This is a genomic window from Gemmatimonas groenlandica (assembly GCF_013004105.1).
GTDB classification, from domain to species: Bacteria; Gemmatimonadota; Gemmatimonadetes; order Gemmatimonadales; family Gemmatimonadaceae; genus Gemmatimonas; species Gemmatimonas groenlandica.
The window spans coordinates 2,939,132-3,861,877 of the sequence record NZ_CP053085.1 but is presented as its reverse complement, the minus strand read 5'-3'; the positions used below and the strand labels follow the sequence as shown (position 1 = coordinate 3,861,877).

The following is a 922,746-nucleotide window of genomic DNA, read 5'->3' as shown; positions in this document are numbered from 1 at the left end:
ACGCCACCTCCACCGAGACCCGAACGCTGCAGCAGCGCCGGCGTACCGATCGCGCCGCCGGCCACGACCACGATGGGGGCATCGATCGTGAGCGCGCGGGCGGGGCGCCCCGAATACGGATCGCGCACGGTGGCATGCACGCGCTTGAGCGGCGGCGTGCCGGCGCCGGTGTCCCGTTCGCGGACTTCGATGCGATCGACGTGCGTATCGGCGTGGAGCGTGGCACCGGCCGTGAGCGCGCGTGGCACGAAGGTGACCAGGGTGGACTGCTTGGCATCATGCCGACAACCCACGCCGCAGAAGCCACAGCGCACGCAGTTGGTGGCATTGATCTGCGCCGTGGACACCTTCCACCCCAACGACCGCGCGCCGTCGAGGAGAATGCGATTGTTGGCCGAATGCGCGTCTTCGGGAACCGCGCTGGCGTGGACCTCGCGCTCCACCCGCTCGAACACGGCGCTCATCTCGCGGGGGGTCATGCCGTACACGCCCGATTCCGATGCCCACTGATCGAGCACGAAGTCCGGCGTGCGCAGCATGATCATCCAGTTCACCGTGGTCGATCCGCCCACGGTATTGCCCTGCACCAGCGCCACCGAGGCATCGTCCGTGGTGCGCAAGGCGCCGTCGGCGTACAGCTGCTCCGTGAGCTCGGCCTCGCGTTCGTCGAAGTCAGCGCGCGTGCGATAGGCTCCCGATTCGAGGACCACCACGCTGAACCCCGCCTCGGCCAAACGGGCGGCCGTCACCGCGCCACCGGCACCGGTGCCGATCACGACCACGTCCGCGGTGCGATGCAGATCGGCCCGCATCGCGACCGCGGGGATCACACCGCGCGGCAGCGGGGCCGGCGCGATGATCGTGGGCAGCGAGATCTCGCCTCGGGCCACCGGCTCATCGGCCCGGGAAATCCCAACCATCGGCCCCTCCCATGACACCCGCGGCGATCGCAGGTGCATCGGCCCGGCGTACCCGATCGCCTCGGTGACTTCGGGGCGGGCATAGTGCACCGCCAGCAGCAAGCGTCGCACCGAATGCGAGGCCGAACGCAGCGGCGCGAGCGCCGAGTTGAGCCAGCGATCGAAGCAGCGCGCTTGATCGTTCTCGGCCAAGGACGCGAAACGCGTCGCTTTGCCGATGGCCAGCAGCACGGACGTGCGTCCGCCGAGGACGTCGAGGGCAAGGCCGAGCTGAGCGCGGCGATGGGCGGGGAGCAGCTCGAGTCGCGCATCGCATCGGGCGACAAACTCGCTGGCGGGCTCCGTGCCCGGCGGCGCCCCGCGGAGCACGCACGGAGCAAGCGCCGCCAGCGACTCGCGTTGTGCCCGCGACAAGTGCGGAAGCACCACGCGTGGTGGCGTACGAATCTCTGAACTGACGGCGGCAGCGGTCATGCCCGCACGCTACCGCTCATCCCTCCATCACGCCAGCAGCGTTAGCCCTCCAGCGCTCTACCACACTGCTGTTTATCGACGAACTCTGGCGTGCGGAGACGTTACGACTGCATCGCGAAGATCTGACGCGTCTCGTCGTGCATCAGCACCCAGATCGAGTAGCCACCGAACAGCGTGCCCCACGGCCAACGGAACAGACGCAATGCCGACACGAACAGGATGACGTAACGGGCCCACTGCTGATGATTGAGCAGGGCGAAGCCGGCAATCAACCCGAACACACTGATCGCGCCGATGACGATGGCGATCAAGGCGCTGGTGACCGTGCCGACGACCAGCACGATGGGGTTGAGCGTGGCCAACGAGCTGAAGATGCCGCCCAGCAACACACCCGCGGCGGCCAGGATGCCGATCGCGCTGTAAATCAGGTTGACGATGCCGACGACTTTGATGTGGGTGCGCACAGAGCAGCTCCGAAGTAGTGGGTACGTCGGTCCGTACGAACCAGCAGGCGCGCAGGATTCAGCGGGTGCCGTCGCGGGTGCCGTCGCGGCTGCCGTCGCTACTTCTGTCGCGGGTACGCCAGGCCGCGGTGACCATTCGCTTCGCTCCACCGCCGGCGATGCTGACCATGGCGACGCCGCCCAGAATCACCGTCATCGCCGCCACGGCCTGAGCGGGCAGACGCTCGCCGGCCAGCAGCACGCCCAGCAACACGGCCACCGCGGGATTCACGTAGGCGTAGGTCCCCACTGCCGTCGGGCTCGCCACTTTCAGCAGCCACATGTAGGTGCTGAAGCCGATGAGCGACCCGAATACAATCAGATAGAGGAGCGAGGCGGCCGACCGGACGGTCACGTGCAGATCGGGCGTCCACTCACCGACGGCCAGTGAGAGCGTCAGCAGCAGCGAGCCGCCCACCAGCATCTGCATCGCGATCGCCAGCGCCGGCGACTCGGACTGCCGCGCGGTGCGCGAATACAGCGAGCCGATGGTCCACGACAGGGAGCCCAGCGCGAGCACGACGGCGCCCACGGGATCGACGGTGGCCGTGGCCGTGCCGGTGGGCATGACGAGGAGCGCCACGCCGGCCAAACCGATCAACACGCCGATGACCTTGATGAGGTCGGGACGCTTCCCCTGCCAGAGCTCACAGAGCACGAGCCAGAGCGGCACCGTGGCCACGAGCACCGATGTCAGGCCGGAGGGCACCCGCTGACTGGCCCAGGAAACGGCCCCGTTGCCCACGAAGAGGAGCATCGTCCCAATCACCGCCGATGCCTTCCATTGGCTGCTGGTCGGCTTTTTCGCGCCACGAAAGCGGCACCATGAATACAACATAGAGCCAGCCGTCAGAAAGCGCACCGCACCCATACCGAACGGCGGAATCGTTTCCACGCCCCAGTGAATCGCCAGATAGGTCGATCCCCACACCACGTAAATGATCAGAAAGCCGACGACGAGCTGCCACTTGGTGGCGGCGACTGGCTGTGCGGTCGGTGGCGGAGGCGAACTGGGAATCGGACGGTTCGTGGAGGACATCGCGTCAGGCCGGACGACGCAGCGCTCGCAGGGCGGCATCACCGGCCGCCGCCCCACCAACGAGGAGATACAGATAGAACGTGTAGAACCGCCACCAGAGCAGCGATGCGGCAAAGATACCCGCCGGGATCGCCGAACTGAGCGTGGCGGCGAAGGCGCCTTCGATAAACCCACCGCCGCCGGGTGCCGGCACCACCACGCCCCCGTAAAAGAGCGCCAACGGCCAGAGCACCAGCGGGGCCAGCGCGTCCATGGTGAGCGGGAACGACGGGTCGCCCACAAACACAAGAATCGGCAACGTAGCCACCTTGAAGAGCACGTGCAGCACCGAGCCGCCGAAGGCCAGCAGCATCAGCGCCGGGTCGGCCCGACGAAGCGACTGCACCGATTCCCGCAGCGCGCGCAGCGTGCGCTGCACGGCCCGCCAGCGACCGGCATGTATCCCAATGCGCCGCGCCCACGCCGGGGGCGGCCCGTTGGCGTTCCGCTTCGAGAGCAGCAGACCCGCCGCCCCGACGCCCAGCACGAAACTGCTGTAGCCACCCACAAGGCTGAGCAGCCCGGCCACCGACGCGCCACGTCCGGCGAAGAGCACCGCCAGCACGCCGCACACGAGCATCAGCGACCACATCTCGAGAAACAGTTCGAGAAAGAGAATCAGCACCCGTGCCGCAGGACCGGTGCCGCTCTCGGCCAGCACGAGAAACCGCGATGGCTCCGCGCCCGAACGGGCCGGCGTGATAGCCGCCGCGAAGTCACCGGCCAGGCAGACCCGCACCGCGGTCCCGAAGCGCAGCGGGATCCCGCACGCCCGCGCCGATGCCTGAATCTTGAGGGCGCGGGTAATGATCTCGGCCGTGACCGTGGCCAACGCCGCGGCATGCACCGGCCAGGCCAGCCACGGCATGCCCCCTGCGGGCCAATGCGAGGCCACCACCCACGCCGACACCCCAAGCATGGCGGCGAACGACAGGGCAGTCACGAACCATCGCACAGCAGACATCGCGGAAAGATAGTTGACGCCGTATCCTAGACCCACGCCGCGTCAACTCTGAACTCCCAGCCCCACGAGAGGTTCGCATGTCCGATACCGTTTCCCGTCGTCAATGGCTGATCAAGACCGGTATCGGCGTCGGCGCCACCGTGGCGCTCCCTGGACTCCTCCCCGCGCTCGAGGCCTCGCGCGCACTCGGCGGTGCGTCGTACGGTGAGGTGCTCAAGCAGCTCGAACGCGACATCACCACGCAGCGTCGCGCGGCCGGCCCGATCCGGCTCTGCTTCAACGAGAATCCGTTCGGCATGTCGCCCAAGGCCAAGGACGCCATCATGAACGCGTGGGGCGAGCATCCGCACTACGACCCGCCGGTCATGAAGGAGCTCACCGAGGCGTATGCGACGCACGTGGGCGTGAAGCCGGGGCACGTGCTGGTCACCCAGGGATCGAGCGAAGTGCTGTCGCTGGCCGCACTCGCCACCGGCATGAAGGGCGGCGAGATGGTGCTGCCGTGGCCCACCTTCGAACAGCTGCCCGACTACGCCACGTCGATGGGCGTCACGGTGCACAAGGTGCCGCTCACCGCCGACCTGCATCACGACTTCGCCGCGATGAACGCAAAGATCGGCGCGAACACGAAGCTGGTGTTCGTATGCAACCCGAACAATCCGACCGCGGTGCTCGACAATCAGTCGGCCATGCGTGACTTCGTGATCAGCACCGCGAAGAAATGCCTGGTGGTCGTGGACGAAGCGTACCACGACTTTGCCGACGATCCGAGCTACAAGTCGATGACGGATCTGGTCACCGCCGGCCACAACATCATCGTGTCACGCACGGCGTCCAAGATTCATTCGCTCGCCGGTCTGCGCGTCGGCTTCGCGATCGCACATCCGGACGTGATCAAGAAAATGGCGGTCTTCGCCACGGGTAACCCGAATACCTTCGGCATGCGCGCCGCGCTCGCGTCGGTGCAGGACACGGAGTATCAGGAGTTCGTGAAGGCCAAGAACCGCGAGGGCCGCGCGCTGCTCACCGCCGCGCTCACCAACGCCGGCCGTCGCGTAGCGCCGTCGCAGACGAACTTCGTGTTCTTCCACGCCGGTCGCCCGGTGGAGCAACTGCAAAAGCATTTCCTGGCCGGCGGCTTCCGCGTGGGCCGCGCCTTTCAGCCGTATGGTGATTGGTGCCGCATCAGCATCGGGACACCCGAGGAGATGAAGCAGTTTGTCACGCTGATTCCCGGCGCGCTGGCGTAACGTCTTCCGTCACGGCGGCCTCCTCCGCATTGCCGAAGGAGGCCGCCGAGCCGCTGGTGTGCACGAACCGCCGGAAGAGCGGCTTGGTGCCGAAGTACATCAGCAGGCCAAGCTCGGTGTTGGTGGCTTTGAGGTAGTGCAGCATCTGCGACTCATGCTGTGAATGCAACGTATCCGCGGTCTTGCATTCGACGATCACCTTCCGATCGACGAGCAGGTCCACGCGATACTGGCCGACGATGCGCTCCTTGTAGCGAACACCGAAGGGCACTTCGCGATCAACGGGGATGCCACGCTCCTGCAGCTCGACGAATAGTGCGTTCTGGTAGCACCCTTCGAGTAATCCGCGGACCATGGTGTTGTACACCTCGTAGAACGCGCTGATGATCTGGCTGCTGAGCTCCTGGTGCAACAGGGGCTTCCGCGGTGCGTCGCTCATGATTTCTCCGGGTTGAGTCACATACAACCTGGAGCAGCGGCGACGGATCGTACTCACCACAAATACGCCGCCACTGTCTTTCGAACGCACTGTTCCTCGCGTTCGCCACGAATTGATTTCTTTTGTTGAACAGCAAAAGCAAACTGCATGACCGCGAATCAACACGGACAACTACACAGATTAGTTGCGGTTGCTGTTCATTCGCGGGCATTCGTGCCCATTCGCGGTAAGGCTGTTGCTTTTGTTTAAAAGCAAAAAACAAACTGCATAACCGCTAATTGCCACGGACCACTACACGAATGTTTTTGCTGTTCATTCGTGGACATTGGCGCCAATTCGCGGTCAGGGCAGTTGCTGTTCGTTCACGTGCCCCTCGGTTTCGCTCTCCGCGTCGCCTCGGCGGTGAGCGGATCTTCCGGCCACGGGTGCCGAGGATATCGCCCGCGCAGCTCCTTCCGCACCTCGAAGTACGAGCTGCGCCAGAATCCCGCGAGGTCGCGCGTCACCTGCACCGGTCGCTGGGCCGGCGACAGCAGCTGCAGCGTGAGCGACACGCGGCCATCCATCACCATCGGCGTCGTACTCCACCCGAACACTTCCTGCAGCTTCACCGCCAGCACCGGGGCCATCGGGTCGCTGTAGTCCAGCGCGATCCGCGACCCACTGGGCACGTCGATGTGCGTCGGCGCCAACCGCTCCAGCGCCGACCGCTGCGGCCATGGCATCAGCGACTGCAGCGCCTCGTGCCAGTCCACCGACGCCAGCTGCGCCCAGGTGCGCACGCCGTCGAGGTACGGCCCTGCCCAGTCTTCCAGCGACGCCGACAACGCGGCCACCGACACATCGGGCCAGCTCTCGTCGTGCGCGCGCACGAACGCCATCCGCTCGCGCAGTCGGGACGCGGCCTGTGACAAGGGCAACGCCTCGACCCCACTGCGTGCGAGCTGGGCGCGAATCGCGTCTAGCACCGCCTGCAGCAGCGCAGAAGGTTCGGCGTCACTCCACACCACCTCGTCTATCACCATCGCACCCAGCATCGTACGCTTGCGCGCGCGCACGGTCTTGGTGCGCTCATCCCACTCCACCAGCTGCACGCGCTCGAACTGGTCGCCGAAATCCTCGCGTAGCTCCTCCAGCGTGATCGGCGCCGCCCGCACGATGCGCGCTTCCGGCGACGTACCCTCGAGGTCCGCGATCGCCAGATACGGCGCATCGTACAGTGCATCGTGTTTCGCCAGCACCGCCCCACTGCCGTTGCGCAGCAGATACCGCGGCTCGGCCCCGCTGCGACGTTGCGCCACGCGGTCGGGATACGCCAACGCCAGCAGCGAACCCGTGTCCGCGTCATCCCATGATCCGCTCGATCGCACCACGTTCGATCCACCGCCCGCCGTGCGCCGCGCCAGGTCGTCGGCCGTCTGTCGCACGCGACGCACGCCATCGCGATCGACCGCCACCCCCGCGGCACTCGCCGCACCATCGCGCCGCAGCAGCTCCGTGCGCAATCGCATGTCCGACTGCGGCGGCAACCCGTCGTAGCGCACGATGTCGCGCTCCTCCAGCAACGCCGCGATCGCCGCACCGAGTGGCAAGGCACCACGTTCCGCCGCGACAATTGCCAAGTGCGCCAACCGCGGCTGCAACGGCAGCGCCGCCATGCGACGGCCGTGTGGTGTGATACGCCCCGTGTCGTCGAGCGCACCGAGCTGCGCCAACAGCCCGCGCGCCTGCGAGAACGGCCCCGCCCGCGGCACGTCGAGCCATCGTAGTGTCGTCGGATCGCTGATGCCCGCGTCGGCCAGCTCCAGCGCCAACGACGACAAATCCGCATCCACAATCTCCGGCCGCGTACTCGGCAACAGCGTGTGATCCTCGTGCTGATCCCACAGCCGATAGCTCACACCCGGGGCCGTACGGCCCGCACGACCACGACGCTGATCGGCCGACGCGCGACTCACGCGTACCGTGTGCAGCCGCGTGAGCCCCGCCGATGCATCGTAGCGCGGCACGCGCGACAAGCCGCAGTCGATCACCACGCGCACGCCCGCGACGGTAAGACTCGTTTCCGCCACACTCGTACTCAGCACGACCTTTCGCGTACCCACACGCGCCGGTGCCAGCGCCGCATCCTGCTCAGCCAACGGCATGCCGCCATGCAACGTGTGTACGCGCACCCCCGACATCGTGTCGCCGGTGAGACGCTCGGCCACGCGCCGCTGCTCACCCGCACCCGGCAGGAACACCAGCACATCGTCCTCGGTGGCATCGAGTGCTTCGCGTATCACCCGCGCCGTCGTGGCCTCGATGCGTTCATCACGACGCGGCGCGCGATAGTGCGTCTCGATGGGGAACATGCGTCCTTCGCTGCGCAACACGGGGGCCGGTCCGCCGTCGTCGGCCAACAGCGCCGACACCGCCACCCCATCCAGCGTGGCCGACATCACCAGCACGCGCAGCTCGTCACGCAGATGACGCTGCGCTTCCAGCACCAGCGCCAGCCCCAGGTCGGCGTGCAGCGACCGCTCGTGAAATTCGTCGAAGATCACGAGTCCGATATCCTCGAGCGCTGCGTCGCTGCTCAGCATGCGGGCCAATACGCCTTCGGTAACGACTTCGATGCGCGTACGCTTCGAGATGCGCGACTCTCCGCGCACACGGTACCCCACCGTCTGCCCTACCTCTTCGCCGAGTATCGACGCCATGTACGACGCGGCCGCGCGGGCCGCGAGTCGCCGTGGCTCGAGCATCACCACCTTCGTGCCGGCCAGCCACGGCTCATGCATCAGCGCGAGAGGGACCCGCGTGGTCTTGCCCGCACCCGGCGGCGCTTCGAGCACCGCCACCACACGCGCGGCCATCGCCGCACGCAGCGACGGAATGATCTCGTCGATCGGAAGAGCCGTAGTGTCTCGCACGACGCCGAACTATCGCCGACGACGCGCGGGCGGATCGAGCTGCTGCACGAGCCACTGTTGCGCGCGTTCGATCACGTCGTCGAAACCGCTGCGCACACCGCGCACCGTGAGGCGCACCTCCACACTCGGCGTAATGCCCACGCGCTGCAACTGTGCATCGTCGGCACGACGCAGCTCCACGATGGGCAGCGCGACGTTCAACAGTCCCGGCAACTCCACGTTCATCACTTCGCCCGGTGCACCCGCGCTGGATGACCCGATGAACGTCACACGCGCCACGGCGTCGAGCGCGATCGCCAGTCGCTCCATCTCGCCCGATGTGCGTTCGTCGATGAGCACGACGATGCGTCCCGCGTAGTGCCCGGTCGTATCACCGCGACTCACCCGCGAACGCGTTTCGCGCGTCACGGCGCACAACGCGCGTGCCTCGCGCAACGTGGGCGTAGCGCACGGTTCACTGTCATATCGCCGCACTTCGCGCGCGGTGACCGCCTCCGGTATGCTGCGCACTGCCGCCACGATCGCGTCGGATTGTCCGGCACCGAGCGTGCCACGTAGATCCAGTACCCAGCCGCGGGCGCTTCGTGAGCGCGCCGTGACCGACGCCAGCGAGTCCGCCGACAGCCGCTCCACATCGACGTACACGATGTCGCCCGGCAGCGTGCGCACGGAGCTCATGGTGGGTCGCTCGGACAGCATCAGCGGCGCCAGATAGGCCGTGCTACGCGGAATGTTGAGCTGACGCTCGCGGTTGGCCATGTCGCGCAGCCGGAAGAGCGCACCACCGCTTGGGCCGCGCGGCATCAGCGACATGAGCAGCCGCATCCGTGACCATGTGTTCGGTGCCGACACGGCGGCACGATGATCGATGACCCACGCCGGCATGGGAAAGCCGTCGGCGGCCGTGACTTCCATTCCCGTCTCGATGCCAAGCGCTTTCGTGACCGAATCGCGGATCACATCGGTGATGATGGCGCGATCCTCGATCCAGCGCACGCGAAACGGCACCGACGCCGTGCCGCGGACGGAGTCTGCCGACTGCCCCCAGAGGTTCGACGGCGTGTCATCGAGCGCCGACACCATCGGCAGCAACGCGGCGGCGTACTCGCTGGCCACGCGCGCCGCCTCGAGCTTCGGGATCGTGCGCTTGAGCAGGGCGTCCATGTCTTCATCGTACAAGTCGCGATGCACGTGCCGCACACGAATCGCGCTCCACAACCGTGCGGCCGCCAGCAAGCGTGCGCCCATGAACGGATACGGATCGTTGTCGTAGTAGCCCGGTAATACGGCGGGCAGTCGCCGCGCGGGCACACGTGAGGCGCGCGCCACACGGTTCGTGCGCAGTAACGACAGCGCAGCGCGCAACACCGGCGCACTGTCCGACGCCTGCGCCGCGCGCGGGAGCACCGTGTCGGCGATCAGCCCCGTTCCGCCGTCAGCATGCACGAGTTCACCCGTGCGCAGACGCACCGTCACGCGATCGGCGATCGGCAACACCACACTCGACACGAGCGGCGTGTCATCCACGCCCTCTTCCGCAATCAATGTGGCTCGGCCACTCGCGACCAACGACAACAGCGCGCGTGGCAACACCGTGGCACGGTTCGCGAGCACCATGACGCGCCGCGGCTGCATTGAACCCGCGAATACCGGCGCTCCGGTGCGCATGGTCCACGCGTCATCCGGCTGCCATTGTCCGTAAACGTAGCGTGCACCGCCAACCAGGCGCGTGCGCTCCGTGCTCGTCATGCTGAGCACGCTGTTCAGCTGCGTCGCCAGTCCGGCGTTCGCCGCGAATCGATCGACCACGACGTCGAGGTCCAGTGAGTCCGCACCACCGGGGGCCGCGCGGTTCGCCGACCCCGAGCCCCGCACATCGAGCACCACCCGCGTCGGTGCCGTAGCCAGCAGCGCGCGCACCATCGCCGCCGCGCTGTCGGTCAGCAACGCGCGCTGGGCCGATCCCAACGGCACCCGCACGATCAGCACACTGTCGCGCGTCCGCTCGCTGCCGAAGGCAAACGACTCCGTCGCACCCGTCGCAGGCCCCACATCGGCCAGTTCCACCCGCGTGAGCGGATCCTGCAGCACGGACAGCATACGACGATACGCCGTCGCCAGCTGCTGCGGATCGTTGGCCGACCGCACCACCGTGGCCGCGCGGATGAACGCCGAATCCCACGGCGCGCCGCGTTCGATCACGGCGGGGTGATACAGCGACACCAGGTGCCACACCTGCATCAGCGTATGCAACCGCGCCACCCCGGCCGAGTCGGAGGGCGCCGGGTCCGGCTCCGGCAGGATCGTATCCACGACCACTGGCGCCGCAGGCAGCGGCGTCACGGCCGCCGCCGGCGCGGCACCGCGCGCCGGGCGAGGCGCCTTCGTCTCCACTTTGGGCGGCGCGGCTTTCGCCGTCGGTTTCGCTGCAGGCTTCGGCGCCGGGGCCGCAGCAGGCGTATCGGCACCCGTCGCCCCCACCCCCGCATCCGGCGTCACCTTGAAAAAGCTGCTGCTGCAGCCAGCGGTCGACGCGGCAAGCATCACCAGCGACGCGCGCACGGCGACGCGCCCGAACATCCGGGGAGTTGGCGGAATCGGCATATTCCGCAAGATACCATCCGCGCCCTTCCCTGCTGCACGACGTTTCCGACACGGACCCGCCTCCGCATGACCGATCGCCTGTACTACACCGACGCTCGTCTCGACCGCTTCACTGCCTTCGTGCTCGATATCACCGACGAGGGCCGACGCGTGGTGCTCGACCGCAGCGCCTTCTATCCCACCTCGGGCGGGCAGCCGCATGACCTGGGCACACTGGGCGGCATCGCCGTCGTGAACGTCATCGACGACGACGAGCGCATCGCGCACATCCTCGCCGAACCGATCGGCGTACCCGTGGGCTCGATGTTGGTGGGTCAGATCGACATGGTGCGGCGCTTCGATCACATGCAGCAGCACACCGGTCAGCATCTGCTCTCGGCCATGCTCACCGACGAATTCGGCTGGCCCACGGTGAGCGTGCACTTTGGCGACGACACCAACACCGTCGACGTAGCGTGCGACGATTTCGATCCCACCGCGCTCGCCGCCATCGAGCGGCGTGCCAATGCGCTCATCGTGCAGAATCGCCGTGTCACCGTGTCCTTCGAAGACGCGGCCGAGGCCACGGACCTTCGCAAGCCGAGCGATCGCGATGGCGAGTTGCGCATCGTGACCATCGACGGCATCGACCGCAGTGCCTGTGGCGGCACGCATGTCGATCACACCGGCGAGATCGGTGCCCTGCTGTTGCGTCGGGCCGAGAAAACCAAAGGCAATACGCGCATCGAGTTCGTGTGTGGGCACCGCGCCGTATCCCGCGCCCGTCTCGACGCCGAACTGCTCACCAAAGCGGCGCGCACATTGTCCGCCGCGCCGCACGATCTGCCCGGTCTCGTGGAGCAGCAGCTCCAACGCCTGACCGACCTCGAACGCGAGCGCAAGCGCCTGGCCGCCGAACTCGCACGACATGAAGCGGCCGCCCTCTGGACGGCGTGTATCCCCGACAGCGATGGCGTGCGACGTATCGTCGTGTCTGCATCGGGACCAGTGAAGGAATCCGAACCGCTGGCCCAGCAACTGGTCGCCCTCGGCTTCTGCGCGGTCGTGGTCACGAGCGCCGCCGCCGGCGGGGTGTTGATGGCGACGGCACAGGACACCGGAATCGATGCCGGACAGCGTCTCCGTACCGCCCTGCAGGCCGTGGGTGGTCGTGGTGGCGGGTCACCTCGCCTCGCGCAGGGCGCCGTCCCCGATCCGTCGCAGCTGCGCATCGTGCTCGAGCAACTCGGCTTTCTTCCCCCATCACCGGAGCCTGTCGCATGAAGATCACCCGCCCGTCGCCATCGGAGCACGCGCCGTTCGCCAGCACCTACATCGACGCCACTGCCAAGGCCCTCGACGCCATGGGGACCGATCATCTCTGGTCGCTACTGGTCACGCAGCCGATGGCCCTCGTGGAGCTGCTCGACGCCGTCGACCCCGCGTTGGTGGACTACGCCTACGCGCCGGGCAAGTGGACGCTGGGCGAGTCGCTCGTGCACGTGTCCGACACCGAGCGGGTGTTCGCCTACCGCCTCATGCGCGTGGCCCGCGGCGACACGACCCCGCTGCCGGGCTTCGATCAGGACGCCTGGGTGCCGGAGAGCCGCACCACCGGCCGTCCGCTTGACGACATTCTGACCGAAATCCAGACCGTCCGCGCCGCCACCCTGTCGCTCGTGAAGTCATTGGACGAGCAAGCATGGGGCCAAGTTGGTGTGGCCAGCGGACATCCGATCTCGCCGCGGGCGCTGGCCTGGATGATCGCCGGACACTTCGCGCACCACCTCGATCTCACCCGTGAACGGTATCTCGCACGCTGATGTATCGGCCGCGTTCGCTTCCCGGAATCCGCTAGATTTCAGATCTGTGGCGCCCACTCCACTGGAGCGCCTCACCTGACCGAAATTCCGGAGCGATTTCCGTGTCCGCTTTGCCCGCTGCTGCTGCCGTCACCGAGACCGAGCGTCTCGCGATCGATACGATCCGCACCCTCGCCATGGACGCGGTGCAGGCCGCCGAGTCCGGCCACCCCGGCACCCCGATGGCGCTCGCGCCGCTGGCCTACGCGCTCTATACGCGGCATCTGCGTCACGATCCGTCGGCACCGCATTGGGCCGACCGCGACCGCTTCGTGTTGTCGGTGGGCCATGCGTCCATGCTCTTGTACGGCACGCTGCACATGGCGGGCTACGACCTGCCGTTGGCCGAGATCAAGCGCTTCCGTCAGTGGCAGAGCAAGACACCGGGCCACCCCGAAGTGCATCACACGCCCGGCGTGGAAACGACCACCGGCCCGCTCGGCCAGGGTGTCGCCAACGCCGTCGGTTTCGCGGTAGCCGAGTCGCATCTCGCGGCCACGTTCAACCGCCCCGGTCATGACATCGTCGATCACTACACGTATTTCGTGGCGGGCGACGGTTGCCTCATGGAAGGCATCTCGCACGAAGCCGCCAGCTACGCCGGTCACTTCAAGCTCGGCAAGCTGATCGGATTCTTCGACGACAACGGCATTACGATCGACGGCAGCACCGACCTCTCCTGCAGCGACAACGCCGAGCAGCGCTTCGCCGCGTACGGCTGGCAGGTGTTGCATGTGAATGACGTGAACGATCTCGCCGCGATCGACGCCGCCATCGCTGAAGCGAAGGCCGATACGCAGCGCCCGACGATGATCATCACGCAGACGCACATCGGCTTCGGGTCGCCCAACAAGCAGGACACCGCGAAGGCGCACGGTGAACCGTTGGGTGCGGCTGAAATTGCGCTCACCAAAACGGCCTACGGTTGGCCGAGCACCGAGCCGTTCTTCGTACCCGATGCTGCGCGCGCGCATTGGACGGAGCGCGTGGCCACGCGGGCCGCGTTGCACACCGAGTGGAAAGCGAAGTGGGCGGCGTATCAGGCGGCGCATCCCGAGTTGGCCGCCGAGTTGCTGCGTCGCAACGAAGGGAAGGTGACGGCAGCGCTCGACAGCGCGTTCCCGGTGTTCGATGCGAAGAGCGGCAACGTGGCGAGTCGCGCGGCGAGTGGTGTGGTGATCAACGCAATTGCATCCGCCGCGCCGGAGCTGGTGGGTGGCAGCGCCGATCTCACGGGATCGAATCTCACGAACGTGAAGGGCGCGACGTACTACGCCCCCACGGCGGCGGCGGGTCGCAACTTCCATTTCGGCATTCGCGAACATGCGATGGGCGCGATCATGAACGGCATGGGCTTGCACGGCGGCATCATCCCGTACGGCGGCACGTTCCTGGTGTTCAGCGACTACATGCGTCCGGCCATTCGCCTGGCCGCCCTCATGGGTGTGCAGGCGATCTATGTGTTCACGCACGATTCCATCGGACTCGGCGAAGACGGCCCCACGCACCAGCCGGTCGAGCATCTCACGGCGCTGCGTTGCATTCCCAACTTGCTGGTGTTGCGTCCGGCCGATGCCGACGAAGTGAGCGAAGCGTGGCGCGTGGCGATCGCGCATCGCACCGGGCCGTCGGCCATCGTGCTCACGCGTCAGAAGCTGTCGTACTACAACGAGCCGGCGCGCGCACGGGCCGGTGTGCCGCGCGGGGCCTATGTGGTGGCCGATACGAACGGCGTGCCGAACGTGGTGCTGATGGCGAGCGGCTCGGAAGTCGAGATCGCGCTGGCGGCGCGTGAGAAGCTGGCGGCGAACGGCATGAACGCGCGCGTGGTGAGCTGCCCCAGCCTCGAGCTGTTCGCCAAACAGGACGCGTCGTATCGCGCCAGCATTCTGCCCGCTGGCGTGCCGCGCGTGGCGGTGGAAGCGGCGCATCCGATGTCGTGGCACCAGTGGGTGGGTGACACGGGTGCGATCGTGGGTATCTCCACCTTCGGCGCCAGCGCCCCGGCGCCCACGCTGTACGAGAAGTACGGCATCTCCGCCGACAACGTGACCGCGACTGTGACGCAGCTGCTGGGCGCGTAGTCAATTTGGTATGACACGCATGATGGCCTTTGTCGGCGCCACAATCGGTGGATACGCGGGCTGGGCCGCCGGCGAACCGTTCGGGATCTTTACCGCGTTCGTGGTGAGTATCGTGCTCACGGCGGCGGGTGGGTACTACGGACGGAAGATGGGGAAGTACTACGGCGGGTGACGCGTGCGGTTTGATGGATCGCTGAACTGATCACGCCGATAAAAAGAGAGGGCGCAGAGGCCGCAGAGAGAGTCGTTTCTCTGCGATCCCTGCGCCCTCTGCGTCTCCGCGTGATCAGTTCAACAATCCCGCCCGTCACCTCACGGGTTGAACCAGAACGACGCCTTCACCAACAGCGTATTCATCGGGTGGACGTCGAACACGCGCGTCACATCCTGCGGGAAGCTGAAATCCGACGCCGTGGGATCGTACAGGCTTCGTCCCTGCTGCCACACCAGGAACAGCACCGACGCCGGGCGATACTCCCAGCGCACCACCGTATTCGAGCGGAACTCTCGCACGCGGAAACCGCCGGGATCGCCGGGACCGAATGGCTGATAGCGATCGGCGTACGCTGTGGCCCGCGGATCGTCGAGTTCACGCCAATTGGTGTAGCGGCCGGTGGTCACGAACGGCTGCGCGTACAGCTGCAGCGACAGCGTGCGCGTCGCGGTGTAGTTCACGCGCGCCGTGGTACGCAGCGTCGACTGCTTGAGCCGCGCGAAGGTGTAATGCGTTTCGCCATCGCGCACCACGTTCGAATGCCACTGCGCGTCGTTGTTGCCGCGGTCGTAGCGCGCCGCCAGCGATGCACTGAATCTCGACGACACCCGTGCCTGGATGCCCGGCTCGATCCACATGCCGTCGGTGCGCCCTTCGTCGCCGCTGTTGGTGCCCAGGAACAGCGTGGGCGTGTACCACTTACGGCGATCGCCCTCCAGACCCAGCCAAGCACCACCGCTCGAGCTCAAGCGCACGGCCGGCCCACCACGCGCGGCACGATCACTGTACACGGGCGTGAGCGCGTTCGCATTCACGCCGGTGTGAATCCACCACGTATTGGGCAGCTCGACGTGCCAGTTCATGTTGAGCCCCTGCCCCAGCGCGAGCCCTGCCGTGTTCCACGTGTTGAACGTGTTGAAGTTCAGGAACGCGCGACGGTAGTACTTGGTAGGCGTGTTCAGCTGGAGGGAGAACCAGTTCCGGAACATCTGCTGATCAGCCCGCGCCTGAAAACCAAGATCGTTGCTCTCGAAGCCCGGTGAGAAACGCTGCAGCACGCTCTGAAAGCGCGTGATACCGCCACCGAACTTGGAGATCGACAGACGTTCGGCATCGCCCGTCATCGAGGTGCGGGTGGGATCGTACGCGATGTCGTCGTCGGGCCGATCGTACTGGTGCACGCTGCTGCGTTGCGTGGCGGCAATCGCGTCGGCCGTACCGTTCACGGTGCTGCCCGATACCGACGCGGCCAGCTCGTAATTGTTGGCGGCGAAGCGATGGCGCAGGTCGATGCCGCCGGTGTACGCGCCGCCGCGCAGCGCGTTGCGGCTCCATTCGTCGTTCGTACGATCGACACCCGTGAGCATCACGCCGATGCCGCTATTGCCGTTGCGTAGATCCTGCTGCAGGCGCAACACCGCATAGCCCGTCTGTGGTTCGATGGTGCGACGCTGCGTGCCGAGCTCGCGTTCGGTCACCGCCGTCACGAGGCCCACCGACATGCCGCTGGCAAGACGACCGCTCACCTTGCCGGCGCCAATGATGCGCGAGGCGGTCGCACTCGATCCGTCACCGTAGCGATTCAACAGCTGCGGCGACCGGCCGATACGCCGAGAATAGAACAGCCCCGTGCAGCCGGTGTCGATGTCGTCGCACGCCGTGCGGAACTGAAAGATGCCCGCACCTTCCAGGAAGAACGGTCGACGCTCTTCGAAGAATTGCTCGAACGCCGAGAGGTTCAGCACCGACGGATCGGCCTCGACTTGACCGAAATCGGGATTGATCGTGGCGTCCACCGTGAGGTTGGAGCCGAGCCCCATCTTCACGTCGGCACCGAACGCCTGCGACATGGGCGACGAATAGCGGCCGTTCGCATTCTGCCGCGTGCTGCTCTTCTCGACGACATAGGGCGTGATCTCGAGGCGACGCGGCTGCGGCAACCGCCCGAACCCTTCCAGCTCGCCACCCTGCGACACGTACCCCTGCACGTCGCGACGAAACAGCGGCCACGAAATGCGCTGCTTGGTGCGGGCCACGTCACGCACGATCAGGAATCCGAAGCGCTTGGTATCGTCCTGATTGAAGCGGATCTGACTGAAGGGAATGCGGAACTCCGCCACCCACCCCAGTGAGTCGATCTTGGTGGCCACATCCCACACCGCATCCCACGTGGGGTCTTCGACGTTGTCATTGTAGACGTAGAAGTCGCGCTTCACACCAGCCGGGTTCGTGATGAACTGGTAGGCGGTGCGGCGATCATGATACGAGTCGATCACCAGCTTGAGCTGCTCACTCTCCGTACGCACATCGCGACGCGACAACAACGAGATGATGCTGTCTGGGGCCGGATCGAACATGCGTCCCAGCACATACAGATAGCGCTCATCGTAGGTCACGCGCACTTCGGTGCGGAAGCGTGGCGTTGCCCCCTGATTAGGCTCGTACTCGAGGAACTGATCGATCACCGTGGCACTGCGCCACGCCGCGTCGTCATCGCGTCCATCGAGCACCGGCGCCTGCGACACGCGGGTGGCCGACGCGTTACGCATCGAGCTCGGTGCTGGCGCGTCAGCGCGCTCTTTCGTAGCCGAGGGCGCCGTGATCGTCGCCGCGGAGGGCTGCGCCTGCAGCAAAGCAGGCACGGCCAGGAGAAGCAGAAGGAGTCGTGGCATGCCTGTTCCGACAGCACGACTCCCTCAATGGTTTGATCAGGCCATGTCGCGCCTAACGACGCAGCACACGCCCCGCGAACACATTCGCCATCCGTCCCTCTTGCACGGCCGCCCGTCCGTTCACGAACACCCACACCATCCCGCTCGACAATCGTGTTGGCTCCACGTAGGTCGCTTCGTCCCGGATCGTTTTGGGATCAAACACGATCACGTCAGCGAACGCACCAGCCCGCAGCACGCCGCGATCGGGAATGCGATACGTCTCGGCCACCTGCCCCGACGACGCCCGCACCATCCGCTCCATCGTGATCACCGGCTTGTCGAGCACGTAACGACGGATCTTGCGCGGGTAGGTGCCGTAGAGCCGCGGGTGCCCGCCCGAGCCGTCGGAGCTGGTCATGACATACGGATCCTTCATAAAGGTCTCGATGTCGGCTTCGGTCATGTTGAAGCTCGCGACGCTCATGTCGAGTCCCTCGTTAATCATCGCCAGCGCCGTCTCCACCGCCGGCATGTTTCGCTCGGCCGCTGCCTGCTTAAGCGTCTTGCCGATATACGACTTGGCGGCGGCACTGCCACCGGTCAGCAACAACGTGCTGTCGCCACCACGACGGCGCAGATTGTCGCGCATTTCCACCAGCATCTTCTCGCGCAACGCGGCATCGGCAATGCGGAGTTTAAGCGAATCATTGCCGCCCGCCTGTGCCCAGCGCGGTACCAACGCGGCACTCAACCCTGTTCCGCTGGCGGTCCAGGGATACTGATCGGCCGTGACCACGCAGCCCTTCGCGCGCGCCTCGCGCATGATGCCCAACACGCTGTCGGCTTTGCCCCATACATCAACGCCCAGCGTCTTGATGTGTCCCACATTCGCCGTGAGCCCCGACTCGCAGCCAATGCGGATCGTTTCGCGCACCGACGCCAGTAGCCCGATCGTGTAACTCGACTCATCGCGCTGATGCGTGTCGTACACGCCACCGAACGGTTTCGCGGCCGAGATCACGGCGATCGCTTCGTCGGTGCTGGCGTAGCTTTGTGGCGCGTAGAACAAGCCTGAGCCCACACCGAGCGCGCCTTCCTGCATCGCTTTCGTGATGAGCGCGCGCATGGAGTCGATCTGCACCTTGGTGGCCGGCGCCGACGATGCCCCCATCACGTTGGCGCGCACGGTGCCGAAGCCCACAGTCGCATAGGCGTTGATGCCAAGCCCCAACTTCTCGGATTCGTCGAGCACGCGCTTCACGTCGAACGGTCCGCGACCATCGGGGCCGATCGTGACCGTCGTCACGCCCTGCATCAAATTCGACGCGCTCAACCGTCGCTCGGCGCTCAGCCGCGGCAGTCCTTCATAGGCATGCGTGTGCGGGTCGATGAACCCCGGTGACACGATCAGACCGGTGGCATCGATACGACGCGCGGCCGTAGTGCCGCTCGGGATCGCGCCCACGAACGCGATGCGATCGCCGCGAATGCCGACATTGGTGACGCGGCCCGGCGCACCGGTGCCATCGTACACCATCGCACCGGTAATGAGCACGTCCACCGCGCCTTGCGCCTGCAATGCAGGGCCGTGCGGCAGTGCGGCGATGAACAGGCCGAGCACTCCCGCGCGACGAACAGATGAGAGGAGAGTCATGATCTGGAGGAGTGTGTATTAAGCGTGACCAACAATGCTACGCGCCGCACACCAGCGTCGCTGCCGCCAAGTCTTCGAGCGCGAGTCCGACCGACTTGAACAGCGTGATCTGCGACGGGTCGGTCCGCCCCGGAATGGTACCCGCCACTAGCTCACTCAGCTCGGCCACCACCTGCGCCCGCGGAATGGTGCCGCGAGCGAGTGGATCGACGAGATCTCCGGCCTCGCTCAGGGCACCATCGTAACTGTCCACCACAATGCGACTGGCGCACATCGTGTCGTCATCGGCTTCACGCATGGCGGGCGTGAAGCCACCCACCAGATCCACGTGCGTGCCGGCCTGCAACCATGCGCCGTTTACGATCGGCGTGCGTGACGTGGTGGCCGCGCAGACGATGTGCGACGCGGCGAGGGCATTGTGCAAGGAGTGCGGTTCATCGGGGCACGCTTCCACCGGCAGTCCTTCGCTCGCCAGCGCGTTGGCCAGCGCCGCCGCGCGAGCCGGCGTGCGTCCCCAGAGCCGCACACGCGTGATCGCCGGTCGCATGGCGCAGTACGCCCGCACCGTGTACGGGGCCAGCGTGCCGGTGCCGATCACCAACAGGTCGCTCGCGTCCTCGCGCGCCAGATAGCTGGCCGCCAGCACCGACGTGGCCGCCGTGCGCCGCACCGTAAGCGCTTCGCCGTCGAGCACGGCCTGCGGCTCTCCGGTGCGCCGGTCCAGCAGGATATACAGCGCCTGTACGGTGCGAGCCGCGCGCGAATCGGGCATGACCGTCACCACTTTCACGCCAAGCGCATCATCGCTCCACGCCGGCATGAGCAGCAGCGAGTCCCGCTCGCTCAGCGCATGCGCGTGTCTGCGCGGCACCGTGGCACCGGCCGCGAAGGCGTCGCGCAGGGCGGATACCAATGTGGGCCACGGCAAGGCGGCATGGACCTGTTCGGCGGAATGATACGGCAGCATCTTGGGATTCTATGTCTCCAGGCGCTTTGCGGAACCAGCAGGTGGACTCGTCCATGCGAGTGCTCATCATCGGAGGCGGTGTGATGGGCGCCGCCACGGCCTCGTTTCTTGGGGCGCGCTACGGCATTCGCGCCACCGTGATCGAGCGTGACGCGTCGTATGCGCGAGCGTCGAGTGCGCTGTCGGTGTGCGCCATCCGGCAGCAATTCTCCACCGAGATCAACATCCGGATCTCGCAACAGAGCCTCGCGTTCTATCGCGACATCGGCACGCAGTTGGCGGTGGGCACTGATCGGCCCAGCATCGGCTTGGTGGAACCGGGATACCTGTATCTCGCCACCAGCGCCGGCGCCCACGTGCTCGAGGAGAATCAGGCGCTGCAGACGCGGTGCGGTGCGGCCGTGGCACTGTTGTCGCCGAGCGAGCTTGCGCGGCGTTTCCCGTGGTTGTCACTGGAGCAGATCGCGTTGGGATCGCTGGGGCTCTCCACGGCCACGAGCGGCGAAGGCTGGTTCGACGGCTATTCCGCGCTGCAGGCGTTCCGGCACCACGCCATCGCGCAGGGCGCCCTCTTTATCGAAGCCGAGGCGGTCGATTTCGACGTTCGCGATGGCACGGTGCAGTCGGTGGTCACCTCGGCGGGCGACCGTATCGCCGCCGACGCCGTGCTCATCGCCGCCGGCGCCTGGTCATCGCCGCTGGCGGGCATGCTCGGCTTCGACCTGCCCGTGCGTGCCCGCAAACGCGATGTGTTCTCGCTGCAGGCGCCCGGACCACTGCCGGGATGTCCGCTGGTGATCGACCCCAGTGGCTTCTGGTTCCGCCCCGATGGCGACGCCGGGCAGTTCCTGTGCGGCTCACCACCGCGCGGCGTGGACGTCGATAGTATGCCGCTGGATCAGGTCGATCACGGCCTGTTCGACGAGTGGCTGTGGCCGCGACTGGCCGAGCGGGTGCCGCAATTCGACGAGCTGCGCGTCACGGGCTCATGGGCGGGGTACTACGAGTACAACACCTTCGACCAGAACGGACTGGTAGGCCGGCTTCCGGGTGTGCGCAACGCGTTCGTGGCGGCGGGGTTCTCGGGACACGGCCTGCAGCAGGCGCCGGCGGTGGGGCTGGGGATGGCTGAGTTGATCGCGACCGGGTTGTATGCGGCGCTCGATTTGTCGCCACTTGGGCTCGAGCGGATCGCAGCGGAGGCACCGCTGGTGGAGCGGAACGTGATCTAGCGACGGGCTACGGTGTCGGGTGAGGTCGGGAAACGGCAACAGCGGGAACACGGAATCGACGGATGACACAGATTACACAGATAGGCAAAAACGATTTTCTGTGTTTGTGTGCGCCCTTTGCTTATCTGTGATATCGGCGCAATCCGTTCACTCCGTGTTCCAGCTGTTGCTGTTGCTGTTGCTGTTGCCGTTCGACATCTCCCGGTTCATCCATGCCCGCATCGCACTCCGAAACCCACAAGAGCGCCAACATCGGCTGGCTGCGCGCCGCCGTTCTCGGCGCCAACGATGGACTGATCTCGACCAGCAGTCTCGTGGTCGGCGTGGCCGCCGCGCAGCCCGATCGCGCCTCGGTGGTGGTGGCGGCGCTCGCGGGCCTGGTGGCCGGCGCGTTGTCGATGGCGGCGGGCGAGTACGTGTCGGTGAGCTCGCAGTCCGACACCGAGACCGCCGATCTCGCGCGCGAGCAGATGGAGCTGGCCACGCAGCCCGAGCACGAACTCGCGGAACTGGCCGGCATTTACGTGTCGCGCGGACTGAGCCCGGAGCTGGCCAAACAAGTGGCCGTCGAACTTACCGCGCACGACGCACTCGGTGCACACGCGCGCGACGAGTTGGGCATTCACGACCTCACACGTGCGCGTCCCGTTCAGGCAGCCCTCGCCTCGGCCGCGGCCTTTGCCGTCGGCGCTGGGCTACCCGTGCTCTTCGTATTTGTCGCGCCCACAGCGATTCTCACACCACTCGTGTTCGCCTCCACGATTGTCGCATTGGGCGGCCTAGGCATGCTCGCGGCGCAGCTTGGTGGCGCATCGCTGCTGCGCGGCGCGGCACGCGTGACGTTTTGGGGGGCGATCGCGATGGTGTCGACGGCGATGATCGGTAAACTCGTAGGATCACCGGTATAACGCACCGTGGCCAAGTCACCCGTCGTAAAGAGCGCCAAGCGCGTCACGCGCACCTTCAAGCAGCAAGTCACCACACTGAGTGCGACTGTGGGTGCCACGTGGACCGCGTTCGTGGTGAACGGCATCGCCGGCGGCGCGCTCATGCAGTACGGCGTGATTCCACGCACCCTCACCGGACTGCGCGGCATTCTCTTCGCGCCGTTCCTGCACGCCAACATGCAGCACCTCATCGCCAACACGATTCCGTTTCTGGCGATGGGCTGGCTGGTCATGCTGCGCGATGCGCGACACTTCCTGCCGGTCACCCTGTTCGCAATGCTCGGCTCGGGACTCATGGCCTGGCTGCTCGGCGCGCCGGGCTCCGTCCACATCGGCGCCAGCGGCGTCGTATTTGGCTACTTCGGCTTTCTGCTCCTCGGCGGCTGGTACGCGCGCAGCTTCATGAGCATCACGCTCAGCATCCTCGTGGCCGTGCTCTGGGGTGGACTCGTGCTCGGTATCGCGCCGGGACAGGTGGGCATCAGCTGGCAGTCACACCTGGGTGGGTTCATTGCGGGTGTGCTGGCAGCGCGGCGGTATCGCGGGGCGCGGTAGGGGCGCAGCGAGCAAGACCTTCCGTGCCGTGCCGGAGCCGAGCTGCGGGAACGCGGTTGGATTCGTGCTTTCCTGAACAGCTTCACCACGGATCTTCGCCGACATCCGCAAATTGAACAGCCAAATATTTTGAATCAGTACGCGCCGCGGTGGTCATCGCGCCGACGAGGTCGATCCGTGTTCTATCCGTGTAGATCGGCGGTAAGGCAGTTCGTTGTTTCCCTTCTTCAACAACTCCACCACGAATCTTCGCTGATATCCACGGATTGAACAGCTAAACATTAGGAATGGGTGCGCGCCGCAATGGTCGTCGTCCCGACGAAGTCGATCCGTGACGTGTTCGTGTAGACCCGCGGTAAGGCGGTTGGCTTTTTCTTTTAAGGCAACTTCACCACGAATCTTCGCGGATGACCGCGAATTGAACAGCCAAACAATTTGATAAAGTGCGCGCCGCGGTGGTCGTCGCGGCGACGCGGTCGATCCGTGTTCTGTCTGTGTAGATCCGCGGCGAAGCAGTTAATGACGTGCGCTCCCCGTCCGACTATCGCACCGTCACGCGGATCGAGTCGCGCGTTCCACCAAGCGGGAAACCGTCGGTCGTGTACCTCGCGAACACGTAGGTCTCGCCACTCGCAACACCCGTGATAACCCCTCGAACGGAATCGACCCGCGCGACCGCCACATTCGTGGCCGTGAACCGTCCGACGAACGGCGTGGGCTGTGTCCCACCACACACAGCCGCTGTTACGGTAGGCGTGAATTGCTCACCGACATTCATCGTACGCGAGGTCGGCGAGACCTTCACTCGCGCCGGATCGGCGGGGCACACGAGATCCGTCACGTTGTTGCAGCCACCGGCAACCACAGCAGCGACGACGACACAAACAAGAAAGACATTTCGCATGCCTGAACGGTAAGCAATCCGCGTTCATTCGCGCAAATTCGCGGTCAAGCAGTTCAGTGCTTTCGCACCAATCTCACTGCAACCGCGCTGCCGCTGCGGCCAACACTTCTGCCCGCCACGCCTCGAGCTGCGCCACCGGCACCCCGCTCTCCTTCGATACAGCGTCACTCGACGCCCCCTGCAGCAACTGCAGCACCAACGCCACCCGATCCGCGCCAGAGCGCGAAGGCTCCACACCAGCCGCTGCCGGCACGGCGCTCTTCGGTGTATCTCGTGCAGGCTCGACCGCGGCTGCCGTCGACAACCGCCGCCGCGCCGCGATCGCCGTGACCACGATCTCACTCAGCGATTTCACGTAGCGCAGCGTGGCGCGATCGGGCGTGATTGCCGCCATCTCGCCGTCCATTGCGCGGTCCACGAACAGGCAGCCCACGATCTTGCCCGACACGACGATCGGGAACACGCCGAACTGTGCCACGCGCAGCGTGCCGGCCCAGCGCGCCTCGATCGCGTTCATGCTGCGGTCGTTGGGCAGGTAGATTGGCGCGCGCTGCTGCGTCGCCGTCACCACCGGACCACCGCGGATGTTCATCGGGAAATCGAAATGCGGCAGCAGCGCTTCGATGCCTTCGCCGAGTCCTGAGCGCGCCACCAGTCGACCCTTGTCGGCGTCGAGGATGCACACGATCACGCGGTCGAACGGGCCACCGCGCAGCGCACCTTCGAGTGCCAGCAGCAGCACGTCGCCGAGTGCCGTGCCGGATGACGCATCGGCGGCGCTCTCGAGCTCCTGACGCAGACGGTCACGCAGCTGAAGCGCGGTGTCTTCGCTGAGCTCGGGCGTGGCCGCCATCCACTCACCGGTTTCGAACGCGGCCACACCAATTGCGGAACGCGCCGATTCGGAGAGCTGCTTGAAGCGCTGACGATCGCTCGGAATGTGTAAGCTCGAGAATAGTTCGCGCGTTTCGTTCAGCGCCGACGCGATCACTTCGCGTACATGCTCGCGGCTGATCTTGACCTTGGCACTGTGCCGCTCGATCACCTCTTCCAGCGCGACGCCGGCGCCATCTGGCGTCTGCTCCTGATGGTACAGCGCCAGCGTGAGGTCATGACTGAACGCCGTCACCGCCGCCGATAACGACACTGACGTCGACGCGCGTGCCCGCATGCCCTGCACCACCGTCTCCGGCATCCCCCAGTGGCGCGACACCTCGGCGCCCAGGTCGGCGTATGGAAAGCCCAGCACCGCTTTCGTGGCGCCCGTTTCCGACTTGCCCTCGTCGTGCATCATCGTCTGGATGCGCGCGTAGTCTTCGCCGAAATGACAGGCGATCAACACTTCGCCGAGGTTGCGGAACATGCCGCACAGGTGCGCCTCCTCCGGCTCCTCCATGCCCAGCTTGTTCGCCACTTCGCGCGCATGGTTGGCGGTCAGCAGCGACTGCAGCATCAGCTCCTTCAGCGCCGGCGAGCGACGATGAAAGTTCTCGAAGAGCAGCAAGCTGCTGGCCAGCTGACGCACGGTCTTCGCGCCCAGCATCATCATGGCGTGCGTCGCGCTTTGAATGGAGCGCCCAGAGCGCCGGTAGTGCGCACTATTGGCGGTCCGCACGACACTCAACGTGAGGCTGTATTCGCGCAGCACCACGTTGGCCAGGCGCTGCAGCGAGCTGGCGTCGTCGTCCAGCGCGGAGATCGTCTCGATGATCTGCTTCGACAGCGCCGGAAAATCGCTGCCCTCGAGAATGCGGCTCATGCGCGCGCGCACGGGCGATTCCTCGGGGTCGACCGGGTCGATCTGCAGGTGTGGGGCGTTGGCTGGCATCATCCGAAGTATCGGCACCACGTAGACCGGTCTTGCGTCCGTCGATACAATCTCTGAGCGACGCTGTACCGACCCACCACACTCCCGATCTTCCCATGCCCCGTTCTGCCGCCTTCAGCCCGCGCGGTCCCGCCGCCATCGGCCCGTACTCGCACGCCGTCTGGGCGGGTGACCTGCTTTACTGCTCCGGTCAGACGCCCATCGACCCGACCACCACGAAGCTCATCGACGGCGACGTCACCGCGCAGACGCACCGCGTGTTCGATAACCTGCAGGCCGTGGTCGAAGACGCCGGCCTGACCATGGACGACGTGATCAAGTGCAACGTGTACCTCACCGACATGGCGAACTTTTCCGCCATGAACGCGGCCTACACCACGCGCTTCTCGGCCCCGTTCCCGGCCCGCACCACGGTCGCCGTGGCCGGCCTGCCGCTCAACGCCTCGGTAGAAATCGAACTAGTGGCCAAGAGGCCGTAACGCGCTGACAGCTCGTCGGTTACGTCACGAGGGGCCGGTCCAAAGTGGGCCGGCCCCTCGTGCTTTTAGTAGCTCTGGGATAGGAAGTGAAACAGGCTGTTCCAGCTTGAACGGATACGAACCGATATGAACTGATAGCAACCGATTATCGTCGTTGCGCCCCGGACTCGGCGGCTCGACGGCCGTTCAATTTGGAAATTGAACTGCTCGGTTTTGACGGCGGCGGTACGATCGCACGTAGCAAATCCGTTCGCAGCCGTTTCTATCGGTTCGTATCCGTGTCAGGCAGGAACTGTTTGTTTCCGTTTCTATCCCCAAAGGTGCTAAGGCTGGTTCGGCACCGAACGACTAGTTCGCCGGCACCGCCATCGTGATGCCGTTGGCTGCCAACAGCGCGCTCATCGCTCGCGCCCGCGCCATGAACGTCTTCGACTCGGCCACCGCCGCTTCCACGGCCGCCTTGGCCGACGTGGCCTGGCTTTGCACCGACGCGCTTGGGCTTTCCCATACGCCCAGCATGCCGCTCTTCACGGCACCCAGTCGTGCCAGCACGTTCGCGTCGTTGGTACCGAAGCCCGCGCCGCCACCACCGCCGCCAGGTCCGAACGCCACCGCCGGGGCACCCGCACCGAGCTTGGCGCGCACGGCGTCGAAGTCCTTCCGGAAGGCCGCGAACTGCGTCTTCACGCTATCAGCCAGCGTGGGCGTGGAGTCCATCTTGGCCGCCGCCTTCCGCACCTCGGCCAGCAGCGCCGTCATCGGAGCCGCCGCCGCGGCGCCCGCCTGCTGCGCGGTGTGTAACTCAGTGGCGAGCGCGTTGTACGCGACACGCTGCGCCGCCGTGAGCTGCACCAGCGGATCCATCACGATCGTGAGCGGCTTCGATTCCACCGTCTTGCCGTCGACGACCAGCGCCACCGTGTACGTGCCCGGCAACACCTGCGGACCCTGATTGGCGCCACCGCCGCCACGACCGAATCCACCACCACCGCCGCCCGGCGCGGCGCAGGGGTTCTCGGGGAGATAGCCCACCGTCGGCAGCGGCGTCGGCATGCCGGGCAGCGGACCACGAACACCGCCGCCGAATCCACCGCCACCACCAGGTCCACCAGCCGGCGGACCACCAGCCGGCGGACCACCGGCCGGCGTCGCATCGCGGATCGGCTCCACGCGCTGATCCCAGCACACGGTCTGGATGCCGGCCACATTCTTGGCCGCAGGCACCGGGAGTTCACGCACCACCGCGCCGCTTGCATCGCTGATGCGCAGCGTCGGGTTGGTAACCGCCTTCTTCAGGTGCAACTGGAGCACCGTTTCGGTGGGCGGGTTCTCACCGGTGAAGAACTGATGTCCCCAGAACTCGTCGTTGCGGTCGTCCTTCGACTTCCACTGCAACGACTGCCCGGGCGTGAACAACGTGGCATCGGCCTTCTGCGCCGCGTTGAATTCCTGGATGGGCTCGAGATGATCGAGAATCCAGAGCGCGCGACCATGCGTGGCCACCAGCAGCGCGTTGTCACGCGGATGAATCGTGAGTTCATCCACGCGCACGGTGGGGAAGTTCGCCTTCAACCGCTTCCATGTCTTGCCACGATCGAGCGTGAGGAAGATTCCCGTTTCGGTGCCGATGTAGAGCACATCGGGATTGCGCGTGTCTTCGGTGAGCGTCTTCACCACTTCGCCCTTGAGTGTCGCGGTGAGCGACTTGAACGAGGCACCGAAGTCGGTGCTCACCCAGATGTACGACTCGTAGTCGTTTAGACGATGATTGTCGACCGTGATGTACACCGTGCCCGACTCGAAGCGTGACGGCACCACCTCCGACACGAACGCATGACCGGCCGGGAAGCCCGGTAGATTCTTGGTGATGTTCTGCCACGTGGCGCCGTTGTCCTTCGACATGCTCACTGTGCCGTCGTCGGTACCGGTGTAGAACACGCCCTTCTGCTTCGGCGACTCCGCCAGTGCTACGATCGTGGGCCACTGCGAAATGCCGTCGTTGCGCGAGATCGCGATGTCGCTGCCTTTGAGGCCCATCGTCACGATGTCGTCGCGCTTCTCGTTCTTCGTGAGGTCAGGGCTGATCGCCGTCCACGAGTCACCACGATCGATGCTGCGGAACACGCGATTGGCTGCGGACAGCAGTACGCCGGGATCGTTCGGCGACAGCATAAGCGGCGTATCCCAATGAAAGCGGTACGCTTCGCCGGCGGTGGCGTTCACCACGTTCTGTGGCGTGGGGCGGATCGACTTCGATTCACCCGTCACCTTGTTGCGTCGCACCATGTTGCCGTCCTGTGACTCGGTGTAGATGATGCGCGAGTCACGCAGGTCGGGAATGGCCACGAAGCCGTCGCCGCCAAGAATCTGGAACCAGTCGTAGTTGAAGATGCCGCGGTTCATGCGCGACGCGCTCGGGCCACACCAGTCGTAGTTGTCCTGCATACCGCCGCACACGTTGTACGGCGTTTCCATGTCGAAGCCCACGTGGTAGAACAATCCCACCGGCACATTCTCGATGAACTGCCAGGTGCGGCTCATGTCGTACGACGTCGCTAAACCACCGTCGTTCCCGATGATGACGTGATCGGGGTTCTTTGGGTCGATCCAGATACCGTGCACGTCGTCGTGCGTGACCAGTGCCGCATCGGTTTCGAAGGTGCGTCCGCCGTCCACTGAAAGGTGAAGGCCCACGCCACCCATGTAGATGCGCTCCGGATTCACCGGATCGATGCGCAACTGACTGAAGTACATCGGCCGCGCATTGGTGTTGCTCTGCTTGGTCCACGTGGCGCCGCCGTCGGTGGACTTGTAGAGTCCCGAGACGCCCGCCACCACACCGCGCCCTGCCGGCGCCGCCGGTGCGGCTTCCATGTTCTCCGTAGCCGCCGCCGCGCGCTGCGCACCGGGTGCCGGGCCTTCCACGGTGGCATACACGATGTTCGCGCTCTGACGGAACACGTCCACCGCGATACGGCCGAGCGGACCCGTCGGGAAGCCGGTGCCCGTCACCTTGGTCCACGTGTCGCCGCCGTCGGTCGACTTCCACAGCGCGCTGCCGGGGCCACCACCGTTCATACAGCAGGCCGTACGACGACGCTGATACGTACTGGCGAACATGATGTTCGGATCGGTCGCCGACATCACGAGTTCATTCGCACCCGTTTCGTCGTCCACCTTGAGCACCTGCTTCCAGCTCTTACCACCGTCGGTGGTCTTGTACACGCCGCGCTCACCACCCGGGCCGAACAACGGACCGGTCGACGCCACCAGCACCACATCGTTGTTCGTGGGATGAATGACGATGCGATTGATGTGCTTCGACTGCGGCAGTCCCATCATCGCGAACGTCTTCCCGCCGTCGGTCGACTTGTAGATGCCGCTGCCCCACGACGTGCTTTGACGGTTGTTCGACTCGCCGGTGCCTACCCACACGAGATCCGGGTTGGTTTGAGACACGGCAACATCACCGATCGCGATCAGCCCCTGATCCTGAAAGAGCGGCGTGAAGATCGCGCCGTTGCTGGTGGTCTTCCACACACCGCCGTGGGCCGTGCCCACGTACCAGATGGCCGGATTGGCCTCGTAGATGGCGAGGTCGGAGATACGCCCCGACATCGTGGCCGGTCCGATGGAGCGGAAGTGCAGCTTGTCGAACTCCTGCGCGACCGGTGTGGCCCCGAGCGCAGCCTGCGCGCGAGAGGATGCCGGTGCACACAGGAGCGTGAGCGCCGCCAATGAAGCAGCGCGTCGGTGCAGTGTCCTGGACATGAAGGGATTCAGCGGGAGGAGGGGAGCGTATCGCCGCGGTTGCTCAACCGATCAACGGTGGGCTAATGTGGCGAGTCCGTCCCGAGCCGTCCATGCCCCGTCGTTGAGGAGTCCGTTCGATGCTGGTGTCGCGAGAGCCCGATCTCTTCCGGCTGGCGGTCACGCTGAACGTCGGCGTGCCCGACGCGTGGGCCATGCTCACCTCACCTGCCGGTCTGGCTCGCTGGTGGGGGGACCACGTCACGCTCGACACGTTCGCCGGCGGTCAGCTGCGCGAGCAATGGACGGAGGGCGACCGTACGGTCACCACGGTGGGACAGGTCGTCGTATGCGAGCCACCACACGTGATCGCGTTTACGTGGGCCGACGACGACTGGCTCGTCGTGACGGGTGTCTCGTGGCAACTCGTGAGCGTGGCGGATGCGCCCACGCCCCGCTGCGAGCTGCACCTCGAACACCGCGGCTGGCTCGCGCTCCCCGACGATCGTCGTGAGATGCTGATGCAAGCGCACATCGACGGCTGGAGCAAACACCTCGCGCGGCTGGCGGCGGTGTTGCACGGCTAGATCGAAACAGCTGAAAAGCAGCAGCAGGAACACGGATCATAAATCGATTGCACCGATCACACCGATAAACCAAAGGCGTTTTTGCTTATCGGTGTAATCCGTGCAATCGAGTACGAATCCGTGTTCCCGCTGTTGCAGTTGCTGTTGCTTTGGCTGTTCGGGTTTACCGCATGTAATGACAGTTGTACCCGTACGGATTTTTCTGCAGGAAGTCCTGGTGCTCGCCCTCGGCGGTCCACCACGTGGCTTCGGGTGCGATCTCGGTCGTGATCGGCCGCTTCCACAATCCCGATTGCGCCACGCGTGCCTTCACGATTTCCGCCGTCTCGCGCTGCTCCGGCGTGGTGTAGAAAATCGACGAGCGATACTGCGTGCCCACATCGTTGCCTTGACGGTTCAACGTGGTCGGGTCGTGCAACCGGAAGAACCAGTTCTCCAGCAACGACTCGAAACTCAGCACCGTGGGATCGAACACGATGCGCACCGCTTCGGCGTGTCCCGATGCACTGTCGTGCGTGTCGTCATACACCGGATGTTCCAACCAGCCGCCCGTGTAGCCCACGTCGGTGTCGAGCACTCCCGGCACGGCGCGCAGAATCTCTTCTACGCCCCAAAAGCATCCACCGGCCAGAATCGCGACTTCAGTCTGCTTCTCGCTCATACGAACAACTTGCGGAAATCGCCATACCCTTCCGCTTCGAGCTGCTCGAGCGGAATGAAACGCAATGACGCGGAATTGATGCAGTAGCGAAGCCCACCGGCCTCGCGCGGACCGTCGTCGAACACATGACCGAGATGCGAGTCGGCATCCTTCGACCGCACTTCGACACGGCGCATGCCGTGCGTGCGGTCTTCCTTCTCCAGCACTTGCGGCGCCACCGGCTTCGTGAAGCTCGGCCAGCCGCAGCCGGAGTCGAATTTGTCGAGCGACGAAAACAGCGGCTCACCACTCACGATATCGACGTAGATCCCGTCTTCGTGGTGATCCCAGAATTCATTGCGGAATGGCGGCTCGGTCCCCGACTGCTGGGTGACCGTGAACTGCTCGCGCGTGAGCGTCCGAGCCAGTTCGTCAACAGGAGGCTTGATGAAGTCTGACATAGTAGAGGATATACACAGAACTGGGGTCCGGAGTGCCCGACCCGGAGTGCCTGCAATGGAGTGCCTACGACCGTCGCATGTCCCTATTTTACAGGGGTGGACACTCTCCGCTTCGACAACCGCTTCGTGAACGAACTGCCGGGCGACCCTGACCGGTCGAACCGGCGCCGACAGGTGCAGGGCGCCGCCTGGAGCGCGGCCGCGCCCACCCCCGTGGCCGGCCCCGCGCTGGTCGCCCACGCGCACGAGGTCGCCGCGCTGGTTGGGATCGCCGAGCCTGACGTGCAGTCGGCCGCGTTCGCCCGGGTCTTCGGGGGGAACGCGCTGCTCCCCGGCATGGCCCCGTATGCCGCCTGCTACGGCGGGCACCAGTTCGGGAACTGGGCCGGTCAGCTGGGCGACGGAAGGGCCATGTCGCTGGGCGAAGTGGTGAACGCCGCCGGCGCGCGGTGGGAGCTGCAGCTCAAAGGCGCCGGCCCCACGCCGTACTCACGCACCGCCGATGGCCGCGCGGTGCTGCGCTCGTCGATTCGCGAATTCTTGTGCAGCGAAGCGATGCATCATCTCGGGGTGCCGACCACCCGCGCCCTGTCGCTGGTATCCACCGGTGACAGTGTGGTGCGTGACATGTTCTACAACGGCAACGCGGCGCCGGAACCGGGTGCGATCGTCTGTCGTGTCGCGCCGTCATTCATCCGCTTCGGCAACTTCGAGATTCTCGCCGCGCGTGATGACCTCGCGTTGATGGCGCAGCTCGTCGATTTCACCATCGACCGTGACTTTCCCGAGCTCGCCGGCATCGCCGATGCCACCGAGCGTCGCGTGGCGTGGTTTGCCGACGTGTGCGAACGCACCGCCCACATGATCGTGCACTGGATGCGCGTGGGCTTCGTGCACGGCGTGATGAACACCGACAACATGTCGATCCTGGGGCTTACGATCGACTATGGTCCGTACGGGTGGCTCGACAACTTCGATCCCACCTGGACGCCCAACACCACCGACGCCAGCACGCGCCGCTATCGCTTCGGCCAGCAGCCGGCCATCGCGCAGTGGAATCTGGTGCGCCTCGCCGAGGCTATTGCGCCACTCTTCGAGTCGGGCGACGTGTTGCAGAGCGCCCTCGAGCGGTTCGGCGACGTGTATATGGCCGAGTACGAAGCGATGAACGCCGCGAAGTTCGGATTCGTGGTGCGTGGTGACGCCGAGCAGCTGCTCGTACGCGAGGGCTTCGCGTTGTTGTACGAAGCCGAGGTGGACTACACGCTGTTCTTCCGCGCACTGGGAGAGATCGGTGATACCTTGCCGGCGGACAATCCCATCGGCGTGCTTGGCGACGTGTTCTACGACGACGCGAAACGTGAGGCCAAGGCCGACGCGCTCAACGCGTGGTTGTATCGCTGGCACACGCTGGTATCGACGCATGGACGCAGCGCTGCCGAGCGCCGCGTGGCGATGCACGCCGTGAATCCCCGCTATGTGCTGCGGAATTATCTCGCGCAGCAGGCCATCGACGCGGCGACGGATGGCGATGCGTCACTCGTGCAGACGTTGCTCGAGGTCATGCGGCGACCGTACGACGATCAGCCGGAGTACGCGCACTTCGCCGCACGCCGACCGGAATGGGCGCGAGTGAAGGCGGGATGTTCGATGTTGAGTTGCAGTTCGTAACGACCTTCGTAGCGTACACCAGGCTTTCTTACTTGCCCGCATTCTCCTGCTTGGCCTGATTGCGCGTAACGGCCGACATGAACAACAGCGCCTCCTGCTGACTGATGGCGGCGCCCTGCTCAGTACCGTCGCCCACTTCGAAGATCCGCACGCCCAGTCCGCGGATGTCGAACCGCAGTCGTCCGTCGGCGTACTTCATGTTCTCGATGTAGGTCGACGGCACGCTCACCCGGCTCCCCGGCATGTACACGTGGACGGAATCACCGATCAGCTCCAGCGCGAAGCTCTTGTCCGACGACACGAGCTGCATGTCTTCCGGACCGAGCGTCTGAGACTTGGCAACCGGTGCGGCCTTCTCACTGCAGGCCAGACAACCGATCGTGGTCAGCAGCAGGAGAGTGCGGGACACGTAGGACATGAACGATCTGGCGTAGAAAGGCGGGGAGTAGTCGGCGGGGGCTTCGTGCCGCATCTTCAGGTGGAGCAGAGAACAATATGACGCCGAGCCGCTGAGAACATGAAACGTCGCACCTTTCTGCTGGCTGGGCTGGGTACCGGAGGTGCGCTGTTCCTGGGCTGGGCGCTGCTCCCCCCGCGTCAGCGACTCGTCGGAAGCACGCTTCCCGAAAGCGGTGGCACCGATACCGGCGGCAAGGCCGTCGCGCTCAACGGCTGGCTCACCATCGCCCCCGATGACACGATCACCGTGGTGGTGCCCAAAGCCGAGATGGGTCAGGGCACGCACACCGCGTTGGCGATGCTCATGGCCGAAGAACTCGATTGCGATTGGGCCCGCGTGCGGGTGGAGCACAGCCCGATCGACAAGATCTACGGTAACGTGTCAGCGCTGGTGGAAGGCCTGCCCTTCGCTCCCGAAGCCGACGGCACGCTCGTGCGCGGGATCCGCTGGATGATGGCCAAGACGGCGCGTGAGCTGGGCGTAATGATGACGGGTGGATCGTCGAGTGTGCGCGATTGCTGGATGCCGATGCGCGAAGCCGGGGCGTCGGCGCGGGCGTCGCTCATCGCCGCCGCGGCGGCCACGTGGGGCGTAGCGGCATCAACCTGCCGCACCGAACAGGGTGCGGTGATCGGCACGGACGGCCGTCGATTGCGCTTCGGCGAGCTGGCGTCGCGCGCCGTGTCGCACAGGCCACGTGAGATCACACTCAAGGCCGCCGCCGACTTCGCTGTCGTCGGGAAACCGATGCCGCGTCTCGATTCGACGGCCAAGTCGAACGGCACCGCGACCTACGGCATCGACGCGTCGTTGCCCAACATGCTGTATGCGGCCGTGCTCATGAGTCCCTTCGGCGCCACCACGGCACCATCCGTGACGGCGGCGCAGATGGCCCAGAGCCGCGCGATGTCCGGTGTGCGCGCGGTCGTGTCGCTGCCCGGCAGCAGGTACGGCGACCCACCGGCACTGGCGGTGGTGGCCGAGTCGTGGTGGCAGGCGCACAAGGCGGCGGGTGCGCTGGCATCGGCGACCGCATCGGGCGCAAGCGCGGTGTCGACGGTAACGGTGCTGCAGGACATTCGCGACACCCTGCGCAACGACGACGGCATGCCACTGCGCTTTTTCGGTGACGCCAAGAAGGTACTCGCGGCGGCATCACGCACCGTCGACGCCACGTACGAAGCGCCGTACCTCGCGCACGCCACGATGGAGCCGATGAACGCCACGGTGCGTGTGTCGAACGACGGGGCCGAGCTGTGGACCGGCACGCAGGTGCCAGGCTACGCGCGCGCTGCGGTGGCGCACGTGCTCGGCCTCGACGACGAACGGGTCACCGTGCATCAGCACATCCTCGGTGGTGGTTTTGGTCGACGGCTCGACGTGGACTACGTTGCCCAGGCGGCGGCGATCGCGAAGACGGCGCCGGGAGTGCCCGTTCAGGTGATCTGGTCGCGCGAAGACGACATGCGACATGACTTCTATCGTCCGGCCACCGTGTCGCGCTTGCGCGCGGCGCTCGACGCCGATGGTCGCGTGACCGCGTTCGTGGCACACTCGGCCGGGCAGGCGCCATTCAAGGCGTACAGCAAGCGCGTCGGGTTCCTGCTCACGCAGTCGGGGCCCGATCGCACGTCGAGCGAAGGCACGTGGGATCAACCCTACGCCTTTCCCGCACTGCACGCGTCGCACAGTGAGACCGACAGTGCGATTCCGGTAGGCTCGTGGCGCAGCGTGGGGCACTCGCATCACGCGTTCTTCGTGGAGAGCTTCATCGACGAACTCGCAGCGGTGGCCAAGCAGGACCCGGCGGCGTATCGCGCCACCATGCTGCAGTCTCATCCGCGCGCATTGCGCGTGTTGCAGCTTGCGACGGAGAAGAGTGGATGGGGTACACCGCTCGCGCCGGCACCTGATGGCCGCCCCCGTGCGCGGGGCATCGCGCTGCACGCCGCTTTCGGCTCGATCGTAGCAGAAGTCGCGGAAGTCTCAGTGGCGGCCGACGGACGCATTCGTGTGCATCGCGTGGTGGCCGCGGTCGACTGTGGACTCGCGGTGAATCCGAACATCATCACGCAGCAAATCGAAAGCGGTATCATCGACGGACTCTCGGCGGCCCTCAACGGCGAGCTGGTGATCGAGGGCGGTACGCCGCGTCAGTCGAACTTTCACGAATATCGCCTGTTGCGCATCGACGAGTGTCCCGTGATCGAAACGCACATTGTGCTCAGTCTCGACGTGCCGTCTGGTGTCGGCGAGCCGGGACTCCCACCTATCGCGCCCGCCGTGGCGAACGCGCTGTTCACGCTCACCGGCACGCGCCTGCGCTCGCTGCCGTTGCGTATGCCGAGTGAGGCCTCGTCATGACGGCGCCCGACGTTGAGCCGATCGCGCTGGTGGTGAACGGCACTCCTGCGTCAGTCACTGTCGATGCTGACACGCCGTTGCTCTGGGTGCTGCGCCAGACGCTTGGGCTACCGGGTACGAAGTTCGGCTGCGGCATCGCGGCCTGCGGTGCGTGCATGGTGCACGTAAACGGCGTGCCCGTGCCCTCGTGCGTCACGCCGGTGTCGGCCGCTGCCGGCAAGGCGATCACCACCATCGAAGGACTCCGCGGACCGGTGGCGGAAGCGGTACAAGGCAGTTGGGCCGCGCTCGACGTGCCGCAGTGCGGGTACTGTCAGTCGGGACAGGTGATGTCGGCCGTGGCACTGCTGAACGCGAAAGCGACACCGACCGATGAAGACATCGACACAGCCATGCAGGCGAATCTCTGTCGGTGCGGCACCTACCCACGCATTCGCGCCGCCATTCATCGCGCCGCTCTGTCGGTCTCCGCGGAGGCGCGCCCTACACTTTCCAAAGGATCAACCGGATGACCCGCCATTTTGCTATCGTGAGTGCTGCCCTTGTCGCCTCGCTCTCAACGACCGCTGGTGCGCAGGCCAATGCTCCCGTGATCGGACGATGGGATCTCACGGTGCAAGGTGCCAATGGGCCGTATCCGTCGTGGGTGGAAGTCTCGTTGTCGGGCAATCGCACGCTGGTGGGCCGCTTCGTGGCCGGCGGTGGCAGTGCGCGTCCGATTGCCAAAGTCACGTACGCCGACAACACGATGCGCTTCGCCATCCCGCCGCAGTGGGACGCCGCGAACAAGGACATGACGTTCGAAGGCACGCTGGCCAACGACATGCTCACCGGGACCATCGTGACATCGGGCGGCGAACGTCAATCGTTTACGGGTAAACGCGCGCCGGCGTTACGTCGTACGGTCGCGCCGGTGTGGGGCGCGCCGGTGACGCTGTTCAACGGTCGCGATCTCAGTGGGTGGAGGTCGTTCGGCGGTACGAACAACTGGAAGGTGGTGAGCTCGGTGCTCACCAACACCAAGCCAGGCGCCAATCTGATGACCGACGCCAAGTTCACCGACTTCACCTTGCACATCGAGTTCCGCTACCCGAAGAACGGCAACAGTGGCGTGTATCTGCGCGGTCGGCATGAAGTGCAGGTTGAGGATATCAGCGACGCTGAGCTCAACTCCACCCACATCGGCGGCGTGTATGGATTTCTGGTGCCCAATGAGAACGCGGCCAAGGGCCCAGGCGTGTGGAACACGTATGACATCACGCTGATCGGTCGTCGCGTGACGGTGGTGCTCAACGGCAAGACCGTCATCGCCGATCAGGTCATTCCCGGCATCACCGGCGGTGCGCTCGACAGCGATGAAGGAGCACCGGGGCCGATCTATCTGCAGGGCGATCATACCACGGTGGAGTATCGCAACATCGTGATCACGCCGGTCAAGCCGTAAGGCGCGTGTCCCCCACGCTGCTGTCGTCGCTCAAGGCGCTGCACGTACTGGCGGCGATCCTGTTCGTCGGCAACGTGATCGTGACCGGCATCTGGACGGCGATCTTTTTCCGTGCGCGCCACACCCACGATTTCGGGGTCGCGGCGCGTGCGATTGTCCTCACCGATTGGCTCTTTACCGTAGGCGGTGGCGCGCTGCTCACGATCACCGGCGTGTCGCTGGCCATCGGCCGCGGCTATCCGCTGTGGGGAACGCCGTGGATCCGCCAGGCAGTCGTAGCGCTGGCCGTCTCGACCATCATGTGGCTCGTGTGGCTGGTGCCGGCGCAGCGCGTCATGCTCCGCAGTGGCACGAGTCAGGACGATGACACGCTGCTGGTGCGCGCCTACACGCGATGGAACGTCGCCGGATGGACAGCGACCGCGCCGCTGCTCTACGCGGTGTGGTGCATGGTAGCAAAGCCGGTGTAGCGCCGTAGGCACCTCACGTTCCGCCGTACCATTCGTAACCGAGGTCACTCCAGTACCCGCCGTTCGCCTTCGGCATGAAGGTGATGCGCGTGAGGTACTTGGTGTTCTTGTAGCCCAGCTTCACCGGTGAGTGCACGCGCGCCGGTGCGCCATAGCGCGGTGACAACAGCTCTCCGTCTTTGGCGATGGCGACCATGGTTTGCGGATGCATCGTGCTCTCGATGTCCCAGCTTTCGTGGTAGCCCTCGTCGAACGACGAGAAGTCTACGAAGCCGGCATCGCGCGTGGGCTGCGCCATCTTGGCCAGCGTGGACATGGGTACCCCTTGAAACTTGACGGCGGCGGTCCATCCCTCCACGCAGTAGTGATTCACCGTCTGCGTGCGCGTGGCCAGTCGTTGCAGCTGTGCGAGATCGAGTCGCAGCGGGGTGCGGACGGCGCCATCCACGACGAGCTGCCACGCACCAGACACCGCCGGGTCCCACGTCGGCACACTGTCGGAAATGAAGTAGCTAGGAAATTTCGCGCCCGCCGTGCGCACGCCGGGCTTTACGCGGTCATTGCCGGCGCGACTCAGCAGCCAGCGCTCCAGCTTCTCGTTCTTGGTGCCCACGAGATCGAGCAGTTGGAGCATGCCCGGCGTACCCTGTGCGTTGCACGCGGCGATCAGTGGGGCCGTTATCCCAAGACTGAGCAGTCGCAGAAACATCCGACGGTCGGTGGGTCCACTCATGGCTTCTTGCTCCGCGGCAGCAGGTTCGACAGCGGGCGCGCGTTGCGCGCTTCCGGCGACCACCGGTCTTCGTCGTAGCCGCCGGTCGTCATCGCGCGCAGTGCATACGGGTCGACGGTGAACACCATGATCACGTGCACCAGCACGAGCAGCCCGAGTGCCAGCATGGCGGCGAAGTGCCACCAGCGTGCCAGCGCATAGCCGCCGTACAGATTGGTGAGCCACGACAACGACACCGGCTTCCAGATCGCCACACCGCTCGTCACCATCACGGCGCCGATCAGCAGCATGCTGGTGTACGCGTACTGCTGCAGCGCGTTGTGCTTGCCCTGCACCGGATGGTCCTTACGGACATACAGGTAGAAGCGCGCCATCTCGATTGCGTCGCGCCAGGCATTCACGCGCGGGACGATCGTACGCCACCGTCCGTGCCGGAACAGGTGCACGAGATACACCAGCGCATTGGCTACCAGCAGCCACATCATGGCGAAGTGCCAGTGGCGCGCCCCGCCGAGCCAGCCGCCGAGGGTGAGCACGGCGGGAATCGGCGTGCCCTCCCACGGCCACCACGCAAACGGCGCGTCGCCTTTTCGCGCGAAGAACGGCGCGGCGTTGAAAATGCGCATACCGGAGGCCGCCATCACGGTCAGTGCGATGGCACTGACCCAATGGGTGATCCGGGCGATGGGGTGATGACGGCGGGAGCTGGACATGCCTTCACGTAGACCCGACCGCCGGTCCGAGTTCCCGGGAACTTTCCGCCTCCGACCGGGCTACGTGCGGCATGACCGATCGCGACGCCGAATTCGAGCGACGTGCGTTGACCTGTCTTCCCGACGTCGCGCGCTTTGCCCGGTCCCTTACCCGTAACGACAGCGCAGCCGACGATCTCGTGCAGGAAACCTTCCTGCGCGCGTATCGCGGCTACGCGTCGTTTCAGCAGGGCTCCGACGTGCGACGCTGGTTATTCAGCATCTGTCATCACGCCTTTCTCCGCATTCACGAGCGCGAGCAGCGGGTGGTGCTCTCCAGCGACGGCGGCGACGCCGAGCTGGAAACGATGGGCGCCGTGATGGGGCATGTGGCAGCGCAACGCACGGGGCTCGATGCGTACGTGTGCAGCATCGATGTCGGTCCGGCAATCCGCGACGCCATCGAGCAGCTCGCCGCGCCGTATCGGGCGGCGGTCACGCTGGTCGATGTGGAGGGACTGTCGTACGAGGAGGCGGCGCAGGTGGCCGAGGTGCCCGTCGGCACGATCCGGTCGCGCTTGTTTCGCGCGCGTCGCTTGTTGCAGGAACAGCTGTTCGAGTATGCCCGAGATCTTGGCGTCACCAAGGCTGCAGTCTCCAACACGTCAACCGGCCCCGATCAATGACCACATCCACCGACGTCGCCACGGAGCCGATCGACTGCCGTACGGCCGTACAGCGGCTCTGGGACTATCTCGACCATGAGCTCGATGCTACGCGCATGGCCGAAGTGTCGGCGCACGTGGAGCGCTGCGCGGCGTGCGTCGAGCACTTTCAGTTCGCCCGCACGTTTCTCAGTGCGCTGTCATCGAGCCAACGCGAGGCCGTCGGCACCGACGCCCCTGACGCGAATGCCCTGCGCTCGCGGGTGGTGGAGGCGCTGCAGCGCGAAGGGTTTTCGGCGGGACGGTAGGGGCGAGTACCGGTAAGAGCGACGCTCGGCCACCGCGTCTAGCGGCCACTGCGTCTAGCGGCCACCGCGTCTAGCGGCCACTGCGTCTAGCGGCCACTGCGTCTAGCGGCCACCGCCTCTAGCGGCCACCGCGCGGAATGCGCGGCGGGCCTGAGCCCGGCGGGGCGCTGGGCGGCGCGATGGCGCGCGCGGCCCGACGACCAAACGCGAGGCGTCCGACTTTTCGCGTCACCAACACCAGCGACAGCACCACGGCCAACAGCGCCACGAGCGGCAGGAAGATCGCCAGCACGCTCGTGAGCACGGCGCCGATCAGCTCCATGGTCGACACCACGGGATTCCCCACACCGCCGGTGAGCGTGGTCGACTTGAAGCGCGTGAGTACCGAGGCGCCCTGCGTGATGCCGGCCGCTCCGCCCGCGATGAGCACCACGCTCCACTTCACGAGTGGCGGCAAGTCTACCACTACCGACGCCGCCGCCAGCATGCCGGCCACCAACGCCGTCGGCGTCGCGATCACGTCGAGCAGTTGGTCGATCCACGGCACCGCATAGGCGCCGATTTCGAGCAACGTGGCAATGGCAAGCGCCGCGATGGCCGGCGTCGTCGCTAGCCAGGAAAAGCCGGGCGACAGCTCCAGCACCCCGGTCTTGGCCGCAATCGCCGCCGCCAGCAACGGCACGAACACCCGAAAGCCCGCGGCCGCCGCGAGACCGAGTCCGATCGCCACACCCAGCAGGGCGTCACTCGTGAGGAACGCATCCGGTCGCATATACGAGAGATACCACAGCGCTGTTCCGCCCGCGACGCCTGCACACTACTCTGGTGCCATGCGGTTTTTCGGCTGGCTCTTCCTGGCGACGCTATCCCTGGTGCTCATGGTCCAGCTGCGCCTCATCGACGGCGCACTCACATCCCCCGACACACCGTGGGGGATCGTCGGCTTCGAGCTCGCGTTCACGCAGGTCCGCGCCGCTGACATGCTCAGCGTGTGGGACAGCATGGGTGTGAAGGAAAGCGCACTCGTCAGTCTTGGGGTCGACGTGGCGTTTCTCCTGGTCTACCCCTTCATGCTGCGCGGCCTCGTCCAACTGCTGCGACGCGATGACGGATCGGACCTTCAGCGAATCGGCGCCCGTCTGGCCGCCGCCGTGCTGGTCTGCATCCCGCTCGACGCGCTCGAGAACGCGCTCCTCTGGCGCGAACTAGTCACCGGTGCCTCGACTCCGCTGGCGCTGGTGGCGGGCGTCGCTGCCTCGATCAAGTTCCTGCTGGTCCTCCTCACCGCCGCCTGGTGCGTCGGTGCCCTCGTGACACGTCTCTTTCCCCGACCCGCGCATGGCTAACGGACCCGGTCCCGGCGGCATCGCCACTCGGCTTTTCGCCGCCCTCATCCTGGTGTTTGCGACGTACAATCCCGAGGGATACTCGTTTTATCACTGGGCTATCGCGCCACTATTAGGACATACCACAAGCACTGGACCAGCATCGGTCAAGTTTCTGGTCGGCATCCTGTTGTTGGGAGGATGGGGGGTGTTCCTGAACGCCACCCGCCGATCGATCGGTATGGGCGGAGCCGCGCTGGTCATCGCGATCTCGGGCGCGCTGGTGTGGATCCTCCTCGACTTCGGCATCGTCAGCGCCGGATCGGCCCGCGGGATTTCGTATGTCGTGTTGCTCTGCCTGTCGGTGCTGCTCGCGGTGGGGATGAGCTGGTCGCACGTGTCGAAGGCGATGAGTGGACAGGTCGACATGGATCAGACGGACTGACGGCTGTGGGCTGTGAGCTCCCGAGGCTTGGGGCTTTGGGCTATCGGCTATCCGCCTTGAGCCATGGGCCATGAGCCGTGGGTCACCACTGGCGACTGAACGCTGGACATGACCCAGAGCCCATGGCCCACGGCTCATGGCCGACAGCAAAAGGCCCCAAGCCCCAGAGTCCACCGCCCATAGCCCCCCCCGCCAAACGGGAACCCCGTCCCTCCCCCCTCCCGTTCGCCGCAGTACCAATGCCAACCACCCTCGCCTTCGTCGCCCCATGGGAATCCTCGCGCGCCGTCGCGAATATCCCGCGTGAACCCCGCGACGATGTCGTCGTGTTGTTGCTCGAATCGGTCGCCAAGGGCTCCTCGCTGCCCTGGCATCGACAGAAGCTCGTCCTGCTGCTGTCGTCCATGCAGCACTTTGCCGCGGCCCTCGAAGCGGCCGGCTATCGTGTCGCCTACCGGAAAGCGACCAGCTACGCCGAAGGCATCGCCGCCGCCGCCGCCGAGTTCAGTGCAGCCAAAGTCGTCGCCACCGAAGGCCGCGAGCAGGATATGGTCGACGAGCTCGATCGCGCCCGCACCCTCCTCGACGCCGACGGCCGCAGCCTGACCCTCCGTGAAGACCGCGGCTTTCTCGCCACGCGTGAGGAATTCGCGACCTGGGCCCGCGGGCGCAAAGAGCACCGGATGGAGTTCTTCTACCGGGAGATGCGCCGGAAACACGGCATTCTGATGGAGTCCGACGGCACGCCGAGCGGCGGACAGTGGAATTTCGACGCCGACAACCGGAAGCCGTGGCCCAAAGGTCGCGCCGCCCCCGAGGTCTGGCGCGTCGAGCCCGACGACATCACGCGGGCGCAGATGGACCGCGTGCGTACGTGGCGGAATCGCTGGGGCAGCGTGGAGACGTTCGCACTGCCCGTTACCCGTCCCGATGCCAAGGCGTGGCTCGATCGGTTCATTGCCGAACGACTGCCGGAATTCGGTCCGTACGAAGACGCGCTCGTGCACGGGGCGCCAGATCTGCTGCACTCCACGCTGTCGTCGATTATCAACGTCGGGTTGCTGCATCCGCTCGAATGCGTGCGCAAAGCCGAAGCCGCGTGGCGTGCAGGGCTCGTCCCCATCGCCTCGGCCGAAGGCTTCATCCGGCAGATCCTGGGTTGGCGCGAGTACATCCGCGGCATGTACTGGCACCTGATGCCGGGGCTCCGCACCGCGAACGCGCTCAACGCCACGCGCGAGCTGCCGCGCTGGTTCTGGGCACCGGATGGCGAAGCGTACGACGAATCACAGGCCACGAGCGCGGCCTGCGAGATGCGTTGCCTCGCCGACACCATCCGACAGGTGCGCGACTACGGGCGCGTGCATCATATCGCGCGGCTCATGGTGCAGTGCAACATCGCCACCCTGATCGGCGTGGAGCCGGCGGCGCTCTCGCGCTGGTACTGGAGCGCCTTCACCGACGCGTACGAGTGGGTGGAGCTGCCCAACGTGGTGGGCATGGGCACGTGGGGCGACGGCGGCGCGCTCGCCTCCAAGCCATACGTGGCGTCGGGCGCGTACATCAACCGCATGAGTAACTACTGCGGCAGCTGTCGCTACGACGTGAAGCAGCGCTCGGGTCCTGATGCCTGTCCGGTAAATGTGTTGTACTGGGACTTCCTCGCGTCGCACCAGGCGCGCTTCGGCACGCATCCACGCATGCGTATGATGTTCGTGCACGTGAAGAACATCGCCGAACCGGAACTGGTGCAGATCCGCGCGCAGGCCGCGGCGTTTCGCGACGCGCTCGACTACGACAGCGCCTTCGCGCCACCCGCCGTCGTCGCCACCGCGTAACGGCCACGTTGCTGAACGGGCGTCGCGCACTCTAGCTTGAACGGGTGGACACGCCCGCCCCGCAGCGCACTCGCCTGCACGTTCGACCGCCGCAATCGACCCCAACGCACCGCAAGCAGTTGCGGGCGCTGGTGCGTGAAGGGTGCGAGAACCGGCCCGGCGTCTATCGCATGATCGGACCCTCCGGCGCGATCCTGTACGTAGGGCAGTCGCGCGTGTTACGCACGCGATTGTTGTCGTACTTCCGCGCGAAGGGGCGGCACAAAGGCGCGCGCATCCTTCGCCACGCGTTTCAGATCGAGTGGGAGTACACCAACACCGAGTTCGGCGCCTTGCTGCGCGAGCTGCGGCTCATCAAGCAGCATCGTCCGCACTTCAACGCGATGATGGTGCAGGACGAGTGGCCGCGCGCCTACGTGGCACTCACCGGCGGCAGTGTGCCGGGGCTACGCGTCGTGGCCCGTTCCGACGATCCATCGGCGATCGCGCTATTCGGTCCGTTCCGTCGTGTGGCGCAGCTGCGCGAGGCGGTACGCGCGCTCGCGGAAGGCACGGGGCTGCGCGACTGCGTCCACGATGACGTCGTGCGTATCACCGGCAGTGCGGCCAGTCGCGGCAGCACGCTCTGGTTCGACGACGATCCCACGGCACAGCCGCGACGCGGGGCGAGTCGCACCCGGGCGCCGGGCTGCCTGCGCCACGATATCGGCACCTGCGCCGGCCCGTGCATCGGCGCCGGCGCGTCGCAGCCGTATCGCGAGGCGGCGGTGGCCGTGCGCGCCTTTCTCGACGGTCGGAGCGATGCCCCGGTGCGTACGCTCGAGATGGCCATGCAACAGGCATCCGCACAGCTCGCCTTCGAGCGGGCGGCGGTGATCCGTGATCGCTTGGCACTGGTGAGCTGGCTGCACGAACGCGTGCAGCACTTTCACGCCAACGTGGACCGGCTCACGTTCCGCTACCACGCGGTGGGTCCGGATCATCGTGAGTGGGTATACCTGGTGCGACGCGGCACGGTGCGCGCCGAGGTCCCCGCGCCGAAAACGCCGGAGGAGCGCGCCGCCCTTCGCGCGCTCGCCGCGAAGGTGTTCACCGGGGCCGACCCCTCGGGGGCCGATATCCCCACGCACGATCTCGACGAGTTCTACCTGGTGGCCAGCTGGTTCCGTCGCCGGCCTGCGGAGAAGGCCCGCACGAAGGTCGCGATGCGACCGGCGAAGCGATCCTCAGCGTAATGGCGCCCGATACGTACAAAAACACGACGTGCCCGGGTTTCCCCGGGCACGCCGCGTTGTCCACCGTTCGCTTGCTTCGGGTCCCGCCCCTGGGTGGGCGAAACGATGAGACTCGGGGAGAGTACGAGCGGGCACCTTTCACCACGATTAACGACGGCCCGCTGCTCCCACGCCATCCGTCCCATTCTCCATGGTCGCCATGCGCCTGCTCGTCGTAGAAGATGATCCCCGCCTCGCGCGCGTCATCGCCCGCGGTCTCCGCGAGGAGGCGTACGCGGTGGACGTGTGCGAGAACGGCTCCGACGCCATCGTCCAGGCCGTCGTGAACAGCTACGACGCGATCATCCTCGATGTCATGCTACCGGGCACCGATGGCTTCGGGGTCGTGTCCACGCTGCGTGCCCGTAACGTCCGCACGCCGGTGCTCATGCTCACCTCGCGCGACGCGGTCGCCGATCGCATTGCTGGTCTCGATCAGGGCGCCGACGACTATCTCACCAAGCCGTTCGACTTCGGCGAGCTGCTGGCGCGTTTGCGCGCGCTGCTGCGCCGACCAGAAGCGCTGCAGGCCATGCTCGTGAGAGTTGGCGATTGCGAGATCGACCTGCAATCGCACGCGGTCTCGCGCGCCGGTGTGCCCATTGCGCTCACCGCCAAAGAGTATGCGTTGCTCGAACTGCTCGCGCGCCGTGTCGGCAATGTCGTCTCGCGCGCTGATATCGTCGCGCATGTGTGGGATGACAATCACGATCCGTTCACCAACGCGGTCGAAGTGTACGTGAATCGACTGCGCGGCAAGATCGACCGCGCACCGTGGCCACCGCTGATCCACACCCGTCGCGGCGCCGGCTACATACTCTCAGACGTTGCGCCGACGTGAGCGCGAGCGCGCGGCGCAGCGTGACGAGCAGTGTGATGCGCCTCTCCATCCGGATGCGCCTCACGCTCTGGAATGCCAGTGTGCTCGCCTTCGTCCTCGGCGCCTTCGCGCTGGCTGGCTGGATCACGCTGACCACGACACTCCGGCAACGCACCGATGCCGCCGTGCGCGAGTCGGCGCGCGTGGTCGCCGGTGCGATCCGCGCCGAACGAGCGGCGGCGCAGGCCCGCGGCGATGTGGAAGAGGTGCGTGGCGAAACCGAGCAAGCCGTGTTGCGCGAACTGCGTGTCGGCGATCTCGAAGTCTTCATTGCCGACGAAGGCGCGCAGCTCATGGCGGCCCGTCAGCCCGGACCGTCGCGCACATCGATCAACACGATCGACGACGCGGTGCTCCTGCCCGATGAAGTGCGTACGCTGTTGCGCGACATCGTGCAGACGCGTGCCACCGAGATTGCCGACGAGCGTCAGGTTGCCGTCGGTACCATTCACATGCGCGGTGTCGACTGGCGCGCCGGCGTCACGCGACTCGCGCCGATGGTGCAGGATCCCGGAGAGCCTCCCCTCCTCGTCACCGCGCTGCACTCGCTCGAAGACGATCGGCTGCTGCTGCGCGCCGTACGCACCACGTTGCTGTTGGCGATTCCGCTCGCGCTGCTCGCGTCGGTGATCGCCGGCTACGCCCTCGCGCGTCGTAGTCTCGCCCCGCTCGACGCGATCACGACGCGCACGGCCAGCATCACCGCCGCGAATCTCGACGATCGGCTGCAGGTCGTGAATCCGCACGACGAGCTCGGTCGACTGGCCCACATCGTGAACGGCTTGCTGGGTCGCGTGGGCGACGCGTTCCGCACGCAGCGACAGTTCGTGGCCGACGCCTCTCACGAATTGCGGACGCCGATCGCCATCATTCGCGGCGAGGCCGATGTCACGTTGCGTCGCAGCACCCGCGATGAAACGGAGTATCGCGAAGCCCTGCAGGTAATTCAGCAGGAATCGGTGCGTCTCTCGCGCGTCGTGGACGATCTGTTCCTGCTGGCGCGCGTCGACGCCGGCAGTCCGATCGGCGAGTATCGCGAGGTGGCGATCGCCGAGCTGGTGGCGACGGCCGCGCGCAGTGTGCGGTCGCTGGCCGAATCGCGAAGCGTCTCACTGCAGCTCAGCGAATCACCCGCGACCGCCGAGCTGCGCATACATGGCGACAGCGTGCTGCTGCACCGTCTGGTGCTGAATCTGCTCGACAACGCGCTCAAGCACGCGCCCGCATCCAGCACGGTGTACGTGCGCGTCGATGCCACCGATCAGCTCGTGCAGATCGACGTGGACGACGAGGGGCCCGGCGTGCCGTCGGCCCTACGTGACCGGCTCTTCGAGCGCTTCGTGCACGGCGCTTCGTCCCAACCCGACGACGACGCCAGCGGGCACGGCGGCGGCGCCGGACTCGGCCTCGCCATCGCACAGGCTATCGCCCATGCGCACGGCGGGCATATTGGTCTGCGTCCGTCGACCGATCGAGCCCACGGCGCCTGTTTCCGCGTGACGCTGCCCCGCTCGGCTTCCGCCTCAGGAGACGTCGCATGAATTCTCGATGCAGAGAGACCGCACGCCTGCCCCGCGTCGCACTGTATGCCGCGATGGTGGCCGCCGCCTTCGCTCCCTCGATCGCCGTCGCGCAGAAGCGCGGTGCCGACACCGCCGCTGTGACGGAGTGGAACGTGCCGTGGGCCGACACGCGCCCCCGCGATCCGTCGCTCGACGCGCAGGGTCGCGTGTGGTTCGTGGGGCAGGAAGGCAACTACGTGGCGCGTCTCGATCCGAAGAGCGGCGCGTTCACCAAGCTCGAGATCGATGCCGGCACCTTTCCGCACACCGTGTCGGTCGATAAGGACGGCGACGCATGGTACACCGGGAATCGCAACGGCATGATCGGAAAGATCGACGGCAAGACCGGCGCGATCACACGCTACCCGATGCCCGATCCTGACGCGAAGGATCCGCACACGATCGCGTTCGATCAGAAGGGCGATCTCTGGTTTACGCTGCAGAACAGCAACATGGTCGGCCACCTCGTGAAGAAGACGGGCAAGGTGACGATCATGAAGATTGCCACGCCGCGTGCGCGCCCCTACGGCATCGTGATCGATGCGAAGGGCCGACCGTGGTTCAACCTGTTTGGCGTGAACAAGATCGGCACCGTCGATCCCACCAGCATGCGCGTGCGCGAGTATGTATTACCCGACGAGCGCACCCGTGGCCGTCGCATCGCCCTCACCACCGACGGCGCCGTGTGGTACGTGGACTATTCGCGCGGCTATCTGGGCCGCCTCGATCCGGTCAGCGGCACCGTGAAAGATTGGCCCCTGCCCGGCGGCAGCACGTCACTGCCCTACGCCATGACGGTCGATGACGCCGACCGCCTCTGGTTCGTGGAAACGGGCACGCAGCCGAACCGTCTGGTGGGCTTCGACCCACGCACCAACACGTTCACCACGCCCACCGATATCGGCAAAGCCGCGCCGAATACGGTGCGGCACATGGTGTTCGACAAGAACACCCGCACCATCTGGTTCGGCAGTGACCAAGGCACCATCGGCCGCGCCGTGATCCCGCCAGCGGAGCGCAAGCCGATCGGGTGAGGAGCGGCGCGTAGTCAGCGAACAGCAACTGCGTTCACGCGAAGTCCGCGAAGAACGCGAAGACACGCGAAGGAGCCCGAGTCTAACCTCGAGCCCTTCGCGTTTTTCATTCAAAGCTTTTCTCTTTTGCTGTTCTTCGCGTACCTTCGCGAACTTCGCGACCTTCGCGTCATTGTAGTTGCAGTTGCTGTTGCTGTTGCTGTTGCTGTTGCTGTAAGGGTCTCACACCGACGCCAGCTCAACCTCCCAGCTCGGCTCACGACCTACCGCCAGCGCGACCGACCGCACCTGCTGCATCATGGAGGCAAACGCGCTCGGCTCCAGCGACTGCTCACCGTCGGACTTGGCAGTGGCCGGGTGCGGATGCACCTCCACGATCAGACCATCCGCACCAGCCGCCACGGCGGCCATCGCGAGCGGCGCCACCAGATGCGCCCGGCCCCCGGCATGTGACGGGTCCACCATGACCGGCAAGTGCGTCTCGCGCTTGAGCACCGGAATTGCCGCCACGTCGAGCGTGTTGCGCGTGGCCGTCTCGTAGGTGCGGATACCTCGCTCGCACAGAATCACGTCGCCGTTGCCCTGCGCCATGATGTACTCGGCCGCCATCAGCAGCTCGGTGATCGTGGCCGACAAACCGCGCTTGAGCAAGACCGGACGCTGCGTGCGACCGACCTCGGTGAGCAGCGGAAAGTTCTGCATGTTGCGCGCGCCGATCTGCAGCACGTCGGCGTAGCTCGCTACCAGCTCCACCTGTCGTGTGTCCATCACTTCCGTCACGATCGGCATGCCCGTTTCCGCGCGCACCTCGGCCAGAATCTTGAGCCCTTCCTCGCCCATGCCCTGAAATGCGTAGGGAGACGAACGCGGCTTGAAGGCGCCGGCACGCAGCAGTCGCGCTCCCGAGCGTTGCACCGCATGTGCCGTCTCATGCATCATCTCACGCCCTTCCACCGAGCACGGACCGGCGATCACCACCAGATCGCGTCCACCGATCACCGTATCGGCCGCATCGCCCAAGCGAATCGCCGTCGACTGCACCGAGAACTCGCGCGAGGCCAACTTGTACGGCTTGAGCACCGGGAGGACGCGCTCCACACCCTCGAGCTGCGTAAGACCGTGATCGCTCAGCAGACCCTCGTCGCCGATGCATCCCACGATGGTGCGGTGCTCGCCGCGCGACACATGGGTACGCAATCCCGCGGCCTCGACGTGCTCGATCAGTCGGGCGAGGGCGCTTTCGGAAATTCCAGGAACGGTAACGATGATCATCGGGTCGTCTCATGATGGAGGGCGGTGGAGCATCACGAGGCGTCGAGCGTCGCCGGAGCCGGAAAAGCAAAAGGCCCGTGCGATTGCACGAGCCTCACAGTGTTGGAGCGTCAGCGAATCAGTCGCACACGCCAAATACACCGGGGCCCATGCGGGTCGGCGTATAATACCAATAGCGGGCGGAGCGGTGACGCGTCATACCATTGAGGCTACGGTGAGTGCATCCCCAAGTCAATATGTTGAAACCATGATTCCACGCGTCGCCTTTCAGGGTGAGTTGGGCGCCTTCAGCGAGCTCGCGATCCGCCAGCAATGGCCGAACGGCGCGACCGCGATTCCGTGCCGCACGTTCCCGGATGCCATTGCCAGCGTGCGCAGCGGTGCCGCCGAGTATGGGGTGATTCCGGTGGAGAATGCGATCATCGGGGCGGTGAAGGTGGCGCTCGACGCACTGCGGAGCGCCGGCATCGAGGTGGTGGAGCGTAGTGAACTGCGGGTGCCGATTCACCTGTGCTTGCTCGCGCCGCGTGGCGCGTCGCTCGCCGAGCTGCGCAACGTGCACAGTCACGCCGTGGCCCTCGCGCAGTGCCGCATCTTCTTTGCGCGTCACGGCTGGCTCGAGCCGGCGCCGCATGACGACACCGCCGGCGCTGCGCGAATGGTCGCGGAACTGAACGACCGCACGGTTGGCGCGGTCGCCAGCGAGATGGCAGCCGAACGCTACGGTCTCGAGATCATTGCGCGGCACATCGAAGACGTGCCCGCCAACTGGACGCGCTTTCTGGTGATCAGCGCGTCTACGTAGCACTCGACAGAGCGCGGGTTTTCGCCGAACATCCGTGCATGAGCTATTTTCCTCGCTTCACACGGCCCGCGCGCGCGGTCGCGCTGCTCGCCCTTTCGCTCCCCGCCGGCGCTGCCGTAGCGCAGGGGAAACCTGTCGCGAAGCCATCAGCGCCGTCGCCGGCGATGGCCCCGATCACCCGGGCCGTATCCGCCGCCATCAGCGGCGACCGGGCCTTGCGCACGGTCGACTATGTGCAGCGCTACTTCCGGTTGCCAGGCAATCGAGGCTTCGACCTCGCGATCGATACCGTCGCGTCATTGCTGCGGGTGGCCGGTTACGTCGATGAAGCCTCGGCGTCGCCGACGGCGCGTCTCGTGTATCGCATCGAGTCGCGACCCATGCGTGATCTGGCGTGGACACCGGAAGGCGCATCGATCACGATCGTGGGGCAGCCGGCGCCTCTGCAGTCGTGGCCGAAGAATCTGAATATGATCGCGATCAATTCCGTGTCCACCGCGCCCGACGGTGTAACCGCCGCGGTGGTCGACGTGGGTGCTGGTGCCGAAGCCGACTTCGCCGCGGTCGATGTGAAGGGCAAGATCGTACTCGCCGAGGGGAATGCGCGCTCGATCTTCGTGCGCGCCATGCAGAAGGGCGCCGTCGGTGTGCTCGCGGCGCAGAAGCTCCCGGAGTACAACCAGCAGTCGAAGAACGTGACGTCCATTCAGTTCACCGGCATCGCGCGTGATACGCTCACGCCCGGCTGGCTGCTGTTCGTCTCACGCGCGTCGCGCGATGCGCTCAAGTCGGCGATCACGCGCGGACCGGTCAGTGTGCACGTGGTCGTAAAGACGCTCTTGGAGAGTCGGCCCGAGCGCACGTTGGTGGCCGAAATCCGTGGCGCGTCCGTACCGTCCGAGCGCTTCATGTATTCGGCGCATGTGCAGGAGCCGGGCGCCAACGACAATGCCACCGGTGTCGGTACGCTGGCTGAGATGGCGCGCGTTGCGGCGCAGTTGGTGAAAGCCGGCACGGCCAATCCGAAGCGCACGGTCACGTTCCTGTGGGGCGACGAAATCCGCTCCACCGACCGGTACATCAAGGAAGACAGTGTGCGTCGCATCGGCGTGAAGTGGGGCATGTCGCTCGATATGGTCGGTGAGAACACCGCGAAAACCGGTGGCACGTTCTTGATCGAGAAGATGCCCGATCCGAGTGCCGTCTGGGTGCGCGGCGAAGACAAGCACAGCGAGTGGGGCGGACGGCCGCTGGCTGAGAAGGACATTCGCGCGCACTGGTTCAACGACTTCGTGCGCCAGCGCTGCCTCGACCGCGCTGCGCAAACGGGATGGGTGGTGAAGGCCAATCCGTTTGAAGGCGGCAGTGATCACACACCGTTCCTGAACGCGCAGATCCCCGCCGTGTTGCTCTGGCACTTCACCGATCAACACTACCACACCGACCTCGATCGCATCGATATGGTCAGCGCCGCGTCGCTGGGCAACGTGGGCTCGTGCGCGCTGACCACGGGCCTCTTGCTTGCCGACGGCTCGCGCCCCGTCGTACTCGCGGCGCTGGAAGAACTCACCCGCGCGGCCGAGAAGGAGCTCGCCACACAGAAAGCCCTCGGCCGCGACACACTGTCGCGTGGCGGCACGGTAGAGACCGAGCATCACATCATCGACGCGTGGCGTGACTTCTACCTCGGCGCGATCGATCGCATTCCGGATATCGCCGTCGGTCCGATGGAGCTTGGCGCGGCGCTGAGCGCGGCGAAGGATCGGGTGCGTAAGGCGGCTCTGTACGGGTTCTGAGTGCCGGCGGCGGCGCCGTAGGTTCACGCGAAGTCCGCGAAGAGGCCGCGGCTCTTCGCGCCCTTCGCGTGAACCAACAGACTATCGGCCCACACGATACCAGCCGTAGACTCTCCGCATGTATTCCACGTGTCTGTTCTGCGCCGGCACCCTCGGGCGCAATGAATCCATTGAACACTTCCCCGTCGGTCGTCGGCTCGCCTTCGACGCCGCCAAGGGACGGCTCTGGGTTATTTGCCCCACGTGCGCACGCTGGAACCTCTCGCCGCTCGAGAGTCGCTGGGAGGCGATCGACGAGGCCGAGCGCGCGTATCGCGACACGAAGCTGCGGTCTGCGACCGAGCATATCGGCCTCGCCCGATTGCAGGAGGGCACGGAGCTCGTGCGCATCGGTAAGCCGATGCTCCCCGAATTCGCGGCGTGGCGATATGGCGGCGTATTCAGGAAGCGATATCAGCGTACCATGCTATTGGCTGCCCCACCGCTGGTGATCGGATTGGGACACCTGGCACTCTTTGCGATCGGTGCCGCACCGTCGCTGACTGCCGGTGTTTCGACCGCCCTGCTCGCATCGACAGCCACGCAGCACCTTAGCATGTACCGCCGTGCGCGCCGCGTGTGCCTGCGTGTCCGCGACGATGATGGCATGCTGTGGTCGCTTTCGGCGTGGGATGCCAGTCGCTCCGAGCTGGTGAATCGCGAAGACGATGCCTGGACCCTGCGCCTCGCGCATCGGCAGGCGAATTCGGATACGGGCTTTGCCTACAGGAATCTCCAAGGGGACAGCGCCCGCCGCGCTATCGCTCAGCTTCTTCCCACCGTGAACTATCAGGGCGACAGCGCGAAGACCGTGTCCGCGGCCGTCGAGGTGGCGAGCGCGCGTGGGAACCTGGCAAAGTCGCTCCTCACGGCCGAAGATCGCGAAGGGCGATCATACATGAAGCTCCCCGTACTGACGTTGGGTCGACTCCCCGGCGCGTATCGCCTCGCCCTCGAAATGAGCCTCCACGAGGACGACGAGCGTCGCGCCCTCGACGGCGAGCTGGCCGCACTTGAGGCGCGGTGGCGCGAGGCCGAGGAAATCGCCGGGATCGCCGACAATCTGCTTTTACCATCCGAGATTGACGCCGAGCTCGAACGGCTTCGTCGCGTACGCCAATAGGGCACGCACGCGCGGCGACAGAACGCACCCTCGGAGCGTGCAGGATGTGTCGCGATATGCTATCCTCTCTGCCGGTACGCAACATTTACGCAGGAACGGGGCTTCGTGAACGGAACAGGCTACCTCTCGATCAAAGCACTACACGTCATCGCGGTTATCGCCTGGTACGCCGGGCTGTTCTACATTTTCCGCCTGTACGTGTACCACGTGCAGAAGCGGAGCGAGCCGGCCGTGACCGCCACGCTCGAGGTCATGGAGCGGCGACTCATTCGCGCCATCATGACGCCGGCCATGGTCGTGGCCCTCGGCGCGGGCACCGCGATGCTGGTGATGAACCCGTCGCTGCTGAAGATGCCGTGGATGCACGCCAAGCTCGGTGCCGTCTTTTTCCTGCTCGGCTATCACGGACTCGCCTCGTGGACGCGCAAGAAGTTTCTCAAGGGCGAGTACGTGCTCAGCGAGACCGCGTGCCGCTGGATCAATGAGGTCCCCACGATCCTGCTGCTGATCATCGTCATCGCGGTCATCGTGCGACCGGGCATGTGATGTGAACACCAACGGGCGGCATCTCACCATCAACGGTGTTCGACTCTGGGTCGAAGACACCGGTGGCAGTGGACCGCCCGTGCTCTTCTCGCACGGCCTGCTCTGGAGCACGCGAATGTTCGATGCGCAGGTGGCCACGTTGCGGCCGCGGTACCGGTGCATCGCGTGGGATCATCGCGGACAGGGACAGAGCGACGTGCCGACTGATCGCGCTATCAGCATCGAGGACTGCTATGCAGATGCGGTCGCGCTCATTGAGCAGCTCGGCGTGGCTCCGGTACACATCGTCGGGCTGTCGATGGGCGGATTTGTGGCCATGCGACTCGCCGCCCGCCGCCCCGATCTGGTGCGCTCGTGTGTGCTGCTGGAAACGAGCGCCGATGCGGAGCCCCCGGAGAACGTGCCGAGGTATCGCACGCTCAATCGCGTGGCGAGATGGTTCGGTCTCCGCATGATCGCGAACAAGGTCATGCCGATCATGTTCGGCCGGTCATTTCTCACGGATCCCGCGCGTGCCGCCGAGCGCGACGCGTGGCGCGAGCGGCTGTCGCGCAATCGCCGCGACATCTGGCGGGCCGTGAACGGCGTGATCGAGCGCGAGCCGATCCTGCCGGAGCTTTCCCGCATCACGGCGCCGACACTGATCATGGTGGGCGACGAAGATGTGGCGACCGTGCCGCTGAAGTCGGAGCGCATGCATGCGGCCATTCGCGGGTCGAAGCTGGTGCGTATTCCGCACGCGGGCCATTCCAGCAGTGTGGAGCAGCCGGCCCACGTCACGGCAGCGATCGAATCGTGGGTCGGGCGGGTGGAGCAGGGAGAGCACGTCTGAGCGGCCGACGACAGCTTTTTGTCCGCTGAACTCCTCATACATCTCAACCGGAGACGCACGATGTACGAAGCGAAGACCAAGCCCACGACCGTCAGTGTCGACAGCTACCTCGCGGCGATCACCGACGACACGCGCCGTGAGGATTGCCGCGCGCTGACGGCCCTCATGCAACGACTCAGTGGTCACGAGCCGACCATGTGGGGCACCAGCATCGTCGGCTTCGGCACGTATCACTACAAGTATGCCAGCGGCCACGAGGGGAGCTCGTGCCTGGTCGGTTACTCGTCACGAAAGGGCGATATCAGTGTGTACCTGCTCGCCGGGTACGAAACGGACGAGACCCGCGCCCTGCTGGCACAGCTCGGGCGGCACAAGATCGGCAAAGCCTGCCTCTACATCCGGCGGCTCTCCGATGTGCAACTGCCAGTGCTCGAGCAGTTGATCGCAGGCTCGATCGCAGCCACCAAGGCGCGCTATCCCGGGTAGCTCACCGCACGCGCGCAAACCGCACGTCCCGCGTGCGCGTATTGCCGGCGTAGAACCCGATCACCTGTCCATTGCGATCGCGCTCGAACAACAGCGTGGTCGCGTCGACGACGAACGTGTCCTTCGCACTGGCCGACAGCTTCACCGCGGCCGATCGACGGTTCTCCACGATCAGGGCGCCTTGCTTCACACTCAGCGTGTAATACGTCTCCAACTCGTCGCTGAAGTATCGCCCCGCATAGGCCGCCAACTCCGCCGCCGTCGGTGCCCATGCCTTGGGCGCTTCACCGCTCAATCGGGTGGCCCGCTGCACACCATTTTGGTTCAGCGTGAGGCCGACCACCTTCCGCGCCGCATCGCGGAGAAACGTCACCGACGCCTCGACGCCGCGAATCGCGAACGCCGAATCCGACGTCGCGGTCAGCTGTAGCCGTCCTTGACCGGTGGCCTGCGTGAAGAGCGAATCACCGGATCGGGTGAAACTCAGGATGAACTGCGGCGCGGCATCGAGTGCATAGCGGCCCACGTACTCATCGAAACGCTTCGCGTCGAAGGCGAAGGTGGCGGCACTCTTGGCGCCAGGCGCCGGCGTGAGCTCGGTGAAGAACGCCTGCGCGATGCGAAACGCGACCTGCGAATCGAAGCCGGCATCGTTGCTCTGCACGGTCACGCCGGCGTCGATCTCGGGGTAGTACGCCAGCATCGAGCGGTGCGCCACATCGGCCCCACCATGATGGATGCGCTTGAGCGGTCCTTGGGTATCGACAAACAGTCCCATACCATAGCCGGTGCTCTTGCCAGTGGTCAGCGTGAACGGCGTCATCATCTGCGCGACGCTAGCGGCGCTCCCCACACGTGGATGCGCGTAGTTCTCCACCCACCGCTGCAGATCGCCGAGCGTGGTGTAGATCGCACCGGCGCCCATCGACGCCGGAAGGTCGCCCAGCGTACGCCATTCACCGTTCGCGCCTCGCGTGTATCCCTCGGTCGCACCGGGGACGGTCCCGTGGCGATCACTTCGCACCATCGTGTGCGACATGCCGATCGGTCCGAACACATTCTGCTTCATGAATTCAGGGAACGTCAGGCCGGACACGCGCTCCACCGTGAGCGCTGCCAGCGCATAGCCAGTGTTGTTGTAGTTGAACTCCGCGCCAGGGGAGTTCTGCAGTGCCGGCTGATGCTGCACGATGCCGAGCACTTCCGACCGCTCGACATGATCCCCTTCATCGAAGCGGCGACCAGCGAGCGACAGTCCGTTGTACAGCTCGCGATAGCCACTGGTGTGCGTCAGCAGATTCCGCACGGTCACCGTGCGGCCAAGGTCCGGCAGCTCAGGAATGTGCTTCCGCACATCGTCATCGAGGCTCAGCTTCCCCTGCTCCACCAACAGCATCACCGCGAATGCCGTGAACTGCTTGGAAGTCGATCCGATGTTCGTGGGCGTCGTGGCGAGGAACGGCACGTTGTAGGCGAGGTTCGCCATGCCGTAGCCCTTCGCGAAGAGCATCCGACCTCCGCGCCACACGGCAACAGCGGCACCGGGGCCGTCGGTGCGGTCGTAGGGAGCGAGCAACTGCGCCGCGAAGGTGCGCGGATCCTTCGACAAGAGCTCACGCGCGGTCAAGGTGATCGAGAAGTCCCCGACGGCAGAGTCCACCGGAATGACCTCGATCTGATGCAGCCCCGTCTCAGTGATCTCGACCTGCAGGCGCTCGAGCCCGCGCGGGGTCGCATTCACCGCGCGCAGCAGGCGACCGCGCGGCGTGAGCACGCGGACCATCGTATTCGCGCTGATCTGGTCAACAGCCACGCGGACAATGACATTGGAGTCGGCGTCGAACCGGTATCGCGCCGTGTCACCACGGGCGAGCGTGGCGCGGACGGGTCGGCCGACGCTGAGCGTGGCCGGCTGGGCCGCGAGTGCCGTCGCGCCGCAGAGGAGCGCGCCGATCAGGGCAACGCGATGCGTGAGATGCATGAAGGGGCCTCGTGACAAGGAATGTCGTTCGGCCCCAATAATACGATCTCCAATACGATCCCCGCGACCACCGCGTCATTCCGACAGCCCCCACCGAGGCTTCGCATGGACTTCGATCTCACGCACGGCAGCGCCATTCTCGCCCGCACGCCAACCACCTTGCACGCGTGGCTCGACGGTCTCGACACCGCGTGGACATCGGTCAACGAAGGTCCGGACACCTGGAGCGCGTACGATATCGTAGGCCACCTGCTGCACGGCGAGAAAACCGACTGGATTCCGCGAGCCCAGCTGATTCTCGCGCAGGGCGACGACCGTCGGTTTTCCCCCTTCGATCGTTTCGCGCAGTTCGAGGCGAGCCAGGGGCGCTCGCTGGCGGAATTGCTGCGCGCGTTCACAACGCAACGCGAGGCCAGTCTCGCCACGCTGTGTAGCTGGCAGCTATCGGACAGCCAACTGGCGCTCCGCGGTGAACATCCGGCCTTCGGCGAGGTCACACTGCGTCAGTTGCTCGCCACCTGGGTCGCGCATGACCTGGGACACCTCGCGCAGATCGCGCGCGTCATGGCGAAGCAGTATCGCGCCGCCGTGGGACCCTGGCGCGAATACCTCCCCATTCTTGACCGGGGCTGACGTCGGCTACAGCAACCGGCGGAGCACGTCGTCATCCAGCCGATGCCCGCCGCCGAACGTGAACTCCTCCACCTCGACGCCCATCGCGTCGATGCGCTTGCGCAGCGTACGACGGAACGAATCGGTCGCGAACTTATCCTTGTCGCCCACGACGACCTGCACCACCGTGCCTTTCCATGCGGCCTGCATGGCGTCGTCCGAGACATCGTGCGCGAGCCCACCCGCCCACAACACGTGCGTCGCCACGTCGGCACCCTCCTCGGGTACCCCGCGATCGGCCACATCGGCCACCCAGCGCATGCTCATCGCGACGCCCTGCGAAAAGCCGAGCACCTTGATGACGGGCACATCGCCACGCGCCTCGAGAATCGCGTCGACTTCCTGGCCGACCACCGCATGCAACATGCCCAGCGCGTCGCGCAGATCGTCTTCACGACCATCGCGCGTGAGCCACGTGGCGCCCGTGCGCGCGAGATGCTTGCCGTCGGCCCTCGGCAGCTCGAGATAGAACCGCGACAACCCTTCGGGCGCGATCACGCGCGTCGTCTTGGAGGCCAGTCGGGCGAAGGTGGTCATGAACTCGCTCGCCAGCTGGCCATAGCCGTGAAAGACCACCCACAGCGTGGCAGTGTCGGCTGGTTCGGCTCCAGCGGTGGCGTACCGGGCCGTGCGTTCCACGGCCAGCTTGTGCATGGTGATCGCCGCGGCGGCGTCACGGGCAGCGTCTTGGAATTCAGTCATCGTTGGTGAAGTCTACTCACCCCGCCTTCAACTACAGCGGGTTGCCCGTCCTTCCACCGGAGCGGCGTGACGATTAGCCAATATACTAGGAACAACGGTCCGAACCTACTTTCCAACGCGTCAAACTCGACATAGTCGCTTGACACCACCTGCGCCGATTCAAATACTACGCCGCATCTGAAGCGCCGTGCGTTCGCTGTTGAGTGTGTCTCCCTCCTGCACACTCCCGCCGGTTCTCCTTCGTGGTTACGGGGTAGCGCGGTATGGTTTGGAACATGATGTCGGGATTCGAGCAGTCCGACCGCGGAAGCAACCCGTCCGCCGAGCGTCCGCTCATGACGCTGACCTACCGGAGTCGGGCGACTTCTCCGATGTCCGAAACGCAGCTCGGCGAGTTGCAGCACGCAGCCGCCAGTCGGAATCATCGCGAAGGGATCACGGGCCTCATGGTCTATAACGACGATCGCTTCTTCCAGTGGCTCGAGGGACCGCCCGCCAGCATCGCGCGTGTGTGGTCGTCGATCAGCCGCGACCAGCGGCACGCGGACATCGAAGCGATCTCCGTGCACTCGGCGCCTTCGCGCCTGTTTGGAAAGTGGAATCTCAAGCTGTCGACGGGCCCGGCGGATGCAGTGCTCGACAGCGTTCACGCTGAAAACGCGACCTCCACTAACGTGGCCGCTGAGCGACTCGCCGCTCTCGCCATCGCCACCGAGCCGAACGACGCGCGTCTCCTGCTCAACGCGGCCTACGCTGAGTTCCGGTCGATGTCCGCCTTGACCGAATTGCTGATCGAGCCCGCCGCACGACGTCTCGGGGATTTGTGGGCCGCCGACGACTGCGGCGAGTACGAAGTGACGCTCGGCCTCTGCCGCTTGCAGACCTTTGTCCGGGAGATCGCGGTCGATAGCGTCCAGCAGCAAATCGCACAACCACTGGTGGTGCTGGTCGCGCCACTGCCTGGTGAGATCCACATGCTCGGCGCGTCACTCGACGCCGAGGCACTCTGGCAGGCCGGACACGACACCCGCATTCGCTTTCCCTCCACCGAGCAGGCGCTCAAGCAGATTGTCGCGACCAACTGGTTCGATGCGATCGATCTGTCGCTCAGTCCGGCCTTCACGCGCGAGCATCGCGCTGGTCAGATGACGCAGATCATCGACTCGGTGCGTCACGCCTCGAAGAACCCGGCCTTGGTCGTGGTCGCTGGTGGACGTGCGTTCTACGACCGTAGGATATCCGGCGCCGACGTGCATGCCGATGCGAGCTCGACGTCGGCCGCGCACTTGCCCGACGATGTCGCCCGCGCCCGCGGAGCGCGCGCGTAGACGGCGTCAGCGCAGGATGAACAACCCGGCATCAGGATCGCGCGCGCCCTGAAGGGCGGCCGCGATCACCTGCGCCGCGATCATGCTGTAGGTGATGCCGTTGCCGCCGAAGCCCGCGACCACCCAGGTGTGTCGCGTGTCGGGCAATCGGTCAATCAGCGGCAACGCCGTGGTGGACTCGCCGAAGGCACCACCCCACGCGTGACTCACACGGAATCTGGTGTCGGGCAGCAGCGCGTGGACGTCGTGTTGAATCGCGCGCGCCTTCGCCGCAATACGATGCGTCACCGTGTAAGCGCTCGCCGCTTCCTCGTCATGTCCGCCGGCAATCAGTCGGCCGTCGGCGGTCGTGCGCAGGTACAGATACGGATCAGAGGCCTCCCACACCACCGTGCGCGCCAGCCACGCCGGGAATGCCGCGTTCGGTGCGCTCGCCACGGCCCAGGTGGAATGGATGCGATGATCACGCGTGGGTACGTGCGTAGGGGTTTCGTATCCCGTGCAGAACACCACCTGATTGGCGAACACCCGTTGGCCCTGCTCGGTAGACAGCTCCACGCCGTGTAGGCTGCTGTCGACGCCGGTAACGTTCACGCCCGACCAGATCCGCCCGCTGCGCGACACGATACGTCGCAGCACGCCAGCGGTGAGTTGCGCAGGATCGGCGGTGGCCGACCCCGCGCTCACGATCGCGCCGGTTCGCGCGATCCCGTAGCGAGAACGCACCTCGCTGGCCGGTAGAAACTCACCGGGGACTCCCGCCTTCTCGCGCGCGTCGACTTCGACCGCCAGCGCGCGGGCGCCATACGCGTCGCCGGCAAGATACAGACTCTCCCGGGCGCCGAACGCACAACGAATCCCCTCGCGGCGCACGAGCGCCGTCAGATCCTGCACCGCCCGCACCGATCGCTGGTAGGCGCGGCGCGCGCGCGGCCAGCCGACCTGTCGCGCCAGTCGGTGCAACGGCAGATCGATCTCGAATTGCAGCAAGGCCGTCGATGCCAGCGTGCTACCCGTCATCGGCGGTCGTCGATCGAGCATCGTCACCGAGCGTCCGGCCTCGATCAACGCGTGTGCCACGAGCGCGCCGCTGATGCCGGTGCCGACCACCACGACATCGTCGATAATCTCCCGCATGCCGTTCGCCGGCAGCGGCGTATGCGGCACGACGATTCCGCGGGAGTCCGCCCACAGGGAACGCCCGCGCCGCAGTCGGCGGTGCGTGGTCACCGAGCCCGTGCTATGCACCAATCACCGATCCTAGCACGCTGATCAGCAGCGCCACGACAGCGGTGTTGAACACCCAGGAAATGACGCCGTGCAGGAGCGCCGTGCGACGGATACGCCGACCGCGAATCGAGACGTCGGACGTTTGCGCGGTCATGCCCACCACGAACGCGAAGTAGGCGAAGTCGAGATAGTCGGGCAGGCCCTCCGCGCCCGGGAAGTCGAGCGGTCCCTCCTCGGCCACAGCTGTGGGTGATCCATCGTGATACAGATGCGCGTAGCGCACCGTGAACACCGTGTGAATCAACGTCCACGCCAATGCAACGGCCGACAGCGCCAGCAGGATGGCATCCAACTGCGCGCTGGCCTTCAAGAGCAGCAACACCGCCAGCAGCGAGGCTCCGGCGCCCATCAGCACCAGCACGAGCGAGGCGGCGCGACTCGGGTCCTCGCGCCGGGCCGAGGCGTGAATCTGCGCCGGTCGCAGCGTGAGAATCGTGAACCAGGTGGACAGCAAGGCGGTAGCGGCGAAGGCATCCCATGCCGCCACCGCGCGCAGCTCGATCGTCAACCGCGGCGGCAGCAGCGCCAGCGTGACCACGCTCACGGCCAGTGCCCACGCGATGCGCGTACCCGCCCGCATGTGGGCGACACGATCCCGCACGCCCGTTCCGATCGTCGACTCCTCGTGCACCTGGGCTCCTCTGTGCTCGTACGTGGCTCTGCCTCGCGCTCGGCCAACCAGCAGCGCAATTTTTCAGCCGCCGCGACGACTACCGCTCCTGACGCACCTGCCGCAGCATCGTGTTCGCATCGATCAGCGTCTCCACCTGCAGCAACCGGCGTGACGCCTTGCCGATCCACACCACCGATTCGCGCTTCGGCGCCAGAGTAAAGATCACCACGTGCGCGTCTTCGCCGAGCACCGTGGCACTGCCGGTGACCTCGATGCGATACTCGCGCAGACCACTATCGGTGTCATAGACGCGAAAGCGCGCGGCGTAGCCTTTCTCCAGCGGCAGCGAACGCACGATCAAATCCCAGTTCCCCGAATCGAACGGCGCGATCGCCAGCGTGGTATCGACCGGCAGTGACGGCACGTCGACCGGACCGATCGATCCTTTCACACGTTTGCCGTTGAAATCGATCGAGATCAGTCGCGACGACGACACGTTGCGGTGACGACGCGGCGCCAACGTGCGCGCGTCCGTCACGGTGGAGTCGATCAGCGGCGCGCGACCCGGCGAAACGGTGAGGATGCGATGAATCACCGGCACGTCGCCACGCATCTCGAGCTTCACCACGTCGACCGCCGTGCCCAGCATCTGCTGCTGGGCGCCGCGATAGGCGATCAGCGAGTACTGCACCGAGTCGGCCAGAATGCGGTCGCCGCGCAGCGTGGAATCGCCGGGCGCGACCAAGACGGCCTGAACTGTGGGCGCCGGGACCGCGAGCGTCTGCTGCGCGACGAGCGGAGCACCCGTGGTCACCACCAGGACCGACGCCATGAGACAGACCGTCATCAACGACGGCAACGACGGAAAGCACGCACACGCAGAAGCCGTTGATCGAGGCATTCCGTAAGCTAGCATCGGCGAAGCAGTGCAACCAATTCGTCCCACGTGGCGTCGTATGCGACATGAGATTCCTTCCCCTCAATGTCGCAGCGATGCTGCTGCTCGCGGTCGGCGCCGTGCGCGCCCAGAGTGCCGACATCGTCCGTGGCCGCGTGCTGGACGACTCCAGCCGCGCCCTCGTCGGCGCTTCCGTGGTGATCACGCGCGGCCCCGACCGCCTGGTGCAGAGTACGGTTACCGATTCTGCTGGCCGGTATAGCAGCCGGTTCGAACAGGGCACCGGCGACTATCTGGTGAACGTCGCATCGCTCGGCTTCCGCACGGCCCGGCGTCGCATTCAGCGACTCGGCAGTGAACGCGAGCTGGTGGCCGATTTCACCATGGGACGTGACCTGGCCATGCTGGCCGCGGTGAAAGTGACGGCCGCCAAACCTGTGCGCGCCAGCGCGACCATTGCGTCACCCTATCAGGCCGAAACGGGAGCCAGCGAGCAGTGGGCCAATGGCGTCGCCGGTCGGGTCAGCGTGAACGCCGCGGGCGATCTGGGGGCGATGGCCGGCACAATCCCCGGTGTCACGCTCACCGCCGGCGGACCGACCATGCTCGGGTCGGGCGTGGGATCGAATCTGACCACGCTGAACGGCATGGCGATTCCCGGTGGCTCGTTGCCACGGGCTGCACGCACCGAGATGCGCGTCACCGGCGCGACCTTCGATCCCACACGCGGTGGTTTCGCCGGCGCCAACATCGATGTGCGACTGGGCTCAGGCTCCCGCGACTTTCAGAATCGTAACGCGTTTCTCACGCTCAACGCGCCGCAGCTGCAGCTCACGGATAAGGTGGGTCGTTCGCTGGGCCTCGTGAACGGCGGATTCCGCGGGAGCGTCGGTGCCGATGGCGAAGCGATCACCCGCGTGCTCACGTACAACATCGCACTCGATGTGGGCCGCACGGTGAGCGATCCGTCCACGTTGCTGGGAGGCGACGCCGATGCGCTGCGACGCGCCGGCCTTTCGCCCGACTCCGCGCGACGTGTGTTGCAAGTGGCCAATGCGGTTGGCCTGCCGTTGTCGGGCGGCGGCATTCCCAGCGCGCGACAGCAGGACAACATCACGTGGCTCGGTCGCATCGATGACATCCGCGATTCGCTCCGCACGCTCACGCTGACCACGTACGCGTCGAGCAACAAGGAAGGTGCGCTGGCCTTCGGTCCGCTCGTGGCGCCGGCCGCCGGTGGCAAACAGCAGCAGCGCACCATCGGCGCACAGTTCCTGCACAGCCAATTCATGGGCGCTGGTTACCGCACGCTCATGCAGAACCGCCTGGCCATCAGCTCCGTGCGCGAGCAGACATCGCCGTACGTGAACCTTCCCGGTGCCACGGTGCTGGCCCGTTCCAGCTCCGATGCGGCCACCAGCGATGTCGTCGCGCTTTCACTGGGCGGCAATCCGTTTCTCGCCGTCGACGACAGCAAGTGGACGCTGGAAGGCTCCAACGAGATGGTGTGGAATGCGCAGGGCACCAAGCACCGCTTCAAGACGCAGGCGTGGGGACGCGTTGATGGTCTGCGACAGGAAGGGATGCCCAACGCACTCGGGCAGTACACGTTCAACTCGCTGGCCGATTTCGCCGGCAATCGTCCGTCCTCGTACTCGCGCACCTTGGTACAGCCCACGCGCAGTGCCACCACCTACAATGGCGCGGTCGCACTGGCGCATCAGTGGAATCCGACGCGCTACTTCAGCATGCTGTACGGCGCGCGCGTCGAGATGAACGCGTTCGGCGATGCGCCGCCCACCAACAGCGCGCTCGAGCAGGCACTCGGCGTCACTACCGGCCTCGCGCCGGCGCGCGTGCACCTGTCGCCGCGCGTGGGCTTCTCTTACACCTACTCACGCGCCAAGGACAACGGCAACGGCACGAATCAGAGCCCGATTGGCGTATTCTACCGGCAGAGTCTCGGCTTCATTCGCGGCGGTATCGGCGAGTTCCGCGACCTGTACAAGCCGGGCATGCTGGCCGATGCCGTCGCTGGCGCCGGCATTGCCGGCAGCACGCTGTCGCTGTCATGCGTGGGCGCGTCGATTCCCGTGCCCGACTGGGAGGCCCTGTCGAACGGATCGGCGACGCTGCCCAGCGCCTGTGCCGACGGCTCCGGGGCGCTCTCCGAACGCGCGCCGAGCGTCACGCTGGTGGATCGCGGGTTCGATGTGCCGCGCAGTTGGCGCGCGTCGTTGAACTGGGCCACCAACATCCGGAAGGTGATGGTGAAAGTGGACGCGCTCGGCTCGTACGATCTCTCGCAACCCAGCACGCTCGACGCCAACTTCGCCGGTGTGTCGCGTTTCACACTGCCGGGCGAGAACAGCCGCCCGATATTCGTGAGCACCGGGGCGATCGATCCCAACACGGGCTCGGTGTCAGCGGGTGAGTCGCGCATCAGCAACGCCTTCGGACGCGTGGCGCTGCGCACCAGCGACCTGCGCGGCTACGGTGGACAGATCACCGGGACGATCGCCCCCGATGTGTTCCGCTTCCGTCCACGCGTGCAGTTCTACACGTCGGCATCATACACGCTGCAGCAGGTGCGTCAGCAGTATCGCGGATTCGACGGCGGTGGCTTTGGTGACCCGCGCGTGACGGAATGGGGCACCGGCCCGAACGACGCACGGCACGCGCTGGTGGTTCAAGGTGGTATCGGGCTCCCCAAGATCGGTACGATTACGCTGTTCGGCCGACTGCAGTCGGGATTGCCGTTCACCCCGATCGTACGCAGTGACATCAACGGCGACGGGCGCGCCAATGACCGCGCCTTCGTGCCCAATCCCGCGACCGAGAGTGACGCGAGCACGGCGGCGCAGATGCGCGCGCTGCTGTCGGCCGCTCCCGCCAATGTGCGCGAATGTCTCGAGGCACAGCAGGGCACCGTGGCCGGTCGTATGAGCTGCCGTGGCTCGTGGACGCAGCAGCTCAACATGCAGATTCAGCCGCGCATCAACTGGCGTCCGTCGGGACGACGCATCACGGCCAACATCGTGCTCGAGAACCCGCTGGCCGGACTCGATCAGGCGTTGCACGGCGCGAATGGACTCCGCGGCTGGGGCACGCGGGCGACGCCCGATCCGGTATTGCTGCTGCCCAAGGGCTTCAACGCGGCCACGCAGCAGTTCCGCTACGACGTGAATCCGCGCTTCGGTGACACCCGTGCCTTTCGCACGCTGTCGCGGCAGCCGTTCCGCGTCACGCTCGACTTCTCGGTCGATCTGTCCGTGCCGTACGACATGCAGCAATTGCGACGGGCCCTGGAGCCGGTGCGCGTGGCCAAGAACACGTGGCAGCGTCGCAGCACCGACTCGATCGCCGCGCTCTATCTGCGCAACACGTCGAACGTACATCGCATGATCCTGGGCGAGAGCGACTCCTTGTTTCTCACCAAGCCGCAGATCGACGCCTTGTTGAAGGCCGACTCACTGTACTCCGCCAAGGTCCGCGTCATCTACAAGGCGCTCGGCGACTTCCTCGCCGTGCAACCCGAAGGGGTGGCAGGCAAGGCGGCGCTCGACAGCGTACAAGCCACCACCAAGTTGTACTGGCCGATCTTCTGGTCGCAGGTAGACATCATGGACACCATCGTCACGCCACAACAGAAGGCGCTGCTCCCCTTCCTGCAGCGCATGTCGGAAGTATCCGCCGAAGATCGCAAGAATTCGCAGTGGCAATTCGGCAATCCGGTGCCGCTGGTGCACAATCGCCCGCGCGTGGCGGGCGAGGCGAACGGACCGACGCAGATGCAGATCAACCGGGGTGGCGACTAACGACGCGCCCCGGTCCAGATCACGATGCTGCCGCAGGTGCTCAAGCCATTCGAGAATTCTGGTGGCGTCGCGGCGCCACTCACGTACACCTCGATCGCACGGATCTCCATCGGCGACACGTACGAGTTGATGCTGTTTACGCCGCCCATGTCGAGAATGCGCATGCCATCAAGGAACATGGTCGGCGCGCACGAGCCTTTGAAATCTCCGCGCAGCAGCACGCGATACCCGTCGGGGCCGGGCACGATGCGCACGCCGGCGATCATGCGGAGCAGGTCGGACGCCTGCGAAGCGACGCGGCGGTCGAGCTCCTCCGGTCCGAGAAATTTGCCGAAGCCGCGTTGCCGACGCTCCTCGAATCCAGCAATGCTCGGGCCCAGTGCACGCCGCCGTAGTGCGCGCACCTGCACGGTGTCGAGCATGAGCAGGCGTTCGAGGCGCGTCTCGACGGTCACCGTAGCGTCAGCACGCAGCTCGACCACCTCGCGCACCGGCTGATAGCCGATGGCGACGGTTTCCACGATGTAACTGCCGGTGGGCAGTCCGCTCATCGCAAATCGGCCATTGTTCGCGCTCCGCACCTCGAGTCCAGTCCCCCACACGGTGACGCGCGCATTGGCCAGCGGTGGATTGCTGCTGCCGCTCGCGACTGAACGAATCACGCCCTGTATGCTGCCGGCTCCGCGCAGCACCTCGATCTCCATGGGCGCCATTGAGTCGGCTGCCGTCGCGTTGGATGAATCGGTCTCTCCGGGAATCGAGACCGTCGTGCGTTGCGCCTCGCCGATCGCCAGATCGAGCCGCCCAATGCCATGCGGCGCCAGTGCAACGTCCAGTACGCCGGTCGAGTCGTTTCCGGTCCAGCTGCGCACCCGCAGTGCGCCGCCAAGTGGAACGCCACAGGCGACGTAGCGTCCGTCCGACGTAGACTGTACTTCCACGCCCTCGATGGAGCGTTCCATCCGCTCCTTCGTGAGCGTCAGCTCGAGCCACTCTACGCGCACGGTGCCTGGAGCACCGACACCCAGGTTACTCGCGCGACGGACAAGCCCGTGTACGTATCCCGACGAGTCGCGCGCCACCTGCTCTCCGCAGACGCGGGCCACGAGCGCGCGCGCCGACGGCACGGCGATCAACGCCCGCGTGGTGCCTTTCGCCTTCACATCGACCTGCACGGCCAACTGATCGACGGCGAGTGAGTCCAGCCACGGGTGCGTGGCGCCCACAATCCATGAGCCGGGCGGCAAACTGTCGGCGCTGAATCGTCCGAGACTGTCAGTATGCAGCTCGCGAGCGCTGCTCGGGTCGGTGGCACTCACCAACTGAATCGTGGCCAGTGGCAGCGGTCGCGCCCGCACACTGTCGTAGGCGACGCCACGGAGTTTGCCGGTGGCCGGTTTTTCAGTAAGCGCCTGACTCTGGGTAGTGCGTGCCGGTAGCGCCAACAGTATGGCACCGAGTGCGGTCGAGTAAAGCCAGTGCCTGGAAGCCAGCGGCAGGACGAGAAGCGACGCCACGCGCGCCACCAGCATTGTCACAGAGCGAAGCCGCGTCATGACGATCATGTCCGTATCCTAACTCCCGTACCACACCCCCGCGACCGCACGACCCGCCTGCCAAAAGCGGCGCCACCTCACCCGAGGTAACGCCGCTTCCACCAGTCTCACCCACGTTCGCACCCAATAGCTTCCCGTGCCGTCCACACGGTTCCCACCGCGGTCCTAGTAGCGGTAGTGCTCCGACTTGAACGGGCCCATCGGATTCACGCCGAGGTAGTCGGCCTGCTCGGTGTTCAGCGTGGTCAACTTCACACCAAGCTTCGGCAGGTGCAAGCGCGCGACCTTCTCGTCGAGATGCTTCGGCAGGACGAACACACGCTTGCCGTAGCTCTCCGCGTTCGCATGCAGTTCGAGCTGCGCCAGCACCTGATTCGTGAAGCTCGCCGACATCACGAAGCTCGGGTGGCCCGTCGCGCAGCCGAGGTTCATCAAACGGCCTTCGGCGAGGATCAGGATCGAGCGGCCGTTCGGCAGCACGAACTCATCGTACTGCGGCTTGATGTTGATACGCTTCATGCCTTCGACCTTCTTGAGACCGGCCATATCGATCTCGTTGTCGAAGTGGCCGATGTTCGCCACGATCGCCTTGTCCTTCATGCGGCCCATGTGCTCGACCGTGATGACGTTCTTGTTGCCCGTCGCCGAGATGAAGATGTCCGCTTCGTCCACGATGTCTTCGAGCGTGGTCACCTGGTAGCCTTCGAGTGCCGCCTGCAATGCGCAGATGGGATCGATTTCGGTGATGATCACGCGCGCGCCCTGACCCTTGAGCGCCTGCGCGCAGCCCTTGCCCACATCGCCGTAACCCATCACGACCGCGATCTTGCCCGCAAGCATGACGTCGGTCGCGCGGTTCAGACCATCGATGATCGAGTGACGGCAGCCGTACAAGTTGTCGAACTTCGACTTCGTCACGGCGTCGTTCACGTTGATAGCCGGGAAGGCCAGCGTGCCCGCGCGCTCCATCTCGTACAGGCGATGCACGCCCGTCGTGGTCTCTTCGCTCACGCCGCGAATACCGGCCAGCACCTTCGTCCAACGGCCGGGGTTCTTCGCCTGCTCGGCGCGCAGCAGGTCGAGAATCACGCCCCACTCTTCTGGCTCGTTGTCGCTGTCGAAGCCCGGGATCACGCCGCTCTTCTCGTACTCGGTGCCCTTGTGCACGAGCAGCGTGGCGTCGCCTCCATCATCAAGCAACAGATTCGGGCCCGTGCCGTCGCTCCACATCAGCGCCTGCTCGGTGCACCACCAGTACTCCTCGAGCGTCTCACCCTTCCACGCGAACACCGGCGTGCCCTTGGGCGATTCCACCGTGCCGTGCGGACCGACAGCCACGGCGGCCGCGGCGTGGTCCTGCGTGCTGAAGATGTTGCACGACACCCAGCGCACATCGGCGCCGAGTTCGACGAGCGTTTCGATCAGCACGGCCGTCTGCACCGTCATGTGCAGCGAGCCCATGATCTTCGCACCCTTGAGTGGATGCTTGCCGGCATATTCGGCGCGCAGCGCCATGAGGCCCGGCATTTCGAACTCGGCGAGACGGATTTCCTTGCGGCCCCACTCGGCGAGCGCGAGATCACGCACGGCGAACGCGGGACGATCGAGCGACGCCAGTGGCGCAGCACCCTTTTCGGTGACGACGACGGTAGACATTTACCTATGAATCCTGAGAGAAGAGTCGGAACGGGAACCCACAGCGCAGCGCGCCGTGGCGGAAAACAACGCGGGGCCGGTGGCGTCGGGATCCACCGGTAGCGGGACATAGCGAACGTCGGTAAAGCCGGCGTCGTGCAGCCACGACGTCAGTTCGAGCGGATCGAAGCCGAGCCACACGTGACCCATCTGCTCGCGATAGCGCTCCTGCGCGTGCGGGCGCATATCGGCAATGAGCAGGCGCCCGTTGGGGCGGAGCACGCGTCGGACATCGCGCAGCGCACGCTGCGGATCGGCCACATGGTGCAGGACCAGCATCAACACGGCCGCGTCGAGAGAGGCGTCGCCCAAGGGCAACGCTTCGAGCGTTCCCTCACTGAGCGTCACGTTGCTGTACGCGGCCAATCGCGAAGAGGCCGACGACAACATGGCCGGTGAAGCATCGATGGCATGCACGTGCGCCACGTGCGGGGCCAGCGCGGCGGCGAGGGCACCGGTGCCGCAGCCCAGATCGCCGATGATCACTGACTCATCGAGGAGCGCGAGCGCCGCGCTCAGGTCAGCGCGCGCGCCGAACATGTCGTTGCGCAGCGCATCCCATTCCGCGCTGGCGGTGGCGAAGAACGCCTGCGTGCCGGCGCGTCGGGCCGAGATCACTGCATCGATCCGGGCGGCGTCCTGGAGCGCCGCCGGCGTGCTGCCGACGGCCGATCGGACGATGTCCCAAAGGGCCCGCATGTCGGCGTCGAGCTGCGGATTCCGGCGATACCATCGGCTCGCCCCTTCAGCCCGCGAGGCGATCCATTCTTCGTCGGCCAGTATCTTGAGATGCCGACTCACCGTGCTCTGCGGCAGTTGCAGGGCGGTGGCCAGTTCGCCGACGGTCAGTTCCTGCCGCTCCAACGCCGAAAGCAGCCGACACCGGGTGGCGTCGGCGAGCTCGACCATACGGTCGTGGATTGCAAGGCGTGGCGAGGTCATGTTTTTAATATATCCGTATATCCGGATGAAAGGATAGCACCCTTGTCCTACTCCGTCAATCGGGATGCCGTCAACTCGGGGATTTGCCCCTCCCGTGGGGTGGGATCGGTGCTACCATTGCCACTAATGCTTGATCTTTCTCTCGGCGGCATCTGCATCGGGTGGCCGTGAATTCGCTGCATCAGCGCATCAGCGCCGTCGGCCGGACCACACGATCGTTCTTCGATCAGATCGGTGCCGGCGCGCGATTCGTCGCGGCGACGTTTCGGGCCATGCGTGACACGAAGGACTGGATCCCCGAGTTCAGCACGCACGCGCGCGTACTCGGTGTCGAGTCACTCCCGATCGGCATCTTCATTGCGCTGTTCACCGGCATCGTGCTGGCGCTGCTCGCGAGCTACTCCGTGGGTGATCTCGTGCCGCCGTATTTTGTGGGCACGCTGGTCCAGAAGACCATCACCCTCGAACTCGCTCCGGTGCTCACGGGTCTGGCGCTGGCCGGACGCGTTGGAGCGAATATCGCCGCCGAGTTGGGCACGATGCGCGTGACCGAACAGATCGATGCACTCGAAACGCTCACGTTCGATCCGATGAGTCATCTCGTGGTGCCGCGCGTACTCGCATCAACGCTGATGTTTCCTGTCGTGGTGGCCGTGGCGATGCTGGTTGGTCTGCTGTCGGGCTGGGTGGCGTCGTTGGTGCTGCTCGATATCACCACACCGCAGTTCCTGAAGGGAGCGCGCATCTTCTTCACCGACTTCGACGTGCGCTATGGCCTCGTGAAGTCGGCGAGCTTCGGTGCGGCGGTCTCGTTGATCGGCTGCCGCGCCGGGTTGAACACGGAAGGCGGGGCACAGGGCGTGGGACGCGGCGCCACGCGCGCGGTCGTGATTTCCGCCGTCATGATTCTCGTACTCGATGCTTTCTGGGCGCTGGTCTGGCTCTCTGGCCGTACACTTCGGTAACCCATGGACGTGCTTCTCTTTCCACACGCCTTATGACCACCTCCCGACGGGCCAGCGATTTCGTGGTCGGCGCCACCGTGCTGGTGGTGACGATCGTGGTCATCGGCGCGGTCCTCTGGCTCAAGCAGGCCGATCTTCGCGGCAAGACCCGACATCTCGTGGTGCGCACGCGCGACGTGGGTGGCGTCGCGCTCGGTAACCCGGTGGTGATTCGCGGTGTGCGTTCCGGACATATCGAATCGATCGCCCTCGGCGAGCGCGGATGGGTGGTGCTCACGCTTGGCATCGATCGTGGTGTCACGCTGCCGTCCGATCCGGTCGTGCTACTCGCGGCCGCCAGCCTGTTCGGCGAATGGCAGGCCACGATCACCGACGCGACCGGCTTGCCAGCCGACCGTGAGCTGCGTGCCGCCATCAATGAGTCGCGCGCTTCCGGCGACACGCTGGCCGGGGCCGTGCTTCCCGACATCGCGCAACTGACCACGGTGGCCGGTCGCATCGCCGGTGATGTGGCCAAGGTCGCCGACCGGGTGCAGGTGGCGTTCGATGAGCAGGCCGCGCGCGAACTGCGTGAATCGATCCGCAACTTCTCTCGGCTTTCGGCGCAGTTGGCCTCCACGGTGGAGCTGCAGTCGAAGAACCTCGATCACATCAGCAGCGACGTGCAGCTCGGGCTCAAGAGCATCAACGCCGCAGCGGCCAACCTGAACGCGTTCTCGTCACGCGTCGACTCGGCGACGAGCCGTGGCGAACTCCAGGTCATCGTCAACAACTCACAGACGGCGGCCAAGGAGCTGCTCGCGGCGACCACACGCCTGCGCGAAGTGGCCGAGGGACTCGATCGTACGGAGGGCCGTCTAGCCAGTGCAGTGGCCAAAGCCGATTCGGTGTTCAACAAGGTCAATTCGGGTCGCGGCACGCTTGGACTGATGGTGAACGACCCGGCGTTGTACCAGCAGAGCGACTCGCTCGTGCGTGAATTGCGCGCGCTCGTGGCCGACGTGAAGAAGAACCCGAAGCGCTACATCAACGTGCGGGTGTTCTAGCGCATGTGTAGCGTCGGCAACGCGAATCGGATGATAACAACAGAAACAGACTGTTCCTGCCTGACACGGATACGAACCGATAGCAACGGACAGAAATGGATTTGCCCTGTGCAATCGCACCGGCGCGGCGAGACGTGAGTCGTCCAATTCTTAAATTGAACAGCCGTTGAGCCTCCGATCTCGTCGCACAACGACGGTGATCGGTTTCTATCTGTTCATACCGGTTCGTATCCGTGTCAGGCAGGAACCGCAGTTTTCCGCATCCCCGAGTCGCTGAAATCACGCCGCCGATGGCCATCACGCGGCCGATGGCACCGCGAGCACACCGCAACGCGCCGTGCGCAACACACGCGTTGCGACCGAGCCCACCATCAGGCGCTCGAGGAAGCTGTGACGCTGCGTGCCGACCGCGATGAGATCGCACTGCGCCTGCTGCGCGAACGACAGTAAGGACGACGCGGGATCGCCGCGCACGGTGACGGTGTCCACGGTCACCCCTTCGGGCGGATCGAGCTGCGTGCGGACCTGATCGAACAGGGGCGGCAGCGTGCGGCCATAGTCGGCGTCCCAGGCCTGCCAATCTGCCGACGGATGTTCGAAGCGCGGACGTACGTGTACGAGCGTGAGGCGTCCGTTGGGGGCCAGGAGGCGAGCGGCAAGACGGGCTGACTGTACGCTGGCCGCACTGAAATCGAGTCCGACCACCGCATGCGTCGGGGTCGTCGGGAAGCTGGGGCACACGGCGAGTACCGGCACGCGCGATTCCCTGAGCGTGGCGAGCGTCGTCTCCGTGCCGAACAATCGGTCGAGCGGGTTATGGCGGCCGATACCCATCACGATGACCGACGCATGGCGGCGGAATGCCTCCGTCGCCAACAGTCGTGCGGGAGAGCCCAGCTGCACGTCCACGTCCCACGCCGGATCACCGGCGGCCGAGATCGAGATCGCACGACGCACGTCTTCGACCATTAACGCGCGGCGCGCCTCGTCAAGCTCCGCCGGCACCAGCAACACGTCCATCCCGGCGGCCACGCCGGGTGTCGGCTCACAGACGCCGAGGACCTGAAGTGGACCACCGAGCGCCCGGATCGCCAACCGACCCGCGTTGAACAGGGCCTCACTCGAAGCCGATGCACCGTCGCACGCGACGAGCACGGGTCCATCGGTGCCGGGCGGCAGATACTCCGAGTGCATGACGGGATCATGAGCGCGAACGAACATGGGCGGGAACCTCGTAGAGCGACGGGCAGCGGGTTGCGTAGCCCTGCAGAAGAGGGTCGCACTTTCCACACACGCGCTCTATCGGGGAGTCCTGTGGTCCTCGTCAGGGAATCCCGTACAATCCATTCGGCTGCGCCGCTAAAGGGCCAAGCGTAGCGCGCGAGCGAGGCGGTCGAACACTCGGTGAGACCACGTGCGCTGTCGCCATTCTTCCATCGTGACTTCGTGACTGTCTTTTAGATCGGCCTCAAAGCTCGCTTCCATGCCGGCGCCACACTCGTCGTCGAACACCAGAACGTTGCACTCCGCGTTCAGCCAGAACGAACGGAAATCGAGGTTCGACGAGCCAATCAAGCTGGCGTGCCCGTCGATCACGACCGTCTTCGCATGCAACGTCGCGCGCTGATACTCGAACACACGCACACCGCCCTTCAACAGCTTGTGATACGTGCCGTGTGCGGCGTGCCGGATGAGTGGCACGTCGGCGTGCTCTCCGGGTAGCAGCAGGCGCACATCGACACCGTGTTGTGCCGCCGCAAGCAAGAGCGTCAGTGCGCGTGTAGGCGGCGCAAAATACGGTGTGGTGATCCAGAGTCGCTGGCGTGCGCCGCCGATCATCGCCGCCAGCGCGCCGAGCATCTCACGTTGTCCGCGTCCGGGTCGCGGCGCGAGGACCAGCACCGCGCGATCGTCCGGCGCCGCGAGATCGGCGACACTGCGTACGCGCCGACCCCGTCGTTTATCTCGCTGCGCGCCGAGCTTCTGATGCAGCTTCTGCTGCAGGGCGCGCTGCAACTTGCGCGGCCCCACGACGTGAGCGGGAGCGCGTGTGGACGTCTCGTCGATCACACTCCAACTCACGTACTCGAGCCCGGGCAAGTCAGGACCCTTCGCGCGATCCCATCCTTCGGCGAACACCGCCGCCAGCTCACGCGCCACCGAGCCTTCAACTTGGACGAACGTGTCTCGCCACGCGTTGCTCTTCGAGCGAATCGATGATCCGTACTCTTCGGCGATGTTCATGCCCCCCGTGAACGCGATCCGGCGATCGCACACGAGGATCTTGCGATGATCCCGTCGTAGCGCCTCGAAGGGATGGTGCCACACCCGATGAAAGTGTCGCACTTCAACCCCGTGCTCGGTCAGGGTTTCCCAGAATCGATCGCCGGTATTCATCGAGCCCACGGCATCGGCCAACACGTAGGTGCGTACGCCGCGCGCCGCCGCGCGAATCAGCGCCTGCTGCACCGACTCGCCGAGCTTGTCATCACGCATGATGTAGGTCTCGAGCAGGACCTCCTCCTGCGCGCTGTCCATGCTCGCGATCATCCGCTGGAACGCCTGCGCGCCGTCGGGAAGCAGCACGAGGGGAGGACAGCCATGCAGCGATCCGCCGTCGATCAGCTGCAGGAGCTCGCGAAACGCCGGGTCGCGCACGCCCTCGGTGAAGCGCCGGGCGGCGCCCCACGCGCGGTACGTGCGCACTTCCCGAGGCGAGTGTCGGTCAGCCATGTTTCAGCATGACCTTCATTCTGCGACTCCTGATCAATGCGGTCGCGCTGTGGTGCGCCGCTCGCTTCATCGATGGCATCAGCTATACCGGAAGCTGGCAGGGACTGGTCGCACTCGCACTGGTGTTCGGCGTCGTGAACACGTTGGTGCGACCGGTGCTGTCGTTCTTCTCGTTCCCGATCCAGATCATCACGCTGGGCCTGTTCACCCTCGTGCTGAACGCCGCCATGCTGCTGCTCACGAGCGCCCTTGCCACGCGACTTGGCGTCTCGTTCCACATCAGTGGCTTCTGGGCCGCGTTCATCGGGGCGTTGTTGGTGAGCATCCTCAGTACCATCCTCAGTTGGGTCGTGATCCCGAGCGACGCCGACGCCGACTGAACCCTCCGCTCAGGCGGGAAGCTCGTCGAGCGCGCGCTGGAGCACCAGCTCCATCGCCTGTCGCACCCGCTCCGGCGCGAGGATCACCGCGTCGGGGCCGTACTGCAACACGTGGCGGATCGCCCAGGATTCATCCGCCAGCGGATAGTGCACCAGCAATGACCCGTCGGGGTGCCACTCGCCACGCTCACGCTCGGCGATCCAACGTGCCACGGCCGGACTATACCGAACCACCAGCGACTCGGCGGCCGGCGCGTCCTGCACGAACACATGGCCCTGTTGCAAGACCGATTCCACCGTGAAATCGGCGGGGAGTTCGAAGGGATCGCTGGTCTCCACCGCCCCGCGCACCCGATCGAGCCGGAACACCCGGAGCGTGTCATTGCGCTCGCAGAACGCCACGAGATAGATGTTGGCGTCGGCCCGAACCATCGCGTACGGGCGCACGCGACGCACGGTCGATTCGGTGTCGTTCGACCGCTGATACGTGAGCTGCACGACATGGTGACGTTCGATGGCGCGATGCAGCACGACCACGGCTTCCCATTCGTCGTCGCGCGCGGGTTCAACCGCGAGGGTGCTGGCCGCATCGGCGGGCGCGCTGGTCTTCCATTTCTCGACCACGGTATCGACCGGTCGCACGGCGATCTCGCGCAGTCGCGCCCGGACGTTCGTGACCTGATGACGCTCGTCGACCGGAAGCTCCTGCTCCAGCATGCCGAGCCCCAGTTCGAGCGACGCCACCTCGGGCCGCGTGAGCCGCATGGGACGCTTGAAGTGCGACGAGCGCATCGACACGCTGTTGGATCCAACGAACAGTTGTACGCCCTCCACAAAGCCGGCCGGGGTATCGTCGCGGTCGAGAGCGTGGAAGTCGGCGCGCAGCGTTTTGGCGTCGGTACCCACGAGCGCCGCAAGTTCGTCGAACGTGAGCTTGTGTTCGTCGGCCATCGTCGGAAACGCAATCAACAGGCGTTGCAACTGTTCATCGGCGCGCGTCATGCGACCTCCGCGGCGTTCGCCAGTGACTGGGCCGCACGATGGGCCGACAACGTGTCGTGCAGCAAGGTGCGCCAGCTGCCGTGCCATTCGGCCGGCGACACGATCGACGCATCACCACCAAACGTGAGCAGCCAACGCAGGAACGGATCGCGCCGACGCACCCGAAAGCATCGCTCTGACGGGGTGCTCGTCTCCTCTCCCAACTGCATGCCCTGCTGCACCTGCCCCGACTCGCCGCGAAAGGCGACCACGACCGACACCGCCTCCTCGTCACCGAGCTCCCACGACTGACGCGAGGCCGCATGCGCCTCAAGATCGAAAGTGGCGGGGATGACGTAATCCGGCTGCTTCTTCTGCGCGTTGTACTTCGGCTTGGAGATGCGGCTCACCCGGAACTGTCGTAGCGCCTGCTGTGTCGGATCGTGCGCGACGAGATACCAGTGCCCCGTGAGGAACACGAGACCGTACGGTTCCACCGTGCGCATGCTCTGCTGATTGCGACCCATGCTGGCGTAGCTGAACGTCACCCGCTGTCGCGCCGAGAGGGCAGCGCCAAGCACTTCGAAGGTGCTCGCGTGCACCTTTACCGCAGCGACGATCGGCTCGCCGATCGGCAGCAGTCCAACGTCCTGTTCGAGCTTGCGGATCGCGCCGGCGGCATCGGCATCGAGTGTCGGATTGCCGAGTGCGCGCACACGCCCAGCCGCGCGGCGCAGCGTGAGACATTCATCGGGTGTGATCGCGAGCACCGGCAATGTCTGGAAGCCGATGCCTTTCGGGCGCGCTATGGTTCGCACTTCGAGCGCGGAAACGATGCGCGATTCACACAGCGCGAGCAACGGTAGATAGAACTCATCGGGCCGGAGCCGGTAGCGCGACTCGCCGCCGTCGCCGTCGGGCAGTGTCTCGATCGCGACACCAAAGGCGCGGAGTTCGTCCTTGTCACGCTCGAAGGTGCGCATGATGCTCGCCTCGTTCACCGCGGCGGTGATGTAGGCCGGCACATCGTAACGAAACTCCTCGAACGTCCCACCGTTCCGGCGCCGCAGGAGCGCCGCGATCAGATCGAACCAGCGGGTCAGCTTGTCCGCAGCAGCCATACCATGAATTCCGAGTGGTCAGTTGAACAGCAGGACATCGTCAGCGAATGAATACTGGCACCAGGAACTGACAGAAGAGCGCACCCACGATCGTCATGGCAAAGCCCCACATCAGGAGCTGACGGAACAGCTGCTTCGTGTCGTGACCGGCCGGAACAGCCGCGATGCACAGGGCGCCGATCGTCGAGAGCGGTGAGACGTCGACCAACGCCGCACCCACGTTGATGCTGATCGCGATCTGCAGCGGGTGGCCGCCACCGAGCTTGGCGACCAGCCCCGGCACCGCCGGGAGAAACGCCGGATACACGACGCCCGAGGTGGAGCTATAGGTCGAGATCAGGCCCGTCACGCCGGCGATCACCCCGTTCACCGAGCCGGGCGTGGCCAGCTTCGACAGGAGCGTCGTGAAGAGATCCATGCCCCCGGTCTTCTCCAGCACGCCGATCAGCACGCTCACCCCGCACACCATCACGATCACCGGCCAAGGCACTTGCTTCAGCATTGCGCTGTCGTCGCCGATACCAATCAATACCAGCACCGCCGCCGCGGCGAAGGCGGTGAGCCCGGGGTTGAACTTGAACAGCAGCACGCTGCTCACCCAGAGGACGCCGACGGCCAGTGTCGTCCAGTGAGCGCGCGTGAAGGGGGTGCGCTCCTCGTCGACCACCACGCGACCGTGGCTCAGCATCGCCGGTCCGCCGAACATCGCCCACGCCGCGATCGCCACGATCGCGTGCGCCGCGAAGTTCATGACCAGGACCTCGGTCGCATGGCCGCCCAGCCCGGCCTTCGCCATCAGGGTCTGCACCAGCGCACCGATAGCGCTGATCGGCGACAGGTTGCCGGCGTTCGCCCCGTTCCCCACCATCAGGGCCATCAGCAACATCGGCGCCTTCGCCCGATGCGCGATGCCCATCGCCAAGGGGGCCAGGAGTGCCGTGGTCGCGATGGCGCCCGGTCCGCTGGTGGAGATCAGGCAGGCCAGCACGAAGAAGAACGGGGGCAACAGGGCGGACCGCCCGCCGAGGAGCCGTACGCCGTGCTGCGAGACGGCCTGCATCGTGCCATTGGCCTGCGCCACGCCGAACAGCAGGGTCACCCCCAACAGCGTGAGAAACAGCGACGAGGGAAACACCGCCATCAACTGTTCGACTTTCCAGTCGGCCGCGAACGTCGCGATGCCCCAGGCCAGCGCCACCGCCAGCACGCCGACATTCACGCGTGAGGTGAGACTGGCCGCCACCACCAGCAGCAGGGCCAGCAGTGACAGCAGCGCGGGACTCATGCGGGCTCGCTCATGCCGTCCGGCTCACGAGATCGTCCACGGCGGCAGCAGATGCCGCTGCACTTTGCCCAGCGCCGTGCGCGGCAGTGCATCCACCCGCACGAAACCGCGCGGCACCTTGAACGACGCCAACTGGGTGCGGACCTGCTGCGCGAGCGCGTCCAGGTCGACGGCCGCGTCACACACCACATAGGCCACCGGCACTTCACCACGCACCGCGTCCTTCACACCCACCACGGCTGCTTCGCGCACGCCCTCCTGCTCGGCCAGCAACTCTTCGATCTCGCGTGGATAAATGTTGAAGCCTCCCGAGATGATCAGATCACTGCGCCGACCTTCCAGCGTGATGTAGCCATCGGTCGCGCGCACACCCACGTCCCCGGTGCGAAACCAGCCGTCCGTGAACGCCGCCGCCGTTGCCTCCGGTCGACGCCAGTAGCCGTCGCACACATTCGGCCCGCGCACCCACAACTCTCCGCTCGTGCCGTCGGGCACGTCCTGACCGTTTTCGTCGACGATACGCACCGCCGTCAGCGGCATTGGAAAACCCACGGTTCCAGCGCGCCGCTCACCGTAGTACGGGTTGCTGACGTTCATGAGCGTCTCGGTCATGCCGTAGCGCTCGAGAATGACGTGGCCGAACCGCTCACGGAAGGCGTCCATCACGGGTGCCGGCAGTGGCGCCGAGCCCGACACGAACAACCGCGTGCGCGTGCCGATCGCGGCCGCGCGCTCCGGCGCCACGTCGAGCAACCGCACTAACATCGTTGGCACACCGAAGAACACAGTGGGCTGGTAGGTCTCGAACCAGTCGGCCGCGCGCTCATGCTCAAACCGCTCGGCGAGCCGCATGTGGCAGCCGCTGAGCAGCCACACATGCAGCCCGTTACCGAGTCCATGTACGTGAAAGAGCGGCAGCACCGCGAGGTAGCGATCGTCGCTGGTGAACTCCCAGGCACTGGTGAGCGCCAGCGCATTCGCGGCGAAGTTGCCATGCGTGAGCACGGCCCCCTTCGACGCGCCAGTGGTGCCCGACGTATAGACCAGCGCGGCCGGCGTATTGGCCGAACACAACACGGTGCTGCGCGTGACTGCCTGCGACGCCGCCTCGGCCACCAAGGCTTCGAGGCTCCAGGAGATCACACCTTGCGGCAGGTCACCCAGCTGCGCCGACGTCGTGATCACCGCGACCGGCGCGGCATCGCTCACGATGTGCGTGATCTCGCGTTCACGATAGAGCACGTTCACGGGCACCACGATGATGCCGGTCTTGATGCACGCCAACCAGAGGTCGATGACCTCGATCCGGTTGGTGAGATAAAACGCGAGCCGATCACCGGCCTGCACGCCGCGCGCGCGCAGCGCGTGCGCCATCCGATTACTCCGCGCCTCGAGCGCGCCGAATGTCAGTCCGAGTGCCTCTCCGGACGTGCCGAGGTAGTCGAGCGCGGGAGTCGCCGCCCGTCCCAGCAGCGAGCGATCGTACAATCCGAGGAGTGACATTACTGCAGGCCAAACTCACGGACGATCGCGCGCACACCCGCCAATTGCAGGCCGTCCTCTTCAAACACGATGACCCCCAGCAGTGCCCGCCCGACATCGTCGGGGAGTCGATCAGACCGGAACACCTGAATGACCGGCCCCATGGTCATCGCATCGCGCAATCGGGGGTGCGACCATCCGCTGCCGAGCGTCGGCTCGCTGTCGAAGCCCTTGGCGAGCACGGTCGTCAACGCCGACGCCGGGGCACCGCGATAGCTCACCGGGGGCAGTTCGCCGCCGAAGCTCCGCTCGAACAGCGCCTGCCAAGCCATCGGACGGGCGCCCTGGGCACGTGTGCCAGAGGCCAGCACGATCCGCGGCGAACGCGCGAGCACGTGCATGCGTTGGACAGCATCCTGCAGATCATCGAGAATGCGCGCTTCACGATCGGGCGCCATTTCGGAGGGAGAATTGCCAGAATCATCGGCCATCCCCCAATCTTCTCTCCCGCCCGCGGCGCAGCCACCCCAATTCACCCAGTGTTCACACTTTTTCTCGTTGTCTTTCTCGACCTGATCGGGTTCGGGATGATCATCCCGGTCTTTCCGTTCTACGCCGAGCATGTCGGTGTCGCACCGGCATCGGTCATCTTCTTCCTGGGGCTGTACTCGCTCGGGCAGCTGGTGGGCGCGCCGATCTGGGGTAGTCTCTCGGATCGCATCGGCCGACGCCCCGTGCTGCTGATCACGCTGCTCGCCAACGCCGGTGCCTCGGCGATGCTGGCCTTCAGCACGACGGGCACCATGCTGGCGATTTCACGCATCGTGGCCGGACTCGCCGCCGGCAACATCTCGGCGGCCTACGCCTACACCACGGATATCACTACCGACGACACTCGGCCCAAGGCGCTCGGCCTGCTCGGCTCCGCCTTTGGCATGGGCTTCGTTCTCGGCCCGGCGTTGGGCGGAATGCTGGCCGGTGCGAATCCCGACGACGGCTCGGCGTTCGCCCGCGTGGCGTACGGCGCCGCCGTGCTGTCGCTCGTCGCATTTGTGCTGACGCTGTTCCGACTCCCCGAATCGCTGCCGCCGGAAAAGCGCCGGTCGTCGACCACGAAGCGTACGGGCATGCGCACCTACTTCGCGCGCCCGGTGCTGCGCGATCTGTTGCTCTCGACGGTTATCGTGGTGGCCGCCGTCGCGCTCTTTCAGAGCACGCTGGCGCTGTTTACCGCCGACCGCCTCGGCGTGGGTCCGCGCGCGCTGGGCTGGATCTACGGCTTCGTCGGCGTCGTGTCTGTGGTGGTGCAGGGCGGCGTGATCGGCCCGCTCACGAAGCGTTTCGGCGCACAATCACTCACGCGCATCGGCGCCATTCTCGTCGGCGTCGGCATGGGCTGCATTCCCTTCTCGCACTCGATGGCGTGGCTGCTCTTCGCGCTCGGCATCTTCGGCGTGGGCTCGGCCCTCTTCAATCCCAGCATGAGCGGCCTCGTCGCGAACGCCGCCGAACCACACGAACGCGGCAGCGTGCTGGGCGCCTACCAGGGCGCCGCGTCGATGGGCCGGGTTATCGGTCCGTTCGCCGCCAGCGGTGTGGCGAGCGCGAGTTCACTGTCGATCCCCTTCCTCGTCGGCGCCGTTGTTTCATTGGCGGGCGCGCTGTTGATCCACACGCGCCCTAAACCGAAGCCTCCGACTGATCTGATAGAAACGGAAACGAACGGTTCCTGACTGACGCGGATACGAACCGATAGCAACCGATAGCAACGGATCGGCTCCGTGTGATGTCACCATGATCGCCGGTGCACATAAGTTTTTTCTTGCGAACAAAGAAGGCAACGGCCAATCGCGCCGTTGCCCTTTTGCTTATTACCAGAAAAATCACCAATTGTTGACAAGCCAACGCCCGTCGTATCCCACGGAGCAGATCCGTTCCTATCAGTTCCTATCGGTTCGTATCCGTGTCAGTCAGGAACCGCCGTTTCCGTTCGTATCCCCAGAGTTCCCCACGGCCATCACGAACCAATCCCGCCCACCACACGTTTCATGAGCGCACCACGCGGCAGCGTCGATGCGGCTTGGATGCCGTTGATGATCAGCACTTGGGCTTCAGGAATCGTACTCGGATATCGCTGCAGGAACTGGGTACCGTTCATCGCTGACGGCAGTGTCACGATCTCCACGCGTCCCGGTTGCACGTTGATCAGCGCCGGATCGTTCAGTGGCTTGAACGAGCGGATCGACGCCTCCACTTCGGCACCACGCTGCGACGCGACTTGCTGCGCCATGATGCCGTAGATCAGGTACGTCGTGTTCTGATGCGACACGGACATCGCGAGGCCGGCGAGGCCGCCCTGCTCCGTCTGCGCCGTAAACGATGCGATCACTGCCGGAAGACCGTTGATCGTCGTCTGGCCGCTCTGACCGACCACGATGCCCTGCTGACCGAGAAAGCCCTGCAGCGCCTGTGTCGGCGTGCCCTGGCCCGGGACGAGCTGGATCTGCGCACCGTTGTCGGGGCTTCCCGCGACGACCGCATCCGGCATGTTCGCCGTCTTCCAGCCTGTCGGGAACGTGATTTCGAAGCGGAGATCCGGATGGAGGAAGCGCGTGCCGCGGAAATAGCCCTGACGCGGATTCTCGCCGAAGACCATGCCGTTCAGCAGTCGCATGTACGTATCACGATTGACCTTCGTGTTCGACAACGCGCCGGCAGGCAGTTCCGCCACACGTTGCTCGGCACGCTGCACGCGATTGCCCGGATCCGGGTGCGTGCTCTGCCACTCCGGCACGCGACCACCACCGTCGCCCAAACGACCGAGTGTCGTGAACACATTCGCCGCTTCACGCACATCGAAGCCTTGCGCGAGCGAATACTGGAAGCCGAGCGCGTCGGCCTGCAGTTCGTCATCACGACCGAACTTGAGGAAAAGCAGTCCGGCACCGGAGCCCAGCACATCGCCGTACTTGGCGACCGTCGGCGAGAGAATGCTCGCGCCCACCAGTCCGATCTGGGCGACTTGTTGCTTGCTCATCGCAGCGACCGTGTGCTTTGCGGTCACGTGACCGATCTCGTGCCCGATGACCTCGGCGAGCTCCGCTTCGCTGTTCAGGTGCGTCATCAAGCCGCGCGTCACGAAGATGAAGCCGCCGGGATAGGCGAACGCATTCACCGCCGCATCGTCGAGCAGATGGAACTCCCACGGCAGATTCGGACGCTCCGACTTGGCCGCGATCTGCGTACCGATGCGCTTCACCAAGGCCTGCGCTTCTGAGCTGGGGTATTCACCGACCCGCTGCAGATCACCGGCCGAGGCCTGTTTGCCCATCTGGATTTCCTGCGATTCCGAGATGAGCGACAGCTCGCGCCGTCCCGTCACGGGATTCGTCGCGCAGGCGCCTGTCGAAAGCAGCAGCCCGCAAGCTGCAGCACGGCGCAGTCCTGTCCCCATGGTATTCCTCCGTATTCGTTTGGTCACACGTACATCGTCACACATCACATACACACTGGGCAAGCTACGTGCCTCATCCGGCATTTCGCTTGACCCTCAGGAATGCCGACGGCACATTCGCACCCTGAGTACTCCGCAATCTGTGCGTCGTGTTTCTTCTGCCCCCCGTCATGCTTTCCACGCATCTGCGTCCGTTGCCGCCGTCACATCCTTCCGCGGGCGGGCGCCCGTGGTTGTCGATCGTGACGCCGGCGCTGTCTCTGCTGCTCGCCGCCGGTTGTGCCGGTTCGCGACCTGTGCCGGCTACCGCGGCGCGCCCCGTGACCGCGGCCGACAGTGCCCGGGTCCGCGCGCTTGCCGCTGAACAGGCCGGTAACGGCACGCGACGAGGCGTCATCGGCGTGCCGCCGTTTGCGTCCCTGGGGCGCGACACTACGCTGGTGCCGCTGGCCTTCGCGCTGGCTGACCTCGTCTCGACCGATCTATCGCTCAGCAAAGGCCTCACCGTCGTCGAGCGGGCCCGACTGGGCGAAGTGCTGCGTGAACTCGATCTCGCGGCCTCGGGGCGTGTCGACTCTGCCACCGCGCCGCGCGTCGGTCGACTCGTGAGCGCCGAACGGCTCATCTTCGGCTCCGTCGAGCCGCTGCCCGACGGTCGCACCATTCGACTCGGCGCCCGGATCGGCGATGTCGAGAAGTCCACCGTGACGACGGCCGTCGATGCCCGTGCCCCACTGGCCGAGATCTTCGCGGCCGAGAAGGAGCTGGTGTTCCGACTCTTCCAGTCGCTCGGCATCGTGCTCTCGCCAGCCGAACGCGCCGAGATCGAGCAGCAGCCCACCAAGAGTGTGGCCGCCCTGCTGGCGTACGGACGCGGCGTACAGCGCACCTATCAGGGGGATTCGAAGGGCGCCGCCAACGCGTTCCGCCAAGCCCACCGCATCGACAAGAGTTTTCAGGGCGCCCGCGATCGTGAGATCGAAGCGCGCGTGATCGGCGCCATCGGCACCAGCAACCCCGTCGCCATTCCCGGCGTGCGACCGCTCGATCGCGCCATCTCCACGGCCGTCGATCGCCTCAATCGGCCGCTCGATCTCGTCACCAACGTCTCGCGTGCCGTGTCCACCGCGACCGATCCGTCCTTTCCGAACGCCAAGGGGATCATCGTGATCACGGTGGTGCGTCCATGAGCGCCGCCTTCTCCAACGTCCGGCGCCGGATCGCACTTGCCGCTGCCGCCGCCCTGCTGCCGACCGTCGCGCACGCACAGGATCGCCTCATCGGGACCAGCGCGCTTGGGGCCGGCGTCACGGCCGATATGATCCAGTTCGGCGGCAACGGCTACACGCAGCCCGGTGGAGCAGGACGCGATTCCATCCGCCTCCGCAGCATCTCGCAGTTCTCGGTCCCGATCTCACTGGCCGTGCCGCTTGGCAGCCAGTGGACCGTCGACCTGCAATCGGTTTACTCGACGGTGCGGCTGGGCTTCGACCCGCGCACCGGCGCGCGCCAGAACCTCACGCTGTCCGGTGTCAGCGACGTGCGCGTGCGCGCCACCGGTCGCCTGTTCAACGATGGCCTGGTGTTCACCGCCGGCGTCAACGCGCCAACGGGACAGACCGAACTCAGCGTCGACAATCTCACCGTACTCCGGGCCAGCGCCGCGCCCGCGCTCGGACTCAGCGCACCGCCGGTCGGCGGCGGACCCGCTGGTACCGTCGGGCTGGTCGTCGCCCGGAAGATCGGCGCCTGGGCCGTGGCGGTCGGCGGCTCGTACGAAATGCGCGGCACCTATCAGCCGGTGGCCGCCCTCACCGCCGGCGCGCCTTCGGGCGACTACCAGCCGGGCAACGTAATCCGGGGTTCGATCGGTCTGGATCGCCTGGTCGGCAAACATCGACTCAGCATCAGCAGCGCCGCCGACCTCTACGACACCGACGAACTGCGCGATCCCTCCTCGAGCAGCGCCCGGCCGCTGGCCACCGTCCGTCTCGGACCGATCGTCACGACCGATATCCAGCTGCAGCTCGCCGCCCCGCGCGTGAATGAACTGGTGCTCTGGACCGCGCACCGCTTCCGCTCCCAGTTCGAACGCGATGGCGTCAAGGTGAATGGTTCGTCGGCGAACTACATCGACGGCGGTCTGCGCACCAGCATTCCGCTGCGCCGGTCACTCGACCTGTTGGTCACCGCCGACGGTCGGTACCACAGCGGTCTCGCGATCAATCAGGGGCTCGCCACGTCCGGCGTGATCAGCGGAGGCGGCACGCTCGGTCTGATCGCCCGCTCCGGCAACCTCTCGCTGCAGCCGTATGTCCGGGCCCAGGCCGGAAGCCTGTCCGTGCGCGACTCCGCCGCCCCCTCCACATCGTTCGTTGGTGGTTCGGTGGGTTTCCTCGTTGTAACCCGCTTCTGAGCCGCCGATGACTTCCATGAAGCAGCCCATCCGCATCGGCCTGACCGCAGTCGCCGCGTTGCTCGCCGCCTGCAGCGATCCCGCCGATGTCACCAGCCCCGATCGTAACGCGCCGGCCAGCATCGCCCTCACGACTTCGGTCATGGCCTCCCAGGCGTCGGTCGTCCAGCTCAAAGTGCAGTCGGCCTACCTGCGGCAGGGTGGAACGACCGTCGACATCGGCACGCAGACGATCACGCTGTCCGACGTGCCCACCCAGCAGGTCCCGATCAGCATTGATCTCGCGGCGTGTCTCGCGGACGACTCGCGCGCCGGCTTGACCGCCGGCACGGGCTCCACCGGTGCCGCCTTGCCGCCGGCGGACGACGAATGCGTCGTCCGTCTCCTCGTCGATCTCGTACTCGACGGGGCCGCCGTGGATCGCCAGACCGTAGGACCCATCTCGCTCAGTCCCGGCGTGCAGAAAACGGTGACGGCGCCGATCGCTTTGAACGAAGTCGGCACGGTTCGCATCGACGCCCCCAGTGCCAATGTCGTCGCCGCCGGACAGCCGTTGCGCATGGAGATCACGCGCACGATGCAGCTCGCGGGCGTTGTCCTCGATGGTGCCGCGCGCGTAATCACGGGACGTACGGTGAACTGGAGCAGCAGCGCGCCGGGCGTGATGACGGTGAACGCCAATGGATTGGTCACCGCCGTGACCACCGGCACCGCGACGATCACCGCTCAAACCGCCGGTCGCGTGACCACCGTGGTCGTTCGCTCGGTGCCGCTTCCCGCCGCGCTCACCATTGTTTCCACCAGCACCTCCGGACAAGCCACCGTTCGCTCGGCGCCCGCCGGCATCGACTGCACCGTGAACGGCTCGGTGCTCACCGGCACCTGCGCCTTCACCTTCCCCGGTGACGCGTCGGTCGTGCTCACGACCACCCCCGCCGCACTCTCCGAACTGCTGTCGTGGACCAACGACTGTAGCGCCGCCATCGGCACCACCTGCACCATTGCCACGTCGCAGGCCCGTACCGTCGGCGTGTCCCTGCGCGCCTTCCGCACGCTCACCATCACCGGCACCGGCAATGGCACCGGTTCGATCACGAGTCCGGCCGGATTGAACTGCGTGATCACGGCCGGCATCACGAGTGGCAATTGCTCGATCAACGTCACCGACGGTTCATCGGTCACGCTTACCGCGAGCGCCACGTCGCCCAACAGCTTCCGCGCGTGGAGCGGCGACTGCGCGAGCAGCACCGGCAATACGTGTACACTCACGATGAACACGAACCGCGCGCCGGGTGCGCGCTTCGACGCACCGGTGCTGCTCACCGCAACGCCGAGCGGCACGGGCAATGGATCGATCCTCGCGTCGGGCGTGATCTCGTGCACACGCAGCAGCAACGTGAACACGGGCACGTGCAGCAGCAGCGTGACGTTCGGAAACCTCGTCACGCTGACGGCCAGCGCCGGATCGTTCTCGACGTTCATCGGCTGGACAGGCGCCTGCACCGGTAGTGCAACCACGTGTCAGGTCACGATGGACCAGGCCCGCGCCGTCGGCGCCACGTTCACGCGGCTCACGGGCACCGTGACCTTCTCGCTGACCGGTTCAGGCACCGGCGGTGTCTCGGTGAACGGCACGACGCTCTGCACCAAGACGCCGGCTTTTACGTCGATCGGATGCAGTATTATCCTCGATCTCGGATCGGTGGTCTCGCTCCTCGCGCAGCCGGGGGCGAACACCGGCTTCGTGGGCTACTCCGGGTCGCTCTGCTCCGGCTCGTCGCTGCCCTGCGCGTTCACGCTCACCGGGAACGCCGGTGTGGGGCTCGCCTTCGGTCCGCTGGCCAGTATCGTCACGGTGAGTGCCGGCGCGAACTCCACGGGCGGAGGCACGGTGTCCACCTCGGATGTGTCGCTGAACTGCGCGTTCGCCGGACAGTCCACGACCGGCGTGTGCGGCAAGACCGTCAGCGGCGGCGGATCGATCACGCTCACCGCGACGGGGAATGCCAATTCAACGCTGTCAGCGTGGGGCGGCGCCTGCTCGGCATTCCGCTTTGACCCCGTCTGCACCTTCACACCATCCAGCAACGTGAGCGTCACCGCGCGCTTCGTTCCGGCGGTCACCTTCAATCTGTCGGTGTACGGCGGCGCGGGTTCGCGCGTCAACATCACGTCGCCGACACAGAACTCCAGCTGTCTCGCCTCGATCGGGAACTGCGCGTACAAGCTGGTGATCGGCGAAACGGTTCGCCTGGAAGCCGCGCCGGGGGCCGACGACTTCTTCTCGGGTTGGAGTGCGCCGTGTCAGGAGATGAGCGGCCCGATCTGCACCATCGTGGCCACTGTCAACACGACCTCCGGTCAGTCGTACTTCTACTCCGGCAGCGGCATCGCACCGCCGCCCCTCATCAAAAAGCAGGGCGGCGTACCGCAGTAACGCATCTACTTCGCACTACGCTCGGCGGAGGCCAACAAGGTCTTCGCCCGAGCGTTGTTCGGATTCGCCTGCACCGCTTCCTTGTACAGCGCGACCGCTTGCGTGGAATTCTTCTTGTCCTGCGCCTCGAGCGCGCGGCTGATCAGCATCATCGAACGCAGCTGGTTCGGGCCCTTGGCGCCCACCGCCGCCCCTTCCTGAAAGCCCGACGGCACCGCGGGAAGCTTGAGCCCGGCGTTCAACTTCGTGCCCAGCGCGCCCAATAGCTCGAGCATGTTGTCCGCCTTGCCCGTGACGGAGGTGGCGTATTCGAGCTCCGACGTCTCCGTATTGATCGCGCGGACGTCCATGCGGATCCGTTGCTTCGTGTCGATCACGAAGCTGCCCATCAGCATGTGCAGCGCGCCGAGCGTCTTGCCGATCTTGGCCGCCGTTTCCTTCTCCACACGGCCAGTCGCGCCAAGATCCTGCTCGGCCAGCAGCGCTTGCAGTCGATCGCGCTCAACGACGCGGATGTTCGTGTTGGCCGACAGCTCCGTAATCATCATCTCCGCGAGCCCCTTGCTGAGGGGCGCATATTCCGCATTGTTGCTGATGGCGCCGTTGGTGAAGTACATGACGGCAACGGTCGGACGGGTCGACGGGGTGCCCTGTGCACCAGCCGTGGCGATCGCCAGGGGCACGGTCAGTGCAGTGACGGCCAGAGCCCTGCGAGTGCGGCGAACGAGCGAGGCAGCGATCATGCGGGTATTCTCCGATGGGTGAGATTCCCAGAACATACCGTCGGACGTCCATTTCGTTCAGGTCCGTATGCCGAAAGTCTGTCCCGTCTGTGGCACAAGCTATCCCGATCTGAACGTATTCTGCCCGTCCGACGGCAGTACGCTCCGCGCAGCCGACTCCGATGGTGATCTGATCGGCAGTGTGGTCGCCGACCGGTATCTGGTCACCGACCTGCTGGGCGAAGGCGGGATGGGCAAGGTGTACCTGGCCCGGCACGTTCGCCTGCCACTCCAGGCCGCGATCAAGGTGCTGCGCCCGGAGCTGCTCAAAGACGCGGCGTCGGTGGCGCGATTCAACCGCGAAGCCGCCAACGCCAGCCGCATCGAGCACGCCAATGTGGCCCGCGTCTTCGACTTCGGTGAAACGAGCGACGGCACGGTGTATCTGGCCATGGAGTACATCGCCGGCCGGACGCTCAAGGACGTGCTGGAGAAGGACGGGCCGCTCACGCTGCAGCGCACCGCGGTGTTGGTCCGGCAGGTGGCCGACGGACTGGATGCCGCGCATCGCATGGGCATCGTGCACCGCGACCTCAAGCCCGACAACATCCTGGTCACCGTCGACGAGAATGGCGTGGACCGGTGCAAAGTGGTGGACTTCGGCATCGCGAAGGCCGTCGGCGGCAACGAGAAGGAGGCGGGTCTCACCCGTACCGGTTTCGTGGTCGGCACACCGGAGTTCATGAGCCCGGAGCAGCTGCTGGGCACCGAGCTGGATCATCGAAGCGACGTGTACGCCCTCGCACTGGTGGCCTACACCTGCCTCACGCTCGACTTGCCGTTCGACCGGAACACACCCGATCGCGGGATGACGGCGCGTCTCATGAGTGCGCCGCGTCCGCTGGCGGTGGTCCGCAACGATCTGAAGTGGCCGGGTGGTCTGCAGGCGGTGCTCGACCAGGCGCTGGAGCGGGAGCCCACCAAGCGCACGTCATCGGCCGGTGCCTTCGCCAAGGCCTTGGAGTTCGTCACGGCGGGACCGGTCGCCAGTGCGGCGCCAGCCGCCGCGGCGCCCGCTTCAGCGCCCGCGGCCAAAGTCGATACGCCGGCGGCGCGTCAGATCGCCACGGTGTCGCGCGGCGATATCAAGAAAGAGGTCAAGGCGCGCGGGGGGGTCGTCACCCCACCGGCGAAGGCAGTCAAGCCCGTCACCAAGCCCAGCAAGCCGGTTCCGACGGTGCAGGCCGATGACGATGACGAGCCGGCGCCTCGACGGAGCTTTTCGTGGCCGCGCGTGCGCCTGCCGAGCATCGGCTTCCTTCTGGTGGTCGGTGGCGGCATCTGGTTCTACAACAAGCAGCGGGCACCGCGGGTCCGCGATGTCGAGAACCTCGTCAATGCGGCCACCAACGCCGGCGGATCACTGATCGACGGTGCGCAGTCGGCCGCGGCCAGCGCGAAGGAGGCCATCACCTCCACGAAGACGTCGACGCCCGAGCCGACTCCCGCCGGCGGCAAGGCTTCGGCACCCGCAAGCACACCGTCCGGCGCCCCCGCGAGTACACCCGCCGGTACACCCGCAGGTATACCGGCCGCGCCCAAGCCGGCCGCGCCGGCTGCGACGCCATCGGGAGCATCGGCCCGTCGGTCGCTCGACAGCATTACGAAGGCGCTCGACCCGCTCACCGCCGATGAAGCCGTGGCGCGTGTCGCGATTCCCGCGATCCGTGGGCTGCTCACACGGATAACGACGGCCGAAGACAGTGCGTGGGCCTACATCCGCATTGCCGAAGCCCACTTGCTGATGGACGAAGTGAAGCCTGCCTGCACGGCCCTACGCAGCGCGCGTGGGGTGGCGCAGTCGATGTCGCAAGCGCGCGTCGTCAGCGACTACACCACGAAACTGAGCTGCGGCGAGTAATCGCTGACGCTTCGGGTGACGATTACTTCGTCACCCGGGCCACGCAGCTCATGCGTCCCATCCAGCCGCGCGTCAGCACCGAGGCGGCTTCGCGCTGCTGCGCATCGAAGCGCAGGCGCACCGGCTCCGCGTCCTTGAGACCGGCCGCATTCCACGTCACCAGCGAGCCCTGGAACGCGTCGCCGCTGGCCACCAACCGGAAGATCGCCCACTCGCCGGCGGTGAGCTTCACGCGAAGCTCTTTGTTCTTCTTGAAGCGCGCCAACAATTCGGCCTGACGTCCCGACGTGGCCGGCCACTCCACCACGTTCTTGAACGACTGCTTGTCGAGACGCGCCTCGAGGCCGTTGTTCTTAAGGATCACCAGCGGCGTGGTCTCCGTGATCACACCGCTCACGTTCCAGGTGACATGCGGATTCGCCGCGTCCTCGGCGAACAGCGCGTCGGACACTTCCGCCGCCTTGTTGAAGAAGCCGACGAAGCTCTCCGACAACTCCACGCCACCGGCCGGCTTGGCCACGTACTTATTGCCCGACTTCGTGAGATACTTGGCGAGGCGGTCGGCATAGAACGTCCACAACTCGCCGGTGTCGGGCGTCAGAATCGCTTTCACATCAGCGATCGTGGCATCGGCCGTCGCGTCGGCGTTGAACGGGAACTTCGAGGTCAGCGAGGCATCGACCTTCGAGCACAACGCCACGCCGCGTTCGTTCAGCGCCGCGATTTCGGCCGCGGCGGCACCACCGCCTCCGCCGCCTCCGCCGCCTCCACCACCAGCCGGCGGTGCGGCCGGCGCGGGCGCCGCCGCGACCACGCGCTTCGCTGGCGGGCGCGCCGACGCGACCGTCTTCAACACCGCTTCGGCACCAACGATCGGTGCCAACAACAACTGCTCCACCGCACTCGCCATCGGCCCGGCATCCGCGTTCACATCGAAGCCCTGCGACACGCGCTTGGCCGCGACACGCGCCTTCGTCACATCACCGCCGGCCAACTGCGCGGCCTGCACCAGCACCTGTGTCGACGCCGTGTCGGTGGCGGGCGGCAAGTTGCCGATCTGTGTGAGCGTGCCCTGCAATCCCAGCAGACCATCCATGTACGGCTGGTTCTTCTCGGACACGTACTTATCGACGATCGCCGGTGGCGTCACGGCATGTACAGGCTGAAAGGCCGCGCGCGTGCTGGAATCAGTATCGGTGTTCACGGCCACCGTACGCAGCACCTGCAACAACGGCGACTGCATACCGGCGATCACATCGAGCTTCGCCGCGGCCTCCTTCACGCTTCCCGCGCGCGCCACGTTCGTGCCCTGCACGACGCCACGCCACGAGCGCACATAATCGTCGTGATAGCGCGTGCGGATCGCGCCGATGATCGCCTCGCGATCGACCGACTTGGCCGCTGTTGCATCACCGACCACCCACGTCTCTCCCTGGAAATAGCGGTCGGAATTACGGAACGCATCCACCATGAACTTGGCGCCCTTCGCACTGAACGCGCCGGCCACCTCCGGCGGTGCCGTGACGTTGCCCGGCGACTGCGGCACCTTCACCGGCGGCACCGCTTTGTTCGCTTCCGACAACATGTTCGCGTAGATCTGCTCGCCGCCGGTGAAGCGCGAGAGGAACTCGCGTGCCTGCGTGACGAGGCCAGCGTCAGCGGCTTTCGGGAACGGATTGTACGTGGGCAGTTCGCTCGCGTAGAACTCGAACTGACGACGCGCGAGCCCGGTGACATCGGCATCGGTCGTGACACCACGCTGCCAGCTCGTGAGCAGCACCGGCGCGAGGAAGGCGGACGTGCTCTTGTCCGGCGACGACGTGGTAATGAGATAGCCCTTCAGTCGCGCGTAGGTCGTACCGTAGTCGTCCGACGGCGACGGTGCATCCGGCAGCGCCTTCAGTGAATCGATCAGCGCACCCTGCCCGTCGGCGAACAGCTGCTTGCGGAATCCGTCGTACCACACCGGTCGCGCCGCTTCGTACACCGTCGGTCCACTCCACAAACCGAAACGCAGGCGCAGTGGCGGACCATCCTGAATGTGTCCGCGCAGCGTATCGAGCTGCGCGCGCAACGCATCCAGTCGGCGTAGCGCCTCCGGCGATGGCAACGTGACCGTGCCCGGCGCCGACTGTACCACAGGGAGCGCCGACACCGCACGCGCCGCATCAGCCACGCGATTGCCGATCGCCCGATTGCCGAGCCACGACGCGGTGACGCCGGTCAGCAGCAAGAGCGTGGCGGCCGTCGCGGCGCCCAGCATCACACGACGCGTGCGCTGCACGCCGACACCGCCACGGGCCACCGACGCCGCACTCGTGTCGGCCAGCACCACGTCGCGCAGGAATCGATCGAGGAACACCCACTCGGGCACTTTTCGCGTGGTCGGTGTGCCCGTCGCCAACGGCGACGCAGCAGCCACGGCCGGCTGACGGAAGATGCCGGTGGCATCGGTGGCCAGTGGCACGGCAGCAGCCGCCGCACGCGGCGCGGCCTGTGCCACGTCGGTCACCACTACCGGACGCGCGCCGGTGAAGTAGAAGCCGCGCAACTGTGGACTCGAACCGATCTGCGTGGGGCGACACACTTCGAGCAGGAACGACGTGACCGACGGCTGCAGCTTGCGCAGCTCCCGCGGCAATTCATACGACGCATAGCGTCGCTCGATGGCGCCTTCACGACCGAGTAACTCCGGACGACGCGACGCGATCACATCGATGATCTCGCGGAACGCCACATCGAGGCGCGGCGTGAGTCGCTCGGCATAACTGCCGCTGTTCGACGCCGGATCGAACGGCAGCGTGGCGCCGAGCGGCGCGCGCAGTTCGTCCTTCGTGAACACGCTGATCCACGGTTCGAAGTGCGGCACGCGATCCATCTTCGTGAACATCACATACACCGGCACCGCGAGACCGAGTTCTCGCGACGCTTCGGCCAACCGCTGCCGCAAGGACTGCGCGAGCTGTTCGAGTTGCTGCCCGTTTCCGCCGGTATAGAACAGATCACACGGCACGCACAACACGATCGCGCGCGCCGCCGCTTCGCCTTGGCCCACGGCCGCCGCCACACGGGGCGCCCGCAGCGCGCGCACCACTTTGGCCCAGCGCGGCGCATCGGTGAGGAGCGTTCCACCGAGTTCGGTGATGACGGCCTGACTGAGCGCCCACACATTGGCCGTCTTCGTCGATGTCGGCGCATCGGTCGACGCGGCGGGGGCATCACCCGCCAATAATTCCGGATCGCCGCCGGAACGCGCGATCATCGTGGTCTTGGCGCCACCCTCCGGGCCGAGCACGAGCACCATCGCGCGATTGAAGAACGCACCGCGCGGCAACCGCGCCCGCGCCGCACCGATCGCGAGCAACACATCGTCACCCGTGTCGAGCACCGGCTCGGCGTCCTGCGGACGCAGATACCACAGGATCGCACCGGCCAGAATGAGCCCCAGCAGCAGCAGGCCGACGCGCAGCCCCCACGTGGTCAACTCGTCGAGCGTGACGGAGCGCTCGATCAGGACGATCGCGAGAATGAACACCAACAGCACTGCGGCGGCGATGACCCACCGGACGAACGGCTTGCGAGACGCCATGAGAGGTTCCGGGGTTATCGAGTGGTGGTCGCGGCGGCCGATGCCACCGGCGCGAGTGCGCGAAGCTCACTCGCCGCACTGCGCAGCGTCAGCGCATACGTGCCCCACAACACCACGAGCAGCACCGCGCTCGCGATCGCCGCGATCGTGAGTCGGCGGAGCCAGGGATCCTTCGTGTCGACGCGATCAGCGGGCGGGTGCCAGTGCGGCGCCAGTTCACCGGGAACGCCCCGCAGCCGGCCCAGACGCTCGGCCACGCGTGAGGTCGTGGCGTGCAATTGTCCGTTGTCGCCGGCGCCGTACTTGCCGCGGAAGCCGAGCAGCAGACAGAGCTGATGCACTTCCAGCAGATCGCCGAGTTCCGGCGAATCCGGTCGCGCCAGCAGCTGATCGAGATGCTGAAAGAACCATTCGCCGCCCATGTGGCCGCCAAACAGTTCGTCCTGCAGGGGACGACGGGCCCAATCGGCCAGCGCCGCGGTGCGCGTGTTCAGCACCGACTCATCGAGGAACGCTACGACGGCGAAGATCGCCAGACGCGCGTCGGCCGCCGTGAAGCCCGCTTGCAGCGACTCCTGCTCGGCGCGCGTGAGTAACTGAATGATTTGGGCACGAAATGCCGCCGCATCGGTCACCGGCTGTCGATCCGCCCGCAGGCGAACCACGGCGGTGATCGATTCCTGCAGCACACTCGCCAGACGACCCGGCGCCACCATGGTCGGAGCAGACACGGATGTTCCTCGAGAACGATTGGGTTACGACGACGACGGCAACAGGATGGCGACTTCCAGATAGGCACCCGGCAATGCATCGGGCACGTACACGCCGATCTCTCGGCTCTCCGTGATCGACAACGCACAGGGACCGGCCAGCGTGAGCTCGAAATACGTCAGATCGGGCTTCGGCGCGAGTCCTGCGGGCGGAGTCGGGATATGCTCGGTGGTGAGACCGTTGAACGCGCGACGCACCAGTTCGAGGACGAACTTGCTGGCGCAGGTCTTGGTCAGCCGCTGCACGCGATCCACGAGCTCGGCTCGCCCCACGTCAGCGCGCACGCCGAGAAACCAACGGGTGCCGGGCTCGAAGCAGCGTGCGTCGGACAGCGTGGCCACATGCAGCACGTCGGTCGACGCGGCCAACGGCACCACGATGGCGCGGGCGGAGATCACCACGTCGAGGTGCGCCCGCAGCTGCAGCTCGAGCGCCGCGAAGACGTCCGTCAGATGATCGTGATCGTAGATCGGCAGGTCGCGGAACTGTCCGCCCATGGCGAACGTCGACAGCGCGCCAGCCAGACGCGACAACTCGAGAAACAACCGTTCCGGATGCGCGCGTCGCGTGAGCAGCAAATGCCGCAGCGGCGCATCGGCCGAGCGCACGGCATGCAACAACCACCGCGTGGCGAGCTCGTTGCCCACGTACGCCGCCGCACCACCCGACGCGCCCGACGGCGCGCTCGACATCGTGGCCGATAAGGCACTGCCCTTGGCCTCGAGCAAGCTCACCGTTCGTCGCGTGAGTTCGAGCAGCGCATCGCAGGCGGCCAACTGGAGCACCGGCGGAATGAAATCGCCGTCCACCTGAAACTGTCCGCGTCCATCACGCCGGACGCGCCCGATCGGCATCGAAACGAATTCGTCAGTGCGCTCGTCGTCGAGCAGGAGGCGCAGATTGCGCGCGGCGAAGCGCACCCGCAACGGATCGGCTCCCGTCGACTCGTCGATCACCATCTCCTCGACGGCCTGAAAGCGCAGCGGTGTGGCGTTCGCGTCGAACGGCTGACGCGCGCCCGCCTCCTCGTCGAGGTGATCCACATTAGCCGCATCGGTACGCCAGCGCGGCAACGCGAGATAGACCACGTGCGCGTCGCGCGTTGGCGAGAACCGTTCGGCCAGCGCACTCGGGGGCGGCGACGGATCCGCGTCGGGTGTATGGAAGACCGTACCATCCGGAAGGACCCCGCGGGCATGCACCAGCGCGAGGGTGCCATTCTGGAGGGCGTCGGCATCGAGGGCCACGGCCGACAATCCATAGGCGAAGGGGAAGAGCAGGTCGAGCGTCCGGCTCGATTGATCTTCCTGATAGCGACGCTGCGCCTGGAAGTGCTGCGGCGCGATGTGCATGCCGTCTTCCCAGACGACACGACGGGACGGCGGTGAGGTCAGTCGCATGGCATCAGGTGCATCGTGTCAGGCCGGGTGGGCGAACGCGCATTACGCGTTGTGCATTGCGCGCGGCCGAGGGCGCGTGAACAATTGAAGAATACATCAGCGGTGCGGTTGTCGCGTCGTTCCGGCGCCACCGTGCACTCTTCCGGCACTTCCCGACCATGAGCGAAGATTTCAATGCCCGCTACCGCCTCCTGAAGTGCGTGGCGGTAGACGACGGCATTCGCAGCCACAACGCGCAGGAGCTGGCGACCGGTCGTGTCGTGATGGTGCACCTCGCCGATGCCGCTGGCCCGGAGGATGTGGACCGGCTGCGCACGATGCTCACGCGCCTTCCGGGTGCCGACAAGAACCGCGTGCTCGAAACCGCGACGCTGCCGTCGGGCTTTGCGATCGTGACCGAGTTCTTGGCGGGACTGACCTCGTTTCCCGGCTGGCTGGCCGCTCGTGTGCCGCCCGGCGACGTGGCGCCGCTGGTGGAACCGATGGTGCCGGCGCCGGTGATCGCCGCGCCGGACGCGGCGCAACCGATCGAGGTGGCACCGGTCGAGTTGCCACCTGTTGTCGCCGCACCGGTTGAGCCGCCCGTGGCCCCGCCGATAGCCCCGCCGATAGCCCCGCCGGTCATCGTTGCACCCGGAGCCGCAAACGCGCCGGGGGCGTTTACACAGATGTTCGGCGCGCCCAGCATTCCCGCAGCACCGGCAGCACCGGCAGCACCGGCAGCACCGGCAGCGGCCGCCGCGCCGACGCCTGCGCCTGCGCCTGCTCCCATCCCTGCTCCGGCTCCCGCTCCGGCCGCGCCGGGGGCGTTTACGCAGATGTTCGGGGCACCCAGTATCCCGGCGGCGCCGGTTCCCGCGCCTGTCCCCGTTCGCGAAATCCCACCAATGTTGGCACAAGAGACGCCATCATTAGATCAGTATCCGTCGCTCAACACGACACAAGGCGGAATGCCGGCGTATCGGCCTCCAACGGAACCTGTCTCTTATACACATCTGACGCTGCCGACGATCAACTCTGCCACCCGCGCCGGCCCCGCCGCCGCCCAAGAGCGGACCTGGCGAGTTCACGCAGATGTTCTCCGCCCCGTCCACCGCGGCGCCGCTCCCGAGCGCGCTACCGCCGTCGCCCGTCGCACCCGCCGCCTGGTCTCCCCTCGGCAGCGTACCGACACCGAACGTGCCGCCGGCGTCCTCGATGCCCGGCATCGTGACGCCGCCAAGCTTCATGGCGGCCCCCAGTCCGTCGTCGCCCGCCCCCTCCGCGCCGGCGCCGTTTGCGCCGACGCCACCGTCGCCGGGCAACGTGTCGCCCGTCTTTGGCAACTCGCCGCTCTTCGGTTCGCCGGCACCGGCCTCCAGCGCGCCCGTCGCGCCGCTCCCGATTACGCCGTCGGTCACGCCCGCCGGCTCGGGTCTGGGCGCCTCGCCGATGGGCGCCTCGCCCATGGCAGCCTCACCGCTGGCGGCCTCGCCGATGGGCGCAGCACCCGGGTTACCGCCCGGCGTGCTGCCGCCGCCGATGTTCGGTCAGGGCGGCGCCACGCCGCTCTCACCCATGGGCGGCGCCGCGCCCAAGGCCACGTCGGGACCGAGTGATTTCACCCGGCTGATCAGTCAGGCGGCCGCACCGGTCGTACCGCCGGCTCCGACGCCGGCCGCCCCCAAGCCGACCGCTGCCGCGCCGGCCAAACGATCCATCCCGATGGGGCTGATCGTCGTCATCAACGTCGTGATCCTGCTCGCCGTCATCGTCGTTGTCTTTGTGCTGCGGAAGCCGCAGCCCAAGGTGCCAACGCAGCCGGCCGTCCCCAAGGCGCCGTCGGTCAGCGCACCCAAGCTGAAGTGACCCGTCCTCCGCTCACGCGGCAGCCGCGTGAGCGGCAGCCGCGTGAGCGGCGTCCGCGCTAGCGGAGGACGATCACCAGTTCGAACCGCGCGTCGACCAGTTCGGCCGGGACGTACACGGCCAGGTTGCGCGCACGCTCGATCGCATCCCACGCGCTCCCCGCCTTTCGGATCGCGAAGTATTGAAAGTCCAGCTTCACCGGAACGGCCGAGGGTGGCGACGAGATGTGCGCGAGCTCGATACCGGGCAGCGCCTGACGGATCAGCGTGTCGACCACGTCGGCTGCACCGACCTTGCACCCCTGCAACACTTTCGGGATCAACTCCTGCTGGCGCAGCGGGGCGCTTACGGCGAGGAACCACTGCGGGGCCTCCAGCCACTTCACCTGTTCGATGGCGACCGCGTGCAGCGTCGCGCGCACCGGCTTGAGCGGCAAGGCAATCGCCGCATCGACCACCGCGCCGTCGAGCAGTTCATAGAGCCGACGTTCGAGCTCGAAGAACCCCTCGCCGAGACGCAGATGATCGTAGGTTGGCAATGAACGCGCATCGCCACTCGTCGAGAACGCCGACAGCGAGCCGACCAGCGCCAGCATCGCCTCCCAAAGCGCGGCGGGGTGACCGCGTCGCACCTCATGGAGATGGCGGATCGCCGGCAGGTGCGTATTCACGGTATACAGCAGCCAGAAACTGCCGACGTCGGCGACGGTGAAATCGGCCAAGCCCTGATTGCGCTGACGGCGGCTTCCCGACAGGGCGGCGCTGCGCGCCGACAACCGTTCGGTGAGGCGCCGCATCATGCCCATCATGACATCGCTCGCCGACAGGTCGAGCAACGGCGGGACGAACTGCGGATCGAGCGTGAGATCGCCCGAGGGCGCACGGCGCAACCGGGCAATCGGCATCGCCGTGTACCCTTCGAGACTCTCACCCTCCAGCAGCAGGCGCAACGACGGCGGCGACACCTGGATCGGTCGCTCGGTCAGGCCGGTCGTTTCATCGCGCAGCAACTGCTCATCGGCGAGCCATCGGGCCGAGGCGTACTCGCCCCGCCGGGCCACATTGCGCGCACCCGGACGGTACTCCGGGACGGCGACGTACGCGAGCGCTGTCTCCTGATCGGGGCCGAAGGCACCCGCCAGCGACTTGGGCGGTGGCGTCGCGCCGGCCAACGGTGCGTCGAACAGCAAGCCATCGGCGAAGCGACCGGCGATCGTGGTGGTGACGAGTGTGCCACCCGCGAGCGCGTCCAAGTCGAGTGAGAGCTGCGACAGCCCCCACGGGCTGAAGGCGAGCGCACCGACCTGAAAGGCGAGCGTCTCTTCGTGATGTCGATCCTGCGCCTGCAGATGCTGCGGCGTGAGGAGGACGCCCTTGGTCCAAAGTACTGGCGGGGAGTGGCGCATCCCCCAACGTATCCTGACTTCCCGCGCCTCGTCAGAGGCCCCCCGAACTCAGCACGCGTGAAATGACCCGACCGTAATGCCACCAGACCGTTGCATCACTGCAACGTGGCACTTGCTTGACAACGACGGGATTGCATGGGACACTAGGGTCCTTGCTCGACGAGCAGAACCCTCCCCCTCCCTTCAGTTTCAATCGCGCCGGAGTGTTGCATGGCCGAAAGTACGCAGAAAAAACTCGAACGAGTCCGCCCGCCTCGCATTCAGATCTCCTACGAGGTCGAAACCGGCGGCGCCATCGAGATGAAGGAACTTCCCTTCCTCATGGGCGTGCTCGGTGACTTCAGCGGGAACCCCGCGGAGCCGCTCCCGCGCTTGAAGGATCGCAAGTTCGTCGAGATCACGCCCGACAACTTCGACGACACGCTCGCCAGCATGAAGCCGCGCCTGCAGTTCTCTGTCGAGAACAAGCTCAGCGAAGATGCCGACGCGCCCAAGCTTGGCGTCGAACTGAATTTCCGCAGCATGGACGACTTCTCCCCCGACGCCGTGGCCAAGCAGGTCAAGCCACTCCGCGAGCTGCTCGAGCTGCGCACCGAACTCGCCAACCTGCGCGCCAACCTGCAGACCAACGAGAAGCTCGACGAAGTGCTGCAGGACACGCTGGGCGACGCCGACAAGATGGCCAAGCTGAAGGCCGAACTCGGGCTGGAGAGCTAACATGGCCGAAGCACAAAAGGCGGGCGCACAAGCCGTCACGACCGATGCCGAACTCTCGCTGCTCGACCAGATCGTCGAGCAAGGCAAGATGGGCAAGGATGCCGAGACCAAGGGTCGCGGCAAGGATCTGGTGAAGCGGTTCGTCAGCGAAGTGCTCGAAGGCGCGATCACGATCAATCGCGACACCGAGACGATGATCAATGCGCGTATCGCGCAGATCGATCATCTGCTGTCGCTGCAGGTCAACGAGATCATGCACCACCCCGACTTCCAGAAGCTCGAGGGGTCGTGGCGTGGCCTGCAGTTCTTGATGAAGCAGAGCGAGACGAGCGCCATGCTCAAGATCAAGGTGCTCAACGTCTCCAAGAAGGACCTGCTGCGCGATCTGCAGCGCGCGCCCGAGTTCGATCAGAGTGCGCTGTTCAAAAAGGCGTACGAAGAAGAGTACGGCGTGTTCGGTGGTACGCCGTTCGGCGCGCTTGTCGGCGACTATCAGTTCGACAAGAGCGGTCAGGACATCGAACTGCTCGAGAAGATCTCCAACGTGGCGGCGGCCGCGCACGCACCGTTCATGACGGCCGCGTCGCACGACATGCTCAACCTGCAGAGCTGGACGGACCTCGACACGCCGCGCGATCTCGCCAAGATCTTCGACAGCACCGAGTACGCCCGCTGGAAGACGTTCCGCTCGAGCGAAGATGCCCGCTACGTCGCGCTCGCCGCGCCGCGCGTGCTCATGCGCGAGCCCTACGGCGCGGCCACCGTGCCGGTCGAAGCGTTCAACTACGAAGAGCGCGTCGATGGTTCGAACCACGAGCATTACTGCTGGGGCAACGCCGCCTACGCCATGGCCGCGAACGTCAACAAGGCGTTCGCGATGTACGGATGGTGTGCGCAGATCCGCGGTGTCGAGAGCGGTGGATTGGTCGAAGGCCTCCCCATCCACAACTTCCGCACCGAGTCCGGCGAACTCGCCATGAAGTGCCCGACCGAAGTGCAGATCACCGATCGTCGCGAGAAGGAACTCGCCGACCTCGGCTTCGCGCCGCTCGTGCACCAGAAGGGCACCGCCAACGCCGCCTTCTTCTCGGTGCAGTCGGCCCAGAAGCCCAAGGCCTACGACTCGCCGGGTGCCACCGCGGCCGCGCGGTTGTCGGCGCAGCTGCCGTACATCTTCGCTACGTCTCGCTTCGCCCATTACCTCAAGGTGATGATGCGCGACAAGATCGGCGGCTACACGTCGCGTGCCGAAGTGGATTCGTTCCTGAACCGCTGGATCCAGAACTACGTCGCCGTCGAAGGGGCCACCGCCTCGATCAAGGCGAAGAAGCCGTTGTCGGAAGCGCGCGTCGATGTGGTAGAAATCCCGGGTAAGCCGGGCGCCTATCGCGCCGTCGCGTTCCTGCGTCCGCACTATCAGCTCGACGAGCTGGCCGTGTCGATGCGTCTGGTGGCCGAGCTCCCCGCCGCCGCGAAGTAGTCCCGCCCGTCTCTGAACGTTCTTTCATTCATTAACCCTGGAGTATCACGCACATGGCATTCGATACGTATCTCGATATCACCGGCGTTGAAGGTGAGTGCACCGCGAAGGGCTTCGAGAAGAAAATCGAGATCTATTCGTTCAGCTGGGGCGCCTCCAACCCGACGTCGGTCGGACCGGGCCGTGACGGCCTCTCCGCCGGTCGCGTGTCCGTGTCCAGCTTCAACGTCATGAAGAAGACCGAGAAGTCGTCGGCCGCGCTCTTCGCCGCCTGCTGCACGGGTCAGCACTATGACAAGGCGACGGTCTCGATGCGCAAGGCCACCGGCACCGGCGGCCAGGACATCTTCCTCACCTACACGTTCACCGACGTGATGGTGGAGTCCGTGCAGTGGTCGGGTTCGAGCGGTGGTGATGACACGCCGACCGAGTCCCTCTCGCTCGCGTTCGCCAAGGTCGAGATCGAATACAAGACGCAGGACGACAAGGGCAAGCTCGCGGTGGCCGGTCAGGCCTCGTGGGATCTCACCAAGGTCTCGGCGTAAAGCGAGGCCCGCGCCATGGCCTCCTCGCAAGCTCTCTACGCGGCCGGCCAACTTGGCGCGGCAATCGAAACGTTGGGCGTCGAGCTCCGGAATTTTCCGGCCGACGCCCAACGGCGCACGTTTCTGTTCGAGCTGCTCACCTTCGCCGGCGATTGGTCGCGGGCGCAGAAGCAGCTCGACGTGCTCGCCAAGAACGGCCACATGGCCGAAGCCGGCACGATGCTCTACCGCTCCGCCATCGAGGCGGAGCGCGTGCGCGAACACATGTTCGACACGGGCGATTTTCCGATCACCGTCGCCCCGTCGCCGGTCAGCGGCACGCTCAACGGCGAACCGTTCGCCTCGATCGAAGACGCTGACCCCCGACTCGGCGCCCGCCTCGAAGTGATCGCCGGCGGACGCTATCTCTGGATCCCCTTCGCGCATCTCGCGTCGCTGTCCATGCCCGCGCCAGCGCGCCTGCGCGATCTGCATTGGGCACCGGCTCAGCTGCGCACCGGCCCCTCCGTGGCCGACAAGGAACTCGGCGAAATTCTGCTGCCCGCCCTCTCGGTCGGCGCGTGGCGACACGCCGAAGACGAAATCCGGCTCGGACGCGCCACCGACTGGGAGGATCTCCCCTCCGGTGATTTTGCTCCGGTTGGGCAGAAGTTGCTGCGCGTCGACGATCGGCTCGTGCCGCTCGTGGATGTGCGGGAACTCGTCATCGCGTCCTGACCGACGCCCGTCGGTACCGGGCCGTCACCGCGTCGTGCGGTGACGGCGGTCGACGTTTCCGTTTCTCCTTCTCGACATGCCAGTAAACTCCGAGCTCCTCACGACGCTGCTCGCGCCGATTCCGGGTGAGAACCCCGCCGGCAGCGACATGCGCTACGATCCGCAGTACGACGCCTTCAAGGAAGCGCGGCGGGAAGAGCTCGCGGTCCCCGACAAAGACGGCAACCTGTCGGCCGACCGGAAAGTCGCCGACTGGCAGCGCGCGACCACCATCGGCACCGAACTGCTCAGCAAGTCCACCAAGGACCTGCAGCTCGCTGCCTGGATGACGGAGGCGCTGCTGCAGCGTCAGGGCGTGTCCGGATTGCACACCGGCATCGAACTGCTGCGGGGCATTCTGGAGCAGTACTGGGATTCCTGCTATCCCGAAGGCGAAGACGGCGACTACGAACTGCGCAGCGGCCCGCTGGAGTGGATCGGCAACAAGCTCACGCTGCCGCTGCAACAGCTCACCATCGCGTCGGGCGCATTGTCGCTGCTCGATTACAACGCGTCGCGCAGTGTACCGACCGAAATCGCCATCGGTGCGGCCGCGTACGACGCACAGAAGAGCCTCAACGCGGCGCGGAGCGAAGCGGAAGCCATGGGCAAGATCATGCCCGAAGCCGCCGACGCCGCGATCGAGAACACGGGGAAGGTGTTTTACAAAGCGCTCGTGTCCGATATCGATGCCGCCACGGCCGGTCTCGCCGCGCTCGAAGCCGTGTCCGACGATCGCTTCGGCCGCGAGGCCCCCGCGTACACCGGGCTTCGCAACGGGTTGGATGAACTGCGACGCTTCGCTGGGAGCACGCTCGCCCGCAAGCTCGAGCTCGACCCGGATCCGATCGAAGACATCGTGGAAACCGAAACAGGTGGCGCAGGCGATGCCCCCGCCGATGGACCGCAAACGCCGGAGCCCGTCAACAAACAGGATGCCGCGCAGCGCGTGATCGTCGTCGCCAAGTGGTTGCGTCAGCAGGACGCCACCAGCCCGGCGCCGTACGCGATGTTACGGGCGTTCCGCTGGGGCGAGTTGCGCGTCCGCGCGCCGGAACTCGATCCTCGCCTGCTCGAAGCGCCGCCCACTCCGATTCGCGCGCGGCTCAAGTCGTTGCTGCTCGACAATCGGTGGTCCGATCTGCTCGAACAGTGCGAAGTGCTCATGGGCACTGCGCAGGGTCGCGGCTGGCTCGACCTCCAGCGCTACGCGCTGACCGCGTGCGCCAATCTGGGCAGCGGTTTCGATCCCGTGGCGGCCATCATTCGCAGCGAACTTCAAGCGCTGCTGCGCGCCCTGCCACAGCTCCCCGGAATGACGCTTATGGATGACACGCCCTCTGCCAACGACGAAACGAAGGCCTGGCTGTCCGCCGAAGGTCTCGAGGCTCCTCCAGAGGCGGCGGAAGCCGAGGTCGCGAGTGCGGACGAGTCTGCCCCCGACAGCGCGATCGGCGATGGGGCGGAGTTGCTGGGCGAAGCCCTCGCGGACGACGAGGCCACCGCGCAGCAAGGCGGCCTGCGCGCCACGCGTCAGCGCCGCGCGCCCGTCGCGACCGGTCGTGATCCGTTCGACATCGCCCGCGCCGAATTGAGCGCCGGTCGCCCCAACAAGGCCATCGAGCGGCTCATGGCGGAACTGGTGCGCGATCAGTCCGAGCGCGGACGCTTTGTGCGCCAGACGCAGATCGCGTACATCATGGTCGAAGCTGGACTCAATCAGGTGGCCGAGCCCATCCTCGAGCGCTTGCTGGAAATCATCGACGATCGGAAGCTCGAAGATTGGGAAGCGGGGGCGCTCGTCGCGCAGCCGCTCGCGCTGATGCACACGGTGCTCACGCGCACCGACGAGGATGCGGCGCGGCGTTACAAGTTGTATCTGCGCATTTGTCGTCTCGATCCGCTGCAGGCGTTGGCCTTGCAGCAGAGCTGAGGACCGCACCCGGCATGGCACGCACCGAACTCGATCGCGCCGTTCAACCCTCGTTGCTCGACCGTCTCACCGACGAGGATCCTCGGGCGAGCGGGGACGCGGCCGTGTCCCGCGAGGAGTCCGTGCGGCGGTTCCGGCAGGCCGTGCAGCGTGACGTGGAAGCGTTGTTGAACACGCGACGCTGCATCGTCGAGATCGGCCCCGGCGATGTGGAGCTCCGTCGGTCGGTGCACGAGTTCGGCATTCCCGATACGACGGGATTGGCGGTCGGCACCAACGCCGGGCGTAAGTTGCTCACGGATGACATCAAGGATGCGCTGCAGCGTTTCGAGCCGCGTCTCATGAACGTCACCGTGCGCCTCACCGACAGCGACCAGATTCGGACCCCGCAGGTGCGCTTCGCCATCGAAGCCACGCTGCGTATGGATCCGAGTCCTGAACAGATCGTGTTCGATACCGTGCTGGAGATTGCCAGCGGCTCGTACGCCGTGGACGAGAACGGCTGATGGCCAAGGACGCGCGCGAGCAGCGGGAACTCAAGGACTACTACGAGTTCGAACTCACCTATCTCCGCAAGCTCGGAGCCGAGTTCGCAAAGCGGTATCCCAAGATTGCCTCCCGCCTCCAGCTCGAAACGAGCAAGACTGAGGATCCGCACGTTGAGCGCCTGCTCGAGGGCTTCGCTTTTCTGGCCGCCCGCGTGCACCGGCGTCTCGATGACGATTTTCCGGAGATCTCCGAGGCGCTGCTGGAGATGCTTCACCCGCAGTTCGTGCGGCCGGTGCCCTCCATGTGCATCGTCGACATGCCGCTCGATCCGGCGCAGGGTCGGCTGCCCGATGGGCACCACGTGCCCCGCGGCAGCGTGCTGCAGACGCAGCCGGTCAATCGCGTGCGCTGCAACTTCCGCACGGTGTACGACACCACGCTCTGGCCGCTCACGATTACGAACGCGGAGTGGACCACACCCGATCGCGCCGGTGCGGGCACCAGCGCGCGCGACGCGGTCGGCGCGATTCGTCTCGAAATCCGGGCGTTCGAAGGCGTCAAGCTGGCCGATCTCGCCATCGAGGCGCTCCGGTTGCATCTCGCCGGCGGTACCGGCGTCGTCGACACGCTCTACGAGCTACTGCTGAACAACACGATGCAGGTCGTCGTGCGCAATCCCGACCGGCCGCACCAGCCGCCCATCGTGATCAAGTCCAGTGCGGTGAAGGCGGTCGGCTTCGGTGAGAACGAGAACATGCTGCCGTATCCGAACCGCACCTTCGGCGGACACAATCTGCTGCTGGAGCTGTTCGCGTTTCCGCAGAAATTTCACTTTGTCGACCTCGAAGGATTCGGCGACGCCGTGCGCGCGCTCGGTGCCACCGATCGCGTCGACGTGAGCTTTCTCGTCAGTTCATTCGAGCGTGCCGATCGTCGACAGCAGCTCGAGCTCGAACTGTCGGCGAAATCGTTCCGGACCAATGCCACGCCAGCGGTAAATCTCTTCGAGCAGTCGGCCGAACCGATTCTGCTGTCGGAGCGTCGCTTCGAGCATCTGGTCGTGGCCGAAGTGCGGCAGCGACTGGAAGTCGAAGTGTGGTCGGTCGACGAAGTGAAACTGGTGGAACACGAGGGCACTGAAGCGCGCGAGATCTCGCCGCTGTACTCGCATCGGCACAACATCAGTGGGGCTGGTGACGATGTCTTCTGGCACGTGAGCCGTCGTCCGGCACCGTGGCGCACCGATGGTGGCACGGAGCTCCATCTGGCGTTCAGCGACATGAGTGGCACCGTGCGCGCGCCCGACGTCGATGTGGCATCACTGCGCGTGAGCTGCTTCAACGGCGACATGCCGAGCCTCTTGCCGTTCGGCGCCGACAACCGCGGCGATTTTGAACTGATCGGTGCTGGTCCGATTCAGCGCATCAACTGCGTGGTCAATCCCACCAAGTCGGTGCAACCGGCGCTCGGCAGCTCCATGCTCTGGCGCATGATCTCGTCGCTGTCGCTCAACCATCTCTCGATCGTCGACGGTACGCCCGATGCGCTGCAGGAATTGCTGCGGCTGCACAACATGAGCGATGACCTCGGCGCCGAACGACAGATCGATGGACTGGTCAAGGTCAGTAGTGAGCCGTCGTTTGCGCGCGTCGATTCCCCGCACGGGATCGCCTTCGCGCGCGGTCGTCGCATCGAACTCGAATTCGACGAACAGCAGTTCCCGGGCGGCGGCATGTTCCTCATGGCCACCGTGCTGGAACGGTTCTTCGCGTTGTATGCGTCGATGAACAGCTTCACGCAGGTCGCGGTGCGTTCGCGGCAACGCCGGCGGCCGGTCACGGAGTGGCCAGCCCGCGCCGGTGGACGGACGCTGATATGAGTACGGCCCGGGACGCGAGGAATCGGCGTCGGCTGGCCCGCAGCCTCGAGGAGTCCGGAAGCGGATACGATTTCGTGCAGGCCATGCGTTTGCTCATGCGCCTCTACCCCGACCGCGCGGCGATCGGTGGCTGGGACGACCCCGCACGCGAAGTCGTACGGCTCTCCGTGCCGCCGTCCTTCGCCTTTCCGCCGTCGGAGATCGCCAAGCTCGAGCTCCCCAGTGCGTCCGACGAGCATGAGATGACGGGGATGACCGGCGAGTTCACGAATCGCACGCAGGCCCGGATGGCCGTGCGCTTCATGGGACTGACCGGTCCGCAGGGCGTACTGCCGCACATGTACACCGAGCATGCGGCCACGCGCGCACGCGCGCGCGACACCGCATTCCGCGACTTCCTCGACCTGTTCAACCATCGGGCGCTGTCGCTGTTTCATCGCGCCTGGGAACGGTATCGGCCGTACGCGGCCGCCGAGCATGGCGCCGAAGACCGGCTACGCTCGCACCTGCTCGACCTGGCTGGCATCGGCACGCACGGTGTGCAGCAGAACAGTCGGGTGCCGGTCGACACGCTGGCGTATTACGCGGGACTGCTAGCGCTGCGCACACGTCCCGCGGTCGGGCTCGCGCAGATGATCGGCGATCACTTTCAGGTCGCGGCCACGGTCGAACAGTTCGTCGGCGAATGGCAGACGCTGCGTCATGGTGGACAGCTCGAGCTCGGTGATGACGACCTCGATGGCCGGCTCGGGTCGGCGGTGCTCGGTGATGCCGTCTATGATCCGCTCGCCCGCGTGCGTCTTCGCCTCGGACCGCTCTCGTACGCCCAATTCCAGACGTTTCTTCCCGGCGGTGGCGCGCACGACCGCCTGCGCGAGCTCGCGCGACTGTATGCCGACGATCAGGTGGGCGTCGAGGTGCAGCTCGTGCTGGCGCGCGATGAAATCCCGCCGTCGTCGCTGGGTGCGGCCGGCGCACCAACGCTCGGATTCGGGACCTGGCTTCGCGCGAAGCCCCCGGTGCAGGATGCCGACGACGTTCGCTTGATCCTGTGTTGACTGTGTTGCTGCCGTTGCCGCTGTTGCCGCCGTTTTCCCTTCCCGCTTTCTCGCTGACGGAGTCGTCATGGCCGTAAACCTGCGTGGCCTGATCGCCAAGCTGAATGCTCCAACCCGTAGCGCCGTCGAGGCGGCCGCGGGGCTCTGCCTGTCGCGCACGAACTATGACGTGGAGATCGAACACTTCCTCGTGAAAGTGCTCGATGCCAACGACGGCGACCTGGCCGCCATTCTGAAGCACTTCGGTATCAATCGCTCGCGCCTCGCCGACGACCTCGCGCGCGCACTCGATCGCATCAAGACCGGCAACGCCCGGACGCCCACGCTGAGCCCGTCCCTCGTCAACATGCTCAGCGAAGGCTGGCTGCTCGGCTCCGTGGAGTTCGGCGCACCGCGCGTGCGCACGGGCCACGCGCTGCTCGCCCTGCTCAGTGTCGGCGAGCTCGCTCGCATGGCGCAGGACATCAGCAAGGAGTTCGAGAAGATCCCGGCCGATGTGCTCAAGAAGGATTTTGCGACGATCACCGCTCCGTCCGCTGAAGCGTCGGCCGAGCTGGGCGCGATCGACAGCGCGGCGTCGAGTGCCAGCGCGTCGAGCGGCAGCGGCGCGCCCAAGGCCGGTGGCCGGACACCGAACCTCGACCAGTACACCGTCGACCTCACGGCCAACGCGAAGGCCGGCAAGATCGACGCCGTGCTCGGTCGTGATTTCGAAGTGCGTCAGGTCGTCGACATCCTCACGCGCCGCCGGCAGAACAACCCGATCCTCGTCGGTGAAGCCGGCGTCGGTAAGACCGCCGTGGTCGAGGGTTTCGCGCGCCGTATCGCCGAGGGCGACGTGCCTCCGCCGCTTCGCAACGTGTCGCTGCGCTCGCTCGACCTGGCCATGCTGCAGGCCGGCGCCGGTGTGAAGGGCGAGTTCGAGAATCGTCTGAAGGGGCTGATCGAAGAGGTGAAGAACTCACCGACGCCGATCATCCTGTTCATCGACGAAGCACATACCATGATCGGTGCCGGTGGTGCGGCCGGTCAGAACGATGCGGCCAACCTGCTCAAGCCGGCGCTCGCGCGCGGCGAGCTGCGCACCATCGCCGCCACCACGTGGAGCGAGTACAAGAAGTTCTTCGAGAAGGATCCGGCGCTCTCGCGTCGCTTCCAGCTCGTGAAGGTCGATGAGCCCACCGAAGACGTGTGCTGCATCATGATGCGCGCCGTCGTGCCTGCACTCGAGAAGCACCATACGGTGCGCATTCTCGACAGCGGTATGGAAGCGGCCGTACGCCTCTCGCATCGGTACCTGCCGGATCGTCAGCTGCCCGACAAGGCCGTGAGCGTGCTGGATACGGCGTGCGCCCGCCTCAACCTCGGACAGACCGCGACGCCGGGCCCGATCGAAGACGCCCGTCGTACGCTCGATGACATCGCGCTGCAGGAACGCGTCCTCAATCGCGAGCAGGTGGCCGGTGCGGACCACAAGGAGCGGCTGGGGGAACTCGCCACGCGTCGCGGGCAGGTGCAGGAATCGCTCGCCGCGCTCGAAGCGCGCTGGACCACTGAGAAGGCGCTCGTGGAGAAGATTCTTGGCGTGCGCGATGCGCTCATCGCCGAGGCCGAGAATGCCGATCAGTCCACCGCCAACACGCTACGCACCGAGTTGAACGGTCTCACCGCCGAACTCGAGACGCTGCAGGGCGAGACACCGCTCATGCGCGTGTTCGTGGATGCCTCGATCGTCGGCGAAGTGATCTCCGGCTGGACCGGTATTCCCGTGGGCAAGATGATGAGCGATGAACTCGGCACGATGCTCGAGCTCGAGAAGCATCTCGGCGCCCGCGTAATCGGCCAGGACCATGCACTCCTCGACATCTCGCGTCGCGTGCGTACGTCGAAGGCCGGCATCGAAGATCCGAACAAGCCGAAGGGCGTGTTCATGCTGGTCGGGCCCAGCGGCGTCGGCAAGACGGAAACGGCGCTGGCGCTCTCCGATCTGCTGTATGGTGGCGAACGCAACATCATCACCATCAACATGTCGGAGTTCCAGGAAGCGCACACGGTCTCGACGCTCAAGGGCTCGCCCCCGGGATACGTGGGCTACGGCGAAGGCGGCGTGCTCACCGAAGCCGTGCGTCGTCGTCCGTACAGCGTCGTGCTGCTCGACGAAGTCGAGAAGGCGCACCCCGACGTGCTCGAGCTCTTCTTCCAAGTGTTCGACAAGGGCGTGATGGATGACGGTGAAGGTCGTGAGATCAACTTCAAGAACACGATCATCATCCTCACCACGAACGCCGGCACCGAGACGATCATGAAGCTCACCGCCGATCCGGAAACGATGCCGTTCCCGGATGCCATGGCGAAGGCGCTCAAGCCGGAGCTCGACGCAGTCTTCAAGCCGGCCTTCCTCGGCCGCATGGTGATCGTGCCGTTCTATCCCGTGCGTGACGAGAACCTCAAGCAGATCGTTCGTCTCAAGGTGGGCAAGATCGGCCGTCGTCTGCGCGAGACGCACCGTCTCGAGCTGCGCCACGACGAAACGCTCATCGCGCAGGTGGCTGCTCGGTGCACCGAAGTGGAAAGCGGCGCCCGCAACGTCGACAACATTCTGAGCAACACGCTGCTGCCCGAGATCTCGCGCATGCTGCTGGCGGCGATGGCGGAAGGCATCCGTCCGACCGCACTGCGCGTGGGCGTGGCCGAGGACGGAGACTTTACGTACGAGAACGTGGTCGACGCTGCTGCGGTTTGACGTAGCGGCTCATCGAGGATACCCGAGGACGTACTGATGGCCTGGTCACAAGCCGATCGACCGTACCGATTGAACACGCCGTTGGGTAAGGACGTGCTGTTGCTGCGCGAGTGGCGTGGAGAGGAGTCCCTCTCCACGCTGTTCCGCTACACCGTCACGGCGATGAGCACGCGCAGCGACATCTCGGCCAAGGAGCTGTTGCTCAAGAAGGTCTCGTTGTTGTTGCGTTTGCCCGACGGCACCGATCGCACCGTGCACGGTGTGGTCAGCCGCCTTCGTCGCGGCGGCAAGGCACCCGTTGGCCTGGTCGCGTACGAACTCGAGATCCGTCCGCCCCAATGGGTGCTCGATCTCGACGAAGGCTTCGAGATTTTTCAGAACAAGTCGGCGCGTGACATCGTGAATGCCCTCATGACGGGGGTGAGCACGGCGTGGAAGCTGACGCGCACGGTCGACGAACGTCCGGCCACCTTCCGCTATCGGGAGAGCCGGTGGAACTGTGCCGCGCGCCTCATGGAGCAGGAAGGCGTGTGGTTCCGCTTCGATCATACGGGGGGCGACGCGCAGCTGGTCTGGAGCGACAGCGTCGCGTCGGCCAAGCCAGCATGGGGCGTCACCAAGCTGGCGTTCATCGAGGCGGCGGATGATACGTCGCGCCTGACCGGCCTGGGGGTCGACGCCACGCCGTTCGTCTCCAAGACGCACCTGCGCACGGCCAGTGAGTTTCTGGCCATGAAGAGCGTGCACGACACCACCGCGTCGAATGGCGACTTCACGCCGCCTAGCTCGATGTCAGCCTATCTGTTCGACCAGCAGATCGCGGCGCATCACGCACCGGCGGCGGCGCCGAACAAGGTGCCGTACGACGCGAAGGTGTACTCGAAGCTCCGTCAGGAGCTCGCCGAGGTCACCGCCGAGGTATATCACGGCACCAGCACCTACGTCGGTCTCGAACCCGGTGCCAAGTCGGACGTGGTGAACCTGTCGAACGCCAGTTTGAATGCGTCGCTCTTCATCACAAAGGTCGTGCACCGCGGCAGCAACGGCGATTATTTCGCCAACGAGTCCGCCAAGTTCGAGTACGACAACGAGTTCGAAGCCATTCCGGCGGCCACGCCGTATCGCCCGGCGCGCACCACGCCGTGGCCGCACATCGGCGGGTCGCACACCGCGGTCGTCGTGGGTCCCGATGGCGATGAGATCTATACCGACGAGTGGGGCCGCGTGCAGGTGGTCTTCAAGTGGGATGAAGACCACAAACTCGACCTCAAACACTCCTGCTGGGTGCGCGTGGCCACGTCGTCGGCGGGCCAGCAATTCGGTACGGTGTTTCTGCCGCGCATCGGGCATGAAGTGATCGTCGAGTTCCTCGACGGCAATCCCGACAATCCGATCATCACCGGAAGCCTGTACAACAGCGCCAACAAGCATCCATGGTCGCTGCCCGGCGAGAAGAACTCGAGCGGCATCCGTACCAAGTCCACCCTCAAAGGCGGAGCCGACGATTACAACGAACTGCGCTTCGACGACTCGAAGGGTGCGGAGCTGATCTACAAGCAGGCGCAGATGGATCTCGAAACGCTCGTGAAGAATGACGAGCGCCGGAAGGTCGAGCACGACCGAACGACGGAGATCAAGAACAACGAGGAGAAGACGGTCAAGGAAGGCTGGGAGAGAACCACGATCGAGAAGGGTGAGCAGTTCATCACGGTGGCCGACAACAACCGGACGCTGCACGTCGAGAAGGAGCACACCGTCACGGTGAATGGCGGCGAAACGATCACCGTGATCAAAGATCGCAAAATCACGGTGAAGCAGAATCAGATCCACGAGATCACGGAAGACAACAACGTCAAGGTCGACGGCAAGCAGGATACCACGATCAAGCAAGACGATACCACGACCGTTACCGATGGCAATTCCGTACTCAAGGTCAGCATGGGTGACATCTCCGCTGCCGCGCAAATGGGTGACATCACCATCAAAGCGAGTCTCGGTGCGATCACGCTGGAAGCGATGAAGAAGATCGAGCTGAAGGTCGGCGGCAGCTCGATCGTGATTGATATGAAGGGCGTGACTATCACGGGACCCATGGTCACCCTCAAGGGCAACGCCATGGCGAAGGTCGAGGCGGCCATCGTGCAGGTTGACGCAAAAGGCGTGGCGATGATCAAGGGCGCCGTCACCATGATCAACTGATCGGAGTCCATGTGAACATGCCCGCTTCAATCGCCCCCGACCCGCTGGCGTCGCTGACGCCGCCCATGCGATGGCTCATCGAGCGCGCTGCGCCCGACGAGCCCGCCCTCGCGATGCTCAATCCGCAGCACACGCTCGAGCAGCTCTACGCCACCTGGGTGGGCGCCGACCAAGTCGTCTCTGCAATCCGGCTGATCGCGGCCATCCTCCCCAATCGCGAGAGTATCTGGTGGGCCTGGGTTTCGGCCCGCTACGCGACGCAGATGGAAGGGGGTACGGCACCGTCGGCCAATGCGCACGCCACTCTGGCCGCGGTCGAACAGTGGATTGTACGCCCCGACGACGCGGCACGTCGCGCCGCGTTCGAAGCCGGTGAAAAATCCGGGCTCGATTCACCCATCGGACTGGTCGCCACCGCGGTGTTCCTGAGCGGCACCACGATTGCCCCGCCGTCGGTACCGGCGGTGCCGCCGCCGCCCGGTGTTGCCATGCCGCTCGTGGCCGGAGCGATCCTGCTGGCTGCGGTGTCGAACAGCAAGTCCGACCTGATCCCACCCACGTTCGTATCGTTCGCCGCGCAGGGGCTTGAGATCGTGAAGCGACTCGGCGGGTGGGATACCGCCCTCCAGCTTGCGCACGATACGCATCGTCGGCAGCAGGCCGAATACGAACAGGCCATCAACGCACCGGCACCGAGGTAATCGACCATGGGAATGCCAGCGGCTCGCATTACCGATATGCATCTCTGCCCGATGGTGACGCCGGGTGTCCCGCCCATTCCGCACGTGGGAGGCCCCATCGTGAAGCCGGGATGTCCCACCGTGCTGATCGCCATGTTGCCGAGCGCCACCGCCACCAGCATGTGTGTATGCGTGGGCCCACCGGACATGGTCGCCAAGGGCTCAGCCACGGTGTTGCTCGGCAAGCTTCCCGCCGCGCGCTTGGGCGATAACACCGCACACGGCGGTGCAATCATTCTTGGCGCGCCGACGGTACTGATCGGCGGCTGACGAGCCCTGGGCGGATCACCGCCCGAACGGCTGCTCCAGGCTCGGCGACTGCGGCGTAAACAGCTCGGCGCCGTTCTCCGTGATCACCATGTCGTCTTCCAGCCGGATGCCGAACTCGCCCGGGATGTAGATGCCTGGTTCGTCCGAGAACACCATGCCGGGGCGCAGTGGCAGCGTATTGCCACGCACGAGATACGGCCACTCGTGCCCGTCCATGCCCATGCCGTGACCCACACGGTGGCTGAAGTACGTGTAGTCCGGGCCGAAGCCGGCATCGACGATCACCTTGCGCGCCGCCGCATCCACCGCTTCGCAGGGCACCCCCGGCTTCGCCGCCGCCAGCGCCGCACTCTGCGCGCGATGCTCGATCTCGAACACGTCTTTCATGCGCTGCGTTGCCTTGCCGAGCACGAACGTGCGTGAAATGTCAGACGAGTAGCCTTCCACCTTGCAGCCGCCGTCGATGAGCAGAATGCTCCCCTCACGCACCACCTGCGGCGTGGCACTGCCGTGCGGTAGCGCCGAGTATTTGCCGACCTGCACGCCCGCTGACCCCGAGTAGCCCAACTGTTGGTGGGCGAGCTGGACCAGCTGCGCGAAGTCGTCCTGGGTCATGCCTTCTTTCAGCGACTTGTACGCCGCTTCATACGCGGCCAGCGTCACGGCACTGGCGTGACGCATGAGCGCGAGTTCATGCGCATCCTTGACGATGCGACAGCCGGCGGTGATCGGGGTTCCACTCACCACCGTTACGCCGGGCACATGCGCGGCCCCATCGGCAAATACGAAACGCACCGTTTCCTCGGCGGCAATCGTCGCCGTCGAGAGGCCGCGGGACGCGAGCCCTTTTCGCAGCAGCTCGTACGGATTCTCGTGCTCCTCCCAAGCCATCACCTCGGCGTCGCGCCCGAGCGGCCCCAGATGCGCCTGCTCCATCGCCCGCTCTTCTTCGAACTTGGGCGTGATCAGGAAGGCCGCGCCGCGCACGGGAATCACGGCGGCCAGGAGTCGCTCACTGAGTCCCCAGCGGATACCGGTGAAGTACTCCATGCTCGTACCGCCGGTCAGCATAAGCGCGGCGACTCCTTGGTCGCGCATGAGCTGCCGCGCCTTCTCGAGCCGTCCCTGACGTTCCGACACCGAGATCGGCACTACGCCGTCACGCATCGGACGCAACGCGCGTATGGCGGGCGGCAGCGCCGTCGGCGGCTGTGTCACGACGGGCGACTCGAGTGCCTCGACCGCGGCCGGCCCCGACACGAGAGCGCCGGCCATGATGGCCGCTGTGGAACCGAGAAAACCACGACGCGTCGACATGCCGTACCTCGATGTAGAGATGGTGTGAAGTCCACTTATCTTTATACCGCTGGTGCGATGCAACGTCGAGTCCAGCAGCCCCACCGCCTTTCAAGGCGGACACCTCCACCCGTGTCCGCACCGCTTTTCATCTCGTGAGGATTCCGTGTTCCTTCCCATCCTTCGGCGCGCTGCGCTGGCAGGACGGCGCGGCACCGCAGCCATGTTCGGGCTCGCGCTGTCGATTGCTACTGCCTCTCCGCTCGCTGCCCAAGCTACTGGTACCATCGTCGGTCGCGTAGTCGACGGCGACAACGGCCAGCCCGTTGCCGCGGCGCAGGTCACTGTCGCCGGTACGCAGTTCGGACGCTCCACCGGCGACGACGGCCGTTTCACACTCGCCAACATCCCGTCGGGTGCTGCCACCATCACGGTGCGTCGCATCGGCTATCAGTTGCAGTCGCGCCCGATCACGCTTGCTGCGGGTGCGACCGTCACCATCGACTTCACGCTGGTGAAGAGCAGTGTCTCCCTTGCCGGCGTCGTCGTCACCGCGACTGGTGAAGAGCGCAAGAAGGAAGTCGGCAACGCGATCACCACCGTGAGCAGCGCCGACTTCGAGCGCGGCGCCGTGGCGAACACGCAGCAGATCCTGCAGGGTCGTACCACTGGCGTCACCATTCAGGCGAATGGCGGCGGTCCGGGCGCTGGCGGCAACATCCGTTTGCGCGGCGTGAACTCGGTGACGCAGGGAAACCGTCCGCTGATCTACGTCGACGGTATCCGCATCTTCAACGGCAACTCGCCGACCGGCGTGTCGTCGCGCCAGTCCGTGTCACCGCTCAACGACATCGCCGCTGCCGACATCGAGCGCATCGAAGTCGTGAAGGGTCCTGCCGCGACCACGCTCTACGGCACTGAAGCATCGGGTGGCGTCATTCAGATTTTCACCAAGCGCGGTCGTGAAGGCCCCGCCGTGTGGACGCTCGAGGCCAGCGCCGGCATCAACAGCATGGGCGATTTCGGACCGCGCTCCGACCCGACGCGCATGTTCCTCCGTGAGTGCCGCGGCGCCAACGTGGTCGACGGACTCGGTGTCGCCTTCGAAGACGCCACCTGCCCCGAAAGCGGTTCGTGGCTGCAGAACGGCTACCTGGGTCGCTACTCGCTCGGTGTGCGTGGCTCGGGCAGTGGCATCAACTACGCGATCTCCGGCAATCTGGAGAACGAGTCGGGTGTGTTCCGCGTCGGCAGCAACAAGACGGGTGGTCTGCGCGCAAACCTCGGCTTCGCACCGTCGAAGACCGTCACGCTGGCGCTCAACACCTCCTGGCAGCGCCGCAATACCGCGATGCTCTCGGAAGGCAATAGCGCTGATGCCTTCCTGCTGAACGTGTCGCGTGGTCCCGGCTCGAACTTCAAGGGTACCGGCTGCAGCACGACGACGATTACGTGCGTCATCAACGACACGATCTTTTCGAAGGCCAACACGATCGGCGGCGATCACTTCATCACTGGCGGCACCGCCACATGGACGCCGACGGCGAACGTCACCAACCGCCTGTCGATCGGCATCGACTACAACAACAACGATCTTCGTACGATCAATCCGTTCGGATATCCGCGCACGCCGACCGGTCAGTATTTCCAGACGCTCTGGAACCGTCAGCTCATGACGGTCGACCTCGCGAGCACGTGGAAGCAGACCTACAGCAAGAACTTCTCGGGCACGTCATCGGTGGGCGGTCAGCTGTTCGACAGCCGCATCAATTCGACGGATCTGCAGGGCGACAACTTCGCTGGTCCGGGCCTCCCGACGCTGATCTCGGCGTCGCTCCGTCAGATTACTGATGTGAACCAGCAGCGCGTCATCAATGCCGGCTTCTTCGCGCAGCAGATGATTGGCTGGCGCGATCGCCTGTTCGTCACGGCGGGCGCTCGCGTCGACGGCAACTCGGCGTTCGGTACGGGCTTCGGACTCCAGACGTACCCGAAGCTCAGCATGTCGTACGTGCTGTCGGACGAATCGTTCTGGCCGTCGAACCTCATCGAAACGTTCAAGTTCCGCGCCGCCGTCGGCGAAGCCGGCAAGGCGCCCGGTGCGTTCGATGCCTCGCGGACCTGGAACCCGATCGCCGCCGAAGGCGGTCTCTCCGGCTTCACACCGGGTCAGCTCGGCAATCCAAACTTGGGCCCCGAGCGCACGCGCGAAAGCGAAGTGGGCTTCGACGCGGGCTTCTGGGGCGGTCGACTCGGTGCGGTGTTCACCTACTTCAACGCGAAGACCTCCGACGCCATCATCAACGTCGCGTATCCGCCGTCGCAGGGCTTTTCGACAAACCAGCCCGAGAACGTCGGAACGATCAAGAACAACGGTATCGAAGCGCAGCTCACCGCGTCGTTCGAGCCCACGAGCTGGTCCCGCCTGGAGACGCGCCTGCAGTACACGCGCGTGAAGGGTGAAGCCGTCGACCTCGGCGGCCGCGTCATCACGATCGACGCGCTGTCGCGCAGCTACGTGCAGGAAGGTCTGCCGCTGCCGTCGTACGTGGGCCTCAAGGTCCGCAATCCGAACGAGTTCGGTGCCGCGATCGTCGACACCAATCAGTTCCTCGGACAGACGTTCCCCGATCAGATCATCAACCCGTCGATCACGCTCACGCTGTTCAAGAATCTCACCATCGATGCGGTCGGTGAGTTCCAGAAGGGTGGTCACCTGCTCAACGGCACCGGATTCCAGAACTCCGGCCTTGGCATCTGGCAGCCGTGCTTCGCCGCCCAGAAGGCGCTCCGCGCCGCGGCCGCCGGCGATGCGTCGGCCTTGGCCGGCGTGAACGCGAAGGATCGCATGCGCTGCTCAATCGTGGCCGCGCAGCGCGACTACAGCTACTGGGTGGAGAGCGCCGACTTCTTCAAGCTGCGCAGCGTGTCCGCTTCGTACGACGTGCCGAAGCGCTTCACGCCCGGTGCGCGCAACATGACGGTGTCGCTCGCCGGACGGAATCTGTTCGTGAACACCAAGTACACCGGCTCCGACCCCGAAACGGCCGACCAGCGCACCAGCACCTTCTCGCGCCGCGACTACTACAACTTCTCGACGTATCGCACGTTCTTGTTCAGCGTGAGGACGAGCTTCTGATGCCCACTATGACTGCACTCTCTCCGATGGCCCGCCGTGCCGTACCGGCCGTGTCAATCGCGCTCGCCGCGCTGCTCGGTGGTTGCGACCTGAAGGTCACCAACCCCGGTCCGCTCCTCGACTCCGATCTCAACAACGCCAGCGCCGTCCCGGCACTCGTGAACGGCATGGGTGGCGATCTCTCGAACGCCATCGGTAACTATCTCACTCGCGGCTCACTCGCGGGCCTCGAGTTGCGCCACTCCGGCAACTTTGCCGCCGAGCGGAAGTTCGCCGCTGGCGACATTGCGCCGGAAGACGTGAACGGCGATTGGGCGCGTATGCACACCGCTCGCTACGTCGCGGAAGTGGGACTCGAGCGCATGAAGACCGTGCTCGGCACCGCCTTCGAAACGAACGCCAACACGCCGCGCGCGTACCTGTATGCCGGCTTCGCCAATCGGTTCCTTGGCGAGAACGTGTGCAACGCCGTGTTCGATGGCGGACCCGCGCTGCCCAGCAGCACGCACTTCGTGCGCGCCGAAAGTCTCTTCACGCGTGCGCTCACGATCGCCCGTGCGTTGAACAACACGGCGCTCACCAACGCGGCGCTCGCCGGTCGCGCGCAGGTCTATGCGAATCAGGGCAAGTGGACGGAAGCGGCAGCCGACGCGGCGCTGGTTCCGGTGTCGTTCCGCCACAACGCGGTGTTCTCCGTGAACACCACGCGCGAGAACATGGACCTCGCCACGCAGACCATCTCACGCCGTGAAGTCACGGTGTGGAATACCGTCTGGGTTGCCGATCGCGATCCGCGCGTGCTGTACGACACCGTGAAGACGGGCACGACGATCACGAAAGGTCAGGACGGCACCACCAACTTCTTCCGCCAGCGGAAGTACATCACGCTTGGCGATCCGGTGGCGCTGGCCAAGGGCACCGAGATGTTGCTCATTCGTGCCGAGGCGGCACTCCGGGCCAACGACCTCACGAATGCGATGCTGTTCATCAATCAGGGTCGCGCCGCGGCATCACTCACACCGCTCGCCGCCACCACGGTCACCGAAGCGTACACGCATCTGATGCGTGAGCGCGGTGCCGTGCTCTGGCTTGAAGGTCGTCGTCTGTTCGACCTGCGTCGTTGGCTGGCCGAGGGTCGGAATACGTCGCTGCAGGGACGCAGCACCTGCATCCCGATCAGCCTCGAAGAGCGTGGCGCGAATCCGAACGTCAGCGGCGCGCAGTAAGGCACCGAACATCGCACCAACCTTAGGAAGGCGGGGGAGCGGCCGATGCCGCTCCCCCGCCTTCGTCATGGCCGGGTCGCTTTCCACGTACGACTGCGCGTTGAATCCGTCGACAAACACCAGATCGGCGCAGCTCAGAAAGGGTGCTTCGTCGAACTGTTTGCTGTCGCCGTACAGCTGCTGCACGCGGTCGGCGTGGGGCGTCCCGGAGTACAGGAACTCCTCGAACGCCGATTCACTCAGCGAGAATTTGGTGTCCTCAGCAGTGTCATTTGGCCCTTTGACGTATTCAATTTGCTGTGATGGCGCTCGTCGGGCCGAAGGGACCAAGCAGCCCTTGCTGCTTCCGGCGCGCCCGGTCGGCATGCAGCCGAACGGTCAGCAACACGCACACGACGCCGCACAGCGCGGCAACGATCCAGGCGGTCATTCGATTGGGCAAAGAGGGGAATTCTTGGCAGGACAGCGCGCCGACAATCGGCGCGTTCTATTGTCGGAGGCCCCGTGACATCCCGCCAGAGTCGTCGGTGATGTTTAACACGCGTTCGCACGTCTTCCCTGCTCCTGCCTCCCGCTCCCGACCCATGCGTCGTGCATTGCATTTGTTGTCCGCGTTGGCACTCGTTACCGCTCCGCTGCATGCGCAGGGTGAACGCGGCGTTCCGTCCAGCGGCACGTTGGTCATCACCAACAAGACACCCGCCACCGCGACCATTATCGATGTGGCGAGCGCCCGCGTACTTGCCACCTTGCCCACGCAGCCGGGCCCGCACGAAGTCGTAATGTCGCGCGACGGGCGCGTTGCCGTGGTGTCCGACTATGGCGCGCAAACCGGCGGCAACACGCTCACGGTCATCGACGTGCCAGCGCTGCGCGTGGCGCGCACCATCACCCTCGGCGAGTACCGTCGACCACACGGGCTCGTGCTGCTCCCCGGCGACTCGCTAGTGGCCGTCACGTCGGAGACCAACAAGCAGCTCCTCATCGTACGCATCGCGACTGGTGACATCGTGCAGGCGATCGCCACGCAGCAGAACGGGTCGCACATGGTTGGCGTCACCGCGAGCGGCACCCGTGCGTGGACCGGAAACATCGGCAGCAATTCGATCTCCGAACTCGATCTCGTGAAGGGCATCGCGCTGCGCAACATCATGGTGCCTGCGCAGCCCGAGGCGATCAACGTGACGCCCGATGGACGCGAGGTCTGGGTGGGCAGCAACGCGACCGGGGTGCTCAGCGTGGTCGATGCCGCCAGCGGGAAGGTATCAACCGCAGCCGAGGGCTTTGGCTGGCCTTATCGCGTGCTCTTCTCGCCGGACAATGCGCTGGTCCTGGTGCCCGATCTCAAGAAGGAAGAGCTACGCTTCGTGGATCGCCGCACGCGCCGGGAACTCGGGCGCCTCGCCCTTCCCGGCATGGGACCGCAGGGCATCATCTTCACGCCCGATGGTACGCACGCGTTCCTGTCGTTGAGTACTGGTGCAAAGATCGCCGTCATCGACGTGGCGGCCCGTCGTGTCGAAAGTGAAATTGCCGCCGGTGACACGCCCGACGGTGTCGCGTATACAACCCGCGTGGTCGATGCGTTGCCGGCCGGATTTCGCGGCGCCTTCGCCGACGCCGACGGTCGTGCGCGCACCATCGTGTTTTGGTATCAGTGCGTGGGCGCCATCGCGCGCCTGCGCGCTGAGGGTGGGTTCGGACCGTCAGCGACCGCGCCACGCCTTATTTACTGCGAGCGCACACGCGACGGCCTTCCGGTCGGTGGCGTGTACGACATCGACCCCGCCTTCCGCACCGTGCAGCGATTCAGCGCCGTGCGACTCGACGGCGCGCGCGAGCGATACACCGGCACGATCGACACCGCTCGTGTTGCACTCGAAGCCAAGCTGGTCAACGACGTCACACGCGAGATCACGCCGGCATTCGCGAAACTCCAGCGGCCGTTCTCGGTCGTACCGGTGCCGCGGAGCGATGGTACGCTCGAAGCATGGGCGATTCCTCGCGCCACGAAGGCTCGCATGTTCGTGACCGGGGGTGAGCTGGCCTTCGCGCGCCTCACCGACGGCACAATACGTCGCACAGTGGATCACACCGCCACCTGGACACAGCTACCGTTACCCATCGACGGCGAACTCGAAATCCCGAGCGCCGCGCTCGACGTGCCTGCCGTCGCGGATCTGTTCACCGCGCACTATCATGGCGCACTCGGTCGTGACGTCACCGTGCACACCGCGACCATGGTGAGCCGGCTGCTCTCGGGTGTCGATCCCGCTACCGGCGCCCGGGCCGTGTGGCAACATGCCGTGAAAGCAGCGGCACGCTGACGCACATGACGGGGCGCGTGGTGCGATTCGCAGACTGATTGAGCGACGCCGGCCGGTGGGTCTCCCGTGACATCCGGGTGCTATACTCTCTAGTACCGGTTGCGTCGGCAGCCGTGCGCGACGCCGTCCCGAGCCTGCCGTATGAACGACGCGATGATTGTCTATAGCATCAACCTGATCATTGGCGCCATTCTGGCCGGTGTGATGGGACGATATTGGCGGCTCGGCGCGCGCGCTGGAGCGTTGCGTTATTGGATCGTGGCGGCCTGGACACTCACGGCCGCCGATCTGCTCTTCGTGCTACGCGCCGCGTATCCCGACGTCGTCGTCCGCATGCTGCCGACGCTGATGGTCACCGTCGGTCACCTGGTGCTGATCTTCGCCGCGCAGCGCACCGCGGAGCGCCCGACTACCACGCGCATCGCCGTTCTCATCTTCGCGCTGCATACGATCTTCTTGTTTGGCTTCATGGTCGCGCCGCAGTTCTCAGATTGGCGATCGGTCGGCAACACGATTCTCTGGGCAGCGCTCGCGTTTCAGGCGGCCTGGGTGCTGTCACGACCAATCGGCGCGCATCGTTCCGTGATGCAGATCCCAGCGGTGGTCCTGGCAGCGCACGGCGTGTTTCAAGCGGTGCGACTCGTGCTTGCCACGCGATCAGCCGCACGCCCGGGCGAAGGCCTTGGCCCACTCGTGCAGCTGATGGGTGACCTTGAAGTCAGCCTCTTCATGGTCGCGCTGTTCGTGAGCGTACTGGCCGCCTTTCTCGAGCAGAGCAATCGCGAGCTGCGCGCCGCGATGGACGATGTCGTCCAACTGTCGTCCATGCTTCCGCTGTGCGCCTGGTGTAAGAACGTCCGCAACGACGACGGCTACTGGCAGCGCATCGAGACGTATCTCACCACGCATCGCGTGAACGTCACGCACGGGATTTGTGAAGACTGCGCGGCGGAGCATGGCGCGACCCCGCCGCCGGCAGCGCCCGCCACGCCGTAGCGTTACTCGTATTGCCCCTTGGCCGCCGTGCCGTCGAACGGCTTCGGCATGGCCACATCAGCTGGCGGCTGCACTTCCCGTAGTCCGACGGTGGTAAACGGGCGCGAGGTATCGGTGAGCACGCATTCACGGAACCACTGCATCGGGGGTTTCGTCTCGTCGACGGTGAGATGTTGCACGGCCTTGATGCGGATCGGTGATCCCTTGAGGCCGCAGTCGAACGTCAAAATGCGATTCTTGTGCACGGGTGGGACTTTCGGCGCGCTCGGGCGCAAAATCGCCGGCTTGTCTTCAACCGTCACACACATGATGCCGCCGTTCTTCTTGAGATAGGCGCGCACCACGTTGGCTTTGTCCTTCGGTTCGCTCTCACGCTCGAAGGTGTCCTTCGGGATCCGGTTGCCATGCCTGTCGTACAGGCGGCAGGGCACGTCGTCGTTGTACAACTGCTGTCGGACACAGTCGAACGCCCACGCGTAGCGCATCACCCACGAGACGAACGTGACGCTGTTCGGATTGCGCTGATACTGGTCGCCCACGTACCGCCACCAGGTGCCGAGATTCTTCTCGATCATGGTGATCGTCTCTTTCCACTCGAGGCGCGGCATCTCCACGAACGAGCCGAATGTGCTCGGCTTGTAGTGCAGCTTGAATTCCACGGCGAGCTTGTTGCCGAAGTTTTCGGCCGGGCCATCCCGGATCGTCGGGGTGGCGCTTTCGAGAATCCAATGGCCCATGTCGCTACGCTCCTGCAGGGTGTCGCGTGGTAATTCAGATCGGGAGGTGCGGCGAACATACGGCGACTGGGCCGACCGCGCGACGTCTCTCAGCCCGCTCGGCGCCCGGATGCGGCGTGCACATAACGCAAATCGGCGCCCGAGCTAAGCCCGGACGCCGATGTTCACATGTACGGTTTTCCAGTGGCTAGGGAGGGAATCGAACCCCCGACACGCGGATTTTCAGTCCGCTGCTCTACCAACTGAGCTACCTAGCCGTACCACCAACAGACCTGCAGGCTAACGGACCCGGGGGTCATTCCGCAAGCGCTGTCGCCCCCTCGGGCTGCGCGCCGCCCTCGCCTACTGTCGCTTCCAATCCGTAGGCCCGCAGCTTTCGCCAGAGCGTCGTCCGCCCCATCCCCAAGAGCTCCGCAGCCCGCGCCAGCACACCGTGCGTCTCGGCCAGCGCCGCCACGATCGCCGTCCGCTCGTCCCCCTCGCTGCGCCCACGGTATCGGGCCGACCCCGCCCCCGTCGCGGCCTCATCGCCGCCGCCGACGCGTACCTCTGGCGGCAGATGCTGCGCCTCGATCCGGCCGAAGTCGGCGTGGATCGCCGCCGCCTCGATCACGGCGAACAGCTGTCGCACGTTCCCCGGCCACGCGAACTGGCGCAGTAACCGCATGGCGAACGGCGAGCACGACAGCCCATCACGAGCCACACCGCGCGCACGCAGCTCCCGCAGCGCATGCAACGTGAGCAGCGGAATGTCGCCGCGCCGTTCACGGAGGGGCGGCAGCGTGAGCGGAAACACCGCGAGCCGGTACAGCAGGTCTTCGCGAAAACGGCCGCGTGCGACCAGCGTTTTCAAATCGGCATGCGTGGCCGCCACCACCCGCGCCTGCACTTTGACCGGTTTGCTCGTGCCCACCCGCGTCACTTCGCGTTCCTGCAGCACGCGCAGCAATCGCTGCTGCATCGCCGCGCTGATCTCGCCGATCTCGTCGAGAAACAACGTGCCCTGCCCCGCCGCCTCGAACAGCCCTTCGCGATCACGCAGCGCGCCGGTGAACGCCCCCTTCACATGACCGAACAGTTCGCTCTCCAGCACCCCTTCGCTCAGCGCCGCGCAGTTCACCGCCAGAAACGGCTCGCCGTTGCGCGTAGACAGATCGTGCACGGCGCGCGCCGCGCGCTCCTTGCCGGTGCCGGTCTCGCCCTGAATCAGCACCGTCGTATCGGTGGGGGCCACGCGACGCAAACTGGCGAAGAACGGCGCCATACTCGGCGCGCGGCCCACGATGCCGCCCGGATTCGCCGTCCCGTGCAACGCCGACTCCGGACGCCGCTCCAGCAGCTCGGCCACGCGTGCCACCAACACATCGGGTTCCACCGGCTTCGTCAGAAAGTCATCGGCGCCGAGATGCAGCGCGCGCACCGCGCTCTCCACGGTGCCCACACCGCTGATCATCATGATCGGCACCCGCTCTCCCCACACGCGCAGCGCCTCGACCACACCCAGTCCGTCGAGGCCCGGCATACGCACGTCGAGCAGCACGAGATCCATCGGCGCGGCGCTCTCATGCGCCGTGCGCAAGGCGGCCACCGCCGCACTGCCGTCCTCGGCGACTTGCACGGCATGGCCCTCGGCACGCAGCAGCGCCGCAGTGGACAAACGAAACGCGCGATCGTCATCGACCACGAGAATGCGGGCAGTGTTCATCGGAGTATCCTCATGCTGTCGCCATCGCGGGCGCCGCTTGCAGTGGGAGACGCACGCGAAACGTCGTGCCGCGTGGCGCGGAGCGCGTCGCCTCCGTCTGCGACGTCACCTCCAGCTGTCCGCCGGCCGCGCGTACCAGTCCTTCCGCGATGAACAGCCCCAGCCCGACGCCGCGCATCTCGCGCTTCGTCGTGAAGAACGGGTCGAAGATGCGCGGCAACACGTCCGCCGCGATGCCCGGTCCGTTGTCGCGCACCGCAATGACCAGATGCTCGTGCTCCCGCTCCAGGTCGAGTCGCACGACGCCGTCGCGCTGACCGTCCATCGCCTCGCGCGCATTCTGCACGAGATTGTGCAGCACCTGCTTCAGCACATCGGCGTCGATCGTGACCGTGGTCGACGCGGCGTGCGCACACGATGATTCCCCCGAGTCACCGCGCACCGTGGGCGGGTGCTCCGCGGTACCGGCCGTGAGGAGTGCCACCATCTGCTGCATCACACGCGCGGCATCGCAGACATTCGCGGTCTCACCAGCCGTGTCGCGACTCGCGCGCGGACGATTCAGATCGAGCATCTGCTCGGCCAACTCGTGCATGCGCAACAGTTCATCCACGGCCAGATCCGCGAATTCCCGCGCTTCCTCATCGTGAGCAACCCGACGGCGGATCAGCTCGAGACAGTTGCGCAGACTGGCGACGGGATTGCGAATCTCGTGCGCCAGCTGCACCACCAGACGACCCGTCGCCGCGAGTCGCTCACGCTGGACGAGATCACTCTGCAGTGCCGTGAGCCGCGCATTGCGATCGGCGAGGGCGTCGTTGGCGGCGGCGAGGGCCCGCAGTCGATCGGCGAGCGTGTCACGCATGGAGGAAAAGGCCGTCTCCACACGCGCCACTTCGCGCACGATGAACGTGGAGCGCGTGGCGAGCGTGAGCGGCGCATCGAAGTCACCACGCGCGAGGGCGTCGGCCGCGCGCGCCACCGCCGTGACCGGCCGGGCAATGCGGGTGGCAAGCAACACACCAACCACCAGCGCCGCTAGCAGCGCCGCGAGTGCGCTCACCAACGCGATACGCCGCAGTTCGGGCAAAACCGCCAATTCCTCGTCGAGATTGCGCACCAGGAGCACGACGCCGGCATCGCGCTGCCTGACGGCGATGACCAGCAGGTGGGCACCGCCCACGCGCACGTCACGCACCGAATCGGCAGCAGACACAATGCCCGACGCGGCACGCCAACCTTTCACCAGCGCCGCCGTGACGACCGGATCGAGCGTCGACACCATGGCGCTGGGTGATGACAACCCCGCCGCCGACGTCATGCCAACACCGGCAACCGGCGCCGTATCCACGAGAATCACATCGGTCCGCGTCAGTCCCGCGAGCGCCGCCGCGTGTTCGTCGTCCAGCGGGGAGCTGACGCCAACGGCACCCACCCATCGGCCGCCGTACTCCACCGGTGCTAGCGCCACGTCATGCAACTGCACGCCCTCGCGCACGGTGGCCACCGGCATTTCGCCCGCGCGTGTGCGCGCCGCCAACGGTTCCAGCAACGATGCCGATGTCGTACCGATCCAGACACCGCCGTTCGGACCGATCACGACCGGATCACCGCCGAGCGCCGATCGGGCGGCGTCCGTGAGTCGTTGCACAGCCTCGCGATCGCCGGCAGCGAGTGCCACACTCAGCGCGCTCACGTGCGCGAAATCCTTGGCGTGCATCATCATCGCATCGCTGCTGCTCGCCGCGCGATCCGCCACGAGGCGCGGCGTCATGGCGAGATCGGTCCGCGCACGCGACTCCAGCACACCCGCCAGACGACGATCGAGCACGAGCGCGGCTGGGACCACTCCACCGACGAGCGCCAGCACGATGGTGCCGAGCAGCGCACGATGCAGGGAGATGGCACGAGGTACAGGAGTGGTCACGTCTCGCGAGATGAGAGAAGCGGGGTGGTCCATCACATAGCCATGAGCGTGCCGGTTGGTTCACTCGGCGCGCTCATCCGCGATCATCGGCGTTAGCGCGCCGCCAATCCCTGATAGCCCTGCGGGAATCCCGTCACCGTCGCGATCGGCGTCAGCGACCCGTTCGACGCGATGCGGAACGCGCTCACCGTGTTGGCGCCGCCGTTGCGCACGTACAGGAACTGTCCGTTCTGGCTGATGGCTTCGTCGGCCGGGCTGGTGCCCGCACCGGTCTGTGCCGACACGCCGTCGGCATCGAGCAACGTCAGCGCGCCCTGCGCCGACACCGCATAGGCCGACACCGTGCTGCTGCCGGTGTTGGCGAGGTAGGCGTACTTGCCGTCCGGCGTGATCGCGGTCCAGCACGACGCGTTTTCGCTGTTCAGCACCGTACCACTAACCAGATCGAGCGCCGCCGTGCCGCGACCATCCGCGCGATACGATGACGCGGCGCTGGCGCCGGCCGCACCGCCGAACGCCTCGGAAACGACCAGGATGTTGCGAAGCCCGAAGGCGAAGCCGAAGGGCGTCTGCCCGGACGACGCGATCACGTGCGGCTCACTGGCCAGGCCATCGCGGTCGACCGCGTACGACACCACGCGATTCGTGCCCTTCTCGGTGACCACCAGCGTGTTGCCGTCGGTCGAGAAGCTCACTTGGGCCGGCGCCGGCGCGTCGCTGCTGAGCGGGCGGGTGGAGCCGGCGATCGGCGACAGGCCCGTGTTCCGGTCTACGCGGAAGCCCGCGATGTTGCCCGCCCCACCCGCATTCAGCACGTACACGAGTCCATGATCGGCCGTCACGCTGATCGGCGTGGAGCCACCCGACGCGATCGTGTTGAGAAGTGTCAGACTGGTCCCGTTTACCGAGAACGCCGACAGCTCACCCGATCCGGCGTTCACCGCCAGCAGCAGCTGACCGTCGGCCGAGAGCGTCACAGACCCCTGCGAACCCAGCCCACCGCCGGTGCCCTCGCCGCCGGTCGCGTAGCTGCCGGCCGCCGACAGGGTGCCGTCGGTGGCGCGGGAGAACGCCAGAATGGCATTGCCGCTCACCGCATTGGTGGACGTGAACACCGCGCCGTTCGCCGGCGTGCCGCTACGGTTGAAGGCCGGATTGATCGGTTCGGCCGTCCCGTTCTGCTCAGGCGACGAACAGGCACCGAGCGCGGCGGCGGCCGCGACGAGCACGGTGGTAATGGTCGTGCGGAAGGGACGGATGGCGAGAGGATGCATGACGAGGTCTCCGGAAGCAGACGTGAAACGCGGCCCGTATGGCCGACGCCTCCCCTGCTTGCCAAACCGGGACCGCTCGCGGCCGGTCAACGAAAAAGCTCCGTAAGAGGCTCAGAATGAGCGACTTACGGAGCATCGTCTGTTGTCCCGAGCGGTGCGGCCACGCGTTCATGGAACGCGTTTCACGACCCATGAACCACGCCGATGAAACGTTTCATCGGTCGCGCCTAGCCGGTCACTTCAAGGCGTACGCTGTAAGCGTACGCCGTACTCCTACTTCACCCGGCCCACACTCGACACATGCGCGTTCACGGCGTGGTTTGCCCGCACCCCGAAAACCCCGTCGGGACGCACCGTCGCGCGTGGCAGCCGCACCGCCTCGGCCCCATTCACCGAGAACGCTACGTCGCTCGCCGAGACCGCCACCCGCAGCACGTTCTTCGCTGCGTCCTTTCCCGACTGTTTCGCGATCGCCGCCAGGGGGGTCCAGTCGGACAGCGTGACCGTCTTCTCTCCCTGGCGCTGCTTCACCAAGAACTTGCCGTCGTTGCGCAGCAGGAAATACGTGTACGACTGCGCCGCGTTGGCCAGCGCCGAACCGCCCACGAAGACGCCATAGCCTTCCATGTCCCGACCGTTCGTGGGAAACAGGAAGATCGTGCTCTCCACCGTATACGCTCCCGACGCCGCACTGTCGGGATGCCACAGAATCGCCGCCGGCCCCGTCGTGAGATGGAAACCCGGCGTCATCTGCGCGAACGCGATCGTGTCGACGTCGCCCGCCATTTTGTGGCCACCCGCATCGTTTCTCACCTGCCACCCGATCGGTCGCTTCCCTTCGTTGCCGCCGGTCTTGTGTTCCTGCGCCAGGACGGTCAACGGGAACGCGATCGACGCGCATAACGCCACGCCCACCGCGATGGAAAGTGCCGATACCCGGGATGCGCGACTCGTCATGTGAAACTCCAGTGTGGACGGTAGTACTCCCTACTCCGTACCTCTTACTCCTTACTCGGCTTTCGTCGCCGTCGCCGTGATGATGCTCTTGAGACCACCACGCACGTTGAAATCACCCACCACCGTCATCGAGTGCGGATTGCATGCCGCGACCAGATCGTCGAGGATGCGGTTCACCGCGCGCTCGTAGAAGATGCCGTCGTTGCGGAAGCTCCAGAAGTACAGCTTCAGGCTCTTCAGCTCGAGACACACCTCGGCCGGCTGGTACGTGATGCGGATCGTCGCGAAGTCGGGAGCGCCGCCTTCGAGTAACTTCAACTCGGCGGCATCCGTCTCGATGCCGCCAAGGGGACAGAGCGACGTGAACTCCGTCGTCTCCATGAAAATTTCGTACTTGCGATCCCCGTAGGGATTCGGAAACGTCTCCAGCAGTTCAGGCTTGGGCATGTCCGAATGTAATGCGAGAACTCCGACCGGTCAGGTGAGGTCGCGAAGACGTTTCGACCATTCGTCCAGCAGCAGTCGCTCGGCCTGCGTCAAACTCGACATTCCTTCGGCCGCAATCTTGTCCAACACGGCATCCAGCGCGGTGCTCGGTTGCGGCGCCACTGCCGTCTGGCCGGGACGCGGCGCCGGACGTGGTTCCGGACGCGGTTCGGGACGTACGCGCGACACGGCCGCCTTGCTTTGCGCCACGATATCGTCGACTTCCCGCTCGCGCGGACGCGAGGACTTCGGAACGGCGCGCGGCGTGTCATCGCCGTAATCCGGCGCCGACGCGATGCGATTGCGGAAACGACCCAGACTGCCGGCGCCCGGCGCGCGGAGATACACCCACCCCGCCAACATGCCGCCGATGTGCGCCGCGTACGCGGTACCGCCGATGCTGCCGGAAGCAACCACGGCCATCGTGATGTTGATCAGCGCCATGAACACCACCAACCACTTCACCTTCATCGGCACCACGCCGAAGAAGAGCACTTCGTCGTCGGGCCAGCGCGAGGCATACGCCACCGCGATGCCAAGAATCGCCGCCGACGCGCCCACCAGCGTGCCGCCGTTGCGCTGGAACATGTAGTGAAAAGCCCAGCCGCCGATGCCGCACCAGAGGTAGTACCACACGAAGGTGCTGCTACCCCAGGCGCGCTCCACGCGCGGGCCGAACAACCACAGCGTCCACATGTTCAGCAGCAGATGCATGATGCCGCCGTGCACGAACATGTACGTGCCGATCGTCCACAACGAACGCGACGCGAGATCACCGGCCGAATACCCAAACCAGTTCGCCATGTTCGCATCGCCGACCAACGTGGCCTGCACGAAATACACGCCGACGCACAACCCGATCAGCCAGTAGACGGCCGACGGGTTACGGGGTTGATCAAAATCATCGTACGTGACGTAGGCCATGACAGGACGCGAAAAGACGCGGGAAGAGCTACGGGAACAAGGGGTTCAGAGCCGTAGCCGATCCCGGTTCGTGAGCGCCAGTTGCACGATGCGCTCACAGAGATCGGGAAACAAGACACCGGCGGCGGCCGCCGCCTGTGGGATGAGACTGGTCGGCGTCATCCCGGGCAACGTGTTGGCCTCAAGACACCACGGCTGCCCGTGGGGATCCAACCGGAAGTCGATTCGGGCGTATCCACCCAGTTTCAGCGCCGCGAACGCACGGCGCGACTGATCCGCCAGCTTGGACTCGATCTCCGGAGACAGTTCGGCCACGAACTCCTTGGCCATCCCCGGCGTGTATTTGCACTCGTAGTCGTACAGCTCCTTCACCGGCACGATCTCGATCGTCGGCAGCACCACGTCGCCGAGAATGCCTACGGTGAGCTCCTGCCCCGGTACGAACCGCTCGACCATGACCTCGTCGTCGTACTTGAAGGCCTCCGTCACGGCGGCTGCCAGCTCACCCGGCTCGCGCACGATCGACAGGCCCACCGTACTGCCCTGCTTGGATGGCTTCACCACCACCGGCCAATCCAGATGACGTCCGACTTCCTCGGCGTCCATCACGCCATCCGCCGGCGCCATCATCCAATTGGCGGTGGCCACACCGGCCGCCCGCAGTACGACCTTCGTGAGGTGCTTGTCCATGGCCAGCGCGCTCGCCAGGTGACCGCTGCCGGTATACGGCACGCCTACGAGGTCGAGGAGAGCCTGCACCGTGCCGTCTTCGCCCTTACCACCGTGCAGCGCCAGGAACACGCACTCGGCATCGGTGATCTCGGGCATGGTGCCGAGTGCCGGCGAGAGGGACTGCGAAGACAGCCCGGCCAGCGCATCGAGCGACGGCGGGGCGCTACCCACTCCAGCGGCCAGGAGCGCGCGCTCGGTTTCCCGCGTCAACACGCCTTCGGCGGGGTCGAGACAGATCACGTCATGTCCCTTCGCACGGAGCGCGACCGCGATGCGCAGCCCCGACGACAACGACACTTCACGTTCGGCAGAGACGCCGCCCAGCAACACGGTGATTCGCATGCTCAAAGCTACATCCGAATCGGCTCGCGTCGTCAGTCTGCGTCGTCGGTGCTCAGGGCGAACTCGATCGCACGGCTGAGCGTCGCTTCATCGGGAATCCGGGCCCATTCCTGCAACACGATCACGTGGTCGAACGGATCGAGCGTCACGTGTCGTCCGCTCTGCGGTGCCATGACGTCCACGGCAATCCACGCCTGCCACAGCGTGAGTCCCTGCTTGTTGATGACGACCCCGTGGGCATCCTCCCACGTGGAGGGACGCGGATCGGCAAACAGGGCAGCGAGCCGGCCGCGACTGAAGTCACGTAGCGGGGCACCGAGCGCGTCCGTAAACCGGTCGAGTACGTTGATCATGGAGGGAATGACAGGACCGACACTGGCCGGGCAGCTCATCGGCGAGCCATCGCGTTCCGCATCGTGTAGGGGAGACGTGGCAGCTGGGACGAAGTAACGGACCAGTCACGACATGCTCCCCACACGAGACGCATCGGCTACCGGTGCATCAGGTGTTCGAGCACGTCGAAGCGCGTCACGATGCCCTGCACCACGCCGTCCTTCTTCATCAACACGGCGCGATTGCTCTTCGACAACAGCTTCGCCACGCTCTCCACCGGCTGGTCGCTCTCGACCACGGGGAACGGCTGATCCATCACGTCACTCACCGACTGATCGAGCACCTTCGGATCGGCCAGCGACTTCGACGTGAGCTGTGATTCCGCGACGCTGCCGATACACACGGCGCCATCCATCACCGGCACCTGCGACACGTTGTGCAGCGCCATCAGGCGAATGGCCTGACGCACCGAAGCCCCCGGTGCCACGCTCACGATGGCCGGCGCGCTCGCGTCCTTGTTGCCGAGCACCGCCGCGATGGTCGTGGGTGACACGTCGAGCATCTGATTCTCGCGCATCCATTCGTCGTTGAACACCTTGCTGAGATAGCGCTCGCCGGTGTCGCAGAGGAACGTGACGACGCACGCGTCGGGATCATCGAGACGACGTGCCACATTCATGGCAGCGTGCGCGATCATACCGGCGGACCCACCCACGAAGATGCCTTCTTCGCGCGTGAGACGTCGCGCCATGCCGAAGGCATCCTTGTCGCTGACCGAGATGAACTCGTCGATGACACTCATGTCGAGCGTGAGTGGGATGCAGTCCTGGCCCACGCCTTCCACCTTGTACGGCGCGCCCGTGGGATGTCCCTCGCCCTTGCTGCGCCACAACTCCGCCAGCACGGATCCCATGGGATCGGCGGCGATGATCTTGATGTTCGGGTTCTTGCTCTTGAGATAGCGCGCCACGCCCGTGATCGTACCACCCGTACCGGCACCGGCCACGAAGTGCGTGATGCGACCGTCCGTCTGCTCCCAGATTTCGGGGCCCGTCGTCGCCATGTGCGCCGCCGGATTGGCCGGGTTCTCGAACTGACCGGCCAGCACCGCCCCCGGCGTCTCACTCACGATGCGCTTGGCCATCATCACATAGTTCTGCGGATGATCGTGCGGCACCGCCGTCGGGGTGATGATCACTTCGGCACCGAACGCTTTCAGCAGTCGGACTTTTTCCTGCGACATCTTGTCGGGCATCGTGAAAATGCAGCGATAGCCCTTGAGCGCCGCGGCAATGGCCAGACCGACCCCGGTATTGCCGCTCGTCGCCTCGACGATCGTGCCGCCGGGCTTGAGGGTGCCGGCGCGCTCATGCGACTCGATCATCGGCATGCCGACGCGGTCCTTCACGCTGCCGCCCGGATTGAAGAAGTCGGCCTTACCGTAGAGGGGAGTCCGGATGCCGCGCGCGACGCGAGCCAGCCGGATCATCGGCGTCCAGCCGATGGTTTCCAGGACGCTGCCGTAGGGGCGGCGATGCCGGATGTGTTCTTCTTGCACAGCCGCGTCGGCCGGAGCCGCGTCGGACGTGTGGGGAGTCGCCAGGGTGGTGGACATGGCAGGAGTCGTCACAGGGAGTCCCCGGGGAGCTTTGGCCCCTCGGGATGTCGGAAGTGCACGGGGAAAATCAACGACACGGGAATCGGGGTGCCACGCAGGCGGGCGGCGCGGAACCTCAGTCGGGACACGCCGGCCAACGCCGCCTGATCAAGCTCGGGGTGACCTGACGGCTCGATGATCCGGGTACTATCGGGTACGACGAGACCATCTGACGTTACAAACAGCCGAAGCAGCACGTTGCCCTGTATTTTCCGTTCATACAGTGACACCGGATACCGGAATGGCACGTCGGCATTCAACATCTGGGGACGCTCGTCCGGCATCGCGCGAAACCAGTCCACACTTCCCGGTCGTGCCGATCGTCCTCGCTCGGTACAGCTGAGCAGGCCGAGGGTGAACAGGACGGGGAGCAGCACTGGTCGATTACCACCCGATCTCATGCTGGAATGTACACCCGCTTCGCGCACTCGGCCGCATTGTCCGTCCTCCATCAAACCGTCGTCGACATGCTCTCGTTTCGCGCCCTCTCCGATCGTCCAGCTTCCGCGCGCACCACGCGCCTCGGCTCGCTGTTCACGCTGACCAGCAGCGCGCTGCTGCTGTTGAGCGCCTGCTCGGGAGACAAGAGTACGGGCCCCGGACCGGTCGCTGCCGCGATCAGGGCGCAGGCCGGCAACGCGCAGACCGGCGCGGTTGGCGCCGCGCTGACGGTGCCGCTCGCCGTCGTCGTGACCGACAAGGACGGCAAGACGATCTCGGGGGCACGCGTGGACTGGGATGTGGGGGCCGGATCAGGCACCGCCTCACCCGCGCGCTCCACTGCCGACTCGCGTGGCGTCGCGACCACCGTCTGGACGCTTGGTACGACCTCCGGCACCGCGCGCCTCACCGCGCAGGTGAACGGCGTCACGCCGGTGGTGTTCACGGCCACGGTCATCGTCGGACCGGCCGCGCTGCTCGTGGCGTCACCGGAAGTCGCGTATCTCAACATCAGCGACACCGTGCGTGTGCGCGGGTCCCTGCGCGACCAGTACGGCAACACCATCGTCGGCCAGTCGATCAACTACAGCACACTCGATCCCACGCTGGCGTCGGTGACGTCCACGGGACTCGTCACCGCGGTGGCCGTCGGTACCGCGCGAGTCGTGGCCGAGGCCTCGGGCAAAGCCGATACCGTACCGGTCACCATCACCGCGTCAGGCGCCAGCGTGTGCGGACCGGTCACGGCACGCGTGCTGGCACTCGGCGAAGTGTATATCCCGCCCGCCGGCGCCTCGAGCGTCGCGGCGTGCCTCACATCACCGGCGGCAATCAACGGCGAGTACGCGCTCACGCTGGTCTCGACGGCCACCTCGTTCGGCACGTCGTCACCGGTGGATCTGATCGCGATCGGTAGCACCGGTCCCACCATCGCCGCACTCACCGCGGACGCGAACCCGTTCGCGCCGGCATCGGCGCTCGCACCCTCCGTGTCGACATCACTCGACGCACTCGATGCGGCCAGCACGGCGCTGTCGCCTGTTCGTGCCGCTGAACTGGCGCGACGCGAGACCGAACGCCGTGAACTGACGCCGCTGGTGAACGATGCGCGTGACTGGATGGCGTCACGCACGACGGGGGTGCGCACGGCCTTCGCCGTGACCGCTGCCGATGCGAAGGTGGGCGACGTGCTGCGCTTGAACGTGAATGCGAACGTGGCCTGCTCCAGCGCCGACGTGAAGTCGGGACGCGTAGCCGCCGTTGGCGCCAAGTCGATCATCGTGAGCGACACCGAGAATCCCACCGGCGGCTATACCGACACGGAGTATGCGGCGATCGCCGCCACGTTCGATACACTGGTGTTTCCGATGGATACCACGGCGTTCGGAGCGCCCACGAACATCAGCGGCTACGGCAAGATCATCCTGTTGTACACCCGCGCCGTGAATGCCCTCACGCCCGCGAACGCGGGCTACACGATCGGCGGCTTCTTCTTCGCGCGCGACCTGTATCCCAAGACGGCGAAGAACGGCCTCGCCGCCTGCGCCTCGTCGAATGAAGCCGAGATGTTCTACCTGCTGGCGCCCGATCCCAACGGCGTGGTGAATGCGAACAAGCGCACCAAAGATGAAGTCACGCTGCTCAATCTCACGACCATCGCGCACGAGTTTCAGCACCTGATCAATGCGTCGCGCCGCCTGTACGTGAACACGGGTGCGCGGCCCAATGAGGAGACCTGGCTCGACGAGGGGCTATCGCACGTGGCGGAAGAACTGCTGTACTTCCGCATCACCAACGTCACGTCTCGGCAGAATCTCACGCTGACCGATGTGGCCGGAAACGCCACGCGTTCGGATCAGTTCCGTAACTACGCCTCGCAGAATTTCTCTCGCTTCTACAGCTATTTGATCGCGCCCGAGGTGAACTCGCCGTACGCGCCCAACGACTCGTTGGCCACACGCGGCGCCATCTGGAATTTTCTGCGCTACGCGGCTGGCCGTCAGGGCGTGAGCGGAGAAGCGTCGTTCCTGCGGTCGCTCGTGAACTCGAACACCACCGGCGTGGCCAATCTGCAGAACGTGCTGTCGGGCAGTCAGTTCGCCGACTATCTGCGCGACTGGTCGGTGTCGCTGATCGCCGATGATTTCTCGGTGGCGACGACAGCGGCCCTGCCCGCGAGCTACATCATGCCGTCGTGGAATTTCCGCAGCATCTACCCGGGGCTTCGCTTCTCCGGGGGCAGCGCGCTCGGGGTGTATCCCATCGCGACGCGGTCGCTGCTCTCCGGCTCTCCGCAGCGTGTCTTGCTGGCCGGTGGCACCAGCTCTTTCGTGCGCTTCGGTATTCCCGCCGGTCGCAGCGCCGCCATCACCCTGTCGTCGAACGGCGCGTTGCCGCCCAGCACGCTCAGGTACGCGCTGGTGCGACTGCGCTGAGGAGGCGCGTTACGAGCGCTGCTTGAGTGTGATCTCGTACAGCTTCGACCAGAGCTTTCCGGTGACGAACAGACGATCGCGCGCGGCATCATAGGCGATGCCGTTCATGACATCTTCGTTGCCGGTACGATCGATCGACGGCAGAATGCCTTTGAGATCAATCCAACCCGTCACGTTGCCGGTGGCGGGATCGATGCGGGCGATCTGCTCGCTCTGCCAGATGTTCGCCCAGATCTCGCCCTTCACCCATTCCAGCTCGTTGAGCTGCGACACGGGTGTGCCATGATCGGTCACGGTGATCGTCTTCTGCACCGCGAACGTGGCCGGATCGCGCCATACGATCGCTGACGTGCCGTTGCTCATGATGATGGCTGATCCGTCGGTGGTGAGTCCCCACCCTTCGCCGTCATACGTGAACTCGCCGGTGCGCTTGAAGCTCTTCCAGTCGTACACGAACGCCTTGCCGGTCGTCCACGTGATCTGGAACAGCTTCTCCCCCAGCAGCACGATGCCTTCACCGAAGTGGGGTGTTTCGAGATCCTGCTGACGGATCACACGACCCGTCGTGAGTTCGACCTCGCGGATGTTCGACGAGCCGACCTGACCAGTGCTCTCGAACAATCGGTCGTCGCGCCACACCAGCCCCTGCGTGAACGCCTTCGGATCGTGCGGATAACTCTGCACCACCTCGAAGCTGTAGGTCGGCGTGCGTGACGCTACGGTGCCGGTAGTGTCGCCATTGGCCGCACTGGCCGCGCCGCGATCCCCGCCGCACGCGCCGAAGGCGCCTGCCGTGGACACGAACGCGATCGTGCCGAACAGAATGACGACCGACGCCGTCCGCGAACGTCGCATGCTGGAGAGAATAGCCATCGATCGGATTGCAGCAGGGTGAAAAAAACGGAGACCAACGGAAACACGCGACTCCAGCTTGAACGGATTCGAACTGATAGCAACGGGTAGGAACGGATCAAACACATTCGAAAAACTTGCAGACCTGCTCACACCGAGGTGCCGGCCCAACACGCGGAGCAGATCCGTTGGTATCGGTTGGTATCGGTTCCTATCCGTTCAAGCAGGAATCGCGTAATCCGTAAGGATCCCCAGCGCCAAACCCACCAGCACGCGCTATCCATCCACCCACTCGCGCAGCGCCCGCAGCAACGACACAAGATCCGCCAGCTGGTGATTGGCGTTCAAACCGCTCGGACTCGGTAAGACCCACAACGCCGAGCCGGCGAGCCGTTCGTCCTGCAAGCCCAGCGTGGCTTTGGGACGTCCGAATGCCGTCCGGTAGGCACCGATTCCGAGAAACGCCACCACGCGCGGCGGCTGTGCTTCCACCAACCTACGCAGCCGCTGGCCGCCCGCTACGTACTCGTCGGGACTAAGCTCCGCCGCGGTGGCGGTGGTGCGCTCCACCATGTTGGTGATGCCGATGCCAAGCGGCAGCAGTTCCCGCTCCTCCCACGGCGCGAACAGACGCGGCGTGAAACCGGCTCCGTGCAGCGCTGGCCAGAATCGATTACCGGGACGGCCGAAGTGATGCCCGATCGCCGCCGTATACAGTCCGGGGTTGATGCCGCAGAACAGCACACGCAGCCCGGGCGCGACCAAATCGGGCACGATCAGGTCGACCGCGGCAGCCAGCTCCGCCTTGGTCGGCTTCTTCGGTGGCCGCGCGTCAGTCACTGAGCGACTGCTTGAGCGAGGCCAACGCGGTGAGCGCCTGCAGCGGCGTCATCTGATCGGGCTCGAGTGCCCCCACCGCATCGGCCAGGCGGGTCAATGCCGGATCGGGCACCGCCGATGGCATTGCCGATGGCATTGCCGATGGCGCAGCGTCGCCGAAGAACCCCAGCTGCGGCGTGGGCCCGCCGGGCTGCTTCATCCGCGGACCCTTCCGCGACACACTCTTCGGCACGGCCAATCCATCGGCCGTCAGACGCGCGGCCATCTGTTCGCCTTCGCCCTCGAGCAGGGCCAGCACTTCCTTGGCGCGCGCGATCACTGCCGCCGGCAATCCCGCCAGACGTCCCACCTCGATACCGTACGACCGATCGGCCCCGCCGGGAATGAGCCGGTGCAGAAAGAGCACCTGATCACCGACTTCACGCACGGACACGGTGAAGTTGCGCACGCCACCGAGCTCGCTCGCCAGCTGCGTCAGCTCGTGGTAGTGCGTGGCGAATACCGTCTTGCACCCGATGGCATCGTGCAAATGCTCACTGACGCTCCACGCAATCGAGACACCGTCGTACGTGCTGGTACCACGGCCGATCTCATCGAGCAGCACCAGGGAGCGCTTGGTCGCGGTGTGGAGAATCGCGCTCGTCTCGCTCATCTCCACCATGAACGTCGACTGACCACGGACCAGATTGTCGCTCGCGCCGACGCGCGTGAACAGGCGATCCACGATCGGCAGCTTCGCGCGACGGGCCGGCACATACGCGCCGACTTGCGCCATGAGCTGAATCAGGCCGACCTGCCGTAGGATCGTGCTCTTACCCGCCATGTTCGGACCAGTGAGCACGATCATTTGGCCGTCTTCGCTGAGCACCAAGTCGTTCGGGATGAACTTTTCCCGCGCCATCATGCGCTCGACCACTGGATGACGTCCGGCCACGATCTCCATGTCGAAGCCGTCGTTCAGCTCGGGGCGCGCGTACTGCTCGCGCTCCGCCACTTCGGCGAAGGCGGTGAGCACATCGATGGTGGCCACGCGTCGCGCCACCTGCTGCCACCGCCGAATCGCCGCCCCGGCGTCACGACGCAGCGCCTCGAAGAGTTCGCGCTCGCGCGTCTCGATGCGGTCGGCAGCGCTCAACACTTTCTCTTCGTACTCCTTGAGTGCCGGCGTTACGTACCGTTCGGCTCCGGTCAGCGTCTGTCGACGCTGATAGTCGTCGGGCACGAGATGCTTGTTCGCGTTCGAGATCTCGAGGAAATACCCGAACACGCGGTTGTAGCCCACCTTGAGCGAGTGGATGCCGGTGCGCGCGCGCTCCTGAGACTGGATCGTCGCGATCGCATCCTTGCCGCCGTCGCGCAACGCGCGTAGCTCGTCGAGATCGGCATCCCGGCCCGGCGCGATGGTGTCCTCTTCGCCGATCATCAACGGCGGCCGTTCCACCAGCATCGTCGTGAGCCGCTCGGCGCAATCGCGACCATCATCCCAATCGTCGAGCATCGCCGTGAGCAGACCGCCGCTCGAATTGCCCTGCGTCGCATGCGACAGCACGGCACGCACCGCATTCGCCACCTGCGGCAGCCGGGCCAGCGAATCACCGAGCGCGCGCAACTCACGCGGTGTCGCGCGGCCCGCGGCGGCCTTGCTCGCCAGTCGCTCCACATCACGCACACCGTCGAGCGCGTCGCGTACACTCGCACGGCCCACCGGATCGCGCACCATCACCGTCACGGCGTCGAGACGCAACTCGATGGCGCCACGCTCCAGTAACGGCGCCAGCAACCATTGGCGCAACATCCGCTGCCCCATCGGCGTGGTCGTGCGATCGAGTACCGACAACAGCGTCCCCGCCAACTCGCCACCACGCAGCGATTCCACGAGCTCGAGATTGCGACGTGTCATCTCGTCGAGCGGCATCACACCACCCGGACGCTCCACCACCGGTCGTGCGAGGTGCGGTAATCCACCCGGCTGCAGTTCGCGCAGATAGCGCAACAAGGCACCAGCCGCGCCGATCGCACCGGCGTCATCGCTGCCCAAACCGAAGCCTTCCAGCGAGCGCACGTCGAACTGCCGCGCGAGTTCGTCGCCGGCCAGCTGCGCGTCGAACTCCCACCCCTCACGCTCGGTGACGAGGACGTTGTCTACTGCCTGCATCGCCGCTGCAAGTTCAGGGTGCGACGCACCGCGCACGACCAGCAGTTCGCGTGGCGCCAACCGCGCCAGCACCGCCGGTGCATCCATCGGCGTCACCAGAAACAGCCGCCATTCGCCGGTGGACAGATCCGCCGCCGCGATACCGATCTGTTCACGCAACCCATCACGCGATGTGTCGCGACCGGTGGCGATCGCACACACGTAGTTCGCTCGCGCGCCGTCCAACAGATCGTCGGCGAATACGGCACCCGGCGTGATCGTCTCCACCACTTCGCGCTTCACGAGGCCCTTTGCGAGCTTCGGATCTTCCACCTGCTCACAGATCGCGACGCGGAAGCCCTGTCCCACCAAGCGACGCAGATACTCGGCGGCGGCCTTCACCGGGATGCCTGCCAGCGGCACCTCCGCAGCGCCACCGTTGTTGCGCGACGTCAGCGTGAGACCGATCGCCCGCGACGCCGTCTCGGCGTCGTCGTAGAACATCTCATAGAAGTCGCCCATGCGGAAAAACAGAATCGCATCCTGATGGCGCGACTTGATCTCCCGATACTGTTGCATCAACGGCGTGGCCGCACCACTCACGGCGCGCGCTCCGCGACGAAGCCGTCAAACCCGAGCTTCTTCAGCTTGTTCAGCGCATTGATCGCGTCGGCGCGCATGACGTAATACCCCGTGCGTACGCGGAACGGCTTCTGCTCGCCGTCGATACGCGCGTCGATATCCCGCTTCGCGAATCGCTTCACGGCGTCGCTCGCTTCGGCGCGCGTATCGTAGGCCGCCAACTGCACGGAGTAGCGACCGGCGCCGGCGGCCGGCTTCTCAGCCGGCGCTTCGGGTGGCCTTTCCGTCGGCTTTTGCACCGCCTTCTCGGCCGATTTCGATGCGGCCGGTGCCGACGATGCTGGGATGTTCAGCCGGCCGCCGATGCACCGGCGCTGCAGTTCGTCCGACTGCAATCGCAGTTCACCATCGGGGATCTGTTCGCCGCGCAGCGAATCGAGCGCGCCGCAGCCGTCGGCCATGTTGCGCTCCTCGAAGTAGCTGCGCGTCAGCCACAGCAGTCCCTTCGCGCGATACGCGCCGCTGGGGAAATCGCGCAGCAGGCGCGTGAAATACACGCGCGCATCGGCCGGATGGCCGCGCAGCATGTCGAGTTCGCCCAGCCGCACCAACGCATCGGGAGCGCGCGGTGACAGCGGCACGTCGATCACCAGGCGTTTCCAGTCGCGCTCCGCTTCGCCGACTCGCTCAGCGAGCACCGCGCGCCAGTAGAGCGCTTCGGCCAGATCGAGCGTCCCCACCGGCACCGCACCCACCAGCGAATCCAGCAGCGTGCGCGCCGCGGTGCCCTCGCCACCATCAAGCATCGCGCGGGCCCGCGCCGTCGTGCGCTCGACCGCCGGCGTGACCTGCGCCGACGCCGTCGGCGCGATCGACAGCAGCGCAGCGCAACCGACCGCCGCCAACATCAGGGTGCGGCGCATCATACCGCGCATCATGCGGCCTTCCGGCGACGCATGGCACAGAGACTCAGCACGAGTGACATCAGGATCTGCTCCGCGTTCGAGACCGTCGTGTCCTTGAGCGCCATATCGGCTTCCAGCAACAGCTCGAGCGCCTTCTCGCACGATACCGCACTCCATTGCTCCGTCACCTTCGTCCAGGCCGATGCCGCTTCCCCCCATGGCCGACCAGGATATCCGCCGGTCTCCTTGAGGAACGCGAAGAACTCCTGCGGCAACCGGTTGGTCGGAATGCCCGCATCGCGTCGCGCCCGACCATAAGCCAGTGCGAACGCCTGCGTGCTCAGCATCATCACGACTTGCACCGCTGTGACTTTCGGCTGCCCCAGCACGTGCGCCACCAGCGTCACCGCGGCCGCGGCATCCTGTCGGGCGACGGCGTCGAGCAGATCCGTCACCGTTTCGCCGCGACGGATGCCGACCACGGCCGAGACGATGTCGATATCGATGGTCGCACGAACGTCGGCGTCACCCGTCGGTAGCTCTCGCGCCCCGAGTGCGTAACTGGCGCACTTGTCGAGCTCCGACGCGAGTTGATGGAGATCGTTGCCCACCGCCTGCTGCAGCAGCTGTGCGGCATCGTCGGCAATGTGGACCGCCAGCGCGGTGGTCGCATGGTGCGTGATCCACCGGCGCACGCGCTCTGGCGTGAGCGGCGCAAACTCGAGCGACTCCGACGCCGCCGCGAGCGCCGTATCGGCCTTCGTACCGGCCGGACTCACCAGCAACAGCAACGTGTCGCCGGCGGGTCGCTTCAGATATTTGTCGAGCTGCTGTCGCGCGGCTTTCTTGAGCGCCGTCACATCGCGGAAGACCACGGCGCGTTTCTCGGCGAGCATCGGCGGCGTCGAAAGCAGGCTGCTCACCGCTTCGGCATCGAGCTCGCTGGCGCGACGGATTTCGCAGTTGAAGTCGCGTGTGCTCGGGTCGATCGACGCGTCGAGCAGGTCGCGCACGGCGGCATCCTTCAGGTAATCGTCGTCGCCGTGCAAGTAGTACACAGGCGCGAAGCTCCGCGACTGAATCGCAGCTTGCACGACGCGGAGGGGCGACGATTCCTTGGCCATCCCATCAAGATAAGGGACCGCCGGTCGAACTTCAGCGCAATTCGGAGAAGGTCGCCAACGTGAAGTCGTTGCTCACGAAATGCGTCGGGGCGTCTTCGATGATCATCGCCGCCGGCCAGACCGGGTTGCCGGTCGCCATCGCCTGCATCAACTCGGGCGTGATATACGAAACCGGGGTCGGCATCGCCGGCTGCGAGGCAATCACGGGCTGCATCGAAAGCTCGGGCACCGTGGCGCTCATCCCCTGCCACACGAACGCGCCGAGCATCGCACTGGCCGCCACCGCCATCACCACCCGCGTGTTCCGCGACGCGGCCGATCGGGGCAGCTCGAGCAGGGCCGCGCGGGCCTCCAGCGCGGTTCGCTCGTCGCGGCACTCCTCGCGACATTCGGCCAGACGCGCCCGAAGGCGGGCTTGAAAATCGGCGCTCGGCTCGAGGGTGGGCATGCTGCGCGCCACCATCAGCGACCGACGCACCAGTGTGTCGTGCGCCGCACAGCCGTCGCACACCATCACATGACGCTGCGCGGCGGCCATCTCATCGCCCGGCAGGGTGTCATCCAGATAGGCCAGGTGCTGCTTGCGGAAGCTCTTGCAGTCCATCGGTACGGTATTGATCCGTGTTGGGAGACATCGCTCAGGCGGCAGCCGCCGGATTGACGATCGCACGGCAGGATACCCGTGGTCCGGCAAGCGGTTCCGCCTGGTGCGCTGTATCCAAACGCATCACCCCCCGCCAGGGCAATCCCGGGCGGGGGGTGATGGTCCAGCGCGTTCGACGTGTGCCTATCGCACCAATGGCGCGATGATGTCGGCAAATGCGGTTCGGGCACGGTTGAGGCGCGACTTCACGGTGCCAAGGTTCACACCGGTGATTTCGGCGATCTCCTCGTACGACTTGCCTTCCAGTTCGCGCAGCACGAACACCTCGCGGTGATGCGCCGGCAGCTGGCTGACGGACTGCTCCACCATCTCCTTCAGGTGACGCTTCCGGAACAGGTCGTCCGGGCGTGTGTGCACGTCCTCGAACTGGAGCGGGCGGTCCTCGTCCTCGAACTTGGCCTTGATCGTCTGGAAGAGCACAAGCGGATTGCGCGAGCGGTTGCGCAGTTCGTTTTTCGCCAGGTTCGACGCGATGGTATAGATCCACGTCGAGAACTTCTTCGAGCGATCGAAGCGTCCGATATGGCGGTACACCCGGATGAACACTTCCTGCACCAGATCTTCGGCACGGTCGCGATCACCGATTGTGCGGTAGACGAAGTTCAGCAGTCGACCCTGGTACCGGTCGACGAGCTCTTCGAAGGCGCGTTCCTCGCCTCCGAGGAACGCCGACACCACATCTCCATCCTCGAGGCTGCGCAGATGCTCGCGCACCGGCACCGCGGGGGTGTTCTGTGAAGTCAGTTTCGTGCGAGCCAGTTCGGCCATGGATCGAGTCCTCCGCCTGCGGTGACGCGAGCCAGAAGACTCACGGTGCTTCGACCAGATGGCCGGACGATCCGGCAGACCATGTCGTCGCACACACTGGACCTAGTGCACAGGGCGTGCCGGAAGGAACTTTCTGGAACCCTCCACCCTAAGTCGTTAAATTAGAACGACTTGTGCTGCCGTATCCTACGTCACGATGCGGACGGACGGATTCATTCGCTTTCCGATGTCTCTGAAAGAGGACAATGAAAGAGGACAGATCCTGTCAGTTTAGACGAAAGCCAGCGGTATACAGCAGAGCGAGCGCCGTCTTGGCATCCTGGATCTCGCCCTGCTCGATCATGGACAGCGCCCGCGACAACTTGGTTGGCGCCAACTCCATGAACTCGTCCGCTTCCCGCTTCCACTCGCCAGCCTCGAGCCCCGTCGCCATGAAGAGATGGATCTTCTCATCGGTGAAGCCGGGGGTCGTGAACATCGTGAACAGATGTTCGACACGCGAAGCGGTGTATCCGGTTTCCTCCTTCAGCTCGCGATGTGCGCAGGCCAGCGGCTCTTCCCCAGCATCCAGTCGGCCGGCCGGGATCTCGTACAGGTACCCGTCGGCGGCGTAGCGATACTGACGGATCAGCAGGACTTCGGGGTCATCGTCGAGGTCGCCAAGCAGCGGCACCACCGCGCTGGCCCCCGGATGACGTACCATCTCCAGCTGACCGGTCGAGCCGTCGGGAAAGCGTACCGTGTCGATGTCGATCGAGATCACCTTGCCGGTGTAACCGCGCGTCCCGATGATCTTGCCCGGACCCTGCCGTTCGATCGCCATCAGCGGACCGCCTTCTTGGCGGCCTTCTTCACGGCCTTCTTGGCGCCTTTCTTGGGCTTCTTCGGCAGTGGCACGTCATTGCCCGCCAGCCACTGCTTGATCGCCGGACGCAGGTACACCGGAATGCGCAGGATCGTCCCGCGGCATTTCTTCGCGCCACACCGGCAGGCGTAATAGCGCACGTCCTCCGGCTCGTACTCGTCCTGCCACTCGAAGCGATAGTCGTACACCAGCTCCGTCTCCGGCTTGATCGCCTTGATCGCCTTGATCCAGATATGGCCGTCCTCGATCACCGTCTCGCAGTTCGGATCGCACGAATGGTTGATGAATCGCGCGTCGTTGCCGCCGAACCGCGCATCGAGCACCGTGTCGTCGTCGAGTACGAACAGGAACGTATGATGACGCCCTTCGGAGTCGTCGTACCGCCGGTCGGCCTCCTCGTGCGTGATCGGCTGCCCCCAGTACTCGTCGACCTTCTTGCCTTTGCGGATCGGCAGGATCGCAAATGCACCGCGTCCCTGGATCTTCGAACGACGCACTTCGTAGTACGGCGACTTGGGCGGCTTCACGCGCTTCGCAACCACGGCTTTCTTCGCGGACTTCGTTACGGACTTCTTCGCTGGCGACACGTCGATTCAGGAGGCTGAGGAGGGAGACACAGGCGCGGCAGCACCATCTTCTGCTGCCGGGTCGTACACGGTAACGGGTCCAAGCGACAGCGCGTCGACGGTCGGACGGATCGCCGTGGCATCACCCACGACGACGACCTGCAATCGACTCGGATCGAGATGCGTCTGCGCCACGCGCAACACATCCTGCGCGGTGACCGCTCTCACCCGGTCGCGATACGTATCGAAGTAGTTCGTGGGCAGCCGGAAGATCTCCACGTTGGCCAACCCGCCCGCCACCTCGGCGGTGGTCTCGAAGCGAATGGGAAACACGCCCACCAGATAGCTCGTGGCCAGCGACAGTTCCGCGTCGCTCACCGGCGCTTCGCGAATGCGTGTGAACTCGAGGGCAATCTCACGCAGCGCATCGGCGGTGACCGCCGTTTCCACCGCGGTCGAAATTTCGAACGGACTCGCCGCGCGACGCCAATCGAATGCCGAGTGCGCGCCGTACGTGTAGGCGTGCACTTCGCGCAGATTCAGGTTGAGCCGCGAGGAGAAGAGCCCGCCGAGGATTGCGTTCATCACCACCACGGGGAAGTAATCCTCGTGCAGGCGCGGAATGGCGACATGCCCCACGCGCACTTCCGACTGCGGCGCGTCGGGCTTGTGCACCAGATGCACGCGCGACTCTGGAAAGCGCTGCGCATCCATCGGCTCCGTGACTGGCGGCGCCTTGCCGGTCCAATCGCCGAAGTGCGCACTGGCGAGCTTCACCGCGTGCTCGATGTCGATATCGCCCACCATCATCAGGGCGGTGGAATCGGGACGATAGAACTCCGCGTGATACGCCTGCACGCGCTCACGCGTGAGACGCATGATGCTCTGCTCGTCGCCACCGGCCAGCCGCGCGAATCGCGATTCCGGCTTGTACAGCAAACGCGAAAAGAATACGTCGGAGAGACCACGCGGTTCGGCGCGCAGCTGCGCCAGATCGGCCAGTCGCTCGCCACGCATTCGCTCGAGCTCCGACTCGGGGAACGCCGGATAGCGCAGCACTTCCGACAACACCGCGACCGCGTCGTCGATACGCGACGACAGCGCGGTGATCTGCACGATCGCCGAGTCCCAGTCGGCACCGGTGTCGAGCGTGGTCCCGAGCATCTCCAGTCGCGACGTCAGCTGGAGCGCGTTCATGTCGCGCGTCCCTTCCGCCAGCGCGCGCGTGGTGAGCTGCGCAAGTCCTTCGTAGTCGCGCGGATCGCGCGTGGCGCCCGCTTCGATCACGGCCAGCGTCGTCACTACCGGATACGCCGGCACATTCGCCACGATCAGTCGCAGACCGTTGGCCAGAATGCGCGTCGAGAAGTGCGGGAACCGATAGTCGCTGGGTGTGCCCGCACCGGGACGCGGGGGCGCTACGGGCATCTCCTGAGATTGCGAGTCCTGCGCGGGAACGTCGAGTGTGTCGGTCATGCGCTCGCCTCCGCCAATTCGGCCGGCGCCGTATCCGACGCTTCCTCGGCCGGTACGAACATCAGCAGGGCGCGATTGTCGGGACCAAGTCGTTCGCGGGCGAGCGCGGAGACCGCCGCCGTCGTCGTCGCGCCGTAGCGCTCCACCTGTTCGTTGATCAAGGCGGCATCGCCGAAGTACGTGGCAAAACGCGACAGTTGGTCGGCGCGCTCGGCGGCCGACTGCATGCTCGTCACAAAACTCGTTTCGATCAGCGCACGGGCGCGCTGCACCTCCACGTCCGTCACGCCATGCTGATGCATCAGATCGAGCTCGGCCAGCACGGCCGCTTCCAGCTGTTCCGGCGTGACGTCGGGGTGGGCCGTCGCGTCCACCACGAGCAGGTCACTGCCCTTCGCCAGATCGTAGGTGAAGGCGCTGGCCTGTGAGGCAATGCGCTGCTTTCGCACCAGCGACTGCTCCAGGCGACAGCCGGTACGCAAGCCGAGCACGGCCGCAGCCAGCGACGCAGCGTAATAGCCATCGCTGCCGAACACCGGGGTGCGGCAGGCAACGAATAGACGCGGCAACGCGACTGCATCGGGTACCACCGTACGGCGCGTGTCTCCGAAGGTGGACGGTAGCATCATGTCGCGAAGCGGCGGACGTGGCGCACCACGGGGAATCGCGCCGTAGTACTCCTCGATGAGGCGCATGGTCTCGGTGCGATCAAAATCGCCGGCGACCGTGAGCACCGCGTTGTCCGGGGTGTAGTACGTCCGGAAGAAGTCCGCCACGTCGTCGAGCGACGCGTCGGTCAGATGCTCCATGGACCCGATCAACGAGTGATGGAACGGATGCTCTTCCGGGAAACAGAGCGCCGGCAGGCGCTCCCACCACGTGCCATAAGGCTGGTTGTCGACCGACCAGCGACGTTCGTTCTTCACGACGTCGCGTTGCGTGTCGAGCTTCTGCTGCGTGAGCCCCGGCAGCATCCGACCCATCCGGTCTGCCTCGAGCCAGAGCGCCAGCGCGATCTGATGCGACGGAACCGTTTCGTAGTAGTTGGTCCGATCGAGCCAGGTGGACCCGTTCAGGGTCCCGCCAGCGCGTTGGACGAGTTCGAAATGTTCGTTGGCCTCGACGTTCGCCGACCCCTGAAACAGCATATGCTCGAACAGGTGGGCGAAACCCGTGCGATCAAGCCGCTCATTGGCCGAACCTACGTGATACCACAAATTGACCGCGACGATCGGCGCCGTGTGATCCTCAGAGAGCACCACATGCAGGCCGTTCGGGAGGTGATAACTCTCGACTGGAATGCGCATGGTTCAATATTGGGGGGCTGGTCACGAAAGTCGGAACCCCAGGCGCACGAACCGACCTTGATCACTGCAGCTCAATTCTCTCCCCAATTTCTCCTATGACGCTTTCCACTCGCCGGGCCCTCCTGTTGGTCGGCGCGCTCGGGGTGCTCGTCGGCTGCGGCAGCGACCCGCAGGTGCCCAGTGCCGCCGCGCCTACCGCCAGCACCACCGTGGCCGCTGCGGTGGCGGCCTCGGTGGCCGCCGTGCCTGCCGTGCGCATCACTGACGCCAAGGGGAAGGGCGTCAAGAATGTCATGGTGCGGTGGCGCATCACGAGCGGAGGCGGCAAGGTCGTGAACGACTCGATCCGCACCACCGGCAGCGGAGATGCCACATCGGGGGGCTGGACACTTGGCACGACCGCCGGCCAGCAGACACTGCAGGCCAGCGCCGATGGCATTGCCGTCGTCACCTTCACGGCCACGGCCAATGCCGGTCCGTTGTCACGGCTCACGCCGGTGAGTGCCACCGACCAACAGGCCACCGTTAACACGCCGGTGCCAGTGCTACCCGCCGTGCGCGCCGAAGACCAGTACGGCAACCCCGTCAGCGGGGCCGCGATCGTGTTCACCATCGTGCAGGGCAACGGTGTGCTGCTCGGCGCGCAGCAATCGAGTAACGAGCTTGGTATTGCCACTGTCGGCGGCTGGACGATCGGCACGGCGATCGGACAGCAGATCGTGACCGCGACGGCGACCGGCGCCAATCCCGCCGTGTTCAGCGTCAACGCCCTCGCCGGACCGGCCGCCGATCTGGTGAAGGTGACCGGCGACAATCAGGCGGGCGTCGCGAATATCAACATCGCCGTCCCGCCCGGCGTGCGCGTGGTCGACGTCTATGGGAATCCGGTGGGCGGCGTCCCGGTCACGTTCACGCCAGGCGCCAACTCGGGCACAGTGACCGGCGGCACCGTGATCTCTGATCCGGCCAACGGCACCGCCTTCGTCGGTAGCTGGCGACTCGGTACGGCGAGCACACAAACATTGATCGCCACCAGCTCGTCCATTCCGACCAAGTCGGCCACGTTCACCACCACGGTCACGTTGTCCGCATTCAACGTGGACGTCCGCTTCGTTGGTGACGCATCGCTGCCGGTACGCACCGCCTTCGCCAATGCGGTGGCCAAATGGCGGCAGGTGATTGTGGGGAGCATCGGTACCATCACCAACGTGAGCATTCCGGCCGGCCCCGCCGCGAACGCCTGCAGTGATTGGTCTCCGGCCGTCACCGGTACCGTACAGAACACGATCATCTTTGCCCGCATCGACTCCATCGACGGGCCGGGATCACCAGGTGTCGGCAACATCCTCGGACAGGCCAGTCCGTGCTACGTGAACGCCAACGCGATCCCATTTCTCGGCTTTATGGAGTTCGACACGTACGACGTCGATTTGCTCGTGGCACGCGGGCAGTTCGAGAAGGTCGTGCTTCACGAAATCGGACATGTGCTCGGTATCGGCACCGTCTGGAATTTTCAGCGCTCGCTGCTGAACACGTCCATCTCGAATGACCCGTACTACGTAGGGAGCGCGGCACGTGCGCAGTTCGCGGCGATCAACACCGTGACGTACTCGGGAAATCCGGTGCCCGTGGAAAACACGGGCGGTACTGGCACGGTGAACTCGCACTGGCGCACATCGATCATGCAGCGTGAGCTCATGCAGGGCTTCGCGGTCAATCAGGTGCAACCGCTCAGTCGCATCACGGTGGGCTCGCTGCAGGATCTCGGCTATACCGTGAATCTCGCCGCCGCCGATGCGTTTTCGCTCACCGCCGCCCTTCGTAGCGGCTTTGGCTTCGAAGCGACCTCGGGCACACCATATCGCGACCTGGTGCCGGACGTCGAGATCAAGCAGCGTCGCGCCGATGGCAGCATTGCACGGATGCCAAGAGAAAAGCGATAAGCCGAGCGGCTCGCGGGCAGGCGATGTGACGGTCAACACAGCGCCTGCGAGAAACCGAGGAACTGCGTAGTCGCGTGCGCGTAGCATTCAGGTACGGCGATGGAGCCGGAGCTCCATCACCATCCGCCAGGACTGCACATGCACTATGCCGGTCGTTCGATTTTCCGCTTCCGCGACGTCGCTCGCGTGGCGTGGGCCGTAGGCGCCTCACTTTCACTCGCCGCCTGCGGCAGCGACAACGTATCCGCGCCGATCGACGCGATCAGCCCGATCGCGATCGTGCCCGCCGCACTGGTGGCGGCCGACGGTGACAATCAGGTCGGCGATCCGAATACGCCGCTGCTGATTGCGCCGAGTGTGCGGCTGCTCACCGATGCTGGACGTCCGGTGCCGAACGTAAGGGTCACCTTCACGCCAGCGGGGAATTCCGGCGCGGTGGCGCGTAGCACCGCGATCACCGACAGCACCGGGTACGCCTCCGCCGGACCGTGGACGCTCGGTACCGCGATCACGCAATCGCTGGTGGCGTCGTCTCCCGCACTACCCGGCAGCTCGGTCACTTTTCGCGCCAGCGTGCGCCCCTCGCAGTTCGATATCGCGGTGCGCTTTATCGGTGACGGCGGCACCGCCCGTCAGCGCGAGGCATTTGCCAGCGCGGTGGCGCGGTGGCGGCGGGTCATCACGGGTGACGTCGGTACGGTGCCGCTGAACGTGCCAGCCGGCGAGTGTCAGAGTTGGATTCCCGCCGTGAACGAAAGTATCAACGACCTGCTCGTGTTCGTGCGCATTGCCTCGATCGACGGCGCGGGGAAGATCCTTGGTCAGGCCAGTCCGTGCTACGTCAATTCGAGCAACAAACTGCCGATCATGGGCTTCTTCGAGCTCGATCAGGACGATCTCGCGCTGCTGCTCGCGCAGGGCACGCTGGACAACGTCGTGCTGCACGAGATGGGACACATCCTCGGCATCGGCACGCTCTGGAATTATCAGCGGCAGCTGCTCGTCGGCGCCGGCGGTGATGATCCCTCCTTCAACGGCGCCGAGGCGCGGGCACAGTTCGCGAGCACGCCGGGCTTCAGCTTCGCCGGTGTCGGTGTGCCGGTGGAGAATTCCGGCGCGACTGGCACGCGCGATTCGCACTGGCGCCGCTCGATATTCGGCAACGAACTGATGCAGGGCTACGCGCAACCGGGAGGCATGCCACTCAGTCGTATCACCGTTGGTTCGCTCATCGACATGGGCTACGTCACCGCGATGAGCGGGGCTGATGGGTATTCGTTCCTCACGGCGGCGCGGGTCATGGCGCCAGGCACCAGCGAGGGCACTGTTATGTCGTTCGGTAACGACATCGCTGCCGCCCCCCTGTTCGAAGTGGAACGCAACGGGTCGCGACGACTGGTCCGACCGAGACTGCGATAGCAGCCCGACGCCTCACTGCAGGAGCGGGAGCTACGGCGTGGTCGGCGCGCTTACCGACCCGCCGGTTATGGCGAGCCACAGCATCAGCGCGACATCCGTCGGCAACGCGATCGACTCCCGCAGCATATACTCGATCGCTACCGCGCGATTCGCCGAAATCGGACTCGTGCGCGTGGGCGACGGCAGTGGTCGCAGCCCGTGCAGGCGAGCCAGTACGTCAAGCCGGAGCATATGGAAGGGATCGCTCACGAGCAGCACGCTGGGACGAGTGGGCATCGTGTCGCGGACGGCCACTGGCAGTGAGTCACGCCACGCCTTGAGCAGCGCCGCCGCGCCTTCCATCGACGCCAGAGACGTGCGCCCGGCGGGCTCGAGGAGAATGGACTGCGTGGGCACGCCGCGTCGCACGAGATAGCGTCGTCCTGCCGCCGCTTCGCTGATCAAATCACCCGGTCGACGCCCTCCCGTGAGCACGACACGGGTGGCCCGATCGCTCTTCCAGAGGGCGAGGGCGTGGTCGAGGCGGGCCCGCAGGACCGGTGACGGACGTCCCCCGTACTGCGCCGCGCCCAGCACGACAATGGCATCGGCGTGCCCCTCCGCCGCGCGTCGCGACCAACCGAAGATGACCGCCACGCACAACACCCACCCCGTCAGCACTGCGCCGATGAGCCGGGGTATGGGTGGGGGCCGATACCGGCCTCGGGCGACGCGTTCCATCCTGCCAAACTACTGCATGCGAGCCTGTCGCGAAGGTTGCGGCACGCGAGCCGCGCTTATGCCTAGAGCGTCACGACCACGCCGGGCGCCGGGATGTCGACGGTAAAGCGATCGGCCCGAAGCCGTTCGGCGAATGCCGTCTGCGCCGGCGTTTCACCGTGGACCAGATACACGTGCGGCGTATTCCTCCCCTCGGCGGTGCCCCCGTCCCGTACCGCGGTCAACCAGGCATGCAGTTCAGTGCGATCGGCATGCGCGCTGTAGCCGTTCAATACTTCCACCTGCGCCGCGAGTTCGACCTCGTCACCGAAGATCTTGATCACGCGCCGCTGCTCCAGAATGCGACGGCCCAGCGTGTGTTCGGCCATGTAGCCCACGATCAGAATCGTATTGCGCGCATCGCCGGCGCCGTTGCGCAGATGGTGCAGGATGCGACCCGATTCCGCCATGCCCGACGCGGCGATGATGACCATCGGGCCCTGCATGGTGTTCAGCGCCTTGGATTCGTTCACGTCGCGCGTGAACTTCACCAGCGGGAAGTCGAACAGATCGTTCGTGTGCCGCACCAGATCTTCGCTGTGATCGAACACTTCGGGATGCATCGCGAACACCGACGTGGCATCGGTGGCCAGCGGCGAATCGATGAAGATCGGCACTGACGGAATCTTGCCGGCCCGGTGCAACTGATGGAGGTCGTACACCAGCTCCTGCGTACGTCCTACGGCGAATGCGGGAATCAGCACGCGACCGCCACGGGCCGCGGTCTCGCGTACGACACGCCCGAGCTCCTCGCGCGCCCCCTCCACCGATTCGTGATCGCGATTGCCGTAGGTGCTTTCGCACAACACCACATGCGCGCCACCCGTGGGTGGCTCGGGGTTGCGGATAATCGGCAGGTCGTGGCGTCCCACGTCGCCGGAAAAGACCACGCGTCGGAATTCCTCACCCTCGCGCAATTCCAGCACCACCGAGGCACTGCCGAGAATGTGTCCGGCCTCGGTATACATGGCGCGCACCCCGTCGGTGACCTCGAACCACTTGTGGTACGGCATCCCGATCATCTGCTCGAGCGTGCGCGTGGCGTCCTCCACGCGATAGAGCGGCTCGGCGTGCGGTTGTCCACGGCGCTCGAGAAACTCGGCGTCCTTTTCCTGGATATGCGCCGAATCGGCGAGCATGAGCGCACAGAGGTCTCGCGTGGCCGACGTGGCCCAAATGGTGTTCTTGTAGCCCTGGGCCGTGAGAAACGGCAGCCGACCGGCGTGGTCGATGTGGGCGTGCGAGAGTACCACCGCGTCGATTTGGTCGATGGGCAGCGGGAGCTTGGCGTTCTTCTCACGGCTCTCGCTGCGCTTGCCTTGGAACATGCCGCAGTCCAGCAGCACGGTGCGCTGGCCGACGCGGATGATGTGGCAGGAGCCGGTGACTTCCTGCGCGGCGCCGGAGAACTCGATCTGCATATGCACCTGAATCTGAGGTAAGAACGCCATCCTTCCTGCGCACATACGACGACACGGCGCGAACTCGATCGGCCCTGGCGCTCAGCCCACTTCGTCGGAGTTATCGATGTGGCCGACCGGACCGCGAGCGTGACTCTGGCCTCCTGCCGTGACGTGCGCGTTGACCCGTGAGGACATGAGCTCACACAACTTCAGGATCTGTCGGTCGGCCAGTGCGTAGTGCACGAAGAGACCATTCTTTCGGCGCTTCACGAATCCGTGCGCGTGCAGAACCTGCAGATGCTTGGACACGTTCGCCTGCCCCAGTCCGGTGCCCGCAACGAGTTGGTTCACCGTCTGCTCGCCGTACTGCAGCGACCGCAGCAGTGCCAGGCGAGCGGGCTCCGAAAGAGCCTTAAAGCGGTCCGCCACCAAGGGCAGGACACCATCCGTCAGAATAAAACGACCCATCGAAACCTCGCATAGTCCCCGGCATTTCCCCCGTCGATTGGACGACGGCGGTCGCGCTACAGGCGCGACACCCAATCTTATGCTCGCGGTCGCCATCTGAACAGGGACAGAAAGTGTTCCGCCGGCGCAATGTTTTGTCAGAAGCCCATCAATACTGCATCGGACCGTCATTCCCCGTCTCGTGGAACACGAGACGCTTTCACCACTCGCGGTGCATCGGCCATTCCGTGATCGGCGCGATATGCGCGCGGCCGACCAGATCCTTCACGTATTCGAACAGTGCTGCCGTAACGCGTGTCATGAGGTTATGCACGCCCTCTCCTGTCGAGATGGGTGATCGCTCTTCGTCGAGCGAGTCGGATGCTGCGCTTGCCAGAGACCTCTGCATGTTGCGCGCCAACACACGGCTTGAGCGGCTCCGGCATTGTGAACGCATGCTAACGCGTGTCACGACATTGCGCATGTGTGTCACAGCACATCATCCGAAAAATTCTTCGCTGTGAGCTGTCGTTGTGGTCGAGCTGAAGCGGCTGAGTTGACGACCGTCAAATTTTCCATGGATCACGCCGCTTTACCGCTCGCACGAACAACGCGCGCCGCACGGCACTGTTCGTTGAACGATTGACGCCGAGCGGCTCGAGACGCATCACCGAGACCGCGACCCATGTCACAGTTCGCGCGCGCGCGTTGCATACGCGTACGTCAGATCACGAAATCCGATCCTGCTTATCGTCCGGCTCGCTTCTTCGAGATCGTGTCGACTCCGCCTACGCTCGCTTCCTCCTCGACTGCGCCGACATCGTGCTGACGGCTCAGTAAGGAGCGGTCAGCTCCGCGGCGACGCTCACCAGTCGGACTACAGTCCGTGCGGCATATCAGCCGGCTGCAGATCGGCGGGCTGCCGAAGGTCGCGACGCGCCAGCAACTTCTGCAACGACTGGCGATGCAGACCCAGGGCACGTGCCGTGCGGGCGATGTTTCCGCCGTTCCGCGCCAGCGCCGCACCGAGAAACGCACGGTCGAACTCACGCAGGGCGCGCTCGCGCGCTTCCACAAAGGGCAAGTCAGCCGACTGCTCCATGATCGACATCGCGCGCATCGGACGCTGCATCGTCAGACTCGTCGGCAAGTCGCACGGGCAGATCTCCACCCCATCGGCCATGACCAGCGCGCCCTCGATCACGTTGCGCAACTCGCGCACGTTGCCGGGCCAATCGTAGTTCAGCAGGATCTCGCTCGCCTCGTCGCTGATCCGACGCGCCGGCAGGCTGTGACGCTCGGCGAACACGTGCAGGAAATGACTGGACAGCAACGGCACGTCGGCCTTGCGGTCGCGCAGCGGCGGCAGCGCCAGCGAGATCACCTTGAGGCGATACAACAGATCCTCGCGGAAGCGGCCATCGGCCACCATCTCGTCGAGCGGCCGATTGGTGGCCGCGATCACGCGGACATCTACCCGCGTCGTCTTCGTGCCACCCACCCGCATCACTTCACCGCTTTCGAGGGCACGCAACACCTTCGCCTGAGCCAACGGCCCAAGATCGCCGATCTCGTCGAGAAACAGCGTGCCGCCGTGCGCCGCTTCGAACAGGCCACCGCGATCCTTCACCGCACCGGTGAATGCCCCGCGCGTGTGTCCGAACAGCTCGCTTTCTACCAGCTCCGACGGCAACGCCGAGCAGTTCAGCGCAATGAACGGCTTGTGGCGCCGGGCGCTTTCGTCGTGGAGGGCGCGCGCCACCAGCTCCTTGCCGGTGCCGCTCTCACCACCCACCAGCACCGTCACGTCGGTCCGTCCAACCCGCGAAATCATCTTGAATACGTCCCGCATGACCGGCGTCGTACCGTACATGCCGCGGAACTCGCTCACCTCGGCATTCGGCTCCGGCGTGGCCTCCACGCGCAGGGTCGTCATGGCATCGGCACGACGCAAGAACGCGATCACGTCGTCGCGCTGCACCGGCGTGTTGATATAGTCGGCGGCTCCCCGCTCGAACGCTTTAATGGCGGCGTTGGTGGCGCCAGGCGCCGTCGCCATCGCCGTCAGTAGCGTCGGGTGCACTTCGTGCAACTCGTCGAGCAGGCGGAAGCCATCGTCGCCGGGCAGCTGCTGGTCGGCGATCACCACATTGATCTCGGCGCGGGTGATGATCTCACACACACCAGCCGACTGAGCGGCGTGCAACAGATCACGGCCGTCCGCTTCCACGATCACACGCAGCGCGTCCACGAACGACATGCGCTCGCTCACCACCAGGATTCGCATCTTGGCCGTCGGCTGCGTCGAACTTCCCCGGGCTGCAATTCGCAGATGACGCTCGCGAGCGGCCGGAGAGCGCGGGGATGCCAGCGCGCTGCGGACCTGCGTTGAGGGATCGACGTTGTACAGAGCGACGTTGCTCATAAGCGGAGTCTCGTTTGGACAGGCACCGTGGTGCCTGCCCGTGGTGGGCGTATCGGGCACGGCGGGAAAGCACCGTGCGCTCGTGCTGCACATCACAGATCGGGAAAACAAAAAGGCGCGACGTCTGCTCTGGGTGAGAGCGAGACTTCGCGCCTTCGACTCCGGGATCGGTATCCCGTCGCCAAGGTTGGATCGATCGAGCGATCCATATGTCGTCCTGCAGTGCTGCTTCCGGGAAACTCGGCGCCGCGGATAACCCGCTGGTGCGTCATGTCCCGGAGCTAGAGTATCGTTCGTCCCAGTCAGCCGCGCAAGGCTAATTTGTCACAGTTTGTGTCGCAGATCGCACCCGGCTGTGCACAAGCGACCGGATTCTCCACATCGAACCCGCGCGGTTGTACTACACCAGCTTGACCAGAAGTTCCAATCGGTGGCGCAAGTCGCCAAGTGTCTTGGACTTGAACGCCCCCTTAGTCTCCTCGAGCACCGCGATCGTCTCTTCCACGGCCGATTGCAGCTGTGCACCGCGTGGGCAGTTCATGAGCTGACACGGGTGCGGCTGCAACGTCTGTTGTCCCGCCAGCGCGCGTCCCAACTGTTCGAGATCGGTCAGCGATCCCATCACGTTGCGCAGCGTGAGCGCCAGAAACGTGTCCACGCCCTGCCCTTCGGTGGCCGGCGCCACGGGCTGCGCTTCCACCTGCGACCGGTACTCGCGAAGCCGCGCTTCGGCGCTCTGCATCGCCTGATAGGACCGGAAACGCGCGACAGCGCTCGTCACGCGCTTCAGAAGCTCCGGGAAGTGCACCGGCTTCACGAGATAGGCCGCCACCGGCAGTTCGATCGACGCGACCGCCGAGCGCACCGAGGGGAAGCCGGTGATGATGATGATCGGGAGCCCGCCACTGAGATGCGCGACTTGCTGTACCAGATCCAGATCCGCATTCCCCGGCATCTCGAGGTCGGTGATCAGCAGGTCGTAGGTTGCCGCCGAAATCGCGCCCAGCGCCGACGCCGCGTCATCGACCGTGTCCACGGTGAATCCCTCGCGTCGCAGCAACTCGGCGGTCGAGTTGAGAAACGTCGGCTCATCATCGGCGATCAGAATTCGTCCGCGACTCATCGCAGCACTCCAGTATCCAAAGGGGTCATCGGCAGACGGACTTCGAATTCAGTCCCACCTTGTGGCCGATCATGTACGACAATGGAGCCGCCCACAGCGTGAACGGACTGCCTGACCAGCGAAAGACCGATGCCCATCCCACTCGTTTTGACTGTGCGGTCCTTCGTGCTGAAGAACGGGTCGAAGATGCGCTGTCGCAGCGCATCAGGAACGCCGGGCCCCTCGTCAGTCACACGCAGCACGCACTCGTCCTGCTCAACGATCGCCGTCACGGTAATCGTGCCATTCGGCGGCGATGCATCGAACGCATTCTGTACGAGATTGTACATCGTTTGCCGGAGAAGCGCATCGGGAACCGGCACCAGCGAGGGCGCCCGGGACAGATCCGTCACGATTTTTACCTGCCGAACGCGATTCACCTGCTCGAGAAAGCTCACCGCGTCGGTCACGGCCAGAATCACCGACGACTGGGCGATCATGGATTGATCGGGGCGGTACGTCTCGTACAACTGCCGCGTGACCGCCGCGATACGCGCGATTTCGCGTTCAATCGCCCCCACGAACCGATAATGCGGATGATCGCCCGGAATCGCCCCGCGAATGAGTAGGAAGGCATTCTGGATGCCGGCGAGCGGATTATTGATCTCGTGAGCCACGCGGGCCGCGAGTTGCCCCATCGTAGTCAGGGCGCCGATTTCGCGCAGCGATTCCTCGGCCCGTTTGCGCATGGTCAGGTCACGCCCCTCCACCAGCACTTGCACCACCCGGTCGTCTTGGTCGAAAATCGGCTTCAGCGAAAAGTCGATCGACGCCAAGCGTTCGCCCGGCCGGTCAACCTCCACTTCGAAGCGATTCGTGTCACCGGCCCGCGCTTTCACGAAGCGATCCTGCACCCGTTCGCTGGTGAGCGCATCGTCGGCCCACCACGGCGCCTGCCAGAAGCGCACTCCCTGCAGCGCGTCGGCGGTGGTCGCAGCCAATTCGCCGGCGGCACGATTCGCCTCCAGAATGCTGCCATCGTAGTCGAGCAACAACTGCACCTGATTCGCCGTGTCGAACATTGCCCGGAACCGCCGTTCGCTCTCCTCGCGTGACGCGTCCGCGAGCGCGCGCTCCGTCACGTCGGCCGAGATTCCGAGCACGCGAACCGGGCTGCCGTCGGCCAGACGTTCCACCACGCGGCCGCGGTCGACCAGCGCATGCCACGATCCATCGCCCGCGCGCAGCCGATACTCGCACTCGAAGGCATCGGCGCGACCACTCACGTGCGCATCGAGTGCCCGGGCATACGCCTCGCTGTCATCGGGATGGATCAGCGCCGACCACGCGGTGAATCCGCCGTCGAGGACCGTCGGGTCGATGCCGAGATAGCGCATCAACGCCGGACTGCGGTGCATCGCACCACGCGGAATCTCAAGTTCCCAGACGCCATCGGTGGCCCGCTCGATGGCGAGCTGCATGCGCTCCATACCTTCGCTGCTGGCCTGTGCCCACATCGCGCGCTGCTGCCACATCGTGAGCGACAGCAGCACGGCGACCGAAAATCCCAGCAGCAACACGAGTTCGGGCAGCGTGGAGCGCGACGTGCCGACGGCCTGCGACACCGACACGGTCAGTTGTCGCGCCCCCAGCTGCAGTGGCGCCGAATACACCGGCGACGCTGCGGCGACCCGCCCCGCCAGAATCGAGTCGCCGCGCGACACTGCCAGTGCGAAGCCGCCGCGCGCATCGCCGGCGAAGTCGGAAATCAGCTCGGCCTCGTTTACAAAGCCGACGACGACCGTTCGCCCGTACGACGGCGATGACGGCTGCGCGTCGAGGGGATACAGCAGCGCAATGCCCCACGGTGCGTCGTGCAACGCGACGACATGACGCCTTGGCAGCGCGGTGGTCGTCGCCGAGCGCATCGAAGTGAGATCTCGATGATATGGCTTTGACATGAAGTCGATGAGCTGACGCTGAACGCCTGGCCAGAGCGGCGTCGCAGGAACCGCGCGCAAGATAGTGCCCGCGGAATCCATCCACACCATGCCGACCAGACCGTCGGTTTCCTTGACCAGCAGGGGGAATGACGTCGTCCACGCCGCATCATCGATGCGACCGCCGCCGGACAGAAACGCCGCTGTGCGACCAACCGCCCGGTCGACCCCAAGGAACTGCCGTTGCACCGCCCGATCCAGTGCCTCGGCCGCGATGGCGGCGCGATCCCGTGTCTGTGACTGTTCGCGCGCCACCAAGGCCTGCCACAGCACCAACACCAGGAGCAGAGTACTCGCACCGGCGAGGACCGGCGCCCACCGCGGCGGCGCCTTCGTGCCTGGCTCATGTGCCATGTTGCGCTGCAGAAGCGCCGTGCCCAGCAGCAACGACGCAAGCAAGCTATGCAGCGGCGCTCGGGCCGCTGCCCACGCTCCATCAGTTCCCAGCATCCCGGCGAGCTGGGCCAACAGCAATACGCCGGTGCTGGCGACAAGCAACGCTGATAACGCACCCGTTACCGTGCGACGACGCTCCGACTGCGGCTCCGAGGCGAGCAGGTACAGCGCCACGCCGTACAGCAGAAACAGCAACGCCGCCGACACAGGAACATCTCGCACCGGTGACGCGTCGCCCACCCGCGCGCGGGCCAGCGCGTCGATCGGCAACGTCGCGTGCTGCCAGGCGGCCACCAGAGCAATCACCGCTGCCGCCCCACATGCGAGAGCCAGGCGTCGCGCCAACGACCGTCGACCGGACAGCTTGGCGATCATGCCCGACGCACCCGCGACAATCATCACCGTGCCACCGAGTCGCGCCGGCGGGAATGTCTCGAACGGTTGCACGAGCCACGGAACGCCGAACGTCCAGCCTAGCAAGCTTGGCACCGTCAGCGCGATGGCGGCGACGGCGAGCCAGCGAGTAAATCGCGGATCAGACGTGAGGGGTGGCTCCCAACCTTCGGCGTTCATACGAGAAGGATTGTCGATGGGCTCGGCGCCCATTGCTAGGTGCAGCCGAGCGGCTGCAGGCGTTGCGCCGGTACGATTCAGGTTTCGCCGAGTCGAATCCAGCGACGCACGGTCGGTGCTTGAAAGGCCTGTAATCGGGCCAGCATCGACGAGGCATCATCACTGACCACCAACCACTCCCGTGGATTTCCGCGCAGAAATCCCTCCGCATCGACGTGCTCCAGCAGTGCGAGCAGCGGCGCCCAATAACCCGATACATCGAAGAGGCCGATCGGCTTCTGGTGCACACCGAGCTGCGCCCAAGTCCAGGTCTCGAAGAACTCCTCGAGCGTTCCCAGTCCGCCCGGCAGCGTAATAAAAGCATCGGCGAGCTCAGCGATCATCGCCTTGCGCTCGTGCATCGAGTCCACGACGCGCAACGCGGTCAATCCGTGATGCGCAACTTCCCGCTGCACCAGACCATGTGGCATCACACCGATGACCTCACCGCCGGCCGCTATCGCGGCGTCGGCTAGTGCTCCCATGAGTCCGACCCGACCGCCACCGTAGACCACGGTCAGGCCTTGCTGAGCGATGACCGTGCCGAGGGCCCTTGCACACTCCAAGTACTCCGGACGCGCACCGTCGTTCGATGCGCAGTACACCGCCACGCGCTGCATGGGACTGGCGACCGGAACGGGTCTGAACGCCGTGGCGGAATCGTGGGGTACAGTGCTCATGCGGGAAAGCTAACGCCGATCGGAGATGGGCGATGACTGCAGCGTGTTCATCCGTCGCGAGGCACCCCAGAGGACGACCGATGCCAGCCACGGCCCGAGACACGCCAGCAGCACGACGGCCCACTCCGGAGCGCCGCGATTCGACCCGCTGTTCCACCACAAGGCTTGTGCGCTGGTCAGTACGGCGTCGGCCGAGACCACGGTCGCCAGCGCGCGACTCCAGCGCGACGCCGTGCGTCGCGCGCGTGCACCGGATGTTCGCGCGCGCAGCGCGCGAAGTCCGAGGAGCAGCAGCGCGTCGAACACCACCCAGGCACTCTGCACCGCGCCCGACGGAAACCACGGAAACGTAGGTGCCAGCGCCAGCAGTACCGTCCACGTGATCAACATCCACTCCAATGCCCGCAGCAGTACTGCTGGCCCGCGGATGAGCGTATGCACGCCGAATTGCCACAGTGACCCTCCCGCGAACGCCCGCAGCCCGTCGAGCATCGCACGGGCGCTCGATCGCTCGCGGGGGTAGGCCAGATAGATCGGTTCCCACCCCTGCGGGCGCAGCTTGCGCTTGAACGCTGCGAGGCCGTCGAAGTTGAACAGCGGTCGTGACCAACTGCGCGCGGTGCGCAGCCAGCCGCTTACCGGTCCGGCGAGCGGCGCGAGTCCGAGGGTGACCCACGACACACCATCCGCCGCCAACTGGAGCATGGCATGATGCACCAGCAGCTCGGCCGTGCCGTTCGGTGCATCGGGGTCACGCAGCAGGTGCTCGAACAGCCATCCCGCACGTGCCGGCACCGGCACGATCGATAACAGGGCCACTGGGACGCCGTCGCGCATCGCGACAAACGATTGCCGCTGCGACAGCCACGCAAAGGGGTCGACCGTCACCAGAAACCCCATGCGTGGCATCGGCCGCGCGGCGAACCACCGGTCAATCAGCCGCTCCAACCTCGCGCGGCGCATCGGCTCGCGCATCATCGCAGCATCGAGCCGCTGCACGGTGACGCCCTTCGCTTTCGCGCGGCGCAATTGCTCGCGCAGCGAGCGGTGATGCGCAACGTGATCGGCCCACGATTGCGGATTCCATACCGGCTGCTCGCCCAACATGACGCGCCGGAATCGCGGCGATGACGCGAGAATGCCTTCGGTCGCGAAAAAGCTCGCGCGGCAACGCTGCGACGCCGCGAACGCCACAAAAGCTTCGGCCACCGCGATCGCCTCGTGCGGGGCAGCCACCGGCTCGCCGGCCGAGACCATCGCGCCCGGTGTCCGGTAGTAGGCCACTAGTCCGCGATCGCCCCGCGCGTCCGTCAGAAACCAATGCTCGAGTCCCGCCCCGAGCGCGCGGAACGCCGTCGCCGTGCGCCCGTAGCGCTGGATCAGCACGAGCGCACGGTCATCGTCGCGTGCAGACGCGACGTCGGAGGCGATGCCGGAATCGGAGGCGGGGGAGGTGGGCACGGAGTTCTGCGGATACTACCGGGAGGCCACGAAGAACGGCTACCTTCGTGCCTATGCCCACCTCGCCGCGCACGTTCCCCACGCTCAGCATCGTCGACCACCCATTGGTCCGTCACAAGATCACGCTGTTGCGCGACCGCGCGACGCCGACGAAGCAGTTCAAGGAGCTGGTGGACGAGATCGCCATGTTGATGGCCTATGAAGCCACGCGCGATCTGGCGTTGGAGTCGGTGCCGGTCGATACCCCGCTCGAAACCACGCACGGGTGGTCGGTGCGCGGTAAAAAACTCACGCTCGTCCCTATTCTGCGCGCCGGACTCGGCATGGTCGAAGGTATCCTGCGCTTGATGCCGTCAGCGCGCGTTGGACACATCGGCCTCTACCGCGATCACGATACGCTCGAGCCGGTCGACTACTACTTCAAGGTGCCGGGCGATGTGAGTGAGCGGGATTTCCTGCTGCTCGATCCGATGCTGGCCACCGGCGGCAGTGCCGCCGCCGCCGTTTCGTCACTGAAGCGCGCGGGAGCGACACGCATTCGCTTTCTGTGTCTCGTGGCCGCACCGGAGGGCGTCGAGCGACTGGCCCGCGAACATCCCGACGTGCCGATCCTCACCGCCGCGCTCGACCGCGAACTCAACGAGCACGGCTACATCCTGCCGGGACTTGGTGATGCAGGCGACCGGCTGTTTGGTACGCGCTGAGTAGGGAGTAGGGGGTATGGAGTAGGGCCGTACGCCTTACTCTCGACCCCTTACTTCGCTGTTATCAACCAAACCACTCGCGCGGCTCGGTGCGCTGCTGATCGGCCGCTTCGAGCACCCATGACTGCGCGATCGGTTCGGTGACTTCGTCCGCCACTCGCTCGAACCACTGCTGCGCCTGCGTATCGTCGCCGATCCGCCGCCATAGTTCGCCGATGAGATACGTGATCACGGCCCGCTCTTCCATCGGCACCCCGTCGAACGCCTCAAGGGCGTCGGCGAAACGCCAGGCGGCCTTCCGCCGGAAGTACCGCTCGGCCTCGGTGTCGCTTTCGTCCACGCAGCACCAGGCGGCCCGCAGATAGAGATCGGCGAGATACCGCGGATCGCTCTCCTGCCACTCCGCGACTTTGGCGGCGTGCTCGTACTTGAGAGAGCCCGACGGCAACTGTGATGTCAGCGACGGCGCCAGTTCGCTCCACACCAACGCGCGCAACATCTCGTCGGGGTGTGCGTCTTCGCCGAAGTCCCGCTGCACACCGGCATAGCCGCAGTGTGTGCAAAGATGGACGAAGTACGGCAACGGCTGCATGCCGGCCGCGCGTTCGTGGAAATCGGTGCGTTTACCACCAAAGGCATTGGTGGCAACGACCGTCTGCGAGCGAAACAGCGTCTCGCAGACGGGGCAGGTCAGTTCGATGAGATGGAGCGTGGTCATGGCACGGCGTCAGGGGACATCCTTCAGTCTCGGCACCGACTGCCTCAGAGTTGAACACGAACCCCCGGATTCGGCGCGGCGAGCTTGTACGGCCCCGAAATCGCGGCTATCTTCTCGCGACTTGTTCGGCGATTAGTGCTCGTAGCTCTCGATCGCGTCGGTCTCCCGTTCCCGGGTCGTTGATGTTGATCAATCTGGTACCGGATTTTCTCGCCGTACTCGAAGCCGACGATCGGGTGTCGGCGTACCTTGCCTATTTCGAGCGCCACAAGGCGCTGCTGACGGCCTACTGGGACAACTATGTCCTCGAGCCCTCAGGGCCGCATTTCGACGAGGTCGTGCAGTCCACGATCAACGCGAATCGCGATGACCTGCTCACGCTCCTCTCGCGCACCGACGTGGTCGCGCTCGCACGCCAGGCGGAGGAGAAGGTCCGCACCCTGCTCGACATCGATGTCCCCTACGATGTCGTGCTCATGGTCGGCGTGGGCGCGGCGAATGCGGGAGAGCTGGTCGTCAACGGACGCGGTGTCGCCTTCGTCTGCCTCGAGCACTTCACCGGTGTCGCCAATCCGGACACGCAGGGACTCGGTCTCGATCCCGAGTTGATTCCGCTCTGGCTTGCGCACGAACTCACGCACGTGGTGCGCTACACGTCTCCCTCGAGCCGCAGCGACATGCGCGGCTTCGTGGAAGACGCCGGTGGCTATTACTCGTACTGGGAAACGGGCCGTCAGGCTTCGCTGCGCGAGTTGCTAGTGAATGAAGGACTCGCCGTGCACGTGTCCCGCGCCGTCAGCCCGGGACACGCCGCGTGGGAATACTTCGGGTTCGCGCGGAAGCAGTACGCCCGCGTGCGCGAGGTCGAGCCGGTGCTCCATCGTGCCCTCGTCAGTGACGGCGATCGCGCGGCCCTCGGCCTGCGCCTCCGCTACCTCTCCGGCGGTATGAGCGACGAAGCCCGCACCGTGGAGCGCACGGTCCTGCCCGAACGCGCCGGCTACTTCCTCGGCGCCCGCATGGTGGAAGCCGCCATCTCCGCCCGCGGCTACGCCTGGGCCACCCGCGCCAGCGTCCACGAACTCGCCACCGTGAACGAACCGGTGATGGAGCGCCCGAGGCTCACGATCGTCGGGTGACGTTTGTGCTGACGGTTCGCTAACGGCGAACTGCAACTGCCACAGCCAGAACACGGAGACCACAGATCAAACGGAAACTGACACAGATAAGCAAAGAGCGCTCTTTGCTTATCTGTGTTGGTTCTGCGAAAATCAGTGGTCTCCGTGTTCTGGCAGTTGCAGTCGCAGTTGCCGTTCCTACTTCCCGATGCAGAATTCGCGGAACACCCGATCCAGCACATCCTCGGTATCGACGATGCCGATGAGATCCGACAGCGACTCGCGCGCCGCGTAGAGATGCACCGCAGCCACCGGCGCCGGCAATGCACCACTTTCCCAGGCGAGCAGAAATTCGCACAGCTCATCGTGTGCGGCCGCCAGTCCGGCGCGATGACGCTCGCGCGTTACCATCACATCATCGCTGGTCGGTAGCCCCACCGCATTCGCGACCGCCGCTCGATCTATCGCGTACAGCAAGGCGCGCAGCCCCTGCCCCGTCTCGGCGCTGACTTGCAGCCCCGGTCCATCGGCGCCCGACGCATCGAGATCTGCCTTCGTGTGCACCGGAATCACCGTGCCACTCGTGCGCGTGGCGATCGCCTCACACGTCGCCGCGATATCCCCAGCACTCGCGCCGCAGGCCAGCACGACCTGCGCCTGAGCGAGATAGCGTGTGCTCACTTCGATGCCGAGTCGTTCGATTTCGTCGGCGGTGTCACGGAGGCCGGCGGTGTCCACGAAGCGCAGCGGGAGCGGCGCGCGATCGAGCACGGCTTCGATCGCATCGCGCGTCGTGCCGGCGATCGGCGTCACCAGGGCGCGGGACTCTCCCAGGAGCGCGTTGAACAGCGACGATTTGCCGGCGTTCGGGGGGCCGGCAATCACCACCAGCACGCCATCGCGCAGCACGGCGGCTTGCGGGGCGGTGTGCATCAGCGCGCGCAAGGCGTCGCGCAGCGACTCCGCCGCATTTTTTATCCGGGCGGGGGCGATCGGTCCATCGTCTTCCTCAGGGAAGTCGATGTCGTAGGCGATCAGCGCTTCGAGATGAATCACGTCGTCGCGCAACGCAAGTAGGCGTCGCGAAAGCCCACCATCGAGCTGCGACAGCGCCTGACGGTGCATGGCGGTGGTGCGCGCATCGATCAGATCGGCCACCGCTTCGGCCTGCACCAGGTCCATGCGGCCATTCAGCACCGCGCGGCGCGTGAATTCACCCGGGGTCGCCGGTCGCGCCCCGGCCGCCACGCAGGCGGCCAGGACCAGCGCCGGTACGACGTGCCCACCATGCGTGGAAATCTCCACGACATCGTCGCCCGTGTAGGAGCGCGGCGCGGCGTACCAGGTGATCACCGCATCGTCGAGTGGGTCGCCGTTCGGGTGTTGCAGCGCGACCCGGGTGGCGTGTCGTGGCTGCAGGGCAGATGCGCCAAGGGCGCGAGCGATATCGATCGCTCGCGCCCCTGACAACCGAATGACGGCGATCGCGCCGCGTCCAGCGGCCGTGGCAAGGGCGACGATCGTGTCGTCACCACCAGGCAGCTGGCGGGCCGTCACCACGTCGTTATCCCCGCACGACCGGTGGCTGCGCCTTCGTGCGCTCCTGCGAGATCAGCCACTGCTGCGGCAACGACGCGAGGTTCTGCACGAAGTAATAGAGGTTGAGACCCGAGGCCATGTTGAAGAAGATCACCATCATCATGGCGGGCATCAGATACATCATCATCTTCTGCTGCTCGTTCGCCTTCATGCCGCGCATGCCGATGTACGACAGGCCCATCGCCGTGATGGCCACGAGCACCGGCAGCACGAAGAACGGATCCTTGAGCGAGATGTCGGGGAACCACAGGAACGACACACCGCGGAATTCGATCGTGTTCTGAAACACGAAGAAGAGCGCGAAGAACACCGGCAACGGGATCAGCATCGGCAGACAGCCCGACAGGGAGCTGAACGGCGACATGCCGTGCTCCTTGTATACGCGCATCATTTCCGCCTGCAGCTTGGTCGGATCGCCCTTGTATTTGGTCTGGATTTCGGCCAGGTGCGGCTGAATGCGCTGCATCTGCATCGAACTGCGCATCGCCTTCTGGTTCAACGGCCAGAGAATGAGACGCACCGCCACGCCGAACACCACCAGAATCCAGCCGTACGAGAGCCCAAGCGTCGACTTCATCCACAGCAGCAGGCGAATGACCATCGTGGCGAACGGCTGCACGACACCCTGCAACCAACCGCCGTACGGGTTCGACGTTTCGAACGAACGCCCGATCGCCACCAACCGCTTGAACTCCTGCGGACCGGCGTACACCTCGAACGCCACCGCACCGCTCTTGAGCGAGGCCACGATGGTGGCTTCACTGCGCGTGGCGGCCTTCGCCACCCGCACGCCACCCGTGAAATTCACCTCGGCGAATCCGGGCACGCCCTTTGGGGCCAGCACGCCAAGCAGGAAGTACTTGTTCTTGGCCACCGTCCAGTTGATCGGGCCGGTCTCGATGCGACGCTCACCCGGATCAAGCGAGCGGAAAGCGACACCCTTTGCGTTTTGCTGGTCGAGCTTGTAGGCGTACGCGAGATGCGACTGATCTTCGGTCGTGTCTGATTCCGACGAGCGGAAGCCGGGCGGCATGTCGATCAGCAGGAAGCTGTTCTCGGGCGCGCCTTTCACGACCGCCGACACGTTCACGCGGTAGCTGTCCGGAAGGAACGAGTACGCGATCGTGATCGCGCGCGCGCCGACGGTGGCGTCGTAGCGCACGACCGCGCGGCCGTTCTCTTCGGTGCGCGTCGTGGTGAACATCTGCGTATTGAGCGCGACGGTGTCACCGGGCGTCACCAAGCGGAAGCTGAGCAACCGGTCGCCCGCTTTCGCGAGCTCTACCGGGCCACCCTTGGTGCGGCCCTTGTTGGAGAGCGCGAGATACTGCTGCATCTCGACGCCGATCAGCGCCGCGCCGCGGTTCGTGGTGCGGAAGACCGCCGGCGTGGTGGTCACCACGGCAGTGTCGACCGGCAAGACGACCGGCTTCGGAGCGGCGTTGAGCGAGTCGGGCAGGGCGCTCATGCCGGGCGCCGTGCCACCGGCGGCCACCGTCGCGGAATCCGCGACGACAGGATTGGTGCTGGAGCCGGTGCTGGCGACCGTCGCCGAATCGGCGAGGCGCAGGGAGTCTGTTACCGCGGTCTTGCTTCCAGGCGCCGGGACCGGCGACGGGAAGAGGATCGGCGTCAGAATCAGGACCGCCGCCATCAGGACGACGGCGAGGGCGATGCGACGTGGTTCCATGGTCTTTATAGGGAAGCGCTCAGGGCACCGGATCGAATCCGCCGGGCCGGAACGGATGACAGCGCCCGATACGGCGCAGAGCCATCCATCCTCCACGTGCCGCACCGTGACGCTCCAGCGCCTCGATCGCGTACGCAGAACACGAAGGATAATAGCGGCAGGCGCCCCCGAAGATGGGCGACAGCGTGAGCTGGTACCCGCGCACCACCAGAATGAACAGCTTCGCGATCACGGCAGGAAAGTTGGAGTCACCGCGCGATCTTCCGCACGGCCTGCAACACTTCGGCGCGGAGCGTATCGAAGTTTCTGGTATACGCCACCGGAAGCACCTTGAACACGAGGTCCATGGGCGGAAGCTCGGACAACACGTCCACGCGGATGAGTTCGCGAAGCCGGCGTTTCAGCCGGTTACGGTCGACCCCCGAGTGCTTGTACTTGGGGATCACGAAGCCCACCCGGGGAACGCCAAGAAGGGAAGACAGAGCGCGCACATCCATTGAGGCGGTGCGCACTCGCTTCCCTTCGTGTCGAACCCGCTCGAGATCGGCCCCGCGCGTCAGTCGCTGCTCGCGCGGGAACGACCGGGAATCAGGCGCCGGCGTACTTCGACGGGATCTGGACGGTCAACACCTTGCGGCCCTTGCGGCGGCGACGGGCGAGTACCTCACGGCCCCACTTCGTCTCCATACGCGCACGGAAGCCGTGCTTGCGGACTCGCTTGGTGTTGCGCGGACGATACGTGGGCTTGCCCATATAAGTGCTCGAGGTAACGCGGTGTAAAACGCAGTGATTCGATGAGAGTCGCCACGGCCCGCAAGTGATCACGGTAGGTGGCAGCCTCAGAAAATACTCGCGGGACTGGCTTGAGGTCAAGCCCGCCAAGTACACCCGCGACAACGATTTGCCTGCGCCCGCTCAACGACGCGCGAACTTGCTTGCGCTCACGAATGCGATACTGGTGTCACGTCGCTGACGCGATTGACTTATCCACACGCGAGCGTAACCTTCGCCGCCCCCGCCTGCTTCTCGTTCGATTCTCGCCCACGGCCGGGGCCGCCCGAACCCCGACCTCCTGTCATGTCCCTTACGCCTGCTGAAACCTGGGATCGCCTGCGCCAACGCGCCCGGCAGGTCCTCCCGGAGCAGACGTACCGCACCTGGCTCGAGCCCACCGACGCCCTCGGCGTGGAAGGCGACACCCTCCTTATCGGCGCCCCCGACCAGTTCTCGGCAGACTGGAACGAGTCCAAACACGCCGATCTGCTGACCAGCTTCGCCGCCGTCGCCCTCGGACACCCCATGAAGGTTCGCTTCAAGGTAGCCGAAGAGCGCATGGGTCGGGTGCAGATGGACATGTTCGTCCAGCCGCCACCAGCCCCTGTTGTCGCGCCACTAACAGCGCACCAACAACGCTTGTCGGCGCCACTGAACCCTCGATACACGTTCGACCAGTTCGTCATCGGCAAATCGAACGACGTCGCCGCTGCCGCCGCCCAGGCCGCCGCGCAGGCGCCGGGCAAGGTGTACAACCCGCTCTTCATCTATGGAGAGACGGGGCTGGGCAAGACGCACCTCATGCAGGGCATCGCTCACGAGCTGCTCAAACGTACCCCCACGCTGCGCCTCGCCTTCGTCGGGACCGAGCAGTTCACCAATGAGTTCGTCAACGCCATCCAGACCGGACAGATGGGTGATTTCCGTCGCCGCTTCCGGGAAATCGACCTGCTGCTGGTCGACGACGTCCAGTTCCTGAAGGGGAAGGAATCCACGCAGGAGGAATTCTTCCACACGTTCAATGCCATCTATGAGGCCGGTCGTCAGATCGTCCTCACCTCCGATCGGCCACCCAAGGAGATCCCCGGACTCGAGTCCCGCCTCGTCTCCCGCTTCGAATGGGGCATGGTCGCCAATGTCGACTCCCCCGATCTCGAGCACCGGATCGCGATCCTCCGCAAGAAGGCGAGCCTCGACCATCTCGAGCTCACCATCCCCGACGAGGTCATCGAGTTCATCGCCCAGCATGTGAAGTCGTCGGTCCGCGAGCTCGAAGGCTCCATCATCAAGCTCCTGGCCTACGCCTCACTCAAGCACCGTGAGATCTCCATCGAGCTCGCGCGCGAAGCACTCCGCGACAAGCTCAAGGGCGCGACGACGTCGGATTTCCCCGATATCCCGCCCACCACGATCACGGTGGCCACCATTCAGCAGGTGGTCTCACGCGAGTGGGGCGTCACCCCCGACGGGTTGCGCTCGAAAACCCGCACCAAGCAGCTCACGACCCCGCGCCAGGTGGCGATGTACCTCTGTCGGGAGCTCTTGGCCCTTCAGCTGGTCGAAATCGGCAACGCCTTCGGCGGACGCGATCACTCCACAGTGATCCATTCGCTCGATCGGGTGGCGGAAGATATGGGGGGAGAACCCGGTTTTGCCGACCGGGTGTTGAAGGTCCGGGGCATGTTGGAAACTCTCCGATCCACTGGACAACTCGGGACTTGAGTCCCCAGTCGTCCACATCGCCGCGCATCTTTCCCCCCATTCGTGAGCCCCGATGTGCAGCAATGCGGAGAAAAAGCACTACTCGACATGGAATGCACATGATGCGGCATGGCGGAAGTGCTTTGGCACATGTAGCTTGCGGCGTTTATAGACAAGCCCACACGCCCTGCTGCTACTACCAGTTTTATCTCTAAGACTCTTTTTAACAGCAGTCCTTCCACACAACGGGCATGCGCTTCACGATCTCGCGCGAGAAACTCCAAGAAGGACTCGCGGCGGTAACCGCCGCCGTACCGGCCAAGACCACTTTGCCGGTCCTGTCGAACCTGCTCGTCGAAACCACCGAGCGCGGAATTCGTTTCTCCGCGACCGACCTCGACATCGCCGTCAGCACGGAAGTCAGTGCCGATGTCGAAACGCCAGGGGCGATCACGATTCCCGCCAAGAAGCTGAGTGAGATCGCGCGCGAACTGCCGCCGTCTCCCGTGAAAGTTTCGGCCAGCGGCGAACAGCGCGTCACCATCGAATGCGGACGATCCAAGTTCAAGCTGCTTGGACTGCCGCGCGATGAGTTTCCGACGTTCCCCACCGTGCGCTTCAATGATTCGTGGCGTGTGAAGTCGGGCGAACTGCAGAAGCTCATTTCGCATGTCGCGTTCGCGGTGAGCACCGAAGAGTCACGACCCATTCTCAATGGCGTGCTCTGGGAGCTGCGCGAAGATCGCATGCGCATGGTGGCCACCAATGGCCACCGCCTCTCGAAGATGGAAGTGCCGGTGGAGGCAAGCAGTGCGCCGCCAGGTGATCTCATCGTGCCGCCCAAGGCGCTCGAGCAGATCAAGCGGCTTTTCCCGGCTGAAGAAGAACTCGAGATCGCGCGTGGTGAAAATCACCTCGGTTTCCGTTCGCCGTTTACGTCGGTGTTCACGCGCCTGGTCGAAGGCCCATATCCGAACTACGAACAGGTCATTCCGAAGGACAACGATCGCTTCTGCCTGTGCGACAAGGCCGCGCTCACCAGTGCGCTCAAGCGCATGAGCGTGATTGCGTCCGACCAGACGCACCGCATCAAGATGTCGTTCAACACCGGCATGCTGAAGTTCAGCGTCACCACGCCGGACCTGGGCGAGGCGTCGGATGAACTGCCGGTGAACTACAACGGCGACCAACTCGACATCGGCTTCAACGCCACGTATCTGCTGGAGATCCTGCGCTACATGCCCACCGAACAGGTGCGGCTCACGTTCAAGGCGCCGGAGCGCGCGGCTACGATCGAACCCGAAGGCTGGGACGATCCTGCCAAGTATCTTTGCCTAGTGATGCCGCTGCGCTTGATGGACTGAGTAAAGAACGCTCAGCGCACACGCTTACCGCACACGTTCCGCCCGGATCTCCAATCGCTGCACGACCTGCTGCGAGCGAGGAGTTCCGGGCGGAATGCGTTCCACGACCTGCATGGTGAGCGTGCTGGTGCCCTGCAGCTTCTCCAGAATGCCTGTGGCTGCCGCGATCTCTACGCGCTGTGATCCGGTGCCGGTGCCCACGAGTTCAAACGCGCGGAAGGCAGTGCCGCCTTTTCCTCCGAGTGTCGTGTTGATCTCGCGATTCACGACGAGTGTTTCGCGTGACAGCTTCGCCAACGTGGAGCGTGTGCTCGTATAGACGGTGAGCGGCACGCCGTTGCGACAGACCAATGTGACGGTGCTGTCGCGCCACTGATCGCCCTCCACCACGCCGTCGGGAATACGCACGAGCAACTCACGCGCCAACTGCATGGCGCTCACTTCGGGCCGGTCGCATTCGTTGGCCAACGGCGGGCGCGTCACGATGCGCAGGTTGGTGCTGTCGATGAGGGCATCGATCAGCAGCAGCGACGGTCTCGCTGGGGCGGCGGCCGTTGCAGCGAGTTGCCTGGCACTTTCGGCGATGCTGCTTCGCACCGTGAACGAATCCACCTGACCGGATCCGCGCAGTGCGCCGGTGACCGAACGATCGAAGGACATGGACACCAACGCGCGCGTGTCGATGCGTTGTTCGTCGGACACGCCCTGCGGCATCGCGGCCCCGCTGACTTTCAGGCGGGTGACGGCCGAGACCGTCCAGTTCGTGCGCGGTTGCGTTCGCGGCAGTAGCACGCGGTTGCTGGCGACGGGCGCCGCTGGCGTGGGCGCTACCACCACCGGACTCGGTGTGGGCGATGGCGTGGGCGCGGTCGGTGCACAGGCCAGCATCATCATGGGGCCAGCCACGCACCACGCGGCCCAACGGGCAATCGATGTCATCGGTTCGATACTTCTCGATACCACGTGCTGCTCCACTGGAAACTCCGTAAGGCGTCCCGAGATCTCATGGAAAGTCGCCGGCCTATAAGCCGGGTTCTGTCAGTGCTGACATACGCAAGCGTACACCAACACCGGACGGTCATTCCTCTCGGCGTGCAGTCACCCACACGCTCCAGCAGCCTACCCGCGGCTCGACGTCTTGCGACGTCCTTGCGAGACGGGTCGTCTCTCGCCGCTTATTTGGCCTTGCTCCGACTGGGGTTTACCGAGCCACCTTCGTTACCGAAGGCGCGGTGGGCTCTTACCCCACCCTTTCACCCTTACCGCCACATCAGTTGCCCGATGAGACGGCGGTTTGCTTTCTGTTGCACTGTCCGTCGCACGAAGCTCACGCCGCATGCGCCCAGGCGTTACCTGGCAGTCTACCCTGTGGAGCCCGGACTTTCCTCGGTGCCTGAACTTGCGCCCAGACATCGCGACCATCCGGCCGGCGACCGATCCATGAGTTCCGGAAATATAACCGGACCGTCGATACGCCCGTGTCGTGACGCCGTCCACTGTAGTTCTACTGCCGGAGAATACATCCCATCGCCACACAGTGACGGCACGATGACGACACCACGGTAGCCTATCGTCGTGATCGGCCCGCTGCGCTCGCAGCCCCGGCCCCACACACGGACCCTCCGGTAAGTGAGGCGCGTATGGCATCCCCGTTGAGATCGTCGCAGGCAGCGTCGTCGGCATCGCAGGCTCGTACCACCGTCTACCCGATCACGCCCGCCAAGTCCGTGGCTGCGGCACCGCCTGACGACGCCCCCTCGCGATCCATCGTGACCTTTCTCACGCCGGCCGAGCGGCAGCGCGTGGACGCGTTGGGGCAGGGGAGCTACACCACGGTGCATCGCGAAAGCTTCGAGGACATGCTACGCGATCTGCGCACGCAGCCGGTGTCGGCGATTCTCGTGTCGGTGTCGCGCTATCAGCAGCACCACGCTACGCAGGTGGCGCGCATGGTGCGCGAATTTCCGCGGGTGCCCGCGGTTGCGCTGCTCACAGGCAACGAAGCGCGCACCACGCAATCGTTGCTCGCGTTGGGGCAGCAGGGAGTGCAGACGTTGGTCGACGCGCGCGACCCGGCCGGATGGCGCGATCTCAGACAGTTCGTGAATCGCGAAGTGTCGACCACGATCGAAGCGGTGGCGATTCGTCGCATTCGCGCCGATCTCACCGGTGCCAACGACGATTGTCTGCGCTTCTTCGACGAGCTGTTTCTGGCGCCGCGGTCGCTCACCACCGTGCGTCAGCTGGCGCGGCGGCTGGGGGTGGTACCCACCACCTTCATGAGCCGCTTCTTCCGCGCCGGCATTCCCGCGCCGAAGAAGTATCTCGCGACGGCGCGATTGGTCCGCGCTGCGCGACTCCTCGAGAACCCGGGCTACAGTCTCACGCAGGTCGCGTTCCTGCTCGAGTACTCGTCACCGCAAAGTTTCTCGCGGCATGTCACGCAGTCACTGCAATGCGGAGCGGCGGAGTTCCGTAAACGGTATAGCGGCGAGGCGATGCTCGAACACATGCGGCAGCGCCTTATCCTTCCCTATCAGCAACAACTCATCGCGTTCGTACCGGTCGAGGTCACGCCGCAATGGATTTCGCGCCCCGCGCTGGTGCCGGCGGCGTCTGCGCTCCCAACTGCGCCCCCAACTGCGCCCCCGCGCGTGAGTGCGTCGGCGTAGCCGCCGACAACGCCGCGAACTCTGCGGTGCGCGTGGTGGTGGCGAATTCGCTCGTGTGACGTAGCGCCACCGCCCGCATGCGCGCCGCAGTCTGCGACAGCTGGGCGGCGCTGCGTGAGAGTTCCTCGATGCTGGCGCGCTGCGCGATCGACGCATCGGCGGCCGTGCGTGCGCCAATCGAGGCGCGTTCGGCCGACGTGTCGAGGGCTTCGAAGGCGTCGGCTACGCCGGCCGATAGCTGCGCCTGGGCGTGAGCGAGTGCGGCCACATCGTCGCTTTGGTGCGAAATGCGCGCGATGCCGTTCACGAGCGCCGACAAGGCTTGCGTGGCATCACGCGCGATGTGCCCCGCGCCGGCCACTTCATCGGCGGTGCTGTCCATCGACAACACGGCGGCGCCGATGTCATCGCGTACGCGCTGCACCGTGGCCGCGATACGCTTGGCGGCCTGTGCACTTTCCACCGCCAATGTACGGATCTCATCGGCCACCACGGCGAAGCCGAGGCCTTCATCACCGGCCCTCGACGCTTCGATGGCGGCATTGAGCGCCAGCAGATTCGTCTGTCGCGCAATGCGCGACACCGTAGCCACGAAATCACCGACCTGTTCAGACGCCGGTGCGAGCAGACGCACCTGCTCGGCCGTTGCATTCACATCGCTGCCCACCCGCAGCAGCGCCTGCGCAGCGCGTTCGATCGCTTCCCGACTCGCGGCGGCGGCCCGGTCCACGTCGTGCGCATGAGTGGCCGTGGACGCCGCCGTCTGCTGCGTGGTGTCGGCCGTCCGTCGTGCTTCCTGACTGGCCACCACGCCCTCGTGCGCGCGTTCGCGCTGATGGGCCAGCTCTTCGCTGAGCGCCGTGGCGCCCGAGGCCACATCACCGGCGCGACGCTGCATCACACTCGCCGCGCCATGTACCTGCGTAGCCACCGCCGCCAATTCGTCGGCTTCGCGCTGCACCGTGTCGATCAGCAGCGTGAGCTCATCGAGCATGCGATTGAAGCTCATCTCGAGAAAGCCGAGTTCATCGGCGTGCCGCGCGTCGGCGCGGGCCTGTAGGTCGCCGCGCTCTACCTGCGCCATGCGCTCACGCGTGCGACGGATACGCGTGATCAGCTTCGACGGCATCTGAATCACCTGCTGCGCCACCACCACCAGCATCACGGCGGCGAGCAGCACCTGCGGCCACGGCGCGGCGTCGGCCGGCCGGGCCTGCGCATAGGCGTAGCTCGCAATCAGGAAGCCCACGGCCGACGACGCGGTGGTGAGATAGCCGAGGGCCGGTCCGCGATCGAACGAATAGGGGACGATCGCCAAAATGTATGTGAGCACCAGCACCGGCGAACCGAACAGATACACCACACCGCTGATCAGGGCGGTGTCGAACACCGCGAACACATACTTGAACCACGACCGATACCATCGGGTGGAGGCACCGATGGCAGCGAGGGCCCAGTTGGTGGCAATGGCGGTGCAAAACATCGCGAGCACGGCCGGCAGCGACACATCGGCAAGGCCCAGTCGGAGGCCGGCGATGAGGACACCCGCGATAAAAATCGTGCTCCAGAACCGCCGTTTGGCGGCGATCCGGAACGTGGCGATGTCCTTGGCGCGCTCTTCGTCGAAGAGGGCCTGATACGGGGTGTGGGCGCTGGGCGTGTGCATACGTCTTACAGACGCGTCACGCCCGAGTGCGGTATCAGGTCGGGCTTAGGCCGGTGGAATCAGCGGCAGCAGGTCGGCGGCGGTGACCAGTGCGATGACCTTGAGCCCGGCGGCTTCGAGCGCCTCGCGACCCCCTTCCTGGCGATCGACCAAGGCCAGCACGCCGAGGATCTCGCCGCCGGCGGCGCGAATGGCCTCGACCGCCTTGAGGGCCGAACCGCCTGTGGTGATCACGTCTTCCACGACCACGACTTTGTCGCCGGCCTGAAACGGACCTTCGATCAGCTTTCCGGTGCCGTGCTGCTTGGCTTCCTTGCGAACCGTAAAGGACCGAACCATGCCACTGGTGCCGGTCTCTGCTTCGAGCGCAGAGGCGTGCGCGATGGCGTAGGAGATCGGGTCGGCGCCAAGTGTAAGGCCGCCAACCGAGTCGACCGGCCAGCCGCTGTCGCGGAGGGCGGCGAGCGCTTCACGTCCGATGAGTATTTGCCCTTCGGGGCTCATCGTGGTGAGGCGGCAGTCAACGTACAGTGTGGAACGGCGGCCGGAGGCCAGCACGAAATCGCCCCGCTTGGCCGATCGCTCGGCGAGCAGGGTGGTCAGCCGCGTCGAAATAGGCCCTTCATTTTGCCAAAGAGTCCACCCTTGTCCTCACCGTCCGAACCGGACGGCATGGCGCCGGCCGACTGGCTGGACGAGCCGCTGACGCTCTGCGCGATGCTGGCGCTGGCCATGGCCGTGGTCTGCGCGGCGGCCGCGAAGGCCTCGGAGAAGTCCTTGACCGCTGGGTACCGATCGCTCGGCTGCTTGGAGAGCGCCTTCATGACTACATTCTCGACCGCGACCGGGAAGGCCAGATTGGGCTTGGCCTTGTTGAGCGTGACCGGCGGCTGGGTGAGGAGCTGGGAAAACAGTTCGCGCGGCGACTTGCCGGTGTAGGGCAGGGTGCCGGTGAGCAGGAAGTACGCGATCGTGGCCAGCGAGTACTGGTCGGCCGCGGGGCCGACGAGTTCGCCTGACAAGGCTTCCGGCGCCACGTACATGAGCGTGCCCACGAAGAACCCGGCGCGCGTGAGGCGCTGATCGGGTGCGGCGTCGGTGTCGGCGGCGATGCCGAAATCGAGCAGCTTCACGTGATGCGTGGCCGGATCGTACATCACGTTCTCCGGCTTCAGATCGCGGTGGACGATGCCTACGTCGTGCGCGGCCTGCACCGCGCTGCAGATCTGCGACAGAATTTCGGAGACTTCCTTCGACGACAGCGGGCCGGACTTTTCGGCATACTTGTCGAGGATCTCACCCCCGGCCCATTCGATGGCGAGGTAATAGCGCTCGCTGTCGGATTGACCGTAGTCTAGGGTGCGCACGATGTTCGGGTGTTCTACCCGTGCGCCGAACTGCGCCTCGCGCAGGAATCGCGCGACAGCGGTCTTGTCGTGCTGCAGCTTCTCGCGCAGCACCTTGAGGGCGACTGTACCATGCGTGGCATGATCGGCACGAAACACGGTAGACGTACCGCCCTCGCCGACTTTTCCCCGCACTGTATAGCCGGCCAGCGTCGTTCCGACTAGCGTCTCTATGGCCACGGGGCGAACGTAACGCCGACGTGCGGTACCAGCAAGAAGTTTCCGGACATAAAGTGCAATCCGTGACCAGTTCGTATGATCGGCACGGCTTTAGCGGGTGATCAGCAACCACGGCGGGCACTTTGTGCCTGCACGGACGGTACAATGCGTTTCGTGAACCCTCGCGCCTTGCCTCTTCGAATTCGCTCCGTGGCGACTGCCACGACCCTGTTGGCCCTGGTGACCGCCTGTGCCGGCAATCGACCGGCCGTCGGACCGGGCTCAACCGCTGCGTCGCCGGGACCCGGTGGGGCCGCGGGCGCCGCGGGTACCGGCGTCGTGCCCGGCTCGCCCGCCGACATGCAGCGGTTGTATCGCAGCATGGGCCTGATCGCCGGCACCGGCGCCATTCCGTTCGTATCGTCGGTGTCCTTCCTGCGCTCGCCGACGCCCGACAGCACGCTCACGCTGATCGCCCTCAGCCTTCCGTCGCGCGTGCTGGGCTTTACCCGCCAGGGCGAGCGCTACGCCGCGAGCTATGTGGCGCGTCTCGAAGTGCGGCAGGGCACCACGGTGGTGAAGCTGATCGAAGCCACCGAAAAGGTGCTGGTCCCGACGTTCCGCGAAACGTCGCGCACCGACGAAAGCATCATCTGGCAGCAGTTCCTGAAGCTGGCGCCGGGGCGGTATAGCGTGGCCCTCAGCATCAAGGATGAGGCGAGCATTCGCAACGCGTCAGAAGAAGTGCAACTCGAAGTGCCACGCTTGTCGCCCGACATGCTTGGCTCGCCGCTGCCAGTGTATGAAGCGATTCCGCGGGGGACCGCCGATTCACTGCCGCGGATTCTCGCCCGGCCGCGCGCCACGGTGGTCTTCGGACAGGATTCGATTCTCCCGCTCTACCTCGATGCGGTCGGCTCGGCCGCACCGACGCGCGCCCACGTGCGCATCGTGGGCGAAGGGGACACGCGCTTGTTCGACACCGATATCGAACTGCCGGCGCGCGGCGAAGGACACAGCACCACGTACGGCGTGCCGGTCAACAAGATGGGCATCGGCATCAACACCTTGCTGGTCAGCGTCCCGGGACGCGCCGACACCGCGCGCGCGCGCGTGCTCGTGAGCCTGGGCGATGATCTGCCGATCGCGTCGTTCGACGAGATGTTCTCGTACCTGCGCTACTTTACGACCGCCGACCGACTCAAGACGTTGCGCGATGCGACGCCGGCCCAGCGCCCCGACGCGTGGGCGGCATTTCTCAGGGCCACCGATCCGATTCCCGGCACCGCCGAGAATGAAGGACTGCGTGATTACTTCGGGCGCATTCGCATCGCCAACGTCCGCTTCCGCGACGACGGGCCAGTGGGCTGGCAGAGCGATCGTGGCACCGCCTTCGTCGCGCTCGGTGATCCCGACAACATCGTCGATACCGGTATGACCGATCCGAACGCGCGTGTGCGTCAGCAGATCTGGGAGTATCGCGAGCTGCGCGTGCAGATCGTCTTCGTCGATCAGACGGGATTCGGACGCTGGCGTTTGTCGACGCAGGGTCGCGCCGAACTCGATAACGCAATCCGTCGTCGCATGGCGTCGCGGCAGTGAGCGAGGTGCAACGTCCCACCGCTCCGCGTCTGTTCCTGATTGATGGCTATGCCCTGATCTACCGCGCGTTCTTCGCGCTGATGACGCGTCCGCTTGTGACGAGCCACGGTGAGAACACCTCGGCCACTTGGGGCATCGCGACGTTTCTCAAGCGGTTGTTGGTCACGCACAAGCCGGAGTTGTTGGGCTGGGTACACGACTCCGGCGCGACGTTTCGCGATGATCTGTACCCCGAGTACAAGGCCACGCGCGAGAAGCTGACCGACGAACTGCAGGCCGACTTCGATCGTGGGCTCGAGCGCATCAATCAGTTGCTCGCGGCCTACAGCATTCCCGTACTCGCGGTGCCGGGCTTCGAAGCCGACGACGTGATCGGTACGCTCGCGCGCAAAGGCGTGGACGCCGGATACAACGTGGTGATAGTATCGGGCGACAAGGACTTTCAGCAGCTCGTGCGCCCCGGTGTATGGCTGCTCAATCCGGGTCGTGGCGGCCCGGCCAGTGTGGAAGAGCAGTGGGTCGGTGTCGAAAACGCCAACGATCGTCTCGGTGTGCCGCCGGATCGCGTGATCGACTATCTCGCATTGGTGGGCGATTCGTCGGACAACGTGCCCGGCGTGAAGGGCATCGGCGAGAAGGGTGCGCAGGAGCTCATCGCGCAGTTCGGTGCGCTCGAGGACATTCTCGCGCACGTGCACGAGATCACGAAGAAGCGGCCGCGTGAGGCGTTGCTGGCGCAGGAAGCGGAAGCGCGCTTGTCGAAGCAGCTGGTCACGATTCATCAGGACGTGCCGGTCGCACTCGATCCGTCCACGCTGCAGATGAGCGCACCCGATACGCAGGCGCTGCGTCATCTGTATCTCGAGCTCGAGTTCACATCGCTGCTGAAAGACCTGGGTGGGAGCGCGCCGAGCGACGCCGCCGCGCCCCCGCCTGCGATCGTGCCGCGACCGGCGGAGCTGTCGCTCGACACGGATGCGGCCGACAGCGCACCGACCTATTCGAACCGTCCCGCGGCGCTGGCGATGACGATGAGCGCAAGTGGTGTGCCGGTGCTGGCCGACGCGCGCTATGTCACCGTCGACACCGTCCCGGCACTCGAGGCACTGCTCGATCGCGTGCGCGACGTGCCGTTCATCGCGTTCGACACGGAGACGGTGCCCGAGCCTGGCGCGCCGGCCACGATTGATGCGATGCGGGCCACGATGGTCGGCTTGTCGATCGCCGTTGCGCCAGGCGAGGCATACTACCTGCCATTCGCGCATCGTCACGAGGACGGCGGCGGCAATCTCGCGTTGTTGTCGGGTGATGCCGGCATCGCGGGCCGACGGTTGAACGCGGGTGTAGAGCCACCGGTGAATTTGCCGGCGTTCGCCAGTGACGCGATCGCGCCGCTGCGCGCGATGCTGGAAGACGCGAGTGTGAAGAAGCTGGCGCAGAATGCGAAGTACGATGTGCTCGTGCTGCGCGGCGCCGGTGTGCGGTTGGCCGGTCTCGAGTTCGATACGATGCTGGCGAGTTATGTGATCGATCCGGGGCGCCGTTCACACGGTCTCGATTTGCTCGCGCTCGAGTTTCTCGGTCACACGATGACGGCGTACGAGCAGCTGTGCGGCAAGGGCCGCAATCAGCTGCCCTTCGATGTCGTCCCGGTCGATGCCGCACGTGACTACTCGTGCGAAGACGTCGACATCACGATGCGGTTGCGCGCGAAGCTCGAGCCGATGCTGGGCAGTCACGGCATGTCGGACTTGTTCCGCAACGTGGAAGTGCCGCTGGTCGAAGTGCTAGCCGACATGGAGTGGGACGGCATCGCCATCGATCTCACATGGTTCGAGTCGCTGAAGACGCGATTCAAGAGTGAACGCGAGCGCGTCGAGCAGCTGATTTATACCGAGGCCGGGCAGGAGTTCAACATCAACTCCAATCCGCAGCTGCGCGTGATTCTGTTCGACAAGCTCGGACTGCCGGTGAAGAAGAAGACGGCCACCGGGCCCAGCACCGACGCGAGCGTGTTGCAGGAACTGGCCGAAGAAGGGCACACGCTACCGACGCTGCTGATGGAGTATCGCGAGATCTTCAAGTTGGAAGGCACGTACATCGACGCGTTGCCGAAGCTGGTGCATCCGCGCGATCACCGGTTGCACACGTCGTTCAACCAAACGGTGGCGGCCACGGGTCGATTGTCGAGTACCGACCCGAACCTGCAGAACATTCCGAACCGTCGTGAGCTGGGCCGCGAGATCCGTCGTGGGTTCGTGCCTCGGCCGGGCTGGCGGCTGCTCAGTGCCGACTACTCACAGATCGAACTGCGGTTGCTGGCGCATTTGTCGGGTGATCCGGCGTTCGTGTCGGCCTTCAGGGCCGGCGGCGATATTCACCGGCAAACGGCGGCGATCATTTTCGGCGTGGATCTGGCCGATGTGAACGGCGAGATGCGGGCGCGCGCGAAGACGATCAACTTCGCCACGATCTACGGGCAGGGAGCGCACGCGCTTTCGCGGCAGCTCAAGCTCCCGCATGCCGAGGCGAAGGCCTTCATCGACACGTACTTCGAGCGGTTCGCCGGAGTGAAGGCGTTCCTCGATCGCTGTGTGGTGGAGGCCAAGGCGAAGGGATACGCGGAGACGCTGTTCCACCGTCGTCGCTACATCCCGGAGCTCAAGGAGCGAAACCACAACATGCGCGCCTTTGGCGAGCGGGTGGCGGCCAACGCGCCGATCCAAGGCTCGGCGGCCGACCTGATCAAGATCGCGATGATCCAGGTGCACCAGGCGCTGGCCAGCGAGGGGCTGGCTTCGCGGATGCTGCTCCAGGTACACGACGAACTGATCTTCGAGTTGCCGGCCGGTGAGCAGGCGGCGCTGTCGGCGCTTGTGAAGCGGGAGATGGAGTCGGCGGCGGCGCTGGATGTGCCGTTGCTGGTGGAAATGGGGGTAGGCGACGATTGGGTGGCCGCCAAGTCGTGATGGCCAAGTCGTGATGGCCAAGTCGCAATGGCGTGGGCACTTGCCTCGTTTCGCGTATAGGCGGGTGTTGCACTTTGCATGAACTCAGGGGCGCTGCGAGACTGGTGTTATGCGCCGGGTCGTCGCAGGAATAGTCCAAACTGTTGCTTGGTAGAGGGTTAGGTGTGTGCGAGGAGCGCGGCACCCGGGTTGCTAAGGAGGAGGGTATAGCGGGATTCCACATCCGCCCCCAATGCCAGCACCCGGGACCATGTCGTTCCGGGCCGACCCCGAGGAAGCCACATGCGACCGTCCCGTTCCCGTCAGGGATTCACATTGATCGAGCTGCTGATTGTCGTAGTCATCATCGGCATTCTGGCGGCGCTGGCGATCCCGAAGTTCCAGAGCACCAAGGGCAAGGCGTACGCGGCGGCGCTGAAAAGCGACTTGAAGAACGTCGCGTCGATGCAGGAAGACTATTTTTATTACAACGAGACGTACGCGGCGAATGTGGGTGCCCTGAGCTTCAGCAGCACCAACGGCGTGACCATCAACATTGCCGAAGCGGACGGGCGGGGCTGGTCGGCTACGTCGACGCACCCGGCGGCGTTTCCGCTCACCTGCGCGGTGTATTACGGGCAGGCCGCCCCACTCGGCGGTGCCACCGCGGAAGGTGTTGTACACTGCCAGTAGTTACTGGTATCGGGCCACGATAAGCGCACTATAACAACAGTTAGGTACTTCTGAACGATTTCGCCTTTCCTATCGCGTCGGACCCCGACCCACAGCGGCGAGCCTCCCGTATGCGTGAGGTCACCTTCGCATCAGGGGCGCGGGAGTTCCGGAAACGGCGTGAGGGGATGATTCACGCGATGGACGGCGGGCTGTGGTTACACCGGCACGTCTGGCAGGGCCGCCCCATGGTGCACTTCGTGAGCACCGACCGCGAGCGGCTGCTCGCGTACGGCGAAGCGGTGGGAATTCCCGCGAGCCGTCTGCAATACAAACCGCTGCGCGACCCGCGCACTGAGGTGCGCCGCGATGCCTGGCACTGGGACCTCGGCGGTCCCGTGTACCCGCCGGTGGACGAGCGGCTGCTCGTCGACTGATCGGGGGCCGGGGATTGGACCGGGATACGAACGGAAACCAGCGGTTCCAGCCTGACACGGATACGAACCGGTAGGAACCGATAGCAATTGATCAAGCAACAGCAAAACGTTTTCCTTTTGGAGTCGCTCGCGAGCGGCATTGCATGATGCCCGCACCGGGCAGATCCACCGTGTCCGTTCGTATCGGTTCGTATCTGTGTCAGGCTGGAACGGTTCGTATCCGTTCAATCCCGTACGGTGCGGCAGTCGCCCGACGTCGTGAACCGCTTGGCAAGGATACCATCGGAAACACACAGTTCCTGACCGACACGGATACGAACTGGTAGGAACCGATAGCAATTGATCAAGCCACAGCAAACAATTTCCAGTGTGCGTCGCTCGCGAGCGGCAGTGCGTGACGCCCACGCGGGGCAGATCCACTGTGTCCGTTCGTATCGGTTCGTATCCGTGTCAGGCTGGAACGGCTTCTATCCGCTCAAATCCGCCGAAGCACGCCGAGCCTACTGTTCCGCCGCCAGCCGCTCCAGCGCGAAAGCGTCCTGCCGGATGGCATCGGCCTCGGCCAGCAGCGCACCCTGCAGTGCCGGATCGCGTCGGAATGCGAAATAGGCTCGGGCGCGATCACGGGCTCGACGGGTGCGGTCACCGTACCGCAGGTCGCTGCTGGCCGACGGCACGAGGGTCATGAAGAACGCGAGCGCCCACCACCCGCCGGCCAGTGACGCCACCAACGCGGTTTGGACGACGTAGGCGGCGAGCACCAGCACCAGCCCGACCACCAGCGTGCGCATCGCGGGTTCGTCGAGCGCCTGGACATTGCGAAGAGCCAGTCGACGGGCGAACTGGATCGGTACGTAGTGAGTGAGGCGACCCCAGAGTCCGATCGGTGCAGCGATGAGTGCCAGTGTGGCCTCGCGGATGGCGAAGCGCAGACCATCTGACGCGTGCGCACTGATCGCGAGATCGTGTGGGTCGATGCCACGTGTGTCGAGGCGTGTGCGAAAGGCGCGCACGCGCGCTTCGAAGTCGTCGAGCCGAGCCTGAAGCTCGACGTCGTCGCGCGCTTGCAGCGCGCTGTGTACGCGGTCGAGACGATGTAATAGTTCCAGCACGCGGCCCAGCGACGGCGTGCCCTCGGCCACTGAGGGGGTCGGCTCGAGCAGCGCGCTGAGTGTTCCGCCTACCCGCTGCAAGCGCTCGGCGTCGCTCGCGGAATCGAAGTTCAACGTCACAGCAGCGAGTCGCGCCGTGACCAACTGCGTGAGCGTGGCCACCGAGACGCCGGCGTCGACCAACGGGTCGACGTGAATCGGTTCGCCGACCTGGATCAGCACGCGCGAGCGCGGCGCTTCCTTGCGCTCGAAGAGCAGGCCGATCGGCACGATGCGGACGCCGCGCACGCCATGCGCCTGATACGCCTGCAGCGTCATACGGGCCAGCCCCGTGCGCAGAGGCGCGAGCTGCGGCAGGTCGTGACTCTTGCCCTCGGGGAAGATCACGATGGCGCCCTGATCGGCGAGCGCGTCGGCCACCGCTTCGAACGAGGCGGCATTGCGTTCGGCGTCGGCAGGCGAGGCCGACGAGGAACCGGCCGCCTTACTTTCGTCGCTGGCACGCCGCAGCGGGACGACGCCGACGGTGTGCAAGAACCTGGCGACGAGCGGATTGGCGAAGATGGTGGCCTTGGCGGTGAAGCGCACGCGTCGAGGGACGGCGAAGCCCACCACCAGCGCGTCGACCAACGCGTTGGGATGATTGACGGCGAGAAAAACCGGACCGTCCTTCGGTATGCGCTCGATCCCTTCCGTCAGGATCGAGCGATAGTACCAATGCAGCGCGACCCCGACGACGGGTTTGAGCAGTTCGTACAGCATCAGCGACGCGCTATGCGTGCAACCGGCGCATCACACGCCACGCAGATTCGCATCGGCATCACGCGCGGCGCGTTCGCCTTCTTTCACGTTCACGGTGGCCAGAATGGCGCCACCGATCACGAAGAATGCGATCACCCAGAGAATGGCGCCGCGGCTGCTACCCGTTTGCCCGATGGCAATCGCGAACACGAGTGGACCAAGAATGCCGCCGAACTTCTCAAACACAGAGTAGAAGCCGAAGAACTCGCCGCTCTTGTGCTTCGGGACCATGCTGGCGAACAGCGAACGGCTCAGCGCCTGTGTGCCACCTTGCACGAGGCCCACGAGCACGGCGAGGATGTAGAACTCGCGCTCCGTGTGAATGCCGTACGCGTAGATGCAGATGCCGGTGTAGACCACCAACCCGAACAAGATGGACAGTTTCGCACCGAGCTTACCGGCGAGCGTGCCGAAGGCAAAGGCGAACGGGATGCCGACAAACTGCACGAGCAAGATCGCCTTGATCAGCGCCGGCCGCTCGATGCCGATCTCGGCCCCGAAAGCGGTCGCCATTTTCACGATGGTTTGAATGCCATCGTTGTAGATCGTGAACGCGAGCATGGCCAGAAATGCCTGCTTGTACAGGCGCATTTCGCGCAGCGTTTCGCCGAGTCGAGAGAACGCGACGGCAAACGGGTTCGCGGTCGAGCCTTCGTCCGATTCGACGGAACGCGGCGGTTCCGGGACCGTGCGGAACAGGGGAATGGAGAACAGCAGCCACCATACGCCGACGGATACGAAGGCGAGGCGCGCCGGCAGCGTGGCCTGATCGGGGGTGACGCCGTCGCCCGTTGGCAGGCCCAGCAGGGCCGGGTTGCTGATCCACGCCAGATTGATGGCCAACAGGAGTCCACCACCGATGTAGCCGATGGCATAGGCGGCGGTGGACACGCGATCGATCTCTTCTTCGGTCGCGATGTGCGGCAACAGCGCTTCATAAAACGTCATGCTACCGGTGGCGCCCGCAATCGAGAGCACGAACATTGCGGAGGCGAACAGCAGTTCACCACGATCGATGAAGAACATGCCGGCGGTGGCGACGACGCCGATCAGCATAAAGGCGAAGAGAAAGCGCTTCTTGGCCGCTTTGAAGTCGGCGACTGCCCCGAGGATCGGCGCCAGCAGGGCGATCACAATCGCGGCGACGGTGTTGGCGTAGCCAAGCGACTGGGTAGCGGCTTCAGGTGTACGATCAGCGCCGGCTACTTGAATGAAGTAGATCGGGAACACCGCCGTGGTAATCACCGTCTGCATCGATGACACGGCCCAGTCGTACATTGCCCAGGCACGCAACTCGGATCGATGCAGTCCGAGCGCGTTCAACCATCCCTTCCGGGATCCCGTGCGGGCATCAGCCATGAGCAGTCTTGGTCAGGAGTCTCGTTATGGGCATCACTCTGGGGCAGATTATAGTCCGTGCACACACACACGCTGTCCAGTACGCCGCATGACGTATCCCCGACTTTCCATGCGTAGCAGCTTCCGCGACTCGCTTCGCGCGCCCCTTCGTAGCGCTCGCGCCATCGCCGGCGCGGTCGGGCTGCTCGCGGCCGTCGCCTGCGACAGCCGGCCGTCGTCATCGAACCCCGATTCGGCGTCAGCCGCCGGTGGCCCCGGCAATGCGGACAGTGTGTCCACGACCGTATCCAGCAGCGGGTGGGACTCCGGAGCGGGACCGTTCGTCGTGCTGCCCACGGTTGACGGCGGCCTCATGGCGGGCTCGCTGCTGCGTCCAGACGCCAGCGAGCTGACCGTCGGTGACACGGCGGGCGTCGGTGCGGCCTCGGCCGATGGCCGACTCGAGCTCTTCGCCCGAAGCGGCAAAGTCGGTGTGGCGCGACTGACCGTCGAGGGGGCACCGCGCGTGGATGAAGGATGCACTGCCTGGCCGGTCGCGCGTCTTGCCGTGGACGCAGGTGTCACCGTGGCGCCCTGGACGGCGGCCTTCGCGGTCGGACGCGTCACGGCCATCCCCCTCGATTCGATCGAAGGGCTCGCGTCGCGCGATTCCGCTCGCCTGGCGACCGACCTCACGCGACTCGCGTCGGGATTGGCCGACGATACCAGTAGCACCTTTCGTGGACTGCCGTTCGTCGTGATGCGGGCGTGGCGCACGCGCGGGCTCGATACCGCTTTCATCGTGGCCACGCTGGCTCGCCGCGTGAATCAGGAAGACGATCCGAAGGAAGAGCGACTCGTGGTGGTCGTCGATGCGATCGGCGACAACGCGAAAGCGTGGACCGTAGCGTGGCACGAGCGCGCGGCGGGGCATGAGGAGGAGCTGGTGGTCGCCGAGCCGCTGCTGGCTTTCCGGAATGTCGGCGCACCCGATGTCCGCCTCTTGTTCGGTCGCGATGATGGCGTGGCGCTGGGTGCCGCGGTGCTGACGCGCGGCAGATCGGGGTGGCGGGTGCTCTGGGAGAGCGCGGTAGCGGGATGTAATTGATGATGCCGTCGCTGGGCACGCAGACGGCGTGGCTATTGCTGCTGGCGATTCCCGTGGCCTGTGCCGCGTGGACCGTCACGCACGAAGAAGTCTTCCGTGAGCCGCGCGAGTATTGCGCGCGACGCAGTGAGCAGGCGTCCCGGCTCGTCGTGCGGAAGTTCTTCTACCTGTTCACGTGCGAATACTGCTTTAGTCACTACGTCGCGCTGCTCGCGCTGTGGATGACCGGGTGGCGATTTTTGCTGCCCGACTGGCGCGGCGTGGTGCTCGCCTGGTTCGCCGTGGTGTGGGTGGCCAATCAGTACATGAGCATCTTCGGACGCCTGCGCATTGGCATCAAGAGCGAGGGGCTGGGGGTGAAGGTGCTGGAGGAGAAGTTGTCCGATACAGTATCCCCCACTCCCGAAGCGCCTCGATAGCGGGTAGGGCGGTTTTCCCGAGCGTGGTGATGGCGTAGTCCACGTGCGGCGGAATCACCGGATGCACGGTGCGCGACAGCAGCCCTGCCTCTTCCAGCTCGCGAAGCTGTTGGGTTAGCATCTTATGCGACACACGCGGTAAATCGCGATGCAATTCGTTGTAGCGCCACGTGCGCTGATTGAGCCGCCACAGGATCGGCATCTTCCACTTGCCGCCAATCGCGTGCAACGCCAGTTCCACCGGGCTCTGAAACACGTGTCCATGGAATACGAACTCCGGCATACACTCTCCAAAGGGTAAGTATCACCCTAAAAGGTGCATACTGGCCTGAATATGTGCACCCCTCTACTCTGCGTCCTCAACTCACGACTTTGAGGAGAAGGACACATGAGTGCCAATGTGAACCGTTCGCATCCGGAACGTCCGATGCGCGTGCTGCTGATCGCCGCGAATCCGGCCACGTCCACCGTGACCCAGTGGCCGGTCGGCTTCTGGTGGGCCGAGCTGACCCATCCGTATTGGACGTTCGTGGAAGCCGGTTACGACGTGGAGATTCGCAGTCCCGACGGTGGCGCACTGGTCGGTGACGGCTATTCCGATCCCGAGGATGCCAGCGGATACTCGGCGCACGACATTCTCTCCCTGGGCTTCAAGCATTCGCCGACGCACGCGGGGCAACTCGCCGATACCAAGAGCATCGCCGACGTCGACGTGTCCGCGTTCGACGCGGTCTTCGTGGCTGGTGGGCAGTCACCGATGTTCACCTTCCGCGGTCACTCGGCGCTTCAGTCGCTGATCGCCGCGTTCTACGAGGCGGGCAAGGTGGTGGCCGTGGTGTGCCACGGCACCTGTCTGCTGCTCGAGACACGACTCTCGACGGGTGAACTATTGGTTCGAGGCAAGACGTGGACGGGCTTTGCCACCAGCGAGGAACAGTTTGCCGACCATCTGGTCGGCATGCGCATTCAGCCATTTTGGATCGAGGACGAAGCGCGCGCGATTGCCGGCACGAACTTCGTGGTGGATCAGCCATTCCGGGAGTTCGCCGTGCGGGATGGACGACTGATCACCGGCCAGCAGCAGTACTCCGGCGCCGCGGCGGCGAGACTGGTGATCGAAACGCTCGGTCGCTGACGATGAATGAGCCGGTGACGGTCGTCGTCACGCGGCGGGTGAAAGCCGGCCGCCAAGCGGAATACGAAGCATGGCTGACGCAGCTCTTGAGGGATGTGACGGCGCTGCCAGGCTATCTCGGGACTACCGTGCATCGCCCACCACCCGGGGGTCCGCGCGAGTATACCAGCGTGTTCCGTTTCGACTCGATCGCGAGCCTGCGCGCCTTCGAGTCCAGCGACCTTCGACGACACGCACTGCAGGCCGTATCGTCGCTGGTCGAAGCCGATGCTGCGTGGCGCCAACTCTCGGGGTTGGAGTTCTGGTTCTCGCCGCCAGCGGGTACGGTCGTCCCTCAACCATCGCGCGCCCGGATGGCTATCGTCATGGTTGTGGTGGTCTATGCCTTGGTCCTGTCGATCGGTCAGCTGGTCGGTGTGGCCCTGGCCGGTGCACCGTCAGCCATGCGCTTGCTGGTGACCATTGTGATCGAGGTGGCATTGATGACGTGGGTGATCATGCCACGCCTCACACGAGTGCTTGCCCGCTGGATCTATCGCTGATCGCTCCGCCGTCGACTCACTTTCCCCGAACAACCTGATCATGTCCTCGCACACCATCGCCATCATTGGCGCCGGCAATGTCGGCGCGACCCTCGGCCGGCGTTTCGCCGAAGCGGGACATCGTGTCATCTTCGGGCTGCGCACGCCCGACGATGCGAAGTACGCACCGCTGGATGGCGATCGCCGTTCACGCGATACGATTGCCGGTGCGGCCGCCCGCGCGGACGTGGTGCTACTGGCCACGCCGTGGAAGGCGGCGCAGGACGCGCTGGCCGCGGCCGGCGATCTTGCCGGCAAGACGCTGATCGACGCAACCAATCCGATCGGTCCTGGCATGGTGTTGACGCACGGGACCAATGATTCCGGCGCCGAGCAGGTGAGTCGATGGTCGCCGGGCGCCCATGTGGTCAAGGCGTTCAATTCGGTCGGCGTCGAGGTCATGGCGAATGCGCGATTCGGTACCATCGATGCACCGCAGCATGCGTTGCTGTTCCTCTGCGGAGATGATATCGCATCGTGCGACGTCGTCGCACAGCTGGCGGCCGACCTGGATTTTGCACCGGTGCGACTTGGTCCACTGGTGCGGGCTCGCGTCATCGAACCGGCCGCACTGCTGTGGATTACCGCGACCTCGGTGCTGGGCACGCGGGAGTTCGCGTTCGGACTACTGCATCGCGCGTCGTAGCGGCGAATATCACGAAAGCCGACGCTAGCGCGGACGGAAAATGCAAGGCGTGGAATTCGGCTCCTCGGACGCGTAGAATCCGCGCACATGACCGACACGATTGCTCCCGCCATCGTCGCGCGCGTCGCGACGGAACTCTCGCTGAATCCGCAACAGGTTCAGCGCACACTCGCCCTCTTCGCTGAGGGTGCCACCCTGCCGTTCGTCGCTCGCTATCGCAAGGAGATGACGGGCGGCCTCGACGAGGTGCAGCTGCGCGATGTGCGCGAGCGCGCCGAATATCTGAACGAACTCGAGGATCGCCGCACCGCGGTGCTGAAGAGCATCGACGAGCAGGGCAAACTCGACGACACGCTCAAGGCGTCGATCCTCTCTGCGGATACCAAGCAGGCACTCGAAGATCTCTATCTGCCCTTCAAGCCCAAGCGTCGCACGCGCGCCATGATTGCGCGTGAACGCGGACTTGGACCGTTGGCGGAAGGATTGTGGAACGGCTCGCTCGATGATGGCGGCGCACTGGCCGCTGCAGTGGGACATCTCCTGCCTGAGGTCGATGGGAAGCCGTCGGAAGTGCCGACCGTGGATGCCGCCCTGCAGGGCGCGCGCGACATCCTATCCGAACAGGTGGCTGAAGACGCGCTCATTCGCGGATGGGTGCGCGAGATCACACGCGCCAAGGGTGTCGTGAAGAGCAGCGTGATGACCGGCAAGGCGAGTGACGAATCGAAGTTCAAGGATTACTTCGACTACGCCGAGTCGCTGGGCACCATTCCCAGCCATCGTATGCTGGCCATTCGTCGCGGCGAGACCGAAGGCGATTTGATGTGGCGCGTGGAAGCGCCGCTCGAAGAGATCAACGCCCGCATGGCACGCGAGGTGATCGGTGATCGCAAGGCGTCGCAGCAGCTCACGTTGGTGGCTGCCGATGCGTACAAGCGTTTGCTGTCGCCGGCCATCGAAGTGGAATTGCGCGTGGAGCTCAAGACGCGCGCCGACGATGAAGCCATCACGATCTTCGGTCGCAACCTCGAGCAGTTGCTGCTGTCGTCACCGGCGGGTGAGAAGCGGGTGATCGGCCTCGACCCCGGCTTCCGTACCGGTGTGAAGGTGGCCGTGGTCAGTGCCACCGGTGCGCTGGTGCACACCGACACGCTGTACTTGCATCAGGAAGACCGCTTCGCCGGGGCGATTCGGATGCTCCTGCAGCGCTTCACGCCCGAGCTGATCGCGATCGGCAACGGCACAGCCAGCCGTGAAACGGAGAATCTCACCAAGGCCGCGATGCGCGAGCTCGATCCGCCGGTCGGCGGCGAGCGTCCGCAGGTGGTGGTGGTGAATGAGGCCGGTGCCTCCGTGTACTCGGCCTCCGATCTCGCCCGCGCCGAGTTCCCGGAACTCGACGTGTCGCTGCGCGGCGCGGTGTCGATTGCCCGTCGCTTGCAGGATCCACTGGCGGAGCTGGTGAAGATCGACCCCAAGAGCATCGGCGTGGGCCAGTACCAGCACGACGTGAATCAGTCGCGGCTCAAGCAGCGCCTGGACGACATCGTGGAAAGCTGCGTGAACCGGGTGGGTGTCGAGGTCAACACCGCCTCGGCGGCGCTGCTGGGCTACGTGGCCGGCATCGGCCCGGGACTCGCCCAAGCCATCGTGTCGCTCCGCGATCAGCGCGGTCGCCTCACCTCGCGGGCCGATCTCAAGGACGTGCCGCGCCTCGGCGCCAAGGCATTCGAACAGGCAGCTGGTTTCCTTCGGGTGCGTGGCGGTGTGCATCCGCTCGATTCGAGCGCGGTGCACCCCGAGCGGTACGCGTTGGTCGAGCGGATGGCCAAGGACCTCAAGGCCGATGTGAGCTCGCTGGTGGGCAACGAGTCGCTCGTGGACTCGATCGAGCTCACCAAGTACGTAAGTGACGACGTCGGTATGCCGACGCTGCGCGACATCGTGGCGGAGCTCAAGAAGCCGGGCCGCGATCCACGTGCGGCCTTCGAGCCGCCTGCCTTTCGGGACGACATTCAGAAGCCGTCGGATCTGCTGCCGGGCATGGTGCTCGAGGGTGTGGTCACCAACATCGTGGCCTTCGGCGCCTTCGTGGACATCGGCGTGCACCAGGATGGGCTCGTACACGTGAGCCAACTGGCCGATCGCTACATCAAGGATCCCAACGATGCCGTGAAGGTTGGACAGAAGGTGAAGGTGACGGTGCAAGCGATCGATCTGGCTCGTGGCCGGATCGCCCTCAGCATGCGCAGCGATGGCGGCAGCGGGACCGGCAAGCCCCAGGGCGGCGGCGAGCGGGGCGAGGGGGGGACCCGGCGTGATGTCACGTCCAACACTCGCGGTCCGGCACGACCGGCGCCCAGCAACAAGCCGACGCCCAAGCCCTTTGTACCCACCAAGGGTGCCGTTGCCCCCAACGGGATTCGCTTCAAGTAGCAGCCGTTGGAGGGGTCATGGTTAGACTTCGCTGGTCATGATTCCCGTCTTGCTTGAGCAGTGCTTTCCGCCGGATGTACGCGAACGCGGGGAAGCGTACATCGATCCCTTCGTGCTCACCCTCGAGCACGTCGATGCCGTTGCGGCCACCGCCGCGGTGCAGGGCACTCGCACGTATGGAGTGTTCCTGCGCCCGCGCCCGGGGCGTCTGCACCTCGGCTGTACCTGCCCGCACGGGCAGGAGCATGGTGCCTGCAAGCATCTGTGGGCGCTGCTGCGTGTGCTGGACACACAGGGCACACTGGCGCCGCTGCTCGAGACGGCGGCCTCGTCGAATGCGGAACCGCAGGTCACGTTCGAGCGTGCTGCGCTGGCGGTGATGAAGCCCCAGCCGCGCGCGGTCGAGGCCAAGGGTGCCCCCGCGCCCGAGTGGCAAACCGCGTTGCGCGACACCAGCGGTCGCCAGCGGTCGGTGTTTACCGAAACGCGCGTCACCAACCGCGCCACGTCGCTGCCGGCCGATCGGCGCATCGTGTATCTCGTGCATCTCACCGAGAGCGCGCAGCACCGTGGGGTGCGCGTGGAAATCACGACGCAGCGCCGCGATCGCGACAGTGTGTGGGAGGAGCCGAAGCACTTTCAGTACTCCATCGACGCCTGGTGCAACGCGCCTGATCCGGTCGATCGGCAGATTGCCGAAATGCTGCTGGGCAGCTCGGACGCACAGGGCATTGCCACGATGCCGACAGGTGGATTCATCGTGCGTCCGCGGGCGTATCACACCACGTTGCGCATGATCTGTGACACGGGTCGTGCGCGGCTACGGAGCAATCGCCCGTCGCTCGACACGCGCATGATTTCGTGGGATGATGATGCGCCGTGGCAGGTCGCGATGCGTCTCGATCGGCCGACCCCGGAGCAGTACCAGTTGGTGGGCGAACTCCTGCGCGGGGAGGCCGTCCGTCCGCTCAGCGACGCGAACTGGATACACGAGTCGGGACTGGTGCTGTTCGGCAAGACGCTCTCGCGTCTCGATAGCGATCAGGTCTGGCCGTTGGTGCAGAAGCTGTGGACCGCCGGCGAGTTCGAACTCGGCGACGATCCGTCGGCGTTTCTGGCGGAGTACCACGCGCTGCCGAACATGCCGCGACTGTCGTTGCCGGCCGGTGAGATGCACGTCGAGAGCGACGCCGCACCGCTTCCGGTGGCGCGCATTACCAGTGGCGCCGGTTCGTGGCGCACGTCGCCGTCGTGGCTCACGTTGCGATTCCGTTACGGCTCGGAGTTCGTGGACGCCGCGTCGACCGCGTCGACCTGCTTCGACAAGAAAACGCGCACGTTGTATCGTCGCCGCGCGGCCGCCGAACGCAATGCGATGACGCGGCTGCGGGCGCTGGGCGCACAGGAGATGTACTCGTACGCCGAGAGCCGCATGTCGCTGGTCGTGCAGCCCCACACGCTGCCACGACTGATCTCGGCCCTCGTGCGCGACGGCTGGCTGATCGAAAGCGACGGGGCCACGTTCGTGGCGCCGAGTCCGTTGCAGGTGCGCGTGAGCTCGGGGATCGACTGGTTCGATCTCACCGGCACGCTGCGCTACGGCGACCATGAGCTCACGCTGTCGCAGTTGCTCACGGCCATGGACGAAGGGTCGGAGCTGATCGAGTTCGGCAACGGCGTCATCGGCTTCCTGCCGGAGGAATCGCTCGACGAACTGCGCGCCTTGCTGGCGATCGGTGTGCGTCGTGGTGACGGCATCCGGTTCCGGTCATCGCAGCTGGCGTTGCTCGATGTGCTGCTGGCGGCGTTGCCCGATGTGGATGTCGACGAAACGCTGGCGTCGGGTCGTGCCGAGCTGAAGAAATTCCAGGGCATCAACGCGATCCCCGTGCCGCGCGGCTTCGTGGGCACGCTGCGCGGTTATCAGGAAGAAGGGCTGTCCTGGTTCGGCTTCCTGCGTCGCTTCGCGCTCGGCGGATGTCTGGCCGACGACATGGGGCTGGGCAAGACGATTCAAGTGCTCGCCATGCTCGAAGCGCGACGCGAAGAAGGCGCCGGTATGTCGTTGCTAGTCGTGCCGCGCTCGCTCGTGTTCAACTGGGTACGTGAGGCGGCGCGCTTCACGCCGGCGCTCAAGGTGCACGATCTCAGTCACGCGGAACGGTCGGTCGAGGATCTCGACACGGTCGACGCGCATCTGGCGATCACGACCTACGGCACGTTGCGTCGGGATATCGCGCGTCTTGGTTCGCGTCGATTCGACTACGTGATTCTCGACGAAGCGCAGGCGATCAAGAACGCCGGCACCGCAACGGCGAAGGCGTGCCGCTTGCTACAGGCCGACCATCGTCTCGCGTTGAGCGGTACGCCGATCGAGAATCGCATCGAGGAACTCTGGAGTCTGTTCGAGTTCCTCAATCCCGGCATGCTGGGAGCGGCGACGACGTTCAGTTCGGCCACGCGCACACTGGCGGCACTCCGACCGGGCATGCCGGCCGGCACTGGGGTATCGGCGCAGGAGCTGCTCTCTCGCGCGCTGCGTCCCGTGGTGTTGCGGCGTACGAAGGCGATGGTGGCGAAGGAATTGCCGGCCCGTATCGAGCAGACGATCGAGGTCGAGCTCGAACCCAAGCAGCGCGCGTTTTACGAGCAGCTGCGCAGTCAGTACGCCACGAGCCTGCTCGATCGCGTGGAGCGCGATGGTATCGGCAAGTCGCGCATGCACATCCTCGAGGCGCTGCTGCGGCTGCGTCAGGCAGCCTGTCATCCGGCGTTGGTTGATCCCACGAAGGCGTCGTTGCCGTCAGCCAAGCTCGACGCGGTGGTGCCGGCGTTACAGGAGATCGCGGCCGAGGGCAACAAGGTGCTGGTGTTCTCGCAGTTCACGAGCTTCCTGTCGTTGCTGCGGGCGCGTCTCGATGCGCTGGAAGTCCCGTACGAGTATCTGGACGGACGCACGCGCGATCGACAGGCGCGCGTGGACCGGTTCCAGTCGGCCGATGGTCCGCCGCTGTTTCTCATCAGCCTCAAGGCTGGTGGACACGGGCTCAACCTCACGGCGGCCGAATACGTGTACCTGCTCGATCCGTGGTGGAATCCGGCGGTGGAGGCGCAGGCGATCGACCGGGCGCACCGTATTGGGCAGACCAATCAGGTCATCGCGACGCGGGTGGTGGCGCGTGATACGATCGAGTCCAAGATCCTCGAGCTGCAGGCCAGTAAGCGGGCCCTGGCGGACGCCATTCTCAGCGAAGACAAGGGCGGACTGGCGGGGGTTGGGCGGGAAGAGCTGCAACTTCTGCTGGGGTAACTGCGAAGTATGGAGTAGGGGGTACGGGGTACGGAGAGCGCTCTCACCCTACCCCCCTCCCCGTACTCCAGACTCCCTACCCCTTACTCTGTCCTCATGACTTCCCGCCGTGACTTCATGAAGCAGGGTGGCGCCGCGTTTGGCGCTTCACTGCTGGCCGGCAGCTCGCTGGCTGCCATCCCCCGACTGCTCGGTGCCTCCTCGGCACCTGATTCGCGCGCGCTCGAAACGTTCGCGGACATTCCGGGGGTCAAGGAATTGATGAACGCCGCGCTGAATGCGGCGAAGATGGCCGGCGCCAGCTATGCCGACGTGCGCTGCAGCCGTCAGCGCCAGAACTTCGTGTTCACGCGCGAGCAGCAGATTCAACAGGTGGTCGACACCGACACCGTGGGCATCGGTGTGCGCGCGCTGGTCGATGGCACGTGGGGCTTCGCCGCGACGCGCGTGCTCACCAACGACGGCGCGGCCGCCGCGGCACGAGAGGCCGTGGCGATCGCCAAGGCCTCGCGCATCGCGCGGGCGCGTCCCATCGAGTGGCTGCCGTCGCCCGTGGTCGCCGATGGCAAGTGGAAGGGCGCCTACGTGCAGGACCCGTTCGACATCCCGGTGGAGCAGAAGGCGGACTTGCTGCTCAAGGCCAACGCCGCGGCGATGAAGACCAAGAACGTGAAGTACGTGTTCAGCGGCTTCTTCTTCGTGAAGGACGAGCGCAACTACGCCAACACCGATGGGTCGGTGATTCAGCAGGACACGGTACGGTCGTGGCCCACGATGCAGATCACGGCGGTGTCGGCCGACTTCTCCGACTTCCAGAATCGCGCGAACATGATTCAGCCGATGGCCCGCGGCTGGGAGTACGTGCTGGCCTCCGATCTGGTCGGCAATGCACCGAAGTGGGGCGAAGAAGCCGCCGCCAAGCTCACCGCCAAGCCGGTGGATGTGGGGCGCTATGACCTCGTGCTCGACCCGGCCAATCTGTGGCTCACGATTCACGAGAGCATCGGACATCCCACCGAGCTCGATCGCGCGATGGGCTACGAAGCGAACTACGCCGGCACCAGTTTCGTGGCGCCTCCCGAGAAGATGCTGGGCACGCTCAAGTACGGCCCGAGCATCATGAACATCCAGGGCGACCGCACGCAGGAAGGCGGACTGTCCACGATCGGGTGGGACGATGACGGCGTGAAGCCCGACGAATTCCTGATCGTGAAGAACGGCATGTTCAACGATTACCAGACCACGCGCGAACAGGCCCCGTGGCTGCGCTGGTGGTACGACAAGAACGGCCGACCGGTGCGATCACACGGCTGCTCGTACGCCCAAGGTTGGGACAACGTGCAGTTCCAGCGCATGCCCAACGTATCGTTGCTGCCTGGCGATAAGGACCAGTCACTGAACGACCTCGTGTCGGCCACCGATCGCGGCATTCTCATTCAGGGCGACGGCAGCTTCTCGATCGATCAGCAGCGCTACAACGCGCAGTTCGGCGGGCAGACGTTCCACGAGATCAAGGGTGGCAAGATCGTCGGCGTCCTGAAAGACGTCGCGTATCAGATCCGTACACCGGACTTCTGGAACTCGATGGACATGATCGGTGGCAAGTCGAGCTACGTGCTCGGTGGCAGCTTCTTCGACGGCAAGGGTCAGCCACCGCAGGTGAATGCGGTGAGCCATGGCTCACCGCCGGCGCGCTTCAAGAACGTCAATGTGATCAACACCGGGAGGAAGGCCTGATGCGTGAACGCGCTAGTGCAAACGATGCGATGCTCACGCGTGAGCAGGCCATGGCGATCGTCGAGAAAGCGGTGAAGATGTCGAAGGCCGATGCCGTTGACGTGCAGGTCAACACCTACACGCAGGGCAACATCCGCTTCGCCGACAATCAGGTCTCCACCGCCGGTGCGACCACCGACGCGCAGCTGGGCATCCAGAGCGCGTTCGGCCCCAAGCATGCGGTGGTCACCACGAATGATCTCTCCGACGAAGCGATCAAGCGCGCCGTCGAGCAGAGCGAACGGTTGGCACGTCTCGCGCCCGACGATCCAGAGTCGATGCCACAGCTCGGGTCGCAGCAGTACACGCCGGTGAACTCGTACTTCGAATCATCGGCATCGCTCACGGCCGATGACCGGGCGAAGGCGGCCCTCATCGCGCTCGAGATGGCGCGCAAGGCGGGCGATGTGAAGGCCGCCGGCTATCTCGTGAACACGGCCGGTGCGCTGGCGATCGGCAACAGCACCGGCATGTTCGCGTATCATCGCAGCACGAATGTGAACTACACGCTCACCGCGCGGACCAGCGACGGCACCGGATCCGGTTGGGCCGCTGCCGATCATGCCGACTGGGCACAGATCGATGCGCGCCGGGTGGCCGAAACCGCCGTGCAGAAGGCGCGCCTGTCACAGAAGCCGGTGGCGCTCGAGCCGGGACGCTACACCGTGATCCTCGAGCCACAGGCGGTCGGTGATCTCGTGCAGCTGATTGCGAACTACGCCGACGCGCGCAGCGCCGATGAAGGACGCAGTCCCTTCGTGAAGCAGGGCGGCGGAAACAAAGTGGGCGAGAAGATCGTCGACGAACGCGTCACGATCTTTTCCGATCCCTCCGACCCGCAGCTGCTCGGTCGTCCGTGGGACTTCGAAGGCATGCCACTGGGTCGGCAGGTGTGGATCGAAAACGGCGTGCTCAAGCAGCTCATCTACTCACGCTTCTGGGCAAAGAAGCAGAGCAAGACACCGACCGGTGGCCCGAGCACGTTCAAGATGGCCGGCGGAACACAGTCGGTGGAGGATCTGATCAAGGGCACCACGCGCGGCATTCTGGTCACGCGCCTGTGGTATCTGCGCGAAGTCGATCCGCGCACGGTGCTCTACACCGGACTCACGCGCGATGGCACGTTCCTCGTGGAAAACGGCAAGATCACCAAGTCGCTGCGCAACTTCCGCTTCAATGAGTCGCCGCTGTTCCTCTTGAACAACATCGAGGCACTCGGCCGTCCCGAGCGTCTGGCAGGAACAGAGCAGGGCGGTGATGTGGTGATGCCGTCGATCAAGGCGCGGGATTTCAATTTTACGAGTCTGTCTGAAGCAGTCTGACGGATTGCTGTGAGTTTCGAGTGGTGAGTTGAAGTTTCGAGTCGGAAGTGTTCCAACCCAGAACTCCAGACTTCAACTCACCACTCAGAACCCACGTGACGGCCAGTTCAGCGCTTCGACGCTGCAGCCGCCTGCTCCATGACCCTGAGCAAATTCCCGCCCCAGATCTTCTCGATCTCGCTCTTCGAGTACCCGCGGCGCACCAGTTCCGCCGTGACGTTCAGCGATTCCGACGCGTTGCGCCAGCCGTCCACGCCGCCACCGCCGTCGAAGTCCGAGCTGATGCCCACGTGGTCAATGCCGATCAGCTTTACCACGTAGTCAATGTGGTTCACGAAGTCCTTCACGTTCGCCGGCGGATCCGACGGATAGCGTCGCGCGGTGATGTCCTCCTGCTTCGCCAGATACGCGTTGCGCTTCTCGTCGGCGAGCGCTTGGATCTGCGCCTGCTGTTCACGACGATCGGTGGCGGTGATGCCGAACTCCGCGCGCAGATCGGTCATCGCGGCGGCACGGGCCTGCTCACGCGGCAGGTCGCGCGCGGGATCGCACTTCACGTAGCTGTTGAACGCGACGAGCTGGATCACGCCGCCGTTCTTCTTGAGCGCGGTCAGCTGTTCATCGTCCATGTTACGGCTGTGATTGCAGATCGCGCGCACACCCGAGTGCGACGCAATGATCGGCGCCTTTGAGAGTGCGATCGTCTGCAGCATCGACTGCTTCGACGGATGCGACACGTCGATCATCATGCCGAGCCGATTCATTTCGGCGATCACTTGCCGGCCGAGTGGGCTGAGGCCGTTGTGGAGCCACACGCCGTCGCGTTCACCGGTGTTCGAATCGGAGAGCTGGCTGTGACCGTTGTGCGCGAGCGACATGTAGCGGCCGCCGCGTTCGAAGAACTTCTGCACGTTCGTGATGTCGGCGCCGATGGGGAAGCCGTTCTCGACGCCGATGAAGATCACGCGTTTGCCGGCGGCGTGGATGCGTCGGGCATCGGCCGCGGTGTACGCGATTTCGGATCGCGACGGCGCCAGCTGTTCGGTGAGGCGGTGAATCGCGTCGAACTTCTCGAGCGCTTGCGCATTGGCGCTGGCGAACGCGGCATCGTCGAGCTTGGGTGACTGTCCGACGTACACGACCAGAAATGCCCCTCCGAGTCCGCCTTCTTCCATCTTGGCGAGATCGACCTGCGTGCGCGGCAATTTCTGTGTGTAGTTCGGGCCGGTCGCCGAGAAGTTGCTGGGCGCGATATCGACGTGCGTGTCGATCGACAGCACGGACGCGTGGACGGTCTTCGCACTGGCCATCACGGCGGCTTCATCGGTAACCGGCTTGCGGTTCTGCGCGCTGAGCAGGGACGGTGCGGCGACCAATCCAAGTGCAGCGCAACGCAGCGTATTCGAAATCGGCATAAAGGGGAGTATCTGAGGAGACAGGGGGTATAACGCGGACCGTAGCTACAAGAGTGTACGCCGGGCCCGGCCGACCCGCTGGTGCGGCACACGGTGTGCACTCTTTCCGGGTTTCCCCCTGACAGCGAGAGGACATGCTCATTCAGCTGAATACGGACAACCACGTCGACGGACGGGACGAGGCGATGCGTGAAGTCGAGACCGATCTCAATCGCACGCTCGCCCGCTTTTCGAGCCAGATCACCAGGATCGGCGTGCACTTCCGGGACACGAACGCCGAGAAGTCCGGCGCGTCCGACAAGGAGTGCACGCTCGAAGCACGCGTGGCTGGGCAGGACCCGACGGCGGTGACGCACTCAGCCGCGACGCTGACGGCCGCGTTTCACGGCGCGCGCGAGAAGCTCGTTCGCGTGCTGGACAAGCGTCTGGCCAAGCTTCGCCCGCCGAAGGGGGTCGATCCGTTCGACCGTCCTGCGGTCGACCAAGGGATGTCGCTATGACGCTCACCACGCCAACGGTCGAGCACTTCCCCGAGCTGTTGCTCGATCGCACCGGTCCGTGTGTATCGATCTACCTTCCCACAGGTCGGCGTTTTCCCGAGTCGCAACAGGATGTGGTGCGCTTTCGCAATCTGCTGCGACAGGCGGAATCGTCGCTGAGCGATGTGTTGGGCGCCGCCGAGTTGGAGGCCTTCACCGCGCCGCTGCATGATCTGGCCGACAGCGAGCGATTCTGGTCGCATTCGCTCGACGGGCTGGCGGTGTTTCTGCACGCCGACTTCTACAAGGTGTACAAGCTTCAACGCGCGGTCCCCGAGCGCGCCATCGTGGCCGACTCGTTCCACATCAAGCCGCTGTTGCGCGTGTTACAGTCGGCGGATCGATTCCAGCTGCTCGCGATCACGCGTGATCATGTGCGGCTCTTTCACGGCAATCGTGATTCGGTCGACGAAATCGTGTTGCACCCGGCCGTGCCGCGCACGCTCATCGAGGCGCTCGGCGAGGAGGTCACGGACGCGCACACCGCGTTCAACTCTGTCGGTCAACTTGGACACGGTGGCGCGCAGATCGCGATGCATGCCGGATCGGGTTCACGCAAGGACGAGATCGACAAGGACACGGAGCGGTTCTTCCGCGTGGTCGATCGGGCGATTCTCGAGCACCATGCGAAGCATTCGGGACTGCCGATGGTGCTCGCTGCGCTGCCCGAGCATCACGCGCTGTACCGCGAGGTGAGCCACAACACGCACCTGCTGCCTGATGCGATTGCCGGCAATCCCGACGCGTTCTCGCCTGATGAGCTCCGGCAGAAGGCATGGGAGATCGTCGAGCCGCGATACACGGCACGTCTGCAGGGTTACATGGATGAATACGGGGCCGGCCTTCCGCGCGGTCTCGCCTCTGACGCGCTCTCAGATGTCGCCATGGCGGCACTCGGCGGACGCGTGCGCACGTTACTGGTCGACGATGATCGTGTCGTGCCAGGCCGCGTCGATCGCGCGACCGCGCATGTCTCGCACGGGCAGCTCGACGATCCGCATGTCGATGACATTCTCGACGATCTCGCCGAGATCGTGTTGCGTATGGGCGGCGATGTGGTGATGGTGCCGCGTGACCGCATGCCGTCGATCACGGGCATTGCGGCGATCTATCGGTTCTAGGGCCGGGATAGAAACAGCAACAGCAACGGCAACAGCCAGAACACGGAGATCACTGAATTCACAGAATACGCACAGATAAGCTAGAAGCGCTATTTGCTTATCGGTGTCGGTTTCGGTGTGATCTGTCGTCTCCGTGTTCTGGCTGTTCCTGTTGCTGTTCGCAATGGTTGTTAGTTGTTGCCCTTCTTCAGCTCGGTCTTGTACGCGTCGCTCGCATAGATCGCGACTTCCACGCGACGGTTCTTCTGGTCGTCGGCGTTGGCGATCGGCTCCAACTCGCCGCGGCCTGATGTGCGGAGGCGGTCACGCGAGATGCCCTGCGACACGAGGTAGTCGGCGGTGGCGCGGGCGCGACGTTCGGAGAGCGACTGATTGTAGTTGTCGTCGCCCACTGAATCGGTGTGCCCGACGATCAGCAGATCGGACTTCGGATATTCAGTCAGGCTCTGCGCGAGGCTGCGCAGGTTGGTGGCCGCTTCACCGCGGATCTTGTCGCTGTCGAAGTCGAAGAGCAGACCGCTCGCGAAGGTGACCTGAATGCCTTCGCCAACGCGCTCCACGGTGGCGCCGGCGACCTGCTGCTCGATCTTCTTGGCCTGTTGATCCATCTGGTGGCCGATCACGGCGCCGATCGCGCCACCCACCGCGGCGCCCAGAATCGCGCCCTTGGCGGTCGAGCCATTGTTGCGGCCGATCACGCCGCCGGCCACACCACCAGCCGTGGCGCCGATCACAGCGCCCTTTTCCTTCTGGCTCAGGCTGGCACATCCAGTCACCGTCGAGCTCGCCATCACTGCAAGCAACAGTAGGCGCGTGTTCACGCGGCCGGTCCGATTGGTCATCATGTCGATCCTCTCTTCAAGTGTGTACCGATGGTGAATGGCACACTTCATACCACGTTGCGCTGCCCCCGTTTTGCCGTGACGGCCAACACCACCAGGGTGAGCAGATACGGGACCGCCAGAAACAGCTGATACGGCACGCCGGTCCATCCCATAGACTGGAACAGCGTCTGGAGCGACGTCGCGGCGCCGAACAACAAGGCCGCTGCCGCCACGCCAAGCGGGCGCCACCGTCCCAGAACCACGATGGCAATAGCGATAAAGCCGCGCCCGGCTGACATCCCTTCCACGAACGTTCCCGCCTGGGCGAGTACCAGCGTGGCCCCGGCCAAGCCCGCCATCGCGCCGGCAAAGAGCACTGCAACCAGTTGAGTCCGCCTCGGCGAGATCCCGGCCGATACGGCGGCCTCGGGATATTCGCCCACGGCCCGCAGCGCCAGCCCTGCATGGGTTCGCTGCATCCACCACGCCAGAAGCGGCGTGATCACGTACAGGGCGTAGGTCACCAGCGGCTGCGCGAAGAAGGCGCGCCCGATCAGCGGGAGCGCCGACAGCACCGGCAGCGCATGCGTCGCGGCTGTCGGTGTGGTGAGCGCGACGCCGCCTGAGCCGTACACCGATCGGTACACGGTGCCGGTGAGCCCCAGCGCAAAGAGCGTGATCGCCGTCCCGGTAATGATCTGGTCGGCGCGCAGCCCCACGGCGAAGAGCGCAAACAGCGCCGCGACCAGCAAAACCCGCCCCCGCCCCCGCCGCGAATCCGACCCACACCGATCGCCCCCGCCACGATGGTCGCGCTGAGCGCCCCCGCGATGATCGACCCTTCGAGTCCGATGTTGATCACGCCGGCCCGCTCGCTCACACTCTCACCCAACGCTGCGTAGGCCAGCGGTGTGGCGGTGCGCACCGTCGCTTCCAGCAGGCCCGCACCAACGGCCAGGGCGCTCACGCCAACGGTCACGTCTTGCATCATGTGCCTGTCTCGTCGATGCCCGTCCTATCGGCGCGCGATGGCCGCCAGCGATCGGCCGCCAGCACCAGCAGAATCAGCAGCGCTTCCACCACCGATACCACGACACTCGGCACGCCGGCATCGCGCTGCATCGCATTCGCGCCCGCTTCGAGCGCACCGAACAACAGGGCGGTCGCCAGCACGCCCAACGGATGCAGTCGCGCGAGCAGCGCTACCGCGATGGCCGTGTAGCCGTAGCCCGGTGAGAAGTTTTCGTACAGCGCGTACGTGATGCCGGTGTACTCCACCGAGCCCGCCAACCCCGCGAGCACACCACTCAGCAGAAACGCCCCGAACATCGTGCGCGGAACATCGATGCCACCCGCGCTCGCCGCGGCCGTTGGGGTGGCACCCACCGCCCGCAACCGGAATCCGCTGGACGTGCTACGTAGCCACCACCACGTCATGACTGCGACCAACACGACGAGCAGGACACCGGCGTGCAGACGCGTGCCCTCGAGCAGCACCGGCATCTGGAGTTCGGGAGCAAGTGTCACCGACTGCGGATTCACCCGCATCGGTTCCTGCAACGGACCACGCACCAGCCATCCGGTGAGATACTGCGCGATGAAATTCAGCATGATCGTGCTGATCACTTCCAGCACGCCGAATCGTAGACGCAAGGCACCCGCGATGCCGGCCCACGCACCACCCGCGATCGAACCCGCCACCAACATCACGGGAATGCCGACAAACCACGACACGCCACCGAGAGAGCCGCTGATCGCCGTGGCCGCTGCTGCACCGACCAGCAGCTGGCCTTCCGCGCCGATGTTCAGAATGCCCGCGCGAAAGGCGACGGAGACAGCGAGGCCGGCCAACGCCAACGGCACCATGCGCACGATCGTGGCTGACGTGATCGCATAGTACGATCCAACCGCGCCGCGCACCATCGCCGACAATGCCGGCACCACGTCATGTCCGGTGATGATCAACAGCACCGCGAGCATCGCGATGGCGAGACCCAGCAGCACTCCGACGCGCGCCGTCGTAGCCGCGAGCGCACGCACCGCCGTCATGCGTTCGATCCTGCGTGAGTTCCCGCGTTCGCGTCCGTGCCCGCTCCCACCGTGATACCGTCCGCACCACTTAGCATGGTGCGGCCCAGCGCGTCCCGATTCCGCGCGCTCTCGATCAACGTGCCGTTGTGCATCGCGAAGACGCGGTCGGCCAACTGCACGACTTCATCGAGATCGCTGCTGTACACCACCACCGCCATCCCCGCGTCGCGCGCCGCCCGCAGGGCCTGATGCACCGCGTCGGTTGCCACGAAGTCGAGCCCGCGCGAGGGATTCTCGACCACGAGCGCTTCGCGTGCGGCCTCGAGTTCGCGCCCCAGTACCAGCTTTTGCTGGTTGCCTCCAGAGAGTGTGCGGGTCACGGCATCGGCACCCGATGCCCGCACGTCGAATCGCTGCAGGAGGGCAGTCGTGCGGGTACGGAAACCGTTCCAGTCGATCACACCGCGCCGTGCGCCCGCACCCTGCAGCGCCGTGTTCTCGAACAGTGGCGCATCGAGCAACAGGGCGTCGCGGTGACGATCCTCCGGTACGAACCCCACGCTCTTGGGAATGACACGGGTACCGGACGTTGGTGAAAGGCGTCCGGCCAGCACGCGCAACAGCTCATGCTGCCCGGCGCCTTCCACAGCGCCGATGCCGACGATCTCACCGGCGCGCACCTGCAGTGTGGCCGATCGCACGCGATCCACGCCGTTCGCATCGCGCACCGCCACGGCGTTGAGTGCGAGTACCGGCGGCATCGCGTCGGCGTTCTCCGTCGCAGCACCAGTATCCGCACGGTTGGACATCGCGTCAGGCGCCTCACTGCCGGTGAGAACACTCGCCGTGCGCACCGTGGCACCGCCCAGCATCGCATTGGCTACACGGGCCTGATCGGTATCGCGCGCGGGCGTACTCAGTACCGTGCGTCCGCGATGCAACACGGTGATGTCATCCGCCACCGCGAGCGCGTCGCGCAACTTGTGCGTGATCAACACGACCGCATTGCCGGCATCCGCATAGGCGCGCATCCAGCGCAGCAACTCCGCCGCTTCGGCCGGCGCCAGCACCGCGGTAGGCTCGTCGAGGATGAGGAGCGTCACGTCGCGCGCGAGCGCCTTGACGATCTCGCAGCGCTGTTGCGCACCGACGGGCAGGTCCTGCACGCGCGCGTCGGGATCGAGCGCCAGGCCGGCGCGTGCGGCGACCTCGCGTACGCGCGCGGCCGCGCGCTTTGGATCGAAGCCGCCATGTCCACCGAGGGCGACGTTCTCGGCCACCGTCATTGTGGGGACCAGCGTGAAATGCTGGTGCACCATCCCTATACCATGGGCCAGGGCATCCGATGGCGATCGCATCGTCATCGGTGCGCCACGCCACTGCATCACCCCCTGCTGCGCGCGCAACAGTCCGAACACCACTCGCATGAGCGTCGTCTTGCCGGCACCATTCTCGCCGAGCAACGCATGCACGCTGCCGGCTCGCACCTGAAGCGACGCGCCGTCGAGCGCGCGCACACGACCGAACGTGTGCGTGATGCCGTCGAGCGAGAGCAGCACCGCTCCCGAGGGCGGGGTCGTCATGCTCCCGCCGGGATCACGATCCCGTGGGATCACGATCCCGTGGGCAGGTGCAGGAAGGTCCAGGGAAGCCCGAAGCGCGTTTCGAGAAACGCACCGAGCGACTGCACGCCAAGTGTCTCGGTGGCGTAGTGCCCGGCGTACACCACGCACAGGTCGTGCTCGATCGCATCGACGGTAGTGTGGTGCGGCCCCTCGCCCACGATCAGCGTATCGACGCCACGATCGCGTGCCTCGCGCAGCGACTCCGACGACGCGCCCCCACCGGTGCAGATTGCCCACCGATGCGTGCGACGACCCGGGGCCGGAATCGACGTGCGCACACTGCCGCCGTAGCGGGCCGAAAAGGCCTGCACGCGATGCACCAGTTCGTCGGTGGGCTCGTCGGCGGTTCCGGTCACGCCGATGTCCACGGTCTTGAATCGCGCAAAGCCGCCATCGGGGTTAAGCCCCAGCGCCTGCGCCAATCGCACGTTGTTGCCATGCTCGGCGTGCAAGTCCAGCGGTAGGTGTGACGAGTACACCGCCAGACCGTTGGACAGCATCGCGCGATACTTATCGTACTGCATCCCGACCAACGGCTGCACACCACTCCAGAACAAACCGTGGTGCACGATCAGGAGATCGGCGCCGGAGACGACGGCTTCGGTGATGGCGGCGCGGGATGCATCGACGGCGACGGCGACGCGATGTACGGTACCGGGGTTCGCCACCTGCAGTCCGTTCACCGCGCCCGGATAGTCGGGGATCTCACTCGTGCGCAGTTCGGCGTCGAGTGCGGACACGACGTCGCGGAGTGAGACCGACGGCATCGACACGAGTTACTTCGCCGGCGGAAGTGGCTTCGCGCTGTCGGTGCCTTGGAGCACGTCGGCGAGTCCGGTGAACGTACCCGCCTTGAGCATCAGACCCACGGAATCACTCGCGGCGATCGCGGCCGCCGGCACGCGCTCGCGCAGCGCCGGGTTCATGACGAGACGCACGACGTCGTCCTTCACACCGAGGTTGATGACGCGTCCCTTGAAGGTGCCGGCTTGCACTTCGCGCGCAACCATCAGAAACGCCTTCGGCAAATCGATCACGACGCTGGCAATGATGACGTCGGGTGCGACGCTGTTCTGATCAGCGTTGGTACCGAAGGCGAGGATCTTCTTTTCACGCGCGGCCTGAAACACGCCGAGTCCGGCAGCGTCGGCGTTCTGCAGAATGATGTCGACGCCCTGCGCGATCTGGGCGAGCGCCTGTTCCTTGCCAGCGCTCACGTCCTCCCAGTTGCCGATGTACGACGTGATGATGCTGACCTTCGGGTTGACCGACTTGGCGCCGCGCTCGAAGGCGAGGAAGCTGGTCTTCACCGGCGGCAACTCGGTGCCGGCAATCAGACCGATCTTGTTGGTCTTGGTCATGGCACCGGCGATCATGCCCGCCTGATACGACGCTTCTTCGAACGCGAAGGCGAGGCCGGCCACGTTGGGTGCGGTCACGCGCCCCGAGGTGATGACGTAGTTCGTCTTGGGGTAGCTGGGGGCGACGCGGGTGGCAGCTTCCTGGTACTCGAAGCCGTTGCCGATCACGAGGTCGTATCCCTGCGCCCCATACTGCCGGAAGTTCTCGTCGAACTCGGCCGGTGTCTTGGTCTGGATGTGCGACGTTTCGGCGCCCAGCGAATCGCGGATCGCGAGCAGCCCTTCGTGGGCGATGCCGTTCCAGGACTTATCCGAAATCGGTCCCGGCGTGAGCAGGGCCACCCGCATTTTCTTGGCGCCGGTGGAATCGGCGGTCGTGCCGGCCTTCTCTCCGCCGCAGGCGACGAGGAGACTGAGCAGGGCGCCAGCGGTAACGCGGGAAAAACGATTCGTGAGCATAAAGGTATCCTTGCGGATGTTTAGGCGCGTTGATGCATCAATGGTGGCGCTTTCGTGTTGCATAAACGCCCGAACTTGAACTATTCGAGCGAGACGCCGAGGAGGTCGAGCAGGCGCTCGAGGTCATCGTTGGAGAAGAACGCGATGCGGACTTCGCCTTTGTCCTTGGCTGATAGCTGAATGGACACGCCTGTCTGGAGTTTCCGACGAAGACGCTCCTCGATCTGCCGAACGGTGGCGGCAGAGGCGCCGGCGGGAACGGTGCCTTCGGCGTCCGACTGTTTCTTGCCGGCGGCGGGAGGCTTGGGGCGACCGGCCTGCACGCGCCGCTCGACTTCGCGCACCGAGAGCCCACCGTCGATGATGTCGCGCGCCATGTCCACGATCGCACGTTCGGTGGCGAGCGGCAGGAGGGCGCGGGCGTGTCCGGCCGTCAGCTGCTTTTCCTGCAACATCCGGCGCACCGAGGCGGGAAGCTGCCGGAGGCGGAGCGCATTGGCGACGGTCGAGCGATCCTTTCCTACGACGTCGGCGACTTCCTGGTTGTTGAGTTGGAATTCGTCGGCGAGTCGCTGATAGCCGTCGGCCTCTTCGATCGGGTCGAGGTCGGCGCGCTGAAGGTTCTCGATCATCGCCAGGACGAGGAGCGTCTTGTCGTCGACCGGCTTCACGAGGGCGGGGATCTCGGTCCAGCCCAAGCGGGAGGCTGCGCGGAAGCGACGCTCGCCGGCGATCAGCTCGTAGCCCGTGCCGTTCGGGGCAGGGCGCACGGTGATTGGCTGCAGCAGTCCGTTCACCCGCAGGCTCGCTTCAAGATCGGCCAGTTCCTCGGGCCGGAACTCCTGACGCGGCTGATACGGATTCGCGCGAATCTGCGAGAGCTTGAGTGTGCGGAGCGGTGATTCTTCGCGCTCGACGTTCGGCGCCGCAGACGTATTTGCATTGGCGGCGGCGGACGTGTCGCTCCCGGTCGCAGCAGCTTTGGCGGCGTCTTTCGGCGCGTCGCGTCGCGCCAGGAGGGCGTCGAGCCCGCGTCCGAGGCGGCGAGGGGGTTCAGGCGTCATAAATGCTACGTAAGTGCTTGATGCAATGAATGTTACGCGCCTTCGACAGGCTTCGATGCGGCGGCCGTTCGATCGATTAGCTCGCGGGCCACGGCCATGTAGGCCTGCGCGCCAACGGACGACACGTCATACACCACGATCGGCTTGCCGAAGCTCGGGGCTTCGGCCAGCCGGATGTTTCTGGGCACGACGGTGCTGAACACTTTCTCGCCGAAATGGGCGCGGGCATCGGCTGCAACCTGTCTCGACAGATTCAGACGGGCGTCGTACATCGTGAGGAGGACGCTATCGACTTCGAGCTCGGGGTTGAGCGAGTCCTGCACGCGCTGCACGGTGCCGAGGAGCTGCGAGAGTCCCTCGAGAGCGTAGTACTCGCACTGGAGCGGGATGAGGATCGCGTCGGCCGCGACGAGCATGTTCAGCGTGATCAACCCCAGAGATGGGGGGCAGTCGATCAGGATGAAATCGTAACGGTCACGGATGGGTGCGAGCGCGTCGCGCATCCGCGTTCCGCGATCCTCTGCGTCCACCAGCTCGACCTCGGCTCCCGAGAGCTCGGGCGTCGTTGGAAGGACGTCGAGGTGGCGGAAGTGGACGTTGCGAATGAGGGCCTGATCGACGGAAGCGCCGCCAATAAGGACGTCATAGCAGTCCACGGTGAAGTCGTCGCGGGAGATACCGCAGCCGCTGGTGGCGTTGCCCTGGGGATCGGCATCGATGAGCAGCGTGCGCTGCTCCGCTACGGCAAGGGAGGCGGCGAGATTCACAGCGGTGGTGGTCTTACCGACTCCACCTTTCTGATTGGCGATAGCGAGGATGCGTGCCAAGATTCGTCTGCGAGGAGGGTGCGCGGGGAGCGGTAGTATAGGTCGCGCTCGAGTCCGGGACTATCGTGTGAGCAGACCAATCCGACGCTTTGGGCCACGAATTTGGCGACTTTCGGCGTCCGTAAGCCCATACTGTCCCTATCTCGGTGTTTCACGTGAAACCAGGAGCGGTACGGCGAACACAGAGGGGCGATATCACGCCGTTTCACGTGGAACAGTTACCAAGAAAAGGGGGAGGCCTGACAATCAGGCCTCCCCCTTTCTCTTCCGTACGACCGTTTCGGCTACTTCGTGAAGCGCCAGCGCGTGGACACGCTTACGGCGATGGTGGCCATGCCTTCGCTGACCGGTGTTGGGGCGGACGCGTCGGCCATCTCCATCTTCGCCATCGCCATGACTGCTCGGGGCTGCGGGCGCTCGTACTCGTTGATATTGAGCTCGAGCAGTTCGGCGATCTGCCCGCCGGCCGCCTTGGCGGCAACCTCCGCCTGACGACGGGCGCTCTCGACGGCCTTTGTGAGCGCCGTTTCCTGCGCCTTTGCCCGATCCTTCACCAGAAAGTCGAGTCCAGCCACGCGATTGCCGCCGTTGGTGAGGGCCGCGTCGATGATCGGGCCGGCCTGTTCGATCTTATCGGTCTCGACCTGCACGATGTTGCTGACCCGGTAGCCCTCGATCACGACGCGCTGGGTCTTCTCATCGTATCGCTGGATTGGCATGACGCTGTAGTTGAGCGTCTGGATCTGTGCGGCGGGAATGCCGAGTGCGCGGATGGCGGCCAGGATCGCCGTCTGCTTCTTGTTGTTTTCCTGCGACGCAATCGCGGCGGTTTTGGCCTGGGTTTCCATGCCGACCTGCACCTGCGCCCGATCTGGTGCCACCTGCACTTCACCGCGACCGGTAACGACGATCTGAGGCGGAGGCTGCGGCATGGACATCTGCGCGGCGGCGTGCGTGGCAAGTGCGGGCGCGGCGAGGGCGCCGAGCACGAAGGCGGCGGCCGTTAGCGGGCGAACGGCCCGGTTCGACGAACGAATAATCATGGTGAAACTCCTCATCTATAAAGAAGGCGAGTGCTGGTAGATCGCTTATACCCCGAAGTTGCCGATTCGGTCAAATTCGGCACAGTTTGATGGCGAACCGTACAAAATAAGTTGCAGAACGTGGTCGTTTGTCAATACAGTATCTACACACTATAACGCCATCATCAATACTAATAGTCGCATCATTCGGCATCACGTTGGCCGCGTCGAGGCTGGTCACCCGGGTACGGCGAGCCCACTCTTCGGAGACGAACAGATCCGAAAAACTTGCACACGCGCGCTGCCGTTCTTCGCGTACTTCGCGCCCTTGGCGTCAAACCGCGGTGCTTTCGGCGTGCTCGGTGCCGTCGGACAGCCAGCTGGTTCACGCGAAGTTCGCGAAGGGCCGCGAAGAGACGCGAAGAACAGCAAATACTTTGAGTGGGCCCCGTGCGATACGTCGGCACGGCACCAAAGCCTAACTTTTACAATGGCTGTTCTTCGCGAAGCTTCGCGGCTCTTCGCGCCCTTCGCGTGAACCTCCGTGCTTTCAGCCAACCCAGCGCCGTCCGCAGACGCGAACCCCGCACCACGCACCACGAACTACTCGGGCAGCGTTCGCCGCAGCTCCATCAACAAGTTCTGCAGATCGGCCGGGCTGATGCCGGGGATCTGACCCGCCTGGGCCAGTGTGGCCGGCCGGATGCGCGTCAGCTTCTGGCGCGCTTCGATCGAGATCGTGGTCATCGCCTCGTAATTCAGCGTCTCGTGCAACGACACCGACCCTTGAGCCTTGAGTCGAATCGCGCGATTGCGCTCCTTCTCGAAGTAGCGCTCGTATTTGATCTCGAGCTCCGCGCCGACCACCGCGTCCACCGGGAGCGCGTCGCCCACGCCGGCGGCGGCGAAGAGGGTTTGTAGCGACACGTCCTGGCGGCGCGTGAGTTCGATCGCGCGCACTGCGTGCTGCAGGGGCGCCGACCCCACGGCCAGCAGCAGCGGGTCGGCTACGGCAGGCGTCATGCTCGTGCGTTCCGCCAGCGCGTAGGCTTCTCGCACCGCGCCCAATCGTAAGCCCATTTGTGCCTGTTCATCCGGTGCCAGGAGCCCGAGGCCATCGGCGATCTCGCCGAGCCGCGCGAGTGCGTTGTCCTGCCGCACCGTGAGGCGAAATTCGCTGCGTGATGTGAACAGCCGATACGGTTCGTCGACACCGCGCGTGACCAAGTCGTCGATCAGCACACCGATGTAGCTCGTCTCGCGACCGAGGATCACGGGCTCGCGTTCCTGCACCCAACGGGCGGCATTCAGTCCGGCGATCACGCCCTGACCGGCTGCTTCTTCGTAACCGGTGGTGCCGTTCACCTGACCGGCGAAATACAACCCGTACACGGCGCGCGACGCGAGTGTCGACGAGAGCTGCGTGGGCGGATAGTAGTCGTACTCGATCGCGTAGCCCGCGCGCGTCATGCGCACGTCTTCGAGTCCGCGCACGCTGCGCAGGATCGTGAGTTGCACCGGTGCCGGCAGCGACGTCGACAACCCGTTCACATACAACTCGCTCGTATCGTGACCTTCCGGCTCGAGAAAGAGCTGATGCTGCGCCTTGTCGGGAAACTTCACGACCTTGTCTTCGACACTCGGGCAATAGCGCGGACCACGCGATGCGATCGCACCACCATACATCGCCGACTCGGCGAGATGCGTGGCAATGATCGACGTGCCGGCCTCGTCGAGCATCGTGAGCCAGCAGGGCATCTGCGCCGGATGCCGCGTGCGCCGTGCGCAGTCGACGACATTCGCGCGCGGCGTGCTCCAGAAATGCGACCACGAATAGTCGAACTGTTCGATCTCACTGTGCTGCAACTCGAGATCGCGGGTACGCACGCTGCGACCATCGATGCGCGGCGGCGTCCCCGTCTTGAAGCGTTCGGTGGTGAGACCGAGTGCATCCAGTTGCTCGCCGAGCAGCACCGATGACGCTTCGCCGGCGCGACCGCCGCTGATCTGCGTCCCGGTGCCGATGTGCATCTTGCCGCGACCGAACGTGCCGGTGGTGAGCACGACCGCGCGCGCGCCGAAGCGACGCCCTTCCAGCGTTTCCACGCCGGACACGCGCTCGCCGGTCCCGTCGAACAGCAGTCGTGCCACCATGCCTTGGATGGTGACGAGGTTTGGTTGCGCTTCGAGCAGCTGTCGCACCGCACGTCGATAGAGCCCGCGATCGCATTGCGCCCGCGGTGCCCACACGGCTGGTCCTTTGCCACGGTTCAGCATCCGGAACTGCACCGACGCCAGGTCGGTAGCGCGCGCCATGATGCCGCCCAGGGCGTCGACTTCACGCACCACCGTGCCTTTGGCGATGCCACCGATGGCCGGGTTGCACGAGAGCTGTCCGATCTGCTCGAGGGCGCCGGTGATCAGTGCAACCGAGGCGCCCGAACGGGCCGCCGCGACGGCCGCCTCAGTCCCGGCGTGTCCGGCGCCGATCACGACGACGTCGAACGACGCCTCGAACGACGCCTCGAACGACGCCTCGAACGCGGCGCTGGTGGCGGAGTGCAGATGGTGGGTCGGGGGCACGGTCATATCGCTTCAAGGTAGACGCGGTGGCAAGCCAGTTCCGCCGCGACCGTCTGCGCTGCTATATCCCGCCAGAAGCCGCTATATCCCGCCAGAAGCCGCTATATCCCGCTATGTCCCAGTGACATCGCCCGATCCTCACCTGCCGACCACGCCCGCTCATGCCGCTGATCCTCCCGAATACTGCGCCCACCCTGCTGATCCGGAAGTCGGCGTTCGAACGCGTAGAGATGACCCGCGCTCAGGTGGACGAAGCGCTGGGGCTCACACCCGACGAATTCCGGATCGAAGGGTCGTTGATCGCCATCGGACCCCTGGTCGGTGAGGACACGCTCGGTGAGCTGATCGAGCGCCTCGAGGGGGCCGGGCTCGTGTATTACGACGATTTCTTCGAGTTGAGCGGCAACTGGCCCGAATGGCTCCGGCTCTTCGCCATGGATGCCTCGATCTGATTTACCAGCTTGCGATGCCGTTCGGCTGACAACCACACGTCGCTCCGCCGGAGCACCCCTTCCCAGCCGCAGCCAATGCACCAGCTGCGGCGGAAGCGCTCACCAAGCACCCGCCACCCGCCCACCCGCTCGATCGCCAGCGTTTCGTCGTCGCACATCGGGCAGGCGTCGCCGTCGGGGATCATCATGACGAAGGCCTTGGTGGCGAGCCAGATAAGCACGCAGCGAATCGTCACGAAAAAGACGATGAAGATGGCTGCATCGGTCCAGCTCCAGCGTCCTGGCATCAGAAAAATCTAAGCGGGAGAGCGATGTGTATTAAAACGCTGGTTCGCGCGTTCACGTGCAGCCTCGCCCTGGTCGCCTGCGCTGGCACGGTGGCGCGGTCGCGGTCGAGTGGGAGCAGTATGCCCGTCACGTGGTACGCCGGAGGCATAACCTGTGACGCCCGCCCAACGTTCCGTATACATGAGTACCGGGAGGGCCTCTACATCTTGCGGCAGCCCGCCTGCACGAACTACGAGAAGCCGTTCCTCTATCTGCTCATCGGTAGCACGCGGGCGTTGCTGATCGACACGGGCGCCGGCGGCATCGACGTGGCGGCGCCAATCGACAGTCTGCTCACCGCATGGCGCGCGAAGCACGGCGGCGCTGTGCGTACGCTCGTGGTGGCGCACAGTCACGGTCACGGTGACCATATCGCCGGCGACGCGCAATTCCGTGACCGCGCCGGCATCATGCTCGTTCCCCGCGATAGCGCGGCGGTCTACGCCTTCTTCGGATTTCGCGCGCAGCGCTCCGACGCCGTGGCGTTCGACCTGGGCGACCGTATGCTGGACGTGCTCGCCATTCCGGGACACGAGCCCGCAAGCATCGCCGTGTACGATCGAAAGACGGCAGTGCTCCTGACGGGAGACACGTTCTACCCGGGACGGCTCTATGTGCGCGACACCGCGGCGTTCGCCGCCAGCACGGCGCGCCTAGTCGGGTTCACGCGATCACGTCAGGTGTCGGCAATCCTCGGCACCCACATTGAACAAGCGCGTACGCCGTTCACGGACTATCCGGTGGGCACGGTTGACCAGCCGGACGAGGACCGACTCGAACTCTCGCGCGCCGATCTGATCATGCTCGACTCCACCGTTCGCACCATGCGCGGCCGATTCACGCGCACGCGCTTGCCGCGCTTTACGATCTGGCCACGCTGACGACGTCGCGACTGAACCGCATCATCGGCACATCTCCGCACACGTCCCGTCAACGCCAATTCGACACCCCGACGGATACAAACAGAAACGGCGGTTCCGGCCTGACACGGATACGAACCGGTAGCAACTGATAGCAAGAGATCAAACAACAACAGGAAATAGAACTCGTCGTGCGAGCAGGGTCGCCCGATGTCTACACGGAGCAAGTCCAACGTGTCCGTTCATATCGGTTCGTATCTGTGTCAAGCTGGAACCGTTCCTATCCCGTCAACGCAGGCCGACGTTCAGCGATAGCGGACGCCGCCCCGCATCACGAACGTCACCCGCCGCGTCGCGCCGATGTCGCGCGAGGGATCGCCATCGACGGCGATCAGATCCGCTTCGTAGCCCTGCACGATGCTGCCGATGCGGTCACCGAGGCCGAGCGCGTCGGCACCGACACTAGTCGCCGAGATGATCGCCGCCATGGGTGACTGACCCGACTTCACGCGACAGAGCAGTTCGTCGGCATTTCGCCCATGGGCGAGGGCTACGGCGTCGGTGCCGAACACGATCTTGAGCTTCGGGACGCGCAGCGCGCGCGCATACATCGCGCTGGCCGTGGGGATTGCCGCCTTCAGTGGTGCGAGTGTGGAGTCGGTGAAGCTGTAGGCGTCGGGATGGTCGATGTAATTCTGGAATACGAGACAGAGCTGCGGATCGAAGATCGTGCCGTGCTCCGCCATGAGTGTGAGCTCGGCATCGGTGACGAAGATGCCATGCTCGATTTGCGTGCATCCACCGAGTACCGCCGCCCTCACGCTCGCCGCACTGATCGCATGCACCAGCGTGCGCAATCCCAGCGATTTCGCCTCGCCGCAGATTGCCGCGATCTGCTCGTTGGACAGCGTCTGCGCACCGCCCGCGCCCAAACCGCTGGACGCAAACAGCTTGATCAAATCGGCACCCTGTGCCTTGAGCCCGCGTACGATGACACGCATGGAATCGGGCGACGGACGCGTGCTGTTGATCGGCGCGAGCGATGTGAGCAATCGCGGCCCCGGAATGCGCCCGCGGGAAATGGCATCACGCAGCTCGTCATCTTCCGGTCCACCGATGCTCTGGATCGTGGTGAACCCCGCCATCAGTGTTGCGTACAGGTTGCCGGCCCGCGCCAGCGCGGCCTCGGCGGGCGAATCACCACTGCGGGGCGAATTCCGCTTTCCCTGCTTGTCGACGTACCAGCCGGGATGGGTGTGCGCGTCGATCAGCCCGGGCAACAGCGTCGCCGCGCCGAGCTCGATGCGGGTCGCGCCCGAGAGCGTGATGGGCTTCGTGCTCACCCGCTCGATGCGCCCCCCCCCGCACGACCACCCACACATTGCTGAGACGCCCGCCACGCCCGTCGAGCATGGTACCGGCGTGAATGACGGTGAGCGAGTCGGGGAGTCCGCGTGAAGCGCGAGCCGGCTTAGGGAAAAGGCTGAGGAGGCAACCGGCCAACAGGGCCACGGAGAGGATCAGCGCGCGTGGATTCATGAGTGGTGTGATGGATGTTGGCTATCGGGGCGCGCGCACGAACCGTCGCATCCGGGCGGCAAGGAACTCGGCGGCCCGCCACTCGCCGTAGTACCAGGGATTCCACGGACGCGTACCGGCCGTGAATCCGACGTGTCCGCCACGGGACGGGAATTCGAGCTCGACGTGCGGGTTCTCAGACACCTCGCGCGTGACCTCCTGCAGCACATCAGACGGCAGGAACGGGTCGTCGACGGCGCTGAGCAGGAGGGTCGGGACTTGAATCCGCGCCAGATACCGCAGCGAACTGGCGCGGGCATAGTAGTCGGCCGCGTCGCGAAAGCCGTGCAACGGTGCGGTGAAGGCATCGTCGAATTCCCAGAGCGTGCGGGCCTGCTGCACCCGGCGCAGCCCCGCCAGCTCGGGATGCCGATCGATCTTGGCCAGCGCCTTCGGAATCAGCGACTTGAGAAAGAACTTCTCGTAGATCGCGCCGAACCCCCGACCGATATGCCGCGAGGCCCGGGCCAGGTCGAACGGCACCGACATCGCCACGGCGCCAACGACCTGCTCGGGCATGACGTCACCGAACTCGCCGAGCAGTTTGCACAGCACATTGCCGCCCAACGAGACGCCCATCAGGCCGAGGGGCGCATCGGGGAATTCGCGGGAAATCTGCTCGACGACCCAAAGCGGGTCGGAGGTTTCGCCGGAGTGGTAGCTGCGAGGCAGTCGATTCGGCTCGGTGCCGCAGGTCCGGAAGAGCAGCAAATCGGCCGCCCATCCCCGCTGACTCGCCTCGCGGAACATGGCGCGGGCATAATGCGAGTGCATGCCGCCTTCGAGCCCGTGAAAAAGCAGCAAACGCGGCGCGGCCGCTCCATCGGCACTCTCCAATCGGGCGATCTCGACGAAGTCGCCGTCGGGGGTGTCCCAGCGCTCCACGCGGACCGCCAACTGGGGCTCCCGGCGGCCGATCCGTCCCCACAGCGTGGCGCTGTGAGGATCTGGAAGCCACCAAGCTGGCCGATAGGGGCGCGATGTCGTGGACATGGAGACAATATGTAGAGTGTTCGGCAAGGTTCCTTCCTCTGTCACCCCCCCACGTGATCTCGCGCCTCCTCAGGAACCTGACTTTTCAGGTGCTCGTCGCCGTCTCGCTCGGCATTCTGCTGGGCGTCGTCGCCCCGGATACCGCCAAGTCGCTCAAGCCCCTCGGCGACACGTTCATCAATCTCGTGAAGATGGTGATCACGCCGATCATCTTCCTCACGATCGTGCACGGCATCGCGAGCATGGCGGACCTGCGCAAGCTCGGACGCGTCGGCGGCAAGGCGCTGCTGTATTTCGAGCTGGTGTCCACGCTCGCCTTGGCGATTGGATTGATCATCGTAAACGTGACGAAGCCGGGCGCCGGTCTCGACATCTCGACCATGCAACTGGGCGACGTGAGCAAGTACACGACGGCCGGTGCGCAACAGAGCACGCTCGAGTTCCTGCTGCACATCGTGCCCAGCAACATCATTGCGGCGTTCGCGAGCGGTGAGTTGCTGCCCGTCGTGTTCTTCTCGGTGCTCTTCGGCGTCGCGCTCACGGCGGTGGGTGACGCGGGACGCGACATCGCCGATCTGCTGGTGCGATTTCAGGCGGTGTTCTTCAAGATCGTGTCGATGGTGATGGTGCTCGCGCCGATCGGTGCATTCGGTGCGATGGCCTACACGGTGGGTACCTTCGGCCTCAAGACGCTCATCCCACTCGCGCGCCTGATGCTCGACGTCTACCTGACGATGGCGGTGTTCGTGTTCGTGGTGCTGGGTCTGATCTGCCGCGCGTACGGCTTCCGCATCTGGAAGTTCCTGCGCTTCATCAAGGACGAGATTCTGTTGGTGCTCGGCACGTCGAGTTCCGAAGCGGCGCTGCCGCGCATGCTGATCAAGCTCGAACAGTACGGCTGCGCGAAGCCCGTCGTGGGGCTGGTGATCCCCACCGGCTATTCGTTCAATCTCGACGGCACCAGCATCTACCTGTCGATGGCCACGATCTTCATCGCGCAGGTGTACAAGGTGGACTTGAGCATCTCGCAACAGATCACGCTCCTTGGCATTCTCATGCTGACGAGCAAAGGCGCCGCCGGCGTGACCGGGTCCGGCTTCATCGTGCTGGCCAGTACGCTGGCCGCCACCCGCACCGTACCGGTGGAGGGCGTCGCGCTGCTGCTGGGCGTGGACCGCTTCATGTCGGAAGCGCGGGCGATCACGAACCTGATCGGCAACGGTGTCGCGACGCTGGTGGTGTCGCGGAGTGAAGGCGCGTTCGACGATGCGAAAATGGCATACGCGGATGCCAACCCGGGCGCGGTGGCGAACGTGTGATTTCCCACCGGAAGTAGTTTAGGTGCCAAGGTGTGGGAGTCGGGGGGAAGTACGGCTTCGGACGGTCCGTACGCACCGCTTCCGCTAGACTTCCACGCGTTCGCCCCCAAACAGCTCCCCCCGGGAAATCACACGATGGACACCGTGACCCAGCGGCAACTCATGCTTTCGGGCGCGCGCTACAACTCGCGTGATCCCGAGTTGCTGGCGCTGGCCCACCGGGCGCGAGCGCTGATGCGCGAGTATGCGGCGGTTCCCTCCACCGATGCTGTTTGGCGCAATCGGGTACTGACCGAGCTGCTCGGTGCGGTCGGAGACGGTGTCTGGATCGAGCCGCCGTTCTTCTGCGATTACGGCGTGCACATCAGCATCGGCGCACACACGTTCGTCAACGTCAACGCGGTCTTTCTCGATTCTGCGCGGATCACCATCGGCGAGAAAGTCTTGATCGGACCGGGCGTGCAACTGCTCACCGCGTTTCACCCGCTCCGCGCCGAGGAGCGGCTGCCGGCGTCGTGGACGCCGGACTCGGGGCTCTCGCCGTACGTCACGCAGGCGGCGCCCATCACCATCGGTGACGGCGCATGGATCGGTGCCGGTGCGCTGGTAATGCCGGGAATTACGATCGGAGCGCGGGCCGTGATCGGCGCGGGTAGTGTGGTCACCAAAGACATCCCGGCCGATGCGGTGGCGTACGGCAACCCGGCCGCGGTGGTTAACGTGTGATTTCCCACCGGAAGTAGTTTAGGTGCCACCGTGTGGGCGTCGGGGTGAAGTACCGCTTCGGACGGTCGGTACGCACCGCTTCCACCTGTCGCCCACACGTTCACCCCCAAACAGCTTCCCCCCGGAAATCACACCATGGAAACCGTGGTCCAGGTTTTTGGCACCAAGAAAAGTGCCGACACGCGAAAAGCGCAGCGCTTCTTTCAGGAGCGCCGCATCAAGGTGCACTTCTGTGACTTGGCTGAGCGGCCGGCGTCCATCGGGGAGCTCAAGCGGTTCACGCAGAAGTTCGGCGTGGACGCGGTCATCGATCGCACGTCGAAGCGCTTTCTCGATCTCGGGTTGCGTCAGGCGCTGTACGGCGAGGAGCGTTGGCTCAGCATCCTCGCCGATGAGCCGTTCATTCTGAAGCAGCCGCTCGTGCGGTTCCAGAACAAGGTGTGCATCGGTGTCGACGAGAAGCTGTGGAAGGAGTGGCTCGCGTCGTAGCGCGTACTGTCGCGATTTAGCGCGAACTAGCGCACGCGGTGCACCGCGTACCAGAGCGAGGGCAGTGCCGCGCTCCATGCCAACAGAAACCGATTGAGTCCGAAGAGTGCCGCCGTGGCGGTGTGAAACGTGAGCGCCATGGCCATCAGCGCGATACAGGCGATGCGATCGAACCACGCCAACGGAGCGAGGCACTCGAAGGCGATGACGCCTGCGGACGCGATGCGCAGCGCGAACAGGTCGTTCGGGACGCGACGCTGCGCCCAGGCCGGTACACCGTACGCCGGCAGCGCCAGAAAGGCCGAGAGAGCCCGTCCGCTCCACCAGCTGCGTTCCTTCGCTTTTACGATGCCGGCGCGCACGTACGACAGTGTGAGCTGCGCCGCGATGTAGAGCACACCGCCCTCGTGGACGACGCTGGTCACGTTGGGGAGCTGCGCCACCGCGAGCCCACCGAGCACGGTGAAGAGCATGGCATCGCTGCCGCCGTTCACGTTCCCGCGGAAGCGTAGGGCCGCCAGCCACGAGGTGAACGCCAGCGCGGCGGCAGCGACGCAACCTGCCGTGGTGCCCGGCGCCACGGCCAGGATCACCGCGAGTGCGAGCTGCGCCACGAGGACCACGAGGAATGCGCGCGGGCCGAGCAGCAGACCCCAGACGCCCCACCGCGGCGAAAGCAGCGGCGCCCGCCAGACGCCACGGTCGGACAGCGCCTGCCGCATGGTGATGAGCTCGAGTGCGTTCACCGCAGCCGCCAGCGCCGCGATGCGGCACATCCAAACGATGGTCGTGGTCAGCAGGGCCGGGAGTTCGCTCACGATGTCCCGCGAACGTTCGTGCACAGCAGGCGGTCGCTCTCGTACACGACGTGTATGACGCCATCGTCGTCGTCGGTGACGATCAGCCGAAGCTGCCAGGCGTCGCGCCCGTCGGTCGACGCCGCCAGCGCATGTTCGGCCAGCGCATGTTCGGCCAGCGAGGTAACCAGGCTGAGCGACTCCTGGCAGGCGGCGGAGCGCTCTCCCAGTTCGACGAGCTCGGTATACCAGCGCTCCACGAGTGTTTGGGCGGCGAGCGTCTGGGTGCCTGCAGGATTGAACACCACATGCCACCAACGGCGCGGCGACGGGCGAATAACATGCTGCCACGAGCCAGTCGTGCCGCTATCCGGAAGCAGTCTGAGCTGGAGCGTGGGCGGCAGACGGGCTTCATCAAAGAACGCCCACGACGGAAACAGCTGACGCAGCAGCGTCGAGGATGGCGTCGGCATGGCTGAAATGTACGCCGCGAGCAGAAATGGACCGTCCCATTGACAGGTGTTTTCCTGACAGCAGAAATGGGGATACCCTGATAACCTGGCGGGTTCGGTCCACGCAGACTGCGGACAACGGAGGTGGATATGCGAACGCGAATTCCGAACGTCTCGCAGCGACCGCTGATGGCAGGCGTCTTTCCGGTGGAGTCAAGCGACGCACTCGCCGCCGCGCTGTTGAGTGACGCCTCGCGACGACGAGGGGCCCGGTTTACCGGTGAGCCCATTCGCATTGCGGTACTCGATCGCAATCAGCTCATGCGACAGGCGATGACGGCGCTGCTGGCACGTGATCCGCGGCTCCATGTCGTCGGTGATTCGTGCGACCTCGAGCAGTGCATCAGCTACGCGACGCATCGAGCGGCGCAGGTCGTGCTGCTGTCTGCCGAACCCGACGTCGCGACCGTGATCAAACAGGTCACCGCGCTGGCGGCAGTGCCGCTCGGTCCGCACGTGATCGTGCTCAACGGTGAGCAGCAGCCCGAGGAAGTGCTCGACGCATTCCGCGCCGGGGCCTTTGGCTATCTGCCATGGAGCGCCTCAGTCACCGAGCTGATCGAAGCGATCGAGATGGTCGCGGACGGTATGAGCTATGTGTTGCCGACGACCGCAAAGGCGCTGGCCACCGGGCTCCGTACGCCCCCGAAGGCGGTCGCGCTACCAGAGAGCTCGCGTCTCGACACGTTGAGCGCACGCGAGCGAACTGTGCTCGAGCGCATCGCGCGCGGTTTCAGCGGGCCGGAGGTCGCCGAGCAGTTGGGCATCACGGTGAAAACCGTGGACACCTATCGGCATCGCATTCACGAGAAGCTCGGCGTGCATCATCGCAGCGACTATGTGCGGATCGCCCTCGACAATGGTCTGCTACTTCGAGAGCCCCATAGCCCCTGATACCGTGTGAGGCCTTCGCCGGACAGACGCGCTGAGGGTGCAACCCGAAATTCTGCGTCCGCGACGCATTCCCCGCACGCCCACACGGAGATCCTGATGTCTACTTCAATGCCGCGCTTGCTCGACGCACATTCGTTTGCTCCGCTGTCACCGCCGGCGTCGGCTGCGCGCACGGTATTCGATAACGGCGTCGAAGCGGAGATCAGCGTCATCACCGATCGGCACTGCGTGATGCGTGACGACCGCGAGTTGCTCGCTGCGTCACTTCGTGCGCTGCGCGATGCGTCAAACGTGCCGAAGGGTCGCGTGGTCGTCAGCGTGAACAACGGCACGGTCGTGCTCGATGGACGCACCTCGTACTACTACGAGCGCGCGGCGGCGGAGTGCGCGGTGCGCTTCCTGGACGGTGTGCGCTCCGTCGAGAACCACATTTTGGTGGAGCCGCCCGCGCTGGCGCACGACGTGCGTGTGTGTATTGCCGATGCGTTGCTTCGCACCGCTGTTGACGAAGCCACTCAGATCGCGGTGCAGGCGGTTGGGGGGACGGTGATACTGCAGGGCATCGTGTCCTCGTCTGCGGAGCGCGATGTGGCTGAGCGTGCCGCACGGACGGTAGACGGTGTGCGCACCGTGATCGACAACCTGATCGTCAGCACCTAGCTGTGTTGCCTCACCTTCTCCCCACCGGAGCCGACAATGTCGACCCATGCGCCGAACATTCGCACTGCGACTGACATTTCGAACACATTCGAACCGACGATAGCCCCAGCTGGCCCGATTCTCGTCGCCACCGATACGTCGCCCGCGTCCGATGCCGCGTTTCCCATGGCGCGCCTGCTCGCGGCCTCAGTGCACGCACCGGTGGAAGTCGTGAGTGGGCTGCGACCGAACGCCATGCCGTTGTACGCGTACGAGCCCGTCCCGTATTGGACGCAGGCCGAGCCGTATATCATGGAAGGTCGCCAGTCGGAGATCGAGCGGCAGATGGCGCGTACGACGCCCATCGGCACGTCGTGGCCCGTGCGCGTGCGCGTGGGCGAGCCACTCACGGAGATCGTGGAAGATGCGCGTGCCATCGGCGCGCGCGTGATCATCGTTGGTCGCGGACGGCACTCCGTGCTCGCCCGGGTGTTCGGTGGCGAATCAGTGTTGCGGCTGCTGCAGCTGAGCGATGCGCCGGTATTGGCCGTCGAACCGGGCTCGGACACCCTGCCGAAGAATGTGGTGATCGCTACCGACTTCAGCCCATTCAGTCTCTATGCGGCGCAGGTTTCCATGGGCCTGATTGCGCCGGCGGCGACCGTTCGGCTGGTGCACGTGGGTCCTACGCTCAGCGAACCCGACGCGGCAGACGCGGCCATTGTGGATGGGTACAGGCAAGAGATCGCCAAAGGATTCGCGCTGCTGAAGGAGCATCTCGAGCCGCGCGGTTTCATCGTAGAGACCGTGTCGCTGCAGGGTAGTCCGTCGGAGCGTCTGCTCGAATATCTCGAGTCGGCGCATGCCGATCTCGTGGTGACCGCCACCCACGGCTACGGCTTTCTGCGCCGCATGGTACTGGGAAGCGTGACCTCTGAGCTGGTGCGCTCGGCGCCGTGTTCCGTCTTGTGCGTGCCTGGACGCGCGCAGACGATCGCGGCGGCCCGCGCCGAGTCGAGCGGAACGCAACAGACCCACAGCTACGCACTCGATGTGCTCGACGCCGCGTTGAACGCCTTCACCACGAGAAACGCGGGACGCTCCTGCAGCATCGAGATGGATCGCGACGACTTCGGTGCGCAGTCGCTGGGGCACGGTATGCCGCTGGTCGGTGCCACCTATGACAAGCACGATCGCAGCATCGCGCTGATGTTCGGCGCATCGAGCCTGCTGGGTGAGCATCTCAGTCACCGCATGCAGGGCTGCGAGTCGGTGCACACCATCTCGAATGCGAAAGGCCGCGATCAGGTCATGCGCATCGTGCACGAAGGTGGTCAGACGTTGCTGTTGCTCGACTGAGTGGCGATAGTCGAATCGCTATTGCTGTAATCCGGCGGCGCGTGACAGGCGGTCAACCTGCCGCAACACTGCGCCGCCGGTCGCGCTGTCTCCCACCGCCCGCGAGGCGAAGCCCAACAGTTGTCCGGTGATCACGTACGCGGCCGGTATCGATACCGACGGCGCGTCGATCCACGTACCCTGCGCCAGCAAGGCTCCAGGTGCGCCGTATGTCTGCCAGAGGGCGCGCGTACGCTCGAGATCGAGGTGACCACCGGGATAGGCCAGATACTCCGGGTGCGAGGCGGCGGGTTCGTTCAGCAGCCGCTGCGTGAGTCCCTGCGTCACCACGTAGTCGTTCAAGCCGATGCCGCGCGGATAGCCGCCAATCGAGAAGTGAATGGGCCGCGCTGGGAAAGTCGACTTGATGAATTGCAGTACCATCAGCTGATCCCGTGTGAGATAGCCGGCCGGAATGACGGCATCGATACCGGCGTGCTGGAATCGCGCCGGCTCCGGCAGCTGGAGATATGGCGGAATGGCGTCGGTCTCTGCGGCCGTGAGTGTTCCGAAGGCGGTCGCGGGCGTGTTCGTGCGCAAGGCGCGATAAGCCGCAATGCCACTGCCGTCGTACGGCACAGGCGGGCGATTGAGCAGCTGTCGTGCGTACCAATCGGTATTGAGATATGGCACGAGGGCAATGGTGACATCGGGCCGCACCCCCTCCACGAACTGCGCATACCAGACGGGAAAGGAATCGTTGTCGCCGTTGGTGATGAGCACGCCGTTGGGTTCGACCGATTGCAGTAGGTCACGCGCCCAGAGCGCCGTGAACGCCTGTCCGCGCCGCGAAGCGGACGCGCCGTTCAGCATCACGGGCACCAACGCCAGCGACATCACGACACTGGTGCGCGCCCACGTGACGCGCCGGGCCAGCTGTTGCCACAGTGCGCCGAGGCCAATACCCACCCACACGCTCCAGGTAGCGAAGCTCCAGAGGTAGAAGTAGTCGCGATCGCGGACTTCGCGATTTACGCTGTCGCCAAGCTCCGGTGCCTGTGAAGCGCCGTACTTGAAGTTCAGATACACGATCAGCGCCGGTGTCAGCGTGAAAATGAGTGGCGCTACGAACGCGAAGGTTGCACGGTCGCGCTGGAAATGGCGTACACCACCGAACAGGCCGAGCGCGAGCACGCACAGCGCGACCAGTTGCTGTACGCGCGGATGCTGCTGCCACGCGTCGCGCATCCATTGCCATTCGAAGTACTGCCACCACATGCCGACCTGCGCACCGATCGGCGCCTGTCGCACCGCGACGTTGTGTCCGCCGTACTGCTCGCGGCTCACGTTCGACATCAGCTTCGTCCACGTCTCGGCGCTGAACGTACACGATAGCTCCGGCGCACCGACGCAGGCGGTGGGTTCGCCCACATTGATCACCGGGCGATGCGCGGCGCGAATGGGCTGAAACAGGAATGGCGTGAGGCCGACGCCCAGCAGCAGCGCGACCGCACTCAGCGTGCGCCAGCGTAGCAACGTGCCAGGACGGCGCAACAACACGAACAATCCGACCGCAGGTACCGGCAGAAAGCCGGCGGGGTGATTGGCATAGCCCAACCCGCACAGATACGCGATGAGCACGAGGAATGCATCGTTTCGCGTGTCGTGCCAGCGCAGCGCACACCACGCCGATGCCGCGAGGCCCAGCATGGCGACGGTGTACACTTTCTCGTTCACGACACTCTGGTTCCACACCGTGAAGGCGGTGGCACCGATCCACGCGGCGGCAGCAGCGGTGACCAGTCGCGGCACGCGCGGCATGTCGAATTCGTGCAGCGATCGATGCGCGACGAGAAACCAGCAACCGGCCGACAGGGCACTGGTGGTGGCGGCCAGCAGATTCACGCGCGCCGCATACGTCAGCGATACCGGTAGGAGCGATGTCGCTTGCGCGAATGCGTGGGCCAGCAGCACGAACATCGGATTCCCCGGCGGATGCGGAATACCGAGTACTTTGGCCGCGGCGATGTACTCACTGGCGTCCCACATTGCGGTGGTGGGCGCGAGCGTGAACGCATAGAGCGCGAGGACCGCGAGCGACACCACGGCCGCCGCGCGGTACGGCGGCGCGCCGGCTTCCTGACGCTCCGCACCGAGGGCGCCACCGGCGACGAGGATCGCGAGCGGCACGCAGACGACGTAACCGATGGTGAGGAGCGCCGCGGCCAGATCGGTGCCGCCGCGCCATAGGTCGGCATAGCCCGCCATGAGGGTACACAACGCGAGAAGCGCGCAGCCAGCGGGGGCCCCGCGCGAGCGGAGAGCGTGAAGCAGCATGAGGAGTGACTAGTTCTGAGCGGGGAGTGGCGCGGCCGGAATAACCCGCTCGCGCATCGGTGTTTCGCTCGCGTCGCTGACCACGAACGCGAAGTCGAGGGCGTCGCGGGGCACCAGCACACGCGCCCGCCATTCGTCGGAATGCCGCGAGGCGCTGGCCATGGCGGTGCTCCCGCGATGCCAGCCGTTGAACGTGCCGATGACTTCGGCCGCGCCGATATGTGGTCCGCGAATAGCGAACTGCACGATCCGCAGGGTGTCGAGCAGTCGTGCGCCGAGCGAGTCGGGGGCGCCGACGGCGGGTACGACGGTGTCGCCAAGGACTACGGCCGATGTCTGCATCTGCGCCATCACGGCCAGTTGGTCACCGCGATGCACCGACACCATGAAGGCCAGCACCGCGGTGAGCAACACGCTGCCGGCGCCGGTGAGCGAGCCACGGCGAAACCAGCGCGACGCCCGCACGGCGGCGGCCGGTGCCGAGAGCCGCCGCGGCGCCGGGAGGCCGCGTACGGCGCGCATGATACCGTCCCGCGATCCGGCCCGACTGGTGACCGGGGTGCGCAACGCGTCGATCGCCCAGCCGGGAAGCGAAGGAGGGATCTGGTCAGTCATGAGACTCAGGCATGGGACTCAGGCATGAAGGTGCTCCGCGAGCAGGGCGCGCAGTCGGGTACAGGCGCGTTGCACGCGCATCTTGAGGGCGGACACGCCGACCCCGGTGATTGACGCCATCTCGTCATAGCTCAATTCGTCGGCGAAGCGCAGGACGACCGCTTCCCGGTGTTCGGGGCTGAGCAGGGCCAGCGCCTGGGCGAGATCGGTCCGTCGCTCGGCGGCTTCATGATCAGTCGCCGCCGTAGGCTCCGCAGCGCCCCCCTCAATCTGCTCAGATGGTTCGGCGTCGAACCGTGCATACCGGGACATACGGGCGGAGCGAGTGCGACACTGGTTCACGAGGATGCGCAGCAGCCACGCCCCGAACGCGCCGTCACCGCCGCTCTCGCCACCGGCGTTGTCGACACCGACGTCTCTGGGCCGATAGCTCCCGAGATGCCGGTAGGCGCGCACAAAGGCGTCCTGCACCGCATCCTCGGCGTCGTCGGAATCGCCCAGCAGGTGCGTGGCCACGCGCAGACAACGGGCGTGATACCGGTCGACGATCAGCGCGAAGGCGTTGACGTCGCCGGCCAGCACCCGTCGGATAATCGTGGCGTCGGCCGTGGTGGCCTGTGGCGTGGGCATGCCCAATAACTCGCGGAAATCGAGGATCGTCACAAGTTGGGGGAAACCAACTTGGAGATCGCGTGGCTGGCTACTCCGGTACACCGCTGGCGAAGAAACTGGGCATCGTCGAGGGCACGGTGGTGCATGTGGTACACGCGCCGTCGCACTATCAGTCGTTGCTCGCACCGCTGCCGCCGTCAGTGTGCTTTCTCGCGCGGCTCGCGCCTGCGGCGCAGGTGGTGCACTTGTTCACGACCGAGCGCGCTGAACTCGCGTCGAAACTCACGGCGTGGCGCACGGCGCTGCCCGACACGGTGGTGATCTGGGTGTCGTGGCCAAAGAAAAGCGCCAAGGTCGCGACCGATATCACCGAGGATACCGTCCGCGCCGTGGCACTTCCCTTGGGGTTCGTCGACGTGAAGGTGTGCGCCGTCGACGAGGTCTGGTCGGGTCTTAAGCTCGTGGTGCGGAAAGCACTCCGCGACGGCGGGTGACGGCCACTGACTACATGTGCATGCCGGGCATCATCATCGCCGGCGAGATCGAGACCTGGCCCATGAAGCAGCGGATCGACGATGCCGCCGTTGTCGTCGCCAACAGCACGTAGTGGTACGTGCCCTGCGGAAACTCCGGCGTGGCACTGGTTACGCCACCACACTGGTCGAGATTCGCCGCCGTGAGTTGCTTGCCATTGATGTCGCGATCGCCGTAGATGGGATAGCCGTCGAACGCCACGCCGATGATGTGCGACGGTCCGCCGTCAGTATCCACCATCGAGGTCACGCAGGGCGGCAGCGCGTGGTAGTGGTACGCGCCCATCGGTGTGGGATGTCCGTTGCAGACATCGAGGAAGGCGATGTTGGCGCCAGCGGCATTCTTCACGGTGAAGTTCGACGCCATCGCGACGGTCGTGCCGTCCCCTTCGTACGGATTGAAGAGGGCGGCGCCGGAGATCATGACACCGATGGTGCCCAGATTCGTTGACGTGGGCGAGGCGGCCTTCTTCGGCACCAGTGGAATCTGGAAGTCATACGACTGCGCAGCGGTGGGATCGGCCCCGGCATACGCGCTCGTCGCGCCGGGCACCCGCACGCCAGGGTTGGGCAAGGCATATTGTGCCTGCCGTGCATGGTTCGGGATTCCGTTCGACCGATAGCGCATCGCGCCGTTGGCAAACGAGACGGTGACATTGCTCCCCCACTTGGCCGACTGCAACCCGGCCTGCGTGGAGGTGGCCGAGCTGTCGGTGCTCTCGGTTTCGGTGGCGGTGCTGCTGTCGGCGCAGGCACCGATCATGGTCACTGCGACCGCGCAGGTCATGCCGCAGGCGATGATCGCGCGGCGTGTGGACAGCGAGTGAGCGAGACGTGTCATGTAGGCTCCCGGAAGTGGTTGGGTTACCGGTTCGACAACCGATCCTTCCCGCTCATTCCATTTCAGATTGCTCCGACTCGGCGGCCGACCGGATGGAATGAACGCCGCGCCGTGATTGTCCAATCCCGGTGCTCACCTTTCTCATCCACGATGTCATCACTGTCCGACGATATCCTGCTGGACCGCGCCCGGAGCGGCGACGAGGCCGCGTTTCGCGCGCTCGTCGAACGCTACGAGCAGGCCGTGGCGTCGGTGGTGATCGGGATGCTGGGCGCGGGCGACGATGCGGACGACGTCGGTCAGGAAACGTTCATTCGATTCTCGGCCGCGATCTCGACGTTTCGCGGCGAAGCAGCGCTCGGAACGTATCTGCGGCGCATCGCGATGAATTTGTCGCTCAACGCGCTCAAGCGACGACGACGGTTCTCGCTGCGGCTCGTGAGTCGCGATCACGCCACGACACCGCTGCATGAGCCGGTGGTGGACGCGTACGACGCCGAAGGTGCTGAACGCGTGGCCGTGGTGCGACGGGCCGTTGCGCAGCTGGGTGAGAAGCAGCGCAGCGTGGTGGTGCTTCGTTTGCTCGACGGACTTTCCACGAACGAGACGGCCGAGGTACTGGACCTGCCACCGGGCACCGTCATGAGCCGACTATCTCGTGGCGTGGCTGAACTGCAACGACGGTTGGGTTGGTACGCGAACGACAGCAAGGAGCAACGCAATGCGTGATGACCACGGGCATGATCTGACATCCGAGCCAACCGAGAACGAGCTGCGTGTGCTGCGCGAGGCCGCCGGCCACGTGGCGTTTGCGCCGGGCTTCGCCGATCGCGTCATGGCTCGGCGGGCGGCGACCCGCGCCGCTGGCGATTCGTCTACTGATTCGTCTACCGATGCGTTGCAGTACGTGTTCGTGCGTCTCGCGCCGCTAGCGGCCGCCGCGGTGCTGGTGTTGAGCACTGTGAATCTCATGAACGCCAGCGGTCGCGGTCAGCCGATTCTCGATCGGTTGTTCGGCTTGCCCACGGTGACACTGGCATCGGCCTACACACTCGACGGTGCGCTCACGAGTTGGGGAGAAACCAATCGATGAAGATGGACCTGAGGTCGACCACGATCGTGGGCGGCACGCTCGCGTTGGGGATCGTGCTGGGCCTGGTGTTGCAAGGCACGTTGCAACGTCGACGCAATGATCGCATGGGTCAGCTCCGACATGAACAGGGCTTCGTGCGACACATGGAGTCGATTATCCAACCACGAGCCGACCAACGCGCGGTCATCATGCCTCTGCTGGAGAAAACGGGCGCTCGCAATTCGCAGATCATCGGTGCTGCGCAGGCTGAGTTGCGATCCACGCTCGAGGCGATGCGTGCGCAGCTCGAGCCCGTGCTCGATGCCGATCAACGGAGACGGATGAATGAGATGGGACGACTGCCCGATCCGTTTCGACCGCCTCCGGGTGGTGGGCCTCCGGGTGGTGGGCCTCCGGGTGGTGAAACGTCGAGAGGCGGCCCGCCGGGTGGCGGACCGCCTCCTAGTCCCGAGCGTTGACGACTCGGGACGGTCGTTCGACCAGGGCCTACGCTCGTGGTGCGGAAACAACTCCGCGGCGTCGACGGGCTATGACGCCGACGGCGGCCAGCCCAGCGGCCATCAGCAGCATTGAGGACGGCTCGGGCACGGTAGTGACGAAGCCGCGGATTTCGCCGCCGCCGGCGAAGGACGTGTGAATGTTGAGGTAGGCCTTGCCGGCATTCAGGCCTGTCGCAAAAATGGCCTCAGCAGAGGCTGGCGTGCCGCCGTTGGCTGTGATGAAGGCAGGATTCCACGAGCTGGCCAACGTGAGATCGAGAAGGTTCGCGTAATTTCCGCTAGTTACACCGAGTGGAAATCCCGCAAACGTTGGCGTGGTGCTTGCTACCCCCGCAGTACCGGCAAGCGCGGCCGCGGTGCAGCAATGCAAGTGCGAAGCAGTGGTGGTGCCCGTGAGCCCCGAGAACGAGACGTTGATGCTCAGCGTGTGCGCCACGTTATCGTAGACAAACAGCGCGAAGCCGGTGCCCGCTGACGCGACCGGCGGAGATTCATTCGGTCCACTTAGCGTCGCACTGAACGTCTTAGGCTGCGCCATCACCGTCGTAGACGCCGAAGCGAGCCCGAGTGCCACACCAATGCTCAGGCTGCGAATGTTGAAACGATCCATGAACTCCTCCGTCGAAGTCGGACGCGCGCGTCGCCCAGGTGACGACCACGGAGGCACTGGCAGCATGACACGAGCCAGCACTACACCTTTGGTCCCACAACCTTCATTTCCACGCCTTCACGATCGCTTCACCGATCCGACCGATCACCGCGTTGCCTTCGGCGTCCACCCAATAGCGCGTGTCAGTGTTCTCTTTGGTGAGCACGCAGGCCACCACGCGCGCCGGCAACGAGAACACGCCGCAGTCGGTGCGTGACGCATCCACGTCGCCGCTCTTGTGCGCCAGCTGCGTGCCATACGTAAACCGCGCCAGCTTCGAGTCGTCCTGATTGTTGGCCAGCATGCCCAACATGGTCGAGTCGGCGAACGGGCTCACCGCCTTCCCCTGCGCCAACAGCGTGAATAGCTGCGCCATCTCATTCGGCGTGGTCACCCCCAGCCCGTATTTGGCCGAGCTGTCGGGCGCGACGCTCGCAATGCGCGTCATCGAGCCGCTGTGCACTTTCGTGTGCGCGAGCCCCAGCGCCTCCATCTTCTGCCAGACGCGCCGGATCTTGATACGGTCGAGCAACAGATTCGTGGCGGTATTGTCGCTCAGCGTGCTCATGAGATAGGCCACGTCCCAGAGCCGCAGCGTGAGTGGCGTGCGCAGATACTGCAGCTGGCCGGCGCCGCCGACTTTGTCGATGTCGGTGAGCACGATTGGATCGTCGAGCGTGAGCTGCTTCTTCTCCGCCAAGTCGAACAGCGTGACGAGAATCGGCACCTTGATCAGCGAGGCCGTGGAGAACGTCTCGTTGCCTCGTTGTTCGAGATGCTCTCCGGACTCGAGGTTGGTGATGCTGTAGCCGACCACGCCGCGATGCGCCGCCGACAGACTGTCGAGCGTGCGGCGGAGCACGGCTGACTTTGTGCTCTGGGCACCGAGGTCGCGGCGGGCGGTGAGCAGTGACAGCGTGCAGCACAGTGCGAGGACGCCGCGCACGACGCGGGTGGGACGAACGGACATAGCGGCAGACTCCGGCAGAGCGAACGGGAAGGGCGACGCCCTTAATGTGCGCCTGGTTGCTTCGCGGGGGGAGCGTGCTACGATCATCATATGCCTCGATTCCTCTCGACCGCGCTGGCGTCGATCACGATGCTGGCAACCATATTCGTGCCGTCGATGCTGGCCGGCTGCAAGAGCGCGCCCACGGCCCCCGGCTTCCCTGAGGGCACGGTGCGAGTGCTCTTCATCGGCAACTCGCTGACGTACACGAATGACCTCCCGGGCATGTTCGCGGCGGTCGCGCAGCAGGCCGGACGCACCGACGTGCGGGCGGCAGGCGTGGCCTTTGCCGACTTCGCGCTCGAGGACCACTGGGCCGAGGGTACGGCGCTGTCGTCGTTGGCGAAGAACCGGTGGGAGTACGTGGTGATGCAGCAGGGGTCGTCGGCGCTCGCGGCCAGCCAGAGCAACCTGCGCACCTGGAGCCTGCAATTCGATTCCAAAATCCGGGCTGCCGGTGCCACGCCGGTGATGTACATGGTGTGGCCGACGGTCGACCGGACGTTCGATTTTCCTGCCGTCCGTGAATCGTACACGAACGCCGCCTTCGCCATCGACGGCCTCTTCGCGCCGGCCGGTGATGCGTGGGTGGCCTACGGCAATCTCAACGCGCTCTATGCGGCCGACGGACTGCATCCGACCACTGCCGGCACCTACCTCGCCGCGATCGTGCTGCTGGAACGACTCACCGGCATTCGAGTCGAGCTGCTACCGGCCACGATTCCGGGCTCGGCCATCGCCCCGAACGACGTGCGTGCACTGCAGCGAGCCGCGCGTACGGCGCTCGATCGCAATCCCGCGCGTCCGCGGGCGGTGCCGCAATGACGGCGACTTCGACAGCCGACTTCGCTAAGTTCGAACACTCATTCGGACACACGATCCGGCAGCCGAGGCGATGATGGAGATCTACAAGCAGTTCACGTTCGAAGCCGCGCATCGGTTGCCGAATGTGCCACCGGGGCACAAATGCGCGCGGCTGCATGGGCACTCGTTCGAAGTGACCGTCCACGTGCGGGGGCCGCTCTCGGCCCACGAGGGATGGGTCATGGACTTCGCCGACCTGAAAGCGTCGGTCAAGCCGATCATCGAGGAGCTCGATCACTACTACCTGAATGACATTGCCGGGCTCGAGAATCCGACCAGCGAAGTCATCGCCCGGTGGATCTGGCGTCGTCTCGCGCCGGCGCTCCCGGGACTCAGTCAGATCGTCGTGCGGGAAACGTGCACGTCGGGGTGCGTCTACCGCGGCGAAGACGAGTAGCGAACGCCGGCTAGCGTTCGAGGGTGCGGGTGATGATCTCGACGAGCGTGTCGATCGACATCGGCTTTTGTACCACGTCCACGACATTCGCGCCGCGCGGATCGTCGGGGCTCACGTCGCGGCTGAAGCCGGTCATGAGCACGACGGGAATGGCCGGATAGCGCACGCGCAGTTCCTCGGCGAGGCGATCACCCGACATGTTCGGCATGGCTACGTCGGAAAGAATGAGATCGGGGCGGACGGAGCCGTGATCGAGCAAACGCAGGGCGTCGAGGCCGTCGTGACTCGTGACGACGGTATAGCCGCGCCGCTGCAACGCCTTGGCGAGCGCGCGTGAGAGCGCCGGCTCGTCGTCAACCAGTAACAGCGTGCCGCCCGACGTCGAGACGGCCGACGTCTCGGGCATACGTGGCGTCGGCTCCCGACTGGCCAGCGGTAGTTCGATGCGGAACGACGTGCCTTCGCCCGGAGCCGTGTCCACCGAGATGGTCCCACCGTGCGCGAGCACGGCGCCGTGTGCGACAGCCAAACCCATGCCCGTGCCCTCGCCCACCGACTTGGTGGTGAAGAAGGGCTCGAAGATGCGCCGCGCCGTGTCGGGCGGCATGCCGATGCCATTGTCCTGCACGGTCAGCACGGCGAGGTGACGACCACTTGCGTCGCGTTCGGTCTGTAGCGTGACCGCAATCGCCGGCATGGCGATCGACCGCACCGCATGCTCGGCGTTCACGCACAGATTCACCAGCACCTGCTGGAGCTCGCTCGCGTTCCCGGAAATGATCACGGGTTCCGGCGGAAGCGCCACTTCGAGATGCACGCGCGCGGTCATCGTGGAGCGCAGCAATCGAACACTCTCCACCGCGAGGGCGGTGAGGTCGATCGCGCCGTGCTTCGTATCCGTTTGCCGGCTGAACGTCAGAATCTGTCGGATCAGCTCTCGGGCGCGCAGGCTGGCGATACTGATCGACTCGAGCTCATCGATCACCACGGCTGGCACGTCGGGTTCGCCGAGCGCGAGATCGACGTTGGCCACGACCACTGCCAGCATGTTGTTGAAGTCGTGTGCGATGCCGCCGGCGAGTGCGCCCAGCGACTCCATCCGCTCGCTCTGCTTGGCCTGCGTGGCCGAGCGGAGGCGTTCAGTTTCATCGTCCACGGTGCCCACGAACCCAGTGCGGCGATCGCGCTCGACGACGGCCGACAGCCAGAGGCGAAGCGCGCGCACCTCGTCATTCCCGTCAGCGCCGACACGCTGGATGCGAAACTCCGAGACCAGATCGGCACCGGCCTGCGTGGCCCGTTCAAGCTCGGCGGACACCCGACCGCGATCCTCGTGATGCACCTGCCTCAAGATACCGTAGCTCAGGAGCTCTGCGGCGGAGAGGCCCAGCATCGATGCGAGTCTGTCGTTCACATACAGGTAGTTGCCGGCCGGATCGGCCAGAAAGATGCCGAGCGACGACGCCGACGCGAGGGTGCGGAAGCGCGACTCGCTCACGCGGAGCGCGTCCTCGCTCATAATGCGCGCGGAGACATCATGCGACACCACCGACACGCCGTACACGGCGCCGGCCTGATCGATCATCGGGCTGATGGTGTGGTCTCGGGCCGCAACCCTGCCGTCTACCGACGAACGCGTCTCGCCCTGTACAGGGTGGCCCTGCAGCGCACGGTCGTACCAGGATTGCCAGAGCGCCCGCTGTTCTGGATCGGCACTGAGCTCGAGCACGTTGTCACCGATCTCTGCGCGACGTCCGGCGAGCCGCTCGATCGCCACGTTGAACGCTTCGTTGCCGCTGAGCAATCGGAAGGCGTGATCCAGGGACCAGATCGGAGAGGGCGTATTGTCCAGCACCGCGCGCAACCGATTCCGTTCATTCACGAGCTCGCCGACGAGCCGCCGGTAGAACTCATCGGGCGCCGGCGCGATCGGTTGCGGTGGAAACGTGAGCCGTGGGGCCGGACTCGGTCGGCGTGGCGACAAATCCACCGCGTAGCCTATCCAATGGTCCGGCTGGTTGGGAATGAACGCGCACACCAGCAGCACCGGGACGCGCGAGCCGTCCTTCCGGAAGAACTCCTTCTGGTAGGGCACCGTGAAGCCGCCGCTGGCGGCGGCCTGCCGCATGCCGGCCTCGTCGAGGTGCAGGAACTCGGGCGGGGTCATGACGCGCCAGTCGATGCGGCCGGCCGCGAGGTCGTCCTGCGTATACCCGATTATTCTCAGGAAGGCGTCGTCGGCAGCCGTGATCTGCGGCCCCGCGCCCCACATAACGCCGACTGGCGTATCGTAGGACGGCGTAGCCGGGAACGGTGCACTCATGGCAGCAACCAGCTGAAGACAGGCAGGAGCCGACCTCCGTACGTCCGGAGCTCAGGCCAACTGAACGATAACCGTATAACTATGACGGAAAGTATGCACGCTTCGGCGTCGCCTGGTCAGTACGCATTGTCGCCGATCGTGGCCGGCGTGTGGCGCCTGGCGGATTGGACGTGGAGCGCGGCGGAGCGTCTGACGTGGATCGAGGGCTGTCTCGATCTCGGTGTCACCAGCTTCGATCACGCCGACATCTACGGCGGCTATCGGGTCGAGGAACTGTTCGGCGAGGCGTTGGCGCTGTCGCCGAGCGTGCGGGAGCGCATGCAGCTGGTGAGCAAGTGTGGCATTCGGCTACGTCATCCCGCCCGCCCGGCGCACCGGATCAAGCACTACGACAGCTCGGCGTTGCACATCATTGCCAGCGCCGAGGAATCACTCCGCCTGCTGGGTACGGACTATCTGGACGTGCTGCTGTTGCATCGCCCCGACCCGCTGATGGACGCCGACGAAGTGGCCCGCGCGTTCGACGAACTGCGCGCGTCGGGCAAGGTGCGCTATTTCGGCGTCTCGAACTTCACCCCGGCGCAGTTCGATTTGCTACAAAGTCGTACGCCGTTGGTGACGAACCAGATCGAGTTGCATCCACTGCATCGCGCGCCGCTCACCGACGGCACGCTCGATCACTGCCAGCGCCGGCGCATCCGCCCCATGATCTGGTCACCACTGGCCGGCGGCAAGCTGTTCACCAGCGAAGACGTCGCCGCCCGCCGCGTGCGCGGCATGCTGCAGCAGATCGCGGCGACGCACGGTGTGAGCGCGGCCACGATCGCCTTCGCGTGGCTCCTGCGTCATCCGAGTCGCCCGATTCCCGTGGCCGGCTCCGGACGGTTGGAGGCGATGCGCGAAGCAGTCGCGGCGCTTTCTGTTCGCCTCGATGCACAGGAATGGACGGAGATCAATACCGCGGGCACGGGGATGGACGTGGCCTGATGGCGTGAGGGCGACGGCAACGGCTCCGGCAAGAACGGCAACAGCTACAGCAAAAACGGCAACAGCCAGAACACGGAGATCACCGATCTGACCGTAACAACACAGATAAGCAAAAGCCGCTTTTTGCTTATCTGTGTTGTTTCAGTAGCCTCCGTGATCTCCGTGTTCTGGCCGTTGCCGTTGCCGTTGCCGTTGCTGTTAGCGGTTACCCCACTCCTTCAGGATCTCGTCAAGATCGAGATCAGGCGCCAGGAAGCAGCCGTGTCCGTGACCGTGCAGCACACGCATGGCAGCGTTGGGGACACGCGCCGACATGTAGGTCGCTTGCTCGACTGATGGAATGAGGTGGTCCTCGTCGGCGGCGAGAAACAGAGTGGGCACGCGAATCTCTTTCAGATGGCGACGCAGGTCGTAGTGGGTGAGGATGCGCAGCCGGTTGATGTAGCCGTGTCGCGTGGTGGCGCGAGTGAGCAGGAGAAAGCGGCTGATCTCGTCGCGGTGTGTGTGCGACGAGTGCAGGCGCGACGCCGTGAGGCGCCGAGCGATGCGCATGGTGCTCCACGGCACGAGGCTCGCGGCGGTGATGGCCGCGTACAGTTTGAGTTTGGGTGTGATGCGTGAGAAGGAGTTCAGGATCACCAGGGCGCGGATGCGGTCCGGATGTGCCAGCGCGAAGCTCATCGCCAGTGCGCCACCGAACGATTCGCCGACCACGATGGCCGGCGTCCCGTCGGGCACGGCGTCGTTCAGGTGGCGGACAACCTCGGACACGAGCGCGTCCATGCTGAGCGCATCATCGCGCAGCCGGAAGGTGATCACGCGGAACCGGTGCGCCAGCAGGCGCGCTTGTCGGTAGAAGAGCAGACCTGTCCCGTCGAGGCCGGCGATATAGATCAACGGTGGCCCTTCGCCCTGAACGTGGCACTGTTCAGGGTGGTGCGAGGCGGGATGAATGCTCTGCGTATCGCTCAAGAGCTGCGACCTCGCGTGGTACGGCTCGGTTGCTGTGGGCCTCAGTGTCGGTGGTGTTCGTGGACACGATCATCACCGGCCTCGCTCTCGCGCCTGCCGTGCTGTGCATACATTGGCTGTCCCTGTGGCCGATGTCCACCGAATGGCGACAACAGCGACGGCAACTGCAACAGCAACAGCCAGAACACGGAGACCACGGATCTTCACGGAATCAACACAGATAAGCGAACGGCGCTTTTGGCTTATCTGTGGTTCTTTCGGTGTGATCGGTGGTCTCCGTGTTCCGGCTGTTGCAGCTGCCGTTCAGCCGTTGCCGTTCAGCCGTTGCCGTTCCCGTCTGGCACACCATGTGCCTGTCAGTCAAATTCCTGACAGCGCACCACACCCCGCCCCTCCAAATCCGGACCAATGGCTGCTTCCAGTCTGCTCGCTCTGATCGATGACATCTCGACGCTGCTCGATGACGTCGCGGTGCTCACCAAAGTGGCGGCGACGAAGACGACCGGGGTCATGGGTGACGACCTCGCGCTGAATGCGGAGCAGGTGTCAGGAGTGAGTGTCGACCGTGAGCTGCCGGTCGTGTGGGCCGTAGCCAAGGGATCGTTCGTCAATAAGCTCATTCTGGTGCCGGCGGCGCTGCTGATCAGTGCGTTCGTGCCGGTCGCCATCATGCCGCTGATGATGATCGGCGGCTTGTTCCTCTGCTTCGAAGGCGTCGAGAAGCTCGCGCACAAGTATCTGCACCACGACGATGAGCTGAAGCCGGGTGAACTGCTCAAGGCCGTCGCCGACCCGTCGGTGGATCTGGTGGCCTTCGAGAAGGGCAAGGTGAAGGGCGCGGTGCGCACCGATTTCGTGCTGTCGGCCGAGATCGTGGTAATCACGCTGGGCACCATGGCCACGGCGCCGCTCGTGCAGCAGGTGGTCGCGCTCAGTGCCGTCGCGATCGGTGCCACCGTACTCGTGTACGGCTTGGTGGCCGGCATCGTGAAGCTCGACGACCTCGGGCTCGCCCTGCACCGCAAGCAGGACGCGACCGCCCGCGCGCTGGGTGCGTTTATCCTGCGCGCCGCGCCGTTGCTCATGAAGAGCCTCTCGGTGCTTGGCACGGCCGCGATGTTCACGGTCGGTGGCAGCATCATCGCCCACGGCGTGCCGTTCATCGAGCACGTCGTGGAAGGCATCGGCCACTCGCTCACTGAGCGCAGCGCCGTCCTCGCGTTTGTCGCCACCACCGCTATCGATGCCCTGGTCGGTCTCGTCTCCGGTGCGATTGCCGTGATGCTGTTCACAGTGGCCAAGAAGGTGGTCGGCAAGGGGAAGTAGCGCTGAAGCGCGGGCGGTTGCACGTTCCACCGCATGCGACTCATTCTCCTGTTCAGCCTCGCGCTGGCGTCGGTTTCGACGTCACCATCGACGGCACTCTCGGCGCAGCAAGCTCCCCTCGGCGGGTGGCCGCAGCATTCGCGCGCGCGCCCCACCCCCAAGGTCGTGACACCGGGCGCTGGTCCGTTCACACCGCCGCCATCCGATGCCATTGTGCTGTTCAGCGGCACGTCGCTCGCGCGCTGGACGCAGAGCGACGGCAGCCCGGCCAAGTGGCGCATTGCGGACGGCGCGTTCGAAGTGGCGCCCGGCACGGGTGGGATTATGTCGCGTGATTCGGTCGGTGACGTGCAGCTGCACATCGAGTGGATGTCGCCCACACCGGCGCGCGGCAGCGATCAGGATCGCGGCAACAGCGGCGTGTTCTTCGGCGGCGGCCGCTACGAAGTGCAGGTGCTGGATTCGTATCGCAATCCCACGTACGCCGACGGTCAAGCGGCGTCGCTGTACGGGCAGTATCCGCCGCTGGTGAACGCCAGTCGCGCGCCCGGTGAGTGGCAGAGCTACGACATCACGTATCGTCGTCCGCGCTTCTCGGCCGCCAACAAGTTGCTCTCGCCGGCGATGATCTCCGTGCTGCACAATGGTGTGCTGGTGCAGGATCATCGTGAACTCATCGGGCCCACCGCCAACGGCTCGCGTCCGCCGTACGAGGCGCATCCCGACCGGTTGCCGATTTCGCTGCAGGATCATGAGCATCCCGTGCGCTTTCGCAACGTGTGGTATCGCTCGCTCGAAGCGTTACCGGGCGAGTCGGTGCAGTATCGTTCGCCCGAAGGCGAGGTGTATCGCTCGATGGCGACGACGCGTGAGGTGGCAGACGCGAAGGAACAGCTCGAGAGCGATCGCACACATCTGCCGCGCTACATCACGCTCGGTGTGGCGCAGTCGAATGTGCGACAGTTCCGCGAAGCCATCGTGACGTTCACCCGCGGACTGGCCGCCGTTCCCAACGACGGCACGGCGCAATCGAAGCGCGATCGGGCGATGCTGTTGCGGTGGCGCGGACATCGCTTCCTGTCGGTACGCGAGTTCGCCAAGGCCGATGCCGATCTCACCGTCGGCTACGCACTCGACAGCACCAACTACGGCATTCTGTTCCACCTCGGCGTGTTGCGCTATCTGCAAGGCAACTTCGCGCAGGCCGCCTCACTGTTCGCGAAAGCGCAGCCGCGCGCGCCCGATGGTGGTGAGCTGACCGGTAGCACCGACTGGTTGTGGCTCTCGCTTTCGCGCGCCGGTCGCGCCGCCGAAGCCACCGCCATGCTCGCGCGGAAGCCCGACTCACTCGCCGCGCCGCCGGGGTACGCGTACGCGTCGCGACTCAGATTGTATCGCGGCGCCGTCTCCCCAGACCAACTCTTCACACCGGCCGATACCGCCGACGTGCAGATCGCGACGCTCAGCTACGGCCTCGGCACGTGGTATCTCGTGAAGGGCGATACCGTCCGCGCACGTGGCTCCTTCGAGCGGGCCATGCAGGGCGGTGGATGGCCCGGTTTCGCCTTCATGGCCGCTGAAGTCGAACTGCGACGTCTCAGGAAGAAGTAGAGCCGCGCGCGGGTTTGGGGGTCGTGGGGGGCAGGGGATCTTCACGATCCACTGCCCCCCAGTCGCGTTTCGGCGCGCCGCGCTTCGGGCCTTCACGCGGTTTTTCCTTCGTGACCGGCTTGGCCGGGAGACGCTTGCGACCCTGGCCGCCTTTGCCGCCTTTCATCGCCTACTGCTTCGCGATGATGCGGTCCTTGATCTTCGCGTACAGCACCGCCGAGAGGATCTTCTTCGACACGAGATCGTTCTTCGCCTTGTACGGACGGCCGCCGATGATCTTGGCAGCGTAGGCGTCACCGATGCCGGGAATGCCCTTGAGCACATCGGCGCTGGCGCTGTTGATGTCGATCAGGCCAGACGCGGCGGCCACGGCAGCGGCCTTCGGTACAGCCACGGCGGCCGGCTTGGCCGATGGCTTCGCCGCCTGCGCGTGAACCGCCACCGGGGTGGCGAAAGCGAGAGCGAGGCAGAACGTGCGGAGCAGACGCATGGGCGGATCCGGCCAAAGGGTGAGCGTGAAAAGCTTGTGGCTTCCCCGCGTATACTAGCGATCGCCGGTTTGTCCGTAAAACGCATCGCCCCAGCAGCTCACCGAACCGTCGGTCTTGATGGCACAGCCATGGCTGCTGCCCAGGCCCATGCTGTGGTTCCGCGACGCGTCGGGCCCGCGGAAGGCGCCGCCGATGTTCTTTACCGGACGGTTCACGCCCACCGACTGTGTCTGCCCGTTGCCGAGGCCGCCGAAGTAGTTACTCCCCCAGCAATACAGCTCGTTGGCCGGCGTATGCGCGCACGCGGCCGCGGCACCGGCGGTGATGCCGTCGTAGGTGCGACCGCCCGATACCGGCGTGGGCACGCCGCGATGCGAGACCGTGGTGCCGTCGCCAAGCTGTCCGGCGTTCTCGTTGAGGCCCCAGCACAGTGCCGCGCCGTCGGTGGTGATCCCACAGGTGTGTTCGTGGCCAGTCGCCAGTTGGGTCCACCGCCGGTCGCCGCTGATTTCCCGCGGACGACGCTCGGACAAACCGAACGAATTGTACGGCACCTCACCCACACCGATCTGTCCCCACCGGTTCGATCCCCAGCAGTAGCCGACGCCGCCAACGGCCACCGCACAGGTCGTGCTCAGCGAAGCGCTGATCGACGCGAAGCGTACGGCGCTTCCCACCACTACCGGCGTGGTGCTCGATGTGGCCGTGCCATCACCCAACTGTCCGAACTGATTCTCGCCCCAGCACATCGCCGTGCCGCCGGCGGTGAGCGCGCAGCTATGCGAACCGCCGACAGTGATGGCGATGAACGTGGAATCGGTTTGCACGCGCACCGGTGTCTGGCTCGATACGGTTGTGCTGTCGCCGAGCAGCGTACGCACGCCGGGATACCCGCCACCCCAGCAATAGGCCCGCCCGTTGGTGGTGAGCGCACAGGTGGAGGTCACTCCCGCCGCAATATCCGACCACGCCAGCGCACCGGCGACCCGTAGCGGAGTCCGGCTGCAAGAAAACGACTCACACCGTGGCGGCGTGCTGGCGGCGCCGAGCTGCAAATACTCGTTGCTTCCCCAGCACCAGCCTTCGCCATTCGTGGTGACCGCACAGCTGTGGAAGAAGCCAGCCGACACCCGCGCGTACTGCCGCGCGCCACTCACGCTCACCGGCGTCGGCACCGCGCGCCCGGCGTATGGATTGTTCACGGCGGCCGCGTCGCAGGCGGACAGGGCGAGCAAGAGTGTGAGCAACCGCGCCACGCGTACGGCGGCGGGGATGCACGAGACGGGTACGCGATGCGTGTGACGACGAGGTGTCATGTCCCCAAGGATACGTAGGCTGCACGCCGCCTGATATACGTCGCGCGGCGTAGGCGGTATGCTTCACACACATGACGATCCCATCTTCTGCACTACCCGAGTGGTGGCAGCGCGGCCCCGCGCCCGGCATCGCGGCGCTGCTACAGCCGGTCGCGCACGTTCTGCTGCAGCTTCGGGACGACGTGCCCGCGGCGGTCGCAGCACTCACCGAAGCCCAGTGGAACGCGCGACCGGCCGGTGTGGCGTCGATCGCCTTTCATGTGCGACACATCGGCGGCGTGTTCGACCGCATGTTCACCTATGCTCGCGGTGACACGCTCAGCGACGCGCAGTTTGCCGCACTCGCGTTGGAGAACGCACCGGTGGCCGCGCACGACATTCCCGTGCTGCTCGCGTGGTTTTCGGCCCAGATCGACGAGCGACTCCACGAGCTCCGTCGCGTCGACGAATCGCGTCTCACCGACGCCCGCACACTTGGCCGCGCGAAGTTGCCCACCACCGTGATCGGATGTCTGGTGCATGCCGCCGAACATGGCACGCGGCACTACGGTCAGCTATCGGTTACCGCGCGCGTGGTGACGGTAACTGCAGCGCCGCACGAATCGCCGACTCCACCAGTGGCGCCATAACGCGATAGCCCGCCATGTTCGGATGCACGCCGTCGTCGCCGAGTTCGCGCTTGAGCCCCATGCGCTCGTCGGCCATCGGTGTGTGATAGTCCAGATACACCGCGTGGTGTGCGCGCGCGTACTGTTTGATCCACGCATTCAGCGCCACGATCTTCGGTGCCGGCTCGAGACCGGGCTTCCACGGATGGTCGAACACCGGGAGCACGGACGACAACACCACGCGAATGCCGTTCGCCTGTGCGATCTCTGCCATCGACGCGATGTTGTCCTCGATCATCTCGAGCGTCGACGGCCCCGTGTTGCCGGCGATGTCGTTCGTGCCGGCGAGGATCACGACGACGGCTGGCGCGAGCGCGACGACGTCCTGACGAAAACGCACCAGCATCTGCGGCGTGGTCTGCCCGCTGATGCCGCGCCCGATGTACGGTTTGCTCGGAAACATCGCGGCGAAGTGCGGTGCCCACGCTTCGGTGATCGAGTTGCCCATGAACACCACGCGTTGCTCGCCCGCGCGCGGCGCGCCGATGCGCGCGTTCTCACTGCGGAAGCGCGCCAGGTTGGCCCAATCGGGATTGGGCGCCTGCGCCTGCATCGTGGACGTGCTCATACTCGTAACGGCCAGCATGCACGCGGCCAACCAGAAGATCGACGACGAAGTCCTGCGGGGCATGGGTGACTCGGTACGTGGTGCAGTTCTTGCTCGACTGTTCGGTGTTCCTAGAATGTCCCTGAACTGGAGCTTCCGTCCATGGTTTCGTCTCAATCGCGCGTATTTCCGCGCCTCGCCGTCGTCGCAGTCGCGGCAACCGTTGCGCTCGTGGCCGCCTGTAGCGCCCCCGACCGCTCGCCGTCCGACTCCGGCCGCGCCGCCGCCTCGCTGGATGACACCACGGCGGTGGCCTGCGCTGACAGCAGCGGCGCAGCCAGCGCCGGCCTCACCCTTCCCACCGGATTCTGCGCTACGGTGTTCGCCGAAGGGGTCGCTCACGGACGGCATGTCGCGGTAGCCGCCAACGGCGATGTGTACATCGCGATCGAAGGCACGAACCCCACGCCCAAGGCCTTGCCAACCGGTACCACCGCGCCGCCGCCGACGTCGTTCGTCGCATTGCGCGACACCAACCATGACGGTCGCGCCGATCTCATGCGTCGCATCGGCACACTCGGCAACACCGGCATCGCGATCGCCGCCGGTTTCGTGTATGTGGACGAGGGCACAGCGATCGTGCGCTACGCTCGCGCCGATACCGCCCTCGTGCCGGCCGGGAAGCGCGAAGTCGTGGTGGATGGATTCCCGCTCTCGCCCGGACATCGCGCGCGCAACTTCGCCATCGACACGACCGGGTCGCTGTTCGTGAACGTCGGCTCCGCCACCAACAGCTGTCAGGTGAAAGACCGCACGTTGGGGTCGCCCGGTGTCGATCCGTGCACGGAGCTGCTCACGCGCGCCGGCATCTGGCGCTTCGACGCGAACCGGCTCGGGCAGCACTTCAACCCTGAAGCGCGATATGCGAGCGGCATCCGCAACGGTATGGGCTTGGCCATCGCACAGGATGGCACGCTGTACGGCACGCAGCACGGTCGCGATCAGCTCCACGACAGCTGGCCTGATGTCTTTCCCGAGGTGGCGTATCAGGCCGAAAATCCCGGTGAAGAACTGATTCAGATCAATCAGGGCGACGACTTCGGCTGGCCCGACTGCTACTACTCGATCACCGAGCGGCACCTCGTCGATGCGCCCGAGTATGGTGGGGACGGCAAGAAGACCACGCGCTGCACCGCCAAGAAGGAACCGCGCGCGGTCTTTCCGGCGCATTGGGCACCGATGTCGCTGTTCATCTATCCGGTCACCGGCAACTTCCCCGACCGGTTTCGCGGTGGCGCGTTCATCGCGTTCCATGGCTCATGGAATCGCGCACCGGCACCGCAGACCGGCTATCGCGTGGTGTTCCAGCCGCTCTCGGGCGGCGAGTCCATCACCTTTGCTGACGGCTTCGCGGGTCTGCCCGCCGAGGAGATCCAGCCCGATCGCGCCAAGCACCGTCCGGTTGGCATCGGCGCGATGCCCGATGGATCGCTCATCATCACCGATGATGCCGGCGGCCGGGTGTACCTCGTGACGTACCAGGGTGCGGTAAAGCCGTAGCTTCATTGTCCGGGCCGCTCGGGTGCGCTTTCTTTGCGGGCATGGTGCCCGCGCCGCTCCCGTCGTTCAACCCGGATCGTTTCAGCCTGCTCCGCGCCTTCCTGCGATGGTCGGCGCGGCGCGCGCTGCGATGGTTCTACCGCGAGACGGCGGTGGTGCAGATGGGGATGGTCCCGAGCACGGGGCCGGTGCTGTTCATCGGCAATCATCCCAACGATCTCCCCGACGTATTGTTGGGGCTGCAGGCCTGCCCCCGTCACGTGCGCTACCTGGCCACCATTGCCGCCGGCGCGGGCGGCGCCGCCGGAAGGGGCTACGACGCCATGGGGGTCATCCCGGTCACGCGCGTCCGCGACGCGCGGAAAATGCGGGCGATGGGCGTCGACATGGCGGCCGTGAACGCCGAAGCCGGACGCCGGATGGCACAGGCCTTCGCCCAAGGGCACGTGGTGGGCGTCTTTCCGCAGGGCGGTGTTCACGACGCGCCGCAAATCGGGAGATTGCGGACAGGTGTTGCCATGATGGCGCTTCAAGCGCTTGATAATGGCTCTGTATTCGACGTAACCGTGGTGCCCTTCGGGAATCAGTACGAGGCCCCACGTACTGGCGGAACGGACGCCATGGCCGTGGTCGGACGCGGATGGTCGCTGCGTGGATGGCGCGACGAACGGCTGGCCAACGGATGCGAGGCCGGCGTTTCGGCCCTCACCGACCAGCTTCGCACGTCCCTGTTGGCCGTCACGCGGAATGCACCCGACTGGGAGTCGCGCACCGAATGCGACGAACTCGTGGCCGCGGTTGCCGCCGTGCAACCGCCCGCGACCAGCGCGTCGCAGGCGCCGCTGCTGGAACGAGCCGCGCGTCTGGTTCCGCTGGCCGAACCGCTGGTGGCGAACCGTCGCTCCGATGCCGCCACGCCGCACGCCGGTCGCGTGCACACGTTCGTCTCCGAACTCTCGCATCTGGTGCAGGAGGCCGGCGGCGTCCGCACCTCCGCCCGCGACCACGCCCGCGTGCTGCAAGGCGCTGGGGTCGCCGCCGAAGCCCGGCTCACGCCGCTCTGGGCGCTGCTGCTGATGACGCCGGCGGCGCTGATCGGGTGGATCACGCACGGGCCGATCTTCTGGGTGGTGTGGCGCTTGGCGCACCGGTTCGCCAAGGCGCGCGCCGATGTGGTCGCCCGCGCGTTCGTACCGGGACTGCAGGTGGTGGCGGCGTGGTACCTGCTCCTGACCATCGCCGCCGTCGTCACGCTGGTGTTCAGCGGTGCGGCCACCTGGCTCACGGTGGTCGTGCTCCTGTTGCTGCTGACGCAGCTGCCCACCGCGGCCGATGTGGCGGTGGCCTGGCGCGACGGATGGCGCGGGCGTGCGCTCGTGTGGCGGGTGCAACGCTGGCCGGCCGCGCGCCGGACGGAGATTGCCCGCGTGGCCGAGGCGCTGCGCAGTGAGTGGCGGGCCGGCCCGGGATAGTGATGTGAGCGGGGCCACAGGAGCGTTATCGGCCGGCTCCCATTAGTCTCACCAATGACCGTTTTTGCACATCTCCTGCAGGCGCAGGCATGACTCTTATCTCGATCGGTAACGCGCGGGTGGATTTCGGCGCGACCGAGATCTTTCGCGACATCTCGCTCACGGTCGGCTCGGGCGACCGCTGGGCCGTGGTCGGACGCAACGGCACGGGCAAGACGACGCTCGTCCGCCTGATCACCGGCGACCTCCAGCCCACCAGCGGCTCCGTGGCGCGTATGCCCGGACTGCGGGTCGCGCTCATGGACCAGCACCGTCGTTTCCCCGATGGCATGACCCTCTGGGAGATCGTGGCCGACGCGTTTGGTGATCTGCGGTCGCTCGAGGCGTCGCTGGCCACGCAGGCGGCGAATCTCGAGCATGATCACGGCGAAGAGGCGATGGAGAAGTACGGCCGCGATCTCGAACGGTTCGAACGCGAGGGTGGCTATCAGATGGCCGCGAAGGTCGACGCGGTACTGATGGGCGTCGGCTTCGATCCCGAGGCCGCGAGGGCCACCAGTATCGGCACGCTCAGCGGCGGTGAACGGGGACGCGTGGCGTTGGCCCGTCAGCTCGCCACGCCGGCTGAAATCCTGCTGCTCGACGAACCGACCAATCACCTCGATCTCGAAACGACGGCGTGGCTCGAGCAGTATCTGCGCGACACTGATCGCACCGTCATCTGCATCAGCCACGATCGCGCCTTTCTCGCGGTGATGGCCAATCACGTGCTGCATTTCGAGGGTGGCTCCGCCTTTTCCTACGAAGGCAGCTACGAGTCGTTCCTCATTCAGCGCGAAGAGAAGCGGCTCACGCAACAGCGCCAGTTCGACAAGCAGCAGTCGAAGATCCAGTCGGAAACCGAGTACATCGCGCGCAATCTCGCCGGTCAGAACACCAAGCAGGCCAAGGGACGCCGCAAGTTGCTGGCGCGCATGCCGCGCCTGTCGGCGCCCATCGGCGGTGACGGCGTCATGGCGCTGCGTTTATCGGCCGGCGATCGCAGCGGCGATCGCGTCATCGAAGCCGAGCATGTGACGGTGGCTGTGGAAACGCCGAATGGCACGCGCGAACTGTTGCGTGACGTGAACGTGGTGCTCGAGCGCAATGAAGTGGTGGCGCTCGTGGGCCCGAACGGCGCCGGCAAGAGTACGCTCATCAAGACGTTGGTCGAAGAGCATCCGGCGCATGCGGGTCGCGTGAAGATGGGACCCAGCACGACGGTGGCGTATTACCGTCAGGACGTCGGGCACCTGCCGCTCGACAGCACCATCTACGAAGCCATCGCCACGCAGCGTCCGCTCTGGGAGCGTCGCCAGGTGCAGGGTCACCTCGGTCGCTTCGGCTTCAGCGGCGACGAAGTGCAGCGCACCGTGGGCACGTTGTCTGGTGGTGAACGCGCACGGGTGGCGTTGGCGCTGCTCACGCTGTCCACCAACAACCTGCTCATTCTCGACGAGCCCACCAATCACCTCGACGTGGAAAGCATCGAAGCGCTCGAGGATGCGATCGAGGCGTACGAGGGCAGCTGCCTGATCGTAAGCCACGACCGCGCCGTGCTGCGCGGTCTCGCCACGCAGGTGTGGGAAGTGAAGGATCAGAAGCTGATCATCTTCCCGGGCAGTTTCGTGGAGTGGGAAGCGCTGCGGGCCGAGAACAAGATCAAGGCGGAGAAGGAGGCGCGCGAGATTTCCCAGCGCGAGTCGGAGAAGAAGGCGAAGGTGCGCGATCGTGAACGCGAATTGCAGCGTGAGCGCGAGCGCGCCGACAAGGCGAAGGAACAGGCGTACGACAAGTCGCAGGGCAAGCACGGCCACGGCGGTGGTCACGGCAAAGCTGGCTACGCCCAAGCAGCGCCGACGTCGAACGATGTGCGCAAAGCGCAGCGGGCGGCCGACAAGGCGCTGAGCGACGCCGAGCTGCGGGTGTCGATGCTGGAAGCGAAGATCGCGGGCATCACCGAAGAACTGGATGACGCCACGCTCTACGACACGCCGGCCGGGGTGCAGAAGGCGGCCGCCATGGGCAAGGCGCTCGACGATACGCGTGATGAGCTCGATGACGCCGTGCACGACTGGACCGCGGCGGCCGAGCGGGTGCAGCAGCTCAAGAGTTGAAGTCGTCCTGAAGTCGTGCGGTGGTTTCGGATAGCACCGTGCCGTCGGAGAGCCCTTTGGTTCACGCGAAGGGCGCGAAGGGCCGCGAAGAGACGCGAAGAACAGCGAAGAACAACAAAAAGGCTGTTGCTGTTCTTCGCGAACCTTCGCGGCCCTTCGCGTGCTTCGCGTGAACCTCTGAAATCTGAGGGGTGCAACTTCGGTTGCGCCCCTGCGTACCATGTGGCATGCGAATTCCCTCGTTTCTCGTCGCTTCCGCCGCGCTCCTGATACTCGGCGCGCCCGATCCCGTCGCCGCTCAGACGGACACGACCAAGGCCACCGCCCCCCGCGCGCTCCGCGATCTGCTGGCGGATGCCAGTAAACGGAATGTGCTGCCGACGTCGTTGATCAGCTTCCGGGCGAATGTGGAGACCGAGATCTCGGTGCTGCTTCGGCGCGAAGAGGGCACCGAGGCCGTGGCGGCTGTGGAGCAGGTGGCCAGTACGCTCAAGTGGAATCGCACCGGCTTTTACGATCAGCGCATTGTCGGATACCGCGCGCAGCAGACGGGTCCGAATATTTCCATGCTCTCGGTGTTCCAGACGGGGTGGCTCAATCCGGTGTTGTACGGCAACCGGCTGCGCGTGCGCTCCGGATCGTCGCGCCGCACGCCGCCCGGTCGCCCGAGTACGCGCAACGACGTCGCCGACACGCTGCCGGCCATTCATCCGCTGGCGGTCGATCGCGATCAGTACTACCGCTACTCGGGTGGCGACACGATCGTGACGGTCCGCGCCGGTGATCGCGTGATTCCCATCGCGCATGTACGCGTGCAGCCGCGTACCGATCTCAAAGGCTCGGCGGTGCTCTTCGACGGCGAGATGGATCTCGACGCCTCACGCGGCACACTCGTTCGCCTGCGTGGCTACTTCGTGCGCACCAACGCCCCACGTCGCGGCTTGGTGGCCTCGCTCGGCGACGCCGTCGCCTTCGTGGAATACGAGAACGGCGAACGCAACGGCGAGTACTGGCTGCCGGCCAAGCAGCGCATCGAACTGCAGGCCACCTTCCCGGGCTTGGGCGACGGTCGCGCCGTGATTCGCATCGTGTCACGCTTCTCGCAATTGGACGTGAACGACACGGTGCTCGATGCGCGCACACTCGCCGCCGCCGACTCGTTGCGCGCCCTGTCGCGCCGCCGCCTCTCGTTTGCGAGCCCCGATTCGCTCGGTCGCTTCGGCACCTGGCAAGCCAACGTCGGTGACCTCTCGCTCGGTATGCACGCCGACGACTTCAACGACATCGGTCCCGACCGCTGGCGTTCCACCGGCGCCCCGCGGATCGATTACACGGTGCCGCGCGCCAGCGACGCGTTCCATTTCAATCGCGTCGAAGGCGTGTACACGGGTACGGGCCTCAAGTGGTCGATGCGCGATCTCGCCCCCGGGGTCGTGGTGCGCGCCAATGCCGGCTGGGCGTGGAGTGAAGGCACGGCGCGCGGTCGTCTCTCGGTGGAACGCAAGCGTGGGAACACGGCGCTCGAACTTCGCGGTGGCCGCTCGCTCGATAACACGAACGACTTCCGCGTACCGCTCGACTCGGGCAACACCCTTGGCGCGCTGTTCGCGTCGCAGGATCCCTACGACTACGTGGACCGTCGCAGCGCCACCGTTGCTGCCGTGCGCACGACTGGTGCGCGCCGACTGCTGACGCGCGTGGAATTCGGCGTGGCGGACGACCGCTATCGCCCGGCTTCGTATGTGCGCAGCCCGTTGGGCGGCGATGCATATCGCGAGAATCGTCGCATCGACGAAGGCAGCTATCTGCGCAGCGCCGCCCTGATCGAATGGCATCCGGATTTCAGCGCGGAGTTCGCCAAGCCGGGCGTCGGCGCGCGCCTCTCGTACGAGCGCGGCGACGGCACACTGCAGTGGCAGCGGGCCGAGGTGCGCGCGACCGCCCGCAAGCCGTTCGGTCCGTTCGTGGCGCTGGCGCGCGGCGATGTCGGCGCGGTATTCGGTTCACGCATCCCGCCGCAACAGCTGTTCGAGCTGGGCAAGTTCCAGAATCTCCCCGGCTACGAGGACAAGGAGTTTGCCGGTTCACGCGCCGCCGTGCTGCGCGCCTCACTGCAGTACACGAGCCCGTATCTCCGTCAGCCAATTCGCGCCGGGCGTTTCTTCTTGCCGGCGTTCGCGCCGGGCTTGAGTGTCGGTGTGCAGAGTGGCTGGGCCGATGCGGTCACCGACGCGGCGCGCACCAGCATCGACCGACTCGGCGCGCCGATCGACAGCACGCTGCTGGCGCAATGGGCACCCGTGGCGCGACCCACCGACGGCATTCGCGCGTCGGTTACCGCCGGACTTCGATTTTTCTCGGGCGGTGTGTTTGTGGGCGCGACGCGTAAGGTTGACCAGGCGTCGCCGTGGAAGGCGTTGATTACGTTTGGCCAGCAGTGGTAAGTCGGCTATCGGAGATTCGTTTGGGGATAAGAACAGTTCCTGCCTGACACGGATATGAACCGATACGAACGGACACGAGGGATTAGCTCCGTGTGAACGTCGGGCGATCCGCCGAGAGAAGCTTCTCATTGCTTTGCGTTGTTTGATCGGTTGCTATCAGTTCCTACCGGTTCGTATCCGTGTCAGTCAGGAACCGCTGTTTCTGCTTTTATCCAACCGTATGACCGTCGACCTGCGTATCAGACTAAAGCGGCACGCCGACGGCTCCGCGTCGCTCACGTGCACGCGTCGCGATGGGTCAGTCACGTGGCAGCGGCTACATGGACCGACCGCGAGTGTGATGCCGGTCCACGATCTCACGCACTATGCCGTCGAGAGCACATTGGGTTTTCGGCGGGGGTTCTACGGGCTATTGGCCGACGGGTGGGAGATCACCGACTTCGCCAAGCCGTGGCCACGGGGACCGATTCCCGACGAAGCGTTGGTCGTGGAGCTGATCGTGGGGTTCTTCGACGCCGAGCGGCGTCAGGGTGAGGCCATGACCGCGGAGGCTTTCGCGGTGCAGGCGGCGCAGTATGTGGCGTCACGGGAAGCCGTGGGAAAGACCATACCGGCAGGGCGGTGGCAGCTGTCGGACGGCGAACTGGAGAGCGTACGCTCGCTGCGGGATGCATTGCTGGCGAGATGGGCGGCCGTGCCGGCCGATGGCGATCTGGACCTGGAGTATCGCACCTCGAATTGAGACGGCGACTATCAGGAAGTGGAACGAGATGCCGATACCTAGAAGTCATCTCCTCTCGTCGCCTCAGGTCCTGACTCGTGCTTGTTCCTCAGCTCACGCGCCGATACATCATTTCGCTCGTCGCCATTGCCCTCCTCTTTGCGGCGAACGCGGCGCTCGTGGTGTGGCAGACCAACCGGCACGCCGACTCCGCTCAGCTGATCAATGTGGCTGGCCGTCAGCGCATGCTGGCGCAGCGAATCGTGGCCTTGGTGGTCTGGGGCCCACTGCTTCGCAACGAGCTCCAGGGAAATCCGGCACAACAGACCGTGTCGCTTGATTCGTTGGCGAAGGAGCTTGCCGACACGCACCGTGAATGGCGTCGGGTGCACGATTCCCTCAAGGTCGGATCGAAGGCGCTGGGGCTGCCCACGCCGTCGCGCGCCACACGCGCCCGACTCGATGCGCTCGACGGGTTGGTGACGGTCACCGACTCCGTCGTGACTGGCGTCGGTCGGGCGCTCCGCGAGCAACAGCTCGACGGCGATTACGCCAAACGCGCGCATGAGCTCGTGAATACGCGCATCGGCTACGTGGCGGCCATGGATCACCTGGTCGGCGACCTGGCGGCCGAGGAACGGAGCTCGGTCAATCGCCTCGTGAGCTTCCAGATCGTCGGCGCACTCCTACTGCTCGGCATCAGCGTGCTCGTCGTACGGTTGATCATTCACCCGACCACGCGCGCGATCGAGCAGCTCGTCACATCAGTGCAGGCCAGCAACAGCACGCTCGAGAAGCAGTCGGAGGCGCTCGAGCGGTCGTCGACGGAGCTCGAGGCCCAGCATCTCGCGTTGCTCCAGCATCAGGATGAGCTCGAGCATCAGGCATCCGAGCTCGCGCGCCTGCATCAGATCAGCGACGCGTCACCCGACCCGATCGTAGCGTTCCATCCCAGCGGAAACATTCTCTACGCGAATCGGGCGGCCCGCGCCCTGTCAGGAGGCTCCGGTGGTGCCGCGACAGCGCAGGAAGCCATCGACGTACTCGATCGTGAAAGCCGCCAGTTGGTGCGGGAGACCGGACTCCCGCAGGTCATCGCCACGGGATTGTGGCGTGATGAAGTACGGTTGACACTCGACGACGGGACCACCCGCCCAGTACGGCAGACGCTCGTAGCCCATCACTGGCCCGATGGTTCGCTACAGTTCGTGTCGAGTGTGATGCAGGACCTCAGTGAGATTCGTCGCGTGCAGGACGCCTTGGTCGCCAACGAGGCGCGCTATCGCACGTTGGTGGATTCGCTGGCCGAAGGCGTGGTGATGCAGGACGAGCACGGGAAAATCATCGCTTGGAACGCCAGCGCCGAACGCATTCTGGGACTTACCGGTGATCAGCTCGCGGGACGCTCGTCGTACGATGAGACTTGGCAGGCCCTCGACGCGAATGGCCACGCGATGGCGCCAGAGGCGCATCCGATCGTGCGCGCCCGGATCGAGAACATGCCCGTGGATGGCACGCGCATACAGGTGTCGCGCGCTGATGGCAGTCGCCGCTGGTTGAGTGTCAATGCGCGCCCCATCGTCACACACGAGCGTGAGACCCCGATGGCGGCAGTCGCGACCTTCTCCGACATCACCGACCAGTTGCTGCTGGCCGAAGAGCACGAAATGCTGTCGGTGTTGGCCCGCAAGACCGATCACGCCGTCGTGATGACCGATGCCGACCTCCTTGTGACGTGGGTGAACGAAGCGTGGGAGCGCATGACCGGCTACACCATGTCGGACAGTCTAGGGCATCGACCGTCCGAGCTTACGGAGGGATTGCATACGAACCCCGCCACCGTGGCGAATTTGCAGCAGGCGCTACGTGAAGAGCGCAGTTGGTCGGGGGAGATTCTCAACTATCGTCGAGACGGCTCGCCCTACTGGCGTGAGTTGAGTACGACGGCGTTGCGTGGCACCGACGGTCGGCTCACGGGATGGGTCTCGTTGTCGCATGACGTGACCGCGCGCCGTGACGCCGAACGTGAGCGCGAACGCTTTGCGGCGGCCGTGGCCATGGCCACCGATGGCATCGCGATTCTCGGGGTGGCCGGCACACTGGAGTTCGTGAACCAGGCATTCGCGCGCATGCACGGTATGCCCATCGATCAGCTCATCGGTGCACCGTGGCAGCGCGTGTATTCGGCCGCCGAATCACTCCGGTTGGCGCGCGAGTTTGGTCCGGTGGTGCAGTCGGTTGGCGCGTGGCAAGGCGAGGCCATGGGCGTTCGCGCCGGCGGGGAATCGTTCCCGCAGTGGATGTCGCTTTCGCAGCTGCCCAATGGCGGACAGGTGCTGGTGGCGCGCGACATTACCGACGCCAAACGGGCCGAAGAGGTGCTGCGGCATCAGTCGCTGCACGACGAACTCACGGGACTGTACAACCGCCGCGGCTTCATGGAGGTGGCCGAACAGCAGGTTCGCAACGCCCGTCGCGCGTCGCCGAGGTGCGCCTTGTTCTATGGCGATCTCGATCACTTCAAGCGCATCAACGACAGCTACGGCCACGATGCCGGCGACGAGGCCCTGCTCGTGGCGGCCAACACGCTGCGCAGCATCTTCCGCGAGAGCGACATCGTGGCGCGACTCGGCGGCGACGAGTTCACGATTCTCGCTATCGGTATCTCGCCCGCCGCTGTGGAATCACTGAGCGCGCGCCTGCGCGCGCGGTTGCGTATCGACAATGAAGCGCGCTCCGTCACCGCCGCCCCGTGGGAGGTGCACATGTCGCTCGGCGTCGCCTATTTCGACGCCAATGACGACGAGACGTTGACCATGGCGCTCAGTCGGGCGGACCAGGCACTGTACGCCCAGAAGCAGCGTCGACCGGCTCAGGCGGCCTGAGCGGGGGGCGGCAGGTTCGGGTTCGCGGGTTCGCGTCGTGGACCGCATAATTGATGCGTCCTTCGGAGCTGCTCGTAGCACCGGGATACGAACGGAAACTGGTGGTTCCCGCCTGACACGGATACGAATTGATAGCAACGGACACCGTGGATCTGCTCCGCGTGATGGTCACACCGTCCCCGCTCGCGAGCATCAAGAAACCATTGTCGGTTGTTGTTTGATCCGTTGCTATCGGTTCCTGCCAGTTCGTATCCGTGTCAGTCAGGAACAGCCCGTTTCCGTTCCAATCCCCAACGGCCGGGCAGCCCGCCAACACTCCCCCGTTTTGCTCGAGGCTCTCATGATTCGCACCACCCGTACGCTCACGGCCGTGATGGCCGTCGCGGCCCTCTCCGTTGTGGCCTCGCCGAACACGGCCGCTGCGCAGGCGCCCAAGGATCCCGCGATGGCCGCCCTGTATTCCAACTGGCAGGGCCAGATCGATTTCATCACCAAGGCCGCCGAAGAGATGACGGAGGCCAACTATGCGTACAAGCCGGTGGCCACCGTGCGCAGCTTTGGTGAACTGATCGGGCATGTGGCCGGCACGCAGGACATGATCTGTGCGGCGGTACTGGGCGAGAAGCAGCCGGCCGAAGACGCCATCGAGAAGACGGCCAAGACGAAGGCGGCGCTGGTGGCTGCGCTCAAGGCGTCGACCGCGCATTGCATGAAGGCGTACAACATCCCGGCCGCGTCGGGTACGGCCATGGTCGACATGTTCGGGTCGAAGAGCACCAAGATCGCCGCGCTCGCGCTCAATGCGGTGCATGACGGTGAGCACTACGGCAACATCGTGACGTACATGCGCATGAAGGGGATGGTCCCGCCGTCGAGCAAGCGCTGAGCAGCAAACGCTGATCGCATTAGGTTAGGAGATGCGCACTCATCTCCTCGACTCGCGCCAGGGGTTCGCCGGCGACGATCTGATCTTCACGCTCAACGCGGCCGCCCAACAACGGGCGGCCACGGGAGCGCCGGTTATCAACGCCACCGTCGGCGCGCTGCTCGACGACCATGGCAAGCTGGTGGTACTCGATAGTGTGATGGCGCTCTGGCGCGAGCTCACGCCCATGGAGATCGCGCCATACGCGCCGATCGCCGGTGACCCGGCGTTCCTGCTGGCGCTTACCCAGCGGCATTGGCCGCAGCTCACGAGCCCCGGCGTGGCCGTGGCGACGCCCGGTGGATCGGGAGCGTTGGCGCTCACGCTCAAGAACTTCGTGGAGCGCGGGCAGGCCATTCTCACCGCCGCGCCCTTCTGGGGTCCGTACGCCACGATCGCCGCCGAAGCCTCGGTGCGACTGGAAACGGCACCGTATCCCGCACCCGGCGAAGCGCTCGACGTGGGCGCGTGGGAAGCCAAGGCTCGTGACCTGCTGGAAGAGCAGGGTCGGTTGCTCGTGTGGCTCAATGACCCCTGCCACAACCCCACGGGCCGCAGTCTGTCGCGCGACGATCGCCGCACGCTGTTGGCGGTGCTGCGCGACATCGCGTCGCAGGGCCCTGTCACGCTGCTGTTGGATTTCGCGTATCTCGACTACGCGCGCGATCCCAACGACGTGCGCGAAGCGCTCGATGACTACGCCGAGTTCGGCGCCGAACAATCCGTGCTGGTGTGCGCGAGCCTGAGCCTCAGCAAGGCATTCACGCTGTACGGCTCACGCGCCGGTGCACTGGTGTTTCCGTGGAGCAGCGACGCCGCGCTCAAAGGCGCGTTGGTGTCGAGCTGCCGTGGCACGTGGAGTAATTGCGCCCGTGCGCCCATGAGCGTGCTGCTGCGCATGACCAAGAGCGAAGCCGCGCAGGCTGCATTGGCCGCCGAACATGCGCATTGGCGCGGCGTGCTCACCGAGCGCGTGACGGCGCTCGATGCCGCGCTCAAAGCTGAGGGACTGCCGGGATCCGCGTGGGACGGCGGATTCTTCGTGACATTGCCGGCGCCGCCGGATCCATTTGCGGTGTGCGAGAAACTGCAGGCGGCGGATGTGTTCGTGGTGCCGATGCCCGAAGGGCTGCGCGTTGGCGTGTGCGGGATGAAGGCCGCGGATACGGGGCGGTTCGCGGCAGCGTATGCGGCGAGTATTGCCTAGGCGAGGGAGATCGAGAACCGCAAAAGCAACAGCGGGAACACGGATTCAAAAAGCCCGATCTCGCCGATTACACAGATAAGCCGATTGAGGTGCGACGCAGAAATCGATGATTCATCGTTTTTTGCTTATCTGTGTGATCGGTGGAATCGCTGCCTGAATCCGTGTTCCCGCTGTTGCTTTTGCTTTTGCAGTTGCAGTTGCCGTTTCTATCCGTCCGAACTCAGTAACTCCCACCCAGCAGTACCGCATTCGCAAAGATCGGCATCGTCCCGCGTAGCTGATCGCGGTACACCGGGTCATGCGCGAACATGATCACGCGTCCGCGTCCCGCGCGCTCGGTCCAGAGGTACGGCGAGCCACCAAGCTTCGCGGCCGCTTCGGGCCAGTAGTAGCCCGAGATCCGCACCCGCGCCGCCGGGGCGAAGCGCATCACGGCGTCGCCGGCGGCGAGATCCTTGGGGATCGTGTACACACGGTCGCTGTTCACGAACACCGGCATCTCCTTATTCAGAATGCCGGCCATCAGCGGCGACAGCGTGTCGACCGTGGCGCGCGCCAGCACGCCCGGCAGGCTGCCCGGGAGTGGTGCGCCGCCCGTGCTGTCGGCGCGCGTGGAGTCGCGCTTCACCCGCGTGCGCACGAGCCCCACGCGCTCCTGCGCCACCCACGCGCTCGCGGCGTCGAGCGTGATCAGCACGCCACCGTTGCGCACCCAGTCGGCCAGGCGCGCGCGACCGGCATCGCCCAAGGCGCGATCGAGTGCGCCGGCTTGCACCGACGGCACGATGAGCGTGTTGAAGGCGCTCATGTCGCCGCCGGCCACGAAGTTCGCGTCGACGATGGAGCTGGCGTAGCCGATACGTTGATCCATCGCGTACCACGCAAAGCCCATCGACGTGCCGTTCACCGGCGCGCCGCCCAACAATGCCACCTTGGGCCGCTGCACCGGGATCACCGAGTTGCTGCCCAGGTCGGTGCCTTCGTCTACACCCGCCGACGGAATCGAGGCCAGCTGCGCCCCGGCTTCGGCGGCACGACGCATGACCACGTCGTGCACATCGGCGCGGTTGAGGGCCGCGCGAATCACGAAGGCGCCGTTGGGAAACTTGTTGGTCTTCGACGTGAACGAGTACGGCGCGTACCACACCCGCACCGAGTCGGTCAGCAACGACGCCAGCAGGCGGATGCTCGCTTCGCTGCCAGGCGCGAAGGCATAGCCGTACACCGAGCGCGCCGGTGCCACGAACGCGCGCGGCATGTCGGTCACCAGCGCCAGTGACCCCGGCACCGTGGAGAGCGCGTACGCGTCCACGCGCCACGCCAACGGCAACGACCACGCGGTCATGTCGTAGAAGCGATTGCGCTGTCCGGTGCGACGCAGCTCGAGCTCGAACTTGATGAACGCCGAATCGAGTGCGGCATCGGGCTCCAGCAACGCCTTGGCCAGATAGCCCTGCGGCTGCGCGAGATCGACCACGTAACTGCCAGCCTTGGCGGTCATGGTAGGCACCGTACCGCCGGCGTACATATTCGCGTTGGCCACCGCGACATCGGCGGTGAGGCGCTGCACCTCGATGCCGTTGTCGCGCAGCTTCTGCACCAGCGAATCGGCCCGACCCTGCATGTCACGCACCAGCATCACGGCTCGCAGCGGACCCTTGGCGTGCACTGTGATCGCATTCGCGCGCGCCGCCGCATAGTCACGCACCAGCTCCGTGCGCCGACGCGCCGACGTCTTCACCGTCGCCCACTCGGCCGTAAAATGCTCGAACGCCGCCTGCTTCAGCGTACGCAGTGTGCCGTCGTTGCGCATGACCGCACCGCCCGAGCTCGACGCGCTCTCGAACAGCATGCCGATCGCACCGGTCAGCATCGGCCACCCTTCGCCGTAGCCCGGATAGAACGAGTCGTAGCCTTCACGACGGAAGTACGACCACCCATGCACGTCGAACGCCGCTCCGTGCGCGGCGGCGAAGATGTCGAACCACTTGGGCAGATGCTTGGGGTTGTTCTGATTGTCGGGCTCACGCGGCGGCGCGAAGTAGAACGAAGAGCTGCTTCCCTGCTCGTGCAGGTCCACCGCCACATGCGGCCACCATTTCATGTACGTGCTCACGCGTCCCTTCGACTCAGGGTGCGACTGCGCGTACCAGTCGCGATTGAGGTCGAAGTAGTAGTGCGACGTGCGCGGCCCCGGCCACGACCCGGCGTTGTTGAGCGCGCCCGGCTCACTGGCCACACCCTGCGAGCTGCCGTAGCGCTCGATGTCGTGCGTGTGCCGCTCGCGTCCGTCGGGATTCTCATTGGGGTCGATCAGCACCACGGTGCTGTCGAGCGCCAGCTTGGTATCGGCATCGGTACCGGCCGCCAGCTGATACAGCAGCGCCAGTCCCGCTTCGGCCCCCGACGCTTCACCACCATGCACGGAATGCTCGAGCCACACGATGCTGGGAATGCGCTTCACCGCCGCATCGATGTCGCCCGCACTCGCCCCGCGAGGATCGGCGATACGCTTGGCATCGCGCTGGATTTCCTCCAACCGCGCCATGTTGGCTTCGCTCGAGATGGTGATGATGAGCATCTCGCGCCCCTCGAACGTGCGGGCCACAGTGTCCACCTTCACCCGCTTCGACGCGGCAGCAATGCGCTCGATGTAGCGCATCATGGCGCGCTGCGGCGTAAAGCGAGCGCCGATATCGTAGCCCAGGATCAGCGCGGGAGTGGGCACGCGCGGATCGAACGTCGCGCCGGGGTCGGCGAAGGCATGCTGTGCCTGCGCCGGGCTCGCCGCGAGCGCGCCGGCGAGTGCGGCAGCGGTCAGGGCGAAGCGAAAGAATGATGAGGTCGACATGCCGACAACTTCGCGCCACGCGGGCCTTCTGTCACGGGCCGCATGGGGTGTGCTCGGAGGCCAGCTGATGGATACCAACGGAAACAGGCCGTTCCTGACTGACACGGATACGAACCGATAGGAACAGGTAGAAACAGATAAAAATGTTTGAAGGGCTCCTCGCGAGCCGACGTCTCGGCGTGTCCCACGGAGCGAATCCCTTGTGTCTGTTGCTATCAGTTCGTATCCGTATCAGTCAGGAACGGCAGTTTCCGTTCGTATCCCCCCACGCGACACGCCATGACGAAAGCCATCGCCCTGCTCGCCACATTCCTCGCGGCGCCCCTTCTGGCCGCCCAGCGCGCCCCCAGCGGCACGATCGTGGCCAGCAACATGGACGCCCACTCGGCTTCCATCGTCGACGTGGCCTCCGGCCGCACGATCACCACTATCCAAACCGGCGAGGGCCCGCATGAGGTGGCGATCTCGCCCAATGGCCGTCGCGCAGTGGTGGCGATCTACGGCAATCGCAATGCGGTCGGCAGTTCGCTTATGGTCATCGATCTCACCGCGCCCACGGCACCGCCGAAGATCGTGGAGCTGGGCGCCGGGAATCAGCGGCCGCATGGTCTGGCCTTCCTCGCCGACAACGCGTCGCTGCTGGTGACCGGTGAGCGCGCACAACGGGTGCTGGTGGTGAACGTCGACAACGGCATGATCGACTCGTCCATGAGCACCAAGCAGCCCACCACGCACATGGTGAGCCTGTCGCGCGACTACACGCGGGCGTTCACGACGAACATCGTCGGCATGTCGGTGAGCGCGATCGACGTGCCCTCGCGCACCGTGCGCGCCACGTTCCAGGTGGGTGCGCGCATCGAGGGGATTTCGGTTACGCCCGACGGACGGGAAGTGTGGGTGGGCGGCAACGAGTCGCACCTGGTGTACGTGCTGAACGGCACCACCGGCGACGTCATGCACAAGCTCGAAGGCTTCGGCATGGCGTATCGGGTAGGCATCACCCCCGATGGTAGAACCGCCGTGATCTCCGACCCCGGCAGCGAGAAGATCCACATCGCCGACGTGGCCACACACACCGTGCGCACGGTGATCGACGTGGCGCCGATGTCGGCAAGCGACGGTGCCGCGCCCGTGCCGTCCTCACCGCAGGGCGTCGCCATGTCTCGCGACAACGCGACGGCCTACGTGACGCTCAAGGCTGTGGCCAAAGTGGCGGTGGTGGATCTCAAGCGTGGTGCGATCGTGAAGTACCTCCCCGTCGGCGCCGGGTCGGATGGCGTGGGGTACTCTCCGATCGTGGTGAAGTAGGAACGAACAGCTCTACCGCGGATTTGCACGAATATCCGCGGATTCGATCGGTGCGAGCCGAGCGGTTCTCCGCGCGACAGCAGAACGCTTTTTGTAGTTAAACAACAAAAAGCGTTCTGTCGGCTTCACGAAGTCTCAGTCGCACTCGCTGAGTCCATCCGCGGATATTCGTGCAAATTCGCGGCAAAGCTGTTTGCTCTTACCGCTGCCCCACCTTCACCTCAACCGGCTCCACCCCGGCACCCGTATACATCGCCACCGTAAGCCGCCCGCTCTCAAACGCCACCCGATCGGCGTACGTAAGCGGGAACGACCCACTCCCAGCCGTCTGACCCGGCCCCAGCAACCGCGCACTCACGCGACTCGCGCCCGCCGGGATCGCGATACTCGCGGTGGTCGTACCACCCACCACGGCGCCCGAGATCGGCCCCGAAATCCGACCCGCATCGCCCGTACGCCGCAGCACCAGCGCCGACAGCGGGGCGCCACCGCTGTTCTGCACCGTAGCCGACCAGCGTAGCACACTGTGCACGCGATCGAGCGTGATCCGCGTGGTGGCCACCAGTCCGCGGGCCCGCGTGACAACCACGATCGGCGCCGACACGGGCGCCTTGGCCGCGATCAACGCCGGCGTGGTACTCGGCGCCACGCGTCGCGCTCCCGACTGTTCGAACGCATACGCCATCGCCACCAGGCGCGTGTCGGTGAAGCCCTTGCCCAGCAGTTCGATACCGATCGGCAGTCCATCACCCGCGAAGCCCGCCGGCACGCTGATGCTCGGCAGTCCGCTCTGCGCACCCAGGTTGCAGGTGCTGCCGTTCTGCACTTCGCCTACGAGTGTCGGCTTCTGCCGCACGGTGGGATAGGCGATCGCATCGAGCGACAGGCTATCGAGAATACGCTCCATGCGAGCCCGCAGCGCCGACTGCCGAGCCAGTGCCGTGCGATGCTGTTGGCTGTCGGCGTTGAGCACCGTGTCGATCACGCGGAAGCGCACTTCCAGCTGACGGTCGTACAGGCCGCGATCCAGGATGTCGCGCATAGACTTCACCGGTGCATTCGGCACGGTGCGCAGGTAGTCGATGAGATCGAACTTCGTTTCCAGATTGATCACGCTGGTATTCGCCATCAGCGTGTCGAACTCCGCCATCGGCACATCGATCACCGTGGCCCCCTGCGCACGCATGGCCGCGATGGCGGCCCGCACGGTATCGGCAATCTCGGAGTCAGTATCGCGGAAGTACGGCAGGAACACGCCAATGCGAGCGCCACGCAGCGCGTTCTTATCAAGCGACGCCATGAACTTCGGCGCTGGCTTCTCGCGCAGCACGCTCGTGACCGCGTCCTCGCTGTCGTAGCCCACACTCACATCGAGCGCGATGGCGAGATCGGTCACGGTACGCGCCAAAGGACCACCGATGTCCTGCGTGTGCGACAGCGGCACGATGCCGCGACGGCTCACGAGTCCCTGTGTGGGACGCAGGCCAACGAGCGCATTGAACGCGCTCGGAATACGAATGGAGCCACAGGTATCCGAGCCCCATCCCACCGTCGCAAAACTGGCCGCGATCGCTGCACCCGTGCCGCCGCTCGAGCCACCGGGGCAGCGAGTAGGGTCGTACGGATTGCGCGTCTGTCCGCCGAGTGAGCTGATGCTCGTGATGCCGGCCGCGAGTTCGTGCAGGTTCGACTTGCCCAGAATGATTGCCCCCGCGTCGCGCAGCTTCTTCACCACGAACCCATCGCGCGCCGGCTGACTGGTCGCCATCGCCAACGACCCCGCACTGGTCGGCATGTCGCCGGTGTCGTAGTTGTCCTTGATGATCACGGGTATCCCGTGCATCGGCCCGCGTACTTTCCCCGCTTTGCGTTCGGCGTCGAGCACCGCCGCCTCGGCGCTGGCCTTGGGATTAATGCGAATCAGCGAATTCAACTCCGGCCCCGCGTGATCGTACGCCGCAATGCGCGCGAGATACTGCCGCACCAGCTGCACACTCGATATCCGCCCCGCCGTAAGCGCCGCTTGCACATCCGTGATCGACGCCTCGGTGAGCTCCATCGGGGCACGCGCCGTCGCCGTCTGCGCACCAAGTGTCGGTGCCACGCTCAGCATCCCCGCCATCATCATCGCACGAATCTTCACGATCACACCCTCAAAAAATGCCGTTGCAGTTCTTCGCGCATCTTCGCGAACCTTCGCGATCTTCGCGTGAACCTACAGACTCGCTTCGACTGAGATCTCTCCGAAAGCACTGAACAGCTGGTTCACGCGAAGTCCGCGAAGAACGCGGAGGTACGCGAAGAACAGCAAAAAGCTTAGATGGGAAAAAACAGCGACTCGTATTTCACGTTCGTTCGCGGCGATGCCATCATCGGCTCCACCGTATCACGCCACCGAGCATAATGCGCCGTCGCCTTGTGCTCGGCCGGCGCGTCGTCGGTGAGGTACGCTTCGATCAGCGTGAAGCGCGTGGGGTCGTCGGCCTGCTGCAGCACATCGAAGCGCGCGATGCCCGGTTCGAGCACGCTGTTCGTGGCGTTATCGAGCGTGGCAGCCGTGAACGCGGCCACATGCTCCGGGAGCACGTGCACAAACACCTGGACGACAAGCATGGCGGGGGAGCTGGGATGGACACGGGCGATGGCGAGACGGACGGGCTGACGCAGCGGATATAGTGTTCGGGACGCCGGAACACTATATCGGAGCGCATGTCGAACTCGCCGATGCAGAATCCGATGACCACGTCCCTGCGAACCGGTGCGCTGCTGGCCGCCCTCGCCGTCCTCGCACCGTCGCTGCCCGCCCAACCCGCGGTGCCGCCAGCCGACGCGATCTACACCAACGCCCGCATCTGGACCGGCGACGCCGAACACCCCGCGGCCCAGGCCCTCGCCATCCGCGGCGGCAAACTCGTGGCGGTGGGGAGCGCCGCCCAAGCGCTCGCGTTTCGTGGCCCGTCCACGAAGGTGATCGACCTGCAGGGCCGCCGAGTGGTGCCGGGCTTCAGCGACTCGCATTGGCACTTGAGCCTCACCGATCAGGCCGACCTCACCGATGCCAAGTCGCCCGCCGAAATCGTGCGCCGACTCAAAGCCTGGGCCGCCAAGCGACCCGCTGGGGCGTGGGTGGTGGGGCGCGGCTGGACCCCGTCGGACTTTCCCAACAACACGCCGCATCGTCGCTTCCTCGACGCCGCGTTCCCCAACCAGCCCGTCGTCCTCACCGACCGCGACGGCCATCAGTCCATCGCCAACGGCCGCGCCTTGGCGCTGGCCAAAGTCACCGCCACCACGCCCGACCCCGCGCGCGGCGTGATCGAGCGAGAAGCCAACGGCGTGCCCACCGGGCTGCTGAAAGAGTCGGCGCGGCAGCTCGTCGTCACCCTCGTGCCGTCACCCACGCCCGCCGACATGGCGCGACGCATCGACGAGGAAACCCGCAAGGCCGCATCGTTCGGCATCGTACTGATTCAGGACGCCAGCGGACGCGCGCCCGATCACCCCGTGTTCACGATATTGCGCGCCGCTGCCAAGGCCGACACCCTGCGCGTGCGCTACCGGGCCGCCTTTCCGTTCACCCCCGACGCCTCGGCCGCAACCGTTCGGCAGTATACCAAGCTGCGCGACAGCACCACCGGCCCCTGGCTGCGCGTCGGGATCGCCAAAGGCATGCTCGACGGAACGGTCGACGCCAAAACCGCCGCCATGCTCGAACCCTATGCCGGGTCGGACGATACAGGGCTCCCGTTCTGGCCCGCCGCCACCCTGAACAAGGGCGTCGCCCGCTACGACTCCGCCGGCATACAAGTCGAACTCCACGCCATCGGCGACCGGGCCGTAAGAACCGCCCTCGACGCCTACGCCAACGCCACCAAGGTGAATCGCACCACCGGCCGCCGTCACCGCATCGAGCACATCGAAGTCCCCGCCCTGGCCGATCTCCCTCGCTTCAAGCAATTCGGCGTCATCGCCAGCACCCAAGCCATCTTCGCCACCCCCGACCAGACCACCCTCCAGAACTACGCCCCGCTCCTGGGCCCAGAGCGTAGTTCGCGGGCGAACGCCTTCAAGAAATTCGACGACGCCGGCGCCATCCAAGCCTTCGGCAGCGACTATCCCGTCTTCCCCATGGATGTCCTGCTCGGCATTTACACCGCCGTCACCCGCCAGACGCCGGAAGGCACGCCCAAAGGCGGCTGGTACCCCGAGAACCGCATCACCGTCGAAGCCGCCCTCCGGCACTACACGAAGGACGCCGCCTATGCCGCGTTCATGGAAAAGGAGACCGGCTCGCTCGTCGTCGGCCACTACGCCGACTTCGTAGTGCTCTCCTCCGACATCCTGACAATCCCACCGGCTGAGCTCCTCAAAACCCGCATCCTCCTCACGATCATCGGCGGCCGCGAAGCCTACCGGTCCACCAGCTTTCCGTGAGTTCGGAGTTCTGAGTCGAAGTTCGGAGTTCTGAGTTAGAACCCACCCCCCAATACCCACCACCCACCACCCCAAGCCAACAGCCCAAAGCCCCCCGCAGCGCTCCTACGCCGAACGCCGTTTTTCTTTATAGCAGCAGCAGCAACACTGTCCCGCCCCAACCCCAAAATCCCCCCACAGTGCACCCCACCTCCCGTCTCTTCCTCGCCGTCGGCTGCCTCGCATCCGCCGCCAGCGCAGTTTCCGCCCAGCGCGGCCCCGGCGGTCCTCCGCAAGCGCGCGGCGCCGATACCACGTTCGGTGTCTCCTGGCGCAACATCGGCCCGAACCAATCCGGCCGCATGGTCGCCGTCGCCGGTTCGACGCAGCGTCCCGACGAGTACTACATGGGCACCACCGGCGGTGGCGTCTGGAAGACCGTCGACGGTGGTAAGACCGCGATGCCGATGACCGACAAGTATTTCGGCGGCACCATCGGCGCGATTGCCGTGCAGCACAGCAATCCCGATGTGGTGTGGGTGGGCGGTGGTGAAACGCCGATTCGCGGCAACGTGTCGCATGGCGACGGCGTGTGGAAGACCATCGATGCCGGCAAGACGTGGACGTATATGGGTCTCAAGGAGACGCAGTACATCTCGCGTGTGCGCATCGATCCCAACAACCCCGACATCGTCTTCGTCGGCGCACTCGGCCACGTCTTCGGTCCGAACAAGGAACGTGGCGTCTATCGCACGACCGACGGCGGCAAGACGTGGAAGAACATCCTGTTCCGCAACGACAGCACCGGTGTCGCGGACATGATCATGGATCCGTCGAACTCGAAGATCATGTACGTCACCTTCTGGCAGGCCGGGCGGAAGCCGTGGTTGCTGGTGAGCGGTGGCGCAGGCAGCGGCATCTTCAAGACCACCGACGGTGGTGACACGTGGCAGGAGATCACGCGAGCGAAGGGCTTGCCGCAGACGGGCATGTTAGGCGCGATCGGTATCACGGTGTCGCCGGCCAAGCCGAGTCGCTTGTGGGCGATTCTCGAGCATGAGGCGAATGGTGGTGTGTATCGCAGCGACGATGCCGGTGCGTCGTGGACGTTCATGAGCGGCGATCGCAATCTGCGTCAGCGGTCGTGGTACTACTCGAAGCTGTATGCCGATCCGAAGGACACCAATGTCGTGTACGCGCCGCAGGTGAGTCCGATGGTGTCGAAGGATGGCGGTAAGACCTTCGCGTCCGGCTTCGGTGGCGGCGACAATCATGACATCTACATCGACCCCACCGATCCGAAGCGCATCGCGGTGGCGCACGACAACGGCTTGATCATCACGAAGGACGGCGGCACCACGCGCCAGGCCGTGGCCGTGGCCACGGGTCAGTACTATCACGTGCACCTCACGAGCCACTATCCGTTCCACGTGTGTGGCGCGAAGCAGGACGCTGGTTCGTCGTGCGGACCGGTGCGTGAAACGCCGGCGTTCGGTCGTGGCGGTGGTGGTGGATTCGGTGGTGGTGCGCCGGTGGCGCCGCCGTCGCCCTTCTCCGCGTTCTATGGTGTGGCGGGCGGAGAGTCAGGCTACATCAGCAGCAACCCGATCGATCCCGACATCATGTTCGGCGCGAACTACGGTGGCAGCATGGACGTGCTGAACCGTCGCACGGGCAAGACGCGCAGCATCGATCCGTGGCCGCTCGACCCCATGGGTCATGATGCGAAGGATTCGAAGTATCGTTTCCAGTGGACGTACCCGATCGTGCACTCGCCGCATGATCCGAACACGATCTATGTCGGTTCGAACGTTGTGTTCCGTTCCACTAACGGTGGCACCACGTGGACGCCGATCTCGCGCGATCTCACGCGCAACGATCCCGCCACGCTCGGCGCCTCGGGCGGCCCGATCACGAAGGACCAGACGAGCGTGGAGTATTACGGCACCGTGTTCACGATCGCCGAGTCGAAGCTGACGAAGGGATTGATCTGGACGGGGAGCGATGACGGACTGTTGTACGTGACGCGCGACAACGGCACCACGTGGAAGAACGTGACGCCGAAGGGACTGCCGGACTGGATGCGCTGGAGCATCATCGAAGCGTCGCCGCACAATCCGGGCACGGCGTGGGTGGCGGGCAACCGTTATCAGATGGACGACTTCGCGCCGTATCTCTATCGCACCACCGATTACGGTGTGACGTGGACGAAGATCACGAACGGCATCGCGCCTGACCATTTCACGCGCGCGATCCGTGAAGACCTGCATCGTCCGGGCATGGTGTACGCGGCCACCGAGCGTGGCGTGTACGTGTCGCATGACGCGGGCGCGAACTGGAAGAGCCTGCAGAAGAACCTGCCGCCGGTGCCAGTGAGCGACATGATGCTGCGCGACGACGATCTCGCGATAAGCACGCATGGTCGTGCGTTCTGGGTGATGGAGAACCTCACGCCGTTGCGTTGGGAGCCGGAAACCGAGAAGGCCGCGAGCACGCCGTATCTGTACAAGCCGGTGCCCGTGTTGCGCCTGAACGGCCAGGCCGCGCCGACGTTCGTGTATCGCCTGCCGAGCGATTCGATGCCGGTGACGTTCCAGTTCTATGACAAGGCCGGCAAGCTGTTGGCCACGGTCGCGAGCACCGACACCAACCCCACGCCCGCAGCGGGCGGCCCTGGTGGTGGACGTGGCTTCGGTGCCGCGGCGCCGGCCAAGCCGAGCAATCGGAAGGGCGTGAACCGGTACACGTGGACCATGCGTCACCCCGATGCCACCACGTTCCGCGGCATGATCTTGTGGGGCGGCCGTGGCACCGGCCCGTCGATGGCGCCGGGCACGTACAGCGTGAAGATGACCGCCGGCAGTGCGGCGCCGGTGCAGTACACGTTTGTCGTGAAGCCTGATCCGCGCTCGGAAGCGACGGAAGCCGACTTGGTGGAGCAGACGCGGATGGCGCTGCAGGTGCGCGACCGCATGAGCGACGCGAACAAGGGCGTGATCGAGATTCGTAACCTGAAGTCGGACGTCACCGATCGCACCGCGAAGATGAACGCGAACGCCGCCTTCGCGCCGTTGGCGAAGAAGTTCGCCGACAGTTTGAGTGCGGTTGAGGATTCAGTCTATCAGACGAAGAATCAGTCGGGCCAGGATCCGCTCAACTTCCCGATCCGACTCAACAACCAGTTCTCGAGCTTGCTGAGCTTCGTGTCGAGCGGCGAGCGCCGTCCGCCCAAGCAGGCGTACGATGTGCTGACGGTGTTGAACCCGAAGCTCGACCTGCAGATGGCGCGCATGGAGCGCATCATTGCCGCGGATCTGCCGAAGATCAACGCGATGTTGAAGGCGGCGGGATTGCCGGAGATCACGCGGAGCAAAGTGGAGAAGGGCGGGCCTGGTGCGGCGCAGGCGGTGTTTGTGCCGGACACGGAGTTTGACCGGTAGGGATTAGGCGGATGGAAATGATGACGCCCGGTCGACTTGGAGAGTCGACCGGGCGTTGTTGTATGCGGGGGGAGGAATGTGGCGATTGCACGGCCGGGAAAACTTCGGTAGGCGCCGCGACGCATCGGAGTAAACAGATACGACGGCCTTCGCTGATTTTTCTTGCGGAGATTAGCACTCGGTCAGATCTTTTGGTTTATGCCGACTATGCTACGAGTCCGACTTTGGGTCGGTCTCGCGAATGGAGGGCCTGTCGGAAATTCTGTGTATGAGTCATAACCTTGTAGGACGGAGGTGGTTATGGCTCGACGGAAACGGGCGGCGGCGGAGCCGCTGCCCGCAGGGCTGACGCCCGAGATTCTCGACCAGTTGGTGGCGGGGGTGCAGACCTCCGCCGACTTCCAGCTGGTCTGGCGGCAGTTGCAGAAGGCGATGGCGGAGCGGGTGCTCAAGGCTGAGCTCACGCATCACTTGGGCTATCCCGAGGGCGGGGAGCGCGGGCCGGATGGCAATGCCCGCAATGGCTTTACCCCGAAGTCGTTGCTGACCGAGAGCGGGTCGATTGCGCTCGACATCCCGCGGGACCGCGACGGCAGTTTTGCGCCCCAGTTTGTGCCCAAGGGCGCCCGCCGCTTGCCGGGCTTCGACGAGACGGTGCTGATGCTGTACGCGCGCGGCTTGAGCACGCGCGAGCTCCAGGCGTTTCTCGAGGAGCGCTATCAGATCCCGGTCTCGCCCGACTTGATCAGCACGATCACGAGCGAGGTGCTGGCCGAAGTCGAGACGTGGCAGCAGCGGCCGCTCGAGTCGACGTACGTGGCCGTCGCCTTCGATGCGCTGCGCGTGAAGATCCGCGACGAAGGCGTCGTGCAAAACAAGGCGGTGTATCTCGCGCTCGGCGTGCAGCTGGATGGCACGAAGGAAGTGCTCGGCTTTTGGATCGCGCAAACCGAGGGCGCCGCCTTCTGGCACCGCGTGTTTCGCGAGCTGCAGGGCCGTGGCGTGGCCGATATCCTGATCGCGCTGATCGATGGCCTGACGGGGCTCCCAGACGCGCTGCAGACGGTGTTTCCGCACACGGTGATTCATCAGTGCATCGTGCATCTCGTGCGTCAAAGCCTCCACTACGTGTCGTGGACCGAGCGGAAGCTCGCGCGCGGCGGCGCTGCGGACGATCTACCACGCGCCCACCGAGGCGGCTGGGCGTCTCGCCTTGCAGCGCTTTGCGGAGAGTCCGCTTGGGCAGCGCCACGCAGCGATCGTCGCCATCTGGGAGCGGCACTGGGAGCGCATCGCGCCGGCCCTCGCCTACCCACTGGAAATCCGCCGCGTGCTCTACACCACGAATGCGATCGAGAGCCTGAACATGCAGATTCGCAAAGTGATCAAGACCCGCGGCCACTTCCCGAGTGATGAAGCGGCCGGCAAGCTGCTCTATCTCGCGCTGCGCAACATCGGCAAGAAGTGGAAGGCCAAGCCCGACAAGTACTGGCGCGCGGCCTTCCCACATCTCAAGCTCCTCTTCGGCGACCGACTCGTGGCGACGTCGTGACCCGATGCTCACGACTCATACACAGAATTCCTGACAGGTCCCGAATGGAGCTTAGATGGCACCGAGCGACATTGAATTCAGCGGTACAGATGTTCGTCGAGTCTATGCAGTTCATGCTCTTCACCTAATGGAGGCTCTATGCAATACCGTACACCGTTTAATTCGGTTTCAATGGTCCGGTTCCTCAAGCTAGTTCTCGTCTCAGCGTTCGCGCATTTTCAACCTGGGGCGCTATTGGTCGCACAGACCGCTCCCAGTCTGCAGGCGCCAGCTCAGCCAGCTGACTCAATCAACATACTCCGCACGAAGCAGAAGTTCTTCTCCGATTCCCTAGCGTTTTACGCGGAGATGAAATCTCGGCTCGAACAAAGGGCAGAGCAGCTCAACAAAGATACGACCACTGCAACTCGGCTCATTCTATCTGCCGTTCAGGACTCGCTCCGAGAAACCAATCGTCGGTACGGGGGCGTGCAAAGTAGGGTCTCTGATCTCGGCTCTCAAATCACCGTCCTCGCGTCCGAGCAGTTGCGTCAGCTCGATAGTGAGAAACGGCGGCTAGGGCTCGCGTTAAACGCGGCGGCGACCGAAACCGACAAGGCGAAAATTCGCATTGAGCAACTTAAAAACGAAAAGTCTGCCGATAGTGCTTTGGCGATCAAGCGCGAGGAAGTTGTCAGAGAACTCGCAAAGCTAAAGGCGAATGTCGCGGGCTGGGAGAATCTCGGTGGAGTCGTTTCGACCGTCAGCCTAACTGCACAGCAGTTGCTGATATTCCCCGAGGCAGACTCCGGTCTGGTCAGCAAAGGGCAGAGCATGTTGCAATGGGTTGGCTTTGGTTCTGCCTTGGCGGGATCGCTTATCGCAGCTCGAGGCAATACAACCTCTGGTTCAGCGATGATTGGCGGCGGTCTCACCGTTTCGGCGCTCATTCAACGAGCATTCGGCTCGAACCCAAAGCTCCGGCAAGTCGCTACCAGAGTCGCTCGAAACGTTGGTTTCACGGATGACGTGAACAGTCTGGCCAACCTGACACCAACATTTCGAGCAGATGCGGAGCGGTTGCGAGGCGAGCTTGATGGGCTAAATGGAAACGATACGCCAACCGAGCAACAACTGAATACGTACTTCAAGCTCGTTTCACAACAGCGCGCGATCTTCGCTATCCTGTCAGCGATTAAGGCGAGAGGCCAGTTTCTCCTGGATTCGTTCGGTGACGACGTCTCCGCAAAGAGCAAAGGCAGCATGAATCGGCTCATTCAGGAAGCGGAGCGTGCGACAAGTCGTTGGTACTCCTACGAACCGGTTCTGCTGCAGCCATATGAGCTTCTGCTGCGACAGAAGCGTGGATTTTAGTGAGTCCAGCCAGTGCCGTCTAACCATCCTAACCGTCTTCCTGCCAAGGGCACGTGAATATCCGGAGTGCGCGAGTAGTGTTACTTGCGCACCCGAGTCGTGTCTGTTCGACGTTATTCGACCTCAGATGGCATTCGCGTGTCATCGGTTCCATCGTCTAATAGCCCTCGGCAATTACACAGTCCTACGAGCCGGAAGGCTAAGATGTTCACGGTCGAAATGCCGCCTGCGGTGTGAGCCGTTACGCGTGGACCATGCGTCATCTGAATGCCACCACGTTCCGAGGCATGATCTTATGGGGCGGACGTGGTACCGGCCCGTCGATGGCGCCGGGCACGTGCAGCGTGAAGATGGCCGCCGGCAGTGCGGCGCCGGTGCAGTACACGTTCGTGGTGAAGCCCGATCCGCGCTCGGAAGCGACGGAAGCCGATCTCGTGGAGCAGACGCGGATGGCGCTGCAGGTGCGCGACCGCATGAGCGACGCGAACAAGGGCGTGATCGAGATCCGTAACCTGAAGGCGGATGTCACCGATCGTACCGCGAAGATGACCGCGAACGCCGCCTTCGCGCCGTTGAGGATTCAGTGTATCAGACGAAGAATCAGTCGGGACAGGACCCGCTGAACTTCCCGATCCGCTTGAACAACCAGTTCTCGAGCTTGCTGAGCTTCGTATCGAGCGGCGAGCGCCGTCCGCCCAAGCAGGCGTACGATGTGCTGGCGGTGTTGAACCCGAAGCTCGACCTGCAGATGGCGCGCATGGAGCGGCTCATCAACGCGGATCTGCCGAAGATCAACGCGATGCTGAAGGCGGCGGGATTGCCAGAGATCACGCGGAGCAAGGTTGAGAAGGGCGGGCCTGGGGCGGCACAGGCGGTGTTTGTGCCGGACGCTGCGGAGTTCGATCGGTAGGGATTTGCGCTGGTGGAAGTGATGACGCCCGGTCGACTTGGACAGTCGACCGGGCGTTGTTGTATGCGGGCGGCGGAATGTGGTGCGTCGGATCGGTCTGGAGAACTACGCTACGCGCCGCGAGGTATGGGACGAAGTGGATTCAACTGTGCTCGTTGATCCTTCTTGCGCAGATAGGAGAGAGTAAGGATCGTGTCGCTTCCTCCGCCCACGCTGCCGGAGCGGCGTTGAGTCGGTCGAGCGAATAGAGGTTAGCATGACATGGTTTTCTCGTGTCTGAGTACCGATGGCGATTCTGATGTCAAAGCCGCAATTTCGGAGTCTTTGTCCACCTTGTCTCTTCCGTGCTGACCGCTGGATCCGCAGGTAGAGCTCCGAACCCCCAGCCGCGAGAATTCATCACCAAATGCCCAACTCACAATGGAGGACCCTTTCTCGCCTTGATGCGGACGCGATTGCGCGTCTACAAACGGTGTGGGAGGAGCGCGGCGCGCACCAGAACCATTCCATCAGTCTGGTAATCGCTGATGGATCCGGAAATAGCACGATCAATTCAAAGTTCAGCGCGATCTTGCAGCACCCTGCATATGAAGTGATCGCACGAGCATCACATCCTGTCTTTCGGTCCGTTTCCCTCACCGTAAATGAAGGCAGACCTTTCTCGCTCAGTATCTCTCGCGAGCCGAACAGCAGTTTCCCTGGTACCGATGCAATCAACGTATCCATCGGCGATGGAATAGCAGTAGAAGACGTAGCCAAAACAATTGGCGCCGCACGCGGCGCGTTTGAGCCGTACGGTGCCGTCGGCGCAGAAAGCTTAGACGTAGCATTGGGCCCAGTGCTCGGCGAGTTCTATCGACGACGCGAAGCCTCTGTAAATCAGATTGAGCAGGCTCTCAGGGAGCTTGTGGCACAATCGGTCGATGCGCGAAGAGAGCTCGATCGCCGCGCTGACGTCGAACGTCAGAATCTTCTTGCTGAAATCGATGCCGAGCGTTTGAAGACGACAGCGATGCTCGATGCGCGCGATAACGAGCTTAGGGAGAAGGATCACGCTCTCTCGGCGCGCGAGGCGACGCTCGACGATCGAACTAACACGCACGCGCGACGAGAAATCCACAAGGAACTTAAGGCGAAGTTTGCCGAACGCGCAGAGTCATTTTCGTTGACCCCAGAGACAGGAGCAAAGCGGGGGGTCGTTCAAACTGCGTTTTGGTTGTTGCTTCTGTTCACACTCGCCGTCGCAACGATCAACATCTGGGAGGCCGTGCGTCTCTTCGATGCAAGCACACAGCCGAATTGGTGGCTGACGACAATTGCGAGTCGCGGACTCATAAGCGCCTTCGCCTTCATCGCGGCAGTCGTCTACTACATAAGATGGGCTGATTCGTGGTCTGAACGACACGCCGCAGAGGAGTTCAAGCTCAAGAGGCTCGAGCTCGACATGGATCGCGCAAGTTGGCTTGTCGAGATGGCTCTTGAGTGGCAGGAAAAGAAGGGCTCGCAGATTCCCCCGGAGCTCGTACTACAGCTGTCGAGAAATCTCTTTTCGGTGGAGTCAGACAACGCGCGCGTCCAACATCCCGCAGAGGATATCGCGGCTGCAGTACTCGGTTCAGCGTCTAGTCTTCGTATTGCGTTGCCCGGAGGTGAGGCGACCTTCGACAGGAAGGCGCTCCGTCACATCTCAGAGCCTGCCAAGGCGAAGGGCGACTAGTCCTGATACATGGACGCATGCTAGCCTTGCATTACTCTTGACAGGGCCATTGCGGAGTGCTCCCTGTTCGCGTTTTGTGAAGGGCCCCGCAAGAGAACGCGAGCGTCAGGCCGCTCGGCCGCCCACAGTGTTTCTAAGCGCGCGATAGGCTGGCCAGCGAATGCGCAAGCGCTCACGGCGCGATCGAACATGGAATAAGCTTGGCTGCGACACTAGCAACGCAATCACTTCTCTCGCAAGGAGCGCCGCACATTGCAGGTTTATCGCGATTTGAATGGAGATTCAGGCGTAGACGCGTACGAGACTGGCGATGACTTCATCCGTGTGCAGTTTAGTAAAGGATCAGTCTATCTGTACACGGATGCCAGCGCTGGTAGGGAGCATATCGAAGCGATGAAGGAGCTCGCTGCGCGAGGAGAAGGATTGAATACGTACATCAACAAGTATGTGCGCAAGTTATTCGCAAGGAACGAGAAGTAGCCTCACCGGTTGGCGCGGCGAAGCAATCCGCGCCACTGCCTGCTGCGATTGGAATCCACCTGACCTGCTCGACACCCCGCGACTCTTCACCAATAGGCAATGCGCATCTCTGCCATCCGAATCCGCCATTTCCGTTCGATTGAAGAGCTAGATATTCCTTGCAGTGACTTAACGGCGCTCGTCGGTCGCAATGGGGCGGGAAAGTCTTGCATTCTGCGTGCGCTCGAGGCCTTTTACAGCGGAGGTCAAGGTATATCGGGGAGCGACTTTCACCACAATGACACGTCTTCACCGATTGCTATCGGGGTTACGTACGAGGGCTTGCCAGCCGAAGCCCAATCGTTGTTCGGCCCGTATATGGTCGGCGGCCAACTGCAGGTCGATGTAGTGATTGTTGCGGATGCGGGACGCACTACGGCGAAGTATCACGGATCGCGTCTAGTGCGGGCGGCATTCGGCGGCTTTCGACGCGCCGAGTCAGCGACAGACCGTAAGACCGCCTACAACGCGCTCCGATCAACAGCGGACTTTTCCGAACTACCGGCTTGGCAGAACCAAGCTCAAGGCGCCCAAGCACTCGAAGACTGGGAGGCGGCTCATCCAGAATCGCTGGAGAGAGACCGTGACGATGGTCAGTTCTTCGGATTCAAGGGAGTTGGTCAAGGCTACCTTGGTCGCTTCACGAGACTTCTGTCGATTCCGGCTGTTCGTGACGCTGGTCAGTTTGCAGTTGAAGGGCGTGGATCACCGCTCACGCAGCTGATTGATCTCTTGGTCAGGTCGACACTCGGAAACCGGGCTGATATCACGGCCTTTAGAGCTGACATGCAGCAGAAGTACGCCGATCTGCTATCGCCCGACGCAGTGCCGGAGCTCAATACTCTTCAAGCTGATCTCGCTCAGACGTTGGCATCCTTTGCTCCCAACACGGGGCTTGCGCTGCGGTGGAAGGCACTAGGAACCTTGGAGGTTCCTCTGCCAACCGCAGACGTCGCGCTCGTCGAAGATGCCTTCGAGGCGCCCGTTGACAAAGTTGGACACGGTCTGCAGCGCGCTTTCGTTCTTTCGGTCTTACAGAAGCTTGCCGTGTCCGCAGTCGCTGCAGACGAAGGGGGCCAGACGGACCCTTCACTGGTGATCGCGTTCGAGGAGCCGGAACTCTACCAGCACCCAAGTCGTCAGCGGCACATCGCCGAAATGCTCCGCCGGCTCGCGCATGGCGCCGGAGGAAGTTCTGCGCACGGCGCCCAGATTCTGTACTCAACACATTCGCCACTCCTTGTTGGAATTGATCGATTCGATGACGTGCGGGTCCTGAGGAAGAAGGCGTCGTCGAGTGAGCCCGCTCGGTCGAGAACCATTTTGGCACGAGCAGATGCTTCGGACGTCGCGCAGCGTATGTGGGTGGCATTCGGTAGCAGTGGATCTCCATTCACAGCGGCTGGCGAACGAGCGCGAATGGCGGCGTTGATGACGCCGATTGTCAACGAGGGCTTCTTCGCCGATTGCGTGGTTCTGGTTGAAGGCGAGAGCGATCGCGCCGCAATACTGGCGCAAGCGGCCCGAGTCGGCTTTTCACTCGATGCGGCAGGATGCGCAGTCGTGCCTTGTATCGGCAAATCAGGAATGCTCCGCCCGTATGCTGTGTTCAGCTCAATCGGGATTCCCATCTACGCCGTCTGGGATGGAGATCAAGGGAAATCTGGCGCGAGCGCGGAGGACAACCTTCGATTGCAGCGGCTTCTCGGTATCCCCGAAGTTGACTGGCCTCCGTTCACTGTGGCGGAGACATACGCCTGCTATCCGAAGAATATGGAGGAATCCCTGAAAGCCGACATCGGTGCGGAGCTGTTCCAAAACTGCATCGACGCCGCCTTGCAGGAGTTTGGACTGTCCAAGAGAGCAGACGGCATGAAGAACCCGCTTGTCGTTCAGAGGCTTCTCGAGAGTGCGGCCGCAGCCGGGATCGTCCCGTCATGTCTCTCGAGCATTGTTGGAGCAATCCGGGTCATGGCGAACGCGGCCTGACCGTCCTAACACGTTTCGTGTCAAGGGCACGCGAGTGTGCTTGGTGCGTGAGTAGTGTTGTTCGCGCACCAGCGTTGTTTAATAATCTGCCATGGCACGGCGCGTGTCATCGATTTGCTCGTCCACATGCGCGCGGCGATCACACAGTCCTACGAGCCCGTGGGCTCAGATGTTCACGGTCGACATGCCGCCTCCCCAATCGTTTCGGAGGTCCTCAAGGGCATCAGTTAGGCGGGCGGGTCTGGCAGGCGGGGCCACGTGGAGCGCTCCGTGGTGGCTACGGGGTGTCCATGGAATTGCTTGTTGAAGGGTTCGCCTTTCGACAGCATCGCGTAGACGATCGCGGCAAGTTCCTTCACAATCAACGCGCGGGCAATCGGCTTGCCTTTGCGCCGCTTCCAGTGCTGAAACTCGGCCTTCACCTCTGGGAAATACTGCATCGCGCGGATCGCGGCGTGGTGAAACGCGAGCTTGCGATAGCGATTGCCGTCGCGTCAGCGCCAGTGCCGAGTCTTGCCACCGGAGTCGTGGGAGCCAGGCACGAAGCGGCAAATAGGAAGGGAATGACGGACGCTGGGAAAGCGCGTGATACCATCGATCTCGGGCGGCAGGGGGTACGCGACGATCTTGCCGATACCATTCACACTCGCAAGGCGCTGCGCTTCCGGCGTCGCCAGGACGCAATAGCGGAGTTCGTGATCGAGGCGGCAAATCTGCGTCTTGAGCAGTGTGTGTTGTGCCTCGTGTAGCTCCGCGTGCGGGCGCGGCAGCTCCGGCAGTGCGGCAGCCAGCGCCGCGTTGCTCGAGCATCGCCCCGATAGCTCGCTGGCATTCCAGGCGCCGACTCACCAGCAGTAACCGCGCCCGCAAAAGGATGCGCACTTCGCGGGTCCCCACGCGAATCATGTGCGCCTCCGGAATTAGTTGCACGCGCAGTAGCTGCGCCACCGTGGCGGCATCCATGGCATCGGTCTTCACCTTCGCTTAGCTGATCGCCTTGAGATCCTTCGCGTGGGCAAGGCGTAGGTCAATGCTCTGTGGGACGAGCAGATCCGGCACCCAGTACCACATGCTGGTGCACTCACAGACGGCTCGGTGCGGGCCGTCGAGGGTCGCAAAGTAGGCGGTGACCGCCGCACGATTCGTCGGTAGGTCAGCCATCCGCACCACGATGCCAGCGGCATCGATGGTTTGAATGACCATGGTCCGCTTGTGGAGATCGATACCGGAGTAAAACATCTCGGATGCCTCCGAAGGAGCTGGGTTCGACGAGTATCTCGCCGCCGGGTCTCGTTGGGAATATTATTGCGTTGCTGCAGGCAAGCGCTGCGAAGATCCGCATAGCGATCGCGGGGCGTTCGCGGTAGCCTCAAGGACGGTGCGAAGGCCCCGCTGGTGTCCGTGTGGGCGTCTGCCGCAGGACGCGAGCGTTAGGAGGCCCCTAGCGTGATCGGAATTTTCAGTCAAACAGGGTCCGTCATCGTGCTCATCGAATGATTCAGTTTCTCGCGGACGGGATCGATCAGCTTGATCTAGCTCTGGATCAACTCGCGGTGCAGGATCGAAACTTTGATCGCTTTGCGTTGATGCTTATCGACAATGTTGTAGAACTGACACTTCATCGATTCGCAGAGGATCGGGCGTCGGAAAACGGTCTCTGGACTACGCTTGGCAAACCGAAGTACGACCAGCGGGTCGTTGATGAAGCACTGGGTCAGAACTTCGCCGACAAAATTCGACTGGCGGTTAAGCTCGCCCTGTTAAGCACTGTTGCCGGCGAATCCATTCTTTATCTCCACGCGTTCCGCAACACCGCGTATCATCGAGGGCTACGACATGAGGGCATACTTCATTCACTTACCCTCTTCTACCTCACGATCACGTGCGAGTTACTGAAAGCCTACAAGCCGCGGTTCTGGATCCTGAGTACGTCGGATGTCCTGTCGCATCGCGCGCGAAAATATCTTGGTGAACTCTCCGGAGGTCATCCTGAAGAGCGCTTCAACGCGGCATATCAGCGACTCTTCGATGTAGCCGCGTCGATGAAAGTCAACTTAATCTCCGATCTAGCAGCGGACATGGAGTCAACCGTCCAGCGGGCCGATGACACGATTCAATTCCTTGCGGACGACGCTCCTGAGAGTACGTCGCGTGAGGGCGCAGTCCTCCGCGTCCAAGTTTGGAAGTTGGCGGCTTCGGAGCAAGGTAGGTCGTATGCGAAGGAGAACGGCAGCCGCGCAAGCAATGTCTTCCAGCTTGTCGAGTGGCTGAGCAAAAACTACAACTGGCCAGTGAAGAATGACCCCATTCCAAGCTGGCGCAAGCGAGTTAGGCGGCTACGAGACGAGCGCGATCCACATAAAGCGCTTAAGAAGTACTGTGATTTCATGCGGCAGACTGATGAGATTCGAAGGATCCTGCACGCTGCTGCAGCGGAGCTTGATGACCACATCGAATCAGCGATCGATCACGCACGCCGTAAGTAAAGGATTGGAAACCGTGCGTTTGAGTACTATCGTTGCGCGGCTGCAGACGTTAAGAAAACCAACCAATCGCGATCATGACTGGACTTCAAGCAGAGTTCTCCTTCTCGCCACGAATCCTCGAGCACTTGGGAATCGCGGCATACAATAGCGTACAAAAGTGCCTAGCAGAGCTAGTCGCGAACGCCTATGACGCGGACGCTTCGCACGTCGTCATCGAACTCCCTGACGTATTGGACGACAGTAGCACCATCTCTATCGCCGATGACGGAGTCGGCATGACCGCGGCCGCGCTGACGAAGAAGTTTTTGCACGTCGGTAGGAATCGACGTGCCGATGGTGAGCGAACCGCGAAGCAGCGGCTCGTGATCGGGAGTAAGGGAATAGGTAAGCTCGCGGGTTTTGGAATTGCTTCGCGTGTCCGACTTACGACGCGTAGCGATGGACTGCAGTCGGCGATCACTATCGATAAGAGCGCATTGGACAACGTTCAATCGCTCGTCGGCCACAAGATTGACGTAGTTCAGACCCCTTCCGAACTCGCTCCTGGCACGAAGATCGAGCTAATCCAGCTACATGCTGGCCTTAAGATGCCGAGCGCTGACAGTCTCCGAAGACATCTGTACCGTAGCATGCCAATGGGTCCCGGCTTTTCGGTCACCGTGAACGGAGTCGAATGTACAGCCGAAGAGGTCCTTGGAGATCGAACAGATTTCGCTGAGCAAGTGCCCGGAGTTGGCCAAGTAACCGGGTTTTACGTGCTCGCATCCACGCGCCAAAAGAGACCAGGATTGTCGGTTCGCGTCCGTGGCCGCATCGTCCAAGCGCCTTCGCTATTCAGCCTCGACACGCGCGCACACGGCTTCTTCACCGCAGAGAAGATTGTCGGCGAAATTCGTGCGGAATTCTTGGATCCAGAAGACCCAGGCCAGGATCGGCAGGACTTGATCAAGACCTCGCGTGACGGTTTTCTTGAGGACTCAGAAACGGTTCGTGCGTTCTATGACTGGGCGGGGACGTTCGTTCGAAAAGTGATTCAGGGCGCGGACGAAGGCGAAACTAAGAAGCGAACTGACACGCTCATGTCGTCGCCGGAAGTAAAGGCGCGGCTGGAAAAGCTTCCGCCGCATGTGCGGGGGACGGCGTCAACAGTGGTCCGCGGCATTATCGCGAAGCTAAAGACCGCATCGGAGGAGGACGCGAAGAGCCTGATCGAGTGGGTTCTGCGCTACTACGAGTCGTCCGTGCTCAAAGAGCTGATGAATGCAATTGCCGCCGCGGACGTTCACGAAGCGGAGAAGCTAGCGGCGCTAGTGAGTGAATGGGGGCTGACCCAACTAACGAGCGTTGCCAGCATAGTGCAAACGCAGATAAACATCATCACGCGCCTTGAGGAACTCGTGTCCTCAGATAAGGCGTATGAGATCGATTTGCACAAGCTTGTTGAAGCCAATCTGTGGCTCGTCAAGGAGGGGCTGGAGCTGTGGTCATCGGACAAGCCGCTGAGGGTAGTCCTCGACGGAAAGATCGATCAGCTCTACGCTGACAAGTCAGATCTTCGTCCTGATTTGATTTGCCGGTCTCGCGACGAAGGGCATCAGGCGACAATCATTGAGTTCAAACGTCCGAAAGAGAAGATACGGATGGAGCACGTCACGCAGGCTCTCGGTTATGAGGGTCTGCTGAAGGCGCACCGGCCGAACCTTAACTTCACCACGTATGTAGTAGGGCGCGAGTACGATTCTGAGGTTCTAGCAATTCGCGAAAAACAAGCGAACGCGGGCCTTCACCTGTGGTCTTTCGGCGAGATTCTGCAGCGTGCCCGAGCGCGATTCGAACGCATTCTAGACATCCTAGGTCGCTAACCGATAGCGAAAGGTTTGCACGTCACGGGGGCTTCGTCGCCGTCGTATAGTTGGACGCTCGCAAGTACACCGTCACCAGTTCGGCGGCGGTCGACGACGCGACGCGACCCTACTTCGACTTTCTACGCGTCCGTCGCCAACGCTGTGTCGGGTTGCTCGCGGTAACTCTTCACCGCCTCGGCGGCGCGGTGTGCTCGATCGACCTCGATAATCTACGCGAACGCGTGGTGCGGCCGGCCGTGAACGACTCGACGATCAACCCACTGTTTCGCGATTCGATTGCGCACTAGAACGTCGTGACGCTGGCGAGTCGCGTGCGAAATCGGCAGACGTTGCCTTCGCCGGATTCAAACGGAAGGAACTGAAGGGATTCGGCTCGACTGGCGGCCAAGATCAACCCAGACAAGTCGCCAGAATTCTGCGACAAACACGGGCGGCGGAACGCACGATTCGGTACACGCCATCATGGATTTGTCGCGGATCGACGACGGTGGCCGCCGAATCGGGCGACCACACTGTGAAGATCATCGAACTTGCAGCGTCGAGCAGCGGATCGAGTTGAGGCGTTTGTCGACGGCCCTGCCCAGTTCATCCCTAAGGAAGCAAGGAGTCCGGTGTCACTCCCGTCCAGTACGAGGATGCCAGTTTAGTGCAGTTCTTGGAGCAGTCGATGCACGCCCGACCGCAGCTACAACCCTTTGTGCACTTGTCGCCACTCGGTCCTGTCGTGTCGCCGCACGCGCTCGTCACCAGAGCAAAGCTACTGGTCAAAAGCAGTACGGGGATAATCGAAATCAAGCGAAACATTCGGCGCATGGCAAAGTACCCGTTTCGAAAAGTGGGTTTCTGTACTGCGGAGTCGGCGTAGGCTTGGGTTCGTTGCAGCAGACCGTGCGCGTGACGGGGCGGGCGCATTCGTAGACGGAGCGTGCGCGGGCCACGCTATGAAGCAGAAAGCGAACAGCCTATCTGATCCCAACGATACAATTTATCAAGGCCATCCGCTCGAATCGACGAGCATGGATGACTCAATAGGCGGCTGGGCATCCGACTCAAGCGATTGTTCCGTGAGAGTGATCTCCTCGACGTCGAGCGCCGCGACGCGAAAGAGATAGATGCCGATGATCTCCCCAGATATCGCCTCTTGTTGTCCACTTGCGAGAAACTTGTCACGAGACTCGCTACCCGTCGCGCGAAAAACGTAGCCAACGTGCTCAAGCCGCCATCCCTCACGCTCGATCAAGTCAATGGTGCTCCCATGATTGGCGCCTGTGCTGTTTGTGAGCGCACCAACCATGGGAACAACGGCTGCGGTAGTCGTACTGAGGGGTAGATCGATTTGAAACACCCGTTCGCCCGCCGCCCGCGCAAGCCGCGCTCGGCCGGGAGGGGTCGAGGCAAGAATTGCGCGGCTTCGCTCAACCGCGCGACGAACATCATTCTCAGCGCTCTTTGCGTCGTGCGCGGCGGCGCCCTCGATGATCTTGTCCCAGAGCCCCAATGTTAATTCTCCAAGTATGCGTTCTCGCATCGCGCTTCGTTCTCCATTCAGCGGATGCGCGAGGTCAAGGTTCGGCTTCTATTTTCGCCGACTACAAACGAACCTGGCGAGATCGCTTTTGCTCGATCCCCGTACGAGCTCAAACCACTCTGTAGGCTTCCGCACAATGCTCTCAGCAGACGTCTCACTGTATCCGAGTTCGCGCATTCGCATGGTGCGGCAGTTTGTTTCTGTTCTGGTGTATCCGACGCCAGAAGGCCCCACGCGCTTGTGAAGTGCTACGACTATTTCGCCACGACGGGAGGAGGAAATGAGGTAGTAATTCCCTGGATCGCCACCGACGCTTCTTGGGATGAGGATCGGTTGCTGTCCGGACGACGCGCTCTGCGCAATCGATGTTCGCGTTACAGTCGTCGGTGGATAAGTCCGCGGAGCGTTCGATCTGCGGAGTGTACCTCCGGCCTCGCTGAAGCTCACAACTGCGAATAGAAACAAAAGTTCTGTACGGTGCATGATTTGCTCGGTTCAGTAACTACGCGGCGGCGACTACAAATGTGCACCACGGTCGCAATGCTGTCGAATCCGCAACCGAGGCGCAACATCTGACGAGGCGCACGATGGCACCACGTGGCTCAGGCCGCTATTGACCGTTCCATAGGGTGCTGATTCCTCTCCAAGCCATTACCAGATTTGAGCGTGCGTCCAGATCCTGTATTGCTCTCCTACGCGCGCGCTACTCATCCTTCTGCATTAAGCGCCCCACCTCCACCCACCGAAACCGCACCGTAACATCCCCTCCCTGCACCGCCACAATTCCCGCCGGTCGCGCCGGTACGCGCAGTTCCCGCATCAGCGGTAACCCCGCCGTCACCGCAGCCAACCGCAGCACCACCGCCGAATCCGCCGGCGCCTCGATCACCGCCGTGAACCCTGAATCCGGCGGCGCGGTAAACGGAATCGATAGCGCATCGGGTACACGCCGATACCGCGCGCTGTCCAATGCGATCCCGTCAATCGCGATCGCCCGCAAGTACGCCGCGCCGTTCACGCGATACGCCAACGTGACACTCGGCGCCGTGAACCGCAGTGTGAGTCTCCGGCGGTCGCCCACGACGGAGTCGGCCACGACCGCGACCTCCGGGCCCTCGGCGATCGTACGCGCCACGCCGCGCAAGGCAAGCGCCCGCGTCGTGCTCATCGCCGACTGAATCCACTGCATGGTCGAATCGGCTTGGGCTTGAGCGGGCAGCCTACGTGCGGACGCCCCGAGTGTCGCAAGCGCGAACGATCCCTCTCGCATCGCCGCCGACGGCGCGACAAGCCACGCGCTATCAGCGTCCACCGACGTCACGAACGCGAGGTTCTCTGTAGTGGGCCGCGCGTCATCGCGACGCACTGTCATCGCTCCCGCCGCAACGAGTGCCAGTGACGCCGCCGCAATAAGCCCAGCCGATCGCCAGCGACGCTCTGCCCCAAGCGACTCGAGTTGCGGCGCCAACAACCACGCCAGCAGCGGCACGAGCACGCCGACACCAATGCCGCCTGGTCCTGCCAGCGGCAGTGTGTAGCCGGCAACCATGATGCACACCGGCACCAGGAACGATGCCGCGATCGCCGTGGCTACCCAACGTGCGGCAGTCGCACCCACGCTGTCGCGCATCACCATCTCGACCACACCGGCAAGCGCGACCGCGAGCGCGGGCCACGCGAACAGATAGCTCGCCAACGGGCAGCTTCACGGCGGTGAAGCACGCGATCCCGACCCACACGACCAGCGCACCTACGTGCAACGCGTCGCGAGTCGCCCAGCGTCGCGCCAACGCCCACGCGCCGGCAGCAATGGCCAGCGCGAGCATCGCCAACGCCAACGCATATGCGCCGCTCCACGACGGTTGACCGTCCCAAGTGGTCGCGGTGTGCACCTTCTCGATCGTAGTTGCGAGCTGCGACGAAGCCAATCCACCGAGCGCCGTCGCAACGAGCATCGCCACCGCGCCGAGCAACATCCCGCGCGCCCACTTCTTGTCGCTGCGCGCCGTGAACACCGCCAGCCCGATCACCGCCGCCGCAACCACCAGCGCGATCGGCACACTGTACGATTCGGGATACGCCAGAACGCCAACGAACGGACTGTTAAATAAGATCGCGTCGCTGGTGACGGGGCGGGGGAGTGGTCCGCTACCGAACGTCTTCGTGAGCGCGAGGAGTTGCGTGCCGTGATGCTGCAAACTCCCCGCGTCGAGGTGCGCGACGTCATCGTGGAACGTGTGATAGCGCTCCACACCGTCCACGAAGGCGAAGTTGAGCGCGGGCGTGCCGAGCAGCGAGAGCTCGGAGAGATCGGTGTCGTTGGGAAGCGAGCGGTAGATGGTCACGCTCAGCGAGCTCGCGGTCACGTCGTTGAGCGTGGCCAGCACGCGCGCCACATCGAGGTTGCCGGCGCCGGTCTCGAACATCAGCGAACGTCCCGTGGTACCGCGCGCTTCGAAGTTCATGGTCAATGCCACGTCGCGCGCCCACGGATGTTCGCGCACGAATGCGGCGGCGCCGAGCAGGCCGGATTCTTCGGCGTCGGTGAAGAGCGCGGTCACGTCATGTTCGAGCGGCGCGCCGGCCCGCAGCGCACGCAGTGTCTCGAGCAGCGCGGCCGATCCGGATCCGTCGTCGCCGGCGGCAGGGGCCGCACCCACGCCGTCGTAGTGCGCGGCAATGAGCACGGCCTTTCCGCCGGCCACACGTCCCCGTACGCGCACCACGATGTTCTTCACATGTCCGGCCGCGGGATACCGCGTGCCCACGCCCGTCGCTTCCTGCACCTGTGGCTCGAGACCCAGCGTGCGCAGCTCGGCCATGATGTACTCACGCACCCTGGCGTGGTCGGCGCTCCCGCTCGGATGCGGACGCTCGGCGATCGCGCGCACGTGGCGCAGGGCGCGGCTACTCGAGAACTCCCCTGCCGGTGCCGTCTCGGGGAGCGGTGCCGGCGTGAGCCCCGACCGCACGATGAGCGCGCCCACGAGCAGTACGAGCGCGGCGAGGGTGCGGAGGGGAGCGGAGCGGGTCATGCGGGTCCGGAGGGGGCGTGGCGGCCTGATGTACCTACGTTGTTGATTCGCAATATGTTAGCACCACTATCCCGAGTTGGCCCAAGAGCCTTGTCCTAGCTTGCTACTAGTTTCTCCAAAATTAGTAGCAAGGAAATGCTCCGACCCACCCAGCAACGGCTTCGGCGCGCTAGATTTACTCAGTTAATTGAGTAGAATTACTCAATATGGTGAGCAAAACTACACCCTTTCAAAGACAAGCGGCAACTACCCTCGCCGACCGCCTTGCCGAGCCGCGCCGGTTCATTCAGGTCGTCGCCGGCCCTCGGCAAGTGGGCAAGACCACCATGGTCCAGCAGGTCACCGACGCTCTCACGGTGCCGGTGCGGAGCGCCAGCGCCGATGAGCCCACCCTCAAGGGCACCGACTGGATCGCCCAGCAGTGGGATGCCGCGCGGCTTTCCACCAACCGTACAAACGGCGCCGTGCTAGTCCTCGATGAGATCCAGAAGATCCCCGGATGGTCCGACACGGTGAAGCGCCTCTGGGACGAGGACACCCGCGCCAAGCGCCCACTCCACGTGGTGCTCCTCGGCTCGGCCCCGCTGCTCATCGCTCAAGGACTGGCCGACAGCCTCGCCGGCCGATTCGAAACGATCCCTCTGGCCCACTGGTCGTTCGCCGAAATGCACGACGCGTTCGGCTATTCGCTCGACGAGTACTTGTTCTACGGTGGCTATCCGGGCGCGGCGCCCTTGATTGGAGAGCCCACCCGCTGGGCGCGCTACGTGGCTGATAGCCTCATAGAAACGTCGATCTCGCGCGACGTGCTGCTGCTCACGCGCGTCGACAAGCCGGCCCTCCTCCGCCGTCTCTTCGAGCTCGCCTGCCGCTACTCGGGGCAGATTTTGAGCTACACCAAGATGCTGGGCCAACTCCAGGACGCCGGCAACACCACCACGCTCGCCCACTATCTCGACCTGCTGGCCGGTGCCGGCATGGTGCTCGGACTGCCCAAGTACGCCGGCGATGTGGCCAGAAGCCGCGGGTCGAGCCCCAAGTTACAAGTGCTGAACACCGCACTCATGACCGTGACCAGCGGCCTCACGCTTACTGAGGCGCGCGCCGACCGCGAGTTCTGGGGGCGACTAGTGGAGTCGGCCGTCGGTGCTCATCTCACCAATGCCGCCATGCGCGGCGAATGCACGGTGCACTACTGGCGCGAACGCAATCACGAAGTCGACTTCATCGTGCAGGCTGGTCGCACGCTCACTGCCATCGAGGTAAAGAGCGGACGCGCCCCGCTGGCGCACGCGGGGACGTCGTCCTTTGCCCAAGCCTTTCAGCCGACACGCATACTCATGGTGGGAGGCGATGGGATCGCCCTCGAGGAATTTTTGTTGAAGCCTGTGACGCATTGGATTGGCGCGCTGCCGTGACCGAACTCCGTCGCCTCGCGCTCTTCACCGCCGTCACTATCGCCGGCATCATCGGCACCGCGATCGGTGCGCTCCCGGGCGCGGCCTTCGGTGACATCGGGTTCATTGGTGGCGGCATTGCGGCGGGACTGCTCGCGGTGCTCGTGACCGTCAATCTGCTGGCCCGCACGCGCGTGGCACTCTCCGATCGTCGCCGCCACGTCACCAAAGGCGCCGTCATCGGCTATCTGCTGTTCGCGTTATTCGCGGTCGCAACAATGCCCACGATGATCGGGCCGATGATTGCCGTGCTCTTCATCGGTGCCGGCGCGGTGTTCGGCGACCATCTCGCCGCCGAGTCCGAGCGTGCGCTGCCAGCGGTAGACGATTGAGCTGACGGCGTCGAAATCGCCGCCGCCCCCCGTCGCCTATCGCACGTCCACCCGCGTACGCTGCGAACCCACCCCGTCGCTGCACACCACCGCCACGGCCGCCGCCGATGCGGCCGCGATGCGCAGCGATGCCGCCGGCGCTGAGCCGAGCACCGTACCGGTCGACGAATCGAGCACGAGAATGCCGCGCGCGGATGCATCGGCGCACGCCACGTTCACCATGCCGTTCCCTTCGCGCACGGCCTGCGTGGCACGCGCCACCGGTACCATGCCCGCCGCCGGCGATCGATCAATGCGCTGTGTCCCGGCAGGTCCGCGTACGACGATGGACACGAGCTGCGCTTCGAGCGCGGCATCGCTGGGCAGCACGACGGTGAAGGGACGTACGTCGGGCATGTGGGCGAGCACAAACGGCTCGAAGGTGTGCGCGAAGAGTACGCGGCCATCGGCATCGAGCCCCTCGACGCGATACGAGCCGGCGCGATCGGGCAGCGACGGCCTCGCGTCGAGTGCGAACGCCGGTTCGAGTCGGAGCTGGTGGCCATTGGTGATACTGCCCCGAACCACGAGCGTACGTCGTCTCGCGGCGCTGGGCACTGCGCGCACGCGCGGCAGGTCCACGGTGAGTGCCGACGCCGCGATCAGGCCGCGAAACGCGAGCACGGCGCGATAGGTGTATGCGCTCGACCACACCGGAAAGCAGTATCCCATGGCGTCGCCCGCGCTCTTGTCGACCGTTGGCGCACTCGTGGCCAGACCATTCGCCCACGCGAACACGTCATGCCCCGATTGCTCGAGCGTACCGGTCGCTAACGGATAGGTCAGATCGAGCGGCGAGCCCGCGCCGCCGCACGGCGCGTGTGCCCGACCAAAGGTGTGCCCGATCTCGTGGGCGACGAGGTCGCGCGCCTGCGTGGGGCGGGTGAACCAGTTGATCTGCACACCCACCGACGTGCGCGTGCCGGGGCCGGTGTTCGCGGTGGTCGGCGGGATGTACGAGAACCCACCGAGCGTCGTGTTGTTGAATCCCGCCGGCGGTACGACCACGCCGTACCAGTTGGCCGTGGACTCGACGGGATCGACGACGCGCGCCAGATCGAGCTCGGCGAGCACCTGCTGCCAGAAAGGCGCTGCACCACCTGACGGCGTGATCCCGAAACTCGCGGCCGTGGTCAGTGGCGTGCCCACGCGTGCATTCACCACGCCCAGCGGATGGATGCTCAACAGCGAACGCAGGTACTGCGGCAGCACGGCCGTGTTGACGGCGCCAGTGGCGTTGCCGTGGGCCGAGAGCACAATGGGCACAAATCGGATGTTGAGCGGCGGTACGGTGACCGTCGCCAGGGTCGCGGCTCCGGCGCGCGGGAAGGCGTCGTTCGCCACCGAATCGTCGGGCGCGGCTCCCTTGGGATCACGGAGCACCTGCCATCGGAGTCCACTGCGCAGCACAGCGGCCGGCACGAGAAACTGTACGCTCGGCGCCTCGAACGACGGCGCCGTGCCGAGCGCCCCGACGCTGAGCGCGGTATCACTGCGTACGAGCGCGCCGCTCGCATCGAGCAGCCGGAGTACGATCTGCATCGGCCTGGTCACTGCGGTCGACGCGCGCACGAGCACGTTGACGACGGCAGCGTTCCCGGCGAGCACCATCGGCAGGCTGCCGTCGGCGACTTGCACGCCTTGGGTGAACTGCGCATCAACGATCGCGAAGTCGGCGATCGCGGGCGCGAGCGGCACGGTCAGCGTGGCAGTGCCTTGCTTCCCCTGACTCGCGCCAGTGATCGTCGTCTGCCCGGGCGCGAGCGCGCTGATCGTGCCGCTCGGCGAAATGGTAGCGACCGACGGTGATGACGACGACCAGGTCACCGCACCGACACCGATCGCGCGGTTGTTTTGATCGAGCCCGGACGCCGTGGCCTGACTGGACTGGTTCACCTGCAGCGTTGCGGAGCTCAACGCAACGGTGAGTGTCGTGAGCACGGCCGTGGGCTCGGTGACGGTACCGTCCTTGCCGCCTCCGCTGCAGGACACGCTGGCAATGAGTGCGAGCCACAACAGAAGGGCACGACGACGAGCGGGGCGTATCGACATTGTATTCACTCTCGTTTACGGTAGCGTGATCCGCGCACCCAACAGCGGCTTCGGTGTCTCCGGCGCCGGTGCCGGTGCCCCCGCCGCATCGAACACTTTCACGGTCTCGAACGCCGTCAGCGAATCGCCCTTGACGGTGATCTGCATCGTGAGCTCCAGGCGACCCGCATACCGATGCGTGGTGCGGTCGGCGGTGACTTCCACCCACTTGGCTTCGAAGCGGTCGCCGCGGACAGCCCAGATACCTTTGCCGTCGCTGTCGCTCGTGCGCGGGTCGCCGGCGTCCGGATTGGCTTGCTGCATCGTGCCGTCGGCGTTGAACACGTACAGGTGGTACGGGAACGGCGCGTTGGGGTCCTGCACGAGCCACGTGCCCACGATCGGGTGCGCACGAGGTACGTCGCCCGACGTACCTACGGGCGCGTCTTCTCTCTCTCGCTCGCAGCCGGACGCGCTCAGCGCGGTGCCGGCCAGCAGCAGGAGCGCGAAGAGATTGCGAGATGCGCGCATGACATGTCGATTGTAGGAAGCGGAAGGAAACGGACTGACGTCGAGGTGAAATTATGCGTGCACTGCTGCTCGGTATGCTACTGGCCACGGGAGTGATGATCTATCGCCCATGGCAATACACGTGGGCCTTTGGCCAAGACGCGGGTGCCGCGCGCTCGGCCGACTGGAAGGACAAGCCGTGCTCGAAAGCACTGGCGGCCTCCCTCTACGATGCCGATGCCGATGCCAGTTCGAGAGTCGCCGGCAGGAAGGACAATCAGTTCTTCATTCCCGGATCGCCAGGGCATATGCACTACGTGTACGGTTTCCGCTCGCAGAATGCCTGCGAAGAGGCACGGACTGCGATGGGCACGGCGCAGTGGGATCAATCAAAACCGTAACGCGCCGTTGGGTCGGATTCGCCACGACGCAATAACACGCGTATCTCGGCGGCGCTCCGCTACTTGGCGATGCCCGCGGGGAGTTCGAACAGCTTCGGGTCGTTCGGCGTGAACGTGACGCTGTTGATCGTGAGCACGACGTCGCCTTGCGCGGTGCCCTGGATCTGCACGGTCGCCATCAGCTTGCCGTCGAATGCTTTGTAGTCGCGGTAGATGTTCGTGAGCAGCCCGTCGGGCCACTTCACGCGCTGTCCTCGACGCAGCCCGGTCGCGACCTCAAAGAAGTCGTAGCGTTCGTGGCCGCCCTTCGTCGTGATGGCCACCTTGTAGCACGACACTCCGTCGAAGACCTCCTGCGCGACGACGGCCACGTTCGTGAATCGCGACGGATCGAGGAAGGCGGCGCGGACCGCATTGGCTTCCGCCCCGTCGATCGCTTCTGCGCCGCCGACTCGACTGACCGAGCCATCGGGCTGCGCGCGCCACATCGTAGTGCCGTCGCTCCCCTGCTCGACACGCCCCACGCCGAGGTCGATGATCATGCGCACCTTGTTCGGGGCGCTGTTGTAGCGATTGTAGCTCCCCGTAATGTTGGCGAACGTGATGTTGGCCGTGCCCTGCTCCGCACGATGCGTCACCTTTGCCCACGCGTCGCGTCCTCCAACGGCCGTCGCGTAGTTGTCGTACACCTGTTGCACGGATGGCAGCTGCGCGTCGGCGCGCGTGTGCGCGGCGAGCAGGAGCGCGGCGAGGGCGGCCACGTGACGGACGGGAAACATGAAGGGCTCCAGGAAGGGTGAGTGCGCATGGATAGCTTCACTGCTTAGCCGATGGCTACCCTGGTCACACCAGTTTTGTTGCGCGTTCGGGACACACCAAGCATTGATCGGCGCGCGACGGCGGGGGAGACTGCATGCGTACGCTCGCGTGTACTTCGACGTAGCGGGCTCGCCTGACATCGTCGCTTCGTGGCTGATGCCGGAATCCACAAGCGCCAGGAGGAATGCAATGTCGCGCATCCGAAAGACATGGTTCGAGAAGGACGTGGCCGCGCGCGAAGTCGGGGTCAACCCGGCTCTCCTGCGAGCGGTGAACGTGGTCGCGGCAGGAGGCCTGATGGTGCTCTCACTGCCGGTGCTGCTCGTGGCCATGCTGGCGGTGCGTCTCACGTCGCAGGGGCCGGTGATCTATCGGCAGGTGCGCGTGGGCATGGACCGGCGTAGCTGCGGTGACTATCCGGAGTGCCGTCGCAGCGACGACATCGGTGGCCGTCCGTTCACGATCTACAAGCTGCGCTCGATGGTGGCGAACGCGGAGCAGGGCACCGGTGCCGTCTGGGCGACCGCGAACGATCCGCGCATCACACCCGTGGGCAAGATCCTGCGCTCGTCGCGCATCGACGAGCTGCCGCAGCTGTGGAACGTGCTCCGCGGGGACATGAACCTCGTCGGTCCACGTCCCGAGCGGCCGAGCATCGTGCGACTGCTCAAGGACGAAGTGCACGGCTATACCCTGCGTCATCGCGCCCGCCCCGGCATCACGGGCCTGGCGCAAGTGTCGCAAGCCTATGACAGCAACGTGGACGACGTGCGTCGCAAGCTGAGCTACGACCTCACGTACCTCCAACAGCGCAGATTGCGCACCGACATGCACATTCTCGCGCGAACGGTACCGGTCATTCTCAAGCGGTTCGGGGCGAACTGAGCGTAGCGAGCTGCGCTTGAGGACCCGCGGGTGGCGATCACCACCCGCGCGTCGGGCAAAGCCTTACTTCGCGGCTATCCAGTCGGTGGCATCTTGGCTGCATCGGGTGAGGCGGCCAATGCGTCGTCGCTCTCCCCACTGAGCTCGAGAACGTCCACCACGCCTTGGAGGATGAGTTCATGTCCGACCTATCGAACGTTGCGGCGCCGCCGAGTACCTCGCCGATGTCTGCCGCCGACGAACTCGAGCTGACGCGGGTGTATCGCGAGCGATACCCCGACCTGGTCGCCGAAGCGAAGGATGCGCTGGGTAGCGAGCTTGAGCACTACAGCGGCAAGATTGCGCAGCAGGGGATGCTCGACGCGTGGCCGCACCGCACCGAGTACACGGTGCCAGGGGCCTTCGACGGCGCGCTGCACGATGCCATACGCGCCGCCGCGGCGATACAGCGGCAAAAGCACGCTGCACTGCATCAGCGCGGTGGTGCCCGCGTACCGCACGTGGCGCCACTCAGCACCAACGACGCGGTGGCGAAGCTGGTTGCGGTGTTGCACGAGGCGCCGGTCGATCACGACGCGGCGGTTCGTGCGTCGCGCGAGGCGAGCAAGCATCACGCGGCCGAGCACGTGCAGCATGTCGGGCGGACCCGTTCGTGGAAGGGGCCGGCGATTGCCGTGGTCGTAATCGCCGTCGCCATCGTTGGCGGTAGCACGCTGCTCTCGGGCGCCGGCGAAGAGATCGCCGTGAAGAAGGCGATCGCGGCCGAGGATGCGCGTACGCTGTCGGCGGCGCGTGGACAGCGTGGCAACGTGGATCTGGCCGACGGCACGAAGGCGCGCATCGGGTCGGACTCGCGGCTTCGCATGCCACGCGCCTTCGGCACCACGATGCGCACGGCCGAAGTGGACGGCACCGTGTCGTTCACCGTAGCCCCTGGACAGCCGCTGCCCTTCACGATTCTGGCCGGTAACGCGATCGTGACCGCGACGGGCACACGCTTTACGGTGCGTGCCTTCCCCGAGGAGCAGGCGGTGGTGGTGGGTGTTGAAGAAGGCAGCGTGTCGGTGCGCGTGAAGGACGGCGGTGACCCGACGGACGTCGCGGCGGGTCAGGCGGTGCGCGTCACACCCGATGGCGCGGTGACGGTACTCGACGCCGTCGCGAGCGATGTCGCGCTGGCCTGGGTGCGCGACTCGCTCGTGTTCACCGACACCCCGGCGCGCGTGGTGCTCAACGAGCTCTCACGCTGGTTCTCCCTGAGCGCCACGCTGGCCGACAGTGCACTCGGCGCACGCCCGGTCACGTTGCGCTTGGGGATGGAGTCGTCGGGAAGCGCGACGGCCGCGTTCGCGAAAGCGGCGGGACTTACGATCGGCTTCGATAAGCAGGAGAAGGTGGTGCTGTCGGCCGCACCGCAGCGCTAGGACGCTCGCCCGTCCATCGTTTGAAGGCTCGAGAGAAGGCGGCGGGATCGGAGAAGCCAACCAGCGCGGCGGCTTCACTCACGGTCACGCCGCCGCTCTGTAGTCGCTCCAGGGCCACCGACCGACGCAGTTCGTCGAGCGTGGTCTCGAAGGTGACGCCTTCGGTTTTGAGTTTGCGGTGCAACGTGCGTCGGCTCATCGCGAGCGCACTCGCTACGCGTTCGACGCCCAAATCGGCGCTCGCCAACCGCGGCCGCAACACGAGCTCGACCCGCCCGCGCACCGTGCGCTGCGCGTCGATGGCCTGTAATCGTGCGTCGGCTTCGGCGGCGAGGATCCGCGCCACGTGCGCTGGCGCTGGTGTGAGGGGCGTATTGAGGAATGTCGCGTCGAGCAGGAGCGCGTTGCGCGTACTGCCAAAGACCATCGGAACCCGGAACACGTTGCGATAGGCGTCGCCGTGCGCCGGGGCAGCGTGCGTCACATGCACGGCACGCAACACGCTGCGACCAGCGGCGCGAGCGGTGCCGCGGGCAATGCGCGCGAACACCAGCTCGGTGATCTCGGGCCACGTGTCGTGTGGTCGCAGATCGATGAACCATGCGCCGGCTGCGCTGACATCGATGCGAAAGCGGTCGCCGGCGCCGAGGGTGGGGAAATCAATGCCCAGTCGCGCGTAGCGATTTACCTGTTGTAGCGCGCCGAGCACGGTGGTGGCCGACTGCCCGAGTGGTGAGGCGAGCGAGACCTGCTCGCAGGGCACGTAGTCGCCGCAGTGGAGCGCGAAGGCGGGATCGTGTGACTGCGCCGCGCCGGTTCGCAATACGGCGATCAGCGCGTCCATCGGTAAGCGGGCATCATCGACGGCAAGATCGGCTTCGTGCACGCCCGCTGCGCCCAGTAGCGCGCCGCGATCCACACCGCGTGTGACCGCGTACGTCACGACCCCGCGCACGTATGTCGCGGAGACCGTCACCTGTGTGGCGAGGTCCACCGAAATGGTGGCCCCGCGAGTCACGTCGTTGTCCCCAGCGATCATCACCACGCTCCGCGCGAATTCGTACGACTGGTGGAGAGCCACCGCAGGACACCCTAGGACATCCTAGGACACGCTCCCCGCTACCCACGCACCCGATGCCCAGTACGGTCGATACCACTCCCGTCGCCCCTCTCTCAGAACGGATGCACCCCGCCCCGGGATTCACCAGCCGAGCGACGGCCGGCCGATCTCATCCCGGTCGCCCGAGTCAACGCATGCTGGCCCTCGCCGTACGCGCGTGGTGCGGCACCGCGCTCGCCGGCCAGTTCATCTTTGCGCTGTATATCACGATGGTCTACGGTGGCGCGGTGGTGTCGGGCGACCACGCGCGATGGAACACGATCATGCGGGCCGCCTACGTGCCTGGACAGACACTCGGCAACGCCGCCATCGCGGCACACGTGCTGCTGGCCGTGCTCATCATTGCAGGCGGTGCCCTGCAGCTCATGCCCGCAGTGCGACGACGCGTGCCGGCGCTTCACCGCTGGGTCGGGCGCGGTTACATGGTGTCGGTGCTGTTCACGAGTTTGGTGGGCCTCTATATGGTGTGGATTCGCAAAGGCGGCGCTGGCAGTATGTCACAGCACATCGCGATCTCTCTGAATGCCGTGATCCTCTGCACCTGTGCGGTCATGGCCTGGCGCGCGGCCCGTACGCGCGACTTCGCGACGCACCGGCAATGGGCGCTGCGCACGTTCCTCGCGGCCGGTGGCGTGTACTTCTTCCGGCTCGGCGTTTTCCTGTGGCTCGCCGCATGGCGTCGACCGGTGGGCTTCGACGCGAAAACCTTCAGCGGACCGTTTCTCACCACGCTGGCCTTCGCGGTGTACGTGGTGGTGCCGCTGAGCGTGCTGCAACTGTACTTCGAGGCGCAGCGCAGTCGTACCGACGTACTGCCCCGCGCCACGGCAGTCGGCCTCTTTGCGCTGACGCTCGTGACAGCCGCTGGCATCGCGAGTGTAACGATGATATTCTGGCTGCCGAACATGTCGCGATGATCGCTTGCACACATCCGCCACCCGACTCATGCCACCCGTCAATCTCGCAGAAAAGCTCGCCACGTTCGACGAACACTGGCAGCCGCGCGTCATCGGCACCTTCAACCACCATGATCTCATGGTCGTGAAGGTGAAGGGCGAATTCGTGTGGCATTCGCATGCCCACACTGATGATTTCTTTCTGGTGCTCAAGGGTCGCATCACGATCCGGATGCACGACGGGGACGGCGACGTGACGCTTGGAGCGGGAGAGCTGTTTGTCGTGCCCCGTGGCGTGGAGCACTGCCCGTACGCTGAGGAGGAGGCGCATTTATTGCTGATCGAGACGGCCGGTACGCCCAATACCGGCGATGTGGCCACCGCCGCACCGCGCCGCACGATCTGACCGGCTCACTCCCTCTCTTCGCCGACTGCTTCATGATCCGTCGTGCTCGCCTCCTGTCCCTCGCCACGCCGATCGCGCTGGCGCTCACCCTTGCCCTGCGTCCACTGGCGGCGCAAACGGCCCCGTTGCCAACGACATCGGCCTGGCGCGGTGTGGCGCGCGTGGGGCTCGAGTACGGCGGCGAGAAAGTCGTGCAATTCCGCTACGAAGACGGCACCACACCGACCGTAACGGCCGGTGGTGGGTTGTTGCTCACGGTAGGCGGCGTGTATCGCGCGTGGAGCCAGGGCGGTCACGCCGTGGAACTGCAGGGACAGGGCGGCATCAAATGGCGCACGATTCCCGCCGCCACCAACCAGGACGCCAACTGGCTGCGCTTCCCGGTGGAGGGGCTCGTGTTCTATCGCGCGCCGGCCGGCGTTCGGCTGGGTGCCGGCGCGACAGTGCATCTGCATAACGTGCTCAAGGCGAGCGGCGAGGTGCTCGACAGTCGCCTCGAGTTCGCGAACGATGCGGGTCTGTTGGTGCAGGCGGAGTATGTGCGCGGCGACTTCGCCTTTGACCTGCGCGTGACGAGTCTCACCTATCGCACCGCCGACGCACCTATGAGTGAGGTTGGCGCATCGAGCGTAGGCGTGGGTGCGAGTTGGTTCTTTCCGGGCACGCGACAGGGCCGCTGAGGTCGATCGGCTCGATCGTCACGGTGGGGTGATTCGCTCGGTACACATCGCGTGCAGATTCGTCACCGCGTCGTTGCAGATCTGTGACCGCACGGCACCGTACAGGCTGGAGAATGGCTCGCACCTTTGGGCGTGCCTTCGGATTGTCCATTCCCTCCCCGCCCACACGGTCTTTCCATGTCCCGTCCCGTCTCAACGCTGTTCCTCGCGACCGTCGTCGCCCTGGCTGCCTGCAGTCCAGAGAATTCAGAGCTGCTCGCGCCCGCGATCGGCCCCGTCCTCGCGGCGAGCGCCGCCAACAAGACGCCGAGCTCGGTGTCGCTCGTCAAGATCGGCGGCTTCGCCAATGGTGGCGTCGGCGCCTCCGAGATTCCGGCGTACGACGAGGTCTCCAAGCGCATCTTCGTCGTGAACGGTGCCTTGGGTTCGGTGGACGTCTACGACGCGCAGAACCCGACCGCGCCGATGTTCGTCGAGCGCTTCACGTTCAGCGGTGGCGCCAACAGCGTCGCGGCCAGCAAGGGCGTTGTCGCCGTCGCCGTGCAGGCAGCCGACGGTGTCTCCAACGGCACGGTCCATTTCTACCGCGCCACGACGCTCGAGAAGGTCTCGGTGGTCACGGTGGGAGCGCTTCCCGACATGCTCACCTTCTCGGCCTCTGGTCGCACGGTTGTCGTCGCCAACGAGGGTGAGCCGAACCGCGACTACTCGATCGATCCCGTCGGCTCGGTCAGCATCATCGATGTGAGCAACATCAACAAGCCGACCGTACGTCAGGTCGGATTCGACGCATTCAACGGCCAAGCGGCCGCGCTTCGCGCCTCCGGCGTTCGCATCTACGGCCCCAACGCGACGGTCGCACAGGATTTCGAGCCGGAGTACGTGACCATCTCCGACGACGAGTCGAAGGCCTGGGTGTCGCTGCAGGAAAACAATGCACTTGCGGTGATCGACCTCGCCTCGGCGACCGTGTCGCAGATCCTTCCGCTAGGCTTCAAGAATCATTCGCTGGCGGGGAACGGACTCGACGTGAGCGATCGCGACAACGCGATCAACATCCGGACGTGGCCCGTGTTTGGCATGTACCAGCCGGATGCGATCGGTCATTACACGGCGAATGGTCAGACCTACATCGTCACCGCCAACGAGGGCGACGCGCGCGACTATATCGGCTTTGCCGAGGAGGCACGTGTCTCGACCTTGTCGCTCAACACCTCGATCTTCACCAGTGCGATTTGCGGTGGCACCTGCAATGCCGCGTCGCGCCTTGGCCGCTTGACCGTTACGAATACGCTTGGCCGCAATCCGGTAACCGGCCTGTATGACGCGTTGTACGTGCTCGGCGCCCGTTCGTTCAGCATCTGGACGGCGAGTGGCACGCTGGTGTACGACTCGGGTGATCAGCTCGAGCAGCTCACCAAGAATCTTTCGATGGTGAACTTCAACGCGAGCAACACCGGCAACACGGCCGATGACCGCTCGGACAACAAGGGGCCGGAACCGGAAGGCCTCGTCATTGCCAAGTTCGGCGAAAAGACGATGGCGTTCATCGGCCTCGAGCGCGTGGGCGGCGTGGCCGTCTACGATATCACCAACCCGACCGCGCCGATCTATCAGTCGTACATCAACACCCGCACCGGCGCCACGGGCGACCTTGGCCCCGAGGGCATCACCTTCGTCCCGGCGAATCGCTCGCCGAACAAGGAGCCGCTCATCATCGTCGGCAACGAGGTCAGTGGTACGACGGCGATCTTTCAGGTCAAGCTGAACTACTAGTCCGTCGTCCGGACGAAAGAAGGCGCGCCCTGACCACGTCAGGGCGCGCCTTCTTTGCGCACGATCATTCGCCGAACGCGTTACGCGAACGCGTTACGCAGAACGCTGCCGCCGCACCAACACGCCACCCAACAGTCCGAGACCAATCGTCATCAACACCACCGTGCTCGGCTCCGGCACCACCGTGGGCACGTAGCCGTTGATGTTGGCCTTGTACGACTGCAGGATGCCGGGAACCAGCGCGTAGTCGCCAGTGAGCGTGCCCGTGCAGCCGGTCACCGTGCCGATGGGGCACTGGATCGACGTGGCCAGCGGATCGCTGTCGGAGAACTTGAAGTACACATCGAACTGCGTGCCCGCACCATTCTGCGTCACGCTGTAGTCGTTGTCGGTGCCCATCAGCAGCATGAACGAGCCGTCCGCCAGCATCGGTCCAACGGCGAATCCTTCCATCTTCTCGGGCACCTTGTTGCCGAGTGCAGCGAGCGCGTTCGCGTCGAGGTCGATCAACTTGCCGCTCTTCGCGGCAGCGGCGAAACCAAGCGGCAGCGGGCCGGTCGGGGGCAGGTCGATACCCGTCACGTCAGTGGCGCCCGTGAGGTCGATCTGAAAGATGTTCTTGTCGGCCGAGGCCAGCGTGGCGCCGGTGCCGATGCCGCGGTTGTTGCGCTCGAGCACGAGAAACTTGTCGTTGCCCAGCGCCACGATAGCGGAGATGCCACGTCCCTGCGCGGACGACTCGAGTTCGTAGGCGTACTGTGCGACAGCTTCGCCAGTTGCGATGTCGTACTTCACGATGCGCGTGTACTTGCCGCGGTTGCCGCCGACCAAACCGTCTTTGACGGTGCCGTTCTGCAGCATGGCGTACGCGAACTTACCGTCGGGGCTGATGGCGAGTCCTTCGTAGCCGCGGTTCGGCTCGCGACCGGCGGTGAGAGTGGGCGGCACGCTGGCGTAGTCGGTCGTAGCGCCCACCTTGGGCACCAGGTTCGCGGGCACGGTGAAGCGGCGCACCAGGTTTCCGCTGCGGTCAAACTCCAGCACCGACGGGCCATACTCGTCGGACACGAGGAAGTTGCCGGTCTGCGGCACCACGACAATGCCTTCGGGATCGAGCGAATTGCCGAGCGTGTTGGTGGGCGACGGGGCCAGTCCGTTCAGCGGCACGCCTTGGGACTTGAAGAGCACCGTCTGCTGCACCTTGAAGTTGCTGATGGCGCCAGTGTTACCGTCGATATCGATCGTGAAGCGCTGCATGCGCGTGTCGTACGAGATGACACCGCCGCCCGGGCCGCGGTCCGATACGGCCCACCATTCGTTCCGATTGCGATCGTAGTACAGATCGGAGAAGAAACCCAACCGGTTGAACAACGATGCGGAACCGGCGAGGTCTTCCCTGCTTCCCTCGATCGCGATGCCGTTGACGTACGAGGGGCTGGTGAGCGTCTGCGCGCCAACGGGGGTGAACGCCGCGGCCAGTGCCACGGTGAGCGGGAGTGACCAACGACGGGAATGCATGGCGATCTCGGAGTGGGCGACTAGCGGGCGACTCGACGTCGAGTCGCGGCGATCGCCATCAGAGTAGGTCGCCGACGTACCACGCGGAGGACGTGGCGCGGCCGATGTTGCCGACCGCGACACAACCGTGACCGCGTGGTGACGTGAGGCGCGTGACGTCTATCGCCAGGCGATTCGCGTCAGCGCCGAATGCTCATCGGATCCGCACCGCGTTGAAGTTGGCAGTGATCGTCCACGGGGTTTCGTCGCCGTCGCTCAAACCACAGCTCGGGTTCAGTCTATAGCGTACGCGCAGCGTCCCGGTGGCCGTCTCGCCGTTGAACGACACCTGCGCCGTCGTCACACGACGTGGTTCGTTCGTGACCGATCCACCGACGCCATCGGTCTGTATGAGATGCGCCCACACCGATCCACTCGCTGTACTGCTCGCGGTCGAGAGCGGATTGCCAGCACTCGTGTAGAAGTTGCTGAACGCACTCTTGCAAGCGTTGGCGATGGCGGTGGGATACTCCACTCCTTGGAGCGTTGGCGACGCGAGCGCCTTGCTGTACGGATCGAGTCCGTACGGCATGACCAAGTCCGCCGTGGGCACCTGGACATCCACGAGATAGTGCAAACCCTTGGCCGCACGGTACACGGTTGTTCCGTCTTGCCGGTTGCGGCTCACGGTGTCCTTACTGAGATACACGAGTGCGCCGGGCTTGCTTCCGGCCGCGATGCCGTACCAGTCGATGCTGTCGGCCAATACCTTGGCGAGGAATTGCGTGGCCGAGGGACTGCTGGTCGCGTTGGTGCGATACACGCTCCACCGCGTGGCGGGTCCAGTACCGCCACTGTACGGCAGACCGCGATACTGGTCGTCTACACTGATCTGGAACGACGTGAATCGCCAGGCCGCCCACGATCGACCAGTTACCTCGACGGTGTTCGAGTCGATGCCGACCAACTGCTCCGTACGCGGATGATAGGTGCGCACTTTGATGCGATAGGTGCCATCGCGCTCGTATACGTGGGTGGTGTTCAACGTCGTGCCCGTCTTCTGTCGCGGGGTACCGTCGTCGAAGTCCCATTCCACGATAGCGCCCGAAGGATGTCGGGTGAGGGCCACCGACATGGACACATTGCTTCGTGCGGCCACCGTGGTCGGTGCGGTAAGTGTGGTCGTGGTGCGGAACACGAGGGTGGCCGGTCGTGCATCGATCCAGCAGGCGTAGCTCCCGCAATTGCCAACCGCGATGAAGTGCAACGAATTGAGACGTGTTGGGCCGAGGTTGGCATTCAAACGAAAGCCGCCCCGCAGGTTGCTTACCTCCGTGCCGGTGATGGATACGTAGTCGGGCACGGGATCGGTGCCGAGGGCGCGTCGCCACAACCAACTCAGCATCACCTCGCCGTTTGCTGGTGCCGGCTTGGGATTGAACGTGGGCGTGACACCCTTGCCCGTGCACGCATCGCAGGTGATCCACATGGACAGTGTGTCGATGAAGAACACGCTGTCGGTGCCGCGACCTACGGTGTCGAACGCTGATCGCAACCTGGTCGCCGGGAATCGGTCATCGCCATAGGACGGTGTGCTGACGCCTTTCAGGATCGGTTCGAGGGTGATCGCATCGTAGAAGTTGTAGGGCGAGACCGGTATCACGCGCGTGTAGCGCTTCGGTGTACTGCTGCCATTCTGGTCGTAGAAGGAGAGGCGATGGTCAGGCGTAAAGATCAGCACACCGGATGTGCTTTCGCCAACCATCGGATCGTACACGAGGATCTGTCCATTGACGATGGCAATGGCGATGAGTGGCGCGATATCGCCTGCGTCGTTCGTGGCCCACACCGGTACGGGCTTGTTGCCGGAGATGAGCATGTTCGCAGCGATCGCGCGGAAGTCGGCATCAAGTGCCTGCGACGCCACGGGTGCGAATCGATCGGCGCGCCCCACGATCGCGGGCGCGGACGCAAAGGAAACCAGACGCATCGCACGCCAACTGCTGTACGGCACCTTCCACGATGGATCCTCATTGAAATACTGCAGCTGCTTGAGCGAGGGTCGGCCGGCTGACTTGGAGCGATTAAAGAAGAAAAGCGCCGATGCGACCATGCCGAACTGCGTCGCCGGCTCCACCACCGTCGGCATCGCCTTGAAGTTCCACGCGTCCTCATCGAGTTTGAACTCGGTCAATCGATCCTTGAAGATCTCGGCGTCGGGAATCTCGATCACATACAACTGCGCGGGCGCATCGGCGACCACCGCGCTCGTGCTGCGTGCACGCACGGCGGGCGCACCGGCACCGAGTGGCGGAATCGTGAGCGCGGAGTTGTCGATCGCGGCGCCGTTCAGCGCGCGAAAGGCGACGGTCACGCGCGTGCTGTTGAAGTCGCGCAGGTCGAGCGTGCTCACGTCACTCGTCGTCGGGTTCTTCACGATCACGATCGGCGTGAAGCCGGCACGCAGTCGAATCGGGATGCTGAGACGCAGGTCGACGCCCGCGCGCGCCTCGAGACCACTCACCGTCACCAGGGGCGAGATGACGCGACCACCGGCCACCGTGGTGAGGGCCGCGGACGACGCATAGCTCACGTTCACCGCCTTCGCCGTGGTGTAGGCACCAGCGGGGATGGTGAATACGGTGCTATCAAGCTGCGATCCGGGTCGCGTAACGACGACCGTGCCGCCTCCCGCCGGCACCGTGAGCACCGGGATGGTCGTGGCGGGCACCTGTGCGGCGGCCCGCGCCGTGGTCACGAGCGCGCCGGTGGTGATGCGTAGCGTTTGTGGTCCCTCGGTCGGGCCCAGCCTCCACCCGGTAATGGTGGCGCGTCCGTCGGGGCCGGTCACCGCGGTGGCGGTGGTGACCGTGCCGCCGCCCGAATCGACGGCGACGGCGAGCGCGACGTTGCTTACGGGCTTGCTCGCGCTGTCGCGCACGAGCGCGACCACGGGATTGGCCAGCGCCGCGAGCGGCTCGCCCAGCTGGGCGTCACCGGCCGCCACGGTCACGGAGGCCGGCGGGCCGATCACCGGGGTGATCACCGGTGGCGGTGTGATGCCCGAGGGGCCGCTATCGCCGCCCCCGCCACAGCCCGCGATCAGGAGTGCGCTGCCGACGGCGGACAGCACGGCGCAAACGGGGCGCGAGCGCGCAGAGAGGTGACAAGCGAGGCGTGACATGAGGTACCCGGAACGTCGGAGGGCGAATGCGGAGAGCGAGAAGGGCGTCTCTCTTCACGCGCAGTGGCCGTCCGAAGTCCCTCATGAGGCTCAGCGCGCCTCGCATGCCTCCTTCACGCACCCGCGCAACCACCGGTGCGCCGGGTCGGCATCGAGGCGCGGATGCCAGAGCAGGGAGATCGTGAAGGGCTTCGTCGCGAATGGCAGCGGAAAGGTGTGCATGCCGGTGCGCAGTGTACCCGAGTGGCGCTCTGGCACGGTGACGATGAGATCCGATGCGCGCGCCACCGCCAGCGCCGACGAGAAGCCGCCAATGATCGCGACGACCACTTCTCGCTTCACCTCGAGTGCCGTGAGCGCCTCATCGATGGGGTCATCGTCGAGGCCACCGCGAAACACCGAGATGTGCTGGCCGGTGGCGTATCGGTGCGGTGTGATCTTGCCTTTGCTGAGCGGGTGCCCCTTTCGCACGACTCCCACGTAGCGATCGCGGATCAGCGCTTGCGCGCGCAACTCGGGACTGGTGTTCGCTTCGACGACGCCGGTCTCGAGATCAACGGTGCCGTCGCGCAGCGGCGCGCTGTCCTTGTTGGCTTTCGGCAGAAAGCGGAGGCGCACGTGGGGCGCGTCGCGATGCACACGGCGCAGGAGCGCGGCACCGAAGTTCTCCACGAACCCTTCACTCGTGCGCAGCGTGAACGTGCGGGCGAGTCGTGCCGGGGTCACGGCTTCGGCCGGTCGTAGCACCGCGCCCACCTCGTCGACCAGGTGACGCACCTGATCGCGCAACTCGAGGGCGCGCGGCGTTGGCACGAGTCGCTGTCCGGCGCGCACCAGCAGCGGATCGCCCGTCACGGCGCGCAGGCGCGCGAGGGCGCGGCTCATGGCCGAAGGGCTGAGCCCCAGGCGGTCGGCGGCGCGTGCGACACTGCGCTCGGTGAGCAGCGCGTCGAGCGTGAGCAGGAGATTGAAGTCGGGAGCAGTCATGGCGGCGGGCCCTGTGCGAACCTTGGGTACATGGCGTTCTATGCAGGTATTGTGTGCAATACATGCGCTTTGCGCCATGCGTGATGCAGTGAATGGTTCGTCCATGACACACATCAACGCATCCACTCGATTCTCCCGGCCGCGCTTCGCGCTGCTCGTGTTGCTCGGGGCCTACCCGACCATCACCGCCATTCTGTACGTCGTGGTTCCGCTCACATCAGGTTGGTCCATCTGGCAGCGCACGCTCCTGGTGGCGCCGGCCATGGTGGCCGCGATGGTGTGGGGGGTGATTCCGACAGTCCAGCAGCGATTCCGTACGTTCATCAACCCACCCGCCGCGAGGACGGCGTAGGTGGACACTGCTGTACTTGCTGCGTCTGGTGCTGTGGAGGCGCCCACGGGCTCCCTCCGCGGCGCGCTGGCGGCACTGTCGTTATCGATGCTGCTGTCATCGCTTGGCACCAGCATCGCCAACGTGGGGTTGCCGAGCATGGCGCACGCGTTCCACGCATCGTTCCAGGGCGTGCAGTGGATCGTGCTGGCGTATCTGCTCGCCATCACGACGCTCATCGTGAGCGCGGGCAGACTCGGCGACATCCTCGGCAGCCGTCGCCTGTTGCTGGCCGGTCTCGCACTCTTCACGGCCGCGTCGGTGCTCTGCGGGCTCGCCAATACGCTCGCTCAACTCATTGCCGCCCGCGCCCTGCAAGGCGTCGGCGCGGCCGTCATGATGGCGCTCACGCACGCGTTCATCAGCGAGACCGTTCCGCCCGCGCAAACGGCACGCGCGATGGGTTTGCTCGGCACCATGTCGGCGATGGGCACGGCGGCGGGGCCGAGTGTTGGCGGACTCCTGATCGCGTGGTTCGGCTGGCGCGCGCTCTTTGCTCTTAACGTGCCGCTCGGCATTGCTGCGCTCCTGCTCGCGCATCGCTACCTCCCGGCGCGCTCCACCGAAGATGATCGGCACGCGACGGCGAAGCGACAGCGCTTCGACCTCGCCGGCACCGTGCTCTTGGCGCTGACGCTCGCCGCGTATGCCCTCGCCGTGACCATCGGGCGCGGACACTTGGGCGTGCTGAATGCGCTGCTGCTGGCCGCGGCGGTGTGCGGCATCGCGCTGCTCGTCCACGTGGAATCGATCGTGGCGTCGCCGCTCATCCAGCTGGCGATGTTCCGTGATCGCGTACGGCGCTCGAGTCTCGCCATGAACGTGCTGGTGTCGACCGTGATGATGTCGACGCTGGTGGTCGGTCCGTTCTATCTCTCGCGCTCGCTGACCCTCAGTGCCACGTCGGTGGGATTCGCAATGTCGGTCGGACCCATCGTGACTGCCGTGATCGGCGTTCCCTCAGGCCGACTAGCCGACGCCATCGGCGCGCCGCGCACGACGCTACTGGGTCTGCTCGGCATCGCGTTGGGCTCGCTGTTGCTCGCGATCCTGCCGGCGAACGTCGGCCTGCCGGGCTACCTCGTTCCGATCGCCATCATGACCGCCGGATACGGCCTGTTTCAAACGGCCAACAACACGGTGGTCATGTCAGGCGCCGCAGCGGCACTGCGCGGCGTGACATCAGGACTGCTCAACCTCTCACGCAATCTCGGCCTCATCACGGGCGCCGCCGTCATGGGTGCGGTGTTCGCACTCGCCTCGCGAAGTGACGACCTCACGCGGGCCCACGCGGCCGCCGTTCGCGCCGGCATGCAGGGCACCTACGCCGTCGCCGCGCTGGTGATCGTTGTCGCGCTCACGGTTGGGGCGCGAAACCACGTCGTTGGCGCAGAACATGTCTGAGACAATCGGCGCCGGTTGGGTCATCCCTACGGTCGCGCGAACTCCGGAATCCGAAAACGCTTGCGGTACGCGCCAGGCGCCATCCCCGTGGTACGCTGAAACAGGCGCCGGAAGAACGCCGCGTCCTCGTAACCCACGCGCCAGCAGACGTCCTCGATGCTGGCGTCGGTCCGTTCCAGCCGCCGCTTCGCATCTTCCATCCGTAGCCGCTGCACATAGGCGATCGGCGTGATGCCAGTTGCTGCCGCAAATCTCCGCTTGAAGGTGCGCTCGGCTAACGCAGACCGGTTAATCATTTCATGCACAGGATTCGCCACTGAGAAGTGATCGCGCAGCCATTCCTGCGCGCCCGCGATCTCGGCGTCGCCGTGGTCGGTGCGCCCTTCGAAGATGATGTACGGCGTCAGGCCGTCCTGATGCCACTGCAAGGCAAACAAGCGCGCCACTTCCTGCGCGGTGGTGGCACCGGCGTATCGCGCGATCAGATACAGCACCATGTCATGCCACGTGGTCGATGCACCGGAGCTGACCAGATCCTCGCGCGGTCCGGAGATCACCAACACCCGCTCGGCGTGAATCGCCACGCGGGGAAACGTTTGCGAGAACGATCGCGCATAGGCGAAATGCATCGTCGCGTCACGATCGTCGAACAAGCCGGTCTCCGCGAGCAGAAAGATGCCGGAGCAGGCCGAACATAGTATGGCACCGCGCTCGTGCATCGTGCGCAGCCACTGCACCAACGCTGGATAGCGTCCCGTCTCCCATCCGCCGGGCTGCAGCAACACCGACGGGACAATCACGATGTCCGTCGTCTCAATGGTGTCGATGGCGCGCTGCACCTGCATGGGGAGTCCGCTGGCCAGCTGCAGTGGCCCGGTTTGCTCACCAACGATGTCGGCATGGAACGGTGAGGGCGCACCGGCGGCCGAGAGCGTAAGCATCGCGCCGCCGTTCATCACGTCATAGATGCCGGCCAGCGTCGAGACGACAGCGTCGGGAATGGCGACCAGGCTTACATGCCGGGACGTGGCGCCAGCGTGGAGGGATGCGGTCATTGGCCGAGCCACGCGACTGAACTCGACACAGCGGCGTCGCGGGGTCGTGGCAGAAATGAACCGATCGAGGGTGAATTCAACGCTGTAGTCGGCATCGCGCGGTGGTGATCATGATCGAGTGCAGCACGCACATCTCGCTGCGCTTTGCATGCCAACATCTCACGAAAGGAGTTCAATACGATGTCCGCAACGATGACCGCACCCGTCATAGATCAGGCCAGGCTCGAGGCATTTGTCATGCGCGCTGTCGGCGATCTCGCGTCGGCATACGGCGGCGTGATGGTCAGCCTCGGCTCGAAACTAGGGCTCTACAAGGCAATGTGGGGCGCCGGGCCCATCAGCGCTACAGAGCTGGCGGCCCGCGCGGGCTGCGCCGAGCGGTACGTGCGTGAGTGGTTGAATGCTCAGGCCGCCGGCGGCTACGTCGACTATCATGCGGTCAGCGACAGCTACGAGTTGTCGCCCGAGCAGGCCATGGTGTTAGCCGATGAGGAGAGCCCGGTTTTCGTTCCACCCGCGTGGAACGCGCCGGCGTCGATGTGGTTCGACGAGGAGAAGACGCTCAACGCGTTTCGTACCGGTGGTGGTGTGGCGTGGGGCGAGCACGAGGCCCGCCTGAGCTGCGGCGTGGCGGCGTTCTACCGCAACGGCTATCGCGCCAACCTGGTGCCGAGCTGGCTGCCGGCGCTGGACGGTGTGGTGGCGCAGCTCGAATCGGGTATCGACGTGGCCGACATTGGCTGTGGCCACGGTCATTCCAGTGTGCTGATGGCGCAGGCCTTTCCCAATTCACGCTTCCACGGGGTGGACTCCCACGCTCCGTCGATCGCCGCGGCACGCGAGAATGCCGACCACGCCGGCGTTTCGTCACGCCTGTCGTTCGAAGTGAACTCGGCCGTTGGTTACACCGGCCGCAAGTATGGGCTCATCTGCTACTTCGACACGCTGCACGATCTTGGTGATCCGTTGGCCGCCGCCACATACGCCGCCGAGATGCTGGCGCCCGGGGGTTCCGTGCTGCTCGTCGAGCCGTTTGCGCACGACCGAGTGGAGCAGAACCTGTCCACGGTTGGCCGTCTGTACTACGCCGGTTCGACGACCATCTGCTGCGCACACGCCATCTCCGAGGGTGGCACGATGGTGCTGGGCGCGCAGGCTGGTGAGGCGCGCCTTCGCGAGGTGTTCCAGAAAGCGGGCTTCACGCACTTCCGTCGTGCGGCGGAAACGCCGTTCAATCTCATACTTGAAGCACGGCGTTGACGTTCGGGAACCCCTCTGCCTTTCAGGCCTTGGTATTGGTATGCGGCGTGCGCGCCTGACGCGCGCACCCGCACTGGCCACTTCCTGATTCCCGGATTCATGTCGTTTACGATCGGCTTGCTCGTCGTGACATTCTTTGCGTCACTCGGCGGACTCGGGCTGTTTATCTGGTCGATGTCAAACGGACTCTTCGGTCCGGAATCGGCAGCGAGTCGGGTGATCTTTGGCGCGAAGGAAATCGGGTTGGCCGAGGAGCCCGCGGCCGCGAGTGTGGCCGGCCAGAACGCGCTGCAGGAAACCATGAATCGCACGGGACACACCGGCGAGTTCTCGGTCCTCACCGCGGAAGAGGCCAACGAGCGTCTCATCCAGGACGCGTCGGGCAAGTGGCCGGTGCTGTTGTGCATCGGATTCGCGGTCGCATGGCTGGTCATGGCGTCCGTGTTCGGACTAGTCGCCTCGATCAAGTTGCACGTTCCTGACTGGCTGACCGGGCAGGCGTGGCTCTCGTTCGGTCGCATTCGTCCGGCACACCTCAACAGCGTGGCCTACGGCTGGTGCAGTTTGGCGGCGTTCGGGGTCGCGCTCTGGCTCATGCCACGGTTGCTCCGTACGCCGCTGGTCGGCGCGAAGACCGCCGCGGCCGGCGCCGTGTTGTGGGGCCTTGGCGTCAGCTCCGGCATCATCGCCGTGCTGGCCGGCCAGAGTACCGGTCTCGAGTGGCTGGAGTTTCCGTGGCAGTGCGACGTGCCCATGGTGATTGGCGGAACCATGATGGGGGTCGCGTTGCTGCGCACGTTGCGTAACCGCGCGGTCGAGCATTTGTACGTCTCGGTGTGGTACATCGCCGCCGGCCTGATTTGGCTCCCCATTCTCATTACCGTCGCGAACTGGCCGGGCGTGCACCGCGGCGTCAGCCAGGCGGCCATGAACTGGTGGTACGGCCACAACGTGCTCGGTCTGTGGTTCACGCCCATCGGCTTGGCGGCGATCTACTACTTCATTCCGAAAGTACTCGGTAAGCCGATCCATTCGTACAACCTGTCGCTCGTCGGCTTCTGGACGCTCGCGTTCTTCTACAGTCAGGTGGGCGGACATCATCTGATCGGTGGTCCCGTGCCTGGCTGGATCATTTCGCTGTCGATCGTGCAGAGCGTCATGATGATCGTGCCGGTCACCGCCGTCGCGATCAACCAGCATCGCACCTCGTGGGGACACCTCGGCGCGCTTCGTGACTCGCCCACGCTCCGCTTCATCGTGCTGGGCGGCATGATGTACACACTGGCATCGGTGCAGGGGTCGATCGAATCGTTGCGCGTGGTGAATACGGTCACGCATTTCACGCACTACACCGTCGCGCACGCGCATCTCGGTCTCTACGGCTTCTTCAGCATGGTCATGTTCGGCTCGATCTACTTCATGCTGCCGCGGGTGCTCGACTGGGAATGGCCGTCGCATCGACTGATCAGTCTGCACTTCTGGCTCGTCATGATCGGCTTTGCGACCTACTTCATCGGACTCTCCATCGGTGGATGGTTGCAGGGGCTGGCCATGCTCGACGCCTCCAAGCCCTTTATCGAGAGCGTCGTCATCACCAAGCCCTATTTGCTGGTGCGGACCCTCGGCGGTTCGCTGATGACACTCGGACATCTCGTGTTCGCCCTCCACGTGGGCCTCATGCTCACGCGCCGTGGTGCTGTGAAGCGTGGACCCACACTGCTGCGCACACGGAGCTACACGCCGGGTAGCGCCGGCCTCGCGTTGGGCGGGAGCGGCGCATGAGTCGTGAAGCGCAGGTGGATCTCACCCGGCTCATTGCCGGCGCGCTGGCGATCGTGACGTTCTCCATCGTCGCGCTCGTCGTCATGCCGTACTTCCTCACGCGCACGACCACGCGGCCCGCGAAGCCGGCCCCGTATACCACCGCGCAGCAGGCTGGTCGCGCGGTGTATATCGCCAACGGCTGTATCTATTGTCACTCGCAGCAGCCACGTGATCCGAGCGTCGCACCCGACCAGCAACGGGGATGGGGGCGGCCTTCGGTCCCGGCTGATTACGTGCACGATGAGCCGCACTTGCTGGGCACGATGCGCACCGGTCCCGATCTCTTCAACATTGCGGTGCGGCAGCCGAGTAGGGATTGGCACCTCGGTCATCTGTATCAGCCGCGGGCGTACATGGCGCAGTCGATCATGCCGGCCTATCCGTTCTTCTTCGAGGAGCGGACGGGACCCGCGCAGGCGGGCGAGGTGGTGGTGAAGTTGCCTCCGGGAGCGGCGCCTGCCGGGGTGCGCATCGTGGCGAAGGCCGAGGCGATCGCACTGGTGGACTATCTGCTGTCGCTGGACCACACGTATCCCGTTCGCACCGGGCGCAACGCGGGCGCCGCGCCATGACGCCGGAAACGCGGGCACCGCGGGATCGGGAGAACGACGACCCGGAAGAACAAATCCGTCCGTTGCCACGCGCCTTGCTGGCGCTGGCATTGGCCGGTGGGCTGTGGGGCGGCTGGTATCTCACGCGCAGCGAGTCGGGCGTCTCCCCCATGCTTGGCGATCAGCGCACCGTGGCGGCATTCGCCGCGCCACCGGCCAACGCCGCGGTTGATGGTGCGCAGGTCTTCACGGGCAAATGTGCAGGGTGCCATCAAGCCAGTGGACTTGGCTTGCCGGGGGTGTTTCCGCCGTTGGCGAAATCGCCGTGGGTGTCGGGCTCAGAGGAACGGCTGTTGGCGATTTTGCTGCACGGGATTCAAGGTCCGATCGAGGTGTTGGGAAGCACCTACAACGGCATGATGCCGGCGTGGAATACGCTCAGCGACGCCGAGCTCGCGGCGGTGTCCACGTATGTGCGGAATGCGTTCGGCAATACGGGCAGCGCGATTACCGTGAGCGAAGTGGCAACGGCACGCGCCGCCACCGCGGCACGCACCTCGCCGTGGGCTGGTGGCGAGGAGCTGGAGCGCGTCCCGTGAGTGCATGGCGCGGCATTGCCGGCGCCGTCGTGTCGTTGACCGCGGTGGTGGCGTTGCTGGGCGCCGCTACGCACGGGTTTCGTGTATGGACCACCGACGCCGCGCGCGCGGTGGCGGTGGCGGCGCACCCGATTTCGGTACCGGCCGTGACATTGGTAGACGAGCATCGAGCGCCGCAGTTCATCGCGGCGACGCGTCGCGCCACGATCGTCGACTTCGTGTACACGCGCTGTGTGACGCTATGCGGCACGCTCGGCGCTACGTATCAACAGCTGCAGGCGGACATCGTGCGTCGCGGGGTGGCCGACCGCGTGCGGCTGCTCACCATCTCGTTCGATCCCACGTGGGATACGCCAGAGCGGTTGCGCTATTACGCAATCGCGATGCATCCCGACCCGGCCGTCTGGACGATTGCGACGTTCTCGAATGCACACGAGGTTGCGGGCGTGCTGCGCACCTTCGGGATTCGCGTCATAGCCGATGGTGCCGGCGGCTTCGTCCACAATGCGGCACTGCATGTGGTGAATCCGGCGGGACAGCTGGTCGCCATTCTGCCGATCGACGCACGCGACGACGCCATCGATGCGGCGCTCGCCGCCGTGTCTGCCGCACCGGGGCCGGTGGCCTCAGCGGGAGCGCACACCCGATGACGCGCGAGTCGATGACGCGCGAGTCGATGACGCGAGGGTCGATGACGCGAGAGTCGCAGACGCGTGGCCGACTGATGGGAAGCATGGCACTCGTAGCGGGCTGCCTCGTAGCACGCGATGCGCTCGAGCGCACCATGTGGCTGCACATGCTCGTCCAGATTCCGCTGCTGATCGCGGCCGGCGTGATCGCGTCAGGCGTGATTGCGTCTCGTACGACGTCGCCGGAATCCGGGTGGCTCAGCCGCTGGAATCGCCAGGGCATGAGTGGCCTGGTACTGGCCGCCGGTGGGGTCGCGTTCTGGATGATTCCGCGATGGCTCGACGCCGCCGTGGGGCACGTGGGTGTAGACGTCGCCAAGGCGCTGTCGCTGTGGGCCGTCGGTGTCGTGGGCGCGCGCTCCTGGCGCGCGGCCGGCGCCATCGTCCAGCTCTTCGTGCTTGGCAACACGGCGTGGATGACGGCCACCGTCGGCATGCTGTTGCTTGATGCGCCGACGCGCGTGTGCGTGAACTACGGCGCTTCCGATCAGCGACTCGCGGGATACGGGCTACTCATGGTCACACTGGTCGTCGTGGTGAAAGCGCTGCTGCGTGCCAGCGTGGCGATTCCAGTACCGACGGGCCGCGATGCGCCGCTATCGGCTCACCTGGACACCCTGTAGCGCGGCGACACACAGGAACAGGTTGATCACCATGAGCACGCCGGCCGGGAGCGCTTCGATCAATGGGTCCCGGACTCGCACGCGGGTGATTACTCCCAGCGCCATCAGTAACGCCAACCCGCCGCCGGAAGGAAACACCAACGGTGGGAAAAGGAGGCTCGCCAGCAAGCCGAGCGCACCAAGGACTTCGAGCAGACCCACCAGCCGGCGGAACCGGGACAGGTTGTAGCGGGCGAACTCGTCGACCATGGCGCCCATGAACAGGCAGCTGAAGCCGTAGCCCAGAAAAAGCGTCACGGACAGCACGAAGGAGATCTGAACTGCGAGCGTCATGAAACCGTTGTTAATTCAAGAAAGCGTTGGCGCGTGTCTTACACGTACTCGAGGAGCTACACATGACGTCATCGCCGATTCTGGTGATTCTGCAGTTGGTGGTAGGCCTTGGCCTACTGAACGTCTGGATGATTCGCCGCGGTGCTTCTACCAGCTACCGCGGTGGACACGCGCAAACACTGCGTGGCGAGTTCGAGGCGTACGGGTTGCCGTACTGGATGTTCTATGTCGTCGGGGGTCTGAAGGTCGTGGCTGGACTGGCGTTGATTGCGGGCATCTGGGTCCCGGTGATCGTGCGCCCGGCAGCGTTGGTTGTCGCCACGCTCATGGTTGGCGCGATCGCGATGCACCTGAAGGTGAAAGATCCCGTGAAGCGCTCGCTGCCCGCCCTCGCGGTGCTCGTGATGTGCCTTTGGATCGCGAGGCAGCGTTAATGAGCACCGGTGATTCAACGTCCGCCGCCGGTGACTTCGTTCCGGCTCCGCCCGCGTCACCCCTGCTCGATGAGCGACTGCGGGACAGCTGGGACGCGAACGCCACCGCGTGGACTCTCGCCGTGCGCGAGCAGCGAATCCCGAGTCGTCGTGCTGGTACCGACGCCGCAATCGTCGCGGCGATCGAGTCCGTGTGTGCAGGACGCGCCTCCCTTCGTGTCCTGGACGTCGGCTGTGGCGAGGGATGGCTTGCACGCGCCATCGCCAACCCCTCGCGTGATGTGTTGGGAATCGACGGCAGTGCGGGCTTGATCGCTCACGCCTGTGCCATACCGATGCCAGGCGTCCGCTACGACACGGTGAGTTATGAGGCGATCATCGCCGATGCGGCTGCGGATGCGGCTGCCGAAGGCGATGCGCAGGCGGTGGCGGGTCCTTGGGATCTGATTGTGTGCAATTTCGCCTTGCTCGGTGACCCGCTCAGCCCGTTGCTCGCTGCATTGGCTCGTCGGTTGACGCCCGACGGGAGTCTGCTCATCCAGACCGTCCATCCGTGGAATGCGATGGGCGACGGGCCCTACACGTGCGGTTGGCGCGAGGAGCAGTTCCAGGGCTTCGGCGTGACGTTTCCCGACGCCATGCCGTGGTACTTCCGAACGCTGGCCTCTTGGCACCAGGAACTCGACGATGCGGGGCTGCGCATTCGCGCCCTACACGAGCCGCTTCACCCCGAGACGCGCCGTCCGCTCTCATTGCTGTTGCGCTGCGACCGGCGGCGTTAAGACTCTCGGTCCTGTCTGGTTCCGTTCGGCCGTCCGCGCTATATGTCTCGCATTACACAAACGCGCAGGACCGTGGCCGACAGGTCAGTCGGCCCGTGACGGACACGCAGAATCGGAGCCAACGGATGATTTTTCCAAAGGTGCGGCGCAGCGCGATGACACTCGCGTTGGCGCTGTTTGCGCCGCCGGCCATACTGGCGGCACAGGCAGGAGTGGGAGCAGCAGGGACGGGAACCGTGCGCGGCAAGGTGACCGACGCCGCAAATAGTCGGGGGTTGGCCGAGGCGCAGGTCACGGTCACCGGCACCCGGGTCGGGGCCACCAGTGGTACGAATGGCGAGTACGTGATCGTGGGCGTTCCCGCCGGTCCGCGCATGATCAGCGTGCGACGCATCGGTTACTCGCCGGCGACCTTGCCGGTCACGGTCGCGGCGGGCGCCACGGCGCAGCTCGATTTCACGCTGCGGGTGAGTGCGGTGAATCTGAGCGAAGTAATTGTGACCGGTTCGGCGGCACCCACCGAGAAGCGCAAGGTCGGCACCAGCATTGCATCGGTCGATTCGACGATCATCAGCCGCGCGCAAGCGGTCACGCTCGATCAGGCGCTGCAGGGCAAGGTGGCCGGCGCGCAGATCTCGCAGAACTCCGGCGGTCCAGGTGGTGGCGGCATGTCGGTGCGCCTGCGTGGCACCAACTCGTTCATCTCGGGCTCGGATCCGCTGTACATCATCGACGGCGTGATCATCGACAACGGCTCGGCGCAGCTCACCGACCTCGGTGGTCGCTCGAATCCGCAGAATCGCCTGGCCGACCTCAATCCGGCCGACGTCGAGCGCATCGAGATCATCCGCGGCGCGGCCGCCGCAGCGCTGTACGGATCGCGCGCGAACAACGGCGTGGTGCAGATCTTCACCAAGCGTGGCAGCATCGGCAAGCCACGTTTCTCGCTCTCGAGTCGCTACTCGTCGAACGAACTGCGCGAGCAGCAGCCGTTCAACTTGTATCCCTTCGACGCCAACGGCTTGCCGGTGGCGCGCTTCAATTATCAGGACGACATCTTCAAGCGCGCCACGGGAACGGAGCAGAACCTGAACGTGGAAGGCGGCAACGAGCAGACGCGCTACTTCCTCAGCGCGAATGCCTCGGCCGAAGATGGCATCCTCAAGAGCACGTCGTCGCGCCGTCAGGGCGCGCGCATCAATCTGCAGCAAACGCTCAATCCCAAGCTGGTCGCCAACGTGACGGCGAATTACGTCACCACGCAGAACCAGTTCCAGGCGTTCGGTGAGCAGAACGACTACGGCATCATGGGCTCGCTGTTCTTCGCGCCCACGAACGTCGACTTCCGCCCGGTGAATGGCATCTATCCGCTGCCGCCAGCGCTCGGCACGAATCCGCTGCTCGCCATCGATCGCATCAAGAACCCGCAGACGATCGACCGGTTCATCGGATCGAGCAAGTTGACGTGGACGCCGATGCCGCAGCTCGTGCTCGACTACACCATCGGCGTGGACAACACGTCGTTCGAACAGCGGCAGTTCATCCCGCGCAACGCGGTGCTGGGCACGGCGCCCAACGCCACGGGTCGCTCGCAGTCGGTGTTTCAGGGCAACCGCATCGTCAATCAGGACGGTATTGGCACGTACTCCTGGAAGCCGATCGGTGCGTTCGAAATGCGCACCACCGGCGGCTTCAACTACACGAGCCAGAAGGTGCGTACCACGAATGCCGTCGCCAACGGACTCGCGCCGGTCGGTGAACTGGTGGGTGCGGGCTCGGTGTTCAGCGCCGGACAAACGGAAGTCGAACTGCGCACGCTGGGCTTCTTCGGCCAGCAGGAAGTCGCCATCAAGGACCGGCTGTTCCTGAGTGGTGCGGTGCGCTACGACGCGTCCAGCACGTTCGCGCCCTCGGAGCGCTGGCAGGCGTTCCCCAAGCTGTCGGCCTCCTACGTGGTCCTGAACAATGGCGACGGGCTCGTGAACAACCTGCGCGTGCGCAGTGCACTGGGTTGGGCGGGCAGTCAGCCGGGCATCGTGAATGCCTATTCGCAGTACATCACCTACGCGCAGCTGCCGTTCGCCGGCCGCCCGGGTTTCGTGAATGACGTGACGTTCGGCAACCCGACGCTGCGCAACGAGCGCGCGCGCGAGTGGGAGGTGGGTGCCGAGGCTGGTCTGCTCAACGGCAAGCTGTCCGTCGATGCGACGTACTACAACCGCCTCGTGTCCGACCTGCTGTTCTTCCGTCCGCTCGCCACGAGCACCGGCTTTTCGCGCCAGTTCTTCCCGATCGGCAGCATGTCGAACAAGGGTGTCGAGCTGATGGTGAAGACGACCAACGTGGACAAGTACAACTTCAAGTGGTCCACGACGGCGACGTACTCGACCAACAAGAACATGGTCGAAAAGCTGGACATCCAGGACTTTCAGTCGGCCGGTGGCTACCCGAATCGCATCCGCGCCGGCGAACCAGCCGGTGTGTTCTACGGCTCGTACGCGGCACGCAATTGCGTGACCGGTGCGCTGCTGCTGGACTCGCTCGGTCGCTATCGCCGCAGCAACCAGGCGGTGGACATGGGCGCCACGCTGGCGCAGCGTCAGGCGATCAGCCAAGGCACCTGCAACGACTCGCTGAACAAGGTGATCGGTGATCCGAATCCGTCGTGGCTCGGCTCGCTGCTCAACGAGTTCACGCTCGGCAAGAAGCTTCGCTTCCGCATGTTGCTCGACGGCGTGTTCGGCAATGACGTCATGAATCTCTCCACCCGCGCGCAGAACGCCGGCGTGGCCAGCAACTCCAAGACCTTCGAGCGTGAGCTGCTGCCGTATGGCGACCCGCGCAAGGTGTCGCCGGGCTTCAACGCCCGCACGCAAGGCGTCTTCGAATACTGGGTCGAGGACGGCTCGTTCGTGAAGCTCCGCGAACTCTCTGCCACGTACACGCTCGATGTGCCGGCCACACGTCGTCTGTTCAAGGACGGCATCGATGTGACGGTATCCGGCCGCAATCTCGCGGTGTGGACCAAGTACAGCGGCTACGATCCCGAGATCAACCTGTTCGGCACCAACGCCGGCGGTGTCGGCTCGGCGCAGACCACGGCCGCCGATCGCGGCTTCGACTTCGGCGGTTATCCCATTCCGCGCGTGTGGTCCGTCAGTGCGCGATTCACTTACTGACCCGCGGAGACCAGAACTCATGCGCATGATCAAACAGAGTGCGGCGCTCGTGGCCGCCATTTCGCTCGGGGCCTGCAACCTCGACTTGCAGAACCCCAACTCACCCACGGAAGCGCAGGTCACCACGAATGTGGATGGCGTGATCGCGCTCGCGACGGGCTTGCAGTCACGCTTCGCGACGTCGTACGGCAACTATGCGTACACGGCCGGCCTGGTCACCGACGAATTTGCGGCCACCAGCGCGGCGCTGATCTCCATCAGCGATGCCGAGCAGGGCGCCGTACCGTCGGGCACCGGCATCGCCGACGCCGTCTTCAACTCCGTGTATCGGACCGTACGTACGGCAGACGACCTGCTGGCCGGCGCGGATGCGTTGGCGGCCGGTATCGACCCGGGCACGCGCAGCGGCCTCAAGGCGCTGGCATGGACGCTCAAGGCCGAAGCGCTTGGCGAAGCGTTGCAGTCGTACCAGAAGGTGCCGCTGCAGACGTATGGCGTGACCGCGCCGACGTACGAGAGCCGGACCGCCGGATTGGTGGTGGTGCGCGCGCTGCTCGACTCGGCCGCGGCGACTGTGGCGGCGACCGCGCCCAGCGCGTTTTTCAACAACAGCATTCTGACGCCGGGCGTCAGCTTGCCGAACGTGATCCAGCTGTACCGGGCACGCTACGCCCGTATGGCCAACGATCAGGCGACGGCCTTGGCCGCGTCGAACAACGTGGCGCGCACGGGTAGTGCGGCGTTGTCGGTGCTCACCTTTCCGGCGCCGACGGTCAATCCGTTTGCGGCCGTAACGGGCGGTACCAACGGCATCGCGGTACGCCGCTCGTTCCGCACCTCGATGCTGCCGCAGGATCAGCGATTCACGTACTTCGTGACGCCGTCCTCGACACTGACGGGGCGCGTGGGCGCCCTGCTGGATCCGTTCAGCCGCTGGGCCAATCCGCAGGCGCCGCTGCCGGTGTACATGCCGGACGAAGCGTTGCTCATCAAGGCGGAGGCGCTCGCCACGCAGGGTAATCTTGTGGCGTCGCAGGCCGTGCTCGATTCCGTACGCACCGATTGCACCGGTGGTCGCGGACTGGACGACCCCAAGGCGTGCCTTCCGGCGCTCACGTCGGCGCTGACGCAGCCGGAGCTGCTTGCGGAGATCTACACGCAGCGTCGCTACGAGCTGTTGGGCACCGGACATCGGTGGGAAGACTCGCGGCGTCGCGGCGCGATTCGTGGACCGACGGCGGCGCCGGCTGTCCCGGTGCAAGGTCAGCGATGCTGGCTGCCCTACGCCGTGGGTGACCGCAATGCCAATCCCAACGCCACCTTCGCGGCGCTTCCCGATCCCACTGAGCCGGGCACGTTCCCGGCCAGCTGCCAGGTCCAGTGAGGACGCCCATCATGACTATGAACCCGATCAACTCAACGAGCGTGCGCGTGACACGTCGCTTCACCATGGCGCTGTTCGCGGCGTTGGCCGTCGTCGGAACGGCGTGCGGTACCACCGATGCCGAGGGGCCGCTGCAGCCCTCGGGCCCTCAGGGGCGCGTCCGCTTCGTCAACATGATCACCGATACCACACGTGGGCGGGTGAACGCGATTCTCGAGTCGCTGCCCTTCGGCGTGAATCTCACGTACACGCAGAGCACGCCTTCCAGTCTCGCGGCACCGAACACGGCGTTCTATGCCGCCGTCCTGTCGGGTTCGCGCGCGCTCGTGCTGAAGCGGACGGCCGACACCAACACGACGGTGGCGACGATCAACTTCACCGTCACCGCCAGTCAGGATCGTACCGTGTACGCTATCGGTGGCGCGTCGGGCACGGCGGTCACCGCCTTTCAGACGGTGGATGACAACGCCCTGCCCGCGTCGGGTCAGGCGCGGGTGCGCGTGGTCCATCTGAGCCCGACGGCCGGTGCGGTGGACATCTTCGTCACCGCCGTCGGTGCGGATCTCGCCACTGCGACGCCGACGCTGGCCAACGTCGCGTACCAGACCGCGTCGTCGTATCTGCCCCTCGCCGCCGGTACGTATCAGGTGCGCGTGGTGCCGGCCGGCACGGCGGCTGCCTCGCGAGCGGGTGCAGTCGCGATCAACGTGGCCAGTCTCGCCATCACGGCGGGCACGGGGCGCACGATTGTCGCGGCCGACAACAATGTCGGTGGCGCACCGCTGCGTGCCTTCGTGCTCAGCGACCAGTAACCACCATGACGTGGTGTGCGCGGGCCATTCACCGACACGGTGGGTGGCCCGTTGTGCATTCCGCTGGACAAGCCGCCGCCCCGTCGCGCAGCTTCCATGCATGCACACACCGCACACACCGTCGTTCGTCATGAGGTCGCTGGGCCTGGCCTCCGCCCTGATCGTCAGTCTCGCGCCAACGCACGTCCACGCGCAGGCCCAAACCGGGATTCTGTCGCTCAGCGTCACGAATACAACGCTCAAGAACCAAGTCAAACCAACGGGCGAGCTCAAGACGCAGATCGATTCACTCGATGTGCTCATCGCCAGCGCGTCGAAGTACGGCCGTACGTCCGAGCTGCGACGACTGTTCGCGCAGTCGAACGCGCTGTTGCAGAAGCGACCGTGGACCCCGGAAGCGGAGTTCGCGAGTTCGGTGCTGGTGCGATCGGATCGCCTGATCGTCGATCCATCGCGTGCGTGGACGATGCGTCTCGAGCAGAGCTTTTCGCCCACCATCGCGTTGGAGCGCCCGCTGACCGCTCGCGTGGCACTGCGCTCGCGGGACGCGGCGAATCCGCGCGCGCCGCTTGCCCTTGTGAAAGAGCTCGGTGTGTTCGACGGCGTGCCCCGTGACCTGCGCGATGCACCGTTCGCGATCAACGCCGATATGCAGAACGTGCCCGACGGTTCGTACGTGGTGACCGTCGAGCTGTTGGACAGCGCGCGCGCGCTTGGAACGGCCAACCTCGGTATCGTGGTGCGCAACGGGCTCGACGCGTCGGTGAAGCGGCTCGAAGCCGCCGCCGCCAAGGCGCCGGAGCCATTGCGGTCGGATGTGCTCTTTCCGATCGACCGCATGCGCACCGTGAACGCGAGCCGCGTGGCACTCGGCACCTTCAACGCGGCGCGTGACTTCGCCGCTGCGGAGTCGCTGTTGAAGTCGGTGACGGCAGGCAAGAACCCGTGGGTCGGGCGGACCGGCGATCTCAAGCGGCACTACCGCCTCGAAGCGGCCGACGAGATCATGCCGTACCGTCTCTACATACCGACGGCGTACTCAGCGAAGAAGCCACTGCCGCTGATTGTCGCATTGCACGGATTGGGCGCCACCGAGGACTCGTTCTTCGAAGCCTATGGCGGCACGCTGCCGAAGTTGGCCGAGCAGCGTGGCTACATCATTGCCGCGCCGTTGGGCTACCGCGTGGATGGCGGCTACGGCGTGGCACTGGGTGGTGGCAATGATCCGGCCGCTGTTCGCGCGCGGACGCTGAGCGAACAGGATGTGATGAACGTGCTGGCCGCTGTGCGCACGCAGTACGCCGTGGATAGCACGCGCATCTACCTCGTGGGCCACTCGATGGGCGCGATCGGCACCTGGGCGATCGCCGCGAAAACGCCCACTATCTGGTCGGCGCTCGGCGTGTTCTCGGGCTTCGGTGTGGCGTCGACCGCGAAGACGATCGGCACGATTCCGCAATTCGTGGTGCACGGCGATGCCGATCCCACCGTACCGGTCGGTGGTTCGCGCGTCATGGTGGCGGCGCTCAAGAATGTCGGTGCTGAGGTGCAATACATCGAGGTGCCGGGCGGAAATCACACCAACGTCGTGGAGCCGAACTTTGCGGCGATGTTCGATTTCTTCGGTCGGGTTCCGCGCAAGTAGCGCACGCTATTCGCGAGACCTCTTGCGTGAGCTATGACACCGGAAATGCCAGCTGCGCCGAGTACACCGCAATGTCGCGCGGCCACTCGGCGATCAGCTCGCGGAATCGCGCTTCGTCGCCACGATACAACGCGCGGATCACTTCCTCGAACTGACTCAGATCGCCGGCCATTGCGTTCATGAAGCGATAGGCGATGTCGCGCGACGCTTTCGCGCGATCATCGTCGGCATGTGTACGTCGCGCCGCCTCTACCAGCTTGCGCAGCGCCACCGATGCGCCACCCGGTTGCGTGGCCAGCCACTCCCAATGGCGCGGCAGCAGCGTGATCTCACGGGCGACCACGCCGAGCTTGGGCCGTCCGCGCGTACGCGGTGCCTGGTCCAGCGCCGGCGTGTCGACATCGGTTGCGGCGGACGTCGCCGGCCCGCGCGTGGTCGCATCGAGATGCGCCAGCATCGCACGCTCGTCGCCACGCATCTCGAGATCGATCACGCGGCCGGTCGCGTCGTCGAACACCAGCACGGCGCTTGATGCGCCGTCCTTGATGGCCTGCCACGCCACCCGCGCCACCTCGCGCAGTGGGCCAGAAGCGAGTCGTTCCTGACCGCGAAAGGCGGTGACGAGATGACCGCTCATGGGCGCGCCGGTGTGCTGCGGGTTGCATAGTTGCCGGCACCATCGGGTTGCATCCGTTCGCGCCACATGGCCTCGAGCAGTACCAACTCGTCGGTGGGATCGAAGTCGGGTGCGTCGTCTGGCCAGGTCAGGGTGTCGAGCACATCGAACGTGAAGGCATCGGGGCCGAGCGCATTCCAGTCCTGCTGCAGCCGGCGAATGGGGTGGCCGCCAAATCGCAGCGACGTCCGCTCGCGGTTGAGAATGGCCGGCAGATCTATGGAACGCCCGATCAGCGTCTCGCCGGTCTGCAGATTGCGCACGCAGTACACGCCCATCGGGCGGCGCGACCCCTTGTAGTCGCGGGCGAGCGCTTTGCGGTCAGTTTGGGGGCCAGGATTGGTCATACATGAATTATATCCGGATGTAAATATCTGTCAATACACCCGGGTAAATATCGGATCTCGAAGTCGCGGTCGCCACGTCATCTTTCGCCGATGGACCGCACCTCCTTCGACCTGACCGAGCTCACCATCGTGCTCGGCCCGCCCACGCATCTGGCCGCGCAGTTCGCCGAGTTTCAAGCGCGCGCGGCGGCGGGTGATATCGTGACCGAGCACGAGTGGGCGCAACATGAGTACGCGGCGCTCGACGCGCTCACGCACCGCGAGGGTTCGGTGAAGACGCACACGATTCTGGAGACCATGCTCTCCAGCGTGCTCGGCGCCGACGTGATCGTGCTGGATGTTGACCGTAAGTGGGTGCGCGCCGAAGACGGACAGCTCTACACCGCGCTCAGCATGTGCTCGGAGGATATCCGATCGCGCGCCGAGGTGGCGTCGCTGTCGGCGCCGGCGTTTCTCGAGGCACTGAACACGGCCGCGGTGACCATTGCGCAGTTGGACGGGCGCGAGTGGATTCGCTGGAGCAGCCGTGCGTGGACAAATGAGGGCACGCGTGAGAGTGTCGAACGAGCGGCCCAGCTCGTCGTGCACATCGCCGATGCCGTGGTGGGCAGCGCGCCAGCCGCCGCCGATGCCGCACAGGACGATGCGGCACGTGACGACGAGGCGATCGATCTCGCGACGGAACTCGTGCAGGCCATCGGGCAAGGTCGCGAGGCCGCCGGCGATGAAGGCGGAATGATTTCGCAGCAGTTGCGTGGGCTGCGCTTCGTCGATCCGCTACGCGCCGAGTGGAGCAACGTGACGGCCGACGCGCTGTACGTGGGGGCGCTCGATATGTCGCTTGTGCGCCATCGCGTGAGCCGCCAAGATGCGGCGGGCTTGGCGTTTCTCTACCTCGGTAAGCAACGCGCCGAGCAGCTGAAGCAGAGCGGCGAGATCACCCCGCGCTTTCGCCGGGAGATTATCGCCAAGACATTCATGACGAGCTACGCGCTCGAGCGACTTGCGCCGCAGGTCTCGCGAGAGCTATTCGCGTTCATGAGCACCCGCTGAGCGAGCAGCAGATTGCGCCAGACTCCGCGTATCCAGCGCCCGGCGCACCACTCCCGCCAGCGCACTCGGCGTGAACGGCTTTGACACGTGCAACGCGCTGTCTCCGAACGGTGCGGGCGTGTGCCCGCCGGCCTCGGCGAAGCCTGACATGAACACACACACGGCCTGCGGATGGATCACGCCGATCGCACGGGCGACGTCGGGACCGGCCATTTTGGGCATGATCACATCGGTCAACAGCAGATCGAGTGGGCCCTCCATCGACTGCGCCGTGTGAATGGCGGCGTCGGCTGAGCCGGCGGCGAGGACGCGATACCCATTTGCCGTCAAAATGCGCACCGCCATGGCGAGCACCATCGCCTCGTCTTCCACCACAAGAACAGTTTCGGTGCCGGTGGTGCTCGCGCTGACGGCGGCGACCTCCACCTCGGTGTCTTCCTCGCCCGTGTAGCGCGGAAGATAGATCGCGAAATGGGTACCCTGGCCCACGGTGCTCGACACCCGGACGGCGCCGCCGTTCTGTGCCACGATGCCGTACACGGTGGAGAGTCCGAGTCCCGTGCCGAGTCCGATCGACTTCGTGGTGAAGAACGGCTCGAAGATCTGCGTCAGCAACTCCGGTGACATGCCGCTGCCCGTATCGCTCACGTTGATCACCACGTAGTCGCCCGCGGTGAGATCGGCGAGATCGCCATCCGTCGCCAGCAACGTACGGTTCTCAGTGGCGATCACAATCGTGCCGACCGACTGAATGGCATCGCGGGCATTCACGCACAGGTTCGCCAAGACCTGCTCGACCTGTGACGGGTCCATACGAACCGACCACAGCGCCGTGGCCGGTCGCCAGAGGAACTGCACCTGCTCACCCACCATGCGCCCCAACATCTTCAACGACTCGCCGATGAGGGCATTCAAATTGATCGTGCGCGGCGCAACGTCCTGCTTGCGTGCGAAGGCGAGCAGCTGCCGGGTGAGATCGACCGAACGCTGCGCGGCATGCTGAATCTCGGCAAGGTCGTCGCGCACGGCGGAACCGGGCTCCACCTGGTCGATCGCCAGCTCGGCGTTGCTGAGAATGACACTCAACATGTTGTTGAAGTCGTGCGCGATCCCGCCGGCCAGACGTCCTACCGACTCCATCTTCTGCGCTTGACGATACTGCGCTTCGAGCTGCTTGCGCTGCGTCACATCCTGTTCGACGATGATGTAATGCGCGACGTAGCCGGTGGGATCAGCCAGCGGCGTCACGGTGCGCTCGCCCACCCACACCGTACCATCCTTCCGCTTGCTCGTGATCTCGCCCGACCACACCGTCCCGGTATGAATGATCTGCCGGATCGCGTCGAAGAACGCGGTGTCGTGCACCTCGGCGTCGAGCAGCTCGACCAGCCGTTGACCGATGGCTTCGTCGGCCGAGTAGCCCGTCAAGACGGTGAAGGCAGTGTTGACCCATTCGATGTGGCCTTCGCGCGATACGATCCAGATGGCATTCGCCGCGGCGTCAAGGGCGGCATTACGAAACGCCAGCCGACGATTGGTTTCCGTCAGTTCGCGCACTTGCGTGTCGATCTGCGCGCCCATGTCGAACAAGACTTCACTCAGATGTCGCAGTTCGCCCGAGCCGATCACGCGACGCTGTGCCGCTTCCGTGTAGTCTCCCTGTGCGAAGTGCGTCACGACGCGGGACAGCGCGTCCAGCGGACGGGCGAGCATGGCGCGCACCAGCACGGCCAGTCCAGCCAGTGACACGCCCAATACGATCAGCGAGACGAGAATGGCCAGGCTGATGTCGCGACGCAGATGCGCGCGATACACGCCACGGTCGAAGGCCAGATCGATCTCACCGATGGTCTGTCCGTCGTGTACAACGGCCCGTCGCACCAGCATGGTGTCGGTCGCGCGAAGATTGCCGAAGCGTCGGGACTCGCCCTGCAGGGTCTCGCGAATCGTGATCGAAACGATGCGCTGGTCGGCCATGTATGCAGTCGCCAGCTCGCCGGCGTGCGGCACGTCCACATTCCACAGCGCCGGCTCGAGCACCTTGGCGAGACGATCCGCCGACAGGACCGACTCCCGACGCAGCGAATCGATCTCGTAGCTGCGCATGACGAGCACCACTACCGCGAGTACGATCGCAAACGACACGAACATCACGGTGCCCAGCGCCACGAGCAGCCGCCCGCTGATCGAGCCGTCCGATGAATGCGCGTGGTGCCCGGTGGCGAGAGGAACCGTCACGCGCCGCCTGCGCGTACTGCCTGCCGTCCCTTGGCCCGCAGGATCGTGGCCCGCGAGCTGTCGGCCCACGCCCGTTCAATGCGGGCGAGTGTGCCGTTGCGGCGAATGGTCGCCATACCCTGCTCGAACTGCCGCAGGGATGCGAGCCCCCGGGGATGACGCACACTGAACCCCAGATGTGAATCGAGCGGGCCTACGCGGGCGAGCCGGGCGAGCGGCTCACGCACGCCTGCGCGTGCGGCGAGAAACGGGAGCGGCTTACTGTCGTTCAGATTCACGAGCGCCGTCTGCAGTCGGCCCGCCGCCAGCAACCGGAGCAGTAACTCTTCTGAAGTGACCGACTTCAGCACGATCGCACCGCGCTGGCGTGCGACCTCGACCTCAGGGGGATACTCGTAACCGTTCACGACGCCCACGCTCGTACCGCGCGGCAGATCGCGCAACGCGCTGATCGACGCGGTGGCGGAAACGGGCCGGGCCGGATTCTGCACCAGCTCCGTCGTGCACCGGAACAGTGGCATGGCGGGAAACGCCACGAGGCCCTGCAGGTCGGGCGCCTTCGACATACTGTAGCAGGCCACGACGCTCCCTTCCATCACGAGCGCCCGGCAGCGCGCATACGGCACAACGTGCTGAGCAATCGGTATCCCGAGCGCGCCAAAGGCGGCGGCCACGATCTCGTTGGCGTATCCCGTTCCATCGGGCCGGGACCAGGGGGCGGATCCATCTTCGACGGCGATCGCGATGGGCTCGACCGGGCGGGCGATCGCAGCGGCATCGGTCGGCCGTACTCGGTTCGGAACCGAAGGACCGAGCGCGAGCGACGGCTCCGCGGTCGCCAGCACAAGGATGGACAGCCGCATCGCGGTGCGAACGATCATGGGCACACGATTCAGATTGGCAGAAGTACTTGAGCCCCGCTCGAACACGCGCCGCGTCGTCGTGAACGGACAATCATGGATGCCGCTGGCGTGCCGCAGACATACCCAGGTAAAATTGCACTCAACGGCGCCATATCGGCAGGTCTGGGGCCAACCGCGTCCGGGCACTGGCAACTCGTCGCCTTATGAATCTGAAGCCATGAGCGCTCATCCTGACCATTCCGGCGCGCAGGAATTTGCGGCGGCCCCACGCCTTTTGGTGGTCGACGACGAGCCGTCGATGTTGCGGGCCCTCAGTCGACAGCTGGCGTCTCGCGGCTTTGACGTCTCGCCGTTCGGCGACGGCGAGGAGGCAAAGCGCGCCGTTGCCGAGCGCGAATATGACGCGGCCGTACTCGATTTTGGACTCATCGGCATGACGGGGGTCGAGCTCATGGAGCAGCTGCGGGCCATCGACCCGACGCTCACGATCGTCCTGCTCAGTGGCACGATCGAAGTCCCTGAAGCCGTGCGAGCGATCCGGCGTGGCGCTGAGGATGTCCAGCTCAAGCCGCCCAATCTGGATCTGTTGCAGGCGGCGTTGGAGCGTGGCCTCGAACGCACCCGTTTGCACCGCTCGCGACGCCTGCTGGCCGCGCACGTCGTCGATCCGTACGGCGTGCTCGATCCGTCGCTCGCGATGCAGCGTGTGGTGCGTCAAGTGCAGCATGTCGCACCGCTCGCGCTCCCGCTGTTGCTGATCGGCGAGGCCGGCACGGGGAAGCGCGCGATTGCCGAGATGGTACATCAGCTCGCGCCGCAGGTGGATCGCACGTTCGTGGCGATTGGTCTGCTCGATCGTTCGCCCGAGTCGGTGGAAAGCGCGCTGCATACGGCGCTGGAGCGGAGCGAACGCGCGGCATCGCATTCCCGCATTACGCTATATCTGGATGATCTCGGCGTGCTCAGCGCGGGCGCACAACAGCAGTTGCTGAGTGTACTGGATGCATCGCCTACGCTGCGCCTGATCGTATCCACGCGGCGCGATCTGGCCGACGATGCGCGCGCCACGCGACTGCTGCCGTCGCTGTACCATCGCCTGGCGGTGTTGCCGATCAATGTCCCCGCGCTGAGGGAACGTGGCGCCAGCGCGATCGCCACGATCGGCCTGCGAGTTGTCGATCGCGCACGCATCGACGTCGGTGAAGGGCCCGACGGCTTCACGCAGGCGGCATTGGACTGGCTGTGCAACTGCCCGTGGCCCGCCAACATTCCGCAGTTGCACGATACCGTAATGGAATCGTTCGTGCGCGCGATCGGCGAGTCCGAAATCGACACGCACCACGTGGCGCCCTCACTCGTCGCGCGCGGAATGCACGCCGGGCATGCCGCGCCGGACGCCGAAGACTGGTCGATTCGCGCTGCGGAGAAGCGTCAGATTGTTGCGGTGCTTGGCATGGTCAAGAACCATCGGTCGCAAGCCGCCAAGCTGTTGGGCATCACCCGCACGACGCTCTACAAAAAGATGGACGAATACGGCATCGGTGTCTCCGGCGACTAGGCGAACGGCAACGTACGCGACGTGATGCTACTTCACGTCGACGACTTTCACGCCTGCGGTAGTGGCTCCGGCGCTGACGTATCCGACGGCGCCAGGCGTTGCTTTGACGAAGGCGATGACATCGTCATCGGATGCCTTAGCGGCCGGGGGAACGTCCTTGCCGGAAAAGATCTGCTGCTGCCAGTACGTATCGACCGCGCTTGCCGGCCGGCCGATGATGCGCTTGCTGAACGCGGCGCGCACGGCGCTGGTCTTGCCTTGGTCTACTGGCGTGGCGGGGCCTCCGCCGGGAAATGCGGCCGATTCCTTCAGGAAGATCTTGCTCAGGGCCGCGGACGAAATGTCACCGATCGGATTCGCGCTGTTCACGATCACCTTGAAGTCCTGGGCGGCCAGCGGCGTGGCCGACGGCAGGGCCAGCACACAGGCCGCAACCGCGGCCGCGAAGATACGAGAGAGAGTTTTCATGGATATGGTCTCGGTTAGAAGCTGAACGCGAAACTACCGAGCCAGTACATGCCGGCCGATTGCGGCGCGACGACACTCTTGCCCGCCACCGTGCTCACGAGCGGAACGAGCTGGTCGAACGCGTAGCCGCTCACGTCGTGGCGCTCGAGGCGCAGCAGGGCGCCCCCGCCGATGCGATACGTCACGCCGAGCGCACGATCACGCGTGGCCACCACATCCACGTTGCTCAGTGGCGCGGTCTGAAAGATGCGATTGTTCGTGAGGCTCATCTCCGACATGATGTCGAACTTCTCGCTCACGTTGAACACGCCCTGCACGTAGCCGCTCTTGCGGTCCTGCTTGGGTCCGACACCGTAGATACGGAGCCCTTCAGCACGGAACACGGTGCGCGGCACGATGTGTGTTTCGGCCGAGACCAGGCTCTCATGACGCCAGCCGTACACGCGGGCGGAGTCGATGCGATACTGCGCGAAGTAGCCGCCAAAGCGTGTGCGCCCCGGAGCCACGTTCACCCAGGCTTGCGCACCCTTGAGCACGTTGCCGCGGAAGGCGCGAATCGAGTTGCCCGTCGCAGTGACCACCTGCGTGCGCACCTCGTTGCTGCCACCGAATACGTTGAGCTCCAGCGAGCCACTGCCAAGGCGATCGGTGCGCGAGTACACGAAGCCGTCTACGGTCTCGCGTCCCTCGCCGTACACCTCGAACGACGGGCGGAAGAACGGCAACACGGTGCCGACGAACCGGATCTCGTTGAAAATGCCACGCGGCATCGGATTGCGACCCACCTTGATCGCGCCGAGTTTGCCGCGACGCTGCCAGTAGGCCCACTGCAGCGAGACATCGGGAAGCGCCGTTTGCAACGGGCTCAGTCCGAGTCGGCGATTGACCAACTGCACGACAAACTGGTCAGAGTTCTCGAGTCGGTACCGGAACTGCAGCGCGGCCGTCCGATAGTCGAACGTGCCGTATGATGGAATGCCGAGGATGGGCAGCTTCCCGGAGACACCGGCGCCGGCGTTGATCGCGGCGTGAAAGCTGAATGGAGACTCACCCGACTGGGCGGCGGCCGTTGAGGAGACTGCCGCGATACAGAAAGAGAGCAGCGCAATAGAGCGAGAACGCATAGTCGTAGGCGCCTTCATACATCAGGACGTCGATCCGGGCTACGTCGCCCCACGGTTTCATATCGACAGCGGAGGGACGATTCTTGAGCGACATTGTCCCTGTTGCGTGACCCGTCGTAGGCGCCACTGTGTTTATGGAGTTCATTTCATGCTCGCTGCACCCTCGCTTTCCAGGCTGATCTCCGAGAGGGCGGTTCGCTCATTCGCGACCGCTCTGGCCATCGCCACGCTGGGCTGCGCGCCACCATCGGTACCAATAGCCCTCAACGCGGTCGATCGTGATCTCCTCGACGTCACGGTCCCGGCGCTGGAGCAGCTGTACGCCGACAAGCGATACACGGTGACCCAGGTGGTGCAGTGGCACCTCGATCGCATCGATCGCTACAACGGCGTGTATGGCGCCATTGAGACCGTGTTGCGCGAGAGTGCGCTGGCCGACGCCGCACGGCTCGACGCCGAGGCGGCGAAGGGCAACGGCGCAGCCCGCGGTCCGCTGTGGGGCGTGCCGATCGTGATCAAGGCCAACACCAGCGTGCAGGGGCAGATCACCACCGCCGGCTGGGAAGGATTTACTCGGGCGGGCCACGAGCTCATCGCACCCAAGGACGCGACGATCGTGACGCGACTCCGCGCTGCCGGCGCCATCATCGTCGGCCTCGCCAACATGCCGGATCTCGCCAACAGCGACACCAATCGCAGCAGCTCGTTCGGCCGCACCGGCAATGCGTACGACGTACGCTTCTCGCCCGGCGGGTCGAGCGGCGGTGTGGTCACCGCCGTCGCAGCGAACATGGCGGTCTTGGGGAATGGCACCGATACCGGCAACTCCATTCGCATGCCGGCCGCCACGAGCGCGCTGGTTGGGGTGTTCCCCACGCGTGGCCTGGTCAGTATCGCCGGTATCGCGCCGCTCGATTGGTTGCTCGACAACACGGGGCCGATTGCACGGACCGCAACCGATGCCGCGATTGCGCTGGCCGTGATGGCGGGGAAAGACTCGCTCGATCCGCAGACACTATTGGCACCGGATTCGGTGCCGCCCGTTGCGGGAACGGTGACGGGTGCATCGCTCAAAGGAAAGCGCTTCGGGGTGCCGGCTTTCATCATGGCTGGCAGTGGTATCCCGTTCCATGGCATTCCCGCCGATGTGCCGGAACGCGCCGCTGATTCCATTCGCGCCGCCGCCAACATGGCGTTGCGCGATGATACACGCGCGTTGTTCATGAAGGCGGTCGAATCGCTTCGCGCTGCCGGCGCTGAGGTCGTCATCAGCGACAGCATCCTGCCGCCCGCCTTCGCGAACATGGCGAGCCGCGTGTCGACGTATGCCTACATGCGCGACGGCACCGACCGTTTCCTCGCCACCTTCGGACCGGCCACATATCACTCGGCCGCGCAGTACGAGCAGGTCGTCGGCGCCCCACTGTTCGTGTCGTCGATCGGCGTGGAGGATAACTTCCGCGTCATGCCTGGCGTGCGGCTCGAGCAACGCGTACTCGCGCAAGATGCTGACGCCGAGCGGAACTATCACGCGCCGCGTCGCGCCATGCTGGCGGAGTATGTGGCGACGCTCGAGCGCATGAAGCTGGATGGTTTTGTGTACCCCGCCATTCAGATGGCACCGCCGGACGAGTCGATGCCGCAGGACGGACGCGTCAGCGAAGGCCCGCACTCGGCCACAAGTTGGATCAACATGATCGGCGTGCCGGCAGTGGTGGTGTATGCTGGCACGTATGCGAACGGCTTACCGTTCGGCCTCGAATTCTCGGCGCGTCCGTGGACCGATCGTGCGCTGATGGGAATCGCGTCGGCGTGGGAGCAGGCGACACCAAAGCGTACGCCGCCCAAGCTGGTGGACGCGGGATTGCTGTCGGTGGTCAAGGCGCGCGCCGCGAAATAGATGCTCAACTTCGTCATTGGCGGACTGAAAGTCCTCGCCGTGCTGTGTACGCTGCTGCTGATCTATCTGGTCTACATCAGCGTGACCGCCAACTATCCATGGCGTGAGCATTGGATTGGCATGCTGCTGCTGCAGCTGGCCGTGTTCCTGTTCCGCCGCGCCGCGCGACTGCTGGACCAACAGAAGCGCTCAGGAGCGCTGCTCGGGCTGATCGGTGTGGTGTTCGGTCCGACCCCCACACTGTTCACCGATGTGCACCCCGCGGTGCAGTGGTTCTGGCCGGTGCTGCTGGGTGTGCCACTCGTCGTCGTGTGGTTTCAGCTGGGCAAGCGGCCGACGTCGGTGGTGGATCGCGTCCCTGAAGCGTTGTAGGGGAGGGTCACCTCAGTGGGCGGGTGGCACGCCTTCTGCGCTGTGCGTGGGTGTCGATCCGCGGTCCTGCGTGGTCGACATTCCCACTACGCTGAGACGCCATCATGTCGGTCGCCAAAGTCATTGAGATCATTTCCTCGAGCAAGGTCAGCCTCGACGATGCCGTGACGCAGGGCATCGCCAAAGCCTCGGAGACGATCACCGGTATCGCCGGCGCCTGGATTCAGGACCAGAGTGTCGAGGTCGCCAACGGCAAGGTGACCATGTACAAGGTCACGCTCAAGCTCACCTTCGTACTCAAGGGTGACTGAACGATTCGGACGGTCGAGTTGTCGTAGAGCTGTTCCGCGTCACCCGCTCGGGTTCTTACCTGCTGGAGGTGCTGATGTCGCACGACACTCGCCGTCGCTATGCCGTCACGTTGGCGGCGTTGGCCCTGACCACATTTCGCGCTCCGCCAGCGCGTCTCCCACCCTCTGGCGGTGCGGCCGGCTCCGTCGTGACCACGACCGCGATGAGTATCGAACGCGCGGCCCACACGGCGACCACGCTGCGAGATGGTCGCGTGCTGGTCGCCGGGGGGTTCACCAACGAAGAGAACTCGATCAGCGGGGCGGAGCTCTTCGATCCGGCCGGCGGGCGATTCGCCGCCTTGCCGCGCATGCGTACGCTGCGCCATAGCCACACGGCGACGCGGCTGCCCGACGGCAAGGTGCTGCTCGCGGGGGGCTACGCGGCGGGATCCACCGTGCTCGCCGCCGCCGAGTTGTTCGATCCGGCGACCAATCGCTTCGTGCCGACCGGTTCACTTGGTGCGGCGCGCGCCGGGCACGTGGCGGTCGCCCTCGCCAACGGGAAGGTACTTATTGCCGGCGGTGTGGGTCCGGCGTGGAGCTTTCTCTCCAGCGCGGAGCTCTACGATCCTACCACCGGACGCTTTTCGCCGACCGGGAGTATGACGGTCGCCCGCGAGAGCCACGCTGCGGTGTTGCTGCAGAGCGGACAGGTGCTCGTGGTCGGTGGACATCGCGGACGTCGCGCGGAGATCACGCTCTACACATCGGCCGAACGCTATGACGTGGCGAGCGGCACGTTCCGGAAGGTCGGCGACATGCGCGTGCGGCGGCACAAGCACGATGCCGTCGTACTGCGCGACGGGCGGGTGTTGATCACCGGTGGCACCGACGAGCGCGACACGGACGGCGTCTACGACAGCACCGAGCTGTTCGATCCGATCTCGACCACGTTCACGCTGGGACCGGACCTGGTACGTCCGCGCTACAAGCACAACGGCAGCGCCGTACTGTTGCCAAACGGTACCGTCCTGATTGCTGGTGGGGCCACACAAGCCGAGACCTTCGATCCACGTGCGCGAGCGCCCGCGCGTGCGTTCGCGCTCGTGCCGGGCAACAGCCCGATGGCGGGCCAGTTCTCCGCCGTCGCGCCGATCACTGGTGGCGGCGTACTGATCACCGGCGGCTACGGCGGCGGACGCGGGCCGCGCGCGAGTGCGTGGGTGTATCGGCCGTAAGCGCGGATCTTGCGATACGGCGTCCCATGAAACGCCATTCTGCCTGCACCCTCGTCGTGTCGTTCGCCAGTGCATTACTCGTCTCGCCGATGCTGGCGGCCTGCGGTGGCCGCGCACAGCTGCCACTCGCCGCCGGCATCGGACCGTCGCCGACGCTCGACGCCCCGCGCACGTCGCTCATTCCAACCATCGGTGTCGCCAGCGCGCGCGCATGGTTGGCGAGTGAGATGCCCGTGGCGGCACCTGGACTCGCGGTGCAACCGTTCGCGCGTGATCTCGATCATCCGCGTTGGCTGTACGTGCTGCCCAATGGCGACGTGCTGGTCGCGGAAACCAATGCACCGGAGCGGCCGGACGATGCCACCGGCATCAAAGGCTGGTTCTTCAAGCGCTTTCAACGGAAAGCCGGTGGTGCGGTCGCGAGCGCCGATCGCATAACGCTGCTGCGCGATACCAACGGTGACGGCATCGCGGATGTGCGGTCGGTGCTGCTCTCCGGGCTCACGTCGCCGTTCGGGATGACGCTGGTGGGCGACGCGCTGTACGTGGCCAACACCGACGCCATCGTCCGCTTTCCGTATCGCGCGGGTGTGCAGCGCATCGCCGAGGCGGGCACGCGCGTGGTCGCGCTGCCGGCCGGTTCGCGGAATCACCACTGGACGAAAAATGTGGTCGCCTCGTTGGATGGCAGCACGCTGTTCGTGGCGGTGGGATCGAACAGCAACGCGGCAGAGAATGGCATGGATGTCGAAGCCGAGCGCGCCGCCATCTGGGCGGTCGATGTGCGCACGGGCAGCCATCGCATTCTCGCCAGCGGTTTGCGCAATCCCGTCGGGATGAGCTTCGAGCCGACGACCGGCGCGCTGTGGGTCGCGGTGAATGAGCGCGACGAGCTGGGGAGCGACCTCGTGCCCGACTACATGACGCGGGTACGCGACGGCGCGTTCTACGGCTGGCCCTACAGCTACTTCGGCCCGCATGTCGACACACGGGTGACACCAGCGCGGGCCGATCTGGTCGCGAGCGCGGTGGTGCCGGACTACGCGCTCGGGGCCCATACCGCCTCGCTGGGGCTCGCCTTCTCACGCGCCGGTGCATTGCCACCTGCATTGCAGCGCGGTGCCTTCGTGGCGCAACACGGCTCGTGGAACCGCAAGCCGATGAGCGGCTACAAGGTGATCTTCGTGCCGTTCGTGAATGGCGCGCCGTCGGGCGAGCCCGTCGATGTGCTCACGGGATTTCTCGAGCGCGAGGAGTTTTCGCGCGGGCGCCCGGTCGGCGTCGCCATCGACGCGCGCGGCGCGCTACTGGTGGCCGACGACGTGGGCAATGCGATCTGGCGCGTCACGGCGAAGTAGTGGTGATGCGCCAGATCGGTTCCGTCGTTGCGTTTCGCGCACCGCGGCGTTTCAATGGGCTATGGGCCAGTTACCGAAAGTCTTCAGGAATGTGCGCAGCGCCTATGCGGGACTCGCGCTGCTGATCGTGCCGTCGCTGTTGCGGGCGCAGCCGGTGGCCGCGCAATCCCGGGACGAGCTGGTGGGCTGGGTGGTGGACGCCGCCGGCAAGCCGATGGGCGACGCCGAAGTGCTGATCGCCGGCACCTCGTACACAACACGAAGCGATGCAAAGGGATTCTGGCGGTTTGCCGATCCGCCGACGGGCCCGCACGTCGTGCTGGCGCGCCAGATCGGATATGTACCGTACCAGCGTGAAGTGATCGTGGTGCGCTCCTCGAAGGACACCTTGTCACTACTACTACGGCGCTATCCGCGCACGCTTTCAACAGTTGAAGTCACCGCCAAGGCCAATTCCGCGACTGCTACGGCGGTGGCTCAGGGTCAGCGACTGATCCAGATGCGCGTCGGCGCCGGTCGCCTCTATACCCGGGAGTACATTCTCGAAACGCGTCCTTATTCGATTGCTGAACTCGTGCAAGGTGTGCCGGGCATGACCATCCAGCGGCTTCGTGGCAACGGCACCGACGGCGAAGTCGTAGCGACGATCTCCCGTAACCGCGGTGGGGCAAGTGGGACGCAAGGCGTGGGGAACGATGGGTTCTCCAATCCGTGTCCGATGCAATTCTTCCTCGATACATCGCCCATCGAAGGCGATCAGGTTGGTCGACTCGATCCATCGATGTTTCGCAGTGTCGAGGTGTATCCCATGAACGTCGTGATCCCAGGCTTGCCACAACGCGCTGATCGTTGCGGCGCGATCGTGATCAATTCGTTCAGGCGTTGATCAACGAGATCTCGATCAACGTCTCATTACTGAACAATGCGAACGCGATGTTTCCGTCGCTGACTCGTTGTGCCATTGTTGTCTGATTTTCTTAGCACGTAACAATCTGGCGACATCGCATGTGTGGTCGTATAGTGGCCGTGGCCTCCCCACGCTTTGGTCCCCTCCGACCCGCTCAATGATGTCATCTCGACGCAAACGCTTCCCGCAGCGTGTGCCCAACCGCGCGCTGGTTGCAACCCTAAGCGCAAGCTTGCTATGGTGCGCAGCTCCGCTCGCGCGACTCTCGGCGCAGGCAGCCACTGAATCCACGCAGCCGACTCGGCGCGCGAGGGTGGTGGGAGTCGTGACCGACGTCGTCAGCAAGCTACCGTTGGCCGGCGTCAACGTTTTCCTTGTCGGCACGCCCATCACGGCGAGTACCGGGCCAGACGGTCGCTTCATTATTCCCAGCGCTCCGGCAGGACTCTACAACTTCGATGTGAGGCGGCTCGGTTATGGCCCGCAGCGCATCACCAACATCCGACTGGTCGCCGACAGCGTGACCACGTTGAACGTTTCACTCAGTATTACGTCCACACGCCTCGATCAAGTGACGGTATCCGGTAGTATGGATGCCCAGTCGGTAGCGAAGTCCACGATCACCGTCGACAAGATCACGTCGGAAAACATTCCGGTCATGCCGACCGGCTCGGCCGCCAATCTGATTGCGGGTAAGGTGGCCGGTGTTGCCATCACGCGTCCGAGCGGCAAGCCGGGAAGTGGCGTCAACATCGTGCTCCGCACACCGATCTCCGGCATCACCGAGGCCGGTACCCCACCATCGCCCCTCTTCGTGGTGGACGGCGTGTTTTTGAACCAAGCACAATCGGTGACCACGCAGGACATCGAGTCGATGGACGTGGAGTCGATCGAGGTGATCAAGGGCGCCGCGGCAGCCTCGTTGTACGGCTCTCGTGCGGCGGCCGGCGTTATCGCGATCACCACCAGGCGCGGTAAAGGGCTCGCCCTTGGCACGACGCAATTTCAGGCGCGCTCCGAGACCGGCACCGATCAGTTTCAAACGAACCTGAAGAAGAATCAGCATCATGCGTTCCGGCAAGACGCCAATGGCAATTGGCTGAACGCGCAAGATCAGGTCGTGCCGCGCGCCCAGCGTGCGCTCAAACCGCTCGGTATCATGGACGCGCCGTTTACGTCGCAGACCTACGATCACCCGAAGCTGTTCTTCAATCCGGGCAGCACCACGATTCAGAGCCTGCAGGTGCAAGGCAACGCCGCCGCCACGAACTACAACGTGGCGTACACGCGTAACGTGTTCGGCGGCGTGTTGGAAGACAACGAAGGGTATCGCCGCCAAACGCTGCGCGTGAACCTCGACTCGCGGCTGAACGAGAAGCTCAACGTGGGCGTGTCGGTGAACCACACCCGCGGACAGGACGACGCGTCGAGCCCGAGCTTCAACAACTTCTATCGCATTGATACCGACGTGAACCTGAAGGAGGCTGATCCGTTTCCCAAGGTCGGTTTTCCGTACCTGATCGTTCCCGATTCGGTCTCGCTGTATGCGAATCCGCTGTACACGCAGTTTATCGCCGACGACGTGATCCGGCGTGCGCGCACCCTGCTCAATGCCAACGCCAGCTACCGTCCCTTCAGCTGGCTGTCGGTGGCCGGCGATGCCAACTACGATCGCGGCGATTACGCTCGGACCACGTATACACCGCGCGGCGCTCCGGTCGTGTCGACGGCGACGTCGAATCTCGGCACGATCAGCCCGAGCATCGGCAGCCTGCGCGAGATCAACGAGGTGACTGACGGCTACATCATCACGGGCACCGTCTCAGCGACAAAAACCCTCGGCGAACTCACGGCGCGACTGTCGCAGCGCGGTGAAACGCGCCGTGAGTACGCCCCCAGCCTCACGACTACCGGAACGGATTTCGGCACCGAAGGGCTCAAAGCCATGTCGCAGGCGCGCGTGCGCACGACCGCGAATCTCATCAACGACTATCGCGTGCTCGGCTCCATCACCAACCTCGGCCTCAGCTTCAAGGAACGCTACATCGGCGATTTCCTCTGGCGCCGTGAAGGCAACTCGCTGTTCGGTGCCGCCAATCGCTGGAACACCTTCGGCCGAGCCTCGGCCGCCTGGATTCTGAGTGAGGAAAGCTGGTTCCCGATGCCGGCGTTCAATCAGTTCAAGCTGCGCTACAGCTACGGCGTGACTGGTGTGAGCCCGAGCTTCAGCGATCAGTATGAGGCGATGACGAACGACGGCACCGGCGCGATCCGCCGCAGCAATCTTGGCAACATTAACATCACGCCGACGTTCACCAAGGAACAGGAAATCGGTATCGACCTCGCGTACAAGTCGCGCCTGTCGGCGACGGTCACGTATGTGCGGAACGACAGTAAGGATGTGTTCGTGAACGTGCCGGCACCGGCCGTCTCGGGTTACCAGCTCGTTCGCACGAATCCCGCGTACATCGGCGGCAACGTACTCGAGTTGACGCTCCAGGGCGCGGTGCTGACCAACCCCAACGGGTTGCGCTGGGACATTCTCGTGACGGGAGACAATCAGAAGCAGTTCACGCGCAGCTTCGGGCGTACCTGCTTCGACGACGGCCTGCAGTACAAGTGCGACGGGATCCCGCTCAGCGAGATGTGGGGCAACCAGAACGTCCGGGACAAGTCGCAGTTGGCCGCCATTCACCGCAACTCGCAGGCGCAATTCGACGTCAACGACGACGGCTGGGTGGTGCCGGTGGGTGCGGGCAACACGTGGCGCGATGGTATTGCCAAGAACCTGTGGGGCAGCTCCGTCACGATCGATGGCACCGCCTACGGCTGGGGGCTACCGATTCAGCGCCGCGATTCCACGGGACAGCTTTGGTACGACCGCATCGGCGACAGTCAGCCGCTCTTCCGCTTCGGTTTCCAGAACAATTTCCGATACAACAACTTCCGTCTCTTCATCCAGACGACGGGGCAGTTGGGTGGCGATGTGTACGCCAACAGCAACCAGACGTTCTACGCCTCGGGTGACCATCCCGACGTCGACCAGTTCGGCAAGCCAGACGAACAGAAAAAGCCGGTGTCCTACTACAACGCCGTGTCGAACAACAACAACCTGTATCTCGCGCAGTTCGTGGAAAGCGGTACGCACCTGACGATCGCGGAGCTCATGCTGGGCTACACGGCAGACGCGAAGCGTTGGCCCTTCCTGAACAAGGTTGGTGTGTCGCGCGCGCAGATCGATCTGATCGGACGGAACATGCGCACGTTCACGAATTACACCGGCCTCAATGTCATGGCCGGCTCGCCGACGGTACGCTTCGACGATGCTACGTATCCCATGACGCGCACGCTGACCGGCGTCGTTACGCTTACCTTCTGACCGAGGCCGCATTCATGCATACTTCTGTGTCCCGCTCGGTCGCCGTACGCCGCCGCGCCGCTATCCTGATTGGTACCATGGCCGCTGCCTCGCTGGCAGGCTGCGTCGATCTCGCCGTTACCGATCCGAACAACCTCAGTATCGCCACGGTATTCAACAACGCGGCCAATACGGAAGCCGCGTTGATTGGCTCCTTTAAAGCCTACACGGCCGTGAATCGTGGCAGCTGTCCCACGCTGATTTACAGCTTGTGGGGCCACGATATCACGACCACCAGCGTGACGTACCTCGAGTTCGCTGTTGAACCGCGGCTGCCCATCAACAACCGCGACAACGTAAACTGCGCTACGCGCGTGGCGTATTGGACCCCGTACGAGGCGTCAGCCGGTGCCCGCGAAGCCTTCATCGGTATCCGCGATAACAAACTCAAGTTCGGCGCCATCGACGCCACCACACCGAACGGTGCCGACACGCCCAATCGCAAGCTGTTCGCGAAGTTCATCATTGCCATTTCGCAGCTCAAGCTCGCCCTCGCCACCGACCAAGCCTACATCACGGATACGATCACGCCGGGCTTGAACCAGACCAACGTCACTCTGGTGCCGTGGCCGGATGTCTTGGCGAATGCCAAAGCGCAGATGAACGTCGTGATTACGGAAGCGAAGGCGGGACCGAACTTCACGTGGCCGGCGCTTTTCATCAACGGCCGTCCGATCACGCGCGATGAACTGGTGCGGGTGATGTATTCGTTCCTGGTGCGCGCCGATGTGTACTCGCCGCGTACCCCTGCCGCGCGCAACGCGGTCAACTGGAATGCCGTGCTGGCGCGTCTCGACTCGGGTATCACGCGGGATTTTGGATGGCAGGCCGATCCGGCCGTGGCCAACACCGCCTCGACGTATATCAACAACTCGTTCGCGCAGAGTACGGTCCGGATCCACAACCGTCTTCTTGGTCCGGCCGACACCTCCGGCAATTATCAGGCGTGGGTGGCCGCTCCGATCGCCAATCGCACCGCGTTCACGATCACGACGCCGGACCGTCGCATTCATGGGGCGACCAACAGCGTTGCTGGTACCCGCTTTACGCGTCTCACGTCGACCATGGGCAGCGCGTCCAATGGTGCGTATCTCACCTCGTCGTACCGTTCCACGCGCTATCTGAACACGGCGGCCGATTCGGGTAATCGCGCCTTCATTCAGATCATGTCGATGGACGAGATGAAGTTCATCCGCGCCGAAGCGCTGTTCCGTGTGGGACGTTTCACGGAAGCTGCGGCGCTCATCAATCCGACCCGTGTGGCGGCTGGGCTTCGTCCGGCGGACGCGAACGGCCCGCCGGCCGGCCGTGACTGCGTGCCACGTAAGGATAACGGCGCGTGCGGCGACCTGTTCGACGCCATTCAGTACGAGAAGCGTATCGAACTGTATCCCACCGAAGGTGACATCTCGTGGTGGGACGCGCGTGGCTGGGGCAAGCTGGTTCCCGGCACACCGTTCCATGTTCCCGTGTCGGGGCGTGAGCTGATCTCGCTTGGCATTCCGTACTACACGTTCGGCGGCGTGGGTTCACCGGGTACCGCCCCGTAAGGGCTCTGCCGATACGACGTACAAAGGGGCCGTGCATCATGCACGGCCCCTTTGCACTTGGTGCGACCGCTCGCGTGAATCGCCTACGGTTTCTCGCTGATATTCGCACAGCCCCACACATTCTGATCGTTGGGCGCCACCTGCGGGTCGAACACGCGAATGTAATACCGCTTGCCGCTCTCGAGCTTCGGGATCACGGCCGTGACCGATCCCCCGCCGTCCATCTGTGTCTGCGCCTGGGTGAAGGCTGCTTGCGGCGCGATCGGTGCCCCTTGGTCATTGCAGTTACCCGCCACGACGTCCCACGCGATGCGCATATCGCGACTGCCATTGCGAAAGGTGATCTTCGCTCGCGATTGCTTGTCATTCCGGGGTTCGATGGTCACGTCGGCGGAGCCGCCGTTCCGCAGTTGGTTCACGGTGGCGAACCACTTGCCGGACTGCGCCGATGTCGCCAGCAGGCCAACACTCAGCGTAGCAACGGACAAAAAGAGAGCAGAAGACCACATCAGTTCCTCCGGGAACTCGGGCGTAATCGGCGATGGTCAGTCGAAAGATAGCGGACTACTGCTTGGCCTTCCCGCTGAACGTCTGCGTCCGCCACGTGGCCGCCCCGGGGTGCTCCCACACCGACTCGAGTCGCTCGGTCGCGGGAATGTAGAACGCCGCGCGCAGCACGCCGCTGGGGAGGAAGTGCAGCAGCGGATCGCCGTTCGGCGGCGAGTGCGCACCCATGATCTTCCGTTTGATCTCCTGATGGAACGGCTCGCTGGGCCGCCAGTTCCAGATGCCACCGTGCTGCGCCTGAAACTCGAGCGACTCTTGGAGCGCCTTCTGCACGTGCGGAAACGTCGCGTCGTGAATCAGCGTGCCGGTGTCATCCTTCGTGAAGCCGAAGAGATCGTGATCGCCCACCATGTTCACATCGGGACGCGCCTTGAGCCGGATGTACGGGCCTTCGATCGCCGCGTGCTCCTTGTAGTGCCCGAAGCGATACTCGTGATCCTCTTCGGCAAATTCCTTCGCGCGGTCCTTGAACAGATCGCGCAGCTTATTCCAGTCCTGTTCAGTTTTCGGCCAGAAGCGCAACCGCTCATCGAACTTCCGTGACTTGAGCGTCGGCAATCGAACGCTCTCGATGTACGTGCGCTTCTTTAGCCATTCCTGATCGGTCACCTGCGCCGCGGCTGACACCTTCACCGCCCCGTTCGGACGCGCGCCCGACGTCCAGCCCACGCGTGGGTTGTAATGCACCACGGCGCCGATGTCTTCCCACTTGATCTCGTCGCACAGGAAGAAGTCGAGTTCCTTCGACGTCTTGTTCTTGAACTCCTGCGCCTTGGTCGGATTCCCCGACTCGATCCCCATGTGCGCGAGCACGCCGGTCGGGCGTACCGAGATCCCGATCTTGTACTTGGTCGAGATCTGCGCCGCCGCCGTCATGGCTCCCTTCACCATGCCTTGCAGCAGGTACTCCTGCTCCATGTTGCGCTCGGCCGACCCCATCGCGTGCCGCGGATCGCCGAGCTGCTGGAAGTACGTCGCCTTGTTCCACCCGGTGCTGGAGTTCGCCGGGTCGGATTTGAAGACGACCGGGGCGATGTTGGAGTTCTCGCCCGGCTGATTGAAGAACGCGTTCTCGCGGGAGACTTTGGGGCCGGTCATGACGCGATTTTATCGCCCAATCGCCGGTTGTGCGAGCGCCACATGAATCAGGCCCGGCGTGCCAACCTGCGGCATGCCGGGCCCGACCATGACCTATGCCGCGGGAACGTACCGCCGGCGTCAGAACGTCGTGCTGAGCGAGAAGAAGATCTGACGTGGGGCGCCGGTCAGGAAAGTCGTGTTGTCGCCGCTGGCGGTAAAGCCGCCGCTGCCCATCGTGCCGATGTACCGCTCGTCGAGCAGGTTGTTCATGTTGAGCTGCAGCTCGAGCGACTTGAGTGCGCCGATGCGACCCAGGCGATAGCGAGCCGAGAGGTCGGACACGAAGTAGCCCGGCACCTTGCCCTCGCCGTCGCCCGCGGTGTTCAGGTCGTTGGTGTACGTGAAGTATCGCTCACCCACATAACGGCCGCCCAGCGTGAGGTTCAGCTTGGCGCGCGTGTACGACAGGGATGCGGTCGCCATCTGCTTCGGCGCGTCCTGCACATACTTGTCCTTGGTGTTCACGCGAGACGTCGGATCCGCCTGATTGGCAAGGTAGTCATCGCCGAACTTCGAGCTGTTGAACGAGGCGGAGCCGAAGGCGCGGAGGCCGTTGCCCAGATCGGCGTTGACGACGCCTTCGAGCCCCATCGTGTTCACCGAGCCCACGTTGCCGAAGCCCGTGGCACAGGTGACGGTCTGCGGGCAAAGCGCGATGCCGAGCAGCCGATTGCGATAGTCGATCGCGTAGCCCGTGATACCGGCCTCCAGCTTCCCGCGACGCGTCCGCGCACCGAGTTCGAGCGTCGTCGCGCGCTCGGCCTTGGCCGTGGACTTGAAGAACTCAAACGTGGCCGGTGCCGCGTTGTACACCCCACCGGCAGGGCTCAGCGGGAACTGGTTCACATTCTCCGACCAGTTGGCGAACACTTCGTTGTTCTCGTTCACCTTGAACACCGCGCCGACCTGCGGCAGGACGGTCGCATCGGTCTTCACGTTCAGCGACGGACGCGTCGCGTCCGCGAAGATCGGCGCCACGATGCCATCGGTCGGTGTATTGCCGTTGTTCGTAAAATCGGCATTCACTGTGAGCAACTTTGCGCCGTACGACAGCGTGAGACGCTCGTTCAGCAAGCGGTTCGTGTTCTGCACGTGGAACTGCGTCGTGGTCACGTCGGCGGTGCGATCATAGTCGAGTCGGAGCACCTTCGTGAAGTCCACTTCCGGACCGAGCTGATAGTTCTTCATGCGCCAGCGCGGACGACGGTTGCTGGACTCGTTCTGCTCGTACCACCCGCCGACTTCGAATTGGTTGGACACCCCGCCGAGAGTAAACGACGCCGTCCCCTTGGCCATGATACCGCCACGGTTCGCCTTGTATTGCGTCTGGCGGAACATGATCGGGTCGGGGCTGTAGGCCGCGCCATAACTGGGCGCATGCCAGTCGCCGCCGCCGCGATTGAGGTGCAGGTACGGCTGCACTTCGACGCGCGTCGAGGCGGTTGGCTTGAACTCACCCTTCAGATACGCGAGATGATCGAGTCGCGCGCCTTGGGCTGAGCTGTAGTACGAGGCATCGGTGAGCGGCGTGTATGTGGGCAACGAGGCTTCAGCGAACTGCTTCGCGGTGGCCCAGTTGGTCTGGTAATCGAACATCGGACCAAAGCCGAAGTTGCTCGATCCCGGCGCCGTGGCGTTGAACACGCCCAGCGACAGGTCCATGTAGTCGCTCTCCTTCTTGTTCGCGTAGTTGTAGAACGCGGTGAACTTGGCTGAACCGATGAACAGGTTGCTCTTCAGGTTGATCTGCTCGTGCCAGTTTTCGCCGGCACCACCGAGAAACCCGTTCTGACCGAACAGCAGATCCTGCTCGCCGGGGAAGTTCGATAAGCGCTCGCCGCCGCCCTTCCATTTGTCAGAGTCGAAGCGCGAGACCGACAGGAACGCCGACACGCCGTTCGTGCCGCCGAAGGTCTTGAGGCCCATGTCATAGCGAAGCAGCGTGCGGCGGGCGCTGTTCTGGCCGCCCATCTGCTGTAGCAGAAACTGCTGGCGTCCTGCCGGTTCGGCCGTGGCATACTGCACGACGCCACCAAGATTATTCGCCGATGCCGTGCCGAGCGCGCCACTGCCTTGCGCCACCGAGGTCGACTCCAAATTCGACGCATCGACGGCACGGCCGACACCAAGTCCGTTCCAGTTGCCGTACGACATGTCGCCGAGCGGAATACCATCCATCGTCTGTCCGATCTGCGCACTCTGGAATCCGCGCATCGTAATGCGATTGGACCACTCATACATGCCGAATCCATCGACCGACTGCATGTTGACGCCGGGAATCCGTTCGACCGCCTTCAACGCGCTGGTGCCGGGCGCGGTCGATCTGAGCACCGAACTGTCAACGCCGGATGCCGCACGCGCGCTACCGCGGCCGGTGACCCCGGTAACGGTGACTTTGCCGAGTGCTTGCGCGGAATCGCGCTTGGTCGTGGCCTGCGCGCGGAGAGGCGAGGCGGAGAGCAGCAGCGACGAGGACGCTGCGGCGAGGAGCGTGAGATACGCTGGACGATTGTCGTGGCGCATGGGACGGGCGAAAGAGGGAAGGACGAGCTGTTGAATCGCTCGCAGGATTCACTCCTCGTGTATCGAACCGAATCACGGATCGGTATGCGCCACGTCTCGGCCGCGTCACGGCGACGTGACGACCGCGAGATCGGCGGGGCTCAAACCGCGCGAAACTGGGTTGAAAAGTTCTCGGCCGACATGTCCTCGCTTACTGCATTGCCCTCTGCACCCTGCTCGACGGCCCATTCGCGAAATCCGTGTGGCGCTCGCTGTATCTCCTGCAGGCGGGCGTAATTCACGGCGGCGATCTCGCGCCAGCCGACGAGATCGGCGAGGTCAGCGCGCAGGAGCGACGCCGCTGAAAAGCGCGCACCCGAGACGCGCGCGCCTTGCAGCATGGTCCCCTCGAGTTGAGCGGCGCTCAAGTTCGCCCCTTCGAGATTGGCATGCTTCAGGTTGGCTCCGGAAAGCAGCGCGCCTTGGAGATTGGCGTCCTTGAAGCTGGCGTGTGCGAGGTCGGCGCCGCGCAGATCAACGCCCACCAACCAAGCGCCATCCACGTTGACGCCAGCCAGTGATTGGGCATTGCGCGCAAGGTTGGTCAGCGCGTCGATGCGTCCGCCGCTTCCACCCTTTCCTTGCGCACTGTTCACGACCAACCAGGCCTGATAATTCGAGTCGAGCAGTTCCTGCGCTTCGCGCACTTTGTCGGCGGCCAGCCGCTCCCGGCGATTGGCCCAGAATTGATAGGCGCCAAAGACGAAGACAATGATCTGCCAGAACTTGACGAAGTCCGCGAGGAAGTCGATGACGGTGAGCGAGTTCGGCGCCACCGCAGTGCTCTGAAGGAGTGCATACATCGGTTCAGTTTGCAGATCGGGCTACCCGCTGGACAGCCGATTGGTGCCTCGTGACCGACCCGTGACAGACGGTGCGGGGTCTGACTGATTGATTCCGGGGGGCGGCAGCGCGCAGTTACGTCGCCGCCACCGCGCAGGCCACCGCATACGTGACTTCAGGGTTGGTGACATCGCTGTGATCCTTGATGCGTCCTCCGCTGCCATCGAGGTTGTTCACCACGCGCGGTGCGTAGGTATAGGCTGTGCCCACACTGCCCAACGGTTGGGTGGTCGCCTCGTTGGTGCGTTGTGTGCCATTCCGCCCGATGCCGCCGTACTGGTCATCCTTGTCGCCGACGGCCTTGGCGTTGTCACCGCCCAGGCGCGACGAGATAGCATAGGCCTTGCCCACGACCGCGTCCTGATACGAGAACGTGGAGATGAAGGGCCCCTTTACGATCTGATGTTCGATCACATCGCGGAAGAAGCCACGGTCGCCGTGTCCGTTGTCGTGGCTGAGCCCATAGTGCGAGAAGGCGGCTTCCAGCAGGGAGAGTGAGTCGGGCTGCACGGCGGGATCCGCGCACAGCGACTTGGCGCATGCCGCCATACAACGGCCGCCCAGACTGTGGCCGATCAAGTGTATGCGCAGCGCCGGATGACGCGCCTTGAGTGCGCGCACGGCCGCGGCCACGCCGTTCGCCCCCACGGTGCCCGAGCGGTTCTTCATCATGTACCACGTGGTGAGGTTGAGCACCTGTCCCACGCGGCCGGCAATAGACTTGAGCGCGCCGCCGATAAACAGCGGCGCGCCGGTGCCACCGCCGCTGCCAGCGGAGGCACCACCGTTCAGCGCCATTACCCCACCATCGTCATCGCGGCGCACCGTCGGCAGAATAATCGGCGACTTGAGTTTGGCGAACAACTCAGAGCCGCGCTGGGCGGCCACCTGCTCGAACCCTTCGGTGGGGTCGGCGTCGGCACCGTCGGCCAGCGACAGCAGAAGCGACACGAATTGATCCTGCTTCGCCGTGCTGTCCTCCAGATGATCGAGCAACGCCAGCGCGCGATCCACAGCGGAGCGCTGGTTGTCGGCAACATCGTCGCGCAACTCCATGAGTTCAATCCGTGCGTCGTCGAGTGCAGCGGCCTCGCGTTCTTCGAGTGCTTGCGCCTCACCGTCGTCATCGTCCTTGGCCGACCCTTCGGAGAACGCCTTCGACGGCCAGAAGATGCCGGCAGCCGCGAAGCGGCGCGATGCCAGCGCGGGGGCGAGCTCGCTTCGCGTGATGTGCGCGCTGAAGTTCTGCAGGAACTGCTCGTACAACCGGCGCGCCTCCACCGCGTTGTTGCGAAAGCCATGCGCGATCATGAGCAGATCGGTGGTGCCCGCCGATTGCAGGTGCGCATGCAGCGTGTCCAGGGTCGACGACCGGAGCACGCCGTTCTGGTCGTACTCGAGCGCGAGGAACGGAAAACCGCCCAGTGTTTCCATGGTGAATCTCCGAGAAGGATCAGACGGCCTGCAACGTCTTCATGAGGTCGAGCAGCCCGTGTCCCTGAAAGGCCGGCTCGCGACCCAGATCGATGGCATTCATGAGGAACAGCGCCTTCACGCGCTCCGGTTGTCCGATGAACTCTGTGCGCACCGACAGGAACGCGGCCGCGGCGCCCGAGACGTGTGGTGCCGCCATGCTGGTGCCGGTCTGCTCGCAGTACAGCACCATGCCGCGCTCCAGTGCGCGTTCGGCCGATTCGGATGGCTCCGACAGCGTGGTACCTTCGGGCGCGTGCGCCGTCATCCCCGGCGCCGTAGTCACCGCACCGGCTTCAGCATCGGATACCGGCACAGGCGTGGTCGTGTCGTGACCGAAGCGCTCACGCTCGCGACCAGCGGCACAGGAGCGAATGCGTTCACCCGGGGCGAGCAGATCCGGCTTGCGTCGTCCGTCGCCGGTGGGACCCCGTGAGGAGAAATACGACACGCCATAGGTATGCGGCATATCACGGTGCGTCGAGCCCACGGTGATCGCCAGCTCGGCGTTGCCCGGATCGGTGATGCTGAGACTGCGATAGCTGCTTTCTTCCACGCCGGCGCCGGTGATGTACGACGAGTAGCCGCTGTTGCCCGCTGACACCACCACGCACACGCCCGACTTCACGAGGCGATTCACTTCGCTGCAGATCGGGCTCTGGCCGCACGCAAACCAGCGCGGATCGAAATCATAGCCGACACTCATGTTGACGCCGTGCACGAGCAGTCGTCGGCCGTACTGATTCCATCGCTGAATATCCTCAAGCGCGCGCAGCACCCAGCTCACCTTGCCCTGACCGCGCGTCTGCTTGTGGTCGTCGGTGCGCGTGACGTCGGCGATGACTTTCAAGCTCACCAACTTGGCGAGTGGCGCGACGCCGCTGATCGATGTGAGCGCCTCGCGGGCCACGATCGGCTTGTCGCCGTCACGGTCACTGGTGCTCACGTCGCGCACTTCGGTGCCGACCACGAGCAGTCCCTCTTTCTCCTCCGTATTCCAGTGTCCGGCGATAATACCGCTCACATGCGACCCGTGCCCAAGTCGATCGACCAACGCCGAGGGTGCACCGCCGCGCGCGGGCACCGACGAATCGACCGCGGCTGCAAACACTTCGCCATCGGGTGTGTAGTCGCGATGCTCGACCGGCCCGCGGATCGCCAGCGTGTCGATCTTGCCGTGTACGCTCTGCTTCTCGGCGAAGTGCACATGACTGCCGTCGATGCCGGAGTCGAGCACGGCCCACACGATGCCTTGGCCGAGGGCGTGAAAGGAGCGCTGTGCGGCATCAGCTTTCACGGTCGTGAGTGACCGGGTGAGCGTGACGGCGATATCGCTGTCTTCCCAGATCCGATACACCACCGCGTCGTTCCGACGGTTTGCCGAATTGTGCTCCTGCGAATCGGCCGCGAGACGTCGGATGCGATCGGCCGACAGTCGCGCGAACACGTAGTTCGATACCGAGCTGTACCGCACCTTCCACTGCTTCGCCTGCTTCTCGACCACCACGAGCGCCCCTTCGAGCCCGTCGCGGTAGAACTCGTTGAGCTCGATGATGACGTCGAACTGCTCCCGGGAGCGACCCTGAATTCTGGACAGCAGCGGTTCGGTCACGATCGAGCGCATCATGTCCTTCCGCATGGCCATTCGCGCGCGCTCGTACGCGTCGTCCGTCATCGTGCGTCCTCAATAGTCCATGGTGAACCACGTGCCCGCGGTCATTCGCGAAGACTCGCGACCAATAGGAACGTGCGTCACCATGCACTGTCAAGAGACTGCGCGCGCGGTGCTCGTCGGAAATGTGTGACGCCCACCGCACGGCTGGCTCAGGACTATTTCGACCAGTTCAGCCTGATGCCGGTGCTGCTGTTGAACGGCACCACGCTGCCGACGCCGGCGACGGTGATCTTCACGGTAGCCGCGCCATTCGTGAACGCACCGCTGACTGGCACCGTGAACGCACTCCAAAGGGCCGTGCCGCCCGCGCATGTGGCCTGCACCGGTGTGCTCGCCTTGAGCACGAAGGTCACCTTACCACTCTTCTGCGTCTGTTCGACGGTGGCGCTGAACGTGACGGCACCATCGACACTGCACGTCACCTTACCGTTGATCAGCACGACGCCGGTTTTGCTGTTGATCGTGCCGGCGGCGGCGGTCGTGGGCGTGATGATGACCGGGATAGGTTCTTCGACGGAGCCGACGTCGCAGGCACCGCCTACCGGACGCGCGGCGCCACGCTGGTCTACGTTCACCAGGCACGTCGGTGCAGCGTCGATCGCGGGGCTGCCGGCGAGCAGATGATGCACCGCCGTGAGGCCGTCCACGGCGAGGGGGGCGAGCTTTGCGTCGGCGATGATCGCGGGAGCGCCGACCAGCGAGCATGTGTTGTCCGAGAACACGTTGGCGCCTTCAAGCACGAGCGAGGCACCGAGTCCGCAGTTGGCGATCGGCGAGCTGAGAATCGAGTTCCGGGCGGTCACGGTAGCATCGAGCTGCAGACTGCTTCCCGAGCTGTTCCCAACGATCGTGCTGTGTTCGATGATCACTTCGTCGCCGGCGAAGACGTTGCTGGCGCTCGGCGCACTGTTGCCGGAGAGGGTGGAGTTGCGGATGACGACCCGGTCGGCAGCATATACACCGCCGCCAAGCCCAGCGCTATTGTCGCTGATGGTGCTGCCCGTTACGGTGGTTTCACCGAGCGCGCGAATGCCACCGCCGCCGATCGCCGAGCTGTTTGCATTGATCGTCGAGTTCGCGATCGTCGCGGTCGAGCCATACTCGACCTCAACTCCCCCGGCCGCTGAAGTCGACGTGTTGTTCCGGACGACCGTGCGCAGGAGACTTAGCGAACCGGCGAGGACGGCGACGCCGCCTCCAAACTCGCCCGCGTTGCCTTCGACGATGCAGTCTTCGAGTTGTACGGTGCCGCGGAGGATCGCGATGCCACTGGCCTTGCCACCCGTGATGGTGACGCGTTTCATCGTGAGCACTTCCGGCCCGTACTTTCCGTACATCAGCACGACCGACGTATTCGCCGTCGCTCTGATCGTAATTCCGCCGGTTGGCCCCTCGATCACGGTGCTTGCATCAACGCGTAAGCCGTTCGTGATGTTGATGGTCGCGCCGCTGAGCGCCGGCTCGAACGTGATCCGGTCATCGCTCACCGCGGTTTCGACGGCTTCGCGCAGCGACCCCGCGCCGGCATCGTTGGTATTCGTGACGACGAGGGTGTTGCCCGTCAGCGTGCGGCGTGCCGCAAGCGCCGGTTGCGTCGCGACACTGGGATCGCCGCACGCCGCGAGCGTGACGAGGATGGCGCCGATCGCGGCGCGGCAGAGGAACTTCGACGGTACGCGCATAAGCTGGGTTTCCGGTCCGAGTAGTGGAGACGAAGCGCGCCGCGCGCTCGCGGGTGCGGACGAACGCGGCTCACCTGTGCAAGGAGGCGGCGATCCGGTGCGAATCGGCTCACGGTTCGTCGGGCACCGCACTCGCGATGACCCGCGGCGGTGCTGCCCTTCTCAGAGATCGGAAAGCGTCGACGGGACCCGACACCGTCGCGGCAATCACTTGTCATGCATTGGCACATTGCGGCAGATCCGCCGCGCGTCCCGGCGCGCTCCCCTCGTGACGGCTGGGTTCGCGCCGAGGTCGGGCCTCCTCAGTACCGCAGGAAGTACCGCTGGATCTCGAGGGGGTCCTTTGTCCGCGTCAGCGCCACCATGAGCAGAATGCGCGCCTTCGCCGGCGTGAGGTGCTGCGCGGTGACCATCGCCGGTGCTGGCGGCACCCGTACGGAGTCGGGGCGCGCGGGAGCGCTGTCGCCCGGAGCAGCCGGGCGCGCAGCCGGTCGTGGTGCGTCAGGATCGCGCGCGGCACTCATGTTGTCGCCGTAGGCGAACACCGTCGCCACCACCACCCCCGCACGGCGCAGCGCCGTGTAGACGTCCGATTCCGCCCGCGTCATGCCGTTGGTGGCGACCGCCACACCGTCGGGTTGCCCATCGAAGCGCGGCCCCGTGCCACCCGGATACGAGTAGGTCAGTTCCACTCGCGGCAGCGAATCCACCTTCCGCATATCGAACTCGCTGTCCTCGCCGTGGCGACGCGTCGGCGCGAACAGAAAGTCGGGGCCGTTGCCGCCGACGACGCCCAGCATCCCCATCTCGCCGCCGCTGAATCCCCCGGTGCGTTGATAGATCTTGCGCACCTCGCGAGCGGAGATGATGCGGTCGTCCATCACCACCATCACGCCTTTGCTCTTGGCCTGCGGCGCGACGGCCACCCGCACCGCGGCGAGCAGATTGATCGGCCCGTCGGGGCTGATGCCGGTGGCCGGACGCTGCGCACCAACCACGATCACCGGCTTATCGGAACGCACCGTGAGATAGAGAAAGAACGCCGTCTCCTCGAGCCGATCGGTGCCATGCGTGACGACCACGCCGGCCAGATCATCGCGATCCTTCAGCACCTTCTCTACCCGCTTCGAGAGCGCCAGCCACTGCGCCGGGGTGATCGACGTGCTTGGCCCATTCGAGAACTGCTCCGTCTCGATCTGCGCAAACCGCGACAGCTCAGGCACCGACGCGATGATCTGCTCGGCGGTCAGTGTACCCGCGCGGTAGCTGCCCAGCGAGCCCGGGGCGTCCTGCACACCGGCGATGGTGCCGCCGGTGGCGATCAAGAGCACTTTGGGGAGGCGTGTGTTCGGTTTCGGGGCGTCCGACGTCTGCGCCTGAAGCGCGACGGTCGAAGCAAGCAGCAGGACGAGCAGCCGTAACGGCGCGCGGAAGCGGGGCAGAGACATGGCAGAGGGCAGGCGGTAGATCATGGCACGCATCAGAGACGGTGCGGTCATTCTGCAGCCCACCGCGCCACCCAACAAGGAGCTGAGGCGGCGTTGTCTTCGTCGGGGGGGGCGGTCAGTGTATTTTGCGAGTCTGTTCCGCATCCCTGACCGTTCAGCCAGAGCTCTCCGTGGCCAATATTCTGCAGCGTCTTCCTGTCGGCGAGAAAGTCGGCATCGCCTTTTCCGGTGGTCTCGACACCAGCGCCGCCCTGCATTGGATGCGCGAGAAGGGGGCCGTCCCGTACGCTTACACGGCCAATCTGGGACAGCCCGACGAAACGGACTACGACGAGATCCCGCGCAAGGCGATGGCGTACGGTGCCGAGCAGGCCCGGCTGATCGAGTGCCGCGCGAATCTGGTGGCCGAGGGGCTGGCGGCGCTGCAGTGCGGCGCCTTCCACATCACGACCGCTGGCGCGACGTACTTCAACACGACGCCGCTGGGTCGCGCGGTCACGGGCACCATGCTCGTGGCGGCCATGCGTGAAGACGACGTCAACATCTGGGGCGACGGCAGCACGTTCAAGGGCAACGACATCGAGCGGTTCTATCGCTACGGCTTGCTGACGAACCCGTCGCTCAAGGTGTACAAGCCGTGGCTCGATCAGCAGTTCATCGACGAACTCGGCGGACGCACGGAAATGTCGGAGTACCTCATCAAGAGCGGCTTCGACTACAAGATGAGCACCGAAAAGGCGTACTCCACCGACTCGAACATTCTTGGTGCCACGCACGAAGCGAAGGATCTGGAGTTCCTGAACAAGGGCATGCACATCGTGCAGCCGATCATGGGCGTGGCGCACTGGCGCGACGACGTGGAGGTGAAGCGCGAGACGGTCACGATCAAGTTCGTGGAAGGCTACCCGGTCGCGATCAACGGTCAGGAATTCGGCAGCGCGCTCGAACTGTTCATGGAAGCGAACGTGATCGGCGGCCGTCACGGACTCGGCATGTCCGACCAGATCGAAAACCGCATCATCGAAGCGAAGAGCCGCGGCATCTACGAAGCGCCGGGTCTCGCGCTGCTGTACATCGCCTACGAGCGCCTCGTCACGGGCATTCACAACGAAGACACGATCGAGCAGTACCGCATGAACGGCAAGAAGCTCGGCCGCTTGCTGTATCAGGGCCGCTGGCTCGACCCGCAGTCGCTCATGCTGCGCGAGTCGGCGCAGCGCTGGGTGGCCAAGGCGGTCACGGGCGACGTGACGATCGAACTGCGTCGCGGCAATGACTACTCGATCATGGACACGAACAGCCCGAATCTCACCTACAAGCCCGAGCGCCTCACGATGGAGCGCGGCGAAGCCTTCTTCACGCCGCTCGATCGCATCGGTCAGCTCACGATGCGCAATCTCGACATCATGGACACGCGCGAAAAGCTCGTCGTATACACCGGTGTCGGCCTGCTGCAGTCCAGCGGCGCGACGGGTGTGCCGCAACTCCCGAGCGGCGACAAGTAGTTTTTGCTCGCGCAGTACTGACGCCGCACTGACGGCGTGGCAGCAGAGTGAACGGGCCGGTCGCCACCAGGTTATCGGCCCGTTCTCATTCTGTCACTGAGCCATGAGCGAACTGCTACACGGCGAGATCACCCACGACATCATCGGTGCGTTTTACGACACCTATAACGCACTGGGGTGGGGATATCCGGAAAGTATCTATGCGAACGCGATGCCGATTGCACTCTCCAAGCGTGGCATGTCGTTTGAGCGCGAAGTCTCTCTTCGCGTCGTCCTCGAGGGCGTCGTGCTCGGCGAGTTCCGCGCCGACCTCGTCATCGCGGGGAAGGTCATCGTCGAATTGAAGGCCTGCGAACGTATCATCGCCGCGCACGAAGCGCAGTTGATCAGCTATCTCAAAGCGTCGAACTGCCACATCGGGCTGCTGCTCAACTTCGGGCCAAAGGCCGAGCTTCGCCGGATCATCTGGACCGATGATTTTCGTGTGCTGAAGGATCGTTAACAGCGGGAACACGGAGTGAACGGATTGCACCGATCACACCGATAAACAAACGGCGATGAACCGCACGCTTTTCATCAAGCAGTTGCTTATCGGTGTAATCGGCGCAATCCGTCGTCTCCGTGTTCCCGCTGTTGCTGTTGCTGTTGCTGTTGCCGTTGCTGTTGCCGTTGCCGTTCAGTCGTTCTGGCTCATATACGAGAACACCGCACCATGCGCGTCCTGCGCGACGATGATCTTGCCGTACGGGCTCGGGATCGGGCCGTTCACGATCTTTCCGCCGTGCTTCGTGAGCGTGGCGTTGGCGGCGGCGAGGGAGTCCACCGCGAAGTACGGCATCCAGTAGGGTGGGATGCCTTCCCAGGCGGCGTCCATTTGCATGACGCCGGCCACGCCGGGTTCGCCGTCGTGGAGGATGTAGTACTCCACGGCGTCGCCGGGGAGGCGCTGCGCCGTGAGGCTGAACACCGACGTGTAGAAGGTCGAGTTGGCGGCAGCGTTGCGGCACGCCACTTCAGTCCAGCACATCGTGCCGTGCTCACCTTCGACGCCGGCACCATGGAAAGTGCCGTGCTCCCAGAGGCCGAACACCGCGCCGCCGGGGTCGATGGCGATCGCCATGCGCCCCAGGTCGGGCGGGATCGCCATGGGCGGCACCATCACCGTGCCGCCGTTGGCCGTGATGCGGGCGAGCGTCGCGTCGGCGTCGGTGACGCCGAAGTACACCGTCCAGGCGACCGGGGCGGCCTCCTGTCCCGGCATCTTCGGGGCGATTGCCGCCGCCGGGATCCCCTTGGCGAAGGCCATGGTATAAAAGCCCAGCTCGGCCGGCGAGTCGCCGAACGTCCAGCCGAACAGCTCGGCGTACAGCGCCTTGGCCGCCGGCAAGTCGGATGTCGACAAGTCGAACCAGACCGGCCGATTGAGGAGGCGCTCCGTCACGATAGGCATCAAAACCTCTGGGGAATGTGACACAACACGGTCTCGGAATTCGCTCCACCCTATCGCCAATCGGATTTCGACGCAAACATTCAGGTCTGCCGACTCGCCGCCATTCGCGGTCGGTCCCACCGAATCACATCAGGAGTATTCCGATGAAGCGTACGATGCAGGTCGCACTCGCGACCGCAGCCCTCGCCCTTGTTCCGCAGCTCGTGCAGGCGCAAGAGATGGAGAAGTCCACCGCCGTGAAGGGCGGCATCCAGATGAAGGGATGGATGGGCAAGGTCGACGGCAAAGAAGCGAAGGCCGGACTGACCGTCGACAGCGCCAAGTTCGTCGCGATGGGCCCGGGAATGCACGCCACGACCGGACCGGCGATCACCTACTGGAACCCCGAGATGAAGGGGAAGGGTGACTACGTCGTGAAGGCCACGTTCTCCGAGCGTGAGTACATGGGCCTCAACAACCATCCGCACCCGTACGGTATCGTCATGGGCGGGAACGACATGGGGACGGACAACGAGAGCTACCTGTACTGCGCCGCCTACGGCAACGGCAACTTCATTGTGCGCGGCATGGGCCCGGCACCGTTCCAGATGAACGGTCGTGGCGGCACCAGCGAGGCCGTGCACAAGGCCGAAGCGAAGGGCAAGCCGGTGACGCAGGAAATCGCCATGCAGGTGAAGGGCGACAAGGTTTCGTGCATCATCAACGGCACCGAAGTGGCCAGCTACAGCAAGGCCGAGCTGGTCGCCGCTGGAAAGCTCAAGAGCACCGATGGCGTGGTGGGTTTCCGCATGGGTCACAACACCGATGCGCACATCGCCGGCTTCTCGATCGGCAAGCCGTGACGAATACCGACACGGCGGCGCGCCAGCTGGACCGGCTGCGCGTCGCCGTCGTCGGGGCGGGTGCCATTGGCGGCGTGCTCGGTGCCCGTCTTCAACAGGCCGGCCACGACGTCGTATTCATCGCGCGCGGCGCCACGCTGGCGGCGCTCCAGACGCGCGGTCTCATCCTCGAAAGCATCGACGGCGATCTCACGTTGCCGTCGGTCCAATGCACCGACGATCCCGGGACGGTCGGTGTCGTTGACGTTGTGCTCGTGTGCGTGAAGGCCACGCAGATCGCGAACCTCGCGCGGTCGCTCCGGCCGTTGGTCGGGCCAGCGACGGCGGTGATTCCCGTCCAGAACGGGGTCGAGGCCAGCCAACTCCTGGCCGCCGAGCTGGGTGACGGCAACGTGCTCGAGGGGCTGGGCCGGGTGCTGGTCGAACAGGTGGCCCCCGGACACATCCGCCACACGGCCGTGACGCCGATCATCGAGTTCGGTCCGCGGGCCGGTGCGCCCGTGCATGCGGCGGCCTACGCCCAGATCTCCCGGTTCGCCGCCGCCCTTCGCGGCGCCGGACTCGTCGCCCAGATGCCCGATGACATGGGCGTGGCGCAGTGGGAGAAGTTCCTGTTCATCGAACCCATCGGCGCCGTCGGCGCCGCGGCGCGCGTATCGTTCGGTGTCGTACGATCGGTGCCCGCGTCGCGGGCGTTGATCGATGCCGCGCTCTACGAAGTGCGAAACGTGGGTCGGGCCGTTGGTGTCGAGTGGCCAGCCGACGCGATCGACCGCGTCTGGGCGCGCTACGATAGTCTGCCGGCGGACGGTTCGACGTCGCTGCAACGCGATCTCATGGCCGAACGGCCGTCGGAATTCGAAGCGCAAACGGGCGCCGTGGTGCGCATCGGTCGCGCGCATGGCGTACCGACGCCCGTGCACGACGTGCTCTACGCCGTGCTGCTGCCGACCGCGCAGAGCGCCATGCACTGAGCGTCGCTGAACGAAACTGAACCATCTTGCGCGCGGTGATCGTCTATACGACGGTCACCGCGCGTTGCTTCTGATCACGAACATGGGCACACGGGTTGCAACGTTTCTCAGCGACTTTCGCAATACCGACGTAATTTTCATGGATATCCGGCCCCCTTTCCTGCCGGATCATCGAACGAGTTGGCTGGGCGACGTCATCGTACGTCGCAGTCCTCAGGAGTAGCCGGCATGAAGCTTTTGCTCGCGTTGTCCGGAATGATCACGTCGGTGACGATGATGGCATCGTCGTCGACGTCCGATCCGGTCATCACCAAATCCACGACGCCGTCATCGCACGCTATCATCGCGAGCTCGGTGTCCACGACGATTGGCACGCGGCCAAGCCGCCTGCCCGCCACGCATCCGGTGTTGCATCCGATGCGCGCCACCAACGGCACGGGGCGCGCGTTCACGCGTGAATCTGCCGGTGCGCGCGGGATCACGATGGGTGCGCTCGACGATGTCGTGCAGCGCTACTGTGCCGGGTGCCACAACCCCACGCAGCGTCGCGGCAATCTCGACCTCAAGAGCTACTCGGTCACGTCGGCCAATGCCGCGTTGCCGACCTCGGAGAAGATGATCCGCAAGCTGCGCGCGCAGATGATGCCGCCGCCGGGATCGAAGCGTCCCACCGGCGATACCCTCGACGCGCTCGTCGAGACGCTCGAACGCGTGGTCGATGGCGCCGCACCGGTGAATCCCGGCACGCGCACCTTCCAGCGGTTGAATCGCCCTGAGTATGAGCGTGTCATCCGTGACTTGCTGAGCCTCGAAGTGACCTCCGGCGATTGGCTGCCGCTCGACACCAAGAGCGCGAACTTCGACAACATCTCCGACGTGCAGTCGCTGTCGCCGACGTTGCTCGAGGGCTACCTCAACGCCGCCGCCGCGGTCAGCCGCATGGCGATCGGTGATCGCAAGGCGCCAGTCGGTCAGGCCACGTACAAGACGTCGCCGTTCGCGTCACAGCATCCGTGGGATCATGTCGACGGCACGCCGTACGGCACGCGCGGGGGACTGGTGCTGCTGCACACCTTCCCGGCCGATGGCGAGTACGAATTCCGGCTCAATGTCGGCGGTGGCGTCGGTCGCCCGGTAGAAGACCTCGACGTCTCCATCGACGGCGAGCGCGTGGCGCTGCTGCGCTACGATCGTGGCATTGCGCGCAACGGCGAATCGGCCGACGCACCGCTGGGCGCCGACTACATCCGCAGCGAACCGATCAAGGTGAAGGCGGGACAGCGCAAGGTGTCCGTCGCTTTCGCGAAATCGGCCGAAGGACCGTACGAAGACCTGATCAAGCCGCATGAGTGGTCGCGCGCGTCGAGTGGCACCGGCGCCGCCGGGACCACCGAGCCGCCGCCGCTCATGGAAGTGTTCGTCGCGGGCCCGTATCGCGTCACCGGCGTCTCCGACTCGCCCAGCCGCAAGCGCGTCTTCACCTGCGCACCCACGGCCGCCACGCAGCAGCGCGCCTGCGCCGAACAGATCTTCACGCGACTCGGCACGCGCGCCTATCGTCGTCCGCTCACGGCGAACGACAAGGCGAGCCTGATGAAGTTCTACGATCAGGGCGCCAAGAACGGCGGTGACAACGCCTTTGAAGAAGGCGTGCGACTGGGATTGCAGGCCATGCTCGCCAGCCCGTACTTCGTGTTCCGCTTCGAGAAGGAGCCGACCACCACGGCCGCGGGCACCGACTACAACATCGACGATCTCGAACTCGCCACGCGTCTCTCGTTCTTCCTGTGGAGCACCATCCCCGACGATCGCCTGCTGGCGGCTGCGCGCACGAAGACGCTGCATACGCCGGCCGTGTTCCAGGCGCAGGTGAAGCGCATGCTGGCCGATCCGCGCGCCGACGCGTTGGCCACGCGCTTCGCCGCGCAGTGGCTGCGCCTGCAGGACCTCGAGAAAGTGCACCCCGACGCGTTCCTGTTCCCCGACTTCGATCTCAAGCTCGCGCAGTCGATGCAGCGCGAAACGGAGTTGTTCTTCGAAGACGTGGTGCGCAACGATCGCAGCGTGCTCACCATGTTCACGGCCGATTCGACCTTCGTGAACGAGCGACTGGCGAAGCACTACGGCATTCCGAATGTGACCGGAGAAGGCTTCCGCAAAGTGGCGTACGCCGACGACCAGCGTCGTGGTGTGCTCGGACACGGCAGCGTGCTGGTACAGACATCGCTGGGCAACCGCACGTCGCCGGTGCTGCGCGGCAAGTGGGTGATGGAAGTGCTGCTCGGCACGCCGCCACCACCGCCTCCACCGAATATCCCCGACCTCGAACAGACCGCCGGCTCCAAAGATGGCAAGCAGCTCACGACGCGCGAACGCATGGAAATGCACCGCGCCAATCCGACCTGCCGTTCGTGCCACAACTTCATGGATCCGATCGGACTCGCGCTCGACAACTTCGACGTGACCGGCAAGCTGCGCTATCGCGAGAACGGCGCGCTGCTGGATACGCGCGGTCAGTTGTACGATGGCACGGCGCTGACCACGCCGATCGATCTCAGCAAGGCACTCCTCAAGCGGCCGGTGCCGCTGATGCGAAACTTCACCGAGAACCTGATGGCGTACGCGTTGGGGCGTCGTGTCGAAGACTACGACCAGACCACGGTGCGCACGATCACGCGCGATGCCGAACGCAATAAGTACAAGTTCTCGTCGTTCGTGATGGGTGTGGTGAACAGCAAGGCCTTCCATAGCAAGCGCGCCGAGCCGGTCTCGGCTGATGCGTCTCAAAACTGATCCGACTTCCACGGAGATTGACCCATGTCGTTCATGACGCAGAAAGCCCTCCCTCGCCGCACCTTCCTTCGAAACATGAGTGCCGTCATTGCACTCCCGTATCTCGATGCGATGGAACCGGCCGGTCGTTTCCTGGCCAAGGTCGGCGGCGCTGGTGCGCCGCTCACCGGTCACAAGCGCCTCGTGACCATCGAATCGGTGCACGGTGCGGCCGGCTCGAACACCTGGGGCGCCTCGAAGTATCTGTGGGCGCCGAAGGGTGTCGGTCGCGACTTCACGCTCAACCCGGAAGGCGCGCTGGCGCCGATGGAAGCGTGGAAGCACAAGATGTCGATCATCAGCAACACCGACGTGCGCATGGCCGAGGCGTTCGATGCGCCGGAAATCGGCGGTGATCACTTCCGCTCCAGCGCGGTGTTTCTCACGCAGTCGCATCCGAAGCAGACGCAAGGCTCCGATCTGTATGTCGGCACGTCGTTCGACCAGATCGTGGCGCGCAAGATCGGTCAGGACACGCCGATCCCGTCGATGCAGCTGTGCATCGAGAATCTCGATCAGGCCGGCGGCTGCTACTACAACTATGCCTGCGCGTACACCGACACGATCAGCTGGGCCTCGCCCACTGAGCCGCTGCCGATGATTCGCAATCCGCGCGCGGCGTTCGATCTGCTCTTCGGCGCCGGTACGAGCAACGCCGACCGTTCCGCCCGCCGCAAGGACAACGGCAGCATTCTCGACTGGGTCGTCGGTGAGATGTCGTCGCTCAAGCGAGAGCTCGGCGCCACCGATCGTCGTCGCGTCGATCAGTATCTCGAGAACGTGCGCGAACTCGAGCGTCGCATCCAGAAGGTCGAAGCGAAGAATGTGAGCGGCGATGAGCGCCTGCTGCCGGAAGCGCCGGCCGGCGTGCCCGATTCGTTCGAAGAGCACATGAAGCTCATGTTCGACATCCAGGTGCTGGCGTTCCAGTCGGACATGACGCGCGTGTTCTCGTTCAAGACCGGACGTGACGCCTCCAGCCGCACGTTCCCGGAGTCGGGTACGAACAAGGGCTTCCACCCGGCGTCGCACCATGGTGGACGCGAGTCGGCGATTCTCGAGTTCAATCAGATCAACCGATATCACATGTCGATGCTGCCGTACTTCCTGCAGCGCCTCGAGGAGACGAAGGAAGGCGACGGTACGATGCTCGACAACACGACGATCATGTACGGCTCGCCGATGGCCGACGGCAACATCCACAACCATCGCCGCTGCCCGCTGCTGCTGATGGGCGGCGATTCGACGCTGGTGCCGGGTGGCACGCACCTTCGTGCGCCGGACGGTACGCCGATGGCCGACGTGATGTTGTCGCTGCTGCACAAGTACAACATCGAAGTGCCGAGCTTCGGTGACAGCCTGTCGCCGTTCGCGCTCTACGCGTGAGACATGCCATGATCGATCGAAACGGAGTCCGGATCGGTGTGGCTGGTGCGCTCGTGTTGTTGTCGGGCGCGCTCTCACCGATGGCGGCACAGGATACCAAGTCGGTGGTGCGGGTGGCGACGGCCAAGTCTGAAACGACGCCGGCCGCTCGGGTGGCACCAGCCGTCGCCGAAGCGGCCATGCAGGGCGACATCGCAAAGGTGCGCGCGTTGCTCGCGCAGCAGAGCGATGTGAACGTGGCGCAGGGCGACGGGATGACCGCGCTGCACTGGGCGGCCGATCGTGGCGATGTCGCGATGACCGCACTGTTGCTGCGTTCTGGCGCGAAGCTGACGGGTACCACCAAGAACGGCGGCTACACGCCGCTGCATGTGGCGGCGCGAGCCGGACATGGTGCGATCGTGCAAGCACTGCTGGCGGCCGGTGCCGATGCGAAGTCACTCACCGCGACAGGTGCGACCGCGATGCACCTCGCGGCGGCGGCCGGTGATGCGGCGTCGGTGAAGGCGTTGTTGGCGAAGAAGGCCGATCCCAATGCGCGCGAATCGGCGTGGGGGCAAACGCCGCTGATGTTCGCCGCAGCCGAGAATCGTGGCGAGGCGGCGCGCGCACTGTTGGCCGGTGGCGCGGATCCGTCGATCCGTACGAAGATGGTGGATCTCACTGAAGAGCTGGCGCGTCAGCAGGCCGCGGCCAAGAAGCGCAATGAAGTGCTCTTCTCGTATCTGCCGCAGAAGACGCGCGACTCCATCATCGATGCCTCGGCCAAGGCGGCGGAGAAGCTGATGGCCGATGCGGCGGCGGCGCGCAATCGTGCGGCGGCAACGGCGGGAATGGCCGTACCGGCGGCGGCCGCACCGGCACCGGCACCGGCTCCAACGGCTGTCGCGGCGCCAGCTGTCGCGGCGGCACCGGCCCCCAAAGCTGACCCCGCGTTGCGCGGCTACAAGATCGGCGTCGCCGCGCCTCCGACGAATGACCTCACGCCGGCGCAGATCCAACAGGCGATTGAGGCCGGTCGTGCGCTCTTCTCGTCAGGCCCGGTGGCCAAGACCACTGAGTCGGCCGAGTTGTTCGAAGGCCAGGTGGCCGGTTACGAAGCGACCGTGGGCAGCATGGGCGGTATGACGGCACTGCATCACGCCGCGCGTCAGGGCAATATCGATGCGGCGCTGGCGATTCTCGATGGCGGCGCGAAGATCGACGAAGTGACGACCAGTGACAGCACGACGGCGCTGTTGATGGCGGCGATCAACGGCCACTTCGATCTGGCGATGGCCCTGGTGAAGCGCGGCGCGAATGTGAAGATCGGCAGCAGTGCCGGCCTCACGCCGCTGTACGCCGCGCTGAACACGATGTGGGCGCCGCGCTCGCGCTACCCGCAACCGCAGGCGGTGCAGACCCAGAAGGTCACGCACCTCGAACTGATGGACGCGATGCTGACGGCCGGTGCGGATCCCAACGTCCGCCTCAAGAAAAATCTCTGGTTCTTTGCCTTCAACAACTGCGGCAACGCCAACTGTGGCCTCGAAGCGCTCGACGGGACGTCGCCGTTCTGGCGCGCCGCGTATGCGGTCGACGTCGACGCGATGAAGCTGCTGAAGGATCACGGCGCCATCGACACGTTGCCGTCGGTTCGTCCGGTGGCGGCCAATCGTGCCAACCGCGCGCGGCTGGCGGGTGGCGCCGGTGGTCCGGGTGATGGCCCGGCGGCGTATGTCATGCCGCCCGATATCGATTCGGCGTCGAAGGCCGTGCCAGCCGGTATCGGCATCTATCCCGTGCATGCCGCCGCCGGCGTTGGCTACGGCAACGGTTTCGCCGGCAATTCACATCGTCATGCCGCCGACGGGTGGATGCCCGCCATGAAGTATCTCGTAGAAGTGCTGCATGCCGACGTGAACCAGCGTGACGTGAATGGCTACACGCCGCTGCACCATGCCGCCGCGCGCGGCGACAACGAGATGATCAAGTATCTCGTGAGCAAGGGAGCCGATCCGAAGGCCGTGGCCCGTAATGGCATGACCACGGTGGACATGGCCAACGGTCCGGTACAGCGTCTGCGTCCGTTCCCGGAAACCATTCAGCTGCTCGAGAAGCTGGGTGCCAAGAACAGCCATCGCTGCGTGGCCTGCTGATCGTCGCCCAGCCTGCCTAGCCAAAGCGGCGCCGTCATGAATGACGGCGCCGCTCTGTGCATTCGGGACAGAAAGGTCAGGGCTTCTTTTCGCCCGCCAACAGTAGTCCCAGATGATCCTGCGCTTGCTGCAGCGCCCCCTCACCGTCGCCCCACCCGATGCGTCCGTCGGCATTGTTGTCCGAGCCGGCAATGAGCTGATCGCAGATCGACACCAGCTGCGAGACCAGCGATGCCGCGGCAGCCGCGGTGGTCGCCGCCTGAATCTGCTTTGCGATTGCGATGGCCTGATCGCCGCGCGACATCGCGCTCCGCGCTGCCGTAGCCACATGCACCGCGTGGCTCTTCACATTCGCCGACGCCGTCGGTTCCTTGGCTGCGAGCTCCGCATGCTGCGCAATGCCACCGGCCGCGCGCTTCATGCCAAAGCCCTTGCCTGGTCCGCTCGGCGCCTGTGTGGGGTCGAGCGCATGAATCACGTGCCCGGCGTGCGTCTGCATCGACTGCAGGTTGTCCGGCGTGCGCGCGGCAAACGCGGCATGCTGTGCCGCGATCTTCGCCTCGGCGAGCGCCATCGGTAGGAAGCCCGACTTGTCGGGCGTGTCCATGAAACTCGACAGCACGTGCCCTAAGTGTGTGCCGACCAGACCAGGCGGCAGAGACGAGGCGGCCACGGCACCCGGCGCCAGCGGTGCGGCCGCCACTACGCCCGGGAGCGGCGCGCCGGTGACATCGGCGAGAATGCTGTCGAACTGCGCGCGCAGTGTCGCATTGCTGCTCACCAGAAAGCGACGCTTCGAGAACACAGAGTCGGCCATCCCCTTCTTGGCGAGCGCGTCGGTGATCATCTGCCGCTTCTTCTGCTGCAGGTCGAGCTGCGCCTCCTTCGTCTTGTTCTTCTGCTGAGCGGCCTTGTTGTCACTCGAATCGTGAATGGCGGAGACGATCAGGTGCGCTTCCACCAACGCCCGCACTTCGGCGAGCGTGAGAGTGGGGGCAGACGCGGGAGTGCTGCCCGTGCTCTGCGCGGCAAGCGGCGCCGCGGCGAAGACGGCAGCCGCGAAGACGGCAGCCGTACATGTCAGCGCCAGAACGGCGCGCGGGCGGACAGGGAAGGCCATGGTCCGGGAGGTGGGAGTCGATCGGGGGCACGTCGTTCACGCACCCTGCGACACTATACGCATTCGACGCGCACTCCGCTCTGGCGAAGTGACGATTTCGGCGGCATCGTCTCGCATCCTACTGAGTACCACCCCCGAGTACCCCCACCGTTCAACCGTTACGAGGCACCGCCATGACCCGAGGCATTCTCTCGCGCACTCCACATTGCGCCGCGCTCCGCGTCTCGATCCTGGGCGCCGCGCTGGCCAGCGCCGTGGCGTCCGTTGCACTCAGCGGGAGCGCCAGCGCGCAGGGTGCCGCCGCCAGCGAGGCCCAGCGTGATCCACGCAACCGAGGTGGCGGCACGTGCACCGCGAATCCGTACAACTGCGTCGATGCCGTGAATCCGCTGCCAGCGCCGAACACGGTGTGGATCGAAGAGATGACCTGGATGGACGTGCGTGACGCGCTGAAGGCCGGGAAGACCACGGCCATCATCGCGACCGGCGGTATGGAGCCGAACGGTCCGTGGTTGGTCACGGGCAAGCACAACTACGTGCTGCATACGAACTGCGAAGCCATTGCCTGGAAGCTTGGCAATGCACTCTGTGCACCGATCGTGAAGTTCGTGCCCGAAGGCAACATCAGCCCGGCCAGCGGACACATGGCGTCGCCCGGCACTATCAGCATGCGCGAAGAGACGTTCCGCATGCTGCTCACGGATCTCGTGCACAGCCTCAAGGCACATGGCTTCACCCGGATCATTCTGATCGGTGATAGCGGCGGCAATCAGGCAGGACAGCGTTGGGTGGCCGACTCGCTCACGAAGATCTGGCAGGGCGCGCCGATCGTGGCGCACATCCAGGAGTACTACGACTACGCCAGCGTGGCGAAGCACATGGAGCAGTTCGGCGTCAATCAGACGGTCGCCGAAGGACTGCACGATGATCCGGAGATCTCGCTCAACATGTTCATCGACGATCCGAAGTCGATCCGCTACGACGCGCGCGCGAAGGCGAAGAAGCTGACGATCAATGGGGTGTCGCTCGCCGACCGCAAGAAGGCGACCGAGTGGGCGAAGCAGATCGTGGAGTTCCGCACGAAGGTCACGGTGGAGGCCATTGAAAAGGCCACGGCGAACAAGGGAACGTTGCCGGCCCCGCCGCGTCGCACCGGCGGAAACTGAACCACCGCGTTAACGCGTGCCGGTCCACCATGCGTGGATCGGCACGGTATCGCCGATCGTGACCGCTTCACCAGGACGCGGCGTGGCGATCGTGATCCGTTGCGCGGCGCCGGCGGTCATGAGTCGATCGATGGGCTCGCGCCACGAATGATAGGCGAGATTGAACAAGCCCCAATGCACCGGCAGCAGCGTGCGTCCGCGTAGCATGCCGTGCGCGGTGATCGCCTGCTCGGGCGTGAGATGCCAGTCGGGCCAGGCGTCGCCATACGCGCCGATCTGCATGAGTGTCACGTCGAAGGGGCCAAGCTTCTCGCCGATCTCCCGGAAGGCCGGCATCATGCCCGTGTCGCCCGAGTAATACAGGCGCTGTTCCGTTGCCGCGATTGCCCAGCCGGCCCACAACGTGGCATCGCGGTCGAACAACGTGCGCCCCGAGGCATGACGCGCTGGCGCGCAGGTGAACGTGGCCTCGCCGATGCGGACCTGCTCCCACCAGTCCAGCTCCGTGATGCGATCGACCGCAATGCCCCAGTGCTCCAGATGTGCGCCCACCCCTAACGGCACCAGAAAGCGCGTGTGACGATTGGCCGGATTGACCGCGATCTCGACCAGTGTGCGCTGATCGAGATGGTCGTAGTGATCGTGCGAGATCAGCACGACGTCCACCGGCTGCATGGATGGCAGCGTGGCTGGCGGCGCATACCATCGTTCCGGTCCGATCCACGTGAACGGCGATGGCCGCTGGCTCCACATGGGGTCGATCAGCACACGCAGCCCTTCCACTTCCACGCTCACCGACGAGTGACCGTACCACGTGACGCGGAACTGCTTCGCGTTGTCTGGCACGCCGGGCACGGTTGTGTTCACGGGCAGCGACTCGGCCGGTGATGAGGTGGCGCTGCGTGAGAACAGTCCGCGAACGCCACCGATCATGTCGTCCACCAACGGGTCGCTGTTCACGAACTTACCGCCGCGATACTGCGGGGACTGCGCCCTGCGCGCGGCGCGCTGCACCGATGACGCAGCGGTGCCCGTGCTCGAGCCGAATCGATTCGCGCCGAAGGCGCTCCAGCCGGAAGCGACAGCCGTAGACACGATGAGAACTCCGAGAAGGACGAACGCGGTAAGTGAGCGGCGAACGGTGCGCCAGAACGCGGAGCGGGTCATGACAGCAGCAAGGGCGCGCACACCGTGCGCACCGAGAGCGCGACCCGTTGCAGAAATTCCTCGCGGGTGATCAGGGTGTGCTTGTAGCCTCGGGCCACCGCATACAGCGTCTCGGCCAGATGCGCCGGCGTGAGCGCGAGCGGTGCGTAGTAGGCGGCCAGCGGCGATGCGGCAAAGTGACCGGCCACGGCCGCGATAAATCGTGCTTCGTACTCGAACACCGGCGAGCCACTGAGCAGGTGCGCGGCGTCGAGCAAGTCGGAGGCGTCCGTGTTGGCGATACCGACGAAACGGCCCATCCACGCATCGAACCCATTCACGATGCGCGCGTCGAGTGGTTCATCGCCGCCGAGTGCCGTCACTCCGTCGCGATACGCGCGGGTCATCGCGTGCTCGACAGTGGCGCGAAACAGCAGTTCCTTACTCGGGAAGTGGAGGTACAGCCCCTGCCGGGAGAGCTGGGCCGCATCGGCCACATCCTGCACGGAGGTCTTCCGGTAGCCGAAGCGCATGAACACCCCGAACGAGGCGTCGAGAAGCGCGTCGATCTTGGGGGAACTGGCGTGCGGCATAACGTCAATCGAGGTCATTGTACAGTATAGACAAACGGAACGCAATTTGTCTAGTCTGTATATGTCGGCCCCGGTTTGGCGACCGAAACCGAGTATCTTTCACCATATGCCGAGTCTCCGCTCCACCCGTGCGCACGCGCTGCTCGTCCTCACCGGCCTCGCGCTCGCCGCCTGCGCGGGGGACGGCGCACCGGTGCCCGAGCCGAAAGCCGACGCGCCGATCGTAACGTCGCTGCCGCAGCTACCGCAGCTGCCGACGGAGTTGCGCCCCGTGGTGCCACCCGACCTCGATCTCGCCTTCGGTACGGACTCCGTCCGGATAACCATCTCGGTCGAGCCGGGGGCGCGGGTGAACGCCCTGCTGCCCCCCGTCATTGATGCAGGGGACGGTCGTCGATTCCTCCTACGGGCACCCACCGTCACTGAAGACAGCGCCTACTTCGTAGAGCGCGCATCCGTCACCATTCCGCGTTCAGCGCTCCCCATTCGCGGCACGCTGCGCACCAGCTTCTGCCGCAGCGACGAACGACTCTGTCGCAGCACCGAGCGCGCTGTAGTGCTCGAGGATCGGTAACGGCGAACAGCCTGAACAGCCTGAACAGCCTGAACAGCCTGAACAGCCTGAACAGCCTGAACAGCCTGAACACGGATCACACCGATTGAACGACAAACAACACAGATAAGCAAAAAGCGCATTTTGCTTATCTGTGTTGCTTCTGTGAGATCAGCGCTATCCGTGTTCTGGCTGTTGCTGTTGCTGTTGCTGTTGCCGTTGCTGTTGCTGTTGCCGTTGCCGTTGCTGTTGCTGTTGCGGGTACCTACTTGACCCGCGCCCGCTCCAGCTTGGTGGTCATCCCCTCGCGCACCGCGAGAATCACCACGCCACCGGCGCCGAAGCCGACGATGGTGCGGTTCTCGGGAATCTGCACACGATCGACCACTTCTCCCTTGGCGTTGACGACGTCGTACACGGCACCACCCGGTGTCGGCTTCGTGGGAATGGTGCGCACCCAGATGTTGCCGTCGTCGTCGGCCTTCGCACTCGTGGCAAAGAACGCTGGCTGATAGTCGGGCAACTCGCTCGGCGACACATAGTTGATCTGAGGCGCCATGATCTGCGGTGCGGCACCGCCGCCCGGAGGTCCACCAGGGCCGCGCGACTCGAAACGCATCACCATCTGCGGAGCCGCACCACCAGCACCACCGCCGGTGCCGAGGGCAGCGCCGAATGCCGCTGCCATCGCGTTGCCCTGTCCGGGATTCGCCGCCGCTGCGCGATCGCGAATGGCCTTCACGGAATCGATCAGGGCCACCTTCTGCTCATCGGTCAGCCGCTTCCAGTCGAACGCCATCTTCGGTGACGACCGATGCGTGCCATCGGGGGACATCCAGTCCACGTGATAGTCCTTGCCGCGAAGGAGCGCGATGTCGCCGCTGGAGGTCACGACCCAGTCGTCGACCACCGGCAACGGATTCACTTCGATCGAGATGCTGATCTTTCCGTCGTCGCTGCGCGTCATGTTGGTGTTCGTCTTCGGGATCTTGATGAATCCCACCGTATCCACCGCGCGCGACTGCAGATTCACGCGCACGATCGCCATCGTGTCGGCCACCGACGGCATGGTGGGCGTGCCACTCGGTCCCATCTGCATGCGGAACCCCGGCATGCCGCGATACACGAGATAGCCGTTGCTGTAGTACGCGCCGGTACCGAGTCCTCCGGCCGCCAGCATCATCGCATCCTGCGAGCGGGGCACTGACATCACGCGACCGATCTTGCCGGCAGGATCGATCACCAGCATTGACAGCGAGGCGGCGTCAACGAAGAGCGTCGAGTCGCCGCGATACGCAATCAAGCTTCCCGAACGCGGACCATACGCGTTGGCCGTGCTGCTCGTGGAGTCGGCCACGATGCTGATCAGTTTGAACGCGGAGTCCACCAGCAGCACGCGGCGGCTCGTGGCGTCGTTCACGAGCAGTCGGCCGCCGGGCAGGGCACGTACGTTGTTCACCATGCCGAGCGAATCGGTGGTGGTGGCATGCACCGCACCAAGCTGACGGATGGGTGGACGCGCCTGCGCGCTGGCCGACGAAGCCAGCGCGGTAAGTAGCCCGGGAAGCGCGAGTGTCCGCGCGAAGTAGAGAGTCATGTCTGGAGTCGTTGTTGAAGAGAAATGCATTACCGTCGGATCTCGATCGTCTGCGCGCCGCCACCCATGCCACCAGCCATGATCATCGCGCCACCACCGGGAATCATCATGCCGCCACCGCCGCCCGAGGTGGCCGATCGGATGGACTTGAGATAACGATCGTCGAGCGCGCTGGCCACGAACGGCGGCAGCTTGCGGCGCTGCACATCGGTGAGCAGCCCCTTCACCGCCGGTGCATACTTGCGAAGAATGTCGATGCTCGCCTCACGCGCTTTCACGTACTGTGCATAGATGTCGTCATGGTCGTAGCGCTCGGGCAAATCAGCGAACCGCTTCGAGATCGGCGCCCAGATCGAGTCGAGCCGTACGGTGTAGCGACGATTCATCGTCGCCAGACTGTCGGCCTGATCGGACGACAGCTTGAGCGTATCTTGATCGCGCAGCATCGTGGCCAACGGGTTCGGCACACCGCCGTTGCCGAACTGCGCCTTGATCATCGCCTCGCCGGCCTTGGTCCCCTTGGTGCGACGTCCGCGGTCGAGTGACTGCGTCAGCACCTGCCGCTCGCGCGTGGGGCCGATGTCATAGCGCAACTGGGCCGTGATCGTGACCGGCGTGCGGAAGCTGTTGAACTGTGGGTTCGTGGCCCCGAAGCGCTGGTTCACCTCGTACGTGTAGCGCTTGGTGTTCGCATCGAAGCCACGCACATACAGCAGCGACTGATCGAGGAACGGCTGCTGGCCCCATCCGCGCAGATTGTTCTCGCCGTGCAGGATCAGATCGGCGGCGCCGAGCGGATTGGACACGTTGAATGACAGATTGGCGCGCTGCGGCAGGCGCAGTTTGACTGGATTGAACGAGATCGACAGATTCGCTGAACTCACCCAAGGCCCCTGGCAGCTGTTGCGCGCCGCCAGATTGCCGAGCTGCGACGACAGGCAGGCCCGCGCCACGCGTGATCCGCTGTTCAGCAACGCCTGCATGCCAGCCGCGGTGGCCGCATCGCTCGACGCCGGATTGAACACGAACGCGCGATCGTTGCTGAAACCGTCACCGTTCACGTCGCCGCCGATCGTTGGCGTGAAGGGCGTCCCCGATCGGAACTGACCGAACCAGCCAAGCCGAATGAAGTCGAACGCGTTATAGCTCAGATTGTACGTGAGCTGATGCCGCGAATCAAACGAGGAGCGCGACCAGTTCACCGCCAGCGGATCGCCGGCCGTACTGCTGAATCCGCGGAACTGCTCGCGCACGTTCGAGTAGGTGTAGCTCATGCTCCAGCTGAAGTTCGTGCTGAACTTGGTCGGCGACAGCCGCACACTGCCCTGCGCGCTGCGTGAGTTGAGGTCACTGCGCTGCTCGGTGACGCGCTGAAATTGCGAGGCCACGCGACCGTCGCCAGCGGCGATCGCGCCGGTGAGCGGAACGATGCTCGTCGGCAACACATACACCGGCCGGCCGTCTTCGTTTTCGAGTGTGAAGCGCTGCAGGCCGGCGAAATTGCGATCCACGAAGCTCGACTGCCGCGTGTTCAGCGAGTACGTGGCGTCGACGCTGGCATTGAAACGATTCCACAGCACCGGTCCCGACCAGCTCAGGTTCGAGCGCAGGCTGCTGGGCGCCGCGTAGTCCTTCGCGAACAGCGTCACGTTCGGCGCGCCGTTGGAGAACACGGTGCCGGTGCTGCCATCGGTGCAACGCGTCGGAATGAGGGCCGGATTGCCGTAGGCGTTCCAGTCGGGAATCGGCGTCGCCGGCCCCACACAGGCGAGCTGCTGAATCGCGCTGGCCAGGCCGGTGTTGTCGATGGCCGAACCCACCAACGTGGCCTGCGGAGTGTTCTGAAACACGCCGATGCCACCGCGTATCACGGCGCGCGGCCCACGGAACGCGCCATCGAAGGCGCCGATCTGCGGCCCTGTGCCGTACTGCCAGGAGAAGCCTGCCCGTGGGCTCACGAACACGCCATTGGGTACGAGGTCGTTGCGCACGCCGAGCAGTCGCTCCACGTCGGTGTTACGCGCGGGTGCCTCGAGATACTGGTTGGCATCGACGCGAACCCCGTACTGGAATTGCAGCCGGTTGGTGCGGCGATACGAATCACCCAGCGAGATCGCTCCCACCATCATGCTGGAGTTGCGCTCGCGTGGCGACAGCGTGCGCGTGAACGTGATGGGAATACCGGCCTGCAGATCCGCCAGCGAATTGTACGAGAAGGTGCCCAGGCGATTCACCGTCTGATCCTGCGACGACGCATCGCGTCGCACTTCGGTGCCCAGCTTGAGGCGGTGCTTGTTGTTGGCGCTGAACCACGACAGCGTGTTCATGGCCGACATGCTGTTCGACATCTGCGATGTGCCGAGGAACTGATTGCCACCGAAGGCGAGATTCTGCACGCCGTTGCTGCCGTCGGCGAAGTTCGAGTTCACCCGTACGCGTCCGCTCGGCAGATCCATATACGGCGAGCCGTCGCTCTGCGACGCGCTGATGCCGCCCGAGGTCTCGGTGAGAATGCCGATGCCGCGCAGCATGAAGTAGCCGCTGTGGCGTCCCTGAATGCCGCCGTTCAGCGAGGTGCGCTCGCCACTGGTGGTGGGCAATGCCGTGGTCAGCGGTGACGCCGGATTCTGATTGTTCCAGCTGCCGTTGAACGTGAGGTTATATGCGGCGCCACTCGTGCTCGACGGCGGCGTGAAGTCGATGGCGCCGAACACCGAGCCCTGATCGGCCAGACGACTGGACGGCAGTCCGCTGTATCCGATCGGGACGCGGGCGTTCTGCAGAACGCCCACCAGTCGCTGAACCGAGTCGGCAGCGACCCCCGACGCCTGCAATCCGGTGCTCGACGTGTTCAGGAGCGTTTGCAGATCATTGCTGCGACGGCCCAGCTGAAACGACACGTTGTAGAACGCCTTGTCGAAAATGAGCGGGCCCGAGATCGACCCACCCAATGATCCGTTGCTGTACTCCTGCCCATTCGCGCGCGCCGCCGCGTCGCTCCACTGCAACGGCGGGGCATCACCCACGAAGCTCAGTCCGCGACTGACGAAGTTCGATCCCGGACGCGTGCGCAGACTGAACTGGCCACCGGAGAAGCCGCCGCGCGACACGTCGTACGGCGAGGTGACGAGCGAGCTCAACACACTGGCATCGCGCGGCAGACCTGCGCCGCCGAACATCATGCCGTTGAGGGTGGTGTTGTTCTGGTCGGCACCAAGTCCGAGCACCGAGAAACCGTTCGCGCCGCCGTCCTGACCGGGCACAAGCTGCACACCAGGCAGCGTGGCGGCCATCGCCGCCAGGTCACCCATCTGATCGGGCGGCAGCGCGTTGTTGTTGGCAATCACGCGCTCGGTGCCGCCCACGTCCTGCTGCACGTCGTTGCGTGACACCTTCTCACGAGCCGCCGTGACTTTTACGGCGTCGAGGACCGCGCCCACCTTGGACAGCTTGGCGTCGGCAATGAGGATGTCCTCGTCGGCGCCGCGTTTCACTTCGAAGCGCTTCACGCTGTAGCCGAGGGCGGTCACGCTCACCATGTAGTCCCCGTCGCCACCGGGGAAGGTCACGGTGAAGCGGCCGGTGCGATCGGTGCGGGCCGTGCGATTCACATTGCCCGAGATCGAGGTGACCACGACGGCGACGTTGTCGAGCGGCTCATTCTCGGTGCCGGTGATCCGGCCGCGGATCACATCCACCTGCTGGGCGGCGGCGGGTGTCGCGGCGGAGAAGCCGAGCACGACCAACGCGGCAACGAAAAAGAAACGACGGAGCACGTCGGGAGGGGATCGGAGGGGACGGACAGGGCAGGTCCTAACGCTACGGACCACGTCTCATGTGCGTTTCGACACAGTTCCCCTCCTTTTCGTTTCCTCTGCGGCCTCTGCGTTCTCTGCGCCTCCGCGCGATCGGTTCTCGACGGAGGCCCGTGGAACTGATCACGCGGAGGCGCAGAGAGCGCAGGAATCGCAGAGAACGGCGCGAGCACTCGCAGAGAACGGCGCTTAAAACTCCCCGATGAACCCGACCTCGGGCTGTAGTTCGTAGCCGAATCGTTCCTTCACGGCCGCCTGGGCGTGGGCCACCAGTGCCCGCACGTCGGCCGCCGTGGCGTGTCCCAGATTGACCAGGATGTTGGCGTGGATGTGCGAGATTTGCGCATCGCCTACCCGGAAGCCCTTGAGCCCGCACTGATCGATCAGGCGCCCGGCACCCACCCCTTCGATCTTTTTGAAGATGGAGCCGGCGCTGGGGTGCACCTGCAACCACGGGTGTCTCGAGCCGCGCCACGACAGATTTTCCTGCAGAATCTGATGGAGACGGGCCGGATCGGCCTTGGTGAGTTGGAACGTCGCGCTCAGGACGACATCCCGGCGGTGGTGGAAGACGGTGTCATCGTAGCCGAACTGGATGTAGTCGGCGTCGACCACCTTGCGGTCGCCCTCTTCGGCGAGGATCTCGCACGACGCGAACACTTCGGCGATAAACATCGTCCGCTCGCGCTCGGGGGCCGGCGAGAGGAAATGCAGGTTCTGCCAGAGCGCCCCACCGACGGTGCTGGGGATGCCGATGTAGTGCTCGAGCCCCGACCACCCGGCCCGTACGGTGTCGAGCACCAGCTCCTGCATGATGGTGCCGCTCTCCGACCACACTGTCCCGTCGTCGGAAATCGTGTGGGCGGCCGCCGCATTCCGGATCACGAGGCCGCGGATGCCCCGATCACCGATCAGGACATTCGCCCCCAGCCCGAGAACGAACCATGAAATTCCGGCCTGCTTCGCGGCCGTGATCGCCGTCGCCAGTTCATCGGCCGTCTGCGCCTCGAGCAGCACATCGGCCGGACCGCCGATACGGAACGTGGTGTACGGGGCTAGCGGTGCACTGAGCTGCAGTCGGCGGCGATCGAGCGGCGTCGATTCGGACGCGGATGCCGCGACAAGGGCGTCGGCGATCTGGGCGGGAGTCATTCCGAAAGATTCCCCGCAGCGGGTCTGTGCGCCATCGTTCGTGCTACACCACCGATCATCCCTTCCTCTTCACACGTCGCATGCCCGCACCGTTCGGCGCCCGGCCTGACCTCCGGCATTTGTTTATCGCCGCCCTGCTCGCGGTGGCCATTCCCGCGGCCACGCCGCAGCTGCTGCCGGCGCAGTCCCGCGCTGAGCTGGCCAAGGTGGTGCGCCGGAAGGTGCTCACGAACGGTATGGAAGTGATCGTCGTGGAGAACCACGGCGTGCCGATTGCGACACTGGAGATCGACGTCCGCAACGGCGCGTTCACGCAGAGCCCCGAGTACGCCGGCCTGGCGCACATGTACGAACACATGTTCTTCAAGGCCAACAAGGACCTGCCCGACGCCGAGGCCTTCAACGATCGCGCCGCTGAGCTGGGTGCCGTGTTCAACGGCACGACGCAGGAAGAACGTGTGAACTACTTCCTCACGTTGCCCGCCGACTCGGTCGCCGGTGGACTGCGGTTCTTGGCCAGTGCGCTGGTCAATCCGAGCTTTCGCGACGACGAATTGAAGCGCGAAAAAGAAGTCGTGCTGGGCGAATACGATCGCAACGAAGCGCAGCCCGGTTTTGCGTTTCAGCAGAAAGCCACGGAGTTGCTCTATCCCGGGCAGTTCAGCCGGAAGAACACGATCGGCGATCGCACGGTCATCGCCAATGTGACACCGGCGCAAATGCGCGAGATTCAGCGCAAGTACTATGTGCCGAACAACAGCGCGCTGATTGTGACCGGTGATGTGGATCCGGAGAAGGTGTTCGTGCTGGCCGAACAGGTCTTTGGTGCCTGGCCGCGCGGTGAGGATCCGTTCAAGGCCGATCCCATTCCGCCCATTCCCGCGCTCGACGGCAACAAGGCGCACATCAGCGAAGAACCGATCAACGCCGTCGCCGTGCTCATTCAGTGGCAGGGCCCGAGTGTCGGTAAGGATCCCGGCGCCACGTTCGCGGCGGATGTGTTCAGCGACGTCCTGAATACGCCGGGATCGACGTTCCAGAAAAATCTGGTGGACACCGGACTGTGGCAGGGCGTCGGGGTGAACTATTACACGTTGAATCAGACCGGTCCGATTTCCATCAGCGGACAGACCACGCCCGACAAGTACCGCGCCGCGATGGCCGCGTTGGAACGCGAGATCGCGCGCTTCACCGATCCCACGTACGTGACCACACGCGAACTGGAAGCGGTGAAGGCCCAGCGGACCGTGTCGAGTGCGTTCGGCATCGAAAAGGCCTCGGAAATCGCGCACACCATCGGCTTCTGGTGGAGCGTCTCCAACCTCGACTACTTCATCGGCTACACGGACACCATGGCTCAGCAGCGCATCACGGATCTCCTGCGATACACCACCACGTACATCGCGGGAAAGCCGCGCGTGACCAGCGTGCTGCTGTCCAGTGACGCGCGTCGCTCGATCGGGCTCACGGAAAAGGAACTGCTCGCGCCTGCGCTGCGTCCAGTGGTGAGGCCGTGAAAAAACAGAATGGAGTCGGGGGTATGGGGGGGGGGGGGTACTGCTGGCGGGGGGGGTGATGATGCTGACGGCGGCGCCATTGTCGGGGCAGGGGGCGGTGAAGAAGCCGGTGGCGAAAGCTCCGGCGAAGGCAGCGCCAGCAAAGCCTGCGGAGCTCTCGCCGGCGATTACCTCGCCGACCGATACGCTCACTTCGAAGTTCGATGTCGCCGGCATTCCGGTCATTCTGCGTCGCGTGAGCGCGAACAACGTGGTCGCTGCCAACCTCTATCTGCTGGGGGGCACGCGGCAGCTCACGGCGGCCAATCAGGGCATCGAGACGCTGCTGCTCGAGGCCAGCGAACGCGGGACCGCCAAGTATCCGCGCGATCTGCTGCGCACGAAGATGGCGCAGTTGGGCAGTGCGATCGGCGTCAGTGCGAATGCCGACTGGACGACGATCAGTTTGCGGGCCACCACCACCGGACTCGATAGCACGTGGGCTATTCTGGCCGATCGGGTCATGGCGCCGCGACTCGATCCGGCGGAAGTGGAGCTGGTGCGCGAGCAGTTCGTGACCGCGACGCGGCAGCGCAAGGACAGCCCGGATGCCTTGCTCGACTATCTCGCCGACAGCATCGCGTTCTCAGGCCATCCGTACGCGCTCGAGCCCACGGGCACCGAACAGTCGCTCACATCGATCACCACCGCCGATCTCAAGGCGTACCACGCGTCGCAGTTCGTGACGTCGCGTATGATGCTGGTCGTGGTGGGCAACGTCTCGCGCACCAAGGTGGAGAAGCTCGTGCGCGAAACGCTGGGGCGCATGCCGAAGGGCAACTACGCGTGGACGCTGCCCGATCCGCCGGCGGAGTTGCCCAGTGCGTACGTGGTCGAGAAGCGCACGCTGCCCACCAACTACCTGCAGGGCTACTTCCACGGCCCGAAGGCCACGAGCAAGGATTATCCGGCACTTCGGCTCGCCTGCGCCGTGCTCAGTGGTCGGCTGTTCGCCGAAGTGCGCGGCCGTCGCAATCTCACCTACTCGGTGAATGCCCCGTTCGTGGAGCGTGCCTTCTCGCTGGGCGGGCTGTATGTCACGACCACGCAGCCCGACGAAGTGCTCACGATCATGCAGCAGCAGATCACCTCGCTGCGCGAAGGAACGATCACCACCGACGGACTCGAACGTCTCGTGCAACAGTTCATCGTGACGTATTTCCTCGACAACGAAACGAACGCCGACCAAGCGAACATGCTGGCGCGCGCCGACTTGTATCAGGGCGATTTCCGTCGCGCGGCGCAGTTCGTGGAAGAACTCCGCGCGGTCACGCCCGAACAGATTCAGCAGGCGGCGCGCACATACATGGGCAAGGTGCGGTGGGCCTACGTCGGTGATCCGTCGAAGGTGACGCCGGCGCGGATGCTGCGCTTCTGACCAGTCTCGTGACCCCTCGCGCCATCACACCGGGTCGTGGAGTCGCGCTCTCGGTCGATCTGGCGTACGTGGATTACCGCGATATCGGTGTCGCGCTCGTGACGTACGACAATCGCGGTAGCGCACCGGAGTCGCTGTCGGCGCGCGCGTTCGACGTGCCGCTCAGCGGTCGCCCGTCGGTGGCCGCGTTGGCCTCCTGGCTGCGCGAGATGGTCGAGACGCACGACGTGCGCTGCCTGTGCATCGATGGCCCGCTGGGCTGGCGCTCGCCCGATACGGACTCGCCGCACTGCCGGCTCAGCGAGCGCGCGGTGCGCGCCCCCGGTAAAACCGGACTGCCTCCCGACGGCGTGAAGCCACGCACGTACCTCGGCTTCACCACCTTCTCGATCGCGCTGTTCGAGTCGTTCCTGACGTCGGCCGACTGGGCGTTGCCGGGTGATCCCGCGGCCGCGCCGACGGCCCGTGTGGTGACCGAAAGCTTTCCCACGGCTGGCTGGCGTGCGCTGGGACTGTCACCGCTGATGGCCAAGGGACGCGCGTCGGTGGCCGACGTGCAGGACGCCGCCGCCCGGTTGCAGTCGCGAACCGGCATCACGCTCGAGCACGTGCGCACGCACGACCAATTGCAGGCCGTCGTGGGTGGCATCGCCGGTGCCTGGTGGGCCGCCGGACTCCGAGAGCGCGTACAATTGGCCGGAGACCGGCCATTCCGCCTCGACGGAAGCTGGCGCGAGGGATATATCATGATTCCAGCATAGCTGTCGCCGCGCCAGCGACCCGATCAAACCCGCCGTACCCCCTCGTCGTACGACTCCCACCGCCTCCCATGTCGAATCCCTACTCCCGTCGTGACTTCGTGTCCGACAGCGCCAAGCTCGCCTTCGGCGCGATGATCGTGCCGCGCGCCGTGCTCGGTGGCCCCGGCTATCGCGCGCCCAGCGCCAAGCTCAACATCGCCTGCGTCGGCATCGGTGGCATGGGTATGAGCAACATGTCGCAGATGCTCACCGAGAACATCGTGGCGGTGTGCGACGTGGACTTCGCGTACGTGGAGCGCTCGCTCGACGGGCGGCTCAAGCCGCGCACCGGCGAGCCATCAGCGCAGAATGTGCAACTGGGCGAGGCCTACAAGAGCGCCGCGAAGTACACGGATTTCCGTGAGATGCTCGACAAGCAGAAGGACATCGATGCGGTGCTGATCGCGACGCCCGATCACCTGCATGCCACCATCGCGCTGGCCGCGATGTCGCTCGGCAAGCATGTGTACGTGCAAAAGCCGCTCGCCTATTCGGTGCATGAAGTGCGATTGCTGCAGAAGGCCGCCGCGGCCAATCCGAAGCTCGCGACGCAGATGGGCAATCAAGGCCACTCGATGGAAGGCTCGCATCGCATCAGCGAGATCATCAAGTCCGGCATTCTCGGCAAGATCCACGAAGTGCACGTGTGGACCGATCGTCCAGTGCGCTACTGGGCGCAGGGCATTCCGCGTCCGCGCGCCGCCAACGCGCCGGCGCCCACGAACCCGCCAAATCCGCGGCCGCAGTGGAACATGGGCACGGTCGACAACGCGGTGCGTTCGGCGATGGCGGCCAACGATTCGTCCATGCCGCCGGGACTGAACTGGGACCTCTACCTTGGTCCCGCCCCGGAGATCGCGTATCACCCGGCGTACCATCCGTTCGCGTGGCGTGGCTGGCTCGACTTCGGTGTCGGCTCGTTGGGCGACATGGGCGCGCATCTCATCGATCAGCCGTTCACGTCGCTCGGCCTCACGTATCCTACCTCGATCGCCGCGTCGTCCACGCCGTGGGGCGGCGGTGCGCAGAATCCGGCCACGTACCCGATGGCCACCACGGTGCAGTACGATTTCCCGAAGGTCGGGAAGCGTGATGCGCTCAAACTCTACTGGTACGACGGTGGCCTCATGCCGCCGCGTCCGGCAATGCTGCCCGACGACGTGCCGATGAACAATCCCGGCAGCGACGGCGGTGGTGGTGTGTTCATCGGCGAGAAGGGCATCATGTTCTACGAGACGTACGGCAACAAGCCGCGCATCTTCCCGGAAGCGATCGCCAAGAAGGCCGAGCAGGTACCGGTCACGCTGCCACGCATCACGGTGTCGCACGAACAGAACTGGATCCAGGCGTCGAAGGGCGAGGCGCAGTCCAGCTCTCCGTTCTCGCAGGCGTCGCCGCTCACCGAAACGATGCTGCTCGGCATGGCTGCGCTTCGTGCGGGCCAGGGCCGCAAAGTGATCTACGACAGCGCCGCGATGAAGTTCACCAATGCGCCCGACGCCGATCAGTATCTCACGCGGGTGTACCGTAAGGGATGGGAGCTGTAGTGCGCCGTGTCGCTGTGGCGCTGTCGCTCGTCGCCAGCGCCGGTGTCACGACGGCGATTCGGGCACAAGGAACGTCGCCCTACATCGTCACGACCGCTGCACCGGCCGGGTTTGATCGTGCGTTGGCCCAGCGGGCCTCGCTCGAGCATCTCACCAAACTCATCGCGCTGAACACGCAGAACCCGCCGGGCAACGAGATGCTCACGGCGCGTTACTTCGATGCGATCTTCGCGCAGATCCCCGGCGTCGAGCGTCACGTGCTCGATGCCGGGAACGGACGGGCCAACTTCATCGCACGATTGCGTGCGGTGAATCCCACCAAGCGTCCGGTGCTCATCATGGGGCACATGGACGTGGTCGGTGCCGACACTACCAAGTGGAATACGCCGGCCTTCACCGCGACGATTCGCGATGAAGGCGGCGTGTCCTACCTGTACGGTCGCGGCGCCATCGATGACAAGGGTATGCTCGCCACGGCCACCGCGGCCATGCAGCAGCTGGCCACGCAGCGCGCGTCGCTCGATCGCGACATCATCTTCCTGGCCACGGCGGCCGAGGAGGGCGGGGATGAGGTGGGCATCGATCGGGTGATCGAGAAGCACTTCGATCTCATCAAGGATGCGGAGTTCGCGCTCAATGAAGGCGGACGTGTGCGGGTGTCGGATGGACGTGTGATGTCAGTGAACATCCAGACCACCGAGAAGATTTCGTACAATGTGGTCGCCACCGCGAAGGGACCGAGCGGCCACGCGTCGGTGCCGCTGCCGCAGAACGTGCTGGCGGCGCTCGCCCGTGCGGTGTCGCGCGTGCACGAGTGGAAGTCGCCGGTGAAGCTCAACGAGACGACGCGACTGTATTTCGCACGCCTCGCGCGGATCGAGAAGGATCCTGTCATGAAGGCGGCGATGCTGCGCGTCTCGTCGCCCACCGCGTCGAAGCTACAGATCGATGCGGCGGCGGCGATCCTGTCGCGCGAGCCGCTGCACAACGCGGTGTTGCGCACCGGCCAGTCGCTCACGTTGATGAACGGCGGCATTCGTTCGAACGTGATTCCGAGCGAAGGCACCGCGACCTTCAACGTGCGTGTGCTCCCCAACGATGATGTCCGCGCCGTGGTCTCGGCGTTCAACATGGTCGCGAAGGAATCGCAGGTCACGTTCGCCCTCACCGGTGAGCCGCGCACCTCGCCACCAGTGTCGCCGGTGTCGGCGGCGCTGTATCAGGCGATGGAGTCGTCTGCCACGGCGATGGTGCCGAACACCACCGTCATTCCCTTTATGAGCACGGGCGCCACCGATGGCGCCGCGCTGCGCGCGAAGGGAATTCCGACGTACGGCATTCTGCCGATGCCGCTGCCCATGGTGGATGAGCTGCGCATGCACGGCGACAACGAGCGGGTGCCGGTGCCGGCGCTAGGGTGGGCTGCCGAGTTTCTCTACCGCACGCTGCAGCGTGTAACCGCGAAGTGACGTCGCGGTGAGCGGCGCTCACGAGGCGCCATCGGTCGAGGTGAACGCGCCGGACGGCGCCTTTGCGCGCGTGTATCTCGACGGCGCGCACGTGACCTCGTGGATACCGGCACGGTCGCAGGTCGATCGGCTGTTCGTGAGCAGCGAGGCGCAGTACGGGCCCGGTTGCTCGATCCGCGGTGGCATTCCGGTGTGCTTTCCGCAGTTTGGCGCGTTTGGTCCGATCGGTCATCACGGGTTCGCGCGGCTCAGCCGGTGGGCCGTGGTGACGCAGGAGGAGATCAACGGCGGCGCGCGCGTCGTCCTGCGGCTGACCGATACCGAGGCATCGCGTGCGGTGTGGCCGTTCGCATTTCGGGCCGACCTCTCGGTGCATGTGGCCGCGGCGGTGCTCACGGTGCAGCTCACCGTCACCAATACCGACGCGCAGCCGCTCTCCTTCACGGCGGCGCTCCATCCGTACTTCGCGGTGGAGGACGCCCTCGCCACGACCGTCGGCGGGCTGCGTGGGTGCCGGTATCGCGACGCACTCCGCGACGGCGCTGAATTCGATGAAGCGGGTGACGTGCTGCCGATCGAAGGGCACATCGATCGCGTGTATTTCGCGACGCCCGATGTGATCGAGATGCGCGAGCCGAATCGCACGCTGCGTATCGAAAAGCGCGGATTCCCGGAAACGGTGGTCTGGAATCCCGGCGCGGAAGGCACGCGCACGCGGTCGGACTTTGCCGACGGCGAGGAGCTGCACATGGTGTGCGTGGAGGCCGCCGCGGTGCGCCCTCCGGTGCTCCTCGCCTCAGGCGAACACTGGGTCGGAACGCAGCTTATGACCGCGGTGCGATAGCGGCCGGCTTTCGCGGAAACAGCGCGGGTCGGTTCGCCGCGTGATACACGAATGACGCGATCACGGCCGCGTTCAGTTTCATGTCGGCATCCTGCACGCGCTCGTAGGTGTCCATGTTCGAGTGATGCGTGCGGGTACCGTACTCGACCTCGTCCTGGATGAACTGGAAGCCGGGAATGCCGATGCCGTCGAAGGCCAGGTGGTCGGTGCCGCCGGTATTCGACAGTGTGGCGGCCTTCACGCCCTTGTCGTCGAACGGCTTCATCCACGCTTTGAAAATCGGGCCGGCTTCGGTGTTGCCTTGCTGAAACACGCCGCGAATCGCCCCGGTGCCATTGTCGAGATTGAAGTACACCGACACCTTCTTGCCCGCGTCGGTGAGCGAGTCACGCGTGCCGAACTGCTGACGCACATAGGCGCGCGAGCCGAGCAGCCCCTGCTCTTCGCCCGTCCACAGGGCAATGCGAATCGTGCGCTTGGGCTTGAGCCCCGAGGCCTTCAGCACGCGCATCGCTTCCAGCATGGCCGCTGAACCCGCGGCGTTGTCGGTGGCGCCGGTACCGGCATGCCACGAGTCGAAGTGCGCGCCCAGCATCACCACTTCGTCCTTGAGCTTCGGATCGGTGCCCGGGATCTCGGCAATGATGTTGAACGACGTGAGATCGTCATCGTAGAAGCGATTGCGAACGTCCAGCTCCATCTCCACCGGCACGCCCTTCTCGACCGTTCGCAGCATGCGGCCGTAATGCTCGATGGCCACCACGATCAGCGGCGTACCGTAGGGGGTCTTCGGATCGCGCGACTGTCCGTTGTTGGTGAACACCGTGCCGCCGTCGCCACGTCCGGGCTCGATCACCGCAGCGACGTTCTCATCGGCAATGAATGCCATGCGCCGCACCGCCGTGGCCTGCGTGGCGCGCATCGCCTCCTGTTGCCGCATCGCGGCGCTGTCGGCGGCGGTGCGCGGGGCGGACGCGCGAGGACCCATCGCGGCCGGTGCCGGCAGGGGTGCGGCTTCGAGCTTGGCGAGGTCGGCCTCGGAGCGACGCGCGGCCAACGGTTCGAAGCGGGGAGCCACCTCGCGCATCGGAGCCAGCATCACGACCTTGCCGGCCAGCTTGCCGCGGTACTTCTCGAAATCGGCATCGCTATCGATGCGCACGTACACGATCGCACTCTTCACGAGACCGTTGGTACCCGGCGTCCAGGCCTGCGGATAGCCGATCACCGCAAACGGTACGGGCGACGTGACTTGGGCGTAGAACTTCTCGTTCACCCAGCCACGGCCAAAGGTGCCCCACGGCTCAATACGCGGGTTACTCAGGCCCCACGACTGCATCTGCTGTACGGTGTAGTCGGCGGCGCGCCGTGTGATCGGCGAGCCCGTAAGGCGGGGGCCATGCACATCGGTGAGCCACGACATCATGGTCATGACTTGCGAGTGCTCAAAGGCTTCGGCGCGGATCTTGGAGATCGCGGTCATGTCCACCGGCTCCGCACCCTGCGCAAAGGCGAGGCGACCAGCAAGAAGCAGAGGCAACACGGGAAGCAACGCCGCGCGGCGTCGTGCTGCCGCGGAGAGATGAGGACGCATCGGAACACTCAGCAGAAGGTGGCAGGGGACGCCCGTCGTATCACTGCTTCAACGGGCGACCCGACCAATCTGCTGTCCAGCCCTCAGTCCTGCTCGCCTTCCGGCGTCTGGCGCCCCTTGCCGTCGGGCGAGTCGAACATCCGTTCGCCATGCACTTCATCGTCGCGGGTCACGCCGGCCGCTCCCCTGAGTTCGTGGCCGATTGCCGCGTCCTCGAGTTCGTCCGCCGATAGTGATTCGGCACCAACGCGCATCTCAGCGTCCGCGCCATCCTGCCTCACGGCGTCGGCGAGATTGATCTCGTCGATTCCGTCGCCGTCGTCTGCGACGTCTTCGAGCGCATTCGTTCCCTGTAGTGCGCGCTCCTGGTCCAGCGCATCCATGTGCTCGCCGTCCTCGAAATCGTCGTCGGAGTACTCGTCGACCACCAAGCCGTCGGCATCACGTATCACGTCGGCGTCTTGTGCCGGCGGCGTCGAAGGCCGAGTCTTCTGCTCGGGCTCCTCGTGAGGTGACGACGTCATAGCGTCTGCTCTGGCGTCATCGGTATCGGGATGGTCGCGTCCGTCATCATGCGCTGGGGCGTCAGCCGACCTTCGGCCATTTCTTTGAAGCGTTCGAGCGCCTGACGAACCTGTCGATTGGGTGCGCGACCGAACATCCGCGCCACGAGATCGCCGAAGCGTCCGGCAGGCGGTTGCGCCTCGAGTGTCACGAAGACATCCGTGCCGCCGTCCGACATCTCACAGAACATCACCGTGCCGTTGTTCGGCACCTGCGCCGGCTCCACCGTGCGCCACGCGATCCACTCATTCTCGCGCTCGTCGACGATCTCGGCATCCCACTCGACCTTCGAGCCCGCCGGTCCCGCCACCACCCAATGCGAATGCGTGGGTGAGAGCACATCGACGCGCTCGAGATGATCCATGAACGTCGGCAGCCGGGAGAAGTCGCGCCACATGGCAAACAACTCCTCACGCGGCCGTTCCACGTACACGCTCTGACGTACGCTGATCGAACGCTCATGGTCGACATCGGCCGGTACACCCGGTTCGACGTGTTCCTTCGTACTCACTCCGAGCATCGAATACGTCTTGCAGTGCCCTGACGCCCCGCGGTACAGCATCTCGGCGCCCAACAGCGCCATGCCGTATCCCACGGAGCCACGTCGGCGTAAGCCGAACATGGTGAGAAACCCACCCGCGACTGCGGAGGCGATGCGCTCCGTGGCACCGACGTTCACGTAATCGGTCTTGCCCTGCCGAGTAATCTCGTGGCCCAGGCGGCGATCATCCGATCCGTTGCGTTCCATCGAATCCAGCATTCCACGTGCCATGGTGCGCACCCCTCCGTCGTCCGGTTCGGTTCTCATCAGATCAAGGAGCCTTCTTGAGCGAATCCAGCATCATCATCTTGGCGTTGCTGATCGCCTGATCATCGATCACGATCGCTTCGACGCGCTGCCCGGTCGTGCCCGTGAGCACGACGCTATACGAATGTCCAGCCTTGAAGTCCATTTCACGCTTCAGGAGCTGCTTGCCGTTACCGTTGACGTTCACCGTCACCGTGGTCTTCACGGGATCGATGTTCTTGTAGCCCGCTTCCGACGTGAGATTCACGTTGTCGAAGAACGGCTCCGTCATGCCGGCCATCACCACGTCGATCTCGCCGACGCCATTCACGCCATGGATCACGCGCAGGCGTGCCTTGGTGCTATCGGTGGCGAGTTCATCCTTCAGCACGCGCAGGCGCACACTGCCATTACCTTCCGGCAGGGCCACCAGCGAATAGCGCGAGCCGTCCATCATGATCTCGTTGTTCGACGCGATCGTGGTATCGCGGTCGCCGGCCTGCAGACGGAACTTCGCGATGTTGTCCTTGAGCTCGGAATACGGCGTCACGGTCTTGAAGCCGATGCCGCTGAACATGGCGCGATCATCTGCGCTCACCGACGCATCCTTGGCGCTCGGCAGTGCGTTGATCATGCGGACCATCGACACGCCGCGATTCTCGGCGGCATCGGCGGACGCCGAGGCTAGACTCCCCTCGGCTGTGGTCGTTTCTACCGCCTGCTTGTCGGCGTTATTCTCGCCTTTGCAGGCGGTGAGCCCTGTCGCGAGCGACAGGAGCAGAAGCGTCTTCGTAGAGATGCGCATTGATGGCTCCGAGATTCTGGTAATCGCAGGCAAGCGTGCCCTGCGACACAATCCGGCGCGAAGGTGTCAGCGCGCGGACCGCCGTCCGGAGATCAATTCCATCACCAGGGTGATAACGAACAGCACGGTGAAGACCACAGCCAGGATCTTCGCAATGGTGAACGTTGCCGTGGCGATACCGCTGAATCCAAATGCAGCGGCGATCAAAGCAGCGATCAGGAACCCGAATGCCCAACGTAACACGGCATCTCCCAGACGGACGCGGTCGGCGCCACCCCGAGTGGGTCGCCGCCGCCGCACCCGCCTCTATTGCATGCGCCGTGCCGTCTACTTTGCCCGGGATGAGAGGACGGCGCGCACACCGTCGAGCGAACCACCCACGGCTCGCAGCGCCACGAGGGCGTGATACAGCAGGTCCGCCGTTTCTTCCGTGGCTCGCTCGATGTCGCCGTCGACGCAGGCCGTCGCCAACTCGACCGCTTCTTCGCCGAGTTTCTTCAAGCGAAGGTTGCGATCCCCGAGCAGTCGCTGCGTGTAGCTTGTGGACGTGCCGTCCGTCGTCTGCATGCGCGTCGTGATGGTGGCGTCGAGCGTCGCGAACACGTCGGCCTGCAGCGCCTCTTCGCGAAAGCACGAGGTCGTTCCGTTGTGGCAAGCCGGACCGGCCGGAGCGACACGAGCCAGCACGGCGTCGGCGTCGCAGTCGGCGGTGAGTGATACCACGCGCTGCACGTTGCCGCTCGTGCCGCCCTTGTGCCACAAGCCACGCGAGCGCGAACGGTAGTGCATCTCACCCGTGCGCAGCGAGTACTCGAGTGCCTCGCGATCCGCATGCGCCACCATCAGCACGGCACCGGTTGACGCATCCTGCGTGACCACGGTCACGAGACCGCCGCTCTTCGTGAAGTCGAGCTGGTCGAGATCGAAGGCGACAGCGCGCACGGGTTCACTCATACGGATGCTCCAGCAGCGGGATCAAGAGGCTCGACCAGAAACGGTCGGATAGTGTCGCCAAGCGCGGCGTTCGTGGCGATCACGTCGCCACCGAACGCGGTATCACGACCACGCCAATCGGTGAAGCGGCCGCCCGCTTCCGTAATCAGCGGGTACATGGCGGCAGCGTCCCACGGATTGACGATGTCGTCGATCATGGCTTCGGCGCGGCCCGTGGCGACGAGCAGATATCCGTAGCAGTCGCCCCAGGTACGCGCGACGGCCGCCTCCGACGATAGCGCGTGCCATTTCGCGCGTCGGTGTGGGCGCTCGAGAAAGCGATCATCCGTGATCAGTGTGGTCGCGCGGTGCAGACTCTCCACGCGCGAAACCGAGGCGCGCGTTCCGTTCCACCAGCAGCCTTCGCCGAGCGCCGCCGCCACTGTTTCCTGCACCGCGGGATAACAGGCCGCGCCGGCGATCACGGTGTCGCCCTCGCAGCAGGCCACGAGCGTGCCCCACAGCGGTACGCCACGCACGAAGGCCTTCGTCCCATCAATGGGATCGAGAATCCAGCGCCGTGGTGCATCGCCGCGCTCGTCGTCGAGCTCCTCGCCGAAGACGCCGTCATGCGGAAAGCGCTGGGCCAGCCACGCCCGCGCCGCGCGTTCCGCTTCGCGATCGGCGATGGTCACCGGCGATCCATCACCTTTGATCTCGACGTTCACGTCGGTGCGATACCATTGCATCGCGATCGCGGCGGCGTACTCGGCCACTTCGGCCGCCGCCTGCAGCAACACCGCAGGACTTTCGGCATGCGTCGTGATGCGCGTCATGCGGCCACGCCGCTGCTGGTCACGCGCACGGGCAGCCCCGCCTCGCGCATCACCTGCTTGAGGGCCTGTACGGTGGTCACGCCGTCGTGCAGGATGCCCGCCACCAGCACGGCATCGGCACCGCCCTGCACGATCCCATCCACCAGATGCTGCGCAACTCCGGCGCCGCCCGAAGCGATCACCGGCACGTGCACGGCGTCGGCTACGGCGCGCGTGATGGTCAAGTCGTAGCCCGTCCGTGCACCGTCGCGGTCGATCGAGGTCAGCAGGATCTCACCGGCCCCGCGCGCCACGCACTCCTGCGCCCACGCTACCGCCTCGAGCGGCGTCTCTTCACGGCCGCCCTTCACCCACACCTTATACACCCCGTTGGCATCGCGCTTGGCGTCGATGCTGGCCACCACGCACTGCGCGCCGAACCGATCGGCGGCCTCGGTGAGCAGCTCCGGCCGCGTCACGATGGCCGAGTTCACCGACACCTTGTCGGCGCCGGCTCGCAACGCCCGCGCCACGTCGTCCGACGTGCGTACGCCGCCGCCGATGGTGAGCGGAATGAATAGCCGTTCGGCGGTACGACGCGCCACATCGAGCAACGTGGCGCGCTCTTCGGCGCTGGCCGAGATATCGAGGAACGTGATCTCGTCGGCGCCTTCGCGTTCGTAACGCTCCGACAGGGCGACCGGATCGCCCACATCGCGCAGTCCTTCGAACTGTACGCCTTTCACTACGCGCGCGCCCTTCACATCGAGGCACACGATCACCCGTCGCGTCAGCATGCGATTACGAGTCCCTGATCTCGAGACGCACGCTGCCCTTCGTGCTGAACACGGCACCGGTTTCCACCAGCGCCTCGCGCAGCGCAAAGCCGAGCCCCTTGATGGCCGCTTCGATGATGTGATGCTTGTCGAAGCCGCGGATCACGCGCACGTGCAGGGTCGCCTTGGCATTGTCGGCGAACGAGCGCAGGAAGTGCTCGTACAAATTCGACGGCAGCTTGCCCTCGTAATACGGACGTCCGCCGATATCGAGCACCACCTGCACGAGGGCGTCGTCCATCGGCACGGTCCGCTCGCCGTAACGCGCGCAGCCAGCCGGCGCGAACGCCGCGACCGCCTGGCCGAGGGTAATGGCCACATCTTCGATGAGATGATGGCGCATGTCGCCGGTGGCCTGTACATCGAGATCCACGCCCGCGTAGCGCGCGAACGCCACCAGCATGTGATCGAGAAAGACATCGCCGGTGGACACCGTGGCGACGCCCGTGCCGGCAGTGATCGCCAAGCGGATCTGGGTTTCCTTCGATTCGCGAATCACGACGGTCATGCGCCGAACTCCTCTGCGAGACGGCGCGCATCGAGCGCGCCCGTGTAAAGCGCCATGCCGAGCACGGCGCCGGACAGGCCGCGGTGTTCGAGCGCACGCATATCATCCAACGACGTCACACCACCCGACGCGAATACCGGCCACTGGCTCGCCTCGGCGACATCTTCCATGAGCGGAAGATCGGTACCAGACATCTTGCCCTCGAGATGCACGGCGGTGACCAGCACGCCTGCCAGCGGAAGCTGAGAAAGCTCGGACACGAAATCGATCACGTCGATCTGTGAAGTCTCCGCCCAGCCGCGCGTGACCACTTTCCGCTCGCGCACATCGGCCGCGATGATCAGGCGGCCGGGAAATTTGTCAGCCATCTCGCGGCGCCAGTCTTCGTCTTCAATGGCACGCGTGCCCACCACCACCCACGAGGCGCCTTCCTCGAGCAACCGCTCGATCCGCGCTTCGTCGCGTACGCCACCACCGACCTGCACGGGCACGGTGGCATCACGCAGGATCTCACGAATGACGTCGTGATTCTGACCACGGCCGGTGGCCGCATCGAGATCGACGATATGCAAGCGCGTGAAGCCGATGCGCACCCACTCGGCCGCCACCGCTCCGGGATCATCGAGACGCACCCGCTCGTCGTCGTAGTCTCCACCGACGAGCTGCACGCATTTGCCACCACGCAGATCCACCGCGGGTACAGCGATCATGACGCACTCCTGAGGGAAGCGGCGAACTGCAGAAACTCACGCACGAAGGCCACGCCGGGGGCACTCGACTTTTCCGGATGGAACTGCGTGCCGATGATGTTGCCGCGTCGAACCGACGCGGGGAAGCGGTCGCCGTCATGTTCGCTCCACGCGCTCACCAACGGCGCATGCTCGGCGGTGGGACGACAAACGAAGCTGTTGGCGTAGTACGCGACGTCGAGCCCCGACGCTACGAGCAGCGGGTCGGTGATGTCCTCGAGGCGGTTCCAGCCGATCTGGGGAACCTGTGTGGCCACCAGCTTCGTGACCTGTCCCTCCACGACACCCAGACCTCGGCCGGGCCCCTCGTCGCTGCCGTCGAACAGCAGCTGCATGCCCAGGCAGATGCCGAGCGTCGGCAGTCCGGCCAGCAGCGCGTCGCGCATGACCTCACGTCCGGGCGCGAGTCGTTCGGCGGCCGGCGCGAAGGCGCCGACACCAGGAAGGATCAGGGCATCGGTGTCGCGCACCGCGAGCACCGGATCGGTTTCCACGTGGACGACCGCGCCGCCGGCTTCAACGGCTTTTACCAACGAGTGCAGATTGCCGGCGCCGTAATCGAAGACAGTCACCCGGAGGGTGTTCGTCATGCGGACCTCCCCGTAGCCATCACATCATCAAATGCGGCGAGAAAGCGCTCGAGCAACGGCCAAGGGCCGACGCTGATGCGCAACGTGTCGCCGATGTGCGGCAGCCCCGGAAACGGCCGGACCGCGACGCCGCGTTCCCGCAGTGCGAGCCCGACGTTCACACAATCCGGCACCGGCACGCACACGAAGTTCGCATGCGACGCCAACGGGGCGAATCCGCGTGAGCGGAGTGCGTCTGCCAGTCGCTCACGCAGCTCGACCGCCAGCGCAATGTGCTCGTTTACCCACGGCATATCGTGCTGCAACGCCGCGAGTGCGGTCTGTTCGGCCATGGCGTTCAGCTTGTACGGCCCGCGCGACTTCTCCACTTCCATGACCAGCGACGGTTGCCCAATGGCGTATCCGATGCGCAGCCCCGCGAGGCCGAACGCCTTCGACATCGTGCGGATTACCAACAGGCGATCGGACTGCTGAACCAGATCGACCGACGACACGCCGGCGAATTCGGCATAGGCTTCATCGAGAAACACCACGCCGGGCGCTTCGCGCAGCACGCGCTCGATGGTGTCACGTGCCACCAGTGCGCCGGTGGGATTGTTGGGCGAGCACAGATACAACAGCTTCGGCTTCGTGGCGAGCAACGCCTCGATGTCGGGCTGATGCGAGGGCAACTCCACGCAGCCGGTGTACCGCAGCGCGTTCATGCGTGCAAAGATCGGAATCATCGCAAACGACGGTTCCGGGCCTGCCACGAGATCGTCCGCTTCACCGAATGCGCGCATGGCGCTGTCGAGAATGTCATCGGAGCCGCAGCCGGTAACGATCATGTCGGCCGTGACACCCACGTAGGCAGCGAGCGCCTGCTTGAGCTCTGCCGCGTACAGCGTGGGGTAGCGCGTGATGCGCGCCACCGGCAGCTCGCGCCAGGCGCGTTCGGCTTCCGGCGGTATGCCCCACAGGTTCGTGTTGTCGGTGAGGTCGAGGTCCACCGGTGCGCGCTTCGGATCGTACAGGGGCACGGCATCGTACGCCGCGCGCGCTACGGCAAGACGCTGAGAATTGTCTGTCATGCGTTCACACTCCATGCGCGTGCGGCGGCCGCGTGCGCCGGCAATCCTTCGGCGTCGGCGAAGGCGCCGACATCGTGCGCGAGGCTCGCCGCGGCAGCGGGCGAGACTTCCTGCCACGTGGTCCACCGCACGAAGTCGAGCGTCGAGAGCCCGGAGTAGCTGCGACCCGCGCCGGCCGTCGGCAGTACATGATTGGCGCCGGTCATGTAATCACCGAACGCCACCGAACTCGATTCACCTACGAAGATCGTGCCGGCGCTGCGCAGCGCCGCCAGCGTCTCCGCGCGCACGGCGGCATCGACCACGAGCAGCAGGTGTTCCGCCGCCCACTCATTGGCGAAGGCAACACCGTCGGCGATGGAGCTCACTGACACGATGGCTCCACGCGCGGCGAGCGACTCGCGCACGATCTGCGCCCGCGGGGCCTGCGCGATCTGCGCCAGCGTTTCGACTTCCAGCGCGTCGGACATTGCCGATACCTGCTCAGGCGAACCGACCAGCACGGCAATCACCGCCGCATCGGGGTCGTGCTCGGCCTGCGCCATCAGTTCGCGGGCCAGCGCGGCCGGGTTAGCGGTGTGGTCTGCCAGGATCAGCAGTTCGCTCGGTCCGGCCGGCGAGTCGATCGCCACGTCCGCCACCAACTGCAGCTTGGCTTCGGCCACGAACGCGTTGCCGGGTCCCATGATGCGGTCCACGCGCGGTACCGTCGCGGTGCCGATGGCCATCGCGGCGATGGCCCCCGCGCCGCCGAGCGCGAACACCCGGTCCACTCCGGCCAATGCGGCGGCGGCCAGCACCACGGCGGACGGCAATCCATCGGGGCCGGGCGGCGAGCAGACGATCACGTCGCCCACCCCCGCCACCCGGGCCGGGATCGCACCCATCAGCAGTGAACTCGGATACGCCGCCCGTCCTCCGGGCGCATAAATCCCCACTCGGCCGAGTGGGTCGGGACGCCGACCCACTCGAATGCCGGGCTCGGGAGAGCACTCGGTGGCCGTCGGGCGGAAGGCCTCGTGCACGGCGGCGATGTTGCGGGCCGACCGCTCCAGCACCCGGCGGAGCTCCGGATCCAGCGAAGCTAGCGCCGCCTCCCACGCCGCACGTGGCACCTCGATCGCGGGCAGTTCGACGCGGTCGAAATCCCGCGCGAAGGCGACCAGAGCGGCATCGCCCTCCTCGCGGACACGGGCGATCATCGCGGCTGTTCGGCTCCGAACGGTTGTGTCGGTCGTCGAGGCGCGGTCTACGATCGCCTGACGCGTCGTGGCATCGAGCGCCGCGAGCGGGCCGCGAGCGCGCAGCCCAAGCGCAGTCGCGGCCGTCACGGCACAAGCCTTTCGATACGGGTCACCAGAATGCCTTCGCCGCCGAGGGCGCGGAGCTGCGAGATGGTGCGGTAGATGGTGTCGGCGCTGACGACGGCGTGTACGGCCACATACTTCCCGTGGTCGGCGATCTCGATGACCGTCGGTCCATTGAGACCGGGCAGCACGGCCCGCACCTCATCGAGAGCGGCGCGAGGCACGTTGGCCATGAGATAGCGCTGGCCCCGGGCCCGGATCACCGAACCGAGCGCGGTCACGAGGTCGTTCAGCTCCTGCACACGGGACGGATCGCCGTTGCGGGGGCCGTTCATGGCGGTAACGAGGTGGGCGCTCGACTTCATGACCGTCTCGATCTCCCGCAGCCCGTTCATTTTGAGCGTGGAGCCGGTCGACGTGAGATCCACGACGATGTCGGCAATGCCCAAGTGGGGAGCGATCTCGGCGGCCCCGGATACGGGGACCACTTCCACCGGACGGCCGCGCGACTCGAAGAAGGTGCGCGTGATGCGGGGGAAGACCGTGGCGACGCGGGCGGCCTTGCCGTCGGCGCCGATGTCCTCGATCGAGCGAATCCCCGAATCGTCCTTGGCGGCTACCACGAGGCGGCAGCGGCCGAAGCCGAGGTCGAGGTGGGAGCGGAGCTCGCGTCCCGATTCATTGACCAGGTCCATGCCGGTCACGCCGACATCGGCGGCGCCGTCGGCCACGAACTCAGGAATGTCCTGGGCGCGAACGAAGATGGCTTCGAACTCTCCCCCCAGGGAGGCGGTGAGGGCGCGCTCCCCCGACGAGCGGACCTCGAGGCCGGCGTCGTTGAAGAGCTCACGGGTGTCTTCACTCAGGCGCCCTTTGTTGGGCAGCGCGATTCGTAGCATGACGGTCTGGGAAAGGAGAGCGGGACGGACAAAAACAAACGGCCCGTCCGGAAGGGACGGGCCGAGGATCGCTTGGGTGCTGCGGGATCAGCGAGCTGTGCTGTTCACCGTGGCACGCACGAAGCGCCCCGACCCGTGTGGCCGTGGCTGCGATGTGCATGATGGTGGTGGCGGCTCTGCATGATGCAGAGGAGCGTAGTGGGGTCGGGAACGCTCGTCAAGGAGGAAAAGCCTCGCGGCCCTTGGCGTGGCGAGGGCTTGTGAATAACTTCACAATGCTCGTAGGGCCCTACGCGCACAGGATTCGTCCTGTAGAAAGGTAAAAATTTTCGATCTGGCTCTAGGAGGCCTTTCGACATGCGGTTTCTCGGTTTTGCGGTAGTGACGGGCGCAGCGATCATGCTGGGCGCGTGCGGTGGAGACAAGGCGGCCACGACCGATTCGGCGATGGCTCCGGCGGCCGACACGACGGCGATGGCCCCGGCGGCGGCTCCGGCTGCGGCGGGTGCGATGGCCCCGATCACGGGCACGACGCACGAAGTGAAGATGATCGGCGACGGCGCTGGCTACCGTTTTGAGCCGGCCAACCTCACGATTGCCGCCGGCGACGGCGTCAAGTTCATCCTGGTCAGCGGCGGCCCGCACAACGTCGCGTTCGATCCGGCCGTGGTTCCGGCCGCCGGCAAGACGCAGCTTATGGCCAACATGCCGGAGCAGTCGGGTGAGCTCTCGGGCAAGATGATGCTCAACGCGGACGAGTCGTACACGGTCTCGTTCGGTGGCGTGGCGGCTGGTGAGTACGCGTTCCATTGCACGCCGCACCTTGCCATGAACATGAAGGGCGTGATCACGGTCAAGTAATTCGAACGGTCTCCGTTCTGCAGGAAACCGCGGGGGCTGGCGAACATCGCCAGCCCCCGCGTTCGTTTGTAAAGTCCCATGTCCATCCTCCCCACGCTGCCTCCTCCGCCGTCGGCCACCGTCGAACAGACCGCGCCACCGCCGCCCACCGCCACACGGCCGCGCGCCGGTCAGCGCGCGCGTTGGCTCGCGGCGCGCACGCGAAATGCTGCACGACATGGCCTGCTGATCGCGTCGATTGGCGCGATCGTCGTGATCGCGGCGCTGCTGCTGTTCGTGCTCCTGCCGCGTCAGGTGGATCGCGCCCTCGCGGCACAGATTGCGACGCTGCCGCCGGAGCGCGATACCCTGCCGCTCTCTGTCGAGTTGCTGGCCGCGCGTCGTGAACTGGCACGTCTCGAATCGTCGATTGCGGCCGCGGCGATTGCGTCACGCGCGGATGCCACCGTGCCGCGTGCCGTGGCCGCGTCCCCCGACACCGCAACCGTCGCACCGGTCGCGATCGTGCGTGACAGCGCGACCGCCGATTTGCAGCGACAGCTGGTACGTATCCGCCAGGCTCCGCTGGTGGAGAGCTACCGTGCGCTCGCGGACACCCGGCTGCTGCGCGATGACGCGCGCGCACGTGCCATGCTCGACTCGATCGAACAGCTGCACGCCGAACGCGAAGCGTACGCCGCGTTGAGTGGCCCCGACGCGCGCTATGCGGCGATGACCGCGCGTTTGACGCAGCTGGGGCAACGTCTCACCCGACTCGCGGAATCGATCTACGCCAGCGCGCTGGCGACCACCGCTGCGACCGCATCCGCATCCGCATCCGCGCCCGTCGCTGTGACCGGCCCCACCACTGCGGTGCCAAGTTCGGCTGGAACTCCCGTCGGAACTCCCATCGGAACTCCCATCGGTGCTCCTGTCAGCACTCCCGCCGGTGCTCCCATTGCGGCTCCCGTCGGTGCGGCACCCGATAGCGGACGCGCCGCCTCACTGCTCGTCGTGCAGCAGCCGATGGCCGACAGCGCGCTCGAGCGCGCACGCGCGGCGGCAACCGACAGTGCGGCTCGCGCCGAACGCGCGCTGCGGGAAGCCCAGGTACTCAATGCCAACCTGCATGCCAAGCGGGATGCGCTGCGCGCGCGCATGCAACTCGATATTCCTCCGATGGCGATGCTCTTGGCGTCCCTGGTGCTCGGTCTGGTGCTGGGCTTCGCGTTCGTGCTGTGGCGTGAGCTACGCCGTCCGACGGTCGGCGACGAGCAGGAGCTCGAGGCGCTCACGCGCACCCGCGTCATCGTCCATCGCGCGGTGGCCGCGTCGGTCCGCGCCACGCGTGCGCGCCGGCGGGCGGATGAGCAGTTACCGCCGATCATGCAGCCCACTGATGAAGCATGGCCGCTGTTGCATCTGACGCTCAGCAGCATCGGTGACGTGTCGCGCCATGTCGAAGTGGTGTCCGACCACACGGTCTTGGCCGGGGCCGTGGCACTCAACTTGTCGGCGGTCGCGGCCCATGAATCCCGCGCCACGGTGCTGGTGGACGCTGCGCAGCGCAGTGGTGCGCTGGTCGCCTTGTTGCCCTCGTCGGCTCTCACCGGCACCTCGCCCACGCGGGCGGCGAGTGGCGCGACCGAGGCGTCAGAGCACGCCCGCTGGGATGCGCCACGTTCGTTGGCGATCGGTCGCGACACCTTCATCGACATTGTGCTGCCGCGTCGTGTGCGTTCGCGGCACACGGGTCGCGATCTCGGTGGGCCACCTGATGCGGCCTCCATCGTCGACGACTTGCAACGCGTGGCGAAGCATCATGATCTCGCCGTCTTCGTGACCGACCACGATCTGGATCAACAACTCCCGCCGGATACCGACGTCGTGCTCTGCGCGCGTCCCGGTGTCACCACACTGGACTGGTTGTCCCGTACCATGCGGCAGCTCGAGGAACGCGGGCGCCGCGTACGCGCCGTGGTGCTGTGGTCGGCCGATCTCCCGCTGGCCTGATGAACACCGCGGCCGGCACCGTGGCGCGGGTGCTCGCCGTGGCGCGGTCTGTCGCCGTCGGCTAGTCTCCGACACATGTGGGCCGATACGCTGTTGTCACTCGAACGTGGTCACCTGATCCGCCTCGCGCTGTGGGCCGGCGCGTGTGCGTTGAGCGGGACGTCGCTGCTGGCGTGGTTCATGGTGCGCCGCACGACCGCGCCGCTGCTGCGGCATTTTGCAATTCAGACGGCAGCGTGGGGAGCCGTGAACCTCGCCATCGCGGCGTGGGCGTGGCGCGATTTGGCCTTTCGCGACTTCGCCGGTACGCAGCGTTTGCTGAACGTGCTTTGGCTGAACACCGGTCTCGACGCGGGGTATGCCGCCGTTGGCGTTACCCTGGCCCTGACCGCCTGGCGCTGGGGACAGCGTCCCGGTGGCATCGGGGCCGGTCTCGCCGTCGTCGTGCAGGGCATCGCCCTCGCGCTGCTCGATCTGCGCCTCATCGCGGCTATCGGGCCGCTGCAATAGGGAGTAGGGAGTACGGGGTAGGGAAGGGGATGTCCTTAGCGATACTCCGTACACCTGACTCGTGAACGTCGTACTTCCGTACTCCTTACTCCGTACTCCTTACTCCTTACTCCTTACTCCGTACTCCTTACTTCCCCATGGAACCCGTGATCCCCGATCTGCGCGCCGAGCCGCGTGCGAGCGCGTATGCGCAACTGCTCGAGATGCAGTCGTTGCTGCTCGAGGGCAGCGATGATGCCATCGCCGGCATGGCGACTGTCAGCGCGCTGCTGCACCACGCGTTCGGTCATCTGTGGACGGGATTCTACCGTGTGGTGGAGCCCGGACGCCTGTTGCGCGTCGGCCCGTATCAAGGGTCGCTGGGCTGTCAGGAGATCACGTTCGGTCGCGGCGTGTGCGGGACGGCAGCGGCCGAGCGTCGCACCGTCCTGGTGGCCGACGTGCATGATTTCCCGGGACACATCACCTGCGATCCGCGATCGCAGAGCGAGATCGTGGTGCCGGTGTTCGATGCGTCGGGAGCCTTGATCGCCGTGCTCGACATCGACTCGTCGGTTCCGGCCGCCTTCGGTGATGCCGATCGCGACGGGCTCGAGAAGCTGGTGGCTTGGTTTGCCCGCGCGACGTATGTTCCCGTTCCTGCCTGACTCCTCAGTCGACCCGTCGATGACCGGCTACTCCGATCGGATCAACCACGCCTTCGCCTACGCGGCGAAGCACCACGATCAGCAGGTGCGCAAAGGAACGCGGCTTCCGTATCTCACGCATCCCGCGAATGTCGCGGTGATCCTCACCCGCTACGGGTGCGGTGAGGACACGGTGGTCGCCGGCATCCTGCACGACGTCGTCGCCGATTGCGTGCGCGACGGTTGGACACGCGAAACGCTCGACGATCGCATCGGCACCAAGTTCGGCAACAGCATGCTCGAGATGCTGTTGTCCGTGACCGAGCGTCGCACCGATGACGACGGCGTCGAACTGTCGTCGGACGATCGCAAAGACGACTACCTCGAGCGGCTCTCACTCGCGAACGAAGATGCGCTCTGGGTCTGCGCCGCCGACAAGGTGCACAACGCCAATTCGATTCTCTCCGATCTGCGCCGCACGTCCTTCCCCGAAACGGTGTGGGGACGATTCGCCGTCGGTCGTGACGGCACCGTGCGTCAGTACGCGCGCGTGAGCGAACGGCTGCGCGCAATCGGCTTCAACGCACCGATCGTCGACGAACTGGCGCACGCCGCGGCGGAGCTGGGCCGGATTTAGCGCTTTCTCTTTTTCTCTTTGCCTCTTTTCCTCTGTGTGATCAGTTCAGGGGCGTTTCTCACAGCGCGCTGAACTGATGACACAGAGACGAGGAGAAAAAGAGAAAAGGAGAACCGCTTTTTAGTGGACCAACGCTAGACGCCAGCCGTCGCGCCGTAGCTCGTCTCGACGTAGTTCTCGAGGATCACGAGGAACTCCTCGACGATCTTGTCGCCCTTGAGTGTCGTGAACAGCTTGCCGTCCACGTACACCGGCGCCTTCGGTTCTTCGAACGTGCCCGGCAGCGAGATGCCGATGTTGGCGTGCTTGGACTCACCCGGTCCATTCACTACGCAGCCCATCACGGCGACCTTCATCTCCACCACGCCCGGCCGCGACTCGCGCCACACCGGCATCTGCTCGCGCAGATAGCCCTGAATGTCTTCGGCCATGTGCTGGAAGAACGTGCTTGTGGTACGACCACAGCCCGGACACGCCGTCACCTGCGGCGCGAACGACCGCAATCCGAGTGACTGCAGGATCTGCTGCGCCACGAACACTTCCTCGCGGCGATCGCCATTCGGCTTCGGCGTGAGTGACACGCGAATCGTGTCGCCGATGCCTTCGCTGAGCAGGATGGCTAGCGCGGCACTGGACGCCACAATACCCTTGGCGCCCATGCCCGCTTCGGTGAGCCCGAGGTGCAACGGATAGTCGCAGCGCTTGGCGAGACGACGGTAGCACTCCACGAGATCGGGCACGACGGAAATCTTCGCACTCACGATGATCTTGTCGTGACCGAGTCCGACTTCCTCGGCCAGCGCGGCGGAGCGCAGTGCGCTCTCCAACATGGCGTCCATGTACACGTCCTTCGCGTCGCGCGGCTCGGCCGACTTCGCGTTGGCGTCCATCATGTCGGTGAGCAGGTTCTGGTCGAGCGATCCCCAGTTCACCCCGATGCGCACCGGCTTGTCGTGATCGATCGCCGCCTGCACGATCGTCGTGAAGTTCGTGTCGCGGTGCTTTGTACCGACGTTACCCGGATTGATCCGGTACTTGTCGAGCGCGGCGGCGCACTGCGGGTACTTCGTGAGCAGCAGGTGGCCGTTGTAGTGGAAGTCGCCGATGAGCGGGACATCCAGCCCGCGATCTTCGAGGCGTTGCCGGATCTCCGGCACAGCCTGTGCAGCCTCGTCGTTGTTGACGGTGATGCGCACTTTCTGCGACCCTGCCTCGAACAACGCGGCGACCTGATCCGCCGTGCCGGCGGCGTCAGCCGTATCGGTGTTCGTCATCGACTGCACCACGATTGGTGCCGAGGAGCCGACAGAGACACCGCGCACCTTGGTGGTGACGGTGGGACGACGAGCGCTGAAGCCGTTAACGGAAGACACCATTGAACCCGGTTGAGAGTGGCAGCCGTAAGGTAGCGCGGGCAGGGACTCCTCCCCAAGTTCCCCGCAGGCCATCTGTCTGTCGGGTTGGCCCGTCGCAACACTCACAACCCCGTCGCCGCCGTGTCCGATCCCATTCCGCCGTCCGAGTCGTCCGACGAAGCCGCCGACAGCCAGGGAGCAGCCCCCGCGCCCAAGCCCCGCCAGTCCTTCCTGCGCCGGCACTGGCTGGCGGCGGGTTTGTTCGGAGTGTTCGGCCTGCCGGCCCTCGGGCTCGCCCTCTGGGCCACGATCGCGCTCAGCTGGAGCTACTCCAGCGGCAAACGGGCGGGTTACGTCCAGAAAATGTCCCGAAAGGGCTTCGTCTGTAAAACGTGGGAAGGCACCCTCTATACCGACATCGCCCGCGGCTTCCGGTCGGACAGTTTCTCGTTCACGGTACGCGGTGATTCGCTGGCGCACGTGATTGAGACGCTCAGCGGCAAGAGAGTTGCAGTGAACTATGAGCAGCACATCTATGTGCCCACGTCATGCTTTGGCGATACGGAGTACTTCGTGACCGGAGTGAGTGCCATTCCGGAGTAATACGAGGCACTGCTCCGGCGCAGGCGTGCGTGTCACCGCAGCCCGGAGTTTGCATGCCCCGTTCGCTTCGTCTGTTCACCGTGGCGCTCAGTCTTGCCGTTCCTGCCCTGCTCTCGGCGCAGTCCGCGGCCCGTCCCGTTTCCTTTGGTCTCAGCGGTGGCGTGTCGCTGCCGAGCGGAGATCTCGGCGATGCAGCCGACGCTGGGTATGTCATTGCCGGACACGTGTACTACAAGCCGACCACCATTCAGGCGCTGCGTTTTCGCGGCGACGTGAGCTTCGATCGCTGGGCGATCAAGAACACGCTTGCTGGTGCCGACGCGTCCACGCGCAATGTCGGCATCGTGGCCAACGCGCTCTATGATTTCGCGGGCAACGGCACCTCACCAGTGAAGCCGTACCTGCTCGCCGGACTCGGCCTCTACAATAACAAAACGTCTTCCGCTGCCTCGAGTGACGGCGGCGGCTCCACCGACATCGGAATCCAGGTGGGCGGCGGTATGGAGTACCAGCTCTCGGGATTCGCCACGTTCGTCGAGGCGAAGTACGTAAATACTTTTTCCGGCAGCGGCGTTAGCTGGATTCCGCTCTCGTTCGGCGTACGCTTCTAAAAAAATCGCGGTACCGAACTGAACAATTGAGCGACTCGCGTGTAACACGCGCGACGGCGATCGCTGCACAGAGACTTCCGCAGTGAAACCGTCGAGCGTAACCTGCGTATTCGCGAGTGTTACGCGAAGGTCACCCCCGCCGACGACGCCGATGTCGTCGGATTCCTGCACGCTATTTGGAGATCAGCATGAATCGTTTTTCGAAGTTTGTCACTGTCGCTGCGCTCATGATGACGCCCGCGATGGTCAGTGCCCAGTCGTCTGCCGTCGGGTTCGGTGTGAGCGGTGGTCTGTCTGTTCCGACCGGAGATCTGGGTGACGCAGTCGACGCCGGCTACTCGATCGCCGGCCACGTATTCCTGAAGCCCGCGTCCACGAAGAACCTCCGCTTCCGTGGCGACGTGAGCTACACTGGCTTCGACTACAAGAACATCGATGCCTCGTACCGCAGCCTGGGCTTTGTCGGCAATGCGCTGCTTGATCTGTCGTCCAGCGGTGGCGTGAAGCCGTACGTGCTTGGCGGCGTCGGCGCGTTCAATGGCAAGGCGTCCACGAAGATCGGTTCGGCGGCCGTAGTGTCGACCAGCAGCACGGATGTCGGCATTCAGGTCGGCGGCGGACTCAACTTCCAGCTCTCCGGCTTCTCGACGTTCCTGGAATTGAAGTACGTGAACGTGTTCACGGACGGGAACAGCGCGGGTTACATCCCAATCACGTTCGGCGTCCGCTTCTAAGAGCCATTCGAGCACGAATCACAAAGGGCTGCCGATCGGCAGCCCTTTGTTGTTTCGCGCAAGGTCGCGCAATGGCGATCAGCGCAGTGGAATGGAGAAACCAGCGTACAGCTGAATGGCGCGGTTCTGCACCGACGCATCTTCGAACAGATCCGAGAGGCCGTAATTGTATCGCGCGCCGACCGTGAACATCCGATTGTTGGCGAGCGCGAAATTGAGGCCGGCGCCAGCCACGAGGCCAACGTCGAACTTCTTGACGTCCGTCCCATCCTCGCCCTCGAGGAGGCTGCAGCTCACTTCGCCGCTGACACCACCGTCGCTCGCGGAAATCTTGCAACCCGTCTGGTAGCCAAGGCTCACGCCGCCGCTGAAGTGTGGGTGCACGCCGCCAGTCGTCTTGACGTCGTACCGTAGCAGGATCGGCACTTCGAGGTAGTTCAGCTTAAGGGCTGCGTTCGTGCCCTCTTCCAGATCCTTCGCGCCCTTCTGCGAGAACAGTCCGTTGAGTTCGAGCGAGAACGCGCCGCTGAGCGGTTTCGTGAGCGACACGCCGGCCAGCAGACCAGTGCGTGTTCCCGCCTCGTCCACGTCATCACCGCCGACCTTCGCCAAGTTTACGCCACCGATGACGCCGATGCGCGGGGCGGCAGTCGATTGAGCGCTCGCGAAGGCGGGGATCGCGATGCCGGCCGCTAGCACGGCGGCGCTGAGAATTCGGTACATGATTACTCCTTGAATTGGGGAATCCGCATTTGCGGCGTGCGGAAATTACTGCCGACGTCGCCTTCGGTAAACTCGACGTTTCGGTAGGTCATTAGCATTGAGGATATGAGTTCTCCCATCATCATCGTCGGCGCCGGCGTTGCCGGCCTCGTCTGTGCGATCGAAATCCATCGCGCCGGTCGACCTGTAATGGTGCTCGATGCCGAGTCGGAGGTGGGCGGACGCGTGCGCAGTACGACCCGCGACGGCCTCGTCTTCGACCACGGCTTTCAGGTGCTGTTCACGGCGTATCCCACGCTGCGCAGCTACCTCGATCTCGACGCCCTCGCGCTGCGCAAGTTCTTGCCCGCCGCCCGGATCGTGCAGGATGGCCGCGCCTCGCTGATCGGTGATGCGCTGAGCGACCCGTCGCTGCTGATCGATACCGTCATGGCGCGAGCCGTTCCCCTGGGGGACAAGCTGCGCCTGCTCGCGCTTCGTCGCTTCGCCCAGCAGCTCTCGATCGACGAATGCTTCTCGGCGCGCTTCGCCGGCGTCAGCACCCGCGAGTTCCTGGCGTCGCGCGGATTCAGCGCGTCGGTGATCGACGGATTCTTCGCGCCCTTCTACGGCGGGATTCTGCTCGATCGCACGTTGGCCACCAGCGCGTCGGTGTTGTTGTTCACTTTCAAGATGCTGGCCGAAGGGGACACGGTGGTGCCAGCTGCCGGGATGGGTGCGCTCACGAAGCAGCTGGCCGCGAAGCTGCCGGCGGGCTCGGTGCGCACGGGTGTTCGCGTGCAATCGCTTACGGTCGGTGACGGTCGCGTCACGGGCGTGGTGCTGGCCAGCGGCGAGCTGTTGCCCGCCGCGCAGGTCATCATGGCCACCGACGCACCGGCGGCCGCACGACTCGCCGCCACGGCCGGTGTGCAGATCGCGACGCCGTCGGGCGCGCGCGGTACCACCACGCTGTATTTCACCACGAGCGGCGCGTCGCCGATTCCCGGTCGCGCGCTCTGGCTCAACGCCAGCGCGTCGGCCGTGATCAGTCACGCGGTCACGATCACTGATGTCGCCGCCGAGTACGCGCCGCGCGGGGTGTCGCTGATCGCGGCCAGCGCGGTGGGTGACGCGGCCGATCGCTCGGATGTCGACCTGGAAACGGCCGCGCGTCGCGAGCTCACCGCGATGGCCAAAGCCGCCGGCGATGCTGCGGCCGCGGCGAAAACCGCGGCGCTTTCGCGTGCTGCGGTCTGGCGCGTGCCCTACGCCCAGTTCGCACAGCCGCCGGGCTGGCGGGAACACCGTCCGACGATCGCGTGTGGTATACCTGGGCTGTGGCGTGCCAGCGAAGTGCTGCACTCCAGCTCCCTCGAAGGTGCGGCGCGCGGCGGCCAGGATGCCGCGCGCGCGGTGCTCCAGCCCCACTGACCTCTTTCTTCTATGCGCCATACACTCGTTCGTACCGCTGCGCTGATCGGCGCCTTCGCCGTCGGTGCCACCACGCTCTCCGCACAGACGCTGCGCGAGCAGACCCGCGGGCCGAGCACCAGGACGCCCACGCAGGTCATCTCGGTGAATCCGTTCCTCCCGCTGTTCGGCTACTTCCAGGCCGAGTACGAGCATCGGGTGGCGCAGAACGCGTCTGTCGGCATCTCGGGGTCGCACACCAAATTCGACGACCTGTACACCAGCGTCGACGTGAAGCTGCGTCTCTATCCGCAAGAGCGCGTACTCGAGAACCTCGGCATTGCCGCAGGCCTCGGCTACGGTCGCGTGAAGCGTCAGGACACCGTCTACTGCGATCCGACGCTGCTCATCCAGTGCGCCGACGACGGTAAGAGATCAGAGTCCGCACCGACCTTCGCGGTGGAAGCCCAGTATCAGTGGCTCCTCGGCGCGAGCCGCTCCACCGCCGTCGCCATCGGTGGCGGAGCGAAGCGGTACTTCATTTCGGAAAGCAAGTCGTCGGGCATTGAGCGTGTGGTTCCAACGCTGCGCCTCACGATCGGGTATGCGTTCTAACGCCGCATCATGCTTCGGAACGCCCACTCTGCCGCGATTTCGTTCGTGTCTGCTTTCGGGATAACAGCAGAAACCAACCGTTCCTGACTGACACGGATACGAACCGATAGAAACTGGTAGGAACAGATCAACAGCCAAAAGGGAAATGGGGCTCGCGACGATTCGGGTCGAACGTGCGGAGCAGATCCATGGTGTCTGTTGCTATCAGTTCGTATCTCTGTCAGGCACGAACCGCTGTTTCCGTTCGTATCCCCAAGTCAGCCGAAGCCGAGCAACCCCGCCACATCCGCCAGCCGCTCCACGGTGACTACCGCACCCGCGGCCCGCAGCCGTTCCGCCGACACGATCTCGGCGTAACCGATCACCGTCATACCAGCGGCCGTCGCGCCCTGCACACCGAGCGGGCTGTCTTCCACCACGATCGTGCGCGCTGGATCGAAGCCGAGTCCGCGCGCGGCGTGCAGGAACAGATCCGGTGCAGGCTTGGGCTTGCCCACATCGACCGCGGAGAAACGCCGTCCTTCAAAGCGAGACAGCAGACCCGTTTTACCAAGCGTCGTGCGCATCTTCTCGTGCTCACCGTTGGACGCCACGCCATAGCGCATACCCGCGGCATCGAGCGTGTCGAGCAGCGCGACGATGCCATCAACCGGTTCGAGGTCGCGCTGCAGGGCCACGGTGACATTCGCCGTGAAGCGTGCCAGTAGATCATCGGGGGGCGCGTGACCCATCATCTCGGTCACGATCTCCACGCAGCGTGGCATCGAGTTGCCCATGAAAATGCTGAGCGACTGCTCCATCGTCATGGGCAGACCGATCTCGGTGAGCAACAGCGCCCACGTGCCGTTCGAGATGCGTTCGCTGTCCACCAGCACGCCGTCGCAATCGAAGATCACGCCGTCGATGACACCCCCGACGGCGTGGCGGAGCGACTCAGCGGAGGGCGAGTTCATTGCCGAGCGACGGGTCGACGGGGGCGAGACTGGCGCGGGCCTGTGTGAGCTGACGTTGCACGGCGTCGGGGCCCGTGCCGCCGTCGATGTTGCGTGCGGCGAGCGATGCGTCCACGCCAAGTGCCTCGCGGGCATCCGTGCCGAACAGCGCGTGCGCGGCGGTGAACGCCTCGACCGGCAGCTTATCGAGTTCGATGCCGCTTTCTTCTGCCTGACGCACCAGCGAACCCACGGCACCGTGCGCCTCGCGGAACGTGGCGCCCTTCTTCACCAAATAGTCGGCCAGGTCGGTGGCCATCATCGCACTCGAGCAGGCGGCGCGCATGCGCGCCTTCTCGAATCGGAGCTCGGCAATCGCGCCCGCCATCGACGGCAGCACGAGCAGCAGCAAGTCGACGGCGTTGAACAACGCGCGCTTGTCGTCCTGCAGGTCCTTGCTGTAGCCGCTGGGCAGTCCCTTGATCGTACCGAGGATCGATACCAGGTCGCCCAGCACACGGGCACCCGAACCACGGGCCAGCTCGAACACGTCGGGGTTCCGCTTCTGCGGCATCATGCTGCTGCCGGTCGAGAAGCCGTCGCCGAACTTCACGAAGCCGAACTCGCTCGTGCCGTACAGGATCATGTCTTCGGCCAGGCGTGAGCAGTGGGCCGCGGTCATGGCGCAGGCGAACAGCGTTTCGGCCACGAAGTCACGGTCGCCGGTGGCGTCGATGCTGTTGGCCGAAATGGCGTGGAAGCCGAGCGATTCCTTGAGCAGCACACGCGATACCGGGAACGCCGACCCGGCAATCGCGCCCGAACCGAGCGGCATCACCGACGTGCCGCGCTCGGCGTTGGCGAAGCGGGTACGATCGCGCGACAGCGGCCAGAAGTGCGCGAGCAGCCAGTGCGTGCCGCTGACCGGCTGGGCGCGCTGCAGGTGCGTATAGGCCGGCAGCACGGCGTCGGTGAGCGTCTCGGCCTGCATCAGCAACGACTGCTGCAGTTCGGCGATCGCGGCATCGACGCGATGGCAGGCGTCGATCGTCCAGAGGCGCGAGGCCGTGGCCACCTGGTCGTTGCGTGAACGGCCGGTGTGCAGCTTGGAGGCGACCGTGCCGGCCTCTTCGTGAAGAAGCCGGTCGATCATGGTGTGGATGTCTTCGTCGGTGGCCACCGGCTGTGCGCCGTCGGCGATCCGCTGCGCCACGCGATCGAGCCCCTGCTGCAGCGCGTCGCTCTCTTCGCGCGTGAGCACCCCCGCTTCGCCCAACGCGAGCGCCCACGCCTTGGAGAGGCGCACGTCGTGCGGCCACAGTCGGAAGTCGGTGCCGATGGAGCGATTGATCGCATCGAGGAGCGGCGACGGGCCGCCGGCGAATCGACCGCCCCACAGCTTATGGGTTCCGGCTTCGGAAGTGCTCACGGCATACTCACGACAGGGTTCGAAGGAATGACGACGCGGGAAATCTAGGTGGTCCGCAGATAGGCGCGCAGCTTCTTGAGTACGCGCTCGCGCCCCTCGGTGGAGCGACAGATGATGAGTACCGTGTCATCACCGGCGATGGTGCCGGCCACGTCGGGCCACTCCAGTTGATCGAGCGCTTCGGCCACGGGCTGTGCTCCCGACTTTATCGTGCGGGCCACCACGAGGACCTGCACGCCTTCCGCCGCCGTGAGCAGCTGCGGCAGCATTCGCTCGAGCTGCGCCAGCTCCTCATCGTTGCCGGTGGAATCGGAGAAGGCGTATCGGGAATGGCCCTGCGTGTCGGGGATGCGGGCGAGGCGGAGTTCGCGCAGATCGCGCGAGAGCGTGGACTGGGTCACGTCCCAGCCGCGTTTGGCGAGCTGTCGTCGCAGCTCTTCCTGGCTGGCCACGGTTTTCGCCGAGACGATCTCGCGAATGACTTGGTGGCGCTTGTTCTTGTCGGACAAGAGGCGGGCTCCTGCAAATCGGTTCGGCGCCGAATTATGCGCGACCGGGGGGGAAACGGGGCACCGCTGTGACATGGACATGATTGACAGCACGGCGATGCAAAATTATGCATTAATTGTGCATACTCTACCGGACTTCCCGCAACTCCCCATCACGACCGTTACCGAACCCGCGTACCGCGTGGGCGTGCTCGGCGCGAGCGGCTACTCAGGGCGTGAGCTCTGCGCTCTCATCCTCGGTCATCCCAATCTCAGCCTCGCGTTCGCTACGGCGAATGCGCAGCGTGGCACCACGTTGCGCGTGAAGGCGGGCGGTCAGGTACACGCCATTCCGATGGTGGGTCCGGATGAGGTCGATCTGTCGAGCGCCGATCTGGTGTTCGCGGCCCTGCCGCATGGCGCGTCGGCCGAGTGGGTAGCGAAGGTGATTGCCGCAGGTGCCCGCGTGGTCGACCTGTCGAGCGATCTGCGTCCGGGACACGGTGGGACCGATCACGCGCCGGCCGGAGTGCCCCACGATGCACCGTACGGATTGCCCGAGCTCTTTCGCGCCCCGTTGCACGGCGCGCGCGTCGTGGCCAATCCCGGGTGCTACGCCACGAGCATTCTGGTGGCGCTCGCCCCGTTGGCGAAGGCGGGGCTGATCGCGCCGGGCGCGACGGTGAACATCGCCGCCGCCAGCGGCGTGAGTGGTGCCGGCGCGTCGCCCAAGCTGGAACTGCTGTTCGCCGAAGTGACAGAGAACTTCCGCGCCTACGGCGTGGGCAATTCGCATCGTCATCTGTTCGAGATGCGCGCCAGCCTCGCCGCCCTCGGCGCCGACTGCGATCTGCTGTTCACGCCGCACCTGCTCCCCATCGACCGCGGCATTCTGTCCACGATCACGGTACCGCTCACGCGCCCGATCGACGACGCCCTGGCGCCGTTCCGTGACATGTACGCCAACGAGCCGTTCGTGGAGCTCACCAACGATCTCCCCGCACTGTCCGACGTGCAGCATCGCAACGTGGTGCGCATCGGCGCGCGGATTCCGACCGGCGTGCGCACGCCGACGCTGCTGGTGTTCAGCGCGATCGACAACCTGGTGAAGGGCGCGGCCGGTCAGGCGATCCAGAACGCGAACTTGATGCTGGGCTTGAACGAAACCGCGGGGCTCATGCGATAACGGCGAAGTAGTCCGATAACGGCGAAGTAAGGGGTAGGGAGTATGGGGTAGTGAACTGCGCTACACCTCAGATCCCGTCCTCCGTACTTCGCCGTTCTCCCCGTACTCCGTACTTCTTACCCCTTACTTCGCTGTTGATGTTCATTGTCAAACTCGGTGGCCGCACCCAAAACGATCCTGCATTGCCGGCGGCGCTGGCGGCGCTGTGGCGCGCCACGAATGGTGGCGTGGTCGTCGTGCATGGCGGTGGCGATCAGATCAGCACCTTGCAGCGTTTACGTGGCGAGGAGCCGGTGTTCGTGGGTGGCCGTCGGGTGACGACTGACACGGCGCTGGAACTCGTGCGCATGGTGTTGTCGGGGCTGGCCAACAAACAGATGGTGTCGGCGCTGGTTGCGGCGGGTGCGCCGGCGGTGGGGATCTCCGGAGAAGACGCGGCGCTGCTGCGGGCCACGCCGATCGATGTGGCCACGTTCGGACATTCCGGCACGCCGGCGGCGGTGGACCCGAAGCTTGTGCACGCGCTGCTCGCGGCGGGCTTTCTGCCGGTGATTTCGCCGGTGGCAGCACGTGAAGCGGAAAGCGGGGGCGGTGCGTACAACGTGAACGGTGATGACGCGGCCGCAGCGATCGCGGCCGCGCTCGGCGCCGATGAATTGTTTCTGATGGCTGATGTGCCCGGCGTGCTCGATGGCGACAAGACGCTCGTGCCGCGTCTCACGCTCGACGATGCGCAGGCGTTGGTGACCAGTGGTGTGGCAGGAGGCGGCATGGCCGCCAAGCTCGATGCCTGCGCGCAGGCGCTGGCCGGTGGTGTACACCGAGTGCGGATTGGCGATCTCGCCGCACTCACTGTTCCCGAGGCGGGAACCGCGATCGTTGCGCGCGTGGACGCAACGGATGCCGTCTCTTCCAGGTAGCTGCTCATGACTTCGACGATGCCCTCATCCGCTCCGACCACCGCGTTCACGGCCAAGACGGCCGCCGAACCGTCGGCCCTGCCCGCCATTCTGGGCACGTACAAGCGACAGGCACCGCTCTTCGTCCGAGGAGACGGCGTCTACATGTTCGATGAGCACGGCAAGAAGTACCTCGACCTCGTGGCCGGCATCGCCGTCACGTCGCTTGGGCACAACGATGCGGGCGTGATGAACGCCATGCAGGAAGCGCTGGCGACGGGGCTGATCCACACGTCGAACCTGTATCGCACGGCGCCGGGTGAGGCGCTGGCGAAGTGGTTTGTGGATCATTCGTTCGCCAGCAGCGTGTTCTTCGCCAACTCGGGCGCCGAGGCCAACGAGGGTGCATTCAAGTTCGCGCGTCGGTGGGCGAAGAGCACCGGGCACCAGGCGAAACACGAAATCATCGCCGTGCGTGGCTCCTTCCATGGTCGCATGCCGGGCACGTTGGCGGCCACCGATCGTCCGGCGTACCGCCTGCCGTTCCGCCCGCTCATGGGTGGTGTGACGATCGTGGAGCGCGAGCTGGAAGAGCTCCGCACGGTGCTCGATCCCGAGACGGCGGCGGCGGTGATCGTCGAGCCGATTCAGGGCGAAGGCGGCGTGCGCGTGGTCGATCCGGAGTTTCTGCGCGGCCTGCGCGAGCTCACGCGCGAGCGGAACGTCCTGCTCATTCTCGACGAGATTCAGTGTGGACTGGGACGGACCGGATCATTCTTCGCCCACGAACAGATCGGCATCGTGCCCGATATGCTGACCATCGCCAAGCCGCTGGCCAATGGTCTGCCGATCGGTGCGATTCTGGTGAACGACGAAGTGGCGCGCGTGATGCAGCCGGGTGATCATGGCACCACGTTCGGCGGCGGTCCGTTGCTGGCGCACGTGGCGCATCATGTGGTGCAGCGCTTGTCCGACCCGGCCATGCTGCAGCATGTGCGGGAAACCGGCGCATGGTTCGGCGAACAGCTGCAGGGCATCGCCGATCGCACCGGCCAGGTCCGCGCGATTCGTGGCAAGGGACTCATGTGGGGTATGGATGTGCATGAGCCGGCGGCGGCGATCATCGGTCGTGCCTTCGAGAAGGGACTGCTGTTGGTCAGTGCCGGCGAACACACGCTGCGCTTCCTGCCGCCGCTGGTGATCACCCAGGCCGAACTCGCGGAAGGACTCGCCATTCTGGAATCGGCGATCCAGGCGTAAGTCGTCGTGTACATCCCCCGTTCATTCGCCGAGTCGGATCGCGACGCACTTCACGGGTTCATCGAGCGCCATCCGCTCGGCGCGCTGGTCACGGCGTCGAGCGAGCACGGCTTCTATGCCACGCATCTCCCCCTGCTGCTCGACCGGAAGCGTGGCGCGATCGGCGTGCTGCAGGGGCATGTCGCACGGGCCAACCCGCACCATGCATTGGCCGCGAGTGGCGAGTCGGCACTCGTGATCTTCAGTGGACCCGACGCGTACGTCACGCCGTCGTGGTACGCGGCCAAGCAGGAGCACGGGAAGGTCGTGCCGACCTGGAACTACATCGCGGTGCATGCCACCGGGGTGCTGCGCTTCATCGACGATCGCGATTTTCTGATGGCGCATCTCGACCGGCTCACCGACCGGCATGAGGCGTCGCAGTCGCATCCGTGGGCGATGCACGACGCGCCGCTCGACTATCTCGAGCAGCTCGCCCGAGCCACCGTCGGCGTCGAGATCGAGATCACGCAGCTCGAAGGCAAGTTCAAGCTGAGTCAGAACCGCAGCGACGCGGACGTGCACGGCGTGATATCGGGGCTCGATGCGTCGGCGTCGGCACACGATCGCGCCGTCGCGGACGCGATGCGCGAACGCTCGCGATCTGAGCCGCCGCAATAATATTTGCGCGTGCCCTAGTGCATTCGCGCCGAATGCACAATATTGTCGTCGCCTTCACGTGCCTCCGTGAACGGTGCGGGAGATTCACGCGGTGCGTTCGCGTGTCGTCATCCGCGAAGCGCACCGACCTCGCGTGGTTCGATCACCGGCGGTGTTGCCCCTGTCCTGGCGCGTCGATCCGGCGACGTGCTCGAGGCCGGACAGGGCCGCTGGTGGAGCGACTCGGTCACGCCGAGTTCCCCGACGCCGTGCCTAACCGCCGCTCGTGACCGCAGCGCGTGACCGCAGCGCGTGACCAGCACCCTGCGTAACTTCGGGTATGCTCGTCTCCAGCCCGATTCTCCGCGCATCCGCGATCGCCGCGTCGATGCTTGCCGTGACGTCGCTCTCCGTGTCGTCGCTAGCCGCCCAGGCCGCACCGCCCACGCTCGTCGTGCAGATCACCGTCGACCAGCTACGCCCGGACTATCTCGACAAGTGGTCGTCGCAGTTCACCGGCGGACTTGGCCGGCTGCTGAAGCAGGGCGCGTTCTTCAGCAACGCCATGCACGATCATGCCACGACTGAGACGGCGCCGGGACATGCGACGCTCTGGTCGGGACGGTATCCGTCGCACACCGGGGTGGTGCTGAACGAGATCGGCGTGGCCGACCCGCAGTCGCCGTTGTTGCTCGGGCGCGGTGGCGGTGCGTCGCCGTATCGCTTCCGCGGTTCAGCGCTCTTCGACTGGATGCGCACGCGCGACCAGTTCAGCCGCGCGCTCTCCGTATCACGCAAGGACCGCGGCGCCATTCTGCCGCTGGGACGGGCGAAGCAGCAGGTGTACTGGTATTCGCTCGACGGGCGCTTCACCACCAGCCGCTACTACGCCGACACGCTGCCCGCATGGGTGCAGCAGTTCAACGCGCGCAATTTTCTGAAGCCGTACCTCGGCGCCCAGTGGAACCCGCTGCTCGCCGCGTCGCAGTATCCCGAGAAGGACTCCGTCTCCATCGAGAACCAGGGGAAGGACTTCGTCTTCCCGCATACGCTCGACACCGAGGTCCGTGCGGCGGGGACCAACTTCACGGAGTTCCCGTGGATGGACGACGTGACGGTCGACATGGCGCTGGCCGGTGTGAACGCGCTCGACCTCGGTAAGGGACCGACGACCGATGTGCTCGCGGTATCGCTGTCCACCACCGATGCCGTCGGACACCGGTACGGTCCCGATTCGCGGGAGCTGCACGATCAGGTGCTGCGCGTGGATCGTGCGCTCGGCCGCCTCATCGATTCGCTGTATAAGCTGCGTGACTCCACCCGCATCGTGTTCGCGCTGGGTGCCGATCATGGCGTGTCGCCGTTTCCCGAGACGGCATTTCCCGGCGCCGATCCCAACCGCGGCCGAGTAAATCCGCAGCCCCTCATCGATGCCGCCCGCAGTGCCTTGGCCGCGCGTGGAGTGGAGGGCGACGCGCTGATGTTGCAGGCGGGGATCGTGTCGCTCGATCGACGCCGCCTATCCGCCAAGGGGGTGAGTGCCGACTCGGTCGTCACAGCACTGCGCGGCCAGCTGCTCAAGTTGCCCGGCATGATGCGGGTGGATCGCGTGTCGACGCTCGCCGTGGCCGCGGCCAAGGGCGACGCGATTGCGCGCCGTTGGCTCCACTCGATTCCCACCGACTTTCAGGCCGAGCTCACGGTAACGTTCAAGCCGGGCTATTACTGGTACACCACGCGCTACGCGACGCATGGCACGCCGCACGAGCTCGATGCGCGCATCCCGATCCTGTTCATGGGGCCGATGGTCAAGCCGGGCCGATACACGAAGCCGGTGTATTCGGTCGACATTGCGCCGACGCTGGCCGAGATGTTGGGTATTTCGCCCACGGAGAAAGTGGACGGCCGCGTACTCACCGAAGCGCTGCGTCGGCCGTAGGTTGACCGCCATGAGCATCGACCGCGCCTTCGACGAGCTGCGCTTTGGGCCAGCGCGCACGTTGAATCTGCGCGCGATGCAGCCGACTGCGTCGCAAGCCACCACTCTCGCCGAGTCCTGGCTCCGGCAGCAGCAGGTGCTCGGGGCCGACGAGGCGCTGGTCATCACGGGTCGCGGCAACAATAGTCTGGACGGCTACTCGCCGGTGCGCGAGGCGATCGTCAAGCTGCTGCCGTCGCTGCGTCGCCGGAACGTGATCACGGGGTATGCCGAACACACACCGGGATCGTTCGTGGTCGTGTTTGCACCGGTGCGGGCGCTGTTCGAAACGCCGAAGCGCCGCCGCGAGCGGGTGGTGGCCAAGCCGGTACCGCCGTCGTTGCAGGCGCTCGACGAGGAAACGGTGCGTCAGTTGCGCGACCTGTCCGCGATATCGCTGGCCGTGCTCGGCTTGCAGTCGCCAACGGCACTGCAACTCGAAGACGAAATGCAGCGGCAGTTCGCGGCATTGAGCGCGGCCCTCCCCGACGACGGCGACCGCGAAGCTCTGTTGCAACAGGCGCTCCTGCGCGCCGCAGAAGAGTACGAAGCGGGCTAATCCTCACTCCATCGGAGTTCCTGTCGTGTCTCACTTTCGATTTCCGCCGCCGTTCTCGCGGTCGGTCCTGACGGCCCTCACGGCGTTCAGTCCCGCTGTCGTGCACGCGCAAGCGAAGAGCGCGAGCACCTCGTCGATCACCGGCTACTCGCCGGCCACGGCGCTCACGCAGCGTCGCCTCGAACAGGAAGCGATCGGCGGACCGCTCGCCACGCGTGCCAAGACGCACTCGGCCGCGCTCTCGAAGGAGCCGCATGTCGCGGGGACGCCGGCACAAGAGCGGACCCGTGACTACGTCATCGCGCAGATGAAGGCCATGGGTCTCGAGACGGAAATCCGCACCTACGACGTATGGTTGCCGCACGCGACGAGCGTGAAGATCACGAGGATGGGTCGTGATACGTCCGCGCTGGAACTCGCGGAACCGGGCATCGCCAGCGATCCCGCCACGATGCTGCCGCAGTATCTCACGGTGAACGGCTCAAGTGGCGCCGGAGTCGGCGAAGGCGAACTGGTGTTCGTGAACTTCGGCCTGATCGAGGACTACGCGTCGCTCGATTCAATGGGAGTGTCGGTGAAGGGCAAGGTGGTGCTGGCTCGCTACGGGCGGAGCTTTCGTGGCATCAAGTCGCGCGAGGCCGAGAAGCGCGGTGCCGTGGCGCTGCTGATCTATACCGATCCGCTCGACGATGGCTTCGTGCAGGGCGACGTGTATCCGGAGGGCCCGATGCGTCCGCTCAAGGGCTTGCAGCGCGGCAGTGTCTTCAACGGCGCCGGCGACCCGCTCACGCCGGGGTATGCCAGCAAGCCCGGCGCGCCGCGCCTGAAGCCCGAAGACACGTCACTGCCGAAGATTCCGGTGGTGCCGATCAGTGCGTTCAACGCCCAGCTCTTGCTCGAAGGCGTGCGGGGCACCGATGTGCCGCGCAACTGGCAGGGCGGCATGGCGCTGCGGTATCACGTGGGCCCCGGTCCGACGCGCGTGAAGGTGGAGGTCACCACCGACGCGGCCACCAAGGGCACCAAGCAGATCCACAACACGCTGGGTTATCTGCGCGGCACCGACTTCCCCGATCAGTATGTCTACATCGGCGCCCATCGCGATTCGTGGGGCCCGGGCGCGGCCGACAACATCAGCGGCACGGTATCGGTGCTGGAGGCGGCGAATGCGCTGGCCGACATGGCGAAGCGCGGCGAGCGTCCGAAGCGCACGATCGTATTCGCCACGTGGGATGCGGAAGAGTGGGGACTGGTGGGCAGCAGCGAGTATGTGGAAGAGGACTCGCTGCGCCTCAAGAAGGGCGCGGTGGCGTATCTCAATCAAGACGTGTCGGCGCAGGGCTCGCAGTTCGGCGGCGGTGGATCGCCGTCGCTGCGGGCGACGCTCCGGGATGTGGTGAAGAGCGTGCCCGAGCCCAAGGGGAAGGGCTCGGTATACGAAGCCTGGCGCGCGGTGACAGGCACGCGCGCCGACACCCTTGAACCGCCGATGGGAGATCCGGGTGGAGGCAGCGATTTTGCCGGCTTCTATAACCATCTGGGCATCCCGATCGCCGAGTGGGGCTTCGGTGGACCGGCCGGTACGTATCACTCGCAGTACGACACGCACGCGTGGATGGAGCGCTTCGGCGACCCCGGATTCCTGTATCACGCGGCGTCGGGTCGGATCGGGGCGGCGATGGCGCTGCGAATCGCGAACGCCGAGATCCTGCCGTACGACTACGTCGAGTTTGCGAAGACGATGCGGAAGTTCGTGGCGACCATCGATCGCGGGTTGACGCAAAAGCAATGGAAGGCGTCGGCTACGGCGCCGCTGTTGGCGTCGATCGCTACGCTCGAGCGTTCCGCGGCGGCGTTCGCAGCCACGCGGGATTCGGTGCTCGAGCGCGGCATCGTTCGCGCGCAGGCCGGTCTCGCCAACGAGTCGCTGCTGAAGGTTGAGCGTGCGTTTGCGCGCCCCTCGGGGCTCAAGAGCCGTCCGTGGTATCGCTCGCTGATCTACGCGTCGGACGTGGACAACGGCTACTCCACGATGACGTTCCCGGGTGTGAACGAATCGATTCGCTACGGTAGCGAGGCTGAGACGCAGGCCGAGATCACCGATCTCGCGGCGCGATTTGGGGCCGCCGCAGCGGCGGTCGACGAGGCCCGCCAGGTGCTTGCGACGCCCTTTAAGCGCTGATCGTTCGGCTATGTACGATATCAATGACTCGCGCTACGCGAGGCAGCTGGTGCTGCGGGGCTTCGGTCCCGCGGCCCAAGAGAAGCTGGCGAACGCGCGCGTCTTGATCGTCGGTGCCGGCGGACTTGGTTCGCCGGTGGCCAGTTATCTCGCCGCCGCCGGCGTCGGTACGATGTCGCTGGTCGATACCGATGTGGTCGATCTGACCAACCTGCATCGCCAGCTGCTCTACGCCACGCCCGATGTGGGGCGGCGCAAGGTTGATGTGGCGCGCGAGCGGCTGCTGGCGATCAACCCGCAGGTGGTCGTGCACACGCACGACACACGGCTGAACGCCGCGAACGCCGCCACACTGATCGCCGGGCACGATGTGGTGATCGACGCGACCGACAACTTCCCCACGCGCTACGCGATCAACGACGCCTGTCTCGCGCAGGGCATTCCGTTCGTGTACGGCAGCGTGGCGCGATTTGATGGGCAAGTGAGCGTGTTCGCAGCACCCGGTGGCCCGTGCTATCGCTGTCTCTTTCCCGTGATGCCTGCCCCGGGCACCGTGCCGACCTGTGCGGAGGAAGGCGTGCTCGGCGTCGTGCCCGGCATCATCGGGTTGCATCAGGCCACGGAAGCGATCAAGCTGCTGACGACCATTGGCACGCCGCTGGTCGGTCAGCTGTTGTTGGTGGACCTGTTGGCGCAGGACTCACAGCGCATTGTCGTCGCCCGACGTCATGACTGTCCGGCCTGCGGCGACGCGCGACTTCCCTCTCCCCCGTCCATGTCGATTCAGCATCTCAGTCCCGCCGATGTCGCCGCCCTGCTCACTGGCGACGACGCGCCCACGATCATCGATGTGCGCGAACAGTGGGAGTACGATCTCGTGCATCTGCCCGTCAGCACGCTCATCCCGCTCAGCACGCTGGCGTCGCGCGCCAACGATCTGGACCCGTCGCGTTCCTACGCACTGCTCTGTCACCACGGGATGCGCAGTGAGATGGCGGCGAACTGGCTGATGCAGCACGGGTTCTTGCGCCTGATCAACATCGATGGCGGGATCGACGCGTGGAGCATGGACGTCGATTCCTCCTTGCCGCGCTACTGACGCGTCGCGCCACCAGACACCCGCATGACGTTCTGGCGCGCCGCCGCGCGCACGCGCTTCGAGGCTGAGCACGCGCGTCGCTTTCGCGTTGATGCGCAGGGCGTCGTGCACGGCGCGGCGGGCTTTACGTTACCAGCCTCCCCCGGCGACGGTATTCCGCGCCGCGCCGTGCTGTTGCTGCACGGCTTCAACGACACCGCGCAATCCATGGCGTACCTGGGAGCCAAATTGCAGGCGCGCGGCTGGACGGTGCGCGCGCCGCTCCTGCCAGGTCACGGCCGCGATCTCGCCACAATGGCCAACGAGTCGCGGGCGGCTCGCTGGCGCGAAGCCGTGCTGGCCGAGTACGACGCGCTTCGCCGCGAATACGACGCCGTAACCGTTGTCGGGCAGAGTATGGGTGGCGCGCTGGCGTTGTTGTTGGCCACCGAACGACCGGATATTCCCGCGCTCGTGCTGCTGGCGCCGTATGTCGGTATGCCGCGCAATCTGCAGTGGAAGGTGCTCGGGGCATGGATCGCCCGAGCGGCGCTGCCGTATCTGCGCAGCATCGGCGGCGAAACGTCGATTCACGATCCGGTGGCGCGCGCCGAAAGCCTCGGTCCCGGCGTGGTCACCGCACGAACGCTGACCGAGCTGCGACGTGTGGCCGAAGACGCCGAGGGCGCCCTGTCTCGCGTGTGGATCCCGACGCTGTACGTGCAATCACGCGAGGACAATCGCATCGCGGCCCACCACGCGGAGGTCCACTTCGCCACGCTCGGTAGCGCCGATAAACGGCTGGAATGGCTCACGGGATGCGGGCACATCATCTCCGCCGACTATTGCCGGGATGACGTGGCCACCCTGACCGCCGATTGGCTCGACGCAAAACTGGTGTGATATCGGGCGGCGCCGCCGCGTGGTGAGAGGTCGAAACGGCGGGTCCGCTCGTGCCTGCCACCCTGTTCCGGGAACCGAGTCGACGCGAATCTGGTTCCTACCGGGTTGGGGACTTTCAGCGACGCGGTCGTGTTTTCACCGTGGCGCAGTCTCCATCTCCTTCAACACTCGACCCCCATGCGAATCTGCGTAGTCGCCGAAACGGCGCCTCGTGAACATCGCGTCGCGCTGGTTCCAGACAGCGTCGCGAAATTGGTGAAGGCTGGTCATGAGGTTGTCGTCCAGGCTGGCGCGGGTGCGGCCGCCTATCACGATGACGCCGCGTATGTCGCCGCGGGCGCTTCGATCGCTCCGGATGCCGGCACGGCCCATGCCGGTGCTCAGGTGATCTGCCGTGTGCAGCGACCCACCGACGCCGAAGTGGCGCTGGTTCCCGAAGGCGCCACGCTCATCGCGATGATGGCGCCCGCCTCGGCGGCCTCGATCGTGGCGGCGCTGGCCGCACGAAAGGCGACGGTGCTGGCCCTCGAGCTTGTGCCGCGTATCACGCGCGCTCAGAGCATGGATGTATTGTCCTCGCAGGCCACGGTGGCCGGATATAAGGCGGTGCTGATCGCGGCGTCGATGATACCGCGCTTTCTGCCGATGCTGACCACGGCCGCCGGTTCGATTACGCCGGCGCGAGCCTTTGTGATCGGTGCCGGTGTGGCCGGTCTGCAGGCGCTGGCCACGGCCCGACGTCTTGGCGCGGTCACGAGCGGCTTCGATGTGCGGGCGGCCGCCGCTGAGCAGGTGAAGTCCTTGGGCGCCACGTTCGTGCAGTCAGATGTCGTCAGCGCCGCCGCGGAAGGCACGGGCGGCTATGCCAAGGCGCAGAGTGACGATGAGGCCGCTCGCACGCTGGCCACCATCGCGAAACACATCAAGGATCAGGACCTGGTCATCAGCACGGCGGCCATTCCAGGACGCGCCGCACCGCGGTTGATCACGGCAGACATGGTACGCTCGATGCGCCCTGGGTCGGTGATCATCGATCTTGCCGCCGAGACCGGCGGGAACTGCGAGCTGACGGTGCTCGGCGAGACGATCGACGTGAACGGCGTGATGGTGGTGGGCGCTGCGAATCTTCCGGCGACGCTGCCTACGCACGCCAGTCAGATGTTCAGCCGCAATGTGCTCACGCTGTTGCAGCATCTCGTGAAAGATGGCGCGCTGGCGGTGGATCTGGACGATGAGATCACCGGCGCGATGACACTCACTCACAACGGACAGGTGCGCTCATGAGCGCCACGGGATTCATCCAACTCTACGTGTTCATTCTGGCCGGCTTCGTCGGCTTTCTCGTCATCTCGCGCGTGCCGCCGCTGCTGCACACACCACTGATGGCGGCCACCAACGCGATTTCCGGTATTTCGCTGGTGGGGTCGATCGTGCTGGCCGGCGGTCAGTACGGCAAGCTGCCCACCATCCTCGGTGTGATCGCCGTGGCGTGCGCGATGACGAACGTGGTGGGCGGGTTCATCATCACCGACCGCATGCTCAACATGTTCAAGCGCGGTGACAAGAAGGATGCTGGGCCGAAGAGGAACGAGGCGGCGTGATGCAGGAGACCATTGCACAGCTCACATATCTGGTGGCCTCGGTCCTCTTCATTCTCGGACTGCGCAGTCTCACCAAGCCCGACGAAGCGCGCCGCGGCATGCAATTGGCCGCACTCGGCATGCTGCTCGCGATCATCGGCACGATGCTGCATCAGGAGATCCTCACCTACACGTGGATCGTGACGGGTCTCATCGTCGGCACGCTGATCGGGTATCCGCTTGGCAAGTTCGTGCCGATGACGGCCATGCCGCAGCGCATCGCGTTCTCGCACATGTTCGGCGCGCTCGCGGCCACGTTGGTCGGTATCGGCGAGTTCTATCACATGTATCAGGGTGATCACCCCACGAATCCGAGCGCGGCTGAATCGCGCTTCAAGATGGCAGCGATCGGGTTCGAAGTGCTGTTCGGCGCACTCACCGTGTCCGGCAGTTTCATGGCGTTCGGCAAACTGCAGGAATTCATCACCGGCCGTCCGGTCACGTTCAAGGGACAGAACCTGTTGAACGGACTGCTGTTTCTGTCTGCGGTGGGCTGTCTGGGCTGGCTGATCTACGAGCCAAGCAACGTGATCGCGTTCTACAGCATGGTAGCGATCGCCTTCGCGATCGGATTCATGCTGGTGATACCAATCGGCGGTGCCGACATGCCGGTGGTGGTGTCATTGCTGAACTCGTACGCTGGTCTGGCGGCATCGGCCACCGGATTCGCGATCGGCAATAATGTGCTGATCATCGCCGGTGCGCTCGACGGCGCGTCGGGGTTCATTCTGTCGATCATCATGTCGAAGGCGATGAACCGCTCCTTCGGCAACGTGCTCTTCGGCGCCTTCGGTTCCGGCGGCGGCGTGTCCAGCAAAAAGACCGCGGAAGGCTTGACCGCGAAGAGCATCTCGGCGGAAGACGCCGCGGTGCTGCTGGGCTATGCGAGCAAGGTGATCGTGGTGCCCGGCTACGGCATGGCGGTGGCGCAGGCGCAGCATCAGGTGCGAGAGTTGGCCGAGCTGATCGAGAAGAAGGGCGGCGAAGTGAAGTACGCGATCCATCCGGTGGCGGGACGCATGCCTGGGCATATGAACGTCCTCCTGGCGGAAGCCAACGTCCCGTACGATCGCATGTACGATATGGAGGAGATCAACGACCAGTTCGCCGAATGTGACGTGGCAATCGTGATCGGCGCCAACGACGTCGTGAACCCTGCGGCCAAAACGGATCCCGGCAGTCCGATTTATGGGATGCCGATTCTTCGTGTGAGTGACGCGAAGTCGGTGATCGTGCTCAAGCGCTCCATGAACACCGGCTTTGCCGGTATCGAGAACGAGCTGTTCTTCGACGAGAAGACGAGCATGCTGTTCGGCGACGCCAAGGCGAGCTTGTCCAAGCTGGTGAGCGAAGTGAAGCAGCTGTAGCGGCGTTCGATTACTGGCGCGAGCGATGTTCGGGTTACCTCGCATCCGCTGAATCATCGCAGAGTGAAACGGACCGATCGCCACGTGGCGCTTGGTACGTTTCTCATTTCGGAGGGGGCGACATGGAAATGGCGGTGAGCGATCTCCGATTGGCGCATGGTGAAGTCACACGGCAGATCATCGGCGCGTTCTACGAGGTCTACAATGAACTCGGGTACGGCTTTCCGGAGGCGACCTACGGAGCGGCCATGGCGATCGCGATGAAAGACCGCGGGCTTGAATTCCTACGGGAGCAGCCACTGGTCGTGCGCTACAAGGGGCACGTGGTCGGGGACTATCGGGCGGACTATATCGTGGAAGGCAAGATCATTGTTGAACTCAAGGCGGTCGAGGCACTGGCCGCGGCGCATGACAGTCAGGTACTGAGCTATCTCAGGGCCTCTGGTCTCACCGTAGGGCTCGTGCTGAATTTCGGTGCGAAAGCTGGGGTGCGACGTGTCATATGGACGGGGAGTCGACTCGTCAGCGAGGCTCCGTAGTTGCGGAAACAGATGGAAACGGACGGAAACAGGCGGTTCCTGACCGACACGGATACGAATTGATAGCAACGGACACGATGGATTCGCTCCTCGTGGCAGACAGGTATCGCCGTCGGACTCACGCCTAGATTTTGATTCCTTTCTGTTGCTATCGGTTCGTATCAGTTCGTATCCGTGTCAGGCAGGAACCGTCTGTTTCCGTTTGTATCCCCGGTCGCAGGATGCAAGCAGGCTGGCGCCGTCGGTGTGTCTGGCTAGCTTTCCTGCTTCGTTAAGGAGCGGTGCCGGATTGGAAAACAGACGGAGTCAAACGCATGGCTGATGTAACCTGCTCGCGATGTGGTCAGACCCGCGAGGGCTTCGAACGACCGCCGTTCCCCGGCGCCGTGGGCGCCAGAATCCTGGGAGAGATCTGCAAGGATTGCTGGGGGCAGTGGTTGAAGCAGCAGACCATGCTCATCAACCACTACGGGCTCAACGTGATGGATCCGCAGGCGCGCACGTTCCTCACGCGCAACATGGATGCCTTTCTGTTCAAGAAAGGCGCTGCCGAAGACGTCGATACCACCAAGCAGGGCACCATCAACTGGTGACGTCGCGTGCGTCGCACGGCGAGAGACGCAAAACGAAACGCCCCGCCCGGAAACTTCCGGAGCGGGGCGTTCTCGTGGCGACAGCGTGAAGATCAATTCACGCCGGCGATGTAGCGGGCAAGTCGACCACAGCTCGCACACGTCAACGTGACATGTGAATTCTGGGCCGGTGGATGCAACACGGGATCACGCTCGATGTGACCCTCGCAAGACGGACAGCTGAGAGGAAGTCCAGTACGGTCGGCCGCAATCAAGTGCAGCGCCTGCGCTGGGTTGTACGTGTTCGGTCGTGGCTTACGCATCTCGCCTCCTCGCGCAAAGTGCGCCGGCCATGTTCCAGCGGCCGGCGAAGAAAAATGTAAAACAGCCTTGCGGAATCCGGCACCATCGACACCAAAACTTCATTTCCGCGATTAACCGTCTATCGTAATAAAGACGGTTTTTCATTCGGAACGTGTAGGTTGGACCGCATCCGATAGACGAAGGCGGTTAGTCCCACGGGGCGGGCCGACGCCACAGCTTCCGGCCCAGTCGCCAAGACCGCTTGGCCGACACCTCGACGTCCGTTCCCGGGGGGAAGAGTTCCGGGTCGGCCAGTTCGTCCACCATATCGGTGGCCTTCGCCGACGCCTCGTCGGCCCAGTGAACGATCTCGGCTTCCACCGTCATCGGCTGCACCGGACTGCCGAACTCGAGGGCGCCGTGGTGCGAGAGGATGAAGTGCAGCAGCTCGTCGCGCTGGGCGACCGCCAGCGACAGGCCCGAGTCCCGAAGTTTCCGGTCGAACATCAGGGCGCCCAATGTGACGTGCCCCAGCAGCATGCCCGTGGGCGTATGCGCGAATCCCTCGGGCGACGTGGAGTACGCCTCGACCTTGCCGATGTCATGCAACATGGCGCCGGCCACGGCCAAGTCGGCATTGGCCTTCCGCACGGTCGTGGCGATCGTCTTGGCGATCTTCGTCACCTCGAACACGTGCAACAGCAGGCCGCCGAGCTGTGAGTGGTGGCCGTTCACCGCGCCCGGGGTGCGCTCGAAGCGCACGCGGAACTCGTCGTCGGCAAAAAACAGGTCGACGGCGGCCTTCACCGTTGGCGACGTGATCTTGGCGCGCAGGTCGTCGAAGGCGTCCCACACCCGCTCCGTCTCGACGTCGATCCGGGGTAGAAACTCGGTGGGGTCGAACTGGTCCGACGGCAGGACCCGAAGCGGTGCCGTGACCGTGAGCTGGCGCTTGCCGGCACCCTTGTCGCCGAAGGTGCCGATGTCGCCGATCACCTGCACGACCTTGCCGCGATCGGCGCCGAGGCACCAATCCAGCTTCTCCGACCAGATGGGGGCCGTATCGATGCTGCCCGAGCCATTGGCCAGGGTGAGCACTACAAACGGCATCCCCGCCTTGGTCATCTTCTCGGCGCGATCGCGCACGAGGAATTCATGCTGTACCCGGTCGCCGACGGCGGCGGTACGAAGATCAAATCTCGACATACCGAAAACTCGTGGACCAGTCTGACGTAGGGAAGGTGAGCAGGTACCCTTGCGCGGCACGCCCAGGATGGAGAGGCTTGAAGGTATGGCAACCAGTATGCGTCTTGATTCCGTGGCGTCGGAAACGCCCCCTAACCCCGAAGCGCACGAGCCGCAGCTCGACGAGGCGTCCTCGGCCGCCCTTCGGCTGTGGGTAGTCATGTCGCGCGCTCACGCCGCGATCGCCGCGCATGCGTCGGCCGACGTGGCTCGCCACGGGCTCACGCTGGCCGAGTTCGGGATCCTCGAAGCCTTATATCACCGGGGGCCGATGCTGCTCGGCGAAGTGCAGCGCCGTATCCTCGTGTCGAGCGGTGGCATCACCTTCCTCGTCGACCGACTAACGGCCAAAGGCTTGGTCGAGCGACGCACCTGCGAGGCCGATCGCCGCGCGCGCTATGCCGCGCTCACGCCCGCCGGCACCGAGCTCGTGGCGCGCATCTTTCCGCAGCATGCCGCGCTCCTGACGCAGGTGATGGAAGGGCTCACGGTCGACGAGCAGTCGACGGCGGCCGACATGATGCGGGCACTCGGCCTCTTCGCCGCGGGCGGCGCGCAGTTGGCCAACGACGCAGGCTGAACGGGAGGGGGGTTGACGCCGCGTCTGCGTGTATATATTTCTCAGTAGTGAGAGTTTGTTGTAAGTATCATACGCTCTCTACCACCTAAGTACTGAGGAACTAAGTCATGCAGTGGATTCTCGACCCCGCGCACAGCCAGATCCAGTTCTCCGTGAAGCATATGGGCATTTCGACCGTACGCGGCACGTTCCAGCAATTCAGCGGCACGATTGAAGAAGAGGGCGGCGTGGTGAAGGCGGTGAACGTCGACATCGACGTGGCCTCCCTGAACACCGGCAGCGACCAGCGCGACGGTCACCTCAAGAGCGCTGACTTCTTCGACGTCGAGTCCAACCCCAAGGCGAGCTTCGCGCTCACGACGTTCGAGCGCTCGGGCGATGATGTGGTGTCCAGCGGCAACCTCACGATCCGCGGCGTCACCAAGCCGATCACGCTCAAGGGCGACATTGGCGGCCCGGCGAAGGATCCGTGGGGCAATCAGAAGGTGTCGGCCGTGCTCGAGACCAAGATCTCCCGCAAGGAGTGGGGCCTCGTGTGGAACGTGGCGCTGGAAGCGGGCGGTGTGCTCGTGAGCGACGACGTGAAGCTGCACATCGACGTGCAGGCGCAGGCGGCGCCGGACGCGGTCGCAGCGGGTGTCGCGGAAGACGTCGCCGCGGTCTAAAACACAAATCGCTCCGCGGCATGCGTCTCGCCGCGGAGCGGTTGGTTGTTCGGCTCTTCCAGTTGGCGAGGAGCAGGTTCGTAGTGTCTGGCTTCGCAACGTGTCGAGTCTCAGATTTTCACCAATGACGAAGCTTGCCCTCATCTCTTGACGGCTAACGCTCTCCCGTGATCACGATGCCGATAATCCGGGCGCTCTCACATGTACCGCTATTCGCCATCGCCGTGCTGGGATGTGCCCCGGCATATCAGGCACGCGAACCGGAGCCGTTGAATTCCCCGTCGGCACAGACGATTCGGCGCGGCTGGTCCGTTGTCGATGACGCGCTCGCCGCTCGGCAGCAGGGCCGACTGGCTATCATCGTGCGATCAGCGGATCATCCCCTGCAGACCGTTTCACAGGCTCGGACGCAGATTTCACTCGTGAGCGGTTCCACGATTGCGACAACGCCGAGATTGGATTCGTTGGGCGTCGCCCACTTCGACTCACTGACGATCGGGATCTATCGCATCACCGTGACGCGACTGGGATATGCACGGGTGGTCGTGGACGCTCCGGTCGAACTGGGGTGCCGTACCGATGTCGAGGTGTATGTCGGTATGGAAGCAATCGGCATGAATCCACCACCGCCGACGTTCAGACGTGCCGTCGCCACTCTCTGTCCACGGCGCGATGCGCGCGCACCATAGCCGGTCGATGTTACGACGTCCCGTCCGCGATGTCGCCGACGCAGGGCTCTACACCGCGACGGAAGAAACAACGCGGCGCTTTTTCAGCGGTCGCGTTGCTGATCGCGCCCGCCGCGATGGGGAAGGCGTTCCCGTGGGTGCGCCCACGCACGTTCAACGCGCCGCCGGCGCTCCCGTGGCCTGAAACATCGTCACTACTGATTTGGCGTACGCGGTCCAGTACTCCACATGGGTGCGCTCTGCCTCAAGCAGGGCGCGTTGATCGTCGAGGACGGCTCGGTAATCCACTAGTCCGCTGGTGAATCGCGACCGTGACAGCGAAACCAACGTACGATACGCCGAGACGGATTCGCGCTGCCGTTCGACGCGCGCCTGGTATTGCCGCACCCGGGCAAACGCGACGTCCACGTCGGACGCCGCCTCGCGCACGGCCTGACGCCACTCGATCTCGCGCTGAGTGAGTTGCGATCGTCGCACACTCACCTGCGCGCGCCCCGCCCGCGTGGGCAGATTGATGGCGAGCGACGGCCCGAACGACCAAGTGGGTACCCAACTACTCTCGTTCGTCCGGTTGCGCCCCGTGCTGCCGACGAGCGAGAGACTGGGGCGCAGGGCCCGGCTGGCCACCTCGACGCGTGCGGTGGCCGCGACCACTCGTGATTCGGCCGCCCGAACATCTGGCCGCAAGCGCAGCCACTCGGCGGGTATCCCTTCTTCCGGCACCTGCACCCGCACCTCCATGCGCGCGGTCAGTCTCACCACCGAGTCCACCCACGCCATCGAGCTGCCCGTAAGTGCGGCGAGATCGCCGAGCAGCTCGGCGCGACGGGCTCGTACGGTGGTCAACTGCACCAGCACGTCGCGTTCGTCGCCATCGGCGCGAATGGAATCGCGGCCGGCGTTCAATCCCACGCGCGCGCGGCTGGCCTCAAGTGAACGTGCGGTGCGACGCGTCATACGCTGTGCGTCCAGCACCGTGGCCTCGTGCGAGGTGCTAAGGACATCAAAGTAGACACGCGCGATCTGCGCGACGGTGGTGCGACGGACGTCGACCGCATCGTACGCGGCTGCGATCCCATCGGCGACGCCTGCCGCGCGCTCTTGTCGCAAACGACCGAACAGATCCAGCTCCCAAGAGGCCGTTGTGGACACGCTGGCCACCGTGGTGGAAATAGCCCCGAAGTTGCCGATGACTTGTTCCGATCGGGTATACGACGCGGTTGGGGACAGGCCCGGATCCCAATTGGCATTGGTACCGCGCATCGTGGCGCGCGCCTCGGCCAGTCGCGCGATCGACAGGTGAATATCCGGACTGTTCTGCAACGCGACGTCGATAAGCGTATCCAGCGCCGGCAAGCCAAACCCTCGCCACCACGCCGCGCTGGAATCACGCGCAGTTGCGACCGGGCCGGGCAACATGGAGGGCCGACTGCGGCCGGAACACGCGGTGCACACTAGCAGTGCGCACATACCCCAGGCAAAGCGGTGGTGACGCGCGATCATTGGCCCTCCGCGTTGTGCTTGACGATCTCCACGATCACATCGACCTGCTGTCCTACGTACAGCGGGAGACGGTCCGACGGGAGCGAATAGACCAACTGCAGCACGCGGGTGTCCACCCGCTCCGTCGACGCGCCAGTCAGTGACATCTTGGGGCGTACATATCGCTCGGTATACTCGTACTGCAAGTCGGCCATCAGGCGGTCGTTGCCGCGCATGATGAGGCGGGCTCGCGTTCCGGCACGAATGCGCCAGGCATCGTTCTCATCGATATCCACCCGCACGTGGAGCCGATCCACCCGGCCGAGCCGCACCGGCGCACTGCTGCCGGTTCCGCCAACGGCTTCACCGGGGCGTGCCGAGACGTTCAACACGGTCCCGTTCATCGGCGCCCGAACTACGCGTTCATTTTGAGAAACCAGTGCCGCCTCTAACTCGGCCGCACGCGCGAGCACCTTGGCGGACGCGGTGGCGACCTGGGCTTGCGCCATGCGGAGCGCACTCCGGCGGCTGGTGCGCTCTTCGTCGCTGACGGCGCGTGGGTCATCGATCGTGCTCACGCGTTGCTCGTCGAGTGTCGCCTTGCTTGCCGACTCCTGCAACTCGACCAGCTCGGCACGTGCCACCGCGAGCGCCGCGCTACGGGTGGCGACCTCCGCGTGTGATGAGCGCTGATCGAGCGTGAAGAGCGGATCGCCAGCCTTGACCGCATCCCCAACGCGCACGTGCATGGCCGACAACACCCCGGCCGTGGGTGCGGCGATCATGACGTCCTGATTGGCGGACTCAATGAGTGCCGCTCCAGAGACGTAGTCGCGAAAGGGGATGGCCGGTGGTGGCGAAGAGCGCACCGCCACCGACGGCGCTGCCGGCGACGAGGAGAACGAAACGAGAAGGGCCGTGAGCGTTCCCCCAATGGCGAGTGCATGCAACACGTGACGACTGCCTATGGAGCGCGCGCGCGCGAGGATACTGGTACGCATGGGGTGTCTTCAGTGAGCGTTCAGCGCCGTCGCCGCGGAGTCCGCAGAAGAGCGCGTGGAGTGTATGAGGGCGCCGGTGCGTTCTACCGCCGTGATACGACCGTCTTCCATGTGGCAGGTCCGGTCAGCATAGGAGAGAATTCGATTGTCGTGCGTGACGATGATGACACACCGATCCGGGCGAACAATCCGCTCCCGCAGTAGCGTCATGACCGACTGACCGGCGCGGTGATCGAGCGCGCTGGTGGGCTCGTCGCACACAACCAGTCGCGGTTCGTGGACCACGGCGCGTGCAATCGCCACACGCTGCTGCTGTCCGCCGGAGAGCTGATTGGGGCGAGAGGCGGTCCGATCGCCGAGCCCCAGCACATCGAGTTCGTGCCGCGCCCGCTCAACCGCGCGAGGCATCGCGACACCGGCAATGAGCAGCGGAATCGCGGCGTTCTCGGCAGCGGTGAGTGTGGGAATGAGCTGGTACTGCTGAAAGCAGAACCCGATCATGCGCTGACGAAATTGTGTGCGCGCGACGGCACTGATGGCGGTAATGGTGGTGCCGAACACGGTGCAGTCTCCGGCGTCTGCATCGAGCATGGCCGCCAGGATTTGAATGAGCGTCGTCTTGCCGCACCCCGATGGACCCAGCAGCATGGCGATCTCGCCGGCGGGGAGTGCGAGATCGACGCCTTGCAGCACCGGGACACGTCCAGTGGCGCTGTCGAAGCCGCGGGTAATGCCGCGGCATTCCACGGCGAGTGGCGCTGCCGTTGGCGATGGCGTGGTGTTGTTGCGTGGTGTAAGCGAGGCCATGGGTCAGCCCCGGAAGACGGCAGCCGGCTCGAGGCCGCGCAGCTTTCGCACCGAGAGCAGCGCAACGGCGCCGCCCACACACAGCATGACGGCCACGGACAGGCCGAGCTGCCACGGCGCAATGTTCGACGTGACCTCGGACGAGCGGGAGCCATAGGAGATCAGCGACGCCACGCCCACACCGATACCGGTGGCTACGGCACCCGCCATGCCCGCTTGCAGCAACACCATGCGCACGAGTTGTCCAAACGATGCCCCCATGGCCGCGATGGCGCCGAAGTATCGGATGTGATCGATGGTGAAATTGCGGAACGTCTGCGCGGCAATGAAGATGCCAATGAGCATGGCAATAAGGCTCGACCCGAAGAACGTGGCCATGACGCCGGAGTTCTTCAGAAACCAATCGCGCGTCATGGTGGCAAAGCGCTGCGTGGGAATGGCCTGCAGACCGGTACGCTGCTCGATGCCTCGCGCCACCTGTTCCGCGTCGTAGCCCGGGGCGAGTTGCACCAGTACATACGACAGCATCCTGCGCTCGGCCGGCACGAAGTTGCGAATGCGTGTCCACGCGGTGTACAAACGTGGTAGTGTCTGAAAGCCCGGCGACGCATCGTATAGCCCCACCACGCGTGCGCGGGTGTCGTTCAGTTCCACCGTGACGCCCACCGTGGTGTTCTGCAGCGTGCGCGCGCCGGCCCGGTCCACCAGAATCGCGTCGCTTTCGCGCAACGCCGTCAGGCTGCTCGGCGAAAGGCGTGATGGGGCTCCAATGAATGACGCCGGATCGACGGCAATGATCTCGCAATTCTGAAACGAACCATCGGAGAGCCGCACCCGCGCCTGCCCTTTGTAGAACGGAGCAGCCATGGCGACACCGGGCACTCCGCGCACGCGATAGAGCATGCCGTCCACCATGGGCTTGGGCTCGTCCACGTAGCGCACCTTGGGATCCATGACCCAGAGATCCGCGCCGCCTGTATCGCGAATGAGCGCGGTGGTGCGTGCCATGACGCCGAGCAGCGTGGCTGGCTGCTGGGTGATGACGAGCGCGGTAAAGGCGAGTGCCACTACCAAGCCGAGGTAGCGGCTGCCATCTCGTACGAGCATGGCGATCGCGATACGTCCCATGTGACCGTCCTGCCACCGGTCGTTACGCCTCGCTCAGGGCTCCGCGAAGGCGACGAGGTGGCCGGTGGAACACCGCCCCGCAGGAGTCTGTACCGGCAGGCGGGTGACGATGTTAGGCGCGTGTGGCGTGTGTCAGCGGCGTCGCAGGCCGGCCGAGTCGGTCAGTGGGGCCATTTTGGCGAGCAGTGCATCACGCCGCGCGCGCTGGGTAGAATCGAGCACCACGTCGAGCGAGTCGCGGGTGATGTCGAATATGCTGTCGAGCTCTGGACGTAGTGATCGGCGCAGTTGCTCGAGATCATCGATCTGCTGATCGATAATGCGGCGCACGGCCGGCACCTGATCGTCACGGAGACGAAGCTCACGGCGCAGCACCTCGAAGATTTCCGTGAGCTGTTCCTCTGAAGGACGAGATACCGGTGGTGCTCCCGTCACTCCGGGGAGTCCCAGCTGTCCGGTGCGCGCGAGATACACGCGGTCGAGCGCCACGCCGGCGCCGGCGGCGGACACAAGTAACACAGCAAAGATCAACATCGCACTGCGCGGCGGACGCGCAGACGGGGGCGTATTCATTGCGCCGCTCCTTTGCCGAGCATTTGCGCGGGGGTCACGTTCAGCCTCAGCGCCTGATCTGCCAGCAGCGCGGCGCCGGTCCGTCCGCCGGCGTAGGCCACGAGCGACACCGACGTCATAGCCGCGCGTGGCGGCGTCATGGAGAGCGCGACCAGCACCGCCGCCGCTGCCGCGACAGCGGCCGCGGGAGCCCAGCGCTGCGTGCGCTGCAGGCAGAGCACGAGCCCGTTGGTTACGCTGTTCTCCGCATCGGGTCGCGGCACAGGCGTTGGGGCAGGCGTCCGCGCCGCTGACACCGAGAGGACGGCGGCCACCCGTTGTTCGAGGCGCTGCAGCGACTCGGCGCTTACCGTGTGCTCGCGGTCGACGGCATTGAGCGCCGCAGAAAGGATAGGCTCACGCACCGGGTCGTCCGGCGGAGGCGACGTGGAATCAGTGAGCATGAGGCGAGCCGTTCACGGGTGGAAGTTCGGGTCGGGGTGGTACGCCCGCAATAGAGGCCGGAGTGTGCGACGTGCTACGTGGAGGTGCCAACGGACATTTTCGGGTGTGATGTCGAGCAGGTCCGCGATCTCGACGCCGGAGTATCCGTCGACATCGAACAGCATGATGATGGCGCGCTGGCGTGCGGGCAGCTGATCGACGGCCTCGTGAAAGGCGCGCCAGAAGTCGGTGGATTCCGGCTCTTGGTGTGTGTCTGCTTCGGCCGTGTGCAGCTCCAATGGTTCGTGGGATCGGCGGCCGATCTTTTCCTGCTGCTGCAAGCCGAGGTTCATGAGTAGGCGAATGAACCAGGGAGCGAACGACCGGGACCGGTCGAACTGGTCGAAGCGCTCCAGAGCCCGCAGCGCCGCGTCCTGAACGAGGTCTTCGGCATCGTTGTGATTCTTGAGCAGGCGTCGGGCCAGCAACAGGGCACGGGCCAGATGTGGGCCCACCAGAAGGGCAAACGCGTCCCGATCGCCGAGCACCACCCGCGCCGACAACGCCCGCTCTTCAAGGGTCGCGAGATCGGCGGGGCCGCTGCTCGGTACAGGGGTGGCGGAACCTGGGGCGTTGGCGTCGGCTGGTGACATGGGTCGTTCTCACCATGTACCGCCGAGGGTAGAGGAATGTTAGGGGGTCGCGCTAACGCCGGGCCGGCCTCGGCGGTACACCCCGCAACGCGCCGCGCTCGCGGCGCTCTCCTTTCAGTCTACCACCTGTTTCTGTATGCCAAATTTTCCGAAGGTATGGCGTGTCATTGCCGGAGTGTGCGTCGTTACGGCCATCGGGACATCGTGGCGTGGCACGCTAGGCGCGCAGGCGGCTTTGCCACCGGCTCCGGACGGGTTGTGGTGGGATCCAGAGAAGGGTGCGGTCGTACGCCTCGGCGCCTGCTCTCCCGGCGTGGGGGGCGCACAAGGACCGTGGTGCGGGTACCTCGCCGGCATACCAAAGGGAGGGCCGCACGATGGCACCACGCCGCGCTGCGGTGCCCGCCTGTTCCACAACTTTGTCTGGGACGCGCGCCAGCAACGATGGGCGGGACGGCTCAGTCCACCGGATGCCGGGCGTACGATATCCGCGACTGCGCGCGTGACGCGCGATAGTCTTCACTTCACGGCACACGTGCTGTTTGTAAGCCGCACACTGCTGTTCGTGCGATACCCTGAGACCGCGGTAACGGGGTGCGAGACTGGCGAGCCTCACCCCTACCGCAACTTACCGGAGTCCGCGCCCGCTCCGCCACAGCCAGCAACGGTTTGGTCTTCGATGGCGGCTCGATGATGCAGAGCCGCGTGCGAAGCGAACGCCGGGAAGCCTAGCCTCGCGATTGTCGCGGGCAGCTCAGCGTCTCGTCACGCGATCAGGTCGTACTCGACGAATGGTGGAGGATCGCGGCTCTCACGCGGCGTAGATCACGTCGCCGTCGCCGTCGATGCCAAGCTCTTGGTGCACTCCACACACGCCGCAAATCAACGATGCATGCCACTCTTCGCCGAACTCCTCGCGTAACGACTGCATTGCCGAACGGACGGTGATCTTGCGGTACGTGTACTCCTTGCAGCCAATACACGCGTGCGCGCGCGCAATGCGTTCCGCGCGTTCCTGCGAAATCACGTCGTGCCGCCCGTTGTGCCGCCTGTCGAGCCGCCGTCGGTCAACGACTTCGGCACGTCAGGAAAGCCGAGCCCAGTAGAGGCGGCACTGCGCGTGCCCGCCGCGCGCGGGACGTCGCCGGAGCTGTCGTTGTTGCGCGTCGTGGCATTGAGCAGTTCACGCAATCCGCCGAGCGCGCCCATGACACCGCTCGCTTCGGCGGGCAGAAAGATCGTGGAGCCTTTGCCCTGCGTAAGCAGCGGCAAGGCTTCGAGATACTTGAGCCCCAGCATGTACATGGCCGCCTGACCTTCCGGTAGCGCCGATGAAATGCGCGCAATTGCCTCCGCCTCGGCGTTCGCGACGGCGAGGCGTGCTTCGGCCACACCCTGCGCGCGCAGCACGCTGGCATCGCGCTCACCCTCGGCTTTGCGTACCTGCGATTCACGCTGGCCTTCCGACTCGAGAATCGCCGCGCGCTTTCCCGCTTCGGCATTCGTGACGGCCGCCCGACGCTCACGCTCGGCGCGCATCTGCAACTCCATGCTCTGCTGAATGTCGCGCGGCGGTTCGATGCTCTGCAGTTCGACACGCGTGACGTCGACGCCCCAGCCGATCGACGCCTCTTCGATAACTTCGCGCATGCGCGTGTTGATGATGTCACGGCTGCCGAGCGTCTGATCGAGCTCCATCTCACCGACGATGTTGCGCAATGTGGTGCGCGTGAGCGTCTCGAGCGCGTACGGTAAATTCTGGATCGAGTACGTGGCCTTCTGCGGATCGGCTACGCGATAGTACATCACGGCGTCGATGTCGATGGTCACGTTGTCCTTCGTGATCACCGGCTGACTCGGGAAGTTGAGTACCTGTTCGCGTAAATCGATGCGCGTGGTCGCACCCTGGATCACGCGGCGCACTCCACCGACATCGGTCTCGATGAAGCGCACATCGATCGAGCGCGGACGCTCGATGAACGGGATCAACAGATTGAGGCCCGACCGCGCGATGCGATCGAAGCGGCCGAGTCGCTCGACCACCATCACTTCTGCCTGTCCAATAATCTTGACTGACGCGATCAGGATAGTCGCGATCAGAACGAATACGACGATGAGGACAGGAGCCATGGGCGGTTAATTCTTCCAGTCGGCGAGGAACAGGTTCGTTTCGCCCGGCTTCGCATCGTGTCGATTCGATGCCCAGATCAGCGACTTGCCGTCGGGGCTGAACATCGGGAAGCCGTCGAAATCTTCGTGCGTGGTGAGACGCTCGAGACCCGTACCATCAACGTTAACCAGAAACAGATCGAAGTTGCGGCTGCGCGGGTTGCGGTGATTCGACGAGAAGATGATGCGCTTGCCGTCGGGCGTCCACGACGGACCGAAGTTCGCACCGCCGAGCTTGGTGATCTGCTTCTGGTCGGAGCCGTCGGCGTTCATCACGAAGAGTTCCATGCGGTTCGGGCGGATCATGCGCTTGCCGAGCAGATCCTGATACGCCTTGAGCTCGGCCGCGTCGGTGTAATGCCAGGCGCGGTACACGATCTTCTTGCCATCGGGCGACCACCACGGACCGCCGTCATACCCAGGCGTCGTGGTCAGCCGCTTCACGTTGGTGCCGTCCACATTCATCGTGTAGATGTCGAGGTCGCCGTCCTTGAGCGACGTGAACACGATGGACTTCCCGTCAGGTGAGAGCACCCCCTCGGCGGTATACACGCCGTAGTTGGTGAGGCGCTTGAGATCTTTGCCATCGCGTCCGACGGTGTAGATGTCGAACGGATCGATGCCCCACACGTAGCCCTGCGACGGATCGGGCTTCACCGGGCACGTGCTATCGGCGGCATGCGTGGAGGCGAAGAATAGGCGCTGACTGCCCGGAAGAAACCAGCCGCAGGTGGTCTTGCCACCGACCGACACCTTGGTGAGTCCGGAGCCGTCGCGACGCATCACGTACTGCTGATCGCAGGTGCGTCCGTCGCGCGTGGACTGGAAGGTGATCCACTGGCCGTCGGCGCTGAAATACGCCTCGGCATTCTCGCCGCCGTTCGTGAGCTGGCGGATGTTCGAGATGTGGGATTCGCCGCTGTCGGGGGCGATGACGTCACCCATCGGCGCTGCGGTGGCGGTCGCGCTGGAGCGGGTCGACGAGGTGCAGGCCGCCGCAAGGCTGGCGACCGCAACGAGGATCGGGAGGGGGGTAAAAATACGCATGGGCTGAACCGTAGAGTGGTTCAGCCCATGCGGCAATTCAGTAGAGATACGTACAGTTACGAAGGACCGGCCAGGAGCGGCGTTCGTTCCTGATTAGTTGCCGCTGCGGCGGGCTACACCGGCCTTGGTGACGGTCGGCGCCGTGCCAGCAGCCGTGAAGACGTCTTTCTGAACCGCGGCCTTCTTGAGTAGGTCGATCGCGGCCCGGAGCTGGTTGTCGTCCTTCAGGCTGCGACGACGGACCAGCGTGTCGCCGAAGGCGATCTTGGCGACGCGGTCTTCGATGGCGCGGTCGATGTCCGGCGCGCCGCCATCCCACACCGCCTTGTCGATCTTGACGGTGTCGGCGGTGAGCTTCTGGTACAGCTCCTCGCGCCACGCCGGGTTCACCGCGAAGTCTGGCTTCACCTTGCCCTTCTGGCCTTCGGCAATGACCGCGATGTGGTTGAAGTACTTCTGGAAGCTCGGGGCGATCGCGCGACGGAACGCCTGCTCGGCGCTGGACAGCGTGTCCGGGGCGACGATCACGTCGGGCGTGATGGCACCGCCGCCGTACAGCGTGCGGCCGCTGGCCGACTTGTACATAGGACGCGCCTTGCGCACGGAATCGGTCTCCATCGAGTCGGGGAGCACTTCGACGAACTGACCTTCCGCGTTCATCTTGCGCTCCTTCTGAATGGAGCGACCCGACGGCGTATACCACTTGCCGGTCGTGATCTTGAGGGCGTAGCCGCCATCGAGATTGTAGACCGACTGCACGAGACCCTTCCCGAACGATGTGGTGCCGAGCACCAGCGCGCGGTCGTAGTCCTGCAGGGCGCCGGCGACAATTTCGGACGCCGAGGCCGAGCCACCGTCGACCAGCACGACGAGCGGAACCTCAGGAGCGAGGGGGTCACGCTCGGCGACGAACTTCTGGAAATCGCCACGGCCGCGCACCGACAACAGTTCCTTGCCCTTGGGCAGGAACAGGTTCGACATGGCGAAGGCCTCGTCGAGAATGCCGCCCGGGTTGCCGCGCAGGTCGATGACGATGCCCTTGGCGCCCTTCTTCTTGAGGTCCATCACCGAGTTGGCGATGTCTTCGGTGGTCTGCTCGGAGAAGCGCGTGAGCGGGACGTAGCCGGTGCGATCGTCGATCATCATGGCATACGGCACGGCCGGCACGTGAATCTCGGCGCGCTTGAAGCCGATCTTGATGGGCTGCGTGACACCAATGCGGCCGAAGGTCACGTTGACCGGCGAGCCGATGGGGCCGAGCAGCTTGTTCTGGACCTGCTGCGTATTGAAGCCACGCGCGTTGGTCGTATCGATGATCATGATCTTGTCGCCTTCCTGCACACCACCGCCCTCGGCGGGAGAGTTCGGGAAGACCTTATTCACAGTCACGTAATCACCGACCTTCGAGATCTCCATGCCGATGCCGGCGTAGCGACCATTGGTATTCCGCGAAAACTCTTCGAGCTGTTTGGGCGTGAAGAGCTCGGTGTATGGGTCGTTGAGTTCCTTCACCAAGCCGCGCGCGGCCTTCTCATAGAGCTGCTGCGCGTCGAGCGTGTCCACGTAACGCAGGGCGACGAACGTCAGCACCTGGTCGAGGAGCTGAGCTCCGCCGCGCGTGGACCGCGCCTGCAGGGCAAAGCCCCCGGCGAGCACGGGGAGGAGAATCAGACTGGCCAGGGCGGCCTTACGGGTGCGTGTCATGCGGCTGCTCTCAAAGGAGGGACCGGGAAGAACTCTCTAGAATACGTACGCCTGCCGACAGCCGCTGTTCCGGGACGCGGCGGTCAGGCCTCTTCGCGGGGACGGGAGCCGAGGACGTAGTCCACACTCCAGACCCGATCGTACTGCCGAACGGCGATATCCCTCACCAATCCGGCGCTCAACAGCATTTCATGCGCTGGTTGTAGGACGCGCTGGAGGTGGGAAGGGTACCGCTGGGTGAGCGGGAGCTGCTCGGCCAGCCGTTCCAGAGGCACGCGCCAAGAGAGGCGACCGTCGGAGCGGGCGACTTCGAGAATACGGTACAGTCGCCGGGCGACGGGCGAAGAGAGGGCGTGGTACCGAGCCGCCGACAGCGTGATGGTGTGGCGGGCCGCCAGATTCGCGCGCACGGTAGCCGACAGGGTGACGCGGGCATCTCCCGGTTCGCCGGCGGCGAGATTGCCGAACAGATGCAGCTGCTCGCGATCGGCGACCCGTCGGCGCTGCACCGACACGGTGCTCAGTACGGTGAAGCTGATGTCCTCGTGACCCGACTGCGCCGACCAGTACGCGCCGACCGATTCGAGGGTGGTCCGTTCGAGGCGCGACAGCGCGGCGCGCAGCTGCTCGTAGGTGCGGCCGTCGGCGCGCCGGCCCATCGAGCGCAGAAACGCGTGCAGCGTAAAGGTGACGCCTCCGTCGGCGGGCGAGCCGGCCTCGTTGTAGCGGTGCAGCAGCTCGACGTACACGTCCTGATCGAACGTGCCGGGCAGGCGATCGCCGGGAGCGGGGATGACACGCCACCGCCCACCGTTCTCGGTCGAGAACGACACGGGTGTATCGTCGGCGGAATCGCTCAGGCGAAAGAGCGGGAGTTCCTCGAGGGAACGATCGAGGATCACCCCGCGCACGGCCGGGCGCCTGCGTGCAGCGAGTGTCATCGAAGGAGTAAGCTGTCCGCTCGACGGTACGGGCGCCAGTCTAGGCGAGGGTTATGACCTGTCCGGAGACGTTCCGTGCCAGCGCACTGGCCAGAAAGGCGATGACATCGGCGACTGACTCGCGCTCGACATACTCCGTCTTGTCGCCCATATCGGCGAGGTTCGCGGCGGTGCGGACCGCGGTGGGCGCGACGGCGTTCGCCCGCACTCCGTACGGCTTCTCCTCGGCGGCCACGGCCCGCATGAGGGTGAGCACGCCACTCTTCGCGGCGGCGTAGGCGGCCATGCCCTTCGGCGAACCGCCGGGAAGCGCGGCGACCGAGCCGAAGTACACGAAGCTTCCCTTCGCCGCGCGCACCGCGGGAAGGAACGCACGCGTGGCACCGAACGCGGTTTCGAGATTGATCATGAACTGCTTGCTCCACGCGGCCGGGTCGGCATCACTGATCGGGCCGGTAATGCCAAACCCGCCCGCCGCACAGATCACGGCGTGCACCTGACCGCCGAACTGTGCTTGGGTTTGTTGGACCACTTGGTCGGCGGCGGCCTTCGCGGCATCGGCATCGGCGAGGTTGGCCACATGCGCCGTAGCGGCGAATCCCTGCGCGATGAGCCACGCGGCGCGCGCTTCGACTTCGGCGGGTTGTACGTCGAGCAACGCCAACGTCGCGCCGCGCTGCGCAAAGGCGAGCGCGACGGCTTCGCCCACCTGCCCGGCACGACCGACACCGGTGATCACGATGAGCTTGCCGCTGAAGTCAAGTGGGTCGGTCATTGGGCGTCTCGTGTTGTGCGGGAGGGCGTCGGAACGGCAGAAACCACAATGCAAAAATCGCACTGCAAATAAACAAACTGCAACAGCCGGAACACGGATGGCACTGACGTCACAGACAACAACACCGATAAGCAAGACGCGCCTTTTATCTTATCGGTGTTGTTGTCTGTGCAGTCCGTGATCTCCGTGTTCCGGCAGTTGCAGTTGCTGTTGCAATTACCGACGCGATCTACTTCGCCAGCAACTCGCGAATGGTATCGGCGGTGGCGTCGAGGCAGAGCGCGAGGCGATCCGGCGTGTGGTCACCCATGTGGCCGATGCGGAACGTGCTGCTCTTGAGTTTGCCGTAGCCGCCGCCGATCACGAAGCCGCGCCTCGCGACGCCCTTCACGATGTCATCGCCTTTCAATGTCGCGGGCAACGCGATCGCCGTAACGGTGCCGCTGCGCGCGTGGTCAGGCGCGTACACGCAGAACGGTTCGCCGGTCTCTTCGCGCAGCGATCGCACCCAGGCGTGTGTCATCTCCGCCATCGTGGTGTGTCGGGCCCAGCGCGCTTCGATGGTTTCGCGGGCGATGTGCTCACCTTGCACCGCAGTGGCGTACAGCAGCGAAATAGCCGGAGTGCTCGGCGTCTGGTTCTTGTGGACGAACTCTTCGAACTCCACCATGTCGAAGTAGAGGCCGCGCGCCGTAGCCTGACTGGCTTGATCGATGTAACGCTGCGACGCGACACCGAAGGCAAGACCAGGCGGCAAGGCGAGTGCTTTCTGCGAGCCGGTGAGGACGAAGTCGAGGTCCCAGGCGTCGGTTTCGACCGGCACGCCACCCACGCCGGTGACCGAGTCGACGAGCACCGCCGTGTCGTACTGGTGCGCGAGAGCGGCGAGCTCCGGCAATGACGTGAGCGTTCCCGTACTCGTTTCCGAGTGCACCACGGTGATGGCGGCGTAGCGACGCTCGCGGAGCGCGCTTTCGACGACATCCAGCGGAACCGCCTGGTGCCAGTCGCCGCCGACCACACGCGTTTCGCGGCCGCAGGCGAGCGCGATGTTGGCGAAGCGCTCACTGAAGGCACCGTTCACCATGCACAGAATCGGGCCAGGTGCGGCGCAGCGAATCGCCGCCTCCATCAGTCCGGTGGCGGACGAACTCGAGACATATACCGGACGCGTGGTTCGGAAAACCGGACGCAACCCATCCTGAATGCGCGCGAACAGCGCCTCGAATATTGCGCCACGATGCGGCAGCATCGGCGCCAGCATCGCCTCGAGCACGTCGCGCCGAACCTCGGTGGGGCCGGGAAGGAAGAACGTACCGAAGTCGGACATGGCGCTTTATCTCGAGGAGACTGGATGAAAGAGCAAGGGGTACAAGGCAGCGAAGCTGTCGGCTTCGGCGTCGGCGACGGCCACCACATTCTCGCGGCGTGCGACGCCGGTGTACGCGATGAATTCGGTCACGACCCCGCGTACGGCGGCATCGGTCGAGCCGTCGCCGATCATGACGGTCGGCGTGGCCAGGGCGAGTCGCTGCACCATGAGGGGCTTGCCACGCTGTGTGGACAGTGGCTGGTCACCATCGAGCAAGCTCATGGTGCCGTCGGTGTCGCGCGCGAGCGAGACCGCGTGCACGCGGTCGGTGGGCACGCCCAACTGCAACGCAATAGGCACGATGGCGATGCGCAGTCCGCCGCTCAGCAAGTGGACCTGCGTGCCGGCGCGCTGTAGCAGCGTGACGAGCTCCTGCGCGCCGGGCTGCAACGACTCGCGATACGCCTCGGCCAGCGAGATCAACTCGCCGGCCGTGGGACGGATGCGCTGCAATCGTCGCGTGTACACCGCTTCAATCGGCATCACACCGGCCATGGCCTGCGCCGTGAGCGTTTCACTTTCGCGGGCAATCTCCGGGTCGCGTCGCGCGGCCAGCCAGTCGATGCCTTCGATTGCACACACCGTGGAATCGACGTCGAAGATCACCGTCTTGAAGCGCGGACGTCGAAGGTCGACCGCCGCCGTTGTCGTCGCATTCACAGTACGTTGCCTTGCGCCAGCAGGCCGAGGGGATCGAACTCACGCTTGATCGCGTGCATCACGCGAAGCTGCGCGGGGCTGGCCTGCATCGGCAGCCACCGGCGCTTGAGTTTGCCGATACCATGCTCGGCCGCAACCGTACCGCCCATCGCGATCACTTCGCGCAAGGTAGCCTCGACCACGCGTTCAATGCGATGCAACTCCTCGGCATCCTGCGCGATGAAGTTCTGATGCGGATGGCCGTTTCCCGCGTGTCCGTACGCGATGCCTGATGTCACACCGGCGTCGGCGGCGAAGCGCCGCGCGATGTGCAGTGCCTCGGCCAGCCGGGGATACGGCACGGCCCAGTCGGTGCTGACCTTGCGGCCGCCGAACGGCCTCCGCGCCGCCCCACGCTCATTCATCGTGGCCGGGACGGCGTGGCGCAGATGTCGCGCCTCGCGCAGCGCGGTGACCGAATCGTATACGCGAATGTCGGCGCTGAGCGCGGCGTGCGCGTCGGCCAGTTCGAGCCACGCCTCGAGTGGCAGGTCATCGTCGGGGCGCGATTCGTCGGCGCCGGTTTCCTCGACATACACCACGGCGGTCGCGCTCGTGGCCCATCCCGTGCTGCCCTCGGCGGCGCGCGCGATGTCCATGGCGCCCTGATCGAAGAACTCGAGACAGCGCGGATGCACCGCGGCGGAACGCCGCGCCGACACCACGAACGCCAGCGCATCATCCTCGCGCTCGAATGGCACCATCAGGCCGAGCACCTGCGGAGGCAGCGCATGGAGCGCGAGTTCGGCTTCGACTACAACGCCGAGCGTGCCTTCACTGCCCACGAACCAATCGACGGGATCGTGCGCGATCGGATAGCCCACGGTGTTCTTCTCGAGCTGCGGTCGGCGCAGGTCGAGTCGCTCACCGCTGGCGAGCAGCACGGTGATCGCCCGCACGTGCGGACGCGTCGCGCCATAGCGAAGCGAGCGGGCGCCCGACGCGTTGCAGGCGATGGCGCCACCGATGGTGGACTCTTCTTCGCTGGTGGGATCAGGCGTGAACAGCAGGCCGGCCGCTTCCGCGGCCCGGCGTACATCCGCCACAATCGCGCCGGGCCCCACACGAATGCTGCGCGTATCCGTGTCGACTTCGCCAATCGTACCCAGCCCGCGCAACGACAACAGGAGCCCGTGATCGGTGATGGACGCGCCGGTCGTACTCGACTGCCATCCCGCCGGCGTCACGGCCGTGCGTGCCGAGGTCGCGTCGCGCAGCAGCTCCGCGACTTCCTCGATGCTCGTGGGACGTGCCACGGCATCGGGCGTCATCTCGAGGCCGGACGCATCACGCGCGAACGCCCGACGGATGTCGATATCGACGGTCGTCACGTCGCTGCTGATAGTCATCAGGGCGCCCGCCTACTCGGCGCCGAAGTGCGCGACACTCGCCGTGAGCACGTCGGGCAGTTCCAGTAGCGCCTTGCGGGTTTCTTCGCTGACGGCGCCGTCCACCGAAATCGCTGCCAGTGCGTCGCCGCCCTGGGCCAACCGGGCTTGATGATACTCGGCGATGTTGACCTTGCGTTCACCCAAGAGCGTGCCGACGCGACCGATGACGCCGGGCACATCGTGATTGGTGAGAATAAGCAGCGTCTGTCGCGGATTCACATCGACATGAAACTGCCCGATGCGCGTGAGCCGCGGCTTGCTGTCTTCGGGCGCCACGCCAGCGACGGCCAGCTGTTGCATGCCGCCGGCCAGCGCGATTTCGATGGCGCGCGGGTGTCCGAGCTCGTTGGACTCACCGACCGACAGTTCGAGGCCGCGCGCTTCGGCGAGACTGCGAGCGTTGATGAGGTTGAGGCGATCGGTTTCGATCACGCCTTCAAGGACACCGGCCGCGGCGGCGGCCAGCAGCGGCCCGGCGCCGTGCGCGAGATCGGGGCCGATGCGTAGCGCGAGCCGACGCACGGCGCGCATGCCCTGATCGGCCAGCACGGCACGGGCGACCGCCGCCGCGCGACGTGCCACCAGCATAGCAGGCTGCAGGTCTCCCCACTCACCCGACCCGCCGGCCACGTTGATCGACTTCGAGAGATCGTTGTGCAGCAGCGCATCGCGGACCGCGAGACAGACATCGCGCGAGACGTTGCGCTGCGCCTCGACTGTATTGGCGCCGAGGTGCGGCGTGAGCAGCAGGTTCGGTGCGGTGCGCAGCGGCGAATCGGCGACGAGCGGCTCGGCGGTGAACACGTCGAGTACGGCGCCGCGTAGCTGATCGGCTTCGAGCGCTGCCAGCAGTGCCGCTTCGTCGACGATGCCGCCGCGCGCCATGTTCACGACGATCGAACGGGCTGGCAGGCGACCCAGCTCCCGCTTGCCGATCATGCCGCGCGTTTCGTCGTTGAGCGGCACGTGCATGGTGAGGATGTTGCTCTCGGCGATCAGCGCATCGAGTGACGCCGCACGACGCACGCGGAGCGCGGTGAACCGTTCATCGGCGATGTATGGATCGAAGGCCACGACCGTCATGCCGAAGGCGTGCGCGCGCATGGCCACTTCACTCCCGATGCGGCCCAGTCCCACGATGCCGAGCGTCTTTCCCTTGAGCTCGCGGCCCATGAGTTTGGAGCGATCCCACACGCCGTTCTGCATGGAGAGCGCGGCGGCAGGCAGCTGCCGGAGCAGGCCGATCACTGTACCAAAGAACAATTCGGCCACGGCGACCGTGTTTCCGGCTGGCGCGTTGATGATCGCCACGCCGAGCTCGGTGGCGACATCAAGGGCGATGTTGTCGACACCGACACCGGCCCGACCGACGACCCGCAGCTTCTTCGCGGCGCGCAGCAGCTCAGCCGAGATTTTCGTCGCGCTGCGGCCGACGATCGCGTCGTAGTCGCCAATACGCCGTAGCAGTTCATCCTTCGGCAGCGTGGGGACTTCATCTACCAGCAGCTCGGTCTCGGCCGCGAGCAGGGCGAGTCCTTCCGGATCGACATCGTCAGTGACGAGAACGCGATATGCCATGAGTGCACACGAAAGGAGACGCCGCGTCGTGCGATGCCCGGATCAGGCATGACGCGACGCGGAGAAGAGGCAGTGGAATTGTATCCATCGGAGGGATCAACAGCCCGATCGGCAGCTCAGGTCCCGAAGTCGTTCCGGCCAAGCGTGTTGCGAAGCATTTCGCGCAGCGCCACCAGCAGGTCGTCGCGCGCAGCCGGAGAGTCGTCCCGTACATGTAACTCAACGCCGTCGGCGATGGGCACGTGTCGCCAGCTCGCCACGCCATTGTGCTTGGGCGCACTGGTGTCCATTTGCAGCGTCAGCGCAGGCGCAAGCGAAGCCGCGACGCGCCGTTCGAGCGCGTCGCCGGTGACTTCCCGCATTTCCTTCTTGATCGCGTCGAGCGTCTGCCCTTCACGCTGGCGGATCTTGATCGCGAGCAGCTGCAGCAAATGCCGATAGCCGTACGTCGCGGCAGTGCCGGCGCCTTCCGGTCGGTCGAGCAGCCCGTTGGCGACATAGAAGCGCACGGCGCGCGCACTGGGCATGGCCCGCGCTGACGCATTCGTGGGCTTCATGCCGGCAGAATCCACCAGCGTAGCGGCGTGGGCCGCGAGCCCGCGGGCATTCCACGGAGCATTTCGCGCGTGAGCGCGGAGAAGTGGGACGGGAGACTCGGCCATGGGGAGGGCAATATACGCTGGATCGTGGCCGTGTGCTGACCGCAATGGTGTTGCGTGACATTTGTGCTTCGACAACGATCACGCGACTGCGCCGACTCGCCAGGCCGCCCGTGTGACACTCCCCAGTATCACCCACCACCCACCGGGACGACCTGACGATTGTGTCGGCGCAGTCGCGTGACCGTGCCTGAGTTACCGATACGCTCTAGTTGCTGACCGCTGGCGCGAACGCGGAGCGAACGCCGACCGTCGCGGCGTACTGCGCGATCGTGGCGAGGTCGACGGGCTTCTCGAGGAAGTGCAGCGCGCCGAGGCGGAACGACGCCTGCCGATTGGAATCGTCGGGATATGCCGTCAGCACCAACACCATCGCGTCGGGCGAGAGCATCCCCGCGAGCGCCATCACCTGCAGTCCGCCGTCACGCTTACCGCCGAGCCGCAGGTCTGTCACGACGAGGTCGAAGCGCTGCGTGCGCAGCCGCTCGAGGGCCTCGGGGAGCAACTCTGCCGAACTGACCGCATTGCCTTCCACCTCGAACAGTTCGACGAGGACGTCGCGGATTGACTGTTCGTCTTCAACGATGAGGACGGTCTTGCTGACATCTGGCGACTTGATCATGCCACCCCTCAAAGCGAGAAGCGGGCCGCTTTTTACGATTTATGACAAGGCATTGCTGAGTAGGCTGTTAGCCTGCTGACTGGTCACAAGCCTGCTCGCCGCGCTGTCGGAAATCCGGTCGAACCGCACACGGTACCGTCCGAAGTTCGGGCAACCGAAGTTCGGTCAACCGAAGTCGGCTGGGTAGCGCTTGAGCTTTTCGAGGAGGGTGGAGCGGGCGATGCCCAGCAGGCGAGCGGCATGGGTCCGGTTGCCGCCACTCGCCACGAGTGCTTCACGGATGACTTCACGTTCGGCTTGTTCGAGCGTGCGCGGTTCGTTCGGTGTCGTGCCCACCGCGGCTCGAGGCGCTTCGGGTACGGCCAATCCGAGGTGTGCGGGCTCGATCGGCCGTCCTTCGGCCAGAATAGCGGCGCGCCAGATGGTGTTCTTGAGCTCGCGGATATTTCCGGGCCACCGATAGCCAGCCAGCGCGTCCTCTGCTTCGTTCGTTAGCGAACTGCCCTTCGGCAACATCGACATGGCCATCGTCAGGATCTCGTCCTGACGTTCGCGCAGCGGCGGCAGGGTGATGGTCAACACCTGCAACCGGTAGTACAAATCGGCCCGAAATCGCTTTTCGGCCACCGCGTCGGCCAGCGACTGATGGGTGGCGACGACGACCCTGGACGACGACCGCAGCATCGTGGTGCCACCCAGGCGCCGGAAGGTGCGTTCCTCCAGCACCTTGAGAAGCCGAGGCTGAACCTCTGTGCTCAATTCGGCGATCTCATCAAGAAATACCGTGCCTTCGCCGGCCACTTCGAGTAGGCCATGCTTGGCCTGTCGCGCATCGGTAAAGGCTCCCCGTTCGTGCCCGAACAATTCACTTTCGAAAAACGTGGCCGAAAGGGACGCGCAGTTGATTTCGACGAACGGCGAAAGGTTTCGTACCGAACGGTCGTGAATCTGGCGTGCGATGTACCCTTTCCCGGTACCCGTTTCGCCTTGCAGGAGAATGGGGGCGTCGGGATTCCGGGCGGCAAGATCGATGAGATCGGACACCGTGGGGGCCATAGCCGGCGGGGTCGCGTTGGAGCGCCCCTGCGCGCGAAGCACGGCGACCTCCTGGCGAAGCCGCCCGCGCTCGGCGGCGCGGGTCACGGCGGAGGCCAGCAGTTCGAGATCGACCGGCTTCTCCAGCAGATCCGCCGCGCCGTGCTTCATCGCGGCGACGGCGGTTCTCACGTCGGCATACCCGGTGAGCACGATGACCGCGAGATCGGGATCGTCGGCCCTGAGCGCCTCCAACGCACGGACGCCGTCGGCGTCGGGGAGGCGCAGGTCGAGCAGCACCACGTCAGGGGCGTGCTCGGCGGCCAGTTGCCGGCCTTCGGTGGCGGTAGAGGCTCCACGCGCGGTGAAGCCGAAGGTCTCGAAGAACTCGACCAACGTCGAGCGAACCGTCTCGTCGTCGTCGATGACGAGCAGCGACAGCGTCACGTGGCCGCCGTGGGGGGAAGCGTGAGTGTGAGCGTGGTACCGGCTTCGGGGGCGCTATCGATGCTGATCGTGCCGCCGTGCTCGTCCATGATGCGCTGGCAGAGGGCCAGTCCGATGCCGGTGCCGCCGGCTTTCGTGGAATAGAAAAACTCGAACACATGCGGCAGGACGTCGGGTGGGATGGCCGGACCGCCGTTGGCTAGGCGGCAGCGCCATCCACCGACCGGCGATACTTGCGAGATGAGCGCGAGTTCCGACCCCTCGGGAGCGGCGTCACAGGCGTTGACGAGGATATTGCGGCAGACCTGTCCCAGCTGCTCGACGTCGATCAGGCTGCGCACGGTGTGCTCCGGACGCACCCGGCGGATCGAGAGCTGCCGAGCCTCGAGGCGGGCGCGTTCACCGTCGAGAATGTCGTCCCAGACCGCTTCGGGGTCGGCGGGCACGAGATGCGCCGCGTTGGGACGGCCGAACTCGAGCAGCGACGTCACCATCCGGTTCAGTCGTTCGACCTCGCGCAGAATGCGTCCGACGTTCTTCTCGACGACGGGGTCTTCTTTGGCGCGAAACTGAAGCAACTGGGCGGCTGAGGAGATGCCGAACAGCGGATTGCGGAGTTCATGGGCGACGCCCGCCGCAACCTCCCCGATTGCTTCAAGTCGACGCTTCGACTCCACGCGTCGCACCAGCCAGGCGCGCTCGATGGCGACGGCTGTTTGCGCCGCGATCACGGCCAGCACGCGTTCGGCCTCTTCGAGCGCCTGCTCGGACTCGATCGGCTCGGCGTAGAGGGTGATGGCGCCGAGTACACCCTCGGCGGTGATCAGCGGGGCGGTGATCTCGAGACCCACGTTGGTGGACTGTCGGGCCACCTCGCCGGTGGCGAGCGCGTCGAGCCAGGTGCGGAGCAGCCGGACTTCGAGCTCCGCGCTGGAGTGTGCGTCGTATCCTTGCCGGTGGGTGATACGGAATTCGGCGGTGTCGTCGTCAGCGAGGGCAATGACGAAACCGGTGGAGGGGACGGCGCGAAGGAGCTGGTGTGCGACCTCTTCGTAGACGCGATCGAGGGAGATCGCCTCAGCGAGGGCAATACCGGTGTTGATCAGCGCTTCACGCGAGCGGTGGCTCGGCGTGATGTCCACCGTGGAGAAGACGAAGCCGGAGACCTGCTGGCCGTCGTCGATGGCGGTGACCTGCATGAGGAACACGCGTTCCTCGTTGGGCGAACTGCAGGGGAACTCCCATCGCACGACCGGAACGCGCCGATCGCGTAGGAGCGCCATGGCGCGTTCGATCTGCTCGCGCGAGGGGTCGTCGGACACGCTGTCGAACACCGAACGCCCGAGCACCGCCGCTTCCGTGGCGATGCCGGGCGCTCCGTTGTCTGTGGCGAACTTGGACCATGCGCTGTTGGCCGCCGTGATGCGTCCGTCGAGATCGACGGACCACACGGTGAGCGGCAGCGCGTCGAGCAGCCGCCGCACGAACGGCGGCTGCTCGTCGGGCGGCATCACCGGCGCTTCGCGCCCTTCTTGGCGGGCTTGGCGGCTTTCTTGACGGCTTTCGCGGGTGCTTTCTTGGCCGCCTTCTTCGGAGCTGCCTTGACCGGCGCTTTCTTGACCGACTTGGCCGGCGCCTTCTTTGCCGGTGCCTGCTTGACGGCCTTCGCGGGCGCCTTCTTGGCCGGCGCCTTCTTGACTGGTGCCTTCTTCGCTACGGCCTTCTTGGCGGCCTTGGCGGGCGCCTTCTTGGCCGGTGCCTTCGCTGCGGGCGCCTTCTTGGCCGGCGCCTTCACCGCGACCTTCTTGACCGGGGCTTTCTCGACCTTCTTGGCCGGAGCCGGCGGAGCCGGTTTGGCCGCTGGGGCTTCGGCTTTCGGCGCCACCGGCGTCTTGGGGGCCTTCGGGGCGGCTGGCGCCTTCGGGGCCTTGGGGGCCCTTCACGGGCGCAGGAGCCGGGGCTTCGGCGACGGGTTCGGCCTCGTCATCGTCAAGCTCCTCGATGTCGTCGATCTCCTCGATGATCACCGGTGCTTCGACCTTCGGCTCCGCCTTCGGTGCCTTCGGCTTCGGGGCCGGCTTCGGCGCACCCGGGTTCTTGGGCGGACGACCAGGGCCACGACGCACAGGGCGACTGAAGATGTCGTCTTCGTCGTCCTCGTCTTCGATCAGCTCGTCCTCGAAGCTGTCGCCCTCGTCTTCGTCATCGTCGTCCTCCTCGTCGTCGTCGGCACTATCCCAGAGGGAATCGCCGCCTTCGGAGGGAAGGCCGTAGCCATCCTCCTCGTCTTCGTCGTACGACGAGCGGCCGTAGCCCACATCATCCATGTCGTCATCCATCAGATGGAGCTTCCCAATCTCGTCGCCACGCGGCATGACGCCTCCTCTCCTCGGAAAAGTTCGAACGCGGTCGTCGTCCGTACCGGTTTGAACACCGGCTGCGGCGACGCGGCTCGTGATACCCAGACTTCGTGTGCTGCTGAATAGCACGACCAAGTACATACAAAAAGCGCGGGAGTCAAGCGCTGGGCTTACTTCACGCGCGGAATTCCTTCCACGGTTCCGCCGCGAACGACGGCATTGAGTGCGTCGTAGATGCGCGGCTCGAGCAGACGTCCCGCTTGCGTGCGCAGGTAGTCGAGGGTCGTGTCGGCCGTCATGGGCTCCCGATAGGCGCGCTGTGAGGTGAGGGCGTCGAACGCATCGGCGGCGGTGAGAATCCGCCCGCCGATCGTGATATCCTCGGCGGTCCGCCCGAACGGGTAGCCACTGCCGTCCCAGTGCTCGTGATGGTCGCGGATGAAGTGCAAGGCATCGCCGAGGTGGTGGAGCGGTGAGAGGATGTCGAGACCGATCCGCACATGATCTTTGACGTGCGCAAACTCCTCGTGCGTGAGGGGGCCGGGCTTGTTGAGCACTGCTTCACGGATTCCGATCTTTCCGACATCGTGCAGCCGCCCGGCGGTGTGGATACAGTCCACCGTGCCCGATTCGAGCTCGAGATGCCTGGCAATCGCGGCCCCGATCTCCGCCACCCGCTGGGAGTGTCCCCGCAGGTAGAGGTCCTTTGCTTCCATGGCGTTGATGAGGGTCTCGGCCACGCTCACCGTCATCACGCGGAGCGCCCCTTTTTCGTGCTCCAGCTGGACGGTGCGGAGTGCGACTTCCTCGCGAATGAGACGATCGACGGCCCGACGCTCCACGCTGCGGACGCGACGCATCATCGCGCGCTCGACCGCTGCCTGCAGGTCGGGAAGCTCGACGGGTTTGGTGAGATAGTCGAACGCCCCGCTGGAGAGCGCCTCCGTGGCGCTGGCGGCGTCGTTGACGGCGGTCAGCATGATGATGCCGAGATCGGCGTCGAGCGCGAGGGCACGCGGTACGACGTCGAGGCCACTGATGCCGGGCATCCGCAGATCACAGAGCATCAAGGAGAATCGGTGTTGGCCAAGTACCTCGAGCGCGGCGGCACCGGAGTCGGCCACCTCCACCTCGAACCCGCGGGTACGCAGAAAACGACTCAGCGCCAGCCGGATCGTGGACTCATCGTCGACGACCAGAATGCGACGCATGGAATCCTGTGCCAGCGCGGCACCGGCGGCTTCGATCGCTTCGATCGGATCGTGTCCCGGAAGGCTGGTCATAGTCGCTCGGAAGGCACCGCAGGGAGAGTGATGGTGACAGTCGATCCCACGTCGGGCTCGGACTCGACGCCGATCGTTCCGCCGTGTGCGTGAATGATACCGTAGCTGACGCTGAGGCCGAGCCCCGTGCCGACGCCAGCCGGTTTGGTGCTGTAGAACGGCTCGAAGATGCGTCGGCGCACGTCGGCTGTCATGCCGATGCCCGTGTCGACCGCGGAGATGGTCACCTGGTCGACATCGTGCGTGGTGCGGATGACCAACCGTCGCTGGTCCCGCCCGAGCATCGCGTGTTCCGCGTTGCCGATCACGTTGAGCAGGACTTGCTGGAGCTTCTGTGAGTCGCCACTGATACGTGGAGCGGTCGAATCGAGTTGCAGGTCGACCTTCACGCCGGCGCTGCGCAGCGGGTACGCGCGGAGCCGAACGGTTTGCTCGATCACCTCGTTGATATCGACCGGTCCCGATCCACGCTCGGTCTTGCGTGCGAACAGCAGCAGATCCTTGATCACCGTTTTGGCGCGGTCACTTTCCTGCTTGATCAGCTGCACCGATTCGCGCTGATCCTCCCGGAGCTCTTCCTCGAGCAGGATCTGTGCGAAGGCGGAAATCCCGGTGAGGGGATTGTTGATTTCGTGCGCGACGCCCGCCACGAGTTCGCCGAGGGCCACCATTTTTTCGGTATGACGCAGCTGCTCCTCGAGACGTCTGTCCTGACTGACGTTTCGCACGCTGACCACCTGTCCGAGGAGCTCGCCGTCGTGTCCGGTGAGCGGGCTGATCGTGACCGCGGCGGGAAATTCGCTGCCATCACGTCGGCGATGCACGTCGTGTGACAGGCGCACCCCGGATTCAAGCAGGCCGTCGGCTTCGCGCATGCCCTCGCGGGCATCCTGTCCGGCGACGAGTTGCTCGAACTGCATCTCCATGAGCTCCACCTGCGACCAATCGTACTCGCGCGCGGCGGCCGGATTGGCATAGCGCACGCCCACGCGATCGAGAATGAAAATCGGGTGGTCGATCGTGGTGAGTGCCGTGGCGAGGAGGTGCTCGCGTTCGCGGGCGAGTCGCTCTTCCTCGTCGAGCAGGAGGGCCTCGAGGGCCAGGGCCAGCGAGGCGGACAGCCGTTCCAGCGTGATGCGATCGCGCTGTCGCAGCGGCGCGGCACGCGGGGCGGTTACCAGCAATACGCCAAGGCTGCGTTCGCGCGCGGCGAGCGGCACGGCCAGCGCCCATTCGTCGGGGAGGGAGTCGGCAACGCTGGCCGGTGCGACATCGCGAAGACTGGTCAGTTCGGCGGGTCGGCCATCCGGTGCCGCTTGCTGTACGCCGCGGGAGCTCGCCGGCCGTTGTCCCTTGAAGAGATCAAGCGTGCCGCTGGTCGCGACGTATTCGATGTGCCCATCTCTCGCGCGGGCGACGCCGATGGCCTTGCCGATCGAGGGGACGAAGCGGTCGAGTACGTGCAGCAGTTCGGTTGCGCCGTCGGCCAGCGAGACGGCCTGCAGCGTGACTCTGGCCAACTCCGCAGCGCCTTCGGCGCGTTGGCGCTGGAAATCCTGCAGCGCGAACAGCCGCGCGGTTTCCACGGCCGTACCCGCGTGGCGCGCGATGATGGTCAGCAAGTCGAGATCCTGCATCACGAAGGCGTCGCGCCTCGCGCCGAGCAACCTGATCACGCCGGCACTGCGCTGACCGAAGCGCACGGCGGCGCAGAGCTCCATCGTGCTGCGCGCCACGTCGGGGCCCGCGATCAGATGCGACGCCACCCGCGGAATGCCCGTCTGTGCTGTGGCTGTGGCAAGCTGCGCTTCTGCGAGGGTGACCGGATCAGTCGAAATGACGCGACCAGCCTCCATGTGCAGGACGCGCTGCAGTCCCTCGGCACTGAAGGAGAGGACATCGATCACGTCGCAGGGAATCACCAGGTGCACGGCGTCGGCGATCGCCTGCGGCAGGCTCTCCTCGCTGGTGAGCTGGGTCAGCTGTTGCTGTGCGCGGGCCAGGAGGGCGAAGCGATCGGCCCGTCGTTCGAGTTCACCCAACTGCAGCGTGTTGCGGAAGGCGAGGGCGACCTGTGTGGCGAGGTTGGTGAGCATCTCGCGCTCGTCGTCGTCGAAACGTCGCGCCCCGAGATAGCGGATGGCGAGGACACCCTGGGCCCGCTCCTCGAGCACCAGGGGCAGCAGCGCCAGCGACAAGACGCCGGCCTCGACGAGGGCTTGACCGATGTCGTCGAGGTTGGACTCCGCGCTCAGGTCCTCGATGAACATCGGTGTTGCGTCGAGGACGACGTGGCCCAGTCGCGTGCGCCAGAAGGCGGATTCGATACGGTTGCGCGCGAAGCTGGCGACACCCCATTGATGCTCGAAGCGCGCGGTCTTGAGCTGCGGATCGGCCGCATACACCGCGAAACCGTCGGCGCGTAGTTCCCGGCCGAGGATTTCGGCCAGTCCGCGGTAGAGCGCGTCGGGCGTGGTGGCATCGGCGAGCGACCGGGCCGTCTTCACCAGCACCGCGTTCACGAGGGCGGCGCGTGCGGCATCTTCGGCGCGGGCGCGGGCATCGCTGGCCGCCGCTTCGGCCTGTCGCACCAGCGCGCTGCTCCGCATGACCATCGCGCCGTGGGCCGCGACGTGTTCGAGCAGCGCGAGGTCGGCGTCGTTGAAGGCGCCGTGGCTGGTGTTGATGCAGGCGAGCAGACCGACGACTTGACCCGCGAGGAGGATCGGCGCGAGCGCGAGCTGTTGGACGTCGAGCGGATGCGGCGAGAGGGGGTCGACGCGGAGATCGCTGTTCTGACCGCTCGTAGACTGGGGACGCTTCGTGTCCACGACGTGCCGAAAGGCCGAGGGGGCGTCGGCGATCGGAAAAGTGGCCCCGTTGGAGAGCTGGGTGGCACCCGTGGGGGCCGTGACGCAAAAACTCTCGCCGGCGATCTCGAGTACGCAGGCACCGGACGCTTCGACGAGTTCGCGAGCGGTTTCGGCCAGGCGCACATACAGCTCAGGGGTGCTCAGCGCGCTGTTGGCGAGGTCCTGCACGAGCTGCGTGAGCTGCTCGGGAATACGTTGTGGCGCCATGTCACGAGGCAGCGCGGGCGGCGAGAACGGTGGGGGAGTCCACAGCGGGCATACGCCATCGTATGCGCCAGCGCGTCAGTCTACACCACAGCGTACCACGAATCTCCAGCGTCGGCAATCAGCAGATCACGACGACGCCGGAGCATTCTCCCTCACCTTCGACTCAGATGGGCCGACGGGCGTCCGCGGCAGCGCGGTCGATCTCCGCGCGGTGCATGTCGTAGTCGGGCAGCCGGGTGGCGAGTTCCGGTTCGAGCGCCTTGAGCAAGCGCTGGTCGAACGCCTTGGCGGCCGCCGTGTTACCGGTCATCCGGGCAGCGCGGGCGGCGAGGAGCAGGCCGAGCAGATTGTCCGGCGTGGCCTTGAGGATGGTATCGGCCTGCGCCGTGGCGACGGCCGGGGCGTTGGTTACTTCAGCGATGCGGCCGAAGTGATAGCGCTCGTCGGTGGTCGGCCCTTCGAGCATTTCGTGCGATGCCATGGCCATCGGCGCGAAGAAGGCGACCGAGTCGACCTTGCCGGCCTCGGCGTACTCCATAATGCGCGTATACAGCCGGTTGGCGCGCTCGCTCGGCGAGAGGTTCGCGATGTTCGGTGGCGCACCCCCGCTCCCACCCTGAGCGAAGGGTGCCGCACTCGCGCCGTCAACCGCCTGCGTTGGCAGCGAGTTGGCCGACCCGTCGATACCGGAACCCTTGGCCGCACCAAAGTTCTTGCCGGCGACCATCGCCACAAGGGCCAAAAGGGCCACGAACGCGACGCCCCACGGAAGGATCGACGCGGCGCCACCGGAAGCGGCCGGCGTGCGGGTGAGGGGCATTCCCTGGCCGAACGGGGTGCCACAGCGATGACAGAAGCGGGCGCCAGCCGAGAGAGCCGCGCCACAGGCCGCGCAGAAACCCGCGCCACCGGAAGGGGCCGAGCCCCCGGAAGGATTGGATGAGGTCATGAGCCTTGGAAAATACTACAATACGGCACGCGTGTACTCCTCCTTTCTTGCCGAATCGTGCCGATTCAGAGTCGCTCTCTCGTTCCTCCCGCCCTGACGGGCGCCACCGCCACGGATATCCTCGAATTGGCGGAGGCGCATCAAGTGCGTTTTCTGCGACTGCAATTCACGGATATTCTGGGCGTCATCAAGAACGTCGAGATTCCGTCGTCGCAATTCAGGAAAGCGCTGCAGGGCGACATCATGTTCGACGGGTCGAGCATTGAAGGCTTCGTTCGGGTCGAGGAGTCGGACATGCTGCTGGCCCCGGATCTGACCACGTTTCAGATCTTTCCGTGGGGGGACCCGGCGGCGCGGGTGGGTCGCGTGATCTGCGACGTGAACCGCCCCGACGGAACGCCGTTCGAGGGCGATCCGCGCTGGGTGCTGAAGCGTCAGGTGGCGCGGGCGGCGGAGCTGGGCTTCGTGATGAATGCCGGTATGGAGGCCGAGTTCTTTCTGTTCAAGCCCACGGCCGACGGCCGGCCGGCGACGGACACGCACGACGTGGGCGGCTACTTCGATCTGGCACCGATGGATCTCGGGGAAGATGCGCGGCGTGGCATCGTGGATGCGCTCGAGCAGATGGGATTCGAAGTGGAGGCAGCGCACCACGAAGTCGCCCACGGGCAGCACGAGATCGATTTCCGATACGCCGACGCACTGCGCACCGCCGACAACATCGCGACGTTCCGCTTCGTCGTGAAGCAGGTTGCACGTCAGTTCGGCTTGATCGCGTCGTTTATGCCGAAGCCGGTGTTCGGGCAGAATGGCAGCGGCATGCACACGCACCAGTCGTTGTTCAGCGCAGGCCAGAATGCGTTCTGGGATCCGCAGCGCGAGTGGGCCTTGAGCTTGACGGCACTGCACTACATCGGCGGGTTGCTAAAGCACGCGCGCGCGTTGTGCGCGGTGACGAATCCGCTGGTGAACTCCTACAAACGCCTCGTCCCGGGATTCGAGGCGCCGGTGAACGTGGCGTGGAGCATGCGGAATCGCTCGCCGATGATCCGCGTGCCGGAGCGCCGCGGCATGGGCACGCGACTGGAGCTGCGGACTCCGGATCCGAGTGCGAACCCGTATCTTGCCCTCACGGCGATGCTGGCGGCCGGCTTGGACGGCATCGAGACGCGCGCGGACTGGCGCGAGCCGGTGAACACGAACATCTGGGAGATGTCGTTTCGCGAGCGGCGTCGCCTGCGCGTCGACGACTTGCCGCAGGATCTCAGTGAAGCGTGTGACGAGTTGGAGAAGAACGACGTGATGCGTGAAGCGCTGGGCGAGCACATCACTGAGCAGTTCCTGGCCGCGAAGCGTGCCGAGTGGCGTGAATACAATCAGCAGGTGAGCGCGTGGGAGCTCGAGCGCTACCTCGCGAAGTACTGAGCGTCGTACAGGTGTCTACCATCGGGAGAGGTTGATGAGCGTTCGTTCGTTGTTCGCGCGGGCCGATGAGGTGTTGGCGCAGCGGTATCCGTTCGTGCTACCGGTTCTGGGATACGACACGAAGGCCGTCGAGCCGGCGATCGATGCGCAGACGATGACGATTCATCACGATCGTCATCATGCGGCATACGTGACGAATCTGAACAAGGCACTGGACGCGCTTCCCGACCTGCATCAGTACACGCTGGGCGAGTTGTTGATGGGGATGCGCAAGTGGCCGACGGCGGCGCAGGCGGCGATCCGCAACAACGGTGGCGGCCATGCCAACCACGCGTTGTACTGGGGATTGCTGGCGCCGGGCAGCACGTCGTCGACAGCGCCGAGCGGTCAGTTGGGGGAGATGGTCGCGCGCGATTTCACCACGGTCGAGGCGTGCAAGGCGGCGCTCAAGGCGGCGGGACTGGCGCAGTTCGGCTCCGGGTGGGCGTGGCTGGTGAAAACAGCCACGAGCCGGCTGGTCGTGCGCGGGCTTCCGAATCAGGATTCGCCATTGCTGGAAGGCGAATTGCCGATCGTCGGTCTCGATGTGTGGGAGCACGCCTACTACCTAAAATATCAGAACCGTCGGGCCGACTATCTCGATGCGGTGTTGGCGCGCATCAACTGGGACGTGGCCAGCGCGCAGCTCAAGCGGTGACGGCAGTGGGTGCGTTCGAGCCGCGTGCGGTGACGCTTGGTGGTCGCGTGGTTCGGCTGGAGCCGCTGAGCGCGGCGCACGCCGATGGCTTGTTGGCGGCGGGACACCACGAGGCGTTGTGGCGCGTCACGGTGCAGCCGCCGCTGGTGTCGGCGGACGCGGTCTCGCGCTATCTGGCGCAGGCGGCCGAGCAGGCCGCGCGCGGCAACGAGGTGCCCTTTGCGATCGTATCGTGCGAGACGAACGCGGTCATCGGCTCGACGCGCTGGATGGATATCGCCCGCCCGCATCGTCGCGTGGAGATCGGCGGCACGTGGCTCGCGCCGACAGCGCAGCGCACGCTGGCGAACACCGAAGCGAAGTATCTGCAGTTGCTCCACCTGTTCGAGGTACTCGCCGCGGTGCGCGTCCAGTTCAAGACCGACCTGCGCAACACGCAGTCGCAGCGCGCGCTCGAGAAGCTCGGTGCGATCCGCGAAGGGGTGCTGCGCCGCCACATGGTGGTGCGCGACGGTTTCGTGCGCGACAGTGTGTACTACGGCATCACCGACGCGGATTGGCCTTCTGTGAAGGAGCGGTTGCAGGAGCGGTTGTCGGCAACGGGCGACACGCAGCAGCAACGGCAACCGCAACAGCCTGAACACGGAGACCATTGATTGCACGGACAACAACACCGATAGGCCAACAGCGCTTTTTGCTTATCTGTGTTTGTTCGGCGTACTCTGTGGTCTCCGTGTTCAGGCTGTTGCTTTTTGCTGTTGCCGTACCATCCTATGTCCCTGGGCTCGGTCATCCTTCCTCGCACACGTCTCATGAAACGTCTGACTGCGGCAACTCTGGTGGTGGCGATGCTCGCGGTCGCACTTCCTTCCGACGTGCGCGGGCAAGGTGCCAAGCCGTTCGTGGTGCCGGAGGCGGCGGCGCTGCTTCCCTGGGCGCAGCAGATTACTGTTCGCGAAGAGTGGCTCACCAAGCGGCACGCGCTGCTGTTGCCGATGATGCGGCGCCACAAGATCGGGATGTGGATCGTGGTGAACGAGGAGTTCCACGACGATCCGCTGTCGCAGTACGTCGCGCCGCCGCGGCCCTACACGGGCAATCGCGACTTCTTCGTCTTCATCGACGGCGGCGACCAAGGACTCAAGAAGTTCGCAATCACCGCGTACACCGAGGAGAATCTGGCGCGCTTCTTCGACGCACCGTTCACCGAACCGCGTCCGCCGGCCACTACGCTCCGTGACCTGTATCAGCAGTACAAGCCGGCCACGGTCGGACTTGGCATTCGTGGACGGCGCGGGCAGACGCGATCGCTCGGCTACGACGCGTATCGCTTCCTGGCGGAGACACTCGGTGAGGATGCCGAAAAGACGTTCGTGAGTGCGAGTGATTTGATCGAAGAGTATCTGGACACGCGACTGCCTGAGGAGACGGCGCATTACCGCGCGGCGGTATCGGTCACCGAGGCGATCGTGAAGCGCGCGCTGTCGAATGCGGTGATTACGCCCAATCGCACGACCGTGGGTGATGTTCGTCGTGCGCTGTTCGACATGCTGGGCGCCGCTGGTGTGCGCACCTGGTTCCAGCCTGACCTGCGGGTACAACGGAAGGGCGACGACATCGCCACGTCGCGCGGATTCCTGGCCGTCGCCCCGGAGAGCACCGTGATTCGCCACGGCGACGTGGTCCACGTGGACTTCGGCATCAGCTACATGGGCTTCGATACCGACTGGCAGAAGATGGCCTACGTACTGCAGCCGGGCGAGCGTGATGTGCCCGAGAGCTTCAAGCAGGCCATGGCGAACACCAACACGTTGCAGGATGCGGTCATGCTCCGCCACGCGCGGCCGGGCGCTACCGGGGGCTCGGTGTTCACGAATACGATGGCCGAAATGAAACAGCGCGGTATCGAAGCCATGGTGTACTCGCATCCCATCGGGACGCAGGGGCACGGACTGGGAGCGTCGATCGATTTCCGTAGCCCGCTGCGCAGCGACACCACCGCGCAGAACTCACGACTGCGTCTGGGCTCGTACATTTCCATCGAACTCAACACGGCCACGCCGATTCCCGAGTGGGGAGGCAAGAAGCTGTTCGTGATGATGGAGGACGATGCCTTCCTCACCGACCAGGGGTTCCGCTTCTTCCGGCCACGTCAGGAGTCGTACTACCTGATCAAGGCGGCAGGCAGTGCGATGTAGCGCGGCCTGCCGCGGTGGTGCTCAGTAGGCGTAGCCGAAGATGATGTTCATCTCGTCCGTGGAGAGCAGGCCGAAGCCGATCGAACGGTCGGTGACATTGTTGAACGTGACGACCGACACGAGGGCATCGCCTGGCTGCAACACGATCGGCGTGTCAAAGTTCGTGAAGCCCGGGTGCTCCCAGTCGGTGTTGACATACACCGACGTCTCGGTGCCGTCGGCGCGTCGCAGGCGGATCTCGTAGCGCTCGCCCATCGAGTGCATATGCGACGTGAGCCCCAGCACCGTCGTGCGCACCGACATTGGAAACACGGTGCGGATGGTGGTGCGCTGCTTCGCCGGCAGCGAGAAGCTGGTGTTGGCGAGATTCAGCGTGCGAGCCACCGTCTGCACCTGCGCACGGTCGGCCGTGTAGAGATTGGCGAACGCCTCGCCCGGCAGGTCGATCGGCGCCCGATTCACGTAGTGCACGTTGAAATCGAGCGATGCATTCGCCGGCAGGCGCAGCGCGACGCCGGGTGGAAACCGGTAGTCGAAGTCCTGCGTCATGGCACCCGCGAAGTACACGTGACACGCCATCGGTAGCATGTTCACGATGTTCATGGTGCCATCGGCATTCCGGATGTCGCGTACGGCGTCGGCCGACGGGCGCAGATTGCACGGGAACGACGTGCGGCTCTCGTCGAAGGTATACAGCAGGAGATGGTGGCTTCCCGGCCGCATGCGCGACTGAATCCGCGTCACATAGAGGTCGTTCGCATTGCCGACGCGGCGGTACACGAACAGCTCCCGCTCAGAACCGGGGGAGACCGCGAAGCTGTCCACCTTGAGCTGCAGTCCGGCCGTCGTCGGGGCGCCCAGCGGTGTGAAGCTCGCCGACTGCAGGCGGACATCGGCCAGCACCGCCGTGTCGACGACGTGTCCGCTTCGCGGCGCGCCGGCTTCGATCCACCGACGCACGTATTCGAGCTGGCCGGCGGTGACGCCCTTGGTGGTGCCCATGGGCATCAGCTGGCCATAGTCGCGACTGTGGTGGCCCGGGACCCACGACAGCTTGTGGTAGAGCAGCGAGCTATCGGCCCGAAACGGCTTCACGCGGGTCACGCCGTCGGCCCGTGCGATCTGTTGGACCGCGCCGACGCCGACCAGCTGCAGATAGGCGGAGTCGCTGGTGAGTACAAGCTGGGACTGACGGGCATTCGCATCGCCGGTGCGATGACACGAGACGCACGACCGATCGAGAATGTCGCGCTGAATTCTGGCAAAGGTGCCGTCGACGGCAGCGCTGGCCGGGAGCCCGTCGGTGGCCGCATCACCACCGCAGGCGCTGACCAAGCCGAAGAGCATCGACCACGCAATGCGCGAGCACGGCACGAGCACTTGGCGAAATCTTCTGGGCGTCATCGATCTCCGTGTGCCGAGCGGCGAACCAACAGGGTAGGACCGACAACGTATGTGGATCCGAGGCTGGTGGCCAGCGCGCCGCGGGCCGTGCCTGTCACCGGAGGAATGTGCTAACATGCGCCATGACGTCACGTCGCGATTTTCTCAGGGTCTCTGGTGGCTGCGTCGCCCATGTGCTGCTTTCGTCGGCCTGTGCGTCGTCGGGCACCCGCCATCGATGGACCGCCCCGCAGCAACCGGTGGTCGTCACCACGCCGTTCGCGCATCTCGATGCGATCGGGCCGGACACGTGGGCGGTGATCTCCACGCCACTCGGAGGCGATCGTACCACGTTCGGCAACGGCGGCATAATCGCCGGCCGCGCCGGGGTGATCGCGGTCGAGGGCTTCTATCGTCCAGCCGGTGCCACCTGGCTCGCCGAGCGGGCGCGGGAGCTCACGGGGCGGTGGCCCACGCACGTCGTGCTCACGCACTATCACCTCGATCATGCCGGAGGCGTGCAGGGATACGCCCGTGACGGCAGCGCGGCGCCGCAACTGCGTTCGACCGCCGTCACGCGCACGCAGGCGCTCGGTGGCGGTCCGGTGGCGCCGGTGAAGGATGCATCGTTGGAGCGGGCCTTCGCGGACGTCGTGGTCGTGGATGCGACGCGCACCAGCCGCATCGACCTCGGGAATCGCGTGGTCGAGCTCATTCCGCTGCGCGGACACACGGCCAGCGACCTGGCCATCGTCGACGAGAACGCGGGGATCACGTTTGCCGGCGACCTGCTGTGGAACGGCATGTTCCCGAACTTTGTGGATGCGACCCCGCCTCAGCTGATTGCCTCGATGACGCAGCTGGCCGCGCGGTCACGTCATGCCTTTGTGCCCGGGCACGGCGGTATGGCCGACCGGGCAAGCGTGGCGCGCTATCTGGATCTGTTGGGTGACCTCGGCGCGCACGCCGGCCGTGAGCGTGCGGCCGGTCGTACGGCGGTCGAAGCGGCGGCGAGCTACCGCCTGCCCGCGTCGCTTGGCGAGTGGATGGCGAGCAAGACCGGCCTCGAGCGGGCCATGACCGCGTGGTGGCGCGCGCCGGGTTGAATTCCTACGGCTGGATCTTCGCGCGCCGCTGCATCAGCGCTTCGATCTCGTCCATCTCGCGCGGCACGAGCGAAATGCGCTCGAGTCCCTTGCCGGTGATGATGTAGTCGTCTTCGATGCGCACGCCGGTGTTCTGATACTTGAGCACCGTGCTGCGTACCTTCGCGATGAAGGCGCGGTTCTTCGGCGTATCGGGCAGCACGTCGAGCGCCTTGGTACTCACGTAGATGCCCGGCTCGATCGTGAACGCGTCACCGACGGCGAACTTGGCGTCGAAGCCATTCTCCTGCATCGGGTCGTGCACGGCGAGTCCGATGCCGTGCGTGATGCCGTGAATCATCCACAGGTTCGACTGCCGGCACTGCGCCGGGCTCGTCGTACAGTTCACGTTCCAGGGCGGATCGAACGAGGCGTCAACACTCTCCACGAGCCCGAGGGCGGCGAGGCCACGCGCGCGTAAGGCCACCGACGAATCGGCGGCGGCGCGCACGCTCATGCCGGGCTTGGAGAATCGCTCGGCCACATCCTGCGCGTCGCGCACCAGCTTGTACAGTTGGCGCTGTTCAGCGGTGTAGGTGCCACTGACTGGAATCGTGCGGGTGATGTCTGCCGCGTAGCCGCGATACTCGGCCGCGGCGTCCATGACCACGAGGTCGCCGGGTTTCGCGGGGTCGCCGGCTTTCATGTAGTGCAGTGTGGTCCCGTTGATGCCGGCGCCGACGATCGATCCGTAGGCTGGGCGTTCGGCCCCGCGACGCGTGAATTCGTACTCCAGCGTCGCGCGCAGCTCGTACTCCCGCGTCGGATTCGCCGTGAGCATCGCGGCGCGATGACCTTCGGCGCTGATCTCGGCGGCCTGACGGATGAGCGCCATCTCGGCGTCGGACTTCTTCGCGCGCACCTGCAGCACGAGCGGCATCCCGTTGCGAACGGTCAAGGCGGGGAAGCGCTTGGCGAGTCCCTTCAGGGCCTCCTGCCCTCGCGTGAGCGTGTCATTGCGTGCGAAGTCCATCGTTTCCACGTCGGGAACGTGGTAGAACGGCAATCCGGTGGCGGCGAGTGAATCGAGATACGCCGGCAGCGCGGCGGACGAGCGACCCGGCATGCCGTATTTCGCCATGCTGGTGGTGGAGTCGACCCGCACGCCGTAGTAGAACGCGGTACGGGCGTCGAGCGCCGTGAGGAACAGCGTGCTCTGCGGGCGCTTGTTGCGCACGACCATGACCAGTGCGGCATCGGGCTCGTTGAGCTCGGTGAGATACCGGAACGCCGGGAGCTGGTAGAAGGTGCTGAAGTCGTGCACGAGCGCGCGTCCGCCGAAGGCGATCACGACGCCGCTATCGATCCGGGCGGCGACGGCATCGCGCCGGGCCGCGGTTTCCTCCGGGGTAATCGCGGCGTTCGGCTGGGCGAGCAGGCTGGCCGGCGTCAGCGCGAGGAGCGCGGCGGCGAAGTGGCAGAGGGGAGTACGCATGGCTTGAAAAGGGCGGTCACGGCCACTGGGCGTCAAGGCGTGGGCCAAGACGTAACCGTCCGGCACGACCTCTGCAGTAGGGGTAGCCATACTTTCAAGGGAGATTCCTTCTATGCGTGCCACACTCGTGCTCGGCATTCTGCTGGTTCTGGCCGGCGGATACATTCTCGTCCAGGGCTTCAGCGTCACGACCAATCGTGAGGTGCTGGACGTCGGTCCGCTGCAGGCATCGGTCAGCGAGAAGAAGGCGGTGCCAACGTGGGTCGGTGGCGTTGGCGTGGCCGCTGGACTCGTCCTGATCATTGCCGGCGCCGGAGCGGGGAAGAAACTACGCGCCTAGCGCGCATCGAGGAGCGAAATGCAAACGAGATCGTCGTGGAGCAGTGTTGCAGTCGGTATGCTTGGCTTCCTGCTCGCGACGGCTTCGTTCGCGCCGCGCGATCTCGTAGCGCAACCATCGCTGGTCGTGCTGGTACGCCACGGTGAGAAGTCGACCGAGGGCGGCAGCGATCCGTCACTGAGTGAGGCCGGCAAGGCGCGCGCGCAGGCATTGGCCGACGCGCTGGCGATGACGACGCCGAACGCGATCATTGTGACGTCGCTCAAGCGGACCGCGGAAACGGCAGCGGTGGTTGCCGGGAAGACCGGTGTCGTTCCTACGGTGATCACCATCAGTGGTGGTACGAAGCACATCGCCGACGTGGCGGCGGCGGTGCGCAAGGCGACCGGTGTGGTGCTCGTGGTCGGGCACAGCAATACCGTGCCGGCGATTGTGACGGCGCTTGGCGGGCCCAAGTTGCCGGATCTCTGCGATTCGAGCTATGCGACGATGTTCGTGATCACGCCTGGTGCTGACGGCAAGGCGGCGCAGGTCGTGGTGGCACACTACGGGGCCGCGGATGCGAACGGTGGATGCCGATAGGGAAGTGGTTTGGTGGGGAATGTGTGTGGGGGGGGGGGGAGCGGTGCTTCCGGCTGCGGTGCTTCCGACGGGGGGCTAGAGGGCGTTGCGGATGTCGTTGAGGCGGTCGCGGGCGGCTTTCACTTTGGCGCCGGATCGCAAGACGAGCGTGGGCTCGGTGTGCTCGGCCTGCTCGATGGATTGAATGGCGCTGAGGCGCACCAGGGCCGAGCGATGTACTCTCAGGAAGCCGACTGATTGCAGGCGTGCTTCCATGCGGTGCATGCGCTCGCGGATCAGCCAGGCACGCTTGGCGGTGTGGAGCCAGAGGTTGTACCCGTCGGCTTGCACCCACTCGATCTCGCGGATCGCCAGGACGTGCACGCTGCCGTGCTCGGTGACGAGGATGCGATCGTCGTGGTCGGCGGCGCTGAGCGCGCGGCGAAGGCGATCGACGGCGTCGGCAAGTCGGGCGCGACGGATCGGCTTCAGCACGAAGTCGACGACATCCGCCCCGTAGGCTTCGATCGCGAAGTGCGGGTGGGCGCTCACGAACACCACACGGACACCCGGGGCGGCTTCGCGAAGGGCACGCGCCACCGCGAGGCCATCGCGTTCGGGCATGGCGACATCGGTGAAGCAGGCGTCGGGTAGCAAGCTCGCGCAGCGCGCGATGGCGCTCTCGCCGTTGGCGCAGATCGCGACTACCTCGCAGTCGAGTCGCTGCAACTCGGCGGCGAGCGATGCAGCGGCGATCGGTTCGTCGTCGGCGACGACAATGCGGAGTCGGCTCATGTGAGGTCCGATCGCGTCGACGTGATCGGTAGCGTGAGCTCGACGCGCGTACCTCCCGGCCGGCCCGTCATGGTGAGCGTGGCGCGCTCGTCGTACAACAGCGCGAGCCGTCGGCGTAGCGTCGAAAGCCCGATGCCGAGTCCGCCGAACGGTTCGGGGGTTGGCGCTGTCTGGTGGTCGGGGCCATCGGCATCGACCACGAGCGTGAGGGCGTGCTGCGTACGCGATGCGGACACCGTGAGAGTGCCCGGCGAAATGCGCTGCGCGATGCCGTGGCGAATGGCGTTCTCAACGAGCGGTTGCCATGTCAACGCCGGCAACTGCGTCGTGCGCGCGCTGGCCTCGATGCGCCATTCAACGCGCAGTCGGTCGCCGAGTCGCACCTGCTCGATCGCGAGATACCGTTCGACGATCTCTCGCTCGGCGTCGAACGACACGGCGTCGCCCGATTCCGTGAGCGCGAAACGCAGCAGCTCGCCCAGATCCGCCGCGACGTCGGCGGCGCGTTCGCCGTTGCCCGATCGCGCGAGTCCGGTCACGGTATTGAGCGCGTTCAGCAGAAAGTGTGGCTGCAGTCTCGTGCGCAGTGCGTCGAGCTCGGCGCGCACCGCATGTGCTGCCAACACGGCCTCGCGATCGGCGGCGCGCTCGCGCTGTCGTCGGGCGCTCGTCCAGCTGCCCACGAGCGACATGAGGCCGGCGGTGACGGCGTGCGTCGGCAAGACGCCGAGGGCGACGATGATCCAGTTCGACGTACTGCTATACGGGGTGCTCGGGTGCAGCAGTAGTATCGCGATAGTCGCGTGCGCTGCAGTGGCCGTCACGGTGAGCAGTCCAAGTCCGGCGAGTGCGCCCGCTTCGGAGTCGGTGAGTGACCACCGATGGGCGATACGCGGCCCGAGCGCGGCCCACACGACTACCGTGACCGCCTGCCACTGAAGGGCGAGGCCCCCGGGTTTACTGATGCCGAGCAGTTCGAGCGATTGCGCGAACGGTGTGAGTCCGCCGACGCCGCAGAGCAGCGCCGTGAGCCACAGCCAGCGACGCGACGGACGCTTGCTGACGGGAGTGCCGGGTGTGGCGACAGCGGAAGGCGCAGCGAGCATCAGCGTAAGCTGTGGGGTGGCGGGTGCGGTACGCTACTTCGCCAACTGGATATCGAAGGGCGTACCCACCGACGTCATGCGCAGGATGCGATAGGGCGCGGCGCGCGTGATGTGCAGCGACAGGGTGGACGATCCGATCGCGAGCTCCGCACGCCAGCTGTCGAAGGTGCCCGCTGGCACGGTGACCGTGTCGGCCCCGAGCACGCGAAGGCGATACGTGACGATGGTTGCCTTGCCGCTGGTGAACACGGGAAACCGAATGTCGAGCGACTCGCGCCACCGGAGGGCGGTGAGCAACGGCGTGACGGCATTGTCGTCGACGACCGTCGGTGCCACCGCGGTATCGATAGACAGGGCACCCGAGGGACCGTTACTCGGTGTGTCGGCAGTGCCGCGCACGCGTCCGTTGGCAAAGTCGAGCGCGATGGTCATGGGGCGTCCCGACATGACGCCGCTTTGCCGCAACGCGGTCTCGCTGAGCGCGACGTCGAGGGTGATGGCCGATGATTGCTGGACCATGGCGCCGATAGCGATCGCGTCGAACAGCTCCCAGCCCTTCGCGGTGGGCCTCATGCCGATGCGCTGCCAGCCGCGCGGGACGCCCTGGACAAGGACCACGAAGGAGTCCGTCTGTGCGCGAAGCTGAGCGCGGTCGATGTGGTCGCGCAGGGCAGACACGGGCGGGGCCGCGGATTGGGCGGACGCGGCGGCGAGGGGCGCGAGAACGAGGGTGATGGCGAGGCGAGTGAGGCGCATGGGACTCGGGGGCTCTGGTTGGCGTGGGGGATTGCTAATGGTCTCAGCGTACGCCAGGCGCGTGCTTGGGTGTGGGGAGGTGCAACGAAAACCCGGACCACGGCAGCGAACGGTGGATGCCGCTGGGGAAGCTGTTTGGTGGCGAACGTGTGGGGGGCGGGGGGGGGAGCGGTGCTTCCGGCGGGGGGGGGCTGACGGGTGGGTGACGGGGTGGGACGATGGTGGGGGATGGGCTTACTACATGGCGAGGTGACGGCGGGGATTCTCCGGGTGTTTCGGGAGGTGCATGACGAGCTGCGTCATGGGCATCCGGAGGTGATTTACCAGCGGGCGATGGTGATTGCCCTTGCCGATGCCGGGTTCGCTGTCGCACGTGAGGTGGATGTCGCGGTGACCTTCCGCGGGCGCGTGATTGGGCGCGGGCGGCTCGACTTGGTCGTCAACGACCTCGTCGTCCTCGAGTGCAAAGTGGCGCGCGCCGTCGAGCTGGAGCATGTCGGCCAGCTCCTCGGGTACCTCAAAGCCACGAACTACGAGGTCGGCCTGGTCCTCACGTTCGGTCGTCGCCCGGACCAAAAGCGTGTAGTCTTCCGAAGACTCGCTAGCCGCAGCGCCGCTTCCGCTAGCCCCCACACGTTCGCCACCAAATTGCTTCCCTCATCGCATCCTTCGTTGCCAGCCGTGGTCGGTGTGCTCACCATCTCCGATCGCGCCACCTCGGGCGTCTACGAAGACAAGTCCGGCCCGGCGATCCAGTCGGTGCTGACGCGCTGGATCGCGTCGCCGTGGGAGCCCGTGTACCGGCTGGTGCCCGACGAGCAGCCACTGATCGAGGCGGCGCTCCGTGAACTGGCCGACGACCTGCACTGCGCCCTGATCGTGACCACCGGTGGTACCGGGCCGTCGCCGCGGGATGTCACGCCAGAGGCCACCGTCGCGGTGTGCGACCGGCTGCTGCCGGGGTTTGGGGAGCAGATGCGCGCCGTGTCCGTGAAGACAGTTCCCACGGCCATCCTGTCGCGTCAGGTGGCGGGCACCCGCGGGAGCTCGCTGATCATCAATCTCCCGGGAAAGCCGGCGGCGATCGAGGAATGCCTCGGCGCGGTCTGGGCGGCCGTCCCATATTGCATTGATCTTATCGGAGGGCCTCGTCTGCTGTTCAGCGCCGAGGCTCCCGCTCCGTTCCGACCCACCAGCGCGTAAGCGCGAGCCCGTGCTATGAGCCTGTCTCCCGAGCTGCTGAAGATCCTCGTCTGTCCCAAGTGCAAGGCGTCCTTGGAGCACCACGCGGGACCGCCCGAGGTGTTGGTGTGTCGGGCCTGCCGACTGGTGTATTCGGTGCAGGACGGCATTCCCGTCATGCTGATCGACGAAGCGCAGCCGCTGGACGACGCGAAGTACCCGCCCACGGCGTGAGCAACACGCCGAACCCCGAGTGGCGTGACGGCACGCGGGTCGTGCGCGCCGGGTTGCCCGACGCGTCGCCCGGGACGCCGTACATGGCCGGTCCCGTGTTCGCGGCACCGTATCACGCGCCGGGCGATCCGACGGCGTCGCCCTTCACCTACGGCCGCTTCTCCAATCCCACCTGGGTGGCGTACGAGCAGGCGCTCGAGACGCTCGAAGGGGGACCGTGCGTGCTCTTTCCGAGCGGGATGGCGGCCACGGCCGCCGTGCTGGCTACGATGGTGCCGCCCGGGGGCAAGCTCGTGATGCCGGAAGAGAGCTACTACACGACGCGCGTCATTGCGACGCAGCACTTTCCCGGCGCGTGGTTCGCGGCGCGGGGCATCAACGTGGTCATGGCCCCTTCGGTGGGCAACGGTCTGCGCGACGCACTCGACGGCGCCGCGGTCCTGTGGCTCGAGTCGCCCACGAATCCCGCGCTCGATGTGTGCGACATCGCGGCGCTCGCACAGGCCGCACACGCGGCGGGCGCGCTCGTGGTGGTGGACAACACCACCGCCACGCCGTTGCTGCAGCAGCCGCTCGCGCTCGGCGCGGACTTCGCCGTGGTGTCCGACACGAAAGCGATGACGGGCCACGCTGATCTGGTGCTCGGTCACGTGGCGTGTCGTGACGCCATGCATGCTGAAACGATTCGCACCTGGCGGACGCGCATGGGCGTGATCGCCGGACCGATGGAAGCATGGCTCGCGCATCGCTCGTTGGCGACGCTCGACGTGCGTCTCACGCGCCAGTGCGACACCGCCATGCAGCTCGCGACGATGCTGGCGGTGCACCCGAAAGTGCATGGCGTGCGTTATCCCGGGTTGCCACGTGATCCGTCGCATGCGATCGCGTCGAAGCAGATGAAGCGGTACGGTGGGGTGATCAGCTTCGCGCTCGATGATGCAGCGGCCGTGACGCGCTTCTTCGCGGCGTCCTCGCTCGTGTACGAGGCGACGAGTTTCGGTGGTGTACATACCAGCGCGGAACGCCGCGCGCGCTGGGGCGGTGACGCCGTGTCGGAAGGATTCGTGCGACTGAGCATCGGGCTCGAGGACGTGCAAGATCTGTTGAACGATTTCGAGCGCGCCCTCGGCGCGGTCTAGAGGAGCAGCATGACGAAGCGGATCGATCGGCGCGGGTTTGTCGCGTCGACGCTGGCCACGGCAGCAGCGGCTACTGTCGGAACGATGTCGACACTCGTCCCGATGCACACGGCGCAGGCGGCCGGTGATCAGCATGATGGTATGCAGCCCGATGCTTTTCCCTACGCCGAGCTGAGTGTGGCGGAGCTGCAGTCGCGGATGGCGAAGGGCACGCTCACGTCGCGCACGCTCACCGCGGCGTATCTGTCGCGCATCGCGGCGCTGGATCGCAGCGGGCCGACGCTCAACTCGGTGATTGAAACGAATCCTGATGCGCTCACGATCGCGGCCGAGCGTGACGCCGAACGCCGTGCGGGGAAGGTGCGCGGTCCGCTGCACGGCATTCCGGTGCTGATCAAGGACAACATCGACAGCGCCGACCGCATGCAGACCACGGCCGGTTCGCTGGCGTTGGTGGGCAAGCCGGCACCACGCGACGCCTTCATCGTGCAGCGACTGCGTGATGCCGGCGCCGTGCTGCTCGGCAAGACGAATCTCAGCGAGTGGGCGAACTTCCGTTCGACCCGTTCCACGAGTGGCTGGAGCGGACGCGGCGGACAGACGCGGCATCCGTTCGTGATCGATCGAAACCCGTGCGGCTCGAGCTCCGGCACCGGCACGGCGATCTCGGCCAACCTCGCCGCGGTCGGCATCGGTACGGAAACCGACGGCTCGATCATCTGCCCGTCGTCGATTTGCGGACTGGTGGGCATCAAACCGACGGTCGGCTTGTGGAGCCGAAGTGGAATCATCCCGATCTCGTCATCGCAGGACACCGCGGGGCCGATGGCACGCACGGTCTCCGATGCGGCGGCGTTGCTGGGTGCGCTCACTGGCGTGGACGCGCGCGATCGCGCGACTGCGGAGAGCGCCGGAAAGAGCGTCGCCGACTACACCACGTATCTGAACGCGAAGGCGCTGCAGGGCGCGCGCATCGGTGTCGCGCGCAACATGGCGGGTTTTCATCCTACGACGGATGCCGCGTTCGAGCGCGCGATCGAATCGCTGCGCGAAGCGGGCGCGGTGATCGTGGATCCGGCCAACGTGCCGACGGTGGGCAAGTACGACGAGGCGGAACTCGACGTGCTGCTGTACGAGTTCAAGGCGGGTGTGAACGCGTACCTCGCTGAGCGCGGCGCCACGGTTTCCGTACGCACCATGGACGAGGTGATCGCGTTCAATCGGGCGAACGCCGGGGCGGAGATGCCGTACTTTGGACAGGAGCAGATGGAGCGCGCACAAACCATGGGTTCACTCGACGACGCGAAGTATCGTGACGCCGTGGCCGCGTGTCGGCGACTGTCACGTGATGAAGGGATCGATGCGATCATGGCGCAGCACTCGCTCGACGCGATCGTGGCACCGTCCAACGGACCATCATGGCCGACCGACTTGATGAACGGCGATCGCTACAGCGGCGGTAATTCGAGCGTGGCCGCCGTGGCCGGCTATCCAAGCGTCACCGTTCCCATGGGATTCGCCGATGCGCTGCCTCTCGGCGTGTCGTTCATCGGTCGGGCGTGGAGTGAAGGCCGACTGATCGGTCTGGCCTACAGCTTCGAGCAGGCCACCAAGGCCCGTCGCGCGCCGCGTTTTCTGCCGACGATGCCGATCGCGGCACCGAAGCGGGGGTCGTAAGTGGCGCCGGAAGAAACGCGAACGGCGGGCATGTCCCGGCTGATCGCCATCGGCAGTCTCGTGGGTGCCCTCGCTCTTGGGGCGTGGGCCTGGCAGTTCCTGAATCGCGCGGCGGACTCCGGGCTGGAGCGGCTGTCGCGCATCGATGCCATGCGCGCGTTGTGCACCGCCGAATGGGTGAAGGCACGTACAGAAGTCGATTCGATGCGCGTGGATCGGTACGCGCTGACGGACACGATCGATCAGGGTTCCGAGCAGGCGATCGACCGCTGTGGTGATCTGCGCGGTGAGAGCGTCCCGAATTCGCTGCCGAATGCGCGCGAAATGTCGGGCGATCCGATGCCGCGCGGACTGCGCTGAGGACGCGAATATGAAGCGTCTCCTGACGGGACTGCTGGTGCTGGTCGTGCTTGCCGCGGTCGGATTTCTCACGGTCGGCGCGCGCATTGCCGACAGTCGGATGAACACGGTCGTGAGCACGACACTTCCGACCGTCTCGCCGGTCGCTTCGGCGTTGCACCGTCGGTTGTTCGTGGCCGACATGCACGCCGACCAACTCCTATGGGGTCGCGACCCGCTCGAGCGGGTGGAACACGGGCATGTCGACGTGCCACGGTTGCAGGAAGGCCACGTGGCGCTGCAGGTCTTCTCCGTCGTCACCAAGACGCCGCGCGGCATGAACTACGATCAGAACACCGGCGACACCGACAACGTGCTGCTGTTGGCGATCGCCGAGCACTGGCCGCGCGCCACGTGGACGAGTCTGCGGGCTCGAGCGGTGTATCAAGCCGACAAGCTGCGTGATGCGGCGCTTCGCTCGGCGAATACGCTCACGCTGATCACCACGCGCGAGGAGCTGGAGCAGTTCGTCGAGCGACGAGCGGGTGATCCGGCGCAGGTCTCGGCGTTGCTGGCGATCGAAGGACTGCATGCCCTCGACGGAAAACTGGAGAGCGTGGACACACTCTACGCCGCCGGATTCCGCATGATGGGGCTGACGCATTTCTTCGATAACGAAGTCGCGGCGAGCGCGCACGGCGTGACGCATGCGGGGCTCACACCGCTCGGTCGTCAGGTTGTCGCGCGGATGGAAGCGCTCGGCATTATCGTCGACCTCGCGCATTCGTCGTCGCAGACGGTGCAGGAAGTACTCGCCATGGCGACCCGTCCGGTGGTGGTGTCGCACACCGGCGTTGCGGCCACGTGCCCAGGCCCGCGCAACCTCACGGATGACCAGCTCCGTGCGGTTGCGGCGAATGGCGGACTCGTGGGCATCGGCTACTGGGATGGCGCCGTGTGTGAACCCACGATCGCGAATATTGTGAAGGCCATTCAGCACGCGGTGCAGGTGGCTGGCGCCGCGCATGTGGCGCTGGGATCTGATTTCGATGGGGCCACGCGCACGCCCTTCGATACGCGCGGCATGGCGGCGATCACCGACGGCCTGCTCACGGCCGGCATGGATCAGGACACCATCGCGCGGGTGATGGGTGGCAACACGCGGGACTTCCTCCTCGCGCAGTTGCCCTCGTCGTCGCCCACCTTGCGGGCGGGCCGATAACGTGACGTCCCGGTGACGCGTGCCTGGTGGATGCTGGTCGTGGCTGGGCTGCTCGAAGTCGTTTGGGCCATCGGCCTCAAGTACTCCGATGGATTCCGGAAGCCAGTGCCGTCGGCGATCACCGTGAGCGCGATGATTGCGAGCTTCTACTACCTCGCTCAGGCGCTAAAAACGCTGCCGGTCGGCACCGGATATGCGGTCTGGACCGGCATCGGCGCGGTTGGCACCGCCATCGTGGGCGTACTCGTGTTCGGCGAGTCGCGTGATCTCGGGCGCATCCTGTCGGTGGCTCTGATCGTGTGCGGCATCATCGGGCTCAAGCTGACGTCGCCGAGCTAGCGCCGCCGGGCTCGTGCCGCGGAGTTGGCACTTCTCGTCGAGATGAGGCATTGACTCGGTATGATCCGTTTTGCCGCCATTGTCCCCGTCCTGCGCGTCGCCGATGTGGAACGCTGCATGGCGTGGTATCGCGAGATCCTCGGCTTCGCTGTGGATCCGTTTCCCGACGTCGCCCCGTTCGAGTTCTGCATTCTGCGCCGCGACGACGCCGAGCTGATGCTTCGCCGCGCTAAAGCGCCGATCGTGCGTACGCCGGCCTCGCACGACTGGGATGTCTATCTGCGTCTCGAGGGTGGGGAGTTAACCGCGCTGCTCGATCATGCGCGCCGCCGCACGCCGCTGGTGCGCGGTCCGGAACTGATGCCGTATGGTCAGATCGAGTTCGAACTCGAGGACCCTGAAGGGCACCGCATCTGCGTGTCGGAAGTGCTCGCCGACGTCACGGGATTCCCGCGCGCAGTCGATTAGGCCGAAGCGGGAAGCGTCCGGGGGCTTTACAGGCGACTGACGAGCACCATGGTTACGACGTTGAGGACGAGCGCAAGAAAGCCGGCATTGATGTCGGTGACGCCGTGCGACCACCCCGGGAAAATCGAGGCCATCGACACGCCGCCGAGCGTGGTGACTGCGACGGCGGCTTCACCCACCACGATGCCCGCAATCGCGCCGCCGGCGGTGATGCGTGCGTTCGGGAAGAATGACGCGAAAAGTGCGGGAAAGAGCTGTGTCACCATGCTGTACGCCATGAGCAGCAGCGTGACCAATGTGCTGCCGCCGCGAAAGGTGAAGAACAGTGCGATGGCGGCGAGCAGCGGGACGAGCAGGCGCGCGAAGGTGGCGGAGTCGGCGGGCTGTCCTTCACGAGGTGGCCGCACGATCCGCGCGAGCGTGGTTGCGATGCTCATGAGAATGAGGGAGCCTGGCACGAGAGCCGTGAGCAAGCCAGCCGCGCCGACCAGTCCCACGATCCACGGACCGAAGGTGTCGCGTGTGACGCGCAGCAGCGCGAGGTCGACATCGGCGCCTTTGAGCCCTGGCACCGACAGTAGCGCCGCGAAGCCGATGAAGAAGACGAACAGCAGCACCAGCTGATACAGCGGCATCAACGCGGCATTGCGCCGAAAGACCGACGCGTCGCGCGCGGTGAACACCGAGCCGAAGGTGTGCGGCCACATGTAGAAGCCGAGCACGGTGAGCAGCACGGTGCTGGCGAACCAGCTGGGCGACATGCCACGCGCCGGTAGCGTGAGAAAGTCGGGACGTTCGGCAGCGATTCGCGCGAACATCGGGCCGATGCCCCCGTGCAGCGTGTACGGCAACACGATGCCAAGTCCGAGCACGCAGAGCAGCACCATCACGTCTTTCAGGGCGGCGGTCATGGCCGATCCCTTTACGCCGGACAGCACCACGTAAATGACCGTGGCCGTGGTGCCGATCCAGATGGCGTCATTGGCGCTGATCGCCCCGTACGATGACTCCGAGACGATGATGCCGAGGCCCTTCAGCTGCAGCACGAGATACGGCATGAGCGCCGCGATGCTCACCGCGGCCACGAGGTTGCCCAGCGCCGGACTGCCGTACGCGCGCGTGAAGTACTCCGACTGCGACAACACTTTCCACGCCGTGCCGCGCTTCCAGATCGCCGGCAGCAGCCAGTACGACATGATGTACGCGACGGCGCCATACCCGATGATGTAGAACGCGGGTGCACCACGTCCGTATGCCCAGCCGCTGCCGCCGAGAAACGTGAACGTGGTATAGATCTCGCCGGCGAGCAGCATGAACACGAAAATCGTGCCGAATCCGCGGCTGCCCACGCTCCACTGCTCGAGACTCACGGTGCCGCCCGCGCTGCGCGCGCCGCGTACGCTGAGCAGCAGGGCGATCAATAATGTCGCGGAGAGAATGCCCAGCGAAATGATCATGGGTCGCGAACGTCGAGAGCGCCGATGATCGCCATGACGACGGACGTCATGAGCACCCAGAACACGATCCAGCCAAGCAGAAACGGCATACCGAGAATGCGCGGCTCGACGCGATTGGCAAACCACGGCGCTCCGAGAATCGCGACTGCCGGTACCAGCGCCAGCAGTCGATACGGTTTGGTCATGCCGTCCCGAGCAGGTCGAGAGTAGCGGCGGTGAGATACCGCAGGCCGATGTCCAGGGAGCGTTCGTCGATCTGAAACCGCGCATGGTGGTGCGGAAAGTCGATGCCCTCGCCCACGTTGCCGGCACCGATGAACGCGAACACGCCCGGTGCGCGTTGTTGGTAGGCCGAGAAGTCTTCGCCGCCCATGGTCGGGCGCATGTCGATCAGCGTGTCCGCACCAAACGTGTTGATGACCACGTCCGTCAGTCGCGCGGTCAGTGCCGGATCGTTGATCACCGGACGATATCCCGGCTCATACCGGAACGCGTACGTGGCGCCGAACGCACTCGTCACGCCCTTGATGATGCGCTCGATGGTGACGGGCACGGTGCTGCGCAGCGCGGGATCGAACGTGCGCACGGTACCAGCGAGATAGGCCGTGCTGGGGATCACGTTGAACGTGGTGCCGGCGATGAACTGCGTAACCGACACGACCACGGGGTCGAGCGGATCGACGGTGCGCGACACGACATGCTGCAGCGCCGAGACCACCTGCGCACCGACGGCGATCGGATCGATCGTGCCGTGCGGGATGGCGGCATGACCGCCCTTGCCGGTGATCGTGCACTCGAAGGTGTCGGGCGCCGCCATCGCCGGTCCCGAGATCAGTCCGATGCGCCCGACCGGCATCGCCGACCAGACGTGCAGGCCGATGACCTGATCGACCCCGTCCATCACCCCCTGTCTCACCATTTCTTCAGCGCCGCCCGGTGAGAGCTCCTCGGCGTGCTGAAAGAGGAAGCGAACCTCGCCGCGCAGCTGGTCGCGATGACGCGCCAACAGGGTAACGAGGCCGAGGGCGATCGAGGTGTGTCCATCGTGCCCGCAGGCGTGCATCGCCCCGTCGGTCTGCGACCGGTACTCGACGTCGTTCTCCTCGTGGATGGGGAGGGCGTCGATGTCGGCGCGAACGGCGAGGACCGGTCCCGGTCGACCCGTACGGAGACGGGCCATGACGCTCGTCTCGGTCGGACGCGAGATCTCGAGATCGCCGATCTGCTCGAGCACCTGCCGAATGAATCGGGCTGTTTCGTGCTCCTTGAATGCAACTTCGGGGCGCTGGTGCAGCGCGCGGCGCCAGTCGATCACTTGGGGCGCCAACTGGTGTGCCTCGTCGAGCAAGGCCGCGGCGTCGAGCGCCGGCGTACGAATGGCAGTCGTCATGGTCACGGATCAGGCACGGGTGAACGTGGACGCTTCCCTAGTGATGTAACCGCTCAGCGCTTCTTTGCGTAGGTTTGACCATGGTCCAACAGCAACCCGCATCCACGCCTGCGCCCCCAACTCCGCCGGCCGCCCCGCAGGTACCAATCGGCGTCACGACGGGCCTCGACGCGGCTCCGCTCAGCCTCAAGCCGCTCACGGCGGCCGACGTGGACGCGCTCAAGGCGAAGCGCAGCGAGCTGTCCCGACAGCTTTCTTCCGTACAGGGTCGACGGGATCAGGCGGCGAAGGAGCTTGCACGTACCACCGGACCCGGCGCCAAGGGGCTTGAGCAGCGCTTGGCGGTACAGGACGAGCGGATTATCCAGTTGGAGCGGGACATAGCTGCGAACGGACGCGAGTTGGCGCGAGTGCCCGGCGAGCTGGCGAACGAAGAAGCCGCCGTACAGCGGTACGGCCCGTTCAGCTCAGGGCAGCTTACGGCGATCTCGATCGTGTCGATCGTGCTGGTGTGGGGCCCGCTGGCATGGGCCGCAGCACGCATCATGTTCAAGCGGGCGGGTCAGCCAAAGCCAAGTCCGCAATTGCTGGAGGGCACGGCGCGTTTGGAGCGGATCGAGCAAGCGGTGGATGCCATGTCGATCGAAATCGAGCGCATTTCCGAAGGTCAGCGCTTCGTGACCCAGCTGATGTCGAGCAAGGCGCCGGCACCGGCGCTGGTCGAACGCACGGAATCGCCGGCGTAAGGCCACTCGCAGGTGTGCTTACGCCGGCATGTCGTCGGCGCTGCGGTCGGCGAGCATGGTGGGATTGGTCACCACCGATGTCACCGAGCGCGGACGCTCCATGCCACGCAACCGCTCGTAGTTGAGCCGGAAGAGCTTCACCGCCGCCGGCACGTCGTGTTCGCTGCGCATGCGGAAGCTGATCCATCCCGAGTGAGGCTGCGTGCGATGGGGTTCGGCGCGGCCGGCAGCCACGAGGTCGCGACGGAGCCGCACCGGCATGAGCAGATCGGCCACACCGCCGACGTGTACGTGTCCGATTTCCCGACGGTCCACGCGAAACTCGACGCCGCCGAACCGATACGGCAGCACTTCTACGCCGTCCCAGTGCTTGACGATTCCGGCGACCAGTGCGCCGAGGTCGATGGTGCCCATGTGCATCACCAAGGCGAGACGTGAACCGAATGGAGTGATGCCTGAGCATGCACCCCTTTTTCGCGAAAGGCGAGCAATCGGCACGGTCTGGGTTTGCGGAGACGAATCGTGTCGCGGCCCGGAAGCGCACAACGTATCGTCTGTCATGGCCCCGATGAACTCTGTTCCTGATGCAACGATCGATCCTCGCTGGCGGGCGGTGGTCGAGCGCGATCGCCAGTGGGACGGCAGCTTCGTCTTTGCGGTGACGTCGACCAAGATCTTCTGCCGTCCGTCCTGCCCCTCGCGTCGTCCTCGCGAGGACCGCGTGCGATTCTACGCGAGCGGCCACGACGCCCGCGCCGCCGGCTACCGGGCCTGCAAGCGCTGCGTGCCGGAGTCCGCGTCGGCGTTGGGCGCCAATGCGATGCACACGCCGCTGGTCGTGCGAGCGATCAGCCTCATGGAGGATGATACGATGACGGTCATGAAACTCGCCGACGCGCTCGACGTCAGTCGGGCCCATCTGCAGCGGGTCTTCACGCGTCTGGTGGGCTGCACGCCTGCCGAATGGCAACGCGCGCAACGCAGCGAACGGCTACGCGCCGCACTGCCGTCGAGCGAATCGGTGTCGAGCGCGGCCTTCGACGCGGGCTTCGACTCGCTGCCGAGCGCCTACACGGCGGCAGCGGCGCACCTTGGCATGTCTCCCGGATCGCTTCGCCGCGGCGCGGCCGGCGAGACCGTGTTCTACACCATCGTCCCGTGCGCGCTCGGCTTCGTCCTGGTGGCGATGACATCGCGTGGCGTGCATCGCGTCGTGCTGGGCGACGATCCCGCCGCGCTCGAGGCGACGTTGCGGGACGCGCTGCACGCCGCGGATCTGGTGCGTGATGATGCGGCCCTTGGCGACATCAGCGCGAGCGTGGTCGCCTTGGCAAGCGGCGCGGCATTGTCGCACGCCCTGCCGCTCGATGTCCGTGGTACGGCGTTTCAGCAACGCGTGTGGCGCGAGCTGCAGCGTATCCCGCGCGGCGAAACGATCACGTATGCCGAGCTCGCCGCGCGCATCGGCGCACCGAAGGCGGTACGCGCCGTCGGTACGGCCTGCGGTGCGAATCCGGTGGCAATGGTGGTGCCGTGTCATCGCGTCGTGCGCGCCGATGGCAGCCTGGGCGGCTACGCGTGGGGGTTGGAGCGGAAGGAGAGGTTGTTGCGGGAAGAGCAACTGCCAACAGCTTAGGGGGCAGGGCGGAGGGTGTCAGGGAGGAGGAAACAGGACAGCGGCGCCGTTTACCTGCTTTCTCCATCCTGATAACCTCCTCCCTGCCCCCTAAGCTGTTGGCCGTTCAACTAGATCAAACCGGGAACAGCATCTCCCTGTATCGCGGCAGCGGCCAGTACTCGTCACCGATCGCCAGTTCGATCGCGTCGGCCGCGTCGCGCACTTCGCCCATCGTGTCGCAGCCGGTGGTCGTGAGATAGCCGGCCTGACCGCCGAGGTCGTCGTGCATGTGCTCGGCCTTGGTGATCACCTTGGCGAGCTCGGCGCGCTTCTTCTGCAGCGTGGTCACCAGCTTCGACACCGAGTTCGCAGCGTCGACGATCGGCTGCATGTTGATACCGGCGACAGCACCCTGACCCGCCGACGTCGCCAGCGTGCCGAGATACGCGTACGCCGCCGGGAGCACCTGCGTGTCGATCATCTGCTGGATCGTGTGCAGCTCGATCAGGATGTCCTTCACGTAGCGCTCGAGACGCACATGGTAGCGGCTCTCGAGTTCGACTTCGGTGAGAATGTGCGTGTTCTTGAACAGCGCGACGGCGGTGTCGGTGCGCAGCTGGGCCAACGCTTCCGGCGTGCGACGCAGGTTGAGCAGACCACGCTTTTTGGCCTCGACCACCCATTCGTCGGAGTAGTTGTTGCCTTCGAAGCGCACGGCGGCCGATTCCTTGAACGCCTTGGCGGCCACTCTGAGCGCGGCGTCATCGGTGCTCTTGCCCGTCTTGATCTCAGCCTTGAGCTGCTCGATGATCTCGCCCAGCGCTTCGGCCACGGCGGCCTGCAGCAGCATGACGGGGAAAGCGATGCTCTGCGACGCGCCCACCGCGCGGAACTCGAACTTCGCTCCGGTGAATGCGAACGGCGACGTACGGTTACGGTCGGTGTTGTCCTGTTCGACGTCCGGCAGCTTCGCCACGCCGAGCTTCAGCATGGCCTGCTCGGCGTTCTTGGGCGACGTCTTGCCAGCGGCGATGTCTTCGACGACCTGCGTGAGGCCCGTGCCGAGGAAGGCCGAGATGATCGCGGGCGGCGCTTCGTTGGCGCCGAGACGATGTTCGTTGCCGCTGACGGCGATACCGGCACGCAGCAGACCGGCATGCTTGTGCACGCCCTTGAGCACCGCCGCCAGGAACACCAGGAAACGGATGTTCTGGTGCGGCGTCTTGCCCGGCTTGAGCAGGTTGGTGCCGTCGAGCTGGTTGTCGGACGTGATCGAGAGCGACCAGTTGCAGTGCTTGCCCGAGCCGTTGATGCCGGCGAACGGCTTCTCATGCACGATGGCCTGCAGCCCGTGACGCAGCGCGATCTTGCGCAGCACGCTCATCACGAGATGGTTGTGATCGACGGCGATGTCGGTGTCTTCGAAGATCGGCGCCATCTCGAACTGCGACGGCGCGACTTCGTTGTGCCGCGTGACGATCGGCACGCCGAGCTTGTAGAGCTCATGTTCGACTTCGCTGATGCACGCCTGTACACGCTCGGGGATGCCACCGAAGTAGTGGTCCTCGAGCTGCTGTCCACGCGGCGGCGGCGCACCCACGAGCGAGCGCGCGGCCATGACGAGGTCGGGGCGCAGCGCGAAGTGCGAGCGGTCGATGATGAAGAATTCCTGTTCGACGCCGAGCGTGGTGTTCACGCGCAGCACCCCGCTGTCGCCGATGAGTTCGAGCAGTTCCATTGCGCGATGTGACAGCACGTCGGAGCTGCGCAGCAGCGGCGTCATCTCGTCGAGCGCTTCACCGTTGTAGCCGATGAAGACCGACGGGATGCAGAGATACTTGACGCCACCGGTCTCGCTGATGAACACGGGCGACGCCGGATTCCACGCGGTGTAGCCGCGGGCCTCCCACGTCGCGCGCAACCCACCCGACGGGAAGCTCGACGCATCGGGCTCCGACTGAATGAGCTGCTCACCGGTGAACGTCTCGATGGGGAGCTTGTTCTCGTCGAAGTTCAGGAAGGCGTCATGCTTCTCGGCGGTGAGGCCGGTCTGCGGCTGGAACCAGTGCGTGAAGTGCGTGACGCCGCGCGACATCGCCCATTCCTTGATGACCTGCGCGACGACCGGCGCGATCTCGGAGTCGAGCTTTTTGCCGAGGCGGATGGACGCCGCGAGCTTCTTGTAGACGTCCTTGGGCATCTTGGCGCGCATCTGGCGCAGCCCGAAGGTGTTCATGCCGAACCACGCGCTGGTCGGCTGCAGAATGCCGTTCTCTTCCGGGCGGACGGTAATACGAACCGGGCGCTGCGTGACTTCGCGCATGGCAGCGACGCGCGAGCCGTTCATGGAGGACATGGCGATGTGTTTTTGGATGTGGTAGGCGGCGTGCCCGACGTTGTCGGTCCGGCTGCACCGCGATTCGTGCATAAGTTGCAGAAATATGTCAGAATCCGGCACGAAGTCCAACGTCACGGCGCCGGTTCGTTCCATGGGCTTTGCATAACGTGCGAGATTTACGGTACAGTTCGGTATTTTGGTGCATTGAAACGAACATACACCGAACAAAAGCCCCCTCTCCGTACTCTGCGCCCCCTGCCCCTCCGCGTGATCTGTTCTCGTACGGCCCGACGCGGGGGACCTGATCACGCGGAGGCGCAGAGGGCGCAGAGAACGCAGAGGGGTTTGGCGGTGCGATGGCTCCCGGGGTACACTGGGAAATGCGAACTGCTTTTGTTTTTGAACGGGCGCGGCTGGGGGCTGTGATGGCGGCGGTTGTGATGGCCGCCTGCAGTGGCGACGACGCCCCAAAGGTCGATTCGGCGGCCAGCACGCCCGTCGTCGCGGTCATGCCGCGGCCGCTGACCCCCAGTGATTCGGCCTGCCCGCGCGACGGCACGTGGAAGCGGTGCGCACTCGAAGATCGCGTCGCGAAGTCCGGGCTGGCGTTCAAGCCGGCCGGCGATTCCATGAAGGTCGCGTATCTGAGCGTGCCGGGAGTGCGCTACAAGATCGGGCTGACGGCCTCGATGGTTGCCTTCTTTTACGCGGATACGCTGGCGGCGGCGAAGGACGTCACCGCGCTGGACCGTTTCCGACTCACGCCGCGGGGCGACACTATCGGTGCGTGGAAGTCGGTGCCGAGCGATGTGATCTGGTCGGGGAATCTGGTGGCGGTGCTCTTCGACGCCTCGGCGACGCAGATCGAGCGCATCCGCCTGACGATTACGGCGGGCGCTCCGCAGCCCTTGAGTGAGGCGGCGAAGGCGGCGAAAGCCGCGGCCGATACGACAGTGCAAAAACTGCCGCCGATGCCGGCGCGCTAGGGCGCCTCGGGTTCCCGCGATGCGGGCTGCCGCGATGCGGGCTGCCGCGATGCGGGCTGCCGTCGGGCATCAGCGCGCCAGTCGGTAACCAGTCGAACGAATGCCGTCGCCCCATACGTGATGGCGATGCGCTGTAACACGAACGAACGGCTGGAGACGGCCGACTGCCGCTCTGGGCGCCAACTCAGCGACGTCACGGTGCCGACCACGGCGCCCGTGAGAAACGGCAGGTTCGGGCGCATGTCGCCGCCGTCGGTGCGCAACGTGCCGGTTCGCACGATCGCGCAGCCCGCCCGGGTGAGGGTCTCGCGGGCCAGCGATACCGGCCGAGTGATGCAAGCGGAGTGGTCGTCGACCCACGGCACGGCGCGATCGACGACGTGCCTGACCGTCGTCTTGACCGCGAGGAACCCGAGCTGGTCACCAAGGCGGGAGCCGTAGCCGCCCCAGGTCCGCGGCCAGGCTTTGGGCGTGCCCAGTGTTTGTGACCACCCCGCGGACAGGAACGGCGTGACGAGCAGCATGGGGCTCGGCTTCCGCGACACCGACTCGCGCTCGACGGCGGTGGTGTCCTGGGCGTCGAGGCGCCCGGCGGCGGATATCGCGAGGATCAGCAGTGCTGCGCGGGTGCGGGCCGGTGAGCTGGGCATGCGGTGGGATTGAACGGAAACGAGCGGTTCAAGCAGGGCACCGCCTGCGGCGGCGCCGATACGAATTGATAGAAACTGATAGGAACAGATCAAATGCAAGAACGGGGCAATGCAAATGGCCGCCAAATCGGGGGTTTGGCGGCCATCTACAAAATACTGTCTTATAAAGCCGCTATCGAGACACTATAGCGTCATGTCTGGCTATCTGCGTCCAGCTGCAGCCGGAGCGGGTGCTTGTGCATCGAGGGCGGCGCCGAGTGCTTCGGCCGTCCAGCTAATGGCGTTGGTATAGAAGTCGCCGACCTTGGCCGGGTCGATGCCCATCTCCTTGGCGATTTCCGACGCGTTCTCGAACAACCCAAGCTCGTAGGATTCGGCGAAATTGATCGCGTCAGCGTACGGACCAGTGCGGTCGAGCAGGGCCTCGTTCGCCTCGTCGCTGAGCACGACGCGCGAGAGAATCTCGGGAAGCGGCATGCGGAAGACGGCATCGAGCAGCGAGAAGAGGCCCACCAGAAACAGCGTGCCGCCGTCGCGTGAGCCGCCGACCAACTGCTCGAGCAGTCGCCCGCGCTCGACGGCCTGACGGACCAGTTCCTGATCGACGCCGTTTGAGGAACGGCGGGCGGCGGCTACGGCCACGGCCAGCCAGCGGAGGAACGCGGTGCGTCCGATCAGGCGCAGCGCCTGACCGATCGAACTCACGCCGCGCATGCCGATGGCGGCGGAATTCACGAGACGGAGGAGCTGGAACGTCAGCACCGGATCGGTCGAGATGACATCCTCGAGCTGGCGGTCGTTGATCTTCTGGTCCCGCGCCATGCCCATGAGTCGCATCGCAGCAACCGTGGACTGTGGCATGTTGGCCGACGGCAGTGGTTCGGGGCGGCTGAAGAACGTGCCCTGAAACGCGTCGAAACCTAGGCCCAGCACCACCTCATACTGCGCGAGTTCGTCGATCTGCGTGGCAATGAGCTTGGGCGCGTGCTTGCCGAAGCCCTGCGTGATACGATCGCAGATCTTCCCGATCGTGACCGCGCTTTCGCTGCGAATATCGACGCAAACCCAGGTGACGTAGGGGACCAATGCCTCTGACGGGCCGGCGATCTCGCCGACGTCATCGAGGGCGAGCAACCCGCCGTGTGCCCGGTAGCGGGCGACCGCCTCGGTCACCGCTTCGTCGGCTTCAAGATCGCGCGGAAGCATGACGATCGCGGAGCCCGGTTCGGCGACGTGAAACGCATCCTCGAGCAGCTGCGTACGCGTGCACGACACGAAGGCCGGCATGCGATTGCGCACGAGGTCGAAGGTGCCGCTCAGGAAGCTCTCGACGAAGCCGTTTTCCCCGGTTTCCGTCTCCTTAAAACGGATTTCGTACCCGAGCAGGGCGCCGGTCGTACCGAAGATGGGCTGGCGAACGAGGCAGAAGTCGGACATTTGGCTGGGAAGAACGCGGTACAGGGGTGGCGCAGACGGCGTCGTCGTAGCGACTCTAAGACGATTCAACTGCTCGCGAGGTACTCTTTCGGGATTCGGTCCCAGCGTCCCTCGTCATCTACCTTCGGTCAGACATGAGTATTACCACACTCGACGGAAGCCTTCACCGCGGATGCGGTGGCCGGTACGCGCTGCAGACGGAAACGGTAACCATGCGCATCAGCGGCATGGCGGCCGAGGTCGCGCGTGAGTTCTATCGCTGTGAGAAGTGCGGACACGAGAACCGGACGATCGACCAGCGCGATGTGGCGGAGAAGTCGGCGACCGAGCAGATCCGGGTGGCCCACGATCTCCTGGCGCCGAAAGCGATCCGGCAGCTGCGCGAATCCTTGGGGCTCACGATCCCGCAGTTTGCGGAGCTGTGCTACGGCACGCCGAAGGGGATCGTGGAAGGCTGGGAGAAGGGGAAGTATCTGCAGAATCGCGACGCCGATGCCTTGATCCGTGGCCTGCTCGATCGGGAGACGCTGGAGAAGCGCGCGGCGAAGGCGGGCGTGACGTTGCCGGTGATCGTCGACCCGGCCGCCGCTGCCGCCGCCGCTGACGCCGCGCTGGCCCCGACGGCCTGAGCCCGAGGACTCCCCCATCGCGCTCATCGTCACCCACGAGCTGACGCGTCGCTTCCGCGACGTGACGGCGCTCGATGGTCTCACCGTGTCCATCGAGCCGGGCATTACCGGATTGGTGGGATCGAACGGGGCCGGGAAGAGCACGCTGGTGAAGATTCTGCTTGGTCTGCTCGAGCCGTCGAGTGGGTCGGCGAATGTGATGGGACATGACGTCGTGCGCGAGAACCGCGCGATCCGCTCGCTCGTGGGATACATGCCCGAGCACGACTGCCTGCCACCGGAAATGACGGCCGCCGAGTTCGTGTCGTTTATGGCCCGCTGTTCGGGATTGCCTGCCACCGCGGCGCGTGAACGGGCGGCCGAAGTACTGCGCCATGTTGGTCTGTTCGAAGAGCGGTACCGGCCCATTCGCGGCTACTCGACGGGTATGGCGCAGCGCGTGAAGCTGGCGCAGGCCCTGGTGCACGATCCGCGCATTCTGGTGCTGGATGAACCGACGAATGGCCTCGATCCTGCCGGACGCGACGAGATGCTGGCGCTGATTCAGCGCACGGGACGCGAGTTCGGGATTTCGGTGCTGGTGTCGTCGCACCTGTTGGGTGAACTCGAGCGCGTCTGCGAGCATGTCGTCCTGATCGACGCTGGACGGCTGGTGCGCGCGGAACGCCTGGGTGCGCTCACGGGCGAGACGGGCACGTTGCTGGTGGAAGTCGACGGCGACGTGGACGCGTTCTGTGCCGCGTTGGTGGTGCAGGGGCTGGTGGTGCAGCGCGATCTGATGCGCGCGCTGGTGGAGCTACCGAACGGCGATGATGCGGAGAGTGTGGCGCGGGTGTTCGCCACGCACGACATCGTGCGCGATGTCGCGGTGGCGACCGGCGTGGGACTGCTGCGCATCGAACGCCGTCGCGGACATCTCGAAGACCTGTTCGCGGGAGCGAACACGTGAAGAACCTCACGAACGACACCACGATCCATGACCTCGGCTATCGACGCTACGAGGGCGCGCGTGAGGGTGTACGCGGGGCGTGGCGCGCGCTGTTCGCGCAGGGCTTCCGCGCCATGTTCGGATTCGGACGTCCACTCAAGTCAAAAGCGGTGCCGGCGTTCGTGCTGGCGGCCACGATGCTGCCCTGTCTCGCTACGCTGGCTGCGTCGTCGGCCACCAAGGGGCAGCTGCCGATCATGTACGGCGGCCTGATTCAGGCGCAGCTCATTCTGTTCGTGCTGTTCGCGGCGGCTCAGGCGCCGGAAGTTATGAGTCACGATCAGCAGCATCGCGTGCTGCCGCTGATCCTCACGCGCGACGTCACGCGCGACGTCTATGCCAGTGCACGGATTGCGGCGGTGTTGTGTGCGTTGCTGGTCGTCTGCGCCGCGCCATTGCTGTTGCTGTACATCGGCGAGATCGGTATCGCGGCCGATCCCGCGACGGCGTTCACCAAGATGGGCACGAAGGCCGGCCCGGTGCTGATGCAGGCCACACTCACCGCGTGGGTGATCGGTGCCATCGGCGGCGCGATGGCTGCGATGACGGCACGCCGCGCGTATGCCACGGTGTCGGTGATCGGTGTCTTTCTGGTGGCGGCGGCGGTGTCCATCGGGCTCGACGATCTGGCCGGTATCTCGGCCGACGTCTCGGGGTTCATCGATCCGCTGCGTTCGTTGCACAAGATGGCGTTGATCTTGTTCGGCGAGAAGAATCGCGCGATGGAGCTGGCGGCACCGCCACCGCTGTGGATGTTCGCCGTGCTGGCGCTGTCGCTCGGCGCGGCCGGTGTGATCGCCACGTTCTGGCGCGTGCGCCGAGTGCGCGTATGAGTGGATCGTCAAGCGTAGCGTCAAGCGCATCGCCAATCGCATCGCAGATTCCGCTGGCATTCGATCACGTCTCGCACTGGTACGGCGACGTGGTGGCGGTGAATGACGTGACCTGTTCCATCGAGGCGGGCATTACCGGATTGCTGGGTCCGAACGGCGCCGGCAAGAGCACGATGCTGCAGATGGCAGCGGGTCTACTGGCGCCCTCCAGCGGTACGGTGCGCGTGTATGGCGAGTCACCGCTCGAACGTCCGTCGATCTTTCGTCACGTGGCGTTGGTGCCGGAACGTGAGGCGCTGCCCGCCATGTTGTCGGCACGCGCCTTCGTGGAAGCGCGGGCCGTGTTGCTGGGTTTGCGCGATCCGAAGCTGGCCGCGCTGCGCGCGCTGACCACGGTCGAGATGGATACCGTGGCGGATCGCAAAGTCGGCGGGTTCAGCAAAGGCATGCGGCAGCGCACCAAGCTGGCGGCGGCGCTCGTGCATGAGCCCACGCTGCTGTTGCTCGACGAGCCGTTCAACGGGCTCGATCCACGTCAGCGCATGCACATGATGCGACTGCTGGAAGACCGTGCGCGTGAGGGTACCGCCGTCTTGCTCAGCTCGCACATTCTCGAAGAGATCGAAGGGGTGGCATCGCGCATTCTGGTGATGTTGTCCGGGCGACTCGCGGCGAGTGGCGATCATCGCACGCTGCGGCGCATGATGACCGATCGGCCACACACCGTCCGCATTCGCTCCACTAACGATCGCACGCTCGCCTCGGTGCTGCTGTCATCGCCCACGGTCATGGGTGTCGATATCGAGGCCGGTGCGCTGATGGTGCGCACGGTCGACTACACCGGCTTTGCGCATCACATCGGTGCCGTCGCACAGGGCGCGTCGATCACGCTGCTCGAGGTGCAGCCAACCGACGAATCGCTGGAGCATGTGTTCGCCTACCTGGTGGCCCGATGAGCGTCGCATATGGTCGTATCTCCCCGTGGGCAACGGCCCGCGTGTTGGTGCAGCTGGCGTGGGCCCGCACCTTCTCGGTCACGCTGGTGGCTGGGGTGATCGGACTGCTGTTGCTACCGGTGCTCTTCGCGTTGGCCTTCGCCTCGCGCGGCAGTCTGAGTGGGGATCCGGTGGCGTTCCTGGTGCAGCGCTACGACACGCTGGTGTGTGGGTTGGCCATGCCGTTGATCGGCTTGTTGCTGGGCACCAGCGCGTTCAGCGCCGAAACGGATGACGGCACGCTGCTGTATCTCGTGACGACCACCACGCCGCGCTGGTGGATTGTCTGCGTTCGCGTGATGTATGCCGCCATCGTGACGGGGCTGTTGTCAGCGTTCGCAGTGTGGAGTACGGGTGCCATCGCTGCCGACGGCAGCGACCCCGAGCACGTCACCTCGGCGTTCACGGTGGCCGTGTTGTTCGGGGGCGTGACGTACGCGGCGTTGTTCACGGCGCTCGCGCTACTGACACGCCGGGCACTGGTGGCGGGACTGGTATACGTGCTGTTCTGGGAAGGCGCGCTGAGTCGGACGTTCCCTGCGCTCAACTATCTCAGTGTGCGGCAGTGGACGCTGTCGGTCGCAGCGTCACTGACTGAATCATCCGAGCAGGCGTTGCAGACCGGTCCATCGCTGGCCGCGTCGTTGATTGGCGCCGTGCTGCTGGTGGTGCTCTCGGTGTATGTCGGTGGTCGGCGATTGCAACGACCGCGCATTACACGATAACGGCGAAGTAAGGGGTAGGGAGTATGGGGTAGGGAGTACCCCGTACTCCTCACTCCGTACGCCTTACTTCGCTTTTAGTGCAGCCTGCAGCTCCAGATCCGGGATCGCTTTCCGCAGCACATTGTCGATCTGTGTGAGCCGTGCGGCCGGCGAACGCTCGGCCAGCAAGCGATACCGGCTCTCGAGGTCGAGGTCGATCATCGCGCCAACGCTCCACGCCACCTGCGCGGCGTCGTCGGGGAGATCGGGCAGCGGGTCGGTATCGTCGTTCAGCGTGCGCACGGCCCGCACGACGCGCTTGAAGTTGGCGATCACTTCGTCGGCGGCGACCGCCAGCGCTACGGGTGACGCACCGGATTCATCGAGCACGAAGGTGCCGGTGGCGACGTGATATGGCGCATCGTGTTCGACGAATGCGGTGAGTGCGAACCGTTCGCGGCCGGTCACGATGATGTTGGCGCGACCGTCCGGCATCACTTCCACGTCGGTCACTTCGGCCACGCAGCCCATGCGTCCCGCGGGTAAGTCGCGTTCCGCGACTCCCGGTATGGCCGGGATGATGCCGAAGCGACCGTTGCCCTCGCGCACATCGGCCAGCATCTGCCGATAGCGCGGTTCGAAGAGGTGCAGCGGCAGCATCGTGCCGGGGAAGAGCACGACACCCAGCGGGAAGATGGGAAGCAGTAGGTCGGTCACGCCTGAAATATCTAGCGAAAGCTCGTCATGCGCTCGACGGCGTGACGGTGCGAGCGAAATCCGTCGTCGGCGCCGCGTCCAAGGGCGACCATCGCGGTCATCGTGGCGCCGGCCGGGATGTCGAGAATGGCCTTCACGCGGTCGGCCTGGAAGCCGAGCATCGGCGAGGTGTCGAAGCCTTCCGACTTGGCGATGAGGAGCAGGTAGCCGAGGGCGATGTTGGCCTGTCCGTTGCCCCAGATGGCACGGGCTTCCGGCGTCATGCCGCCGAAGTTCTTCTCGAGCATCGCAATGGTGCTGGCGCGCTTGTCGGGCGCGAGGTCGGGGTGCACGACATCGCCCAAGTGGGCCATGGTGTCTTCCATGTCCGAGTACATCGCGATCACGACGGGGGCTTCGCCGACCTGCTTCTGCCCGTAGGCGGCTTCCTTGAGCGCGTTCTTGACCTCCTGATCGCGCACGACGACAAACCGCCACGGCTGGAGGTTGAACGCGGACGGCGCACGTCCGGTGAGTTCGAGCAGTGCGTGGATCTCGTCGTCGGAGACGGGGACGTCGAGATACGAGCGCACCGAATGACGCGTCATCGCCGCATCGGCGGCCGAGAGTCGTTCGGTGGGACTGGCGTGCTCTGCGGTCAGGAGAGCAGCAGCAGTAGCTTCGGAAGTAAGCATCTCAGTAAATCCTTGTTGGTGTGACGTATGTCGTTATAACAAACGTTGACGCGAAAAAATCAGTTCCCGGGACAGTTCCGGCGAACACCCTGGAGCAGAAAGGCCAACTGCGCGCGCTCGCTGTCGGCGAGCCCATCGAATACGGACAACTCCGCCTGTTGCACCGCCGGCGCGGCACTCTCGAGCAATTCCTCGCCTTTCGCTGTCAGCTCCGTATGCATGATTCGGCGGTCCTTTTCGTCGCGCTTACGCGCCACTAACCCGGCACTATCGAGCCTGTCGAGCATTCTAGTGACATCCGGGCCCGGCGCTGCGAGATGCTTCCCGAGCTCGCTGCAGCCGGCTCCGCTCTTCCCGTGGCGCTGGATGACCTGGAGCAGCTCGAACTGCGCCGTGGTGATGCCGAACGGCTCGAGCGCCCACGCTAGTGCTCGCTCCACGTGCGCGGCGGCGGTACGCAGCACGTGCACCGTATGCGCCGGGCTAGACGAGACGACGTCGTTGGGGGCCAATTCAACCGCAGCGGGAAAGTTCATGTAGGTATGTTACCTGTTTGAACAATGATTGTCAAGCCAACACCTTCGGCATGGCTGAGAACTGGTTGCTACCACTGTGGGGGCGAGGTCGATACATTGCCGTGCTGTCTGTAAAGTGCGGGTACGGCGCCGTCGCCAAGTGGTAAGGCAGGAGACTGCAAATCTCCCACCGTCGGTTCGATTCCGACCGGCGCCTCTGTGAACTGCAGTCCTGAGTGCTGCGACCTGAGTTGTGAGTATGTGGAAGCGGGCGACTCCCTATGGGAGCCGCCCGCTTTTCATTATCCGCTACCAGGGAGCGTTACCGGGGGCGACTACTCCCAGTAGGCGGTGAAGTCGTAGTACGAGGCGCCCGACCGGGAATCGTTGATCCGGATGATGGCGGTGTAGCCGTTCCACGAACTCGGTTGCTGAATCACGGCGATACTGCCGCGGCCAGCACGCTGATCGATACGCAGGTTGACATTCCGGTTTGGCAAGCCACCGCCGCGGATGTTCGAGTTCACGTCGCTGACGCGGACGCCGCTGCGGGTGATGGCGTCCACCCGACGGCCGGAAATCTGGATCTCCACGACATCGTCCACGCGTCCACTCCAGTTCAACGAGCCGGCACCGCCGTTCTGGTTGCTGCCGTTGTTGCCACCGCGACCGTCGTAGCCACCATCGCGGTCGTTGCGATCGTCACGGTTGGGGTTGTTGTCGCGGCCGTTGCCCCGTCCGTTGCCCGGGAACGACTCGCCGTCACGACGGCCGCCGCGTCCCCAGCCGCCGCCGTTGCCCTTGTCCTTGTTGCCCCTATCGCCGCGGTCGTCATCGCGGCGATCGTAGACGTCGTCGCGACCATTCCGGCCGTCGCGGTCGTCGTAGCCACGGTCATCGACGTACGCCGTGATGCGATAATTGTCGGCGCCGGCACGCGGGTCGCGCACGCGCAGCACGGCCTGATACCCGTTGCGGGCCGACGGCTGCTCGATCACATCGACATCGCCGCGCCCGTCGTTGAGCTGCACGACGACGTTCGCATTGGTGCGGGGAAGCGCGGCATTCACCCGCGTGCGGCTGGGAAGGGCGGCGTCGAAGCCGCGCGTGCTCACGTCGCGTCCTCGTACAACGATCAACACTTCGCGATCGACGCGGCCCGTCCAGGTGAAGAGTGCGCGATCGGCGCGGCCGCGATCCACGCGATCGGGCGGCGTGGCGCCGGCTTGCGATGCAGCGACGAAGAGCCCGGCGATCACCGGCACGGTGATGACAGAGCGGCGGACCCGAGATGAAGTCGAACGATGCAGCGTCATGGGCTCCTCCAGAGAGCAATAGTCACTGCCGTATAGGGCATCAGGAGTGCCACGCGACACCACCGCTGGACTGTTCACGCGCTGACACCGCCCGCGGGAGGCAAGTGCTTACCACGGCACATGTTCGCTCATCTCAGGCGTCGCCGACACGTCCGGATCCGCGGTTGATGCTGTACGGGGACTGTCCCAAAACGCGGACAATCCCCTGAGCAGCGACAGGACGATACAGGCGGTGCCGGAGCGTGCTACGCGCTCGCAGTCGGTATGCGAAATACCGCTCGTCCGATGCGCCGCACCCAACTCGGACGCGGTGCCTGCTGCACGTCATGGCTCAGGAAGAACTCCTCGGGCCGATAGGCATGCATCGCCTGTTGGGCGCTCGCCAGCACAACTCGCACCTGCTCTTCCGACAGCGGCTCGAACGGCTTGAACTGAAACGGATGTCGCCGCGCATCCTCGGCGAAGGCATGCATGGCTGGCCATTCGCGCGAGAGCTTGGGCATGAGCTCGAGTACGCTGGCCAGGAGTTGTTTGGGGCTGGGCTGTTCGCCGAAGGAGTAAGCGAGATACCGATCCTGCGCCAAGCGCCAGAACGCGTCGGTCGCTTCGTTGATGCTGACCGCGTCATACTCGAGCGCCGTGCACATCAATCCCCAGAGGACGTGCTGCTCGCGGCCGGTCATGTTGCGCGTGGGCGACTCGGGGGCTTTGTGCCAGTGCCGCAGATAGCCGCCGTCGAGGACATAGCCGGTGGGAAAGCCGTTTCGCCACATGCGGAGATTGAACTCCGTCCACTCGCCCCAGAAGAGACGACGCGGGTTGAAGCCGCCGATTTCCGCGAAGAGACGACGATACCCGGCGACCAGCATGCCCTGCACAGGCATGTAGCGCACCCCGTTCACTTCGACGGACGGTGTGGAATCACGAGGCTTGAAGCGGGTGTCCGTGTCTTCTTCATACGACGGCAATCCCACGATGCCGAGCGGAGTGGAGCGAAGCGTGTCTTCGATGGTGCCGATGATGTCGCCGTGCACCGTGAGATCGTCGTCGATGAAGGCGACGAGGGGTGTACGGCACACCGACAGCTGCATGCGACGACCGCTGCCGATCGACGGTTCGTTGGAATTCACGTAGACGCGGATCGGCAACGAGGGCGCCATGGCGCGAATGCGTTGCTCGATCGCGAGCGGCTCCTCGTCGGTAGCCGCGTTGAAGATCACGACCACGTCGACGCGTTCGGCCGATGGCATGGCGGCGAGTGATTGCAACAGCCGCGCGATGTACTCGACGCGCGATGGGATGGTGAGCATCGTAAAGGTCCAACGCGGCGCAGTAACGCTGACCGGAGCGCGGCGGGAGGCGGGAACCGCCGTGCGCTTCACCGGACCAACACCTGTAATCGATTCAGCATTTCCAACCATCCTCCTGGTCCTTCCGTGTCCAGCACCACTGCGTGTGGTATGGCAGTCAGGGCGGGATGCGGACCACGTCCGGGGTTGCGGATGACGAAGGCGAGGTCAGCCTTCTCCAGCAACGAAACGTCGTTCTCTTCGTTGCCGATCGTGACGACGATTGGTGATACACCGCACGAGATCTCGAAGTGCCGAAGCAGCGAGAGCGCTGTTCCTTTGCCCTTCGTATCGGCGAGTGTGAGCCACCGCCCGCCACGGCGCAGCTGTAGCCCTCGGGCCGCAGCGATGGTGAGAATGATCTGTCGTTCGTCCCCGGAAAGACGCGACGGATCGAGCAGCAGCGAGTGATGACGTGCATATAGCGCGCGTCGAATCGCGCCGTTGGTACCAAAGCCGAGCGCTGACAATGACTTACGGTCGAGCTGTGACGCGTCGGCCCGTTGCACGGCGTCCATCTCCTGCATGGCCGTGCGCAACGCCGACGCGTGCTGGGCTCGAGTCCAGATGCGCATGGTGCGCCGTCCGTAGGCGCGCACGTCGTCATGCGGCGGAAGCGCTGGGTGGAGATCCGTCGTGTCGTCGGCATCACGCGCGAGGACGGCGCCGTCTTCCGCAATGCAGGGTCCTTGCACGCCGAGGGCTCGCTGCAACACCAAAAGCTCATCAAGCGTGCGACTCGACGCAAAGGCCACGCGGCATCCGGCCATGCGCGAGCCGAGCCTTTGTATCTCATGCCGCCACACATCCGCGCGAAAGGGCAACTGCGCGTCGTGATCGAGCAGTGTGCCATCGATATCGGTGGCGATAAGCAACGCACGGTCGCGTGCGAGTCTCATGCGCCTACCCAAACGCTCGCCGCGGCCGTGTACACGGGGGTGCTCATGCTCGCATGTTCATTCATGTTGGTGTACTCATCCATACCCAGTGGCGCGCATGAAGTGCGCCATTTCCGGGAATCTCTACGATTGACGGATCACGGCATGGCTCGTGTAGTATGAAACGGTCTGCTTCGGTACGCTGACGTTCCCGCCGTCCCAGGTCATCATGACCGCTTCGAGTCGCACACCCCGCTTATGGCTGGCGCCGCTGATTGCAGCGGGGCTCGCGGGTGCGTTTGCGCTAGGCTCGTGGTACGGCGGACATCGGGTGCGCACGATGAACGAATGGGCCGATGCGCAGTTGTTGTCCACGGCGATCGATTCCGTGCGCGCGAATGCGATCGACTCGTTGGGAAGCGATGAGCTGATTCGCCGGGCGGTGGCCGGGATGCTGCGCGAGTTGCAGGACCCGTACGCGGCGCTGCTGCGTCCTGAGGGGTTTCAGCGATATCGAGGCTCGATGTTGGGCGAGGGGCAGGGGATGGGCCTGACGCTGCGTCGCGAGCCTGATGCCGCCGGCGTGGTGCGGGTTGCGCCGGGCTCGCCGGCGTTCACCGCCGGTGTACGGGCCGGTGATCGCATTCTCAAGGTCGATGCCGTCGCGGTTGGCGAGGCGTGGAAGCGTAAGCCCGGCGACAGCACGCGTACGTTCGGTGACTCGAGCGTTCTCACGCTGTGGCGCGCGCCCTTTGGCGACACTCTGCGGCTCACCGTGCGTCGGACTGCGTGGCACATGCCTGCGGTGAGTGAAGCAGGCCTGCTGGCCGACAGTGTGGGCTATGTCCGCCTGGCCACGTTCACGTCGCACGCCGCGGATGAACTGGAAGACGCGGTAGAGTCGTTGCTGCAGCGCGGTGCGACGTCGCTCGTGCTCGACCTGCGCGGCAACATGGGCGGTCTGTTCGAGGAAGGCGTGAAGTCTGCCGGGCTCTTCCTGCCGCGCGGGGTGGTGATCGCGTCGTTGGCGGGTCGTGGCGGTGCGGCGCCGCAACCGCACAGCACCCGTCATTCCCGCTGGCCGAACCTGCCGCTTACGGTGCTGGTCGATGGCAGTACGGCCAGCTCGGCGGAAGTAACCGCGGCCGCGTTGCACGACTACAACCGCGCGCTGTTGGTGGGGACGCCGACGTACGGGAAAGGGGTCGTGCAGCGCGTCGTGACGCTCTCGAAGGATCTGTCGGTGCGTCTCACGACCGCGCGATGGCTCACGCCGAAGGGCATCAGTCTCGACCGTCGCACGGGGAACGGCGCGCTGGCGAAGGGTGGATTACACCCGGACGTGCTCCTCGATGATGCGACTCGGCGCGACGCGTTCGCTGTGCCGCACGAATGGGAGCCAGCGGCTGCCGCGCGGGTCATGCGCACGGCCGATTCACTGGCGATGTACGCGCTTCGCGAAGGTTGGTCGACGACGCCACTGGCGCTACTCGAAGCGCGATTGCGGACGACGCTGGCGCAGCTCGCACCGCGATCGGCACGAGACCCACTCGCGCGGGCCGAGTGGGTCACGGTGAGCACGCGCTTGGCGCTGGTGCGGATCCTGGAAGTCGAGCGCGAGAGCGAGGCGTTGTTGCGCTATGCGGTGCGCGAGGATGCGGCACTGCGGGCGGGCATCGATGTCGTGGCGCCGGGCACCGAAGTTGCCCGCGTGCTGCCCGCGATACTTCCGGCGGCGATCTCGCGAAAAGGACTGGCGCAGTCACTCCCGCTGATGCGGCCGTGATCGGGTGGTCCGCGTGCCTGTGCTTGGTCACGCAGCTGGCGGTGAAGGCGAATCAGCCGGTGAGTTCGCTCGATGCGTGGCTGGTGTCGCGCTTTCAGGGTTCGCAGCTGCTCGCCGACTCCATGCCGACCACGGCATCGCTGGCGGCTGAAAGTCCGTTGCCGCGGATCGAGGCCACCCGCGCGGGGCGTTTGGCCGACACGCTCTACGCCATTCACTTCGGCGTGCGGCTTGGTACACCGGCGCTGGCGGTGAATGACGTCGTTCAGCTGACCGGTCCGACGGGTACCATCACGCCACTATCCGCCCGCATCATTGCGCGGCGCGCCTTTCGGGCCCCGCGGCGGCCAGGCGCGTCGTCGAATGCAGATGCCGCTTGGCGCTACGGATGGAGCTACCAGGTGGTCATGCCTCACCGCGCGAAGTCGAGCGGCTCGGCCGTCGTGCCCGTCGCGCGCTACCGCGGGTGGTTGCTGCTCTCGGTGAAGCGCGAGGAACCAGTCGTGAGGCGGCGGTGAACAGGCGGTAGGCGGGTGGGTAGACGTTCAGGCACACATCATTCCCGCTACATTGCCCGTCGCTATGGAAAGCCTGACGTGACCTCGAACCCACTGTGGTCCATGCGACCGACGTTGACGGTGCTCGCAGCTGCACTGGTCGCCCTCGCCTCGCCGCTCGGTGCAGTGGAGGGGCAGGCCCCGGGGCAGACGCCGTCGGCGGCACCGGCCCGAGGAAATCAGGCGTGGCGCGACGCATTGGCCGATTCACTCGTGCGCCGTGCCATCGATCGGCGCAGCGTGCAGCTGGCCGACAGTACGTTGCTCAGCTACACGGCCAGCGCGCACGGATTCCTGGCGTTTCTGGCGCAGCTGGGTGAAGGCGTGATCATTCCACCCAAGGTGGTGCAGAGCGAGGAGCTGCAGCTGTCGATCGCCTGGTGGCAACCGGGGCGCAGCGCGCAGCGACTCGTGGGCCGCCGTGACACCACGTTGCTACCTGCCGATGTAGGCTACTATCGCGATCGCTACAGCGTGGTGCTGGACAACCTGCCCGATCGTATTCGACTCGGCGACGGCCAGGATGTGCGTGACGTGCCGCATCCGCTCGGCGCCGTCGCGCCCAGGCAGTACGAGTACGCGATGGGCAGCGCCCTGCGCATCCGCATTCCCGGTCGCGAGATCGTGGTCGATGAAATCAAGTTCCGTCCCCGGAACGCAGCACTGCCGGCGGCCGTGGGGTCGGTGTATCTCGATCGGGAGACGGGCGCCGTCGTGCGGCTGTCGATGACGTTCACCCGCGCCGCGATCATCGACAAGCGCATCGAGACGCTGGTGGTCACGCTCGAGAACGGACTGGTACGCGAGCGGTACTGGCTGCCGCGTCGGCAGGAAGTGGAAGTGTCGCGTGGCAGCACATGGTTCGACATTCCGGCGCGTGGTATCGTGCGCGGTCGCTGGGAGATCTCGGGCTACGACGTGAATGAGCGCTTGCCGCAGAGCACGATGCTGTTGCCGCGATGGAGTGCGGCACCGCGCGATTCGGCCAAGGCGTATCCGTTTACCGGTCGCGTGATCGATGCCCTACCGCCGGAGATTCAGATAGCGAGCAGTGAAGAGGTCGTGCGCGCGCGAGTGCAGGCGGAGGCGGCGATTCGCAGTTCGATGCTATCGCGGCCCACGACGGCATCGGTGACCGGGCGCGGCATCAGCGATCTCGCGCGCTTCTCACGCACCGAGGGACTGGCCATCGGAATCGGCGCGTCGCATCGCAGTAGCCTCGGGGTGCAGGTGGGTGGCCGGGTACGCTACGGATTCGGTGACGAGCAGGTGAAGGGCCAGCTGGCGATCGGTCCGGTGCCCGCATTCGGACGCACGCCGCTGATTCAGCTCTTCGCCGAGCGTGACTACCGTGATCTGGCCTTCGCCGAGCGGGCCGGCGTGACGAACTCTTTGGGGGCGGCGCTGTTCGGTAGTGATTACACCACGCAGGTGGACACGCGCGCCATCGGCGTGCTGTGGCGCCGGCAGCCGACGAGCGCGTTCACCTGGCGGCTGGCGTACGAGCGCGATCGACCGCTGTCGGTGCAGGCATCGTCGGTGTCGGGGCGGTTCGCACCGACGCTGGCCGCGCGTGAGATTGCCGGCGTGCGCGCGGAGGTGCAGGGCACGGGCGGTTGGGTGGGGGCCGACGAGCGTGGCGCCCGCGGGAACTGGACGTTGCAGATGAGTGCCGGCGCCCTCGAAGGAAGCGGACACGTGCTGGGTCGCGCGCAGGCGCTGATACAGATCACGAAGCCGCTGGGCGGCGACCGCGCGCTCTTTCTGCAGAGCTTTGCCGGGGTCGCCGGCGGGCGTGACTTGCCGCCACAGTGGCTGATCTTCGCTGGCGGTCCATGGTCAGCGCCGGGATACGACTTTCACGCCTTCGCCTCGCGGGCGATGGTGTCGCAGCGCGTCGAGTTCCGGCAGCCCATTCCGGCGCCGTCGATTCCACTGAAGCGATGGGGGAAGTCACCGCCGCACGTGACGCTCGCGCCGTTTGTGCAGCTGCTGGCCACGTCTCGCGGGACGCCCGATCGTCCCACCACGGCGGCGCTGCGGCCCTCGGCGGGCATGGGCATGCTGTTCTTCTACGACCTGGTGCGGGCCGACGTGGCCCGCGGACTTCGTGACGGACAGTGGCGCTTTGCCATCGACATTGACCGCGGCTTCTGGGGGATTCTCTGAGCGAACGCTACGACGCCGCATACTTCGACAAGTGGTACCGGCACCCTGCGCATCGTGTGAAGACGGCGGCCGAGCTGGCCCGTCAGGTGTCGTTCGTGCTGCACACGGCCGAGTGGGTGCTGGGGCGGCGCGTGCGCACGGTGCTCGACGTGGGCTGCGGCGAGGGCAACTGGTATCCGGCGCTGCGGGCACTTCGTCCCCGAGTCGCGTATCACGGGGTCGATCCCAGTGCCTATGCCGTGGCCAAGTTCGGCGCACGACGGAATCTGCAGCAGGGTGGCATCGAGGATCTTGGCTCCCTCGACCTGCGCGAGCAGTACGATCTGGTCGTGTGCTGCGGCATGCTGAACTATCTGTCGGTGGATCAGCTGACCAGCGGCATCACGCACGTGGCAGCGCGCACGGGTGGGATGGCCTACCTGGAGCTGTTCACGAAGGACGATCACTTCGAGGGGGACACCGACTGGCCGCCGCCCCAGTCGGCGTCCTGGTATCGCCGGCTCATACAGCGGGCCGGCCTGGTTCCCGTCGGCATGCAGTGCTACGTGGCGGAGGCCGAGCAATACCGGGTCTCTTCGCTGGAACGGCTGTAGATTCTGCAGCATGACTGATCGGATTGCCGCGCCGACGCGCTGGTCGACGTTTCTCGAGGAGCTGCGCGCCGAACGCCGCGCGTGCGATGCCCCGCGTCCGCTGCGGGCGCTGGCGGAGGAGTTCGCCGGTCGTGTGTTGGCGCTGCTTTTTCCGCAGTTCGCGCATCCGTCGCGACTTGGCGAAGCAGGAGTCGACGAGGAAGCGGCGCATGTCGAGGCGCTGTTGCGCGCGGCAATCACGCCGATCGTGAGCGACGTCGAGCAGGTGGTCGCGACGTTCCTGGACCGGTTGCCGGATGTGCGCGCGTCGCTGCAACTCGATGCCGAGGCGATTCTATCGGGTGACCCGGCGGCCGAGAGTCTGGAAGAAGTGATCGTTGCCTATCCGGGATTTCTCGCCACGGCGGTGCATCGCGTGGCGCATGAGCTGTATCGGTTGGGCGTCCCCGTCTTTCCGCGGTTGCTGTCCGAATGGTCGCATGGGGAAACCGGCATCGACATTCATCCGGGCGCTGTGCTGGGGGCGAGCTTCGCCATCGATCACGGCACGGGCGTTGTGATCGGTGAAACGAGCATCATCGGCGATCGCGTGCGACTGTATCAGGGCGTGACCCTCGGTGCGCATGCCGTGAGCAAGAAGCTGGCGAACCAGAAGCGGCATCCCACGCTCGGCAACGATGTCGTCGTGTATGCCAATGCGACGATTCTCGGCGGGACCACCAAGATCGGCGACGGATCGATCATCGGCGGCAACGTGTGGATGACGTCGTCGGTACCACCGCGGTCAGTGGTGCAGTTCTCGAGTCGGGTGGAACAGCGCCCGACCGACGACGGACTCGAGTTTCATATCTAGCACGCCGCGAGCACTCAGGACCCGCACTCCGCAACAGCACCGTTCACTCACTCCGACCTTACCGACCATGCGCGTCTCCTCGATTCTCGACACCATCGGCCACACGCCGCACGTGCGCCTGCATCGCTTGTTCGATCCGCGCGTCGAAGTCTGGATGAAACTCGAGCGCGCGAATCCGGGCGGCAGCATCAAGGATCGTATTGCCTTGGCGATGATCGAAGACGCCGAGCAGCGTGGTGTGCTGACGAAGGACAGCGTGATCATCGAACCGACGTCGGGGAACACCGGCATCGGACTGGCAATGGTCGCGGCGGTGAAGGGCTACAAGCTGGTGCTGGTCATGCCGGAGTCGATGTCGATTGAACGTCGCAAGCTGATGGCGGCGTACGGCGCGACGTTCGACCTGACGCCACGCGAGAAGGGAATGAAGGGCGCGATCGAGCGCGCCAACGAACTGGTGGCGAGCACGCCGAACGCGTGGATGCCGAACCAGTTCGCCAACGAAGCGAACATCCGCGCGCACGCGCTGACCACGGCCCGAGAAATTCTCGCCGATTTCCCCGACGGCGTGGACTATCTTATTACGGGCGTGGGCACCGGCGGTCACATCACCGCGTGCAGCGAAGTGCTGAAGCAGCATTGGCCGGCGATGAAGACGTTCGCGGTGGAACCGGCGAAGTCGGCGGTGATCAGTGGCGGAGCGCCGGGGCCGCATCGCATTCAGGGCGTGGGGCCGGGCTTCATTCCCGACAACCTGCATCGCGACACGCTGGACGGCGCCATTCAGGTCACGGAAGAAGCGGCGTTCGAGTACACGCAGCGCTCCGCGTGCGAGGAAGGGATTCTGGTCGGCATCTCGAGTGGTGCATCGCTGGCGGCGGTGGCGCAAAAGATTCCCGACATGATCGACGGTGCCCGCGTGCTCACGTTCTGCTACGACACCGGCGAACGCTATCTCTCGATCGACGGACTGTTCCCGGCGTGAGCCGTCTTGTCCGGTCGGTTGCTGCCGTTGCGATCTGTGCGCCGGCGCTCGTCGGGGCGCAGGCGCCTGCGACCGCGACGGCCGCGAAGGTCACGCGCGCCGATCTCGCCGCCGCGTATATGCGAGTCGATGCCGCGTACACGCAGCGGGAGAACGCGAAGACCCTGCCCGACAGCGTGCGCGCCCAGGTGAATCGCACCGTCGACCGCGCGGCATTGAGTTTCTTCAGCGGGCAGTTTGCGGCGGCCGTCGGCACGATCGACGCCGCTGCCGCGCAGCTCACCGGCGCGGCCTCCGTTCCTCCCGCGCCGCCAGCGGGCCCGCGCTCGCTGAATGGCGCGCCGGTGAGTGCAGCGCGCGAGGAGTATCTGGCGCGGCTCGCCGTGGTGGACAGCACCGGGCCACTGGCGCAAGCACTGCTCTCCACGCGTGAGCGGGCCAAGCTGCTGGTCGATGTGCCATCGCCCGAGCGCAGCGCCGAGTTTCTGAACGACCCCGTGCGGTTATCTCGCGATCTGGCACGCGAAGTGAGCGTGCTGGAACGCGGACGTGATCCGTACATCGGTTTAGTTGGCGATTTCTGGCGCGTCTACCGCGGCGCGAACAACACCCTGGTGCCCATGCGCATCGTGGTGCCGCCCTCGGCGAACGTGCGTAAGCCGGTGGGTGTACTGCTGGTGTTGCACGGCGCCGGTGGCGATGAAAACATGTTCGTCGATGCGTACGGCAGCGGCATCGCGACAAAGCTCGCGGCCGAACAGCGGCTGATTCTGGTGTCGCCGAAAACCGATGTCTTCGGTGCAACGCCGGAACACTTCGATGCCTTGATGGTGCTGTTGCGCAACGAATTCCGCATCGACAGTTCGCGCGTGTACCTGATCGGCCACTCGATGGGCGCTGGCGCTGCCGCGCGGCTCGCGCAGGCGCGTCCGGCCCAGTTCGCCGCGGTCGCCATGCTGGCGGGAGGCAGTCCGATCACGGTGGCGAATGCCCCGCCGTCGCTGTTCGTCGGTGCGGAACTCGACGGCATCATTCCCGCCGCGCGAGTGGAAGCGGCCGCCAAGGCAACGCCCGGTGCCACGTATGAGCTGTTCCGCCACGAAGGCCATCTGCTGATGGTGGGGAACGGTGTGCGGCGCGCCGTGCCGTGGCTTGTGTCGCACACGCGATAAGCGAACCACCAACTACTGTGCCGCACTTTTCTCCGATTCTGTTCGGGTTGGCGTTCGCCACCTTGGTGGTGGCACTCACGGCGTTCGGTCGTCGCTTGCCGATCCCCGCGCCGTTGCTGCAGGTGCTGGCCGGACTCGCGGTGGGATTCGTGCCCGGCGTCGAGATGCCGACGCTCGATCCCGACGTGGTGTTCTTCGTGTTCCTGCCGCCGATTCTGTGGGCCGCGGCGTTCTTCACGTCGTTCCGCGAGTTCACGGCGAACCGGCGGGCCATCGGTGGCTTGGCCGTCGGACTGGTGCTCGCGACGACGGCCGTCGTCGCGGTGCTCATCCGGATGTTCATTCCCGATATGCCGTGGGCGGTCGCCGTCGCCCTCGGCGCCATCGTGTCACCGCCCGATGCCGTGGCGGCCACGGCGGTGGTGTCGCGCTTGCCGGTGCCGGGTCGCGTGATCGTGATTCTCGAAGGCGAGAGCCTCGTGAACGATGCGTCGGCACTGGTGCTGTATCGCACGGCGGTGGCGGCGGCGGTCACCGGCGCGTTCAGCTTCGGTGAAGCGCTGGTGCGCTTCTTCCTCGATGCCGGTGTGGGTGTGCTGGTCGGGCTGGCCGTTGGCTGGCTCATGATTGTGGTGGCACGTCGAACGCGCGACGAACTGGCGGAAACGGTTCTCACGTTGGCCGCGCCGTACGCCGCCTGGATGCTTGCCGAAACGCTGCATGTGTCGGCCGTGCTGGCCTGCGTCGCCGGCGGACTCTACGCGCGTCAGCATCTATCCACGGCAGTCGGGCCGCGCTCGCGCATTCAATCGCGCGCGGTCTGGGACCTGCTGGTGTTCACGCTCAACGCGCTGATCTTCATTTTGCTGGGGCTGCAGTTCGCGGAGCTCATGCAGAAATCCGGTGTGGCCGCCTTCGACGGTGCCGTGAAGTACGGAGTGCTGCTGGGCGTCGCGGTCATGGTGGTCCGCCTGATCTGGGTGCCGGTCACCACCATCTGCCGGGAATCGCTGCGTCGCGGTCGCGTGGTGACGTCGACCGCCGGCAGTTGGAAGTCGATGTTTCTGGTGTCGTGGACGAGCATGCGTGGCATCGTGTCGCTGGCCACCGCGTTCGCGTTGCCGCTCACACTCGACAACGGCGCACGATTCCCGTACCGCGACGAGGTGATCATCATGACGATGTGCCTCATTCTGGTCACGCTGGTGGTGCAGGGGCTGTCGCTGGCGCCGATCATTCGCGCCTTCAAGTTCGTGCCGGAGGCCGCGCACCACGAAGAGGAACAGGTCGCGCGACAGGAAGCGCTCCGCCGCGCGGCCGAGGCGTTGGACGACGCATCCCGCGAGCCGTGGGCCGATCCCGCCGATGTGGAGTGGCTCCGCACGGAGCTACGCGACCGCCAGCACCGGCACAAGAACGCCAGTCACACCAGTCACGCCAATCACGGCAGCCGGTCGCGTTTACGCTCGCGCATGTTGGACGCCGAACGACGGATGCTGCTTCGTCTCCGCAACGAAGGCGCGATCTCCGACGAAGTGCTGCGCACACTCGAGTCGGAGATCGACCTCGATACGTTGCGCCTCAGCCCTTCTTCGTAAGCTCCGCGGGAGCGGGCACGCTGGTGGTTCCTTCGGGGAGCCGGTCGAGCCGATCGAGGCGCTCGACATCGATCGCGATCGATTCTCCTGCCGACTGCGCGAAGATATCGGCGAACTTGGCGTCCCAGGTGATGTCGTCCCAGTAGTATGACGCGCGTACGGACACGTGCGTGGAGAACGTCTCCTCGTGCGCCGTGATCAGGATGAGCAGTTCCGCTTCCGATTCGCGCAGCTGCTGCGGTGTGAAGCCGTGCAGCGGACTGTCGGCCGTGATCGGATGCACGACGGTCCAATGCAGCGGGAAGACCGCGACCTGGCTGCGCTCCAGTGCAAGCTGATGGAAATTGCGCTCGCGCTTTCCGTCGAGCATCTCGTACAGCGAGAGACTCACATCGGCGCGCACATCGGTGAGCTGGCTCGGGAGCTCATTCACGAACCGGAACATCAGTCCGCGTCCGCCGTCGTACGGCCCCACCACGGCGGATTCACTGAAGCGCAGCTGCGCCCGAGGCCGGATGAGTCGAGCCAGCAGCAGGCCACCGGCGAGCACCAGCACCAGCGGACCGGCCAACGACTCGATCACCACGACCCAGTTGGCGGTGATTCCCACGGCGTGGATGGGGCCCGTTCCGGTGGTCGTGAAAATCCCCGTACTGAATACGAAGGCCCGCAGGAAGGGGTCGGCCATACCGAGCACCTCGCTCCCTACGAGCGCCCCGGCCGGCAGCGCGGCGTAAGCGAGTGCGAAGAGTCCATTCAGCAGCAGGACTCCGCCGAACACCCACAACACGAACACGGCCCACGGCGCCTGAAGCGCGGCGAGATACAGGCGCTCGGTGCGCTGCGCGCGCAACCCGTACTTGCTGGACGTGGAGGTGCCGTCCCGATTGAACAGGCGACCACGTGAACGCTGCGCCACCACGCGGCCGAAGCCAAGGTCATCGCCCGATGCTGGTGGCGCGGTCGGTGCGGTCGTGGCGGTCGGCGCGGTCGTCGGCGTCGCGCTGCCCACGTCGGTATCGTCGAACGTGCCGGCGGTCGGAGTAGTCACGGCGATCGGGTTGAAGTTCACGGGGCGTTCACCACCCGAAGATATCGTATTGCCGACCGTGTGGCGCGTGGTATCGTTGGGCATGACTGCTGATACCCTCCGTATCGCCGGCGCCCAGATGGCGCCGGTCTGGCTCGATCGCAACCGCACGCTCGCGAAAGTGATCTCGGCGATTCACGGCGCCGCCGACGACGGTGTGCAGCTCCTCGTCTTCCCGGAGGCGTTCGTCCCAGGTTATCCGTGGTGGATCGAGTGGACCGACGGAGCCCGTTTCGACGCGGCCGTACAGAAGTCGTTGCACGCCCATTATCTCGATCAGGCCGTCCAGATCGAAGCCGGACACTTGGACGAGGTGTGCGCGGCCATCCGAGACCGGAGCATCACGGTCGTGCTCGGTGTCATCGAGCGCCCGCTCGACCGAGGCGGACATAGTGTCTACGCCAGCCTCGTCACGATCGACGCGGCGGGTACGATCGTGAATGTGCATCGGAAGCTCATGCCGACATACGAGGAGCGGCTGAGTTGGGCGCCGGGTGACGGACACGGTCTGCGCACGCACCGCGTGGGCGCGTTCACGCTGGGGGCGCTGAACTGCTGGGAGAACTGGATGCCGTTGGCACGGGCGAGCCTGTACGGGCAGGGAGAAGATCTCCACGTCGCCATCTGGCCCGGCAGCGTGCGCAACACGGAGGACATCACCCGCTTCATGGCGCGCGAGGGACGCTCGTACGTGATGTCGGTATCAGGGCTGCTGCGGCGTGATCAGGTGCCCGAGCATACGCCGCACTTCGCATTGCTGCAGCGCGTGCTGCCGGAGGTGATGGGGGAAGGCGGATCGTGTATCGCCGGTCCTGACGCCCAGTGGATCGTGGCGCCGGTGGCCCATGAGGAACGTCTCATCACGGCCGACATCGACCACACGCGTGTACGCGAAGAACGGCAGAACTTCGACGCGATGGGTCATTACGGACGTCCCGATGTGCTGCAGCTCGAGGTGAATCGCGAGCGTCAGCGTGGGGTGCGGCTTCGCGACTGAGGTGCGTGTGCCGCGTGCGCTGGTGCGTCAGTACCCACGCGCGCGGTCGACCACCCACTTCGGCAATTCACCACGCTCGAGGGAGTCGAGGCATTCCAGAAACCCGTGCGCGGCGCCGTCGATCGTAGTAAGGCCCGAAATGTGTGGCGACACCATGACGCGCGGATCGCTCCAGAGCGGCGAGTCGGCCGGCAGTGGTTCGGTGGCGAACACATCGAGCGCGGCGCCACGCAGCCAGCCCTTTTCGAGCGCGTCGGGCAGCGCCGCTTCCTCGACTACGGAGCCGCGGCCCGCATTCAGGAGCACCGCGCCCCGGCAGCGCGACAGCACCTCGCGGGAAATCAGTCCGCGCGAGGCCGGCGTGTCTGGCACGGCAACCACGATCCAGTCGGCGTTGCCCACCAGGTCGGCGAGTTCACTCGACGCGTGTACCGCACTGAACGCCGGGCTGCTGGCCGCGCCGCTGCGCGAGACGCCGGTCACATGCACGCCCAGCGCCTGTAACGAGGACGCGATCGCGCGGCCGATGTCGCCCGTACCGACGACGAGCGCGCGCGTACCCGCCACCCGCGCGATGTCACGTGGCGCCCAGCGCCGCTCGCGCTGCGCTGCGGCCAACTCCAGCACCTGCAGCTGTATCGCGAAGATGCGCGACACCGCCCACTCGGCGATCATCGGACCGAACGATTCGGGACTGCGCGTGAGCAGGATGCGTGGATCGAGATCGGACGCCATCCACGAATCGACGCCGGCACCGGTGCACTGGATCCAGCGCACGTTGCCCATATCCGAGACCGACGGCGGCCGCTTGAAGCCGATGTACGCCTCCGCCCACTCGAGGTCATCGGCCGTGATCTCGGTGAACACCTTGCCACGCAGTTCGAGGTCGGGACGACGCGCACGAATCGACTCGGCGATGCCCACATGCGCGTTGGCGCCGATGGCGATGCGACGCGGAGCGAATGGAAGCGGGAAGGTCATCAGGTGGCCCGGCGTTGAGTAGGAGACGAACCGATGGCGTCGCCGACCGCATTGCAGGCGAGCACCGTGGCAAAGATGAACAGGCCGGGGAAGATCGCGAGCCAGGGCTCGCTGGTCATCGCGGTTTGCGCCTGATACAACATGTTGCCCCAGCTGGCCGTCGGAGGCTGCACGCCGACGCCGAAGAAGCTCATCGTGCTCTCCAGCAGGATGCCGCGACCGATGGCGAGTGTCGTGGCAACCGTCGCTGCGGGAATGATGCCGGGAACGATATGGCGTACGATCACGCCGACCGGATTCGCCCCGATCGCCCGCGCGGCCTGCACGAAATCGAGCGACGACAACGACTGCACTTCCGCGCGGACGACCCGTGCCGTTTCCATCCAGCCGGCGGCGGCGACCAGCAGGATCAGCATCGGCACACCGGGCTGCAGTACGGCTGCGCCGAGCATCAGCAGTGGTAGACGCGGAATGGCGAGCATCGCATCGGTAGCGCGCATGAGCACGTCGTCGACCCAGCGACCGGCGTATCCGGCCACCGCGCCGACGGCGACGCCGATCGCTGCGCTCATGAGTGCCGAGAGCACGCCGATAGCGAGCGAGACGCGAGCGCCCACCAGCACGCGAGTGAGCACGTCGCGGCCGAGTTCATCGGTGCCGAACCAGTGTGCCAACGAGGGCGCCGCGCGTCGGTTGGCCAGATCGAGGGCATCGGCGGCAAACGGCGCGAGATAGGGGGCCAGCAACGACGCCACGACAAGCGTCGCGAGAAAGAGCAGACCGCCCCGCGGTCCCGCCCTCATGCGGTGCCCCTCGTGCGCGGGTCGATGCTACGCACCGCGATATCGGCCAGCAGATTGAGCACCATCACGGCGATCGCGCCGCACATGAGGAACGCCATCAGGACGGGGTAGTCGCGCTTCACGAGCGACTCGGTAAACAGGCTGCCCACCCCGGGCCAGGCGAACACGCTCTCAGTGACAACGGCACCCGATGCCATCATCGCGGCGTCGAGCAGCACGACGGTAATGAACGGGCCGAGCGCATTGGGCAGCGCATGACGCAACAGCACGCCGCGCTCGGAGACGCCGCGCACCCGCGCCGCATTCATGAACGGCCGGCCAATCGTTTCGCGCATGGCCCGCCGCAGATAGCGCGACCACGCCGCGGCCTGCACAGCGGCCAACACGACGACCGGAAGCACCAAATGCGCGAGGCGATCGGCGAACGAACTCGCGCCGAATGACGCGCGCCCCGACGACGGTAACCAACCCAGCGTGATCGCGAAGACCAGCTGCAAGAGCAGGCCGAACCAGAACACCGGCAGTGAGATGCCCGCGACGGCACCGAATGACGTAATGCGATCGAACAGGCGATGCACCGACGCCAGCACGCCGACTGGAAGCGCGAGACAGAGCGCGAGCAGCGTGCTCGCGCCTACGAGTTCGAGGGTGGCCGGCACGCGCTCGAACACGCGCACGAGCACGGGACGGCCGTCGGCGAAGCTGTAGCCCCAGTCGCCGCGCACGAATGCCGAAAGCCACGAGACGTACTGCGCCGCCAGCGGACGATCGAGCCCCATCGCGACTCGCAGGCGTTCGATGTCCTGCGGCCGCACATTTGGATTCTCGAGATACGCCGCGAGCGGACCACCGGGTACCGCCTGCAGCAGTGCGAACACCAGCACCGAGATGAGGACCAGCAGCGGAACGCTCTGCAGCACCCGCCGCACGATCATGCCACGCATCACGGCGTGCCGATCTCCCACTGGTGCACGTTCCAGAACGGGCCGGCGTTGGTCGGATTGCCGGTGAAGCCCTTCAGCGACTTCGGTACGGCATCCACCTTGGCGGTATTGTACAGCACGATCTCCGGGGCGAGCGCCGCGATCCGGCGCTGCGCTTCACGCAGCAGCTCGTTACGCTGCGCGACATCGGCGGTGCGGTCGGAGCGGTACAGCAGCGACGAGAGCTCGGTGTCGTTGACGTAGTTGATGTTGCGACCGGCCGGCGGCATGCGGTCGCCGGCAAAGAAGAGCGTGAGCTCCGGGTCGGCACCCATCTGCCACCAGTGCAGCATGGCGTCGAAGTCACCCGTGAACCACACACTGCTGATGGTGGTGCCGTCGAGCAGCTTCACCGTCATCTCGGCGCCGACGTCGCGAAACGCCTGCTGCAACGCTTGCGACACATTCTCGCGGATCGCAAAACCCGACTGCGTGATCAGCGTGAACGCGAGTCGCTTGCCGTCCTTCATACGAATGCCGTCGGCACCGGGCACCCATCCCGCCTCGGTGAGCAGCGTGCGTGCGCGCTCCGGATCGAAACCGTACGTGGGCACCTTGGGCTCGTAGGCGGCGGAAAGCGGCTGGATGGGACCGTTCACCACTTCTACCTGTCCATCGAGAATCGTGCGCACCAGTAGATCACGATTCACCGCGTGGGCCAGCGCCTGCCGCACCTTGACGTCGGCGAAGGGTGCGAAGTGCCTCTGGTTGAGCGTCACGTGTTCGTAGCCGTTGCCGACCACGCGGTTCATCCGAAGCGACGCGATGGGCTCCAGTTCGCGCACCTTGTCCCATGCCACCAGCGCCACCATGTGCACCTCGCCCGACTTGAGGAGGTTGATGCGTGTGGTGGTGTTGGTGAGAAAGCGGAAGAGCAGCTGCTTGATCTTGGGAGACGCGGCGCCGCGCCAATAGCCTTCGGCGCGTTCGAGCAGAATGTACTCGCCCGTCTTCCACTCCTTGACCTTGTACGGGCCGGTACCGAGCGGCGCGCGGTTGTAGTCGTTGGCCGTGTTGAGATCACGCCCTTCGAGCACATGCTGCGGCAGCGTACCGCGCACGAACTGCAGCTGATAGTGCGCGTACACTTCCTTGTAGTGCACGATCGCCGTGAGCGAGTCGGGCGTATCGACCGACGAGATGCGATCGAATCCGTCGACGCTTTCCGGCTTCCAGTCGCCTTTGTTGATGGCATCGACCGTGAACTTCACGTCGGCCGATGTGTGCGACACGCCGTCGTGCCACTTCACGCCGGGGCGCAATTTCCACGTGACATCCATGCCGCCGTCCGGGCGCACGATCACGCCGCCGTTCTCCGTGGTCGGGATCTCGGAGGCCAGCACGGGAATGATCTTCATCTCCTCGTCGTTGGTGACGAGTCCCTCTACCACGCATGACTCGATGTCTTCGAGGATATGCGTGGCGTAACGGTTCATCGTATCAGGCTCACGGTCGTAGCCCACAATGAGCAGCTCGTTGGATGGTCCGCTGCGGGAAGTCTCACCGCCGCAGGCCGCGAGTGACGCACAGAGTGCGGCCGCGACGCCAAGCGCCGAGGATCGAGCTGACCGACGGGACAGGCGTACCGACCAACGCATCATGGAGTTGCCGTAAGAAGTCGCGCGGCGAGCGCCACGGGAATAGCTCCCCGGCTCAACAGCGCATCATGAAAGTGCCGCGGCGAATAGTCTGCTCGCTCGCGCAAGGTGTCCCGCAGATCGAGAATGCCCTGCGTGCCGAGCCAGTACATCACCGCGGTGCAGGGGAACATCGAGTTCTTGGTCGCTTCGCCCACGGCCGCAGCTTCCGGCATGCCCACTTCCTGCACGTAGTACGCCACGGCTTCTGCGAAGGTGAATCCACCCGTGTGCAACCGGATGTCGACGATCGCGCGCGCCAGCATACGCACACGACTCTGCTGTTCCGCGGCTCGCTCGAGCGGGGTAAGAAATCCGAGTTCGTCGGCGAGTTCGGTGGCATAGCACGCCCAGCCCTCGGCCATGGATCCACCCAGGAACATTCCGATACGACTCGCGCAGTCGACGGCGGCAATCTTGCCGATGCGCGAGTGCGATCGATGCGTGGCGTGGCCGTTCTGTACATGGTGGCCGAGCGCGCCGTGATGCACGACGTGATTGAGCGTGATCGTGCTGTGGTTCCATGCTTTCAGTCGGCGCTCCCGCTCGTCGGGGGCGATGGTGTCGTCGACAGGGGTTACCAGGTACAGGTGCTCGGGGCGGGGTTCGTACGGCGCCGGCGAGCGATAGAACAGGAAATACAGTTGTGGCGCGATGTCGCGTGCCCACACGGGAATGGGCACGTAGCGCAGTGGCCAATCGGGCCAGCTTACCTGGTCGTGCTTCAGGGCGAGCTCCCGGCACGCTTCGAATTGCGACGTGAAGGTGGCGAGATAGTCGGCTTCGGCGGGGCGATCGTCGGCCAGCTTCGCGCCGAGTGCTTCGGGCGAACCGGCGACCTCGGTAGCGAGCGCGTGGAAGCGCGTCTGGGCCGCGGGCATCTCCCCCATCACGCGCTGCAGCAACTCGGCAGACGACTGCGCACAGAAATGCCCGCGCCGCAACAGAATGTCGTATGCCTCGACGCCGATCGCGTAGCCAGAATGCACATCGTGCGGCAACAGGAAGAGCCAATGTGCCGCACCGTCGAAGGCCTGCGCCGCATCCGCCGCTGCCGCGGCGATCGACTGACGCTCCACACTGTCGATCTGGTGCTCGTCGCACCAGAGGCGCAACTGCCCCCGCAGAAATCCGGCGAATACGCGCGCCTCACGGGTGGCACGATCGATCCAGATCGCGGGTACCGGCTCGGTGAGCGCCGTCTGCATTGCGCCAAGGAACGCCGGGATCGCGCGGAGTCGTGCCGTGATCGCCGTGGTGCAGGACGAGATCGGGTGCGTGGGACGCAGCAACAGCGATACGACGCTGAAGATCGCCTCGCCGGTCCAGAGCACGGGATTCCGGTCGTGGAAGAAACGGCTCTGCGTCTCGAGAATGCGGACGTCGATGTTGGCGCGCGCCAACTCGGCGTCGACGGCATCGATATCGGTGGCGAGGGCGTTGTCGCCGCGGCGCGGTGACGTGCTGAAGAGTGCGTCGTGCAGCTCGGCCAGCTCGGCCACTTCGGTGTCTCGCGCATCGCGCGACCAATCGGGGAGACGATGGTCATGCGTGTGCAGCCCGGTGAACGTAGCGTTCACAGGGTGTCGCTCGAAGTAGTGCGAGAGAAAACGATCGAGTGCGACGGTCGTGTCGTGGCTCAGGATGCCGATCCCGCGACTGGAGGCTGTTCGAGCGGAATGTTCACCCAGCGTCGCTCACGGAACGAGCGCTCGACGGCGTTGATGAGCTCCTGCACGTGCGCACCATCTTCGAAATTGCCTTCGTTGCCTTCCACTTCACCGCGGATCTCGGAGATGAACGAGCCGATGAGATTCGCGTAGAACAGCGAGCGCCACGATTCACGCGCACTGCCGCCCGCGGGGTAGAAGCGCTGCGGAATCTCGAGCTCCTTGAACTCGACCGAGTCGGCCGTCGCCCCTTTCAGCGTTTCACAGATGCCGTTCTCTTCCACCAGACGGCAGATCAGTGCGCCTTTGCTGCCGTACACGCGCGCTTCGATGCCGGGATAATTCCCCACGGTTACGAAGCTGGTTTGAATGGAGCCAATGCCGCCGTTGTCGAACTCGCCGATAAATATGTCGCCATCGTCGATATTCATGCGCATCATCGTGCCGGTCGCACGCACCATGCGCTCGGGGATGAAGTTCTTCATCGTGCCGACGACCGACTTGAAGCGACTGCCCATGAAGAGATGGCCGATGTCCATGATCGGCGCGCCGTACCCTTCCAGCGACGACACGTGAATCTCGGTCTGGTCGGCCTCATGGTCGACCTGACGCAGCGGCGTTTGTGGATCGAGCCACTGCGAATTCTGTTCGTAGCCGTTGAAGATGAACGGCGTGCCGATATAGCCCTCGTCGATCAGCGCTTTCATGTAGCGCATCGCCGGCGAGTAGCGAAAGGTGAATCCGAGCTTGGTCTTCAGACCTTTGCTGGCGGCCAACGCCGCCGCCCGTCGCGTCTCGGTGAAATCATAGGCCACTGGCTTCTCGCACAGCACATGCTTGCCGGCTTCGAGCGCCGCGCAACTCAGCGAGAAGTGCGTCGCGCTGGGCGTGCACACGTCGACCACATCGATATCGGTACGCGCAATCAGCTCTTCATGCGTGGCATACACGTTCGGAATTTCGAACTGCGCCGCGAACTCGCGGGCGCGCTCGACGATCGGATCGGCGATCGCGACAATGGTGCAGCGCGGATCGCGCTTCCAACCAGGCAGGTGCGCGAACTGTGCCCAGGCACCGGCGCCAAGGACTCCAACACGAACGATGTCGTTACTGGCGGTCACTGAATTACCCGTGAGGTGTCACCCGGCATCAAGAGCTGCCGGTGCGCCCAGATCGGCGCGATGCCGTTCTTCATGACGCGTTCGTGAAAATCGCGAAGGTTGAATTGGTCGCCCTGCGCCGCCTTCACGTCGCGCCGCAACGTGAGCATGCCGCGCTTGCCCAGGAAATAGCCGCCGTAGGTCGGGTCGTAGGTGCCGCGCTGCGCTTCGCGCTTGGCGGCGGGAGCGGCCACGTACGCCTGTTGCTCAAAGCAGGCCTGCGCCTGTTCGAGCGTCCATTCGCCGGTGTGCAGGCGGATACCCGACAACAGTCGACAGATGCGCGTGAGGGCATCGCTGAGCTGGGCCAACTCGTAGCGCGGGTCGCCGTTCATGAAGCCTTGCTCGACCACCAGTTCTTCCGAGTAGTGCGCCCAGCCGTCCTGACCTGACGATGGCTGCGGAAACGGATTCAGTCCGATCCAGATGCGCCGGATCTTGCCCGGCGTTTGCCGCATGTGCACCGAGTGCAACCAATGCCCCGGCATCGCTTCATGCGCCGACGTGATGGCGAGTGACGCAAAGTTGAAGCGTTCGAGCCACGCTTCCTGCTGCGCGGGGGCATCGGCCGAGTCGGCGTCCGTGATGTAAAAGACGCTCTGCACCGGCGTTTTCTCGAGCGGCGGTGACGCGTGCATCGAGGCGAAGCCCAGCGAGAACGGTTGCGCCGGTTTGACCACGACGTGCTCGCCCTCAGGCACCACGGCCAGATTCTTGGTCGCGATGAAGCGTGTAAGTGAATCGACGACGGCCTGCGCGGCCGCTACCACCTCGCCGCGCTTCGGATGATTGCGGCGAATCGTGAGCCACGTGGCCTGCGGATCGGCACCGGGCGCCAATCGCAGTGCGGCGGCGCGGAATCGATCCTGCGCGAGCTTGAGTTCACGCTCACCCAGCGCTGCGAGGTCGGCCAGCGGCACGTCGATCAGTTCTTCCGAGCGATAGCGTCGCGCCACGGCGTCGCCGCCGATCTTCCACTCGCCGTTCGCGGTGGGGAGCACCGTCTTCTCGAAGTCGGTGGTGTACGCGTCGATCTCTCGCGCGGCAACGGCCGCGGCGCTCAACAGCGAATCCATGAGCGGTGTGCCCTTCTCGGCCGCGAAGGCGACGGGCAGGTCGACGGTGAGCATCGTGGACGCGCCGCGCATCATGCCCAGTCCGCGTTCGGCGAAGATCCGGGGGGGATTGACGATGTTCGTGCGCGCGGCCTGAAGAAACGCGGGTACACCGGCGAGTTTGGCGATGATGCGACGCATGCGCACCGGTGCCGCGTCGTTCTCCATCGTCATCAGATTGTGCACGCCGTCGGACAACGCACTGGCGTACGTCATCGGATTGCGCTTCCAATTTGCCAGCGTTTCCTGTTCGAGCAGCCAGCCGTCGATCACACCGGCGAGAATGCGCTTGTCTACGCGCTCGTCCGGCGTGAGCGACGAGTCGCTGAAGGCCGCGAGCTCTGCCGCTGCCGTCTTCAGCGCGGCGATTTCGGCGGCGATCGCCTGCGCGGAAAAGTCGTCGAGCAGATCGTCGTGATCGTGCAAGCCGTTGCCGGCCGCGATCGAGGGATGACGGCGCGCGAAGCCGTCGAGATAGCGGTCCACGAACGGCGCGAATCCGGCCGTGGTCGCGGACGTCCCGGCCTTATCGGCGGCGGGGGTGCAGGCGGTGCCGGCGGCAAGGCCGGCGGCGCCGAGCGAGAGCAGCGCGAGTGTGGCGAGTCGTTTGGGGGTTCGCATCGGGGCTTAACCTGCGACCGATCTCCCCCCTTCGCAATCGCGAGGACGGCCGTTATTTCGTTGTGCTGGGCAGCGGTTTCACCGCCAACGTGAGCACCAGTCCCACGGCCAACAAGCCGGCCAGTAGCATCAGCGGCTGATCGTAGATGTGCACACGCGGGGCGCCCGGGGCCAGCGCCGCACGGGCGCGCTCCGACAACTGTGTGATGATCACCGGTCCCATCACCGCGGCCACACTCCACGCGGTGAGCACGGCGCCGTGAATCGCGCCCACGTTCCGCGCACCGAACAGGTCGGCCAGAAACGCCGGCATGGTGGCGAATCCACCGCCGTACATCGTGAACACGGTGAGCAGGCAGGCCAAGAAGGGCCACCACGCGCCCGCCTGGGCAAAGCGCGGAATGGCCAGAAACAGCGCGAACTGCACCACGAAGAAGAGGAGATACGTGGTGCGGCGGCCCATCAGATCCGACGCACTCGACCAGAGCAGACGTCCACCGGCGTTGAATAGGCTGATGACCGCCACCACGGCCGCGGCCTGCTTGGGCGTGCGGCCGAAGAGGTCCTGCATCATGGGCGACGCCTGGGCAAGAATTCCGATGCCGGCCGTGACGTTCACACAGAGAATGCCCCAGAGGAGCAGGAACTGCGGGGTACGGATTGCCTCGCCTCGCGTGAGCCCGGTGGTTGCCGGCGTGGCGAGGCCCCCGGGCGCTTCGGGCGCGGGCCTCAGCAGCTGCGCGCCCGCCGACATCAGAGCGAAGTACACGCCGCTCAACACGAACAGGGCACGCGCCACGCCCATCTGTTCGATCAGAAAGGCATTCGCATAACCCCCGAGAAACGCGCCGCCGCCGAAACCCATGATGGCGAAACCGGTGGCCATACCGCGGCGCTCCGGGAACCACTTCACCAGCGTGCTCACCGGCGCGATGTATCCGATCCCGCAGCCGATCCCGCAGAGGATGCCGAGCCCGAGAAAAAGCAGCAGCGGCTGCTGCCAGAGCAGGCCAAGGCCGCCAAGCGCGAGCCCACCCGCGAAGAACAGGGCCGACGTTTTCGCCGCGACCCGCGCGCCACGCCGCTCGACCCACGGTCCCATCGTGGCCGCGCTCAGGCCGAGCAGCACGAGCGCGGCGGTGAACGTGGTATACGGCGGGCTCCCCCACCACGGCTGCGGGGGAAGCGCGGCAATGATCGGGCGGTTGAGCGTGCTCCAGGCGTACACTGAGCCGATGCCCAGGTGAACGAGGATGGCGCCGACGGGGATGGTCCAGCGGGATTTCGACATATGGCAGAATCAACCATATCGGCGCTCGATCCGTGCCGGGTAGTTTGCGAGATGTCTTCGCGCGAAAGTCCGATCGCGGCCCAGCGGGCCCGGAATGCTCGTCTCACCACGCAGGCCGAACAGCTCGCCCTCGCCGACCGCGCGGAATACGGCTTGCCGGAGCTGCCGGTGATCCTGCTGCCGGCGAACTCGCGTAACACGACCGAACTCCCCGAGGAGTCGCACGACGCGTTTCTGGAGAAGCTGCGCGGCACGATCGCCGAGGCATTCGGCGAGGCGGTGCGGGACAACAGTGCGCCGATGAGTGCGGAAGCGACGCAGGCGCGCGAAGACGCCGGCTGGGCGCTGCCGGAGTCGATCCCGGCGATGCCCGATATCATCGGCGCGAGCTGCGGGACCTGCCGCGGCGAGTGCTGCACGGCGGGCGGGACGCATGGCTTTCTGCACGCTGACAGCATCATGCGGGTACGGGCCCAGCTCACGGACGACGGCGAAACGGTGACGCCCGAGTCGCTGGAAGAACGATATGCCTCGCACCTGCCGACCCGTCATTACCGGGGCTCGTGTGTGTTTCACACGACGGCCGGGTGCAATCTGCCGCGGGCGCTGCGGTCGAATCTGTGCAACCGCTACGTCTGCGGCGGGCTGGCCCAACTCACGCGGGCGCTCGTGTCGACGGCGCAGACGTCGGCCTACGTGGCGGCGGCGGATTCGGTGCATCTGCGCCGCATGGCCTTGGTCACGGTGACGGGATCGCGGTCGCTGGCGTTGCGCGACGGATAGGTCCGTGTTGTCGTGGTGACGGATCGGAATGGAAACAAACGGTTCCTGCCTGACACGGATACGAACCGATACGAACGGACGCCATGGATCTGCCCCGACTGCGCGACCGGCGTCGGCATTATCAAGAATGTCTTTGCTGTTTGATCTGTTGATATCGGTTCCTACCGGTTCGTATCCGTGTCAGTCAGGAACAGTCCGTTTCCGTTGTTGTCCCAACGGATGGCCCGCGGCCGACCAACCGGAACCCGGACACCGGTATCGCCGTACGGGAGCGGATGACCCGCTATCCCGTGGCCGTCCTCGTGAGTGCGCTGATGCTGTCGAATCACCCGCTCGACGCGCAGTCCACTCCGGATTTTGCTGCGATTGACTCGTTCGTGACGCAGGTCATGCGAGCCGACCGATTGCCCGGCGCGTCGGTGGCGATCGTGCATGATGGGCACGTGGTGCATGTTCGCGGGTTTGGCACGGATGGCTACGGTCGCCCGGTGTCGCCGAACACCATCTTCACGCTCGGATCGATGAGCAAGGCGTTCACGGCGCTCGCGATCATGCAGTTGGTGGACAGCGGGCGCGTGGAGCTGGATGCGCCGGTACAGCGCTATCTGCCGTGGTTTCGCGTAGCCGACAGTACGGCCAGCGGGCAGATCACGGTGCGCCACCTGCTCTTGCATACGAGCGGCATTCCTACGCGTGCGACGCGGGCTTCGGGCGAGTCGCGCAGCCTGACTGATCACGTTCGCGCGTTGGCCCGGACCTCGTTAGCGCGGGCGCCGGGTGTGGCACACGAGTACGCGAGCCCGAACTATCTCGTGCTCAGCGCCGTGATAGAGGCGGTGACTGGAGAGACGTACGCGCACTATGTCGAGCGACGGATCTTCGAGGCGCTGCAGATGAGTCACAGTCACACCGATCGGACGCGCGCCATTGCGCAGGGCATGGCGCAGGGACACGTGTATGTGCTCGGCTATCCGCGCGAGACCACCCTCCCCTTCGAGCACGATCGCCTGCCTACGGCGGCGCTGATCAGCAGCGCGCAGGACATGGCGCAGTTCCTGATCGCGCAACTCGAGGAGGGCGTGTACGACGGCACGCGGGTGGTGAGCGCGGCGTCGGTGGCGGCGATGCATACCGGCGGCGCCCCGTCCGAAGGCTTCTCGTATGCCTTCGGGTGGCGCGACGGACAGATCGGTGGAGTCCGCGCCGTCCATCACGGCGGCATTACGCCGAACTTCCGCGGCAAGATGGTGATGCTGCCCGATTCAAAGTGGGGCGTCGTCGTACTCACGAATGCGTCGACGGGACTCCCAATCCCGCTCGCGCCGACCAGCCATCGGTTGGCAGACGACATCGCTGCCTACCTCGTGGGTACCCCGCTGCCGCCACCGACCTCCCAGCATCGGACGCGCTGGCTGGCGTTGACGGTCATCCTGTTGGGCCTTCTCGTGATCCATTCGCGGCCTGTGGCGCTTACGTCGTGCTCCCGAGCGCCCCTCCCGAAGCCGAGCCCGACTATTGGCGGCGTTGGACGTGGTCGCGGGTGCGGCGATGGTGATCGTACCGCCGCGGCTCTTCGGGGTCAGGTGGTCGGAACTGCCTGCCGTCGCGCCCGACATCGCACTGTGGCTCACGGGGGTGGCGACCCTGTGCCTCGCGTCGGCTGTGATGCGGGTGCGCGTTCGGACACGGTAATCCGTCATCTGGACGTGCCGAAAGGCACTTTTATGGTGTAAGCAGTACGGGGGCCTGCGAGGCGGCCATCAGCGGTTGTCGACCTTGTGGCCTACCATTGGTGCCGGTCGATTGCTGCGCAGCCGTCCCTCCTATACCCTTACAGATTCCAACCTTTCTGTATGCGGCCGGTGTCCCATCACGTGACCAAACCGATGCCCAATTCCTACCGCCGTCCGATCCGTCTGGCTGCTTTGAGCGCCGGGCTGGTGGTCATGACGGCCTGCGCGACTTCGCGGTCGGCCTCGTCGGCCGGTCCCGCCTTTCAGATGGGTGACGCCGGCGCGGTCGTCCGCGCGCGCGCCGACAGTCTGCGCTATCCCTGGGTGAAGGCCGATGTGGACTTCATGAGCGGGATGATCCACCACCACGCGCAGGCGATCACGATCTCCCGCTGGGCGCCGTCGCACGGCGCGAGCGCGTCGGTGCAGCGGCTCACGGCGCGCATCATCAATGCGCAGACCGATGAGATCACGATCATGCAGACGTGGCTCAAGGACCGCCGTCAGACGGTGCCCATGGTCGATTCACTCGGCAACGTGACGATGGCCGGCATGGGGCATGACATGGCGGCCATGGCTGGCCACGACATGTCGGCCATGGGCGGTATGGCCATGGGCCAGATGTCGATGCCGGGCATGCTCACCGATGCGCAGCTCAAGGAACTCAACGCGGCGCGCGGTACCGAGTTCGACCGGTTGTTTCTGACCTACATGATTCAGCACCACCGTGGCGCCGTCTCGATGGTCAAGACGTTGTTCGCGGCGCAGGGTGCGGGGCAGGACGAAACCGTGTTCAAGTTCGCGAACGATGTCGAGGTCGATCAGAGCACCGAGATCAAGCGCATGTTCACGATGATGTTGGAGATGGGATTCGCCCCACCGGCGTAAGTTTGCCGCAGCAGATGTACGTGTAGCACTACCACCACCTTTCGAACACAGGAACAGACATGTCAGAAGCACTTCCGCGTCGTCGCGGGGCGAGTGTTGTCACCGGTTACGCGGCCGTGGCGCTGCTGGGTCTCGCGGCGTGCGCGCCGTCGAAGCCCAAGACCGCACCGACGCCGATGAACGATCCGCGCGTCGGCCTCAAGGCCGGTCTGTTTGACGCCGGCGAAGCGATCTCGAACATGAAGGTCGTGGCGAAGGCGGTCTCCCCGCCGGGCTTCCTCGGCATCACGAATTCCGACCTCGCCTTCACCGGCAAGTACGCGATTCAGGGTAACTACAACGGTCCGGTGATCTGGGACATTTCGAACCCGGCCAAGCCGACGCTCGTGGTGGCCTACACCTGCCCAGCCTCGCAGAACGACATCTCGGTGTACAAGAACCTGATGTTCATGTCGGCCGAAGCGAACAATGGCCGCGTGGACTGCAAGCCGGGTGGCGTGCCTGATCCCGTCAGCAAGGAGCGCATGCGTGGCGTGCGCGTGTTCGACATCAGCGACATCCGCAACCCGAAGCTGATCGCGAACGTGCAGACGTGCCGTGGCTCGCACACGCACACGGTGCTCGAGGATCCGAAGGACAAGGACAACGTCTACATCTACGTCTCCGGTTCGTCGGGCATTCGCTCGGCGGGCGAACTCGAGGGCTGCGCCGACGTGGCGTCGGCCGATGCGAACTCGTCGCGCTTGCGCATCGAGATCATCAAGGTGCCACTCGCCAACCCGGCCTCGGCCGCGGTCGTCGGTCGCGCCAACATCTTCGCGGGACTGGGCGCTGCCCCGGGTCACGGACTGTCCGACGCCGACAAGGAAGCGGCGGCGAAGACGCTCGCCACGGCCAAGGCCGCGGGTGCGTTCATCGCGAAGAATCCGCAGTCGGGCGCCGAGATGGTGGTGCCTCCGCAGGTGATCCGCCCGATGCTCGACAGCGTGATGAAGGCGCGTGGCGGCACGACCGTCAATGCGGCGGATAGCACGGCGGTGCGCGGCATGGCGCAGGGCGCGGTGACGCGCATGTTCGCCGGTGCGGCGGGCGGCGGCGGTCGCGGTGGCGAGCGTTCGCAGTGTCACGACATCACGGTGTATCCGGCGCTCGGCTTGGCTGGCGGCGCCTGTGAAGGTCACGGCCTGCTGCTCGACATCAGCAACCCGACGGCCCCCGTGCGTCTCGACGCCGCGGCCGACTCGAACTTCGCCTACTGGCATTCGGCGACGTTCAACAACGACGGCACGCAGATGCTGTTCTCCGACGAGTGGGGCGGTGGTTCGTCGCCCAAGTGCCGCGCCGGCGACAAGCCGGAGTGGGGCGCCAACGCGATCTTCTCGATCGTGAACAAGAAGCTCGTGTTCAAGAGCTACTACAAGATTCCGACCGTGCAGTCGTCGAACGAAAACTGCGTGGCGCACAACGGCTCGCTGATTCCGATTCCGGGCCGCGACGTGATGGTGCAGTCGTGGTACCAGGGCGGCATCTCGGTGTTCGACTGGACGGACCCGTCGAAGCCGAAGGAAATCGCCTCGTTCGATCGCGGCCCGGTGGATTCCACCCGTATGGCGATGGGCGGTTCGTGGTCGGTGTACTGGTACAACGGCGCGATCGTGAGCTCGGAAATCGCGCGTGGCCTCGACGTGGCCGAACTCGTGCCCAGCGAGTTCATCTCGCAGAACGAAATCGACGCGGCGAACACGGTGAAGTGGGATTACCTGAACGCGCAGGGTCAGCCGAAGATCTCATGGCCGCCCAGCTTTGCGCTGGCGAAGGCGTACACGGATCAGCTGGAGCGGAAGGGTTGTGTGGCGCCGGCGAAAATCTCTGAGATTCGCTCGTCGATCTCGAGCGCCGAGAAGTCGTCGGGTGCGGCGCGCAACGCAACGCTGACCAAGCTTGTGACGGATGTCGAAGCCAGCCGTGGCTGCGACCCGAAAAAGACGGACCTGCTGAAGAAGGCGCTGCAGGATCTGCAGACGCTGGCGATGTAAGACGGAGTACGGAGTACGGAGTACGGAATACGCAGCCCCCGTTCCAGCAGAGGAGTGGGGGCTGCGATGTTTCTCAGGCTTTCTTGCGGAGCAATCGATGGCGTCCGATCTCAGTTTCGTGGAGTACGTGCGCGACCAGATGCACGGCGCCGGCAACGTGACGTTCAAGAAGATGTTCGGCGAGTACGCGCTCTACATCGACGAGAAGGTCGTGGCGTTGGTGTGCGACAATCAGCTGTTCGTGAAGCCGACCGAGGCCGGTCGCGCGCTCCTGGGCACAGTCACGGAGGCACCGCCGTACCCGGGCGCCAAGCCGCAACTGTTAATCACGGAACAGCTCGAGGATCAGGGGTTGATCGTCGAGCTGATGCGGGTCACAGCGGCCGAGCTGCCCGCGCCCAAGCCAAAGCCTGCGAAGAAGTCAGCGAAAAAGGCGGCGAAAAAGGCACCGAAGAAAACGCGCTGATCTACTGCGCGAACAGTTCGCGCGTGCGTGTGACGTTGCCGTCTTCGATCACGACGGCGGTGTACGGCGTGTCGGCCCGCACTCGCTTCGCCGTCCACACGAGCGTGGTTGGCACACCGTTCCGCAACGTCACGGTCTGCGCGACCGTCGTTCCGCGCAGATTGTCGGTCCGCAACTCGTAGCGGTGCACGCCGGTGCCGGTCACGATCAGCTTCATGGTGATCGTGCCGTCGGCAGACGTGGTGCTGTTGAACGTCAATGCCGTAAGCGACGTCGCGTTGCGCGCGGCCGCGACGGGCAGCAGGTCCTCCATAAGCCACAGCCAGCGGCTGCTGGAGTGCACCCACACTTCCTTGTACACGTACGTGTTCTGCGAAGGCCAGTAGGGCAGGTCGGTCGTGCCGCGACTCTGCATCCCTACCGGCAGTGACCCCACGAAGTCGGCCGACGACACGCTGTACTGCTGCGCCCAGTCGTAGCCTTCGCCATACATCGTGCTCTGCACGAAGGGATTGCGACCGACGACCCACTGCGCCTGTTGCTGCGCCAGGTCGAGCCCCGCACTGTCGCCGCGCAGCCGCGAGGCGGTGGACAGTGCCTTCGACTGCGACAGCAGCACGCCGTAGTTGCCGCGACGCTGAAACCACACCGGGAAGGCGCGCAGGAACCATCCGTCGCCCATCGGCAAGCCGGCGCGCACCTGCGCGGCGTACTGATCCTGCTTCTCCAGATAGCGACCGCCTGAGTCGGGAACCTGAACGCTATCGGCGAGTCGGTACACGTACGCCGGCAACACATGATACGGCGCCGTCGTGGTCGCTCCACGCTTCTGGTACTCGGCGTATCGCGCGATCGTGGCGTACCACTGCATCCACTCGGGATGGTCGGGCAGTGCGTGCACCAACTGCGACAGCGCCACGATTGGCGCCTGATCGGACGCCTTGTGGAACTGGTGAAAGATGGTGTCGCGGTCGGGTCCAGTGTAGAAGAACCCGGAGAGGGGAAACACCGAACCCACACGCGCGACTTGCTGCGACGCCATCACCACACGCGCCAGCTCAACCGCCTTGTCGCGGTAACGCGCCTCGCCGGTGGCCGCGAAGAGCTCGAGCGACGCCGTGATACCGACCCCGGCGAGTTCCATACGCGAGGCGGCAAAGGCCGGTGTGTGCCAGGTGCTTGGTCCCTCGATGCCAACGATCGCAAACGCCCAGTCCTCTCGCGCCACACGCAGTGCGCGCGCGGCCAACGCCGGCTCGCGATCCTTCAGCATGCGGTATCCGATGGCTGCCGCGGCCGACGCGATGTAGTTCACATTGGGATTGTTCTTCGCCGCCACAACGCGATCATCCGCATCGCCTGCGATGTTGTTCGACCAGTAGTTGTGCGGACCGAAGCCGATGCGATAGCCGCCCGGAAAGCGCACGCGCAGCACCCAGTCGAGTCCCCACTTCGCCTCTTCCACGAGGCGTGCAGTGAGTGCCGGGTCGTCGCCGCGCGCGGCAAGTTTGTCGGCGAGCGCGAACATCGCGTACGTCGCCTCGCCGGTGTTGATCAATCCCTGCGACAGGTCGCCGGCATCATGCCAGCCGCCGCTCATCGTGATGCGGGTGCTGTCGTGCGTGGCGAACCAGTCGAGATGATCGATGCCATGCACACCGGGAATGTCATCACCGCACCGGTTGCCGTAGAAGAAATTGAGCGTCTTCCAGATCGACGACTTCCAGACTTCGTTGCCGATGGCGAACGGCTTGCTTGTGATGCCACCGGCGCGCAGCACGTAACTGCCCGGCGTCTGGATCTCCGAGAAATCCATCTGTTGAAAGGTGCCGTTGCGCGTTTGCACCGTGGCGATCGGTTTGCGAAGTACGGTTTCGCCGAACGCGATGTCCTGCACGCTCACCAGCTCGAAGGACTGTGCCGGCAGCGCGCTGGCAATCGCGGACTTGGAGCTGCCGGACTGATAGCCGCTGTGACTGAAGGCGATCTTGTTCGCGCCGGTGACCCAGCCGGTGTGGACATCGGGGTCGACTTTCTGCAGTTCGAGCCTGCCGATCTCGAAGGCGACGTGATCGTCGGCGCCTGCGAGCATACGGTTCACGAAATAGCCGATCTCGAGCCGCGTGACACGATCGCGCGCGAGTGGTTCGATCTCCCACACCACCTGTTGCCAGCCGTTGCGGGCGAAGGTGATGAAATGCGTGCCTTCGCGGTCGTAGCGATCAGGCACTTTTACCGCGCCGTCATTGTGCAGCACAAGTTGCAGGGGCAGCACGGGAATGCCGGCGAAGTCGGGGCGCACCCAGAGCGAAAGACGGTTGTAGCCGCTCCAGTCTTCGTTGGGGAACGCGCGCTGCAGATTGACGCTCGAGAGCCGTGCGCGGTTCGGGGCCGGCGCGTTGCGGAACATCTGCAGCTCCACGCGGAGCGACCGCATGTCGCCGAGCGCCAGCTGCTGCGGGAACGACAGTGTCCCCGTACCGCTGAACTTCCACGTGGCTGGCTGCGCAAAGTCATCGAGCACGCGACTGGCCAGCACTGGCTTTTGCAGCCAGCCGAATTCGGCCGAGTTGACATGCTCGATCGGGAGCAGCGGCCGCTGGGCGTTGGCCGACAGCGGAGTAAGCAGCAGCACGGCCGCAGTGAGCGCGAATCGCATGGGTACGGTAAGGCGACGGGGGCGGGAAGCGATCGATCGCAACGCACTTGGCTCCTGACGATCGCTGCCGTAAGCTGATCGGTGCGCTGCATGGTGCAAGATGCGGCGCGGCGACGCCACGGCGGAACGCACGCCCGGCGACGCGAGTACGATGGGTCAGTGAACCCGCCTTCCCGCGCGCGACTCTCCAATGGAGCAGCACCATGACGAATGCCTGGCACGTGCTTGTCACCTACGCCTCGGGTTTCGAGGCCGACCTGGCGATCGCCCGCCTCGAATCGGCAGAGATTCCCGCGATGCGCGACAGCAATGACACGGTGGGAATCTTCGGGCCCGGCTTTCAGGGAGCCACGGCACGCGGCGTATCGGTGCTGGTGCCGGAGGCGTTCGTCGACGAGGCGCGCGCCGTGCTCGACGATGTCGAGGCGACCGATGCGGTCGAGGATGAGTCCTCCGAGGGTTAGATTCGCGAGACCTCAGCAGCACCGGCCATCACTTCCGCACTTTCAGAGGTACTGGGTCCTATGGCACGCTCGCGCATTTCGAACGTGATCTACGTCGGCGTCGGCTCGCACGTGGTGGCGATTCAGGCGTCGTCTGGCGAGGAGTTGTGGCGCACCAAGCTCAAGAACTCGAGCTTCGTCACCGTCTCTCTGGAAGGTGACGCGCTGTACGCCGGCGCCGGTGGGGAGGTGTTCTGCCTCGAACCGACCTCTGGACAGATCCTGTGGCACAACAAGCTCAAGGGGCTCGGCTTGGGCATCGTTGCGTTCACGGGCTCGAGCGTGAGCGCTGCGCAGGCTGCGGCGATGGCTGCGCAGGCAGCGGCGACCACGGCCGCCACGGTGTAGTCCGGCCGCGATTCCTGTCGCTAGCGCATATCGTTATCGCGTGCCCGCCGGGCGTGCTGCCTTGCCCGGGGTCCACGCAATGTCGGACCGTACGCCGGTCCACGCGATGACGCTCCCGACCTCCAGCGTGGTCCCCACCGACTGACCGGAGATCCACACCCGCAGTGGCCGGTCGAGTTGTACCGCGTGCTTCGATCGGGCGACCAGTATCCCGTCGATCGCGAGCGCGCAGCGACCATCCGAGAACAGTTGCAGGACCAACGTGTGCCATTCACCATCGGCCACGCGCGGCGTGCGGGAGACCGGTACGGCACGTCCGGCCACCTCGAGGGCCAGCAGGTCGATGTACTGTCCGCCTTCTTCGGGAGGAAGACGGACGCGGCAGGATCGCTGAATGCGCTCTCCGCCGAGCGAGTGCAGAGCCGATTGCTCGTTTCCTGCCGGCCATTGCCGAACCACATCGTCACTCGCGATGGGGTCGAGCGCAATGTTCAGCCACTGCCACTGGCCGATCGTCACGGGCAGTCGCACGCGCGCCTCCGCCCCGGCGCCATTCGTCGGGACGAAAGTGGCATGGCTCCCCAGACCGCTGTCGAGATGCTCGTCGCCATTCACGCGGAGCGTCGCCGGTGTGCCCGCCACCGTCGGCAAGGGCGCGCCGACTCTCATCCAGCGTTGTTCCCATTCCGACCCCCACGTCTCGCGTAGCGCCACGACGTGTGAAGGCTCGCGGACCGTGAGCTGCACGGTGTCGGCGCGCCATCCGCCGAGATCCACGAGCACGCGTGCGACGCCGGCGCGCCGCATCGTCGCGGTTCCGGTCGTATCGATGGTAGCGATCGCCGTATCGAGTGAACGCCAGGTGAGCAGCGCCGGCACCGCACGACGACGGCCGGCCGCATCAGCCCCGCGTACGGTGAGGGTAACGACCTGCCCGACGTACATCGGGCCGGATTCGGTGATGCGTAGCGTATCGAGGTAGTCCTGCGAGCGCCCCCAAAAGCGCAGCGGAACACTGCCCGGTGCCAGTGGCCGCCCGTCGCGAAAGATCACGCGCTTCGTCGTTGGCGTGTTCGGCGAGAAGATTGCCGTGACCGGTTCGGCATATCCGGATACCAGGCACGAACAGCTCACGACGCGCGCGCGAGGATCGGCGGTGTAGTCGCTCCCCGACGAATCGAGCGGCGTGACCGCGCTCGACGCAAAGTCCACGAGCATCAGCACGTTGGAGAGCTGCGGGCGCCGCCGTGCAATGACGAGCACCATCTCGTCGCCGCTCCATGCCAACACGGCCGCCGGGATATAGTCCGACGGCAGCCGCCGGCAGGATTCGCGTTGACCGCTCACCGTCATCCAGCACAGATCGGCTGGTCGCTCCGATGCATGGCTGCGCACGAACGCGAGCCGCGAACCGTCTCGGCTCCACGCCAGTGAGCGCTCGGCGGCATCCGTATTCGTCAAGCGTCGCGCGGGTAGGCCGACGGTGTTCATCAGCATGATCTCGCCGCGCTGTGCCGGATGCCATTCGCCGGTCAGGTACGCCACGCGCTGGCCATCGGGTGACACGATGGCGCCAGTCTGGTCGTGCGCGGCGGTGGTGAGCGCCCGCACTCTATCCGGTGGCGACAGTTGCACGAGATCCGTGCCGTTGCGCGCGATGGCGGCGGTGAGCGTCGAACCGATGAAGTCACCGGAGGCGAGTGCATCGAATACCGTGTTGGAGTCGAGCACCGATGTCGAGAACGGGGCAGTCGTGGGCACGACATCGAGTGGCTCGCTGCGCGTCAGCTCCGCCAGCATCACGGGGAGCGAGGCAAACGCCGCGCCGCGGTCGTCACGCACCAGCATCGTCACGACGACATCAGACGTGGGCATCGACGTCGTGGGTCGTACCGTGAAGATCAGCGCCGCCACCGCCAGGAGCAGCGTGGCGAACGACGCCCAGCGCCGACGCCGATGGCGGACACTTCGCGGCAGTCGGGCGATGAGTTCCTCCACACGCGCCGGCTCGGCCGAAGGCCCGAGCACCTCGTGCGCCAATGCGCGCATGGCGGCGTGCTCCCCCGTGATGTGGGCACGACGCGCGACGCGGGCGAAGGTGCGGTCGAGTGCCGCCGGATCGTTGGCGCGCGATCGATGCTGCGCGGCACGCAACAGGATCGACGTATCGGCGTGTTCGTCCTGTTCGAGCAGATCGGCGTGGGCTTGATTGGCCCGGTCGCGGTCGGGTTGACTCGACAGCGCGATGGCCATCGCCGCGATCTCATCGTGTGCGACCTGCCACGCATCGCCCGCGCGCGCGATAAAGCCACGGGTCTCGAGCAAGGGCAGGGACTCTTGCCCGTCGGCGGCCAACAGGCGTCCCGTCGTCGATTCGCTCACCGCCGTGCCGGCGACCGCGAGTCGTAGCAGCGCGTCGCGAGCCGAGGGGGGCAGCGCGGCAATACGCTGCTGCATCGCCTGACCGACGCCGATGGATCCGACCAGCTGCTCTGGATCCGGCGTAACCCACTGGTCGCCGCTCAGCGCGATCGTGCCGCGCTCGAGCATCAATTGCAGCGTCTCGAGCACCAGCAGTGGTGAACCTCGCGACGCAGCATGTAACGCCTGGACAAAGCGGTCGCTCCACGGCTCCTGCGGCAAGCGGCCGACACTCATGAGCAGCGCACCGACATCATCGATGCTCAGCGGTTCGAGAACGATGCGTCGTATAGGCGTGGTCTGGTCGCTGAGTCGATCATTCGGTCGGGCCGCTGTGACCAGTAACAGCGAGCCGCCGTCGAGTCGCCCGGCGAGCGAGACCAGCATCTGCAGCGATTGCGCATCGACCCAGTGCACGTCATCGATGAGCAGCGCGAGTGCACTGTCCTGGGCAACCGACTCCACGAGTTCGATGAGGGCGAGCGATCGGCGGCGCAGTGATTCGTCGCCGCTGCTCTTGTCGGGTTGTGCACTGAGATAGCTCGACGCGGCAGGTGCCAAGGCCACCAACGCGCTCGCCGCGTCCGGCGAGATCGCTGCCGCACCACGATGCGTCACCAGCGTCCTCACGATCTGCGCCGCGAAGGCGTAGGGAAGCGCCCGTTCGCCTGGCGACGCGTGTACCATCACGATTCTGGCGCGGGCTGAACGCAGTCGTGCGGCGAAGCCGGACAGCAGCCGCGTCTTGCCCAGTCCTGCCGGTGCGGCAATGTGGACGTGTCCCGCCACGCCGCGCTTTGCCGATTCGAAGGCGGCGACCAGCTCGGCGAAGGCGACTTCGCGTCCGACCAGTTCGGTCGACAGCGTTCTCGGTTCATCATCTCCCGATACCGCCTGCACGGCGCTGCCCCGCCCCTGTCGTGCTGCCTTGAGAAGCTGCACCGTGGCGGCGTCCGGTTCGACGTCGTGATCGGCGAGCCAGCGCTCCACCCGCTCCAGTTCGACGGTCAGGCTGATGCCGTCGTTGATCGCCATGGCGCCTTCCAGGAGGAGTCGCCAGGCACCCTGATGATTGTCGACGAGTTCGACCGCGCGCCGAGCGAGCAGCATGGCGTCACGGGCCCGCCCTTTCGACAGCAATTCGCGCGCGACACGCGTGACGGCGCCGACATACAGCGAACGACAACGCGTGCGCTCGACATCCGCCCACTGTTCGAAGGCCACGCCGCCGGGAGCCGCGAAGCCCGGAAAGAAGTCGCCCGCATAGTGCTGAAGAGCGGTGTCGAGCTGATCGGCGTCGAGCGCCTCGAGAAACGCCTGTCGGTCGGACGCGATGGGGACCGCGATCCGGACGGTGTCGCCGACATGCTCGAAGAGTTCCACGCCAAGGCGACGGCGGATGTACCAGAAGGTCTGGCGCAGGGTGTGTCGGCTCTTTTCGCGATCGGCGTCCGACCAGAGCAACTCGATGAGCTGCTCTCGCGACGCAGTTTGCGCCGGCGCACCCTGAAGAAAGGCCACCAGCGCCAGCGGCTTACCCGGACCGAGCCCCTCGGCTCCCTCGACGCTGCTGCGGAGGGAGGCGGAGCCGAGCGTCGTCAGGGTCAGAGGCCTGTCAGTCGAGGCCATTGATAGAGCATTCGCCGAAACCGTCATGCGTCAAACCTCAGCAGTGACCGTCAGAGCAGCGTCAAGCGTCGTTCGGGGACGAGCCGTCCTTGCCAGTATGCCGACTGCCGGGCCGATCAGCCAGTTCCGGGCGCGTCGCCTGGCCGGAACCTCCCGTGATAGCTTTCAAGATCACGTCCGTGCCCTTGAACCTCGCCCTCAGCCCGTCCCGATGCAGAAGAAACGAGCAGTTGCCCTCCAGCAGGAGTGGGGCGGAAAGCCCTGCGACCACCCCGCATTCGCCAGGGAATACGATCTGGGGGCACGCACCGGGAACTTCATCTGCACGCAGTGTGGCAAGACGGTCACCTTTCGCGAGAAGGCGGAGATCGTCGGCGCGCGTCCACCGGAAGACACGGCTGAGTAGCACGATCAGTTGAAAAGAATGTGCCCGAAATGGGCACCAATGGCCGTACGAGATGCTTGAGAACATGAACACATGGTGACACGAGCAGGGCGTCATCATGCACGGCGCACGTGGCCACGCGCCGGACTGTTCATCACGGGAACGTGTGCATGACAATCATGCAGTCCAGACTTGTGATTGTGCTGTTTGATGGAGTCTGACATGACGACCACGACTGAAAGCGCGACCCCGACCCACGTTGCGTTGCATGATATCGTCGACACGGCGGTCGCCGCGGGTAGTTTCACCACGCTCGTGGCTGCCGTAACGGCCGCCGGACTCGGCGAGACGCTCAAGGGTACGGGCCCGTTCACGGTGTTCGCCCCGACCGATGAGGCGTTTGCGAAGCTTCCCGCCGGCACGGTGGAGAATCTCCTGAAGCCGGAGAACAAGGACACGCTGGTGTCGATCCTCACGTATCATGTCGTGCCGGGCAAGGTCCTTTCGAAGGACATCGCGGGCAAGGCCATGCACGTGAAGACGGTGCAGGGTGCGGACGTCGCAGTCGACGCCACGAACGGCGTGACGGTTGGCGGCGCGACGGTGGTCACGGCTGACATCGAAGCGACGAACGGCGTGATCCACGTGATCGATGCGGTGATCATGCCGCCGACGGCCGCGTAACTGCTGGGCGTTCTGCGCGTGGTCTGTTGAAGAACTGATCACGCGGAGTACACAGAGAGCGCAGAGGCGCAGCACGCGATGTCATTCGCGCGCTGTTCCCTGCGCTCTCTGTTTGTGTGTAGCTTCAGGGATGCCTACACTCTGGCTCGACGCCGATGCTGCCCCGCGCGACGTGAAGGAGGTCTGCTATCGCGCCTGCGACCGTCTCGCGCTCGAGACGATCCTGGTGGCGAACCAACGGCTGGTGCTGCCGGTCGGCTACGCCAAGCTGTCGGCGGTACGCGTGGATGGCGGCGCCGATGTGGCCGATGCCTATATCGCATCGCATGCCGTGGCCGGCGATGTCGTGATCACCGCCGACATACCGCTGGCGGCGATTCTGGTGCCGAATCGTATCTACGTGATCGACCCGCGCGGTGAGTTGTACACCGAGGAGAGCATCGGCGAGCGGCTCTCGGTGCGCAATTTCATGGAAGGGCTGCGCGGTTCGGGTGTGGAAACCGGCGGACACGGCACGTACGGCGCGCGGGAGAAGCAACAGTTCGCGAATGCGCTCGACCGCGTGCTGGCGAAGGCGTTGCGCGCCTGACGCTTCGCGGTAAGATCAGCGCATGCTGACTTCCCGCCGTGCGCTGACCCTCGCTGTTGCCGGCGTCGTGTCGGCGATCCCGCTGTCCGCCCAGCGTCCCGCTCCCGCCCGCGCCTCGAGCGAGTACCTGTATCTCTGGACGGCATCGGCCGACAGCAGTGGGCCGGATTTTCTCGCGGTGTACGACATTCGCGAAAACCCGAAGGCCGCGCGCTACGGGGCACTGGTCACGACGGTCGCGGTCCCCGGGCGCGGGAATGGTCCGCATCACACGGAGCACGATATGCCGGCCGACGGGCGCCTGTTCGCCAACGGCTTCCGGTCGGGCCAGTCGTTCGTGTTCGACCTGCGCAATCCCCGAGCCCCGCGGGTAGAAACGCACTTCGGGGACATTGCCGGGTTGATGCATCCGCACAGCTTCTGGCGTCTGCCGAATGGCAATCTGCTGTCGACGTTCCAGATGCAGCACGACTCGGCGGGTATGGCCCCTGGCGGCCTGGTCGAGCTGACGCCGCGCGCCGAGCGTGTTCGGTCATCATCGGCCAATCGCGCGCCGGGCAGTCGCAGCGATCGTCCCTATTCGGCGGCGATTCTCAGCGACCTCGATCGCGTGGTCGTCACCACGACCGACATGGATAAGGCTGACTCCACGCGCAATGTGCAGCTGTGGCGCTTGTCTGATCTGTCGCTGCAGCGCACCATCGAGCTGCCGCTCGGGCCGCACTTCGAGGGCTATCGCAGCGCCGAGCCGCGCGTATTGGCCGACGGCAAGACAGTGCTGGTGTCGACGTTCAACTGCGGGCTGTTTCTGTTGGACGGATTGTTGAGTACGACGCCGAGCGCGCGCATGGTGGCGTCGTTTCCGCGCAAAGCCGGCACGAGCTGCGCCGTGCCGGTGGTCGCGGGGCAGTACTATCTCATTACCGTACCCGCGTGGAGCGCGGTGGTCAGTCTCGATGTCTCCGATCCCTCGCATCCGCGCGAAGTGAGCCGTGTGACGCTGGGCCCGGATGATGTTCCGCACTGGATCGGTATCGAGCCGAACCACGAACGCGTGGTCATCACCGGGTATCAGGCCATGAAGACGCGCGTGCTGATGGCCACCTTCAATGCCAAGACCGGCGCGTTGGCGCTCGACGAGCGGTTCCGCGCGGCGGGAAGCGCCGAGCCCGGCATGCGCATGGAGAACATCACGTGGCCGCACGGTGGCAACGGCGCAGGCATTCCGCACGGCGCCGTGTTCAGCCGGTCCCGCTGAGATGGCGAAAACCGACTGGGAAGGACAGGACATCTCCGGGCAGACCCACACCGGCGTGAAGTTCACCGATCTCGACTGCACCGAAGTCGTGAATCGTGGCGCCGTGTTCACCGACTGCACCTTCCAACGCGCCACGTTCAACTGCTCGGTGCATACCGATGCCGCGTTCGTGAACTGCACGTTCAACGGCTGCTCGTTCTTCGACGCGCGCTTTACGGAGTGCAAGTTCGTGGGCAGCAACTTCGTGCGCTGTACGTTCGACTTGCTGCAGATCACCGGTGGCAACTGGTCGCATGTCGGACTCTCCGGTGCCGACCTCACGCGCGCGATCGTGCGCGGCGCGCGACTGCGCGAAGCCGACGTCTCGCGGGTTCGCGCTCAGGACGGTTCGATCCGCGACGCGGATCTGTCGGGGGCAGACTTCGACGGCGCCGATTTTACGGACTGCGACCTGCGTGGCAGCGACCTGAGTTCACTCGACCCGGCACGCGTGCGGCTCAAGGGGGCGATCATCGACATGCAGCAGGCGCTGTCACTCGTACAGGCCATGGGGCTCGACGTTCGGGCTGATTGATTCGATGGAACGGAAACGACTGTTCCAGCCTGACACGGATACGAACTGATGAGAACTGATAGCAACGGATCGTCCCCGTGTCCTCGACGAATGCCTGTGCAGAACACGAGCCTATGAAGTTGTTGTTGAACAACACCAATCACATGGTTGGCAATGTGCGACCATGCCATGAGAGCACACGGAGCAGATCCCTTGTGTCCGTTGCGATCGGTTCGTATCCGTGTCAAGCACGAACCGCCGTTTCCGTTCGTATCCTGCTCATGCGGAAAAGGGGAAACAGCGGTTCCAGCTTGACACGGATACGAACTGATGAGAACTGATAGCAACGGATCGTCCCCGTGTCCTCGATGAATGCCCGTACAGAACGCGAGCCCATGTAATTGTTGCAAGACAGCACCAATCACATGGTTGGTGACGCGCGACCATGCCATGCGCACACGCGGAACGAATCCCAAGTGTCCGTTGCTATCGGTTCGTATCCGTGCCAAGCACGAACCGCCGTTTCCGTTCGTATCCAGCTCACGCGGAACAGGGGAAACGGCGGTTCCAGCCTGACACGGATACGAACTGATGAGAACTGATAGCAACGGATCGTCCTCGTGTCCTCGACGAATGCCTGTGCAGAACACGAGCCCATGAAGTTGTTGTTGAACAACACCAATCACATGGTTCGTATCCGTGTCAGGCACGAACCGCCGTTTCTGTTCGTATCCCAGCGGCGCGGAGGCGTTACGGCGCGCGCTCGGCGAGTGACCGGCGGAGGAACGCCTGCACGGCCGCCTTCTGTCGCTCGTCGTGCCAAGCGATGCGGTTCGACAGGTCGAGGGCGGCGGTGATGGCCTTGCGCGTGCCATCGAGATCGCCGTTCAACTCCCGTGCGTCGGCCAAGAGCGTGTGGCTGTCCACCTGCTCGGGATAGTCGCGCACCAGCCGTTCGGCCGCTGCCAGTGCGGCGCGGGCGTCTCGGCGGGCGAGCCAGGTGCGCACCACCGTTGCCATCCACGTGGCCGTCGGCGCGACTGGCTGACCGATACGCGCCGAGACCGCAGCGACTCCCGCAGCCAGCAGGGCGTCGGGATCTCCCAGTCGATCGCGCAGGCTGTCGGCGATGGACGGCGGGAGGTCCCAAGCCTCGCCGTCGAACACGAAGCGCAGCCCCATCGGGATGCCCACCAGCGGCGCGCCCGTGTGTTCGAGTCCGGTGGCATCGACGCGATGAATGCGCCACGCCGGTGCGGATTGCGCGCTGAGCCGATCGCGCAGCGTGGTGAACAGGCGATCGGTGCTGGCCATGGTGCGAGGCTCGAGCGAGCCGCCGGATATCACGAGATGACGCAGTGACGTCGTGGCGGTTCCACCGGCCGCCGGAGACGACAGGCAGCGGGTCGACTCGTCGCGCGACGAATCCGGAAGCGCCCCGCTGATGGCGATGATGGCCGAGAACTCCGTGGGCGTACGGCACATCATGGCGAGGGCGAAGCGGGCGCCGAGCGAGTGGCCGATCAGTGTGCGGAACGGCATCGTGCGATACTCGCGGTCGACGCGCGGTAGCACCTCCGTGGTGAGAAAGCGATAAAAGGCGTCAGCGTTGCGGGCGAGATCGATGCTGCGTTCGCCCTGCTCCACGCCGACCACGATCTGTGGCGGCATCGCGAATCGCTGTGCATCTCCCGTGAGGTTGTAATTCGTGCTGGCCACCGCCAGGTCGAAAAACGCGCGCACCTGTCCGTCGAGCAGGATCACCACCGGATAGCGTTGGCGTGCCATTGCATAGTTCGGCGGCAGCTGCACATGCACCGCGCGTGTTTCGTTCAACACGGTCGAGGCAATGCGTAACACGCGCGCTGGCGTCTGCGCCTGCGCATCGCCGACGGACGGGAAGCCGCCGACGGCGAGTAAACCGGCGGCGACGCGGAACAGGACATCACGCCCGCGACGCATCATCAGACGCGAAAGTACTTCACGTACTTGGCGACGAACGTGCCGCGCGTCGGCGTGCGCCACGGCACACCGTTCGGTAGGTCTGTCGGCCATTGGCTGGTCCACACCAGATACAGATCGGAGCCGGGGGACGAGGTCCAACGCACGCGGGCGTTGAGCGCTCCGCGATGTGACTCGTTGTCCCATTGCGCAAACAACGTCGAGTTCAGACGCGGGCTCGTGGCCACATCGAGACGGAGTCGCGCCGTCTGGGCGACGAAGCGCACCGTGCTGTCCACCAGCGTCAGCGATGCCGCCGTGCGGTTGTAATCGACGCTCACGTTCACGTGTGGCGCGAACCGCCCTCGCACGCTCAGCTCCAGTTCCGACGAGCGCCCTGCATAGAAGCCGCCGCGCGACACCGTGAAGTCGACGCCAATCGTTCTGGCACTCGACGACTGCACATCCAACTCGGCGCGGTTCCAGGTGTAGCGACCGGCTTCGATAACGGCGTCGTCGAACAGGTCGAAGTCGTCCTGGGGCGCGTCGTAGGACCGCGTGAACTCCACCGAGATTTCATCACCGCTGTCGAACTCCAGTCCGAATGGCGATGTGCTGAGCCGGCCATTCGAGAGGCCCGAGAGACCGGTAGTCTGCCCCATCGTGCGCACCAAGTCGCCGCCCAGCAGGTTGAACTTGAACTGCCGCACATGCATCGCCGCGAAGGGACGTCCGATCGCGCCCAACGCCGATGGGCGTGGGGTGAACTCCGTTTGCCAACTCGTGCGCGTGATGCCCCGCTGCTGCACGAAGCCCAGGTCCGGATTGAAGCCCTGACCCACACGGTCAACGCGCAGGGCGATATCGGCAATATCGTTGGGGAAGTCGACCATCGCGCGCACATAGTACGGATCGCCCTCGGCCTTGCCACCGTCGACCGCCGCATTCGCGAGAAGCACGAGGTTCTGATCGCGAATAACGTAGGGGAGCGTGACATCGAGTCCGCCCGAGCCGCTCGCGGCGCCGTCGCGCGGAGTGTTCAGCGTGGCCATGGCGCCCACGTAGCCCCGGCCGAGGATGTCGCGCTTGATTCGCGCGACCGCGGCGGTGGAGGGATTGTCGCCGCCCGTGTGCGTGGTAAGGAAGCCGACCTGTTGGCGCCCCAGTCGACCGGTGAGACGGGCGCCGCCCTGCAACGGGATCGGCACACCGTTGCTTCCCAAGCCGATGCGACGACTGTAGAACAGCTGCGTTTGTCCCTGACGGCCGAACTGGAAGATGCCGGCGCCCTCGGTGAAGAAGGTGCGCTGCTCCGGAAAGAAGATCGAGAAGCGCGTGAGGTTCACCACCTGTCGATCGACTTCGGCCTGTGCGAAATCGGCGTTCGCGGTGAGATCGAGTGTCAGCGTGGGTGTGGGCGCCAGTTTGGCATCAAGACCGGCCGTCCCGCGGAAGCCGGGATCGCGCGTGGCCCGGAGCGCGCCATCGTCACCGACGCTGCGCTCCGTGAGCGCGCCGCTCGAGAACACATACGGGCGCACTTCCGCGAACGCGCGACGTGGGAGACCGTCTTCAAGCACTTTGACGGCCTCTTTGAAGCCAGTGAGTGCTCCCGCCCGTTCGAGAAAGCGGATGCCCTCGGTGCGCTTCCACGCCGACCAGAGCGCTGATTCATTCTTGCGGCGAATGTAGCGCCGCACGTTGATGTCCCAGGCATCGGCGGCCGCGTCGGCGTCGATCGGACGATAGCGGAGCGTTTGCCACGGAATCATCATCTCGGCCTGCCATCCGTCGGCGGTGACGCGCGCGCGTCCATCCCAGATGCCGTCCCACTCGCGTGACTCTCCTTCAAAGCTCAACACTTCGGCGTCGTTCAGGGCGCCGTTGGGGTTGATCGTAAACAGAAAGGCGGTGCGCTTGTCGGCGGTCGGCGATAGCATCACCGACACGTTGTCGTCGGCGCCAAGGTCGGCGTCGCGTCGCAGCTGTGTGCGCCTGATGCCAGAGGGGTCGCGATCGAAGGCCCAGATGCCGACCCAGAGTCCTTCCGGGGATCCGACGAAGCGGACCACCGTGCGCTCGCTGACGGCCTCGCCTTGGCGCGGATCGCGCTGGGTGAAGGCGGTCAGACTATCCGTCTGCGACCACGCCGATTCGTTCAACACGCCGTCGAGCGTGAGCCCGCGCTCGAAGAGAATGCGTGGAGGGCGCGGCGCATCGGGGCGCTGGGATTCGGTGTTCTGCGCGCCTAGTGGCGCAATGGCGACGACGAGTGCGAAGCACGTCCAGCGGGGGAAAGAGCGCATAGCGACGATATCTGGCGTCGCATTGCCGGGAAGGCAATACGAGCGCATTGTACCAGTCGGGGCAGCTGGTTTCGAACTTCACTTCATGACCGAGAGTAGGCATGCGAGCGGTACCCGTCGTCATCGGCATCATCACGACCCTCGCGGTTACCCCGTGCGCGCTCGTGTCGCAACGGAAGCCGGCGTCGGCGCCGATTTCCGTCGTCGAAACGAGTCTCGCCGATCTGCGCACGGCGCTCGAGCAGAAGCGAATCACGTCGCGCGAGATCGTGCTGCAGTATCTCTCGCGCATCGCGACGTACGAAGACAAACTGAACGCCGTGATCACGGTGAACCCGCAGGCGCTGGCGATCGCCGACTCGCTCGATCGCGAGCGTGCGGCCGGGCGCATCCGTGGTCCGCTGCACGGCATTCCGATTGCCCTCAAGGACAACATCCAGACCACCGAGATGGCGACGTCCGGTGGGGCGCTCGCGTTCGCCGATCTGATGCCGAACTACGACGCCACGGTCACGCGCAACCTCAAGGCGGCCGGCGCCATCATCATCGCCAAGACGCAGCTCACCGAACTCGCCAATTGGACCGCCACCGGTATGCCCGGCAACTACACCGGGCTCACCGGCTACGGCATGAACCCGTGGGACCCGCGGCGCGATCCGCGCGACGCCACGTTCGATGGACGTCCCGTGATGAACACCGGCGGCTCGAGCTCGGGCGTGGGCACCAACGTGAGCTTCTGGGCCGGCAACGTCGGCACCGAAACGTCAGGATCGATTCTCAGTCCGGCGCAGCAGAACTTTCTGGTGGGCATCAAGCCCACGGTGGGGCGCGTGAGCCGCTACGGCGTGATTCCCATCACCGCCGATCAGGACACGCCCGGACCGATGACGCGCACCGTACGCGATGCCGCGATCATGTTGGGCGCGCTAGAAGGCACCATGCCCGATGCGAACGACGCGGCGACGAAGGTGTGCACTCCGCCGCCACGCAACGACTACACGGCCTTTCTCGGCGCCGACAAGCTCAAGGGCGCCCGTATCGGGATCCCTCGCGCCTTCTTCTACGAGCCGACCGTTCCGCCGGCCGGCGGCAGCAGCACGCCGCGCGGCGGGCTCAATGCCGCCCAGAAGACGGCGATGGACGAAGTCATCGCTGTACTCAAGGCGCAGGGCGCCGTCATCGTCGATCCGGCGGACATCCCGAGCGTCGTCGAGCCCGTGCCGGCCAACAACTTCCTGAACTGGAATCCCTGCAGCGGCCTCGAACAAGCCAAGGGACGCGACGCCGACTGCTCGATCGCCTTCAAATACGGCATGAAGCGTGATTTCAACGCCTGGCTTGCGCTCCTCGGCGACCGGGCGCCCGTGAAGTCGTTGCTGGGACTGCGTCAGTGGAACATCGCGCACCAGCGGGCCGGCGCGATCAAATACGGACAAGCGCTGCTCGACATCTCCGATGAGATGGACGTGCAGGCCGACCGGGTACGCTACGAAGCCGACCGTCGCAAGGACATCCTGCTGTCGGCCACCAACGGCATCGACGCCGCCATGAAAGCGCACCAGCTCGACGCCTTGCTCTTCCCCGGCGCCAGCAGCGCAAACATCGGCGCGCGCCCCGGCTATCCTACCATTACCGTTCCGTATGCCCTGCTGCCCGTGGCGCAGGGGCAGGGTGCGCAGGCGTTCCCCGATGGCTTCTCGCCGCGTCCTGCACCGTTCGGTGTGAGCTTCACCGCGTCGGCGTGCGGTGAGCCTACCCTAGTCGGGTTGGCGTATGCCTTCGAGCAGGCCACGAACAAGCGCGTACGTCCGCCGCTGTTTCCGTAACTTCTACCTCTTCTCTCATGCGTCGCTCTCTTGTGTTCCTCACGGTCGCTGCGGCCGCGCTGTCATTGTCGCAGCCACTGGTTCAGCCGTTGGCCGCGCAGACTTATCCGACCAGTTGGAATCCGGAACTGCTCAAGCGCGCCGACGTGAAGTCGGCGATGGCGATGCTCGAGCAGCGCTTCCCGAGTCAGGTCGACGAGTGGATCCGTATTGCCGAAATGCCCGGCAAGTCGCGGCTCGAGCAGCAGCGTGGGGCGTACGTGAAGGCGGTGTTCGAGAAGGAGGGCCTCAAGGTGTCGGTTGATTCCATCGGCAATGTGACCGGCGTGCGCAAAGGCACCGGTGGTGGCCCCACCATCGTGATCGCGGCGCACACCGATATCGTGTTCCCGCCGGAAACGAACACCAAGGTGCGCCGCTCGGGCGACACGCTGTTCGCGCCGGGCGTCGGTGACAACACGGCGTCGGTGGCGAACATGCTGTCCACGTTGCGCGTGATGAACGCCACCAAGTTCACCAGCAAAGGCGACATCATCTTCATCGGCACGGTGCAGGAAGAACTCGGCCTGAAGGGCATGGAGTACTGGCTGCAGCACAACCCGAAGCCCGACCTGCTCATCGTGCCGGATGGCGCGTACGGCAGCGTGGCGTACGGCGCGCTTGGCATCTACTGGACCAAGTTCGTGTTCACGCATCCCGGAGCGCACACGCTGTCGTCGCGCGGCATCCCGACGCCGGTGAAAGCCGTGGCCAAGGCGATCGATCGGCTGTACCAGCTGCAGTTCGACGCGCTGCCCAATGGCGCCGTGATGAACATCGGACAGATCCACGGTGGCAACATCTTCAACGCCGTGCCTCAGGAACTGTACTTCACGGTGGATCTGCGCAGTTCGGATCCGGTGCTGCTCGACTCGCTCGACCGCACGATCACGCGTATCACGCAGGAAGTGGCGGCGGAGCAGAAGGTCGGACTCAAGATCGAGATCGAGCAGAAGAGCGGAGCCGGTGGCACCGAGAAGCAGCTCGAAGGTGCGCGCGCGCATCCGATTGTGCAGACCGCGGTCGACATCAATCGCGCGCTGGGCATGACCCCGGGCATGCCGGGGGCGTCGGAGGCCGTGGCCACCGGTGCCACCGACGCCAACCCCGGCGTGGTGCGCAAGATTCCGAGCATCGCCATCGGTGGTTCAAAGGCCAGTGGTGCACACCAGCTCACCGAGTTCGCGCTGGCGTCGAGTGCGCTGCCGTCGACCAAGTTGCTCTATCTGCTCACGGCCACGTTCGCCGATGGCATCAAGATCGTGCCGCCCGCCAAGATCGTTCCGTGATCACCGAATGAGGGCCGAATGATCCAGGGCGACGTCTCGACCACCGACATCATTTTCGGCTCGGTCGTATTGGCCGGGTTTATGGGCGTCGCCTATGTGATCGGACGGACCATGAGTGCCATCACCAACCGAAAGTATGCGCGAGCCTGGGCCCCGCTTGTGCCGCTGTTGCACGGCACCGTCGTGTTCGACAAGGGGGCGGCCGCATCCAGCTCCCTGCACGGTACGTACAAGGGACACGCGGTGCACGCGCACATGGAGCCGCAACGCCGGCAATACGAGCACAGTGATACAGGACGCTACAACTACTTCTCGATCACGCTGAAAGACGTGCCGGGCGTGCACGACTGGCGCATCTATCACGACACGAAGATCTTCGGCCTCGGTCGCGACGGCTGGCAGGTCAGCTGTCGAGAGAATGACGCCCTTCGCGCCAAACTTGAGGCATCAGGGATCGCCGGCGTGCTGGCCATGCTCGGCACGCCACAGCTGCAATTCGACAAGGATTGGCATACCCTCGAGTTCAGCAACGACATCACGCCGAATCTCGTCCTGACGCCAACCGACTTTACCGACGTGCTGGAGCTGCTGGTACGGTTGAAAACAGCACAATTGTGACAGGAATCGGGGCTTCGTGATGCAACGGGACAGAAACCGCACCCGATTCGACGCTCGCCCGTTGCGCCACAGACGAATTCAGGGGATGTTCCAAGGGTAAGGACTTGTATGAACACCCCCGTCCGTCTGCGGGTTGACGCGATGTGTGCGATGTGACGGCGGCGATCTCCTGCGCGCGGCTGTGCTCTCTTTCAGGAGATTTGCTTGTGACCACCGCTGCTGCCACACCCGCGCCGACGCCCGCGTCCATCCCGACGTCGACCGAGTACCACAAGGCGCTGCGACTGTTGTATGTCGCCAACACGATTTCCGATGCGCAGTGGAGCATGCTTCGCGCGCATTGCCTGGCCCCCGACTACACGCTCACGACCGTCGAACTCGCCGAAGCGGCCGGCTTCGAGAAGCCGGGTGCCGTCAATCTCAACTACGGCCGGTTTGGCGCGAAGCTGGCCGGACGCCTGCTGTACACCGTCCCGCCCAAGGAGCCGCAGGCGTCGGTGTTCGCGACGTTCGCCGAAGGTGGCGCGGAAGCCCCGCAGACGCGCTGGACGCTGCGCCCCGAGATCGTCGCCGCGGTGAAGCTGTTGAATTGGTTCCCGCGTCTGGCCAAGCACAAGACAGCCTGACCGTTCCAGACCGTCGCTACCGGCGGTCGGCGAGAATCTGTCGCAACGTGGTGAGCAGGCGATCAGCGGCGTAGGGTTTCGGCAAGAAGTATGAGATGCCGAGTCCTACGCCGTGTGCATTTGCGTCCAAACCGCTGGCGGCAACGATGCGCACGGCCGGATTCATCTTGCGCAGCACACGGATCGTGGCCGGTCCGTCCATCACCGGCATCATCATGTCGGTCAGCACCACCGCGATCTCGCCGCTGCGCTGCGCGTATGTAGCCACCGCGTCGGCGCCGTCGACCGCCACCACCACGCGATAGCCGAAGGCCTCGAGGGTTTGCTGCGTGATCTGGCGGACGGCTGGTTCGTCGTCGACCACGAGCACGAGTTCACCGTGACCGCGCGGCAGCTCGGAGACCGGTACGCCACGCTCAGCCGTCGCCTCGACGCGCGCCGGAATGTAGACGTTGAATTTCGAGCCGCGTCCCAGCTCGCTGTAGGCGCGAATGAATCCACCATGACTCTTCACGATGGCCATCGATGTGGAGAGGCCGAGGCCGGTGCCCTTACCGATCTCCTTGGTCGTGAAGAAGGGATCGAAGATCCGTTCGAGCACATCGGGTCGTATGCCGGTGCCGCTGTCCTCGACACGCAACACCACGTACAAGCCGGCCTTCGCATCGAGATTCACACCGGCGTAGTGCGCGTCGATGGCGACATTGTCGGCCGCGATGGTGAGCGTGCCGCCATCCGGCATGGCGTCGCGTGCGTTCACGCACAAGTTCAGCAACACCTGATGCAACTGCGTGGGATCGCCAACCACTCGCCACAGCTCCGGTGGCACGATGGTGCGCGTTTCGATGTGCTTGAGGAAGGTGTCCTTGCTGATTTTCTCGATGTCATGGAGCAAATCCACCACATCGATCTCGAGCCGCTGTCCCTCCACGCCGCGTGCAAACGACAGCACTTGCTTCACCATCGCCGAGCCGTGACGCGCACTCCCCTCGATGACGCCGATCAGTTCCTGGCTCTCGGCGTCCGGAAACGACATCTTCAGCAGCTCGAGTGACAGCATGATCGGCCCCAGCACGTTGTTCAGATCGTGCGCGATACCACCGGCCAGCGTGCCGATGCTTTCCATGCGCTGCGCACGCAGGAACTGCTGCTCAAGCTTCTTCCGCTCGGAAATATCCCGCGCCACCTTCGACACGCCGAGCACCGTGCCCGTCGCATCGAGGATTGGCGACGCGGTGATCGATACGTCGATCTGCCGACCGTCCTTGGTGAGTCGCTGCGTTTCGAAGTGTTCCACGCTCTCGCCGCGCGACACGCTGCCGATGATGTGCTCCTCTTCGTCCAGGCGGTCTGTCGGAATGATCCGCAGGATTGAGTGTCCGACCATCTCCTCCGCGGTATACCCGAAGATCTTCTGCGCGCCGCGATTCCAGCTCGTGACCGTGCTGTTCAGGGTCTTGCCAATGATCGCGTCGTCGGACGACGCGACGATGCTCGCGAGTCGTACCGCATCCATCTCTGCCCGCTTGCGTTCGCTGATATCCTGAATTGTGCCGTACAGCGTGACGACCTTCCCGGTATCGTCCTTGCGGGGGAGCGCCATGACCTGGGTAAAGACTTGCTCACCGTCCGGTCGAATGATCACCAGCTCGTACTCTTGCGGCTCGCCGCTGGAGATCGCGGCGACAATATGCTCCTGCTGAATGCGCAGGCTGCTGGCATCATACACGGAGGCCAACTCGTCGGGGCCGCTCGGAGGACCCGCCAACGGATCGCGGCCCATGATCTCGAAGACCTGTGCCGACCAAGTGATCTGCTGCGTGGTAATCTCCCACGACCAATCGCCAATCTTGGCAATGCGCTGCGCCTCATTCAACCGATCGACGGCCAACTGCTCGGTCATCTGCGAGCGTTTGCGCTCCGTGATGTCGACGACGATGCCGGCCATCCGGATCGGTGCGCCGAGGTCATCGAAATACACCCGTCCGCGCGTCCACAGCCAGTGTACGGACCCGTCGGGCCACGTGGTTTTGAATTCGTCGTTGTACTCGCCGGCGCCAGCCAGCGCCCGCTTGAAACTGCTGTCCACGCTCGCGCGATCGGCCGGATCGATATGCGCGAGAAATGTGTCGTAGCTCCACTCCGGCAGTAGCGCGGTGTAGCCGAAACACTGATCGTGCCGCAGCGAACGATGCGCCAGATTCGTGCGCAGGTCGAGACTCCAGTCGCCGATATCGGCCGCCTCCAGCGCAAAACTCAGTCGCTGTTCGCTCTCTCGCGCCACCCGTTCGGCGACACGCAGGGCGTGCGCGTCCTGTTCCGGTCCGGTGATGTCGACGTGCATGACCACGGCGCCGACGACCTTGTCCTCGCGCACGGGTGCGACCAACAAACGAAACCAGCGTGGTTCGTCCGGCCCATGACAGGGATAATCCAGCACGAACCTGGGCAGCTCGCCAGTGAGCACCGCGCGGATGCCCGCTGCGGCGCTGGCGGCACCATCCGAACTGTCGCCGTTCGCAGTCTCGCACACCGTGAGGTAGTTCTGTCCGACGCAGAAATCCTGGCTCCGCAGTGCATTGTCCGCGGCGAAGCGACGCCATGCCTCGTTCACGTACAGGATGGTGCCACGCGCATCCAATATGGTCAGGTGCGCGGGCAGTACCTCGAGCGCCGCTGCGAACGCCGGCCCAAAGGCAAACCCATCGGAATTCATGATCAAGCCGCCGGCGGGGACGACGACTGTGTCGTCTGCGGAGGCGAGCCGAGCGTCGATCGTCATGAGGATCCCGATGGAAATGGAGATCCGATTCCGGCGGGTCATCCCGTCGAAACATCGGCGAGCCCGTCTCAGTGAGAACTGGCCCTTCTGTGTATTATCGACTCGGAATACGGTTTCATCCAGTAGGGCAAAGCGGAATTCCGTCACCCTGAACGGAGATTCACGATTACCTACCGAAAGGGCAATGGTCCGCTCCCGCTTCGCAGCTCGCGCACCATGCGGCTGTCGCCGGTGAGCTCCCAGTACACGAGGGACACCGGGATCATGCCCACCGTGTTCACTTCATCGAAGAAGCGCTTCATGGTGAAGTCGCTGCCAAGCTGCCGTGCGCGCTCAGCCATCGTCTCTTCCATGAGCCGACCACCGGTGATGTAACTGGCGCCGTAGCCCGGCTGACGGAGATACAGGTGCTGCTCGAAGCCAAGTAGCGGATCGCGACGCATCCAGCCGCGCGGCGTCCAGCGCACGTGCATGTCGGCCGCCTCCGCCATGGTGAGGGTGTTCGCGTGCGCGTAGAGATTGCCCAGTCCACGCGCGGCGCGCGCGGCCAGCATCGTCCACACGATCTCGCGTGAGCGCGGCGACTGGTCATAGAGGCCAGCCTGCATCATCCACTCTTCCATCGATGTGGCCATGCCCTCGGCCCGGCTCATCCACACGTTGTACAGCAGCGGCGTGCGACGGATCGGGCTCGCATGCGGATGCTCACGGAACCGGCCGTTGTCCCACCAATGCCAGAGGTGGGTCCACAGCGTACGCGGATCGCGGTGCGTGGCCTGTGAGAAGAAGTTGCGCGTGGCCTCGGGCGAGTACGACTGGAAGCGTTCGCGCAGTGCCCGCTCCATCCACGGCTCCACCGTCACGATGCCCTTGTCGCGGAAGAACTGCATGTACCGCGGCAGCGCCTCGGCCTGCATGGTCGCGAACTCGGCGGCCGAACCGGCCACAGGCATCGGCGGGAGCGCGGCGTTGCGCGTTTCCTCGAGACGTAGCGACGCGTGGGCACGGGCGAGCTCGCGACGGGTGATCGTGACTTCCTCCTCCCACGAAAGCGGCACCAGCAGCACGTTCTTCAGAAACCAGGTGTACTGCGTCTTGCCGATGCCTGACGCGCCGGTCTTCTTGGGCGCCTCGAAGCGCAGCCAACCGGTGAACGATTCCGTCGCACTCGACGCACTCGCAATCGCCGCGTTGAGCGCCGCGTCGTTTGGATTGCTGACCTTCACGAGAGAGGAAAGGGTGCCGAGCGCCTCGTGTTGTTCTTCGAAGGTGCGAACGGCGCCCACCCACAGGTCCTTCGCGTTGCCCTTGGCCAGATTCACTCGCGCCTGGCGCAACAGCGGGGCGATCGTGTTCAGCTGTGCGGTGAGACGGCGCGATTCGTCGGCATTGAGCGCGCGCGACTGATCGAGCACGGTGCGCGGCCACACGGGATACTGCCAAAGGCGGATGGCGCCGTGAATCGTGGGTCCTTCTTCCGCAGGCGTATCGCTTTCCTCGGTGCGCACCGAGGCGTAGTACGCCGGGTCGCGCGAGAACGGCTGGAGTACGGTGAGGTGGTACTGCATGCCGTTCATTTCGGCCCGCACCAGATGCCAATCGACCTGCTCCGGCACGCGCCAGCCGGTGGTGTCGATCGACTGCAGCCTCCCCTGCAGCGCGCGCAGGGCCGCCAGCCGGCGCGCATTGGTGGCCGGCGCGTAGTCGGGAATGCCGTCGCGGCGAGGTGGCTCCTCAAAGGTGCGCCATTCGGTGAACAGCGTCAGCAGTTGGGGATAGCTGCGGCTCGGCGAAGCCGATCCTGAGGCCGAGGCCGACTGCGCGTACAGCACGGACGGCGGCACGACCAGCACGGCCGCTGATGCGACGGCTGTGGCAACGGCCGCGATGGCGGGGCGGAGGCGGGAAGAGAGCATGAGCGAATTTACCGCGGGACGGATTTCTCGCACGCGACCCTACTGGAACGCCGTGCGCCGCCGCATCGTCCATGCGATGCGACTCAGACCCCTCGTGCGCCTTGTCGGCAGCCTGCTTCTGGCGGCGTGTGCCGCCCCCGCCCCGCGGGTGGCGAAGCGTGCGCCGGCCACGGGCGCCGAGCGCGTGCTGGTGGTCATCAATACGCGCAGTGCCGCCAGCGATTCGGTGGGACGCTACTACGCCAAGCGTCGAGGCATCGATCCGTCGCACATCGTGCGGCTGGCGCTGCCGCTCGATGATGAGATCGGCGACATCGCCTTCCAGACTGGTCTCGTGTCACCAGTCCGCGCGGCCATCGAGGCGCTGCCGGTACGGATCGACTTCATCGTGCTCACGACCGGTGTCCCGATTCGGGTGGCGCGCAAGAACGGCTACAGCGTGGACGCGATGCTGTCCGGGATGCACCTCGCGATTCCGCCTATGGTCGGACTCGATAGCGTGTGGCTGTCACGCTACCGCAATCCGTACTACAACGCCGACGGACCGTTTGCGAGCGACCGGTACGGCATCTATCTCGTCACGCGGCTGGACTGCGGTCGCGTGGCGGATTGCCTGGCGCTGGTGGATCGCTCCATCGCCGCGCGACCGGCGCCGGGTCCGTTCTACTTCGACGCGATGCCGCCGCGGCGTGGCGCGGACGGCTACGCGACCACGAACCTACTGCTGTACCGCGCGGCGTTCCGCCTTGGCCAGCGCGGGGTGGGTGTGCAGATCGACACGACGTCGGGATTCGTCGCGCCGCCAGCGGCGGTTATGGGCTACGTGAGCTGGGGCAGTAACGATTCTCGCTTCGACAGCACGGCATATCATCAGGTGCGTTTCCTGCCCGGCGCGCTGGCCGAGACCTTCGTGTCCACCAGCGCGCGCACCTTCGGACCCGTGAAGGGTGGGCAGAGTCGGATCGTCGATCTGATCGCGCAGGGTGTGACCGGCGTGAAGGGGTACGTGAGTGAGCCCTTCACGTTGGCGCTGGCGAATCCTGACATCCTATTCGACCGTTATGTACGAGGCGCCACCTTGGCGGAGTCGTTCTATGCGGCATCGTACATGGTGCTCTGGAAGGATCTCGTCATTGGCGATCCGCTCTGCGCTCCGTACGCGATGTTTCAGGAGCCGTCTTTCGCCCCGTAATCATGACTACGCGGCGAGTGAACGACCTCGCGACCGCCCGCCCGAGAAACTCCGTCGCGATGATCCCGTCGCGTCCGACGCCAGCGTGAACGCCGACACGGTATCGTTGAGCGATGCCGCCTGGCTGTTCAGCTCCTCCGCCGCACTCGCGCTCTCTTCGGCGTTGGCGGCCACCTGTTGCGTGACCTGATTGAGCTGCTCGAGTGCCACGTTGATCTGCGACACGCCGCTGGCCTGCTGATTGGCCGCTGACGCGATCTGCGCCATGACTTCCGCCACGCGTTCGACCTGATCGTTGATACGACCGAAGCTCTGCGAGACTTCGGCATTGAGCGAGACGCCGCGCTCGGCGCTGGCCAATCCACGTTCGATCAACTCAGCGGTCGATTTCGACGCCTCGGCTGACCGAATGGCCAGCGAGCGAACCTCTTCGGCCACGACGGCAAAGCCACGGCCAGCATCGCCCGCTCGAGCTGCTTCAACCGCTGCGTTGAGCGCGAGCAGGTTTGTCTGGAAGGCAATCTCCTCGATAGACTTCATGATCTTGGCGGTCTCCGAACTCGACTGCTTGATCTCATTCACGGCCTCGGTGAGGCGCTGCATTCGGGCAGCGCCCTCCGTGGCGTTCGTACGTGCATCGATCGACATCGTTTGCGCTTCCGTGGCGTTGACGGCGCTCTGTCTGGCCATGGTGGCGAACTCCTGCACACTCGCCGACACTTCTTCGAGGCTCGCGGCCTGCTCGCTCGAGCCGGAAGCGAGCGACTGTCCGCCGGCCGTGATCTGCGTGCTCGCCGACGCCACCTGATCCGACGCGGTCGCGACCTGCGTGATCGTGTTCTCGAGATTCTCGATCGCCAGATTGATCGAAGACTGCATTTCGGCGTAATCACCCTCGTAGCTCCCTGACATCCGGCCCGTGAGGTCCTTGTCGGCCAGGCGACCCAGCACCGACTTCGCCTCACCGATCGGCGCGGCGACGGCAGCGAGCGTTCCATTCATGCCTTCCACGAGCTGCCGGAAAGCCCCTTGGTGACGCTGCGCGTCCGCCCGCTTCACGAGATCTCCACGTATGGCCGCGTCGACCAGCATCTGCGTCTCGCCGATGACCGTGCGAATCGTCGACTGCGTGGAGGAGAAGGCCGCGATGGTCTCTTGGATGTCGCCGATGATAGCGTCGACGGCCCGCGAGATATCGCCAATCTCGTCGCCGTCGGTGTTGTTGATCGTGGTGGTCGTCGATGTAACGGAGACGCTCAGGTCGCCGACCGCCATGGCCGAAAGGCCGCGACGGGTGCCGGCGATACAAGCATGACGCAACGACTGCGTGCGCTCGGCCAGCAGCGAAACGGTCTTCGCAATGCGTCCCGAGACGACCAGCGCCATCGCCATGCCAAGGATCGCCGCCAGTGCAACGGCGAGCATGACGAACAACTTCGACTGGGCGTAGATCGCTGCGGCCTTCGCCGTAGCGGCGGTTGCCCCCTTCGCATTGATCTCGCTCACCGCGATCAGTTCCTGGTCGACCACCTGGTACTCGTCAAGCATGCTGGTGAGCGCGCCATTCGCCTCGCGCGCCTTCTGCGCCCGCGACAGGAGCCGGATGCTCTCCCATGGCGCGATGTAGGTCGTCCACGCGGCGTTGAATCGCGCATAGGCGGCCGTCTCTTCGGTAGTAGCCGGCAACACCTCGTAACTCTTCTTCGAGGCCTCGAGATCGGCGAAGGCGGTCGTCAGTCGAGTTTCAATGTCATTCATGCCGGCGTCGTCGGGCATGGCAATGTGCTGGAACTGCAGCGACTGTATCTCGCGTGCCGTTGCCGACACTTCGCCGATGTATTTCACGCTGGGCAGCAGCACGCTGGAGATGTTCACCCCTTCAGCATGCACGGCATTCATTCGCCACAGGGCAAAGCCACCAACCACTACGGTGAGCGCCAGCGACACGCCCATCATGGTGAGAAGCTTGGCGCGGATTTTCAGGTTATTCAGCCATTGCATGTCGAACGACTCCGAAAGAGGGTGGGGCTCCGAGATACTGTCTCGTATCGGGCGCCAAGGCCCTCTTTTCGCTGAAATGTCCAATAACTGGACAACCGGTGCTCCGACTCGAATTCGGCGTCCACCAGCCGAGGACCGCGGTCGATGAAACGCCGGTGTGGTGTGGTCGCGTAGGGAGAGAGGGGCGTAAGGCGTCCTCCTCCCTACTCCGAGATCACCCATGACAACCTTTGTCTATCCTCACACCATCGACAACGGTGCCGGCGAGCGCCTCACCTTTCTCCGACGTGTGCCGAGCGAGACCGGCGACCGGCTCGAAGTCGAAAACGTCGTCGCTCCTGGCGCGGGACCGCCGATGCACGTGCATCATCGCCAGTCTGAGGTCCTCACCGTCGTGCGCGGTCGGATCGGCTATCAGCGCCCTGGGCAGCCGGCCGAATATGCCGGGCCGGGGGAAACGGTAGCGTTCATGGCGGGCGATGCGCACCGCTTCTGGAACGCCGGTGACGACGACCTGGTCTGCTCAGGCTACATCGATCCGGCCGACAACATCGAGTACTTCCTGGGCGAGATCTTCGCATCGTCGCGACGCAGCGGCGGCGACATGCCCAACGTGTTCGACGCGGCCTATCTCACGAGTCGCTACCGCAGCGAGTTCACGATGCTCGCCGTTCCCGCGCCGGTGCAGCGGCTGGTATTTCCGGTGCTGGTGGCGATCGGCCGCCTGCTCGGCCGGTACGCGCGCTACGCTGACGCACCGGAACCGATCCGCTAGCGGTGCGCTGGGGCGAGATCGCTAACTGCCAGAACACGGAGCACACAGAGTTGACCGAACCAACACAGATAAGCAGAAAGTTCTTTCGCTTATCTGTGTTCTTTCCGTGTAGTCCGTGATCTCCGTGTTCTGGCCGTTGCCGTTGCCGTTGCTGTTGCTGTTGCCGCTGCTAAAACGCCGCCATGCGCGTGACTTTGATCGCCACCGACCGTTCGTTGCGTACGTTCGTGAACGTATTCTGCCGCTCGGTATACACGAGGAACACATCGCTGAGCGGTGCGTAGCGCCACGCCAGCCGCGCGTTGGTCACGAAGCTGCGTGACTGCGTGTTGTATTGCACGAAGGTGCTGCCGAAGAGCGTGGTGGAGTACGCGTACTTCAGGCGCACGCCAGCCAGGTCGGCGGCAAAGGCGCCGCTGGGCAAGGCGACGTCGTTGTGCTGATACGTGCCTTCGAAGCTGATGTCGTAGCGCGGGCGCCAGGTGAGTCCACCGCTCAGCGTGGTGTTGGTGCCGTTGTAGAAATCGCCCACCTGCACGCTGGCGTTGCCGTACACCGGATAGCGCTGCGTGGAGGTGTAGGTGGCCTTCGCGTTGCGGAAGTTGTAGCGGCCGATCGGAATCGACCGTCCAGGGAATGGTGTGAAGGCGCGGTCGAGGCGGTCGAACCAGTCATTCACCTCGAGCTTCAGTTCACCGTCGGGCTGGAAGAAGATGTCGAGTGCGGCGGTCAGGTTGTGCGACTGCGCGGTGCCATCGAGATCCGTGTACACGTCGGCTTCGACGTACGGATTGAGCTCCTGAATCAGCTTGAGCTTCGGTCGTGCGTGGATGCCCGTCGTGCCGTACAGCTGCTGAAAGCCGCGACGGTTCACGAAGCCGATGCCGGGGTCGAAATTGTCGGACACGCGCTTGTACATCGCCGACGTATTCCAGAGCTTCCCGCGGTACGCCGCCGAGACGCGCCCGGCGGTGCCATCGGAGCTGGCGGTGTCTGCATCACTCACGGCGAAATACGAGTTGATGATCAGATTGCCCAGCAAGCGGATGTTCGCGTCGACGCCGTAGGAGCGATTGTACGTTCCGCTGCTGTCAGTAGCCTGACGATTGGCCGCGAGCAGTCCGATGTCGGAGTTGCCGAAGATGTTTCGGCGTACGCGGGCGACGGCAAAGTTCTCGGTGGGGCTCGTGCCAGCACGTTGCGTCTGCATGTCGAGCAATCCCACTTCCCAGCCGGCCACGCGACCGGTGAGACGACCGCCGCCGGCGATCGGAATGGGTAGTCCGTCTTTCGTGAGACCGATCTGACGCGAGTTGAACAGCGTGAAATCACTCAGCGACGCGCCCATCCGGTAGTTCCGCTCGGCCACGTCGCCCAAGGTGAACGAACCGGAGTTCTCGATGAAGAACTCGCGACGCTCAGGAAACAGAATGCCGAAGCGGGTGAGGTTCACGACCTGCTGATCGACTTCGACCTGCGAGAAGTCGGTGTTGACGGTGAGGTCGAGCGTGAGCGACGGCGTCACACCGTACTTGAGATCACCGCCGATGTCAGCCTTGCTGCCCAGCGAGCCGCTCGGCACCTGCGCACCCACAGAGTTACCGGCCAGCGCGTACGGCTTGATCTGCAGGTTGCGTCCCTGTTTGAGCCCGGTGATGCCTTCCATCGTGCCGGCCTTCGACATGCGATGCACACGATACTGCCGTTCCAGCGGCGCCCAGTACGACGTCTCGTTCACGCGACGCACGCGACGGATGAAGTTGATGCCCCACGTCTGCGGATCGCGCGAGGCATCGAAGCGCAGCGTCTTGAGCGGAATCGTCATCTCGAGTGTCCAGCTCGAATCGCGCTGCCGCGTACGGACCGTGGAGATGCCGTCCCACGCTTCAACGATGTTGCGAGAGTCGTTGAACGTCTGCTCGTCGCGCACAGCACCCTTCGGATTCACCAGGAACAGAAACGAATTACGCTTGTCGTTGAAGGTGTCGAACACAACGCCGAAGATGTCGCTGTTCGACGACACGAAATCGCGTTCGAGTCCGACCGTAATCGCCTTCTGCGGTTCCGGATCGTAGTTGACGGCACCGATGTACAGGTTGGTGGCGTCGTAGAGTACCCGCACCTCGGTGCGGAAGAGCGCGGGATACCCGGTGCTCGGCAGCTGCTGCACGAAGTCGGTGAGCACGGGGGCGGCGGCCCAGGCGGCGTCATCGAGGGTGCCGTCCACGACGACGGGGGTCGTGGTGCGTGTGGCGCGGAACGACGGCCGGGCCACCAGCTCCGGATTGACCGGAGTGGGTGCGCGGTCGAGGCCCGGGCCCTGCGCGCGAGCGGTAGTCGCGGCGAACAGCAGCGCGGCGGCGAGTGACAGATACGAAAAACGCCGCGGCGTCGAGTGGTGAGGCATACTCGACACTACGCAGCGGGTCTCACCGATGCTGGGACTATATGCTCGTCCCGGCAAACCCATTACCCAAAACCCACTACCCATTACCCCAAGCCCAAGAGCCCACAGCACGCTGTTCCAACATCGCGCTGTGGGCTCTTGGCTTGCAGTTCGAGGCCGTGTGTTTTGGGTACTGGGTCACTCCACACTCGGCACAGGACTCGTCTTACGGGCGGGCGGAGTGGCCCCCGGCCGCTCGCCACTTCTTGTACTCCACCGGCATACACACCGAGCACGGATGGTATCCGGCCGCAACGGCGGTGGCTTCATCAGCGAAGAACACCCGCTGCTGGGCGTACAGGGCGCCATTGGCGAGAGCGCGGCGGGCGGCCTTGCAGTCCAGGCGGCCGTAGCGGCGTTCTTTGCGATATCCGCCGAGGGTGCCTTTGGTGGTGCCGGTGACGCGCGAGCCGTCGGGACCGATCAGGGTGTAGAGCTTTTCCGTTTCCATTGGGGGAAAGGTAGCGGATCGGGGGGTGGGCGTCAGCGGGGGGGGGTGCGGACCCAGCTATGTTGCCCTCGGTGATTCCGACCATGATTCCGCTCCTCGCCCCCGTCCTCCTGCTCGTCGCGATGCACTGGTCGGCGCAGTTCCTGGCGCGGCAGTCCAGTGGACTCTTTGGCCGTCGCCTCCAGCTCTACCTGTTCGGACTCCTCGGCACCATCGTGCACGAAGGCAGTCACGTGATCGCCTGTGTGCTGTTCCGGCATCGCGTGCATCGCGTGAAATGGTTCGACGCGCAGGCCACCGACGGCGCACTTGGCTCGGTCGAGCATTCGTATGACCCGACAAGCGCGTATCAACGCGTGGGCACCGTCGTGATCGGTATCGCGCCGTTGGTGGTCGGAGCCGTCGTGATTCTGTTTGCGGCGCAACGGCTACTCGGGCTCACGCCGCCGGTTGCGTGGAGCGTATCGACGTGGAGTGTATCGGCCTGGCAGGTCGACGACGTGCCGATGTGGCGATGGGCGTTGTTCGCCTACGTGAGCATTTCCGTGGGCGGCTCGATGCATTTGAGCGCGTCCGACGTGCGCGGTACGTGGCGCGGTGTCGTCACGCTGGCCATCTGGAGCGCCGCCGCGTTGCTGGCGACGGCGCTGCTCTGGTGGGTGCTTCAGCACGTGGCACCCTTCGTGTGGGACAGCAGCGTCGTGCCGCGATGGCGCGACGCGCTGCGTCACCTCACGCGCATCAGCGAGTCACTCGCGATCGCCATGCTGCTGGCCATCGCGATCAACACACTCTGTGCGGTCCTGCTTATGCTCCCGCGTCTTGCTTCAGCGCGCGCTCGATAGCGGGAATCATATCGCTCGGCAGTGTGGTGGGATCGAAGCGCTCGATGACGCGTCCGTCGCGACCGATCAGAAACTTGGTGAAGTTCCACTTGATCGACGTGCTCCCCAGCAGACCGGGTTTCTCGCTCTTCATCCACTGCCAGAGCGCGTCGGCATCGTCCCCATTCACGTCGAGCTTCGACGTGAGCGGGAAGGTGACATCGAAGTGCGTACTGCAGAATTGCACGATCGTCTCTTCGGTACCCGGCTCCTGGCCGCCGAACTGATTGCACGGGCAGCCGAGCACCGTGAGGCCCTGCGCGTGGTAGCTGCGATACAATTCTTCGAGGCCCGCATACTGCGGCGTGAGTCCGCACTGACTCGCCACGTTCACCACCAGCGTGACGCCGCCGGCCAACGACGACAGCGGCATCGGCTCGCCTAGCACCGACGTGACGGTGAAATCCGACAGCGTGCTCATGGCCGCACCGCGGTGGCGGTGAAGGGCACGCTCACCATGCTCGGTCCCCATGACATCTCGATCGCGCCGCGCGTGGGGCCCATCGATCGCACGACGATCGTGAACTCTTCGACGTGACTTGGTGTGGCCGTCATCTGCATCGGAACCCGTCCGAGGTCGTTGGTGGCTGAGTAGATGGTGCCCCACTGTCCCACTTGCTTGTTCACGATGAGCAACGTGCCGGCGCGCGTGTGCTGCACGAACAACGTGTAGGCCCCCGGCGGCACGACGAGATCACCCATGGTGAGCGTGCGCGACGTGAACAGGTGAGTGGCATCGTTGGCGCCGGTGCGCCACACGGTATCGAACGGCACCAACGCGCCGCCCCACACGGTGCGGTCGCGCACCGACGGTCGTCCGTAGTCGATCAGCACGATGCCGCCCTGTCCGAATGCACCGCGCGCCGTTTCGCGCAGCGACAGCGTCCCGGTGGGCTTCATGCTCTTGGCGATCGCCGCGATGTCGAGACCGCCGGCGCCGCGCGTGGCGATGGATTTGTTGGTGGTGTACGAGCCATCCACCCGCTGCAGCTTGTTGGTCGCGTCGAAGCGCAGAATCATCGCGTAGGCGCCACCGCGCATCCGCACGCTGTCACCACCGGCAGGCGAGATTCCGGTAACGCCAAGATTGCCAACCGCGCCGAGCGCCGGAAGGGAATCCGCTGCGCCACCGCTCTTGGCGATACCGGCCAGCAACTCGGTCGGTCCGTAGATGAACGTCGGGAAGTTGATCATCGCCTGCTTGGCCGCGAAGGCGCGGCGCTGTGTGCTGTCGGCGAAGACGGCTTCGCGCACGATGGAGTCGGCGGTCACGGTGAAGCGCGTGTCACTGGGCGCGTTCGGCGGCAACGAGCCGTCGGCGTTCAACCGCTTGATCGACGCGGACGACGGCCGTCCGTTCTTCGACAGCGTGATGGTGTACTGGTAGCGCGCCACGGCGGCGCCCGAGCGCTGCACCATCTCCCCGGTCATGCCGGTGGCCGTGCGCGTGAACTGCTCGATGGCCACGGTGTCCTTGCCAAGCCGGTACACGAGCGAGGCGGACTGGGCGGAAACCGACGTCGCGCTGATCAGCGCGGTGCCGGCGGCGAGTGTAGCTACGAAAAGTCGCATGAGTTGGACTTGAGTCGGTGGGAAGGGGCTCACGGGGAATATGCGCCGGACCGGTTCCGCGGCAACGGCGAACAGCGAACGGCAACAGCGGACGGCAACAGCGGACGGCAACAGCGGACGGCAACAGCGGACGGCAACAGCGAACGGCAACAGCGAACGGCAACAGCCAGAACACGGATCTGAAAATGGATGGCGCAGATGTCACAGATAAGCCAAACACGCCTTTCGCTTATCTGTGTGACCCGTGCCATCACTCTTCAGATCCGTGTTCTGGCTGTTCAGGAACTCGCGCATGCCGAGGAACTCGCCGTCGCGTGCTGGGATTTACCCGAAACCTGCGGACCCTACGCAAACCTCAGCCACACCACCATGCGATTCGATCCCAAATCCCCGCCGCGGTTCGCCTGGGTGCGCGAAGGTGATCACCGGGCCGAGGCCGAGCGGATTATTGCGCGCAATGCCCGTGAGCATGGTGGGGCGTGCACGGGCGAGCCGTCGTTGATGGTCCGGACGGCGCCCGGCGGTCGCTTTACCATGCTTTCCGCCACCGGCCTGTGGTGGCTCGAGCACATGGCCGTGCACGAGAGCTGGGGGGAGCCCACGCGCGACGACGATGATCTGCTGGCGCAGCTCGTCGACCTGAAGACCGAGCGATAGGGGACTCAAGGGGAACTCAAGGGAACTCAATAGAAGCACTTCATTCAGTTACAGAACTCGCCGGCAGCGTTCACTGAAAGAATTCACATCAATACGAGCCTGGTCGGTCGCTGGTCGGTCAGGCGGTCGTTGCGGCCACCATGGCGGCCACCGCGGCGCGGGTGCGGACGCCCAGTTTGGTGAAGAGGTGCTCGGTGTGCCGCCGAACGGTGTGCTCGCTGATGCCCATGTCGGCGGCGATGCACTTGGTGCTTTCGCCTCGGGCGATCAATTCGGCCACCGCGCGCTCGCGGAGGCTGAGCCGGTCCATCGCCAGTCCGTGCGCCGCCGCGGGACGTGGGGTGAGCACCACGACCGTGGCTGAACTCACCTCCGGGTGCGCACTGATCGCGAGCCGGACGCGGGGCACGCCAACGGGTTCCAGGCGACCCCCGACCACGCAGGCGTGGACGGCGGAACTCCCGTGGGCCACCGAGCTCAGATACCGTTCCAGCTCCCCTTGCTCACTGCGCGACATCAGACCCTGCGCTGACTCGGCCCACCAGAGCTCTCCCGACAGCGCATCGAAGACGCCGTAGGGCACCCCCGCCGCGGCAAGCGGGGCCACCATGATGCACGGGGGCTGACTGGTGATGGACTGGTGGAGAGCAGTCGCTGAGGCGCGCATGGAAAGAATGCTCAGAGGGGAAAATGTTGTGGCGCCGGACCAGCGCTCTGGTGACGTGAGTACCATATTCCTGCCTCTCAACCTGTTCTCGGACCGCTCTCGGCCGGGGATCGAACTCGACCAATGAGGCGTTTTTCTGTCGAACCCGGCGCCGGTGAACCACGAGTTGCAGCTGCTGGGCGGCTTGCGGCTGGTCTTGAACGGCCAACCGGTGAGTGGAAAGGCGGCGCACCGGCGTCGGCTCGCCTTGCTCGTACTCCTCTCGAGCTCTCCCAAGCGCCGGCTGACCCGCGAACGTCTCATCGATTTCCTCTGGGAGGACGCCCAGGCGGAGGCCGGCCGGAAGCTCCTCTCCGAGTCGCTCTACCAGCTTCGCAGCGAACTCGGCGATAACGCCCTTCGCTCCGTCGGGGACGAAGTGGAGCTCGACCCGAGTGTGGTACCGAGCGACCTCGACCGTATCATCGACGCCGACGCCCGCCGCGACGACGAAGCCCTGCTGCGCATTCCCGTCGGCGTGTTTCTGGATGGCTGGTATCTGGAAAACGCCCCGGGTTTTTCCATGTGGGTCGACACCCAGCGCGAACGGGTGCGGACGATCCTGCTCGGCCTCTTCATAGAAGCAGCGAGGCGGTCGGAAACGGCGGATCAGCTCCCACTCGCCATCGCTGCCTGGCGACGCGCGGTCGAGATCGACGGCTGCTCCGCCCTGGCCGTCGCCCGGTTGGCCACGGTACTCGGCCGGGCCGGCGACCGGGCCGAGGGACTTCGCGTGATCGCCGTGCACCGGGCGCTTCTCGAGGCCGACCTCGGCATTCTCCCTGACCGGCAGGTGGTCGACGTGGAACGGGCGCTCCGTGCGGCCGCGGCGACGCCCGTCTCGGGCACCGCCAAGCCCGCAGCGGCTCCGTCGGCCACGCCGGCTGCTGCCGCCACGCCCACAGCCACGCCGTCGTCCACTTCATCGATCGCGAACGCGGTGCCCGTCGCCGCGGGATCGCCGTCGGCACCAAGTTCGGCGCCGAACGAGTCGGCCGGCCCCGGTGCGCTCCGCCGGCGACGTGCCCTGCCGCGGGCGGTGGGGGCGATGGCGCTGATCGCCGCCGTGGCGATCGCCGCCGTGGCGATCGGTGGGCGGAAACAGCGCACGCCAGCACCGGCGGCCAGCAGCGAGGTGGCCCGTGTGGCCATCATTTCGCAGTCGCTGGCGTCGCGCGATACGTCGCTGCGCTTCCTGCGGGAAGCGCTCACGAACGGCGTCACCAATCAGCTCAGCGTCAACGCCTTCGCCGTCGCGAGCACCGGCGAAGTGCGCGCCATGGAGTCGGGGCGGATTTCACTCGACTCGCTCATTGCCATGCGTCGACTCGGCACGCTGGTCGACCTCGCCTTTGAGTCGCGCGACGACCGACTGCGCGTCACGGTCCGTGTGCTCGATGCAGCGACGCGCGATCAGGTGGCGTCGAGTGTGTACGAGCGACCGATCGTCGACGCGTTGCAACTCGAGGGTGACATCGTGCGCTTCGCGGCCGATGCCCTAACGCGACGGCTGCGACGCGAGGTGTTGGTGCGCGACGCCGACGAGGCCACGCGCGATCCGTATGTGCGCAAGTTGCTGGTCACGGCCGCGCGCTCACGGGAAGATGCTGAAGGGGTGATCCGCAGTGGATACGCACTCGATCGCGAATCGGCCGAGCAGCTGCTGGTGTCGGCGGATTCGCTGCTGGTGCGCGCGATTGCGCAGGACGGAACGTGGGCGGCGTTGTGGGTGGAGCGGGCGCGCGTGATGAAGGCGCGTGCGAGTCTTACCACCGATGCGCGCCGGGCCATGTTGGCCGACAGTGGCGTTGGCTATGCGAGCGCGGCGGTGGCGCTCGCCCCCGACAACGCGCAAGCGCTCACCGTGCGAGGCATGCTGTATGCCTCGGGGGCGCAGGCCGTCGTCGGCGGCGCCGCCGATACCGTACGACGCGTGCAGGCGGATCGTGACTTGCGCCGTTCATTGGAGTTGGAGCCGTCGCAAGCCGACGCGTGGCTGGCCGTGTCTAAGTTGCAGCTGTTGCGCGGACAGTCGGCCACGGCCGTCGCGTCGGCGCGTCGCGCGGTGGAGTACGACGCATTCCTCGAGAACGGCCAGGAAGCCTATCTCGTGCTGTTCGGCAGTGCGCTCACGGCGGGCAATCCGAAGGACGCCAACATGTGGTGCACGCGAGGCCGCGAGAGTTTCCCCGACGACTATCAGTTCCGACTGTGCGAACTCACCGTCATGCGCGAACTGCCGCGCACGAACGGCGACGACAAGACGGCGTGGCGGATCGTGGCGACGATGGATTCGATGGCCGCGTTGACGCCTCGCGCCTCACAGATGGCATATGCGAAGGCCTACCGCAACGCCGTTGCCGCGGCGATCTCGGCGCGCGCCGGGGATGTACGTCGCGCCCAAGAAGGATTGGCGCGAGCTCGCGCGCTGGTCGCGAATGATCCCGTGTTGCAAACCGATTTGCTGTTCGATGAAGCGTACGTACACCTGATGCTGGGCGATCGCGCCAAGGCCGTGCAACTGCTTCGCACGATGGTCGCCACGCGCCCGGTGACGCGACGGATTCTGGCGAGCGCACCGTTGTTCAGGTCGATTGCGGAGGACGTGATCGGTCCCGCGTCGCCCACTCGCTGAGCGGCTCGAAGCCGCGGCTCGAGGTCGCCACGTCGAGGAACGTGGGATAGTCGTGCGCGATGGCAATGACATCCGGATCGGCGATGGCCTCGCGTAAGCTCTGCATGCCGGCGTCATCCAGAAATCGTGTGTAGTACGGAATCAAGAACTTCTCGGCGGAGACTTCACCCCAGAAGATCGCGTCATGTTTCTTCGTATCGACGCGGATGTTCTCGCCGGTGGCGGGATCGACCAGCATGAAGACGGGTGGCGACTTCTTCGTGGGCACGCGCTGCGGTGTGCTGATGATGATCTCGCCGACTGGACTGGCATTGCCGTCGATCCTTTCCAGGCCGAAGCCCGTGCCGCCGCCTGGCAGTGGGGCGTTCATGCTGAGCCGGTACTCGCCCCCGCGCACGCCGTCGGCCCACTCGGCCACGCGCCGCAGGTCGTCGGCGGTGATGGCGTTACGTGGCGGAGTACTTCCGGCTTCGTCAGACATGCAGGCGATCTCGCGAGAGAGTGTGGAGGGTGCCGCACGCCCGTGCCGCACACCCAATTCTGCGCTCCATATGCATGAGTGCTGTATAGGACGAACTGCCAATTTCCGGCGCGCCTCGATATCGCAAGACTCCATACATTCGTACCGGAGTCATAGATGTCTCAGAGTCAGAAGGCGGCCCTTGCCGGCATCGTGCTGGCGGCGGCCGCGGTAGTCGGCGGTTCGAGTATTGGGGAGATGCAGCTCGGTGCGAGTGCCTTTGCGCCAGGGTCGGTGGCGGGGTGCGCGAGCGTTCCCTCATCGCAGCTGAACGAGCCCGAGGTCACGGTATGGCGCGGCGTGGCCACTCAACCGAACCTGCAGTACGCCCTCGTGTGGAACGTGCAGTTCCGCAGCTACGAGATCGTGTGGCGCAATCGTAGCGAACGCGACCTGCGGTTTCGCTTCGCGGCCGATTCACTCGGCACCCCCGCTACGCGAGTGCGAGAACGCGTCTTGCCGGCGGGCATCACCGAATCACTGCCGGGCGAAGGTTTGGTGCCGGGCAAGGAAACCGGTGTCGTGTGCGTGCAGGTCGTGGCCGGCAACGCTGCTACGAGCTGACAACGTCGATCTGACAACGTCGTGCGGATGACGTCGAACTGATCGGGTGAACGTGGCTTGCGGTGCTCGCGCGTGGGCCGCAGGATCAGCGCATGCTCTCCACCGAACGCCTCACACTCGACCCGCTCACGTACAGCGACGCCGAGTTCATCGTCGAGCTGCTCACTGACCCCGATTGGCTGCGCTACATCGGCGATCGCGGTGTGCGCACCGTACACGACGCGCGCGGCTATCTCGAGAACGGACCGATGGCGTCGTACGCGACGAACGGGTTCGGCCTGTACCGCGTGTCGCTGCGGGAGAGCGGCGTGCCGATCGGGATGTGCGGGCTGCTCAAGCGAGACGCCCTGCCCGACGTCGACATCGGATTCGCCTTCCTGCCGGCGTATCGCGGGCAGGGGTACGCGTTCGAAGCGGCGGCCGCGATCGTTGCCGACGCCCGTGACAGACTGGGGATGACGCGAATCCTGGCGATCGTCACGCCGGGGAATGTCGGGTCGATCCGGGTCCTGCAGAAACTCGGGATGAGTCAGGACGGCATCGTGCGTATGCAGGCGGGCGGGGATGCGCTCTGTCTGTTCGTCACCCGGGCCGAAACGCTAATAAAGGTTCATGATTAGCTCACGGCGCTATTAAACCAAAACGCCGTATCCTTTATTAGCGCAATCGCGCGTCAGCGCCCCGGCAGCTGCGGCAAGGCGTCCACGTACTCGATGATCTGCTTGCGGTGCGCGGCGGTGGGCAATCGTCCCATACCGCCGCCGATGTTGTCGATCATGTTCTTGGCCTGACTGGTGGCCGGGGTGACCGCGGTAATGGCCGGGTGCGTAAGCGTGAACTTGAGGAAGAACTGCGCCCAGGTGGTGGCGTCGAATTCCTTGGCGAAGGCCGGCAGTTCCTTGCCTGCGGCTCGACGGAACAAGCTGGTGCGACCGAATGGTGCGTAGGCCAGCACCGCGATCTTCTTCTCGATGGCGAGCGGCAGGATCACGTCTTCCACGTCCCGATTGTCGGCGGCGTAGTCCACGCCGATGAAGTCGAGCGGCTCATTGCGCATGACCTCGATGAGCTGCGCATACTGATTCGGGAACGTGGTCGTGATGCCCACGTAGCGCACGCGGCCGGCCTTCTTGAATTCACGCACGATGGGCAGCTGGGTGGCCGGGTCGCCCATGTTGTGCACCTGCATGAGATCGATCTTGGGCTGCTTGAAGATCGTGAACGACTTCTCGATCTGCGCCCGCGCCGCCGCCGGATCGGCCGATGCACCACCGCGACCGGCCACGTTTACCTTCGTGGCCCAGAAGAGCTTGTTGGCGACGCCGAGTTCGTTCACGATGCCACCGGCTACCACCTCGGAGGCGCCATAGCTTGGCGCGGTGTCGAAGACCCGTGCGCCGCGATCGGCCATGGCCTGAAAGACCGCCTTCAGCCCACTCGCGTCTTCCGCCCGCGCCACGGTGGCGAAGGTGGCCGAACTGCCGAGTCCGATCACCGGGATCATCTCGCCGGTGCTGGGGATGGCGCGCTGCAGCAGCTGGCCTTGGGGCAGGCTGTTGAGAGCGGCGAGCAGGCGGGGCGAGAGGCCGAGCGAGGCGCCGAGTCCGGCGGAGAGGCCGAGGAAATCGCGACGATTGATCATGGTGGTGTGGTGCGGGTGGCGCGGGAGGGCGAACGGGCGTTCCGGGTAGTAACGTGCGTCGGTGTTCGTCCGCTGGCTATGCACAGATCCTTCCCCAACAGGCTTCCTCATGTTCCGCCGTCTCGCGCCATCCGCTGCTGCCCTGTTGGTTCTCGCGCTATGTCCCGTCGTGGCGACTGGTGCTCAGTCGTCGACCGGAGCGACCACCGCCTTCACCGGCGCCACGCTCATCGACGGCACCGACCGCGCTCCGATCGCCGATGCCACGCTGGTGGTGCGCGATGGACGCGTGATCGCGGCCGGTCCGGCGGCCCGCGTGACCATCCCCGCCGGCGCCGCACGCGTGGCCTTGGCGGGCAAGGTGATCATGCCCGGCATCATCAACAGTCACGGACACGCCAGCAGTGCCGGCGATCTGGCGACGTATGCCGCCTATGGTGTGACCACGCTGTATTCGCTGGGCGGCGAGCCGGCCGATGTGTTCGCAGCGCGCGACGCCCAGCGCGAGGCGCAGCGGAGCGGAGCGCCGCTATCGCCATTGGTGTCGCGCGTATTTCTGGCAGGCCCGGTCATGACACCGACCACGCCAGACGAGGCGCGCACGCAGGTCGCAGGTGTGGCCGCGCAGCACGTCGACATCGCCAAGATCCGCGTGGATGACAACCTCGGACTTGGCCCTAAGATGACGCCCGAGGTGTATCGCGCCGTCATCAACGAGGCACACGCCCGCAAACTGCGATTGGCGGTGCACATGTACTACTTCGCCGACGCGGTCGACCTGTTGAACAGCGGCGCCGACTTCATGGCGCACAGCGTGCGCGACGTGGAGGTGAACGACGCATTCGCCGCGTCACTCCGCGCGAAGAAGGTGTGCTACACGCCCACGCTCATGCGCGAAGTGTCCACGTTCGTGTACGAGAGCACGCCGTCATTCTTTGCCGATTCACTCTTCCTGGCCCACGCGAACAAGGTGTGGATGGCAACGCTGCAGCAGCCGGCGCGCATGGAAGCCATGCGCACGAGTGCCAGTGCGCAGCAGTACAAGAAGCAGTTGCCGGTGGCCATGCGGAATCTCAAGCGACTCTCCGACGCCGGCGTGCGCATTGCCATGGGTACCGACACGGGTCCGATGGGTCGCTTCCAGGGCTACTTCGAATTGATGGAGCTCGAGATGATGGTCGAGGCAGGAATGACGCCTCGCGCGGTGCTTGCCGCCGCTACCCGTGATGCCGCCAGTTGCATGAAGATCGACCGTGAGCTCGGTACGCTGGAACCCGGCAAGTGGGCGGATTTCCTGGTGCTCAACGCCAATCCGCTCGAGAATATTTCGAACGTGCGGAAGCAGCATTCGGTGTGGATCGGTGGCAAGCGCGTGGGGACGGGATCGTAACGGCGTTTAGGTCACCGCACCCCGTGTGCGACGCTCCTCGATGCGAGCCACTGCGGTCTTTGCCATATCGTGGAGAAATGCGACTTCGCTTACCGTGAACGTACGCTCTTCGAGCCCGACCACGCAGAGATTGCCAAGTACGAAGCCGCGCGACGAGATGAGAGGAACGCCGGCGTAGCAGCGAACACCGTCTTGCACGACCAATGGATTCGTGCGGTGATAGGCGTCTTCGGTCGCGCGCTCCACCACGTACGCTTCGCGGGTACGTACCGATGTGGCGCAGAACGACCACTCCACCGGATGGCCGCGGGTTTCGCCGAGCCAGAGTCCGTCCAGTCCATGTGAGCCGGCCACGTGCAGCGCGTCGTCGAGTACGACGCTGATCAGCGAGACGGGCAGCGACAGGTGCGTGGCCGTCTGACGCGCAATGTCTTGCAACATCGGATCGACGTCGGCAGAGAGCAGATCGAGCTCGGCGATCTCCTGCAAGCGCTCGAGGGCGTACTGTGGATCTGCACTCATACTGTTTCGCTCGGCGTCGAGGAAGCGGTGAGGGGAAGCTGGTAATACGTGAGAATGCGAATCTCGATGGAGCGCCCGAGCGTCGCGGCGGCTCCGCCCTGAAGGCCGAGGGCGGCCGCGACCGCGCGTAGTTCGTCTCCCGGTGCCACGGACCCGGGGCGAGCGTTCACCAGCTCACAGGCCTGGGTCCAGCGCGCATCACCATTGGCGGCGCCGAACACCCGTTGCACGGTGGCCCGCGCGTCGCGTTCCGACGGCTCAACCAGATTATATCCGGGAATGGTATTCGCCGGTGGTGGAGCTGAATCGGTCATACCTGTGCGGTCAGAGTGGGCTGTCGGAAATACCACGTGTGACGCACCACGTCGGTGTCTGGCAACGCTGCGAGCCGGCTACGTACCCGGTGGCTGGCCTCACAGCATCTCATCCAGAAACGCATCGAGCTCGTCGTCCGCGTTCGGTCCCAGCACGAGGTCTGAGAGATCCTCACCATCGAGCAGCGCCCGCTCGTCGTACTCGTACGGGTTGGGGTACTCGATGACGCGGTCGTGATCCACCAGCAGGAGGGTGAGCCGAAAGGTGGCCAGCACTCGCAGCGGGATCCGCTCCAGTGTTTCGAGCCACTTCTCTGTGTGCGGGGCGGCGATGGCCCAGGTCATGGTGGGCTCGTGGTCGCGCATGGTGAGCAGCAGGCGGCCGAGTGCAGTGCAGATTTGGTCGACGCGGCTCGCGGGCTGCTGGTCGTGGATCATTTCAATGTTGAAGGATTCGCTGCCATTGGTGACCGCGATGGCGCTCGCGGTAGGCGTGGTCATGGTCCAGCCGTCGTGTTTGAGGAATCGCTGTTTCCGCAGTGCGTTCTGTAGCTGCTTCGGCGTGAGCCTTTGGGTCATATCCCTCCGGGGTGAATAGGAAGGATACGGGTGGGGTCTGACAGTTCGGCAACTGCAACAGCTCGTTCACGCGAAGGGCGCGGAGGGCCGCGAAGATGCGCGAAGAACAGCAACTGCAATACTTTTCTTTTGCTGTTCTTCGCGCCCTTCGCGGCCCTTCGCGCGCTTCGCGTGAACCTACGGAGCCGCGGCTATGCACCGCCCCCGGGAAGTCACACGGAGCCCACGCCCCGCCGCCGTGCCCGCACCACCATCACCCCCGCCAGCCCTAGCGCAACGAGCACCGTCGTCGCCGGCTCGGGCACGGTGGTGGGCGCGAACACCGCACTACCCAGGCGGAAGCGCACATCCGTGTAAGTAGCCTCGGCGATGAACAGCGTCTTGCCGGCATCCGGCGTGCTGATGGCGCCGAGTCGGTTGGTGGTGCCGAGGTTGATCGTCGTCCAGCTCACACCATTCCAGCGAGCCAGGAGACCGTTCTCGCCCGACACCAGCACGTCGTTCGGACCGAGTGCCTTGACCCCGAACAAGCCAACGTTCCCAAGTGATGGCAGCTGCGTCCACGTGGTGCCGTTGAAGAACATCACGATGCCGTTGTTGCCCACCGCGAACAGGTTGCTGGCCGATGTCCCGTCCATGGCCACGAACGCCGCGTTCACGCCCGTGTTCATCGACGTGATGCTCGTGCCGTCGTAGCGCAGAATGCGGCCGTTGTAGCCGCCCATGAACACGTCGTTCGAGCTGAAGCCCGTGACCGCCAGCAACCGGTCCGTGTTGAAGGCGGTGCTCAACCCCGTGTTCACGGAATTGAAGCCGATGCCTGTGTTGCGATAGAACGTGCCGTCGCCCACCACGAACACGCCGCCGTCGGGCGCGACGTAGGTGTTGAACAGCTCACCGCCGGTGGTGAGCACGTTCGTCCATGTGGTGCCGTTGAATTGAAGCAGATTGCCCGACTGATAGCCCTGCTGGCCGGCACTGTAGATCGCGCTGCCGGGGGCACCGCTTACCGTGTAGCGATTTGCGCCGGCGGGTTGCGTCTGCGAGGAAAACGTCGTGCCGTTCCATCGGAACAGGCAGCGATAGCAGCCGGTCAGGTACACGTCGGACGTCGACGCGGCGAAGAGCGATGGCAGCGACGAATTGACGTTGCCGCCGTCGGGTGAGAACCCGGCGCTGACCAGCTGCCAGTTCCAGCTGGAGGGGGTGCCGTCGGCGCGGGCAGCAGACATTGGACCGGCAAGAACGGCGATGGCGACGGCCGAACGGACAATACGAAGAGTTGAGATACGCATAGGCGACCAAGCAGAAGGGATATCGAACACGCGAATACGGCCAGCATATCGACATGCTGTCTCTCCACCGTCTCAGCTCGTCCCCCGTGTACTCGCCCAACCCCATGCACGCCAACGCTTTGACGCTGGATAGTCGGCGCCGGCGTACTGTTCACCCTAATGAAACTACTTTGCCTTGCCAGTGGCTCTGCCACGCGCGCACTATGATTGAAATGTCCTCAATGGTTCAGACCTGATGACCCCGTCGAGCGCTCCGTTCTTTCTTCGCACCTTTGCCAACCTCGAGCTGTCGGCCCGACAGCCAGACGGCACGCGGCAGGTAATCCTGCAGCGCGGCAAACCGCTGGCGGTACTCGCGTATTGCGCGAGCGCCCGCAAGCGTGAACATGGGCGCGACACGTTGGCCACGTTGCTCTGGTCCGACGCGCCCCCCGATCGCGCACGGCACAATGTGCGGCAGGCGCTCTGGCGGCTCCGGCGGTTGCTGGGCGATCTGTTCGTCACCCGCGAAGACGCGGTGATCAGCGTGGGCGCCGACCTCGCGAGTGACCGCGATCTGTTTCTCGACGCCGTGTACCGCAACGATGCGTCCGACGCACTGGGGTGGTACGAAGGACCGTTCCTGGGCGGCGTGACCATTCCCGGTGGCGATGAATTCGACGACTGGGCCAGCGGCGAGCGTCGGCGGTTAGAGGATGCGCTGCTGCGGGTGGCGGAGCCGTACTTGCGCGGCGACGTGCTGCGCATGAAGCCCTCGGAGCGCCGCAGTGCGATCGAGGCCCTCGTGCAAAAGGCCCCGGCCAATCCCGATGCACGCCGGATCGCCATCGACGTGCTGCTCGACATGGACGATCGCGTCGCCGCGCAGGGCGAAGCCGACGCGATGGAGCAACTCGCGCAGCAGCAGGAGATCACGTTGTCGCCGGCCTGCGCGGTGAGCGTAGCCCGCGCCCGTGAACGTGTGGACACGACGGCGGTGGCCGAGCCGACTGGCCTGTCGCTGGATTTGGTGGGACGCGACGACCAGTTCGCGCGCGTGGTGCAGGCGTGGACACTGGCCAAGCAGGGACAGTGTCAGGTCGTGCTGCTGACCGGTGTGGCCGGCATCGGCAAGAGTCGACTGTTGAAGGCTATTCACGCGCGATGCACCGGTCGTCGATCGCGCGCACTCACGGTGCGCGCCAACTCTGGCGAACAGGACGTGCCCTTCGGCTACGCGGCGCAGGTGGCGCGGGCCTTGGCGTCGTTGCCCGGTGCGGCCGGCATCAACGCTGACAGCGCGCGTGAGCTGGTCGCGCTCGATCCCGCGCTTGGCAGTCGCTACGCCGTGTCGCCCTCCACCAACGAAGGCGGCGAGTCGGTGCGGCGTCGAGCACTGGCGGTGCTCGACCTGCTGTCGGCGATCGCCGAACAGGAACCGTTGGCGCTGTTGCTGGATGACCTGCACTGGGCCGATCCTGCGTCGCGGCAGCTCTTGTCCATCGCGATCGGACGACTCAGCGAGTTGCCACTGCTGGTGGTGGGTACCACACGTCCGTCGAGTGCGACGTCGCTCGATCACGCCACGCTCGCGGTACTGCCGTTGCTGCCGCTTGGCGCCGACGCGGTGGTCGATGCGATTCGCAGCAGCGGCGTGTGGCCCGACAGCGCCGAAGCGGAGCATTTCATTCACACGCTGGCCGAGGCGTGCGACGGGATTCCGCTGGCGGTGATGGAACGACTGAGTTTGGCGCAGGAGTCGGGGCTGATTCTATTGCACGACGGCAGCTGGCGATCCGCCGACTGGCCCAAGGCCGCGAGCGAGATCGCGGTATCGTCGCCGTTGAGCCGACGCATCGCGGCGTGCAGCGAACACGAACATCGACTCCTGCTGCGGCTGGCGGTCGCGGGCATGCCATTGTCGGCCGATGTGTGGCTGGCGCATGCACCTGTATCGGCCGGTGACGTCGCGACGACGGCGAGTGTGCAATCACTGCAGCAGAAAGGACTCGTGCTGCAGCAGGATACGATGTACGCGCCGGCCCACGATGTGATCACGGAGCATCTGCTCTCGCGCAGTGCCCCCGATGCGGTGCGCGACGCGCATGTCGCGCTGGCGATCGCGCTGATCGAGTCCGATGCCGTCGATCGACTCACCGTCGGTCTGCGTCACTTCGTGCACGGCGGCGACGCCACACGCGCGGCTCATACGTTGGGGCGGATTGTCGCCCGTGCTCGTCGTAGCGGCGACCCGCGTCACGCACGCGACATCATGTCGGACCTGCTCGGCGACCGGTTACCCCAGCCGCTGCAAGACACGCTGCTGGCCTCCGTACCGTGGCGTGAGCGCTCGGCGCGCGTGGCTTCGCGATTGATGGTGGCGGCAGCGGTGCTGCTCAGTGTGGCCACGACGGGCGCGTCGTGGTATGCGATGCGCACCCCGTCGTTGGCGATCCGGCAGTCGGCAGTGGTGACGGTGCCGGCAAATCAGTACGGCACGAACGCCATGCGACTGTTGCCATCGCTCGTGGTGGCGGTGCCAACTGGGCGAAGCGCCGACGTGTTGCAGGCGCGCGGCGTGCGCGTGCGTTCATTGCGGCCAAGTGCAACGATAATCGCGGGAGACAGTGCCATGGTGGAGAATGGCACCGCGGCGTTCGGCAACCTGCGGATACGCACCACCGATAGCGTCGTCGCACTCCGCTTCGAAGCCGAGGGGTATCGACCCATTGATTTCGAGATGTCGTCGAAGGAAGGAATTCAGACGCCGCGACTCGGCACCAACAGGGTGCGCTTGGCCGAGGCGCAGTTCGGGTCGCAGCGGGTGCGTGGTCCGCATGCGCGCATCGATGTGGAGCGCGGCGCGATGATATCCGGTGTGGTACAGATTCAGTACACCGCCAACTGGCCGGCCGCGTCGGTATGGCTGTCGATGACGCCCTCGTGGGGTGACCCGCAGGCACTCGGTCGCGATCTCACTCCCGTGCCGACGCCGGTAAAGCAGGACATCATCGACATGTCGATCGGCGTGCAGGCGCCGAAGGAAGCGGGGCGCTACTGGCTGTTGTTTGTCGTTGCCGCCGAGCCCTCGGGCGGCTTTGCGCTGTCGCGCACGAACTGGACGCTGGGGGAGCCGGTCTGGGGAGACGGCAACGACATCGCGAGCCTGCCCGACTCCACGATCCGTCGGGCGAACATCGAGGGCGCAATCCTGTCGCGGCTGGCGATGCCCGAGTATCTGCAGCGTGCCGAGAAGCGATGCGATGGGTCCGCGCGGAAGGTGCGGGGTGTGGGGATACGGTACTGCGAGGCGGAAATGGCGCTGTTCGGGATCGAAGTGGTCGTTCGGTAGCTCGCCCTACCGCTGCTTCACCGGTGTCAGCAGCGACGTCACATCCACCGTCTGGATCCGCTGCACGAGCCGCTGCCGGGCGAATATCACGGTCTTGCCGTCGGGCGTGAACTCGGAGCCGCTCTCGTCTTCGGGAGACGTCGTCAGTCGCCGAACCGAGCCGTCGGCGAGCGTGAGAATGCCAAGATCCGTCGCCCCGTTCACCGTCATGTGATAGAGCAAAAACTTGCCGTCGATCGACGTCCCCGACGGCTCCTCATTTGGCTTGAGCACCACGCGACCGCCGCCGCCCGAAGCGGAGAGCACCATGCCGCGCATGGTGCCGTTGGGTTGCTCGACGAAAGCGACCATCGAATCGCGTGACAGTGGCACCATCCAACCGGAGTTCGATCGCGTCCACACGGGAAGCAGCGTACCGTCGTCGCGCAGTCGCATCACGGCGTACGTGCCGCCCTGCTTGCTGAAGCCCGCAACGTAGGTGCCCGGGTAGCCGGCGCGGCTCATGATACCGGTCAGGCCACCGACGCGGGTCACTCGTGTCGCTTCTCCGCCGGCGGCTGGCACCTTCCAGACGTCCTGCATGCGACTCTCGCGATTGTGCAGGTAGAACACGCTGGTGCCGTCTTCGCTCCACACGGCCTGCGACGCGAGACCACCTTTGGTCAGTTCGCGCGGCGCTGTTCCGTTTACACCGATCACCCAGATGCCCGGTGTGCCGCCGGCATCCGAGGCGTAAACGAGTTGTGACCCGTCTGGTGAGAACATGGGCCGGTCGAGCGTCGCTGACACCGAGAGCAGCGTGCGCGCAGGACCACCCGCTGTCGGCACCAGCGACAATTCCCTTGCCCCGCCGCCGCGATCAACGACCACGGCGACCTGCGATCCGTCGGGAGAAGACCACCAGTCACTCACCCGATCCGAGTCGGCGGTGAGCTGACGTTCCTTTCCGCTGCTCAGATCGATGGCCCACACGGAATTCGTCGTGATCCCGGCGTTGAACACCACCTCGTTCGTTCCCCCGCGCCACGTCAGCGGCCCATGCTCCTCGGCAGGCGTGTTGGTGACTCGACGTTCCTCTCCGCCCGCCGCCGCAATCACCCAAATGTCGGTCTGCTTACCGCGATCCGAAAGGAAGGCGATCGATTGACCATCGGGAGACCATGCTCCGTCGTAATCATTGCGCACGTTACGCGTGAGCTGTCGCGGCGGGCTCCCGTCAACCGACGCGATCCACAAGTCGGACGTGCCGGTGCGGTTGGAGATGTACAGAAAGTGTTTGCCATCGGGAGACCAGCCGTTTGGCACGTCGACTTCCAGCCCCTCGGTGGTGAGCGGCCGTCGGTTACCGCCCACGCTGTCCGCCATCCAGATCGTGAATGCCGACCCGTTGCCCAGCATGTACGCGACGTGCGCACCATCGGGCGAGGGCAGGCCGATGTGCGGACGCAATTCTCCGGGCACCAATGGCCGACTGCTGCCGTCGGCCACCGTGAGGATGTCGGAGCGGATGGAACCCTCGGGTGATGAGCGCACGAAGGCGATCGTACGGCCGTCCCCACTCCACGCGTTCGGGTCTTCAATCCCGGGATCTGAGGTCAGCCGTTTCACGTCACCGGTGGAGAGTGTGACCTGTACGATGTCCCACGTGGCCGAATACTGCGACGACACGGTGGCGAGCCTGGTGCCATCGGGATGCCACACCGGCATATCGGGCTGATTCGCGCGCACAGGCATCGTGGTGGGTGCGCTCAGATCCGCGTTCGCCACCGTAAGGACCCAGTCCTTGGTGGAATCGGCGGCCGGCGTCCAATAGGCGATGTGCTTCCCATCCGGCGAGAACGATGCGGAGGCGTGACGCACGCCGTCAGGTGATAGCGCGACGGCCGTCGGTACCGCATTGGCAGTGATCGTGTCAGCTCCGCCACAGGCGGCGAGCAGTGCCAGCGTCAAGACGAAGGGCCAGCGCTTCATTTCCGTTCTCCCAAGGTCTTCGTTCCGCTCAACGCGCCGCCGATGCCGGTGGCCACGAGGGCTACGACTTCACTCTGCGCCGCGAGCACGTTGCTGACGTTCCGTTCGTAGGTATCCGACCAGATCACGCGGGTGGTGACCGGGTCACTGAGCTGCACGTTGATACGCATGATGTCGCCCGCGCGGAACACGGTGGTTTCCACGATGGCGCCGAGTGCGAGTTCTCCGGCGATTTCTTCAGTGGTCTTGCTGCTCTTGTTGTAGCGCATCATGGCCGAGCGCGACGCCACCGCGCCAACGTTGGCGCGGGTGAGGGCGCTGGTGAGCGCATCGTGCATGGCGGCCACGAACAGGGAGTCCTTTCCGGAGATGTCTTCGATCGGCATGACGCCCATCTTTTCGATGCGCGCGCTGTCGCTGGTGCTGTTGCGATTCACGTACAGCGCGCCGGCGGCGCCGCCGAGTACGAGCACCGCGGTCGCGATGCCGATCAGTGCGCCGCGTCGCGACGCCGGCCGAACCGCCGTGGCCTTGTGCGGCGCCGTCTGCGCCGGCGTCATACCGCCAGTCGGCGCACTCGGAATCTGCTCGAGTTGCGCGAGCAGTTCGTCGGCGCTGGCCCAGCGATCGTCACGTTGCTTGGCGAGACAGCGCATGATCGCGGCGGCCAAGAGCGGTGGGGTGTCAGGGCGCAGCGTCTGAATGTCGGCGGGCACGGCCATCACGTGCGCCGCCAGCAGCCCCTGCGCCGACGGCGCGTCGAAGGTGGGGCGACCGGCCAGCATTTCGTAGCCGAGTAGCCCCAGCGCATAGATGTCGGCGCGATGATCGACATCCACTTCGCCCATCGCCTGCTCGGGCGCCATGTACTGCGGCGTGCCCACCGCCATGCCGGTGGTGGTGGCCTTGTCGTTACCCGACGCACTCACCGCCTTGGCGACGCCGAAGTCGGTGACCACGGCATGACGCCCCGACAGCAACACGTTGCCCGGCTTGATGTCGCGATGTACCACGCCACGCGCATGAGAGTAGGCAAGCGCGTCGGCCACTTCGTGCATGATGCGGACGACGTCGTTGACGGGCAGCTGCTTGTCGCGATCGAGCCGTTCGCGCAGCGACTCGCCCTCGACGTACGGCATGACGTAGAACAAAAACCCCTGCACCTCGCCCGAGTCGTAGAGCGAGAGAATGTGCGGGTGGTTGAACTGGGCGACGGTCTTGATTTCGCGCGGAAAGCGATCGGCGCCGAGCGCCGCCGCCAGCTCCGGCTTGAGCACCTTGAGCGCGACCTTGCGATCGTGCTTGCGGTCTTCGGCCAGGAACACGGTGGCCATGCCACCCTCGCCCACTTCGCGGAGAATGGTGTAGCGGTCGGCGATGGCGTCGGCGAGACGGGCGTGGGGAGAGCTCACGTGCGCAACGATACGACACGCTGGGGCGAAGCGCGACTTTTGGGAGTGGACATGAGTGAATGCGATGATGAAGTTTCAAACATGGCCATGATTCACGACCACCTGTTTCTCCTACGCGCCGACTTTGCCGACCCCGCACTCGGCCCGGGCGCGTACCACTGCACCGACTGCGCGCGCATTGAAGGGTTGTTGAGCTACTTCCCGCGTCTCCGGACCCAGCTCGACGTGACCTATGTCGACCTGCCGCGGCCGCGCGCGCCGATCGTGGAGTTGCTTGGGCAGGCGTATCAGAACTGTCCGGTGTTGGTGGTACTGAACGCGCGGCCAGAGCACGCGGCGTTGCTTCGTGAGAGTCCGGACACGGGGCGGCCGTATTGCACGGGCGCCGATGACATCACGGCGTACCTGCACGCGGCGTACGGGGTGAGTGCGGCGCATCCGTAGGCGGGCCCGAACGGCAACGGGAACTGCAACGGCAACGGCTTGACGCGAAGGGCGCGACGTTCGCGAAGGGCGCGAAGAACTGCAACTGCAAAGGAATATTTGAGGAGTTTTGACGCCGCCTGGTTCTGGGTGCGGCACAGGTGTTGTCAGACCCCTCTCCGAGCTTGATCACATGGCCAATGACGATGCCGTGATGACAATCAACGGAGAGTCTGATGCAACGTGTTGCGTATGCAGTGGTGATGATGGTTGTGATGACCGCGTGCGGCGGCGGGGGAACCGATGGACCGGTCGCGCCGCCGGCACCGGTATTGTCCACGGTGACGGTCGCGATCGCGCCGAGCACAGTTCAGTTGGGGCAGAGTGCCAGTGCGACGGCGGAGTTGCGCACGTCAGCGGGCGCGGTGCTCACGGGACGCGCGGTGTCGTGGAGCTCGGCGACGCCGTCGGTGGCCTCGGTGGACGCGAACGGCGTGATCACGAGTGTGGCGGTGGGTACGGCCACGATCTCGGCTACGAGTGAGGGGAAGACGGGCACGGCGACGATCACGGTGATCCCGATTCCGGTGGCGTCGGTGAGCGTGACGGGGGTGACCACGCTCACGCCGGGTTCGGCGTCGGGATTTACGGCCCTGTTGCGTGACGCCGCGGGCGCGACGCTCGCCAATCGCGCGGTGAGCTGGAGCAGCAGCGACGTGAGCGTGGCACAGGTATCGGCCGCGGGCAACGTGCTCGCGATTGCACCGGGTACCACGACCATCTCGGCCACCAGTGAAGGACGCACGGGCAGTGTCGTGCTCACGGTGCGGTACAACATCGCGACCGTCGTGTTCAACGGCGCAACGCGAGTGAAGGTGGGAGACAGCTACCCGTACACCATCACGGCGCGCCTGGCCGATGGCACGGTGGTCACGCCGCCGGCGATCTGGGGCGTCACCGAGGCAGGCCGTGCGGTCGTGAACTCGAACGGCATGCTGATGCCGCTACAGGCGGGGACGTTCACGATACAGCTGCTCATCGATGGCGGGCTGTGGACCACAAGCATCACGGCGTACGATTGGCGCGCCTTCACGTCAGGTGGGAGCGCGTTCGTCTCGATCGAGGCGGACATCGCGGTGGCCAATCGCTCTGGCGTCAACGACCGGCCCGAACTCGTCGTGTCGTGCGGAACGGACGGCTACTTCTCTCTGTGGGTACGCACACCGCACATCGTGACGCAGAACGGTTCCGTCGCCTATCTCTTTGACGGCGGCGCCGCCCAGGGCGCCACCTGGCGCGAGCTGTCGCCCGACTATCGCACGTTGTGGCATCCGGGGACGAACGGCAGCACCAAGACCTTCGCCGCACAGATCGCGGCTTCACGTCAGTTCGGCTTCGGCTTCGGCGAGTTCATGGGTGCAACGAAGGCTACGATCTTTCGTGTAACCGGGTTGGCTCCCTTGGTGGCGCCGCTGTATACGATGTGCCCGAGCAACGCGATCGTGGCGGGTGCGCCGGGGGCGGGTGGTAAAGTTGCGATGCCGCTCGCGGAAGGAGCGCGGGTGATGGCGGCGTATGAGACGGCGCGTGGTGTGCCGAGAGCGGCGCGTGTGTCGGTCGACGCGGCGGCGCGTGCGGTGGCGGCGTCGAGTGCGGCGGATGGCTCGGTGTTGCTGCGGGCGTGGCCGGTGTGGACGGCCAGCACGGTGGAGACGAGGCAGGCGAAGCGGGTTCGGTAGGTCGGACGGCGCAGGCAATACGGGCAGCACGACATTCGACCAACGGGTGTCGTGCTGCGCGGCGCATGGTTGGTAGAGCGCGTCGCGGTCACTGTCAGACCCCCCACGCATGTTGCGGTGTGAGCCGAGTGCTCACCGCACCTCACCTGAGGAGGGTCCCATGGCTGTGAACAGACACTGGCGCGATTTCACGAAGAACCTCGCCGCCTGCATCGGAGCGTTGGCGGAAGACGAGTTCCTGATCATCGCGCGAAAGCGGGCGAATCAGTACGTGCAGTTTGCCGGACAGGGTGCCTACGGCATCCGGGCCGAGGCGGCGGGTAACGGCTACATCGAGCCGCCGGAGTTGCTGCTGGATGAACGGCAGTATGCACGGATGCAGCGACTCGGCTGGAGTCGGCCCACGGCGCTTCCTGACGACCCATGCGCGCTAGGGTCGCCCAACTTCTACGCCGACGTCGTCGCGACGGAGGCCGGCCTGCGTGAGCTGGCGCGGCGCACCACGCGCACGTTCCGGACGGTGTACGGCGTGGAGCACCCGGGTATGCTGCACTACGAGGCCTTCCACTGCGAGGGCACGTCGATCCGCTTTCCGACGCTGTTGATCAAGCGGAGGGTGCCGGATCCGTCGCCACGGGGCATTGGGCAGGAGCACTGCGACTTTGAGCTGGACCTCGACGGTGACGTGGATCTGGGCTTCAAGTGATTGTCAGACGCGCCTGCGACGTCTAGCGAACTTGAGAGTCGATCGCTTGACATTCAAAGGGTGAAGCCGGACAATGGAAATTCGCATTTCCAATCAGCCATCAATCAAGAGTGTCTATGTCTAAGAACAATTTCAAGCCGCGCAAATTCGAGGACCACGAGATCGTCGACGAGGACGGAAAGGTGGTCGGACATATTCGCGTCAAACCCAGCGGCGTGCTCTGGGCTCCATCAAACTCACGAGACTGGTATGGGCTCAGTCTTGAAGCATTCGCCGCATATATGAAGGAGAACGGAAAGCGGCAGAAGAAATAGCTGACCGTTTGTGGCAAGGGGCAAGTGCGGGTTGCGCGCGATGCTGGATCAAACCAACGGGAGTATTCAATGGGTGCGTTGAGTGAGTGGGAGCGAGAGTACAACCTGGACGAGGCGCGCAAGCAGCCGTCCGGTCGTGAGGAGGCGGCGCACCAAACGGAAGCGCTCTCAGAGCTCAGCAAGTGGTATTCAGCGCAGTCGACCGTTGACTCTGGTGGATTGTTGGTCTTGCCAACGGGGGCGGGAAAGACGTTCACGGCCGTTCGGTTCCTCTGCCGCAACCCGCTCAGTGAAGGCTATAAGGTGCTCTGGCTCGCGCACACGCACCATTTGCTTGAGCAGGCGCTCGATAGCTTTGGGAAGCGAAGTGACGGTGCACGACTCGAGGTTGGCCACATCCGTGAGCCGCGTGAGCGGCTGCGTGCTCGCGTGGTGTCCGGCACGCACGGCCACAGCCGAATCGCTGCGGTCTCTCAGAACGATGACGTCGTAATTGCTACGTTGCAGACGGCGGCGCGGGCCTATCGTGAGGGTCATGCGCAGCTACAAGCATTCCTCGAGTCAGCGAAGGGGAAGCTTGTTGTTGTGTTTGACGAGGCGCATCATGCGCCAGCCCCCTCGTACACGGAATTCCTGCTGTCGCTCCGTCGACAGATCCCGGGAATGAAGCTGATGGGCCTTACGGCAACGCCCATGTACAACGACACGAAGCGTGAAGGTTGGCTCGCGAAGCTCTTTCCCCAGAAGATCCTCTATCAGGTGAGTGCGTCTCGGCTAATTGCCCAGGGTATTCTCGCGAAGCCCATTCCCATTCCGTGCCGCACAAAGTTCGAGCCGCGATTTGACGCGGCGAAGTTTCAGCGATGGCGCGCCATGTACCAAGACGTTCCGGACGACATCATTACACAACTCGCTGAGAACCAAGAGCGGAATGATACGATCTGGCGCACCTACGTGGAGCGGCGCGCCGACTTCGGCAAGACAATCATCTTTGCTGACCGATGGCACCAGTGTGAATATCTTTGCGAGAAGTTGCGAGAGAACGGCGTACGGGCGAACGCCGTGTATTCACATGTAGACCGCGGTCCGGGTACCGTTGAGGAGCGAAACCGCAGATCCCGAGATGCCAATGCGCTCGTTTTGAAGGCATTTCACGACGGCGAGCTTGATGTACTGATCAACGTCCGCATGCTCACAGAGGGCACGGACGTTCCCAACGTGCAGACCGTCTTCCTCACGAGGCAGACGACAAGTCCGATATTGCTGCGGCAGATGGTTGGGCGCGCGCTTCGGGGGCCGAAATTCGGTGGCACGACGACGGCGAACATCGTGCTATTCATGGACCAATGGCGTGAGGCCATCCAGTGGGCCGAGTTCGACGACCTGTGGACCGGTGCGGAAAGCCAAGAGGCGCGGCCGGCGCGCCGTGAGCTGCCCCTGCAGCTGGTCTCGATTGAGCTCGTTCGGCGACTCGCGCGACAGATGGAGACCGGACAACTCGCGCCAGCGTCCTTCTTGGAGCTTCTGCCGCTTGGTTGGTTCGTCTCTGACTTTGATGTCGAGGTGGCTGAAACTGACGATACAGCGCACGTTCGCCCGATGGTCTTAGTGCACGAAGATGAGAAGGCAAGCTATGACGCCTTCCTCAAGCATCTGTGTTCATCAGACATTCGTCCCTTCGCCGACCCCGGTTTGCGTTACAACGCGGTCTCGGCACAGATCGATGAATGGACTGCATTCTTCTTCGCGAACAAGGAGCAGAACGCCAGCGGTATTGGTATGAGTCTTTTCCATCTCGCTCGACACGTCGGGCAGCGGGCCGGTGAGGCGCCGCCCTTCTTTCCGTTTGAACATCGGGAAGCGCACGATCTCACGCTGGCCGCTCGGCAAGCGACGGTCGAGGACTGGGGTCCTAGCCAAACGTGGAAGTATCTCAGCACCGTGTACGAGGATGAGCAGCGATTCTGGCGTGCCCTCTTTCCAACATTCGATCTGTTTCGCCACCAGTTTCGTCACCTCGTTGAGGGACAACTGCAGCGAACCACCGGCGTGGGGATCATTGGCCCTACATCACCGGTGATTGCTCCGCCCGCTGTGCTGCCGGACTCAGAGCCGAGCGAGTCCGCGAAAAGGGAGGTGTTTCGGAGAGACGGCAATCGATGCCTCTGTTGCGGCTCGTCAAACTCGCGCACACTGCAGGTTGACCACATTGTAGCGCGATATCATGGGGGCACCAATGAGCCCAATAACCTTCAAACGCTCTGCTCTACCTGTAACCGGGACAAGAGCATTCGGGAGATGCATTTTCGACGAACGGCAACACTACTTCGTGCCGTACCGCCGCTTGAGTTCCCCAGCGGATTTGCGTCGTCAAATCCGGATCAGCTGGAACGCGATCTCCGTCGAACGATCAACATGTTCTTTCAGTGCGCTGCCGTCGACCACATCGAAACGGGAGCTCGGGGGCCAAGGCGCCGGGAGTGGCGCATCCATCTTCGGTCGGGGAATCCGCGAGAGTGGCTTGAGGGGCACGCCTCAGCGCTATTTGCACAGATACGGTCGGCCCAGAACGGCGATCGGGCTGCCCAAATTCAGCGCCTCGCCGTTATGGCATCTGGCGATGATGAGTTCGGGCGCGCGGAATACAGGTTCGAGCCGAACGCACTCCCTGACATGCGTCCGCTCAAGTCGCGTGACTTGAAGCCTAGGAGCGCAGTCGCGGTATATGCGCCCACGATCCGCGGCTTTCCCAATGAGCCCTTGGCGGCCAAACTCGTTCGTGTGGACCCACGACGTAAGGTCGCCGATATACGGGTGCAAATCGGCCAGAAGACCGAAGAGGTCACGGAAGTCCCGTTCGCTGCCATCTTTCACTGGGATGCGCTGGCGATTGTCGGCAAGGAATAGTCGACGCGTCACAGGTGACCTCCGGATGCCCAACTCCGTGGGGATGCGACTCGCCCCACGTGAACATATCGGGCATCCGCCTTGGCTGGCGATGTAGAAGGCGCAGGAACCCTTCGAAGTCCAAGACCTTCGTTGCTGCCGACGTCGAGGATTGCACTCGAGTGCGCCCAATCCACCTCTCGCGAACGCGAGCGAGTTTAGCCAACTTGATGCTCGAGTATCCGCCGAGCTTCTCCTTAAATGAACTTGGAGCGAATAGACCAGTGGACCAGGCCACCCACAACAAGATCGTCTCGTTCATCTGGGGTATCGCGGACGATGTCCTGCGCGACTTGTTCAAGCGCGGAAAGTACCCGGATGTCATTCTGCCGATGTGTGTCATTCGGCGCATGGACGCCGTGCTCGAGCCGACCAAGGCGCGCGTGCTTGCCACACGGAACATGTTGGACGAAGCGGGCATCACTGAGCAGCGCGCGGCGCTCGCGGATGCAGCGGGACAGGCCTTCTACAACACGTCCAAGTTCACCCTGCGTGACCTGACCTCACGAGGAAGCCAACAGCAGCTCTTGTCGGACTTCGAGGACTACCTGAACGGCTTCTCGTCGAACGTTCAGGACATTCTCGAGAACTTCAAGTTCCGTAACCAGCTTCAGACACTCTCTCGCTCAGACTCGCTTGGCACGCTGATTTCCAAGTTCCTCGATCCATTAATCGACCTATCCCCTGCTGGCATCGACAATCATGCCATGGGTACGGTCTTTGAGGAGCTGGTTCGCAAGTTCAACGAAGAGAACAACGAGGAAGCCGGTGAGCACTGGACCCCGCGTGATGCGGTCCGGCTCATGGCGAACCTCGTGTTCCTGCCGATCGAGCACGAGATCAAGTCGGGCACCTACCTGCTGTACGATTGCGCCTGCGGCACCGGTGGCATGCTCACAGTCGCCGAGGAGACGCTGAGGTCAATTGCCGCTAAGCACGGCCAACAGGTCAAGAGCCTCCTGTACGGTCAGGAGATCAATCCCGAGACGTACGCAGTCTGCAAGGCCGACATGCTCCTCAAGGGCGAGGGCGAGAACGCGGATCACATCGTAGGCGGAGCGGAGTGGTCCACGCTCGCGCACGATGCATTCCCCGCGCAGGAGTTCGACTTCATGCTCGCCAACCCGCCCTACGGGAAGAGCTGGAAGAAGGACCTCGAGGCCATGGGCGGCAAAGACGGCATGCGCGATCCGCGCTTCAAGGTGATGCATCGGGGTGAGGAGCTGTCTCTGGTCACCCGGTCCAGCGACGGGCAGATGCTCTTCCTCGCCAACATGGCGTCGAAGATGAACGACACGTCGGCACTCGGCAGCCGCATCGCCGAAGTGCACAATGGCTCGTCGCTCTTCACCGGCGACGCGGGCCAGGGCGAAAGTAACATCCGCCGCTGGCTGATAGAGAACGATTGGCTCGAGGCCATTGTTGCGTTGCCGCTCAATCTCTTCTACAACACTGGCATCGCGACGTACATCTGGGTGCTGAGCAACCGCAAGCCGGCGCACCGCAAGGGACAGGTGCAGCTCATCGATGCCTCGCAGTGGTTCAAGCCGCTGCGCAAGAACCTCGGCAAGAAGAACTGCGAGCTTTCGCCAGACGATGTCGCGCGCATCAACCAGACGTTTCTTGAATTCAACGAGACACCCGAATCAAAGATCTTCCCCAATGAAGCGTTCGGCTACTGGAAGGTCACCGTGGAGCGTCCGCTGCGGCTGCACAGTCGCCTCACCCCCGGCGCGATCGAGTCGCTGCGCGTTGCGTCAGGCGACGAGGAGATTCGCTCGGTGCTGTACGAAGAGTTCGGTAACGCGCTGGTGACCGACTTCGCGCGGCTCTCGACGGCGCTTGAACAGCGGCTGGCTGAGTGGGGATCCGATGAAGACGACGCGGATGACGAGGAGGGCGGCGGCAGCAAGAAGGGTCTGCCCGAGAAGAAGCGCAAGAAGCTGCTCGACGCCAAGTCGTGGGAGCGCGACGCGCGGTTGGTGGAAGTCGCGACGATGCTACGTGACGCCCTTGGCGATGCGCTGTACGAAGACCACAACGTCTTTCGCGATCGCGTGAACGTGGCGCTGACCAAGGCGAAGATCAAGCTGTCGGCCCCAGAACTCAAACTGATTCTCAAAGCCGTGAGCTGGCGTGAGGAAAGCGCCCCGCCGGTGATCGCCAAGGTGCACAAGCTGGGCAAGGTGAAACCCCATCCACTGCGCGGATTTTACGAAGTCACCGTAAACAACAAAGCGGCGGTGGTGGAGTTTGAGCCCGACGCCGATCTGCGCGACACCGAGCAAGTGCCACTGCTGGAGGAGGGCGGCATCGAGGTGTTCGTTCGCCGCGAGGTGCTTCCGTACACAGCTGATGCGTGGATCAAGGAGGACGCCACCAAGATTGGCTACGAGGTGAGCTTTACTCGGCACTTCTACAAGCCGCAGCCGCTGCGGACGCTCGAGGAGATCAGCGCGGACATCATGGCAATTGAGAAGGAGGCAGAAGGTCTGCTGGCAGGAATCACTGCGGGAGTAAAGATATGACTGTTGGGGAACTCAAGGAGCACCTGAAATCCGGCGGGCAGGTACTGAAGACTCGAGACGATCACGGGCCGGTCTTCCTGAATCGCACTGTGGAATCCACTGGACCCGATTTGTTCACCTTGCCCGCAGGCGCGCAGTGTTCTTGGGCAAAGTCCGCGGAGACATTCGGACCCGAGAGGCTGCGTCCGCGAATCGAGCCTTGGCTGACGGCCCTGGTGCAATCCGAGCACCTATCGTTGCTTGTTGGCTCTGGTCTCACGCACGCGGTCCACTGGCTCGGGACTGGCGCGGGTCTTCCGGGAATGAGCGGCGTCACTTTCCAGACGCTGGACGATGAGATAGCAGGCGAAGTGACCCGTGCCGCTAGCGCCGCAGGGCGCGAAAATGGGAACTTCGAGGATCAGATTCGGGTCGCGAACGAATTGCTTCGTGGCCTAGAGATACTGGCGGCGCCGAAGGAGAATGACTCTGAGCAGAAGAATCAAGCTTCAGCTCTGCGAAGTGACCTGGAGGGCATCCTCAAGTCGTTCGCCATGTCAATCCTTCAGGGCGAACGAAGCCTAGCGGAAGCCGAGGCAACAAAGCGTGAAGACGCATTCAACTACCTCACCAGCTTCTTGTTGAGCTTTGCGAGTCGTGCTGGCACCCGCGAGCGATTGCAGCTATTCACCACCAACTACGATCGGTTTATCGAGGCCGGTGCGGACGTGGCGGGCCTACGTCTCATCGACCGCTTCGTAGGCACCCTGGCCCCCGTGTTCCGCGCGTCGCGCCTCGACGTGGACCTACACTACAACCCGCCCGGCATCCGCGGGGAGCCCCGCTACCTAGAAGGCGTCGCGAGGTTCACCAAGCTCCACGGTTCGGTCGACTGGCTCGCGAGCGATGGCGCCATCCGTCGGATCGGCCTGCCCTTTGGCGCTGAGGACATCAGGCCCTTCGTGGCGGCACCTGGCCTCACCGGCGTCGATGCCTCAGCGCTGATGATTTACCCCAACGCCGCCAAGGACCGCGAGACGACGGCGTTCCCCTACGTCGAATTGTTTAGGGACTTTGCTGCTTCAATCTGCCGTCCGAATAGCACCGTAGTCTGCTACGGCTACAGCTTTGGCGACGAGCACATCAATCGCGTAATTGAGGACATGTTGACGATCCCGTCAGCGCACCTGGTTGTCATCGCCCACGGTGATCCGCTAGGCCGCATCATGCGCACGTACGAGCGATTGGGCAGGCACGCTCAGGTCACGCTACTTATCGGTAACCATTTGGGTGACTTGCAGGCGCTTGTTGATCACTACCTACCGAAGCCTGCGATTGATCGCACGACCTTTCGGATGGCGGAGCTGCTCAAGGCGCGCTGGGGCACAGAACCGCGGCCTGCCACCGAATCTGAAGTCCCGCCCGCCAGCGGTGAGGGCTCGACATAATGAGCCAAGCGCCGTTCGAGCAAGCTGGCAGCCTTCGTGTTGGTGCGGTGGACTTCGTCTCGCCGGACGAAATCAAGGTCGCCTTGGATATTGAGGCGCCTGAGTCGGTCGCGTTAAATGCTGGAGGTCCACGACCGTTTCCTAGGGTCAACGGTTACCTCTTGGTTCCGGTCGATGACGCCTTCCTCGTTGGACAGGTTGAGTGGCTGACCGTCGAACGCTCGGCGTTTCCGAAGCGGCGCGGAATGCAGGACTTCGGTTTGGTGGATCTGCCCTTTCCGCTGCGCAGGTTGCGGCTCAACCCACTCGGTACGCTCCGCCGGCACACACAAAACGTAGGGTACGCCTTCCGCCGCGGCGCGGACGGTTTGCCCTCGATTGGCGCCGCCGTCCTTCTGCCTACTGACAACCAGCTTCGCTCGATCGTCGAGTCCGGAGAACGACGCCGGGTGAAGATCGGTACCAGCCCGCTCGCTGGTGATGCCGTGGTGTCCATTGACCCCAATCGTCTATTTGGGCGGCACCTCGCCGTGCTGGGGAACACTGGAAGCGGCAAGTCCTGCTCGGTTGCTGGACTTATCCGCTGGAGCCTGGAGCAAGCAGCGCAGGAGCGTGCGCAAGCAGGTGCGGAAGGGCGACCGAACGCCCGGTTCATCGTGCTCGACCCGAACGGCGAGTATTCGCGTGCGTTCGGTGGTGACGATGCAATCAAGGCACGGATCTTCAAGGTGAACCCGAGCGAAGGTGAAAACGCATTGAAGGTGCCCTTGTGGTTCTGGAACAGCGCGGAGTGGTGCTCGTTCACTCAGGCGAGTTCGAAAACCCAGCGGCCGGCGCTAATGCACGCCCTTCGAGTTGTTCGTGACGGCCAGACCGAACCAACTGCGGATGCAAGTCACGACATGCGCCGGTTTCTCCGTACGCTGGTAACGACGATACGCATCGAGCAGAACTCCGGTGCGCCGTGGGGATCGTTCCCGAAACCCAAAGGCTTCTTCGAGAAGCTGGAAAAGTGGAAGAAGGGTTTGGAGCCGGAACTGAGCTCCTTCACGGGTGACCAGCACGCACGGCTAAATGCGCTGATCGACAAGCTTGAAGGTCTGTGCGTGCCTCGTCGGATTCAGTACGCACATCAGGATTTCACCAAGCCCGAAGTCCAAGAACTTCTCACGGCTACGAGCGAAGCTCATGCCGCATTCGGTGGGACAGCCAAGGATGTGATTCCGGCGGACGTGGACGCGCCCAGACCCTTCGAAGGCGCATCGTTGCTCCGTGGCGTCGAGGCGGCAGGTGAAATGCTAAACGTCTCCGAACACATCGAGACCCTCCTGGTCAGAATCCGTGCGCTTCTCACCGACACCCGGATGAAGCCAATTATGGGTGATGTGGGGGCGATGACGCTTCAGCAATGGTTGAATGGCTACATTGGCGACGACAACGCCGATGGCGGATGCGTATCAGTGATAGACCTGTCGCTTGTACCCACAGAAGTCGTGCACGTCGTTACCGCCGTCATCGCCCGAATGGTGTTCGAAGCATCGCAACGGTACGTAAAGCTGAATGGTGTCGCGCTACCCACCGTGCTAGTGATGGAAGAGGCGCATACCTTCATCAAGCGCTACAAGGAAGATGTCGAGAATCAGGACGCTGCCGGCATCTGCTGTCAGGTCTTCGAACGCATTGCCCGTGAGGGGCGTAAATTCGGACTCGGCTTGGTCCTATCGTCGCAGCGCCCCTCTGAGCTTTCGCCCACGGTGCTGTCTCAGTGCAACACGTTTCTGCTTCACCGAATTAGCAACGACCGCGACCAAGAGCTAGTGCAACGGCTCGTCCCTGACAATCTTCGCGGACTGCTCCGCGAATTGCCCTCGCTTCCCTCGCAAAACGCGATTCTACTCGGCTGGGCGTCAGAGCTGCCGGTGCTGGTCAAAATGAACGAGTTGCCCAAGTCGCAACAGCCTCGCTCCGACGACCCAGAGTTTTGGGGTGTGTGGATTGGTCAGGATGAGCACGGCAACGCTATCTCACGGGCAACAGGCTGGGAGAAGATCGCTACTGATTGGCAGGTGGGTCCGTCCGCCCAAAGTATAAGCTCCGTGGAGTTCGAGTCGTGATCGCGGACCTCAAGCCGTATCCTGAGTACCGCGCAGCCGAAGGAGGATGGCTTGGTGATGTGCCAGCACACTGGGGCGTTCGCCGCACAAAGTACTTGTTGCGAGAAACAGACCGTCGATCAACTACCGGCGAAGAGCAGCTTCTTCGCGTTTCGCAGTACACCGGCGTCACTCAGCGCAACAGCGCATATGGACCCGAAGGGATAGGCACGCGCGCTGATTCCCTCGTCGGCTACAAGTGTGTTGAACCCGATGACCTAGTCATCAACATCATGCTGGCGTGGAACGGAAGCATGGGTGTCTCGAGATACGCGGGAATATCCAGTCCGGCTTACTGCGTATACCGCTTAAATCCTGACGCACAGCCTTGGTACTACCACCATCTCCTGCGCTCGCCCGCGTACAAGGCACGGATAAAGGCGTCTTCGACCGGAGTTGTGGAAAGTCGCCTCAGGCTCTACTCCGACGACCTCGGACGTATCGAAGCGTTGGTGCCTCCCCCCGCCGAACAAGCCGCAATCGTGCGGTTCCTGGACTGGGTGAACGGGCGGCTGGAGCGGGCGATCCGGGCGAAGCGGATCGTGATCGCTCTGCTGGGCGAGCAGAAGCAGGCCATCATTCACCGCGCCGTTACCCGCGGCCTCGATCCCGCCGTGCCGCTAAAGCCCTCCGGCATCCCGTGGCTCGGGGAGATCCCGGCGCATTGGGAGGTGCGGCGAGCCAAGCAATTGTGCGCAGAGATCATCGACTGCAAGAACAGAACACCAGAGCTTATCGACGACGGCGAGTACATCGTCGTTCGTACAACGAACATTCGGAATGGTCGATTTAACCCAAAGGGGTCGTACGCTACAAACCGCGCAAATTTCTTGCTTTGGACGCAACGTGGCGCACCGCGACGGGGCGATGTCTTCTTTACTCGTGAAGCCCCAGTAGGAGAAGCTTGTCATGTCCCTGCTGCGCATAACCTATGCATGGGCCAACGAATGATGTTCTTCAGGCCGAACACGTCGGAACTCAACGCTTCGTTCCTGCTGCACAGCATCTATGGACCTCTTGTTCGGCGTTACATCGATATTGAGGCTAATGGAAGCACAGTCGGACACTTACGGCTCGGCCAGGTTACGGGGCTTCCGTTGCTGTGGTGTCCCCTTGAGGAGCAGGAACGCATTGTTAACTATATCGAATCGCAATCGCAGCCACTTGAGTACGCTACCTCCCGTCTAGAGCGCGAGATCGACCTCCTCCGCGAATACCGCACTCGCCTCGTCGCGGACGTCGTGACCGGCAAGCTCGACGTGCGTGAGGCCGCAGCGCGTCTGCCCTTCGAAGCTTCACTCGACATCATCGAGCACGATAACGATCCGGTCGACGCCGCCGACATCACCGATGAAGAGATGATCGTCGCATGAACCCCAACGATCTCAGCACCCTCGTCGACCGGTTGCGTGCGCTCCCCACTGAAACCGAGTGGCTGGAGTTCAAGCGCAACAACACCGACCCGCAACAGATCGGCGAGTACCTCTCGGCGTTGGCGAATGAGGCAGGATTGTGCAATCAGCCGCGTGGCTATCTGGTGTTCGGTATCGACGATGCAACGCACGACGTCGTGGGTACGTCGTTCGATCCGTATGCAGCGAAGGCCAAAGGCAACCAAGGCCTTCTGCCTTGGCTCGGTGCACTACTTGAGCCGAATCCTGGAATCGACGTACATCTCGTTGATCATCCGGACGGTCGGGTCGTGATGCTCGCCGTTGGCCCCGCACGGGACCGGCCCTGCACGTTTGCGGGTGTTGCCTACTGCCGTGTTGGGAACAGCAAGACGGAACTGGTCAAACACCCGGCCAAGGAGCGTGCCCTGTGGACACGCGGCAGCGATTGGTCTGCTGAAACGTGTCACCGTGCCACGCTGGCCGATCTTAATCCCGAAGCGATTGCCAAGGCGCGGGAGCAGTTCCTCGTCAAGCATCCGTCGCAGTCCGGCGAACTGGCGCAGTGGGATGACCTGACGTTTCTGAACAAGGCGCGATTGCTGAAGCAGGGCGAGGTGACCAACGCGGCGCTAGTTCTGCTCGGCCGCGCCGAGTCAGCCACGCTGCTTACACCGGCCGTCGCAAAGGTCTCGTGGCTGCTCAAGGACGCGGAGAATCGCGAACTGGATTACGAGCATTTCGCGCCGCCATTCCTGCTGGTGGGTGACCGGCTTCTGAAACGTTTGCGCAATCTCACCGTGCGTGCACTGCCGAGCGGTACACTCTTTCCGCAGGAGCTCACCCAGTACGACCCATGGGTGATCCGTGAGGCCTTGCACAACAGCATCGCGCATCAGGACTATCGACGTCATGCGCGGATCGCGGTGGTCGAGTTCCCCGATCGCGTGCTGATCACCAACATCGGAGAGTTTCTGCCAGGGAGCGTGCAGACGGTGATCGAGCAGGATGCGCCGCAGTTGTTGTATCGCAATCCGTTCCTTGCCGATGCGATGGTGGAGCTCAACCTGATCGACACGCAGGGCGGTGGCATCAAGCGCATGTTCGAGACGCAACGTCGGCGCTCGTTTCCGCTGCCCGACTATGATCTCGATCAGCCTGGGCAGGTCAGCGTGAGCATTCCTGGTCAGATTCTCGACGAGCGCTACACACGCCTGCTCATGGAGCAGTCTAGTTTGTCGCTGCCGCAGGTGCTGCTGCTTGATCGGATTCAGAAGGGCCGGCGGATCACGCGCGAAGATCACAAGCGACTCAAGTCGGCGGGCTTGGTGGAGGGCCGCTATCCGAGCGTCATGGTGTCCGGCACCATGGCCAAGGCCACCGGCGACGTGGCGCGGCATATCCGTGAGCGCGGCTTCGACAAGCAGTGGTATCTGGACATGATCCTGGCCCTCATCCAGGAGCACGGTCCGGTCGCGCGCCAGCACGTCGACGAGCTCTTGCTGCCCAAACTGCCAGACCGGATGTCCGACGTGCAGAAACGGCGCAAGGTCCACAACCTGCTGCAGGAGCTGCGGAATGCCGAAAAGATTGTCAACCAAGGCACCCGAACAAAGTCGAAATGGGTGAGCAAGAAGCCCATCTCGACAGCACCGAAGCGTGCATGATCAAGCAAAGCGAGTGTCTATCCAGCGTGGTAGTTCATGATCGAGCTAAAGCGCAAGCGGATGTCAATCAACGGTTTAGCGCTTTGCTAGCTTTGGATAGTTGCCGGCGGTTTAGCAAAGGTTTTAGCAAAGGGTTTAGCAAAGGGGGTGACGGTCACTGCTCTGACCGTCGGTCGACTCCGCCAAACCGGCCGTCGACGTGCTGATACGAAATTTACTTGATGGGTACTTGATCGCCGTGCGTCTCATTGATGAGCGCGCCATAACTAAGTCATTCACTGGTAATGTTTTACCGATTTCTGCTTTGATTGATGGTTGCTTGATGGCTAAACCTCAGGGCGCCTTTGGGGATGACACATGACCACCGACATCAGCGAAAGGGGACTCGAGTCCATCATCGTCCGGCATATGACCGGCACCACCGGCCTCGCCGTAGCGCCGAACCGCGTGGCTGAACGCCCGCCGGCATACGGTGGCACCGGTTACACCGCCGGCAGCCCGCAGGACTTCGACCGCGCGCACGCGCTCGACGTGGCCCAGCTCTTCGCATTCCTGAGCGCCACTCAGCCCGATAGGTTCGCCAAGCTCGAGATAGTCAGCGCCAACGGCGCGAAGGACATCAACCGCCTCAAGTTCCTCGCTCGCCTCTCGAGCGAGATTGGCAAACGCGGCGTGATCGATGTGCTGCGGAAGGGCGTTGACCACGGCCCGCTGCACTTTGAGTTGTTCTACGGCACGCCTTCGGCGGGTAACGACAAGGCCGAAGCGTTGCACTCGGCGAATCGCTTCTCGATCACGCGCCAGCTTGCCTATAGCATCCACGAAACACGTCGCGCACTCGATTTGGGGCTATTCATCAACGGCTTGCCCATCGCCACCTTCGAGCTGAAGAACAGCCTCACCAAGCAGACCGTCGCCGACGCGGTGGAACAGTATAAGCGCGACCGTGACCCTCGTGAACGGATTTTCGAGTTCGGGCGCTGCGTGGTGCACTTCGCGGTGGACGACGCCGAGGTGCGCATGTGCACCGAGTTACGAGGGAAGGGCTCCTGGTTCCTGCCCTTCAACACGGGACACAACGATGGCGGAGGCAACCCGCCAAATCCGTACGGCCTCAAGACCGAGTACCTGTGGAAAGAGGTCCTCACGCCGGCGGGGCTGACAAACATTCTCGAGAACTATGCGCAGATCGTCGAGGAGAAGAACCCCAAGACTGGCAAGAAGAAGCGCAGCCAGGTGTGGCCGCGATTCCACCAGCTCCGGCTCGTACGGGAGGCGCTGGCAGACGTGCGCGAACATGGCGCCGGCAAGCGCTACTTGATTCAGCACTCGGCGGGGAGCGGCAAGTCGAATTCCATCGCGTGGCTGGCGCACCAGCTCATTGGGCTCAAGCGCGATGACAAAGCGGTGTTCGACTCGGTCATCGTAGTTACTGACCGGCGCATCCTCGACAGCCAGATTCAGGCGACCATCAAGCAATTCATGCAGGTGGGTGCCACCGTTGGTCATGCCGAGCGCTCAGGTGACCTGCGCAAGTTCATCGAACAGGGGAAGAAGATCATCGTTTCGACGGTGCAGAAGTTCCCGGTCATCATGAACGAAGTCGAGACAGAGAGCGAAAAGGCGTTCGCGATTGTCATCGACGAAGCGCATTCAAGTCAGGGAGGGAAGACCTCCGCGGCGATGAGCCAGACGCTTGGTCGTGCTGGTCACGATGCAGATGAGAACGAGGAAGAAGCATCTGACCCGGAGGACACGGTCAACGCCGCGCTCGAGAAGCGTATGGCCGCGCGAAAAATGCTGACGAACGCCAGCTACTTCGCGTTCACGGCTACACCCAAGAACAAAACGTTGGAAATGTTCGGCGAGGCGCTGCCCGCCGACGGTGAAGGCAAGGTCAAGCACCGTCCCTTCCACATTTACACGATGAAGCAGGCGGTCGAGGAGGGCTTCATCCTTGACGTGCTCAAGGCGTACACGCCGGTGGCCAGCTACTACAAGCTGGTGGCGAAGACCGAGAACGATCCGGAATTCGACACCAAGCGGGCGAAGAAGAAATTGCGCAAGTACGTGGAGAGCCACGATCACGCAATTCGGCTGAAAGCCGAGATCATGGTAGACCACTTCCACGAGCAGGTGATTACTGCTGGCAAGATCGGCGGGCAGGCTCGGGCGATGGTGATCTGCAGCAGTATCGAGCGGGCCATCCAGTACTTCGATGCTTTCAACGCGTACCTTGCAGAGCGCAAGAGCCCGTACAAAGCCATCGTTGCCTTCTCGGGAGAGCACGACTTCGGCAGCGGCAAGGTGAGCGAATCGTCGCTCAATGGATTCGCAAGCGGCGATATTGCTGCGAGGATCCAGGTCGACCCGTATCGCTTCCTCATCTGCGCCGACAAGTTCCAAACTGGATACGATGAGCCACTCTTGCACACGATGTACGTGGATAAGCCGCTCTCGGGGATCAAGGCTGTGCAGACACTGTCCCGTCTCAATCGCGCGCACCCTCAGAAGCACGACTGCTTCGTCCTCGACTTCCAGAACAATAGCGAAGCGATCACGTTCGCTTTTCAGGACTATTATCGCACGACGCTGTTGGCCGACGAGACAGACCCGAACAAGCTACACGACCTCAAGACGGCACTGGATGCGTCGCAAGTGTATGCGCCCGATCAGGTGCAGAAGCTCGCTGAGCTGTTCCTCGCTGGCGCGGACCGTGACAAGCTCGACCCGATTCTTGATGCGTGCGTGGCCGTCTATGTTGGGCAGCTTGATGAAGAGGCGCAGGTGGCGTTCAAGGGAAAGGCCAAGGTGCTCTGTCGCACCTACGCGTTTCTCTCGTCGGTGATTCCTTACAGCAACGTCGAGTGGGAGAAGCTGTCGATCTTCCTCGATCTTCTCACGCCCAAATTGCCAGCGCCGAGGGAAGAGGACCTTGCCAAAGGAATTCTCGAGGCAATCGACATGGACAGCTACCGCGTCGAGAAGAAGGCGGTAATGAAGATCGCCCTAGAGGACAAGAACGCGGAAATCGCTCCCGTTCCCGCTACGGCGGGCGGCTTTATCCCAGAGCCCGAGTTGGATAGACTCAGCATCATTCTGAAGTCGTTCAACGAGCAATTCTCAACGTTGTTCACCGATACCGATCGCGTGGCGAAGCGCATCCGTGAAGACATCGCTCCGAAGGTTGCCGCCGATGCGGCCTACCAGAACGCGCGCGAGAACACTCCACATACCGCACGCATGGCGCATGATCAGGCACTCGGGCGCGTCATGCAGCACCTGCTGAAGGATGACACGCTGGTCTACAAGCTGTACGTGGAAAACGAGTCGTTCAAGCGGTTCGTGGGTGATATGGTGTATGAGATGACGAGTCCGCTGTAGGGCCATGATCCGGAGGGCGCCGATGAACGGGAAGCCGAACGAAAAGAGACGGCGACAGAAGCAAAGGGCGGCGGAGCGGCGTCAAGCGTCGAACCAGAAAGCCAAAGAGCAGGTATCGGATGAGCAGCATGCTCACGCTTTTCGGCGCCGTCAGAGTCTTCGAAAGGAATGCCATATTGCGCTGCCGATCGACATCGCCCGGCGGGAGCTCGCCGAGCCCGCTTTCGTCGATCTGCTTCGTCTCACAAAGCTTACCAACAGCCTTCTCTTCCTTGTGAACGCGGTGATCGATCCTATCGGAGATGATGACAGCGTATCTGTACGACGTCGCATTACCGGTGGACTGCTCATCGGCGCAATGACGTGTGAGACGCTGAAGGTGGCAGCGGATGTGGTAAAGCACGAGCAGTTCGCGAAGTACAGCATGGCGCTCCAGGCCATTCTTGAACATCCGCTAACAGCCAGCGTCAAGTCGGGCTATTTCGCTCGGGCGCGAGATAAAACCGCGTTTCACGCAGACAAGGCAGTAATGAAAACGGCGCTCGCGGGTCTCAACCTCCCCATGGCGATTCTCGAGCATGTGAGCGGCTGGAACACGCTGAACACCTATTATCCTACGGCAGATCTCCTCGCATATCTGCACATCTTGGGCGACGACCTTCCGAGCGACGACGAGATCACTTCATTCTGCTCAACTGTCAAATCTCAGATTCGAAGATTGCAGCCTGATGATTTCGAGGAGCCCTTCGATAACGCGGTTCGTCGCGCTGTCGAAGTCACGGTCCAGGTATCTGGCGCGCTTTGCGCAGCGATTAGTGAGCTCACTGTGCAAGCGCACCAGCATATCGGGGGAGCGCTCAACGCGGGCCCGCCAAAGGTGGCCGTCCACTAGACCGCGCTGCTTTCTACGGTTGCGGTGCGTGTCGTCGACTTTAAGGCAGCGCCTGCCTGCACACGTTCTTGCCGGTTGCAACCACATTGCCCGGGCTCGGGCCGGATTCCGCCGGAATCGGTGACGGGACTCGACGGCTTTTGCGCGAGGTCTCGATGCGAATGCCAACGCAGTCCGGGCACTCGTGCCGTTGGTCTCGCGTAACGGATGACGTTTACGATGGCGTGATGAAAGCGCGCCGCGATCTCGTCGGGAGCGTAGACGTCAGGTGCGATCCGTAGCTGTGGGTCGTCGAGTCGTTCGCGGAGTTCGACCCGAATGCTGGGCCACTGTACACCGATGTTCTTTTGGTGCGGCGTAGCTCCCCGGTCAATCGCCACCCCTGGCCGAACATACGACGATGGAGGCCAAGCAGGAAAATTGCTGGTCAGTACACGCTCAAGCTGCGTTCGAAGCGCGTGGCGCCTGGCGCATGCGCTCCCTGTGCGGATGCGGTCGGCAAGCGGTTTGTATTGTCAGCCACCGCTCGTCCGCCCGCTTTCCGTACGCCGATCCCACGAGCTATCCCACAGGTCGCGCGGCCATTCTGCCAGCAACCGCCGCGCGACTACCTTCTGTTGCGCCGTCGTCTCTTCGTGTGCTACGGTCTGCGCCTCGAGCGACATGGAGTGCCCCGCGCGGCCGACCAACGCGCCCGCAATCAGCTCGGCCCGCGCCTTCACGGCGCGCTCGAGCGAGCCTGCCCTCGGCACGATCGCGTACACGACATCGCAGTCCAGCGCGTGCGCGGCACGACGCAACGCATCGAGGGTGATCCCACCGTCGACCTCTCGCTGCTCTATCTTCGCGAGGGAGGTTCGATTGATGCCGAGCCGGTCGGCCAACTGCGCCACGCTCATCCCGATCGCCTGACGCACGGCACTGATCCACCCACCCGCGGGCGGCCGTTCCTGCGCCACTCTGCGCCAGCGAGCGAGTTGAGCCTCGGTCTGGCGGAGTTGGAGCCACTGGGTGTCGGCGCGTGCGGACATCGTCTACCTCGAATTGTGATGCAGTATAGTACTGCAAATACAACACGAATGACACCCTATAGGGTTACAGAATGTCACCGGCAAGCCGTCCGGCCCGCGCCGGTATCACGCGTTGGAGCAGTACGCCGCGCGGCACGAAATCCCACCCCCACCACTCGCGTTCCCCCGTCGCCGCGCGCACTATGCGGGATCCCCGCTCCCACCACGACCCACTCGTCCCCACCCATGCCCTCCACCATCCGGCGCTCGGCAGCCCTCGCCGCCGTCGTCACCGCCCTCGGCCTCGCCGCAAGCACACCAGCGCAGGCCCAGCGCCCAACGACCTTCCCCACCGACGACGCGGCCATCAAGCGCATCTGGCAGATCGGCATGGACTCGTCCCGCGTCGAGGCCCTCGGCCAGGCACTCCTCGACTCCATCGGTCCGCGCTTAACGGGAAGTCCGGGGATGCTAGCAGCCAGCGACTGGGCCATCGCCCAGTACAAGTCGTGGGGCATCGACGCCAAGCGTGAGAACTACGGCACCTGGCGGGGATGGCGGCGCGGCGTGTCGCACATCGATCTCGTGGCACCGCGCACGCGCTCGCTGGAAGGCACGATGCTGGCCTGGAGCCCGGGCACGAAGGGCAAGCCGGTGAAGGCGGAGGCCATCATCCTCCCCAAGTTCAAGGACAGCACGGAATTCGTGGCGTGGTTGCCGAAGGCGCGTGGAAAGATCGTGATGCTGTCGCCGTCGTTCCCGACCTGCCGCCCCAGTGAAGATTGGGTGCGCTTCGCGACGCCGGAGTCGAAGGCGCGCATGGACACGCTGGTGTCGCGCACGCAGCAGGATTGGTCGGTGATGACGGGCGCCAATGGCCAACCCGACAGCACGAAGCTCTATCGCGGCACGGGCTATGGCATGGGGCTCGGCACGGGCACGCTCGGCATGCGTCTCGAGAAGGCGGGCGTGGTGGGCATGATCACGTCACGCAACAAGCTCTCGGGATTCGCGAATCCGTTCGCCGCGCAGAACGCGGGCGGTGGTCGTGGCCCTGGTGGCCCCGGTGGCCCTGGTGGTCGGCCGAGTGTGGGCGCGAGTGATCGTGGTGGTGGACCGGCGTCGAGCCTCGCCGCGGCCGCAGCGGGACGCGGTGGTTTCGGCGGCGGTGGTGCAGGCGGCGCCGGTGGCTGGGGCGTGATCGAAGTCTTCGAGACGTACAACACGACGGCGCCGGCGGTGGGTTTGACCTGCGAGGATTATTCGCTGGTGTATCGCCTGGCCGAGAACAATCAGAAGCCGATGGTGACGCTCGATCTCGACGCGGCACTGCTCGGCGAGCAGCCGGCGTTCAACACGATCGCGATGATCAAGGGCAGCGAGAAGCCCGATGAATACGTGATGCTGTCGGCGCACTTCGATTCGTGGGACGGCTCCAGCGGCGCCACCGACAACGGCACGGGCACGCTGATGGCCATGGAAGCGATGCGCATCTTGAAGAAGGCGTATCCGAATCCGAAGCGCACGATCATGGTGGGTCACTGGGCCAGCGAAGAGCAGGGTCTGAACGGCTCCACCGCGTTCACGGAAGATCATCCGGAAGTGATGAAGGGGCTGCAGGGGCTCTTCAATCAGGACAACGGCACGGGACGCGTGCAGTCGCTGTCGAGCTCAGGGCTCACCGACATCGGCCGTCACCTGAAGCAGTGGTACACGCAGTTGCCGGGCTTCTTCACCGACAGCCTGAGCGCGAACGTGGTGTCGTGGAGCTTCAACGACGTACCAACGGGCAACCCTGGCGGCACCGACGGCGCCGTGTTCGCCTGCTTCGGCACGCCAAGCTTCGGCATGGGTGCGGTAGGCTGGAACTACGGCACGTACACGTGGCACACGAACCGCGACACGTACGACAAAATCGTGTTCGACGATGTGAAGCACAACGCGACGCTGGCCGCGCTGATGGTGTACCTGGCGAGTGAAGACCCGGAGTTCATCAAGCGCGATCGCTCACCGGGCACGTGGCCGGCGAACTGGCCGGCGAATTGTGGGAAGGTGCCGCGGAAGACGCGGCCGCGCTACTAAAGGGATAACTGCTGAGTAAGGGGTAGGGAGTACGGAGTACGGAGACGGCCCGCGAGATCGATGTGATCTCGCGGGCCGTTTTGCGTCATTGACTTCGTTATCTGGCTCATCGAAGCGGGTGCCCGGGCAGGCGCCGTCGCCGCACTTGATCGAAGGTCAGGAGGACTCGGCCTTCACGCCGCGCGCGAGCCAGCACCTCTCGGTCGCTCGCCCCCGGTGCGTCCTCCGTCGCAGCAGCCACGTCCATTCCTGCCGTTCGGAGGGCGAAGATGGAAGGGAGTGGCACATTTTCGTCGGCGAGGAGGCGCATGACTGTTAGGCTGCGCCGCGATTCACCAGATGGATAGCCTCGTCGTGCGTGACTTCGGCCGCGTAGGCGAACACGGCTCGGAGCGCCTCGGGTGTGAGCTGCGGGTAGCTCGACAACACTTGCTCCTGAGTCCAGCCGGCGGCAAAAAGACCAAGCAGGAAATCGGCAGCAAGCCGCGTTCCGCGGACAACCGGCTTGCCCGCCAGAACGCTGGTGTCTGTCGTGATGAAGTCTTGCCAGGTCATCGCCAAGCTCCGTTCGGGTTACCAGAAATGTAGCAGCATCAGTTTATCCTGCGGCCACGCCTCACAGCCCCAGCTCCCGCCGGATCGCCGCGATGTCCATCCCCATGCCAGCGCCCATGCCCGGCAGCGGGCGTCGCAACCCCATGTCTTTGAGCAGGGCGACGACGATGTCGTGATGCGCCCAGCCGCACGATATGCATAGAAGATCAGCCCTTTCTATGCATATCCCGCCATCGTGTATAGAAAACGGCGATCTACGGGGCCTTCGCGGCCGAGTCCGGGAACACGAAGATCGCGATAGCCCGTCCCTTTCGCTGCGTGCCGGTGCCGAATACGGCGGCGGCGACCTTGGCCCCGGCGCCGGCCTCCTTGATGTCGTCGAGAATGACCCCGTTGGCGCCGAGGCTCGCGGCCTTCTTGCGCATCGACTCCATCATCTTCTGCTCGTTTGTCCAGTTGGATTCACCGGTCGAGTTGAGCAGGGCGACTTCTTCGTACTTACCAGTGACCTGCGCCGCCGTGCGGAAAATGCGGACCTGATTCTCAGCGATGGGCGCGCGGCCGGACGGCGTGGGATTGAGCAGCGTGGCGTTGGTGGATACACAGGCTATGGTGGTCGACGCGAGGACCACGAGCAGCAATTGCTTCACAGCACGTCTCCTGATTGGGGAATACTGAATACTGGTATTGGGATCTGACAGACGGGCGGAACCGCGACGGCGTCACCGCGACGGGAGCTCCGGGCTCCCTCTTGAGGCATCACCCCAGTAGCACCAGGATGTTCCGGGCCACGGAACCAATCGTCGCTAAGCCCAAGCGCGCGGCACGTGCGTAGGCCGGACGTCGTCGGCATTCATTTGATGACGCCCTTGGCCGTGAGAGGACCCATCGTGCGGAATGCCACTGAATATCTTCCACGTAGTAACGCATTGCGTGATTAACGCATCGCGTTATTATTCACAATGATCCGGTCGTTCCGCGACACGGAGACGGCTGCCTTGGCCAGCGGGCAGCGCGTTCATCGGTGGATGTTCGTCGAGCGCGTCGCGCTTCGCAAACTCCGACAACTTGACGTCGCCATGCGTCTATCCGACTTGCGCGTGCCTCCGGGGAATCGGTTGGAGGCGTTGAAAGGCGATCGGGTCGGTCAGCACAGCATCAGGATCAACGACCAGTATCGACTGTGCTTCCGGTGGACGTCCGCCGGGGCGGAGGATGTCGAGATCGTAGACTATCACTGAGAGGCTCGCGCCATGACGCGTAAACTCAAGCCGGTCACGCCGGGCGAGCTCCTGTGGGAGGAGTTCCTCCTACCGCTCGGAATCACCAAGTATCGCGTGGCCAAGGAGATAGGCGTGCCCGCGCAACGCATCGGTGAGATCGTGGCGGGGCGACGCGCTATTACGGCCGACACGGATCTTCGTCTCTGTCGCTTCTTCGGGCTCTCGAACGGCTATTGGCTCCGTGCGCAGGCGGCACATGACACCGAGATCGCCGCCAAGGCGATCGCAGCCGAGCTCAAACGGATCAAGCCGTGGACGGGAAGCGCCGCGTAGGCTGACGCGTCGCGCCTCGTCCGCTGCGACTACGCGACAGGTCGCTCGATCGCCATCTGCGGGGCGTGCAGTTCAAGCTTTGCCAGATCGACGGTGTTGCTGGCCTGATCGATATCGATGCCGACGACACGCCCCTCGGCGTCGTAGTCGACCACGACTCCGGCCGAGACCTCTCGGCTTTCCACGCTCGCCCGGTCGATCAAGTCGATATAGAGCGAGTCCGTCTTGGGATAGTAGTTGAGCTTCATGGAACGAATCCGCGATCGGGGAACGCGTTGTGGATGGTTTGGCAATCCTTCAGCACTACTACCCGGAGATAACGACCGTCCAGATCGACAACGCTTCCCCAGAATCAATAGCGCCGAATTCGTCGTGCATTCCGCACCACGCACGACACTCCCGAATGTTGTGTCATCAATTTGCCGCCTCCGGCACGTTAGGCTCGCACTTGCATTTGACTCATCGCTATGAGTAGCATAGACTCATCGTATGACTCAACGCCTGCAGGTCCTCCTCGAGGATGACGAGTTCGCCGAGATTCGCCGGGTCGCCCAGCGCGAGCGGATGACGGTGGCCGAATGGGTGCGCCAGGCGCTGCGGGCGGCACGCCAGGATGCTCCGGCGGCTGATCCGCGTCGGAAACTGTCGGTGGTTCGCGAGGCGGCGCAGGGCGCGTATCCGGTGGGCTCGCTGCCGAGTATGCTCACGGAAATCGAGTCCGGATATCTGCTGGACGGCGTGGACGAGTCTCCGGGCTCCGGCGCATGATCAGCCGGGAATTGCTCGAGCCGGAGAACACGGTCTTCATCGATTCGAACGTGCCGATGTATCTCATCGGGGCGCCGCATCCACACAAGGAGACCGTGCGGCGCATGCTGGAGGTCTCGATCACGCGTGGCGATCGGCTCGTGACGGACGCCGAGGTCTTTCAGGAAATTCTGCACCGCTATTTCGCCATTCGTCGACCAGATGCGATTCAAGCGGCGTTCGATGCGCTCCACGGTGTAGTGGACGAGATCTTTCCGGTCGAGCTGCCGGACGTGGAGCACGCGAAGACACTCATGCTCAGCGTGACGTCCTTATCGGCCCGTGATGCGGTGCATGCGGCGATCATGAAACGGCGCGGCGTGCGCCGTCTCATGAGTCTCGATGCCGGCTTCGACGCGCTCCCGTGGGTGGAGCGCATCGGTCGCTAACGCAGGCCTACGCGGTCTTCACGGCGCGCCCACTCATGGCCGTCCGCAGGCCGACGTACAGCAGCAGCCCCACCGGCCCGAACATGAACGTCAACAGCATGCACGGCACCACCAGCAGGTGCTTGATGCCACGCTCGGCCGCGTCCATCACCATCCAGCAGCCGATGAAGAAGTCGAAGGCGAGATAGTGCACCCACCCCGCGAGGACCGCGCGGTCCTGCGTGAAGAGTGCCTTCACCTGCGCGAGTGATCCAAATCCCCCATCGGGGTTGGCTGGCGCGGTGGACAGAGCCCAGATGTACAGCACGGCCATCGCGAGCGGCACGACGAAGCGCAGCGTCGGTGCGGTGCGTTTGGGCTGAACCACCAGCACGATCCAACTCACGAGCGCGGTGGTGTTGGCGTATTGAAACAGCTGGGCGTCGGACATGGTCAACTCGTTGGCGGCGGTATCAGGGGATGGCCGGCGAGCGCTTGCACGAACGCGGCGATGAAGAGTGCGGCACAGGCCGACGAGGCGACGAGCATGATGGTGCGCTCTGCCCCATCGTTGGTGGCGGTGCGCAGGCGTCGAAGGCCGAGCAGGAGCAATGGCAGCAACTGCCAGGCGTGCATACCGATGAAGTGGGGAATCCGCAGATCGCCGTGCTCTCGGCTCCACTGCGTGAGTGGCAGGCCGGCTCCGCCATCCGGCGCGCCAACGGTGTGCGATCCCGCCACAAACGGTCGTTCATTCCGCTGCATGGCCGCAAACTGCTCCGCGCGCGGCTGTGTCATGGTCCAGCCGACACCGGCGCCCAGAATGTTGAGCGCCAGTCCCACGCGAAGCGCCAGCGCCAAGGTGCGGTCGGCGGCCGGTGTGCGCAGATGCTTCCAAAGCAGCACGACCGACATGATCCACACCGTGGCAATGCCGATCCCCATGCCGCTGTAGATCGCCGTATCGAGTGGCGTATCGATGTTGAAATGACTGGTGGTGCCGCGGGCGGCTTGCAGGGCGATCACCGACGTTTCAAGCGCCAGAATCCACGCCGTGAGCCAGGTGGCGGTCCGCACGGTGCGGGTGCGCGGCAGGTCGCGCATCATCCACGTCATCGTGACCAGATAGATCGCCCCCGACGCCCCGAACTTGGCGGGCTTGAGCCATGCCGGGGCGCCGGTGATCAGGCGGTCATCGACCACGAGCCCAATCAGCGCGACGCAGAGCAGCGCGGCGGAGACCATCGCCATCCGCATCATCACCGGCGACCAGCGGACCATCGTGTGATACTGCTCTCGTAGGCTCGGCATTCTCCCGGGGCGGAAGCGGTGTCGGAATTCCCGAACAGGTCGGTACGCAGACGCCAGGCGGATGTTTCGCCGTTTCACCACCGGCACGCACCGATGACCACACAATCTTAGCGTGCTGTCCTCATGCGGAGGGCTAGGTCCGCGATTCCAAGGCGACTAACCTCCATGTACACCCCCCGTCTCGCTCCTCTTTTCCACCGACGCCGCTTTGAAAGTCGTCGTACGTCCATCGTTCTCGTTGCCGCTCGTCGCCATCGTGTTGATCGGCGGATTCACGGCGTGTGACGCGCCCACGCCTATCGAGCCCGTTGTTTCTCCCGCCGTAACGGCACTGGCCACGCCATCGAGCGCGTCGGCGTCTCTGTCCGCGTCGGCAGCGTTCAGTGCCGGGCCGCAAGCGCTCGCCTTTCAGACCTACGACGGATCGGGCGAAGTGGTACACCCCGACGTCGTGCGCTTCACGGAGCGCTGGAACGGCTATCAGTGGTGGAGTACGCTCACACCGTACGCGCGCAGCTCGACGTTGTTGGAGAATCCGTCGGTGTTCGCAAGTCACAACGGCGATTCGTGGGAAGTGCCGCCGAGCGTGACGAATCCCCTCGTGCGCACCACGCGTGGCTACTTGTCCGACCCGGACCTGGTGTTCGAGCCGCACACGCGCGCCTTGTGGATGTACTACCGCGAAGTGGAGAATGCGCGCGGGTCCAACGGCAAGACGACGCACGTGGCCGACAACGTGTGGTTGATGACGAGCGAAGACGGTATGCGCTGGTCGGTGCCGACGCGCGTCGCGGCGGATTCCGGTCGGTACGTGGTGTCGCCAAGTGTGGTGCACACCGCCGACGACGACTGGCGCATGTATCAGGTGGACGCGGGCACGGGCGGCTGCTCGACCAAGTCGTCGCGCGTGACGGTGCGTCGTTCCACCGACGGCGTCACGTGGTCGTCGCGAAAAGCGAGTGGCTTGGGTCAGCCCGGCTACGTGCCGTGGCATCTCGATGTGCAGTACGTCGAATCGCGTGGCGAGTATTGGGCACTCACCGCCGCCTACAAGAGCGGCCGCGGTTGCATGACGAGCAGCCTGTTCCTGGCCACGAGTCGCGATGGGCTCACGTGGACCACGTATCCATCGCCGGTGCTCGCACCGGGCGAGTTCGCACCGTTTTCGGCGGCCGTATACCGCTCGACGTTTGCGGTCACGTCGCCCGACAGTGTGACGATCTGGTACAGTGGGGCGCGGGTGGCCACGCCGAAGCGTGGGAAGACGCCGGCGGTCTTCGCGTGGAGCGCGGCGATTTCGCCGATGCGCGTAGACTCGCTGTTCGCCCGCGTGCGCTCGAAGACCCGCACCCAACTCGGCAACGCCGCACTCGCCGGATTGGACGGCTCGTTCTCGAAGAGCGCGCCGTAGCCGCCATGCGCGACGCGTTGCGACTGGTGTTTGTGGCGACACTCCCCGAAGTGGGTGGTGCCGCTGCACATCTGCTGAGCTTGACCAGTGCGCTTGCCGGCGCCGGCCATCAGGTCAGCGTCGTCGCGCAAGAGGGGAGCGCGCTCTGGTGTTCGCTGCAGGCCGACCCGCGTATCACCCTTCACAACGCGTCGTTTACCAGCACGTATCGCGCGAGTGCCATGCGCACCGTGCGTCGCGCCATCCAGCAGCGTGGAGCCGACGCGGTGTTCGCCACCTTTGAGCGCGATTACTGGGGCACCGGTGTGGTGGCCTCGCAGTGCGGTGTGCCAGCGGCGTTCTTCCTGCACCATGCGGGGCTCAAGCGTGTCAATCGGCTCATCCTGACCAGGCTGCGCTGGGACTTCATCGTACCGTCGCACGATCTGCGGGCCTGGATTACCGACCGCGGGGTGGCGCCCTCGCGCAGTCATGTGCTGTACAACTCGGTCGACACGAGCGCATTTCATCCCGACGTGGCGTCGCGTGCCACCGTGCGGACCACGCTTGGCTTGCCGCACGATGCGATCGTCGTTGGATTCATCGGTCGATTGGAACAGAACAAGGGCGTGATTCCCTTCGCGCATGCGCTTGCGCAGGCGATGGCGCGCGATCCACGGCTGCATGCGTTGTGGCTTGGCAGCGGCCGCTGCGAACGCGAGGTCGACGACATCATCGGCGCTTCGGGCGCACCGGAGCGCCACGTGCGGCATCCGTGGGCCGATGACGTGCACCCGTATTACGCTGCGCTCGATCTCCTCGCGCTGCCGTCGACCAAACGCGAGTCATTCGGCCGGGTGCTGATCGAGGCGCAGGCCTGCGGTATCCCCGTGCTGGGGAGTGACATCGGCGGTATTCCGGAAACGATGGACGTGGGACGTTCCGGACGTTTGGTGGCCGCGGGTGATATCAACGCGTGGGGCCGTGCGCTCGGCGAGCTCTCGTCCGATGGCGCGTTGCGCACCAGCATGGGCGAAGCCGGCATCGCGTTTGTGCGTGAACACTTCGACAACGTGACGGTCGGCGCGCAGTTCGAGTCCTGGTTCTCGTCGTGGCGCGCGAGCCACCGTGGCGGCTGACCGGGTCGTCGCCGTCGATGTGTTCCGCGGCATCACCGTCGCGGCGATGCTGTTGGTCAACAATGCCGGTAATCCGATGGCGGTGTTCTCGCCGTTGCGACACAGTGCGTGGCATGGATGCACGTTCACCGATTTGGTGTTTCCGTTCTTCTTGTTCGTGGTGGGCATCACGACCCATATCACGACGCATAGCACGACGCATGTCGCCTCGGTGCCGCGCGCTACGACGCGCGACGCGCAGCCTGGCCGAACGATCTTGCGCCGCGTGGCGATGTTGTTGGGCATCGGTCTGCTGCTCAATGCCTGGCCCTTCTTCGAGAAGTCGAGTGTGGCCGGGCCGGAGTGGCTCCCGACCGTACTCGGGCACATCGTGGCGCGTGCCGCCGACCTGCGCGTGATGGGCGTGCTGCAGCGCATTGCCGTGACCTACGGGCTGGCGGCGTTCCTGAGTCGGCGGGCCTCGACGCGCACCGTGCTGCTGCTCGTTGTAGGGATTCTGCTGAGCTACTGGGCCGCACTCACCCTCGTGCCCGTTCCCGGCGAAGGGGCCATCGGCGCGCAGCTGCTCGATGAGCCGGGTCGCACGCTGGCGGCGTGGGTCGATCGTATCGCGCTCGATTGGACACGATTCGGACTCGGCTGGCATCTCTGGGATCGCGCGGTGCCGTATGAGCCGGAAGGATTGCTCTCCACACTCTCGGCGACCGCGACGGTACTGATCGGCGTACTCGCTGGTCGCTGGCTCACGTCTACGCGGCCATTGGCTGAGCGTGTGCGTGGGCTGGCCGGCGTGAGTGTTGGCCTGATCGTGGTGGGCTTGGTGTGGGGTCAGGTGCTGCCCATCAACAAGCCGCTGTGGACTGGCTCCTACGTGGTGTTCACCGCCGGTATCGCGGGCGTGTTGTTGGCCGGGATCACCGCACTCGTGCAGGGGCGTGAGCAGGCGCGGTGGCTCAGGCCGGCGCTTGCCTTCGGGCTCAATCCCATGATTGCGTACGCGGGCAGTGAATTGGTGGCGACCATTTTTCGGTCGAGCATCAAATGGAAATTCGACGGACATCGCGTCGGCACCGGCCTGGCGGTGACGCGCCTTTTGGAGTCCGTCGGCGTGGAGTCGCGCGTGGCGTCATTGGTCTGGGCGCTGGCGTTCGTCGCCCTCTGGTACGCGATCCTGCGCGCGTTGCGGACCAGAGGGGTCGCGTTCCGGGTGACGTAAGCGCTGCTTACTGCGGCGGTACCGGCCCACGCGGGCTCGCCACGCGCGGATCCTTCTTCCACTCTTCATTGTCCACGCGCATCACGCTCTTCGGGCGCAGGTTCCACTCGAAGAACGTCCATACGCGGTTCCACGAATCGATCTGTTCGGGCGTATCGTCGCGCTGTGTGCTCGACGCGTTCACACGCCGATTGAAGGTGTGGCCACATCCGCCACCACCCTGCGGCGGGTTCACGTAGATCTTCGTTTCGGCCAGATCAGGCTTGAGCGCGCGCAGCGTGTAGATGAACTGCTGGTTCTCGCGGAAGTAGACGTCGCAGTCGTTCGTGGCCACGTGCGCAATGAGCGGCACGGTTAGCTTCTCGAGCTGAAACACCGGTGAGCGGCGGATGTACTCTGGCACGTTCTCGAACGGCAAGCCCTGAATGCCTTCTTCCGCGGCGTAGTCGCGCTGATAGCCGGGGCCGTGATCGGACAAACGGAAAATCAGATTGGTGACCGGTACCATCGCTGCGCCGGCGCGGAACGGATGCGTGTCGCGCGTGAGATTGAGCGCGGTGATGAACGCGCCGTGGCTCCAGCCCATCATGCCGAGTCGGTCCATGTCGACGAACGACTGCGTCTTGAGGTAGTCCGCCGACGACAGCACGTCGTCCACTTCCTTACCGCCGTAATCGATCTTGCGATGGAAGTCGTTGCCGTAGCCGGTGCTACCACGGTAGTTGGGCGTGATGACCACGTAGCCCTTCTGCACCGCTTCGCGCACGAACGGCCACATGCTCAGTCCCCAGTTGGAGTGCACGCCACCGTGCACCCACACCAGCGCGGCATGACCGGCCGGATTCTTGGTGAGCGGCGCGAACACGTACGCCGGAATCTCGAGGCCATCGACGCGGCTCTTGTACGTGACCTTCTTGAATTCCATCACGCCTTTCGCGCGCGCTTCGTACGCGCTGTCGGTGGCGATGCGCGCCTTGATGTCGCGGTCGCAGTTGGCGCCGCAGCCGGCGAGGTCGGCGGGGTCCTTGCTCACGAACAGCGAGCGGGCGCGGGCAGTGTCGGTGATCACGACACCGCGGCGAGGCGGTGGGGCGTCCTGCGCCTGAGCCGGCGAGAGCGCGGGCAGCGCAGCGAGCAGTGCCAGCGTAAGAAGCGGGCGAACGACGAAACGGGTCATACCGTCCTCAGTAGGGGTGGCGGGAACTCCCTATTGTAGACGGTAATTCGCGTGGGTGGAATGGCGGACAGTGCGGCGGATCAATCAGGCCGCACCGTCCCCGTGATCAATTCCCGAAGGCCGCCTTGAGTCGCGCGCCGGCGTACTGCGTGGCGTCCATCGCCTTGGCGACGACCGCGCCCATTCCGAAGAACTCGTGCGCCACGCCGTCGTACACGCGACGCTCCACCGAAACGTTCGCCGCCTTGAGTGCCTGCTCCAGCATGGCGCCGTCTTCTCGCAGCGGATCGATCTGCGCGTTGATGATCGTGACCGGAGGCAGTCCGGCCAGATTCGCCTTCACGAGATTGATGCGCGGATCCTGCAGATCGGCCGGCGTGCGCGACACGTGACCCGCGAACCACCCCATCATGGCGCGATTGAGGGGCTTGGCGTTGGCGTGTTCGATGTACGACGCCGTCGTGTTCTCCGGCTGCGCGATGGGATACACCGCGATCACCGCCTTGGGGATGGGCATCTTCGCGTCACGCGCCGCGATCGCTGTCGCCACGGCGAGATTGCCGCCCGCACTCTCACCGGCAATGGCGATACGGTTCGGATCACCCTTGATGCTCGCCGCATTCTTCACGACCCACGCGTAGGCGGCCAACGCATCGTCGTGCTGCGCCGGAAACTTGTGCTCGGGCGCCAAGCGGTAGTCGACCGACACCACGATCGCGTTGGCTTCCTTCGATATGCTGCGTGCACCGCCGTCGTACACATTCTTGTCGGCGATCACCCAACCGCCGCCGTGATAGTACACCACCACCGCAAAGGGTCCGGGGCCGCTCGGCGTGTAGATGCGCGTCGGCATCGCACCGCCAGGACCGGGAATCGTGCGATCCATGCTGGAGATGCCAGGTACCATGGCCGTCGGCGTCGTGTCCCGGCCCGCTTTCGTCATCACCATCGCCACGGCCGCCGCCGGTGTGGGCTGCTTGCGCGCCTCGGCGGGTGTGAGTGACTCGATGGGCTTGCCGCCCATGCTGCCGAGTTGGTCGAGGACGCTTTGCATCTCGACGTTCGCGGCCGAGGCGCGGGTACGCGGGAGCGACATCTCGCCCGAGTCGGAGAGCGTGCCGGCGGCGGTCATGGAGTCGGCGCGTGCTGAATCCTTGGTGGCACATCCGGCGAGGCCAGCGGCACCGGCCAGCGTTACCACGACAAGGGCGCGAGTTGGTGGACTATTGAACATGTGACTCACTCTTGGAAGAAAGGACACGACAGGGAATGCCTGTACAGCGCGCCTGAGAGGAGCGCGCGCTGCACGTTGTGCTTACACGATGAACGGATCGATGATGGCGAGTACGGCGGCCATCGTCAGCGGTTCATCGAATGCCTCCGTCACTTCTTTGGCGGACACGCTGGTGACCGTCGTGACATTGAGACCGAGCTGAGTGGTGTTCGCCTCGCCGGCGTACACGGCTGCTGTACCGGTGATATCGGTGTCAGCGTTGGTGATCCACCCTTCGTTCGGCTCGTTGTCGGCGAAGTTGCCCCGAAGTCGGCGAATCTCTGCCGCGTGACGCGCTTCGACCGAATGGATCGTGAGCGCCGCCTGCAACACGTCTTTGTACGGTTGAAGCGCGGGCGCCTGTCCTTTGTACGCGCGTACACCGGTGTCCTCGAAGGCCTGCGCGACCGCTTTGAATGTGTTGTAGTTGGTGAACACGTCGGCAAATGGTCCGTTACCCGCACCGTTGCCGGCGGTAAAGTCGAACACCGGCTTCGGGCGCGCCGCGGTGCCTAACGTGTCACGCAGATACTGCACATGCGCATTCTCGTGCGCCTGGATCGTAGTGAAAATCTGCCGATCGGCTTGCGGTATGAGATTGGGTGCGGCCACTCCAAGGTTGTAGAACTCCGCTTCGAGATACTCGAGTCGGAGCGCGAAGTTGAGCACGCCGCTCACCACCGTGGGAAGTCGGCCCTGTCCATACGCATCGGTAGCGAGGGCCGCCAGCGCGGCGGGTACGGTGCCGATACGAAGACCGGCCATGACGAGCCCGGAGGTCGTCACCCCCTTGGTAATGGCATGACGGCGGGATACGAGATGAGCCGCCACGTCCGCATCGATGACGGTGAGCGCTGACACTGCGTCTGACTGCTTGGACATATGTCGTCGCTCCTAGGTGTTCGTGGCGGTGATGCTCTCGACGATGAACGGATCGGCGGCGGCAAGAACGGTTTGCGGCGTGTTCGCCGCGTCGAAGGCAGACGGTGCGAAGTCGCCGCTTCGGGGATTCAGCAGGTCACGAATAGCCGATGCGTGGCGCGCTTCGACTGACACGATCTTCCCGGCAACACCGAGATACGCGGTACTCGACAGATAGCGGGCCGCACCGTTGTACGCGCTCACACCGAGATCCTCGAACGTACGCGCCGTTTGCAGCACGCTCAGCCGATCAGAGAAATTGATTCCGCTGAAGTTCGGTGTGAGGTTGGGGATGCGTGCGCTACCGAGCGCAGCGGCCAGGAAGTCCTTGTGAACGACCTCGTGATCGCGCACATCCCGAAGCACACGTTGTTCATTCGCCGCGAAGATCGTGGTGAACTGCGCGTTGGTCACGACAGTGACGTAGAACGCGGCCTCGAGCTGCTCGAGCGCGTACGCGTAGTTGAGCACGTCGATATCGCTGGAGAAGTCGAGTGTGATGCTGCCGTCGGCCCCGACAACGGCGCGGGACGGCTCCAACTTCGGTGCAAACAGCTCCGCTCCATCGAGGGAGCAGCCCGCGAGCGCCAGTGCAGCGCCCGAGAGGCCTGCGTTGCGCAGAAAGTTTCTCCGACCCAATGTCTCTCCGATATTCATGCGCGTGTCCTCCGGCGGAGTCGTAGCAACGCGATGCCCGCCAGCCCAGCCGCAGAAAGCAGTACAGTCGAGGGCTCCGGCACGACCTGCGTGCCTACCAGCGCGACGTTGTCGAACTTGACCAGTGGTTCGGAAAACTGATTGTTGGCGGTAAGTCGGAGGCTCGTGAGGTTGTTGAACGTCGCGTTCAGCATGACCGTCATGAATCCCGATTGCATGCCGAGCAAGTCGAACGACTGGGTCACGTTCCCGCCTGCTCGCGTTCCGGTGAACAGCACGGTCGTATTCGCTTCGAAGTACGGTGCCAGCGCGATCGACAGAAACGAGAACTGGCCACCGCCCACGCGCGTGATATCGATGAGCGATCCCAAGCTTGTGTTGAGCAGGAATGAGGGCGTGGTCGACCCATCAAAAATCGGACTGTTCGCACTGCCGGCAACGAATGCGTCGATGGACGGCGCTCCAGTGCAGGGCACGCCAACAGCCGTGAACTGAAATCCGCTTTCCACATAGCAGTTTTGTACGAACCGAATGCCCGAGCCAGGCGAGCTTTCGGTGAGTGCATCGAATGTGACGGTGGCGGGTTGGGCGTGTAGCGTGTGTGCGGGCCACGCGATACTGGCGATACCGAGCGAGAAGATCGTCAGCACACGGGTCAATCGAGAGCAGGTTGGTACCATCACGGACTCCAGCGTAGGAGGGGCGCGGCTAGCCGCATCACGTTCGCGTGCGTCTCGATCATTCAAGAATCGCGCCCCTTCCTATTCCGCTGAGATGTTGTCCGGCAAACCGCTGAGCAACTTGTCGAGTGTTATCGGATAGTCACGCACCCGCACGCCGGTGGCGTTGTACACGGCATTCGCCACCGCCGCCGCCACGCCGCAAATGCCGAGCTCACCGACACCTTTGGCCTTCATGGGCGACGACACCGGGTCGGTTTGCTGCAGGAAGATCACGTCCTGATGCGGGATGTCGGCGTGCACGGGTACTTCGTATCCGGCGAGGTCGTGATTCACGAAAAAGCCGCGACGCGTATCGACCACCATCTCTTCCATCAACGCCGCACCGACGCCCATCGTCATGCCGCCGATTACCTGGCTGCGCGCCGTTTTCGGATTGAGGATGCGTCCACACGAACAGACCGCCAGCATCCGCCGCACGCGTATCTCGCCCGTGGCGGCATCGACGCCGACCTCGACGAAGTGCGCGCCGAACGTCGACTGCTCGTACGTCTTGTCGAGATCGCCGAACTCGATGAAGTCTTCGGCGACCATGCCGCTGTCGCCGGCAACACTCGCCAGCGATGTGCGCTTCGTGCCCGACTGCACCTCGCCGTTCGCGAACACGGCGTCGGCGCCGAACCCAAGCTTCTGCACGATGGCTTCGCGCAGCTTCATGCACGCGGCGTATACGCCCGACGTCGAGCTGTTGCCGCCCCACTGCCCACCCGAGCCGGAAGACACGGGGAACGTAGAGTCGCCCAGCTTCACAACGACGTTGTCGAGCGACACACCCATCGTTTCGGCGGCGGTTTGTGCGATGATCGTGTAGCTACCGGTGCCGATGTCGGTCATGTCTGTCTCGACCGTAATCACACCCGCCTTGTCGAGTCGTACGCGCGCCGCCGACTTCATGACCGGATTGCCTCGTATCGCGGCGGCCACGCCCATTCCCACCAGCCAGCGACCGTCGCGCGTGGAGCCGGGCTGCGCGTTGCGCTTGCTCCAGCCGAACTGTTCGGCCCCGGTGCGTAGGCACTCGATCAACGAACGCTGGGAGAACGGACGTGAGGGCTTTTCTGGATCGACCTGCGTGTCGTTGCGTACGCGCAGTTCGATGGGATCCATCTTCAGCTTCTCGGCCAGCTCGTCGATGGCAATCTCGAGCGCCATGAGTCCGGTTGCTTCGCCCGGCGCACGCATGGCGTTCGACTCCGTGAGGTCGAGCACGGCGAGACGGGTGGCCGTCATGCGATGGGCGCCGCTGTAGAGCAGTCGCGTCTGACTGACCGAGGCGTCGGACCCGCCGCCCTTCAAGTCGCCCGACCAGCTTTCGTGGCCGATGGCGCTGATCACGCCGCTACGCGAGGCGCCAAGGCGAATACGCTGAATCGTGGCGGGGCGGTGCACGGTGTTATTAAACATCAACGGCCGTGGCAACGTGACCTTCACGGCTCTGCCGGCGGCGCGCGCGCCGAGTGCGGCGAGGAGCGCGTCGGCGCGCAGGAAGAGTTTGCCGCCGAAGCCACCGCCGATGTACGGCGACACGACCCGCACGTTCGCCTTCGGGATCTTCAGCGTCTCCGCCAAGTCGGTCACCGCCCAGTCGACCATCTGATTGGAGGTCCACACCGTGAGCTTCTCACCACTCCAGGAGGCGATGGTAGCGTGGGGCTCCATCATCGCGTGCGCGTGATCCGGTGTGGTGTAGGTGGCATCCAGCTTTACCGCGGCGCCCGCGAACGCAGCGGCAAAGTTGCCGACTGCGGTATCGGGCGCCGCGCCGTTGCTGGGTGGGGGCTTGATGGCGGTGGCTTTGGCCGCGGCGAGGTCGAACGAACCCAACGCCTTCAGGTATTGCACACGTACGAGCTGGGCCGCGGCGGTCGCCTGCTCGAAGGTTTCCGCGACGACCAGCGCCACGGCCTGGTGATAGTGCTGCACGTCCGGACCAGCCAGCAGCTTGGCGGTGTTGCGCTTGGCGAGGCCAAGCGGTCCCGCATCCAACGCGGTGACAATCGCGATCACACCTGGTGAAGCCTTCGCGGCGATCGCATCGATTGAGGAGATCTTGCCTTTCGCGATCGACGCACCCACCATCACGCCGTACGCGGCGTTGGGCGCGGCGTCATGTCGTTCGTAGGCATACGGTGCCGTGCCGGTCGTCTTCAACTTGCCATCAATACGCTCGGTCGCCTTGCCGACCACCTTGAGCTGATCGATCGGATTGGTGGTCGCGGGCTTGTCGTGCTTCATGCGCGTGCTCCCTTGGCTTGCGCGATGGCCGCCCCCAGCGCGCGCTCGACCAGCTTGAGCTTGAAGGCGTTCTCCTTGGTGGGGGTGGCGCTGGCGAGCAGCTTCTTCGTGGCCGCTTTCGCACCACTCGGCAGCGCCGCGTCCGCACTGCCCATGCGCCACGGCTTGGGTGCTACGCCGCCAACAGTCACGCGGCCGGTGCCGTCGGGTTGCAGGATCACGCCAACGGATATCAGCGCGAAGGCATACGAGGCACGGTCGCGCACTTTCAGGTACACGTGGGCGCCGCCGACGGGCTTGGGGAGCGTGACGCTGGTGATGAACTCGCCCGGTTGCAGCACCGTCTCGATGTTGGGCGTGCTGCCCGGCGGCGTGTGGAAGTCGGCGATCGGCAGTTGACGGGTGCGTCCGCTCGGTAGCACGGTATCGACGGTGGCGTCGAGTGCGCGCAGTGCGATCGCCATATCACTCGGATGCGTGGCGATACAGGCGCGGCTCACGCCAACGACGCCGAGCAGCCGGCTGTAGCCGCCGATGGCGCTGCATCCAGTGCCCGGCTGCCGCTTGTTGCAGGGCTGGTTCGTGTCATAGAAGTACGAGCAGCGCGTGCGTTGCAGCAGATTGCCGGCTGTCGTCGCCTTGTTGCGTAGCTGTCCCGAAGCGCCGGCTAACAGCGCACGCGACAGCAGGCTGTAATCGCGCCGCACGAGCTCGTTGGCGGCCAAGGCGGTATTGCGTACCAGTGCGCCGATGCGCAGCCCGCCGCTGGCGGTGGGTTCGATGGTATCGAGACCGATGCCATTCACATCGATCAAGTGCGCCGGTGTCTCGATCTCGTGCTTCATGAGATCGAGCAGATTAGTGCCGCCGGCGATGAACTTGGCTTTGGGGTTCTGTGCCGCAGCGGCCGCGGCAGCGGCGGGTGTCAGCGCGCGCTCATAGGTGAAGGGCTTCATGTGGTGGCCCCTGCCACGTCGCTGATCGCGTCGACGATGTTGGAGTAGGCGGCGCAGCGACAGATGTTGCCGCTCATGCGTTCGCGCAGCTCAGCGGCCGTGACGGCGGGCTTGACCATGAGATTCGCCGTGACATGGCTCGGAATGCCTTGCTTGATTTCGTCGAGTACGGCAACGGCTGAGCAGATCTGCCCCGGTGTGCAGTATCCGCATTGATAGCCATCGTGCTTGACGAACGCCGACTGCATCGGGTGCATGGCGTCGGGCGTGCCGAGGCCTTCGATGGTGGTGATCGTGTCCCGCTCATGCATGACGGCCAACGTGAGGCACGAGTTGATGCGCGCGCCGTTCACGATCACGGTGCAGGCTCCGCACTGGCCATGGTCGCACCCTTTCTTGGTGCCCGTGAGCTTCAGCTGCTCACGGAGCGCATCGAGCAATGTCGTGCGCGTATCGAGTGCGAGCTGGTGCGTTTGGCCATTCACTTTAAACGACACATTCATCAGCGCGTTCGCCATTGGCGCTGCTGCCGGCGCATTCGTTGCGGCCTCTGCGGTCGCATACGGCATGAGCTGCGATGCCGCTGCTGCGCTGGCACCAACCACCAGAAAATGTCGGCGGCTGAGATCGTACTCGTCGTGTGGTGACATGTCGCGTGCTCCCGGGGCGCGGCGTTCCGTGACGGGCGCATGTCGACACGACGAGTCGGCAGGCGCATTACTGCATCACTGCGGGAGCAATGATCGCGCCACGAGGGGCACCCGTTCGGTTCGCTTACACCTGAAAACCGAGGGCCGTCCCGACAAACTCAGCAGGCGCTCACCGCCCGGCCTCCGCCGCCAGCACCATAGCCTCCGCCCGCAACGCGACGCTCTCGAAATCCGATGTCGCACTGAACATCACATTTCCCTTGGCGTCGAGCAGATACGCCTGCGGTGTGCCCCAGTTGTTGAACGCCTTGCCGGCGCTGCCGCCAACATCGAGATACACCGGCAACGTGAAGGATTTCGTGCGCAGCACGCTTTGCAGCGCCGGCGTGGACTGCGCCTGTTCGACCACCGTCATCGCGCGAATGCCACGCTTGGCCAATGCGGTTGCGGTGCGTTGAATCTCGCCCAGCGCATCCACTGCGGGGCCACAGTCGGTACTCCAGAACACGACGACGGTCACCTGCGGTGCCAAGAGCGAACGCAGGGTCGCGCTGCTGCCGTCGAGCGCACGCAGCGTGACATCAGGCAGTACGCGACGTTTGGCACCGGCCATCACACGCGTGGACAGGTCACGCTGGGCACTGCGCACGAGCTCGGCCCATGCCGCAGCGCCGATCTGTGTCACGCCCGCTGACTGCAAGGCCGCGCGCCGCGATGGTGCGGTGCTCGGGTCGACCGACACGCGTGCAGCCATGATACGCGCGGTCGTACTGTCGCCGACTTTCAGACTGGTCTCGCGCACGGTGTTGAACACCGACAGATCCCAGCCGGCCGCCGTTGCCAGCGCCAGCGTGTCGAGCGCGGCGCGATGCGCGCCGTCGTCGGCCAAGGCACGACCGAGTTGCGCCAGTGCCAGTCGCTGCGAGCGGGCCAGTCGCTCCACCTGCTCGGTGCGCGATTCGTCGAGCGCACGCAGCTGCGCACGGGCGCTAGCGAGTCGCGTAATCTCCGCGCGCAAGCGGCGCTTGCCTTCGTCGCGCCATGCAGGAGCGGCAAGCAGTCGCACCGCGACGTAGCGCGCGGTGGCCGGCGATGAATCGGCCGCAACAAGTCGGTCGCTCCACCGCAGCAGGTCGTCGGCGTTGGCGGTGGCTGGCGGCAACAGGCGCAGCGCGGCCGACACGATCTGCGGTGCGCGATCGGCGGGTACATCGGGCCACAACGCTTCGAGACCGGCGAGCGCGGTGGTGGTGTCGCGACGCGTAGGTAGTTCGCGCGCCGCAATCGTGAGCATGCGATCCTGTGCCGCAAACGACTGGGTCGGTGCTTCACGCAGCAGTCGCTCGTGCCAATAGGCGTTGGCCACGCTGTCGGTGCGCCGTGTGTACCAAAAGGTGGTGCCGATCAACGCTGGCGAGATATCCCGCATCGCGCGATGGCGCGCATCGAACCTGGCCGAGGCACGCTTGTGCGCCGCCCGTGTGCTGTCGGTTTCGAGCGACATCCATGACTCGAAGCTTTGCAGCCACGTCCATGCCCCGATGGAGTCGGGATACAGCTGCATCATGCGCCGCGTGGTGGCGAGTCCTTCTTCCCAGCCGCGTCCCATGAGATCGTGATTGCGCTGGTCCAGCGCCGACAGCAATGGCGCACCGTTGGCCCCGGCGCGCATCACCTCCCAGGCGCGACCACCCAAATCATCGACCGCCAGCGCGGCCGTGTCTTCTACGGCAAGCGCCGCAAAGACCACCGAGTCGGGCAGCGTGAAGCGACCCACGTATTCCTTGCCGGTGGTGCGGTGCAACGTGGCGATCTCCACCACCGGCACGCTCACATTGTAGCTCTCGCCGTGCACGGTGCGGATGCGCGCGCGCAATCGCAGTTCGGCCGGTCGTCCTAACAACGCGCCGGCGTTGTAGCGCACCGTCACCACCTCGCCTGCCTTCGGGAGCGTGGTGGACAACGTCATCGTGCCGGAGATCATGCCCGCTTCGACCACCGGTGTGCCGCGGAACAACGCGATGGCTGACCACGCGGCAACGCCGGCGGCGATGGTGGTGGGAATGCGCCAGCGCGACCGTCGGGTCACCTGTGCCGCAACGGTCGGCACGTCGCTGGATACATCGTCATCGCCAAATGCATCCACATGCTCTGGCACCAGCACACGAACGCCCGCCGCGCGCGACGCCAGTATGCGTGCGCGCAGCGCCGTTGGTGCGGCCTCGAGCGGCAGTCGCCGCGCGCGCTCGTCGAGCGTCGTCAGGAATTGCACCGTATGCTTACACTCGGCGCACCGCTGCCGATGATCGGTCAGTGCACGATCACGTTGGGCAACGGGTGCGCTCAGGTAGTCCTGCCACGTCGCCATCGAGGGATGCGCAACGTGCAGATTCGAAGGCGTAGTCATCGGGTGATCCTGGCGCGAAGCTGTTCGAGGGCGCGGGTGTGGCGCACACGCGAGTTGCCTTCGGAGATGCCGAGTAGCGTGGCGATCTCGGGGTGGGTGAAGCCTTCGACCTGTCGCAACACGAACACGGCGCGCAGCGTGTCGGGGAGCATGGCGATGGCGCGTTCGAGTTCGCTGGCGTCGGCGAGGTCGCCCGCGTTGTGCCGCGAAGCGTGCTCGGTGTCCGTGAGCGCGTCCTCGCGACGTCGCTTCACGCTACGGAGTCGCATGAGCGCCACGCGCACCGTGCGGGTGGTCAGCCACGCCCGTAGTGCACCGCGTTCTTCGTAGCGCCGCAGCGCTTCGGGTAGCCCCACGAACATGTCGTGCACGGCGTCTTCGGCGTCTTCGCGTGAACCCAGCAGCTGCTGGGCCACGCGCAGCAGGCGCGGTGCGAACTCGTCGTAGAGTTGGCCGAGCGCGTGCGGATCACCGGCCCGCACCTGATCGATCAGGTGCGTCGGTTGGTCAGTCACTCGGCGGGAGGCGATAGGGGCAGTCATGATGGAGGGGATTTTCTCATGAATGCCGTGGGCGGGTCGAACGTTACAGGCAGGTCAGATCCCTGCCGCGACTACCCCACGAACGCCCGTCGCGCTTTGTCGACTGCGGCAGCGTTGGCTTCCACCCAGATCCAGATGCCGCACACCGCTTCGCCCAGTGACCGGCCCAGCTCGGTGAGCTGATAGTCCACGTGCGGCGGGATCACGGGATGCACCCGTCGTGTGACCAGGCCGTCTCGCTCGAGTTGGCGCAGCGTTTTGGTGAGCATCTTCTGACTCACGCCACCCACCGACTCCTGCAACCGCGAGAAGCGCACGGGATCGCCGTGCTCCAGCGCTTCGATCACGAGCAGCGTCCACTTGTCGGCGACGCGGGCCAGCAACTCCCGCACGAGTTCGGCGTTGTCGGTGGCAACCGCCAGGCTGTCGATAGTATCCATTGGGTAAGTATAGCACTTTCAGGCGCCTTGTTGCCAATGGATACTGTAACGGTACTGTTCGGACATGACACACACTGCCAGCAGTTCTGCCATGAACGACATCGCCACCTCGACCACGGGCGGCGCCCTCCGCCAGCTCGGCGCCACTGGACCTCAGGTGTTTCCGATCGCCCTCGGGTGCATGGGCATGTCGGGGATGTACGGCGCCAGCGATGACGCAGAAAGCATCCGCACCATTCACGAAGCCCTGGAGCGCGGGGTTACGGTGCTCGACACCGGTGACTTCTACGGCATGGGGCGCAACGAGTTGCTGGTCAAGCGTGCGCTCGACGGGCGCCGGCACGGCGCGCTGATCTCGGTGAAGTTCGGGGCGCTGCGCGGGCCCGACGGCAGCTGGCTCGGGATGGATAACCGCCCGATGGCGGTGAAGAACGCGCTGGCCCATACGCTCACGCGACTCGGCGTGGACCATGTCGACATCTACCGCCCGGCGCGACTCGATCCGCAGGTGCCGATCGAAGACACGATCGGGGCGATCGCCGACTTGGTGAAGGCAGGCTACGTGCGCCACATCGGCTTGAGCGAAATGGGCGTCGACACCATTCGCCGCGCGCACGCGGTGCACCCGATCGTGGACGTGCAGATCGAATACTCGCTGATCACGCGCGGCCTCGAAGCGAAGATTCTGCCGGTGCTGCGCGAGTTGGGGATCGCGGTGACGGCGTATGGCGTGCTGTCGCGCGGACTGCTCAGCGGCTCGGCGACGACCGGCGCGTCGGATTTCCGTGCGCGGTTGCCGCGGTTTGCGGGGGAAGCTGGAGAGCGCAATCGGGCGCTGGTGGAACGGATGCGCGCGGTGGCGGAGGCGAGAGGAGTGTCGCCGTCGCAACTGGCGATTGCGTGGGTGCTGGCGCAGGGACAGGACATTGTGCCGGTGATGGGGGCGCGGACGGTGGTGCAGCTGGAGGAGGCGCTTTCGGCTTTGGGCTGTGGGCTGAGGGAGGAGGAAGGGAGGAGGTTGGAGGAGATTGCGGGGGAGATTACGGGGGCGCGGTATGACGCGCATGCGATGGGGATGCTGGATAGTGAGCGGTAGCTTTGGGCTTTGGGCTGGGGGCTTGGGGTTTTGGGTTTTGGGTAGTGGGTGAAAAGCAGTGGGGGAGGAGGTAGTGTTCAGGATATGAGTTCACGACTGCTTGGCGTTGCGATGGCGACGATGATCGTGGGGTGTGCTGGGGCGCCTCGGTATGCGCCGCCGATTCCGGCGGTGGAGGGGAGGGAGATGGCACTGTTCTCCCTCAGGGCGATCGACCTTTCGGTTGGCGCGGGTACGCCGCTTTCGGCGGGGCGCTGTGTGTATGTGCACTACACGGGGTGGACGACCGACGGCAAGAAGTTCGATTCGTCGCGTGACACGACCAATGCGGGACGGGTGAAGGATCCGATCAGCTTTCCGCAGGGATTCCGTCGCGTGATTGCGGGATGGGATCTCGGCTTCCAGGGCATGAACGTGGGCGGGTCGCGCCGGCTCATCATTCCGTGGCAGTTGGCGTACGGCGAGAAGGGGCGGCCGCCGGTGATCCCCGAGCGGGCGACGCTGATCTTCGACGTCGAACTGATGCAGGTGGCAGATACCGTTCCGCGCGCTGACGGGGCGCCGCGGCCGGCGGGGCAGGCACCGTCGTGTCCGGCGTGGAGCGCCGTGAAGACCGCACCGTGAGCGACACAGCGAATTCGTCAGCGGCGCTGTCGGCCTACCCGGCCACGTCGCCATGTCTCAAGGTGTGCGTGCTGGACATGGGCGCGGAATGTCGAGGCTGTCGTCGCACGATCGTCGAAATCGGCAACTGGTCGCGGATGACGCTCGATGAACGACGTGCGGTGAATCAGCGGATCGGTTTTCGCGGACACGACGAGAAGCGCTAGTCGAGCGCGCATCGGCGAATCGCCACTACATCGCCAGCGGCAGCCGTACGCTGAAGGTGCTGCCGTGCCCGAGTCCGGCGCTGCGCGCTTCGACCTGGCCGCCGTGCAACTCCACGATGCCTTTCACCAGTGCGAGACCGATGCCGAGTCCGTCGCCGGAGCGCGTGCGGGTGGTGTCGACTTGGCTGAACATGCCGAACACGCGCTCGAGGTCTGCCTCGGCGATGCCGACACCGGTGTCTTCAATCTCGATCACGGCGTGCAGTCCGTCGCGCCGAATTCGCAATGTGACGAGACCGCCAGCGTCAGTGTACTTCGCGGCATTCGTGAGCAGGTTGCAGCAGACCTGCGCCAGCCGCACGATGTCGCCATACACATGCATGCGTTCACTTGGTACATCGACCACGAGTTCGTGACGTCGGGCCTCGATGGCAGGGCGGGCCATTTCAATCCCACGCTCGAGCATCGCCGTGAGCGTGACCTGCTCTCGCTGCAGCGTGATCTTGCCGTGCGTGATGCGTGATAAGTCGAGCAGATCGTCGAGCAGGCGCCCCATCTGCATGACTTGACGCTCGATGATGTCGCGACACCAGTGCAATCGGGCGGGGGCGATCGGATCCTGCAGCAGCGCGACCACGTTGCCGAGCGGCGCGAGTGGATTGCGCAGCTCGTGGGCGAGGGTGGCGATGAAGCGGTTCTTCTGCTCCACCGCGCCACTGAGCTCCAATTCGGCGCGCTTCCGATCGGTGATCTCACGGACGAACGTATCGCGATACATCGGCGATCCCTGCTCGTCGGGCACGATGGTCATGATCGACCAGAACCAGCGCAGCTCGCCCGAACTCGAGACGGTGCGAAACTCCGACTCGGCGCGACCATCGCGCGCGAGCTGCTCGAAGGCGGCCATGACGACGGTCCGGTCGTCTTCGTACACCATCTCGAGCAAACGTCCGAAGTCCTTCTCCATCATTTGCTCGGCCGAAACGCCAAACATTCTCATGCTGGCCGGACTCACGTACTCGTAGTGCCCGGTGTGTACGTTGGTCCGCAGATACAAGTCGGGCATGTGCTCGACGAGTAGGCGGAAGTGTGCGTCGCGTGCTTTCAGCGCGAGCTCCGTGGCGCGTCGCTCCGTGATGTCTTCGAAGACGGTGTAGACCTCCACCGGCTTCGGCGCATCAGCATGCATGAGTGGCACGGCGTCGATACAGATCCAGCGACGCTGTCGTTCGCGCGGATTGTACACACCCATGATCACGCCCCGGGTAGCGACGCCAGTGGCCAGCGTGATCATCGAGGGATGCTCTGCCGCCGGGAAAACGGAGCCGTCTTCGCGCACCGTGTGCTGCTCGGCATGCTCCGAGGTGCTGCCGAGCATCTCAGCGCGTGACTTTCCGAGGATGCGCTCGGCGGCCGGATTCATCGCGATGATCCGCCCGTCCGCGGTCTGATGAACGACACCATGCAACATGGTGTCGGCCAGCACCCGATAGCGCGCGTTGCTGTCGCGAAGTGCCGCGAGCGCATGCGGCAGGTCGGGCGTGTCGATACCGTCGGACGTCAGGGTATTCAGTTGGGAGCCGCTAATGAGGGCCAACGGGCATGCACAACGTGCTCACAATTTGATGACTGCCGCAATCGCGGTCGCGGCCACTTGTTCGTCCTGCGCGCTGGTGGCTCCGCTCACGCCGACGGCGCCGATCACCTTGCCGCCGACGAGAATGGGCAAGCCGCCCTGTAACGCGACGAGCCCGTCCACAGAAAGAAACGTAAGCGTGTCGGCCAAAATCCGGTCGGCGTACACTTTCGTGGGCCGGCCGAAGCGGGCAGCCGTGCGGGCTTTCCCTTGTGCGATCTGCACGGTGCCGGTGCTGGCGTTGTCGAGCTTGAGGAAGCCGAGCAGGTCGCCGGCGGCATCGGTCACCGCAATCGAGACGTTCCACTTGTTCTGCTTCGCGGTGGCTTCGGCGCTCGCCAGCAGGCTCTTGACCGCATCGGCGGTGAGCATCTTGGTGTCGGCCAGCTGCGCCGCTGAGACTCGGGGCGTGGCCACGGCCAGCGTGACGACGGTGACGGCGGCAGCGAAGAGGCGAGTGAGGCGCATGGCTTGGTGGGAGCTGGTGTGAGGGTGCTTTGGGGGCAGTCCTTTGGCAACATTAAGCTGGATTCGTGGCGTTGCGCCAGCATTGGGTGATTGGATGGGCTCGGTAACAGCTCGTTCACGCGAAGCTCGCGAAGGGCCGCGAAGCCACGCGAAGGAAAGCGAGCAACGCTGTTGCGCTGTTCAGACAAAAAAATGCCCCACCGTCGAGGCGATCCGACGGAGGGGCATTCAAGAAACCTCATTGCAGTTCTTCGCGTCTCTTCGCGGCCCTTCGCGATCTTCGCGTGAACCAGCTGTTTACTGACTCCTAAAGCGATCCCAGCAAGTCGTCGATCGCCTTCCGGTCGGCGTCTTCCAGCGGCTCCGCCCCGTGAATGATGCGCGTCAGAATGTCGACCGCTTCTTCGGCCAGGTTGTCCGGATACTTGCGGTCCTTGGCGAAGCGCACGATGTGGCCGAGGAGGATCGTCTCGAACGGCGATTCGTCGTCGCCATCTTCATCGTCGTCATCGTCCATGTCGTCATCCATCTCGTCTTCCGCGTCGCGCATCGATTCGTAGCTCGGCACGCTCGCCTTCCACGGTTCCGACGAGTGGGCGTCGGCCTCGAGTGAGGTGCGCGGAACCAACGCGAACAGGCGGCACTGCAGACCCGGCGCCTCTTCGTAGGCGAACAGGCCAAGGGCGACCGGCTCTTCGAACAGCTTGAGATCGACGAGCCGCTCGATGGCTTCCGGCGGCATGGCACTGCGGGCCACCATGCGGCCGTCGATGTAAGCGGCCAGCGCCGATGATTCCGGCGCGCGCGGGTCGTCCAGGCGAGACACGACCAGCGCGATCGGCTCGCGCGTGGTTACGAAAACGGCAGGCTTCGCCTCACCATCGACATCACCCGTGCCGATGCTGTCGGTGATGCCGTAGTCGCTGTCGTCGTCTTCGTCGTCATCGCCCTCGGCCCCTTCGTCGTCGTCGGAGGAGTCAGGCGTGTCGTCGTCGTCCGGCGTCTCGTCGGGTGTTTCGTCGTCGGGCGCTTTGAATTCGTCAGCCGGCATGGCTCATCTACACGGTTCGTGAATCCTGCATCGGGGTGATACCCCGGCATGGCAGGTTAGGCACCAAACCATCGCACGGGAAGGGCGATGGCGGAGTGAGGGCGGCGATCAGGTCGTGGCGGCGACTTCGCTCACATCGATCTTCTCGAATACGCCGCCCAGCCAGAACAGGATCGGCCAGAGCTCGGCCACCACCACGGCACAGGCCAGCAGGGTGGCGACCAGCACCGACCAGCCACCCCAGTCGTTGGTGAACCACAGGATCAGGCCGCCCAGTCCGACCGGGAATACGAGGGCGATCGCGGCTACCAGCGTGGTGGCGCCGGTGGTGAGCAGGTTCTGCCCCATCGTTTCGAACCCGCGGGCCTCGGTGCCCAGTCGCACCCACGCGGGAAAGAGCAGCGCGGTGCCGTTCTGGATCGTGAACATGAGCGCGTTGAAGATCGGCACGCCCACGATCACCGACACGATGATGGGAATGGTGGCGCCGCTTTCGGCCAGCATAGCGGGCTCCTGCAGGAACATCACCAGCGGTACGACCATCAGTGACCACACCGTGATCGAATGCAGCGCGGTCACGGCGGCGATCTCCGCCGCCACGATACGCCATCCGGGCAGCGGCATCGTTTTCAGCATCGCCAGGCGCGGCAAGTCGAGCCGCAGGTCGAAGCGCATCCAGAGCGGGCCGATGAACAGCAGCATCGCGCCCCAACCGAAGGTGACACCCATGAAGACATCGCCGGCACGGTCGGAAGCCGAGCGTGTGACCGCGGCGAGTACCGCCAGACCGACGGTGAACGTGAGCAGCTGCGTGCGCCACGCGCCGCCGCGCATCGCGGCCACCACGTTCTTCCACGCGATCGCCATTTCCGGACGACCGGTGAGCGCCAACGACGGCACCTTGGCCAGCTTGCCCTTCCGCGAGCGCGAGTTGCCCATCTGCGACGAACGGAAGCGCTGCAGGCGTTCGGCGCGATGTTGCGTGGCTTCGAGTGCGGCTTCTTCGAACGCCTTGTCGAGCCGAACGACCCAGAAGTAGTGCAGCAGGAGTATCGCCGCGGCGAACGGCATGGCGGCGAGCCACTTGGCTCCACTGCCAAGAAAGACGGGTTCGAGCACGGCGCGCACCGGCCAGAGCGCGGCCGAGGGAGCGGGTGTGCGGAGCGCATCGGTGACGACGAGCAACACGGCCTTGGTGCCCGACAGGCTCGCCACTTTAAGCAGCGGCCACGCCGTCACGATGCCGTAGATCACGGCCACCAATACTGCGCCGAAGACGATGAGCGGCAGAATGAGCCGACGACGTGCTTTGCCCACGTGCTCCATGGCGTTGGCGTGCACGATCGATGCGCCCAGGCGATGGAGGGCGAGTGAGGAGAAGAGCATCCACAGCGAGAGTCCGCGTTGCCATCCTTCCACACTGCCGCCACTGCCGCGCAGCAACACGCTGAAAATGACCGTGTTGAGCAGAATCGCGAGCTGCATGCGCACGAGCTTCGCATGCACGAGCTGTCGTCGGCTCACGGGCGCGGGAAAGAGGAACTGCACTTCGGCCGGCGTGAAGGCGAGGGCGCTGCGTTCACCACCGAACACCCACCAGCGCGCGGCCGACAACAACAGGAGCGCGCTGGCGATCGGCACGGCCACGTCGGTTTCCACCAGCTTGGCGAGTGGTCCGCCGCCCAACCGTGAATTGCGGAACAGCGCCCACCAGATGTACAGCATGCCCATCACGACGGCCGCGAGATAGCGCGGACTCTTGGCCCGTGCCATCTGCTGGCGCAGTCGATTCGCGACGGTGCGCTGATACAGGAACAGCATGGCCGGCGCCGGCGCCGGCTGTTGCACAACCGTGGGCGTCATACTCACGAGACGGTGTCGTCGCCGGTGAGGCTGATGAACATCTCCTCGAGTGACCGACCAGCCAGATCCGGACGCGATTCCACGATTTCGGCGATGGTGCCCAACGCGACCGCCTGTCCTTTGCGAATCACCAGCAGGCGCGTGCACAGCTCTTCCACGAGATGCAGGAGGTGCGAACTGAGAATGACGGCCGCCCCCTCGCGCGCCCGCGCGGCGATCGTCTCTTTCATGCGACGGATGCCGACTGGATCGAGCCCGGTGAGCGGCTCGTCGAGTAACAACGCCGACGGCTGATGCAGCAGGCCGCAGGCAATGGCCAGCTTCTGCTTCATGCCGCGCGAGAGCTCGGTGGGGAGCGCATCCTTCTTCGCCGTGAGCTCGAGTTCTTCGAGCAACACGGGAATGCGTGGCGCCGCGTCGCGCACGCCATACAGGCGCGCGACGAACTGCAGATGCTCGGTGACGGTGAGATAGTCGAACAGCTGCGGTTCATCGGGGATGAACGCGAGCCGCGACTTGGCCGCCACCGGATCGGTTTGCAGATCGATGTCGGCGATGCGGATACTCCCCGACGTGGGCTGCAGAATGCCGGCGAGCGCGCGCAGCGTGGTGGTCTTGCCGGCGCCGTTGGGGCCGACCAGACCGAGCACATCGCCCGGGGCCACGCGGAATGACAGCGACTGCACGGCCACGGTATCGCCGTACAACTTGGTGTACTCGATGACGTCAATCATGAACAGACAGTAAGGAGTACGGGGTAAGGAGTACGGCGTACTCTTGAGACTTCTACGGAAAAACGAGTGGGGCGGAGAGCGTGACGGTGAGAGACGCGCCAGCGGGAAGACAGCGCTCCGTCTGTGAATTGCGGGCGGCGGCGATGGTTCCCGCCGCGGCACCGCCGGCGGCTCCGATGACAGTACCACGGGTGCCGCCGCCAAGCACGCGTCCGGCGATCGCGCCGATGATCGCGCCGGTGATGACTTTGCCCTTGTCGCCGCCTTTCGAGACCTGGCGCTCGGTGATGGCCACGTTGTCACCCACGCGCACGGTGCCCTGCACGGGCACGAGTTCGCCGTTTACCTGCACGCTGCGCACGCGAAACACGAACCCGCCGTCGGAGGTCGGGGGCGCCATCTCGACGAGGATCGGCGTGCCCACCGGCAGCGTGGCACCGTCGGGTCCGTTCACCGGTTCGGCGAGCTCAGCCACAATGCGGTCGCCGGGACGGTTGGCCAGCGAACAGATGGCGGCGTTCGTTCTTCCGGACAGCGAGGTGCCGGAGGAGAGGCCGCGGGTCGGTCCGGGGGTTGTTGTTGGCGTAGCGGCTGGTGCTGCGGCTGGTGCCTCGGCGACGGGAGCCGGTGGGGGGGGCGGGCTCTACGGCTTGACGCGAAGCGCGCGAAGGGGGCGAAGAGGGGCGAACGGCCTGGGTAACGGGTGCGGCGGGGCGAGGCGTGGCCCGAGCGGGAGCACTTGGGGTAGCAAGAGCTGTGTCGCCGATCTGGGCGGGAAGGGGCCGGATGGGCGCGTCGCCGGCGGCCAGCGTGAGATCGCGGGCCAGCAGCGAGTCGACGGCCGACGTCTGCGCATTACGATCGCGACATCCGGCCATCACGAACATTGATAAAGGCAGACAGAGTGCGATAATGTGCCGCACGTCGAAACGCTTCATCCCTGTTGGCCGTTCGGATTGAAGTTGCCGCATGGTGACGACGATAGTCGATGGTAAGATGACGAACCCGGGTCCCGTATGAGTTACACCGAAGTCGACGTGACGCCGCCACCAACGGCGCAACACGTGTTCATTGCGCGCCAGCCGATCTTCGATACCAATCGACGACGGGTGGCGTACGAGCTGTTGTATCGGGCGCACCGGGATGCCACGCAGGCCATCGGCCTGTCGGAATCGCACATGTGCGGTGATACGGCCTTGCACGCCCTGCTATCGATCGGCCTCGACCGGCTGACCGCAGGCACCACGGCGTTCGTGAACATTACCCGTGAACACCTGCTGGGCGAGCTCTATAAGATCTTCGACCCGACGGCGGTGGTGCTGGAACTGCTCGAAACGATCGACGGCGACCCCGCGGTAGTCGATGCCTGCGAGCGCGCCGTGGCCGAAGGGTATCGTCTGGCGCTCGACGACTACGACTCGCGCCCGTCGCTCGACCCGCTACTGCCGTTTGCCAGTATCGTGAAGCTGGACGTGCTCGGGAAAACCGCCGACGAACTTGCACCGGCCGTGACACGCCTGAAGGGGCTTGGGCTCACCGTGCTCGCCGAGCGGGTGGAAACGGCCGAGATGCTGCACGTTTGTGAGACGCTCGGGTGCGTGCTTTTTCAGGGCTACGTGTTCAGCCGACCCGAAACGTTGGACGGACGTGCGGTCAACGTGCAGCACGCCACGGTGTTCAACATCATGGCCCTCCTCAACGAGCCCGATGTCACGGACTCGGCGCTCGAGGAAGCGTTCCGCAGCCATCCGTCGCTCTCGCTCTCCCTGCTGCGCATCGTGAACTCGGCCTCATTCGGCGCCCGTTCGGTCGACTCGATTTCCTATGCGATCCGTCTGATCGGCCGGGAAGCGTTGTCGCGCTGGATGCTGATCATGCTGATCGCCACCGTCGGCGCCCAGAGTCCCGTGGCCCACGAGGCCGTGGTGAACGCGCTCGTGCGCGGCCGCTTCTGCGAAACCGTGACCGCGCACGGTCTGTCCGGCGATCCCTCCGCGCGCTTCCTGGTCGGACTGCTCTCGCGCATGGACGCGCTGCTCGGCTTGCCGATGGAATCCGTGCTGGAGCGGCTACCGGTGAGCGCCGATGTGCGCGACGCGCTGCTCTTGGGGACCGGACCGCATGCGCCGGTGCTGCGCTTGGCCGATGCGTACGAGCGCGGTGAGTGGGCCGAGGTCGACGCCGACGACAACGTGGCGATCGCGCTGCGCGCCGAGCTCGCGGGGCTGTACGCGGATGCGGCGCTGTGGGCGACGGAGCGGTTGCGGATAACGGGCTAGGAGGGAGTGGGGAGTGGGGAGTACTCACAACTCCCAACTTCGACTCACAACTCAAGACTCACGTGAGTGGTGAGTGTTGAGTCCAAAGTTCGGAGTCATGAGTCCTACGGGACTCGCTTGGCGAGACTCGCGTGCATCGAATCCGTCTTGTACTGCGCCATACTCGCCGCATCGGCCGCACCATCCGGCGTCACGCTGAATGGCAGCAGGATCGAGATGCGCCGATTGGCAGCCGACAGCGGATCGTCCAGGATGCGCGGCTTGGTGGCGGCGTAGCCGCGCACTTCCACGATGCGGCCGTCGCCCAGTCCCACGCCCTCGAGCACGCGACGCGCCGCGTTGGCGCGATCGGCGGAGAGTTCCCAATTACCGTAGGCGCCACCGGCAGCGCTGAATTGCGCGGCGTCGGTATGGCCTTCGAGAATCACCGGGTGATGCAGCGTAGCGAGCTCCGTGCCGATCAGCTGCAGCGCGAGCATCGTCGGCGACTTCATCTTGGCCGAGCCGGTCGGGAAATACACGTCGCCGGAACCCGTTTCCACGAGCTCGATGCGCAGGCCATCGTTGGTGACTTGCACATCCACCAAGGCTTTGAGCGACTTCAGCGAATCGTTGGCGGCGACCTTTTCGAGAATCGCGTTCTTGAGCTGCTCGAAGGTGCGCTGCTCGGTGCTGCGCACGATCATCCGCAACGGCGTCTTCTGGACGTTGGTCGGCGCGGTGCCGGTGGAGAGCGGACTCGAACCGGCGCCGTAGCCCTTCTTGTAACCGACCGGATTGGCGAAGTAGCCCTCGATGGCCTGCTTCGTCTTGTCGTCCATGCCAAGAATCCACATCACCATGAAGAATGCCATCATGGCGGTCACGAAGTCGGCGTACGCCACCTTCCATGAGCCGCCGTGATGGCCGCCGTGTCCGGCGACCTTCTTCTTGACGATGATGATCTTCTTGCCACCGCGCGGAGCCATGGTATTACGCGGCCTTCTTGCGCGTCAGCTCTTCGAGCTCGGTGAAGCTCGGGCGCTCGTGCGGTTCGACGTTGCGGCGGGCGAACTCCACGGCGGTCATCGGGGCATCGCCACGCGCGAACGACAGCAGCGCGGTGCGCACGCAGAGCATGTAATCATGCTCGGCGGCGATGCGGTTCTCCATCGCCTTGGCGATCGGGCCGAACACGCCGTAGGCGAGCAAAATGCCGAGGAACGTTCCGACGAGCGCAGCGGCGACCTTCTCGCCGATTTCGGAGGCAGCGCCACCGATCGAGCCCATCGTGATGATGACGCCGAGCACGGCGGCCACGATTCCGAAGCCCGGCATGGCGTCGCCGACGGCGGTCACGGCGCTGGGAACCAGCATCGCCTCGTGATGATGCTTCTCGAGGTCGACGTCGAGGATTTCGGCCAGGTTATGATCTTCTACGGTGCCGGTGAGGAGCACCTTGAGCGTATCGCACAACAGCGACACTGCGTGGTGGTTCCCCATGAACGACGGGTACTTCTGGAAGATGTCGCTGGACTCGGGAGTTTCGATGTGCGACTCGAGACCGACCAGTCCATCCTTGCGGGCCTTCTGGAAGATCTCGTAGAGTACCTGCAGTAGTTCGGCATAGGCCGTCGCGCCGAACGGGTTCGGCTTGAGCAGACCGAGCGCCTGCGAGACCACACCCTTCAGGACCGCGGGCGGATTGGCCACGATCATGGAGCCAAGTCCCGCACCACCGAGAATGAGAAACTCGTTGGGCTGGATGAGCACGGCGAGCTCGCCATGGTGCATCACATAGCCACCGATGACGGAGCCCATCACGATGACCAGGCCTATGATGACAAACACGCGGCAGATCCTGGAGTGCGAGTGGAAAGATCAGACGTGAGCAGCGACGCCGGTGCGGCGCGCTGGCTCTCGGTACATGACGATTTGCTTCGCGGGTTGGCACATGCGTTCAGCAATCGCGTGGCGACGGTCGCGGCCATCGCCGCGCTCTTCGATTCGTCGCGTATTCCCGACGAACGCATGCTCACCGGACTGCGCACCGATGCCGACCGTTTGGACGGATTGCTGGAGCAATTGCGCCAGCTGACGCGACGTGAGGACGCCGATCTCGAACCCCTGATGCCCGGCGACAGTGTGCGCGCTGCTCTGGCCCTGTTCGAGCACCATCCGGAGTACCGGGAGGTGCGCTGTACCGTCGTGGTCGCTGACGACGTGCAGCCGGTGCGAGCCGATCCGGCGTCGCTGCAGCACGCGCTGTGCGTGGCGCTGGTGGCCGCGGCTCGGGTGGGAGTTGGCCAGAACGGCGCGACCCGGGCCGACGTGCGCGTGGCGCTCTCCACCGAGGGTGATGCCGTGCGAATCGAGGTGTCCACCGACGGCAGCACCGGTGAGGGCGACGTCGATGCCCTCTCTCTCGATGCCGGTGCGATCAGCTGGCTGCTGGCGCGGAGCAACGGACGCGGTCACGCCTATCCCTACGGCTGCCTCATCGAGTTGCCCACCTTGCAGGCCTCGCGCCGCGCCCGCTAACGGGCTGGCAAACGCTCCCGCAAACGCGCCCGCCAACGCGCCGGCGGACATCAGGCGTCCGGCTCGGGTGCCGGCTTACTCGTCGGCGCGCCAAGAGCGGCCAGCCATTCCGTACCCACCGGGGCGGCGGCACGCTCGTTTTCCGACTTGACCTGATCGGCGATCTCGCCGCGCAGAATCTTGACGTGGCTGGGCGCGTCGATGCCGATTCGGACGCCGCCGCGGTCACAGGACACGACGACGATCCGAATCCCGCCGTCAATGATGATCGAGTCGCCTTCGCGACGTCCGAGGATGAGCATCGCGTATCAGACCAGTGAGAGAAGCGTTTGCATCATATCATCGGCCACTTTGATCATCTTCGTGGCCGCCTGATAAGACTGCTGCACGCGCATCATGTTCACCAGTTCCTCGTCGGTACTGACGCCACTGACCGACTGGCGGCGGGCGTCGGCCTGATCGGCCAGACTGCGGTACACGGTGGCATTGTCGGTCGCGGCGGCCGAATCGATGCCGATGCGCGTGACCATGCTGCGGAAGAAGCTCAGGAATGAGCCAGACTCGGTGGCACCGCTGCTCGACGTCCAGCTGACGGTGTCGTCGACGATCCGCAGGCCGGCCAGCCCCTGCGCTACGCTGTTGTCGGTCGGGCCGTTCGCGTTGCCGCTGGCGGCGATCTTGAGCGGATCGTTCAGAATGGCGCTGTCGACCCGGATCGTCGCCGCCGTGACCGGGTTGGCGACCGAGCCCGCGTCGAAGAAGTTGCCGGCGGCCGTGCCCGGGACCGCGTTACCGGTAAACGTGTAGCCGGTGGTGTGCACGTTGTTCACGGCCGTCGTGAACTGTGCGGCCATGGCATCGAGCCGGCTGCGGGTATCGGGAATGTCGATGTTGAGCACGTCCACCATCGACTTGAGCTCGCCAGCCAATGGCGCGAGACGGTCGGGCGACGTGCCCAGCTGAATGCGCACGTTCACGTCGGTGAGCGGCGTGGCCGGCATCGGATTCGGCGTCTCGAGCTTGAGGGTGAGCGGACGCGCCGTATCACCCTGCACCAGCGTGGAGTTGCCGATGAGCACCGACACACCGCCGTCGATCTGCGGAATGACCCGCGTGCCGGCGATCTTCGAGAGCTCGTCGAGCTTCATGTCGCGCAGGTCGCGCAAATCGTTGTTCGTGTTGCCGTTGCTTTCCGACGTGATGATGCGCGTGTTCAACTCGGCCACCTGCGTGGCGATCGAGTTGATCGTGCTCACGGTATTCTGCAACCGCTCCAGCGTCGACGTGCGCTGCTGAGTGAGCTGCGTATCGTACTCGTTGAACAGCTGGGCCACCTGGCGACCACGCTGCTGCACCACCGACCGCGCCGACAGACTGCTCGGCGAGGCGGAGAGGTCGCTCCACGAGCCCCAGAACGCGTCGAGCGCACTGGCCATGCCCGCGTCGCTCGGCTCACCGAAGACGCTTTCGACCTGGCCCATGAGGTCGCGCCGCATCTCCGCGCTGCCGGCGAGATTGCTCGCCGAGCGGTAGCTGTCGTCGAGCAGCAGATCGCGCTTGCGGATGATCGTTTCGACGTGAACACCGGTGCCGACGTTGCCGTACGACATGCGAACCGGCACGTTGGCAGCGAGTACCGCTTCCTGGCGCGAATAGCCCGGCGTCTCCGCGTTCGCGATGTTCTGCGAGATCGTCTGGAGTGCGGATTGGTGCGTGAGAAGCGCGGTGCGCGCGATGCTCAACAGGCCGGAAGACATGTCAGGCGGTCCGGTTCACGAGCACACCACGAGGCGCGCCACTGCTGGGCGTGGCCACCCCTTCGGTGGCATACGTGGTGGGCTGGGCAGGGGCGCCCACGAGGGTGCGCACATGCTGGTCAGTATTGGTCAGCGCTTCGCGAAGCAGCTTGCGGTTCATGCCCACTTCGCGAGTGAGGAGATCGGCGGCCTGCGTAAGACGCAACCGCGCATCGCGCAGTCGCGTGTCGACCTGGTCGCCGAGCATGTCTTCGAGTTCGCGCAACGTGCAGTCTTCGGACCCGCCCAGCAGGATGTTGAGCTGCCGGCGACGCGTACGCGCCTGACCGAGCGTGGCGAGAATGCGGTGCGTGGCAAAGGTGCTTTCATCCACGCCTTCGATGTCATCCGCCGCGACCGACGCGCGCTGGCGCCGCATCTGCCCGATGAGATCATCGAGCAGCTTACGCTCGCTGATCAGCGCATCGTGCAGCGCATCCAGCAGTGCCCCAGTCGGTACGCCGAGGCGGGGTGCGGGTTCTTGTGGGAAGAGTGTCATCGTCGACATCAGCGGGTGTTTGAATCAGGAGTGGTCACGGAGTCCTGGGGTGCGTCAGCGGGGGTGCCGTGACGCAGCTGTCGGTAGAGCGCCTGGGCGATCCCATGCTCCCACTGCTTGGGAGTCTCGGCAGCAAGGTGCTGATCCAGGAGTCCCGTGAAGATGTCTTCTCCGGCCCCTCCTGAAACGATTCCTTCCTGCTGTGGAACGGTCTCGCGCATCGCCTTGTAAAGTTGCTGGACGAACATGCCTTCGAGCTGACTGGCGGTCTTCATGAGTGTGGCGTCCCGCTGGTCCTTGGCGGACAGTGGAGTCGGGGGCACACTCGCGCTCTTCATGCTGCCGGCATTGATGCGGTCGATCATCGAACGATGACCTCTGCGGTGATAGCGCCCACTTCGCGAAGGGCTGCGAAGATGGCGGCGATCTCGTTGGGCGGGGTGCGGACGGCGTGGAGTGCTGACGCCACGCGTTGCACGGGAATGCCAGCCGGCAGGCGGACACTGCCCGGAATCGCGGTGGTGTCGTTGGCGGTTTCGGTACCGATGGCCAGCGTGATGGCGCCGTGACTGACGGTCGCCGAACCGACGATCATCTCGCCGCCGGCCACCACGGTGCCGTCCTTGCCGTCGATGATGATGCGAGGACGCGACTCGGGCTTCACCGCGAGGTCACGAATGCGAGCCAACGCCGTGGGCTTCTGTACGGAGTCGGGGAGCGTCACGATCACCGAGCCTTCGTCTTCCACGGTGGCGGTCTTCTCGCCGTACGTGGCGTTGATGGCGATGGCGATGCGGGTGGCGGTGCCGAGATCCGGTTCGCGCAGCAGCAAGCGCGAGGTGGCGACGATGGCCGGGCGCGGGAGATCGGCTTCGAGCACGCCACCCGTCGGAATGCGCGCCGACGTTTCATGCGACGGCATGTAGCGCGTGGCCGCACCGCCATCACTCACCAGCAGCGAACCCTGCGCCGACGCGAGTGGCGCGCCACTGGCATCGGCCACGAGCGGCGTCATGTAGAGCGTGCCACCACGCAGCGAGCGCGCATCACCCATGGAGGCGACGTTCACTTCGAAGCGGCCACCAGCGCGCAGATACGGCGACACCTCAGCGGTCACGAGCACGGCGGCCACATTGCGCATGCGAATGAGATCGGCCGGTACTTCGACGTTGAAGCGACGCAGAATGTTGATGATGCTCTGAATCGTCGGGCCGGCGGTCTGCCCGCCGATCGCGCGGTCACCGGTGCCGTCGAGTCCGATTGCGAGTCCGTAGCCCACCAGGCGTACCGGCAGCGCGCCTTCGGCACTCGTGAGGTCGCGGATCTTGATGTCGTTCTGCGCGCGGGCCATGACCGGCAACAGCAGCAAGCCGGCCGTCACGAGAATGGTGCGAGCGATCTTCACGCCGAGATGGCGCACTTGAGTCGCGGTCATGGCCAGAACGCTCCGAGAACCTTCGTGATCATGCCCTGCTTCGGCTTGCCCAGCGGTCCCGGCGAGGCGTAACCCAACTGCGCGTCAGCCACTCGGCTCGATTCGATCACGTTGGACGTGGAGACGTCCTGCGAGCGCACCCAGCCGGTGAAGACGATGTCCTGCAGCGCCTTGTCGATGTCGATCTTCTTCGTGCCCTTCAGTTGCAGCAAGCCGTTCGGCCCCACCGCGATGATGCGCACACTCATTTCGTTCTGGAAGCGATTCTCGCGACGCGCCGATCCACGCTGCTGCTGATCGGCGTTGTTGCGCGAGTCGATGCCGATCTGCTTGGAGCTGGTGGGAAGCTTCGCGTTCACCGACAAGCCGCGCGTGCGCGTGTCGGAGGCCGAGTTCTCTTTCACCGCAGTGGAGATCGTGTAGTCGTCGATGAGAATCGTGATGATGTCACCGACTGCGAAGTTGCGGCGGTCGGCGGTCCACGATTCGCGCGGTTTGATCGGGGCGACGGGCGGCACGGTAACGGTGCTGGCCGTGGCCGGCGCGGCTTGCGCACCGGCGGCCTGCGCCAGTACTGGATGCGCCGAGAGCGCGAGCGCAACAGCGACACTCGTCGTGACGAGCAGACGCGTGGGATTCATAGCGACGGTCCTCACCTGATGGGTCTTCAACGGAGGCGAACGGTATTGGGCCCGGCAGCGATGCCGTCGAGCCTGCGTGTGGGATCGATGCGAACGCCGACCGGTGCTCCGATGGCGGCGGTGTTGGTCGCGATGCCGGTGACGACCACGCGCAGCGGGCCATCCTGCCAGATCGCCGTGACGCGCGTGCCGCTGGTGATCACGGGCGGCGGCATGACGGCCGGTGCGCGCAACACTTCGCCGAGGGCGATGTTGCGGCGCGTGACCCAGCCGGGAAGCGCGCGCGTGGTATCCGGAGCAATCGAGTTCCAGCGCCAGACAATCGTCGTGTCCATGGTCGCGATGTCGCCGGCCTGCAGCGTCTCGCCGCGAGCGAGGGCACGCGCGGCGACCGAGACCGTGATCGTGCGTTCCTGCGCGCCGAGCACGGAGACCGCGCCGGCGAGCATGAAGAGCGAGACCAGGAGTCGCATGAACACGAGTTTCATGAGGCGGACTATCGGGTGATGTTGTTGGCGATCTGACCCATCTCGTCGGCCGTCTTGATGGCTTTCGAGTTGATCTCATAGGCGCGCATGGCGGCGATCATCTCGACCATCTCGGTCACGATTTCGACGTTGCTGCCTTCGAGGCTGCCCTGCTGCAGGCGCCCCATGCCTTCGTCATTCGGGAAGCCGACCACCGGCTGGCCGGAGGCGGCCGTCGGAGCGAGCAGGTTCTGTCCGAGCGACATGAGTCCCGACGGATTGGCGAAACGCGCGATCTCGATGCGTCCGAGTTCGGTCGGTTCGATGTCGTTGCCGCGACGTACGGAGACGATGCCGGTGTTCGAGATCGTGAGCTCGGCCGAGTCGATCGGGATTTGAATCGGCGGCTGCAATCCGTAGCCCGCGCTGGTGACCAGCTGTCCCTGATCGGAGATCTGGAAGCTGCCGTCACGCGTGTAGGCGGTCTCGCCGTTCGGCAGCTGAATCTGGAAGAAGCCTTCGCCTTCGATCGCGACGTCGAGATTGCGGTTGGTCTGTTCGAGCGGCCCCTGTTCGTGCATGCGCTGCACGCCGGAGAGTCGCGTACCACGACCGACCTGAATCGCGGCGGTGGTGTTGGTCGCGGTCTCGCCGAGGATGGCCTGATCCTGCACGGTCTGATACAGCAGGTCCTCGAAGTGCGCACGGCTCCGCTTGAAGCCGGGCGTGTTCACGTTGGCGAGGTTATTAGCGATGACTTCGGTGCGGGTCTGCTGCGCCATCATGCCGGTAGCGGCGGCGCGAAGTGCCGGATCCATGTCCTATTCTCCTTAAACGGGCTTGGCGAGGTCGTTCACGGACGTCCCGCGCGCGGCATCGATGGTCGAAAGCGCCTTCTGGGCCGCACCGTAGCGGTGCAGCACGGCGAGCATGTCGGTCATCGCCGACATCGTGTTGACGTTGGATTCCTCGAGGAATCCCTGGCGCACGGTGCGCTCGCCGGGCGGAATCGCCTTACGCGAGGCATCGGGCACGAACTGTGTGCCGCCTTCATGCAGGAGCTGCGCGCCTTCATCCACGCGCTCGAGCCGCAGTCGCTGCAGCACCCGTCCGTTCACTTTGACGGTGCCATCCTTGCCGACTTCGACGGTGCCCGCGGGGAGCACGATCGGGCCGTCTTCGCCAAGGACGGCATTGCCGCGTTCATCCACGAGTTGGCGTTCCGGATCGAGCCGGAAGCTGCCGTTGCGGACGAAGCGCTCGCCGTTGGGGGTGTTGGTGACGAAGAACCCGTCCCCTTCGACGGCGAGATCGAGACTGTTGTGGGTCTCGGTCAGCGATCCAGCGGTGAGATCGAGGGCGGTGTCGGTCTTGGCGAGCTGGTTGTCCATCAGCCGTGCGAACGCCGTCTCCGCTTTGAATCCGCGGGTGGAGGCGTTGGCGAGGTTGTTGGCGAGCACCTGCTGCTTCCGCTCCAGCATCTGCATGGCGGCGGCGGCACTGCTCATCCCATTGGTTCGAACGGGTCCGGGCATGGTCGTGGTTTGGAAAGGGTACACGAACTCACCAGGGTAAAAAGCAACGGTCGGGCCACGAATGGCCCGACCGGGGTGTTTTTGTTAAGTTGTTGTCCTGCTTATGCTTGGGTGGTGCTGCGAGGTGCCGGGGCGGGTCACTGGGAAGACCGGAGGGCGGCAATTGCTGCCGATCGTGCCCGGGTGGTTCGGAGGCCTCGGCGGTTGTTGCCGGAGGGGTGGGGCGGGGGCAAAAAAAACTGCTTGGCCGCGGATTACACGAAAACGACCGCGAATGGCCTCGTGAGTCGCGCACCGTCGTGTGGCCATCGAACGAACGCATTTTGTTTTCAACAACAAAAAGCGATATGGCCGTCATCGCCGGGACATCGGAAGCTCCCGCGGGGCCAATTCGTGCGTGATCGGTGGAAATTCGCGGTAAAGCGGTTCGTTGTTGCTTCGGCGGCCGATCAGACCGCCGACATGCGCGAGCCCGAGATTTCCAACAGCATGGAGACGGCATCTACAGGGAGGCCGGTTTTCCAGGCGATCTCGGTGGGGTCGGCGCCGGCGGCGGCGAGGGCGGCGACGGCACGCGGGGTGCGCGACGACTTGCCGCCGCGCAGCGTGATGGTGGGCGCCGGGGCCTGGCGAGCCTGACGGGTGGTCTTGGTGGGGCGGGAGCGGAGGCCGCGGATCGCGAGACGGGCGGCGAGCACCACGGCGGCGATACCGAAGAGGGAGCCGATGCCGAGCAGACGCTGTTCGTGCGAGACGGCGGGCGACACGACGACGGCACCGACGATCAGGCCAATCACCGTGACGCCGAGCCCGATGCCGACCATCTGCATCGACTCACGGAACGCGGAGGTCGTGCCCGTGCTCATGCCACGTTCTCGCGGAGCGGGGTAAGTTCGACGCGCAGCTTGCTGAGCGCCTTCGAGCGGATCTGCGAAACGCGCGACTCGGTGAGTTCCAACACCTTCGCGATCTCGTGCAGCTTGAGCTCCTCGAAGTAGTAGAGCGACAACACCACGCGCTCCTGCTCCTTGAGGTGCATGATCGCATCCTTGAGGTGCGACACTTCCTGTTCGTGCGTGAGGCTGTCCTCGACATCGTTGTCGCCGTCGCTGCTGAGCGTTTCGGCCGGCACCGGTGCCGTGTTCTCACGCTCGCCGGGCGCGCGGTCGAGCGGGATGTGATGTGCGCCTTCCACGTCGGCCTGCCAGCGCCAGAGCGTGTCCATGTCGACGTTCAGATGCTGCGCGAGTTCTTTGTCGTCAGGAGCGCGGCCATGCGTGCGCTGAAACGATTCGCGGCCGGCCGAGATTTCACGTGTCTTGCGACGGATCGAGCGCGGCACATGATCTTGCTTGCGGAGCTCGTCGAGAATCGCGCCGCGGATGCGGGGAGCGGCGAACGTGCTGAAGGCGAGACCGCGCGAGAAGTCGAAGCCTTCGAGCGCCGTCATCAGGCCGATCGTCCCGGCGCTGACCAGCTCATCGAAGTCGGCACGCACGGCGAGGGTGCGTGAGACCTGACGGGCGACGTGATGCACGAGTCCGAGATGCTCCTCGAGGAGACGATCGCGTGCCGTCTGGTTGCCGGCCTGGTATGACTGCCAAAGCTTGGTGTGCATGGAGGCAGAGCCTTGCGTAGAAACGAGAGTCACGGTCAAGTACCAGAACGGGAGAGTGAAGCAGTAGCCAGCGCGCGCATCACGACTTCGTGAGCAGCTATCGCAGCCGGAGAACCGGCGGCCGCATGCGGAAAAGGCATTCCCGCGCGCAGCGCGGCGTCGAGCGTCGGATCAGCTGGAACGGCGCCGGCGAGGCGCAGAGAAATTCCGAGAAACTGACGGGCACCGGCGTCGATGGCGTCGAAACAACGAGCGGCTTCGCTCCCTTCATGTCGATTGACGAGTACGTCCATCGGAAGGGCACCGTGACGGGAGTGCACCGCCTTGCAGAGGGCGTAGGTCGAGGCCAGACCCACCGGGTCACTCCCGGCGGAGACGGCGATCAGGCGTTCGTCGGCGTGCGGCGTGATCGCGGCGAGCACCGTGTCGATGCGCGCCCCACAGTCGATGACGACGAGGTCCATTCCATCTGCCAGAACACCGAGGCGACGCATGCAGGCGCGACGTTCGGCGGCGGAGAGCGCGAGCCCGTCGGAGCCAAGTCGCGGTGCGCCACCGGCCACCAGCGTCAGCGTGGTGCTGACCGGCGTCGCCACGTCGGCCGGCGAGAGGCGGCCTCCGCGCAGATCCTGCCACGAGGCGCGCGCCGGCACGCCCAGAGTGAGCGCGAGCGGTCCGACAAAATCATCCGCGTCGATGAGCAACACCCGACGGCTATCACCGGCGGCGGCAACCGCGAGTAGGGCCGACACCAGCGAGGTACCGCTACCACCGCGGCCACTGGCGACCAGCAGCGTTGTCGCGCCGCGTGGTGCGCCACCCGGCTGCGTGCTGTTGCGCGGGCCGCGGCCCAGCAGCGCGTCGACCTGCGACACACTGGCCGTTCCACGCGGCGGCGACATGAGTTGATAGCCGCTCATGCGGGCATCCAGTCAGGCTCCGCATCGGCGGAGAGTCCCCAGGCGCGCAGCAACCGCGACACACCGGGCTTGAGATCGCTGGGCACATCCTGTCCATCGGTCACCCATCGCGTGGGCATTTCGAGTGACAGCGCGAGATCGCTGATGCCCGATTCACGCGGCACTTCGTCGACCTTGGAGAGAATCAGGTGCGTCGCACCGCAGTGATTGCGCGTGGCGCGATAGGCGCGGCCGATGTCGACCGCGAGGTCGGCGCGCAACGACGCGGGGATCACGAGATGCACCTCGTCGGGAGCGAGCGCGTCGAGCAGTGAACGCCACCGCTCGGTGAGCTCGGCCGACGCCGGACTACGGCCCGGCGTGTCGATGATGATCACGTCGCAGGTGCCCGAGAGTCGCTTCATCGCCGCGTCAACTTCGCGCGCGTCGTACACGACTTCGAACGGCACATCGGCGAGATCGGCGTAGGTGGCCAACTGCTCCATGCCACCCACGCGATACGTGTCGATCGTGAGCAGGCCCGGGCGCGCGGCGCCGAACATCCCGCGACGGACCGCGAGCTTGGCTGCGGTCGTCGTCTTGCCGGCGCCCGTCGGACCGACCAGCGCGATGCAATACGGACGGCCGTCGGCCTTCCGCATGTTCACCGGGAACGGCGCAGGCTCGAGACGCGCACGCACGCGATCGATCGCGGTGGACGGCGCCGCGAGCACTTCGACCATCGGCACGCCACCATCGCGCACCGTGCGCGTGTGGAGGATCATCACATCATCGCCGAGCGTGCGGCGGGCCCGATCGGCCACGCGCGAGAGATCGACCCCACGGAAACGTTCTGCCGAATTGAAATGCATCAGTTCATCTCCCAGGTGGCAACACTGCTCAGCGTGATCTGCGCGGGGAGCTCGGCGAGCGAGACCACCGGGAGGCTGGGCAACACAGGTTCGATCAGGCGGCGAACGCCCACACGCAGCGACGGCGGCGTGATGAGCGGGAGCGGACGGCCATCCACCGAGAAGGTGGTGGCCATCTGGTTGAGATCGCGCAGCAGGCCCGCCAGCGATTCCGGTGTGAGCACCGGGGCGTTGACGTTCGAGGAGCGCGGCGAGAAGAGACCGAGCAGCGCCGACTCGAGCCGGCCGCCGATGGTGATGCCGCGAACGACACCAGTCTGGTCGGCGAACAGGCGGGCGATGACGTTGGTGAGCGACTTGCGCACCACTTCGGTGAGCGCTTCGGGATCCTTCGTGGCATCTGCGCCGTCGCCGATCGCTTCGAGGATCGTGACGAGATCGCGAATGGGCACACGCTCGCGGAGGAGGCGCTGCAGCACACGATGCAGCACGCTGAGCGAGACCTTGTTCGGGATGATCTCTTCGACGAGCGCCGGGTGTGACTTCTTGAGCGTCTCGACCATTTCCTGCACTTCCTGACGGCCGAGCAGATCGGCGGCGCTGTTCTTGAGCGTCTCCAACAGATGCGTGGCCACCACCGTGGTCGGTTCGACGACCACGTAGCCGCGCGCCTCGGCGTCGGAACGCTGGCCCATCGAGACCCACTTGGCGGGCATGCCGAACGACGGGTCGACGGTATCCATACCCTGGATCTCTTCGACCACACCACCGGTGTTGAGCGCCATGACGAAGCGCGGCAGCACCTCGCCGCGCGCGACTTCGGAGCCGCGCAGCTTGATCACGTACTCGTTGGCCGGCAGGCGGATGTCGTCGCGGATACGAATGGCCGGTACGAGAATGCCGAGTTCGAGCGCGGCCTGCTTGCGCAGGAGACCGATGCGTTCGAGGAGATCGCCACCCTGGCTTTCGTCCACCAGCGGGATGAGCGAGTAGCCGACTTCGAGTTCGATCGGATCGATCTGCAGCAGGTCGCGCATCGGATCGTTCGGCGCGGGCGCTTCGATCTCTTCGATCGGTGCGGCGGAGAACTGCGCGAGTTCGTTGCGCGTCTTGACGGCCTTCTCCGACATCTTGGCGAGCGCCGCGGCGCCAGCGGCCAAGGCCAGGAAGGGGAACATCGGCAGGCCGGGAATCAACGCGAACGACGACAGCACACCGGCCACCATCCACATGGCGCGCGGATGCGCACCGAGCTGCTTGCTGAGCACGGTGCCCATGCGCTCGTTACCGGCGGCGCTGGTGACCATGAGACCGGCGGCCGTACTGATGATCAGCGCGGGCACCTGCGACACGAGGCCGTCGCCAACGGTGAGGAGCGTGTAGGTGCTGGCGGCCTTCTCGAGCGGCATGCCCTTTTGGATCACGCCGATGAAGATGCCGCCGATGATGTTGACAGCGACCACGAGGATGCCGAGGATCGCGTCGCCCTTTACGTACTTCGAGGCACCGTCCATCGCGCCGTAGAAGTCGGCGGTGCGCGAGATCACGTCGCGGCGGGTGCGGGCTTCCTTCTCGTCGATGAGGCCGGCCGAGAGGTCGGCGTCGATGGCCATCTGCTTGCCGGGCATCGCGTCGAGCGCGAAGCGCGCGCCGACTTCAGCGATACGGCCGGCACCCTTCGTGATGACGATGAAGTTGATGCCGATGAGGAGCAGGAAGATCACGATGCCGACGGCATAGTTGCCGCCGATCACGAAGTTGCCGAACGCTTCGATCACCTTGCCCGCATGCGCCTGCGTGAGAATGAGGCGCGTGGACGAGACGTTGAGACCGATGCGGAAGAGCGTGAGCAGCAGCAGCAGTGCGGGGAAGCTGCTGAAGTCGAGCGGGTCGGTCGTGTACAACGACACCAGTAGCACGACCAGCGACAAACCGATGCTGGCGGCGAGGAACAGGTCCAGCATGATCGGCGGCAACGGTACCACGATCAGTGCCAGAATCAGCACGACCGCGAGGGCGAGGGCGACTTCTGCCTTCTTGCCCGCTTCGACCGGGAGCGAAATAGGGAGAGCTGCGCTGGTCACTTAGACGTTCCTCATGCGGCGGCCGTTCCACGCCACGAGGCGCCGAACCGTTCACGCTGACGCATCACGAAGGCGAGCACTTCGGCGACGGCCAGATACATCTCGACGGGAATGACGGTGCCCACCTTCGCCACGACGATGAGCGCGCGGGCGAGGGGAATATTTTCGATCACAGGCACGTTGTGCTTGAAGGCGAGTTCCTTGATGCGCAGCGCGATCTTGCGCTGACCGATCGCGACGACGTACGGCGCGGGGGCGACGTTGGGGTCGTACTTGATCGCAATGGCGATGTGCACCGGGTTCACGATGACGACATCGGCCTTGGGGACTTCGGCGAACATCTGGCGACGGATGCGCTCGCGGCCGATCTGCCGACGGCGTCCCTTGATTTCCTGATTGCCTTCCTGCGACTTCGCCTCTTCCTTCACTTCCTGCTTCGTCATCTTCAACGACTCAGTCGTGCTGTACTTCTGCCACGCGAAGTCGGCGAGGGCGAGCACGAGGAACATCAAGCCGGCGTTCTTGAGAAGCGCGATGGCGTACTTGCCCACGACCTGCATCAGTGCGGCGGGCGACTTGTCGAGCGCGAGGCCCTGCACGTCGGGCCAGGCATCGGCGAGCGTGGAGTACACGGCCCACGCCACGATGCTCAGCTTCAGCAGCGCCTTCACGAGTTCGACGATCGACTGCTTGCCGAGGAGCCGTCCGAGATTGTTCATCGGATTGATGCGGCTGAACTTCGGCGTCAGGGTTTCGGTGGTGAGCAAGCCGCCGGTCTGCATGGCCTGCACCGCGATGGCGATCACGGCGAGGGCAGCCATCATGCCGACCATCGCGACGATGGTGCGGAAGCCGAGGGCTTGCAGGAACGGGATGGCCGACGTCCCGCCACGCTCGAGATCACCCGCGTTGGCCAGCGTGTTGCCCATCGTGTCGAGCAGGAACTGCCAGAGCGGCGGTCCGGCCATCGTCATCGTGAGCGTGGAGCCCAGAAGGAAGGCGGCGGTGGTGAGCTCGGGGCTCTTGGCGATCTGGCCTTTGTTGCGTGCGTCCTCGAGCTTTTTGCCAGAGGGCGCTTCTGTCTTTTCGCCGGAATCTGAATCAGACATGGATCAACGCCCCGTCGTCGGCGCAGGGGCGACGTGCACCGCCCGCGCAAAAGTGTCGAGCGTCGTGGCGTAGGCCGGCGTCCAGTCGGCGAGCGCGTGAACGACGAGGCCGATCGAACCGGCGAAGGTGAGCAAGCCGATCCCGATCTGGAGCGGGAAGGCGAGGCTCATAACCTGCAGCTGCGGCGCGGCGCGTCCGAGGATCGCCAGCGCGATGTTGGAGACGAGAATGGCGGCGATCACCGGTGCGGCGAACTGCATGCCGGTCGCGAAGATCGTGGTGCCGGCCTTGGTGACGGCGAGCATGCCGCTGGGTAGATCGAGCGGTGCGCCGAGCGGCATCGAGACGAAGCTCTGCGCGACGGCCTGCAGCATGATGAGATGACCGCCGCCGGTGAGGAGCAGCGTGACGGCCAGCATCTGCATGAAGGTGCCGAGAATGGCGCCCTGCGTGTTGTTGACGGGATCGAGAATCGCCATGCCCGACAGACCGATCGAGTTCGTCATCAGCTCACCCGCGAACTCGGCGCCGGCCACGATGATGGCAGCGGCGAAGCCGATCACGAAGCCGATGATGGTCTCGCTCAGGAACGTCACCGGCGTAATGCGCAGCGCGGTGAGGTCGGCGTTCGCGGAGGCGCTAGGAATGAGCAGTGTGGCGAAGACGACGAGGACGGCGGTGCGGAGCTTCATCGGGAAGCTCTTGGCCGACCACGCCGGAGCGACGAGCAACAGCCCGCCCACGCGGAGCGCGGTCAGCACGAAGGCTGTCGCGACGCCGGGAGCGAAGAAGTCGGGGAGGCCGAAGAGGCCCGTCGAAGGGGTCACGAGATCGATTCCGCTCAGCCGACCATCGCGGGGATGCCGCGAAAGAGTTCGGTGGTGTAGCGGATCAGGATCTGGAGCAGCCACGGCATGCCGACGATGAAGGCGCCGCCCACGAGGACGAGCTTCGGGACGAAGGCCAGGGTCTGTTCCTGGATCTGGGTCACCGACTGGATGATCGACACGACGAGACCCACGCCGAGGGCGATGAGTAGCATCGGGGCCGCGATCATGAGCGCGGTCATGATCGCTTGGCGTGATAAGTCGATGACGAGTTGGTGTGACATCCGGGGTCGGCTCGAGAAAGGAGAACTGTCGAGCTCTGATAAAGCAGGGGTCGTACCACGCGAGACCCGGATCACAGAGTTGGTTAAAGCATTGGCATTGTGGTGTTTACATCAAGCAAGCGGATCGGTCTAATTGACCGATCCGCTTGATTCGGCAAGATTTGCCGCGTGTGACAGCGGCGAGAAGTGCCGCTACGCCCGCTCCAGCATGGTCACCACGACCAACTCGTCGCCGGCCTTGAAAGTGGACCGTCGCACGGGAGCCGAGCCGGGGAGGCGGAAACGGTAGTCGGAGCCTTCCACTACTACCGGGAGACCGAGGTAGCAGGTCTCCGGCAGCAGGGCTTTGATGTTACCCCCGGTCATGTTGGTGAGCTCGCCGAGGGCGTCCTGGAGATCGGAGATGGACACGTCTTCGTCGGCGAGACCAAACATGGTGCGGGCGGCGTGTCGGGCCGCGCGGGCCGAGCACTGCACGGTCACGGCGCCATCCCACGCCCCGCTGATCTGCACCACCCCAGCGTAGGTGTGCGCGTGGTCCGCTGGCGAATCGCCGTCGTGATGACTGAAGGCGGAAATGGGGTTCTCGGGCTCGATTTGAATGCCGAGCATGCTGTCCCACACCGTGCTGACGATGCCCTGAATCGCCTCTTCAAGCTGCGACATTGACTCTCCCGGCGCCGGTGGCGCCGATCTGACGGTACGCGACGCCCTTTTCCACTTGCACCCGCTCGAACTGATCGTCGAGCCCCATCGTGGTTTCGGCACCGCCCAGCATGAGATAGCCCTGGGGCGACATCATCGAACGGATGTTCTTCAGGATCTGCTTCTTGGTCGCGATGTCGAAGTAGATCAGCACGTTGCGGATCATCACGATGTCGGCGACCGGTAGCTGCGGCCACTTCTCGATGAGATTGAGCTCGCGGAAGTCGATCATGCCGCGGATGTCGTCGCGGATGATCCATTCCGTGCCGTCTTTGGTGAAGTACTTCACCATGAGCGGCGCGGGCAGTCCACGATTCACCTCGAGCTGTCCGTAGCGTCCACTGCGCGCCTTGGCGAGCACCGCATTCGATAGATCGGTGGCGATGAAGCTGAACTTCCAGCTCTGCAACTCGGGGAAGTGTTCACGCAGCAGCATCGCCACCGAGTACGGCTCCTGTCCGCTGGAGGCGGCGGCGCACCAGATGTTGAGCTGCTTCGTGGCCGCCTTGCGGGCGATGATCTCGGGGAGAATCGTCTTCCGTAGCGCGTCGAACGGATGGATGTCGCGGAAGAAACTCGTTTCGTTCGTGGTCATCGCCTCGACCATCTGGCGATGCATCGTCCCGAACGGGGCTTTGGTCATGGCGTCGGCGAAATCATCGAGCGTCGCGAAGCCGTGCACCTTGGCCAGCGGCACGAGCCGCGACTCCACGAGATATTCCTTCCCGGGTTCGAGCACGATGGCGGACCGCGTCAGGACAACCTGCCTGATGTAGTCGAACGTCTTGGCCGTCATTGCCATGAGACACCTGGCGACATTGCAGGAGGGGACGCGTGGCGCGGCGCGGCTGATGGCGCGGTCGACGGCGCGACGCGAAACGAGGAGGGAGCCATCGTCACGCGATCGATGATGGCCTGAGCGATCAGCGGCAACGGCAATACGGCGCTGGCGATCCCGGATCGGGCGACGAAGCCCGGCATGCCCCAGACGACGGAGGTCGCTTCGTCCTGTGCGATCACACTGCCACCGGCGTCGTGAACGCCTTCGCTGCCGCGAAGTCCGTCCTGCCCCATACCGGTGAGGATCACCGACAGCACGCGCGGCCCGTAGCAAGAGACCACCGAACGCAGCATGACGTCGACCGCCGGGCGGCAGGAGTTCTCCGGTGGATCCTTCGTGATCGACGCGACGATCTGACGGCCCACGGTGCGCAACACGAGATGAAAGTCTCCCGGCGCGATCCAGATCGTGCCCGGTGCCATCACCGCGCCTTCCGTGGCTTCCCGCACGGGGAGCTGCGAAATCGCCGTCAGTCGGTCGGCCAGAAACTTCGTGAACATCGGCGGCATGTGCTGCGTGATGACGATCGGCACCGGAAAGTCGGCCGGGATTCTCGGGATCAGTTCGAGCAGCGCGTTCGGACCGCCGGTCGACGATCCGATGGCCACGATGCCGATCGGTGCACGGGACGCGGCACTGGTGTGGTAGGCCGAGGAGCGTGCCCCCGACGCGGGTGCTGCCGCGGGTACCCCCGCTTGTACCGCCGCCGCACGGGGCGTGGCCGGTGGCACCGCGGGCAGTACGCTTGCGCACAACGATCTGATCTTCGGGATGAGGTCGTCGCGTATCCGCTGCTGCGCGACCGTGACGCTGCCGACGTTGGCGGGCTTGGTGACATAATCCGTGGCACCGCGTGACAATGCCTCCAGGGTCGCTTCGGCACCGCGCGCGGTGAGCGTGCTGAACATGATCACCGGCAAGCGCGTCCACGTCTTCCGGATCTCGGAGATGGTCGTGAGGCCGTCCATCTCCGGCATCTCGATGTCGAGCGTGACCAGGTCCGGCGCGAGCTGCGCGATCTTCTGCAGCGCGATGCGGCCGTTCGCGGCGATCCCGACCACTTCGATGTCAGGATCGCCGCTGAGTACGTCGGTCACGAGCCGACGTACGACGACGGAATCATCCACCACCAGCACGCGAATGCGACGCATGCTCAGACCGCCGGAACGAGTCCGAGCATGTCCAGCTTGTCGCGGAGGATATCCGCGGTGAACGGCTTCATCACGTATTCGTTCGCGCCGTGTTCGAGCGCCTTCACGACCTGGCTCATCTCGGTCTCGGTGGTGACCATCACCAGCGGCAGATCGGCGTAGCGCGGATCGGCACGGACGGCCACGAGAAACTCGAAGCCGTTCATCTCGGGCATGTTCCAGTCGACCAGTGCAAAGTCGGGCTTGCCGAGCGCGTTCAACTGATCGATGGCGTCGCGGCCGTTGGCGGCGAAGGTGGTCGTGACACCCATCTCACTGACCATCTTGCCGATCACGGCACGCATCGCGCGCGAATCATCGACGATGAGGGCTCGCATCAGAACTGAAACCGGCTCACGACACTCTGCAGCTCAGCGGCCATGCGGGCCAACTCCGACGAGGCATGGAGCGAGTCGGCCGCGCCCTGCGAGGTGGCAATCGCCGCCTGTGCGACACCGGTGATGTTCTCGGCGATCTCCGACGAGCCCTTGGCGGCTTCGGTGACGTTGCGTCCCATCTCGTTCGTGGTGGCCGTCTGCTCTTCCACCGCGCTCGCGATCGTCGTCTGGATCTCGGCGATCTTGTCGATGATCTGCGAGATCTCACGGATCGCCGACACGGCTCCGCTGGTGTCTTTCTGGATTGCTTCGATCTTCTGGCTGATGTCTTCGGTGGCCTTCGCGGTCTCCTTGGCCAGCTCCTTCACTTCGTTGGCGACGACCGCGAATCCCTTGCCGGCTTCGCCGGCGCGCGCCGCTTCGATCGTGGCGTTGAGGGCGAGCAGGTTGGTCTGCTGGGCAATCGAGGTGATGACCTTGATCACCTTGCCGATCTCGGCGCTCGACACGCCGAGCTTCGCCACCGTGTCGTTGGTCGTTTCGGCAACCTTGACCGCGTGGCTTGCCACCTTCGACGCCTCGGCAGCGTTCGACGCGATCTCGCGGATGCTGGCGCTCATCTCCTCAGTGCCGGTGGCCACCGTCGACACATTGCGGCTGACCTGCTCGGAGGCGGCCGAGACCACGTTGGCCTGAGCGCTCGTCTCTTCTGCGGTCGCACTCATCGTGTGGCTCGACGCCGTGAGCTCTTCCGCGGCACTGGCCAGCGAACTCGCGCTGTTGCTGACGAGTGCGAGTAACTGCTTCTGCTCGTTCACATCGGTGGCGTACTTCACGACCTTGAACGGCTTACCGTTGAGATCGAAAATGGGGTTGTAGCTGGCGTTGATCCACACGACACGGCCACCCTTGCCGAAGCGCTTGTACTCGGCCTGCTGAAACTTGCCGGCGTTGAGGTCGGCCCAGAACGTGTGGTATTCGCTAGACGATGCGTAGGCCGGATCGATGAACATCCGGTGGTGCTGCCCGCGGATTTCCTCGAGCCGGTAGCCGAGCGCGTTCAGGAAGTTGTCGTTCGCCGTAATGATCGTGCCGTCGAGATTGAACTCGATGACCGCCTGTGCACGGCTGATGGCGAGAAGCTGTCCTTCGGCTTCCACGGTTTTGAGCTTCTGCTGCGTGACGTCGATCGCAAATTTCACGACCTTGACCACTCGGCCCTTCGGATCGAAGATCGGGTTGTACGAGGCCTCGATCCAGACTTCCTTGCCGCCCTTGCCGAGACGCTTGTACTCGGCCTTCTGGAATTCGCCGGCGCCGAGCTTAGCCCAGAACTGCGCATACTCGGCACTGGCCGCATAGGCGGGCTCGATGAACATGCGGTGGTGCTTACCCACGATCTCATCCTGGCGGTATCCGAGCGTCGCCAGGAAGTTGTCGTTTGCATGCAGAATGGTACCGTCGACCGTGAACTCGATGACGGCTTGCACGCGATTGAGCGCGTCGAGGCGACCCGAGAGGTCCGCATCACGCGTCTTGGTCGCGGTAATGTCGGTGGCGACCTTGACGACTTTGATCGGGCGGCCGCTGTCGTCGAGTACGGGCATATAGCTCGCGTGCAGCATGACGTCGCTGCCGTCACGGCGCCGACGCGTGAACTCGGCGACGAACGGTTGTCCGGTCCGCAGGTCGCTCCAGAACTTGGCGTAATCTGCGCCCGCTGCGTACACCGGATCGACGAAGATACGATGATGCTGCCCCTCCACATCGTCGGGCCGATAGCCCATCGTCTTGCAGAAGAGGTCATTCGCGTGGAGAATCGTGCCGTCGAGATCGAACTCGATCATCGCCTGCGAACGTGACATGGCGTCGACAACCGCCTGCGCGTGGTTCACACTCGCGGGCGCCAGATCGGCAGTCGGTGTTGCGCCGGTGCCGTTGGTGCGGCCGCGGGTGGAGCGCTTGGTGGTCGTAGCGGGCGTCATGTGCGGAGTTCCTGTACGAGAGGGAGGGGCAGAGAACGTCAGTTGGCGGCGTAGGACAGCTCCGGGAGCGCCGTTTTGGCGCCGTCCAGAATCAGCAGGAGCTGTTTGTTCAGTTTGTAGACGCCGCGGATCAGCGCGCGGTGTTCGCCTTGCATCGTATCCGGGACACGTTCGAACGTGTCGTTGCTGACCTCGATGACATCACCTATCTCGTCGACGACAAGGCTGACGGCGCCGTCGTCGGTGCGCATGACGACGTTCATCGGTTCCTGATCGTCGGGACGCGGCGGCAGGCCAAGGCGCCGACGCAGATCGATCGCGGTGACAATCTGTCCACGCAGATTGATCAGACCGACCACGGAGGCCGAGGCCAGCGGCACCGGCGTCATCTCGAGGGTGCGCATCACTTCCTGAACGGAGTGCACGTCGATGCCGAGATAGAGTGTGTCCACCCAGAAGGTGCAGTACTGCGTTGCATCAGCCATGGAGCGCGAAGCCTCCTGTCGGTGCGATGGCGAGGAACTCTTCATCCACGTCCTGCACCAAGCGTCGGATATCGAGGATGTCGGTGACCTTGTTCTGGATGACCGCTGAACCGAGCACGGTGCCGGGGCGGCGACGCTGCTGGACAGACACGGTCGTTTCGACGATGTCGACGATCCGGTCGACCACGAGGCCGACATACTGCTCGTTGTGCGACACGACGATGACCTGCATCATGTCGTCAGCGGCGGCGTTGGAGCTGACGCCCTCGAGCACGTTGCCGAGGCGCACCAGCGGCATGATCTGATCGCGGTACTGCACGACGTCATACCGGCCGGTGCGTTCCACCAGTGTCGGTTCGAACTCTTCCAAACGCGCGATTTCCGACAACGGCAGCGCCATGCGGTGATCGCCGCCGCTGGAGAACACCAGCAGCGTCTGCATCGGTTCGCCGGCGGCACGCTGTTCCGTGCGTTGTTCGGCGGCGTGGCGGTCACGATCGGTGGCGAGGACGCCGGCCCGTTGTGCGAGTCCATGCACGTCGAGTATCAGCGCGACCCGGCCGTCTCCCATGATGGTGGCACCGGCAAAGCTGGAGATACCTTTGAGCTGCTTGCCGAGTGGCTTCACCACGATTTCCTCGGTGTCGTTGATATGGTCCACGACCAGGCCGAAGGGGACGCCGTCGGTTTGCAGCACGACGATGCTGGTCGCCACATCGGGCGCGCCCGGCTCGTTCGGCCAGGGGGTGCGCGCCAGTCCGAGGGTGCGGTTGAGATGGACGAGCGGCAGGAGCTTGCCGCGGAGGCGATAGACCGGCGAGTCGTAGATCATCTCGATGCGCGTCTTCGCCTCCTCGTGCTCCATGCGCACGAGCTCGAGCAGGCTGACCTGCGGAATCGCGAACCGTTCGGCCCCGGAGGTGATGATCAGACCGGGGATGATCGCCAGCGTGAGCGGAATCTTGATGCGCAGTGTCGTACCGACGCCGACGGTGCTGGTGACGTCGACCGTGCCGCCGATCTTCTCGATGTTTGTCTTGACGACGTCCATGCCGACACCGCGGCCCGACACGTTCGTCACCTTGGCAGCCGTGGAGAAGCCGGGCGCGAAGATGAGATGCAGTGCTTCGCGATCGGAGAGCCTGGCGGCCGCTTCAGCGGTCAAGACACCCTTGTCGACGGCGGCGGCGCGAAGGCGTACGGGATCGATGCCCTTGCCGTCATCCGTGATCTCGATGTTGACCTGTCCACCTTCGTGAAAGGCGCGCAGCAAGAGGCGGCCTTCCGGGCTCTTGTCATTGAGCACGCGGTCGCGGGGAGACTCGATACCGTGATCGATCGAGTTGCGCACGATATGCGTGAGCGGATCCTTGATCGCCTCGATGATGGTCTTGTCGAGTTCCGTTTCGGCGCCTTCCATCTGGATCGTGACCTGCTTGCTGCAGGTGACCGCGAGATCGCGCACGACGCGCGGGAGCTTGCTCCAGATATTGCCGATCGGCTGCATGCGGGTCTTCATCACGCCTTCCTGCAATTCGGACGTGATGAGATTGAGCCGCTGTGTCGTGCTATTGAGCGTGCTGTCCGCGTTTGTGGCGGTGCACTGCAAGATCTGATTGCGGGCGAGCACGAGCTCGCCCACCAAGTTCATGAGACGGTCGAGGAGGGCGACGTCGACGCGGATGCTGCCGTCGCTCACATGTCCGGCGCGCGCGTCCTGCTGGGTCTCGAGTGCTTCCTTGACCGCCGCGTGCGTCGTGGCGCCGCGAGCCACGAGAATCTCACCGACGCGAGGTGCGCCGGTCTGGTTCTGTTCGTGTACGGCCGCCGCGATGTCCGCGGTGCTGACATGTCCCTGCTCGACCAGGATCTCGCCCAGTAGCGGAATCGCAGGCGGCAACTCGAGGGCGTCGGCCAACTCCTGCTCGCTGATCGCTGCGTCGCTCGCGACCTGTGCGGCTTTCGCGTCGGTCAGCCGAACCAGCGCAGCGATCAGGTCGGCATGATCGAACTCGCCCTCTTTGCCGTGCGCTTCGATGTGCGTGAGCATGCTGCGAATCGCGTCATTCAGCCGCAACAGTGCCGACGTGAGGTCTGGAGAGACACCGATCGATCCATCGCGGACCTTCGACAGCAGGTTCTCGCCGACGTGGGCGACGCTTTCGAGGCCGCCGAACCCGAGAAAGCCGCACGTGCCTTTGATGGTATGCACACATCGGAAGACACGGCCGATCAACTCGGCGTTGCCTCCACATTGTTCGAGCTCGACGAGATCGAGGTCCAGCTGGTCGAGCCCTTCATAGCTCTCGACCAGGAACTCGTTGACGATCTCGTTGCTGTCACCAGTGTCGGACATACTGCACCCACTCCGGCTCGTGTCGCGTGCGGTGTGGAGGCAGCGTCGCCCCGATCTTCGTTGTCCAGTTCCTGTACAATCCTGAACACTTTCGAATGTCGGAACAGTTGACTACAGACTTGAGTCCATTCGGACGGAGAGTCCGATTTTCGCCATGATGTTTTCGTTACACGGCGCGCCTGTCAGGGATTCGCTGACACGTGGTCGGCACCAGCCTGACAGCGCGCTACTTGAAACTCTGCACGAGGCTCGTGATGGTGAGCGTCCAGCCATCCACCAGCACGAACAGCAGGAGTTTGAACGGCAGTGAGATCATCGCCGGTGGCAGCATCATCATACCCATACTCATGAGCACTGAGGCGACGACGGCATCGATGATGATGAACGGCAGGTAAATCGCGAAGCCGATCTGGAAGGCGGTGCGCAGCTCACTGGCCACGAACGCCGACATCAATACGTGCAGCGGCACATCGTCGACGGTGTTCGGGCGTGGCATCCGACTCATTTCGACGAAGGTCTTCAGATCGGATTCGCGGGTCTGACGCAGCATGAACTCGCGCATCGGCTTCACGCCGGTCTTCATCATCTCGACCTGCGTCATCTTGCCTTCGAGCCACGGTTCGATCGCCTGGCGGTTCACTTGCGTGAGCGTGGGCGTCATCACGAATCCCGTCAACAGCAGCGCCATACCAGCGAGCAGGTGCGCCGGCGGTGCGCTCTGCGTGCCCATCGCCTGCTTTAGAAAGTGCAGCACGATCAGGATGCGGGTGAAGCCCGTCATCATGAGCAGTAGCGTGGGGAGCAGCGTGAGCAGCCCCATCATCACGACGATGCCGACGGTGCCGTTCAGGCGCAGACCACCGGTTTCGCCGTCGCCGCCGAGCTTCACATCCATCTGCGGCATCATGCGCATGATCGCATCATCGGTGCCGACCGGCGCCGGAGACGCGGTGTTGGCGCGTCCGCTCGCGTCCCGGGCGGAGTCCACCACCATCTGTGACATCGGACGGCGCGATGCGGCCGCTTGCGCCGTCAGCACGGCGCCATTGTCGGCCCCCGGCGTGGCGCCGAGTCGCGAATTACGGCTCTTCGGCTTTGCAGCGGCGCCCGGCTTGGTCGCTGCTTCGGCTGCGGCTGCCTTCTGCACGAGATCCTGCGTCACGCTCTGCAGCGAGGCCGGCAGCGAGAAGTCGGGCGCACCCGGCGCGGTGGGTGCAGGCAACGTGGCCGCCGAAGCGGGGGCACCCGGCAGTGCCGGTGCCTGGAGTGGCTTGCGCGCGGCCGCCGCTGCTGCCGGCGTGGCCGGCCGCGGCGGCGCACTCTGGGTGGCGGCTTGCGCGCTCAGCGACGTGGCGCCGAGCAGGAACATAGCGGCGGCGAAGGTCGCGAGACGCGTCGCACCGCCCAAGGAGATACCGAGCATCGCCCGGAAGTCGCGATCGGCCTGCTGCGTGGCCGACTGCGGAGATGTCGCATGCGGCGTATAGGTGATCGCATCACCACGGCGTGTCGTCACGGCGGCCGTCAGAAATGCCGGTACTTCGCTCGGCTCGGCCGGCGAGAACGGCTGCACCACGACGCGCGGCGCACTTGGCACCAGAAACGCGGCGCTCTGCTCGGCATCCGCCTGCGAGATCGCAGCCTGCACGTTCGTGGCGTTGAGCGAGCGGCGGAACATCGCGCCGAACTTTCCAGGCAACGCCGCTGGCATCGTGAACGAGGCCGACGCGGCCGCGCTGGAGACCATCGGCACCGGCAACGTGCTCGTCGCGATCACGCGCTGGCGGTCGACTTCATCGAGTTCGAACAGCTGGCGCACACCACCTTCGCCGACCGAGAGGGCCATCACCCGTTCTCCCACGCGCACCACGGCGAGCCCCGTTTTCGGGCCCAGCGGAATGCGCTGCACGACTTCCAACGGCACACGCGTTTTCGACGCGAGGGCACCGGCTCCGAAGCGCTTGAGCGCCCAGAGGCAGACGGCGCCAAGTCCGAGGACGAAGGCGAGAGCAGCGATGACACCAAGTGCAGCGGTCAGCATGTCAGGTCTCAGGCTGCGTTGGCAGCGCTGGAGGCGGCCGGATTGGCCAGCACGCGCGTAATGCGCACGCCGAAGTGTTCGCCGAGCACCACGACTTCGCCTTCAGCGAAGCGGCGGTCACCGACATAGATGTCGATCGGCTCGCCGGCGAGGCGATCGAGCTGAATCACGGAGCCACGACCGAGGCGCAGAATTTCCTGCACCGTCATCGAGGTACGACCCAGCTCGATGGAGACGGGGAGGGTGAGATCCAGAAGCATGCCGATCGGCACCTCCGTGGTGCTCATCATCGTCTGTTCGAACTCGGTGAGCTGCGGCGCGCGTACCGGCGCCGCGGAGGGCGTAGCCGATTCGTCCATGAGCGACGAGATGGGCTGACCGGCCGCCTTGGCGGCCTGCGCGCTGGCGACGAGCGCGTCGATTTCGGCGGGATTCATGCGGAGGTCGTCCGTGAGTCTGAGGTCGTGGCGCTGGGTACGGCATCGAGGATGCGCACCGCGAGATTTCCGCTTACGCGGCCGGGATGGCCGATGAAGCGTTCCTGCGTACCGGCGCGCACGATGACGCGCGCGTCGGTCGGAATGCCGGTGGGGATGATGGTGCCTTCGGTAATGCCGGCGATGTCACGCATGGAGAGCTGGAAGTCAGGAAGGCGCGCCGTGAGCGGCACCTTCGTGGCGCGAAGCGCCGACTCGCTGCGCTGACGTGTGGTCTCGCGTTCCTGATCGCTGGTGGTGAGCAAGGCATTGCGCTGCTGGCCGCTCGACGTGAAGAACTTGTCGAGCACCGAGAAGGGCAGGCAGATGAGCAACAGGCTGCTCACGTTGCCGGTGGTGAACTCGACGTTCGCCACGAGCACGGGATCTTCGCGGTTGACGACCTGCAGGATTTCGGGCGACGACTCGAAGCCCGTGATGTTGAGGTCCATCGAGACATGGTCCTGCCAGATCTCCTGAAGGAGACCGCTGACCTTGTCGGCGACCGACCGGACGGCCATTCGCTCGATGGGGGTAAGCGCACGCGTGAGCGCGCTGCCCGTCCCCTCGCCACCGAACAGGCGATCGATGATGTAGGTGCTGAACTCGGGGCCGACGTCGATGACGCCCTTCTGCCCCGTGCCCGTGATGTCGAAGATGAACGACGAGCAGGGCATCGGCAGCGAGAGCGTGAACTCACCGAAAGAGAACTGCTCGACGCTTTGCAGCCGGACTTCGATCTGTCCGCGCACACGCGAGATGAGCCACGCTTCCAGGCCCTTTACCAGCCGCTCGTACATCGCTTCGAGCGTGCGCAGGCGTTCCTTCGAGACGCGGTGCGGACGACGGAAGTCGTACACCTGCACGTCCATCGCCGCCGCCGCCGTGGGCGACTGGCGCGAGCCGCCGCCGAGGAGGCGATCGATGTCGTGCTGGCTGAGAGTTTCTGAGCTCATCGGGTGGTCGGTGCGGCGTGACTTACTGAACGACGAACTGCGGGAAGTAGATGCGCTTCACCGACTTCTTGCCGAAGCGCTCGTCCACGGCCTTCATGATTTCGACCTTGAACTGTTCGCGCGTGGCCATATCGGTGAGCTGCTCGACGGGCTTCGTGCCCAGTGTGGTCAGCACGATGTCGCGCAGTTCGGCGTCGCGTGCTTTGAAGCTCTCGATCGCGGCGGGCGAGCCGACTTCGATCGCGACGGTGAGCAGGAGGTAGCGCGAGCCACCACTGCCAGCCGGATTCAGCACCATGTTGTCGAGCACGTGGATCGCGGCCTCGGCGGCTCCGCCCTCCTTGCCACCTTCAGCCGGCGCAGCATGCTCGCCTTCAGCGGCAGCCGCGTCCCCGCCGTGCGCGCTATCCGCAGCGGCGACGATCGGCGTGACCTTGCCCATTTTCTTGGCAACCATCGGTCCGAGCACCGCTGCCCCGGTACCGCCACCCAGCGCCAGACCGACGGCAACCATGCCGATCAGCATCGGGAGTTTTGCTTTGGTGGGCGCAACGGGTGCGCCTTCTGGAGCCTGCGGGGTTTCGTTAGCCATGGATCGGTTCGTCGAGTCGGACAGAGGAAGTGCTACGACCCCTCTAAAAGCACGACCCAGGCCACTCTGAGTTCTGAGTGGTGAGGTTTGGGTAATGAGTTGAAATACAATCACTTAGGTGCGAATTGTGGTCCTAGGACCGCCAAACCGTACATTGTACTTTATCACAAGAATCCGGTCCTTTTTGCTTATCCCGGCACTTTATGCCGGGCCGGAAACGCCAAAGGCGGAGGATGAGGGCCCGTGCGTGCCCCATCCTCCGCCTCCTGGCCACCCGAATCCGGGTGGTCCAGCCTATCCGGTCGACCCGAATCGGGTCACCCGGTTAGCGCTTGATGCTCATCAGCTCCTGCAGCATTTCGTCTGAGGTCGACACGACCTTGCCGTTGGCTTGGAAGCCGCGCTGGGCCACGATCATGTTCGTGAATTCCTGCGCCAAGTCGACGTTGGACATTTCGAGCGCGCCGCTGGTGAGCTGCGACTGCGAGCCCTCGAGGGCGAAGCCGAGAACCGCGCCGCCCGAGTTGGCCGACTCCTGGTACATGTTGTCACCGATGCGGAGCATACCGCTCGGATTGTTGAAGTCGGCGAGCACGATCTTGGCCAGCGACGACGTGGTGCCGTTGGTGAAGAAGCCGGTGATCAGACCGAAGCGGTCGATGCTGAAGTTCTGCAGCGTACCGGCGGTGTAGCCGTTCTGGTCACGGAGCACGGCGGTCGACGCCGTGGACGCGAACTGCGTGAGGCCGCTGACGCCGCCGTTGAGCTTGAGGTTGAGCTGCACCGGATTCGCTCCCGGCACCGCGAAGTTGATCGCGGCCGAGATGTTCGTGTTCATGATGCCGGCATTGTCGAACGTGAACGTACCGCTGTTCTCGCTCGCGGTGGCGGCGGTCGGGCTCATGAAGTACGAGATCTTGATCTCGGAGCTCGCCGGCATGCTGGCCGTGAACTGCACGGCCGGTGGCGGCCCGCTGGAGAAGCTGTAGTCGGCGGGCGACAGATACTCGGTACCCGACGAGCTATACACTTTCACGTTGGCCGGCAGAATCTCGTAGCCGGCAATCGGCGTGGGCAGTGGGATATCCGACGGCGGCGAGTTGGCGTCCGTCTGGAAGTTCTCGATAACGCCCGAGGCGATCGGATCGATCTGCCAATCCCACGAGTTCGGGCCGGTCTTCCACATCTGAATCTTGATGTCGCGCTTGGTACCCTGCGAGTCGAACACGGCGATCTGCGACTCCGTCCACGACTTCTCGTTGATCGGCAGTGCGCGATCGATCGGATCCTGGAAGTCACCCTGGAACACCGGGGCTGACGCGTTGAGGTTGCCCGCGAGCACGGCTTCGGTCGTCGGCTTGGCCGACACCTTCTGGCCGAACGGCAAGCGGATGTCCTGAATGCCGTCCTGCAAAACGCCGTTTTCATACATGCGGCCCTGCACGATGAAGCCGTTGGCCGGCGACACCATCTGACCGTTCGCGTCCACCTGGAAGTTGCCAGCGCGCGTGTAGAAGCTCTGGTTGCCCTTTCGCACGACGAAGAACGAGTCGCCCTGAATCGCGACGTCGGTGTTCAAGCCAGTCGTTTCGAGATTGCCCTGATTGAAAATCTGGTCGATCGAGCCGATCTGCATGCCGAGGCCGATCTGGACCGGGTTGATACCACCCTGGTCTCCAGGCGGACGGCTCGCGCCCTGCAGCAGCTGGGCAAAGCCTTCCTTGAACGTCACGCGGCCAGCCTTGAAGGCCACCGTGTTCACGTTCGCAATGTTGTTACCGATCACGTCCATGCGCACCTGGTTGTTGCGCAGGCCGGACACACCGGCAAAGAGAGAACGAAGCATCTGTAAAAATCCTCGTGGGTCAGGTCGCGATCAGGCGCGCACTTGGGTGAGCTGCGACATCGGCACGTTGAGCGAATCGCCGATGATCAGGATGGGGTTGCCGCTTTCGTACCGCATGCCGGTAATCCGTCCGGCAGTGTACGTCTTCGCTGCTTGCCACTGGCCGCCATCCGTTGCGACCTCGAACTTGTACGTGTACTTGCCGGCGGGGAGCGGCGGTGTTTGCGCGTAGTCGCCAAGTTCAAACGACATCTGCCCGCCCTTCACTTCACCCAGACTGATGGTGCTGACGGTCTGGCCCTTCTCGTTCACCAAGCTGACGCGCGCGCCGCCCTTCATGGTGCCGCTGTCCACGACGATGGTGCCGTTGCCGGCTTTGTCGAGGAAGGTGGTATTGCCCGTGGTCACGCCGATCTTGCCAACGGTGCCCATGGCCATCTGTCCTTCGATGAGCTGCGCGAGTTCGTCGGCGCGCCCATTCTGCGTCGTCTCGAGCGCCTTGATCGCTTCGGCGGTCGCCCCGGCGGACGCCGCCTGCGCTTCCATCGACTTGTTCATCGTGATCAGCTGCTCGACGGTCGAGAACTGCGCGAGCTGCGCCGCCATGTCCTTGCCGTCCATCGGATTCAGAGGATCCTGATTCTTCAGCTGGGCGACGAGCATCTTCAGGAACTCGTCCTGGCCCATCGCACTCGTCTTGGCCAGGCCACTCACTTTGACCGACGGCTCGGCCGCGCCAACCGGTGGCTTTGCTCCCGTCGTCGTGTCCGTCGTGGCGTAGCTCGGCTTGATCGTGTTCGGATCAAACGCGCTGGCGACGTTCCGCGTAGCGGTGATCATCACTTGGTCCCGTTGAAGAGATTCTGCCAGCCGCGCTGATTCGCCTGTTCGCGCTGCTGCTCACGCGCCGCTTGCTCCTTCTGCTCGCGGCGAGCATCCTGCTGCTTATCCCAGTCGCGGCCGGTTGCCCGGTCGCGCTGACTCTGGGACTGTGCGCCCTCACCCGACGTGGTCTGCGTCGCGCCGTTCGTACGCAGCGCATCGCGCTCGCTGCTGATCGCTCGCGACGAATCGTTCTGCTCTGACTTGCTGGCACCGCTGATCCGCACGCTTTCGGCGTCGAGGCCATGACGGCTCAGCGACTCCTGCAGCTCACCGGTGCGCAGCTTCATCCGCTCGGCGCTCGATGCGTCGGTGGAGATGAACGTGTCGACCACGTTGCCGCGCAGATCGACCGTGATGCGATCCTGCGTCCCGTTCGCGTTGTCGACATTGAGGGTCATGCGCGATAGCGGACCGGCTGGCGCATCCGCACGCATGGCCTGGATCTCCGACACGCGCTGTGCCTGCTCACTGCCCGCTGCTTGACCAACCGAGGCGGCGCGCTCGGCACCCGTGGCCTGAATGCCGCTCTGACCGTTGCCGTTGCCGTGCAGCGCACCAAAGCCCGACGTGTCGCCCGCGGCGTCCTGCTTGGTGTGACCGAGCTTCCGGCCATCGTTGATCGGATGTCCGTTCTCATCGCGCGCACCGCGTCCGAACGCGTTGCCATTCTGTTCGCCGTTGGCGCCCTTGTTCGCATTGGCCTGCGCGACGTACGCCGCCGCGCCTTCACCCATCGCCGCGGGAGCGGCGTTGGCGTCGGCCACGCGGGCCACCTGCGCCACGCCAGCCACACTCGCGACCTGGGCTACGCCAGCCGGTGCGGCCTGCGATGCAGCCTGCGCGGCCGACGATGACTGCCGCTGAAACGCCGCCGTGACCTTGTCGAGCGCCTGCGGCGCCGCGTTCGCCAGAGCGCGCTCGCCATGGTTCGCGAGCTCGAGGTGTCCAGGGTCCTTCATGCCGAGCGTGCGAAGCCCTTCTTCCTTGGCGATGCGCTGCAATCGGGCGAAGCCCTGCGCGTTTTCCCACGAGCCGTCCACGATCACATCGACGGCGTCACCACGCGTGTGCGCGGAATCGCGCGTCCACGTCACGACGGCGCCCGGACGCGTGCGTCCCTGCTCGTACAGATGGTCCTGGCGTTCCTGCGAGCGCGCCGTCTCGACGATCGAGACGTCGTGGCCATACTCACCCTTCATGCGATCGATCACACGCTGCACCCGCGAGCGGAGCTCCGGGGCGACGGCGTCGAGATCCTTGATCGGCGTAGTCGGATCGGCGGCGGAGGCCGCCGTGGCCGCAGCCAAGGCGGACGCGCTGGCCGATGCCGCAGCGGCGGCTGCCGCGTTGTCCGCGATTTCGGTACCGGCCGGCGTGCCTGCCTTCGCCAGCAACGCGTCCAGCGCGGCGCGAGCGTCGGCGCCACGGACATCGCCGATGGCCATCAACTGTTCGAGCGACGACCCGCGCTTGGTCGCGATGCGCGAGAGCACCGCCAGCGCGTTGCGTTCACCTTCGATCTCTCCCTGGCCGCCAAGCTGCGCGCTGATCTGCTGCGCCGCGCGCGAAATGCCCAGCAGGCCGTTCGTGCCACGATTCTTGGCGTACGTGGGCAGATCGATGATATCGTCCGTCGACGGCTCGGTCGGCGTGTTGTCGATCGACGTATTCAGAATGCCGTAGCGCAGCGCTTCACTGACCTGCTGCGCCGCCTCCTGCGCCTCGCGATCGTGAGAGCCATGCTGCAAGGCGGTCCGCAGTCCCTTCTCGCCGGGGAAAGCACCTTCACCGGTGAGGGTGTCTGCGGTCGATTCGTCGGTCGTCTGCTCGGCAGCCGCTTCGTCGAGCAGTTTGTCGACGAGGGACGCGCCCTCGGCCGGCAGCTGCTGAATCAGATCGGAGCGCACGCGCGAGCCGGCGCCTGAGATGAGCGCGAGCAGGGCGGAGAACTCGGCGCGCGACACGCTGCGCTTCTTCTCGGTCTCGGCTGTCGCGTCCGTCTCGTTACGGTCGCTCTCGGGGCGCGTGGTCCGCTCGATCGCGCGATCGGCGGCCCGTTCCGGACGCGGTGTGGCGGTGGTAATGGCCTTCATCACGTTCATAGCGATCCTCCGGGGGCCTTGCTGCCACCCTTCGTGATGGCGGCGGCACGAGATGCGGACATCGACGTGAGGATGGCGGCCGCCTGGCGGTCGTTCATCATGCCGAGAATCGTGCGGACATCGCCGTCGGTCATCTGGTCGAGGACCTTGGCGGCGTCCTTCGCGGCCATCGCCGAGAAGATCTTGGCCAGCCGCTGCTCGGGGAGCGCGGTGCTCATCGCGGCATCACGCGCTTCCTTGACGACGTTGGCAGCAGACGCGGTGGTGGACTTCGCGTCGGGCGCCGACTGCGTCTGCGACTTCAGGCTCGGCGTCGCGTGCGCATCGGGGGTCGCCTTCGCGGGCGCGGCGTGCGTATCGACGGCTTTGCCCGGAGCCGGCTTTGCCGACACGTCCTTCAGGTCGCGGCGTGTCGCGTCCAACAAGCGAATGCTGTCGGCCGGCGTCATCGGTGCGGCGGCTTCGTGTGCGCCCGGCGCGTCCATACCATGCGCGGTGCTGTCGGCAGGCACGCTGTCATGCGCTGCCGCTTCGCCATGCGTCGAATCCGCGTCGGTCGAGTCAGCCGGCGGATGGGCCTTGAGGCTATCTGCCATGTGCGTGGAGTCGGCCGTGTACTTCGCCGAGGTCTTCATGTACGAGTACCCCGTGCCGCCACCGAGGCCGGCCAGGAGTCCTATCACGATCGGGATGATCAGCTGCTTCATGAATGCGAACCATCAATGGGGGTGTTGCTGCTCGCGGCGTCATCCGCCGCATTCAGCCCTGCTTTACGCGAGAACTGCGCCAGAGCGATCTCGTCCATAGCGACTCGGTCCTTGTGAGCGCTCTCAGCACGCCAAGTGTCGGCGTGGCGCGACTTTAGGCGATCGAGCACGCGTCGGTCGCGGGCCGCTTCTTCGAGCATTCCCTGCGCTTTTTGCACGTCTATATCGGCAAGCTTTGCCGCATCAGCGGCCAAAAGCACCCGTTCGTCGAGCGATGCGAGCACAAATCCGAGCTGATGGAGATGGCCGATACGCGGGCCATTGTTCGCGGTGGTCGTGATCTGCTGCTTACTGTGATCGCGCAGGTTCGCGATCTCGTCCTTCGCGCGATGCGCCGCATCCGCACTGTCGCGTGCACCGGCCAATGCGCGCGCCTTTGCCTGCTCGTGCTGCTCGCGCAATTCGAGGATGCGCTGCAACCGGAACTTGAAGCTCACGGGCGTCTCCGCACCGACGACTCAATAGCCTCGGCGATCTGGGCGAGCGCGCTGTACGTGTCGCCATATGGTGTCATTTCGTCGGGACGCTGCTGCAGGAACTCGAGCACGCGCTGCCGATAGATGATCGCGGCGTCCACGTAGGGATCGCTCCCCTTCTGATACGCGCCGACCATGATCAGGTCTTCTTTCTCGCGATACGCCGCCTCGAGTCGCAGCATCGCGCTACCGGCACGCCGCTGCACTTCATTCGTGATCGCATCTTTCACGCGGCTCTTCGAGTCGAGCACGTCGATGGCCGGGAAGTGATTCTGTGCCGCGAGGCGACGGGTGAGCACGATGTGGCCGTCGAGAATCGAGCGTGACGCGTCGGCGACCGGCTCGTTGAAGTCGTCACCGTCGACGAGTACGGTGTAGATGCCGGTGATGCCACCGGTGGTTGCGTTGCCGGCGCGCTCGAGCAGTCGCGGCAGGTTGGCGAAGACCGAGGGCGGATAGCCCTTCGTGGTGGGCGGCTCGCCGGTGGCGAGACCGATCTCACGCCAAGCCATCGCCACGCGCGTGACCGAGTCCACCATGAGCAGCACTTGCTTGCCCTGATCGCGGAAGTACTCGGCGATCGCCGTGGCCACGAGCGCACCGCGAGCGCGCACGAGCGCAGCCTGATCGCCGGTGGCCACGATGACGACGGAACGGGCAAGTCCTTCTTCACCCAGCGAGTTCTCGATGAACTCGCGGACTTCACGACCGCGCTCACCGAGCAGCGCGATCACGTTCACATCGGCCTGCGCATTACGCGCGATCATGCCGAGCATCGTGGACTTACCCACGCCGGAGCCGGCGAAGATTCCAACGCGCTGACCACGGCCGATCGTGAGCAGTCCATCGATCGCGCGCACACCGGTTTCGAGCGGACGGTCGATCGTGTCGCGCGTGAGCGGATTGGGCGGTTCGGCCGAGAGCGGCACGCGCTCCACGGTATCGAGCTTGCCTTTGCCGTCGATGGGATGACCGAGGCCATTCAGCACGCGACCCAGCAGTCCGGGGCCGACATCAACACCGAAGGTGCGACCGAGCGGCTGAACGCTGGCGCCGGCATGCAGTCCGTCGAGTTCACCGAGCGGCATGAGGAGCACGCTTCGCTCGTTGAATCCCACCACTTCGGCCAGCACCGACCGCTCGCGCGAGTGGCTCGTGATGCGGCATAGTGACCCGAGTCCGACATCGATGCCCGTGGCTTCGACCACGAGTCCGACGACGCGCGTAACACGACCGTACGAACCGAAGCGCTCGCTGCGCGCGAGGCGGTCCTGCATGGCGTCGAGCATGTTGGTGTATCCGTCGTCGAACGTCGCTGCGGTGCGCGTCGGCGACATCACGCCTGCACTCCACCGAGACTGCGATAGGCGCGCTCGAGCGCCGTGTCCACGCGGCCGTCGATGATGCGCTCGCGTCCTTCCATCAGACACCCGCCACGAAGGATCGACGCATCACTGATCCAGCGGATCTCACGCCGACCGGCTTCCTCTATGGACGCGCGGCAGGCATGGAGATCTTCCGGGTTGATGCGGATGGTGATCTCCTGGTCGAGCGGATACTGCGCCATCGCGCTCTGCACTACGTCACGAACGAAAGACGGATCGGCATTCACTTCGCGCTGCACGATATGCCGTGCCACCATCACCGCGATCGCGGCGATGTTCTCTTCGGCATTGCTGACCCAGCGCGCTTCGTGCAGCTGCACATTGGCGAGCGCCTCGGAGAGCAACGCCATCGCCGACGCGATTTCTTCGTCCACGCCGGCGCGGGCGGCACGTTCGCCATCGGCACGGCCGCGGCTGTACGCTGCCGCTTCGGAGCGCGACCGCTCGACCGCGAGGCGCGCCTGGAAGTCCGCTTCCAGGTCGTCTGGCGACTGGGCCGGTACCCGCGTTTCCGCGGGGGTGAATTCGCCGAAGCCGTCGGCCACGGCGAACTCGTCGAGAGACCAGGCAGTTGCTCGCATTGGTCGGTCCTCAGATGATGACATCGTCGGTTCCGGCACTCAGCACGATCTCGCCGGTCTCTTCGAGGGCGCGTACCTTCGATACGATGTCCGTCTGAGCCGCTTCCACATCGCGCATCTTGACCGGGCCGAGGAACTCCATCTCTTCCTTGAGGCCAGCGACCGCGCGCTGCGACATGGTCTGCATGATCTTCGTCTTGAGCTCGGGGCTCGCGGCCTTGAGGGCCAGTGCGAGCTGCTTGACGTCCACTTCGCGCAGCAGGCGCTGTAGCGACTTGTCGTCGAGCGACGAGAGATCTTCGAAGACGAACATGAGGTTCTTGATCTGATCGCTGAGGTGCGCGTCCTTCTCGGCCACCAGGTCGAGCACTTCCTTCTCGAGCGACGTGCTGACGAGGTTGAGGACTGCAGCCACGGCTGCCGGACCACCAACGCTGGACATGCCTTGCGAAAACGCGAGGTCCGCTTCGTTGCCGATCGCGCGCTCAACTAGAGAGATCATCTCGGGCGAGACCTTCTCCATCTTGGCGATGCGGAACATTACGTCACCGCCCAGCGCCGGATCGAGCTCGCGCAGAATGGCGGCGACGTGGCTTGGATCGAGGTGGGCGAGAATGAGCGCGATCGTCTGCGGGTGTTCACCGCGCAGCGTGTTGCCGAGCTGCTGCGGGTCGGCGCGACGAAGCCGGCCAAAGCGATCGCTGTCGGCGAGCTGCCCCTGAATACGCTTGAGAATCTGCTGCGCCTTGGCCGCACCGAATGCGGCTTCGAGCACGTCCTTGGCGAACTCCACACCACCGGTGCTCATGGAATCCACGCCGAGCGTCAGCTCGAGCCACTCGGCGAGCACCATGTCGACGACCGAAGGCGGTACGCGATCGAGCTGCGCCATCTCGAGCGCGACGATCTCTGCCTCTTCGGGGTGCAGGCCGGCCGTGACCTTGGCCGCATGCTCGGTGCCGATCGCCATGCACACGATCGCCACTTTCTGGCGACCAGTGAGGCGGTCGGGGGAATACTTGTCGGCGGAGTTTGCGCCACCGCGAGGGAGAGCAATCATGGCAGAACTCACGAGCGAAGCCAGCCGCGCATGACACGAACCGCAGCGTCAGGACGCTGGTCCACGGTGGCCATAGCCTGTTCACGTTCCGGCGTGGTGGGCGGCGGGGGAAGACGCACGGGGCGCTTGGGCTCCTCGAGTTCCTCTTCGTACTCGTTCATGCCCTGCATCGCCGACTGCATCTGCGAGCTGGCGGGCAGTTCCGGATACCCGGCGTTGGGTGGCAGCAGGTTCGGTGTTCCGCCGGCCACGGCCTTCGACTTCTTGGGCTTGAGCGCGCTCACACTCACGAGCGCGATGACCAGTAATACCACGAGCGCGGCGATCGCGACGACCGGCTTCGGGTTCGCCTGCAGCTTGGCCACCATGTCCTGCGGCGGGAGCACCGTGTCGCGCTGCACGATCGGGGTCGGCATGTCGAACGGTGCGCTGACCACCGAGATCATGTCGCCGCGCGTCGAGTCGACGCCGAGCGCATTGCGCACGAGCGTTTCGATGCGGGCGATTTCTTCGGGCGTGCGCACCGTGATGATCGGCGCCTGCGCCGTCTTTAGCGTGGTGTCGAGCACCGGCATCGTCACCTTGTCCGCCACGAGCACTGCGACGGTCAGCTTCTTGAGATTGCCGATCGCGCCGCTGAAGCTCTCGACGCTTTTGGTGTTTTCGTACGACGTCGCGGTCGTGCTGTAGCCGGCGCCCTGCGAAGGATTGCTCGGCGTCACTTCCGCCTTCTGTTCCGTGGAGAGTGCCTGGCGCTCGGGGTCGACGGCCTGCACGGTGCGCTCGACTTTATCGAAGTTGATCGAGGCGGCCACCTGTACGCGGGCGTTGCCGGCGCCGACGAGGCTGTTGAGCAGCTTGTCGGCCTTCTGCTCCATGTACGTCTCGACTTCGCGCTGCACCGACAGCTGACGGCTGGAGAGACCGGCCACCGAGCCTTCGTCTTCGAGCGTGAGGGCCTGTCCGCGCTCGTCGACAATCGTCACGTGCTCGGGGTCGAGGCCGCCCACACTATTCGCCACCATGCTCGCAATACCGTGCACCGTTTCGGCGCGCGGCGTCTCGCCACCGGCCATCTTGAGCGTCACCGACGCCTTGCTCGGCCGCTCGTTCGCCTTGAACATCTGCGCATCTTCGAGCGCGAGGTGCACCTGCACCATCTCGACATTCTTCAGCTTGCCGATCGTACGCTCGAGTTCTCCCTCAAGGGCGCGGCGATAGTTCACTTTCTGCGTGAAGTCCGTCATGCCCCACGACGGCTTGTCGAACAGCTCGAGGCCCGGGCGTCCGCCTGTCGGCATCGCTTCCGCCGCCAGATTCACGCGGGCGCGCGCCAGATCGGCGCTCGCCACCATAATCGTCGAACCGGTGCGATCGAGTTCGTACACGATGCCGGTCTCGGTGAGCTTGTCGGTCATCGCCTTCACGTTCTCGACGGGGATGTCCGCATAGAGCGGCACCATCGTCGGCTGCGTCGCCCAGCGCGACACACCGAACACGAGCGCCGTGGCCACGACGCCGACCGCGATGATCGCGATCTGCCGTCCGTTGCCCATGCGTCCGAAGAGAGATTCCATCAGGGAGTTCATGACTGTCGCTTACTCAGGACTGCATGGCGATGACGGACCGATAGGCCTCGACGACCTTGTTCCGGAGCTCGATCATCATATCGAGCGCGAGACCTGCTTCTTCACTGGCTGCCATCACCTGGTGCAGCTCGACGTTCTCACCGGCGGCGAACCGCTGCGTGAGGTCGCCCGCGCGATCGCGCGCGTCGGACACTTCGTTGATGGCCTTGGTGAGCGTGTTACCGAACGAGTTCTCGCCTTCACCGATGACCGGCACCTGCTTGGAGAGGCCGGTGTCGCGTCCGCCGAACTCGGGCATCGCCCGCGTAAGAAGATCGATTCGATTCTGCATGATGATCAGTCGGTGGGAGTCGGGAATCAGGCGCGGACGTCGAGGCGAATCCCGCGCGCCGTCGGCGGCGCAGGGTTCGTGACGGCCTTGATACGGCTGTACGTGAGTGGGCCGAGCGCGGCGGTCTTCGCGAAGAAGTTGCGCTCGTCGTTCGTCAACACGCTCCACAACGTCGGGTCGGTTCCGGCCGGCGCTTCAGCCGGTACAGTGTTCTGCGCCGATGACTGACCAGCGATCGGCGTCTGCGGCTTGAGTGCGGCGTTCTGAGATGCCCGAGCGTTCGTCGTGGCCTGCTGCGCGCGCTCGGCGCCATTCTGCGCGCCGTTCTGCGTGCGTGCCGTCTCGGCGCGGTTCGCGCCGAGGTTGGGAAGCAGCGGGGTGTTGTTGATGCCGTTGACGCTCATGTGAATCTCTGGTGTTCGGTTGATGCGAGTGAAACGAGTGCAGCGAGTGAAGCGAGTCGGGCGGTGCTGCCAGGAGTGCTGCGGGTCGGGGACCGTGTGGTTCGGAGAGGAGGAGGAGGAAGAGTCACGCCGATCCCCGAGCCCGCAGCGGAAGTGCGGTTAGTTCATCAGATGTCGATCGACGCGCGCAGCATGGACTTGGCGGTCTGAAAGACGGCGGCGTTCGCTTCGAAGATGCGTTTCGCATCCATCAGCTTGACCATTTCCTGCGTCGTATCGATGTCGGGGTAGCGCACATAGCCGGCGTCGTTGGCGTCGGGGTGGCCGGGCTCGTACACGAGACGGCCTTCACCCTGATCTTCCGCCAAGCCCGCCACGCGGACGCCGAACTCACCGCCGATCGTGCCATTCACGCCGCCGGTCGTCGGCAGCACGGGCACTTCGATCGCTTTGCGGGAGTCGCTGGTCGCCACTTCGAAGGCGTTACTGCCGAACACACTGTTGCTGGCGGCGGCCGTGCCCATGGTCGACGCGAAATTCTCGGAGTTGTAGAGCGCGTTCTGCGACGTCGCCGCTTCCATCACGACGTCTTTCCGCTTGTATGGCTGACCGTCGGGGCCGCGGGTGACATCGGCGTTCGCCATGTTCTGGGCGATCGTCTCCATGCGCTGGCGCTGGGCACTGAGTCCGCTGGCGGCGATGCCCAAGGAGCGAAACATCGGGCGGATCGTCTGCTGCCCCGGGATCGGGAGCAGGGCGGGGCGGCGCGTCGGATCAATCGACATCAGCCGTTACCTCCACCCTTGATGGCGGTGCGAAGGCTCGCGTAGGTCTTTTCGAGAAGGCGGGTGGTAGCGAGGAAGCGGATCTGTTCATCCGCCAGCGCCGTCATCTCGTCTTCCACGTTGACGGAATTCAGGTTGGCCTGGGCGGTGCCGGCCTTCGCTTCGAGCGCGAAGCCGTCACCGTTGCCCACGGTTGCCTTGGAGACGCGATCCGCGATGCCACGAGACCGCTCCACACTCTTGTCGAGTGCGCCTTTGAGCGACGTGGCGGAGGTAGTGCGATCGATGAGTCCGAAGAGCATCTGCGTAGTCCCGGTGTGAAAGGGCGAGCGTATCCACACCGGTAAAAAGCAATGGCCGGGCCACAAAGGACCGGCCATCGGGCACTCATCTATTGTCGCGTGCTAACTCATTGCTGCCGTTAGTCTTGAGTCGTGAGTTCAAGTACGGAGTCCCGAGTGTTTCCAAGCAAGCCGGGTGCGGTCAATCACGCCATCGGGGCAATTGTTGCCGGGTAGACCGAGGACCAAACTTGCCGACCACCGTCACCCGGTCGGAGTTGCCGGCGACCACGCGAATGACTACTCCTCGTCGCCGTCGGCGTCCTTGCCGGGACCGTTGAGCTTGTTGCGGAGAGTGCGCACGCTGATGCCCAGCAGTTCGGCTGCCTTCGTACGGTTATTATCGGCAGCTGCCAGCGCATGCTGAATAAGCACTCGTTCGGCATCGGCCACATTCAGCGACGCCAAGGCGATGTTGCCGTTGGTCGCACCGCCAATGGCCATCCCGGCGGCGGGGGTGGTACCGGTCGTTACCGCCGGAACCGTACCGGGCGTGGGGATCGAGCGTGTGCGAATTGACGGCGAGCCGAGTGAGTGGGCCAGGCCGAACCGCGTCCCTTCCAGGCAGTGCGCGTGGATCATCGGGTCCGGCGTGAGAATCACGGCGCGCTCGATCACATGCTGTAATTCGCGGATGTTGCCAGGCCACGGGTACTGCTGCATCGATTCGAGGGCGTCGGGCGAGATGCCGTCGATCTTCTTGCCAAGCTCGGCCGCCGTGCGCATTGCGAAGCGAAGCGCCAGGACCGCGATATCCTCGGGCCGATCGCGCAGCGGTGGGATCAGCACGGGGATCGTGGACAGTCTATAGTACAAGTCCTGCCGGAACGTCCCGTGGTCGGCCTCGGAGGCCAGATCGCGATTGGTGGTGGCCACGATGCGCACATCCACCTTGATGGGCGACGTGCCGCCGACCCGCTCGAACTCCTGTTCCTGGAGCACGCGGAGCAGCTTGGCCTGCAGATCGAGGCGCATCTCCGAGATTTCGTCCAGCAACAGCGTGCCGCGATTGGCCCGCTCGAACGCACCCTCGACCCGTTTGATGGCGCCGGTAAAGGCGCCCTTTTCGTGGCCGAACAGGGCCGACTCGACCAGTCCCTCAGGGAGCGCGGCGCAGTTGAGCTTGATGAACGGCTTGTCGCGGCGCTCGCTCTGGTCGTGAATGGCTCGGGCGAAGAGTTCCTTACCCGTGCCCGACTCGCCCTGCAGCAGCACCGTAGCGCGGGTGGGTGCGGCCATCGACACCGTTTGCAGGATCCGGCGGATCGCCGGCGAGTCGCCGATGATCTGCCGTTCGTTCCGGAACTGCATCACTTCCTTGCGGAGCGTCTCGTTCTCGCGCCGCAGGCGCACGAACTCGAGCGCTTGATCCACCGCCAGCTCGAGCTGCTGAGGACGGACGGGCTTGGTGATATAGTCGATCGCCCCCGCCTTGATGCTGGCGACGGCGTGCTCGATGCTGGCGTGGCCCGTGAGCATGATCAGGGGGATGTCGTACCCCTCCCGCGTGAGCAGCTGGATGAACTCCAGCCCCGTCAGCCCCGGCATTCTATAGTCGGAGATGATCAGGTCGATGCCACCCCGCTCCAGGATCTGGAGCGCTTCCGGCACGCTTCGGGCGCCGATCGGCGTATGGCCGGATTGGGCGAGCGAATCCTCGAGAATCAGCCCGACGCTTGGCTCGTCATCAACGTACAGAATTGTGGCCATGGCGGAGCAGCGCTGGGACGAAGTGGGCGTCGGATGGGCGCCTCAGCAAGGCGCCCGAGCGAGCTACCCGGCAAAATTAGCCGCATAGCCTGAAAAACGCGAAGAAAAGAGCGTTCCAGGCTGCGTTGCTAAAGGAACCGCTCACCAGTCCGATACTTGTAGAGGAGTGCCGGCACCGTGTTGCAACCCTTCAGGGATGTAACGGTCACCGAATCCATAGGTCAGATGCGCGTCACCAACTCGATCATCACCCGGAACAGCCAATCGCGCCTGCAGGCCAACCTGCAGGGGCTCGATCGCATTCGGGATGACATCTCTTCTGGCATTCGCCTGCGGAAGATGTCCGACAACCCCACCAGCGGCGGTGAGCTCGTGCGTATCGGCAGTTCGATGCGCGCGCTTTCGCAGTTCAAGCGGAACGTCGACAGCGGCAACGCCCGCGCCTCCGCCGAAGAGAACGTGCTGGACCAGCTCACGAACGCGCTCACGCGCGGTATCGAGCTCGGCATCGGGCAGGCCAGTGCGACGGCCAATCCGCAGTCACGCCTCATCGTCAAAGCCGAGGTCGATCAGCTGATCAACTTGGCGGCGAACCTTGGCAACACGCGCATCGGCGACGAATATCTGTTCGGCGGCAATCGCGCCGGAGAAGCTCCATTCGCCACGCCCGCGCCGGCGACCGGCAGCTTCTCGCAGTTGACGCTGGCGGGGAATCCGGTCAATCCGAGCGGAAACATCACGCTCGAGATCGGTGACAATCGGTTCGTCACGCCGACGCACAACGGTACGGAAGTCTTCCTCGATACCGATGCCCTCGAGTCGCTTCGCGCGCTCTCTACGGCGCTCGGCAACAACGATCCGACGGCGATTCAGGCAGCAGCAGACCGCATCACGACGGCAAATAGCAACGTGCAGTCGCTGATCGGTACGCAGGGTGCGCGCATCAACGAGTTGGAAATGGCTACGGTCAACCTCGATCTCATGGAGTTGAACCTCAAGGCGTTCCGCTCGGACTTGCGCGATACAGAAATCGACAAGGCGATGGTCGAACTTGTAGGCAAGCAGACGCTATATCAGGCGGCGATGAGCGCGACTTCGCGTATCCTCGGACTCAGCCTGGCCAATTACCTCTGACGTTGATGAGTCACGCCGTCATGGACCAGCAGGATCGCAGCACCACGACGTACACGATCACGTCGCCGGCCGTTGGCACGATCGAAGTGAGCGGAGACGCTGTGATGCATTTCACGGAAGCGTTGTGGGGTTTTCCGGAGCGTACCACCTACGCGCTGCTCCCCGCGGCGCGTCAGGGACTCTGGTGGTTGCTCTCGGTCGACGAGCCGCAGACGACGTTCGTGCTGGCCGATCCCTTTGTCGGGCATACCGACTACGGCATCGACCTCGGTGACTCGGAGCGCGACGCGCTGCAGATCGTCGAGCCGACCGATGCGCTGGCGCTGGTGATGGTCGCGTTGCCGATGACGTCGAGTGAGCCGGTCACCGGAAATTTCCGTGCACCGATCGTGTTCAACATCAGCAAAGGCCTCGCGCAGCAGATCGTCAACCGTGACGAGCAGTATTCGTTGCGAGAGCCGATGGATCTGTCCGCGTATCCGGTGGCGGAAGACGGGCTGCGGCTGTCGTAACGGTCGTGCCGTCCACGTCTTCATCGACGCCGAACGTGCCCGCGCTCGAGAGCGCCCAGCGCCGCGAGGACGGCGCCCCCCGATTTCACATCCCCGCACAGCCATTACACGCGGCATGGCGTGAAACGGTGGAGGAGGAGCAGTCTACCGGCGTCGTCGCTGAGCTTCGTCTGTTCCTCGATGCGCAGCTGGAAGCGGGCGATGCGCTCGTCGATGTCGCACCAGGCTTCGGCTTTGTCTCCTTGTCGGCCGTCACGGCACCGACAGGCCTGCCCAGCGTCTTCGTCTTCGATGACGAAACGGGAACCCTTCCGCTGCTGCAGAGCGCAGCGCGCGAGGTCGGCGGCTGGCTCGACGCATTTGTGCACGCCGATTTCTCCAATGATCGGCTGGTTACGCTCGTGGCCGATCGCATCGGTTTTGAAGGGCGAGTATTCGTGCATGCCGACGCGATCTCGCTGGCGCCGGTGCTGCAGAGCCTCAACGCCCTGATCGTGCTCGGGCGGGTCGTTGCGATCTGCCTCTCTCCGTCGGCAAACGCCTCCGAGGCCTCCCATGCCGAGGCGTACGCACTGCTTCGGTCGACGGGTTTCGGTATACACGAAATGCGCGATGCGGATGGTGAACCGTCACTGTTCGCTACGGCCGACTGGGATGCGGGGACGCCGGTTATCGCCATCGCCGGCACGGCGACCGAGCAGCCCGTGAGCGCACTCGTGATGGAGGAGCGTACGCCGGCCGTTGTCCGTACGCCGGTCCCGACGAGTGCGGCGCCGCCTTCATCCGACCGATTCTCTTTCATCGCGCCGTACTGCAGGACCGGATATGGTGTGGTCGGTGCGCACCTGCTGCGCGAGTTCACGCAGCTCGGTGTGCCGGTCGCGTATTTCCCGCTGGGGAACGTCGACCGAAGCATCGTGAAGAACGATCAGCTTGGTGCGGCATTGGCTCGCCAGGGGGAGTTCGACGACACGGCGCCGAGCGTGCGTCTTTCGCAACAGTTCGACCTGGCGCTGCATGTCGGCCGCGGGCCGCGCATCGGGTTCCCCATTTTCGAGCTCGACAGCTTCGATGCGTCAGAGCGACACCATCTGGAACGGCAGGATCGCCTCATCGTGACGTGCGAGTGGGCGCGTGCCGTGCTGCTGGAGAACGGCATTTGGCGTACGCCAATCGACATCGTTCCGCTTGGTGTCGATCGCACGGTGTTCCACGAGCATGTACCCCCCGCCAGCAAGCGCGGTCGCGATACGGTCTTCATGAGCGTGGGGAAGCTCGAATCCCGGAAGGGGCAGCGCGAGTTGCTCCGCGCGTTCGAAGCAGCCTTCTCGCCGAAAGACGCCGTGCAACTGGTGCTCATCTGCCACAACGCGTTCGTCGACGCGGCGCGACTCGACGAGCTTCTAGCACCGTTCAAGCGATCGCCCATGGCCTCGCGAATCACGCTGGTAACGAAGCCGCTGCCGCATCAGAAGGATCTCGCCGCCGCGATGGCGATCGCCGATTGCGCCGTTTTTCCGGCGCGCGCGGAAGGCTGGAACCTCGAGGCCCTCGAGATGCTCGCCATGGGCAAGCGCGTCATCGCGTCGGCATGTACGGCGCACACGGCTTTTCTCACCGCGGACAATGCGAAGCTGGTCGCGATCGACGCGCTCGAGGAGTCGGTGCCGGGCGAGCACTATGGCCGCTGGGCTGCGTGGGGCGACCCGCAGCACGAACAATTGGTGCAACATCTCCGGGACGTTCACGGCGAACGCCAGCGCGGTGAGCTGGCGGTGAATCACGCCGGTGTGGAGACATCGAAGCAGTTTTCCTGGACGGCATCAGCGCGCGCGCTGATGGCGAGCGTCTCGCTCGCGTAGCATGCGCGGGCGCGCTGGCGCCGGTGCGCTAACGCATGCGCACCGCAATGCCGATCGGGACGATCGAGTCGAACGATTCGATGAACTCCCAGCCGTCCAGTACCGACTTCAAGTGCTCCCAAAGCCAAAGGAGCGAGGGACGAAGATCGTCGGGATGTGAACGAATGTGCGCGTACCGGCTGCTCGGCGAATCGCCCAGCAATTCGTCCGACGAATCGAGCAGATCGTCGAACACCAGTGCACCGCCCACGGCCATGTGGGGCAGCACGTCGGCAAGATCCCACCACGTGCCAAGTGCGGTGTGATCTCCGTCCACCGTGATCAGATCGAACATACGGGGGGCTGCTTCGCCGGTGCGTAACAGCGCGTCTTCATCCAGCTCCACCGCGCCCAGCTGTACTTCCTGAAAGAAGACGGGGAGCGTGTCATGACTGTTCCCGGAGAGGAAGTGCAGGGCGCCGCGATGTTCGGGCGCTACGCGCCGCATTTCGTCGCGTACGAATCCCGGACCGGGATTGTCCACGCCGCCGTAGTTCTGCGTCCACCAATCAAAGGAGTACGCGTGCACATCGGGCGACTCCGCCAGCACCTGTGCCAGACTCCATCCGCGACGCGTGCCGATCTCGAGATAGCTGCGCGGCTGGGTCGCGTGCGCGATCGCCCGCAGGGCAGACCGGATTTCGAATCGACGCTCCTGTTGTGCGGCCCCCTCGCGAAGCCACTCGATCAAGCGCGGCTTGTTGACATCGTCCGGCGCGAGCTGCTCGAGCGTATCGGCCGTCGCGCTGTTCAGCGATGGCGACCCGATGACGTCGCGAATGGCGTCAAGATTGCGCTGTGCAATGGAGGAAACCACAGGGGAGAGGACAGGACTGGTCATATCGATCGCAGAGAGGTAAGAGGTGGCGCTCAGGCCGCGTGGCGGATCTTCTTCACGACGGCCGGCACGCCGACCGCCAGTGCATACTCGCCGATGTCTTTCGTGGCCACGGCACCCGCTCCAAGAATGGCGTGATTGCCGATGCGCACGTGCTCGAGGATGGATGCACCGGTGCCGATGTACGCGTGGCTGCCCAGATGCACGCCGCCGGAGATATGGCAGCCCGGGGATACCGTGACGAAGTCGCCGATGACGGCATCATGCCCGATGGTGCAATCCAGATTGACCGCCACATGCGCGCCGATCACGATATCGGTGGTGGCAATGGTGCCCGCACAGACGATCGTGCCCTCGCCGATCTCGACGTCGGGTCCAACGCGCGCCCCCGCGGCGATGATCGCCGGTGCAAACCGATAGCCCTCGGCGCGTGCAGCCGACACCACGCGATCCTTGATGTCGGTCATGCCGCCGATGCCACACACCAGAAACGTGTCGCCGGAGACGTCAGCGAGGGTTCCCACCGGAAGTCCCTTCAACAGCGTCGCTCGCGGTTCGCGGTCCACGAACATGACGGGCTCAAAGCGCAGCGCACTCTGGTGAGCCTGCGCGTCGAGGAGTGCCCACCACACTTCGCGGGCGAATCCACCGGCGCCGAGAATGGCGACCTTGATCGTACCCACGCCGGTGTTGCTCACGCGGCCGCCGACGAGATAGCGCGTTCGGTGTCCGGAACACCGGTCGCATCGGGCACCGACACCGACACGCCACCGAACACGTCTCCCAGCTCGATCTCTTCGACATGGTGTCGAATGCGAGCGGCGATCGCGAACACGTCCTCGCGGGTGAGTCGAGGCGACGACGGAACGTTGATGCCTGACGACGCAATGGCGTCCGCGACCGGAAACGGGCGAGACGACTCGTAGGGCGGCATACTGTGCATCGGATAGAAGAACGGGCGCGTATCGATCCCGTCGGCTCGCAAGCGAGCCATGAGTTCGTCGCGCAGCGCCGGCCGATGCTCGGCAGCCCTGAGCCGAATGCTGGTGAGCCACTGCACGCTCGTCGTGTCCGGTCGCTCGCCCTGCCAGGCAATCCCGGGCACGTCTCCAAGTGCTTCGCGATACCAGGCGTGCACTTGCTGGTGCGCGGCAATCAAGCGCTCAGCTTTGGAGAGCTGAGACACGCCGAGTGCGGCCGCGAGGTTCGTCATGCGGTAGTTGTAGCCGACGATCGGAAACCAATAGCGCCGCGATGGGTCCATGCCCTGCCCGCGCAGCAGCTCCATACGCCGTGCGAGTTCCGGATCGTTGGTGGTCACGACACCGCCCTCTCCCGTCGTCATAATCTTGTTGCCGAACAGGCTGAAGCTGGCGATCGTGCTGAGGCTGCCGACGCGTCGACCGTTCACGGTGGCGCCATGCGCTTCCGCAGCGTCTTCTACGATCCACAGCCTGTGCCGCTGCGCGATCTGCGCGATGGCGTCCATGTCGCAGGGCATGCCGTAGAGATGCACGGGCATGATGCCCACCGTGCGCTCCGTGATGGCGGCTTCGACGGCTGCCGGATCCATGTTCCAGGTATCGGCCGAACAGTCGACGAAGACCGGCACGGCGCCACAGTAGTGCACCGCATTCGCCGATGCGATGTATGTGAACGTCGGCACGATGACCTCTTGCCCCGGCTTCAGGTCGAGCGCCATCAGCGCGAGGTGGAGGGCGGTCGTTCCGTTGCAGGTGGCTAACGCATGCGTCGTTCCGGCGAACTCGGCAAAGTTGCGCTCGAACTTCTGGAGATACGGTCCCTGCGAGCTGATCCAGCCCGAATCGAACGCGTCGAGCAGGTGCGAGCGGTCGTTGTCATCGAGATGTGGCTCGGTGACCGGATAGCGGATGGCAGTCATGGCAAGACCCGGGGAGCGGGGATATCAGAGAGGATCAGCGCGTACTGTTTGTCGCGCTCTGAGGCGAGACGAAGGCGGACGGCAAACGGCGTATCCGCGAGATGCGCGCGCATGATGTCATGCACCGGCGCGAACACGGGATGGTCGCCGCTCATGTCTACGCTGCCGATGGTGATGCGAACGTCCGAGACGACCCGCTGCGCTGCGCGCGCCAGCAGGTCGTTGTTCTCTGGGCGGAAGCACTGGACGTCGACCGCACCCAGCGTGTACTGCTGGCGCTTCCATAGCGACGTGGGGTGCACGATGGCAATACGACTGTCCATGTAGGTCTGGAAGCCGAGTGCGGCGGCATCTCGGCAGACACCAACCAGCAGTCCGTCGTCATAGCTGCCGCGAAAGCGAACACCCTGGTCGAACAGCTCGCGCCGGAACAGGACGCAGCTGCCGACGCTGCTCAGCGGCACACGGGCATGATGGCGAAACTCGCGATGGTAGGGCGCTTCATTGTTGAAGCGCGCGCCGTCGAGTCCGCGGAATCCCCACGTGTCGTAGAACAGTGTGCCGAGGAAGATGGCGGGGGCGACGATATCCGCTGGTTCGGCCAGCAGCTGGTCGAGCAGATCGAATGGGAGCACGAGGTCGCTTTCGCACCAGAGCACATGGGTGCAGTCGGTGGCAAGCGCCTGCTCGACGGCCACATTGCCGAGCATCGCCCACTTCCTGACGCGATCGGCGAAGTCGGCCACGGGTTCGACGTCGACCTTCGAGAGTGTGACACGGCTGTCCGCCGCGGCCCACGCCTGAAGGCGCGCGTGCGAGTCGTCGGTGGAATCTCCCTCGACGAGTGAGAACGCTAGCTCGATGTGATCGCGTGCCTGCGCCGTCATGACGGCGCGAAAGTAATCGATGTACGCGGCGCTGTTCCGGAACAACGCGCACACGGCAACCTTGCGGCGAATTGGACTACTCATGGGCACTCATGCAGACAGTCTGGAAGAAAGTTCTCGAGGATACTGGTGCGCGATCGCGGCGTGCCACGCAGACGGGAGCAGCGAGTCGATCACCGCACACCCTGCCGCGCGAGCTGCCGCCGCCGCAGCGGGATCACGCACGGCGACGACGATGTCGGCCGATGCGCGCAAGCGATGCAGGGTGTCGCTGTCGAGCGGATCCTCGATGAGCAGCATGTCCGGCCACTGGGCGTCGCTGCCGCCGGCCAGTTGCATCGCCGCACGAAGGCGGTCTGTCGCGTCCTCGGCGCTCACACCTTGCGCCGGGTCGAGACAGATCGCGAGCGTGACGTCATCATCGGTCGAGCAGGCGCCGGCGAAGGCGCGCGCGATGGCAGGTGACGTGCCGTTGTGCCAGTCGGCGTGCGCCAGAATCACGAGGCTGCGCGGGGATTGTAGCGCGAAGCGACTCGTCGTCGCTGACGGCGTGTCCGCGCGAAGCGCGCGCGGAGTGAGCGTGCCCCAATGCGTCAACGCCTCGGCCATCGCCCTCCGGCTAGCGCCGACTGTGATGAAGGTCTGCGATCGTGCGTGGGCCGCCCGGGCCCGCTTACCGCGCTCCGAAACGTCCGTCGCCATCTGCATGGCGTTGATGAGCGTCGAATGCCACGCGCCCGCAGCGGCCGACGTGTCGGCGAACGGAGGCACACGCCAGCCGGCGTCCGTACCGACGATCTGTCGGGACAGATCATCGTCGGTGGCGATCACCGGAACCCCGCATGCCATCGCCTCACGGAGCGTGCGGCCGCGACCAGTTGCCGTGCCCACATGCAACAGCACGTCGCTCGAACGATAGAGCGACGGCATCTCATCGTACGCAATGGGCGAACTGTCGACCCAGAGCGCAGGGAGATTCGGATGTCGCCGGCCGGCCGATACGTCGGACATGAGCCGCGCGCTCCAGGCACTCAGGTCTCCCTCGCGGCGAGATGGCAGCACGAGATGCAGCAGCACATCGTCGCTGGCGGTGAATGCGCGATCATAGGTACTGACCACGCGTGCGAGTGCGCGGTGCGGCCGGTCTCCACCGATCACGAGAAAGCGGGTGGCGGCGGTCGCCGGTCTGCCGTACTTCGCACCCGTCGGCGTGAACTGGCTGGCGTCAACTGCCGCCGGGAGCACGACGATGCGCGCCGGATCGACACCGATCGCGAGCACGGCGGCACGCGCCATGTCGTGAGGCACGACGACGATATCGGCGCGATCGCGCAGTGACGTGACCAGACAGGGTGGCACACGGTCGGTCACAACGCTGCCCGTATCGATGACCCACGTCCCTTGCGATGGCGTGCACGGACGGGTGACGAGCGCGGTCTCGTCGAGGATGGTGACATGGACGGCCACCGCAGGCAGCGTACGGCGAAGATGCCGCCAGGCTTCGATTGCGGGAGATGACCAGGACGGTCGAACGCCCTGCTCGTCGGTGCGCCAAGCGTACGGCACGTTGCCGCGCTGCTGGAGTGCGAAGAGCCATTCGCTGGCGTTGGAATGACGGCGCCGTGTGTTGCCGCTGCCACCCTCGACGATCACACCGGCCGTCGAGGCCTCGGTTGCTGTTGCACGACCCGCCGGTGCGCTCATGGCATCCACTGTCCGACCGATGTCCTTCAGGCGCGCACCAATCGCCGCACCGACCCGAGACCACGGCCATTCGGTGACCATGTCCTGTCGCGCGCGAGCGCCGAGGGCGCGTGCTTCGGCGCGGTCGGCATGGACGCGGCGAAAGAGTGCGCTCAGGTGCGAGGCGCTGGGGTCTGCCCAGCGCTGTCCCGCGTAGACCGACACTTCGGTGGCGTCGGCGGGCACGAGGCCGTCGACGTCGATGAGGTAGCCGTTGTCGGCGTTCAGAAAGGCGAGATGCGCGCTCCAATTCGTCGCGATTACGGGTACGCCGCACGCCATCGATTCCATAAAGGGGCGACCCCACCCTTCCCCGCGCGTGGGCAGCACGAAGCCGTCGGCCATGCGATACAGGGCGGGCAGATCGCGTGCTGGCACCCGCTCGCCGATCAGCACGATCCGCGCGACGTCGGAACGACGCCGGCCACACGCTTCGGCGAGGAAGTGGTCGATACGCTCGTTCAGAATGTCGGCGTTTCGTCGACCGTCCACGTTGCCGATGGGATAGGCGCGAATGACCAGAGTGACATCGTCATCGGGAGAGAACGCCTCTGCCCATGCGCGCAGCAGCACGTCCCACCCTTTGCGCAAGCGCCACTCGAAGACACTCAGGAACACGGTCCCGCGAACGCCGGGGACCGCGTACGGTGCGCCGTCCGGGTGAAAGAGCTGACTGTCTATTCCACCGGGAATGACGTGCATGGGCACGCGGACGCCGGCGTCACGAAAGGTCTGCGCGTTGAAGTCACCGGTCACCCACAGCTCGTCCAGGGCATTCGCGCCGGCGACCCAGTGCCCGGGAAGTCCGTCGGTCTCGAACATCGAGCGCCCGACCGAGTACACCGACTCCTCGTGGGAGGGCGCGAAGCTGTCGATCGTCGCGTGTTGGACCTGAATGAACGGCCCTGGCACCGGACGCTCGACACACCGCGTCAGTGCGGCCAAGTGGTCGGCGCTCAGGGTCTCGCGAAATCCCCGTGCGTCGCTCGTGCTACTGCGCAGGCTGACCGGAACTCGATCCGCCTCGAGGGCGGCCACCATTCCTCGAACTTCGTCGGCATAGCCGGTGGGTTCGAAGACTGGCCCTACCCAGACGACCGGACGCACTAGCGGCTCCCGCGCGCAGACACTGGCGCGAGCGACGCACGCTGTTTCGTGCTGGGCGTGTGGAGAGACGAGGAGACAGGCATGGCGACCCGTCCAAATGCACGGAATGTGCCATATTCAAGTCATTGCTATTCAACATCTTAGCAGGTTTGCCGGGCTTGTGGCGCGACGTGAATCGGCAACGTCGTCCTCCGGATCCGGCAGAATCTGCCGGACGCTACGAGCCGAGTGCGCGAGCCAACGCCTCGACGACGCTCGCCCAGTCACGCGGCGCTCGCTGTCTGATCAGTCGCGCCGCCGGGTACCAGGGCGTGGCGTCGGTGGCGAGCCCCCAGCGCCAATCGGGGGTGAAGGGGAGCAGGATATAGGTGGGGATTCCCATCGCACCGGCCAGATGGGCAGTACCCGTGTCCACGCTGACCAAGGCATCGTACTGCTCCAGCAATAAAGCAGTATCAAGCCAGTTCAAAGACAATTGCGGTTTGAGAAATGTGCTTGGCGTCTCGCCGATCGTTGCGCCAACCTGCAGCGAGACCCACTCGACGTCCGGGATATCCAGCAGGCGCGGTAGCAACGCCGGGTCAAAATCCCGCAGCGTCGTCGACAGAAACGCCGGATTCCCCCGCCAGACCACGCCCACGCGACGACGCCTGGACGGTGCCGCACTCGGACGCGCGGCCACCCCCGTGCGCAGATACGGGATGCCAGCACTGGCCACGTCGGCGCCGGCTCCCAGCCGATGCGGCAGCGACAGCATCGGTACGTACCAGTCGGTAACCGGCGCTTCGCCCTTCGCCACCGCGTCGAAGCCGCTCGCGATGAACAGCGACAACGCGCCCGGATGACACTCCACCACCACGCGCGATGCGCCACGCTGAGAGAGCGCGGCCACGTAGCGCACGAACTGGAAGTTGTCGCCTTGACCCTGTTCCGCCGTGACAAGAATCGACTGCGCATCGAGCGGTTCGCCGTGCCACGCGGCCGCGCCAGTGTCCGGGGGAGTGGGCAATCCGCGGTGTTCGAAGTCCGCCCAGCCTTCCGCACTGGGGCCCTCGAGAAGAGAGGTCAGCGCGCGCTGAAGCCGCGTTGGTACATGGGCCGGACGCACGGTTTCCGCACGATCGAGCCAGTACCGTGCGCGGGTGAGATCGCCGAGCGCGTGCCGGATCTGGGCGGCCGTCAGCAGCAGCGCCGGCTGCTTGGGAGCGATCGCCATCGCGCGCTGCACGATCGGCCATGCCCGCTGCGGATCGCCTTCCGCCCGCGTCGCACCAGCCAGCGCGCCCAGCGCGGCCGGGTCCTTGGGGCGTTTTCGCACCACCCGTTCAAAGAGCCGCCGTGCTTCGGTGGGTGCTCCCGCGTCGAGCAACGCGGCGCCGAGTTCATAGATCGCCGTGACCTCGGCGCTTTCTATAGGAGCGGGGCCGGACGTGGCGTCGGTCGCGTGACGAAACGCGGACAGCAGGGCATCGCGCACGGCCACCGTGTTGCCCGCCAGCCGCCAGGCGTTGGCCACCAGCAGCGCCGCCGTGATCTCACCGGGCAGCGCGTGCTGCACCCGCGCAAACGCGGCGGCGGCGTCGGTATGATGGCCCGCATCGAGCGCCGTTTGGCCCGCCACCAGCCACGCTTCGATGTCACTGGGGCGCGACGTCATGCGTGAGGCGCCGATGGTGTGACGATGCGCGCCACTGCCGTATCGAGTGCGCCTGAACTGTGATACGGCGTTCCATCCGAGCGAAGCATTCGAAATCTCCCGCTCAAGTTCTTTCGAGCTCGGACGACAATATCATCTGACCGCGATTCGATAGTCGGATCCGGGCGAGGCACGGATGCCTCAGAGTAAACATCACGGAGGATAGTTTCATGCGTATCAACACGAACGTCGGCGCCATCACTGCTTCGCGCAACATCTTCGTCAACAACATGGCGACGGAGAACAGCATGCGGAAGTTGAGCTCTGGCCTCAAGATCAGCCGTGCGGCTGACGATGCGGCTGGTCTCTCGATCGCCAACAAGCTTCGCACGCAGAGCCGGTCGCTCACGCAGGCGGCTTCGAATGCGGAGCAGGGCAATGCGATGCTTCAGATCGCGGAAGGTGCAGCGTCCACGATCCAGCGCATCATCGAACGTCAGAAGGAACTGATCACGCAGAAGGAGTCGACGGGTAACAACAGCACCGTGTCGGCCACCCTCGGCACCGAAATCGCTACGCTCCAGACTGAGTCGGCTCGTATCCTGGCGGATGCGGACTTCCAGGGCGCCTCGGTGTTCGCCTCGCTCACGTTCCAGGTTTCTGACTCGTCGTCCAACGGCACGGTCACCGTGAATGCCGCGCTCACGCTGACGTCGCTCTCCGCGTCGTCGACGCTTGCCAATGCAGACACGGCCCTTGATGCGGTGAACTCCACGCTCGCCAACATCGGTGCCGGCCAGAACGTGCTCGACTACACGGTGCAGAACTTGAAGTCTGCCGTCGTGAACGTCCGCGCGGCCGAGTCGACCATCCGCGACGTCGACATGGCGGAAGAAATGGCCACATTCACCAAGAACAACATTCTGACGCAGGCTGCACAGGCCATGCTGTCGCAGGCGAACCAGGGCAGCCAGAACGTGCTCCAGCTGCTCCGCTAAACCTGAAGTTCTCCAGTAGGTGATTAACCCCGGGGTCGGCGAGTTTGCCGGCCCCGGGGTCTGGCCTTAGAAAAGCAGTAGGAGGAACGCATGTCGAGTCCGATCAACATCAGTGGACTGAGCACCGGCATTCAATGGGGCGATATCGTCGATTCGACGATCAAGGCCTATGAAGCCCGTCAGGTCACACCGATTACCGATCGCATCACGAAGCGCGCGGCACAGAAGACGGCGTGGACCAAGATGCAGGGCCTCGTCGAAACGCTGAACACGAATGCGCGCAATCTGCGACGCACCGGGTTCGGCGGCTTTTTGGCGACCGTCCCGCCCAGTCCGAGCACGTCCCGCACGTTGTTGTCGGCCACGGCCTCGCTCACCGCGACGCCGGGGCGTTATCGCGTTGAGGTGCTGCAACTCGCCGACACGGCGAAGATCGGCGGCGCCTCGGTCGCCGACACCACGGCGGCGCGAGGATTGACCGGATCCATGTCGATTAACGGGACGTCGATCGACATCGTCGGCACCGAGTCGCTCGCGGACATCCGGACGAAGATCAACGACGCCAATATCGGGGTGACGGCGGCCATCGTGAGCGAAGGCGGAACCGCCGGTCGTCTCGTGCTGACCAGCAACACCGCTGGCGCGTCCGGCGTGACCATTGCCGACGGCACCGGTGGCATGGCGCGCGAGCTCGGCTTCATCGACACGCGCAGCAAGCCGATTTCGTCGGCGAGCATGAGCGCGGCGGCGGCACTCGGACTCGCGGTGTCCCCGCAACCGGCCTCCATTCGGGTGGGTAGTACCCTTATCACCGCCGATCTGGCGACCGAGTCGATTGCGTCGATCGCGGCCAAGATCAACGCGGCTGGCGGTGCGGCCTCGGTGGAATCCGAAGCCTACGGTAGCGAGACACGCTATCGCCTGGTCGTCGACGGCAACGTCACGGCGGTCGATGGTGATGCCGACTCGCAGGCGGTCATCGATGCGCTCGGCTTTGCCGCCGGCACCACCGGCAGTGTGAAGCAGACGGTGCAGACGCCCGTGTACACCGACGCGGCCGATGCCGTCGCCGGTGCCGCGACGTCGCTGGTCGGACTCAAGTTCGGAGGTTCCGCGTCCAATTTGGCCGTCGGCGATGCCATCAACATCCGCGGGATGCGCGGCGATGGTACCGCCGTGACGATCGGACTGGTCGTTGGCGCGAGCGATACCATGCAGACGCTGCTCGACAAGGTGAACGACGCCACCACGGGCTTCGGCTCCGGCTCGCGCACGGCCACCGCGGCTCTCGGGAGCGACGGACGCATGCGCCTCACCGACGAAACGGGCGGCGCTTCGCGCCTGTCGATGTCGATGTCGGTGACGCATGCCGACGGTACGACCGGCTCGCTCGGCTCGGCCAGCACGTCGGTGGCCGGACGGAGTCGTGAACTGCAAGTGGGTCAGGATGCGGTGATCCGGGTGGACGGTCGCGAAGTCACGCGATCGACCAACAACATCACCGACGCCATTGCCGGCGTCACGCTCTCGCTGAGCACGGCCGAACCCGGCACGGAGATCGATGTGACGATCGATCGGGACGTGAAGGGGACGGTCGACTCCGTGCAGAAGTTCGTGGACTCGTACAACGAGATCCGGAAGTTCTTCGATGAGCAGCGTCTGGGTGATGCACCGCTGTACGCCGATACGCTGTTGCGCGGTGTGGTGAGCACGTTTCAGGAAGCGCTCCGCACCGATGTGAGCAGCAACCCCACGTACAACAAGCTGACCATCGCTGGTGTGACGCTGGACCGGAACGGGATCCTGACGTTCAACCAGGACACCTTCAAGACCGCCCTCGCCGACAAGCCCAGCGAAATCGAAGCCCTCTTCGGCTTCTCGGGTGTGGGGCAGGCGTTCGTGACGGCAACCGACAACGCGACGCAGTTCGGCGTCGGGACGATCAGCGCGCAGCTGAAGAACATCAATCAGAACACGATTCTGCTGAAAAAGCGCGAGGCCGATGCGCAGAAGCGCATTGAACTCAAGCGCGAACAGCTCGTGGCGCAGTTCACGCGTATGGAAGAAGCGATGAGCCGTCTCACGTCGCAGAGCAGCTCGCTGCTTTCCAGTGTAAAGGGACTTCAGGGCAACGGGTAACTGCCGATACTCGAGAGAGAGACGCAGTCCACGTATCTGTTCTGACTCCAGCCACTGTCCCCGATGTCTTACGCCAGCCAGTCCTCGTCGTATCGCGAAATGGAGATCCAGTCGGCCTCTCCCGAGCGACTCGTCGTAATCGTGTTCGAACAGCTGGTTGTGAACCTGGAGCGCGCCCGGATCGCGATGGACCGCAAGGATATCGAGTTGCGTGTCACGTCGCTGCGCCGCGCGCGCGGCCTGGTTGGCGAGCTGCTGGCCACGCTCGATTTCGAGAAGGGTGGAGCGCTCGCCAATCAGTTGGCCGATTTGTATCAGTTCATGCTCTATGAGCTCGTCGACATCGGGCAGCGCGGTGATGTGGCCACGATGCGCAAGCTCGTGAACATCGCGACGGCGCTCCGAGACGGCTTCTCCTCCGCCGCCGGCAACGTCGGCGTGGCGAAGCTGAAGACCGCGTGACCCGGAACCCGATCATGAACGCCTTCGACACCATTCGCAGCGGCCGGTTCGGTCGTCGCAGTCCCGAGGCTCGCCAAGCGGCGGCTCGCGGAGCGCTGGCGATCTGTGCCAGCGCGGATGCGCTCGCACGCGAAGCCGTCGAGGTGGTCGGCCAAGATGACGACCGCCTGTTCAGCCTCCTTGAACAGCGCGACCAAATGTTGCAGGACCTCACCGAACATCTGGTGATGCTGCGTCTCGAACGCCCGACAGCCGATAGCCCTCTATATGCGGCGACGGAACGGGCGGTCGATGACGCGGATGCGCTGCTCACGGAAGTGTCCGCAGCGCTGAGCACGTCGCACCGCGTCACGATGGAACTGGCCGCCAGGGTGGCGCGCCGGACCGACGAGATCCGGAGCGAGCTTGACGCGGTACAGCGCGCGAGCAGCGCAGGACTTGGATACGGAGCGGCCGCCGGAGCACATCTGGTTGACCGTCTCCGCTGATCTGAGACCAGCCGACGATGTCCATACGACCGGCCACCCCCGAGGCGTTCGGCTCCCTGTTGCAGGAGAAGCTGGACGAGCTCGATCAGGCGGCTCAGCACGAGGCACTGATGGAGCATGACGAGGTCGAACTGCTGCGATTGCGGGCGGCATACCTGGTGAGCGGCACGGATGGAAAGCCGTGGCACACCGGGGCTGCCGTGCACTTTCAGGGGGATCTGTCGGAGCAGGATGTTCCGGCCCCCACGCTCGACATCAGCTACCCCGCACGGCCGAGCCGATAGCTCGGTGCATGACCGCCGGGACCGTGGTTCGGTCCCGAACGGGCTCTACCTGTGTCACTGGGCGACAGGGACGTCGCATTCCGGGATAAGGAAATCCTCCCGACTTGTAAAGTTGCGCGCCATTCCTGCCGATAGTCCCATGTGAGGAGGAGGAACCCCTATGCGAATAAACGGAAGCAGTTTCGATCCACTACGCCCGACGCCGACGAGCAGCCCTGCCGTACAGCGTCCCGCGCAGGAGATCACGCAGTCACCGGCCACCAAGCCGGTGAAGTCGGACTCGGTCCAGATTTCGGACGCGGGTCGTCGCCTGAACACTGAGCAGGCGAACGCCCTGAACCCGGAACGTGTGGCCGAGCTACGCACGAAGGTGCTCACGGGCGCCTACAACACTCTCGATGTCGTGGACCAGGTAGCGCGCCGCATTCTGACGCGCGGCGATCTGTAGGTCTGCGGCCCACTCCGACCGGCACGATCAGGAGACCGGCTGTATGAAGTTCCTTGTGGTGGACGATTCCGCGACTATGCGGCGCATCGTAATCAATTCGCTGCAGCGGATCGGCTTCAACGACACCGTCGAAGCCGGCGACGGTCAGGAAGCGTTGGCGAAGTTCGACAGTTCGATCAAGTTCGTGATCACGGACTGGAACATGCCCAACATGAGCGGCACCGAGTTCACGAAAGTGCTGCGGTCGCGTGATGATGGGCGCCATGTGCCCATTCTCATGGTGACGGCGCGCTCCGTGAAGGAAGACATCCTGACGGCAATGGAAGCAGGCGTGAACAACTACATTGTCAAGCCATTCACTCCGCAGGTGCTGAAGGAGAAGATCGACGCGCTCCTCCCGGCAGCCGCGGCCTGAGGACCAGTCCAATGACCAGTACCCGTGCGCAGGAAGTCCTGTACGAGTCGGAGGCGGCCCTCCGCCTCGTCGACCATGAGCTGACAGGCATGCATGATGTCCGAGACGCCGCCGAGCCGCCAGCGCGAGTGATTCCGATGCTCTCGCTGTCCGAACTGCCGCAGATTCTCGAACAGGCGAACGCGCAGATCCTGAACGTGCTGTCGCGTTTGCGCGAGAGCCGCGCCGCGCTGCAGACGACCGCACTCGAGAAGCTCGCGACGACGCACGAGAAGATCCGTGAAGTCACGTCGGCGACGGAAGACGCGGCCATCAACATCATGGACGCCTGCGACCGCGCGACGCAGATGGTCGACGAGCTCGATACGATCGATGCCGCGGACACCCCCGATCGGGAGAAGGCCGGTGGTATTCGTGCGAATCTGCGCGACGAGCTCTTTCTCATGATGGGTGCGCTCCAGTTCCAGGACATCACGTCGCAGCAGCTCTCGCACGCGTCAGCGGTGCTGGTCGAGATGGAGAACCGGCTGCTCGACGTGGCCAAGCTCTTCGATCACAATGCAGACCAAGTGAAGGTCATTTCCGATGGGCAGCATGGTGCGCCCGACGAAGCGACCTACGATCCGAACGCCACGACACTCAACGCGGAAACGCGCCAAGCGCTGGCCGACGAGATCTTCACGGCGGTGCGCGCTCCCGCGGCGTAGCGTCCCCCCCGCTCCGACGCGTGACTACGGCGGCCCGTACCATCACTGGTACGGGCCGTTCGTCGTAGCGGGGTCGAATTGGCGAACAGTGGTAAACCTGACGGCCATGCGAGCCGATACTGCTCAGTGATGATCGTACCCAAGTGGGTACCGACTGTAGCCCTCCGACGGTTTGCCCGTGTCCTCTCTGAATCTCGATGATGCCGCCACGCTGCTGATGCAGCTGGAAGCAACCGATACCGCCGATCTTGCGATGCTGCGCGAAGCGCTCACCGATCTCGCCTTCGAGAATCGCGTGCCGCTACGTGCGCAGCCGTTCGTCGCCCGCGCGGCGCGCGTGCTCGGCACCATCGTCAATGGAACGGCGCCCGATATTCCGGCCGCGTTCGCCGATGTCAGCGGCGCGATCGACGAAGCGATGCGCGCCAGTGAAGGCAGCGTGTCGCCGGCTGACCGCATCGTGGCGCGCGCCGCCGAGACGGCCGCCGCCGCCGTGACCGCCAGCGTGCCCGTATTCGAGCTCGACGAACCCGAAGCGCCGCACGAACAGAAGCGCTCACTGCAGCACCACGTGGGCGTCGATCAGCTGCCTGACGATGCCGACCGCGACCTGCTCCCCGATTTCATTACGGAGAGCAACGAATGTGTGGTCAACTCGGAAGCCGCGCTGCTGCAACTCGAGGAGTTCCCCGACGACGAGGAAGCGGTCAATACCGTCTTCCGCGCCTTCCATACGGTGAAGGGCACCTCGGCCTTCCTGGGACTCTCCCGCATCGCCGCCTTCGCGCATGAAGCAGAATCCCTGCTGAGTCGCGTGCGCGACAAGGAAATTGCCTACACCAAGGGGTGCGCCGATCTCTCGCTGCGGTCGGCCGACATGCTCAAGGCGCTGCTCGTGTCGGTGGAAACCGGCTTGAACGGCGACGGCAAGCTGCCGATTCCCGACGGTTACCACGAGCTCCTCGACGCGCTCGCCGGCTACGACCCCACGCGCGACGCCGACGGCGTGATGCTGCCGGTGGTCCAGCCGCTCGCGCCGACTGCCGTGCGGGCCGTGTCCGAGACCGACGATATCTTCCCGGTCGCTTCGACGTCGGCCGCCCCGGTCGCCTCGACGCCAGCGGCGTCCGCTGCGGCCAGCGGGAATGGCAACAAGCCGCGCGTGGAGTCGAATGCCGATGCCACGATTCGCGTGCGCACTGATCGACTCGACCGCCTGATCGACATGGTCGGTGAGTTGGTGATCGCGCAATCCATGATTGCCGGTGACGAGCTATTCGGCGCGGGGAAGCAGCATGACCTGCTGCGCAAGGTCACGCACGCCGGCAAGATCGTCCGTGAGTTGCAGGACCTCAGTATGTCCATGCGCATGGTCCCGCTCCGCGCGACGTTCCAGAAGCTCACGCGCGTCGTGCGCGACACGGCCTCGAAGGCGTCCAAGACGGTGCAGTTCGTCACCGATGGCGACGATGTCGAAATCGATCGCAACATGGTGGACGTGCTGGGCGATCCGCTCGTGCACATGGTCCGCAACGCGGTGGACCACGGCGTTGAAGGGCCCGATGAGCGCGTGGCGAACGGTAAGCCGCGTCTGGGCGTGGTGCGTCTGCATGCCTACCACGCCTCGGGCAACGTGGTCGTGGAGCTCAAGGACGACGGCCGCGGCCTGCATCGCGACAAGATCGTCAAGAAGGCGATCGAAAAGGGGCTGATCGACAGCGACAAGGGCATGACGGACAGCGACGTGTTCAACCTGATCTTCGCTCCCGGCTTCTCGACCGCCGAGCAGATCACGGACATCTCGGGACGCGGCGTCGGCATGGACGTCGTGCGGCGAAACCTGGAGAAAATCCGCGGTCGCATCGACATCACGTCGGCGCCGGGCAAGGGCACCACGTTCGCCATCCGCCTGCCGCTGACGCTCGCGGTGACTGATGGTATGCTGGTCCGCGTCGGCGATGAGCGTTTCATCGTGCCGCTTACGCACATCCACATGAGCTTCCGTCCGGAGCAGTCGATGCTCTCGACCGTCGTTGGGCGTGGTGAGGCGGTGCTGCTGCGCGGCGAGCTGCTGCCGATCATCCGACTGCACCGTCTCTTCGATGTGCACGGCGCGGTGCAGTCGCCGCTCGATGGCCTGCTGATGATCGTGGGCGACGGCGATCGCCGGACCGCCCTGCTCGTGGACGATCTGCTCGGTCAGCAGCAAGTGGTGGCCAAGACACTCGGCGACGGCCTCGGCAAGGTCCCGGGCGTGAGCGGTGGCGCGATTCTGGGTGACGGTCGCGTGGGGCTCATCCTCGACGTGACCGAAACCGTGGCGCTGGCGCAGAGCCACGAGCCGTCGCCGGTGCGCCGCGACCGACAGGCCGCCGCCTGATCAGGACGTAATCATCACGGGTCCCGGTGTCGCTGGGACCTTTGGGCAACACGTGTTCGAGTCAAGCTCCGACGAGGGGGCGCCGATACCACACAGCAGTCGGGTCGTGGGACCCGCGTACCCTCTTTCCAAAATGAGCGAGCTATGAGCACGCAGACTGAATCGGTTTCCACCGTCGCCACGCAGTCCCGCGCGGGCAAGTATCTCACCTTCTTTCTCGCCGGCGAAGAATACGGTCTCGAGATTCTGAAGGTGAGCGAGATCATCGGCATGCAGCCGATCACGCGCGTACCCCGCATGCCGGAGTTCGTGCGCGGCGTCATCAATCTGCGCGGCAAGGTCATCCCGATCACGGACCTCCGAGCCAAGTTCCGCATGGAGCACGACGGCAGCGAGGACAGCTGCATCATCGTCGTGCAGATGCGCGGCATCCAGACCGGCATCGTGGTCGATCGCGTGAGTGAAGTGGTCGCGATCGCGGAAGCGGACATCGAGGACGCGCCGAGTTTCGGCGCCGGCATTCGCACGGAATTCCTGCTTGGCATCGGCAAGGCCGGCGGACGTGTGAAGTTGCTGCTTGACATCGACAAGGTGCTCGCCAGCAGCGAGATCGCGGCGCTCGAAGCCGCGCAGTCGCACGCGGCCTGACGCGCATCCTTCCGCCCTTCTCTGGTTCTCCGATGGCCGCCCCGATCTCCAGCAGCGCATTCTTCACGGAATGCGAGATTTCGCCCGCGCAGTTCGCGCGAATCACCGACGTGCTCCACGAGCACGCGGGAATCCGCATGCGCGAAGGCAAGGAGGGGCTTGTTCGTGCCCGTCTGGCCAAGCGGCTGCGCAAGCTCAACTTGCCGGACTTCGATGCGTATCTCGACTTCGTCGAGAAGGAGCCGTCGCGCCGCGAGTTCGCCGAGATGATCGATGCGCTCACCACGAACAAGACCAGCTTCCTGCGCGAGGCGTCGCACTTCGACTACCTACGTGACGCGGTCTTCCCGACGCTGAAGGGTCCAGTGCGGATCTGGAGCGCCGGATGTTCGAGTGGTGAAGAGCCGTACACGCTGGCGATGCTCGCCAACGAGAGCTTCAGCGACATCAACACGCGTGACGTGCGCATTCTCGCGACCGACCTCAGTCATCGCGTGCTGGCCACGGCGAAGGCGGCCACCTATCCGGCCGAGATCATGGTCGACGTGCCCTCGGCGTGGATGCAGAAGTACTGGACCCGCACGCGCGACCCGCAGGGCCGAGAGGTGTGCGAGGCGGGCAAGCCGCTCCGGCGGCTGGTCCACTTCGCGAAGCTGAATCTGATGGAACGGTGGCCGATGCAGGGACCGTTCGATGCCATTCTCTGTCGCAATGTCATGATCTATTTCGACAAGGCTACCCAACAGCAGCTCGTCGAGCGCTACTGGGCGCTGCTCCGTCCCGGCGGACACCTCTTCGTCGGACACTCGGAAAGTCTCACGGGCCTCACACACCGGTTCCGGTATGTGCAGCCCGCGGTCTACGTGAAGTAGCGTGGGTACGATTGCGCCCGTGCGCGCGGTCGATCGAGTCGTAGGTGTGGCCGACGTGAAGGTCTCCAACACGCCAGGCGAGCGAATCATCACCTATGCCCTTGGCAGCTGTCTTGGTATCGTGGTCTATGACCCAGTCGTCTCCGTCGCGGGGATGCTGCACGTCATGTTGCCCACCGGCACCATCGACGAAGCCAAGATGAAGGATAAGCCCGCCATGTTCGTGGATAGTGGCGTGCCACTTCTGTTCAAAGAGTGCTACAAGCTCGGCGCGAAGAAGGAGCGCATGCAGGTGAAGGTGGCCGGCGGCGCGCACGCCGGTGCTCGTGAAGAAGACGACCGCTTTCAGATCGGCAAGCGCAACATGATCGCGCTGCGCAAGCTGCTGTGGAAGAACGGAGTGCTCGTGCACGCGCACGACACCGGGGGAGTCCAGACGTCCCGCACGATGTGGGTGGACGTGACCACAGGCGAGGTCACGCTCAAGATCAACGGCGCCGAAAGTAAGCTCTGAAGCACTGGAAACCGACTCATGGCCTTTAACGTTCTCGTGGTCGACGACAGTGCCGTCATGCGGCAGATGGTCGTGCGCACCCTCAGGATGAGTGGTCTTCCGCTGGGTACGGTCCTCGAGGCCGGCAATGGCGAAGAAGGACTGTTCGTCCTCCAGGAACAGTGGGTAGACCTGCTGCTCCTCGATATCAACATGCCGGTGATGAACGGCGAAGAGATGCTACGGCGTCTCCGCGCCACACCGGAAACCGCTTCGCTGCCCGTCATCGTGGTGTCCACGGAAGGCAGCGAGACCCGTCTGGCGGCGCTCCACGAGCTGGGTGCCGCAGTCGTCCGCAAGCCGTTCGCGCCGGAGACCCTGCGCGACACCATCATTCGCGTTACTGGAGTCACCGATGTCGAGTACTACGGTCCAGTCTCTGTCACGAGCGACGACAGCGACTTTTGAGGAGCTCGCGCTCCTCTTTCCGGAGCACGAGCTTTCGCCGGAACAGGCCGCGGCCCCACTCGACGTGGCGGTGTCGGTAGAGTTTCGCGGTCCGCTGCGCGGCCGGCTCGTGCTGCGGGCTTCATCCAGCATCCTGTCGGCGATAGCGGCGAACATGCTGGGCGAGGATGCCTCCCGGCAAGCGCCGCTGCAGCGAGACGCGCTGGGGGAAATCGCGAACGTGATTTGTGGTAACGTATTGCCCGTGATTGCGGGTGCCGAAGCCGTGTTTCACCTATCGGCGCCGCAGGTACATGAAGGCGTCGACAGCGTGTCGCGCGATGACGACGCGCCATCGGCGAGCATCATGTTCGGAGTAGAAGACGGTCGCGCCGAAGCGGTGCTCTACGTGTTCGGTGAACGCGAGGGCGCGGAGCAGGTCTCCCAAGGTGCTGTGAGCGCCGCGTGACGACGACGCTCACACCGGGCGTTCCGCTGCCCGGCTCAGGCTCACCGTTGCGCAAGCCAGGTGTGGTGCGCGTCCTGATCGTGGACGACTCGGCGCTCGTGCGCCGGATTCTGTCCGACGCGCTCTCGAAGCACGACGACATCGAAGTCGTCGGCACGGCGACCGACCCGTACGTCGCGCGCGAGCGCATCGCCCAGTTGCGCCCCGACGTCATCACGCTCGACATCGAAATGCCGCGCATGGACGGGTTGTCGTTCCTGTCCAAGCTGATGCGGCACTTCCCGCTGCCGGTGGTGGTGGTGAGTTCGCTGACCCCGCAGAACAGCGAGACGGCGCTGCGTGCGCTCGCACTCGGCGCGGTGGATGTCATCGCCAAACCTGGTTCGTCGCTCGCCGCGGGCGATGTCGCCGAGGAATTGGTGCGCGCGGTGCGTGCCGCGTCGCATGCGCGCGTCGTGAAACGAATCGAGACCGCCGAAGCGCCACCGGTGCCAGGCCGTTCGGCGATCGCGTCGTTGAATACCACCAACAAGATCATCGCGCTCGGGGCCTCAACCGGCGGCACGCAGGCGCTCGAACACGTGCTTCGACGTTTTCCGGTCGATGCGCCCGGCACGGTGATCGTGCAGCACATGCCGGAACACTTCACCCTGTCGTTCGCGAAGCGACTCGATCAGGTCTGTGCCATGCGCGTGCAGGAAGCGAAGGACGGGGACTTTGTCGTGCCCGGCCTCGCGCTCGTCGCACCGGGCGGCAAGCATCTGGTACTGCAGGCGAGTGGCGCCCGGTGGGCGGTACGCGTAAAGGACGGTCCCAAAGTGCATCACCAGCGACCCGCCGTGGACGTGCTCTTTCAGAGCGTCGCGCGGAGCGCCGGACGCAATGCCGTGGGCGCACTACTGACCGGAATGGGTGCCGACGGCGCCAAGGGCCTCTTAGCCATGCGCGAGGCCGGCGCGTACACCGTCGCCCAGAACGAGGAGACGTGCGTCGTCTACGGCATGCCGCGTGAAGCGGTGAAGATCGATGCGGCGGTGGATGTGCTGCCACTCGACCGCATCGCCGACGCCCTGCTGCACGCCATCGCCGTCAGCCGCGTCTAGCGCTCGGGGTGTAGCGCTACGCGGGAAGGGTGACGCGCACTCGGGTGCGCGTCCCGTCGGCCCCGTCGATCCGATCGAACTGGATCGAGCCCCCAAGTGCATGCACGAAGGCCGCGACGATCGCCAGCCCGATGCCGGCGCCCCGCACGCCATGTTTGGACGTCACGAAGGGCTCCGTGAGGCTCGCCCGCAGGTCGTCCGGAATGCCGTCGCCCTCGTCCTCGATGTCGACGATCGTGCCGGTGTCGTGCATGGCGCTCCGCACGACGATCGGGCGGCCGGCCGGCGCGGCATCGTGCGCGTTGCGCAGCAGCTCGAGGAGGACATCACGCCACCAGCTCGCATCGGCCTGCATCTCGCCGCCGTCGAGTGTCACGTGCACGGGCCGGTCGGCCTGCTCGGTGGCGAAGAGTGCCTGCGCATCGATGATGCCGTTGTCCACCGAGGTGGGCTGCCGTCGCATGTTGCCGGCACGTGAAAATTGCGTCACGCGCTGGAGATATCGAACGGTGGCGTCGGCCGCCCGATGGATCTCCGCGACGTCGGCGTGCATCGGATCGCCCTCGGGGAGATCGGAGAGCAGCAGCTCGCTGTACGTCCGAACGACGGTCGAGAAGTTGTTGATGTCGTGCGAGACCCGCCTGGCAAAGCGTACCAGCGCGTCGGTATCGGGCACCGGATTTGTGGAGGTGGCCATATGCGCCGTAGAATATGCTGCACGGTGGTAATCACAACTGTCACTTTTCGTACGTCTTCTTCCGGAGCTCGAACCATGTCGTTCCGCACCAGTTGTCTCGTGACGTGTGCCGCGGCCCTTTCGCTGACCGGTACCACCCTCGGGGCGCAGACGCCGCCGCCGGTGGCCGAGCAGATCACGGCGGCCGTGCAGGCTCTGCCGAAGGAGATGCGTGACGGCGCCGGTGTGATGGGGTACAAGACGGCCGGCAAGCTGGAATGGCTTCGCCCCACGAAGAACGGCATGATGTGCCTGGCCGACGATCCCGCGGAAGAGCAGTTCCACGTGTCCTGCTATCACGACTCGATGGACCCGTTCATGGCTCGCGGCCGCGCGCTGCGTTTGTCGGGCGTGAAGGGTGGTCAGGTCGACACGGTGCGCTTCGCCGAGGTGAAGGCGGGCAAGCTCAAGATGCCGACGGCCCCGGCGTCGCTCTATCAGATTTTCGGCAAGAAGGACGCGTTCGATGCGGTGTCGGGCACGGTGAAGCAGGGAAATCCGCTGTTCGTCGTGTACATCCCGTTTGCCACGACGGCGACCACTGGCATTTCGACGACGCCCTCGGATACGAAGCCGTGGCTGATGTTTGCCGGCACCCCGAAGGCGCACGTGATGTTCTCGTTGACCATGTGAGCCAGCGTTGACACGTGTGCGTTTGACGCCGCGCCGCCTCCAGGAGGCGGTCGCGGCGCTGCGTGCCAGCGACCCGAAGATGGCCGCCGCGATCGAGCGTGTGGGTCCGTGCACGATGATTCCGCGCGTCGATGGCTCGCACTTCGATCATCTGGCACGGGCCATCGTCTTTCAGCAACTCTCGGGTGGTGCCGCGTCCACGATTTACGGTCGATTCAAGGAACGCATTGGTGGTGGCAGCGAGGCGCCCACGCCGGCGCAGATTCTGGCATCGGATGAGGCCTCGCTGCGCGCGTGCGGACTTTCCACGGCGAAGACGCGGGCGATCGTCGACCTCGCGCAGCACGTCGAAGATGCCCGCCTGCCGCTCGACGTCATCGACACGATGGACGACGAAGCCGTGATCGACGCCCTGGTTGCGGTGCGCGGGGTGGGCCGCTGGACGGCGCAGATGTTTCTGATGTTCCGGCTCGGCCGTCCCGATGTGCTCCCGGTGCTCGACCTTGGCGTGCGAAAGGGCGCACAGCGGATCTATCGCATGCGAGCGCTACCGGAGGCGGACCGCCTCGAGAAGGTGGCGCGGAACTGGCGTCCGTGGGCAAGCGTTGCCAGTTGGTACTGCTGGCGGGTCCTCGATCTCGAGGACGCCGGCGGCTGGTAGCGCAGGGGCCGGTGAATGCGGGTCGCCGCAGTGGAGAGTGCTCGTGTCGATGCAGGAATTTCGGAAGCAGGTGCAAGCCCCCGTGCCCGTCGAGGCGCTGTTCGCCTGGCATGAACGGCCAGGCGCCTTCGAGCGTCTGTCGCCGCCGTGGGATCGCCCCAAGGTGCTCGAGCACACCGGCGGTATCCGCGATGGTGCCAAGGTGGTGCTGCAGGTGCACGCCGGCCCCCTTCCCACGACATGGACGCTCGAGCATCGGGACTACATCGCGAACCGGCAGTTTCGCGATGTGATGCGCGATGGACCGTTCTCGGTGTGGGAGCATACCCACGGCTTTGCGCCGATCGATGCCCAGGCGAGCACGCTCGACGACCATATTCGCTATGAGCTGCCGCTCGGCGGTCTCGGCAGCGCGGTGGCCGGTGGCTACACACAACGCACGCTCGAGCGGGTGTTTGCCTATCGCCATGCGGTGATGCTGGGGGATCTGGCGCGACACGCGCAGTTCGACGACCGGCCACGCCTGCGCATCGCTATTACGGGCGCGAGCGGCTTCATCGGCACGCAACTCGCGGCGTTTCTGTCGACGGGCGGACACGAGGTGATCCGCATCGGACGCAGTGCGCCGAAGCCGGGCAGTCACGACATCCAGTGGAACCCCGAGCGCGCTCAGCTCGATCCGCGTTCACTCGAAGGCGTGGATGCGGTGATTCATCTGGCCGGTGCATCGATCGCATCGCGCTGGACTGCGGAGCATCGCGTAGCACTCAAGAGCAGTCGAGTGGAAGGCACGTCACTGTTGGCGCACACGCTCGCCCAGCTCTCACGCAAGCCGCGCGTTTTGCTCAGTGGCTCGGCGATCGGGATCTATGGCAGTCGCGGCGACGACGTGCTCGACGAGCGCAGCACGCTCGGCGACGACTATCTCGCCGATGTCGGTCGCGCCTGGGAGGCGAGCACCGCACCGGCGGAGAAGGCGGGTATTCGTGTCGTGCATCTGCGCACGGGCATCGTGCAAGGCGCTGCCGGCGGGGCACTCGGCACGCAAGCACCGCTGTTCCGCTACGGCGCCGGCGGTACGCTCGGACCCGGCACACAGTGGGTGAGCCCCATCGCGCTCGACGACGAGATCGGCGCGATCCACTTCTGCCTCATGCGCGATGATATTCGCGGCCCGGTCAACATTGTGGCGCCGACCGCGGTCACGAACGCCGAATTCACGAAAGTGCTAGGCGACGTGATGAGTCGCCCTACGATTGCGCATGCGCCGGCATTCGCGCTGCGTCTGTTGCTGGGAGAAGAGATGGCCAATCTCACCGTGCTCGCGAGTCAGCGTGTGGAGCCGCGCGTGCTGCGCGACGCGGGCTTTGTGTGGCGACTGCCGCAGCTTGAACAGATGCTGCGGTTTGAGTTGGGTGAGTAGGCAAGAGCAACGGCAACAGCGGGAACACGGATCCGGGAGGATGATACCGATCGCACAGATAAGCGAAAAACGCTTTTGGTTTATCAGTGCGATCGGTGAGATCCGTTTTCTCCGTGTTCCGGCTGTTGCTTTTCGTTTGTCGAGGTCAACTGGGCGCCGGTGCCTATCTCATTGTAGAACATAGAGATACGGGAACGTTGCGGCCGCGTGAAGGCAACCTCGTGCCGATGGATGACACTTTTCCGACGCGCAGACCGTACTATTCAGTAACTATATGAACGCCATCATGCTCGAGAGCGCCCTCTTCATCGCCCTGCTGGCGGTGTTCGGCGCTCTTTTTGTTACGGCGCTGGGCTTTACCCCATTTGGCCGCCGGATTCGGCAGACGGCCAATCGCAAGCGCATCGATCGCCAAGCCGATCTCACGTGCCCGATTCACGGGTTGCAGCGCGAAGCAGACCTCGTGCGACTCCCCACGGGCGAACCGTTGTGCTCTCATTGCTACAAGGAGGCCGTCCATGGCCACATCGATTGATTCGACGCTCGACGAACTTCGCAGCTCCATGCGCAACCCGCTGACGGGCATGCCGGGCGGTGGCGGTGGTCGTGGCGCCGGCATTTTCATAAAGCTCGCTGGCGCGTTCGTCGCGCTGCTCGTGCTGCTCTTTCTGGTGCGACCGTCGGTGACGTACATCGAGCCGGGCCACGTGGGTATCGTGATCCATCGCGGCGGCGGCGGCGTGGATCCCACGCCGCTGGGTCCCGGCTTTCATATGCGGAACCCGCTCATGACGCAGATCCAGGAATATCCGACGTACATGCAGACGCTGGTGCTCACGAAAGCGAGCACGGAAGGCTCGGAGCAGAACGACGAAATCAACGTGAATTCGGTGGAAGGTCAGCCGCTGTCGCTCGATGTGTCGATGAGCTTTGAACTGCGCGCCGACAAGGTGCCGGCGCTGTATCAAACCTTCCGCACCGATGTGGAGACGATTTCACACGGCTATATTCGGCAGGCAATTCGCCAGGCACTGCAGGAAGTGGTCGGCAACGAGGAGATCGCCGCCATTCTCGGTCCGAAGAAGGCGGAAGTGGTGACGCGCTCGCAGGCCAATCTGCAGAAGCGGCTCGACCCCTATGGCATCGACGTTCGTCAGTTCACGCTCAACGAGTTCCGCGCGCCGAAAGCCGTCATGGACGCCATCTCGCTCAAGAACGTCATGCAGCAACAGGCGCTCACGGCGCAGAACGAGCTGCAGAAGAACACGTTCCAGGCGCAGGGTGACAGCATCAAGGCCGTCGGTCGTGCCAAGGCGATCATGGCGGAAGCCGAAGCGCAGTCCCGCGCGAACGACTTGTTGTCGAAGAGCATCACGAGCACGCTGGTGCAGTACGAAATGGCCAAGCGTTGGAACGGGCAGATGCCGCAGGTGACCGGTGGGGCGATGCCGATGCTGCAGCTCCCCGGCGCGAAGAGCCCGGAGTAATCGCGATGCCCGTGGTGAATTTCGACGCGCTGCCCGACGACGCGCGGGCGTGGGTATTTGGCGCAGCGGCACCGGTGGTCGGTGCCGCTGCGCAGTCACTGCTTGGCACCGTAGATGCCCACCTCGCCAACTGGCGCGCGCATGGCGCACCGCTGGTGTGTGCGCGTGAGTGGCGTGACGATCGATTCCTCGTGATCGGCGTGAATGAAGCGGCCACCGGTGCGACGGGGTGTTCGATCGACGGGCTCTTTCACGTGCTCCGTGACATCGAATCGCTGGTCGGCACGACGCTCGTGGGCGGTGGCACGGTGTATTGGCGAGACGCGGCGGGCGCGGTAGTGTCCGCCGCGCGGCCAGCGTTTCGGGAAGCGGCGGCCGCTGGTGCGGTTGTGCCGGAGACTCTCGTGTTCGATACCACGATCACCACGGTCGGCGCGTATCGGAGCGGCTTCGAGAAGGCGGCGGCGGACAGCTGGCACGGGAAGCTGCTGCCGGTGGCGCGGTAAACCATAGCTCGCTGTACTGATCACGCAGAGGACTGCTGGAGAGCGCAGAGACCGCAGAGAAAAGCGTTGTTCTCTGCGGCCTCTGCGCTCTCTCGTTTCCTCTGCGTGATCAGTTCAACGATGCCCGTTCAACAATGCCGCGTCAACGCAGAAACTCGTCCAGCCGCTCCGCCACGAAATCGTCGTCGGCCAAATCGGGAAACTGCTCCGACAATCGTGCCAAGGCTTCACTCTGCCCCGGTGAAAGCTGCTCGTACGTGTCGAAGGTCCAGGTGCCGCGCACGAGGCCCTGTAGGCGCAGAATCTCGAGAATGCCCGGCAGGCAACCCTGGTAGTCGTGCGCCGCGTCGAAGATCACTGCGTTGGCCATCGTGAGCGCGGCACCGCGGCTGAGCCACTCACGCGGCATCGTCTCGACACCCGAAGCACGCCATGCCTGAATTTCGCGCAGCATCTCGACCGCGCGTGACGTCCATACCGCCCACTGCCCGAGCAATCCGCCCACGAAGTGGCGCGTGTACGCGCGGCCGCCGCTCGTGACCGGCACGTCGGTCACGAGGTCGGGGATGATTGCATCATCGTTGCCGGTATACAGCGCGATATCATCACGACCCGCATCGGCAAGCGCGCGCACCACGTCCATCGTGGCATACCGGTCGAAGGGCGCGACCTTGATTGCCACCACGTTCTGGATCTCCGCGAACTCACGCCAGAACGCGTACGACAATCGCCGTCCGCCCACTGCCGGTTGGAGGTAGAAGCCGAACAACGGCATCACCTCGGCTACCCGCTTGCAATGCGCGATGATCGCCACATCGGTGGCGTTGCGCCATGCGCCCAAGGACAGCAGGCCGCAGTGATAGCCGAGCGCTTGCGCGATCTGCGCTTCGCGCACGGCCTGCGCCGTGTCACCGATGAGTCCCGCCACGCGCACGAACGGACGTGGGTCGCGCGCCAGTGCCTCATTGGCCGTTTCGACGGCGAGCTCCAGCGCCGGTCGGTACAGGCCGATCTTGGCGTCGTGAATGGCGAATCCCGTGGTGTGCACACCGACCGCCATCCCGCCCGCTCCCGCCGCCACGTAGTAGCGCGTGAGTGCACGTTGGTGCCGTTCGTCCATGGCGCGTGTGGGCAGCAACGCCAGAGGGTGCGCGGGAATCACCTGGCCAGTGTTCAAATGGCGGCGGATGTCGAAGACGTCGACCGTGTCGACTGCGCCGCGCTCAGTATCGACCATCGCGCACCTCGAACTTCGTCGGCTTGTTCAGTAAACGACCACCGGCGCGGATCCACCGCACGGCCCAGTCGCACAGCGTGTCGAGCGGCAGCGCCGTGTACGGTAGGCGCGAATTCAGCTGCTCGATGTTGGCGATCAATGCGTCTTCACTCGGCGTGCCGGCGAATACCGGCGCCACCCCGGCGATCGTCCCCACGCGTTCAGCGATGTCGCGCACGGCGATCACCGGACCGGTCACGTTCAACGCGACCGATGCACCATCGGCTGGCGCCGCGGCCTGCGTGAGAGCACGCAAGGCGAGCCGATTCGCATCGCCCTGCCAGATCACGTTCACGAATGCGGTGTCGAGCGACACCGGAGTGCCGTTCAGCACCTTGTGGGCGATGTCGGTGACCACGCCGTATCGCAAGTCGCAGGCGTAGAACAAGCGATAGAGCAGCAACGGCGAATGCGTGCGACGGGCGATCGATTCGAATACGCGCTCGCGGCCGATGCACGAGGCGGCATACTCGCCGTCGGGCAGCAGCGCATCTCCTTCGCGCGCGCCACCCGCTGCCACGGCCTGTCGTCCGTACACATTGCCCGTCGAAAAGCACACGATGCGTGAGCCGGCATAGCGCTGCGCGGCGATCGTCGAGGCCACGACATTCTGCGTCCACGTGCCGACCGGATCTCCGGTGGAGCCGAACTTCTGTCCGGCCATCCACAACACATTGGGTGCATCGGGAAGCGCGGCCACGGCGGCCGGATCGGCGAGGTCGGCCCGGATCGTCTCCACGTGCTGCGCTTGCAGTGCGGTGCCGGTCGACGCGTCGGTGAATCGCGACACGGCGATCACGCGACGCGACTGGTCGGCGATCGCGCGACGGGCCATGCGGGCCACGGTGGGGCCCATCTTGCCGCCGGCGCCCAGAATGAGGACATCACCCGAGAGCGACGACAGCGCCGCGACGGTGTGGTCGTCGGGCGCCGACAAGAGGGCGTCGAGCTCGAGCTCGGTGGTCGGCGCCCCGTTCGTCATGGTGAGATCAGGCCGTGGTCGAGGCGGTGCTGTCGTCGCCCACCCGCACGCCCAACTCGGCGGCGAGCACGCGGCGCCCGGCTTCGATGCGATCGCGAGTGAGCTGCTTGAGCGTGCCGATGTCGGCGAGCGTCATGCCCGTGGTGGAAATCGGATCGAGCAGTTGGGCGATCGCGCGCGCCGGCAAAAACCGAAACGTGCCCTTCGCCATGGCATGGCGCGTGCCGGAAACGGCTATCGGGAGAATCGGCGCGCCGGATTCGATTGCCAGGCGGAAGGCTCCGTCCTTGAATGGCAACATCTCCCACGTACGCGAGCGCGTGCCTTCAGGGAAGATCATGACCGAGACCTTCTTGGCGAGGCGATCGCGACACTGCAGGATGGCGTCGGCGGCGGAATCACGATTGCCGCGCACCAACTTGATGTCGCCGGCCATCTGCATCATCCATCCCATGCACGGAATCTTGAACATCGTGTCCTTGCTCAGCCACTTCATCTCCCACGGGAAGCAGCTGATCAGGAACACGTCGGCATACGACTCGTGGTTGGCGACGACCACGTACGGTCGACGGGCATCGGCGAGCGACCCTCGCGTGCGAAAGCGCCAAAGGCTGTTGAGGCGCAGCGCCGCGACGCCCACCAGGCGAAAGGCGCGACCGGCGGCATAGCGACCGGGATCGAAAGGCGCCGTGAATGCAAAGATCAGGGCAACGATGGGCGTCCCGAGAATCACGACGAGCACGGTTTCCGTCCAGGCCCACCAGTTCTGCAGCGTTCGCACCAACCGCATAGCCGCGCTCAGTTGGCGGGAGTGGCGACCGCCGCGCGCATCGGCGCGGCGTCTTCGGCGGGAACTCCGAGTGGACCGTTCATGCGGACGGTGACGGGGATGGGCATAACACAGTACGGGGTAAGGAGTACGGAGTATGGAGTCGGCGACACGCGCTATGCCGACGCCGTCGTCTCGCTCTGTGCCGCGAAGCGCTTGAGACGGGCAATCATGGCGGACAGGCCGGATTCGCGCGCGCCAAGCCCGATGTCCTGCATCAGGAGCCGCACGAAATCGGCCGGAAGTGCGAGCGTGACCGCCGGCGGCTGATCGTTGACGGCCGCGAACGTAATCGCGAGGACCGCGGCCACCGTTGGAGACTGCCGGGCGTTGACGTCGGCGAAGAAGTGGATCGTGCCGTCGTCCTGCCGTTCCGGAAAGATATCCACCCGGGTCTGGCATTCTGGCACGGTGAACGCGGTTCGGTCGAGACTCGCGAACCGTTCCGGCAGTGCCTCGAGCTTTTTCGACCATCCGAGCAGCGCCTGCATCTTGTCTTCCCGCTCCAGGACACGGAACTGTCGGAGGGTGCGGGCCAGGGACGGCGGTAGCGCTTCTTCTCGCGAAGACGGATCTGTCGGGGTTGGCGGGGTGGCGTGGGACATGCTGGAATGCAATGTTGCCGAGGTCGGCCGGTCAAGCGTGTCCGGTGCGGTGCGTGTCTCTCTTCGTGAGTGATTTCGTGATCGTGCGTACTTTCCCGCTCGTCGCACTCGGTCCGCTACTGATTCTTGGCGGGTGCTCGCGGTCGTCAGCCCCCGAAACGGCTGTCGGGACGCTGGAAATGGTCGAAGTCGACGTCGGCCCGCTGCAGCCGGCCCGTGCGCTCCGGGTGCTGGTGCAGGAAGGCGACGTGGTCAAGGCCGGCGATACGCTGGTGCTCTTCACGACGCCGACGCTGGCCAGCTCGACCGCGCAGGCCGAGGCCCGCGCCGTTGCCGCGCAGGAGGCGTCGCGCGAACTCGCGAGCGGGGCGCGCCCGGCGGAGATCAGCCGTGCACAGGCCGAACTGCGGGCCGCCGAGGCGGATGCCGATCGCGCAGCGGCCGATCTGGCGCGACTGGAGCCGCTCGCCGCAAAGGGCGATGTGAGTCGTGCCTCACTCGATGGCGTACGGGCCGCGTCGCGGGTGGCGGCCGGTCGCCGTGATGCCGCACGCGAGGCGCTCCGCCTGATTCAGGACGGCGCGCGCACTGAGCGGCGCAAAGCCGCGGCCGCCGAAGCGCGCGGGGCGCAGGCCGCGGCCGACGGATGGCGCGCCACCGCGAACGACCTGGTACTGATCGCGCCGGTGGCGGGGGTGGTGTCGAGCCGCAATGTCGAGCCGGGCGAGGTGCTGGCCGCTGGTCAGAGCGCGATCACGGTGGCCCAGCCGTCGCGCCCATGGGCACGCATCTACGTTTCGCAGTTCGTGCTGCCGACCCTGCATCCGGGCGATTCGCTATCGGCGCGCCTCGACGGTGACACCACGCTGTTCCGGGGACGTATTTCCGCGATCGCGACGCGGGCCGAGTTCACGCCGCGCGTGGCACTCACCGACCAGGAACGCGCTGATCTGCTGTTCGGTGTGAAGGTGGAGTTCGCCGACAGCACGCAGCGACTGCGTGCGGGCATGCCGATCTCGGTGCTGCTACCACGCACCAGCAAGTGAGCGAGCCGGTGAATGCCGTCAGCTCCGCGGTCGTGCGCACGAGGGCACTGCGCAAAGCCTACGGCGATCTGGTGGCGGTCGCCGGGCTCGATCTCGAGATCGCACGCGGCGAAGTATTCGGCCTGCTGGGTCCCAATGGCTCGGGCAAGACGACCACCATCCGCATGCTCTGCGGGCTCGTGGTGCCCACGAGTGGCACGGCAGAGGTGGCGGGGCTCGACGTGGAAACGAACACGGAAGGGGTGCGTCGCCGCATCGGCTACATGTCGCAGCGGTATGGGCTGTACGACGAGCTCACGGTGGCGGAGAATCTCCGTTTCTACTCGTCGGTGTACGGACTGGTGGGGCACGATCGCGAGCAACGACTGGCCGACCACGTGGAGTCGTTGGGGCTTGGCTCCCGACTACAGCAACGCGCCGGCACGCTCAGCGGCGGATGGAAGCAGCGGCTCGCGCTCGCCTGCGCCACGGCGCATCACCCCGATCTGGTGTTCCTCGACGAGCCCACGGCAGGGGTCGATCCCGCCGCCCGCCGCACCTTCTGGGAAACGATCTATCAACTGGCGCGCGAAGGCACGACGATCCTGGTGACCACGCACTACATGGACGAGGCCGAGCGCTGTCAGCGGCTCGCGTTTCTGTCACGAGGGCATCTGATCGGGCTCGGGACACCAGCTGAAGTGGTGAAGCAGTTCAATGCCGAGACGATCGAAGATGTGTTCGTGATGCTGCAGCAGCGCGATGAGGCCGATGCAGCGATGGCCGCGACGGGCACGAAGTCATGAATGCGCTGTATGAGCGGGTGCGACGGTGGACGGTGTGGCCGATGCTGTGGAAGGAGTTCCTGCAGCTGCGTCGCGATCGACTCACCTTCGCCATGATGACAGCTCTGCCGGCCATTCAGCTGCTGCTGTTTGGCTACGCGATTCAGACGGACGTCCGACGGTTGCCTACGGTCGTGCTCGACGAATCGCGCACGAGTGAAAGTCGCGCGCTCATTCAGGTGCTGGCCAACACCGACAACTTCACGTTCGTGGCGTCGGTGCCCGATCGTGCCTCGGCCAAGCGATGGATCGAGCGCGGTGCGGCGCGTGTCGCCCTGGTGATTCCACCGGAGTATCAGCGCAACATCCGCAGTGGCCACACGGGCGTGGCGCAAATGCTGATCGATGCGGCCGATCCGCAGAGTTCAGGCGCCGCGATCTCCGGCGCGCAGCTGGCCGCGCAGGCGCGCGGCGCGTCGCTGCTGGCCGCGCAGTACAAGATCCGCCCGCCGGTGGAGATTCGTATGCGTCCGTGGTACAACCCGGCGCAGAAGAGCGCCACGTTCATCGTACCGGGTATCGTGGGCATTCTCCTCACGATCACGATGACGCTGATTACGAGTACGGCGATCGTGAAGGAACGGGAACGCGGGACGCTCGAGCAGCTCATCGTCACGCCGATCAGTCGCACCAGCCTCATGCTCGGCAAGCTCGTGCCCTTCGTGTTGGTGGGCTACGTGCAGATGTCGGTGATTCTCGCCCTTGGCGTGATCTTCTTCGACATTCCGATCATGGGCAGCCTCGTGTTGCTCTACTCACTGGCGCTGGTGTTCATCGTCGCCAGTCTCGGGGTGGGACTGCTCATCTCCACCGTCGCCCGCAGTCAGGTGCAGGCGATGCAGCTGAGCTTCTTCTTCATGCTGCCCAACATCCTGCTCTCGGGCTACATCTTTCCCCGCGCCGCCATGCCGGAGCCCGCGCAGTGGGTCGGTGCGGCGCTACCGCTCACGTGGTTCCTCGACATCCTGCGCGGCGTGCTGTTGAAAGGCGTGGGCATGCGCGACCTGTGGACACAACTTGGCGTGTTGTCGGCGTCGGCGCTGGTGCTGCTGGTGGTGTCGGTGCGGCGGTTTTCCAAGACGTTGGATTAGGCGCCGTCCCGTTCCGCGCGAATCTGACCGGGAGTGCGACCAGTCCATCGGCGCACGGCACGGTGGAATGCGCTACCGTCGCGAAAGCCGGTCAGAAACGCGACTTCACCAATTGGCAGCGACGGGTCCTCGAGATACTGCAGCGTCAGCGCCTGTCTCGTGTCGTCGAGCACACGCTGAAATGAAGTCTGCTCATCCGCAAGCCGTCGCTGCAGCGATCGCTCGCTCATGACCAGCGTGGACGCGATCATTGCCAGGGTTGGCTCGGCGTGATGTACCGCTGTCGCGACGGCACGACGCACGGCATCCGTGACTGGCGCGTCACCAAGGACGTCGGCATGCAGCTTTTCGACGATTGGGGCAATCGAACGGAGGACATCCGGGCTCGCGCCGCGCACCGGAAATGCCAATGCGGACGCTGGAAGGATCAAGGCATTCTTCTCCGCGCCGAAGGTTGGCCGCACACCGAACACCCGTTCGTATTCCGCCGTATCACCATGCGCGCGATGACGAAGCAGCACCGCGCGCGCGCGGACGGGCCGTTCAGAGGTCCGACGGCATACGGTCAGAATCGTCGCGAGCGCAAACTCGATGGGATGGCGTTCCACGGGAATATCCTCCGTGACCGCAGCGTGCCCGATGATGACGTTCTCAGCCTGTTGCTCCAGCGTGGTGCGAAACCCTGTGTACATGACGCGCTCGTAGCGAATGGCGGCGTCCAGCGCCTCCCTGACCGTGCCGCTGCTCATGATGACATACCCAAGTGCGCCAAAACGAAGCGGATCGGCCAGCTCCCCCGCGTGCAGCCCGAACCAAGGATCGCCACTGCGCCGTGCCGCCTCGTCCCACAATCGGAGTGCTGATTCGAGTGCAACGGGTGCCTCCGGGGACAACATCTGCTCGGGGGTGATTCCACTGGCCTCGAGCAGCGCGGACTGCTCCACACCAGCCCGCGCCGCGCTGGCGAAGGCTGCCCGGAGATGCATCGCCGCGATCGTCGCTGACGAGCGTCGAACTCCCGCAGCCGAAAGGGATCGTTTTGGCAGCATAGGCAACAAGTTTGGCGTCCTGAGACAGTTCGCGCCACGGGCGGCGCTGGCACCCTTGTGATGAGCGGATCGCACAACGCGAAACCGATCACCATTCACAAGGAGACCGCCATGATCGCACGAAATGACCGTCCTCGACGTCTCACGCCGCTCGGCATGGCCGTGGCCATCACCTGCACCAGCAGTCTCGCACTCGCGCAGTCATCCGTGCCCAAGGCCCAGAGTCGAACCAACGTCAATACGTGGGCCGTCATGGCAGGCCTCAGCCAGCCCATCCTGTTCGGCGGCGGCAACGTCGAAGTGGAATATCTGACGCGCAACTTCGTCGTCGGGTGGTCGCACGGTGCGGCCCTACAGATCGACCGCTTCGAGTCGGGAGTGAGCGATGCGGACAAGGCTGAGCAGGCGACGCTCCGCATGCCGTGGACCACGGGACCCAGCCTCGGCTACCGGATTACGAATCGACTCAATGTGACACTCGACCTGAAGGCCCATCGCGTGAAGGCAAGCCTCCCTGGTGGCAGCGCCACATCATACAGCGTGTACACCGTCGGTCCCGCCGTCGGGTACAATCAGCCAATCGGGCAGCGATGGTTCATCCAGCCGCTGCTTCGCTGGTGGCCCACCGTCGGTACATCACTGACCGACGATACTGCTCCACTTCGCCGGGCAGACGGATCTTTGTATCAGCATAAGGCGCTGGATCTGGGATTCGTGCCCAATGTCAAGATCGGCTTCCGGTTCTAAGGGGCGACGCATATGACTACCCCCTTGCGGTCACTCGCCGGAAAGAGCGCGTCCATGGACCGCACCGCCACGGCCGCTGCGCTCGGTGCCGTGGTCACGTCGATTGGCTTGAATCTCCCCGCCGCCATCCTGATGCAGCAGTTTGCGTTCCCGGCGATTTTGCGGCGACCCCCCGTCGAGGCGCTGACCCTGTTTGCACGAAACGCATCGACGGTCATTCCCGCGTACTACGTCTTTGCACTCGCCTCGCTCTCCCTCATCCCGCTGGCGTTGCTCGCCCGTCGCCTGCAGACGACGGAGAGCACATCGATCCTGCCGGACCTAGCCGCCGTCCTCGGCATCCTGACCGGTCTCACGCAAGCGCTCGGCTTCCTGCGCTGGCCATTCATGGAACCCGCATTGGTGCAACTCTATTTCGCACCCGATGCAACCATGGCGACCCGAGACGCCGTGCTGGTGGTGCACGAAGCACTCAACCGCTATGCGGGTGTGGCCATAGGAGAGCATCTGGGATGGCTGCTGCATGGCACCTGGATGATCGCCCTCGGCGCGAGTGCCGTACGTCGCCCTACCGTTTGGGTACCGCGCGTTGTGGGCGGCGTCGCACTCTCCTGCGGACTCTTCACGCTCCTGAGCAGCGTTGAACAGTTCGGTCTCGACACGCCGCTAGTCAGTATCAGCTTTTATCTTGGATACGTTTCGTGGACCCTATTGCTGCTGCCATGGGCTGGCCTGCTGTGGATGCGTTCACGTCGGAGAGAATCATGACACACACGCCTTCGCTGGTATCCGGTAGCGCCGCGCATCTCGTCATCGGCGCCGGGCCACTCGGTCGGGCCACTGCTCGTGCGATTGTGGCTGCCGGCCAGGACGTGACCGTGATCAGTCGACGTGGTGCACCGGCCGACGAGGATGGCGTGCAGGTCGTCGCGTGCGATGTGCGCGATCCGGCGCAACTTTCGGCGGCAATGCGCAGCGCAGCGGTCGTGTATCAGTGTGCGCAACCGGCCTACACGCGGTGGCGAGAAGAATTCGTACCGCTCCAGCAGGCCATTCTGGCCGGCGCACGTCGTGTCGGTGCGCGGGTGATTCTGGCCGACAATCTCTACGCCTATGGCGATGTCGACGGCACCATCACGGAGACCACCAGGATCCAGCCCACGTCGACGAAAGGTGCTGTACGCGCGCGGATGGCTGACGAGGCGCTCGCGATGCACGCGAGTGGTGCGCTTCAGGTGGCGATTGCGCGAGGGTCAGACTTTTATGGTCCACACGTACGAGGGTCCGTCCTTGGTGATCGAGTATGGGGACCACTGGTCGCCGGTCGAGCCGCGAATGCCACCGGCGATCCTGATTTGGTACACACGTACACGTTTGTTGAGGACTTCGCCCGCACACTGCAGTTGCTCGGCGCCAGCACACGCGGCGATGGGGACGTTTGGCATGTCCCGAACGCACCGACACTGTCAACGCGGCAGCTACTGCAACTCGCCGAGCCCGTGCTGCAACGTCCGATCGCAGTCAAGGGAACGAGTCGGCGGATGATGTGGCTGGCAGGACTCTTCGTGCCTGAGGCGCGTGAGACCGTCGAGATGATGTATGAGTTCGAACGACCGTTCGTGGTCTCCAGCGACAAGTTCACGAGTACGTTCGGGTTGGTCGCCACGGCCACCGTTGACGCCGTGGCTGCGACCGTCCGCTGGTATCAGCGCCAACTCCCGGGCACGGCGCAGAAGCGCTAGCCGACGTCTGCTACGCGTGGCGCATCGCCGCGCGTGCTCAACACACATCCGGTGATTCATCATGCGATACATCTTCGCCATTTTCGTCGCGGCCACGATCGCGGCGCCGACCGCATACGCACAGCGTACTCCCGTATTCGGCGAACTCGGCATTGGATTCGGGCAGACGTTGTTCTCCGGCGACATCAGGACCCGCCTGAGGCAGTCCCTCGGGGGCAGCTTCTCGCCGGGCACCGGAGGCAACCTGTCGATGGCATTCCATTCAGCGCCGGAGCGTTGGCGCGGACTGGGAATCGGCGCCCGCATCAAGGGCACGTTTGGTTCGTCGACCAAGGGTGATTTCGGTGACGACTATATTTTCAACTACTACAATCTTGGTCTCAGCGCCAAGTACTTTCCGTTCTCACGGCGTTTCAATCGTGGACTGTACTCGCGCGGTGGAATTGGCTTTGGACAAATGACGACGAAGCGGATGAACGAGTCCACCCAATCCTACCTGCACCAATATGCGATCGGCAGCACGCTGAGTTTCAGTACAGGATATACGCTCCCCCTTCGAGGCAAGGCGATCAGCGTTGAAGTCGAGTACGAGCGGTCAAGCCGGAACGGAACCATCAATCAGGTGGGCAACGCGAGCTTTCGCAGCGGGCAGCTCGGTGCGAATCTGGTCGTCTCGTTCTGAGTCACGCGAGTTTGCGCTACTCGTGACCCTTCACCGAGTGGGGCCGATACGACGCTTCAAGCCGCGTGATCTCGTCGGCGGACAACACGATGTCGACGGCGCCGAGAGCTTCCTCGAGCTGGTACATCTTGGTGGCACCGATGATCGGGGCGGTCACGGCGGGTTTCGATAGCAGCCAGGCCAGGGCGATCTGCGCCATCGGCACGCCGCGTTCACTCGCAATCGCACGAGTGGCGTCCACGATCTCCCAGTCTTTCTCCCCTTCGTACAGCCCCACGGCGTACGCGTCGTTCGCGGCGCGCGTGGTGGAGGTGCGGTCGTCGAGCGCGTTACGGGTGCCGGCGAGCAGGCCGCGGGCCAGCGGAGACCACGGCAGCACGGCGATCTTTTCCGACTCGCACAGTGGAATCATCTCGCGCTCTTCTTCGCGGTAGAGAAGGTTGTAGTGATTCTGCATGCTGACGAAGCGCGACCAGCCTTTGAGGTCTGATGTGCCGAGAGCGCGCGCGAATTGCCATGCCCAGCCGGAGCTGGCACCGATGTAGCGCACCTTGCCCGACTGCACGAGGTGGTCGAGGGCGGCGAGCGTCTCCTCGATCGGCGTGTTCGCGTCGAAACGATGGATCTGATAGAGATCGATCGTGTCGACACCGAGTCGTGTGAGGCTCGCTTCGCAGGCCTGCACAATGTGCTTGCGCGAAAGGCCGCGCATGTTCGGTCCCGGTGCCATCGGCCAGTACACCTTGCTGGCCAGCACGATTTCCTCCATGCGGCCGTACTCGCGCAGGGCTCGGCCCGTGACTTCTTCGCTCATGCCGAGGGCGTACATGTCGGCGGTGTCGAAGAAGTTGATACCGGCCTCGATGGCCCGGCGAAAGAACGGGCGGGCGTCCTCCTCGCTGAGCACCCAGGGGCGCCAGCTGGGGGTGCCGTAGCTCATGCAGCCGAGGCAGAGGCGGGACACGGAGATCCCGGTGGAGCCGAGCGTCGTATATCGCATGGGGACGAATCGCAGGAAGTGACCGGACCAGAAGCTATCCGGGCGCAAAATTCGGGAACCGAACAGCGTGCTCGCCGCTAGAATGTATGCACCCTACACCCCGACACCGACGCCCATGCTGATTCGCCGCCCCGACGACATTTCGAGTTCCGACATCACGCCGGAAGCCGTGTACCAAAACCGTCGTGCCTTTATCGGCACCGCCGGCGCGTTGGCGCTGGGCGGACTGGTGGCGCCTTCGGCGCTGCAGGCGATGCGCTTCGATAGCGGTACGGCGGGCGCCTTTCCAGGCCTACAGGCGGACGACAAGCTGACGCCCGAGGAAGACGCCACGAGCTACAACAACTACTACGAGTTCGGGACCGGCAAGGACGAGCCCAAGGATCAGGCGAAGAACTTCAAGCCGATGCCGTGGACGGTAAACGTCGAGGGGCTGGTCAAGAAGGCCCGCCCGTACTCGTTCGACGAGCTCGTGGGGAAGCTGCCGGTGCAGGACCGGGTGTACCGCCATCGCTGCGTGGAAGCATGGTCGATGGTGATTCCGTGGCAGGGCGTGCAACTGAAGGACGTGGTGGCTCGGTGCGAGCCGCTGCCGGGTGCGAAGTTCGTGGAGTTCACCACGCTGTACGATCCGCGCCGGATGCCGGGTCAGGCCCGCGCCGTGCTGCCGTGGCCGTACAAGGAGGCCCTGCGTCTCGACGAGGCCAACAATCCGCTGGCCCTGCTGGCTACCGGCATGTACGGCAAGGCGCTGCCGAATCAGAACGGCGCGCCGCTCAAGCTCGTCGTTCCGTGGAAGTACGGGTTCAAGGGCATCAAGGCGATCGTGAAGATCAAGTTCACGGACAAGATGCCCAACACGACCTGGAATGACGCCAATCCCAGCGAGTACGGCTTCTACGCCAACGTGAATCCGATGGTGGATCATCCGCGCTGGAGTCAGGCCAAGGAGCGTCGGATCGGGCAGTTTCTGAAGATCCCCACGCTGCCGTTCAACGGCTATGCCAGCCAGGTCGCGTCGATGTACAGCGGCATGGATCTGCGGAAGTACTACTGAGCCCAGACATGCGGTCGATGCTCGCTCGCGCCGAATCCCCGATTCGGCGCCTGATCCGTCCTGCGCTGTGGCTGCTCGTGATCGTGCCCGCCATCGTGCTGGTGGCGCAGCTGTTCTTGGATCAATTGGGTGCCGAACCCATTGAAGCGCTCGAGCACGCGTCGGGGGAGTGGGCGTTGCGACTGCTCGCGGCCTCGTTGGCCGTGACCCCGCTCATGCGGCTCACGGGTTGGGGCTGGATGGTCGCCCAGCGTCGCTTTCTGGGGTTGGCCGCCTTCTTCTGGGCGATGGGGCACTTGAGCGTCTACATTGTGCTCGACCAGTTCTTCGACTGGCCGGAGATCGTCAAGGACATCCTCAAGCACCTGTACATCACGGTCGGGATGCTGGCGTTCGTGCTCATGATCCCGCTGGCGCTCACGTCGACCAAGTCGTCTATCCGGAAACTGGGCGGCAAGCGGTGGAATCAGCTGCACCGGCTGGTGTACGTGTCGGCGGTCGCCGGCTGTGTGCATTACCTGTGGGCAGTCAAGAAGGATCTCGCCGAGCCGATCCTCTATGCAGCGGTCTTCGTGGTCCTGTTCGCGTTGCGCTTCATTCTGCGCAAGCCGGGTCCGCGAGGGCCGCGGCCCTTGCCCCCTGACGCCTCGGTGACTTTACCGGCTGCGTGACGGCTCGGACCCGAGGGACGTCCCTGTTTTGGGAATCCCTCGACACACTCCGACCCTGCCTGCCATGCCCTCACCCGCCGACGCCGGCTCGCGTCGATCGGGCAGCTACCTGACCACCAATCTCCGGCGATCGCTCGACAGCATCCCGGTGATTGGAGGTCCGGTATTTGGGGCCTCCTGGGACCGCCTGCTCTTGGCGGCCCTGATCGGATACACCGCGCTGGTCACCACCTGGCTGGCGCTCGGCGCGCCGGGGGTCGCTCGCGGCAGTTGGGTGCGTAGCTTGGCACCGCAGGTCGTGGCCCTCGCGGCAATCGTCTGTGCCTGGCGTGCCGGCGGGGAGTTGTCGTTCGACCGAGGCACGCGGCGGTTCTGGAAGGTCATCGCGGCGGCCCTGTCGATTTTTCCGATCGCCCGCGTCGCGATCGACTTCGTGCTGCGTCCCATGTCGCCGGACGCCGCCGATCTCGCGGTGATGATCACACCGGTCGCGGCGGAAATCGTGCTGCTGTCGGCCTTCCTGTGTCTGCCCAGTGCGCCACGAAGCGCGGTGGATCGCGCGAAGCTGTTGCTCGATATCGGCACCGTTGGCGTGGCGGGGCTACTCGTGACGTGGTACGGCCTGTGGATGGTCGGTGGCAGTGGCATCGCCGTGCGCCCGTTCGCGATTCTGCATGTGCATGCCACGCTTGAACTCATCGTAATTCTCGTGGCCTCGGTGTTATGGCGCCGCACGGCGCTACAGCACCGCGCGAATGTGCTGGTGGTGATGGCGACCGCACTGCTGTTGCAATTCATCGTGCACGTGCTGGCGATCGTGCAGATGACGCAGGGGATCACCAACTTCGATGTCGTCCGTATTGCCACGCCGGTCAGCTTCGCGCTGATCGCGGCCGCGGCCTGGATCAGCATCGCGACGGTCATGCATCGACAAGTCCGTGCGCGAAGCGAGCGCGATCAACTCACGGCCAGTGTGATTCCGTTTGCCGCCGTGCTGCCCGGGTTCGCCCTGCTGCTCAAGCTCGCGTACTCGGGCACCCCGCACGACGGCGGGACGCAGCCGCTGCTTGGTCTCGCCATCGGCGTCGTCGTGCTCACCGCGCTCGCCTTTGCACGCCAATTCACGTCCACGAAGGACGCCGTGCGCCTCCTTGCCGAGTCGACGGCCCGCAACAACGAGGCGCGCTTTCAGGCACTCGTGCAGCACAGTAGTGACGTCATCATGATCCTCGATCCCGATGGCACCATCCGCTACGCGAGTCCGTCCATGGCGCTGGTGTTCGGTCACGATCCTGCCAAACTGGTCGCCTCGCGCATCGAATCGATCCTGCATCCCGAAGACCTGTCGTCGGCGCTGCAGTTTCTCGAGGAGCTGGCCCGTTCGAACCGCTCGCGTACCGGTGGTGCCACGCCCGGTGTGCTGAAGCGCGAATGGCGGATCCGGCACGCCAACGGCGCGTGGCTGACCGTCGACAATGTGGGCACCAACCTGCTCAGTGAGCCGGTGATTCGCGGCCTCGTGCTGAATACGCGCGATGTGACCGAGCAGAGCGTGATCAAGCAGCAGTACATGCATCAGGCGTTCCATGATCCGCTCACCGATCTCGCGAATCGCTCACTCTTCTTGTATCAGGTGGGACACGCGTTGGCGCGCGCACAGCGGCAGTCGAATGCCGTGACGGTGCTCTTTCTCGATCTCGATAATTTCAAGACCGTCAATGATTCGCTCGGTCATGCGGCCGGTGACCGTCTGCTGGTGGAAGCCGCGCGTCGATTGGCGACCTGCGTGCGCGATAGCGACTTGATTGCGCGTCTCGGTGGTGATGAATTCGCTGTGCTCGTGGAGGATACCGCCTCGGTGGACGAAGTGCTCGCCATAGCCGATCGCGTCGGCGTGGCGCTGAGCAAGCCGTTCGTTCTTGGCGGGAAGGAGGTGTTCGTGAACGCGAGCATCGGTATCGCGCGAAGTGCGCGTGGCGAAAGCACCGATGAGCTGGTGCGTAACGCCGACGTGGCGATGTACGTGGCCAAGACGCGCGGCAAGGGGCAGCACGTGCTGTTCGAGCCGGAGATGCACAAGGCCGCGCTTGACCGATTGGTTGTGGAAGCGGACCTGCGACGCGCCATCGAGCACGATGAGTTCATGCTGCAGTATCAGCCGATCGTCGCCCTCGAAACGGGGGACATCATCGGCGCCGAGGCGCTGGTGCGCTGGATGTGTCGCGATCGCGGCACCGTCCCGCCTGGCCTGTTCATCCCGATTGCCGAAGAGACGGGACTGATCGTACCGATCGGTCGCTGGGTGTTGCGCCGGGCGTGCCGTGAGGCGAAGCGCTGGACCGACGAGCGCGGCTTGCCGGTGCGGATCACGGTAAACCTCTCCGGGCGTCAGTTGCAGGAGCCCGGGATCGTCGAGGATGTCCGACAGGCACTGGCGGATTCCGGGCTAGCGGCCGCCCAGCTCGTGCTGGAGATCACCGAGAGCATGCTGATGCACAACACCGAGCTGTCGATGTCGCGTTTGAACGCGCTGAAGGCGCTCGGGATTTCGCTGGCCATCGACGACTTCGGGACAGGTTATTCTTCCCTCAGTTATCTGCAGCGCTATCCGATCGACATCCTGAAGATCGATAAGGCGTTCGTGGATGTCATCGATAAGGGAGGCGAAGGACCGGTCCTGGCCAGCGCGATCGTGGCACTTGGAGAGACGTTGCGGATGAATACCGTGGCTGAGGGTATCGAAACGGAGGCGCAACGCGGCCACCTGCTCACCCTCGGTTGCGAGCTCGGACAGGGCTACCTGTTCGCGCCGCCGCTGGATGCCGAAGACTTCTGGCATCTGCTGCTCGCCCGAGGTGCCCGGACGCCCTACCCCACACTCCGGCGTCGCGAAATGAGTGTCAAAGCCGCATAAGCCCGACAACTACATCCCCGCGCGACCGGCCCGACCGGCTCGCGCCACCCGTCCGAACACCACGCCGATCCCCACGGAGCTTCCGTCGGGCTTTGATGCGTTTGCGATTGCCGCCCCTGGGCTGGCCCCGCTGGTGGCGGCCGAATGCGTCGCGCTGGGGGTCACGCCCCGCGATGTCAGTCCGGCCGGCGTGTCCTTCAATGCCACCGCCGAGCAGCTGTTCACGGTGAACCTGTGGTCGCGATTGGCGAGCCGCGTGCTGGTGCGTCTGGCAGAGTTCGAGGCGCGCGACTTTGCGACGCTCGAGAAGATGGCGGCGCGCGTGCCTTGGCATCAGGTGTTGTCGCCCGGCGCGGCCGTGCGACTGCGCGTGACCTGTCGCAAGTCGCGGCTCTATCACTCGGATGCGGTGGCCGAACGCGTGGCGCGCGGCATCACCAACAGCATCAAGGGCGCGCAGGCGCTCGGTCGGGCCAGGGATGACGAGGAGGACGACGACGGCAACACGCAGCTGATCGTGGTGCGCTTCGACCACGATCGGTGCACGATCAGCGCCGACAGTTCAGGCGCGCTGCTGCATCGACGCGGCTGGCGTCAGGCCATCGCGAAGGCGCCGCTGCGCGAGACGCTGGCGGCGGCGATGCTGGCCGCCTGCGATTGGAACGGTCAGATGCCGCTGGTGGACCCCTTCTGCGGCTCGGGCACGATCGGCATCGAAGCGGCGCTGCGCATCCGTCGCATGGCCCCCGGGCTCGGTCGTGAGTTCGTGATGGAGCAGTGGCCCGGTGCCGATGCGCCCATGCACGCGCGCGTCCGTACAGCCGCGAAGGCCGAACAGCTGCCCTCGATGGGCGTACCGATCGTGATGCGCGACCGCGATGCCGGCGCGTGCAAGGCGGCCGTGGCCAACGCGGAGCGTGCCGGTGTGCTGCAGGATCTCGTGATCGAACAGGGCTCGCTGTCGGACACGTCGCTCGATGCGATCGGCACGGCCGGCTTGCTCCTGACCAATCCGCCGTACGGACTCCGCATCAGTGATGGCGCTGATCTGCGATCGCTGTACGCCCGACTGGGCGACGTCGTACGCGCCGGAGGCCGCGCGTGGCAGCTTGGGCTTCTGGTGCCCGATCGCGTGCTGGCCGCGCAGACACGCCTCACGTTCGATGCGGTGTTGCGCACGGCGAATGGTGGACTGCCGGTCGAGGTGTTGTTGTCGCGGGTGTAGGGCTTCAAGGGGTCAGAGTCGTTGAACGTCAAGTTTCAACGACTCTGACCCCTTGAAACTCGACCGCCTATCGTTGCCACCAGGCTTCGTTGGTCAGGAACCAATCAACCGTGCGCGCGAGGCCGGAGGCGAGTGTCTCGCGAGGCTCGAAGCCGAGGCGCGCTGCGATGCGCGACGGGTCGACGGCATAGCGGCGGTCGTGGCCGAGGCGATCGTCAACGAAGGTGATCAGTGACGCACAGTCGACGCCACGAGAGGCCGGGCAGTCCGGAAAGCTCGTGGCGAGTGACGCATCACGCGCGAACCGTTCGTCGAGCAGCGCGCAGAGTTGGCGCACGATACTGAGATTCCGGTGTTCGGCACGACCACCGACGTTATAGGTGACGCTCCCGTGGGGACTGTGCAGGATCAGGTCGATCGCAGCGCAATGGTCGTCCACGTACAGCCAGTCGCGGATCTGCTGTCCATCGCCGTACACGGGAATGCGTTCGCCGTGCAGCGCATTGACGATCGTGAGCGGAATCAGCTTTTCGGGAAAATGATACGGCCCGTAGTTGTTCGAGGCGTTGCTGATCGACGCGGTCATCCCATACGTGTGTGCGTATGCGCGCACGAAATGATCGGCGCTTGCCTTGCTCGCGGCGTACGGCGAATTCGGGGCAACGGGGGTCGTCTCGGAAAACGGCGGATCATCGGCGTCGAGTGACCCGTAGACCTCATCGGTCGAGACGTGATGGAAGCGTGCGCCGGCGCGCCAGGCACCATGCTCGCACCAGACGCGCCGGCAGGCTTCGAGCAGCACCTGTGTGCCGAGGACGTTGGTCCGCACAAAGGCCGACGGATCGGTGATCGACCGGTCAACGTGCGTTTCCGCGGCAAAGTGAACGACCGTGTCGACGTCGTGTTGGCGGAGCAGTGCGTCGACCAGCGTGATGTCGTTGATGTCACCATGTGCGAAGTGCACACGCCCGCGGTCGATCAGTGTTCGCAGCGTGGCGATATTTCCAGCGTAGGTGAGCGCGTCGAGCACAATCACCACGTCGGCGGGATACCGCGCGCTCCAATAGTGCACGAAGTTCCCGCCGATGAAGCCGGCGCCCCCAGTAATCAGCAGGCTGCGCGACACGCCGTTCGCTCCCTCGCGCAACTCACACGCGGAAGGTGTCCGGGCGCCACGTCTTGATCTGGCTCTTGATCTCCTTGCCCTTGAGCGCCGGATTCTTGAGCACCATCTCCACCATCGACGCTAGCTCGGCGTCGCTCGCGAAGCGCAGCGCGATGTAGTGGCGCGGCGAGAAGGCGGCCTGCGCACGGGCGGCGAGGTCGGCCGGCAGCAGGCGGGAGTAGCGCAGCTGCTCTTCGAGGCGGATGAGGCGATCCTGCGCGCGGAGTGGCGACAGACGCGACACCGTGACGACCCCGAACAGCGCCAGTGCGCCGACCAGCATGTAGTGCGTCTCCACGTCCCGGATCGTCAGGGCTCGCCACACGCTCCAGATCAAGAAAATCATCGAGAGCGGAGCGGTGAAGAAATGGTACATGGGCATGAATTGCCCATGATTCGCGAAGTTCTGAGTCTTATCAGCCATGTCGGTGGGTGTCGAGGAGAACGTCGATCAGTGCGGCGGCCGTGGCCAGTCGTTCATCCCACTTGCCACGCACAACGGTAACCGGCGCGTCGAATCGCGCCAGCGTCTCGCGAAAGAGGGCCTGCACCTCGTCGCGCTGCTCCCCACGGTCGCGGATGCCGTCGGCAATCCAGGGGACGTCGATATCGAGCAGCAGGTAGTGCGTGGGTCGGCGCGCGATGGCCGCTTGCTCGATGAACTCGGGGCAGCGGCCAAAGTAGTGATGGCAGTACACGACGGTGCTGACCAAATCGGTGTCCTGCAGCAGTAGCGCGTCGCCGCGGGCGGTGGCGGCGGCGATGTTCGCGTCTTCGAGAGCCATCTGCCCCTTGGCGATGGGGCCATGGTCGCGAAAGTCGAGCGGCGCCCCCTTGGCCGCGGCATAGTCGCGCACGAACTCCGGCACGCACGCTACGCCGAAGCGCGCCGCCAGCTGCGCGCCGAGCGTGGTCTTGCCCACCGACTCCGACCCGGTCAGGACGACGCGGGTGAGTGCTCGGGTGAGTTCGCGGGAGCGTTCGCGAGGCGCGTCCGCGCCGCCGATCGATGCCATTGCACGTAGCCGATGATGGCGAGCACCAGAAACACGGCGTAGAGAACCGCCGTGAGCGGGAGCTGCCGGTTGATGAACAGACCAACGTAGACCACGTCGACGGCGATCCAGAGCAACCAGTTCTCGAGGAGTTTGCGCGTCATCATGTACTGCGCCACGAGACTGATCGACACCAGCGCCGCGTCGAGCCACGGCAGCGCGGCACCGGGCAGCCGCCGCGTAATGGTGGCCAGGGACACCCACGTCACGAGTGCGATGGCCGTCATGATCAGCGCGGTACGACGCGTGGTGCGCGTGACGACGACTGCTTTTTGGCTTGGGCCACCCCGCAGCCAATGCCACCAGCCGTACAGCGACAACACCAGATACACCACCTGCAGGCCGGTGTCGGAATAGAGACCGGTGCGGGCGAACACGACCACGTAGAATCCGGCGTTGAGCACGCCAAGTGGCCAGCTCCAGATGTTCTCACGCGTGACCAGCCACACGTTGAGCACACCCGTGATGAAGCCGAGGAGCTCCGCGCAGGAGCTTCCGTGCGCGACGAGCCAGGCACAGGGCTCGGACAGGAGGTGGAACTCCGTACTGGTCATGAACGCCAAAGCTAATTAGGGTTCACCGCACATGACCGGGGTGCCAGCGCCGCCAGTGCGCGTTGGCTGAGAGAGTCCCGTAGAACCTGATCCGGCTCGTACCGGCGTAGGGAGTCCAATCGATGTATCCGCACGCAATCGCGCGCCCATGGCGCACGCGGCGACTTTGTGTCGCCACCCTGAGCGCTGTCCTCAGCGCTACCCTCCAGACTGTTTCCGCTGGCACGCTCGGCGCCCAGTCCCGTCCCGACAGCACCAAGGTTTCCGCCTCGGCCGCTGCCAAGGCCGACTCGGTGCGTCGCATCGAAGGCGTGCTGGTCCGCGCCATTCGCGCCAACGAGCAGGCGCCGATCTCGCAAACGACCATCGGGCGCGCTGCCATCACGCAACGGCACTTCGGGCAAGATGCGCCCATGCTGCTCATGAACGCGGCGCCCTCGATGACGTCGCATACGGAGACGGGTACGCTGTGGGGATACAGTTACCTCCGCCTCCGCGGCCTCGACCAGACGCGCATCAATATCACCCTCGACGGCGTCCCGTTGAATGATATGGAAGATCAGGTGCTGTACTTTGCTGACATTCCCGACTTGATGTCGAGTGTCCAGTCGGTGCAGGTGCAGCGTGGTGTGGGCACGAGTACGGCAGGCACGGCGTCGTTCGCGGGCAGTGTCAACTTCGAGACGATGCCGGTGGCACGGCCCGATGCCGGCGGTGACGTGCAGCTGCAGATGGGATCGTACGGCGCACAGCGGGTGAGTGCGTCATTCAACTCGGGGCTGACCGATAGCAAATTCGCTGTGTACGGCCGCGCCAGTGCGCTGCGCACCAACGGCTACCGCGATCATAGTGGTGTGATGGGCCGTTCGGCCTTCGTTGGTGCCGGATGGTTCGGCGCGCGCGACGTGGTCAAGCTGACCACGCTGGTGGGGCTGCTGGCCGATACGCTCTCGTATACCGGCGCCACATTGGAACAGCTGGCCACGAACCGCCGCTACAATCCGCTGCAGCCCGACGAGCGCGACAAGTTCGGCCAGCAGATGGTGTCGTTGGCGTATACGCGCGCGCTGCAGAACGGCGGGTCGGTGAGCACCACGGTGTACCGCAACTCAGCCAGCGGCAACTACGACTACATCGAGCTCCCTGATCGCTATCGCTTCAACCTGGCGCACACGTGGTATGGCGTCACGAGCGCGTACAACGTAGAGCGTGGTGCGCTGCGTGTGAACACGGGCATCAACGCGAATACGTATCAGCGCGCGCACCGTGGCTATTTCCAGCCTTCGACTACGCTGTACGACAACACCGGGCACAAGCAGGACGCCAGTGCGTTCGCCAAGCTGTCGCTCGACGCTGGCCGGGCGCGATGGTTTGCCGACCTGCAGGGACGTTATGCGAAGTTCCGCTACGAGCCCGACGCCAACGCCGGTATCGACGAGCGCAGCGTCGATTGGATGTTCTTCAATCCGAAGGCGGGCGTCACGTACCAGCTGGCCACGGGTCTTTCCACCTACGCGTCGTACGGCATCACGAGTCGGGAACCGGCGCGCAACGATCTGTTCGCTGGCGACGATGATTTGAACAGCGGCAATGTGGCCGACTACGGCGATTTCACGCGGGTGAAGCCGGAGTCGGTGCGCGACGCCGAATTGGGTATCACGCTGTCGCGCGCGACGATGGATGTGTCGGCGAATCTGTACAGCATGGATTTCCGCAACGACATCGCGCGGATCGGTGCGCCCACCGCTTCGGGCTCGATTCTACGTCGGAACGTGGGCAACAGCTACCGCCGTGGTATCGAGGTGGATGCGGCGTATCGCGGGATCTCACGTTTGGTGCTCGCCGGCAACGCCACGTGGAGTCAGAACCGTATCGCGCAGTTCACCGATTCCTCGCGCGGCACGCCGGTGGTACGGCGCAACGTGACGCCGCTGCTCACGCCGGCGTTCATCTCGTCGCATCGCGTTGAGTTCTCGCCGACGAACCGCTTCATGGTGAGCGTGGAAGGGCGCTATCAGTCGAAGGCGTATCTGGATAACACCAGCAGTGCCGATCGCAGGCTGCCTGAATACTACACGGTCGATGCGTCGGGGCGGGCTACACTGGGCCGATATGCACTCACCGTGCGCGGCGCGAACCTTGGCGACAATCAGAAGTTCGCGAGCGGTGCGGTGTCGGGGTCGGGGCGCGTGCGCTACTTCGTGCTACCGGCGCGCGCGGTGTTCGCGACGTTGAGCGCGGAGTTCTAGGGTTCGAGGTGCGCTCGATATAGATCAGCGTGCATTCGTGCCGATCAGCGGTTAGGCTGTTCCTTTAGCGGCCGAAGGGGAACTGCCTAACCGCTGATCAACACTGAAAGAGCCGCGGATTGTGTTTGGCGGTGCCATTGGTTGAGATGTCTGATGGAGGCCGATTCGATGATAGGCTCGTCGTTCACGCGAAGCTCGCGAAGGGCCGCGAAGAGACGCGAAGAACAGCAACAATAATTTCTTCTTTTGTTGTTCTTCGCGCCCTTCGCGGCCCTTCGCGCCCTTCGCGTGAACCAAAGAGCCATCAACCGTCAGCGCGGTACCCGTGGCCGCGCGGTCAGTTCCAGCCTCAGCGCGCCCCCATCTGCCGGGCCGAATCGAGCGCGCGCCGCAAGGCGACGGCCCGCTCCCGCGGCGTACCGCGGCTCTCCCGCAAAGCCGCACGAAGCCCCCGCTTCGCCTCGTCGGGCACTTCACGGTCGTTGAACGCCAGCAATGCGCTGGCGACGACTTCGTAGATCGCCACCGTCGATGCCGGCTGGCCGTCGTTGTAAAGCGGAGCTCCGCGGTCGATCGCGTAGTCGATCAGTGACGTCGCACTGCCGCTGGCGCTGACACTGGCCGATTCGCTCGCGCGGGCATCGGGCGGGAGCAGCACGCGATCGATTACGTGGATGATGCCGTTGCTGGCCGGAATGTCAGCGATACGGACCGTGGCGTCGTTGATGCGCAGCTCGCCGTTCACATCGGAGATGCGCACGTCGAGATCGGCGACCGTTTCCGCCGTTCGCACCGTACGCGCCTGCGCCGCCGTGACGCGGCCGGCGACCACATGATACGTCAGGATCGTGCGCAGCTTCTCGCGATTCTCGGGCTTGAGCAGCTCGGCAACCGTACCGTTGGGGAGACGCTTGAAGGCCTCATCGGTGGGCGCGAAGAGCGTGAACGGCCCGCGTCCGAGCAGTGTCTGTGTGAGGCCGGCAGCATCGACGGCCGCCAGCAGCGTGGTGAACTGACCGGCGGTCTTCGCGACCTGGGGGATCGTTGGCGACGTGGACGCGCTACGTGACGGATGCTGCGCCGACGCCTGCGGGGCGAGGGTGAGGGACGCGCTGAGTGACGCGCTGAACAGGGCGGCGAGGAGAACGCGTGAAGGCGTGCACGGCATGGAAGGCTCCGGTGGGGGTACGAACAGTGAAATGCGGTAATGCCTTCCAGTTCGTCTGCCCGATGCGCCGTGGATGCAGCCGAGTCGCGAAAGATTTCTCGGCAATGGGAAAGCCCCACGCGTGCGGTCGATTTGTATGAATTCCTCAGGGGCTCACAACCAATCGCCGCTTTGCTGCATCCAACACGCGGGCGCCGGCGAACACTGATGTGAACCCCGTCGGAGCGCTCGTGTATTTCGGGACACATCCTCGCGTCGGTCGACTTCGCCCAGGTATGGACAACGCTACATCACCACCGGAAAGCAACAGGCGTGACGACTCGCGGGCGCATCTGTCGCTCGTGACGGGGTCCTTCACCCCCGTTATGTCGAGCGCCGCCCCGCTACTGCCGCGGATCGCGACGGGCGACGAGCATGCCGTGCGCGAGTGTGTCGCACGCTATGGTGCGCTGATCTGGTCGCTGGTGCGACGCTGGTCGCCCGATGCGCGTGACGCCGAGGATGCGGTGCAGGAGGTGTTCGTCGATCTGTGGCGCAGTGCCGCGCGCTATGAGCCCACGCGCTCCACTGAGGCCGGCTGGGTGGCGATGGTGACGCGCCGCCGGCTGATCGATCGGTTGCGCCGACGTCAGCGGGCGGTGGAACTCGAACCGCTCCCCGACGATTTCGATCTGGCCCACGATGAGCCATCCGACGATGCGCGCGACGATCGCGTGGAGCGCGCACGGGCAGCGCTGCGGGCGTTGCCGGAGGCGCAGCGCACGATGCTCGAGCTTTCGCTCCTGCACGGGCGTACGCACGACGAGATCGCCAAGGCCACCAATACGCCGTTGGGCACGGTGAAGTCGCACATCCGTCGCGGTCTGCAGCGCGCGCGGGCGATGCTGCTGCACACGAACGACTTGCATCACGCGTCGGATGCGACGAACGAGGAGCACGAGTCATGAGCGGGAAGGAGAACGAGGTGCCGGACATCGCGACTCGGGATGAGCTGCTGATCGGTGAAATCACGGCCGCGCTGGCGGCGGAGTCGATGTCGGCGCAGGATGCGCTGCCGCCGGGCGTTGCCGAACGTGTCATTGCCGCGGGCGAGGTGATCGTGCCGCTCAAACCCACATTCGCGCCGTACAACACCGTCGTGGTGCTGCCACCGGTGCCGCCCGTGAGCGCGCCATTGACCGTCGCGGCATCACCCCGCACGCGCCGATCGTTCGCGGTGTGGGGCGGCTGGTTGGCCGCCGCGGCCATGCTTGCGCTGTGGGCACGCGGACCGGCCAAGCCATCTGCCGTTGTCGCGATGGTACCCTCCGCCGCGTCGGCGTCGGCGGCTGCCTCGTGGGTGCGCGACTCACTGTTGGCGGTCGATTCGGCGATCACCCGCATTGCTTGGGCGCCAACCGCCGATTCCACCGCCATCGGCGCCAGCGGGGACGTGGTGTGGAGTACCAGCGCGCAACGCGGCGTGATGCGTCTGATCGGGCTCAAGTCGAACGACACGCGCCGGTGGCAGTATCAGTTGTGGATCTTCGACAAGACGCGCGATCAGCGGTATCCCGTCGACGGTGGCGTGTTCGACGTGCCGCCCGGGGCCACCGAAGTGTTCGTGCCGATCAACGCGCGCGTGCCCGTGGGCGGCGCGGTGATGTTCGCGGTCACGGTCGAAGCGCCCGGTGGCGTGGTGGTGAGTACACGGGAGCGGGTGGCGCTGCTGGCGGCGCTGTAGCCGATACGCTGCTGGTTCACGCGAAGCTCGCGAAGGGCCGCGAAGAGACGCGAAGAACAGCAACTGAATATTTTTCTTTTCTTTTGCTGTTCTTCGCGTCTCTTCGCGGACTTCGCGCCCTTCGCGTGAACCAAAGAGCTCGCGACTGTCAGTGCTGGCGCCAGTCGCCAAGCCCCTGTCGGAGCAGCCAGATTGCCCGCAGCTTTGGGCATGGCCTCTCTTCGTCGTGCTTTCGTAGCGTCCGCGCTCTCCGCAGCACTCTCCGTGCTTGCCGCCCCCGTCCAAGCCCAGCAGCTCCGCCCCGCCGTCGACGCGTGGCGGAAGGTCCACGAGCGCGAGATTCTCGACGAAGCGTTCGCGCTGATGGCCATTCCCAACGTGGCCTCCGACACGGCGAACATTCGCCGTAACGTGGAGTTTCTCACGGCGGCGTTTGCCAAGCGCGGCGTGGCCATGCGGTCGCTGCGCGCGCCTACCGGTGGCAGCCCCGCGTTGTTCGGTGAACTCAAGGCGCCTGGTGCCACGCGCACCATCGTGATGTACGCGCACTACGACGGTCAACCGGTGGCCGGTGGCGGATGGAACGGCGATCCCTTCACCCCCGAGCTGCGCCGCTATCAGAACAGCGTGGCCACCGATGCCGTGGCCATGCCCGCCAAGGGCGACACCATCGATCCCGCGGTCCGCATTCGCGCCCGCTCGGCCAGCGACGACAAGGGACCGATCATCGCCATGCTGGCGGCGCTCGACGCGCTCAAGGCGGCGAAGAAGGCGCCCACCGTAAACGTGAAGTTCTTCCTGGAGGGCGAGGAAGAAGCCGGCTCTGAGCACCTCGGTGACCTGCTCAACGCACACAAGGCCGTGCTCGCGGCCGATGCGTGGTTGTTCTTCGATGGTCCGATTCACGTGAGCGGCGCACCGCAGCTCGTGCTCGGCGTGCGCGGCGTGATGGGTGTGGACGTGACGTTCTACGGTCCCAATCGCGCCATGCACAGCGGTCACTACGGCAACTGGGCGCCCAATCCCGGCGTGGCCGTCGCGCATTTCATCGCCAGCGTGCGCGACATGGACGGTCGCATCAAGATCGCCGGCTTCTACGAGGACGTGCCGCCGATTTCCGACGGCGATCGCGCGCTGGGCAAGGCACTGTCGGCTACCGACGACTCGTTGCGCACCTCACTTGGGCTCTCGCGCACCGAAGCAAACAACGCCGCACTCGGTGAGCGCATCATGCTGCCCGCGCTCAACATCCGTGGCATTCGCACCGGCGAAGTGGGTGGCGGCGCAGCGAACGCCGTACCCACCAGCGCCAGTGTGTCCATCGACTTCCGCTTGGTGCCCGACCAGCAACCGGCGCGCATCTGCGAGCTCGTCACGCGTCATCTCCTGTCGTTGGGCTACACGGTGGCGACCGACCCCAATGCCGCCGCGCGCAGCACCGATCGTGCGCACCTCGCGTACTTGGGCTGCGGCGGTGGATACACCAGCGTGAGCGTGGCGTCCACGCTGCCGTCGGTGCGCGCGGTGAAAACGCTGATGGGCCGCGCGTATGGACGTGAACCGTTCGTTATGCCGATGCTCGGCGGCTCGCTGCCATTGTTCCACTTCGTGGAGCAGCTCGGCGCCACGGTGATCACCGTGCCCACGGTGAATGCCGACAACAGTCAGCACGCGCCCAACGAGAACCTGCGTATCGGCAATCTGTGGGACGGTATCGGCGTGATGGCCGAACTGATGGCGGGGCTGGGCCCGCTGTGGCCGGGTGGGGCGACGCCGGTGATGAAGTAGGGCGTTGCCCAATTGGTGCGATCGATCTACCTTTTGGGTAACGATGGTATGATCGATAAAAGAACTGGGGGTCGAGATGGACGTGGTCACGATTTCGCCCAAGTATCAGGTGGTGATCCCGCGAAGCGTTCGCGAGCGGCTCCGGCTGGAACCTGGGCAGAAAGTGCAGGCCATCGTGTACGGCGATCGCGTCGAGTTGATCCCACTGCGAACGGCGCGCAGTCTCCGCGGATTCGTGCGCGGCATCGACACAGGTGTCGATCGTGACGTGGATCGCGAGTAGGACCGCGCGATGGTCACTCGTGCCAAGTTCAATGTGGTCGACTCATCAGCGTGGCTCGCCTATTTCGCCGACACGGCGAACGCCGGAACGTTCGCCGCTGCCATCGAAGACGAGCGGCGGCTCGTGACGCCGGCGATTTGCCTGCTGGAGGTCTTCAAGGTCGTCGCGCGCCAGCGTGGGGAAAGCGACGCGCTCCAGGCGATTGCCGTGATGCAGCAGGGGCGCGTGGTCGATCTCGACGCGACGCTGGCGCTACGAGCGGCATCGCTGGGACTCGAACACAAGCTGCCGCTCGCCGACAGTATCGTTTATGCGACCGCGCGCGAACTCGGCGCCGTCGTCTGGACGCAGGACGCCGACTTCGAAGGGCTTCGAGACGTCGAGTACTTCCCGGCGCCTCGCTAGCCCAACGGCGCACGAATGCCTTCAATCGCGGCACGGCTCCGGCGGCATCCTTTCCCGGTCGCGGCGCACTTCGATCGCGTCGTTGCGCTCTCGTTCGCGTTTCCGGAGCACGTCGTGCGGCCGCTGGTACCGCGGTCGCTCTCGCTCGATGTGTTCAACGGCTACGCGTTCGTGGCGGTGGCGATGGTGTGGACACGGGCACTTCGCCCCGCGTGGCTTCCGGAGATGTTCGGACAGGATTTCTTCTTGGCCGGATACCGCGTGTTCACGCGCTTTCAGGAGCCATCCGGGCGACGCTTGCGCGGTCTTCGCATTCTGCGCAGTACCACCGACAAGCACCGGATGGTACGCGCCGGGAATCTCATGACGGGCTATCGCTACTCGCATGTGGACGTGAACGTGCAGGAGCGCGATGCCCTGCTGCAGGTGACGACGACCGACGCGTCGGGTGCGACGGCGCTGCATGTGCAACTCGACCTTGCGCCACATGTCGCTGATGGCGACGTACCGATGCCCGTCGGGTCGCCGTTCTCGAGCTGGACCGACGCACGCCGCTTTGCCGGACCGATGCCGTTCACGTTCAGCCCGGAAGGCGACGACACCATGGTGGTGGTGGAGGGCAGCCGGCAGCATTGGACGCCGCGTCCAATCGCGGTGACGTCGTGGCAGGTGTCGATGTTCGATGAATCACCGCTTTCCGAGGCCACGCCGCTGCTGGCGAACGCGTTCGTGGTGGATCATGTGGACTACGCGTGGAAGCGCGGGCGCGTCGTGCACGCAACGTCGGTGGGAGAGTAATGCCCGGAGCGACGCGCGGACCGTTCGACGGCGTGTGGAACATCGTGCGTTTCAACTGGCCGACGTTCACGGTGACGCTGCTGCTCGTACTCGTGCTGCTCGGTGGCGCCGTCGTGGTCACAGCCCCCGTCTGGCGCGTAGTGCTCGCCGTCGCCGCAGCGGGCCTCGCCGCTGGCACGTTCGTGTCGTTGGCCGTATCGCACGTGATCTACGATCGCTCCGACCTGTATCGGTTCGCGTGGCTCACCCGTATAAACGGCGACCGCACGCCGAACGCCGCGGTGTTCTGCCAAACAGGATTCGACGAGAGCTCGGCGCTCCTACGCGCGCGCACGCCCAACACACACTGGACGCTGCTCGATCACTACGATCCGGCTCGGATGACTGAGCCGTCGATCCAGCGCGCGCGGCGGCACTGTCCGCCGGCACACGGAACCGTGGCCGCGCCACACAACGCATGGCCCACTGCACCGCAGCAGGCCGACCTCGTGATCGGCATGCTCGCCGTGCACGAGCTGCGCCACTGCGATGAGCGCGCCGCATGGTTTCGCGAGGCCGCTCGGACATTGCGGCCGGGTGGGCGCGTGGTCGTGGTGGAGCATCTGCGCGATATGGCGAATCTGCTCGCGTTCGGGCCAGGCGTGCTGCACTTCCATTCTACGTCCACGTGGCGCCGCAGCTGGGAGCGCGCACAGCTTCGCGTACATAGCGAGTTCCGCATCACGCCGTGGGTGGCGGTGGTCGTGCTGGAGCACGCCGCATGACGTGGATGCTGGCCGTGTTACTGCCGCTCCTGCCCGTTGTACTTCGTCTGGCCGGTGCAGGACTGATTGCGCTGGCGCTGCTGCATGTACCGATGGGTCGGCAGCTGCGCTGGAGCGAGGAGGCCGCGCGGATGTCACGCGCCGGCGAGTCGATCTTTCATGTGCACACCCTGTTCGTGTGCGTCATGTTGGTGCTGCTCGGACTGCCGGCGCTGATCACGCCGCGCGTATTTCTCGACGTGTCACCGGCCGGAGCCTGGCTGGCCGGGATGGGTCTCGCGATCTTCGCGCTCCGGCTGTGGGTGCAATGGTTCGTCTTTCCCGCCGCATTGTGGCGCGGCAAACAATTCGAGACCGCGATGCACCTGCTGTTCACGGTCATCTGGATCGCGCTCACGGTACTGTTCGCGCTGTGCGTGCTCGTGCAGCTCGGACGAATCGGCTAGCCGCCAACCAGGCCGGCGCGCCGTGACTCAGCGACGAACGCTGGTAGCCCAGTACCAGATCATCGTGATGAAGCCCGCATTGAGCAACACCATGCCGGCGGCCGAGATCAGCAGGTCGGCCGCCAAGACGATCTCGAGCACGTTCATCGACACGAGGGCCAGCGTCTGCACCGCCGCGCAGGGCACGCGCTGCCAGCCGCTGAATACCCAGAGGCCTAGCACGATCTCGCCCACGCCGATGGCCTTGGTGGCGAGGTCGGCGTGTCGTTCGCCGATTACACGGGCGACGATCGCGCGGTGTCGCGGGATGCCGCGCAGCAGCTTGCTGTAGAGCCCGTGGAAGATCCACACGCTGCCAATGATGACCTGAGCGAAGAGCAGCACTATCCCGCTCCCTTCCCCATCCGGCACTTATCGCTGCAGTAGCGCACGTTCTCCCAGTCGCGCTCCCACTTCTTGCGCCAGCTGAAGGGCCGACCGCAGCGGGCGCAGAGTTTGTCGGGGTGGCCGTTTACGCCTTGGCCGCGGACACCGCCGTCGCGCGGGCGTTTGGATTCTCGTGAAGGCATCGCTCCCCAAGCGACGCGCGGCGGTGCAGAGTTCCCGGATGTCCAGTCAGCACAGTTCTCACGATCCGGCACACTTCCCGGCCAGTACCGAAGATCTTCTCTATTCCGATTATCGGAAAACAGAGGAGCTCGGCACGCTCCGCCAGGTCGCGCGCGCTCTCGCCGCTGAAACGAACTCGCAGAGCGTGCTGCAAACGCTCTGTCAGCTTTCCATGGTGCGTGGACGCGCTAGTGGCGCTGCAGTGGCCGAATTAAGTGGCGATAATGGCGTATACGTCGCCTGTGCCGGTCGGACAATCGACCTGCTTTCCATGACGTTCCCCTTGGAAGGCACGATTACCGGGCGGGTCGCCAACGAACTGCGGGCCATCACTATCCTCTCGCCGGACGCCAGCTCTCCATTTTTCGCCGAGCTGCTGCCGCGCCTGGGCATCGGGCCGATTCTGCTTCTTCCGCTGTTGGCCAACGGCCAGCTCTTTGGCGTGCTCTCGATTTCGCGGGACGCTGGGCACCCGCAGTTTGACGAGACCGATGAAGAACGACTCGGCGTCATGGCCGACCTCGCCGCCTTGGCGCTCTGGAAGGCCAGATTGCTGGAGGACGCGCGGTCGGCCGATGCCGCAAAAACGAGCCTTTTAGCGACACTATCGCACGAGCTTCGAACCCCTTTAACGGCACTAGAAGGCTACAGCGAGCTTTTGGAGGATCAGATCCTCGGTCCGCTGTCGGCCGAACAGCAAGACGTCGTAATGCGCCTGCGTACGGTGGGACGGCATCTGGGATCGCTGATCGAGGACATCCTCACCTACGCCTCGCTCGAGGCCGATCGCCTTACGGCGCGAAACGCCACCGTCCGCGTTCCCGAACTGCTGGATTCGCTCCACCCGTTCATCGAACCGCTGGCGCGCGAAAAGGGCATCGAGTTCTCGATCGACCTCGAGCCGGGTCTCCCGTCGATGCACACCGACGAGGCTCGCGTGCGGCAGATCCTGCTCAATCTCTGCCAGAACGCCGTGAAATTCACGGAAGAGGGCGCCGTGTCGGTGCGGGTCACCCGCGGCTCTCCCCTGGCCGACGGCGCCGCCACCGTCCGGTTTGCCGTGCGCGACTCCGGCATCGGCATCGAGCCCACCGACATGCAACGGCTTTTTCGCCCCTTCTCCCAGATCGAGAACGTGCCGGCCGGTCGGCACCGGGGTACCGGATTGGGGCTCTACATCGCGCGCCGCCTCGCCACCATGCTGGGCGGGCGCATCGAGGTCGTGTCGCGACCCGGCGAAGGGTCGGTGTTCACCCTTGTGGTGCCCGTGACGCACTGAGCCAACGAGCGCACGGCGGAGTGCACAGCTGACCTGTGTGTTCGAGAACCCGCCATTACATTCGAACGTTATGACCGCTGCCATCACGAGCGTTTTCAACGACGGCATTTTTGCCGAACAATTCGAGCGTTATCGTCACGACCCCGCCAGTGTGGACGAGACGTGGCGCCAGTACTTCCGCATCGCCGAGTCGCTGTTCGGACAGGGCGCGGCCGCCCCGTTAGCCCCGCCGTCGGTCACGCCGACGGCCGCTGCGACCGGTGGCGCGACCTACGACGTCGCCTTCCTCCGGAAAGTGGCCGCGGCCGCCTCGTTGCAGCACGCCATTCGCAGCTACGGCCACTACGCGGTACAGCTCGATCCGCTCGGCACGCCGCCGCCCGGCGCCGAGGATCTGAGCCCGGAGTACTGGGGACTGACCGAAGAGGATCTGCGGGCGATTCCCGGCGAGGCGCTCGGCGACGCGCGCTTCGCCACCGCCGCCGACGCGATCGCGCGCAAGCGCGCGGTGTACGCGGGGCGCATCGGCTGCGAAGTGTGGCATCTCGAAGTGGACGAAGAGCGCGACTGGTTTCAGCGGACGTTCCGGGACGGGGTGCTCACACGCGATCTCACGCCCGACGAGAAAAAGGACATGCTGCGCCGCCTGAATCAGGTGGACGGGCTCGAGCGCTTCATCGGTCGGGCGTATCAGGGCTACAAGCGCTTCTCGGTGGAAGGCACCGACACGCTGATTCCGATGCTCGACGAAGTGATTCGCGAGTCGGGACGCTCCGGTGCGCGCGAGATCGTGATCGGCATGGCGCATCGCGGCCGGCTGAACGTACTGACGAACGTGATGGGCAAGCCGTTCGAAAGCCTCTTCGCAGAATTCGAGGGTCGGCACGACCACGTTGATGGCAACGCGACCGGCGACGTGAAGTATCACATGGGTTTTGTCGGATCGCGCGATGTCGACGGCAAGGCGGTCACGCTGCGTCTCGCACCCAATCCGTCGCACCTCGAAGTGGTGAACCCGGTGATCGAAGGCATGGTGCGCGCGTTGCAGCGCGTGCCGGGCCGCTCGGGTGAGCGCGACGAACTGGCGGTGGTTCCGGTCGCCATTCATGGCGACGCGGCGTTCCCGGGCGAGGGCATCGTCGCCGAAACGCTCAACATCGCGAACCTGAAGGCGTACCGCACCGGTGGCACGATTCACATCATCGTGAACAATCAAGTCGGCTTCACCACCGACCCGACCGATGCGCGCTCCACGCACTATGCATCGGACCTCGCGAAGGGCTTCGAGATGCCGACCTTCCACGTGAATGCCGACGATGCGCAGGCGTGCATCACGGCGGTGCGTCTGGCGTGCGCGTATCGCGCGACGTTCAAGAAGGACGTGTTGATCGACCTCGTAGGCTATCGTCGTCACGGTCACAACGAAGGCGACGAGCCGATGTACACACAGCCCACGCGCTCGGCCCAGATCCGCAAGCACCCCACCGTGCCGCAGGTGTGGGCCAGTCGTTTGGTGGCCGAGGGCGTGATCACCGAGGCCGAAGCGGCTGAGGTCGAGCAGACCGTCTCGCAGAACTACGCCGAGATCCACTCGCGCTTCAAGCAGTCGCTGCTCAGCAGCGAGAAGCACGCGCCCTGGCCCGCTGAACCGGTGTCGGCGCCGAAGGCGGTTGCGACCAACGTGCCGGTCGAGAAGCTGCAGTATGTGAACGAAGCACTGCTCACCTGGCCGGCCGATCTCAAGCCGAACCCGCGCTTGGCCAAGCAGCTCGAGCGTCGTCGCGAGACGATGGGCGAGCAGGGCGGTATCGAGTGGGGACACGCTGAAGCGTTGGCGTTCGGTACGCTGCTCATCGATGGCATGTCGGTGCGCCTCACGGGTCAGGACGCCGAACGCGGGACGTTCTCGCATCGTCATGCGGTGCTCAGCGACAGCGAGAACGGCCGCAAGTACGCGCCGCTCGCCAACCTGCCCGGCGCCAAGGGGGTGTTCGAGATCTTCAACTCGGCCCTCTCCGAGACCGCTGTGCTCGCGTTCGAGTACGGATTCAGCACCGTCGCCACCGACGCGCTCACGCTGTGGGAAGCGCAGTTCGGTGACTTCGTGAACGTGGCGCAGCCGATCATCGACCAGTTCATCGTGGCTGACCGCGCCAAGTGGGGACAGGACAGCGGCGTCGTGATGCTGCTGCCGCATGGCTATGAAGGGCAGGGTCCGGAGCATTCGAGCGCGCGTCTCGAGCGATTTCTCCAGATGTGCGCGGAAGGCAACCTCACCGTGGCCTACTGCAGCACGCCGGCGCAGTACTTCCACCTGCTACGTCGTCAGGCGCTGCGGAAGTCGCGTCGTCCGCTCATCTGCATGCAGCCCAAGTCGCTGCTGCGCCTGCCGCAGGCGGCGTCGAAGCTCGAAGACTTGTCGCAGGGCGGCTTCCAGTCGGTGATCGACGATCCCATCGCGTCGCAGCATCGTGACGATGTGCGTCGCATCGTGTTTTGTACGGGCAAGCTGTACTACGACATGTCGCTGGCGGCCACACGCAATCCGAACGTGGCGCTGGTGCGGGTGGAAGAGTTGTATCCGTGGCCGCATGAAGAGATCGTACGCATCATGGATCTGTATCCCGTGATCGAGCAGGTCGTGTGGGCGCAGGAAGAGCCCAAGAATCAGGGCGCGTGGACCTACGTGCAGCCGCGTCTGCGCGCGTCAGCCGGAGCGTCGGTGGGTGTGCGCTACGTGGGTCGTCCGGAACGCGCGAGCCCGGCGGAAGGGTACATGGATGCGCATCAGGCCGAGCAGGCCCGCATCATTGCGATGGTCATGGATACCGGCGAAGTGGCCGCGGAGCGTTCGACGATGAAGGTGGGGCAGTGAAGGCGCTTCGGCGCACCCGAGTCCACCAGATGATGATGAGCGCCGCGGCTATTGCCGCGGCGCTTGTCGCTGGTGGGCGCACGATGTCCGCGCAGAACGTGACGCTCGATCGAGGCGCGGCGGCGCTTGGCTCCACGCTCGCGGGCGTCGGCACCACGGGCCGCGTGCTTACCATCGCCGCACACCCCGACGACGAAGACACGCCGATCATTGCGTGGCTCGCCAGGGGCCGTCATGTGGAAACGGCGTACCTCTCGCTGACCCGTGGCGACGGCGGGCAGAATCTGCTGGGCAACGAGCTGGGTGAAGCACTCGGTGCGATCCGCACACAGGAGTTGTTGTCGGCACGCCGCATTGATGGTGGCAAGCAGTACTTCACGCGCGCCTACGACTTCGGTTTCAGCAAGAACGCCGAGGAGACCTTTACGCACTGGCCCAAGGACTCGATTCTTGGCGACGTGGTGCGCGTGGTGCGCGCGTTCCGACCGCATGTGATGGTGGCGTTCTTCAGCGGCACGCCGCGCGATGGGCACGGGCATCACCAGGTGTCGGGAATGCTGGCGCGCGAAGCGTACGATCTGGCGGCCGACACGGTGCGCTTCCCGGTGCGGGGATTCGGACTGCCGTGGACGCCGCAGAAGTTCTATCGCAGCGCGCGTCAGGCACCCGATTCTGCCACGCTGCGCGTGAACGTGGGTGAATACGACCCGCTGCTGGGACGGAGCTACTACGAGATCGCGGCCGAGAGCCGCTCGCAGCACAAGAGCCAAGGGTTCGGTGTGTTGCAGCGGAAGGGCACGATTCTCGGCTTCCTGTCGCGCGAAGCATCGCGCGTGGGGCCTGAGAATGCGCGCGCGGAGCAGTCGTTGTTCGATGGCATCGATACCACGTGGACGGCATTGCGGAGCAAGCTCCCGAGCACCGCGCAGCCTGTGCTCGACTCGGCGTTGCGCACGATCGCGTCGGCGCGCGCGGCGTATCGCGCCGACGATCCGTCGTCGATCGTCGCCCCGTTGGCGCAGGCGCTGCGGCAGTTCCGCGACGTACGCAACGCCAGCGGCACTGGCCCCGGCATTCTGATTGCCGGTCCTCCGGGTGCGCCATCCAGCTTGTCGCGACGCGCCCCTGGTGAAGCGACGCCGGCGTTGTGGGACGCGTTGGTCACGACAATCGACCGCGCCGAGCATGCACTGGTGTTGGCGGCCGGCGTGGCGGTGGAAGCCACGGCCCCACGCGCCACGTTCCCGGTGCGCGAGCCGGTGAAAGTGGCGGTCAACGATTCGTTGCCGGTCACGATCACGGTGTTCAATCGCGGACATGCCGCCGTGCAGCTGGTGAACGCTTCGGTGGCGGGTCTAGGCCTGCGCCCCGGCGAAGCGGGTGACGTGACGATCACTCCCGACAGCGCCGCGGTGCTGAATCGATGGGCCGTGGCGTTTCAGGCCAACTCGCCGTGGTGGCGCGCCTCCGGCCGCAAGCAACAGGATTGGTTTCAAGTGCCGATCGACGCCCGCACCGAAGCGCAGCAACAGGAACAGCGCGCCACGATGGTGCAGGCGCGACTCATGATCGCTGGTGAAAGCGTGACGGTGAACGAACCGGTGGTGTATCGCTTCGCCGATCCGATCAAGGGCGATCAGCAGGTGCCGGTGTCGGCGGTTCCCGGCATCACGGTGAATCTGAGCAACGCCATGGAGTACATTCGCGCCGGCGTTCCGGTGGAGCGCTATGTGCCGGTGCGCATTCAGTCATCCTACCCCCACGACACCAAAGTGCTGGTCACGCTCGAACTACCCGAGGGCCTCAAGGCCGACTCCGTGGAGCGGGAGCGCACATTGGGTCCTGACGGGGTCACGATTCTCACCTTTCGCGTGCGCGGTATCGTGAAGGAAGGCCGTCTCCAATGGGTGGCGGTGGCGCTGCATGACGGTGCCATGAGTACCAACAGCGTGTACAACATTCAGTACGATCACATCACGCCCATGCGCCTGTACGGTGGCAGCGGCACGTACCTGTCGGCCGTGACCGTGAAGCTCCCGCCGCGCGCCCGCGTGGGCTACGTGAAAGGCGTCGGTGATACCGGCCTCGAGGCGCTCGAGCAGCTCGACGTCGCGGTGGAGAAGATCGAGCCGTCGATGCTGACCAGCACCGACCTGTCGCGCTTCACGAGCATCGTGGTGGGGCCACGCGCCTACGAAGCGAGCGACGTGTTGGTGCGCAACAACGCGCGGCTGCTCGACTACGCGAACAAGGGCGGCACGCTCGTGGTGCAGTACGGCGCGCAGGACATGAGCCGATTCCCGGGCGTCGTGCCGTATCCCATGCAGTGGACCCGTCCGGCCGCGCGCGTCACGATGGAGCAGGCACCGGTGACGGTGCTGCAGCCCACGAATCCGCTGCTGGTAGGCCCCAACCGCATCGGCGCCGCCGACTGGGCCGACTGGGTACAGGAACGCGCCACGTACATGCCAAGCACGTTCGACAAACGCTACACGCCGCTGCTGGCGATGAATGACCCGAACGAGCCGGTGCAACAGGGCGGCTTGCTCGTGGCTCCGTTGGGCAAAGGACGCTACGTGTACGTCACGCTGGCGCTGTTTCGGCAGTTGCCGAACGGGGTGCCGGGGGCGGCGCGGATACTGGCGAATCTGATCAACGGGCAGGCGGTCGGCGTTCCGCAGATACCTTAGGATCTCGAAACTGCCAACTGCTTAGGGTGCAGGAAGGAGGGTATCAGGAGGGAGGAGGCAGTGGGACGGCGTCGCCGTCCTGTTTCCTCCTCCCTGACACCCTCCTCCCTGCTTCCTAAGCCGTTGGCAGTTTCCGATCCCCCACGCTCAGCACCGACCCGACAACCACCACCACCACCGCCCCAATCACGTTGTGCCACAGGAAGCTCAAAGTGGGCACACCGAACGACACCGCGGCCACGGCACCCATGCCGCTGAGCAAGCCCACGAAAGCGCCGAAGGCGCGCGTGCGCGGGATCATGGCCAGAATGAACACGCCTAAAATCGAGCCGTAGAAAAATGACCCGAACCGATTCACGACCTCGATCAGGGAGCCAAGGTTGGCGGCGTACACCGCCACCACGCAGGCGAACACGCCCCACATGGCGGTGGCGGCCTTGGACACGAACAGGAAGTGCGCGTCGGTGCCTTCCTTCCTGAACCAGCGCTGATAGAAGTCCACCACACTCGCCGTCGAGAGCGAATTCAGCTCGGCGGCAATGCTCGACATGGCGGCGGCCAGCACGGCGGCGAGAAACACCCCGGCGAAGCCAAGGGGCAGGTGGTCGAGCACGAAGCGCGGAATGATGTAGTTCACGTCCTTCGATGCTTCGCCCGTGACGCGGCCCGCGGCGGCCAGCGCGTCTTTGCGCACCACGTTCACCGACGAGTCGGCGCTGCGGAACGCGAGCAGCGCGCTCTTCGTGGCCGCATCGGCGCCGTTGTCGATGTCCGTCGACGCCTCGCGGGCGGCCGCGCCGCGCTGGGTGATGGCCGCGGAGTAGCGCGCCTCGAGCGCCGCGAAGGTGGCCGGCTCCTTTTGCTGGACCTGCGCGCTGTGCTGCGGATTGAACAGCATGGGCGCCGGCGTGAACGTGTAGAACAGGAACACGAGCACACCGATCAGCAGGATCAGCGCCTGCAGTGGAATCTTCCAATAGGCGCTCATCAGCAGCGAGCTGCGTGCCTGATCGACCGACTTGGCGGCCAGATAGCGCTGCACCTGGCTCTGGTCGGTACCGAAGTACGACAGCATGAGGAACGTGCCGCCGAGGATTCCCGACCAGAATGTGTACGTCTCCGAAAGGTTGAACGAGAAATCGAACACGCGCAGTCGGCCGGTAGCGCCGGCGATTTCGAGCGCGTTGTCGAGCGGAACAGGCATGCGCATAATGAGCACGACAACGATCGCGACCAACGCCCCGACGATCACGAACATCTGCTTCACGTCGGCCCACGTCACCGCCTGCACACCGCCCAGTACAGTGTAGATGACCGTGGGAATGCCGATCAGCGCCACACACCACGTGATATCCCAGCCGAAAATGGCCGACAGTACGACGCTGGGGGCGGCGATGATCGTGCCGCACGACATGCCGCGCGAGAGCAGGAAGAGGAAGCTCGTCAGTGAGCGCGTTTTCGCGTCGAAGCGCTTCTCGAGGAATTCATAGGCCGTGTAGACTTTGGCCCCGTGCAGGAACGGCACGATGGTCACCCCGAGGATCACCATCGCGATCGGTAGCCCGAAGTAGAACTGCACAAAGCGGAGGCCGTCGGTAGCGCCTTGGCCGGTGGTCCCGATCAGCGTGACCGCCGACAGCTGTGTGGCCATGACCGATAGACCGACCGCCCACCATGGCAGACTGCGGTTGGCCAGAAAGTAGCCTTCGATGTTCGTGGTACCGCGCGTGCGGCGGAGGCCGTCGAAGACCACGACCGCCAGGTACACCGCCACGATGGCCCAATTGATCCAATGCATGAGGGCTCAGGGCGTGATCAGGGTGTACCGCGCCTGCAGGTACCAGAGCAGGGCGAGCGTGACGGCCTGCATGAGCAGAACGCGTCGGAGTGTCGAGCGGAACGAGGGAGCCATGGCACCAAAGTACTGAGCGGACGGACATCACGCTGTAGCGCCGCCGCGACCGATCGAGGGCGCGTTTGACCGTTGGGACCAATCGTCGCTAGTGTTGTAAGAGCAGCAGGCTCCGAATTCCCGAATGGTGAAGCGCCCCGATACGCGACAATGCGGTCGCCTGTGGGGTGTCTTGCCATGCGAGCGGTGAAAGCATGGCAGAACGCAGTTCGACGGACCAGGTGAAACCCACCGTGCCGGACGCGCCAGATCTGGCGCGTGCGACGGCATTGTTGGAGGCGCTACCGTCGGCCGCTGCGTTCTTTCTGCGTTCGGGGATGCTCTACGCCGTCAATGCATTGGGGCGCGAGTGGTTCGTGGTCGATGCCCGCGCACCGCTGTCGTCACAGCCGTCCAGCGTGGTGCTCCTGCCGCTCGGCGCGGCGGGCACCGCCCTGCTCAGCCGTGCGGTCGCGGGAAGCGCGCCGACCACGCAACAGATGCCCCTCGGCCGTGACGGGCGCGTCGTCGACGTGCGCGCCGTGCCCTTCGACGACGAGTTGCTGCTGTTCACGGCGACGGACGCGTCGGCGCGCGACGAACAGCGCACCGAGTCGGCGCGTATCGATCGAGAGCTGTCGGCGTTGATGAGACTTACGCCGTCGGCCGTGCGGATCACCGACCTGACCGGGTGCATTCTGCAGTCGAACGACGCGGCCAGCCTCCAGCATCCCACGCGGACGCCGGCGACTGTCCGCGAGTTATGGGAGTTCGACGCGCCGCACGACATCGCCAACAATCGTCCGCTGTCCTTTCTCGATGCCCCGGCCATGCGCGCGCTCGCCGGTCACGTGGTGCGAGGGCAACTGCTGGAAGTGCGCCGACTCGGCGCGCAGCGGGTGATCGAGTCCTTCGCAGCGCCCGTCCGAAACGAACAGCAGCAGGTCACTGGCGTCGTGCTGCTGGATCGCGACGTGACTGATCACCAGCGGCTCGAGCGCCAGCTGCACGAGCGCGAAGGGCGCGAGGCGGAACTGCAGGACCAAGTCACGCACGAGCGTGAGCATCTCGAGCGCCTCGTCGAGGAGCGGTCGCGGGCGCTGATCGAGTCGCATGAAGATCACCTGCGCGAGCGTCGCCTCGCAGCGGTCGGGCAGTTGGCGGCGGGCGTCATGCACGACGTGAACAACGCCCTCAATCCGATCATGGCGGCGGCGTACTTGCTCCGCCACTACGCCGAGTCGCCCGACGCCGTGCGTGACTATGCGGATCGCATCCAGAAGGCGGCCGAGATCGCGGCCGCGACCGCGTCGCGTGTCGGGCGCTTCATCCGCCAGGAGCCGGTCCATGCCGGCGGCGACGAGGCGCTCGACCTCTCGGCGATGGCCGAGGACGTGCTCGATCTCACCGAGCCGATGCGCTTGCGTCGATCCAGTGACGCCGGTGAAGTGCTGATCGTGCGGCAATTCGCTCCCATGGTCAGCACGCGTGGGCTCCCCGGCGAAATCCGTGAAGCGTTGCTCAACCTCGTGCAAAACGCGGTCGACGCCATGCCGGATGGAGGGACGCTCACCGTGCGGACGTTCGAAGAGGGGGCTGACGCCTGTCTCGCGATCCGCGACACGGGCGTAGGGATGAGCGCCGATGTGCGTGAGCGGGCCTTCGAGCCGTTCTTTACCACGAAGGGCTCGAAAGGCTCTGGACTGGGGTTGGCTGAGGTCTACGGGATCGCTCGCCGGCACCGAGGCACGGCGACCATTTCCTCCGTGCCGGGGCGCGGCACGGAAGTGACCCTGCGGCTGCCGCGCGCCGTGGGTATCGAGCCCGCCGACGCGGAGCCGGACGCCTCGTCGTTGCCGGTGGTCCCGCAGCGTATCCTCGTGGTCGAGGACCACGACGACGGGCGCGAGTTCCTGCGGCGTATCCTGCAGGCCGATGGCCATCAGGTGGATGCGGTGGCAACTTGTGCCGAAGCGCGCGAAAAACTCGCGTCCAGCGCCGGAATCCCGTACGATCTCATGCTGACGGATGTGGGGCTGCCCGACGGCAGCGGCTGGGACTTGGTGCAGTATGTTCGTCGCAAGGTGCCCGACGTCCGGGTCGGGGTGATTTCCGGCTGGGAACCCATTGCCGATACCGGCGAGTCGCACGGCGCGGAGTTTGTCCTCCGCAAACCGTTGCGCGCTGCCGAATTGCAGGCTCACATTGCGGGGCGTTCTGCTCCCGCTTCTACAACCGAGTAAGAATATGTCGGATCTGCCGTCGACCATTCGCGTGCTGGTGGCCGAAGACAACGCCCTTGAGCGGTCTACCCTCGTCGACCTTCTCGGCGCGCTTGGCCACATGGTGGTTGCCGAAGTCGAGAGCGGGACGGAGGCCATCGAGAAGGCGCAGCAGTTCACGCCCGATGCGGTGCTCCTCGACATGCACATGCCCGGCGCCAGCGGCGTGCAGGCGGCTGAAGAGATCGCGGCCGCGTTGCCCGGCACCGCGGTGGTGTTGATCACCGGCGATCTGTCGCTCACCCTGAGCACGGCCGACGTGTTGCGCAGCACGGCCGTGGCGCTGCTGCCCAAGCCGACGCCGCCGACGACGCTCGATGCCACGCTGCGCATGGCGGTGACACGGGCGCGTGAACTGCTGTCGGCCCGTCGCGAAGCCGCCGAAGCGAAGGCGCAGCTCGAAGCGCGCAAGCTGATCGAACGCGCCAAGGGCATTCTCATGCGCCGCACCGGCAGCAGCGAGCAGGAAGCCTATCGCATCATGCAGCGCAGCAGCCAGGATCGCTCAGTGCGCATGGTCGATATCGCGCGCGCCGTGATCGAGAGCGAACCCGGCATGAAGGTGTAACGACACGCTTCATGCCGGTGGCACCACTGGTGACTCAGGAAATCGGCTTGCCCGCGTTGGGGCCGGCCACCTGCTTCACCAGCTCGTACAGGAAATCGAGTCCGTCGTAGAAGCTCTTCACACGCAACTTCTCGTCGCGCCCATGCGCATTGGTTTCGCCGGGCGACGAGAAGATGCCGCTGACGCCGTACGTGGGGATGCCCACCGCACGCAGGCGATAGCCATCCGTGGCTCCCGTACTCATCGTGGGAATCACGGGCACGCCGCCGAACATCTTGTTCGTGAGTTGCGTGGTGGCCTGCAGCAAGGTGGCGTTGATCGGGCCCGGCGCGCCGTCTTTACGGTCCTCGCGTGATCCGGTGACCTTTACCGTCGCGTCGCCGATCACCTGCTCGAGCCTCGCCTTCACCTGCGTGCCGGTGCTCGTGGGCGCGATGCGGCAATTCACATTCGCCGTGGCCGTCTGCGGTAGCGCGTTGTTCGCGTGACCGGCAAAGAGTCGGGTGGCCACGCAGGTGGTGCGCAGCATCGAGGCATAGCGCGGATCGGTGGAGATAATGCGAGCCGCTGCCGTATCAGCGGGATTGGCCACCAACGCCTTCATCGCCGCGGCGAGCGACGGCATTTCCACCTTCGCCGTCTGCTCGAAGAACGGACGCGTGATGTCGTTCAGCTCAACCGGGAACGTGTACTTCTCGATGCGGGCGAGGGCATTCGCCAGCGAATAGATCGCGTTGTCCTTGCGCGGTACACTCGAGTGACCGCCGGTGTTGAGCACGGTCAGCGTGAAGTCGTTGTACACCTTCTCGGCCGCCTGAATGGAGTGGAACAGCGGCTTGTCATCCTGCAGCGTACCGCCGCCGCCTTCGTTGATGGCGTACTCGGCGTCGATAAGCTCACGATGATTGGCGATCAGCCAACTTACGCCGTTGTCGCCACCGCCCTCTTCGTCAGCGGTGAGTGCCAGAATGAGATCGCGCTCGGGCACCCAGCCTTCCTTCTTGTAGCGCAGCACATTGGCCGTAAGAATCGCCGCCATCGACTTGTCGTCGGCCACGCCACGGCCGAGGAAGTACCCGTCCTGCTCGGTCATGGTGAACGGGTCGCGCGGCCAGTCGGTGCGGATCGCCGCGACGACGTCGAGGTGCGCCAGCAGCAGGATTGGCTTGCCGCGCCCCTTGCCACGGTAGCGCACGATCAGATTCTGCTTGGCGGGGGCGCTGGCAGGGCCCACCAGGTGAATATCCCCGGCGGGGAAGCCTGCTGCCTTGAAGCGGGCCGCGACGGTCTGCGCGGCCTTCGTGACCGACCCCACGGAGTCCACCGTGTTGATCTCGACCATCTCCTTGTAGATCGCGCGCGCATCCTGCTGGGCCGGCGTGAGCGTGGTCGGGGCGCCGGGCGCCTTCTGGAGGATCTGGGCGGACAGGGCAAGCGGGCTCGTGACGGCGACAGCGAGTGCGACGGTCAGAGCGGGGCGACGGAGCAGGGACATGGTCGGAAAGGCTCCAACGACGAAACGTGAGGGACGGAACGCGCCGTGATGACGCGAGCCGGACTCGTGAAAGCTAAAGAGAAATCGATCGCGCGGCGTTCAGCCCACGGCGTTCAACAGGACCGCGGTCGGTCGCGTAAGTTGCTACGACCGTTGGTCCGTACCGGACCCGCCCATGGCACGCCCGTGAGCGGTCCGTGTCTCCTCCCGCCCTGCTCATGATCTGCTCATGACACGCTCCCGCCGCGATTTTCTCAAGGCAAGCGCCGCCGTGGCCGCCGGTGGCTTGGTCGCTACGCGATCGGCTTCCGCGCTGGCCCCCTCCGGTTCGCTGATCGCCGCCCCCGGCCTCATTTCGTCCGATTTGCCGTCGGCCGATGATCCGGCCATCAAGGCCCTTATGCAGGCGGCGCTCGACGTCGCGAAGACCGGTGGCGCCTCGTACGCCGACGTCCGCGTGGCGGCCCGCCGCCAGCAGAACGTGAATACGCGCGATCGCATCGTGCAGGGTGTGAGTGACACCGACACGTTCGGCCTTGGCGTGCGCACGCTGGTCGACGGTGCCTGGGGCTTCGCCGCCACCAGCCGTCTCGACAAAGACTCGGTGGCCACGGCCACCCGCGCCGCGCTCGAACAGGCCCGGGCCAACCGCGCCAGTCAGCTGCGTCCGGTGCAGCTTGCCCCCACGCCTGGCAATCAGGTGGGTGAGTGGAAGAGCCCCATCGAAACCGACCCGTTCAACGTCGCGATCACCGACAAGGTGGCGCTGCTGTTGGCCGCCAATGAGTCGGCGCTCAAGGTGAAGGGCATCCGTAACGTCACGTCGAGCATGTTCTTCCTGCGCGAAGAAAAATCGCTGATGACGAGCGACGGATCGTTCCTCGTGCAGACGATCTATCGCACCTCGCCCAGCATGTCCGTCACGGCGGTGTCGGCCGACTTCTCCGACTTCCAGACGGTGCAGAGCAGCGAGATTGCGCCGATGGGCCTGGGCTACGAGTGGGTGATCAACTCGAAGATGGCCGAACGCGCGCCCAAGTGGGCGGAGCTGGCGGTGCAGAAGTTGAGCGCCAAGCCGGTGGAGCCGGGTCGCTACGACCTGCTGCTGCACCCGTCGAATTTGTGGCTGACGGTGCACGAAGTGATCGCGCACCCCACCGAGCTCGATCGTGCGCTCGGTTTCGAAGCCAACTACGCCGGCACGAGTTTCATCGCGCCGCCGGCGCAGGTGCTCGGCAAGCTGCGCATCGGATCGGATCTGCTGAACGTGGTCGGCGACCGTGAGCAGAAGGGATCGCTCGGTGCGATCGGCTGGGACGATGAAGCCGTGAAGCCGGTGAAGTTCGACATCATCAAGAACGGCGTTTTCGTGGACTACCAGACCACGCGCGAGCAGGCCACGATGATGACCGACTACTACAAGAGCGTGGGCAAGCCGGTGCGCTCGTATGGTTGTTCGTACGCGCAGAGCTGGGCCGACGTGCAGTTCCAGCGCATGCCGAATGTGAGCATGGTGCCGGGCAAGAACGACAACACGTTCGAGAGCATGATCGGTACGATGGACAAGGGCATTGCGATCGTCGGCGATGGCTCGTTCTCGATCGATCAGCAGCGCTACAACGGACAGTTCGCCGGCCAGATCTTCTACGAAGTGAAGGGTGGCAAAATCGTGGGGCAGCTCAAGGACGTCGCGTATCAGTTCCGTACGCCCGATTTCTGGAAGTCACTGAAGGCGATCGGCGGCCAGAAGAGCTATGAACTCGGCGGCGCCTTCGGCGATGCCAAGGGACAGCCGGGCCAGTCGAACTCCGTGAGCCACGGCTGCGTGCCGTCGCTCTTCCAGCAGACCAACATCATCAACACCGGGAGGAGGGCGTGAGCGAATTCGGCCCCCGTTCTCTGTATACGCCGGCGTACGCGCCGGCTGGGATTCTCACGCGCGCCGAGGCGCAGGAGATCGCGCAGCGCGCGCTGCGCAACTCACCGGCGGAAGAGACACGCGTTTCGATCAACAGTGCGGCGCGTGCGGATACACGCTTCGCGTTGAATCAGGTCACCACGTCGGGTGAGAACCAGGACACGCAGGTCACGATCACGGCGTACTCCGGCAATCGCGCGGCGAGCGTGAATACCAATCGTCTCGACGAAGCCTCGCTCGCCGCGGCGGCGAAGCAGGCGTACGAGATCGCGAAGCTGGTGCCGCCGAATCCGGAGCGCATGCCGGAGCTTGGCGCGCAAACGTATCCGGCACCGCGCGAGCGCAGCATCACGCTGCCGTCACCGACGGAGCGTGCGGCGGCGTCGAAGATCGTGACCGAACTGGCGCGTGCGAACGAACTGATCGCGACGGGCTTCATCGAGTGCCGCGCAGGTGCATCGGCGCTCGCGAACTCGAAGGGATTGTTCGCCTACGACTCGAGCTCGTCGGTCACGATGACGACCACCGTGCGCTCGCCCGACGGCACCGGCTCCGGCTGGGCCTGCACCGATGGCAACACGTTCTCGGATCTCGATCCGGCGCGCGTGGCCGCCACGGCCGTGCAGAAGGCCAAGGACTCGCGGAATCCGGTGGCGATCGAGCCAGGTCGCTACACCACGATCCTCGAACCCACGGCGGTGGGCAATCTTGTGCAGTTGATTGCCGGTGCCATGCAGGCACGCTCGGCCGATGAAGGTCGCTCGTTCTTCTCGAAGCAGGGCGGCGGCAACAAGATCGGCCTCAAGGTGGTCGACGAGCGTGTCACGCTGCTCACCGACCCGGCCGATTCGCCAAGCACGAGTGGAGGCTACGACGGCGACGGTATGCCGCTCGAGAAGATCACGTGGATCGAGAACGGCATGGTGAAGAACCTGAACTACGATCGCTTCTGGGCGCAGAAGCAGGGCGTGCGTGCCGCCCACGCGCGCCGGCGGTGGTGGTGGCGGAGGCGGTGGCGGCGGGGCACGCTCGCTGCGCATGGTGGGCGGCACCACCAGCGTGGCCGACATGATCAAGAGCACGGAGCGCGGTATTCTGGTCACGCGCTTCTGGTACATTCGCGGCGTCGATCCGCGCACGATTCTCTACACGGGGCTCACGCGCGACGGCACGTTCCTGATCGAGAACGGCAAGGTCACGCGCCCGATCAAGAATTTCCGCTTCAATGAGTCGCCGATCTTCTTCCTGAACAATCTGGAAGCGATGGGCCCGACGATCCGCATCAATGCGTCGGAAAACCTCAGCGCGGGCGGCGCGGTGTACATGCCGCCGATCAAGGTAAGAGACTTTACGTTCAGCTCGTTGTCGGATGCGGTGTAGGCGGTAACTGCAACTGCCAACAGCTTAGTGAGCAGGGGGGAGGGTATCAGGAGGGAGGAGGCAGGAGCACGGCGCGCCGTTACTCCTTCCTGCCCCCTGATACCCTCCTTCCTGCTTCCTAGGGAGTTCGCAGTTGCGAGTTCTCAGCTACGCGTTAACGCATCACACCGCGTTCACGAACGCACACCCGGCTTCCTCAGCCATCACGTTCGCAAATATCCCGGACGGCTGCAGGATCACGCCGGGAATCAGGAATGACTTGGCTTTCTCGCGCGCCTCGGCCGGCTTGAGTTTGTCCTGCTTTGCCACCGTCGAGACGATCTGATTGAACGCCATACCGCAGCCGAGCACGATGGCACCGTTGGCCATTTGTTTGTCGAGCAATAGTGCGCTGAACGAGTTCTGCATATCGGTGCTGGCGTTGGACAGCATCGGATTCGACATCGCCCACTTCTTGCCCTTCTCGTCCTTCAGCTTGAGCTCCTTGCCGACGCCGTAGGTGGCCCAGAACTCGCTGTTCATGGCCAGCGGAATCGCGGCGTGACGAATGACGATGACCGTGCTCAGGTCACCCGGCGCGAGCTTCAGCACCTCGGTGTACTGGCGTCCCCAGATCCCGGCGCGGAAGATGCCGACACCGTCGCGAATCTCCGGCACGTCGAACATTGCCTTGTGTTTGCCGGTGACTTTCTTCGTCCAGCTGGTGTCCCACGTTTCGGCGCGGGCCTGCTCCCAGGCTTCCAGCTCCTCGGCCACGGTGTCGAGTGGCAGCGCCGTGGGTTCAGCGGCGTGAAGCGCCGAGGATGCTGACGCCAGCGCTGCCGCGCTGAGGCCGGCCGTTTTCAGGAAAATGCGACGGTCGCTGCTCATGGAGGACTTTGTAAGGAAAGGAGGGTGGGGAAACATTGTGTAAACGATTTGTGTACCTCGTGCTGTCTGCTTGATGATGGCGTCGGGACTGAAGAAAGTCACGGCGCTGCAGCTTGTCCCGCCTCCCTTCCCCCCTTCGAATGCCTTTGCGTCCCACGTTGCTGTTGGCCCTGCTCCTCGTGATTGCCCCCGGAGCAGCAATGGCGCAGCCCACGGTCCCCAGCACGCCAGCCGTGCCGGCCGTTGCCCCGGATACGTCGCAGGCCGCGGCGGTTCGCGTGTACCTCGACTGCCAGAGTAGTCGCTGCGACTACGATTTCTTCCGCGACCAGATGCGGTGGGTGAACTTCGTCCGCGACCGGCTGGTGTCGGACGTGCTGTTGCTGGTCACCTCTCTGCGCACCGGTTCCGGAGGCTCGGAGTATACGATTGCGGCGATCGGGCAGTCCGCCAATCGCGGCCGTGCCGATACCGCCGTGGTGTTCGTGGCGCCGAACGATGCGGACGATGTCGTGCGCCGACAGCTGGCGCGAACCTTCTCGCTCCTGCTCGGGCCCTACGCCGCGCGGACGCCCCTCGCGTCGCGCCTTACGTTGAACTACGCCGCACCAACCACCGCGTCGGCCAGTCCCAAGTCGGTGAAGGACCCCTGGAATTTCTGGGTCTATCGTGTGTCGGTGAACGGATTTGGCAATGGGGAGAAACGGCAATCGTTCGTGAACGGCTTCTCCACGATCAGCGCCAATCGCGTGACGCAGTCGCTGAAGGTGAATCTCAGCGCGAACCTTGGCTACGACCAGAGCCGCTTCGAGCTCGGCGACGGCGAAACCTTTACGAACATTCAGCGCAACTACGGCGGCAACGCGCTGCTTGTGAAGAGTCTCGGCGACCACCTCTCGGCCGGTATCACCGCCAGCTCGCAGTTCTCCGACTACAACAACTACGATCTCAACCTACGGGTCACGCCGGCGCTCGAGTACAACGTGTTCCCGTACAAGGAATTCACGCGCCGTCAGCTGACCGCGTTCTACGCCGTCGGCATCGCGTCCATGCGCTATCAGGACGTCACGATCTACGATCGCACCACGGAAACGCGTCCGGTGCACAATCTCACGGTGGCGTGGAACGCGCGGCAGCCGTGGGGATCGGTGAACATGTCCCTGTACGGCTCGCAGTATTTGCACGACGTGAGCTACAACAGCTACGGTATCAGTGGATTCACCGACCTGCGCATCGCCAAAGGACTCGCGATCAACGTCGGCGGCAACTACTCGCGCGTGAACGATCAGCTGTATCTGCGTCGCGGGGCGCTGTCGGACAACCAAGTCATCGCGCGACAGCAGGCGTTGGCGACGAACTACCGCTTTTTCGTTCAGCTGGGCATGAGCTACACGTTCGGCTCCATCTACAACACGGTGGTCAATCCGCGCTTCAATGGACGCGGTGGCCAGCAGTTCTAGCGGGTTCCATTACGGTGCAGCGCTGGGCGCGGACTACGCGCCCAGCGCCCACTTGATCCGCGTGTAGGCCAAGCGAAAGCCATTGCGCTCGGCATTGCGTTGCGACGCGCTACCGGGCAGGGCACCCATCACAGCGAGATCGCAACCCTGTTCACGCGCGAACGCCAATCGCGCCGACAGCAGGGCGTTCTGCGCGCCGCGCCGACGTGCCGACGGAATCGTGCTCGCACCGGCGAGCACCGCCACACCGTCGTGCATATGCAAGCTGCCGGTCGCGATCGGTTCACCGAGCGACTCGGCGAAGAACGCGTACGTATCCGCCGCGCGGGCGCTTACCTCACCCATCGCGCGCACGAACTCCACGATCTCCGGCGACTCTCCCCACCCGCTGGCCGCGACCGCCGCCCAGTGGTCGGCCTCTCCGTCACGCGCGCGCCGCACCATGACGTCGGTGCTTGCCGCTACGCCCGCCGCTATGCTCGCCGCGTCGATCGGCTGAACGAGCACGCTGGTGAGTTCGATCGGGTGATATCCGCGCGACGAGAGCAGCGCGAGTACCGAGGGATCCACGGTGGGACTCACTTCGTGCATCACGCCCGCACCGCGCTCGAGGAAGAAGGCTTCGAGGGTATCCATCAGCATGGCCGTTGGCGTTTCTGCGACACCGAGTCCGAACGTTTGCGTGAGCGGCGAGCCCACGCCGTCAAACAGGGCGAGGGTGCCGCCGACATCGAGCAGCGTCGCGCCCGACGCCGGATCGACCGCGGCGCGCGATTGCACGAATGCGGCGTTGGCGTGCCCCTCGGCGCGCTCGATGCGGCGGGCCAGCGCGAGATCGGCGAACGGAAAGCTATGGCGCATGTGTCTATATTTGAGAGATGGTGCCCGTTTTGCTACTCCAATCGCTCGAGCCCCCCGCTGACTTCACTGGTGCGTACACCGGTGGTGGCGTCCCCAAGGGTTTCGTGATGGTCATTGCCTGTTTCGGCGTGTATATCCTGCCGTCGATGCTGGCCTGGAGGCGTGGCAGTTCACGCAAATGGAAGATTACCGCGATCAACCTGCTGCTGGGATGGACGGTGATCGGCTGGATCGTGTCGATGGTGCTCACCTACGCGTACGAGCCGCCCCCCGCTGGCGAGGCGGACGAGGAGCACGTGCCAGGCGGCGCGCGCCCGCGCTAACGGCCGTACGTCTCTGCCAGCTCGCGCATCCGCGCGGTGAGCGCGGCGGGAAGCTGGTCCCATGAGAAGCGGAAACCCCAGTTGCCTGACTGACGACCGGGGAGATTCATGCGCGTGTCGCTGCCCAATCCGAGTACATCCTGCAGCGGTACGAGCGCGGTATTGGCCACCGACGCCAAGGCCGCGCGCATCAGAGCCCAGTGAATATCGCCGCCGTCCGTATTCAAATACTGCCGCGCGAACGCTTTCTCCTGCTCGACCGCTTCCGGATCGCGCGTGGAATCACCGGCGCCCGACGAATTCCACCAGCCAACCGTCGTGTCGTTGTCGTGCGTGCCGGTGTACACCACAAGTTCCCGCAGATAGCGATGCGGACTGAACTCGGACGCGGGGTCGCTGAAGGCGAACTGCAGAATCGCCATGCCCGGATACTCGAACTGTGCGCGTAACGCTTCGACTTCGGGCGTGATGAGTCCGAGGTTTTCGGCCACGATCGGCATCGGCCCCAGCGCTGCCGTGAGCGCCGTGAAGAGCGCCGCGCCGGGTCCCTGCACCCAACGACCGTTCTCGGCGGTGGTGTCATCGGCGGGGACTTCCCAGAATGCCTCGAATCCGCGGAAGTGATCGAGACGCACTGCGTCGAACATCGCAAGGGACGCGCGCATGCGCTCGATCCACCAGCGATAGCCATCGTGCGACATCGCGTCCCAGTCGTAGAGGGGATTGCCCCAGAGCTGACCTGTCTTGCTGAAATAGTCCGGCGGTACGCCGGCCTGCACGACGAGCGTGCCGTCGTCGTGCAGCTTGAACAGCGCACGATTCGCCCACACGTCGGCGGAATCGTGGGCGACGTAGATCGGCACGTCGCCCATGAGCTGGATGTTCTGCGCCGCGCAGGCGTTGCGCAGCGCCTGAAACTGCCCGGCGAACACATACTGCTCTTTGTAGCAGCGCTCGATGCCGGGGCGCAGCTTCTCGCGCCACGTTCGCAACGCCTCCGGGTCGCGCTGTGCTGCACCGCGTTCCCACGCGGTCCACGAGGCACCGTCGTGCGCCTGCTTGAGCGCCATGAAGAGTGCGTAGTCAGGCAGCCACGATTCTTGCTCGCGCACGAAACGGCGTACCGCCTCGTCGAACGGAATCGTGCCGAGCCACGCATCGAGCAGCGCGCGTTTGGCCGGGATCACGGTGCCGAAGTCGCACACGTGTGCCGAGTTCGGCTCCGTATCGTGGCCGAAGTGCGCGCGAGCCTGCTCGGGCACGTGGATCAGCAATGGGTTGCCGGCGAAGGCCGAGAAACACTGGTAGGGGCTGTCGCCGTATCCGGTGGGACCGAGTGGGAGCACTTGCCAGATCTTCATGCCCGCGTCGGCGAGCCAGCGAACGAATCGAAATGCATCGGGGCCCATGTCTCCGATGCCACCGGGAGACGGCAGGGACGTTGGATGCAGCAGGATGCCGGCGGCACGCGGGAATTGCATTGATGGATAATAATCTTGACATGCAGCACAGGGGGGTGTTTGATGGCGAGCGGGCGTGCCCCGTTGTTCCCCTCTCGTGCCTTCGCTCATGACCCAGATCACCGCGTTGGACTACGTTGTGATGGCCATCTACTTTGCCGTCGTGCTCGGCATTGGCTGGGCGTTGCGGCGGAGGATGCGCACGTCGAACGACTTTCTGCTGTCGGGGCGATCGCTGCCGCCATGGGTCACGGGGTTGGCGTTCCTCTCGGCGAATCTCGGCGCGCAGGAAGTGATCGGCATGGGTGCGTCGGGCGCCAAGTACGGCATCGCGACCGCTCACTTCTACTGGATCGGTGCGATTCCGGCGATGGTATTCGTCGGCATCTTCATGATGCCGTTCTACTACGGCTCGCGGGCGCGATCGGTACCCGAATATCTCAAGCTTCGTTTCGACGAGAAGACTCGCACGCTGAACGCGTTCGCCTTTGCCGCGATGACGGTGTTCTCGAGCGGCGTGTCGATGTACGCGATGGGCAAGCTGTTGAATCTGCTGCTGGGATGGGACTTCGACACGAGCGTGCTGGTGTCGGCCGGTATCGTGCTGGCGTACGTGCTGCTGGGCGGTCTCACCAGCGCGATCTACAACGAAGTGCTGCAGTTTTTCATGATCGTGTTCGGCTTCGCGCCGCTGGTGTGGATCGGCCTGCGCAATGTCGGGGGATGGGGTGGCCTGACCAGCAAACTCGCCACCACGGCCACCGAACGAGGACTACCCGAGTACGCCTACACGCACGCGTGGCAGGGCATGGGGTCGGCCTCCACGAACTCCATCGGTATCGAGTGGTTCGGCATGGTGATGGGGCTCGGTTTCGTGCTCTCGTTCGGCTACTGGTGCACCGACTTTCTCGTGGTGCAGCGTGCCATGGCGGCCGATTCGATGACCGCTGCGCGCCGCACGCCGCTCATCGCGGCTGTACCCAAGATGCTGTTCCCGTTCCTCGTGATCGTGCCCGGCATGATCGCGCTGGCGATGGGCGACAATATTATCCCACCCAAGCTCACGGAAGCCGGCACGCCGTTGATGGACAGCCTGGGCCATGTGGTGCTCGACTACGATCTCGCGACGCCGATGATGCTGGTCAAGCTGTTCCCCACCGGCATGCTGGGGCTTGGACTCACGGCGTTGATCGCGTCATTCATGTCGGGCATGGCGGGCAACGTCACCGCGTTCAATACCGTCTGGACGTACGACATCTATCAGGCCCACGTCAAGAAGTCGGCAAGCGACGAGCACTACCTCTGGATGGGGCGCGCCGCGACGGTGGGCGGCATCGCGCTGTCAGTGGCGGCCGCGTACGTGGCCGGCGCATTCAACAACATCATGGAGTTTCTGCAACTCGTGTTCGCGTTCGTGAACGCGCCGCTGTTTGCGACCTTTGCGCTGGGCATGTTCTGGAAGCGCAGCACCGGACACGGTGCGTTCTGGGGACTGGTGGCAGGAACCATCGCGCCCGCCATTCATCATGGGATCTCGCTGGCAGCGGGCTCCTCTCCCGGTGTGAAGGGAGGGTACTTCGCCACGCTCATCACGTACCCGAGCGAGATGGCGCAGACCTTTTGGACGGCGATCGCGGCGTTCACGACCTGCTTCCTGGTCACGATCGTCGTCAGTTTGGCCACCGCGCCGCGCCCCGACCGTGAGCTTGAAGGACTCGTGTATTCTCTGACGCCGAAGCCGGTGGATGATGTGCAATACTGGTATCAGCGACCGTCGGTGTTCGCGGTGGGTGTGCTCACGTGCACGGTCGTGCTCAACGTGCTCTTCTTCTAGCGTCGGGGGACTCGCCTGTGAGTGGTGCTGCCAATCTCGACCTTCGAATGCCGATCGGCGTGCTCTTTCTCTTGCTCGGCGCGATTCTGGCGGTCTTCGGACTCGTAACCAGCGCGGATACGGCCATGTATGCCCAATCCGGCGGGATCAACATCAACTTGGTCTGGGGCGTGGTGATGGTGCTGTTCGGGGGCATCATGACCGCTCTCGCGGCGATGGCCCGTCGTCAGGTGTAGGGCGCGCCGGCGGCCACTGTCAGACCCCGTTCGCACTGTACAGACATCCTCCAACGCGGAGTTTGTCTGATGGATGCCGTCCTACTCGTCGATCACCAGCCTATCGCCCCGCCCGCCGGTCCGGCCGGCGTGGTGGTCCGGGCCCTCCTGACCATCTCCGGCACGGTGCCGGTTCACCGCCAGCGCACCCCGCTGGCGATCTCCCTCGTACTCGACCGGAGCGGGTCGATGGACGGCGACCGATTGGAGGCCGCCAAGGCCGCTTCGATCAGTGCCGTCGAGCGTCTGCATCCCGATGACGTGGTGTCCGTCATCGCCTTCGACGGACAGGTGGACGTCGTGGCACCGCCCGCCCCGCGGGCCCGCCAGGTCCAGCTGGTGCAACAGGTGAGCGACATCGACAGCGGCGGCAGCACGAACCTGAGCGGTGGCTGGCTCCGCGGTCGCCAACACATGGAGCGGGCGCTCGGGATGCTCGGCTCCCTCGAGGGATCGTCGCGCCGCATCGTGTTGCTCACTGATGGACATGCCAATGCCGGCATCACCGATCCGTCCACGTTGGTCGAGCTGGCCCGAACCGCCCGCGCGATGGGGATCACCACCACCACCATTGGTGTCGGCGAAGGTTACGACGACGACCTCTTGCGTTCGATGGCTGACGCCGGCGGCGGCAACAGCTGGTATGTCGAGCGTCCCGATCAGGCGCAGGATGTACTCGCCGAAGAGATGGGGAATCTGCTGTCGGTCTCGGCGCAGGGGCTCTCAGTCACGCTGACGCTGGAGGACTCGGTGGCGGTGTTTGCCACGCATTCCAGCTGGCCCGCGACCTCGGTGGCGAACACGTTCACGTTCGATCTGGGCGATCTCTACGCGAGCGAGCCCAAGCCAGTCCTGGTCGAACTGTTCGTGCCGGTTGATCGACTCGAGGCGCTGGCCGGCAGTGGAGCACCGATCGCGACGTTGGTCGTGTCGGCCGACGTACTCATCGACGGCGGCGGGGTGGAGCGTCGCGCAATGACCCTCGGTGTGGCGGCGTCGCTGGAAACGCAGTCCACGCTGGTGCCGGCGGTCGAGCATGCTGTGCTGCTAGCTCGGGCCGCCAAGGCCCGCGAGGAGGCGGCACGCCGTCAGCGGGAGGGCGATGCGCTGGGTGCGGAAGACGAAATGCGGATGATGGTGAACTCGCTTTCGAGCAGCGCGCTGGCGGAGCATCCCGAATTTGCCGACGACCTTCAGGCGCAGGCGCAGGACCTCCAGGGGCTGGCGGAGCGCTACGAGAGTCGTGCGTTCAGCGAGGTCGAAGCCAAGTACCAGATGCAGCGCAGCTACAACGCCCGACGTGGGAAAAAGCAGAATGACCACCTGTTGAGACGGGAGCCGTAACGAGCGGGAGTGTCGGGCCGTAGATTTCATCTATGCGCCCGACACTCCTCGTTACTTCGGCGTTGCTGTTGGCCGCAGTGCTGACCCCCCTTCACGGTGGGACACGCCTCGCGGCTCAGCGGCAGCCCGCGCCCCGTCGCAACAGCGACCGCCTCGTCGCGGATCCGGCGCCATTGGCGGCGGTGACGACGCTGCTCGAGATCGATCGTGCCTTCTCGAAAACGAGCAGTGACCTCTCCATGCGTGCAGCGCTCGACGCGATGTTCGCCGACGGCGTGATCGCGCCGTGGCAACGCGGCGAGATCGTGAAGGGCAAGGCGGCCGTCATACGCGCCATGCTGCAGTCGCCGGACAGCGTCGCGAAGCTGTCGTGGGCGCCGATTCGCGGTGGCGTCTCGGCTGACGGTCTGCACGGCTTCACCTTCGGCTATCTCGCCGCCGAGCATCCTGATGGCCGTCTCTCGCATTCCAAGTACATGGCGTACTGGGTGCGCGAGCCGCGCGGGTGGCGCGTGGCCGCGTGGAAGCGCCGCCCTATCGGTGCTGCGCCGCTCGCCTCCGAGCCGCACGCACCGTCGCTGCCATCCCGCATCGTGAAACCCACCACCAACACCGACGTGGTCGCGCGTTACTACCGCAGCCTTGTGAATGCCGAAGCAGGCTTTTCGCAGCTCGCGCAGCGTGTGGGCCTGTCGCGCGCGTTCGCCGATATGGGCTCCGACGATGCCGTGAACATGGGCGGCCCCGACGATCCGCAGTTCGTGGTGGGTGCCGCCAACATCGCGCGGGCGGTGGCACCGGTGAATGGTGATTCGCCGGCGACGATCACGTGGGGTGCCGATACGGCGCTGGTGTCCTCGAGTGGCGATCTTGGCATCACCTTCGGCGTCATCCGCCCCAAGGTGCAACAGGATCCCAGCGCCCCCAGTCCTGGTTCCGCGTTCTTCACGATCTGGCGGCGCGCCTCGCCGTCGGCGCCCTGGCGGTACATCGCTGAATGAGCGTCAACTCTTCCATCGCACATCCGGACTCTCCTATGCACATCTCGGTACGCCGCGCTGCGCTGACATTCGTTGCCCTGTTGGTCGCCGCGCCGGCCGTCGGCGCTCAGGCGCTCTCGCCGTCTACGCTTGGCATCAGTGCGGCGGTACACGGCGTCGGCGGTACGATGAACACCGCGATCTATCCCGGAGCCAGCGGTAGCACCGCACTTGGGTTCGGCGGCGAAATCGCGTACGGCGCCTCGCCGCGTTTGTCGCTTGTGGGCCGGCTGGCGCGCATCGCGTCGAAGTCGGAGATCATCACCGAGTCGACCGACTACGCCGTGCTGCAGGGCGATCTTGGACTGCGCTGGATGTCGTCGCCCGGTGCGCGCGTGCGCCCATTCGCGGAAGCCGGTCTTGCCCTTCGGCGGCTGGCGTTCGAGTATCCCGACAACGCCGGTGTGACGAGTGACTTCAGCGCCTTCAACGGCGGCGCCACGGTCAGTGTCGGTGTCATGGTGTTTCAGACCGACAAGATGTCGGTGGAGGGCGCCGGCACCTACACCAGCGGCAACTTCAGCACGTGGAAAGTGAACGGAAAGGCGGAGTCGCTCGCGCAGATGACATCCGAGATGTTCGGCGTGCGTCTCGGCGTACGCTACTGGTTCAAGAAGTAGCGCGGGCGCGATCCAGGAACGCGCGCATTCGCGCGTTCCGTTCGTCGCTCGAGGCGAGATAGCGAAACGACGTGTGCTCTGCGAGGAGCCCGTCGCTGAGTGTGGTGGTGTAGGAATCCAGAACGGCCTGCCGAGCCAGTCGCGTGGCCGCCCGTGGATGCGAGGCGATGCGGTGCGCGATCTCGATTGCGCGGGCCAGCGCGCCGCCGGCCGGCACGACCTCGGAGACGATGCCAGCGCGAAGGGCCGTGGGCGCGTCGATCGCGTCGCCGGTGAGCACCAACTGCATCGTCATCGATTTGCCGGCACTTCTCGCCAATCGCTGTGTCCCACCCGCGCCCGGCATCCAGCCGAGGGTGATCTCCGGCTGACCGAATCGCGCCGCCGCGCCCGCGATGGCGATATCGCAGCTCAATACGAGCTCGTTGCCGCCGCCGAATGCCACGCCTTCCACCGCGGCGATCATCGGACACCCCGCGCTCCAGATCCGCTGCCAGGCAAGCGTGCGCGGATGACTCAGTAGCGCCGGTCCGTCGAGCGCGAGCATCTCGGTGATGTCGGCACCCGCCGCGAAGGCGCGCGCGCTTCCTGCCAGCACAAGGCATCGCACGTGGTCGTCGGCATCAGCCGCCTCGATCGCGGCGGCCAGCTCGCTCATGGTCTGATGGCGGAGCGCGTTGCGCGCATCGGGCCGGTCGATCGTGATGGTGATGACACCGTCTATGCAGTCGCTCACCAGCACATCGCGTGCGCCGGTCATAGGGGCTCATCCGGTACGATGGCGGTGGCTTCGATTTCAACCAGGGCATCGGGTTCCATCAACGCGCACACCTGCACCGCCGACATCGCGGGATACACACGGCCGAGGATTTCGCGATAGGCTTCACCCAACGCGGCACCGCTGGCGATGTACCGCTCGCGGTCGGTCACGTACCATGTGAGGCGCACAAGATGCTCCGGTGTGGCCCCGTCGCAGGCCAACACTTCGACGATGTTGCGCAGGGCTTGCCTCGCCTGCGCTACGAAGTCGTCACTCACCATCTGTTGCTGTGCGTTCCACCCGATCTGACCGGCCACGTGAATCTGCCGGCCGCGCGCCGAGATGCCGTTGGCGTACCCGCGGGGACGCGACCAACCATCTGGTTGCAACGTGCGATGCATCAGCTGCTCTCCTTGAGGCGGAATCGCTGGAGCTTTCCGGTGTCGGTTTTGGGCAGCGCGCTCACGAACTGCACCTGCCGCGGATACTTGTATGGCGCAATCGTGGCTTTCACATGCTCCTGCAGTACTCGCACGAGGGCACTGTCACCATCGATGCCGGAACGAAGCACGACGAAGGCGGTCACCACTTGACCGCGCTCATCGTCGGGCAGCCCGACCACCGCACACTCGGCTACCGCTTCGTGCTGCAGCAGCGCGCCTTCGACCTCCGGGGCGCCGATGTTGTAGCCTGCCGAGACAATGAGATCGTCAGTGCGTGCCTTGAAGAACACATAGCCGTCGTCGTCCATGGTGCAGGCATCGCCGGTGAGATTCCAGCCGCCTTGCACGTAGGAGGACTGTCGGGCGTCGGCGAGGTAGCGACAGCCGGTCGGACCGCGCACGGCCAGTCGCCCTACCTCCCCTCGGGGCACCTCGCGCAACGCGTCGTCGAGTATGGCGATGGTGTAGCCGGGCACGGCGCGGCCGATCGCACCACGTCGCCAATCCTTGCCCGCCGCACCGATGAACACGTGGATCAACTCCGTGGCGCCGATGCCATCGAGCATCTCGAGGCCGGTGGCCTCGCGCCAGAGCGTGCGCGTGGCATCGGGCAGGGCCTCGCCGGCCGACACGGTTACGCGAAGCGAGGCGGTGTCGAAACGCGCCGGGTGCTCACGGATCGCGATCGACATGTGCCGATAGAAGGTGGGCGCGGTGAAGCTGACGGTGGCGCGGGTCGCCGCGATGGCGTCGAGCAGACTCTCCGGCGACGCACGCTCGAGCAACACCACGCTGGCTCGCGCAGCCATCGGAAAGCACACCAGTCCACCGAGCCCGAAAGTAAACGCGATCGGTGGGGTGCCGATGCACCGATCGTTGGCCGTGATGCCGAGCACCTGCGCCGAGAAACCACGGCACATCGCCATCACGTCCCGATGAAAGTGCATGCATCCCTTCGGAATCCCCGTGGTGCCCGAGGTGAACGCAATGAGCGCGACATCGTCACTCGAGGTAGACGACGCCGTGAACGGTGCGGTGTGTCGCGCCATGGCGTGCTGCAGGTCGTCGGCGTCGTCACCACCCCAGCATCGTACGGCGCGAACCGAGGGGGTCCCCGCGGTGGCCGTCTCCAGATCTTCCAGCAGCCGTGCATCGCACAGCGCCGCGTTACACTGCGCTCGCTCGATCACCATGCGTAATTCGCCAGCGCGCAGCATCGGCATCGTGGTCACGGCCACCATACCAGCCTTGAGTGTCGCCAACCACGCTACGGTCATGAACCGGCCATTGTAGCCGCGGCACAAGACACGATTGCCAGACACGAGCCCGAGATCGTTGACGAGTACGTGCGCCAAGGCGTCGACCTGCACCGCCAGTTGAGCGTACGTCGTCTCTTCCCAGCCACCGAGACCGTCGGGCACGACGATCGCCACGCGATCGCCGTGCCCTTCCTCGATGGCACGGTCGAGTAGCTCCACCGCCGTGTTCAGTCGCGGCGGCACCGCGTAGACACCCTCGAGCGTGATCACCGGCCACTGTTCGACCGGCGGCAGTTGCGCCCGCGCGAAGCCGTCGATGTGCCCACTGGGGTGCAGCGGAACTGCGGTGTGCTCAGATGGCGGCGTCATGGCGTGGTCTCAGCGCTGACGGTATGCCTTCAACGTTTCGCGGCCCACGAGCAACCGCTGCACTTCGGTGGCCCCTTCGTAAATGCGCAGCGCCCGCACATCACGATACAGTCGCTCCACCACTTCGCCCACGCGCACACCACGGCCGCCGTGGAGCTGCAACGCTCGATCGATCACCTGCTGCGCCAGCTCCGTGCCGGCCAGCTTGGCCATCGCGGCCACGCCGGTGCTCCGGCTGCTCTGCGTGTCACGATGCCACGCCGCCCGATACGTCATGAGCGCCGCCGCATCGAGATCGGTCGCCATGTCACCCAGAATCGCCTGCGCCAGCGGCTGCGCGCCCAGTGTGGCGCCGAACATCGCGCGTGATTCGGCTTGCGTGAGCGCCTCGTGCATGGCTCGCCGTGCGAAGCCGGTGGCGGCGGCGGCCACCGACACGCGGAAAATGTCGAGCGTGCGCATCGCGAGCGAGAAGCCTTCGCCTTCGACACCCAGCAGCGCGTCGTGCGGCACGATGCAGCGGTCGAATGTCAGCAGCGCGAGCGGATGCGGCGACATCACCGTGATGCGCTCGGCAATACGCAGGCCCGGCGTGCCGGCGCGCACGAAAAAGGCGCTGATCCCTTTGGATCCCGTCGCATCGGCACCGCTGCGAGCGAACACACAGTAGAAGTCGGCGATGCCGCCATTGGAGATCCACGTCTTCGCGCCGTCGAGCTGCCAGCCGGCATCGGTGCGCGTGGCCCGCATGCTCATCGCCGCCACGTCGGAGCCAGCATCGGGTTCAGAGAGGGCGAATGCCGCAATCGCACTGCCCGAAGCCACGCGCGGCAGCCACTCGGCTCGCAAGGCGTCGCTGCCGCCCAGCGTGATCGCACCCGACCCCAATCCCTGCATGGCGAACGCGAAGTCGGCGAGTCCATCGTGAGCGGCCAAGGCTTCGCGTAGCACGCAGAGCGCGCGTGAGTCGAGTGCGGGGAGCGCGCCGCCCCATGGTGCCGGCACGCAGTAGCGCAGGAAGCCAGCGTCGCCCAACCGTCGCACCCAGTGGCGGCAGGCGTCATCGACCTCGGCCTCACTACTGGCAAGCGGCTCGGTGCCCTGCGCCGCGGTCCAGTCGGTGACCTGCGTGGCCAGTGTACGATGTGCGTCGTCGAAGAACGGCCAGGCCAGATGCTCGGTTGCGCCATGCATCATCAGTTCCCCTCGAACACGGGTGACTGCTTGGAGGCGAAGGCTTCGAACGCCCGGCGGAAGTCCTGCGTGCCCATACACAGCGCCTGCGCCTGCGCTTCCATCTCGATGGCCTGATCGACCGACACGTTCCACTCCTGACTGAGCATGGTTTTGGTCATGCTGTGCGCGAAAGCCGGTCCGTTGGCGAGATCACCGGCGCGCTTTATGGCTTCGGCCAGCAGCGCATCGCGCTCCACCAGCGCGTTGTAGAAGCCCCAACGCTCACCCTCGGTCGCGTCCATCGCGCGTCCGGTGTACAACAGCTCGGACGCACGCCCCTGGCCGATGATGCGCGGGAGCAGCGCACACGCGCCCATGTCGCAGCCGGCAAGGCCCACGCGCGTGAACAGAAAGGCCGTGCGTGCCTGTGGCGTCGCGAGGCGCATGTCCGAGGCCATGGCCAGAATGGCACCGGCGCCGGCGCAGACGCCGTCGACGGCGGCAATGATCGGCTGCGGACAGGCGCGCATGGCCTTGACCAGATCACCGGTCATGCGCGTGAACGCCAACAGTTCGGGAATCGCCATGCGCGTGAGCGGCTCGATGATATCGAATACATCGCCACCCGAGCAGAAATTGTGCTCGGCGCCCGTGAGGACGATGGCGCGAATGTCCGACGCGTAACTCAGTCCGCGAAAGAGGTCACGCAGCTCGGCGTACGATTCGAATGTGAGCGGATTCTTCCGCGACGGACGATTCAGCGTGATCACACCAACGCGACCGTTGTGGGCGGTCGACCACGCGAAGTGTTGCGGTTCGAGCGTCGCGAACAGGTGCCGCATCGCCGACATCGGATTGGTCATGAGCTGCTCCTGGGAGAACGAACACGATCCTTCACGACGCCAAGCCGCGTATGCATCGCGCGCCGGTCGTCGGGAGAGAGTGCGGCGAAGATATCGGCGATCCAGCCCTCATGAGCCTGCGCCATGGCGGCGAAGTGGCGTTTGCCGGCAGCGGTGAGCCTCACGATGGCGGCCCGCTTGTCGGTGGGCGACACGCGCCGCGTGACGAGTTTGTCGGCCTCGAGTGCCCGCACCAACCAGGTGACGTTGCCGCCGGTGGTGAGAATGCGCTCGGAGAGTTCACCCATGCGCAGACCATCGGGCGCACGCTCAAGCTGCGAAAGCAAGTCGAAGCGCGGCAACGTAGAGCCGAACTCGCGCTTGAGGGCGCTGTCCAGCTGCCGTTCCACCAGCGTGGTCGTGGTGAACAGGCGCAGCCAGAGGCGCAGCGACTCTTGTTCGGGCTTGCTCACGCGCCAATCTCCGGTGCACTCCCGTCGACGGCACGCCCATCGATCACGATGGCTTGACCTACCGGAGCGCCGATCGGTGCCGCGCACAACGCGAGCACCGCATCGGCCACCTCTTCCGACGTCACGATGCGCGTTTGCCCTGCGTCGGAGAGAATCGAGTGCAACGCGTCGCTGGCGGAACGACCCGTGCGCTGCACGATCCGCTCGACGGCACCGGTCACGAGATCGGTGTCGGTATACGCCGGGCAGACGGCATTCACCGCCACACCACGCGGTCCGACTTCCAGCGCGAGTGAACGCGTGAATCCGATCATCGCATGTTTGGCGGCCGTGTACGCCGTGACGTACGGCGCGCCCATGAGACCGGCTACGCTGGCCACATTCACGATGTGTCCGAAGCCGCGTTCGATCATGCCCGGTAACACTTCCTGCGAGGCGTATACGGGCGCCATCAGATGCATTGCGATCATGCGGTCGAACAGCGCCGCATCGCTCTTAAGAAACGGCGCCGACTCGGCCGTGCCGGCGTTGTTGACCAGAATGTCCACGGGCCCCAAGGCTTTGGCGGCCGCCGCACACGCTCCGGTTAGCGCCTCGCGATCGGTGACATCGGCAACGACCACGGTGTACGGTCCCGCCAATGACGCAGCGACCGCCTCCGCGCGCGCCGGGTCGCGCACCAACAGCGACACGTGCGCACCGGCCGCGGAGAGCGAGCGGGCGATGGCCGCACCGATGCCACGGTTTGCGCCGGTCACCAGCGCGTGGCGGCCAGCCAAGGCCGGCAGCGAATCACTCGTATGCAGGTTCATGTGAGCTCTCCGGTGGGCGGTGCACCCTCGGCCGCAGCGCGCATCGAGCGCTCGCGTTCAATGAGACGGTCCAGCTGCGATTTGCCAGCCAGATACTGCACCGGCCACACCGCGCCGGCGTATCCGTACTTCGCCGCTTCCATCAGCGTCCATGCCGGATTCGCCAGGTGCGGACGTCCGATGGCCACGAGGTCCGCGCGTCCCGATGCAATGATGCCGTTGGCTTGATCGGCGTCGGTGATCGCACCCACGGCGATCGTGGCGATCCCGGCCTCCTGCCGTACGCGATCGGCGAACGGCGTCTGCCACATACGGCCGTACACGGGGCGCTCGCGCTTCACGACCTGCCCGGCGGAGACGTCGATCATATCGGCGCCGGCGTCCCGGAACAGTCTGGCGATGTCCACAGCATCGTTGTCGGTGTTGCCGCCCGTCGCCCAGTCATGCGCGGAAATGCGAACGGAGATCGGCCGATCAGACGGCCACACGGCGCGCACCGCCGCGAATACTTCTAACGGAAATTTCGCGCGCCCTGCGCGATCACCGCCGTAGGCATCGGTGCGATGGTTGGTGAGCGGTGAGAGGAAACCGGACATGAGGTAGCCGTGCGCGAAATGCAACTCCAGCCAGTCGAAGCCAGCGGCCACGCCACGCTGCGCCGCCTGCACGAACTCACCGGTTACCCGGAGCATGTCCTCGCGCGTCATCGCGCGGGCCGTTTGCGAAATACCATCGAGATACTGCAGCTCCGACGCGGCGATTAGCGGCCAAGCACCATGCTCGAGCGGTTGATCGATCCCGTCCCACATCGTTTTGGTTGCGCCCTTCGCTCCAGCATGGCCGAGCTGCAGTCCGATCTTGGCTGGCGTGTGCTCATGCACAAAGCGCACGATGCGGGCCCACACGTCGCGCTGCTCGTCGTTCCACATCCCCGGGCAGACGGGCGTGATGCGCGCATCAGGTGCCACACAGGTCATCTCGGTCATTACGAGGCCGGCGCCACCGGTGGCGCGGGCGCCCAGATGCACGAGGTGCCAATCGGTGGGCATGCCATCGTTGGTGGCCGAGTACTGCGCCATGGGGCTCACGACGATGCGATTGGGCAGCGTGACGCCACGTACCGTGAACGGCGTGAAGATCGCCGGTGGTGCAGCGTTATCGGGCGCAACAGCCATCCCCGACTGCTGCGCGAACCAACGCTCGAAGGCGCCCACATAGGCCGCGTCGCGCACACGCAGGTTTTCATGCGAGATGCGCTGTGAGCGCGTCAGCAGCGAGTACGCGAACTGTTCCGGTGCCAGCGTCGCGTAGCGGTCGACATGCTCGAACCACTCCGTAGAGTTGCGCGCCGCATTTTGCAGCTTGAGCACTTCCACGCTCCGCTCGGCCTGATAGCGGCTCAGTGCCGCGCTCATGTCGCCCGCATGCGCCGCCAGCTGCACGTCGAGCGCAATAGCGTCTTCGAGCGCGAGTTTGCTGCCCGAGCCGATGCTGAAGTGCGCGGTGTGTGCCGAGTCGCCCAGCAGGACGAGCGGGATACGGCCGCGCTCCGTATCGAGCCAGTGCACCCACTCGGCGCACGTGACGCGCGGGAAGCGGATCCATTGCGCCGATCCGCGCAGATGTGCGGCGTTGCTCATGAGCGGTTCCCCGCCCAGCACGTCGGCAAACAGTGACTCGCAGAAGGCGATCGACTCGCCGTCGGACATGTCGGCGATACCGGCCTGCTCCCACACCTCCTGCGGCGTCTCCACGATGAACGTGCTGGTGTCGCCGTCGAACTGATACGCGTGCGCCTGGAACCAGCCGATCGGCGTTTCCTTGAAGGCAAAGGTGAAGGCGTCGAAGCGCTTCGGCGTGCCCAACCAGATGTAGCGGCAGCGACGCAGATCGATGTCGGGGCGGTACGTGCTAGCGAAGCGTTCGCGCAAGCGGCTGTTGATGCCGTCCGCCACGATCACCAGGTCGCCCTGCTCGGCCACGATCGCTGATTCGATCGCTTCGGGGGGTAGCTCCGTTTCGAAGCGCAACACCACGCCCAGTGCACGGCAGCGCTGCTGCAGAATAGCGAGCAGCTTCTTGCGGCCGATGCCACTGAAACCGTGACCGCCCGAGCGCATAGTGCGTTCGGCGAAGTGAATCGCGATGTCATCCCAGCGATGCATGGCCGCGGCGATCTCGTCGGCGCTTTGCGGATCGGCCGCACGCAGATTGGCGACGGTCTGATCAGAGAGCACGACGCCCCAGCCAAACGTATCGTCGGGCCGATGCCGCTCGATCACGGTGATCTGCGCGCGCGGGTCTCGCCGCTTCATCAGCAGCGCGGCATAGAGCCCGCCCGGTCCACCACCCACCACGACCACGTTCACGGCATTCGCTCCCTGAGAGGACACCATGCAACGCTACGGCCAATTACTTCAAATATCAAGTAATTGACCGTGCGGCCGGGCTACTTCGCCGTGACGAGGGCGAGCCGGGCCATCACACAGTCGCAGCCGACCCCCAGCAGTCGGTTGCGCCACGCCACCACCGTGGTGCGCTCCACCGTCTGACCATGCGCGGCCGGATTCCGGGCGGCGGCGAACTCGTCGATGATGGCCGCGAACGCGCCGGTGAACCAGGCGCCGTCAGTAAGCGCGCTGCGCAGGTAGTCACCGAGTGCCGGCTCGCCACCGAGGATGTAGCCAAGCTGGCCGAGGGTGATGGGCAGCACGTCGCTGAGGATGCGGGTATGGTCACCGATCTTGACCCGCTGGGTGGCAGGAGGGGCCGTGCGCATGACGCGCCGCAGCAACTGGTTCACCTGCGCCTCGATCGCCTTGCCGTAGCTCACCAGCACGGGCGAGAGATCGGCGCCGCGGTCGCGACGGTATTCGCGCATGGTGCGCTCACCGGTGGCGAGAAACTGCTGCGCGCTTACATCGAGGGCGGCCCAAGCGCGATCGCCGAAGTGATCGGCGCGGAGAATGGCGGCCCAGGCGCCAACGCCACCCTGCTCGGTGTCGAAGCGTGCCCAGCGCTGTCCGTTGGCCAGTAGCGCGCGTTCGGCCTCGTCGAAGAAGCGGCGGCCATCGGGACGGGATACCAGCAACGGCAAGTCCACCATGCCGCCGTAGATCGACACCGGGCGATCGGCGTAGCGCGCATTGCGCAGCTGGGCGAGCGCTGCCGTGACCCCTTCGAGGTCGTCGCGCACCAGTGCCCTGATGTCGCGAAGCAGGAACCAGCAATCGCAGGTGAGTTGCTGTTTGCTGTAGTACTCCGGCACATGGGCGCTGTCGTTCGTGCGGGGATCGTCGGCGCTCACCATGTGCACGTCGGCGACGTACAGCGAACGGTAGTCGGTGAGATACAAATGCACTTCGGCGTCCTCGCCTACCGTGCCTTCGAGGGCGAGCACGTCCGCCAGATGCGGCATCGGCTGCTGCCGTTGCCCCGACTTCACCTTGCCCCACCACACGTACACGTCGTCGTCGTTGGCGGCACCGACTCGCGCGTCCCAGTCGAGCAGCACGCGCAGATGCGCCTCGAGCGGGTCGGTGGCATAGGCCGGATTCCACACGGTCACGAGATGCGATGCAGTGGTCATTGTGATTTCGAGCTGAATGACGGCGTGAAATTACGGAGTGGAACTACGGCTTGGAGATCGTGACACGAAGAATGCGATCGAGTTTGGGGAATTCGCGATCCATGTACGCATTGCCTCCACGCTCGAGCGGTCCCTGCTTGCCTTGTCGCACGCCGCTGCCGGAGTCTTCGCCGTAGCCGCTGTAGAGACTGTCGAGCACCGACAAGCCTTCCACCACGGTGCCGAGCACCGTAAACGGCTCGGCGTCGTTGCGCGGATTGTCGGCGAGGTTCACGTAGATCTGCGTATTGCGGGTGTTCTCGCGACCCGGACTCTCGTACGAAAAGGCGAATGTGCCGCGTGTGTTTCGCGAGCGGGGCGGGTCGTCGCGCAGATAGCGACCCTTCCACGCGGCGTTCACCGCCGAGTCGCCGTGCAGTCCCCACTGCGCGATGTAGGCGGCGCGCACGCGGTGGAAGCGGGTGTCGGTGAAGTAGCCGATCCGCGCGAGATTGTAGAGCCGGTCGGCGCCGAGCGGTCCCCAGTCGCGATGCAGTTCGAGCACGAACACGCCTTTGGATGTCTCGAAGCGGAGACGGGAGATCGGTGGGGCCGGGCGTGTGAACTCGGCGTTGGCGGGGTCGAGCAACAGTGCGCGGGCGGCGACCGGTGACGGCGCGGTGGCTGCTATGTCGGCGGACGGCGCGCGATGGCAGGCGCCGAGCGCGACGAAGGCAGCGAGGATCGCAAGCGTGCGGCGGAGGAGATGGGATTCGCGGGGAGTCGGCATGCCGAGATGGTAGTGCGCGTGAGGGCAGGGCGTGAGGGCAGGGCGTGAGGGTAGGGCAGCTCGCGTCGCGAATCCTGCGTGCCCTGATCCCGTAGTATGGCGCATGCCCACCGAAGAGTCCCTCCGACCGCTCGACGCGTTGAACGCGCGCGTGATGCAGCACCCCGCCGCCGCGCGCTTGACGCTGATGAGTCGCATTCTGCTGGCGGTGGCGTTCATTCCCACCGGCAGCGTGAAGCTGATGGGCGAACGGTTCACCTCATTGGGCGTGAACACGTCCGTTGGAGCGTTCTTCGAAGCGATGTATCAGACCGGCGCCTATTGGCGGTTTCTCGGGCTGTCGCAGGTGGTCGCTGGTTTGCTGCTGCTGATTCCGGCGACCGCCTTCTACGGCGCGGTGCTGTTCCTGCCCATTCTGGTGAACGTCGTGGTGATCACCCTCGCCATCGAGTTCAAGGGGACGCCGATGGTCACACTTCCCATGCTGCTGGCGAACCTGTGGCTGCTGGCCTGGGACTGGCCGCGGTGGCGCGCGGTGCTGATCACGGAGAAGTCGCGGCCGGTCGTGCGCACCTGGTCGCGCCTGGAGCGGGCCGGCTGGCTGCTCGGTGCGGCAAGTGTGGCAGCGTTCCTCTTCGCGATTCGCGGGGCGGCGCTGAAGGGGACGGCGGGGGCGCTGGTGGGACTCGGGGTGATCGGTGGGCTGATGGTGGTGACGGCGTGGGTGCGGGGGGCGCGGGGGCGGTAGGAATGAAATCGCTTGACTGACGTGGACCTGTCAGGAATTCTGTGTATGAGTCGTGAGCATCGGGTCACGACGTCGCCACGAGTCGGTCGCCGAAGAGGAGCTTGAGATGTGGGAAGGCCGCGCGCCAGTACTTGTCGGGCTTGGCCTTCCACTTCTTGCCGATGTTGCGCAGCGCGAGATAGAGCAGCTTGCCGGCCGCTTCATCACTCGGGAAGTGGCCGCGGGTCTTGATCACTTTGCGAATCTGCATGTTCAGGCTCTCGATCGCATTCGTGGTGTAGAGCACGCGGCGGATTTCCAGTGGGTAGGCGAGGGCCGGCGCGATGCGCTCCCAGTGCCGCTCCCAGATGGCGACGATCGCTGCGTGGCGCTGCCCAAGCGGACTCTCCGCAAAGCGCTGCAAGGCGAGACGCCCAGCCGCCTCGGTGGGCGCGTGGTAGATCGTCCGCAGCGCCGCCGCGACGAGCTTCCGCTCGGTCCACGACACGTAGTGGAGGCTTTGACGCACGAGATGCACGATGCACTGATGAATCACCGTGTGCGGAAACACCGTCTGCAGCGCGTCTGGGAGCCCCGTCAGGCCATCGATCAGCGCGATCAGGATATCGGCCACGCCACGGCCCTGCAGCTCGCGAAACACGCGGTGCCAGAAGGCGGCGCCCTCGGTTTGCGCGATCCAAAAGCCGAGCACTTCCTTCGTGCCATCCAGCTGCACGCCGAGCGCGAGATACACCGCCTTGTTTTGCACGACGCCTTCGTCGCGGATCTTCACGCGCAGCGCATCGAAGGCGACGGCCACGTACGTCGACTCGAGCGGCCGCTGCTGCCACGTCTCGACTTCGGCCAGCACCTCGCTCGTGATCGTGCTGATCAAGTCGGGCGAGACCGGGATCTGATAGCGCTCCTCGAGAAACGCCTGGAGCTCGCGCGTGCTCAAGCCGCGCGCGTACAGCATCAGCACCGTCTCGTCGAAGCCCGGCAAGCGGCGGGCGCCCTTGGGCACAAACTGGGGCGCAAAACTGCCGTCGCGGTCCCGCGGGATGTCGAGCGCAATCGACCCGCTCTCGGTCAGCAACGACTTCGGGGTAAAGCCATTGCGGGCATTGCCATCCGGCCCGCGCTCCCCGCCCTCGGGATAGCCCAAATGATGCGTGAGCTCAGCCTTGAGCACCCGCTCCGCCATCGCCTTCTGCAACTGCCGCCAGACCAGCTGGACGTCGGCGGAGGTCTGCACCCCCGCCACCAACTGGTCGAGAATCTCGGGCGTCAGCCCTGCGGGCAGCGGCTCCGCCGCCGCCCGTTTCCGTCGAGCCATAACCACCTCCGTCCTACAAGGTTATGACTCATACACAGAATTTCCGACAGGCCCACTGACGCGCCCCTACTGCGTCACGCCCATCAGATACTTCGCGTACCACCCCACATACCGGTCATACCGGTCCTTCACGAAGCTCGGCCGCGAGATGCCGTGGAATTGCCCGGGGTACACGATCATCTGGCTCGGCACACCCAGTGACTTGAGCGCCTGATACATCTGCTCACCGCCGGCGATGGGGACGTTGAAGTCCTTCTCGCCGCCCAGGAACATCGTGGGTGTCGTGATGCGGTCCGCATGCCAGAAGGGATACGACAGCTTCTCCCACAACTTCGGATTCTTCCACGGCGCGCCAAGTTCGTTTTCGTACTGATAGATGTACTGGTCGCTGCCGTACATGGTGGTCTGCAACGCGCTGCCGGCGCCGCTGGTGGCGGCCTTGAAGCGCGTGGTGGTGGCGATGGTGTAGTCGGTGAGGATGCCGCCGTAGCTCCAGCCGCCAATCCCCATGCGCGTGGTGTCGACCACGCCCATGCCGATCACATGATCGACACCGGCCATCAAGTCCTGCACTTCCTTGTTGCCCCAGTCGGCGAAGATGGCCTTCTTCCACGCCTGCCCACGTCCCGAGCTACCGCGATAGTTCACCGCCAGCACGAGGTAGCCGTTCGCCGCGAACAGTTCACGCTCGAACGAGAACGCGTGCTGGTCCTGTCCGTTCGGGCCGCCGTGAATGCGCAGCATGAGCGGATACTTCTTGCTCGCATCGAACCCGGCCGGCTTCACCAGCAACGCGCCCACGGTGAGCCCGTCCTTGTTCTTGAATTGCACATCTTCGGTGGTGCCCAGCGCCAGTGCGGTAAAAATCGAATCGTTCACGTGCGTGAGCGCGCGCAGCGCACCGTTCTCAAAGGCGAACACCTCGCCCGAACGCGTGGCGGTGGCGGTGTTCACCACGACGCGGCCGGTCGTGGATGCATCATACGACGTCACGGCGCGCCGTCCGTCGAGCACGCGCGTCACGGTGCCGCCACTCACCGGCACGGAGGCGAGATGCACCGCGCGGTCGTCGCCCAGTAGGAAGCGCAATAATTTGCCGTCGCCACTCCACGACAGTCCGTTCACATCGCGATCGAGCGACGCGGCGATCAGTCGCGCCGTTCCACCGGCACTCGGCACCACGGCAATCGTATTCTGCGTGTACGCCGACAGCTGCGGCTCGCTGCCCTGGAGATACGCGATGAACTGTCCATCGGGACTCCAGACCGGATTGGCATCAGGGCCGCTCCACGTGGTGAGCTTGAGCGGCGTCGCACCGGCCACGGCGTCGACGACGTAGATGTCGGCGTTGTTCGTGCGATCGGGATCGGTGCCGCTGCGCTCGCTCACGAACACCAGCCGCTTACCATCGGGCGACCACCGTACCGACTGGTCGTCGAAGTCGCCGGTCGTGATCTGCACCGCCTTCTTGGTAGTGACATCCACGATGTACACATGATCGCGCAGGCGGTCGAGATATCCGGTGTTATCGCGCTTGAAGGCGTATCGATCGAGCACGATCGGCTTCGGATTCTTCGTCTTCAGTGAATCGGGCTTGGCGTCTTCGGGATCGGGATCGTGCGATACCACCGCGAGCCGCGAACCGTCGGGTGACCACTCGTACTCGCCCACTCCGCCTTTGAGATCGGTGAGGCGCACGGCGTCACCGCCGGAGCGGTCGAGTAACCACACCTGACCGCCTTTCGACTCGTAGCGACCGGAGACGAAGCTCAGATAGCGATTGTCCGGGCTCCATCGCGGATTGCTTTCGCCTTCTGGAGAGCTGGTCATACGGATGGTGCGAGTGCCTTCGTAGTTCACCATCCACACATCGCTGTCGCTCTTGTCCTTGGCCGAGTCGACGGTGGTGACGGTGTACGCGATCCAGGCGCCATCGGGGGAGATGCGAGCGGCGCCGACATCGCGCAGGCGGTAGATGTCGGCGCTGCGGAGCGGGCGAGGGGACTGCGCGGAGGCAGTGGTGGCCGCAAGAACGGCGAGGAGAAGCGCAAAACGCATCGCGAAAGTGCACCGGTTTCGGAGTGGAACTACGACGAAGCAAAGCGGCTGTGGGCTCTCGAGGCTTGGGGCTTTCTGCTATCGGCTGTCTGCCATGAGCCGTGGGCCATGGGCAATCCGCCTGACGCACTTGATCCGGCGCTGTGCTGCCCAAGGCCCACGGCTCATGGCCCACGGCAGATAGCCGTCAGCTTGTCAGCCCCAAGCCTCGAGAGCCGAGAGCCGAGAGCCGAGAGCCCACGGCCCTAAGTAGCCTTCACCACCCTCGGCGCATACAACTCCATATCCCGTCCCAGCAGCAGTGTCGCCATCACCAGCGTCGCACTGATCCAGAACGGGCTCTGCATCCCGAACGTATCGAACGCAAACCCGAGCAGAATCGGGAATCCGACCCGCGTGATCCCGCCGTACGTCTGCTGCACGCCCATGTACAAACCGCGCTCCGATCCCGCGACGACGCGCGACAGCATCGCGGTGACACACGGGAACGTGAACGCGGTACCCAGCGGCAGCATGCCGACGGCCAAGGCCAGCGTGACGTAGTCGCGTGCGAACGAGAGGCCGATCAGTCCGACGGCGAGGAACACCACGCCATACCGGCTCAAGCGTGCTTCGCCGAAGTGGTCGACGATCTTGCCCAGGAATAGCGCGCGCACCACGACGCTCAACACGCCGATGTACATGAAGAAGTAGCCGATCGTATCGGCCGTGACACCGAAGCGCGCGGCGAGGAAGAGCGCGAGAATGGCGGTCGTGCCCTGAAAGGCGCCGATCGCGATGGCGTAGATCAGCACTAGCCGCGAGGCCGGTTCGCTGGGGTGCGTGATCACACGCAGCACGGCTTCACGCGAGCCTTTGCGGATAGGCTTCGAGCCGTCGGCGTTGAGAGCCGCCGGCTTCCGGACTTCGGTGAGGTACTTCGACGCGAAGACGATGTTGATGAGGCACAAGCCCGCCGCCATGAGTCCCGGCGTGTGCGGGCCCCAGTGCTGCACCCAGCTACCGATCACCGGGCCCAGTGCGACACCGGCGTTCGTGGCGGCCGAGAGCCAGCCGAGGCTCTTCGCACGATCTTCCGGACGCGTGGCATCGGCCACGTACGCCTGAATCACACTCACCGTGCCACCGCCCGCGCCCTGGACGATGCGCGACAACAGCAGCAGCCACAGCGAGTCGGCATAGGCGAATACCGCGTACGCGACGGCGCTCGACGCGAGTCCCACGATCAGCGCCGGACGGCGACCATGCTTGTCGCTGAAGCGGCCCCACAACGGCGCGCTGAGCAGCTGCGCCACGCTGAACGAACTGACCAGTAGCCCGACAACGAACCCGCCGGCACCGAGGCTCTTCGCATAAAACGGCAGCAACGGCAGAATCATCAACAAGCCGAGCATGTCGATGAACGCCGTCACCATCAACACCGTGAGTTTGCCGAACGCGGTCTTGCCGCCGTCGATCGGATGCTCGTCGGTGTGGGGGGTCGTCACTCTGTTTTTCCGAGCGCGGCAGGTGCGACGCTGCGTCCGACTACACCGGCCAGGGCAACAATCGTTAACACGTAGGGAATCATCTCCACGAACTGACTGGGTATCATCTGCGAGCCCTGCAGCTGAATCTGCAGCGTCTCGGCGCCGGCGAACAGGAGACAAGCCACCGCTACACGCACCGGCTCCCAGCGTCCGAAGATCACCGCGGCCAGCGCAATGAAGCCACGGCCTGCCGTCATGCTATCGGAAAACTGGTGTTGGTCGAGGGCGAGATAGGCACCGCCCAGACTCGCCAACGAGCCGGCGATCAGCAGTCCCTGCAAGCGCAATTTGGTCACCGCCACGCCCAACGTGGCAGCCGCTTCGGGCTTCTCGCCCACGGCGCGCGCACGCAGTCCGAATGGTGTGCGATAGAGCACCCACGCCAGTACGGGGAGTGCGGCGAGCCCCATCCACACCACCGGATTCACGAAGCTCGCGAACATGCCACCAGCACCTTCACCGCCGAAGCCCGGCACGCGCGGCGAGTTGCTGGCACTGTCGAAGATGCGGCGCAGATAGAAGCGCGTGGCCGCCACCACCAACAGGTTGATCGCCACACCGACGACCACCTGATTGGCCTTGTAGCGCAGCGTCGCCACCGCCAGCACGGCCGTGACCATGGCTCCGGCCACCAGCGCGCCTGCCAAGCCGGCCCACGGATTGCCGCCGTAGTAGCTCCCGAGAGCCGCGCCGAACGCACCGGCCAGCATCATCCCTTCGAGACCGAGCGCGATGATGCCTACGCGCTCCGACATCACACCGCCGGCCGCTGCCAGCAGATACGGAATCGCAATGCGAATGGTCTGCAGCAGGAAGGTGAGCAGAATCATGACACCCCTTTCCGCGCATCGCGGTAGAACGCGGCGGTCACGTTGGCCGCCGCCGCACGCAGTTGCTTCTGCACTTCCGGCACCGCCGTCGCGACGGCGAGAATTACCACCGCCGTGAGAATGTCGGTGAGCTGCTTCGGCACGATGGCATTCACGGCGAGCCCGCCCTGCGATAGCGTGGCGAACAGCAGCGCGGCACCGAGAATGCCGAAGGGATGATTGCGCCCCACCAAGGCGACTGCAATGCCGAGGAAGCCCGCACCGCCAGCGAAGCCTTCCTCGTAATAGCCCTTGTAGCCGAGCACGAAGTTCATGCCGCCCAATCCGGCGAGGGCGCCCGATAGGCACATCGTGACCAGCAGCACGCGCGGCACGCGCACGCCGCCGTATTCGGCGGCATCGGGCTGCAAGCCCACCGCGCGCAGCTCATAGCCGGCCCGCGTGCGGAACAGGTACCACCAGCTCGCCACAGCGGCGAGCACGGCGAACACGATCGTAAAGTTCGCGGCACTGCCGCGGAACGCCGCGAAGCTGTCGGCGAATCGCGGCATCATGCCAGCCACGATCGGCGGCGTATGCAACGTTTCCGGCACGTGCAGCTTGGATGACACGATCCAGTTCAGGAACGCCAGCGCGATGAAGTTGAGCATGATCGTCACGATCACTTCGCTGGCACCGAACTTCGCGCGCAGCGCACCCGGCACAGCGCCGACTCCGGCGCCCACCAGCATGGCGGCCAGCAAGCAGAGCGGCACGGCCACCAGCGCGGGAGTGCCCGCCGGCAGCAGCATGCCCAGCAGTGCCGCCCCGAATCCACCGGCGGCGAGCTGTCCTTCGGCGCCGACGTTGAACAACCCCGCGCGCCCCGCCAAGGCGAACGCGAGACCGGTGCAGGCGAGCGTCGTGGTCTTGTACAGCACCTGCCCGATGCCGTAGGCGTTGCCCCACGTGCCTTCGACCAGCAACCGGAACACGGTACTCGGCGCTTCACCAAAGCTGAGGATGAGCAGGTCGCCCACCACCGCCGCAATAGCCAGTGCCACCAACGGCGGCAGAAAACCACCCGCCAGCCCAATACCTGCGCGCGCCGGCATCTCCGCCATCGCGCGCACTTCGCCGGTGCTCTGCATGTCCCGCTGTTGTTCGCGCGGCGGCGTTGCCGGTCCGGTACTCATACCGCCGCTCCCGTCATGTAAGGACCCAGCTGTTCGGCCGTGCACTGCGCGGCCGGCAACACGGTCACGAACCGTCCCCCGTACATCACCGCAATGCGATCGGACAGCGCGAGCACTTCCGGTAGATCGGCGCTCACCAGCAAGATGCCCTTGCCGGCATCGCGCGCCGCGCGCAGCTGCGCATGAATGAATTCGATCGCACCCACGTCGACGCCACGCGTGGGCTGCGCCGCGAGCAACACGCTGAACTCGCGGCCCATCTCTCGCGCGATCACGATCTTCTGCTGATTGCCGCCAGACAACGCGCGCGCCGGCAACGATGGCATCGCCGGACGGATGTCGAACCGCTGCACCTGTTCGGCGGCGTTCGTGTCAATCCGCGCCGTGTCGAGGGCGCCGAACGATCCAAAATGGTGCTGACGACCGAGAATGAGATTCTCGGCGATGCTGTAGTCGAGAATCAGACCGCGGCGATGCCGGTCTTCGGGAATGTGCGACAGGCCGAGATCGGCCCGCTCGCGCACCGAGCGCGTGCCGAAATCATGTGACGCGAGCTGTACGCGCCCCGATTGCACGTGGCGCAGTCCGGCGATCGCTTCGAGCAGCTCCGTCTGGCCGTTGCCTTCCACGCCGGCGATGCCGAGAATTTCGCCGGGGCGGATCTCGAAACTGAGTTCGTTCACCGCGCGCGTACCGCGGTCCGACATCACCGACACATTCGTCACGCGAAGCACCGGCGCGGCCGATGATTCGACGGATGCGGGTGCGACCCACGAGTCGGCGTCGCCCTGCGCGTCGAGATGCAACTGCACATCGCGGCCCACCATCGCGCGCGCAATGTCGCGTGGCGTCGTGCCTTCGGTCGCGAAGCGTGACATCGTCATGCCGCCACGCATCACGGTGATCGAGTCGGACACCGCGATCACTTCGTCCAGTTTGTGCGTGATCAGCACCACCGTACCACCGTCGGCCTTGAGCGCGCGAAGCACCGTCCACAGGTCGCGCACTTCGGGCGGCGACAGCACCGCCGTGGGTTCGTCGAGAATGAGAATCTTCGCGCCGCGATACAGCGCTTTCAGAATCTCGACGCGTTGCGCTTCACCGACCGACAGATCGGCCACCTTCGCTTTCGCGTCGACGTGCAGACCACACTTCTTGCACAGCGATTCCACCTCGATGACCGCACGATGCAGATCCACCTGCATCCCTTTGCGCGGCTCCATGCCCAGAATCACGTTCTCGGCCACAGTAAGCGTCGGCACGAGCATGAAGTGCTGATGCACCATGCCGACGCCCGCGGCGATCGCGTCCTGCGTCTTCCAGCCCGTGACATCCCTGCCGTCTACGAGCACGGCGCCAGCATCGGGTGCGTACATGCCAGCCAGTACGCGCATCAGTGTGCTTTTGCCCGCGCCATTCTCGCCGACGAGGGCGTGAATCTCGCCCTTCGCGACGTCGAGGAACGCATCACGGTTGGCGACCACGGCGCCGAATGTCTTTACGACGCCCGTCATGCGAATGGCCATCGTGTCCGATGCACTCATGGTCATTTCGTGCCCGGTCGCGTGCTTGGCACCTTGATGCGCCCGGCCACGATGTCGGCGGTGAGCGCATCGAGTGTCGCCCGCACGGCGTCGGGAATCAGCATCTTGTTGTTAGCGTCGTACACGTAGCCGACGCCGTTTTCGGCGAGACCGAACTGCTGAATGCCGCCCTTGAAGGTGCCGTCCTTCACCGCCTTGGCTGCCTGGAAGACGGATTCGTCGATTCCCTTCACCATCGACGTGAGCACGTGGCCGGGCGCTTCGCTGTACTGATCGGCATCGACGCCGATGCCGAACTTGCCAGTAGTGCGCGCGGCTTCGAACACACCGAGTCCGGTGGAGCCCGAGGCGTGGAAGATCACGTTCACGCCCTGGTTGTACATCGCCAGCGCCATCTCCTTGCCGCGTCCCGGATTGCGAAAGGCTTCCGGCGTGACGCCGGCGTAGTTCACGATCACCTCGCAGTCGGGGCAGACGTGCTGCACACCGGCCCGGTAGCCCGCTTCGAACTTGTGAATGAGCGCGATGTCCATGCCGCCGACAAAGCCCACTTTCTTGGATTTGCCGACGAGTGCCGCGAGGGCACCGACCAGGAACGAGCCTTGTTCCTCGCGGAACTTGAGCGCCACGAGGTTGGGCGGCATGGGCAGCGGGTTGCCCACGCTGTCGGTGGCCACGGCGTAGTCGACGTCAGCGAATTTGACGTTCGGATACTCCTTGGCCAGTACGTTGATGTCGTCGGTGAAGATGAACCCGACGGCCACCACGAGATCCATCCCTTCGGCGGCCAACAGTCGCAGGCCGGCTTCGCGATCGGAGCCTTCGCCCGGCTCGATGTAGCGCACGCGCGCGCCCAACGCCTTGGCGGCACGGAGGCCACCCAGGTACGCGCCGTCGTTGAACGACTTGTCGCCGCGACCGCCGACGTCGAAGACGATCCCGACATCGAGACCTTCGGAGGTGTCGGCGACCGTCGCCCCGGCGGGGTGGACGGTCAGGAGGACGACGTGGGCGAGGAGGAGCGCCCCGATGAGGTAAAGGGTCCGGCGCATGGTCCGGAAGCTTCGCCGGATGGCGCCGCTGCGGGAAGGGGCAAACGGGCCAATCGGTGCGAACCGCCAACAGCGCTATCGCGTGGCCGGCGCCGCCCGCCAGAGGCCATTCAGCATGTCGCTCGCGAACAAGCCGCTGGCCGACCAGTGAACACCCCACACGTAGACCGGCACCCCGCCGGCGCCGACGTATGAGGCCCGCTCGCGCGACATCTTGGCCAGATCGCACCGTCCGTCGGTCGTCTTCTGCGACGCTGTGCAGGTCGCGAGGTCGCCCCGCACGTCGAGCACCCGCACGCCGCCATTGTAGAAAGCAGCATAGGCGAGGCCCTGCGCCTCGTCGACCGAGAAGTTGTGAGTGCCCGCACCAGCCACGCCGTACACCGCGACTTCGATTGGTGCCGCGAGATTGCTGATATCCACCACGTGCACGTCGCCCACGCTCGACGAGCCGATCGCTCCCGGCCCCTCCTGACCCACCAACAGATACTTCTTGGACGACGTCACGGGATCCTGCACCCACCACACGTTGTGCACCTGGCCGCCCACCGTGCGAGCACGGCCTAGTAAGCGCGGCGCGGCGACCGAGCCGCCCTGCGCGCCGATGTCCCAAATCCCCACGCCGTCATTCCACTCGGCCGTGAAGAGCAGGCCGTCGCGCACGAAGACGTCGTGGATATACGGCGTCCCCATTTGCTGCGACCAGACGGTGCGTGGCGCCGACGGCGTGCTGAGATCGAGCACGACCAATCGTGCTGGTACACCATTCGCCGGATCGATCGAGCAGAAGGCGTAGAGCACGCCGTTCACGCGGGCCAGTTCGGCGGTGTGCACGCCATACTGCAACTCGCCGCCGGTGGTGCGGGTGATGAGCTGAGGAGCGCGCGGATCGGCCATCGAATAGATGGCCACGCCGCCGTTGGGGTTTGACTCGATGGCCACCAGCATGATGCTGCCGTCGTCGCTCACCTGCACGTCGCCGGTGGTGGTGGCGTTGGCCACGATCACGCTGTCCAACAGCCGCGGCTGATTGGCGCTCACGTCCCAGATTTTGACGGCATTGCCGCGTGCCCCGGCCCGCGTGCCCCATGTGGTCGTGTACGCCGTGGTGCCGCGCACCCACACTTCGGCACTGTATCGCTCGGGCGCCGTGCCCTGGCCGAGATGGGTGAGAACCACCGGCCCGGTGGGCACGGTGGCGACGGTATCGCGGGGCGGCGTCAGCTGCGTCGGTGCGCTCTCGCTGCCGCCGCACGCGGTCAACACCAGCGCGGTGATTGTGGTCGCCAGCGCCGATCGGATCACGTGAAGCGGGGGGGTGCTCGTCATGTGGGATGCGTGTGGGCGGGAGAAGAACCGGTCGGGAAAACGTAGCGCCCCATGCGACGACGCATGGTCCCCGCGTGTACCCGTGCCCCGATAGAAAGCGACCACTGGGTATCGGATCCATAGAACTCCGCTGGCACGAACACGGCGGGGGTGCGCTGCGCACGGGCATGGGCGCGCGCGACCTCGACGAACGGCGTGAGGTGCGTACCGCGCAGGCGCGGGATGCCCGTGCCCGGCGCCGCGAGTTGCACGGTGCCGATCGACCAGCGGGTGATGCCAACCAGCTGAAAGTCAACGTGGCCGTTGGGCGTACGGAAGAGATCGAGCAGTCGCTCACTTTCCGGACGATCCGTGTTCTCGGCGCGCGCCGACAGCGCCCAGCCGCGATGCACAATGCTCGACTCCACCAACACGCTCGCGAAGCGGAACACGCGTTGCGTGCCGAGCGATTCGTCGGTGCGGGCGATTTCGAGGAGGGCGTAGCGCTTGGCGGGTACGTCATATCGCAGTGAGGAGCTCAGCTGCCGGTGATCGAAGGCACCGCCCTGCGTGAGGCCGGGGCTCCGCACGAACGCCGAGCTGACCCCGGCCTCGAGGGAGGGCAGCGGGGAGACGGTCAGGCGCGTGCTGCGCGAATCGCCCACGCGTGACCACTGCGGACCGGTAAACGGTCCGACTGGCTCGTCGCCGTTGAACCAACTCTGCTCGAGCGTGATCGCGCGATCACCACGGGCGACCTGCACGGCACCCATCACGAGCACGCGCTCGATGATCTGGGCGTGATGGTGATTGACCGGATACTTCACGAACGGCCGCATCATCGGGTCGTCGGTGCCGTACGGCGTGAAGCCTTTGCCGCCGGCTAGCGTGGCGCGGAATCCGGCGCGCGCGGGTGTGGCCACGGCCAGCATGGCTTCGTGCACCAGCGTGTGGGGATGGCGACGGTCGGCGTACCCCTCACCGTACATGCCGGCATTGAGCTCCCCGCGGCGGAGCGTGTACCCCTCGAAGTTGAGCGTGCCAGTGAAGCGCAGCGCGCCCCACGCCGCGTCGCCCATGACATTGGGCTGCGTGAGGTAGCCTTCGGTGTAGCGACGCCCAAGCAGGGCCGGGTTGGCCGTGGTAAGCAGTCCCGTGGCCATCGTACCAAGGTGATACCGGGCCGAGTCGGCGGCGGGATCGTGCGGCATATGCTGCGCCCTGCTGACCGCGGGAACGAGCGCGGCAAGCAGGGCGGTAACACGAGACAGCGCGCGCACAGTCATTGGAGCGGTCGGCATACCGAAGTCTGTCGCTGTCCTACCGGATCGCGCGAGCCTCCCGCGCGATCCGTCTGTGATCTGCGATCCTTACGCGCGGTTGCGGCGACGAGCTACACCGGCCATCACCAGTCCGCCGGCCGCCATCAGCGCAAACGTGCTCGGCTCCGGCACGCTGGTGCTCGGCATCGCGTTCGCGCTGAACGTGAAGTCGTCCACCACGAAGTTGAACGTCTGGTCGTTGCCGCCAATGGTGACGCTGGCGATGTCCTGGTTCGCGCTGGAGAAGCCGAAGAACTGCAGGCCGTTCTCGTTATTGATGCCGAGCTGGTTGCTGGTCGAACCATTCCGGAAGGCGATGATCACGTCGAAGCGGCTGCCCATCAGGTTGTTCGTGAGGAAGCCGAAGCCCTTCACCGCACCGTTGAAGGTCGCGGTGAGCGGTCCGACCGTGCCGTAGTTGTTGAAGATGCCATCAAGGAACCCTCCTTCGAAGCCGCCACCGCCATCGATCAGCAACGGGCCGCTCGACACGGAGTAGGTCACGCCGGCCTTGATGTTCCCGGGCAGTACTTGGGCCCACGTGCCCTCGTTATACGAACTCGTCGAGTTCAGCGTGGAGCCAAGGGGGAAGGCGGCGTTGTCGAGGAAATTCTCCGTGGTCACAGCGCCGACGGCATTCACGAAGGCCGTTCGGTCCGACCAGGTGGTGACCTGCGCCTGCGCGCGGGTGGCCACGGTGGACAGCGCGGCGAGCAGCGCGAACGGAACGGCAAGGGCGCGGGTGGAACGGATCACGAAGCCTCTGAAGCGATGGGGATGCGATTGAGCGACACCCATCGGTAGGGCAAGAACGTGCCCGAAATAGCTGAGCTTGGCTGATTTTCATTAACTGCCTGTCATCTCACGGCTTATGCCACATTCGTGAAAATTGTGACCTTATTCCGCATCAGTAATGTGTGGTGTGGGGGCATAAACTGTGGTTCATGCCCCCCACACCATCCATCGCGCGACTTACTTGAGCGCCTTGTACCGGTAGCTCATGATGCCGGTGCCCGTCACCTTCAGCGTCACCGACTTCGTCTCACCCTTCTTGATCGGGCCGGCCGCTTCCGTCGCCGTGGCAACCACCGCGCCGGCCTGATCCAGGAACTCGGCGGTCACCGAGTACTGACCGTCCTTCGCCGCCACCTGCTCGAGGCTGAGCACCAGCGTCGCGACATCCTTGCGACGATCGAAGCTCGTGACGTCGACCTTCACCGGCAGCGCCTCGGCATACGTCTGGTACTTCACCAGCGAATCGGTCCACGCTTTCACTTCCACCGGCTTCTTTGCCGTCTGCGCCGCCTTGGCGAGCCCCTGCGACGCATAGGCGAAGAGCATCCAGCCGTCGAAGTTGTTCGGGTCGAGTTCGACCAGCTTGCGCGCCGGCTCGAACATCAGGGTGAACTGGTCCTTCGAATAGTGCGCCGCCGCCACGTTGCGCTGGGCATCACGGTTGAACGGGTTCTTCTTCGTGGACGCCTGGAACAGCTTGAGCGCGTCGTCCGACTTGTTGGCGCGCGTCGCGATCACACCGGCCGTGGCCAGCGCGATGTCGGTGGCCGACGCCTGTGTGAGCAGCGGCGTGTACACCGTAGGAATCAGCGCCGTGTCCTTCGCCACCGTGAGCGCATCCGCCCATGAGAGCAGGAGATTCGGGGCATCCGGGCTGTCCGGCGTCATCGTCATCAACGCCTTGAAGCCCTCGGCGGCTTCACGCGCCGCCGCCTGCTGCTCGGCGCCCGTCTTCGACTGGGCGTCTTCCAGCTGGCTCATCGCTGCGTAGTACATGCTGCTGGCCTTCAAGTCGCGATACGTCGTGTCGTCGGCCGCATACTTGACCACATGCTTCCAGTGCATGATCGCGTTCGCGCGGTTGTTGCGCGCGTTCGCGACGTTGGCGAGCACGTAGTGCGGGTACGGGTTGGTGGCCGCCATCATCATCGAGCGCTTGGCGAAGTATTCGGCCGAGTCGAGCTTGCCGCCGTTCGACGCATCAAGCGCGGACTTGGTCGCGGCCAGCCACACTTCGTTCATGCGCATGGCGGTGATGTCGGCCTCGCACGTCGGCACCGCGGCCACGATCGCCTTGTAGGCGACGTCCATGTTCACGATGATGTCGTACGGCTCGGTGGGATTCGTGATGAATCCGAGTTCGCTGCGGGCCGGTGCGTCCGTGATGCCGGGCTCGACGCCCCACATGGTCAGCGCCTGCACGAGCGTGAGGTTGTAACCGCCCGGATTCTTCGCGAAGCGCTCGGGCTTCGTGTCGAGTTCCTTGATGATGTCGCGGAGCACCTTCTTCCGGGCATCCGGCGTCGCGGCACTACGGGCACCCTGGAACTTGAGCGACATCAGCGCCAGTTCCTTAGGGGTGTTCTGGTCGATGCTGCACTGCGGTGCCACGCCACCACCGGGCTGGGCCGTGAGCGCAGAAGGCACGAGAGCTACTCCGGACAGCGACACCACGGTCGCAACGCCGGCCATGAACGTCAAACGCATGACGTCTCCAAAGCGAAAAAGAGCGGGAGAATGGGCCAGCAAGCCGGCCAGGGGTTCTGTTGGGGTCCCAGTGTCCTAAGTTGAAACTACTATGACTGACCGGATCCGCACGCGGTTCCTTGTTATTGGCAGTGGAGTCGCAGGACTTCATGCTGCCTGGCGCGCCTCGGCTCACGGACCGGTGACGGTCCTCACGAAGCGCACCCTCTTCGATTCCGCGACGGCGTATGCCCAGGGGGGCATCGCGGCCGCCTTAGGCGCTGGAGACTCGCCCGACCTGCACCGACAGGATACGCTCGCCGCGGGAGCAGCGCTGTGCGACGCGGAAGCCGTACAGGTATTGGTTGAGGAAGGACCGGCCCGTGTGCGCGAACTGCAGGCGGCCGGCGCCCGCTTCGACCTCGACCCCGATGGCGATTTCAAGCTCGGAAAAGAGGCGGCGCACTCACGGCATCGCATTGTGCATGCCCAAGGCGACCAAACCGGGGCCGAAGTGGCCCGGACGCTGGTGGCCAAGGTGCGTGAGTCACCGAATATCCAAGTGGTCGAGATGGCGCGCGTGCTCGACCTGCTGCTCCTCGAGGATGAAGACGGGGTCCAGTGTGCCGGCGTTCGCGCCAGCATTGCCGGACGCGCCGTGGAAATCGTCGCCGACGCCACGGTGCTCGCGACCGGCGGGTGCGGACAGATCTATCGGTACACCACGAACCCGCAGGTGGCCACCGGCGACGGCTTCGCCATCGCGCATCGCGCCGGCGCCCGGCTGGCCGACATGGAATTCGTGCAGTTCCATCCCACCGCGCTCGATACGCCGGAGAATCCGCTCGCCCTGATTTCGGAAGCGGTGCGTGGCGAAGGCGCCATCCTGCTGAACGGACGCGGTCAGCGCTTCATGCCCAAGCGTCATCGGTTGGCTGAACTTGCCCCGCGCGATGTCGTGGCCCGCGAGATCTTCCGTGAGCAGCAGCAGTATGGCACGGTGTTCCTCGATGCCACGAAGCTCGGCGCCGAGTTTGCGACGCGCTTTCCGGGCATCCTCGCGATCTGCCGTGCCCGCGGCATCGATCCGGTGCACGAGCCCATCCCGGTCACGCCAGCGGCTCATTACATGATGGGCGGGGTCATGACCGACCTCGCCGGCCGCTCCAGCATCGCGCGCCTGTATGCCGTGGGCGAAGTGGCCCGCACCGGCGTGCATGGCGCCAACCGTCTCGCCTCCAACTCGCTGTTGGAAGGGCTGGTGTTCGCTGAGCGCGTCGCCCGCGACATGGTGGAGACACCGACCGACTTGCCCGTGCCCGAGACCACCGATTGGGAAGTGCCGTCGCTCGACGATCGCGGCGCCGCGCAGGTGGCCGCCGACGAGATCCGCGAACTCATGTGGACCTATGCGTCGATCGCCCGCACCGCGCCCGGCTTGCGCCGCTGTCTGGCCGCCTTGCAGCAGATCGGCGAGCGACTGCCGCCCGGCGCCACGGAAGAGCGGAATCTGCACACCACCGCCACGCTCGTGACGGAAGCGTCGCTCATGCGCAAGGAGTCGCGTGGAGGGCACTTCCGGAGCGATTTTCCGAAGACCCGCCGGAAATGGCAGGACCGACATATCACATGGTAAAAGCAATCCGATGACGATTTTAGAGGCCCACTACGATCCCGTCCTCGCCGAAGAAATCCGCGCCCTCGCCAAGGAGCGGAATGCGGTGATTCTCGCCCACAACTACGAGCGCCCGGAAATTCAGGACGTCGCCGATTTCGTGGGGGACTCGCTGGGGTTGTCGCGCGAGGCCGCGAAGACGGAAGCCGAGGTGATCGTATTCTGCGGCGTGCACTTCATGGCCGAAACGGCGGCGATTCTCTCGCCGCAGAAAACGGTGTTGCTCCCCGACCTCGCGGCCGGTTGCTCGCTGGCCAGCACGATCAACGCCGAACAGTTGCGGTCGTGGAAGGCGCAGCATCCCGGGGCGGTCGTCGTGGCCTACGTGAACACGACTGCCGAAGTGAAGGCCGAGAGCGACTACTGCTGCACGTCGGGCAACGCGGTCGAAGTCGTGAACGCGATTCCAGCCGACAAGGAGATCCTGTTTCTCCCCGACATGTTCCTCGGCGCGCATGTACGCCGCGAATCACGTCGCGAGAACATCCACGTGTGGCTTGGCGAATGTCACGTGCACGCCGGTATCGATCCCGAGCACATCTCGAACATGCGCGCGAAGCACCCGGGCGCCGAGTTCCTGATTCATCCGGAGTGCGGCTGTGCGACGCCAGTGGTGGAAGCCATCAGCGCCGGCGCCATTGATGCCGACAACGTGCACATTCTCTCCACCGAGGGAATGATCAAGCGTCCGAGCCAGACCGATCAGGACACGTTCATCGTGGCCACCGAGATCGGCATTCTGCACCGGCTGCGTCGCGCCAATCCAACCAAGCACTTCATTGCCGCGAACGATCGCGCGCAATGCGCGTATATGAAGGTGACGACGCTGCCGAAGGTGCGCGATGCGCTTCTGCACATGCAGCATCGAATCACAGTGCCCGACGACATCGCGGCCCGCGCGCGCATTTCCATCGAGCGCATGGTCTCGATCGGCGGCAATTCCGGCGTGAGTCCCTTTGGCCCCGAGGATCCCGGCGAATGAGTGCCTTCCACCCGCCCCTGCGTCCCACACCGTCAGGCGGAACCCCCGCGATGACGCCCCGGACGATTACGCCGCTCGGCAGCCGCGCGGTGCAAGTGTCGCCGCTGGCGTTTCCGCTGTCCGATGCGGAGCTGACGGCGCAGGTTCGGGTGGCACTGCAGGAAGATCAGGCATTCAACGACGTGTCCACGCTGGCGACCGTCGTCAGCAGCCGTCATGTGCGCAGCGCGATCGTGGCGCGACGTGACGGCGTGATCGCCGGCATCCCGCTGGCCGTCGAAGCGTTTCGTCAGCTCGACAGCGCGGTCACGATTCGCGTGGAGACGGAAGACGGCACGCGCGTGAAGGCCGGCGATCTGATCATGCACATCAGCGGACATGCGCGCGGCATGCTGTCGGCGGAGCGCACGGCGCTCAACTATCTGCAGCATCTATCCGGGATCGCCACGCTCACCTGTCGGTTCGTCGACGCGGTCGCCGGCACATCGGTGCAGATCCTCGACACGCGCAAGACCACGCCGGGGTGGCGCACGCTCGAGAAGTACGCGGTGCGTGCCGGTGGTGGTATGAATCATCGCATGGATCTGCGCAGCGGTGTGCTGATCAAGGACAACCATCTCGCCGCGATCGGTGGCGACATCGCGATGGCGGTGACGCGCGCCCGTGGGTTGGCGATGAGCGGTACGGCGATCGAAGTCGAGTGCGACACGTTGGAACAGGTCGACGCGGCCATCGCCGCCGGCGCCGATTGGGTGTTGCTCGACAACATGTCGCTCGACCAGCTGCGCGAGGCCGTGGAACGCTGCCGCGGCAAGGTGATCACCGAAGCGTCTGGTGGCGTCACGCTCGAAACCGTGCGTCGCATCGCGGAAACGGGAGTGGACCGCATCTCCGTCGGCGCGCTCACGCATTCCGCACCGGCCCTCGATCTCGGTCTCGATTTCGACGGTTTATAAGTTTTCCGGAAGAGCTCTCCCCATGCCCGTTCGCCTCCCGCCGCTCACCGATCGCGCCTCCCGCATCCTGCTGGAGGGACTCGTCGATTATGCCGGACTGTTTGCGCCGGCGTCGCTCGCTATGCCGAACGCCGTGCGCAACTATGCGCACTACCGCGCCGCCGGCTCCGGCTGGATGCTGGGTCGCTTCATCTGTCCTGCGCAGTCGCTCACGCTGTTCTCCGAGAAGGCCGATCCGCTGCTGCCCCGTGATGCGGGGGCGATTCCGTGGCGCCTCTCCGTGACCGCCAGTCCGGATCTCGCCAGCGATCTCGCCGAGATTGCGGCGTTCAACGAACGGCACCGCGTCTGTTTCGACGAGTGCGGCGCCAAGGTCGATGCGTACGAGATCAAAGCGGCGTCGGTTGCTGAGATCGAGCGCATTGCCGCAGCGACGCCGCGCGAGCTGCAGACGTTCATCGAGATCCCACTCGACGGTGAGGTCGATGCGTACGTCGCCGCTATTGCCCGAGTCGGGCGCAACGCCAAAGTGCGCATGGGCGGCACCACCGCCGACATGATGCCGTCGCCCGATGCGGTCGTGCGGTTCTTCACGGCGTGTGCGGCGCACGGCGTCACGGCAAAAGCCACGGCCGGATTACATCATCCGCTGCGCGGGACGTATCGGCTCACCTACGAGCCTGATGCGGCGACTGGTCGCATGTACGGCTATCTGAATGTGGCGCTTGCCGTCGCGCATCTCGACGGTGGTGGCAGCGAGGTCGAGGCCATTCAGCTGCTGGAAGAGGCGGACGCCGGACGTATCGAGTTCAGCGATTTGCACGTGGCATGGCACGGACCCGATCGCACCATCACGTTCACCCGTGATGTACTGCAGCAGATGCGTGAGCATGGATTGGCGAGCTTCGGGTCGTGCTCGTTCACCGAGCCGGTCGACGAATCGCGCGCGCTGGGCTGGCTGTAATGTGAGCCCGCACGGTGCCACCAGCGCCGTGCGGGCTGACACGCTAGAATCACCGCATGTCGATCGATCCAACCAACGACCCCGCGCTCCGCTCCTGGGTGCAGACGGCCAATCTGCGCGGTGCGGATTTCCCGATTCAGAATTTGCCCTTCGGCATTTTTCGTCGGGCGGGCACCCGTGAAGCGCCGCGCGTCGGCGTGGCTATCGGTGCAGCAATCCTCGACGTGGCGGCCTGTCTCGCCGCCGGACTCTTCGATGAGGAGAGCGACGCGCGTCAGGCCGCTTCGGCGTGCGCGATGCCGACGCTCAATGAGCTGATGTCGCGCGGCGCGCCGGCCCGTCGTGCGCTGCGGAATGCCATCTCGGCGCTGCTTGCGGAAACGGCGGCCGTGCATCGCAAGCAGATCGCCGAACACGCGCTGGTACTGCAGCAGGACGCCGAGCTATTCCTGCCGGCGCAAATCGGCGACTACACCGACTTCTATGCGTCGGTGCACCACGCCACCAACGTCGGGTCGATGTTCCGCCCCGACAATCCGCTGCTGCCGAACTACAAGTGGGTGCCCATCGGCTATCACGGGCGCGCCTCCAGCATCGTCGTGTCGGGTACGCCCGTGCGCCGCCCCATGGGTCAGCGCAAAGGCCCCAACGATGACGTGCCGTCGGTAGGTCCGTCGCGACTGCTCGATTACGAACTCGAACTCGCGGCGTTCGTGGGCACCGGCAACGCGCTCGGCGAATCGATCCCGATCGAGCAGGCCAACGATCACCTGTTCGGCCTGTGTTTGCTGAACGATTGGTCGGCCCGCGACATTCAGGCGTGGGAGTACCAGCCGCTGGGCCCGTTCCTCGCCAAGAATTTCGCGAGCACGATCAGTCCGTGGGTCGTCACGCTCGAGGCGCTCGAGCCGTTCCGCATGCCGTTAGCGCCGCGCGCCGACGGCGATCCGGAGCCGCTGCCGTATCTCACCAGCGATGACGACCGCGCGTACGGCGGGTTCGGCATCACGGTGGAAACCTGGCTCCGCACCGCGCGCATGCGTGACGCCGGCGAACCGGCCGTGCGGCTCACGCGGGGACTGGCCACCGATCTGTATTGGTCGATGGCGCAGCTGTTGGTGCATCACGCCAGTAGCGGCTGCAATCTTCGCCCCGGCGATCTGCTGGGCAGCGGCACCATTTCTGGTCCGGCCAAAGAGAGCCGCGGCTGTCTGCTCGAGCTCACCTGGCGCGGGGCCGAGCCGCTCGAGCTCCCCAACGGCGAGACGCGCCGTTTCCTCGAAGACGGGGACCAATTGGAGATCACCGCCTTCGCCGAGCGCGAGGGGGCGGTGCGCATCGGCTTCGGGCGCTGCGTCGGGGCAATCCTACCGGCGAACGCGTCTGATGTCTGACCTGCTTTTCGCCCGTTCGCAGATGGCCATGTCGTTGGCCTTCCACATCATCTTCGCGGTGGTGGGGGTAGGCATGCCTGCGCTCATGGTCATCGCGGAGGGGCGGTATCTCATGTCGAGAGATCCGCTACAGCTCGAACTGGCCAAGCGCTGGGCCAAAGGCACGGCGATTCTGTTTGCCGTCGGAGCCGTGTCGGGGACCGTGCTTTCGTTCGAACTCGGCCTGCTCTGGCCCACGTTCATGGAGCACGCCGGGGCCGTGATCGGGATGCCCTTTTCGCTGGAAGGCTTCGCGTTTTTTACGGAAGCCATCTTCCTCGGCATCTACCTGTACGCGTGGAAGCGTATTCCCCCGCGCGCCCACTTCGCGGCTGGTGTGGTGGTCGCGGTGAGTGGTGCCCTCAGCGGCGCCTTCGTGGTGTGCGCCAATGCCTGGATGAACGCGCCGGCCGGCTTCCGTATGGTGAACGGGCAGGTCACCGATGTCGATCCAGTCGCGGCCATGTTCAATGCCGCCGCGCCGTCGCAGATCGTCCACATGACGCTTGCCTCGTTCGCGGCCACCGGGTTCGCCGTCGCCGGCATCCATGCCTTTGCTCTACGTCGAGGCACACCGCATCGCGCCTTTCATCGCGCCGCGCTGCAGATCGCCTTGTGGGTGGGGCTCCCCGCCGCGCTGGTGCAGCCGCTGTCAGGCGATTGGAGCGCGCGCAGCGTCGCGGAACGGCAGCCGGTGAAGCTGGCCGCCATGGAAGGACATTTGAAAACGGGCCCCGCCGCGTTCGTCATCGGTGGCTGGCCGAATGCCGCAACGCTGGAGCACACCGGCGCGATCGAGATTCCTGGTGCGCTGTCGTTCCTGCTGCACGGCGATCCCAACGCTGTCGTGAAGGGCGTGGACGCGGTGCCTCCCGACGAGCGCCCGCCGCTCGGCATCGTGCATCTCGCCTTTCAGATCATGATCGCCTGCGGCTCGGTGATGGCGGCGCTCTCGGTGTGGGGCGCGTGGCGCTGGTGGCGTCGCAAGCGAGGCAGTGGCAGCGCGCTCCCCGATGATCGCCGGTTCCTCACGGCGGTGGTGTTGGCTGGCCCGCTTGGCTTCATCGCGCTCGAAGCCGGATGGACCGTCACCGAGGTTGGGCGTCAGCCGTGGATCGTGCAGGGCATCATGCGCACCGCCGACGCGGTCACGCCGATGCCCGGGCTCGTGGTGTCGTTTGCGCTGTTCACGGCGCTGTACATCGGTTTGGCGGTCACCGTGGTCTTCTTGCTCTGGCGTCAGATCATCAAGACCGGCGTGTCGCAGACTCCCATGGGCTTTACCAGCGAATTGCCGATTCCGACGCCGGGATCGACCGCGAGCTACCCGACGCCGTGATGTCGGCGGCCGTCGCCACCGAACTCACCTGGACGCTCCCGCACGCGGTAGCCGGAACCATGGTGCTCTCGCTCAATGCGTACGTGCTGCTGGGGGGCGCAGACTTCGGCGGCGGCGTGTGGGATCTCTTCGCGCGCGGCAAGGATCGCGACGCGCAGCGCGTGCTGATCGCCGACGCGATCGGTCCGATCTGGGAAGCCAACCACGTGTGGCTGATTCTCGTGGTCGTGTTGCTCTTTTCCTGTTTTCCCAAGGCGTTCGCGCACCTCGCCACCGAACTGCATATCCCGATTACGGTGATGCTGGTTGGCATCGTGCTGCGCGGGTCCGCGTTCACTTTTCGCACGTACGACAGTAAGCGTGATCATGTGCAGCGCCGATGGGGACGCATCTTCTCAGTCGCAAGCCTGCTCACACCGGTCATTCTCGGCGTCTGTCTGGGCGCTGTCGCCAGCGGCGCGGTGCCGATCCGGTCGATCGATTCGCTGCGCTCTGTCACGTTCGGCGAACGGTTCATCGATCCATGGGCCCGCTCCCCGTTCCCCTGGGCCGTGGGGCTGCTTACGCTGGCGTTGTTCGCGTTTCTTGCCGCGTCGTACCTCACGGTGGAGGCGACCGACGACCGTATGCGCGATCTCTTCAAACGTCGGGCGCAGCAGTCGCAGGTCGCATTACTGGTGCTTGCGGCCACCACGCTGGTGATTGCCCGCGCCGAGAATCCGCTGCTCTTTCAGGGACTCACGAACGGGCGGACGGCGCTCACGATGCACGCGGTGACCGCTGTTGCGGCGGCCACGTCGATGTGGGCGCTCGCCACGCGACGCTTTCAAGTGGCGCGCTTGGCCGCTGCGGCGCAGGCCAGTTTCATCCTCTGGGGGTGGGCGTGGACGCAGTATCCGTGGATGCTGCCCCCGAATCGCACCATCACTGAACTGGCGGCCCCTCGCGTGACATTGCAGTTGACGCTTGGTGCATTGGCGGTGGGCACCATGATTCTCTTGCCGAGTTTTGTGTACTTGTTTCGCATCTTCAAGACCCGCGAAGGCGTCGAGTAGCCCTCGCGTTGTGGTCGGTTGCGACCCAGATTGACGGATGCGCCCTGACCTGATTCGCGTCGTGCTGGTGGATGATCACCAGATCGTCCGCTCCGGACTCAAAGCGGTACTCTCGACCGCGAAGGACATTGCGGTCGTTGGCGAAGGCGGTAGCGGGAAGGATGCGCTCGTCCTTGCGGAACGCCTCGATCCTCACGTGATCGTGATGGATCTCTCCATGCCCGACATGGACGGACTCACGGCCACCCGCGAGTTGCAGAAGGCGAATGCCGTGCGCACGCCGACGCCCGGTGAGCCGATGACGCGCCGGGTGCTCGTCCTCACGATGCACACCGAAGACGAACATCTCGTGGCCCTGCTCGAAGCGGGCGCGGGTGGTTACCTGCTCAAGTCAGTGGCCGATCGCGAGCTCGTCGATGCCATTCGCACGGTCGCCGCCGGCGATGTCTACGTGCAGCCCACGGCGGCCCGAGCGCTGGCTCGCGGCTTGGCCCGACGCGATGGCAACGCGGACGAGCGTGCCCGCTTTGAGAAGCTCACCGATCGCGAGCAGGTGGTGCTCAAGTTGGTCGCCGAGGGCTTCACGGCGCCGGAAATCGGAGAGCATCTCACGATCTCACCGAAAACGGTGGACACCTACAAGCAGCGCATCGGCGAAAAGCTCGGCCTCGCGCACCGCAGTGACTACGTGAAGTTCGCGCTCAAGCTCGGGCTGCTCAAGAACGACGCATAATCAGCTGCACGCTTCGACGTATTGCACCTGCGGCACGAGTCCGCCGCGAAACGTCTTCACGTTCTTGCCATCGGTTTCGAACACGAGGCGCAGGCTGCTGTCGGACGGATTGCGTGGCGTAATCACGAGGTAGTGGCCGTCCGTGTACTTGTGTGGCTGCACCTCCACCTGACCGGCATACCGCTGCTGCACCTCGGCTTCCGTGCTGCCGAGCTTGATGCCTTCCGGTGTGGCGATCGCGGGATTGCGGACATCGATGCGCACCACCCGTCCGCCTTCGGCCATGATGAGCACCTCGGGCGGGCCGTCGCGCCAACTCAGGTAGCTACACGCGGTCGAGTCGGTGCCGACGAGGCGGATTCCCGCGCTGCTGGCTGCCGAGACTTCGGCCAATGTCATGCCCACGCGCACGGGTCCGAAGCCGTGCTCCGTGAGGTCCATCGGCCCCACGACGCGCTCCGGCTGCGTCGCCGCGCTGGTCGTGGCACTGGTCGTGGCGCCCGACGGCGGAGCAAGACTATCGGTCGATGCGGCGGATCGCGGCTCGGTGCACGCCGCGAACAGCAGTGCGACGGACAACGTGACCGCGGCACTCATCAGTGTGTTGCTCATGGTGTCCTTCGCTCCACAGCGGCCTGTTGCTCGGCCTTGGTGAGGCTCCACGCGGGAAGTGGTGGAACGGCGACATCCATCAGTGCATCACTCGTGCCGTAACCGTGCTCTGCACGAATGCGCGCGGCAATATCGCGGCGCAAGTCGTCGATCGCTTCACCGGCGTCGCCGTCAAGCTCCATGCGGATCGCTCGGAAGCGTCGACCGGATTCGATGCAGAACAAATCGGTCAGCGCGATCTCTCGCGCGCAGGCGTCGGCGCCGCGCTCGCCGATGAGGCGCTGCGTGCGGGCGATCGTGGTGGCGCGTGCGTATAGCTCGATCGCCATGTCGGCGAGCCGCTCCACCACCAGCTGGCGATGCAGAATTTCCTTCTTGTGCGTCACGATCATCTTCTGCGTCGCGGCGGCCAGCGCAGCCACGTGCTTCTCCACGAACTCGGCGTGCTTGCGCAGCGACGGATGAAACGTGACGTCGAACCGATCCTTCTTGCCCAGCGCGGAGGCGACGCGTTCCGCTGCGTAGCTGGACACCAGCACCCAGTTTTGAATCGGGTTCTTGAGCGCGCCGGAGAGTTCCTTGAGCTCTTCGGCTGGCCCCTGAATGCCATTCAGTCCGATGAACAGTCGCAGGATTTCGTTGGCCCCTTCAAAGATGCGATTGATGCGGGCATCGCGCAGATAGCGTTCGTACGGCCATGGCTTCACGAAGCCACGACCGCCCGCGAGCTGCACGAGTTCGTCGGCGGTACGCCACACGAGTTCACTGGCAAAGACCTTCGCGCAGGCTGCTTCGAGTGACGCGTCCACGCTGTCTTCATCGAGCGCCGCGGCCAGCGCACCGACCATCGCGTCGACGGCGTACGTGTCGGCGGCGATGGTGGCCATCTTCCGCTGCGTGATCTCGAACGACGCCAACGGGCCGCCGAACTGCGTCCGCGCCTCGGCGTAGCGCGCGAACTCGGCCAGCAACCGTTTGCATCCCGACGCACACCCCGACGCCAGCGACAGCCGGCCGGCATTGAGCGCGTTCACGGCGACGCGGAACCCCTTGCCGACCTCGCCGAGCACGTGATCGTCGGGAACGAAGCAATCCTCGAACACCAGCTCGGCTTGCGTTGAGGCGCGGATACCCAGCTTGGCCACCGTGCCGTCAATGCGGAAGCCGGGCATGTCGGGGCGCACGATAAACGCGGTGGGCCGCATGATCGTCTCGCCGTTCCGCACGATCGGCGTCTGCGCGAAGGTCGCGATCATGCCGGCGCGCTGACCATTACCGATCCAGTGCTTGCGGCCGTTCAGCAGCCATCCGGTGTTCTCGGCGTTACGGCGCGCCGTGGTCACGATGTGCTGCGCGTCGGAGCCGGTTTCGGGCTCCGTGAGTGCGTACGCCGCCAGCATCTCGCCGCGCGCCAGCGCCGGCAGATAGCGCGCCTTTTGTTCGTCGTTGCCGAAAAGCACGAGGGCCTTGCCGCCCAAGCCGCAGTGCACGCCGATCAGCACACCCAGCGACGCATCCACCGACGCGACGGCGCCGAACACGCGCGCGTAGGCACTCGCCGAGAGTCCGAGGCCGCCGTACTCCTGGGGCGTCGTGAGACCGAGGAGCCCGGCCTCGGCGAACGCCTTGATCACTGGCTCGCCCAGCGTTTCGTTCTCATCCATCTGCCGCGGATCGATCAGCCCTGAGGCCACCATGGCATTCAGCGCCGCAATCAGGCGGTGCACCGTGGCGGCTTCGTCCGGCCGCCGCTCATCGAGTGTTGCGGGGTACGGGAAGAGCAAGGCTTCGGTGATCTCGCCCTGAAAGAGCCCGCGAAGAAACGACGGCTTGGCGTGGGCGACAGGTGGCGACGCGCTCATTGGCAGGCACTCCGGTGGAGCCGATGGAGAACGAACGACGGGGCGCTTCGAAGAGAAGCGCCCCGCCTTGCAAGCTATGTACTGGATCGAACGCGGGCGACTCCCTACGGTGTCGACGCCGTGATGGTCACCGTGACCGTGGTCGTCTTGCCTTCGGGTTGGTTATTGCTGTTCAGTGCGCGCATGGTGAACGTGGTCGTTCCCACGGCGGACGCGCTGATGTTCACCTGCGTCGCGGTCCCGTTGATGGCGCCCGTCGCAACCCCCGGGTTGCTGCTCTGCACGCTGACCGACCGGTTGAAGATCTGATTCCCGTTCGCATCACGTAGCTGAATCGCGAAGGACTTCGACGGGGCATTGAGCGCCGCCGAGTAGGTCCCCGACGTCACGACGATCGTATCGACCGGGATCGGCTGCACCGTTACCTGCGACGTGCCGGAGCGCGTCTCGCTGGTGGCGGTGATGGTGACCGTGCCCGGCGCCTGCGTGGTCACGAGACCCGTCGACGACACCGCGGCACGCGTGGGGTCACTGCTGGTCCACTCCACGATGCGGTCGGTGACCGCCGTGCCGGTGGAGTCTTCGATGGTCGCGTTGATCTGCACCGTTCCGCCCTGAACGATGCTCGAGGAGAGGGGCGAGAGGCGTACCGTGGCGACCGGAATCTTCGTGACGGTGAAGTTGACCGTATCCACCGCGCCTTCGGCGTTCACCGCGATGCGCGCTGAGCCGAGCGCGATACCGGTCACCAGTCCATTCGACGTCACCGACGCGATCGCCGGCGTCACGCTCGTCCATGTAACCGCGCGGCCGGCGGGAATGGCGCCGCCCACGGAGTCGGTGAGCGATACCTGGAACTGACGCGGGATGCCGATGCGCAGCGAACCACTGCGCGTCGTGATCACCGCCGACACGATGCGGGCGTCCACCACTTCGACTGTGGCGTTACACGATGCCTGCGTGTTCTCCACCGGCGACGCCGTGATGCGGGCCGTCCCGGCCTTACGCGCCGTGACCAGGCCTGAGCCGGTCACCGTCGCCGCAATTTCGTTGTCGCTGGTCCAGGCAATGGAGCGGCCGAGCGACGAGATGACGTTGTTCGCGGTATCGCGCAGCGTGATCGCCGGCTGCACGCTCTGCGACACGGTGAGCTTGGACGTGGCCGGCGCGAGCGAGCAGCTCCCGATCGGGATTTCCGTTACGGTGACCGTGGCGTTACCGGTCGTCTGATCGGCCTCGGCGCTGATCACCACGGTGCCCGGTGTGAGCGCGGTGAGCAAGCCGTTCTGATCGACTGACACGATCGACGAATTGCTGCTCCCCCAGCGGAACGTGCGGCCGGGGATGACCGTGTTCTGGTTGTTGCGCGCGGTCGCCGTGAGCTGACGCGTGTTCGTGCGGCGCAGCGTCAGCGTACTCGGCGTGACGGTCACCGTGGCCGCCGCTTCCGGCGTCACCGTGACCTGCACCGATGCACTCTTGCCGTCGGCGACCGCCGAGACCGAGGCCCCGCCAATACCGACCGCGATCACGTTGCCTTCTGTCGTCACCGTGGCCACCGCGGTGTTGCTCGAGGAATACGAGATCTTCTTGTTACGAATCGAGTTGCCTTTGCAATCGAAGGCGGTGCCGACGATCGTCGACGCACCGTTCACCGGCAGCGTCAGCGAAGCCGGTGCCACCGAGACGGTGCAGGCGTCGGCGGTGGTCTTGAGATCGAGACACCCCGCCAACCCGATCAGGGCGAGCGTGGTGGAGGTCGCGCGCAACGTCGCGCGGAAGTTCGCAATGGGGGCAGAGACCCGCATGCAGGTCCGTCCTGTCAACAAAAGTGAATGAGCCATCCGGAAGGGTCTCCCGGACAGCAACGTCCAACTAGGACGCGCGGTCGTCTCCAGCCGTAACCGTCACAGCGCTGGCACCATCCCGCCCTGTGGACAACCTGACCGATCGTTCACGTGACGGCAAGCGGCGTCGAGAGCTGTTGCAAGAGTGTGGCCGCGTCGGTGACGGGCATCTCACAGCGGAAGTTCCTACACACATGAGCCGTCGCCGTGCCATCGAGGGCTGCCCGGCCCTCCAGAAGCGCCGCTGGAGCCGTTTCGCCGCCGGATGAGGCCAGGACCAACGTTGGGAGGTACTTCTCCGCTACGGCAGCGGCCAGCGCCTGGATTGCCGTGCTGTCGGGCTCGCCGATCAGCGCTACCGCCACCGCGCCATCAATGGCCAGCTGCGCCACCCCCAGCAGATACCCGAAGGCGTTTGGCCACTTGCCCATTGGCTCGGCCAGCGGGGCCATCGACTCCAGCGATTGGGTGCGGGTTGCTGGGTTCCCGTCGAGCTCGCCGAACCGCAACACGACCTCGAGCGCCAGCGACGGCCCCGCTGGGGTCGCGTTGTCGTTCAGATCGCGGGCGCGGGTGATGAGCGCTTCGCCATCGTTCGGGGTGTCGTACCACGCCCCCGTCGTTTCGTCGAAGAAGTGCAACCGCATGGCGTCGCTCACGCGGCGCGCCTGATGCAGCCACGCGGGGTCGAGCGTGAGCTCGTGGATCGACAGAAAGGCCAACGCGACCGCGGCATGATCCTCCAGGAACCCGGGGCCGACGCTCGGACCGTCCGTATGCGACAGCACCCGCGTGACTCGTCCCGCCGCGTTCACCAACCGGTCGCGGAGCAACTCTGCGTTCCGTACGGCCAGTGCCCGTACCGCCGGATCGCGCCACACACGCGCCGCGTCGGCCAGGGCGCGCGTCATGAGGGCGTTCCACCCGGCCAGCACCTTGTCGTCGAGCGCCGGTCGCACGCGCTGCTCGCGCGCGGCCAGCAGGGCACCCGAGGCCCGCTCGATCGTGGTGCGCAGCTGTGCTTCCGTCAGGCCAAGGCGCGACGCCACCAACGCCGGCGCGACAGGAACGTGCAAGATCGCGTGGCCTTCGAAGTTGCCGCCCGATTGCACGCGCCAGAACGCTCGGGCAATAGCGGCGTCGTCACCGAGCACCGCGTCGACCTCATCCGCCGTCCACACGTAGAACTTGCCTTCCTCGCCCTCACTGTCGGCATCGAGCGATGATGCGAAGCCGCCGTTGGCGAGTGTCATCTCGCGGGCGAGCCAGCCTATCGTCGATTCCGTGATGCGACGGACCTCATCGTCGCGCGTGGCCTGCCACAGATGCACGCCAAGCCGCACCAGCAGGGCGTTGTCGTACAGCATCTTCTCGAAGTGCGGCACCAGCCACCGGGCATCGGTACTGTAGCGCGCAAAGCCGCCGCCGATCTGATCGAACAGCCCTCCGCGTCCCATCGCCACGAACGACCGATGCGCAATCTCGAGCGCCAGCGCGTCGCCGCCGCGCGCATGCCATCGCAGGCAGAAATCGAGCGCCATCGTCTGCGGAAACTTGGGCGCGCCGGTGAACCCGCCGAGCGTCCGATCGTACCGCGTCACGATCTCGGTAAACGCGCGCTCGAGCAGCGCTGCGTTGACCGTGCCGGTCGGGCCAGAGGTGCGGCTGCTGTTGGCGTACAAGTCGCGCATGGCCTCGGTCGTGCGCGCGATGGCGTCGGGCTGTTCGCGCCAGGCATTGGCCACGGCCTGGATCACCCGCGTGAACGAGGGCATCCCGTGACGGTCGTCCTTCGGAAAGTAGGTGCCGCCCCAGTAGGGCGTGCCGTCGGGGGTAAGCACCACGGTCATCGGCCAGCCGCCCTGCCCGGTCAGAGCCTGCACCGCCTGCATGTAGATCGCGTCGATGTCGGGACGCTCTTCGCGATCCACTTTCACGTTCACGAAGAGCGCGTTCATCAGCGCGGCCGTGTCGGCGTCCTCGAAGGACTCGTGCGCCATCACGTGGCACCAGTGACACGCCGCGTAGCCCACGCTCAGCAGAATGGGCCGCTGCTCGGCCTGCGCCCGCTCGAAGGCCTCGGTGCCCCAGGGATACCAATCCACCGGATTCTCCGCGTGTTGTCGCAGATATGGCGACGACTCGGTAGCGAGACGATTGGGCATGCATGCAACTTACCCCGCGCCCATGACGATACCGGTCGACCTTGCCACCAAGCCCCCCGTCGCCCCTCCGGGCTCGTGGACGTCTGCCGCGAGCTGGATTCTCGTCGCGGCTGTGCTGCGCGCGGGCCTGTCGGGGCTGGTCCCGCTGCTGCCCGACGAGACGTACTACTGGGAGTGGTCGCGTCAGCTCGAAGCGGGCTACTTCGATCATCCGCCCGGCATCGCGCTCCTGATCGCCGCGGGCACACGCCTCTTCGGCAACACGTCCATGGGTGTCCGCGCCGGGCCCGCGATGGCCGCGTTGCTGATGCATCTGGCAGCCGTGGTCTGTGCCTGGCAGCTGGCGGGGCGGGGGCCGGGCGGACTCCGTGCGGCGACGCGCGCCGCGATGCTGGTGGCGCTCATTCCGATCGCGACGCTGGGGCTCGTGCTGGCCACGCCCGATGCGGTGCTGTTCGCGAGCGCGATGTTCGCCTTGCTCGGCGTGGAGCGGGCACTGGCCGCCCCACTCCGCTCATGGCGCAGCCTCGGCTGGTGGACCATAGCCGGCGTCGGCCTTGGTGCCGCGTTCGTGGCGAAGTACACGGCCGTGTTGCTGCCGATGGGGTTGGTGATCGCCTGCGTACTGCATCCCGCACTCCGCAAACGGTTCGCCGAGCCGGGACCGTGGATCGCGTCGATCGTCGCGCTGGGATTGTTCGCGCCGGTGGTCGCCTGGAACGCCTTCAACAATTGGGTCTCGTTCCGCTTTCAGCTGGGCCACGGCTTCAGTCCGAGCGCGCGCGGCAATCCGCTCTCGCGTGAGCTCGAGATGTTGGGCGGACAGATCGGCCTCGCTTCGCCGATCCTGTTCCTGTTGATGGCGGGGGCGGTCTGGTTCGCGATGCGCGACGGCTGGCGCATGCGTCGCGACGTGTCGCCCACCGATCCGATGACGCGCCGGTTTGCGTTGGCGGTGATCTCGGTGGCGCCGCTCGCATTCTTCGCGATCAGCGCGTGGCGCCGATCGGTAGAAGCGAATTGGCCGGCGATGATCTATCCGGGTGCCATGATGCTCCTGGCCACGACTGACAAACCGTGGTCGTACGGTCGGTGGTGGCATCGCGGTCAGGCCTTCGCCGCCATTCTACTGACGATCGTGGCGTGGCAGGCGGCCACCCCCATTCTGCCGATCCCGCCGCGCAAGGATCCGATCGCGCGAGCGCATGGATGGGAAACGCTGGCCGCGGCCGTCGACCACAGTCGGCAGAGCGATTTTTTGGAGGGCACAGTCGATCGCTGGGTTGCCGCCGATCGCTATCAAGATGCCTCGGAGCTGGCCTTCCACCTCGCCGATCAGCCCACGGTGTTCGCCCTGAACCTTGGCGGTCGCACCAACCAGTACGACATCTGGCCCAACGCGTACGACAAGATCCGTCCCGGCGACGGCCTCGTGGTCGCGTTCGACGCGGATGCCAAAGGCGATTCGTTGGCGGGCGTCGTGGGCTCGTGGTTTGCAGAATCGCAGCGTGGGGTCACGGTTCCGCTGCGCCGTGGTGACGGCGTCGTGACCGAGCGGCGCATTTGGCTGTACCGCATCGCGCGCGACGTGCCGAGGCGTCAATGAATTCGGCGTTGACCATGCCGATGCTGCTCGCCGTCGCTGGCGGTGGTGCCGTTGGTTCTGTCGCACGCTACATCGTCGGCGTGCTGCTGCAACGCGCAAGCACTGGGTTCCCGGTCTCCACGCTCGTGATCAACGTGGCGGGGAGTTTTCTCATCGGCCTGTTCGCGCGCCTGTTCGACGCGCCCGATCACAACCCAGTGCTGCGCGTGGCGCTGACGGTCGGCATCTGTGGTGGCTTCACGACCTTCTCCACCTTCAGTGCCGAAACGCTCATGCTGTTGCAGCAGGGCAAGGCAGCGCGTGCCGCGCTGTACATCGGTGTGAGTGTCACTGCCGGTATATTGGCTACGTTCGCGGGACTCAGCGTCGGTCGCGGCGCGCGGTAGCGCTGCTTGCTGCCGCGCTCCGATACGAACCGAAACAGCGGTTCCTGACTGACACGGATACGAACCGATAGCAACCGATCAAGCACGCTGTTCACATCAGCATACGTACTCGCGGTCTGCTCCGCCGCGGCTCGCGCACACGGAGCAGATCCAAGGTGTCCGTTCGTATCCGTTCCTATCCGCGTCAAGCTGGAACCGCTCGTTTCCGCTGTGATCCAAGCCTGACTGTCAGGATACGAACCGAGACAGCCGTTCCTGACTGACACGGATACGAACCGATAGCAACCGATAGCAACCGATCAAGCAGGCTGTTCACATTCAGAAAAAGCACTCGCGGTCTGCTCCGCCGCGGCTCGCGCACACGGAGCAGATCCATGGTGTCCGTTCGTATCAGTTTGTATCCGTGTCAAGCTGGAACTGCTCGTTTCCGCTGTGATCCAAGCCTGACTGTCAGGATACGAACCGAAACAGCGGTTCCTGACTGACACGGATACGAACCGATAGCAACCGATGGCAACCGATCAAGCAGGCCGTTCACATCAGCATACGTACTCGCCGTCTCCTCCGCCCCGTCTCGCGCACACGGAGCAGATCCAAGGTGTCCGTTCGTATCCGTTCGTATCCGTGTCAAGCTGGAACCGCTCGTTTCCGCTGTTATCCAAGCCTGACTGTCAGGATACGAACCGAAACAGCGGTTCCTGGCTGACACGGATACGAACCGATAGCAACCGATAGCAACCGATCAAGCAGGCTGTTCACATCAGCATACGTACTCGCGGTCTCCTCCGCCCCGTCTCGCGCACACGGAGCAGATCCAAGGTGTCCGTTCGTATCCGTTCGTATCCGTGTCAAGCTGGAACCGCTCGTTTCCGCTGTTATCCGCCATTCACGCACACGCTGAGCATCACTCATGAACGCTCCCACGATTCCCGCCGATCTCGCCGCCTGGTGCAGCGCCAACGATGCGCGCGCGCAGGACGAACTGTTTGCCTTCCTGCGTATTCCCAGCGTCAGTGCGCGCAGCGAGCACAAGGCCGACTGCGCCGAGGCGGCACAGTTCGTAGCCGATGCGCTCACGCGCATCGGATTTACGGCGACCATCGAGCCGACACCGGGACATCCCATCGTCGTCGGTGAGTGGCGCAAGGCCGGCCCCGACGCGCCCACGTTGCTCGTGTACGGGCATTACGACGTGCAACCCGCCGAGCCGCTCGAGTTGTGGACGTCGCCGGCGTTCGAGCCCACCGTGCGCGACGGCCGCATTTACGCGCGGGGATCGGTCGACGACAAAGGGCAGTTGTACCTGCACATCAAGGCACTCGAGGCGCATCTCGCGGTACGCGGGACGCTGCCCGTCAACGTCATCGTGCTCGCCGAAGGCGAGGAAGAAGTCGGAAGCGAAAACCTCGAGCAGTTCCTCGAGCGCGAGAAAACGCGGCTTGCTTGCGATGCCGTCGTGATCTCCGACTCCACCATGTTCGCGCCGGGTATTCCCAGCATCCTGTCATCGCTGCGCGGGATGGCGTATCTCGAGATCAACGTGCGGGGCGCCAACGGGGATCTGCACTCCGGCATGTATGGCGGAGCCGTGGTGAATCCGGCTATGGCGCTCGCGCGCATCCTGGCCACCATGCATGACGCCGATGGGCGCATCGCGATTCCCGGCTTCTACGAGAGCGTGCGACCGTTCCCCGATGCCGTGCTGGCGCAGATGCGCGAGCTGCCATTCAGCGATGAGCATCTCATGCACGAAGTCGGCGTCACGGCACTCGGTGGCGAACCCGGATATACCACGCTCGAGCGGTTGTGGACACGCCCGACGTGCGAAGTGAACGGCATGCTGAGCGGCTACACGGGCGAAGGCGCCAAGACGGTGCTCCCCGCGGTGTCCATGGCGAAGGTCAGCTTTCGGCTCGTGCCTGATCAAGATCCAGCGGTCATCGGGGCACTGGTGCAGGCGCACGTGGAACGTGTCGCACCGCCGGGCGTGACCGTCACCGTCGAGAATCTGCACGGCGGACGCCCGTGGCGGGCGGATCTCAAGGGACCCATCATCGAGGCCGGGAAACGTGCACTCGAAGCGGCGTTCGGGCGGGCGCCCGTGATCACCGGTGAAGGCGGCAGCATTCCCGTGGTCGGCGACTTCGAACGCATTCTTGGTGCGCCCGTGCTGCTCATGGGCTTCGGCCTGCCCGGAGAGAACGCCCACGCTCCCGACGAGTGGATCAGTGTCGAGAACTATCTGGGCGGCATTCGCGCCGCCGCCACGTTACTCGACGAGTACCGGGCGGCGGCGCGTGAAGCCAACGCAATTGGTGTATCAGCGTGAACTAGAACGAGCCGAGGATGTCGTCCGAGCCATTGTCGTCATCATCGAACGGAATCATCGCGGCGGCGCTCATCGGAAAGACATCATCCGAGACATGTGCGCCGTTCGACCGGGCCTTGGCGAGTCCCTTGGCGGCCGGACGCGTCGAGGGCTTCGAGCGCGGCGCGGCGGCCTTGGCAGCCGGCTTGGCGGTCGACTTCGACGCGGCAGCCTGCGGTCGCGGAGCCGCCGGACGCGGTGACGAGAAGGCCGGCGAACCGTTCAACGCGGCCTGACGACGGGACGCTGACGTCACCGACTGCCCCGCCTCGCTACGATGATCGCGCTCGCCCACGTCGAACTGCGACGCGAGCTCCTGCATTTCGGCGGCCTGCGCCGACAGCTCGGCGGCGGCACTCGCTGATTCCTCGGCGTTCGCCGCGGTGCGCTGCGTGAGCCCGGCGATCTGATCCATCGACGACGTAACTTCGGCGAGCTCCTTCTGCTGCTCCGCGGCGCCCTCGGCGATGTTGTTCATGATGGCCGACGCGCGCTGCACACCGCTCCGGATCTCATGCAGACGACGCGTCACGCTCTCGTTCAGCTTCACGCCCGTCTCGGCCTTCTGCACCGACTCTTCGATCAGCGTCGCCGTGTTCCGCGACGCTTCCGAGGCGCGGATGGCCAGGCTGCGTACTTCGTCGGCGACGACCGCGAAGCCCTTGCCCGCGTCGCCGGCACGCGCCGCTTCCACGGCGGCGTTCAACGCGAGGAGATTCGTCTGGAACGCGATCTCGTCGATCGTCTTCACGATCTTCGCCGTGGAGTCGGCCGACCGCTTGATCTCGGCCACCGCTTCCGCCAGCGCCGTCATGCGCTCCACGCCCTGCTCCGTATCCACATTCGCACGTTCCATCGCGGCCCGTGCTTCGTTGGCGTCGGCCACGTTCGCCTTCGTGCGGTCGTCCACCACCTTGATGCGGTTCGAAACCTGGTCGATCGCACCCGCCTGATCGGCGGCGCCGCTCGCCAGTTCCTGGCTGCCTTCACCGATTTCGCGGGCCGCCGAGTTCACCTGGCTGATCGCCGTGGTGAGCGAGGCGAACACTTCTGCGATGTTCTCGAGCGCCGTGTTGAGCGAATCCTTGATGGCGGCATGCTCACCGACATACTCGCCGGTCACGCGCGCCGAGAGGTCACGGGCGGCGACTCGCGCCAACACATCCTTCGCTTCGCTGATCGGCTCAACCACAGAGTCCAGCATCTCGTTCGTACCGGAGATCAGCTGCTGATACGCGCCACGGAACTGCTCGGGATTGCCACGCTTGGCGAGATCGCCGTGCTTGGCCGCTTCGATCACGCCGTTGATCTCGCCGACGATGCCCTGCAGGGTCTCGGCGGCGCCGTTGATGCTCTTCGAGAGCACGTCATGCTCCGAGCGCACCTCTACCTTCGACGTCAAGTCGCCGGCAGCCAGGCGATCCGCCGCCCGTGCCACGCCACCGATGTAGTCCAGCATCTCGCGGAACGCGCCGGCGAGTGCGCCGATTTCGTCATTCGAGGTGATGTCGATCTGCTGCTCCACCTTACCGCGTGCGATCTCGGTGGCGGCCGTCGACAGCTTCTGCATCGCACCGATGATGCTGCGCAGCGTGCCCACCGCCAGCAGTGCCAGTGCGACGAGCGCGATGATGAGCACCACACTCGTCACCAAGCGCGTCGTCGATTGCAACGTGCGGGCCGTCCCGAACGCGGCGGCGATCGCCGCTTGCCGTTCGGCGGTCTGCGCCTGCAAGGACTTCGAGAGCGCGGAGTACTTGGTCTTCACGCCCTGCATCCCGCCCATCATGTCTTCCATGGAGCCGGAGATCATCCCCATGCTCGTCGCACGCGCTTGCGCTGCGTAGGCTTTGAATTCGGCGCTCAGGGCGAGCACGGCGGCCGAATCGACGCTCTTGTTGTGGGCGAGCGAGTCGGCCAGCGTCGCGAACGTCTTGGCGATGCTATCGGCCGTGACCACGGCACCGGTGTCGCTGGCACCCACCGCGTCGCGAAGCGCACGCTGATAGATCTCGAGCTGCGACTGGAGCTTCTGGCTCGTCTCGAAGGCTGGAGATTCCTGCAGCTCAAGACGCTCGAGCTGCGCCTGTGACCGGCTGCCGAGCACGAACGTGGTGCCCAGCGTCGTCAGAAAGCCGACGGCCGCAACGACGGGGAGGGCAAGGATCTTGGCCCGGAGTGACAGAGTGCGAAACATTTGGGGAATTTCGAGGAGCTACACGGAAGGCTGCCGGCTCGGACTTCGTCGCCCGGGCACGTCTCGTCTAGGGGTATCGGGTTTTCCCTGACAGCACTTGAACAATCCATTCGAATCGTCACACTCCCGGCACAACTGTCACGCCACTCGCGTAGACTGGGGCGAGCGGTCGACGCTTCGTCCCGTTTTCTCCGCGTCCCCGTGTCGCCGCCGCACAACGTAACGCGGGGCGACGAATGCTCCCGTCGCCCCGCGTTGCGCACTGGTCCATCGTTGTCTCAGAGTCCGTCGAGCAGCGAATCGTTGTTCGTGGTGGCGGCGATACGCTTGATGAGCCACTCCATGCCCGCTTGCGGCGGAAGCTGGTGCAACCCGCGACGCAGCAGGTGCACCTTCTCGAGCTGATCGGGGCGATAGAGCTTCTCTTCACGGCGGGTGCCGCTGGTGCCGATATCGAACGCCGGGAAAATGCGACGGTCGGCGAGCGATCGATCGAGCTTGATCTCGCAGTTGCCGGTGCCCTTGAACTCCTCGAAGATCACGTCGTCCATGCGCGAGCCAGTTTCGACCAGCGCGGTGGAAATGATCGTGAGGGAGCCACCGCCGTGCTGCGGCGCGATCATGCGGGCCGACCCGAAGAACGCCTTCGGCTTCTGCATGGCATTGCTGTCGAGTCCACCGGACATCGTGCGGCCAGTGCCACGCTCCACCGTGTTGTAGGCACGGGCGAGGCGGGTGATCGAGTCGAGCACGATCACGACATCCTTGCCCTGTTCGACCATGCGGCGAGCGCGCTCGAGCGTCATCTCGGCCACTTCCACGTGTCGCTTGGGCGGCATGTCGAAGCTGGAGGCCACGACTTCGCCGTAACCCCAAGTGATCATCTCGCTCACTTCTTCAGGACGCTCGTCGACGAGCAGCACGAGCAACGCCGCTTCGGGATGATTGATCGCCACTCCTTCGACGATCGCCTGCAGCAGCGTGGTCTTACCGGCGCGGGCCGGGGCCACGATGAGCGCTCGCTGGCCGTACCCGATCGGGGCAATCAGGTCGATCGCGCGCCGCGTGAGTTCGGGGCCGGTCTTGGCCGGACGACCCGTTTCCAGCGTCAGCTTCCGGTCGGGATAGCTGGCCGTGAGCGTGTTGAAGTCGGAGCGCTTCTCGAGCACGACGGGTGAGCCGTCGTTGAGTTGCTGTACTTCGATGATGACCTGACGACCGCGCGGGTCGCGACCGAACGTGGCATCGAGCTTGTCGCCGCGGCGGAGCTGGTGCAGACGCACCAACGCCGGCGGTACGAACGGATCGGTGGGTTCGGGCAGGTAGCTGTTGATTGCCCGACGGAGGAAGCCGCCGTCGCGCGACGGGTCAAACCAGCCGGACATCGTGCCTTCCACCACCGTCGGCGTGGACGGTACGGACGGCGCGCGTTCCACGCCTCCATCGACGCCCTGCGGCGGACGCCCCTCACCGGGGGCCCCTCCGCGACGGAAACGATTGCGTCCACGGCGTCCGTTGCGACGGAAGGCCGCATCTCCGCCGCGATCCGGGCCGTTCCGCTCGCCGCGGTCACCGCCACGATCGGGACCGCGATCGGGACCGCGATCGGGACCACGGTCCGGTCGGTCTTGCGGGGCCGCCTGTCCTCCGGCGGGCGCACCGCCGGCAACATCGGGCCGTTCGCCGCGCGGTCCACGATCGCCACGCTCGTTGCGATGACGTCCACGGTCACGCTGACGGCCGCCGCGGTCGGGGCGATCCGGTCGCTCGGGGCGATCGCCGAACGGGCGGTCGGGGCGCGAATCGGGGCGCTCGACGCTGCTCGCGCTATTCGCGCTGCTGGCGGGCGGATTGGCGGGGCGATCGAAGGCGCGATCATATCGATCGGCGCTGTCCAGGCGAGGCCGCTCGGCCGCTGGATCGAAGAAGGAGGGCGGGGACAGGGGCTCCGGACGAGGCGCGGACCGCGGCTCAGGACGGAGTTCTATACGTGGCTCGCGTGGCTCCGGGCGCGACTCGGCGCGAGGGGCAGGCGGAGCGGGCGGCGCTTCCCGTTCGACGCTGGATGGCGCGTCACCGACGGCTTCAGCCGCAGGGCGACGCGGTGGGCGACCACGGCGCGGTCGGGGCGCCTCGTCAGGCGCGGCAGCCGTCGGCGGCGGCACGGCATCCCTCGGCGCGGGCGCCGACGGTGCATCGAGATACGGATTGTCGTCCCCACCGGAATCGGGGGACGGCGCGGCACTGGTGCGGCTGCGGCGAATGGGGCGTTTGCGTTCGGTCATTCGAAAACTGCAAGTGGTACAGTGGGCTCCGTTCCGATCTGGAAGGGAGCGCGACGCCGCCGCAGGCATGAAGACATGCGATGCAACAGGCCGGATGTTCGATGCCCATGTCGGGCTCGAGATGCGCGGAGAGCGCGGATATTGCGGGTCGCTTTGGACGGGTAGAGTCGTGCCGTCGCACTTTCCGGAAGAGCCGTATTTGCCTTCCGGTACCGCGGGGTCTGGGACCCGGGAGCAGCCAGCCGATGTCGGTGGGCTCGTCACGCGCACTTCGGAAAGCGTCGCGCGACACCATGAGTATTACGATCCTTCCCCAATCGCGCAACCCACGAATCGTGGCTGTGACCTGACCAGATCACCGGACCCGTCTACTTTTCGTCCATGATCGCACCTCCTCTCGACCTCCCGGCCGCCCTCGCCGATGCGGTGGGCGCCTATGAAGCGTCCGGAAACGTCGGCGCCCTGATGGAGCGTCTGCACACGCTCCGCGCCACGGTGACGCCCGACGCCCTCGTGGCCGCCGCCGAACCGTGGCTCCATATGCCCGAAGTCGCCGGCCCGCTCTATGAGCGCGTCGTAGACGAACAGCCGACCAACGCCCGCGCTCTCGTCATTTTGGCCAACGCCTACTGGCTCTCCGGTCGTGGGCCAGAAGTCGTGGGCGAGCTCGCCAGCCGCGCGCTGGCGTCCGACCCGCAGAATCGCGGAGCCTGGCACATGTGGGCCCTTACCGAATCGAATCAGCGCGATCGTACGATCCGCTGGCTGCAGGTGACGCAACGTTTCCCTGAAGACCAGCTCGCGAAGGCTGCGTTGGCGGACAACGCCAGTTCGCTCGCCGCCGCCGAGCACGACAAGGAAGCGCTCGCTCTCGCTATTTCCGCGTACGAAGAACTGTGGGCCAATTCGCCCACCGAGCAGCAGCGCGCTGCGTTGGAAACCGCGCTCAACACCCTTCGCAACTATTCGCTGTGACCGACGCGCCGACGCCCAGCACTCCGCCGCACGATCACGCCAGCGAGAACGTCGAGAGTGACGCGCTGGCCGAGTTTCGCCTGTTCCGCGAGCGCATGAACACGCGCATTCTCGGCGAGAACAATCTCGTCATTAATCGCTTCTTCAATCTCGACGGTCGCGCCTACGAAGGCGGTACGTTGAGCGTGAAGACGAAGGAGCTACTCGGTCTCGTGGCCTCGCTCGTGCTGCGCTGTGACGACTGCATCACGTACCACATCGTGCGCTGCGCCGAGGAAGGCGTCAGTCGCGACGAAGTCTTCGAGACGATGAGCATCGGTCTCATCGTCGGTGGCAGCATCGTGATCCCGCATCTGCGCCGCGCTGTCGATCGCTGGGATGAAGCCGAGAAGATGCGCGGCTGACCAGGTGCTAGCGCGCTACGGCTTGGCGACCGTCTTGGGATTGCCGTCGGACACGTAGCGCGCCCACTTACCGGGCTTGTCCATCTGGTCGAGTGTGGCCGACAGCTTGGTGCCGCCCTGCAGCGGCACCCGGGGCAGTGATTTCGGATTGAACTCCGGATCGAACGGACTGCGCGCGGGGCCACCGGCCACTTCAAACACGGCTTCGTGGTGGTAGCGCACGTCGCGCTTGCTCTTCTTGTCGTACCACGAGCCGTTGAACGCGAGCGCGCGGTTCTTTGGCCACAGGCCGTAGGGCAGGGCAAACCCGCGCACCTTGTAGCCTGGCACGGCCGAGTCGATCGCCATCGCGCCGCGGGCCAGCTGCTCTTGCACCACGGCGTCGGAATACTTGCTGAGCTTCGCGTGCCACAGCGTGTGGTTGCACAGCTCGAAGCCCTGCTGGGCCAGGAACTGCACCTTCTTCAAGCGCCACTCGGTTTTCTGACCGTCGATGCCCTTGTCACCAAAGAAGGCGTGGCCGGCCTCGGCCGCCGGCAACATGCAAAACAAGCCCTTCGCCTTCCAGTCGGGGTGCGTCTTGATGAAATCGAGCAGCATACCGACGGCACTCGTGGGATCCACCACCAGCGATCCGTTGCGCTCGATGTACCGGAACTGGCTCGGTGACGCGTCGTCGAAGGTGAACAGCACCGGTGTCTTTCCGGTCGGCACATCCATCGTTTTGTCGAGCATCTCCGACAGATTCACCGGCACGTACCCGCGCGAATGCAGCTCGAGCAGCTCGGCGCGAAACCGCTCGCGCGACACTTTGTAGGTGCCGTCGGCCGCGACGACCTGGTGCCATTCCACGATCGGCATGCGCCCCAGCTCGTTGGGGACGCGTGGACCCGTCGGCGTGGCTGCTGGTGCCTTGGACGGCTGGGCCTTTTTCGGCGCACCAGGCTGAGCCTTGGCACTTTCCGGGCGCTCGTGCCGTACGATTGCACGCGGGTGCGCCTGCGCCGTGGTCGAAACCAGGGCGGAAGCAACCAAGATCGCCGTTCCAGCTGTCTTTCGGAGGATCGACAGGCGCGGCGTGGTGCGGACAGTGCAGTAGCGGATAAGAAGTTCCTGACGTGCCATGATCGCTGAGGAGTGTGATGGAGGCTGAAGCTAACAACACGCCGACGTCGGCCGCGACAGCAGCCGCGCTACCGGCCGTGTCGTGGCGCACACGGCTGGTCAAGCCCCTGCTCTATGCTGGGGCTCTCGCCGTTGCGGGTACGCTTACCACGGCATCGTGGTGGTGGTCGTGTGGGTGGCAAGGATGCCCCACGCCCGCTCAACTGCGCGCCTGGAAGCCCACCGAGGGTGGTGCCCTGCTGGCACGCGACAGCGCGTTCGTGAGTGCGCTCTCACCCGTGAATCGTACCAACGTTCCACTGAGCCGAGTCCCGGCGCAGGTGCAAGCGGCCTTCATTGCCGTCGAAGATCGGCGCTTTCACGCCCATCATGGTGTCGACTGGTACGGGGTCGGTCGCGCAACGGTTGCCAATCTTGCCGCCGGCAGCGTGCGCGAAGGTGCCAGCACCATCACGATGCAACTCGCCCGCAACGTATTCCTCGGGAACCGGGCCACCGAGCGGACCTTCGGTCGCAAGCTCCTCGAATGGCGCTATGCCACGCTGCTCGAGGCGTCGCTCTCCAAGCAAGACATCCTCGAGCGCTATCTCAACGCGATCTACCTCGGCAATGGAGTGTACGGCGTCGAGGGGGCAAGCCGCGATCTCTTCGGGAAGTCGGTCGCCAATATCTCGCTCGGCGAAGCCGCGATGCTGGCCGGTCTGCCCAAGGCGCCATCGTCGTACTCGCCGCGCCGCGACAAATCGCGCGCGCTGGCGCGTCGCGCCGTCGTGTTCGATGTACTGCTGCGCGAGGGCGTGGCCGACAGCGCCACCATTCAGGCCGTGCGCAGCAAGCCGCTCAAGCTCTCGCGTGCGGAATGGGCGCCGGCACGGGCGGTCGATTCGTGGGCCGTCGAAGCGGTGCGCGTCACCCTCGACTCGTTGCGCAAAGCCGGTGTGATCCCCAAGGCGCTCAACGATGCGCAACTGCGCGTGTGGAGCACGATCGACCGACGTGCGCAGATAGCCGGCGAACGCGCGATTGCGGCGGGTGCGTGGCAAATCGACCAGGAGCGCGCCTACGGCGGCTTCGCCGTGAGCAGCGCCGGTTCGCGCACGCAAGGCGCTTTGGTCGCTCTCGATCCCGCGACCGGCGCCTTGCGTGCGATCGTCGGTGGCCGACGCATCGAGCGCAAGGGCTTCAATCGCGCCCTACGCGCCAAGCGGCAGCCGGGCAGCACGTTCAAGCCGTTCGTGTACGCCGAAGCGCTGCGTCAGGGCTTCACCGCCGCCACCATGCTCGAAGACGAACCGGTCGAGATCGACATCGGTCGTACCACATGGACGCCCGCCAACTACGGTGACAACTACGCGGGACACATTACGATGCGTGACGCGCTGGCGCGTTCAGCGAACGCCGCCACCGTACGCCTGAGCAGCAAGTTGAGTGTGCAGCGCATTGCGGATCTCGCGCATGCGCAAGGCATTGTGAGCGAACTGCCTATCGTGCCCGCGCTCGCGCTCGGCGCCGGGGCTGTGACACCGCTCGAACTCACCGCCGCGTATGCGCCATTCGGCAACGGCGGTACGCGCGTGAGTCCATTTCTCGTGGAGCGCGTCGAAGATCAGTTCGGACGTGTGATCTGGAGTCATCCGCGCACGGCCGGCGTCAAGGTGCTCGAAGTAACCGACGCGTTTCTCATCACGTCGCTGCTGCAGGGCGTCGTCGATCGCGGCACCGGTCGTCCGGTGCGTGACGCCGGCATTCGTGGGCCGGTCGCGGGCAAGACCGGCACCACCAACGACGGCACCGACGTCTGGTTCGTCGGATACACGCCCACCCTGGTGGCGAGTGTGTGGTTCGGCGCCGATGACCCGCAGCCACTGGGCTGGAACGCCTCGGGTGGTCGTCTGGCCGCGCCGGTGTGGGCGCGCTTCCTGCGCGACGGCTGGCACAGCCCGGAGGAAGACAGCGCGTGGATGCAGCCGGGCGGTATCGAGACGAAGCAGATCGACATCGGCACCGGCAAGCTGGCCAGCGATTGGTGCGGCCCATCGCGTCGCGAGTTCTTCGTGCGCGGCAGCGCGCCCAAGGAATCGTGCGAGAACGATCCCTATCTCGCCATGCGTGATGCCGAGCCGCCTGACTGGCATGACAGCACGGGTGGAGCGCCGGGGGAGATCGATCCGGCGCAGATCGCTGAGGCCGTGAGCGGCGTGCTCGAAGCGGTAGGCGGCAACGGTAAGGCACGCGCGGCCGCCGACCGCATCATGGTGGAGTTGCGCAAGGCACAGCGCGAAGCGGCGCGCGAGGCGCGACGTGAAGCGGAGCGGATGCGGCGTGAGATGCAGTCCGCTCCGCAACCGCCAGTGCCGCCGCGCCCACCCCGCGGGCGCGACTGAGTCCGGGGTGGCCGCCGATGTCCTTGCGTAAGGATTCGTGCGACCGTAGCGTCTCCTGGATTCGGTGGTCTTCTGCCACCGCCCACTCTCACGCCTACGTCAACGACGATGCACTCACCCCTCTCAGGACGTCTCGGAAACAGCGACGGAGGTGTCAGCGCTGACGACGAAGGCGGCGTCAGCGATGACGACGAAGGAGGCGTCGAGGATGACGTGGAGGAACTCTTCGCAGGTCGGCCGATAAGTACGTCGCGGCACGATGTGGTTGCGCCGAAGATACGGAAAGTCCCGCTGGTTTACAGCGCCGCCAACAAACAGAAGGCGGCGTTTCCGGAGATGCTCGTCCGACCGATGCAGGACGCCAAGAACCGGATCGAGCATCGACTGCCGGGTGCCGGCGGATCGCTCAAGGGAGAAAAGGGCGTACGGTACCTCGATCGCGAAGCGCGTAAACGATACGAGGTGAAGATGGGCGCGCGGATCCTGTACGCCATCGATGACATCGTGTTCGACACGGAGAGTGTTCGCGAAAACGCCAAGAAGACCGAAGGTATCTTTGGCAAGACGTGGAAGCTGTCGATGGCCAATTGGGGAAAGCCTTTCGGCGCGACCGGTGCCAAGTTGCGAAAGGAGGATGGCACCTTTGCCGCAGTGGGCGGATGGAAGACGAAGTCACTGATCTGGGTGATCGCGCCGGACAAGCTGGAAAATCGGGCGCGCTTTTACTCCCACGTTTGCAAGGGTGGAAAGCTGCACCACAGTTCATTCAACGAAGGCAAGTCGGTCCTCGGAGCCGGCGAATGGATCGTGGAAGACGGCAAATTGCTCAAGGTCAGCGCGAACAGCGGTCATTATCGCCCCGATCTCGCCGTCTTCACGCAATCCGTTCGACTGATGACGGAGGCGCTGCACCCCGAAACCGTGGTGACCATGTACGACCGCACGACCGACGCGTGGGTCGACCGCGATATCAAGGATTTTCTCGCTAAGCCGGGGGGGGAGGGGCGGTACAAGGTGCACCCGCAGAGCTAACGAAGACCGCCGGCACCTTACAACACCCCTAGCCACTCCTTCTCGAAGCCGCCATAGCCGGGGAAGATTTTCGGCAGTTGCGCCGCGCCGAGATGCTTCGACGCGAGCTCGCTGAACACCGCACGGAAGTCGGTGGTGAGGGCGAGGTCGCGTCCTTCGTAGAGCTGTTCCGGCGCGAGCCCCGGCCACCGGCCGTGCACTTTCTTGGGTGCCCGCAACGATCCGCCGATCACGAACATCGCGCCTGCGTGTCCGTGATCGGTGCCGCCCGTACCGTTCTGGCGCACCGTGCGGCCAAACTCCGAGCAGGTGAGAATCACCACGTCGTCCATCCGGTCGCCGAGGTCGGCGACCAGCGCGGCGATACTCTGCGAGAAGTCGCCAAGACGCCCGGCCAGCTGCCCCTGGGCACCGCCCTGATTAACATGCGTATCCCAGCCGCCCACGTCGGCGAAGGCGACTTCGAGCCCCACCCCCGACTTGATCAGCTGCGCGATCTGCAAGAGACGTTGTCCGAACTGTGAGCGCGGATACTCCACGCCGGCCGCCGGACGATACTGCTGCGGATTGGCGGCGCGCAGCACCTTGAGGGCCTCGAACATGTCGCTGCCGCTGCCGTGCACCACGTCTGACGATCCCGTGCGATACAACGCCTCGATGCGACGCTGGGCTTCACCGCCGTTGGTGCGAATCGAGAATTCGTCGATGGAGTTCATCGCGACGACCGGGCTCGCGCCTTCCAGGATGCGCGGCGTCTGCGCCGTCATCGCGACCGCGCGGAACGGCGCGGAAGCGGAGCCGGGGGCGGAGCCGGGGGTGCACGACGACGCCTCGCACGTGCCTTGCACCGCGAGATAGCGATTGAGCCACCCGTCGGTCGTGCCCTTACGATCGGGCGTGCCGGTTTCCATGTAGTCCTGCGCGTCGAAGTGCGACCGCGTCGCACTCGGACTGCCCACCGCATGAATCGGCGACAGCATCCCGCGATCCCACATCGGCTTGAACGACGCGAGGGACGGATGCAATCCGTAGAATCCATCGAGGTCGATCGCCCCCGCGGCATTCGCCGAGCCACCCACGCGGGCGGGTGTGGCGATCGCGAGCTGCGGCCGCGCCGCGTAATAGTTCTTGTCGCCGAACGGCACCAGCACATTCAGCGCATCAGCCGCGCCGCGCTGAAACAGGACGATCAGCGTTTTGCCGCGCACCGCGCGCGGCAGCTCCATCGCGAGAGCGGTGCGTCGCAGGAAGCTGGGCGAGAGACCCAGCGTGACCAGCGACAGCGCGCCACCCTTGAGAAACACCCGGCGATTCACGGGATTGTTGAAGAAAGACATGATCGATTCCTCGCTCAGCGGCGTTGAAATTCAGGAGCCCCGAGCGCGAGGCCGACGATCTGGACGAAGCCTGTGAGTTGCGGCAACGATCCGATCGATTGTGTGAGCGTGCCGCCGCGTTCCGGTCGCACTGCTTCGCGACCAGCCGCCTGTTGCTGCTGTGCCACGGGAGCCCGTGCCGCCCTCCGTTCACTGGCGGCCTGCTTGCGCGCACTCGCCGTCATGTCGCCGCTGGCCATGCCGCTGGCCATGCCGCTGGCCATGCCACCCATCATGGCCGCATCATCGTCGGCCACCAGCAGCGAGTCGTTCGCCCCGCCGTGCTGTTGCAGAAACGGGTTGGTGCCGGTCAGCAGCACCTGCCGAGTGTCGGTGCTCACGGCGCCGCCGAACAGCTCCTTGATCACCCCGTCCACTTGGGCTTCGCGCGAGGTCTTCGCCAGCTCCGCCGTGAGTGGCCACGCCGCCAGTTTGATCCCCGGCACGCGACCCGACGCGGCAGCGAGTCCGAAGTTGATGCGATTGAGAATCGCGCCCGTGTTCATCCACGCGTCGCCCGTTTCAGGATATCCGTTGGGCGCCTGGTGACCGAAAATCGGCTGGCCAAGGCGGCTCACCAACTGCGACGTGCGCGGTGTGGCATCGGGCTGCGCGTTCATCGCCCGCATCGTGCTGGCGACCAGCTCGAATGGCGATTTCACCTTGGCGCGATAGCTCGCCGACGCGAAGAACTCCGGGCTCGTCACGATCGTGCGCACGACGGCGCGAATGTCGCCATTCGTGCGACGGAAGGTGGCAGTCGCGCGCTCCACCAAAGCCGCCGGCGGCGTATCACTCACGAACCGACGCGCCAGCTTCGTCGCGATGAACTTCGCGGTGCTCGGATGCGACGCCAGCAAGTCGAGCACGGCCTCTCCCTCTTCCACGCCCTTGTTGGCGGCGAACGACTTGCCGAGGATCGTCTTCGCGCTCGCGTCGTGCACCTCTCCGCGAAACGCGAAGCCGCCACCCTGTGCGCCGCGCGAGATCGTCCAACCGGTGAGCGCGCGCGCCACTTCGATCACATCCTGCTGCGTGTACCCGCCGTCGACGCCCAGCGTGTGCAGCTCCATCAGTTCCCGCGCGTAGTTCTCGTTCAAACCACGCCGACGCTGCGCGAGTTGCTGCGCCAACTGCTGTGCCTGCGGATTCTGCGCGAGGCGCTGCTGCACCGCCGCCGCGCGACGGGCGGCTTGGCGCGCATTCACGGGGCGCTGTGCGGCGCGCAGCGTGGGGCGACCGCTGTCAGCGACACTCTGCCAGTTGTCGAGGTAATAGAGCATCGCCGGGCTCTTGGCGACCGCGCCCAGAAGTTCGCGGAAGGTGCCAAGGGCATGGGGGCGAATCGTCTGGGCGTCGTACTCGGGAAGGAAGTACCGCGTGCGATCCTTGCCGGCGAACACGTTGAAGTGATTCTCCCAGAAATCGACCATGACCTCGTTGAGCTGCCGCTCGCTGATTACCGCGCGCGCCACCCGGCTGGAGGCGAGTTCACCCAGAAAGGCGTACGACTGCCGGCCCTGTTCGCGCAGCTTGGCTGAATCGGCCGCGGTCATGTTGCCGCCGCGACGCTGCAGCTGGGCCAGGATGGCGGCCGGCGGTGGCGCGTCGGCCAGTAACTGCTCACCGGTTTTGCCCAACGAGGCAAAGCGGGCCACGAACTGCTCGGAGGCGGCGTCCGGAATGCGCTCGGGATACAGCTGACGGTCGATCCAGGCATCAACGCCCATAGCCCGTACCGCCTCCACGTCGCCCGGTCGGGCGCCGAAGGCCAGGCGATTGAGCACATGATGCACCTGCTGATCGGCCGTCTGCTCGCGCGCCGCGGACGCCGCGGAACTGGCGGGGGCGCGGTTCGCGGACGCGGAGGAGCCGGCGGAAGACTGTGGCGCCGTAGTGGCGCAGCCCAGTGTGGCCAGACAGAGCGCCAACACGGGGGGGAAAGACGGGCGGAGAATCGACAAGCGCGAACCCTCGACTGAAGTCTTCCGTTATGACGGAAGGATCGCGGCATCGTTAACCGCGCCGCCCTTTATCTTTCTTCGAATATGGCTCACGGCAACGCGCACGGCCGCTTCACGCAACTCATCGACGCCGCGCTCGCCGCCGGCACGCTCACCGCGATTGCCACCGGCGGGGCGCTGCTCGGCCTTGGCTGGCGAGAAGGCGAAGCTGGGCGGGTCTTCCGGCTTGCCGGACGCGGGCTGCTCGAGCGTTTCGGCGTGGCGTCCTCGGCCGCGCCGCTGACGTCGGTCGCTCTCGGGTATCTGCATCACTTGATCATCGCGACGGGCTGGGGCGTACTCCTTGCATTGCTGGTCCTTCCGTTACGCGGTGTTACACGCATAACAGCTGCCGCGCTCGCCGCAGCAGGGTATGCTGCATTGGCCCTCTGGGTGCTGCCGTCCACGTTACGAATTGGTTACGCGGTGACGGGAACGCTGCCCGGAGTGGTTGCCATTGGAGCCGCGGTTGCGGTCGCACTGCTTGGCGGCGTCTGGGTCGCCATCGGCGAAGGATACGACTGACGCCGCGTGGTCTTGGGATTGCGGTTGGTGTTGCTCATCACAGGGTGGCCAGTCTTTCACGTGGACGGCGCACGTGCCCGACGAGTTGCCTTGTCAGGTCTTACCCTTTTCTCACAGGAGGCAGGAACATGGACGTCCTCGTACGACTCGAGGCGCGTCCGAGCGATTCGCCGGTAGTTGCGCACGTGAATTCGATTCCCGTGCTTCCCTTCGGTACTCGCTCGCGGCGTGAAGTAGTCACGCTGTACGGCGTCGCCGACGCGCAGTCTCTGGCGCTGGCCCTCGCGGCCACCGTAGAGAGTGAACGATTGGAAGCACACACCGGAGTCGTGCGTCATCTCGGTGTATGGCCGGACCGCGGTGCGGTCGGTGATTCGGCCTGGCGGGATGGAACGACGGGTCGGTTGGTCACGCAGGATCTTGATATACCGTTGCTGACACTCGAGGCGCGTGCCTCAGAGCTGCTCGGCGCGTGTGGGTCGACGCTGCGGCGCGTCGCGGCTGGACTGGCCATGCCAGACTGGCCCGAAGGCACCGAGCGGGCACTGAGCTTTTCGTTCGCGTCCACGAATGTGGTCGCGTCCGGCGGAGCTGGGCAGTCGCTGGAAGATGATGCCGGCGTCGAAAGCTGGCTGGACTCCATCCGGCAGGCTGATGCCTTCACTTTCGAAGTCGAGGGAGACTGAGTTCACACTTTCTTCGTCTGCGCACGACCACGGGCCGCGAACACCTCAGGTGATCGCGGCCCGTATGTATTTCCAAGACCTCGGCGGGCTCCGTTGAACGCAGGGCTTTCCCCGACGCGGCCGTCCGGCTGAGCTCTCTTGCTACCCTCCCGCTCCCGCCGCACGCTTTCTGTTGCGGTCGACCAACCCTCGCGCCGCCCGGCGACCCTCGATTCGCGAGGGTTGCCGGATGTCCGGATACGAGTGGGAGGGGACGATGCGGGAGTACGATAGCGCCGGCATCAGGAACATCGCCGTGGTGGGCCACGGCGGTAGTGGAAAAACCAGCCTCGTAGACGCCCTCTGCTTCGCGGCAGGATCGGGCAAGCGCCACGGCAACGTGCGTGACGGCACTGCACTCACCGACCATCTCCCGGAGGAAATCGAACGGGGGTATTCCATCTCCCTTGGTTGCGCCTACGCCGAATGGATGGACAGTAAGATCAACTTCATCGATACCCCGGGCTCCCTCGACTTTCAGGGTGACGCCCTCGCTGGACTCGCCGCCGCTGACGGCGCCCTCTGCGTCATTGGTGGCGTGAATGGTGTGGAAGTCGGTACCGAGCGCGCTTTCAGCGCCGCGGTGGCCAAGCAGGATCCCGTGCTGTTCGTCGTGTCGATGATGGACAAGGAGCTCGCGGATTTCGATCGCATCTATGCGCAGATCAAGGAGCGTCTCACCACGAAAGTGGTGCCCGTGGAAATCCCCATCGGTACCGGCGCCAATTTTCGCGGCGTGATCAATCTGTTCACGCAGCGCGCGTACATGTACACGAGCGGCGCCAAGGGTGAGTTCGTGGAAGCCGATGTGCCGGCGGAATGCGCCGTGCGGTTCGCGCGCTATCGTCAGGAACTCATCGAGGCCATCAGCGCCACCGACGACGCGTTGCTCGAGCGCTACCTCGACGGTGGTGAGATCGATCGCGACACCGCGTTGCACGGGATGAAGGACGCCATGGCGCGCCTCGACCTGTTCCCGCTGTTCTGCGCGTCGGCCGACAGCATGATCGGCGTGCGTGCGCTGCTCACGGAACTCGTGCAGCTCATGCCCAATGCGTACGAGATGGAAGAGATCCACGCGCTCACCGGCGCCGAGGGGCATCACAAAATTCAGCTGCATGCGAAAGACGACGGCCCGTTCGCCGCGCTGGTGTTCAAGACGCTGGCGGAGCCACACGTTGGCGATGTGAGCTACTTCCGTGTGCTCTCCGGGCGCGTCGGCAGTGGTCAGGACGTGTATAACGCCACGCGTGATGTCGGCGAGAAGCTCGGGCATCTCTCGATTCCCTGCGGACGCGAGCGCGTGGAAGTCGGCATGCTACACGCTGGTGACATCGGCTGCGTAACCAAACTGCGCAACACGCACACCAATGACACGCTCTCGACGCGCGAACATCCGATTCGGCTGGCGGCGATCGAATTCCCCGAGCCGGTTGTACAGTTCGCGGTACGCGCCGCGGTCCGCAGCGACGAGGAGAAACTGCAGCTTGGCCTGCATCGCCTGCACGACGAAGATCCGACCTTCAGCGTGCACTATAATCCCGAGACGCACGAGACGATCGTCGGTGGCATGGGCGAGCGTCACCTCGATGTGTCGATGGCCGTGCTCCGACGCAAATTCGGAGTGCAGGCCGAACTCGCAAAACCGCGCATCGCGTTCCGCGAAACACTCAGTGCCAAGGCCGAAGGCCAGGGGCGGCACAAGAAGCAGACGGGTGGCCGTGGGCAATTCGGCGACTGCTGGGTGCGACTGAGCCCGATGCCGCGCGGCGAAGGCTATCTGTTCGACGATGCCATCGTTGGCGGCGTCATTCCGTCCAAGTACATCCCGGCGGTCGACCGTGGCGTGCAGGAAGCGGCGGCGCGAGGCGTGCTCGGTGGCTTCCCGCTCGTGGACTTCCGCGCCGAGCTCTACGACGGCTCCACCCACTCGGTGGATTCGAACGAAATGGCCTTCAAGATGGCGGGTATTCTCGCCTTCAAAGCGGTCGCCCCGAAATGCCGCCCGGTGCTCCTCGAGCCGCTCGATCTCCTCGAGATCACAGTGCCCGATCGTTTCCTGGGCGATGTGCTCGGCGATCTCTCCGGCCGCCGTGGCCACATTCTCGGCACCGACTCGACCGGCTCTCGCAGTGTCGTGCGCGCCGTCGTACCGCAGTCAGAACTGCATCTGTACGCCACGCAACTGTTCTCGCTCACGCACGGTCACGGACAATTCGTGCGGCGCTTCAACGGCTACGAACAGGTGCCGAGTGAAGCGACGCAGAAGATTGTCGCCGAGTATGCGAAGGAGAGGGAAGCGGTCGAGGCGTGACCGCCGCAGGGCCGTGGGCACATAGCCCACGGCCCACGGCCCGCTACACCTTGTGGTACGAAATCCGCGCCGCTTCCCGCCGATCCGCGCCTTCGTAGATCTCGAAGTCGCTGAAGAATGCCGGTGCTTCCTGCTGCAACACGCGCAGTGCCATCACCGCCAATCGACGAATCTCGAGCTCGGCTCCTTCGCTCGAGCGCAGTTCGAGCATCGTGCGCCAGGCGCGTGCGTTCGCGGTCACCACGATCTTGGTTTCCGTGCTGTTCGGCAGCACGCCGCGGGCCGCTTCGCGCGCCATTTTCCGGCGGTGCACCTTGTCGTCCACCCACGAGTACCGCGTCATCAGCGACTCGACCAGCGAGATGTAACTCTCCACCGCGCTGGTAACCTGCGCGCGCCACGCCTGCTCGAGTGGCTCGTCACCGATCATGGCCGGCGGCATGACAAACTGCGCGTCGCTTTCATCGACATAGCGCTGCGACAGCTGGGAGTACGCGAAGCCCGCACGGTGGCGCACCAACTCGTGCGTGAGCGACCGGCTCACGCCCTCGAAGAGGATCGAGTAGCTCGCATGTTCGAGCACGCTGCCGTGGCCCTGCTTCTTGATGTTCTCGAGATAATCCCGCGTGGTCCGGCCGGCCGGATTCCGCTGGCTCATGTAGCAGAGTCGGCCGGCAAATTCAGCGAGCCGCTCGCCGTCGGTGGATTCGCCGATCCACTGCACCGGCAGGTGGCTGGCCTCGACGAACTGGGGACGAGCGAGCACGGTGATCTTGGGCTCGCGGAGAATCGCGGCGTCAGAGAGCGGCATGGCGGAGAAATCGGGTGAATGAGGCGCTAGCGGCAGTGCCGGAATAGCGTAATATCGCCAATATCGTCGGCGGCGATACGCCGCCCCGCACGATCCTCCAAGCCGTTCCCCATGCCCGAAGGCACGTCGACTCGCACGCTGCAGGAAGAGATCCAACAATCCCGACCCTTCCGCTCCCAGTCGCAGGAGGCAACCATCGCCCTCATGCGGACGGCGTCGGTCGTGAGCCGACGGTTTGCACGGGTCGTCGAGCCGCATGGCCTGAGCCTCGCGCAGTACAACGTGCTCCGCATCCTCCGTGGCGCCGGCGTGGACGGGCTCCCCACCTTGGCGATCCGGGACCGCATGATCGACGAAGGGTCGACCGTGACCCGCCTGCTCGACAAGCTGGAAAAGGCGTCGCTCGTGTCGCGGGATCGCTCCCGTCCTGACCGTCGGCAGGTGCTGTGCAAGATCACGAAGCCGGGAGAAGCGCTGCTGGCCATGCTCGACGCGCAAATCGACGCGGCCGATCTTGCCACCATGGCGATGCTGACGTCGGAGCAGCGCGAATCGTTGCTGTCGATTCTCTCGGCGATCCGATCAGAGCTCAGCGAATAAGCACACGCAATAGCACCAAAAATTTGACAGTACTGCGCCAATACTGCGCCATTATAACGCCATTATCACGCCATTTTAGCGGATCAATCAGAAGAGCTGGACCCACGACCGGTGTTTGGAACGGGTAGGCAGGGCCTGCGCGCCCATTGCCTTGCTGATCGCGCAGGGCGAGTAGCTCAGGCTCATGTTGCCTTGCAGATCGGTCTTCGAGCCGCCCTGGCTGCGCGTCATCAGCGCTCCATAGATCTTCGGCGTACCCGCAATCTGGACGGCGTCGCGCACCAAAATCAGGCCGACGAACTCGAAGTTGCCCGTGATCGTCAACCCACCGTCCACGATCAGCAACCCCTGCCCGCGGCCGCCCGTCAGCTTGAGATCGCCGGGCGAGTAGATGATCGGGAAGTAGTTCTGACAACCAATGACCGAGCCGCCACCGCGTGATGGTTCGCCCCAGTTCGTAGCGCCATACGAACAGGTCGTGATCGTACCGGTCGGGGATGGGTTCGACTTGCTCGTGTACGTGATGTTCGCGCGACTCACGAGCGACGCCCATGTCTCGGTGCCGAAGGTCGTCAACGCATTCGCCGCGCTCAGCTTACTGTCAGCCGTCACGCCGCCATCCGCCTGCGAGGCCGGCTTCTGTACGGCAACCTTCACGCCCGGCGGGGCACTGATCGCGAACGTATCGCGCGACGTTGGACAACTCAACCAGCCCGGCGGTGTGGTGCTCTTCCCCGTAATGGCGACCGATCCCTGCGTTTCGACTTCCCCCAAACTGGTCAAGGCGCTTCCGGCCGGGATGCTCGGCCCCGACATCCGCACCAGCATCGAGACCTGGCGTTGCGATTCAAGTTGTCCATTCCCCACACTCGACCGCCCAAGCGACGTGATCAAGAACGTCGTGCCGTTCAAGCGCATCACCGCCACCTTCGCCGTATCGCCAGCGGTGACCACCACGTTGCTGGAATCGACGGCGCCGACCGCGAGCGCCGTCCGTGCTGCCGTCCAATTGGCCAGCTGACCGTTCAATCCATACTCGGCGATCGTCAGCGCGCGCTGTTGCGACAGCATGTTCCGGCCCGCTTTGAACTCATGCATGGTGCCCATCACCGCGCTGAGCGACAGCACCGCCAGCAGCACCATGGCGATGATCACGAACATCAGGGCGCTGCCGCGTCGCTCGCGGACCAATCGTGGGGCGTTCATCGGCGATTCCGGAGGGCAACGCTCACCAGCAGCGAGTCGGTGATGGCCGTGGAACTCGAACCCATCTTGCCGGAGCTGCTTTCGCCGGAGGCGCGCGCCACGACATCGATACGGGCAATGCGGTTGCTGGAGGCGATTGCCGTCACCGCCACGCCCACGCTGTCGTACATCGCGAGACCAAGACCGCCAGCACCCGACGCATTAGCGGCCTGGAAAGGACCCGCAACAGGAACGGCCGCTGTCCATGCCCCACCGGCATACTCGGAGCGGCCGAGGTACCAGGCCCCGGAGCTCTGCGTGGACAGCGCGTACCGCGTGGTGCGCAACAGGCGAAGCGGCGCGCCGGCCACGACGGAGTCGGGCAGGTTCGGCGTCACACCGAGACGCAGGCGTGACTTGCCGACGTCCAGCAGCGCATCGACGTACGGCGACAGCGGGCACGTCACCGCGCTGCTCGACACGCTCGTGATGCGGTGCGCCGACCAATATTCGCCGGCCACGCCGGATGAATCGTTGCGCAACACCACCACCGTATCACCGACCGACGGGTCACTCGCAAAGTTCGATAGTTGCATTCGCGATGCGGTGGTCGGTACGAGATCCACCTGTGCGCGGGTCGGTGTGGCACACACCACCGACGAACCCAGCACGTCGCGAAAGGTGATCGACATGCGATCGAACGCCACGATATCACCCGCCGCCGATGACACGCTGCGCAATTCGGCAGACATCACGTTCACCGCCGTCCGTAATTCGCGACGCACGTCCATCTGCTGCGTGGTTCGCTGGAAGAAGCGCTGTTGTCCCACCATCACGGCCGTCACCATCGTGCCGAGCAGCCCCAGTATCGTCATCGTGATCAGCAATTCGATGAGCGTGAATCCGCGGCGTCGCGGTCGGGTCAAACGCATCATCGGCAGGGCACGATTGTGGTATACGTGACGGGCTTTGTCTGCCGGGGAATGGTCACCGTGACGACGACGGTCGCCGTATTTACGCCCTGCGTGACGACCCAGGATTCCTGGATGCCGCGTGTCGTGCGCGTGGCCGACGCCACGCCCGACTGCGACAGATTGGTGCACGACAAACTCGCCAGCGAATCCAGGCGCGACTGCGCTACCGCGGCCGCGATCGACTGACGACGACCGCCACCCATTTGCTTGGCCACGGCGTTCGACGTCGACAGCAGTCCACCGATCGCGACCATCAGCAGCACGAAGGCGATCAGCACCTCGATAATCGAGGAGCCGCGCCGTTCGCGTGCCGCGCGCCGTGCTCGGCGCGTCATAGCCGGCATCCGCGTCGGAGCACGACGCCGGCGCCACTCACGCAGACGGTATCGGCGAAGCTGCCGAGCGTGATCTGATACTTGGCGATCGTCGCGCTCACCGGAGTCACTAGACCTCTGGCGTCGAAGGCGATGGTCGTCGGCGCGGCGCCGATGGCGGCCACGGTGGTGCCGAATGTCGAGGCGAAGAGAAGGGGGCGCACGACCTGCGTAGCCGTATTCGTCAGTCCGCTCAACACGGTCACCCCAACGGTGTTGCCACTCAACGTGAGCGTGGACCGCTTGCCCTTCTGCATGGCAGAGGCGCGCGCCGTCGCGAATGCCGATTCCAGCGTTTCGTGGCTCGCGCGAAGCGCCGTGCGGGCCTTCAGCTCGGTGATCTTCGGAGCGGTGATCACGAACAGCGTCCCCATGATCGCGACGACCATGAGGACTTCGGCGAGCGTGAACCCGCGATGAGAAGAGGACGGTGATGTATGAAGCACAGGTAATGATGAATGTCTACAGCAGACGACCAGAACCGTACTTTCGTTTCGTCCCATCAGGGACTAGCCTTCCAATCCGTCCAACCGGAAGCGATTCCAGCTTCGTGTCCGCTCGATGTCGTCGAGCGCTGCGCGCGCGGCCGGAGGGAGGGGCGGGGCGTCCGGATCGTGCCGCAGGGTGGAGATCGCCCGGTCGCCTTCGCGCGCAATCTTGCAGCCCGGGTTCAGCACCCCGGACGGATCGGCCGCATCCTTCACGTGCGCGAACGCGCCGCGCGCTTCGAGACCCCACACGCGGTCCATCAGCGGTGCCCGCAGTCGGCCGTCGCCATGCTCGCCCGACAACGTGCCGCCAAGCACCGCCGTGAGCTCGCACACGCGATCGAGAATGCCGTGCACCCGGTCGCGCCATCCGGCGCGCGTCACGTCCACCAGAGGATTCACGTGCGCGTGCGCGTCGCCGGCGTGTCCGAAGATCACGCCCGGCATGTCGAAATGGTCGAGCGCGCGGCGCACGCCGCGTACGTAGTCGGGAAAGCGATCCGGGGGCACGCAGCCGTCTTCGATGAACTGCATCGACCGGAGTCGCGGCGCGAGTCGTGACAGAATCGGACTCGCCGCGTGACGCAGCGCCCACAATCGATGCTCGCTATCCGCGTCGACGGCCGTGTGTACGTCACTCGCACCGTGTCGCGTGGCGCGCGCGGCCAACTGCGTCATCGCGTGCAATGCCTCTGCCGCGGATTCGCCTTCGACTTCCATCAGCAGCACCGCTTCGGCGTCCGACGGAATTCCCGTCGGGCCATCGGTCGCGGCCACGTCGAGAAAGGTGCGATCGAGCAGTTCGCAGGCGGTCGCCCCATCGATGCGGGCCTCCACCGCACAGGCGGTGGCCGCCTCCAGCGAGTCGAAGATCGCCAGAATCGTGGCCGTTGCTCCCGCGGCCGGAATGAGCGAGAGCTCCACTTCGGTGAAGATGGCGAGCGTCCCCTCACTGCCGACCAGCAGATCCACCAGGTGTCCGTCGGCGCGCAGTGCATCGGCGATGGCGTACCCCGACGACTCCTTGCGAACCCCGGCGTGCGTCAGCGCGTACGCCGGGATTTCACTGCCGAGTTGCGCACTGATCTGCGACAGCGCATCCGACACGCGCCGCACGGCGGGCACGCCGATCGGCCACGGCTCGCCGCGTCGCACCCACACATCGGTGCCGTCGTCGAATACGCAGCGCACGCCATGCACCCACGGGCGCGTGGCGCCGAACTTGAGCGTGCGCGCTCCCGCCGCGTTCGCACCCACCATGCCGCCGATCGTGCAGAACGCCCCGCTCGACGGGTCCACCGGAAAGCGCAGGCCTACGCGGCGCCCGGCATCGTCGATCTCGCCTCGCGTCGCACCGGCGCCGACACGGATGACGCGCTCATCCACATCCACCGGGCCGAGGTGGCGCAGTCGGCTCAGGTCCACGATCACTCCAGGGCCCACGGCCCCGGCGGCCATACCGCTCCCCGAACCGCGCGGCATCAACGCGATGCCCTCGCGCTTGCCCCAGCGCATCAAAGCCGGCACGTCATCGGCGTCGACCGGAACGGCCACCCCCGCTGGCACACACCGCGCGATCCCGGCGCCCTCGGCGTACATCGCCCGGGCGAGCAGATCGGTGCGGAACACACCACGGAAATCGGGAGGCGACTCGATCACCCTTGGAACCTCGTGCCCGTACGGCGGCTGCGGCAAGGCCCAGTTGGGCCCCGACCGTTCATTCCTCAAACACGCGGTCCGGACTTGGTGACGCACGACGGCCGCGCATCGTATCTTGCACGACATGACACTGCCGATCGCCGTCTCTGCCGCCCTGTCTCAGCGCGATGCCGCCCGCTTCTGTGAGGCCATCCTGCCGGCAGTGTCGCGCACGTTTGCGCTCGGCATCAAAGTGCTGCCTGGTGCGCTCGGTCAGGCCGTACTCGATGCGTATCTGTTGTGCCGCATTGCCGATACCGTCGAAGACGCGCCGGCCGTCGATCCGCACGTGAAGGCGGCGCTGTTCGACGACTTCCTCGCGGCATTTAACGATACCGCCGCGCTCGAGCGGTTTCTGCAGGGTGTGAAGCCGCTCGTGGGCGACGAAGCGCATCTGTCGCTCACGCTCAACGCGGACCTCGTGTTCGCACACTTTGCGGTGCTGCCGCCGAAAACGCGCGCAGTGGTGCAGAAGTGGGTGGCCGAGATGGCGATCGGCATGCGCAAGTTCGTGCTGCTCTATCCCGACGGCATTCGCATTCAGACCGTCGAGGAGTACAAGGAGTACTGCTACTATGTCGCCGGCACGGTGGGCTACATGCTGACCGACTTGTGGCACGAACACTCGTCGAGCATCGGCACCAAACGCCACGCCATTCTGCGCGAGCGGTGCCGCGCATTCGCCGAGGCGCTGCAGACCGTGAACATCCTGAAGGATGTCGCCGTCGACGCCGAGAAGGAGAATTCGGTGTACGTGCCCGAGGAGCTGCTGCGCGCGCACGGCAGCTCGCAGAGCAGTATTCTGGCGCCGGAGCTCATCGCGAAGAACCGCGAGGCGCTCACGCAGCTCATTCAGCTGGCGTGGCACGATCTCGAAGAAGCGCGCATGTATCTGCTGCTCATCCCGCGCCGTGCGATTTCCATTCGCCTGTTCTGCATTCTGCCGCTGCTGCTCGCCTACGCCACGCTGCGCGATCTCGTGCAGAGCACGGCCATGCTCAAGCCGGGCGGGTCGGTCAAGATCTCGCGTCGCGAAGTGAAGTCGTTGCTGATGACCGGCTCGATGCTCGTGATGAGCAACGCGGGTGTGCGCTGGCTCGTGGAGCGGGTGCGCCGACGCGCGTTCGTGCTCGAGCTGGTTACCGCGCCGTAATCTGCGTTACGACCTTTTGTAGCAGGTTGGGCGGTTCCTTCATGCGATCCTGCTCCAGTTCGTCGAGTAACTGCTCGATGCGCAGATGCATGCGGTCGACCGCGTTGCGGTAGGCGCGACGCAGCGCGCGCCAGCCGAGAAATCCGCCGCCGCCCACGAAGGCGGTGAGTCCGGCGAGAATGCCCGTGCCGGCGCCGGCGCTGACCAGAAAGAGCACCGGGACCGCGACGACGGCGTACAGCAGGCCGAGAGCGAGGACCAGCGCGACGGCCTGATTGCGCTGCATACGGCGCATGCCGGCGATATCGGCATCGAGACGGACCACGCTGCGCGCCCCGTCGATGGCCGTGACACTGGCGGTGAGCTGGTCGACGCGCACGAGGTCGAACCGCCGTCCGCCCACGCCGAACGAACGGAGAAAATTGCCGAACGGATCGCGACGCGGCTCCCAACTCTGCCGGTCGCCGAGGCGACGACGCGTGGACAGTGACTCCATCCGCGGCATCCAGGTGTCGAGGCGACGTAGGATATCGTCGGGCGTGCCGGGTACGGTGCGCTGCGCGCCCAGCGACGCCGGTCCAAGACTATCGAGCAACATTCCCGATTCGGTCTCCGCCATTGGCAAGCGCGCCCGTTCCTCGGCGATCGCCTGACGCACGTGCGCCAGATCGAGCCCGACCTCCTTGGCGATTTCGAGCAGACGCTCCTCCGACACACTCTCCACGCCCTCGGAGGTGGTCGTCTGCAGTTCGCTGGCGCGGGCCAGCACGCGCTCGAGCGCGGTGCGCGGGATATCAGCCATGGATTGGTGACGCGTGAAGCGCGGTAGTCAGCACTAGATGCCGCTCAAGATGATGTCGATCTGCCGCTGGAGTGCCTCGCGAATGGCGGGCGGCAGGGCGAAGCCGTAGTCGAAGAGTGCGTTGTACGCCGTCACACCCGAACTGCGAATATTGGCCTGTTCCACGTAATAGCGCACATAGCCGTCGCGAAGCTCCGGCGCGATCACGGCCAGCAGCATCGCGCCGGCCTGTACCTGACCCATCGACACATAGCGGTCGGCCGTGCCGGCGCGCTGTTCCGCCGGCGTGGTGTTGTCGGTGACCACCGTCCCCACCAGCGAACCGGTGATTTCGTGCGCGAGCACGTACAACACCTGCGCCGCATCGGCACTGCGCGAGGGGAAGGGCACCGCCACCATCGTCTGCCGGTTCGGACCGGTCGCAGTCCGACCTTCGCCGCCGATGGGGAGCGACAAGACCAGATCACCTTGTCGTTGCGACGTGTTGTTGAGAAAGCGCTCGAATTTCACGCGATACACTTGCTGCCACAGACTATCCACCGACGTGATCACCGGTGCCCGGGTGCGAATCACGCGCGAATGCTCGGCGTTAAAGAATCGCTCCTGTTCATCGAGCACGCCGGCCAGGAACAAGCGGAGCCACTCGCGATCAGCCGCGGTCGGAAACATCGACGCGATGAGCGCCACGCGCGCTTGCGTTTCGCGATCGGGGGCACGCCGCGGATCGCCCTCGAATTGCAAGAACCGCTCGAGCGCATACTTCATGGCATCCCAGTTCGCGAACTCGAACGGGAGAAACTGCGCCTGGAGATACCCGCCGGTCAGTGGCAAGCGCTTCGCGAGTGTCGAGCGATTGGCATCGAGACTCGTGAGCACATTGCGCTGGTTCTTCACGACGACGAGTGAATCGCGATAGCCGTTCCGATACAGTCGCACGCGGCTGGTGTCTTCACTGATCAGCGCGAACGCATGGAGCCACAGATCGATGTGCTCGGCCGTGCGCACGGGCCAGCGCAGCGGTGGCTGCGTCGATGGCAGTGCCGACTGCTGCGACGACGGCGGCCCACTGGACGGGGCCGCGCCATTGGGGGTGGCCGGCGTGCCCACTGGAATCGCCGACGCGCACGCGGCACAGGGGCCGAGCAGCGAGGCGGCGAACAGTGTGTGTCGAACGAAGGGCCAGACAGAGAAAACGTGAGGCATACACGAGTATACACCTCACGCCATCGACAGGATTCAGCGGGCCGCGCGGAACTAGCTGGCGCGACGGATCGGTATCGCGATATCCGGCAGGTCGGCGCTGCGACCGCAGGTCACGCAAAAGCGCCAGTTCACGTCGAGCTCGGTGCTGCAGGCGGGGCACTGCCGCTTGGTGAGGTCCATGCCGCAATGCGGGCAGAACGTCATGCGGCGGTTCTCGGGCAGTCGGTTGCCGCAGAAGCGACAGCCGCAGGGCTTGGTTTCCGGCTTCGACTCACCCGACCGATCGCTGATGTCGGTGGCGGGCGGCGTCGCCATCCGCTCCGTGCCGACCGTGGTCGCCTGTTGGGCCAGCGTCAGCGAGGTCGTCGCCCACGCGCGCACCAACGACATCGAGGGTGAGGGTGAGGCGAGGGCCTGCGTACAGGCCGCTTGCAGTCCCGACTCGGTCTGGAGATAGCCGCGCTCCCCGGCGATGAGGCGGAGCACCGCCCGCTCGAAGGCGTCGGCGCCACCGTCGGCCATTTCACGACGCGCCTCACGGAAGGGCAGGAGCCGTTCCTCGAGATCAGTGAGCGTGAAGCCCTGCGTCAGGAGATGCGGATACTGCGTCCGAACCGTACGCGAGAGCCGGAAGGCAAGACGATCGAGATCGTCCAGCGAGCGTGACACGACGCTCACTTCCCTTCGGCTGCCATACGCTTGTCCACGTCGTTTCCCATGCGCTCACGCGTCTCGCCACCGATGCGATCCACGACTCGCTCGGCGACGTTCTTGTCGTTCTCTTGCGCGTCTTTCCAGCCGTAGCCGTAGCCGATGGCGACGCCGATCGCGAGGATGAATAGATACTTGAACATGAGCATCCGGAGTTGGACCGGCACTCGTGCGCCGGAGTCCTTACGTCATCCGACGCGCAGTCTTGGCCCCGGGTAACGCGGGAGCCGGTGCGAAGGCGTCCGGCGCAGGAAATGGTGACAGTGGGGCCCGCTTGGTGTTGGCCCGGACCGGCTGCGCGGCCCACCACTCCTCGAACGACGACACGACGAGTCCATCCGAGCGGTCCTGCACGGCGGCCGCCCGGGTCGCCAGATGATTGGCGTATTCGTTCTGAGGATGGCCGGCGTGCCCTTTCACCCACGCCCATTGCGTCTCGTGCATGGCCACGGCCTCCACTGCCGCCTGCCAGAGCTCCACGTTCTCCACGGGTCCCTGCGCCCGTTTCCAGCCCCGCGCCATCCATCCCCGCACCCACGACGTCATCCCGTCCACGATGTAGCGGGAGTCGGTCGTGAACAGGACCGACAGCGGGTTACCCTTCCGCGACATCGCCTGGTAGCTGTCGATCACCGATCGCAGCGCCATCCGGTTGTTCGTGGTGTCGGGTTCCGAGGCCCACAGGTCGAATCGCTGCACGGTGCCGTCGGCCTTTCGGAATTCGATCAGCGCGCCGAGTCCGCCGGGAGTATCACCAATCTTGCCGTTGCCAAGGCAGGATTCGTCGGCAAACACCGCCACCAGCGGATACTTCGCGCTCACTTCACGATCTCCATGCCGTCCAGCTCGTCGATATAGATCTCGAGCAAGCTACCCGTACTCGGATGACGGGCGACGATCAGCTCACGCCCGTTGTGTAGACGGAGCCGCTCAGGGATCACGAGAAATTCGGTGCCGCGACGATAGAGCTGGAGACGAGTGCCATCCGTGATGGCGCGCTCGAGTTTGTCGTATTGGAGAACGGAGAGCTGCATCCCGAAAACTACACGATTTCTTTGTGCGCCAGACGCCCGATCTTTGCGCGGCCTTTACGGGCCTCGCGGTACGCTTCCCCTCAGTTGCGAAGCTGTCATGGTCTCGGGAGGTCCCCGGATCTGGAGCGCAACCCGCATGAGGAGGTTGTCCCGTGATCGATCTCGCCTATGTGCTCGGTACCGTCGCGTTCTTCGCGCTGATGCTCGCTTACGTCCGGGTGTGCGAAGGGTTGGGCTCGTCCAACGCTGACGGTGCGGAGCGCGCGCCTGCCGACGATACCCTTGGCCGCGAGCGTGTCGCATGAGCGCCGAAAGTGCCATCGCCTCGGTGATGGCTGTGGCCGTGCTTGTCTATCTGACATACACGCTTATCCGTCCCGAAAAATTCTGAGCCATCCATGACCTTCGACGGCTGGTTCCAGATCATCGTCTTCAGTCTCGCGATTCTTGCCATCGCGAAGCCACTGGGACTCTACCTCGTCCACGTCTACGACGGATCCGTTCGTTGGCTCCGCCCTATCGAGCGCGTCATCTACCGCGTCGCCGGCGTCAACGCTGATGACGATCAGCACTGGACGCGCTACGCGGGCGCCATGCTGCTCTTCAGCGCGGCATCGATGCTGCTGACGTACGTCGCGCTGCGCGTGCAACATCTGTTGCCGATGAACCCGCAGGACCTCGGTGCGCTGCCCGACCGGCAGGCCTTCGAGACCGCGGCGTCCTTCACGACCAACACGAACTGGCAGAGCTACGGCGGCGAGTCGACGATGTCGTACTTCTCGCAGATGTCTCAGCTCACGTTCCACAACTTCGTGTCGGCGGCGGTCGGCATGGCCGTCGCCGTTGCCCTGGTGCGAGGCATTGCACGCCGGTCCGGCGACGGGCGCGGACGCATCGGAAACTTCTGGGTCGATCTCACGCGCGGCACGCTCTACGTCCTGATTCCGCTCTCGCTGATCTGGGCGCTGGCGATGGTGCAGCAGGGCGTGATTCAGAACTTCCATCCGTATCTGCAGGTCACGACGCTCGAAGGCGCCACGCAGACGATCGCGATGGGCCCCGTCGGCAGTCAGGAGGCGATCAAGCAGATCGGGACGAACGGCGGCGGCTTCTTCAATGCCAACTCGGCGCACCCGTTCGAGAATCCCACGCCGTGGTCCAACTTCCTGTCGGTCTTTGCGATCTTCGCCATTCCATCGGCGTTGGTCTACCTACTTGGTCGCATGGTCGGCAACACGCGACATGGCTGGTCGGTCTGGTCCGCGATGTTCCTGCTCTTCCTGGCCGGCACCGGGGTGACCTACTCGGCCGAAGCGCGCGGGAACCCGACGCACGCCGCACGTGGCCTCGACGTCGCCACCACCGCCGTGAATCCCGGCGGCAACATGGAAGGGAAAGAGACGCGCTTCGGCATTGCGAATTCGGCACTGTATTCCGTCGTGACCACCGACGCGTCGTGCGGCGCGGTGAACGCCATGCATGACTCTTTCACGCCGCTCGCCGGGATGGTGACGATGGTGAACATGCAGCTGGGCGAAGTGATTTTCGGCGGGGTGGGGGCTGGCCTCTATGGCATGATCATCTTCATCGTGCTCACGGTCTTCATCGCAGGACTGATGGTGGGGCGCACCCCGGAGTATCTCGGCAAGAAGCTGCAGGCGCGTGAAGTACAGATGGCGATGCTCTACGTGCTCGCATCCGCGGCGTCGATCCTGGTGTTCACGGCGATCTCCGCCGTCTCGCCATCCGGACTGCAAGGGCTCAACAACAGCGGCCCGCACGGGCTTTCGGAGCTGCTCTACGCGTTCACGTCCACGACGGCGAATAATGGATCCGCGTTCGCTGGTTTGACCGGATCGACCTACTGGTACAACACGCAGTTCGGCGTGGCCATGCTCGTGGGCCGCTTCGCCTTGATCGTCCCGTTGCTGGCGCTGGCCGGGTTTCTGGCGGAGAAGAAGAGCGCCCCTGCGTCGGCCGGGACGTTCCCGGTCGAAGGACCGGTCTTCTCGGCGCTTCTCATCGGCGTCGTCATTGTCGTTGGTGCGCTCACCTTCTTTCCGGCGCTCGCGCTCGGGCCGATCGTCGAGCACTTCTCGATGGGATCGGGAGGGCTCTTCTAATGGTCAGCACACAATCCCGTCCGCTCTTCGACCCACCGATCGTTCGGCGGGCAGTGCGCGATGCGTTCGTGAAGTTGAATCCGAAGCACATGGTGCGGAATCCCGTGATGTTCGTGGTGCTGCTCGGCTCCGCCTATACCACCGCCGCCCTGGCGCGGGATATCGCCGCCGGACGCGATGGCATCGCGTTCACGCTCCAGTTGACGCTGTGGCTGTGGTTCACCGTCCTGTTCGCCAATTTCGCCGAAGCGATGGCTGAGGGGCGAGGCAAGGCGCAGGCAGACACGCTGCGCGAGAGCCGCACGCAGATCAGCGCCAAGAAGCTCGACGCGTCCGGCACCGAGCGCGCCTACAATGTGGCTGAGTTCGAGAACGTGTCGGCGGCAACGCTCCGCCGCGGGGATCTCGTTGTGTGCGTGCCGGGCGACGTCATTCCCGGTGACGGTGAAGTCGTGGAAGGCGTGGCGTCGGTCGACGAGAGTGCCATCACGGGCGAGAGCGCTCCCGTGATTCGCGAGAGCGGCGGTGACCGTTCGGCCATCACCGGCGGTACGAAGGTGCTGTCCGACTTCATCGTGGTACGGATCACCGCCAATCCCGGCGAGACCTTCATCGACCGGATGATTGCGCTCGTCGAGGGAGCCAGCCGACAGAAAACGCCGAACGAAATCGCGTTGACCATCCTGCTGTCGGGTCTCACGATCATCTTCGTGCTCGCCGTTGCCACGCTCCAGCCGTTCGCGATCTACGCCGGAAGCCCGGTCGCGATCACGGTGCTCATCGCGCTCCTGGTGTGCCTCATTCCGACCACGATCGGCGGCCTGCTGTCGGCGATCGGCATCGCGGGCATGGATCGTATGATTCAGCAGAACGTTATCGCGATGAGTGGACGCGCCGTCGAAGCGGCCGGTGACGTAAATACGCTCTTGCTCGACAAGACCGGGACAATCACGCTGGGCAATCGGCAGGCCTCGGAGTTCGTAGCGGTCGGTGGCACCGCCGTCGCAGATCTTGCCGATCGCGCGCAGCTCGCGTCGTTGGCCGACGAAACGCCCGAAGGCCGAAGCATCGTCGTCCTCGCCAAATCGCAGTATGGTTTACGTGGACGCGAGGTCGGCGGCGACGCGACCTCCGCCGCCATGGAGTTCGTGCCATTCAGTGCCAGCACGCGCATGAGCGGCGTGAATCTCGATGGGCGCGAAACGCGGAAGGGCGCCGGCGACGCGGTGATCCGGTGGACGCGTGAACATGGCGGCACGGTACCCGCCGATCTGGAGCCCACGATTCAGCGTGTCGCGCGTGAGGGTGGTACGCCGCTCGTCGTGGCCGAGCGCGACAATGGGATCGCGCGAATCCTCGGCGTCATCTATCTCAAGGATGTCGTGAAGGGCGGCATGAAGGAGCGATTCGACCGCTTGCGGGCGATGGGCATTCGTACGGTGATGATCACGGGCGACAATCCCCTGACGGCGGCGGCCATCGCACAGGAAGCGGGCGTCGACGACTTCCTGGCCGAGGCGAAGCCCGAAGACAAGATGGCGCTGATCAAGCGCGAGCAGGCGGGGGGCAAACTCGTCGCGATGACTGGCGACGGCACCAACGACGCGCCCGCGCTCGCGCAGGCAGACGTCGGCGTCGCCATGAACTCCGGTACGCAGGCGGCCAAGGAAGCCGGCAACATGATCGACCTCGACTCCAATCCCACGAAGCTCATCGAGATTGTGGAGATCGGGAAGCAACTGCTCATGACCCGCGGCTCGCTCACCACGTTTTCGATTGCCAACGACGTCGCCAAGTACTTCGCGATCATTCCCGCAATCTTCATCTCGGTGTACGGCGTCCGCGGCGCGTTACAGCCCCTGAACGTCATGCGCTTGCACTCGCCGGAGAGTGCGATCCTGGCGTCGGTGATCTTCAACGCGCTCATCATCGTCGCGTTGATCCCGCTGGCGCTCCGCGGCGTCAAGTACCGTCCGGCGGCAGCCGGCGCCATTCTCCGTCGAAATCTGCTGGTGTACGGAGTGGGTGGACTTATCGTGCCGTTCGTCGGGATCAAGGCCATCGACGTGCTGCTCGTCCTCCTTCGTCTCGTCTGAGGGTGCTCTCATGATTCGCTCGAATATTCGCCCCGCCCTCGTGCTGACCGTGTTGCTGTGTGTCATTACGGGGATCGGATACCCCGGCCTCGTGACCGGGCTCGCGCAGCTCATCTTTCCGCGTCAGGCCAATGGCTCGCTGGTTCGCGTGAACGGTCGTATCGTGGGCTCGGAGCTCATCGGCCAGTCGTTCACGCGTCCTGAGTACTTCCATCCGCGGCCCTCAGCCGCGGGTGCCGGCTATGACGCGACGGCGTCGGCCGGTACGAACAAGGGTCCGACCGACCGCAAGCTCGCCGACACGCTGATCGCGCTGCGCGTCGATAGCGCGGTGCAGCTCGACGGGGCCATCAAGGGCCAGGTTCCGTCGGACATGGTGACGGCCAGCGCCTCGGGGCTCGATCCGCACATTTCGCCAGCCAACGCGCGGCTGCAGGTCGCGCGGGTGGCGCGCGCCCGCGGCGTGTCCGCCGCCGATGTGCAGAAGTTGCTGGACGCGCGTACGGAAGGCCGACAGTTCGGCGTGCTGGGCGAGCCTCGCGTGAACGTGCTCCTGCTGAACATCGCGCTCGATTCTGCGCTGACGATACGCCCGGCCAAGACGGCGCTGGTGCCAACTCTCCCCCGGACTCTTCCATGATCGCATATCCGAATCGCCATCCGTGGCACCACGCGCGCTCAATCGCTTGCGCCACGGTCGCCGCCCTTGCGCTCGCCGCGCTGCCGCGCCGCGCCGCCGCGCAACCCGCCGTCGCGCAACCCGCGCCGGCTGATACCACCGTTCGCGTCACCTACGGCGCGTTCGTCGACGGCTACTTCGCCTACGATGCCGGTCGCCCGGCGTCATTCGACCGCTCCTTCGCCGGTGGTGCGCCGTTTACCACGCAGCCGTCGCGGCACAATGAGTTCAACATCAACCTGGCCTACGTGGAAGCCGTGCTCGCCGGAGCACGGGTACGTGGTCGCTTCGCCCTTCAGGCCGGCACGTCGGTCCAGTCGAACTATGCCGGCGAGCCGGTGAACGGAACCATCAGTGGCCCATCGCTCGCACGGCACATCCAGGAAGCCGTGGTCGGATACAAGATCGCCGACCACGTGTGGATCGACGGCGGCATCTTCTACTCCAACATGGGCATGGAAGGCTGGGTCTCGCGCGACAATCCGACCTACACACGCTCGCTGGTCGGCGATTACTCGCCGTACTACTCGACGGGCGTCAAGGCGACGTGGGCGGCAACCCCCAAGCTCACGGCCCGGCTCGACATCGTGAACGGGTGGCAGAATATTTCGGAGAACAACAGTGGAAAGGGCGCGGGGATTCGACTCGACTACGCCGTCACGCCGACGTCCACGCTGAGCTATTACAATTTCATCTCCAGCGAGGCTGGCTCGCGCGTGCGGAGCTTCAATGGAGTCGGTGCGAAGCTCGCGACGGCTGGCGGATGGACGTTGCTCGGTGAAGCGGATTACGGAACGCAGTCCCGTCCGGCAGGCGCCGCCGGTACCTCCAGTTGGATCAACACCGCGGCGATTGTACGACGCCAGGTCGCGCCGACGATTGCGCTCTCAGGTCGCGTTGAATACATGCGCGATCCGGACCAGGTTGTTCTCGCAACCGGCACACGCGGCAGCGGAGCGACCGCGATCGCGAATGCACCGTTCCGCGCCGTCGGCGCGTCCGTCGGCGTCGACGTGCAGCCGCAAGCGCGCTTTCTGTGGCGCTCGGAAGTCCGTGGCTGGCAGAACCGCGACGCCATTTTCCCGGATGGCCGCAACGAGACGCCGTCGAAGCGCAGCGGATTCGTCGTGTCGTCGCTCGCGCTGACCTTCTGATGGAAGCGCCCGAGGCGAGCTTCCTCGAGCTCGTGCGTCAGCGCGAGCGTGGGAAGCTCAAGCTCTACATCGGGTCCTCGGCCGGGGTGGGCAAGAGCTACAAGATGCTGCAGGAAGCGTACGACATGCGTCGGCGCGGCGTGGACATCGTCGTCGGCTTCGTGGAAACACATGCACGCGCCGATACGGAGGCGCAGCTCCGTGACCTCGAGGTGCTCCCGCGCCGACGCATCGAGTACCGAGGCGTCTCGCTCGAAGAGATGGACGTCGACGCCCTCGTCGCGCGACGTCCGCAGATCACGATCGTCGACGAGCTGGCGCACACCAACGTGCCCGGTTCACGCAATGGGAAGCGGTGGCAGGACGTGTTGTACTTGCTCGACGAGGGCATCAATGTCGTCTCCGCCGTCAACGTGCAGCACCTCGAGTCTCTCAACGACGTGATGCAGCGCGAGCTTGGGGTGCTGGTGCGCGAGACGGTCCCCGACTGGGTCGTCGCCCAGGCCGATCAGGTGGTTAATCTCGATATTTCATCGGAGGACCTTCGTCAGCGTTTGCGCGAAGGCAAGATCTATCGCGCCGAAAAAATCGAAGCGGCACTGACCAACTTCTTCACCGACGAGAATCTGAGTACGCTGCGCGAGCTGGCCTTGCGCGAAACGGCGAACTCGGTGGATCGCGCGCGCGAAGGATTGATCCGTCGCGAAGACGGGCCGGGTGGCGCCGGCCTGGCCCCGCGCACCGTCGATCGACTGCTGGTCTGCCTCTCGAGCAATCCGCCGTTGTCCCGCGTGCTGCTTCGGAAAGCGAGCCGCATCGCCGGCCGGCTCAACTCTGACTGGTATTGCGTGTACGTGCAGACGCCCGATGAACGCGCCGATCGTATCGACGCGACCGTGCAGCGACGGCTGGTCGACAACATTCAGCTCGCCCAGTCGATGGGTGCCGAAGTCGTGAAACTGGAAGGCACCGACGTGGCGGCGACACTGGTGCGCTTTGCCCGTGAGCGTGGCGTGACACTGGTGATCATCGGTCAATCGACGCGCTCGCGCTGGCATCGGTTACGCCACGGATCGGTCGTCGATCGGTTGATCGCCGGACGCGAAGGGCTGGATGTGCTGGTGGTGTCGTTGTTCGACGAGGCCGAGGCGACACTGCTGTCGCGAGCTGACCTTCCATGACCGTCGGGCAGCGCCTCTTTCTCGCGCTGGTCCCGTCGCTGCTCGCCGTCGCGCTGGCGCTCGGGCTCGCGTACTACGGACAGTATGCACGTACCGCGCCCGAACTCGTCGTCGTCGGCGCCTCGATTCTGGCGATCGCGTCGCTCGTCGTCACGTGGTTGAACACGCGCTATCTCGCGCGCCGCATCACGCGACTGGCCGGGCCCAGTGCGGCCGGCACGCGCGATACCCCCGACGAATTGGACCGCATCGAACAAGTCGTCGATCAGCTGGGGAGTGCGCTCTCCGTGTCGAAAGCCGAAAGTGCAAAGGCACAGGACGCGGCGGGACTTCGGCTGCACGAACACGCGACGCTGTTATCGGCAACCGTTCGCTCGACGCTCGGTCAGCTCGACGACGTGCGCCTCCCGCTTCATATCCTGCTCGAGGCGAAGTTCGGGGACCTCAACGAGAATCAGGAGGAGCTGCTGGGCGCCGCGCGTGATGCGGCCGACGCCATGGACGAGGCACTCCGACGACTCGGGAAGATTGCCGACGCAGATCGCGGTGCGCTGCCGGTGGTGCGCGAGCTCGTGCAGGTGAACGACGTCATCCGCGCGGTGCTGCCGCTCGCCCATGTGGCGGCAGAACGGCGCGGCGCACGCGTGGAGTCGTCACTCGAACCGGCGTTGCCGCGCGTCTCGGCCGACCGCGTGCGTCTGGCTGAGGCGCTGGCGCTCTTCTTCGAATCCGCCGCAGAGCATGTGTCGAGCGAGCGTCCACTCCGCATTGCCAGCGCGCGCGACGGGCGCACCATCTTGATCTCGGTGTCCCCGCGCCCTGACACGACGCCCGCGCTGGCGGGTCGACTGCTCGAAGTGCAAGGCGGGAGCCTCAGCATGACGAATGCCGCCGCCGAGATTCGAGTCGGCTGACGGCGGCGGTTTACGCCTTATCGCCTACGCCTTCTCGCGACCCCACCCCGCACAGACCGCTTCCAGGATCTCCGTCGCCCGCTCGAGATCGGCAATCTCCACCCACTCCGTGTCGGAATGCGCGCGGGCAATATCGCCCGGTCCGAAGCACAGCGCCGGGATCCCCGCTTCGGCGAACAGGGCCGCATCGGTCCAGCACGACAACCCGGCCATCGTGGGCTCGATTCCGCCAGCGGTGCATGCGGCGCGTACGGACGCGATCAACGGGGCATCGAGCGCGAGATCGAGCGGGGGCTGTGCGCACACCAGCGAAACGTCGGCTTGGAATCCCGGGCGTGAGGCCGTGAGCACATCGCAGAGCGCGCGGATGTCGGCGAGCGCCTGCTCGCCGCTCTCTCCGGGCAGCGTGCGGCGTTCGATACGCAGCGTGCAGCGTTCGGCATAGGTCGACCAGCCCGTGCCACCGACGATCGACGAGGCATGCAGTGACGCACGGCCCAGTAGTGGATGCACGCGGGTCATGAGCACATCCTGTTCGTACCGATCGAGCGCGGCGAGCAACAGCCCGGCGTGACGGTTCGCGTCGATGCCCACGTCGTACCGACTGCCGTGCGCCGCGCGTCCATGCAACACCACTTCGATCCACGCGAATCCCTTGTGTGCCGGCGCGATGGCCATGCGCGTGGGCTCCGTGATGATCGCCCCGGTGGCGCGAAGCCCTTGCTCGAGCAGCGCGCGAGTGCCGATCGACGCATACTCTTCGTCGCACACGGCCGTGATGATGATCTCACTGGCCAGCGAACCACGCGCCGCGGCGCGGGCGGCGGCCACGCACATCGCCGCTACGCCACCCTTCATGTCGGTGGTGCCGCGCCCGAACATGCTGCCGTCACGCACCTCCGGCGCGAACGGTGCGTGCGACATGCCTTCCACGCCGACGACATCGAGATGTCCGTTCAACACGAGCGGTGTGCGGCCGGTGGGGCCGATGCGGGCGATCACGTTGGCGCGGCCGGGCGCAATCTCCTGCAGCGACACGGCGAATCCCCACGCGTTCAACACGGCCGCGAGATGCGTCGCGCACGCGAGCTCACCCGGCCCGTCGGGCACGAGTGATGGATTGCGCGAATCGATCGCGACCAGCGATGCGGTCAACGCGACGGGATCGAGCGGATATCGGTACGTCACGACCTACAGTCTAGGCGTCGGGCGGGAGCCGCGACACCTCTACGCCCGTCGTGGCGATGCGCCAGGGGAGGACCTCCCCAAATGGCGCGACGGCCTCGACCACGCGGGCCGCGTCGCTCGCCGCACTGATGATCATGACGCATCCGCCGCCGCTGGCGCCAAGCGCCTTGAGACCCTGCGCACCGGCGGCGCGCGCCGCCTGCTCGAGCGCGTCGATCCGTTCGGTGGTAATCCGCGGATGCAACGCCCGCTGGTGTATCCAATGCTCGTCGACGAGCGCGCCGAGCGTGGTGACATCGGCGGCGTGCAGCGCACTGCGCATCCCACGAGCCAGCACCGCCATGCGGTCGAGCGCCTCCATGACGCGCGGCGTGCGATTGCGGTAGGCATCGAGTACGGCGGTGATCGTGTCGCCGGAGATACGGGATTCGCCTGTGTACACGAGGGTGATGCGCGCCTCGAGCGCGGTCCGACCGGCGGCCGACAGCGGAATCGCCTCCACCTCGACCGCGTCGCCGGAGACGGCGGTGCCGAAGGTCAGTCCAAGCGCGCCACCGTACGCCGCGGCGTAGTGATCCTGACGGCCGCCGGCGATTCCCATCTCTTCAACCTCGAGCGCGCGACTCCACTCCGCGATCGCCGCCGGGGTGACCTCGCGGTCCTGTGCCGCCGCAAGGGCGGCGGCGAGGGCGACGCCCGCCGCCGACGATCCACCAAGCCCCGCGCCGATGGGGAAGTCGCTCTGCATTGCGGCATGACCCGCATAACCGGCGCGCCGACAGGCCGCCTCAACCAGCGGCAGCCGATCGCGTTCGGCGACGCTTGGGCGCAGCGAGACCCGCACTCGCCGCTCGATGGCGAGGTTACAAACAAAGCCGCCTCGCTCTTCGGGATACGGTGGGACATCTGTCCACCCTCCTCCGAAGTCGAGGCGACTCGGTGCCGACGCGACGAACACGTCGAACTACTTCTTCTTCGCCGGCGCCTTCTTGGCGGGAGCCTTGGCTGCCGGCTTGGCCGGAGCCTTCGCCGGTGCCTTGGCTGGTGCCTTTGCGGGGGCCTTCGCCGGAGCGGCGGCCTTCGCTGGTGCTTTCGCCGGGGCCTTGGCGGGTGCCTTTGCCGGCGCCTTGGCGGGAACGGCGACCTTGGCTGGCGCCTTCGCCGGAGGCGTCGCTGCCTTGGCGGCCGCGGGCACCTTCGCCGCCGGAGCGGCCGTCTTGGCTGCAGCGGCTGGAGCCGCCTTGGCCGCCGGCGCCTTCGCGGCCGGCTTGGCCTCGACCTTCGCTTCCACCTTGGCCTCGAGCGGGGCTTCGACGACTTCGACCTTCGGAGCCGGCGGCTTCGGTGCCGGCTTCGGAGGAAGCGGCGCGAAGGTGACCTTGTCGGACGGCTTCTGGGGCTCGATCCGCATGGCCGCCCGCGCCTCGAGCGCCGCTTCAGCCGCGGCGGCAGGCGCCGTCACGGCCTTTGGCAGCTGACCCAGCGGTACCGGCTTCGGCGGCGGCGCCTTCGGTCCGGGAATCGGCAGCGATCCGTGCTTCGCGATATAGGCGGCTTCGGCCTGCTGAATCAGCACCTCGGCCTCTTCCTGCCCCATCTGGCCGCGGCGGACCATGTAGTTGATGAGGTCGCGCGCGCTTTCGATCGCGAAGGGGCTGAACCCCGCCGCCGCACCGATCACCTCGCGCATGGCCCCGGCCATCTTGCTGCCGGCCTCCAGGCTGATCTCGTGCGCCCGCTGCGCCATCTCGGCCGCGGTGTCGCGTGCGTCTGCAGCCCGATGCCCAGGGCCACGGCGCGGGGCCGGACTGGCAGGAGGTGCGTCACCTTCGGTGATCGTGTCGTCGTCAGCCTGCGGCAAATCGGCCATGGGTCGAACGGACTCCTTCCGCCAGCAATGGAGGTAGAGGTGGTCGCCCGACTTTTCTACAGAGGAGGTGCTGCTCAAGCCTCAATAGTATGGTCCACGTCCACCAGAACTGGGGTAACTATATGATTTTCAGTCATCTATGCAAGGTATACGGACGTGATTTGCGAGGTGAACCGCATATTATACGCAAGTCTGGTCGCGGCCGACCTTCAGCTCGGCTCAGGTGGGTCGTTGAAAAGCGAGAGCGTTTTAGCGCCCTTAATAGATCATCATAAGAGCATCATGAAGACATTACCGCTTCAAGGGGTCAGAGTTGTTGATCTTTCCCGCGTGCTCGCCGGGCCGCACTGCAGCATGGCCTTGGGCGATCTCGGTGCCGACATCATCAAGGTCGAGCGGGCCGGATCCGGCGACGATACCCGCGGCTGGGGCCCGCCGTTCGCCCCCGATGGCGAATCGGCGTACTTCCTGAGCACCAATCGCAACAAGTTGTCGCTCGCGGCCGACTTCAAATCTCCCGCCGACATCGAGCTCCTCCACGCGCTGATCGCCGACGCGGATATCGTCATCGACAACTTTCTTCCGGGCGTATTGGCACGATATGGGCTTGATGCTGATCTTTTACTGGCGCGCAATGCACGACTTCTGTGGTGCACCATCTCCGGTTTCGGTCCGCACAGTCATCGCCCGGGCTACGATTTCGTGGTGCAGGCCGAAAGTGGGTGGATGGCGATCACCGGCGAGCCTGATGGTGCGCCGATGAAGACTGGCGTGGCGTTGGTCGACCTCATAACCGGCAAGGACGCCGCGATTGCCCTGCTCGGCGCGCTAGCCGGTCGCGATCGCCTCGTCACGGCGGCGGATCGCCGGATCCACGTCACGTTGCGCGACTCGGCGTTGGCCGCGCTGGCGAACGTCGCGCAGAACACGCTCGTGTCGGGGCGCGACGCCGGCCGCTGGGGCAACGCCCACGCCAATCTCGTGCCCTACCAACTGTTCGCCGCCGCCGACCGTCCGTTCGTGCTGGCCGTTGGGGCCGATCCCCAATGGCCGCTCGCGGCTCGTGCGCTTGGGCTCGACGCGCTGGCCAGCGATCCGGAGCTGGCCACGAACGCCGGTCGGGTGGCGCACCGTGACCGTGTCGTGGCGGCAATCGCCGCGAGCGCGCGGCAACGACCGGCCGCCGAATGGATCGACGCCCTCGAGCAGGTCGGTGTGCCTTGTGGCGTGGTGCGCGGCGTTGAGGACGCACTCAAGGAGGCCGTTGAGCGCGGCGACGCGTCGGCACGCACCGGAATCGCACCGCAGGGACATGGTCGCGTTCGCTACCAGCCGCCCCTTCTCGATGCGCATGGCGCACTCATCCGCAATCACCACTGGAGTGCCTTCCACCACGTGCCGATACTCCCCGTACGGCCTGCGTGACCTCCTCCGCGGCTATTCGTCCTTCCAACGAGACGATCGGCGAGGTTCTTCGCGCTTCGTTTGCTGGAAGGGGTGTCAATACCGTTAATGCGGCGTTATCCTAGCGCCGTGACCATGACGGAAGAAGAACCCACTCCCGCAGACGTCGATTCGGACCAGGACGTCATCTCCCGCATTTTGGCGGGAGAACGCGATGCCTTCGCGATGCTGATCGGCCGATACAGCGATCCACTGTATCGGCATGCTTTGGGTATGACGGGAAGTCCCGACGTAGCCGAAGACATTCTCCAGACATCCTTCATCAAGGCCTATCACCATCTCGGTGAAGTCCGTGGTCGATTCGATGCCTGGCTTTTTCGGATCGTTGCGAACGGGTGCAAGGACTGGCTGAAGAACATTCGGCGCACGCACCTGAGCTACGACGAAGACGACCAGCCCTCCACCTTCGCGAGTCCCGATGAGGACCTCGACCGCACTGAACTGCGGCAGGACCTCGACTCAGCCCTCGCGCAGTTGGCCCCGTCGCTTCGGGAGGCCTTCATCATGAAACATGTTGAAGGACGCTCCTATGAAGAGATGGCGGATCTCTTGGGTACAACCGTTGGAGCACTGAAGATGCGCGTGCATCGGGCACGAGAAGCCCTTCAGACTTTGCTCGAGGAGAAATACGACTGATGCTCGACCGACATGAAGCGCACGACGACCGGAACCTCGGTCAGGATTTGCCGCAACGCGACGCCGCGCCTGTTGCTGATCGTCCGGTGGCAGATCGCGAAGTGCCGCTTCCCGGTATGGCAGCGGCGGAAGGACCAGCACTGGTGATTCACCAGTGGCTCGACGGCGAAACCAGTGAAGCGGAGGCGCGCCGCGCCGATGCCAAGCAGGTTGACCTCTGGAAGATGATTTCGACGGAAACCGAACAGCGTCGTCGCATGACCACGCCGGCCTACGTTGCCGCGAACATCATGGCCGCGATTCCCGAAGCACGCACCGAAACCAAAGTGGCGACGGCCACGGCCACGGCGACCAGTGCCATGGTCGAGCCCAAGTCGTCCAACATGATGCTCATGGTCGTTGGCGTCGCCATGCTCGCACTGGGCGTGGTGATCGGACAGTCTATCGGGAAGATGTTCTGACCGTGCGATCGTAAACTGCCAACTGCTTAGGTAGCAGGGGGGAGAGTTTCAGGGAGGAGGAAGCAGTCCGCTCATGCGGTTCACTGCATCCTCCTCCCTTTTTTATCTCCTTCCTGCCTCCTAAGCAGTCGGCAGTTAGCGGTCTACATGTGAATGGCTCTACCCAATGCGCTCAGCGCCGCTTCCTTGACCGTTTCGCTGAGTGTCGGATGCGAGTGCACCGTGATGCCGATGTCTTCGGCGCTGCCGCGGTATTCCATGGCCAGCACCACTTCGCTGAGCAGGTCGGCCACGTTCGGGCCGATCATGTGGCAGCCCAGGATCTCGTCGGTGTCCTTGTCGACGACGAACTTCACGAAGCCCTGCGTTTCGCCCATCGTGCGCGCCTTGCCGTTCGCGCTGAAGGGAAACTTGCCCACGCGATAGACGCGGCCGCTGGCCTTCACTTCCTGCTCGGTAAGTCCCACCGTGGCGAGCTCGGGCCACGTGTAGACGATGCCCGGGATCGTGCGGTGGTGCATGTGCACCGGTTTGCCGGCGATCACTTCGGCGGCGATCACGCCTTCTTCTTCCGCCTTGTGCGCGAGCAGCTTGCCACCGCACACATCGCCGATGGCATACACGCCGGGCAGATTCGTCTTCTGCTGATCATCGACGAGAATTTCACCACGCGCCCCCATCGCGAGCCCGAGCGCCGCCGGGTCGATGCCGCCGATCGCCGACTTCCGGCCCACCGACACGAGCACGTAATCCGCGTCGAGATGTGAGGCCACACCGTCTTTCTCGACGTGGACACGCACGCCGTCGTCATAGACGTCGGCGCCGGTCACCTTGGTGCCGGTGTGAATCTCGAGCCCCTGCTTGCGGAAGATCTTGTCTGCTTCCTTCACCAGGTCGTCGTCGTTGCCGGTGAGAATCGTGGGCAGGAATTCGACGACCGACACCTTGGCGCCCAAGCGCCGCCAGACGGAGCCGAGTTCGAGGCCGATCACGCCGCCGCCCACGACCACCAGATGCTTCGGCACTTCCGGAATCGACAGCGCACCCACATTCGATAGCACGCGCTTCTCGTCGAATTTCAGGAAGGGCAGCTGCACCGGCACTGAGCCCGTGGCGATGATCACGGACTTGCCCTGCCAGTGCGAAATCGTGCCGTCGGCGGCCTTCACTTCCACCACGTTGCCCGGCTGCAGCGTGCCGTAGCCCTTGGCCCACGTGATCTTGTTCTTCTTGAAGAGGAACTCGACGCCCTTGGTGTTCTGGGCCACGACGTCGGTCTTGCGGGCCATCATCGTCGGCAGGTCGATCGATGCCCCGTCAACCTTGATACCGTGTTCGGCGGCATGGAGGCGCAGCCACTCGTAGTGCTCGGAGCTCTGGAGCAGGGCCTTCGAAGGAATGCAGCCCACGTTAACGCACGTACCACCCAGCGTCTTGTCGAACTCGACGCAGGTGACGGAGAGGCCGAGTTGTGCTGCACGAATCGAGGCGACATAGCCGCCGGGGCCGCCGCCAAGCACCACGACGTCGGCAGAGTGAAGAGTCGGGGAGGTCATGCGGGAAAGCTAATTCCGCGGAAATCCTTTGTGGGATCTTCACGCGTGAGGTCCCCGACGGCCCTCGCCGCGCGCCGTGAGGGCGCTAGCGTTCATGGGATCTATGGCGCCCTCCACCATTCTCGTCATCGAAGACGATACGCCGATTCGATCCGTCATCCGTGCTGCGGCGGAATCCGAGGGCCATATCGTCTATGAGGCCGCCACGGCCGCACATGGGCTTTCCCTTGCCCGTCAGGAGCGGCCCGCATTGATCGTGCTCGACCTCGGGCTTCCCGATGCCGACGGCCTCGCCGTGTGTCAGTCGATTCGCACGTGGTCGTCCACGCCAATCGTCGTGCTCTCAGCGCGTCATACCGATCAGGAAATGGCCCGGCTGCTCGATGCCGGGGCCGACGATTTTCTCGCCAAGCCGTTCAGCACCCTCGAGTTGCAGGCGAGGATCCGTGCGCACCTTCGTCGAGCGCGCATGCCCTCGCTTGCTCGCGATGACGCACCGCTCCACGTCGGCCGATTGACGATCGATCGCGCCACGCGCACGCTGACCAAAGCCGGCGTGGTCGTTCATCTTACGCCGACGGAATGGGCGCTGCTGCTGGCGTTCGTGACGCATGCCGGGCGCACCATGACGCACCAGCAGCTGTTCGACGCCGTCTGGGGGCGGAGTCACGGCGATGCGCAGCAGTATCTGCGCGTGTACGTGGCGCATCTGCGTCGCAAGATCGAGGACGACTCCCTCCGGCCGACGCTCATCATCACCGAGTCCGCCGTCGGCTACCGGTTCGCGCCCATCGATTAGGCGAGGCACGGATCGCGGACGGTGAGTGACCGCCCGGTGGCGGGCGGTATGGTTCCGCACGTCCGGATCTGGTAACGGTCCGGCGCTGCCCTCGCTCCCCCATTGGCCCGGGCGGCGTAGGTCGTAGATTGGAGTCAGCAATCGCCATCCGCGACGTTACCGACCGTCCAACGGCGCGTCATTAGGCACGACGGCACGCAATTCGCGTAGCTACCAAACTGTGCAGCACTTCAATCGCTGGCCGCGACTCCAATCCTCGCATTGAAACGCGTGCTGGTGAAGCCCGACGTCCCGGCGGAAACGCTTAGGGGCGTCGTGGTGCTTTTATAACTGCGAAGTAAGAAGTAGGGGGTAGAGAGTATGGGGTAATCCCCGCTCCCTACCCCCTACTCCGTACCCCGTACTTCGCAGTTAGAGTAACATCGCTGCCGGATCTTCCATCAGTTCCTTGAAGCGCACCAGGAACAACACGGCCTGCTGTCCGTCGATCATGCGGTGATCGTACGAGAGCGCGACGTACATCATCGGGCGGATCTCGACCTTGCCGTCGATCGCCACCGGGCGGTCCTGCGTTTTGTGCAGACCGAGGATGCCGACCTGCGGATAGTTGATGATCGGCGTCGAGAGCAGGGAGCCGAAGACGCCGCCGTTGGTGATCGTGAACGAGCCACCGGTGAGATCATCCATCGACAGTTTGCCGTCGCGCGCGCGCTTGGCCACGGCGGCGATGTCCTTGCCGATCTGCACGATGCTCTTCTTGTCGGCGTCCTTCACGTTCGGCACCACGAGCCCGGCGTCGCTGGCCACCGCGATGCCCATGTTCACATAGTGCTTGTACACGATCGTGTCGCCGTCGATCTGCGCATTCACGGCCGGGTAGGCCTCGAGCGCGAGGCACGCGGCCTTCACGAAGAACGGCATGTACGAGAGCTTGACGCCCTGTTCCTTCTCGACGCGTTCCTTGAGACGCTCACGAAGGGCCGTGATGGCCGTCATGTCGATCTCGTTGAACGTCGTCAGGTGCGCCGTCTGGTGCTGTGACAGCAGCAGGTTCTCGGCGATCCGCTTGCGACGCGTCGTCATCTTCTCGCGCGTTTCGCGCGTGCCCGTCGGCGCCGCGACGGCCGCTGCAGTCGGTGCGGTCGGTGCGGCTGGAGCCGCCGGGGCGACCGCTGCCTTGGCCGGCGCCGCGATGGCGGCAACGACGTCAGGCTTCGAGACGACACCGCCGCGACCAGTACCCGCCACGTCGGCCGGGTTGATTCCGGCTTCAGTCGCGAGACGCGCGGCAGCCGGCGACACCTTCACGTCGGCGCCTGACACGGCGGCGGCAGGAGCTACCGGCGTCGCTTGAGAGAGGGCGGGGGCGGCGGGGGTGGCCGCGGGGGCCAGGTGCAGCCGCAGCCGCGCCAGCGCCCGCCGTGAGCTCACCGAGTTCGTCGCCGACGTTCACGACATCGCCTTCGCCCTTATGCCGCTTCGTGAGCACGCCGGCCTCCAGCGCCGGCACCTCGACGGTGATCTTGTCGGTTTCGAGTTCAACGAGCGTGTCGCCGACGGCAACGCGGTCGCCTTCGTTCTTGAGCCAACGGGAGATGGTCGCCTCGACGATGGATTCGCCGAGCGGTGGAACCTTGATGGACGACATGTGGCGTGACGGTCGTGGTGAACAGTCCGGGGAGCGTAATTCTTCCAATATAGGCCTCGGACCGCCCTGACAGGGGTTGCTACGGCACTCCCGTTTCCGACCGCTGCAGAGGAGATTCCTCGAATTCTCCCACTCTCGACCAGACCCGTCATGACCATGCGTGCCCTGACGATCGATGCCCATGGCGGCCTCGACCAGCTTCGCGTCCGCGACGACATGCCCGTGCCGACGCTTGACGGCCCGAACAGTGTCCGCGTAAGGATCAAGGCAGCGGCCATCAATCGGCTCGATCTCTGGGTACTGGGCGGGATTCCCGGGGTCAAAATCCAGCCGGGATGGGTGCTGGGCTCCGACGGGGCGGGGGTGATCGATGCCGTCGGCGATGCCGTGCAGGGCATCGCCCCCGGAGATCACGTGATCCTGAATCCTGGGCTGGTGGACCGGAGCTGCCGTTGTGAGTACTGCCGCGACGGCGACCAGCCTTTATGTCTCACGTACGGCATCATGGGCGAGCATCGTCATGGAACGATTGCCGATTACGTGGTCGTGCCGGCCGACAATGTCCGCGTCATTCCCGGCACGATTCCGTTCGAGACGGCGGCGGCGTTTCCACTGGCCACGCTCACGGCCTGGCGAATGATCGTGACCCGCGCCCGGGTGCAGCCCAGCGATCACGTGCTCATCTGGGGCATCGGCGGCGGGGTGGCGCTGGCGGCACTCCAGATCGTGAAGCGGATCGGCGCGACGGCGTGGGTGACCTCGAGCAGTCCTGACAAGTTGGCGAGAGCGCAGGCGCTCGGCGCCGATCATCTCCTCGACCACACGCACCCCGACCTCGGGCGAGAAGTTCGCGCCCGGACGTCCAAGCGCGGCGTGGACGTGGTGATCGACTCGGTGGGTGAAGCCACCTTCTCGCAGTCGCTGGTCGCGCTCGGCAAGCGGGGGCGTCTGGTCACCTGTGGCGGTACCAGCGGACCGTTCGTGCAGCTCGACGTGCGTCGGATGTTCTGGAATCAGTGGACGCTCATGGGGTCGACGATGGGGAATGATGCCGAGTTCGATGCGATGACGGCGCTCTTTCGCGAGGGCGACTTGATGCCGCCCGTGGACTCCGTCTGGTCGATCGAGGAATCGGCCAAGGCCTTCGAACGGCTCTCCTCTGGCGCGCAGTTCGGCAAAGTCGTCGTACGGCTGTGACGGAAACGGCGCGCTTCACGTCGGCCGAGGAAAAGGCGATGCGCGAGACGGTGCAGAGCGGAGAGATTCCCCTCTGCCCCCGGTGCGCGGTGCTCATGACGCAGCGCGCCATCGGCGGCGGGTCGTTCGGGCTGGGGTACCACCGGCAGCGGGAGTGGCTCCTCTGCCCACAGTGCCGCCGCAGCGTCATCTTTGATGTGAAGCGGGGAACGCGACTCTAATCGGGACGCCCCGTTGGGGCTCCCACGTGGGACACCGAACCAGGGCTCCCCTCCGTAGTGCTGGGTGTTTCGCTACTTTCCAGTAGGTCCGCAGGCACCCCCTCTCAATTTGACTTTGTTACAGCAACAATTTCCCGACTCTCTGCAGTTCGCGGCCGCCGCGACGCAGACAGACTCGGGTCAGGCCGCTCTCACGTCCACGTTCACGGAACGTCTCGAGCAAAGCTTCGCGCTGCTCGGGGAATTTGTGCCCGCGCTGTTCGGCGCGCTCGTCATACTCTTCGCCGGCTATCTGGTGGCGAAGGTGATCGAGAAGGGCACCGCGCGATTGCTGCGCCGCATGCATTTCAATCAGCTGCTCGAGCGCGGCGGTGTAATGCAAGCCGTCGAGCGTTCGGGGTCGCATCTCAATCCCGCGAAAGTCATCGCCAATCTGCTGTTCTGGTGCGTGATGTTCGCGGTGCTGCTCGTGGCTGCGAATGCGATTGGTCTCGAATCGCTGGCCAATGTGTTCTCCGAACTCGTGAGCTACATCCCGAGTGTGATCGCGGCGATCGTGATCATCATTCTCGGCATCGTGCTCGGCGGATTCGTCGGTGGCCTCATCATGGCGTCGGCAGGCGGACTGCATGGCGGGCCGTGGCTGGCGCGTACGGGCCGTGCCGGTGTGATCGTGCTCGCGGTGTTCATGGCGCTCCAGGAGCTGGGCATCGCGACGGACATCGTCACGACGGCGTTTGCGATCTTGTTCGGTGCGGTGGCGCTGGCGTTGTCGCTGTCGTTCGGTCTGGGCAATCGTGAGCTCGCGGCCGAAGTCACGCGCGAGTGGTATCAGCGCTATCAGGCCGAGCGTCGCGCGATCGACGCCGAAGCGGCAGCCGACGCAGCGGAAGAACTGGCCGAAGAGACATCGGAAGACGAGACCGCCGAGATGCCGATGCCGCAGCCGCCGGTCGCGGTGGCGAAGACGCCCGTCACGGTGAGTGCGCGACAGTTCGAAGAGAGCAAGCCTTGATGCGAGTGAAGGCGTGGGTCGTGGTGGGGTTGTTGGTGGCACCGTTTGCTTCGAGTGGCGCACAGACAGACAGCACGGCGGCGACCGCGGCGTTTCTCGCGGCGGAGACGCGCGGCTACGCGCAAAACTTGATCACCTTGCGCCGCGAGTATCTCTCGCGCGCCTCGTGGGCCGATCTCGGTGACCGCTGCAATCCGGGCGCGCTGCGGGTGTTTTCGAAGGACACGACCCCGGAGCTGCAAAAGGCGTTGCAGGCGATCGTCGAGCGCATGGAGCAGACGATCGTGTTGCAGGGGGCCGGAAACGCGTTGGCGGCCCCGGAGGCGCGGGCGTTGCTCCGCGTGGTCGTCGGCTGGGAAGCCGGCATCGACCGGCCGCGCTGGGATGAGGACGGGGTCGGCGTTCATCGCGCCGTGGCCACCGGTCTCACGGGCGATGTGCCCGATCCAACCAAGGCCGGCTGCCTGCCGTCGCCGGTCATGAGTGACACCGTGACCTTTGTGGTGCCCGGTTTCGCCGACATGGACTTCCCGAAGGCGCCGAGACCGCGGGTGAAGGCGTACTTCGGGCCGCAGGGACAGCAGCGGGCCCGCGACGAGTTCTTCGCGGCGGTGGGTGCCAAGAATCCGAGCGCCGATCTGTCGTATATCGTCGTGGCGCCGATCGTGATCTGGCGGGACTACGCGGTCGTCGGGGTGAACCGCCCGCGCGAGAAGGGCGGCATCGCCGTGGGCTCGGGGAGCAACGGTGGCGCGACGTATCTCCTGCGCCGGGTCGGCGGTGAGTGGCGGCTGCTGTCGATCGTACGCAGCTGGGGCGCCTGACTCCGGAGCGTGTTTCTAAGTCGTTGAAATGCAGTAGTTTACACCGGGCCCGACGCGTTGTTTTTACGCCTCGGGTCGTGTACATTTAAAGGCTGTCGATCACAGTTTCGGACCACGTCTCTCCTGCCCGACGTCACATGACTGCACCGAACGCCCGCGAACGCATCCTGCCGCGCCTCATCGACGAGGAAGTCAAGGAATCGTTCATCAACTATTCCATGAGCGTCATCGTATCGCGTGCACTGCCCGACGTGCGCGATGGCCTCAAGCCTGTGCATCGCCGCGTGTTGTACGCGATGAACGAGCTCGGACTGTTGCCGGGGCGTCCGTTCAAGAAGTCGGCGACGGTGGTTGGTGATGTGCTCGGCAAGTATCACCCGCACGGTGACAGCAGCGTGTACGACGCACTCGTGCGTATGGTGCAGACGTTCTCGCTGCGGTATCCGCTGGTGGACGGTCAGGGGAATTTCGGTTCGATGGAGGGCGACAACGCGGCCGCGTATCGCTACACCGAAGCCCGCCTGATGCGCATGGCGATGGACATGCTCACCGACATCGACAAGGGCACGGTGGACTTCGCGCCGAACTTCGATGACCGGTTGGAGGAGCCGCGCGTACTGCCGTCAGGCTTTCCGAACCTACTGGTGAACGGTTCGACGGGCATCGCGGTGGGCATGGCCACGAACATCCCGCCACACAATCTCGGCGAAGTGATCAGCGCTGTGATCGCACTCATCGACAACCCCGACCTCGAGCCGGCGCAACTGCGCGGTTTCATCAAGGGTCCCGACTTCCCGACCGGGGGCTTCATCTACGGTCGCGCCGGCATTGCCGATTACCAGGACACGGGTCGCGGCCGCATTGTGATGCGCGCGAAGGCCGTGATCGAAGAAAAGGAATCGAGCGGACGTTCGCAGATCGTGGTGACCGAAGTGCCGTACCAGTCCAATCCCGCCAAGCTGGTAATGGACATCGCGGAGCTGGTGCGCGAGCAGAAGCTCACGGGCATCAGTGAACTGCGCAACGAGTCCGATCGCGACGGCATCCGCATTGTGGTGGGTCTGAAGCGCGACGCCATTCCGCGCGTGGTGCTCAATCAGCTGTACAAGCACACCAGCATGCAGAGCACGTTCGGCGTGATCATGCTGGCACTCGTGCCCGACGCGAACACGCGGCAGCTGGTGCCGAAGGTGCTGACGCTCAAGCAGTGCCTCGGGCACTATATCGAGCACCGGCACGAAGTGATCGTGCGGCGCACGCAGTTCGATCTCGACAAGGCGCTCGAGCGCGAACACATCCTCGAAGGCATGAAGATCGCCGTCGACAACATCGACGAAGTGATCGCCCTGATCCGTGCGGCCGCCGACACGCCCACGGCGAGCGCGCAGCTGCAGACGCGCTTTGGATTGTCGGAGCGTCAGGCGGAAGCGATTCTGAACATGCGGTTGGCCAAGCTCACCGGCCTCGAGCGCGAGAAGCTCGAGGAAGAGCTTGCGGAGGTGCGCGCGTTCATCGTCGAGATGCGCGGCATCCTCGAGTCGCGTCCGCGCCGCATGGACATCATGAAGGGCGAGCTGCTCAAGCTGATGGAGACCTACGGCGACAAACGCCGCACGGAGATCGTGAGCGACGAGGGCGAGTTCTCGATCGAAGACCTGATCGCCGAAGAAGAGATGGTGGTAACCATCTCGCACAACGGGTACATCAAGCGCACGCCGCTGTCGCTGTACAACCGTCAGGGTCGCGGCGGTCGCGGCAAGTCGAGCGCGGATCTCAAGGAAAACGACTTCATCGAGCGGTTCTACGTGGCGAGCACGCACACGTACATGCTCATCTTCACCGATGACGGCCGTTGCTTCTGGCTCAAGGTGCACGAACTGCCGCAGGCCGGGCGCAACACGCGCGGCAAGCCGATCGTGAACCTCATCAACGTCACGCCCGACACGCGCATTCGCGCCATCGTGCTCACGCGCGAGTTCAGCGACACCGAGTTCCTGCTGTTCTGCACGCGCAAGGGCACGGTCAAGAAGACCGCGCTGTCGCAGTACAGCAATCCGCGCTCGAACGGCATCAAGGCCATCAAGGTCGAAGATGGCGACGAGCTGATGGACGTGCAGGTGACGTCGGGCAGCAACGACGTCGTGCTCGCCACGCGCCACGGGCTCTCGGTGCGCTTCCACGAGAGCGATGTGCGTGAGATGGGTCGCGACACGACCGGTGTGAAGGGCATCGAACTGCGCCCTGAAGACCAGCTGGTCGGCATGGTCGTGATCAAGCGCGAAGCGACGCTGCTGGTCGTGACCGAGAAGGGTCTCGGCAAGTGCAGCGAGGTGAGTGAGTACCGCGTGCAGAAGCGCGGCGGCAAGGGCATTCTCACGCTCAACCGCACCGCCAAGACCGGCGACGTGGTCGCGCTGATGGAAGTGGTGCCGGAAGACGAGCTGATGCTGATGACGCGTCAGGGCGTGGCGATCCGCTCGCGGGTGAGCGAGATCCGCGTCACGGGTCGGGCGGCACAGGGCGTCAAGCTCGTGGCCCTTGACGACCATGATGTAGTGCAGGCGGTGGCCCGCGTGATTCCCGACGACAAGGATGATGTGGACGGCGTGGAAGGGACCGAAGGAGATGCGCCGACCGGAGAGCTAGGGCTTGATGGTGGTGGCGACGCGTGATGCCCAACGCTCGCTGATCGCGACGGCTGATGCCCACTTCCCGAATTCTCGTCGCTGACGACGATGTGGCCGTCCTCGAATCCGTCACCTGGCTGTTGCAGGAGAATGGATACGAGGTCATTCCCGCCAATGGCGGGATGGCCTGTCTCGAGCAGCTCGAGAAGCGCGCGCCCGATCTGCTGCTCCTCGACATCCTGATGCCGGATGCCGATGGGTGTCAGTTGCTCGAGCGGATCAAGAGCGAAGAGCGCTGGCGCGACTTGCCGGTGCTCATGCTCTCCGCGCAGCCGCCTGAAGAAGCTTCGGTGCGGTCGTTGGGATTGGGCGCGGCGGATTTCATCCGCAAGCCCTATCGCCCGAAGGAGCTGTTGGCGCGCGTGCAGGCGCAGCTGCGCACGGGAGCCATGTTGCGCTCCACACGCATGGCGCTCGCGCGCACGGAAGAAGCGTTGGTGCGCGCGCAGCAGGATGCCGACAGTCGTCGTAAGCTCGTGGACATCCTGCACGAGGTCACCGGCGACCTGTCGGTCACCGAACTTTTTCACCTGCTGGTGCGTCGTGCGGCGCGTGCTCTCGGCGTGTCTCACTGCTCGGTCGTGCTCGCGCGACCGGGCGACTCGCAGGCCGTGGTGGTGGCGGCCTTCGAGAACCCGGGACTGCAGCATCTCAGCATCCAGCTCGATCGCTATCCGGAACTGAAAGCGGCGCTCGAGTCGGGCCAGCCGGTTCTGGTCGAAGATCTCGACACGCATCCGCTGTACGAGGGTGTGCGGCATGTGTGGGGCATCGAAGGCATCGAGGTGCCTATCCGCTCGGTGATCGCGCTGCCGTTCACCGTCGACCGTGGACAGTACGGCGTGTTCCTCGTGCGCCGCACGCGCGATCAGGATCGCTTCGGACCGCACGATCTCGAATTCGCGCAAGCCGTGATCACCGCTGCGGTGGCGGTCATTCAGCGTGCGCAGATGGTCGAAAGCACGATGGCCGACAACGCGCGACTCGAACAGCTCGCGCAGACCGATCCGCTCACCCAGTTGCTGAATCGCCGCGCGCTCACCGAGCGCATCACGGCGGAGATGGAGCGCGCGTTACGCTACGACTCCACGCTGGCGCTGCTCATGATCGATCTCGATCACTTCAAGAAAGTGAACGACACCTACGGGCACCTCGTTGGTGACGACGTGCTGCGTGATGTCGGTCAGCTGCTGCTCGATACCATCCGCGGCAGCGACATCGTGGCGCGTTATGGCGGCGAAGAATTCCTGGTGCTGCTGCCGGAAACGGACGAGGCCGGCGCGGTGTCGTTCGCCGAGCGCATCCGGGCGGCGGTCGACGAACACGAGTTCGCCCGAGGTGGCGAGCATCCGCCGCTCAAGCTCACCGCGAGCGTCGGTGTGGCCGTGTTTCCCGCCGCGCGTATCGAGAACGTGGAAGACCTGTTCTCGAGGGCGGACGCCGCGCTCTATCGTGCCAAGGCCGACGGCCGCAACCGCGTGCGGCAGTAAGGCTTCAGTAAGTCGTCGGTACGACTCAGTGCCGCGCGTTGCGGTGCTCGATCATCAGGCACTTGTTCTGCACCACGTCGATACCCGCTCTGGCGAACGTCTCCGCCGCCTCGGCATCCTGAATGCCAAGCTGCATCCACACCACGCGTGGTTTGGCGGCGAGAATCTCCTCGACGTGCTGCGCCACATCGCCAGACCGGCGGAACAGCAGCACCATATCGGCGGGCGGTATCACCGTACTGAGTGATCGCTGCACCGGCGCTCCCAGGATCTCCGCGATGTCCGGGTAGTACACCGGCACCGGGACAATCTCGTATCCCGCGCTCTGCAGATACTCCGGCACGTAGTACGCCGGCCCGCCGACGATCTCCGGCTTGATGCCGATGACGGCGATCCGCTGCGTGGACGACAGCACCTCAGCGAGTTGTGAGCTGTGCTCGAGCAGATGCGAACGCCACTCGGTCGTCTCGCTCCCGTCGCTCGCCGGAGGCATTAGCTTGTGATCCATAGACACTCCCCCTCCCTAGAAAATTGCTGGAGCCACCCGTATGCGCATGCTTGTACTCGGCGCGGGGCTGCAAGGCACCGCGTGCACGTATGATCTGCTGAAAAATCCTTCGGTCACGCAGGTCGTGCTGGCCGATGTTCGCGTCGGCACCCTTCCCGCATTTCTCGCGCCCTTCACCGGTCCACGCCTCGAGGCCATCGCGCTCGATGTCCGTGATGCCGATGCGGTGCGCGCGGTGTTCTCCCGCTGCGACGCGGTGATGAGCGCCATCCCGTACTACTTCAATGCACCGCTCGCCGCGATCGCCGTGGAAATGGGCGTCCACTTCGCCGACCTCGGCGGCAATACCGAAATCGTCCAAGAACAGAAGAAGCTCGACGCCGCCGCGAAAGCCAAGGGGATCAGTGTGATCCCCGACACAGGTCTCGCCCCCGGCATGGTCAATGTCATTGCTCAGCACGGCATCGATCAATTCGACACGGTCGACAGCGTGAAGCTGTTCGTGGGGGGATTGCCGCAGACGCCCGAACCGCCGCTCGGCTATCAGATCGCCTATTCCATCGAAGGCATGGTGGACTACTACACCACCGAGTCGTTGGTCGTGCGCCACGGGCAGCCGGCGCATGTGTCCGCGCTCTCCGAGCTCGAGTCGGTGCTGTTCGCCGATCCGGTCGGTGAGCTCGAAGCGTTTCATACGGCCGGTGGCCTCTCCACCATGGTGTACCGCTACGCCGGCGTGATTCCGACCATGGAGTACAAGACGCTACGCTTTCCGGGACACGCGCGCGTGATGGAAGCGATCCGAGACCTGGGACTGCTTGGCAACGAAGCGGTCGACGTGAAGGGACAGCAGGTCGTGCCTCGTGACGTGTTCGTGCGCGTCGCCGGTGAAAAGCTGCGCAAGGGCAAGCCGGATCTGGTCGCCCTGCGCGTGGTCGTGCGCGGCACCAAAGACGGGGTGTCAGGCACGCGGTCGTGGGAAGTGCTCGACCGGTATGATGCGGAACACGGCATCTCGGCCATGATGCGGACCACCGGATATACGCTGTCGATCACCGGGCAACTGCAGGCCAGCGGTGCCATCACCGCCGGCGTACACACGCCCGACGAATGCATGCCGGCGACGCGCTACTTCGCAATGCTCGCCGAGCGTGGCGTGATGGTGACCGAGCTTACGTCCTGAATTCGCCGATCAACCCGCGTACGCGAAGTGACGCCGTCTGCAGCATTTCGGCAGTCGCCGACACTTCCTGCGCGGAGGCGGAGGTCTGTTCGGTGCTGGCGGCCACTTGTTCTGCCGCCGCCGCATGGCCTTCCGCCGTGTCGCGGGCGCTGGTGAGTGATTTCTGCACGGCGCCCAGCGACTGACGGTTGGCATTCACCGCCGTCGAGACGCGAGAGGCCGCGCCTTCCACCTGAGCGACCGCGTGCTCGATGCGCGACAGTGCCTCGCCAACGCCCTCGGCCACCGTCTCCACGTCCTTGAGGCGGGTCGCCCCCGAGTCCACCGCACTCGAGGCGCTGGCAATGCGCGCCCGGATGCGCTTCACATTCTCCGTGACCTCGTTGGCCGCGTTTGCACTCTGCTCGGCCAAGGCGCGAACCTCCTGCGCGACCACGGCAAAGCCACGCCCGGCACTTCCGGCGCGCGCCGCTTCGATCGCGGCGTTGAGGGCGAGCAGGTTGGTCTGCGTGGCGATTTCGGAGATCACACTCACGAAGTCGTCGATGTCACTCGTGGCATCTTTCAGCGAGACCATCTCGGCGCGCGAGGCGGTTACCACTTCGCGAGCGCCGAGGAGTGTGTCGATGGCCAGCTGTACCTGATCGCGCGTGTTGTTGGTGGTGCTGCGAATGTCACGGCCCACGCGATCCGTTTCTTCCGCCGCTTCACCGATGGTGGCGCCGACTTCCGCGAGCTGTTTCACGGTGTGGCTGGCGTTGTTGAGCGCGCTCAGCTGCACCGTGGCCCCGTGTGAGATATCCAGGACGGCTGTGGTGACATGCTGCGACGAGGCGGCGGCCGACGACGCGGAGGCACTGAGTTCACCGGCCGCCAGCGTGACCTGATCGGCCTCGTCCTGTACACGCGACAGCAGACGACGGAGCCGCTCCCGCGCTTGCTGCATGGCGTCGATCAGTTCGGCGTACTCGCGAGCGACGCCGGAAAGTCGAAGGTCGATGTCGGGATCGCGCAGGTCACCGGCGCCGATGGCCATCATCTCGTCGCGCAGTCGCACGAGTGGATGCGTGACGGCGCGCGCGGTGGAGAGGCCGAAGAAGGCCGCGACGCCGAACGCCGCCGCGACGACGATGGCGAGCAGTAATTCGGCGCGCCAAAGTCCATCCCGCATGCGATCCATGGAATCTTCGGCACCGGTGCGCGCGGCACGACGGAGCGCCTGCAGCTCCGTCTCGATCGCCTGCATGTCCCGACTGGTCCGCTGCAACACGCGTTGCGCGTTCGCTTCATTGCCGACCACCTGCCACGCGTGCGTGATCGCGATGCGCACTTCCATCGCCGCCTGCAGGGTGCCGATGGCTTCGAGTCGCTGGCGTTCGTCCGCCCGCAGCATGCCCTGATCGAGTGCGCTGCGCCGCAGCTTCCCAGCCTCGGCGACCAGCGCCGTGTATTGCGCCGCGTCCTCGGGTGAACGACTGGTGAGATAGCGCAATCCGGCCACGAGTTCTCGCAACACGGTGGTGGTCGCCTGCTCGGTGAATTCGGACCGATCGGCCAGCGCGCGTACGGTGGCTTCCGCCTCGGTATTACTTCGCTTGAGGCCGTACCAGCCCAACAACCCAGCCAGCAGGAGCAGACCGATCGAAGTGCCGAAGCCGGCGATCAGGCGGACGCGAATGGTCGCGAGCCGGATGACGGCCATCAGCGCGCTCCTCCGTCCGGCGTGTCGGTGCTGTCGGCGGCGGCATCGGTGCTGCCGCGTACGCGGTCCACGCGCACGATGACGACGCTGCGTCCCTTGATATCGTGGTTGCGCTCGAAGGCGATGCGTCCCGCCACGCCGTCAACGGAGGGGGCACCATTGCCGATCTTCTCGAGCGCGAGGCGCAGCGCCGCGCGTGTGCGCGCACCGCTGATGATCGTGCGTCCCATGACGATCGCGGCGTCGTACGACAGCGCGGCGAACATGTCGGGGTCCTGCTTGAAGCGCTCGCGGTAGCGCGACAGGAACCACAGCGCTTCGGGGCTGGTGGCGCGATCGGCGCGGAAGAAGGCCACATACCGCGCGCCGATCGCGTCCGCCTGCTGATTCATCTGCTCTGTGCCATCGCCGCCGATGAACGGCGCGGTGACCCCGTGCGCTTTCAGTGCGCGGAGGAAAGCGAGTGCATCGACCGCATCGCCGGGAAAGAGCACGACATCGGGGCGCATCGTCGCGAGTAGCTGGGCGTAGGCATCCCACTCGGTGACGCCGTTCAGGTATGGCTCGCGGGCGATCACGGTGGCACCGCTGCGGGTGAACGTCTGGGCGAAGGTGCTCGCCCAGTCGCGTCCATAGGAATCGTTGCGATAGATGATCGCGGCGCGCTTGGCGCCGAGCGAATCGAACGCCCACTGCGCGGTCACCCGCGCGGCATCATCGTCGCTTGGCGCGACCCGGAAAAACCAGGGGTTGGCGCCGCTCAGTTGCGGCGAGGAGGCCGTCGGCGAGATGGCGACCACGCCGTTGGCGCCGGAGTGCTCGGCGTCGGCGTAGACGGGGATCGCTTCGATGGTGTTACCGCTTTCCGGATGTCCAACAACCGCGATCACCCCGGGATCCGCGCTGAGCTGCTGGGCCACCTGGACAGCGCTGGCCGAGCCGAGCTTCGGGGGACGGCTGCGAAAACGGAGCGAAGACGCGCCGTTGAGGCGCTCCACCGCCAAGTCGACGCCGCGCACGACGCCATCGTACCCCGGGCTTCCGGGTATGGCCCCGACGCCGATCAGGAAGGTGCCGTCGCCGGTGCCCGCTGGGGGGCCGTCCGAGGAGCGACAGGCCGACGCGAGCAACAGGAGCGAGAGCGCCACGGCAGCAGCGCGGGGCAGGGTGGCGACACGGTTCTGGATCACGAGCAATGGACGATCTGGAGTCGGGTGCGGAAACGGGCGCCTTATCGAGCGCCGACGTCGCGCTGGGCAGCGCGCTGGCGGCGTCCTCATGGGGCCGTCCGACGCCCCACGTTCGGACCGAAATCGGACTCAAAAACCACGAAAATCAGCGAAAGACAGTTACTCTCAATCAGGAAAATTGGGGAAGTGTCGATACGATGTTCCGATTTGCTTGCGGCAGCCGGAAACGTCGGTTTAGCTTCGCAAGGCTGTCTTACGAACGGCCCTCGTTGTCTACGCGCGACCGCGCGGCACTCGAGGCTCTCCACTCTCTCAGGAACCGGCATGGTTGGCACGTTCCGCCCGCGGCGGATGGCATCCGTCGCGCTGCTGGGCGCTCTGGCCCTAGGGCTTGCAGCGTGCGGCGGCGATTATCCGAATTCGACGTTCAATCCGAATTCGGAATACAACGCAGCGATCGATGCCCTCTGGGACAAGCTGCTCTTTTGGGGCACGCTGGTCTTCATTGGCGTCGAGGCCGCTCTCGTCTACACCATCTTCAAATTCCGGCGTCGTCCCGACGGCGGAGTGCCGAAGCAGGTGCACGGCAATACCGCGCTCGAGATCACGTGGACGGCGATTCCGGCCGTCATTTTGATCTTCATCGCGATTCCGACTGTCCGCACGATCTTCAAGACGCAGGCGAAAGCGGCGCCCGAGGCGCTGCAGGTCGAGGTGATCGGGCACCAGTGGTGGTGGGAGTTCCGCTACCCGCAGTACGGCATCACGACCGCGAACGAGCTGTATCTGCCGAACGGCCGTACGGTCAACTTTCAGCTCAAGACCATCGACGTATTGCACTCCTTCTGGATCCCGCAGATGGGTGGCAAGCGTGATTTGATTTCCAATAGGACGAATTATCTCTGGTTCACGCCGAACAAGGACCTGCCGTCCTCGGCGTGGAACGGCTTCTGCGCCGAGTTCTGTGGTCCGTCGCATGCGAACATGAAGTTCCGCGTCTTCACCGTGACAGTCGACGAGTTCGCGCAGTGGACGGCGCATCAGAAGCAGCCGGCGATCTTCCCGGCGGTCGCGCTGGCCCCGACCACGGCCGCTCCGGCGGTGGCGCCGGTTCCCTCGGGAACGGGCAGCACGCCGCTGTTGCAGGTCGCTGCCACGACGACGCCGTCGACCACGCCAGCCGACGCGCCCGCGGCGCCGGTTCCGGTGTGGGTCTTCCCGAAGGACAAGCTGGAAAAGGATTTCGCGTATACGATTCCGCAGACGCCGATCACGAACCAGATCAGCTTCGACGAAGCACTGATCGGCAAGGGCGATGCGGAGCGCGGTCGTCAGATCTATGGCCGCTCGAGCTGTATCGGTTGCCATGCCATAGCGGGCACGCCGATGAACATGGCGAACGTCGGGCCGAACCTCACGCACGTGGGTTCGCGATACACGATCGCTGGTGGCCTCTATCCGAACGATACGAAGCATCTGTCGTACTGGATCAAGAGCGCGCCGCACATGAAGCCCGGCTCCATCATGCCCTCGCTCGGCAAGGGCGTGACAGATCCGAAAACCAAGATGGTGGTCAACGTCGGCGGTCTGACCGACGCGGAGGTCGCGGACATCGTCGCGTACCTCCAGGCCCTGAAGTAAGTCACCGTCACCGCTGACCAACGACACCGATGGCAACCATCGCTGCCGCGCCCCCGTACACCGAAGTCAAGACCGCACCGTCAACCACCGGCGTCTGGTCGTGGCTTACCACGGTAGACCACAAGCGCATCGGGGCGCTCTATCTCATCACCGGCCTGATCTTCTTCGTAGTTGGCGGCCTCGAGGCCGCTATTCTGCGCGCGCAGCTGGCGACGCCGAACGGAAAGCTCATTTCGGCCGAGATGTACAACCAGCTGTTCACGATGCATGGCACGACGATGATCTTCCTCGCCGTCATGCCTCTCTCGGCGGCGTTCTTCAACTTTCTGATCCCGCTGCAGATCGGCGCGCGTGACGTCGCCTTCCCGCGACTGAACGCGTTCTCGTACTGGATCTACCTGCTCGGCGGCATCTTCATCACGCTGCCGATCTTCTGGTCGATGGCGCCCAATGGCGGTTGGTTCGGCTACGCGCCGCTCAGCACGAAGGCGTACTCGCCGCAGCACAACATGGATTTCTGGGTGATCGGCTTGCAGATCCTCGGTATCTCCTCGCTGGCGGCCGGCTTCAATTTCATCACGACGATCATCAACATGCGCGCGCCCGGTATGACGCTCATGCGCATGCCGATCTTCACGTGGATGTCGTTCGTCGTACAGTTCCTGGTGGTGCTCGCCTTCCCGGTGATCACGATCGCGCTCGTGTTCCTGCAGTTCGACCGCTTCTTCGGCACGAACTTCTACACGATCGCCAAGGGCGCCGACCCGCTGCTCTGGCAGCACCTCTTCTGGGTGTTCGGTCACCCCGAGGTGTACATCCTGATTCTGCCGGCCTTCGGTCTCGTGTCCGAAGTGCTGCCGACATTCTCGCGCAAGCCGTTGTTCGGCTATCCCGTGATGGTGTACTCGGGCATCCTGATCGGTTTCCTCGGTTTCGGCGTGTGGGCGCACCATATGTTCTCGGTGGGCATGGGCCCGATCGCGGACGCGGTGTTCTCTCTCACCACGATGCTGATCGCCATCCCGACCGGCGTGAAGATCTTCAATTGGATGGCCACGATGTGGGGCGGCCAGATCAAGTTCACGGTTGCCATGAAGTTCGCGATCGCGCTGGTCGGCATGTTCACGATCGGTGGTATCTCGGGTGTGATGCACTCGTCGCCCCCGGCCGACTTGCAGCAGACGGACACGTATTTCGTGGTGGCGCACTTCCACTACGTGCTGTTCGGCGGCTCGGTGTTCGGGCTGTTCGCCGGCGTGTACTACTACTTCCCGAAGATCACGGGCCGCTTCCTCTCGGAATCGCTCGGTAACTGGCACTTCTGGATTTCGCTGGTCGGTATGAACCTCACGTTCTTCCCGATGCACTTCAGCGGATTGCTGGGCATGCCGCGCCGCATTTACCAGTACGATGCGGGACAGGGCTACGACCTGTTCAATGCGATGTCGACGGGTGGTACGCTCATCCTGATGGTCGGCACGCTGTTCGGCCTGATCAACATCTTCAAGAGCTGGAAGAGCGGGAAGATGGCGTCGAGCAACCCGTGGGGCGCCGCGACGCTGGAGTGGACGATCCCGTCGCCGCCGCCCGACTACAACTTTGCCGAACTGCCGCAGGTGAAGTCGCGCTACCCGCTCTGGAACATGAAGGGCGGTGAGAAGCTCGTGCACGAGACGACGTACGAAGAGGAGAAGGGCCGGCACATCCCCACCTCGCAGGAACTCGGCATCATCATGCCGAACCCGTCGATCTGGCCGCTGGTTACCGCCTTCGGGTTGATCGTGATGTTCGGCGGCCTCCTGTTCATGGACGCGAGTGTCCCGACCGCTGTTGCCGTGATGCTGGCGGGTACGGCGCTCTGGGTCGGCTCGCTCTACAATTGGCTGCTCACGCCGCTCGAGGATCACCACTAAGATGACCGCCACTACGGCACCTACGACCGCCGCTCACGGCGACGGCCACGCGCACGGCGGCGGCCATCATACCTCGTTGGGACTCGACAACCGCAAAGTCGCAATTTGGACCTTCATCGGTTCCGAATGCATGCTCTTCGCGTCGTTGATCTCGACGTACCTGATCTACAAGGGACGCAGCCCGGAAGGACCGTTCCCGCACGAAGCGTGGACGAATCCGACGACGGGCAAGGTGTTTCCGGCGATCCTCAACATCCCGGTCACATCGGCCTCGACATTCGTGCTGCTCATGTCGTCGCTGGCGATGGTGCTCGCGTTGGCTGCCGTGCAGAACCGCGACCTGCCGAAGCACAGCGCGTGGGATCGCATCCTCGGTTCGTCGAAGATCTGGCTGTGGGCCACGTGTCTGCTCGGCATCACGTTCCTCGGCTGTCAGGCGTATGAGTTCACGTCGTTCATTCATGAAGGACTGACGATGCGAACGAACCTGTTCGGCTCGAGCTTCTTCACGCTGACCGGCTTCCACGGCGCGCACGTGACCGCCGGCGTGCTGTGGCTCTTCACGTTGCTCGCGATCGATTACAAGCGTGGACTCAAGCCGTCGGATGCGCTGCTCGTCGACATCTGTGCGCTGTACTGGCACTTCGTCGACGTGGTGTGGATCGCGATCTTCACGCTCATCTACCTGATCAAGTGAGGCGGTGATGGCTGACCATTCCCCGGCTGCTGGCCACGCTCACGACGAAGCGCACCATCCAACGTGGACGACGTACTGGAAGATCGCCGTGATTCTCACGGTGATCACTGCGGTCGAAGTCTCGGCGTACTACATCCCGGCATGGGAAAACAGCTGGGTGTACGTGCCCAGCATGCTGATAATGTCTGCGGTGAAGTTCTACATCGTCGTGATGTACTACATGCACCTCAAGTATGATCACAAGCTGTTCCGCTCGCTGTTCACCGGCCCGTTGATCGTGGCCAGTCTCACGCTGATCGGATTGCTGTTCCTGTTCTCGAAGCTCGTGCTGCGACTGGGCCTGCTCAGCTAACCGCTGCGTTGTCCTATGATCGCGCTCTTGCTGCACCCCGCCGCCCAGCTTAGCTGGTCGAATTTCACGGTCCATCCCAGCACGGCGATCGGCATCGCTGCTATCGGGGCGGCCTATATGTGGCGCGTGCGTCAGGGTCCATCGGCGATGGACCGCGTGCCCGTGACGGTGCCGAATCTGGCGCAGGCCACCAGCGCGCAGCTCGATGCGGCGGCCGCCCCCCAAGGGCCCACGTCGGCGCAGCGCGTCAGCTTCTTCACGTCGCTCCTGCTGCTGTTTCTCACGCTGAACGGGCCGCTGCACGATCTGAGCGATTACTACCTGTTCAGCGGGCACATGGTGCAGCACCTGATCCTCACGCTGATCGTGCCGCCGCTGATGATCATCGGTACGCCGGGCTGGATGCTGCGGCCGCTCCTGCGCAAGCCGGCGGTCTTCGCGATCGCCCGCAAGAGCACGACCATCGCGGCCTGCTTCGTGATCTTCAACGTGGTGCTCTCGTTCTGGCACCTGCCGCCGATGTACAACCTGGCGCTGGCCAACCACCCGATTCACATCGTGCAGCACCTGATGTTCATCGCGGCGTCGGTGCTGATGTGGTGGCCGCTCACGTCACCGCTGCCAGAGCTGCCGCGCGCGCCGTATCCGGCGCAGATGCTGTACTGTTTCGTGATGGTGATCCCGATGTCGGTCATCTCGATTTATATCGCGATGGCGGATACGCTGCTGTACCCCGCGTATGCCGTCGCCCCGCGCATCCTGGGGATCACGCCCATGATGGACCAGCAGTACGGCGGTCTGATCATGTGGATTCCCGGCGGTGTCTTCTTCTACGCGGTGATGACGGTGGTGTTCTTCAAATGGTCGCAGCGCGGCGAAGATGATCAGGACAGCGCGCAGGTGGGTTGGGTCCCCTCGCCGGATGCGCTGACCTGATGGCGGGCAAGAAGCCGGTTGCCCGACGTCACGTCGGCAAGGACGCTCCCAAGGTCGCGCCCAAGAAGAACGCGGCCGCCGCCGAGAAGAAGTTCGGCAAGGCTGCGCGTCAGGCGGCGGAGAAGGGCGGCAAGAAGCCGGGCGCGTGGCGCGACGCCGAACAGCCGCGCGTGTCGCACGCGGCGGCACCGATTCCAGCCGAGGCGCTGGGCACGGTCGCCGTGTCGGTGTCACGCACGATCGACGCGTCGCCCAGTGAGATTTTCCGCGCCTTCAACGACCCCACACGCCGGCAATGGGGCAGCGCGTTCGGCTACAAGGTGATGAACGCCGTGGCGCCGCGCTTCCTGCGACTGATGCTGCACGACGGCACGCTGGTGAGCGTCTCGATCGGCCGCAAAGGCAACGCACGATGCGCCGTGGAGCTCGAGCACTCACGCCTACCCGACGTCGCGACCGGCGAGCGGATGAAAGCGGAATGGCGCGACGGACTTGGACGGATGGCGGAGCAACTCGACGAGCTGTTTTAACTGATGAGGGGCGCTAAGAGTGAACGGCGCTAAGAGTCGGGGGCGCTAAGGTAAACGGCGCGAAAAATGAGGAGCGAAACGACAAACGGCGTGAACAGACCGAGCAGACTGATCGCTCGTTGTTCCCGCCGTTTGTCGTTCCCGCCGTTTATTCTTGGCGCCCGTAACCTTAGCGCTCCTGACTCTTAGCGCCGTTCATTCTTAGCGCCGTTCATCAGTCACCGTTCACTCCGGCGCGCCCGCGATCTGCGCCCCGACGCGTCCCGGCAGCGACGGGTGTTGCTTCCACATGTACGCGCCCATGGCGCCGGACGCGATCAGGTTGGCGATGAAGACCTGCAGCCACGTGATGTCGCCGAATCCCTGTGCGAGCACGGTCGTCCAGCCGATCCAGCCCACTTCAAATGCGACGAACAGACCGGCGAAACCGATGAACGACGACGGTACTTTCTCGGCGCTGTTCACCACCCACGAGAAGAGGTAGCCGATGACGCAGAAGAGCGCGAAGTGGAAGACCGTGTAGCCGACGAAGGCGGCCGCTCTACTCGGGGTGTCGCCCTGCAGGAACAGCGATCCCAGTGAACTGCCCAGCATGACCGGGGTGGCGAGAAGCTCTCCGCGTGTCGCGTCGAGAATGGCGAACCAGACCGCGATCGCGGTGGCTCCGATGAGTCCGGCGGAGATTCCTTCACGTGCCACTCGATTGCCCGTAGACATCCGATGCCCTCCTCCAGTCACGGTAATTTCAGAGGTCTGCCCCTCGACAAACCTCGTCAACGCTGTACATAGCTTCGTCAGCAGTACATATCTGCAGGATGAAGTCCGTGTGCCTGATGATGCGCTCCTGTAGCTCTACGCCACATGGCGATCGTCGTTCCCCGATGCTCTCCCGTGGTAAGCGGCGGTGGTCGGTCATTGCTGCAATCCGGCTCTCGCGAGAGTACCACCTAATCCCGAGTCCTGCCATGCCCCGAGCGTCTCGCCCTGTTCTGGCCACGTTGCTGACCGCCGCTGGTCCCAGCTTGCTGCTGCTCGCCGCGTGCGGTGGTGGCGCGGCGGCGGACCGAGAAAAGGCCGCGGACGCAAAAGTGGCGGCCGGCCCCTCGTGCGTCAGCACGGATTCGACGCCGGTCGGGCTTGCGGTGCTCGACTTCATCACGAAGGCGGAGCCGCTTCCCAAGCGCTTCCTGAGTGCGGCCGGCACCGACTCGGCCGTGCCCGATGACGGCTTCAAGGTGCTGCAGGACAAAGGGCCGACGTACTTCTACAGCAGCGATACCGTCGCGCAGCGGAAGATTCGTGAGAAGCTCGAAGAGGTCGGCCCCTATCCGTCGATGCTGGTGGTGTTCCGTGGCAAGACCGAGGCGGACAACGGCAACACCGTGACGGTTCGACTGGGCGGCCACTACGTAGGCGGCGACGACAACGGCAAAGTATCGCCGACCAAGTCGTATGACGTGCGGTGCGACACGACCGGATGGAAAGTCGCCGCGTCCAAGGCCGAGGGCGGCGCCTGATGGCGGAGCGACCCGAGCGACTCGTTTCGCTCGACGTGTTCCGGGGAATGACCGTGGCTGGCATGCTGCTGGTCAACAACCCCGGCACCTGGTCGGCGATTTATCCGCCCCTCGAGCATGCCGCGTGGAACGGGTGGACGCCAACTGACCTCATTTTCCCGTTCTTCCTGTTCATCGTCGGCATTACCACCGAACTCTCGCTGCGCGCGCGGCGCGCCCGCGGTGATGATGAGCGCGCCATTCTGCGGCAGATTCTCCGCCGCGGGGCGCTCATTTTCCTGTTCGGCTTCCTGCTCTCCGGCTTTCCGTTCTTCACGTGGCCGCCGGCGCTTCCGGAGGCCTCGTTTCTCGATCGGGTCGTCGACCGCATCGAGCATTGGCGCGTGCTGGGCGTGTTGCAACGCATCGGCCTCGCCTACCTGTTCGGTGCGCTGCTCACGTGGCGTACGACACTCCGGCAGCAGTTCGCCATCCTCGCCGTTCTGCTCTTCGGATACTGGGCGCTGATGACGCTGGTGCCGGTCCCTGATACCGGCGTGGCGGGTCGTTTCGTCCTCGACAAGCCAGACCAACTGCTGAGCGCCTGGCTGGACCGCACGATCCTCGGGACGAACCACCTTTGGGTCGGCGGCAAGACGTGGGATCCCGAAGGACTGCTGAGTACGGTCCCGGCGATCGGCACGATGATCCTGGGCACGTTTGCCGGACGATGGATCGCGCATCAGGAGCGCCCCCTCACCGATCGTCTCGCGGGTTTGTTTGCAGTCGGCGCGCTGACGATGATGCTGGGACTCGTCTGGCACTGGGTGTTTCCTATCAACAAGAGCATCTGGACGAGTTCGTACGTGCTCTTCACGGCCGGCATGGGCGCCGTGTCGCTCGCGACCTGCATGTGGATCATCGATGTGATGCAGGTGCGACGCTGGACGTTCCCGTTCGTCGTATATGGTACCAACCCCATGCTCGCGTTTCTGGGGTCCGGATTGATGGCGCGTATCACGTCATCGATCTGGACTTGGGATACGGGCACCGGCAGTCGGATCTCGGCGCAGGGATTCGTGTTCAACACCCTGTACGCCTCATGGCTTCCGCCGCGGGAAGCGTCGTTCGCGTACGCCTTCAGCTTCGTCGCCCTCTGGTTCCTGATTCTCTGGGGCGCCTGGAAGCGTGGGTTCGTCCTCAAGGTCTGACGATGACGCCTTTTCGGCTCACGAGTACCGTTCGCCGCCGTTCGCTCGCCCTGTTTGCGGGCCTCCTTATCGTCGCGCCGCCTCACGCCGAGGCGAGCGCTGCTTCTGTCGCCGCCTCGGCGACCGCGGCGACCGCGCTGGCGATGCAGTCACGAGCAACGCGGCAAAGCAAGCGCCCCACTCCGAAGAAGAAGACGCCAACAAAGCGCAGCACGCGCAGTACGCGGGCGGGGCGTACGCGCGCGCCCATCATCCCGGTGCTGCGCTTCACGTCGCCGCGTGGCGAAGCCGCGCTCACCAGCGATCTCACTACGTTGCTGGGAAGCCGCACGAGAAACGGGGAATGGGGCGCGATGGTCATCAGCATCACGCGCGGCGACACCCTGTTCGCGCACGGCGCTGACAGCAAGATGGTGCCGGCCAGCACCATGAAGCTGTTCACCTCCGCCATCGCGTTCGAAAAGCTCGGCCCTGAACACACCTTCAGCACCGATGTGCTACGCGACGGGCCGCTGGAGGCCAATGGCGTGGTCCGCGGCGACCTCGTGCTGCGCGGTGATGGCGATCCTTCCATGTCGCCGCGATTCGTGCGTGGCGGCCCGGACGCCTCCATGACCATGTTGGCGCGTTTTGTAGCGGGCGCGGGCATCAAGCGCGTTACCGGCGACCTGGTGGCCGACGCATCGGCGCTCGAGATGCGCGGCATCCCCGAAGGCTGGCTCACCCGCTACGCCGGCGCTGGCTACGCGGCGCCCTTCTCGGCGCTCACGCTCAACGAGAACATCGTCATTGTGGGGATCACCGCCGGTGGCGCGGGTGGCGCGGCCACGGTGTTCCTCGAACCGGCCACGCGCGGTCTGACGATCACGAACACGGTGCGCACCGTGGCTGGCAGCAGCACGCGCATCAGCGCCCATCGCGTCGGCAACGATCGCGTGGTCGTCTCGGGCGTCATCGGCGCGCGCGCAGGCACCGTGCGCTATCAGCTCGTGGTCGGCGATCCGGCCACGTTCACCGGCGGCGCGTTTCGCGCCGCCTTGGAAGCTCAAGGCATCACGGTGGATGGCGCGCTGCGGGTCGGGCGAACCCCCGACAACGCCACCTTGATCACCAGTCTGCCGTCGCCGCCGCTGGCACGCCTGATCTCGACGATGAACCGCGAGAGTATCAACATCTTCGCCGAACTCCTGTTCCGCGGCGCCGCGCGCGGCACCGACAAGCAAACGCTGGGATCGGCCGAAAATGCCTCGGCCACGTTGCACGAGTTCATGGTGCGTCAGGTCGGTGCCGCGCCCGACGCGGTGAGTGTCACCGATGGCAGCGGTCTGTCTGTGCTCGACCGGGTCACGCCGCGCAGCCTGGTGCAACTGCTGGCCCACGCCCATCGCGCCCCGTGGGGCAGTGCGTTCCACGCGTCGCTGCCGGTCGCCGGTGAATCCGAACTCCTGCGCAACCGCATGCGCGCCACGCCGGCGCAGGGCAATCTGCACGCCAAAACGGGCACCACGAACGAGGTGATCGGGCTCTCGGGCTACGTGACGGCCGAGAACGGCGAGATCCTCGCGTTCGCGTTCCTGTACAACGGCAAGGACCGCTGGCATGCCCGCGAAACGATCGACGCCATGGGCCCGACCATGGCGGCGTTCTCACGGGAGTGAGCGTCAGCTGGTTGCAGCGCTCGGTCCCGCTTCGGTAGGCGCCGTGCTGACGAGCGACGGTCCGTAGGTTCACGCGAAGCTCGCGAAGGGCCGCGAAGGTTCGCGAAGAACAGCAACAAAAATGCGTTCGCAGTTCTTCGCGTCCTTCGCGTACTCCGCGATCTTCGCGTCACAGCTGTTACGGCCTTACCGCCTCGGCTGGCGCCGTGCTGACGAGCGACGGTCCGATCTTTGACGCGAAGCGCGCGAAGTCCGCGAAGGGCGCGAAGAACAGCAACCACAAATGCTTTTGCCGTTCTTCGCGTTTCTTCGCGGCCCTTCGCGCTCTTCGCGTGAACCTACGATCCTGCGGCCGGCTGGTACTACCGCTTGCCCCGCGACTTGCGGGCCTTGCCGCTCGGCATCGGGCCGCGAACCGTGCGGGCGCCGGCTGACGGGTCGAGGTCGATGCCCTTCGCCACGCTCATGGCGCGGACCATGGTGGTCGAGAACGACGCGCTATTGGAGCCGGCGACCACGGTGCTGTTGTAGCCGACCGCGAACGCTCCGCCAATGCCGCTGGGGGCGCCGGTAACGCTCCAGAGCAAGTCTGTGGTGCCCGTGGTCAGGGCGCTCCATGACGAGCCGTTGTAGCGCAGCAGCGTTCCCTGTTCACCGGTCGCGTAGAGATCGGCCGCGTTCGGGCCCCAGACCGAGGTGAGCACCCGGCTGCTGCCCGTCGTCACTGACGACCACGACGAGCCGCTCAGGGAAAATGCCACCCCGCTGCTGCCCGACGCCGCGGCGCCAACCGCGGTGGCGCCCGTGCCGTTCGTCCAGACGCCGGCGAGCGTGCCGGTCGTGGTCGCGTTGACGGTGCTCCAGCCGCCAGCGCTCAGACGCAGCGCCGCTCCGTTCTCGCCGGTGACGACGATGTCGGTGGGCGACGAGCCGTGAACGGCCCACAGCGCGTTGCTGCTCGTGGCGGCAACGGCCCACGACGAGCCGTTGTAGCGGACGACCTCACCCGCCGCCGTCACGGCGTACACATTCGACCCGCTGGTGCCCCACAGACCGTACACGCTGGCAGTGGACGGAAAACTCATGGCCGTCCACGTCGTGCCATTGAAGCGCAGCATGGTGCCGTTGTCGCCGGCCGCAAACGCTTCGGTCGCGTTCGCCCCCCACACCGCATTGAGCGTGGCGGTGGTCGGCGTGGCCTGTCGCGCCCACGCCGATCCGTTCCAACGATAGATGAATCCGAATTCGCCGACCGCCCACGCATTGGTGGCCGAAGTCGTCCAGGCGTCGATCAGGTCGGGAGCCAGTCCGACCGTTTCCCAACTACCGGTCGCGAGACGCTGCACGCTGCCGCGCTGTCCGCCCACCCACACCTGTCCGGCGACGTCGGCCGACAATGAGAACATGCGCGGCGTGTACGGCGTGGTCACCCGGGTGAGCGACCCACTGTTCAGCAGGAGCAAGCCGTCATCGCTGGCGATGTACAGCCGCGTGTCGCTCGACGACACCGCGCTGACGGCATACAGGTCGGCCACGATGCCGTTGCTGTTCACCGTCGTCCAGGCACCGCCGCTGAACGACAGGATCGTACCGAACGCACCGACGGCCACCACCGTGGAGCTCGTCGTGCCCGATACGCCGCTGAGTGACTCGGTGGTCGGCACGGTCTGACGGGACCAGCTGCCGTTGCCGAAGCGAAGTACTTCGCCGTTTGCGCCGACCGCGAACGCGATGCCGCCGCTCGCCCACACACTGTTCAGCGTCTGCGTCGATCCGGTGCTGCTGACGCTCCACGTCGAACCATTCCAGCGCAGCGCGGTGCCATTCTCGCCCACCGCGAAGCCGCTGAGCGTGCTTTCCATGAACACGCTGTTCAAGCGGTTCGTGGTGCCCGAGCTTTCGATACTCCAGATCGAGCCGTCGAAGTGGATCGTGACACCGTTTGTGCCCACGGCCATGACGTTGCTATTCGACGATCCGTGCACGGCCAGGAACTGCGTGCCATACGAGGCACCGCGCACGGCCACCGACCAGGTGCTGCCGTTCCACCGGAACACGTCGCCCACGCTGTTGACGGCGAAGGCGCTGCTGGCGTCGATCCCGCGCAGCGAGACGACATCTTCATAGAGCGCGCCACCGAGTCGCGTGGCGGCCCATGTGGTCGCGAGGCCGTTGGACACCGACACGAACGCCGTATCACGCACCGTGGTGTCGGCAACCGACTGCACGACGATGCTGGAGCTGCCCAGCGCGACCGCCGTGACGAGTCCGGCGGCGCTCACGCTGGCCACCGCGCTATTCGTGCTGCGATAGGTCACCGCGGTCGACAACGGCGCATCCGCCACGACGGTCGGCACCAGCTGCACCGTCTGTCCGGCCAGCATCGCCGCCGTGCCTGGCGTGACACTCAACGAGCGCACGACGGCTGCGACCGTGATGGTCGACGTCGCGCGGCGCGAGGTATCGGCGACGGCAACGGCACTCACCTCCGCGGTTCCGACGGCGATGCCGGTGACGACACCCGTGGACGACACGGTGGCGACCGAGGTATTGCTGGTGCGCCACGTGACGGCCGTGGTGGCGCCGTTCTCCGTGGTGACGGTGGCGACGATCGCGCGCGTACCGCCCACACCGACTGTCGCCGCTACCGGTGACACACTCACGGCCGCCGCATAGCGCACGGTGAACAACGAGGTGGCGCGCTTGGTCGTGTCGGACGCCGAGATTGCGGTGATGATGGCCGTACCGGCCGACACACCACTCACGAGCCCCGACGAGGACACGGCGGCCACCGTCGCGTTGCTCGTCCGCCAGATCACCGCCTGCGAGGCGCCGGGATCGGCGGTGAAGTTGACGCCGAGCTGGCGGGTGTCGCCGGTGAAGATCGTGGCCGCGGCGGGCGTGATGTCGAGGTCGCGCACAACGGGCACGATCGTGACGGCGGCGGTGCCGCGGCGCGTGGTGTCGGCGACCGACACGGCGGTGATGAGCGTGCTGCCCACCGAGACGCCGGTGACGACACCGGTCGAGGAGACCGTCGCGACCGCGTTGTTCTGACTGCGCCACGTGAGCGCCGTGCTGAGTCCCGGTTCGAGATTGACCGAGGCGGCCAGCGTGCGCTGCTCACCGGTGCCCATCGAGAGCGTGGACGGTGAAATCGCAATGGAGCCCGCAGACGTCACGGTGACCTGCGCCGTGGTCGTCACGCGGACATCACCGACGGCGTTGATGCGAATGATGGTGTTACCGGGTGCCACACCGGTCACGATGCCCTGCGTGTTCACCGAGGCGATCGACGGATTGTCGGAGAGCCAGCGGAGGTCCAGCAACGCGCCGGCGTCGGCATCAACCGCGGCATTGAGCTGTAATTGTCCGCCAGCGATGACCGACACGGCCTGCGGGGCAATGGTGATCTTGCGAACGGCCAGCACGCCGACGCTGATCTCGAGCAGCAGATCGCCCGTGCGGGCTCGAATCGTCGCTTGACCCGGCGCACGCGCGGTGACCATCGCCGTCGAACCGCTTCCCGCTACATCGGCGATCGCGGCGTCGGAACTCGTCCAGGTGACGGGTACGCCGGCAATCGCGTTGCCCGACCGGTCGCGGGCCGTGACTGTGATCGATTGGGATGCGCCGACGGCGTTCAGACTGATCACGCCGGTCGAACTCTCGAAGCGCGTGGGCGTGCCGCCCGTGCCACCACCGGAATTACCCGTGACGCCATCGGCCGGCGCGGCGCACGCCTGCAGACCGATGGCGAGCATCGATCCGAGCATGACCGGAGAAATCCAACGGGCTGCGCGACGAAACGTCGAGCGCGAGCCGTACTTGTTCGGGGAAACACGCATGAGAACCGCACGCACCAGCGAAGGTCGAAGCGCGCTGCTCTGGAATTGCGGGTACATCCCCGCCAAGGTCCGCAGCGCACAATGTCATCCAACTCACACTTTGGACGACCGATGCCGACGCACGGCATCATTTCGCACAGGCGTTCGTGGGTGCTATCACGGTGCGGGCACCGCTGTTTCAGCGGCGGCGTCGGGGAAAGATTTTCGTCCCAGAACGCTCAAGTTTTTCACACACCGTACACAAAAACATTCTGCTACGGATGAGCGAGCGGCGCCGTGACCGAGGGCACGGCGCCGCTCGTTGTTGTGAAGAGCTTCACACCTGCCGCGGCTATCGCGACGACTTGCGTTTGCGGGCGTCGCCGTGCGGTTGTGGGCCGCGGCGCACGCGTGCCGACGCCGATGGCTCGAGTGATCCGCGCGCAGGCGCCTCCGATGCCGCGCGAAACGCCGCGCGAAACGCCGTGGACCCGCTCGCAGCGACGATCGTGCTGTTGATGCCAACGGCGAACCCTGCAGACGCATTCGGCGCCCCCGACACGCTCCAGAGCAGGTCCGTCGTGCCGGTGGGCATCGACGTCCACGTGTTGCCGTTGAAGCGCAGCATCGTGCCGTTGTCCCCCGTGGCGTAGAGGTCGAATTCACTCGGGCCCCAGAGCGCCGTGAGCGCTGGCGTCGCGCCGGGCTGCAGCGACGACCACGCGGTGCCGTTGAAGCGGTAGGCGATACCCGCCGTGCCGGCGGCATTCGCGCCGTCAGTGAACACGTTCGTGGCGCCAGTGAGCCAGATGCCTGACAGCGTGCCTGTGGCGGGCGCGGGCAGCGCGGTGAACACGGCGCCATTCAGTTTCCACACGGCGCCGTTCTCTCCTGCCGCATACACGTCTGCCGCCGATGCACCGTAGACGGCCCACAGCGGCGCCGACGCGGTGGTCAGAAGCGTCCACGCGGAGCCGTTGAAGCGGAGGATCTCGCCCGCCTTGGTGGTCGCGTACACGTTGCCACCGTTCGTGCCCCAGACGGCCGACACCGTGCTCACACTGGGAAAGGCCATCTGCACCCATGAGCTGCCGACCAGTCGCAGCATGGTGCCCGATTCGCCGCCGATGAACCCTTCACCGGTGGTCGTCGTCCAGACGCTCGTGAGCGTGGCCTGCGTGGGCACCGTGACCTTGGTCCAGTTGCTGCCGTTCCAGCGGTACACGAATCCGAACTCACCGACGGCCAACGCATCGTTGGCCGCCGCGGTCCACACGTCGAGGAGATCGGGGGCCAAGTTGTTCGTCGTCCACGTCGGACCGCCGGCATCGGCGCTGCGCAGCACCGCGCCCCGCTCACCACTCGCCCACGCCGTGCCCGCGGCATCCACACTCACGCCGAACAGCTGCGGCGCGTACGGGGTGCTCACCAACGCGGCCGTGATGCCATCGAGCTGCGCGACACCGCCGTCACCCACCACATAGCGGCGTCCACCATTGGCGGCTGAGCCACTCACCTGATACAGGTCACCGGCCAGTCCGCCCACCCCGAGCACCGACCACGCCGTGCCGTTCCAGCGTAGGAGCGTGCCGTTCGTGCCGACGATGACCACGTCGGTCGCGCTGTTCCCGTGGACGCCATACAGCAGCTCCGCGCTCGGCACCGTCACGCGTGACCAGGTGCTGCCGACACGGCGCAGCACCTCGGTGTTGGCGCCAACGGCATACACCACGTTGTCACCGCCCCACACGCCGTTCAGTGCTTGTGTGGAGTTGGTGGTTTCCGTGCTCCACGTATTGGTCGCCAGCTGCAGCACGATGCCGTTATTGCCGGCCGCCCACGCCACGGTTTGGCTCTCGACCCACACCGCGTTGAGTGTCTGCGTGGTGCCCGACGTCATCGTGCTCCACGCGGTGCCGTTCCAGCGCGCGATGGCGCCGTTGGTGCCCACCGCGATGATGTTGGTGGCCGACGAGCCGTGGAGTGCCTGGTAGTCGGCACTGTTCGAGAGCGACAGCGTCCACGCGGTGCCGTTCCAGCGATAGATGTCGCCTTGCAAGTCGATCGCAAACACGTTCGAGGCGGTCACCGCAAAAATCGAAAACAGATCGTCGCGTAACACGCCGCTCAATCGCGTGGCGCTCCACGCCGTGGCCAGCCTGGGCACGACGCTCAGCGTGACCGTGTCGCGCTTCGTGCCATCGGCCACTGACGTGGCGGTGATCAGCGTGCTGCCGACGCTGACCGCGCTCACGACGCCTTGCGCCGAGATCGTCGCGACACCGCCCGCGCTGGAGCTCCAGGTCACGCCCGTGGCCACGCCCGGGTCGGCGTTCACGACAGCGGTGAGCGTGGTGCTGGTGCCGGGATTGATGCCGATGTTGCGCTGCGCGATGCTCACGCTCACCGGGCGCGGCGCCACCGTAATCGCGCTGGTGGCGCGGCGCGTCGTGTCGGCGGTTGAGAGTACCGTGACGGTGGTGCTGCCCAGCGCGACGGCCGTGACGAGACCGGTGGCGCTGACCGTGGCGGCGGCGGGATTGCTGGATCGCCACGTCACCGTCGGTGCGACCCCCTCATCGGCGGTGACAGCGGCGGTGAGCTGCTGGGTGGCACTGATGAACAGCGTTGCCGTGGTCGGCGTGACGGTCACCGCACGCACGACCGCGACCACGTTGACCGTGGTCGTCGCGCGCAGCGTCGTGTCGCCAACCGAGACGGCGGTGATCGTGGCCGTACCTCGCGCCACGCCCGACACGACACCCGCGGCCGACACGGTGGCGATCGTAGCGGCACTCGTGCGCCACGTCACCGTCGTCGGAAGTCCGGCATCGATCTGGACGGTGGCTTGCAACGCCTGCGTCTGTCCCGTGCCCAGGGACACGGTCGTCGGGGTCAGCGTGATGTTGCGCGCCGCTTGCACCGTGATGGTCGCCGTCGTGCTCACGCGCGTGTCGGCCGCGGCGGTGGCGCGGATGGTGGCCGTGCCGATTCCGATGGCGGTCACGAGTCCGGTGCTGTTCACCGTAGCCACGGTTGGCGACTCGCTGCTCCACGTGACGCCGGTGCCGGCGCCGTTGATCGCATCAACGGTCGCGCTGAGCGATTGTGTTTCGCCCACGCGAATCGTGGCCGTGATCGGTGTGACGGCGACGCCGCGCACCGTGGGGGGATTTACCACCACCGGCGGCCCGGCGGGATCACCGCCGCCACCGCATGCCGCCAGCGCAAGCGTGAGCGCGGCGAACCGGATTCGACGCAGGGCGACCGTGAAACGAGTCCGGGCAGACGACGGGGCTGAGTGCATGGCGTGGCGAGAGTGACAGGCGAGCCGACCCGGACGACAGCGGGTACCCCGGGAGCCGGAGTACCCGCCGCTACTTACGCCGGCGGAATGGTGACCGTGCTGAATTCCTGCGTGTCGCGCGGCGCGGTCATGGCCGCCGGATTGAGGATCTCGTCGAGCTGCTCGCGAGTGAGCAGCTTGCGCTCGAGCACAAGATCGAACACGCCGCGCCCGCTGGCGAGGGCCGTCTTCGCAATGTCGGTCGCGATTTCGTAACCGAGCACCGGCACCAACGCCGTCACGATGCCGATCGAATGCTCAACGAAGTAACGCATGCGGTCGGCATTTGCGGTGATGCCGGTTACACACCGCTCACGCAGCACCATGCACGCATTGCGCAGCATGTCGATGCCACGCAGCAAACGATAGGCGATCACCGGCTCGAACGCGTTCAGCTGCAACTGTCCCGCTTCGGCCGCCATCGTGACGGTGACGTCGCCGCCGATCACTTCGAAGCACACCTGATTCACGACTTCCGGAATGACCGGATTCACCTTGCCCGGCATGATCGACGAACCGGGCTGCATGGCCGGCAGGTTGATCTCGCCGAACCCGGCCCGCGGCCCTGACGACAACAAGCGGAGATCGTTGCAGATCTTCGACAGCTTCGTGGCCGTGCGCTTCATGACACCCGACAGTTGCACGAACGCGCCGGTGTCGCTCGTCGCTTCCACCAGATCGAACGCGGTAATCACCGGGACTTCGGCGATCACGGCGAGATGCTTGCACGCGAGCTCGGCGTAGCCCGGCGGTGCGTTGATGCCGGTCCCGATCGCGGTCGCCCCGAGATTGATCTCGCGAATGAGCGACTGGGCTTCGCCCAGTCGGTCCACGTCCTCCTGCAGGGTGTGCGAGAACGCCATGAACTCCTGACCGAGCGTCATCGGTACCGCGTCCTGCATTTGCGTGCGCCCCATCTTGATCAGCGGCGCGAATTCCACGCCCTTGGCGCCGAAAGCGTCGGCGAGCCGCGCGAGTTCGATGCGAAAGCCCGAGAGACTTTTGTGCAGCGCAATGCGCACCGCCGTGGGATACACGTCGTTGGTGGACTGGCTGAGATTGACGTGATCGTTGGGCGAGATCACGTCGTAGGCGCCACGTTGCTGATTACTGAGCTCGAGCGCGCGATTCGCGATCACTTCGTTGGCGTTCATGTTGGTGGAGGTTCCGGCGCCTCCTTGAATCATGTCCACCAGAAAATGCTCGTGATGACGGCCGGCGCGTATTTCGCGGGCGGCGCGGATGATCACATCGGCATGCTCCTGTTCCAGCAGGCCGAGTTCGAGGTTGGTTTGCGCGGCTGCCTCTTTCACTGCCGCCAGCGATTCGATCAACACCGGAAACTCACGAAGTGGAATGCCGGTGATCGGAAAGTTCTCGAGGGCGCGAAGCGTTTGCACGCCGTAGAGCGCCTCGTATGGCACGTCGCGTTCGCCGAGCAGGTCGTGCTCCTGGCGGGTGCGATGGCCGCCGAAACCCAGCGTGCGGCCGCGGCCCACCAGTGTGGCATCGGCACGACGCAGGCGCGCCGAAATCGCGCGAGCGGCGCGGGCCACGAGGGCGGCGTACAGCTGCGGCGCTTCGCGCGTGATGTCGTCGAGCTGGGCGCGGGCCAGCACCATCGCGGTGCCTGGCATGATCACGCGCGCGGTGGTGCCGTGCGCGGAGTCGTCGAGCAGCAGGCCTTCGCCCACCGCCTCGCCCGCGCCCAGCGTCACCAGACGCGTGGTGCGGCCATCGGAGGATTTTTCGATCGCGACGGCACCGCTCAGCAAGATCGCGAAGCGCTGGCGGGCTTCGCCTTCGTTGAAAATGGTGTCGTCAGGGACGAGCGTGAGCGGCGTGACGTGCCGCGAAAGCTTCCAGAGGTGCGCGTCGGTGAAACCCTCGAGAAACGAGGTCGCGCGCAACGCATCGGCGATTTCGGCCGGAGTGGTCATGGGGGGGAGTAAAGGTAGGATCCTACTGTACGGAAGCTGCCCGACGAACGTGCCTCTCGCCACCAGTCGCTCGCTGCGATATCGTCGGTTTGGTGAGAAGAAGACCATTCGTGGTACCACGCCGTCACCCGACCCTGTTCCGGAGCCCCACGTGCCTTTGTCCCGTCGCGACTTTCTCGAGCGCTCCGCTGCGCTGGCCGCTGCCGGCTTCGTCCCCCGTCTGCCCGACGACTTCGGGCAGGAATTGGGCCAGACGGTGGCGTCGGCGGCCCCGTCCGCCGGATTCCGCGGGCGTCCGTTGGTGGTGTCGTCGTCGAACGGCATCAAGGGCGTGAAGGTCGCCTACGACAAGATGCTGACCGGCGAAGACCCGCTGGATGCAGCCATCGCCGGCGTGAACCTGGTGGAGCTCGACCCCACCGATCAATCGGTGGGCCTCGGTGGTCTGCCGAACGAGGAAGGCGTCGTCCAGCTCGATGCGTCGTGTATGCATGGCCCGACGCGCCGCGCCGGCTCGGTGGCCGCGATCGAGGGGATCGCCACGCCGTCGCTGGTGGCCAAGGCGGTCATGGACTACACCGATCACATCATGCTGGTGGGCGCGGGCGCCACGAAGTTCGCCAAGGCGATGGGCTTCAAGGAGCAGAATCTGCTCACCGAGCAGTCGCGCCAGGACTGGATGCGCTGGAAGTCGCGATTGAACGCCAACGACGCGTGGCTCAATCACGACGAGGACATCAAGATCAAGTTTACGACGGGCACGATCAACATGAACGCCGTGAACGGCGCGGGAAACATCGGCTCGGTGACCACCACCAGCGGCATGGCGTGGAAGGTGCCCGGCCGCATCGGCGACTCGCCGGTGATCGGCGCCGGGCAGTACTGCGACAACCTGGTCGGCGCCGCCGGCAGCACGGGTCGCGGCGAAGCGAACATCAAAACGTGCGCCTCGTTCCTGATCGTGGAGTTCATGCGCCAGGGCCTCGGCCCGCAGGAGGCCTGTCTCAAGACCCTCGAGCGCGTCGTGGCCATGACGGAAGCCCGCCTGATGGGCCCCAACGGCCGCCCCAAGTTCGACCTCGAGTTCTACGCGCTCACCAAGGACGGCCGCTTCGGCGGTGCCACGCTGTATTCGGGCGGCAAGTTCGCGGTGTGCGACGAGAAGGGGGCGCGGCTGGAACAGGCGGCGTACTTGTTCGCGCGGTAGTGAACTGCCAACTGCTTAGGAGGCAGGGTGGAGGGTTTCGGGTGGAGGACGCAGGACAGCGGCGTCCCTGCCTCCTCCTTCCTGACACCCTCCACCCTGCCTCCTAGGCAGTTGGCAGTTCGTTTAACTTGCGGTATGTCCGAACCCACCATCCCGACCCCCTACGCACCCGCGCTGGTCGAGCCCAAGTGGCGCGCTCGCTGGGCTGAACGCGGCACGAACCACGCCGCCCTCGAGAACGCCGCGCGGCCGTTCTATGCGCTGATGATGTTCCCGTATCCGTCGGCCGAAGGGCTGCACGTCGGGAATCTCTTCGCGTTCACCGGCAGCGACATTTCGGCCCGCTACCACCGGCTGCTGGGACACGATGTGTTCCAGCCGCTCGGCTACGACGCGTTCGGGATCCACTCGGAGAACTACGCGCTCAAGATCGGCGCGCACCCGATGGAGCTCACGCCCAAGAACGTCGCCAATTTCCAGCGGCAGCTCGAGCGCGCGGGGTTGATGGTCGATTGGCGTCAGAAGGTCGACACGTCGCGGCCGGACTACTACAAGTGGACGCAATGGGTCTTCCTGCAGCTCTACAAGCAGGGACTCGCGTACAAGAAAGCAGCGGCGGTCAACTGGTGCCCCGTCGACATGACCGTGCTCGCCAACGAGCAGGTCGAGAATGGCCTGTGCGAGCGGTGCGGCTCGCCGGTGGAACAGCGCTTTCTCGAGCAGTGGTTCTTCCGCATCTCGGCGTACGCTGAGCGGCTGCTGAGCAACCTCGAGTGGCTGGACTGGTCGCCGATCACCAAGTCGGCGCAGAAGAACTGGATCGGCCGTTCCGAAGGCGCCGAGCTCTCGTTCCGCGTTAGCGGGCACGACGAAGCCGTGAAGGTGTTCACGACGCGTCCTGATACGATTTTCGGCGCCACGTATCTCGTGCTGGCCCCCGAGCATCCGCTGGTGGCCACGCTCACCACCGAGGCCCAGCGCGGTGCGGTGCAGGGCTATCAGGACGCGACGAAAAAGCAGGATCTGATCGCGCGCAAGAGCAGCAAGGAGAAGACGGGCGTGTTCACCGGCGCGAACGCGGTGAACCCGGCCACCGGCGCGAATATTCCGATCTGGATCGCCGATTACGTGCTCATGGAGTACGGCACCGGCGCCATCATGGCCGTGCCTGGACACGACGAGCGCGATTTCGAGTTTGCCCAGGTGTTCAACCTGCCGATCGTGCGCGTCGTGGCCGGTCCCGACGAGGCGGCCGACACGCCGCTCGGCGAGACCGCCTACACCGACGATGCGCAGGGCCGCCTGGTGAACTCGGGCGCCTTCGATGGGCAGCCAGTCGCCGATGCCAAGCTCACCGTGACCGACTGGCTTGCCGCCGGCGGCCACGGATCGAAGGTGGTGAACTTCCGACTGCACGACTGGTGCATTTCCCGTCAACGGTACTGGGGCCCGCCGATTCCGATCATCTACTGTGACGCGTGCGGTACCGTGCCGGTGCCCGAGTCGCAGCTGCCGGTGGAATTGCCGTTCATTCCCGACTTCAAGCCCGACGACTCCGGCATCTCGCCGCTGGCGCGCCACGAGGAGTGGTATCGTGTGCCGTGCCCCACGTGCGGCGCGTCGGCCCGTCGTGAGACTGACGTGTCGGACACGTTCCTCGACAGCGCCTGGTACTTCCTGCGCTATCCGAGTGCGACACGCAGTGATGTGGCGTTCGATACCGAGCTCACCAAGCGTTGGCTGCCGGTGGACTCGTACATCGGCGGTAACGAACACGCCGTGCTGCATCTGCTCTACTCGCGCTTCGTGACCATGGTCATGAAGGACGCGGGGCACATCGATTTCGAAGAGCCGTTCACGCGCTTCCGCGCGCACGGCATGATCATCCGCGAAGGCGCGAAGATGTCGAAGTCGAAGGGCAACGTGATCAATCCCGATGTGTACATGGAAGAGTGGGGCGCCGACGCGTTCCGCATGTATCTCATGTTCCTCGGCCCGTACGAAGAAGGCGGCGACTTCCGCGATCAGGGCATCAGCGGCGTGCGTCGTTTCCTCGACCGGTTGTGGGCGTCGGTACGTGACGCGCGCACCGACGTCGCTGCCGACGCCAACGTGACCCGTCAGATCCACCGTACGATCAAGAAGGTGGGTGAGGACACGGCGACGCTGAGCTACAACACGGCGATCGCGGCGATGATGGAATGCCTCAATCACGTGCGCTCGGCCGACCGCCCGGTGCACCGGGATGAGGTATTGCCGCTGGTGCAGTTGGTGGCGGCCTATGCCCCGCACTTCGCCGAGGAGTGCTGGGAGTTACTGGGGCACGCCGAAAGCGTCTTTACTGCGGGGTGGCCGGCATTCGATCCGGCCCTATTGGTGGACAACGAGGTCGACATCGTGGTCCAGATCAACGGCAAAGTGCGCGGCAAAGTGCGCCTACCCGTGGATGCGTCGCAGGAAGACGCGATGAAAGCAGCGATGGCCGATGCAGGCATTGCCAAGTTCGTGACGGGTGAGATCAAGAAGGTGATCTTCGTACCGAAACGCCTGCTCAACATCGTCGTGTAGCTTTTTCATGGTGTTGTCGTGGATGCCTCGCTGTTCATTGCGATTGTCAGTTTGACCCTGCAGTTCTCGACGACTGTGGCGATGATCGTGATCGCCCGGGCGCCGGGATGGCAGCGGGTGCGGTGGTTCGCGCTGGTGGCCTGTTCGGCCGGGCTGTACAGCCTGTCCGACGCGCTCGGTATGGTCGCGCCCGAGCAGAACAGCTGGTGGATCACCCGCGTGAATATCACGCTCGCCACGATCCACACGGCGGGGTGGGTCGCGTACACCTACGCTGATCGCGCGGGAAGCTGGCGTTCGCTCTCGGGCCGACTCCGCTGGTGGATGATCGGCGGTGTGTTGGCCGCCACGGTGGTCAGCGTGTTGGGCCTGACGGACCACACCGAACTCGCGGCACGCGACATTCTTGGCCGCGGCGGCTCGGCCGGCGGCCCTATTCTGACGCCGATCGGCCAAAGCGTTGTCTTCATTCCGCTGATCTCGATCCTCCTCAGCGCCGTCGGGCAAGTCGGCCGCGCGCGTGCCGGTGAGGAGGGGGCAGCAAGCGTCGTGGTCGGCTTCTTTTTCTTCACGCTCTTTGCCGTCGAAGAAGCGCTGGTTGCCGCCGGCATGCTCGACTTCATCTACCTCGCCGACCTCGGATACATCTGCGTCACCCTGCCCGTGACGATGCAGCTCCTGCGCCGCTTCACGCGTGACGCCCAGAGGCTCGACACCTTGTCCACGCATCTGGCGGAGGAGGTCGCGCGCCGTACACAGGAGCGCGACGAGGCGCGCGTCAACCTGATCGAACAGCAACGGCTCGCGTCCCTCGGGCGTCTGGCGGCCGGCGTGGGACACGAGATCAACAACCCGCTCCAGTATCTACGCTTCAGTCTCGACGAATTGCGTGAGTCGCCGATCATGGCGTCGCATGAGGCGCTGCGCGAAACGCTCGCGCACGCGTTCGACGGCACCGAGCGCATTCGCAAAGTGGTCGACGACCTCCGCACGTATGTCCGTCCGTCCGATGACGCGCTCGAGTTGCTCGACGTGCGGGATATCGTGCGCACGGCGCTCCGCATCGGCAGCCCGCAATGGCGGCACAGCGTCCACGTGGAAACGCGCTTCGACGATGCCCCTCACGTTCGCGGTGACGAGGGCAAGCTGGTGCAGGTGGTGCTGAATCCGCTCGTGAATGGCGCGCAATCCGTGCTGCAGGCGGCCGAATCGCGCACCGGTGTGCTGTGCGTCTCGACGCGCACGGGCAGCGACGGCTGGGCCGAGATCGAGATCGCTGATGAGGGCGGTGGCTTCGAGCCGGATATTCTTTCGCGGCTCGGCGAGCCGTACGTCACGACCAAAGCGTCGCGTGGTGGCACGGGGCTCGGGCTGTTCGTATCGCGCGGTATCGTGGAGGCGCACGGTGGCACGATGCACTTCCGCAACGCCGCACGAAGCGACGGCGAGTCGGCCGGTGCGGTGGTGCTGATCCGCCTGCCGGCCGTGTCTCCACGACACGCCACCGGTCGTACGCCGATCTCGACCCCGTTGTTCGTCTCCGACGCCCACGCACCACCGCTGCGCGTGTTGATGGTCGAGGACGATCGCGCCATCCTCTCGGCCCTGACGCGTGGCCTCGAGCGTGAGGGTCTCCTCGTGCACGGTGTGCACAGCGCCGCCGCCGCGCTCGAGTGGCTCGAACAGGATCAGCCCGACGTCGTGGTCAGTGATCTCATGATGCCAGGCATGTCCGGCGCCGAATTCGCGAACGCTCTGGCCGCCCGCCATCCCGCACTGCGTCGCCGCTTGGTGATCATGACGGGCGGTGCAACGACACCGGATCTGGAGCAGTTTCTCGCCGACCCGTCGTTGATGGTGCTGGGCAAGCCGATTGCGCGTCAATTCCTGGCTGAGCAGCTCCGTAAGCGCGCAGCAGCGTCCGCGTAACCATCGATCTACTGCACTGGACGCGGTCGGTTCACGCGCAGCTGCGGCGATTGTTCCGGTGGTAGTTCGTTCACCACGCGCTTCACGCCATCCATCAGCTTCGGCATCCCGAAGTTGATGACAAGGCCGAGCGGGAGTTCGGCCAATCGCAGATAGGTGAGCAGCTGTTTGGTGTGCACCGGTGAATTGGTCTCCTGTGCCTTTACTTCAATGATCAGACGGCCGTTCACGATAAGGTCGGCACGAAACGCGTTCTCGTATCGCTCTCCTTCAAACTCGAACGAGATTGCCTTCTGTCGCTCCACATCGAACCCGTCATTTACCAGCGTGCGGAACAGAAATGTTTCGTAGGCGGCTTCAAGCATCCCCGATCGGAATTTTCGGTGTATCCGTATGGCCGCGTTGATGCAGGCGCCCGTCAGATCGTCTGGATGGATTTGCATGTTTGACGTACTCGCTTCGGATGACGCCGCGTTGGGGACTGGGTCAGCTGGTTCACGCGAAGTCCGCGAAGGGCCGCGAAGGGCCGCGAAGAACAGCAACAGCTTTTCCTGATTCTTTTCTTTTGCAGTTCTTCGCGCACCTTCGCGGCCCTTCTCGAGCTTCGCGTGAACCAACGAGCTATCCGCCGGCACGAAGCTATCCGCCCGCACACCAACCGCTGTCATCGAACAACTGCCGGCGGTAGCACGCGAACGCCGCGGTAAACCACGATCGGCGACCGCGTGTCAGATCAGTCGTAGGCCATCACCTCAAGCCCGAGACTGCTCCCATGCGCACAGCCCTTCGCACGGCGACCCTCGTCGTCGCCCTTGCCGCCGCTCCGTCACACGCTCCGCTGGCTGCGCAGCAGCGGCCGCAGAGCGACGAACCCATAGTCCGTATCGAGGGACTGCGACTCCCCTCGATGATCTGGACCAGAGCTGCCGATCGCGCCGCGCTTGGTGTTACCCTGGGGGCGGCGTCGAGCGCCGACACGGCCGGGGTGAAGATCGACGCCGTGCGCGAGAACGGGCCGGCGGCGAAGGCCGGGATCAAGGCCGGCGACCTCATCACCGACATCAATGGCGTGAGCCTGAAAGTCGGTCGGGACGACGCTGAGGACCTGGCGTTGGCCGGGATGGCGCAGCGGCGGCTGCAGCGCGTGTTGGGCAAGGCCAGACCCGGCGACGAGGTCGAACTGCGTGTGCGCAGCGGCGGCGGGTCCCCGCGGGCGATGACGGTAAAGACCGTCTCGGCGGCCGAACTCGAAGACGGGCCGGTGCGGCGGGTCGTGGTGTGGGGCGGTGAAGACGGAAACCGTGCTGCGGTCGGCGTGACCGTGTCCGGGGCCGGGAACGCGCGTGATACCCTCGGGTTGTTCGTGGGCAGCGTCGTGACGGCAGGGCCGGCCGAAAAGGCCGGATTGGTCGAAGGTGAGCGGATCTCGGCGGTGAACGGGGTAGACCTGCGGGTGCCGAAGGAAGACCTCGACGACCCGCAGGTACGGAGCGCTCGGGTGACTCGGTTCCTTCGAGAGGTCCAGAAAGTAGCGCCGGGGGGCACCGTGACCCTGCGCGTGGTGTCCGGCGGGCGGACCCGGGACGTCGCCGTGCAGACCGTTCGGGCGTCGGATCTCCCGGACGACGCGCGGTCGATGCCGGGTGGCGGACGCATCATCCTGAACGGACGCGTGATCGACGTCGACCGCCGATAAGGCGTTCCGGCCCATATTCCCGGCATTCCATGAGCGAGAACACCGGCGCCACGATTCCGCGGCAGGGGCGCTGCGCCGGAAAACCCCAACGCCGACGCAACGAATGGGCATTGGGTAGCGTTATCTTGGCGGATATACCCCGTGACGTTTGCCGGCTTTCGAGTCGTATGTTGAGCGTCTTACCCGACCCGCCGTTCGCCCCTGCGAATGCCAGACAATGTGATGCCGCCGCGCTCCGCGCGCCGGTTCGCCATAGATCCTTCGCGCCGACTGTTCGCTCTCTCGTCGGTCGCCCTGCTTGGACTCGCCGCCTGTAAAGAGCAGCAACGTCCTCAGCGTCCTGCTCCCGTCGTGTCCACGATGACGGTGAAAAAGGGACCGCTGCCCTTTATCGTGTCCGCGAACGGGCAGATCGAGCCCAATCGGACCGTTGCCGTCCAGTCTCTCGTTTCGGGAATGCTCACCCGGGTGGCCATCGCCGAAGGCGATGAGGTCAGTCAGGGACAGGTGCTCTTCCAGATCGATCCCCGGCCATTCCGCGCGGAACTTGATCGGTTGCAGAGCACGCTGGCGCGTGATCAGGCCACGTTGCTGCGCGCTCGTGGCGACTCGGTGCGCTTCGCCGGGCTGGCCAAGGACGGCTACGTGACCCGCCAGCAGCTCGATCAGACGTTCGCCGAAGCGTCGGCCCTCGCCGCCACGGTGGCGGCAGGGCAGGCCTCGCTGGAGCGGGCACGCCTCGATCTCGAGAACACCACGATCAAGGCCCCGATCTCCGGGCGCACCGGCCAGATCACCCTCCGCGTGGGCAGTCTCGTGCGGGCCCAGGCCGACCCGGGACTACTCATCATTAACGAGCTCCAGCCGGTGCTGGTGCGCTTCACGGTTCCGGAGCAGGCGTTCGAGGAAATGCGCCGCCGCTCGGGTCTCGATAAAGCGTTGTCGGTAAACATCGTCCCCAACGTGGGCGACAGCACGAAGAAGATCACCGGTACGCTCACCTTCATCGACAACGCGGTCGATCGGGCCACCGGCACAGTGTTGCTCAAGGCGCGGGTGCCGAACGCCGATCGTTCGCTCTGGCCCGGCCAGTTCGTATCGGTGGGTCTCGAGCTCACGGTCGATCAGGATGCCATCACCGTACCCTCCGAGGCCGTCGTGACGACCACCAACGGCGCGTTCGTGTATGTGGTGGAAGACGGCAAGGCCAAGCGCATCGCGGTAAAGGTCGGTCGCCCTGCCGGCACACTCGTCAAGCTCGACAGCGGCCTGGTGGGCGGCGAGCAGGTCATCATCGAAGGACAGAATCGCCTGCAGGACGGCGCGAAAGTCGAGCTGCGCGGTGCGCTCTCGAAGGGTGGTTCCCCTGGCGCGGGCCGAGGCGGTCGCGGCGGCGCCAAGGGCGGCGCAAAGGGCGGGTCGAATAGCGGAGCAGACACCTCAGCGACGAAGCGAGGAGCAGCCCAGTGAATCTGAGCGCGATCTGGATCAAGCGGCCGGTCATGACCACGTTGGTCATGCTGGCCATTCTGACGTTCGGCGTCGTGGCCTATCGGGCGCTGCCGGTGAGCGACCTGCCCACCATCGACTATCCCACGATCACCGTCTCGGCCGGCCTGCCCGGAGCGAGCCCCGAGGTCATGGCGACCTCGGTCGCCACGCCGCTGGAACAAGCGTTTTCCACGGTGTCGGGCATTGAAAGCATCACGTCATCCAGCTCGCAGGGCAGCACCAACGTCACGCTGCTCTTCGCCCTCGATCGCGATATCGACAAGGCGGCGGCCGACGTGCAGTCGGCCATCTCCAAAACGCTTCGCCAGCTGCCGCAGAACATCAATCCGCCGTCGTACAACAAGGCGAATGCGGCCGACGCCCCGATCATGATGTTCTCGATCAACTCCGACGTGCTCAGTCGACAGGAGTTGAGCGAGTACGCGGAAACATTCCTCGCCCAGCGTGTCTCCACCGTAACCGGTGTGGCGCAGGTGCAGGTGTACGGCTCGTCCAAGTACGCCGTGCGAGTGCAGCTCGATCCCGGCGCCATGGCGGCTCGTGGCATCGGTATCGACGAAGTGCAGGCCGCGATCAACCAGGGAAATTCGAATTCCCCGGCCGGCGTGCTGATGGGTCCCAACCAGTCGTTCACGCTGCAGGCGTCGGGACAGCTCCGCAACGCCACCGAGTTCCGCAATCTCGTGGTCGCGATGCGCAACGGCGCGCCGATTCGTCTTGGTGAGCTCGGCAACGTCATCGACGGGCTGCAGAACATGCGCGGCATGAGCGAAATCAACGGACGCGCCAATACGGCGTTGGCGATCATCCGTCAGCCGGGCGTCAACACGGTCGATGTCGCAAAGGGCGTCAACGCGGTGCTCAAGCAGCTCGAGCCGCAGCTACCGCCCAGCGTCAGCATCGTGCCGATCTTCGATCGCTCCATCGCCATCGAGCACAGTGTCGACGACGTGAAGTTCACGCTCATCCTGACGATCGGCCTCGTCGTGATGGTGATCTTCCTGTTCCTGCGTAACCTGCGCGCGACGATCATCCCGTCGCTGGCGCTGCCGTTCTCGCTGATCGGCACCTGCACCGTCATGTGGATGTTGGGCTACAGTCTCGACAACCTCTCGCTGATGGCGCTCACGCTCGCCGTCGGCTTCGTGGTCGACGACGCCATCGTGATGCTCGAGAACATCGTCCGCCACCTGGAGATGGGAAAGAAGCCCATGCAGGCGGCGCTCGACGGCTCGAAGGAAATCAGCTTCACGATTCTCTCGATGACGTTGTCGCTGGTGGCCGTGTTCATCCCGCTGCTGTTCATGCCGGGGCTCGTGGGTCGCCTGTTCCGCGAGTTCGCCGTCACGATCGGTGTAGCCATTCTCGTGTCAGGCTTCGTGTCGCTCACGCTCACGCCGATGCTCGCCGCGCGCTTCCTGCGCGAAGGTGAGGGGCACGCGCCGAGCGACGGCAAGTGGCGCTCGGTCGAGCGCCTGTACCAGGCCACTGAGAACGCGTACGTCAATTCGCTGGCGTGGGTGATGAATCGTCGCGGTCTCACGATGATCTTCAGTGCCTTCACGCTGGTCGCGACCGTCGGGCTGTTCATGTACATCCCGAAGGGCTTCCTGCCGTCGGAAGACACGGGACGACTCTCGGGATCGATTGAAGGACCCGAAGGTATCGGCTTCGAAGCGCTGTCGGTGAAGATCCGCGAAGTCGCGGCCATTATCGAGAAGAGCCCGAATGTGCAGTACACGCTGGCCTCTATCGGTGGTGGCCCCGGCGGAGGTGGATCGAACAGCGGTCGCTTGCAGCTCACGCTCAGCGATGATCCGAATCGTCCGCACGTCGACCAGATCATGCGTGAACTCACCCGCGCGACCTCCAAGGTGCCGGGCGTGCAGGTATTCTTCCGCAATCCGCCGCCGATCAACATCGGTGGCCGTCGCGGTAACAGCGCCTATCAGGTCTCGTTGCAGGGGCCGGACATCGCCGAGTTGTACACGGCGGCCCGTGCCCTCGAAGCGCGCATGAAGGACTTGCCGGAACTCGAAAACATCTCGAGCGATCTGCAGGTCGGCAATCCGCAGGTCGGCATCCAGATCGATCGTGAACGCGCGTCCGCCCTGGGACTCAGCGCCTCGCAAATCGAGAACGCGCTGTACAACGCGTACGGCTCGCGTCAGGTCTCCACGATCTACACGCAGACCAACCAGTACCAGGTCATTCTCGAACTCAAGGAAGCGTTCCAGAAGGATCCGGCATCACTGAGCCAGCTGTACGTGCGCTCCAATACGGGCAGCCTCGTGCAACTGGGTTCGGTGGCCACCTTCACGAAGGGCGTCGGTCCGCAGAGCATTCAGCACAACGGGCAGCTGCCGGCCGTTTCCATCAGCTTTTCCACGCGCCCCAACGTGGCCCTCGGCACCGCCGTCGATGCGGTGCAGCGCGAAGCGCGCGCGGTCTTGCCGCCCGACGTGACATCGGTGCTCTCCGGTGATACGCAGGCGTTCGCGCAGGCCCAGAGCGGACTGCTCGCGCTGCTGTTCGTCGCGATCTTCGTGATCTACGTGGTGCTCGGCATTCTCTACGAAAGCTTCATCCACCCGCTCACGATTCTGTCCGGCCTGCCGTTCGCGGCGCTCGGTGCGTTGCTCACGCTCTGGATCTTCGGCAAGGACCTTGGCGTGTACTCGTACGTCGGCATCATCATGCTGATCGGTCTCGTGAAGAAGAACGCCATCATGATGATCGACTTCGCAATCGAGGCAGAGCGGGATCTCAAGATGTCGCCCCGTGACGCCATCGTGGAGGCCGCGCGTGTGCGCTTCCGTCCGATCACGATGACCACGCTTGCCGCGCTCATGGGAACGCTGCCCATCGCGGTCGGCTTCGGCGCTGGCGCCGAGTCGCGTCAGCCGCTGGGTCTCGCAGTGGTGGGTGGCCTCGCCTTCTCGCAGCTGATCACGCTGTACGTCACGCCCGTCGTGTACACGCTACTCGATCAGTTCCAGGCGGGTCGACGCAAGTCGAAGAAGTCCGTGCCGGTGCAGAGCGCTGGCGGCATGAATCCGGTGCCCGTCGCCGGCGACTGATCCCGTCGCCAACGTATGGCAGAAGACCCCGAACGGCCGCTCGCTCCTGCTAGCGGCCGTTCGTGTTTACGCCCAGACTCCGCGCCACACTCGCGTACAACTCCTCCGCGCGGAATGGCTTCTGCAAGAAGCCGGAGAGACTGCGCCCCGCGAACATGCGCGTCACGTCCTGCTCGTTGTAGCCGCTCATCAGCAGCACGTTGACGGCGGGGCGCAGGTCGCGCAGCGCGCGTAGTGTTTCCTCGCCATTCATGTTCGGCATCGTCAGATCGAGCAGCACAAGATCGAACGCGTCGGGCTGCTCTTGAAAGAGCTCGAGCGCCTTCACGCCGTCGGACGCTTCCTGCGTGCGGAACCCACGGCGACGGAGCAACGCCGATGCCACCGCGCGCACGCTGTCTTCGTCGTCAACGACCAGAATCTGTCCACCGCCGCGCCATTCGTCGGTGCGCGCCCCGGAGACCGTGCCCGCACCGCTGCTTTGCGTCGAAGACGGGAACAGCAGCTTGACGGAGGTCCCGGATCCTACTTCGCTGTACACGCGGATCGCACCATGATGGCTTCGCATGATGCCCATCGTGGCCGCCAAGCCGAGGCCGCGTCCGGTGAACTTCGTCGAGAAGAATGGCTCGAAGATGCGTTGACGCGTGGCGTCGTCCATACCCGTGCCGTTGTCGTGCACCTCGACATAGGTGAACGAGCCGGGCTGCGCCCCACTGCCGGGCGCACAGCCGCTGAGATACTCGCGGGAGACCTCCTGCCGGCCCGTGCGCACGCTGATGAGTCCCGGCTTCGAACCAAGCGCATCCGAGGCATTCGTGATGAGATTCATCACGACCTGGCGGAACTGATTGACGTCGACGTCGACGCGCGGTAGCGACGTGGCCAGATCCATCTGCAGCGAGGCGTTGCGCGAGATCGCCGTCCGCATGAGCGACGTCATTTCGGAAATCACCGACGAGGCGTCGGCGGTTTCGACGACGTATCGGCCCTTGCCCGCATAGGCCAGCAGCTGCCGCGTCAGTTCCGCCGCACGCTGCGCCGACTGTTCGATCTCGGCGATACTTTGCCGCGCTTCGGCGCCGGGCTCGAGATCCAGGAGCGCGAGCGAGGCGTTGCCGAGAATGCCCACGAGCAGATTGTTGAAGTCGTGCGCGATACCGCCGGCGAGCACGCCGAGCGACTCCAGCTTCTGCGCCTGCTGCAGTTGCGACTCCACGCGCGCCCGTTCTTCATCGCCGCGCACCTGATCGGTGATGTCCACCTGCGTGCCGACGATACGCGCCGGTTCGCCATTCCCGTCGCGCACCAACATGGCGCTCGAGATCATGTGCCGTTCGACGCCGTCCACACGGAACACGCGCATCCGGATGACGTGCCGCTCTCCGGTGCTGATCACCTTGCTCCACGTCTCCTGAACCAAGGCCCGATCGTCGGGATGTACGAAGTCGAACCGGGGCCGCGCGTCGATGTGCGCCCTCGCCTCGTCGTTGGGCTCGAGGCCGAGCATGCGCAGCAACTGGTCCGAACGGAACATGCTGTTCGTGCGGAGATCGAAGTCGAAGCTGCCGATGTTCGCCGCTTCCTGCGCCAGCCGCAGCGTCTCTTCGCTGCGCCGCAGATTCTCCAGCGCGTGCCGCTGCTCCGTCACATTCTGCGCCGTACCGAACAGCTTCTGCTCTCCGCTGGCGCCCTTCATCACGCGGGCGAGCACATGCAGAATGACCGTGCTGCCATCGCGGCGGGTGGCGGTGAAGTCCATCGAGATATCGTCGCCGATAGGCGTGCGGGCCGACAGCGCGGCCCACCGTTCGGGATCGGACGACGCCAGCATAGCGCGTATCGTCGGGATGTCGATGGTGTCGACGGTCGGGTCGAGCCCGAGCAGGCGATACGCCTGTGCGCTCAGCTGGAGATGCCCCGGTCGCTCGACGCTGAAACTGCCGATGCCCGCGACCTCTTGGGCCCTCGCCAGCGCCGCCTCGCTCGCCTGCAACGAGCGTTCCGCGCGACGGCGCTCCGTGATGTCCTCGAGTACAGCAATCACGCCGTCGTCGGCCGGGAAGGCGTACACCGACTGCCAGCGATCATGCTCGTCGTCGTAGCGCTCGAAGCGCGCGGTCACGCCCGTGGTGAGCACGCTTTCGTACGCCTCATGAAAGATCGAGTCCTTCAGCGCCGGATAGCACTCCCACACATTGCGACCGATCAGCGCGTCGCGCTCGACCTGCCCGTACGCGAGTGCGGCGTGATTGATGTAGCGAACGCGAAACTCGCGATCCAGCACGAGCTTCGGATTCGGACTCCATTCCAGCAGCGCCGCCTGCGCCGGGGTAAGTGCCGTGAACGGGCGCGGTGCAGGGGCGAGCGAGGATTCGTCAAGCGGTTCGTGCATACGGTTCCCTGCAGTGTCCCACGCGATGGGCTTCCATCCCGCGTCAGACGATCATTGATGGCCCGCCGCCGACGTCGGCAAGCTTGGTCATCGCTAACTGATAGCAGACGAAGGAAAACTCCGATAGACGTCGGCGGAAAGGAAGCGAGGTGCAGCCGTGTAACTGCACCTCCCGAGCACCAAGATCTTCATCGGAGTCCGCCCCGATCAGAACTCGATTTGCGTCCCCAGTTCTACGACCCGATTGGGTGGAATACAGAAAAATTCCGTGGCCGAGCGCGCGTTTCTCGCCATGATGGCGAAGACAACCTTGCGCCATCGGGACAGCGTGACCGTATCACCGGGTCTGCCCGGCACCGGGATGAGCCGCTCGCGACCGAGGAAATAGCTCGTCTCCATCGGCTTGCAACGGATGCCCATCTGGTCGACCACTTCGAGCACGTTCGGGACATTGGGCGTCTGCATGAAGCCGTACGAGGCCACCACGCGCCAGAAGCCATGCCCGAGCGGCATCACCCGCACCCGCTCGGCCGCACTCGTCTCTGGCACATCGGCCGTCTTCACCGAAACCAGCAGTACTCGCTCGTGCAGCACCTTGTTGTGCTTCAAATGGTGCAGGAGCACGGGCGGCACGCCGTCATCGCTACCAGTCATGAACACCGCCGTTCCCGGCACGCGATGCACCTTCGACTTCTCGACGCCGTCGAGGAAGAGACCGATCGGCAACGCTCCTTCGGCGAGCCGCGTGTTCAGCAGGGCGCGACCACGCTTCCACGTGAGCATGAGCAGGAACAGCACGAGGCCCAGCACGAGTGGTACCCAGCCGCCGTGCTTGACCTTGACCAGGTTGGCACTCAAAAAGGCCAGGTCAACGATAAGGAACGCCGTCGTGAGCGACGTCGCCTGCCAGGACTGCCAGCGAAACCGAAGTCGCGCCACGACGTCGAACAGAATCGTGGTGATGAACATCGTGCCCGTGACCGCGATGCCGTACGCCGCGCCGAGGTTCGAGGTGTTCTGGAACACAAGGACGACCAGCAGGCAGCCAACGGCAATGAAGTAGTTCACCTCTGGGATGTAGATCTGCCCTTCTTCCGTCGTACTGGTATGCAGAATTTCGAGCCGCGGAATAAAGCCCAACTGGATACCCTGTCGCGTGATCGAGAACGCGCCGGAGATCAGCGCCTGCGAGGCGACGATGGCGGCGAGCGTCGAGATGACCAGCAGCGGGATGAGCAGCGCCTTGGGCGCGAGCAGGAAGAAGGGATTCTCCGCCGCCGACGGGTCGCGGAGCAGCAGCGCGCCCTGACCGAAGTAATTCAGCAAGAGCGAGGGAAACACCAGCCACAGCCACGCCGTCTGAATCGGCTTGCGGCCGAAGTGTCCCATGTCGGCGTAGAGTGCTTCACCGCCGGTGACGACGAGCACGACCGACCCGAGCACCAGAAATCCGAGCGTGCCGTGCTCCTGCATGAAACGGACGGCGTGAATCGGGTTCACCGCCCAGAGAATGCTGGGATCCTTGGCGACTTCAAAAATGCCGAGCAGTGAAATCGTCGCGAACCAAAGCAACATGACCGGTCCGAAGGCGCGACCAACGCGGTCCGTTCCGAATCGCTGGGCGGCGAAGAGCGCCGCCAGAATTACCACCGCGATCGGCACGATGTAGCGCTCCATCGACGGCAGCGCGATCTCGAGTCCCTCCATCGCGCCGAGTACGCTCATCGCCGGCGTAATAATGCCGTCGCCGTACAGCAGCGCGGTGCCGAACAACGCCAACGCCACGATCCAGCGCCCGCGCGCGGACGGGGTATCCGGAGAGCGTCGCGGAAAGATCAGCGCAAGCAGCGCGAAGGTGCCACCCTCGCCGCGATTGTCCGCGCGAAGGATGAAGTTCACGTACTTCACCGTGACGACGAGCGTGAGCGCCCACACGATGAGCGACAGAATGCCGAAGACATTTTGTCGCGTCGCTTCAATACCGTAAATCGGGCTGAAGCACTCCTTGAGGGCATACAGTGGGCTCGTCCCGATGTCGCCGTAGACGACGCCAAGCGCCGTCAGTGTCAGGATGGCGAGCCGCTTGCCGGTGGGATTCTCATGATGCCCTTCCTTTCGCAATGGCGACTGGACGGGAAACATGCCGGTGTTGGAGCGGATCTCGGCGCCGAGCGGTGCATCGGCGGCGTTGTTCGCCGCGGATGGAGCGACGGACGAGCCCGTCGGATGCCGGATGGCTTCGGACGAGGGAGGCTGGCCGGTACTGCCGGCCGCGCTGCTATCGGAGTCGGCCCCGGAGGTGTTCACGAGGCCTGAGGAGTCTGGTCGTTTGGCATAGTTCGGAGCGAATCCCAAATGTACCACGGTGCCGGGCAGAAATAGACAACGGGAGGCAAGTATGCCTCCCGTTGTCGGGTGCTTCGGAATATCACGCTATAGATCGGTCGGGCCCATCCCACTACTCGTAGCGGAGCGCCATGATCGGGTCCAGCTTCGAGGCCCGACGGGCCGGCCATACGCCAAACACGACGCCCACCACGGCCGAGAAGGCAAAGGCCATCACGACCGACTGGCTGCTGATCGACGTATTCCAGGCGAACAGGCGACTGATCAGCATCGCCCCGCCGCTGCCCATAGCCACGCCAATCGCCCCGCCCAGGAGGCAAAGCACGACGGCCTCGATCAGAAACTGAAACAGGATGTTGTTGCCGGTCGCGCCCAGCGCCTTCCGCACGCCGATCTCGCGGGTACGCTCAGTCACCGACACCAGCATGATGTTCATGATGCCGATGCCGCCGACGACGAGGGAAACGGCGGCGATCCCGGCCAGCAGGGAGCCGAACACTTTGCTCGTTTCCGCGAACGTGGTCAGAAAGTCAGCCTGATTCCGGATGGTGAAATCGTCGTCGCGCTCGCGCGGCAGGCGGTGTTCACGACGCAGGATTTTCTGGATCTCGGCCATCGATTCGGGGATCTTCGCTTCCGACGCGGCGAGCACGGAGATCGAGCGGATACGATCGGTGCCCAGCACGCGAAAGCGCGCCGTATTGAGCGGGATCAGCACCTGGTCGTCGGGATTCTGGAAGGGCGAGGTCTGCCCCTTCGACTTGAGCACGCCGATGACTGTGAACTGAATGCCGCGGATGCGGACCGCCTCACCGATGATCGCCTCGGGGTTTTCGATGCCGAGGTTGGTGAGCGCCGCCGGACCGACCACCGCCACCCGCTGCTTGCCGAGGTCTTCCTGCGTCGTGAACATCCTCCCGCCCAACAGCTCGTACCTGCGGACGGTGAGGTAATTCGCCGACGTACCAACCACCTGGGTGCTGGCGTTCTTGGCCTGGAACTGTAGCTGCAGCTGCCTGGACATCTCGGGCTGCACCGCCGTGACCAGCGAGGCCTGCTCTTCGAGCGCCGCCGCATCGTCCATCGTGAGCTTGGCACGATCGGCTTCCGACGCCACGCCACCCATGCCGCGTACCTGCCCCGGCGTCACCGTGAGGAGCGTGGTGCCGAGCGCCGTGATGCGATCCTTGATCGACTCCTGCGCGCCGCGGCCGATGCCGTCCATGGCGATCACCGCGCCGACGCCAATCACGATGCCAAGCATGGTGAGGATCGAGCGCAGTTTGTTGGCTCGCAGCGCGCCCAGCGCCACGCGAATGGTCTCGGCGTATAGCATGTCAGCGACCTCCGGGAGGACGCCCGCCACCACCGGCCGCGCGCGCCACCACCACCACCACCGCCGCCACCACCACCACCACCGGCCGGGCGGCCGCCAGCACCGCCGGTCGTGGACTGCACGCCCGGCATGCCGCCGGCGCCCGTCATGCTACGGAACCGGTCGTTCTGCTGGTCACGCTTGGCCTGCAGCGCCTGCACGGCCAGCGTGGCCACCTTTTCCCCTTCCTTGAGTCCCGACACGACCTCGGAGAAGTCGTAGTCGGAGGCGCCCAATCGCACGAGACGGGGGCTGAACTTACCCGGCGCGTCTTCCACGAACACCAAGGCCGTGCGCACCCGCGTGACGCTGCCGCCAGCCGAACGGGCGCCGCCATTACCGCCGCTGTTGCCACCCGCGGCCGTCGGTGCACCACCCCGTCGATCCGACGTCGGTGCCCCCTTCGCATCGGCCTTCTTCTCGCCCATTTGTACGGCCTTGGCCGACGGCATGTCGCCGGCCGGCTGTCCGGCGCCCGCGCCGTTGCCGCCACCGCTGCTGCGCATCTGGGCCTGCATCTCGCGCACCTGCGCCGACACCCTGTCGGGGTTGAGCCCCACGAACGTGGCCGCGACAGCCGCTTCCCGCACCGTGCGCACCGCGTCGTTGCTCACGGCCAGCACGTTGTCGCGACGGTCGATGAGCATCGACACTTCGCCGTTCATGCCCGGCTTGAGTAACCCTTCGTTGTTGTCCAGCGACACGATCACCGGAAACATGGTGACGCTCTGCTGTACTACGGCCTGCGGTTCGATCTTCTCGACCACGCCCTGAAACGGACGCTCGGGGTAGGCATCCACCGTGACGCGCGTGGACTGACCCGGGCGCACGTTGCCGATGTCCGTCTCGTTCACCAACGCGCGCACGCGCACCTTGGTGAGGTCGGCCATCTTGAGCAGGGTCGTGCCACCGGACACCGAGCCGGTAGCCGACGCGATCACCTGACCCAACGAGACAGGCTTGTCGATGATCGTGCCATTCACCGGTGCGATCACGGTGGCGTCTTCGAGGCGCTGCTTGGCCAGATCGACGTTGGTGCTCGCGCGCACGATCGCACCCTGCGCCTGCGTGAGGCCGAGCTGCGCGGCTTCGTACTCCTGCGTGGTGATAATGCGCGTCTTGTACAGTTCGTCGGAGCGCTTCTTCTGCGACTGGGCCACTTCGAGGCTAGCCTGCGCACTGCGCAGGTCGGCCGCGGACTGCTCGTACTGGTTTTTCACGTCACGCGTGTCGATCTGCACCAGCAGCTCGCCGGCCTTCACCTGCGAACCGGTTTCCACCGGCATGCGCGTGATCTGCCCGGAGGCCTTCGACTTCACTTCGATGACGTTGATCGGCTCCACGGCGCCGGTCGCCTGTGCATCCACCACGATCGTGCGGCGGTCGACGACCGCCGTGCCGATAACCGGCGCTGCTTCCTTCTTCGCGCCACATCCGACCAGCACGCTGCTGGCCAGGAGCGCGGGGAGCGCCAGTCCACGCGCGCGAAACGGCACCAGAGCACGCATCAGAGTTCACGCCCCACGAGCGATGAGAGTTGCGCGCGGGCGATGCGACCATCGAGGCGGGCCTGAATCAACGCCTGACGCGCCTGATTGAGCTGCGTCTGTGACGTGAGCAGGTCGAGCAACGTGGACGCGCCGAGCGCATAGCGCTGCTGCTGCACGCGCAGATCTTCTTCCGAGGCCGCGATCGCCGCCAGCTGCACCTGCACGCGCGCCTGCGCGTTCTGCAGCGAGCGCACGAACGACGTCAGATTCTGGCGGGCCCCCAGCTGCACGTCGCGGAGCTGCGCTTCGGCATTCGTGAGCGTGACATCGGCCTGCACCGTCTGCGACTCGCGCTGGAATCCGTTGAAGAGCTGATAGGCGATGTTGAAGTTCATCGTCTGACGGCTCGCGTTGTTGCCACCGACCAGGAACAGTTGCCGACCCGCAAAGCCTCCAGCGTTCTGACTGAAGGCGTAGTTGTACGACATCGTGAGCGTGGGCAGGTACGTCGACTTCTGCGACCGCTTGGCCGCGCGGGCGACCGCCACATTCGAGATGGCCAGACGCACGGCGGGACCGTCGTTGGCGAGCATCGCCAGCTCCTCGTCGGTCGGCAGCGTCATTGGCGTGTCGAGCGTGTCACTGGGGGACGCGGTGATCGGCGTGGTGGACCCGGCCACCCGCGTGAGCGACGCCGTAGCGACGCGCAGATCGTTCTCGGCCGTCAGCACGGCGAGACGCGCATTGCCCACCAGAATCGCCGAACGCAGCGAATCCGACTTGGTCGCGACGCCGGCCGCCAATCGCGCGGTGGACGCCTTGAGCTGCTGTTCGGCCTGCTCCAGCTGCGCCTTCGCGGCGGCCGCGGACTCGCGCGCGGCGAGCGCTGCATAGAACTGCTGCTTCACCTGCAGTGACGCATCGAAGCGCGCCGACACCGCCGACACGTCGGCCACGTCGGCCGTCGCGCGGATGCGCTTGATTTCCGACCACCGGCGACCGCCATCGAACACTTCGACGTTCAGCGCGAGGCCGTTGTTGTAGCTCCACGGATTGCCCGACAACGACGTGAGCTGACCGTTGAAGTTGTTGATCGTGGTACCCTGCGTCCGCCCGGTACCCGCCGTAAGGTTGACGTTCGGCACGTACGAGCCGAGGGCCTGACGACGCGCCGCCGACGCATTGCGATCAAGACCACGCGCCGATACGGCCGCCGGCGAGTTCTTGGCCGCGAGTTCGATCGCCTCGCGCAGGCTGACCGGACGCGCGCCATCGTCGCCCGACAACCCCTGAGCGCCAAGCGGGGCGGTCATCACGACCGCCCCGAAGATCACGACGCCAACGACGGTCTGTCCAACACGATTCCTGCGATTCACTTGGTCTCACCTCGCGCACGCGCCGCACTGTCGGCCGTTCGCTGGTTGCGCTCGAGCAGTGCGCGGAAAGCCGTCTTCTGCGCGTCATCGAGGGTGTTCATCATCAGCACGCGCGCACTGTCGCGCACGGCATCGAGAGTAGGCCGGACGGTCTTCATGATTTCACGCGACTGCTTGCGACGCCAATCCCACACGGAGTCGATGACCACACGCTGTGCAGACGAGAGCTTGAGTTCACGGGCGAGTTCATCGACCATCGTTCTCTCGTTGAACACGTCCGGGCGCGGTGGCGACACCATGCGGTCGGCGGCAAAACCGACCGCCCCCCCGGTGAGAAACGCACCGAGGATGAACATCATGGCGAGCGATTTGGGGCGGGAGGTAGACACGGAGTGCTCGAGCCTAGTAGTCGAGAGGATGCAGGTACCGCTCCGGCGCATCCTCCGGAAGCCGCACGCGCACACGCGATGTCAGCGTGGCATCGTTGAGCGGCAGCGCCGACTCCACCGCCGCCCGCTGCGCCATCTCGCGCGCCGTCGCATTGCGCTCGGCCTCGCGCACGAACGTGGCACCCGCCACGAGCAAGCCGATCGTCGCCGCGATCAACCCCACGTTGCGGATGTCGGCCGTCCGGAACTCACCGAACCCGCTCCACCATGATGGACGCAGCACGTTGATATGCATCAACACGCGCTCTTCCAGGCCGTGCCAGTACGTCTCGTCCTGCGGCGCGGCGTAGTGGCTGCGTAGCAGGTCGGTCACTCGAGGGTCCGCATCCGGGCCGTGCCCGTTGTCGTTCCGCGTGACGTTCATTTCTCACTCCGAAGATTGCTCAGCTGTCGCCGCAGGTGCGCCCGAGCATGGTGCAAGTCCGATCGCGCCGTTCCCTCGGGAATTCCGAGAATTGAGCCGATCTCCGCGTGCTTGTATCCCTCGACGTCGTGCAACACGATGACTGCGCGCTGCCGTTCGCCGAGCGTATCCAGTGCGCGCGCCAGGCGCGCACGCAACTCACCCGATTCTGCCGGATCCCGATGTGGAGACGACAACGTCTCCGGCAACTCGTCCGCGTCGCGTACTTTGCGCCGACGGGCGATATCCAACGCTGCATTGGCGACAATGCGATGCAGCCACGCGCCGAAAGCCTGCTCCGGGCGAAACCGTTCGAGGGCGCGAAACGCATGCAGAAACCCTTCCTGCACCGCATCCTCGGCATCATCGTGCGACAACACAATGGCACGGGCAACCGCATACGCTCGGCGCTGGTGACGATGCACCAGACCGGCGAATGCCGTGTGATCCCCTGCCTGCGCCGAGAGCACCAACTCCCGCTCTTCGAGCGCCTCGGCCGACACCGGTCGGTCAGTCCCCATGACAGGGGAGGCAGCTGGGAAAGAGAGGGCGACGGAGGTCATCGGCAATAGTGGGGTCATTCGACTTACGCATCGCCAACGGGGGGCGTTGAGGGCGGGGGCGCCAATCCCGCAAGCCCCAGTGGCACCGCATCCGCCTGCATGGCCTGCAGCACGATGCCGATATGCTCGTCGAGGGGGACATCGAGGGCGGCGGCCCCCTGAATGATGTCGTCCCGGTTCACGCCCCGGGCAAAGGCTTTGTCCTTCATCTTCTTGCGCACTCCGGCCACGTCCACGTCTGCCACGGCTCGGGAGGGCTTCACCAGCGCGCTCGCGGTAATCAACCCCGTGAGCTCGTCCACGGCGAACAAGGCCTTGGCCAGCAGCGTGACCCGGGGAACCCCGGTGTACTCCGCATGCCCCAGCACCGCCTCGCACAGCTCCTCAGGCCAGCCCGCCGCCCGAAGCACCCGTACGCCCTCTGCCGGATGTTCGACATCCGCCCCGAGCGAAGCGTTGGGATATCGCTCGTAATCGAAGTCGTGAACGAGGCCGGTGATCCCCCACAGCTCGACGTCTTCCCCCAGCCGGGTGGCGTAAGCCCGCATCGCGCACTCCACCGAAAGCATATGCTTGCGGAGGGATTCAGAGGCGGTCCACTCATGGACCAGCGCCAGCGCGTCAGAGCGGGAGGGAAGGGGCATCACGACATCTAGTGGGCAAGAGGGGGAAACCCCAAGTCTAACGGTCGGGACGCTGTGGGCGCGGGGGTGGGAGGGCGGGCTCGTCGGGCTCGGGCGGCTGTGGGCTGTTGGCTTGAGGTATTGGGTTCTGGGTACTGGGTCGGGGCCTGTCGGAAATTCTGTGTATGAGTCATAACCTTGTAGGACGGAGGTGGTTATGGCTCGACGGAAACGGGCGGCGGCGGAGCCGCTGCCCGCAGGGCTGACGCCCGAGATTCTCGACCAGTTGGTGGCGGGGGGTGCAGACCTCCGCCGACTTCCAGCTGGTCTGGCGGCAGTTGCAGAAGGCGATGGCGGAGCGGGTGCTCAAGGCTGAGCTCACGCATCACTTGGGCTATCCCGAGGGCGGGGAGCGCGGGCCGGATGGCAATGCCCGCAATGGCTTTACCCCGAAGTCGTTGCTGACCGAGAGCGGGTCGATTGCGCTCGACATCCCGCGGGACCGCGACGGCAGTTTTGCGCCCCAGTTTGTGCCCAAGGGCGCCCGCCGCTTGCCGGGCTTCGACGAGACGGTGCTGATGCTGTACGCTGTACGCGCGCGGCTTGAGCACGCGCGAGCTCCAGGCGTTTCTCGAGGAGCGCTATCAGATCCCGGTCTCGCCCGACTTGATCAGCACGATCACGAGCGAGGTGCTGGCCGAAGTCGAGACGTGGCAGCAGCGGCCGCTCGAGTCGACGTACGTGGCCGTCGCCTTCGATGCGCTGCGCGTGAAGATCCGCGACGAAGGCGTCGTGCAAAACAAGGCGGTGTATCTCGCGCTCGGCGTGCAGCTGGATGGCACGAAGGAAGTGCTCGGCTTTTGGATCGCGCAAACCGAGGGCGCCGCCTTCTGGCACCGCGTGTTTCGCGAGCTGCAGGGCCGTGGCGTGGCCGATATCCTGATCGCGCTGATCGATGGCCTGACGGGGCTCCCAGACGCGCTGCAGACGGTGTTTCCGCACACGGTGATTCATCAGTGCATCGTGCATCTCGTGCGTCAAAGCCTCCACTACGTGTCGTGGACCGAGCGGAAGCTCTCGCTCGTCGCGGCGGCGCTGCGGACGATCTACCACGCGCCCACCGAGGCGGCTGGGCGTCTCGCCTTGCAGCGCTTTGCGGAGAGTCCGCTTGGGCAGCGCCACGCAGCGATCGTCGCCATCTGGGAGCGGCACTGGGAGCGCATCGCGCCGGCCCTCGCCTACCCACTGGAAATCCGCCGCGTGCTCTACACCACGAATGCGATCGAGAGCCTGAACATGCAGATTCGCAAAGTGATCAAGACCCGCGGCCACTTCCCGAGTGATGAAGCGGCCGGCAAGCTGCTCTATCTCGCGCTGCGCAACATCGGCAAGAAGTGGAAGGCCAAGCCCGACAAGTACTGGCGCGCGGCCTTCCCACATCTCAAGCTCCTCTTCGGCGACCGACTCGTGGCGACGTCGTGACCCGATGCTCACGACTCATACACAGAATTCCTGACAGGTCCCTGGGTCGTAAAACCCACAACCCAGTACCCAACACCTCAAACCCCAAGCCGACAGCCCACAGCGTCCCACAGCTCAAAGCCCAAAGCCCAAAGCAATCAGTGCAAATCCACCTTGATCGCAGCCGCTTTCCCTGTCTTCCAGATCAACAGCAGCGGCAGTGCCGCCACCAGCAGAATCCCTGAAATCAGATAGATCCGCGAGAATGCAATCACGCTCGCCTGCGTCGCGATCTGGCGGTCCATGATCATCAAGGCCTGCTGTTTCGCGATCGACACATCGATTCCTCGGGCCACGAGACTGCGGGTCAGTCCGCCCAGTCGCGCCATCGTGGTGGGGTCGTACGAGCCCACGTGTTCGGTGAGCAGTTGCTTCTGCACGACCGTTTGTCGCGCCAGCATCGTCGCCATGATCGCAATACCCAGCGATCCGCCCAATTGACGCATGAGGTTGAACATGCCGGTGCCTTGGCCGATCAGGCGCATCGGCAGGCCGGACACCGTGGCGCTGGTGAGCGGTACGAACATGAACCCCAGCCCCACGCCGCGCAGGATCAGCGGCCAGAATAGGTCGCTCTGCCCGGAGTCGAGCGTCAGGCGTGACATCTGCACCATCGACGCGAGAAACAGGAACGCGCCGACCACAATCATCGGACGGGCATCGACTTTGTTCGCGATGCGCCCTACGAACGCCATCGTGAATGCCGAGGCCAACGCGCCCGGCAGGATCACCATGCCGGTTTGCTGCGCCGTGTAACCGTGCAGCTGTTGCAGGAACACCGGCAGCACGAAGACCGAGCCGTACAGCGCCAAACCAAGAAAGGTCGCGAACATCACGCCGGGCGCGACCTGCCGCGACTTCAGAATGCGGAAGTCGATGATCGGTTCGTCGATCGTGAGCTCGCGCCACACCAGCAGTACGGCCGAGACCACACTCGTGATTGCGAGTCCCGTTACGAAGCGCGATTCGAACCAGTCGAACCGTTCGCCGCGTTCCAGCATCCACTGCAGTGAACCAACGGCCAGCGTGAGCAACACGATGCCGAGCACGTCCACCGAGGTCGCCTTTACCTGGTGTGCCGCGTCGCGCACGTACGTCCACACGAGATAGCCGGCGAAAATGCCGAGCGGCACGTTGATGTAGAAGATCCACGGCCACGCGTAGGCATCGACGATGTAGCCACCGAGTGTCGGGCCGAGGGTGGGGCCGACCATCACGCCCACGCCGAAGATCGACTGGCCGATGCCGCGCTCGTGGGGCGGGAACGCTTCGAACAGCGTGGTCTGCGCGGTGGAGAGCAGTGCGCCGCCGCCGAGCCCTTGAATCACGCGCCAGAACACCAATCCCCAGAGCGACGTCGCGGCGCCGCAGAAGAAGGAGGCGACCACGAAAATCGTGATCGAGCCGGTGAGATAGTTGCGGCGCCCGAAGTACGCCGACAACCAGCTCGACATCGGAATCACGATCACGTTCGCGATGATGTACGACGTCGACACCCACGCGATTTCGTCGAGCGTAGCGCCGAGCGTACCCATCATGTGCGGGATCGCCACGTTCACGATCGACGTGTCGACGAGCTCGAGCACCGCGGCCAGCGTCACCGCGATCGCGATCAAGTACTTGTTCTTGTACGGATCGTCGGCCACCACCGCCTTGGACGCCAGCGGCGCTCCAGCGGAGGGTGTGCCGGTCAAACCGGTCGGGAGGACAGTGGTCGCCATGTGACGCGCCGCGCTACTTCACGATGACGTTTGCGAGCACTGACATGCCCGGGCGCAACGGACGATCGGCGCCCAGCGCCTTCGTGATGCGGATACGCACCGGCACACGCTGCACGACCTTCGTGAAGTTGCCCGTGGCATTGTCCGGCGGCAGCAGCGCGAACTTGGCGCCCGTGGCCGACGCGATGCTCTCCACCTCGCCCTCTGCCTTCTCCGCGTACGCATCGATCTCGAGTTCGACCTTCTGGCCGACACGAACGCGGTTGAGCTGCGTCTCCTTGAAATTCGCCGTCACGAACACGCCGGTGTCCGATACGATCGACAGCAACGTCTGACCGGCCTGCACGAGCTGTCCTACTTCCACCTGCTTACGCGACACGATGCCCGACAGCGGCGCCGTGATCTTCGCGTAGGACAGCTGCAGCGACGCATTCTCGCGCGCCGCCTTTGCCGCCGCGAGACGGGCCCGCGCCAGACGGACACCCGCTTCGGCGTTCGATACACCCGACGTCGCGGCACTCACTTGACGCTGTGTGGCCGTAAGCGTGGCCGACGCGGCATCGAACGCGGCCTGCGCTGCGTCGAGCTGTGCGACGCTGATGATCTGCTTCGCCGAGAGTTCCTTCGCGCGCGCCAGATCACTCTGCGCCTTCACCACCTGCGCACGGGCAGCCAGCACCTGCGCATCGCCCACGTCGCGCTGACTCGACGCCGTGCGCACCATCGCGGCCGCCTGACCCTCGAGTCCACCACTGCCCGCAGCGGCCACCGCCGCCGCATAGTCGGCCTCGGCTTGCGCCAGCTTCACGGCGTATTCACGCTCGTCGATCGACACGAGCACGCCCTTGTCGTCGACATGCGCATTCTCGCCGACATTCACCGTCATGACGTAGCCGCCAACCTTGGCGACGACCGGCACGATGTGTCCGTCGACCTGCGCATTGTCCGTCGATTCGTGCGTCTGCGAAAAGGACCAGCGATTGAAGCCCCACACGCCGCCGGCGACGACCAGAGCAGCAGGGATGAGTAAACGGATATTCATAAATAAAAGCGAAGTAGGGAGTATGGAGTCGGGAGTACGGAGTAGCCTTTACGGCAGCTTTTGGACTTCGCCCATCGCCTTGGCCAGCGCGACGCGGGAACCTTGGTAGCTGGCCAGTGCATCGTTGCGCAGCGTGCGGGCCTGATTCAGCGAGAGCAGCGCCGTGATCACGTCACCGTTGCCGGCAACACCGGCGCGGAAGCGTTCCTGCGCTTGGGTAACCTCCTGCTCGGCGAGCTGCAGGCGCTCTCGTACGGCATCGACCTGTTCCAGCGCGGCGCTCAGATCGAGCAGCGCGGCGCGGACTTCGAGCGCGCTCTGCGCACGCAGATCACGCAGCTTGGCATCGGTTTCACGCGTGGCCGCGATCTGCTCCTGCACGCGTCCTTCGCGACGGAAGCCGTCGAAGAGGCCGACCGACAGCTGCACCCCCCACGAGTACGTGGGCAGCATGCGATTCCAGTTCTTGCCGATCACACCCTGATCGACCACCAGTCCGAGCTGCGGCGTACGCTCCCACTTGATGGCCTGCGACGCGGCGCGCTGCGCCGTCTCTTGTGCCACCAACGCCTTCACATCGGCGCGCGATTCCGTCGCGCGGGCGAGCGCGGTCGCTGCGTCGGGCGCCACATCACCAACCGGCATGCTGGCCAGTGAATCACTGAGCGAGAGCGGCGCATCGAGTGGCAATCCCACGGCGCGCTTGAGTTCGAGCAACCCACGGTCACGCTCATTGCGCGCACCGATGATCTGCGCCCGCACATTCGCCAGCTGTGACTCGGCTCGCGTGACATCGAGGGCGATGCCCGTGCCGGCCTGCAATTGATCGCGTGCAATGCGCAGCAGATCGGCCGCCAACGCCGAGTCGGCGCGGCGTGATGACAGCTGCGCCTCGGCGCGCGCGGCGCGCACGTACACGGCTGCGGCGTTGGCCGCCGCCAAGTCGGCCTGCGCTTGCACGTCGGCACTGGCGGCCAACACCGACGACTGGGCGGCACGCCACTTGGCGACGTTGCCCAGGTCGAGCAGCGGCTGCTGCAACCGATAGCGTACGTCGACCGTGGGCACCGGTCCGATGAGTTCACCATCAGGGCGCAGTAGCGGCTGGCCCGTGACCGGATTGCTGAAGGAAAAACCGAACGTCGCCGAGTTGAGCGTGCGCTCGGACTGCTGAATGCCGGCGGCGAGATCGGGGAAGAGTGCGCCACGTCGCTGCGTCACGCGGGCTTCCGCCTGCGCCACGCGCTGACGGGCCACGTCGACGCCACCACTTTGTTTGGCCGCCAGTCGGGCGGCGTCGCCCAGCGACAACGCAGTTTGCGCGGGCAGGGCGGTGCCGGTCATCGCGAGAACGACGGCAATAATGGACGAAAGCTGCTTCATGGACGCAGGGCGTAGAGATAAAACTCGAGCATTTCATCGAGCACTTGCTCGTCGCTGCCGAGTGTCTTGTGGAACTCACGACGCGCACACCACGTGCTGTGCGACATCCAGATGGACGAGAACATGCGGGCCGCCAGCTGCGGGTCGACCTCGCGGAATTCACCACGCTCGACGCCGCGGGCGATGATGCCCGACACCAGACGGCGCCCGCGGGCAATCACTTCGTCGGCGTAGAACTGCATGAGGTCGGGGAACTGCCCGAGCTCGAGCGACACGAGGCGTTGCAGCACCTGCACCCGGTCCGTGCGGAGGAACACCCACCAGCCCTGTCCAAGCCGGCGCAGCTGGGCCTCGGCGCTCTCGGCCACCAGGCTGGCCTGCGAGGCTTCCGCCTCCGCCAGCGCGGCCACGATCGTGGTGTGCACCATCTCCCGAAACAGCGCTTCCTTGGTCGGGAAGTAGAGGTAGATGGTGCCCTTGGCGACCTGCGCCCGCTTGGCGATGTCGTCGAGGCGCGCGCCCGCCAGCCCGCGCTCGCCAAACTCATGGAAGGCGGCGTCGAGGATCTGGGTGGGGCGTTCTTCCGGCGCTCGCCGGCGTTGGGGCTCAATACTGGTCACCCTGAATTGTTAATGACTGACCAGTCAGTTAGTAAAGGGGGCGGGCGATGGAGCGCTCTGACAGTCTGAGAACGGCGAACTCCCTAGGAAGCAGGGAGGAGGGTGTCAGGGGGGGGGGGGGAGGAGGACAGCCCAATGCGGAAAGGGGGCAGGACCGCGTTTCCGCAGTCCTGCCCCCTCCTTCCTGAAACCCTCCCCCTGCTACCTAGGGAGTTCGCAGTTACCCAACCACCGGGCTCACGCTGAAAGCGGCCGCCGCCTTCTTCTCCTCATGCCCAGCAAACTGCCCGTTCGTCCAAATCACGATCCCGTACAGGATCGCACCGATCAACACGGCGCCCCCGATCAGGCCGATGAACGCGGCGCCCTTGTCGCTGCCCTGCTGTGCGTGTCCGCCCATCTCAGATCTCCGGAGAAAGTCAGTCGGCGTCGGTGACGCGCACCGACACCATGCCATCGTTCGCCACGATCGACGGGAGGAACTCCAGCCCCTTCGTGACCTTGCCGAATACCGTGTGCACGCCGTTCAGGTGACGCGTGTTCGCCTCGCTCAGCACGATAAAGAACTGGCTGCCGCCGGTGTTCTTGCCGGCATGCGCCATCGACAGCGCGCCCACTTCATGCTTGTGCGGATTGCCGGCCGTCTCGCAGGGAATCTGCCAGCCCGGGCCACCCGTGCCGATCCGACGATCGCCGGCCGGAAGGTCGCGCGAGTACGGGTCGCCGCCCTGCACCACGAACTCATCGATCACGCGATGAAACTTCACGCCATCATAGAAGCCTTGATTGGCGAGCTTCTCGAAATTCTCTACGGTCTTGGGCGCCTCGGCCGGGTACAACTCGGCGACAAGGGTCCCCTTGGTGGTCTCGAACGTTGCCAGCTTAGCCACTATGTCTCCTGGATCCTATTGGGAAGGAAGAGGGGAAAACTAATGGGATCTCGGCGCATTGACAGAGCAGCCCATCGGGTAGGATACTCGCTGCCATGAAGACCAACCGCCGGGAATGGTTGAAGACGGGGCTCGGCACCGCCGCCAGTGGGGCCGTATTGGCCGCGGCCGGGGCCGCGCTCGCCCCAGCGCCCCTTGCCGCCCAGCTTCCCTCGTCGCGCAACGCCCGGCTAGGTGGACTGCTGAGCCAGCTTGGCCAGCAGGCGTTCTGGAAGTCGCCCGAGATTCGGCTGCTACGCCGCACCTCGCACGGCCACACCGCCCCGCAGGTCGCCCGCGCCCTCGAGTTGGGCTACGAGGCCTACCTCGAGGAGCAGCTCAACCCGCAGCGCATCGACGATACGGCCTGCGACAGCTACATCGCCGCCACCTACCGCGATCTGCTGGCGATGACGCCGCGTCAGGCCATGACCATCGCCGACAGCGGCAGCCCGTACTTCCAGCTCATCCGCCCGCTTGGCCGCATGACGGTCGAACGCGCCATGCTCTCCGAGCGCACGCTCTTCGAGCGTATGGTCGAGTTCTGGTCGGATCACTTCCACGTGCCGATCGATGGCGCGTACAGCCTCAAACTGTTTCACGATCAGCGGGTCATCCGTCCGAAAGCCCTCGGGAAAGTCAGCGATCTGATCAACGCCAGCATGCGCAGCTCGGCGATGCTCTGGTACCTCGATCAGGTGTGGAACACCAAGTGGGGCATCAACGAGAACTACGCGCGCGAACTGATGGAGCTGCACACCGTCGGTTGGGATGGCGGCTACACGCAGAGCGACGTGCGCGAGCTGGCGCGTGTACTCACCGGCTGGTCCGTCGACGGGCAGGGCATCTTCCAGTACAAGGCCGAACTGCACGACTTCGAGGCGAAGACGGTGTTCGGCATGAACTTCCCGGCGCGCACGGCCGGCACCGGCGCCGCGGGCATGGACGAAGGCATCGCCTTTGCCGCGATGCTGGCCAATCATCCCGCCACCAAACGCTTCATCGCCGCTAAGCTGCTACGCTGGTTCGTGCGCCCCGATCCCACCGAGGCGCAGATTGGCGCCGTGGTGACGGCCTACACGCGCAGCGGTGGTGACATCAAGGCGATCCTGCGCGCCGTACTCTCGCTCGAGAACATCATGCGCGCGCCCGCCAAGTTGAAGCGACCCATGCATCTCATGGTGTCGGCGTTGCGCACGACCGGTGCGCGGGCGGTGCCAGTGGCCGATGTGCGTCGAGATTTCGATGGGCTGTACTTCCCACTCGAAGCGATGGGTCATCGCGTGGGCGGCTGGCCCACGCCCGACGGATATCCCGATCGCGCCGAATTCTGGGCGGGGATGATCATCGACCGGTGGAACAACGTGAACACCGTGCTGCAGGTGGCCAACACGGCCAGCGGCTGGACAATCGTGGATCTCGATCCGTTCCTCGCGACGCCAACGGTCGAGGGTGTCGTGGACGCCATTCGCTCGCGGCTCTTCGGCGGTGAGATGTCGGCGGATCTCGACGCAGAACTGCGTGCGTGGCTCACCGCTGGTCTCACGCGCAGTCGCGTGCTCGACGCCCTGCACCTCGCCACAATGGCGCCCGAATTTCAGTTCTATTGATGGTCCACTGATGTCATCCGACTCCATGAACCATCCACGCGACGATGTGGCGTGCGACGAATACCGACACGTCAGTCGACGGCGTTTTCTCGAACTCGGCTCGATCGGCGCGGCGTCGGTCGCGCTGCCGTCGTGGTTGCCGTCGGTGCAGTTCGCCGAATCCGAAGACGGTGTGCGCGATGTGCTGGTCTCGGTGTTTCTGCGCGGTGGTGCCGACGGCCTCACGCTCGTGGCGCCGTACGCCGATCCCACGTACTACGCGCTACGCCCAACGTTGGCGATTCCACGCCCCGACAGCAGCTCTCCCAACCGCGGACTCGCGCTCGGCACCTTCTTCATGCTGCCGCGCACGATGGCGCCGCTGATGGCGCCGTATCTCTCGGGTGAACTGCTCGCCGTACACGCCTGCGGGCAGTCGGCGACGAAGTCGCGTTCGCACTTCGAGGCCGAGCGTTATCTCGAGCAGGGCAAGCCCGAGGACTACACGATTCAGTCGGGCTGGCTGGCGCGGCATCTTGCGACGAGCGCGCCGATGAGCGCGACCGCGCCGATGCGTGCCACGTCGATCACCTACGGCATGCCGCGCACGCTGGCCGGCGCGCCGAAGAGTCTTCCAGTACCACGACCCGCCTCGTTCGGCGTGACCACGCCGAGTACGGCCGCGTTGCAGCGTCTGTACAACGGTGCGTGGACGCCGATGCGCGACAGCGCGATCGATGGACTCGCCACGGTCACGTTGTTGAACCGGCTCGACTTCAACGGCTACCGCCCGGCCAACGGCGCGACGTATCGCAACGACAATCTCGGACAAGCGCTGCGCGCGATCGCTACGATGATCAAAGGCGACATCGGACTCGAAGCGGCGCACGTGGACGCGAATGGCTGGGATACGCACGCCAATCAGGGCTCCATCGGTGGCGTGCTGGCCGACAACATGACGGAATTCGCGAGTGCGCTCGGCGCGTTCTGGCAGGACATCATGCAAGGGCCGAGCAACTCTCGCGTCACCCTTATCGCTACCACCGAATTCGGACGCAACGCGCGCGAGAACGGCAGCGTCGGTACCGATCATGGCCGCGCCAGCGTGATGTTCCTGATGGGCAAGGCGATCGCCGGCGGGCAGGTGATCACGCAGTGGCCCGGTCTGGAACGCGAACAGCTCGAAGACGGACAGGATCTCAAGGTCACGATCGACATGCGTGACGTGCTTGCTGAAGTCGTGCAAAACCGTCTCAACAACCGCAATCTGTCGGCGATCTTCCCCGACTATACGCCACGCTTTCGTGGAGTGACCAAGTGACCGCTTCGATGGTGTCTACGGTGGTATCGCGCGCGACGACGCTGATGGCGACCGCGGCGCTCATGGTGCTCACCGCCTGTACGGGACCGGAAGGACCGGCGGGGCCGACAGGGCCAGCCGGCCCGACGGGAACGCCGGGATCACCGGGTACTCCGGGCGCTACCGGTGCCACCGGAGCGACGGGCGCCACGGGACCGGCAGGACCGCAGGGGCCGTCTGGCGTCGTGAATCGCATCGAAAGCAGCGGCATCTTCGGTTTGAGCGGCAGTTTTGCGATGCCGCTGCCGGCGGCGGCCCTGGCCAACAACCGGCTGCCGTTCGTGGCGTGCTGGATCAGCATCGATGGACGCACGTGGGTGTCGGTAACGCAAACGCCGGTGACGAACGAGGACGTGTACTGCGGCGTCACGGGCGTGGGGACAACGTCGCCGGCGGTGACGATCGTGAACGGGGTGACAGGATGGAGATACTACTTGTTGGGGATGTGGTAACGGGGGGGATCGTAACTGCGAAGGGCGCTAGGAATTAACGGCGCTAGGAATTAACGGCGCTAAGAGTTAGGGGCGCTAAGAGTTAAGGGCGCTAAGAGTTAGGGGCGCTAACAGCTAAGGGCGTGAAGCTTGGGTGGTGAATCTGGGGGGCGATATGCTGGGTGGTGCTCAACCGGTCGCCTTTCTGGCGATCACGGATGTCGAGCGCGCGAAGGCGTTCTACGGCGATGTGTTGGGCTTGCGGTTGATCTCGGACGATCCGTTCGCGTTGGTGTTCGACCTCGCGGGAGTGTCTCTTCGACTGCAGAAGCTTCGGGAGTTCTTGCCGCATTCCTTCACGTCGCTCGGGTGGCAAGTCGACGACGCGACGGCGGTTATTGTGGCGTTGCGCGCGCGGGGGGTGGAGTTCGAGCGCTACGGCTTCATCGAACAGGACGCCGATGGCCTCTGGACGGCGCCGGGCGGGACACGCGTAGCGTGGTTCAAGGACCCGGACGGGAATCTGCTCTCGCTGACGCAGCACGCGGCGGGGTAGGGCCTAGCGGCGGCGCTAACGTTTGGGGGGCATTCACGTCTACGGTGGTGAGACGTGCCGTTCACACCATCCGGGCAATTCTATGCGCTGCATTTCTGCGATCGTGCTGTGCTCCGCTGTTGCCGCTCTGTCGGCCTGTTCCTCGTCCGACGACGAGGGCGGCACCGCGCCCATTGGCAACACCGTAGACGGCGTGGCGTGCGCCATCAATAGCTCGTCGTTCAACAGTTCGGCCAAGGTCAACGCCACGAGCACCGTGAAATGGACGTGTACGTCCACCACGCGCACGATGACGGGAAATGGGATTCCCGATCATCCGGTCACGAGCGGGAACTTCGCGACACCGATCAGCGCGCAGAATCTCACGATCAACTTCCGCTTCACGCCGTCGTTGGGCACCGCGGCGGTGACCACGGCGAATCCGGGATATGCGCTCAATAGCGTAAAGTTCGACCCGGCTACCGCAGGCACGTGTGCCTCCAACGCCACGTCCATCAACCCCGGCGGCGGCTGCGTGGCGGCGATGGGCACCGACCCGTGGCGCCTCGAAGCGATCGGTGGCGCCTTCCAGTTCGGCACGGATGAGAGCAACGCGCATGTGCAGCCTAACGGGCAGTACCACTATCACGGTTTGCCGGAAGCGTATCTCACGAAGCTGAACAAGGGCCAGGCCATGACCTTGGTGGGCTTCGCGATCGACGGCTTCCCCATCTACGCGCGCTACGGATACGTCGCCGCCACCAACGCGTCGTCGGGCATCAAGGCGGTCACGTCGAGCTACCGTCTCAAGGCGACACCCGATGCCGGCCGTCCATCGGTGACCATCTTTCCGATGGGGACGTTCACGCAGGACTATGAGTACGCCGCCGGCAGTGGTGATCTCGACGAATGCAACGGCCGCACCGGCGTCACGCCCGAGTATCCGGCCGGCATCTATCACTACTACATCACTGCCACGTATCCGTACGTGCAGCGTTGCGTGAAGGGCACGGTGTAGTCGTGTCCGCACGTCGCATGCTCGTGGCGCTCAGCGTCGCGCTCACCACGTTCGCGGCCCCGTTGCACGCGCATCTCATGCCCGCGCAATCGGGCACGCTGAACGTGCGCGGCCGTGCCGTGTTCGGTGCGCTCAGCATCCCCGTCTCGACGCTCACCGGCTTCGATGACGACGGTAACGGCCGACTCTCGCCCATCGAACTGCAGCGACACGATGCCGCGCTGCAGCAGCAAATCTCCTCTCGGCTCCAACTCACCAACGGCACCGATCGCGGCTCGCGGGACTTCCTGCAGCTCTCGGTAGAGTTGGTCGAGAACGACCCCGCATCTGCCGGGGGCGGCACGCACGTGTTGGTGCTCGTGAAGCAAACCTTCATCGCCGCGCCAGCGCAGCTCGCCATCCACACCGACCTGTTCGGCTCCACCGGCAGCGAACAACAACTCGCCATCAAAGCCATGCACGACAGCACCGCTGAAATGGCCGTCCTCCGCGCCAGTCACCCCAATCATCAATTCTTTCAGAGCCCCGCGCACGTCGCCACGCAATACTCCGCACTCGGCATCGAGCACATCCTCACCGGCGTCGATCACGTCCTCTTCGTGCTCACGATCATCGTCGCCGCTGCCGGTTGGCGCTACTGGCTCACCGTGCTCACCAGCTTCACGGTCGCGCACAGCATCACCCTCGCACTGGGCATGCTGAACGTGGTGCGCATCTCGCCGAGCATCGTGGAACCACTGATCCTCGCCAGCATCGTGCTGATGTTTGCGCTGAACATCACGCACAAAGCCACGAAACTCCCGGTTCGCGCCGCCATCGTCTTCGCCTGCGGCCTGCTGCACGGACTCGGCTTCGCCAGCGCCATGGCCGATATCGGCCTGAGCGGCAGCAGCAAGCTGATCAGCCTCACCGCCTTCAACGCGGGCATCGAACTAGGCCAAGCAGCGATCGTGGCGGTAGCACTCCTCGCCATCTTCGCCGCAAAAGCCCACCGCCCAAAGCCAGTCCCGCCGTTCACTCTTAGCGCAGTTGACTCTTAGCGCCGTTCATTCTTAGCGCAGTTAACTCTTAGCGCCCCTGGCAGTTCAACAAACCTCGCAGCTCGGACAAACCTCTGCCAAAACGCACGCGCCGCAGTCCGGCTTCCGCGCGAAGCATCGCCGTCGTCCGTGCCAGATCAACAAGTGGCTCAGCAGCGCCCAATCGTCGCGTGGAAAGAGCGGTATTAGCGCCTGCTCGATCCCGATCGGGTCTGCTTCACGCGTGAGCCCTAGCCGTCGCGCCAACCGCTGCACGTGGGTGTCCACGACGATGCCTTCGTTGATCCCGAATGCATTGCCCAGCACGACATTCGCTGTCTTCCGTCCAACACCCGGCAGCGGCACCAGCTCGGTAACGGTACGCGGCACCTCTCCGCCGAATCGCTCCACGAGCATCGTCGCCATACCGATCAGACTCTTCGCTTTCGCGCGGAAGAACCCCGTGGTGCGCACGATCTCCTCCACGTCTTCTTGCCGCGCGACACTCAGCGACTCGGCATCCGGATAGCGCGCGAACAGCACCGGGGTGACCATGTTCACGCGCACATCGGTGCACTGCGCCGAGAGAATCGTAGCGCCCAACAGCTCGAACGGATTGCGGTAGTCCAGTTCGCAATGGGCGTCGGGATACTCCGCCTTCAGGCGCTCCAGCACGACCGTGGCGATGGCCAGCTTGTCGGCTTTTGTTTTCGGCGATCGGGACACCAGCGCCGCGCGCTGCGACGGCTTCTGCCCGTGCGTCTTCGTCATGCTGCGCGTCGCCTTCTTCACCGTTGCCGTCTCCGTCGCCTTCGCCGGCCCAGCTTTCAGTGTGGCGTTCTGCGCCGTCTTGCCCGGCTTCTTCGCCGACAGCGGTTGACGCGGACCGCGTCCTCCTGCGCTGCGAGCCGCCATCAGCCCTGCATCACACGCAGATGCGGCGCCGTCGTCGCCGCGCCATCGCGCCGTGCCCGCGCGAACGCCAACACCTCGTCGGCCGAACGCGTGTTCAGCACATTGGCTGGCGTGAGCCAGCCTTTGCGGGCGCTGGCGATGCCAAGTTCGAGATGCTCGAACCCTTGTGGTGAATGGGCGTCGGGGCCAATGCTCACCAGCGCGCCTCGCTCCTGCGCGATGCGGCAGGCCCGCCAGTCGATGTCGAGACGATGCGGATCGGCGTTGAGCTCCATCGCGACGCCTACCGCACCGGCCTTCTCGATGATCGCGGCAATGTCGATCGCGTAGGGTTCGCGCGTGAGCAGCAGGCGGCCGGTCGGATGTCCGAGAATCGTGAGATGCGGATCGTCGAGCGCCTTGAGCACGCGGTCCGTCATCTGCCGCTCGTTCATGCCGTAGCGCGAGTGCACCGACCCGATCACGAAGTCGAAGCGATCGAGAAACGCCGCGTCGTAGTCCACGCGACCGCAGGGCAGGATGTCGGCCTCGATGCCTTTGAGCACGCGGAACGCGATCCCCTGCGCCACGTACTGCGCATTCAGCGCGTCGATCTCGTCATGCTGTCGCAGAATCGCATCGCGCGCCAAGCCACCGGCGTAGGTGTTCGACTGCGAGTGATCCGACACGCCCAAGTAGCGCAGGCCGCGCGCACGCGCCGCGTTGGCCATGTCGCTGATGGTGGCGCCGCCGTCGCTGTACTGCGAATGGCAGTGCAGGGCGCCCACCAAGTCCGCTTCGGTAATCAGCGTCGGGAACGGGCCGCGCGCGGCGGCTTCCACTTCGCCCATCGCTTCGCGCTGCTCGGGCACCACGTACGCCAAGCCCAGTCGCGCATACAGTGCCGGCTCGTCGGGAATCGACACCAGTGCGCCATCACGATCGCGCAGTTCGTCGCCCGCGAGCACCAGGCCCATGCCCGCCGCGCGCTCGGTGAGCTGCTTCACGTGCGCGCTGCTACCCGTGGCGCGCCAGAGCGCCAGCGCGAACTGTTCCGGACGGACGCAATGCACGTCCACGCGCACACCGTCTTCCAGGCGCAGCGACAACGTGCGACCACCACCGCCGAGCACTTCCTTCACGCCACGCAGCTGCGCGAACGACGCCGCTACCACGCTCGGGCTACCACGCACGGCGCAGACGACGTCCACATCGCGCACGATCTCCATGCGCCGACGGATCGAGCCCGCGATTTCCAGCCGCAACACATCCGGATTGGCCCGAATCGCGTCGGCAATGCGCTCCGCCTCGGCGCGGCCATGCTGCCAGAGCACGTAGGCCCCGGTCGCGCGCAGATCGGCGATTCCCTTGAGGATCTTCTCCGCCGTCTTGGCGCCGAACTTCGGCAGCTCAGCGAGCCGTCCATCGCGCGCCGCCAACTCGAGATCCAGCAGCGAGTCGATGTGCAGGCCGTCGTGGATGGAGCGGATGCGCGACGGCCCCAAACCGGGCACGCGCAGCATCTCCAACAGTCCTTCGGGCGTCTCTTCCTGCAGTCGCTCAAGCAGGGCCGAGCCGTTGCTCGTCGCAAGGTCGCGCAGCACTTCGATGGCCGCCGGCGCGATCACATCTTCCGCCGCCAGATCACGCGCCATCGCCTGCCCCAAATCCGTCTCGCCATGCGACGCCACGACTCGTGCGGCAGTCTGCATCGCTCGCACCGAAAACCGGTCCTCGTCATGCAGCTCGAGGAGCGTAGCGATCTGGGTCAGGGCGAAGGCGGCGGAGCGGCAATCCATAACCGAAATCTAGCGTGGTCCGCAGGGGAAGAACTGCCAAAAGCTTAGGAGGCAGGGAGGAGGGTGTCAGGGTGGAGGCAGCAGGAGTACGGCGCAGTATCCCTGCGCCCTCCACCCTGACACCCTCCTCCCTGCCTCCTAAGCCGTTGGCAGTTTTCAGTCGGCAGCGTTCAGCCTTCTATCCCCGCCAGGTGCCTCACCTGCTTTACCAACTGCCCCATCTGTTCCTCCGTCAGGTCCATCTCCTGACTCGCCGCCTCGCCATCAAGCAGCCCCGTCCGTACGCTCACCGCGACCTGATTCATGTAGCGCACCTTCGACAGCAGCTCGAGCGTGAGCTGACGCAGGCCATGAAAGCGCCGCTTCTCGGCGTTGGCGCGGCGGTAGCGTTGCGTCAGCTCCTCCGGGCGTAGATCGCGGGCCAGCAGCTCCACGTCGTGGAGGGAGCGGCCCGGCAGGACGCCACGGTCGGGGATGCCGTTGTTTGCCCACTCCTGTTCGGCGAAGAACAGCCGTCCGACCAATTCGATGCCGTCGTGCGCCGTGTGCAACGTCACGCGCACGACGCGGCCATCAACGTGAATCGTGGTGAGTGGAGTGTGCGTGACCGGACCGAAGGGAACCATGGCTCTCAGCGAGGAATCGACGTATGGCGGCAAACAACAGTTCCGGTTGCTCGACGTAGGGCACATGCCCGCAGTCGTCCAACGCGATGAACTCGGCGCTCAACGACTGCGCAACGGCGGCAGCCGATTCGAGCGGAATAGGATCCTGTCGACCATGGATGACGAGCGTCGGGCAGTGTACGGCACGTAACTCGTCCCTGAGATCAAATTCACCTAAGCTGCTCCACACCGACTGCTGCACACGACCCGTGACGCGAAAGGGCGTGAGTGCGCGAGCGCGTGACGGATCGGCGAAATAGCCGGCGACGCTCAACTCGAACCCACGCTGGCGATACGCCGCCGGATCCCGCTCGCGCAGACCGGAGGCCGCGAGCTCCTCGCGCATTGCCAGAATCGTGGCACTTCGCCCGCGGGTGGAGAGTGACGTTTCGAACTCGTCCCGCCACGCACGGGTGATCGGCGCCGGCGACACCAGCACGAGACGTGCCGGAGCGAGTCGCGCATCGCCGTCCTTCGCACACTGGATCGCATACAGCATCGCGAGCAGCGCACCCCATGAGTAACCCACGATCGTGGGCGGAATCAGACCGAACTCCGTGACGATCTGGGCGAGATCGCGCACCTGCGTCTGCCACGTAATTGGCGCCGGATCGTCCGTCTTGGATTTACCACCGCCACGCTGGTCGTACGTGATCACGCGATACGTATCCGACAGTGACAGCATCTGCGGATACAGATAGTCATGATGCGCGCCGGGGCCACCGTGCAGCAGCAACAAGGGCGGTGCGCCTGGCGGCCCGTCGGCCCGCCAATACAGCGGCAAGTCGGTCGTCTGCGTGACGCCGTCGGTCATGGAGGTATCCGACGTGGCGGAAAGGTCGCTGTGTCCCATGGACGCAAGATAAGGCGCGGGCACTATCGCCATCGACATGATCGCTTCGTAACTTCCCGCGCATGGGTCCCCTTGGCTACCGA

General features: G+C 65.1%; 804 protein-coding genes, 2 tRNA genes, 1 other RNA gene, 11 pseudogenes and 1 riboswitch (2 of these 819 only partly in view). Of the genes and pseudogenes, 401 read left to right on the top strand and 417 right to left on the bottom strand.

Translation table 11 applies throughout. The features are described 5' to 3' along the window. The 4 genes from HKW67_RS16460 to HKW67_RS16445 all read right to left on the bottom strand — a co-directional run. Positions 1 to 1,394, bottom strand: the 5' portion of a protein-coding gene (locus HKW67_RS16460) for a GMC family oxidoreductase (RefSeq protein WP_171226429.1). It extends 733 nt beyond the left edge of the window; the window shows 1,394 of its 2,127 coding nt (coding positions 1-1,394); its start codon is at positions 1,392 to 1,394; its stop codon lies beyond the left edge, outside the window. 101 nt (positions 1,395 to 1,495) lie between these two features. Beyond that, positions 1,496 to 1,858, bottom strand: a complete 363-nt coding sequence (locus HKW67_RS16455) for a hypothetical protein (RefSeq protein WP_171226428.1) — start codon at positions 1,856 to 1,858, stop codon at positions 1,496 to 1,498. A gap of 58 nt (positions 1,859 to 1,916) precedes the next feature. Further along, positions 1,917 to 2,936 (bottom strand): drug/metabolite exporter YedA, encoded by a 1,020-nt coding sequence (yedA, locus tag HKW67_RS16450; RefSeq protein WP_171226427.1) that lies wholly within the window; start codon positions 2,934 to 2,936, stop codon positions 1,917 to 1,919. Between the two features lie 4 nt (positions 2,937 to 2,940). Further along, complete coding sequence (locus HKW67_RS16445; RefSeq protein ID WP_171226426.1) at positions 2,941 to 3,939, bottom strand: lysylphosphatidylglycerol synthase transmembrane domain-containing protein; 999 nt, start codon at positions 3,937 to 3,939, stop codon at positions 2,941 to 2,943. A 77-nt stretch (positions 3,940 to 4,016) separates the two neighbouring features. Between HKW67_RS16445 and HKW67_RS16440 the strand changes: the two genes are divergently transcribed. Next, on the top strand, positions 4,017 to 5,189 hold the full coding sequence (locus tag HKW67_RS16440) for a pyridoxal phosphate-dependent aminotransferase (protein WP_171226425.1): 1,173 nt from the start codon (positions 4,017 to 4,019) through the stop codon (positions 5,187 to 5,189). Here HKW67_RS16440 and HKW67_RS16435 read toward each other — a convergent pair. The 3 genes from HKW67_RS16435 to HKW67_RS22545 form a co-directional block, all read right to left on the bottom strand. Continuing rightward, positions 5,161 to 5,628 carry a GxxExxY protein gene (locus HKW67_RS16435; RefSeq protein WP_171226424.1) on the bottom strand — a complete coding sequence of 156 codons (468 nt, stop codon included), beginning with the start codon at positions 5,626 to 5,628 and terminating at the stop codon, positions 5,161 to 5,163. The genes HKW67_RS16440 and HKW67_RS16435 overlap by 29 nt on opposite strands. A 362-nt stretch (positions 5,629 to 5,990) precedes the next feature. After that, entirely contained in the window at positions 5,991 to 8,543 is a 2,553-nt protein-coding gene (gene hrpB, locus HKW67_RS16430; RefSeq protein ID WP_206044458.1) for an ATP-dependent helicase HrpB, read from the bottom strand. Between the two features lie 9 nt (positions 8,544 to 8,552). After that, positions 8,553 to 11,123 (bottom strand): S41 family peptidase, encoded by a 2,571-nt coding sequence (locus tag HKW67_RS22545; protein WP_171226423.1) that lies wholly within the window; start codon positions 11,121 to 11,123, stop codon positions 8,553 to 8,555. 90 nt (positions 11,124 to 11,213) lie between these two features. On the opposite strand from HKW67_RS22545, the gene HKW67_RS16420 reads away from it, so the two are divergent. The 4 genes from HKW67_RS16420 (at position 11,214) to HKW67_RS16405 (ending at position 15,244) form a co-directional block, all read left to right on the top strand. After that, on the top strand, positions 11,214 to 12,410 hold the full coding sequence (locus tag HKW67_RS16420) for an alanyl-tRNA editing protein (protein ID WP_171226422.1): 1,197 nt from the start codon (positions 11,214 to 11,216) through the stop codon (positions 12,408 to 12,410). Further along, complete coding sequence (locus HKW67_RS16415) at positions 12,407 to 12,949, top strand: DinB family protein (protein WP_171226421.1); 543 nt, start codon at positions 12,407 to 12,409, stop codon at positions 12,947 to 12,949. Before HKW67_RS16420 ends, HKW67_RS16415 begins: the two co-directional genes overlap by 4 nt. 101 nt (positions 12,950 to 13,050) lie before the next feature. Further along, positions 13,051 to 15,072 carry a transketolase gene (gene tkt / locus HKW67_RS16410; protein ID WP_230981039.1) on the top strand — a complete coding sequence of 674 codons (2,022 nt, stop codon included), beginning with the start codon at positions 13,051 to 13,053 and terminating at the stop codon, positions 15,070 to 15,072. A 10-nt stretch (positions 15,073 to 15,082) separates the two neighbouring features. Further along, positions 15,083 to 15,244 (top strand): hypothetical protein, encoded by a 162-nt coding sequence (locus HKW67_RS16405; protein WP_206044457.1) that lies wholly within the window; start codon positions 15,083 to 15,085, stop codon positions 15,242 to 15,244. 140 nt (positions 15,245 to 15,384) lie between these two features. On the opposite strand, the gene HKW67_RS16400 is transcribed toward HKW67_RS16405, so the two are convergent. Genes HKW67_RS16400 through lhpI form a run of 3 tightly spaced genes read right to left on the bottom strand, consistent with a single transcriptional unit; the run spans position 15,385 to position 20,561 of the window. Continuing rightward, a complete protein-coding gene (locus tag HKW67_RS16400; protein WP_171226419.1) occupies positions 15,385 to 17,958 on the bottom strand; it encodes a DUF5916 domain-containing protein in 2,574 nt (857 codons plus the stop codon). A gap of 52 nt (positions 17,959 to 18,010) precedes the next feature. Continuing rightward, positions 18,011 to 19,594, bottom strand: coding sequence for an N-acyl-D-amino-acid deacylase family protein (locus HKW67_RS16395; RefSeq protein ID WP_171226418.1), 1,584 nt, complete (start codon positions 19,592 to 19,594; stop codon positions 18,011 to 18,013). Between the two features lie 37 nt (positions 19,595 to 19,631). Continuing rightward, positions 19,632 to 20,561, bottom strand: coding sequence for a bifunctional Delta(1)-pyrroline-2-carboxylate/Delta(1)-piperideine-2-carboxylate reductase (gene lhpI / locus HKW67_RS16390; RefSeq protein ID WP_171226417.1), 930 nt, complete (start codon positions 20,559 to 20,561; stop codon positions 19,632 to 19,634). Positions 20,562 to 20,614: 53 nt separating this feature from the next. Between lhpI and HKW67_RS16385 the strand changes: the two genes are divergently transcribed. From HKW67_RS16385 to HKW67_RS16375, 3 genes are all read left to right on the top strand, one after another. Beyond that, positions 20,615 to 21,793: an NAD(P)/FAD-dependent oxidoreductase gene (locus tag HKW67_RS16385; RefSeq protein WP_171226416.1), complete on the top strand. Its 1,179-nt coding sequence runs from the start codon at positions 20,615 to 20,617 to the stop codon at positions 21,791 to 21,793. A gap of 212 nt (positions 21,794 to 22,005) precedes the next feature. Continuing rightward, positions 22,006 to 22,701 carry a VIT1/CCC1 transporter family protein gene (locus HKW67_RS16380; RefSeq protein WP_171226415.1) on the top strand — a complete coding sequence of 232 codons (696 nt, stop codon included), beginning with the start codon at positions 22,006 to 22,008 and terminating at the stop codon, positions 22,699 to 22,701. Positions 22,702 to 22,707: 6 nt separating this feature from the next. After that, positions 22,708 to 23,295 (top strand): rhomboid family intramembrane serine protease, encoded by a 588-nt coding sequence (locus tag HKW67_RS16375; protein ID WP_171226414.1) that lies wholly within the window; start codon positions 22,708 to 22,710, stop codon positions 23,293 to 23,295. A 541-nt stretch (positions 23,296 to 23,836) separates the two neighbouring features. Here the strand turns inward: HKW67_RS16375 and HKW67_RS16370 are convergent. Together HKW67_RS16370 and HKW67_RS16365 are read right to left on the bottom strand one after the other, a co-directional pair. Further along, the gene (locus tag HKW67_RS16370) at positions 23,837 to 24,199 is read right to left on the bottom strand and encodes a hypothetical protein (protein WP_171226413.1); all 363 of its coding nucleotides are present in this window, start codon (positions 24,197 to 24,199) and stop codon (positions 23,837 to 23,839) included. Positions 24,200 to 24,272: 73 nt separating this feature from the next. After that, positions 24,273 to 26,030: an HDOD domain-containing protein gene (locus HKW67_RS16365; protein WP_171226412.1), complete on the bottom strand. Its 1,758-nt coding sequence runs from the start codon at positions 26,028 to 26,030 to the stop codon at positions 24,273 to 24,275. 92 nt (positions 26,031 to 26,122) lie between these two features. Here HKW67_RS16365 and HKW67_RS16360 point away from each other — a divergent pair, with 92 nt between their 5' ends. Further along, positions 26,123 to 26,506, top strand: a complete 384-nt coding sequence (locus tag HKW67_RS16360; RefSeq protein ID WP_171226411.1) for a RidA family protein — start codon at positions 26,123 to 26,125, stop codon at positions 26,504 to 26,506. A gap of 348 nt (positions 26,507 to 26,854) precedes the next feature. On the opposite strand, the gene HKW67_RS16355 is transcribed toward HKW67_RS16360, so the two are convergent. Next, positions 26,855 to 30,277 carry a VPS10 domain-containing protein gene (locus tag HKW67_RS16355; protein WP_171226410.1) on the bottom strand — a complete coding sequence of 1,141 codons (3,423 nt, stop codon included), beginning with the start codon at positions 30,275 to 30,277 and terminating at the stop codon, positions 26,855 to 26,857. 119 nt (positions 30,278 to 30,396) lie between these two features. Between HKW67_RS16355 and HKW67_RS16350 the strand changes: the two genes are divergently transcribed. Next, positions 30,397 to 30,843, top strand: coding sequence for an SRPBCC family protein (locus HKW67_RS16350; RefSeq protein ID WP_171226409.1), 447 nt, complete (start codon positions 30,397 to 30,399; stop codon positions 30,841 to 30,843). 163 nt (positions 30,844 to 31,006) lie between these two features. Here HKW67_RS16350 and msrA read toward each other — a convergent pair whose 3' ends face one another. Together msrA and msrB are read right to left on the bottom strand one after the other, a co-directional pair. After that, entirely contained in the window at positions 31,007 to 31,504 is a 498-nt protein-coding gene (msrA, locus tag HKW67_RS16345) for a peptide-methionine (S)-S-oxide reductase MsrA (protein ID WP_171226408.1), read from the bottom strand. Beyond that, a complete protein-coding gene (gene msrB, locus HKW67_RS16340; RefSeq protein ID WP_171226407.1) occupies positions 31,501 to 31,944 on the bottom strand; it encodes a peptide-methionine (R)-S-oxide reductase MsrB in 444 nt (147 codons plus the stop codon). The genes msrA and msrB overlap by 4 nt, the downstream gene beginning before the upstream one ends. A gap of 96 nt (positions 31,945 to 32,040) precedes the next feature. On the opposite strand from msrB, the gene HKW67_RS16335 reads away from it, so the two are divergent. Further along, a complete protein-coding gene (locus HKW67_RS16335; protein WP_171226406.1) occupies positions 32,041 to 33,615 on the top strand; it encodes a protein adenylyltransferase SelO in 1,575 nt (524 codons plus the stop codon). A gap of 28 nt (positions 33,616 to 33,643) precedes the next feature. Here HKW67_RS16335 and HKW67_RS16330 read toward each other — a convergent pair whose 3' ends face one another. Then, positions 33,644 to 34,033 (bottom strand): hypothetical protein, encoded by a 390-nt coding sequence (locus HKW67_RS16330; protein WP_171226405.1) that lies wholly within the window; start codon positions 34,031 to 34,033, stop codon positions 33,644 to 33,646. Positions 34,034 to 34,132: 99 nt separating this feature from the next. On the opposite strand from HKW67_RS16330, the gene HKW67_RS16325 reads away from it, so the two are divergent. The 4 genes from HKW67_RS16325 to HKW67_RS16310 are packed head-to-tail and all read left to right on the top strand — an operon-like array spanning position 34,133 to position 38,353. Next, positions 34,133 to 36,439: a xanthine dehydrogenase family protein molybdopterin-binding subunit gene (locus tag HKW67_RS16325; RefSeq protein ID WP_171226404.1), complete on the top strand. Its 2,307-nt coding sequence runs from the start codon at positions 34,133 to 34,135 to the stop codon at positions 36,437 to 36,439. Beyond that, the gene (locus HKW67_RS16320; protein WP_171226403.1) at positions 36,436 to 36,951 is read left to right on the top strand and encodes a (2Fe-2S)-binding protein; all 516 of its coding nucleotides are present in this window, start codon (positions 36,436 to 36,438) and stop codon (positions 36,949 to 36,951) included. The genes HKW67_RS16325 and HKW67_RS16320 overlap by 4 nt, the downstream gene beginning before the upstream one ends. A gap of 17 nt (positions 36,952 to 36,968) precedes the next feature. Next, on the top strand, positions 36,969 to 37,883 hold the full coding sequence (locus HKW67_RS16315) for a 3-keto-disaccharide hydrolase (RefSeq protein ID WP_230981038.1): 915 nt from the start codon (positions 36,969 to 36,971) through the stop codon (positions 37,881 to 37,883). 5 nt (positions 37,884 to 37,888) lie between these two features. Then, positions 37,889 to 38,353 carry a DUF2269 family protein gene (locus HKW67_RS16310; protein ID WP_171226401.1) on the top strand — a complete coding sequence of 155 codons (465 nt, stop codon included), beginning with the start codon at positions 37,889 to 37,891 and terminating at the stop codon, positions 38,351 to 38,353. 13 nt (positions 38,354 to 38,366) lie between these two features. On the opposite strand, the gene HKW67_RS16305 is transcribed toward HKW67_RS16310, so the two are convergent. Next, complete coding sequence (locus tag HKW67_RS16305) at positions 38,367 to 39,086, bottom strand: molybdopterin-dependent oxidoreductase (RefSeq protein ID WP_171226400.1); 720 nt, start codon at positions 39,084 to 39,086, stop codon at positions 38,367 to 38,369. Continuing rightward, complete coding sequence (locus HKW67_RS16300) at positions 39,083 to 39,799, bottom strand: cytochrome b/b6 domain-containing protein (protein WP_171226399.1); 717 nt, start codon at positions 39,797 to 39,799, stop codon at positions 39,083 to 39,085. Before HKW67_RS16300 ends, HKW67_RS16305 begins: the two co-directional genes overlap by 4 nt. 71 nt (positions 39,800 to 39,870) lie before the next feature. Here HKW67_RS16300 and HKW67_RS16295 point away from each other — a divergent pair, with 71 nt between their 5' ends. Further along, the gene (locus HKW67_RS16295) at positions 39,871 to 40,464 is read left to right on the top strand and encodes a sigma-70 family RNA polymerase sigma factor (protein ID WP_171226398.1); all 594 of its coding nucleotides are present in this window, start codon (positions 39,871 to 39,873) and stop codon (positions 40,462 to 40,464) included. After that, positions 40,461 to 40,751, top strand: coding sequence for an anti-sigma factor family protein (locus HKW67_RS16290; RefSeq protein WP_171226397.1), 291 nt, complete (start codon positions 40,461 to 40,463; stop codon positions 40,749 to 40,751). The genes HKW67_RS16295 and HKW67_RS16290 overlap by 4 nt, the downstream gene beginning before the upstream one ends. A gap of 118 nt (positions 40,752 to 40,869) precedes the next feature. Here the strand turns inward: HKW67_RS16290 and HKW67_RS16285 are convergent, their stop codons facing one another. Next, entirely contained in the window at positions 40,870 to 41,523 is a 654-nt protein-coding gene (locus HKW67_RS16285) for a DUF4126 domain-containing protein (RefSeq protein ID WP_230981037.1), read from the bottom strand. A gap of 58 nt (positions 41,524 to 41,581) precedes the next feature. Between HKW67_RS16285 and HKW67_RS16280 the strand changes: the two genes are divergently transcribed. From HKW67_RS16280 to HKW67_RS16250, 7 genes are all read left to right on the top strand, one after another. Beyond that, positions 41,582 to 42,097, top strand: coding sequence for a hypothetical protein (locus tag HKW67_RS16280; protein WP_171226396.1), 516 nt, complete (start codon positions 41,582 to 41,584; stop codon positions 42,095 to 42,097). Continuing rightward, positions 42,090 to 42,521 carry a DUF6524 family protein gene (locus HKW67_RS16275; RefSeq protein ID WP_171226395.1) on the top strand — a complete coding sequence of 144 codons (432 nt, stop codon included), beginning with the start codon at positions 42,090 to 42,092 and terminating at the stop codon, positions 42,519 to 42,521. Before HKW67_RS16280 ends, HKW67_RS16275 begins: the two co-directional genes overlap by 8 nt. A 239-nt stretch (positions 42,522 to 42,760) precedes the next feature. Further along, positions 42,761 to 44,359 (top strand): cryptochrome/photolyase family protein, encoded by a 1,599-nt coding sequence (locus tag HKW67_RS16270; protein WP_171226394.1) that lies wholly within the window; start codon positions 42,761 to 42,763, stop codon positions 44,357 to 44,359. Positions 44,360 to 44,403: 44 nt separating this feature from the next. Then, the gene (locus HKW67_RS16265; protein ID WP_171226393.1) at positions 44,404 to 45,594 is read left to right on the top strand and encodes a UvrB/UvrC motif-containing protein; all 1,191 of its coding nucleotides are present in this window, start codon (positions 44,404 to 44,406) and stop codon (positions 45,592 to 45,594) included. A gap of 190 nt (positions 45,595 to 45,784) precedes the next feature. Then, positions 45,785 to 46,474 carry a response regulator gene (locus tag HKW67_RS16260; protein ID WP_230981036.1) on the top strand — a complete coding sequence of 230 codons (690 nt, stop codon included), beginning with the start codon at positions 45,785 to 45,787 and terminating at the stop codon, positions 46,472 to 46,474. 35 nt (positions 46,475 to 46,509) lie between these two features. Continuing rightward, a complete protein-coding gene (locus HKW67_RS16255; protein ID WP_171226391.1) occupies positions 46,510 to 48,054 on the top strand; it encodes an ATP-binding protein in 1,545 nt (514 codons plus the stop codon). Continuing rightward, complete coding sequence (locus tag HKW67_RS16250; protein WP_171226390.1) at positions 48,051 to 49,109, top strand: Vgb family protein; 1,059 nt, start codon at positions 48,051 to 48,053, stop codon at positions 49,107 to 49,109. The genes HKW67_RS16255 and HKW67_RS16250 overlap by 4 nt, the downstream gene beginning before the upstream one ends. Before the next feature lie 222 nt (positions 49,110 to 49,331). Here HKW67_RS16250 and aroF read toward each other — a convergent pair whose 3' ends face one another. Next, positions 49,332 to 50,381, bottom strand: coding sequence for a 3-deoxy-7-phosphoheptulonate synthase (gene aroF, locus HKW67_RS16245; protein ID WP_171226389.1), 1,050 nt, complete (start codon positions 50,379 to 50,381; stop codon positions 49,332 to 49,334). A 247-nt stretch (positions 50,382 to 50,628) separates the two neighbouring features. Here aroF and HKW67_RS16240 point away from each other — a divergent pair, with 247 nt between their 5' ends. The 6 genes from HKW67_RS16240 (at position 50,629) to HKW67_RS16215 (ending at position 56,008) form a co-directional block, all read left to right on the top strand. After that, positions 50,629 to 51,186 carry a prephenate dehydratase domain-containing protein gene (locus tag HKW67_RS16240; protein ID WP_171226388.1) on the top strand — a complete coding sequence of 186 codons (558 nt, stop codon included), beginning with the start codon at positions 50,629 to 50,631 and terminating at the stop codon, positions 51,184 to 51,186. A gap of 38 nt (positions 51,187 to 51,224) precedes the next feature. Then, a complete protein-coding gene (locus HKW67_RS16235; RefSeq protein WP_171226387.1) occupies positions 51,225 to 52,982 on the top strand; it encodes a M28 family peptidase in 1,758 nt (585 codons plus the stop codon). Positions 52,983 to 53,100: 118 nt separating this feature from the next. Next, entirely contained in the window at positions 53,101 to 54,144 is a 1,044-nt protein-coding gene (locus HKW67_RS16230) for a hypothetical protein (RefSeq protein ID WP_171226386.1), read from the top strand. Between the two features lie 105 nt (positions 54,145 to 54,249). Further along, positions 54,250 to 54,690 carry a protoporphyrinogen oxidase HemJ gene (hemJ, locus tag HKW67_RS16225; RefSeq protein WP_171226385.1) on the top strand — a complete coding sequence of 147 codons (441 nt, stop codon included), beginning with the start codon at positions 54,250 to 54,252 and terminating at the stop codon, positions 54,688 to 54,690. A 1-nt stretch (position 54,691) separates the two neighbouring features. Beyond that, on the top strand, positions 54,692 to 55,522 hold the full coding sequence (locus HKW67_RS16220) for an alpha/beta fold hydrolase (protein WP_171226384.1): 831 nt from the start codon (positions 54,692 to 54,694) through the stop codon (positions 55,520 to 55,522). A 60-nt stretch (positions 55,523 to 55,582) separates the two neighbouring features. Continuing rightward, the gene (locus tag HKW67_RS16215) at positions 55,583 to 56,008 is read left to right on the top strand and encodes a DUF1801 domain-containing protein (protein ID WP_171226383.1); all 426 of its coding nucleotides are present in this window, start codon (positions 55,583 to 55,585) and stop codon (positions 56,006 to 56,008) included. A gap of 1 nt (position 56,009) precedes the next feature. On the opposite strand, the gene HKW67_RS16210 is transcribed toward HKW67_RS16215, so the two are convergent. Next, entirely contained in the window at positions 56,010 to 57,989 is a 1,980-nt protein-coding gene (locus tag HKW67_RS16210; protein ID WP_171226382.1) for a serine hydrolase domain-containing protein, read from the bottom strand. Positions 57,990 to 58,094: 105 nt separating this feature from the next. Between HKW67_RS16210 and HKW67_RS16205 the strand changes: the two genes are divergently transcribed. After that, positions 58,095 to 58,622, top strand: a complete 528-nt coding sequence (locus tag HKW67_RS16205) for a DinB family protein (RefSeq protein WP_171226381.1) — start codon at positions 58,095 to 58,097, stop codon at positions 58,620 to 58,622. A gap of 6 nt (positions 58,623 to 58,628) precedes the next feature. Here the strand turns inward: HKW67_RS16205 and HKW67_RS16200 are convergent, their stop codons facing one another. Further along, complete coding sequence (locus HKW67_RS16200; RefSeq protein WP_171226380.1) at positions 58,629 to 59,363, bottom strand: alpha/beta hydrolase; 735 nt, start codon at positions 59,361 to 59,363, stop codon at positions 58,629 to 58,631. Positions 59,364 to 59,626: 263 nt separating this feature from the next. On the opposite strand from HKW67_RS16200, the gene HKW67_RS16195 reads away from it, so the two are divergent. Further along, the gene (locus tag HKW67_RS16195; protein WP_330998912.1) at positions 59,627 to 60,691 is read left to right on the top strand and encodes a BLUF domain-containing protein; all 1,065 of its coding nucleotides are present in this window, start codon (positions 59,627 to 59,629) and stop codon (positions 60,689 to 60,691) included. Between the two features lie 6 nt (positions 60,692 to 60,697). On the opposite strand, the gene HKW67_RS16190 is transcribed toward HKW67_RS16195, so the two are convergent. From HKW67_RS16190 to HKW67_RS16180, 3 genes are all read right to left on the bottom strand, one after another. Then, positions 60,698 to 61,858 (bottom strand): NAD(P)/FAD-dependent oxidoreductase, encoded by a 1,161-nt coding sequence (locus HKW67_RS16190; RefSeq protein WP_171226378.1) that lies wholly within the window; start codon positions 61,856 to 61,858, stop codon positions 60,698 to 60,700. Between the two features lie 73 nt (positions 61,859 to 61,931). Beyond that, the gene (locus HKW67_RS16185; protein WP_171226377.1) at positions 61,932 to 62,612 is read right to left on the bottom strand and encodes a DUF1345 domain-containing protein; all 681 of its coding nucleotides are present in this window, start codon (positions 62,610 to 62,612) and stop codon (positions 61,932 to 61,934) included. A gap of 79 nt (positions 62,613 to 62,691) precedes the next feature. Continuing rightward, positions 62,692 to 63,426, bottom strand: coding sequence for a DUF3108 domain-containing protein (locus HKW67_RS16180; protein WP_171226376.1), 735 nt, complete (start codon positions 63,424 to 63,426; stop codon positions 62,692 to 62,694). A 131-nt stretch (positions 63,427 to 63,557) separates the two neighbouring features. Here HKW67_RS16180 and HKW67_RS16175 point away from each other — a divergent pair, with 131 nt between their 5' ends. Next, positions 63,558 to 67,310 (top strand): carboxypeptidase-like regulatory domain-containing protein, encoded by a 3,753-nt coding sequence (locus HKW67_RS16175; protein ID WP_171226375.1) that lies wholly within the window; start codon positions 63,558 to 63,560, stop codon positions 67,308 to 67,310. Here the strand turns inward: HKW67_RS16175 and HKW67_RS16170 are convergent. From HKW67_RS16170 to HKW67_RS16160, 3 genes are all read right to left on the bottom strand, one after another. Next, positions 67,307 to 68,875, bottom strand: a complete 1,569-nt coding sequence (locus HKW67_RS16170) for an MSCRAMM family protein (protein ID WP_171226374.1) — start codon at positions 68,873 to 68,875, stop codon at positions 67,307 to 67,309. The two genes, HKW67_RS16175 and HKW67_RS16170, sit on opposite strands and share 4 nt — an antisense overlap. Before the next feature lie 156 nt (positions 68,876 to 69,031). Beyond that, positions 69,032 to 70,522 (bottom strand): adenosylhomocysteinase, encoded by a 1,491-nt coding sequence (gene ahcY / locus HKW67_RS16165; protein WP_171226373.1) that lies wholly within the window; start codon positions 70,520 to 70,522, stop codon positions 69,032 to 69,034. Beyond that, complete coding sequence (locus HKW67_RS16160; RefSeq protein ID WP_171226372.1) at positions 70,523 to 71,503, bottom strand: ArsR/SmtB family transcription factor; 981 nt, start codon at positions 71,501 to 71,503, stop codon at positions 70,523 to 70,525. It lies immediately after the preceding gene. Positions 71,504 to 71,670: 167 nt separating this feature from the next. On the opposite strand from HKW67_RS16160, the gene HKW67_RS16155 reads away from it, so the two are divergent. Next, on the top strand, positions 71,671 to 72,468 hold the full coding sequence (locus HKW67_RS16155; protein WP_171226371.1) for an MlaE family ABC transporter permease: 798 nt from the start codon (positions 71,671 to 71,673) through the stop codon (positions 72,466 to 72,468). Between the two features lie 32 nt (positions 72,469 to 72,500). Next, on the top strand, positions 72,501 to 73,514 hold the full coding sequence (locus HKW67_RS16150) for an MlaD family protein (RefSeq protein WP_171226370.1): 1,014 nt from the start codon (positions 72,501 to 72,503) through the stop codon (positions 73,512 to 73,514). Between the two features lie 297 nt (positions 73,515 to 73,811). Here HKW67_RS16150 and HKW67_RS16145 read toward each other — a convergent pair whose 3' ends face one another. Then, positions 73,812 to 74,735: a universal stress protein gene (locus HKW67_RS16145; RefSeq protein ID WP_171226369.1), complete on the bottom strand. Its 924-nt coding sequence runs from the start codon at positions 74,733 to 74,735 to the stop codon at positions 73,812 to 73,814. Positions 74,736 to 74,873: 138 nt separating this feature from the next. Next, positions 74,874 to 76,247: a phospholipase D-like domain-containing protein gene (locus tag HKW67_RS16140; protein ID WP_171226368.1), complete on the bottom strand. Its 1,374-nt coding sequence runs from the start codon at positions 76,245 to 76,247 to the stop codon at positions 74,874 to 74,876. 8 nt (positions 76,248 to 76,255) lie between these two features. Between HKW67_RS16140 and HKW67_RS16135 the strand changes: the two genes are divergently transcribed. Next, on the top strand, positions 76,256 to 76,627 hold the full coding sequence (locus HKW67_RS16135; protein ID WP_171226367.1) for a phage holin family protein: 372 nt from the start codon (positions 76,256 to 76,258) through the stop codon (positions 76,625 to 76,627). 9 nt (positions 76,628 to 76,636) lie between these two features. Here HKW67_RS16135 and HKW67_RS16130 read toward each other — a convergent pair whose 3' ends face one another. From HKW67_RS16130 to HKW67_RS16110, 5 genes are read right to left on the bottom strand one after another with little or no spacing between them, the layout of a single operon-like run. Beyond that, positions 76,637 to 77,629, bottom strand: coding sequence for a helix-turn-helix transcriptional regulator (locus tag HKW67_RS16130; RefSeq protein ID WP_171226366.1), 993 nt, complete (start codon positions 77,627 to 77,629; stop codon positions 76,637 to 76,639). Next, complete coding sequence (locus tag HKW67_RS16125) at positions 77,626 to 78,729, bottom strand: helix-turn-helix transcriptional regulator (RefSeq protein WP_171226365.1); 1,104 nt, start codon at positions 78,727 to 78,729, stop codon at positions 77,626 to 77,628. Before HKW67_RS16125 ends, HKW67_RS16130 begins: the two co-directional genes overlap by 4 nt. Positions 78,730 to 78,769: 40 nt before the next feature. After that, on the bottom strand, positions 78,770 to 80,014 hold the full coding sequence (locus tag HKW67_RS16120) for an SLC13 family permease (RefSeq protein ID WP_171226364.1): 1,245 nt from the start codon (positions 80,012 to 80,014) through the stop codon (positions 78,770 to 78,772). Between the two features lie 24 nt (positions 80,015 to 80,038). Continuing rightward, positions 80,039 to 81,517: a class I adenylate-forming enzyme family protein gene (locus HKW67_RS16115; protein ID WP_171226363.1), complete on the bottom strand. Its 1,479-nt coding sequence runs from the start codon at positions 81,515 to 81,517 to the stop codon at positions 80,039 to 80,041. Beyond that, the gene (locus HKW67_RS16110) at positions 81,517 to 81,987 is read right to left on the bottom strand and encodes a hypothetical protein (protein WP_171226362.1); all 471 of its coding nucleotides are present in this window, start codon (positions 81,985 to 81,987) and stop codon (positions 81,517 to 81,519) included. The genes HKW67_RS16115 and HKW67_RS16110 overlap by 1 nt, the downstream gene beginning before the upstream one ends. A 48-nt stretch (positions 81,988 to 82,035) precedes the next feature. Here HKW67_RS16110 and HKW67_RS16105 point away from each other — a divergent pair, with 48 nt between their 5' ends. Further along, positions 82,036 to 83,229 (top strand): MFS transporter, encoded by a 1,194-nt coding sequence (locus HKW67_RS16105; protein ID WP_171226361.1) that lies wholly within the window; start codon positions 82,036 to 82,038, stop codon positions 83,227 to 83,229. Between the two features lie 284 nt (positions 83,230 to 83,513). On the opposite strand, the gene HKW67_RS16100 is transcribed toward HKW67_RS16105, so the two are convergent. Next, positions 83,514 to 84,950, bottom strand: a complete 1,437-nt coding sequence (locus HKW67_RS16100) for a M48 family metalloprotease (RefSeq protein ID WP_171226360.1) — start codon at positions 84,948 to 84,950, stop codon at positions 83,514 to 83,516. A gap of 170 nt (positions 84,951 to 85,120) precedes the next feature. On the opposite strand from HKW67_RS16100, the gene HKW67_RS16095 reads away from it, so the two are divergent. The 3 genes from HKW67_RS16095 to HKW67_RS16085 are packed head-to-tail and all read left to right on the top strand — an operon-like array spanning position 85,121 to position 89,803. Beyond that, positions 85,121 to 86,140 (top strand): CsgG/HfaB family protein, encoded by a 1,020-nt coding sequence (locus HKW67_RS16095; protein ID WP_171226359.1) that lies wholly within the window; start codon positions 85,121 to 85,123, stop codon positions 86,138 to 86,140. Next, the gene (locus tag HKW67_RS16090; RefSeq protein ID WP_171226358.1) at positions 86,137 to 87,366 is read left to right on the top strand and encodes a hypothetical protein; all 1,230 of its coding nucleotides are present in this window, start codon (positions 86,137 to 86,139) and stop codon (positions 87,364 to 87,366) included. The genes HKW67_RS16095 and HKW67_RS16090 overlap by 4 nt, the downstream gene beginning before the upstream one ends. Positions 87,367 to 87,373: 7 nt before the next feature. Beyond that, positions 87,374 to 89,803: an InlB B-repeat-containing protein gene (locus tag HKW67_RS16085; RefSeq protein ID WP_171226357.1), complete on the top strand. Its 2,430-nt coding sequence runs from the start codon at positions 87,374 to 87,376 to the stop codon at positions 89,801 to 89,803. A 5-nt stretch (positions 89,804 to 89,808) separates the two neighbouring features. Here HKW67_RS16085 and HKW67_RS16080 read toward each other — a convergent pair whose 3' ends face one another. Further along, the gene (locus tag HKW67_RS16080) at positions 89,809 to 90,546 is read right to left on the bottom strand and encodes a CsgG/HfaB family protein (protein WP_171226356.1); all 738 of its coding nucleotides are present in this window, start codon (positions 90,544 to 90,546) and stop codon (positions 89,809 to 89,811) included. Positions 90,547 to 90,613: 67 nt separating this feature from the next. On the opposite strand from HKW67_RS16080, the gene HKW67_RS16075 reads away from it, so the two are divergent. Beyond that, positions 90,614 to 92,446, top strand: a complete 1,833-nt coding sequence (locus tag HKW67_RS16075) for a serine/threonine-protein kinase (RefSeq protein ID WP_171226355.1) — start codon at positions 90,614 to 90,616, stop codon at positions 92,444 to 92,446. Positions 92,447 to 92,468: 22 nt separating this feature from the next. Here the strand turns inward: HKW67_RS16075 and HKW67_RS16070 are convergent, their stop codons facing one another. From HKW67_RS16070 to HKW67_RS16055, 4 genes are all read right to left on the bottom strand, one after another. After that, entirely contained in the window at positions 92,469 to 96,035 is a 3,567-nt protein-coding gene (locus HKW67_RS16070; RefSeq protein ID WP_171226354.1) for an ImcF-related family protein, read from the bottom strand. Between the two features lie 14 nt (positions 96,036 to 96,049). Further along, complete coding sequence (locus HKW67_RS16065; protein ID WP_171226353.1) at positions 96,050 to 96,766, bottom strand: DotU family type IV/VI secretion system protein; 717 nt, start codon at positions 96,764 to 96,766, stop codon at positions 96,050 to 96,052. 24 nt (positions 96,767 to 96,790) lie between these two features. After that, positions 96,791 to 98,206 (bottom strand): type VI secretion system baseplate subunit TssK, encoded by a 1,416-nt coding sequence (gene tssK / locus HKW67_RS16060; protein ID WP_171226352.1) that lies wholly within the window; start codon positions 98,204 to 98,206, stop codon positions 96,791 to 96,793. Positions 98,207 to 98,387: 181 nt separating this feature from the next. Further along, the gene (locus tag HKW67_RS16055) at positions 98,388 to 98,978 is read right to left on the bottom strand and encodes a hypothetical protein (protein WP_171226351.1); all 591 of its coding nucleotides are present in this window, start codon (positions 98,976 to 98,978) and stop codon (positions 98,388 to 98,390) included. A gap of 302 nt (positions 98,979 to 99,280) precedes the next feature. On the opposite strand from HKW67_RS16055, the gene HKW67_RS16050 reads away from it, so the two are divergent. Continuing rightward, a complete protein-coding gene (locus HKW67_RS16050) occupies positions 99,281 to 100,054 on the top strand; it encodes a hypothetical protein (protein ID WP_171226350.1) in 774 nt (257 codons plus the stop codon). A 58-nt stretch (positions 100,055 to 100,112) separates the two neighbouring features. On the opposite strand, the gene tssK (HKW67_RS16045) is transcribed toward HKW67_RS16050, so the two are convergent. Beyond that, positions 100,113 to 101,459: a type VI secretion system baseplate subunit TssK gene (tssK, locus tag HKW67_RS16045; protein ID WP_171226349.1), complete on the bottom strand. Its 1,347-nt coding sequence runs from the start codon at positions 101,457 to 101,459 to the stop codon at positions 100,113 to 100,115. 210 nt (positions 101,460 to 101,669) lie between these two features. Between tssK (HKW67_RS16045) and tssB the strand changes: the two genes are divergently transcribed. The 12 genes from tssB to HKW67_RS15985 all read left to right on the top strand — a co-directional run bounded on the left by tssB (position 101,670) and on the right by HKW67_RS15985 (position 116,268). Continuing rightward, positions 101,670 to 102,176, top strand: coding sequence for a type VI secretion system contractile sheath small subunit (gene tssB / locus HKW67_RS16040; RefSeq protein WP_171226348.1), 507 nt, complete (start codon positions 101,670 to 101,672; stop codon positions 102,174 to 102,176). Position 102,177: 1 nt separating this feature from the next. After that, positions 102,178 to 103,656 carry a type VI secretion system contractile sheath large subunit gene (gene tssC, locus HKW67_RS16035; RefSeq protein ID WP_171226347.1) on the top strand — a complete coding sequence of 493 codons (1,479 nt, stop codon included), beginning with the start codon at positions 102,178 to 102,180 and terminating at the stop codon, positions 103,654 to 103,656. A gap of 53 nt (positions 103,657 to 103,709) precedes the next feature. Next, on the top strand, positions 103,710 to 104,201 hold the full coding sequence (locus HKW67_RS16030; RefSeq protein ID WP_171226346.1) for an Hcp family type VI secretion system effector: 492 nt from the start codon (positions 103,710 to 103,712) through the stop codon (positions 104,199 to 104,201). A gap of 15 nt (positions 104,202 to 104,216) precedes the next feature. Beyond that, positions 104,217 to 104,918 carry a type VI secretion system accessory protein TagJ gene (locus tag HKW67_RS16025; protein ID WP_171226345.1) on the top strand — a complete coding sequence of 234 codons (702 nt, stop codon included), beginning with the start codon at positions 104,217 to 104,219 and terminating at the stop codon, positions 104,916 to 104,918. Between the two features lie 76 nt (positions 104,919 to 104,994). Then, a complete protein-coding gene (gene tssA / locus HKW67_RS16020; protein WP_171226344.1) occupies positions 104,995 to 106,890 on the top strand; it encodes a type VI secretion system protein TssA in 1,896 nt (631 codons plus the stop codon). A gap of 14 nt (positions 106,891 to 106,904) precedes the next feature. Then, positions 106,905 to 107,396: a type VI secretion system baseplate subunit TssE gene (gene tssE, locus HKW67_RS16015; protein WP_171226343.1), complete on the top strand. Its 492-nt coding sequence runs from the start codon at positions 106,905 to 106,907 to the stop codon at positions 107,394 to 107,396. Continuing rightward, on the top strand, positions 107,396 to 109,258 hold the full coding sequence (gene tssF, locus HKW67_RS16010) for a type VI secretion system baseplate subunit TssF (RefSeq protein ID WP_171226342.1): 1,863 nt from the start codon (positions 107,396 to 107,398) through the stop codon (positions 109,256 to 109,258). The genes tssE and tssF overlap by 1 nt, the downstream gene beginning before the upstream one ends. Continuing rightward, positions 109,255 to 110,316 (top strand): type VI secretion system baseplate subunit TssG, encoded by a 1,062-nt coding sequence (tssG, locus tag HKW67_RS16005; RefSeq protein WP_171226341.1) that lies wholly within the window; start codon positions 109,255 to 109,257, stop codon positions 110,314 to 110,316. The genes tssF and tssG overlap by 4 nt, the downstream gene beginning before the upstream one ends. 67 nt (positions 110,317 to 110,383) lie before the next feature. Then, a complete protein-coding gene (gene tssH / locus HKW67_RS16000) occupies positions 110,384 to 113,059 on the top strand; it encodes a type VI secretion system ATPase TssH (protein WP_171226340.1) in 2,676 nt (891 codons plus the stop codon). Between the two features lie 36 nt (positions 113,060 to 113,095). Then, a complete protein-coding gene (locus tag HKW67_RS15995; RefSeq protein WP_171226339.1) occupies positions 113,096 to 115,258 on the top strand; it encodes a type VI secretion system Vgr family protein in 2,163 nt (720 codons plus the stop codon). Between the two features lie 17 nt (positions 115,259 to 115,275). Beyond that, positions 115,276 to 115,959 (top strand): DUF6931 family protein, encoded by a 684-nt coding sequence (locus HKW67_RS15990; protein ID WP_171226338.1) that lies wholly within the window; start codon positions 115,276 to 115,278, stop codon positions 115,957 to 115,959. Between the two features lie 6 nt (positions 115,960 to 115,965). Next, positions 115,966 to 116,268 carry a PAAR domain-containing protein gene (locus HKW67_RS15985; RefSeq protein WP_171226337.1) on the top strand — a complete coding sequence of 101 codons (303 nt, stop codon included), beginning with the start codon at positions 115,966 to 115,968 and terminating at the stop codon, positions 116,266 to 116,268. A 15-nt stretch (positions 116,269 to 116,283) separates the two neighbouring features. On the opposite strand, the gene HKW67_RS15980 is transcribed toward HKW67_RS15985, so the two are convergent. Beyond that, positions 116,284 to 117,585 carry a M24 family metallopeptidase gene (locus HKW67_RS15980; RefSeq protein WP_171226336.1) on the bottom strand — a complete coding sequence of 434 codons (1,302 nt, stop codon included), beginning with the start codon at positions 117,583 to 117,585 and terminating at the stop codon, positions 116,284 to 116,286. Positions 117,586 to 117,730: 145 nt separating this feature from the next. Between HKW67_RS15980 and HKW67_RS15975 the strand changes: the two genes are divergently transcribed. Beyond that, complete coding sequence (locus HKW67_RS15975; RefSeq protein WP_171226335.1) at positions 117,731 to 120,703, top strand: TonB-dependent receptor domain-containing protein; 2,973 nt, start codon at positions 117,731 to 117,733, stop codon at positions 120,701 to 120,703. Then, on the top strand, positions 120,703 to 121,929 hold the full coding sequence (locus tag HKW67_RS15970) for a RagB/SusD family nutrient uptake outer membrane protein (RefSeq protein WP_171226334.1): 1,227 nt from the start codon (positions 120,703 to 120,705) through the stop codon (positions 121,927 to 121,929). Before HKW67_RS15975 ends, HKW67_RS15970 begins: the two co-directional genes overlap by 1 nt. 289 nt (positions 121,930 to 122,218) lie before the next feature. Here the strand turns inward: HKW67_RS15970 and HKW67_RS15965 are convergent, their stop codons facing one another. Continuing rightward, positions 122,219 to 122,359, bottom strand: a complete 141-nt coding sequence (locus HKW67_RS15965; RefSeq protein WP_171226333.1) for a hypothetical protein — start codon at positions 122,357 to 122,359, stop codon at positions 122,219 to 122,221. A 154-nt stretch (positions 122,360 to 122,513) separates the two neighbouring features. On the opposite strand from HKW67_RS15965, the gene HKW67_RS15960 reads away from it, so the two are divergent. Then, a complete protein-coding gene (locus HKW67_RS15960) occupies positions 122,514 to 124,256 on the top strand; it encodes a YncE family protein (protein WP_171226332.1) in 1,743 nt (580 codons plus the stop codon). A 141-nt stretch (positions 124,257 to 124,397) separates the two neighbouring features. After that, positions 124,398 to 125,252, top strand: coding sequence for a hypothetical protein (locus tag HKW67_RS15955; RefSeq protein WP_171226331.1), 855 nt, complete (start codon positions 124,398 to 124,400; stop codon positions 125,250 to 125,252). Between the two features lie 2 nt (positions 125,253 to 125,254). Here the strand turns inward: HKW67_RS15955 and HKW67_RS15950 are convergent, their stop codons facing one another. The 12 genes from HKW67_RS15950 to HKW67_RS15895 all read right to left on the bottom strand — a co-directional run bounded on the left by HKW67_RS15950 (position 125,255) and on the right by HKW67_RS15895 (position 136,703). Next, positions 125,255 to 125,989: a hypothetical protein gene (locus HKW67_RS15950; RefSeq protein ID WP_171226330.1), complete on the bottom strand. Its 735-nt coding sequence runs from the start codon at positions 125,987 to 125,989 to the stop codon at positions 125,255 to 125,257. A gap of 184 nt (positions 125,990 to 126,173) precedes the next feature. Further along, positions 126,174 to 126,246 (bottom strand) — tRNA-Phe (locus tag HKW67_RS15945). 38 nt (positions 126,247 to 126,284) lie between these two features. Further along, a complete protein-coding gene (locus HKW67_RS15940; RefSeq protein WP_171226329.1) occupies positions 126,285 to 127,694 on the bottom strand; it encodes a sigma-54-dependent transcriptional regulator in 1,410 nt (469 codons plus the stop codon). Positions 127,695 to 127,704: 10 nt separating this feature from the next. After that, a complete protein-coding gene (locus HKW67_RS15935; protein WP_171226328.1) occupies positions 127,705 to 129,621 on the bottom strand; it encodes a sensor histidine kinase in 1,917 nt (638 codons plus the stop codon). A 92-nt stretch (positions 129,622 to 129,713) separates the two neighbouring features. Beyond that, positions 129,714 to 130,895: a lactonase family protein gene (locus HKW67_RS15930; protein ID WP_171226327.1), complete on the bottom strand. Its 1,182-nt coding sequence runs from the start codon at positions 130,893 to 130,895 to the stop codon at positions 129,714 to 129,716. A 273-nt stretch (positions 130,896 to 131,168) separates the two neighbouring features. Then, positions 131,169 to 131,852 (bottom strand): hypothetical protein, encoded by a 684-nt coding sequence (locus HKW67_RS15925; protein ID WP_171226326.1) that lies wholly within the window; start codon positions 131,850 to 131,852, stop codon positions 131,169 to 131,171. A 51-nt stretch (positions 131,853 to 131,903) separates the two neighbouring features. Then, positions 131,904 to 132,299 carry a preQ(1) synthase gene (gene queF, locus HKW67_RS15920; RefSeq protein ID WP_171226325.1) on the bottom strand — a complete coding sequence of 132 codons (396 nt, stop codon included), beginning with the start codon at positions 132,297 to 132,299 and terminating at the stop codon, positions 131,904 to 131,906. 30 nt (positions 132,300 to 132,329) lie between these two features. Then, entirely contained in the window at positions 132,330 to 133,262 is a 933-nt protein-coding gene (locus tag HKW67_RS15915; RefSeq protein ID WP_171226324.1) for a rhomboid family intramembrane serine protease, read from the bottom strand. A gap of 45 nt (positions 133,263 to 133,307) precedes the next feature. Continuing rightward, complete coding sequence (locus HKW67_RS15910; RefSeq protein WP_171226323.1) at positions 133,308 to 134,336, bottom strand: D-alanine--D-alanine ligase family protein; 1,029 nt, start codon at positions 134,334 to 134,336, stop codon at positions 133,308 to 133,310. Positions 134,337 to 134,368: 32 nt separating this feature from the next. Next, positions 134,369 to 134,689, bottom strand: coding sequence for a hypothetical protein (locus HKW67_RS15905; protein ID WP_171226322.1), 321 nt, complete (start codon positions 134,687 to 134,689; stop codon positions 134,369 to 134,371). Between the two features lie 137 nt (positions 134,690 to 134,826). Beyond that, positions 134,827 to 136,284 carry a pyridoxal-phosphate dependent enzyme gene (locus HKW67_RS15900; protein ID WP_230981035.1) on the bottom strand — a complete coding sequence of 486 codons (1,458 nt, stop codon included), beginning with the start codon at positions 136,282 to 136,284 and terminating at the stop codon, positions 134,827 to 134,829. Positions 136,285 to 136,295: 11 nt separating this feature from the next. Next, on the bottom strand, positions 136,296 to 136,703 hold the full coding sequence (locus tag HKW67_RS15895; RefSeq protein WP_171226321.1) for an energy transducer TonB: 408 nt from the start codon (positions 136,701 to 136,703) through the stop codon (positions 136,296 to 136,298). A gap of 90 nt (positions 136,704 to 136,793) precedes the next feature. Here HKW67_RS15895 and HKW67_RS15890 point away from each other — a divergent pair, with 90 nt between their 5' ends. Continuing rightward, on the top strand, positions 136,794 to 139,202 hold the full coding sequence (locus tag HKW67_RS15890) for an Ig-like domain-containing protein (protein WP_171226320.1): 2,409 nt from the start codon (positions 136,794 to 136,796) through the stop codon (positions 139,200 to 139,202). Positions 139,203 to 139,211: 9 nt separating this feature from the next. Here HKW67_RS15890 and HKW67_RS15885 read toward each other — a convergent pair whose 3' ends face one another. From HKW67_RS15885 to HKW67_RS15835, 11 genes are all read right to left on the bottom strand, one after another. Then, positions 139,212 to 140,075 carry a glutaminyl-peptide cyclotransferase gene (locus tag HKW67_RS15885; RefSeq protein WP_171226319.1) on the bottom strand — a complete coding sequence of 288 codons (864 nt, stop codon included), beginning with the start codon at positions 140,073 to 140,075 and terminating at the stop codon, positions 139,212 to 139,214. Positions 140,076 to 140,330: 255 nt separating this feature from the next. Further along, complete coding sequence (gene mug / locus HKW67_RS15880) at positions 140,331 to 140,894, bottom strand: G/U mismatch-specific DNA glycosylase (RefSeq protein WP_206044455.1); 564 nt, start codon at positions 140,892 to 140,894, stop codon at positions 140,331 to 140,333. Further along, positions 140,887 to 143,631: a DNA mismatch repair protein MutS gene (gene mutS / locus HKW67_RS15875; protein ID WP_206044454.1), complete on the bottom strand. Its 2,745-nt coding sequence runs from the start codon at positions 143,629 to 143,631 to the stop codon at positions 140,887 to 140,889. Before mutS ends, mug begins: the two co-directional genes overlap by 8 nt. Continuing rightward, positions 143,628 to 144,548 carry an SPOR domain-containing protein gene (locus HKW67_RS15870; RefSeq protein ID WP_206044453.1) on the bottom strand — a complete coding sequence of 307 codons (921 nt, stop codon included), beginning with the start codon at positions 144,546 to 144,548 and terminating at the stop codon, positions 143,628 to 143,630. The genes mutS and HKW67_RS15870 overlap by 4 nt, the downstream gene beginning before the upstream one ends. Beyond that, on the bottom strand, positions 144,545 to 145,639 hold the full coding sequence (holA, locus tag HKW67_RS15865; protein ID WP_171226317.1) for a DNA polymerase III subunit delta: 1,095 nt from the start codon (positions 145,637 to 145,639) through the stop codon (positions 144,545 to 144,547). Before holA ends, HKW67_RS15870 begins: the two co-directional genes overlap by 4 nt. A 31-nt stretch (positions 145,640 to 145,670) precedes the next feature. Beyond that, the gene (locus tag HKW67_RS15860) at positions 145,671 to 146,309 is read right to left on the bottom strand and encodes an anti-sigma factor family protein (protein ID WP_206044452.1); all 639 of its coding nucleotides are present in this window, start codon (positions 146,307 to 146,309) and stop codon (positions 145,671 to 145,673) included. Positions 146,310 to 146,426: 117 nt separating this feature from the next. Further along, positions 146,427 to 147,071, bottom strand: a complete 645-nt coding sequence (locus HKW67_RS15855; RefSeq protein ID WP_171226315.1) for a sigma-70 family RNA polymerase sigma factor — start codon at positions 147,069 to 147,071, stop codon at positions 146,427 to 146,429. Positions 147,072 to 147,336: 265 nt separating this feature from the next. After that, positions 147,337 to 147,894, bottom strand: a complete 558-nt coding sequence (locus HKW67_RS15850) for an NUDIX hydrolase (protein ID WP_171226314.1) — start codon at positions 147,892 to 147,894, stop codon at positions 147,337 to 147,339. After that, positions 147,894 to 148,523, bottom strand: a complete 630-nt coding sequence (locus tag HKW67_RS15845; protein ID WP_230981034.1) for an SET domain-containing protein — start codon at positions 148,521 to 148,523, stop codon at positions 147,894 to 147,896. Before HKW67_RS15845 ends, HKW67_RS15850 begins: the two co-directional genes overlap by 1 nt. Before the next feature lie 6 nt (positions 148,524 to 148,529). Next, the gene (locus HKW67_RS15840) at positions 148,530 to 149,978 is read right to left on the bottom strand and encodes a M16 family metallopeptidase (RefSeq protein ID WP_171226313.1); all 1,449 of its coding nucleotides are present in this window, start codon (positions 149,976 to 149,978) and stop codon (positions 148,530 to 148,532) included. Then, positions 149,975 to 151,285, bottom strand: coding sequence for a M16 family metallopeptidase (locus HKW67_RS15835; protein WP_171226312.1), 1,311 nt, complete (start codon positions 151,283 to 151,285; stop codon positions 149,975 to 149,977). The genes HKW67_RS15840 and HKW67_RS15835 overlap by 4 nt, the downstream gene beginning before the upstream one ends. A 95-nt stretch (positions 151,286 to 151,380) precedes the next feature. Between HKW67_RS15835 and HKW67_RS15830 the strand changes: the two genes are divergently transcribed. Both HKW67_RS15830 and HKW67_RS15825 read left to right on the top strand, forming a co-directional pair. Beyond that, entirely contained in the window at positions 151,381 to 153,228 is a 1,848-nt protein-coding gene (locus tag HKW67_RS15830) for a leishmanolysin-related zinc metalloendopeptidase (RefSeq protein WP_171226311.1), read from the top strand. 99 nt (positions 153,229 to 153,327) lie between these two features. Continuing rightward, positions 153,328 to 154,647: a leishmanolysin-related zinc metalloendopeptidase gene (locus tag HKW67_RS15825; protein WP_171226310.1), complete on the top strand. Its 1,320-nt coding sequence runs from the start codon at positions 153,328 to 153,330 to the stop codon at positions 154,645 to 154,647. A 30-nt stretch (positions 154,648 to 154,677) separates the two neighbouring features. Here the strand turns inward: HKW67_RS15825 and HKW67_RS15820 are convergent, their stop codons facing one another. From HKW67_RS15820 to HKW67_RS15785, 8 genes are all read right to left on the bottom strand, one after another. Further along, the gene (locus HKW67_RS15820; RefSeq protein WP_171226309.1) at positions 154,678 to 155,283 is read right to left on the bottom strand and encodes a YdcF family protein; all 606 of its coding nucleotides are present in this window, start codon (positions 155,281 to 155,283) and stop codon (positions 154,678 to 154,680) included. 146 nt (positions 155,284 to 155,429) lie between these two features. Continuing rightward, positions 155,430 to 156,857 carry an MBL fold metallo-hydrolase gene (locus HKW67_RS15815; protein WP_171226308.1) on the bottom strand — a complete coding sequence of 476 codons (1,428 nt, stop codon included), beginning with the start codon at positions 156,855 to 156,857 and terminating at the stop codon, positions 155,430 to 155,432. Between the two features lie 51 nt (positions 156,858 to 156,908). Continuing rightward, positions 156,909 to 157,277, bottom strand: coding sequence for an ArsR/SmtB family transcription factor (locus tag HKW67_RS15810; RefSeq protein ID WP_171226307.1), 369 nt, complete (start codon positions 157,275 to 157,277; stop codon positions 156,909 to 156,911). 856 nt (positions 157,278 to 158,133) lie between these two features. After that, positions 158,134 to 159,681, bottom strand: coding sequence for a sigma-54-dependent transcriptional regulator (locus HKW67_RS15805; RefSeq protein WP_171226306.1), 1,548 nt, complete (start codon positions 159,679 to 159,681; stop codon positions 158,134 to 158,136). A gap of 400 nt (positions 159,682 to 160,081) precedes the next feature. Further along, on the bottom strand, positions 160,082 to 160,804 hold the full coding sequence (locus HKW67_RS15800) for a response regulator (protein WP_171226305.1): 723 nt from the start codon (positions 160,802 to 160,804) through the stop codon (positions 160,082 to 160,084). Further along, a complete protein-coding gene (locus HKW67_RS15795; protein WP_171226304.1) occupies positions 160,801 to 163,752 on the bottom strand; it encodes a PAS domain-containing sensor histidine kinase in 2,952 nt (983 codons plus the stop codon). The genes HKW67_RS15800 and HKW67_RS15795 overlap by 4 nt, the downstream gene beginning before the upstream one ends. A 77-nt stretch (positions 163,753 to 163,829) precedes the next feature. Then, a complete protein-coding gene (locus HKW67_RS15790; RefSeq protein ID WP_206044451.1) occupies positions 163,830 to 164,471 on the bottom strand; it encodes an LOG family protein in 642 nt (213 codons plus the stop codon). Positions 164,472 to 164,480: 9 nt separating this feature from the next. After that, positions 164,481 to 165,932, bottom strand: a complete 1,452-nt coding sequence (locus tag HKW67_RS15785; protein WP_206044450.1) for a DUF2156 domain-containing protein — start codon at positions 165,930 to 165,932, stop codon at positions 164,481 to 164,483. A gap of 53 nt (positions 165,933 to 165,985) precedes the next feature. On the opposite strand from HKW67_RS15785, the gene upp reads away from it, so the two are divergent. Next, on the top strand, positions 165,986 to 166,636 hold the full coding sequence (gene upp / locus HKW67_RS15780; protein ID WP_171226303.1) for a uracil phosphoribosyltransferase: 651 nt from the start codon (positions 165,986 to 165,988) through the stop codon (positions 166,634 to 166,636). Between the two features lie 64 nt (positions 166,637 to 166,700). On the opposite strand, the gene HKW67_RS15775 is transcribed toward upp, so the two are convergent. Continuing rightward, positions 166,701 to 167,354 carry a DUF2225 domain-containing protein gene (locus HKW67_RS15775; RefSeq protein WP_171226302.1) on the bottom strand — a complete coding sequence of 218 codons (654 nt, stop codon included), beginning with the start codon at positions 167,352 to 167,354 and terminating at the stop codon, positions 166,701 to 166,703. 182 nt (positions 167,355 to 167,536) lie between these two features. On the opposite strand from HKW67_RS15775, the gene HKW67_RS15770 reads away from it, so the two are divergent. After that, a complete protein-coding gene (locus tag HKW67_RS15770; RefSeq protein WP_171226301.1) occupies positions 167,537 to 168,493 on the top strand; it encodes a DUF2268 domain-containing putative Zn-dependent protease in 957 nt (318 codons plus the stop codon). A gap of 177 nt (positions 168,494 to 168,670) precedes the next feature. Here HKW67_RS15770 and mnmE read toward each other — a convergent pair whose 3' ends face one another. From mnmE to rpmH, 5 genes and pseudogenes are all read right to left on the bottom strand, one after another. Continuing rightward, positions 168,671 to 170,032 carry a tRNA uridine-5-carboxymethylaminomethyl(34) synthesis GTPase MnmE gene (mnmE, locus tag HKW67_RS15765; RefSeq protein ID WP_171226300.1) on the bottom strand — a complete coding sequence of 454 codons (1,362 nt, stop codon included), beginning with the start codon at positions 170,030 to 170,032 and terminating at the stop codon, positions 168,671 to 168,673. A gap of 4 nt (positions 170,033 to 170,036) precedes the next feature. After that, complete coding sequence (gene yidC / locus HKW67_RS15760) at positions 170,037 to 171,761, bottom strand: membrane protein insertase YidC (RefSeq protein ID WP_171226299.1); 1,725 nt, start codon at positions 171,759 to 171,761, stop codon at positions 170,037 to 170,039. Positions 171,762 to 171,783: 22 nt separating this feature from the next. Next, a pseudogene (gene yidD / locus HKW67_RS15755) lies at positions 171,784 to 171,993 on the bottom strand (membrane protein insertion efficiency factor YidD); the annotation flags it as partial. A gap of 16 nt (positions 171,994 to 172,009) precedes the next feature. Then, positions 172,010 to 172,327, bottom strand: a pseudogene (rnpA, locus tag HKW67_RS15750) (ribonuclease P protein component); the annotation flags it as partial. Positions 172,328 to 172,349: 22 nt separating this feature from the next. Beyond that, the gene (rpmH, locus tag HKW67_RS15745; protein ID WP_171226297.1) at positions 172,350 to 172,514 is read right to left on the bottom strand and encodes a 50S ribosomal protein L34; all 165 of its coding nucleotides are present in this window, start codon (positions 172,512 to 172,514) and stop codon (positions 172,350 to 172,352) included. A gap of 324 nt (positions 172,515 to 172,838) precedes the next feature. On the opposite strand from rpmH, the gene dnaA reads away from it, so the two are divergent. Together dnaA and dnaN are read left to right on the top strand one after the other, a co-directional pair. Then, positions 172,839 to 174,257: a chromosomal replication initiator protein DnaA gene (gene dnaA / locus HKW67_RS15740; RefSeq protein ID WP_171226296.1), complete on the top strand. Its 1,419-nt coding sequence runs from the start codon at positions 172,839 to 172,841 to the stop codon at positions 174,255 to 174,257. A 230-nt stretch (positions 174,258 to 174,487) separates the two neighbouring features. Beyond that, positions 174,488 to 175,600, top strand: coding sequence for a DNA polymerase III subunit beta (gene dnaN / locus HKW67_RS15735; RefSeq protein ID WP_171226295.1), 1,113 nt, complete (start codon positions 174,488 to 174,490; stop codon positions 175,598 to 175,600). 24 nt (positions 175,601 to 175,624) lie between these two features. On the opposite strand, the gene HKW67_RS15730 is transcribed toward dnaN, so the two are convergent. Then, complete coding sequence (locus HKW67_RS15730; protein WP_171226294.1) at positions 175,625 to 176,539, bottom strand: hypothetical protein; 915 nt, start codon at positions 176,537 to 176,539, stop codon at positions 175,625 to 175,627. 69 nt (positions 176,540 to 176,608) lie between these two features. Beyond that, an RNA gene (gene rnpB, locus HKW67_RS15725) (RNase P RNA component class A) lies at positions 176,609 to 177,034 on the bottom strand. A 206-nt stretch (positions 177,035 to 177,240) separates the two neighbouring features. Between rnpB and HKW67_RS15720 the strand changes: the two genes are divergently transcribed. After that, entirely contained in the window at positions 177,241 to 178,272 is a 1,032-nt protein-coding gene (locus tag HKW67_RS15720) for a helix-turn-helix transcriptional regulator (RefSeq protein WP_171226293.1), read from the top strand. Here the strand turns inward: HKW67_RS15720 and HKW67_RS15715 are convergent. The 3 genes from HKW67_RS15715 to HKW67_RS15705 are packed head-to-tail and all read right to left on the bottom strand — an operon-like array spanning position 178,172 to position 181,524. After that, positions 178,172 to 179,938, bottom strand: a complete 1,767-nt coding sequence (locus HKW67_RS15715) for a methyl-accepting chemotaxis protein (RefSeq protein WP_171226292.1) — start codon at positions 179,936 to 179,938, stop codon at positions 178,172 to 178,174. The genes HKW67_RS15720 and HKW67_RS15715 overlap by 101 nt on opposite strands. Before the next feature lie 45 nt (positions 179,939 to 179,983). After that, on the bottom strand, positions 179,984 to 180,532 hold the full coding sequence (gene pyrE / locus HKW67_RS15710; RefSeq protein WP_269141417.1) for an orotate phosphoribosyltransferase: 549 nt from the start codon (positions 180,530 to 180,532) through the stop codon (positions 179,984 to 179,986). A 5-nt stretch (positions 180,533 to 180,537) separates the two neighbouring features. Next, on the bottom strand, positions 180,538 to 181,524 hold the full coding sequence (locus tag HKW67_RS15705) for a serine/threonine protein kinase (protein ID WP_171226291.1): 987 nt from the start codon (positions 181,522 to 181,524) through the stop codon (positions 180,538 to 180,540). A 189-nt stretch (positions 181,525 to 181,713) separates the two neighbouring features. On the opposite strand from HKW67_RS15705, the gene HKW67_RS15700 reads away from it, so the two are divergent. The 4 genes from HKW67_RS15700 (at position 181,714) to HKW67_RS15685 (ending at position 187,162) form a co-directional block, all read left to right on the top strand. Then, a complete protein-coding gene (locus HKW67_RS15700) occupies positions 181,714 to 183,105 on the top strand; it encodes a GWxTD domain-containing protein (RefSeq protein ID WP_171226290.1) in 1,392 nt (463 codons plus the stop codon). Positions 183,106 to 183,110: 5 nt separating this feature from the next. Then, positions 183,111 to 186,074 carry a DNA polymerase I gene (gene polA, locus HKW67_RS15695; RefSeq protein ID WP_171226289.1) on the top strand — a complete coding sequence of 988 codons (2,964 nt, stop codon included), beginning with the start codon at positions 183,111 to 183,113 and terminating at the stop codon, positions 186,072 to 186,074. Between the two features lie 282 nt (positions 186,075 to 186,356). After that, a complete protein-coding gene (locus HKW67_RS22610) occupies positions 186,357 to 186,746 on the top strand; it encodes a type IV pilin protein (protein WP_171226288.1) in 390 nt (129 codons plus the stop codon). 110 nt (positions 186,747 to 186,856) lie between these two features. After that, a complete protein-coding gene (locus HKW67_RS15685; protein ID WP_171226287.1) occupies positions 186,857 to 187,162 on the top strand; it encodes a hypothetical protein in 306 nt (101 codons plus the stop codon). 500 nt (positions 187,163 to 187,662) lie between these two features. Here the strand turns inward: HKW67_RS15685 and HKW67_RS15680 are convergent, their stop codons facing one another. Further along, positions 187,663 to 189,036, bottom strand: a complete 1,374-nt coding sequence (locus HKW67_RS15680; RefSeq protein ID WP_171226286.1) for a lysophospholipid acyltransferase family protein — start codon at positions 189,034 to 189,036, stop codon at positions 187,663 to 187,665. 30 nt (positions 189,037 to 189,066) lie between these two features. Continuing rightward, positions 189,067 to 190,434 (bottom strand): MFS transporter, encoded by a 1,368-nt coding sequence (locus HKW67_RS15675; RefSeq protein ID WP_171226285.1) that lies wholly within the window; start codon positions 190,432 to 190,434, stop codon positions 189,067 to 189,069. An 88-nt stretch (positions 190,435 to 190,522) separates the two neighbouring features. Between HKW67_RS15675 and HKW67_RS15670 the strand changes: the two genes are divergently transcribed. Further along, a complete protein-coding gene (locus HKW67_RS15670; RefSeq protein WP_171226284.1) occupies positions 190,523 to 191,521 on the top strand; it encodes a hypothetical protein in 999 nt (332 codons plus the stop codon). Next, entirely contained in the window at positions 191,521 to 191,940 is a 420-nt protein-coding gene (locus HKW67_RS15665; RefSeq protein WP_206044449.1) for a hypothetical protein, read from the top strand. Before HKW67_RS15670 ends, HKW67_RS15665 begins: the two co-directional genes overlap by 1 nt. On the opposite strand, the gene HKW67_RS22605 is transcribed toward HKW67_RS15665, so the two are convergent. Continuing rightward, positions 191,858 to 192,142, bottom strand: a complete 285-nt coding sequence (locus HKW67_RS22605; protein ID WP_330998935.1) for a winged helix-turn-helix transcriptional regulator — start codon at positions 192,140 to 192,142, stop codon at positions 191,858 to 191,860. The two genes, HKW67_RS15665 and HKW67_RS22605, sit on opposite strands and share 83 nt — an antisense overlap. A gap of 186 nt (positions 192,143 to 192,328) precedes the next feature. Here HKW67_RS22605 and HKW67_RS15655 point away from each other — a divergent pair, with 186 nt between their 5' ends. From HKW67_RS15655 to HKW67_RS15625, 7 genes are all read left to right on the top strand, one after another. Then, positions 192,329 to 193,075: a type 1 glutamine amidotransferase domain-containing protein gene (locus HKW67_RS15655; RefSeq protein ID WP_171226282.1), complete on the top strand. Its 747-nt coding sequence runs from the start codon at positions 192,329 to 192,331 to the stop codon at positions 193,073 to 193,075. Between the two features lie 2 nt (positions 193,076 to 193,077). Further along, complete coding sequence (locus HKW67_RS15650) at positions 193,078 to 193,617, top strand: antibiotic biosynthesis monooxygenase (protein WP_171226281.1); 540 nt, start codon at positions 193,078 to 193,080, stop codon at positions 193,615 to 193,617. A 40-nt stretch (positions 193,618 to 193,657) separates the two neighbouring features. Continuing rightward, the gene (locus tag HKW67_RS15645; protein ID WP_171226280.1) at positions 193,658 to 194,302 is read left to right on the top strand and encodes an NADPH-dependent F420 reductase; all 645 of its coding nucleotides are present in this window, start codon (positions 193,658 to 193,660) and stop codon (positions 194,300 to 194,302) included. An 87-nt stretch (positions 194,303 to 194,389) separates the two neighbouring features. Further along, positions 194,390 to 196,738, top strand: coding sequence for a Tex family protein (locus HKW67_RS15640; RefSeq protein ID WP_171226279.1), 2,349 nt, complete (start codon positions 194,390 to 194,392; stop codon positions 196,736 to 196,738). Positions 196,739 to 196,775: 37 nt separating this feature from the next. Then, positions 196,776 to 200,048 carry a DEAD/DEAH box helicase gene (locus tag HKW67_RS15635; protein WP_171226278.1) on the top strand — a complete coding sequence of 1,091 codons (3,273 nt, stop codon included), beginning with the start codon at positions 196,776 to 196,778 and terminating at the stop codon, positions 200,046 to 200,048. 96 nt (positions 200,049 to 200,144) lie between these two features. Next, complete coding sequence (locus HKW67_RS15630; protein ID WP_171226277.1) at positions 200,145 to 201,785, top strand: TldD/PmbA family protein; 1,641 nt, start codon at positions 200,145 to 200,147, stop codon at positions 201,783 to 201,785. Further along, a complete protein-coding gene (locus HKW67_RS15625) occupies positions 201,785 to 203,146 on the top strand; it encodes a TldD/PmbA family protein (RefSeq protein ID WP_171226276.1) in 1,362 nt (453 codons plus the stop codon). The genes HKW67_RS15630 and HKW67_RS15625 overlap by 1 nt, the downstream gene beginning before the upstream one ends. Positions 203,147 to 203,253: 107 nt before the next feature. Here the strand turns inward: HKW67_RS15625 and HKW67_RS15620 are convergent, their stop codons facing one another. Beyond that, positions 203,254 to 204,561, bottom strand: a complete 1,308-nt coding sequence (locus HKW67_RS15620) for a dipeptidase (protein ID WP_171226275.1) — start codon at positions 204,559 to 204,561, stop codon at positions 203,254 to 203,256. 134 nt (positions 204,562 to 204,695) lie between these two features. On the opposite strand from HKW67_RS15620, the gene HKW67_RS15615 reads away from it, so the two are divergent. Next, on the top strand, positions 204,696 to 205,061 hold the full coding sequence (locus HKW67_RS15615) for an HPF/RaiA family ribosome-associated protein (protein WP_171226274.1): 366 nt from the start codon (positions 204,696 to 204,698) through the stop codon (positions 205,059 to 205,061). Beyond that, a complete protein-coding gene (locus HKW67_RS15610) occupies positions 205,058 to 206,221 on the top strand; it encodes a baeRF3 domain-containing protein (protein WP_171226273.1) in 1,164 nt (387 codons plus the stop codon). The genes HKW67_RS15615 and HKW67_RS15610 overlap by 4 nt, the downstream gene beginning before the upstream one ends. Before the next feature lie 170 nt (positions 206,222 to 206,391). On the opposite strand, the gene HKW67_RS15605 is transcribed toward HKW67_RS15610, so the two are convergent. The 10 genes from HKW67_RS15605 to mnmG all read right to left on the bottom strand — a co-directional run bounded on the left by HKW67_RS15605 (position 206,392) and on the right by mnmG (position 218,023). Then, positions 206,392 to 207,066 (bottom strand): YiaD family glycine zipper/OmpA-like lipoprotein, encoded by a 675-nt coding sequence (locus tag HKW67_RS15605; protein ID WP_206044448.1) that lies wholly within the window; start codon positions 207,064 to 207,066, stop codon positions 206,392 to 206,394. Between the two features lie 44 nt (positions 207,067 to 207,110). Beyond that, positions 207,111 to 207,797 (bottom strand): ABC transporter permease, encoded by a 687-nt coding sequence (locus HKW67_RS15600; RefSeq protein WP_171226272.1) that lies wholly within the window; start codon positions 207,795 to 207,797, stop codon positions 207,111 to 207,113. 235 nt (positions 207,798 to 208,032) lie between these two features. Continuing rightward, positions 208,033 to 209,094 (bottom strand): ABC transporter permease, encoded by a 1,062-nt coding sequence (locus HKW67_RS15595; RefSeq protein ID WP_171226271.1) that lies wholly within the window; start codon positions 209,092 to 209,094, stop codon positions 208,033 to 208,035. After that, positions 209,091 to 210,659 carry an ABC transporter ATP-binding protein gene (locus tag HKW67_RS15590; RefSeq protein ID WP_171226270.1) on the bottom strand — a complete coding sequence of 523 codons (1,569 nt, stop codon included), beginning with the start codon at positions 210,657 to 210,659 and terminating at the stop codon, positions 209,091 to 209,093. The genes HKW67_RS15595 and HKW67_RS15590 overlap by 4 nt, the downstream gene beginning before the upstream one ends. Before the next feature lie 29 nt (positions 210,660 to 210,688). Beyond that, complete coding sequence (locus HKW67_RS15585) at positions 210,689 to 211,468, bottom strand: Nif3-like dinuclear metal center hexameric protein (RefSeq protein ID WP_230981183.1); 780 nt, start codon at positions 211,466 to 211,468, stop codon at positions 210,689 to 210,691. A gap of 9 nt (positions 211,469 to 211,477) precedes the next feature. Then, the gene (locus tag HKW67_RS15580) at positions 211,478 to 212,521 is read right to left on the bottom strand and encodes a BMP family protein (protein WP_171226268.1); all 1,044 of its coding nucleotides are present in this window, start codon (positions 212,519 to 212,521) and stop codon (positions 211,478 to 211,480) included. An 80-nt stretch (positions 212,522 to 212,601) separates the two neighbouring features. Further along, entirely contained in the window at positions 212,602 to 213,585 is a 984-nt protein-coding gene (locus HKW67_RS15575; protein ID WP_171226267.1) for a ParB/RepB/Spo0J family partition protein, read from the bottom strand. Between the two features lie 32 nt (positions 213,586 to 213,617). Further along, complete coding sequence (locus tag HKW67_RS15570; RefSeq protein ID WP_171226266.1) at positions 213,618 to 214,412, bottom strand: ParA family protein; 795 nt, start codon at positions 214,410 to 214,412, stop codon at positions 213,618 to 213,620. 284 nt (positions 214,413 to 214,696) lie between these two features. Continuing rightward, positions 214,697 to 215,455 (bottom strand): SIMPL domain-containing protein, encoded by a 759-nt coding sequence (locus HKW67_RS15565; protein ID WP_171226265.1) that lies wholly within the window; start codon positions 215,453 to 215,455, stop codon positions 214,697 to 214,699. Between the two features lie 582 nt (positions 215,456 to 216,037). Next, positions 216,038 to 218,023 (bottom strand): tRNA uridine-5-carboxymethylaminomethyl(34) synthesis enzyme MnmG, encoded by a 1,986-nt coding sequence (gene mnmG / locus HKW67_RS15560; protein ID WP_171226264.1) that lies wholly within the window; start codon positions 218,021 to 218,023, stop codon positions 216,038 to 216,040. Positions 218,024 to 218,178: 155 nt separating this feature from the next. On the opposite strand from mnmG, the gene HKW67_RS15555 reads away from it, so the two are divergent. Beyond that, a complete protein-coding gene (locus tag HKW67_RS15555) occupies positions 218,179 to 218,469 on the top strand; it encodes a hypothetical protein (RefSeq protein ID WP_171226263.1) in 291 nt (96 codons plus the stop codon). On the opposite strand, the gene HKW67_RS15550 is transcribed toward HKW67_RS15555, so the two are convergent. Next, positions 218,394 to 218,756: a hypothetical protein gene (locus HKW67_RS15550; RefSeq protein WP_171226262.1), complete on the bottom strand. Its 363-nt coding sequence runs from the start codon at positions 218,754 to 218,756 to the stop codon at positions 218,394 to 218,396. The two genes, HKW67_RS15555 and HKW67_RS15550, sit on opposite strands and share 76 nt — an antisense overlap. Positions 218,757 to 218,963: 207 nt before the next feature. Here HKW67_RS15550 and HKW67_RS15545 point away from each other — a divergent pair, with 207 nt between their 5' ends. Then, entirely contained in the window at positions 218,964 to 219,677 is a 714-nt protein-coding gene (locus HKW67_RS15545) for an MBL fold metallo-hydrolase (protein WP_171226261.1), read from the top strand. Between the two features lie 284 nt (positions 219,678 to 219,961). Here the strand turns inward: HKW67_RS15545 and HKW67_RS15540 are convergent, their stop codons facing one another. Together HKW67_RS15540 and HKW67_RS15535 are read right to left on the bottom strand one after the other, a co-directional pair. Then, positions 219,962 to 220,999: an amidohydrolase family protein gene (locus HKW67_RS15540; RefSeq protein WP_171226260.1), complete on the bottom strand. Its 1,038-nt coding sequence runs from the start codon at positions 220,997 to 220,999 to the stop codon at positions 219,962 to 219,964. Positions 221,000 to 221,216: 217 nt separating this feature from the next. Then, complete coding sequence (locus tag HKW67_RS15535; protein WP_171226259.1) at positions 221,217 to 222,227, bottom strand: hydrolase; 1,011 nt, start codon at positions 222,225 to 222,227, stop codon at positions 221,217 to 221,219. A gap of 56 nt (positions 222,228 to 222,283) precedes the next feature. On the opposite strand from HKW67_RS15535, the gene HKW67_RS15530 reads away from it, so the two are divergent. The 3 genes from HKW67_RS15530 (at position 222,284) to HKW67_RS15520 (ending at position 224,761) form a co-directional block, all read left to right on the top strand. Further along, complete coding sequence (locus HKW67_RS15530) at positions 222,284 to 223,546, top strand: dicarboxylate/amino acid:cation symporter (RefSeq protein ID WP_171227692.1); 1,263 nt, start codon at positions 222,284 to 222,286, stop codon at positions 223,544 to 223,546. 144 nt (positions 223,547 to 223,690) lie between these two features. Then, the gene (locus HKW67_RS15525) at positions 223,691 to 224,272 is read left to right on the top strand and encodes a sugar O-acetyltransferase (RefSeq protein WP_171227691.1); all 582 of its coding nucleotides are present in this window, start codon (positions 223,691 to 223,693) and stop codon (positions 224,270 to 224,272) included. A 135-nt stretch (positions 224,273 to 224,407) separates the two neighbouring features. Further along, positions 224,408 to 224,761, top strand: a complete 354-nt coding sequence (locus HKW67_RS15520) for an arsenate reductase family protein (protein ID WP_171226258.1) — start codon at positions 224,408 to 224,410, stop codon at positions 224,759 to 224,761. 26 nt (positions 224,762 to 224,787) lie between these two features. Here HKW67_RS15520 and HKW67_RS15515 read toward each other — a convergent pair whose 3' ends face one another. Both HKW67_RS15515 and HKW67_RS15510 read right to left on the bottom strand, forming a co-directional pair. Beyond that, on the bottom strand, positions 224,788 to 225,579 hold the full coding sequence (locus HKW67_RS15515; protein ID WP_171226257.1) for a hypothetical protein: 792 nt from the start codon (positions 225,577 to 225,579) through the stop codon (positions 224,788 to 224,790). After that, positions 225,576 to 226,031, bottom strand: coding sequence for a hypothetical protein (locus tag HKW67_RS15510; RefSeq protein ID WP_171226256.1), 456 nt, complete (start codon positions 226,029 to 226,031; stop codon positions 225,576 to 225,578). Before HKW67_RS15510 ends, HKW67_RS15515 begins: the two co-directional genes overlap by 4 nt. Positions 226,032 to 226,160: 129 nt before the next feature. Between HKW67_RS15510 and HKW67_RS15505 the strand changes: the two genes are divergently transcribed. The 3 genes from HKW67_RS15505 (at position 226,161) to HKW67_RS15495 (ending at position 228,962) form a co-directional block, all read left to right on the top strand. Further along, positions 226,161 to 226,964, top strand: a complete 804-nt coding sequence (locus HKW67_RS15505) for a response regulator transcription factor (protein WP_171226255.1) — start codon at positions 226,161 to 226,163, stop codon at positions 226,962 to 226,964. Positions 226,965 to 227,060: 96 nt separating this feature from the next. Beyond that, positions 227,061 to 227,624 carry a BON domain-containing protein gene (locus HKW67_RS15500; RefSeq protein ID WP_171226254.1) on the top strand — a complete coding sequence of 188 codons (564 nt, stop codon included), beginning with the start codon at positions 227,061 to 227,063 and terminating at the stop codon, positions 227,622 to 227,624. A gap of 36 nt (positions 227,625 to 227,660) precedes the next feature. Next, a complete protein-coding gene (locus HKW67_RS15495) occupies positions 227,661 to 228,962 on the top strand; it encodes a universal stress protein (RefSeq protein ID WP_171226253.1) in 1,302 nt (433 codons plus the stop codon). Between the two features lie 18 nt (positions 228,963 to 228,980). Here the strand turns inward: HKW67_RS15495 and HKW67_RS15490 are convergent, their stop codons facing one another. The 3 genes from HKW67_RS15490 to HKW67_RS15480 are packed head-to-tail and all read right to left on the bottom strand — an operon-like array spanning position 228,981 to position 232,523. Further along, positions 228,981 to 231,278 (bottom strand): glycosyltransferase family 117 protein, encoded by a 2,298-nt coding sequence (locus tag HKW67_RS15490; protein WP_171226252.1) that lies wholly within the window; start codon positions 231,276 to 231,278, stop codon positions 228,981 to 228,983. Between the two features lie 9 nt (positions 231,279 to 231,287). Further along, entirely contained in the window at positions 231,288 to 231,893 is a 606-nt protein-coding gene (locus HKW67_RS15485; protein WP_171226251.1) for an early set domain-containing protein, read from the bottom strand. Between the two features lie 18 nt (positions 231,894 to 231,911). Further along, positions 231,912 to 232,523, bottom strand: a complete 612-nt coding sequence (locus HKW67_RS15480; RefSeq protein WP_171226250.1) for an RNA polymerase sigma factor — start codon at positions 232,521 to 232,523, stop codon at positions 231,912 to 231,914. 62 nt (positions 232,524 to 232,585) lie between these two features. Here HKW67_RS15480 and HKW67_RS15475 point away from each other — a divergent pair, with 62 nt between their 5' ends. Then, positions 232,586 to 232,999 (top strand): DUF3052 domain-containing protein, encoded by a 414-nt coding sequence (locus HKW67_RS15475; RefSeq protein ID WP_171226249.1) that lies wholly within the window; start codon positions 232,586 to 232,588, stop codon positions 232,997 to 232,999. A 10-nt stretch (positions 233,000 to 233,009) separates the two neighbouring features. Here the strand turns inward: HKW67_RS15475 and HKW67_RS15470 are convergent, their stop codons facing one another. Further along, complete coding sequence (locus HKW67_RS15470; protein WP_171226248.1) at positions 233,010 to 233,879, bottom strand: YHYH protein; 870 nt, start codon at positions 233,877 to 233,879, stop codon at positions 233,010 to 233,012. Between the two features lie 150 nt (positions 233,880 to 234,029). On the opposite strand from HKW67_RS15470, the gene HKW67_RS15465 reads away from it, so the two are divergent. The 3 genes from HKW67_RS15465 to HKW67_RS15455 are packed head-to-tail and all read left to right on the top strand — an operon-like array spanning position 234,030 to position 235,430. Continuing rightward, on the top strand, positions 234,030 to 234,608 hold the full coding sequence (locus HKW67_RS15465) for an RNA polymerase sigma factor (protein ID WP_171226247.1): 579 nt from the start codon (positions 234,030 to 234,032) through the stop codon (positions 234,606 to 234,608). Continuing rightward, positions 234,601 to 234,972: a hypothetical protein gene (locus HKW67_RS15460; protein ID WP_171226246.1), complete on the top strand. Its 372-nt coding sequence runs from the start codon at positions 234,601 to 234,603 to the stop codon at positions 234,970 to 234,972. Before HKW67_RS15465 ends, HKW67_RS15460 begins: the two co-directional genes overlap by 8 nt. Then, positions 234,969 to 235,430, top strand: coding sequence for a hypothetical protein (locus HKW67_RS15455; RefSeq protein ID WP_171226245.1), 462 nt, complete (start codon positions 234,969 to 234,971; stop codon positions 235,428 to 235,430). Before HKW67_RS15460 ends, HKW67_RS15455 begins: the two co-directional genes overlap by 4 nt. Positions 235,431 to 235,458: 28 nt before the next feature. On the opposite strand, the gene HKW67_RS15450 is transcribed toward HKW67_RS15455, so the two are convergent. Both HKW67_RS15450 and HKW67_RS15445 read right to left on the bottom strand, forming a co-directional pair. Next, positions 235,459 to 236,082, bottom strand: coding sequence for a CHRD domain-containing protein (locus tag HKW67_RS15450; RefSeq protein ID WP_171226244.1), 624 nt, complete (start codon positions 236,080 to 236,082; stop codon positions 235,459 to 235,461). A gap of 103 nt (positions 236,083 to 236,185) precedes the next feature. Further along, positions 236,186 to 237,091, bottom strand: a complete 906-nt coding sequence (locus HKW67_RS15445; protein ID WP_171226243.1) for a serine hydrolase — start codon at positions 237,089 to 237,091, stop codon at positions 236,186 to 236,188. A gap of 90 nt (positions 237,092 to 237,181) precedes the next feature. On the opposite strand from HKW67_RS15445, the gene HKW67_RS15440 reads away from it, so the two are divergent. Together HKW67_RS15440 and queD are read left to right on the top strand one after the other, a co-directional pair. Further along, positions 237,182 to 237,955 (top strand): SGNH/GDSL hydrolase family protein, encoded by a 774-nt coding sequence (locus tag HKW67_RS15440; protein WP_171226242.1) that lies wholly within the window; start codon positions 237,182 to 237,184, stop codon positions 237,953 to 237,955. Positions 237,956 to 238,028: 73 nt separating this feature from the next. Further along, positions 238,029 to 238,391 carry a 6-carboxytetrahydropterin synthase QueD gene (gene queD / locus HKW67_RS15435; RefSeq protein ID WP_171227690.1) on the top strand — a complete coding sequence of 121 codons (363 nt, stop codon included), beginning with the start codon at positions 238,029 to 238,031 and terminating at the stop codon, positions 238,389 to 238,391. A 10-nt stretch (positions 238,392 to 238,401) separates the two neighbouring features. Here queD and HKW67_RS15430 read toward each other — a convergent pair whose 3' ends face one another. After that, a complete protein-coding gene (locus HKW67_RS15430) occupies positions 238,402 to 240,714 on the bottom strand; it encodes a hybrid sensor histidine kinase/response regulator (RefSeq protein WP_171226241.1) in 2,313 nt (770 codons plus the stop codon). A gap of 81 nt (positions 240,715 to 240,795) precedes the next feature. Between HKW67_RS15430 and HKW67_RS15425 the strand changes: the two genes are divergently transcribed. Then, positions 240,796 to 241,701, top strand: coding sequence for an aldo/keto reductase (locus HKW67_RS15425; protein WP_171226240.1), 906 nt, complete (start codon positions 240,796 to 240,798; stop codon positions 241,699 to 241,701). A gap of 198 nt (positions 241,702 to 241,899) precedes the next feature. On the opposite strand, the gene HKW67_RS15420 is transcribed toward HKW67_RS15425, so the two are convergent. Beyond that, positions 241,900 to 242,673 carry an alpha/beta fold hydrolase gene (locus HKW67_RS15420; RefSeq protein WP_171226239.1) on the bottom strand — a complete coding sequence of 258 codons (774 nt, stop codon included), beginning with the start codon at positions 242,671 to 242,673 and terminating at the stop codon, positions 241,900 to 241,902. Positions 242,674 to 243,081: 408 nt separating this feature from the next. Between HKW67_RS15420 and HKW67_RS15415 the strand changes: the two genes are divergently transcribed. Then, positions 243,082 to 243,999 carry a DUF808 domain-containing protein gene (locus tag HKW67_RS15415; RefSeq protein WP_171226238.1) on the top strand — a complete coding sequence of 306 codons (918 nt, stop codon included), beginning with the start codon at positions 243,082 to 243,084 and terminating at the stop codon, positions 243,997 to 243,999. A gap of 33 nt (positions 244,000 to 244,032) precedes the next feature. After that, complete coding sequence (locus HKW67_RS15410; protein ID WP_171226237.1) at positions 244,033 to 245,610, top strand: 3-keto-alpha-glucoside-1,2-lyase-like domain-containing protein; 1,578 nt, start codon at positions 244,033 to 244,035, stop codon at positions 245,608 to 245,610. 169 nt (positions 245,611 to 245,779) lie between these two features. Here the strand turns inward: HKW67_RS15410 and HKW67_RS15405 are convergent, their stop codons facing one another. Together HKW67_RS15405 and HKW67_RS15400 are read right to left on the bottom strand one after the other, a co-directional pair. Then, entirely contained in the window at positions 245,780 to 246,100 is a 321-nt protein-coding gene (locus HKW67_RS15405; protein WP_171226236.1) for a ComEA family DNA-binding protein, read from the bottom strand. Between the two features lie 54 nt (positions 246,101 to 246,154). After that, on the bottom strand, positions 246,155 to 247,417 hold the full coding sequence (locus tag HKW67_RS15400) for an RCC1 domain-containing protein (protein WP_171226235.1): 1,263 nt from the start codon (positions 247,415 to 247,417) through the stop codon (positions 246,155 to 246,157). 71 nt (positions 247,418 to 247,488) lie between these two features. Between HKW67_RS15400 and HKW67_RS15395 the strand changes: the two genes are divergently transcribed. Next, a complete protein-coding gene (locus HKW67_RS15395) occupies positions 247,489 to 248,046 on the top strand; it encodes a DinB family protein (RefSeq protein WP_171226234.1) in 558 nt (185 codons plus the stop codon). Here the strand turns inward: HKW67_RS15395 and HKW67_RS15390 are convergent. Then, on the bottom strand, positions 247,979 to 248,671 hold the full coding sequence (locus HKW67_RS15390) for a GDSL-type esterase/lipase family protein (RefSeq protein WP_206044727.1): 693 nt from the start codon (positions 248,669 to 248,671) through the stop codon (positions 247,979 to 247,981). The two genes, HKW67_RS15395 and HKW67_RS15390, sit on opposite strands and share 68 nt — an antisense overlap. Before the next feature lie 123 nt (positions 248,672 to 248,794). Here HKW67_RS15390 and HKW67_RS15385 point away from each other — a divergent pair, with 123 nt between their 5' ends. The 8 genes from HKW67_RS15385 (at position 248,795) to HKW67_RS15350 (ending at position 262,002) form a co-directional block, all read left to right on the top strand. Next, positions 248,795 to 250,192, top strand: coding sequence for a PQQ-dependent sugar dehydrogenase (locus tag HKW67_RS15385; protein ID WP_171226232.1), 1,398 nt, complete (start codon positions 248,795 to 248,797; stop codon positions 250,190 to 250,192). 41 nt (positions 250,193 to 250,233) lie between these two features. Further along, on the top strand, positions 250,234 to 251,664 hold the full coding sequence (locus HKW67_RS15380) for a 1-acyl-sn-glycerol-3-phosphate acyltransferase (protein WP_171226231.1): 1,431 nt from the start codon (positions 250,234 to 250,236) through the stop codon (positions 251,662 to 251,664). 89 nt (positions 251,665 to 251,753) lie between these two features. Continuing rightward, complete coding sequence (locus HKW67_RS15375; RefSeq protein WP_171226230.1) at positions 251,754 to 253,820, top strand: ABC-F family ATP-binding cassette domain-containing protein; 2,067 nt, start codon at positions 251,754 to 251,756, stop codon at positions 253,818 to 253,820. A gap of 227 nt (positions 253,821 to 254,047) precedes the next feature. After that, complete coding sequence (locus tag HKW67_RS15370; RefSeq protein WP_171226229.1) at positions 254,048 to 256,264, top strand: BamA/TamA family outer membrane protein; 2,217 nt, start codon at positions 254,048 to 254,050, stop codon at positions 256,262 to 256,264. Positions 256,265 to 256,484: 220 nt separating this feature from the next. Then, positions 256,485 to 257,006, top strand: a complete 522-nt coding sequence (locus tag HKW67_RS15365; protein ID WP_171226228.1) for a hypothetical protein — start codon at positions 256,485 to 256,487, stop codon at positions 257,004 to 257,006. Positions 257,007 to 257,083: 77 nt separating this feature from the next. Beyond that, positions 257,084 to 259,870, top strand: a complete 2,787-nt coding sequence (locus HKW67_RS15360; RefSeq protein WP_171226227.1) for a PAS domain S-box protein — start codon at positions 257,084 to 257,086, stop codon at positions 259,868 to 259,870. A 340-nt stretch (positions 259,871 to 260,210) separates the two neighbouring features. Next, complete coding sequence (locus HKW67_RS15355; RefSeq protein WP_171226226.1) at positions 260,211 to 260,756, top strand: DinB family protein; 546 nt, start codon at positions 260,211 to 260,213, stop codon at positions 260,754 to 260,756. A gap of 31 nt (positions 260,757 to 260,787) precedes the next feature. Continuing rightward, positions 260,788 to 262,002, top strand: a complete 1,215-nt coding sequence (locus HKW67_RS15350) for a pyridoxal phosphate-dependent aminotransferase (RefSeq protein WP_171226225.1) — start codon at positions 260,788 to 260,790, stop codon at positions 262,000 to 262,002. A gap of 220 nt (positions 262,003 to 262,222) precedes the next feature. On the opposite strand, the gene HKW67_RS15345 is transcribed toward HKW67_RS15350, so the two are convergent. Beyond that, positions 262,223 to 264,853 (bottom strand): M14 family zinc carboxypeptidase, encoded by a 2,631-nt coding sequence (locus tag HKW67_RS15345; protein ID WP_171226224.1) that lies wholly within the window; start codon positions 264,851 to 264,853, stop codon positions 262,223 to 262,225. A 279-nt stretch (positions 264,854 to 265,132) separates the two neighbouring features. On the opposite strand from HKW67_RS15345, the gene HKW67_RS15340 reads away from it, so the two are divergent. Then, positions 265,133 to 266,161: a YncE family protein gene (locus HKW67_RS15340; protein ID WP_171226223.1), complete on the top strand. Its 1,029-nt coding sequence runs from the start codon at positions 265,133 to 265,135 to the stop codon at positions 266,159 to 266,161. Between the two features lie 199 nt (positions 266,162 to 266,360). On the opposite strand, the gene HKW67_RS15335 is transcribed toward HKW67_RS15340, so the two are convergent. After that, positions 266,361 to 268,304 (bottom strand): amidase family protein, encoded by a 1,944-nt coding sequence (locus tag HKW67_RS15335; RefSeq protein ID WP_171226222.1) that lies wholly within the window; start codon positions 268,302 to 268,304, stop codon positions 266,361 to 266,363. A 173-nt stretch (positions 268,305 to 268,477) separates the two neighbouring features. After that, positions 268,478 to 268,774, bottom strand: coding sequence for a putative quinol monooxygenase (locus tag HKW67_RS15330; protein ID WP_171226221.1), 297 nt, complete (start codon positions 268,772 to 268,774; stop codon positions 268,478 to 268,480). A gap of 96 nt (positions 268,775 to 268,870) precedes the next feature. Here HKW67_RS15330 and HKW67_RS15325 point away from each other — a divergent pair, with 96 nt between their 5' ends. The 8 genes and pseudogenes from HKW67_RS15325 to HKW67_RS15290 all read left to right on the top strand — a co-directional run bounded on the left by HKW67_RS15325 (position 268,871) and on the right by HKW67_RS15290 (position 282,054). Next, a complete protein-coding gene (locus HKW67_RS15325; protein ID WP_171226220.1) occupies positions 268,871 to 270,595 on the top strand; it encodes an amidohydrolase in 1,725 nt (574 codons plus the stop codon). 179 nt (positions 270,596 to 270,774) lie between these two features. After that, positions 270,775 to 274,014, top strand: coding sequence for a WD40/YVTN/BNR-like repeat-containing protein (locus HKW67_RS15320; protein ID WP_171226219.1), 3,240 nt, complete (start codon positions 270,775 to 270,777; stop codon positions 274,012 to 274,014). 300 nt (positions 274,015 to 274,314) lie between these two features. Continuing rightward, positions 274,315 to 275,566 (top strand): annotated as a pseudogene (locus HKW67_RS15315) (IS256 family transposase). A 138-nt stretch (positions 275,567 to 275,704) separates the two neighbouring features. Then, positions 275,705 to 276,919 carry a hypothetical protein gene (locus HKW67_RS15310; protein WP_171226218.1) on the top strand — a complete coding sequence of 405 codons (1,215 nt, stop codon included), beginning with the start codon at positions 275,705 to 275,707 and terminating at the stop codon, positions 276,917 to 276,919. 254 nt (positions 276,920 to 277,173) lie between these two features. Next, positions 277,174 to 277,542, top strand: a complete 369-nt coding sequence (locus tag HKW67_RS15305; RefSeq protein ID WP_171226217.1) for a hypothetical protein — start codon at positions 277,174 to 277,176, stop codon at positions 277,540 to 277,542. Beyond that, positions 277,503 to 277,829, top strand: a complete 327-nt coding sequence (locus tag HKW67_RS15300; protein WP_171226216.1) for a hypothetical protein — start codon at positions 277,503 to 277,505, stop codon at positions 277,827 to 277,829. Before HKW67_RS15305 ends, HKW67_RS15300 begins: the two co-directional genes overlap by 40 nt. Before the next feature lie 406 nt (positions 277,830 to 278,235). Further along, positions 278,236 to 279,546, top strand: a complete 1,311-nt coding sequence (locus tag HKW67_RS15295; protein ID WP_171226215.1) for a hypothetical protein — start codon at positions 278,236 to 278,238, stop codon at positions 279,544 to 279,546. 579 nt (positions 279,547 to 280,125) lie between these two features. Then, on the top strand, positions 280,126 to 282,054 hold the full coding sequence (locus HKW67_RS15290) for an ATP-dependent nuclease (RefSeq protein ID WP_171226214.1): 1,929 nt from the start codon (positions 280,126 to 280,128) through the stop codon (positions 282,052 to 282,054). 227 nt (positions 282,055 to 282,281) lie between these two features. Here HKW67_RS15290 and HKW67_RS22835 read toward each other — a convergent pair whose 3' ends face one another. From HKW67_RS22835 to HKW67_RS15275, 3 genes are all read right to left on the bottom strand, one after another. Continuing rightward, positions 282,282 to 282,494: a hypothetical protein gene (locus tag HKW67_RS22835; protein WP_171226213.1), complete on the bottom strand. Its 213-nt coding sequence runs from the start codon at positions 282,492 to 282,494 to the stop codon at positions 282,282 to 282,284. Between the two features lie 54 nt (positions 282,495 to 282,548). Continuing rightward, the gene (locus tag HKW67_RS22830) at positions 282,549 to 282,698 is read right to left on the bottom strand and encodes a transposase (protein WP_171226212.1); all 150 of its coding nucleotides are present in this window, start codon (positions 282,696 to 282,698) and stop codon (positions 282,549 to 282,551) included. A gap of 340 nt (positions 282,699 to 283,038) precedes the next feature. Then, positions 283,039 to 283,293: a hypothetical protein gene (locus HKW67_RS15275; RefSeq protein WP_171226211.1), complete on the bottom strand. Its 255-nt coding sequence runs from the start codon at positions 283,291 to 283,293 to the stop codon at positions 283,039 to 283,041. Between the two features lie 254 nt (positions 283,294 to 283,547). Here HKW67_RS15275 and HKW67_RS15270 point away from each other — a divergent pair, with 254 nt between their 5' ends. The 3 genes from HKW67_RS15270 (at position 283,548) to HKW67_RS15260 (ending at position 286,692) form a co-directional block, all read left to right on the top strand. Continuing rightward, a complete protein-coding gene (locus HKW67_RS15270) occupies positions 283,548 to 284,540 on the top strand; it encodes a hypothetical protein (protein ID WP_171226210.1) in 993 nt (330 codons plus the stop codon). Between the two features lie 74 nt (positions 284,541 to 284,614). Further along, positions 284,615 to 286,402 carry an ATP-binding protein gene (locus HKW67_RS15265; RefSeq protein ID WP_171226209.1) on the top strand — a complete coding sequence of 596 codons (1,788 nt, stop codon included), beginning with the start codon at positions 284,615 to 284,617 and terminating at the stop codon, positions 286,400 to 286,402. Between the two features lie 50 nt (positions 286,403 to 286,452). Beyond that, complete coding sequence (locus HKW67_RS15260; protein WP_171226208.1) at positions 286,453 to 286,692, top strand: hypothetical protein; 240 nt, start codon at positions 286,453 to 286,455, stop codon at positions 286,690 to 286,692. 701 nt (positions 286,693 to 287,393) lie between these two features. On the opposite strand, the gene HKW67_RS15255 is transcribed toward HKW67_RS15260, so the two are convergent. The 3 genes from HKW67_RS15255 to HKW67_RS15245 form a co-directional block, all read right to left on the bottom strand. Further along, entirely contained in the window at positions 287,394 to 287,933 is a 540-nt protein-coding gene (locus tag HKW67_RS15255) for a hypothetical protein (RefSeq protein ID WP_171226207.1), read from the bottom strand. 703 nt (positions 287,934 to 288,636) lie between these two features. Next, the gene (locus HKW67_RS15250) at positions 288,637 to 289,122 is read right to left on the bottom strand and encodes a hypothetical protein (protein ID WP_171226206.1); all 486 of its coding nucleotides are present in this window, start codon (positions 289,120 to 289,122) and stop codon (positions 288,637 to 288,639) included. Between the two features lie 163 nt (positions 289,123 to 289,285). Beyond that, positions 289,286 to 290,968, bottom strand: a complete 1,683-nt coding sequence (locus HKW67_RS15245) for a M28 family peptidase (protein WP_171226205.1) — start codon at positions 290,966 to 290,968, stop codon at positions 289,286 to 289,288. Positions 290,969 to 291,174: 206 nt separating this feature from the next. Here HKW67_RS15245 and HKW67_RS15240 point away from each other — a divergent pair, with 206 nt between their 5' ends. Beyond that, on the top strand, positions 291,175 to 292,386 hold the full coding sequence (locus HKW67_RS15240; protein WP_171226204.1) for an ATP-binding protein: 1,212 nt from the start codon (positions 291,175 to 291,177) through the stop codon (positions 292,384 to 292,386). Next, entirely contained in the window at positions 292,383 to 292,757 is a 375-nt protein-coding gene (locus HKW67_RS15235) for a hypothetical protein (protein WP_171226203.1), read from the top strand. Before HKW67_RS15240 ends, HKW67_RS15235 begins: the two co-directional genes overlap by 4 nt. Before the next feature lie 36 nt (positions 292,758 to 292,793). On the opposite strand, the gene HKW67_RS15230 is transcribed toward HKW67_RS15235, so the two are convergent. Beyond that, entirely contained in the window at positions 292,794 to 294,848 is a 2,055-nt protein-coding gene (locus HKW67_RS15230) for an Ig-like domain-containing protein (RefSeq protein ID WP_171226202.1), read from the bottom strand. A gap of 15 nt (positions 294,849 to 294,863) precedes the next feature. Beyond that, positions 294,864 to 295,358 (bottom strand): hypothetical protein, encoded by a 495-nt coding sequence (locus tag HKW67_RS15225; RefSeq protein ID WP_171226201.1) that lies wholly within the window; start codon positions 295,356 to 295,358, stop codon positions 294,864 to 294,866. A 53-nt stretch (positions 295,359 to 295,411) separates the two neighbouring features. On the opposite strand from HKW67_RS15225, the gene HKW67_RS15220 reads away from it, so the two are divergent. Then, a complete protein-coding gene (locus HKW67_RS15220; protein WP_171226200.1) occupies positions 295,412 to 295,738 on the top strand; it encodes a hypothetical protein in 327 nt (108 codons plus the stop codon). Positions 295,739 to 295,797: 59 nt separating this feature from the next. Here the strand turns inward: HKW67_RS15220 and HKW67_RS15215 are convergent, their stop codons facing one another. Further along, positions 295,798 to 296,517 (bottom strand): hypothetical protein, encoded by a 720-nt coding sequence (locus HKW67_RS15215; protein ID WP_171226199.1) that lies wholly within the window; start codon positions 296,515 to 296,517, stop codon positions 295,798 to 295,800. A gap of 229 nt (positions 296,518 to 296,746) precedes the next feature. On the opposite strand from HKW67_RS15215, the gene HKW67_RS15210 reads away from it, so the two are divergent. Further along, the gene (locus HKW67_RS15210) at positions 296,747 to 297,442 is read left to right on the top strand and encodes a sugar transferase (protein ID WP_171226198.1); all 696 of its coding nucleotides are present in this window, start codon (positions 296,747 to 296,749) and stop codon (positions 297,440 to 297,442) included. Between the two features lie 179 nt (positions 297,443 to 297,621). After that, the gene (locus HKW67_RS15205; RefSeq protein ID WP_171226197.1) at positions 297,622 to 298,866 is read left to right on the top strand and encodes a FecR family protein; all 1,245 of its coding nucleotides are present in this window, start codon (positions 297,622 to 297,624) and stop codon (positions 298,864 to 298,866) included. On the opposite strand, the gene HKW67_RS15200 is transcribed toward HKW67_RS15205, so the two are convergent. Then, the gene (locus HKW67_RS15200; RefSeq protein ID WP_206044443.1) at positions 298,808 to 299,905 is read right to left on the bottom strand and encodes an AraC family transcriptional regulator; all 1,098 of its coding nucleotides are present in this window, start codon (positions 299,903 to 299,905) and stop codon (positions 298,808 to 298,810) included. The genes HKW67_RS15205 and HKW67_RS15200 overlap by 59 nt on opposite strands. Before the next feature lie 215 nt (positions 299,906 to 300,120). Between HKW67_RS15200 and HKW67_RS15195 the strand changes: the two genes are divergently transcribed. The 4 genes from HKW67_RS15195 to HKW67_RS15180 all read left to right on the top strand — a co-directional run bounded on the left by HKW67_RS15195 (position 300,121) and on the right by HKW67_RS15180 (position 303,744). After that, on the top strand, positions 300,121 to 300,903 hold the full coding sequence (locus HKW67_RS15195) for a DUF2306 domain-containing protein (RefSeq protein ID WP_171226195.1): 783 nt from the start codon (positions 300,121 to 300,123) through the stop codon (positions 300,901 to 300,903). 28 nt (positions 300,904 to 300,931) lie between these two features. Next, positions 300,932 to 301,288, top strand: a complete 357-nt coding sequence (locus HKW67_RS15190; RefSeq protein WP_171226194.1) for a cupin domain-containing protein — start codon at positions 300,932 to 300,934, stop codon at positions 301,286 to 301,288. A 32-nt stretch (positions 301,289 to 301,320) separates the two neighbouring features. Next, positions 301,321 to 301,968 (top strand): hypothetical protein, encoded by a 648-nt coding sequence (locus HKW67_RS15185; protein WP_171226193.1) that lies wholly within the window; start codon positions 301,321 to 301,323, stop codon positions 301,966 to 301,968. Between the two features lie 177 nt (positions 301,969 to 302,145). Next, on the top strand, positions 302,146 to 303,744 hold the full coding sequence (locus HKW67_RS15180; RefSeq protein ID WP_171226192.1) for a choice-of-anchor I family protein: 1,599 nt from the start codon (positions 302,146 to 302,148) through the stop codon (positions 303,742 to 303,744). Positions 303,745 to 303,837: 93 nt separating this feature from the next. Here HKW67_RS15180 and HKW67_RS15175 read toward each other — a convergent pair whose 3' ends face one another. The 3 genes from HKW67_RS15175 to HKW67_RS15165 all read right to left on the bottom strand — a co-directional run bounded on the left by HKW67_RS15175 (position 303,838) and on the right by HKW67_RS15165 (position 309,412). Beyond that, positions 303,838 to 305,262 carry an esterase-like activity of phytase family protein gene (locus HKW67_RS15175; RefSeq protein ID WP_171226191.1) on the bottom strand — a complete coding sequence of 475 codons (1,425 nt, stop codon included), beginning with the start codon at positions 305,260 to 305,262 and terminating at the stop codon, positions 303,838 to 303,840. Between the two features lie 193 nt (positions 305,263 to 305,455). Then, positions 305,456 to 308,374, bottom strand: coding sequence for a PKD domain-containing protein (locus HKW67_RS15170; protein ID WP_171226190.1), 2,919 nt, complete (start codon positions 308,372 to 308,374; stop codon positions 305,456 to 305,458). Positions 308,375 to 308,515: 141 nt separating this feature from the next. After that, positions 308,516 to 309,412, bottom strand: a complete 897-nt coding sequence (locus tag HKW67_RS15165; protein WP_171226189.1) for a LysR family transcriptional regulator — start codon at positions 309,410 to 309,412, stop codon at positions 308,516 to 308,518. A gap of 103 nt (positions 309,413 to 309,515) precedes the next feature. Here HKW67_RS15165 and HKW67_RS15160 point away from each other — a divergent pair, with 103 nt between their 5' ends. Together HKW67_RS15160 and HKW67_RS15155 are read left to right on the top strand one after the other, a co-directional pair. After that, entirely contained in the window at positions 309,516 to 309,764 is a 249-nt protein-coding gene (locus HKW67_RS15160) for a putative antibiotic biosynthesis monooxygenase (protein WP_171226188.1), read from the top strand. After that, the gene (locus HKW67_RS15155) at positions 309,765 to 311,207 is read left to right on the top strand and encodes an MFS transporter (protein WP_206044442.1); all 1,443 of its coding nucleotides are present in this window, start codon (positions 309,765 to 309,767) and stop codon (positions 311,205 to 311,207) included. Positions 311,208 to 311,233: 26 nt separating this feature from the next. On the opposite strand, the gene HKW67_RS15150 is transcribed toward HKW67_RS15155, so the two are convergent. Next, the gene (locus HKW67_RS15150; protein ID WP_171226187.1) at positions 311,234 to 312,262 is read right to left on the bottom strand and encodes a GlxA family transcriptional regulator; all 1,029 of its coding nucleotides are present in this window, start codon (positions 312,260 to 312,262) and stop codon (positions 311,234 to 311,236) included. Positions 312,263 to 312,442: 180 nt separating this feature from the next. On the opposite strand from HKW67_RS15150, the gene HKW67_RS15145 reads away from it, so the two are divergent. The 6 genes from HKW67_RS15145 to HKW67_RS15120 all read left to right on the top strand — a co-directional run bounded on the left by HKW67_RS15145 (position 312,443) and on the right by HKW67_RS15120 (position 317,808). Further along, on the top strand, positions 312,443 to 313,522 hold the full coding sequence (locus HKW67_RS15145) for a class I SAM-dependent methyltransferase (protein ID WP_171226186.1): 1,080 nt from the start codon (positions 312,443 to 312,445) through the stop codon (positions 313,520 to 313,522). Between the two features lie 99 nt (positions 313,523 to 313,621). Beyond that, positions 313,622 to 315,304 carry a cbb3-type cytochrome c oxidase subunit I gene (locus tag HKW67_RS15140; RefSeq protein ID WP_171226185.1) on the top strand — a complete coding sequence of 561 codons (1,683 nt, stop codon included), beginning with the start codon at positions 313,622 to 313,624 and terminating at the stop codon, positions 315,302 to 315,304. Then, the gene (locus HKW67_RS15135) at positions 315,301 to 315,918 is read left to right on the top strand and encodes a cbb3-type cytochrome c oxidase subunit II (RefSeq protein ID WP_171226184.1); all 618 of its coding nucleotides are present in this window, start codon (positions 315,301 to 315,303) and stop codon (positions 315,916 to 315,918) included. Before HKW67_RS15140 ends, HKW67_RS15135 begins: the two co-directional genes overlap by 4 nt. Beyond that, on the top strand, positions 315,915 to 316,496 hold the full coding sequence (locus HKW67_RS15130) for a c-type cytochrome (RefSeq protein WP_171226183.1): 582 nt from the start codon (positions 315,915 to 315,917) through the stop codon (positions 316,494 to 316,496). Before HKW67_RS15135 ends, HKW67_RS15130 begins: the two co-directional genes overlap by 4 nt. Then, complete coding sequence (locus HKW67_RS15125; protein ID WP_206044441.1) at positions 316,493 to 317,146, top strand: SCO family protein; 654 nt, start codon at positions 316,493 to 316,495, stop codon at positions 317,144 to 317,146. Before HKW67_RS15130 ends, HKW67_RS15125 begins: the two co-directional genes overlap by 4 nt. Beyond that, complete coding sequence (locus HKW67_RS15120; protein WP_171226182.1) at positions 317,143 to 317,808, top strand: hypothetical protein; 666 nt, start codon at positions 317,143 to 317,145, stop codon at positions 317,806 to 317,808. The genes HKW67_RS15125 and HKW67_RS15120 overlap by 4 nt, the downstream gene beginning before the upstream one ends. Here the strand turns inward: HKW67_RS15120 and HKW67_RS15115 are convergent. Then, entirely contained in the window at positions 317,782 to 318,141 is a 360-nt protein-coding gene (locus HKW67_RS15115; RefSeq protein WP_171226181.1) for a DoxX family protein, read from the bottom strand. The two genes, HKW67_RS15120 and HKW67_RS15115, sit on opposite strands and share 27 nt — an antisense overlap. A 62-nt stretch (positions 318,142 to 318,203) precedes the next feature. On the opposite strand from HKW67_RS15115, the gene HKW67_RS15110 reads away from it, so the two are divergent. The 6 genes from HKW67_RS15110 to HKW67_RS15085 all read left to right on the top strand — a co-directional run bounded on the left by HKW67_RS15110 (position 318,204) and on the right by HKW67_RS15085 (position 326,377). Next, positions 318,204 to 318,575 carry a DoxX family protein gene (locus HKW67_RS15110; protein WP_171226180.1) on the top strand — a complete coding sequence of 124 codons (372 nt, stop codon included), beginning with the start codon at positions 318,204 to 318,206 and terminating at the stop codon, positions 318,573 to 318,575. After that, positions 318,575 to 319,357 carry a class I SAM-dependent methyltransferase gene (locus HKW67_RS15105; RefSeq protein ID WP_171226179.1) on the top strand — a complete coding sequence of 261 codons (783 nt, stop codon included), beginning with the start codon at positions 318,575 to 318,577 and terminating at the stop codon, positions 319,355 to 319,357. The genes HKW67_RS15110 and HKW67_RS15105 overlap by 1 nt, the downstream gene beginning before the upstream one ends. 125 nt (positions 319,358 to 319,482) lie before the next feature. Next, entirely contained in the window at positions 319,483 to 322,536 is a 3,054-nt protein-coding gene (locus HKW67_RS15100) for a TonB-dependent receptor domain-containing protein (protein ID WP_171226178.1), read from the top strand. A 19-nt stretch (positions 322,537 to 322,555) separates the two neighbouring features. Further along, on the top strand, positions 322,556 to 323,920 hold the full coding sequence (locus HKW67_RS15095; RefSeq protein ID WP_171226177.1) for a RagB/SusD family nutrient uptake outer membrane protein: 1,365 nt from the start codon (positions 322,556 to 322,558) through the stop codon (positions 323,918 to 323,920). Positions 323,921 to 323,931: 11 nt separating this feature from the next. Then, positions 323,932 to 324,732, top strand: a complete 801-nt coding sequence (locus HKW67_RS15090) for a DUF4397 domain-containing protein (protein WP_171226176.1) — start codon at positions 323,932 to 323,934, stop codon at positions 324,730 to 324,732. Positions 324,733 to 324,832: 100 nt separating this feature from the next. Beyond that, positions 324,833 to 326,377, top strand: a complete 1,545-nt coding sequence (locus HKW67_RS15085) for a carboxylesterase family protein (protein WP_171226175.1) — start codon at positions 324,833 to 324,835, stop codon at positions 326,375 to 326,377. 31 nt (positions 326,378 to 326,408) lie between these two features. Here HKW67_RS15085 and HKW67_RS15080 read toward each other — a convergent pair whose 3' ends face one another. Further along, positions 326,409 to 327,014, bottom strand: coding sequence for a DUF2239 family protein (locus tag HKW67_RS15080; protein WP_171226174.1), 606 nt, complete (start codon positions 327,012 to 327,014; stop codon positions 326,409 to 326,411). Next, a complete protein-coding gene (locus HKW67_RS15075; RefSeq protein ID WP_206044440.1) occupies positions 327,011 to 327,400 on the bottom strand; it encodes a GIY-YIG nuclease family protein in 390 nt (129 codons plus the stop codon). Before HKW67_RS15075 ends, HKW67_RS15080 begins: the two co-directional genes overlap by 4 nt. A 90-nt stretch (positions 327,401 to 327,490) precedes the next feature. On the opposite strand from HKW67_RS15075, the gene HKW67_RS15070 reads away from it, so the two are divergent. Then, positions 327,491 to 328,453: a hypothetical protein gene (locus HKW67_RS15070; protein WP_171226173.1), complete on the top strand. Its 963-nt coding sequence runs from the start codon at positions 327,491 to 327,493 to the stop codon at positions 328,451 to 328,453. Here the strand turns inward: HKW67_RS15070 and HKW67_RS15065 are convergent. Continuing rightward, positions 328,427 to 330,691 carry an ATP-binding protein gene (locus tag HKW67_RS15065; RefSeq protein ID WP_171226172.1) on the bottom strand — a complete coding sequence of 755 codons (2,265 nt, stop codon included), beginning with the start codon at positions 330,689 to 330,691 and terminating at the stop codon, positions 328,427 to 328,429. The two genes, HKW67_RS15070 and HKW67_RS15065, sit on opposite strands and share 27 nt — an antisense overlap. Further along, entirely contained in the window at positions 330,688 to 331,572 is an 885-nt protein-coding gene (locus tag HKW67_RS15060) for a type 2 periplasmic-binding domain-containing protein (protein WP_171226171.1), read from the bottom strand. The genes HKW67_RS15065 and HKW67_RS15060 overlap by 4 nt, the downstream gene beginning before the upstream one ends. A 199-nt stretch (positions 331,573 to 331,771) precedes the next feature. On the opposite strand from HKW67_RS15060, the gene HKW67_RS15055 reads away from it, so the two are divergent. Continuing rightward, the gene (locus HKW67_RS15055) at positions 331,772 to 333,112 is read left to right on the top strand and encodes a sigma-54-dependent transcriptional regulator (RefSeq protein WP_171226170.1); all 1,341 of its coding nucleotides are present in this window, start codon (positions 331,772 to 331,774) and stop codon (positions 333,110 to 333,112) included. A gap of 27 nt (positions 333,113 to 333,139) precedes the next feature. On the opposite strand, the gene HKW67_RS15050 is transcribed toward HKW67_RS15055, so the two are convergent. After that, on the bottom strand, positions 333,140 to 333,580 hold the full coding sequence (locus HKW67_RS15050) for a substrate-binding domain-containing protein (protein WP_171226169.1): 441 nt from the start codon (positions 333,578 to 333,580) through the stop codon (positions 333,140 to 333,142). A 14-nt stretch (positions 333,581 to 333,594) separates the two neighbouring features. After that, positions 333,595 to 334,704 (bottom strand): hypothetical protein, encoded by a 1,110-nt coding sequence (locus tag HKW67_RS15045; RefSeq protein WP_171226168.1) that lies wholly within the window; start codon positions 334,702 to 334,704, stop codon positions 333,595 to 333,597. Between the two features lie 148 nt (positions 334,705 to 334,852). Here HKW67_RS15045 and HKW67_RS15040 point away from each other — a divergent pair, with 148 nt between their 5' ends. The 8 genes from HKW67_RS15040 (at position 334,853) to HKW67_RS15005 (ending at position 345,740) form a co-directional block, all read left to right on the top strand. Continuing rightward, positions 334,853 to 336,604 (top strand): amidase, encoded by a 1,752-nt coding sequence (locus HKW67_RS15040; RefSeq protein ID WP_171226167.1) that lies wholly within the window; start codon positions 334,853 to 334,855, stop codon positions 336,602 to 336,604. Continuing rightward, a complete protein-coding gene (locus HKW67_RS15035) occupies positions 336,605 to 336,976 on the top strand; it encodes a hypothetical protein (protein WP_171226166.1) in 372 nt (123 codons plus the stop codon). Between the two features lie 104 nt (positions 336,977 to 337,080). Next, complete coding sequence (locus HKW67_RS15030) at positions 337,081 to 337,287, top strand: dodecin family protein (RefSeq protein WP_171226165.1); 207 nt, start codon at positions 337,081 to 337,083, stop codon at positions 337,285 to 337,287. 74 nt (positions 337,288 to 337,361) lie between these two features. Next, the gene (locus tag HKW67_RS15025) at positions 337,362 to 338,507 is read left to right on the top strand and encodes a Kelch repeat-containing protein (RefSeq protein ID WP_171226164.1); all 1,146 of its coding nucleotides are present in this window, start codon (positions 337,362 to 337,364) and stop codon (positions 338,505 to 338,507) included. Between the two features lie 26 nt (positions 338,508 to 338,533). After that, positions 338,534 to 339,865: a PQQ-dependent sugar dehydrogenase gene (locus HKW67_RS15020; RefSeq protein ID WP_171226163.1), complete on the top strand. Its 1,332-nt coding sequence runs from the start codon at positions 338,534 to 338,536 to the stop codon at positions 339,863 to 339,865. A 61-nt stretch (positions 339,866 to 339,926) separates the two neighbouring features. Next, positions 339,927 to 340,751, top strand: coding sequence for a carboxypeptidase-like regulatory domain-containing protein (locus HKW67_RS15015; protein ID WP_171226162.1), 825 nt, complete (start codon positions 339,927 to 339,929; stop codon positions 340,749 to 340,751). 346 nt (positions 340,752 to 341,097) lie between these two features. Next, positions 341,098 to 344,151: a SusC/RagA family TonB-linked outer membrane protein gene (locus HKW67_RS15010; protein ID WP_171226161.1), complete on the top strand. Its 3,054-nt coding sequence runs from the start codon at positions 341,098 to 341,100 to the stop codon at positions 344,149 to 344,151. Positions 344,152 to 344,165: 14 nt separating this feature from the next. Next, positions 344,166 to 345,740: a RagB/SusD family nutrient uptake outer membrane protein gene (locus HKW67_RS15005; RefSeq protein ID WP_171226160.1), complete on the top strand. Its 1,575-nt coding sequence runs from the start codon at positions 344,166 to 344,168 to the stop codon at positions 345,738 to 345,740. A gap of 83 nt (positions 345,741 to 345,823) precedes the next feature. On the opposite strand, the gene HKW67_RS15000 is transcribed toward HKW67_RS15005, so the two are convergent. The 8 genes from HKW67_RS15000 to HKW67_RS14965 all read right to left on the bottom strand — a co-directional run bounded on the left by HKW67_RS15000 (position 345,824) and on the right by HKW67_RS14965 (position 357,130). Further along, positions 345,824 to 346,249 (bottom strand): hypothetical protein, encoded by a 426-nt coding sequence (locus tag HKW67_RS15000; RefSeq protein WP_171226159.1) that lies wholly within the window; start codon positions 346,247 to 346,249, stop codon positions 345,824 to 345,826. 55 nt (positions 346,250 to 346,304) lie between these two features. Then, positions 346,305 to 347,405: a hypothetical protein gene (locus tag HKW67_RS14995; protein WP_171226158.1), complete on the bottom strand. Its 1,101-nt coding sequence runs from the start codon at positions 347,403 to 347,405 to the stop codon at positions 346,305 to 346,307. Positions 347,406 to 347,525: 120 nt separating this feature from the next. Continuing rightward, positions 347,526 to 349,970, bottom strand: a complete 2,445-nt coding sequence (locus HKW67_RS14990) for a TonB-dependent receptor (RefSeq protein WP_171226157.1) — start codon at positions 349,968 to 349,970, stop codon at positions 347,526 to 347,528. 140 nt (positions 349,971 to 350,110) lie between these two features. Next, a complete protein-coding gene (locus HKW67_RS14985; protein WP_171226156.1) occupies positions 350,111 to 350,812 on the bottom strand; it encodes a pentapeptide repeat-containing protein in 702 nt (233 codons plus the stop codon). 115 nt (positions 350,813 to 350,927) lie between these two features. Then, on the bottom strand, positions 350,928 to 352,286 hold the full coding sequence (locus HKW67_RS14980) for a hypothetical protein (RefSeq protein WP_171226155.1): 1,359 nt from the start codon (positions 352,284 to 352,286) through the stop codon (positions 350,928 to 350,930). Between the two features lie 19 nt (positions 352,287 to 352,305). After that, on the bottom strand, positions 352,306 to 354,000 hold the full coding sequence (locus HKW67_RS14975) for a S8 family peptidase (RefSeq protein ID WP_171226154.1): 1,695 nt from the start codon (positions 353,998 to 354,000) through the stop codon (positions 352,306 to 352,308). 155 nt (positions 354,001 to 354,155) lie between these two features. Further along, a complete protein-coding gene (locus tag HKW67_RS14970) occupies positions 354,156 to 355,682 on the bottom strand; it encodes a right-handed parallel beta-helix repeat-containing protein (RefSeq protein WP_171226153.1) in 1,527 nt (508 codons plus the stop codon). Between the two features lie 302 nt (positions 355,683 to 355,984). Next, a complete protein-coding gene (locus tag HKW67_RS14965) occupies positions 355,985 to 357,130 on the bottom strand; it encodes an asparaginase (protein ID WP_171226152.1) in 1,146 nt (381 codons plus the stop codon). 170 nt (positions 357,131 to 357,300) lie between these two features. On the opposite strand from HKW67_RS14965, the gene argG reads away from it, so the two are divergent. Both argG and HKW67_RS14955 read left to right on the top strand, forming a co-directional pair. Next, complete coding sequence (gene argG / locus HKW67_RS14960; protein ID WP_171226151.1) at positions 357,301 to 358,635, top strand: argininosuccinate synthase; 1,335 nt, start codon at positions 357,301 to 357,303, stop codon at positions 358,633 to 358,635. 103 nt (positions 358,636 to 358,738) lie between these two features. Beyond that, positions 358,739 to 359,137: a GxxExxY protein gene (locus HKW67_RS14955; RefSeq protein ID WP_171226150.1), complete on the top strand. Its 399-nt coding sequence runs from the start codon at positions 358,739 to 358,741 to the stop codon at positions 359,135 to 359,137. A gap of 174 nt (positions 359,138 to 359,311) precedes the next feature. Here the strand turns inward: HKW67_RS14955 and HKW67_RS14950 are convergent, their stop codons facing one another. Next, on the bottom strand, positions 359,312 to 360,085 hold the full coding sequence (locus tag HKW67_RS14950; RefSeq protein WP_171226149.1) for a VOC family protein: 774 nt from the start codon (positions 360,083 to 360,085) through the stop codon (positions 359,312 to 359,314). Between the two features lie 143 nt (positions 360,086 to 360,228). Here HKW67_RS14950 and HKW67_RS14945 point away from each other — a divergent pair, with 143 nt between their 5' ends. The 5 genes from HKW67_RS14945 to HKW67_RS14925 all read left to right on the top strand — a co-directional run bounded on the left by HKW67_RS14945 (position 360,229) and on the right by HKW67_RS14925 (position 368,257). Continuing rightward, positions 360,229 to 360,927 carry a hypothetical protein gene (locus tag HKW67_RS14945; RefSeq protein ID WP_171226148.1) on the top strand — a complete coding sequence of 233 codons (699 nt, stop codon included), beginning with the start codon at positions 360,229 to 360,231 and terminating at the stop codon, positions 360,925 to 360,927. Further along, positions 360,924 to 361,901 (top strand): 2-dehydropantoate 2-reductase, encoded by a 978-nt coding sequence (locus tag HKW67_RS14940; RefSeq protein ID WP_171226147.1) that lies wholly within the window; start codon positions 360,924 to 360,926, stop codon positions 361,899 to 361,901. The genes HKW67_RS14945 and HKW67_RS14940 overlap by 4 nt, the downstream gene beginning before the upstream one ends. A gap of 228 nt (positions 361,902 to 362,129) precedes the next feature. Continuing rightward, positions 362,130 to 364,694 (top strand): DUF1592 domain-containing protein, encoded by a 2,565-nt coding sequence (locus HKW67_RS14935; RefSeq protein ID WP_230981030.1) that lies wholly within the window; start codon positions 362,130 to 362,132, stop codon positions 364,692 to 364,694. A 24-nt stretch (positions 364,695 to 364,718) separates the two neighbouring features. Then, the gene (locus tag HKW67_RS14930) at positions 364,719 to 366,119 is read left to right on the top strand and encodes a DUF1552 domain-containing protein (RefSeq protein ID WP_171226146.1); all 1,401 of its coding nucleotides are present in this window, start codon (positions 364,719 to 364,721) and stop codon (positions 366,117 to 366,119) included. A gap of 8 nt (positions 366,120 to 366,127) precedes the next feature. Beyond that, complete coding sequence (locus tag HKW67_RS14925; RefSeq protein WP_171226145.1) at positions 366,128 to 368,257, top strand: ankyrin repeat domain-containing protein; 2,130 nt, start codon at positions 366,128 to 366,130, stop codon at positions 368,255 to 368,257. A gap of 76 nt (positions 368,258 to 368,333) precedes the next feature. On the opposite strand, the gene HKW67_RS14920 is transcribed toward HKW67_RS14925, so the two are convergent. Then, on the bottom strand, positions 368,334 to 369,377 hold the full coding sequence (locus HKW67_RS14920) for a hypothetical protein (RefSeq protein WP_171226144.1): 1,044 nt from the start codon (positions 369,375 to 369,377) through the stop codon (positions 368,334 to 368,336). 173 nt (positions 369,378 to 369,550) lie between these two features. Here HKW67_RS14920 and HKW67_RS14915 point away from each other — a divergent pair, with 173 nt between their 5' ends. Beyond that, entirely contained in the window at positions 369,551 to 370,543 is a 993-nt protein-coding gene (locus HKW67_RS14915) for a creatininase family protein (RefSeq protein ID WP_171226143.1), read from the top strand. 9 nt (positions 370,544 to 370,552) lie between these two features. Here HKW67_RS14915 and HKW67_RS14910 read toward each other — a convergent pair whose 3' ends face one another. Together HKW67_RS14910 and HKW67_RS14905 are read right to left on the bottom strand one after the other, a co-directional pair. Continuing rightward, entirely contained in the window at positions 370,553 to 371,638 is a 1,086-nt protein-coding gene (locus HKW67_RS14910; protein ID WP_171226142.1) for an MBL fold metallo-hydrolase, read from the bottom strand. Between the two features lie 68 nt (positions 371,639 to 371,706). Beyond that, the gene (locus HKW67_RS14905; RefSeq protein WP_171226141.1) at positions 371,707 to 372,282 is read right to left on the bottom strand and encodes a TetR/AcrR family transcriptional regulator; all 576 of its coding nucleotides are present in this window, start codon (positions 372,280 to 372,282) and stop codon (positions 371,707 to 371,709) included. Between the two features lie 106 nt (positions 372,283 to 372,388). On the opposite strand from HKW67_RS14905, the gene HKW67_RS14900 reads away from it, so the two are divergent. After that, positions 372,389 to 372,856, top strand: coding sequence for a hypothetical protein (locus tag HKW67_RS14900; protein ID WP_171226140.1), 468 nt, complete (start codon positions 372,389 to 372,391; stop codon positions 372,854 to 372,856). 244 nt (positions 372,857 to 373,100) lie between these two features. On the opposite strand, the gene HKW67_RS14895 is transcribed toward HKW67_RS14900, so the two are convergent. From HKW67_RS14895 to murB, 3 genes are all read right to left on the bottom strand, one after another. Next, positions 373,101 to 374,432: a hypothetical protein gene (locus HKW67_RS14895; RefSeq protein ID WP_171226139.1), complete on the bottom strand. Its 1,332-nt coding sequence runs from the start codon at positions 374,430 to 374,432 to the stop codon at positions 373,101 to 373,103. A 29-nt stretch (positions 374,433 to 374,461) separates the two neighbouring features. After that, positions 374,462 to 378,208 (bottom strand): TonB-dependent receptor, encoded by a 3,747-nt coding sequence (locus HKW67_RS14890; RefSeq protein ID WP_171226138.1) that lies wholly within the window; start codon positions 378,206 to 378,208, stop codon positions 374,462 to 374,464. Positions 378,209 to 378,436: 228 nt separating this feature from the next. Next, positions 378,437 to 379,399 carry a UDP-N-acetylmuramate dehydrogenase gene (gene murB, locus HKW67_RS14885; RefSeq protein WP_171226137.1) on the bottom strand — a complete coding sequence of 321 codons (963 nt, stop codon included), beginning with the start codon at positions 379,397 to 379,399 and terminating at the stop codon, positions 378,437 to 378,439. An 80-nt stretch (positions 379,400 to 379,479) separates the two neighbouring features. Here murB and HKW67_RS14880 point away from each other — a divergent pair, with 80 nt between their 5' ends. The 6 genes from HKW67_RS14880 (at position 379,480) to HKW67_RS14855 (ending at position 386,993) form a co-directional block, all read left to right on the top strand. Next, positions 379,480 to 380,916: a M16 family metallopeptidase gene (locus HKW67_RS14880; RefSeq protein WP_171226136.1), complete on the top strand. Its 1,437-nt coding sequence runs from the start codon at positions 379,480 to 379,482 to the stop codon at positions 380,914 to 380,916. A 58-nt stretch (positions 380,917 to 380,974) separates the two neighbouring features. Continuing rightward, positions 380,975 to 382,333: a M16 family metallopeptidase gene (locus tag HKW67_RS14875; RefSeq protein ID WP_206044439.1), complete on the top strand. Its 1,359-nt coding sequence runs from the start codon at positions 380,975 to 380,977 to the stop codon at positions 382,331 to 382,333. 8 nt (positions 382,334 to 382,341) lie between these two features. Further along, positions 382,342 to 383,094, top strand: coding sequence for a DUF429 domain-containing protein (locus tag HKW67_RS14870; protein WP_171226134.1), 753 nt, complete (start codon positions 382,342 to 382,344; stop codon positions 383,092 to 383,094). A gap of 68 nt (positions 383,095 to 383,162) precedes the next feature. Continuing rightward, positions 383,163 to 384,680 (top strand): Gfo/Idh/MocA family protein, encoded by a 1,518-nt coding sequence (locus HKW67_RS14865; RefSeq protein WP_171226133.1) that lies wholly within the window; start codon positions 383,163 to 383,165, stop codon positions 384,678 to 384,680. Further along, positions 384,680 to 386,149 (top strand): M20/M25/M40 family metallo-hydrolase, encoded by a 1,470-nt coding sequence (locus HKW67_RS14860; protein WP_171226132.1) that lies wholly within the window; start codon positions 384,680 to 384,682, stop codon positions 386,147 to 386,149. The genes HKW67_RS14865 and HKW67_RS14860 overlap by 1 nt, the downstream gene beginning before the upstream one ends. 7 nt (positions 386,150 to 386,156) lie before the next feature. After that, positions 386,157 to 386,993 carry a D-hexose-6-phosphate mutarotase gene (locus HKW67_RS14855; RefSeq protein WP_171226131.1) on the top strand — a complete coding sequence of 279 codons (837 nt, stop codon included), beginning with the start codon at positions 386,157 to 386,159 and terminating at the stop codon, positions 386,991 to 386,993. On the opposite strand, the gene HKW67_RS14850 is transcribed toward HKW67_RS14855, so the two are convergent. From HKW67_RS14850 to hisG, 14 genes are all read right to left on the bottom strand, one after another. Beyond that, positions 386,974 to 388,587, bottom strand: coding sequence for a M20/M25/M40 family metallo-hydrolase (locus tag HKW67_RS14850; protein ID WP_171226130.1), 1,614 nt, complete (start codon positions 388,585 to 388,587; stop codon positions 386,974 to 386,976). The two genes, HKW67_RS14855 and HKW67_RS14850, sit on opposite strands and share 20 nt — an antisense overlap. An 83-nt stretch (positions 388,588 to 388,670) precedes the next feature. Beyond that, a complete protein-coding gene (locus HKW67_RS14845; RefSeq protein ID WP_171226129.1) occupies positions 388,671 to 389,111 on the bottom strand; it encodes a hypothetical protein in 441 nt (146 codons plus the stop codon). Beyond that, on the bottom strand, positions 389,108 to 389,959 hold the full coding sequence (locus tag HKW67_RS14840) for an SRPBCC family protein (RefSeq protein WP_171226128.1): 852 nt from the start codon (positions 389,957 to 389,959) through the stop codon (positions 389,108 to 389,110). Before HKW67_RS14840 ends, HKW67_RS14845 begins: the two co-directional genes overlap by 4 nt. A gap of 4 nt (positions 389,960 to 389,963) precedes the next feature. Next, positions 389,964 to 390,743, bottom strand: coding sequence for a DUF4397 domain-containing protein (locus HKW67_RS14835; protein ID WP_171226127.1), 780 nt, complete (start codon positions 390,741 to 390,743; stop codon positions 389,964 to 389,966). 66 nt (positions 390,744 to 390,809) lie between these two features. Next, positions 390,810 to 390,986 (bottom strand): DUF1328 domain-containing protein, encoded by a 177-nt coding sequence (locus HKW67_RS14830; RefSeq protein ID WP_171226126.1) that lies wholly within the window; start codon positions 390,984 to 390,986, stop codon positions 390,810 to 390,812. Positions 390,987 to 391,070: 84 nt separating this feature from the next. After that, positions 391,071 to 391,697, bottom strand: a complete 627-nt coding sequence (gene hisIE, locus HKW67_RS14825) for a bifunctional phosphoribosyl-AMP cyclohydrolase/phosphoribosyl-ATP diphosphatase HisIE (protein ID WP_171226125.1) — start codon at positions 391,695 to 391,697, stop codon at positions 391,071 to 391,073. After that, positions 391,694 to 392,512, bottom strand: a complete 819-nt coding sequence (gene hisN / locus HKW67_RS14820) for a histidinol-phosphatase (RefSeq protein ID WP_171226124.1) — start codon at positions 392,510 to 392,512, stop codon at positions 391,694 to 391,696. Before hisN ends, hisIE begins: the two co-directional genes overlap by 4 nt. After that, positions 392,509 to 393,288: an imidazole glycerol phosphate synthase subunit HisF gene (gene hisF / locus HKW67_RS14815; RefSeq protein WP_171226123.1), complete on the bottom strand. Its 780-nt coding sequence runs from the start codon at positions 393,286 to 393,288 to the stop codon at positions 392,509 to 392,511. Before hisF ends, hisN begins: the two co-directional genes overlap by 4 nt. A gap of 4 nt (positions 393,289 to 393,292) precedes the next feature. Beyond that, entirely contained in the window at positions 393,293 to 393,835 is a 543-nt protein-coding gene (locus HKW67_RS14810; RefSeq protein WP_171226122.1) for an imidazoleglycerol-phosphate dehydratase, read from the bottom strand. Next, positions 393,832 to 394,545 (bottom strand): 1-(5-phosphoribosyl)-5-[(5-phosphoribosylamino)methylideneamino]imidazole-4-carboxamide isomerase, encoded by a 714-nt coding sequence (hisA, locus tag HKW67_RS14805; protein ID WP_171226121.1) that lies wholly within the window; start codon positions 394,543 to 394,545, stop codon positions 393,832 to 393,834. The genes HKW67_RS14810 and hisA overlap by 4 nt, the downstream gene beginning before the upstream one ends. Continuing rightward, positions 394,542 to 395,174: an imidazole glycerol phosphate synthase subunit HisH gene (hisH, locus tag HKW67_RS14800; protein WP_171226120.1), complete on the bottom strand. Its 633-nt coding sequence runs from the start codon at positions 395,172 to 395,174 to the stop codon at positions 394,542 to 394,544. Before hisH ends, hisA begins: the two co-directional genes overlap by 4 nt. Then, on the bottom strand, positions 395,171 to 396,244 hold the full coding sequence (locus HKW67_RS14795; RefSeq protein WP_171226119.1) for a pyridoxal phosphate-dependent aminotransferase: 1,074 nt from the start codon (positions 396,242 to 396,244) through the stop codon (positions 395,171 to 395,173). The genes hisH and HKW67_RS14795 overlap by 4 nt, the downstream gene beginning before the upstream one ends. After that, positions 396,241 to 397,575: a histidinol dehydrogenase gene (hisD, locus tag HKW67_RS14790; RefSeq protein ID WP_171226118.1), complete on the bottom strand. Its 1,335-nt coding sequence runs from the start codon at positions 397,573 to 397,575 to the stop codon at positions 396,241 to 396,243. The genes HKW67_RS14795 and hisD overlap by 4 nt, the downstream gene beginning before the upstream one ends. Beyond that, on the bottom strand, positions 397,572 to 398,450 hold the full coding sequence (gene hisG, locus HKW67_RS14785; protein WP_171226117.1) for an ATP phosphoribosyltransferase: 879 nt from the start codon (positions 398,448 to 398,450) through the stop codon (positions 397,572 to 397,574). The genes hisD and hisG overlap by 4 nt, the downstream gene beginning before the upstream one ends. Before the next feature lie 357 nt (positions 398,451 to 398,807). Between hisG and HKW67_RS14780 the strand changes: the two genes are divergently transcribed. The 5 genes from HKW67_RS14780 (at position 398,808) to HKW67_RS14760 (ending at position 403,076) form a co-directional block, all read left to right on the top strand. Beyond that, positions 398,808 to 399,311 carry a plastocyanin/azurin family copper-binding protein gene (locus HKW67_RS14780; RefSeq protein WP_171226116.1) on the top strand — a complete coding sequence of 168 codons (504 nt, stop codon included), beginning with the start codon at positions 398,808 to 398,810 and terminating at the stop codon, positions 399,309 to 399,311. 78 nt (positions 399,312 to 399,389) lie between these two features. Then, a complete protein-coding gene (locus HKW67_RS14775; protein ID WP_171226115.1) occupies positions 399,390 to 401,303 on the top strand; it encodes a hypothetical protein in 1,914 nt (637 codons plus the stop codon). 75 nt (positions 401,304 to 401,378) lie between these two features. Next, positions 401,379 to 401,813 (top strand): DUF6992 family protein, encoded by a 435-nt coding sequence (locus tag HKW67_RS14770; protein ID WP_171226114.1) that lies wholly within the window; start codon positions 401,379 to 401,381, stop codon positions 401,811 to 401,813. A 137-nt stretch (positions 401,814 to 401,950) separates the two neighbouring features. Further along, on the top strand, positions 401,951 to 402,460 hold the full coding sequence (locus tag HKW67_RS14765; protein ID WP_171226113.1) for a GAF domain-containing protein: 510 nt from the start codon (positions 401,951 to 401,953) through the stop codon (positions 402,458 to 402,460). A 19-nt stretch (positions 402,461 to 402,479) separates the two neighbouring features. After that, positions 402,480 to 403,076 (top strand): HD domain-containing protein, encoded by a 597-nt coding sequence (locus HKW67_RS14760; RefSeq protein ID WP_171226112.1) that lies wholly within the window; start codon positions 402,480 to 402,482, stop codon positions 403,074 to 403,076. Between the two features lie 134 nt (positions 403,077 to 403,210). Here the strand turns inward: HKW67_RS14760 and ispG are convergent, their stop codons facing one another. Further along, complete coding sequence (gene ispG / locus HKW67_RS14755) at positions 403,211 to 404,452, bottom strand: flavodoxin-dependent (E)-4-hydroxy-3-methylbut-2-enyl-diphosphate synthase (RefSeq protein WP_171226111.1); 1,242 nt, start codon at positions 404,450 to 404,452, stop codon at positions 403,211 to 403,213. Between the two features lie 120 nt (positions 404,453 to 404,572). Here ispG and HKW67_RS14750 point away from each other — a divergent pair, with 120 nt between their 5' ends. The 3 genes from HKW67_RS14750 to HKW67_RS14740 all read left to right on the top strand — a co-directional run bounded on the left by HKW67_RS14750 (position 404,573) and on the right by HKW67_RS14740 (position 406,379). Then, positions 404,573 to 405,034: a hypothetical protein gene (locus HKW67_RS14750; protein ID WP_206044438.1), complete on the top strand. Its 462-nt coding sequence runs from the start codon at positions 404,573 to 404,575 to the stop codon at positions 405,032 to 405,034. Positions 405,035 to 405,087: 53 nt separating this feature from the next. Beyond that, positions 405,088 to 405,645, top strand: a complete 558-nt coding sequence (locus HKW67_RS14745; protein WP_171226110.1) for an outer membrane beta-barrel protein — start codon at positions 405,088 to 405,090, stop codon at positions 405,643 to 405,645. A gap of 188 nt (positions 405,646 to 405,833) precedes the next feature. After that, complete coding sequence (locus HKW67_RS14740) at positions 405,834 to 406,379, top strand: outer membrane beta-barrel protein (RefSeq protein ID WP_171226109.1); 546 nt, start codon at positions 405,834 to 405,836, stop codon at positions 406,377 to 406,379. Positions 406,380 to 406,457: 78 nt separating this feature from the next. Here HKW67_RS14740 and HKW67_RS14735 read toward each other — a convergent pair whose 3' ends face one another. Next, complete coding sequence (locus tag HKW67_RS14735; RefSeq protein WP_171226108.1) at positions 406,458 to 407,102, bottom strand: porin family protein; 645 nt, start codon at positions 407,100 to 407,102, stop codon at positions 406,458 to 406,460. 105 nt (positions 407,103 to 407,207) lie between these two features. Between HKW67_RS14735 and HKW67_RS14730 the strand changes: the two genes are divergently transcribed. Beyond that, entirely contained in the window at positions 407,208 to 408,515 is a 1,308-nt protein-coding gene (locus HKW67_RS14730) for an FAD-dependent oxidoreductase (protein WP_171226107.1), read from the top strand. Positions 408,516 to 408,527: 12 nt separating this feature from the next. Then, positions 408,528 to 409,109, top strand: a complete 582-nt coding sequence (locus HKW67_RS14725) for a hypothetical protein (RefSeq protein ID WP_171226106.1) — start codon at positions 408,528 to 408,530, stop codon at positions 409,107 to 409,109. A 257-nt stretch (positions 409,110 to 409,366) separates the two neighbouring features. On the opposite strand, the gene HKW67_RS14720 is transcribed toward HKW67_RS14725, so the two are convergent. From HKW67_RS14720 to argR, 3 genes are read right to left on the bottom strand one after another with little or no spacing between them, the layout of a single operon-like run. Next, complete coding sequence (locus tag HKW67_RS14720; RefSeq protein WP_171226105.1) at positions 409,367 to 410,062, bottom strand: HAD family hydrolase; 696 nt, start codon at positions 410,060 to 410,062, stop codon at positions 409,367 to 409,369. After that, entirely contained in the window at positions 410,043 to 411,470 is a 1,428-nt protein-coding gene (gene argH, locus HKW67_RS14715; protein ID WP_206044437.1) for an argininosuccinate lyase, read from the bottom strand. The genes HKW67_RS14720 and argH overlap by 20 nt, the downstream gene beginning before the upstream one ends. A gap of 44 nt (positions 411,471 to 411,514) precedes the next feature. Continuing rightward, on the bottom strand, positions 411,515 to 411,979 hold the full coding sequence (gene argR, locus HKW67_RS14710; protein WP_171226104.1) for an arginine repressor: 465 nt from the start codon (positions 411,977 to 411,979) through the stop codon (positions 411,515 to 411,517). A 118-nt stretch (positions 411,980 to 412,097) separates the two neighbouring features. Here argR and argC point away from each other — a divergent pair, with 118 nt between their 5' ends. The 14 genes from argC (at position 412,098) to HKW67_RS14640 (ending at position 426,781) form a co-directional block, all read left to right on the top strand. After that, positions 412,098 to 413,144 carry an N-acetyl-gamma-glutamyl-phosphate reductase gene (gene argC / locus HKW67_RS14705; protein ID WP_171226103.1) on the top strand — a complete coding sequence of 349 codons (1,047 nt, stop codon included), beginning with the start codon at positions 412,098 to 412,100 and terminating at the stop codon, positions 413,142 to 413,144. Positions 413,145 to 413,281: 137 nt separating this feature from the next. Continuing rightward, positions 413,282 to 414,064 (top strand): acetylglutamate kinase, encoded by a 783-nt coding sequence (gene argB, locus HKW67_RS14700; RefSeq protein ID WP_171226102.1) that lies wholly within the window; start codon positions 413,282 to 413,284, stop codon positions 414,062 to 414,064. A gap of 18 nt (positions 414,065 to 414,082) precedes the next feature. Continuing rightward, positions 414,083 to 415,303 (top strand): aspartate aminotransferase family protein, encoded by a 1,221-nt coding sequence (locus HKW67_RS14695; protein WP_171226101.1) that lies wholly within the window; start codon positions 414,083 to 414,085, stop codon positions 415,301 to 415,303. Positions 415,304 to 415,309: 6 nt separating this feature from the next. After that, positions 415,310 to 415,963: an FMN-binding negative transcriptional regulator gene (locus HKW67_RS14690; protein WP_171226100.1), complete on the top strand. Its 654-nt coding sequence runs from the start codon at positions 415,310 to 415,312 to the stop codon at positions 415,961 to 415,963. 319 nt (positions 415,964 to 416,282) lie between these two features. Then, positions 416,283 to 417,881 (top strand): alkaline phosphatase family protein, encoded by a 1,599-nt coding sequence (locus HKW67_RS14685; protein ID WP_171226099.1) that lies wholly within the window; start codon positions 416,283 to 416,285, stop codon positions 417,879 to 417,881. A gap of 10 nt (positions 417,882 to 417,891) precedes the next feature. Then, positions 417,892 to 418,479 carry a hypothetical protein gene (locus HKW67_RS14680; protein WP_171226098.1) on the top strand — a complete coding sequence of 196 codons (588 nt, stop codon included), beginning with the start codon at positions 417,892 to 417,894 and terminating at the stop codon, positions 418,477 to 418,479. A gap of 25 nt (positions 418,480 to 418,504) precedes the next feature. After that, positions 418,505 to 420,661: a M20/M25/M40 family metallo-hydrolase gene (locus tag HKW67_RS14675; protein ID WP_171226097.1), complete on the top strand. Its 2,157-nt coding sequence runs from the start codon at positions 418,505 to 418,507 to the stop codon at positions 420,659 to 420,661. 10 nt (positions 420,662 to 420,671) lie between these two features. After that, positions 420,672 to 421,760, top strand: a complete 1,089-nt coding sequence (moeB, locus tag HKW67_RS14670) for a HesA/MoeB/ThiF family protein (RefSeq protein WP_171226096.1) — start codon at positions 420,672 to 420,674, stop codon at positions 421,758 to 421,760. A gap of 24 nt (positions 421,761 to 421,784) precedes the next feature. Then, positions 421,785 to 422,642 (top strand): alpha/beta hydrolase, encoded by an 858-nt coding sequence (locus HKW67_RS14665; protein ID WP_171226095.1) that lies wholly within the window; start codon positions 421,785 to 421,787, stop codon positions 422,640 to 422,642. Positions 422,643 to 422,819: 177 nt separating this feature from the next. After that, complete coding sequence (locus HKW67_RS14660) at positions 422,820 to 423,926, top strand: Re/Si-specific NAD(P)(+) transhydrogenase subunit alpha (RefSeq protein ID WP_171226094.1); 1,107 nt, start codon at positions 422,820 to 422,822, stop codon at positions 423,924 to 423,926. Then, the gene (locus HKW67_RS14655) at positions 423,923 to 424,243 is read left to right on the top strand and encodes an NAD(P) transhydrogenase subunit alpha part 2 (protein ID WP_171226093.1); all 321 of its coding nucleotides are present in this window, start codon (positions 423,923 to 423,925) and stop codon (positions 424,241 to 424,243) included. The genes HKW67_RS14660 and HKW67_RS14655 overlap by 4 nt, the downstream gene beginning before the upstream one ends. Beyond that, positions 424,243 to 425,649: an NAD(P)(+) transhydrogenase (Re/Si-specific) subunit beta gene (locus tag HKW67_RS14650; protein ID WP_171226092.1), complete on the top strand. Its 1,407-nt coding sequence runs from the start codon at positions 424,243 to 424,245 to the stop codon at positions 425,647 to 425,649. The genes HKW67_RS14655 and HKW67_RS14650 overlap by 1 nt, the downstream gene beginning before the upstream one ends. Positions 425,650 to 425,771: 122 nt before the next feature. Then, positions 425,772 to 426,188 (top strand): GxxExxY protein, encoded by a 417-nt coding sequence (locus tag HKW67_RS14645; protein WP_206044435.1) that lies wholly within the window; start codon positions 425,772 to 425,774, stop codon positions 426,186 to 426,188. Positions 426,189 to 426,502: 314 nt separating this feature from the next. Next, positions 426,503 to 426,781 (top strand): oxidative damage protection protein, encoded by a 279-nt coding sequence (locus HKW67_RS14640; protein ID WP_171226091.1) that lies wholly within the window; start codon positions 426,503 to 426,505, stop codon positions 426,779 to 426,781. Between the two features lie 489 nt (positions 426,782 to 427,270). Here the strand turns inward: HKW67_RS14640 and HKW67_RS14635 are convergent, their stop codons facing one another. Then, complete coding sequence (locus HKW67_RS14635) at positions 427,271 to 428,269, bottom strand: 3'-5' exoribonuclease YhaM family protein (RefSeq protein ID WP_171226090.1); 999 nt, start codon at positions 428,267 to 428,269, stop codon at positions 427,271 to 427,273. Positions 428,270 to 428,354: 85 nt separating this feature from the next. On the opposite strand from HKW67_RS14635, the gene HKW67_RS14630 reads away from it, so the two are divergent. From HKW67_RS14630 to HKW67_RS14620, 3 genes are all read left to right on the top strand, one after another. Further along, positions 428,355 to 428,888: a MarR family winged helix-turn-helix transcriptional regulator gene (locus HKW67_RS14630; protein WP_171226089.1), complete on the top strand. Its 534-nt coding sequence runs from the start codon at positions 428,355 to 428,357 to the stop codon at positions 428,886 to 428,888. A 107-nt stretch (positions 428,889 to 428,995) separates the two neighbouring features. After that, a complete protein-coding gene (locus tag HKW67_RS14625) occupies positions 428,996 to 429,553 on the top strand; it encodes a YceI family protein (RefSeq protein WP_171226088.1) in 558 nt (185 codons plus the stop codon). A 176-nt stretch (positions 429,554 to 429,729) separates the two neighbouring features. Continuing rightward, complete coding sequence (locus HKW67_RS14620; protein ID WP_171226087.1) at positions 429,730 to 430,242, top strand: hypothetical protein; 513 nt, start codon at positions 429,730 to 429,732, stop codon at positions 430,240 to 430,242. Between the two features lie 153 nt (positions 430,243 to 430,395). On the opposite strand, the gene HKW67_RS14615 is transcribed toward HKW67_RS14620, so the two are convergent. The 22 genes from HKW67_RS14615 to HKW67_RS14510 form a co-directional block, all read right to left on the bottom strand. Continuing rightward, the gene (locus HKW67_RS14615) at positions 430,396 to 431,661 is read right to left on the bottom strand and encodes an efflux transporter outer membrane subunit (protein ID WP_171226086.1); all 1,266 of its coding nucleotides are present in this window, start codon (positions 431,659 to 431,661) and stop codon (positions 430,396 to 430,398) included. 80 nt (positions 431,662 to 431,741) lie between these two features. Further along, the gene (locus HKW67_RS14610; RefSeq protein ID WP_171226085.1) at positions 431,742 to 432,725 is read right to left on the bottom strand and encodes an efflux RND transporter periplasmic adaptor subunit; all 984 of its coding nucleotides are present in this window, start codon (positions 432,723 to 432,725) and stop codon (positions 431,742 to 431,744) included. A 9-nt stretch (positions 432,726 to 432,734) separates the two neighbouring features. Further along, positions 432,735 to 433,532, bottom strand: a complete 798-nt coding sequence (locus HKW67_RS14605) for an ABC transporter ATP-binding protein (RefSeq protein WP_171226084.1) — start codon at positions 433,530 to 433,532, stop codon at positions 432,735 to 432,737. Positions 433,533 to 433,535: 3 nt separating this feature from the next. Continuing rightward, complete coding sequence (locus HKW67_RS14600; RefSeq protein ID WP_171226083.1) at positions 433,536 to 434,660, bottom strand: ABC transporter permease; 1,125 nt, start codon at positions 434,658 to 434,660, stop codon at positions 433,536 to 433,538. A gap of 132 nt (positions 434,661 to 434,792) precedes the next feature. After that, positions 434,793 to 435,233, bottom strand: a complete 441-nt coding sequence (locus tag HKW67_RS14595; protein ID WP_171226082.1) for a hypothetical protein — start codon at positions 435,231 to 435,233, stop codon at positions 434,793 to 434,795. Then, on the bottom strand, positions 435,230 to 435,676 hold the full coding sequence (locus HKW67_RS14590; protein ID WP_171226081.1) for a hypothetical protein: 447 nt from the start codon (positions 435,674 to 435,676) through the stop codon (positions 435,230 to 435,232). The genes HKW67_RS14595 and HKW67_RS14590 overlap by 4 nt, the downstream gene beginning before the upstream one ends. 12 nt (positions 435,677 to 435,688) lie before the next feature. Next, entirely contained in the window at positions 435,689 to 436,309 is a 621-nt protein-coding gene (locus HKW67_RS14585) for an RNA polymerase sigma factor (protein WP_171226080.1), read from the bottom strand. Between the two features lie 811 nt (positions 436,310 to 437,120). Next, positions 437,121 to 437,336 carry a hypothetical protein gene (locus HKW67_RS14580; RefSeq protein WP_171226079.1) on the bottom strand — a complete coding sequence of 72 codons (216 nt, stop codon included), beginning with the start codon at positions 437,334 to 437,336 and terminating at the stop codon, positions 437,121 to 437,123. Further along, positions 437,333 to 438,439, bottom strand: a complete 1,107-nt coding sequence (locus HKW67_RS14575) for an SPFH domain-containing protein (RefSeq protein ID WP_171226078.1) — start codon at positions 438,437 to 438,439, stop codon at positions 437,333 to 437,335. Before HKW67_RS14575 ends, HKW67_RS14580 begins: the two co-directional genes overlap by 4 nt. A gap of 6 nt (positions 438,440 to 438,445) precedes the next feature. After that, entirely contained in the window at positions 438,446 to 439,525 is a 1,080-nt protein-coding gene (locus HKW67_RS14570; protein ID WP_171226077.1) for a PD40 domain-containing protein, read from the bottom strand. Between the two features lie 93 nt (positions 439,526 to 439,618). Further along, the gene (locus tag HKW67_RS14565) at positions 439,619 to 441,229 is read right to left on the bottom strand and encodes a S41 family peptidase (protein WP_171226076.1); all 1,611 of its coding nucleotides are present in this window, start codon (positions 441,227 to 441,229) and stop codon (positions 439,619 to 439,621) included. A gap of 83 nt (positions 441,230 to 441,312) precedes the next feature. Further along, positions 441,313 to 442,170: a replication initiator protein A gene (locus HKW67_RS14560; RefSeq protein WP_171226075.1), complete on the bottom strand. Its 858-nt coding sequence runs from the start codon at positions 442,168 to 442,170 to the stop codon at positions 441,313 to 441,315. A gap of 40 nt (positions 442,171 to 442,210) precedes the next feature. Continuing rightward, a complete protein-coding gene (locus HKW67_RS14555) occupies positions 442,211 to 442,945 on the bottom strand; it encodes an SDR family NAD(P)-dependent oxidoreductase (protein ID WP_171226074.1) in 735 nt (244 codons plus the stop codon). A gap of 229 nt (positions 442,946 to 443,174) precedes the next feature. Next, the gene (locus HKW67_RS14550) at positions 443,175 to 444,275 is read right to left on the bottom strand and encodes a pyridoxal-phosphate-dependent aminotransferase family protein (RefSeq protein WP_171226073.1); all 1,101 of its coding nucleotides are present in this window, start codon (positions 444,273 to 444,275) and stop codon (positions 443,175 to 443,177) included. A 6-nt stretch (positions 444,276 to 444,281) separates the two neighbouring features. After that, positions 444,282 to 444,977, bottom strand: coding sequence for an HAD-IB family phosphatase (locus tag HKW67_RS14545; protein ID WP_171226072.1), 696 nt, complete (start codon positions 444,975 to 444,977; stop codon positions 444,282 to 444,284). Continuing rightward, positions 444,974 to 446,365 (bottom strand): FAD-binding oxidoreductase, encoded by a 1,392-nt coding sequence (locus HKW67_RS14540; RefSeq protein ID WP_171226071.1) that lies wholly within the window; start codon positions 446,363 to 446,365, stop codon positions 444,974 to 444,976. The genes HKW67_RS14545 and HKW67_RS14540 overlap by 4 nt, the downstream gene beginning before the upstream one ends. Positions 446,366 to 446,377: 12 nt before the next feature. Beyond that, complete coding sequence (gene serA / locus HKW67_RS14535) at positions 446,378 to 447,985, bottom strand: phosphoglycerate dehydrogenase (protein WP_171226070.1); 1,608 nt, start codon at positions 447,983 to 447,985, stop codon at positions 446,378 to 446,380. Between the two features lie 116 nt (positions 447,986 to 448,101). Continuing rightward, positions 448,102 to 448,542, bottom strand: a complete 441-nt coding sequence (locus tag HKW67_RS14530) for a MerR family transcriptional regulator (RefSeq protein ID WP_171226069.1) — start codon at positions 448,540 to 448,542, stop codon at positions 448,102 to 448,104. 310 nt (positions 448,543 to 448,852) lie between these two features. Beyond that, the gene (locus tag HKW67_RS14525; protein WP_171226068.1) at positions 448,853 to 449,266 is read right to left on the bottom strand and encodes a response regulator; all 414 of its coding nucleotides are present in this window, start codon (positions 449,264 to 449,266) and stop codon (positions 448,853 to 448,855) included. A gap of 165 nt (positions 449,267 to 449,431) precedes the next feature. After that, entirely contained in the window at positions 449,432 to 450,748 is a 1,317-nt protein-coding gene (locus HKW67_RS14520; RefSeq protein ID WP_171226067.1) for a sigma-54-dependent transcriptional regulator, read from the bottom strand. Then, positions 450,745 to 452,259 (bottom strand): ATP-binding protein, encoded by a 1,515-nt coding sequence (locus HKW67_RS14515; protein WP_230981182.1) that lies wholly within the window; start codon positions 452,257 to 452,259, stop codon positions 450,745 to 450,747. Before HKW67_RS14515 ends, HKW67_RS14520 begins: the two co-directional genes overlap by 4 nt. Next, complete coding sequence (locus HKW67_RS14510) at positions 452,259 to 452,633, bottom strand: histone (protein ID WP_171226065.1); 375 nt, start codon at positions 452,631 to 452,633, stop codon at positions 452,259 to 452,261. Before HKW67_RS14510 ends, HKW67_RS14515 begins: the two co-directional genes overlap by 1 nt. A 7-nt stretch (positions 452,634 to 452,640) precedes the next feature. Here HKW67_RS14510 and HKW67_RS14505 point away from each other — a divergent pair, with 7 nt between their 5' ends. Beyond that, positions 452,641 to 453,234 (top strand): hypothetical protein, encoded by a 594-nt coding sequence (locus HKW67_RS14505; protein ID WP_171226064.1) that lies wholly within the window; start codon positions 452,641 to 452,643, stop codon positions 453,232 to 453,234. Positions 453,235 to 453,278: 44 nt separating this feature from the next. On the opposite strand, the gene HKW67_RS14500 is transcribed toward HKW67_RS14505, so the two are convergent. The 3 genes from HKW67_RS14500 to HKW67_RS14490 all read right to left on the bottom strand — a co-directional run bounded on the left by HKW67_RS14500 (position 453,279) and on the right by HKW67_RS14490 (position 458,291). After that, the gene (locus HKW67_RS14500) at positions 453,279 to 454,391 is read right to left on the bottom strand and encodes an HD-GYP domain-containing protein (RefSeq protein WP_171226063.1); all 1,113 of its coding nucleotides are present in this window, start codon (positions 454,389 to 454,391) and stop codon (positions 453,279 to 453,281) included. After that, positions 454,388 to 457,471, bottom strand: a complete 3,084-nt coding sequence (locus tag HKW67_RS14495; RefSeq protein WP_171226062.1) for a GAF domain-containing protein — start codon at positions 457,469 to 457,471, stop codon at positions 454,388 to 454,390. Before HKW67_RS14495 ends, HKW67_RS14500 begins: the two co-directional genes overlap by 4 nt. A 163-nt stretch (positions 457,472 to 457,634) precedes the next feature. Then, positions 457,635 to 458,291 (bottom strand): hypothetical protein, encoded by a 657-nt coding sequence (locus tag HKW67_RS14490; RefSeq protein WP_230981029.1) that lies wholly within the window; start codon positions 458,289 to 458,291, stop codon positions 457,635 to 457,637. Between the two features lie 186 nt (positions 458,292 to 458,477). Between HKW67_RS14490 and glnA the strand changes: the two genes are divergently transcribed. From glnA to HKW67_RS14470, 4 genes are all read left to right on the top strand, one after another. Beyond that, the gene (gene glnA / locus HKW67_RS14485; RefSeq protein ID WP_171226060.1) at positions 458,478 to 459,845 is read left to right on the top strand and encodes a type I glutamate--ammonia ligase; all 1,368 of its coding nucleotides are present in this window, start codon (positions 458,478 to 458,480) and stop codon (positions 459,843 to 459,845) included. 34 nt (positions 459,846 to 459,879) lie between these two features. Further along, the gene (locus HKW67_RS14480) at positions 459,880 to 460,542 is read left to right on the top strand and encodes a superoxide dismutase (protein ID WP_171226059.1); all 663 of its coding nucleotides are present in this window, start codon (positions 459,880 to 459,882) and stop codon (positions 460,540 to 460,542) included. Next, positions 460,539 to 461,198 (top strand): GNAT family N-acetyltransferase, encoded by a 660-nt coding sequence (locus HKW67_RS14475; RefSeq protein WP_206044434.1) that lies wholly within the window; start codon positions 460,539 to 460,541, stop codon positions 461,196 to 461,198. Before HKW67_RS14480 ends, HKW67_RS14475 begins: the two co-directional genes overlap by 4 nt. Before the next feature lie 156 nt (positions 461,199 to 461,354). After that, positions 461,355 to 462,740, top strand: coding sequence for a M24 family metallopeptidase (locus HKW67_RS14470; protein WP_171226058.1), 1,386 nt, complete (start codon positions 461,355 to 461,357; stop codon positions 462,738 to 462,740). 21 nt (positions 462,741 to 462,761) lie between these two features. Here the strand turns inward: HKW67_RS14470 and HKW67_RS14465 are convergent, their stop codons facing one another. Next, the gene (locus tag HKW67_RS14465) at positions 462,762 to 464,144 is read right to left on the bottom strand and encodes a hypothetical protein (RefSeq protein ID WP_206044433.1); all 1,383 of its coding nucleotides are present in this window, start codon (positions 464,142 to 464,144) and stop codon (positions 462,762 to 462,764) included. A 122-nt stretch (positions 464,145 to 464,266) separates the two neighbouring features. Between HKW67_RS14465 and HKW67_RS14460 the strand changes: the two genes are divergently transcribed. Beyond that, positions 464,267 to 465,229, top strand: coding sequence for an MBL fold metallo-hydrolase (locus tag HKW67_RS14460; RefSeq protein WP_171226056.1), 963 nt, complete (start codon positions 464,267 to 464,269; stop codon positions 465,227 to 465,229). 4 nt (positions 465,230 to 465,233) lie between these two features. Here the strand turns inward: HKW67_RS14460 and HKW67_RS14455 are convergent, their stop codons facing one another. Continuing rightward, positions 465,234 to 466,703: an aminopeptidase P N-terminal domain-containing protein gene (locus HKW67_RS14455; protein ID WP_171226055.1), complete on the bottom strand. Its 1,470-nt coding sequence runs from the start codon at positions 466,701 to 466,703 to the stop codon at positions 465,234 to 465,236. A gap of 112 nt (positions 466,704 to 466,815) precedes the next feature. Here HKW67_RS14455 and HKW67_RS14450 point away from each other — a divergent pair, with 112 nt between their 5' ends. Continuing rightward, complete coding sequence (locus HKW67_RS14450) at positions 466,816 to 467,043, top strand: hypothetical protein (protein ID WP_171226054.1); 228 nt, start codon at positions 466,816 to 466,818, stop codon at positions 467,041 to 467,043. Positions 467,044 to 467,061: 18 nt separating this feature from the next. Beyond that, positions 467,062 to 467,625, top strand: a complete 564-nt coding sequence (locus HKW67_RS14445; protein ID WP_171226053.1) for a histidine phosphatase family protein — start codon at positions 467,062 to 467,064, stop codon at positions 467,623 to 467,625. 75 nt (positions 467,626 to 467,700) lie between these two features. On the opposite strand, the gene HKW67_RS14440 is transcribed toward HKW67_RS14445, so the two are convergent. From HKW67_RS14440 to HKW67_RS14430, 3 genes are read right to left on the bottom strand one after another with little or no spacing between them, the layout of a single operon-like run. Then, the gene (locus HKW67_RS14440; RefSeq protein WP_171226052.1) at positions 467,701 to 468,399 is read right to left on the bottom strand and encodes a LytR/AlgR family response regulator transcription factor; all 699 of its coding nucleotides are present in this window, start codon (positions 468,397 to 468,399) and stop codon (positions 467,701 to 467,703) included. Beyond that, entirely contained in the window at positions 468,396 to 469,505 is a 1,110-nt protein-coding gene (locus HKW67_RS14435) for a sensor histidine kinase (protein WP_171226051.1), read from the bottom strand. The genes HKW67_RS14440 and HKW67_RS14435 overlap by 4 nt, the downstream gene beginning before the upstream one ends. Before the next feature lie 33 nt (positions 469,506 to 469,538). Then, the gene (locus tag HKW67_RS14430) at positions 469,539 to 470,261 is read right to left on the bottom strand and encodes a DUF3108 domain-containing protein (RefSeq protein WP_171226050.1); all 723 of its coding nucleotides are present in this window, start codon (positions 470,259 to 470,261) and stop codon (positions 469,539 to 469,541) included. Between the two features lie 228 nt (positions 470,262 to 470,489). Here HKW67_RS14430 and HKW67_RS22690 point away from each other — a divergent pair. From HKW67_RS22690 to HKW67_RS14390, 9 genes and pseudogenes are all read left to right on the top strand, one after another. Next, positions 470,490 to 470,831: pseudogene (locus HKW67_RS22690) on the top strand (GxxExxY protein); the annotation flags it as partial. Between the two features lie 102 nt (positions 470,832 to 470,933). Further along, complete coding sequence (gene mog, locus HKW67_RS22685; protein WP_343212891.1) at positions 470,934 to 471,464, top strand: molybdopterin adenylyltransferase; 531 nt, start codon at positions 470,934 to 470,936, stop codon at positions 471,462 to 471,464. 15 nt (positions 471,465 to 471,479) lie between these two features. Then, a complete protein-coding gene (locus HKW67_RS14420; RefSeq protein ID WP_171226048.1) occupies positions 471,480 to 471,677 on the top strand; it encodes a Trm112 family protein in 198 nt (65 codons plus the stop codon). Then, a complete protein-coding gene (locus HKW67_RS14415) occupies positions 471,674 to 472,816 on the top strand; it encodes a cystathionine gamma-lyase (RefSeq protein WP_171226047.1) in 1,143 nt (380 codons plus the stop codon). Before HKW67_RS14420 ends, HKW67_RS14415 begins: the two co-directional genes overlap by 4 nt. Before the next feature lie 9 nt (positions 472,817 to 472,825). Then, a complete protein-coding gene (locus HKW67_RS14410) occupies positions 472,826 to 474,493 on the top strand; it encodes an amidase (protein ID WP_171226046.1) in 1,668 nt (555 codons plus the stop codon). A gap of 30 nt (positions 474,494 to 474,523) precedes the next feature. Next, the gene (locus HKW67_RS14405) at positions 474,524 to 474,853 is read left to right on the top strand and encodes a hypothetical protein (RefSeq protein WP_171226045.1); all 330 of its coding nucleotides are present in this window, start codon (positions 474,524 to 474,526) and stop codon (positions 474,851 to 474,853) included. Between the two features lie 10 nt (positions 474,854 to 474,863). Continuing rightward, entirely contained in the window at positions 474,864 to 476,054 is a 1,191-nt protein-coding gene (locus tag HKW67_RS14400; protein ID WP_171226044.1) for a dipeptidase, read from the top strand. A gap of 30 nt (positions 476,055 to 476,084) precedes the next feature. Continuing rightward, positions 476,085 to 476,393, top strand: coding sequence for a quaternary ammonium compound efflux SMR transporter SugE (gene sugE, locus HKW67_RS14395; protein WP_171227681.1), 309 nt, complete (start codon positions 476,085 to 476,087; stop codon positions 476,391 to 476,393). Between the two features lie 60 nt (positions 476,394 to 476,453). Next, positions 476,454 to 476,861 (top strand): VOC family protein, encoded by a 408-nt coding sequence (locus HKW67_RS14390; RefSeq protein ID WP_171226043.1) that lies wholly within the window; start codon positions 476,454 to 476,456, stop codon positions 476,859 to 476,861. A 26-nt stretch (positions 476,862 to 476,887) separates the two neighbouring features. Here the strand turns inward: HKW67_RS14390 and HKW67_RS14385 are convergent, their stop codons facing one another. Genes HKW67_RS14385 through HKW67_RS14375 form a run of 3 tightly spaced genes read right to left on the bottom strand, consistent with a single transcriptional unit; the run spans position 476,888 to position 479,708 of the window. Continuing rightward, positions 476,888 to 478,318: a sodium:solute symporter family protein gene (locus tag HKW67_RS14385; RefSeq protein WP_171226042.1), complete on the bottom strand. Its 1,431-nt coding sequence runs from the start codon at positions 478,316 to 478,318 to the stop codon at positions 476,888 to 476,890. Next, positions 478,315 to 478,503 (bottom strand): DUF3311 domain-containing protein, encoded by a 189-nt coding sequence (locus HKW67_RS14380; RefSeq protein ID WP_171226041.1) that lies wholly within the window; start codon positions 478,501 to 478,503, stop codon positions 478,315 to 478,317. The genes HKW67_RS14385 and HKW67_RS14380 overlap by 4 nt, the downstream gene beginning before the upstream one ends. Then, entirely contained in the window at positions 478,500 to 479,708 is a 1,209-nt protein-coding gene (locus HKW67_RS14375) for an amidohydrolase (protein WP_171226040.1), read from the bottom strand. The genes HKW67_RS14380 and HKW67_RS14375 overlap by 4 nt, the downstream gene beginning before the upstream one ends. 80 nt (positions 479,709 to 479,788) lie before the next feature. Between HKW67_RS14375 and HKW67_RS14370 the strand changes: the two genes are divergently transcribed. Next, positions 479,789 to 480,454 carry a hypothetical protein gene (locus tag HKW67_RS14370; protein WP_171226039.1) on the top strand — a complete coding sequence of 222 codons (666 nt, stop codon included), beginning with the start codon at positions 479,789 to 479,791 and terminating at the stop codon, positions 480,452 to 480,454. An 18-nt stretch (positions 480,455 to 480,472) separates the two neighbouring features. On the opposite strand, the gene HKW67_RS14365 is transcribed toward HKW67_RS14370, so the two are convergent. Further along, positions 480,473 to 480,868, bottom strand: a complete 396-nt coding sequence (locus HKW67_RS14365) for a luciferase domain-containing protein (protein ID WP_171226038.1) — start codon at positions 480,866 to 480,868, stop codon at positions 480,473 to 480,475. 145 nt (positions 480,869 to 481,013) lie between these two features. On the opposite strand from HKW67_RS14365, the gene ada reads away from it, so the two are divergent. Continuing rightward, entirely contained in the window at positions 481,014 to 482,090 is a 1,077-nt protein-coding gene (ada, locus tag HKW67_RS14360) for a bifunctional DNA-binding transcriptional regulator/O6-methylguanine-DNA methyltransferase Ada (protein ID WP_171226037.1), read from the top strand. Between the two features lie 115 nt (positions 482,091 to 482,205). On the opposite strand, the gene HKW67_RS14355 is transcribed toward ada, so the two are convergent. Beyond that, the gene (locus HKW67_RS14355; protein WP_230981028.1) at positions 482,206 to 484,419 is read right to left on the bottom strand and encodes a glutamine synthetase III family protein; all 2,214 of its coding nucleotides are present in this window, start codon (positions 484,417 to 484,419) and stop codon (positions 482,206 to 482,208) included. A gap of 416 nt (positions 484,420 to 484,835) precedes the next feature. Between HKW67_RS14355 and HKW67_RS14350 the strand changes: the two genes are divergently transcribed. Continuing rightward, positions 484,836 to 485,396: a hypothetical protein gene (locus HKW67_RS14350; protein ID WP_171226035.1), complete on the top strand. Its 561-nt coding sequence runs from the start codon at positions 484,836 to 484,838 to the stop codon at positions 485,394 to 485,396. Here HKW67_RS14350 and HKW67_RS14345 read toward each other — a convergent pair. Further along, entirely contained in the window at positions 485,393 to 486,046 is a 654-nt protein-coding gene (locus HKW67_RS14345; protein WP_171226034.1) for a hypothetical protein, read from the bottom strand. The two genes, HKW67_RS14350 and HKW67_RS14345, sit on opposite strands and share 4 nt — an antisense overlap. A 201-nt stretch (positions 486,047 to 486,247) precedes the next feature. Continuing rightward, on the bottom strand, positions 486,248 to 487,483 hold the full coding sequence (locus tag HKW67_RS14340; RefSeq protein WP_171226033.1) for an EAL and HDOD domain-containing protein: 1,236 nt from the start codon (positions 487,481 to 487,483) through the stop codon (positions 486,248 to 486,250). 134 nt (positions 487,484 to 487,617) lie between these two features. Here HKW67_RS14340 and HKW67_RS14335 point away from each other — a divergent pair, with 134 nt between their 5' ends. From HKW67_RS14335 to HKW67_RS14315, 5 genes are all read left to right on the top strand, one after another. Continuing rightward, complete coding sequence (locus tag HKW67_RS14335; RefSeq protein ID WP_171226032.1) at positions 487,618 to 488,112, top strand: hypothetical protein; 495 nt, start codon at positions 487,618 to 487,620, stop codon at positions 488,110 to 488,112. Positions 488,113 to 488,173: 61 nt separating this feature from the next. Beyond that, the gene (locus tag HKW67_RS14330; protein ID WP_230981027.1) at positions 488,174 to 489,061 is read left to right on the top strand and encodes an ABC transporter ATP-binding protein; all 888 of its coding nucleotides are present in this window, start codon (positions 488,174 to 488,176) and stop codon (positions 489,059 to 489,061) included. Then, positions 489,058 to 489,933: a hypothetical protein gene (locus HKW67_RS14325; protein WP_171226031.1), complete on the top strand. Its 876-nt coding sequence runs from the start codon at positions 489,058 to 489,060 to the stop codon at positions 489,931 to 489,933. The genes HKW67_RS14330 and HKW67_RS14325 overlap by 4 nt, the downstream gene beginning before the upstream one ends. Beyond that, a complete protein-coding gene (locus HKW67_RS14320) occupies positions 489,930 to 490,889 on the top strand; it encodes an ABC transporter ATP-binding protein (RefSeq protein WP_171226030.1) in 960 nt (319 codons plus the stop codon). The genes HKW67_RS14325 and HKW67_RS14320 overlap by 4 nt, the downstream gene beginning before the upstream one ends. Continuing rightward, the gene (locus HKW67_RS14315; protein WP_171226029.1) at positions 490,886 to 491,653 is read left to right on the top strand and encodes an ABC transporter permease subunit; all 768 of its coding nucleotides are present in this window, start codon (positions 490,886 to 490,888) and stop codon (positions 491,651 to 491,653) included. Before HKW67_RS14320 ends, HKW67_RS14315 begins: the two co-directional genes overlap by 4 nt. 63 nt (positions 491,654 to 491,716) lie before the next feature. Here the strand turns inward: HKW67_RS14315 and HKW67_RS14310 are convergent, their stop codons facing one another. The 3 genes from HKW67_RS14310 to HKW67_RS14300 are packed head-to-tail and all read right to left on the bottom strand — an operon-like array spanning position 491,717 to position 493,559. Then, complete coding sequence (locus HKW67_RS14310; protein ID WP_171226028.1) at positions 491,717 to 492,349, bottom strand: LON peptidase substrate-binding domain-containing protein; 633 nt, start codon at positions 492,347 to 492,349, stop codon at positions 491,717 to 491,719. 11 nt (positions 492,350 to 492,360) lie between these two features. Further along, on the bottom strand, positions 492,361 to 493,023 hold the full coding sequence (locus HKW67_RS14305) for a nitroreductase family protein (protein WP_171226027.1): 663 nt from the start codon (positions 493,021 to 493,023) through the stop codon (positions 492,361 to 492,363). A gap of 59 nt (positions 493,024 to 493,082) precedes the next feature. After that, positions 493,083 to 493,559 (bottom strand): MarR family winged helix-turn-helix transcriptional regulator, encoded by a 477-nt coding sequence (locus tag HKW67_RS14300; RefSeq protein ID WP_171226026.1) that lies wholly within the window; start codon positions 493,557 to 493,559, stop codon positions 493,083 to 493,085. Between the two features lie 125 nt (positions 493,560 to 493,684). Between HKW67_RS14300 and HKW67_RS14295 the strand changes: the two genes are divergently transcribed. Then, a tRNA-Cys gene (locus HKW67_RS14295) sits at positions 493,685 to 493,755 on the top strand. A gap of 118 nt (positions 493,756 to 493,873) precedes the next feature. Here the strand turns inward: HKW67_RS14295 and HKW67_RS14290 are convergent. The 3 genes from HKW67_RS14290 to HKW67_RS14280 form a co-directional block, all read right to left on the bottom strand. Then, positions 493,874 to 494,854: a hypothetical protein gene (locus HKW67_RS14290; RefSeq protein WP_171226025.1), complete on the bottom strand. Its 981-nt coding sequence runs from the start codon at positions 494,852 to 494,854 to the stop codon at positions 493,874 to 493,876. A 245-nt stretch (positions 494,855 to 495,099) separates the two neighbouring features. Then, positions 495,100 to 496,164: a glycosyltransferase family 2 protein gene (locus tag HKW67_RS14285; protein WP_171226024.1), complete on the bottom strand. Its 1,065-nt coding sequence runs from the start codon at positions 496,162 to 496,164 to the stop codon at positions 495,100 to 495,102. A 68-nt stretch (positions 496,165 to 496,232) separates the two neighbouring features. Further along, positions 496,233 to 497,102: an HAD hydrolase family protein gene (locus HKW67_RS14280; RefSeq protein ID WP_171226023.1), complete on the bottom strand. Its 870-nt coding sequence runs from the start codon at positions 497,100 to 497,102 to the stop codon at positions 496,233 to 496,235. Between the two features lie 208 nt (positions 497,103 to 497,310). On the opposite strand from HKW67_RS14280, the gene HKW67_RS14275 reads away from it, so the two are divergent. The 8 genes from HKW67_RS14275 (at position 497,311) to HKW67_RS14240 (ending at position 506,794) form a co-directional block, all read left to right on the top strand. Next, complete coding sequence (locus HKW67_RS14275) at positions 497,311 to 498,867, top strand: S41 family peptidase (RefSeq protein ID WP_171226022.1); 1,557 nt, start codon at positions 497,311 to 497,313, stop codon at positions 498,865 to 498,867. Then, positions 498,864 to 499,385: a hypothetical protein gene (locus HKW67_RS14270; RefSeq protein WP_171226021.1), complete on the top strand. Its 522-nt coding sequence runs from the start codon at positions 498,864 to 498,866 to the stop codon at positions 499,383 to 499,385. The genes HKW67_RS14275 and HKW67_RS14270 overlap by 4 nt, the downstream gene beginning before the upstream one ends. A 102-nt stretch (positions 499,386 to 499,487) precedes the next feature. Beyond that, positions 499,488 to 501,593 (top strand): hypothetical protein, encoded by a 2,106-nt coding sequence (locus HKW67_RS14265; protein ID WP_171226020.1) that lies wholly within the window; start codon positions 499,488 to 499,490, stop codon positions 501,591 to 501,593. 56 nt (positions 501,594 to 501,649) lie between these two features. After that, positions 501,650 to 502,186 (top strand): class I SAM-dependent DNA methyltransferase, encoded by a 537-nt coding sequence (locus HKW67_RS14260; protein ID WP_171226019.1) that lies wholly within the window; start codon positions 501,650 to 501,652, stop codon positions 502,184 to 502,186. Between the two features lie 10 nt (positions 502,187 to 502,196). After that, positions 502,197 to 503,039 carry a serine O-acetyltransferase gene (locus tag HKW67_RS14255; protein ID WP_171226018.1) on the top strand — a complete coding sequence of 281 codons (843 nt, stop codon included), beginning with the start codon at positions 502,197 to 502,199 and terminating at the stop codon, positions 503,037 to 503,039. 67 nt (positions 503,040 to 503,106) lie between these two features. Then, positions 503,107 to 504,024 (top strand): cysteine synthase A, encoded by a 918-nt coding sequence (gene cysK, locus HKW67_RS14250; protein WP_171226017.1) that lies wholly within the window; start codon positions 503,107 to 503,109, stop codon positions 504,022 to 504,024. Next, positions 504,021 to 505,196 carry a PHB depolymerase family esterase gene (locus HKW67_RS14245; protein WP_171226016.1) on the top strand — a complete coding sequence of 392 codons (1,176 nt, stop codon included), beginning with the start codon at positions 504,021 to 504,023 and terminating at the stop codon, positions 505,194 to 505,196. Before cysK ends, HKW67_RS14245 begins: the two co-directional genes overlap by 4 nt. A 17-nt stretch (positions 505,197 to 505,213) precedes the next feature. Further along, complete coding sequence (locus HKW67_RS14240) at positions 505,214 to 506,794, top strand: Na+/H+ antiporter (protein ID WP_171226015.1); 1,581 nt, start codon at positions 505,214 to 505,216, stop codon at positions 506,792 to 506,794. Here HKW67_RS14240 and HKW67_RS14235 read toward each other — a convergent pair. Next, positions 506,778 to 507,929 carry a transporter gene (locus HKW67_RS14235; protein WP_171226014.1) on the bottom strand — a complete coding sequence of 384 codons (1,152 nt, stop codon included), beginning with the start codon at positions 507,927 to 507,929 and terminating at the stop codon, positions 506,778 to 506,780. The genes HKW67_RS14240 and HKW67_RS14235 overlap by 17 nt on opposite strands. Here HKW67_RS14235 and HKW67_RS14230 point away from each other — a divergent pair. After that, on the top strand, positions 507,928 to 508,881 hold the full coding sequence (locus HKW67_RS14230) for a carbon-nitrogen hydrolase family protein (RefSeq protein ID WP_171226013.1): 954 nt from the start codon (positions 507,928 to 507,930) through the stop codon (positions 508,879 to 508,881). The two genes, HKW67_RS14235 and HKW67_RS14230, sit on opposite strands and share 2 nt — an antisense overlap. Before the next feature lie 27 nt (positions 508,882 to 508,908). Here HKW67_RS14230 and HKW67_RS14225 read toward each other — a convergent pair whose 3' ends face one another. The 8 genes from HKW67_RS14225 to HKW67_RS14190 are packed head-to-tail and all read right to left on the bottom strand — an operon-like array spanning position 508,909 to position 519,142. Further along, entirely contained in the window at positions 508,909 to 509,862 is a 954-nt protein-coding gene (locus tag HKW67_RS14225) for a D-2-hydroxyacid dehydrogenase (protein ID WP_171226012.1), read from the bottom strand. Next, the gene (locus HKW67_RS14220) at positions 509,862 to 510,665 is read right to left on the bottom strand and encodes an ABC transporter permease (RefSeq protein WP_171226011.1); all 804 of its coding nucleotides are present in this window, start codon (positions 510,663 to 510,665) and stop codon (positions 509,862 to 509,864) included. The genes HKW67_RS14225 and HKW67_RS14220 overlap by 1 nt, the downstream gene beginning before the upstream one ends. Next, a complete protein-coding gene (locus tag HKW67_RS14215) occupies positions 510,662 to 511,609 on the bottom strand; it encodes an ABC transporter permease (protein WP_230981181.1) in 948 nt (315 codons plus the stop codon). The genes HKW67_RS14220 and HKW67_RS14215 overlap by 4 nt, the downstream gene beginning before the upstream one ends. Continuing rightward, positions 511,609 to 513,249, bottom strand: a complete 1,641-nt coding sequence (locus HKW67_RS14210; protein WP_171226009.1) for a peptide ABC transporter substrate-binding protein — start codon at positions 513,247 to 513,249, stop codon at positions 511,609 to 511,611. Before HKW67_RS14210 ends, HKW67_RS14215 begins: the two co-directional genes overlap by 1 nt. Further along, positions 513,246 to 514,865, bottom strand: coding sequence for a DUF885 family protein (locus HKW67_RS14205; protein ID WP_171226008.1), 1,620 nt, complete (start codon positions 514,863 to 514,865; stop codon positions 513,246 to 513,248). Before HKW67_RS14205 ends, HKW67_RS14210 begins: the two co-directional genes overlap by 4 nt. Positions 514,866 to 514,924: 59 nt before the next feature. Next, positions 514,925 to 516,076, bottom strand: coding sequence for a Gfo/Idh/MocA family protein (locus HKW67_RS14200; RefSeq protein ID WP_171226007.1), 1,152 nt, complete (start codon positions 516,074 to 516,076; stop codon positions 514,925 to 514,927). Beyond that, the gene (locus HKW67_RS14195) at positions 516,073 to 517,851 is read right to left on the bottom strand and encodes a DUF885 domain-containing protein (protein WP_171226006.1); all 1,779 of its coding nucleotides are present in this window, start codon (positions 517,849 to 517,851) and stop codon (positions 516,073 to 516,075) included. Before HKW67_RS14195 ends, HKW67_RS14200 begins: the two co-directional genes overlap by 4 nt. Positions 517,852 to 517,903: 52 nt before the next feature. Beyond that, positions 517,904 to 519,142, bottom strand: coding sequence for an OFA family MFS transporter (locus HKW67_RS14190; protein WP_171226005.1), 1,239 nt, complete (start codon positions 519,140 to 519,142; stop codon positions 517,904 to 517,906). 51 nt (positions 519,143 to 519,193) lie between these two features. Between HKW67_RS14190 and HKW67_RS14185 the strand changes: the two genes are divergently transcribed. The 5 genes from HKW67_RS14185 to HKW67_RS14165 all read left to right on the top strand — a co-directional run bounded on the left by HKW67_RS14185 (position 519,194) and on the right by HKW67_RS14165 (position 525,048). Further along, on the top strand, positions 519,194 to 519,925 hold the full coding sequence (locus HKW67_RS14185; RefSeq protein WP_171226004.1) for a hypothetical protein: 732 nt from the start codon (positions 519,194 to 519,196) through the stop codon (positions 519,923 to 519,925). Positions 519,926 to 520,200: 275 nt separating this feature from the next. Further along, positions 520,201 to 521,658, top strand: a complete 1,458-nt coding sequence (locus HKW67_RS14180) for a serine hydrolase domain-containing protein (protein ID WP_171226003.1) — start codon at positions 520,201 to 520,203, stop codon at positions 521,656 to 521,658. 153 nt (positions 521,659 to 521,811) lie between these two features. Beyond that, on the top strand, positions 521,812 to 522,546 hold the full coding sequence (locus HKW67_RS14175) for a DUF305 domain-containing protein (RefSeq protein ID WP_171226002.1): 735 nt from the start codon (positions 521,812 to 521,814) through the stop codon (positions 522,544 to 522,546). Between the two features lie 59 nt (positions 522,547 to 522,605). Next, a complete protein-coding gene (locus tag HKW67_RS14170) occupies positions 522,606 to 524,582 on the top strand; it encodes an LVIVD repeat-containing protein (RefSeq protein ID WP_171226001.1) in 1,977 nt (658 codons plus the stop codon). A 97-nt stretch (positions 524,583 to 524,679) separates the two neighbouring features. Next, positions 524,680 to 525,048, top strand: coding sequence for a TfoX/Sxy family protein (locus HKW67_RS14165; protein WP_171226000.1), 369 nt, complete (start codon positions 524,680 to 524,682; stop codon positions 525,046 to 525,048). Position 525,049: 1 nt separating this feature from the next. On the opposite strand, the gene HKW67_RS14160 is transcribed toward HKW67_RS14165, so the two are convergent. Beyond that, positions 525,050 to 527,707 (bottom strand): glycoside hydrolase family 9 protein, encoded by a 2,658-nt coding sequence (locus HKW67_RS14160; protein ID WP_171225999.1) that lies wholly within the window; start codon positions 527,705 to 527,707, stop codon positions 525,050 to 525,052. Positions 527,708 to 527,910: 203 nt separating this feature from the next. On the opposite strand from HKW67_RS14160, the gene HKW67_RS14155 reads away from it, so the two are divergent. Next, complete coding sequence (locus HKW67_RS14155; protein WP_171225998.1) at positions 527,911 to 528,171, top strand: putative signal transducing protein; 261 nt, start codon at positions 527,911 to 527,913, stop codon at positions 528,169 to 528,171. Between the two features lie 60 nt (positions 528,172 to 528,231). After that, positions 528,232 to 528,558, top strand: coding sequence for an outer membrane protein assembly factor BamB family protein (locus tag HKW67_RS14150; protein WP_171225997.1), 327 nt, complete (start codon positions 528,232 to 528,234; stop codon positions 528,556 to 528,558). Positions 528,559 to 528,591: 33 nt separating this feature from the next. Here HKW67_RS14150 and HKW67_RS14145 read toward each other — a convergent pair whose 3' ends face one another. After that, complete coding sequence (locus HKW67_RS14145; protein ID WP_171225996.1) at positions 528,592 to 532,608, bottom strand: AAA family ATPase; 4,017 nt, start codon at positions 532,606 to 532,608, stop codon at positions 528,592 to 528,594. A 211-nt stretch (positions 532,609 to 532,819) separates the two neighbouring features. Here HKW67_RS14145 and HKW67_RS14140 point away from each other — a divergent pair, with 211 nt between their 5' ends. The 5 genes from HKW67_RS14140 (at position 532,820) to HKW67_RS14120 (ending at position 536,098) form a co-directional block, all read left to right on the top strand. Continuing rightward, on the top strand, positions 532,820 to 533,014 hold the full coding sequence (locus tag HKW67_RS14140; protein WP_171225995.1) for a hypothetical protein: 195 nt from the start codon (positions 532,820 to 532,822) through the stop codon (positions 533,012 to 533,014). 201 nt (positions 533,015 to 533,215) lie between these two features. After that, a complete protein-coding gene (locus HKW67_RS14135) occupies positions 533,216 to 533,677 on the top strand; it encodes a fasciclin domain-containing protein (protein WP_206044431.1) in 462 nt (153 codons plus the stop codon). 130 nt (positions 533,678 to 533,807) lie between these two features. Beyond that, the gene (locus HKW67_RS14130; protein ID WP_171225994.1) at positions 533,808 to 534,266 is read left to right on the top strand and encodes a YaiI/YqxD family protein; all 459 of its coding nucleotides are present in this window, start codon (positions 533,808 to 533,810) and stop codon (positions 534,264 to 534,266) included. Between the two features lie 22 nt (positions 534,267 to 534,288). Further along, positions 534,289 to 535,524 (top strand): selenium-binding protein SBP56-related protein, encoded by a 1,236-nt coding sequence (locus HKW67_RS14125; protein ID WP_171225993.1) that lies wholly within the window; start codon positions 534,289 to 534,291, stop codon positions 535,522 to 535,524. A 1-nt stretch (position 535,525) separates the two neighbouring features. Continuing rightward, the gene (locus HKW67_RS14120) at positions 535,526 to 536,098 is read left to right on the top strand and encodes a pentapeptide repeat-containing protein (RefSeq protein ID WP_171225992.1); all 573 of its coding nucleotides are present in this window, start codon (positions 535,526 to 535,528) and stop codon (positions 536,096 to 536,098) included. 729 nt (positions 536,099 to 536,827) lie between these two features. Here the strand turns inward: HKW67_RS14120 and HKW67_RS14115 are convergent. Together HKW67_RS14115 and HKW67_RS14110 are read right to left on the bottom strand one after the other, a co-directional pair. After that, positions 536,828 to 538,042 carry an alpha/beta hydrolase gene (locus HKW67_RS14115; protein ID WP_171225991.1) on the bottom strand — a complete coding sequence of 405 codons (1,215 nt, stop codon included), beginning with the start codon at positions 538,040 to 538,042 and terminating at the stop codon, positions 536,828 to 536,830. After that, the gene (locus HKW67_RS14110; RefSeq protein WP_171225990.1) at positions 538,042 to 540,324 is read right to left on the bottom strand and encodes a carbohydrate binding family 9 domain-containing protein; all 2,283 of its coding nucleotides are present in this window, start codon (positions 540,322 to 540,324) and stop codon (positions 538,042 to 538,044) included. The genes HKW67_RS14115 and HKW67_RS14110 overlap by 1 nt, the downstream gene beginning before the upstream one ends. 101 nt (positions 540,325 to 540,425) lie before the next feature. Between HKW67_RS14110 and HKW67_RS14105 the strand changes: the two genes are divergently transcribed. The 4 genes from HKW67_RS14105 to HKW67_RS14090 all read left to right on the top strand — a co-directional run bounded on the left by HKW67_RS14105 (position 540,426) and on the right by HKW67_RS14090 (position 544,722). Next, positions 540,426 to 542,150 carry an amidase family protein gene (locus HKW67_RS14105; protein ID WP_171225989.1) on the top strand — a complete coding sequence of 575 codons (1,725 nt, stop codon included), beginning with the start codon at positions 540,426 to 540,428 and terminating at the stop codon, positions 542,148 to 542,150. Between the two features lie 17 nt (positions 542,151 to 542,167). Beyond that, positions 542,168 to 543,478: a M20/M25/M40 family metallo-hydrolase gene (locus tag HKW67_RS14100; RefSeq protein ID WP_171225988.1), complete on the top strand. Its 1,311-nt coding sequence runs from the start codon at positions 542,168 to 542,170 to the stop codon at positions 543,476 to 543,478. Positions 543,479 to 543,496: 18 nt separating this feature from the next. Then, on the top strand, positions 543,497 to 544,096 hold the full coding sequence (locus HKW67_RS14095; protein ID WP_171225987.1) for a hypothetical protein: 600 nt from the start codon (positions 543,497 to 543,499) through the stop codon (positions 544,094 to 544,096). Positions 544,097 to 544,302: 206 nt separating this feature from the next. Then, complete coding sequence (locus HKW67_RS14090; RefSeq protein WP_171225986.1) at positions 544,303 to 544,722, top strand: hypothetical protein; 420 nt, start codon at positions 544,303 to 544,305, stop codon at positions 544,720 to 544,722. A gap of 16 nt (positions 544,723 to 544,738) precedes the next feature. Here HKW67_RS14090 and HKW67_RS14085 read toward each other — a convergent pair whose 3' ends face one another. Both HKW67_RS14085 and HKW67_RS14080 read right to left on the bottom strand, forming a co-directional pair. Further along, the gene (locus HKW67_RS14085) at positions 544,739 to 547,504 is read right to left on the bottom strand and encodes a PAS domain-containing hybrid sensor histidine kinase/response regulator (RefSeq protein WP_171225985.1); all 2,766 of its coding nucleotides are present in this window, start codon (positions 547,502 to 547,504) and stop codon (positions 544,739 to 544,741) included. A gap of 170 nt (positions 547,505 to 547,674) precedes the next feature. Beyond that, on the bottom strand, positions 547,675 to 549,420 hold the full coding sequence (locus tag HKW67_RS14080) for a DUF885 family protein (RefSeq protein WP_206044430.1): 1,746 nt from the start codon (positions 549,418 to 549,420) through the stop codon (positions 547,675 to 547,677). On the opposite strand from HKW67_RS14080, the gene HKW67_RS14075 reads away from it, so the two are divergent. Beyond that, complete coding sequence (locus HKW67_RS14075; protein ID WP_171225984.1) at positions 549,419 to 550,612, top strand: TIGR03790 family protein; 1,194 nt, start codon at positions 549,419 to 549,421, stop codon at positions 550,610 to 550,612. The genes HKW67_RS14080 and HKW67_RS14075 overlap by 2 nt on opposite strands. 6 nt (positions 550,613 to 550,618) lie before the next feature. Here the strand turns inward: HKW67_RS14075 and HKW67_RS14070 are convergent, their stop codons facing one another. Next, positions 550,619 to 552,613 carry a HAMP domain-containing methyl-accepting chemotaxis protein gene (locus HKW67_RS14070; protein WP_171225983.1) on the bottom strand — a complete coding sequence of 665 codons (1,995 nt, stop codon included), beginning with the start codon at positions 552,611 to 552,613 and terminating at the stop codon, positions 550,619 to 550,621. Positions 552,614 to 552,833: 220 nt separating this feature from the next. On the opposite strand from HKW67_RS14070, the gene HKW67_RS14065 reads away from it, so the two are divergent. Beyond that, positions 552,834 to 553,388 (top strand): cupin domain-containing protein, encoded by a 555-nt coding sequence (locus HKW67_RS14065; protein WP_171225982.1) that lies wholly within the window; start codon positions 552,834 to 552,836, stop codon positions 553,386 to 553,388. 169 nt (positions 553,389 to 553,557) lie between these two features. On the opposite strand, the gene HKW67_RS14060 is transcribed toward HKW67_RS14065, so the two are convergent. Next, positions 553,558 to 555,795 carry a carbohydrate binding family 9 domain-containing protein gene (locus tag HKW67_RS14060; RefSeq protein ID WP_171225981.1) on the bottom strand — a complete coding sequence of 746 codons (2,238 nt, stop codon included), beginning with the start codon at positions 555,793 to 555,795 and terminating at the stop codon, positions 553,558 to 553,560. Positions 555,796 to 556,000: 205 nt separating this feature from the next. Continuing rightward, on the bottom strand, positions 556,001 to 556,285 hold the full coding sequence (locus HKW67_RS14055) for an Ada metal-binding domain-containing protein (RefSeq protein WP_171225980.1): 285 nt from the start codon (positions 556,283 to 556,285) through the stop codon (positions 556,001 to 556,003). 83 nt (positions 556,286 to 556,368) lie between these two features. Between HKW67_RS14055 and HKW67_RS14050 the strand changes: the two genes are divergently transcribed. After that, positions 556,369 to 557,130, top strand: coding sequence for a hypothetical protein (locus tag HKW67_RS14050; protein ID WP_171225979.1), 762 nt, complete (start codon positions 556,369 to 556,371; stop codon positions 557,128 to 557,130). Here the strand turns inward: HKW67_RS14050 and HKW67_RS14045 are convergent. Beyond that, complete coding sequence (locus tag HKW67_RS14045) at positions 557,093 to 557,590, bottom strand: glutathione peroxidase (protein WP_171225978.1); 498 nt, start codon at positions 557,588 to 557,590, stop codon at positions 557,093 to 557,095. The genes HKW67_RS14050 and HKW67_RS14045 overlap by 38 nt on opposite strands. Beyond that, entirely contained in the window at positions 557,587 to 558,741 is a 1,155-nt protein-coding gene (locus tag HKW67_RS14040) for a DUF2911 domain-containing protein (RefSeq protein WP_171225977.1), read from the bottom strand. Before HKW67_RS14040 ends, HKW67_RS14045 begins: the two co-directional genes overlap by 4 nt. 237 nt (positions 558,742 to 558,978) lie before the next feature. On the opposite strand from HKW67_RS14040, the gene HKW67_RS14035 reads away from it, so the two are divergent. Continuing rightward, positions 558,979 to 559,398: a hypothetical protein gene (locus HKW67_RS14035; RefSeq protein WP_171225976.1), complete on the top strand. Its 420-nt coding sequence runs from the start codon at positions 558,979 to 558,981 to the stop codon at positions 559,396 to 559,398. Between the two features lie 118 nt (positions 559,399 to 559,516). Here HKW67_RS14035 and HKW67_RS14030 read toward each other — a convergent pair whose 3' ends face one another. After that, a complete protein-coding gene (locus tag HKW67_RS14030; RefSeq protein WP_171225975.1) occupies positions 559,517 to 560,008 on the bottom strand; it encodes a helix-turn-helix transcriptional regulator in 492 nt (163 codons plus the stop codon). Positions 560,009 to 560,219: 211 nt separating this feature from the next. On the opposite strand from HKW67_RS14030, the gene HKW67_RS14025 reads away from it, so the two are divergent. Beyond that, on the top strand, positions 560,220 to 562,739 hold the full coding sequence (locus tag HKW67_RS14025) for an AfsR/SARP family transcriptional regulator (protein WP_171225974.1): 2,520 nt from the start codon (positions 560,220 to 560,222) through the stop codon (positions 562,737 to 562,739). On the opposite strand, the gene HKW67_RS14020 is transcribed toward HKW67_RS14025, so the two are convergent. After that, on the bottom strand, positions 562,690 to 563,220 hold the full coding sequence (locus HKW67_RS14020) for a hypothetical protein (RefSeq protein WP_171225973.1): 531 nt from the start codon (positions 563,218 to 563,220) through the stop codon (positions 562,690 to 562,692). The genes HKW67_RS14025 and HKW67_RS14020 overlap by 50 nt on opposite strands. A gap of 156 nt (positions 563,221 to 563,376) precedes the next feature. On the opposite strand from HKW67_RS14020, the gene HKW67_RS14015 reads away from it, so the two are divergent. Continuing rightward, the gene (locus HKW67_RS14015; RefSeq protein ID WP_171225972.1) at positions 563,377 to 563,823 is read left to right on the top strand and encodes a hypothetical protein; all 447 of its coding nucleotides are present in this window, start codon (positions 563,377 to 563,379) and stop codon (positions 563,821 to 563,823) included. Between the two features lie 92 nt (positions 563,824 to 563,915). Continuing rightward, entirely contained in the window at positions 563,916 to 564,443 is a 528-nt protein-coding gene (locus HKW67_RS14010; protein ID WP_171225971.1) for a GNAT family N-acetyltransferase, read from the top strand. A 53-nt stretch (positions 564,444 to 564,496) separates the two neighbouring features. Here the strand turns inward: HKW67_RS14010 and HKW67_RS14005 are convergent, their stop codons facing one another. Further along, the gene (locus HKW67_RS14005) at positions 564,497 to 565,465 is read right to left on the bottom strand and encodes an aldo/keto reductase (protein WP_171225970.1); all 969 of its coding nucleotides are present in this window, start codon (positions 565,463 to 565,465) and stop codon (positions 564,497 to 564,499) included. Positions 565,466 to 565,634: 169 nt separating this feature from the next. Here HKW67_RS14005 and HKW67_RS14000 point away from each other — a divergent pair, with 169 nt between their 5' ends. Further along, positions 565,635 to 566,855 carry an amidohydrolase family protein gene (locus HKW67_RS14000; protein WP_171225969.1) on the top strand — a complete coding sequence of 407 codons (1,221 nt, stop codon included), beginning with the start codon at positions 565,635 to 565,637 and terminating at the stop codon, positions 566,853 to 566,855. A gap of 6 nt (positions 566,856 to 566,861) precedes the next feature. Here the strand turns inward: HKW67_RS14000 and HKW67_RS13995 are convergent, their stop codons facing one another. The 4 genes from HKW67_RS13995 to HKW67_RS13980 form a co-directional block, all read right to left on the bottom strand. Beyond that, positions 566,862 to 567,377 carry a GAF domain-containing protein gene (locus HKW67_RS13995; protein WP_171225968.1) on the bottom strand — a complete coding sequence of 172 codons (516 nt, stop codon included), beginning with the start codon at positions 567,375 to 567,377 and terminating at the stop codon, positions 566,862 to 566,864. After that, entirely contained in the window at positions 567,374 to 567,691 is a 318-nt protein-coding gene (locus HKW67_RS13990; RefSeq protein WP_171225967.1) for a hypothetical protein, read from the bottom strand. The genes HKW67_RS13995 and HKW67_RS13990 overlap by 4 nt, the downstream gene beginning before the upstream one ends. 99 nt (positions 567,692 to 567,790) lie before the next feature. Then, entirely contained in the window at positions 567,791 to 568,192 is a 402-nt protein-coding gene (locus HKW67_RS13985) for a hypothetical protein (protein WP_171225966.1), read from the bottom strand. A gap of 290 nt (positions 568,193 to 568,482) precedes the next feature. Continuing rightward, entirely contained in the window at positions 568,483 to 569,565 is a 1,083-nt protein-coding gene (locus HKW67_RS13980) for a PEP-CTERM sorting domain-containing protein (protein ID WP_171225965.1), read from the bottom strand. A gap of 235 nt (positions 569,566 to 569,800) precedes the next feature. On the opposite strand from HKW67_RS13980, the gene HKW67_RS13975 reads away from it, so the two are divergent. Next, positions 569,801 to 572,896, top strand: a complete 3,096-nt coding sequence (locus HKW67_RS13975) for an ATP-binding protein (RefSeq protein ID WP_171225964.1) — start codon at positions 569,801 to 569,803, stop codon at positions 572,894 to 572,896. Positions 572,897 to 572,902: 6 nt separating this feature from the next. Here the strand turns inward: HKW67_RS13975 and HKW67_RS13970 are convergent, their stop codons facing one another. Beyond that, positions 572,903 to 574,867, bottom strand: coding sequence for a PD40 domain-containing protein (locus HKW67_RS13970; RefSeq protein WP_171225963.1), 1,965 nt, complete (start codon positions 574,865 to 574,867; stop codon positions 572,903 to 572,905). Beyond that, a complete protein-coding gene (locus HKW67_RS13965; protein WP_171225962.1) occupies positions 574,864 to 576,279 on the bottom strand; it encodes a protein kinase domain-containing protein in 1,416 nt (471 codons plus the stop codon). The genes HKW67_RS13970 and HKW67_RS13965 overlap by 4 nt, the downstream gene beginning before the upstream one ends. Before the next feature lie 51 nt (positions 576,280 to 576,330). Here HKW67_RS13965 and HKW67_RS13960 point away from each other — a divergent pair, with 51 nt between their 5' ends. From HKW67_RS13960 to HKW67_RS13915, 10 genes are all read left to right on the top strand, one after another. Next, positions 576,331 to 576,723 carry a DUF3088 family protein gene (locus HKW67_RS13960; RefSeq protein ID WP_171225961.1) on the top strand — a complete coding sequence of 131 codons (393 nt, stop codon included), beginning with the start codon at positions 576,331 to 576,333 and terminating at the stop codon, positions 576,721 to 576,723. Between the two features lie 215 nt (positions 576,724 to 576,938). Next, positions 576,939 to 578,441: an Ig-like domain-containing protein gene (locus HKW67_RS13955; protein ID WP_171225960.1), complete on the top strand. Its 1,503-nt coding sequence runs from the start codon at positions 576,939 to 576,941 to the stop codon at positions 578,439 to 578,441. Between the two features lie 160 nt (positions 578,442 to 578,601). Continuing rightward, on the top strand, positions 578,602 to 579,147 hold the full coding sequence (locus tag HKW67_RS13950) for a TY-Chap domain-containing protein (protein ID WP_171225959.1): 546 nt from the start codon (positions 578,602 to 578,604) through the stop codon (positions 579,145 to 579,147). Positions 579,148 to 579,263: 116 nt separating this feature from the next. Then, positions 579,264 to 579,461, top strand: coding sequence for a hypothetical protein (locus HKW67_RS13945; RefSeq protein WP_171225958.1), 198 nt, complete (start codon positions 579,264 to 579,266; stop codon positions 579,459 to 579,461). A gap of 69 nt (positions 579,462 to 579,530) precedes the next feature. Then, positions 579,531 to 582,368, top strand: a complete 2,838-nt coding sequence (locus tag HKW67_RS13940) for a DEAD/DEAH box helicase family protein (protein ID WP_206044429.1) — start codon at positions 579,531 to 579,533, stop codon at positions 582,366 to 582,368. Positions 582,369 to 582,631: 263 nt separating this feature from the next. Beyond that, positions 582,632 to 584,935, top strand: coding sequence for a type I restriction-modification system subunit M (locus HKW67_RS13935; RefSeq protein WP_171227677.1), 2,304 nt, complete (start codon positions 582,632 to 582,634; stop codon positions 584,933 to 584,935). Next, a complete protein-coding gene (locus tag HKW67_RS13930) occupies positions 584,932 to 586,362 on the top strand; it encodes an SIR2 family protein (RefSeq protein WP_171225956.1) in 1,431 nt (476 codons plus the stop codon). Before HKW67_RS13935 ends, HKW67_RS13930 begins: the two co-directional genes overlap by 4 nt. Further along, the gene (locus tag HKW67_RS13925; protein ID WP_171225955.1) at positions 586,362 to 588,476 is read left to right on the top strand and encodes an ATP-binding protein; all 2,115 of its coding nucleotides are present in this window, start codon (positions 586,362 to 586,364) and stop codon (positions 588,474 to 588,476) included. The genes HKW67_RS13930 and HKW67_RS13925 overlap by 1 nt, the downstream gene beginning before the upstream one ends. Continuing rightward, positions 588,473 to 589,888 carry a restriction endonuclease subunit S gene (locus HKW67_RS13920; RefSeq protein ID WP_171225954.1) on the top strand — a complete coding sequence of 472 codons (1,416 nt, stop codon included), beginning with the start codon at positions 588,473 to 588,475 and terminating at the stop codon, positions 589,886 to 589,888. Before HKW67_RS13925 ends, HKW67_RS13920 begins: the two co-directional genes overlap by 4 nt. Next, on the top strand, positions 589,885 to 591,573 hold the full coding sequence (locus HKW67_RS13915) for an RNA-binding domain-containing protein (RefSeq protein ID WP_171225953.1): 1,689 nt from the start codon (positions 589,885 to 589,887) through the stop codon (positions 591,571 to 591,573). The genes HKW67_RS13920 and HKW67_RS13915 overlap by 4 nt, the downstream gene beginning before the upstream one ends. A 333-nt stretch (positions 591,574 to 591,906) precedes the next feature. Here HKW67_RS13915 and HKW67_RS22325 read toward each other — a convergent pair whose 3' ends face one another. Beyond that, positions 591,907 to 592,278, bottom strand: a complete 372-nt coding sequence (locus HKW67_RS22325) for a hypothetical protein (RefSeq protein ID WP_206044427.1) — start codon at positions 592,276 to 592,278, stop codon at positions 591,907 to 591,909. Between HKW67_RS22325 and HKW67_RS13910 the strand changes: the two genes are divergently transcribed. Both HKW67_RS13910 and HKW67_RS13905 read left to right on the top strand, forming a co-directional pair. Continuing rightward, complete coding sequence (locus HKW67_RS13910) at positions 592,246 to 594,957, top strand: type I restriction endonuclease subunit R (protein ID WP_206044426.1); 2,712 nt, start codon at positions 592,246 to 592,248, stop codon at positions 594,955 to 594,957. The genes HKW67_RS22325 and HKW67_RS13910 overlap by 33 nt on opposite strands. 22 nt (positions 594,958 to 594,979) lie before the next feature. Further along, on the top strand, positions 594,980 to 595,849 hold the full coding sequence (locus HKW67_RS13905; protein ID WP_171225951.1) for a hypothetical protein: 870 nt from the start codon (positions 594,980 to 594,982) through the stop codon (positions 595,847 to 595,849). Positions 595,850 to 596,364: 515 nt separating this feature from the next. On the opposite strand, the gene HKW67_RS13900 is transcribed toward HKW67_RS13905, so the two are convergent. Further along, positions 596,365 to 596,880, bottom strand: coding sequence for a mobile mystery protein A (locus HKW67_RS13900; RefSeq protein WP_171225950.1), 516 nt, complete (start codon positions 596,878 to 596,880; stop codon positions 596,365 to 596,367). Positions 596,881 to 597,105: 225 nt separating this feature from the next. On the opposite strand from HKW67_RS13900, the gene HKW67_RS22445 reads away from it, so the two are divergent. Then, positions 597,106 to 598,941: a M20/M25/M40 family metallo-hydrolase gene (locus HKW67_RS22445; RefSeq protein WP_230981026.1), complete on the top strand. Its 1,836-nt coding sequence runs from the start codon at positions 597,106 to 597,108 to the stop codon at positions 598,939 to 598,941. A gap of 106 nt (positions 598,942 to 599,047) precedes the next feature. Here HKW67_RS22445 and HKW67_RS22680 read toward each other — a convergent pair whose 3' ends face one another. The 3 genes from HKW67_RS22680 to HKW67_RS13880 all read right to left on the bottom strand — a co-directional run bounded on the left by HKW67_RS22680 (position 599,048) and on the right by HKW67_RS13880 (position 600,146). Further along, positions 599,048 to 599,251 (bottom strand): DUF5615 family PIN-like protein, encoded by a 204-nt coding sequence (locus HKW67_RS22680; RefSeq protein WP_171225949.1) that lies wholly within the window; start codon positions 599,249 to 599,251, stop codon positions 599,048 to 599,050. Between the two features lie 5 nt (positions 599,252 to 599,256). Beyond that, positions 599,257 to 599,496 (bottom strand): DUF433 domain-containing protein, encoded by a 240-nt coding sequence (locus tag HKW67_RS13885; protein WP_171225948.1) that lies wholly within the window; start codon positions 599,494 to 599,496, stop codon positions 599,257 to 599,259. A gap of 254 nt (positions 599,497 to 599,750) precedes the next feature. Next, a complete protein-coding gene (locus tag HKW67_RS13880; protein WP_171225947.1) occupies positions 599,751 to 600,146 on the bottom strand; it encodes a hypothetical protein in 396 nt (131 codons plus the stop codon). Between the two features lie 312 nt (positions 600,147 to 600,458). On the opposite strand from HKW67_RS13880, the gene HKW67_RS13875 reads away from it, so the two are divergent. Continuing rightward, entirely contained in the window at positions 600,459 to 600,737 is a 279-nt protein-coding gene (locus tag HKW67_RS13875; protein ID WP_171225946.1) for a type II toxin-antitoxin system RelE/ParE family toxin, read from the top strand. A 12-nt stretch (positions 600,738 to 600,749) separates the two neighbouring features. Next, positions 600,750 to 601,052 (top strand): HigA family addiction module antitoxin, encoded by a 303-nt coding sequence (locus HKW67_RS13870; protein ID WP_171225945.1) that lies wholly within the window; start codon positions 600,750 to 600,752, stop codon positions 601,050 to 601,052. Between the two features lie 29 nt (positions 601,053 to 601,081). Here HKW67_RS13870 and HKW67_RS13865 read toward each other — a convergent pair whose 3' ends face one another. After that, positions 601,082 to 601,300: a DUF2283 domain-containing protein gene (locus HKW67_RS13865; protein WP_171225944.1), complete on the bottom strand. Its 219-nt coding sequence runs from the start codon at positions 601,298 to 601,300 to the stop codon at positions 601,082 to 601,084. A 241-nt stretch (positions 601,301 to 601,541) separates the two neighbouring features. On the opposite strand from HKW67_RS13865, the gene HKW67_RS13860 reads away from it, so the two are divergent. Together HKW67_RS13860 and HKW67_RS13855 are read left to right on the top strand one after the other, a co-directional pair. Continuing rightward, complete coding sequence (locus tag HKW67_RS13860; protein ID WP_171225943.1) at positions 601,542 to 601,820, top strand: antitoxin; 279 nt, start codon at positions 601,542 to 601,544, stop codon at positions 601,818 to 601,820. After that, entirely contained in the window at positions 601,817 to 602,248 is a 432-nt protein-coding gene (locus HKW67_RS13855; RefSeq protein ID WP_171225942.1) for a type II toxin-antitoxin system VapC family toxin, read from the top strand. The genes HKW67_RS13860 and HKW67_RS13855 overlap by 4 nt, the downstream gene beginning before the upstream one ends. 7 nt (positions 602,249 to 602,255) lie before the next feature. On the opposite strand, the gene HKW67_RS13850 is transcribed toward HKW67_RS13855, so the two are convergent. Then, positions 602,256 to 602,678: an ABA4-like family protein gene (locus tag HKW67_RS13850; RefSeq protein WP_171225941.1), complete on the bottom strand. Its 423-nt coding sequence runs from the start codon at positions 602,676 to 602,678 to the stop codon at positions 602,256 to 602,258. Positions 602,679 to 602,680: 2 nt separating this feature from the next. Continuing rightward, on the bottom strand, positions 602,681 to 603,508 hold the full coding sequence (locus HKW67_RS13845) for a hypothetical protein (RefSeq protein WP_206044425.1): 828 nt from the start codon (positions 603,506 to 603,508) through the stop codon (positions 602,681 to 602,683). 238 nt (positions 603,509 to 603,746) lie between these two features. On the opposite strand from HKW67_RS13845, the gene HKW67_RS13840 reads away from it, so the two are divergent. Genes HKW67_RS13840 through HKW67_RS13830 form a run of 3 tightly spaced genes read left to right on the top strand, consistent with a single transcriptional unit; the run spans position 603,747 to position 607,283 of the window. After that, a complete protein-coding gene (locus tag HKW67_RS13840) occupies positions 603,747 to 604,949 on the top strand; it encodes a glycoside hydrolase family protein (RefSeq protein WP_171225939.1) in 1,203 nt (400 codons plus the stop codon). A gap of 5 nt (positions 604,950 to 604,954) precedes the next feature. Next, positions 604,955 to 606,067: a glycosyltransferase family 4 protein gene (locus tag HKW67_RS13835; protein WP_171225938.1), complete on the top strand. Its 1,113-nt coding sequence runs from the start codon at positions 604,955 to 604,957 to the stop codon at positions 606,065 to 606,067. Next, positions 606,057 to 607,283, top strand: a complete 1,227-nt coding sequence (locus HKW67_RS13830) for an acyltransferase family protein (protein WP_171225937.1) — start codon at positions 606,057 to 606,059, stop codon at positions 607,281 to 607,283. The genes HKW67_RS13835 and HKW67_RS13830 overlap by 11 nt, the downstream gene beginning before the upstream one ends. Before the next feature lie 7 nt (positions 607,284 to 607,290). Here HKW67_RS13830 and HKW67_RS13825 read toward each other — a convergent pair whose 3' ends face one another. The 11 genes from HKW67_RS13825 to HKW67_RS13775 form a co-directional block, all read right to left on the bottom strand. Then, positions 607,291 to 608,460 carry an alpha/beta hydrolase family protein gene (locus HKW67_RS13825; RefSeq protein ID WP_171225936.1) on the bottom strand — a complete coding sequence of 390 codons (1,170 nt, stop codon included), beginning with the start codon at positions 608,458 to 608,460 and terminating at the stop codon, positions 607,291 to 607,293. 106 nt (positions 608,461 to 608,566) lie between these two features. Continuing rightward, a complete protein-coding gene (locus tag HKW67_RS13820; protein WP_171225935.1) occupies positions 608,567 to 609,694 on the bottom strand; it encodes an alpha/beta hydrolase in 1,128 nt (375 codons plus the stop codon). A gap of 81 nt (positions 609,695 to 609,775) precedes the next feature. After that, positions 609,776 to 610,615, bottom strand: a complete 840-nt coding sequence (locus HKW67_RS13815) for a ferritin-like domain-containing protein (RefSeq protein WP_171225934.1) — start codon at positions 610,613 to 610,615, stop codon at positions 609,776 to 609,778. A 12-nt stretch (positions 610,616 to 610,627) separates the two neighbouring features. After that, positions 610,628 to 611,311 (bottom strand): ferritin-like domain-containing protein, encoded by a 684-nt coding sequence (locus HKW67_RS13810; protein WP_171225933.1) that lies wholly within the window; start codon positions 611,309 to 611,311, stop codon positions 610,628 to 610,630. Beyond that, a complete protein-coding gene (locus HKW67_RS13805) occupies positions 611,308 to 611,961 on the bottom strand; it encodes a PEP-CTERM sorting domain-containing protein (RefSeq protein WP_230981180.1) in 654 nt (217 codons plus the stop codon). Before HKW67_RS13805 ends, HKW67_RS13810 begins: the two co-directional genes overlap by 4 nt. 111 nt (positions 611,962 to 612,072) lie before the next feature. Beyond that, entirely contained in the window at positions 612,073 to 614,286 is a 2,214-nt protein-coding gene (paoC, locus tag HKW67_RS13800) for an aldehyde oxidoreductase molybdenum-binding subunit PaoC (RefSeq protein WP_171225931.1), read from the bottom strand. Beyond that, positions 614,283 to 615,242 carry an FAD binding domain-containing protein gene (locus HKW67_RS13795; protein WP_171225930.1) on the bottom strand — a complete coding sequence of 320 codons (960 nt, stop codon included), beginning with the start codon at positions 615,240 to 615,242 and terminating at the stop codon, positions 614,283 to 614,285. The genes paoC and HKW67_RS13795 overlap by 4 nt, the downstream gene beginning before the upstream one ends. Continuing rightward, the gene (gene paoA, locus HKW67_RS13790) at positions 615,239 to 615,892 is read right to left on the bottom strand and encodes an aldehyde dehydrogenase iron-sulfur subunit PaoA (protein ID WP_171225929.1); all 654 of its coding nucleotides are present in this window, start codon (positions 615,890 to 615,892) and stop codon (positions 615,239 to 615,241) included. Before paoA ends, HKW67_RS13795 begins: the two co-directional genes overlap by 4 nt. 169 nt (positions 615,893 to 616,061) lie before the next feature. Continuing rightward, entirely contained in the window at positions 616,062 to 618,299 is a 2,238-nt protein-coding gene (locus HKW67_RS13785; protein ID WP_171225928.1) for a redoxin domain-containing protein, read from the bottom strand. Further along, on the bottom strand, positions 618,296 to 618,814 hold the full coding sequence (locus HKW67_RS13780; RefSeq protein ID WP_171225927.1) for an RNA polymerase sigma factor: 519 nt from the start codon (positions 618,812 to 618,814) through the stop codon (positions 618,296 to 618,298). Before HKW67_RS13780 ends, HKW67_RS13785 begins: the two co-directional genes overlap by 4 nt. A gap of 98 nt (positions 618,815 to 618,912) precedes the next feature. Then, positions 618,913 to 619,281 (bottom strand): winged helix-turn-helix transcriptional regulator, encoded by a 369-nt coding sequence (locus HKW67_RS13775; protein WP_171225926.1) that lies wholly within the window; start codon positions 619,279 to 619,281, stop codon positions 618,913 to 618,915. A 91-nt stretch (positions 619,282 to 619,372) separates the two neighbouring features. On the opposite strand from HKW67_RS13775, the gene HKW67_RS13770 reads away from it, so the two are divergent. The 3 genes and pseudogenes from HKW67_RS13770 (at position 619,373) to HKW67_RS22320 (ending at position 621,207) form a co-directional block, all read left to right on the top strand. Next, the gene (locus tag HKW67_RS13770) at positions 619,373 to 620,377 is read left to right on the top strand and encodes an aldo/keto reductase (RefSeq protein WP_343212890.1); all 1,005 of its coding nucleotides are present in this window, start codon (positions 619,373 to 619,375) and stop codon (positions 620,375 to 620,377) included. Positions 620,378 to 620,563: 186 nt separating this feature from the next. After that, positions 620,564 to 620,908 (top strand): annotated as a pseudogene (locus HKW67_RS22675) (FKBP-type peptidyl-prolyl cis-trans isomerase); the annotation flags it as partial. Between the two features lie 89 nt (positions 620,909 to 620,997). Beyond that, positions 620,998 to 621,207 carry a DUF1289 domain-containing protein gene (locus HKW67_RS22320; RefSeq protein WP_206044423.1) on the top strand — a complete coding sequence of 70 codons (210 nt, stop codon included), beginning with the start codon at positions 620,998 to 621,000 and terminating at the stop codon, positions 621,205 to 621,207. 25 nt (positions 621,208 to 621,232) lie between these two features. Here the strand turns inward: HKW67_RS22320 and HKW67_RS13755 are convergent, their stop codons facing one another. From HKW67_RS13755 to HKW67_RS13730, 6 genes are all read right to left on the bottom strand, one after another. After that, positions 621,233 to 622,804 carry a sensor histidine kinase gene (locus HKW67_RS13755; RefSeq protein WP_171225924.1) on the bottom strand — a complete coding sequence of 524 codons (1,572 nt, stop codon included), beginning with the start codon at positions 622,802 to 622,804 and terminating at the stop codon, positions 621,233 to 621,235. Positions 622,805 to 622,822: 18 nt separating this feature from the next. Beyond that, a complete protein-coding gene (locus HKW67_RS13750; RefSeq protein ID WP_171225923.1) occupies positions 622,823 to 623,311 on the bottom strand; it encodes a GlcG/HbpS family heme-binding protein in 489 nt (162 codons plus the stop codon). 307 nt (positions 623,312 to 623,618) lie between these two features. Continuing rightward, positions 623,619 to 624,362 (bottom strand): hypothetical protein, encoded by a 744-nt coding sequence (locus tag HKW67_RS13745; protein ID WP_171225922.1) that lies wholly within the window; start codon positions 624,360 to 624,362, stop codon positions 623,619 to 623,621. A 108-nt stretch (positions 624,363 to 624,470) separates the two neighbouring features. Beyond that, positions 624,471 to 626,225, bottom strand: coding sequence for a putative ABC exporter domain-containing protein (locus HKW67_RS13740; RefSeq protein ID WP_171225921.1), 1,755 nt, complete (start codon positions 626,223 to 626,225; stop codon positions 624,471 to 624,473). Between the two features lie 2 nt (positions 626,226 to 626,227). Beyond that, positions 626,228 to 626,959 carry an ABC transporter ATP-binding protein gene (locus HKW67_RS13735; protein WP_171225920.1) on the bottom strand — a complete coding sequence of 244 codons (732 nt, stop codon included), beginning with the start codon at positions 626,957 to 626,959 and terminating at the stop codon, positions 626,228 to 626,230. A gap of 52 nt (positions 626,960 to 627,011) precedes the next feature. Next, positions 627,012 to 627,434, bottom strand: a complete 423-nt coding sequence (locus tag HKW67_RS13730; RefSeq protein ID WP_171225919.1) for a hypothetical protein — start codon at positions 627,432 to 627,434, stop codon at positions 627,012 to 627,014. A gap of 541 nt (positions 627,435 to 627,975) precedes the next feature. On the opposite strand from HKW67_RS13730, the gene HKW67_RS13725 reads away from it, so the two are divergent. After that, entirely contained in the window at positions 627,976 to 629,238 is a 1,263-nt protein-coding gene (locus tag HKW67_RS13725) for an EAL and HDOD domain-containing protein (RefSeq protein ID WP_171225918.1), read from the top strand. A gap of 104 nt (positions 629,239 to 629,342) precedes the next feature. On the opposite strand, the gene HKW67_RS13720 is transcribed toward HKW67_RS13725, so the two are convergent. After that, a complete protein-coding gene (locus HKW67_RS13720; RefSeq protein WP_171225917.1) occupies positions 629,343 to 630,206 on the bottom strand; it encodes a flagellar motor protein MotB in 864 nt (287 codons plus the stop codon). A 4-nt stretch (positions 630,207 to 630,210) separates the two neighbouring features. Beyond that, on the bottom strand, positions 630,211 to 631,068 hold the full coding sequence (gene motA, locus HKW67_RS13715; RefSeq protein WP_171225916.1) for a flagellar motor stator protein MotA: 858 nt from the start codon (positions 631,066 to 631,068) through the stop codon (positions 630,211 to 630,213). Between the two features lie 36 nt (positions 631,069 to 631,104). On the opposite strand from motA, the gene HKW67_RS13710 reads away from it, so the two are divergent. Beyond that, positions 631,105 to 631,758: a HAMP domain-containing histidine kinase gene (locus HKW67_RS13710; protein WP_171225915.1), complete on the top strand. Its 654-nt coding sequence runs from the start codon at positions 631,105 to 631,107 to the stop codon at positions 631,756 to 631,758. Positions 631,759 to 631,808: 50 nt separating this feature from the next. Here HKW67_RS13710 and HKW67_RS13705 read toward each other — a convergent pair whose 3' ends face one another. The 42 genes from HKW67_RS13705 to HKW67_RS13500 form a co-directional block, all read right to left on the bottom strand. After that, positions 631,809 to 632,060: a carbon storage regulator gene (locus HKW67_RS13705; protein ID WP_171225914.1), complete on the bottom strand. Its 252-nt coding sequence runs from the start codon at positions 632,058 to 632,060 to the stop codon at positions 631,809 to 631,811. A 6-nt stretch (positions 632,061 to 632,066) separates the two neighbouring features. Further along, a complete protein-coding gene (gene flgK, locus HKW67_RS13700) occupies positions 632,067 to 633,515 on the bottom strand; it encodes a flagellar hook-associated protein FlgK (RefSeq protein WP_171225913.1) in 1,449 nt (482 codons plus the stop codon). Position 633,516: 1 nt separating this feature from the next. Then, positions 633,517 to 634,053, bottom strand: coding sequence for a flagellar export chaperone FlgN (flgN, locus tag HKW67_RS13695; RefSeq protein ID WP_171225912.1), 537 nt, complete (start codon positions 634,051 to 634,053; stop codon positions 633,517 to 633,519). Positions 634,054 to 634,061: 8 nt separating this feature from the next. Continuing rightward, complete coding sequence (locus tag HKW67_RS13690; RefSeq protein ID WP_171225911.1) at positions 634,062 to 634,418, bottom strand: rod-binding protein; 357 nt, start codon at positions 634,416 to 634,418, stop codon at positions 634,062 to 634,064. Continuing rightward, positions 634,415 to 635,488, bottom strand: coding sequence for a flagellar basal body P-ring protein FlgI (locus HKW67_RS13685; protein ID WP_171225910.1), 1,074 nt, complete (start codon positions 635,486 to 635,488; stop codon positions 634,415 to 634,417). The genes HKW67_RS13690 and HKW67_RS13685 overlap by 4 nt, the downstream gene beginning before the upstream one ends. Next, positions 635,485 to 636,129, bottom strand: coding sequence for a flagellar basal body L-ring protein FlgH (locus HKW67_RS13680; protein ID WP_171225909.1), 645 nt, complete (start codon positions 636,127 to 636,129; stop codon positions 635,485 to 635,487). The genes HKW67_RS13685 and HKW67_RS13680 overlap by 4 nt, the downstream gene beginning before the upstream one ends. A 26-nt stretch (positions 636,130 to 636,155) precedes the next feature. Further along, positions 636,156 to 636,617 (bottom strand): flagellar basal body P-ring formation chaperone FlgA, encoded by a 462-nt coding sequence (gene flgA / locus HKW67_RS13675; RefSeq protein ID WP_171225908.1) that lies wholly within the window; start codon positions 636,615 to 636,617, stop codon positions 636,156 to 636,158. Positions 636,618 to 636,625: 8 nt separating this feature from the next. Further along, on the bottom strand, positions 636,626 to 637,414 hold the full coding sequence (gene flgG, locus HKW67_RS13670) for a flagellar basal-body rod protein FlgG (RefSeq protein ID WP_171225907.1): 789 nt from the start codon (positions 637,412 to 637,414) through the stop codon (positions 636,626 to 636,628). Between the two features lie 12 nt (positions 637,415 to 637,426). Then, complete coding sequence (locus tag HKW67_RS13665) at positions 637,427 to 638,131, bottom strand: flagellar hook-basal body protein (RefSeq protein ID WP_171225906.1); 705 nt, start codon at positions 638,129 to 638,131, stop codon at positions 637,427 to 637,429. Positions 638,132 to 638,580: 449 nt separating this feature from the next. Further along, positions 638,581 to 638,997: a hypothetical protein gene (locus HKW67_RS13660; protein ID WP_171225905.1), complete on the bottom strand. Its 417-nt coding sequence runs from the start codon at positions 638,995 to 638,997 to the stop codon at positions 638,581 to 638,583. Next, complete coding sequence (locus HKW67_RS13655) at positions 638,994 to 639,749, bottom strand: sigma-70 family RNA polymerase sigma factor (protein WP_171225904.1); 756 nt, start codon at positions 639,747 to 639,749, stop codon at positions 638,994 to 638,996. The genes HKW67_RS13660 and HKW67_RS13655 overlap by 4 nt, the downstream gene beginning before the upstream one ends. Before the next feature lie 35 nt (positions 639,750 to 639,784). Then, positions 639,785 to 640,669 (bottom strand): MinD/ParA family ATP-binding protein, encoded by an 885-nt coding sequence (locus tag HKW67_RS13650; RefSeq protein WP_171225903.1) that lies wholly within the window; start codon positions 640,667 to 640,669, stop codon positions 639,785 to 639,787. After that, a complete protein-coding gene (locus tag HKW67_RS13645) occupies positions 640,666 to 641,520 on the bottom strand; it encodes a flagellar biosynthesis protein FlhF (protein WP_171225902.1) in 855 nt (284 codons plus the stop codon). Before HKW67_RS13645 ends, HKW67_RS13650 begins: the two co-directional genes overlap by 4 nt. Then, positions 641,520 to 643,604 (bottom strand): flagellar biosynthesis protein FlhA, encoded by a 2,085-nt coding sequence (gene flhA / locus HKW67_RS13640; RefSeq protein ID WP_206044422.1) that lies wholly within the window; start codon positions 643,602 to 643,604, stop codon positions 641,520 to 641,522. The genes HKW67_RS13645 and flhA overlap by 1 nt, the downstream gene beginning before the upstream one ends. An 11-nt stretch (positions 643,605 to 643,615) precedes the next feature. Further along, positions 643,616 to 644,713: an EscU/YscU/HrcU family type III secretion system export apparatus switch protein gene (locus HKW67_RS13635; RefSeq protein WP_171225901.1), complete on the bottom strand. Its 1,098-nt coding sequence runs from the start codon at positions 644,711 to 644,713 to the stop codon at positions 643,616 to 643,618. 3 nt (positions 644,714 to 644,716) lie between these two features. Continuing rightward, positions 644,717 to 645,541 (bottom strand): flagellar biosynthetic protein FliR, encoded by an 825-nt coding sequence (locus HKW67_RS13630; RefSeq protein ID WP_171225900.1) that lies wholly within the window; start codon positions 645,539 to 645,541, stop codon positions 644,717 to 644,719. A 14-nt stretch (positions 645,542 to 645,555) separates the two neighbouring features. Further along, a complete protein-coding gene (gene fliQ / locus HKW67_RS13625) occupies positions 645,556 to 645,825 on the bottom strand; it encodes a flagellar biosynthesis protein FliQ (RefSeq protein WP_171225899.1) in 270 nt (89 codons plus the stop codon). 192 nt (positions 645,826 to 646,017) lie between these two features. Next, positions 646,018 to 646,491 (bottom strand): chemotaxis protein CheX, encoded by a 474-nt coding sequence (locus HKW67_RS13620; RefSeq protein WP_171225898.1) that lies wholly within the window; start codon positions 646,489 to 646,491, stop codon positions 646,018 to 646,020. Next, positions 646,478 to 647,332 (bottom strand): CheR family methyltransferase, encoded by an 855-nt coding sequence (locus HKW67_RS13615; RefSeq protein ID WP_171225897.1) that lies wholly within the window; start codon positions 647,330 to 647,332, stop codon positions 646,478 to 646,480. The genes HKW67_RS13620 and HKW67_RS13615 overlap by 14 nt, the downstream gene beginning before the upstream one ends. Then, positions 647,323 to 648,522 (bottom strand): protein-glutamate methylesterase/protein-glutamine glutaminase, encoded by a 1,200-nt coding sequence (locus HKW67_RS13610; RefSeq protein ID WP_171225896.1) that lies wholly within the window; start codon positions 648,520 to 648,522, stop codon positions 647,323 to 647,325. The genes HKW67_RS13615 and HKW67_RS13610 overlap by 10 nt, the downstream gene beginning before the upstream one ends. 2 nt (positions 648,523 to 648,524) lie before the next feature. Then, entirely contained in the window at positions 648,525 to 648,899 is a 375-nt protein-coding gene (locus HKW67_RS13605) for a response regulator (RefSeq protein WP_171225895.1), read from the bottom strand. Continuing rightward, entirely contained in the window at positions 648,899 to 650,884 is a 1,986-nt protein-coding gene (locus HKW67_RS13600; RefSeq protein ID WP_206044421.1) for a methyl-accepting chemotaxis protein, read from the bottom strand. Before HKW67_RS13600 ends, HKW67_RS13605 begins: the two co-directional genes overlap by 1 nt. Before the next feature lie 38 nt (positions 650,885 to 650,922). After that, positions 650,923 to 651,369, bottom strand: coding sequence for a chemotaxis protein CheW (locus HKW67_RS13595; RefSeq protein WP_171225894.1), 447 nt, complete (start codon positions 651,367 to 651,369; stop codon positions 650,923 to 650,925). Then, positions 651,362 to 653,725: a chemotaxis protein CheA gene (locus tag HKW67_RS13590; protein ID WP_171225893.1), complete on the bottom strand. Its 2,364-nt coding sequence runs from the start codon at positions 653,723 to 653,725 to the stop codon at positions 651,362 to 651,364. Before HKW67_RS13590 ends, HKW67_RS13595 begins: the two co-directional genes overlap by 8 nt. Positions 653,726 to 653,951: 226 nt before the next feature. Then, positions 653,952 to 655,766 (bottom strand): flagellar type III secretion system pore protein FliP, encoded by a 1,815-nt coding sequence (gene fliP, locus HKW67_RS13585; protein ID WP_171225892.1) that lies wholly within the window; start codon positions 655,764 to 655,766, stop codon positions 653,952 to 653,954. A gap of 8 nt (positions 655,767 to 655,774) precedes the next feature. After that, a complete protein-coding gene (gene fliN / locus HKW67_RS13580) occupies positions 655,775 to 656,203 on the bottom strand; it encodes a flagellar motor switch protein FliN (RefSeq protein WP_171225891.1) in 429 nt (142 codons plus the stop codon). Beyond that, entirely contained in the window at positions 656,200 to 657,198 is a 999-nt protein-coding gene (locus HKW67_RS13575; RefSeq protein WP_171225890.1) for a flagellar motor switch protein FliM, read from the bottom strand. Before HKW67_RS13575 ends, fliN begins: the two co-directional genes overlap by 4 nt. A gap of 22 nt (positions 657,199 to 657,220) precedes the next feature. Then, positions 657,221 to 657,790, bottom strand: a complete 570-nt coding sequence (locus HKW67_RS13570; RefSeq protein ID WP_171225889.1) for a flagellar basal body-associated FliL family protein — start codon at positions 657,788 to 657,790, stop codon at positions 657,221 to 657,223. A gap of 325 nt (positions 657,791 to 658,115) precedes the next feature. Next, positions 658,116 to 659,636 carry a flagellar hook protein FlgE gene (locus HKW67_RS13565; RefSeq protein ID WP_171225888.1) on the bottom strand — a complete coding sequence of 507 codons (1,521 nt, stop codon included), beginning with the start codon at positions 659,634 to 659,636 and terminating at the stop codon, positions 658,116 to 658,118. Positions 659,637 to 659,666: 30 nt separating this feature from the next. Further along, positions 659,667 to 660,476: a flagellar hook assembly protein FlgD gene (locus tag HKW67_RS13560; protein ID WP_171225887.1), complete on the bottom strand. Its 810-nt coding sequence runs from the start codon at positions 660,474 to 660,476 to the stop codon at positions 659,667 to 659,669. Next, entirely contained in the window at positions 660,476 to 662,623 is a 2,148-nt protein-coding gene (locus tag HKW67_RS13555) for a M15 family metallopeptidase (RefSeq protein WP_171225886.1), read from the bottom strand. The genes HKW67_RS13560 and HKW67_RS13555 overlap by 1 nt, the downstream gene beginning before the upstream one ends. Continuing rightward, a complete protein-coding gene (locus HKW67_RS13550) occupies positions 662,620 to 663,330 on the bottom strand; it encodes a MotE family protein (RefSeq protein WP_171225885.1) in 711 nt (236 codons plus the stop codon). Before HKW67_RS13550 ends, HKW67_RS13555 begins: the two co-directional genes overlap by 4 nt. Further along, entirely contained in the window at positions 663,327 to 663,809 is a 483-nt protein-coding gene (gene fliJ / locus HKW67_RS13545; protein WP_171225884.1) for a flagellar export protein FliJ, read from the bottom strand. The genes HKW67_RS13550 and fliJ overlap by 4 nt, the downstream gene beginning before the upstream one ends. A 14-nt stretch (positions 663,810 to 663,823) precedes the next feature. Next, on the bottom strand, positions 663,824 to 665,155 hold the full coding sequence (locus HKW67_RS13540; protein WP_171227671.1) for a FliI/YscN family ATPase: 1,332 nt from the start codon (positions 665,153 to 665,155) through the stop codon (positions 663,824 to 663,826). 47 nt (positions 665,156 to 665,202) lie between these two features. Beyond that, complete coding sequence (locus tag HKW67_RS13535; protein WP_171225883.1) at positions 665,203 to 665,832, bottom strand: FliH/SctL family protein; 630 nt, start codon at positions 665,830 to 665,832, stop codon at positions 665,203 to 665,205. 10 nt (positions 665,833 to 665,842) lie between these two features. Beyond that, on the bottom strand, positions 665,843 to 666,892 hold the full coding sequence (gene fliG / locus HKW67_RS13530; RefSeq protein ID WP_171225882.1) for a flagellar motor switch protein FliG: 1,050 nt from the start codon (positions 666,890 to 666,892) through the stop codon (positions 665,843 to 665,845). Between the two features lie 8 nt (positions 666,893 to 666,900). Further along, positions 666,901 to 668,481, bottom strand: coding sequence for a flagellar basal-body MS-ring/collar protein FliF (gene fliF / locus HKW67_RS13525; protein ID WP_171225881.1), 1,581 nt, complete (start codon positions 668,479 to 668,481; stop codon positions 666,901 to 666,903). A gap of 13 nt (positions 668,482 to 668,494) precedes the next feature. Then, positions 668,495 to 668,812 carry a flagellar hook-basal body complex protein FliE gene (gene fliE / locus HKW67_RS13520; RefSeq protein WP_171225880.1) on the bottom strand — a complete coding sequence of 106 codons (318 nt, stop codon included), beginning with the start codon at positions 668,810 to 668,812 and terminating at the stop codon, positions 668,495 to 668,497. 26 nt (positions 668,813 to 668,838) lie between these two features. Continuing rightward, positions 668,839 to 669,216, bottom strand: coding sequence for a hypothetical protein (locus HKW67_RS13515; protein ID WP_171225879.1), 378 nt, complete (start codon positions 669,214 to 669,216; stop codon positions 668,839 to 668,841). 167 nt (positions 669,217 to 669,383) lie between these two features. Further along, positions 669,384 to 670,001, bottom strand: a complete 618-nt coding sequence (gene flgC, locus HKW67_RS13510; protein ID WP_171225878.1) for a flagellar basal body rod protein FlgC — start codon at positions 669,999 to 670,001, stop codon at positions 669,384 to 669,386. After that, positions 670,001 to 670,303: a hypothetical protein gene (locus HKW67_RS13505; protein WP_171225877.1), complete on the bottom strand. Its 303-nt coding sequence runs from the start codon at positions 670,301 to 670,303 to the stop codon at positions 670,001 to 670,003. Before HKW67_RS13505 ends, flgC begins: the two co-directional genes overlap by 1 nt. Positions 670,304 to 670,582: 279 nt before the next feature. Then, positions 670,583 to 672,052 (bottom strand): sigma-54-dependent transcriptional regulator, encoded by a 1,470-nt coding sequence (locus HKW67_RS13500; protein ID WP_171225876.1) that lies wholly within the window; start codon positions 672,050 to 672,052, stop codon positions 670,583 to 670,585. A gap of 225 nt (positions 672,053 to 672,277) precedes the next feature. On the opposite strand from HKW67_RS13500, the gene HKW67_RS13495 reads away from it, so the two are divergent. From HKW67_RS13495 to HKW67_RS13485, 3 genes are read left to right on the top strand one after another with little or no spacing between them, the layout of a single operon-like run. Further along, positions 672,278 to 673,186 (top strand): flagellin N-terminal helical domain-containing protein, encoded by a 909-nt coding sequence (locus tag HKW67_RS13495; RefSeq protein ID WP_171225875.1) that lies wholly within the window; start codon positions 672,278 to 672,280, stop codon positions 673,184 to 673,186. Positions 673,187 to 673,191: 5 nt separating this feature from the next. Next, a complete protein-coding gene (gene fliW, locus HKW67_RS13490; RefSeq protein WP_171225874.1) occupies positions 673,192 to 673,698 on the top strand; it encodes a flagellar assembly protein FliW in 507 nt (168 codons plus the stop codon). Positions 673,699 to 673,703: 5 nt separating this feature from the next. Then, positions 673,704 to 675,560, top strand: a complete 1,857-nt coding sequence (locus HKW67_RS13485; RefSeq protein ID WP_171225873.1) for a glycosyltransferase — start codon at positions 673,704 to 673,706, stop codon at positions 675,558 to 675,560. A 28-nt stretch (positions 675,561 to 675,588) separates the two neighbouring features. Here the strand turns inward: HKW67_RS13485 and HKW67_RS13480 are convergent, their stop codons facing one another. From HKW67_RS13480 to HKW67_RS13455, 6 genes are all read right to left on the bottom strand, one after another. Beyond that, positions 675,589 to 676,440: a class I SAM-dependent methyltransferase gene (locus tag HKW67_RS13480; protein ID WP_171225872.1), complete on the bottom strand. Its 852-nt coding sequence runs from the start codon at positions 676,438 to 676,440 to the stop codon at positions 675,589 to 675,591. A 29-nt stretch (positions 676,441 to 676,469) separates the two neighbouring features. Beyond that, positions 676,470 to 677,135, bottom strand: a complete 666-nt coding sequence (locus HKW67_RS13475; protein ID WP_171225871.1) for a NeuD/PglB/VioB family sugar acetyltransferase — start codon at positions 677,133 to 677,135, stop codon at positions 676,470 to 676,472. After that, on the bottom strand, positions 677,132 to 678,340 hold the full coding sequence (locus tag HKW67_RS13470) for a DegT/DnrJ/EryC1/StrS family aminotransferase (protein ID WP_171225870.1): 1,209 nt from the start codon (positions 678,338 to 678,340) through the stop codon (positions 677,132 to 677,134). Before HKW67_RS13470 ends, HKW67_RS13475 begins: the two co-directional genes overlap by 4 nt. Continuing rightward, positions 678,337 to 679,311 carry a hypothetical protein gene (locus tag HKW67_RS13465; RefSeq protein ID WP_171225869.1) on the bottom strand — a complete coding sequence of 325 codons (975 nt, stop codon included), beginning with the start codon at positions 679,309 to 679,311 and terminating at the stop codon, positions 678,337 to 678,339. Before HKW67_RS13465 ends, HKW67_RS13470 begins: the two co-directional genes overlap by 4 nt. A 6-nt stretch (positions 679,312 to 679,317) precedes the next feature. Then, positions 679,318 to 682,077, bottom strand: coding sequence for a glycosyltransferase (locus HKW67_RS13460; RefSeq protein WP_171225868.1), 2,760 nt, complete (start codon positions 682,075 to 682,077; stop codon positions 679,318 to 679,320). Positions 682,078 to 682,294: 217 nt separating this feature from the next. After that, entirely contained in the window at positions 682,295 to 683,734 is a 1,440-nt protein-coding gene (locus HKW67_RS13455; RefSeq protein ID WP_171225867.1) for a tetratricopeptide repeat protein, read from the bottom strand. A gap of 209 nt (positions 683,735 to 683,943) precedes the next feature. On the opposite strand from HKW67_RS13455, the gene HKW67_RS13450 reads away from it, so the two are divergent. From HKW67_RS13450 to HKW67_RS13380, 15 genes are all read left to right on the top strand, one after another. Continuing rightward, on the top strand, positions 683,944 to 684,711 hold the full coding sequence (locus tag HKW67_RS13450) for a flagellin N-terminal helical domain-containing protein (protein ID WP_171225866.1): 768 nt from the start codon (positions 683,944 to 683,946) through the stop codon (positions 684,709 to 684,711). Positions 684,712 to 684,801: 90 nt separating this feature from the next. After that, entirely contained in the window at positions 684,802 to 686,850 is a 2,049-nt protein-coding gene (fliD, locus tag HKW67_RS13445; protein ID WP_171225865.1) for a flagellar filament capping protein FliD, read from the top strand. Between the two features lie 63 nt (positions 686,851 to 686,913). After that, entirely contained in the window at positions 686,914 to 687,312 is a 399-nt protein-coding gene (fliS, locus tag HKW67_RS13440; protein ID WP_171225864.1) for a flagellar export chaperone FliS, read from the top strand. A gap of 14 nt (positions 687,313 to 687,326) precedes the next feature. Next, positions 687,327 to 687,800: a hypothetical protein gene (locus HKW67_RS13435; protein WP_171225863.1), complete on the top strand. Its 474-nt coding sequence runs from the start codon at positions 687,327 to 687,329 to the stop codon at positions 687,798 to 687,800. Between the two features lie 17 nt (positions 687,801 to 687,817). After that, positions 687,818 to 688,084 carry a hypothetical protein gene (locus HKW67_RS13430; protein ID WP_171225862.1) on the top strand — a complete coding sequence of 89 codons (267 nt, stop codon included), beginning with the start codon at positions 687,818 to 687,820 and terminating at the stop codon, positions 688,082 to 688,084. 160 nt (positions 688,085 to 688,244) lie between these two features. Further along, positions 688,245 to 688,532 carry a flagellar biosynthesis anti-sigma factor FlgM gene (locus HKW67_RS13425; protein WP_171225861.1) on the top strand — a complete coding sequence of 96 codons (288 nt, stop codon included), beginning with the start codon at positions 688,245 to 688,247 and terminating at the stop codon, positions 688,530 to 688,532. 43 nt (positions 688,533 to 688,575) lie between these two features. Beyond that, positions 688,576 to 688,947, top strand: a complete 372-nt coding sequence (locus HKW67_RS13420) for a response regulator (RefSeq protein WP_171225860.1) — start codon at positions 688,576 to 688,578, stop codon at positions 688,945 to 688,947. 11 nt (positions 688,948 to 688,958) lie between these two features. After that, a complete protein-coding gene (locus tag HKW67_RS13415) occupies positions 688,959 to 689,654 on the top strand; it encodes a hypothetical protein (RefSeq protein ID WP_171225859.1) in 696 nt (231 codons plus the stop codon). A 178-nt stretch (positions 689,655 to 689,832) separates the two neighbouring features. Next, on the top strand, positions 689,833 to 692,034 hold the full coding sequence (locus HKW67_RS13410) for a chemotaxis protein CheA (protein WP_171225858.1): 2,202 nt from the start codon (positions 689,833 to 689,835) through the stop codon (positions 692,032 to 692,034). Between the two features lie 144 nt (positions 692,035 to 692,178). After that, complete coding sequence (locus HKW67_RS13405; protein ID WP_171225857.1) at positions 692,179 to 692,682, top strand: chemotaxis protein CheW; 504 nt, start codon at positions 692,179 to 692,181, stop codon at positions 692,680 to 692,682. Positions 692,683 to 692,714: 32 nt separating this feature from the next. Then, a complete protein-coding gene (locus HKW67_RS13400) occupies positions 692,715 to 693,554 on the top strand; it encodes a CheR family methyltransferase (RefSeq protein WP_171225856.1) in 840 nt (279 codons plus the stop codon). A gap of 1 nt (position 693,555) precedes the next feature. Continuing rightward, a complete protein-coding gene (locus HKW67_RS13395) occupies positions 693,556 to 694,068 on the top strand; it encodes a chemotaxis protein CheD (RefSeq protein ID WP_171225855.1) in 513 nt (170 codons plus the stop codon). An 18-nt stretch (positions 694,069 to 694,086) separates the two neighbouring features. Next, the gene (locus HKW67_RS13390) at positions 694,087 to 694,515 is read left to right on the top strand and encodes a response regulator (RefSeq protein WP_171225854.1); all 429 of its coding nucleotides are present in this window, start codon (positions 694,087 to 694,089) and stop codon (positions 694,513 to 694,515) included. After that, complete coding sequence (locus tag HKW67_RS13385) at positions 694,463 to 694,963, top strand: chemotaxis protein CheX (protein ID WP_171225853.1); 501 nt, start codon at positions 694,463 to 694,465, stop codon at positions 694,961 to 694,963. Before HKW67_RS13390 ends, HKW67_RS13385 begins: the two co-directional genes overlap by 53 nt. A gap of 62 nt (positions 694,964 to 695,025) precedes the next feature. Beyond that, the gene (locus tag HKW67_RS13380) at positions 695,026 to 696,066 is read left to right on the top strand and encodes a protein-glutamate methylesterase/protein-glutamine glutaminase (RefSeq protein ID WP_171227670.1); all 1,041 of its coding nucleotides are present in this window, start codon (positions 695,026 to 695,028) and stop codon (positions 696,064 to 696,066) included. A gap of 16 nt (positions 696,067 to 696,082) precedes the next feature. Here the strand turns inward: HKW67_RS13380 and HKW67_RS13375 are convergent, their stop codons facing one another. Then, on the bottom strand, positions 696,083 to 696,763 hold the full coding sequence (locus tag HKW67_RS13375) for a sensor histidine kinase (RefSeq protein WP_171225852.1): 681 nt from the start codon (positions 696,761 to 696,763) through the stop codon (positions 696,083 to 696,085). A gap of 75 nt (positions 696,764 to 696,838) precedes the next feature. On the opposite strand from HKW67_RS13375, the gene HKW67_RS13370 reads away from it, so the two are divergent. The 6 genes from HKW67_RS13370 (at position 696,839) to HKW67_RS13345 (ending at position 701,512) form a co-directional block, all read left to right on the top strand. After that, a complete protein-coding gene (locus tag HKW67_RS13370; RefSeq protein WP_171225851.1) occupies positions 696,839 to 697,435 on the top strand; it encodes a hypothetical protein in 597 nt (198 codons plus the stop codon). 16 nt (positions 697,436 to 697,451) lie between these two features. Then, complete coding sequence (locus HKW67_RS13365; protein WP_171225850.1) at positions 697,452 to 698,096, top strand: DNA-3-methyladenine glycosylase family protein; 645 nt, start codon at positions 697,452 to 697,454, stop codon at positions 698,094 to 698,096. A gap of 49 nt (positions 698,097 to 698,145) precedes the next feature. Continuing rightward, positions 698,146 to 699,519: a TIGR01777 family oxidoreductase gene (locus HKW67_RS13360; RefSeq protein WP_171227669.1), complete on the top strand. Its 1,374-nt coding sequence runs from the start codon at positions 698,146 to 698,148 to the stop codon at positions 699,517 to 699,519. A 274-nt stretch (positions 699,520 to 699,793) separates the two neighbouring features. Next, positions 699,794 to 700,054: a hypothetical protein gene (locus HKW67_RS13355; RefSeq protein ID WP_171225849.1), complete on the top strand. Its 261-nt coding sequence runs from the start codon at positions 699,794 to 699,796 to the stop codon at positions 700,052 to 700,054. Next, on the top strand, positions 700,038 to 701,006 hold the full coding sequence (locus HKW67_RS13350) for a prohibitin family protein (RefSeq protein ID WP_171225848.1): 969 nt from the start codon (positions 700,038 to 700,040) through the stop codon (positions 701,004 to 701,006). Before HKW67_RS13355 ends, HKW67_RS13350 begins: the two co-directional genes overlap by 17 nt. A gap of 5 nt (positions 701,007 to 701,011) precedes the next feature. Continuing rightward, the gene (locus HKW67_RS13345; protein ID WP_171225847.1) at positions 701,012 to 701,512 is read left to right on the top strand and encodes a hypothetical protein; all 501 of its coding nucleotides are present in this window, start codon (positions 701,012 to 701,014) and stop codon (positions 701,510 to 701,512) included. A 142-nt stretch (positions 701,513 to 701,654) separates the two neighbouring features. On the opposite strand, the gene HKW67_RS13340 is transcribed toward HKW67_RS13345, so the two are convergent. The 4 genes from HKW67_RS13340 to HKW67_RS13325 form a co-directional block, all read right to left on the bottom strand. Beyond that, positions 701,655 to 702,749 carry a dihydrodipicolinate synthase family protein gene (locus HKW67_RS13340; protein ID WP_171225846.1) on the bottom strand — a complete coding sequence of 365 codons (1,095 nt, stop codon included), beginning with the start codon at positions 702,747 to 702,749 and terminating at the stop codon, positions 701,655 to 701,657. Next, on the bottom strand, positions 702,736 to 703,770 hold the full coding sequence (locus HKW67_RS13335) for an NAD-dependent epimerase/dehydratase family protein (RefSeq protein ID WP_171225845.1): 1,035 nt from the start codon (positions 703,768 to 703,770) through the stop codon (positions 702,736 to 702,738). Before HKW67_RS13335 ends, HKW67_RS13340 begins: the two co-directional genes overlap by 14 nt. Positions 703,771 to 703,777: 7 nt before the next feature. Next, positions 703,778 to 704,560 carry a lysophospholipid acyltransferase family protein gene (locus HKW67_RS13330; protein WP_230981024.1) on the bottom strand — a complete coding sequence of 261 codons (783 nt, stop codon included), beginning with the start codon at positions 704,558 to 704,560 and terminating at the stop codon, positions 703,778 to 703,780. Between the two features lie 155 nt (positions 704,561 to 704,715). Next, positions 704,716 to 705,204 carry a SufE family protein gene (locus HKW67_RS13325; RefSeq protein ID WP_269141193.1) on the bottom strand — a complete coding sequence of 163 codons (489 nt, stop codon included), beginning with the start codon at positions 705,202 to 705,204 and terminating at the stop codon, positions 704,716 to 704,718. Positions 705,205 to 705,281: 77 nt separating this feature from the next. Here HKW67_RS13325 and HKW67_RS13320 point away from each other — a divergent pair, with 77 nt between their 5' ends. From HKW67_RS13320 to HKW67_RS13310, 3 genes are read left to right on the top strand one after another with little or no spacing between them, the layout of a single operon-like run. Continuing rightward, positions 705,282 to 706,250, top strand: a complete 969-nt coding sequence (locus HKW67_RS13320; protein ID WP_171225843.1) for an HlyD family secretion protein — start codon at positions 705,282 to 705,284, stop codon at positions 706,248 to 706,250. Continuing rightward, positions 706,247 to 707,035 (top strand): ABC transporter ATP-binding protein, encoded by a 789-nt coding sequence (locus tag HKW67_RS13315; RefSeq protein ID WP_230981023.1) that lies wholly within the window; start codon positions 706,247 to 706,249, stop codon positions 707,033 to 707,035. The genes HKW67_RS13320 and HKW67_RS13315 overlap by 4 nt, the downstream gene beginning before the upstream one ends. Further along, entirely contained in the window at positions 707,032 to 708,165 is a 1,134-nt protein-coding gene (locus HKW67_RS13310; RefSeq protein ID WP_230981022.1) for an ABC transporter permease, read from the top strand. Before HKW67_RS13315 ends, HKW67_RS13310 begins: the two co-directional genes overlap by 4 nt. Here HKW67_RS13310 and HKW67_RS22820 read toward each other — a convergent pair. Both HKW67_RS22820 and HKW67_RS22815 read right to left on the bottom strand, forming a co-directional pair. Beyond that, on the bottom strand, positions 708,162 to 708,416 hold the full coding sequence (locus HKW67_RS22820) for a helix-turn-helix transcriptional regulator (RefSeq protein ID WP_425486259.1): 255 nt from the start codon (positions 708,414 to 708,416) through the stop codon (positions 708,162 to 708,164). The two genes, HKW67_RS13310 and HKW67_RS22820, sit on opposite strands and share 4 nt — an antisense overlap. Positions 708,417 to 708,623: 207 nt before the next feature. Beyond that, positions 708,624 to 709,061 (bottom strand): annotated as a pseudogene (locus tag HKW67_RS22815) (AraC family transcriptional regulator ligand-binding domain-containing protein); the annotation flags it as partial. 264 nt (positions 709,062 to 709,325) lie between these two features. On the opposite strand from HKW67_RS22815, the gene HKW67_RS13300 reads away from it, so the two are divergent. The 4 genes from HKW67_RS13300 (at position 709,326) to HKW67_RS13285 (ending at position 712,385) form a co-directional block, all read left to right on the top strand. Next, positions 709,326 to 709,961, top strand: a complete 636-nt coding sequence (locus tag HKW67_RS13300) for a hypothetical protein (RefSeq protein WP_171225841.1) — start codon at positions 709,326 to 709,328, stop codon at positions 709,959 to 709,961. A gap of 12 nt (positions 709,962 to 709,973) precedes the next feature. Then, the gene (locus tag HKW67_RS13295) at positions 709,974 to 710,729 is read left to right on the top strand and encodes a hypothetical protein (protein ID WP_171225840.1); all 756 of its coding nucleotides are present in this window, start codon (positions 709,974 to 709,976) and stop codon (positions 710,727 to 710,729) included. After that, the gene (locus tag HKW67_RS13290; RefSeq protein ID WP_171225839.1) at positions 710,726 to 711,703 is read left to right on the top strand and encodes an NAD-dependent epimerase/dehydratase family protein; all 978 of its coding nucleotides are present in this window, start codon (positions 710,726 to 710,728) and stop codon (positions 711,701 to 711,703) included. Before HKW67_RS13295 ends, HKW67_RS13290 begins: the two co-directional genes overlap by 4 nt. Before the next feature lie 61 nt (positions 711,704 to 711,764). Then, positions 711,765 to 712,385 (top strand): hypothetical protein, encoded by a 621-nt coding sequence (locus HKW67_RS13285; protein ID WP_171225838.1) that lies wholly within the window; start codon positions 711,765 to 711,767, stop codon positions 712,383 to 712,385. 16 nt (positions 712,386 to 712,401) lie between these two features. On the opposite strand, the gene HKW67_RS13280 is transcribed toward HKW67_RS13285, so the two are convergent. Beyond that, positions 712,402 to 713,385 carry an aldo/keto reductase gene (locus tag HKW67_RS13280; RefSeq protein ID WP_171225837.1) on the bottom strand — a complete coding sequence of 328 codons (984 nt, stop codon included), beginning with the start codon at positions 713,383 to 713,385 and terminating at the stop codon, positions 712,402 to 712,404. A 115-nt stretch (positions 713,386 to 713,500) separates the two neighbouring features. On the opposite strand from HKW67_RS13280, the gene msrP reads away from it, so the two are divergent. From msrP to HKW67_RS13260, 4 genes are all read left to right on the top strand, one after another. Next, on the top strand, positions 713,501 to 714,442 hold the full coding sequence (gene msrP, locus HKW67_RS13275) for a protein-methionine-sulfoxide reductase catalytic subunit MsrP (protein ID WP_171225836.1): 942 nt from the start codon (positions 713,501 to 713,503) through the stop codon (positions 714,440 to 714,442). A gap of 8 nt (positions 714,443 to 714,450) precedes the next feature. Continuing rightward, positions 714,451 to 715,113, top strand: coding sequence for a protein-methionine-sulfoxide reductase heme-binding subunit MsrQ (locus HKW67_RS13270; RefSeq protein ID WP_206044419.1), 663 nt, complete (start codon positions 714,451 to 714,453; stop codon positions 715,111 to 715,113). 64 nt (positions 715,114 to 715,177) lie between these two features. Continuing rightward, the gene (locus tag HKW67_RS13265) at positions 715,178 to 718,027 is read left to right on the top strand and encodes a putative bifunctional diguanylate cyclase/phosphodiesterase (protein WP_171225835.1); all 2,850 of its coding nucleotides are present in this window, start codon (positions 715,178 to 715,180) and stop codon (positions 718,025 to 718,027) included. Then, positions 718,011 to 719,252, top strand: a complete 1,242-nt coding sequence (locus tag HKW67_RS13260) for a THUMP domain-containing class I SAM-dependent RNA methyltransferase (protein WP_171225834.1) — start codon at positions 718,011 to 718,013, stop codon at positions 719,250 to 719,252. Before HKW67_RS13265 ends, HKW67_RS13260 begins: the two co-directional genes overlap by 17 nt. 67 nt (positions 719,253 to 719,319) lie before the next feature. On the opposite strand, the gene rfbB is transcribed toward HKW67_RS13260, so the two are convergent. Genes rfbB through pnuC form a run of 4 tightly spaced genes read right to left on the bottom strand, consistent with a single transcriptional unit; the run spans position 719,320 to position 722,026 of the window. Then, positions 719,320 to 720,378 (bottom strand): dTDP-glucose 4,6-dehydratase, encoded by a 1,059-nt coding sequence (gene rfbB / locus HKW67_RS13255; protein WP_171225833.1) that lies wholly within the window; start codon positions 720,376 to 720,378, stop codon positions 719,320 to 719,322. Between the two features lie 22 nt (positions 720,379 to 720,400). After that, the gene (locus tag HKW67_RS13250) at positions 720,401 to 720,841 is read right to left on the bottom strand and encodes a DUF6526 family protein (RefSeq protein WP_171225832.1); all 441 of its coding nucleotides are present in this window, start codon (positions 720,839 to 720,841) and stop codon (positions 720,401 to 720,403) included. After that, positions 720,834 to 721,340, bottom strand: coding sequence for an AAA family ATPase (locus HKW67_RS13245; protein ID WP_206044418.1), 507 nt, complete (start codon positions 721,338 to 721,340; stop codon positions 720,834 to 720,836). The genes HKW67_RS13250 and HKW67_RS13245 overlap by 8 nt, the downstream gene beginning before the upstream one ends. Before the next feature lie 14 nt (positions 721,341 to 721,354). Beyond that, positions 721,355 to 722,026 carry a nicotinamide riboside transporter PnuC gene (gene pnuC, locus HKW67_RS13240; protein WP_171225830.1) on the bottom strand — a complete coding sequence of 224 codons (672 nt, stop codon included), beginning with the start codon at positions 722,024 to 722,026 and terminating at the stop codon, positions 721,355 to 721,357. Between the two features lie 26 nt (positions 722,027 to 722,052). Continuing rightward, positions 722,053 to 722,156: riboswitch (TPP riboswitch) on the top strand. Between pnuC and HKW67_RS13235 the strand changes: the two genes are divergently transcribed. Beyond that, on the top strand, positions 722,149 to 724,275 hold the full coding sequence (locus HKW67_RS13235) for a TonB-dependent receptor (RefSeq protein WP_171225829.1): 2,127 nt from the start codon (positions 722,149 to 722,151) through the stop codon (positions 724,273 to 724,275). Its footprint overlaps the riboswitch before it by 8 nt. 646 nt (positions 724,276 to 724,921) lie before the next feature. Here HKW67_RS13235 and HKW67_RS22810 read toward each other — a convergent pair. After that, positions 724,922 to 725,443: pseudogene (locus HKW67_RS22810) on the bottom strand (fasciclin domain-containing protein); the annotation flags it as partial. Positions 725,444 to 725,808: 365 nt separating this feature from the next. Here HKW67_RS22810 and HKW67_RS13225 point away from each other — a divergent pair. The 8 genes from HKW67_RS13225 (at position 725,809) to HKW67_RS13190 (ending at position 731,650) form a co-directional block, all read left to right on the top strand. After that, entirely contained in the window at positions 725,809 to 726,390 is a 582-nt protein-coding gene (locus HKW67_RS13225; RefSeq protein ID WP_171225827.1) for an RNA polymerase sigma factor, read from the top strand. Then, positions 726,387 to 727,166 carry an anti-sigma factor gene (locus tag HKW67_RS13220; protein ID WP_171225826.1) on the top strand — a complete coding sequence of 260 codons (780 nt, stop codon included), beginning with the start codon at positions 726,387 to 726,389 and terminating at the stop codon, positions 727,164 to 727,166. Before HKW67_RS13225 ends, HKW67_RS13220 begins: the two co-directional genes overlap by 4 nt. Positions 727,167 to 727,376: 210 nt before the next feature. Further along, on the top strand, positions 727,377 to 728,954 hold the full coding sequence (locus HKW67_RS13215; protein WP_171225825.1) for a M20/M25/M40 family metallo-hydrolase: 1,578 nt from the start codon (positions 727,377 to 727,379) through the stop codon (positions 728,952 to 728,954). Positions 728,955 to 729,030: 76 nt separating this feature from the next. Beyond that, positions 729,031 to 729,237 (top strand): AbrB/MazE/SpoVT family DNA-binding domain-containing protein, encoded by a 207-nt coding sequence (locus HKW67_RS13210; protein ID WP_171225824.1) that lies wholly within the window; start codon positions 729,031 to 729,033, stop codon positions 729,235 to 729,237. Between the two features lie 9 nt (positions 729,238 to 729,246). Further along, entirely contained in the window at positions 729,247 to 729,642 is a 396-nt protein-coding gene (locus HKW67_RS13205; protein WP_171225823.1) for a type II toxin-antitoxin system VapC family toxin, read from the top strand. 15 nt (positions 729,643 to 729,657) lie between these two features. Then, on the top strand, positions 729,658 to 730,440 hold the full coding sequence (locus HKW67_RS13200) for a DUF2071 domain-containing protein (RefSeq protein WP_171225822.1): 783 nt from the start codon (positions 729,658 to 729,660) through the stop codon (positions 730,438 to 730,440). Further along, on the top strand, positions 730,440 to 731,204 hold the full coding sequence (locus HKW67_RS13195) for a class I SAM-dependent methyltransferase (RefSeq protein WP_171225821.1): 765 nt from the start codon (positions 730,440 to 730,442) through the stop codon (positions 731,202 to 731,204). The genes HKW67_RS13200 and HKW67_RS13195 overlap by 1 nt, the downstream gene beginning before the upstream one ends. Next, positions 731,201 to 731,650, top strand: coding sequence for a hypothetical protein (locus HKW67_RS13190; RefSeq protein ID WP_171225820.1), 450 nt, complete (start codon positions 731,201 to 731,203; stop codon positions 731,648 to 731,650). The genes HKW67_RS13195 and HKW67_RS13190 overlap by 4 nt, the downstream gene beginning before the upstream one ends. 27 nt (positions 731,651 to 731,677) lie before the next feature. Here HKW67_RS13190 and HKW67_RS13185 read toward each other — a convergent pair whose 3' ends face one another. Next, entirely contained in the window at positions 731,678 to 732,034 is a 357-nt protein-coding gene (locus HKW67_RS13185) for a DoxX-like family protein (protein WP_171225819.1), read from the bottom strand. After that, a pseudogene (locus HKW67_RS22805) lies at positions 732,034 to 732,153 on the bottom strand (DUF2256 domain-containing protein); the annotation flags it as partial. The pseudogene HKW67_RS22805 and the gene HKW67_RS13185, both read right to left, overlap by 1 nt. Positions 732,154 to 732,209: 56 nt before the next feature. Here HKW67_RS22805 and HKW67_RS13175 point away from each other — a divergent pair. The 3 genes from HKW67_RS13175 (at position 732,210) to HKW67_RS13165 (ending at position 739,103) form a co-directional block, all read left to right on the top strand. After that, positions 732,210 to 733,538 (top strand): sensor histidine kinase, encoded by a 1,329-nt coding sequence (locus HKW67_RS13175; protein ID WP_230981021.1) that lies wholly within the window; start codon positions 732,210 to 732,212, stop codon positions 733,536 to 733,538. A 70-nt stretch (positions 733,539 to 733,608) separates the two neighbouring features. Then, the gene (locus tag HKW67_RS13170; protein WP_171225816.1) at positions 733,609 to 736,413 is read left to right on the top strand and encodes a 2-oxoglutarate dehydrogenase E1 component; all 2,805 of its coding nucleotides are present in this window, start codon (positions 733,609 to 733,611) and stop codon (positions 736,411 to 736,413) included. Between the two features lie 29 nt (positions 736,414 to 736,442). Further along, positions 736,443 to 739,103 carry a PIG-L family deacetylase gene (locus HKW67_RS13165; protein ID WP_171225815.1) on the top strand — a complete coding sequence of 887 codons (2,661 nt, stop codon included), beginning with the start codon at positions 736,443 to 736,445 and terminating at the stop codon, positions 739,101 to 739,103. A 115-nt stretch (positions 739,104 to 739,218) separates the two neighbouring features. On the opposite strand, the gene HKW67_RS13160 is transcribed toward HKW67_RS13165, so the two are convergent. Then, entirely contained in the window at positions 739,219 to 740,901 is a 1,683-nt protein-coding gene (locus tag HKW67_RS13160; protein WP_171225814.1) for a sodium:solute symporter family protein, read from the bottom strand. A 308-nt stretch (positions 740,902 to 741,209) separates the two neighbouring features. Here HKW67_RS13160 and HKW67_RS13155 point away from each other — a divergent pair, with 308 nt between their 5' ends. Together HKW67_RS13155 and HKW67_RS13150 are read left to right on the top strand one after the other, a co-directional pair. Next, positions 741,210 to 743,237 (top strand): ATP-binding protein, encoded by a 2,028-nt coding sequence (locus HKW67_RS13155; protein WP_171225813.1) that lies wholly within the window; start codon positions 741,210 to 741,212, stop codon positions 743,235 to 743,237. Positions 743,238 to 743,241: 4 nt separating this feature from the next. After that, on the top strand, positions 743,242 to 743,844 hold the full coding sequence (locus HKW67_RS13150) for an ANTAR domain-containing response regulator (RefSeq protein ID WP_171225812.1): 603 nt from the start codon (positions 743,242 to 743,244) through the stop codon (positions 743,842 to 743,844). 34 nt (positions 743,845 to 743,878) lie between these two features. On the opposite strand, the gene HKW67_RS13145 is transcribed toward HKW67_RS13150, so the two are convergent. Continuing rightward, positions 743,879 to 745,339: a M20/M25/M40 family metallo-hydrolase gene (locus HKW67_RS13145; RefSeq protein ID WP_171225811.1), complete on the bottom strand. Its 1,461-nt coding sequence runs from the start codon at positions 745,337 to 745,339 to the stop codon at positions 743,879 to 743,881. A gap of 229 nt (positions 745,340 to 745,568) precedes the next feature. On the opposite strand from HKW67_RS13145, the gene HKW67_RS13140 reads away from it, so the two are divergent. The 3 genes and pseudogenes from HKW67_RS13140 to HKW67_RS22540 all read left to right on the top strand — a co-directional run bounded on the left by HKW67_RS13140 (position 745,569) and on the right by HKW67_RS22540 (position 748,637). Continuing rightward, positions 745,569 to 747,218, top strand: coding sequence for a TldD/PmbA family protein (locus tag HKW67_RS13140; protein WP_171225810.1), 1,650 nt, complete (start codon positions 745,569 to 745,571; stop codon positions 747,216 to 747,218). Next, positions 747,215 to 748,183 (top strand): annotated as a pseudogene (locus HKW67_RS13135) (metallopeptidase TldD-related protein); the annotation flags it as partial. The gene HKW67_RS13140 and the pseudogene HKW67_RS13135, both read left to right, overlap by 4 nt. A gap of 112 nt (positions 748,184 to 748,295) precedes the next feature. Beyond that, positions 748,296 to 748,637, top strand: a complete 342-nt coding sequence (locus tag HKW67_RS22540; RefSeq protein ID WP_269141192.1) for a metallopeptidase TldD-related protein — start codon at positions 748,296 to 748,298, stop codon at positions 748,635 to 748,637. A 162-nt stretch (positions 748,638 to 748,799) separates the two neighbouring features. Here the strand turns inward: HKW67_RS22540 and HKW67_RS13130 are convergent, their stop codons facing one another. Further along, positions 748,800 to 749,507, bottom strand: coding sequence for a hypothetical protein (locus HKW67_RS13130; RefSeq protein ID WP_171225809.1), 708 nt, complete (start codon positions 749,505 to 749,507; stop codon positions 748,800 to 748,802). A gap of 140 nt (positions 749,508 to 749,647) precedes the next feature. Here HKW67_RS13130 and HKW67_RS13125 point away from each other — a divergent pair, with 140 nt between their 5' ends. Continuing rightward, the gene (locus HKW67_RS13125; RefSeq protein ID WP_171225808.1) at positions 749,648 to 750,967 is read left to right on the top strand and encodes a hypothetical protein; all 1,320 of its coding nucleotides are present in this window, start codon (positions 749,648 to 749,650) and stop codon (positions 750,965 to 750,967) included. A gap of 33 nt (positions 750,968 to 751,000) precedes the next feature. On the opposite strand, the gene HKW67_RS13120 is transcribed toward HKW67_RS13125, so the two are convergent. After that, a complete protein-coding gene (locus tag HKW67_RS13120) occupies positions 751,001 to 751,828 on the bottom strand; it encodes a GNAT family N-acetyltransferase (protein WP_171225807.1) in 828 nt (275 codons plus the stop codon). 17 nt (positions 751,829 to 751,845) lie between these two features. Between HKW67_RS13120 and HKW67_RS13115 the strand changes: the two genes are divergently transcribed. Continuing rightward, on the top strand, positions 751,846 to 752,151 hold the full coding sequence (locus HKW67_RS13115; RefSeq protein ID WP_171225806.1) for a superinfection immunity protein: 306 nt from the start codon (positions 751,846 to 751,848) through the stop codon (positions 752,149 to 752,151). On the opposite strand, the gene malQ is transcribed toward HKW67_RS13115, so the two are convergent. Next, entirely contained in the window at positions 752,148 to 753,632 is a 1,485-nt protein-coding gene (gene malQ, locus HKW67_RS13110; protein WP_171225805.1) for a 4-alpha-glucanotransferase, read from the bottom strand. The genes HKW67_RS13115 and malQ overlap by 4 nt on opposite strands. Before the next feature lie 88 nt (positions 753,633 to 753,720). Between malQ and HKW67_RS13105 the strand changes: the two genes are divergently transcribed. The 5 genes from HKW67_RS13105 to HKW67_RS13085 all read left to right on the top strand — a co-directional run bounded on the left by HKW67_RS13105 (position 753,721) and on the right by HKW67_RS13085 (position 758,724). Further along, positions 753,721 to 755,445, top strand: coding sequence for a sodium:solute symporter family protein (locus HKW67_RS13105; RefSeq protein WP_171225804.1), 1,725 nt, complete (start codon positions 753,721 to 753,723; stop codon positions 755,443 to 755,445). 17 nt (positions 755,446 to 755,462) lie between these two features. Next, on the top strand, positions 755,463 to 755,681 hold the full coding sequence (locus HKW67_RS13100) for a hypothetical protein (RefSeq protein WP_206044415.1): 219 nt from the start codon (positions 755,463 to 755,465) through the stop codon (positions 755,679 to 755,681). A 69-nt stretch (positions 755,682 to 755,750) separates the two neighbouring features. Continuing rightward, positions 755,751 to 757,064: a vWA domain-containing protein gene (locus tag HKW67_RS13095; RefSeq protein ID WP_171225803.1), complete on the top strand. Its 1,314-nt coding sequence runs from the start codon at positions 755,751 to 755,753 to the stop codon at positions 757,062 to 757,064. A 32-nt stretch (positions 757,065 to 757,096) separates the two neighbouring features. Next, positions 757,097 to 758,065, top strand: a complete 969-nt coding sequence (locus tag HKW67_RS13090; protein WP_171225802.1) for a hypothetical protein — start codon at positions 757,097 to 757,099, stop codon at positions 758,063 to 758,065. A 35-nt stretch (positions 758,066 to 758,100) separates the two neighbouring features. Further along, a complete protein-coding gene (locus tag HKW67_RS13085; RefSeq protein ID WP_171225801.1) occupies positions 758,101 to 758,724 on the top strand; it encodes an outer membrane beta-barrel protein in 624 nt (207 codons plus the stop codon). Here HKW67_RS13085 and HKW67_RS13080 read toward each other — a convergent pair. From HKW67_RS13080 to HKW67_RS13035, 10 genes are all read right to left on the bottom strand, one after another. Next, positions 758,714 to 759,484, bottom strand: a complete 771-nt coding sequence (locus tag HKW67_RS13080; protein ID WP_171225800.1) for an enoyl-CoA hydratase-related protein — start codon at positions 759,482 to 759,484, stop codon at positions 758,714 to 758,716. The two genes, HKW67_RS13085 and HKW67_RS13080, sit on opposite strands and share 11 nt — an antisense overlap. Further along, positions 759,481 to 759,885, bottom strand: coding sequence for a RidA family protein (locus HKW67_RS13075; RefSeq protein ID WP_171225799.1), 405 nt, complete (start codon positions 759,883 to 759,885; stop codon positions 759,481 to 759,483). Before HKW67_RS13075 ends, HKW67_RS13080 begins: the two co-directional genes overlap by 4 nt. Beyond that, positions 759,885 to 761,555, bottom strand: a complete 1,671-nt coding sequence (locus HKW67_RS13070) for an AMP-binding protein (RefSeq protein WP_206044414.1) — start codon at positions 761,553 to 761,555, stop codon at positions 759,885 to 759,887. The genes HKW67_RS13075 and HKW67_RS13070 overlap by 1 nt, the downstream gene beginning before the upstream one ends. A 9-nt stretch (positions 761,556 to 761,564) precedes the next feature. After that, positions 761,565 to 762,752 carry an acyl-CoA dehydrogenase family protein gene (locus HKW67_RS13065; protein ID WP_230981020.1) on the bottom strand — a complete coding sequence of 396 codons (1,188 nt, stop codon included), beginning with the start codon at positions 762,750 to 762,752 and terminating at the stop codon, positions 761,565 to 761,567. Further along, positions 762,752 to 763,594: an enoyl-CoA hydratase family protein gene (locus tag HKW67_RS13060; RefSeq protein WP_171225798.1), complete on the bottom strand. Its 843-nt coding sequence runs from the start codon at positions 763,592 to 763,594 to the stop codon at positions 762,752 to 762,754. The genes HKW67_RS13065 and HKW67_RS13060 overlap by 1 nt, the downstream gene beginning before the upstream one ends. After that, a complete protein-coding gene (locus HKW67_RS13055; protein ID WP_171225797.1) occupies positions 763,591 to 764,046 on the bottom strand; it encodes a MarR family winged helix-turn-helix transcriptional regulator in 456 nt (151 codons plus the stop codon). Before HKW67_RS13055 ends, HKW67_RS13060 begins: the two co-directional genes overlap by 4 nt. Further along, complete coding sequence (locus HKW67_RS13050) at positions 764,043 to 764,858, bottom strand: SDR family NAD(P)-dependent oxidoreductase (RefSeq protein WP_171225796.1); 816 nt, start codon at positions 764,856 to 764,858, stop codon at positions 764,043 to 764,045. Before HKW67_RS13050 ends, HKW67_RS13055 begins: the two co-directional genes overlap by 4 nt. Beyond that, positions 764,855 to 767,227: a bifunctional salicylyl-CoA 5-hydroxylase/oxidoreductase gene (locus HKW67_RS13045; RefSeq protein ID WP_171227661.1), complete on the bottom strand. Its 2,373-nt coding sequence runs from the start codon at positions 767,225 to 767,227 to the stop codon at positions 764,855 to 764,857. The genes HKW67_RS13050 and HKW67_RS13045 overlap by 4 nt, the downstream gene beginning before the upstream one ends. 80 nt (positions 767,228 to 767,307) lie before the next feature. Beyond that, on the bottom strand, positions 767,308 to 768,447 hold the full coding sequence (locus tag HKW67_RS13040) for a hypothetical protein (RefSeq protein WP_171225795.1): 1,140 nt from the start codon (positions 768,445 to 768,447) through the stop codon (positions 767,308 to 767,310). 43 nt (positions 768,448 to 768,490) lie between these two features. After that, positions 768,491 to 769,216 carry a peptidylprolyl isomerase gene (locus tag HKW67_RS13035; RefSeq protein WP_171225794.1) on the bottom strand — a complete coding sequence of 242 codons (726 nt, stop codon included), beginning with the start codon at positions 769,214 to 769,216 and terminating at the stop codon, positions 768,491 to 768,493. Positions 769,217 to 769,319: 103 nt separating this feature from the next. Here HKW67_RS13035 and HKW67_RS13030 point away from each other — a divergent pair, with 103 nt between their 5' ends. Beyond that, entirely contained in the window at positions 769,320 to 769,964 is a 645-nt protein-coding gene (locus HKW67_RS13030; protein ID WP_171225793.1) for a DoxX family protein, read from the top strand. 64 nt (positions 769,965 to 770,028) lie between these two features. Here HKW67_RS13030 and HKW67_RS13025 read toward each other — a convergent pair whose 3' ends face one another. From HKW67_RS13025 to HKW67_RS12975, 11 genes are all read right to left on the bottom strand, one after another. Further along, positions 770,029 to 771,279, bottom strand: coding sequence for an IS256 family transposase (locus tag HKW67_RS13025; protein ID WP_171225792.1), 1,251 nt, complete (start codon positions 771,277 to 771,279; stop codon positions 770,029 to 770,031). 66 nt (positions 771,280 to 771,345) lie between these two features. After that, positions 771,346 to 773,337, bottom strand: a complete 1,992-nt coding sequence (locus tag HKW67_RS13020; RefSeq protein ID WP_171225791.1) for a S9 family peptidase — start codon at positions 773,335 to 773,337, stop codon at positions 771,346 to 771,348. A gap of 245 nt (positions 773,338 to 773,582) precedes the next feature. Beyond that, positions 773,583 to 774,824, bottom strand: coding sequence for an MFS transporter (locus HKW67_RS13015; protein ID WP_171225790.1), 1,242 nt, complete (start codon positions 774,822 to 774,824; stop codon positions 773,583 to 773,585). After that, positions 774,821 to 775,696, bottom strand: coding sequence for an ABC transporter permease (locus tag HKW67_RS13010; RefSeq protein WP_171225789.1), 876 nt, complete (start codon positions 775,694 to 775,696; stop codon positions 774,821 to 774,823). The genes HKW67_RS13015 and HKW67_RS13010 overlap by 4 nt, the downstream gene beginning before the upstream one ends. Further along, positions 775,693 to 776,871: an ABC transporter permease gene (locus HKW67_RS13005; protein ID WP_230981018.1), complete on the bottom strand. Its 1,179-nt coding sequence runs from the start codon at positions 776,869 to 776,871 to the stop codon at positions 775,693 to 775,695. Before HKW67_RS13005 ends, HKW67_RS13010 begins: the two co-directional genes overlap by 4 nt. Continuing rightward, positions 776,868 to 778,415: an ABC transporter ATP-binding protein gene (locus HKW67_RS13000; protein ID WP_171225788.1), complete on the bottom strand. Its 1,548-nt coding sequence runs from the start codon at positions 778,413 to 778,415 to the stop codon at positions 776,868 to 776,870. The genes HKW67_RS13005 and HKW67_RS13000 overlap by 4 nt, the downstream gene beginning before the upstream one ends. 2 nt (positions 778,416 to 778,417) lie before the next feature. After that, a complete protein-coding gene (locus HKW67_RS12995; RefSeq protein WP_171225787.1) occupies positions 778,418 to 779,467 on the bottom strand; it encodes a BMP family lipoprotein in 1,050 nt (349 codons plus the stop codon). A gap of 75 nt (positions 779,468 to 779,542) precedes the next feature. Continuing rightward, positions 779,543 to 780,796, bottom strand: coding sequence for an LVIVD repeat-containing protein (locus HKW67_RS12990; protein WP_171225786.1), 1,254 nt, complete (start codon positions 780,794 to 780,796; stop codon positions 779,543 to 779,545). Beyond that, complete coding sequence (locus tag HKW67_RS12985) at positions 780,793 to 782,076, bottom strand: hypothetical protein (protein WP_171225785.1); 1,284 nt, start codon at positions 782,074 to 782,076, stop codon at positions 780,793 to 780,795. Before HKW67_RS12985 ends, HKW67_RS12990 begins: the two co-directional genes overlap by 4 nt. Positions 782,077 to 782,145: 69 nt before the next feature. Continuing rightward, complete coding sequence (locus tag HKW67_RS12980) at positions 782,146 to 782,853, bottom strand: PEP-CTERM sorting domain-containing protein (protein WP_171225784.1); 708 nt, start codon at positions 782,851 to 782,853, stop codon at positions 782,146 to 782,148. A 216-nt stretch (positions 782,854 to 783,069) separates the two neighbouring features. Then, complete coding sequence (locus tag HKW67_RS12975; protein ID WP_171225783.1) at positions 783,070 to 784,599, bottom strand: tetratricopeptide repeat protein; 1,530 nt, start codon at positions 784,597 to 784,599, stop codon at positions 783,070 to 783,072. A 91-nt stretch (positions 784,600 to 784,690) separates the two neighbouring features. Here HKW67_RS12975 and HKW67_RS12970 point away from each other — a divergent pair, with 91 nt between their 5' ends. From HKW67_RS12970 to HKW67_RS12935, 8 genes are read left to right on the top strand one after another with little or no spacing between them, the layout of a single operon-like run. Then, on the top strand, positions 784,691 to 786,214 hold the full coding sequence (locus HKW67_RS12970; RefSeq protein ID WP_171225782.1) for an L-aspartate oxidase: 1,524 nt from the start codon (positions 784,691 to 784,693) through the stop codon (positions 786,212 to 786,214). A gap of 10 nt (positions 786,215 to 786,224) precedes the next feature. Next, entirely contained in the window at positions 786,225 to 787,235 is a 1,011-nt protein-coding gene (nadA, locus tag HKW67_RS12965) for a quinolinate synthase NadA (RefSeq protein ID WP_171225781.1), read from the top strand. 50 nt (positions 787,236 to 787,285) lie between these two features. Then, positions 787,286 to 788,191, top strand: a complete 906-nt coding sequence (nadC, locus tag HKW67_RS12960) for a carboxylating nicotinate-nucleotide diphosphorylase (RefSeq protein ID WP_230981017.1) — start codon at positions 787,286 to 787,288, stop codon at positions 788,189 to 788,191. Positions 788,192 to 788,213: 22 nt separating this feature from the next. Next, on the top strand, positions 788,214 to 789,155 hold the full coding sequence (locus HKW67_RS12955; protein ID WP_171225779.1) for a hypothetical protein: 942 nt from the start codon (positions 788,214 to 788,216) through the stop codon (positions 789,153 to 789,155). Positions 789,156 to 789,211: 56 nt separating this feature from the next. Beyond that, complete coding sequence (gene fahA, locus HKW67_RS12950) at positions 789,212 to 790,549, top strand: fumarylacetoacetase (RefSeq protein ID WP_171225778.1); 1,338 nt, start codon at positions 789,212 to 789,214, stop codon at positions 790,547 to 790,549. Further along, the gene (locus HKW67_RS12945) at positions 790,542 to 791,927 is read left to right on the top strand and encodes a cytochrome ubiquinol oxidase subunit I (protein WP_171225777.1); all 1,386 of its coding nucleotides are present in this window, start codon (positions 790,542 to 790,544) and stop codon (positions 791,925 to 791,927) included. The genes fahA and HKW67_RS12945 overlap by 8 nt, the downstream gene beginning before the upstream one ends. Continuing rightward, positions 791,927 to 792,982 carry a cytochrome d ubiquinol oxidase subunit II gene (locus tag HKW67_RS12940; protein WP_171225776.1) on the top strand — a complete coding sequence of 352 codons (1,056 nt, stop codon included), beginning with the start codon at positions 791,927 to 791,929 and terminating at the stop codon, positions 792,980 to 792,982. Before HKW67_RS12945 ends, HKW67_RS12940 begins: the two co-directional genes overlap by 1 nt. A gap of 37 nt (positions 792,983 to 793,019) precedes the next feature. Next, on the top strand, positions 793,020 to 793,715 hold the full coding sequence (locus HKW67_RS12935; RefSeq protein ID WP_171225775.1) for a response regulator: 696 nt from the start codon (positions 793,020 to 793,022) through the stop codon (positions 793,713 to 793,715). Here HKW67_RS12935 and HKW67_RS12930 read toward each other — a convergent pair whose 3' ends face one another. From HKW67_RS12930 to HKW67_RS12915, 4 genes are all read right to left on the bottom strand, one after another. Further along, the gene (locus tag HKW67_RS12930; protein ID WP_171225774.1) at positions 793,716 to 794,327 is read right to left on the bottom strand and encodes a hypothetical protein; all 612 of its coding nucleotides are present in this window, start codon (positions 794,325 to 794,327) and stop codon (positions 793,716 to 793,718) included. After that, positions 794,324 to 796,189 (bottom strand): acyl-CoA dehydrogenase family protein, encoded by a 1,866-nt coding sequence (locus HKW67_RS12925; protein WP_171225773.1) that lies wholly within the window; start codon positions 796,187 to 796,189, stop codon positions 794,324 to 794,326. Before HKW67_RS12925 ends, HKW67_RS12930 begins: the two co-directional genes overlap by 4 nt. Positions 796,190 to 796,293: 104 nt before the next feature. Beyond that, entirely contained in the window at positions 796,294 to 797,997 is a 1,704-nt protein-coding gene (locus tag HKW67_RS12920) for an Ig-like domain-containing protein (RefSeq protein WP_171225772.1), read from the bottom strand. A gap of 146 nt (positions 797,998 to 798,143) precedes the next feature. Then, positions 798,144 to 800,201, bottom strand: a complete 2,058-nt coding sequence (locus HKW67_RS12915) for a thioredoxin domain-containing protein (RefSeq protein ID WP_171225771.1) — start codon at positions 800,199 to 800,201, stop codon at positions 798,144 to 798,146. 22 nt (positions 800,202 to 800,223) lie between these two features. On the opposite strand from HKW67_RS12915, the gene HKW67_RS12910 reads away from it, so the two are divergent. From HKW67_RS12910 to HKW67_RS12900, 3 genes are all read left to right on the top strand, one after another. Beyond that, complete coding sequence (locus HKW67_RS12910) at positions 800,224 to 801,807, top strand: glycosyltransferase family 39 protein (RefSeq protein ID WP_171225770.1); 1,584 nt, start codon at positions 800,224 to 800,226, stop codon at positions 801,805 to 801,807. Then, the gene (gene crcB / locus HKW67_RS12905; RefSeq protein ID WP_206044412.1) at positions 801,804 to 802,193 is read left to right on the top strand and encodes a fluoride efflux transporter CrcB; all 390 of its coding nucleotides are present in this window, start codon (positions 801,804 to 801,806) and stop codon (positions 802,191 to 802,193) included. The genes HKW67_RS12910 and crcB overlap by 4 nt, the downstream gene beginning before the upstream one ends. A 910-nt stretch (positions 802,194 to 803,103) precedes the next feature. Further along, positions 803,104 to 804,522 carry a dipeptidase gene (locus tag HKW67_RS12900; protein WP_171225769.1) on the top strand — a complete coding sequence of 473 codons (1,419 nt, stop codon included), beginning with the start codon at positions 803,104 to 803,106 and terminating at the stop codon, positions 804,520 to 804,522. A gap of 1 nt (position 804,523) precedes the next feature. On the opposite strand, the gene HKW67_RS12895 is transcribed toward HKW67_RS12900, so the two are convergent. Together HKW67_RS12895 and rho are read right to left on the bottom strand one after the other, a co-directional pair. After that, a complete protein-coding gene (locus HKW67_RS12895) occupies positions 804,524 to 806,758 on the bottom strand; it encodes a methyl-accepting chemotaxis protein (protein WP_171225768.1) in 2,235 nt (744 codons plus the stop codon). 278 nt (positions 806,759 to 807,036) lie between these two features. After that, positions 807,037 to 809,043 carry a transcription termination factor Rho gene (rho, locus tag HKW67_RS12890; protein WP_171225767.1) on the bottom strand — a complete coding sequence of 669 codons (2,007 nt, stop codon included), beginning with the start codon at positions 809,041 to 809,043 and terminating at the stop codon, positions 807,037 to 807,039. 381 nt (positions 809,044 to 809,424) lie between these two features. Here rho and HKW67_RS12885 point away from each other — a divergent pair, with 381 nt between their 5' ends. After that, on the top strand, positions 809,425 to 810,018 hold the full coding sequence (locus HKW67_RS12885; protein ID WP_171225766.1) for a tetratricopeptide repeat protein: 594 nt from the start codon (positions 809,425 to 809,427) through the stop codon (positions 810,016 to 810,018). A gap of 95 nt (positions 810,019 to 810,113) precedes the next feature. Beyond that, positions 810,114 to 810,422, top strand: a complete 309-nt coding sequence (locus HKW67_RS12880; RefSeq protein ID WP_171227658.1) for a carboxymuconolactone decarboxylase family protein — start codon at positions 810,114 to 810,116, stop codon at positions 810,420 to 810,422. 15 nt (positions 810,423 to 810,437) lie between these two features. Here HKW67_RS12880 and HKW67_RS12875 read toward each other — a convergent pair whose 3' ends face one another. Beyond that, positions 810,438 to 811,283 (bottom strand): polysaccharide deacetylase family protein, encoded by an 846-nt coding sequence (locus tag HKW67_RS12875; protein ID WP_171225765.1) that lies wholly within the window; start codon positions 811,281 to 811,283, stop codon positions 810,438 to 810,440. 281 nt (positions 811,284 to 811,564) lie between these two features. Between HKW67_RS12875 and HKW67_RS12870 the strand changes: the two genes are divergently transcribed. Then, on the top strand, positions 811,565 to 813,931 hold the full coding sequence (locus HKW67_RS12870; protein ID WP_171225764.1) for a penicillin-binding protein 1A: 2,367 nt from the start codon (positions 811,565 to 811,567) through the stop codon (positions 813,929 to 813,931). A gap of 123 nt (positions 813,932 to 814,054) precedes the next feature. On the opposite strand, the gene HKW67_RS12865 is transcribed toward HKW67_RS12870, so the two are convergent. Next, positions 814,055 to 814,312 (bottom strand): hypothetical protein, encoded by a 258-nt coding sequence (locus HKW67_RS12865; RefSeq protein ID WP_171225763.1) that lies wholly within the window; start codon positions 814,310 to 814,312, stop codon positions 814,055 to 814,057. 87 nt (positions 814,313 to 814,399) lie between these two features. Here HKW67_RS12865 and HKW67_RS12860 point away from each other — a divergent pair, with 87 nt between their 5' ends. Then, on the top strand, positions 814,400 to 814,963 hold the full coding sequence (locus tag HKW67_RS12860) for a hypothetical protein (protein ID WP_171225762.1): 564 nt from the start codon (positions 814,400 to 814,402) through the stop codon (positions 814,961 to 814,963). Positions 814,964 to 814,980: 17 nt separating this feature from the next. Here HKW67_RS12860 and HKW67_RS12855 read toward each other — a convergent pair whose 3' ends face one another. Beyond that, a complete protein-coding gene (locus tag HKW67_RS12855) occupies positions 814,981 to 816,300 on the bottom strand; it encodes a DUF1501 domain-containing protein (RefSeq protein ID WP_230981016.1) in 1,320 nt (439 codons plus the stop codon). Between the two features lie 14 nt (positions 816,301 to 816,314). Continuing rightward, positions 816,315 to 818,303, bottom strand: a complete 1,989-nt coding sequence (locus tag HKW67_RS12850) for a DUF1800 domain-containing protein (protein WP_206044410.1) — start codon at positions 818,301 to 818,303, stop codon at positions 816,315 to 816,317. 84 nt (positions 818,304 to 818,387) lie between these two features. Between HKW67_RS12850 and HKW67_RS12845 the strand changes: the two genes are divergently transcribed. The 3 genes from HKW67_RS12845 to HKW67_RS12835 all read left to right on the top strand — a co-directional run bounded on the left by HKW67_RS12845 (position 818,388) and on the right by HKW67_RS12835 (position 821,906). Then, positions 818,388 to 818,867 carry a hypothetical protein gene (locus HKW67_RS12845; protein WP_171225760.1) on the top strand — a complete coding sequence of 160 codons (480 nt, stop codon included), beginning with the start codon at positions 818,388 to 818,390 and terminating at the stop codon, positions 818,865 to 818,867. A 128-nt stretch (positions 818,868 to 818,995) separates the two neighbouring features. Beyond that, the gene (locus HKW67_RS12840; protein ID WP_171225759.1) at positions 818,996 to 819,553 is read left to right on the top strand and encodes a hypothetical protein; all 558 of its coding nucleotides are present in this window, start codon (positions 818,996 to 818,998) and stop codon (positions 819,551 to 819,553) included. 229 nt (positions 819,554 to 819,782) lie between these two features. Beyond that, on the top strand, positions 819,783 to 821,906 hold the full coding sequence (locus HKW67_RS12835) for an elongation factor G (protein ID WP_171225758.1): 2,124 nt from the start codon (positions 819,783 to 819,785) through the stop codon (positions 821,904 to 821,906). 43 nt (positions 821,907 to 821,949) lie between these two features. Here the strand turns inward: HKW67_RS12835 and thyX are convergent, their stop codons facing one another. Continuing rightward, positions 821,950 to 822,717 (bottom strand): FAD-dependent thymidylate synthase, encoded by a 768-nt coding sequence (gene thyX, locus HKW67_RS12830; RefSeq protein ID WP_171225757.1) that lies wholly within the window; start codon positions 822,715 to 822,717, stop codon positions 821,950 to 821,952. A 111-nt stretch (positions 822,718 to 822,828) separates the two neighbouring features. Here thyX and HKW67_RS12825 point away from each other — a divergent pair, with 111 nt between their 5' ends. Further along, a complete protein-coding gene (locus HKW67_RS12825) occupies positions 822,829 to 823,317 on the top strand; it encodes a MarR family winged helix-turn-helix transcriptional regulator (protein WP_171225756.1) in 489 nt (162 codons plus the stop codon). A gap of 87 nt (positions 823,318 to 823,404) precedes the next feature. Here HKW67_RS12825 and HKW67_RS12820 read toward each other — a convergent pair whose 3' ends face one another. From HKW67_RS12820 to HKW67_RS12800, 5 genes are read right to left on the bottom strand one after another with little or no spacing between them, the layout of a single operon-like run. Further along, positions 823,405 to 824,523 carry a hypothetical protein gene (locus HKW67_RS12820; RefSeq protein ID WP_171225755.1) on the bottom strand — a complete coding sequence of 373 codons (1,119 nt, stop codon included), beginning with the start codon at positions 824,521 to 824,523 and terminating at the stop codon, positions 823,405 to 823,407. After that, positions 824,520 to 825,437 (bottom strand): type II secretion system protein, encoded by a 918-nt coding sequence (locus HKW67_RS12815; protein WP_171225754.1) that lies wholly within the window; start codon positions 825,435 to 825,437, stop codon positions 824,520 to 824,522. Before HKW67_RS12815 ends, HKW67_RS12820 begins: the two co-directional genes overlap by 4 nt. Beyond that, complete coding sequence (locus HKW67_RS12810; RefSeq protein WP_171225753.1) at positions 825,434 to 825,811, bottom strand: type IV pilus modification PilV family protein; 378 nt, start codon at positions 825,809 to 825,811, stop codon at positions 825,434 to 825,436. Before HKW67_RS12810 ends, HKW67_RS12815 begins: the two co-directional genes overlap by 4 nt. Then, positions 825,808 to 826,353 carry a GspH/FimT family pseudopilin gene (locus tag HKW67_RS12805; RefSeq protein WP_230981015.1) on the bottom strand — a complete coding sequence of 182 codons (546 nt, stop codon included), beginning with the start codon at positions 826,351 to 826,353 and terminating at the stop codon, positions 825,808 to 825,810. Before HKW67_RS12805 ends, HKW67_RS12810 begins: the two co-directional genes overlap by 4 nt. Positions 826,354 to 826,359: 6 nt before the next feature. Continuing rightward, positions 826,360 to 827,997, bottom strand: a complete 1,638-nt coding sequence (locus HKW67_RS12800) for an FAD-binding oxidoreductase (RefSeq protein WP_171225751.1) — start codon at positions 827,995 to 827,997, stop codon at positions 826,360 to 826,362. Positions 827,998 to 828,121: 124 nt separating this feature from the next. Between HKW67_RS12800 and HKW67_RS12795 the strand changes: the two genes are divergently transcribed. Next, entirely contained in the window at positions 828,122 to 829,189 is a 1,068-nt protein-coding gene (locus HKW67_RS12795) for a phytoene/squalene synthase family protein (protein ID WP_171225750.1), read from the top strand. Here HKW67_RS12795 and HKW67_RS12790 read toward each other — a convergent pair. The 6 genes from HKW67_RS12790 to HKW67_RS12765 are packed head-to-tail and all read right to left on the bottom strand — an operon-like array spanning position 829,176 to position 832,939. Further along, positions 829,176 to 829,991, bottom strand: coding sequence for a hypothetical protein (locus HKW67_RS12790; RefSeq protein ID WP_171225749.1), 816 nt, complete (start codon positions 829,989 to 829,991; stop codon positions 829,176 to 829,178). The two genes, HKW67_RS12795 and HKW67_RS12790, sit on opposite strands and share 14 nt — an antisense overlap. Before the next feature lie 33 nt (positions 829,992 to 830,024). Beyond that, positions 830,025 to 831,194 carry a hypothetical protein gene (locus tag HKW67_RS12785; protein WP_171225748.1) on the bottom strand — a complete coding sequence of 390 codons (1,170 nt, stop codon included), beginning with the start codon at positions 831,192 to 831,194 and terminating at the stop codon, positions 830,025 to 830,027. Positions 831,195 to 831,245: 51 nt separating this feature from the next. Next, positions 831,246 to 831,863: a zinc ribbon domain-containing protein gene (locus HKW67_RS12780; protein WP_171225747.1), complete on the bottom strand. Its 618-nt coding sequence runs from the start codon at positions 831,861 to 831,863 to the stop codon at positions 831,246 to 831,248. A 5-nt stretch (positions 831,864 to 831,868) separates the two neighbouring features. After that, complete coding sequence (locus tag HKW67_RS12775) at positions 831,869 to 832,048, bottom strand: hypothetical protein (RefSeq protein WP_171225746.1); 180 nt, start codon at positions 832,046 to 832,048, stop codon at positions 831,869 to 831,871. Positions 832,049 to 832,088: 40 nt separating this feature from the next. Beyond that, the gene (locus HKW67_RS12770) at positions 832,089 to 832,727 is read right to left on the bottom strand and encodes a ribonuclease H family protein (protein ID WP_171225745.1); all 639 of its coding nucleotides are present in this window, start codon (positions 832,725 to 832,727) and stop codon (positions 832,089 to 832,091) included. After that, the gene (locus tag HKW67_RS12765) at positions 832,724 to 832,939 is read right to left on the bottom strand and encodes a hypothetical protein (protein ID WP_171225744.1); all 216 of its coding nucleotides are present in this window, start codon (positions 832,937 to 832,939) and stop codon (positions 832,724 to 832,726) included. The genes HKW67_RS12770 and HKW67_RS12765 overlap by 4 nt, the downstream gene beginning before the upstream one ends. Positions 832,940 to 833,091: 152 nt before the next feature. On the opposite strand from HKW67_RS12765, the gene HKW67_RS12760 reads away from it, so the two are divergent. The 8 genes from HKW67_RS12760 to HKW67_RS12725 are packed head-to-tail and all read left to right on the top strand — an operon-like array spanning position 833,092 to position 841,086. Continuing rightward, positions 833,092 to 833,244, top strand: coding sequence for a hypothetical protein (locus tag HKW67_RS12760; protein WP_171225743.1), 153 nt, complete (start codon positions 833,092 to 833,094; stop codon positions 833,242 to 833,244). After that, positions 833,241 to 833,330, top strand: coding sequence for a potassium-transporting ATPase subunit F (locus HKW67_RS22800; RefSeq protein WP_171225742.1), 90 nt, complete (start codon positions 833,241 to 833,243; stop codon positions 833,328 to 833,330). Before HKW67_RS12760 ends, HKW67_RS22800 begins: the two co-directional genes overlap by 4 nt. A 7-nt stretch (positions 833,331 to 833,337) precedes the next feature. Next, complete coding sequence (gene kdpA, locus HKW67_RS12750) at positions 833,338 to 835,062, top strand: potassium-transporting ATPase subunit KdpA (protein WP_171225741.1); 1,725 nt, start codon at positions 833,338 to 833,340, stop codon at positions 835,060 to 835,062. Next, the gene (gene kdpB / locus HKW67_RS12745) at positions 835,062 to 837,158 is read left to right on the top strand and encodes a potassium-transporting ATPase subunit KdpB (protein WP_171225740.1); all 2,097 of its coding nucleotides are present in this window, start codon (positions 835,062 to 835,064) and stop codon (positions 837,156 to 837,158) included. Before kdpA ends, kdpB begins: the two co-directional genes overlap by 1 nt. A gap of 13 nt (positions 837,159 to 837,171) precedes the next feature. Continuing rightward, positions 837,172 to 837,798 carry a potassium-transporting ATPase subunit KdpC gene (kdpC, locus tag HKW67_RS12740; RefSeq protein WP_171227656.1) on the top strand — a complete coding sequence of 209 codons (627 nt, stop codon included), beginning with the start codon at positions 837,172 to 837,174 and terminating at the stop codon, positions 837,796 to 837,798. After that, on the top strand, positions 837,795 to 838,991 hold the full coding sequence (locus HKW67_RS12735) for an outer membrane beta-barrel protein (protein ID WP_171225739.1): 1,197 nt from the start codon (positions 837,795 to 837,797) through the stop codon (positions 838,989 to 838,991). Before kdpC ends, HKW67_RS12735 begins: the two co-directional genes overlap by 4 nt. Beyond that, a complete protein-coding gene (locus HKW67_RS12730; protein ID WP_171225738.1) occupies positions 838,991 to 840,172 on the top strand; it encodes a universal stress protein in 1,182 nt (393 codons plus the stop codon). The genes HKW67_RS12735 and HKW67_RS12730 overlap by 1 nt, the downstream gene beginning before the upstream one ends. Next, complete coding sequence (locus HKW67_RS12725) at positions 840,169 to 841,086, top strand: histidine kinase (protein ID WP_171225737.1); 918 nt, start codon at positions 840,169 to 840,171, stop codon at positions 841,084 to 841,086. The genes HKW67_RS12730 and HKW67_RS12725 overlap by 4 nt, the downstream gene beginning before the upstream one ends. Positions 841,087 to 841,110: 24 nt before the next feature. Here the strand turns inward: HKW67_RS12725 and HKW67_RS12720 are convergent, their stop codons facing one another. From HKW67_RS12720 to HKW67_RS12710, 3 genes are read right to left on the bottom strand one after another with little or no spacing between them, the layout of a single operon-like run. Then, the gene (locus HKW67_RS12720) at positions 841,111 to 842,274 is read right to left on the bottom strand and encodes an ArgE/DapE family deacylase (protein WP_171225736.1); all 1,164 of its coding nucleotides are present in this window, start codon (positions 842,272 to 842,274) and stop codon (positions 841,111 to 841,113) included. Positions 842,275 to 842,284: 10 nt separating this feature from the next. Further along, complete coding sequence (locus HKW67_RS12715; protein WP_171225735.1) at positions 842,285 to 843,232, bottom strand: GHMP family kinase ATP-binding protein; 948 nt, start codon at positions 843,230 to 843,232, stop codon at positions 842,285 to 842,287. Positions 843,233 to 843,238: 6 nt separating this feature from the next. After that, positions 843,239 to 844,144 (bottom strand): hypothetical protein, encoded by a 906-nt coding sequence (locus HKW67_RS12710; RefSeq protein WP_171225734.1) that lies wholly within the window; start codon positions 844,142 to 844,144, stop codon positions 843,239 to 843,241. Between the two features lie 282 nt (positions 844,145 to 844,426). Here HKW67_RS12710 and HKW67_RS12705 point away from each other — a divergent pair, with 282 nt between their 5' ends. The 3 genes from HKW67_RS12705 to HKW67_RS12695 all read left to right on the top strand — a co-directional run bounded on the left by HKW67_RS12705 (position 844,427) and on the right by HKW67_RS12695 (position 846,705). Continuing rightward, positions 844,427 to 845,569 (top strand): CaiB/BaiF CoA transferase family protein, encoded by a 1,143-nt coding sequence (locus HKW67_RS12705; RefSeq protein ID WP_171225733.1) that lies wholly within the window; start codon positions 844,427 to 844,429, stop codon positions 845,567 to 845,569. 114 nt (positions 845,570 to 845,683) lie between these two features. Then, positions 845,684 to 846,244, top strand: a complete 561-nt coding sequence (locus HKW67_RS12700; RefSeq protein ID WP_230981178.1) for an RNA polymerase sigma factor — start codon at positions 845,684 to 845,686, stop codon at positions 846,242 to 846,244. Continuing rightward, complete coding sequence (locus HKW67_RS12695; protein ID WP_171225731.1) at positions 846,244 to 846,705, top strand: hypothetical protein; 462 nt, start codon at positions 846,244 to 846,246, stop codon at positions 846,703 to 846,705. Before HKW67_RS12700 ends, HKW67_RS12695 begins: the two co-directional genes overlap by 1 nt. Positions 846,706 to 846,848: 143 nt before the next feature. Here the strand turns inward: HKW67_RS12695 and lpdA are convergent, their stop codons facing one another. Further along, entirely contained in the window at positions 846,849 to 848,261 is a 1,413-nt protein-coding gene (lpdA, locus tag HKW67_RS12690) for a dihydrolipoyl dehydrogenase (protein ID WP_171225730.1), read from the bottom strand. A 103-nt stretch (positions 848,262 to 848,364) separates the two neighbouring features. Between lpdA and HKW67_RS12685 the strand changes: the two genes are divergently transcribed. After that, complete coding sequence (locus tag HKW67_RS12685; RefSeq protein ID WP_171225729.1) at positions 848,365 to 849,060, top strand: response regulator; 696 nt, start codon at positions 848,365 to 848,367, stop codon at positions 849,058 to 849,060. Positions 849,061 to 849,471: 411 nt separating this feature from the next. On the opposite strand, the pseudogene odhB reads toward HKW67_RS12685, so the two are convergent. Further along, positions 849,472 to 850,708 (bottom strand): annotated as a pseudogene (gene odhB / locus HKW67_RS12680) (2-oxoglutarate dehydrogenase complex dihydrolipoyllysine-residue succinyltransferase). A 150-nt stretch (positions 850,709 to 850,858) separates the two neighbouring features. On the opposite strand from odhB, the gene HKW67_RS12675 reads away from it, so the two are divergent. From HKW67_RS12675 to HKW67_RS12650, 6 genes are all read left to right on the top strand, one after another. After that, positions 850,859 to 851,905 carry a zinc-binding dehydrogenase gene (locus HKW67_RS12675; protein WP_171225728.1) on the top strand — a complete coding sequence of 349 codons (1,047 nt, stop codon included), beginning with the start codon at positions 850,859 to 850,861 and terminating at the stop codon, positions 851,903 to 851,905. Further along, positions 851,902 to 852,126, top strand: a complete 225-nt coding sequence (locus HKW67_RS12670) for a hypothetical protein (protein ID WP_171225727.1) — start codon at positions 851,902 to 851,904, stop codon at positions 852,124 to 852,126. Before HKW67_RS12675 ends, HKW67_RS12670 begins: the two co-directional genes overlap by 4 nt. A gap of 115 nt (positions 852,127 to 852,241) precedes the next feature. Beyond that, the gene (locus HKW67_RS12665; RefSeq protein WP_171225726.1) at positions 852,242 to 853,141 is read left to right on the top strand and encodes a mechanosensitive ion channel family protein; all 900 of its coding nucleotides are present in this window, start codon (positions 852,242 to 852,244) and stop codon (positions 853,139 to 853,141) included. Continuing rightward, a complete protein-coding gene (locus HKW67_RS12660; protein WP_171225725.1) occupies positions 853,138 to 853,965 on the top strand; it encodes a hypothetical protein in 828 nt (275 codons plus the stop codon). Before HKW67_RS12665 ends, HKW67_RS12660 begins: the two co-directional genes overlap by 4 nt. Before the next feature lie 137 nt (positions 853,966 to 854,102). After that, positions 854,103 to 856,637, top strand: a complete 2,535-nt coding sequence (gene gyrA, locus HKW67_RS12655) for a DNA gyrase subunit A (RefSeq protein WP_171225724.1) — start codon at positions 854,103 to 854,105, stop codon at positions 856,635 to 856,637. 29 nt (positions 856,638 to 856,666) lie between these two features. Beyond that, positions 856,667 to 858,142 carry a diguanylate cyclase gene (locus tag HKW67_RS12650; protein WP_171225723.1) on the top strand — a complete coding sequence of 492 codons (1,476 nt, stop codon included), beginning with the start codon at positions 856,667 to 856,669 and terminating at the stop codon, positions 858,140 to 858,142. 25 nt (positions 858,143 to 858,167) lie between these two features. Here the strand turns inward: HKW67_RS12650 and HKW67_RS12645 are convergent, their stop codons facing one another. Next, on the bottom strand, positions 858,168 to 858,650 hold the full coding sequence (locus HKW67_RS12645) for a CoA-binding protein (RefSeq protein WP_230981012.1): 483 nt from the start codon (positions 858,648 to 858,650) through the stop codon (positions 858,168 to 858,170). A gap of 40 nt (positions 858,651 to 858,690) precedes the next feature. On the opposite strand from HKW67_RS12645, the gene HKW67_RS12640 reads away from it, so the two are divergent. Then, positions 858,691 to 859,833, top strand: a complete 1,143-nt coding sequence (locus HKW67_RS12640; protein WP_171225722.1) for a saccharopine dehydrogenase family protein — start codon at positions 858,691 to 858,693, stop codon at positions 859,831 to 859,833. On the opposite strand, the gene HKW67_RS12635 is transcribed toward HKW67_RS12640, so the two are convergent. Further along, positions 859,823 to 861,535 carry a methyl-accepting chemotaxis protein gene (locus HKW67_RS12635; protein WP_171225721.1) on the bottom strand — a complete coding sequence of 571 codons (1,713 nt, stop codon included), beginning with the start codon at positions 861,533 to 861,535 and terminating at the stop codon, positions 859,823 to 859,825. The two genes, HKW67_RS12640 and HKW67_RS12635, sit on opposite strands and share 11 nt — an antisense overlap. Beyond that, positions 861,535 to 862,725 carry an ABC transporter substrate-binding protein gene (locus HKW67_RS12630; protein ID WP_171225720.1) on the bottom strand — a complete coding sequence of 397 codons (1,191 nt, stop codon included), beginning with the start codon at positions 862,723 to 862,725 and terminating at the stop codon, positions 861,535 to 861,537. The genes HKW67_RS12635 and HKW67_RS12630 overlap by 1 nt, the downstream gene beginning before the upstream one ends. 324 nt (positions 862,726 to 863,049) lie before the next feature. Between HKW67_RS12630 and coxB the strand changes: the two genes are divergently transcribed. The 6 genes from coxB to HKW67_RS12600 are packed head-to-tail and all read left to right on the top strand — an operon-like array spanning position 863,050 to position 868,794. Beyond that, positions 863,050 to 864,366, top strand: a complete 1,317-nt coding sequence (coxB, locus tag HKW67_RS12625) for a cytochrome c oxidase subunit II (protein WP_171225719.1) — start codon at positions 863,050 to 863,052, stop codon at positions 864,364 to 864,366. A gap of 29 nt (positions 864,367 to 864,395) precedes the next feature. Then, a complete protein-coding gene (ctaD, locus tag HKW67_RS12620; protein WP_171225718.1) occupies positions 864,396 to 866,279 on the top strand; it encodes a cytochrome c oxidase subunit I in 1,884 nt (627 codons plus the stop codon). Position 866,280: 1 nt separating this feature from the next. After that, complete coding sequence (locus tag HKW67_RS12615) at positions 866,281 to 866,976, top strand: cytochrome c oxidase subunit 3 (protein ID WP_171225717.1); 696 nt, start codon at positions 866,281 to 866,283, stop codon at positions 866,974 to 866,976. A 7-nt stretch (positions 866,977 to 866,983) separates the two neighbouring features. Further along, entirely contained in the window at positions 866,984 to 867,328 is a 345-nt protein-coding gene (locus tag HKW67_RS12610) for a cytochrome C oxidase subunit IV family protein (protein ID WP_171225716.1), read from the top strand. Between the two features lie 15 nt (positions 867,329 to 867,343). Then, entirely contained in the window at positions 867,344 to 868,264 is a 921-nt protein-coding gene (locus tag HKW67_RS12605; protein ID WP_171225715.1) for a cytochrome c oxidase assembly protein, read from the top strand. Beyond that, positions 868,264 to 868,794, top strand: a complete 531-nt coding sequence (locus tag HKW67_RS12600; protein ID WP_171225714.1) for a hypothetical protein — start codon at positions 868,264 to 868,266, stop codon at positions 868,792 to 868,794. The genes HKW67_RS12605 and HKW67_RS12600 overlap by 1 nt, the downstream gene beginning before the upstream one ends. A 225-nt stretch (positions 868,795 to 869,019) precedes the next feature. Here HKW67_RS12600 and HKW67_RS12595 read toward each other — a convergent pair whose 3' ends face one another. Beyond that, complete coding sequence (locus HKW67_RS12595) at positions 869,020 to 869,511, bottom strand: hypothetical protein (RefSeq protein ID WP_171225713.1); 492 nt, start codon at positions 869,509 to 869,511, stop codon at positions 869,020 to 869,022. A 248-nt stretch (positions 869,512 to 869,759) separates the two neighbouring features. Between HKW67_RS12595 and HKW67_RS12590 the strand changes: the two genes are divergently transcribed. Genes HKW67_RS12590 through dacB form a run of 3 tightly spaced genes read left to right on the top strand, consistent with a single transcriptional unit; the run spans position 869,760 to position 873,159 of the window. Further along, positions 869,760 to 870,311, top strand: coding sequence for a hypothetical protein (locus HKW67_RS12590; protein WP_171225712.1), 552 nt, complete (start codon positions 869,760 to 869,762; stop codon positions 870,309 to 870,311). Beyond that, positions 870,311 to 871,501: an acyltransferase family protein gene (locus tag HKW67_RS12585; protein ID WP_171225711.1), complete on the top strand. Its 1,191-nt coding sequence runs from the start codon at positions 870,311 to 870,313 to the stop codon at positions 871,499 to 871,501. The genes HKW67_RS12590 and HKW67_RS12585 overlap by 1 nt, the downstream gene beginning before the upstream one ends. Before the next feature lie 2 nt (positions 871,502 to 871,503). Next, positions 871,504 to 873,159: a D-alanyl-D-alanine carboxypeptidase/D-alanyl-D-alanine endopeptidase gene (gene dacB / locus HKW67_RS12580; RefSeq protein ID WP_171225710.1), complete on the top strand. Its 1,656-nt coding sequence runs from the start codon at positions 871,504 to 871,506 to the stop codon at positions 873,157 to 873,159. Positions 873,160 to 873,521: 362 nt separating this feature from the next. Here dacB and HKW67_RS12575 read toward each other — a convergent pair whose 3' ends face one another. The 3 genes from HKW67_RS12575 to HKW67_RS12565 form a co-directional block, all read right to left on the bottom strand. Then, positions 873,522 to 876,935 carry a beta strand repeat-containing protein gene (locus HKW67_RS12575; protein ID WP_171225709.1) on the bottom strand — a complete coding sequence of 1,138 codons (3,414 nt, stop codon included), beginning with the start codon at positions 876,933 to 876,935 and terminating at the stop codon, positions 873,522 to 873,524. A gap of 403 nt (positions 876,936 to 877,338) precedes the next feature. Continuing rightward, positions 877,339 to 880,293, bottom strand: coding sequence for an Ig-like domain-containing protein (locus HKW67_RS12570; protein ID WP_171225708.1), 2,955 nt, complete (start codon positions 880,291 to 880,293; stop codon positions 877,339 to 877,341). Positions 880,294 to 880,367: 74 nt separating this feature from the next. Then, positions 880,368 to 882,272 (bottom strand): aspartate ammonia-lyase, encoded by a 1,905-nt coding sequence (locus HKW67_RS12565; protein WP_171225707.1) that lies wholly within the window; start codon positions 882,270 to 882,272, stop codon positions 880,368 to 880,370. Between the two features lie 151 nt (positions 882,273 to 882,423). On the opposite strand from HKW67_RS12565, the gene HKW67_RS12560 reads away from it, so the two are divergent. The 3 genes from HKW67_RS12560 (at position 882,424) to HKW67_RS12550 (ending at position 887,976) form a co-directional block, all read left to right on the top strand. Next, entirely contained in the window at positions 882,424 to 883,479 is a 1,056-nt protein-coding gene (locus tag HKW67_RS12560) for a glycosylasparaginase (protein WP_171225706.1), read from the top strand. 135 nt (positions 883,480 to 883,614) lie between these two features. Further along, the gene (gene leuS / locus HKW67_RS12555) at positions 883,615 to 886,047 is read left to right on the top strand and encodes a leucine--tRNA ligase (protein WP_171225705.1); all 2,433 of its coding nucleotides are present in this window, start codon (positions 883,615 to 883,617) and stop codon (positions 886,045 to 886,047) included. Between the two features lie 18 nt (positions 886,048 to 886,065). Continuing rightward, the gene (locus tag HKW67_RS12550; protein WP_171225704.1) at positions 886,066 to 887,976 is read left to right on the top strand and encodes a hybrid sensor histidine kinase/response regulator; all 1,911 of its coding nucleotides are present in this window, start codon (positions 886,066 to 886,068) and stop codon (positions 887,974 to 887,976) included. Positions 887,977 to 887,984: 8 nt separating this feature from the next. On the opposite strand, the gene HKW67_RS12545 is transcribed toward HKW67_RS12550, so the two are convergent. After that, entirely contained in the window at positions 887,985 to 888,419 is a 435-nt protein-coding gene (locus tag HKW67_RS12545; RefSeq protein ID WP_206044409.1) for a GxxExxY protein, read from the bottom strand. 329 nt (positions 888,420 to 888,748) lie between these two features. Between HKW67_RS12545 and HKW67_RS12540 the strand changes: the two genes are divergently transcribed. The 3 genes from HKW67_RS12540 (at position 888,749) to HKW67_RS12530 (ending at position 894,264) form a co-directional block, all read left to right on the top strand. Next, positions 888,749 to 889,672, top strand: coding sequence for a PDZ domain-containing protein (locus HKW67_RS12540; protein ID WP_171225703.1), 924 nt, complete (start codon positions 888,749 to 888,751; stop codon positions 889,670 to 889,672). Positions 889,673 to 890,032: 360 nt separating this feature from the next. Continuing rightward, positions 890,033 to 891,142 (top strand): efflux RND transporter periplasmic adaptor subunit, encoded by a 1,110-nt coding sequence (locus tag HKW67_RS12535; protein ID WP_230981177.1) that lies wholly within the window; start codon positions 890,033 to 890,035, stop codon positions 891,140 to 891,142. After that, positions 891,139 to 894,264, top strand: coding sequence for an efflux RND transporter permease subunit (locus HKW67_RS12530; RefSeq protein ID WP_171225701.1), 3,126 nt, complete (start codon positions 891,139 to 891,141; stop codon positions 894,262 to 894,264). The genes HKW67_RS12535 and HKW67_RS12530 overlap by 4 nt, the downstream gene beginning before the upstream one ends. Before the next feature lie 49 nt (positions 894,265 to 894,313). Here the strand turns inward: HKW67_RS12530 and HKW67_RS12525 are convergent, their stop codons facing one another. From HKW67_RS12525 to HKW67_RS12480, 9 genes are all read right to left on the bottom strand, one after another. Further along, positions 894,314 to 896,578 carry a PAS domain-containing hybrid sensor histidine kinase/response regulator gene (locus tag HKW67_RS12525; RefSeq protein WP_425486258.1) on the bottom strand — a complete coding sequence of 755 codons (2,265 nt, stop codon included), beginning with the start codon at positions 896,576 to 896,578 and terminating at the stop codon, positions 894,314 to 894,316. A 288-nt stretch (positions 896,579 to 896,866) separates the two neighbouring features. After that, positions 896,867 to 898,801 carry a potassium transporter Kup gene (locus tag HKW67_RS12520; RefSeq protein WP_171227653.1) on the bottom strand — a complete coding sequence of 645 codons (1,935 nt, stop codon included), beginning with the start codon at positions 898,799 to 898,801 and terminating at the stop codon, positions 896,867 to 896,869. A gap of 316 nt (positions 898,802 to 899,117) precedes the next feature. Beyond that, entirely contained in the window at positions 899,118 to 900,341 is a 1,224-nt protein-coding gene (locus HKW67_RS12515; RefSeq protein WP_171227652.1) for an ABC transporter permease, read from the bottom strand. Then, positions 900,254 to 901,888 carry an efflux RND transporter periplasmic adaptor subunit gene (locus tag HKW67_RS22315; RefSeq protein WP_206044408.1) on the bottom strand — a complete coding sequence of 545 codons (1,635 nt, stop codon included), beginning with the start codon at positions 901,886 to 901,888 and terminating at the stop codon, positions 900,254 to 900,256. The genes HKW67_RS12515 and HKW67_RS22315 overlap by 88 nt, the downstream gene beginning before the upstream one ends. Beyond that, the gene (locus HKW67_RS12500) at positions 901,888 to 903,246 is read right to left on the bottom strand and encodes a TolC family protein (protein ID WP_171225699.1); all 1,359 of its coding nucleotides are present in this window, start codon (positions 903,244 to 903,246) and stop codon (positions 901,888 to 901,890) included. Before HKW67_RS12500 ends, HKW67_RS22315 begins: the two co-directional genes overlap by 1 nt. Further along, positions 903,243 to 903,635 carry a P-loop NTPase family protein gene (locus tag HKW67_RS12495; RefSeq protein ID WP_171225698.1) on the bottom strand — a complete coding sequence of 131 codons (393 nt, stop codon included), beginning with the start codon at positions 903,633 to 903,635 and terminating at the stop codon, positions 903,243 to 903,245. The genes HKW67_RS12500 and HKW67_RS12495 overlap by 4 nt, the downstream gene beginning before the upstream one ends. Before the next feature lie 13 nt (positions 903,636 to 903,648). Continuing rightward, a complete protein-coding gene (locus HKW67_RS12490) occupies positions 903,649 to 904,059 on the bottom strand; it encodes a hypothetical protein (protein ID WP_171225697.1) in 411 nt (136 codons plus the stop codon). After that, positions 904,056 to 904,619: an RNA polymerase sigma factor gene (locus tag HKW67_RS12485; RefSeq protein WP_171225696.1), complete on the bottom strand. Its 564-nt coding sequence runs from the start codon at positions 904,617 to 904,619 to the stop codon at positions 904,056 to 904,058. Before HKW67_RS12485 ends, HKW67_RS12490 begins: the two co-directional genes overlap by 4 nt. 65 nt (positions 904,620 to 904,684) lie before the next feature. Beyond that, positions 904,685 to 905,305, bottom strand: a complete 621-nt coding sequence (locus HKW67_RS12480; RefSeq protein ID WP_171227651.1) for an HD domain-containing protein — start codon at positions 905,303 to 905,305, stop codon at positions 904,685 to 904,687. A gap of 196 nt (positions 905,306 to 905,501) precedes the next feature. Between HKW67_RS12480 and HKW67_RS12475 the strand changes: the two are divergent. Then, a pseudogene (locus HKW67_RS12475) lies at positions 905,502 to 906,766 on the top strand (IS256 family transposase). Positions 906,767 to 906,903: 137 nt separating this feature from the next. On the opposite strand, the gene HKW67_RS12470 reads toward HKW67_RS12475, so the two are convergent. From HKW67_RS12470 to HKW67_RS12445, 6 genes are all read right to left on the bottom strand, one after another. Further along, entirely contained in the window at positions 906,904 to 908,526 is a 1,623-nt protein-coding gene (locus HKW67_RS12470; RefSeq protein WP_171225695.1) for a DHA2 family efflux MFS transporter permease subunit, read from the bottom strand. A 13-nt stretch (positions 908,527 to 908,539) separates the two neighbouring features. After that, positions 908,540 to 909,568, bottom strand: coding sequence for an HlyD family secretion protein (locus HKW67_RS12465; RefSeq protein WP_171225694.1), 1,029 nt, complete (start codon positions 909,566 to 909,568; stop codon positions 908,540 to 908,542). Between the two features lie 48 nt (positions 909,569 to 909,616). Further along, positions 909,617 to 910,951, bottom strand: a complete 1,335-nt coding sequence (locus HKW67_RS12460; RefSeq protein ID WP_171225693.1) for a TolC family protein — start codon at positions 910,949 to 910,951, stop codon at positions 909,617 to 909,619. Continuing rightward, positions 910,948 to 911,571, bottom strand: a complete 624-nt coding sequence (locus HKW67_RS12455) for a TetR/AcrR family transcriptional regulator (RefSeq protein ID WP_171225692.1) — start codon at positions 911,569 to 911,571, stop codon at positions 910,948 to 910,950. The genes HKW67_RS12460 and HKW67_RS12455 overlap by 4 nt, the downstream gene beginning before the upstream one ends. 220 nt (positions 911,572 to 911,791) lie before the next feature. Then, positions 911,792 to 911,971, bottom strand: coding sequence for a hypothetical protein (locus tag HKW67_RS12450; RefSeq protein WP_171225691.1), 180 nt, complete (start codon positions 911,969 to 911,971; stop codon positions 911,792 to 911,794). Positions 911,972 to 911,990: 19 nt separating this feature from the next. Beyond that, entirely contained in the window at positions 911,991 to 912,461 is a 471-nt protein-coding gene (locus HKW67_RS12445; protein ID WP_171225690.1) for a peptidylprolyl isomerase, read from the bottom strand. 95 nt (positions 912,462 to 912,556) lie between these two features. Between HKW67_RS12445 and HKW67_RS12440 the strand changes: the two genes are divergently transcribed. The 6 genes from HKW67_RS12440 (at position 912,557) to HKW67_RS12415 (ending at position 918,473) form a co-directional block, all read left to right on the top strand. Then, positions 912,557 to 914,110, top strand: coding sequence for a DUF1800 domain-containing protein (locus tag HKW67_RS12440; RefSeq protein ID WP_171225689.1), 1,554 nt, complete (start codon positions 912,557 to 912,559; stop codon positions 914,108 to 914,110). Between the two features lie 25 nt (positions 914,111 to 914,135). Further along, positions 914,136 to 915,410 (top strand): DUF1501 domain-containing protein, encoded by a 1,275-nt coding sequence (locus HKW67_RS12435; RefSeq protein ID WP_171225688.1) that lies wholly within the window; start codon positions 914,136 to 914,138, stop codon positions 915,408 to 915,410. After that, a complete protein-coding gene (locus HKW67_RS12430) occupies positions 915,407 to 915,901 on the top strand; it encodes a hypothetical protein (RefSeq protein ID WP_206044407.1) in 495 nt (164 codons plus the stop codon). The genes HKW67_RS12435 and HKW67_RS12430 overlap by 4 nt, the downstream gene beginning before the upstream one ends. Before the next feature lie 136 nt (positions 915,902 to 916,037). Then, positions 916,038 to 916,436, top strand: coding sequence for a VOC family protein (locus HKW67_RS12425; RefSeq protein ID WP_206044406.1), 399 nt, complete (start codon positions 916,038 to 916,040; stop codon positions 916,434 to 916,436). An 82-nt stretch (positions 916,437 to 916,518) separates the two neighbouring features. After that, positions 916,519 to 917,433 carry a YHYH protein gene (locus HKW67_RS12420; protein WP_171225687.1) on the top strand — a complete coding sequence of 305 codons (915 nt, stop codon included), beginning with the start codon at positions 916,519 to 916,521 and terminating at the stop codon, positions 917,431 to 917,433. Positions 917,434 to 917,435: 2 nt separating this feature from the next. Continuing rightward, on the top strand, positions 917,436 to 918,473 hold the full coding sequence (locus HKW67_RS12415; protein ID WP_171225686.1) for a HupE/UreJ family protein: 1,038 nt from the start codon (positions 917,436 to 917,438) through the stop codon (positions 918,471 to 918,473). Between the two features lie 45 nt (positions 918,474 to 918,518). Here the strand turns inward: HKW67_RS12415 and nth are convergent, their stop codons facing one another. The 4 genes from nth to HKW67_RS12395 form a co-directional block, all read right to left on the bottom strand. Beyond that, positions 918,519 to 919,223: an endonuclease III gene (gene nth / locus HKW67_RS12410; RefSeq protein ID WP_171227648.1), complete on the bottom strand. Its 705-nt coding sequence runs from the start codon at positions 919,221 to 919,223 to the stop codon at positions 918,519 to 918,521. 143 nt (positions 919,224 to 919,366) lie between these two features. Further along, entirely contained in the window at positions 919,367 to 921,145 is a 1,779-nt protein-coding gene (locus tag HKW67_RS12405; RefSeq protein WP_171225685.1) for a DNA polymerase/3'-5' exonuclease PolX, read from the bottom strand. A gap of 170 nt (positions 921,146 to 921,315) precedes the next feature. Then, positions 921,316 to 921,771 carry a hypothetical protein gene (locus tag HKW67_RS12400; RefSeq protein WP_171225684.1) on the bottom strand — a complete coding sequence of 152 codons (456 nt, stop codon included), beginning with the start codon at positions 921,769 to 921,771 and terminating at the stop codon, positions 921,316 to 921,318. Further along, the gene (locus HKW67_RS12395; RefSeq protein ID WP_171225683.1) at positions 921,719 to 922,663 is read right to left on the bottom strand and encodes an alpha/beta fold hydrolase; all 945 of its coding nucleotides are present in this window, start codon (positions 922,661 to 922,663) and stop codon (positions 921,719 to 921,721) included. The genes HKW67_RS12400 and HKW67_RS12395 overlap by 53 nt, the downstream gene beginning before the upstream one ends. Before the next feature lie 62 nt (positions 922,664 to 922,725). Here HKW67_RS12395 and HKW67_RS12390 point away from each other — a divergent pair, with 62 nt between their 5' ends. Then, on the top strand, positions 922,726 to 922,746 hold the 5' portion of the coding sequence (locus HKW67_RS12390; protein WP_171225682.1) for a HEAT repeat domain-containing protein. The gene runs 1,647 nt beyond the window's last position; only the first 21 of its 1,668 coding nucleotides appear in the window; its start codon is at positions 922,726 to 922,728; its stop codon lies beyond the right edge, outside the window.

Coding starts and splice junctions, on each gene's coding strand:
- yedA (WP_171226427.1), bottom strand. CDS start 2,936: ATGTCCTCCACGAACCGTCCGATTCCCAGTTCGCCTCCGCCACCGACC.
- HKW67_RS16445 (WP_171226426.1), bottom strand. CDS start 3,939: ATGTCTGCTGTGCGATGGTTCGTGACTGCCCTGTCGTTCGCCGCCATG.
- HKW67_RS16440 (WP_171226425.1), top strand. CDS start 4,017: ATGTCCGATACCGTTTCCCGTCGTCAATGGCTGATCAAGACCGGTATC.
- HKW67_RS16435 (WP_171226424.1), bottom strand. CDS start 5,628: ATGAGCGACGCACCGCGGAAGCCCCTGTTGCACCAGGAGCTCAGCAGC.
- HKW67_RS22545 (WP_171226423.1), bottom strand. CDS start 11,123: ATGTTCGGGCGCGTCGCCGTGCGCGCGTCGCTGGTGATGCTTGCCGCG.
- HKW67_RS16420 (WP_171226422.1), top strand. CDS start 11,214: ATGACCGATCGCCTGTACTACACCGACGCTCGTCTCGACCGCTTCACT.
- HKW67_RS16415 (WP_171226421.1), top strand. CDS start 12,407: ATGAAGATCACCCGCCCGTCGCCATCGGAGCACGCGCCGTTCGCCAGC.
- HKW67_RS16405 (WP_206044457.1), top strand. CDS start 15,083: ATGACACGCATGATGGCCTTTGTCGGCGCCACAATCGGTGGATACGCG.
- HKW67_RS16400 (WP_171226419.1), bottom strand. CDS start 17,958: ATGCCACGACTCCTTCTGCTTCTCCTGGCCGTGCCTGCTTTGCTGCAG.
- HKW67_RS16395 (WP_171226418.1), bottom strand. CDS start 19,594: ATGACTCTCCTCTCATCTGTTCGTCGCGCGGGAGTGCTCGGCCTGTTC.
- lhpI (WP_171226417.1), bottom strand. CDS start 20,561: ATGCTGCCGTATCATTCCGCCGAACAGGTCCATGCCGCCTTGCCGTGG.
- HKW67_RS16385 (WP_171226416.1), top strand. CDS start 20,615: ATGCGAGTGCTCATCATCGGAGGCGGTGTGATGGGCGCCGCCACGGCC.
- HKW67_RS16380 (WP_171226415.1), top strand. CDS start 22,006: ATGCCCGCATCGCACTCCGAAACCCACAAGAGCGCCAACATCGGCTGG.
- HKW67_RS16370 (WP_171226413.1), bottom strand. CDS start 24,199: ATGCGAAATGTCTTTCTTGTTTGTGTCGTCGTCGCTGCTGTGGTTGCC.
- HKW67_RS16365 (WP_171226412.1), bottom strand. CDS start 26,030: ATGATGCCAGCCAACGCCCCACACCTGCAGATCGACCCGGTCGACCCC.
- HKW67_RS16360 (WP_171226411.1), top strand. CDS start 26,123: ATGCCCCGTTCTGCCGCCTTCAGCCCGCGCGGTCCCGCCGCCATCGGC.
- HKW67_RS16355 (WP_171226410.1), bottom strand. CDS start 30,277: ATGTCCAGGACACTGCACCGACGCGCTGCTTCATTGGCGGCGCTCACG.
- HKW67_RS16350 (WP_171226409.1), top strand. CDS start 30,397: ATGCTGGTGTCGCGAGAGCCCGATCTCTTCCGGCTGGCGGTCACGCTG.
- msrA (WP_171226408.1), bottom strand. CDS start 31,504: ATGAGCGAGAAGCAGACTGAAGTCGCGATTCTGGCCGGTGGATGCTTT.
- msrB (WP_171226407.1), bottom strand. CDS start 31,944: ATGTCAGACTTCATCAAGCCTCCTGTTGACGAACTGGCTCGGACGCTC.
- HKW67_RS16330 (WP_171226405.1), bottom strand. CDS start 34,033: ATGTCCTACGTGTCCCGCACTCTCCTGCTGCTGACCACGATCGGTTGT.
- HKW67_RS16325 (WP_171226404.1), top strand. CDS start 34,133: ATGAAACGTCGCACCTTTCTGCTGGCTGGGCTGGGTACCGGAGGTGCG.
- HKW67_RS16320 (WP_171226403.1), top strand. CDS start 36,436: ATGACGGCGCCCGACGTTGAGCCGATCGCGCTGGTGGTGAACGGCACT.
- HKW67_RS16305 (WP_171226400.1), bottom strand. CDS start 39,086: ATGAGTGGACCCACCGACCGTCGGATGTTTCTGCGACTGCTCAGTCTT.
- HKW67_RS16300 (WP_171226399.1), bottom strand. CDS start 39,799: ATGTCCAGCTCCCGCCGTCATCACCCCATCGCCCGGATCACCCATTGG.
- HKW67_RS16295 (WP_171226398.1), top strand. CDS start 39,871: ATGACCGATCGCGACGCCGAATTCGAGCGACGTGCGTTGACCTGTCTT.
- HKW67_RS16290 (WP_171226397.1), top strand. CDS start 40,461: ATGACCACATCCACCGACGTCGCCACGGAGCCGATCGACTGCCGTACG.
- HKW67_RS16285 (WP_230981037.1), bottom strand. CDS start 41,523: ATGCGACCGGATGCGTTCCTCACGAGTGACGCCCTGCTGGGTGTGGCG.
- HKW67_RS16280 (WP_171226396.1), top strand. CDS start 41,582: ATGCGGTTTTTCGGCTGGCTCTTCCTGGCGACGCTATCCCTGGTGCTC.
- HKW67_RS16275 (WP_171226395.1), top strand. CDS start 42,090: ATGGCTAACGGACCCGGTCCCGGCGGCATCGCCACTCGGCTTTTCGCC.
- HKW67_RS16270 (WP_171226394.1), top strand. CDS start 42,761: ATGCCAACCACCCTCGCCTTCGTCGCCCCATGGGAATCCTCGCGCGCC.
- HKW67_RS16260 (WP_230981036.1), top strand. CDS start 45,785: ATGGTCGCCATGCGCCTGCTCGTCGTAGAAGATGATCCCCGCCTCGCG.
- HKW67_RS16255 (WP_171226391.1), top strand. CDS start 46,510: ATGCGCCTCTCCATCCGGATGCGCCTCACGCTCTGGAATGCCAGTGTG.
- HKW67_RS16250 (WP_171226390.1), top strand. CDS start 48,051: ATGAATTCTCGATGCAGAGAGACCGCACGCCTGCCCCGCGTCGCACTG.
- aroF (WP_171226389.1), bottom strand. CDS start 50,381: ATGATCATCGTTACCGTTCCTGGAATTTCCGAAAGCGCCCTCGCCCGA.
- HKW67_RS16240 (WP_171226388.1), top strand. CDS start 50,629: ATGATTCCACGCGTCGCCTTTCAGGGTGAGTTGGGCGCCTTCAGCGAG.
- HKW67_RS16235 (WP_171226387.1), top strand. CDS start 51,225: ATGAGCTATTTTCCTCGCTTCACACGGCCCGCGCGCGCGGTCGCGCTG.
- HKW67_RS16230 (WP_171226386.1), top strand. CDS start 53,101: ATGTATTCCACGTGTCTGTTCTGCGCCGGCACCCTCGGGCGCAATGAA.
- HKW67_RS16215 (WP_171226383.1), top strand. CDS start 55,583: ATGTACGAAGCGAAGACCAAGCCCACGACCGTCAGTGTCGACAGCTAC.
- HKW67_RS16210 (WP_171226382.1), bottom strand. CDS start 57,989: ATGCATCTCACGCATCGCGTTGCCCTGATCGGCGCGCTCCTCTGCGGC.
- HKW67_RS16205 (WP_171226381.1), top strand. CDS start 58,095: ATGGACTTCGATCTCACGCACGGCAGCGCCATTCTCGCCCGCACGCCA.
- HKW67_RS16200 (WP_171226380.1), bottom strand. CDS start 59,363: ATGACTGAATTCCAAGACGCTGCCCGTGACGCCGCCGCGGCGATCACC.
- HKW67_RS16195 (WP_330998912.1), top strand. CDS start 59,627: ATGGTTTGGAACATGATGTCGGGATTCGAGCAGTCCGACCGCGGAAGC.
- HKW67_RS16180 (WP_171226376.1), bottom strand. CDS start 63,426: ATGGCGTCGGTCCTGGTGGTGACCACGGGTGCTCCGCTCGTCGCGCAG.
- HKW67_RS16175 (WP_171226375.1), top strand. CDS start 63,558: ATGAGATTCCTTCCCCTCAATGTCGCAGCGATGCTGCTGCTCGCGGTC.
- HKW67_RS16170 (WP_171226374.1), bottom strand. CDS start 68,875: ATGATCGTCATGACGCGGCTTCGCTCTGTGACAATGCTGGTGGCGCGC.
- ahcY (WP_171226373.1), bottom strand. CDS start 70,522: ATGTCTACCGTCGTCGTCACCGAAAAGGGTGCTGCGCCACTGGCGTCG.
- HKW67_RS16160 (WP_171226372.1), bottom strand. CDS start 71,503: ATGACCTCGCCACGCCTTGCAATCCACGACCGTATGGTCGAGCTCGCC.
- HKW67_RS16150 (WP_171226370.1), top strand. CDS start 72,501: ATGACCACCTCCCGACGGGCCAGCGATTTCGTGGTCGGCGCCACCGTG.
- HKW67_RS16145 (WP_171226369.1), bottom strand. CDS start 74,735: ATGTTCGTTCGCGCTCATGATCCCGTCATGCACTCGGAGTATCTGCCG.
- HKW67_RS16140 (WP_171226368.1), bottom strand. CDS start 76,247: ATGGCTGACCGACACTCGCCTCGGGAAGTGCGCACGTACCGCGCGTGG.
- HKW67_RS16135 (WP_171226367.1), top strand. CDS start 76,256: ATGACCTTCATTCTGCGACTCCTGATCAATGCGGTCGCGCTGTGGTGC.
- HKW67_RS16130 (WP_171226366.1), bottom strand. CDS start 77,629: ATGACGCGCGCCGATGAACAGTTGCAACGCCTGTTGATTGCGTTTCCG.
- HKW67_RS16125 (WP_171226365.1), bottom strand. CDS start 78,729: ATGGCTGCTGCGGACAAGCTGACCCGCTGGTTCGATCTGATCGCGGCG.
- HKW67_RS16120 (WP_171226364.1), bottom strand. CDS start 80,014: ATGAGTCCCGCGCTGCTGTCACTGCTGGCCCTGCTGCTGGTGGTGGCG.
- HKW67_RS16115 (WP_171226363.1), bottom strand. CDS start 81,517: ATGTCACTCCTCGGATTGTACGATCGCTCGCTGCTGGGACGGGCGGCG.
- HKW67_RS16110 (WP_171226362.1), bottom strand. CDS start 81,987: ATGGCCGATGATTCTGGCAATTCTCCCTCCGAAATGGCGCCCGATCGT.
- HKW67_RS16100 (WP_171226360.1), bottom strand. CDS start 84,950: ATGGGGACAGGACTGCGCCGTGCTGCAGCTTGCGGGCTGCTGCTTTCG.
- HKW67_RS16095 (WP_171226359.1), top strand. CDS start 85,121: ATGCTTTCCACGCATCTGCGTCCGTTGCCGCCGTCACATCCTTCCGCG.
- HKW67_RS16090 (WP_171226358.1), top strand. CDS start 86,137: ATGAGCGCCGCCTTCTCCAACGTCCGGCGCCGGATCGCACTTGCCGCT.
- HKW67_RS16085 (WP_171226357.1), top strand. CDS start 87,374: ATGACTTCCATGAAGCAGCCCATCCGCATCGGCCTGACCGCAGTCGCC.
- HKW67_RS16080 (WP_171226356.1), bottom strand. CDS start 90,546: ATGATCGCTGCCTCGCTCGTTCGCCGCACTCGCAGGGCTCTGGCCGTC.
- HKW67_RS16075 (WP_171226355.1), top strand. CDS start 90,614: ATGCCGAAAGTCTGTCCCGTCTGTGGCACAAGCTATCCCGATCTGAAC.
- HKW67_RS16070 (WP_171226354.1), bottom strand. CDS start 96,035: ATGGCGTCTCGCAAGCCGTTCGTCCGGTGGGTCATCGCCGCCGCAGTG.
- tssK (WP_171226352.1), bottom strand. CDS start 98,206: ATGCGACTGACCTCACCGCCGTCCCGTCGTGTCGTCTGGGAAGACGGC.
- HKW67_RS16055 (WP_171226351.1), bottom strand. CDS start 98,978: ATGGGAGCAGGCGCAGGCGCAGGCGTCGGCGCGGCGGCCGCTGCCGGT.
- HKW67_RS16050 (WP_171226350.1), top strand. CDS start 99,281: ATGTTCTCCGCCCCGTCCACCGCGGCGCCGCTCCCGAGCGCGCTACCG.
- tssK (WP_171226349.1), bottom strand. CDS start 101,459: ATGCGCCACTCCCCGCCAGTACTTTGGACCAAGGGCGTCCTCCTCACG.
- tssB (WP_171226348.1), top strand. CDS start 101,670: ATGGCCGAAAGTACGCAGAAAAAACTCGAACGAGTCCGCCCGCCTCGC.
- tssC (WP_171226347.1), top strand. CDS start 102,178: ATGGCCGAAGCACAAAAGGCGGGCGCACAAGCCGTCACGACCGATGCC.
- HKW67_RS16030 (WP_171226346.1), top strand. CDS start 103,710: ATGGCATTCGATACGTATCTCGATATCACCGGCGTTGAAGGTGAGTGC.
- HKW67_RS16025 (WP_171226345.1), top strand. CDS start 104,217: ATGGCCTCCTCGCAAGCTCTCTACGCGGCCGGCCAACTTGGCGCGGCA.
- tssA (WP_171226344.1), top strand. CDS start 104,995: ATGCCAGTAAACTCCGAGCTCCTCACGACGCTGCTCGCGCCGATTCCG.
- tssE (WP_171226343.1), top strand. CDS start 106,905: ATGGCACGCACCGAACTCGATCGCGCCGTTCAACCCTCGTTGCTCGAC.
- tssF (WP_171226342.1), top strand. CDS start 107,396: ATGGCCAAGGACGCGCGCGAGCAGCGGGAACTCAAGGACTACTACGAG.
- tssG (WP_171226341.1), top strand. CDS start 109,255: ATGAGTACGGCCCGGGACGCGAGGAATCGGCGTCGGCTGGCCCGCAGC.
- tssH (WP_171226340.1), top strand. CDS start 110,384: ATGGCCGTAAACCTGCGTGGCCTGATCGCCAAGCTGAATGCTCCAACC.
- HKW67_RS15995 (WP_171226339.1), top strand. CDS start 113,096: ATGGCCTGGTCACAAGCCGATCGACCGTACCGATTGAACACGCCGTTG.
- HKW67_RS15990 (WP_171226338.1), top strand. CDS start 115,276: ATGCCCGCTTCAATCGCCCCCGACCCGCTGGCGTCGCTGACGCCGCCC.
- HKW67_RS15985 (WP_171226337.1), top strand. CDS start 115,966: ATGGGAATGCCAGCGGCTCGCATTACCGATATGCATCTCTGCCCGATG.
- HKW67_RS15980 (WP_171226336.1), bottom strand. CDS start 117,585: ATGTCGACGCGTCGTGGTTTTCTCGGTTCCACAGCGGCCATCATGGCC.
- HKW67_RS15970 (WP_171226334.1), top strand. CDS start 120,703: ATGCCCACTATGACTGCACTCTCTCCGATGGCCCGCCGTGCCGTACCG.
- HKW67_RS15965 (WP_171226333.1), bottom strand. CDS start 122,359: ATGACCGCCTGGATCGTTGCCGCGCTGTGCGGCGTCGTGTGCGTGTTG.
- HKW67_RS15960 (WP_171226332.1), top strand. CDS start 122,514: ATGCGTCGTGCATTGCATTTGTTGTCCGCGTTGGCACTCGTTACCGCT.
- HKW67_RS15955 (WP_171226331.1), top strand. CDS start 124,398: ATGAACGACGCGATGATTGTCTATAGCATCAACCTGATCATTGGCGCC.
- HKW67_RS15950 (WP_171226330.1), bottom strand. CDS start 125,989: ATGGGCCATTGGATTCTCGAAAGCGCCACCCCGACGATCCGGGATGGC.
- HKW67_RS15940 (WP_171226329.1), bottom strand. CDS start 127,694: ATGAACACTGCCCGCATTCTCGTGGTCGATGACGATCGCGCGTTTCGT.
- HKW67_RS15930 (WP_171226327.1), bottom strand. CDS start 130,895: ATGCATCCTCTCGCCATCCGTCCCTTCCGCACGACCATTACCACCGTG.
- HKW67_RS15925 (WP_171226326.1), bottom strand. CDS start 131,852: ATGACGAGTCGCGCATCCCGGGTATCGGCACTTTCCATCGCGGTGGGC.
- queF (WP_171226325.1), bottom strand. CDS start 132,299: ATGCCCAAGCCTGAACTGCTGGAGACGTTTCCGAATCCCTACGGGGAT.
- HKW67_RS15915 (WP_171226324.1), bottom strand. CDS start 133,262: ATGGCCTACGTCACGTACGATGATTTTGATCAACCCCGTAACCCGTCG.
- HKW67_RS15910 (WP_171226323.1), bottom strand. CDS start 134,336: ATGCGAATCACCGTGTTGCTGGGCGGCGTCTCTGCCGAACGTGAAGTG.
- HKW67_RS15905 (WP_171226322.1), bottom strand. CDS start 134,689: ATGATCAACGTACTCGACCGGTTTACGGACGCGCTCGGTGCCCCGCTA.
- HKW67_RS15900 (WP_230981035.1), bottom strand. CDS start 136,284: ATGTCCACCACCCTGGCGACTCCCCACACGTCCGACGCGGCTCCGGCC.
- HKW67_RS15890 (WP_171226320.1), top strand. CDS start 136,794: ATGCTCTCGTTTCGCGCCCTCTCCGATCGTCCAGCTTCCGCGCGCACC.
- HKW67_RS15885 (WP_171226319.1), bottom strand. CDS start 140,075: ATGGCTATTCTCTCCAGCATGCGACGTTCGCGGACGGCGTCGGTCGTC.
- HKW67_RS15870 (WP_206044453.1), bottom strand. CDS start 144,548: ATGATGCGCGGTATGATGCGCCGCACCCTGATGTTGGCGGCGGTCGGT.
- holA (WP_171226317.1), bottom strand. CDS start 145,639: ATGGCCAAGGAATCGTCGCCCCTCCGCGTCGTGCAAGCTGCGATTCAG.
- HKW67_RS15855 (WP_171226315.1), bottom strand. CDS start 147,071: ATGGCCGAACTGGCTCGCACGAAACTGACTTCACAGAACACCCCCGCG.
- HKW67_RS15850 (WP_171226314.1), bottom strand. CDS start 147,894: ATGGCGATCGAACGGCAGGGTCCGGGCAAGATCATCGGGACGCGCGGT.
- HKW67_RS15840 (WP_171226313.1), bottom strand. CDS start 149,978: ATGACCGACACACTCGACGTTCCCGCGCAGGACTCGCAATCTCAGGAG.
- HKW67_RS15835 (WP_171226312.1), bottom strand. CDS start 151,285: ATGCGCATTCCAGTCGAGAGTTATCACCTCCCGAACGGCCTGCATGTG.
- HKW67_RS15830 (WP_171226311.1), top strand. CDS start 151,381: ATGACGCTTTCCACTCGCCGGGCCCTCCTGTTGGTCGGCGCGCTCGGG.
- HKW67_RS15825 (WP_171226310.1), top strand. CDS start 153,328: ATGGAGCCGGAGCTCCATCACCATCCGCCAGGACTGCACATGCACTAT.
- HKW67_RS15815 (WP_171226308.1), bottom strand. CDS start 156,857: ATGGCGTTCTTACCTCAGATTCAGGTGCATATGCAGATCGAGTTCTCC.
- HKW67_RS15810 (WP_171226307.1), bottom strand. CDS start 157,277: ATGGGTCGTTTTATTCTGACGGATGGTGTCCTGCCCTTGGTGGCGGAC.
- HKW67_RS15805 (WP_171226306.1), bottom strand. CDS start 159,681: ATGAGCAACGTCGCTCTGTACAACGTCGATCCCTCAACGCAGGTCCGC.
- HKW67_RS15800 (WP_171226305.1), bottom strand. CDS start 160,804: ATGAGTCGCGGACGAATTCTGATCGCCGATGATGAGCCGACGTTTCTC.
- HKW67_RS15795 (WP_171226304.1), bottom strand. CDS start 163,752: ATGAACGCCGAAGGTTGGGAGCCACCCCTCACGTCTGATCCGCGATTT.
- HKW67_RS15790 (WP_206044451.1), bottom strand. CDS start 164,471: ATGAGCACTGTACCCCACGATTCCGCCACGGCGTTCAGACCCGTTCCG.
- upp (WP_171226303.1), top strand. CDS start 165,986: ATGCCCACCTCGCCGCGCACGTTCCCCACGCTCAGCATCGTCGACCAC.
- HKW67_RS15775 (WP_171226302.1), bottom strand. CDS start 167,354: ATGACCACGCTCCATCTCATCGAACTGACCTGCCCCGTCTGCGAGACG.
- HKW67_RS15770 (WP_171226301.1), top strand. CDS start 167,537: ATGTTGATCAATCTGGTACCGGATTTTCTCGCCGTACTCGAAGCCGAC.
- yidC (WP_171226299.1), bottom strand. CDS start 171,761: ATGGAACCACGTCGCATCGCCCTCGCCGTCGTCCTGATGGCGGCGGTC.
- rpmH (WP_171226297.1), bottom strand. CDS start 172,514: ATGGGCAAGCCCACGTATCGTCCGCGCAACACCAAGCGAGTCCGCAAG.
- dnaA (WP_171226296.1), top strand. CDS start 172,839: ATGTCCCTTACGCCTGCTGAAACCTGGGATCGCCTGCGCCAACGCGCC.
- dnaN (WP_171226295.1), top strand. CDS start 174,488: ATGCGCTTCACGATCTCGCGCGAGAAACTCCAAGAAGGACTCGCGGCG.
- HKW67_RS15730 (WP_171226294.1), bottom strand. CDS start 176,539: ATGACATCGATTGCCCGTTGGGCCGCGTGGTGCGTGGCTGGCCCCATG.
- HKW67_RS15720 (WP_171226293.1), top strand. CDS start 177,241: ATGGCATCCCCGTTGAGATCGTCGCAGGCAGCGTCGTCGGCATCGCAG.
- HKW67_RS15715 (WP_171226292.1), bottom strand. CDS start 179,938: ATGCACACGCCCAGCGCCCACACCCCGTATCAGGCCCTCTTCGACGAA.
- HKW67_RS22610 (WP_171226288.1), top strand. CDS start 186,357: ATGCGACCGTCCCGTTCCCGTCAGGGATTCACATTGATCGAGCTGCTG.
- HKW67_RS15685 (WP_171226287.1), top strand. CDS start 186,857: ATGCGTGAGGTCACCTTCGCATCAGGGGCGCGGGAGTTCCGGAAACGG.
- HKW67_RS15680 (WP_171226286.1), bottom strand. CDS start 189,036: ATGCTGTACGAACTGCTCAAACCCGTCGTCGGGGTCGCGCTGCATTGG.
- HKW67_RS15675 (WP_171226285.1), bottom strand. CDS start 190,434: ATGGCTGATGCCCGCACGGGATCCCGGAAGGGATGGTTGAACGCGCTC.
- HKW67_RS15670 (WP_171226284.1), top strand. CDS start 190,523: ATGACGTATCCCCGACTTTCCATGCGTAGCAGCTTCCGCGACTCGCTT.
- HKW67_RS15665 (WP_206044449.1), top strand. CDS start 191,521: ATGATGCCGTCGCTGGGCACGCAGACGGCGTGGCTATTGCTGCTGGCG.
- HKW67_RS22605 (WP_330998935.1), bottom strand. CDS start 192,142: ATGCCGATCCTGTGGCGGCTCAATCAGCGCACGTGGCGCTACAACGAA.
- HKW67_RS15655 (WP_171226282.1), top strand. CDS start 192,329: ATGAGTGCCAATGTGAACCGTTCGCATCCGGAACGTCCGATGCGCGTG.
- HKW67_RS15650 (WP_171226281.1), top strand. CDS start 193,078: ATGAATGAGCCGGTGACGGTCGTCGTCACGCGGCGGGTGAAAGCCGGC.
- HKW67_RS15645 (WP_171226280.1), top strand. CDS start 193,658: ATGTCCTCGCACACCATCGCCATCATTGGCGCCGGCAATGTCGGCGCG.
- HKW67_RS15640 (WP_171226279.1), top strand. CDS start 194,390: ATGACCGACACGATTGCTCCCGCCATCGTCGCGCGCGTCGCGACGGAA.
- HKW67_RS15635 (WP_171226278.1), top strand. CDS start 196,776: ATGATTCCCGTCTTGCTTGAGCAGTGCTTTCCGCCGGATGTACGCGAA.
- HKW67_RS15630 (WP_171226277.1), top strand. CDS start 200,145: ATGACTTCCCGCCGTGACTTCATGAAGCAGGGTGGCGCCGCGTTTGGC.
- HKW67_RS15625 (WP_171226276.1), top strand. CDS start 201,785: ATGCGTGAACGCGCTAGTGCAAACGATGCGATGCTCACGCGTGAGCAG.
- HKW67_RS15620 (WP_171226275.1), bottom strand. CDS start 204,561: ATGCCGATTTCGAATACGCTGCGTTGCGCTGCACTTGGATTGGTCGCC.
- HKW67_RS15615 (WP_171226274.1), top strand. CDS start 204,696: ATGCTCATTCAGCTGAATACGGACAACCACGTCGACGGACGGGACGAG.
- HKW67_RS15610 (WP_171226273.1), top strand. CDS start 205,058: ATGACGCTCACCACGCCAACGGTCGAGCACTTCCCCGAGCTGTTGCTC.
- HKW67_RS15605 (WP_206044448.1), bottom strand. CDS start 207,066: ATGATGACCAATCGGACCGGCCGCGTGAACACGCGCCTACTGTTGCTT.
- HKW67_RS15595 (WP_171226271.1), bottom strand. CDS start 209,094: ATGACGGCGGTGCGTGCGCTCGCGGCTACGACGGCGCGCGTCGGAGTG.
- HKW67_RS15590 (WP_171226270.1), bottom strand. CDS start 210,659: ATGACGACCCCGCCCTCGGGAGCGGTGCTGCTCTCGCTCGACGGCATC.
- HKW67_RS15585 (WP_230981183.1), bottom strand. CDS start 211,468: ATGCCGTCGGTCTCACTCCGCGACGTCGTGTCCGCACTCGACGCCGAA.
- HKW67_RS15580 (WP_171226268.1), bottom strand. CDS start 212,521: ATGCTCACGAATCGTTTTTCCCGCGTTACCGCTGGCGCCCTGCTCAGT.
- HKW67_RS15575 (WP_171226267.1), bottom strand. CDS start 213,585: ATGACGCCTGAACCCCCTCGCCGCCTCGGACGCGGGCTCGACGCCCTC.
- HKW67_RS15565 (WP_171226265.1), bottom strand. CDS start 215,455: ATGATTATTCGTTCGTCGAACCGGGCCGTTCGCCCGCTAACGGCCGCC.
- mnmG (WP_171226264.1), bottom strand. CDS start 218,023: ATGACCGTGCCCCCGACCCACCATCTGCACTCCGCCACCAGCGCCGCG.
- HKW67_RS15555 (WP_171226263.1), top strand. CDS start 218,179: ATGCCGCTGATCCTCCCGAATACTGCGCCCACCCTGCTGATCCGGAAG.
- HKW67_RS15550 (WP_171226262.1), bottom strand. CDS start 218,756: ATGCCAGGACGCTGGAGCTGGACCGATGCAGCCATCTTCATCGTCTTT.
- HKW67_RS15535 (WP_171226259.1), bottom strand. CDS start 222,227: ATGTCCACGACATCGCGCCCCTATCGGCCAGCTTGGTGGCTTCCAGAT.
- HKW67_RS15520 (WP_171226258.1), top strand. CDS start 224,408: ATGGAAACCGTGGTCCAGGTTTTTGGCACCAAGAAAAGTGCCGACACG.
- HKW67_RS15510 (WP_171226256.1), bottom strand. CDS start 226,031: ATGCCGACGCCATCCTCGACGCTGCTGCGTCAGCTGTTTCCGTCGTGG.
- HKW67_RS15505 (WP_171226255.1), top strand. CDS start 226,161: ATGCGAACGCGAATTCCGAACGTCTCGCAGCGACCGCTGATGGCAGGC.
- HKW67_RS15500 (WP_171226254.1), top strand. CDS start 227,061: ATGTCTACTTCAATGCCGCGCTTGCTCGACGCACATTCGTTTGCTCCG.
- HKW67_RS15495 (WP_171226253.1), top strand. CDS start 227,661: ATGTCGACCCATGCGCCGAACATTCGCACTGCGACTGACATTTCGAAC.
- HKW67_RS15490 (WP_171226252.1), bottom strand. CDS start 231,278: ATGCTGCTTCACGCTCTCCGCTCGCGCGGGGCCCCCGCTGGCTGCGCG.
- HKW67_RS15485 (WP_171226251.1), bottom strand. CDS start 231,893: ATGACTGACCAGATCCCTCCTTCGCTTCCCGGCTGGGCGATCGACGCG.
- HKW67_RS15480 (WP_171226250.1), bottom strand. CDS start 232,523: ATGCCCACGCCACAGGCCACCACGGCCGACGCCACGATTATCCGACGG.
- HKW67_RS15470 (WP_171226248.1), bottom strand. CDS start 233,879: ATGACACGTCTCGCTCACTCGCTGTCCACACGCCGCGCGATCATCGCC.
- HKW67_RS15465 (WP_171226247.1), top strand. CDS start 234,030: ATGTCATCACTGTCCGACGATATCCTGCTGGACCGCGCCCGGAGCGGC.
- HKW67_RS15460 (WP_171226246.1), top strand. CDS start 234,601: ATGCGTGATGACCACGGGCATGATCTGACATCCGAGCCAACCGAGAAC.
- HKW67_RS15455 (WP_171226245.1), top strand. CDS start 234,969: ATGAAGATGGACCTGAGGTCGACCACGATCGTGGGCGGCACGCTCGCG.
- HKW67_RS15450 (WP_171226244.1), bottom strand. CDS start 236,082: ATGGATCGTTTCAACATTCGCAGCCTGAGCATTGGTGTGGCACTCGGG.
- HKW67_RS15445 (WP_171226243.1), bottom strand. CDS start 237,091: ATGTCCGTTCGTCCCACCCGCGTCGTGCGCGGCGTCCTCGCACTGTGC.
- HKW67_RS15440 (WP_171226242.1), top strand. CDS start 237,182: ATGCCTCGATTCCTCTCGACCGCGCTGGCGTCGATCACGATGCTGGCA.
- queD (WP_171227690.1), top strand. CDS start 238,029: ATGGAGATCTACAAGCAGTTCACGTTCGAAGCCGCGCATCGGTTGCCG.
- HKW67_RS15430 (WP_171226241.1), bottom strand. CDS start 240,714: ATGAGTGCACCGTTCCCGGCTACGCCGTCCTACGATACGCCAGTCGGC.
- HKW67_RS15425 (WP_171226240.1), top strand. CDS start 240,796: ATGACGGAAAGTATGCACGCTTCGGCGTCGCCTGGTCAGTACGCATTG.
- HKW67_RS15415 (WP_171226238.1), top strand. CDS start 243,082: ATGGCTGCTTCCAGTCTGCTCGCTCTGATCGATGACATCTCGACGCTG.
- HKW67_RS15410 (WP_171226237.1), top strand. CDS start 244,033: ATGCGACTCATTCTCCTGTTCAGCCTCGCGCTGGCGTCGGTTTCGACG.
- HKW67_RS15405 (WP_171226236.1), bottom strand. CDS start 246,100: ATGCGTCTGCTCCGCACGTTCTGCCTCGCTCTCGCTTTCGCCACCCCG.
- HKW67_RS15400 (WP_171226235.1), bottom strand. CDS start 247,417: ATGACACCTCGTCGTCACACGCATCGCGTACCCGTCTCGTGCATCCCC.
- HKW67_RS15395 (WP_171226234.1), top strand. CDS start 247,489: ATGACGATCCCATCTTCTGCACTACCCGAGTGGTGGCAGCGCGGCCCC.
- HKW67_RS15390 (WP_206044727.1), bottom strand. CDS start 248,671: ATGCTGGCCGTTACGAGTATGAGCACGTCCACGATGCAGGCGCAGGCG.
- HKW67_RS15385 (WP_171226232.1), top strand. CDS start 248,795: ATGGTTTCGTCTCAATCGCGCGTATTTCCGCGCCTCGCCGTCGTCGCA.
- HKW67_RS15380 (WP_171226231.1), top strand. CDS start 250,234: ATGGTGCCCGCGCCGCTCCCGTCGTTCAACCCGGATCGTTTCAGCCTG.
- HKW67_RS15375 (WP_171226230.1), top strand. CDS start 251,754: ATGACTCTTATCTCGATCGGTAACGCGCGGGTGGATTTCGGCGCGACC.
- HKW67_RS15370 (WP_171226229.1), top strand. CDS start 254,048: ATGCGAATTCCCTCGTTTCTCGTCGCTTCCGCCGCGCTCCTGATACTC.
- HKW67_RS15365 (WP_171226228.1), top strand. CDS start 256,485: ATGACCGTCGACCTGCGTATCAGACTAAAGCGGCACGCCGACGGCTCC.
- HKW67_RS15355 (WP_171226226.1), top strand. CDS start 260,211: ATGATTCGCACCACCCGTACGCTCACGGCCGTGATGGCCGTCGCGGCC.
- HKW67_RS15350 (WP_171226225.1), top strand. CDS start 260,788: ATGCGCACTCATCTCCTCGACTCGCGCCAGGGGTTCGCCGGCGACGAT.
- HKW67_RS15345 (WP_171226224.1), bottom strand. CDS start 264,853: ATGTCGACCTCATCATTCTTTCGCTTCGCCCTGACCGCTGCCGCACTC.
- HKW67_RS15340 (WP_171226223.1), top strand. CDS start 265,133: ATGACGAAAGCCATCGCCCTGCTCGCCACATTCCTCGCGGCGCCCCTT.
- HKW67_RS15330 (WP_171226221.1), bottom strand. CDS start 268,774: ATGCTTGTCGTCCAGGTGTTTGTGCACGTGCTCCCGGAGCATGTGGCC.
- HKW67_RS15325 (WP_171226220.1), top strand. CDS start 268,871: ATGTCGAACTCGCCGATGCAGAATCCGATGACCACGTCCCTGCGAACC.
- HKW67_RS15310 (WP_171226218.1), top strand. CDS start 275,705: ATGCAATACCGTACACCGTTTAATTCGGTTTCAATGGTCCGGTTCCTC.
- HKW67_RS15305 (WP_171226217.1), top strand. CDS start 277,174: ATGCGTCATCTGAATGCCACCACGTTCCGAGGCATGATCTTATGGGGC.
- HKW67_RS15295 (WP_171226215.1), top strand. CDS start 278,236: ATGCCCAACTCACAATGGAGGACCCTTTCTCGCCTTGATGCGGACGCG.
- HKW67_RS15290 (WP_171226214.1), top strand. CDS start 280,126: ATGCGCATCTCTGCCATCCGAATCCGCCATTTCCGTTCGATTGAAGAG.
- HKW67_RS22835 (WP_171226213.1), bottom strand. CDS start 282,494: ATGCAGTATTTCCCAGAGGTGAAGGCCGAGTTTCAGCACTGGAAGCGG.
- HKW67_RS15275 (WP_171226211.1), bottom strand. CDS start 283,293: ATGTTTTACTCCGGTATCGATCTCCACAAGCGGACCATGGTCATTCAA.
- HKW67_RS15270 (WP_171226210.1), top strand. CDS start 283,548: ATGATTCAGTTTCTCGCGGACGGGATCGATCAGCTTGATCTAGCTCTG.
- HKW67_RS15265 (WP_171226209.1), top strand. CDS start 284,615: ATGACTGGACTTCAAGCAGAGTTCTCCTTCTCGCCACGAATCCTCGAG.
- HKW67_RS15255 (WP_171226207.1), bottom strand. CDS start 287,933: ATGCGAGAACGCATACTTGGAGAATTAACATTGGGGCTCTGGGACAAG.
- HKW67_RS15250 (WP_171226206.1), bottom strand. CDS start 289,122: ATGCAGTGGATTCAGTCGGCGATGAGCACGACGCGGGCGCTTGCCTTG.
- HKW67_RS15245 (WP_171226205.1), bottom strand. CDS start 290,968: ATGACCCGCTCCGCTCCCCTCCGCACCCTCGCCGCGCTCGTACTGCTC.
- HKW67_RS15240 (WP_171226204.1), top strand. CDS start 291,175: ATGGTGAGCAAAACTACACCCTTTCAAAGACAAGCGGCAACTACCCTC.
- HKW67_RS15230 (WP_171226202.1), bottom strand. CDS start 294,848: ATGTCGATACGCCCCGCTCGTCGTCGTGCCCTTCTGTTGTGGCTCGCA.
- HKW67_RS15225 (WP_171226201.1), bottom strand. CDS start 295,358: ATGCGCGCATCTCGCAATCTCTTCGCGCTCCTGCTGCTGGCCGGCACC.
- HKW67_RS15220 (WP_171226200.1), top strand. CDS start 295,412: ATGCGTGCACTGCTGCTCGGTATGCTACTGGCCACGGGAGTGATGATC.
- HKW67_RS15215 (WP_171226199.1), bottom strand. CDS start 296,517: ATGTTTCCCGTCCGTCACGTGGCCGCCCTCGCCGCGCTCCTGCTCGCC.
- HKW67_RS15210 (WP_171226198.1), top strand. CDS start 296,747: ATGTCGCGCATCCGAAAGACATGGTTCGAGAAGGACGTGGCCGCGCGC.
- HKW67_RS15205 (WP_171226197.1), top strand. CDS start 297,622: ATGTCCGACCTATCGAACGTTGCGGCGCCGCCGAGTACCTCGCCGATG.
- HKW67_RS15200 (WP_206044443.1), bottom strand. CDS start 299,905: ATGATCGCTGGGGACAACGACGTGACTCGCGGGGCCACCATTTCGGTG.
- HKW67_RS15195 (WP_171226195.1), top strand. CDS start 300,121: ATGCTGGCCCTCGCCGTACGCGCGTGGTGCGGCACCGCGCTCGCCGGC.
- HKW67_RS15190 (WP_171226194.1), top strand. CDS start 300,932: ATGCCACCCGTCAATCTCGCAGAAAAGCTCGCCACGTTCGACGAACAC.
- HKW67_RS15185 (WP_171226193.1), top strand. CDS start 301,321: ATGATCCGTCGTGCTCGCCTCCTGTCCCTCGCCACGCCGATCGCGCTG.
- HKW67_RS15180 (WP_171226192.1), top strand. CDS start 302,146: ATGTCCCGTCCCGTCTCAACGCTGTTCCTCGCGACCGTCGTCGCCCTG.
- HKW67_RS15175 (WP_171226191.1), bottom strand. CDS start 305,262: ATGCATTCCCGTCGTTGGTCACTCCCGCTCACCGTGGCACTGGCCGCG.
- HKW67_RS15165 (WP_171226189.1), bottom strand. CDS start 309,412: ATGACTGCTCCCGACTTCAATCTCCTGCTCACGCTCGACGCGCTGCTC.
- HKW67_RS15160 (WP_171226188.1), top strand. CDS start 309,516: ATGACACACATCAACGCATCCACTCGATTCTCCCGGCCGCGCTTCGCG.
- HKW67_RS15150 (WP_171226187.1), bottom strand. CDS start 312,262: ATGACCGCATCCCTCCACGCTGGCGCCACGTCCCGGCATGTAAGCCTG.
- HKW67_RS15145 (WP_171226186.1), top strand. CDS start 312,443: ATGTCCGCAACGATGACCGCACCCGTCATAGATCAGGCCAGGCTCGAG.
- HKW67_RS15140 (WP_171226185.1), top strand. CDS start 313,622: ATGTCGTTTACGATCGGCTTGCTCGTCGTGACATTCTTTGCGTCACTC.
- HKW67_RS15135 (WP_171226184.1), top strand. CDS start 315,301: ATGAGTCGTGAAGCGCAGGTGGATCTCACCCGGCTCATTGCCGGCGCG.
- HKW67_RS15130 (WP_171226183.1), top strand. CDS start 315,915: ATGACGCCGGAAACGCGGGCACCGCGGGATCGGGAGAACGACGACCCG.
- HKW67_RS15120 (WP_171226182.1), top strand. CDS start 317,143: ATGACGCGCGAGTCGATGACGCGCGAGTCGATGACGCGAGGGTCGATG.
- HKW67_RS15115 (WP_171226181.1), bottom strand. CDS start 318,141: ATGACGCTCGCAGTTCAGATCTCCTTCGTGCTGTCCGTGACGCTTTTT.
- HKW67_RS15110 (WP_171226180.1), top strand. CDS start 318,204: ATGACGTCATCGCCGATTCTGGTGATTCTGCAGTTGGTGGTAGGCCTT.
- HKW67_RS15105 (WP_171226179.1), top strand. CDS start 318,575: ATGAGCACCGGTGATTCAACGTCCGCCGCCGGTGACTTCGTTCCGGCT.
- HKW67_RS15100 (WP_171226178.1), top strand. CDS start 319,483: ATGATTTTTCCAAAGGTGCGGCGCAGCGCGATGACACTCGCGTTGGCG.
- HKW67_RS15095 (WP_171226177.1), top strand. CDS start 322,556: ATGCGCATGATCAAACAGAGTGCGGCGCTCGTGGCCGCCATTTCGCTC.
- HKW67_RS15090 (WP_171226176.1), top strand. CDS start 323,932: ATGACTATGAACCCGATCAACTCAACGAGCGTGCGCGTGACACGTCGC.
- HKW67_RS15085 (WP_171226175.1), top strand. CDS start 324,833: ATGCACACACCGCACACACCGTCGTTCGTCATGAGGTCGCTGGGCCTG.
- HKW67_RS15080 (WP_171226174.1), bottom strand. CDS start 327,014: ATGAGCGGTCATCTCGTCACCGCCTTTCGCGGTCAGGAACGACTCGCT.
- HKW67_RS15075 (WP_206044440.1), bottom strand. CDS start 327,400: ATGACCAATCCTGGCCCCCAAACTGACCGCAAAGCGCTCGCCCGCGAC.
- HKW67_RS15070 (WP_171226173.1), top strand. CDS start 327,491: ATGGACCGCACCTCCTTCGACCTGACCGAGCTCACCATCGTGCTCGGC.
- HKW67_RS15060 (WP_171226171.1), bottom strand. CDS start 331,572: ATGATCGTTCGCACCGCGATGCGGCTGTCCATCCTTGTGCTGGCGACC.
- HKW67_RS15055 (WP_171226170.1), top strand. CDS start 331,772: ATGAGCGCTCATCCTGACCATTCCGGCGCGCAGGAATTTGCGGCGGCC.
- HKW67_RS15050 (WP_171226169.1), bottom strand. CDS start 333,580: ATGAAAACTCTCTCTCGTATCTTCGCGGCCGCGGTTGCGGCCTGTGTG.
- HKW67_RS15045 (WP_171226168.1), bottom strand. CDS start 334,704: ATGCGTTCTCGCTCTATTGCGCTGCTCTCTTTCTGTATCGCGGCAGTC.
- HKW67_RS15040 (WP_171226167.1), top strand. CDS start 334,853: ATGCTCGCTGCACCCTCGCTTTCCAGGCTGATCTCCGAGAGGGCGGTT.
- HKW67_RS15035 (WP_171226166.1), top strand. CDS start 336,605: ATGCTCAACTTCGTCATTGGCGGACTGAAAGTCCTCGCCGTGCTGTGT.
- HKW67_RS15030 (WP_171226165.1), top strand. CDS start 337,081: ATGTCGGTCGCCAAAGTCATTGAGATCATTTCCTCGAGCAAGGTCAGC.
- HKW67_RS15025 (WP_171226164.1), top strand. CDS start 337,362: ATGTCGCACGACACTCGCCGTCGCTATGCCGTCACGTTGGCGGCGTTG.
- HKW67_RS15020 (WP_171226163.1), top strand. CDS start 338,534: ATGAAACGCCATTCTGCCTGCACCCTCGTCGTGTCGTTCGCCAGTGCA.
- HKW67_RS15015 (WP_171226162.1), top strand. CDS start 339,927: ATGGGCCAGTTACCGAAAGTCTTCAGGAATGTGCGCAGCGCCTATGCG.
- HKW67_RS15005 (WP_171226160.1), top strand. CDS start 344,166: ATGCATACTTCTGTGTCCCGCTCGGTCGCCGTACGCCGCCGCGCCGCT.
- HKW67_RS15000 (WP_171226159.1), bottom strand. CDS start 346,249: ATGTGGTCTTCTGCTCTCTTTTTGTCCGTTGCTACGCTGAGTGTTGGC.
- HKW67_RS14995 (WP_171226158.1), bottom strand. CDS start 347,405: ATGACCGGCCCCAAAGTCTCCCGCGAGAACGCGTTCTTCAATCAGCCG.
- HKW67_RS14990 (WP_171226157.1), bottom strand. CDS start 349,970: ATGCGCCACGACAATCGTCCAGCGTATCTCACGCTCCTCGCCGCAGCG.
- HKW67_RS14985 (WP_171226156.1), bottom strand. CDS start 350,812: ATGTATGCACTCCTTCAGAGCACTGCGGTGGCGCCGAACTCGCTCACC.
- HKW67_RS14980 (WP_171226155.1), bottom strand. CDS start 352,286: ATGGAAACACTGGGCGGTTTTCCGTTCCTCGCGCTCGAGTACGACCAG.
- HKW67_RS14975 (WP_171226154.1), bottom strand. CDS start 354,000: ATGACGGACGACGCGTACGAGCGCGCGCGAATGGCCATGCGGAAGGAC.
- HKW67_RS14970 (WP_171226153.1), bottom strand. CDS start 355,682: ATGCGCGTACCGTCGAAGTTCCTCTGCCGCGCCGCGATCGGCGCCATC.
- HKW67_RS14965 (WP_171226152.1), bottom strand. CDS start 357,130: ATGTCTCTGCCCCGCTTCCGCGCGCCGTTACGGCTGCTCGTCCTGCTG.
- HKW67_RS14955 (WP_171226150.1), top strand. CDS start 358,739: ATGAGCGAACTGCTACACGGCGAGATCACCCACGACATCATCGGTGCG.
- HKW67_RS14950 (WP_171226149.1), bottom strand. CDS start 360,085: ATGCCTATCGTGACGGAGCGCCTCCTCAATCGGCCGGTCTGGTTCGAC.
- HKW67_RS14945 (WP_171226148.1), top strand. CDS start 360,229: ATGAAGCGTACGATGCAGGTCGCACTCGCGACCGCAGCCCTCGCCCTT.
- HKW67_RS14935 (WP_230981030.1), top strand. CDS start 362,130: ATGAAGCTTTTGCTCGCGTTGTCCGGAATGATCACGTCGGTGACGATG.
- HKW67_RS14930 (WP_171226146.1), top strand. CDS start 364,719: ATGTCGTTCATGACGCAGAAAGCCCTCCCTCGCCGCACCTTCCTTCGA.
- HKW67_RS14925 (WP_171226145.1), top strand. CDS start 366,128: ATGATCGATCGAAACGGAGTCCGGATCGGTGTGGCTGGTGCGCTCGTG.
- HKW67_RS14920 (WP_171226144.1), bottom strand. CDS start 369,377: ATGGCCTTCCCTGTCCGCCCGCGCGCCGTTCTGGCGCTGACATGTACG.
- HKW67_RS14915 (WP_171226143.1), top strand. CDS start 369,551: ATGACCCGAGGCATTCTCTCGCGCACTCCACATTGCGCCGCGCTCCGC.
- HKW67_RS14905 (WP_171226141.1), bottom strand. CDS start 372,282: ATGCCGCACGCCAGTTCCCCCAAGATCGACGCGCTTCTCGACGCCTCG.
- HKW67_RS14900 (WP_171226140.1), top strand. CDS start 372,389: ATGCCGAGTCTCCGCTCCACCCGTGCGCACGCGCTGCTCGTCCTCACC.
- HKW67_RS14895 (WP_171226139.1), bottom strand. CDS start 374,432: ATGACTCTCTACTTCGCGCGGACACTCGCGCTTCCCGGGCTACTTACC.
- murB (WP_171226137.1), bottom strand. CDS start 379,399: ATGACTCCCGCCCAGATCGCCGACGCCCTTGTCGCGGCATCCGCGTCC.
- HKW67_RS14880 (WP_171226136.1), top strand. CDS start 379,480: ATGCCCGCACCGTTCGGCGCCCGGCCTGACCTCCGGCATTTGTTTATC.
- HKW67_RS14875 (WP_206044439.1), top strand. CDS start 380,975: ATGATGCTGACGGCGGCGCCATTGTCGGGGCAGGGGGCGGTGAAGAAG.
- HKW67_RS14865 (WP_171226133.1), top strand. CDS start 383,163: ATGTCGAATCCCTACTCCCGTCGTGACTTCGTGTCCGACAGCGCCAAG.
- HKW67_RS14850 (WP_171226130.1), bottom strand. CDS start 388,587: ATGCGTCCTCATCTCTCCGCGGCAGCACGACGCCGCGCGGCGTTGCTT.
- HKW67_RS14845 (WP_171226129.1), bottom strand. CDS start 389,111: ATGACGTCGTCACCTCACGAGGAGCCCGAGCAGAAGACTCGGCCTTCG.
- HKW67_RS14840 (WP_171226128.1), bottom strand. CDS start 389,959: ATGAGAACCGAACCGGACGACGGAGGGGTGCGCACCATGGCACGTGGA.
- HKW67_RS14835 (WP_171226127.1), bottom strand. CDS start 390,743: ATGCGCATCTCTACGAAGACGCTTCTGCTCCTGTCGCTCGCGACAGGG.
- hisIE (WP_171226125.1), bottom strand. CDS start 391,697: ATGAGTGAACCCGTGCGCGCTGTCGCCTTCGATCTCGACCAGCTCGAC.
- hisN (WP_171226124.1), bottom strand. CDS start 392,512: ATGACGCGCATCACGACGCATGCCGAAAGTCCTGCGGTGTTGCTGCAG.
- hisF (WP_171226123.1), bottom strand. CDS start 393,288: ATGCTGACGCGACGGGTGATCGTGTGCCTCGATGTGAAGGGCGCGCGC.
- HKW67_RS14810 (WP_171226122.1), bottom strand. CDS start 393,835: ATGACCGTCGTGATTCGCGAATCGAAGGAAACCCAGATCCGCTTGGCG.
- hisA (WP_171226121.1), bottom strand. CDS start 394,545: ATGATCGCTGTACCCGCGGTGGATCTGCGTGGTGGCAAATGCGTGCAG.
- hisH (WP_171226120.1), bottom strand. CDS start 395,174: ATGACGAACACCCTCCGGGTGACTGTCTTCGATTACGGCGCCGGCAAT.
- HKW67_RS14795 (WP_171226119.1), bottom strand. CDS start 396,244: ATGACAGACAATTCTCAGCGTCTTGCCGTAGCGCGCGCGGCGTACGAT.
- hisG (WP_171226117.1), bottom strand. CDS start 398,450: ATGCTACGAATCGCGCTGCCCAACAAAGGGCGCCTGAGTGAAGACACC.
- HKW67_RS14780 (WP_171226116.1), top strand. CDS start 398,808: ATGCGGTTTCTCGGTTTTGCGGTAGTGACGGGCGCAGCGATCATGCTG.
- HKW67_RS14775 (WP_171226115.1), top strand. CDS start 399,390: ATGTCCATCCTCCCCACGCTGCCTCCTCCGCCGTCGGCCACCGTCGAA.
- HKW67_RS14770 (WP_171226114.1), top strand. CDS start 401,379: ATGTGGGCCGATACGCTGTTGTCACTCGAACGTGGTCACCTGATCCGC.
- HKW67_RS14765 (WP_171226113.1), top strand. CDS start 401,951: ATGGAACCCGTGATCCCCGATCTGCGCGCCGAGCCGCGTGCGAGCGCG.
- HKW67_RS14760 (WP_171226112.1), top strand. CDS start 402,480: ATGACCGGCTACTCCGATCGGATCAACCACGCCTTCGCCTACGCGGCG.
- ispG (WP_171226111.1), bottom strand. CDS start 404,452: ATGGTGTCTTCCGTTAACGGCTTCAGCGCTCGTCGTCCCACCGTCACC.
- HKW67_RS14745 (WP_171226110.1), top strand. CDS start 405,088: ATGCCCCGTTCGCTTCGTCTGTTCACCGTGGCGCTCAGTCTTGCCGTT.
- HKW67_RS14740 (WP_171226109.1), top strand. CDS start 405,834: ATGAATCGTTTTTCGAAGTTTGTCACTGTCGCTGCGCTCATGATGACG.
- HKW67_RS14735 (WP_171226108.1), bottom strand. CDS start 407,102: ATGTACCGAATTCTCAGCGCCGCCGTGCTAGCGGCCGGCATCGCGATC.
- HKW67_RS14730 (WP_171226107.1), top strand. CDS start 407,208: ATGAGTTCTCCCATCATCATCGTCGGCGCCGGCGTTGCCGGCCTCGTC.
- HKW67_RS14725 (WP_171226106.1), top strand. CDS start 408,528: ATGCGCCATACACTCGTTCGTACCGCTGCGCTGATCGGCGCCTTCGCC.
- HKW67_RS14720 (WP_171226105.1), bottom strand. CDS start 410,062: ATGAACTCGCCCTCCGCTGAGTCGCTCCGCCACGCCGTCGGGGGTGTC.
- argB (WP_171226102.1), top strand. CDS start 413,282: ATGTTCATTGTCAAACTCGGTGGCCGCACCCAAAACGATCCTGCATTG.
- HKW67_RS14695 (WP_171226101.1), top strand. CDS start 414,083: ATGCCCTCATCCGCTCCGACCACCGCGTTCACGGCCAAGACGGCCGCC.
- HKW67_RS14685 (WP_171226099.1), top strand. CDS start 416,283: ATGCTCGTCTCCAGCCCGATTCTCCGCGCATCCGCGATCGCCGCGTCG.
- HKW67_RS14680 (WP_171226098.1), top strand. CDS start 417,892: ATGAGCATCGACCGCGCCTTCGACGAGCTGCGCTTTGGGCCAGCGCGC.
- moeB (WP_171226096.1), top strand. CDS start 420,672: ATGTACGATATCAATGACTCGCGCTACGCGAGGCAGCTGGTGCTGCGG.
- HKW67_RS14665 (WP_171226095.1), top strand. CDS start 421,785: ATGACGTTCTGGCGCGCCGCCGCGCGCACGCGCTTCGAGGCTGAGCAC.
- HKW67_RS14660 (WP_171226094.1), top strand. CDS start 422,820: ATGCGAATCTGCGTAGTCGCCGAAACGGCGCCTCGTGAACATCGCGTC.
- HKW67_RS14655 (WP_171226093.1), top strand. CDS start 423,923: ATGAGCGCCACGGGATTCATCCAACTCTACGTGTTCATTCTGGCCGGC.
- HKW67_RS14650 (WP_171226092.1), top strand. CDS start 424,243: ATGCAGGAGACCATTGCACAGCTCACATATCTGGTGGCCTCGGTCCTC.
- HKW67_RS14645 (WP_206044435.1), top strand. CDS start 425,772: ATGGAAATGGCGGTGAGCGATCTCCGATTGGCGCATGGTGAAGTCACA.
- HKW67_RS14640 (WP_171226091.1), top strand. CDS start 426,503: ATGGCTGATGTAACCTGCTCGCGATGTGGTCAGACCCGCGAGGGCTTC.
- HKW67_RS14635 (WP_171226090.1), bottom strand. CDS start 428,269: ATGTCGAGATTTGATCTTCGTACCGCCGCCGTCGGCGACCGGGTACAG.
- HKW67_RS14630 (WP_171226089.1), top strand. CDS start 428,355: ATGGCAACCAGTATGCGTCTTGATTCCGTGGCGTCGGAAACGCCCCCT.
- HKW67_RS14625 (WP_171226088.1), top strand. CDS start 428,996: ATGCAGTGGATTCTCGACCCCGCGCACAGCCAGATCCAGTTCTCCGTG.
- HKW67_RS14620 (WP_171226087.1), top strand. CDS start 429,730: ATGCCGATAATCCGGGCGCTCTCACATGTACCGCTATTCGCCATCGCC.
- HKW67_RS14615 (WP_171226086.1), bottom strand. CDS start 431,661: ATGTTGCCCGGCCCGGTCGCAACTGCGCGTGATTCCAGCGCGGCGTGG.
- HKW67_RS14610 (WP_171226085.1), bottom strand. CDS start 432,725: ATGCGTACCAGTATCCTCGCGCGCGCGCGCTCCATAGGCAGTCGTCAC.
- HKW67_RS14605 (WP_171226084.1), bottom strand. CDS start 433,532: ATGGCCTCGCTTACACCACGCAACAACACCACGCCATCGCCAACGGCA.
- HKW67_RS14600 (WP_171226083.1), bottom strand. CDS start 434,660: ATGGGACGTATCGCGATCGCCATGCTCGTACGAGATGGCAGCCGCTAC.
- HKW67_RS14595 (WP_171226082.1), bottom strand. CDS start 435,233: ATGAATACGCCCCCGTCTGCGCGTCCGCCGCGCAGTGCGATGTTGATC.
- HKW67_RS14590 (WP_171226081.1), bottom strand. CDS start 435,676: ATGCTCACTGATTCCACGTCGCCTCCGCCGGACGACCCGGTGCGTGAG.
- HKW67_RS14585 (WP_171226080.1), bottom strand. CDS start 436,309: ATGTCACCAGCCGACGCCAACGCCCCAGGTTCCGCCACCCCTGTACCG.
- HKW67_RS14575 (WP_171226078.1), bottom strand. CDS start 438,439: ATGGCTCCTGTCCTCATCGTCGTATTCGTTCTGATCGCGACTATCCTG.
- HKW67_RS14570 (WP_171226077.1), bottom strand. CDS start 439,525: ATGCGTATTTTTACCCCCCTCCCGATCCTCGTTGCGGTCGCCAGCCTT.
- HKW67_RS14565 (WP_171226076.1), bottom strand. CDS start 441,229: ATGACACGCACCCGTAAGGCCGCCCTGGCCAGTCTGATTCTCCTCCCC.
- HKW67_RS14560 (WP_171226075.1), bottom strand. CDS start 442,170: ATGACACTCGCTGCACGCAGGCGCCCGGCCGTGCGCGGGGTGATCCTC.
- HKW67_RS14555 (WP_171226074.1), bottom strand. CDS start 442,945: ATGACCGACCCACTTGACTTCAGCGGCAAGCTCATCGTGATCACCGGT.
- HKW67_RS14550 (WP_171226073.1), bottom strand. CDS start 444,275: ATGTCCGACTTCGGTACGTTCTTCCTTCCCGGCCCCACCGAGGTTCGG.
- HKW67_RS14540 (WP_171226071.1), bottom strand. CDS start 446,365: ATGACTATCAGCAGCGACGTGACGACCGTCGATATCGACATCCGTCGG.
- serA (WP_171226070.1), bottom strand. CDS start 447,985: ATGGCATATCGCGTTCTCGTCACTGACGATGTCGATCCGGAAGGACTC.
- HKW67_RS14530 (WP_171226069.1), bottom strand. CDS start 448,542: ATGAAGCCCACGAATGCGTCAGCGCGGGCCATGCCCAGTGCGCGCGCC.
- HKW67_RS14525 (WP_171226068.1), bottom strand. CDS start 449,266: ATGATCAAGTCGCCAGATGTCAGCAAGACCGTCCTCATCGTTGAAGAC.
- HKW67_RS14515 (WP_230981182.1), bottom strand. CDS start 452,259: ATGCCGCCCGACGAGCAGCCGCCGTTCGTGCGGCGGCTGCTCGACGCG.
- HKW67_RS14500 (WP_171226063.1), bottom strand. CDS start 454,391: ATGACCAGCCTTCCGGGACACGATCCGATCGAAGCGATCGAAGCCGCC.
- HKW67_RS14495 (WP_171226062.1), bottom strand. CDS start 457,471: ATGGCGCCACAACGTATTCCCGAGCAGCTCACGCAGCTCGTGCAGGAC.
- HKW67_RS14490 (WP_230981029.1), bottom strand. CDS start 458,291: ATGCCCCTCACCCGCACGCCGGCCGCTTCCGGTGGCGCCGCGTCGATC.
- HKW67_RS14480 (WP_171226059.1), top strand. CDS start 459,880: ATGAGCGTTCGTTCGTTGTTCGCGCGGGCCGATGAGGTGTTGGCGCAG.
- HKW67_RS14470 (WP_171226058.1), top strand. CDS start 461,355: ATGAAACGTCTGACTGCGGCAACTCTGGTGGTGGCGATGCTCGCGGTC.
- HKW67_RS14465 (WP_206044433.1), bottom strand. CDS start 464,144: ATGACGCCCAGAAGATTTCGCCAAGTGCTCGTGCCGTGCTCGCGCATT.
- HKW67_RS14460 (WP_171226056.1), top strand. CDS start 464,267: ATGACGTCACGTCGCGATTTTCTCAGGGTCTCTGGTGGCTGCGTCGCC.
- HKW67_RS14455 (WP_171226055.1), bottom strand. CDS start 466,703: ATGCGTACTCCCCTCTGCCACTTCGCCGCCGCGCTCCTCGCGCTGACG.
- HKW67_RS14450 (WP_171226054.1), top strand. CDS start 466,816: ATGCGTGCCACACTCGTGCTCGGCATTCTGCTGGTTCTGGCCGGCGGA.
- HKW67_RS14445 (WP_171226053.1), top strand. CDS start 467,062: ATGCAAACGAGATCGTCGTGGAGCAGTGTTGCAGTCGGTATGCTTGGC.
- HKW67_RS14440 (WP_171226052.1), bottom strand. CDS start 468,399: ATGAGCCGACTCCGCATTGTCGTCGCCGACGACGAACCGATCGCCGCT.
- HKW67_RS14435 (WP_171226051.1), bottom strand. CDS start 469,505: ATGCTCGCTGCGCCTTCCGCTGTCGCCACACCCGGCACTCCCGTCAGC.
- HKW67_RS14430 (WP_171226050.1), bottom strand. CDS start 470,261: ATGCGCCTCACTCGCCTCGCCATCACCCTCGTTCTCGCGCCCCTCGCC.
- HKW67_RS14420 (WP_171226048.1), top strand. CDS start 471,480: ATGAGCCTGTCTCCCGAGCTGCTGAAGATCCTCGTCTGTCCCAAGTGC.
- HKW67_RS14410 (WP_171226046.1), top strand. CDS start 472,826: ATGACGAAGCGGATCGATCGGCGCGGGTTTGTCGCGTCGACGCTGGCC.
- HKW67_RS14405 (WP_171226045.1), top strand. CDS start 474,524: ATGTCCCGGCTGATCGCCATCGGCAGTCTCGTGGGTGCCCTCGCTCTT.
- HKW67_RS14400 (WP_171226044.1), top strand. CDS start 474,864: ATGAAGCGTCTCCTGACGGGACTGCTGGTGCTGGTCGTGCTTGCCGCG.
- sugE (WP_171227681.1), top strand. CDS start 476,085: ATGCTGGTCGTGGCTGGGCTGCTCGAAGTCGTTTGGGCCATCGGCCTC.
- HKW67_RS14390 (WP_171226043.1), top strand. CDS start 476,454: ATGATCCGTTTTGCCGCCATTGTCCCCGTCCTGCGCGTCGCCGATGTG.
- HKW67_RS14385 (WP_171226042.1), bottom strand. CDS start 478,318: ATGATCATTTCGCTGGGCATTCTCTCCGCGACATTATTGATCGCCCTG.
- HKW67_RS14380 (WP_171226041.1), bottom strand. CDS start 478,503: ATGACCAAACCGTATCGACTGCTGGCGCTGGTACCGGCAGTCGCGATT.
- HKW67_RS14375 (WP_171226040.1), bottom strand. CDS start 479,708: ATGACGACTGCCATTCGTACGCCGGCGCTCGACGCCGCGGCCTTGCTC.
- HKW67_RS14370 (WP_171226039.1), top strand. CDS start 479,789: ATGGTCCAACAGCAACCCGCATCCACGCCTGCGCCCCCAACTCCGCCG.
- HKW67_RS14365 (WP_171226038.1), bottom strand. CDS start 480,868: ATGGGCACCATCGACCTCGGCGCACTGGTCGCCGGAATCGTCAAGCAC.
- ada (WP_171226037.1), top strand. CDS start 481,014: ATGGCCCCGATGAACTCTGTTCCTGATGCAACGATCGATCCTCGCTGG.
- HKW67_RS14355 (WP_230981028.1), bottom strand. CDS start 484,419: ATGAACGGCTCGCGCGTCGCTGCCATGCGCGAAGTCACGCAGCGCCCG.
- HKW67_RS14350 (WP_171226035.1), top strand. CDS start 484,836: ATGGCGGCGGTTGTGATGGCCGCCTGCAGTGGCGACGACGCCCCAAAG.
- HKW67_RS14345 (WP_171226034.1), bottom strand. CDS start 486,046: ATGCCCAGCTCACCGGCCCGCACCCGCGCAGCACTGCTGATCCTCGCG.
- HKW67_RS14340 (WP_171226033.1), bottom strand. CDS start 487,483: ATGTCCGACTTCTGCCTCGTTCGCCAGCCCATCTTCGGTACGACCGGC.
- HKW67_RS14335 (WP_171226032.1), top strand. CDS start 487,618: ATGAGTATTACCACACTCGACGGAAGCCTTCACCGCGGATGCGGTGGC.
- HKW67_RS14320 (WP_171226030.1), top strand. CDS start 489,930: ATGAGTGGATCGTCAAGCGTAGCGTCAAGCGCATCGCCAATCGCATCG.
- HKW67_RS14315 (WP_171226029.1), top strand. CDS start 490,886: ATGAGCGTCGCATATGGTCGTATCTCCCCGTGGGCAACGGCCCGCGTG.
- HKW67_RS14305 (WP_171226027.1), bottom strand. CDS start 493,023: ATGCTTACTTCCGAAGCTACTGCTGCTGCTCTCCTGACCGCAGAGCAC.
- HKW67_RS14300 (WP_171226026.1), bottom strand. CDS start 493,559: ATGAACTTTCCCGCTGCGGTTGAATTGGCCCCCAACGACGTCGTCTCG.
- HKW67_RS14290 (WP_171226025.1), bottom strand. CDS start 494,854: ATGACGCTGCATCGTTCGACTTCATCTCGGGTCCGCCGCTCTGTCATC.
- HKW67_RS14285 (WP_171226024.1), bottom strand. CDS start 496,164: ATGCTCACCATCCCATCGCGCGTCGAGTACATCGCGCGGCTGTTGCAA.
- HKW67_RS14280 (WP_171226023.1), bottom strand. CDS start 497,102: ATGAGACTCGCACGCGACCGTGCGTTGCTTATCGCCACCGATATCGAT.
- HKW67_RS14275 (WP_171226022.1), top strand. CDS start 497,311: ATGACCGCTTCGAGTCGCACACCCCGCTTATGGCTGGCGCCGCTGATT.
- HKW67_RS14265 (WP_171226020.1), top strand. CDS start 499,488: ATGCGACCGACGTTGACGGTGCTCGCAGCTGCACTGGTCGCCCTCGCC.
- HKW67_RS14255 (WP_171226018.1), top strand. CDS start 502,197: ATGACTGATCGGATTGCCGCGCCGACGCGCTGGTCGACGTTTCTCGAG.
- cysK (WP_171226017.1), top strand. CDS start 503,107: ATGCGCGTCTCCTCGATTCTCGACACCATCGGCCACACGCCGCACGTG.
- HKW67_RS14230 (WP_171226013.1), top strand. CDS start 507,928: ATGACTGCTGATACCCTCCGTATCGCCGGCGCCCAGATGGCGCCGGTC.
- HKW67_RS14235 (WP_171226014.1), bottom strand. CDS start 507,929: ATGCCCAACGATACCACGCGCCACACGGTCGGCAATACGATATCTTCG.
- HKW67_RS14225 (WP_171226012.1), bottom strand. CDS start 509,862: ATGACCTTCCCGCTTCCATTCGCTCCGCGTCGCATCGCCATCGGCGCC.
- HKW67_RS14220 (WP_171226011.1), bottom strand. CDS start 510,665: ATGAGGGCGGGACCGCGGGGCGGTCTGCTCTTTCTCGCGACGCTTGTC.
- HKW67_RS14215 (WP_230981181.1), bottom strand. CDS start 511,609: ATGCGTGGCATGATCGTGCGGCGGGTGCTGCAGAGCGTTCCGCTGCTG.
- HKW67_RS14210 (WP_171226009.1), bottom strand. CDS start 513,249: ATGATGCGTTGGTCGGTACGCCTGTCCCGTCGGTCAGCTCGATCCTCG.
- HKW67_RS14195 (WP_171226006.1), bottom strand. CDS start 517,851: ATGCGAACCCCCAAACGACTCGCCACACTCGCGCTGCTCTCGCTCGGC.
- HKW67_RS14190 (WP_171226005.1), bottom strand. CDS start 519,142: ATGTCGAAATCCCGCTGGACCATCCCCGTCGGCGCCATCCTCGTTCAC.
- HKW67_RS14185 (WP_171226004.1), top strand. CDS start 519,194: ATGTCTTCGCGCGAAAGTCCGATCGCGGCCCAGCGGGCCCGGAATGCT.
- HKW67_RS14180 (WP_171226003.1), top strand. CDS start 520,201: ATGACCCGCTATCCCGTGGCCGTCCTCGTGAGTGCGCTGATGCTGTCG.
- HKW67_RS14175 (WP_171226002.1), top strand. CDS start 521,812: ATGCCCAATTCCTACCGCCGTCCGATCCGTCTGGCTGCTTTGAGCGCC.
- HKW67_RS14170 (WP_171226001.1), top strand. CDS start 522,606: ATGTCAGAAGCACTTCCGCGTCGTCGCGGGGCGAGTGTTGTCACCGGT.
- HKW67_RS14165 (WP_171226000.1), top strand. CDS start 524,680: ATGGCGTCCGATCTCAGTTTCGTGGAGTACGTGCGCGACCAGATGCAC.
- HKW67_RS14160 (WP_171225999.1), bottom strand. CDS start 527,707: ATGCGATTCGCGCTCACTGCGGCCGTGCTGCTGCTTACTCCGCTGTCG.
- HKW67_RS14155 (WP_171225998.1), top strand. CDS start 527,911: ATGACGAATGCCTGGCACGTGCTTGTCACCTACGCCTCGGGTTTCGAG.
- HKW67_RS14150 (WP_171225997.1), top strand. CDS start 528,232: ATGGCACGCTCGCGCATTTCGAACGTGATCTACGTCGGCGTCGGCTCG.
- HKW67_RS14145 (WP_171225996.1), bottom strand. CDS start 532,608: ATGGCCTCGACTGACAGGCCTCTGACCCTGACGACGCTCGGCTCCGCC.
- HKW67_RS14140 (WP_171225995.1), top strand. CDS start 532,820: ATGCAGAAGAAACGAGCAGTTGCCCTCCAGCAGGAGTGGGGCGGAAAG.
- HKW67_RS14135 (WP_206044431.1), top strand. CDS start 533,216: ATGACGACCACGACTGAAAGCGCGACCCCGACCCACGTTGCGTTGCAT.
- HKW67_RS14130 (WP_171225994.1), top strand. CDS start 533,808: ATGCCTACACTCTGGCTCGACGCCGATGCTGCCCCGCGCGACGTGAAG.
- HKW67_RS14125 (WP_171225993.1), top strand. CDS start 534,289: ATGCTGACTTCCCGCCGTGCGCTGACCCTCGCTGTTGCCGGCGTCGTG.
- HKW67_RS14120 (WP_171225992.1), top strand. CDS start 535,526: ATGGCGAAAACCGACTGGGAAGGACAGGACATCTCCGGGCAGACCCAC.
- HKW67_RS14115 (WP_171225991.1), bottom strand. CDS start 538,042: ATGATGCGTCGCGGGCGTGATGTCCTGTTCCGCGTCGCCGCCGGTTTA.
- HKW67_RS14110 (WP_171225990.1), bottom strand. CDS start 540,324: ATGCGCTCTTTCCCCCGCTGGACGTGCTTCGCACTCGTCGTCGCCATT.
- HKW67_RS14105 (WP_171225989.1), top strand. CDS start 540,426: ATGCGAGCGGTACCCGTCGTCATCGGCATCATCACGACCCTCGCGGTT.
- HKW67_RS14100 (WP_171225988.1), top strand. CDS start 542,168: ATGCGTCGCTCTCTTGTGTTCCTCACGGTCGCTGCGGCCGCGCTGTCA.
- HKW67_RS14095 (WP_171225987.1), top strand. CDS start 543,497: ATGATCCAGGGCGACGTCTCGACCACCGACATCATTTTCGGCTCGGTC.
- HKW67_RS14085 (WP_171225985.1), bottom strand. CDS start 547,504: ATGACGATCGACGCTCGGCTCGCCTCCGCAGACGACACAGTCGTCGTC.
- HKW67_RS14075 (WP_171225984.1), top strand. CDS start 549,419: ATGAGCGAATTTACCGCGGGACGGATTTCTCGCACGCGACCCTACTGG.
- HKW67_RS14080 (WP_206044430.1), bottom strand. CDS start 549,420: ATGCTCTCTTCCCGCCTCCGCCCCGCCATCGCGGCCGTTGCCACAGCC.
- HKW67_RS14070 (WP_171225983.1), bottom strand. CDS start 552,613: ATGCAATGGCTGAATAACCTGAAAATCCGCGCCAAGCTTCTCACCATG.
- HKW67_RS14065 (WP_171225982.1), top strand. CDS start 552,834: ATGACAACCTTTGTCTATCCTCACACCATCGACAACGGTGCCGGCGAG.
- HKW67_RS14060 (WP_171225981.1), bottom strand. CDS start 555,795: ATGCCTCACCACTCGACGCCGCGGCGTTTTTCGTATCTGTCACTCGCC.
- HKW67_RS14055 (WP_171225980.1), bottom strand. CDS start 556,285: ATGGAAACGGAAAAGCTCTACACCCTGATCGGTCCCGACGGCTCGCGC.
- HKW67_RS14050 (WP_171225979.1), top strand. CDS start 556,369: ATGATTCCGCTCCTCGCCCCCGTCCTCCTGCTCGTCGCGATGCACTGG.
- HKW67_RS14045 (WP_171225978.1), bottom strand. CDS start 557,590: ATGAGCACGCTGTCGGATTTCACCGTCACGTCGGTGCTAGGCGAGCCG.
- HKW67_RS14040 (WP_171225977.1), bottom strand. CDS start 558,741: ATGCGACTTTTCGTAGCTACACTCGCCGCCGGCACCGCGCTGATCAGC.
- HKW67_RS14030 (WP_171225975.1), bottom strand. CDS start 560,008: ATGGTGGCCCCGCTTGCCGCGGCGGGGGTGCCCTACGGCGTCTTCGAT.
- HKW67_RS14020 (WP_171225973.1), bottom strand. CDS start 563,220: ATGTCTGACGAAGCCGGAAGTACTCCGCCACGTAACGCCATCACCGCC.
- HKW67_RS14015 (WP_171225972.1), top strand. CDS start 563,377: ATGTCTCAGAGTCAGAAGGCGGCCCTTGCCGGCATCGTGCTGGCGGCG.
- HKW67_RS14010 (WP_171225971.1), top strand. CDS start 563,916: ATGCTCTCCACCGAACGCCTCACACTCGACCCGCTCACGTACAGCGAC.
- HKW67_RS14005 (WP_171225970.1), bottom strand. CDS start 565,465: ATGATCAATCGTCGCGATTTCCTCGGCCTCTCCGCCGGACTCGGCGCC.
- HKW67_RS13995 (WP_171225968.1), bottom strand. CDS start 567,377: ATGAGTGCAGATCCACAGTACGCCCTCGAGCGCTTGCAGGAGATCGCC.
- HKW67_RS13990 (WP_171225967.1), bottom strand. CDS start 567,691: ATGACCGATTCAGCTCCACCACCGGCGAATACCATTCCCGGATATAAT.
- HKW67_RS13985 (WP_171225966.1), bottom strand. CDS start 568,192: ATGACCACGCCTACCGCGAGCGCCATCGCGGTCACCAATGGCAGCGAA.
- HKW67_RS13980 (WP_171225965.1), bottom strand. CDS start 569,565: ATGCGTATCTCAACTCTTCGTATTGTCCGTTCGGCCGTCGCCATCGCC.
- HKW67_RS13975 (WP_171225964.1), top strand. CDS start 569,801: ATGACCCCGTCGAGCGCTCCGTTCTTTCTTCGCACCTTTGCCAACCTC.
- HKW67_RS13970 (WP_171225963.1), bottom strand. CDS start 574,867: ATGAAGCGCTGGCCCTTCGTCTTGACGCTGGCACTGCTCGCCGCCTGT.
- HKW67_RS13960 (WP_171225961.1), top strand. CDS start 576,331: ATGAGTGAATGCGATGATGAAGTTTCAAACATGGCCATGATTCACGAC.
- HKW67_RS13955 (WP_171225960.1), top strand. CDS start 576,939: ATGCAACGTGTTGCGTATGCAGTGGTGATGATGGTTGTGATGACCGCG.
- HKW67_RS13950 (WP_171225959.1), top strand. CDS start 578,602: ATGGCTGTGAACAGACACTGGCGCGATTTCACGAAGAACCTCGCCGCC.
- HKW67_RS13945 (WP_171225958.1), top strand. CDS start 579,264: ATGTCTAAGAACAATTTCAAGCCGCGCAAATTCGAGGACCACGAGATC.
- HKW67_RS13940 (WP_206044429.1), top strand. CDS start 579,531: ATGGGTGCGTTGAGTGAGTGGGAGCGAGAGTACAACCTGGACGAGGCG.
- HKW67_RS13930 (WP_171225956.1), top strand. CDS start 584,932: ATGACTGTTGGGGAACTCAAGGAGCACCTGAAATCCGGCGGGCAGGTA.
- HKW67_RS13925 (WP_171225955.1), top strand. CDS start 586,362: ATGAGCCAAGCGCCGTTCGAGCAAGCTGGCAGCCTTCGTGTTGGTGCG.
- HKW67_RS13915 (WP_171225953.1), top strand. CDS start 589,885: ATGAACCCCAACGATCTCAGCACCCTCGTCGACCGGTTGCGTGCGCTC.
- HKW67_RS13905 (WP_171225951.1), top strand. CDS start 594,980: ATGAACGGGAAGCCGAACGAAAAGAGACGGCGACAGAAGCAAAGGGCG.
- HKW67_RS13900 (WP_171225950.1), bottom strand. CDS start 596,880: ATGTCCGCACGCGCCGACACCCAGTGGCTCCAACTCCGCCAGACCGAG.
- HKW67_RS22445 (WP_230981026.1), top strand. CDS start 597,106: ATGCCCTCCACCATCCGGCGCTCGGCAGCCCTCGCCGCCGTCGTCACC.
- HKW67_RS22680 (WP_171225949.1), bottom strand. CDS start 599,251: ATGCGCCTCCTCGCCGACGAAAATGTGCCACTCCCTTCCATCTTCGCC.
- HKW67_RS13885 (WP_171225948.1), bottom strand. CDS start 599,496: ATGACCTGGCAAGACTTCATCACGACAGACACCAGCGTTCTGGCGGGC.
- HKW67_RS13875 (WP_171225946.1), top strand. CDS start 600,459: ATGATCCGGTCGTTCCGCGACACGGAGACGGCTGCCTTGGCCAGCGGG.
- HKW67_RS13870 (WP_171225945.1), top strand. CDS start 600,750: ATGACGCGTAAACTCAAGCCGGTCACGCCGGGCGAGCTCCTGTGGGAG.
- HKW67_RS13865 (WP_171225944.1), bottom strand. CDS start 601,300: ATGAAGCTCAACTACTATCCCAAGACGGACTCGCTCTATATCGACTTG.
- HKW67_RS13860 (WP_171225943.1), top strand. CDS start 601,542: ATGACTCAACGCCTGCAGGTCCTCCTCGAGGATGACGAGTTCGCCGAG.
- HKW67_RS13855 (WP_171225942.1), top strand. CDS start 601,817: ATGATCAGCCGGGAATTGCTCGAGCCGGAGAACACGGTCTTCATCGAT.
- HKW67_RS13850 (WP_171225941.1), bottom strand. CDS start 602,678: ATGTCCGACGCCCAGCTGTTTCAATACGCCAACACCACCGCGCTCGTG.
- HKW67_RS13845 (WP_206044425.1), bottom strand. CDS start 603,508: ATGGTCCGCTGGTCGCCGGTGATGATGCGGATGGCGATGGTCTCCGCC.
- HKW67_RS13835 (WP_171225938.1), top strand. CDS start 604,955: ATGCGCGACGCGTTGCGACTGGTGTTTGTGGCGACACTCCCCGAAGTG.
- HKW67_RS13825 (WP_171225936.1), bottom strand. CDS start 608,460: ATGACCCGTTTCGTCGTTCGCCCGCTTCTTACGCTGGCACTGCTCGCT.
- HKW67_RS13820 (WP_171225935.1), bottom strand. CDS start 609,694: ATGTTCAATAGTCCACCAACTCGCGCCCTTGTCGTGGTAACGCTGGCC.
- HKW67_RS13815 (WP_171225934.1), bottom strand. CDS start 610,615: ATGTCCAAGCAGTCAGACGCAGTGTCAGCGCTCACCGTCATCGATGCG.
- HKW67_RS13810 (WP_171225933.1), bottom strand. CDS start 611,311: ATGAATATCGGAGAGACATTGGGTCGGAGAAACTTTCTGCGCAACGCA.
- paoC (WP_171225931.1), bottom strand. CDS start 614,286: ATGAAGCACGACAAGCCCGCGACCACCAATCCGATCGATCAGCTCAAG.
- HKW67_RS13795 (WP_171225930.1), bottom strand. CDS start 615,242: ATGAAGCCCTTCACCTATGAGCGCGCGCTGACACCCGCCGCTGCCGCG.
- paoA (WP_171225929.1), bottom strand. CDS start 615,892: ATGTCACCACACGACGAGTACGATCTCAGCCGCCGACATTTTCTGGTG.
- HKW67_RS13785 (WP_171225928.1), bottom strand. CDS start 618,299: ATGACTACGCCTTCGAATCTGCACGTTGCGCATCCCTCGATGGCGACG.
- HKW67_RS13775 (WP_171225926.1), bottom strand. CDS start 619,281: ATGGATACTATCGACAGCCTGGCGGTTGCCACCGACAACGCCGAACTC.
- HKW67_RS13770 (WP_343212890.1), top strand. CDS start 619,373: ATGAACGACATCGCCACCTCGACCACGGGCGGCGCCCTCCGCCAGCTC.
- HKW67_RS13750 (WP_171225923.1), bottom strand. CDS start 623,311: ATGCGCCTCACTCGCCTCTTCGCTGCCGCCGTCACCGTCGTCACGCTG.
- HKW67_RS13745 (WP_171225922.1), bottom strand. CDS start 624,362: ATGCCGGCTGACGAATTCAAAGCGCCCGACGACGAAACACCCGACGAG.
- HKW67_RS13740 (WP_171225921.1), bottom strand. CDS start 626,225: ATGACGCCCACGGTTGTGCAACAGCCGGCGCCGGCGCCGGCCATGCTG.
- HKW67_RS13735 (WP_171225920.1), bottom strand. CDS start 626,959: ATGATTGACGTCATCGAGTACACCAAGTTGTACGGCGATACCGTGGCC.
- HKW67_RS13725 (WP_171225918.1), top strand. CDS start 627,976: ATGAGTTACACCGAAGTCGACGTGACGCCGCCACCAACGGCGCAACAC.
- HKW67_RS13720 (WP_171225917.1), bottom strand. CDS start 630,206: ATGGCTCCGCGCGGTGGCAAGAAGATCATCATCGTCAAGAAGAAGGTC.
- HKW67_RS13705 (WP_171225914.1), bottom strand. CDS start 632,060: ATGCTCATCCTCGGACGTCGCGAAGGCGACTCGATCATCATTGACGGC.
- flgK (WP_171225913.1), bottom strand. CDS start 633,515: ATGTCTTCCGGCCTGTTGAGCATCGCGCGCACCGCGCTTCTCACGCAC.
- flgN (WP_171225912.1), bottom strand. CDS start 634,053: ATGACACTCTTCCCACAAGAACCCGCACCCCGCCTCGGCGTACCGACT.
- HKW67_RS13690 (WP_171225911.1), bottom strand. CDS start 634,418: ATGATCGACCGCATCAATGCCGGCAGCATGAAGAGCGCGAGTGTGCCC.
- HKW67_RS13685 (WP_171225910.1), bottom strand. CDS start 635,488: ATGACCGCGACTCAAGTGCGCCATCTCGGCGTGAAGATCGCTCGCACC.
- HKW67_RS13680 (WP_171225909.1), bottom strand. CDS start 636,129: ATGAATCCCACGCGTCTGCTCGTCACGACGAGTGTCGCTGTTGCGCTC.
- flgA (WP_171225908.1), bottom strand. CDS start 636,617: ATGAAACTCGTGTTCATGCGACTCCTGGTCTCGCTCTTCATGCTCGCC.
- flgG (WP_171225907.1), bottom strand. CDS start 637,414: ATGGATCCGGCACTTCGCGCCGCCGCTACCGGCATGATGGCGCAGCAG.
- HKW67_RS13665 (WP_171225906.1), bottom strand. CDS start 638,131: ATGCCCGGACCCGTTCGAACCAATGGGATGAGCAGTGCCGCCGCCGCC.
- HKW67_RS13660 (WP_171225905.1), bottom strand. CDS start 638,997: ATGAGCACGGGCACGACCTCCGCGTTCCGTGAGTCGATGCAGATGGTC.
- HKW67_RS13655 (WP_171225904.1), bottom strand. CDS start 639,749: ATGCACACCAAGCTTTGGCAGTCATACCAGGCCGGCAACCAGACGGCA.
- HKW67_RS13650 (WP_171225903.1), bottom strand. CDS start 640,669: ATGAGCGGCTATCAACTCATGTCGCCGCCGCGTGGAACGGCCAGTGTG.
- HKW67_RS13645 (WP_171225902.1), bottom strand. CDS start 641,520: ATGCATTTCAATTCGGCAGAACGTTTCCGTGGGGTCGATCTCTCGCGC.
- HKW67_RS13635 (WP_171225901.1), bottom strand. CDS start 644,713: ATGTCTGATTCAGATTCCGGCGAAAAGACAGAAGCGCCCTCTGGCAAA.
- fliQ (WP_171225899.1), bottom strand. CDS start 645,825: ATGTCACACCAACTCGTCATCGACTTATCACGCCAAGCGATCATGACC.
- HKW67_RS13620 (WP_171225898.1), bottom strand. CDS start 646,491: ATGTCGCAGCTTGAAGAGGCGATTCAGGGCATCGTCAGCACGGTGTGG.
- HKW67_RS13615 (WP_171225897.1), bottom strand. CDS start 647,332: ATGGCAATGACGGCCAAGACGTTCGACTACATCAGGCAGGTTGTCCTG.
- HKW67_RS13610 (WP_171225896.1), bottom strand. CDS start 648,522: ATGCGTCGCATTCGCGTGCTGGTGGTGGATGATTCCGTCGTCGTACGT.
- HKW67_RS13605 (WP_171225895.1), bottom strand. CDS start 648,899: ATGCGAGCCCTCATCGTCGATGATTCGCGCGCGATGCGTGCCGTGATC.
- HKW67_RS13600 (WP_206044421.1), bottom strand. CDS start 650,884: ATGACGCCCGCTACGACCACCAAGCGCTCCACCCGCGGCCGCACCAAC.
- HKW67_RS13595 (WP_171225894.1), bottom strand. CDS start 651,369: ATGGCTGATGCAACGCAGTACTGCACCTTCTGGGTGGACACACTCTAT.
- HKW67_RS13590 (WP_171225893.1), bottom strand. CDS start 653,725: ATGTCCGACACTGGTGACAGCAACGAGATCGTCAACGAGTTCCTGGTC.
- fliP (WP_171225892.1), bottom strand. CDS start 655,766: ATGCTGACCGCTGCACTTGGTGTCATCGCTGCTCTCGCCTTCGTCCTC.
- fliN (WP_171225891.1), bottom strand. CDS start 656,203: ATGAATCCCGCCGAAATCGACGCGCTCGTCGCCAGCGCGCAGGCCGCC.
- HKW67_RS13575 (WP_171225890.1), bottom strand. CDS start 657,198: ATGAGCTCAGAAACTCTCAGCCAGCACGACATCGATCGCCTCCTCGGC.
- HKW67_RS13570 (WP_171225889.1), bottom strand. CDS start 657,790: ATGGCTAACGAAACCCCGCAGGCTCCAGAAGGCGCACCCGTTGCGCCC.
- HKW67_RS13565 (WP_171225888.1), bottom strand. CDS start 659,636: ATGCTTCGTTCTCTCTTTGCCGGTGTGTCCGGCCTGCGCAACAACCAG.
- HKW67_RS13560 (WP_171225887.1), bottom strand. CDS start 660,476: ATGATCACCGCTACGCGGAACGTCGCCAGCGCGTTTGATCCGAACACG.
- HKW67_RS13555 (WP_171225886.1), bottom strand. CDS start 662,623: ATGAACGTGATGAAGGCCATTACCACCGCCACACCGCGTCCGGAACGG.
- HKW67_RS13550 (WP_171225885.1), bottom strand. CDS start 663,330: ATGAAGCAGCTGATCATCCCGATCGTGATAGGACTCCTGGCCGGCCTC.
- HKW67_RS13540 (WP_171227671.1), bottom strand. CDS start 665,155: ATGCTCGACGCCATGCAGGACCGCCTCGCGCGCAGCGAGCGCTTCGGT.
- HKW67_RS13535 (WP_171225883.1), bottom strand. CDS start 665,832: ATGCGAGCAACTGCCTGGTCTCTCGACGAGTTCGCCGTGGCCGACGGC.
- fliG (WP_171225882.1), bottom strand. CDS start 666,892: ATGATTGCTCTCCCTCGCGGTGGCGCAAACTCCGCCGACAAGTATTCC.
- fliF (WP_171225881.1), bottom strand. CDS start 668,481: ATGAACTCCCTGATGGAATCTCTCTTCGGACGCATGGGCAACGGACGG.
- fliE (WP_171225880.1), bottom strand. CDS start 668,812: ATGCAGAATCGAATCGATCTTCTTACGCGGGCGATGCCCGAGTTCGGC.
- HKW67_RS13515 (WP_171225879.1), bottom strand. CDS start 669,216: ATGAGCGTCAACGGCATCAACAACACCCCGCTGCTTCCCAACCTCGGC.
- flgC (WP_171225878.1), bottom strand. CDS start 670,001: ATGTCGATTGATCCGACGCGCCGCCCCGCCCTGCTCCCGATCCCGGGG.
- HKW67_RS13505 (WP_171225877.1), bottom strand. CDS start 670,303: ATGCTCTTCGGACTCATCGATCGCACTACCTCCGCCACGTCGCTCAAA.
- HKW67_RS13500 (WP_171225876.1), bottom strand. CDS start 672,052: ATGGCCACAATTCTGTACGTTGATGACGAGCCAAGCGTCGGGCTGATT.
- HKW67_RS13495 (WP_171225875.1), top strand. CDS start 672,278: ATGCGCGTCACCAACTCGATCATCACCCGGAACAGCCAATCGCGCCTG.
- fliW (WP_171225874.1), top strand. CDS start 673,192: ATGAGTCACGCCGTCATGGACCAGCAGGATCGCAGCACCACGACGTAC.
- HKW67_RS13480 (WP_171225872.1), bottom strand. CDS start 676,440: ATGACCAGTCCTGTCCTCTCCCCTGTGGTTTCCTCCATTGCACAGCGC.
- HKW67_RS13470 (WP_171225870.1), bottom strand. CDS start 678,340: ATGACTGCCATCCGCTATCCGGTCACCGAGCCACATCTCGATGACAAC.
- HKW67_RS13465 (WP_171225869.1), bottom strand. CDS start 679,311: ATGAGTAGTCCAATTCGCCGCAAGGTTGCCGTGTGCGCGTTGTTCCGG.
- HKW67_RS13455 (WP_171225867.1), bottom strand. CDS start 683,734: ATGACGTCGCGCCCCAGTGACATCGAAGCGTGGCTGGTGGCGGGCCAA.
- HKW67_RS13450 (WP_171225866.1), top strand. CDS start 683,944: ATGCGTATCAACACGAACGTCGGCGCCATCACTGCTTCGCGCAACATC.
- fliD (WP_171225865.1), top strand. CDS start 684,802: ATGTCGAGTCCGATCAACATCAGTGGACTGAGCACCGGCATTCAATGG.
- fliS (WP_171225864.1), top strand. CDS start 686,914: ATGTCTTACGCCAGCCAGTCCTCGTCGTATCGCGAAATGGAGATCCAG.
- HKW67_RS13435 (WP_171225863.1), top strand. CDS start 687,327: ATGAACGCCTTCGACACCATTCGCAGCGGCCGGTTCGGTCGTCGCAGT.
- HKW67_RS13430 (WP_171225862.1), top strand. CDS start 687,818: ATGTCCATACGACCGGCCACCCCCGAGGCGTTCGGCTCCCTGTTGCAG.
- HKW67_RS13425 (WP_171225861.1), top strand. CDS start 688,245: ATGCGAATAAACGGAAGCAGTTTCGATCCACTACGCCCGACGCCGACG.
- HKW67_RS13420 (WP_171225860.1), top strand. CDS start 688,576: ATGAAGTTCCTTGTGGTGGACGATTCCGCGACTATGCGGCGCATCGTA.
- HKW67_RS13415 (WP_171225859.1), top strand. CDS start 688,959: ATGACCAGTACCCGTGCGCAGGAAGTCCTGTACGAGTCGGAGGCGGCC.
- HKW67_RS13405 (WP_171225857.1), top strand. CDS start 692,179: ATGAGCACGCAGACTGAATCGGTTTCCACCGTCGCCACGCAGTCCCGC.
- HKW67_RS13400 (WP_171225856.1), top strand. CDS start 692,715: ATGGCCGCCCCGATCTCCAGCAGCGCATTCTTCACGGAATGCGAGATT.
- HKW67_RS13390 (WP_171225854.1), top strand. CDS start 694,087: ATGGCCTTTAACGTTCTCGTGGTCGACGACAGTGCCGTCATGCGGCAG.
- HKW67_RS13385 (WP_171225853.1), top strand. CDS start 694,463: ATGTCGAGTACTACGGTCCAGTCTCTGTCACGAGCGACGACAGCGACT.
- HKW67_RS13375 (WP_171225852.1), bottom strand. CDS start 696,763: ATGGCCACCTCCACAAATCCGGTGCCCGATACCGACGCGCTGGTACGC.
- HKW67_RS13370 (WP_171225851.1), top strand. CDS start 696,839: ATGTCGTTCCGCACCAGTTGTCTCGTGACGTGTGCCGCGGCCCTTTCG.
- HKW67_RS13360 (WP_171227669.1), top strand. CDS start 698,146: ATGCAGGAATTTCGGAAGCAGGTGCAAGCCCCCGTGCCCGTCGAGGCG.
- HKW67_RS13355 (WP_171225849.1), top strand. CDS start 699,794: ATGAACGCCATCATGCTCGAGAGCGCCCTCTTCATCGCCCTGCTGGCG.
- HKW67_RS13350 (WP_171225848.1), top strand. CDS start 700,038: ATGGCCACATCGATTGATTCGACGCTCGACGAACTTCGCAGCTCCATG.
- HKW67_RS13345 (WP_171225847.1), top strand. CDS start 701,012: ATGCCCGTGGTGAATTTCGACGCGCTGCCCGACGACGCGCGGGCGTGG.
- HKW67_RS13340 (WP_171225846.1), bottom strand. CDS start 702,749: ATGGTCGATACTGAGCGCGGCGCAGTCGACACGGTCGACGTCTTCGAC.
- HKW67_RS13335 (WP_171225845.1), bottom strand. CDS start 703,770: ATGACGAACGGGGCGCCGACCACCGAGCTCGAGCTCGACGCCCTCTTG.
- HKW67_RS13330 (WP_230981024.1), bottom strand. CDS start 704,560: ATGCGGTTGGTGCGAACGCTGCAGAACTGGTGGGCCTGGACGGAAACC.
- HKW67_RS13325 (WP_269141193.1), bottom strand. CDS start 705,204: ATGTCCCACGCCACCCCGCCAACCCCGACAGATCCGTCTTCGCGAGAA.
- HKW67_RS13310 (WP_230981022.1), top strand. CDS start 707,032: ATGAATGCGCTGTATGAGCGGGTGCGACGGTGGACGGTGTGGCCGATG.
- HKW67_RS22820 (WP_425486259.1), bottom strand. CDS start 708,416: ATGATCGCGTCCACGCTGGTCATGAGCGAGCGATCGCTGCAGCGACGG.
- HKW67_RS13300 (WP_171225841.1), top strand. CDS start 709,326: ATGATCGCACGAAATGACCGTCCTCGACGTCTCACGCCGCTCGGCATG.
- HKW67_RS13295 (WP_171225840.1), top strand. CDS start 709,974: ATGACTACCCCCTTGCGGTCACTCGCCGGAAAGAGCGCGTCCATGGAC.
- HKW67_RS13290 (WP_171225839.1), top strand. CDS start 710,726: ATGACACACACGCCTTCGCTGGTATCCGGTAGCGCCGCGCATCTCGTC.
- HKW67_RS13285 (WP_171225838.1), top strand. CDS start 711,765: ATGCGATACATCTTCGCCATTTTCGTCGCGGCCACGATCGCGGCGCCG.
- HKW67_RS13280 (WP_171225837.1), bottom strand. CDS start 713,385: ATGCGATATACGACGCTCGGCTCCACCGGGATCTCCGTGTCCCGCCTC.
- msrP (WP_171225836.1), top strand. CDS start 713,501: ATGCTGATTCGCCGCCCCGACGACATTTCGAGTTCCGACATCACGCCG.
- HKW67_RS13270 (WP_206044419.1), top strand. CDS start 714,451: ATGCGGTCGATGCTCGCTCGCGCCGAATCCCCGATTCGGCGCCTGATC.
- HKW67_RS13265 (WP_171225835.1), top strand. CDS start 715,178: ATGCCCTCACCCGCCGACGCCGGCTCGCGTCGATCGGGCAGCTACCTG.
- HKW67_RS13250 (WP_171225832.1), bottom strand. CDS start 720,841: ATGGCTGATAAGACTCAGAACTTCGCGAATCATGGGCAATTCATGCCC.
- pnuC (WP_171225830.1), bottom strand. CDS start 722,026: ATGACCAGTACGGAGTTCCACCTCCTGTCCGAGCCCTGTGCCTGGCTC.
- HKW67_RS13235 (WP_171225829.1), top strand. CDS start 722,149: ATGTATCCGCACGCAATCGCGCGCCCATGGCGCACGCGGCGACTTTGT.
- HKW67_RS13225 (WP_171225827.1), top strand. CDS start 725,809: ATGTCGAGCGCCGCCCCGCTACTGCCGCGGATCGCGACGGGCGACGAG.
- HKW67_RS13220 (WP_171225826.1), top strand. CDS start 726,387: ATGAGCGGGAAGGAGAACGAGGTGCCGGACATCGCGACTCGGGATGAG.
- HKW67_RS13215 (WP_171225825.1), top strand. CDS start 727,377: ATGGCCTCTCTTCGTCGTGCTTTCGTAGCGTCCGCGCTCTCCGCAGCA.
- HKW67_RS13210 (WP_171225824.1), top strand. CDS start 729,031: ATGGACGTGGTCACGATTTCGCCCAAGTATCAGGTGGTGATCCCGCGA.
- HKW67_RS13205 (WP_171225823.1), top strand. CDS start 729,247: ATGGTCACTCGTGCCAAGTTCAATGTGGTCGACTCATCAGCGTGGCTC.
- HKW67_RS13200 (WP_171225822.1), top strand. CDS start 729,658: ATGCCTTCAATCGCGGCACGGCTCCGGCGGCATCCTTTCCCGGTCGCG.
- HKW67_RS13195 (WP_171225821.1), top strand. CDS start 730,440: ATGCCCGGAGCGACGCGCGGACCGTTCGACGGCGTGTGGAACATCGTG.
- HKW67_RS13190 (WP_171225820.1), top strand. CDS start 731,201: ATGACGTGGATGCTGGCCGTGTTACTGCCGCTCCTGCCCGTTGTACTT.
- HKW67_RS13170 (WP_171225816.1), top strand. CDS start 733,609: ATGACCGCTGCCATCACGAGCGTTTTCAACGACGGCATTTTTGCCGAA.
- HKW67_RS13165 (WP_171225815.1), top strand. CDS start 736,443: ATGATGATGAGCGCCGCGGCTATTGCCGCGGCGCTTGTCGCTGGTGGG.
- HKW67_RS13160 (WP_171225814.1), bottom strand. CDS start 740,901: ATGCATTGGATCAATTGGGCCATCGTGGCGGTGTACCTGGCGGTCGTG.
- HKW67_RS13155 (WP_171225813.1), top strand. CDS start 741,210: ATGGCAGAACGCAGTTCGACGGACCAGGTGAAACCCACCGTGCCGGAC.
- HKW67_RS13150 (WP_171225812.1), top strand. CDS start 743,242: ATGTCGGATCTGCCGTCGACCATTCGCGTGCTGGTGGCCGAAGACAAC.
- HKW67_RS13145 (WP_171225811.1), bottom strand. CDS start 745,339: ATGTCCCTGCTCCGTCGCCCCGCTCTGACCGTCGCACTCGCTGTCGCC.
- HKW67_RS13140 (WP_171225810.1), top strand. CDS start 745,569: ATGACACGCTCCCGCCGCGATTTTCTCAAGGCAAGCGCCGCCGTGGCC.
- HKW67_RS22540 (WP_269141192.1), top strand. CDS start 748,296: ATGGTGGGCGGCACCACCAGCGTGGCCGACATGATCAAGAGCACGGAG.
- HKW67_RS13130 (WP_171225809.1), bottom strand. CDS start 749,507: ATGAGCAGCGACCGTCGCATTTTCCTGAAAACGGCCGGCCTCAGCGCG.
- HKW67_RS13125 (WP_171225808.1), top strand. CDS start 749,648: ATGCCTTTGCGTCCCACGTTGCTGTTGGCCCTGCTCCTCGTGATTGCC.
- HKW67_RS13120 (WP_171225807.1), bottom strand. CDS start 751,828: ATGCGCCATAGCTTTCCGTTCGCCGATCTCGCGCTGGCCCGCCGCATC.
- HKW67_RS13115 (WP_171225806.1), top strand. CDS start 751,846: ATGGTGCCCGTTTTGCTACTCCAATCGCTCGAGCCCCCCGCTGACTTC.
- malQ (WP_171225805.1), bottom strand. CDS start 753,632: ATGCAATTCCCGCGTGCCGCCGGCATCCTGCTGCATCCAACGTCCCTG.
- HKW67_RS13105 (WP_171225804.1), top strand. CDS start 753,721: ATGACCCAGATCACCGCGTTGGACTACGTTGTGATGGCCATCTACTTT.
- HKW67_RS13095 (WP_171225803.1), top strand. CDS start 755,751: ATGGATGCCGTCCTACTCGTCGATCACCAGCCTATCGCCCCGCCCGCC.
- HKW67_RS13090 (WP_171225802.1), top strand. CDS start 757,097: ATGCGCCCGACACTCCTCGTTACTTCGGCGTTGCTGTTGGCCGCAGTG.
- HKW67_RS13085 (WP_171225801.1), top strand. CDS start 758,101: ATGCACATCTCGGTACGCCGCGCTGCGCTGACATTCGTTGCCCTGTTG.
- HKW67_RS13080 (WP_171225800.1), bottom strand. CDS start 759,484: ATGACCGGCGCACGCGATGTGCTGGTGAGCGACTGCATAGACGGTGTC.
- HKW67_RS13075 (WP_171225799.1), bottom strand. CDS start 759,885: ATGCATCGCACGTTGCAACCAGATGGTTGGTCGCGTCCCCGCGGGTAC.
- HKW67_RS13070 (WP_206044414.1), bottom strand. CDS start 761,555: ATGACGCCGCCATCTGAGCACACCGCAGTTCCGCTGCACCCCAGTGGG.
- HKW67_RS13065 (WP_230981020.1), bottom strand. CDS start 762,752: ATGATGCATGGCGCAACCGAGCATCTGGCCTGGCCGTTCTTCGACGAC.
- HKW67_RS13060 (WP_171225798.1), bottom strand. CDS start 763,594: ATGACCAATCCGATGTCGGCGATGCGGCACCTGTTCGCGACGCTCGAA.
- HKW67_RS13050 (WP_171225796.1), bottom strand. CDS start 764,858: ATGAACCTGCATACGAGTGATTCGCTGCCGGCCTTGGCTGGCCGCCAC.
- HKW67_RS13040 (WP_171225795.1), bottom strand. CDS start 768,447: ATGACCACTGCATCGCATCTCGTGACCGTGTGGAATCCGGCCTATGCC.
- HKW67_RS13035 (WP_171225794.1), bottom strand. CDS start 769,216: ATGCCGACTCCCCGCGAATCCCATCTCCTCCGCCGCACGCTTGCGATC.
- HKW67_RS13030 (WP_171225793.1), top strand. CDS start 769,320: ATGCCCACCGAAGAGTCCCTCCGACCGCTCGACGCGTTGAACGCGCGC.
- HKW67_RS13025 (WP_171225792.1), bottom strand. CDS start 771,279: ATGGCTCGACGGAAACGGGCGGCGGCGGAGCCGCTGCCCGCAGGGCTG.
- HKW67_RS13020 (WP_171225791.1), bottom strand. CDS start 773,337: ATGCGTTTTGCGCTTCTCCTCGCCGTTCTTGCGGCCACCACTGCCTCC.
- HKW67_RS13010 (WP_171225789.1), bottom strand. CDS start 775,696: ATGATTCTGCTCACCTTCCTGCTGCAGACCATTCGCATTGCGATTCCG.
- HKW67_RS13005 (WP_230981018.1), bottom strand. CDS start 776,871: ATGAGTACCGGACCGGCAACGCCGCCGCGCGAACAACAGCGGGACATG.
- HKW67_RS13000 (WP_171225788.1), bottom strand. CDS start 778,415: ATGAGTGCATCGGACACGATGGCCATTCGCATGACGGGCGTCGTAAAG.
- HKW67_RS12995 (WP_171225787.1), bottom strand. CDS start 779,467: ATGCGCCGGACCCTTTACCTCATCGGGGCGCTCCTCCTCGCCCACGTC.
- HKW67_RS12990 (WP_171225786.1), bottom strand. CDS start 780,796: ATGACGAGCACCCCCCCGCTTCACGTGATCCGATCGGCGCTGGCGACC.
- HKW67_RS12985 (WP_171225785.1), bottom strand. CDS start 782,076: ATGCCGACCGCTCCAATGACTGTGCGCGCGCTGTCTCGTGTTACCGCC.
- HKW67_RS12975 (WP_171225783.1), bottom strand. CDS start 784,599: ATGCGTTTGACGTTCATGGCCGGCGTTGCGACCGTGGTGTCGCTGTCC.
- HKW67_RS12970 (WP_171225782.1), top strand. CDS start 784,691: ATGACTGACCGGATCCGCACGCGGTTCCTTGTTATTGGCAGTGGAGTC.
- nadA (WP_171225781.1), top strand. CDS start 786,225: ATGACGATTTTAGAGGCCCACTACGATCCCGTCCTCGCCGAAGAAATC.
- nadC (WP_230981017.1), top strand. CDS start 787,286: ATGACGCCCCGGACGATTACGCCGCTCGGCAGCCGCGCGGTGCAAGTG.
- HKW67_RS12955 (WP_171225779.1), top strand. CDS start 788,214: ATGCCCGTTCGCCTCCCGCCGCTCACCGATCGCGCCTCCCGCATCCTG.
- fahA (WP_171225778.1), top strand. CDS start 789,212: ATGTCGATCGATCCAACCAACGACCCCGCGCTCCGCTCCTGGGTGCAG.
- HKW67_RS12945 (WP_171225777.1), top strand. CDS start 790,542: ATGTCTGACCTGCTTTTCGCCCGTTCGCAGATGGCCATGTCGTTGGCC.
- HKW67_RS12940 (WP_171225776.1), top strand. CDS start 791,927: ATGTCGGCGGCCGTCGCCACCGAACTCACCTGGACGCTCCCGCACGCG.
- HKW67_RS12935 (WP_171225775.1), top strand. CDS start 793,020: ATGCGCCCTGACCTGATTCGCGTCGTGCTGGTGGATGATCACCAGATC.
- HKW67_RS12930 (WP_171225774.1), bottom strand. CDS start 794,327: ATGAGCAACACACTGATGAGTGCCGCGGTCACGTTGTCCGTCGCACTG.
- HKW67_RS12925 (WP_171225773.1), bottom strand. CDS start 796,189: ATGAGCGCGTCGCCACCTGTCGCCCACGCCAAGCCGTCGTTTCTTCGC.
- HKW67_RS12920 (WP_171225772.1), bottom strand. CDS start 797,997: ATGCGGGTCTCTGCCCCCATTGCGAACTTCCGCGCGACGTTGCGCGCG.
- HKW67_RS12915 (WP_171225771.1), bottom strand. CDS start 800,201: ATGCCCAATCGTCTCGCTACCGAGTCGTCGCCATATCTGCGACAACAC.
- HKW67_RS12910 (WP_171225770.1), top strand. CDS start 800,224: ATGACGATACCGGTCGACCTTGCCACCAAGCCCCCCGTCGCCCCTCCG.
- crcB (WP_206044412.1), top strand. CDS start 801,804: ATGAATTCGGCGTTGACCATGCCGATGCTGCTCGCCGTCGCTGGCGGT.
- HKW67_RS12900 (WP_171225769.1), top strand. CDS start 803,104: ATGAACGCTCCCACGATTCCCGCCGATCTCGCCGCCTGGTGCAGCGCC.
- HKW67_RS12895 (WP_171225768.1), bottom strand. CDS start 806,758: ATGTTTCGCACTCTGTCACTCCGGGCCAAGATCCTTGCCCTCCCCGTC.
- rho (WP_171225767.1), bottom strand. CDS start 809,043: ATGACCGAACGCAAACGCCCCATTCGCCGCAGCCGCACCAGTGCCGCG.
- HKW67_RS12885 (WP_171225766.1), top strand. CDS start 809,425: ATGATCGCACCTCCTCTCGACCTCCCGGCCGCCCTCGCCGATGCGGTG.
- HKW67_RS12880 (WP_171227658.1), top strand. CDS start 810,114: ATGAACACGCGCATTCTCGGCGAGAACAATCTCGTCATTAATCGCTTC.
- HKW67_RS12875 (WP_171225765.1), bottom strand. CDS start 811,283: ATGCCGATCGTGGAATGGCACCAGGTCGTCGCGGCCGACGGCACCTAC.
- HKW67_RS12870 (WP_171225764.1), top strand. CDS start 811,565: ATGGAGGCTGAAGCTAACAACACGCCGACGTCGGCCGCGACAGCAGCC.
- HKW67_RS12865 (WP_171225763.1), bottom strand. CDS start 814,312: ATGCTCGATCCGGTTCTTGGCGTCCTGCATCGGTCGGACGAGCATCTC.
- HKW67_RS12860 (WP_171225762.1), top strand. CDS start 814,400: ATGGGCGCGCGGATCCTGTACGCCATCGATGACATCGTGTTCGACACG.
- HKW67_RS12855 (WP_230981016.1), bottom strand. CDS start 816,300: ATGTCTTTCTTCAACAATCCCGTGAATCGCCGGGTGTTTCTCAAGGGT.
- HKW67_RS12845 (WP_171225760.1), top strand. CDS start 818,388: ATGGCTCACGGCAACGCGCACGGCCGCTTCACGCAACTCATCGACGCC.
- HKW67_RS12840 (WP_171225759.1), top strand. CDS start 818,996: ATGGACGTCCTCGTACGACTCGAGGCGCGTCCGAGCGATTCGCCGGTA.
- HKW67_RS12835 (WP_171225758.1), top strand. CDS start 819,783: ATGTCCGGATACGAGTGGGAGGGGACGATGCGGGAGTACGATAGCGCC.
- thyX (WP_171225757.1), bottom strand. CDS start 822,717: ATGCCGCTCTCTGACGCCGCGATTCTCCGCGAGCCCAAGATCACCGTG.
- HKW67_RS12825 (WP_171225756.1), top strand. CDS start 822,829: ATGCCCGAAGGCACGTCGACTCGCACGCTGCAGGAAGAGATCCAACAA.
- HKW67_RS12820 (WP_171225755.1), bottom strand. CDS start 824,523: ATGAACGCCCCACGATTGGTCCGCGAGCGACGCGGCAGCGCCCTGATG.
- HKW67_RS12815 (WP_171225754.1), bottom strand. CDS start 825,437: ATGATGCGTTTGACCCGACCGCGACGCCGCGGATTCACGCTCATCGAA.
- HKW67_RS12810 (WP_171225753.1), bottom strand. CDS start 825,811: ATGACGCGCCGAGCACGGCGCGCGGCACGCGAACGGCGCGGCTCCTCG.
- HKW67_RS12805 (WP_230981015.1), bottom strand. CDS start 826,353: ATGGGACGAAACGAAAGTACGGTTCTGGTCGTCTGCTGTAGACATTCA.
- HKW67_RS12795 (WP_171225750.1), top strand. CDS start 828,122: ATGACACTGCCGATCGCCGTCTCTGCCGCCCTGTCTCAGCGCGATGCC.
- HKW67_RS12790 (WP_171225749.1), bottom strand. CDS start 829,991: ATGGCTGATATCCCGCGCACCGCGCTCGAGCGCGTGCTGGCCCGCGCC.
- HKW67_RS12785 (WP_171225748.1), bottom strand. CDS start 831,194: ATGCCTCACGTTTTCTCTGTCTGGCCCTTCGTTCGACACACACTGTTC.
- HKW67_RS12775 (WP_171225746.1), bottom strand. CDS start 832,048: ATGTTCAAGTATCTATTCATCCTCGCGATCGGCGTCGCCATCGGCTAC.
- HKW67_RS12765 (WP_171225744.1), bottom strand. CDS start 832,939: ATGCAGCTCTCCGTTCTCCAATACGACAAACTCGAGCGCGCCATCACG.
- HKW67_RS22800 (WP_171225742.1), top strand. CDS start 833,241: ATGAGCGCCGAAAGTGCCATCGCCTCGGTGATGGCTGTGGCCGTGCTT.
- kdpA (WP_171225741.1), top strand. CDS start 833,338: ATGACCTTCGACGGCTGGTTCCAGATCATCGTCTTCAGTCTCGCGATT.
- kdpB (WP_171225740.1), top strand. CDS start 835,062: ATGGTCAGCACACAATCCCGTCCGCTCTTCGACCCACCGATCGTTCGG.
- HKW67_RS12735 (WP_171225739.1), top strand. CDS start 837,795: ATGATCGCATATCCGAATCGCCATCCGTGGCACCACGCGCGCTCAATC.
- HKW67_RS12730 (WP_171225738.1), top strand. CDS start 838,991: ATGGAAGCGCCCGAGGCGAGCTTCCTCGAGCTCGTGCGTCAGCGCGAG.
- HKW67_RS12725 (WP_171225737.1), top strand. CDS start 840,169: ATGACCGTCGGGCAGCGCCTCTTTCTCGCGCTGGTCCCGTCGCTGCTC.
- HKW67_RS12710 (WP_171225734.1), bottom strand. CDS start 844,144: ATGGCCGATTTGCCGCAGGCTGACGACGACACGATCACCGAAGGTGAC.
- HKW67_RS12705 (WP_171225733.1), top strand. CDS start 844,427: ATGAAGACATTACCGCTTCAAGGGGTCAGAGTTGTTGATCTTTCCCGC.
- HKW67_RS12700 (WP_230981178.1), top strand. CDS start 845,684: ATGACGGAAGAAGAACCCACTCCCGCAGACGTCGATTCGGACCAGGAC.
- HKW67_RS12695 (WP_171225731.1), top strand. CDS start 846,244: ATGCTCGACCGACATGAAGCGCACGACGACCGGAACCTCGGTCAGGAT.
- lpdA (WP_171225730.1), bottom strand. CDS start 848,261: ATGACCTCCCCGACTCTTCACTCTGCCGACGTCGTGGTGCTTGGCGGC.
- HKW67_RS12685 (WP_171225729.1), top strand. CDS start 848,365: ATGGCGCCCTCCACCATTCTCGTCATCGAAGACGATACGCCGATTCGA.
- HKW67_RS12675 (WP_171225728.1), top strand. CDS start 850,859: ATGACCATGCGTGCCCTGACGATCGATGCCCATGGCGGCCTCGACCAG.
- gyrA (WP_171225724.1), top strand. CDS start 854,103: ATGACTGCACCGAACGCCCGCGAACGCATCCTGCCGCGCCTCATCGAC.
- HKW67_RS12650 (WP_171225723.1), top strand. CDS start 856,667: ATGCCCACTTCCCGAATTCTCGTCGCTGACGACGATGTGGCCGTCCTC.
- HKW67_RS12645 (WP_230981012.1), bottom strand. CDS start 858,650: ATGGATCACAAGCTAATGCCTCCGGCGAGCGACGGGAGCGAGACGACC.
- HKW67_RS12640 (WP_171225722.1), top strand. CDS start 858,691: ATGCGCATGCTTGTACTCGGCGCGGGGCTGCAAGGCACCGCGTGCACG.
- HKW67_RS12635 (WP_171225721.1), bottom strand. CDS start 861,535: ATGGCCGTCATCCGGCTCGCGACCATTCGCGTCCGCCTGATCGCCGGC.
- coxB (WP_171225719.1), top strand. CDS start 863,050: ATGGTTGGCACGTTCCGCCCGCGGCGGATGGCATCCGTCGCGCTGCTG.
- ctaD (WP_171225718.1), top strand. CDS start 864,396: ATGGCAACCATCGCTGCCGCGCCCCCGTACACCGAAGTCAAGACCGCA.
- HKW67_RS12615 (WP_171225717.1), top strand. CDS start 866,281: ATGACCGCCACTACGGCACCTACGACCGCCGCTCACGGCGACGGCCAC.
- HKW67_RS12610 (WP_171225716.1), top strand. CDS start 866,984: ATGGCTGACCATTCCCCGGCTGCTGGCCACGCTCACGACGAAGCGCAC.
- HKW67_RS12605 (WP_171225715.1), top strand. CDS start 867,344: ATGATCGCGCTCTTGCTGCACCCCGCCGCCCAGCTTAGCTGGTCGAAT.
- HKW67_RS12600 (WP_171225714.1), top strand. CDS start 868,264: ATGGCGGGCAAGAAGCCGGTTGCCCGACGTCACGTCGGCAAGGACGCT.
- HKW67_RS12595 (WP_171225713.1), bottom strand. CDS start 869,511: ATGTCTACGGGCAATCGAGTGGCACGTGAAGGAATCTCCGCCGGACTC.
- HKW67_RS12590 (WP_171225712.1), top strand. CDS start 869,760: ATGCCCCGAGCGTCTCGCCCTGTTCTGGCCACGTTGCTGACCGCCGCT.
- HKW67_RS12585 (WP_171225711.1), top strand. CDS start 870,311: ATGGCGGAGCGACCCGAGCGACTCGTTTCGCTCGACGTGTTCCGGGGA.
- dacB (WP_171225710.1), top strand. CDS start 871,504: ATGACGCCTTTTCGGCTCACGAGTACCGTTCGCCGCCGTTCGCTCGCC.
- HKW67_RS12575 (WP_171225709.1), bottom strand. CDS start 876,935: ATGCTCGGATCGATGCTCGCCATCGGTCTGCAGGCGTGCGCCGCGCCG.
- HKW67_RS12570 (WP_171225708.1), bottom strand. CDS start 880,293: ATGCACTCAGCCCCGTCGTCTGCCCGGACTCGTTTCACGGTCGCCCTG.
- HKW67_RS12565 (WP_171225707.1), bottom strand. CDS start 882,272: ATGACCACTCCGGCCGAAATCGCCGATGCGTTGCGCGCGACCTCGTTT.
- leuS (WP_171225705.1), top strand. CDS start 883,615: ATGTCCGAACCCACCATCCCGACCCCCTACGCACCCGCGCTGGTCGAG.
- HKW67_RS12545 (WP_206044409.1), bottom strand. CDS start 888,419: ATGCAAATCCATCCAGACGATCTGACGGGCGCCTGCATCAACGCGGCC.
- HKW67_RS12540 (WP_171225703.1), top strand. CDS start 888,749: ATGCGCACAGCCCTTCGCACGGCGACCCTCGTCGTCGCCCTTGCCGCC.
- HKW67_RS12535 (WP_230981177.1), top strand. CDS start 890,033: ATGACGGTGAAAAAGGGACCGCTGCCCTTTATCGTGTCCGCGAACGGG.
- HKW67_RS12520 (WP_171227653.1), bottom strand. CDS start 898,801: ATGTTTCCCGTCCAGTCGCCATTGCGAAAGGAAGGGCATCATGAGAAT.
- HKW67_RS12515 (WP_171227652.1), bottom strand. CDS start 900,341: ATGCTATACGCCGAGACCATTCGCGTGGCGCTGGGCGCGCTGCGAGCC.
- HKW67_RS22315 (WP_206044408.1), bottom strand. CDS start 901,888: ATGCGTGCTCTGGTGCCGTTTCGCGCGCGTGGACTGGCGCTCCCCGCG.
- HKW67_RS12490 (WP_171225697.1), bottom strand. CDS start 904,059: ATGAACGTCACGCGGAACGACAACGGGCACGGCCCGGATGCGGACCCT.
- HKW67_RS12485 (WP_171225696.1), bottom strand. CDS start 904,619: ATGGGGACTGACCGACCGGTGTCGGCCGAGGCGCTCGAAGAGCGGGAG.
- HKW67_RS12480 (WP_171227651.1), bottom strand. CDS start 905,305: ATGCCCCTTCCCTCCCGCTCTGACGCGCTGGCGCTGGTCCATGAGTGG.
- HKW67_RS12470 (WP_171225695.1), bottom strand. CDS start 908,526: ATGGCGACCACTGTCCTCCCGACCGGTTTGACCGGCACACCCTCCGCT.
- HKW67_RS12465 (WP_171225694.1), bottom strand. CDS start 909,568: ATGAATATCCGTTTACTCATCCCTGCTGCTCTGGTCGTCGCCGGCGGC.
- HKW67_RS12460 (WP_171225693.1), bottom strand. CDS start 910,951: ATGAAGCAGCTTTCGTCCATTATTGCCGTCGTTCTCGCGATGACCGGC.
- HKW67_RS12450 (WP_171225691.1), bottom strand. CDS start 911,971: ATGGGCGGACACGCACAGCAGGGCAGCGACAAGGGCGCCGCGTTCATC.
- HKW67_RS12440 (WP_171225689.1), top strand. CDS start 912,557: ATGAAGACCAACCGCCGGGAATGGTTGAAGACGGGGCTCGGCACCGCC.
- HKW67_RS12435 (WP_171225688.1), top strand. CDS start 914,136: ATGAACCATCCACGCGACGATGTGGCGTGCGACGAATACCGACACGTC.
- HKW67_RS12420 (WP_171225687.1), top strand. CDS start 916,519: ATGCGCTGCATTTCTGCGATCGTGCTGTGCTCCGCTGTTGCCGCTCTG.
- nth (WP_171227648.1), bottom strand. CDS start 919,223: ATGACGAAGACGCACGGGCAGAAGCCGTCGCAGCGCGCGGCGCTGGTG.
- HKW67_RS12405 (WP_171225685.1), bottom strand. CDS start 921,145: ATGGATTGCCGCTCCGCCGCCTTCGCCCTGACCCAGATCGCTACGCTC.
- HKW67_RS12400 (WP_171225684.1), bottom strand. CDS start 921,771: ATGGTTCCCTTCGGTCCGGTCACGCACACTCCACTCACCACGATTCAC.
- HKW67_RS12395 (WP_171225683.1), bottom strand. CDS start 922,663: ATGGGACACAGCGACCTTTCCGCCACGTCGGATACCTCCATGACCGAC.